At 69.6% G+C, this 892,904-nt stretch carries 841 protein-coding genes, 16 tRNA genes, 1 other RNA gene and 5 pseudogenes (2 of these 863 only partly in view); 367 read left to right on the top strand and 496 right to left on the bottom strand.

The genetic code is table 11. The features are described from left to right. From I8E28_RS13435 to phoR, 9 genes are all read left to right on the top strand, one after another. Positions 1-1,293 carry the 3' portion of a catalase gene (locus I8E28_RS13435; RefSeq protein ID WP_200788558.1) on the top strand. 1,140 nt of this gene lie to the left of the window's left edge, so only the last 1,293 of its 2,433 coding nucleotides appear in the window; the start codon falls outside the window, past its left edge; it ends in the stop codon at positions 1,291-1,293. Between the two features lie 14 nt (positions 1,294-1,307). After that, entirely contained in the window at positions 1,308-1,790 is a 483-nt protein-coding gene (locus I8E28_RS13430; protein ID WP_200788557.1) for a hemerythrin domain-containing protein, read from the top strand. A 504-nt stretch (positions 1,791-2,294) separates the two neighbouring features. Beyond that, positions 2,295-3,332 (top strand): phosphate ABC transporter substrate-binding protein PstS, encoded by a 1,038-nt coding sequence (gene pstS, locus I8E28_RS13425; RefSeq protein WP_200788556.1) that lies wholly within the window; start codon positions 2,295-2,297, stop codon positions 3,330-3,332. Between the two features lie 117 nt (positions 3,333-3,449). Then, positions 3,450-4,412 (top strand): phosphate ABC transporter permease PstC, encoded by a 963-nt coding sequence (pstC, locus tag I8E28_RS13420; RefSeq protein WP_200788555.1) that lies wholly within the window; start codon positions 3,450-3,452, stop codon positions 4,410-4,412. Beyond that, the gene (gene pstA, locus I8E28_RS13415) at positions 4,409-5,308 is read left to right on the top strand and encodes a phosphate ABC transporter permease PstA (protein WP_200788554.1); all 900 of its coding nucleotides are present in this window, start codon (positions 4,409-4,411) and stop codon (positions 5,306-5,308) included. The genes pstC and pstA overlap by 4 nt, the downstream gene beginning before the upstream one ends. Before the next feature lie 4 nt (positions 5,309-5,312). Next, positions 5,313-6,086 carry a phosphate ABC transporter ATP-binding protein PstB gene (gene pstB / locus I8E28_RS13410; RefSeq protein WP_200788553.1) on the top strand — a complete coding sequence of 258 codons (774 nt, stop codon included), beginning with the start codon at positions 5,313-5,315 and terminating at the stop codon, positions 6,084-6,086. 11 nt (positions 6,087-6,097) lie between these two features. After that, positions 6,098-6,805: a phosphate signaling complex protein PhoU gene (phoU, locus tag I8E28_RS13405; protein ID WP_200788552.1), complete on the top strand. Its 708-nt coding sequence runs from the start codon at positions 6,098-6,100 to the stop codon at positions 6,803-6,805. Next, positions 6,802-7,506: a phosphate regulon transcriptional regulator PhoB gene (gene phoB / locus I8E28_RS13400; protein WP_200788551.1), complete on the top strand. Its 705-nt coding sequence runs from the start codon at positions 6,802-6,804 to the stop codon at positions 7,504-7,506. The genes phoU and phoB overlap by 4 nt, the downstream gene beginning before the upstream one ends. Positions 7,507-7,533: 27 nt before the next feature. Further along, positions 7,534-8,889 (top strand): phosphate regulon sensor histidine kinase PhoR, encoded by a 1,356-nt coding sequence (gene phoR, locus I8E28_RS13395; protein WP_200788550.1) that lies wholly within the window; start codon positions 7,534-7,536, stop codon positions 8,887-8,889. On the opposite strand, the gene I8E28_RS13390 is transcribed toward phoR, so the two are convergent. The 5 genes from I8E28_RS13390 to trxA form a co-directional block, all read right to left on the bottom strand. Further along, on the bottom strand, positions 8,837-10,189 hold the full coding sequence (locus tag I8E28_RS13390; RefSeq protein WP_200788549.1) for an MATE family efflux transporter: 1,353 nt from the start codon (positions 10,187-10,189) through the stop codon (positions 8,837-8,839). The genes phoR and I8E28_RS13390 overlap by 53 nt on opposite strands. Then, entirely contained in the window at positions 10,189-11,868 is a 1,680-nt protein-coding gene (locus I8E28_RS13385) for a hypothetical protein (RefSeq protein WP_200788548.1), read from the bottom strand. The genes I8E28_RS13390 and I8E28_RS13385 overlap by 1 nt, the downstream gene beginning before the upstream one ends. 96 nt (positions 11,869-11,964) lie before the next feature. Next, positions 11,965-12,216 (bottom strand): type B 50S ribosomal protein L31, encoded by a 252-nt coding sequence (locus I8E28_RS13380; protein ID WP_200788547.1) that lies wholly within the window; start codon positions 12,214-12,216, stop codon positions 11,965-11,967. A gap of 84 nt (positions 12,217-12,300) precedes the next feature. Beyond that, positions 12,301-13,566, bottom strand: a complete 1,266-nt coding sequence (gene rho / locus I8E28_RS13375) for a transcription termination factor Rho (protein ID WP_200788546.1) — start codon at positions 13,564-13,566, stop codon at positions 12,301-12,303. Between the two features lie 199 nt (positions 13,567-13,765). Beyond that, complete coding sequence (gene trxA, locus I8E28_RS13370) at positions 13,766-14,098, bottom strand: thioredoxin TrxA (RefSeq protein WP_200788545.1); 333 nt, start codon at positions 14,096-14,098, stop codon at positions 13,766-13,768. Between the two features lie 101 nt (positions 14,099-14,199). Here trxA and I8E28_RS13365 point away from each other — a divergent pair, with 101 nt between their 5' ends. Continuing rightward, a complete protein-coding gene (locus tag I8E28_RS13365; RefSeq protein ID WP_200788544.1) occupies positions 14,200-16,707 on the top strand; it encodes a PD-(D/E)XK nuclease family protein in 2,508 nt (835 codons plus the stop codon). Further along, positions 16,700-19,903, top strand: a complete 3,204-nt coding sequence (locus I8E28_RS13360) for a UvrD-helicase domain-containing protein (RefSeq protein WP_200788543.1) — start codon at positions 16,700-16,702, stop codon at positions 19,901-19,903. Before I8E28_RS13365 ends, I8E28_RS13360 begins: the two co-directional genes overlap by 8 nt. On the opposite strand, the gene I8E28_RS13355 is transcribed toward I8E28_RS13360, so the two are convergent. Next, positions 19,900-20,328: a hypothetical protein gene (locus tag I8E28_RS13355; RefSeq protein ID WP_200788542.1), complete on the bottom strand. Its 429-nt coding sequence runs from the start codon at positions 20,326-20,328 to the stop codon at positions 19,900-19,902. The two genes, I8E28_RS13360 and I8E28_RS13355, sit on opposite strands and share 4 nt — an antisense overlap. A gap of 210 nt (positions 20,329-20,538) precedes the next feature. On the opposite strand from I8E28_RS13355, the gene I8E28_RS20960 reads away from it, so the two are divergent. Further along, positions 20,539-22,818, top strand: a complete 2,280-nt coding sequence (locus I8E28_RS20960) for an ATP-binding protein (RefSeq protein ID WP_200788541.1) — start codon at positions 20,539-20,541, stop codon at positions 22,816-22,818. Between the two features lie 15 nt (positions 22,819-22,833). Here I8E28_RS20960 and I8E28_RS13345 read toward each other — a convergent pair whose 3' ends face one another. Together I8E28_RS13345 and ffs are read right to left on the bottom strand one after the other, a co-directional pair. Continuing rightward, complete coding sequence (locus I8E28_RS13345; RefSeq protein ID WP_200788540.1) at positions 22,834-23,892, bottom strand: WD40 repeat domain-containing protein; 1,059 nt, start codon at positions 23,890-23,892, stop codon at positions 22,834-22,836. 125 nt (positions 23,893-24,017) lie between these two features. Then, positions 24,018-24,114, bottom strand: an RNA gene (gene ffs / locus I8E28_RS13340) — signal recognition particle sRNA small type. 63 nt (positions 24,115-24,177) lie between these two features. On the opposite strand from ffs, the gene dnaX reads away from it, so the two are divergent. The 8 genes and pseudogenes from dnaX (at position 24,178) to I8E28_RS13295 (ending at position 31,832) form a co-directional block, all read left to right on the top strand. After that, a complete protein-coding gene (dnaX, locus tag I8E28_RS13335) occupies positions 24,178-25,977 on the top strand; it encodes a DNA polymerase III subunit gamma/tau (protein ID WP_200788539.1) in 1,800 nt (599 codons plus the stop codon). Between the two features lie 33 nt (positions 25,978-26,010). Next, a complete protein-coding gene (locus tag I8E28_RS13330; RefSeq protein WP_200788538.1) occupies positions 26,011-26,343 on the top strand; it encodes a YbaB/EbfC family nucleoid-associated protein in 333 nt (110 codons plus the stop codon). Positions 26,344-26,353: 10 nt separating this feature from the next. Next, positions 26,354-26,941: a recombination mediator RecR gene (gene recR, locus I8E28_RS13325; protein WP_200788537.1), complete on the top strand. Its 588-nt coding sequence runs from the start codon at positions 26,354-26,356 to the stop codon at positions 26,939-26,941. A 21-nt stretch (positions 26,942-26,962) separates the two neighbouring features. Beyond that, the gene (locus I8E28_RS13320; protein WP_200788536.1) at positions 26,963-27,370 is read left to right on the top strand and encodes an MAPEG family protein; all 408 of its coding nucleotides are present in this window, start codon (positions 26,963-26,965) and stop codon (positions 27,368-27,370) included. Positions 27,371-27,492: 122 nt separating this feature from the next. After that, positions 27,493-28,539, top strand: a complete 1,047-nt coding sequence (locus tag I8E28_RS13315; RefSeq protein WP_200788535.1) for an ABC transporter substrate-binding protein — start codon at positions 27,493-27,495, stop codon at positions 28,537-28,539. A 66-nt stretch (positions 28,540-28,605) separates the two neighbouring features. Further along, complete coding sequence (locus tag I8E28_RS13310) at positions 28,606-29,502, top strand: ABC transporter ATP-binding protein (protein ID WP_200788534.1); 897 nt, start codon at positions 28,606-28,608, stop codon at positions 29,500-29,502. Between the two features lie 2 nt (positions 29,503-29,504). After that, positions 29,505-30,344 carry an ABC transporter permease gene (locus tag I8E28_RS13305; RefSeq protein WP_200788533.1) on the top strand — a complete coding sequence of 280 codons (840 nt, stop codon included), beginning with the start codon at positions 29,505-29,507 and terminating at the stop codon, positions 30,342-30,344. 103 nt (positions 30,345-30,447) lie between these two features. Next, a pseudogene (locus I8E28_RS13295) lies at positions 30,448-31,832 on the top strand (MFS transporter). Between the two features lie 10 nt (positions 31,833-31,842). On the opposite strand, the gene I8E28_RS13290 reads toward I8E28_RS13295, so the two are convergent. Next, entirely contained in the window at positions 31,843-33,366 is a 1,524-nt protein-coding gene (locus I8E28_RS13290) for a transglycosylase SLT domain-containing protein (RefSeq protein WP_200788530.1), read from the bottom strand. Next, positions 33,363-34,136 carry a hydroxyacylglutathione hydrolase gene (gloB, locus tag I8E28_RS13285; RefSeq protein ID WP_200788529.1) on the bottom strand — a complete coding sequence of 258 codons (774 nt, stop codon included), beginning with the start codon at positions 34,134-34,136 and terminating at the stop codon, positions 33,363-33,365. The genes I8E28_RS13290 and gloB overlap by 4 nt, the downstream gene beginning before the upstream one ends. 19 nt (positions 34,137-34,155) lie before the next feature. On the opposite strand from gloB, the gene I8E28_RS13280 reads away from it, so the two are divergent. The 5 genes from I8E28_RS13280 to I8E28_RS13260 all read left to right on the top strand — a co-directional run bounded on the left by I8E28_RS13280 (position 34,156) and on the right by I8E28_RS13260 (position 40,239). Beyond that, positions 34,156-34,920: a class I SAM-dependent methyltransferase gene (locus I8E28_RS13280; protein ID WP_200788528.1), complete on the top strand. Its 765-nt coding sequence runs from the start codon at positions 34,156-34,158 to the stop codon at positions 34,918-34,920. After that, entirely contained in the window at positions 34,917-35,381 is a 465-nt protein-coding gene (rnhA, locus tag I8E28_RS13275) for a ribonuclease HI (RefSeq protein ID WP_200788527.1), read from the top strand. The genes I8E28_RS13280 and rnhA overlap by 4 nt, the downstream gene beginning before the upstream one ends. A gap of 131 nt (positions 35,382-35,512) precedes the next feature. Then, positions 35,513-36,793: an efflux RND transporter periplasmic adaptor subunit gene (locus I8E28_RS13270; protein ID WP_200788526.1), complete on the top strand. Its 1,281-nt coding sequence runs from the start codon at positions 35,513-35,515 to the stop codon at positions 36,791-36,793. Between the two features lie 15 nt (positions 36,794-36,808). Next, positions 36,809-39,943 (top strand): efflux RND transporter permease subunit, encoded by a 3,135-nt coding sequence (locus I8E28_RS13265; RefSeq protein WP_200788525.1) that lies wholly within the window; start codon positions 36,809-36,811, stop codon positions 39,941-39,943. Between the two features lie 143 nt (positions 39,944-40,086). Beyond that, the gene (locus I8E28_RS13260; RefSeq protein WP_200788524.1) at positions 40,087-40,239 is read left to right on the top strand and encodes a hypothetical protein; all 153 of its coding nucleotides are present in this window, start codon (positions 40,087-40,089) and stop codon (positions 40,237-40,239) included. A gap of 47 nt (positions 40,240-40,286) precedes the next feature. Here I8E28_RS13260 and moeA read toward each other — a convergent pair whose 3' ends face one another. From moeA to I8E28_RS13225, 7 genes are all read right to left on the bottom strand, one after another. Then, complete coding sequence (gene moeA, locus I8E28_RS13255; RefSeq protein WP_200788523.1) at positions 40,287-41,555, bottom strand: molybdopterin molybdotransferase MoeA; 1,269 nt, start codon at positions 41,553-41,555, stop codon at positions 40,287-40,289. Beyond that, the gene (gene mobA / locus I8E28_RS13250; RefSeq protein ID WP_200788522.1) at positions 41,552-42,163 is read right to left on the bottom strand and encodes a molybdenum cofactor guanylyltransferase MobA; all 612 of its coding nucleotides are present in this window, start codon (positions 42,161-42,163) and stop codon (positions 41,552-41,554) included. The genes moeA and mobA overlap by 4 nt, the downstream gene beginning before the upstream one ends. Next, positions 42,160-43,275 (bottom strand): GTP 3',8-cyclase MoaA, encoded by a 1,116-nt coding sequence (gene moaA, locus I8E28_RS13245; RefSeq protein WP_200788521.1) that lies wholly within the window; start codon positions 43,273-43,275, stop codon positions 42,160-42,162. The genes mobA and moaA overlap by 4 nt, the downstream gene beginning before the upstream one ends. A gap of 38 nt (positions 43,276-43,313) precedes the next feature. Continuing rightward, the gene (locus I8E28_RS13240; protein WP_200788520.1) at positions 43,314-43,856 is read right to left on the bottom strand and encodes a hemerythrin domain-containing protein; all 543 of its coding nucleotides are present in this window, start codon (positions 43,854-43,856) and stop codon (positions 43,314-43,316) included. Between the two features lie 4 nt (positions 43,857-43,860). Then, positions 43,861-44,622, bottom strand: a complete 762-nt coding sequence (locus I8E28_RS13235; RefSeq protein WP_200788519.1) for an SDR family oxidoreductase — start codon at positions 44,620-44,622, stop codon at positions 43,861-43,863. Between the two features lie 15 nt (positions 44,623-44,637). Then, positions 44,638-46,071 (bottom strand): aldehyde dehydrogenase family protein, encoded by a 1,434-nt coding sequence (locus I8E28_RS13230; protein ID WP_200788518.1) that lies wholly within the window; start codon positions 46,069-46,071, stop codon positions 44,638-44,640. 164 nt (positions 46,072-46,235) lie between these two features. Further along, positions 46,236-47,060 (bottom strand): metal-dependent hydrolase, encoded by an 825-nt coding sequence (locus I8E28_RS13225; protein ID WP_200788517.1) that lies wholly within the window; start codon positions 47,058-47,060, stop codon positions 46,236-46,238. Between the two features lie 106 nt (positions 47,061-47,166). Between I8E28_RS13225 and I8E28_RS13220 the strand changes: the two genes are divergently transcribed. Beyond that, positions 47,167-47,751 carry a TetR/AcrR family transcriptional regulator gene (locus tag I8E28_RS13220; protein ID WP_200788516.1) on the top strand — a complete coding sequence of 195 codons (585 nt, stop codon included), beginning with the start codon at positions 47,167-47,169 and terminating at the stop codon, positions 47,749-47,751. 45 nt (positions 47,752-47,796) lie between these two features. Here I8E28_RS13220 and I8E28_RS13215 read toward each other — a convergent pair whose 3' ends face one another. Then, positions 47,797-49,956, bottom strand: a complete 2,160-nt coding sequence (locus I8E28_RS13215; RefSeq protein WP_200788515.1) for a sodium-translocating pyrophosphatase — start codon at positions 49,954-49,956, stop codon at positions 47,797-47,799. A 228-nt stretch (positions 49,957-50,184) separates the two neighbouring features. Between I8E28_RS13215 and ppa the strand changes: the two genes are divergently transcribed. Then, entirely contained in the window at positions 50,185-50,727 is a 543-nt protein-coding gene (ppa, locus tag I8E28_RS13210) for an inorganic diphosphatase (protein ID WP_200788514.1), read from the top strand. Positions 50,728-50,771: 44 nt separating this feature from the next. On the opposite strand, the gene I8E28_RS13205 is transcribed toward ppa, so the two are convergent. After that, a complete protein-coding gene (locus I8E28_RS13205; protein WP_200788513.1) occupies positions 50,772-51,944 on the bottom strand; it encodes a GNAT family N-acetyltransferase in 1,173 nt (390 codons plus the stop codon). A 19-nt stretch (positions 51,945-51,963) separates the two neighbouring features. On the opposite strand from I8E28_RS13205, the gene I8E28_RS13200 reads away from it, so the two are divergent. After that, positions 51,964-53,628, top strand: a complete 1,665-nt coding sequence (locus I8E28_RS13200; protein ID WP_200788512.1) for an NAD+ synthase — start codon at positions 51,964-51,966, stop codon at positions 53,626-53,628. 14 nt (positions 53,629-53,642) lie between these two features. After that, a complete protein-coding gene (locus I8E28_RS13195) occupies positions 53,643-53,981 on the top strand; it encodes a P-II family nitrogen regulator (protein WP_200788511.1) in 339 nt (112 codons plus the stop codon). A gap of 29 nt (positions 53,982-54,010) precedes the next feature. Here I8E28_RS13195 and I8E28_RS13190 read toward each other — a convergent pair whose 3' ends face one another. From I8E28_RS13190 to I8E28_RS13165, 6 genes are all read right to left on the bottom strand, one after another. Next, on the bottom strand, positions 54,011-54,595 hold the full coding sequence (locus tag I8E28_RS13190) for an LOG family protein (protein WP_200788510.1): 585 nt from the start codon (positions 54,593-54,595) through the stop codon (positions 54,011-54,013). Further along, on the bottom strand, positions 54,592-54,996 hold the full coding sequence (locus I8E28_RS13185) for a diacylglycerol kinase (RefSeq protein WP_420850217.1): 405 nt from the start codon (positions 54,994-54,996) through the stop codon (positions 54,592-54,594). Before I8E28_RS13185 ends, I8E28_RS13190 begins: the two co-directional genes overlap by 4 nt. 31 nt (positions 54,997-55,027) lie before the next feature. Next, positions 55,028-55,486, bottom strand: coding sequence for an RDD family protein (locus I8E28_RS13180; protein WP_200790395.1), 459 nt, complete (start codon positions 55,484-55,486; stop codon positions 55,028-55,030). 74 nt (positions 55,487-55,560) lie between these two features. After that, on the bottom strand, positions 55,561-56,217 hold the full coding sequence (locus I8E28_RS13175) for a DUF3106 domain-containing protein (RefSeq protein ID WP_338050781.1): 657 nt from the start codon (positions 56,215-56,217) through the stop codon (positions 55,561-55,563). 14 nt (positions 56,218-56,231) lie between these two features. Continuing rightward, a complete protein-coding gene (locus I8E28_RS13170) occupies positions 56,232-56,654 on the bottom strand; it encodes a DUF3619 family protein (RefSeq protein WP_200788508.1) in 423 nt (140 codons plus the stop codon). Next, entirely contained in the window at positions 56,651-57,217 is a 567-nt protein-coding gene (locus tag I8E28_RS13165; RefSeq protein WP_200788507.1) for an RNA polymerase sigma factor, read from the bottom strand. Before I8E28_RS13165 ends, I8E28_RS13170 begins: the two co-directional genes overlap by 4 nt. Before the next feature lie 266 nt (positions 57,218-57,483). Between I8E28_RS13165 and I8E28_RS13160 the strand changes: the two genes are divergently transcribed. The 7 genes from I8E28_RS13160 (at position 57,484) to I8E28_RS13130 (ending at position 66,389) form a co-directional block, all read left to right on the top strand. After that, a complete protein-coding gene (locus tag I8E28_RS13160) occupies positions 57,484-59,274 on the top strand; it encodes an acetolactate synthase 3 catalytic subunit (RefSeq protein WP_200788506.1) in 1,791 nt (596 codons plus the stop codon). Between the two features lie 95 nt (positions 59,275-59,369). Then, positions 59,370-59,861 (top strand): acetolactate synthase small subunit, encoded by a 492-nt coding sequence (ilvN, locus tag I8E28_RS13155; RefSeq protein ID WP_200788505.1) that lies wholly within the window; start codon positions 59,370-59,372, stop codon positions 59,859-59,861. 39 nt (positions 59,862-59,900) lie between these two features. Next, entirely contained in the window at positions 59,901-60,917 is a 1,017-nt protein-coding gene (ilvC, locus tag I8E28_RS13150; protein WP_200788504.1) for a ketol-acid reductoisomerase, read from the top strand. 57 nt (positions 60,918-60,974) lie between these two features. Beyond that, a complete protein-coding gene (gene pssA, locus I8E28_RS13145; RefSeq protein WP_200788503.1) occupies positions 60,975-61,796 on the top strand; it encodes a CDP-diacylglycerol--serine O-phosphatidyltransferase in 822 nt (273 codons plus the stop codon). Positions 61,797-61,995: 199 nt separating this feature from the next. Continuing rightward, a complete protein-coding gene (leuA, locus tag I8E28_RS13140) occupies positions 61,996-63,678 on the top strand; it encodes a 2-isopropylmalate synthase (protein ID WP_200788502.1) in 1,683 nt (560 codons plus the stop codon). A 12-nt stretch (positions 63,679-63,690) separates the two neighbouring features. Next, positions 63,691-65,229, top strand: a complete 1,539-nt coding sequence (locus I8E28_RS13135; RefSeq protein WP_200788501.1) for a 2-isopropylmalate synthase — start codon at positions 63,691-63,693, stop codon at positions 65,227-65,229. A gap of 164 nt (positions 65,230-65,393) precedes the next feature. Next, on the top strand, positions 65,394-66,389 hold the full coding sequence (locus I8E28_RS13130; RefSeq protein ID WP_239027232.1) for a serine hydrolase: 996 nt from the start codon (positions 65,394-65,396) through the stop codon (positions 66,387-66,389). 48 nt (positions 66,390-66,437) lie between these two features. On the opposite strand, the gene I8E28_RS13125 is transcribed toward I8E28_RS13130, so the two are convergent. From I8E28_RS13125 to aat, 3 genes are all read right to left on the bottom strand, one after another. Next, positions 66,438-67,181 carry an IclR family transcriptional regulator gene (locus tag I8E28_RS13125; protein ID WP_200790393.1) on the bottom strand — a complete coding sequence of 248 codons (744 nt, stop codon included), beginning with the start codon at positions 67,179-67,181 and terminating at the stop codon, positions 66,438-66,440. Positions 67,182-67,287: 106 nt separating this feature from the next. Then, on the bottom strand, positions 67,288-68,025 hold the full coding sequence (locus tag I8E28_RS13120; RefSeq protein WP_200788499.1) for an arginyltransferase: 738 nt from the start codon (positions 68,023-68,025) through the stop codon (positions 67,288-67,290). After that, positions 68,022-68,771, bottom strand: a complete 750-nt coding sequence (gene aat / locus I8E28_RS13115; protein WP_200788498.1) for a leucyl/phenylalanyl-tRNA--protein transferase — start codon at positions 68,769-68,771, stop codon at positions 68,022-68,024. The genes I8E28_RS13120 and aat overlap by 4 nt, the downstream gene beginning before the upstream one ends. Positions 68,772-68,924: 153 nt before the next feature. Between aat and I8E28_RS13110 the strand changes: the two genes are divergently transcribed. The 5 genes from I8E28_RS13110 to I8E28_RS13090 all read left to right on the top strand — a co-directional run bounded on the left by I8E28_RS13110 (position 68,925) and on the right by I8E28_RS13090 (position 71,223). Next, on the top strand, positions 68,925-69,158 hold the full coding sequence (locus tag I8E28_RS13110) for a hypothetical protein (RefSeq protein ID WP_200788497.1): 234 nt from the start codon (positions 68,925-68,927) through the stop codon (positions 69,156-69,158). A gap of 18 nt (positions 69,159-69,176) precedes the next feature. After that, positions 69,177-69,485, top strand: coding sequence for a hypothetical protein (locus I8E28_RS13105; protein WP_200788496.1), 309 nt, complete (start codon positions 69,177-69,179; stop codon positions 69,483-69,485). A 72-nt stretch (positions 69,486-69,557) separates the two neighbouring features. After that, complete coding sequence (locus I8E28_RS13100; RefSeq protein WP_200788495.1) at positions 69,558-69,749, top strand: hypothetical protein; 192 nt, start codon at positions 69,558-69,560, stop codon at positions 69,747-69,749. A 94-nt stretch (positions 69,750-69,843) separates the two neighbouring features. Then, on the top strand, positions 69,844-70,824 hold the full coding sequence (locus I8E28_RS13095) for an MBL fold metallo-hydrolase (protein ID WP_200788494.1): 981 nt from the start codon (positions 69,844-69,846) through the stop codon (positions 70,822-70,824). Between the two features lie 81 nt (positions 70,825-70,905). Then, complete coding sequence (locus I8E28_RS13090; RefSeq protein ID WP_200788493.1) at positions 70,906-71,223, top strand: BON domain-containing protein; 318 nt, start codon at positions 70,906-70,908, stop codon at positions 71,221-71,223. A 65-nt stretch (positions 71,224-71,288) separates the two neighbouring features. Here I8E28_RS13090 and I8E28_RS13085 read toward each other — a convergent pair whose 3' ends face one another. From I8E28_RS13085 to I8E28_RS13045, 9 genes are all read right to left on the bottom strand, one after another. Further along, the gene (locus I8E28_RS13085; RefSeq protein WP_200788492.1) at positions 71,289-73,076 is read right to left on the bottom strand and encodes a sensor histidine kinase; all 1,788 of its coding nucleotides are present in this window, start codon (positions 73,074-73,076) and stop codon (positions 71,289-71,291) included. A 193-nt stretch (positions 73,077-73,269) separates the two neighbouring features. Continuing rightward, positions 73,270-73,345: transfer RNA gene (locus tag I8E28_RS13080), tRNA-Asn, on the bottom strand. Between the two features lie 55 nt (positions 73,346-73,400). After that, positions 73,401-74,504, bottom strand: coding sequence for an NAD(P)/FAD-dependent oxidoreductase (locus tag I8E28_RS13075; protein WP_200788491.1), 1,104 nt, complete (start codon positions 74,502-74,504; stop codon positions 73,401-73,403). 7 nt (positions 74,505-74,511) lie between these two features. Further along, entirely contained in the window at positions 74,512-74,841 is a 330-nt protein-coding gene (fdxA, locus tag I8E28_RS13070) for a ferredoxin FdxA (protein WP_200788490.1), read from the bottom strand. Between the two features lie 111 nt (positions 74,842-74,952). Further along, entirely contained in the window at positions 74,953-76,275 is a 1,323-nt protein-coding gene (locus tag I8E28_RS13065) for a sulfate adenylyltransferase subunit 1 (protein WP_420850242.1), read from the bottom strand. Beyond that, complete coding sequence (gene cysD / locus I8E28_RS13060) at positions 76,272-77,204, bottom strand: sulfate adenylyltransferase subunit CysD (RefSeq protein ID WP_200788488.1); 933 nt, start codon at positions 77,202-77,204, stop codon at positions 76,272-76,274. The genes I8E28_RS13065 and cysD overlap by 4 nt, the downstream gene beginning before the upstream one ends. After that, a complete protein-coding gene (locus tag I8E28_RS13055; RefSeq protein WP_200788487.1) occupies positions 77,201-77,929 on the bottom strand; it encodes a phosphoadenylyl-sulfate reductase in 729 nt (242 codons plus the stop codon). Before I8E28_RS13055 ends, cysD begins: the two co-directional genes overlap by 4 nt. A gap of 1 nt (position 77,930) precedes the next feature. Further along, complete coding sequence (locus tag I8E28_RS13050) at positions 77,931-78,311, bottom strand: DUF934 domain-containing protein (RefSeq protein WP_200788486.1); 381 nt, start codon at positions 78,309-78,311, stop codon at positions 77,931-77,933. Next, on the bottom strand, positions 78,311-80,140 hold the full coding sequence (locus tag I8E28_RS13045) for a nitrite/sulfite reductase (protein WP_200788485.1): 1,830 nt from the start codon (positions 80,138-80,140) through the stop codon (positions 78,311-78,313). Before I8E28_RS13045 ends, I8E28_RS13050 begins: the two co-directional genes overlap by 1 nt. Positions 80,141-80,300: 160 nt before the next feature. On the opposite strand from I8E28_RS13045, the gene I8E28_RS13040 reads away from it, so the two are divergent. After that, a complete protein-coding gene (locus I8E28_RS13040) occupies positions 80,301-81,020 on the top strand; it encodes a response regulator transcription factor (protein WP_200788484.1) in 720 nt (239 codons plus the stop codon). Here I8E28_RS13040 and mnmC1 read toward each other — a convergent pair. Both mnmC1 and I8E28_RS13030 read right to left on the bottom strand, forming a co-directional pair. Continuing rightward, a complete protein-coding gene (gene mnmC1, locus I8E28_RS13035) occupies positions 81,017-82,675 on the bottom strand; it encodes an FAD-dependent 5-carboxymethylaminomethyl-2-thiouridine(34) oxidoreductase MnmC1 (protein ID WP_200788483.1) in 1,659 nt (552 codons plus the stop codon). The genes I8E28_RS13040 and mnmC1 overlap by 4 nt on opposite strands. Positions 82,676-82,682: 7 nt before the next feature. Further along, a complete protein-coding gene (locus I8E28_RS13030) occupies positions 82,683-82,955 on the bottom strand; it encodes an oxidative damage protection protein (RefSeq protein ID WP_200788482.1) in 273 nt (90 codons plus the stop codon). Between the two features lie 118 nt (positions 82,956-83,073). On the opposite strand from I8E28_RS13030, the gene I8E28_RS13025 reads away from it, so the two are divergent. Then, positions 83,074-84,090 (top strand): sulfate ABC transporter substrate-binding protein, encoded by a 1,017-nt coding sequence (locus I8E28_RS13025; protein WP_200788481.1) that lies wholly within the window; start codon positions 83,074-83,076, stop codon positions 84,088-84,090. Between the two features lie 70 nt (positions 84,091-84,160). On the opposite strand, the gene I8E28_RS13020 is transcribed toward I8E28_RS13025, so the two are convergent. Continuing rightward, positions 84,161-84,883, bottom strand: coding sequence for a sulfite exporter TauE/SafE family protein (locus tag I8E28_RS13020; protein ID WP_200788480.1), 723 nt, complete (start codon positions 84,881-84,883; stop codon positions 84,161-84,163). A gap of 129 nt (positions 84,884-85,012) precedes the next feature. Here I8E28_RS13020 and I8E28_RS13015 point away from each other — a divergent pair, with 129 nt between their 5' ends. Then, positions 85,013-85,570: an NADPH-dependent FMN reductase gene (locus tag I8E28_RS13015; RefSeq protein ID WP_200788479.1), complete on the top strand. Its 558-nt coding sequence runs from the start codon at positions 85,013-85,015 to the stop codon at positions 85,568-85,570. A gap of 22 nt (positions 85,571-85,592) precedes the next feature. On the opposite strand, the gene I8E28_RS13010 is transcribed toward I8E28_RS13015, so the two are convergent. Continuing rightward, positions 85,593-86,219 carry an FMN-dependent NADH-azoreductase gene (locus I8E28_RS13010; protein WP_200788478.1) on the bottom strand — a complete coding sequence of 209 codons (627 nt, stop codon included), beginning with the start codon at positions 86,217-86,219 and terminating at the stop codon, positions 85,593-85,595. A 113-nt stretch (positions 86,220-86,332) separates the two neighbouring features. On the opposite strand from I8E28_RS13010, the gene I8E28_RS13005 reads away from it, so the two are divergent. Then, positions 86,333-87,250: a LysR family transcriptional regulator gene (locus tag I8E28_RS13005; protein WP_200788477.1), complete on the top strand. Its 918-nt coding sequence runs from the start codon at positions 86,333-86,335 to the stop codon at positions 87,248-87,250. Here the strand turns inward: I8E28_RS13005 and glgA are convergent. The 14 genes from glgA to I8E28_RS12935 all read right to left on the bottom strand — a co-directional run bounded on the left by glgA (position 87,247) and on the right by I8E28_RS12935 (position 108,724). Continuing rightward, on the bottom strand, positions 87,247-88,704 hold the full coding sequence (gene glgA / locus I8E28_RS13000) for a glycogen synthase GlgA (protein WP_200788476.1): 1,458 nt from the start codon (positions 88,702-88,704) through the stop codon (positions 87,247-87,249). The two genes, I8E28_RS13005 and glgA, sit on opposite strands and share 4 nt — an antisense overlap. Further along, positions 88,701-93,752: a malto-oligosyltrehalose synthase gene (locus I8E28_RS12995; protein WP_200788475.1), complete on the bottom strand. Its 5,052-nt coding sequence runs from the start codon at positions 93,750-93,752 to the stop codon at positions 88,701-88,703. The genes glgA and I8E28_RS12995 overlap by 4 nt, the downstream gene beginning before the upstream one ends. A gap of 58 nt (positions 93,753-93,810) precedes the next feature. After that, a complete protein-coding gene (gene treZ / locus I8E28_RS12990) occupies positions 93,811-95,670 on the bottom strand; it encodes a malto-oligosyltrehalose trehalohydrolase (protein ID WP_200788474.1) in 1,860 nt (619 codons plus the stop codon). After that, positions 95,667-97,778: a glycogen debranching protein GlgX gene (gene glgX, locus I8E28_RS12985; protein ID WP_239027231.1), complete on the bottom strand. Its 2,112-nt coding sequence runs from the start codon at positions 97,776-97,778 to the stop codon at positions 95,667-95,669. Before glgX ends, treZ begins: the two co-directional genes overlap by 4 nt. 50 nt (positions 97,779-97,828) lie before the next feature. Next, entirely contained in the window at positions 97,829-99,118 is a 1,290-nt protein-coding gene (locus I8E28_RS12980; protein WP_200788472.1) for a glucose-1-phosphate adenylyltransferase, read from the bottom strand. Further along, entirely contained in the window at positions 99,105-101,036 is a 1,932-nt protein-coding gene (glgB, locus tag I8E28_RS12975; RefSeq protein WP_239027230.1) for a 1,4-alpha-glucan branching protein GlgB, read from the bottom strand. Before glgB ends, I8E28_RS12980 begins: the two co-directional genes overlap by 14 nt. Before the next feature lie 289 nt (positions 101,037-101,325). Further along, positions 101,326-102,030 carry an ABC transporter ATP-binding protein gene (locus tag I8E28_RS12970; protein WP_239027414.1) on the bottom strand — a complete coding sequence of 235 codons (705 nt, stop codon included), beginning with the start codon at positions 102,028-102,030 and terminating at the stop codon, positions 101,326-101,328. Positions 102,031-102,047: 17 nt separating this feature from the next. Beyond that, positions 102,048-102,800 carry an ATP-binding cassette domain-containing protein gene (locus tag I8E28_RS12965; protein WP_200788469.1) on the bottom strand — a complete coding sequence of 251 codons (753 nt, stop codon included), beginning with the start codon at positions 102,798-102,800 and terminating at the stop codon, positions 102,048-102,050. Then, positions 102,793-103,818, bottom strand: coding sequence for a branched-chain amino acid ABC transporter permease (locus I8E28_RS12960; RefSeq protein WP_200788468.1), 1,026 nt, complete (start codon positions 103,816-103,818; stop codon positions 102,793-102,795). The genes I8E28_RS12965 and I8E28_RS12960 overlap by 8 nt, the downstream gene beginning before the upstream one ends. After that, the gene (locus tag I8E28_RS12955; RefSeq protein ID WP_200788467.1) at positions 103,815-104,678 is read right to left on the bottom strand and encodes a branched-chain amino acid ABC transporter permease; all 864 of its coding nucleotides are present in this window, start codon (positions 104,676-104,678) and stop codon (positions 103,815-103,817) included. The genes I8E28_RS12960 and I8E28_RS12955 overlap by 4 nt, the downstream gene beginning before the upstream one ends. Beyond that, positions 104,678-105,298, bottom strand: a complete 621-nt coding sequence (locus tag I8E28_RS12950) for a LysE family translocator (protein WP_200788466.1) — start codon at positions 105,296-105,298, stop codon at positions 104,678-104,680. Before I8E28_RS12950 ends, I8E28_RS12955 begins: the two co-directional genes overlap by 1 nt. A gap of 61 nt (positions 105,299-105,359) precedes the next feature. Further along, complete coding sequence (locus I8E28_RS12945) at positions 105,360-106,547, bottom strand: ABC transporter substrate-binding protein (RefSeq protein ID WP_200788465.1); 1,188 nt, start codon at positions 106,545-106,547, stop codon at positions 105,360-105,362. Between the two features lie 89 nt (positions 106,548-106,636). Beyond that, entirely contained in the window at positions 106,637-108,211 is a 1,575-nt protein-coding gene (locus I8E28_RS12940) for a benzoate-CoA ligase family protein (RefSeq protein ID WP_200788464.1), read from the bottom strand. 42 nt (positions 108,212-108,253) lie between these two features. Further along, positions 108,254-108,724, bottom strand: coding sequence for a flavodoxin domain-containing protein (locus I8E28_RS12935; protein ID WP_200788463.1), 471 nt, complete (start codon positions 108,722-108,724; stop codon positions 108,254-108,256). A gap of 113 nt (positions 108,725-108,837) precedes the next feature. Here I8E28_RS12935 and I8E28_RS12930 point away from each other — a divergent pair, with 113 nt between their 5' ends. The 5 genes from I8E28_RS12930 to I8E28_RS12910 all read left to right on the top strand — a co-directional run bounded on the left by I8E28_RS12930 (position 108,838) and on the right by I8E28_RS12910 (position 114,273). Continuing rightward, entirely contained in the window at positions 108,838-109,731 is an 894-nt protein-coding gene (locus I8E28_RS12930) for a helix-turn-helix transcriptional regulator (RefSeq protein ID WP_200788462.1), read from the top strand. Next, entirely contained in the window at positions 109,728-111,419 is a 1,692-nt protein-coding gene (gene boxC, locus I8E28_RS12925; RefSeq protein ID WP_200788461.1) for a 2,3-epoxybenzoyl-CoA dihydrolase, read from the top strand. The genes I8E28_RS12930 and boxC overlap by 4 nt, the downstream gene beginning before the upstream one ends. A gap of 10 nt (positions 111,420-111,429) precedes the next feature. After that, a complete protein-coding gene (boxB, locus tag I8E28_RS12920) occupies positions 111,430-112,854 on the top strand; it encodes a benzoyl-CoA 2,3-epoxidase subunit BoxB (protein ID WP_200788460.1) in 1,425 nt (474 codons plus the stop codon). A 202-nt stretch (positions 112,855-113,056) separates the two neighbouring features. After that, on the top strand, positions 113,057-113,674 hold the full coding sequence (locus I8E28_RS12915; protein WP_200788459.1) for a hypothetical protein: 618 nt from the start codon (positions 113,057-113,059) through the stop codon (positions 113,672-113,674). Positions 113,675-113,793: 119 nt separating this feature from the next. Beyond that, a complete protein-coding gene (locus I8E28_RS12910; protein ID WP_200788458.1) occupies positions 113,794-114,273 on the top strand; it encodes a hypothetical protein in 480 nt (159 codons plus the stop codon). A gap of 1 nt (position 114,274) precedes the next feature. On the opposite strand, the gene I8E28_RS12905 is transcribed toward I8E28_RS12910, so the two are convergent. After that, complete coding sequence (locus tag I8E28_RS12905) at positions 114,275-114,661, bottom strand: DUF488 domain-containing protein (protein WP_200788457.1); 387 nt, start codon at positions 114,659-114,661, stop codon at positions 114,275-114,277. Between the two features lie 37 nt (positions 114,662-114,698). On the opposite strand from I8E28_RS12905, the gene I8E28_RS12900 reads away from it, so the two are divergent. The 6 genes from I8E28_RS12900 (at position 114,699) to I8E28_RS12875 (ending at position 118,206) form a co-directional block, all read left to right on the top strand. Further along, positions 114,699-114,775: transfer RNA gene (locus tag I8E28_RS12900), tRNA-Pro, on the top strand. A 138-nt stretch (positions 114,776-114,913) separates the two neighbouring features. Further along, entirely contained in the window at positions 114,914-115,297 is a 384-nt protein-coding gene (locus I8E28_RS12895; RefSeq protein ID WP_200788456.1) for a hypothetical protein, read from the top strand. Beyond that, positions 115,297-115,557, top strand: a complete 261-nt coding sequence (locus I8E28_RS12890) for a DUF5985 family protein (protein WP_200788455.1) — start codon at positions 115,297-115,299, stop codon at positions 115,555-115,557. The genes I8E28_RS12895 and I8E28_RS12890 overlap by 1 nt, the downstream gene beginning before the upstream one ends. Then, on the top strand, positions 115,557-115,814 hold the full coding sequence (locus I8E28_RS12885) for a DUF5985 family protein (protein ID WP_200788454.1): 258 nt from the start codon (positions 115,557-115,559) through the stop codon (positions 115,812-115,814). The genes I8E28_RS12890 and I8E28_RS12885 overlap by 1 nt, the downstream gene beginning before the upstream one ends. Further along, positions 115,811-118,075: an alpha,alpha-trehalose-phosphate synthase (UDP-forming) gene (locus I8E28_RS12880; protein WP_200788453.1), complete on the top strand. Its 2,265-nt coding sequence runs from the start codon at positions 115,811-115,813 to the stop codon at positions 118,073-118,075. The genes I8E28_RS12885 and I8E28_RS12880 overlap by 4 nt, the downstream gene beginning before the upstream one ends. A 54-nt stretch (positions 118,076-118,129) precedes the next feature. Continuing rightward, positions 118,130-118,206: transfer RNA gene (locus tag I8E28_RS12875), tRNA-Arg, on the top strand. Positions 118,207-118,210: 4 nt separating this feature from the next. Here I8E28_RS12875 and I8E28_RS12870 read toward each other — a convergent pair. Continuing rightward, positions 118,211-118,813 (bottom strand): hypothetical protein, encoded by a 603-nt coding sequence (locus tag I8E28_RS12870; protein WP_200788452.1) that lies wholly within the window; start codon positions 118,811-118,813, stop codon positions 118,211-118,213. Positions 118,814-118,864: 51 nt separating this feature from the next. Further along, complete coding sequence (locus I8E28_RS12865; protein WP_200788451.1) at positions 118,865-119,224, bottom strand: hypothetical protein; 360 nt, start codon at positions 119,222-119,224, stop codon at positions 118,865-118,867. Positions 119,225-119,382: 158 nt separating this feature from the next. Here I8E28_RS12865 and I8E28_RS12860 point away from each other — a divergent pair, with 158 nt between their 5' ends. Beyond that, positions 119,383-119,676, top strand: coding sequence for a sulfurtransferase TusA family protein (locus I8E28_RS12860; RefSeq protein WP_200788450.1), 294 nt, complete (start codon positions 119,383-119,385; stop codon positions 119,674-119,676). A gap of 15 nt (positions 119,677-119,691) precedes the next feature. Here the strand turns inward: I8E28_RS12860 and I8E28_RS12855 are convergent, their stop codons facing one another. Beyond that, on the bottom strand, positions 119,692-120,384 hold the full coding sequence (locus I8E28_RS12855) for a glutathione binding-like protein (RefSeq protein WP_200788449.1): 693 nt from the start codon (positions 120,382-120,384) through the stop codon (positions 119,692-119,694). A 62-nt stretch (positions 120,385-120,446) separates the two neighbouring features. On the opposite strand from I8E28_RS12855, the gene I8E28_RS12850 reads away from it, so the two are divergent. Continuing rightward, complete coding sequence (locus I8E28_RS12850; RefSeq protein ID WP_200788448.1) at positions 120,447-121,127, top strand: hypothetical protein; 681 nt, start codon at positions 120,447-120,449, stop codon at positions 121,125-121,127. 9 nt (positions 121,128-121,136) lie between these two features. On the opposite strand, the gene I8E28_RS12845 is transcribed toward I8E28_RS12850, so the two are convergent. From I8E28_RS12845 to I8E28_RS12830, 4 genes are all read right to left on the bottom strand, one after another. Further along, positions 121,137-122,411: an acyl-CoA dehydrogenase family protein gene (locus I8E28_RS12845; protein WP_200788447.1), complete on the bottom strand. Its 1,275-nt coding sequence runs from the start codon at positions 122,409-122,411 to the stop codon at positions 121,137-121,139. A gap of 26 nt (positions 122,412-122,437) precedes the next feature. Further along, positions 122,438-123,541: a phosphotransferase gene (locus I8E28_RS12840; protein ID WP_200788446.1), complete on the bottom strand. Its 1,104-nt coding sequence runs from the start codon at positions 123,539-123,541 to the stop codon at positions 122,438-122,440. A gap of 6 nt (positions 123,542-123,547) precedes the next feature. Further along, positions 123,548-124,270 carry a Crp/Fnr family transcriptional regulator gene (locus I8E28_RS12835; RefSeq protein ID WP_200788445.1) on the bottom strand — a complete coding sequence of 241 codons (723 nt, stop codon included), beginning with the start codon at positions 124,268-124,270 and terminating at the stop codon, positions 123,548-123,550. Between the two features lie 79 nt (positions 124,271-124,349). Next, positions 124,350-125,126 carry an oxepin-CoA hydrolase, alternative type gene (locus I8E28_RS12830; protein WP_200788444.1) on the bottom strand — a complete coding sequence of 259 codons (777 nt, stop codon included), beginning with the start codon at positions 125,124-125,126 and terminating at the stop codon, positions 124,350-124,352. A 51-nt stretch (positions 125,127-125,177) separates the two neighbouring features. Between I8E28_RS12830 and I8E28_RS12825 the strand changes: the two genes are divergently transcribed. Further along, a complete protein-coding gene (locus I8E28_RS12825) occupies positions 125,178-125,594 on the top strand; it encodes a hypothetical protein (protein ID WP_200788443.1) in 417 nt (138 codons plus the stop codon). Between the two features lie 6 nt (positions 125,595-125,600). On the opposite strand, the gene I8E28_RS12820 is transcribed toward I8E28_RS12825, so the two are convergent. After that, entirely contained in the window at positions 125,601-127,121 is a 1,521-nt protein-coding gene (locus I8E28_RS12820) for a 3-hydroxyacyl-CoA dehydrogenase (protein WP_200788442.1), read from the bottom strand. A gap of 65 nt (positions 127,122-127,186) precedes the next feature. On the opposite strand from I8E28_RS12820, the gene I8E28_RS12815 reads away from it, so the two are divergent. Next, positions 127,187-129,133 (top strand): type IV pilus assembly protein FimV, encoded by a 1,947-nt coding sequence (locus I8E28_RS12815; RefSeq protein ID WP_200788441.1) that lies wholly within the window; start codon positions 127,187-127,189, stop codon positions 129,131-129,133. Between the two features lie 9 nt (positions 129,134-129,142). Here the strand turns inward: I8E28_RS12815 and I8E28_RS12810 are convergent, their stop codons facing one another. Next, positions 129,143-130,150, bottom strand: coding sequence for a D-2-hydroxyacid dehydrogenase family protein (locus I8E28_RS12810; RefSeq protein WP_200788440.1), 1,008 nt, complete (start codon positions 130,148-130,150; stop codon positions 129,143-129,145). Positions 130,151-130,238: 88 nt separating this feature from the next. On the opposite strand from I8E28_RS12810, the gene I8E28_RS12805 reads away from it, so the two are divergent. Then, positions 130,239-130,754, top strand: coding sequence for a DUF1993 domain-containing protein (locus I8E28_RS12805; RefSeq protein ID WP_200788439.1), 516 nt, complete (start codon positions 130,239-130,241; stop codon positions 130,752-130,754). Between the two features lie 16 nt (positions 130,755-130,770). Here I8E28_RS12805 and I8E28_RS12800 read toward each other — a convergent pair whose 3' ends face one another. Further along, complete coding sequence (locus I8E28_RS12800) at positions 130,771-131,082, bottom strand: hypothetical protein (protein ID WP_200790471.1); 312 nt, start codon at positions 131,080-131,082, stop codon at positions 130,771-130,773. Positions 131,083-131,203: 121 nt separating this feature from the next. Next, on the bottom strand, positions 131,204-131,878 hold the full coding sequence (gene lexA / locus I8E28_RS12795; protein ID WP_200788438.1) for a transcriptional repressor LexA: 675 nt from the start codon (positions 131,876-131,878) through the stop codon (positions 131,204-131,206). A 78-nt stretch (positions 131,879-131,956) separates the two neighbouring features. On the opposite strand from lexA, the gene I8E28_RS12790 reads away from it, so the two are divergent. Beyond that, positions 131,957-132,874, top strand: a complete 918-nt coding sequence (locus I8E28_RS12790) for an asparaginase (RefSeq protein ID WP_200788437.1) — start codon at positions 131,957-131,959, stop codon at positions 132,872-132,874. A gap of 6 nt (positions 132,875-132,880) precedes the next feature. Here I8E28_RS12790 and adk read toward each other — a convergent pair whose 3' ends face one another. The 6 genes from adk to I8E28_RS12760 form a co-directional block, all read right to left on the bottom strand. Beyond that, positions 132,881-133,537 carry an adenylate kinase gene (adk, locus tag I8E28_RS12785; protein WP_200788436.1) on the bottom strand — a complete coding sequence of 219 codons (657 nt, stop codon included), beginning with the start codon at positions 133,535-133,537 and terminating at the stop codon, positions 132,881-132,883. Between the two features lie 108 nt (positions 133,538-133,645). After that, positions 133,646-134,413: a 3-deoxy-manno-octulosonate cytidylyltransferase gene (gene kdsB / locus I8E28_RS12780; RefSeq protein WP_200788435.1), complete on the bottom strand. Its 768-nt coding sequence runs from the start codon at positions 134,411-134,413 to the stop codon at positions 133,646-133,648. Beyond that, complete coding sequence (locus I8E28_RS12775) at positions 134,414-134,620, bottom strand: Trm112 family protein (RefSeq protein WP_200788434.1); 207 nt, start codon at positions 134,618-134,620, stop codon at positions 134,414-134,416. Further along, positions 134,601-135,602 carry a tetraacyldisaccharide 4'-kinase gene (lpxK, locus tag I8E28_RS12770; protein WP_200788433.1) on the bottom strand — a complete coding sequence of 334 codons (1,002 nt, stop codon included), beginning with the start codon at positions 135,600-135,602 and terminating at the stop codon, positions 134,601-134,603. Before lpxK ends, I8E28_RS12775 begins: the two co-directional genes overlap by 20 nt. Before the next feature lie 3 nt (positions 135,603-135,605). Further along, complete coding sequence (locus tag I8E28_RS12765; RefSeq protein ID WP_200788432.1) at positions 135,606-136,028, bottom strand: ExbD/TolR family protein; 423 nt, start codon at positions 136,026-136,028, stop codon at positions 135,606-135,608. Then, positions 136,025-136,654 (bottom strand): MotA/TolQ/ExbB proton channel family protein, encoded by a 630-nt coding sequence (locus I8E28_RS12760; protein WP_200788431.1) that lies wholly within the window; start codon positions 136,652-136,654, stop codon positions 136,025-136,027. Before I8E28_RS12760 ends, I8E28_RS12765 begins: the two co-directional genes overlap by 4 nt. Positions 136,655-136,872: 218 nt before the next feature. Between I8E28_RS12760 and I8E28_RS12755 the strand changes: the two genes are divergently transcribed. The 3 genes from I8E28_RS12755 to I8E28_RS20735 are packed head-to-tail and all read left to right on the top strand — an operon-like array spanning position 136,873 to position 138,917. After that, positions 136,873-137,010 (top strand): hypothetical protein, encoded by a 138-nt coding sequence (locus I8E28_RS12755; protein WP_200788430.1) that lies wholly within the window; start codon positions 136,873-136,875, stop codon positions 137,008-137,010. After that, positions 136,986-138,275, top strand: coding sequence for an exodeoxyribonuclease VII large subunit (xseA, locus tag I8E28_RS12750; RefSeq protein ID WP_239027229.1), 1,290 nt, complete (start codon positions 136,986-136,988; stop codon positions 138,273-138,275). Before I8E28_RS12755 ends, xseA begins: the two co-directional genes overlap by 25 nt. A 60-nt stretch (positions 138,276-138,335) precedes the next feature. Continuing rightward, complete coding sequence (locus I8E28_RS20735) at positions 138,336-138,917, top strand: superoxide dismutase (RefSeq protein WP_239027413.1); 582 nt, start codon at positions 138,336-138,338, stop codon at positions 138,915-138,917. A gap of 63 nt (positions 138,918-138,980) precedes the next feature. Here the strand turns inward: I8E28_RS20735 and I8E28_RS12745 are convergent, their stop codons facing one another. From I8E28_RS12745 to I8E28_RS12735, 3 genes are all read right to left on the bottom strand, one after another. Then, on the bottom strand, positions 138,981-139,421 hold the full coding sequence (locus I8E28_RS12745; protein ID WP_239027228.1) for a DUF192 domain-containing protein: 441 nt from the start codon (positions 139,419-139,421) through the stop codon (positions 138,981-138,983). Between the two features lie 67 nt (positions 139,422-139,488). Continuing rightward, entirely contained in the window at positions 139,489-139,689 is a 201-nt protein-coding gene (locus I8E28_RS12740; protein ID WP_200788428.1) for a signal peptidase, read from the bottom strand. 169 nt (positions 139,690-139,858) lie between these two features. Beyond that, on the bottom strand, positions 139,859-140,143 hold the full coding sequence (locus I8E28_RS12735) for a hypothetical protein (protein WP_200788427.1): 285 nt from the start codon (positions 140,141-140,143) through the stop codon (positions 139,859-139,861). A gap of 207 nt (positions 140,144-140,350) precedes the next feature. Between I8E28_RS12735 and icd the strand changes: the two genes are divergently transcribed. Continuing rightward, complete coding sequence (gene icd / locus I8E28_RS12730) at positions 140,351-141,604, top strand: NADP-dependent isocitrate dehydrogenase (protein ID WP_200788426.1); 1,254 nt, start codon at positions 140,351-140,353, stop codon at positions 141,602-141,604. A gap of 202 nt (positions 141,605-141,806) precedes the next feature. On the opposite strand, the pseudogene I8E28_RS21010 reads toward icd, so the two are convergent. Next, positions 141,807-142,001: pseudogene (locus I8E28_RS21010) on the bottom strand (cold-shock protein); the annotation flags it as partial. 303 nt (positions 142,002-142,304) lie between these two features. Between I8E28_RS21010 and clpS the strand changes: the two are divergent. Both clpS and clpA read left to right on the top strand, forming a co-directional pair. Next, positions 142,305-142,673 carry an ATP-dependent Clp protease adapter ClpS gene (clpS, locus tag I8E28_RS12720; RefSeq protein ID WP_200788424.1) on the top strand — a complete coding sequence of 123 codons (369 nt, stop codon included), beginning with the start codon at positions 142,305-142,307 and terminating at the stop codon, positions 142,671-142,673. 57 nt (positions 142,674-142,730) lie between these two features. Then, positions 142,731-145,052 (top strand): ATP-dependent Clp protease ATP-binding subunit ClpA, encoded by a 2,322-nt coding sequence (gene clpA / locus I8E28_RS12715; RefSeq protein ID WP_200788423.1) that lies wholly within the window; start codon positions 142,731-142,733, stop codon positions 145,050-145,052. Between the two features lie 63 nt (positions 145,053-145,115). Here clpA and I8E28_RS12710 read toward each other — a convergent pair whose 3' ends face one another. From I8E28_RS12710 to I8E28_RS12695, 4 genes are read right to left on the bottom strand one after another with little or no spacing between them, the layout of a single operon-like run. Beyond that, the gene (locus I8E28_RS12710) at positions 145,116-145,580 is read right to left on the bottom strand and encodes an EVE domain-containing protein (RefSeq protein ID WP_200788422.1); all 465 of its coding nucleotides are present in this window, start codon (positions 145,578-145,580) and stop codon (positions 145,116-145,118) included. Between the two features lie 38 nt (positions 145,581-145,618). Beyond that, complete coding sequence (gene eno / locus I8E28_RS12705; protein ID WP_200788421.1) at positions 145,619-146,893, bottom strand: phosphopyruvate hydratase; 1,275 nt, start codon at positions 146,891-146,893, stop codon at positions 145,619-145,621. Beyond that, positions 146,890-147,903 carry a phosphotransferase family protein gene (locus I8E28_RS12700; protein WP_200788420.1) on the bottom strand — a complete coding sequence of 338 codons (1,014 nt, stop codon included), beginning with the start codon at positions 147,901-147,903 and terminating at the stop codon, positions 146,890-146,892. The genes eno and I8E28_RS12700 overlap by 4 nt, the downstream gene beginning before the upstream one ends. 22 nt (positions 147,904-147,925) lie before the next feature. Next, positions 147,926-148,720: an SGNH/GDSL hydrolase family protein gene (locus I8E28_RS12695; RefSeq protein WP_200788419.1), complete on the bottom strand. Its 795-nt coding sequence runs from the start codon at positions 148,718-148,720 to the stop codon at positions 147,926-147,928. A 114-nt stretch (positions 148,721-148,834) separates the two neighbouring features. Here I8E28_RS12695 and I8E28_RS12690 point away from each other — a divergent pair, with 114 nt between their 5' ends. Then, positions 148,835-149,755 carry a ketopantoate reductase family protein gene (locus I8E28_RS12690; RefSeq protein ID WP_200788418.1) on the top strand — a complete coding sequence of 307 codons (921 nt, stop codon included), beginning with the start codon at positions 148,835-148,837 and terminating at the stop codon, positions 149,753-149,755. 7 nt (positions 149,756-149,762) lie between these two features. Here the strand turns inward: I8E28_RS12690 and I8E28_RS12685 are convergent, their stop codons facing one another. Genes I8E28_RS12685 through lptF form a run of 5 tightly spaced genes read right to left on the bottom strand, consistent with a single transcriptional unit; the run spans position 149,763 to position 154,471 of the window. Continuing rightward, positions 149,763-150,932: a pyridoxal phosphate-dependent aminotransferase gene (locus I8E28_RS12685; RefSeq protein WP_200788417.1), complete on the bottom strand. Its 1,170-nt coding sequence runs from the start codon at positions 150,930-150,932 to the stop codon at positions 149,763-149,765. After that, positions 150,922-151,866 carry a CysB family HTH-type transcriptional regulator gene (locus I8E28_RS12680; protein WP_200788416.1) on the bottom strand — a complete coding sequence of 315 codons (945 nt, stop codon included), beginning with the start codon at positions 151,864-151,866 and terminating at the stop codon, positions 150,922-150,924. The genes I8E28_RS12685 and I8E28_RS12680 overlap by 11 nt, the downstream gene beginning before the upstream one ends. Before the next feature lie 45 nt (positions 151,867-151,911). Beyond that, a complete protein-coding gene (locus I8E28_RS12675; protein ID WP_200788415.1) occupies positions 151,912-152,277 on the bottom strand; it encodes a sirohydrochlorin chelatase in 366 nt (121 codons plus the stop codon). Next, positions 152,274-153,377, bottom strand: a complete 1,104-nt coding sequence (lptG, locus tag I8E28_RS12670) for an LPS export ABC transporter permease LptG (protein WP_200788414.1) — start codon at positions 153,375-153,377, stop codon at positions 152,274-152,276. Before lptG ends, I8E28_RS12675 begins: the two co-directional genes overlap by 4 nt. Next, positions 153,374-154,471 carry an LPS export ABC transporter permease LptF gene (gene lptF / locus I8E28_RS12665; RefSeq protein WP_200788413.1) on the bottom strand — a complete coding sequence of 366 codons (1,098 nt, stop codon included), beginning with the start codon at positions 154,469-154,471 and terminating at the stop codon, positions 153,374-153,376. Before lptF ends, lptG begins: the two co-directional genes overlap by 4 nt. Positions 154,472-154,507: 36 nt before the next feature. Between lptF and I8E28_RS12660 the strand changes: the two genes are divergently transcribed. The 9 genes from I8E28_RS12660 to I8E28_RS12620 all read left to right on the top strand — a co-directional run bounded on the left by I8E28_RS12660 (position 154,508) and on the right by I8E28_RS12620 (position 169,418). Beyond that, positions 154,508-155,998, top strand: a complete 1,491-nt coding sequence (locus tag I8E28_RS12660) for a leucyl aminopeptidase (protein ID WP_200788412.1) — start codon at positions 154,508-154,510, stop codon at positions 155,996-155,998. A 4-nt stretch (positions 155,999-156,002) separates the two neighbouring features. Next, positions 156,003-156,431 carry a DNA polymerase III subunit chi gene (locus tag I8E28_RS12655; RefSeq protein WP_200788411.1) on the top strand — a complete coding sequence of 143 codons (429 nt, stop codon included), beginning with the start codon at positions 156,003-156,005 and terminating at the stop codon, positions 156,429-156,431. After that, the gene (locus tag I8E28_RS12650) at positions 156,428-156,730 is read left to right on the top strand and encodes a hypothetical protein (RefSeq protein WP_200788410.1); all 303 of its coding nucleotides are present in this window, start codon (positions 156,428-156,430) and stop codon (positions 156,728-156,730) included. The genes I8E28_RS12655 and I8E28_RS12650 overlap by 4 nt, the downstream gene beginning before the upstream one ends. 117 nt (positions 156,731-156,847) lie before the next feature. After that, positions 156,848-157,990 (top strand): branched-chain amino acid ABC transporter substrate-binding protein, encoded by a 1,143-nt coding sequence (locus I8E28_RS12645; RefSeq protein ID WP_200788409.1) that lies wholly within the window; start codon positions 156,848-156,850, stop codon positions 157,988-157,990. 566 nt (positions 157,991-158,556) lie between these two features. Continuing rightward, a complete protein-coding gene (locus tag I8E28_RS12640) occupies positions 158,557-165,123 on the top strand; it encodes a HAMP domain-containing protein (RefSeq protein WP_420850241.1) in 6,567 nt (2,188 codons plus the stop codon). Beyond that, entirely contained in the window at positions 165,108-167,204 is a 2,097-nt protein-coding gene (locus I8E28_RS12635; protein WP_239027226.1) for a hybrid sensor histidine kinase/response regulator, read from the top strand. Before I8E28_RS12640 ends, I8E28_RS12635 begins: the two co-directional genes overlap by 16 nt. Before the next feature lie 28 nt (positions 167,205-167,232). Further along, positions 167,233-167,323: transfer RNA gene (locus tag I8E28_RS12630), tRNA-Ser, on the top strand. Between the two features lie 257 nt (positions 167,324-167,580). Next, a complete protein-coding gene (locus I8E28_RS12625) occupies positions 167,581-168,027 on the top strand; it encodes a hypothetical protein (protein ID WP_200788406.1) in 447 nt (148 codons plus the stop codon). Positions 168,028-168,731: 704 nt separating this feature from the next. After that, positions 168,732-169,418 (top strand): hypothetical protein, encoded by a 687-nt coding sequence (locus I8E28_RS12620; protein WP_200788405.1) that lies wholly within the window; start codon positions 168,732-168,734, stop codon positions 169,416-169,418. A 34-nt stretch (positions 169,419-169,452) separates the two neighbouring features. On the opposite strand, the pseudogene I8E28_RS21005 reads toward I8E28_RS12620, so the two are convergent. Next, positions 169,453-169,590: pseudogene (locus I8E28_RS21005) on the bottom strand (hypothetical protein); the annotation flags it as partial. A gap of 231 nt (positions 169,591-169,821) precedes the next feature. After that, the gene (locus tag I8E28_RS12615) at positions 169,822-170,271 is read right to left on the bottom strand and encodes a carboxymuconolactone decarboxylase family protein (RefSeq protein WP_200788404.1); all 450 of its coding nucleotides are present in this window, start codon (positions 170,269-170,271) and stop codon (positions 169,822-169,824) included. Positions 170,272-170,478: 207 nt separating this feature from the next. Here I8E28_RS12615 and I8E28_RS12610 point away from each other — a divergent pair, with 207 nt between their 5' ends. Beyond that, positions 170,479-170,739, top strand: coding sequence for a hypothetical protein (locus I8E28_RS12610; RefSeq protein WP_200788403.1), 261 nt, complete (start codon positions 170,479-170,481; stop codon positions 170,737-170,739). A gap of 18 nt (positions 170,740-170,757) precedes the next feature. On the opposite strand, the gene I8E28_RS12605 is transcribed toward I8E28_RS12610, so the two are convergent. From I8E28_RS12605 to I8E28_RS12590, 4 genes are all read right to left on the bottom strand, one after another. Continuing rightward, the gene (locus tag I8E28_RS12605) at positions 170,758-171,111 is read right to left on the bottom strand and encodes a hypothetical protein (RefSeq protein ID WP_200788402.1); all 354 of its coding nucleotides are present in this window, start codon (positions 171,109-171,111) and stop codon (positions 170,758-170,760) included. 19 nt (positions 171,112-171,130) lie between these two features. Next, positions 171,131-172,606, bottom strand: coding sequence for a MerR family transcriptional regulator (locus I8E28_RS12600; protein ID WP_200788401.1), 1,476 nt, complete (start codon positions 172,604-172,606; stop codon positions 171,131-171,133). Positions 172,607-172,760: 154 nt separating this feature from the next. Further along, positions 172,761-173,699, bottom strand: a complete 939-nt coding sequence (locus I8E28_RS12595; protein ID WP_200788400.1) for an SPFH domain-containing protein — start codon at positions 173,697-173,699, stop codon at positions 172,761-172,763. A 19-nt stretch (positions 173,700-173,718) separates the two neighbouring features. Continuing rightward, on the bottom strand, positions 173,719-174,144 hold the full coding sequence (locus I8E28_RS12590; protein WP_200790392.1) for an NfeD family protein: 426 nt from the start codon (positions 174,142-174,144) through the stop codon (positions 173,719-173,721). Between the two features lie 120 nt (positions 174,145-174,264). On the opposite strand from I8E28_RS12590, the gene I8E28_RS12585 reads away from it, so the two are divergent. The 4 genes from I8E28_RS12585 to I8E28_RS12570 all read left to right on the top strand — a co-directional run bounded on the left by I8E28_RS12585 (position 174,265) and on the right by I8E28_RS12570 (position 179,036). Next, complete coding sequence (locus tag I8E28_RS12585) at positions 174,265-176,529, top strand: arginine/lysine/ornithine decarboxylase (RefSeq protein WP_200788399.1); 2,265 nt, start codon at positions 174,265-174,267, stop codon at positions 176,527-176,529. A gap of 144 nt (positions 176,530-176,673) precedes the next feature. Beyond that, positions 176,674-176,928, top strand: coding sequence for a hypothetical protein (locus I8E28_RS12580; RefSeq protein WP_200788398.1), 255 nt, complete (start codon positions 176,674-176,676; stop codon positions 176,926-176,928). A 9-nt stretch (positions 176,929-176,937) separates the two neighbouring features. Next, positions 176,938-178,218 carry a sensor histidine kinase gene (locus tag I8E28_RS12575; protein WP_200788397.1) on the top strand — a complete coding sequence of 427 codons (1,281 nt, stop codon included), beginning with the start codon at positions 176,938-176,940 and terminating at the stop codon, positions 178,216-178,218. Beyond that, on the top strand, positions 178,215-179,036 hold the full coding sequence (locus I8E28_RS12570) for a LytR/AlgR family response regulator transcription factor (RefSeq protein ID WP_200788396.1): 822 nt from the start codon (positions 178,215-178,217) through the stop codon (positions 179,034-179,036). Before I8E28_RS12575 ends, I8E28_RS12570 begins: the two co-directional genes overlap by 4 nt. A gap of 29 nt (positions 179,037-179,065) precedes the next feature. On the opposite strand, the gene fabI is transcribed toward I8E28_RS12570, so the two are convergent. Beyond that, positions 179,066-179,860: an enoyl-ACP reductase FabI gene (gene fabI / locus I8E28_RS12565; protein WP_200788395.1), complete on the bottom strand. Its 795-nt coding sequence runs from the start codon at positions 179,858-179,860 to the stop codon at positions 179,066-179,068. Between the two features lie 36 nt (positions 179,861-179,896). Here fabI and I8E28_RS12560 point away from each other — a divergent pair, with 36 nt between their 5' ends. From I8E28_RS12560 to I8E28_RS12500, 13 genes are all read left to right on the top strand, one after another. After that, positions 179,897-181,729 carry an extracellular solute-binding protein gene (locus tag I8E28_RS12560; protein ID WP_200788394.1) on the top strand — a complete coding sequence of 611 codons (1,833 nt, stop codon included), beginning with the start codon at positions 179,897-179,899 and terminating at the stop codon, positions 181,727-181,729. 7 nt (positions 181,730-181,736) lie between these two features. Beyond that, complete coding sequence (locus tag I8E28_RS12555; protein WP_200788393.1) at positions 181,737-182,756, top strand: microcin C ABC transporter permease YejB; 1,020 nt, start codon at positions 181,737-181,739, stop codon at positions 182,754-182,756. After that, the gene (locus I8E28_RS12550) at positions 182,722-183,822 is read left to right on the top strand and encodes an ABC transporter permease (RefSeq protein ID WP_200788392.1); all 1,101 of its coding nucleotides are present in this window, start codon (positions 182,722-182,724) and stop codon (positions 183,820-183,822) included. The genes I8E28_RS12555 and I8E28_RS12550 overlap by 35 nt, the downstream gene beginning before the upstream one ends. Then, a complete protein-coding gene (locus tag I8E28_RS12545) occupies positions 183,819-185,423 on the top strand; it encodes an ABC transporter ATP-binding protein (protein WP_200788391.1) in 1,605 nt (534 codons plus the stop codon). Before I8E28_RS12550 ends, I8E28_RS12545 begins: the two co-directional genes overlap by 4 nt. 7 nt (positions 185,424-185,430) lie before the next feature. Continuing rightward, positions 185,431-185,850 (top strand): alternative ribosome rescue aminoacyl-tRNA hydrolase ArfB, encoded by a 420-nt coding sequence (arfB, locus tag I8E28_RS12540; RefSeq protein ID WP_200788390.1) that lies wholly within the window; start codon positions 185,431-185,433, stop codon positions 185,848-185,850. Between the two features lie 175 nt (positions 185,851-186,025). After that, a complete protein-coding gene (gene rimP / locus I8E28_RS12535; protein ID WP_200788389.1) occupies positions 186,026-186,589 on the top strand; it encodes a ribosome maturation factor RimP in 564 nt (187 codons plus the stop codon). Position 186,590: 1 nt separating this feature from the next. Further along, positions 186,591-188,087, top strand: coding sequence for a transcription termination factor NusA (nusA, locus tag I8E28_RS12530; protein ID WP_200788388.1), 1,497 nt, complete (start codon positions 186,591-186,593; stop codon positions 188,085-188,087). An 18-nt stretch (positions 188,088-188,105) separates the two neighbouring features. Then, on the top strand, positions 188,106-190,952 hold the full coding sequence (gene infB / locus I8E28_RS12525) for a translation initiation factor IF-2 (protein WP_200788387.1): 2,847 nt from the start codon (positions 188,106-188,108) through the stop codon (positions 190,950-190,952). Positions 190,953-191,022: 70 nt separating this feature from the next. Beyond that, positions 191,023-191,388 carry a 30S ribosome-binding factor RbfA gene (gene rbfA / locus I8E28_RS12520; protein ID WP_200788386.1) on the top strand — a complete coding sequence of 122 codons (366 nt, stop codon included), beginning with the start codon at positions 191,023-191,025 and terminating at the stop codon, positions 191,386-191,388. A 2-nt stretch (positions 191,389-191,390) separates the two neighbouring features. Continuing rightward, positions 191,391-192,356, top strand: a complete 966-nt coding sequence (truB, locus tag I8E28_RS12515; protein ID WP_200788385.1) for a tRNA pseudouridine(55) synthase TruB — start codon at positions 191,391-191,393, stop codon at positions 192,354-192,356. Beyond that, entirely contained in the window at positions 192,353-194,188 is a 1,836-nt protein-coding gene (gene typA, locus I8E28_RS12510) for a translational GTPase TypA (protein ID WP_200788384.1), read from the top strand. The genes truB and typA overlap by 4 nt, the downstream gene beginning before the upstream one ends. Before the next feature lie 7 nt (positions 194,189-194,195). Beyond that, positions 194,196-195,068, top strand: a complete 873-nt coding sequence (locus tag I8E28_RS12505) for a DMT family transporter (RefSeq protein ID WP_200788383.1) — start codon at positions 194,196-194,198, stop codon at positions 195,066-195,068. A 59-nt stretch (positions 195,069-195,127) separates the two neighbouring features. Then, complete coding sequence (locus I8E28_RS12500) at positions 195,128-196,222, top strand: enoyl-CoA hydratase/isomerase family protein (RefSeq protein ID WP_200788382.1); 1,095 nt, start codon at positions 195,128-195,130, stop codon at positions 196,220-196,222. Here the strand turns inward: I8E28_RS12500 and I8E28_RS12495 are convergent. The 4 genes from I8E28_RS12495 to smpB all read right to left on the bottom strand — a co-directional run bounded on the left by I8E28_RS12495 (position 196,219) and on the right by smpB (position 198,570). Then, positions 196,219-197,028: an anti-sigma factor family protein gene (locus I8E28_RS12495; protein ID WP_200788381.1), complete on the bottom strand. Its 810-nt coding sequence runs from the start codon at positions 197,026-197,028 to the stop codon at positions 196,219-196,221. The genes I8E28_RS12500 and I8E28_RS12495 overlap by 4 nt on opposite strands. Positions 197,029-197,033: 5 nt before the next feature. After that, on the bottom strand, positions 197,034-197,558 hold the full coding sequence (locus tag I8E28_RS12490; RefSeq protein ID WP_200788380.1) for a sigma-70 family RNA polymerase sigma factor: 525 nt from the start codon (positions 197,556-197,558) through the stop codon (positions 197,034-197,036). A gap of 47 nt (positions 197,559-197,605) precedes the next feature. Then, positions 197,606-197,998 carry a COG4315 family predicted lipoprotein gene (locus I8E28_RS12485; RefSeq protein WP_200788379.1) on the bottom strand — a complete coding sequence of 131 codons (393 nt, stop codon included), beginning with the start codon at positions 197,996-197,998 and terminating at the stop codon, positions 197,606-197,608. Positions 197,999-198,096: 98 nt separating this feature from the next. Then, positions 198,097-198,570 (bottom strand): SsrA-binding protein SmpB, encoded by a 474-nt coding sequence (gene smpB / locus I8E28_RS12480; RefSeq protein WP_200788378.1) that lies wholly within the window; start codon positions 198,568-198,570, stop codon positions 198,097-198,099. A gap of 62 nt (positions 198,571-198,632) precedes the next feature. On the opposite strand from smpB, the gene I8E28_RS12475 reads away from it, so the two are divergent. Next, positions 198,633-199,070 (top strand): type II toxin-antitoxin system RatA family toxin, encoded by a 438-nt coding sequence (locus I8E28_RS12475; RefSeq protein WP_200788377.1) that lies wholly within the window; start codon positions 198,633-198,635, stop codon positions 199,068-199,070. After that, a complete protein-coding gene (locus tag I8E28_RS12470; RefSeq protein ID WP_200790391.1) occupies positions 199,070-199,384 on the top strand; it encodes an RnfH family protein in 315 nt (104 codons plus the stop codon). The genes I8E28_RS12475 and I8E28_RS12470 overlap by 1 nt, the downstream gene beginning before the upstream one ends. Here I8E28_RS12470 and I8E28_RS12465 read toward each other — a convergent pair. Then, positions 199,381-199,887, bottom strand: coding sequence for a DUF4124 domain-containing protein (locus tag I8E28_RS12465; protein ID WP_200788376.1), 507 nt, complete (start codon positions 199,885-199,887; stop codon positions 199,381-199,383). The two genes, I8E28_RS12470 and I8E28_RS12465, sit on opposite strands and share 4 nt — an antisense overlap. Positions 199,888-200,020: 133 nt before the next feature. Between I8E28_RS12465 and guaB the strand changes: the two genes are divergently transcribed. The 8 genes from guaB (at position 200,021) to I8E28_RS12425 (ending at position 207,102) form a co-directional block, all read left to right on the top strand. Further along, complete coding sequence (gene guaB / locus I8E28_RS12460; protein WP_200788375.1) at positions 200,021-201,490, top strand: IMP dehydrogenase; 1,470 nt, start codon at positions 200,021-200,023, stop codon at positions 201,488-201,490. Positions 201,491-201,588: 98 nt separating this feature from the next. Then, positions 201,589-201,897 carry a type II toxin-antitoxin system Phd/YefM family antitoxin gene (locus tag I8E28_RS12455; RefSeq protein ID WP_200788374.1) on the top strand — a complete coding sequence of 103 codons (309 nt, stop codon included), beginning with the start codon at positions 201,589-201,591 and terminating at the stop codon, positions 201,895-201,897. Continuing rightward, positions 201,884-202,300, top strand: a complete 417-nt coding sequence (locus I8E28_RS12450; RefSeq protein ID WP_200788373.1) for a type II toxin-antitoxin system VapC family toxin — start codon at positions 201,884-201,886, stop codon at positions 202,298-202,300. The genes I8E28_RS12455 and I8E28_RS12450 overlap by 14 nt, the downstream gene beginning before the upstream one ends. Positions 202,301-202,302: 2 nt before the next feature. Beyond that, a complete protein-coding gene (gene guaA / locus I8E28_RS12445; RefSeq protein WP_200788372.1) occupies positions 202,303-203,916 on the top strand; it encodes a glutamine-hydrolyzing GMP synthase in 1,614 nt (537 codons plus the stop codon). A gap of 47 nt (positions 203,917-203,963) precedes the next feature. Further along, positions 203,964-204,593, top strand: a complete 630-nt coding sequence (locus I8E28_RS12440) for an FMN-binding negative transcriptional regulator (RefSeq protein ID WP_200788371.1) — start codon at positions 203,964-203,966, stop codon at positions 204,591-204,593. Beyond that, entirely contained in the window at positions 204,590-204,805 is a 216-nt protein-coding gene (locus I8E28_RS12435; RefSeq protein ID WP_200788370.1) for a hypothetical protein, read from the top strand. The genes I8E28_RS12440 and I8E28_RS12435 overlap by 4 nt, the downstream gene beginning before the upstream one ends. A 6-nt stretch (positions 204,806-204,811) precedes the next feature. After that, positions 204,812-206,188, top strand: a complete 1,377-nt coding sequence (gene tadA, locus I8E28_RS12430; RefSeq protein ID WP_200788369.1) for a tRNA adenosine(34) deaminase TadA — start codon at positions 204,812-204,814, stop codon at positions 206,186-206,188. Beyond that, complete coding sequence (locus I8E28_RS12425; protein WP_338050778.1) at positions 206,185-207,102, top strand: LD-carboxypeptidase; 918 nt, start codon at positions 206,185-206,187, stop codon at positions 207,100-207,102. The genes tadA and I8E28_RS12425 overlap by 4 nt, the downstream gene beginning before the upstream one ends. A 7-nt stretch (positions 207,103-207,109) precedes the next feature. Here the strand turns inward: I8E28_RS12425 and I8E28_RS12420 are convergent, their stop codons facing one another. The 7 genes from I8E28_RS12420 to mltG form a co-directional block, all read right to left on the bottom strand. Beyond that, entirely contained in the window at positions 207,110-207,451 is a 342-nt protein-coding gene (locus tag I8E28_RS12420; protein WP_200788368.1) for a hypothetical protein, read from the bottom strand. A 272-nt stretch (positions 207,452-207,723) separates the two neighbouring features. Beyond that, the gene (locus tag I8E28_RS12415) at positions 207,724-208,422 is read right to left on the bottom strand and encodes an ankyrin repeat domain-containing protein (RefSeq protein WP_338050777.1); all 699 of its coding nucleotides are present in this window, start codon (positions 208,420-208,422) and stop codon (positions 207,724-207,726) included. Positions 208,423-208,511: 89 nt separating this feature from the next. Continuing rightward, a complete protein-coding gene (locus tag I8E28_RS12410) occupies positions 208,512-209,318 on the bottom strand; it encodes a TatD family hydrolase (RefSeq protein WP_200788366.1) in 807 nt (268 codons plus the stop codon). 42 nt (positions 209,319-209,360) lie between these two features. Next, positions 209,361-209,717 (bottom strand): PilZ domain-containing protein, encoded by a 357-nt coding sequence (locus I8E28_RS12405; protein WP_200788365.1) that lies wholly within the window; start codon positions 209,715-209,717, stop codon positions 209,361-209,363. Next, complete coding sequence (locus tag I8E28_RS12400) at positions 209,714-210,706, bottom strand: DNA polymerase III subunit delta' (protein WP_338050776.1); 993 nt, start codon at positions 210,704-210,706, stop codon at positions 209,714-209,716. The genes I8E28_RS12405 and I8E28_RS12400 overlap by 4 nt, the downstream gene beginning before the upstream one ends. Next, entirely contained in the window at positions 210,703-211,341 is a 639-nt protein-coding gene (tmk, locus tag I8E28_RS12395) for a dTMP kinase (protein WP_200788364.1), read from the bottom strand. The genes I8E28_RS12400 and tmk overlap by 4 nt, the downstream gene beginning before the upstream one ends. Then, positions 211,338-212,321: an endolytic transglycosylase MltG gene (gene mltG / locus I8E28_RS12390; protein ID WP_200788363.1), complete on the bottom strand. Its 984-nt coding sequence runs from the start codon at positions 212,319-212,321 to the stop codon at positions 211,338-211,340. The genes tmk and mltG overlap by 4 nt, the downstream gene beginning before the upstream one ends. A gap of 44 nt (positions 212,322-212,365) precedes the next feature. Between mltG and ygfZ the strand changes: the two genes are divergently transcribed. Then, entirely contained in the window at positions 212,366-213,274 is a 909-nt protein-coding gene (gene ygfZ / locus I8E28_RS12385; protein WP_200788362.1) for a CAF17-like 4Fe-4S cluster assembly/insertion protein YgfZ, read from the top strand. 1 nt (position 213,275) lies between these two features. Here ygfZ and I8E28_RS12380 read toward each other — a convergent pair whose 3' ends face one another. The 3 genes from I8E28_RS12380 to I8E28_RS12370 are packed head-to-tail and all read right to left on the bottom strand — an operon-like array spanning position 213,276 to position 217,257. Then, complete coding sequence (locus I8E28_RS12380; protein ID WP_200788361.1) at positions 213,276-215,471, bottom strand: O-antigen ligase family protein; 2,196 nt, start codon at positions 215,469-215,471, stop codon at positions 213,276-213,278. A 2-nt stretch (positions 215,472-215,473) separates the two neighbouring features. Beyond that, positions 215,474-216,346 (bottom strand): YbgC/FadM family acyl-CoA thioesterase, encoded by an 873-nt coding sequence (locus I8E28_RS12375; protein ID WP_200788360.1) that lies wholly within the window; start codon positions 216,344-216,346, stop codon positions 215,474-215,476. After that, positions 216,343-217,257 (bottom strand): alpha/beta hydrolase, encoded by a 915-nt coding sequence (locus I8E28_RS12370; RefSeq protein ID WP_200790388.1) that lies wholly within the window; start codon positions 217,255-217,257, stop codon positions 216,343-216,345. The genes I8E28_RS12375 and I8E28_RS12370 overlap by 4 nt, the downstream gene beginning before the upstream one ends. Positions 217,258-217,361: 104 nt before the next feature. On the opposite strand from I8E28_RS12370, the gene I8E28_RS12365 reads away from it, so the two are divergent. Beyond that, the gene (locus I8E28_RS12365) at positions 217,362-218,498 is read left to right on the top strand and encodes an iron-containing alcohol dehydrogenase (RefSeq protein WP_200788359.1); all 1,137 of its coding nucleotides are present in this window, start codon (positions 217,362-217,364) and stop codon (positions 218,496-218,498) included. On the opposite strand, the gene I8E28_RS12360 is transcribed toward I8E28_RS12365, so the two are convergent. From I8E28_RS12360 to I8E28_RS12350, 3 genes are read right to left on the bottom strand one after another with little or no spacing between them, the layout of a single operon-like run. Next, the gene (locus I8E28_RS12360) at positions 218,468-219,559 is read right to left on the bottom strand and encodes an acyltransferase family protein (RefSeq protein ID WP_200788358.1); all 1,092 of its coding nucleotides are present in this window, start codon (positions 219,557-219,559) and stop codon (positions 218,468-218,470) included. The genes I8E28_RS12365 and I8E28_RS12360 overlap by 31 nt on opposite strands. Then, positions 219,556-220,653, bottom strand: coding sequence for a patatin-like phospholipase family protein (locus I8E28_RS12355; protein WP_200788357.1), 1,098 nt, complete (start codon positions 220,651-220,653; stop codon positions 219,556-219,558). The genes I8E28_RS12360 and I8E28_RS12355 overlap by 4 nt, the downstream gene beginning before the upstream one ends. A gap of 4 nt (positions 220,654-220,657) precedes the next feature. Further along, a complete protein-coding gene (locus I8E28_RS12350; RefSeq protein WP_200788356.1) occupies positions 220,658-222,976 on the bottom strand; it encodes a Tex family protein in 2,319 nt (772 codons plus the stop codon). 145 nt (positions 222,977-223,121) lie between these two features. On the opposite strand from I8E28_RS12350, the gene I8E28_RS12345 reads away from it, so the two are divergent. Continuing rightward, complete coding sequence (locus I8E28_RS12345; RefSeq protein WP_200788355.1) at positions 223,122-223,766, top strand: hypothetical protein; 645 nt, start codon at positions 223,122-223,124, stop codon at positions 223,764-223,766. A 281-nt stretch (positions 223,767-224,047) separates the two neighbouring features. Here I8E28_RS12345 and I8E28_RS12340 read toward each other — a convergent pair whose 3' ends face one another. The 3 genes from I8E28_RS12340 to I8E28_RS12330 are packed head-to-tail and all read right to left on the bottom strand — an operon-like array spanning position 224,048 to position 226,447. Then, entirely contained in the window at positions 224,048-224,593 is a 546-nt protein-coding gene (locus I8E28_RS12340; protein WP_200788354.1) for a methylated-DNA--[protein]-cysteine S-methyltransferase, read from the bottom strand. Position 224,594: 1 nt separating this feature from the next. Beyond that, complete coding sequence (locus tag I8E28_RS12335) at positions 224,595-225,500, bottom strand: SDR family oxidoreductase (protein WP_200788353.1); 906 nt, start codon at positions 225,498-225,500, stop codon at positions 224,595-224,597. Next, entirely contained in the window at positions 225,497-226,447 is a 951-nt protein-coding gene (locus I8E28_RS12330; protein WP_200788352.1) for a glutathione S-transferase family protein, read from the bottom strand. The genes I8E28_RS12335 and I8E28_RS12330 overlap by 4 nt, the downstream gene beginning before the upstream one ends. A gap of 221 nt (positions 226,448-226,668) precedes the next feature. Between I8E28_RS12330 and I8E28_RS12325 the strand changes: the two genes are divergently transcribed. Next, positions 226,669-227,805, top strand: coding sequence for a hypothetical protein (locus I8E28_RS12325; RefSeq protein ID WP_338050775.1), 1,137 nt, complete (start codon positions 226,669-226,671; stop codon positions 227,803-227,805). Here I8E28_RS12325 and I8E28_RS12320 read toward each other — a convergent pair. The 22 genes and pseudogenes from I8E28_RS12320 to I8E28_RS12220 form a co-directional block, all read right to left on the bottom strand. Further along, positions 227,802-229,448: an isovaleryl-CoA dehydrogenase gene (locus tag I8E28_RS12320; RefSeq protein ID WP_200788351.1), complete on the bottom strand. Its 1,647-nt coding sequence runs from the start codon at positions 229,446-229,448 to the stop codon at positions 227,802-227,804. The genes I8E28_RS12325 and I8E28_RS12320 overlap by 4 nt on opposite strands. Continuing rightward, positions 229,441-230,484 (bottom strand): fatty acid desaturase family protein, encoded by a 1,044-nt coding sequence (locus tag I8E28_RS12315; RefSeq protein WP_200788350.1) that lies wholly within the window; start codon positions 230,482-230,484, stop codon positions 229,441-229,443. Before I8E28_RS12315 ends, I8E28_RS12320 begins: the two co-directional genes overlap by 8 nt. Positions 230,485-230,491: 7 nt before the next feature. Then, positions 230,492-231,508, bottom strand: a complete 1,017-nt coding sequence (locus I8E28_RS12310) for an NADP-dependent oxidoreductase (RefSeq protein WP_200788349.1) — start codon at positions 231,506-231,508, stop codon at positions 230,492-230,494. A gap of 10 nt (positions 231,509-231,518) precedes the next feature. Further along, the gene (locus I8E28_RS12305; RefSeq protein ID WP_200788348.1) at positions 231,519-231,956 is read right to left on the bottom strand and encodes a PaaI family thioesterase; all 438 of its coding nucleotides are present in this window, start codon (positions 231,954-231,956) and stop codon (positions 231,519-231,521) included. A gap of 6 nt (positions 231,957-231,962) precedes the next feature. Beyond that, the gene (locus tag I8E28_RS12300) at positions 231,963-232,754 is read right to left on the bottom strand and encodes an SDR family oxidoreductase (protein ID WP_200788347.1); all 792 of its coding nucleotides are present in this window, start codon (positions 232,752-232,754) and stop codon (positions 231,963-231,965) included. Then, positions 232,751-232,999, bottom strand: coding sequence for a hypothetical protein (locus tag I8E28_RS12295; RefSeq protein ID WP_200788346.1), 249 nt, complete (start codon positions 232,997-232,999; stop codon positions 232,751-232,753). The genes I8E28_RS12300 and I8E28_RS12295 overlap by 4 nt, the downstream gene beginning before the upstream one ends. Before the next feature lies 1 nt (position 233,000). Continuing rightward, complete coding sequence (locus I8E28_RS12290) at positions 233,001-234,842, bottom strand: acyl-CoA dehydrogenase (protein ID WP_200788345.1); 1,842 nt, start codon at positions 234,840-234,842, stop codon at positions 233,001-233,003. A 128-nt stretch (positions 234,843-234,970) separates the two neighbouring features. Next, the gene (locus I8E28_RS12285; protein ID WP_200788344.1) at positions 234,971-236,146 is read right to left on the bottom strand and encodes an acetyl-CoA C-acyltransferase; all 1,176 of its coding nucleotides are present in this window, start codon (positions 236,144-236,146) and stop codon (positions 234,971-234,973) included. 10 nt (positions 236,147-236,156) lie between these two features. Next, positions 236,157-237,632, bottom strand: a complete 1,476-nt coding sequence (locus tag I8E28_RS12280; protein WP_200788343.1) for a M20 family peptidase — start codon at positions 237,630-237,632, stop codon at positions 236,157-236,159. 53 nt (positions 237,633-237,685) lie between these two features. Beyond that, positions 237,686-239,788 carry a 3-hydroxyacyl-CoA dehydrogenase NAD-binding domain-containing protein gene (locus I8E28_RS12275; RefSeq protein ID WP_200788342.1) on the bottom strand — a complete coding sequence of 701 codons (2,103 nt, stop codon included), beginning with the start codon at positions 239,786-239,788 and terminating at the stop codon, positions 237,686-237,688. 202 nt (positions 239,789-239,990) lie between these two features. Further along, positions 239,991-240,686 (bottom strand): ABC transporter ATP-binding protein, encoded by a 696-nt coding sequence (locus tag I8E28_RS12270; RefSeq protein ID WP_200788341.1) that lies wholly within the window; start codon positions 240,684-240,686, stop codon positions 239,991-239,993. Position 240,687: 1 nt separating this feature from the next. Beyond that, positions 240,688-240,843 (bottom strand): ABC transporter ATP-binding protein C-terminal domain-containing protein, encoded by a 156-nt coding sequence (locus I8E28_RS21035; RefSeq protein ID WP_476748493.1) that lies wholly within the window; start codon positions 240,841-240,843, stop codon positions 240,688-240,690. Positions 240,844-240,990: 147 nt separating this feature from the next. Then, positions 240,991-241,389, bottom strand: a pseudogene (locus I8E28_RS21030) (ATP-binding cassette domain-containing protein); the annotation flags it as partial. Positions 241,390-241,532: 143 nt separating this feature from the next. After that, positions 241,533-242,870 (bottom strand): branched-chain amino acid ABC transporter permease, encoded by a 1,338-nt coding sequence (locus I8E28_RS12260; RefSeq protein ID WP_200790386.1) that lies wholly within the window; start codon positions 242,868-242,870, stop codon positions 241,533-241,535. 70 nt (positions 242,871-242,940) lie between these two features. Next, positions 242,941-243,831: a branched-chain amino acid ABC transporter permease gene (locus tag I8E28_RS12255; RefSeq protein ID WP_239027408.1), complete on the bottom strand. Its 891-nt coding sequence runs from the start codon at positions 243,829-243,831 to the stop codon at positions 242,941-242,943. A gap of 197 nt (positions 243,832-244,028) precedes the next feature. Further along, on the bottom strand, positions 244,029-245,378 hold the full coding sequence (locus I8E28_RS12250) for a branched-chain amino acid ABC transporter substrate-binding protein (protein WP_200788338.1): 1,350 nt from the start codon (positions 245,376-245,378) through the stop codon (positions 244,029-244,031). Between the two features lie 125 nt (positions 245,379-245,503). Then, entirely contained in the window at positions 245,504-247,132 is a 1,629-nt protein-coding gene (locus I8E28_RS12245) for a 3-(methylthio)propionyl-CoA ligase (RefSeq protein WP_200788337.1), read from the bottom strand. A 100-nt stretch (positions 247,133-247,232) separates the two neighbouring features. Next, positions 247,233-248,393, bottom strand: coding sequence for a hybrid sensor histidine kinase/response regulator (locus I8E28_RS12240; protein ID WP_200788336.1), 1,161 nt, complete (start codon positions 248,391-248,393; stop codon positions 247,233-247,235). A gap of 5 nt (positions 248,394-248,398) precedes the next feature. Then, complete coding sequence (locus I8E28_RS12235; RefSeq protein ID WP_200788335.1) at positions 248,399-250,903, bottom strand: response regulator; 2,505 nt, start codon at positions 250,901-250,903, stop codon at positions 248,399-248,401. Between the two features lie 14 nt (positions 250,904-250,917). Further along, entirely contained in the window at positions 250,918-251,340 is a 423-nt protein-coding gene (locus I8E28_RS12230) for an N-acyl amino acid synthase FeeM domain-containing protein (RefSeq protein WP_200788334.1), read from the bottom strand. After that, positions 251,265-251,558, bottom strand: coding sequence for a hypothetical protein (locus I8E28_RS12225; protein WP_200788333.1), 294 nt, complete (start codon positions 251,556-251,558; stop codon positions 251,265-251,267). Before I8E28_RS12225 ends, I8E28_RS12230 begins: the two co-directional genes overlap by 76 nt. A gap of 4 nt (positions 251,559-251,562) precedes the next feature. Continuing rightward, positions 251,563-252,219 (bottom strand): iron-containing redox enzyme family protein, encoded by a 657-nt coding sequence (locus I8E28_RS12220; RefSeq protein ID WP_338050774.1) that lies wholly within the window; start codon positions 252,217-252,219, stop codon positions 251,563-251,565. Positions 252,220-252,355: 136 nt separating this feature from the next. Between I8E28_RS12220 and I8E28_RS12215 the strand changes: the two genes are divergently transcribed. The 5 genes from I8E28_RS12215 to I8E28_RS12195 are packed head-to-tail and all read left to right on the top strand — an operon-like array spanning position 252,356 to position 255,901. Beyond that, positions 252,356-253,852 (top strand): protein adenylyltransferase SelO, encoded by a 1,497-nt coding sequence (locus I8E28_RS12215; RefSeq protein ID WP_200788332.1) that lies wholly within the window; start codon positions 252,356-252,358, stop codon positions 253,850-253,852. After that, positions 253,849-254,262 carry a peptide-methionine (R)-S-oxide reductase MsrB gene (msrB, locus tag I8E28_RS12210; RefSeq protein ID WP_200788331.1) on the top strand — a complete coding sequence of 138 codons (414 nt, stop codon included), beginning with the start codon at positions 253,849-253,851 and terminating at the stop codon, positions 254,260-254,262. Before I8E28_RS12215 ends, msrB begins: the two co-directional genes overlap by 4 nt. A gap of 4 nt (positions 254,263-254,266) precedes the next feature. Then, positions 254,267-254,818 (top strand): septation protein A, encoded by a 552-nt coding sequence (locus I8E28_RS12205; protein WP_200788330.1) that lies wholly within the window; start codon positions 254,267-254,269, stop codon positions 254,816-254,818. Beyond that, positions 254,815-255,081 carry a BolA family protein gene (locus tag I8E28_RS12200; RefSeq protein WP_200788329.1) on the top strand — a complete coding sequence of 89 codons (267 nt, stop codon included), beginning with the start codon at positions 254,815-254,817 and terminating at the stop codon, positions 255,079-255,081. Before I8E28_RS12205 ends, I8E28_RS12200 begins: the two co-directional genes overlap by 4 nt. Positions 255,082-255,121: 40 nt before the next feature. After that, positions 255,122-255,901: a peptidylprolyl isomerase gene (locus I8E28_RS12195; protein WP_200788328.1), complete on the top strand. Its 780-nt coding sequence runs from the start codon at positions 255,122-255,124 to the stop codon at positions 255,899-255,901. A 97-nt stretch (positions 255,902-255,998) separates the two neighbouring features. Here the strand turns inward: I8E28_RS12195 and I8E28_RS12190 are convergent, their stop codons facing one another. Further along, on the bottom strand, positions 255,999-256,736 hold the full coding sequence (locus I8E28_RS12190; protein ID WP_200788327.1) for an acetyltransferase domain-containing protein: 738 nt from the start codon (positions 256,734-256,736) through the stop codon (positions 255,999-256,001). Between the two features lie 73 nt (positions 256,737-256,809). Between I8E28_RS12190 and I8E28_RS12185 the strand changes: the two genes are divergently transcribed. From I8E28_RS12185 to I8E28_RS12160, 6 genes are all read left to right on the top strand, one after another. Beyond that, on the top strand, positions 256,810-257,619 hold the full coding sequence (locus I8E28_RS12185) for an ABC transporter substrate-binding protein (RefSeq protein ID WP_200788326.1): 810 nt from the start codon (positions 256,810-256,812) through the stop codon (positions 257,617-257,619). A gap of 61 nt (positions 257,620-257,680) precedes the next feature. After that, positions 257,681-259,084 carry an ethanolamine ammonia-lyase subunit EutB gene (locus I8E28_RS12180; protein WP_200788325.1) on the top strand — a complete coding sequence of 468 codons (1,404 nt, stop codon included), beginning with the start codon at positions 257,681-257,683 and terminating at the stop codon, positions 259,082-259,084. Next, complete coding sequence (gene eutC, locus I8E28_RS12175) at positions 259,081-259,857, top strand: ethanolamine ammonia-lyase subunit EutC (protein WP_200788324.1); 777 nt, start codon at positions 259,081-259,083, stop codon at positions 259,855-259,857. Before I8E28_RS12180 ends, eutC begins: the two co-directional genes overlap by 4 nt. A 78-nt stretch (positions 259,858-259,935) precedes the next feature. Then, positions 259,936-261,237, top strand: a complete 1,302-nt coding sequence (locus I8E28_RS12170; RefSeq protein WP_200788323.1) for a family 1 glycosylhydrolase — start codon at positions 259,936-259,938, stop codon at positions 261,235-261,237. A 4-nt stretch (positions 261,238-261,241) separates the two neighbouring features. Continuing rightward, complete coding sequence (locus tag I8E28_RS12165; RefSeq protein ID WP_200788322.1) at positions 261,242-261,979, top strand: SDR family NAD(P)-dependent oxidoreductase; 738 nt, start codon at positions 261,242-261,244, stop codon at positions 261,977-261,979. 103 nt (positions 261,980-262,082) lie between these two features. After that, on the top strand, positions 262,083-263,723 hold the full coding sequence (locus I8E28_RS12160; RefSeq protein WP_200788321.1) for an esterase/lipase family protein: 1,641 nt from the start codon (positions 262,083-262,085) through the stop codon (positions 263,721-263,723). A 3-nt stretch (positions 263,724-263,726) separates the two neighbouring features. Here the strand turns inward: I8E28_RS12160 and purL are convergent, their stop codons facing one another. Next, a complete protein-coding gene (gene purL / locus I8E28_RS12155; protein ID WP_200788320.1) occupies positions 263,727-267,698 on the bottom strand; it encodes a phosphoribosylformylglycinamidine synthase in 3,972 nt (1,323 codons plus the stop codon). 125 nt (positions 267,699-267,823) lie between these two features. Here purL and map point away from each other — a divergent pair, with 125 nt between their 5' ends. Further along, complete coding sequence (map, locus tag I8E28_RS12150; RefSeq protein ID WP_200788319.1) at positions 267,824-268,630, top strand: type I methionyl aminopeptidase; 807 nt, start codon at positions 267,824-267,826, stop codon at positions 268,628-268,630. Between the two features lie 7 nt (positions 268,631-268,637). Further along, positions 268,638-271,274 (top strand): [protein-PII] uridylyltransferase, encoded by a 2,637-nt coding sequence (locus tag I8E28_RS12145; RefSeq protein WP_338050773.1) that lies wholly within the window; start codon positions 268,638-268,640, stop codon positions 271,272-271,274. A gap of 111 nt (positions 271,275-271,385) precedes the next feature. On the opposite strand, the gene I8E28_RS12140 is transcribed toward I8E28_RS12145, so the two are convergent. After that, positions 271,386-272,315: a glycosyltransferase family protein gene (locus I8E28_RS12140; protein WP_200788318.1), complete on the bottom strand. Its 930-nt coding sequence runs from the start codon at positions 272,313-272,315 to the stop codon at positions 271,386-271,388. Between the two features lie 8 nt (positions 272,316-272,323). Then, positions 272,324-272,863, bottom strand: coding sequence for a peptide deformylase (gene def / locus I8E28_RS12135; RefSeq protein ID WP_200788317.1), 540 nt, complete (start codon positions 272,861-272,863; stop codon positions 272,324-272,326). A gap of 32 nt (positions 272,864-272,895) precedes the next feature. Between def and I8E28_RS12130 the strand changes: the two genes are divergently transcribed. After that, on the top strand, positions 272,896-273,315 hold the full coding sequence (locus tag I8E28_RS12130; protein ID WP_200788316.1) for a YbaN family protein: 420 nt from the start codon (positions 272,896-272,898) through the stop codon (positions 273,313-273,315). On the opposite strand, the gene ligA is transcribed toward I8E28_RS12130, so the two are convergent. The 3 genes from ligA to smc form a co-directional block, all read right to left on the bottom strand. Next, entirely contained in the window at positions 273,312-275,363 is a 2,052-nt protein-coding gene (gene ligA, locus I8E28_RS12125; RefSeq protein ID WP_200788315.1) for an NAD-dependent DNA ligase LigA, read from the bottom strand. The two genes, I8E28_RS12130 and ligA, sit on opposite strands and share 4 nt — an antisense overlap. Before the next feature lie 3 nt (positions 275,364-275,366). Beyond that, complete coding sequence (locus I8E28_RS12120) at positions 275,367-276,404, bottom strand: cell division protein ZipA C-terminal FtsZ-binding domain-containing protein (RefSeq protein ID WP_200788314.1); 1,038 nt, start codon at positions 276,402-276,404, stop codon at positions 275,367-275,369. 66 nt (positions 276,405-276,470) lie between these two features. Continuing rightward, complete coding sequence (gene smc / locus I8E28_RS12115; protein ID WP_200788313.1) at positions 276,471-279,983, bottom strand: chromosome segregation protein SMC; 3,513 nt, start codon at positions 279,981-279,983, stop codon at positions 276,471-276,473. 171 nt (positions 279,984-280,154) lie between these two features. Between smc and I8E28_RS12110 the strand changes: the two genes are divergently transcribed. Beyond that, positions 280,155-281,045, top strand: coding sequence for a DUF72 domain-containing protein (locus I8E28_RS12110; RefSeq protein WP_200788312.1), 891 nt, complete (start codon positions 280,155-280,157; stop codon positions 281,043-281,045). Positions 281,046-281,051: 6 nt separating this feature from the next. On the opposite strand, the gene I8E28_RS12105 is transcribed toward I8E28_RS12110, so the two are convergent. Next, entirely contained in the window at positions 281,052-281,441 is a 390-nt protein-coding gene (locus tag I8E28_RS12105; RefSeq protein ID WP_200788311.1) for a VOC family protein, read from the bottom strand. Between the two features lie 70 nt (positions 281,442-281,511). Beyond that, positions 281,512-282,276 (bottom strand): meso-2,3-butanediol dehydrogenase, encoded by a 765-nt coding sequence (budC, locus tag I8E28_RS12100; protein ID WP_200788310.1) that lies wholly within the window; start codon positions 282,274-282,276, stop codon positions 281,512-281,514. 110 nt (positions 282,277-282,386) lie between these two features. On the opposite strand from budC, the gene dapC reads away from it, so the two are divergent. The 6 genes from dapC to I8E28_RS12070 are packed head-to-tail and all read left to right on the top strand — an operon-like array spanning position 282,387 to position 289,546. After that, positions 282,387-283,604, top strand: a complete 1,218-nt coding sequence (dapC, locus tag I8E28_RS12095; RefSeq protein WP_200788309.1) for a succinyldiaminopimelate transaminase — start codon at positions 282,387-282,389, stop codon at positions 283,602-283,604. Next, positions 283,601-284,425: a 2,3,4,5-tetrahydropyridine-2,6-dicarboxylate N-succinyltransferase gene (gene dapD / locus I8E28_RS12090; protein ID WP_200788308.1), complete on the top strand. Its 825-nt coding sequence runs from the start codon at positions 283,601-283,603 to the stop codon at positions 284,423-284,425. The genes dapC and dapD overlap by 4 nt, the downstream gene beginning before the upstream one ends. A gap of 28 nt (positions 284,426-284,453) precedes the next feature. Then, a complete protein-coding gene (locus I8E28_RS12085) occupies positions 284,454-285,614 on the top strand; it encodes a PilT/PilU family type 4a pilus ATPase (protein WP_239027224.1) in 1,161 nt (386 codons plus the stop codon). 1 nt (position 285,615) lies between these two features. Beyond that, entirely contained in the window at positions 285,616-286,767 is a 1,152-nt protein-coding gene (gene dapE, locus I8E28_RS12080; RefSeq protein WP_200788307.1) for a succinyl-diaminopimelate desuccinylase, read from the top strand. Further along, positions 286,764-287,627: a 50S ribosomal protein L3 N(5)-glutamine methyltransferase gene (gene prmB / locus I8E28_RS12075; RefSeq protein ID WP_200788306.1), complete on the top strand. Its 864-nt coding sequence runs from the start codon at positions 286,764-286,766 to the stop codon at positions 287,625-287,627. Before dapE ends, prmB begins: the two co-directional genes overlap by 4 nt. After that, positions 287,624-289,546 carry an ABC-F family ATP-binding cassette domain-containing protein gene (locus I8E28_RS12070; protein ID WP_200788305.1) on the top strand — a complete coding sequence of 641 codons (1,923 nt, stop codon included), beginning with the start codon at positions 287,624-287,626 and terminating at the stop codon, positions 289,544-289,546. The genes prmB and I8E28_RS12070 overlap by 4 nt, the downstream gene beginning before the upstream one ends. A gap of 21 nt (positions 289,547-289,567) precedes the next feature. Here the strand turns inward: I8E28_RS12070 and I8E28_RS12065 are convergent, their stop codons facing one another. From I8E28_RS12065 to I8E28_RS12035, 7 genes are all read right to left on the bottom strand, one after another. Next, entirely contained in the window at positions 289,568-290,008 is a 441-nt protein-coding gene (locus I8E28_RS12065) for a hypothetical protein (protein ID WP_200788304.1), read from the bottom strand. A gap of 395 nt (positions 290,009-290,403) precedes the next feature. Continuing rightward, a tRNA-Lys gene (locus I8E28_RS12060) sits at positions 290,404-290,479 on the bottom strand. A 56-nt stretch (positions 290,480-290,535) separates the two neighbouring features. Then, on the bottom strand, positions 290,536-291,327 hold the full coding sequence (locus I8E28_RS12055; RefSeq protein WP_200788303.1) for a tRNA threonylcarbamoyladenosine dehydratase: 792 nt from the start codon (positions 291,325-291,327) through the stop codon (positions 290,536-290,538). Between the two features lie 2 nt (positions 291,328-291,329). After that, positions 291,330-292,100 carry a tol-pal system protein YbgF gene (gene ybgF / locus I8E28_RS12050; protein ID WP_200788302.1) on the bottom strand — a complete coding sequence of 257 codons (771 nt, stop codon included), beginning with the start codon at positions 292,098-292,100 and terminating at the stop codon, positions 291,330-291,332. Then, complete coding sequence (gene pal, locus I8E28_RS12045; RefSeq protein WP_200788301.1) at positions 292,100-292,630, bottom strand: peptidoglycan-associated lipoprotein Pal; 531 nt, start codon at positions 292,628-292,630, stop codon at positions 292,100-292,102. The genes ybgF and pal overlap by 1 nt, the downstream gene beginning before the upstream one ends. 16 nt (positions 292,631-292,646) lie before the next feature. Continuing rightward, positions 292,647-293,894, bottom strand: coding sequence for a Tol-Pal system beta propeller repeat protein TolB (gene tolB, locus I8E28_RS12040; protein ID WP_338050824.1), 1,248 nt, complete (start codon positions 293,892-293,894; stop codon positions 292,647-292,649). A gap of 148 nt (positions 293,895-294,042) precedes the next feature. Continuing rightward, a complete protein-coding gene (locus I8E28_RS12035; protein ID WP_200788300.1) occupies positions 294,043-294,831 on the bottom strand; it encodes a glycosyltransferase family 2 protein in 789 nt (262 codons plus the stop codon). An 83-nt stretch (positions 294,832-294,914) separates the two neighbouring features. Here I8E28_RS12035 and galE point away from each other — a divergent pair, with 83 nt between their 5' ends. From galE to I8E28_RS12020, 3 genes are read left to right on the top strand one after another with little or no spacing between them, the layout of a single operon-like run. After that, positions 294,915-295,916 carry a UDP-glucose 4-epimerase GalE gene (gene galE, locus I8E28_RS12030; RefSeq protein WP_200788299.1) on the top strand — a complete coding sequence of 334 codons (1,002 nt, stop codon included), beginning with the start codon at positions 294,915-294,917 and terminating at the stop codon, positions 295,914-295,916. Next, positions 295,913-297,643 (top strand): lipid A export permease/ATP-binding protein MsbA, encoded by a 1,731-nt coding sequence (gene msbA, locus I8E28_RS12025; protein WP_338050772.1) that lies wholly within the window; start codon positions 295,913-295,915, stop codon positions 297,641-297,643. Before galE ends, msbA begins: the two co-directional genes overlap by 4 nt. Next, entirely contained in the window at positions 297,643-298,749 is a 1,107-nt protein-coding gene (locus I8E28_RS12020; protein ID WP_200788298.1) for a glycosyltransferase family 9 protein, read from the top strand. Before msbA ends, I8E28_RS12020 begins: the two co-directional genes overlap by 1 nt. A gap of 3 nt (positions 298,750-298,752) precedes the next feature. Here I8E28_RS12020 and I8E28_RS12015 read toward each other — a convergent pair whose 3' ends face one another. The 3 genes from I8E28_RS12015 to rng all read right to left on the bottom strand — a co-directional run bounded on the left by I8E28_RS12015 (position 298,753) and on the right by rng (position 302,634). Beyond that, entirely contained in the window at positions 298,753-299,955 is a 1,203-nt protein-coding gene (locus I8E28_RS12015) for an O-antigen ligase family protein (RefSeq protein ID WP_200788297.1), read from the bottom strand. Then, positions 299,948-301,042, bottom strand: coding sequence for a glycosyltransferase family 4 protein (locus I8E28_RS12010; protein WP_200788296.1), 1,095 nt, complete (start codon positions 301,040-301,042; stop codon positions 299,948-299,950). The genes I8E28_RS12015 and I8E28_RS12010 overlap by 8 nt, the downstream gene beginning before the upstream one ends. Positions 301,043-301,164: 122 nt before the next feature. Next, positions 301,165-302,634, bottom strand: coding sequence for a ribonuclease G (rng, locus tag I8E28_RS12005; RefSeq protein ID WP_200788295.1), 1,470 nt, complete (start codon positions 302,632-302,634; stop codon positions 301,165-301,167). A 93-nt stretch (positions 302,635-302,727) separates the two neighbouring features. Here rng and I8E28_RS12000 point away from each other — a divergent pair, with 93 nt between their 5' ends. Continuing rightward, positions 302,728-303,828 (top strand): PAS domain-containing protein, encoded by a 1,101-nt coding sequence (locus I8E28_RS12000; protein ID WP_200788294.1) that lies wholly within the window; start codon positions 302,728-302,730, stop codon positions 303,826-303,828. Here I8E28_RS12000 and I8E28_RS11995 read toward each other — a convergent pair. From I8E28_RS11995 to I8E28_RS11960, 8 genes are read right to left on the bottom strand one after another with little or no spacing between them, the layout of a single operon-like run. After that, positions 303,825-304,430 carry a Maf family nucleotide pyrophosphatase gene (locus tag I8E28_RS11995; protein WP_200788293.1) on the bottom strand — a complete coding sequence of 202 codons (606 nt, stop codon included), beginning with the start codon at positions 304,428-304,430 and terminating at the stop codon, positions 303,825-303,827. The two genes, I8E28_RS12000 and I8E28_RS11995, sit on opposite strands and share 4 nt — an antisense overlap. Continuing rightward, a complete protein-coding gene (rlmH, locus tag I8E28_RS11990) occupies positions 304,423-304,890 on the bottom strand; it encodes a 23S rRNA (pseudouridine(1915)-N(3))-methyltransferase RlmH (RefSeq protein ID WP_200788292.1) in 468 nt (155 codons plus the stop codon). Before rlmH ends, I8E28_RS11995 begins: the two co-directional genes overlap by 8 nt. Next, positions 304,887-305,489, bottom strand: a complete 603-nt coding sequence (gene rsfS, locus I8E28_RS11985) for a ribosome silencing factor (RefSeq protein ID WP_200788291.1) — start codon at positions 305,487-305,489, stop codon at positions 304,887-304,889. The genes rlmH and rsfS overlap by 4 nt, the downstream gene beginning before the upstream one ends. Then, on the bottom strand, positions 305,489-306,094 hold the full coding sequence (nadD, locus tag I8E28_RS11980) for a nicotinate (nicotinamide) nucleotide adenylyltransferase (RefSeq protein WP_200788290.1): 606 nt from the start codon (positions 306,092-306,094) through the stop codon (positions 305,489-305,491). Before nadD ends, rsfS begins: the two co-directional genes overlap by 1 nt. Beyond that, a complete protein-coding gene (hemF, locus tag I8E28_RS11975; protein WP_200788289.1) occupies positions 306,091-307,008 on the bottom strand; it encodes an oxygen-dependent coproporphyrinogen oxidase in 918 nt (305 codons plus the stop codon). Before hemF ends, nadD begins: the two co-directional genes overlap by 4 nt. After that, positions 307,005-307,670 carry a 1-acyl-sn-glycerol-3-phosphate acyltransferase gene (locus I8E28_RS11970; RefSeq protein WP_200788288.1) on the bottom strand — a complete coding sequence of 222 codons (666 nt, stop codon included), beginning with the start codon at positions 307,668-307,670 and terminating at the stop codon, positions 307,005-307,007. Before I8E28_RS11970 ends, hemF begins: the two co-directional genes overlap by 4 nt. 4 nt (positions 307,671-307,674) lie before the next feature. Then, a complete protein-coding gene (purD, locus tag I8E28_RS11965; protein WP_200788287.1) occupies positions 307,675-308,952 on the bottom strand; it encodes a phosphoribosylamine--glycine ligase in 1,278 nt (425 codons plus the stop codon). Next, complete coding sequence (locus I8E28_RS11960; RefSeq protein WP_200788286.1) at positions 308,949-309,674, bottom strand: YebC/PmpR family DNA-binding transcriptional regulator; 726 nt, start codon at positions 309,672-309,674, stop codon at positions 308,949-308,951. Before I8E28_RS11960 ends, purD begins: the two co-directional genes overlap by 4 nt. Positions 309,675-309,758: 84 nt before the next feature. On the opposite strand from I8E28_RS11960, the gene I8E28_RS11955 reads away from it, so the two are divergent. Next, positions 309,759-311,351, top strand: coding sequence for a helicase HerA-like domain-containing protein (locus I8E28_RS11955; RefSeq protein WP_200788285.1), 1,593 nt, complete (start codon positions 309,759-309,761; stop codon positions 311,349-311,351). A 6-nt stretch (positions 311,352-311,357) separates the two neighbouring features. Here I8E28_RS11955 and I8E28_RS11950 read toward each other — a convergent pair whose 3' ends face one another. The 3 genes from I8E28_RS11950 to I8E28_RS11940 form a co-directional block, all read right to left on the bottom strand. Beyond that, complete coding sequence (locus I8E28_RS11950; RefSeq protein WP_200788284.1) at positions 311,358-314,279, bottom strand: protein kinase domain-containing protein; 2,922 nt, start codon at positions 314,277-314,279, stop codon at positions 311,358-311,360. A 146-nt stretch (positions 314,280-314,425) separates the two neighbouring features. Continuing rightward, positions 314,426-323,359, bottom strand: a complete 8,934-nt coding sequence (locus I8E28_RS11945) for a filamentous hemagglutinin N-terminal domain-containing protein (RefSeq protein WP_200788283.1) — start codon at positions 323,357-323,359, stop codon at positions 314,426-314,428. 63 nt (positions 323,360-323,422) lie between these two features. Continuing rightward, positions 323,423-324,988: a ShlB/FhaC/HecB family hemolysin secretion/activation protein gene (locus I8E28_RS11940; protein ID WP_200788282.1), complete on the bottom strand. Its 1,566-nt coding sequence runs from the start codon at positions 324,986-324,988 to the stop codon at positions 323,423-323,425. A 326-nt stretch (positions 324,989-325,314) separates the two neighbouring features. Between I8E28_RS11940 and I8E28_RS11935 the strand changes: the two genes are divergently transcribed. The 9 genes from I8E28_RS11935 to I8E28_RS11895 all read left to right on the top strand — a co-directional run bounded on the left by I8E28_RS11935 (position 325,315) and on the right by I8E28_RS11895 (position 332,998). Beyond that, complete coding sequence (locus I8E28_RS11935) at positions 325,315-325,671, top strand: SEL1-like repeat protein (protein WP_200788281.1); 357 nt, start codon at positions 325,315-325,317, stop codon at positions 325,669-325,671. 69 nt (positions 325,672-325,740) lie between these two features. Beyond that, complete coding sequence (locus I8E28_RS11930; protein WP_200788280.1) at positions 325,741-327,012, top strand: type VI secretion system-associated FHA domain protein; 1,272 nt, start codon at positions 325,741-325,743, stop codon at positions 327,010-327,012. 127 nt (positions 327,013-327,139) lie between these two features. Next, positions 327,140-328,402, top strand: coding sequence for a DUF1688 family protein (locus I8E28_RS11925; RefSeq protein ID WP_200788279.1), 1,263 nt, complete (start codon positions 327,140-327,142; stop codon positions 328,400-328,402). A 36-nt stretch (positions 328,403-328,438) separates the two neighbouring features. Continuing rightward, the gene (gene upp / locus I8E28_RS11920) at positions 328,439-329,068 is read left to right on the top strand and encodes a uracil phosphoribosyltransferase (protein WP_200788278.1); all 630 of its coding nucleotides are present in this window, start codon (positions 328,439-328,441) and stop codon (positions 329,066-329,068) included. Between the two features lie 51 nt (positions 329,069-329,119). Beyond that, the gene (locus I8E28_RS11915) at positions 329,120-329,344 is read left to right on the top strand and encodes a PepSY domain-containing protein (protein ID WP_200788277.1); all 225 of its coding nucleotides are present in this window, start codon (positions 329,120-329,122) and stop codon (positions 329,342-329,344) included. Position 329,345: 1 nt separating this feature from the next. Then, positions 329,346-330,017, top strand: a complete 672-nt coding sequence (locus I8E28_RS11910) for a response regulator transcription factor (RefSeq protein WP_200788276.1) — start codon at positions 329,346-329,348, stop codon at positions 330,015-330,017. Continuing rightward, positions 330,014-331,348, top strand: coding sequence for an ATP-binding protein (locus tag I8E28_RS11905; RefSeq protein ID WP_200788275.1), 1,335 nt, complete (start codon positions 330,014-330,016; stop codon positions 331,346-331,348). The genes I8E28_RS11910 and I8E28_RS11905 overlap by 4 nt, the downstream gene beginning before the upstream one ends. Positions 331,349-331,420: 72 nt before the next feature. Further along, positions 331,421-331,765, top strand: coding sequence for a hypothetical protein (locus I8E28_RS11900; protein WP_420850240.1), 345 nt, complete (start codon positions 331,421-331,423; stop codon positions 331,763-331,765). Positions 331,766-331,867: 102 nt separating this feature from the next. After that, on the top strand, positions 331,868-332,998 hold the full coding sequence (locus I8E28_RS11895) for an ABC transporter substrate-binding protein (protein ID WP_200788273.1): 1,131 nt from the start codon (positions 331,868-331,870) through the stop codon (positions 332,996-332,998). Positions 332,999-333,010: 12 nt separating this feature from the next. Here I8E28_RS11895 and hrpA read toward each other — a convergent pair whose 3' ends face one another. Beyond that, positions 333,011-336,877: an ATP-dependent RNA helicase HrpA gene (hrpA, locus tag I8E28_RS11890; protein WP_239027397.1), complete on the bottom strand. Its 3,867-nt coding sequence runs from the start codon at positions 336,875-336,877 to the stop codon at positions 333,011-333,013. Positions 336,878-336,921: 44 nt separating this feature from the next. After that, positions 336,922-338,130: a GGDEF domain-containing protein gene (locus I8E28_RS11885; protein ID WP_239027223.1), complete on the bottom strand. Its 1,209-nt coding sequence runs from the start codon at positions 338,128-338,130 to the stop codon at positions 336,922-336,924. 108 nt (positions 338,131-338,238) lie between these two features. Between I8E28_RS11885 and argA the strand changes: the two genes are divergently transcribed. Both argA and I8E28_RS11875 read left to right on the top strand, forming a co-directional pair. Then, complete coding sequence (gene argA / locus I8E28_RS11880; RefSeq protein WP_200788271.1) at positions 338,239-339,585, top strand: amino-acid N-acetyltransferase; 1,347 nt, start codon at positions 338,239-338,241, stop codon at positions 339,583-339,585. Between the two features lie 8 nt (positions 339,586-339,593). Beyond that, on the top strand, positions 339,594-340,001 hold the full coding sequence (locus tag I8E28_RS11875) for a VOC family protein (RefSeq protein WP_200788270.1): 408 nt from the start codon (positions 339,594-339,596) through the stop codon (positions 339,999-340,001). 17 nt (positions 340,002-340,018) lie between these two features. On the opposite strand, the gene I8E28_RS11870 is transcribed toward I8E28_RS11875, so the two are convergent. Then, the gene (locus I8E28_RS11870; RefSeq protein WP_200788269.1) at positions 340,019-340,981 is read right to left on the bottom strand and encodes a LysR substrate-binding domain-containing protein; all 963 of its coding nucleotides are present in this window, start codon (positions 340,979-340,981) and stop codon (positions 340,019-340,021) included. Between the two features lie 105 nt (positions 340,982-341,086). Here I8E28_RS11870 and I8E28_RS11865 point away from each other — a divergent pair, with 105 nt between their 5' ends. The 5 genes from I8E28_RS11865 (at position 341,087) to I8E28_RS11845 (ending at position 345,472) form a co-directional block, all read left to right on the top strand. Next, entirely contained in the window at positions 341,087-341,761 is a 675-nt protein-coding gene (locus tag I8E28_RS11865) for an RraA family protein (protein WP_200788268.1), read from the top strand. Between the two features lie 6 nt (positions 341,762-341,767). Continuing rightward, entirely contained in the window at positions 341,768-342,622 is an 855-nt protein-coding gene (locus I8E28_RS11860; RefSeq protein ID WP_200788267.1) for an HpcH/HpaI aldolase/citrate lyase family protein, read from the top strand. Between the two features lie 4 nt (positions 342,623-342,626). Continuing rightward, a complete protein-coding gene (locus tag I8E28_RS11855; protein WP_200788266.1) occupies positions 342,627-343,757 on the top strand; it encodes an iron-containing alcohol dehydrogenase in 1,131 nt (376 codons plus the stop codon). Positions 343,758-343,780: 23 nt separating this feature from the next. Continuing rightward, positions 343,781-344,752: a Bug family tripartite tricarboxylate transporter substrate binding protein gene (locus tag I8E28_RS11850; RefSeq protein WP_200788265.1), complete on the top strand. Its 972-nt coding sequence runs from the start codon at positions 343,781-343,783 to the stop codon at positions 344,750-344,752. 63 nt (positions 344,753-344,815) lie between these two features. Then, positions 344,816-345,472 (top strand): phosphoribosyltransferase family protein, encoded by a 657-nt coding sequence (locus tag I8E28_RS11845; RefSeq protein ID WP_200788264.1) that lies wholly within the window; start codon positions 344,816-344,818, stop codon positions 345,470-345,472. Here the strand turns inward: I8E28_RS11845 and I8E28_RS11840 are convergent. The 6 genes from I8E28_RS11840 to I8E28_RS11815 form a co-directional block, all read right to left on the bottom strand. Next, a complete protein-coding gene (locus I8E28_RS11840) occupies positions 345,469-345,993 on the bottom strand; it encodes a disulfide bond formation protein B (RefSeq protein WP_200788263.1) in 525 nt (174 codons plus the stop codon). The genes I8E28_RS11845 and I8E28_RS11840 overlap by 4 nt on opposite strands. Before the next feature lie 29 nt (positions 345,994-346,022). Then, positions 346,023-347,114: a sulfate/molybdate ABC transporter ATP-binding protein gene (locus I8E28_RS11835; RefSeq protein ID WP_200788262.1), complete on the bottom strand. Its 1,092-nt coding sequence runs from the start codon at positions 347,112-347,114 to the stop codon at positions 346,023-346,025. Between the two features lie 13 nt (positions 347,115-347,127). Beyond that, positions 347,128-348,009, bottom strand: coding sequence for a sulfate ABC transporter permease subunit CysW (gene cysW / locus I8E28_RS11830; protein WP_200788261.1), 882 nt, complete (start codon positions 348,007-348,009; stop codon positions 347,128-347,130). Then, positions 348,006-348,902, bottom strand: a complete 897-nt coding sequence (gene cysT / locus I8E28_RS11825; RefSeq protein WP_200788260.1) for a sulfate ABC transporter permease subunit CysT — start codon at positions 348,900-348,902, stop codon at positions 348,006-348,008. Before cysT ends, cysW begins: the two co-directional genes overlap by 4 nt. Then, entirely contained in the window at positions 348,902-349,900 is a 999-nt protein-coding gene (locus I8E28_RS11820) for a sulfate ABC transporter substrate-binding protein (protein WP_200788259.1), read from the bottom strand. Before I8E28_RS11820 ends, cysT begins: the two co-directional genes overlap by 1 nt. 129 nt (positions 349,901-350,029) lie before the next feature. Continuing rightward, the gene (locus tag I8E28_RS11815; RefSeq protein WP_200788258.1) at positions 350,030-350,785 is read right to left on the bottom strand and encodes an IclR family transcriptional regulator domain-containing protein; all 756 of its coding nucleotides are present in this window, start codon (positions 350,783-350,785) and stop codon (positions 350,030-350,032) included. 123 nt (positions 350,786-350,908) lie between these two features. On the opposite strand from I8E28_RS11815, the gene pobA reads away from it, so the two are divergent. Then, on the top strand, positions 350,909-352,081 hold the full coding sequence (pobA, locus tag I8E28_RS11810) for a 4-hydroxybenzoate 3-monooxygenase (protein WP_200788257.1): 1,173 nt from the start codon (positions 350,909-350,911) through the stop codon (positions 352,079-352,081). Between the two features lie 139 nt (positions 352,082-352,220). Next, positions 352,221-353,069, top strand: coding sequence for a CoA transferase (locus tag I8E28_RS11805; RefSeq protein WP_200788256.1), 849 nt, complete (start codon positions 352,221-352,223; stop codon positions 353,067-353,069). Positions 353,070-353,098: 29 nt separating this feature from the next. Here I8E28_RS11805 and I8E28_RS11800 read toward each other — a convergent pair whose 3' ends face one another. The 3 genes from I8E28_RS11800 to I8E28_RS11790 all read right to left on the bottom strand — a co-directional run bounded on the left by I8E28_RS11800 (position 353,099) and on the right by I8E28_RS11790 (position 357,002). Next, positions 353,099-354,274 carry a hypothetical protein gene (locus tag I8E28_RS11800; protein ID WP_200788255.1) on the bottom strand — a complete coding sequence of 392 codons (1,176 nt, stop codon included), beginning with the start codon at positions 354,272-354,274 and terminating at the stop codon, positions 353,099-353,101. A 110-nt stretch (positions 354,275-354,384) separates the two neighbouring features. After that, positions 354,385-356,652, bottom strand: a complete 2,268-nt coding sequence (locus tag I8E28_RS11795) for a YgiQ family radical SAM protein (RefSeq protein ID WP_200788254.1) — start codon at positions 356,650-356,652, stop codon at positions 354,385-354,387. Positions 356,653-356,714: 62 nt separating this feature from the next. Then, the gene (locus tag I8E28_RS11790; RefSeq protein WP_200788253.1) at positions 356,715-357,002 is read right to left on the bottom strand and encodes a hypothetical protein; all 288 of its coding nucleotides are present in this window, start codon (positions 357,000-357,002) and stop codon (positions 356,715-356,717) included. A gap of 75 nt (positions 357,003-357,077) precedes the next feature. Here I8E28_RS11790 and I8E28_RS11785 point away from each other — a divergent pair, with 75 nt between their 5' ends. Next, on the top strand, positions 357,078-357,623 hold the full coding sequence (locus tag I8E28_RS11785) for a DUF924 family protein (protein WP_200788252.1): 546 nt from the start codon (positions 357,078-357,080) through the stop codon (positions 357,621-357,623). Positions 357,624-357,633: 10 nt separating this feature from the next. Here the strand turns inward: I8E28_RS11785 and I8E28_RS11780 are convergent, their stop codons facing one another. Beyond that, a complete protein-coding gene (locus I8E28_RS11780; protein WP_200788251.1) occupies positions 357,634-358,371 on the bottom strand; it encodes a glutathione S-transferase in 738 nt (245 codons plus the stop codon). Positions 358,372-358,497: 126 nt separating this feature from the next. Here I8E28_RS11780 and I8E28_RS11775 point away from each other — a divergent pair, with 126 nt between their 5' ends. Further along, entirely contained in the window at positions 358,498-359,388 is an 891-nt protein-coding gene (locus I8E28_RS11775) for an MBL fold metallo-hydrolase (protein WP_200788250.1), read from the top strand. Positions 359,389-359,669: 281 nt separating this feature from the next. Here the strand turns inward: I8E28_RS11775 and I8E28_RS11770 are convergent, their stop codons facing one another. Both I8E28_RS11770 and I8E28_RS11765 read right to left on the bottom strand, forming a co-directional pair. After that, positions 359,670-360,044, bottom strand: a complete 375-nt coding sequence (locus tag I8E28_RS11770; RefSeq protein WP_200788249.1) for a hypothetical protein — start codon at positions 360,042-360,044, stop codon at positions 359,670-359,672. Continuing rightward, complete coding sequence (locus tag I8E28_RS11765) at positions 360,041-360,862, bottom strand: exodeoxyribonuclease III (protein ID WP_200788248.1); 822 nt, start codon at positions 360,860-360,862, stop codon at positions 360,041-360,043. Before I8E28_RS11765 ends, I8E28_RS11770 begins: the two co-directional genes overlap by 4 nt. Before the next feature lie 132 nt (positions 360,863-360,994). Between I8E28_RS11765 and I8E28_RS11760 the strand changes: the two genes are divergently transcribed. Further along, positions 360,995-361,228: a hypothetical protein gene (locus I8E28_RS11760; protein WP_200788247.1), complete on the top strand. Its 234-nt coding sequence runs from the start codon at positions 360,995-360,997 to the stop codon at positions 361,226-361,228. Here the strand turns inward: I8E28_RS11760 and I8E28_RS11755 are convergent. Continuing rightward, on the bottom strand, positions 361,216-361,440 hold the full coding sequence (locus I8E28_RS11755; protein ID WP_200788246.1) for a hypothetical protein: 225 nt from the start codon (positions 361,438-361,440) through the stop codon (positions 361,216-361,218). The two genes, I8E28_RS11760 and I8E28_RS11755, sit on opposite strands and share 13 nt — an antisense overlap. A gap of 105 nt (positions 361,441-361,545) precedes the next feature. Here I8E28_RS11755 and I8E28_RS11750 point away from each other — a divergent pair, with 105 nt between their 5' ends. From I8E28_RS11750 to I8E28_RS11730, 5 genes are all read left to right on the top strand, one after another. Beyond that, complete coding sequence (locus tag I8E28_RS11750) at positions 361,546-361,983, top strand: hypothetical protein (protein ID WP_200788245.1); 438 nt, start codon at positions 361,546-361,548, stop codon at positions 361,981-361,983. A gap of 105 nt (positions 361,984-362,088) precedes the next feature. Further along, positions 362,089-362,259 carry a hypothetical protein gene (locus tag I8E28_RS11745; protein WP_200788244.1) on the top strand — a complete coding sequence of 57 codons (171 nt, stop codon included), beginning with the start codon at positions 362,089-362,091 and terminating at the stop codon, positions 362,257-362,259. Between the two features lie 14 nt (positions 362,260-362,273). Further along, on the top strand, positions 362,274-362,516 hold the full coding sequence (locus tag I8E28_RS11740) for a DUF6139 family protein (protein ID WP_200788243.1): 243 nt from the start codon (positions 362,274-362,276) through the stop codon (positions 362,514-362,516). A 42-nt stretch (positions 362,517-362,558) separates the two neighbouring features. After that, positions 362,559-364,826 (top strand): ATP-dependent DNA helicase, encoded by a 2,268-nt coding sequence (locus tag I8E28_RS11735; protein ID WP_200788242.1) that lies wholly within the window; start codon positions 362,559-362,561, stop codon positions 364,824-364,826. 121 nt (positions 364,827-364,947) lie between these two features. Further along, positions 364,948-365,133, top strand: a complete 186-nt coding sequence (locus I8E28_RS11730) for a CsbD family protein (RefSeq protein WP_200788241.1) — start codon at positions 364,948-364,950, stop codon at positions 365,131-365,133. 6 nt (positions 365,134-365,139) lie between these two features. Here the strand turns inward: I8E28_RS11730 and I8E28_RS11725 are convergent, their stop codons facing one another. The 3 genes from I8E28_RS11725 to I8E28_RS11715 form a co-directional block, all read right to left on the bottom strand. Further along, positions 365,140-367,389, bottom strand: a complete 2,250-nt coding sequence (locus tag I8E28_RS11725; RefSeq protein ID WP_200788240.1) for a DUF3482 domain-containing protein — start codon at positions 367,387-367,389, stop codon at positions 365,140-365,142. 67 nt (positions 367,390-367,456) lie between these two features. After that, positions 367,457-367,735: a hypothetical protein gene (locus I8E28_RS11720; RefSeq protein ID WP_200788239.1), complete on the bottom strand. Its 279-nt coding sequence runs from the start codon at positions 367,733-367,735 to the stop codon at positions 367,457-367,459. A 109-nt stretch (positions 367,736-367,844) separates the two neighbouring features. Further along, positions 367,845-368,024 carry a DUF3606 domain-containing protein gene (locus tag I8E28_RS11715; RefSeq protein WP_200788238.1) on the bottom strand — a complete coding sequence of 60 codons (180 nt, stop codon included), beginning with the start codon at positions 368,022-368,024 and terminating at the stop codon, positions 367,845-367,847. A gap of 231 nt (positions 368,025-368,255) precedes the next feature. On the opposite strand from I8E28_RS11715, the gene I8E28_RS11710 reads away from it, so the two are divergent. Further along, positions 368,256-368,486 carry a hypothetical protein gene (locus I8E28_RS11710; protein WP_200788237.1) on the top strand — a complete coding sequence of 77 codons (231 nt, stop codon included), beginning with the start codon at positions 368,256-368,258 and terminating at the stop codon, positions 368,484-368,486. Between the two features lie 20 nt (positions 368,487-368,506). Here the strand turns inward: I8E28_RS11710 and I8E28_RS11705 are convergent, their stop codons facing one another. The 3 genes from I8E28_RS11705 to I8E28_RS11695 form a co-directional block, all read right to left on the bottom strand. Next, positions 368,507-370,552, bottom strand: a complete 2,046-nt coding sequence (locus I8E28_RS11705) for a hybrid sensor histidine kinase/response regulator (protein WP_200788236.1) — start codon at positions 370,550-370,552, stop codon at positions 368,507-368,509. A 155-nt stretch (positions 370,553-370,707) separates the two neighbouring features. Beyond that, positions 370,708-372,828: an AAA family ATPase gene (locus I8E28_RS11700; protein WP_200788235.1), complete on the bottom strand. Its 2,121-nt coding sequence runs from the start codon at positions 372,826-372,828 to the stop codon at positions 370,708-370,710. A 134-nt stretch (positions 372,829-372,962) separates the two neighbouring features. Next, on the bottom strand, positions 372,963-373,223 hold the full coding sequence (locus tag I8E28_RS11695) for a hypothetical protein (RefSeq protein WP_200788234.1): 261 nt from the start codon (positions 373,221-373,223) through the stop codon (positions 372,963-372,965). Positions 373,224-373,566: 343 nt separating this feature from the next. Here I8E28_RS11695 and I8E28_RS11690 point away from each other — a divergent pair, with 343 nt between their 5' ends. The 4 genes from I8E28_RS11690 to I8E28_RS11675 all read left to right on the top strand — a co-directional run bounded on the left by I8E28_RS11690 (position 373,567) and on the right by I8E28_RS11675 (position 376,748). Next, positions 373,567-374,340, top strand: a complete 774-nt coding sequence (locus I8E28_RS11690) for a lipase family protein (RefSeq protein WP_200788233.1) — start codon at positions 373,567-373,569, stop codon at positions 374,338-374,340. 233 nt (positions 374,341-374,573) lie between these two features. After that, positions 374,574-375,503 (top strand): bifunctional helix-turn-helix transcriptional regulator/GNAT family N-acetyltransferase, encoded by a 930-nt coding sequence (locus I8E28_RS11685; RefSeq protein WP_200788232.1) that lies wholly within the window; start codon positions 374,574-374,576, stop codon positions 375,501-375,503. A gap of 79 nt (positions 375,504-375,582) precedes the next feature. Beyond that, positions 375,583-376,173, top strand: a complete 591-nt coding sequence (locus I8E28_RS11680; protein ID WP_200788231.1) for a chromate transporter — start codon at positions 375,583-375,585, stop codon at positions 376,171-376,173. Between the two features lie 14 nt (positions 376,174-376,187). Then, a complete protein-coding gene (locus tag I8E28_RS11675; protein ID WP_200790379.1) occupies positions 376,188-376,748 on the top strand; it encodes a chromate transporter in 561 nt (186 codons plus the stop codon). Here the strand turns inward: I8E28_RS11675 and I8E28_RS11670 are convergent. Genes I8E28_RS11670 through I8E28_RS11660 form a run of 3 tightly spaced genes read right to left on the bottom strand, consistent with a single transcriptional unit; the run spans position 376,745 to position 378,915 of the window. Continuing rightward, complete coding sequence (locus I8E28_RS11670; RefSeq protein WP_200788230.1) at positions 376,745-377,467, bottom strand: NAD-dependent protein deacylase; 723 nt, start codon at positions 377,465-377,467, stop codon at positions 376,745-376,747. The genes I8E28_RS11675 and I8E28_RS11670 overlap by 4 nt on opposite strands. After that, positions 377,464-378,195: a 23S rRNA (guanosine(2251)-2'-O)-methyltransferase RlmB gene (gene rlmB, locus I8E28_RS11665; protein WP_200788229.1), complete on the bottom strand. Its 732-nt coding sequence runs from the start codon at positions 378,193-378,195 to the stop codon at positions 377,464-377,466. Before rlmB ends, I8E28_RS11670 begins: the two co-directional genes overlap by 4 nt. A 48-nt stretch (positions 378,196-378,243) precedes the next feature. Beyond that, positions 378,244-378,915 carry an ABC transporter ATP-binding protein gene (locus I8E28_RS11660; RefSeq protein WP_200788228.1) on the bottom strand — a complete coding sequence of 224 codons (672 nt, stop codon included), beginning with the start codon at positions 378,913-378,915 and terminating at the stop codon, positions 378,244-378,246. A 52-nt stretch (positions 378,916-378,967) separates the two neighbouring features. On the opposite strand from I8E28_RS11660, the gene I8E28_RS11655 reads away from it, so the two are divergent. Both I8E28_RS11655 and mnmH read left to right on the top strand, forming a co-directional pair. Next, complete coding sequence (locus I8E28_RS11655; protein ID WP_200790378.1) at positions 378,968-379,573, top strand: arylesterase; 606 nt, start codon at positions 378,968-378,970, stop codon at positions 379,571-379,573. After that, positions 379,570-380,652 carry a tRNA 2-selenouridine(34) synthase MnmH gene (gene mnmH / locus I8E28_RS11650; protein WP_200788227.1) on the top strand — a complete coding sequence of 361 codons (1,083 nt, stop codon included), beginning with the start codon at positions 379,570-379,572 and terminating at the stop codon, positions 380,650-380,652. Before I8E28_RS11655 ends, mnmH begins: the two co-directional genes overlap by 4 nt. On the opposite strand, the gene I8E28_RS11645 is transcribed toward mnmH, so the two are convergent. The 21 genes from I8E28_RS11645 to I8E28_RS11545 all read right to left on the bottom strand — a co-directional run bounded on the left by I8E28_RS11645 (position 380,636) and on the right by I8E28_RS11545 (position 401,596). Continuing rightward, a complete protein-coding gene (locus I8E28_RS11645; RefSeq protein ID WP_200788226.1) occupies positions 380,636-381,811 on the bottom strand; it encodes a cystathionine beta-lyase in 1,176 nt (391 codons plus the stop codon). The two genes, mnmH and I8E28_RS11645, sit on opposite strands and share 17 nt — an antisense overlap. Before the next feature lie 28 nt (positions 381,812-381,839). Next, positions 381,840-382,364, bottom strand: coding sequence for a phosphoribosyltransferase (locus I8E28_RS11640; protein ID WP_200788225.1), 525 nt, complete (start codon positions 382,362-382,364; stop codon positions 381,840-381,842). Positions 382,365-382,378: 14 nt separating this feature from the next. After that, a complete protein-coding gene (locus tag I8E28_RS11635) occupies positions 382,379-383,710 on the bottom strand; it encodes an adenylosuccinate synthase (RefSeq protein WP_200788224.1) in 1,332 nt (443 codons plus the stop codon). 27 nt (positions 383,711-383,737) lie between these two features. Then, complete coding sequence (locus I8E28_RS11630) at positions 383,738-384,886, bottom strand: ATP phosphoribosyltransferase regulatory subunit (RefSeq protein WP_200788223.1); 1,149 nt, start codon at positions 384,884-384,886, stop codon at positions 383,738-383,740. A gap of 68 nt (positions 384,887-384,954) precedes the next feature. Further along, complete coding sequence (locus I8E28_RS11625) at positions 384,955-385,143, bottom strand: DUF2065 domain-containing protein (RefSeq protein ID WP_200788222.1); 189 nt, start codon at positions 385,141-385,143, stop codon at positions 384,955-384,957. Between the two features lie 6 nt (positions 385,144-385,149). Continuing rightward, positions 385,150-386,052, bottom strand: a complete 903-nt coding sequence (hflC, locus tag I8E28_RS11620; RefSeq protein WP_200788221.1) for a protease modulator HflC — start codon at positions 386,050-386,052, stop codon at positions 385,150-385,152. Positions 386,053-386,062: 10 nt separating this feature from the next. After that, positions 386,063-387,376 carry an FtsH protease activity modulator HflK gene (gene hflK, locus I8E28_RS11615; protein WP_200788220.1) on the bottom strand — a complete coding sequence of 438 codons (1,314 nt, stop codon included), beginning with the start codon at positions 387,374-387,376 and terminating at the stop codon, positions 386,063-386,065. Positions 387,377-387,428: 52 nt separating this feature from the next. Next, positions 387,429-388,607: a GTPase HflX gene (gene hflX / locus I8E28_RS11610; protein WP_200788219.1), complete on the bottom strand. Its 1,179-nt coding sequence runs from the start codon at positions 388,605-388,607 to the stop codon at positions 387,429-387,431. Between the two features lie 65 nt (positions 388,608-388,672). Then, positions 388,673-388,921 carry an RNA chaperone Hfq gene (hfq, locus tag I8E28_RS11605; RefSeq protein WP_200788218.1) on the bottom strand — a complete coding sequence of 83 codons (249 nt, stop codon included), beginning with the start codon at positions 388,919-388,921 and terminating at the stop codon, positions 388,673-388,675. Positions 388,922-389,070: 149 nt separating this feature from the next. Then, the gene (der, locus tag I8E28_RS11600) at positions 389,071-390,411 is read right to left on the bottom strand and encodes a ribosome biogenesis GTPase Der (protein ID WP_200788217.1); all 1,341 of its coding nucleotides are present in this window, start codon (positions 390,409-390,411) and stop codon (positions 389,071-389,073) included. A 22-nt stretch (positions 390,412-390,433) separates the two neighbouring features. Then, the gene (gene bamB / locus I8E28_RS11595; protein ID WP_200788216.1) at positions 390,434-391,606 is read right to left on the bottom strand and encodes an outer membrane protein assembly factor BamB; all 1,173 of its coding nucleotides are present in this window, start codon (positions 391,604-391,606) and stop codon (positions 390,434-390,436) included. Then, complete coding sequence (locus I8E28_RS11590; RefSeq protein ID WP_200788215.1) at positions 391,603-392,289, bottom strand: YfgM family protein; 687 nt, start codon at positions 392,287-392,289, stop codon at positions 391,603-391,605. The genes bamB and I8E28_RS11590 overlap by 4 nt, the downstream gene beginning before the upstream one ends. A 72-nt stretch (positions 392,290-392,361) precedes the next feature. After that, entirely contained in the window at positions 392,362-393,645 is a 1,284-nt protein-coding gene (gene hisS / locus I8E28_RS11585; protein ID WP_200788214.1) for a histidine--tRNA ligase, read from the bottom strand. 15 nt (positions 393,646-393,660) lie between these two features. Beyond that, on the bottom strand, positions 393,661-394,929 hold the full coding sequence (gene ispG / locus I8E28_RS11580) for a flavodoxin-dependent (E)-4-hydroxy-3-methylbut-2-enyl-diphosphate synthase (protein ID WP_200788213.1): 1,269 nt from the start codon (positions 394,927-394,929) through the stop codon (positions 393,661-393,663). A 5-nt stretch (positions 394,930-394,934) separates the two neighbouring features. Beyond that, positions 394,935-395,822 carry a helix-turn-helix domain-containing protein gene (locus tag I8E28_RS11575; protein WP_200788212.1) on the bottom strand — a complete coding sequence of 296 codons (888 nt, stop codon included), beginning with the start codon at positions 395,820-395,822 and terminating at the stop codon, positions 394,935-394,937. Next, positions 395,815-396,645: a type IV pilus biogenesis/stability protein PilW gene (gene pilW, locus I8E28_RS11570; protein ID WP_200788211.1), complete on the bottom strand. Its 831-nt coding sequence runs from the start codon at positions 396,643-396,645 to the stop codon at positions 395,815-395,817. Before pilW ends, I8E28_RS11575 begins: the two co-directional genes overlap by 8 nt. Further along, positions 396,646-397,785, bottom strand: a complete 1,140-nt coding sequence (rlmN, locus tag I8E28_RS11565; RefSeq protein ID WP_200788210.1) for a dual-specificity RNA methyltransferase RlmN — start codon at positions 397,783-397,785, stop codon at positions 396,646-396,648. 21 nt (positions 397,786-397,806) lie between these two features. Beyond that, on the bottom strand, positions 397,807-398,232 hold the full coding sequence (ndk, locus tag I8E28_RS11560) for a nucleoside-diphosphate kinase (RefSeq protein ID WP_200788209.1): 426 nt from the start codon (positions 398,230-398,232) through the stop codon (positions 397,807-397,809). Between the two features lie 135 nt (positions 398,233-398,367). Beyond that, a complete protein-coding gene (locus tag I8E28_RS11555) occupies positions 398,368-399,807 on the bottom strand; it encodes a pseudouridine synthase (protein WP_200788208.1) in 1,440 nt (479 codons plus the stop codon). A gap of 5 nt (positions 399,808-399,812) precedes the next feature. Then, positions 399,813-400,517: an SMC-Scp complex subunit ScpB gene (gene scpB / locus I8E28_RS11550; protein ID WP_200788207.1), complete on the bottom strand. Its 705-nt coding sequence runs from the start codon at positions 400,515-400,517 to the stop codon at positions 399,813-399,815. Then, the gene (locus I8E28_RS11545; RefSeq protein ID WP_338050771.1) at positions 400,514-401,596 is read right to left on the bottom strand and encodes an RluA family pseudouridine synthase; all 1,083 of its coding nucleotides are present in this window, start codon (positions 401,594-401,596) and stop codon (positions 400,514-400,516) included. Before I8E28_RS11545 ends, scpB begins: the two co-directional genes overlap by 4 nt. A 63-nt stretch (positions 401,597-401,659) precedes the next feature. On the opposite strand from I8E28_RS11545, the gene I8E28_RS11540 reads away from it, so the two are divergent. Further along, positions 401,660-402,457 (top strand): outer membrane protein assembly factor BamD, encoded by a 798-nt coding sequence (locus I8E28_RS11540; RefSeq protein ID WP_200788206.1) that lies wholly within the window; start codon positions 401,660-401,662, stop codon positions 402,455-402,457. Between the two features lie 25 nt (positions 402,458-402,482). Here the strand turns inward: I8E28_RS11540 and I8E28_RS11535 are convergent, their stop codons facing one another. Together I8E28_RS11535 and I8E28_RS20720 are read right to left on the bottom strand one after the other, a co-directional pair. After that, on the bottom strand, positions 402,483-404,474 hold the full coding sequence (locus I8E28_RS11535) for a DNA repair helicase YoaA (RefSeq protein ID WP_476748492.1): 1,992 nt from the start codon (positions 404,472-404,474) through the stop codon (positions 402,483-402,485). Further along, the gene (locus tag I8E28_RS20720; RefSeq protein WP_200790375.1) at positions 404,471-404,674 is read right to left on the bottom strand and encodes a DUF465 domain-containing protein; all 204 of its coding nucleotides are present in this window, start codon (positions 404,672-404,674) and stop codon (positions 404,471-404,473) included. Before I8E28_RS20720 ends, I8E28_RS11535 begins: the two co-directional genes overlap by 4 nt. Positions 404,675-404,777: 103 nt before the next feature. Between I8E28_RS20720 and I8E28_RS11525 the strand changes: the two genes are divergently transcribed. Then, entirely contained in the window at positions 404,778-405,539 is a 762-nt protein-coding gene (locus I8E28_RS11525; protein ID WP_200788205.1) for a PP2C family protein-serine/threonine phosphatase, read from the top strand. Between the two features lie 16 nt (positions 405,540-405,555). On the opposite strand, the gene I8E28_RS11520 is transcribed toward I8E28_RS11525, so the two are convergent. The 8 genes from I8E28_RS11520 to I8E28_RS11485 all read right to left on the bottom strand — a co-directional run bounded on the left by I8E28_RS11520 (position 405,556) and on the right by I8E28_RS11485 (position 416,403). Then, on the bottom strand, positions 405,556-406,197 hold the full coding sequence (locus I8E28_RS11520) for a hypothetical protein (RefSeq protein ID WP_200788204.1): 642 nt from the start codon (positions 406,195-406,197) through the stop codon (positions 405,556-405,558). After that, positions 406,194-407,294, bottom strand: a complete 1,101-nt coding sequence (gene zapE / locus I8E28_RS11515; protein ID WP_200788203.1) for a cell division protein ZapE — start codon at positions 407,292-407,294, stop codon at positions 406,194-406,196. The genes I8E28_RS11520 and zapE overlap by 4 nt, the downstream gene beginning before the upstream one ends. Positions 407,295-407,307: 13 nt before the next feature. Continuing rightward, complete coding sequence (gene lpdA / locus I8E28_RS11510) at positions 407,308-408,735, bottom strand: dihydrolipoyl dehydrogenase (protein ID WP_200788202.1); 1,428 nt, start codon at positions 408,733-408,735, stop codon at positions 407,308-407,310. A gap of 10 nt (positions 408,736-408,745) precedes the next feature. After that, entirely contained in the window at positions 408,746-409,993 is a 1,248-nt protein-coding gene (gene odhB, locus I8E28_RS11505; RefSeq protein ID WP_200788201.1) for a 2-oxoglutarate dehydrogenase complex dihydrolipoyllysine-residue succinyltransferase, read from the bottom strand. A 74-nt stretch (positions 409,994-410,067) separates the two neighbouring features. Next, positions 410,068-412,938 (bottom strand): 2-oxoglutarate dehydrogenase E1 component, encoded by a 2,871-nt coding sequence (locus tag I8E28_RS11500; protein ID WP_200788200.1) that lies wholly within the window; start codon positions 412,936-412,938, stop codon positions 410,068-410,070. A gap of 260 nt (positions 412,939-413,198) precedes the next feature. Beyond that, the gene (locus I8E28_RS11495) at positions 413,199-415,091 is read right to left on the bottom strand and encodes a propionate--CoA ligase (protein WP_200788199.1); all 1,893 of its coding nucleotides are present in this window, start codon (positions 415,089-415,091) and stop codon (positions 413,199-413,201) included. An 11-nt stretch (positions 415,092-415,102) separates the two neighbouring features. Further along, the gene (locus tag I8E28_RS11490; protein WP_200788198.1) at positions 415,103-415,705 is read right to left on the bottom strand and encodes an isochorismatase family protein; all 603 of its coding nucleotides are present in this window, start codon (positions 415,703-415,705) and stop codon (positions 415,103-415,105) included. Between the two features lie 47 nt (positions 415,706-415,752). Next, a complete protein-coding gene (locus I8E28_RS11485) occupies positions 415,753-416,403 on the bottom strand; it encodes a GGDEF domain-containing protein (protein ID WP_200788197.1) in 651 nt (216 codons plus the stop codon). Between the two features lie 154 nt (positions 416,404-416,557). Between I8E28_RS11485 and I8E28_RS11480 the strand changes: the two genes are divergently transcribed. Continuing rightward, entirely contained in the window at positions 416,558-417,199 is a 642-nt protein-coding gene (locus tag I8E28_RS11480) for a response regulator transcription factor (protein ID WP_200788196.1), read from the top strand. A 6-nt stretch (positions 417,200-417,205) separates the two neighbouring features. Here I8E28_RS11480 and I8E28_RS11475 read toward each other — a convergent pair whose 3' ends face one another. Next, positions 417,206-418,345 (bottom strand): PQQ-dependent sugar dehydrogenase, encoded by a 1,140-nt coding sequence (locus tag I8E28_RS11475; protein WP_200788195.1) that lies wholly within the window; start codon positions 418,343-418,345, stop codon positions 417,206-417,208. Positions 418,346-418,388: 43 nt separating this feature from the next. Between I8E28_RS11475 and I8E28_RS11470 the strand changes: the two genes are divergently transcribed. Further along, complete coding sequence (locus I8E28_RS11470) at positions 418,389-419,000, top strand: C40 family peptidase (protein ID WP_200788194.1); 612 nt, start codon at positions 418,389-418,391, stop codon at positions 418,998-419,000. 4 nt (positions 419,001-419,004) lie between these two features. Here the strand turns inward: I8E28_RS11470 and lpdA (I8E28_RS11465) are convergent, their stop codons facing one another. From lpdA (I8E28_RS11465) to aceE, 4 genes are all read right to left on the bottom strand, one after another. Continuing rightward, a complete protein-coding gene (gene lpdA / locus I8E28_RS11465) occupies positions 419,005-420,789 on the bottom strand; it encodes a dihydrolipoyl dehydrogenase (RefSeq protein WP_200788193.1) in 1,785 nt (594 codons plus the stop codon). A 24-nt stretch (positions 420,790-420,813) separates the two neighbouring features. After that, entirely contained in the window at positions 420,814-421,404 is a 591-nt protein-coding gene (locus tag I8E28_RS11460; protein WP_200788192.1) for an Ntn hydrolase family protein, read from the bottom strand. 19 nt (positions 421,405-421,423) lie between these two features. Beyond that, positions 421,424-423,109, bottom strand: a complete 1,686-nt coding sequence (aceF, locus tag I8E28_RS11455; protein ID WP_200788191.1) for a dihydrolipoyllysine-residue acetyltransferase — start codon at positions 423,107-423,109, stop codon at positions 421,424-421,426. 63 nt (positions 423,110-423,172) lie between these two features. Beyond that, complete coding sequence (gene aceE, locus I8E28_RS11450) at positions 423,173-425,881, bottom strand: pyruvate dehydrogenase (acetyl-transferring), homodimeric type (protein ID WP_200788190.1); 2,709 nt, start codon at positions 425,879-425,881, stop codon at positions 423,173-423,175. 153 nt (positions 425,882-426,034) lie between these two features. On the opposite strand from aceE, the gene I8E28_RS11445 reads away from it, so the two are divergent. The 9 genes from I8E28_RS11445 (at position 426,035) to I8E28_RS11405 (ending at position 437,873) form a co-directional block, all read left to right on the top strand. Further along, a complete protein-coding gene (locus I8E28_RS11445; RefSeq protein WP_200788189.1) occupies positions 426,035-428,584 on the top strand; it encodes a PAS domain-containing sensor histidine kinase in 2,550 nt (849 codons plus the stop codon). A 20-nt stretch (positions 428,585-428,604) separates the two neighbouring features. Then, entirely contained in the window at positions 428,605-429,234 is a 630-nt protein-coding gene (locus I8E28_RS11440) for a response regulator transcription factor (protein WP_200788188.1), read from the top strand. A 27-nt stretch (positions 429,235-429,261) separates the two neighbouring features. Continuing rightward, positions 429,262-430,122, top strand: a complete 861-nt coding sequence (gene folD / locus I8E28_RS11435; RefSeq protein ID WP_200788187.1) for a bifunctional methylenetetrahydrofolate dehydrogenase/methenyltetrahydrofolate cyclohydrolase FolD — start codon at positions 429,262-429,264, stop codon at positions 430,120-430,122. Positions 430,123-430,284: 162 nt separating this feature from the next. Further along, on the top strand, positions 430,285-431,625 hold the full coding sequence (locus I8E28_RS11430) for a substrate-binding protein (protein ID WP_200788186.1): 1,341 nt from the start codon (positions 430,285-430,287) through the stop codon (positions 431,623-431,625). 73 nt (positions 431,626-431,698) lie between these two features. Beyond that, positions 431,699-432,574 (top strand): branched-chain amino acid ABC transporter permease, encoded by an 876-nt coding sequence (locus I8E28_RS11425; RefSeq protein WP_200788185.1) that lies wholly within the window; start codon positions 431,699-431,701, stop codon positions 432,572-432,574. After that, complete coding sequence (locus I8E28_RS11420) at positions 432,571-434,397, top strand: ABC transporter permease subunit (RefSeq protein ID WP_200788184.1); 1,827 nt, start codon at positions 432,571-432,573, stop codon at positions 434,395-434,397. The genes I8E28_RS11425 and I8E28_RS11420 overlap by 4 nt, the downstream gene beginning before the upstream one ends. Continuing rightward, on the top strand, positions 434,394-435,092 hold the full coding sequence (locus I8E28_RS11415; protein WP_200788183.1) for an ABC transporter ATP-binding protein: 699 nt from the start codon (positions 434,394-434,396) through the stop codon (positions 435,090-435,092). Before I8E28_RS11420 ends, I8E28_RS11415 begins: the two co-directional genes overlap by 4 nt. A 67-nt stretch (positions 435,093-435,159) precedes the next feature. Continuing rightward, positions 435,160-437,187: a M3 family metallopeptidase gene (locus tag I8E28_RS11410; protein ID WP_200788182.1), complete on the top strand. Its 2,028-nt coding sequence runs from the start codon at positions 435,160-435,162 to the stop codon at positions 437,185-437,187. A 29-nt stretch (positions 437,188-437,216) separates the two neighbouring features. Then, on the top strand, positions 437,217-437,873 hold the full coding sequence (locus I8E28_RS11405; RefSeq protein WP_200788181.1) for a DUF4124 domain-containing protein: 657 nt from the start codon (positions 437,217-437,219) through the stop codon (positions 437,871-437,873). Between the two features lie 22 nt (positions 437,874-437,895). On the opposite strand, the gene rpiA is transcribed toward I8E28_RS11405, so the two are convergent. Next, positions 437,896-438,567, bottom strand: coding sequence for a ribose-5-phosphate isomerase RpiA (gene rpiA, locus I8E28_RS11400; RefSeq protein WP_200788180.1), 672 nt, complete (start codon positions 438,565-438,567; stop codon positions 437,896-437,898). A 42-nt stretch (positions 438,568-438,609) separates the two neighbouring features. Here rpiA and I8E28_RS11395 point away from each other — a divergent pair, with 42 nt between their 5' ends. After that, positions 438,610-439,647, top strand: coding sequence for a quinone-dependent dihydroorotate dehydrogenase (locus I8E28_RS11395; protein WP_200788179.1), 1,038 nt, complete (start codon positions 438,610-438,612; stop codon positions 439,645-439,647). A gap of 266 nt (positions 439,648-439,913) precedes the next feature. Here I8E28_RS11395 and I8E28_RS11390 read toward each other — a convergent pair whose 3' ends face one another. Continuing rightward, a complete protein-coding gene (locus I8E28_RS11390; protein ID WP_200788178.1) occupies positions 439,914-441,026 on the bottom strand; it encodes an NAD(P)/FAD-dependent oxidoreductase in 1,113 nt (370 codons plus the stop codon). A 109-nt stretch (positions 441,027-441,135) separates the two neighbouring features. On the opposite strand from I8E28_RS11390, the gene I8E28_RS11385 reads away from it, so the two are divergent. After that, positions 441,136-442,224, top strand: a complete 1,089-nt coding sequence (locus I8E28_RS11385; protein WP_200788177.1) for a histidine kinase — start codon at positions 441,136-441,138, stop codon at positions 442,222-442,224. A 3-nt stretch (positions 442,225-442,227) separates the two neighbouring features. Here the strand turns inward: I8E28_RS11385 and I8E28_RS20955 are convergent, their stop codons facing one another. The 17 genes from I8E28_RS20955 to I8E28_RS11300 all read right to left on the bottom strand — a co-directional run bounded on the left by I8E28_RS20955 (position 442,228) and on the right by I8E28_RS11300 (position 460,057). Beyond that, on the bottom strand, positions 442,228-444,654 hold the full coding sequence (locus I8E28_RS20955; RefSeq protein ID WP_200788176.1) for an ATP-binding protein: 2,427 nt from the start codon (positions 444,652-444,654) through the stop codon (positions 442,228-442,230). Positions 444,655-444,660: 6 nt separating this feature from the next. Further along, the gene (locus I8E28_RS11375; protein ID WP_200788175.1) at positions 444,661-445,260 is read right to left on the bottom strand and encodes a DUF4142 domain-containing protein; all 600 of its coding nucleotides are present in this window, start codon (positions 445,258-445,260) and stop codon (positions 444,661-444,663) included. A gap of 76 nt (positions 445,261-445,336) precedes the next feature. Next, entirely contained in the window at positions 445,337-445,540 is a 204-nt protein-coding gene (locus I8E28_RS11370) for a hypothetical protein (RefSeq protein WP_200788174.1), read from the bottom strand. A 71-nt stretch (positions 445,541-445,611) separates the two neighbouring features. Continuing rightward, positions 445,612-446,670: a protein-glutamate methylesterase/protein-glutamine glutaminase gene (locus tag I8E28_RS11365; protein WP_200788173.1), complete on the bottom strand. Its 1,059-nt coding sequence runs from the start codon at positions 446,668-446,670 to the stop codon at positions 445,612-445,614. Beyond that, the gene (cheD, locus tag I8E28_RS11360) at positions 446,667-447,269 is read right to left on the bottom strand and encodes a chemoreceptor glutamine deamidase CheD (RefSeq protein ID WP_200788172.1); all 603 of its coding nucleotides are present in this window, start codon (positions 447,267-447,269) and stop codon (positions 446,667-446,669) included. The genes I8E28_RS11365 and cheD overlap by 4 nt, the downstream gene beginning before the upstream one ends. Further along, positions 447,269-448,090: a CheR family methyltransferase gene (locus I8E28_RS11355; RefSeq protein WP_200788171.1), complete on the bottom strand. Its 822-nt coding sequence runs from the start codon at positions 448,088-448,090 to the stop codon at positions 447,269-447,271. The genes cheD and I8E28_RS11355 overlap by 1 nt, the downstream gene beginning before the upstream one ends. Positions 448,091-448,101: 11 nt before the next feature. Then, positions 448,102-449,361 (bottom strand): methyl-accepting chemotaxis protein, encoded by a 1,260-nt coding sequence (locus I8E28_RS11350; RefSeq protein WP_200788170.1) that lies wholly within the window; start codon positions 449,359-449,361, stop codon positions 448,102-448,104. A 1-nt stretch (position 449,362) separates the two neighbouring features. After that, positions 449,363-450,919, bottom strand: coding sequence for a methyl-accepting chemotaxis protein (locus tag I8E28_RS11345; RefSeq protein ID WP_200788169.1), 1,557 nt, complete (start codon positions 450,917-450,919; stop codon positions 449,363-449,365). Between the two features lie 10 nt (positions 450,920-450,929). Continuing rightward, complete coding sequence (locus I8E28_RS11340; RefSeq protein ID WP_239027221.1) at positions 450,930-451,433, bottom strand: chemotaxis protein CheW; 504 nt, start codon at positions 451,431-451,433, stop codon at positions 450,930-450,932. Positions 451,434-451,450: 17 nt separating this feature from the next. Further along, positions 451,451-453,514 carry a chemotaxis protein CheA gene (locus I8E28_RS11335; protein ID WP_200788167.1) on the bottom strand — a complete coding sequence of 688 codons (2,064 nt, stop codon included), beginning with the start codon at positions 453,512-453,514 and terminating at the stop codon, positions 451,451-451,453. Between the two features lie 13 nt (positions 453,515-453,527). Next, positions 453,528-453,893 (bottom strand): response regulator, encoded by a 366-nt coding sequence (locus I8E28_RS11330; RefSeq protein ID WP_200788166.1) that lies wholly within the window; start codon positions 453,891-453,893, stop codon positions 453,528-453,530. Next, the gene (locus I8E28_RS20950; protein ID WP_200788165.1) at positions 453,890-454,744 is read right to left on the bottom strand and encodes a response regulator; all 855 of its coding nucleotides are present in this window, start codon (positions 454,742-454,744) and stop codon (positions 453,890-453,892) included. The genes I8E28_RS11330 and I8E28_RS20950 overlap by 4 nt, the downstream gene beginning before the upstream one ends. After that, positions 454,741-455,472 carry a serine/threonine-protein kinase gene (locus tag I8E28_RS11320; protein ID WP_200788164.1) on the bottom strand — a complete coding sequence of 244 codons (732 nt, stop codon included), beginning with the start codon at positions 455,470-455,472 and terminating at the stop codon, positions 454,741-454,743. The genes I8E28_RS20950 and I8E28_RS11320 overlap by 4 nt, the downstream gene beginning before the upstream one ends. Further along, a complete protein-coding gene (locus I8E28_RS20945; protein WP_200788163.1) occupies positions 455,469-457,157 on the bottom strand; it encodes a protein kinase domain-containing protein in 1,689 nt (562 codons plus the stop codon). The genes I8E28_RS11320 and I8E28_RS20945 overlap by 4 nt, the downstream gene beginning before the upstream one ends. A gap of 16 nt (positions 457,158-457,173) precedes the next feature. Then, positions 457,174-458,874: a methyl-accepting chemotaxis protein gene (locus I8E28_RS20870; protein ID WP_275403460.1), complete on the bottom strand. Its 1,701-nt coding sequence runs from the start codon at positions 458,872-458,874 to the stop codon at positions 457,174-457,176. Positions 458,875-458,958: 84 nt separating this feature from the next. Further along, on the bottom strand, positions 458,959-459,432 hold the full coding sequence (locus I8E28_RS11305; protein ID WP_200788162.1) for a cache domain-containing protein: 474 nt from the start codon (positions 459,430-459,432) through the stop codon (positions 458,959-458,961). A gap of 148 nt (positions 459,433-459,580) precedes the next feature. Further along, entirely contained in the window at positions 459,581-460,057 is a 477-nt protein-coding gene (locus tag I8E28_RS11300; RefSeq protein ID WP_200788161.1) for a hypothetical protein, read from the bottom strand. 273 nt (positions 460,058-460,330) lie between these two features. Here I8E28_RS11300 and I8E28_RS11295 point away from each other — a divergent pair, with 273 nt between their 5' ends. From I8E28_RS11295 to I8E28_RS11285, 3 genes are all read left to right on the top strand, one after another. Beyond that, positions 460,331-460,927: an RNA polymerase sigma factor gene (locus I8E28_RS11295; protein ID WP_200788160.1), complete on the top strand. Its 597-nt coding sequence runs from the start codon at positions 460,331-460,333 to the stop codon at positions 460,925-460,927. A gap of 151 nt (positions 460,928-461,078) precedes the next feature. Then, on the top strand, positions 461,079-461,696 hold the full coding sequence (locus I8E28_RS11290; RefSeq protein WP_200788159.1) for an anti-sigma factor family protein: 618 nt from the start codon (positions 461,079-461,081) through the stop codon (positions 461,694-461,696). A gap of 4 nt (positions 461,697-461,700) precedes the next feature. Beyond that, entirely contained in the window at positions 461,701-462,537 is an 837-nt protein-coding gene (locus I8E28_RS11285; RefSeq protein WP_200788158.1) for a caspase family protein, read from the top strand. Between the two features lie 15 nt (positions 462,538-462,552). Here I8E28_RS11285 and I8E28_RS11280 read toward each other — a convergent pair whose 3' ends face one another. Then, positions 462,553-463,509, bottom strand: coding sequence for an alpha/beta fold hydrolase (locus I8E28_RS11280; RefSeq protein ID WP_200788157.1), 957 nt, complete (start codon positions 463,507-463,509; stop codon positions 462,553-462,555). Between the two features lie 173 nt (positions 463,510-463,682). Between I8E28_RS11280 and I8E28_RS11275 the strand changes: the two genes are divergently transcribed. From I8E28_RS11275 to tagF, 10 genes are all read left to right on the top strand, one after another. Next, entirely contained in the window at positions 463,683-464,255 is a 573-nt protein-coding gene (locus tag I8E28_RS11275; protein ID WP_200788156.1) for a hypothetical protein, read from the top strand. Positions 464,256-464,441: 186 nt separating this feature from the next. Next, positions 464,442-464,588: a hypothetical protein gene (locus tag I8E28_RS11270; protein ID WP_200788155.1), complete on the top strand. Its 147-nt coding sequence runs from the start codon at positions 464,442-464,444 to the stop codon at positions 464,586-464,588. 42 nt (positions 464,589-464,630) lie between these two features. Continuing rightward, the gene (locus I8E28_RS11265) at positions 464,631-464,972 is read left to right on the top strand and encodes a hypothetical protein (RefSeq protein WP_200788154.1); all 342 of its coding nucleotides are present in this window, start codon (positions 464,631-464,633) and stop codon (positions 464,970-464,972) included. A gap of 31 nt (positions 464,973-465,003) precedes the next feature. After that, positions 465,004-466,572, top strand: a complete 1,569-nt coding sequence (locus I8E28_RS11260; RefSeq protein WP_200788153.1) for a DUF4384 domain-containing protein — start codon at positions 465,004-465,006, stop codon at positions 466,570-466,572. Further along, positions 466,556-466,957: a hypothetical protein gene (locus I8E28_RS11255; protein ID WP_200788152.1), complete on the top strand. Its 402-nt coding sequence runs from the start codon at positions 466,556-466,558 to the stop codon at positions 466,955-466,957. The genes I8E28_RS11260 and I8E28_RS11255 overlap by 17 nt, the downstream gene beginning before the upstream one ends. 99 nt (positions 466,958-467,056) lie before the next feature. Next, complete coding sequence (locus I8E28_RS11250) at positions 467,057-467,686, top strand: OmpA family protein (RefSeq protein ID WP_200788151.1); 630 nt, start codon at positions 467,057-467,059, stop codon at positions 467,684-467,686. A gap of 118 nt (positions 467,687-467,804) precedes the next feature. Beyond that, a complete protein-coding gene (tssJ, locus tag I8E28_RS11245) occupies positions 467,805-468,998 on the top strand; it encodes a type VI secretion system lipoprotein TssJ (RefSeq protein WP_200788150.1) in 1,194 nt (397 codons plus the stop codon). Next, a complete protein-coding gene (locus I8E28_RS11240; RefSeq protein ID WP_200788149.1) occupies positions 468,986-470,119 on the top strand; it encodes a DotU/TssL family secretion system protein in 1,134 nt (377 codons plus the stop codon). The genes tssJ and I8E28_RS11240 overlap by 13 nt, the downstream gene beginning before the upstream one ends. Next, entirely contained in the window at positions 470,116-473,433 is a 3,318-nt protein-coding gene (gene tssM / locus I8E28_RS11235; RefSeq protein ID WP_200788148.1) for a type VI secretion system membrane subunit TssM, read from the top strand. Before I8E28_RS11240 ends, tssM begins: the two co-directional genes overlap by 4 nt. Then, positions 473,412-473,990 carry a type VI secretion system-associated protein TagF gene (gene tagF / locus I8E28_RS11230; RefSeq protein WP_200788147.1) on the top strand — a complete coding sequence of 193 codons (579 nt, stop codon included), beginning with the start codon at positions 473,412-473,414 and terminating at the stop codon, positions 473,988-473,990. The genes tssM and tagF overlap by 22 nt, the downstream gene beginning before the upstream one ends. On the opposite strand, the gene I8E28_RS11225 is transcribed toward tagF, so the two are convergent. From I8E28_RS11225 to I8E28_RS20695, 5 genes are read right to left on the bottom strand one after another with little or no spacing between them, the layout of a single operon-like run. Beyond that, complete coding sequence (locus I8E28_RS11225; protein WP_200788146.1) at positions 473,987-474,727, bottom strand: protein phosphatase 2C domain-containing protein; 741 nt, start codon at positions 474,725-474,727, stop codon at positions 473,987-473,989. The genes tagF and I8E28_RS11225 overlap by 4 nt on opposite strands. Next, the gene (tagH, locus tag I8E28_RS11220) at positions 474,709-475,968 is read right to left on the bottom strand and encodes a type VI secretion system-associated FHA domain protein TagH (protein WP_200788145.1); all 1,260 of its coding nucleotides are present in this window, start codon (positions 475,966-475,968) and stop codon (positions 474,709-474,711) included. Before tagH ends, I8E28_RS11225 begins: the two co-directional genes overlap by 19 nt. Positions 475,969-475,980: 12 nt before the next feature. Beyond that, positions 475,981-477,462, bottom strand: coding sequence for a serine/threonine-protein kinase (locus tag I8E28_RS11215; RefSeq protein ID WP_200788144.1), 1,482 nt, complete (start codon positions 477,460-477,462; stop codon positions 475,981-475,983). 5 nt (positions 477,463-477,467) lie between these two features. Beyond that, positions 477,468-478,349, bottom strand: a complete 882-nt coding sequence (locus I8E28_RS11210) for a c-type heme family protein (protein ID WP_200788143.1) — start codon at positions 478,347-478,349, stop codon at positions 477,468-477,470. 58 nt (positions 478,350-478,407) lie between these two features. Beyond that, a complete protein-coding gene (locus I8E28_RS20695) occupies positions 478,408-479,358 on the bottom strand; it encodes a FecR domain-containing protein (RefSeq protein WP_200788142.1) in 951 nt (316 codons plus the stop codon). A 285-nt stretch (positions 479,359-479,643) separates the two neighbouring features. On the opposite strand from I8E28_RS20695, the gene I8E28_RS11200 reads away from it, so the two are divergent. Next, entirely contained in the window at positions 479,644-479,814 is a 171-nt protein-coding gene (locus I8E28_RS11200) for a hypothetical protein (RefSeq protein ID WP_200788141.1), read from the top strand. 204 nt (positions 479,815-480,018) lie between these two features. Further along, positions 480,019-481,167: a PAS domain-containing sensor histidine kinase gene (locus tag I8E28_RS11195; protein WP_200788140.1), complete on the top strand. Its 1,149-nt coding sequence runs from the start codon at positions 480,019-480,021 to the stop codon at positions 481,165-481,167. Between the two features lie 129 nt (positions 481,168-481,296). Here I8E28_RS11195 and I8E28_RS11190 read toward each other — a convergent pair. Both I8E28_RS11190 and dnaQ read right to left on the bottom strand, forming a co-directional pair. Further along, positions 481,297-481,371, bottom strand: a tRNA-Val gene (locus tag I8E28_RS11190). A gap of 41 nt (positions 481,372-481,412) precedes the next feature. Next, positions 481,413-482,141, bottom strand: a complete 729-nt coding sequence (dnaQ, locus tag I8E28_RS11185; RefSeq protein WP_200788139.1) for a DNA polymerase III subunit epsilon — start codon at positions 482,139-482,141, stop codon at positions 481,413-481,415. Positions 482,142-482,185: 44 nt separating this feature from the next. Between dnaQ and I8E28_RS11180 the strand changes: the two genes are divergently transcribed. After that, a complete protein-coding gene (locus tag I8E28_RS11180; protein WP_200788138.1) occupies positions 482,186-482,941 on the top strand; it encodes an SDR family NAD(P)-dependent oxidoreductase in 756 nt (251 codons plus the stop codon). Between the two features lie 69 nt (positions 482,942-483,010). Here the strand turns inward: I8E28_RS11180 and fdx are convergent, their stop codons facing one another. The 8 genes from fdx to uvrB form a co-directional block, all read right to left on the bottom strand. Next, the gene (fdx, locus tag I8E28_RS11175; RefSeq protein WP_200788137.1) at positions 483,011-483,349 is read right to left on the bottom strand and encodes an ISC system 2Fe-2S type ferredoxin; all 339 of its coding nucleotides are present in this window, start codon (positions 483,347-483,349) and stop codon (positions 483,011-483,013) included. Beyond that, positions 483,346-485,202 (bottom strand): Fe-S protein assembly chaperone HscA, encoded by a 1,857-nt coding sequence (gene hscA, locus I8E28_RS11170; protein WP_200788136.1) that lies wholly within the window; start codon positions 485,200-485,202, stop codon positions 483,346-483,348. The genes fdx and hscA overlap by 4 nt, the downstream gene beginning before the upstream one ends. A gap of 4 nt (positions 485,203-485,206) precedes the next feature. After that, a complete protein-coding gene (gene hscB / locus I8E28_RS11165) occupies positions 485,207-485,725 on the bottom strand; it encodes a Fe-S protein assembly co-chaperone HscB (protein ID WP_200788135.1) in 519 nt (172 codons plus the stop codon). 31 nt (positions 485,726-485,756) lie between these two features. Then, positions 485,757-486,080 carry an iron-sulfur cluster assembly protein IscA gene (gene iscA, locus I8E28_RS11160; protein ID WP_200790373.1) on the bottom strand — a complete coding sequence of 108 codons (324 nt, stop codon included), beginning with the start codon at positions 486,078-486,080 and terminating at the stop codon, positions 485,757-485,759. A 5-nt stretch (positions 486,081-486,085) separates the two neighbouring features. After that, on the bottom strand, positions 486,086-486,472 hold the full coding sequence (iscU, locus tag I8E28_RS11155) for a Fe-S cluster assembly scaffold IscU (protein ID WP_200788134.1): 387 nt from the start codon (positions 486,470-486,472) through the stop codon (positions 486,086-486,088). A gap of 23 nt (positions 486,473-486,495) precedes the next feature. Continuing rightward, positions 486,496-487,722: an IscS subfamily cysteine desulfurase gene (locus tag I8E28_RS11150; RefSeq protein ID WP_200788133.1), complete on the bottom strand. Its 1,227-nt coding sequence runs from the start codon at positions 487,720-487,722 to the stop codon at positions 486,496-486,498. 22 nt (positions 487,723-487,744) lie between these two features. Next, a complete protein-coding gene (gene iscR / locus I8E28_RS11145) occupies positions 487,745-488,281 on the bottom strand; it encodes a Fe-S cluster assembly transcriptional regulator IscR (RefSeq protein WP_200788132.1) in 537 nt (178 codons plus the stop codon). 247 nt (positions 488,282-488,528) lie between these two features. Then, complete coding sequence (uvrB, locus tag I8E28_RS11140) at positions 488,529-490,628, bottom strand: excinuclease ABC subunit UvrB (protein WP_239027220.1); 2,100 nt, start codon at positions 490,626-490,628, stop codon at positions 488,529-488,531. A gap of 115 nt (positions 490,629-490,743) precedes the next feature. Between uvrB and I8E28_RS11135 the strand changes: the two genes are divergently transcribed. The 3 genes from I8E28_RS11135 (at position 490,744) to rsxB (ending at position 494,134) form a co-directional block, all read left to right on the top strand. After that, positions 490,744-491,943, top strand: coding sequence for an amino acid aminotransferase (locus I8E28_RS11135; protein ID WP_200788131.1), 1,200 nt, complete (start codon positions 490,744-490,746; stop codon positions 491,941-491,943). Positions 491,944-492,149: 206 nt separating this feature from the next. Continuing rightward, a complete protein-coding gene (locus I8E28_RS11130; RefSeq protein ID WP_200788130.1) occupies positions 492,150-493,478 on the top strand; it encodes a polyhydroxyalkanoate depolymerase in 1,329 nt (442 codons plus the stop codon). After that, complete coding sequence (gene rsxB / locus I8E28_RS11125) at positions 493,475-494,134, top strand: electron transport complex subunit RsxB (protein ID WP_200788129.1); 660 nt, start codon at positions 493,475-493,477, stop codon at positions 494,132-494,134. The genes I8E28_RS11130 and rsxB overlap by 4 nt, the downstream gene beginning before the upstream one ends. A gap of 1 nt (position 494,135) precedes the next feature. Here rsxB and cuyA read toward each other — a convergent pair whose 3' ends face one another. Then, on the bottom strand, positions 494,136-495,170 hold the full coding sequence (cuyA, locus tag I8E28_RS11120; RefSeq protein ID WP_200788128.1) for a D-cysteate sulfo-lyase: 1,035 nt from the start codon (positions 495,168-495,170) through the stop codon (positions 494,136-494,138). Between the two features lie 68 nt (positions 495,171-495,238). Between cuyA and I8E28_RS11115 the strand changes: the two genes are divergently transcribed. Continuing rightward, positions 495,239-496,198: a Bug family tripartite tricarboxylate transporter substrate binding protein gene (locus I8E28_RS11115; protein ID WP_200788127.1), complete on the top strand. Its 960-nt coding sequence runs from the start codon at positions 495,239-495,241 to the stop codon at positions 496,196-496,198. Here I8E28_RS11115 and I8E28_RS11110 read toward each other — a convergent pair. From I8E28_RS11110 to scpA, 7 genes are all read right to left on the bottom strand, one after another. After that, positions 496,180-496,665 (bottom strand): VOC family protein, encoded by a 486-nt coding sequence (locus tag I8E28_RS11110; RefSeq protein WP_200788126.1) that lies wholly within the window; start codon positions 496,663-496,665, stop codon positions 496,180-496,182. The genes I8E28_RS11115 and I8E28_RS11110 overlap by 19 nt on opposite strands. Continuing rightward, positions 496,662-497,714 carry an alkaline phosphatase D family protein gene (locus I8E28_RS11105; protein WP_200788125.1) on the bottom strand — a complete coding sequence of 351 codons (1,053 nt, stop codon included), beginning with the start codon at positions 497,712-497,714 and terminating at the stop codon, positions 496,662-496,664. Before I8E28_RS11105 ends, I8E28_RS11110 begins: the two co-directional genes overlap by 4 nt. After that, the gene (gene accC / locus I8E28_RS11100; protein ID WP_200788124.1) at positions 497,711-499,759 is read right to left on the bottom strand and encodes an acetyl-CoA carboxylase biotin carboxylase subunit; all 2,049 of its coding nucleotides are present in this window, start codon (positions 499,757-499,759) and stop codon (positions 497,711-497,713) included. Before accC ends, I8E28_RS11105 begins: the two co-directional genes overlap by 4 nt. A 33-nt stretch (positions 499,760-499,792) precedes the next feature. Continuing rightward, the gene (locus I8E28_RS11095; RefSeq protein WP_200788123.1) at positions 499,793-500,413 is read right to left on the bottom strand and encodes a glutathione S-transferase family protein; all 621 of its coding nucleotides are present in this window, start codon (positions 500,411-500,413) and stop codon (positions 499,793-499,795) included. Between the two features lie 13 nt (positions 500,414-500,426). After that, positions 500,427-501,959: an acyl-CoA carboxylase subunit beta gene (locus tag I8E28_RS11090; RefSeq protein WP_200788122.1), complete on the bottom strand. Its 1,533-nt coding sequence runs from the start codon at positions 501,957-501,959 to the stop codon at positions 500,427-500,429. A 23-nt stretch (positions 501,960-501,982) separates the two neighbouring features. Next, positions 501,983-502,972: a methylmalonyl Co-A mutase-associated GTPase MeaB gene (gene meaB / locus I8E28_RS11085; RefSeq protein ID WP_200788121.1), complete on the bottom strand. Its 990-nt coding sequence runs from the start codon at positions 502,970-502,972 to the stop codon at positions 501,983-501,985. Between the two features lie 67 nt (positions 502,973-503,039). Beyond that, a complete protein-coding gene (scpA, locus tag I8E28_RS11080; protein WP_200788120.1) occupies positions 503,040-505,196 on the bottom strand; it encodes a methylmalonyl-CoA mutase in 2,157 nt (718 codons plus the stop codon). A 91-nt stretch (positions 505,197-505,287) separates the two neighbouring features. Here scpA and I8E28_RS11075 point away from each other — a divergent pair, with 91 nt between their 5' ends. After that, positions 505,288-505,923, top strand: a complete 636-nt coding sequence (locus tag I8E28_RS11075) for a GntR family transcriptional regulator (protein ID WP_200788119.1) — start codon at positions 505,288-505,290, stop codon at positions 505,921-505,923. A gap of 377 nt (positions 505,924-506,300) precedes the next feature. Continuing rightward, positions 506,301-506,672: a hypothetical protein gene (locus I8E28_RS11070; RefSeq protein ID WP_200788118.1), complete on the top strand. Its 372-nt coding sequence runs from the start codon at positions 506,301-506,303 to the stop codon at positions 506,670-506,672. An 18-nt stretch (positions 506,673-506,690) separates the two neighbouring features. On the opposite strand, the gene I8E28_RS11065 is transcribed toward I8E28_RS11070, so the two are convergent. Beyond that, complete coding sequence (locus tag I8E28_RS11065; protein ID WP_200788117.1) at positions 506,691-507,653, bottom strand: Bug family tripartite tricarboxylate transporter substrate binding protein; 963 nt, start codon at positions 507,651-507,653, stop codon at positions 506,691-506,693. A 131-nt stretch (positions 507,654-507,784) separates the two neighbouring features. Between I8E28_RS11065 and I8E28_RS11060 the strand changes: the two genes are divergently transcribed. Next, a complete protein-coding gene (locus I8E28_RS11060; protein ID WP_200788116.1) occupies positions 507,785-508,795 on the top strand; it encodes an amidohydrolase family protein in 1,011 nt (336 codons plus the stop codon). 4 nt (positions 508,796-508,799) lie between these two features. Here the strand turns inward: I8E28_RS11060 and I8E28_RS11055 are convergent, their stop codons facing one another. The 6 genes from I8E28_RS11055 to dusA all read right to left on the bottom strand — a co-directional run bounded on the left by I8E28_RS11055 (position 508,800) and on the right by dusA (position 515,876). Then, positions 508,800-509,978, bottom strand: a complete 1,179-nt coding sequence (locus I8E28_RS11055; RefSeq protein ID WP_200788115.1) for an acyl-CoA dehydrogenase — start codon at positions 509,976-509,978, stop codon at positions 508,800-508,802. 21 nt (positions 509,979-509,999) lie between these two features. After that, on the bottom strand, positions 510,000-510,410 hold the full coding sequence (locus tag I8E28_RS11050) for a RidA family protein (protein WP_200788114.1): 411 nt from the start codon (positions 510,408-510,410) through the stop codon (positions 510,000-510,002). After that, positions 510,395-511,564, bottom strand: a complete 1,170-nt coding sequence (locus tag I8E28_RS11045) for an acyl-CoA dehydrogenase family protein (protein ID WP_200788113.1) — start codon at positions 511,562-511,564, stop codon at positions 510,395-510,397. The genes I8E28_RS11050 and I8E28_RS11045 overlap by 16 nt, the downstream gene beginning before the upstream one ends. 1 nt (position 511,565) lies before the next feature. Continuing rightward, positions 511,566-512,426: an enoyl-CoA hydratase family protein gene (locus tag I8E28_RS11040; protein ID WP_200788112.1), complete on the bottom strand. Its 861-nt coding sequence runs from the start codon at positions 512,424-512,426 to the stop codon at positions 511,566-511,568. 20 nt (positions 512,427-512,446) lie between these two features. Next, positions 512,447-514,804, bottom strand: coding sequence for a bifunctional salicylyl-CoA 5-hydroxylase/oxidoreductase (locus I8E28_RS11035; protein ID WP_200788111.1), 2,358 nt, complete (start codon positions 514,802-514,804; stop codon positions 512,447-512,449). A 70-nt stretch (positions 514,805-514,874) separates the two neighbouring features. Continuing rightward, a complete protein-coding gene (gene dusA, locus I8E28_RS11030) occupies positions 514,875-515,876 on the bottom strand; it encodes a tRNA dihydrouridine(20/20a) synthase DusA (protein ID WP_200788110.1) in 1,002 nt (333 codons plus the stop codon). A 114-nt stretch (positions 515,877-515,990) separates the two neighbouring features. On the opposite strand from dusA, the gene I8E28_RS11025 reads away from it, so the two are divergent. Next, the gene (locus I8E28_RS11025; RefSeq protein WP_200788109.1) at positions 515,991-516,395 is read left to right on the top strand and encodes an RNA-binding protein; all 405 of its coding nucleotides are present in this window, start codon (positions 515,991-515,993) and stop codon (positions 516,393-516,395) included. Positions 516,396-516,398: 3 nt separating this feature from the next. Here I8E28_RS11025 and I8E28_RS11020 read toward each other — a convergent pair whose 3' ends face one another. The 5 genes from I8E28_RS11020 to I8E28_RS11000 form a co-directional block, all read right to left on the bottom strand. Continuing rightward, positions 516,399-517,670: a cytochrome-c peroxidase gene (locus I8E28_RS11020; protein WP_200788108.1), complete on the bottom strand. Its 1,272-nt coding sequence runs from the start codon at positions 517,668-517,670 to the stop codon at positions 516,399-516,401. A gap of 102 nt (positions 517,671-517,772) precedes the next feature. Next, positions 517,773-518,522, bottom strand: a complete 750-nt coding sequence (locus I8E28_RS11015) for a response regulator (RefSeq protein WP_200788107.1) — start codon at positions 518,520-518,522, stop codon at positions 517,773-517,775. A 116-nt stretch (positions 518,523-518,638) separates the two neighbouring features. Further along, entirely contained in the window at positions 518,639-519,379 is a 741-nt protein-coding gene (gene phbB / locus I8E28_RS11010; RefSeq protein WP_200788106.1) for an acetoacetyl-CoA reductase, read from the bottom strand. A gap of 71 nt (positions 519,380-519,450) precedes the next feature. Beyond that, a complete protein-coding gene (locus I8E28_RS11005) occupies positions 519,451-520,632 on the bottom strand; it encodes an acetyl-CoA C-acetyltransferase (protein ID WP_200788105.1) in 1,182 nt (393 codons plus the stop codon). A gap of 64 nt (positions 520,633-520,696) precedes the next feature. Continuing rightward, positions 520,697-522,394 (bottom strand): PHA/PHB synthase family protein, encoded by a 1,698-nt coding sequence (locus I8E28_RS11000; RefSeq protein WP_200788104.1) that lies wholly within the window; start codon positions 522,392-522,394, stop codon positions 520,697-520,699. Positions 522,395-522,471: 77 nt separating this feature from the next. Here I8E28_RS11000 and I8E28_RS10995 point away from each other — a divergent pair, with 77 nt between their 5' ends. Next, a complete protein-coding gene (locus I8E28_RS10995) occupies positions 522,472-522,762 on the top strand; it encodes a hypothetical protein (RefSeq protein ID WP_200788103.1) in 291 nt (96 codons plus the stop codon). Here I8E28_RS10995 and pgeF read toward each other — a convergent pair. Both pgeF and maiA read right to left on the bottom strand, forming a co-directional pair. Continuing rightward, a complete protein-coding gene (gene pgeF / locus I8E28_RS10990; RefSeq protein ID WP_338050770.1) occupies positions 522,694-523,452 on the bottom strand; it encodes a peptidoglycan editing factor PgeF in 759 nt (252 codons plus the stop codon). The two genes, I8E28_RS10995 and pgeF, sit on opposite strands and share 69 nt — an antisense overlap. Beyond that, positions 523,449-524,090 carry a maleylacetoacetate isomerase gene (maiA, locus tag I8E28_RS10985; protein WP_200788102.1) on the bottom strand — a complete coding sequence of 214 codons (642 nt, stop codon included), beginning with the start codon at positions 524,088-524,090 and terminating at the stop codon, positions 523,449-523,451. The genes pgeF and maiA overlap by 4 nt, the downstream gene beginning before the upstream one ends. Positions 524,091-524,164: 74 nt before the next feature. Between maiA and I8E28_RS10980 the strand changes: the two genes are divergently transcribed. Next, complete coding sequence (locus I8E28_RS10980) at positions 524,165-525,553, top strand: Rieske 2Fe-2S domain-containing protein (RefSeq protein ID WP_200788101.1); 1,389 nt, start codon at positions 524,165-524,167, stop codon at positions 525,551-525,553. After that, a complete protein-coding gene (locus I8E28_RS10975; RefSeq protein WP_200788100.1) occupies positions 525,550-527,028 on the top strand; it encodes a glutamine synthetase family protein in 1,479 nt (492 codons plus the stop codon). The genes I8E28_RS10980 and I8E28_RS10975 overlap by 4 nt, the downstream gene beginning before the upstream one ends. Before the next feature lie 13 nt (positions 527,029-527,041). Here the strand turns inward: I8E28_RS10975 and I8E28_RS10970 are convergent, their stop codons facing one another. Next, positions 527,042-527,761, bottom strand: a complete 720-nt coding sequence (locus I8E28_RS10970; RefSeq protein WP_200788099.1) for a YiaD family glycine zipper/OmpA-like lipoprotein — start codon at positions 527,759-527,761, stop codon at positions 527,042-527,044. Positions 527,762-527,862: 101 nt separating this feature from the next. Continuing rightward, positions 527,863-528,303: a MarR family winged helix-turn-helix transcriptional regulator gene (locus I8E28_RS10965; RefSeq protein WP_200788098.1), complete on the bottom strand. Its 441-nt coding sequence runs from the start codon at positions 528,301-528,303 to the stop codon at positions 527,863-527,865. A gap of 65 nt (positions 528,304-528,368) precedes the next feature. On the opposite strand from I8E28_RS10965, the gene I8E28_RS10960 reads away from it, so the two are divergent. The 7 genes from I8E28_RS10960 (at position 528,369) to I8E28_RS10930 (ending at position 535,094) form a co-directional block, all read left to right on the top strand. Then, positions 528,369-529,562 (top strand): 3-hydroxybenzoate 6-monooxygenase, encoded by a 1,194-nt coding sequence (locus I8E28_RS10960; RefSeq protein WP_200788097.1) that lies wholly within the window; start codon positions 528,369-528,371, stop codon positions 529,560-529,562. A gap of 28 nt (positions 529,563-529,590) precedes the next feature. Continuing rightward, a complete protein-coding gene (gene gtdA, locus I8E28_RS10955) occupies positions 529,591-530,646 on the top strand; it encodes a gentisate 1,2-dioxygenase (protein ID WP_200788096.1) in 1,056 nt (351 codons plus the stop codon). Beyond that, on the top strand, positions 530,643-531,338 hold the full coding sequence (locus I8E28_RS10950) for a fumarylacetoacetate hydrolase family protein (RefSeq protein ID WP_200788095.1): 696 nt from the start codon (positions 530,643-530,645) through the stop codon (positions 531,336-531,338). The genes gtdA and I8E28_RS10950 overlap by 4 nt, the downstream gene beginning before the upstream one ends. Before the next feature lie 75 nt (positions 531,339-531,413). After that, on the top strand, positions 531,414-531,896 hold the full coding sequence (locus I8E28_RS10945; protein WP_200788094.1) for a TRAP transporter small permease: 483 nt from the start codon (positions 531,414-531,416) through the stop codon (positions 531,894-531,896). A 52-nt stretch (positions 531,897-531,948) separates the two neighbouring features. Beyond that, positions 531,949-533,265 (top strand): TRAP transporter large permease, encoded by a 1,317-nt coding sequence (locus tag I8E28_RS10940; RefSeq protein WP_200788093.1) that lies wholly within the window; start codon positions 531,949-531,951, stop codon positions 533,263-533,265. Between the two features lie 157 nt (positions 533,266-533,422). Beyond that, on the top strand, positions 533,423-534,472 hold the full coding sequence (locus I8E28_RS10935; RefSeq protein ID WP_200788092.1) for a TRAP transporter substrate-binding protein: 1,050 nt from the start codon (positions 533,423-533,425) through the stop codon (positions 534,470-534,472). Positions 534,473-534,545: 73 nt separating this feature from the next. Then, complete coding sequence (locus I8E28_RS10930) at positions 534,546-535,094, top strand: NUDIX hydrolase (RefSeq protein ID WP_200788091.1); 549 nt, start codon at positions 534,546-534,548, stop codon at positions 535,092-535,094. A gap of 9 nt (positions 535,095-535,103) precedes the next feature. Here I8E28_RS10930 and I8E28_RS10925 read toward each other — a convergent pair whose 3' ends face one another. The 13 genes from I8E28_RS10925 to aceA all read right to left on the bottom strand — a co-directional run bounded on the left by I8E28_RS10925 (position 535,104) and on the right by aceA (position 547,695). Then, positions 535,104-536,933, bottom strand: coding sequence for a protein kinase domain-containing protein (locus I8E28_RS10925; RefSeq protein ID WP_200788090.1), 1,830 nt, complete (start codon positions 536,931-536,933; stop codon positions 535,104-535,106). A 16-nt stretch (positions 536,934-536,949) separates the two neighbouring features. Further along, a complete protein-coding gene (locus I8E28_RS10920) occupies positions 536,950-537,840 on the bottom strand; it encodes an adenylate/guanylate cyclase domain-containing protein (RefSeq protein ID WP_200788089.1) in 891 nt (296 codons plus the stop codon). A 77-nt stretch (positions 537,841-537,917) separates the two neighbouring features. Further along, positions 537,918-537,994: transfer RNA gene (locus I8E28_RS10915), tRNA-Pro, on the bottom strand. A gap of 26 nt (positions 537,995-538,020) precedes the next feature. Then, a complete protein-coding gene (locus I8E28_RS10910; RefSeq protein ID WP_200788088.1) occupies positions 538,021-538,464 on the bottom strand; it encodes a MerR family transcriptional regulator in 444 nt (147 codons plus the stop codon). A gap of 91 nt (positions 538,465-538,555) precedes the next feature. After that, positions 538,556-538,891, bottom strand: coding sequence for an integration host factor subunit alpha (locus tag I8E28_RS10905; protein ID WP_200790370.1), 336 nt, complete (start codon positions 538,889-538,891; stop codon positions 538,556-538,558). 51 nt (positions 538,892-538,942) lie between these two features. Further along, positions 538,943-541,363: a phenylalanine--tRNA ligase subunit beta gene (gene pheT, locus I8E28_RS10900; RefSeq protein WP_200788087.1), complete on the bottom strand. Its 2,421-nt coding sequence runs from the start codon at positions 541,361-541,363 to the stop codon at positions 538,943-538,945. Between the two features lie 22 nt (positions 541,364-541,385). Beyond that, positions 541,386-542,447, bottom strand: a complete 1,062-nt coding sequence (gene pheS, locus I8E28_RS10895; protein ID WP_200788086.1) for a phenylalanine--tRNA ligase subunit alpha — start codon at positions 542,445-542,447, stop codon at positions 541,386-541,388. A gap of 92 nt (positions 542,448-542,539) precedes the next feature. Continuing rightward, positions 542,540-542,899 (bottom strand): 50S ribosomal protein L20, encoded by a 360-nt coding sequence (rplT, locus tag I8E28_RS10890; protein WP_200788085.1) that lies wholly within the window; start codon positions 542,897-542,899, stop codon positions 542,540-542,542. Positions 542,900-542,918: 19 nt separating this feature from the next. Further along, on the bottom strand, positions 542,919-543,122 hold the full coding sequence (rpmI, locus tag I8E28_RS10885; protein WP_145891430.1) for a 50S ribosomal protein L35: 204 nt from the start codon (positions 543,120-543,122) through the stop codon (positions 542,919-542,921). A gap of 169 nt (positions 543,123-543,291) precedes the next feature. Then, positions 543,292-543,897, bottom strand: coding sequence for a translation initiation factor IF-3 (gene infC / locus I8E28_RS10880; RefSeq protein WP_200790369.1), 606 nt, complete (start codon positions 543,895-543,897; stop codon positions 543,292-543,294). 87 nt (positions 543,898-543,984) lie between these two features. Further along, positions 543,985-545,892, bottom strand: coding sequence for a threonine--tRNA ligase (gene thrS, locus I8E28_RS10875; protein ID WP_200788084.1), 1,908 nt, complete (start codon positions 545,890-545,892; stop codon positions 543,985-543,987). Positions 545,893-546,083: 191 nt separating this feature from the next. After that, positions 546,084-546,278, bottom strand: a complete 195-nt coding sequence (locus tag I8E28_RS10870; protein WP_200788083.1) for a hypothetical protein — start codon at positions 546,276-546,278, stop codon at positions 546,084-546,086. Between the two features lie 91 nt (positions 546,279-546,369). Continuing rightward, positions 546,370-547,695 carry an isocitrate lyase gene (gene aceA, locus I8E28_RS10865; RefSeq protein ID WP_200788082.1) on the bottom strand — a complete coding sequence of 442 codons (1,326 nt, stop codon included), beginning with the start codon at positions 547,693-547,695 and terminating at the stop codon, positions 546,370-546,372. A 340-nt stretch (positions 547,696-548,035) separates the two neighbouring features. Here aceA and I8E28_RS10860 point away from each other — a divergent pair, with 340 nt between their 5' ends. Then, positions 548,036-548,884 carry a DMT family transporter gene (locus I8E28_RS10860; protein ID WP_239027218.1) on the top strand — a complete coding sequence of 283 codons (849 nt, stop codon included), beginning with the start codon at positions 548,036-548,038 and terminating at the stop codon, positions 548,882-548,884. A 246-nt stretch (positions 548,885-549,130) separates the two neighbouring features. Further along, entirely contained in the window at positions 549,131-549,592 is a 462-nt protein-coding gene (locus tag I8E28_RS10855; RefSeq protein WP_200788080.1) for an SWIB/MDM2 domain-containing protein, read from the top strand. A 68-nt stretch (positions 549,593-549,660) separates the two neighbouring features. Here I8E28_RS10855 and I8E28_RS10850 read toward each other — a convergent pair whose 3' ends face one another. Beyond that, the gene (locus tag I8E28_RS10850) at positions 549,661-551,373 is read right to left on the bottom strand and encodes a thiamine pyrophosphate-binding protein (RefSeq protein WP_200788079.1); all 1,713 of its coding nucleotides are present in this window, start codon (positions 551,371-551,373) and stop codon (positions 549,661-549,663) included. Between the two features lie 54 nt (positions 551,374-551,427). Beyond that, positions 551,428-551,952 (bottom strand): bactofilin family protein, encoded by a 525-nt coding sequence (locus I8E28_RS10845; protein WP_200788076.1) that lies wholly within the window; start codon positions 551,950-551,952, stop codon positions 551,428-551,430. Between the two features lie 195 nt (positions 551,953-552,147). On the opposite strand from I8E28_RS10845, the gene I8E28_RS10840 reads away from it, so the two are divergent. Continuing rightward, positions 552,148-552,831: a DUF1444 domain-containing protein gene (locus I8E28_RS10840; protein ID WP_200788074.1), complete on the top strand. Its 684-nt coding sequence runs from the start codon at positions 552,148-552,150 to the stop codon at positions 552,829-552,831. On the opposite strand, the gene I8E28_RS10835 is transcribed toward I8E28_RS10840, so the two are convergent. The 3 genes from I8E28_RS10835 to I8E28_RS10825 form a co-directional block, all read right to left on the bottom strand. Continuing rightward, entirely contained in the window at positions 552,825-553,529 is a 705-nt protein-coding gene (locus tag I8E28_RS10835; RefSeq protein ID WP_200788072.1) for a general secretion pathway protein GspB, read from the bottom strand. The two genes, I8E28_RS10840 and I8E28_RS10835, sit on opposite strands and share 7 nt — an antisense overlap. Next, positions 553,529-555,136, bottom strand: a complete 1,608-nt coding sequence (locus I8E28_RS10830) for an ExeA family protein (RefSeq protein WP_200788070.1) — start codon at positions 555,134-555,136, stop codon at positions 553,529-553,531. The genes I8E28_RS10835 and I8E28_RS10830 overlap by 1 nt, the downstream gene beginning before the upstream one ends. 309 nt (positions 555,137-555,445) lie before the next feature. After that, positions 555,446-556,672, bottom strand: coding sequence for an MFS transporter (locus I8E28_RS10825; RefSeq protein WP_200788068.1), 1,227 nt, complete (start codon positions 556,670-556,672; stop codon positions 555,446-555,448). A gap of 81 nt (positions 556,673-556,753) precedes the next feature. On the opposite strand from I8E28_RS10825, the gene I8E28_RS10820 reads away from it, so the two are divergent. Then, positions 556,754-557,578, top strand: a complete 825-nt coding sequence (locus I8E28_RS10820; RefSeq protein ID WP_200788065.1) for an AraC family transcriptional regulator — start codon at positions 556,754-556,756, stop codon at positions 557,576-557,578. Beyond that, positions 557,578-558,045, top strand: a complete 468-nt coding sequence (locus I8E28_RS10815; protein WP_200788062.1) for an NUDIX hydrolase — start codon at positions 557,578-557,580, stop codon at positions 558,043-558,045. Before I8E28_RS10820 ends, I8E28_RS10815 begins: the two co-directional genes overlap by 1 nt. Position 558,046: 1 nt before the next feature. Here I8E28_RS10815 and I8E28_RS10810 read toward each other — a convergent pair whose 3' ends face one another. Genes I8E28_RS10810 through I8E28_RS10800 form a run of 3 tightly spaced genes read right to left on the bottom strand, consistent with a single transcriptional unit; the run spans position 558,047 to position 562,761 of the window. Further along, positions 558,047-560,281 (bottom strand): sensor histidine kinase, YfiR-like protein-associated, encoded by a 2,235-nt coding sequence (locus I8E28_RS10810; protein WP_200788061.1) that lies wholly within the window; start codon positions 560,279-560,281, stop codon positions 558,047-558,049. After that, positions 560,278-560,835 (bottom strand): TOL_0243 family YfiR-like periplasmic protein, encoded by a 558-nt coding sequence (locus tag I8E28_RS10805; RefSeq protein WP_200788058.1) that lies wholly within the window; start codon positions 560,833-560,835, stop codon positions 560,278-560,280. The genes I8E28_RS10810 and I8E28_RS10805 overlap by 4 nt, the downstream gene beginning before the upstream one ends. 33 nt (positions 560,836-560,868) lie before the next feature. Beyond that, positions 560,869-562,761, bottom strand: coding sequence for a TOL_0244 family TonB-dependent receptor (locus tag I8E28_RS10800; protein WP_200788052.1), 1,893 nt, complete (start codon positions 562,759-562,761; stop codon positions 560,869-560,871). A gap of 220 nt (positions 562,762-562,981) precedes the next feature. Between I8E28_RS10800 and I8E28_RS10795 the strand changes: the two genes are divergently transcribed. Then, entirely contained in the window at positions 562,982-563,386 is a 405-nt protein-coding gene (locus I8E28_RS10795) for a J domain-containing protein (protein WP_200788050.1), read from the top strand. A 2-nt stretch (positions 563,387-563,388) separates the two neighbouring features. Here the strand turns inward: I8E28_RS10795 and acuI are convergent, their stop codons facing one another. From acuI to clpB, 3 genes are read right to left on the bottom strand one after another with little or no spacing between them, the layout of a single operon-like run. Next, a complete protein-coding gene (gene acuI / locus I8E28_RS10790) occupies positions 563,389-564,366 on the bottom strand; it encodes an acrylyl-CoA reductase (NADPH) (protein ID WP_200788048.1) in 978 nt (325 codons plus the stop codon). Positions 564,367-564,418: 52 nt separating this feature from the next. Then, positions 564,419-565,297 (bottom strand): non-homologous end-joining DNA ligase, encoded by an 879-nt coding sequence (ligD, locus tag I8E28_RS10785; RefSeq protein ID WP_200788046.1) that lies wholly within the window; start codon positions 565,295-565,297, stop codon positions 564,419-564,421. A 50-nt stretch (positions 565,298-565,347) separates the two neighbouring features. Next, positions 565,348-567,972 carry an ATP-dependent chaperone ClpB gene (gene clpB / locus I8E28_RS10780; protein WP_200788044.1) on the bottom strand — a complete coding sequence of 875 codons (2,625 nt, stop codon included), beginning with the start codon at positions 567,970-567,972 and terminating at the stop codon, positions 565,348-565,350. 105 nt (positions 567,973-568,077) lie between these two features. Here clpB and I8E28_RS10775 point away from each other — a divergent pair, with 105 nt between their 5' ends. After that, on the top strand, positions 568,078-568,635 hold the full coding sequence (locus I8E28_RS10775) for a hypothetical protein (RefSeq protein ID WP_200788042.1): 558 nt from the start codon (positions 568,078-568,080) through the stop codon (positions 568,633-568,635). On the opposite strand, the gene I8E28_RS10770 is transcribed toward I8E28_RS10775, so the two are convergent. Both I8E28_RS10770 and I8E28_RS10765 read right to left on the bottom strand, forming a co-directional pair. Further along, positions 568,628-569,869 carry a flavin-dependent oxidoreductase gene (locus I8E28_RS10770; protein ID WP_200788040.1) on the bottom strand — a complete coding sequence of 414 codons (1,242 nt, stop codon included), beginning with the start codon at positions 569,867-569,869 and terminating at the stop codon, positions 568,628-568,630. The two genes, I8E28_RS10775 and I8E28_RS10770, sit on opposite strands and share 8 nt — an antisense overlap. Positions 569,870-569,876: 7 nt before the next feature. After that, positions 569,877-570,863 carry a tripartite tricarboxylate transporter substrate binding protein gene (locus I8E28_RS10765; protein ID WP_200788038.1) on the bottom strand — a complete coding sequence of 329 codons (987 nt, stop codon included), beginning with the start codon at positions 570,861-570,863 and terminating at the stop codon, positions 569,877-569,879. Positions 570,864-570,931: 68 nt separating this feature from the next. Between I8E28_RS10765 and I8E28_RS10760 the strand changes: the two genes are divergently transcribed. Beyond that, a complete protein-coding gene (locus I8E28_RS10760) occupies positions 570,932-571,414 on the top strand; it encodes a MarR family transcriptional regulator (protein ID WP_200788037.1) in 483 nt (160 codons plus the stop codon). A gap of 1 nt (position 571,415) precedes the next feature. Here I8E28_RS10760 and I8E28_RS10755 read toward each other — a convergent pair whose 3' ends face one another. The 7 genes from I8E28_RS10755 to I8E28_RS10725 form a co-directional block, all read right to left on the bottom strand. Continuing rightward, positions 571,416-571,874 carry a molybdenum cofactor biosynthesis protein MoaE gene (locus I8E28_RS10755; protein WP_200788035.1) on the bottom strand — a complete coding sequence of 153 codons (459 nt, stop codon included), beginning with the start codon at positions 571,872-571,874 and terminating at the stop codon, positions 571,416-571,418. Position 571,875: 1 nt separating this feature from the next. Beyond that, a complete protein-coding gene (locus I8E28_RS10750; protein ID WP_200788033.1) occupies positions 571,876-572,127 on the bottom strand; it encodes a MoaD/ThiS family protein in 252 nt (83 codons plus the stop codon). Beyond that, the gene (locus I8E28_RS10745) at positions 572,124-573,350 is read right to left on the bottom strand and encodes a molybdopterin-binding protein (protein ID WP_200788031.1); all 1,227 of its coding nucleotides are present in this window, start codon (positions 573,348-573,350) and stop codon (positions 572,124-572,126) included. Before I8E28_RS10745 ends, I8E28_RS10750 begins: the two co-directional genes overlap by 4 nt. Next, entirely contained in the window at positions 573,347-573,877 is a 531-nt protein-coding gene (gene mobB, locus I8E28_RS10740) for a molybdopterin-guanine dinucleotide biosynthesis protein B (protein ID WP_200788029.1), read from the bottom strand. Before mobB ends, I8E28_RS10745 begins: the two co-directional genes overlap by 4 nt. Continuing rightward, positions 573,874-575,289, bottom strand: a complete 1,416-nt coding sequence (thrC, locus tag I8E28_RS10735) for a threonine synthase (protein ID WP_200790368.1) — start codon at positions 575,287-575,289, stop codon at positions 573,874-573,876. The genes mobB and thrC overlap by 4 nt, the downstream gene beginning before the upstream one ends. An 84-nt stretch (positions 575,290-575,373) precedes the next feature. Further along, positions 575,374-576,684 (bottom strand): homoserine dehydrogenase, encoded by a 1,311-nt coding sequence (locus I8E28_RS10730; RefSeq protein ID WP_200788027.1) that lies wholly within the window; start codon positions 576,682-576,684, stop codon positions 575,374-575,376. Continuing rightward, entirely contained in the window at positions 576,681-577,907 is a 1,227-nt protein-coding gene (locus I8E28_RS10725) for a pyridoxal phosphate-dependent aminotransferase (protein WP_200788025.1), read from the bottom strand. The genes I8E28_RS10730 and I8E28_RS10725 overlap by 4 nt, the downstream gene beginning before the upstream one ends. A 106-nt stretch (positions 577,908-578,013) precedes the next feature. Between I8E28_RS10725 and I8E28_RS10720 the strand changes: the two genes are divergently transcribed. The 5 genes from I8E28_RS10720 to I8E28_RS10700 all read left to right on the top strand — a co-directional run bounded on the left by I8E28_RS10720 (position 578,014) and on the right by I8E28_RS10700 (position 582,572). Continuing rightward, the gene (locus I8E28_RS10720; RefSeq protein ID WP_200788023.1) at positions 578,014-578,391 is read left to right on the top strand and encodes an Mth938-like domain-containing protein; all 378 of its coding nucleotides are present in this window, start codon (positions 578,014-578,016) and stop codon (positions 578,389-578,391) included. A gap of 97 nt (positions 578,392-578,488) precedes the next feature. Then, positions 578,489-578,965 carry a peroxiredoxin gene (locus tag I8E28_RS10715; protein WP_200788021.1) on the top strand — a complete coding sequence of 159 codons (477 nt, stop codon included), beginning with the start codon at positions 578,489-578,491 and terminating at the stop codon, positions 578,963-578,965. 186 nt (positions 578,966-579,151) lie between these two features. Beyond that, positions 579,152-580,831, top strand: coding sequence for a PhoH family protein (locus I8E28_RS10710; protein ID WP_200788019.1), 1,680 nt, complete (start codon positions 579,152-579,154; stop codon positions 580,829-580,831). A 74-nt stretch (positions 580,832-580,905) separates the two neighbouring features. Then, positions 580,906-581,334 carry a DUF2844 domain-containing protein gene (locus tag I8E28_RS10705; RefSeq protein WP_239027217.1) on the top strand — a complete coding sequence of 143 codons (429 nt, stop codon included), beginning with the start codon at positions 580,906-580,908 and terminating at the stop codon, positions 581,332-581,334. Next, positions 581,331-582,572, top strand: coding sequence for a DUF3443 family protein (locus tag I8E28_RS10700; RefSeq protein ID WP_200788016.1), 1,242 nt, complete (start codon positions 581,331-581,333; stop codon positions 582,570-582,572). Before I8E28_RS10705 ends, I8E28_RS10700 begins: the two co-directional genes overlap by 4 nt. A 6-nt stretch (positions 582,573-582,578) precedes the next feature. On the opposite strand, the gene dnaB is transcribed toward I8E28_RS10700, so the two are convergent. From dnaB to ppsA, 8 genes are all read right to left on the bottom strand, one after another. After that, positions 582,579-583,988 (bottom strand): replicative DNA helicase, encoded by a 1,410-nt coding sequence (gene dnaB, locus I8E28_RS10695; RefSeq protein WP_200788014.1) that lies wholly within the window; start codon positions 583,986-583,988, stop codon positions 582,579-582,581. 186 nt (positions 583,989-584,174) lie between these two features. After that, positions 584,175-584,627: a 50S ribosomal protein L9 gene (rplI, locus tag I8E28_RS10690; RefSeq protein WP_200788012.1), complete on the bottom strand. Its 453-nt coding sequence runs from the start codon at positions 584,625-584,627 to the stop codon at positions 584,175-584,177. Positions 584,628-584,638: 11 nt separating this feature from the next. After that, positions 584,639-584,920, bottom strand: a complete 282-nt coding sequence (gene rpsR, locus I8E28_RS10685; protein WP_200788011.1) for a 30S ribosomal protein S18 — start codon at positions 584,918-584,920, stop codon at positions 584,639-584,641. A gap of 9 nt (positions 584,921-584,929) precedes the next feature. Beyond that, positions 584,930-585,226, bottom strand: a complete 297-nt coding sequence (gene priB / locus I8E28_RS10680; RefSeq protein WP_200788009.1) for a primosomal replication protein N — start codon at positions 585,224-585,226, stop codon at positions 584,930-584,932. A 28-nt stretch (positions 585,227-585,254) separates the two neighbouring features. Further along, a complete protein-coding gene (rpsF, locus tag I8E28_RS10675; protein ID WP_200788008.1) occupies positions 585,255-585,620 on the bottom strand; it encodes a 30S ribosomal protein S6 in 366 nt (121 codons plus the stop codon). 118 nt (positions 585,621-585,738) lie between these two features. Further along, a complete protein-coding gene (locus I8E28_RS10670) occupies positions 585,739-586,047 on the bottom strand; it encodes a DUF4212 domain-containing protein (protein WP_200788006.1) in 309 nt (102 codons plus the stop codon). Between the two features lie 2 nt (positions 586,048-586,049). Continuing rightward, positions 586,050-588,131, bottom strand: coding sequence for a VC_2705 family sodium/solute symporter (locus I8E28_RS10665; protein WP_200788004.1), 2,082 nt, complete (start codon positions 588,129-588,131; stop codon positions 586,050-586,052). 70 nt (positions 588,132-588,201) lie between these two features. After that, entirely contained in the window at positions 588,202-590,595 is a 2,394-nt protein-coding gene (gene ppsA, locus I8E28_RS10660; protein WP_200788002.1) for a phosphoenolpyruvate synthase, read from the bottom strand. A gap of 188 nt (positions 590,596-590,783) precedes the next feature. Between ppsA and ppsR the strand changes: the two genes are divergently transcribed. The 4 genes from ppsR (at position 590,784) to bfr (ending at position 594,561) form a co-directional block, all read left to right on the top strand. Beyond that, positions 590,784-591,605: a posphoenolpyruvate synthetase regulatory kinase/phosphorylase PpsR gene (ppsR, locus tag I8E28_RS10655; RefSeq protein ID WP_200790367.1), complete on the top strand. Its 822-nt coding sequence runs from the start codon at positions 590,784-590,786 to the stop codon at positions 591,603-591,605. A gap of 149 nt (positions 591,606-591,754) precedes the next feature. Further along, positions 591,755-592,318, top strand: a complete 564-nt coding sequence (gene ahpC, locus I8E28_RS10650) for an alkyl hydroperoxide reductase subunit C (RefSeq protein WP_200788000.1) — start codon at positions 591,755-591,757, stop codon at positions 592,316-592,318. 85 nt (positions 592,319-592,403) lie between these two features. Continuing rightward, positions 592,404-593,978: an alkyl hydroperoxide reductase subunit F gene (ahpF, locus tag I8E28_RS10645; RefSeq protein ID WP_200787998.1), complete on the top strand. Its 1,575-nt coding sequence runs from the start codon at positions 592,404-592,406 to the stop codon at positions 593,976-593,978. A 103-nt stretch (positions 593,979-594,081) separates the two neighbouring features. Continuing rightward, entirely contained in the window at positions 594,082-594,561 is a 480-nt protein-coding gene (gene bfr / locus I8E28_RS10640) for a bacterioferritin (protein WP_200787996.1), read from the top strand. A gap of 15 nt (positions 594,562-594,576) precedes the next feature. Here bfr and feoB read toward each other — a convergent pair whose 3' ends face one another. After that, entirely contained in the window at positions 594,577-596,451 is a 1,875-nt protein-coding gene (gene feoB / locus I8E28_RS10635) for a ferrous iron transporter B (protein ID WP_200787994.1), read from the bottom strand. After that, a complete protein-coding gene (locus tag I8E28_RS10630; RefSeq protein ID WP_200787993.1) occupies positions 596,448-596,771 on the bottom strand; it encodes a FeoA family protein in 324 nt (107 codons plus the stop codon). The genes feoB and I8E28_RS10630 overlap by 4 nt, the downstream gene beginning before the upstream one ends. A gap of 113 nt (positions 596,772-596,884) precedes the next feature. On the opposite strand from I8E28_RS10630, the gene I8E28_RS10625 reads away from it, so the two are divergent. After that, positions 596,885-597,127: a (2Fe-2S)-binding protein gene (locus I8E28_RS10625; RefSeq protein ID WP_200787992.1), complete on the top strand. Its 243-nt coding sequence runs from the start codon at positions 596,885-596,887 to the stop codon at positions 597,125-597,127. Between the two features lie 50 nt (positions 597,128-597,177). Here I8E28_RS10625 and I8E28_RS10620 read toward each other — a convergent pair whose 3' ends face one another. Then, on the bottom strand, positions 597,178-597,585 hold the full coding sequence (locus I8E28_RS10620; RefSeq protein WP_200787991.1) for a GlcG/HbpS family heme-binding protein: 408 nt from the start codon (positions 597,583-597,585) through the stop codon (positions 597,178-597,180). A 105-nt stretch (positions 597,586-597,690) separates the two neighbouring features. Here I8E28_RS10620 and I8E28_RS10615 point away from each other — a divergent pair, with 105 nt between their 5' ends. Next, entirely contained in the window at positions 597,691-598,380 is a 690-nt protein-coding gene (locus tag I8E28_RS10615) for a Bax inhibitor-1 family protein (RefSeq protein ID WP_200787989.1), read from the top strand. A gap of 50 nt (positions 598,381-598,430) precedes the next feature. On the opposite strand, the gene rlmD is transcribed toward I8E28_RS10615, so the two are convergent. The 6 genes from rlmD to surE are packed head-to-tail and all read right to left on the bottom strand — an operon-like array spanning position 598,431 to position 604,083. Continuing rightward, positions 598,431-599,816 (bottom strand): 23S rRNA (uracil(1939)-C(5))-methyltransferase RlmD, encoded by a 1,386-nt coding sequence (gene rlmD / locus I8E28_RS10610; protein WP_200787987.1) that lies wholly within the window; start codon positions 599,814-599,816, stop codon positions 598,431-598,433. A 31-nt stretch (positions 599,817-599,847) separates the two neighbouring features. Next, complete coding sequence (locus I8E28_RS10605; protein WP_200787986.1) at positions 599,848-600,633, bottom strand: 3'-5' exonuclease; 786 nt, start codon at positions 600,631-600,633, stop codon at positions 599,848-599,850. A 17-nt stretch (positions 600,634-600,650) separates the two neighbouring features. Then, on the bottom strand, positions 600,651-601,646 hold the full coding sequence (rpoS, locus tag I8E28_RS10600) for an RNA polymerase sigma factor RpoS (RefSeq protein ID WP_200787985.1): 996 nt from the start codon (positions 601,644-601,646) through the stop codon (positions 600,651-600,653). Positions 601,647-601,650: 4 nt separating this feature from the next. Beyond that, entirely contained in the window at positions 601,651-602,532 is an 882-nt protein-coding gene (locus I8E28_RS10595; protein ID WP_200790366.1) for a peptidoglycan DD-metalloendopeptidase family protein, read from the bottom strand. Between the two features lie 22 nt (positions 602,533-602,554). Further along, positions 602,555-603,322: a protein-L-isoaspartate(D-aspartate) O-methyltransferase gene (locus I8E28_RS10590; RefSeq protein WP_338050768.1), complete on the bottom strand. Its 768-nt coding sequence runs from the start codon at positions 603,320-603,322 to the stop codon at positions 602,555-602,557. Continuing rightward, positions 603,319-604,083: a 5'/3'-nucleotidase SurE gene (surE, locus tag I8E28_RS10585; RefSeq protein ID WP_200787983.1), complete on the bottom strand. Its 765-nt coding sequence runs from the start codon at positions 604,081-604,083 to the stop codon at positions 603,319-603,321. The genes I8E28_RS10590 and surE overlap by 4 nt, the downstream gene beginning before the upstream one ends. Before the next feature lie 105 nt (positions 604,084-604,188). On the opposite strand from surE, the gene I8E28_RS10580 reads away from it, so the two are divergent. Continuing rightward, on the top strand, positions 604,189-605,169 hold the full coding sequence (locus I8E28_RS10580; protein WP_200787982.1) for an NADPH:quinone oxidoreductase family protein: 981 nt from the start codon (positions 604,189-604,191) through the stop codon (positions 605,167-605,169). Positions 605,170-605,227: 58 nt separating this feature from the next. Here I8E28_RS10580 and I8E28_RS10575 read toward each other — a convergent pair. The 6 genes from I8E28_RS10575 to I8E28_RS10550 form a co-directional block, all read right to left on the bottom strand. Continuing rightward, a tRNA-His gene (locus I8E28_RS10575) sits at positions 605,228-605,303 on the bottom strand. A 45-nt stretch (positions 605,304-605,348) separates the two neighbouring features. Further along, on the bottom strand, positions 605,349-607,250 hold the full coding sequence (locus I8E28_RS10570; RefSeq protein WP_200787981.1) for a SurA N-terminal domain-containing protein: 1,902 nt from the start codon (positions 607,248-607,250) through the stop codon (positions 605,349-605,351). A 71-nt stretch (positions 607,251-607,321) separates the two neighbouring features. Then, positions 607,322-607,397: transfer RNA gene (locus I8E28_RS10565), tRNA-Val, on the bottom strand. Between the two features lie 13 nt (positions 607,398-607,410). Beyond that, complete coding sequence (locus I8E28_RS10560; RefSeq protein ID WP_200787980.1) at positions 607,411-607,683, bottom strand: HU family DNA-binding protein; 273 nt, start codon at positions 607,681-607,683, stop codon at positions 607,411-607,413. A gap of 222 nt (positions 607,684-607,905) precedes the next feature. Beyond that, positions 607,906-608,991 carry a tartrate dehydrogenase gene (locus I8E28_RS10555; protein WP_200787979.1) on the bottom strand — a complete coding sequence of 362 codons (1,086 nt, stop codon included), beginning with the start codon at positions 608,989-608,991 and terminating at the stop codon, positions 607,906-607,908. Next, positions 608,988-609,872, bottom strand: coding sequence for an alpha/beta fold hydrolase (locus I8E28_RS10550; RefSeq protein WP_200787978.1), 885 nt, complete (start codon positions 609,870-609,872; stop codon positions 608,988-608,990). The genes I8E28_RS10555 and I8E28_RS10550 overlap by 4 nt, the downstream gene beginning before the upstream one ends. Before the next feature lie 75 nt (positions 609,873-609,947). On the opposite strand from I8E28_RS10550, the gene I8E28_RS10545 reads away from it, so the two are divergent. After that, positions 609,948-610,916, top strand: a complete 969-nt coding sequence (locus I8E28_RS10545; RefSeq protein ID WP_200787977.1) for a LysR substrate-binding domain-containing protein — start codon at positions 609,948-609,950, stop codon at positions 610,914-610,916. On the opposite strand, the gene I8E28_RS10540 is transcribed toward I8E28_RS10545, so the two are convergent. Genes I8E28_RS10540 through uvrC form a run of 4 tightly spaced genes read right to left on the bottom strand, consistent with a single transcriptional unit; the run spans position 610,867 to position 614,948 of the window. Continuing rightward, positions 610,867-611,763 carry a DMT family transporter gene (locus tag I8E28_RS10540; protein ID WP_200790365.1) on the bottom strand — a complete coding sequence of 299 codons (897 nt, stop codon included), beginning with the start codon at positions 611,761-611,763 and terminating at the stop codon, positions 610,867-610,869. The genes I8E28_RS10545 and I8E28_RS10540 overlap by 50 nt on opposite strands. Before the next feature lie 11 nt (positions 611,764-611,774). After that, entirely contained in the window at positions 611,775-612,341 is a 567-nt protein-coding gene (pgsA, locus tag I8E28_RS10535; RefSeq protein WP_200787976.1) for a CDP-diacylglycerol--glycerol-3-phosphate 3-phosphatidyltransferase, read from the bottom strand. A gap of 35 nt (positions 612,342-612,376) precedes the next feature. Then, positions 612,377-612,832 carry a hypothetical protein gene (locus I8E28_RS10530; protein WP_338050767.1) on the bottom strand — a complete coding sequence of 152 codons (456 nt, stop codon included), beginning with the start codon at positions 612,830-612,832 and terminating at the stop codon, positions 612,377-612,379. Then, a complete protein-coding gene (gene uvrC, locus I8E28_RS10525; protein WP_200787975.1) occupies positions 612,819-614,948 on the bottom strand; it encodes an excinuclease ABC subunit UvrC in 2,130 nt (709 codons plus the stop codon). Before uvrC ends, I8E28_RS10530 begins: the two co-directional genes overlap by 14 nt. On the opposite strand from uvrC, the gene earP reads away from it, so the two are divergent. After that, positions 614,947-616,008: an elongation factor P maturation arginine rhamnosyltransferase EarP gene (earP, locus tag I8E28_RS10520; protein ID WP_239027216.1), complete on the top strand. Its 1,062-nt coding sequence runs from the start codon at positions 614,947-614,949 to the stop codon at positions 616,006-616,008. The genes uvrC and earP overlap by 2 nt on opposite strands. On the opposite strand, the gene I8E28_RS10515 is transcribed toward earP, so the two are convergent. After that, the gene (locus I8E28_RS10515; protein WP_200787974.1) at positions 616,005-617,624 is read right to left on the bottom strand and encodes a phosphoethanolamine transferase; all 1,620 of its coding nucleotides are present in this window, start codon (positions 617,622-617,624) and stop codon (positions 616,005-616,007) included. The genes earP and I8E28_RS10515 overlap by 4 nt on opposite strands. Positions 617,625-617,785: 161 nt before the next feature. On the opposite strand from I8E28_RS10515, the gene efp reads away from it, so the two are divergent. Genes efp through I8E28_RS10500 form a run of 3 tightly spaced genes read left to right on the top strand, consistent with a single transcriptional unit; the run spans position 617,786 to position 620,084 of the window. Further along, positions 617,786-618,340: an elongation factor P gene (gene efp / locus I8E28_RS10510; RefSeq protein WP_200787973.1), complete on the top strand. Its 555-nt coding sequence runs from the start codon at positions 617,786-617,788 to the stop codon at positions 618,338-618,340. A 59-nt stretch (positions 618,341-618,399) separates the two neighbouring features. Then, a complete protein-coding gene (locus I8E28_RS10505) occupies positions 618,400-619,197 on the top strand; it encodes a heme-dependent oxidative N-demethylase subunit alpha family protein (protein WP_200787972.1) in 798 nt (265 codons plus the stop codon). Beyond that, entirely contained in the window at positions 619,197-620,084 is an 888-nt protein-coding gene (locus I8E28_RS10500) for an AEC family transporter (RefSeq protein WP_200787971.1), read from the top strand. The genes I8E28_RS10505 and I8E28_RS10500 overlap by 1 nt, the downstream gene beginning before the upstream one ends. Here I8E28_RS10500 and I8E28_RS10495 read toward each other — a convergent pair. Continuing rightward, entirely contained in the window at positions 620,078-620,752 is a 675-nt protein-coding gene (locus tag I8E28_RS10495) for a hypothetical protein (RefSeq protein WP_200787970.1), read from the bottom strand. The genes I8E28_RS10500 and I8E28_RS10495 overlap by 7 nt on opposite strands. A 76-nt stretch (positions 620,753-620,828) precedes the next feature. Here I8E28_RS10495 and I8E28_RS10490 point away from each other — a divergent pair, with 76 nt between their 5' ends. Further along, a complete protein-coding gene (locus I8E28_RS10490; RefSeq protein WP_200787969.1) occupies positions 620,829-621,692 on the top strand; it encodes an LOG family protein in 864 nt (287 codons plus the stop codon). Here I8E28_RS10490 and I8E28_RS10485 read toward each other — a convergent pair. The 7 genes from I8E28_RS10485 to I8E28_RS10455 are packed head-to-tail and all read right to left on the bottom strand — an operon-like array spanning position 621,680 to position 628,974. Then, positions 621,680-622,846, bottom strand: a complete 1,167-nt coding sequence (locus I8E28_RS10485; RefSeq protein ID WP_200787968.1) for an MFS transporter — start codon at positions 622,844-622,846, stop codon at positions 621,680-621,682. The two genes, I8E28_RS10490 and I8E28_RS10485, sit on opposite strands and share 13 nt — an antisense overlap. After that, on the bottom strand, positions 622,836-624,458 hold the full coding sequence (locus I8E28_RS10480; protein WP_200787967.1) for a DNA recombination protein RmuC: 1,623 nt from the start codon (positions 624,456-624,458) through the stop codon (positions 622,836-622,838). The genes I8E28_RS10485 and I8E28_RS10480 overlap by 11 nt, the downstream gene beginning before the upstream one ends. 19 nt (positions 624,459-624,477) lie before the next feature. After that, complete coding sequence (locus I8E28_RS10475) at positions 624,478-625,461, bottom strand: 2-hydroxyacid dehydrogenase (protein WP_200787966.1); 984 nt, start codon at positions 625,459-625,461, stop codon at positions 624,478-624,480. A 6-nt stretch (positions 625,462-625,467) separates the two neighbouring features. Further along, on the bottom strand, positions 625,468-626,889 hold the full coding sequence (locus I8E28_RS10470) for a sodium:proton antiporter (RefSeq protein WP_420850214.1): 1,422 nt from the start codon (positions 626,887-626,889) through the stop codon (positions 625,468-625,470). Next, positions 626,886-627,608 (bottom strand): nitroreductase, encoded by a 723-nt coding sequence (locus I8E28_RS10465; protein WP_200787964.1) that lies wholly within the window; start codon positions 627,606-627,608, stop codon positions 626,886-626,888. The genes I8E28_RS10470 and I8E28_RS10465 overlap by 4 nt, the downstream gene beginning before the upstream one ends. Next, positions 627,605-628,051: an acyl-CoA thioesterase gene (locus I8E28_RS10460; protein WP_200787963.1), complete on the bottom strand. Its 447-nt coding sequence runs from the start codon at positions 628,049-628,051 to the stop codon at positions 627,605-627,607. Before I8E28_RS10460 ends, I8E28_RS10465 begins: the two co-directional genes overlap by 4 nt. Then, positions 628,048-628,974 (bottom strand): histone deacetylase family protein, encoded by a 927-nt coding sequence (locus tag I8E28_RS10455; RefSeq protein WP_200787962.1) that lies wholly within the window; start codon positions 628,972-628,974, stop codon positions 628,048-628,050. The genes I8E28_RS10460 and I8E28_RS10455 overlap by 4 nt, the downstream gene beginning before the upstream one ends. Positions 628,975-629,150: 176 nt before the next feature. On the opposite strand from I8E28_RS10455, the gene I8E28_RS10450 reads away from it, so the two are divergent. Continuing rightward, positions 629,151-629,696: a phasin family protein gene (locus I8E28_RS10450; RefSeq protein WP_200787961.1), complete on the top strand. Its 546-nt coding sequence runs from the start codon at positions 629,151-629,153 to the stop codon at positions 629,694-629,696. Positions 629,697-629,864: 168 nt separating this feature from the next. Here I8E28_RS10450 and I8E28_RS10445 read toward each other — a convergent pair whose 3' ends face one another. Continuing rightward, positions 629,865-630,788 (bottom strand): patatin-like phospholipase family protein, encoded by a 924-nt coding sequence (locus I8E28_RS10445; protein ID WP_200787960.1) that lies wholly within the window; start codon positions 630,786-630,788, stop codon positions 629,865-629,867. A 63-nt stretch (positions 630,789-630,851) separates the two neighbouring features. Here I8E28_RS10445 and I8E28_RS10440 point away from each other — a divergent pair, with 63 nt between their 5' ends. The 5 genes from I8E28_RS10440 (at position 630,852) to I8E28_RS10420 (ending at position 635,480) form a co-directional block, all read left to right on the top strand. Further along, positions 630,852-631,610 (top strand): 3-hydroxyacyl-CoA dehydrogenase, encoded by a 759-nt coding sequence (locus tag I8E28_RS10440; protein ID WP_200787959.1) that lies wholly within the window; start codon positions 630,852-630,854, stop codon positions 631,608-631,610. A gap of 58 nt (positions 631,611-631,668) precedes the next feature. Continuing rightward, positions 631,669-632,697 carry an amino acid ABC transporter substrate-binding protein gene (locus tag I8E28_RS10435; RefSeq protein ID WP_200787958.1) on the top strand — a complete coding sequence of 343 codons (1,029 nt, stop codon included), beginning with the start codon at positions 631,669-631,671 and terminating at the stop codon, positions 632,695-632,697. Between the two features lie 65 nt (positions 632,698-632,762). After that, entirely contained in the window at positions 632,763-633,638 is an 876-nt protein-coding gene (locus I8E28_RS10430) for an ABC transporter permease subunit (protein ID WP_338050766.1), read from the top strand. Position 633,639: 1 nt separating this feature from the next. After that, a complete protein-coding gene (locus I8E28_RS10425) occupies positions 633,640-634,728 on the top strand; it encodes an amino acid ABC transporter permease (RefSeq protein WP_200787957.1) in 1,089 nt (362 codons plus the stop codon). Beyond that, positions 634,725-635,480, top strand: coding sequence for an amino acid ABC transporter ATP-binding protein (locus I8E28_RS10420; RefSeq protein WP_200787956.1), 756 nt, complete (start codon positions 634,725-634,727; stop codon positions 635,478-635,480). The genes I8E28_RS10425 and I8E28_RS10420 overlap by 4 nt, the downstream gene beginning before the upstream one ends. On the opposite strand, the gene I8E28_RS10415 is transcribed toward I8E28_RS10420, so the two are convergent. Then, entirely contained in the window at positions 635,462-636,337 is an 876-nt protein-coding gene (locus I8E28_RS10415; protein WP_200787955.1) for a YihY/virulence factor BrkB family protein, read from the bottom strand. The genes I8E28_RS10420 and I8E28_RS10415 overlap by 19 nt on opposite strands. 36 nt (positions 636,338-636,373) lie before the next feature. Then, positions 636,374-638,020: an acyl-CoA synthetase gene (locus tag I8E28_RS10410; protein WP_200787954.1), complete on the bottom strand. Its 1,647-nt coding sequence runs from the start codon at positions 638,018-638,020 to the stop codon at positions 636,374-636,376. 39 nt (positions 638,021-638,059) lie between these two features. On the opposite strand from I8E28_RS10410, the gene dnaG reads away from it, so the two are divergent. The 3 genes from dnaG (at position 638,060) to I8E28_RS10395 (ending at position 642,999) form a co-directional block, all read left to right on the top strand. Beyond that, positions 638,060-639,895 carry a DNA primase gene (gene dnaG / locus I8E28_RS10405; protein WP_200787953.1) on the top strand — a complete coding sequence of 612 codons (1,836 nt, stop codon included), beginning with the start codon at positions 638,060-638,062 and terminating at the stop codon, positions 639,893-639,895. A 250-nt stretch (positions 639,896-640,145) separates the two neighbouring features. Continuing rightward, positions 640,146-642,533, top strand: a complete 2,388-nt coding sequence (gene rpoD, locus I8E28_RS10400) for an RNA polymerase sigma factor RpoD (RefSeq protein WP_200787952.1) — start codon at positions 640,146-640,148, stop codon at positions 642,531-642,533. A gap of 82 nt (positions 642,534-642,615) precedes the next feature. Next, entirely contained in the window at positions 642,616-642,999 is a 384-nt protein-coding gene (locus I8E28_RS10395; protein ID WP_200787951.1) for a hypothetical protein, read from the top strand. On the opposite strand, the gene fumC is transcribed toward I8E28_RS10395, so the two are convergent. Beyond that, positions 642,941-644,329, bottom strand: a complete 1,389-nt coding sequence (gene fumC / locus I8E28_RS10390; protein WP_200787950.1) for a class II fumarate hydratase — start codon at positions 644,327-644,329, stop codon at positions 642,941-642,943. The genes I8E28_RS10395 and fumC overlap by 59 nt on opposite strands. A 113-nt stretch (positions 644,330-644,442) precedes the next feature. Between fumC and I8E28_RS10385 the strand changes: the two genes are divergently transcribed. Further along, positions 644,443-644,715: a DUF4242 domain-containing protein gene (locus I8E28_RS10385; RefSeq protein ID WP_200787949.1), complete on the top strand. Its 273-nt coding sequence runs from the start codon at positions 644,443-644,445 to the stop codon at positions 644,713-644,715. A 13-nt stretch (positions 644,716-644,728) separates the two neighbouring features. Here I8E28_RS10385 and I8E28_RS10380 read toward each other — a convergent pair whose 3' ends face one another. Then, the gene (locus I8E28_RS10380; RefSeq protein ID WP_200787948.1) at positions 644,729-645,889 is read right to left on the bottom strand and encodes a sensor histidine kinase; all 1,161 of its coding nucleotides are present in this window, start codon (positions 645,887-645,889) and stop codon (positions 644,729-644,731) included. Positions 645,890-646,056: 167 nt separating this feature from the next. Between I8E28_RS10380 and I8E28_RS10375 the strand changes: the two genes are divergently transcribed. Continuing rightward, positions 646,057-647,610 (top strand): fumarate hydratase, encoded by a 1,554-nt coding sequence (locus I8E28_RS10375; protein ID WP_200787947.1) that lies wholly within the window; start codon positions 646,057-646,059, stop codon positions 647,608-647,610. Here I8E28_RS10375 and I8E28_RS10370 read toward each other — a convergent pair. From I8E28_RS10370 to I8E28_RS10310, 13 genes are all read right to left on the bottom strand, one after another. Continuing rightward, entirely contained in the window at positions 647,607-648,782 is a 1,176-nt protein-coding gene (locus I8E28_RS10370; protein WP_200787946.1) for a lanthionine synthetase C family protein, read from the bottom strand. The genes I8E28_RS10375 and I8E28_RS10370 overlap by 4 nt on opposite strands. After that, positions 648,779-650,092 (bottom strand): MFS transporter, encoded by a 1,314-nt coding sequence (locus tag I8E28_RS10365; RefSeq protein WP_200787945.1) that lies wholly within the window; start codon positions 650,090-650,092, stop codon positions 648,779-648,781. Before I8E28_RS10365 ends, I8E28_RS10370 begins: the two co-directional genes overlap by 4 nt. A gap of 49 nt (positions 650,093-650,141) precedes the next feature. Further along, positions 650,142-650,765, bottom strand: a complete 624-nt coding sequence (locus I8E28_RS10360; protein ID WP_200787944.1) for a DUF6806 family protein — start codon at positions 650,763-650,765, stop codon at positions 650,142-650,144. A gap of 24 nt (positions 650,766-650,789) precedes the next feature. Next, positions 650,790-650,881: transfer RNA gene (locus I8E28_RS10355), tRNA-Leu, on the bottom strand. Between the two features lie 63 nt (positions 650,882-650,944). Next, positions 650,945-651,018 (bottom strand) — tRNA-Cys (locus I8E28_RS10350). A gap of 52 nt (positions 651,019-651,070) precedes the next feature. Beyond that, positions 651,071-651,146: transfer RNA gene (locus tag I8E28_RS10345), tRNA-Gly, on the bottom strand. 57 nt (positions 651,147-651,203) lie between these two features. Then, positions 651,204-653,645: an endopeptidase La gene (lon, locus tag I8E28_RS10340; RefSeq protein ID WP_200787943.1), complete on the bottom strand. Its 2,442-nt coding sequence runs from the start codon at positions 653,643-653,645 to the stop codon at positions 651,204-651,206. A gap of 129 nt (positions 653,646-653,774) precedes the next feature. Next, positions 653,775-655,040: an ATP-dependent Clp protease ATP-binding subunit ClpX gene (clpX, locus tag I8E28_RS10335; RefSeq protein WP_200787942.1), complete on the bottom strand. Its 1,266-nt coding sequence runs from the start codon at positions 655,038-655,040 to the stop codon at positions 653,775-653,777. A 122-nt stretch (positions 655,041-655,162) separates the two neighbouring features. Beyond that, positions 655,163-655,771, bottom strand: coding sequence for an ATP-dependent Clp endopeptidase proteolytic subunit ClpP (gene clpP / locus I8E28_RS10330; protein ID WP_200787941.1), 609 nt, complete (start codon positions 655,769-655,771; stop codon positions 655,163-655,165). A 114-nt stretch (positions 655,772-655,885) separates the two neighbouring features. Continuing rightward, positions 655,886-657,196, bottom strand: a complete 1,311-nt coding sequence (gene tig / locus I8E28_RS10325; RefSeq protein WP_200787940.1) for a trigger factor — start codon at positions 657,194-657,196, stop codon at positions 655,886-655,888. Positions 657,197-657,221: 25 nt separating this feature from the next. Beyond that, positions 657,222-657,308, bottom strand: a tRNA-Leu gene (locus tag I8E28_RS10320). 68 nt (positions 657,309-657,376) lie between these two features. Continuing rightward, entirely contained in the window at positions 657,377-660,550 is a 3,174-nt protein-coding gene (locus I8E28_RS10315) for an efflux RND transporter permease subunit (RefSeq protein ID WP_200787939.1), read from the bottom strand. 7 nt (positions 660,551-660,557) lie between these two features. Further along, positions 660,558-661,712 (bottom strand): efflux RND transporter periplasmic adaptor subunit, encoded by a 1,155-nt coding sequence (locus I8E28_RS10310; RefSeq protein ID WP_200787937.1) that lies wholly within the window; start codon positions 661,710-661,712, stop codon positions 660,558-660,560. 73 nt (positions 661,713-661,785) lie between these two features. Here I8E28_RS10310 and hpnC point away from each other — a divergent pair, with 73 nt between their 5' ends. The 3 genes from hpnC to hpnE are packed head-to-tail and all read left to right on the top strand — an operon-like array spanning position 661,786 to position 664,755. Beyond that, positions 661,786-662,631, top strand: coding sequence for a squalene synthase HpnC (gene hpnC, locus I8E28_RS10305; RefSeq protein ID WP_200787935.1), 846 nt, complete (start codon positions 661,786-661,788; stop codon positions 662,629-662,631). Between the two features lie 10 nt (positions 662,632-662,641). After that, a complete protein-coding gene (hpnD, locus tag I8E28_RS10300) occupies positions 662,642-663,481 on the top strand; it encodes a presqualene diphosphate synthase HpnD (protein WP_200787933.1) in 840 nt (279 codons plus the stop codon). Next, a complete protein-coding gene (gene hpnE / locus I8E28_RS10295) occupies positions 663,481-664,755 on the top strand; it encodes a hydroxysqualene dehydroxylase HpnE (RefSeq protein WP_200787931.1) in 1,275 nt (424 codons plus the stop codon). Before hpnD ends, hpnE begins: the two co-directional genes overlap by 1 nt. On the opposite strand, the gene I8E28_RS10290 is transcribed toward hpnE, so the two are convergent. Next, positions 664,727-665,419, bottom strand: a complete 693-nt coding sequence (locus tag I8E28_RS10290; RefSeq protein WP_200787929.1) for an HAD family hydrolase — start codon at positions 665,417-665,419, stop codon at positions 664,727-664,729. The genes hpnE and I8E28_RS10290 overlap by 29 nt on opposite strands. A gap of 17 nt (positions 665,420-665,436) precedes the next feature. On the opposite strand from I8E28_RS10290, the gene hemH reads away from it, so the two are divergent. After that, a complete protein-coding gene (gene hemH / locus I8E28_RS10285; protein WP_200787927.1) occupies positions 665,437-666,543 on the top strand; it encodes a ferrochelatase in 1,107 nt (368 codons plus the stop codon). Here the strand turns inward: hemH and I8E28_RS10280 are convergent. The 12 genes from I8E28_RS10280 to I8E28_RS10225 form a co-directional block, all read right to left on the bottom strand. Next, the gene (locus I8E28_RS10280; protein ID WP_200787925.1) at positions 666,540-667,424 is read right to left on the bottom strand and encodes an alpha/beta fold hydrolase; all 885 of its coding nucleotides are present in this window, start codon (positions 667,422-667,424) and stop codon (positions 666,540-666,542) included. The genes hemH and I8E28_RS10280 overlap by 4 nt on opposite strands. A 24-nt stretch (positions 667,425-667,448) precedes the next feature. Then, positions 667,449-668,573, bottom strand: coding sequence for an ABC transporter substrate-binding protein (locus tag I8E28_RS10275; protein WP_200787923.1), 1,125 nt, complete (start codon positions 668,571-668,573; stop codon positions 667,449-667,451). Positions 668,574-668,626: 53 nt separating this feature from the next. Further along, positions 668,627-670,369: a carboxylesterase/lipase family protein gene (locus I8E28_RS10270; protein ID WP_200787921.1), complete on the bottom strand. Its 1,743-nt coding sequence runs from the start codon at positions 670,367-670,369 to the stop codon at positions 668,627-668,629. Between the two features lie 20 nt (positions 670,370-670,389). After that, positions 670,390-671,466 carry a branched-chain amino acid ABC transporter permease gene (locus I8E28_RS10265; protein ID WP_200787919.1) on the bottom strand — a complete coding sequence of 359 codons (1,077 nt, stop codon included), beginning with the start codon at positions 671,464-671,466 and terminating at the stop codon, positions 670,390-670,392. Position 671,467: 1 nt separating this feature from the next. Next, complete coding sequence (locus tag I8E28_RS10260; RefSeq protein WP_200787917.1) at positions 671,468-672,445, bottom strand: branched-chain amino acid ABC transporter permease; 978 nt, start codon at positions 672,443-672,445, stop codon at positions 671,468-671,470. Further along, positions 672,442-673,167, bottom strand: a complete 726-nt coding sequence (locus I8E28_RS10255; protein WP_200787915.1) for an ABC transporter ATP-binding protein — start codon at positions 673,165-673,167, stop codon at positions 672,442-672,444. Before I8E28_RS10255 ends, I8E28_RS10260 begins: the two co-directional genes overlap by 4 nt. After that, on the bottom strand, positions 673,164-673,934 hold the full coding sequence (locus I8E28_RS10250) for an ABC transporter ATP-binding protein (RefSeq protein ID WP_200787913.1): 771 nt from the start codon (positions 673,932-673,934) through the stop codon (positions 673,164-673,166). The genes I8E28_RS10255 and I8E28_RS10250 overlap by 4 nt, the downstream gene beginning before the upstream one ends. A 158-nt stretch (positions 673,935-674,092) precedes the next feature. Further along, positions 674,093-675,283 carry a substrate-binding domain-containing protein gene (locus tag I8E28_RS10245; RefSeq protein WP_200787911.1) on the bottom strand — a complete coding sequence of 397 codons (1,191 nt, stop codon included), beginning with the start codon at positions 675,281-675,283 and terminating at the stop codon, positions 674,093-674,095. A 163-nt stretch (positions 675,284-675,446) separates the two neighbouring features. After that, positions 675,447-676,901 (bottom strand): sigma-54 interaction domain-containing protein, encoded by a 1,455-nt coding sequence (locus I8E28_RS10240; RefSeq protein WP_200787909.1) that lies wholly within the window; start codon positions 676,899-676,901, stop codon positions 675,447-675,449. Between the two features lie 33 nt (positions 676,902-676,934). Next, a complete protein-coding gene (locus tag I8E28_RS10235) occupies positions 676,935-678,443 on the bottom strand; it encodes a tripartite tricarboxylate transporter permease (RefSeq protein ID WP_200790361.1) in 1,509 nt (502 codons plus the stop codon). 13 nt (positions 678,444-678,456) lie between these two features. Next, positions 678,457-678,975 (bottom strand): tripartite tricarboxylate transporter TctB family protein, encoded by a 519-nt coding sequence (locus I8E28_RS10230; RefSeq protein WP_200787907.1) that lies wholly within the window; start codon positions 678,973-678,975, stop codon positions 678,457-678,459. Positions 678,976-679,039: 64 nt separating this feature from the next. Continuing rightward, positions 679,040-679,993 (bottom strand): Bug family tripartite tricarboxylate transporter substrate binding protein, encoded by a 954-nt coding sequence (locus I8E28_RS10225; protein ID WP_200787905.1) that lies wholly within the window; start codon positions 679,991-679,993, stop codon positions 679,040-679,042. 116 nt (positions 679,994-680,109) lie between these two features. On the opposite strand from I8E28_RS10225, the gene I8E28_RS10220 reads away from it, so the two are divergent. From I8E28_RS10220 to I8E28_RS10205, 4 genes are all read left to right on the top strand, one after another. Next, positions 680,110-680,784, top strand: coding sequence for a response regulator transcription factor (locus I8E28_RS10220; RefSeq protein WP_200787903.1), 675 nt, complete (start codon positions 680,110-680,112; stop codon positions 680,782-680,784). Next, complete coding sequence (locus tag I8E28_RS10215; protein ID WP_200787901.1) at positions 680,781-682,178, top strand: sensor histidine kinase; 1,398 nt, start codon at positions 680,781-680,783, stop codon at positions 682,176-682,178. The genes I8E28_RS10220 and I8E28_RS10215 overlap by 4 nt, the downstream gene beginning before the upstream one ends. Positions 682,179-682,184: 6 nt before the next feature. Then, positions 682,185-682,607 (top strand): RNA-binding S4 domain-containing protein, encoded by a 423-nt coding sequence (locus I8E28_RS10210; RefSeq protein ID WP_200787899.1) that lies wholly within the window; start codon positions 682,185-682,187, stop codon positions 682,605-682,607. Positions 682,608-682,738: 131 nt separating this feature from the next. Further along, a complete protein-coding gene (locus tag I8E28_RS10205; RefSeq protein WP_200787898.1) occupies positions 682,739-682,918 on the top strand; it encodes a hypothetical protein in 180 nt (59 codons plus the stop codon). Positions 682,919-683,171: 253 nt separating this feature from the next. Here I8E28_RS10205 and I8E28_RS10200 read toward each other — a convergent pair. From I8E28_RS10200 to tilS, 3 genes are all read right to left on the bottom strand, one after another. Then, a tRNA-Ser gene (locus I8E28_RS10200) sits at positions 683,172-683,264 on the bottom strand. 75 nt (positions 683,265-683,339) lie between these two features. Continuing rightward, positions 683,340-684,614 carry an aspartate kinase gene (locus tag I8E28_RS10195; RefSeq protein WP_200787897.1) on the bottom strand — a complete coding sequence of 425 codons (1,275 nt, stop codon included), beginning with the start codon at positions 684,612-684,614 and terminating at the stop codon, positions 683,340-683,342. An 82-nt stretch (positions 684,615-684,696) separates the two neighbouring features. Next, on the bottom strand, positions 684,697-685,635 hold the full coding sequence (gene tilS / locus I8E28_RS10190; RefSeq protein WP_200787895.1) for a tRNA lysidine(34) synthetase TilS: 939 nt from the start codon (positions 685,633-685,635) through the stop codon (positions 684,697-684,699). Positions 685,636-685,740: 105 nt separating this feature from the next. Here tilS and I8E28_RS20865 point away from each other — a divergent pair, with 105 nt between their 5' ends. Further along, entirely contained in the window at positions 685,741-686,421 is a 681-nt protein-coding gene (locus I8E28_RS20865; protein WP_200787893.1) for a TonB family protein, read from the top strand. Between the two features lie 18 nt (positions 686,422-686,439). Here the strand turns inward: I8E28_RS20865 and I8E28_RS10180 are convergent, their stop codons facing one another. Genes I8E28_RS10180 through cysS form a run of 3 tightly spaced genes read right to left on the bottom strand, consistent with a single transcriptional unit; the run spans position 686,440 to position 689,470 of the window. Further along, positions 686,440-687,417 (bottom strand): acetyl-CoA carboxylase carboxyltransferase subunit alpha, encoded by a 978-nt coding sequence (locus I8E28_RS10180; RefSeq protein WP_200787892.1) that lies wholly within the window; start codon positions 687,415-687,417, stop codon positions 686,440-686,442. Between the two features lie 32 nt (positions 687,418-687,449). Beyond that, a complete protein-coding gene (locus I8E28_RS10175) occupies positions 687,450-688,100 on the bottom strand; it encodes a DNA-3-methyladenine glycosylase family protein (protein ID WP_338050764.1) in 651 nt (216 codons plus the stop codon). Then, the gene (gene cysS / locus I8E28_RS10170) at positions 688,097-689,470 is read right to left on the bottom strand and encodes a cysteine--tRNA ligase (protein ID WP_200787890.1); all 1,374 of its coding nucleotides are present in this window, start codon (positions 689,468-689,470) and stop codon (positions 688,097-688,099) included. Before cysS ends, I8E28_RS10175 begins: the two co-directional genes overlap by 4 nt. Before the next feature lie 141 nt (positions 689,471-689,611). Between cysS and I8E28_RS10165 the strand changes: the two genes are divergently transcribed. Genes I8E28_RS10165 through I8E28_RS10140 form a run of 6 tightly spaced genes read left to right on the top strand, consistent with a single transcriptional unit; the run spans position 689,612 to position 694,599 of the window. Continuing rightward, positions 689,612-690,682, top strand: a complete 1,071-nt coding sequence (locus I8E28_RS10165; RefSeq protein ID WP_200787889.1) for a YybH family protein — start codon at positions 689,612-689,614, stop codon at positions 690,680-690,682. A 41-nt stretch (positions 690,683-690,723) separates the two neighbouring features. Further along, positions 690,724-691,986: a L,D-transpeptidase family protein gene (locus tag I8E28_RS10160; RefSeq protein ID WP_338050763.1), complete on the top strand. Its 1,263-nt coding sequence runs from the start codon at positions 690,724-690,726 to the stop codon at positions 691,984-691,986. Next, entirely contained in the window at positions 691,986-692,555 is a 570-nt protein-coding gene (locus tag I8E28_RS10155; RefSeq protein ID WP_200787888.1) for a peptidylprolyl isomerase, read from the top strand. The genes I8E28_RS10160 and I8E28_RS10155 overlap by 1 nt, the downstream gene beginning before the upstream one ends. Positions 692,556-692,563: 8 nt before the next feature. Continuing rightward, entirely contained in the window at positions 692,564-693,070 is a 507-nt protein-coding gene (locus I8E28_RS10150; protein WP_200787886.1) for a peptidylprolyl isomerase, read from the top strand. 8 nt (positions 693,071-693,078) lie between these two features. After that, on the top strand, positions 693,079-693,846 hold the full coding sequence (locus tag I8E28_RS10145; RefSeq protein ID WP_338050762.1) for a UDP-2,3-diacylglucosamine diphosphatase: 768 nt from the start codon (positions 693,079-693,081) through the stop codon (positions 693,844-693,846). A 3-nt stretch (positions 693,847-693,849) separates the two neighbouring features. Further along, the gene (locus I8E28_RS10140) at positions 693,850-694,599 is read left to right on the top strand and encodes a M90 family metallopeptidase (protein WP_200787885.1); all 750 of its coding nucleotides are present in this window, start codon (positions 693,850-693,852) and stop codon (positions 694,597-694,599) included. On the opposite strand, the gene I8E28_RS10135 is transcribed toward I8E28_RS10140, so the two are convergent. Further along, a complete protein-coding gene (locus tag I8E28_RS10135; RefSeq protein WP_200787884.1) occupies positions 694,580-697,324 on the bottom strand; it encodes a DUF349 domain-containing protein in 2,745 nt (914 codons plus the stop codon). The two genes, I8E28_RS10140 and I8E28_RS10135, sit on opposite strands and share 20 nt — an antisense overlap. A 665-nt stretch (positions 697,325-697,989) precedes the next feature. On the opposite strand from I8E28_RS10135, the gene I8E28_RS10130 reads away from it, so the two are divergent. From I8E28_RS10130 to nrdR, 3 genes are all read left to right on the top strand, one after another. Next, positions 697,990-698,820, top strand: a complete 831-nt coding sequence (locus tag I8E28_RS10130) for a lytic transglycosylase domain-containing protein (RefSeq protein ID WP_200787882.1) — start codon at positions 697,990-697,992, stop codon at positions 698,818-698,820. Positions 698,821-698,992: 172 nt separating this feature from the next. After that, the gene (glyA, locus tag I8E28_RS10125) at positions 698,993-700,237 is read left to right on the top strand and encodes a serine hydroxymethyltransferase (RefSeq protein WP_200787881.1); all 1,245 of its coding nucleotides are present in this window, start codon (positions 698,993-698,995) and stop codon (positions 700,235-700,237) included. 10 nt (positions 700,238-700,247) lie between these two features. Then, positions 700,248-700,697 carry a transcriptional regulator NrdR gene (gene nrdR / locus I8E28_RS10120; RefSeq protein ID WP_200787880.1) on the top strand — a complete coding sequence of 150 codons (450 nt, stop codon included), beginning with the start codon at positions 700,248-700,250 and terminating at the stop codon, positions 700,695-700,697. A 3-nt stretch (positions 700,698-700,700) separates the two neighbouring features. Here the strand turns inward: nrdR and I8E28_RS10115 are convergent, their stop codons facing one another. The 7 genes from I8E28_RS10115 to I8E28_RS10085 all read right to left on the bottom strand — a co-directional run bounded on the left by I8E28_RS10115 (position 700,701) and on the right by I8E28_RS10085 (position 709,226). Beyond that, positions 700,701-701,261: a GspH/FimT family protein gene (locus I8E28_RS10115; RefSeq protein ID WP_200787879.1), complete on the bottom strand. Its 561-nt coding sequence runs from the start codon at positions 701,259-701,261 to the stop codon at positions 700,701-700,703. Positions 701,262-701,394: 133 nt separating this feature from the next. Next, positions 701,395-706,023: a PilC/PilY family type IV pilus protein gene (locus I8E28_RS10110; RefSeq protein WP_200787878.1), complete on the bottom strand. Its 4,629-nt coding sequence runs from the start codon at positions 706,021-706,023 to the stop codon at positions 701,395-701,397. Positions 706,024-706,058: 35 nt separating this feature from the next. Next, a complete protein-coding gene (locus tag I8E28_RS10105; protein ID WP_200787877.1) occupies positions 706,059-706,592 on the bottom strand; it encodes a PilX N-terminal domain-containing pilus assembly protein in 534 nt (177 codons plus the stop codon). After that, entirely contained in the window at positions 706,589-707,725 is a 1,137-nt protein-coding gene (locus I8E28_RS10100; RefSeq protein WP_200787876.1) for a PilW family protein, read from the bottom strand. Before I8E28_RS10100 ends, I8E28_RS10105 begins: the two co-directional genes overlap by 4 nt. 2 nt (positions 707,726-707,727) lie before the next feature. Further along, a complete protein-coding gene (gene pilV / locus I8E28_RS10095) occupies positions 707,728-708,318 on the bottom strand; it encodes a type IV pilus modification protein PilV (RefSeq protein ID WP_200787875.1) in 591 nt (196 codons plus the stop codon). After that, on the bottom strand, positions 708,315-708,788 hold the full coding sequence (locus tag I8E28_RS10090; protein ID WP_200787873.1) for a GspH/FimT family pseudopilin: 474 nt from the start codon (positions 708,786-708,788) through the stop codon (positions 708,315-708,317). The genes pilV and I8E28_RS10090 overlap by 4 nt, the downstream gene beginning before the upstream one ends. Before the next feature lie 6 nt (positions 708,789-708,794). After that, on the bottom strand, positions 708,795-709,226 hold the full coding sequence (locus I8E28_RS10085; protein ID WP_200787872.1) for a type IV pilin protein: 432 nt from the start codon (positions 709,224-709,226) through the stop codon (positions 708,795-708,797). 139 nt (positions 709,227-709,365) lie between these two features. On the opposite strand from I8E28_RS10085, the gene ribD reads away from it, so the two are divergent. Genes ribD through tolA form a run of 10 tightly spaced genes read left to right on the top strand, consistent with a single transcriptional unit; the run spans position 709,366 to position 716,905 of the window. Further along, positions 709,366-710,472, top strand: coding sequence for a bifunctional diaminohydroxyphosphoribosylaminopyrimidine deaminase/5-amino-6-(5-phosphoribosylamino)uracil reductase RibD (gene ribD / locus I8E28_RS10080; RefSeq protein WP_200787870.1), 1,107 nt, complete (start codon positions 709,366-709,368; stop codon positions 710,470-710,472). A 45-nt stretch (positions 710,473-710,517) separates the two neighbouring features. After that, positions 710,518-711,150, top strand: coding sequence for a riboflavin synthase (locus I8E28_RS10075; RefSeq protein WP_200787868.1), 633 nt, complete (start codon positions 710,518-710,520; stop codon positions 711,148-711,150). After that, entirely contained in the window at positions 711,147-712,277 is a 1,131-nt protein-coding gene (ribBA, locus tag I8E28_RS10070; protein ID WP_200787866.1) for a bifunctional 3,4-dihydroxy-2-butanone-4-phosphate synthase/GTP cyclohydrolase II, read from the top strand. The genes I8E28_RS10075 and ribBA overlap by 4 nt, the downstream gene beginning before the upstream one ends. 13 nt (positions 712,278-712,290) lie before the next feature. Then, entirely contained in the window at positions 712,291-712,755 is a 465-nt protein-coding gene (gene ribH, locus I8E28_RS10065; protein ID WP_200787864.1) for a 6,7-dimethyl-8-ribityllumazine synthase, read from the top strand. After that, the gene (nusB, locus tag I8E28_RS10060) at positions 712,752-713,270 is read left to right on the top strand and encodes a transcription antitermination factor NusB (protein ID WP_200787862.1); all 519 of its coding nucleotides are present in this window, start codon (positions 712,752-712,754) and stop codon (positions 713,268-713,270) included. The genes ribH and nusB overlap by 4 nt, the downstream gene beginning before the upstream one ends. Beyond that, positions 713,270-714,454, top strand: a complete 1,185-nt coding sequence (locus I8E28_RS10055; RefSeq protein WP_200787860.1) for a pyridoxal phosphate-dependent aminotransferase — start codon at positions 713,270-713,272, stop codon at positions 714,452-714,454. Before nusB ends, I8E28_RS10055 begins: the two co-directional genes overlap by 1 nt. After that, positions 714,454-714,855: a tol-pal system-associated acyl-CoA thioesterase gene (gene ybgC, locus I8E28_RS10050; RefSeq protein ID WP_200787858.1), complete on the top strand. Its 402-nt coding sequence runs from the start codon at positions 714,454-714,456 to the stop codon at positions 714,853-714,855. Before I8E28_RS10055 ends, ybgC begins: the two co-directional genes overlap by 1 nt. Further along, a complete protein-coding gene (tolQ, locus tag I8E28_RS10045) occupies positions 714,852-715,598 on the top strand; it encodes a protein TolQ (protein WP_200787857.1) in 747 nt (248 codons plus the stop codon). The genes ybgC and tolQ overlap by 4 nt, the downstream gene beginning before the upstream one ends. Before the next feature lies 1 nt (position 715,599). Then, a complete protein-coding gene (locus I8E28_RS10040) occupies positions 715,600-716,025 on the top strand; it encodes an ExbD/TolR family protein (protein ID WP_200787856.1) in 426 nt (141 codons plus the stop codon). Positions 716,026-716,038: 13 nt separating this feature from the next. Continuing rightward, positions 716,039-716,905, top strand: coding sequence for a cell envelope integrity protein TolA (tolA, locus tag I8E28_RS10035; RefSeq protein WP_200787854.1), 867 nt, complete (start codon positions 716,039-716,041; stop codon positions 716,903-716,905). Positions 716,906-717,065: 160 nt separating this feature from the next. Here tolA and dnaE read toward each other — a convergent pair whose 3' ends face one another. Then, entirely contained in the window at positions 717,066-720,524 is a 3,459-nt protein-coding gene (gene dnaE, locus I8E28_RS10030) for a DNA polymerase III subunit alpha (RefSeq protein ID WP_200787853.1), read from the bottom strand. A 50-nt stretch (positions 720,525-720,574) separates the two neighbouring features. Between dnaE and I8E28_RS10025 the strand changes: the two genes are divergently transcribed. Further along, positions 720,575-721,309: a sulfurtransferase gene (locus tag I8E28_RS10025; RefSeq protein ID WP_200787852.1), complete on the top strand. Its 735-nt coding sequence runs from the start codon at positions 720,575-720,577 to the stop codon at positions 721,307-721,309. A 124-nt stretch (positions 721,310-721,433) separates the two neighbouring features. Here I8E28_RS10025 and I8E28_RS10020 read toward each other — a convergent pair whose 3' ends face one another. Genes I8E28_RS10020 through I8E28_RS10005 form a run of 4 tightly spaced genes read right to left on the bottom strand, consistent with a single transcriptional unit; the run spans position 721,434 to position 724,120 of the window. Next, a complete protein-coding gene (locus I8E28_RS10020; RefSeq protein WP_200787850.1) occupies positions 721,434-722,327 on the bottom strand; it encodes a pirin family protein in 894 nt (297 codons plus the stop codon). Positions 722,328-722,331: 4 nt separating this feature from the next. Continuing rightward, positions 722,332-722,889: a flavodoxin family protein gene (locus I8E28_RS10015; protein WP_200787849.1), complete on the bottom strand. Its 558-nt coding sequence runs from the start codon at positions 722,887-722,889 to the stop codon at positions 722,332-722,334. 39 nt (positions 722,890-722,928) lie between these two features. Then, complete coding sequence (locus I8E28_RS10010) at positions 722,929-723,393, bottom strand: DoxX family protein (RefSeq protein WP_200787847.1); 465 nt, start codon at positions 723,391-723,393, stop codon at positions 722,929-722,931. 25 nt (positions 723,394-723,418) lie between these two features. After that, entirely contained in the window at positions 723,419-724,120 is a 702-nt protein-coding gene (locus I8E28_RS10005) for a pirin family protein (RefSeq protein ID WP_200787845.1), read from the bottom strand. A 114-nt stretch (positions 724,121-724,234) separates the two neighbouring features. On the opposite strand from I8E28_RS10005, the gene I8E28_RS10000 reads away from it, so the two are divergent. From I8E28_RS10000 to trmB, 4 genes are read left to right on the top strand one after another with little or no spacing between them, the layout of a single operon-like run. Next, complete coding sequence (locus tag I8E28_RS10000; protein WP_239027215.1) at positions 724,235-725,188, top strand: LysR family transcriptional regulator; 954 nt, start codon at positions 724,235-724,237, stop codon at positions 725,186-725,188. Positions 725,189-725,192: 4 nt separating this feature from the next. Next, positions 725,193-726,242 (top strand): NAD(P)/FAD-dependent oxidoreductase, encoded by a 1,050-nt coding sequence (locus tag I8E28_RS09995; protein WP_420850213.1) that lies wholly within the window; start codon positions 725,193-725,195, stop codon positions 726,240-726,242. Beyond that, positions 726,239-727,114: a tRNA glutamyl-Q(34) synthetase GluQRS gene (gene gluQRS / locus I8E28_RS09990; RefSeq protein ID WP_200787839.1), complete on the top strand. Its 876-nt coding sequence runs from the start codon at positions 726,239-726,241 to the stop codon at positions 727,112-727,114. The genes I8E28_RS09995 and gluQRS overlap by 4 nt, the downstream gene beginning before the upstream one ends. Beyond that, the gene (gene trmB, locus I8E28_RS09985; protein ID WP_420850239.1) at positions 727,102-727,821 is read left to right on the top strand and encodes a tRNA (guanosine(46)-N7)-methyltransferase TrmB; all 720 of its coding nucleotides are present in this window, start codon (positions 727,102-727,104) and stop codon (positions 727,819-727,821) included. Before gluQRS ends, trmB begins: the two co-directional genes overlap by 13 nt. 156 nt (positions 727,822-727,977) lie before the next feature. Here the strand turns inward: trmB and alaS are convergent, their stop codons facing one another. Both alaS and I8E28_RS09975 read right to left on the bottom strand, forming a co-directional pair. Beyond that, positions 727,978-730,608 carry an alanine--tRNA ligase gene (gene alaS / locus I8E28_RS09980; protein ID WP_200787837.1) on the bottom strand — a complete coding sequence of 877 codons (2,631 nt, stop codon included), beginning with the start codon at positions 730,606-730,608 and terminating at the stop codon, positions 727,978-727,980. A gap of 238 nt (positions 730,609-730,846) precedes the next feature. Continuing rightward, positions 730,847-732,073 (bottom strand): MFS transporter, encoded by a 1,227-nt coding sequence (locus tag I8E28_RS09975; protein WP_200787835.1) that lies wholly within the window; start codon positions 732,071-732,073, stop codon positions 730,847-730,849. Between the two features lie 287 nt (positions 732,074-732,360). Between I8E28_RS09975 and I8E28_RS20860 the strand changes: the two genes are divergently transcribed. Both I8E28_RS20860 and I8E28_RS09965 read left to right on the top strand, forming a co-directional pair. Next, entirely contained in the window at positions 732,361-733,473 is a 1,113-nt protein-coding gene (locus I8E28_RS20860) for a mechanosensitive ion channel family protein (RefSeq protein ID WP_200787833.1), read from the top strand. A 77-nt stretch (positions 733,474-733,550) separates the two neighbouring features. Further along, positions 733,551-733,624, top strand: a tRNA-Gly gene (locus tag I8E28_RS09965). Between the two features lie 19 nt (positions 733,625-733,643). On the opposite strand, the gene I8E28_RS09960 is transcribed toward I8E28_RS09965, so the two are convergent. After that, positions 733,644-733,877, bottom strand: coding sequence for a hypothetical protein (locus I8E28_RS09960; protein WP_200787831.1), 234 nt, complete (start codon positions 733,875-733,877; stop codon positions 733,644-733,646). A gap of 326 nt (positions 733,878-734,203) precedes the next feature. Between I8E28_RS09960 and I8E28_RS09955 the strand changes: the two genes are divergently transcribed. After that, complete coding sequence (locus I8E28_RS09955) at positions 734,204-734,629, top strand: response regulator (protein WP_200787829.1); 426 nt, start codon at positions 734,204-734,206, stop codon at positions 734,627-734,629. Positions 734,630-734,634: 5 nt separating this feature from the next. Here the strand turns inward: I8E28_RS09955 and I8E28_RS09950 are convergent, their stop codons facing one another. Further along, positions 734,635-734,982: a response regulator transcription factor gene (locus I8E28_RS09950; protein ID WP_200787827.1), complete on the bottom strand. Its 348-nt coding sequence runs from the start codon at positions 734,980-734,982 to the stop codon at positions 734,635-734,637. 88 nt (positions 734,983-735,070) lie between these two features. Between I8E28_RS09950 and I8E28_RS09945 the strand changes: the two genes are divergently transcribed. After that, complete coding sequence (locus I8E28_RS09945; RefSeq protein WP_200787825.1) at positions 735,071-735,463, top strand: response regulator; 393 nt, start codon at positions 735,071-735,073, stop codon at positions 735,461-735,463. A 20-nt stretch (positions 735,464-735,483) separates the two neighbouring features. On the opposite strand, the gene I8E28_RS09940 is transcribed toward I8E28_RS09945, so the two are convergent. Together I8E28_RS09940 and I8E28_RS09935 are read right to left on the bottom strand one after the other, a co-directional pair. Then, positions 735,484-736,050, bottom strand: a complete 567-nt coding sequence (locus I8E28_RS09940; protein ID WP_200787824.1) for a c-type cytochrome — start codon at positions 736,048-736,050, stop codon at positions 735,484-735,486. Beyond that, a complete protein-coding gene (locus tag I8E28_RS09935; protein ID WP_200787822.1) occupies positions 736,040-737,329 on the bottom strand; it encodes a PQQ-dependent sugar dehydrogenase in 1,290 nt (429 codons plus the stop codon). The genes I8E28_RS09940 and I8E28_RS09935 overlap by 11 nt, the downstream gene beginning before the upstream one ends. Positions 737,330-737,503: 174 nt before the next feature. On the opposite strand from I8E28_RS09935, the gene cls reads away from it, so the two are divergent. Next, positions 737,504-738,763, top strand: a complete 1,260-nt coding sequence (gene cls, locus I8E28_RS09930; protein WP_200787820.1) for a cardiolipin synthase — start codon at positions 737,504-737,506, stop codon at positions 738,761-738,763. 9 nt (positions 738,764-738,772) lie between these two features. Here the strand turns inward: cls and I8E28_RS09925 are convergent, their stop codons facing one another. Continuing rightward, on the bottom strand, positions 738,773-740,389 hold the full coding sequence (locus I8E28_RS09925; RefSeq protein ID WP_200787819.1) for a Na+/H+ antiporter: 1,617 nt from the start codon (positions 740,387-740,389) through the stop codon (positions 738,773-738,775). Positions 740,390-740,474: 85 nt separating this feature from the next. Between I8E28_RS09925 and I8E28_RS09920 the strand changes: the two genes are divergently transcribed. Genes I8E28_RS09920 through I8E28_RS09910 form a run of 3 tightly spaced genes read left to right on the top strand, consistent with a single transcriptional unit; the run spans position 740,475 to position 741,984 of the window. Then, entirely contained in the window at positions 740,475-740,996 is a 522-nt protein-coding gene (locus I8E28_RS09920; protein WP_200787818.1) for a DUF4142 domain-containing protein, read from the top strand. Then, positions 740,996-741,298 (top strand): cupredoxin domain-containing protein, encoded by a 303-nt coding sequence (locus tag I8E28_RS09915; RefSeq protein ID WP_200787817.1) that lies wholly within the window; start codon positions 740,996-740,998, stop codon positions 741,296-741,298. Before I8E28_RS09920 ends, I8E28_RS09915 begins: the two co-directional genes overlap by 1 nt. Then, positions 741,295-741,984: an RNA polymerase sigma factor gene (locus I8E28_RS09910; protein WP_200787816.1), complete on the top strand. Its 690-nt coding sequence runs from the start codon at positions 741,295-741,297 to the stop codon at positions 741,982-741,984. Before I8E28_RS09915 ends, I8E28_RS09910 begins: the two co-directional genes overlap by 4 nt. On the opposite strand, the gene I8E28_RS09905 is transcribed toward I8E28_RS09910, so the two are convergent. The 5 genes from I8E28_RS09905 to imuA all read right to left on the bottom strand — a co-directional run bounded on the left by I8E28_RS09905 (position 741,978) and on the right by imuA (position 748,316). After that, positions 741,978-742,115 carry a hypothetical protein gene (locus I8E28_RS09905; RefSeq protein ID WP_200787815.1) on the bottom strand — a complete coding sequence of 46 codons (138 nt, stop codon included), beginning with the start codon at positions 742,113-742,115 and terminating at the stop codon, positions 741,978-741,980. The two genes, I8E28_RS09910 and I8E28_RS09905, sit on opposite strands and share 7 nt — an antisense overlap. Positions 742,116-742,302: 187 nt before the next feature. Next, positions 742,303-742,947, bottom strand: coding sequence for a YbhB/YbcL family Raf kinase inhibitor-like protein (locus I8E28_RS09900; RefSeq protein WP_200787814.1), 645 nt, complete (start codon positions 742,945-742,947; stop codon positions 742,303-742,305). A gap of 117 nt (positions 742,948-743,064) precedes the next feature. Further along, the gene (locus tag I8E28_RS09895) at positions 743,065-746,358 is read right to left on the bottom strand and encodes an error-prone DNA polymerase (protein WP_200787813.1); all 3,294 of its coding nucleotides are present in this window, start codon (positions 746,356-746,358) and stop codon (positions 743,065-743,067) included. Further along, positions 746,351-747,634 (bottom strand): Y-family DNA polymerase, encoded by a 1,284-nt coding sequence (locus I8E28_RS09890; RefSeq protein WP_200787812.1) that lies wholly within the window; start codon positions 747,632-747,634, stop codon positions 746,351-746,353. Before I8E28_RS09890 ends, I8E28_RS09895 begins: the two co-directional genes overlap by 8 nt. Beyond that, a complete protein-coding gene (gene imuA, locus I8E28_RS09885) occupies positions 747,603-748,316 on the bottom strand; it encodes a translesion DNA synthesis-associated protein ImuA (protein WP_200787811.1) in 714 nt (237 codons plus the stop codon). Before imuA ends, I8E28_RS09890 begins: the two co-directional genes overlap by 32 nt. Positions 748,317-748,504: 188 nt before the next feature. Here imuA and I8E28_RS09880 point away from each other — a divergent pair, with 188 nt between their 5' ends. Then, positions 748,505-750,358 carry an ABC transporter ATP-binding protein gene (locus I8E28_RS09880; RefSeq protein WP_200787810.1) on the top strand — a complete coding sequence of 618 codons (1,854 nt, stop codon included), beginning with the start codon at positions 748,505-748,507 and terminating at the stop codon, positions 750,356-750,358. Then, complete coding sequence (locus tag I8E28_RS09875) at positions 750,351-750,914, top strand: DNA-3-methyladenine glycosylase (RefSeq protein ID WP_200787809.1); 564 nt, start codon at positions 750,351-750,353, stop codon at positions 750,912-750,914. The genes I8E28_RS09880 and I8E28_RS09875 overlap by 8 nt, the downstream gene beginning before the upstream one ends. A 311-nt stretch (positions 750,915-751,225) precedes the next feature. Here the strand turns inward: I8E28_RS09875 and I8E28_RS09870 are convergent, their stop codons facing one another. The 5 genes from I8E28_RS09870 to I8E28_RS09850 form a co-directional block, all read right to left on the bottom strand. Beyond that, positions 751,226-751,723, bottom strand: coding sequence for a hypothetical protein (locus tag I8E28_RS09870; RefSeq protein WP_200787808.1), 498 nt, complete (start codon positions 751,721-751,723; stop codon positions 751,226-751,228). Positions 751,724-751,867: 144 nt separating this feature from the next. Next, a complete protein-coding gene (locus tag I8E28_RS09865) occupies positions 751,868-752,602 on the bottom strand; it encodes a head GIN domain-containing protein (RefSeq protein ID WP_200787807.1) in 735 nt (244 codons plus the stop codon). A 115-nt stretch (positions 752,603-752,717) separates the two neighbouring features. Further along, entirely contained in the window at positions 752,718-754,091 is a 1,374-nt protein-coding gene (locus I8E28_RS09860) for a CoA transferase (RefSeq protein ID WP_200787806.1), read from the bottom strand. Continuing rightward, on the bottom strand, positions 754,088-754,726 hold the full coding sequence (locus tag I8E28_RS09855; RefSeq protein WP_200787805.1) for a 3-oxoacid CoA-transferase subunit B: 639 nt from the start codon (positions 754,724-754,726) through the stop codon (positions 754,088-754,090). The genes I8E28_RS09860 and I8E28_RS09855 overlap by 4 nt, the downstream gene beginning before the upstream one ends. 51 nt (positions 754,727-754,777) lie before the next feature. Further along, the gene (locus I8E28_RS09850) at positions 754,778-755,476 is read right to left on the bottom strand and encodes a 3-oxoacid CoA-transferase subunit A (RefSeq protein ID WP_200787804.1); all 699 of its coding nucleotides are present in this window, start codon (positions 755,474-755,476) and stop codon (positions 754,778-754,780) included. A 98-nt stretch (positions 755,477-755,574) separates the two neighbouring features. Between I8E28_RS09850 and I8E28_RS09845 the strand changes: the two genes are divergently transcribed. Further along, positions 755,575-756,120: a PAS and helix-turn-helix domain-containing protein gene (locus tag I8E28_RS09845; protein WP_200787803.1), complete on the top strand. Its 546-nt coding sequence runs from the start codon at positions 755,575-755,577 to the stop codon at positions 756,118-756,120. Between the two features lie 147 nt (positions 756,121-756,267). Here I8E28_RS09845 and I8E28_RS09840 read toward each other — a convergent pair whose 3' ends face one another. Beyond that, positions 756,268-756,915, bottom strand: a complete 648-nt coding sequence (locus tag I8E28_RS09840) for a VTT domain-containing protein (RefSeq protein WP_200787802.1) — start codon at positions 756,913-756,915, stop codon at positions 756,268-756,270. 27 nt (positions 756,916-756,942) lie between these two features. Here I8E28_RS09840 and mutL point away from each other — a divergent pair, with 27 nt between their 5' ends. The 4 genes from mutL to I8E28_RS09820 are packed head-to-tail and all read left to right on the top strand — an operon-like array spanning position 756,943 to position 761,211. Then, positions 756,943-758,757, top strand: a complete 1,815-nt coding sequence (gene mutL, locus I8E28_RS09835; RefSeq protein ID WP_200787801.1) for a DNA mismatch repair endonuclease MutL — start codon at positions 756,943-756,945, stop codon at positions 758,755-758,757. Between the two features lie 5 nt (positions 758,758-758,762). Further along, positions 758,763-759,605 (top strand): alpha/beta hydrolase, encoded by an 843-nt coding sequence (locus I8E28_RS09830; RefSeq protein ID WP_200787800.1) that lies wholly within the window; start codon positions 758,763-758,765, stop codon positions 759,603-759,605. Positions 759,606-759,625: 20 nt separating this feature from the next. After that, positions 759,626-760,558, top strand: a complete 933-nt coding sequence (gene miaA / locus I8E28_RS09825; RefSeq protein ID WP_200787799.1) for a tRNA (adenosine(37)-N6)-dimethylallyltransferase MiaA — start codon at positions 759,626-759,628, stop codon at positions 760,556-760,558. Further along, positions 760,555-761,211, top strand: coding sequence for an ABC transporter ATP-binding protein (locus tag I8E28_RS09820; RefSeq protein ID WP_200787798.1), 657 nt, complete (start codon positions 760,555-760,557; stop codon positions 761,209-761,211). Before miaA ends, I8E28_RS09820 begins: the two co-directional genes overlap by 4 nt. Positions 761,212-761,217: 6 nt before the next feature. Here I8E28_RS09820 and I8E28_RS09815 read toward each other — a convergent pair whose 3' ends face one another. Continuing rightward, positions 761,218-761,409: a CopG family transcriptional regulator gene (locus tag I8E28_RS09815; protein WP_200787797.1), complete on the bottom strand. Its 192-nt coding sequence runs from the start codon at positions 761,407-761,409 to the stop codon at positions 761,218-761,220. Positions 761,410-761,530: 121 nt separating this feature from the next. Beyond that, complete coding sequence (locus tag I8E28_RS09810; protein ID WP_200787796.1) at positions 761,531-761,725, bottom strand: ribbon-helix-helix protein, CopG family; 195 nt, start codon at positions 761,723-761,725, stop codon at positions 761,531-761,533. A gap of 266 nt (positions 761,726-761,991) precedes the next feature. Here I8E28_RS09810 and I8E28_RS09805 point away from each other — a divergent pair, with 266 nt between their 5' ends. After that, entirely contained in the window at positions 761,992-762,480 is a 489-nt protein-coding gene (locus I8E28_RS09805) for a hemerythrin domain-containing protein (RefSeq protein WP_200787795.1), read from the top strand. Between the two features lie 18 nt (positions 762,481-762,498). Here I8E28_RS09805 and I8E28_RS09800 read toward each other — a convergent pair whose 3' ends face one another. Next, the gene (locus tag I8E28_RS09800) at positions 762,499-763,239 is read right to left on the bottom strand and encodes a GNAT family N-acetyltransferase (protein ID WP_200787794.1); all 741 of its coding nucleotides are present in this window, start codon (positions 763,237-763,239) and stop codon (positions 762,499-762,501) included. 17 nt (positions 763,240-763,256) lie between these two features. Between I8E28_RS09800 and I8E28_RS09795 the strand changes: the two genes are divergently transcribed. Both I8E28_RS09795 and I8E28_RS09790 read left to right on the top strand, forming a co-directional pair. Continuing rightward, on the top strand, positions 763,257-765,785 hold the full coding sequence (locus I8E28_RS09795) for an FtsX-like permease family protein (RefSeq protein ID WP_200787793.1): 2,529 nt from the start codon (positions 763,257-763,259) through the stop codon (positions 765,783-765,785). Then, entirely contained in the window at positions 765,782-766,834 is a 1,053-nt protein-coding gene (locus I8E28_RS09790) for a lipocalin-like domain-containing protein (protein WP_200787792.1), read from the top strand. Before I8E28_RS09795 ends, I8E28_RS09790 begins: the two co-directional genes overlap by 4 nt. Before the next feature lie 9 nt (positions 766,835-766,843). On the opposite strand, the gene I8E28_RS09785 is transcribed toward I8E28_RS09790, so the two are convergent. From I8E28_RS09785 to I8E28_RS09765, 5 genes are all read right to left on the bottom strand, one after another. Continuing rightward, entirely contained in the window at positions 766,844-767,401 is a 558-nt protein-coding gene (locus tag I8E28_RS09785; protein ID WP_200787791.1) for a hypothetical protein, read from the bottom strand. Between the two features lie 88 nt (positions 767,402-767,489). Further along, positions 767,490-769,046 (bottom strand): DHA2 family efflux MFS transporter permease subunit, encoded by a 1,557-nt coding sequence (locus I8E28_RS09780; RefSeq protein ID WP_200787790.1) that lies wholly within the window; start codon positions 769,044-769,046, stop codon positions 767,490-767,492. Further along, positions 769,046-770,356 carry an HlyD/EmrA/EmrK family protein gene (locus tag I8E28_RS09775; protein WP_200787789.1) on the bottom strand — a complete coding sequence of 437 codons (1,311 nt, stop codon included), beginning with the start codon at positions 770,354-770,356 and terminating at the stop codon, positions 769,046-769,048. Before I8E28_RS09775 ends, I8E28_RS09780 begins: the two co-directional genes overlap by 1 nt. 23 nt (positions 770,357-770,379) lie before the next feature. Further along, the gene (locus I8E28_RS09770) at positions 770,380-771,828 is read right to left on the bottom strand and encodes an efflux transporter outer membrane subunit (RefSeq protein WP_200787788.1); all 1,449 of its coding nucleotides are present in this window, start codon (positions 771,826-771,828) and stop codon (positions 770,380-770,382) included. After that, positions 771,825-772,337 (bottom strand): MarR family winged helix-turn-helix transcriptional regulator, encoded by a 513-nt coding sequence (locus tag I8E28_RS09765; RefSeq protein ID WP_200787787.1) that lies wholly within the window; start codon positions 772,335-772,337, stop codon positions 771,825-771,827. Before I8E28_RS09765 ends, I8E28_RS09770 begins: the two co-directional genes overlap by 4 nt. Before the next feature lie 76 nt (positions 772,338-772,413). On the opposite strand from I8E28_RS09765, the gene I8E28_RS09760 reads away from it, so the two are divergent. Further along, a complete protein-coding gene (locus I8E28_RS09760; protein WP_200787786.1) occupies positions 772,414-774,183 on the top strand; it encodes an ABC transporter transmembrane domain-containing protein in 1,770 nt (589 codons plus the stop codon). A 69-nt stretch (positions 774,184-774,252) separates the two neighbouring features. On the opposite strand, the gene I8E28_RS09755 is transcribed toward I8E28_RS09760, so the two are convergent. The 25 genes from I8E28_RS09755 to I8E28_RS09635 form a co-directional block, all read right to left on the bottom strand. Next, positions 774,253-774,696 carry a DUF1178 family protein gene (locus I8E28_RS09755; RefSeq protein WP_200787785.1) on the bottom strand — a complete coding sequence of 148 codons (444 nt, stop codon included), beginning with the start codon at positions 774,694-774,696 and terminating at the stop codon, positions 774,253-774,255. 10 nt (positions 774,697-774,706) lie between these two features. Continuing rightward, on the bottom strand, positions 774,707-775,285 hold the full coding sequence (locus I8E28_RS09750) for an NUDIX domain-containing protein (RefSeq protein ID WP_200787784.1): 579 nt from the start codon (positions 775,283-775,285) through the stop codon (positions 774,707-774,709). Continuing rightward, positions 775,282-775,587 carry a DUF2818 family protein gene (locus tag I8E28_RS09745; RefSeq protein ID WP_200787783.1) on the bottom strand — a complete coding sequence of 102 codons (306 nt, stop codon included), beginning with the start codon at positions 775,585-775,587 and terminating at the stop codon, positions 775,282-775,284. Before I8E28_RS09745 ends, I8E28_RS09750 begins: the two co-directional genes overlap by 4 nt. A 10-nt stretch (positions 775,588-775,597) precedes the next feature. Then, positions 775,598-777,085, bottom strand: a complete 1,488-nt coding sequence (gene nuoN / locus I8E28_RS09740) for an NADH-quinone oxidoreductase subunit NuoN (protein ID WP_200787782.1) — start codon at positions 777,083-777,085, stop codon at positions 775,598-775,600. 10 nt (positions 777,086-777,095) lie between these two features. Further along, positions 777,096-778,571 (bottom strand): NADH-quinone oxidoreductase subunit M, encoded by a 1,476-nt coding sequence (locus tag I8E28_RS09735; RefSeq protein ID WP_200787781.1) that lies wholly within the window; start codon positions 778,569-778,571, stop codon positions 777,096-777,098. A 12-nt stretch (positions 778,572-778,583) separates the two neighbouring features. After that, positions 778,584-780,635 carry an NADH-quinone oxidoreductase subunit L gene (gene nuoL, locus I8E28_RS09730; protein WP_200787780.1) on the bottom strand — a complete coding sequence of 684 codons (2,052 nt, stop codon included), beginning with the start codon at positions 780,633-780,635 and terminating at the stop codon, positions 778,584-778,586. A gap of 27 nt (positions 780,636-780,662) precedes the next feature. After that, positions 780,663-780,971 carry an NADH-quinone oxidoreductase subunit NuoK gene (gene nuoK, locus I8E28_RS09725; protein WP_200787779.1) on the bottom strand — a complete coding sequence of 103 codons (309 nt, stop codon included), beginning with the start codon at positions 780,969-780,971 and terminating at the stop codon, positions 780,663-780,665. Further along, the gene (locus tag I8E28_RS09720) at positions 780,968-781,648 is read right to left on the bottom strand and encodes an NADH-quinone oxidoreductase subunit J (protein ID WP_200787778.1); all 681 of its coding nucleotides are present in this window, start codon (positions 781,646-781,648) and stop codon (positions 780,968-780,970) included. Before I8E28_RS09720 ends, nuoK begins: the two co-directional genes overlap by 4 nt. 23 nt (positions 781,649-781,671) lie before the next feature. Then, positions 781,672-782,193: an NADH-quinone oxidoreductase subunit NuoI gene (gene nuoI, locus I8E28_RS09715; protein ID WP_200787777.1), complete on the bottom strand. Its 522-nt coding sequence runs from the start codon at positions 782,191-782,193 to the stop codon at positions 781,672-781,674. 4 nt (positions 782,194-782,197) lie between these two features. Beyond that, entirely contained in the window at positions 782,198-783,280 is a 1,083-nt protein-coding gene (gene nuoH / locus I8E28_RS09710; protein ID WP_200787776.1) for an NADH-quinone oxidoreductase subunit NuoH, read from the bottom strand. Then, the gene (gene nuoG / locus I8E28_RS09705; RefSeq protein WP_200787775.1) at positions 783,277-785,436 is read right to left on the bottom strand and encodes an NADH-quinone oxidoreductase subunit NuoG; all 2,160 of its coding nucleotides are present in this window, start codon (positions 785,434-785,436) and stop codon (positions 783,277-783,279) included. Before nuoG ends, nuoH begins: the two co-directional genes overlap by 4 nt. Before the next feature lie 13 nt (positions 785,437-785,449). Continuing rightward, on the bottom strand, positions 785,450-786,829 hold the full coding sequence (nuoF, locus tag I8E28_RS09700; RefSeq protein ID WP_200787774.1) for an NADH-quinone oxidoreductase subunit NuoF: 1,380 nt from the start codon (positions 786,827-786,829) through the stop codon (positions 785,450-785,452). Next, positions 786,826-787,311 (bottom strand): NADH-quinone oxidoreductase subunit NuoE, encoded by a 486-nt coding sequence (gene nuoE / locus I8E28_RS09695; protein ID WP_200787773.1) that lies wholly within the window; start codon positions 787,309-787,311, stop codon positions 786,826-786,828. The genes nuoF and nuoE overlap by 4 nt, the downstream gene beginning before the upstream one ends. Further along, the gene (locus I8E28_RS09690; RefSeq protein ID WP_200787772.1) at positions 787,308-788,561 is read right to left on the bottom strand and encodes an NADH-quinone oxidoreductase subunit D; all 1,254 of its coding nucleotides are present in this window, start codon (positions 788,559-788,561) and stop codon (positions 787,308-787,310) included. Before I8E28_RS09690 ends, nuoE begins: the two co-directional genes overlap by 4 nt. Continuing rightward, complete coding sequence (locus I8E28_RS09685) at positions 788,554-789,204, bottom strand: NADH-quinone oxidoreductase subunit C (RefSeq protein ID WP_200787771.1); 651 nt, start codon at positions 789,202-789,204, stop codon at positions 788,554-788,556. The genes I8E28_RS09690 and I8E28_RS09685 overlap by 8 nt, the downstream gene beginning before the upstream one ends. Before the next feature lie 4 nt (positions 789,205-789,208). Then, positions 789,209-789,688 carry a NuoB/complex I 20 kDa subunit family protein gene (locus tag I8E28_RS09680; RefSeq protein WP_200787770.1) on the bottom strand — a complete coding sequence of 160 codons (480 nt, stop codon included), beginning with the start codon at positions 789,686-789,688 and terminating at the stop codon, positions 789,209-789,211. Positions 789,689-789,718: 30 nt separating this feature from the next. Then, positions 789,719-790,090, bottom strand: coding sequence for an NADH-quinone oxidoreductase subunit A (locus tag I8E28_RS09675; RefSeq protein ID WP_200787769.1), 372 nt, complete (start codon positions 790,088-790,090; stop codon positions 789,719-789,721). A gap of 55 nt (positions 790,091-790,145) precedes the next feature. Then, a tRNA-Leu gene (locus I8E28_RS09670) sits at positions 790,146-790,230 on the bottom strand. Between the two features lie 118 nt (positions 790,231-790,348). After that, positions 790,349-790,780: a preprotein translocase subunit SecG gene (gene secG, locus I8E28_RS09665; protein WP_200787768.1), complete on the bottom strand. Its 432-nt coding sequence runs from the start codon at positions 790,778-790,780 to the stop codon at positions 790,349-790,351. 25 nt (positions 790,781-790,805) lie between these two features. Then, positions 790,806-791,555: a triose-phosphate isomerase gene (tpiA, locus tag I8E28_RS09660; RefSeq protein WP_200787767.1), complete on the bottom strand. Its 750-nt coding sequence runs from the start codon at positions 791,553-791,555 to the stop codon at positions 790,806-790,808. A 19-nt stretch (positions 791,556-791,574) separates the two neighbouring features. Beyond that, a complete protein-coding gene (locus I8E28_RS09655; RefSeq protein WP_200787766.1) occupies positions 791,575-792,564 on the bottom strand; it encodes an NAD(P)H-quinone oxidoreductase in 990 nt (329 codons plus the stop codon). A gap of 64 nt (positions 792,565-792,628) precedes the next feature. After that, complete coding sequence (gene pnp, locus I8E28_RS09650) at positions 792,629-794,971, bottom strand: polyribonucleotide nucleotidyltransferase (protein WP_200787765.1); 2,343 nt, start codon at positions 794,969-794,971, stop codon at positions 792,629-792,631. A gap of 218 nt (positions 794,972-795,189) precedes the next feature. Next, the gene (gene rpsO, locus I8E28_RS09645) at positions 795,190-795,453 is read right to left on the bottom strand and encodes a 30S ribosomal protein S15 (protein WP_200787764.1); all 264 of its coding nucleotides are present in this window, start codon (positions 795,451-795,453) and stop codon (positions 795,190-795,192) included. A 112-nt stretch (positions 795,454-795,565) separates the two neighbouring features. Next, positions 795,566-796,723 carry a pyridoxal phosphate-dependent aminotransferase gene (locus I8E28_RS09640; protein WP_200787763.1) on the bottom strand — a complete coding sequence of 386 codons (1,158 nt, stop codon included), beginning with the start codon at positions 796,721-796,723 and terminating at the stop codon, positions 795,566-795,568. Positions 796,724-796,746: 23 nt separating this feature from the next. Further along, positions 796,747-798,024: a branched-chain amino acid ABC transporter substrate-binding protein gene (locus I8E28_RS09635; RefSeq protein ID WP_200787762.1), complete on the bottom strand. Its 1,278-nt coding sequence runs from the start codon at positions 798,022-798,024 to the stop codon at positions 796,747-796,749. A 111-nt stretch (positions 798,025-798,135) separates the two neighbouring features. Between I8E28_RS09635 and I8E28_RS09630 the strand changes: the two genes are divergently transcribed. Further along, positions 798,136-798,516 carry an Hsp20/alpha crystallin family protein gene (locus tag I8E28_RS09630; protein ID WP_200787761.1) on the top strand — a complete coding sequence of 127 codons (381 nt, stop codon included), beginning with the start codon at positions 798,136-798,138 and terminating at the stop codon, positions 798,514-798,516. A gap of 194 nt (positions 798,517-798,710) precedes the next feature. Here I8E28_RS09630 and tsaD read toward each other — a convergent pair whose 3' ends face one another. Further along, complete coding sequence (gene tsaD, locus I8E28_RS09625; RefSeq protein WP_200787760.1) at positions 798,711-799,748, bottom strand: tRNA (adenosine(37)-N6)-threonylcarbamoyltransferase complex transferase subunit TsaD; 1,038 nt, start codon at positions 799,746-799,748, stop codon at positions 798,711-798,713. Between the two features lie 234 nt (positions 799,749-799,982). On the opposite strand from tsaD, the gene I8E28_RS09620 reads away from it, so the two are divergent. The 5 genes from I8E28_RS09620 (at position 799,983) to cobA (ending at position 806,000) form a co-directional block, all read left to right on the top strand. Beyond that, the gene (locus I8E28_RS09620; protein ID WP_200787759.1) at positions 799,983-801,200 is read left to right on the top strand and encodes a nitrate- and nitrite sensing domain-containing protein; all 1,218 of its coding nucleotides are present in this window, start codon (positions 799,983-799,985) and stop codon (positions 801,198-801,200) included. Positions 801,201-801,402: 202 nt separating this feature from the next. Continuing rightward, the gene (gene nirB / locus I8E28_RS09615; protein WP_200787758.1) at positions 801,403-803,859 is read left to right on the top strand and encodes a nitrite reductase large subunit NirB; all 2,457 of its coding nucleotides are present in this window, start codon (positions 801,403-801,405) and stop codon (positions 803,857-803,859) included. A gap of 2 nt (positions 803,860-803,861) precedes the next feature. Further along, entirely contained in the window at positions 803,862-804,257 is a 396-nt protein-coding gene (gene nirD, locus I8E28_RS09610; protein ID WP_200790356.1) for a nitrite reductase small subunit NirD, read from the top strand. Positions 804,258-804,300: 43 nt separating this feature from the next. Next, positions 804,301-805,206, top strand: coding sequence for a DNA-binding protein YbiB (gene ybiB, locus I8E28_RS09605; RefSeq protein WP_200787757.1), 906 nt, complete (start codon positions 804,301-804,303; stop codon positions 805,204-805,206). A 23-nt stretch (positions 805,207-805,229) separates the two neighbouring features. Then, positions 805,230-806,000, top strand: coding sequence for a uroporphyrinogen-III C-methyltransferase (gene cobA, locus I8E28_RS09600; RefSeq protein WP_200787756.1), 771 nt, complete (start codon positions 805,230-805,232; stop codon positions 805,998-806,000). Between the two features lie 521 nt (positions 806,001-806,521). Here cobA and I8E28_RS09595 read toward each other — a convergent pair. Together I8E28_RS09595 and I8E28_RS09590 are read right to left on the bottom strand one after the other, a co-directional pair. Next, on the bottom strand, positions 806,522-809,764 hold the full coding sequence (locus I8E28_RS09595) for an efflux RND transporter permease subunit (protein WP_200787755.1): 3,243 nt from the start codon (positions 809,762-809,764) through the stop codon (positions 806,522-806,524). Positions 809,765-809,767: 3 nt separating this feature from the next. After that, positions 809,768-810,895 carry an efflux RND transporter periplasmic adaptor subunit gene (locus I8E28_RS09590; protein WP_200787754.1) on the bottom strand — a complete coding sequence of 376 codons (1,128 nt, stop codon included), beginning with the start codon at positions 810,893-810,895 and terminating at the stop codon, positions 809,768-809,770. Positions 810,896-811,130: 235 nt separating this feature from the next. Here I8E28_RS09590 and I8E28_RS09585 point away from each other — a divergent pair, with 235 nt between their 5' ends. Then, on the top strand, positions 811,131-812,363 hold the full coding sequence (locus I8E28_RS09585) for a BaiN/RdsA family NAD(P)/FAD-dependent oxidoreductase (protein ID WP_200787753.1): 1,233 nt from the start codon (positions 811,131-811,133) through the stop codon (positions 812,361-812,363). 255 nt (positions 812,364-812,618) lie between these two features. On the opposite strand, the gene I8E28_RS09580 is transcribed toward I8E28_RS09585, so the two are convergent. Beyond that, positions 812,619-813,044 carry a response regulator gene (locus tag I8E28_RS09580; protein ID WP_200787752.1) on the bottom strand — a complete coding sequence of 142 codons (426 nt, stop codon included), beginning with the start codon at positions 813,042-813,044 and terminating at the stop codon, positions 812,619-812,621. A 235-nt stretch (positions 813,045-813,279) separates the two neighbouring features. Between I8E28_RS09580 and rpsU the strand changes: the two genes are divergently transcribed. Together rpsU and I8E28_RS09570 are read left to right on the top strand one after the other, a co-directional pair. After that, positions 813,280-813,492 carry a 30S ribosomal protein S21 gene (gene rpsU, locus I8E28_RS09575; RefSeq protein ID WP_012346814.1) on the top strand — a complete coding sequence of 71 codons (213 nt, stop codon included), beginning with the start codon at positions 813,280-813,282 and terminating at the stop codon, positions 813,490-813,492. Between the two features lie 84 nt (positions 813,493-813,576). After that, the gene (locus I8E28_RS09570; protein WP_200787751.1) at positions 813,577-814,023 is read left to right on the top strand and encodes a GatB/YqeY domain-containing protein; all 447 of its coding nucleotides are present in this window, start codon (positions 813,577-813,579) and stop codon (positions 814,021-814,023) included. A 136-nt stretch (positions 814,024-814,159) separates the two neighbouring features. On the opposite strand, the gene pmbA is transcribed toward I8E28_RS09570, so the two are convergent. Further along, positions 814,160-815,533 carry a metalloprotease PmbA gene (pmbA, locus tag I8E28_RS09565; protein ID WP_200787750.1) on the bottom strand — a complete coding sequence of 458 codons (1,374 nt, stop codon included), beginning with the start codon at positions 815,531-815,533 and terminating at the stop codon, positions 814,160-814,162. A gap of 59 nt (positions 815,534-815,592) precedes the next feature. Between pmbA and yjgA the strand changes: the two genes are divergently transcribed. The 3 genes from yjgA to I8E28_RS09550 are packed head-to-tail and all read left to right on the top strand — an operon-like array spanning position 815,593 to position 818,013. Beyond that, positions 815,593-816,207, top strand: a complete 615-nt coding sequence (gene yjgA / locus I8E28_RS09560) for a ribosome biogenesis factor YjgA (RefSeq protein ID WP_200787749.1) — start codon at positions 815,593-815,595, stop codon at positions 816,205-816,207. Then, complete coding sequence (gene mog, locus I8E28_RS09555) at positions 816,200-816,808, top strand: molybdopterin adenylyltransferase (protein ID WP_200787748.1); 609 nt, start codon at positions 816,200-816,202, stop codon at positions 816,806-816,808. The genes yjgA and mog overlap by 8 nt, the downstream gene beginning before the upstream one ends. After that, the gene (locus I8E28_RS09550; protein WP_200787747.1) at positions 816,805-818,013 is read left to right on the top strand and encodes an amidase; all 1,209 of its coding nucleotides are present in this window, start codon (positions 816,805-816,807) and stop codon (positions 818,011-818,013) included. Before mog ends, I8E28_RS09550 begins: the two co-directional genes overlap by 4 nt. A 94-nt stretch (positions 818,014-818,107) precedes the next feature. Here I8E28_RS09550 and cysE read toward each other — a convergent pair whose 3' ends face one another. Both cysE and I8E28_RS09540 read right to left on the bottom strand, forming a co-directional pair. Further along, positions 818,108-818,803: a serine O-acetyltransferase gene (gene cysE / locus I8E28_RS09545; protein ID WP_200787746.1), complete on the bottom strand. Its 696-nt coding sequence runs from the start codon at positions 818,801-818,803 to the stop codon at positions 818,108-818,110. 32 nt (positions 818,804-818,835) lie between these two features. Further along, positions 818,836-819,555, bottom strand: a complete 720-nt coding sequence (locus tag I8E28_RS09540; RefSeq protein WP_200787745.1) for an RNA methyltransferase — start codon at positions 819,553-819,555, stop codon at positions 818,836-818,838. 109 nt (positions 819,556-819,664) lie between these two features. On the opposite strand from I8E28_RS09540, the gene I8E28_RS09535 reads away from it, so the two are divergent. Next, positions 819,665-820,606 (top strand): inositol monophosphatase family protein, encoded by a 942-nt coding sequence (locus I8E28_RS09535; RefSeq protein WP_200787744.1) that lies wholly within the window; start codon positions 819,665-819,667, stop codon positions 820,604-820,606. Between the two features lie 13 nt (positions 820,607-820,619). Beyond that, a complete protein-coding gene (locus tag I8E28_RS09530) occupies positions 820,620-821,699 on the top strand; it encodes a mechanosensitive ion channel family protein (RefSeq protein WP_239027213.1) in 1,080 nt (359 codons plus the stop codon). 153 nt (positions 821,700-821,852) lie between these two features. On the opposite strand, the gene I8E28_RS09525 is transcribed toward I8E28_RS09530, so the two are convergent. Continuing rightward, positions 821,853-822,155 carry a hypothetical protein gene (locus I8E28_RS09525; protein WP_200787742.1) on the bottom strand — a complete coding sequence of 101 codons (303 nt, stop codon included), beginning with the start codon at positions 822,153-822,155 and terminating at the stop codon, positions 821,853-821,855. 257 nt (positions 822,156-822,412) lie between these two features. Here I8E28_RS09525 and mutS point away from each other — a divergent pair, with 257 nt between their 5' ends. From mutS to I8E28_RS09505, 4 genes are all read left to right on the top strand, one after another. After that, the gene (mutS, locus tag I8E28_RS09520; protein ID WP_200787741.1) at positions 822,413-825,034 is read left to right on the top strand and encodes a DNA mismatch repair protein MutS; all 2,622 of its coding nucleotides are present in this window, start codon (positions 822,413-822,415) and stop codon (positions 825,032-825,034) included. 103 nt (positions 825,035-825,137) lie between these two features. Continuing rightward, positions 825,138-825,965, top strand: coding sequence for a proteasome-type protease (locus tag I8E28_RS09515; protein ID WP_200787740.1), 828 nt, complete (start codon positions 825,138-825,140; stop codon positions 825,963-825,965). A 97-nt stretch (positions 825,966-826,062) separates the two neighbouring features. Beyond that, positions 826,063-826,875 carry an alpha/beta hydrolase gene (locus tag I8E28_RS09510; RefSeq protein ID WP_200787739.1) on the top strand — a complete coding sequence of 271 codons (813 nt, stop codon included), beginning with the start codon at positions 826,063-826,065 and terminating at the stop codon, positions 826,873-826,875. Between the two features lie 85 nt (positions 826,876-826,960). Then, positions 826,961-827,701, top strand: a complete 741-nt coding sequence (locus I8E28_RS09505) for an alpha/beta fold hydrolase (RefSeq protein ID WP_200787738.1) — start codon at positions 826,961-826,963, stop codon at positions 827,699-827,701. A 190-nt stretch (positions 827,702-827,891) separates the two neighbouring features. Here I8E28_RS09505 and I8E28_RS09500 read toward each other — a convergent pair whose 3' ends face one another. The 5 genes from I8E28_RS09500 to I8E28_RS09480 all read right to left on the bottom strand — a co-directional run bounded on the left by I8E28_RS09500 (position 827,892) and on the right by I8E28_RS09480 (position 833,380). Beyond that, positions 827,892-828,095: a hypothetical protein gene (locus I8E28_RS09500; RefSeq protein ID WP_200787737.1), complete on the bottom strand. Its 204-nt coding sequence runs from the start codon at positions 828,093-828,095 to the stop codon at positions 827,892-827,894. Between the two features lie 123 nt (positions 828,096-828,218). Further along, entirely contained in the window at positions 828,219-829,043 is an 825-nt protein-coding gene (locus tag I8E28_RS09495; RefSeq protein WP_200787736.1) for an undecaprenyl-diphosphate phosphatase, read from the bottom strand. A gap of 62 nt (positions 829,044-829,105) precedes the next feature. Beyond that, positions 829,106-830,047 carry an alpha/beta hydrolase gene (locus I8E28_RS09490; protein ID WP_200787735.1) on the bottom strand — a complete coding sequence of 314 codons (942 nt, stop codon included), beginning with the start codon at positions 830,045-830,047 and terminating at the stop codon, positions 829,106-829,108. Positions 830,048-830,198: 151 nt separating this feature from the next. After that, a complete protein-coding gene (locus tag I8E28_RS09485; RefSeq protein ID WP_200787734.1) occupies positions 830,199-830,945 on the bottom strand; it encodes a response regulator in 747 nt (248 codons plus the stop codon). A 41-nt stretch (positions 830,946-830,986) separates the two neighbouring features. After that, on the bottom strand, positions 830,987-833,380 hold the full coding sequence (locus I8E28_RS09480; RefSeq protein ID WP_200787733.1) for a hybrid sensor histidine kinase/response regulator: 2,394 nt from the start codon (positions 833,378-833,380) through the stop codon (positions 830,987-830,989). A 222-nt stretch (positions 833,381-833,602) separates the two neighbouring features. On the opposite strand from I8E28_RS09480, the gene I8E28_RS20675 reads away from it, so the two are divergent. The 8 genes and pseudogenes from I8E28_RS20675 (at position 833,603) to I8E28_RS09440 (ending at position 838,178) form a co-directional block, all read left to right on the top strand. Further along, positions 833,603-834,058, top strand: coding sequence for a DUF4242 domain-containing protein (locus I8E28_RS20675; protein WP_239027212.1), 456 nt, complete (start codon positions 833,603-833,605; stop codon positions 834,056-834,058). A 50-nt stretch (positions 834,059-834,108) separates the two neighbouring features. Continuing rightward, the gene (locus I8E28_RS09470) at positions 834,109-834,492 is read left to right on the top strand and encodes a hypothetical protein (protein ID WP_200787732.1); all 384 of its coding nucleotides are present in this window, start codon (positions 834,109-834,111) and stop codon (positions 834,490-834,492) included. A 268-nt stretch (positions 834,493-834,760) separates the two neighbouring features. After that, a pseudogene (locus I8E28_RS09465) lies at positions 834,761-835,156 on the top strand (DUF2306 domain-containing protein); the annotation flags it as partial. Positions 835,157-835,162: 6 nt separating this feature from the next. After that, positions 835,163-835,738, top strand: coding sequence for a DUF6622 family protein (locus tag I8E28_RS20940; RefSeq protein WP_200790354.1), 576 nt, complete (start codon positions 835,163-835,165; stop codon positions 835,736-835,738). A 24-nt stretch (positions 835,739-835,762) separates the two neighbouring features. After that, on the top strand, positions 835,763-836,053 hold the full coding sequence (locus tag I8E28_RS09455; protein ID WP_200787731.1) for a 2TM domain-containing protein: 291 nt from the start codon (positions 835,763-835,765) through the stop codon (positions 836,051-836,053). 21 nt (positions 836,054-836,074) lie between these two features. Next, positions 836,075-836,365, top strand: a complete 291-nt coding sequence (locus tag I8E28_RS09450) for a 2TM domain-containing protein (protein WP_338050754.1) — start codon at positions 836,075-836,077, stop codon at positions 836,363-836,365. Further along, the gene (locus I8E28_RS09445; RefSeq protein WP_200787730.1) at positions 836,362-837,402 is read left to right on the top strand and encodes a sensor histidine kinase; all 1,041 of its coding nucleotides are present in this window, start codon (positions 836,362-836,364) and stop codon (positions 837,400-837,402) included. The genes I8E28_RS09450 and I8E28_RS09445 overlap by 4 nt, the downstream gene beginning before the upstream one ends. After that, the gene (locus I8E28_RS09440; protein WP_200787729.1) at positions 837,399-838,178 is read left to right on the top strand and encodes a LytR/AlgR family response regulator transcription factor; all 780 of its coding nucleotides are present in this window, start codon (positions 837,399-837,401) and stop codon (positions 838,176-838,178) included. The genes I8E28_RS09445 and I8E28_RS09440 overlap by 4 nt, the downstream gene beginning before the upstream one ends. Positions 838,179-838,319: 141 nt before the next feature. On the opposite strand, the gene I8E28_RS09435 is transcribed toward I8E28_RS09440, so the two are convergent. Next, positions 838,320-840,104, bottom strand: coding sequence for a thiamine pyrophosphate-requiring protein (locus tag I8E28_RS09435; RefSeq protein WP_200787728.1), 1,785 nt, complete (start codon positions 840,102-840,104; stop codon positions 838,320-838,322). A gap of 167 nt (positions 840,105-840,271) precedes the next feature. Between I8E28_RS09435 and I8E28_RS09430 the strand changes: the two genes are divergently transcribed. Both I8E28_RS09430 and I8E28_RS09425 read left to right on the top strand, forming a co-directional pair. Beyond that, positions 840,272-841,435 (top strand): GNAT family N-acetyltransferase, encoded by a 1,164-nt coding sequence (locus I8E28_RS09430; RefSeq protein WP_200787727.1) that lies wholly within the window; start codon positions 840,272-840,274, stop codon positions 841,433-841,435. A gap of 318 nt (positions 841,436-841,753) precedes the next feature. Further along, the gene (locus I8E28_RS09425; protein ID WP_200787726.1) at positions 841,754-842,005 is read left to right on the top strand and encodes a hypothetical protein; all 252 of its coding nucleotides are present in this window, start codon (positions 841,754-841,756) and stop codon (positions 842,003-842,005) included. A 101-nt stretch (positions 842,006-842,106) separates the two neighbouring features. Here the strand turns inward: I8E28_RS09425 and I8E28_RS09420 are convergent, their stop codons facing one another. Together I8E28_RS09420 and I8E28_RS09415 are read right to left on the bottom strand one after the other, a co-directional pair. Then, positions 842,107-842,637 carry a DUF4334 domain-containing protein gene (locus tag I8E28_RS09420; protein ID WP_200787725.1) on the bottom strand — a complete coding sequence of 177 codons (531 nt, stop codon included), beginning with the start codon at positions 842,635-842,637 and terminating at the stop codon, positions 842,107-842,109. Further along, a complete protein-coding gene (locus I8E28_RS09415; protein WP_200787724.1) occupies positions 842,618-843,511 on the bottom strand; it encodes a LysR family transcriptional regulator in 894 nt (297 codons plus the stop codon). The genes I8E28_RS09420 and I8E28_RS09415 overlap by 20 nt, the downstream gene beginning before the upstream one ends. 60 nt (positions 843,512-843,571) lie before the next feature. Here I8E28_RS09415 and I8E28_RS09410 point away from each other — a divergent pair, with 60 nt between their 5' ends. From I8E28_RS09410 to I8E28_RS09395, 4 genes are all read left to right on the top strand, one after another. After that, complete coding sequence (locus I8E28_RS09410; protein ID WP_200787723.1) at positions 843,572-844,936, top strand: acyclic terpene utilization AtuA family protein; 1,365 nt, start codon at positions 843,572-843,574, stop codon at positions 844,934-844,936. After that, positions 844,933-845,259, top strand: a complete 327-nt coding sequence (locus I8E28_RS09405) for an AtuA-related protein (RefSeq protein ID WP_200787722.1) — start codon at positions 844,933-844,935, stop codon at positions 845,257-845,259. The genes I8E28_RS09410 and I8E28_RS09405 overlap by 4 nt, the downstream gene beginning before the upstream one ends. After that, the gene (locus I8E28_RS09400; protein ID WP_200787721.1) at positions 845,256-846,212 is read left to right on the top strand and encodes a Bug family tripartite tricarboxylate transporter substrate binding protein; all 957 of its coding nucleotides are present in this window, start codon (positions 845,256-845,258) and stop codon (positions 846,210-846,212) included. Before I8E28_RS09405 ends, I8E28_RS09400 begins: the two co-directional genes overlap by 4 nt. 157 nt (positions 846,213-846,369) lie before the next feature. Beyond that, positions 846,370-846,801: a response regulator gene (locus I8E28_RS09395; protein WP_200787720.1), complete on the top strand. Its 432-nt coding sequence runs from the start codon at positions 846,370-846,372 to the stop codon at positions 846,799-846,801. A gap of 3 nt (positions 846,802-846,804) precedes the next feature. Here I8E28_RS09395 and I8E28_RS09390 read toward each other — a convergent pair whose 3' ends face one another. Beyond that, complete coding sequence (locus I8E28_RS09390) at positions 846,805-847,005, bottom strand: hypothetical protein (RefSeq protein WP_200787719.1); 201 nt, start codon at positions 847,003-847,005, stop codon at positions 846,805-846,807. Positions 847,006-847,140: 135 nt separating this feature from the next. On the opposite strand from I8E28_RS09390, the gene I8E28_RS09385 reads away from it, so the two are divergent. Both I8E28_RS09385 and I8E28_RS09380 read left to right on the top strand, forming a co-directional pair. Next, positions 847,141-847,989 carry a DODA-type extradiol aromatic ring-opening family dioxygenase gene (locus tag I8E28_RS09385; RefSeq protein WP_200787718.1) on the top strand — a complete coding sequence of 283 codons (849 nt, stop codon included), beginning with the start codon at positions 847,141-847,143 and terminating at the stop codon, positions 847,987-847,989. Positions 847,990-848,180: 191 nt separating this feature from the next. Next, complete coding sequence (locus I8E28_RS09380; RefSeq protein ID WP_200787717.1) at positions 848,181-848,468, top strand: hypothetical protein; 288 nt, start codon at positions 848,181-848,183, stop codon at positions 848,466-848,468. A 4-nt stretch (positions 848,469-848,472) separates the two neighbouring features. Here the strand turns inward: I8E28_RS09380 and I8E28_RS09375 are convergent, their stop codons facing one another. Further along, a complete protein-coding gene (locus I8E28_RS09375) occupies positions 848,473-849,288 on the bottom strand; it encodes an IclR family transcriptional regulator (protein ID WP_200787716.1) in 816 nt (271 codons plus the stop codon). Between the two features lie 105 nt (positions 849,289-849,393). Between I8E28_RS09375 and I8E28_RS09370 the strand changes: the two genes are divergently transcribed. The 6 genes from I8E28_RS09370 (at position 849,394) to I8E28_RS20855 (ending at position 855,095) form a co-directional block, all read left to right on the top strand. Beyond that, on the top strand, positions 849,394-850,380 hold the full coding sequence (locus I8E28_RS09370; protein ID WP_338050821.1) for a TRAP transporter substrate-binding protein: 987 nt from the start codon (positions 849,394-849,396) through the stop codon (positions 850,378-850,380). Next, entirely contained in the window at positions 850,377-850,835 is a 459-nt protein-coding gene (locus I8E28_RS09365; RefSeq protein WP_338050752.1) for a type II 3-dehydroquinate dehydratase, read from the top strand. Before I8E28_RS09370 ends, I8E28_RS09365 begins: the two co-directional genes overlap by 4 nt. Further along, positions 850,835-851,347, top strand: coding sequence for a TRAP transporter small permease (locus I8E28_RS09360; protein ID WP_200787715.1), 513 nt, complete (start codon positions 850,835-850,837; stop codon positions 851,345-851,347). The genes I8E28_RS09365 and I8E28_RS09360 overlap by 1 nt, the downstream gene beginning before the upstream one ends. Continuing rightward, positions 851,344-852,621: a TRAP transporter large permease subunit gene (locus I8E28_RS09355; protein ID WP_200787714.1), complete on the top strand. Its 1,278-nt coding sequence runs from the start codon at positions 851,344-851,346 to the stop codon at positions 852,619-852,621. The genes I8E28_RS09360 and I8E28_RS09355 overlap by 4 nt, the downstream gene beginning before the upstream one ends. A 3-nt stretch (positions 852,622-852,624) precedes the next feature. After that, the gene (locus tag I8E28_RS09350) at positions 852,625-853,278 is read left to right on the top strand and encodes a DUF4286 family protein (protein WP_200787713.1); all 654 of its coding nucleotides are present in this window, start codon (positions 852,625-852,627) and stop codon (positions 853,276-853,278) included. A gap of 314 nt (positions 853,279-853,592) precedes the next feature. After that, complete coding sequence (locus tag I8E28_RS20855) at positions 853,593-855,095, top strand: hypothetical protein (RefSeq protein WP_200787712.1); 1,503 nt, start codon at positions 853,593-853,595, stop codon at positions 855,093-855,095. Between the two features lie 148 nt (positions 855,096-855,243). Here I8E28_RS20855 and I8E28_RS09340 read toward each other — a convergent pair whose 3' ends face one another. Next, a complete protein-coding gene (locus I8E28_RS09340; protein ID WP_200787711.1) occupies positions 855,244-855,579 on the bottom strand; it encodes a virulence factor in 336 nt (111 codons plus the stop codon). Positions 855,580-855,745: 166 nt separating this feature from the next. Here I8E28_RS09340 and I8E28_RS09335 point away from each other — a divergent pair, with 166 nt between their 5' ends. The 4 genes from I8E28_RS09335 (at position 855,746) to I8E28_RS09320 (ending at position 861,494) form a co-directional block, all read left to right on the top strand. Further along, a complete protein-coding gene (locus I8E28_RS09335; protein ID WP_200787710.1) occupies positions 855,746-857,548 on the top strand; it encodes a glutamine--tRNA ligase/YqeY domain fusion protein in 1,803 nt (600 codons plus the stop codon). Positions 857,549-857,569: 21 nt separating this feature from the next. Further along, positions 857,570-859,858, top strand: a complete 2,289-nt coding sequence (locus I8E28_RS09330; RefSeq protein ID WP_200787709.1) for a hypothetical protein — start codon at positions 857,570-857,572, stop codon at positions 859,856-859,858. A gap of 48 nt (positions 859,859-859,906) precedes the next feature. Continuing rightward, positions 859,907-860,440, top strand: coding sequence for a hypothetical protein (locus I8E28_RS09325; protein WP_200787708.1), 534 nt, complete (start codon positions 859,907-859,909; stop codon positions 860,438-860,440). Positions 860,441-860,573: 133 nt separating this feature from the next. Further along, the gene (locus tag I8E28_RS09320; protein WP_200787707.1) at positions 860,574-861,494 is read left to right on the top strand and encodes a recombination-associated protein RdgC; all 921 of its coding nucleotides are present in this window, start codon (positions 860,574-860,576) and stop codon (positions 861,492-861,494) included. Between the two features lie 12 nt (positions 861,495-861,506). Here the strand turns inward: I8E28_RS09320 and I8E28_RS09315 are convergent, their stop codons facing one another. Continuing rightward, positions 861,507-862,412 (bottom strand): LysR family transcriptional regulator, encoded by a 906-nt coding sequence (locus I8E28_RS09315; RefSeq protein WP_200787706.1) that lies wholly within the window; start codon positions 862,410-862,412, stop codon positions 861,507-861,509. 88 nt (positions 862,413-862,500) lie between these two features. On the opposite strand from I8E28_RS09315, the gene I8E28_RS09310 reads away from it, so the two are divergent. Beyond that, positions 862,501-863,244, top strand: coding sequence for a sulfite exporter TauE/SafE family protein (locus I8E28_RS09310; RefSeq protein WP_200787705.1), 744 nt, complete (start codon positions 862,501-862,503; stop codon positions 863,242-863,244). Between the two features lie 18 nt (positions 863,245-863,262). Here the strand turns inward: I8E28_RS09310 and I8E28_RS09305 are convergent, their stop codons facing one another. Beyond that, positions 863,263-863,994: an oxygen-binding di-iron domain-containing protein gene (locus I8E28_RS09305; protein ID WP_200787704.1), complete on the bottom strand. Its 732-nt coding sequence runs from the start codon at positions 863,992-863,994 to the stop codon at positions 863,263-863,265. A 101-nt stretch (positions 863,995-864,095) separates the two neighbouring features. On the opposite strand from I8E28_RS09305, the gene I8E28_RS09300 reads away from it, so the two are divergent. Beyond that, complete coding sequence (locus tag I8E28_RS09300) at positions 864,096-864,677, top strand: sigma-70 family RNA polymerase sigma factor (RefSeq protein WP_200787703.1); 582 nt, start codon at positions 864,096-864,098, stop codon at positions 864,675-864,677. Continuing rightward, positions 864,674-865,261, top strand: coding sequence for a zf-HC2 domain-containing protein (locus I8E28_RS09295; protein WP_200787702.1), 588 nt, complete (start codon positions 864,674-864,676; stop codon positions 865,259-865,261). The genes I8E28_RS09300 and I8E28_RS09295 overlap by 4 nt, the downstream gene beginning before the upstream one ends. A gap of 11 nt (positions 865,262-865,272) precedes the next feature. Here I8E28_RS09295 and I8E28_RS09290 read toward each other — a convergent pair whose 3' ends face one another. Next, positions 865,273-865,749, bottom strand: coding sequence for a thioesterase family protein (locus I8E28_RS09290; RefSeq protein ID WP_200787701.1), 477 nt, complete (start codon positions 865,747-865,749; stop codon positions 865,273-865,275). A 105-nt stretch (positions 865,750-865,854) separates the two neighbouring features. Here I8E28_RS09290 and I8E28_RS09285 point away from each other — a divergent pair, with 105 nt between their 5' ends. Continuing rightward, positions 865,855-866,136, top strand: a complete 282-nt coding sequence (locus tag I8E28_RS09285; protein WP_200787700.1) for a TFIIB-type zinc ribbon-containing protein — start codon at positions 865,855-865,857, stop codon at positions 866,134-866,136. 6 nt (positions 866,137-866,142) lie between these two features. Here I8E28_RS09285 and I8E28_RS09280 read toward each other — a convergent pair whose 3' ends face one another. From I8E28_RS09280 to I8E28_RS09265, 4 genes are read right to left on the bottom strand one after another with little or no spacing between them, the layout of a single operon-like run. After that, positions 866,143-867,306: an acyl-CoA dehydrogenase family protein gene (locus tag I8E28_RS09280; protein ID WP_200787699.1), complete on the bottom strand. Its 1,164-nt coding sequence runs from the start codon at positions 867,304-867,306 to the stop codon at positions 866,143-866,145. Further along, positions 867,306-867,698, bottom strand: a complete 393-nt coding sequence (locus I8E28_RS09275) for a cupin domain-containing protein (protein WP_200787698.1) — start codon at positions 867,696-867,698, stop codon at positions 867,306-867,308. The genes I8E28_RS09280 and I8E28_RS09275 overlap by 1 nt, the downstream gene beginning before the upstream one ends. Then, positions 867,695-868,939: a CaiB/BaiF CoA transferase family protein gene (locus tag I8E28_RS09270; RefSeq protein ID WP_200787697.1), complete on the bottom strand. Its 1,245-nt coding sequence runs from the start codon at positions 868,937-868,939 to the stop codon at positions 867,695-867,697. The genes I8E28_RS09275 and I8E28_RS09270 overlap by 4 nt, the downstream gene beginning before the upstream one ends. 5 nt (positions 868,940-868,944) lie before the next feature. Further along, positions 868,945-869,907, bottom strand: a complete 963-nt coding sequence (locus I8E28_RS09265) for a Bug family tripartite tricarboxylate transporter substrate binding protein (RefSeq protein WP_200787696.1) — start codon at positions 869,905-869,907, stop codon at positions 868,945-868,947. 113 nt (positions 869,908-870,020) lie between these two features. Between I8E28_RS09265 and I8E28_RS09260 the strand changes: the two genes are divergently transcribed. Continuing rightward, positions 870,021-870,908 (top strand): LysR family transcriptional regulator, encoded by an 888-nt coding sequence (locus I8E28_RS09260; protein ID WP_200787695.1) that lies wholly within the window; start codon positions 870,021-870,023, stop codon positions 870,906-870,908. Positions 870,909-870,914: 6 nt separating this feature from the next. On the opposite strand, the gene I8E28_RS09255 is transcribed toward I8E28_RS09260, so the two are convergent. Then, on the bottom strand, positions 870,915-871,355 hold the full coding sequence (locus tag I8E28_RS09255; RefSeq protein ID WP_200787694.1) for a hemerythrin domain-containing protein: 441 nt from the start codon (positions 871,353-871,355) through the stop codon (positions 870,915-870,917). A 142-nt stretch (positions 871,356-871,497) separates the two neighbouring features. On the opposite strand from I8E28_RS09255, the gene I8E28_RS09250 reads away from it, so the two are divergent. The 3 genes from I8E28_RS09250 (at position 871,498) to I8E28_RS09240 (ending at position 873,960) form a co-directional block, all read left to right on the top strand. Next, positions 871,498-871,647, top strand: a complete 150-nt coding sequence (locus tag I8E28_RS09250; protein ID WP_200787693.1) for a hypothetical protein — start codon at positions 871,498-871,500, stop codon at positions 871,645-871,647. Between the two features lie 131 nt (positions 871,648-871,778). Beyond that, positions 871,779-873,179: an ATP-dependent RNA helicase DbpA gene (gene dbpA / locus I8E28_RS09245; protein WP_200787692.1), complete on the top strand. Its 1,401-nt coding sequence runs from the start codon at positions 871,779-871,781 to the stop codon at positions 873,177-873,179. Between the two features lie 310 nt (positions 873,180-873,489). After that, complete coding sequence (locus tag I8E28_RS09240) at positions 873,490-873,960, top strand: hypothetical protein (protein WP_200787691.1); 471 nt, start codon at positions 873,490-873,492, stop codon at positions 873,958-873,960. A gap of 20 nt (positions 873,961-873,980) precedes the next feature. On the opposite strand, the gene I8E28_RS09235 is transcribed toward I8E28_RS09240, so the two are convergent. Together I8E28_RS09235 and I8E28_RS09230 are read right to left on the bottom strand one after the other, a co-directional pair. Then, positions 873,981-875,153 (bottom strand): SGNH/GDSL hydrolase family protein, encoded by a 1,173-nt coding sequence (locus I8E28_RS09235; RefSeq protein WP_200787690.1) that lies wholly within the window; start codon positions 875,151-875,153, stop codon positions 873,981-873,983. Between the two features lie 155 nt (positions 875,154-875,308). Continuing rightward, on the bottom strand, positions 875,309-877,117 hold the full coding sequence (locus I8E28_RS09230; protein ID WP_200787689.1) for a glycoside hydrolase family 15 protein: 1,809 nt from the start codon (positions 877,115-877,117) through the stop codon (positions 875,309-875,311). Between the two features lie 148 nt (positions 877,118-877,265). Between I8E28_RS09230 and I8E28_RS09225 the strand changes: the two genes are divergently transcribed. Together I8E28_RS09225 and I8E28_RS09220 are read left to right on the top strand one after the other, a co-directional pair. After that, positions 877,266-878,171 (top strand): restriction endonuclease, encoded by a 906-nt coding sequence (locus I8E28_RS09225; protein WP_200787688.1) that lies wholly within the window; start codon positions 877,266-877,268, stop codon positions 878,169-878,171. Beyond that, positions 878,135-878,809: a cold shock and DUF1294 domain-containing protein gene (locus I8E28_RS09220; RefSeq protein ID WP_207794007.1), complete on the top strand. Its 675-nt coding sequence runs from the start codon at positions 878,135-878,137 to the stop codon at positions 878,807-878,809. The genes I8E28_RS09225 and I8E28_RS09220 overlap by 37 nt, the downstream gene beginning before the upstream one ends. A 94-nt stretch (positions 878,810-878,903) precedes the next feature. On the opposite strand, the gene I8E28_RS09215 is transcribed toward I8E28_RS09220, so the two are convergent. From I8E28_RS09215 to I8E28_RS09200, 4 genes are all read right to left on the bottom strand, one after another. Beyond that, entirely contained in the window at positions 878,904-880,595 is a 1,692-nt protein-coding gene (locus I8E28_RS09215; RefSeq protein WP_200787687.1) for an ELWxxDGT repeat protein, read from the bottom strand. Between the two features lie 123 nt (positions 880,596-880,718). Then, entirely contained in the window at positions 880,719-881,144 is a 426-nt protein-coding gene (locus tag I8E28_RS09210) for a YciI family protein (protein ID WP_200787686.1), read from the bottom strand. A 171-nt stretch (positions 881,145-881,315) separates the two neighbouring features. Continuing rightward, entirely contained in the window at positions 881,316-882,098 is a 783-nt protein-coding gene (locus I8E28_RS09205; protein WP_338050751.1) for an alpha/beta fold hydrolase, read from the bottom strand. 282 nt (positions 882,099-882,380) lie between these two features. Beyond that, positions 882,381-883,442, bottom strand: coding sequence for an alpha/beta fold hydrolase (locus I8E28_RS09200; protein ID WP_200787684.1), 1,062 nt, complete (start codon positions 883,440-883,442; stop codon positions 882,381-882,383). 266 nt (positions 883,443-883,708) lie between these two features. Here I8E28_RS09200 and I8E28_RS09195 point away from each other — a divergent pair, with 266 nt between their 5' ends. Continuing rightward, positions 883,709-884,062: a hypothetical protein gene (locus I8E28_RS09195; RefSeq protein WP_200787683.1), complete on the top strand. Its 354-nt coding sequence runs from the start codon at positions 883,709-883,711 to the stop codon at positions 884,060-884,062. Here I8E28_RS09195 and I8E28_RS09190 read toward each other — a convergent pair. Beyond that, positions 884,059-884,400, bottom strand: coding sequence for an NIPSNAP family protein (locus tag I8E28_RS09190; RefSeq protein WP_200787682.1), 342 nt, complete (start codon positions 884,398-884,400; stop codon positions 884,059-884,061). The two genes, I8E28_RS09195 and I8E28_RS09190, sit on opposite strands and share 4 nt — an antisense overlap. A gap of 172 nt (positions 884,401-884,572) precedes the next feature. Between I8E28_RS09190 and I8E28_RS09185 the strand changes: the two genes are divergently transcribed. Continuing rightward, positions 884,573-885,292, top strand: a complete 720-nt coding sequence (locus tag I8E28_RS09185; protein WP_200787681.1) for an ArsR/SmtB family transcription factor — start codon at positions 884,573-884,575, stop codon at positions 885,290-885,292. A 7-nt stretch (positions 885,293-885,299) separates the two neighbouring features. Here the strand turns inward: I8E28_RS09185 and I8E28_RS09180 are convergent, their stop codons facing one another. From I8E28_RS09180 to I8E28_RS09170, 3 genes are all read right to left on the bottom strand, one after another. Beyond that, positions 885,300-885,707 carry a hypothetical protein gene (locus I8E28_RS09180; RefSeq protein WP_200787680.1) on the bottom strand — a complete coding sequence of 136 codons (408 nt, stop codon included), beginning with the start codon at positions 885,705-885,707 and terminating at the stop codon, positions 885,300-885,302. A gap of 143 nt (positions 885,708-885,850) precedes the next feature. Further along, the gene (pncB, locus tag I8E28_RS09175) at positions 885,851-887,050 is read right to left on the bottom strand and encodes a nicotinate phosphoribosyltransferase (protein WP_200787679.1); all 1,200 of its coding nucleotides are present in this window, start codon (positions 887,048-887,050) and stop codon (positions 885,851-885,853) included. Positions 887,051-887,095: 45 nt separating this feature from the next. Next, complete coding sequence (locus I8E28_RS09170) at positions 887,096-888,190, bottom strand: bactofilin family protein (protein ID WP_200787678.1); 1,095 nt, start codon at positions 888,188-888,190, stop codon at positions 887,096-887,098. A 201-nt stretch (positions 888,191-888,391) separates the two neighbouring features. Here I8E28_RS09170 and I8E28_RS09165 point away from each other — a divergent pair, with 201 nt between their 5' ends. Continuing rightward, a complete protein-coding gene (locus I8E28_RS09165) occupies positions 888,392-889,024 on the top strand; it encodes a hypothetical protein (RefSeq protein ID WP_200787677.1) in 633 nt (210 codons plus the stop codon). Positions 889,025-889,124: 100 nt separating this feature from the next. On the opposite strand, the gene I8E28_RS09160 is transcribed toward I8E28_RS09165, so the two are convergent. Beyond that, positions 889,125-889,835: an SOS response-associated peptidase gene (locus I8E28_RS09160; RefSeq protein WP_200787676.1), complete on the bottom strand. Its 711-nt coding sequence runs from the start codon at positions 889,833-889,835 to the stop codon at positions 889,125-889,127. A gap of 120 nt (positions 889,836-889,955) precedes the next feature. Here I8E28_RS09160 and I8E28_RS09155 point away from each other — a divergent pair, with 120 nt between their 5' ends. From I8E28_RS09155 to I8E28_RS09145, 3 genes are read left to right on the top strand one after another with little or no spacing between them, the layout of a single operon-like run. Continuing rightward, the gene (locus tag I8E28_RS09155) at positions 889,956-890,282 is read left to right on the top strand and encodes a winged helix-turn-helix transcriptional regulator (protein ID WP_200787675.1); all 327 of its coding nucleotides are present in this window, start codon (positions 889,956-889,958) and stop codon (positions 890,280-890,282) included. Continuing rightward, on the top strand, positions 890,279-891,460 hold the full coding sequence (locus tag I8E28_RS09150; RefSeq protein ID WP_200787674.1) for a fumarylacetoacetate hydrolase family protein: 1,182 nt from the start codon (positions 890,279-890,281) through the stop codon (positions 891,458-891,460). The genes I8E28_RS09155 and I8E28_RS09150 overlap by 4 nt, the downstream gene beginning before the upstream one ends. Before the next feature lie 20 nt (positions 891,461-891,480). Continuing rightward, entirely contained in the window at positions 891,481-891,831 is a 351-nt protein-coding gene (locus I8E28_RS09145; RefSeq protein ID WP_200787673.1) for an FKBP-type peptidyl-prolyl cis-trans isomerase, read from the top strand. 101 nt (positions 891,832-891,932) lie between these two features. On the opposite strand, the gene I8E28_RS09140 is transcribed toward I8E28_RS09145, so the two are convergent. Together I8E28_RS09140 and I8E28_RS09135 are read right to left on the bottom strand one after the other, a co-directional pair. Next, positions 891,933-892,700, bottom strand: a complete 768-nt coding sequence (locus tag I8E28_RS09140) for a LytR/AlgR family response regulator transcription factor (RefSeq protein ID WP_200787672.1) — start codon at positions 892,698-892,700, stop codon at positions 891,933-891,935. Continuing rightward, positions 892,697-892,904 carry the final stretch of a sensor histidine kinase gene (locus tag I8E28_RS09135; protein WP_200787671.1) on the bottom strand. Its footprint extends 875 nt past the window's final position, so only the last 208 of its 1,083 coding nucleotides appear in the window; the start codon falls outside the window, past its right edge; the stop codon is at positions 892,697-892,699. Before I8E28_RS09135 ends, I8E28_RS09140 begins: the two co-directional genes overlap by 4 nt.

Below are 892,904 nucleotides of genomic sequence, written 5' to 3'. Positions count from 1 at the left end.
CTCGCGCTGCAGGTGTTCACCGAGGAGCAGGCCGAGCAGTTCAGCTTCGACATCCTCGACGCCACGAAGATCATCCCCGAGGAGCTGGTGCCATTGCGGCCGGTCGGGCGCATGGTCCTGAACCGCAATCCCGACAACTTCTTCGCCGAGACCGAGCAGGTCGCGTTCTGCACCGCGCACGTCGTGCCGGGCATCGACTTCAGCAACGACCCGCTGCTGGCGGGCCGCATCCACTCCTACGTCGACACGCAGATCTCGCGCCTGGGCGGCCCCAACTTCCACGAGATCCCGATCAACGCGCCGGTCGCGCCGGTGCACAACAACCAGCGCGACGGCTTCCACCGCCAGGCGATCCCGCGCGGGCGTGTCGCCTACGAGCCCAACTCGCTGGCCGGCGGCTGCCCGTTCCAGGCCGGCGCGATGCAGCAGGGGTTCGTCTCGGTGCCCGCGCGCATCCGCGCCGACGACGACCAGGGCAAGGTGCGCGCCAAGCCGGAGAAGTTCGCCGACCACTACACGCAGGCGAAGCTGTTCTTCGAGAGCCAGACGCCGGTGGAGCAGGACCACATCGCCAATGCATTCCGGTTCGAGCTGTCCAAGGTCACCGTGCCGGCGGTGCGCGAGCGCATGGTGGCTGGGCTCCTGAACGTGTCCGGGTGGCTGGCGAAGAAGGTGGCGACCGGGCTGGGCATCGACCCGCTCCCCGAGCCGTTGCCGCTGGCCATGCCCGACCCCGCCGAGCCGGAGGTGGAGCGCTCGCCTGCGCTGTCGCTGCTGGCCCGGCCGGGGGACGGATCGCTCAAAGGGCGCAAGGTGGCGCTGCTCGTCGCGCCAGGGGTGCATGGCGCGTCACTCACGGCCGTCCAACAGGCGCTCGTGGCCGAAGGGGCGGTTGCGCGCCTGGTGGGCACCCGCATCGGCCGCATGCCGACGGTGGACGGCGAGTCGCTCGACGCCGATGCGTCGCTGGAAAACGAACCAGGCTTCCTGTTCGACGCGCTCGTCCTGCCGGACGGCGAGGAGGGCGTCGCGGCGCTCGCGCAGGACGGCCACACGATGGAGTTCATCAAGGACCAGTTCCGGCATTGCAAGACCATCCTGTCGATCGGCTCCTCCCACCTGCTGATGGCCCGCGCCGGCCTGCCGATGGTGCTGGACAAGAGCTACGAACAGGGTGGCACCGGCCTCGTCTTCACCGACGTCGCCAATGCACGTACCGGCGCGGCCACGTTCATCGAAGCCATGCGCAAGCACCGGCACTTCGGCCGCGAGATGGACCCGCCGCTGATGTGAGAGCAGGACGAACAATGCCCCAAACCACCGACAAGGACGCGTGCGAACTGCTCGACGCGGACCACCTCGCCGTCAAGCACCTCTTCGTGGAATACGCGCGGCTCGCCATGGCGACGCCGTCCGGGTCCGCCGCCGAGCGCAAGGCGCTCGCCACGAAGATCTGCAACGAACTGACCGTGCATGCGCAGATCGAGGAGGAGATCTTCTATCCGGCGCTGCGGGGAGCGGTGCCTGATGCCGCCGACGTTGTCGATGAAGGCCTGCAGGAGCACCAGGACGCCAAGGACCTGATTGCCCGGATCCGCGGGATGGGCCAGGCGGACGACGCGATGGACAAGCTCGTCTCCGAGCTGGCGCGCAGCATCGAGCACCACGTGAAGGAAGAGCGCGACGAGCTCTTCCCGAAGGCGAAGGCGGCTCCTCGGATGGACTTGGCAGGGCTCGGCGCCCAGCTGCGGGACCGTCAGCAGGAATTGCAGGCCGGACTGCGCGCGTGAACGGCCGGCGAGGCTGGCTCGCGCGGTTGCTGGACGACCGGGCCGGGCGGCGGTGCCGCGCGGGTGCCGGTCGCGCCAGCGCGGGGGGTGTCTCCCGAACCACCTGGGCAGCTGCGTCAGCCTGTAGCGCGCCGCGATGAGGCCGGCGAGCGAGAGCGGCGCTGGCGGCTCGTCGGACAGGCGCGCGGGTGCATCGCGGTACGACCGGGATGGGCCTGCCGTTGGGCTTGCCGGATTGGGAGAAGGCGGGCGCCGCCAGCGCGGCGGCGGTGGACGCAGCTCACGGCGGCTCAGCGCGGGGAAGTGGCGCGCGAGGCGCAGGGCCATGGGCTCTCTCCTTCTGTCGGGGTCGGCGGCCGGGCCTAGGCGGCCGGCGTGACCGAGCAGTGCCGGGTCGATGGCAGGACCGTGACGTTGAGGTGGCAAGGACTCCCCTCGCTGTCACGGGGCTGTCACGGATCCTTCCTAAAGTCCACCGCATCCCATCCAAAGAGGATCAAGCCCATGAACCTGACCTTCCGCACGGCCGCCTTCGGCCTCGCCACGCTGTCGATTGCCGGCCTCGCCGCTGCCCAGGACGTCACCGGCGCGGGCGCGAGCTTTCCCGCCCCGCTGTACGCCAAGTGGGCAGCCGACTACAACAGGGCCACGGGCTCCAGGATCAATTACCAGTCCGTGGGCTCCGGCGCGGGCATCCGCCAGATCGAGGCCAGGACCATCGACTTCGGCGCGTCCGACGCCCCGCTCAAGGACGAGGACCTCGCCGCCAAGGGACTGGTGCAGTTCCCGATGGTGATCGGCGGCGTCGTGCCCGTGGTCAACATCAAGGGCGTGCCCCCCGGCCAGCTGCGGCTGAACGGCCAGGTGCTCGGCGACATCTACCTGGGCAAGGTCGCCAAGTGGTCCGACCCGGCGATCAAGGCGTTGAACCCGTCGCTCAACCTGCCCGACGCGCCGATCGCGCCGGTGCGCCGCGCCGATGGTTCGGGCACCAGCTTCATCTTCACCAACTACCTGTCGAAGGTGAACGCCGAGTGGAAGTCCAGGGTCGGCGAGGGCACGGCGGTGAACTGGCCGACCGGTGCCGGCGGCAAGGGCAACGAAGGCGTCGCCGCGTTCGTCGGCCGCCTGCCGAATTCGATCGGCTACGTCGAGTACGCGTACGTGAAGCAGAACAAGATGGCCTACGCGCTGATGCAGAACGCGGGCGGCCAGTTCGTCGCGCCCGAGGACAAGGCCTTCAAGGCGGCAGCCGCCGGTGCCGACTGGTCGAAGAGCACGTACCAGATCCTCACCAACCAGCCGGGCGCCGAAAGCTGGCCGATCACCGGGGCCACCTTCATCCTCATGCACAAGCAGCAGGACAAGCCGCAGCAAGCCACGGCGGCCGTGAAGTTCTTCGAGTGGGCCTACAGGAACGGCGACAAGACCGCCGACGACCTCGACTACGTGCCGATGCCGGCCGCCGTGAAGGCCCAGGTCGAGAAGATGTGGACGACCGAGCTCAAGGACGGTTCGGGCAAGTCGATTGCCTGGAAGTGACGCTGCGCGCGGTTCGCCACTCGACAGCCAGGGAGTGACGTGGTGTCCTCTACACTGCCGGCCGGTGAGGCCAGCTTCCCCGTCGCGGGCCGTGCGGCCCGCGACGAGGAACGCCGCATGACCATTCCCCCCAAGCGTCCCGCCCGCACCGCCGCGTGGGTCGACCGCCTGTTCGGCTGGGCGGCACGCGGCGCCGCCATCCTCACCCTCGCGCTGCTCGCCGGCATCCTGTTCTCGCTGGTGGTCGGCGCCTGGCCCGCGATCGAGAAGTACGGCCTCGATTTCCTCGCCAGCAGCGTGTGGGACCCGGTCGCGAACGAGTTCGGCGGCCTCGTCATGGTGTACGGCACGATCGCCACGTCGCTCATCGCGCTGGTCATCGCGGTGCCCGTCAGCTTCGGCATCGCGCTGTTCCTGACCGAACTGTCGCCGGCCTGGCTCAAGCGCCCGCTGGGCACCGCCATCGAGCTGCTCGCCGCCGTGCCGTCGATCGTCTACGGCATGTGGGGCCTGCTGGTGTTCGGGCCGATCCTGTCCACCTTCGTGCAGCAGCCCCTGCAGGCGCTGCTGGCCAACGTGCCCTACCTGGGAACGCTGGTGTCCGGCCCGCCGGTGGGCATCGGCATCCTGTCGGCCGGGATCATCCTGGCCATCATGATCATCCCCTTCATCGCCGCCGTGATGCGTGACGTGTTCGACGTCACGCCGCCGATGCTCAAGGAGTCCGCGTACGCGCTGGGCTCGACGACCTGGGAAGTGGTGTGGAAGGTGGTGCTGCCGTACACCAAGGCCGGCGTCGTCGGCGGCATCATGCTCGGCCTCGGCCGCGCGCTGGGCGAGACGATGGCCGTGACCTTCGTCATCGGCAACTTCAACCAGCTCGATTCGCTGTCGCTGTTCCAGCCGGCCAACAGCATCACCTCCGCGCTGGCCAACGAATTCGCCGAAGCCGCCAGCGGCCTGCACCAGGCGGCGTTGATCTACCTGGGCCTGGTGCTGTTCTTCATCACGTTCGTGGTGCTGGCGCTGTCCAAGCTGCTGCTGTCACGCCTGCGCCGCGGCGAGGGGACGCGCGCATGACGGTCGAGACCACGCACACGGGCGAGGATCTGCTGCTGCGCGCCGACGCCGCGCACTCCCGCGGCCGGCGCTACGCGTCCCGCAAGCGCGTGAACGCCATCGCGCTCTCCCTGTCGTTGGCCGCCATGGCCTTCGGCATCTTCTGGCTGGTGTGGATCCTGTGGGAGACCGTGCGGCTCGGCATCGGCGGGCTGGCGTGGGCGACCGTCACGCAGATGACGCCGGCACCGAACGAAGCCGGCGGAATCGCCAACGCGATCTGGGGCTCGGCGCTGATGGTGCTGCTGGCCACCTGCATCGCGACGCCCATCGGCATCCTGGCGGGCATCTACCTGGCCGAATACGACCGCAGCGGGTGGCTCGGGTCCGTCACGCGCTTCGTCAACGACATCCTGCTGTCGGCGCCGTCGATCGTGATCGGCCTGTTCGTCTACGCGGTGGTGGTCGCGCGCTTCAGGCAGTTCTCGGGCTGGGCCGGCGTCTGCGCGCTGGGGCTGATCGTCATCCCGGTGGTGATCCGCACCACCGAGAACATGCTGGTGCTGGTGCCCGCGGGCCTGCGCGAGGCGGCGTACGCCCTTGGCGCGCCCAAGTGGCGCGTCATCCTGAGCATCACCTTGCGCGCCGCGCGCGCGGGCGTCGTGACCGGCGTGCTGCTGGCGGTGGCGCGCATTTCGGGCGAGACGGCGCCGCTGCTGTTCACCGCGCTGAACAACCAGTTCTGGACGTCCGACCTGTCGCAGCCGATCGCGAGCCTGCCGGTCACCATCTTCAAGTTCGCCATGAGCCCCTACGAGAACTGGCAGCAGCTCGCGTGGGCCGGCGTGTTCCTCATCACCCTGGCCGTGCTCGGCCTGAATATCCTCGCGCGCGTGCTGACGCGCACCAGGACCTGACACCATGAGCGCCACCTCGCCGACGCGTCCCAAGATTTCGGTCCGTGACCTGAACTTCTGGTACGGCAAGTTCCACGCCCTCCGCGGCATCAACCTCGACATTCCCGAGAAGAAGGTCACCGCCTTCATCGGCCCGTCGGGCTGCGGCAAGTCGACGCTGCTGCGCACCTTCAACCGCATGTTCGAGCTCTACCCGGAGCAGCGCGCCGAAGGGCGGATCGTGCTCGACGGCCAGGACCTGCTGACCTCGAAGGAAGACGTCGCGCTGGTGCGCGCCAAGGTGGGCATGGTGTTCCAGAAGCCGACGCCGTTCCCGATGTCGATCTACGACAACATCGCGTTCGGCGTGCGGCTGTTCGAGAATCTCTCCAGCACCGACATGGACGAACGCGTCGAGTGGGCGCTGCGCAAGGCGGCGCTGTGGACCGAGGTCAAGGACAAGCTGGGCCAGGGCGGCGCCGGCCTGTCCGGCGGCCAGCAGCAGCGCCTGTGCATCGCCCGCGGCATCGCCATCAAGCCCGAGGTGCTGCTGCTGGACGAGCCGTGCTCGGCGCTGGACCCGATCTCCACCGCGAAGATCGAGGAACTGATCGCCGAACTGAAGTCGGACTACACGGTGGTGATCGTCACGCACAACATGCAGCAGGCCGCGCGCGTGAGCGACTACACGGCCTACATGTACCTGGGCGACCTGGTGGAAGTGGGGGAGACCGAGCAGATCTTCTTCAAGCCCCAGCGCCAGGAGACCGAGGACTACATCACCGGCCGCTTCGGCTGAGGGAGCACGCCATGCCCGACAAGCACCTCTCCACGCAGTTCGACAGCGACATGAACGCCGTCTCCTCGCGCCTGATGGAGCTCGGCGGCCTCGTCGAGTCGCAGATCCGGCAGGCGGTCCACGCGCTCTCGCACTTCAACGGCGAGGCCGCGGCCCAGGTCCTGGAGACCGAGCACCGGGTGAACGCGATGGAAGTGGACATCGACCGCGAGCTGTCGTCGATCATCGCCCGCCGCCAGCCGACCGCGCGGGACCTGCGCCTGCTGATGGCGATCTCCAAGACGACCGCCAACCTCGAGCGCGTCGGTGACGAAGCCGCCAAGATCGCGCGCATGGTGCGCTCGATCATCGACAGCGGCTCGACGCGCACGCTGCCCGCTTCGGAGCTGCGGGTGGCGGCCGACCTCGCGTCGGGCCTGCTGCGCAAGGCGCTCGACGCGTTCGCGCGCCTGGACACGGCCGCGGCGCTGGCGATCCTCAAGGAGGACGACCTGATCGACAAGGAATTCGACGGCTTCGTGCGCAAGCTGATCACGTACATGATGGAAGACCCGCGCACCATCTCGCCGAGCCTGGACCTGCTGTTCGTCGCCAAGGCGCTGGAGCGCATCGGGGACCACGCGAAGAACATCGCCGAGTTCATCATTTACGTCGTCAAGGGCGCCGACGTGCGCCACGCGTCGCTCGAGGAGATCGAGTCGGCGCTGTCCCGGGCATGAAGACCGTTCCCCGCATCCTGGTCGTCGAGGACGAGCCCGCAATCGCCGAGCTGGTGGCGGTCAACCTGCGGCACAACGGCTTCCAGCCCGTGTGGGCCGAGGACGGCGAGGCCGCGCAACGCGAGCTCGATGCGGTGCTGCCCGACGCGATCCTGCTGGACTGGATGCTGCCGGGCCAGGGCGGCCTGGTGCTGGCGCGCAAGTGGCGCAGCGCGCCGCGCACGAAGGGAATCCCGATCCTGATGCTCACCGCGCGCGGCGATGAGCCGGACAAGGTGGCAGGCCTGGACGCCGGCGCCGACGACTACATCACCAAGCCGTTCTCGACGCAGGAACTGCTCGCGCGCATCCGCGCGGTGCTGCGCCGGCGCGCGCCCGAGCAGGACCTGGAGGCGGTCACCATCGGCGGCCTCTCGCTCGACGCCGCCACGCACCGCGTGACGTGGCAGGGGCGGCAGCTGAAGGTCGGCCCGACCGAGTTCAAGCTGCTCAACTACCTGATGAAGCACCCGGAGCGCGTCCATTCCCGCGGACAACTGCTGGACAAGGTCTGGGGTGACCACGTGTTCATCGAGGAGCGCACGGTGGATGTCCACGTCAAGCGCCTGCGCGAGGCGCTGGGAGACGGTGGCACGATGGTCGAGACGGTGCGCGGGGCGGGGTATCGCCTCACCGCGCAGCCGCAGTCGGGCACGGCCTGACCCGGCCACGTCGCCTACGATCCGTCCATGCTCTGGCGCGCCTGCACCTTCCTGCTCGCCCTGCTCGTGGCTGCGCTCGCGGGCTGGTGGCTGGGGCGGGAGCTCGGCGTCGGCCTCGGCGTGGTCGGGGGATCGCTCGCGTGGTTCCTCCTCGATGCGAGCCGCGGCGCCCGCGTCCTGCGCTGGCTGCGTGCCGGGGCCGTGGCGCAGCCGCCGCTGGCGAGCGGCCTGTGGGGCGAACTCGGCGAACGGATCCGCCGCGCGCTGCGCACCCGCGAGCAGCGCGCCGACGACGCCGAGCGGCGCCTCACCGATTTCCTCGCCGCGATCCAGGCGTCGCCCAATGGCGTCGTGCTCCTTGACGAGGAGGGCCGCATCGAATGGTCGAACGGGACCGCGGCGGACCATTTCGGGCTGGATGCGGAGCGCGACCTGCAGCAACTGGTGGGCAACCTGGTGCGCGACCCGGCGTTCGCCGGCTACATGGCGCAGGGCGACTTCTCGCGCGACGTCGTCATCCCGGGCCGCGACCCGGCGGCGGCGGTGCCGCGGCGCCTGTCGGTGCAACTGCATCCTTACGGGAGCGGCCGCAAGCTGCTGCTGTCGCGCGACGTCACTGCGATCGACCAGGCGGACACCATGCGCCGCGATTTCGTCGCCAACGTCTCGCACGAGATCCGCACGCCGCTCACGGTGCTGGCAGGCTTCATCGAGACCATGCAGCAACTGCCGCTCGAGGAGTCGGACCGCGCCCGCTACCTGGCGATGATGGCGCAGCAGTCGCAGCGCATGCAGACGCTGGTGAGCGACTTGCTGACGCTGTCGCGGCTCGAGGGCAGCCCGCTGCCCGGCACCGGGGAGTGGACCCCGGTCGGCGCATTGCTGGCCCAGTGCGAGCAGGAGGCACGCGCGCTGGCCGTCGGTCTGGGCAAGCAGCAGGACCTGGTCGTCGACGCGGTGGAAGGACGCGAGCTCGCGGGCGCGGCGCCTGAACTGCTCAGCGCGATGTCGAACCTGGTGACGAATGCGGTGCGCTACACGCCGGCGAATGGCCACATCCGCGTGCGCTGGCGGGACCTGGCCGACGGGCGTGGCGAGTTCGCGGTGGACGACACGGGGCCCGGCATCGCGCGCGAGCACCTGCCGCGCCTGACGGAGCGCTTCTACCGCGTGGACCGCAGCCGCTCGCGGGAAACCGGCGGCACGGGCCTGGGGCTGGCGATCGTCAAGCACGTGGCGCAGCGCCACGGCGCCGAACTGCGCATCCACAGCACGCCGGGCACGGGCTCGACGTTCTCGATCGTGTTCGCGGCGGCCCGGCTGCGCACCGTCAGCGCCCAGGCGGGCGACGTTCCCGCACCACCTGCCACAGCAACGCCGTGAACGCGGCGGCGGTGAAGAACAGCGCGACCGCGCCGGCGGACCAGAAGGCCGCCGGAGTCTTCAGCGGCGCAATGGGGCCCGCGCCCGCATACGCCAGCAGGTAGCCACCACCCAGGCCCACGCCCCACAGCATCACGCAGTAGACGACCAGCGGCCGCGTGGCCACCCCATAGCTGCGCAGCAGGAACACGCCCACCGCCTGCATCGCGTCGGCGACGTGGTAGACAGCGACCCACAGGAGCAGCCCGCCCGCGACCGCCAGCACCGCAGGACGGTCGCCGGCGTACAGGTGCGCGATGCGATCGTGCAGCAGCGCGATGACGCACGACGTGCCGACGGCGAGGCCCAGCGCCAGCTTGTAGCCCACGCGCAGTGCGTGCCGTGCCTGGCGCTCGTCGCCGGCCCCGAGCCAGTAGCTCACGCGCGCACTCGTGGCCAGGGCCAGCGACAGCGGCGTCATGTACATCAACGCGGCGACGTTGCCCGCGATCTGGTGGCCGGCCGACGCCTCGATGCCCATGCGCGCGATCAGCAGCGCCATCAGCGTGAACGACGTGACTTCGACCAGCACGGCCAACGCCGTTGGCACGCCCCGCTTCGCGAAGGCACGCAGCGTCGGCCCGTGCGGCGGCTCCATCCGGCGCCACAGTTCGTAGGGCGCATAGAAGGCGTGCGTGCGCAGCGTCCACACGGCCACGAGCACCATCAGCCACTGCACGCACAGCGTTGCGTACGCGCAGCCGGCCAGCCCCAACGCCGGCACGCCGAGGCCGCCGAAGGTGAACCAGATGGACAGCGGCACCTTGACCGCCAGCGACGCGAGCTGCAGCCAGGTGACGAGCAGCGGCCGCCCGAGCGACTGGTTCAGCGTCGAGTAGCCGCGAAACAGCATGGACGCCGGCAGCGCCATGGCCAGGATCGCCAGGTAGTGCTCGACGTCGTCCTGCAACGCGATCGGCACGTCGGCCCACCGCAGCAGCGGGCCGGGGAAGAGCAGGGCGACGCCGCCGACGGCCACGGCGGCGAAGGCGACGTAGAGCGCCTGCCGGACCGAGCGGCCGACCTCCGCCTGCTTGCCGGCGCCGCGCAATTCCGCCCACACGGGCAGCAGCGCCTGCAAGGTGCCCACCAGCGCGACGAAGACACTGGCGAACACCGCCGCACCCACGGACAGGGCCGCGAGCGCCTCGGGCCGGTAGCGGCCGGCGATCACCGTGTCCGCGACCGCGAAGGCCATGGTGGCGAGTTGCCCGACCAGCACCGTGCCCGCGTGCCGGGTGATCGTGCGCAGCTCGGACATCAGCGCCTCTTGCGCCGGTACAGGTGGAACTGGTCGCGCGGGTCGTTGGCCCGGCCGACGGTGGTGACAAGGTCCCAGCGCGCCTTGTCCGGCAGTTCCTGGGCGTCCGAACCGACGATCAGCCAGATGCAGGCCGGCGAGGAGCCGATGGTCCGCAGGTCCAGGTTGCCGTGGTAGCGCAGGGCAGCTGCATGCGCGCGGCTGATGCCCATCGCCTCGACGCATGCGCCCGGGGCGATCGACTGCGAGATGCCGCGCACCACGGCGGCGTAGCTGCGCGCGTAGTCCAGCACCGGCAGCCACAGCGTCATCGCCAGCAGCCAGCACAGCGCGGAGCCGCCGGCGGGCAGCACCAGGCTTTTCCAGAGCGCCGACTGGTGGCGGCCGGCGCGCCACTTCACCAGCCACAGCCAGGCGAGCGTGCCGGCGAGCGCCAGGACGAACGCGAGCAGCGAGAAGCTGGGCACGTAGCCCGGCGCGAGGCGTGCCACGTTCGCCGCGGGCTTGGCCGGCACGCCGGTCTGCAGCGAGGTCCACACGCCCCAGATCACGACCGCGCACAGCGTGAAGAACAGCAGGGTGAACCAGTCGATCAGCGACGAGACGCTGCGGCGCAGCGTGGGCAATGCAAACACGGCCAGCGCGGCGAGCGCCGGCAGGCCGAGCAGCAGCGAGCGGTCCGACGAGGGCGTCATCAGCGTCGACACGATCGCGACCGTCGCGAACCACAGCGGCAGCGCCACGTGCCGGCTGGCGAGCTGGCGGCGCCAGCGCCACACCGTCCACAACGCCAGCGGGCCCGCGGGCCAGGTGAACCACAGCAGCAGCTTGACGCTGGCGTCCCAGTGCCGCTCGCTCGCGGGTTCCACGCGCCACCGCCACAGGTCGAGGCTGCCGGCCAGCAGCGCCACGGCGGCGCCCAGCAGCAGCAGGCCGGCGGCCCACCACCAGCGGGCGGACGACGAGTCGCGGCGATCTTCTTCCGCCGGCCAATCGACGACCGACAACACCGCACCGCCTGCCGCGAGCAGGAGTGCGGTACTCGGCGCGCCCGACAGCGCGAGCGCCGGCAGCGCGATGGCGACGGCGATCGCGGCCACCCAGGTGCGGAACGGCAGCGCCGCGAGGCCGTAGAAGGCGAGCGTGGAGAAGGCGAGTTGCGCGAGCGCGGGCGTCGTCTCGTGGCTCAGCTGCATCAGGCCGAGCGTGGCGATCAGCGCCAGCACGCCGCCGTCGGCGATCGCGCGGGCGTAGTCCTTCGGCGCTGCCTCGCCGCCGAAGGCGAAGGGAACGGGTTGCGCCGCCGGCGAGCGCGCCAGGTTGTAGACGCCGTACCAGGTGGCCGCCAGCGTGAGCGCCAGCAGGACGATGAAGGGCACGCGGGCGGCGAAGTCCGCCGGCACCCAGGCCGGCGCGGCCCGGATCGCCCACGCGCCGAGCCAATAGGGCATCAGCGCGTCGTATTCGGGGGCCTGGCCCAGCATGCGCGGCGCCAGCCAGTCGGTGGCACCGCGGGCCAGTTCCAGCATGTAGCCGAAGGCGGTGGCGTCCTGCGCGCGCCACGGGTCGCGGCCGATGAATCCCGGCAGCACGTACGCGGCGCAGAACAGCAGCAGGGCCCAACGCGGCAGCCGCCGCACGGCGCTCTGGGCGACGATGGCGGGGGTGGGCTGGTTCACGCGGGCGAGTGTGGCACAGGCAAGCGAAAGGGCAGCGCGGTCGCCCGGGCTGCCCTTGCGGAGGCGCGGCGGCAGCGCACGGCTGCCGGCAGCGGCTTACTTCTTGATGCCGAAGCGGTTGCGGAACTTCTCGACGCGGCCGCCCATGTCGCTGACGGACTTCTGGGTGCCGGTGTAGAAGGGGTGCGACTCGCTGGACGTGTCCAGCTTGTACAGCGGCAGCTCGCGGCCGTCGTCGGTCTTGCCCATTTCCTTGGTGCTCACGCACGAACGGGTGACGAACTTGAAGCCGTTGGACAGGTCCACGAAGAGCACTTCGCGGTAATTCGGGTGGATGCCTTCTTTCATGGTCTTTCCTGTTGCTGCGGGAGCCGGCGCCGGACCGTCCGGGCTACTTTCCGCCAAAGCCCGCCATTATAGCCGTCCGGTGGCTCAGCCGCCCCGGCGCATCATGTCGAAGAACTCGACGTTCGACTTGGTGGCCTTCATCGACTTGAGGACCATCTCCATCGCCTCGATCTCGTCCATGTTGTACATGAACTGGCGCAGGATCCGGGTCTTCTGCAGCACCTCGGGCGCCAGCAGCAGTTCCTCGCGGCGGGTGCCCGAGCGATTGAGCTGGATCGAGGGGAAGACGCGCTTCTCGTACAGGCGGCGGTCCAGGTGGATTTCGCAATTGCCCGTGCCCTTGAACTCCTCGAAGATCACTTCGTCCATCCGCGAGCCGGTGTCGATCAGCGCGGTGGCGATGATGGTCAGCGAGCCGCCTTCCTCGACGTTGCGCGCCGCGCCCAGGAAGCGCTTGGGACGCTGCAGCGCGTTGGCGTCGACACCGCCGGTGAGCACCTTGCCCGAGGACGGCACGACGTTGTTGTAGGCGCGGGCCAGGCGGGTGATCGAGTCCAGCAGGATCACCACGTCCTTCTTCAGTTCGACCAGGCGCTTGGCGCGCTCGATCACCATCTCGGCCACGTGCACGTGGCGGGCGGCCGGCTCGTCGAAGGTGGAGGCGATGACCTCGGCCTTCACCGAGCGCTGCATGTCGGTCACTTCCTCGGGGCGCTCGTCCACCAGCAGCACCATCATGTAGCTGTCCGGGTAGTTGGCCGCGATGGCGTGCGCGATGTGCTGCATCATCACCGTCTTGCCGCTCTTGGGCGGCGCCACCAGCAGCGCGCGCTGGCCCTTGCCGATGGGCGCGATGATGTCGACGATGCGCGAGGTGACGTTCTCCTCGCCCTTGAAGTTGTCACGCTCGAGGCGCATCTGCTCCCGCGGAAACAGCGGGGTCAGGTTCTCGAACATCACCTTGTGCTTGTTCTGCTCCGGCGGCCCGCCGTTGACCTTGTCCAGCTTGGTCAGCGCGAAGTAGCGCTCGCCGTCCTTGGGCGTCCTGACTTCACCTTCGATCATGTCGCCGGTGTGCAGGTTGAAGCGGCGCACCTGCGAGGGCGAGATGTAGATGTCGTCCGTGCTCGCCGTGTAGCTGGTGTCCGGGCTGCGCAGGAAGCCGAACCCGTCGGGCAGGATCTCCAGCACGCCGTCGGCGAACACCTGCTCGCCGGCGCGGGCGCGCTTCTTGATGATCGCGAACATCAGCTCCTGCTTGCGCATGCGGCCGGTGTTCTCGATCTCGAGTTCATCGGCTTGCTTGAGCACTTCGGAGACGTGGAGCGCCTTGAGTTCGTTCAGATGCATGGCTGCGACTGCGGTGTGCACCCCGGCTTGGGGCTGTTGTGGTGTCGGGGGAGGGGCCTCGTGCGGGACAGGCGCCCCGCGGACCGGATTCGAACTGACCTGCTTCACGCAGGCAGGTCAGCGATTGACGGTCATTATGCAATAAAAAAACAGATGGGGCGCCGAGGCGCCCCATGCGTGGCCGGCGGCAGGCGCCGGGTCAGGCCAGTTGCTGGTCCAGGAACTGGGTCAGTTGCGCCTTGCTCAGGGCGCCGACCTTGGTGGCCTTGAGCTCGCCGCCCTGGAACAGCATCAGCGTCGGGATGCCGCGGATGCCGAACTTCGCGGGGATCTCGCGGTTCTCGTCGACGTTCATCTTGGCGACCTGCAGCTTGTCCTGGTACGAGGCGGACACCTCGTCGAGGATCGGCGCGATCATCTTGCACGGGCCGCACCACTCCGCCCAATAGTCGACGAGCACGGCCTTGTCGGCCTTCAGGACGTCGCTTTCGAACGTCGCGTCGGTGATGTGCTTGATGAGATCGCTGGCCATGGTGGTTCCTTTCTGCGTGCGGTGGTGGTGTCCCGCTACAGTCGGGTCATTGTGGCAGAAGACAAGAAAGCGCACAGGGCGTGCAGGGGGAAGCACACGCTATGGGCGTGATAGGCACAGCCGCGCAGACGCCCTGGGCCGAGTGGCTGGGCCGCGTGCGGCAGCAGCTGGATGCGCGCGCGGTGCATCCCTCGCGGGCCGTCGTCCTGCTGCCGTATGCGCAGCTCATGCCGATCGCCCGCCGGCACTGGGCGCAGGTGTCTCCCGAAGGGTTCGCGCCGCGCTTCGAAACGACCATGGACCGCGCGGGGCGGCATGCGGCCGAGCCCGGTCCCGAGGACATCAGCTTCGATCGCGGCCGCGACCTCGTGACGGCCCGTGGCTGGCTCGAGCGCGCCGGTCTCGGCGCGAAGGCCTCGGTGCTGGCCGGCCGGCTGGTCGACGCCGCCTGGCAAGTCGCCGGTTGCGTCGCTGCCGTGCCGCCGCAGGCCCGTGACGCGTGGGCGCTGCAGGCGCGTCCGGCCCTCAGCGCGGGCCTCGACGCGCCCGTGCTCGCGCTCGAAGCCGCCGTCGCCCGCATCGCCCTCGAATGGGCGCTGGCCACCCGGCATCCCCGCGACGTGCTCTTCGAGGACGCGGCCTGGAACGGCGTCGACCTGCTGGTCGCCTGCGAGGGCCTGCAGCCCGATCCGTTGGCCCAGGCCATCGCCGCCAGGCTCGGCGACCGGGCGGTGCGCCTGCCCCTGCCCGAGGCCGCCGCGGCAGGCGAGGTGCGCCTGCACGCCTGCACCGATCCGGCGGACGAAGCGCAGCGCGCCGCAGCCTGCGTGCTGCGCCATCTCGAGGCGGGACGTGCCCCGGTGGCGCTGGCGGCGATCGACCGCGGACTGACGCGGCGCATCCGCGCGATGCTCGGCGTGCGGGGCGTGTCCGTCCGCGACGAGACGGGCTGGAAGCTCTCGACCACGCGAGCCGCGGCGCAGGTGATGGGCCTGCTGCAGGCCTCGCGCCGCACGGCGGCCAGCGACGACGTGCTCGAGTGGCTCAAGGACGTGCCGGCACTCGCGTCCTTCAGCGTCGACGCGCTGGAGCGCACCGTCCGCCGCAACGGCTGGCGCGACTGGCACGAGGTCTCCCGCCTCGCGCAGGACGCGCCGCCGTGGGCGGGCGCCGTGCCGCAGGTCGACGGCTGGCGTGAATCGCTGCAGGCGCCTCGCGCGCTGTCGCAATGGCAGGTGGTGTTGCGCGAGGTGCTGCAATCCACCGGTGCCTGGACCTCGTTGCAGCGGGACGAGGCCGGGCAGCAGGTGCTGCAGGTCCTCGGCCTCGACGACGTCTCCCTGGGCCTGTGGCGCGAGTGGCCGCAAGGCGCGCGCCGCCTCGGTGCCGGCGAGTTCATCGCCTGGGCGGCCGACACGCTCGAATCCGCCAGCTTCATCCCGCCCGCGCCGCGCGAGGCGCAGGTCGTCATCCTGCCGTTCGCGCAGATCGTCGCCCGCGACTTCGCCGCCGTGGTGCTCGCAGGTTGCGACGAAGCCCGCCTGCCCGCCGCGCCCGAGCCGCCCGGCGCCTGGACCCGCGCGCAGCGCGCCGCCCTGGGCCTGCCCGCCCGCGAGACGCTGGCGCGCGAACAGGCGCTGGCGTGGCGCCATGCGCTCGCGATGCCGCTGGTCGACGTGCTCTGGCGCACCGCCGACGGCGCCGGCGAGCCGGTGCTGCCGAGCCCGCTGGTGCAGGGCTGGACGCTGGGCCGCGGCGTGGCCGAAGCGGCCGATCCGCGCGAGCTGGCGACGCTCGACGTGCAGGTGATCACGCAGCCGCAGGCCATCGGGTCGTCGCTGCCGGTCGAGCGCCTGTCCGCGAGCGCCTACGAAGACCTGCGCCGCTGCCCGTACCGCTTCTTCGCGCTGCGGCAGCTGGGGCTGCAGGAGGCGAACGAGATCGACGTCGAGCTGGACAAGCGCGACTTCGGCACCTGGCTGCACCTGGTGCTGCGCGAATTCCACGAAGAGGACGCGCGGGCGCCGGACGGGGACCGCGCCGCGCTGCTCGATCGCTGCGCCGATTCCGCCGCGCGACGGCTCGGCCTGGCGAATGGCGAATTCCTGCCGTACCGCGCCGCGTGGCCGCAGGTGCGCGACGGCTACCTCGCCTGGCTGCAGCAGCACGAGGCGCAGGGCTGGCGCTTCGCCAGCGCGGAGACGGACCATGCGATGCCGCTGGAACGCTGGCAGCTGATCGGCCGCATCGACCGCATCGACACCGGTCCCGATGGCCGGCGCATGGTCATCGACTACAAGACCGAAGGCCTCAACGCCACGCGCGAGCGGGTGAAGGTGTCGCAGGAGGACACGCAGCTGGCGTTCTATGCCGCGCTGCTGGAGGACGACGAACTCGCCGCCGCGTACGTCAACGTCGGCGAACGCGGCGACACGGTGCGCGTGCAGCAGGACGACGTCGTCGCCGCACGGGACGCGTTGCTGGACGGCATCCGCCACGACCTGGGCCGCATCGCCGACGGCGTGCCGTTGCAGGCGCTGGGCGAGGGCCGCGCCTGCGAGTTCTGCGCCGCGCGCGGCCTGTGCCGCAAGGACGGCTGGCATGACTGAGGCGCTCGCCTACGAGGTCGACGGCCGCCGCGTCGATGCGGCGGCGTTCTACGCGATCGCGTGCGATCCGCGCCGCAGCGTCGCGGTCGAGGCCTGCGCCGGCGCGGGCAAGACCTGGATGCTGGTGTCGCGCATCGTGCGGGCGCTGCTCGAGGGCGTGCAGCCGCACGAGGTGCTCGCGATCACCTTCACCAAGAAGGCGGCCGGCGAGATGCGCCAGCGCCTGCAGGAGTGGCTGGCCGAGTTCGCGTTGGCCGGCGACGAGCACCTCGACACGGCGCTGCTCGCGCGCGGTGTCGCACCTGCGGACGTCGCACGCCTGCGTGAGCCGCTGCGCACCCTGCATGCACGCGTGCTCGAAGGCGGGCGTGGCGTGCAGATCCGCACCTTCCACAGCTGGTTCGCCGCGCTGCTGCGCCATGCCCCCCTCGCGACGCTGGAAGCGATGGGCCTGCCGGCCAGCTACACGCTGCTCGAGGACGACTCGCAAGCCGTCGACGCGGTCTGGCGCCGCTTCCATCTCGCCGTCGCCGCCGATGCGCAGGCGCGGGCCGACTACGAGGCCGGCGTCGCTGCGTGCGGCCGCTTCATGCTGTCCAAGGCGTTGCACGCCGCGCTGTCCAAGCGGGTCGAGTTCGCGCTGGCCGACCGCGACGGTGTCGTCGAGGCCTCGGTGGAGCACTGGCACCAGCGCTTTCCGGAGTTCGCGGCCGTCGACGAGCCGCGGCAGCTGCTTGCGTTGGCGACCGTACGCCAGGCCTGGTTGCCCGCGGCCGCGGCGCTGGGCCGCGCTTCGGCACCCACGTTCTCCGCCTGCGGCTCGCAGCTGGAGCAAGCCATCGGCGAGGGCAACCTCGACGTCGCGCTGCAGGCGCTGCTGACGCAGAAGCTGGAGCCGCGCAAGTTCAACGACAAGCTCGCGGGCATCGAGCACGTGCGCGGCGCGCAGTCACTCGCGCTGCGCATCTGCGAAGCCGTGGCCCAGCACGAAGCCTGGCTGCACCACACGCGGCTGGCCCGCCTGACGCGCCTGCTGCTGGCCGAGTACGCCGCCCTCAAGCGCGAGGAGGGCTGGGTCGACATGGCCGACGTCGAGCAGGCGGCGCACCGCCTGCTGTCCGATCCGGTCCTCGCGGGCTGGGTGCAGGAAGGCCTCGACGCCCGCGTGCGGCACCTGCTGGTCGACGAGTTCCAGGACACCAACCCGCTGCAGTGGCAGGCGATGCATGCCTGGCTCGGCTCGTACGCCGGCGCCGGCCATGCGCCCGGCGTGTTCCTCGTGGGCGATCCCAAGCAGAGCATCTACCGCTTCCGGCGCGCGGAGCCGCAGGTGTTCGCGGCGGCCCAGCGCTTCGTCGTCGAAGGCCTGGGCGGGCAGCGCCTCAGCTGCGACCACACGCGGCGCAACGCGCCCGTCGTGCTCGCGGCGGTGAATTCGGTGCTTGGCACGGCGCGCGATGCGGGCGAGTACGCCGGCTTCCGCGACCACAGCACGGCGTCGAACGAGCAGGGCGTCGTGAGGTCGCTGCCGGTGATCCCGCGGCCGGAAGCCACGGTGCAAGCCGAGGCGGACGACACCTGGCGCGACAGCCTCGCCATCCCGCGGGAAACGCCCGAAGAACGCCTCGTCACGCTCGAATGCCGCCAAGCGGCCCGCTGGATCGCCCAGCGGCTCGCCGGCGGACTGGAGCCTTCGCAACTGCTGGTGCTGGCGCGCAGGCGCGACCGCCTCTCGGCCCTCGAAGCCGAGCTTCGCGAACTGCGCATTCCCGCCCAGCAGCCCGAGAAGACGCGGCTGGGAGAGGCGCCCGAGGTGCAGGACCTCGTGGCGCTGGTTGACGTGCTGGTCTCGCCCACGCACGACCTGTCGCTGGCACGGGCGCTGAAGTCGCCGCTGTTCGGCGTCGACGATGCGGCGCTCGCGCAGATCGCGGTCCGTGCACGCGCCAACGCCGCGGGTGGTCGGCGCCCGTGGCTGGAGTTGCTGCAGGCCGAAACGGATTGGCCGGCCGGGCTTGCGGCCGCCGCGGCTTCGCTCGCGCGCTGGCACCCCTGGGTGCGCAGCCTGCCGCCGCATGACGCGCTGCATGCGATCTACCACGATGGCGACGTGCCGGCGCGCTTTGCACGCGCGGCGCCGCCCGCCTTGCGCGACGCCGTGCTCGCCAACGTGCAGGCGCTGCCCGCGGCGGCGCTGGAACTCGAAGGCGGCCGCTTCGCGACCCCGTATGCGTTCGTGCGCGCCTTGCGCGCGGGGCAGGTGCAGGGGCCCGGCATCGCGGCGACGGACGCGGTACGCCTCCTGACCGTCCATGGAGCCAAGGGCCTCGAGGCGCCGGTCGTCCTGCTGCTGGACACCGATGGCGCACCGCCACCCGCCGAGACGATGACGGTGCTGGTCGACTGGCCGGGCGAAGCCGAAGGCCCGCGCCGCTTCACCTTCCTCGCCTCCGAATCGCGCTCGCCGGCCTGCAACGTGCAGGCGCTCGCCGTCGAACTCGACGCCCGGCGCCGGGAGGAGCTCAACGCCCTGTACGTCGCGATGACCCGCGCCCAGCGCGAACTGGTGCTGTCGTCGATCGAGCCCTATCGCGCGGCGGCGGGCAGCTGGTGGCAGCGCGTGTCGCCGCTGGCGCAAGCCGTGGACGTGGGACCCGAATTGCCGCAGGGGGCGAGCACCGACCAGCACTTCACCATGCCCGTGCTTCCGCGGGTTGACCTGCCCATCCCGCCGGTGCGCGACACCGGCAGCGACGCCTCGCGCCTTGGGGAACTGCTGCACCGGCTGTTGGAGTGGCATGGCGCCGGCGTGGCGCTGCCCTCGGGCGCGGCGCTGGCGCGTGCGGCGCGGCCCTTCCGCCTCGACGCTCCGCAGGCGGCGCGAGCACGCGCGATGGCGCAGGCGATCCTCGCGGGGGAAGGCGCGTGGGCGTGGGACCCGGCGCACGTCGCGTGGGCAGGCGACGAAGTGGAACTGGTGCACGCGGGCGAGGTGCTGCGCCTCGATCGCCTGGTGCGGCACCACGACGGGCGCTGGTGGGTGCTGGACCACAAGTCGGCCGCGCATCCCGAGCGCGACGCCGCGCTGCAGGCGCAGTTGCGCCGCTACGTCGCCGCCATCCAGGCGCTGCACCCCGGGGACGAGGTGCTCGGCGCTTTCCTCACCGGCGACGGCCGCCTGGTGACACTGGTCTAAAACTGGTTGCGGTAGTAGATCGTCGGGTTGCCGTTGCTCTTCTTCAGCCCGATGCGCGCGCCGCTATCGAGCTGCAGGCCGATGAACTTGTCGGCGAACAGCCTCTTGCTCGCGGGGGCCAGCTTCATCTCGACGCGCGCGCCGTAGACCGTCGATTCCTGCTGTTCGATCAGCGACAGCGCATCCCGCGGCGGCGGCGTCACGCGGCGCCAGGCGCTGAAGTCCACCAGCTGGCCGCCGATCGGGTGGCTCCATTGCACGCCGACGTCCACGCTGCCGCGGGGGGCCAGGCCGGGGAGGGATTCGCGGGCGGTGAGCGACAGGCTGGGCGCGCGGGGCCCCGAGCGGATGGCACCCGGCTCGGCATCCGCCAGCGCGTTGACGGTGGCGGCCGAGGACTGCGCGAAGGCGGGAGCGGCGAGCATGCAGGCCGCCCACAAGGCCACGAACCCGATGCCTGGCACCGGACCCCGGGGACTGCTGGACGCCGCTCGGCGCATGGTGGACCTCCCTGTGCTTCTTGCGACGGAGTGTTGGCGCGGCCGTGCGCCGCCCCTGTGGGACGCCTCCGTCGCGAGTTGTCATCCGCCGCAGCCGCGCGATGTGCGGCGCGGCGCATCACGCACAATCGGCGCGTGACGACAGCCCAGCAGACACTCGCCGGCAGCCTCGACCTCCCCGGGCCGGGGCGCCGCCGCTGGGGGCTGGGCCGCTGGCTCGCCATCGCGTTCTCGCTGCTGTCGATCCTGGTGACGGCGGGGCTGGTGCTGGTGGCTGAGCGAACCGCGAGCGCCGAGGTGCGTTCCACCATCGGCATCAACCTGGCCGAACTCGCGAACCAGACGACCAGCCGGCTCGATCGGGCCATGTTCGAGCGCTACCGGGAAAGCGAACTGATGGCGCTGCGCATCGCGCAGCTGCGCGACCCGGCGCGCCTGCAGGCCGAGCTGGACGCGATGCAGCGCAGCTACCCGCTGTACGCGTGGATCGGCCTCGCGGATGCCCATGGCAAGGTGCTGGCCGCCACCGGTGGCGTGCTCGTGGGCGCCGACGTCTCGGCGCGCCCCTGGTGGCGCGAGGGCCGGTCGCGGCCGTTCCTCGGCGACGTCCACGAGGCCGTGATGCTCGCCAAGCTGCTGCCCGGGCGCGGCGGGCAGCCCCTGCGGCTGGTGGACATCGCGATCCCGGTGCCCGACACGGGCCAGGTGCTGGGCGTTCATCTCTCCTGGGCGTGGGCGCAGGACGTGCACAAGGCCATCTTCCTGCCCGTGGGCCGCGACCAGGCGGCCGAGCCGCTGATCGTGGCGCAGGACGGCACGGTGCTCCTGGGGCCGAAGGACGTCGAGGGCACGAAGGTGGCGCTGCCGAGCCTGGACGCGGCGCGCCACGCGCGCGGCTATGCCGTCGAACGCTGGCCCGATGGCCGCGACTATCTCGTGGGCTATGCGCGCGACGCGGGCTACGGCGGCTACCAGGGCCTCGGCTGGCGCGTGCTGGTGCGCGAAGACCTGGCGGTGGCGGACGAGCCGGTGCGGCGCCTGCGGCAGCACCTGGTGCTCTGGGGCCTGCTCGTCGCGGCGGCCTTCAGCGCGCTCGGGTGGTGGACCGCGCGGCTCGTGACGCGCCCGTTGCACGACCTGGCGGCCGACGCGCGATTGCTGGAGCAGGGCGGCGGCATGCCCGTGCGCGGCGACGCCGCGTACGCGGAGGTCTCGGAGCTCGGCGGCGCGTTGCGGTCGATGGTGGCGAACCTGCGGGCGAACGACGCCGTCCTGCGCGAGCTCAACGCGTCGCTCGAGCGGCGGGTCGAGGAGCGCACCGCGGCCCTGCGCGAGACCTTCGAGCACGTGCGCGAGAACGAGGGCCGCATCCAGACGATCCTCGAATCCGCACCCGACCCCTTCATCGCCGTCGATCTCGACGGCCGCATCACCGACTGGAATTCGCGCGCCGAGGCGCTGTTCGGCTGGCCGCGCGAGGACGCGCTGGGCCGCCCGGTGATCCAGCTGCTCGTGCCCGAGCGCTACCGTGCCTCGGCCGAGCGCGCGCTCGAGCTGGTCCGGATGACGGACCGCATGCCGCTGGGCGGCGCCCCCCTGGAGCGCATCGTGGTGGACCGCGAAGGCCGCGAAATCGAGGTCGAACTGCGCGCCGGCGTGGTGCGCACGGGCAACCTGCACCTCGTGTGCGCCTTCATGACCGACATCCGTGGGCGCAAGGAAGTCGACCGCCTCAAGAGCGAGTTCGTGTCGACGGTGTCCCACGAGCTGCGCACGCCGCTGACGTCGGTCTATGGCTCGCTGCGGCTGCTCGCAGGCGGCGTCGGGGGCACCTTGTCGGAGCAGGGCCGGCAGCTGCTGGAGATGTCCACGCGCAGCTGCGAACGGCTGATCCGCCTGATCAACGACGTGCTGGACGTGGAGCGCATCGCGTCGGGCCGGCTCGAGCTGCAGCTGGAGACGCTGGACCTGCGCACCGTGGTCGAACGGGCGCTGCACGACACCTCGGCCTACACCGCCGAACTCGGCGTGCGGGTGCGCTTCGATGCGCCGGACGACGCGGTGCCGGTGCACGTCGACGCCGACCGCATCACGCAGGTGGTGGTGAACCTGGTGTCCAACGCCGCCAAGTTCTCGCCGGGTGGCGACGAAGTGGTGGTGGCGCTGCGCGTGCACGAAGGCCACGCGCGCGTGGGCGTCACCGACCACGGCCCCGGCATCCCGCCGGCGTTCCGCTCGCGCGTGTTCGGCCGCTTCGCACAGGCCGACGCGAGCGACCGCCGCGAAAAGGGCGGCACCGGCCTGGGCCTGAACATCTGCCGCAGCATCGTGCAGGCGCACGGCGGCAGCATCGGCTTCGACAGCGAGCCGCGCGTCAGGACGGAGTTCTGGTTCGAGGTGCCGGTGGCGGGCTGAGCGGCCCGGCGACGATCACCCAGCGTCGAGCCGCCAGAGCGCCACGGCCTTGTCGGCGCCCGCGCTGGCGAGCCAGCCACCATCCGGACTGAAGGCGAGCGACCAGACGTCGTCGTCGTGGCCTGCCAGCGCCAGCTGCAGGCGGCCGTCCTGCACCCGCCACAGGCGGATCGTCGGATCCAGCGAGAGCAGCGCGTGTCCAGCGACCTGCTTCCACAGCGTGCCGACCGTGCCCTTTTCACGCCCGGCGGCGGCGAGCCAGCGGCCGTCCGGGCTGAACTTCACGGCGTAGGTGTGGTCGGCGCCGCCCGTCAGGACGTGCACCGGCGTGGCATCGGCGGCGCGCCAGACACGCGCGGTGCAATCGTCGCCGCTGCTCGCGAAGACGTCGCCCGCCGGGCTGTAGTCGACCGACACCACCGCCTGCGTGTGGCCGCTGACGATGCGCTCCAGCCGGCCGTCCTGCGCGGACCACAGGCGCACGTCGTAGTCGAAGCTGCCGCTGACGAGGCGCTCGCCTCGCGGGCTGTAGGCCACCGACCAGACGTTCCGGCGATGTCCCGCCAGGGTGTGCGCGAGCGAGCCATCCGCCACGCGCCATTGGCGCACCTGGCTGTCCTCGCCACCCGAAGCCAGCATCGCGCCACCCGGTCGGAACGCGAGCGCCCAGACCGTGCCCGCGTGGCCGGGAAGCGATCGCACCGGCTGCCCCGTTGCAGCGCTCCAGAGCCGGATGCTGCCGCCGTAGCCGGCGGTGGCGATCAGCGAACCGTCCGGGCTGAAGGCCACCGTCGTCGCGCCGCCGGCGTGCGTGAACGTGCGATCCAACTGGAGGTCGGGCATGCGCCACAGCTTGATGGCGCCGTCGACCTCGGTCGTCGCGAGCAGGTGCCCGCTCGGGCTGAAGGCGAGTTGCCGGAGGATCTGGGTGAAGCGCAACTTGCGTGCGGGCGTCGCACGAAGGGTCGGCGCACCGGAAGCAAAGGCGGGCGCGGTGGCCAGGGCTGCGGCGGAGGCCAGGAGCGCGCGGCGGGTGAGGGCAGGGATGTGCGGGTCGCGCGCGGCGGAGGTCATCGGCCGACTCTAGGAACGGCCCGGCGCGAAGGCGAGCCCGAGCCGACAGGACGACGAGGTGTGCGACGGAATGCAGCGGAGCTGGACGGCGCGCGTGCGCGGCTCGTGGTGCTGCAATCGAAAGAGGTGACGAGCCTTACCCCCGGCACTGGCTCCACAGTTAGGGCTGCTTGGTTCCCCACCTGACCCGGTTGGCCGCTTCACCATGCGGGGAGGCCCGTCACCGCCGATTGTAGGCGACACGCATGGTCGGGTTCGTCGGACCGCGCCCTTAGAATCGTCGCGATGTCGACCATCGTGCTCGCCCGCAAGTACCGGCCGAAGAACTTCGGCCAGATGGTCGGCCAGGAGCACGTGGTGCAGGCGCTGTCCAACGCGCTGACGCACCAGCGGCTGCACCACGCCTACCTCTTCACCGGCACGCGCGGCGTGGGCAAGACCACGGTGTCGCGCATCCTGGCCAAGTCGCTCAACTGCCAGGGCCCGGACGGGCAGGGCGGCATCACGGCCACGCCGTGCGGCGTGTGCCAGGCCTGCGTCGACATCGACGCCGACCGCTACATCGACTACACCGAGATGGATGCCGCGTCCAACCGCGGCATCGACGACGTGCGCGACCTGCTGGACCGCGCCAACTACAAGCCGGTGCAGGGCCGCTTCAAGGTCTACATGATCGACGAGGTGCACCAGCTCACGAAGGAGAGCTTCGCCGCGCTCCTGAAGACGCTGGAGGAGCCGCCCGAGTACCTCAAGTTCGTGCTGGCCACCACCGACCCGCAGAAGGTGCCGGTCACCGTGCTTTCGCGCTGCCTGCAGTTCAACCTGCGGCCGATGGCGCCCGAGACGGTGCACGAGCACCTGGTGCACGTGCTGCAGGGCGAAGGCATCGAGGCCGACACGCAGGCGCTGCGCCTGCTGTCGCGCGCGGCGCGTGGCTCGATGCGCGACGCACTGTCGCTCACCGACCAGGCCATCGCGTTCGGCGCCGGCCAGCTGCGCGAGGACACGGTGCGCCAGATGCTGGGCAGCGTCGACCGCAGCCACGTGTTCCGCCTCGTCGACGCGCTCGCGCGGTCCGACGGCAAGACGGTGGTCGAGATCTGCGACGCGCTGCGCGTGCAGGGCCTCGCCGCCGGCGGGGCGCTGGAGGAAATGGCGGCCGTGCTGCAACGCATGGCCGTGGTGCAGGCCGTGCCCGATGCGGGCAGCGACGACCCCGACGCGCCGGAGATCGCGCGCCTGGCCGCCGCCTTGCCGGCCGACCAGACGCAGCTGCTCTACACCATGGTCCTGCACGGCCGCGCCGAGCTGGGCCTGGCGCCGGACGAGTACGCCGCGCTCACGATGGTGCTGCTGCGGCTGCTCGCGTTCCAGCCGGGCGCTTCCGCCGCGGCGGAAAAAAAAACTCCGCCGGTAGCCGCCCGGACGCCTGAGCCGGCCGCGCCGGCTCCCGCGCCCGCGCGGTCGCAGCCGCTGGCCGCGCCTCCGGCGCCATCCGCCTCCGTCCCGCCGCGTGTCGCGCCGGCCGCGGCCGGCTTGCCCGCTGGACGTGTGCTCCCCGTCGTCGAAGCCCGTCCGCAGCCGCCGGCGCCGACGGCCGCGCAGCGCGAGCGCACGCGCGACGACGTGCTCGGCGTGCCGGTGCGCGTGCAGCCCGAGCCACGTCGCGAAGCGGCGGCACCGGTGACCACGTTCACGCCGACCGAGGAAGGCGACTTCTGGCACGCGACAGTGCAGCAACTGGTCGCCAGCGAAGCCGTCACGGCGCTGGTGCGCGAGCTGGCCCTGCAGTCGCAGCTGGTGGCACGCGACACCGGACATTGGTTGCTGCGCGTCGAGCGCGAGTCGCTCAACCAGGGCACGTCGCGCGAGCGGCTGCAGACGGCCCTGCAGGGCGCCGGCCATGCGGTCCAGCTGGCCATCGAGATCGGTCCCGTCGCCGACAGTCCCGCGCGCCGCAACGCGGCCGCGGCGGCGGAACGCCAGCTGGCCGCCGAGGACGCGATCCGCAACGACCCCTTCGTCCAGCAGATGGTGCGCGACTTTGGCGCCAAAATCGTGCCTGGCAGCATCAAACCCGTGTGACGGCAACGCCGCGCACCACGCAAGGAACCCACCATGTTCAACAAGGGACAGCTCGCCGGCCTGATGAAGCAGGCCCAGGCGATGCAGGACAACCTGAAGAAGGCGCAGGACGAACTCGCCAACATCGAGGTCACCGGCGAGTCCGGTGCCGGCCTCGTGAAGGTCACCATGACCTGCAAGCACGACGTCAAGCGCGTCGAGATCGACCCCAGCCTGCTGGCGGACGACAAGGACATGCTGGAAGACCTGGTCGCCGCGGCCTTCAATGCGGCCGTGCGCAAGGCCGAGGAGACCTCGCAGGAGAAGATGGGCAAGATCACCGCCGGCATGCCTGGTCTGCCCGGCGGCATGAAGTTCCCGTTCTGAGCGAACGCGCTTGGCGGACGCCGCACTCAACGCGCTGATCGAAGCCCTGCGGCGCCTGCCGGGGGTAGGCGTCAAGTCCGCCTCGCGCATGGCCTTCCACCTGCTGCAGCACGACCGCGAAGGCGCGCAGCAGCTGGCGCAGTCGCTCATGCAGGCGACGGCCCGCATCCGGCACTGCCGGCTGTGCCACACCTTCACCGAGGACGAGGTCTGCTCCACCTGCAGCGACCCGCAGCGGGATGCCAGCAAGCTCGCCGTCGTCGAGACGCCCGCGGACCAGGCAGCCCTGGAGCGCACGAATGCGTACCGCGGCCGCTACTTCGTCCTCATGGGCAAGCTCAGCCCGCTCGACGGCATCGGCCCGCGCGACATCGGGCTGGCCAAGCTGTTCGAGCGCGCCACCGACGGCGTGGTGCAGGAAGTGATCCTCGCGACCAACTTCACCGCCGAGGGCGAAGCCACCGCGCACGTCATCGGCGAAGCACTCAAGCAGCGCGGCCTGCAGGTCACGCGCCTGGCGCGCGGCGTGCCCGCGGGCAGCGAGCTGGAATACGTCGACCTGGGCACCATCGCGCACGCGCTGGTCGACCGGCGCTGAGACACGGGGGAGGAGAGGGCGATGGGGGCGAAATTCACGGTCGCGTACTGGTGCGTGCTGCTGGCGGCGCTGCTGCCGTATGCCTGCGCGTACCTGGCCAAGTCCGGCGGCATCGGCAAGCCGCGCGGCCAGGGCGGCTACGACAACCAGGACCCGCGCGCCTGGCTGGCGCGCCAGACCGACTGGCGCGCGCGCGCCAACGCGGCCCAGGCCAACACCTTCGAGGCGCTGCCGTTCTTCTTCGCGGCCGTGCTCATCGCGCACCAGCTGAAGGCGCCGCAGACGCAGCTGGACATCCTGGCCGTGCTCTTCGTCACGCTGCGCATCATCTACGTCGCCATGTACGTGGCGGGGCTCGCCACGATGCGCTCCGCCATCTGGTTCGCCGCCCTGCTGGTGAACATCGTCATCTTGCTGTCGGCTCTCTGACGGCACCGCCGCGCGGGCGGCGGAAAGCGTTACGTGGAAACCCGCAGGGGTCAGTCCGGATGCGGTGCACAAGGGTGGCGAAGACACTCGATGCACACGAGAAAAGCAGCGAGGACACCACCATGACTCCCCCCCGTTTCACCCGCCGCCACTTCACGCTGGCCGCGGGCGCGGCGGCCGCCACCCTGGCCGTGCCGGCGCTGGGCGCCGAAGGCCGCATCGAGAAGCCCAAGCTCTCCCTGGCGGTCGGCGGCAAGGCCGCCTTCTACTACCTGCCCCTGACCATCTCCGAGCAGCTCGGCTACTTCAAGGCCGAAGGCCTGGACGTGGAGATTTCCGATTTCGCCGGCGGCGCCAAGTCGCTGCAGGCGCTGGTGGGTGGCTCGGCCGACGTCGTCAGCGGCGCGTACGAGCACACCATCAACATGCAGAGCAAGAACCAGTTCATCCAGTCCTTCGTGCTGATGGGCCGTGCTCCGCAGATCGCCATGGGCGTGTCCACCAAGGCGCTCCCGCACTACAAGTCGCTGGCCGACCTGCGCGGCAAGAAGATCGGCGTGTCGGCACCTGGGTCGTCGACCAACATGGTCGCCAACCTGGTGCTCACGCGCGCGGGCATCAAGTCCGGCGACGTCAGCTACGTCGGCGTGGGCACCGCGGCGGGTGCGCTCACCGCGCTGCGTTCGGGCCAGATCGACGCGATGAGCAACACGGACCCCGTGATGACGATGCTCGAGCAGCGCGGCGACGTGAAGATCATCAGCGACACGCGCACGCTCAAGGGCACGCAGGAAGTGTTCGGCGGTCCCATGCCCGCGGCCTGCCTGTACACGAACGCGGACTTCGTGAAGCAGAACCCCAACACCTGCCAGGCGCTGGCCAATGCCATCGTGCGTGGCCTCAAGTGGCTGCAGACGGCCGGCCCCAGCGACATCATCAAGACGGTGCCCGAGGCCTACCTGCTCGGCGACCGTGCGCTGTACCTGGCGTCCTTCAACAAGGTGCGCGAGGCGATCGCGCTCGACGGCATGCTGCCCGACGAAGGCGCGCGCACCGCGCTGCGGGCGCTCTCCAGCTTCGAGCCGAGCGTCAAGCCGGAGAAGATCGACCTGGCCCGCACCTACACCAACGAGTTCGCGCGCCGCGCCAAGGACAAGTTCAAGGCGTGACCCGCTGCGGCTTCCGCACCACGACCGGCCCCGAGGGGCCGGTTCGCGTTTGGTAGGCTCGGGGCCATGGCGCACGCGCTCGAACTGGCGGACATCACCGTCACCTTCCGGTCCAAGGACGATCCCGGGCAGCGGTACACCGCCGTCGCCGACACCACCCTGCACGTCGGCGCCGGCGAGTTCGTCTCGGTCGTGGGCCCGACGGGCTGCGGCAAGTCCACGCTGCTGAACATCGGCGCCGGGCTGCTGCAGGCGTCGTCCGGCCAGGTGCGGGTGTTCGGCGAGCCGCTGCAGGGGATCAACCGCCGCGCCGGCTACATGTTCCAGGCCGAGGCCCTGATGCCCTGGCGCAGCACCATCGACAACGTGATGGTCGGCCTGCAGTACCGCGGCCTGCCCGAGGCGCAGGCGCGCGAGCAGGCGCAGGCGTGGCTCGCGCGCGTGGGCCTGGCGGGGTTCGAGGACCGCTACCCGCACCAGCTCTCGGGCGGCATGCGCAAGCGCACGTCGCTCGCGCAGGTGCTCGCGCTCGACCCGGACATCATCCTGATGGACGAACCCTTCTCGGCGCTCGACGTCCAGACGCGCCAGTTGATGGAGAACGAGGTGCTGGCACTGTGGGCCGGCGAGACCGAGCAGCGACGGGCCGCCCCTAGCGCGGAGTGGGCCCCCCTGGTGGGGGGCGGGCGCGAAGCGACCGGGGGGAGCAACAGACGCAAGGCGGTCCTGTTCATCACGCACGACCTCGACGAGGCGATCGCGATGAGCGACCGCGTCGTGGTGCTGTCGGCGGGCCCGGCCACGCATCCGATCGGCGAGTTCGCCATCGACCTGCCGCGGCCGCGCGACGTCGCCGAGGTGCGCAACGACCCGCGCTTCGTCGCGCTGCACGCGCAGATCTGGGGCGTGCTGCGCGACGAAGTCCTCAAGGGCTACGCGCAGCAACTGAAGAAGGCGGCCTGAGCATGTGGTCCCGCATCCGGCCGAGCGAGACGACGCTGCGCGCCTGGCAGCTGGTGGTCCTGGTCCTGCTGCTCGGCGTGTGGCAGCTCATGTCGCTCAACGACAAGATGGCGTTCTTCTTCGGCGAGCCGCTGAAGGTCGCCGGCCGCATCTGGTCGTGGTTCCTGCCGGTGGGCATCGCGCCCAACGCGCTGTTCCCCGACGGCCTGGAAGGCCGCGCCGACATCTACGTGCACCTGGGCGTGACGCTGCTGGAGACGGTGCTGGCGTTCTTCGCCGGCACGTTGCTGGGACTGGTGGTCGGCTTGTGGCTGGCGCTGGCGCCGACCGCCAGCGCGATCTTCGATCCCTACATCAAGGCGGCCAACTCGATGCCGCGCGTGATCCTGGCGCCGATCTTCGCGCTGTGGTTCGGGCTGGGCATCTGGAGCAAGGTGGCGCTCGCGGTCACGCTGGTTTTCTTCATCGTGTTCTTCAACGTCTACCAGGGCGTCAAGGAAGTCAGCCCGGTGGTGCTGGCCAACGCCCGCATGCTGGGCGCCAACCAGAAGCAGCTGCTGCGCACCGTGTACCTGCCCAGCGCGACCAGCTGGGTGTTCTCCAGCCTCCACACGTCGGTGGGCCTTGCGTTCGTCGGCGCGGTCGTGGGCGAGTACCTCGGCTCCGCGCGCGGCGTCGGCTACCTGATCCTGCAGGCCGAGGGCACCTTCGACGTCAACACCGTGTTCGCCGGCATCGTCGTGCTGACGGTGTTCGCGCTCGTGCTGGACGGGCTCGTCGGCCGCATCGAGCGCCGGCTCATGAAGTGGCAGCCGCGCGCCGGCGAAACCGAGAAACTCTGACAGCACCGCGGCGGACGGCCCCGTAGCATCGGCCTCCGTGTCCGCCATCGCCCGCGACGCCGGTGCGCCGGCCACCACCTTCGGCGCGCTGTTCAGCGCCGTCATGCTGCCGATGTTCCTGGCGGCGGTCGACCAGACCCTGCTGGCGGCCGCCACGCCGCGCATCGCGCGCGACCTCGGCGGGCTGGCGGACACGTCGTGGATCGCGGTGGGCTACCTGCTCGCGGCCACCATCGTCGCGCCGGTGTACGGCCGCCTGGGCGACCGCTACGGCCGGCGCAACGTGCTGTTCGGCGCGCTGGCGATGTTCGTGCTCGGCTCGCTCGCCTGCGGCCTGGCGCCGACGATGCACACCCTGATCGCTGCACGCGTGCTGCAGGGCCTGGGCGGCGGCGGGCTGATGGTGCTGTGCCAGGCGTTGATCGGCGAGCTCGTGTCGCCCGCCGAGCGGCCGAAGTACCAGGGCTACTTCGCGGCGGTCTTCACGGTCTCCAGCGTGGGAGGCCCGGTCATCGGCGGTGTCGTGGCCAACCACGGCGACTGGCGCTGGCGTTCCTCGTGAACCTGCCCCTGGGCCTGCTCGCCGCCTGGCGCGTGGCGCGCCTGCCGCGTCCGGCGCGGTCCGCGTTGCGCGACGCCCCCACGGATCCGGCCGGCGTGCTGCTGTTCGCGGCCTGCGCGACGAGCGCGCTGCTGTGGGTGAGCCTGACCGGCCATCGCTTCCCCGTGGTGTCGACGACGTCGGCGGCACTGGCCGCAGGCGCCCTCGTGTGCGGCGTGGCACTCGCGCGGCAGCAGCGCCGCCATCCGTTCCCGTTCCTGCCGCTCGACGTGTTGCGCCTGCCGGGCGTGGGCTGGATCTGCGTGTCGGTGATCGGCTTCTCCGGCACGATGTTCGCCCTGGTCTTCCTCCTCCCGATCTACCTGCAGGTGGGCCAGCAGAGCAGCGCGTCGGCCGCCGGCCTGCAATTGCTGCCGCTCACGCTGGGGATGGTGACGGGCTCGACGCTCAATGCCCGCTTCAGCGCGCGCACGCAGCGCAGCGGCGTGCTGCCGCCGTTCGGGCTCGGCGCCGCGTCGCTGGCCCTGCTCGCGCTGGCCGTCATGCCGGATTCGCACACCAGCATCGCCATCGCCTCTGCGGTCTGCGGCATGGGCTTCGGCACCGTGATGCCGAGCGCGCAGATCGGCACGCAGATGCTCGCGGGACGGGAGCGGCTCGGCGCCGCGGCCGCGCTGCTGTCGCTCACGCGATCGACCGGCGCGTCGCTGGGCACCGCGATGTTCGGCGGCCTGGCCTTCACGCTGCTGAACGTGCAGGCCGCGGGCGGCGAGGGCGCGCAGGTGTCGCTGGACCACCTGGACCCGGCGCGCGTGTCGCACGCCTTCCACCTGACTTTCGGCGCCGTGGCCGTGTTCGCGGCGCTGGGTGCGCTGGCCGCGACGCGCGCGCCGAGGATGGACCTGGCGCAGCGCGTGGGGCGCTAGGAGACGGCGCTCAGCGGCGCTTCTGCTTGCGCACCGCCGGTTTCCTCGGCGTAGCGTTGCGCGGGCCGTGCGCCTGGTGCGTCGACACGCCGCGCACGCGCGCGCGCGCCTTGGCGCGCACCGGCACGTAGACGACCACCTGCTGGCCGGCCCGGAAGGCCGCGCCGGCGCCGACCTTGTTCCACTCGGCGACCTGCTCGGCGCTGACGTGGAAGCGGCGTGCGATCGTCGCCACCGAGTCGTGGCGGCCGGCCTTGACCGTGGTGCGCCGCAGCTGCACGTCGGGCGCGAGGCTCAGCTGGCCGTTGTCGGCCACGTGGCTGGCGACGTCGTCTTCCTTGTTGGGCGGGCGCGGCACCACGAGCACCGAGCCGCCCTTGATCAGCATGCGAGGCGGGATCGAGTTGACGCTGCGCAGCTCGGGCTCGGTCATGCCGACGCGCTTGGCGGCTTCCGTCGCGCTCATCGTCTTGGGCACGCTCCACGCGGTCCAGGTGGCGAAGCGGCCTTCGCTGTATTCGGCGAGGTTGCGCTGGAACACCTGGGCGTTGTCCCAGGGCAGCAGGATCTGCGGCGTACCGGCGGCCAGGATCACCGGCCGGTTCAGCTGCGGGTTGAGCGCCTTGAAGTCCTCCACCTCGATGTCGGCCAGCTTCGCGGCCAGCTTGACGTCGATGTCGCGCTGCACCGTGACCATGTCGAAGTACGGGTGGTTCTCGATGACCGGCAGTTCGGCGTTGAACTGCTCCGGGTTGCCCACGATGTTCTTGATCGCCTGCAGCTTGGGGACGTAGTTGCGCGTCTCGTCCGGCATCTTCAGGTCGGCGTAGCCGGTGCCCAGGCCGGCGCGCTGGTTGCGCGCGATCGCGCGGCCGACGTTGCCTTCGCCCCAGTTGTAGGCCGCCAGCGCGAGGTGCCAGTCGCCGAACATGCCGTACAGGCGCTGCAGGTAGTCCAGTGCCGCGCGCGTGGACGCCAGCACGTTGCGGCGGTCGTCGCGGAAGAAGTTCTGCTTCAGGTCGTAGTCGCGCCCGGTGCCGGGCATGAACTGCCACATGCCCGCGGCGCGCGCGCTGGACACCGCGGCGGGATTGAATGCGCTCTCCACGAACGGCAGCAGCGCGAGCTCGCTGGGCATCCCGCGCCGTTCCAGTTCCTCGACGATGTGGAACAGGTACTTGCGCGAGCGGTCCGTCATCCGCTGGATGTAGTCCGGCCGGCTGGCGTACCACTGCTCCTGCTGGTGCACCAGAGCGTTGTCCAGCGGCGGCATCGCATAGCCGGCGCGGATGCGCTCCCAGAGGTCCGCGGGCGGCTGCGTGGCCGCGACGCTGCGTGACGGCATGTTGGCGGCCTGCAGCGGTTCCGACGGCCTCTGGCCGGCGTTCGACCGCACCGGCGGCAGCCCGGTCTCGGCGGCGGCGGGCGCAGTGGCGATGGAGGAAGGGGAGGCGGCGTCCGGGATGGTCGCCGAGGGAGGGCTGGCGCAGGCGGCCAGCCAGAGGGCCGCCACGAGGACGGCGAGGGATTTCATCGGAATTCGTTCTTCCATTGGCGGATGGCGGCGAACACCGCGACGTCGTCCCCGGGCGGGGCACCGTTGAAGGCGCTGGCCGCGCGCGCCACTTCGGGCACGCGCACGCGCAGGAACGGGTTGACCTGCCGCTCGGTGCCGAGCGACGCGGGCAGCGTGGGTTCGCCGCGCGAGCGCAATTGCTCGCAGCGGGCCTGGTAGTCGCGCAGTGCGTCGTTCGAGGGTTCGACGGCGCGCGCGAAGCGCAGGTTGGACAGCGTGTACTCGTGGGCGCAGCACACGCGCGTATCGCCCGGCAGGGCGGCGAGGGCGTCGAGCGACGCGAGCATCTGCGCCGGCGTTCCCTCGAACAGGCGGCCGCAGCCGCCGGAAAAGAGCGTGTCGCCGCAGAACAGCAGCGGGGCGCCGTCGACGTCGGCCGCGTAGTAGGCGACGTGGCCGGCCGTGTGGCCCGGCACGTCGATCACCTGGAATTCGATGCCGAGCGCCGCAGCCGTCTTGCCGCCGGACACGCGCTCGAAGGGCTCCGGGATGGCTTCACGCGCCGGGCCCCAGACCTTCGCGCCGGTGGCGTCGCGCAGTGCGTTGACGCCGCCGACGTGGTCCGGATGGTGGTGCGTGACTAGAATCGCTTCCAGTTGCAAGCCGGCTTGCGCGAGGTAATCGAGCACCGGCCGTGCGTCGCCAGGGTCCACCACCAGCGCCCGCTGCCCATCGTGCAACACCCAGAGGTAGTTGTCCTGGAACGCGGGCAGGGGAATCAACGTCATGAGCGATGCGATTATAGGAATGCGCGCCTGGTTCGAGACCCCGCCCGGGCGCTACCTGCTCGCCTGGGAGCGGGACCAGTTCGATCGCGCCGTGGCCGACATCTTCGGCTACCACGCCCTGCAGCTGGGCGTGCCCGAACTCGATACGCTCGCCGCCAACCGCATGCCGCACCGCTGGCTCGGTGTCAGCGAGCCGCTGCCGCTGCCCTGCGCGCGCCAGCCCGCGCTGCTGGCCGACTACGCGGCGCTGCCCTTCGAATCCGCCAGCCTGGACCTCGTGGTCCTGCCGCACGCGCTGGAACTGCATGCCGACCCGCACGCCACGCTGCGCGAGGTCGAGCGCGTGCTGGTGCCGGAAGGCAAAGTCGTGATTTCCTGCTTCAATCCGGCCAGCCTGTGGGGCCTGCGCCAGCGGCGCGCGCATTTGTACCGGCGCCTCGGGTTCGGCAGCCTGTACCTTCCCGATGCCGGCGAGTTCATCGGCTACCGGCGCCTGCGCGACTGGCTGCGGCTGCTGAACTTCGAGGTCGAGCACAGCCACTTCGGCTGCTGGCGCCCGGCCTTCACGACGGACCACTGGCTGCAGCGCACGGAATGGATGGACGACGCGGGCGCACGCTGGTGGCCGATCCTGGGCGCGGTGTACCTGGTGGTCGCGACCAAGCGGGTGCGCGGCATGCGCCTGGTCGGCAAGCTGTGGAAGCCGGCCAAGCTGCCGGCGACCGCGCCGGTGCCGCTGGCCAACCGCCAGCCGCAACATGAATTGAGCGAGGAGACGATTTGAACGAGGTGGTGGCGTACACGGACGGGGCCTGCAAGGGCAACCCGGGGCCGGGCGGCTGGGGCGTGCTGCTGCGCTCGGGCACGAACGTGAAGGAGCTGTACGGCGGCGAGCCGGGCACGACCAACAACCGGATGGAGCTGACGGCCGTCATCCAGGCGCTGTCGGCGCTCAAGCGCCCGTGCGCGATCACTCTGTACGTCGACAGCCAGTACGTGCTGAAGGGCATCACCGAGTGGCTGCCGGGCTGGAAGGCCAAGGGCTGGCGCACCGCGGGCAAGACCCCGGTGAAGAACGTCGAGCTGTGGCAACAGCTGGATGAACTGGTGCGTGGCGGCGGCCACCGCATCGACTGGCAATGGGTGCGCGGGCACAACGGCGACCCCGGCAACGAGCGCGCCGACGTGCTGGCCAACATGGGCGTGGAGGTGGCGCTGGGCCGCCGCGCTCCCCTCGACAAGTAAACGCGAGGTAAAGGGCGCCCTCCAGGGGGCGGCACTTGGTAACCACCCCCATCGCGCCGCACCGGTCGCGCTGCGACAATGCCGTGTTTGCACGCCACCACGGGCTCCAGCCGCCCCCTCGCAAGAAGTCCATGGCCTCCAAGCCCCTGTACATCGTGATCGCCGCCGCCGGCATCGCGGCCGCCTCGGCCGCGGCCTGGTGGTACCAGCGCCAGCCCGCCTCGCCGGCCCCGGACAGCGCACCGGTTGCGAGCGCGCCCGCTGCCGGCGGCAGCCGTGGTGCGCCCGTCGTCGTCGAAGCGGCCCGTGCGGATTCCATGCGCCTGACCGACGACGCCCAGGCGGTCGGCAGCCTGCGTTCGCGCCAGAGCGTGATGTTGCGCCCCGAGGTCAGCGGCCGCGTGACGCGCATCAACTTCCGTGACGGCGAGCGCGTGCGCCGCGGCCAGCTGCTGGTGCAGCTGGACGACCAGCTGCCGATGGCGCAGGTGCAGCAGGCACGAGCCGAGCTGTCCATCGCCCGTGCCAACCACAAGCGCAACCAGGACCTGGTGGGGCAGGGCTTCATCAGCCAGCGCCAGGTCGACGAGAGCGCGGCCAACCTGCAGGTCGCCGAAGCCAAGCTGGCCCTCGCCGAAGCGACGGCGGCGCGGCTGAAGATCGTCGCCCCGTTCGACGCCATCGCCGGCATCCGCGGCATCAACGTCGGCGACTACCTCAAGGACGGCGCCGACATCGTCAACCTCGAAGACCTCGACGCGGTCTACGTCGACTTCCGCCTGCCCGAGCGCTTCCAGACCAAGCTGCGGCAGGGGCAAACCGCCGTCGTGCAGACCGACGCGCTGCCCGGCCGCCACTGGAACGCGGTGGTGCAGGCCATCGATCCCGCCGTCGACGCCAACGGGCGTTCGCTCGGCGTGCGCGGCTGCATCGACAACCGCCAGCTCGCGCTGCGCCCCGGCATGTTCGCCCGCGTGAGCGTGATCTTCGGCCAGCGGGACGACGCGCTCGTCGTGCCCGAGGAGGCCGTCGTCCCGCAGGGCAACCGCATCTCGGTGTACCGCCTGGTGGACGGCGCCGACGGCAAGGTTGCCCAGCGCGTCGACGTCAAGGTCGGCCTGCGCAGCCCGGGCCGCGTCGAAATCACCGAAGGCCTGCGGCCGGGCGACCTGGTCGTCACCGCCGGCCAGCAGCGCATCAACCGCGACGGCATGCTCGTGAAGCTGGCCGACGCGGCCAAGCCCACCGCGCCGGTGGACGCGACGGCCGCACCCGCGGCTGCAGCCTCGGCCGCCAAGCCGGCCGCGCCCGTCGCCACCGCGAATGCGGCCCCCGAAGGTGCCGCACGCGGGGCGAGCCCGTGCCACGTGGCCGTGGCCGAGATGCCGCGCGCCGGCGGCAAGCGCCGCTGACGGCAGGAGCCCGGCATGCAGTTGCCCGAGATCGCCATCCGCCGCCCGGTGTTCGCCACCGTGCTGTCGCTGCTGGTGCTGCTGATCGGCGCCGTGAGCTTCACGCGCCTGGCGGTGCGCGAGTACCCGAAGATCGACGAGCCGATCGTCACCGTCAGCGTTCGCTATCCGGGGGCGTCGGCCGAGGTGATGGAGTCGCAGGTCACCAAGCCGCTGGAGGATTCCATCGCCGGCATCGACGCGGTGGACGTCATCACCTCGATCAGCCGGCCGGAACAGAGCCAGATCCAGGTGCGCTTCCGGCTCGAGAAGGACGCCGACGCCGCCGCGGCCGAGGTGCGCGACCGCACCTCGCGCGTGCGCAACAAGCTGCCGCAGGCCATCGACGAACCGGTGATCGCCAAGGTGGAAGCCGATGCCTTCCCCGTGATCTGGCTGGCGTTCACCAGCGACACGCTGAATCCGCTGCAGATCAACGACTACGTCAACCGCATCGTCAAGCCGCGCCTGCAGACGGTGACCGGCGTCGCCGACGTGCGCATCTACGGCGAGCGCAAGTACGCGATGCGCGTGTGGCTCGACCCGGACCGCCTGGCGGGCTACCGGCTCACGACGCAGGACATCGAGGACGCCGTTCGCCGCAGCAACCTGGAGGTGCCCGCCGGGCGCATCGAGTCGCAGCAGCGCGAGTTCAGCGTCACCTCGCAGACCGACCTGATCCGGCCGGCCCAGTTCGCCGACATCGTCGTCAAGACCGTGAACGGCTTCCCGGTGCGCATCCGCGACGTCGCCCGCGTCGAGGAAGCGGCCGCCGACGAGCGCAGCGCGGTGCGCCTGAACGGCCGCACGGCCATCTCGGCCGGCGTCATCCGCCAGGCCACCGCCAACCCGCTGACCATGGCGCAGGGCGTGCGCGACATGATCCCGCGCCTGAAGCAGGACCTGCCGCCCGGCATCAACATCGACATCGCGAACGACAACTCGGCGTTCATCGACCGGTCGGTGCAGAACGTCTACCGCACCATCGCCGAAGCCATCGTGCTGGTCGCGCTGGTGATCTTCGTGTTCCTGCGCACCGTGCGCGCGTCCATCATCCCGATCGTCACCATCCCGGTGAGCCTGATCGGCACCTTCGCGATGATGGGGCTGGCCGGGTTCTCCATCAACACGCTGACGCTGCTGGCGCTGGTGCTGGCCATCGGCCTGGTGGTGGACGACGCCATCGTGATGCTGGAGAACATCTTCCGGCACATCGAGGAAGGGCTCGACCCGTTCTCCGCGGCCGTGAAGGGCGCGCGCGAAATCGGCTTCGCGGTCATCACCATGACGCTCACGCTGGTGGCCGTGTACGCCCCGCTGGCGTTCACGCCCGGCCGCACCGGCCGCCTGTTCGTCGAATTCGCGCTCGCCCTGGCTGGCTCGGTGCTGGTGTCGGGCTTCGTCGCGCTGACGCTCACGCCGATGATGTGCTCGCAGCTGCTGCGGCACAACCCGAAGCCGAACTGGTTCGACCGCGGCATGGACCGCCTGCTCACGCGCCTGTCCGAACGCTACGGCCGCGTGCTGCGCTGGGTGCTCACGGCCCGCGCCGGGGGCGCTGCGGGCAAGGTGCTGCAGGCGCGCTGGCTGGTCATCGGGGTCATGCTGCTCAGCGCGCTGGCCATCGCGCTGATCTTCCCGACCATGAAGTCGGAGCTGTCCCCGCTGGAGGACCGTGGCACCATCATCGCGACGATCAACGCGCCCGACGGCTCGACCATCGACTACACCGACCGCTACGCCCGCGAGCTGGAGAAGATCGGCCAGGACTACCCGGAGTTCGACCGCATCTTCGGGAGCATCGGCAATCCGACCGTGTCGCAGGGCAGCGTCGTCTACCGCACGGTCGACTGGGAAGCGCGCCACCGCACGACGCTGGAGATCGCGCGCGAGATGGGCCCGCGCTTCAACTCGCTGGCCGGCGTCAACGCCTTCCCGATCGTGCCGCCGTCGCTCGGCCAGGGCTTCCGCGAACGTCCGCTCAGCTTCGTGATCCAGACCTCCGACAGCTACGAGAACCTGAGCCGCGTGGTGCGCCAGCTGCAGGACGAGATGGCGAAGAACCCCGGCATCCTGCAGGTGGACGCCGACCTGCGCCTGAACAAGCCGGAGCTGCGCATCGACGTCGACCGCGAGAAAGCGGCCGACCTGGGCGTGCCGGTCGAAGTGGTGGCACGCGCGCTCGAGACGACGCTGGGCGGCCGGCAGGTCACGCGCTACAAGAAGGACGCCGAGCAGTACGACGTCATCATCCAGAACCGGCCGAGCGGGCGCACGACGCCCGAGGACATCGACAGCATCCAGGTGCGCGGCCGCAACGACACCATGATCCCGCTGTCGGCGCTGGTGAAGGTGCGCGAGACCGTCAGCCCGCGCGAGCTGAACCACTTCGGCCAGCGCCGGGCCGCGACGATCACGGCCAACCTCGCGCCCGACTACTCGCTCGGCCAGGCGCTGCAGTTCATGCAGGAGGCGTCGGTGAAGGTGCTCAAGCCGGGCTACACCACCGACCTGAACGGCACGTCGCGCGAGTTCCGCAACTCGCAGGGCGCGCTGGCCATCGTGTTCGCCCTCGCGCTGCTGTTCATCTTCCTGGTGCTGGCCGCGCAGTTCGAGAGCTTCGTCGACCCGCTGGTCATCATGCTGTCGGTGCCGCTGTCGATGATCGGCGCGCTGCTGGCCCTGAAGTGGTCGGGCGGATCGCTCAACGTGTACTCGCAGATCGGCCTGATCACGCTGGTGGGCCTGATCACCAAGCACGGCATCCTGATCGTGGAGTTCTCCAACCAGTTGCGCGAGCAGGGCCGCTCCACGGTCGACGCGGTCGTCGAAGCCGCGTCGCTGCGCCTGCGCCCGATCCTGATGACGACCGGCGCCATGGTGCTGGGCGCCATCCCGCTGGCGCTGGCCCACGGCGCCGGTGCCGAGAGCCGCATCCAGATCGGCTGGGTGATCGTCGGCGGCATGTCGCTGGGCACGGCGCTGACCGTGTTCGTGGTGCCGACCATGTACCTGCTGTTCGCGCGCCACGCGGTCCCGGGCGCCAACAAGGCGGAAGCGCACGAGGAACCGGTAGCCCATCCGGGCCATCCGGACCTCATCGCGAAGTAGGCTGAACGGCGGCGCGCCCGCAGCGCTGGGGCCGCCGTACCGAAGGGTCGCCGCCGTCCGACACATGTCGGCGGCGCCACCGACAAATGGTTCAGGCAGGCACCGACCGGATGGCTCTGCCATTGGGCTGCACCATGGAGCCCATGAAAATCCTGCGCTTCATCCACGTCACGTTCGCACAGGCGTTCTACGGCTGGGCCTTGCGCGAGATCGATCCCATGCACCCGGACCTGCCCAAGCTGGTGATGAAACGCCAGCAGCTCGCGGACGAGGCCCGGCGCATGTTCGCCGCCTGACGCCCACGGCCGGCGGGCCGGATCGACCACGCGGGCCGCCGCCGGCGCTAGAGCACGCCTTCGAACAGCATCACGTCCACCTCGTCGCCGGGGGCCACGCTGCCCTGGCCATGGTGGAGGACGACCAGGCCGTTGGCCTGGACCATCGAGCTGAGCACGCCCGAGCCCTGGTTGCCCGTCGTGCGCACCTGCAGTGCGCCGTCGGGCGCGCGGCTGACGATGCCGCGCTGGTATTCCGTCCGGCCCGGCTTCTTGCGCATCGCCTCCTGGCTGCGCGCGCGCAGCATCGGTGGGGGCGCCGTGTCGCGGCAGCCCATCAGGCGCAGCAACGCGGGACGCACGAACGCCAGGAAGGTCACCATCACGGCCACGGGATTGCCGGGCAGGCCGAACAGCACCGCGTTGCCAATGCGGCCGACGGCCATCGGCCGGCCGGGACGCATGGCGATGCGCCAGAACGCCACGTCGCCCAGCTGCTTCATCATGGCCTTGGTGAAGTCGGCCTCGCCGACGCTCACGCCGCCGCTGGTGATGATGGCGTCGGCCTGCGATGCGGCCGTGCGGAAGGCTTGCTCCAGCAGCGCCGGCTGGTCGCGCACGACACCGAGGTCGATCACGTCGCAGCCCAGCTGCGTGAGCATGCCGCGCACCGTGTAGCGGTTGCTGTCGTAGACGGCGCCTTCGCGCGGCAGCTCGCCCAGGCTCAGGATCTCGTCGCCGGTGGAGAAGTAGGCGACGCGCACGCGCCGCGCGACGGGGGCGGAGGGCAGCCCCAGGCTCGCGACGAGGCCGCAGGCGGCAGGACCGAGCCGCTCGCCGCGCAACAGCGCGGGCTTGCCGGCCATCAGGTCTTCGCCCGCGAGGCGGCGGTTGTCGCCCGGGCGGACGACGCCAGCGGGCACTTCGATGCGGCCGTCGTCCAGCGAGCGCGTGAACTCCTGCGGCACGACCGTGTCGAGGCCGGCGGGCATCACCGCGCCGGTCATGATCTTCACGCACTGGCCGGCGCCGACCTGGCCCTGCCACGCCTTGCCGGCGAGCGCCGTGCCGACCGGCTGCAGGTGCAGCGCGGCGCTCCCGATCTGCGAGCCCTCGAACGCGTAGCCGTCCATGGCGGAGTTGTCGTGCGGCGGCACGTTGAGCGGCGACACCACGTCCTGCGCCAGCACGCGGCCGAGCAGGTCGGCCGTCGCGACGTTCTCGATGCCGGTGACCGGCTGCACGAGCCGGTCGAGGAAGTCGTTGACGAGATTCGCCGGCAGCGCCTGGGGGTCGTAGCCCTGCAGTTCCGCCGCGATCTGCTCCAGCGGCTTCACCGCGGCTCCAGCGCCCGCAGCTCGGCGAGCGTGTTGGCGTTGCGGAACGCGCGGGGGTCGTCGCCCGGCGCATCGAACTTCACTTCGATCGTGCGGTGCTGCGCGGTCCACGCATCGATCTTGCGTCCACCGCCCTGGGTGAAGCGCAGCAGGCTTTCCAGCAGTTCGCGGCGCATCAGGCAGAACACGGGCTGCGTGCGCCACTGGCCGTCCTCCTCGCGGGCGCTCGCCATCGCGATCTCGGCGTCCTGCCCGATCGCGGCCGTCCCGAGGCGTTCGACGAGGTCGAGCGGGAACAGGGGGGAGTCGCACGGCACGGTGACCATCCAGGGCGTCTGCGCCTGCTCGAGGCCGGTGACGAAGCCGGCGAGCGGGCCGGCGAAGTCGGGCAGGGCGTCCGGCCACACCGGCACGCCGAACGATTCGTAGGCCGCCAGGTTGCGGTTGGCGTTGATCAGGATGTCGCCGACCTGGGGCTGCAGCCGCATCAGCGCATGCAGCGCGAGCGGGCCGCCCGCGAAGTTCTGCAGGCCCTTGTCGACGCCGCCCATGCGCGAGCCGCGGCCGCCGGCCAGGATCACGCCCGTGACTTCCGTGGGGTCGATCATCCGCCGATGTAGCTCATTTCCACGCGGCGGCCCGGGGCGCCCGCGTCGGCAGGCAACTGCCCGCGCAATTCCGAATAGCGGTCGCCACGCGACTGCCAGATGTGCCCGATGGCCGATGCAAGGTCGGCGTCGCTGGCCCCGCCGCGCAGCAGCGTGCGCAGGTCGTGGCCGTTACTGGCGAACAGGCACAGGTACAGGCGGCCCTCGGTCGACAGGCGCGCTCGGTTGCAGGTCCCGCAGAACGCCTGCGTGACGCTGCTGATGACGCCGATCTCGCCGGCGCCGTCGTCGTAGGCCCAACGCTCGGCGGTTTCGCCGGGGGCGGTGGCGTCGAGCGCATGGAGCGGGAAGTCGGCCGCGATGCGGTGCACGACGTCGGCGGACGGCAGCACTTCGTCCATCCGCCAGCCGTTGGTGGCGCCCACGTCCATGTATTCGATGAAGCGCAGCACGGTGCCGGTGCCGCGGAAGTGGCGCGCCATCGGCAGGATTTCGTGGTCGTTGGTGCCGCGCTGCACGACCATGTTGACCTTGATCGGGCCCAGGCCCGCATCGCGCGCGGCGTCGATGCCCGCCAGCACGTCGGCGACCGGGAAGTCGACGTCGTTCATGCGGCGGAACACGGCATCGTCCAGCGCGTCGAGGCTGACCGTCACGCGGTGCAGGCCGGCGGCCTTGAGCGCCTGGGCCTTGCGCGCCAGCAGCGACCCGTTGGTGGTCAGCGCCAGTTCGACGGGCTGGCCGTCGGTGGTGCGCAACTGCGCGAGCTGCTCGACCAGGATCTCGAGGTTCTTGCGCAGCAGCGGCTCGCCGCCGGTGAGCCGGATCTTGCGCACGCCGTGCGCGACGAACACGCGGGCCAGCCGCGTGATCTCCTCGAAGGTCAGCAGCTGCGCATGCGGCAGGTACGGATAGTCCTTGGTGAAGACTTCCTTGGGCATGCAGTACGCGCAGCGGAAGTTGCAGCGGTCGGTGACGCTGATGCGCAGGTCGCGCAGGGGACGCGCGCGGACATCGTGGAGCTGCCCGGAGGGCACGATGGGCTGCACCGGCACCGCGGCCGCAAGCGGCGCGAGGCGCTGGTCGACGACGGGGATGACGCGTTCAGCCACGGCCCGATTGTGCCTGCAGGCGCATGGCCCTGCCGCGATCAGGACGCGCCGCGGCGGGCGCGCATGTCGGCCGACATCGCCCGCACCGCGTCGGCGTCGAGCCGCGCCTCGGCGGTGGGAAAGGCCGTGCCTTCCTCGGCGGCGATGTGCCCGGCATACAGCTGCGTGAAGGACTGCAGCGACTGCTCCTGTTCCGGGTCCAGCCGGGCGAGAGTCCCGTCGGCAATCTGCTGCAGGACGGCGCGCGCCGCGGCCCATGCGCTTTCCATCGCGCGGTGGTCGTTTTCGAGGCGGGCCGCGAGGACGGCGAGCGCCGGGTCGCCGCCGGCCCGCAGCGCCGGCAGCACGTGCCGCTCCTCGTCCAGGTGGTGCTGCGGCGCGGCGTTGTCGAAGTACCGGGCCACGTCGCGCGCCGCCTGCCGCGCCTGCTCGTCAGCGCCGTGTTCCGCGACGTGGGCTTCCAGCCGGCCCAGCAGCGCCAGCGTCCGCTGCATGCGCTCGTGGCAGGCGTGCAGCATCGCGAACGGCTCGTCCAGGCCCGCGGCGGGCGAGGACACCAGTTGGTCGAGGCGGCTGGCCATGGCTTCAGACGCAGCGCGCCCCGTCGACCTCGATGCAAACGCCGGAGATGAAGGCCGCTTCGTCGCTGGCGAGGTACAGCGCCGCGTTGGCGACGTCGAGCGCGGTGGAAAAGCGGCCCAGCGGGATGGTGGCAAGGAACTTCGAGCGGCGGGCCTCGTCGACGGGGCCGCCCGCGAACTCCGCCGACAGGCCCGTGTCGGGATTGAAAACCGGGTTGATGCAGTTGACGCGGATGTTCTCGGGCCCGAACTCCGCGGCGAGCGATTTGCTGGTGGTGATGACCGCGCCCTTCGAGCCGTTGTACCAGCTGAGGCCGGGCCGCGGCCGCACGCCCGCCGTCGACGCGATGTTGATGAACGCGCCGCCCTTGGTGGCACGAAACGCGGGCACGGCGTGGATCGTGGCGAGGTAGATGCTCTTGACGTTGATCGCATAGACGCGGTCGAAGTCGTCTTCGCTCACCTCGAGCGCGGGCTTGTTGCGATGCGTCCAGCCGGCGTTGTTCACCATCACGTCGAGCCGCCCGTGCCGCTGCACCGCGGCGTCGACCAGCGCCTTCACGTCCGCGGAGCGTGTGACGTCGGCGCGGAAGAACGAAGCGCGTCCGCCCGTGGCCCGGATGGCGGCCGCCACCTGCTCGCCGCGCTCGGCATCGACGTCGTTGACCAGCACCTGCGCGCCTTCCTGCGCGAGGCGCTTCGCGATGCCTTCCCCGATGCCGCCGCCGGCGCCGGTGACGATGATGGATTTGTCCTGGACCCGCATGCGTCGTCTCCCCCGTCAGCCGTGGCGGATCGCCACCGTCTTGAGCGTCGTGAACCCGTACAGCGCCTCGAAGCCCTTCTCGCGGCCGTGGCCGGAGGACTTCACGCCGCCGAAGGGCAGCTCGATGCCGCCGCCGGCGCCGTAGTTGTTGATGAACACCTGGCCGCTGCGCACGCGGCGCGCCATGCGCAACTGCCGCGCGCCGTCGCGCGTCCACACGCCCGCCACCAGCCCGAACGCGGTGCCGTTCGCGAGCCGCACCGCTTCGTCCTCGTTCTTGAACGGCATGGCGGCGAGCACCGGCCCGAACACTTCCTCCTGCGCCAGGCGGTGCGCGATGGGCACGTCGCGCAGCAGGGTGGGCACCTGGTAGAAGCCCGCCTCCGGGGCTTCCTCGACGATCTGCCCCTGCGCGACCATCGGGATGCCGGCGTGCTGCGCGTCGGACAGGAAGTCCCACACGCGCTGCTGCTGGCTGGCACGGATCAGCGGGCCGACATCGAGATCCATCGCCGCGGGGCCGACGCGCAGGTTGGAGAACACGCCGCCCAGGCGGTCCAGCACCGCTTCGTAGATCGGTTGGTGCACCAGCAGGCGCGAGCCCGCCGAGCAGGTCTGGCCCGCGTTCTGGATGATCGCCTGCACGACGACCGGCAGCGCTTCGTCCAGGTCCGCATCCTCGAACAGGATCTGCGGGCTCTTGCCCCCGAGTTCCAGCGTCACCGGGCAGTGGCGTTCGGCGGCCGCTTGCTGGATCAGCGTGCCCACGCGCGGGCTGCCGGTGAAGCTGATGTGGTCGATGCCGGGATGGCGCGCGAGCGCATCGCCGACTTCATGCCCGTAGCCCGTGACGATGTTGATGGCACCGGCCGGGAAGCCGCATTCGGCCGCGAGCTGCGCGACGCGCAGCAGGGACAGGCACGCATCCTCGGACGGCTTGACCACGCACACGTTGCCGGCCGCGAGCGCGGCGCCCACGCTGCGCCCGAAGATCTGCATCGGGTAGTTCCACGGGATCACGTGGCCGGTGACGCCGTGCGGCTCGCGCCAGGTCAGCACCGTGGTGCCGTCCTGGTAGGGCAGGGTCTCGCCGTGCAGCTTGTCGCACGCGCCGGCATAGAACTCGAAGTAGCGCACGAGCGCCTGCGCGTCGGCACGGGCCTGCCGCGTCGGCTTGCCGCAATCGCGCTGCTCGATGGCGGCGAGTTCGTCGGCATGCTGCGCGACCTTCGCCGACAGGCGCATCAGCAACCGGCCGCGCTCCGCAGCGCTCAGGCGGCTCCAGACCGCGTCGAGGCATTGCCGCGCACTGCGCACGGCGGCGTCGACGTCCTCGGGCGTGCCGCGTTGCAGTTCGTCGTAAGGCTGGCCATCGGACGGATCGATGACGGGCAGGGTGCGGCCGGACGTGCCGGGCCGTGCTTCGTTGCCGATGAAGTGGAGCTGCATTCCGGCCATTCTGCCTGCGGGGCGCTGCAGCGCCCCCGTGTGAACTCCCGAACGCGGAAGTCGCAGAACGGAGGCGGAAAACGCACAAGGAAGAAAGGTTGGGGCGGTGGCGACCTCTGCGTCAGGGAGTTCACGAAGCGGCGCGAGCGCCGCGCACCGCGCACTCAGGAAGCAGGGCCCACCGGCCGGTACTGGTCCGCGTGGTCGCGCAGCCAGCGTTCGGACGCGGAGCTGTCCTGCTGCGAAGGATGGAAGTCGCGCCGCAGGTACTGCTTCCACGGTCCGTACGTGAGGCGCACCAGGCCACGCTGGCCGAACAGGTACGACGCGGCGCTCTTCCAGGTCGACCACTTCCACAGCGTGCCGTCGCGGTGCAGGTTGTTCACGGTCTGGCGCAGCGTGTCGAGCAGGAAGATCGTGGTCACGCGGCGGAACCAGGTGATGCGCCAGTCATGGCTGCCCCCCAGGGCCTGGTACAGGTCGAACGCGGTGCACTTGTGCTCGGATTCCTCGGCGCTGTGCCACAGCCACAGGGTGCGCAGGCGTGCGTCCTGCTCGCCGAGCAGGTCGGGGTTGTGCAGCATGAAGTCGGCCAGGATGGCCGTGAAGTGCTCGTTGGCCGCGGTGATGGCCAGCCAGTGGCGGACGTCGACGCCTTCCAGCAGCTTCAGCCGGTCGCGCGCCCGCGGCTCCCAGTCGTTGCGCAGGCCCAGCTTCTCCAGGTGCGCGTTGTAGAGGGCGTGCAGGCGGCGGTGCGTGGCCTCCTGGCCGACGAAGCCATGCACCTCGGCGCGGAACTTCTCCTGCTGCTCCGGCGCCAGTACCTTGAAGCCGTCGCGCACCGAGTCGATGAAGAACTGCTCGCCGACCGGGAAGCTCATGGACAGCGCGTTGAACAGTGCCGTCCGGAACGCGTCCCCGGCACACCAATGGCGGGCGATCGGGGCCTCCATGTCGACGAGGAGGCGGCGGACGACGAGGTCGGTCATGGGCGTGGAATCCTGTTGGTACGCATTCGTACCGTTGCGCGATGATGGAGGCGAGGCTTGGTACTGTCAAGTACCAACCCGCGGGGAATCGCGCGACAATGCATGGATGAGCGCGATCGAACCGGCCGCCACGGAGCACCGCCACCGCCTGCTGCAGGGCATGGCGCAGGCCGTCGCGAAACGGGGCTACGCGGCCACCACGATCGCGGACATCGTGCGCGAGGCCGCCGTGTCGCGGCGCACGTTCTACGAGCACTTCGGCGGCAAGGCCGAGTGCCTGGTGGCGCTGTACGAGGCCGCGAGCCACAACGCACTGCAGGTGTTGCGCGCCGCGCTGGGCCCGGCCCAGCCGTGGGATGCGCAGGTCGAGCAGGCGCTGGCGGCCTACTTCGACTGCCTGGCGTCCAACCCGCTGCTGCTGCGCACGCTGTACGTCGAAATCCTCGGGCTCGGGCCGGAGGGCCTCGCGTCGCGGCGCCGGGTCAACGACGAGATCGCCAGCTTCATGCTCGACGTCGTGAACGGCCGCGGCAAGCGCAAGCCGCTCACGCCGCAGATGGCGCTGGCGGTGGTCGGTGGCATCAACGAACTGGTGCTGGACAGCCTGGAGCGCGACCGCCTGGGCCAGCTGGCCGAGCTCGTCGCCCCGGCTGCGCAGCTGGTGCGCGCGGTCACCGGCCATCCAAAATGAACAAGGCCCGCCGGGGCGGGCCTTGCGACGCGGAGGCGGGTCCGCTTACTTGCTCGCCGACGCGGCCGTCACCGGACCGGAGGCCGCGGCAGGCGCCGTGACCGCGGGCGCGTTGTCGTGGCGCACCGGCGCGGCGTCGGCGCCGTGGAACTTCACCACCAGCGGCACGATGAGCAGCGCCACGATGTTGATGATCTTGATCAGCGGGTTGACGGCGGGGCCGGCGGTGTCCTTGTAGGGGTCGCCCACCGTGTCGCCGGTGACCGCGGCCTTGTGGGCTTCGGAGCCCTTGCCGCCGTGGTTGCCGTCCTCGATGTACTTCTTGGCGTTGTCCCACGCGCCGCCGCCCGTGCACATGGAGATGGCGACGAACAGGCCCGTCACGATGGTGCCCATGAGCAGGCCGCCCAGCGCCTTGGGGCCGAGCACCAGGCCGACCACCACCGGCACCACGACCGGCAGCAGCGACGGGATCATCATTTCCTTGATCGCGGCCTTGGTGAGCATGTCGACGGCGACGCCGTATTCGGGCTTGGCCGTGCCTTCCATGATTCCCTTGATGGTCTGGAACTGGCGGCGCACCTCCACCACCACCGCGCCGGCGGCGCGGCCCACGGCTTCCATCGCCATGGCGCCGAACAGGTAGGGGATCAGGCCGCCGATGAACAGGCCCACGATCACCATCGGGTCGGACAGGTCGAAGCTGATGGCGCGGCCGTAGCCCTCCAGCTTGTGCGTGTAGTCGGCGAACAGCACGAGCGCGGCGAGGCCCGCCGAGCCGATGGCGTAGCCCTTGGTCACGGCCTTGGTGGTGTTGCCCACCGCGTCCAGCGGGTCGGTGATGTCGCGCACCGAAGCCGGCAGGTCGCTCATCTCGGCGATGCCGCCGGCGTTGTCGGTGATCGGACCGTATGCGTCCAGCGCCACCACGATGCCGGCCATGCTCAGCATGGAGGTCGCCGCGATCGCGACGCCGTAGAGGCCCGCGAGGTAGAACGAGGCGACGATCGCCGCGCAGACGAACAGCACGGGCCAGGCGGTGGAGCGCATCGACACGCCCAGGCCCGCGATGATGTTGGTGCCGTGGCCGGTGGTGGAGGCCTGCGCGATGTGGCGCACGGGCGAGTACTGGGTGCCGGTGTAGAACTCGGTGATCCACACCAGCGCGCCGGTCAGCGCCAGGCCGACGAAGCAGGCGCCGAACAGGCGCATCTGGGTGCCGGCGGCGTAGATCGCGTCGTCGGGCATCAGCCACTTCGTGACGAAGAAGAAGGCGACGAGCGACAGCACGCCGGCGGTGGCCAGGCCCATGTACAGCGCCGGCATCACGTTCTTCATGCCCGGCTTGGCCTTGACCATGAAGCAGCCGATGATCGACGCGATGATGGACACGCCACCGAGCGCCAGCGGGTACAGGACCGCGGCCTGGCCGGCGTTGCGCACCAGCAGGGCGCCCAGCACCATCGTCGCGATCAGCGTCACGGCGTAGGTCTCGAACAGGTCGGCGGCCATGCCGGCGCAGTCGCCGACGTTGTCGCCCACGTTGTCGGCGATCACCGCGGGGTTGCGCGGGTCGTCCTCGGGGATGCCCGCTTCGACCTTCCCCACCAGGTCGGCGCCGACGTCGGCGCCCTTGGTGAAGATGCCGCCGCCCAGGCGCGCGAAGATGGAGATGAGCGAGGAACCGAACGCGAACCCGATCAGCGGGTTGAGCATCGCGGCCAGGTTGCTCGACGGGTTCAGTTGCCCGTTGCCGGCCAGGAACCAGTAGAACGCGGTCACGCCCAGCAGGCCCAGGCCGACCACCAGCATGCCGGTGATGGCGCCGCCGCGGAACGCGACGTCCAGCGCGGGGCCGATGCCGCGCGTGGCCGCCTGCGCCGTGCGCACGTTGGCGCGCACCGAGACGTTCATGCCGATGAAGCCGCACGCGCCCGAGAGGAGGGCGCCCACCACGAAGCCGACCGCGGTCTGGCCGTCGAGGAAGATGCCGATCAGGATCGCCAGCACCACGCCGACGAGGGCGATGGTCTTGTATTGCCGGGCCAGGTAGGCGGCCGCGCCGGTCTGGATGGCCGCCGCGATCTCCTGCATGCGGGCGTTGCCCGCGTCCTGCGAGAGGATCCAACTGCGCGCCCAGAACCCGTAGGCCACGGCCGCGAGGCCGCAGACGAGCGCCAGGATCAGCGCCGAGTTGCCAGTCATTTCTTCATCTCCTTGTCTTGCTCTGCTTGGAGGGGGCGCCACGCGAGCGGTGCCCCCGCTGCGTTGCTTCCTCGTGGCGTCCCAAGAACGGGGAGACCCGATTGGCCAACGCGCGGACTATAGGCGAACTGCCGTGCTCGCTGAAGGCGGTTCAAGGCGTGCGCAGGGCGGTGGCCCGTAGAATCAGGGTTAATCCCGAGCTTTCGCATTCAACTTCGAAGTCCCCCGATGTCCCTCGACAACGTCACCCCCGGCAAGCACATCCCCGATGCCTTCAACGTGATCATCGAGATCCCGATGAACGCCGATCCCGTCAAGTACGAGGTCGACAAGGAGACCGGCGCCATCTTCGTGGACCGCTTCATGTCCACGTCGATGCACTACCCGACCAACTACGGCTACGTGCCCAAGACCATCAGCGGCGACGGCGACCCGGTCGACGTGCTGGTGATCACGCCGGTGCCGCTGATCCCCGGCGTGGTGGTCAGCTGCCGCCCGATCGGCATCCTGAAGATGCAGGACGAGGCCGGCGACGACGCCAAGGTGCTCGCCGTGCCGGTCGACAAGGTGCTGGCCATCTACACCCAGTGGCAGAAGCCCGAGGACCTGAACCCGCTGCGGCTGAAGACCATCGCCCACTTCTTCGAGCACTACAAGGACCTGGAGCCGAACAAGTGGGTCAAGGTGCTGGGCTGGGAAGGCCCGGAGTCGGCCAAGCAGGAAGTGCTGGACGGCATCGCCAACTACGAGAAGTCGCAACGCAAGGCCTGATCGCCGCGCGCTTCACGGCCAGCCGGGCCGCGCGCCCGGCTTTTTCATGCCTGGCGGAACGGCGAACGGCCCTCGAGGTGCTCGAGGTAGTGGGCGATGCCTTCGCCCTCGCGTTCGAGGAAGCGTTCGACGGCGTCGGCGAACGCGGGGTGCGCGAGCCAGTGCGCGCTGTGCGTCTTGACCGGCATCAGCGCGCGCGCCATCTTGTGCTCGCCCTGGGCGCCGCCTTCGAAGCGGTCGACGCCGTGCTCGATGCACCACTGCAACGGCCGGTAGTAGCAGGCCTCGAAGTGCAGGCAGTCGACGCGCTCCAGCGCTCCCCAGTAGCGCCCGTAGGCCACCTCCGGTGATCCGTCGGGGCGGCGCGAGACCGCGACGAGGCTCGACGCGATCGGCTGGCCGTCGCGCTCGGCGACGAACAGCACCCAGTGCTGCGGTAGGTCGCGCGCCATGCGATGGAAGAAGTCGCGCTTGAGGTACGGCGGGTTGCCGTGCTCGCGGTAGGTGCGCTCGTAGCAGCGGTAGAAGAAGGCCCAGTCGGCGGCGCTGATGGCCGTCCCCTCCACGGTGCGGAACCTGACGCCGGCCTCGGCGACCTTGCGCCGTTCCTGCCGGATCTTCTTGCGCTTGTCCTGCGCCAGGCTGGCGAGGAAGGCGTCGAAGTCGGGCCAGTCCCGGCGCAGCCAGTGGAACTGCACCGTGTGGCGTGCCATCAGGCCGGCATCGGCGCAGGCCCGGACGTCGACGTCGGACAGGAACAGCAGGTGCAGCGACGACAACTCATTCGCTTTGCAGGTGGCGAGCACTGCATCCAGCAGCGCGCGCCGCGCGGGCGCGTCACGCGCCAGCAAGCGGCTGCCCGGCACCGGCGTGAACGGGACCGCGACCAGGCCTTTGGGGTAGTAGGCGAGCCCGTGCTGCTCGTACGCGTTGGCCCAGGCCCAGTCGAACACGTACTCGCCGTAGGAGTGGCCCTTGAGGTACAGCGGGCAGGCCGCGTGCAGTTCGCTGCCGCGCCACAGCGTGACGAATGCAGGCTGCCAGCCGGTGCGGGCCACGGCGCTGCCGCTGTCATGCAGCGCGGCGAGGTACTCGTGGCGCAGGAACGGCGACGGCGAATCCTGCGAACCCAGCAACGCGTTCCACGCGGACGCGTCCACCTCCGACGGCGACGCGCAGAGGCGGGTGACATAATCGTTCGGGTCGTTCTTCTTCACTGCGCAAGCACTGCCGTCGATGGCCCTTCACATCTGCGTCGCCCAGCTCAACCTCGTCGTCGGCGACATGCAAGGCAACGCGCAGAAGATCATCGCCGCCTCGCGTGAAGCCTACGCCCAGGGCGCGCGGCTGGTCCTCACGCCCGAGCTGTCCATCTGTTCCTATCCGGCCGAGGACCTGCTCCTGCGGCCCGCGTTCATCGACGCCTGCGATGATGCCGTGAGACTGGTGGCCCGCGAGCTCGCGGGGTTGAAGGGGCTGCACGTCGTGGTCGGCCATCCCGTCGGCGGCGACCTGCGCAGCAAGTCGGTGCAGGTGCAGCGCCGCCTCAACGCGGCCAGCGTCCTGAGCGAAGGACGCGTGCTGGAAACCTACGCCAAGCGCGAACTGCCGAACTACCAGGTCTTCGACGAGCGCCGCTACTTCACGCCCGGCAAGGGCACCTGCGTGTTCCAGTGCGAAGGCGTCAGCGTCGGCCTGCTGATCTGCGAAGACGCCTGGTTCGACGAGCCCGCGATGCTGGCGCAGGAGTCGGGCGCGCAGTTGCTCGCCGTCATCAACGCGTCGCCGTTCCACGTCGGCAAGGGCGGCGAGCGCGTCGCGCGCATGGCCGACCGCGCCAGGGCCGTGGGCCTGCCCATCGTGTACTCGCATCTCGTCGGCGGGCAGGACGAAGTGGTGTTCGACGGCGGCTCGTTCGCGGTCAACGCCGACGGTTCGCTGGCCGGCATGGCGCCCGGGTTCCGCGAGGACCTGTTCCTCGTGTCGGCAGACGTCGGCGACACCGGCTTGCGCCTGGCTGCGCCAGTGGCGCCCGAGCGAGAGCCCGAGGCCGAGCTGTGGGACGCGCTCGTGATGGGCGTGCGCGACTACGTCGGCAAGAACGGCTTCCCCGGCGTGCTGCTGGGCCTGTCGGGCGGCATCGATTCGGCGCTGGTGCTTGCGATCGCGGTGGACGCGCTGGGCAAGGACAAGGTGCGCGCGGTGATGATGCCGTCGCCGTACACGCAGGACATCTCCTGGATCGACGCGCGCGAGATGGCCGCGCGGCTGGGCGTGCGCTACGACGAGATCTCGATCGCGCCGCAGTTCGAGGCGTTCAAGGCGGCGCTGGCCAGCGAATTCCAGGGCCTGCCCGAAGACGCGACCGAGGAGAACATCCAGGCGCGCATCCGCGGCGTGCTGCTGATGGCGCTGTCGAACAAGTTCGGCAGCATCGTGCTGACCACCGGCAACAAGAGCGAGATGGCCACCGGCTACTGCACGCTGTACGGCGACATGGCCGGCGGCTTCGCGGTGATCAAGGACGTGCTCAAGACCAAGGTGTTCGCGCTGGCGCGCTGGCGCAACCTCTTCGACCCGTACGGCACCGGCGCCAACCCGATCCCCGAACGCATCATCACGCGGCCGCCCAGCGCCGAATTGCGGCCGGACCAGGTGGACCAGGACAGCCTGCCGCCGTACGAAGTGCTGGACGCAATCCTCGCGCGGTACATGGAGGACGACGAGGGCGTCGACCAGATCGTGGCGGAGGGCTTCGACCGCGCGATCGTGGAGAAGGTCGCGCGCCTGGTGCGCATCAACGAATACAAGCGCCGGCAGGCCCCGGTCGGGATCCGCGTCACGCACCGCGGCTTCGGCAGGGATTGGCGCTATCCTATTACCGCCAAGTTCCGCGCCTAGAGGGGTCCCAGGTCATGAAGCAGATCACCGCCATCGTCAAGCCGTTCAAGCTCGAGGAAGTCCGCGAGGCCCTCGCGGAGTGCGGCGTCACCGGCCTCACCGTCACCGAGGTCAAGGGCTTCGGCCGCCAGAAGGGCCACACCGAGCTGTACCGGGGCGCGGAATACGTCGTCGACTTCCTGCCGAAGGTGAAGGTGGAGGTCGTGGTGCGCGACGACGACGTCGAGCGCTGCGTCGACGCCATCGTGAAGGCCGCGCGAACCGGCAAGATCGGCGACGGCAAGATCTTCGTCACCAGCGTCGAACGCATCGTGCGCATCCGCACGGGCGAGACCGACGAATCGGCGGTCTGACGCATCGGCCCGCGCCTTGCGGGCCCGATTCAAATCTGCGACAGGTCCTGCGCCGCGGGCGGCTTCGCCTCGGCGACCAGGTGCGCGAGCAGGGCGCCGGGGTCGGTGTCCACGCGCACCAGGTCCATTTGCCAATCGTTCATGAAGCCCGCGCGCACGCCCGATTGCAGGAAAGCGAGCAGCGGCTGGTAGTAGCCGGCGGTGTCGAGGATGCCGACCGGCTTGTCGTGGTAGCCCAGCTGGCGCCAGGTCCAGACCTCGAACAGTTCCTCGAAGGTGCCGATGCCGCCCGCCAGCGCGAGGAAGGCGCCGGCCCGGTCGGCCATGATCCGCTTGCGCTCGTGCATCGTCTCGACGATGTGCAGCTCGGTGCAGTCGCGCTTGGCGAATTCCTTGTCGACCAGCGTGCGCGGAATCACGCCGATGACGGTGCCGCCGGACTGCAGCGTGGCGTCAGCGACGATGCCCATCAGGCCCGCGTTGCCACCGCCGTAGACGAGCTGGCCGCCCCGCTCGCCGATCCAGCGGCCCACCGCTTGCGCGGCTTCGACGAACCGGTCTTCGACGCCGCGGCGCGAGCCGCAGTAGACGCAGATGGAGAAGGGCACGCTCATGCGGCAAACCGCTGGACGATGGCCGCGGTCCAGATGCCGACGGCAAGCAGCAGGGCCAGCAGCACGGCGGCGCTGCCCATGTCCTTGGCGCGCCCGGACAGCTCGTGCCGCTCGGGGCCGATGCGGTCGATGGCGGCCTCGATCGCCGTGTTCAGCAGCTCGACGATCATGACCAGCACGACCGAGCCGGCCAGCAATGCGATCTGCACCCAGTCGCGCCCGACATACACGGCGAGCGGCACCAGCACGATGGCGGCGAGCGCTTCCTGGCGGAACGCGGTCTCGCCCCAGCCGGCGCGCAGGCCCTGCAGCGAATACCCCGTGGCGTGCCAGATGCGGCTGAGGCCACGCCGCAGTTTCTGCGGGTTGGCGAAAGCGTCCGGTGGCGGTGACGTCATCATCCCCCGCATTGTCCACGAGCGGCGCGCGCGCTCAGGGCGTCGGGTCGTCGACCAGGCGCGTGCCGGCGAGCACGTCGTGCCAGAACTGGCGCTCGGGATGCAGGCGGCTGAGGAGGGCCCAGAAGGTGACCCAGCCGGCGACGATGACCAGCAGCGGCCCCATCGCCACCTGCCGCGTGCCGAACGCCGCGAGCGGTGGCAGCAGCCAGATGTAGCTGAACACGTAGCGCAACACGGCGCGGCCGGGGCGCAGGCGGCGGCCGTAGCGGTCGACGACGCGGATGTGCCAGGTCTTCATCGCGAGCGTCTGGCCGCGGACCCAGAAGGCGACGCAGTAGACGCCGATCGCGATGGCGAGGGCGACGATGAGGCCCTGGCGGTGGTCGAGCGCATGGCGCATCTGCGTGGCGATGCTGAACGCGAGGCCCGCGAGCACCACGACGCCGAACAGCAGCACGCCTTCGTACAGCCAGGCGGCCATGCGGCGCATCAGCGGCGGGGCTTGCAGGGCAGGGGAACTGGGCGCCTGAGCGGCGCCTGGATCAGGCTTGGCCATCGCGCAGGCTAGTTGGCCTGCGGAGCCGGTGCAGGCGCGACAGGTTGCGACGCCGGATGCGACGCTGCAGGGTGGTGATCGGGCACGGGACCGGCCACGATGCGTGGCGACAACTTCGCGTCAGGCCCGCGGGGCACCTTGGCCATCTTCTGGGGCGGGACCGGCCGGACCGCGGCTGCGGTGGGCGGTGTCTTCGCCGGGGCGCCGGCGGCGAGCTTGCGTTTCTCCTCCGGCGACAGGGCCTGGTACGCCTCCCACTTGGCCTTGCGCTCGTCGGCCGGCACGCGCTTGGCCTCGCCGAAATTCAGCCGGGCCTGAGCGCGCTGCTGCGGGCTGAGTGCCGCCCATTCGTTCATGCGGCTGGTGAGCTTGGCGCGCTCGTCCGGCGTCATCTTGCGGTAGTTGGCCCCCAGCGCGATCCACTTGCGCTTGTGCGACTCGGACAACGTGTGCCAGGTCGGTGCGAGCGGCTGCAGGGCTTGCTGCTGCTCGGCCGACAGCTCGGCCCAGGCCGGGCGCGTCTCGGGCTTGCTGGCCTTGGACCTGGCCGCGGGCGCTGTGGCGGGCGCCTGCGCCTGCACGGCAGCGACAGCGGCGACGGACGCGCAGAACAGCAGCGCGGCCAGGAGGCGCGCCTGGAGTCGGCGGGGGCGAGAGCCTGGCACGAGCCGCTCCCGTTTCACTGCGCGGACTTGAGGAACTGCACGAAGCCCGGGTCGGCGTAGGCCGCGGGGGGCAGGTCGTCGGTGAGCAGGGCGGCGTCGACTTCCGCCAGTTCGCTGGCACGCCGCTCGGTGTGCACCACGTGGATGGCCACGAGGCCGGCGACCAGTGCCAGCAGCGGCAGCGCCGCGGCAACGCGGCGCCAGGGGCTGACCCGGTCGTCACCGCCCAGCGTGGCCTGGCCACCGGAGACCTGCACGTCGCTGCGCCGCTGCAACACCACCGGCTTGCGCTGGCCCAGCGCCTGCATGCGTGCGGCACGCAGCCGCTCGGCGATGTCGTGGGGAACGTCGCGCGCGGCGCCGTCCAGCCGCGCCGCGATGCGGCGGCCGAACTGGTCCTGGGCGGCTTGGGCCTGGTCGCGGGTGACGGAGTTCACAGTTGTAATCCCTTTGCCTTCAGTGCCTTGCTGAGGGCCTGGACTGCCCGGGAGCAATGCGTCTTGACGCTGCCTTCCGAACAACCCATGGCCGCGGCGGTTTCCGCCACGTCCATCTCCTCCCAGTAACGCATCAGGAACGCTTCGCGTTGACGCCCGGGCAGGGCCTGGATCTCGATCTCGATCTCCCGCAGCACCTGCGCCCGCCGGGTCACGTCCTCGGCGCTCTCCGCCTGCTGGGAGCCTTCCAGCGCGGCATAAGTTTCCAGCAGGTCGAAATCCCCGTCCTCCGACGCCGATTCGAAGTCGCTCAGGTTGGAGAACAGCGCGTTGCGGGTCTTCTGGCGGCGGAACCAGTCCAGCGTGCAGTTGGACAGGATGCGCTGGAACAGCATCGGCAACTCGGCCGGCGGCTTGTCGCCGTAGTGTTCCGCCAGCTTCATCATCGACTCCTGGACGATGTCCAGGGCCGCCTCGTCGTCGCGCACGTGGTAGACGGAACGCTTGAAGGCCCGTTTCTCGACGCTCTTGAGGAAGTCGGACAGTTCGCGTTCGGTGGCCAAGGCGGGGCGGTGGAAGGCGCGCGGTGCGCCGGATGCCGGATCAGGTTCCTTCGACGGGGCGCGATTATGCATCGCGTCAGCCTGCGGTTGGGCTCATGCCGCACTGCAATGCGATAATGCGTCGGTCAGATAAAGGCAAACGAGCCCGGTTCCGGCGCAGCGACCTGCGCGCCCATGGCCCGGTGTTCTAAGTCCCGGAGGCTCCCACAAGGACGCTCGAAGGGGCACCAAACGGTGTTTCGTTCCCGAAACTCGAAAGGTTGAAGATGGAAATCAGCAAGGCGGAGCTCACCTCCGCGGCGGCCGCCACGGCCGCATCGCCCTCGCGCACCGGCAGCGTGGACCTTCGCGGCGCCGAAGTCCTCGTCAAGTGCCTGCAGGCCGAAGGCGTCAAGTACGTCTGGGGCTATCCCGGCGGCGCCGTCCTCCACATCTACGACGCGTTCTACAAGCAGGACACGATCCAGCACGTGCTCGTGCGCCACGAGCAGGCGGCCGTCCACGCGGCCGACGGTTTCGCGCGAGCCACCGGCGAGGTCGGCGTCGCGCTCGTGACTTCCGGTCCCGGCGTGACCAACGCAGTCACCGGCATCGCGACGGCCTACATGGACAGCATCCCGATGGTGATCATCACCGGCCAGGTGCCGGTGGCCGCCATCGGCCTCGACGCGTTCCAGGAGTGCGACACGGTCGGCATCACGCGCCCGATCGTCAAGCACAACTTCCTGGTCAAGGACGTGCGGCTGCTGGCCGACGTCCTGAAGAAGGCGTTCCACATCGCCCGCAGCGGCCGCCCCGGCCCGGTGGTCGTGGACATCCCGAAGGACGTGTCGTTCAACAAGACGCCCTGGACCGGCTACCCGGACAAGGTGGAGATGCGCTCGTACAACCCGGTGCGCAAGGGCCACGGCGGGCAGATCCGCAAGGCGCTGCAGCTCCTGCTGGCGGCCAAGCGGCCGTACATCTACACCGGCGGCGGCGTGATCCTGGGCAACGCGACGCAGGAGCTGCGCACGCTCGTGGATCTGCTCGGCGCGCCGTGCACCAACACGCTCATGGGCCTGGGCGCCTACCCCGGCAGCGACCGCAAGTTCCTCGGCATGCTGGGCATGCACGGCACGCTGGAAGCGAACAACGCGATGCAGAACTGCGACGTGCTGCTCGCCGTCGGCGCGCGCTTCGACGACCGCGTGATCGGCAACCCGAAGCACTTCGCCCAGAACGAACGCAAGATCATCCACATCGACATCGACCCGTCGTCGATCTCCAAGCGGGTGAAGGTCGACATCCCGATCGTCGGCGACGTCAAGGAAGTGCTCGCCGAGCTGATCGCGATGATCCGCGAGTCCGGCGCGCGCCCCGATGCGTCGGCGATGGCTTCGTGGTGGACGTCGATCGAGGACTGGCGCAGCCGCGACTGCCTGCGCTACGACCGCGACAACCGCGAGGTGATCAAGCCGCAACACGTGATCGAGACGCTGGCCAGGCTCACGCGCGGCGTCGACACGTACATCACGTCGGACGTCGGCCAGCACCAGATGTGGGCCGCGCAGTACTTCAGGTTCGACGAGCCGCGCCGCTGGATCAACTCCGGCGGGCTGGGCACGATGGGTGTCGGCATCCCGTACGCGATGGGCGTCAAGCTCGCGCGGCCGGACAGCGAGGTGTACTGCGTCACCGGCGAAGGCTCGGTGCAGATGTGCATCCAGGAGCTGTCGACCTGCCTGCAGTACAAGACGCCGATCAAGGTGATCTCGCTGAACAACCGCTACCTGGGCATGGTGCGCCAGTGGCAGCAACTCGATTACGAGGGCCGCTACAGCCACAGCTACATGGACGCGCTGCCCGACTTCGTGAAGCTCGCCGAGGCCTATGGCCACGTGGGCATGCTGATCGAGCGGCCGCAGGACGTGGAGCCCGCGCTGCGCGAGGCGCGCAAGCTCAAGGACCGCACGGTGTTCATGGACTTCCGCACCGACCCGACGGAGAACGTGTTCCCGATGGTCAAGGCCGGCAAGGGCATCACCGAGATGCTGCTCGGCAGCGAAGACCTTTAAGCCGGACTCCGGTCCGGACCCGAAGACGAATCTATTGCTTGCCAAGCCCGCGGCTTACCGGTCGCGGGGGAGGGCGGCGAAAAGAGGAATCGAGCATGAAACACATCATCGCCGTGCTGCTGGAAAACGAACCCGGCGCACTGTCCCGCGTGGTCGCCCTGTTCTCGGCGCGCGGCTACAACATCGAATCGCTCACCGTGGCGCCGACCGAGGACGCGTCGCTTTCGCGCATGACGATCCAGACCACCGGGTCGGACGACGTCATCGAGCAGATCACCAAGCACCTGAACCGCCTGATCGAGGTGGTCAAGGTCGTCGACCTCACCGAGGGCGCCTACACCGAGCGCGAGCTCATGATGGTGAAGGTGCGCGCCGTCGGCAAGGAACGCGAGGAGATGAAGCGCATGGCGGACATCTTCCGTGGCCGCATCATCGACGTCACCGAGAAGAGCTACACGATCGAGCTGACGGGCGACCAGTCCAAGAACGACGCGTTCCTGGAGGCCATCGACCGCACCGCCATCCTCGAGACCGTGCGCACCGGCGCCAGCGGCATCGGCCGCGGCGAGCGCGTGCTGCGCGTCTGACCCATTCACCCCCACCCCCCGGATTCACTGGAGAGAGCAATGAAGGTTTTCTACGACAAGGACTGCGACCTGAGCCTGATCAAGGGCAAGACCGTCGCCATCATCGGCTACGGCTCGCAGGGCCATGCGCACGCGCAGAACCTGAACGACAGCGGCGTGAAGGTCGTGGTCGGCCTGCGCCCGGGCGGCGCGTCCTGGCCGAAGGTCGAGAAGGCCGGTCTGAAGGTCGCGGCCGTGGGCGAGGCGGTGAAGATGGCCGACGTCGTCATGATCCTGCTGCCGGACGAGCAGATCGCCGAGGTGTACCGCAAGGACGTCGAGCCGAACATCAGGCAGGGCGCTTCGCTGGCGTTCGCGCACGGCTTCAACGTGCACTACGGCCAGGTCGTGCCGCGCGCCGACCTCGACGTGTGGATGGTCGCGCCCAAGGCGCCCGGCCACACCGTGCGCAGCACCTACGCGCAAGGCGGCGGCGTGCCGCACCTGGTGGCGGTGCACCAGGACCAGAGCGGCAAGGCCCGTGACCTGGCGCTGTCGTACGCGATGGCCAACGGCGGCGGCAAGGCCGGCATCATCGAGACCAACTTCCGCGAGGAGACCGAGACCGACCTGTTCGGCGAGCAGGCCGTGCTGTGCGGCGGCACCGTCGAATTGATCAAGGCCGGCTTCGAGGTGCTGGTGGAGGCGGGCTACGCGCCGGAGATGGCGTACTTCGAGTGCCTGCACGAGCTCAAGCTGATCGTGGACCTGATCTACGAAGGCGGCATCGCGAACATGAACTACTCGATCTCCAACAACGCGGAGTACGGCGAGTACGTCACCGGCCCGCGCATCGTCACGGAAGAGACCAAGGCGGAGATGAAGCGCGTGCTGCGCGACATCCAGACCGGCGAGTACGCCAAGAGCTTCATCCTGGAGAACCGCGCCGGCGCGCCGACGCTGCAGTCGCGCCGCCGCCTGATGGCCGAGCACCAGATCGAGGTCGTCGGCGAGAAGCTGCGCGCCATGATGCCCTGGATCAAGGCGAACAAGCTGGTGGACAAGGCGCGGAATTGACCGCGCCGCACCGCCAGTGACAAGGGGGCCCTCGCGGCCCCCTTTACACTTGAGCCCATGCACGACGGCAACAACGACCACCAGGACCTCACGCCCACCGAGGGCGTGGTCGTGCGCAAGCGCCGCAAGGGCATCTATATCCTGCCCAACCTCTTCACGCTGGCGGCGCTGTTCGGCGGTTTCTTCGCCGTCGTGATGGCGATGAACCAGCGCTTCGACCTTGCCGCCGCCGGCGTCTTCGTGGCCATGGTGCTGGACAGCCTGGACGGCCGCGTCGCGCGCATGACCAACACGCAGAGCGCGTTCGGCGAGCAGATGGACTCGCTGTCGGACATGGTGTCGTTCGGCGCCGCGCCGGCGCTGATCGCGTACGAGTGGGCGCTCAAGGGCCTCGGCCGCTGGGGCTGGATCGCCGCCTTCGTCTACTGCGCCTGCGCGGCGCTGCGCCTGGCGCGCTTCAACGTCAACACGGGCGTGGTCGACAAGCGCTACTTCCAGGGCCTGCCTTCGCCGGCCGCGGCCGCGCTGGTCACCGGCTTCATCTGGCTGATGACCGACTCGGGCGTGAAGGGCTACGAGGTCAGCTGGGTCATGTTCGGCTTCGCGCTGTACGCGGGGCTGACCATGGTGACCAACGTGCCGTTCTACAGCTTCAAGGACATCTCGATGAAGAAGAGCGTGCCCTTCGCCGTGATCGTCCTGATCGCGCTGGGCATCGCCATCATCAACATCGACCCGCCGACGGTGCTGTTCGGCGTCTTCTGCGTCTACGGACTGTCGGGCTATGCGGTGTACGCATGGCGCAAGGCCAAGGGCCTGCAGACCAGCGTGATCAGCACGTCCACGGAAGAACCCGAGGAGAGCGGCCTGCACCGTTGACGGGTTGCGGGACCCGTCTGCTATCATGCGCTCGACCATGCACCAGATCTCGCTGGCCCTACTGCTAATCCTCCCCTCCGGGCGGAGCCGGTAGCGCGCGCGTTTTCTACCTCACTCGACGGCCCGTTTGCACCAGCAGCGGGCCGTTTTGTTTTTGGGGCTGCTGGGGGATCCACCGGAACGAAAGACGACCATGCCCATGTTGCAGAACCCAGCCAGCAAGTACCGATCCTTCCCCCGGGTCGGCCTGAAGGATCGCAGCTGGCCCGACGCGGTGATCAGCCGCCCGCCGGTGTGGTGCAGCGTCGACCTGCGTGACGGCAACCAGGCGCTGATCGAGCCGATGGACATCCCGCGCAAGCTGCGCATGTTCCAGGCGCTGGTGAAGATCGGCTTCAAGGAGATCGAGGTCGGCTTCCCGTCCGCGTCGCAGGTCGAGTGGGACTTCGTGCGCAAGCTGGTCGAAGAGAACCTGATTCCCGACGACGTCACGATCCAGGTGCTCACGCAGGCGCGTGAGCCGCTGATCCGCCGCACGTTCGAATCCCTGCGTGGCGCCCGCCGTGCGATCGTTCACCTGTACAACGCCACTGCGCCGGTGATGCGCAAGGTGGTGCTCGGCCTGGACGAGGACGGCATCGTCGACCTCGCCGCCAGCCGGGCCCGGCTGTTCCAGGAACTCGCCGCGCAGCAGCCGGACACCGAGTGGGTGTTCCAGTACTCGCCCGAGATGTTCTCCGGCACCGAGCTGCCGTTCGCCAAGCGGGTGGTGGATGCAGTCACGGCCGTGTGGCAACCGACGCCGCAGCGCAAGTGCATCGTCAACCTGCCGTCGACGGTGGAGCACTCCACGCCGAACATCTTCGCGGACATGATCGAGTGGATGCACCGCCACCTCGAGCGGCGCGAAGGCATCGTGCTGTCCGTGCATCCGCACAACGACCGCGGCACCGGCACCGCCGCCGGTGAGTTCGCGATCATGGCCGGCGCCGACCGCCTCGAAGGCTGCCTGTTCGGCAACGGCGAGCGCACCGGCAACCTCGACCTGGTGAACGTCGCGCTCAACATGTACACGCAGGGCGTGCACCCGGGCCTGGACTTCTCCGACATCGACGAGACGCGCCGCATCGTGGAGCAGTGCAACCAGCTGCCGGTGCACCCGCGCCATCCGTACGTGGGCGACCTGGTCTACACCTCGTTCTCCGGCTCGCACCAGGACGCGATCAAGAAGGCGTTCTCGGCGCGCAAGGACGGCGACACCTGGGACATGCCGTACCTGCCGATCGACCCCAAGGACCTGGGCCGCAGCTACGAGGCGGTGATCCGCGTCAACAGCCAGTCGGGCAAGGGCGGCATCTCGTACCTGCTGGAAAGCGAGTTCGGCCTGGAGCTGCCGCGCCGGCTGCAGATCGAGTTCAGCCAGGTCGTGCAGGGCGTGATGGACGCCAGCGGCAAGGAGCTCACCGCGCGCGAGCTGTTCGACCTGTTCGAGCGCGAGTACGGGCTGGCGTCGATCGAGACGCCCAGGCACCAGGTCGCGCAAGGCGGGGAGGGTGTCCAGCTGGAAGCCGAGGTGCGCATCGGCGAGCGCACGGTGCGCCTGGGCGGCACGGGCAACGGGCCGATCGACGCGTTCGTGGATGCCCTGGCGATTGCAGTGGGAGACACCGTGCGCGTGCTGGACTACCACGAGCACGCCATCGGATCCGGCGCCAACGCGCAAGCCGTCGCATACATCGAACTGCGCGTCGGCCAGCGCACGCTGTTCGGCGTCGGGCGCGACGCGAACATCGTCGCCGCCTCGCTCAAGGCCATCCTGTCGGGCCTGCAGCGCGCGAATGCGGTGCCGCGCGACGCGTCCGCCTACGCACCGGCGAAGTAAGGGGAATCGACCATGGCCGACCAGCTGATCATCTTCGACACGACGCTGCGCGATGGCGAGCAATCGCCCGGCGCGTCGATGACCCGCGACGAGAAGCTGCGCATCGCGCGGCAGCTGGAACGGCTGAAGGTCGACGTCATCGAGGCGGGCTTTCCGGCCAGCTCCAATGGCGACTTCGAAGCGGTGCAGACCATCGCCCGTGCCATCAAGGACTCCACCGTCTGCGGCCTCTCGCGCGCCAACGACCGCGACATCTCACGCGCAGCCGAGGCGCTCAAGGATGCGGCGCGCGCGCGCATCCACACCTTCATCGCCACGTCGCCCTTGCACATGGAGAAAAAGCTGCGGATGTCGCCGGAGCAGGTGCTGGAACAGGCGAAGCTGTCGGTGCGCTTCGCGCGCAACCTGTGCGGCGACGTCGAGTTCTCGCCCGAGGACGGCTACCGCAGTGACGCGGACTTCCTGTGCCGCGTGCTGGAGACCGTGATCGCCGAGGGCGCGACGACGATCAACGTGCCCGACACGGTCGGCTACGCGATCCCCGAGCTGTACGGCGAGTTCATCCGCACGCTGCGCGACCGCATTCCGAACTCGGACAAGGCCGTGTGGTCGGTGCACTGCCACAACGACCTGGGCATGGCGGTGGCCAACTCGCTGGCGGGCGTCAAGATCGGCGGCGCGCGCCAGGTCGAATGCACGATCAACGGGTTGGGCGAGCGGGCGGGCAACTGCTCGCTCGAGGAAATCGTCATGGCGGTGCGTACGCGCAAGGATTACTTCGGGCTCGACGTGAACGTCGACACGAAGCACATCGTGGCCGCCAGCCGCATGGTGAGCCAGACCACCGGCTTCGTCGTGCAGCCCAACAAGGCGGTGGTCGGCGCCAACGCGTTCGCCCATGCCAGCGGCATCCACCAGGACGGCGTGCTGAAGGCGCGCGACACCTACGAGATCATGCGGGCCGAGGACGTGGGCTGGACCGCCAACAAGATCGTGCTGGGCAAGCTGTCGGGCCGCAACGCGTTCAAGCAGCGGCTGCAGGAACTGGGCGTCGAACTGGACAGTGAAGCCGAGGTCAACGCCGCGTTCGCGAAGTTCAAGGAGCTGGCCGACCGCAAGAGCGAGATCTTCGACGAGGACATCCTCGCGCTCGTCAGCGACGAGTCGGTGACGCAGGAGCGGGAAACCTATCGGCTGGTGTCGCTCGCGCAACGCAGCGAGACGGGCGAGCGGCCGCATGCGGCCGTGGTGTTCAACGCAGCCGGGCGCGAGGTCCGCTGCGAGTCGGACGGCAACGGTCCGGTCGACGCGACCTTCAAGGCCATCGAGAGCCACGTGCGGTCCGGCGCGGACATGGTGTTGTTCTCGATCAACGCCATCAGCGGCTCGACCGAGAGCCAGGGCGAGGTCACGGTCCGGTTGCAGAACGCTGGCCGGGTGGTCAACGGGGTGGGCGCCGACCCCGACATCGTGGTCGCGTCGGCGAAGGCTTATCTGAGTGCTCTCAACAAGTTACAAAGTAAAGCTGAGCGGCTGGCTGCACAAGGTTAGGGTTGTGTCCATATAATTCGGCGACGGCTGAGGAATCCGCCCTAAGTCGTTGATGTTGCGTTGCTTTTACTGCCGGGCTAGACTGCTCGACAGTCCAGGCCCGTAGGAGTCGTTGCCGAATGCGTCCAGCGCTGCCCACTGCCGTGAATCCGACTCTGCGCCGCATGCTGCATGCCGCAGTCGCTTTCGCCATCGTCGCCGCGCTCGTGCCCACTGCGGCCGAAGCCGGCCAGCGCAAGGTGGCCAAGAAGGCCCGCGTCTCCAAGACCTACATCGCCAAGCATCGCCGGGCGCCGATCATCGCGGCGAAGCCGTCGTACGGCCAGAAGGCCGGCCTGCACTCGGCGCAGGACGAACTCGCGCTGCGTTCCAGCGTGGCGCTGGTGATGGACCAGGACACGCACGAGATCCTGTTCTCCAAGAACGAACAAGCCGTCCTCCCCATCGCGTCGCTCACCAAGCTGATGACCGGCCTGGTGGTCAGCGAAGCCAACCTGCCGCTGGATGAGGTGATCACCATCACCCAGGACGACGTCGACACCGAGAAGGGCAGCAGCTCGCGCCTGCGCGTGGGCACCACTCTCACCCGCGACGAAGCGATGCACCTGGCGCTGATGTCCAGCGAGAACCGCGCGGCGCACGCACTGGGCCGCACCTTCCCCGGTGGCCTGCAGGTGTTCGTGGCGAAGATGAACGCCAAGGCGCGCGAGCTCGGGATGAAGGACACGCAGTACGTCGAGCCCACCGGCCTGTCGTTCCGCAACCAGTCCAGCGCGAAGGACCTGGCCACGCTGGTCAACGTCGCGTCGCAGGTGCCGCAGCTGCGCGAGTACTCCACGTCCCCCGGCGCCGTCGTCGCCGTCGGCAAGCGGATGCTCCAGTACAACAACACCAACCGGCTGGTGAAGAACCCCGACTGGGACATCGGCCTGCAGAAGACCGGCTACATCTCCGAGGCCGGCCAGTGCCTGGTGATGCAGGCCAAGGTCGCCGGCCGCAAGCTGATCATGGTGTTCCTGGATTCCGCCGGGAAGCTCAGCCGCATCGCCGACGCCGAGCGCGTGCGCCGCTGGGTCGAGAACAACGCGCCCGCCAGCGCCGGCGCCACGCTGCCGGCGGCCACGGTGCCGTCGACGGTGGTGCGGCAGGTCAGCGGCTGATCGCCGGCGACGACGACGAAAAAGGCGCCCTCGGGCGCCTTTCGTCTTTCAGGCCGCGGCTCGATGCGGCGGCGGCGGCTTGTGTCCCAGCGAGGCGGAGATCTCGTTGGCCGTGGTCTCCAGCTTGTTCAGCCACCCCTCGTCGAGGCGGTCCGCCGGGGCGGAGATCGACAGGCCCGCGACCAGCTTGCCCTGGTCGTCGTAGATGCCGGCGGCCATGCAGCGCACGCCGAGTTCCAGTTCCTCGTTGTCGCGGGCGACGCCGTACTGGCGCGCCTTGGCGAGTTCGCGCTCGAGCGCCTGCAATTGCGTGATGCTGTTGCGCGTGTGACCGGGAAGGCCGGTGCGCGTGGCGTACGCGCGCACGCGCTGCGCGTCGTCCGCGGCGAGGAACAGCTTGCCGGTGGACGTCAGGTGCAGCGGCGCCCGGCCGCCGATGGCGCGTACGACCTGCATGCCCGAGCGTTCGCTGTACGCGCGCTCGATGTAGATGATCTCGTCGCCCTGGCGCACGGAGAGGTTGACGGGCTGCTGGATCTGCCGGTGCAGCTCGCGCATAGGTGCCAGCGCGGCGTCGCGCACGTTCAGGCGTGCCTTCACCAGGTTGCCCAGTTCCAGCAGGCGCATGCCGAGCCGGTAGCTGCCGGCCTCGGGCCGGTCGACGAAGCGGCCGACGGCGAGGTCGTTCAGGATGCGGTGCGTGGTGGAAGGGTGCAGCCCGGTGCGGGCGCTGATCTCCTTCAGCGACACCGCCTCCTCGCGCGAGGCGAGCACGTCGATGAGCGCGAACATGCGTTCGATGACCTGGATGGTGGGCGTCGCGGGCTGGCCGCTGTCGGCCTTGCGATTGGAGCGTGCGGGCACGCCCTGATTTTATGTGGTGAAAAGGCGCAGGGGGTCAATCGCCTTCGACCCAGGTGCCGTCGCGCAACAGCTGGTGCGGCCGGAAGCGGGCCTTGTAGCTCATCTTCGGGCTCTCGCCGATCCAGTAGCCCAGGTAGACGTGGGGCAGCTTGAGCTTGCGGGCCTGGTCGATCTGCCACAGGACGCTGTAGGTGCCGTAGCTGGCGCGCTCGTCCGGCTCGTAGAAGGTGTAGACCGCGGACAGGCCGTCGCCGAGCACGTCGAGGATGGACACCATGCGCAGCGCGCCGGCCGAGCCGTCGGGCAGCGTCTCGCGGAATTCGACGAGGCGCGAGTTCACCCGGCTTTGCAGCAGGAACTGCGTGTACTGGTCGATGCTGTCGTGGTCCATGCCGCCGCCCGCGTGGCGGCCGCTCTGGTAGCGCAGGTACAGCTGGTAGTGCTCGGGCACGAAGCACAGCTTGAGCACGCGCGCCTGCAGGTCCTTGTGCCGCTCCCAGGCGCGGCGCTGGCTGCGGTCGGGCCGGAACTGGGGCGCGAGCACGCGCAGGGGCACGCAGGCGCGGCATCCGTCGCAGTACGGCCGGTACGTGAACATGCCGCTGCGGCGGAAGCCGCTGGTGACCAGGTCCGAGTAGGCGTCGTTGTGGATCAGGTGGCTGGGCGTCGCCACCTGCGACCGCGCCTGGCGCCCCGGCAGGTAGCTGCACGGGTAGGGCGCCGTCGCATAGAACTGCAGCGTCTGGAGCGGAAGGTCCTTGAGGTGCGTCACGCGGGCTTCTGCGACGGCGGGAGGAGTGCGTCCCAGTATACGGGGTCGAATTTCCACTGCGGCGCGGGCAGCCGCACCCGCCGCGCCACGTCCGCGACGAATTGCGCGCGCGGCACTTCCCGCGCGCCGAGCGAGGCGAGATGGCGCGTGTTCTGCTGGCAGTCGATCACGTCGATGCCGTGCACGCGGCAGAAGGCAACCAGCGCCCCGAGCGCGATCTTGGAAGCGTCCGTGCGGCGGGTGAACATCGATTCGCCGAAGACCGCTCGACCCAGGTTCACGCAGTACAGGCCGCCGGCGAGTTCGCCGTCGATCCAGGTCTCGATGCTGTGCGCGTGGCCGGCGGCGTGGAACGCCTCGTACGCGTGCACCATGTCCGGCACGATCCACGTGCCCGACTGGCCGTCGCGCGGGCTGGATGCGCAGGAGCGGATCACGCGCGCGAACGCCGTGTCGACGCGGATCTCGCAGGTTGGCGAGGTGGCAAAGTGCTGCATCGTCTTGCGCAGCGAGCGGTGCAAACGGAACTCGGCGGTGAACAGCACCATCCGGGGGTCGGTGCTCCACCAGAGGATCGGCTGGCCTTCGCTGAACCACGGGAAGATGCCCGCACCGTATGCGCGCTCCAGCGTCGGCACGTCGAGCGCGCCGCCCGCGGCGAGCAACCCGGGCGCGGGCTGGTCTTCGTCCCACGCCTGCGCGACGGGGGGGAAGTTGTCACCGGGATCGAGCCAGGGGAGCTTCATGCGCCGCGCTCCTTCGATGCTGCGACGACCATCGAGAACTGAACCTCCGTGTGGATGATGCGCGTCCTTCCGAGGCGTTTCCCAATCAAGCTGCTGCCTGCGTGGGCAGTGCGGAAACCGGCCGCTTGACCGGTCGACCAACCGAGGATACACATGCACGACCTTGCTCACGCCGAAGTGGAGCGCGTCTCCGGCGGAATTCCGATTTTCGTGCCCGTCACCTTCGCCCTGTTGACGGACACCGGCAGTTGGGGCGCATTGGGGCTCGCCTATGGATTCGGCTACTCCATCGGAACTGGAATTTCGCAGACGATCAATGCACCAGTGGAATCGATGCCAACCAGTCCTTACTTCGACACGTTGCTGGGCGGAAACCTGGGCGCTTGAGTCCCAAGGAGGAGCGTCATGATCGAGATGAACGGCCGCTCCATCACGGAACTCCTGTTCCGCGTCATCGTGCTCTTCATGGGACTGATCGCGTTCCTGATGGCATTCCACAACTGGGACGCTGGAAAGCTCAGGAGCGTGCTTTGGGACTGCGGAGCGGGATTCACCGCGCTGTACCTGGCCAACATCCTCGAGCTGTCGGGGAAGGTCCGTTGGCGCGAGGCGCTGTTCAACAAGCAGCGTTGGAAGATCACCCCGATCGGGGCGGTGTGCCAATTCTTCGCGATCATTTCGTTCCTCCTCTGGGCGCTGGCCGGCTGGATGTGAGCTCGACGACGTCGAGCCTGGATGGCCTCCCGGCTGACGCCGCGCCGGCGGACCTCGAAGTACGCTGAAGCCATGTTCCAGATGGGCGGGCCCAAGCCCGCAGCCCCAAAGCCGTCCGCGCCGCGCGCGAAGCCGCAGCGCGCACCCAAGCGCTCCGCCGTCACCGTCCATCTCGACGCCGCCGAGAAGGCGCGCTTCGAGGAGCTCGGCGGTGAGGCCTGGCTGCGCGAGCAGCTGCGCGCCCCGCAAGCGGGCGAGGACTGAGCACGGCCGGGTTTCCCTGAATGCCTCGGCCATGCCACGCTGGCATGGTCCGCACCACCGCCTGCGCGGTTGGCATACCAACGAAGGAGACCCGATGAAGCTTTCCATTCGCCTCGCCACCCTGGCCTGCATGGCCGCCGCGCTGGCCGCTCCCGCCGCCGCGCAAGTCGTCAAGGTCACGCCGCTCGGCGGCTTCGACGGCGAGTTCTGCGCGCAGGACCGCGCCCTCGTCTTCGAAGATCCCAACGGCACCCGCGTGCTGTACGACCCGGGCCGCACCGTCATGGGCGCCGAGGATCCGCGCCTGGGCAAGATCGATATCGTGCTCGTCACCCACACGCACGGCGACCACCTGGGCAACGCGCACACCAAGGCCATCGGCGCCGGGCAGTGCAACGCGCCGGATGCGTCGGTGTCCGACCTGCCCGACGGCAACGCGACCAGGATCGCGCTCGCCAAGAAGGCCAAGATCGTCACCGGCAGCGACATGCCGTCGTTCTTCGCCGCCAAGCTGCGTGCCCTCGGCGGCAATCCGGCCGATTCGGTGCTGGCCCGCTTCGGCGGCAGCGTCACCATCGGCGGGGTGCGCATCGCCACGGTCACGGCGATGCACAGCAACGGCCTCGATCCGGACTACATCCCCGGCGACCTGGGCAAGGCGATGAAGTCCGCCGGCATCTGGGGTGACGTCGGCCTGGCCACGGGTTACGTGCTCAAGTTCAGCAACGGCCTGGCCGTGTACCTGTCGGGCGACACCGGCATCACGGCGGACCAGGACGCCGTCGTGCGCCGCCTCTACAACGCCAAGCTCGCCGTGATGAACATCGGCGATGGCTTCACGACCGGCCCGGCCGAGGCGGCCTACGTCATCAACGAACTGGTCCAGCCGGCATCCGTCATCGCGTCGCACGCCAACGAAGCCAGCACCAGCGGCGGCAAGGTGCGCCCGGGCAGCAAGGCCGAAGCGTTCATCAAGGCAGTGAAGGTGCCCGTGTACCTTCCGCTGTCGGGCAGGATGATGGCCTTCGACGCCGGCGGCAAGTGCGTCGACGGTTGCGCTGCAAACGCCCCCTAGCGGCATCACGGCGCGCTGCAGTCCTACAGCCCGGCTGTGGCGCGCAGCCAATAGTTCTCCGGTTTACAACAGGAGAACGCCATGTCCAAACTGCTTCTCGCCCTCGTGGCGGCCGTCTCGCTCGCTGCCTGCAGCAACATGCCCGGCGCCCCGGGCGGCCCGACCCGCACCGCCGGGCAGGCCGTCGACGACGCCACCATCGGCACCAAGGTGAAGGCCGCGATCGTCAAGGACCCGGAACTGAGCGCGCTCAAGGTCAACGTCGACACCACCCAGGGCAACGTGCGCCTGAAGGGCGAAGTGAAGAGCGTCACCCTGCGCCAGCGTGCCGAAGCGCTCGCGCGCAGCGTCGAGGGCGTCAAGTCCGTCGACAACCAGCTGATCGTCACCGGCGGCTGACCCCCGGCTGGATGAAGAAAGGCCCCGGTGCGCATGCACCGGGGCCTTCGTCATGGGGCGTCGGATCAAGCTGCGGCCGGCGCGGCGCCTGCCGGCGAACGCGGGATGCGAACCGTGAACGACACGGCGCCTTCTTCCGCTGCGGCGGCCGCCGTCCCGCGGTGCGCCCTGGCGATCTCGGACACGATGTAGAGGCCCAAGCCCAGCCCGCCGGAGGCATCGCGGTCCGCGGGCCGGAAGTAGGGCTGGAAGAGGCGGCCGACGTCGGCCGGCGACATGCGCGGCGCGGCATTCGACGAACGGAAATGGAACTCGTCGCCTTCGGTCGTCGCCGTCACCGTGATCGGCTGGCCGGGCGTGCCATGCGCGACGGCGTTGGCCAGCAGGTTGGATGCTACCTGTTCGATGCGGGCGGGGTCGCACCACACCGGACCGTCCAGCCGGCAGTCGAACTCGATGCGGCTGTCCGGCCGCGCGGTGCGCTGCTCCTCCACCACGTGCGCCAGCCGCTCGGGCAGGTCGGCGCACAGGATGGGCTCCACGCGCATGCCCGTGCCGAGCTGGCCCCGCGCCAGGTCCATCAGGTCCTGCACCAGCGCGCTGATGCGCGTGGCGCTGCGCCGCATCACGGGCGCCACTTGCGGCACCCGGTCGGGCACGCGCTCGAGCACCGCAAGCCCGCCCATGACGGCCTGCAGCGGCGTGCGGATGTCGTGGCCCAGTGCCGCGACGAACTGCTCACGGCGGCGCGAAGTGTCGGCCTCCAGTCGCTGCGCCGCCTCGCTGGCGCGCAGGCGGTCCGTGGCCTCCAGGTGGAATCCGAGCAGGTCGGCGAACAGGCGGAACATGCCCAGCGTCTGCGGGTTGTCCAGCTGCGCGGGCTGCGGGTCGATGGCGCACAGCGTTCCCCAGAACGAGCCGTCCTTGCGCAGGATCGGGAACGAGATGTAGCTGCGGAAGCCGTACTGCGCCGGCGTGTGGTGCGTTCGGTAGGCACCACTGGCCGCCACGTCGTCGATGACCACCGGCTCGTGGTGCTGCCGGATCTCATTGCAGATCGTGGTCTCCAGCACCAGCTCGCCACCGGGGCCGAGGCCGAAGCCGATCTGGTCGCGCGACGCGCAGCAGATCCAGCGCGACTCGGTCACGCGGGCGATCGCGGCGAAGCCCATGCCGGTGGAGCGGCACACCACGTCCAGCATCCGGGGCACGGCCTCGATGGCCGAGATGGCAGCGATATCGGCTTCATGGCCAACGGCCGTCCTTGCAGGCGGGGACGCTTCGCGTGGAACGCATGCCGTGCGCCGCCGGTCCTCGCCCGCGGCGAGCAACCGTGCGACGGCGTGCAGCAGCGCCAGGTCGCCTTCCTGGATCGCGGGGCGGCGCTCGAAGCTGAAGCAGCACAGCGTGCCGAAGCACTGTCCGTCACCGAGGACGATGGGCACGCTCAGGTGCGTGCCGATCGGGAATGCTGGTGGCTCAACGTCGCCGCGCTCGTAGTGCACCGCGGTGTCCGGGATGAAGCGCGGCAGGCGCCCGTCGACCACACGCTGGCACCACGACGTCTCCAGCGGGTCGGAGCCGCTGGCGGCGATGACCGGCTTGTCGCCCGTCACCACGTGCTTGAACACGCGCCGGCCCCCGACGAACTCGGAGACGAAGACCACGTCCATGGCGAGCGTCGCGCGCACCGTGGCGAGCAGGGAGGGGATGACAGGTTCCAGCAGGACTTCGGCACCTTCGGCCGTGGCGACCAGCAGTTCGGAAGGGGTTGCGGGTTCCGCGTGGGTCTGGAGATGCCGGACGATGCTGTCCAGGCCCTCGCCCGATGTCGGGCTCGTCGTCGATTGCATGACTGATCCCGAGATGGAGATGTCGAAAGGAGTGGCGCGGGAGGGCGCGGCCCAAGGCCCACTATACGTGGGCGAGCAAGGATGAGGCCGCGATGCGGCATCGAGCGTGATGCGCGTCTGTGATCGCGCCCACGAAAGAAAAACCCCGCTACCTTTTGGATAGCGGGGTTTCGTTGGCCTGTGCGGCCTGATTTGGCTCCCCGACCTGGGCTCGAACCAGGGACCTACGGATTAACAGTCCGGCGCTCTACCGACTGAGCTATCGGGGAAAGAGCCTCAGATTATAGCCTGTTCTGCGGCGCTTTCTCGACGTTCGTGCACGCGTCAATCGAACACGGGCGTCTCGACACCGAGCACCTTGTGCAGCTTCGGCGACGTCGTCGTGTATTGCAGATGGATCTTGCCCTTCTCGGGGAAGATGATCGGCGCCGCGCCGAAGGCCGCGAGCGCGCATTCGTGGAAGCCGGAGAGGATCAGTTTCTTCTTGCCCGGGTAGGTGTTGATGTCGCCCACCGCGAAGATGCCCGGCACGCTGGTCGAGAACTTCTCGGTGTCCACCACCAGTTGCTTGCGCTCGATGTCCAGGCCCCAGTCGGCGATCGGGCCGAGCTTGGGCGACAGGCCGAAGAACACCAGCAGTGCGTCCATCGGCACGACGCGCGTCACGCCGTCGCCGCCCGTGACCTTCACCGCCGTCATGCGGCCGTCCTTCTCGTCGAAGGCCGTGACCTGGCCGACCATGAACTGCATTTCGTACTGCTCGCACAGTTCCTTCATCTTCGCGACGGAGGAGGGCGCGGCCTTGAAGCCGTCGCGGCGGTGCACGAGGATCACGCTTTCGGCCTTGTTGGGGCCTTCGGCGGCGAAGTTGAGCGTCCAGTCCAGCGCGGAATCGCCGCCGCCGACGACCACCAGGTTCTTGCCGGCGAAGTCCGCCGGGTTGCGCACGCGGTAGAACAACTGCGAGCCGTCGAACTTCTCGATGCCGTCGACCTTGAGCGTGCGCGGCTCGAAAGCACCGACGCCGGCGGCGATGAAGATCGTCTTGGCGAGGAACTGCGTTCCCTTGCTGGTGGCGACGAAGAAGCGGCCGTCGTCCTGCTTCTGCACCTCGGTGACCGTCTGGCCCAGGTGGAAGGTGGCGCCGAACGGCTCGATCTGCTTGAGCAGCGCGTCGGTCAGTTCCTTGCCCGTGCAGACGGGGATGGCAGGGATGTCATAGATCGGCTTGTCCGGGTACAGCTCGATCGGCTGCCCGCCGGGATAGGCCAGCGAGTCGATGACGTGCGCCTTGATCTCCAGCAGGCCGAGCTCGAACACCTGGAACAGGCCGACGGGGCCCGCGCCGACGATGACGGCATCGGTTTCGATGGGGCCGTCGTGCGCGGCGGCGGTCTTGATCACTTCTTGGTCGAGTCTCGGTTCCATGAATCCTTCAGCGGGCCAGCTCCTGCAGCTTGCCCGGCTTGTCCTTCCATTCATCCGCGTCCGGCAGGGCCGGCTTGCGCTTGGTGATGCTCTTCCAGCCCGGTGCGCGGGCCAGTTCCGCATTCAGCTTGGTGAACTGCACCTGGTCGGCAGGCACGTCCTCCTCGGCGTAGATCGCATTGACCGGGCATTCGGGGATGCACACGGCGCAATCGATGCACTCGTCCGGGTCGATCACCAGCATGTTCGGCCCTTCGCGGAAGCAGTCCACGGGGCACACGTCCACGCAGTCGGTGTACTTGCAGCGGATGCATTGTTCGGTGACGACGTGGGTCATGGTGGCAGGGTGCGAGTGATGCTTGGGGGAAACCCCGATTTTAGCCAGCGGCCATGGCCCTTCCGGCGCGGATGGGATGGCGCTCGCAGGGTCACTGCGGCAGGGCCGGGCTCAACGCACCAGCAGGGCCCCCGACGTCCTGTGGGTGGCCGTGTCGACCAGCACCAGCGAACCGGGCACGCGGGCCTTCGCGAACGGCCGCGTCGCCAGCGGCTCCTGCAGCACCAGCTTCACCACGCCGATGCCGTTCGGAGGCAGGGCTTCCGCCTCCTGTTCGGCCAGCGTCTGCACGTCGAGCTGGTGCACCACGCGCTGCACGCGCGCCTTGACCCAGCGGTGGCCGTGCAGGGCCCAGTACGTGCGTCCGGCCACCAGCGGCTCGTCGTCGAGCCAGGCGACGGTGCCCGTGACCTCGCGCACGGCTGCTGGCGCGTCGTGCGCGAGCAGCCAGTCGCCACGCGAGATGTCCACCTCGCGGTCCAGCACGATGCCGGCGCTGTGGCCGGCGATGCCGCGGGTGGGACGCCGCACGGCGTCCAGCACCTGCGCCACGACGGCGGCTTGCCCGGACGGCATCACGCGCACGGCGTCGCCCGGCTGCACGGTCCCGGTGGCCACGCGGCCCCAGAACACGCGACGGCCTTGCGCGGTCTCGGCGGACTCCGAAAACTTCTCGACCCACTGCACGGGGAACGCGAAGCCCTGGTCGGCTTCCGCGGTCGTCGCGGGCAGGGTCTCGAGCAACTGCAGCAGGGAGGGACCGACATAGCCGGCCCACCCGGCGGCGGGCTGCACGACGTTGAAACCCTGCAGCGCCGACAGCGGCACGACCGCCCGCGGCTGGATGCCCGCGGCATGCGAGAACGCTGCGAGCGCACCGGCAATGTGGCGGTAAGCGAGCGCGGGATCCTCGACCGCGTCGAGCTTGTTGATCGCAAACACGATCGACGGCACGCGCAGCAGGTCCACCAGCAGCGCATGGCGCCGCGTTTGGGGGAGCAGCGCCGGTTGCGCGTCGCGCCATTGCAGCTTGGTCGCGTCCACCAGCACCACAGCCGCATCCGCACCCGAGGCCGCCGTGACCATGTTGCGGGTGTACTGCACGTGGCCCGGCGTGTCGCCGATGACGAACTTGCGCCGCGGCGACGCGAAGTAGCGGTAGGCGACGTCGATGGTGATGCCCTGTTCGCGCTCGGCGCTGAGGCCGTCGGTGAGCAGCGCGAGGTCGACGGCGCCGGCGCGATGCACGCCGGCCAGCTGGTCCTGCAGCACGGCCTTGCTGTCCACCAGCAGCCGGCCGATCAGCGTGCTCTTGCCGTCGTCGACGGACCCGCACGTGATGAAGCGCAGCGCGGCGTCGCCGCGCGAGGCTTCGTCATCCCGGCGAAGGCCGGGATCCACCCCGACTTCGGAAGAAACCACCGCATCCATCAGAAATACCCGTCCTTCTTGCGCTTCTCCATCGACGCGTCCGACGTCTTGTCGTCCATGCGCGTCGCGCCCCGTTCGCTCACGTCGGCGGCGATCGTCTCGGCGACCACGTCGGCCGCGCTCGCGGCCGTGCTCGCGACCGGGCAGGTGCAGGTGATGTCGCCGACGGTGCGGAACCGCACCGTGCGCGTCACCACCTCCTCGCCGTCGCGCGGCGGCGTCAGTTCGGTCACCGGCACCAGCAGGCCGCGGCGTTCCACGACCTCGCGCCGGTGCGCGTAGTAGAGCGATGGCAGCTCGACGGCTTCGCGCTCGATGTACTGCCACACGTCGAGCTCGGTCCAGTTGGAGATCGGGAACACGCGGAAGTGCTCGCCGGGCTGCAGGCGGGTGTTGAACAGCGTCCACAACTCGGGGCGCTGCGACTTGGGCTGCCACTGGCCGAAGGAATCCCGATGCGAGAACACGCGTTCCTTGGCACGTGCCTTCTCCTCGTCCCGGCGGGCGCCGCCGATGAGGGCGTCGAAGCGGAATTCCTCGATCGCCTCCAGCAGCGTCACCGACTGGTGCGCGTTGCGCGATTCGCCCGGGTAGGCCAGGCGCACGGTGCCGCGCCGCATGGAGTCCTCCACGCTGCGCACGACCAGCTCGGCGCCGAGTTCCTTCGCGCGCCGGTCGCGGAACGCCGTGACTTCCGGGAAGTTGTGCCCGGTGTCGATCATCAGCAGCGGGTAGGGAAGGCGGCCGGAACCGAATGCCTTCTCGGCGCACTTGAGCAGCACCAGCGAATCCTTGCCGCCCGAGAACAGCAGCGCGGGACGCTCGAACGCGGCCGCGACCTCGCGCAGCACGAAGATGGCTTCCTCCTCGAGCGCGTCCAGGTGGCGGTTGGACACCCTCGACAGCAACTGTGGGTCGACGCGGGCGTTCATGCCGGCACTCCTTGCGATTCGTCCTTCACGTGGAGACCGCATTCCTTGGCGTTCTCCTCCTCCCACCACCAGCGCCCGGCGCGGAAGTCCTCGCCCAGGCTGATCGCGCGCGTGCACGGCGCGCAGCCGATGCTCGGGAAGAACTGGTCGTGCAGCGGGTGGTAGTCGACGCCGTTCGCGCCGATGTAGTGCCACACGTCACCCCAGGTCCACGCGGCCAGCGGGTTGAACTTGGTGCGGGGCTCGCTGCGGTCCACCAGCGGCACCTCGGCGCGCGCGGCGGATTGCTCGCGGCGCAGGCCCGTGATCCAGGCGCGCTGGCCTTCCAGGGCGCGCGCCAGGGGTTCCACTTTTCGCAGGTGGCAGCACGACTTGCGCAGCTCGACGCTGCGGTACATCGCGTCCTTGCCTTCGCGGGCGACGAAGTGGACCACCGATTCCTGCACCGGCTGGTAGACGCGCACCGGCGCGCGCGATGTCGCCGTCAGGCGCTCGAGCAGGTCCAGCGTCTCCGGATGCAGCAGTCCGGTGTCGAGCACGACGACCGGGATGTCGAGCTCCAGCTGGGCGGCCAGGTGCGTGAGCACCGTGTCTTCCGCGCCCAGGCTGCTGGCCTGCACCAACGGCGAGAACTCGGCGGCGGCGCGCACCAGCAATTCCTCGGTCTCGCGCAGCTTGCGTTCGAAATCCGGCGACGGTCGCGCGTGGAGGTCGATGGCTCCCATGTCAGCGTGCGAAGTGCGGTTGCGGCACCACCAGGTCAGCCTGGTAGAAGCCGGGGAAGCGCTCGAACTGGCGCGGCACCTCGGCCACTTCCTTGCCGTCCTTGAGCACGGCGCTGGAGAAGCCCGTGCGCTGCATCTGCACCAGCTGGTCGACCAGCACGTCGCCGGTGGCGCGGATGTCGCCCGCGAACTTGCGGCGCCGGCGCAGCAGGTACGCCTGGCTGTACGCCCGGCCGTCGGTGAACTTCGGGAACTGCAGCTCGATGCGCTCGACGCCGTCGAGCACGAGGTGCGCCACGTCGGTGTCGTTCGTGACGACCAGCACCTTGGCGCCATCGTCCTCGACCGCGCCGGCTTGCAGGAGATTCAACCCACGCTGCATCACGCCACCTCCCGCTCGACGAAGCGCGCCGCATTGGCGGCCGCCTTGAACGGCTCGTGGCCGACGCGGCGCAGGGTCGCGATGAACGTTTCGGCCTTGCCGTTGCCGGCCGACTGGCGCAGCTGCCGGTAGGTGTCGATCAGCGCCTCGATGACGCCGGGCACTTCTTCCTTGGCGAACGACGGGCCGACGATCTTGCCGGGACCGGCGGGGCCGGACAGGTCGGAGCCGTTGGAGCCGCCCAGCGTGACCTGGTACCACTCCTGGCCATCCTTGTCGACGCCGAGGATGCCGATGTGGCCCGCGTGGTGGTGCCCACACGAGTTGATGCACCCCGAGAAATTCAGGTCGATCTCGCCGATGTCGTGTTCCTCGTCGAGGTCCTGGAAGCGCTCGGTGATCGCCTCGGCGATCGGCAGCGAACGTGCGTTGGCCAGCGAGCAGAAGTCGCCGCCCGGGCACGCGATCATGTCGGTGATGAGGCCGATGTTGGGCCGGGCGAGCCCCAGCTTGCGCGCGGCAGCCCACAGCTCGGGCAGGTCGTCCTGGTGCACCCAGGGCAGCAGCAGGTTCTGCTCGTGCGTCACGCGGGCCTCGCCGGCGGAAAAGCGCTCGGCCAGGTCCGCGATCGCGTCGAACTGGTCGGCCGTGCAGTCGCCGGGGTTCTGGCCCAGGCGCTTGAACGACAGCACCACGGCGCGCCGCTGCGGGTCGCGGTGCGGCAGCACGTTGCGCTGCAGCCAGCGGTCGTACAGCGGGTCGGCCTCGGCGTCGGCGCGGATGATCTCGTGCACCCGCTGCGAAGCTGCGTCGCGCTGCGGACGCTCCAGCGCCGGCGCGACGAACTGCGCGGCGACGCGATCGAGTTCAGCCTGCGTGATCGTGTGCGGCGCGCCGTCGATCTCGAGGATCTGCCGGAATTCCTCCTCGACCTTGTCGATGTACGCCTGGCCCTCGGACTTGACGAGGATCTTGATGCGGGCCTTCCAGACGTTGTCGCGGCGACCGTACTGGTTGTAGACGCGGATGCAGGCCTCGAGGTAGCTCAGCACGTGCTGCCACGGCACGAACGCGCGCACCACCGTGCCGATCACCGGCGTGCGGCCCATGCCGCCGCCCACCTGCACCTGGAAGCCCAGCTCGCCGGCTTCGTTGCGCACGGCCTGCAGGCTGATGTCGTACCAGCCCAGCGCCGCGCGGTCTTCCTTCGCGCCGTTCAGGGCGATCTTGAACTTGCGCGGCAGGAAGGCGAACTCCGGATGCAGCGCCGCCCATTGGCGGATGATTTCGGCGAACGGCCGCGGGTCGGCGATCTCGTCCTCGGCGATGCCGGCGAGCGCCTCGGTCGTGATGTTGCGGATCGCGTTGCCGCTGGTCTGGATGCCGTGCATGCCGACCTCGGCCAGCAGTTCCATCACGTCCGCTGCCCGGGTGATCGGGATCCAGTTGAACTGCACATTGGTCCGTGTCGTGAAATGGCCATAGCCCGATTTCAGGATGGACTGCACCTGCCGGTCCGTGCCCGGCACCGGCACGGGACCGAGGGCGAGCTGGCGCTCCTGCGCGTCGCGCAGCAGGTCCGGATCGGGCCGGTCGTACTCCCGCGCGACGCGCCCGAGCGCCCGCAGTTGCGTGCTGGACAGCTCGCCGTACGGCACCGAGATGCGCGCCATCGGCGCGAACCGCTGGATGTACCAGCCGTTCTGCAGGCGCAGGGGCCGCAATTCGTCGTCGCCCAGGCTGCCGGCCTGCCAGCGTTCGAGCTGGTCGCGGAATTGCGCCGCGCGTGCACGCACGAACGCCTTGTCGAACTCGGTGTACTGGTACATGGGACGGCGACTCTAGGAGCGGCCGTCATGAATACCAACGATATTTTTCTTCGCGCGTTATGCGGATAAGCTTATGCACCAGGATGGACGCGGGTTGCGGGCCGATCAGGCAACGCCCCGTGCAAGGGGCGCCCACGCGAGCGCCGGAGGGGAACACACGATGGCCAGGACGGTTTCGGTGCGGGTGGTGGGCTTCACGGACGTGGAGCGGCATTCCCTCAGGACGCTGCTGCGCCTGTCGGAAGGCCGCGAGATCGCCTACCTGCCCTGGGAAGGCGGCGGCACGCCGGACCTCACCCTGATCGACAGCCAGTCGTACGAAGCGGTGCTGGAGCTCGAATCGCCCAGCAACGCGGGGATGCGCATGGTCTGGATCGGCGACGGGCAACCCCCGCAGGCGGTGCTGTGCTTCCCGCGCCCGGTGGACTGGGCCGCGGTCGTCGCTGCGATGGACGACCTGGTGCAGCCGGCGACGCTGGTGGACCTGGACTTCTCGCGGCCGGCCCCGCTCGACGCTGCGGAGGCGCGCCGCGTGCTGATCGCCAGCGCCGATCGCGACCACCGTCTTTATCTCCGTGCGCGCCTCGCGCTGTCCGGGCTCACGCAGGCCGACGAAGCCGAGACGGTGCCCGACGCACTAGAACTTGCGAGGCAGCAGCGTTACGACGTCGCCCTCGTGGACCTTCAACTGCCGGCCGACGGTGGCTGGTCGCTCGCGCGGCAGCTGAAAGGCGCGAAGCCGCGCATCCCGCACCTGATCGTCACGCAAGGAAGCAGCGGGACGTCCGAGCGGCTGAAGGCGTGGATGGCCGGCGTCGAGACCGCCCCCGGGTCGCCGCCGAATCCCGCGCGCCTGAAGGCGCTGCTGGATCGCGTCTAGCGGTTGGCGTCCAGGGCCTGCACCAGGCGTACGGGCAAAGGCAGCGGCTCCGCGTGCAGCCGTGCCCCCAGCAGTTCCGCGGCGAGGTGCGCGAACGTGAGGCCGCGCGATCCCATCGCGGTGCTCACCCACAGGCCCGGCGCGAGCTCGCCGACCACCGGCCGCCGGTCCGACGAGGCGCAGCGCACGCCGCACCACGCCTTGGCTTCCCCCCGCTTGATGCGATCCGCCAGCTGCGCCGCGACGTCGGGCAGCAACGAGCGCATCCGCTCGAGATTCGCGAGCTGGTCCTCGTGCCGCGGCTGGGTGTCGAGGTCGCCGCGTCCGTAGGTCGATCCACTGAGCCAGGCGCGCCCGCCCGCGAGCGGCACGTCGGGAAGGAAGTGGCCGTTGCCGTTGACGGGCGCCGGCGTGAGCGCAGGTCCGTCGTGGAGGTCCCAGCTCACCTGGCCCCGCACGGCGTGCAACTGCAAGGCGGGCAACAGGGCGGCGCTGCCAAGTGCCGCGGCCACGACGACCAGCGTCGCGTCGTGCTGCGTGCCATCGGCCAGGTGCACGCGCCAGCCCGGTTCGCGAGCCTCGATCGACGTCACTCGCGCAGCACCGGTCCAACGCACGCCCGGCGTCGCCAGCCAGGCGCGCACGAGCGTCGCCGGCTTGATCCACGCGGCGGCGGCGTGCCACAGGCCGTCGGCACGGGCGGCTTGCCACGGCTGGCCGTCCGTGCCCAGGTCGGCGGCCGCCCGGTCGGCGCGCCGCTCCAGGGCGCCGCTGCGCGACCAGTCTTCGCCCGCCCGCAGGCGCATCTCGCTTTCGCGCAGCGTCATGCGCACGCCGGCGCGTGACAGGCGCGACAGCAGGTTGTCGTCGGGTGAGGCGTGCGGAGCCAGCAGGCCGGCGGGCAGGGCGGACGCGCCCTGCGCCGGCTCGGTCGCTGCGTCGAGCACGTGCACGTCCCAATCGCGACGCGCGAGCGAGGCCGCGGCCGCTGCGCCCGCGAGGCCGGCGCCGATGACGATGGCGGTGGACGGTGCAAGCTGCGTCGCGCCTTCGCGCACCTGCCATGACGGATCGAAGCGGCCTGCGAGGCCCACGCGCTCGCGGCTCTCCATGACGAAGCCGCACTGGTGCAGGTCGCGGCGCACCTGGTCGGGAACATCCGGCGTCGCAAGCCGCATTCCACGCCGGCACAAGCGCGTGACGGCTTTCAGCGTGGGAAGGTCCGCCGTGTCACGCAGGAACACGCTGTCGGCCGCGAACGCCTGCTGCTGCACCTGCTCGCGCGCATCGCCGATGCACAGCGTCAGCAGCACCCGGCCATCCTCGAACGCAAGCCGATGCACGCCGGGTAGCAGTCCCCACCATTGCGCAGCGAGCTCGCGTGCGAGCGGCAGGAGCGCGTCGTCCTCCTGCGCGCCGAGGACGATGGCGTCCGCAGGCGAGGGGGACGCTTCGATCGAACAGAAGTGCAGCAGGCCGGGCCGCGACGGATCGTCCTTCCACGCGCGCCACGCGGCGAGGAAGTTCAGCCCGGCGCCGAAGCCGGCCTGGAGGATGCGCCACTGGCGCTGGCCGGCCCAGGCCTGCGGCAGCCCGCAGCCCTCGAGGAAGACGTGGCGGGCTTGGGCGAAGCTGCCGACCACGCGCTCGGCCATGCGGCGCTCAGGTGCTGGGAGGCACGTAGCCCTGGGCCACGTCGGCGCCGCTGCCGAAGAAGTGCTGCTCCATCTGGCGCTTGAGGTACTCGCGAGCGCGCTGGTCCGCGAGGTTCAGCCGGTTCTCGTTCACCAGCATGGTCTGGTGCTTGAGCCAGGCGGCCCAGGCTTCCTTGCTGACGCTCTCGTACAGGCGCTTGCCGAGCTCGCCGGGATACGGCGGGAAGTCGAGTCCCTCGGCTTCGCGGCCGAGCTTGATGCATTGGACGGTGCGGGCCACGGCGCGGGCTCCTCGTTCGATTAGCTTATGCGGATAAACAAGTGAGAACTCAATCGTTCCCTTGCGTGCGATCGGCTCGAAGAATGCGCCCCATCCATTCACGAACGGGAGTTTCCCAATGAGCCTTCGCCGCGACTTTATCAAGTTTCCCCTCTCACTCGCCGTCGGCGGCGCATTGCCTGCCGCCTTCGCGCAGGCACCGCCCTTGACGCTGCTGAACGTGTCGTACGACCCCACGCGCGAGCTGTACGCGGAGTACAACCAGGCGTTCGCGAGGTACTGGAAGGCGAAGACCGGCCAGGACGTGGTCGTCAGGCAGTCGCATGGCGGCTCGGGCAAGCAGGCGCGCTCGATCATCGACGGGCTGGAAGCAGACGTCGCGACCCTCGCCCTGGGCGGCGACACCGACGCGCTCGTCAGGCATGGCGGCTGGGTGAAGGAAGGCTGGCAGAAGCGCCTGTCGAACAACGCGTCGCCGTACACGTCCACCATCGTGCTGGTCGTGCGCCGCGGCAACCCGAAGGGCATCCAGGACTGGGACGACCTGGCCCGGCCCGGCATCAGCGTGATCACGCCGAACCCGAAGACGTCCGGCGGCGCGCGCTGGAACTACCTGGCCGCGTGGGAGTACGCCCGGCGCAAGGGCGGTGACGACGCGAAGGCGAAGGACTTCGTCGCGCGCCTGTTCTCCAACGTGCCCGTGCTCGACACCGGCGCACGCGGTTCGACCATCACGTTCGCGCAGCGTGGCCAGGGCGACGTGCTCATCGCCTGGGAGAACGAGGCGTTCCTGCTGGAGAAGGAGTTCGGCGCCAGGTTCGACGTCGTCGCGCCGTCGGTATCGATCCTCGCCGAGCCCGCGGTCACCGTGGTCGACAAGGTGGTCGACAAGCGCGGCACGCGACAGCTGGCCGAGGAGTACCTCAAGTACCTGTATTCCGAGGAAGGCCAGGACATCATCGGCAAGAACTTCTACCGGCCCGCCATTTCGAAGCAGGCGCAGGCCAGGTACGCGAAGCAGTTTCCGAAGATCCCGCTGTTCACCATCGACCAGGCCTTCGGCGGCTGGGCGAAGGCGGACAAGGAGCACTTCGCCGACGGCGGCAGCTTCGACCAGGTCTACGCGCGCAAATGAACACCATGGCCCTGCCCGCATCCGCATCGGCGTTCCTGCGGACCACCGCGAGTGCCTGGGGGCTGCGCCCTCAGCGAGCCGCGGCCCACAGCAGCGTCAGTCCCGACAGCACCATCAGCGCGTCGATCAGCAGGCGGAACGCCGACGGCGCGATGCGCAGCACCACGTGCCGCCCGATGAACGACCCGGCCATCATCGCGGAGCCCGCAAGCAGGCCGCTCAAGCCCACGGACCAGGGCAGGGCGCCGAAACCCTGGAACGCCACGATCTTGGCGGCGTAGACCGCCACCGAACCGAGCGACTCGGTGCCCAGCAGCGCGCCACGCTCAAGCCCGGCGGCGGTGAAAATCGGAATCGTCAGCGGCCCGGTCGAGACGACGAAGCCGGTGAGGAATCCCATCGGCGCGCCCAGCAGCAGCAGGTGCACGTCGCGCAGCTTCCATTCGTGCCGTGCCAGCCAGCGGCGCACGAACACCATCGACAGGAAGAACACGCCGAGCACCGATTCGATCAGCCCGGCGGGCACCGACAGCAGCGTGTGCACGCCCAGCGCGGCGCAAGGAACGGCAGTGATGCAGTACGCCCCGGCGGACCGCCACGCCAGTTCGCGCCGCCAGGCGATCACGCGCCCGATGTTTCCCAGCAGGGCGGCGATCGCCATGATGGGCACGGCCGCCAGCGGCCCGTACGCCAGCACGAGCACGGGCATGAGGATGATCGACGAGCCGGTCCCCACCACGCCACCGACGGTGCCGGCCATGAGCGCGACGGCGAACACGAGCAGGAATTGCATGGCTGCGCGACTGTAGCAAGCGCAGCCGTGGCGACTTGCTGTAGGCCGGTGTTGATGCCTGCGCGGCCGCGCCACACGCGCGCGGTGCAGCACGCCATCATGGGACCTCGACTCCGGAAGACTTTCCCCATGGACACCTATCGCATCGCCGTGGTGGTTGGCAGCCTGCGCAAGGACTCGCTGAACCGCCGCCTCGCCCTCGCGCTCGCCGGCATGGCGCCGCAGGGCTTCACGTTCGAGCAGCTGCGGATCGACGACCTGCCGCCCTACAACCAGGACAACGACGGCAACCCGCCGGAACCCGTGCGGCGCCTCAAGAACGAGATCGCCAACGCGCAGGGCGTACTGTTCGTCACCCCGGAATACAACCGCTCGATCCCGGGCGTGCTGAAGAACGCGATCGACCACGCGTCGCGCCCGTATGGGCAGAGCGCCTGGGCCGGCAAGCCGGCCGGGGTGGTGGGCATCTCGATCGGGCAGATCGGCACGGCCATCGCGCAGCAGCACCTGCGCAACATGCTGGCCTACCTCGACATGCCGACGCTGGGCCAGCCGGAGGTGTTCCTGCAGAACCACGAAGGCCTGCTGGACGACAAGGGGCAGATCGGCAAGGACAGCACGAAGCAGTTCCTGCAATCCTGGATGGACCGCTACGTGGAGTGGGTGCGCCGGCACGCCGCGATGTGAGCGGCGCGCCGGCCGGCGCCGGTCAGTCGACCAGCGCTTCGTCGTCGGCCGTGTGCTGCGCGATCGCGCCTTCGGCCGCCTCCAGGGCGCGGCTGCGCGCTTCGGGGCCCATCGCCAGGCCCTCGGCGCGCACGATGCGCACGTCCGTGACTCCGAGGAAGCCGAACATCGCGCGCAGGTAGCTCTCCTGGTGCTCCATCGGCGAGCCCTCGGCATGCACGCCGCCGCGGGTGGACGCGACGATCACGGTCTTGCCGCCGGCCAGGCCTTCCGGGCCCTTCTCGGTGTAGCGGAAGGTGCGGCCGGCCTGCGCGATGCGGTCGATCCATGCCTTCAGCTGGCTCGGGATGCTGAAGTTGTACATGGGCGCACCGAGCACGACGACGTCGGCCGCGAGGAACTGCGACACCAGCCGCTCGGACACCGCGTTCTCGCGGCGCTGCGCGTCCGTCAGGCCTTCCGCGTCCGCCGGCAGGCGAAAGCCCAGCGAATCCGCGTCGAGGTGCGACGGTGCGTCGGCGGCGAGATCCAGCCGCTCCACGGTCGTGCCGGGGTGCTTGGCCAGCCATTGCCCGACGATGCGGGCGGTGAGGACGCGCGAGGCCGACTGGGCGGCCAGCGGGCTCGAATCAAGGTGCAGCAGCTTCATGGTCGATCTCCTGGAATTCACGGCATCAGTGCCTTGGATTGAATTCTGGATCGACACCAATCGTTTGATAAGTCGGCAGAAACGGGATAGATTGTTCCATCCGAGGGACAATCATGCTCGACCTGAACGACATGCTCTTCTTTGCCGAGGTCGTCGACCGCGGCGGATTCGCGGCCGCGGGGCGCACGCTCGGCCTGCCCAAGTCGCGCCTATCGCGCCGCATCGCCGAGCTGGAAGCGCAGCTCGGCGTGCGCCTGCTGCAGCGGACCACGCGCAAGCTGTCGCTGACCGAAGCCGGCCAGCAATTCCATCGCCATTGCGTCGCGATGCGCGAGGAGGCCGAAGCCGCCGAGGAGGCGATCGCGCTGGTGCATGGCGAACCGCGCGGCACGGTGCGCGTCACGTGCCCGGTCACGCTGGCGCAGAGCACGATCGGCCCGCTGGTCCCGCGCTTCCTGCACCTGCACCCGCACGTGCGCATCGACATGGAGATCAGCAACCGCGTGGTCGACGTCGTGCAGGAGGGCGTCGACGTCGCGCTGCGCGTGCGGCCCACGCTGGACGACAGCGGCAGCCTGGTGGTGAAGAACCTCGGCCCCACGCGCGCGCTGCTCGTCGCCAGCCCCGGCTTGCTCGAGCGGGTGAGCCGCCCCGCAACGACCGCCGACCTGCACAAGGTGCCCACCGTCGCCATGTCGGCGGCCGATGGACGCGCGGCGTGGCAGCTGCGTGGGCCGAAGGACGCTGCGTTCGAGCTGCAGCACCGCCCGGTGTACACGGCCAACGACATGCTCACGCTGCGATTCGCGGCCATCGAGGGCCTCGGAATGGCCATGCTGCCCGACTATGTCGCGGCGCGCGACCTCGAGGGTGGCCGGCTCGTGGAAGTGCTGCCCGGGTGGGCGCCGCCTGTGGGAATCATCCACGCCGTCTTCGCCTCGCGGCGCGGCATGGTGCCGGCGGTGCGGCGCTTCCTCGATTTCCTGGGCGAGGCGGTGATCCCGGGCGAGATCCCGCCGGGCTGTCCCTAGCAGCCGGCGCGCGCGATTGCCGCGCCGTACACCTCGAGGTACTTGCGGGCGCTGTCTTCCCAGCCGAAGCGGCGGCGCATGCCGTTGTCGGCGATGCGGCGCCAGCGCGCGGGTTCGCGAAATGCCGCACGCGCGCGTTGCAGTGCGTCGGCGAATCCGGAGGGGTCCTGCGTGCGCATGACGAAGCCGGTTCCCTGCTGCTCGTCCTGCGTGGCATCGAGCACGGAGTCGGCCAGGCCGCCGGTGTTCGCCACCAGCGGCGGCGTGCCGTAGGCCTGGCTGTACATCTGGTTCAGGCCGCAGGGCTCGAAGCGCGAGGGCATCAGGAAGCAGTCGACGCCGGCCTCGATGCGATGCGCCAACTGCTCGTTGAAGCCCAGCGTCACGTGCATCTGCCCTCGGCGTTTCGCCGCCGCTTCGGACAGCGCGTGCTGCAGACCCGCCTCGCCGCTGCCCAGCACGGCCAGCTGCGCGCCTTCGGCGAGGATGGTGTCCAGGTGCTGCAGCACCAGGTCCACGCCTTTCTGCGGCGTGAGCCGGCTCACGATGCCGAACAGCATCGCGCGCGGGTCCACCTTCAATCCCAGCTGCTTCTGCAGCGCGGCCTTGTTCTTCGCCTTGCCTGCGAAGTCGCCCGGCGTGTACGCGTGCAGCAGCAAGGGGTCGTGCGCCGGGTTCCACGCGTGCGTGTCGATGCCGTTGAGGATGCCGGTGAGCCGGTCCGCGCGCGCCCGCAGCACGCCGTCCAGGCCGCAGCCGAATTCGGGCGTCTGGATTTCGCGCGCATACGTCGGGCTCACCGTGGTGATCGCGTCGGCGTACTGCAGGCCCGCCTTGAGCATCGACAGCTGGCCCCAGAACTCCACGCCCTCGATGCCGCGCCAGAGGGCGGGGATGCCCAGCAGGTCCGCGTTGTCCATGGGCACGACGCCCTGGAATGCCATGTTGTGGATCGTCGTCACGCTGGCCGCGGTGCGCGAGCCCGTGACGCGTGCCTGCGCCAGGTAGAGCGGGGCGAGGCCGCACGGCCAGTCGTTGCCGTGCACGACGTCGGCTCGCCAGTCCGCGAGCGGCGAAGCCGGCCCACCGAGCATCGCCGCGACCCGGCTGAGCACCCCGAAGCGCAGCACGTTGTCGTGGTAGTCGGCACCGTTCGCATCGACGTAGGGGCCGCCTTCGCGCTGGTACAGCCCCGGGCAGGCGAGCAGCAGCATCGTCACTCCGGATTCCAACTGCACGGGCAGCAGTTGCGCGGCGGGCCACGAGCCGGAGGCGGCAATGTCGACCGTGTCGCCGACGGCCCCGCTCACGCGCATGCCGCGGTACGCCGGCAGCAGCACGCGCACGTCATGGCCCAGCGCCGCGAGCGCGGCGGGCAGCGCGCCGCTGACGTCGCCCAGCCCGCCGGTCTTCACGTAGGGCGCGCACTCGGGCGTCGCGAAGAGGATCTTCATGCGGTGCCCTCCGCGCCTTCGCCGACCAGGACCACGAAGGGCAGGCCGGCCGAGGTGGCGAACAAGGGCTGCAAGGGCAGCGAGCCGCCATCTGCCAGGCCGGGCGCCGGTTCACCGGTGAGCGCGTTGCGCCAGCGCGGCCAACGGCGCAGCACGGCCGCTTCGGCGGCGCGCAGCTCGGTGCCGGCCCACAACGCCGGCGACCAGCGCGATTCCTCGCCGCCGCACAGTGTCCAGGCCAGGCGCGTCGCGATCACCAGCACGGCGCGGTCGTCGAGCGCCCGTGCGAACGCCACGGCGTGGTCGCTGGCCGGGCCTTCGACCGGGAGCGGGTAGTAGGTGCCTTCCTCGAACACCTCGGGCAGCTCCTGCCGCAGGCGCAGCAGCCGCCACGTCACCAGCTGCTTGATGCGGCCGTCGGCGGCATGCGCCTGCAGTTGCGTCCACAGCGCAAGCGGCGCGATGCCGTCGCGGCAATGCGCCTGCAGCTCCGCCAGGCCGCGCGCCAGCTTGCCGAAGTCCACCGGCCGGCGGTTGTCGGGGTCCACGAGGCTGAAGTTCCACTGCTCGCACCCCTGGTAGAGGTCGGGGACGCCGGGCACGGTGAACTTGAGCGCCACCTGCGAGAGCGAGTTGCGGAAGCCCCAGGGCGCGAGGCGCGCGGTGAAGCGCTGCAATTCGTCGACGAAGGGGTTGGGCTGGCCCGGCCGCAGGATCGCGTCCACGTAGCGCTCCAGTGCTTCCTCGTAGGACGCGTTCGGGCAGACCCAGCTGGTGTGCCGCTTGGCTTCACGCACGGCCTTGCGCATGTAGTCCTGCACGCGCTGGCGCAGGTCCTCGCGCTCCTGCGCGTGCGGCAGCTGCGCGGGCCAGATGCCCACCAGGGTCTGGAACAGCAGCCAGATGTCGTTGCGCGACGGCGCCGGCCCCGCGTCGGTGTCGCCGAGGTACAGCTCGGCCCAGCCCGCCCAGCGCTGCAGCGCGTCGTTCCACAGCTGCGGTGCCTCGGACAGCACGTCGATGCGCGCACGGGTGTCCTCGCCGCGCTTGCTGTCGTGCGTGGACGTGGCGAGCAGGCAGTGCGGGCGATGGCGCGCGCGGGCCTGGTTGGCGCCATGGAAGGCGGCGACCGAGATGCCGTAGCTGGCCGGGTCGCCGCCGACTTCGTTGAGCGAGGTCAGGCGCAGGTAGCGGTAGAACGCCGTGTCCTCGATGGCCTTGGCCATCACCGGTGCGGTGAACTGCTGCCAGCGCGCGAGGAAGCGCGTGCGCTGCTCGGGCGGCACGTCGGCCGCTTCGCCTTCGCCCAGCAGCACTTCGCGCACGTGGTCGAGCACGCCGGCTTCCGAGCCGCCGAGGCGGCGCTTGGCCGAGGCGACGGCCCAGTCGATGTGGCGCCGGTCTGCGGCGCTGGCCGGCTCGCCCACGCGCAGGTAGGTGCGGTAGACGGGGAAGCCGGCGGCGATTTCCGCCAGCGCGAGCCGCAGGCGGTTGCGCGTGAAGTCGCAGCGGCGGCGGTTGGCGCGCGTGATGCGGTAGATCGCCTCGACCAGCCAGTTCAGCTCGGAGAACAGCAGGCTGCCGATGATCAGCCGCTTGCACTGGTAGGCGATCTCGCCGAAGTCCTCGTGCTCGCCGGTGAACTGGTGGTACGCGCGGTCGAGCGCCGCGACCTGGCGCGTGTCGACGAACAGGCCGTTGACCAGCGTGCCGAAGCGGTAGCCGGTGTCGCCGTGCACCGGCCACAGGTGCGACAGCGGCTCGTGCTCGGCGAGGATCTTCTCGACGACGAGATACAGGGCACGCGGCTCGCGGCCGGAGATCTCCGCCTGGTGCGCATAGCGCGACTGCAGGCGGTGGAAGTACTGCTGCGGATCCGACAGGCCGTCCGGGTGGTCGATGCGCAGCGCGTCCAGGTGGCCGTCCTGCAACCACTGCAGCACGCGAGCATGCGTGGCCTCGAACACCTCCTGCCGCTCCATGCGCAGGCCGGCGAGCGTGTTGACGTCGAAGAAGCGCCGGTAGTTGACGTCGTCGCTGGCCACGTGCCAGTCGGCCAGGCGGTAGGCCTGCCGCGCGATCAGCTTGTCCAGCAGGTCGTAGCTGGCTGGATCACCCGGCGTGCCGTTGATGCGCTGCACGCAGCTGTCGATCCAGTGCGCGAGCCAGGTGTTGCGCGAGACGAGGCGCGCGAGGTTGCGCTTGTAGATCGCGGCGTCGCGCACGCGGGCACGCCGCTGGTCCTCGTCCTGGCTGTCGCGCGGGGGCAGGCGCTCGAACGAGTTGAGCACCGACGCGACCACCGCGTGGCTGTCGCTCTCGGCTTCGTCGTGCGCCGGAGGGATGGGCAGCACCGCGAGGATGTCCGGGTAGGTCGCCGGATCGATGGGGAAGCGGTGGTCCCAGTAGCGCAGGCCGAACTCGCCCGTCTCCGGCGCGAAGTGCAACTGCAGCTCTCCCGACTCGAGCACGCGCCCGTAGTGGTCGCCCAGCACCGGCAGCAGCACGCGGCCGCGCATCTCGGGCGCCGCCGGCGCCCACTCGATGTCGAAGGTCTGCGCATGCGCGGACGCCTCGCCGTGCTCCAGCACCTCGAGCCACCACGCGTTGTCGGCCTCCAGCACGCCCATGTGGTTGGGCACCAGGTCCAGCATCTGGCCCATGCCGTGGCGGCGCAGCGCCCGGCACATCCTCTCGAAGTCGCGCTCGTCGCCGACCTCGGGGTTCAGTCCCGTGTGGTCGATGATGTCGTAGCCGTGCGTGCTGCCGGGGCGGGCCCGCAGGTATGGGCTGCTGTACAGGTGGCTGATGCCCAGCATGTGCAGGTAGGGCACGGCTTCGGTGACGTCCGCGAAGCGGTTGCCTTCGTGGAATTGCACGCGGTAGGTCGCGACGGGAATGCGCGCGGTTTCCAGCGGCGGCAGTTCGGGTGGGGCGGACTCGAGCGCGGGGCCGCTGCGGTCTGCGCGCAGCACGGCGGCGACGGCAGCGAAGCGCTCGTCGCTGCCGAGGTCCTCGACCGCGACGGAGATCTTGCGGCGCCAATTCGGGAAGCGGTCCTCGGTCGTGCCGGGGACGTTCACCTGCAGCAGCTGCCCGGTGACGTCCTCCAGCTGCACGCCCACCAGCCAGCACGGCGTGCGCGCGAGGAACGCGTACACCGAGGCGACGAAAGCCTGCGTGGCGTCGGGCAGCGAAGTCGGATGCGCCGACGTGTCCGGCGGCAGCAGGCCCTGGTGCTGCAAGGCGATCAGCAGCCGCGCGCGGTCCTGCGAGCGCGAGATGACGGCTTGCTCGCGCGCAGGGTCGTCCGGGAACAGGCCGAGCCGCGCGAGCTGCTCCAGGTCCTCGCCGAGCCAGAAGCCGCGCAAGGTGGGCAGGTCGTGCGTGCTGACGACTGCGAGCGCCTGCGGGTGCCAGTCGCCTGGCGGGCGGAAGCTGCCGTCCTCGGTGCGCTCGAACAGCAGTGGCCGGTATGACAGCAGGCAGCGCTCGCGCATCGCCTCGCGCATCACGGGCGCGACGTTGCCCAGGTCCTCGCCGATCACCAGGCATTGGTGCCGGTGGCTCTCCAGCGCGAGGATGCCCAGCAGGTCGTCCAACGGGTAGCTGACGTAGGTGCCGCCCTGCGGGCCGATCCAGAACAGGCGCATCAGCGCCATCACGTGATCGAGCCGCAGCGCGCCGCTGTGGCGCATGTTGGCGCGCAGCGTCTCGATGAAGGGCTTGTAGCGCGCGTTGCGCAGCTGCACCGGGTTCAGCGGCGGCAGGCCCCAGTCCTGGCCCAGGGCATTGAGCGGATCGGGCGGCGCGCCGACGTGCATGCCCAGCGCGAACAGCGACGGCTGCACCCAGGTCTCGGCGCCGCCTTCGTTCACGCCGACCGCGAGGTCACAGTACAGGCCCAGGCCCATGCCGCGGCTCTTCGCGTAGCGCTGCACGGATTCGAGCTGCACTTCCGACAGCCACTGCAGCCAGAACCGGTACTGCACCTGCGACGCCTGCGTCTCGCGGAACTCGCGCACGGCCTCGCCGTCCGGGTCCTTGTACGCCTCGGGCCAGGCCGGCCAGCCCCACACGCTGGGGTCCTGCGCGAACAGGTGCGCCTGCAACGCCTCGAACAGCGCGTGGCGGCCGAGCGTCTCCTCGCGGTCGCGCATGAAGCGGGCGAAGTGCGCACCCTGCGACCGGTTGGGATGCAGCTCGTGCTGTTCGAAGTGGCGCCAGAGGATGCCCAGCATCTCCTCCTTGGCGGCGGCGACGGCGGGGTAGTCGACCAGTTCGGCCTCGCGCAGTCGGCGCAGGCGGTCCTGGAAGTCCTCGCCGTGGAGCTTGCGCCGTGCTTCCTCGCACCCCGCGAGCTCGGCCAGCGCCTGCACGTCCAGGTAGATCGGGTTGAGCGCGGTGCGGGCCGACGGGCTGTACGGGCTCGCGACCTCGGGCCGGTGCGGGAAGAGGGCGTGCAGCGGCGACAGCCCGATGAAGGAAGCGCCTTGGCGCGCGGCCGTGTCCACCAGCCGGCGCAGGTCGCCGAAGTCGCCGATGCCCCAGTTGCGCGACGAGCGCAGCGCATAGAGCTGGATCGTGCAGCCCCACCAGCGCTGGCCGTCCTGCAGCGCGGCCGGCGCCCAGCAGCGCTTGGGCGCGTAGACGACCAGGCAGGTGCGCTTCGGGTCCCCGTCGAGCGTGAGCGTCCAGTAGCCCAGGCCGAGGTCCGACGGCAGCTGCAGCACCCATTCGTCGCCCTGGCGGTCGACGTGGCCACGGTAGGCCGGGATCGACAGCTGCTCGGATTGCAGTTCCCAGCGCGAGGCGCCGGCTTCGCCACGCCAGGCGATGCGCACGTGCTCGCCCTGCGTGACCACCTGCACCGGCGGCAGCCCGGTCGTGTCCGGCGAGGCGTGCCGCAGGCCCATGCTCGAGAGGGCCTGCTCGATCACCGGCGGCGGGACTTCCTTGTCCTCGCCCCAGAACGAGTGGTAGCGCAGCGCCACGCCATGGCGTTCGGCCTGCCGCGCGAGGTCGTGCCAGTCGCGTTCGTCGCTCAATTGAAAACCTCCGCGCTACGCGCTGCGGTGTCATGAGCCTTCGGAGCGGCCGTGCGGCTCATTGCGTGATCTCTTGTCCCAGGCGCCAGCGCGCGGCATATGCGGGCCAGGTGCCCGCCGGCGTCTCCGCCGGCCAACGGTGGCGGAACACGTCCTGTGCCTCCACCGGTCCGATGCGTTGCGGCGCCGCCTGCACGGGCGCGGCGCCGAAGTTGATTTCCAGCGATAGCTCCTGGCCGTCGTCGTAGCGCCATTGCACCGCCAGGCCCCGCTCGCCGACGCGCTGCATGGTGTGCCGGCCGGTGAGCAGGTGCGCATGACGCGGCGTGATCCACTGGCGACGCGCCGCGAGCGCCTCGCGCACCATGGCCAGCCAGCGCTGGCCATGTTCGCTGCGGCGCTCGCCGTCGCCGGGACGGCTCGCATCGAAGGTGTCGGCGCTGCACGGGTCGGGCAGCGGCTGTTCACGCCCGTCGACGACCTTGGTGACGTGGCCGAACTCGCGCTTGCGGCCTTCCTGCACCGCCTTCTTCAGGTCGCCGTCCCAGTCGGCGAAGTACAGCCAGGGCTGCGTGCTGCCGAATTCCTCGCCGAGAAACAGCATCGGGATGGCCGGCGTCAGCAGGGCGAGCAGCGTCGCGAGCGGCGCCACGTCGGGGCCGACCAGGGCCGCGAGGCGCTCGCCGAAGGCGCGATTGCCGACCTGGTCGTGGTTGTGCGCGAAGTTCACCAGCGCGCCGAGCGGGATCGCCGGCGCGGGGCGCGGCTCCTGCCGGGCGCCGCCCGGCTTGCGGGCGCTGTCCTCGAACAGCATGCCGTGCGTGAGGCAGCGGCCGAGCAGCTCCAGCGGCGGCTCGCCCGGCGCGTGGCCGTAGTCGTGGTAGTAACCGTGCGACTCGCCGGTGAGCGCCACGTGCAGCGCATGGTGGAAGTCGTCGTTCCACTGGCCGTCGTAGCGGCCGGGTTCCGCCTCGAGCGCCAGGCGCTCGTGGTTGTTGTTCTCGTTCTCCAGCACCAGGTGCACGTGGCGGCCATGCGCGGCGGCGCGCACGCGCTCCGACAGTTCCTCCAGCACATGGCGCCGGCTCCCGTCCTGGATCGCGTGCACGGCGTCCAGTCGCAGGCCGTCGAAGCGGTACTCGGTGATCCAGTACAGCGCGTTGTGGATGAAGAACTCGCGCACCCAGTGGCTGCCGTCGCCGTCGAAATTGATCGCCGCGCCCCACGGGCTGCTCCGCGTCGGATGGAAGAACGGCGGGGCGTAGCGGTGCAGGTAGTTGCCTTCCGGCCCGAAGTGGTTGTAGACCACGTCGAGGAACACCATCAGGCCCAGTCGGTGCGCCTCCTGCACGAAGCGCTTCAGGTCCTCGGGCGTGCCGTAGGCGGCATGCGGCGCGAACGGCAGCACCCCGTCATAGCCCCAGCCGAAGCGGCCGGGGAAGTCCGCCAGCGGCATCAGCTCGATCGCCGTGATGCCCAGGTCGCGCAGCTCCGGCAGCTTCCGTGCCGCGGCCGCGAAGGTGCCTTCCGGCGTGAACGCGCCCAGGTGCAGTTCGTACAGCACGACCTCCGACCACGGGCGGCCGGTCCAGCCGTCGTCCTGCCATTCGAAGGCGAAGGGGTCGACGACGCGGCTGGGCTGGTGCACGCCGTGCGGGTTGTGGCGCGACGCGGGATCGGGCACGTCCAGCTCGCCGTCCACGCGCCAGTGGTACAGCTGGCCGTCGCGGGCGGTGTCCACGGTGCAGGACCACCAACCGTCGTTCTCACGCTGTGCCGGCAGGCGGTGCGGCGTGGCGCCCAGCTTGTCGTAGAGCGCGAGCTCCATCGACCGCGCCGCGGGCGCCCACAGGCGGAACTCGGTGGCGCCGCCGGGCCGCACCGTCGCGCCGAAGCGCATCACGTGCCCGCACTTCATCCGTCGCGGCCCTCCACCAGCACCGCCATCGCGTGCGCTTCGAGCTCGAGGTGCGCCTGCGGCTGCACGCGCTCGGCCTCCTCGTGCGTGAACAGGCCCTCGCCGGTGTCGACGCGCACCCGCCATTCCTGCACGCCCGCCGCATCCGGCAGCGTGAACATCACGGCTTCGTCGGACGCGTTGAACAGCAGCAGCACGCTCAGGCTGGGCTGGCCGTTCACCGGCGTGAACCTGCCATCGAACAGCGCGGCGATGCAGCGCACCGAAGGATTGGTCCATTCCTCCTCGGTCATGGGCAGGCCCCACACGCTGTACCAGGACAGGTCGATGCGGTCGTCCTCGTCCGCCTGCCCGGTGGGCCAGCGGTTGTCGCGCAGCACCGGCAGTTCCTGCCGCAAGGCGATCATCTGCGACGTGAAGTCGAGCAGCGGGTCCTCGCGCCGCTCGCGGCCCCAGTCGAACCAGCTGACCGGGTTGTCCTGGCAGTACGCGTTGTTGTTGCCGCCCTGGGTGCGGCTCATCTCGTCGCCGCCCAGCAGCAGCGGCACGCCGCGCGAGCAGAAGAGGGTGGCGAGGAAGTTGCGCTTCTGCCGCTCGCGCAGCGCCAGCACCTCATCGTCGTCGGTCTCGCCCTCGGCGCCGCAGTTCCAGCTGCGGTTGTGGCTCTCGCCGTCGCGGTTGTCCTCGGCGTTCGCCTCGTTGTGCTTCTCGTTGTAGCTGACGAGGTCGTTGAGCGTGAAGCCGTCGTGCACCGTCACCAGGTTCACGCTGGCCACCGGGCTACGGCGCGAGGGCCCGAAGATGTCGGCCGAGCCCGCGAGGCGCGCCGCGAACTCCTGCACCGCGCCGTCGGTGCCGCGCCAGAAGTCGCGCACCGAGTCGCGGTAGCGGCCGTTCCACTCGGACCAGCCGGCCGGGAAGCCGCCGACCTGGTAGCCGTTGTCGCCGATGTCCCAGGGCTCGGCGACGAGCTTCACCTGCCGCAACACCGGGTCCTGCGCGACGGCGGCGAGGAAAGGCGAGCGGTGGTCGAACTCGTAGCGGCCGTCGCGCGCGATGGCGGGCGCGAGGTCGAAGCGGAAGCCGTCGACGTGCATCTCCTCGACCCAATACCGCAGGCTGTCCATCATCAGCCGCAGGGTGGCCGGGTGGCTGATGTCCAGCGTGTTGCCGGTGCCGGTGACGTCCGAGTAATAGCGGCGGTCCTCCGGCACCAGGCGGTAGTACGCCGGGTTGTCGATGCCCTTGAGGAACAGCGTCGGGCCGAGGTGGTTGCCTTCGCAGCTGTGGTTGTAGACGACGTCCAGGATCACCTCGAGGCCGGCGGCGTGCAGCGCCTTGACCATGCGCTTGAAGTCGTTCGGGTCGCCGCCGGCGCAGTAGCGTGGTTCCGGCGCGAAGAAGGCGACGGTGTTGTAGCCCCAGTAGTTGGCCAGGCCCAGGTCGATCAGGCGGCGCTCGTCGTTGAACGCGTGCACCGGCAGCAACTCGACCGAGGTGACGCCCAGCTTCTTCAGGTGGGCGATCGCGGGTTCGGACGCCAGGCCCGCGAAGGTGCCGCGCTGCGCGTGCGGCACGTCTTCCATCAGCTTGGTGAAGCCACGCACGTGCACTTCATAGAACACGGTGTCCGCCATGGGCACCTGCGGCCGGCGGTCTTCGCCCCAGTCGAAGGCGGGGTCCAGCACGACGCACTTCGCGGCGCCGGCGGCGTTGTCCGACGCATCCATCGCCAGGTCGCGGGCCGGCCCGCCGAGCGTGTACGCGTACTGCCAGCTGCCGCCGCGCAACGGGCGATCCAGCTGGCGTGCGTAGGGATCCAGCAGCAGCTTGTTCGGGTTGCAGCGCAATCCTTGCTGCGGCTGGTACGGCCCGTGCACGCGCACGCCGTAGCGCGTGCCGGCCGGCAGGCCCGGCACGAAGCCATGCCACACGTCGTCCGTGCGGCTGGGCAGGACGAGGCGCCGAACCTCCCGGGTGCCCGTGCGATCGAAGAGGCAGAGCTCGACGCGGGTGGCGATGCTCGAATAGACGGCGAAGTTGACGCCGCTGTCGGTGAGCGTGGCGCCGAGCGGCCAGGGCCGGCCCGGTTCGCACCGGTCCGGCAACTGCGATTCTTGGGGAGTGGAGGAGGCGAGGACTGCGACGGCTGACGCCGTCATGCGACCACCTCCAGCCGGCCCTTGCCGGTGCGCAGCGCGGGACGCGCGGCGGGCACCGTCGCGTGGCGCACGCCCGCGCGGAAGTAGCCTGCCGGCACCACCACGATGCCGCTGGGAGTCACGTGGAAGCGCCGGCGGTCGTGCTCGAGGTCGAGGCCGATGCGCTCGCCGGCGGGCACGTCGTTGTCCTGGTCGATGATGGCGCGGTGCACCTGGGCGCCGCGGCCGATGCGGGTGCGCTCCATCACGATGCAGTGCTCCAGGCGCGCGCCGCGGTCCACGTGCACCGAGCGGCGCAGCATGGCGTGGTCGAGGGCGGCACCGTCGACGATGCTGCCCGAGCCGACGACGGAGCGGTTGATCACGCCGTTCTCGATCTGGGCCGACTCGGCCTGGTCCGGGCTGGCGTAGATCGGCCACTTGGCGTTGGTCATGCGGAACTTGGGCGCCGCGCCCAGCGTGTCGAAGTGCGCCTCGAAGTACGCGTCGATGGTGCCGACGTCGCGCCAGTAGGCGTGCTCCTCGTACGGTTCGGTGCCGGGGATGTGGTTGGTGTCGAAGTCGTACGCCACCAGCTTGTGGCTCTTCACCATCGACGGCAGGATGTGCTTGCCGAAGTCGCTGGTGCCGTCTTCCTTCATCTTGCGCAGCTGGTCGAGCAGCACGTCGGCGTTGAAGATGTAGTTGCCCATCGAGCCCAGCGCGTGGGTCGTGCTGCCCGGCATCGGCTTGCACGTCTTGGGCTTCTCCATGAAGTCCGTGATCCGGTTGTTGTCGTCGATCTCGACGATGCCGAACTGGTCGCTCTGCGCCAGGCGCACCGGCAGCGTGGCGACGCTGGCGTGGGCATTGCTCTGGATGTGGAAGTCGATCATCTGCCGGATGTCCATCCGGTAGATGTGGTCCGCGCCGAACACCGCCACGATGTCCGGCTTCATGCTCTCGATCAGGTGGATGTTCTGGTACACGGCGTCGGCCGTGCCCTGGAACCACTCGGGGCCGTTGCGCATCTGCGGCGGCACGCAGGTGATGAAGTGCTGCGGCATGAAGCGCGCCATGGTCCACGTCTGGCGCACGTGCTCGATCAGCGACTGGCTCTTGTACTGCACCAGCAGGTAGGTCGAGTAGATCTCGGAGTTGACCAGGTTGGACAGCACGAAGTCGACGATGCGGTGCTTGCCGTTGAAGGGAACCGCGGGCTTGCAGCGGTTGGCCGTGAGCGGGTGAAGGCGCGAGCCTTCGCCGCCGGCCATCACGAAGGCCAGGACGTTCTTAGGTGCGGGCATGGGGTTCTCCTCCAGGAATCGTTGCATCGACGGGCCGGTCCACCAGGACCAGGGCCGCCAGGGGTGGCAGGGTGAGCGTGGCGCTGGCGGGCATGCCGCCCAGCGGTGCATCGTCCGCGTGAACGCGTCCGAGGTTGCCCATGCCGCTGCCACCGTAAAAGGGCGCGTCGCTGTTCAGCAGCTCGTGCCAGGTGCCGGCATGGGGCAGTCCGAGCCGCAGCGCGTGCCGCGGCTCCGGGGTCATGTTCACGAGGGCGACGGCCAGGGCATCGCCCGGCGCGCCACGGCGCACGAAGGCCAGCACGGTTTGCGGCTCGTGGGCGTCGACGGGCAGCCACTGGAAGCCCTCGTGCTCGAAATCGTTCACGTGCAGCGCCGGGACGCGCCGGTACGCCGCATTGAGGTCGGCCACCCAGCGCGCGACGCCGGCATGCAGCGGCCGCGCCCACAGGTGCCAGTCGAGCGTGCGCTCGTGGTGCCATTCCTGGTACTGGCCGAACTCGCCGCCCATGAACAGCAGCTTCTTGCCCGGGTGCGCCCACATGTAGCCGTACAGGGCGCGCAGGCCGGCGAAGCGCTGCCACTCGTCGCCCGCCTGCTTGCACAGCAGGCTGCCCTTGCCGTAGACGACCTCGTCGTGCGACAGCGGCAGCACGAAGTTTTCGTTGAAGGCGTAGACGGAGGAGAAGCGGATGTCGTCGCCGTGCCAGCGGCGGTAGAAGTGCGGCCGCTCGACGTAGCGCAGCGTGTCGTTCATCCAGCCCATGTTCCACTTCATGCCGAAGCCCAGGCCGCCGTGGTGCACGGGGCGCGAGACGCCGGCCCATGCGGTGGACTCCTCCGCGATCATGTGGACGTCGGGGAACTGCGCATACACGGCGCTGTTGAGGTCCTGCAGGAAGCGCACCGCTTCCAGGTTCTGGTTGCCACCGTACTGGTTGGGCAGCCACTGGCCCGGCTCGCGTGCGAAGTCCAGGTACAGCATCGACGCGACCGCGTCCACGCGCAGGCCGTCGAAGTGGTACTTCTCCAGCCAGAACAGCGCGTTGCTGATCAGGAAGTCGCGGACCTCGTAGCGGCCGTAGTTGAAGATCAGGCTGTTCCACTGCGGGTGGAAGCCCAGCCGCGGGTCGGCGTGCTCGTACAGCGCGGTGCCGTCGAACTGCGCCAAGGCGTGCGGGTCGGACGGGAAGTGCGAGCCGACCCAGTCCAGGATCACGCCGATGCCGTGCTGGTGCAGCGTGTCCACCAGCACCATCAGGTCCTGCGGGGTGCCGTAGCGCGAGGTCGGCGCGAAGTAGCCGGTGGTCTGGTAGCCCCAGGAACCGTAGAACGGGTGCTCGGCGACCGGCATCAGCTCCACGTGGGTGAAGCCCATCGTGCGGCAATGCGAAGCCAGGCGCACCGCGATGTCGCGATAGTTGAGCATGCGCCCGTCTTCCTCGCGCTGCCAGGAGCCCAGGTGCACCTCGTAGGTGGACATCGGCTGCGTGTGCGCCTGGCGCTCGCCGCGCCGTGCCATCCACTCGCGGTCGCCCCACGCGTGGTCCAGCTCCCAGATCTGCGACGCGGTGCCCGGCGGGTGTTCGCAGCGGAACGCGTAAGGGTCCGCCTTGTCCATCCAGTGGCCGTGCGCGCCCTGGATGCGGTACTTGTAGAAGTCGCCCGCGCGCGCGCCCTCGACGCGCCCGTGCCACAGGCCGCTGCCGTCCTCGATGCGCTGCAGCGGTTCGCCGTGCCAGTCGTTGAACGAGCCGGCCACGCAGACGCTGCGCGCGTTGGGCGCCCAGACCGTGAAGCGGGTGGCTTCGCCGTCGACGTGCGCGCCCATCACGTCGAACTGGCGGAAATGGTGGCTCGGCCGCGGCACCTGCCGGGTTGCTGGGGCGACGTGCTTGGCGTCGGCCGTCGGTTGCATGGGCGCAGGCGTCATGTCGTAACTTGCGTGAACAAAGATTCTTCCGTCGGGGGCGCGCTCAGGATGAGGGAAACACCGGCGAAATGCCGTAGGCGAGGACCTACAGGTGGGAGTCGAATGCGCTGACGCTGGCTCGGGCGCAGACGTAGCTCGGCCGCGGGCCGATGTGGAAGCCAACCATTGGAGAACGGCTGACCAGCCAGCTCAGCCGTGCGCGAGCTGCGTCACTGCTGGGCCACGTGCTTCCGGATCAGGTTGCTGCGGTGCCGCCGCAGGGCGGCACTGGCGACTAGACGCCGAGGTGCTGCGAGAGCAACCCGGGTTTCGACTGCAGGTCGGTTGACGTGCCCTCGTACACGATCTCGCCCTTGACGAGGATCACGTTGCGGTCCGTCAGCTGCGTGACGTGCTTCCAGTTCTTGTCGACGATGACGCTGGAGATGCCGGTTTCGCGGATCAGCGCGCAGATGCGCCAGATGTCGCGGGCGATCAGCGGCGCCAGGCCTTCAGTGGCCTCGTCCAGGATCAGCACGTCGGGATTGGTCATCAGCGCGCGGCCGATCGTGAGCATCTGCTGCTCGCCGCCGGACAGCTGCTGGCCACCGTGCGACAGGCGCTCGGCCAGGCGCGGGAACGTCTCCAGCACGCGCTCGTAGGTCCAGTCGCGCTGCCCGCGCGTGCCGGGACGCGCCGCCATGCGCAGGTTCTCCACGACGCTCAGGTTCGGGAAGATGCCGCGGCCTTCGGGGACGTAGGCGATGCCCAGTTGCGCGATCTCGTACGGCGCGCACCCGGTCATGTCGCGGCCGGTGACGTGCACCTTGCCGCCTCGCGGCTTCACCAGCCCCATGAGCGTCTTGAGCAGCGTGCTCTTGCCCATGCCATTGCGGCCCATGAGCCCGATCGTCTCGCCACGCCCGACGCGGAAGTCGATGCCGCGCAGGACATGGCTCTGGCCGTAGTACGTGTGCAGGCCGCGGGCGTCGATCAACAGGTTCTGTGTTGGGGAGTTCAATGCTCTTCCCCCAGGTAGGCGGCCTGCACCCCCGCATCGGCGCGGATCGCGTCGGGCGTGCCGGTGGCGATCACCTGGCCGTTGACCATGACCGTGAGGCGGTCCGCCAGGGCGAAGACGGCGTCCATGTCATGTTCCACCAGCAGGATCGCGTGCTCGGCTTTCAGCCGCTGCAGCAGCCCGACCATGCGCTCGGCTTCGGCGGTGCCCATGCCCGCGAGCGGTTCGTCCAGCAACAGCACGTGCGGGGCGGTGGCCAGCGTCATCGCGATTTCCAGCTGGCGCTGCTCGCCGTGGCTGATGGTGCCGGCGATCGCGTCGCGGCGCGCGGCGAGTCCCGCCAGATCCAGTGCACGGGCGGCGCGCTCGTTCGTCTCCGTGAACGCCGTCGCCCGGCGCAGCACGCTTGCGGGATGCTGCGCGCGTGATTGCGCGGCCAGTCGCACGTTCTCCCACACGGTGAACGGCAGGAAGATGTTGGTCTTCTGGTAGCTGCGCCCCAGGCCCGCGCGGGAGATGCGTTCCGGGTTGCGGCCGGTCACGTCGACGCCCGCGAGCTCGATGCTGCCGGTGGTGGGGGGCAGGTCGCCCGAGAGCAGGTTGGTCAGCGTCGACTTGCCGGCGCCATTGGGGCCGATGACCGCGTGGATGCGACCGCGCCACAGGTCCACCGAGACGTCGTTCACCGCCGCCAGGCCGCCGAAGCGCTTGGTGACGTTGCGCGCTGCGAGCAGCACCTCGTCAGCCACCGGCGTCCTCCTTGCTGCGGCCGATGCGCGCGACGACGCCCAGCAGCCCGCGCGGCGCGAACGCGACAATGAGCACGATGAAGATGCCGATCCACAGCTGCCAGTGCTTGCCGGCGTCGAAGCCGCCGACCTGCGGCAGGTCCTTGAACACGTGCAGCAGCCACTCGAAAGCGAACGCGCCTGCGATGGCGCCGGCGAAGTTGCCCATGCCGCCGAGGATGACCATCATGATCGCGTGCGCGCTCATGTGGAATCCCATCAGCTCGGGGTTCACGAAGCCGGTCTGCGCGCCCCACAAGTAGCCCGCCAGGCCGGCCAGCGCGCCGGCCAGCGTGAATGCGGCCAGCTTGTAGCCGAAGGTGCCGTAGCCCAGCGCGCGCATGCGGTGCTCGTTGACGCGGATGCCCGCGAGCGTGCGGCCGAACGGGCTCCACAGCAGCCGGCGCAGGAACGCGTACACCGCCAGCAGGCAGGCGAGGGTGAAGTAATAGAAGACCGTCTTGTTCTCCAGGTCGAAGAACGAGGCGTCGGGCTTGAAGTTGATGTAGATGCCGTCGGAGCCGCCCAGGCGCAGCTTGAGGCCCGCCAGCGCAAGCTCCTTGTTGTCGAACACCAGGTAGAACAGCATCTGAGCGAACGCCATCGTGACCATGATGAAGTAGATGCCGTGGGTGCGGACCACGAAGAAGCCGATCACGAACGCGAACAGCGCCGATACCGCCACCGCCGCTGGCAGCGTCCACCAGAGGCTGACGGCGCCGGCGTCCGAGGACACCAGCGACAGCACGTAGCCGCCGATGCCGAAGAACGCCGCGTGGCCCAGGGACACCAGGCCGGTGACGCCCTGCAGCAGGTCCAGGCTCATGGCGAAGATGGCCAGGATCATCATCCGCGCGACCATCTGCGCGTAGAAGTCGCTGGCCACGAACGGCACCGCGGCGAGCGCGACCAGCGCGACCAGCAACACGGCCTGCACCGACCGGGGCAGCACCTCGAGGTGGGACTTGGCGGCGCTCATTGCTTGAACAGGCCCTCGGGGCGCCACAGCAGCACCGCCGCCATCAGCATGTAGACCAGCATGCCGGACACCTGTGGCAGCAGGACCTTGCCGAAGGTGTCGACGGCGCCGACCAGCAGGGCGGCGACCAGCGCGCCGCGCACGGAGCCGATGCCGCCAATCACCACGACGACGAAGCACATGATCAGCACCTGCGAGCCCATGTTCGGGTACACGCTGGCGATCGGCGCCGCGATCATCCCGGCGACCGCGGCCAGCGCGACGCCGATGGCGAAGACGACCGCGTGGATGCGCTTGACGTTGATGCCCAGCGCCTCCGTCATCGCGTGGTTGGACGCGCCCGCGCGGATGCGCATGCCCAGGCGGGTGCGCGAGATCAGCACGTACAGCCCGATCGCCAGCACGATGCACACACCCGACATGAACAGGCGGTACACGGGATACGACAGCGTGTCGGTGAGCGGGATGGACGCCGAGAGCGCGTCGGGGATCGTGACCCCATGGACGTCGTCGCCCCACAGGATGGAGCGCAGTTCCTCGAACACGTAGATCAGGCCGAAGGTGAGCAGCACCTGGTCGAGGTGGTCGCGGTGGTAGAAGTGGCGGAACAGCAGCCGTTCGAGCACCAGCCCGAACACCGCGGCGAGCACGGCGCCCAGCACGATGGCCAGCACCAGGCTGCCGGTGCTGCTGGAGAGCCACCACGCGAGGTAGGCACCCAGCATGTAGAAGCTGCCGTGCGCGAGGTTGACCACGCCCATGATCCCGAAGATGAGCGTCAGCCCCGCGGCGAGCATGAACAGCAGCAGCCCGTACTGGACGCTGTTGAGCAGCTGGATCAGGAAGTTGGCGAAGTCCATCAGGCGGGACGGCGCGACAACAGGAGCAACGCGCCGAGCAGCGCGAACAGCCCGCCGCAGGTGCGCTGGATCCAGCGCACCACGTGCGCCTGCTGCAGCCAGGGCCGGACGCGGCCGACGCCGAACGCCGCGGCGCCGAGCACCAGGAAGTCACCGACCACGAACGTCAGCGACAGCAGCAGGAACTGCGGCGCGAACGGCGCCGACGGCTCGATGAACTGCGGGAAGAAGGCGGTGAAGAACAGCAGCGACTTCGGGTTGCTCGCGCCGACGAGCACGCCTTGCATGAAGAGCGACCCGCGTCCCGGTGCCGCGGTGCCGGAGAAGTCGAGCGAGCCGGTGCCGCGGAAGGTGCGGATGCCCAGCCAGATGAGGTACGCGGCTCCGGCGACCTTCAACACCGTGAACGCGGTGGCGGAAGCGGCGAGCAGCGCGCCGAGGCCGAGCGCGGACAGCACCATGATCCCGAAGTTGGCCGCCAGGGCGCCGCCGAGCGACGCGAGCGCGCGCGCAGGCCCGAGGGCCAGCGAGTTCGACAGCGTCATCAGCATCGTCGGTCCCGGCGTGACGATCAGCACGGTGACCGCGAGCAGGTACAGCAGGTAGGTGGTGAGGGTCATCCGCGGGCAAGAAAAAGGGGGAGGCTCGCGCCTCCCCCGCAGGGAAGCAGGTGGTGCGCGCTCAGCCCATCTTGCAGCCGGCGCCCGAATCGGACAGGGCCTTGGCGGCGACGCCGATCACCTTGTTCTCCTTGTTCTCGACGCGGCGCAGGTAGATGTCCTGCACCGGGTTGTGGGCCTTGCTCATCGTCCACTTGCCGCGCGGGCTGTCGATGGTGGCCGACTCCATGGCCTTGTACAGCGCCTGCTTGTTGCCCAGGTCGCCCTTGACGGCGTTGGCCCCGGCCATGAGGAGCTGGCCGCTGTCGTAGCCCTGCACGGCGTACACGTCGGGCTGCATCTTGAAGCGGGTGGCGTACGCGGTGCGGAACTGGTGGTTGCGCGGCGTGTCGAGCGAGTCGCTGTAGTGCATCGTTGTCATGATGCCGTCGGCGGCGGGGCCGGCCTGGTCCAGCACGCCTTCGGTCAGGAAGCCCGAGCCCCAGAGCTGGATCTTGTCCTTCAGGCCCGCGGCGGCGAAGTCCTTGATGAACTTCACGGCCGCGCCGCCGGCGAAGAAGCACGCGACGGCGTCGGGCTTGATCGAGGCGATCTCGGTCAGCAGGGCCTGGAACTCGACCTGCGGGAACGGCAGGCCCAGTTCCTTGACGATGGTGCCGCCGGCCTTGGTGAAGCTGTCGCGGAAGCCTTCGAACGCCTCGTCGCCCGCCGCGTACTTGTGCGTGATCCACACGGCCTTGCGGACGCCCTTGTCGTACATGGGCTTGCCAAGGGCCAGCGTGGGCTGGCTGTTGGTGAACGAGGTGCGGAACACGTTGGGCGCGCACAGGGCACGCGTCGCGGCATGCACGCCGGCGTTGGGGATGATGCACAGCGTGCCGCTGTCGCGCACGACGCGCTGGATGCCCATCTGCACGCCCGAGTGCACGGTGCCGATCAGCACGTCGACCTTGTCGCGCTGCACGAGGCGGTTGGCGTTCTCCACGCCCTTGGACGGCTCGGACTCGTCGTCCACCTTGAACCACTCGATCTCGCGGCCGCCCAGCTTGCCGCCTTTTTCTTCCAGCGCCATGCGCACGCCGTTCTCGATGGCGACGCCAAGCTGCGCGTAGGTGCCGGTGTAGGGCAGCATGAAGCCCACGCGCACCTTGTTCGATTGCGCGCGCACGATCTGCGGCAGCAGCAGGCCGGCGGAAGCGGCGCCGACGACGGCGGCACTGCGGGTGAGGACGAGGCGGCGGGTGGTCATGTTGTGTCTCCGGTCCGTGGTTTGGCTTGGTGTGCTTTTGTAGCAAACGCGCCGCTGCGGCGCACCATGGCTTTCCCCGAGGGAAGCCTTCAGGCGCCTGACGCCGCCCGCAGCTTGAAGCGCTGGATCTTCCCCGTCGCGGTTTTCGGCAGCTCGGGCACGAACGCGATCCAGCGCGGGTACTTGTAGGGCGCCAGCTGCGACTTCACGTGCTGCTGCAGGTCGGCTTCGCTGGCGGACTGGCCGGGCTTGAGCACCACGTAGGCCTTGGGCTTGACCAGCTGGTCCGCGTCCGCGACGCCGATCACCGCCGCCTCGAGCACCGCGGAGTGCGTCATGAGCGTGGCCTCGACCTCGAACGGCGAGACGTAGATGCCGCCGACCTTGAGCATGTCGTCGCTGCGGCCGCCATAGGTGTAGTAGCCGTCGGCGTCGCGCGTGTACTTGTCGCCGCTGCGTGTCCACTCCCCGCAGAACGTCGCCTTCGTCTTGGCGCGGTTGTTCCAGTACATCAGCGCGGCGCTCGGTCCCTTGATCTGCAGCTCGCCGATCTCGCCGGTGCCGCACTCGCGGCCGTCGTCGCCGACGATGCGCAGGTCGTAGCCCGGGACCGCCTTGCCGGTGGTGCCGTAGCGCACCTCGCCGCGCCGGTTGGACAGGAAGATGTGCAGCATCTCGGTCGAGCCGATGCCGTCCAGGATCTCGCAGCCGTACTCGGCGGTCCAGCGCTTGCCGATGTCGGCCGGCAGCGCCTCGCCGGCGCTCGTGCACACGCGCATCGTGACGTCGGCACGCTTGGGACGCGTCGCATCGGCGAGGAGGGCGGCGTACAGCGTGGGCACGCCGTAGAAGATGGTCGGCTTGTGCTGCGTGAGGACGCGGAACACGTCGGCCGGCGTCGGCCGCGACGGCAGCAGCACCGTCGTGGCGCCGACGCTCATGGGGAAGGTGAGGGCGTTGCCGAGGCCGTAGGCGAAAAACAGCTTGGCCGCGGAGAACACGACGTCGTCCTCGCGGATGCCAAGAACGCCGCGGCCGTACAGCTCGGCGGTCTGCACCAGGTGCGAATGCAGGTGCACGGTGCCCTTGGGCGTGCCGGTCGAGCCGCTCGAATACAGCCAGAAGCACGCGTCGTCACTGGTGGTGCTGGCGACCGAGTGCCGGTCGCTGCCGGCCGCGACCATCGTCGCGACGGTGTGCTCACCGTCGCCGCCGGCCACCACGACATGCCGCAGCGTGTCGACCTTGCCCACCAGCGATTCGAACGCCGGCAGCAGCGCCCTGGAGACGAACAGCGCCTGCGCGCGCGAGTCGCGCAGCATGAATTCGAAGTCCTGCGTGGTGAGCAACGTGTTGGCCGCGACCGGCACCACGCCGGCGAGGATGGAGCCGAGGAACACGACCGGCCACTCCACCGTGTCGTGCATCGCGACCAGCACGCGCGATTCCGGCGCGATGCCCATGTCGCGCAGCGCATTGGCGAACCGGTGCGCCTGCTCGCGCAACTGCCCATACGTGAGCCGTGCGCCCGACACCGCGTCGATGAACGCCAGCTTGCCGGTGCGCGCGGCATTGCGTTCGAGCAGGTCGTGGGCGGCGTTGTAGTCGCGCGGAATCTCCACGCGCGGCGGGCTGGCGGAATGGTCGGCGTGGCTCAGGCGCATGTGTCTCCTCTGTGTTGTTCCCGACGCTCGCCGGGAAGACGGCTACGCCGTGACCTTCTCGTCGGCCAACGCCTGCGTGAGCCACTGGCGGCACCAAGCCGTGCCTTCTTCCTCGGGCATCGTGCCCGCGCTGGCGTCGTGGCACCAGACGTCGCCGATGCGGTGCGCGCCCAGGCCCTGCAGGCGCTCGTCGAACTTCTTGCCGCCGAACGCGAAGGTCTGCACGTAGGTGCGGTCGCCCAGCGCGATCACGCCGTAGCGGACGTGGCCGAGGAACTTGGGTTGCGTGTCCAGCGCGTCGTACAGGCCGCGGGCGTTGTCCGGGACGTCGCCGGAGCCGTAGGTCGACGTGCAGATGAGATAAAGTGCATTTTCGTCGAAGGCGCTGCTGTCGAGGCCGTCCATCATCACGATCTCGATCTCGCCCACCAGGTCGGCGCAATCCATCTGGATCGCCTGCGCCACGTACTCGGCGGTGTTGGTCATCGTGCCGACCAGGATCTTGAGTTTCATCGGGCCTCCAAAAGCATGCAGTAAACTGCTTGACATGCGGGATGGCGGCAGTATACTGCAAGTGTTGACGCAGATCAAACCCCGTGCAATCCCCAAGCCCTAGCCTGCAGACCATGGCGGACCCCGACAGCAGCACGACGCTGGCCGAGCTCGGCGCACGGGTGCGGGCCTGGCGCGCCCGGCGCGGCATGACGCGCAAGCAGCTGGCCCACGACTCGGGCCTGTCCGAGCGCTTCCTGGCGGACGTGGAGGGCGGCAAGGGCAACACATCGATCAATTCGCTGGAAGCGATCGCCGGCGCGCTGAACATCACCATCCTCGAGCTGCTGCAGGACGCACCTCGTCCCGCGCTGGCGCGCTTGCACCAGCTGCTGTCGCGCCTGGACGAGGCGCAGCTGGAGCAGGCGCACGCCATGCTGGCGGGTACCTTCGGCTTCGGTGACGCGCACGGGCGGGAGCGCCGCATCGCGCTGATCGGCCTGCGCGGCGCCGGCAAGTCGACGTTGGGCGCGCAACTCGCCGCCGAGCGCGCCGTGCCCTTCGTCGAGCTGGACCGGGAGATCGAGCGCGAGGCCGGCACCAGCATGAACGAGATCCTGCTGCTGCACGGCCAGGCCGGCTACCGCCGCTACGAGCGCCGCGCGCTGCTGCGCATCGCCGAGGACCATGCCGAAGGCGTCGTGATGACCACCGGCGGCAGCATCGTCAGCGAGCGCGAGACCTTCGACCTGCTGCAAAGCCACTTCTATTGCGTCTGGCTGAAGGCCAGTCCCGAGGAGCACATGAGCCGCGTCGTCGCGCAGGGCGACACGCGGCCGTTCGAGACCACGCGCGGCGCGACGCAGGAGGCGATGGAGGACATCCGCCGCATCCTTGCCAGCCGCGAGCCGCTGTATGCGCGCGCCGATGCCGTCATCGACACCGCGCACCGCAGCGTCAAGCAATCCCTCAAGGACCTCGGGCGCGCCGTGCCCCAGGTGCCGACGCCCGAAAAGGAAGCCGCATGAATGCGATGACTGAGCCGCTGCTGTTCCAGCAGGGGGACCGTGAACTGGTGCGCTTCGACACCCATCCCTCGAAGTACCGCCACTGGGAGCTGACGGTCGACGGCGACGTCGCGCGCCTGAAGCTGGACATCGACGAGGACGGCGGCATCAAGCCGGGCTACAAGCTCAAGCTGAACTCGTACGACCTGGGTGTCGACATCGAACTGCACGATGCGCTGAACCGCATCCGCTTCGAACACCCCGGCGTGAAGGTCGTCGTGTTCGAGTCGGGCAAGGACCGCATCTGGTGCTCGGGCGCCAACATCTACATGCTGGGCCTGTCCACGCACGCCTGGAAGGTGAACTTCTGCAAGTTCACCAACGAGACGCGCAATGGCCTGGAGGACTCGTCGCGCCACGAGGGCCTGAAGTCCGTCGCGGCCGTGACGGGCGCCTGCGCCGGCGGCGGCTACGAACTCGCGCTGGCCTGCGACCGCATCGTGATGGTCGACGACCGCTCTTCCACGGTGAGCCTGCCCGAGGTGCCGCTGCTGGGCGTGCTGCCGGGCACCGGCGGCCTCACGCGCGTGACCGACAAGCGCAAGGTGCGCCGCGACCTCGCCGACATCTTCTGCACCACCAGCGAAGGCGTGCGTGCCGACCGCGCCCAGGCATGGAAGCTGATCGACGCGTTCGCGAAGCCGCAGCAGTTCCCGCAACTGGTCGACGCCGAAGTCGCCGCGCTGCGCCAGCAGTCGACTCGCCAGGGCCCCGCCAAGGGCATCGAGCTGCCGCCCGTGGCCGGCACGATCGACGAGCAGGGCTACCACTACTCGCTGGTCGACGTGCAGGTCGATCGCGACACGCGCGTGGCCACGATCACCGTGCAGGCCCCCGCCGCCGCGATCGAGTCGACGCCCGATGCGATCGTCACTGCGGGCGCCGCATGGTGGCCGCTGAAGCTCGCGCGCGAGCTGGACGACGCCATCCTGAACCTGCGCACCAACGAGCTGGAGATCGGCACCTGGGTGCTGAAGACGCGCGGCGACGCGCAGCGCGTGCTGGAAGCCGATGCCGTGCTCGACGCGCACAAGGGCCACTGGCTGGTGCGCGAAACGCTCGGCCTGCTGCGCCGCACGCTGGCGCGCCTGGACGTCACGAGCCGATCCCTGATCGCGCTGGTGGACCAGGGTTCGTGCTTCGCGGGGACGTTCTACGAACTCGCGCTGGCCTGCGATCGCATCTACATGCTGGAACTGCGCGATGCCCCCGACGAAGCGCCGGTGCTGCGCCTGTCGCCCGCGAACTTCGGGCGCTACCCGGAGGTCAATGGCCTCACGCGGCTGCAGACGCGCTTCTGCGAGGACGCCGCCGTGATCGACGCCTTGCGCACCATCGGCGATGCACCTCTGGCGGCCGAGCGTGCGCTGGAACTGGGCCTCGTGACGCTGGCACCCGACGACATCGACTGGGACGACGAGATCCGCCTGATGCTCGAAGAGCGTGCGTCGCTGTCGCCCGACGCCCTGACCGGCATGGAAGCGTCGCTGCGCTTCCCCGGCAAGGAAACCATGGAGACGCGTGTCTTCGGCCGCCTCTCCGCCTGGCAGAACTGGATCTTCATCCGCCCCAACGCCGTCGGCGAGGAGGGCGCGCTGAAGCTGTTCGGCACCGGCAAGAAGGCCCGCTTCGACTGGAAGCGCATCTGAAGGAACTGACATGAGCACGATCGACCTGCAAGCCAAGATCCCGAACAACGTCAACCTCGCGGACAACCGCCAGCTGCAGCGCGCGCTGGAGCATTGGCAGCCCGCCTTCCTGCGCTGGTGGGACGAGATGGGGCCGAGCGATTTCCGCGCCAACGACGTCTACCTGCGCACCGCCGTCGGCGTCGACGCGAAGGGCTGGGCGCAGTACGGCTACACGCCGATGCCCGACTACCGCTGGGGCATCTTCCTGGCCGACCAGCAGGAGGGCCGCAAGATCGGCTTCGGCGACTTCATGGGCCAGGACGCCTGGCAGGAAGTGCCGGGCGAGTTCCGCTCCACGTTCCGCCGCCTGATCGTGACGCAGGGCGACACCGAGCCCGCGTCGGTGGAGCAGCAGCGCCTGCTGGGCCACACCGCGCCGTCGCTCTACGACCTGCGCAACCTGTTCCAGGTGAACGTGGAAGAGGGCCGGCACCTGTGGGCGATGGTGTACCTGCTGCACGCGTACTTCGGCCGCGACGGCCGCGAGGAAGCGGAGGAACTGCTGGAGCGCCACTCGGGCGACCCCGACAAGCCGCGCATCCTGGGCACGTTCAACGAGCCGATGGACAACTGGCTGTCGTTCTTCATGTTCACGTACTTCACCGACCGCGACGGCAAGTTCCAGCTGAAGTCGCTGGCCGAGAGCGCGTTCGATCCGCTGTCGCGTACCTGCCAGTTCATGCTGACCGAGGAAGCGCACCACATGTTCGTCGGCGAGACGGGCGTGGGCCGCGTCATCAAGCGGTCGCTGGAGGTGATGAAGGAACTCGACACCGACGACTGGAAGAAGGTGCGCGAGGCCGGCGCCGTCGACCTGCCGACGATCCAGAAGTTCATGAATTTCTGGTTCACCAGCTCGCTGGACCTCTTCGGCTCCGAGGCGTCCTCCAACGCGGCCAATTACTTCAGCAACGGCATCAAGGGCCGCCCCGACGAAGCGCGCTTCGCCGACCACCTCGAGAACGGCACCAGCATGACCATCCAGGTGCCGGACGGGCAGGGCGGCGTGCGCGACGAGGCCATCTCGGTGCGCAACGGCATCAACGAGATCACGCGCCTGGAATACGCCAAGGATTGCGCGATCGGCGTCACGCGCTGGAACATGACGGTCAAGCGCGCGGGGGTGCCGTTCGAATTCAAGTTGCCCTCCACGCGGTTTCGCCGCAGCGTCGGTGCATGGGCGGGCCTGCACACCGATCCGCAAGGCAACCCGATCAGCGCCGCCGAGTTCGAGGCGCGCAAGGACGAGTGGCTGCCGACGGCCGAGGACATCGCGTTCGTCAAGAGCCTGCAGCAACGCGTGGTCGAGCCCGGCAAGATGGCCGGCTGGATCGCACCGCCCGACCGCGGCATCAATGCACAGCCGGTCGAGTACGAGTACGTGAAGCTCTGAGCAGGACCCGACCGAGCGAAGCCGGCGCAAGCCGGCTTTTTTTCGTCGTGGCTCAGCGCAAGGCATGTCCGACGCCGGGTGGGAGATGCCCGACTGGGATGCTTTCCCACGTCCGACCGGTCGCTCTCATGGCGCAGCCCATGCTGGCGGCATGCCGTGGCGCATCCATCGCGCCGCGGCTCCACCTGAAGGAGATTCCTGCATGAGCAAACTACTCGGCCTGCTGGTCGCATCCCTGGTCGCCGGCGGCGCGTACGCGCAGACGGCCAACAGCACCGCGACCACCAGCAACAACGCGGCCGCCACGGCCGGCCAGGGCGCCACCACCAACGGCACCCTCGGCGCCAGCGGCGGGGCCATCGTGCAATCCACGCCGTCCAGGTCGACGACGCCCACGATGAGCACCCCGGGCAGCGGATCGAGCTCGGGCACGGGCGCGATGGGCGCTTCGGGCGGCACCGGTACGACGGGCAGCACCGGTTCGTCCGGCACCACGGGCTCGACCGGCTCCACGAGCACCACCGGCAACACCGACAGCACGACGTCGGGGTCGACGACCGGCAGCGCGGGCAGCACCGCCGGATCCACGAGCGGCAGCACGTCCGGCTCGACCGCGTCGAACACCAACAACATCTACCTGGGCACGCCGGGCTCCACGACGAGCGGCAGCACGTCCAGCAGCGGTACCGGCGCGATGGGCAGTTCGGCCGACACCCACTCGGGCAGCACCGCGCGCGACTGCCCACCCGGGTTGGCCAAGAAGGACAACGGCTGCATGCCTCCCGGACAGGCCAAGAAGCAGCACGAACGCAGCCAGTAAGAAGGCCGCATAGGCGACGCGGCGCAGGCAGGCTCCTACGCCCGCGCTGCGTCGCGTCCCACGCGAGCGAGCCCATCCAGCATCGATGCTGCTGGGCCAGCATGAAGGAGCATCCGATGATGGCCACCGGCCGATTCGCACTCGCTGCCTGCCTCGCAGCGGCCAGCGCCGCCTCGCTGGCACAGACGGCGACCAGCAGCGCCACCATGAACACCCAGGCAGGCTCGGCCACGTCGAGCCTGGAGGCCCTGCCGCCCACCGCGTCGCGGCCCAGCGCGCCGACCCAGGTCTCGCGACCGACCGAAGCTTCGGCGCCAAACAGCGGCGTCGCTTCGGAGGGCGACGCCCGCGTGGGCCGCAACACCAGTCCCAATGCACGGATCGACGTCGAGCGCCAGGTTGGCGGCAGCGGCAGTGCGGGACTCGCGGCCATGGGCGGGGGCGTCGATCCCGCCGCGATGCCGACCAGCCAGATGGGTGCGGGCAGCAATCTGATGCCCGACTGCCCGATGGGCATGGTCCGCTACATGGGCTTGTGCATGCCGTACGCGCAGGCGCAGGCTGCGCAGAAGCCGAACAAGGCGCAGAAGCCGCGCTGAGTCAGTCCAGTTTCGCGCCGCGCTGTTCGAGCAAGCCTCGCAACAGCGAGCGGTGGCAGCGCGACTCGTCTTCGCAGTAGCAGCCCACCGCGAACTGCGCCGTGTGCGAGAGCGCGGCGAGCAGGTCGAGGGTGCGCGACGCATCGGGCTGCGCCATCTCCGCCTTGTACTTGCGCGTGAACGCGGCCCATTGCCGGTCATCCTCCGCGGCCAGCCCGAGCTGCATCGTTTCGGCGCTCGGCGCGAGGTTCGGGTACCAGACGTCGTACCAGTCGTCGCGCGCGAAGCGTTCCTTCGGCACGCCGCGCGGCGGCCGCCGCACGGTGCCGATGCGCAGCCCTTCGCCGGGTGCGCGCGGCGTGCCCAGCCTCACGATGCGGATCGCCATGGTGTCCTCCTCGGGACGGCCGTTAGAATGGCCGCGTCGGAGCGTAGCGCAGTCTGGTAGCGCATCTGGTTTGGGACCAGAGGGTCGAAGGTTCGAATCCTTTCGCTCCGACCAACCGGCCCAAGGCATCGAGGGCAATCCCGATGCATTTGGAGCCATGGATGAGCCCCTCCGGGAACCTTCTTCCGTTAGAGTGGCTCTGCAGTTGTGCAACGGTCCGTATCGCGCGCGGTCGGCCGCCAAGAACAATCCATGACGACGACACCGATCCCCGACGATGTGCGGCGGTACATCCTCGCCGCGGTCCCGTCGGTCCCGTACCTCGAGGCGCTGCTCCTGCTGCGTTCCGACGCGTCCCGCGCGTGGGAGCCGGCCGCGGTCGCGCACCGCCTGTACGTCACCGAAGCCGACGCCGCCGCCGTGCTGCGCGCCCTGGGCGACGCCGGCGTGGCGACGCTGCGCGGCAACGCGTGGATCTACGCGCCCGCCGACGAGGACCTGCGCGCGCTGCTCGAGCAAGTCGCCCAGACCTATTCGACCCACCTGGTCGCCGTGACCGAAATCATCCATTCGCGACTGGAGCGCCGCGCGCGCCAGTTCGCCGACGCTTTCCGCTGGAAGAAGGAGGAGCGCTGATGGCCCCCCTGATCTATGCCCTGTGCGCCATCACGAGCGCGCTGTGCACCGTGCTGCTCTGGCGCGGATACGTGAGCAACAAGGTGCGCCTGCTGTTCTGGGCCGCGTCCTCGTTCGCCTTGCTGACCGTCAACAACATCCTGCTGCTGGCCGACAAGGTCGTGTGGGCAGTCGAAGTGGACCTGCGCATGTGGCGCCTCGGGGTGGGACTCGCCGCCGTCCTGCTCCTGCTGTTCGGGCTGATCTGGGAGGAGGACTGATGGAGGACGTGCTTGCGGGCGCGATTGCCGCCGGCTGGCTGGTGGCCGGCTTGTATTTCTTCCGCTTCTGGCGGCGCACGCGCGACCGCTTCTTCCTGCTGTTCGCCATCTCGTTCTGGATCGAGTCCGCGGACCGCGTCGCCCTCGCGCTGGTGCCGTTCGCGAGCGAGAATGAGCCGCTGTTCTACGTTCCGCGCCTGATGGCCTACGGCCTGATCCTGCTGGCGATCTGGCGCAAGAACCGGGAACGACGATGAAGAACCTGCAACTGCAGCTGCGCTTCCTGGTCCCGCTCATCCTCGTGCTGGCGATCACCGCGTGGCTGTCGTTGCCGGTCGTGGACCGCCTGACCCTGCGCTGGTTCGCGCGCGACCTCGACCTGCGCGGCGAACTCGTCGCCAACACACTGTCCGAATCCGTGGCCGACGCCTTGCGCGAACCGAACGGGCGCAAGCTGCGCGCGTTGTTCGGCCGCGCCGTGCAGGACGAGCGCCTGGTCGCCATCGGCTGGTGTTCGCCCATGGGCGAGATGCTGGTGCGCACGCCGTCCTTCCCGCCCGACGTCACCTGCGCCCAGGCCGTCCGGCTCAATGGCGAAGCGGATCCGGCATTGCGCCTGGACGGCGGGCCGGTCCACCTGAGCCTGCACGAGGTCCGCGCCGAGTCGGGCCCGGTGGGGCAGCTGGTGCTGCTGCACGACCTCAGCTTCATCGAGCGCCGCAGCCAGGACACGCGCCGCTACCTGGTGCTGCTGATCACGGGCCTCGGCGTGCTGATCGCGCTGGTGACGATGGCGGTCGCGCAACTGAGCTGGCGCGGCTGGATCAAGGGCACGCGCGCGCTGCTGCGCGGCGAGGGCCTGCTGCGGCCGCTGGACGGCGGCGGCGAACTGGCGCCGCTCGCCGCCGAGGTGCGCACCAGGCTGCGCGACCTCGAGGACGAATACCGGCGCGCGGCGACGCACGAGACCGGCTGGGACGCGGCGCGGCTGCAGTCGCTGCTGCGCACGCAGCTGCGCGGCGACGAGATCCTCGTCGTGTCCAACCGCGAGCCCTATATCCACGAGCAGGACCCCGCGGGCAGCATCGTCGTGCGCCGTCCGGCCAGTGGCCTCGTGACCGCCGTCGAGCCCGTGATGCGCGCCTGTTCCGGCACGTGGATCGCGCACGGCAGTGGCAGCGCGGACCGCGACGTGGTGGACCGCCACGACCGCGTGTCGCTGCCGCCTGGCCAGGACGACTACCGCCTGCGCCGGGTCTGGCTCACCGAGGAGCAGGAACAGGGCTACTACTACGGCTTCGCCAACGAAGGCCTCTGGCCCTTGTGCCACGTGGCCCACGTGCGGCCGGTGTTCCGCGAGTCCGACTGGCGGCACTACCGCGAGGTCAACCAGCGGTTCGCCGACGCCGTCGTGGCGGAGGCGCGCAGCGACGACCCGGTGGTGCTGGTGCAGGACTACCACTTCGCGCTGCTGCCGGCGATGGTGCGCAGCCGCCTGCCGCGCGCGACGATCCTGACGTTCTGGCACATCCCTTGGCCGAACCCGGAATCGTTCGGCATTTGCCCGTGGCGCGACGAGCTGCTGGAAGGCATGCTGGGCAGCACGATCATGGGCTTCCACACGCCCACGCACGGCAAGAACTTCCTCGAGTCGGTCGACCGCTACCTCGAAGCGCGCATCGAGCACGAGCACTCCACCGTGTCGTTCCGCGGGGAGCAGACCTTCGTGGCCGCGTACCCGATCTCGATCGAATGGCCGACGGCCTCGACGCTGGCTTCCTGGGCGACGCCGGAAGCGTGCCGCGCGCAGGTGCGTGCGACGCTCGGGATCCCGGAGGACCACCGCATCGCGGTCGGCGTCGACCGCTTCGACTACACCAAGGGCATCCTGGAACGCCTGCACGCCGTGGAGCGGCTGCTGGAGAAGTACCCGCAGTGGCGCGACACCTTCACTTTCGTGCAGGTCGCCGCGCCGACCCGCGCGTCGCTGGAGGAATACCAGGCGTTCCAGCAGCGCATCCACGCGCTGGCCGAGCGCATCAACCGCCGCTTTTCCGCCGGCGGGCGCGGCGTCGTGCGGCTGCTCGCGCAGCACCACGAGCCGGAGGCGGTCACGCGCCTGTACCGCGCCGCCGATGCGTGCCTGGTCACCAGCCTGCACGACGGCATGAACCTGGTGTGCAAGGAGTTCGTCGCCGCGCGTGACGACGAGCAGGGCGTGCTGGTCCTGAGCCGGTTCGCCGGCGCGGCGCGCGACCTGCCCGAGGCGCTGGTCGTGAACCCGTACCACGTTGAGGAAGTCGCCGATGCGCTGCACCGCGCCCTGACCATGCCGCCCGCGGAACAGCGCGAACGCATGGCCAGCCTGCGATCGACCGTGCGCGAGTTCAACGTGTACCGCTGGGCGGGCCACATGCTGGCCGACGCGGCCCGCTGGCGCCTGCGCGAGCGCGTGTCACGCCGCGTGCTGCGGCACGGGTCGGCGGAGAACGACGACCCGCTGGCCCGGCGCGCCTGAACCCGGGCGCGCGGCCCTCGCGTGCTCGAGGGTGGTCTGAGACAATCGGAAGACCTGCCCGTAGCTCAACTGGATAGAGCAGCTGCCTTCTAAGCAGCAGGTCGGGAGTTCGAGTCTCTCCGGGCAGGCCAGCGATCAGGTGTCGGTTGGGCGGCGCGCCCCCGCCACGGTGCGGCGCAAGGCATGCGACCGCTTCGAGAACACGTCGAGACTGAGTTGCGTCTCCACGTCCTCGAAGTCCTGGCCCCGGTGGCGATCTATGCCGCCGCCGCCCGTGGACTCGGTCGCGCGGGCCAGGGCGGCTTCCGACGGGCTTTGCGCCTTCGGCTTGCGCATGCAGCGCCGGCAGGCAGCCTTGGTGATGGGGTCCGCGACCGCGTCGATTTCATCCGCCAGCAGGGACAGCAGGCGCGAAGCCACGCGGGGGGCCTCGCCGGCCTGCAGGCACTTGCGCAACTGGCGGTAGACGGCGCGGGTGGTGCGCAGGCTCGATTCGATGTCCTGTGCCGTCGCGCGCGAGAGGATCAGGGCCAGGCCCCCGGCCAGCGCGCACCAGTGGCGCAATTCGGGCCTGACGGCGGGCTCCTGGACCACCGGCAATTCATACTGCAAGGAGCGGATCCACGCACCACTGGATCCCAACCACTTCAGGAACGCCGCCACGTCTTCTCCTCGGGTTCTTCTCTGGCCGCCATGCAGCCTGAAACGATCGTAGATGACGAAAAGCGTCGGCTCCAAGAACAAAACTGTCAGCGACGAGTTACAAGTTGCCCATTTGCGTCAGGCGAGTCAGGACCGCGCCGGGCCGCGGCCGGCGCGTGCAAGCCACCGCATCAGGCGGTTGGCTTTCGACACGCGCTGGCGCAGGTCGAGGTCGCACTTCTGCACCACGGCCTCGATGGCGAGGTCGCCGGTGGCGAACGGGCCGGCCGCGTACTTGGCGACGGGGGAGGGCGTGTTCCATACGCACGAAAGCGGCTCGGTGTAGACCTTGGCGTAGGCGAAGAAGCCTTCGTCCGCCGGCACCGAATAGCACGCCACGTGGTACCCGTGCAGCGGACCGACCACGCGCTCGGCCTCGACGTCCAGGTCGAGGTCGCTCGGCATCGTGTCGGGGAATGAAGCGCCATGGGCACGCGGGGAATGCATGGCCGCGAAGGTAGCAAGCGGCGTGCGGCGCGGCGAGGACCGATTTCACGGGACGCGTCCACTGCGTCGCCGCCGGTCCTCGGGCACTCCGCGTTCGTCGGGCGGAGCGAATCGCTGCGACGTGTTGCACGGCGTGCGCCCGCACCCATAATGCGTCCATGGCCCGTTTCAGCAACCAGGAGCAGGAGTTCGTCTCCGACGCGATGGACCTCGACGGACCGGGCGTGCAGCCCGGCGAGGTGGTGGACATGCGGGCCCTGCCCAGCCCGGTGCCACTCGTGCGGCTGTACCGCACGCTGAACAAGCTGCCCGCGGGGTCGGAGATCACGGTGCTGACCTCCGACAAGGGCACGCTCGCCGAATTCCAGGCCTTCGCCCGCATGACCGGCCACGCGCTGCTGGAGCAGCGCGACGACGGCGGCCGCTACGTGCACGTGTTCCGCCGCCGCTGACGGCGGCAGGCGCCCTCAGCGCCGCGCGTACTGGGTGCTGCCGAACAGCACTTCGCGGCTCTTGTCGTCGGTGATCGGCTTGCGCAGGTCGGCCAGCACCTTCACGCCACGCTGCACCGCCGGACGCGCCTCGATCGCCTGGAACCAGGCCTGCAGGTGCGGGTACTCCGCCAGTTCCATGCCCTGGTTCTTCCAGTTGCGCAGCCACGGCCAGGTGGCGATGTCGGCGATCGAGTAGTCGTCGCCCCCGAGCCACTTGCTGGTTGCCAGGCGCTTGTCGATGACGCCGTACAGCCGCCGCGCCTCGTTGGTGTAGCGGTCGATCGCGTAGGGCAGCTTTTCGGGCGCGTACTGCCGGAAGTGGTGGTTCTGTCCGAGCATCGGGCCCACGCCACCCATCTGGAACATCAGCCACTGCAGCACCTCGTACTTGCCGCGCACGTCGGCCGGCAGGAAGCGGCCTGTCTTGCCGGCCAGGTACACCAGGATCGCGCCGGACTCGAACAGCGAGATCGGCTCCCCGTCGGGTCCATCGGGATCCACCAGTGCCGGGATCTTGTTGTTCGGGCTGATCGCGAGGAAGTCGGGCTTGAACTGCTCGCCGGTGCCGATGTTCACGGGAATCGCGCGCCAGGGCAGGCCGCACTCCTCCAGCATGATGTGGACCTTGTGGCCGTTCGGTGTCGGCCAGCTGTAGACGTCGATCATGGCAAGCACTCCATCCTGATTTGCTTCGATAATCGCGCCACTTTAGTTCGACCGGGCGCGACATGTTCGACAAGCTCCGCAAGGCCTTCAGCCGCGACGCCAGGCCCCAGGCGACGGCGGCCGCCACCGAGGCCGCCGCCCTGGGCCCGATGTCGGAATGGGCCGCCACGCAGGGGTTCGCGTTCACGGCCAGCGGTGCCGCATTCCAGCTGCAAGGCGACGTCGGCGGCAAGCCGTGGAAGATGGAAGTCGGCCGCCCGAGCCGCAAGTACATCCAGGGCGAGGAATTGCGGGCGCGCGCGGAGCTGGGGGTGGACCCGGACGTCGCGGTCGTGCTCATGAACCGGCCGCTGAAGAACACGCTGGAGAAGCAGGCGTACTCGCACTACACCGATTCGCTGCGCACCAGCGTCGACAGCAGCCTGCCGGAGGAAATGCGCTGGCTGGCGATGTACCAGGAGGTGGGCTGGGAAAGCGCCCCGCGCGTGTTCTGGGACCGCTATTCGATCCTGGCCGACACGCGTGAGCACGCGCTGGCCTGGTTCGATTCGGCCCTGGTGCGCCAGCTGCTCGAATGGCCGGCGCCCGCGCCCGAGCCCACGGTGCCATTCATGATGATGTTGCTGCGCGGCAAGGCCTACCTGCGCATGCAGCAGGGCGCCGCGCAGGTGCCCGTGCTGCAGCACGCGTCGCAGGTCTTCCACAGCGCGTGCGAAAGCGCGCTGGGCGCTTTCAAGGCCTGAAGGCCGCTTTCAGCTGCCGCGGGTGACCGCGGCCTGGGCGTCACGGCCGTAGCTGCCGTACTTGCCCAGCTCCCACTTGGCGATCGCGTTGCGGTGCACCTCGTCCGGACCGTCGGCGAAGCGCAGCGTGCGCGCGTGCGCGTAGGCCGACGCCAAAGGGAAGTCGTCGCACATGCCACCGCCGCCGTGGGCCTGCATGGCCCAGTCGATCACCTGGCAGGCCATCGACGGCGCGACCACCTTGATCATCGCGATCTCGGTGCGGGCCACCTTGTTGCCGGCCATGTCCATGATCCAGGCCGCCTTGAGCGTGAGCAGGCGCGCCATGTCGATCTTGCAGCGCGCTTCGGCGATGCGTTCCTGCGTCACCGTCTGCTGCGCGACGCTCTTGCCGAAGGCAACGCGCGACAGCGCGCGGCGGCACATGAGCTCGAGTGCGCGTTCGGCCAGGCCGATCAGGCGCATGCAGTGGTGGATGCGGCCCGGGCCGAGGCGGCCCTGGGCGATCTCGAAGCCGCGGCCTTCGCCCAGCAGGATGTTGCCGGCCGGCACCTTCACGTTCTCGAAATACATCTCCATGTGGCCGTGCGGCGCGTCGTCGTAGCCCATGACGTTGAGCGGCCGCACGATGCGGATGCCGGGGGTGTCCGCGGGCACGACGATCATGCTTTGCTGCGAATGGCGCGGGGCGTCGGGGTCGGTCTTGCCCATCGTGATGAAGACGGCGCAGCGCGGGTCGCCGGCGCCGGAGATCCACCACTTGTGGCCGTTGACCACGTAGTGGTCGCCCTGGCGCTCGATGCGGGTCGCGATGTTGGTCGCGTCGGACGAGGCCACCTCCGGTTCGGTCATCGCGAAGGCGGAGCGGATCTCGCCTTCCAGCAGCGGCTTGAGCCACTTGGCCTTGATCTCGTCGGACGCATAGCGCGCCAGCGTCTCCATGTTGCCGGTGTCGGGCGCCGAGCAGTTGAACACCTCCGGCGACCACGGCACGCGGCCCATGATCTCGGCCAGCGGTGCGTATTCCTGGTTGGTGAGGCCGGCGCCTTCGTAGCCCGAGGCGTGCGCGCTGTCGACGGGCAGGAACAGGTTCCACAGCCCCGCCTTGCGGGCCTCGGGCTTGAGCTCCTCGATGATAGGCAGCGGCTTCCAGCGGTTGCCCGCCTTGGTGTTCGCGTCCTGCTGCTCGTCGTAGGTCTTCTCGTTCGGGTAGATGTGGTCGTCCATGAACTTCAGCAGCTTGGCCTGCAGTTCACGGGTCTTGGGGGAGTACTCGAAGTCCATGGAATCCCTTTCGTGAGGAGTTCGGATCAGGCGCGCTGCGCGAATTGCCAGGCGAGTTCGGCCATCGGCCGGGCCCCGGCGCCGGAGGCGGCCGCTTGGGCGCTGGAGGCCGTGCCGGCCTCCACGCGCTTGGCGATCCCCTGCAGGATCGCCGCGATGCGGAACATGTTGTAGGCCATGTAGAAGTTCCAGTCCGCCTTCAGGTCCTGCACCGTGGCCAGCCCGGTGCGGTCGCAGTAGCGGCGGATGTACTCGTCCTCCGTCGGGATGCCCAGGGCCTGGTGGTCCAGGCCGCCGATGCCGCGCGACATCGAATGCGGCACGTGCCAGGCCATGCAGTGGTAGCTGAAGTCGGCCAGCGGATGGCCCAGGGTCGACAGCTCCCAGTCCAGCACGGCGATCACGCGCGGCTCGGTCGCATCGAACATCAGGTTGTCCAGGCGGAAGTCGCCGTGGACGATCGACACCTTGGATTCGTCGCGGCCCGCGGCGGGAATGTGCGCGGGCAGCCATTCGACCAGCCGCTCCATCGCCTCGATCGGCTGGCTCATGGGCCCGGCTCCATCGGTCGAGGCCTTGTACTGCTTGCTCCAGCGGCCGATCTGGCGCTCGAAGTAGTTGCCCGGCTTGCCGTAGTCCTGCAGGCCGCGCGCGCGGAAGTCCACCGTGTGCAGCGCCGCGATGACGCGGTTCATCTCGTCGTAGATGGCCGCGCGGCCCGCGTTGTCCATCTGCGGCAGCGCCTGGTCCCACAGCACGCGGCCTTGCATGAACTCCATGACATAGAACGCGCGGCCGATCACCGATTCGTCCTCGCACAGGCAGTGCATCCTGGGCACCGGCACATCGGTTCCGGCAAGGCCGCTCATGACGGTGAACTCGCGTTCGACCGCATGGGCCGACGGCAGCAGCTTGGCGACGGGACCCGGCTTGGATCGCATGACGTAGCTGCCGCCGGGCGTGTCGAGCTTGTACGTCGGGTTGGACTGGCCGCCCTTGAACATCGAGACGGTGAGCGGGCCGCGGAAGCCGGGCATGTTCGCTTCGAGCCAGGCGGTGAGCGCGGCGGTGTCGAAGGCGTGCTTGTCGGAGACGGGGCGCGTGCCCACGAAATGGTCGTAATCAGCCATGGTGTTCTAGGTGTTGTCGGCTTCCACGATGCGCATCAGGGCGTCGCGGTTGCGCACGACCAGGCCGCCCGGCTCGATGCGGATGACTTCCTCGCGTTCCATCGCCTTCAATTCCTGGTTGACGCGCTGGCGCGAGGCGCCGAGCAACTGCGCGAGTTCTTCCTGCGCCAGCTGCAGGCCGATGCGCAGTTCGCTGCCGTCGGCCAGCTGTGGCACGCCATAGCTGCGCACCAGGTGCAGCAGCTGCTTGGCGAGCCGCGCGCGCAGGGGCAGCGTGTTGAGGTCTTCCACCAGGCCGAACAGCTGCCGGATGCGGCGCGCGTGCAGCCGCAGCATCGCCTCGTACAGCTCCACGTGCGAGGCGAGGATCTTGCGGAAGTCGGCCTTGGCGACGCACAGGATCGTGGTGTCGCCGTGCGCATAGGCATCGTGCGTGCGCCGGTCGCCGTCGAAGATCGCCACGTCGCCGAACCAGATGCCCGGCTCGACGTAGGTCAGCGTGATCTGCTTGCCCGAGATCGACGTCGAGCTCACCCGCACCGCGCCCTTGGCGCACGCGATCCAGTCCTCGGGCGGATCGCCGCGCGCGGCGATCAGGTCGCCGTCCTTGAAGCGTTTGACGTAGGCGCATCGGAGGATGTCGTGGCGCAGTGAAGGGGAGAGGGAGGAGAACCAGCGCCCCGCGTTGATCGCCTCGCGCTCCTCGATCGTAAGAATGGGTTCGTCCATGGGCTGTCTTGTCAGTGACTGCGCGCCCGCCGATTGTCCCGTGCGGGACCGCGTCGCCGGTCAGGGTTTCCCGCGCGGCTCAGCCGCGCGGCTTGCGCTTGTCGAGGAAGGCGCTGATGGCCTCGCCCGCGTTCGGGTGGTGCAGGTTGCGCACGAAGTGGTCGCGTTCGGAAGCCAGGTGGTCGTGCAGCGACGCGGCCCCGGCCTCGTTGAGCAGCTCCTTCACGCTTGCGAGCGCGTTCGGCGCGCGCTGCCCCAGGCGCTCGGCCAGCGCGAGCGCCTCGGTGAGCGCGGTACCGGGCGGGACGACGCGATTGACCAGGCCGAGGGCCTGCAGCCGCTCGCTGCCGATGCGCTCGCCGGTGAAGAGCAGTTCGCTCGCCAGCTGCCGCGGCAGAGCGCGCGCCAGCGACCACGTGGCGCCGCCGTCGGGCGACAGGCCCACGGTGGTGTACGCCATGACGAACACGGCATCGGAAGCCGCGACGACCAGGTCGCAGGCGAGCGCGAGCGAGAAGCCGGCGCCGGCGGCCGGGCCTTCGACGGCCGCGATGATCGGCTTGGGGAAGTTGCGGATCGTCTCGATCCAGTCGTGCAGGCCTTCGATGCTGCGGGCCTGCACTTCGGGCGGCTGCTGCCGGTTGGCCAGCAGCCGCTGCAGGTTGCCGCCGGCGCAGAACGAGCTGCCTTCGCCGGTGATGACGACGCAGCGCACCTCGGGGTGGCTCTCGGCGGCATTGAACGCCTCGACGCCGGCGGCGTACATCTCGGGGCCGAGCGCGTTGCGCATCTCGGGATTGCTGATGGTCAGCACCATGGTGCCGCCCTGGCTCGTGCTTTTCAGTTCGGCGGGCATCGGCGGAGGATAGCAAGGCCGGATGCGGGCGCGACCGGCACAATCCCGCCCATGAGCCGCCACGCCTTCGCCTGCATCGTGACCTGGCTTGCCGCCCTGGCGGCCGTGCCGCCATCGAGCGCGGCGGAAGCGATCGACGTGGGCTCGCCGCAATTGCGCCTGAGCACGACGCTCGCCTGGCCCCCCACGCCCGAGGCGACGTTCAGCGCCCGCATCCGGCAACCGGCGTCCGCGCTGCAGGCCCAGGTGGCGGCGCGCCAGGACGACCTGCTGCAGGCGATGGACCAGGCGCAGCGTCAGCAGAAGCAGATGAACGACCTGCAGGCCCGGCTCGCGCAGGCGCAGGACGAAAGCCGCCTCAACCCGGTGGTGGTTGCGCTGGCAGGCCTGCTGCTGGCGCTGACCGCCGGCGCGGCCGCGTTCTGGTGGCGGCTGCGCGGCCTGCGCGCGCCCGACGCTTCGGCCTGAGGGCCGTCAGGCCTCTTCCTGCAGCAGCGACAGGCCGATGGCGCCGCGGCGCCGCAGCCAGGGGCTGGGGCGGTAGCGCTGGTCGCCATAGACCGTCTGCATGTTGAACAGCACTTCGAGCACGTTGGCGGGACCCCAGCGGTTGCCCATCGCGAGCGGCCCCATCGGGTAGCCGAGGCCGAGCGTGACGGCGGTCTCCAGGTCCTTCGGCGTGCAGATGCGTTGCTGGCAGATGTCCGAGGCGATGTTCACGATGGCCGCGACCACGCGCTGCGTCACGAAGCCGGCCGAGTCGCGGATCACGCTGACGGCCTTGCCGTCGCGGGCGAACAGCGCATGCGCGGCGTCGCGCATGTCGGTGCGCGTCGCCGGGTTGGTGGCGAGGACGCGCCGCTTGGTGGCCGCGTCCTCGACCAGCATGTCGATGCCGATCGTGCGCGCGGGATCCAGCCGCTCGACGACCGCGACCGTCGTGATGTCGAAACCCAGAGGTGCCACCAGCGTCAGCGCGGACGGGGAGGGCGATTGGCCGGTCTCGATCTTCGCGCCGAGGTCCTTGAGCAGCTGGTACAGCTCCGCACGCCGCGCGGCGCGCGTCGACACCCACACGGGCGGGATCTCGTCGACCTGCGGCGCCGCGGGTTCGGTCGGCACCTGGGCCTTGCCATCGACGTAGCGATAGAAGCCCTCGCCGGTCTTGCGGCCGAGCAGGCCGCCGGCCAGGCGCTGGGCGGTGATGACGCTCGGGCGGTAGCGCGCCTCGTCGTAGTACTGCCGGTAGATCGATTCCATCACCGGGTGCGACACGTCCAGCGCGGTGAGGTCCAGCAGCTCGAACGGCCCGAGCTTGAAGCCGACCTGGTCGCGCAGGATGCGGTCGATGGTGGCGAAGTCCGCCACGCCTTCGCCCACGATGCGCAGGGCCTCGGTGCCATAGCCGCGCCCCGCGTGGTTGACGATGAAGCCGGGGGTGTCCTGCGCCTGCACGGGCGTGTGGCCCATGTGGCGCGCATATGCCGCCAGCGCGTCGCACACCGCCGCATCGGTGCGCACGCCGGAGACGACCTCGACCACCTTCATCAGCGGCACGGGGTTGAAGAAGTGGTAGCCGGCGCATCGCTGCGGGCGCTGCAGGCTGGCGGCGATCGCGGTGACCGAGAGCGACGATGTGTTGGTCGCCAGCACGGCGTCGGGGCCGACGATGGCCTCGAGGTCGCGGAACAGCGACTGCTTGGCATCGAGCCGCTCGACGATGGCTTCGACGACCAGGCCGCAGTCGCGCAGGTCCTGCAGGGTGGTGGCGGGCAGCAGGCGTTCGCGGGCGGCTTGCGCCTGGGCGGCGTCGAGGCGGCCCTTGTCCACGAGGCGATCCCACTGCGCGCCGATGTCCTTCACGGCGCGGTCGAGCGCGGCGGCTTGCGTGTCGAACAGGCGAACCCGCGAGCCGGACTGGGCGGCGATCTGGGCGATGCCGCGGCCCATCGCCCCGGTGCCGACGACGCCGACGATGTCGTACGGAGTGTGCATCGAGGGATTATCCGGCACCGTTTTTCACTCGCGTTTCAGCCCTGCTGTGCAAGAATGAGGCGTCCATGAAGCTCATCCGGCCGTACCGATGCGCAGCGTTGGCTCTTGTGGCCTGCCTGGCCGCTGCCGTGGACGCGGCCACCGTCGGCCGCCCGCAGGGTCCGGCGTTGATCGGCCGGCCGCTGGACCTCATGGTTCCCCTGGTGCTCGAAGGCGCCGGCGATGCCGCCCCCGAGTGCGCCGAGGCGGACGTCTTCTACGGCGACCTGCGCGTCGCGCCCTCCAGCGTCAGCACCGAGCTCCAGAGCACCCCTCGCGGCCCGGCCGTGCGCGTGCGGGCGATGTCCGCGATCAACGAGCCGGTGGTCACCGTCTACCTGCAACTGGGATGCGGCAGCCGCTTCACGCGCCGGCTCGTCCTGCTCACCGAGCCCGATCCGGCCGCGGAGCAGTCGCGTCCCTTGCCGGCGACGGCGCGCACCGAAGCGGCCGAAGCCGCCGCGAACGCCGCGCCGCTGAACCTGTCCATGAGCCGGGGCCTGCCCAGCGTGCAGCCCGGGACGGTCGATGCGGCGAAGCCGGCCGCGCCCAAGCCGGGAGCGCCCAAGCGCAAGGCCGCGCCGAAGCCCAAGGCAGCCGCTGCAGCCGCCCAGCCGGCCGCACCGTCGCAGCCGGCCACCGTGAATCCGCAAGCTGCGGCCACGCCGGCGCCTTCGGCAGGGCCCCGCGATCGCCTCAAGCTGGATGTCCCCGTCGGCCTGGGCGAGCCGGCGCCGCCCAGCGAAGAATCGCTGCGGCAGGCGGCGCGCCTGCAGGCCATCGAGCGCGACCTGCGCGACATGCGCCAGTTCCTGCAGCGCAACGACTCGACGATGTTGCAGCTGCACGCGCAACTGGTGCGCGCCGAGAACGAGCGCTACTCGAATCCGCTGGTCTACGTGCTGCTCGCGCTGGTCGCCGTCATGGCGGGCTTCATGGCCTTCCTGTGGCGGCAGACCAGCCGCATGCAGGAGGCCGCGGCCGCCAACTGGTGGCGCGACCCGGCCAGCGACCGGGATGCGCGCCGTCCGCGCGCGGGCGCCGAGGCCGCGCCGGTGGTCGCCCGCGCGGAGCCGTCCAAGCCGGGCGAGGACGAGGACGACGCGCCCGGCAAGCCGCGCTCGCGCCTCGTGTCGCAAGCACCCGAGCCGATGGTTCACCCCGACCCGGTGCAACCGCCCACCATGCAGGCGCCCCTGCACGTCAGCGCGCGCACCGACGGCGACTTCCAGCCCAGCCAGACCGGCACCCGCGCGCTGAAGGCCGAGGAACTGCACGACGTGCAGCAGGAAGCCGACTTCTTCTCGTCGCTCGGTGAATACGACCGCGCCATCGACGTCCTGCGCAGCCACATCCAGGCCAATCCCGAGACCAGCGCCGTCGCGTGGCTGGACCTGGTCGAGATCTACCACCGGCTGGGCCGGCGCGAGGACTTCGAGTGGGTGCGGCGCGAATTCCAGCGCCGCTTCAACGCGAAGGTGCCCGAGTTCGACAACTACAGCCTGGAAAACGCCGGCATCGAGGCCTACGACAACGCGATGCAGCGCATCGTCGCGCTGTGGCCCGCGCGCCGCGTGCTGGACGTCATCGAGGAGTCGATCTTCCGCGGCCCGAGCAAGGACGGCGCCCAGGCCTTCAGCCTGCAGGCCTACCGCGAGCTCCTCCTGCTGCACCACATCGGCCAGCAGGTGCTGACGGACACTGGCTCCCACAGCGGCTTCCACGAGGATGCGAGCGAGCTGGTCGGCGGCAACTCGGACTTCGGGGCCGAAGGGTTCTCGCACACGTCGATCCACCCGCTGTCGACGGGCCAGTCCGGCAACGACGAAGCCGACGGGCAGGGCGTGGTGCTGGACCTCGACCTGAACCTGGACGAGGCCCCGGCGGCACCGGCGAACGGTGCCATGCTGGATTTCGACCTGCCGGAGATCGACCCGGCACTGGCGGCCCCTTCGCGCGGTTCGCGCGAGTGACGCGGCGCCTCAGCGGCGCACTTGCAACGACGCCGGATTGACGACGTTCGTCGGGTTGCCCTCGATGAAGTTCACGACGTTGTCGAACGCCTGCCCGAAGTACATCTCGTAGCTCTCCTGCTCGACGTAGCCGATGTGCGGCGTGCAGATGCAGTTCTCCAGCCGCAGCAGGGCGTGCCCCTGCAGGATCGGTTCGCTCTCGAACACGTCCACCGCCGCCATGCCCGGGCGCCCGCGGTTGAGGGCCGCGATCAGGGCGTCGTGCTCCACCAGCTCGGCGCGCGACGTGTTGACGAACAGCGCGGTGGGTTTCATGCGGCTGAAGTCCTCGAGCTTGACCATGCCGGCCGTCTCCGGGTTGAGCCGGATGTGCAGCGACAGCACGTCGCTCTCCGCAAACAGCTGCTCGCGGGTCTCGGCGACTTCCAGGCCGTCAGCCATGGCCCGCGAGCGCGAGCCGTCGCGGCCCCACACGAGCACCCGCATGCCGAAGGCGCGGCCATAGCTGGCGACCAGCTGGCCGATCTTCCCGTAGCCCCAGATGCCCAGCGTCTTGCCACGCAGGACCACGCCGAGGCCGAAGTTCGGCGGCATGGACGCGGACTTCATGCCCGACTGCTGCCAGGCGCCGTGCTTGAGCGTCTGGATGTACTGGGGCAGGCGGCGCATCGACGCCATGATGAGCGCCCAGGTGAGTTCCGCCGGCGCATAGGGCGAGCCCTGGCCCTCGGTGACGGGGATGCCTCGTTCCGTGCACGCGTCGATGTCGATGTGCGGGCCGGCGCGGCCGGTCTGCGAGATCAGCTTGAGCCGCGGCAGCTTCTCGAGCAGCTGGCGCGTGATGTGCGTGCGCTCGCGGATCAGGACGATGACGTCGGCATCGCGCAGGCGCACCGACAGCTGGCCGATGCCCTTGACGGTGTTCGTGTAGACCTTCGCCGGGTAGGCTTCGAGCTTGGCAGCGCAATGCAGCTTGCGCACCGCATCCTGGTAGTCATCGAGGATCACGATGTTCATGCCGGCATTGTGCCTGTGCGGCCGCGGACGGACGGGCAGCGGCTAGCATCGCGCTACCACTGTCCGGCTCGACCCCAAGGAGAACTGCATGCCGATCACGATGTCCAGCGCCAGCGTCCCGACGTTTCGCAACACGCTGCGCAACCTCGACCACATCCTCGACAAGGCGGCCGCCCACGCGCAGGCGCGCAAGTTCGACCCGGTGAACCTCACCAGCTTCCGGCTCGCGCCGGACATGCTGCCGTTCACGAGCCAGGTGCAGATCGCCTGCGATGCGGCCAAGAACTGCGTCGCTCGCCTGTCCGGCGTGGAGGCGCCGCGTTTCGAGGACAACGAGAAGACGTTCGAGGAATTGCGGGCGCGCATCGCGAAGACGCTCGCCTGGCTGGAGAGCGTGCCCGCCGACCGGCTGGACGGGACCGAGGACAAGGACATCACCTTCCCGGTGGGCCGCGAGACGACCCGCACGATGAAGGGCGAGGCCTACCTGAAGCACTGGGCCATCCCGAACTTCTTCTTCCACGTGGGGATGGCGTACGCCATCCTGCGGCACAACGGCGTCGAGCTGGGCAAGTCCGACTACCTGGCCGGCGCTGCGCGCTGAGGCTGGCGCGGCGGCGTCAGGCGGCGGCGGCTTCCAGCGCCGCGAGGCGGTCGAGTTCGGCGCAGACGTCCGCCATGCGGCCGGAGATCACCATGCGGCCCGCGGTCGTGCGCGGATGCGCGGCGTCGACGACGCGCAGCACGCGCACCGGCCGCAGCGTGGGCGCATTGGCGGCGGGCCACGCCACGTGCGCGTGGCCTGCTTGCATGTGCAGGCCACCGGTACCCACCACGTGCAAGCGGCGCGTGCGAGGCTCGCCGCGCAGTGCGCCCCAGGCCCGGCGCAGCGGTGCCCACAGCTGCGCAAAAGTGCAGATCGTCCATCCCATGTCGTCTCTCCTGCTGGTTCGAGGTTCGGAACACAGGCGAGATTGGTTGGAACACCGGGCGGTGCAGGGTGATGGCGCCCTTCGCGCCATACGCCCGCCACCTGCGGCCGCCCGGACGGATTCACATCAGCATGGTGTTGCGGATCAGGCCGACCGCGAGGCCTTCGATCTCGAACGGTTCGCCCGGCTCGACCACGATGGTCGGGTAGTCCGGGTTCTCGGCATGCAGCTCGATCAGGTGCTTGTTGCGCTTGAAGCGCTTGACGGTGACCTCGTCGCCCAGTCGCGCGACGACGATCTGGCCGTTCTTGGCTTCGCGCGTGGACTGCACGGCGAGCAGGTCGCCATCCATGATGCCGGCGTCGCGCATCGACATGCCGCGCACCTTGAGCAGGTAGTCGGGGCGGCGCTGGAACAGGCTGCTCTCGACGTAGTAGGTCTGGTCGACGTGCTCCTGCGCGAGGATGGGCGAGCCTGCGGCCACGCGGCCGACGAGGGGCAGCGCGAGCTGCGCGAGGCTTTGCAGCGGCAGCGGGAACTGCTTGAAGCGCGATTCGTGGATGGAGCGCAGCGTGTCGCTCTTGAGGCGGATGCCGCGCGAGGTGCCGCTCACCAGTTCGATGACGCCCTTGCGCGCCAGCGCCTGCAAATGTTCCTCGGCGGCGTTGGCGGACTTGAACCCCAGTTCCGCGGCGATTTCCGCGCGGGTGGGCGGCGCGCCAGTGCGCGCGATGGCGGACTGGATCAAGTCCAGAATCTGCTGTTGCCGGGCGGTGAGCTTGGGCGTCTCGATCATCGGGGCCTCCTGCGGGCTGTCACTGGGTGTCCATCCAGTGCCTGTATTTTTAACCAGTTTCGTGAAAGAGCGCAAGTGATGGCGGATCGGATCGTTGTTCTGGGGACCGGGGGCACGATTGCCGGGCGCGGGCGAGGCCCGCAGGACCACGTCGGCTACCGCTCGGGCGAAGTCCCGGTGGGCGACTTGTTGGCCGGCATTCCCGTGCCGGGAGGCGTTCGCGTGGACGTCGAGCAGATCGCGCAGGTGGACAGCAAGGACATGGACCCGCAGGTCTGGGCCACGCTGGTGGCTCGCTGCAGCGAAGCGCTTGCGCAGGAGGACGTGCGCGGCATGGTCGTCACCCATGGCACCGACACGCTGGAAGAGACGGCGTACGTGTTGCACCGCTGCGTGCCGGCGAGCAAGCCGGTGGTGCTCACGTGCGCGATGCGTCCTGCCACCGCCTTGTCGCCCGATGGACCGCAGAACCTCGCCGACGCGTTGCTCATCGCCGCACAAGACGGTGCCCATGGCGTGCTGCTCGCGTGCGCTGGCCGCGTCCACGGCGCGGTGGGCTTGCGCAAGGTGCATCCCTACCGCCTCGATCCGTTCGAGTCCGGCGAGGGCGTGGTCGGCTACGTCGAGGATTCGCGCTGGCGCCCGTCCCGCGACTGGCCTGTCGCGCCCGCGGCTTCGATGTCACTGCCGAACGCCGAGTGGCCCTGGGTCGCGATCGTCATGAGCCACGCCGGCGCCGATGCGCGCCAGGTGGATGCGCTGGTGCGCGACGGCGTCCGTGGCCTCGTCGTGGCGGGGACGGGCAACGGCACCGTGCACCACGCGCTGGCCGCCGCGCTGCGACAGGCGAGTGCGCGTGGGGTGCGCGTCGTGCGCACCACGCGGTGCGCGGAAGGACTGGTGGTGGATGGCGGCCGCGATGCGGAGTTCGAGACCCTGCCGCTCACGCCCGTGCAGGCACGGGTGGAACTCCAGTTGCGGCTGGCGGCCGCCTGAGCGAGATCAGCCGGCGAGTGCCTGCAGGGCGCGCGCCGTGATCTCTTCGACGGTGCCGATGCCGCTGATGGCGCGGTAGCGGGGCGCGTTGACCGGATCGGCCTTGGCCCAGTTCGAGTAGTAGTCCACCAGCGGGCGCGTCTGCGAGGCATAGACCTCCAGGCGCTTCTTCACCGTGTCCTCGCGATCGTCGTCGCGCTGGATCAGCGGCTCGCCGGTGACGTCGTCACGGCCTTCCACCTTGGGCGGGTTGAACTTCACGTGGTACGTGCGGCCCGAGCCCGGGTGCGAGCGGCGGCCGCTCATGCGCTCGATGATCGCTTCGAAGGGAACGTCGATCTCGAGGACGTAATCGAGCTTGACGCCTGCGTCCTTCATCGCGTCGGCCTGCGGGATCGTGCGCGGGAAACCGTCGAACAGGAAGCCCTTCGCGCAATCCGGCTGCGCCAGGCGTTCCTTCACCAGGCCGATGATCAGGTCGTCGCTGACCAGGCCACCGGAGTCCATCACCTTCTTGGCGGCCAGCCCGAGGGGCGTGCCGGCCTTGACCGCTGCGCGCAGCATGTCACCCGTCGAGATCTGCGGGATGCCGTACTTCTCGCAGATGTACGCGGCCTGGGTGCCTTTGCCGGCGCCTGGCGCGCCCAGCAAGATCAATCTCATGGATGTCCTCGGATGGTCTCTGGGGGGCGGGCGCTGCAGGCCCGCTTTCATTGGCGCGGGCCTTCGCGCCTCTCTCGGTCGAGGATAGCACGCACCCCTTCGGGGACCTTACGCGCGCGCCGAGCCGAACAGCGCGCGCACGCGCTCGAGATCCTCGGGCGTGTCCACGCCGGGCGCGGGCGCCGCGGCACTCACGTGCACCGCGATGCGATGGCCGTGCCACAGCGCACGCAACTGCTCCAGCGCCTCGGTGCGCTCGATCGGCGCCTGGGCCAGGGCCGGGAACGCGCGCAGGAAGTCGCAGCGGTAGCTGTAGATGCCGACGTGGCGCAGCGGCGCGGGATCGTCCGGCAGGCGATCGACGCCGGCGGCGAACCCGTCGCGCCACCAGGGCAGCGGCGCGCGGCTGAAGGTGAGGGCGAGGCCGCTGGCGTCGGTGACGACCTTGACGACGTTCGGGTTCACGAAGTCGGCCACCGACTGGATCGGGTGCGCCGCGGTGCCCATCGCGGCGCCGGGATGGGCGTCGAGCACGCGTGCCACGGCGTCGATGAGCGACGGCTCGATCAGCGGCTCGTCGCCTTGCACGTTGACGACGAGGTCGTCGCCGGCCAGGCCAAGCGCCACGGCTGCTTCGGCGAGGCGGTCGGTGCCAGAGGGATGGCTGGCTGCGGTGAGCACGGCTTCGACGCCATGCGCGCGGCACGCGTCGGCGATGCGCTCGCTGTCGGTGGCGACGGCCACGCGCTGGGCAGCCGAGACGCGCGCCTGTTCCGCGACGCGCACGACCATCGGCTTGCCGCCGATGTCGGCGAGCGGCTTGTCAGGCAGCCGCGTGGAGGCCAGCCGGGCGGGAATGAGGACGGTGAATCGCACTCAGGCCAACGGCGTGCGCGCGGGGTGCCGCTCGAGGTCTTCGTCGCTCAGGGGCCGCGCCTGGTCCTCGAGCAGCACCGGGATGCCGTCGCGGACCGGGTAGGCCAGGCGTGCGCTGCGCGAGACGAGTTCCTGCCGGGTGCGGTCGTAGTCGAGGTGCCCCTTGGTGACGGGGCAGACCAGCAACTCAAGCAGCTTGGGATCCATGCGTCGATGATAGCCGTGCATCCAGCCACGCATCGAGTGCACGCCAGAACGCCGGGTCGATGTCCACCTCGAGCGGCACCGCCAGCGCATCGGGCCGAAGCTTCCAAAGCTTGGCCGCGTCCTTCTCCGTGCACAGCACGATCGCGTCGCGATCGTCCAGGCCGGCCGGCAGGCTGTCGAAGCGGTCGTGGTCGGGCAGGGCGACGGTCGCTGCGAGCCCGACGCCGCGGGCGCGCAGCATGTCGAAGAACACCTGCGGCTGCGCGATGCCGGCGACCGCGATGCAGCGCCGGGTGCGCAGCGACTGCAGGTCGATCGTGCGTCCATCGGAACCGAGCGCGGTCCCCGCCAGTTGGCGCCGCACGGTGAATCCCTCGATGCCGCGCGCGCCTTCCGTGCGGAGCACCAGGTCGGCAGGGCGCGGCCACGGTTCGCGCAGCGGCCCGGCGGGCAGGGGCCACCCGTTGCCGATGCCGCGATCGTCGAACACGACGATTTCCAGGTCGCGTGCGAGCGCGTGGTGCTGCAAGCCGTCGTCGCCCAGCACCACGCGAACGTCCGGGTGGCGGCGCAGCAGCAGTTGCACGGCCTCCTGGCGCCGTGCGGCGACGGTCACGGGCACCGCCGCGGAGCGCGCGATGAGCAAGGGTTCGTCCCCGGAGCGCCTGGGATCGGTGTCCGGCGTGACCTCGAGGACCGCGTCGCCGTCACGCCCATGGCCGCGGGAGACGACACCAGATGAGATGCCGCGCTTCCGCAGGTGGCGTGCAATGGCGATCACGACGGGCGTTTTGCCCGCGCCGCCAGCCACCACGTTGCCGACGATGACGACCGGCACGGGCGCGCGCCAGGCGGTTCGCACGCCCCATTGGAAGAGCGAGCGATGGAACGATGCCAGCAAGCGATAGAGGAGGGCGAGCGGGAGCAGCAGCACCGCCACCGCGCCGCGATGCAGCCAGGCTCGCTGCAGCGCGGCCGCCACCGGTCAGCGCGCCTGCGCGGGAGACTGCGCCGCGAAAGTGACCTGATGCAGGCCGGCGCGGCGCGCGGCTTCGAGCACGGTGATCACGGCCTGGTGCGGCGACGTCGCGTCGGCGCTGACGATGATCACGCTTTCCTTGCCGGCCTTGGCTGCGTCGCCCAGGGCCATCGCCAGCACGTCGGCGCCGCGGCCGACCACGGCCTGCTTGTTCACCGTGTAGCGGCCGTCGCTGGACACGCCGACGACGACTTCCTTCGGGTAGTCGCGCTGCGCGTCGGCATCCGCCACCGGGAGCCGCAGTTGCAGTTCGGTGAACTTGCTGTACGTGGTCGAGAGCATCAGGAAGATGAGCACGACCAGCAGGACGTCGATGAACGGGATCAGGTTGATCTCCGGTTCCTCGCGCGAACGGGTGCGGAAGTTCATGCCTTGCGCAGCGAATTGAGGTGGCGCGCGAAGCGCTCGGACGCGAGCTCCAGCGTCAGCAGGTAGCCGTCGACGCGGGCGCGGAAGTAGCGCCAGAAGATGAGCGCCGGGATCGCGATCACCAGGCCGAAGGCGGTGTTGTAGAGCGCCACGGAGATGCCGTGCGCGAGCTGCGCCGGGTTGGTGCCGGAGCCGCCCGTCGGGGCCTGCGAACCGAAGATCTCGATCATGCCGATCACCGTGCCCAGAAGGCCCAGGAGCGGCGCGGCCGAGGCGATGGTGGCCAGCGCGCTGAGATAACGCTCGAGCCGGTGGGCGACGGCGCGGCCCGCGCCTTCCATCGTCGCGCGCAGGTCGGACTCGCTGCAGCGCGGATTGCTGTTGAGCGCGCGGAACCCGCTGGCCAGCACTTCACCGAGCGCGGAGTTCTGCTCGAGCTGGGTCACGACGTCCGGCCCGGGGACCGAATTGCGGGACACGGCCAGCGCTTCGTCGAGCAGTTTGGGAGGCGCGACGCGCGCCGTCTTGAGGCTCAGGAAGCGTTCAATGACGAGGGCGAGCGCGAGGATCGAGCAGGCAACCAAGGGCCAGATCGGCCAGCCTGCGGCTTGTATGATGGACAGCAAGGGGACTCCGCCGCGTTTGACTACGAATTGCTGGGCGCGATTATGAGCGACCGGGCGAGCTGTAGGACGACTTCGATGCGGCGTAGGACGCCACCCACAATTCTTGTGGATAAGTTTGTGCAGAAAGTCTCTCCGTTGCGTCTACACCCCGCGCCGGAGCGGGTTCGCGACAGATCGATGACATTTTCAGCACGGATTTCCCCTTCAAGATCAACGACTTGCACGACAAGCTCGTGCTTTTCGCGATATTTCGCGTTGGCGCGCCGCGCTTGCGCGCGCTGTGGATGATTCGTCCCCAGATTTCGGCCGCCGAGGCCTGCCGCGCCTGGCGATGCAGGATCCGGATCCAGCAGTGACGCCACGAATCTGGGCAGTCGGCGCGCTGACCCGCGCCATTGCTGACACCCTGGAGGCCCGGTTCAACCCCGTTGCGGTCCGCGGCGAGGTTTCGGGCCTGTCGCGGGCGTCCAGCGGGCACCTGTACTTCAACCTCAAGGATCCGCAAGGCCAGCTGCGCTGCGCGATGTTCCGCCGCGCGGCGTCGATGCTCGACCGTATGCCGGCCGAGGGCGATCTTGTCGAGGTCCAAGGCCGGTTGGCCGTCTACGAACCGCGCGGCGACCTGCAGCTCATCGTGGAGAGCCTGGCGCATGCGGGGCAGGGTGCCTGGTACGAGCGTTTCCTGCGGCTCAAGGCCAAGCTGGAAGCCGAGGGCCTGTTCGATGCCGGCCGCAAGCGCGACCTGCCGTTCCTGCCGCGCACGATTGGGCTGGTCACGTCGACCGGCGCGGCAGCGCTGCACGATGTCGCGACGGCGCTGCGGCGGCGCGTGCCGCATGTGCCGGTGGTGTTCGCGCCTTCCGCGGTCCAGGGGCCGCAAGCCGCGCAGGACCTGGTGGCCGCGCTCGAGCGCCTGTATGCACTGGCGGCGCAAGGGCAGGTGGACGTCATCCTGCTCGTGCGCGGAGGCGGCTCGATCGAGGACCTGTGGTCCTTCAACGAGGAGGCGGTCGCGCGCGCCATCGTGCGCAGCCCCGTGCCCCTGGTGTGCGGCGTCGGCCACGAGACCGACTTCACGATCGCCGACTTCTGTGCCGACGTGCGCGCGCCGACGCCGACGGCCGCCGCCGAACTGGTGGCGGCGCCGCGCGCCGAGATGCTGCATCGGCTGGACATCCTGGAAGGACGGCTGCAGGACGCCATCACGCGCCGCATCGACGTCGCCTCACAGCGGCTGGACCAAGCTGCTGCACGCATGGGCCGGCCGTCGGCCCGCATGGCGACCCAGCACAGGCTGCTGGCGCAAAGCGGGCAGCGTCTGCGGCATGCGCTCGTGCTGCGCATCGAGCGGGCGGCCGCGAAGCTGCAGGCGCTGGAGACCGACCGCCGCAATTGCACCGCCAAGCAACTGCAGCGCTCGGGGGACCGGCTGCACCGGCTGGAACTGCGGCTGCAATTGCTGGACCCGCGCCTCGTCCTGCAGCGTGGCTATGCGCTGCTCACGGACGAGCAGGGCCACGTGGTGAGCCGCGCCGGCCAGGCGCAGCCCGGGCAACCGCTGCGGGCCCAGCTGGCCGAAGGCGAACTGGACCTGCAGGTGACGCGACCACGCCTGCTGTAGGCGTGTGCGTTCCTGCCTAGAATCGGCGCCTTCTTGCAACAACGACTGCCCGAGGAATCCATGGAACACACCCTGCCCCCGCTGCCGTACCCGATCGACTCGCTGGCGCCGCACTACTCCAAGGAGACGCTGGAGTACCACCATGGCAAGCACCACAACGCGTACGTGGTGAACCTGAACAACCTGCAGAAGGGCACCGAGTACGAGGCGATGTCCCTGGAGGAAATCATCAAGAAGTCCTCGGGCGGGATCTACAACAACTCGGCCCAGATCTGGAACCACACGTTCTTCTGGAACTGCATGAAGCCCGCCGGCGGTGGCGAGCCCGCAGGCGCGCTCGCCGAAGCGATCACGAAGAAGTGGGGCAGCTACGCGGCGTTCCGCGAAGCCTTCGTGAAGTCCGCCGTGGGCAACTTCGGCTCGGGCTGGACCTGGCTGGTGAAGAAGCCCGACGGCAGCGTCGACATCGTCAACACGGGCGCCGCCGGCACGCCGCTGACGACCCCCGACAAGGCGCTGCTGACCGTCGACGTGTGGGAGCACGCGTACTACATCGACTACCGCAACCTGCGTCAGAAGTTCGTCGAGACTTTCCTCGACAAGCTGGTGAACTGGGACTTCGCGCAGAAGAACTTCGGGTGATCGCCGCAAGGCACGAGCAGGAAGGGCCGCATGAGCGGCCCTTTCTTTTGCGCGGCGGTGTGATCAGCGCCGGAACGGTTCGCCCGCCAGCCGGAACCCGGCCTTGATGTTGCGCTTGGCGAACCAGCCCTGGTTCATCTCGAGCACGTAGCGCACCGGTCGCTTCGAGCAATGGCCGTCGGTCGTCTGCGGCTTCATGTCGGCGAGATTGACGATCTCGCCATCGTCCGCGACGAAGGCGGCCGTCAGCGGCAGCAGCGTGTTCTTCATCCAGAAGCACTGGACGCCCGGCTCCTCGAACGCGAACAGCATGCCTTCGTTCTGCGGCATCTGCTTGCGGTACATGAGCCCGGTGGCGCGCTGGTCGGGCGTGTGCGCGACCTGGGCGTCGATCTGGTGCATGCCCGCGGACAGGCGCACGCGCGGCAGGTCGGTCTGGGGTTCCTGGGCCGCGACGCCGGCACCTGCGAGGAGGGCGGCGGCCAGGACGAGGGCATTCTTCATCGGCGCGATTGTGGGCCGGAAAAGCAAAATGCCCGCTTGCGCGGGCATGGGCATCGGGTGCCGGAGATCAGGCGGCCTTCTCGGCCTTCTTCGCCTTCTTGCTCTTCTTGGCCTTCTTGGTGGCCTTCATCTCCTTCTTGTCCGCCTTGGCGCTCGAAGCGGCCGGCGCGGCAGCCGCGGCGGGCGCAGCGGGGGTCGCGGGCGTGGCTTGCGCAAACACGGCGGCGGAGAACACGGTGGCCATCAGGGCGGCGAGCAGCTTGTTCATGAATCAGTCCTTCAGGAGAGAGGTGGTGACGGGAGATTCGCTTCCGGTGTCCCGCAGCGGGATCCGGAAGGCTCCTCCACAACGGCAGCCGCGACGGTCCGGTTGACACCTCCCGCCCGGAAAGCAAAACGCCCGCGCGAGGCGGGCGTTTTGCTCGAAGCGCCAGGAATTACTTCTTGGCTTCTTCCTTCTTCATCTCGGCCTTGGCTTCGGCCTTGTCGGCCTTCTTCTCGGCCTTGGCGACCTTCTTCTCGGCTTTCTTCTCGGCCTTGGCAGCCTTCTTCTCGGCCTTCGCTTCGGCCTTGGCTTCCTTCTTCTCGGCCTTGGCTTCGGCCTTGGCCGGGGCGGAGGCGGCGGCCTTCGGAGCCGACGAGGCGGCGGCCGGGGCGGCGGTCTGCGCGAAGGCGGCGGCGGCGAAGAAGGTGGCCACGAGGGCGGCAAGCAGCTTGTTCATTTGGGAGATTCCTTGATGAATGGCGGTTTTCGAAACTCACCTCCCGTCGCCGGGAAGCCTCCCGCCAACGGCTGAGCTCCGCGTTCCGTTGACAGGGGCCACCGCGACGCGCCCGCGATGCGGATGGCGCCGACGGCGTGCGGGCTAGAATCGACCGGTTCGGCCGCAGGCCGGACGCCTCACCCATCTCCGGAGCCAGTCGTTTCCATGTACCAGCACATCAAGGTGCCCAGCCAGGGCCAGAAGATCACCGTCAATGCCGACATGTCCCTGAACGTGCCGGACCAGCCGATCATCCCGTTCATCGAGGGCGACGGTACCGGGATGGACATCACGCCCGTGATGCTGAAGGTGGTGGATGCGGCGGTGGCCAAGGCCTACGGCGGCAAGAAGAAGATCCACTGGATGGAGATCTACGCCGGCGAGAAGTCGACCAAGGTCTACGGCCCCGACGTGTGGCTGCCCGAAGAGACGCTGAAGGTCGCGCGCGAATACGTCGTGTCGATCAAGGGCCCGCTGACCACGCCGGTCGGCGGCGGCATCCGGTCGCTGAACGTCGCGCTGCGCCAGGAGCTGGACCTGTACGTCTGCCTGCGCCCGATCCAGTACTTCAAGGGCGTGCCGTCGCCGCTGAAGGCGCCGGAGAAGACCAACATGGTCATCTTCCGCGAGAACTCCGAGGACATCTACGCCGGCATCGAGTACGAAGCCAACACCGACAAGGCCAAGAAGGTCATCAAGTTCCTGACCGACGAGATGGGCGTCAAGAAGATCCGCTTCCCGCAGACGTCCGCCATCGGCATCAAGCCGGTGTCCGTCGAAGGCACCGAGCGCCTGGTGCGCAAGGCGCTGCAGTACGCGATCGACAACGACAAGCCCAGCGTCACGCTCGTGCACAAGGGCAACATCATGAAGTTCACGGAAGGTGGCTTCCGTGACTGGGGCTACGCGCTCGCCAAGAAGGAGTTCGGCGCGGTCGAGATCGACGGCGGCCCGTGGTGCAAGTTCAAGAACCCGAAGACCGGCAAGGACATCGTGGTGAAGGACTCCATCGCCGACGCGTTCCTGCAGCAGATCCTGCTGCGCCCGGCCGAGTACAGCGTGATCGCCACGCTCAACCTGAACGGCGATTACGTGTCCGACGCGCTGGCCGCACAGGTCGGCGGCATCGGCATCGCCCCGGGCGCCAACATGAGCGACTCGGTCGCCATGTTCGAGGCCACCCACGGCACGGCGCCCAAGTACGCGGGCAAGGACTACGTGAACCCCGGTTCCGAGATCCTGTCGGCCGAGATGATGCTGCGCCACATGGGCTGGACCGAAGCCGCGGACCTGATCATCAGCTCCATGGAGAAGTCGATCCAGTCGAAGAAGGTGACCTACGACTTCGCGCGCCTGATGGAAGGCGCCACCCAGGTCAGCTGCTCCGGCTTCGGCCAGGTGATGATCGACCACATGTGATCGGCCGGGCAGCGCTGCACGCGCTGCTGCCGCGCACGAAAAAAAGCCGCCCCCGGGGCGGCTTTTTCATTGGCGCGGACAATGCCTACTTCGGCACGCCGTCCGACCGGCTGGCCGGCGCATGGAACTGCGGAGCACGCACCTTCGACTGGCGTGCCGGGCGGTCCGGCGCAGGCTGGGTCTGGATCGGCTGGATGTCGGCCTGGATGTTCTGCGCGAGCTGGCCCTTGGGGCCCTGCGTGATGTCGAACGTGACGCGCGAGCCCTGCTTGAGCGTCTTGAAGCCTTCCATCGCGATGGCGGAGAAATGCGCGAACACGTCCGCGCCGCCGCCATCGGGCTCGATGAACCCGAAGCCCTTGGCATCGTTGAACCACTTGACAGTACCGGTCGCCATCCAGGGCCCCCTTTGTTATCCCGAACTGAGCAGTGAGTGTCCGGGATTCGTTCCGGCTCTGTCAATATTTTCACAAACTTAAGTTTTGATGACTCCGACGGGCGGGTCCCAAGGCGGCCATCAGACCACGGCTGGAAGAATGGAGCGCCGCGTTTTTCTTCCCGCGTGCCTCCACGGCACCCAGCGCGGCCGGAATGGCTCTTTTGGCCGCAATCCGACACGCGCGTGCACCGCGGTGCTTGAATGTCGCGCGAGGGTCACCATTTGCGACTGGCGGTGCAGTGCGCAGGCCCCCTAGATAGAATGAATTTCATGGCAACCGACCCCCCCGTGCCCGCACCGGCCGCCCCCGTGGCGCGACCGACGGACGACGACGGTGGCTCCGTGGTGCTCGAGCGGCGGACCCAGAAGGTCAAGCCGCCCCAGATGTACCAGGTCGTCATGCTCAATGACGACTACACCCCGATGGAATTCGTCGTCGTGGTGATCCAGGAGTTCTTCAACAAGGACCGCGAGACGGCCACGCAGATCATGCTCAAGATCCACCTCGACGGGAAAGGGATCTGCGGCGTGTATTCGCGGGACGTGGCGGCGACGAAGGTCGAACAGGTGCAGGAGGCGGCACGGCAGGCCGGGCACCCGTTGCAGTGCGTCAGTGAACCCATCGAGTGAAACCGGGTCGAACACCGCGATCGACGACATCGGAAAAGCAAGGCAGAAGGAAATCTCATGATTGCCCAGGAATTGGAAGTCAGCCTCCACATGGCATTCGTGGAGGCGCGGCAGCAGCGCCACGAGTTCATCACCGTGGAACACCTGCTGCTGGCCCTGCTGGACAACCCCAGCGCGGCCGAAGTGCTCCGGGCATGCTCGGCGAACATCGACGACCTTCGCAAGTCGCTGTCCAACTTCATCAAGGACAACACGCCGCAGGTCGCAGGGACGGACGACGTCGACACCCAGCCGACGCTGGGATTCCAGCGCGTGATCCAGCGCGCGATCATGCACGTGCAGTCCACCGGCAATGGCAAGAAGGAAGTGACCGGCGCCAACGTGCTGGTGGCCATCTTCGGCGAGAAGGACTCGCACGCCGTGTACTACCTGCACCAGCAGGGCGTCACGCGCCTGGACGTGGTGAACTACATCGCCCACGGCATCAAGAAGAGCGACCCGCCCGAGCCCGCCAAGAGCGGTGAATCCTCGTCCTCCGACGGCGAGGAGGGCGGCGAGAAGAACGAGAAGGCGTCGCCGCTGGAGCAGTTCACCGTCAACCTGAACCAGCAGGCCAAGGACGGCAAGATCGACCCGCTGATCGGCCGCGAGTACGAGGTCGAACGCGTCATCCAGATCCTGTGCCGCCGCCGCAAGAACAACCCGCTGCTGGTGGGTGAGGCCGGCGTGGGCAAGACGGCCATCGCGGAAGGCCTGGCCTGGCGCATCGTGCAGAAGGACGTGCCGGAGATCCTGGCCGAGTCCAACGTGTACTCGCTCGACATGGGCGCGCTGCTGGCGGGCACCAAGTACCGCGGTGACTTCGAGCAGCGCCTCAAGGGCGTGCTCAAGTCGCTGAAGGACAAGCCGAACGCGATCCTGTTCATCGACGAGATCCACACCCTGATCGGCGCCGGCGCGGCGTCGGGCGGCACGCTGGACGCGTCCAACCTGCTGAAGCCGGCGCTCTCGAGCGGCCAGCTGAAGTGCATCGGCGCGACCACGTTCACCGAGTACCGCGGCATCTTCGAGAAGGACGCGGCCCTGTCGCGGCGCTTCCAGAAGGTCGACGTGGTGGAGCCGACCGTCGAGCAGACGATCGAGATCCTCAAGGGCCTGAAGTCGCGCTTCGAGGAGCACCACAGCGTCAAGTACGCGGCGACCGCGCTGCAGGCGGCGGCCGAGCTGTCGGCCAAGTACATCAACGACCGCCACCTGCCGGACAAGGCCATCGACGTCATCGACGAAGCCGGTGCCGCTCAGCGTATCCTGCCCGCGGGCAAGCGCAAGAAGACCATCTCCAAGACCGAGGTCGAGGAGATCGTGGCCAAGATCGCGCGCATCCCGCCCGCGAACGTGTCCAACGACGACCGCGGCAAGCTGCAGAACATCGAGCGCGACCTCAAGTCCGTCGTGTTCGGCCAGGACAAGGCGCTGGAGGTCCTCGCGGGTGCCGTGAAGATGGCGCGGTCCGGCCTGGGCCGCGCGGACAAGCCGATCGGCTCGTTCCTGTTCTCCGGCCCCACGGGCGTGGGCAAGACCGAAGCGGCGAAGCAGCTGGCCTACATCATGGGTATCGAGCTGATCCGCTTCGACATGTCCGAGTACATGGAGCGCCATGCGGTGTCGCGCCTGATCGGCGCGCCTCCCGGCTACGTCGGCTTCGACCAGGGCGGCCTGCTGACCGAGGCCGTCACCAAGAAGCCGCACGCGGTGCTGCTGCTCGACGAGATCGAGAAGGCGCACCCCGACATCTTCAACGTGCTGCTGCAGGTGATGGACCACGGCACGCTGACGGACAACAACGGGCGCAAGGCCGACTTCCGCAACGTCATCATCATCATGACGACCAACGCGGGTGCCGAGACCATGAACAAGGCGACCATCGGCTTCACCAACCCGCGCGAAGCGGGCGACGAGATGGCCGACATCAAGCGCCTGTTCACGCCCGAGTTCCGCAACCGCCTGGACGCGCTGGTGAGCTTCAAGGCGCTGGACGAGCAGGTCATCCTGCGCGTGGTCGACAAGTTCCTGCTCGTGCTGGAGCAGCAGCTGGCCGAGAAGAAGGTGGAAGTCACCTTCACCGACAAGCTGCGCAAGCACCTGGCGAAGAAGGGCTTCGATCCGCTGATGGGCGCGCGCCCGATGCAGCGCCTGATCCAGGACACCATCCGCCGTGCGCTGGCCGACGAACTGCTGTTCGGCCGCCTCACCGACGGTGGCCGCCTGACGGTGGACCTCGACGACAAGGACGAAGTCCTGCTGGACATCCAGCCGTTGCCCAAGAAGGAGGGCAAGTCCAGGCCGGAGCCGGAGGAGATCTCTTCCAGCGACCAGTGAGCGCGCGAGCGCCGCACGAAAAAGCCGCCCTCGGGCGGCTTTTTCTTTGTGCGCACGGCACGCTCAGGTCTCGCCCAGCAGCTTCAGGATCTGGCGCCAGTGCTTCGCCTCGACCGGCGTGATGGACAGCCGGTTGCCCCGGCGCAGGATCACCAGGTCCTCCAGCCCCTTCGCCGCACGCAGCTCGGGCAGCCCCAGGAGGCGTGTCTTCTTGCGCACGTGCACGTCGACGAGCGTCCAGCGCGGCTCTTCCTTTTTGGACGCCGCGTCGTAGTACTTGGACTTGCGGTCGAACTGCGTCGGGTCGGGATAGGGCGTCGATGCGACTTCCCCGAGTCCCACGACGCCGGGTTCCGCGCAGCTGGAGTGGTAGAAGAGCACGCCGTCGCCCACGCGCATCTGGTCGCGCATGAAGTTGCGTGCCTGGTAGTTGCGCACCCCCGTCCAGGGCACCGTCGACTTGGGCGCCGCGATCGCGTCGTCCACCGACACTTCCTCCGGCTCCGATTTCATCAGCCAATACTGCATCCGCAGGTCCTCCTCAGCGCGCGATTGTGGTGGATGCGTCAGCGGCGGGCGAGTGCACTGCCGCCGGCAAAGCCCGCCGGTGCCCCGGGCCGCGTCTCGATGCGCACGCCTTCGTTCCACTTCGCCATGCGTTCGGAGCGCGCGAAGGATCCCACCTTCAGCTGGCCCGCATCCCAGCCCGTGGCGAGATGCACGATGGCGACGTCTTCGGTCTCGCCGGAACGCGCCGAGACGATGGTCGCGAAGCCGGCCTCCCGCGCCGCTTGCAGGGCTTGCAGCGCCTCGGTCACCGTGCCGGCCTGGTTCGGCTTGACCAGCACGCAGTTGCAAGCGCCGGCCGCCGCCGCCTGACTCACGCGGTCCGCATTCGTCACGAGGTAGTCGTCGCCCACGACCTGCACGCGTCCCTGGCAGGCCCGCGTGAAGGCGGCCAGTCCGCGCTCGTCGTCCTCGGCGAGCGGGTCCTCGATCGACACGATCGGGTAGCGCTCGATCCATCGCAGCAGGCGTTCCGACAGGGCGTCGGAATCGAGCTCCTCGCCCTCGAGCGCCAGCCGGTAGCGGCCATCGCGGCCGAACTCGGACGCCGCGATGTCGAGCGCGATCGCGACGTCCTGTCCTGGCACGTAGCCTGCGCGTTCGATGGCCGCGACCAGCGCATCGAGCGCTTCCTCGTTGCGCGCGAAGTCGGGCCACCAGCCGCCTTCGTCCGCCACGCCGGCGAGGCGTCCGCGCTCGCGCATCCACTCGCCTGCGCAGCGGTACACCTCCGCGGTCATTTCCAGCGCCTGGGAGAACGACTGCGCGCCGACGGCAACGACCATGAAATCCTGCACGTCGACGCGCCGCCCGGCATGCGCGCCGCCGCCGAAGACCTGGATCTGGGGCAGGGGAAGCCGCACGGGCCGGTCGCCGGCGAGATGCCGCCAGAGCGGAAGGCCGCGGGCGGCGGCCGCTGCGTGCAGGACCGCGAGCGACGTCGCGACGAGCGCGTTGCCGCCCAGCCGCTCCTTCGTGGCCGTGCCGTCCAGTGCGATGAGCGCGGCATCGATGCCGCCCTGGTCCGCCTCGTCGCGGCCGACGAGGAGCGGCGCAATCTCGCGGTCGATGCCCTCGATCGCGCGCTGCACGTCCAGGCCCCCGAAACGCGGTCCGCCGTCGCGGCGCTCGATCGCCTCGCGCGTGCCCCTGGACGCACCTGCAGGCGCCATGCCGAGGCCGACCGCGCCGCTGGCGGTCCGCACCTCCACTTCGACGGTCGGGCGTCCGCGCGAATCCCAGATGCGGCGGGCGAGGACTTGCGAGATGGTCATGGCAGGAAGGCGCTCTCCCAGCGCCGCAGGAGCGATTGCAGGTCCGCCGCGGATGACCGCAGCAGCTCGAGCGCTTCGCGACGCACGGCTTCGCGCGTCGGTGCATCGAGGTATTCCACGGGCGATTTCCCGTCGACGCGCGCGAGCGACAGGCCCGGCAGCAGCGCGGCCGTGCGCGCGTCGAGGTCCTCGCGACGCTCCCAGTGCACGTGCGGCCAGTACCCGCCGATGAAGGCAGCGGCCCCATCCAGCAATGAACGCGCATGCGCCGGCAAGTGCGCAGCCTTCAGCAGGAAGTGGTTGAGGCAGAAAGCGAGATCGAAGGCGGGATCCCCATACCAGGCGCATTCCGCGTCGAGCAGCACCGGGCCCGCGGGTCCCAGCAGGATGTTCTTCGGGCTCACGTCGCCATGCACGAGGACGCGCCTGGTCGACGCGGTGACGTGCACGAGCGAGAGCAGCCGGTCGGCGAGGGCCGGATGGACGCGGGCGCTCTCCACCAGGTAGGGCTCGAGCCGGATGGCGTGGAAGTTCGCGTCCGTGGCGAACGCCTCGGCCAGCCTGGGCTGCCCGGCCGTCGCCGCATGGATGCGGCCCAGCACGTCCCCGACGGTGCCGGCCATCGCGACGTCGACGCGGCCCGCAAGCAGCTCGGCCTTCCAGTTCAGGTGGCGGGCGCCGAGGAACTCCATCGCCATGCTGCACGTCTCGCGGTCGTCCGCCAGCACGCGAGGGACGTGCACGGGCACGATCGCGGCCGCTTCGCGCAGGTAGGCCGCCTCGTGGAACACGCGCTCGACCGGCGCGAACCAGTCCTTGGCGACCTTGAGCTTGGGCAGGGCTTGCTTGACGCACACGTCGCCGCCGCGAAGGCGCACGCGGTAGATGCCCGAGGACACGCCGCCCGCCAGCGGAATGGCATCGACGGGATCGCCCTCCGCCGCGAGTCCGAGCCGAACCATCAGCTGCCGCAGCGCGGCGGCATCCTGGCCAAGGTCGGGGATGGGCATGCCCGGATTATCCGGGCCGCGCTCACCAGCCGCGCGCGTCGAGGATCGGCTTCAGGAACTGGTGTGCGAGGACGTCCGCGCCGAACCCGGTCAGGTGGATGTCGTCGAAGCGCAGGGTCGCGGACGGGACGTCGGCCTGCAGGTTCGCCGCACCTTGCGGGTCGTTGGGGTTCGACTGCGCCACCATGAACGCGCGGATGTCGACGAAGTGGTAGCCGTAGCGCGCGGCCAGCTCGCGGTTGATCTGCTCCACGACGTTGTACTGCGCCGTGCCGCGCGCGCCCTCGGTCGCGTTGTTCACCAGCGAGAGCACGAGGTAGCGGTCGTTGCCGGGCGCCAGCAGCGCCACGTTGGCGGCGATGTTGGCGAGGACCTGCGACGCGGCCGTCGCCGAGTCGATCCGCACGTCGTTGTGGCCGGTCCAGAACAGCGTGGTCGCGTTGCGGTACTGCGTGTCGTCCGCCTGGTGCTGCAGAACCATGGCCGACGTTTCGCCGGGAAAACCACCGTCGTGGACGTCCCGGCCGGAATACAGCGGCGCCAGCGCGCGGACGACGGGCGGCATCATCGAGTCACCCCACAGCGCGATCGGCCCGCTGAACGGCGGGTCGAGGCGCGGCGGCGGCGAGCTGCTTGCGGCGGCTGCCGGCGCGGCCGCGGGTGCTGGCGCAGGCGCGGGTGCGGGTGCCGGCGGGCCTGCCGCGGCCGCGCCGGAGTCGGCCACCACGGGACCGCCACCTCCGCCTCCGCCGCCACCACCACCGCAGCCGGCCAGCCACAGGCCGGCCAGGCACGCCAATGCGTCACGCCTGTCCATGTCGACTCCCTGATTCAACTGCGGCCATTGTTCGGGCCGCCCATGACAGCGTGTGTAAGGCCAGTCCCGGTTTTGTCACGGTGCGTGGCGGATGAGCGGTGCCTAGAATGGGCCATGACCCAGCCACTCCATCCCGTCGTCGTCGTCGGCGCAGGCGCCGTCGGCTGCTTCTTCGGCGGCATGCTCGCCCGCGCCGGCCACCCGGTGGTGCTGGTCGGCCGGCCGCAGCACGTGGACGCGATCGAGCGCCACGGGCTGCGGATGGAAGCCCGCGACTTCGACGAGCACGTCCGGCTTCGCGCGACGACCGACATCGCCGCCGTCGCGCAGGCCCAGGTCGTGCTGTTCTGCGTGAAGTCCGGCGACACGGAAAGCGCGGGAGCCCAGCTGAAGCCGCACCTGCGGCCGGAGGCCCTCGTGCTGTGCCTGCAGAACGGCGTCGACAACGCCGATCGCCTGCGCACGGTGCTGCCACCCCGGCAGGTCGCTGCGGCGGTCGTCTACGTCGCCACCGAGATGGCCGGCCCTGGCCACCTGAAGCACCACGGCCGTGGCGATCTCGTCATCGAGCCCGTGACGCGCAGCGAGGAGGTGGCCCAACTGTTCGCCCAGGCCCGCGTGCCGGTCGAGATCTCGTCCAACGTGCGCGGCGCCCTCTGGGCCAAGCTGGTCGTCAACTGCGCGTACAACGCGGTATCCGCCATCGCGCAGCGTCCCTACGGCGAGAACGTGCGCAGCCCGGGCATCCAGCAGGTCATGAGCGACGTGGTCGCCGAATGCCTGCTGGTCGCGCAGGCGGAGGGCGTGGAGATTCCCGGCGACATCGACCTGGCGGTGCGCCGGATCTTCGAGACGATGCCGACCCAGCTTTCATCGACGGCCCAGGACCTAGCGCGCGGCAAGCCGACCGAGATCGACCACCTGAATGGCCTGGTCGTGCGCCGTGGCCAGGCCCTGGGCATCCCGACGCCGGTCAACCGCACGCTCTGGGCGCTGGTCAAGCTGCTCGAAGGCAAGCAGCAGCGCGCCGGCTGAGCGCGCGTCAGAGCCGCGCGAGGCGGTCCAGGGCGGCGCGCAGCGTGTCGTCCTTCTTGGCGAAGCAGAAGCGCACGACGCGCTGGTCGAAGCCGTCGCCATAGAACGCCGACAGCGGGATCGCGGCGACGCCGAATTCGCGCGTGAGCCACTGGCAGAACTCCGCCTCCGGCAGGTCGCTGACCGCGGAGATGTCCACGCACTGGAAGTAGCTGCCCTGGCTGGGCAGCAGTCGCAGCCGGGTGCGCGCCAGGCCCTCGCGGAACAGGTCGCGCTTGCGCTGGTAGAACGCCGGCAACTGCAGGTACGGCTGCGGGTCCGCCATGTACTGCGCCAGGCCGTGCTGCACGGGCGTGTTGACCGTGAACACGTTGAACTGGTGCACCTTGCGGAATTCCGCGGTCAAGGGCGCCGGCGCGGCGACGTAGCCGACCTTCCAGCCGGTGACGTGGTAGGTCTTGCCGAAGCTCGAGACGATGAAGCTGCGCGCCGCCAGCCCCGGGAAGCGCGCTGCGCTCTGGTGCGGCTGGCCGTCGAACACCATGTGCTCGTAGACCTCGTCGCTGATCAGGAAGACGTCGGTCGGGGCGAGCAGTTCCTGCAGCCGCAGCATTTCCTCTCGCGACCACGCCGTGGCGCTCGGGTTGTGCGGGCTGTTGACCAGGATCGCGCGCGTGCGCGGCGTCATCGCCGCGGCGATGCGATCGAAGTCGGGACGGAACGTGCCGGGCACGAGCGGGACCCGCACCACCGTGCCGCCGGCCAGCTCGATGTTGGGCACGTAGCTGTCGTAGCAGGGTTCCAGCACGATCACCTCGTCGCCGGGCCGCACGATCGCGAGGATCGCCGTGATGATGGCCTGCGTCGCACCGGCGGTGACGGTGACTTCGGTGTTGGCGTCGTAGCTGTGGCCGTATACGGACTGCAGCTTGCCGGCGATCGCCTCTCGCAGCGCCGCCACCCCCGCCATCGGCGGGTACTGGTTCAGGCCGCGCTCCATCGCGCCGGTGACGGCCTGCACCAGCTTCGGGTCGCATTCGAAATCCGGGAAACCCTGGCCCAGGTTGACGGCGCCCGTTTCCGTGGCGAGCGCGGACATGACGGTGAAGATGGTCGTGCCGACGGCGGGCAGCTTGGTCTCGACCGGGGGGGTGCGCACGGGAAAGTCAGAGGTCATAGTCGTTGGCCTGGCCGCTCATGGCCTTGGCGATGAGGTTGCGATCGAGGCGGTCCGAGAGCAGCTCGGCGAACCGGAACACGAAGTTGCGCAGGTAGGCGCCGCGCTTGAAGGCGACGCGCGCGATGTTCTGCCCCAGCAGCGTGCCCAGCGGGCGCACGGCCAGGTCCGCGTTCTGCGGCTGGTCGCGCACCGCCATCTCGGCGACGATGCCGACACCCAGGCCGAGCCGCACGTAGGTCTTGATCACGTCGGCGTCGATCGCCTCGAGCGCGATGCGCGGCTGCAGCTTGCGTTGCGCGAACGCGTTGTCGATCCGGGTGCGGCCGGTGAACGACGGGTGGTACGTGATGATCGGCTCCTCGGCCAGGTCCTCGAGGGTGATGCGCTCGTGCGCGGCCAGCGGATGGTCCTGCGGCATCACCAGCACGTGCTGCCATTCGTAGCAGGGCAGGGTGACGAGTTCCTGGTAGTCGGACAGCGACTCGGTGGCGATGGCGATCTCGGCGACCTCGTCGATCAGCATGCGCGCGACCTGGTCCGGCGAGCCCTGGTGCAGGCTGATGTTCACCTTGGGATACGCCTCGCGCAGGCGCGCGATGGGCAGCGGGAGAACGTAGCGCGCCTGGCTGTGCGTGGTGGCGATGGACAGTGTCCCGCTGTCCTGCGCGCTGAACTGCTCGCCGATGCGCTTGAGGTTGCCCACCTCCCGCATGATCAATTCGATGCTGCGCAGCACGTGCTGGCCGGGCTCCGTGATGCGCTTCAGGCGCTTGCCATGGCGCGCGAAGATCTCCACCCCGAGCTCTTCCTCCAGCTCGATGATCGCCTTGGACACGCCAGGCTGAGACGTGTGCAGAGCCTTGGCGGCCTCGGTCAGGTTGAGGTTGCGCCGTGCCGCTTCCTGGACGAAGCGGAACTGGTGCAGGTTCATACGGTTTCCCGTCTAAGACGATGAACCTATTATTGCAAAAGCGAATTAGGAGCGCTTGAGGATGGCTTCCGCGAGGCCATCGAGCAGCTCGTCCCACTCGCCCACGGCCGGGGTGACCTGCACGTGCAAGCCTGGATGGCGCTGGCGGACCTCGTCGATGAGTCTCGGCAGGTCCTCGCGGGCATGGCGCCCGACGCCGAAGAACACCGGGACGATGGTCACGGCGCCGATGCCGTCGGCGACGAGCGCGTCACAGCAACCGGGCAAGTCCGGCGCCTGCAGTTCGAGGAACGCGCAAAAGACCTCGACGGCAGGAGCGCGCTGTCGCAAGCGGGCGGCGAGGGCGTCCATCGGCTCGCGCCACTGCGGGTCGCGCGACCCGTGGCCGAACAGGACGACCGCGCGCTTCATCGGCGTAGCACGAGCCAGCTGAACGCCGCCAGCGACAGCAGCGAATAGAGCAGGCCCGGCGCGGCGGCGGTGAGCCATGGCCACCAGTCGCGCAGGTTGCCGACGTAGCCGAACACGTTGTTCAGCAGGAAGAAGCTGATGCCGATCAGGACGCCGCCGAAGACGTAGCTGGTGATGCCGCCGGAGCGGAAGTGCAGGTAGGCGAAGGGCAGGGCCAGCACCACCATCACGAGGCAGCTGAGGGGATAGAACACCTTGCGCCAGAACTCGATCTCGTAGCGCTGCGACGTCTGGCCGTTGGCTTCCAGGTGGCGGATGTACTGGAACAGGTCCAGCGTCGCCATGCGGTCGGGCTTGAGGAGGGCCACCGACACCATCTCGGGGCTGATCTCGGTGCGCCACAGCCACTGGGGCAACTTCGACTGCGCCACCTGCGCAGCGCCGTCGCGGTTGGTGGTGAACAGCGTGCGTTCGACCTCGTGCAGTTGCCAGCCGCCCTCGGCGAAATTGGCGCGCGGCGCACGGACGATGCTGACGACGAAGCCGCGCTCGTCGGCCTCGAAGATGCGCACGGACTGCATCGAACCGTCGGGGGACAGCGCGCCGACGTTCACGTTGTAGGTGGCGTTCGCCTGCCGCTCCTTCAGCCAGGCGCCGGTCTGTCCGATGCTGATGCGACCCTGGAACCGCGCACGCAGCAGCTGCGCCGCGCGGTCGGCCGCGGGTGCGACGTAGTCGCCGACCGCGAACGTGAGCACCGTGAACACCATCCCGAGGGCCAGCAGCATGCGCAGCGCGCGTCCGGGGCCCAGGCCGCTGGTGCGCAGGATCGTGTACTCCGAGCTCTGCGCGAGCCGGGCCATGACGAAGATGGTGCCGATCAGGACCGCGATGGGCAGCAGCTCGTACAGGTGGCTCGGCACCATCAGCGCCACGTACAACAGGGCTTGCGTCAGGCGGTAAGGCGTGGTGACGCCCTTGCCGACGTTGGGCAGCTCGTCGACGAAGTCGAAGAAGAAGAACAGCGCGAGGAATCCCGCCGCCACGAAGGCGACCGACGCCAGCACTTCACGCCAGACGAGGCGCCGGATCGTCTTCATGCCGCGGCCGTCCTCGGGCCGCGGGAGCGCCGCCAGGACCAGTTGTTGTGCTGCTTGGCCAGCCACAGCGCCACGATGGCGAAGGTGCCGCCGTGCAAGGCGAGCATGAACGGCGCGAAGCCCGCGCGGCCCGTGCTGATCCAGCCCTGGCCGAGGTTGATGAGGTTGTAGTAGACGATGAAGGCGAACAGCGCGAAGACCAGGTTGCCGCTGCGTCCCGCGCGCGGGTTCACGCTGGACACCGTCACTGCGATCAAGATGAAGTTCACGGCCGCCAGCGAGATGCCGACGCGCCACGCGAGCTCGCCGAGGTTGGCGCGCGTCGGCTCCATCACCAGGCGCGCGGTGGACAGCGTCTTGGCCGGCGCGGCGTCCTGCGGCCCGAGGTCGGCGGCGCCGACGCGGTTGCCCAGTTCGTTGAATTCACTCACCCGCAGCTCGCGCCCATCGAGGGTGCTCTCCACCCGCTGTCCGTTGGACAGCAAGAGGAACTGGCTGTCGCCCTGCTGGACGACCCGGCCCGCGCGCGCCGAGGTGATCGTCTGGTGCCCGCGGTCGACGCTGGAGATGAAGATGTTCTTGCCGGACTTGTTGTCCGGCGTCTCCTTGTCCAGGAAGAACACGCGCGCGCCGTTGGCGGATTCCTGGAACTGGCCCGGCGCGACGCGCTCGAGGTCGCCGCGGCTGCCATAGCGGTCCTTCAGTTCCTGCGTCTGCTGGTTCGCCCACGGCCAGATGATCAGCGCCAGCACCGCGGCGCCGGCGAGGATGGGCCACGCGAACCCGAACAGCGGCCGCAGCAGCGCCGACAGCCCGCGCCCGGCGGAAAACCAGATCACCATCTCGCTGTCCGTGTACATCCGCGACAGCGTGCCCACGATGGCGATGAACAGCGACATCGTGATGATCGGCGGCAGGTACCCCAGGACGGAGTACCCCATGACCATCATGATTTCCTGCGGGTTGACGCTGCCGCGATTGGCCTGCCCGAGCGTGCGGATCAGGGTCATCGTCACCACGATGGTGACCAGCACGACCAGCGTCGCGCCGAAGCTGCGCGCCAGTTCTTTGCGCAAGGACGAATGGAATAACATCGGCGCGGCCGCGACTACGCGAATAAACAGGAGATTATGGACTTCGAACTCAAGACCTTCGGGCTGGCCGATGCCTGCCGCCAGAAATGCGACGCGCTCGTCGCCGTCGTCACCGAGAACGGCCGCGCGGGCACGGACCCGGTGTCGAAGATCGTGCAGGCGGCGCGCAAGTCCGGGGACTTCGAGCCGAAGGCGGGCAAGCTGCTGCAGGCCTGGGGTGTCGAAGGCGTTGCCGCGAAGCGTGTCGTGATCGCCGGCGCGGCCGATGGTTCCCCGCGCCGCGTCCAGTCCGCCGTGCAGGCGGCCATCGGCGCGCTGCGCAGCAAGGGCGTCAAGCGCATCGTGGTGTGCCTGCCGGAAGATGCGGACGAAGCCGCCGTGCGCGTCGCGACGACGGCCGTCGCGGAAGCGAGCTACGTCTACGTGGCCACCAAGTCCAAGGCCGAAGGCCGTGAGCTGGAGCGCGTGACCATCGCGGCCGCCAAGGGTTCGAAGGCTGCCTTCGAACAGGGCCGCGGCATGGCCCTGGGCGTCGAGTTCGCGCGCGAGATGGGCAACCTGCCGCCCAACGTCGCCACGCCGACCCGCCTGGGCGAGGAGGCGAAGAAGCTGGCCCGCCAGCACGGGTTCAAGTGTGAAGTGCTGGGTCCCAAGGAAGTCGAGCGCCTGGGCATGGGTTCCTTCATGGCCGTCGCCCGCGGTTCCGAGGAGCCGCTGCGCTTCATCGTGCTGCAGTACCGCGGGGCTTCCGACTCGCAGGCGCCGGTGGTGCTGGTGGGCAAGGGCATCACGTTCGACAGCGGCGGCATCTCGATCAAGCCCGGTCCCGAGATGGACGAGATGAAGTTCGACATGTGCGGCGCCGCCAGCGTGCTGGGCACGTTCCGCGCGCTGGGCGAACTCAAGCCCAAGCTCAACGTCGCCGGCATCATTCCCGCGTGCGAGAACCTGCCCGATGGGCGCGCGCTCAAGCCCGGTGACGTGATCACCAGCATGAGCGGCCAGACCATCGAGGTCCTGAACACGGACGCCGAAGGCCGCCTGATCCTGTGCGACGCGCTCACGTATGCCGAGCGCTTCAAGCCCGCCGCCGTGGTTGACATCGCGACGCTGACCGGCGCCTGCGTCATCGCGCTGGGTGGCGTGCGCAGCGGCATGTACGCGACGGACGACGCTCTTGCGCAGTCGCTGCTCGCCGCCGGCGACGCCGCGCTGGACCTGTGCTGGCGCATGCCGCTGGACGACGAGTACGCCGAAGGCCTGAAGACGAACTTCGCCGACGTCGCCAACATCGCCGGCCGTCCCGCCGGCTCCGTGACCGCCGCCAAGTTCCTGCAGCGCTTCGCGGGCAAGGCCCCGTGGGCCCACCTGGACATCGCCGGCACGGCGTGGAAGGGCGGCGCGTCCAAGGGCGCGACCGGCCGTCCCGTCGGCCTGCTCGTGCAGTACCTGCTGTCGCGGCAGGGCACCGCGGCCACGACCGGCAAGACCGCTGCACGCAAGGGCACCCGCAAGGCTGCCGCCTGAGGTCATGACCGAGATCACGTTCCACGTCCATGCGCCGGACAAGGTGGGCTACGCCTGCCGCCTCCTGCGCAAGGCCTGGAACCAGGGCACGCAGGTCATCGTCACCGGTGACCCGGCCCTGCTGCGCGACCTGGACGTGTCGCTGTGGACCTTCAGTGCGCTCGACTTCGTGCCGCACTGCCATGGCGCCACCAGCCCCATGGCCGCGCGCACGCCGGTGGTGCTGGCGGACGGGCTCGAGCAGGTGCCGCACCACGACGTGCTGGTGAATCTCGGCGCTGCCATCCCCGAGGGCTTCGAGCGTTTCGAACGCCTGATCGAAGTGGTGGGCAATGATGGCGAGGACCTGCAGCTTGGCCGTGCCCGCTGGAAGCACTACGCCAGCCGCGGCTACGCGCTCAAGCGCCATGACCTCGCGGAGGCAGCGTCGTGACACAGCGCCAACCGCCCCGCTACGTGCCCACGCTCACCGAAGTCGTGCGCACCGGTGCGGCTTCGGGCACCGTCGACCGCCTCGCCGAAGAGCAGCTGGTCCACCGCATCATGCAGCGCATCGACCTCACGCTGGACCGTCGCCTGCGCGAGGCGATCGCCAGCGTGGTGCTCGAGCACAGCCGCCAGCTCGCGCCGGCATTGCGGGAGGAGATCGAGGCCGTCGTCGCGACGGCGGTGTCCGAGGCTTTGGCCGAGGAACTCGATCCATCGCGCACGGGCGGCGCGCCGCCCCGCTGAGCCATCCGGCCGGTCGCGCGTCGCAGGCGCGCTAGTCCCTATGGTTCGGGTCCGGAAATTGCGATATGGTCCCCGCCGTCGAGCCAAGGGCTCGCAACATTCCATATCGGAGGTGCTATGCGTTTGAACCACAAGGTCGCCATCCTCGCCGCGACCGCGGCCGCCTGGGGCACGGTGTCCGCCCAGGAACTCGTCGTCAAGATCGGCCACGTGGCCCCTACGTCCGGGGCCATCGCGCACCTGGGCCGCGACAACGAGAACGGTGCCCGCATGGCGATCGAGGAACTCAACGCGAAGGGCGTGACCATCGGTGGCAAGAAGGCCAAGTTCGAGCTGCTCGCCGAGGACGACGCGGCCGACCCGAAGCAGGGCGTCGCCGCCGCGCAGAAGCTCGCGGACCAGAAGGTCAACGGCGTCATCGGCCACCTGAACTCGGGCACGACGATCCCCGCCTCTCGCATCTACAACGAAGCCGGCATCCCGCAGATCTCGCCGTCGGCCACCAACCCGAAGTACACGCGCCAGGGCTTCAAGACGGCCTTCCGCGTCGTTGCCGATGACGTGCACCTGGGCGGCACGCTGGGCCGCTACGCGGTGAAGGACCTCAAGGGCAAGTCGATCGCGGTGATCGACGACCGCACGCCGTACGGGCAGGGCGTCGCCGAGGAATTCGAGAAGGCCGCCAAGGCCGCCGGCGCGAAGATCGTCGGCCACGAGTTCACTACCGACAAGTCCACCGATTTCACATCCATCCTGACCCTCACCAAGAGCCGCAAGCCGGACCTGCTGTTCTTCGGCGGCATGGACGCGGTGGCTGGCCCGATGATGCGCCAGATGAAGTCGCTCGGCGTGAACGCCAAGTTCATGGGCGGCGACGGCATCTGCACGACCGAGCTGCCCAAGCTGGCTGCCGGCAGCATGCCCGACGGCAACGTGGTGTGCGCCGAAGCAGGCGGCGTCGGCCCCGGCGAGAAGAAGGGCATGGACGAGTTCCGCGCCAAGTTCAAGAAGCGCTTCAATGCCGACGTGCAGGTGTACGCGCCGTACGTCTACGACGCGGTCAACGTGATGGTTGCCGCGATGGTCAAGGCGGGCTCGGCCGAGCCGGCCAAGTACCTGCCGGCGCTGGCCAAGACGGCCAACTACAAGGGCGTCACCGGCAACATCAGCTTCGACGACAAGGGCGACATCAAGAATGGCGCGCTGACGCTCTACACCTACAAGGGTGGCCAGCGCAGCGAGATCGCCGTGGTGCACTGACGAGGTCCCCGGCCCGTCGGAAAGGCCGCCGCGGGGCGGCCTTTTTTCATGGGCGCACGCGGTGTTTTCGCCACTCCGCTCCCTGTAGGCTCCTCGGCTTTTTTCCTGTAGGCGCGCACCTACAAGCCGCGCCAGCACTGGGTTTGCAGGCCATCCGCAGGAGCGGCGGATTGCCTCATCCGTCCCCAGCGAATACGCTCGGCCCCCGCCCGGTCGTACGCCGGGCGACGACTTTGGGGGACGTACAAATGGAAGTGGTGGCGAAGCTCCCGATCGCAGAGCAGCGCGACGGTGAATTGCGGCAGGTGTTGAAGGCCCTCGCGGCCTACCGCCGCGGCGAGGGCGGCGTCACGTTGCCGACCGACTGGGAAGGCATCCACGGCAAGATCGCGGCCGAATTCAACGAGTTGAGCGCCCAGACCGCGCGCACCGCGCACAAGCTGAAGTCGGTGGAGACCATCTCGCGCCTGGGCGGCAAGGCGAGCCGGCGCGTGGTCGACGACAAGCTCACCGGCTTCTGGCAGGACAACGTCGCCTGCGTGAACCTGCTGGTCGACGAGCTCGAGATGAGCTCGGAGAACAACCGCGCCCTGTTCAAGGCCCTGGCGGACCTCAAGCGCGGGAGCGCCAAGGCGCAACTGCCGGCCGACTGGCCCGGCATCTTCGGCAAGGTGGCCGACGTCTTCAACGACGTCGTCGCCGAGAACGTCCGCATCTCGCAGGAACTGGCGCGCCTCTCGCGCGTGGTCGGCAAGGAGGGCAAGCTGAAGGAGCGGGCGCAGGTTCCGAACGCCGCCGGCTTCTGGCGCGAGTCCGCCGACGCCATCAACTCGCTGATCGGCGACCTGGTGCACCCGACGTCCGAAGTGGCGCGCGTGATCGGCGCGGTGGCGCAGGGCGACCTCTCCAAGTCGATGGCGCTGGAAGCGGATGGCCGCCCGCTCGAGGGCGAGTTCCTGCGCACCGCCATGATCATCAACAAGATGGTGCAGCAGCTGGGGACCTTCGCCGCCGAGGTGACGCGCGTGGCGCGCGAGGTGGGCACGGAAGGCAAGCTGGGCGGCCAGGCCGACGTGCAGGGCGTGGCCGGCACGTGGAAGGACCTGACCGATTCCGTGAACTTCATGGCGTCGAACCTGACGTCGCAGGTGCGGAACATCGCCGAGGTGACGACCGCCGTGGCGGCCGGTGACCTGTCCAAGAAGATCACGGTGGACGTGAAGGGCGAGATCCTGGAACTGAAGAACACCATCAACACGATGGTGGACCAGCTGTCCTCGTTCGCTTCGGAAGTGACGCGCGTGGCGCGCGAGGTGGGCACCGAAGGCAAGCTGGGTGGCCAGGCCGACGTGCAGGGCGTGGCCGGCACGTGGAAGGACCTGACCGAGTCGGTGAACTCGATGGCCGGCAACCTCACGGCCCAGGTGCGGAACATCGCCGACGTGACGAAGGCCGTGGCGGCTGGTGACCTGTCCAAGAAGATCACGGTGGACGTGAAGGGCGAGATCCTGGAGCTGAAGAACACCATCAACACCATGGTGGACCAGCTCCGTTCGTTCGCTTCGGAAGTGACGCGCGTGGCGCGCGAGGTGGGCACGGAAGGCAAGCTGGGCGGCCAGGCCGACGTGAAGGGCGTCGCCGGCACGTGGAAGGACCTGACCGACTCCGTGAACTCCATGGCCGGCAACCTGACGGCCCAGGTGCGGAACATCGCCGAGGTGACGACCGCCGTGGCCGCGGGCGACCTGTCCAAGAAGATCACGGTGGACGTGAAGGGCGAAATCCTGGAGCTGAAGAACACCATCAACACCATGGTGGACCAGCTGCGATCGTTCGCCTCCGAAGTGACGCGCGTGGCGCGCGAAGTGGGCACCGAAGGCAAGCTGGGCGGCCAGGCCGACGTGCAGGGCGTGGCCGGCACGTGGAAGGACCTGACCGATAACGTGAACTTCATGGCCGGCAACCTGACGGCCCAGGTGCGGAACATCGCCGACGTGACGAAGGCCGTGGCGGCCGGTGACCTGTCCAAGAAGATCACGGTGGACGTGAAGGGCGAGATCCTGGAACTGAAGAACACCATCAACACGATGGTGGACCAGCTGTCCTCGTTCGCTTCGGAAGTGACGCGGGTGGCGCGGGAGGTCGGGACCGAAGGCAAGCTGGGTGGCCAGGCCGACGTGCAGGGCGTGGCCGGCACGTGGAAGGACCTGACCGACTCCGTGAACTTCATGGCGTCGAACCTCACGGCGCAGGTGCGCAACATCGCGGAGGTGACGACGGCCGTGGCCGCCGGTGACCTGTCCAAGAAGATCACGGTGGACGTGAAGGGCGAGATCCTGGAGCTGAAGAACACCATCAACACGATGGTGGACCAGCTGCGATCGTTCGCCTCCGAAGTGACTCGGGTGGCGCGGGAGGTCGGGACCGAAGGCAAGCTCGGTGGTCAAGCGGACGTGCAGGGCGTAGCCGGCACGTGGAAGGACCTGACCGACTCCGTGAACTCCATGGCCGGCAACTTGACGGCCCAGGTGCGGAACATCGCCGACGTGACCAAGGCGGTGGCGACCGGTGACCTGTCCAAGAAGATCACCGTGGACGTGAAGGGCGAGATTCTCGAACTGAAGAACACCATCAACACGATGGTGGACCAGCTGTCCTCGTTCGCTTCGGAAGTGACGCGCGTGGCGCGCGAAGTGGGTACCGAAGGCAAGCTGGGCGGCCAGGCCGACGTGAAGGGCGTGGCCGGCACGTGGAAGGACCTCACGGACAACGTGAACTTCATGGCCGGCAACCTGACGGCCCAGGTGCGGAACATCGCCGACGTCACGAAAGCCGTGGCGGCGGGCGACCTGTCCAAGAAGATCACGGTGGACGTGAAGGGCGAGATCCTGGAACTGAAGAACACCATCAACACGATGGTGGACCAGCTGCGATCGTTCGCCGCCGAAGTGACGCGGGTGGCGCGGGAAGTGGGCACCGAAGGCAAGCTGGGCGGCCAGGCCGACGTGCAGGGCGTGGCCGGCACGTGGAAGGACCTGACCGAGTCGGTGAACTCGATGGCGTCCAACCTCACGGTGCAGCTGCGCGACGTGTCGAAGGTGGCAACCGCCATCGCCATGGGCGACCTGACGCAGAAGATCACGGTGGACGTGCGGGGCGAGATCCTGCAGATCAAGAACGTGATCAACACCATGGTGGACCAGCTGTCGTCGTTCGCCGTGGAAGTGACGCGCGTGGCCCGCGAGGTGGGCACCGAAGGCAAGCTGGGCGGCCAGGCCGACGTGCAGGGCGTGGCCGGCACGTGGAAGGACCTGACCGAGTCGGTGAACTCGATGGCGTCCAACCTGACGGTGCAGTTGCGCGACGTGTCCAAGGTGGCCACGGCCATCGCCATGGGCGACCTGACGCAGAAGATCACCGTGGACGTGCGCGGCGAGATCCTGCAGATCAAGGACGTGATCAACACAATGGTGGACCAGCTGCGGTCCTTCGCCGCCGAAGTGACGCGCGTGGCGCGCGAGGTGGGCACCGAAGGCAAGCTGGGCGGCCAGGCCGACGTGCAGGGCGTGTCCGGCACGTGGAAGGACCTCACGGACAACGTGAACTTCATGGCGTCCAACCTCACGGGCCAGGTCCGCAACATCGCGGACGTGACCAAGGCCGTGGCCGCCGGTGACCTCTCCAAAAAGATCACGGTGGACGTGAAGGGCGAGATCCTGGAGCTGAAGAACACGATCAACACGATGGTGGACCAGCTCTCCTCGTTCGCGTCGGAAGTGACGCGCGTGGCGCGCGAGGTGGGTACCGAGGGCCGCCTCGGCGGCCAGGCGCAGGTGAAGGGCGTCGCCGGCACGTGGAAGGACCTCACGGACAACGTGAACTTCATGGCCGGCAACCTGACGTCGCAGGTGCGAGGCATCGCCAAGGTGGTGACCGCGGTGGCCAACGGCGACCTGCGCCAGAAGCTGACCGTGGAGGCCAAGGGCGAGATCGCCGCGCTGGCCGAGACGATCAACTCCATGACCGACACGCTGGCCACGTTCGCCGACCAGGTGACGACCGTGGCGCGCGAGGTGGGCGTGGAAGGCAAGCTGGGCGGCCAGGCCAAGGTGCCGGGCGCGTCGGGCACCTGGAAGGGCCTGACGGAGAACGTGAACCAGCTGGCCGCCAACTTGACGACCCAGGTGCGTGCCATCGCCGAGGTGGCGACCGCGGTGACGCAGGGTGACCTGACGCGGTCCATCACGGTGGAGGCGCAAGGCGAGGTCGCCGCCCTGAAGGACACGATCAACGAGATGATCCGGAACCTGAAGGACACCACGCAGCTGAACACCGAGCAGGACTGGCTGAAGACCAACCTGGCGAAGTTCTCGCGGATGCTGCAGGGCCAGCGCGACCTCGTCGCGGTGGGCCACCTGATCCTGTCCGAGCTCGCGCCCGTGGTGGGCGCGCAGCAGGCCGAGTTCTACGTGCTGCGCTACACCCAGGACCAGCCCAAGCTGCGCCTGATGGCCAGCTACGCGTCGGACGGCCACGGCTCGTACGGCAAGGAGGTCGACCTCGGCGAAGGCCTGGTGGGCCAGTGCGCGTTCGACCGCAAGAAGGTCCTGGTGACATCCAGCATCCCGGAGAGCGTGCGCATCGCGTCCGGGCTGACCAGCATGTCGCCGATGAACGTGCTGGTGCTGCCCATCATCTTCGAAGGGCAGGTCCGCGGCGTCGTCGAACTGGCGTCGCTGGAGCGCTTCAACCCGACCCACCAGCAGTTCCTGGACCAGCTCACGGAATCGATCGGCATCGTGATCAACACGATCGAGGCCAACATGCGGACCGAGGACCTGCTGACGCAGTCGCAGTCGCTCGCGCAGGAGTTGCAGAGCCGGCAGCAGGAACTGCAGCAGACCAACGAGGAACTGCAGGAGAAGGCCCGCCTGCTGGCCCACCAGAACCAGGAGGTGGAGCGCAAGAACGAGGAAGTGGAACAGGCCCGCCAGGCGCTGGAGGAAAAGGCCAAGCAGCTGGCGCTGACGTCCAAGTACAAGTCCGAGTTCCTGGCCAACATGTCGCACGAACTGCGCACGCCGCTGAACTCGCTGCTGATCCTGTCCGACCAGCTGTCCAAGAACCCCGAGGGCAACCTCACGACCAAGCAGGTCGAGTTCGCCAAGACGATCCACTCGTCCGGCAACGACCTGTTGATGCTGATCAACGACATCCTGGACCTGTCCAAGATCGAGTCCGGCACGGTGGCCGTCGACGTCAGCGAGCTGCGCCTGTCGGACCTGCAGCTGTACGTGGAACGCACGTTCCGCCACGTGGCCGAGGCCAAGACGGTGGACTTCGTCATCCACAACGGCCTGCAGCTGCCCGCCTCGATGGTGACGGACGCCAAGCGCCTGCAGCAGATCCTGAAGAACCTGCTCTCGAACGCGTTCAAGTTCACGCACCAGGGCAGCGTGACGCTGTCGATCGAGGACGTCCTCACCGGCTGGAGCTCCGACCACGAGGAGCTGAACCGGGCGCACCAGGTGATCGCCTTCGCCGTGTCGGATACCGGCATCGGCATTTCCAGCGACAAGCAGCAGATCATCTTCGAGGCGTTCCAGCAGGCCGACGGCTCCACCAGCCGCAAGTACGGCGGCACGGGCCTGGGCCTGGCCATCAGCCGCGAACTTTCGAAATTGCTGGGCGGCGAGATCCGGCTGGTCAGCGCACCGGGGCAGGGCTCCACGTTCACGCTGTACCTGCCGGTGCACTACCCGTCGACGCGCAGCACGCGCCGCACGAGTTCGCTCGCCGATGCCCGCAACGCCGAGCCGACCCTGCCGCCGCTGGCACGCCGCCTGCCGCCGCCCGCCAAGCCCGCGCCCGAAGTGCACGAGCAGGAGGTCGAAGACGCCACCGACACCTCGCTGCTGGCGCGCAACGAGGCCGACGACGACCGCCACAGCATCCAGGAGGGCGACCTCGTCCTGCTGATCGTCGAGAACGACCTGGCCTTCGCGCGCTTCCTGCTCGATGCCGCGCGGCAGATGGGCTTCAAGGGCCTGGTGACCTCGCTGGGCGCCGGCGCCCTGACGTTCGTCAACCAGTACCGCATCGCCGCGATCACGCTGGACATGTACCTGCCGGACATGGACGGCTGGCGCGTGCTCGATCGCCTGAAGCAGGACTTCGTGGCCCGCCACATCCCGGTCTGCGTGATCTCGACCGACGATTCCAAGGACCGCGCGTTCCGCGGCGGCGCGATCGCCTTCCTCGAGAAGCCGATCCAGTCCAAGGACCACCTGGACGCGATGCTCGAGAAGATCCGGGCCTACGCCTCGCGCCGCCAGCGCAACGTGCTGGTGGCCCTGAAGGAGCCCGAAACGCGCGGCCGCCTGATCGGCCTGCTGCAGGACGAGGACGTCACGGTGGTGGAGGCGGGCAACGCGGACGAGTTCGCCCGCGCGCTGGATGCCACGCGCTTCGACTGCGTCGTGCTCGACGACGCCATCGGCAAGCTGGACACCGCCCAGGTGCGCCAGGCGCTGGGCGCACAGGCGAGCTTCGGCCCGCTGCCGTTGCTCGTGTACCGCACGGCCGTCGGCGAGGGCAACCACTTCGCTTGGCACTCGGACGACCTGGTCACCGTGCGCGAGGTTCACAGCGTGCCGCACCTGTACGATGCGGCGCTGCTGGCCCTGCACCGCAACGTGTCGGCGCTGCCGGATGCGCGCCGCGACGTGGTCGAGGAGACGGTCTCGTCGGCCAAGCCGCTGGCGGGCCGGCGCGTGCTGATCGTCGACGACGACATGCGCAACATCTTCGCGCTGGCCACCGTGCTCGAGGAGCACCAGATGGACATCGTCTGGGCGGACAATGGGCGGGAGGCGATCAGCCGCGTCGCCAACGACCCCCAGATCGAGATCGTGTTGATGGACATCATGATGCCGGAGATGGACGGCATGGCCACGATGAAGGAAATCCGCAAGCTGCCGCAGGGCAAGAACCTGCCGATGATCGCGGTGACCGCCAAGGCCATGAAGGGCGACCGCGAGAAATGCATCGAGGCCGGCGCGTGGGACTACCTGTCCAAGCCCGTGAACACGCAGGACCTGCTGACCGTGCTGAGGGCTTGGCTGCACCAGTGACCGTACCCGCACCCGCCACCCAGGCCGCCGCGCCCGACCGCGAAAAGGCCAACATCCTGGTCGTCGACGACCTCCAGGAGAAGCACGTCGTCTTCCGCACGATCCTGGACGAGCTCGGCGAGAACATCGTCAGCGCCAGGTCGGGCAAGGAAGCCCTGCGCTACATCCTCGAGATGGAGTTCGCGGTGATCCTGCTGGACGTCAACATGCCCGACATCGACGGGCTCGAGACGGCCAGCCTGATCCGCCACTACAAGAAGTCCGCGCAGACGCCCATCGTCTTCATCACGGCCTACGTCGACGAACTGCAGGCCAAGCGCGGCTACGCCCTGGGCGCGGTCGACTACATCCCGTCGCCCGTGGTGCCGGAGGTGCTGCGCTCCAAGGTGCGCGTGTTCGTCGAGCTGTACCGGATGAACCGGCAGCTGCAGCTGCGCGCCGCGGAGCGCGAGGCGCTGGCCCGGTCGGAGGCGGCGCGCACCGCCGCCGAACAGGCGATCCACCGCGCCGACTTCCTGGCCGAGGCCAGCCGCGTGCTGTCGAAGTCGCTGCACCTCGACGAGACCATCGCCACCGTCCTGGAGCTGTGCGTCCCGATGCTGGGCGACCGAGCCATCCTCGGCCTCGCCGATCGCGAGGGCGGAGTGCGCCGGCTCGAGATGCATCCGCCGACGCGGTCCGACGATCCGGAAGCGTTCGGCCCCGAGTTGCGCACGGCCGCGGACGACGCCATCCGCCACCGCCAGTTCCGCCTCTGGCGGGAAGGGGACCGCGCGGCGGCGATCTGCCCGCTGATGGTGGGCGACGAGGCCCGCGGCGCGCTGGCCGTCCTGGGCGATGCGGGCCGCTTCGATGCGGGGCAGGCGGCGCTGGTGCGCGAGTTCGCCAGCCGCGCGTCCATCGCGATGGAAAACGCCCGCCTGTACACCGCCGTGCAGGAGGCGGACCGCCGCAAGAACGAGTTCCTCGCCATGCTGGCGCACGAACTGCGCAACCCGCTGGCACCGATCCGCAACGCCGTGCACATCATGCAAGGCACCAACGTGCCCACGGACACGATGACCTGGGCCCGCGACGTCATCAGCCGGCAGGCCGACCACATGGCGCGCCTCATCGACGACCTGCTGGACGTCTCGCGCATCGTGCAGGGCAAGGTGGTGGTCAAGCCGGAGCGGCTGTCGGTCGCCTCCATCGTGGAGCGGTCGGCCGAGGCGGTGCAGCCCAAGCTGGAGGCGCGCAACCAGCGCATGCGCATCGAGCTGCCGCCGGAGCCTGTGGTGGTGGAGGGCGATCCGGTGCGGCTGGCGCAGGTGCTCTCCAACCTGCTGAACAACGCGTCCAAGTTCTCGCCGCCCGGTGCGCAGATCGAGCTGCGTGCCACCTTCGACGGCCACCGCGCGGTGATCAGCGTGCGCGACCAGGGCGCCGGCATCGACCCGGCGTTCCTGCCGCACATCTTCGACCTGTTCGCGCAGGCGGACCAGTCGCTGGACCGCTCGCAGGGCGGCCTGGGCATCGGCCTGACGCTGGTGAAGCACCTCGTCGAGTTGCACGGCGGCCACGTCGAGGCGCACAGCGACGGGTTGGGCCAAGGCACCGCCCTCAGCATCACCTTGCCGGCGCAACGCGATGTCGAGCCCGCCCAATCGGCTCCGCCACCCGTGATCGCCACGCGCAGCGCTGCCGCCGGCAAGCGGCCGTCGCGCATCCTGGTCGTCGACGACCTGATGGCCTCGGCGGAGACGCTGATGACCTTGCTCGAGATGGAAGGGTTCGAGGTGCAGGTCGCCAACGAGGGCATCGCCGCGCTGAAGATCGCCGAGGACTTCCGGCCCGACGTGGTGCTGCTGGACATCGGCCTGCCCGGCATGAACGGCTTCGAGGTCGCGCACCAGCTGCGCAGCCAGGCGTCGTCGCGCGACGCGTTGCTGATCGCCCTGACCGGCTACGGCGAAGCCGAGAGCCGTTCACGGTCCGCGCAGGCCGGGTTCGACTTCCACATGGTCAAGCCCGCCGACGTCAGCCTGCTGCTGCAGATGATCACGAACCCGCAGGAGTCTCGCCGCGCCCGTGTCGCGTAACGCGCGCGGGTACAATGCGCAGCTTCGCGGAAGGGTGGATGAGCGGTTTAAGTCGCACGCCTGGAAAGCGTGTGTGGGCTAATACCCCACCGCGGGTTCGAATCCCGCCCCTTCCGCCAGTAGTTTTCTGAGCCCAGATTCCCTTTGGAATCAGCCACTTACGCAACGTAGGTGACGGGGGTTTCCCCCACGCAGTTCCCCCACGCTCAGACAGTTCGAGACACTGTCGCGTAGCAGCGCGCGTGGTTCGAAACACGTTAGCCCCTGACAACTCGAACAGGTCCCGGGACATCTTGCCCATGGACCCGTCTGTCATCGCGGCAGTAAGAAGGCGTTCCCCAGGCACCGGGTTGGTGTCGATCTGAAGGAGCGCACCTTGAACCAGCCGAACGCAAAGCCGCCGACCACGCCCCCGGGCAACGGCAACCCGAAAGACGGCGCCCCGCTCGCTGTCCTCGACATGGTCGCAGTGAGAGAGAAGGCGCTGACAGTGGCGATGGACCAGCTCGTGCGGACCCTGATCAACGGTCCGTACGCTGTCGAGGACCTGCATCCGAAACGGACGGCCGGACAGCGACTTGGGTACCGCTACCGCCCCAGCACGAAGCCAGAGGACTACTACGACTTCGACCTGGTGCAGGGCGTGCCGGACAGCGTCAAGTACTTCTGGGCATTCAACAAGGGCCAAGAGGGGCAGATGCCGCTCGGGAGCAATCCAGCGCTCTGGAAGGCCGCTGACGACTTCGCCGAGAGGTGCGTAAAGGCACCGATGGCAACTGCACCTGAATGCGTCAGGTACTTGGGAACGGTTTCAGCGCCGTGAATCGAGGCGGGGGAGGGTGCCGAGCCTTACCCTTCTCGGCCAAATCGACACCACGCCCCCGCCCGCGCCCGTGTACGCCCTCGAACGGCTTCGTGACGCGTTAGGAGAGTTGTTGGTTGCCCAAGGTACGAGCGGCGCGGCACGCGCGTGGGAGAACTACCTGGTCGCCCACAACCGCGTATGGAATAAGTGCGAAGGCCACTTCCGGACCTCCAAGGCATGGGCGCCACTGTTGTCGAAGTACTCCACCAAGCGGAAGACGGACACGACCCTCATCTACCTGCACCACACGCGTCACGCGGACGAGCACGGCTTGGAACCCCCGAGGTCACCTCCGTCGATGAAGCCGTGCGACTGGCAGGCGCGGGGTACCGTCTCCCATGTGCCCAAAGGGTCCAGCTGCGCGCCGCACTGGCCCTGCTTCTGTCGCGCCCCGCATCGCTGCTCCAACAAGATGCCGGTACGCCATCACCCTCGCACCGCGTTATCAGCGCTGCGTCGAAGGCCTTGGCGAGCAAGGCTGGTCGACTGGCCGCCGAGGTCCGAAAGAAATGAGCTCCAGCCGCTCGCTCTTGTCGACCACGAAGCGTTCAGCAGAAAGCAACAGGACCTGCAAAGCAACACAAAAAAGGGGGGGGTGGCGGACCCCACTGAAGGTCCTTATTCTTGAAGCTTCACCCTCGTATCCATCGCTCGGAGTCGTCTTGCAGTTCAACGTTCATATCGGCGCGGGTGCCGTTCTCGCGTCAGCGTTGGCGGCGGTAGGCGTATGGCATGCCTACAGTTCCGGCTGGCTGACACCTGCTAAGCCGCGCGCTGGCTTGGCAATCAACGAGCGGCCTCCAGAGTTCATCCCTACCAATGGAGGTGTTCTCACCATCGCGTGGGTAAAGGCGTACGAGACCTTCGAGAAGCGAAGTCCGTCTGAGCTCGAACTGAAGGTTCCACTCGGGACGGTGAAGGTGCCACTCCCCTTTGGTGAGACGGTCTCAGAGGTCAGGACTGCAGCTAAGTACCAGTACCAGGTGCGGCTGCAAAAGCGTTGGCCGATCCAGTGCGGGGACACGCAATGCGTGGTGCGGACAGGGCCCGTCGAATTGGCGGAACCTGTGGCCATCTACCATGGCGAGACCGAGCGAAAGACAAGGAGCGGTTGGGCCAGATTCGACAAGGCAGCGAACCTCGAACAACTCAATCGTTCGCTCGGACTTGCCCTCGTGGTGCGCGGGAACGAGCCACGAAACCGCGACGTCGGCATGCGAGAAGGCCGCGTGGAAATCGAGAAATTTGTCCGTGAGTGGATGGCCAAGGAGGCCCACGGCGCACGTCGGATCGTGGTCCTCTATCCCGGTGAGCAGATGGTGGACGGAAGGCCTGTTCCGGCGCATTGAACCCGGGGCCGACTGGCGGCTGGGCGCACGCCGCGGCGACGTTGTCTTCTGAATCTTGTCCGCCTTCACTGCGGGGTTGCAGGTGTTCCGCAGTGCATTGAAGGCGAGCTCCCGCTGGCTGGCTGTCCGACCCTGCCGCTCTACGGCGGCAGGGTCCCGCATATGGATTCACAGTCGGCTTGCGGCGGACAGCGTGGCGGACGTGCAGCGCAGGCCGCAGCGAGATTGCAGGGTAGGGCGCATTAGCAGAGACTATGTCCGCCAAACTGACCCACTGATTTCGAGTGGGCAGGCCGAGACGCCAGCTTCCGGCCAGAAGCAGTTAAGGCGATGGGCCTGCCCCGCGCTTGACCGAGTGTCAGCGGCCGCGGCTGGACACGCGCGCGGGAGGCCGGCCCGGCAGTCATGCCTTGGCTCGCGGCTTCATGCGAAAGCTGACGCCCATGCGGTTGATGGCATTCATCGCGGCGATGGTGAGGGTCAGATCGACCAGGTCCTTCTCGCCGAACACCGCCAACGCGGCCGCATAAGCCTCATCGGAGGCGTGGGTCTCGCTCACCCGTGTCACCTCCTCTGCCCACGCCAGCGCGGCGCGCTCCTGATCCGAAAACAGGTATTCCGCCTCGTGCCAGACGGGAACGAGCACGACCTTTTCGATGGACATGCCTTCGTCAAGCAGATCACGGGTGTGGATGTCGATGCAGTGCGCGCAGCCGTTGATCTGCGACACCCGCAGGAAGACCAAGTGGGTCAGCAAGCCCGGAAGGCTGGTGCCCTTGGTGACGAAATGGTGCAGCACCCCGACAGCCTTGGCGCCCTCAGGGGATGACTGGAACCAAACAGCGCGCTTCATGGAACGGTTTCCTTCGATGTGAATGATGGGTGGAGGCCGAATCCGACCTCCCACGCCCAAGACGTTCCATTCGATGGCGCTGTGACACGGTGCGGAGACTACTTTCGTTCGCAGTTCTCCCGCGAAGGTGCTGCACATCCGATCGGGGAACTCGGAGAGGGCCAAAGTGCAGCCACAGGGCGGCCGCCGCGGCGCAGGGATCGCCGGATGGCCGCCTTCGGGTTGCAGAGGTTCATCGCGGCGGCGCAGAGCGGCCAGCGGGCCGCCATTCGCGAACTGCTGGCCGAGGACGTCACGACGCTGGGCGACGGCGGCGGGAAGGCCACGTCGGTGCTGGGCGGCTTGGCTGGCCGGGATCGCGTCACCAACCTGTTCTGGGCGCGCGTTGCGATTCGGCCCGCGCATGACGTACCGCCTGGCCGAGCGCAATCCCGCCCCTTCCGCCGCCGCCCGCAGGGCGGCCTGTGAGCCACTTCGGCCTGCACCTCAATTCCTCCCCAGCGGACTAGGCCGCGACCGCAACCCCGGCGGCAGCAGGTCCTCGAACATCTCGCTGACGTCCTCGATCCGCGACAGCGCCGCCATCTCGCCGTGCGCGCGCGCCAGCAGCCCCATCAGCTCGCCGCGGATGAACCAGAGCGTCTCGACGTCGTCGGCATAACGGATGCGGCGGCGCACGGCGACCGACGGCTCGTCGCCCACCGACATGGCGACGTCCAGCATCTTGCGGCGGATGTCCTCCAGCGTGTAGACGCCTTCGTAGTCCAGCGGCTGCGTCGGCGGGCCGCCGCCGAACAGCGCGTGCAGGCTGTTGCGCAGATTGGGTTTGAACCAACGCATGTCGTGATCTCCGTGTGTCTCAGCGGGCCGCGGGGCCGGTCGATGGGGTGGGGCCCGCGGGGGCCAGTTCGAGCAATTCGGTGACGGGCAGGTCGGCCATCGCCGGCGGGATGGCGCCGGTACCGGCGGCCAGGTCCTGCAGGCGGGCGAAGCTGGCCAGGACGCGCGCGGGCGCGCCGTCCGCCGAGCGGCGGGGCACGCCGTAGCGCAGGCGTTCGCGGTCGGCCGCCGGCACGCGATCGACGAATCCGCGCGTGATCCAGACGCTGCCGTCGCGGCCGGCGCGCGACAGTTCGCCCGCGTGGTCCGCGGTCGCGCCGAGCACCGATAGTTCCACCGGTTCGACGAGCCGCAGCGGGCCGGTCCATTCCTGGCCCGCATCGAGGCCGGTGTTCATGCGCAGTTCCAGGTCCCAGCCCTTGCGGGCCTGCCACCGGCTGCTGACGCCGCGCAGGGCCGCGCGGATGCGGTCGGCCGCCTGCAGCGCCTGGACCAGGTAATCGGCGCCCGGCCGCTGGAGGAAGTAGCAGACCATCCCTTCGCCCGGGTGCCGGGCGTGGCGGCCGCCGAGCTCGCGGAAGATCGCATCGAGCTCCGACCAGACCTCGCTCACGAGCTCGAAATACTCGCGGGCCGGCAGCCGCAGCCACAGGGCATGCGCGTCCTGCAGCGTGGTCGCGAGGACCGCCAGCGGCAGCAGGGCGGGCGCGGGGAACTCGCGGCGGGCCGGGGGGCGCGCCACGGCGCTGGCCACCGGGCCCGGGCCGGCGACGAACAGCACGCCTTCGCGAAAGTGGATCGCCTGCAGCACCTGCGCGCTCTCGGGCGGCCCGGCCAGCAGCACCTGGGCCACGGGCTCGGCGCCGGCCGAGGGGCTTGCACCGTAAGCGGACTCCAGCGCGGACCGCACGCCGGCCGGGACCAGGGGCGCCAGCTGCGACAGCGGCGTGCCGCGCTGGCGCGCCAGGCCGGCCACGAAATGCACGACCGAGGGATCGTCCTGCCACGCCAGCAGGCGGGCCAGGAGGTCGGCGCCGGAAGGACGCGGGCCGATGCCATGCAACGGCGAGCTGCCATCGAAGCGCGCGGCGTCGTTCATCCACACCGGGCCGAAGGCGTCGTCCAGCAGGAAGGCGGGGCTGCGGATGTCCGCGAGCGATACCAAGGGCGCCCGGTCGGCGGGAGCGGGTGAGGGTGCAGGCGTCGACAGCGGGCTGCGTGGCGGCGGGGGGAGGGGGGATGCAGGCGCCGGGGCGGCGCCACCTGCGAAGTGCGACGCGATCCGGGCGATGCTCCAGCCCTCGCGCTTGAGGCGCTGGATCTCCAGCACGCGCTCGACGGTGCCGTCCGGGAAGTAGCCGATCCGGGGGGCCGCGCCGTCCTGCGGATTCGGCGGCAGCACCTCCGGGCGCGGCAGCAGCCCGGTGGCGATGTAGTTGTTCAGGGTGGCGCGGGAGATTCCCGTGCGTTCCAGAACGTCCTTGCTCGTGAGCACCTGTTCCTCTGTCTAGACTGTTCAGACAGTGTTGAACAGACTAGACAGACTGTCAAGACAGGTGTGGTTCAGGGGCTACACAGACAAATCGGCAGTGTCTGTCTAGACAGATGGGTGGAGATTAGACAGTTTAGGCAGACAGACGCTTGGACAGTTATTTGACCAAGCTGGCAGCCGCAGCCGGCGGCTTGCCAGCCTCCACGAGCCGCATCGCCGACGCGATCAGTCCGGACACCTCGCCCAGGTGGCTCGGCACGATCAACGTGGTCTGGGATTCGTTGGCGAGCGTGCGGAAGGCATCGACCGCGCGCTCGGCCACCTTCAGCTGCACGGCCTGGTCGCCCCCGGGTTGCCGGATCGCGTCGGCCACCTGCCGGATCGCACCTGCCGTCGCCTCGGCCACCGCCAGGATGGCCGCCGCCTCGCCCTGCGCCTTGTTGATTTCCGCCTGCTTCTCGCCTTCGGACCGGGCGATGAACGCCTCGCGCTCGCCGGTGGCGATGTTGATCTGCTCCTGCCGGCGGCCCTCGGATGCCGCGATCAGGGCGCGCTTCTCGCGCTCGGCGGTGATCTGCGACTGCATCGCCCGCAGGATGGCTTCCGGCGGCGTGAGGTCCTTGATCTCGTAGCGCAGCACCTTGACGCCCCAGTTGAGGGCCGCCTCGTCGATGGCCTGCACGACCTGGGCGTTGATGATGTCCCGCTCCTCGAAGGTCTTGTCCAGCTCCAGCTTGCCGATCACGCTGCGCAGCGAGGTCTGGGCCAGTTGGGTGACGGCGACGATGTAGTTGGACGAGCCGTAGCTGGCGCGCATCGGGTCGGTCACCTGGAAATACAGGATGCCGTCGACCTGCAGTTGCGTGTTGTCCCTCGTGATGCAGACCTGGCTGGGCACGTCCAGCGGGATCTCCTTCAGGCTGTGGCGGTAGGCCACCCGGTCGACGAAGGGCACCAGGAAGTTCAGGCCCGGCGACAGGGTGGCGTGGTACTTGCCCAGCCGCTCGACCACCCAGGCGTGCTGTTGCGGGACCACCTTGATCGACCGCACCACGAAGATGACGGCGACGACGAACAGGACCAGTGCGATTTCCATTTTCGGTTTCCCTCCAGGTTCAGGTTTTCTCGACGACCAGGTGGCTGCCCACGACCTCGCGGATGCGATGGACGCCGGGCGCCGGCAGCGCCCCCGGCACGAGGGCCACGGTCCAGGTGGCGCCGCGGTAGCGGACCAGGGCGGTGCCGTCCGGCCGCCAGGCATCCACCGTCACCGTCTCGCCGACGTCGAGGTTGATGTCGCGATTGGCTCCCGGCGCGGGTTCCGCCGGCCGGCGCCCCCGCACGACGTGCCAGGCGGCCACCGCGCCGCCACCGACGGCGCCCGCCGCGATCAACTGCACCGCCAGGCCGGCGCCCAGGTGCGCGGCGATCGCTCCTGCCGCCAGCCCGATCGCCAGCATCAGCAGGTAAAAGGTGCCCGTCATCAGTTCGACCGCGACCGCACCACCGGCCAGCAGCCACCACACTGTCGAATCCGCCATCTCCATTTGCTTGCCCTCCTGTCCCGCTGATTGTGGGGGCGGCCGGCGGGCGGGCAGGCGCGATGCCGATTTGCATACACTTCGCGCCTTCAAGCCGCAGCCCGGACCTTTCCCCAGACCATGAAATTCCGCTTCCCCATCGTCATCATCGACGAAGACTACCGGTCCGAGAACACCTCCGGCCTGGGCATCCGCGCCCTGGCGCAGGCCATCGAGGCCGAGGGCATGGAGGTCCTGGGCGTCACCAGCTACGGCGACCTCTCGCAGTTCGCGCAGCAGCAAAGCCGCGCCAGCGCGTTCATCCTGTCGATCGACGACGAGGAGTTCACCTCCGGCCCGGACGTGGACCCGGCGGTGCTGAACCTGCGCAACTTCATCGAGCTGGTGCGCCGCAAGAACGCGGAGGTGCCGATCTACCTGTACGGCGAGACGAAGACGTCGCAGCACCTGCCGAACGACATCCTGCGCGAGCTGCACGGGTTCATCCACATGTACGAGGACACCCCGGAGTTCATGGCGCGGCACATCATCCGCGAGGCCAAGAGCTACCTGGAAGGCATCCAGCCCCCGTTCTTCCGCGCGCTGCTGGACTACGCCGAGGACGGCTCGTACTCGTGGCACTGCCCGGGGCACTCGGGCGGCGTCGCCTTCCTCAAGAGCCCGATCGGCCAGATGTTCCACCAGTTCTTCGGCGAGAACATGCTGCGGGCCGACGTCTGCAACGCGGTGGACGAACTGGGCCAGCTGCTGGACCACACCGGCCCGGTGGCCGCCAGCGAGCGCAACGCGGCGCGTATCTTCAACGCCGACCACTGCTTCTTCGTCACCAACGGCACGTCGACGTCCAACAAGATGGTGTGGCACCACACCGTGGCGCCCGGTGACGTGGTGGTGGTGGACCGCAACTGCCACAAGTCCATCCTGCACTCGATCATCATGACCGGGGCCATCCCGGTGTTCATGAAGCCGACGCGCAACCACTTCGGGATCATCGGCCCGATCCCGCAGTCGGAATTCAGCCCGGACGCGATCAAGGCCAAGATCCGCGCCAACCCGCTGCTGGCCGGCGTCGACGCCGACAAGGTCAAGCCGCGCATCGTGACGCTGACGCAGTCGACCTACGACGGCGTCCTGTACAACACCGAGACCATCAAGAACATGCTGGATGGCTACGTCGAGGCGCTGCACTTCGACGAGGCCTGGCTGCCGCACGCGGCCTTCCACCCGTTCTACGGCAACTTCCACGCGATGGGGAAGAAGCGGGCGCGGCCCGAGACCTCGCTGGTCTACGCCACCCAGTCCATCCACAAGCTGCTGGCCGGCATCAGCCAGGCCAGCCACGTGCTGGTGCAGGACGCCAAGAACAACAAGCTGGACCGCCACCTGTTCAACGAGGCGTTCCTGATGCACACCTCGACCAGCCCGCAGTATTCGATCATCGCCAGCTGCGACGTGGCCGCCGCGATGATGGAGCCGCCCGGCGGCACCGCACTGGTGGAGGAGAGCATCCAGGAAGCCCTGGACTTCCGCCGCGCGATGCGCAAGGTGGACCAGGAGTACGGCAAGGACTGGTGGTTCAAGGTGTGGGGCCCGGACCGGCTGGTCGAGGAGGGCATCGGCAAGCCGGACGACTGGATCATCAAGGGCGAGGCGCGCACGGCGAAGTGGCACGGCTTCGGCAACCTGGCCGAGGGCTTCAACATGCTCGACCCGATCAAGTCCACCGTGGTCACGCCCGGCCTGGACCTGAACGGAAAGTTCGCCAAGACCGGCATCCCGGCCTCGATCGTCACGCGCTTCCTGGCGGAGCACGGGATCATCGTGGAGAAGACCGGCCTGTACAGCTTCTTCATCATGTTCACCATCGGCATCACCAAGGGCCGCTGGAACACGCTGCTGACGGCGCTGCAGCAGTTCAAGGACGACTACGCGCGCAACCAGCCGATGTGGCGCATCCTGCCGGAGTTCTGCGCCCAGTACCCGCAGTACGAGCGCATGGGGCTGGCCGACCTGTGCCAGTTCGTCCACGAGCTCTATGCCAAGTACGACATCGCCCGCCTGACCACCGACATGTACCTGTCGGACCTGACTCCCGCGATGAAACCCAGCGATGCCTTCGCGCACATCGCGCACCGCAAGACCGAGCGGGTGGGGATCGACGACCTGGAAGGGCGCATCACCACCTCGCTGGTGACGCCGTACCCGCCGGGCATCCCGCTGCTGATCCCGGGCGAGGTGTTCAACAAGAAGATCGTCGACTACCTGAAGTTCTCGCGCGAGTTCAACGCCCAGTGCCCGGGCTTCGAGACCGACATGCACGGTCTCGTCGAGGAGCCGGGGCCGGACGGCAAGATGCGCTACTTCGCCGACTGCGTGCGGGCGTGAGGGGCGCCGGCGCGCCCGGCCCGTCCGGCACGGCTGCAGCCCGTCGCGCCAGCCTGCAATCCATCGCGGGCGTGCTGCGGCGGAGGCGGCGGCTTCCTACAGTGCACTCCATCGCGGGCCTGGAGCCCACCAAGGAGAGCCCGAATGCAAGCCACCGCCACCCGACCCCAACCCCTGCTGGCCCCCGCCGTCCGCGCCGCCGTGGCGCTGCCGGTGGCCCTCGTCCTTGCCGCCGTCGTCTCGGTCGCGACCGCCGCGAGCCACCAGGCCGTCGACCACATGATCGGCCAGCTGCAGGACGCGTCGCGCGCACAGCCCGATTCCGTCCTCGTGATGGCGCGGCCCGACGCCCGCGCTGCGTCCGCCGGCTGCACGGCTGCTCGTCCTGAAGCGGGTTAACCTCGAATGATGCCGACCGAGGAGCAGAAACCCCACGCGCGCGCACCGTTGGTGCAGTGGCTGTCGCGCGCCAACGCCGAGCTGAGCAGCTGGGCCGCCGGCACGTCCTGGTGGCGGATGATCGTGCTGTTCGTGGTCGTGCTGATCGCGGCACAGCTCATCGCCGAACAGCTGCACCTGAAGCACGTGAGCGAGCGGGTCGTCAGCACGTCCTCCAAGGACGGCGGCATCCGCATCACGCAGGTTGGCCCCGACGGGGTGCGGATCACGCGGCGCCGCTCCGAAGGCAACCCCGCCGACGCATCGCCGCCGGACGCGAGCCCGCCGTCGGCCAAGCCACCGTCGGCCAGCGCCGACCGGTCCGAGGACGCCGCCGAACCGATGGTGCCGCCGATCCCGCGTGTGCGCCCGCCTGGCAGTGACGAGGACGAGGATGACGACCAGGAGCCCGGCCCGAACATCGTCACCCGGACGCGATGGACGCCTGGCGGCGCGATCGCCGACCTCGGCGCCACGCTGATCATCATCCTGTTCGCCTACCTGGCGGCGGCCAAGATCGTGGTGCGCAAGGTGCGGCAGGCCGACGAGAAGGTGCGCTCCGCCGAGGACGCGGCGGGCCGCGAGGCGATGGAGCGCCAGCTGGTGCAGGCACGGTTGCAGGTGCTGCAGGCGCAGGTCGAGCCGCACTTCCTGTTCAACACCCTGGCCGCGGTGGACTACCTGATCGAGACCGACCCGGCCCGCGCCAGCCAGATGCAGAAGGCGCTGATCACCTACCTGCGCGGTGCGCTGCCGCAGATGCGCGAGGAGTCCTCGACGCTCGGCCGCGAGATGCGCCTGATCCGCTCGTACCTGGAGTTGATCAAGATGCGCATCGAGGACCGGCTCGAGGTGCAGTACGACGTGCCGCCCGATCTCGACGGCGCCGAATTCCCGCCCATGATGCTGCAGTCCCTGGTGGAGAACGCGATCAAGCACGGCATCGAGCCCAAGCCCGAAGGCGGCACGGTGGTCGTGGCCTCGCGCGTGTCCAAGGGACAGCTGATCGTGGAAGTGCGCGACACCGGCATCGGCATCATGGACCTGGACCGCCTGGAGGCGCCCACGTCGGGCACCGGCATCGGGCTGCAGAACATCCGCGAGCGGCTCTCCGTGCTCTACTCGGGGCGCGGCCACCTCAGCCTGATGTCCGACTCCCACTCCGGTACCACCGTGCGCATCTCCGTTCCCTACCATCCCGCGCAGGCGGGCGCTCCCGGCGCCGCGCCGGTGGCGCAGCCCGCCGCATGACGTCCGCCGCGCCCCGCGCCGTCGTCGCCGACGACGAGCGCCTGCTGCGCGAGCAGCTCAAGACCCGGCTGGCCGCCGCCTGGCCGGACCTGCAGATCGTCGCCGAGGCGCGCGACGGCAACGAGGCGCTGTCGCTCGCCGACCAGCTGCGACCCGACGTCATGTTCCTCGACATCCGCATGCCGGGCATGACGGGCATCGAAGCGGCACGCGAGATCCTGGCGCTGCCCGACTGGCAGGGCGAGATCGTGTTCGTGACCGCGTACGACGAGTACGCGATCTCCGCCTTCGAGCAGGGGGCGCTGGATTACCTGCTCAAGCCAGTCGAACCGGCGCGACTCGCGCAGACCGCGCAGCGGCTGAAGGACCGGCTGGCGGCCAAGCGGGCGTCCGGCGCTCCGGGCGCGGACGATGCGCAGCTGGATGCGCTGCTTTCACGCCTGGTGAAGCTGCAGCAGGGCATGGCGCAGCCTGCCGGCGGCGCGCCGGCCAACCACCTGCAATGGATCCAGGCCGCGGCAGGCGCGACCACGCGCCTGATCGCGGTGCAGGACGTGCTGTTCTTCCGTTCGGACGAGAAGTACACCCGGGTGCAGACCGCCGACCACGAAGCCTTCATCCGCACGCCGATCCGCGACCTGCTGCCGCAGCTGGACCCGCAGCAGTTCTGGCAGATCCACCGCTCGACGATCGTGAACCTCGGCGCGGTGCAGGCGGTGACGCGCGACGACACCGGCCGCCAGCGCGTGCAGATCAAGGGGCACCCGGAGGTGCTCGAGGTCAGCCGCAGCTTCGCGCACCTGTTCCGCGGGGCGTGAAACGAAGCAGGGCCCGCTGGGCCCCAGGCTCATTCGCCGGCGGGCTCGGCGATGCCGCCGACCACCTGGCTGAAGCCGCCGTCCACGTAGGTGATCTCGGCGCTGACGCCGGCGGCGAGGTCGGACAGCAGGAATGCCGCCACGTTGCCGACGTCGTCGATGGTCACGTTGCGGCGGATCGGCGAGGTCTCGGCGACCACCGACAGGATCTTGCCGAAGCCCTTGATGCCGCTGGCCGCCAGCGTCTTGATCGGCCCGGCACTGATGCCGTTGACGCGGACACCCTTCGGGCCGAGCGATTCGGCCAGGTAGCGCACGGACGCCTCGAGCGACGCCTTGGCCAGGCCCATGGTGTTGTAGTTGGGCACCGTGCGGATCGCGCCCAGGTAGCTGAGCGTGAGCAGGGCGCTCTTGTCATTGAGCATGGGCAGCGCCGCCTTCGCCATCGCGGGGAAGCTGTAGGCGCTGATGTCGTGGGCGATGCGGAACGCCTCGCGCGACAGGCCGTCGAGGAAATCGCCGGCGATCGCCTCGCGCGGCGCGAAGCCGATGGCATGCACGAAGCCGTCGAACTTCGGCCAGTGCGCCGACAGGTCCTGGAACAGGTTCGCAATCTGCGCGTCGTCGCCGACGTCGCAGTCGAACACCAGGCTGGAGCCGAAGTCGGCGGCGTATTCGGTGATGCGGTCCTTGAACCGCTCGCCCACGTAACTGAAGGCCAGTTCGGCGCCTTGCGCGTGGCAGGCGCGTGCGATGCCATAGGCGATCGAGCGGTTGGACAACACGCCCGTGACGAGGATTTTCTTGCCGGCCAGGAAGCCCATGGATGTGTGCTTGGTCAAAAGAGGGAGAATTCTCGCATGCGACTTGCGTTGTTTTTCCTGGCCGCGGTGCTGGCCGCCCCGGCCTGGGCGGCCCCCGGCTATTCGGTCTGGGGCGATTTCAAATACCAGCCGGGCTTCACCCACCTCGAGTACGTGAACCCCGATGCGCCCAAGGGCGGCGAGCTGCGGCTCGTCGCGGGTTCGCGCATCTCCACGTTCGACAAGTACAACCCGTACACGCTGCGCGGCAACGCGCCGTCGTTCCTGGGCGACCTGTTGTTCGAGGGGCTGCTGTACGCACCTTACGACGAGAACGGCGTCGGCTACGGGCTGCTGGCGGAAGACGTCGCGGTGGCGCCCGACCTGATGTCGGTGACCTTCCGGCTGCGGCCGGAGGCGCGGTTCCACAACGGCGACCCGGTGCGCGCCAGCGACGTGAAGTCCAGCTACGAGACGCTGGTGTCCAAGTACGCGCATCCCTCTTACGCGACGCTGTACGCCGACGTGGAGTCCTGCGAGGTCCTCGACGAGCGCACGGTGCGTTTCCGCTTCAAGAAGAAGGACCGCCAGCTGCCGCTGACCGTCGGCGGCATGCCCATCTTCTCGCCCAAGTGGGGCATGGAGAACGGCAAGGCCAAGCCGTTCGACCAGGTGGTCATGGACACGCCGATCGGCACGGGTGCGTACAAGGTCGGCCCGGTGCGCTTCGGCAAGGACGTCACCTACGTGCGCGACCCCGACTACTGGGGCCGCAACCTGCCGGTGCGGCGCGGCATGAACAACTTCGACCAGATCACGGTCAAGATCTACCGCGACAACACCGCCCAGCTCGAAGCGCTCAAGGCCGGCGAGTTCGACCTGATGCAGTTCTTCTCGGTGCGCGACTGGACCCGTGGGCTGAACGGCAAGCGCATCGACAGCGGCGAGCTGGAAAAGACCGACTTCAGGCACAAGCTGCCCGACGGCTTCTACAGCTACGTGCTGAACCTGCGGCTGCCCAAGTTCGCCGACCGCCGCGTGCGCATGGCGCTCGAGCTCGCGATGGACTACGAGTGGATGAACGTCCACCTGTTCCGCGGCCAGTACAAGCGCGTCAAGGGCGTGTTCGGCAACACCGACTGCGAGGCCAATGGCCTGCCGTCCGCCCGTGAAGTCGCGCTGCTGGAACCGTTCCGCGCCAACCTGCCCGCGGACGTCTTCGGCCCGATGGCCGTGCCGCCGCGCACCGACAACCCGGGCGGCCTGCGAGGCAACATGCGCAAGGCGCAGCAGCTGCTGGCCGACGCGGGCTGGACCTTCCGCGACGGCGCGCTGCGCAACGCCAAGGGCGAGCCGTTCACGATCGAGTTCATCGACAGCACCGAAGCGCGAGGCGCGACCACCACCGCCGCCTGGCGCCGGGCGCTGGGCCTGCTGGGCATCGACTTCCAGCTGCGCGAGATCGACTTCGCGCTCTGGCAGCAGCGCCTGGAATCGAACAACTTCGAGATGCTGTCCATCTCGTTCCCGGGCACGCACTTCCCCGGCTCCGACTACGCCGACCTGTTCGGCAGCAAGGCGGCCGACGTCCCTGGCTCGGGCAATTACTCCGGCATCAAGAATCCCGCGATCGACGCCCTGGTCGCCGGGCTCGCCAACGCGGACAACCGCGAGGACTTCACCGCGACCTGCCGCGCGCTGGACCGCGTGATCGCGCACGAGCACTACCTGATCCCGGCGTGGACCGCGAGCACGCGGCGCATCGCCTGGAGCAAGTGGAAGCTGGAGCACCCGAAGGTCATCCCCGCGTACCCGCCCGAAGGCGTGCCGTACATGGACTGGTTCCTGACCACGTGGTGGGCCCGCCTGCCGCCCAAGACTTCTCCCTGAGGCCCCCATGTTCGCGTACATCGTCAAGCGCATCCTGTTGATGCTGCCCACGCTCCTGGGCGTGCTGTTCCTCACCTTCGTGGTGATCCAGTTCGTCCCCGGCGGGCCGGTGGAGCAATACATCGCCGAGGCACGCCGCGCCGGCGGCGGCGGCGACACCTCCGCGTACCGGGGCGGGCAGGGCGTCGACCCGCGCCGCATCGAGCAGATCAAGAAGCTGTACGGCTTCGACAAGCCGCCGTCGGAGCGTTTCGTGAAGATGCTGGGGGACTACGCCCGCTTCGACCTGGGCCGCAGCTTCATGCAGAACAAGCCGGTCGCCCAGCTGATCGTCGAGAAGCTGCCGGTGTCCATCAGCCTCGGCCTGTGGACATTCCTCATCAGCTACCTGGTGGCCGTCCCGCTGGGGGTGGCCAAGGCGGTGCGGGCGGGCACGCGGTTCGACTTCGTCAGCACCATCATCGTCCTCATCGGCTATGCGATTCCCGGCTTCGTGCTCGGCGTCGCGCTGCTGGTGGTGTTCGGCGGCCAGCTGCAGTGGTTCCCCTTGCGCGGGCTGACGTCGGCCAACTGGGACGAGCTGTCGTGGGGCGCGCGCATCGTCGACTACCTGTGGCACATCACGCTGCCGGTGACGGCGATGGTGCTCGGCAGCTTCGCCGTCACGACGATGCTGACCAAGAACTCCTTCCTCGAGGAGATCCGCAAGCAGTACGTCCTGACCGCGCGCGCCAAGGGCCTGTCCGAGCGGCGCGTGCTGTGGAAGCACGTGTTCCGCAACGCGCTGATTCCCATCGTCACCGGCTTCCCGGCCGCCTTCATCGGCGCCTTCTTCACCGGGGCGCTGCTGATCGAAACCCTGTTCTCGCTCGATGGCCTGGGCCTGCTCAGCTACGAGAGCATCATCCGCCGCGATTACCCGGTCGTCCTGGGCTCGCTTTACGTCTTCACCCTCATCAGCCTGGTCACCAAGCTGATCTCGGATCTGAGCTATGTCTGGGTCGATCCCCGTGTCAAGTTCGATTGAGCCCGTCGCGGCCCCCGTGCCGCCGGCGGCCGCCGTGCAGGCCTCGCAGAGCCCGGCGGCGCGCGCCTGGCGCCGCTTCCGCCGCAACCGCCTGGGCTTCGTCAGCCTCGTCGTGTTCGCCACGCTGGTGGCGGTGAGCCTGTTCGCGGAACTGTTCTCCAACGACCGGCCGATCGTCGTGCGCTACGAGGGCGGCTACTACTTCCCGCTGGTGCGCGACTACCCGGAGACGACCTTCGGGGGCGAGTTCCCGGGCGGCGTCGACTACCAGGACCCCGCGATCCGCGCGCGCCTGACCAGCGGCGGCAACTGGGCGATCTACACGCTCAACCCGTACGGCTCGAAGACGATGGCGTACTGGACGCCGACGCCGTTCCCCAGCCCGCCTTCGTCGCGCAACTGGCTGGGCACCGACGAGCGCGGCCGCGACATGGTGGCGCAATTGCTGTACGGGTTCCGGCTCAGCGTGCTCTTCGGGCTGGCGCTCACGGCCATCGGCGTCCTGATCGGCGTCGTCACCGGCGCCATCCAGGGCTACTTCGCGGGCAAGACCGACCTGGCGTTCCAGCGCTTCATCGAGATCTGGTCCTCGATGCCGGAGCTGTACCTGCTGATCATCTTCAGCGCGGTGTTCGCGCCGAGCGTCGCGCTGCTGGTCGTGCTGCTGAGCCTGTTCGGCTGGAACGTGCTGTCCGACTACGTGCGCGCCGAATTCCTGCGCAACCGGCAGATGGACTACGTCAAGGCGGCCCGCGCGCTGGGCGTGGGCAACGGCCGGATCATGTGGCGGCACATCATGCCGAACTCGATGACGCCGGTCGTCACGTTCCTGCCGTTCCGCATGAGTGCGGCCATCCTCGCGCTCACGTCGCTCGACTTCCTCGGCCTGGGCGTGCCGCCCGGGACGCCGTCGCTGGGCGAACTCCTCAGCCAGGGGAAGATCAACATCGACGCCTGGTGGATCTCGCTCTCCACCTTCGGCGTCCTGGTGCTGACGCTGCTGCTGCTCACGTTCATGGGCGACGCGCTGCGCGACGCGCTCGATCCCCGAAAGGCCGACCGATGACCCCGCTGGTGCAAGTGCGCGACATGCGCGTCGCGTTCGAGGGGCGCGAGGTCGTCCATGGCGTGAATTTCCACATCGACCCGGGCGAGAAATTGGCGCTGGTGGGCGAGTCCGGCTCGGGCAAGACCGTGACGGCCCTGTCGCTGCTCGGGCTGGCGCTGAACGCCGAAGTCGGCGGATCCGCGCTGCTCGCCGGCGAGAAGCCGGACGCCGCGCCGACCGACCTGCTGAAGCTGTCCGAGCGGCAGCTGCTTCGCGTCCGCGGCGACGACATCGCCATGATCTTCCAGGAGCCGATGACGGCCCTGAACCCGCTGTACACGGTGGGCAACCAGGTCGCAGAAGTCCTGGAGGTGAAGCAGGGCCTGTCCAAGCGCCAGGCCTGGGACGGTGCCATCGAGGCGCTCGCGGCCACCGGCATCCCGGAACCCGCGCGCCGCGCAACGGCGTTCCCGCACCAGCTGTCCGGCGGCCAGCGCCAGCGCGCCATGATCGCCATGGCGCTGGCCGCGCGGCCGCGCCTGCTGCTGGCCGACGAGCCCACAACGGCTCTCGACGTGACGTTGCGTGGCCAGATCCTCGGCCTGCTCGCCGACCTGCAGCGCCAGACCGGCATGGCCATCCTGCTGATCACGCACGACCTGAACATGGTGCGGCGCTTCGCCGACCGGGTCGCGGTGATGGAGCACGGGCACCTCGTCGAGGAAGGCACGGTGCAGCAGGTCTTCGAGCAGCCGCAACACCCGTACACGCGCAAGCTGATGGACAGCCGTCCGACGCGCGGAGTCACCGAGCCGGACACCGCGGCGGCGCCCGTCATGGCGGCCAAGGGACTGCAGGTCAGCTATCCCGTCGCGCTGCCCGGCATGCGCGGCTGGTTCCGCCGCGGCGCGTTCACCGCCGTGCGCAGTGCCGATTTCGCGATCCGTCCGCGGCAGACGCTGGGCGTCGTGGGCGAATCCGGCTCGGGCAAGTCCACGCTGGCCATGGCCGCGCTGGGCCTGCTCAAGCACGGCGGAGACCTCGACGTGGTCGGCCAGAAATGGGGCCCGAAGGCCGCCGCCAACCAGGGCATCCGCCGCCAGGTGCAGGTCGTGTTCCAGGACCCGTTCTCGTCGCTCTCCCCGCGGATGACCGTGGAGGAGATCGTGGGCGAAGGCCTGCTGGTGCACGAGCCGCACCTGTCCGCCGACGAGCGCCGCACGCGCGTGCTCGCCGCGCTGGACGACGTCGGCATGCCCGAGTCGCAGTTCCCCGGCCTGCTGGGACGCTACCCGCACCAGTTCTCGGGCGGCCAGCGCCAGCGCCTCGCGATCGCGCGCGCGCTGATCGTGCAGCCGCGCCTGCTCGTGCTCGACGAACCCACCAGCGCGCTCGACGTCACGATCCAGAAGCAGGTGCTCAAGCTGCTGCAGCGCCTGCAGCGCGACAAGGACCTCGCGTACCTGCTGATCACGCACGACGTGGAAGTGGTGCGCGCGATGGCGCACGACGTGCTGGTGATGAAGAACGGCGAGGTGCTCGAGTCCGGCCCCGTCGAGCAGGTGCTGGGCCAGCCGTCGCACGACTACACGCGCGCGCTGGTGGCCGCGGCCGGCTGAGCCAGCCATGGCGTTGCGCGGCCGCACGACGGCGATCCCGCCGGAGGAGGTCGAGGTCACGGCCATGCGCGCGCAGGGCGCGGGCGGGCAGAACGTCAACAAGGTCTCCAGCGCCGTCCACCTGCGCTACGACGTGCGCGCCTCGTCGCTGTCCCACGACCACAAGGCGCGGCTGCTCGCCCTGCGCGACCATCGCATCACGCGGTCGGGCGTGGTGGTGATCAAGGCCCAGTCGCACCGCTCGCAGGACATGAACCGCACGGAGGCCTGGGACCGCCTGCAGGAACTGGTGGACAGCGTGGCCGAGCCACCGCACCTGCGCAAGGCGACGCGGCCGCCCGCATCGGCACGCCGGCAGAGGCTGGACGACAAGCGCCGCCGCTCGGCGACCAAGCTCATGCGCTCGGGCGGCGATCCCATGGCTTGAAGAGGCCCTGAAGCCTTGCACGGAAAGGCCGCGCACGGTACAATCTTTGCTTCTCGACCAAGACCGGGCGGACCTACCGCCCGTTTTTTTTGCCCGGCCGCCGAAGCGTGCCTGGCGCGAGCGGGGGCTCCCAGGAGCACGCCCTCCGGTCCGGTCGGATGCTGGATTGGAGACCGTGGCGCTGCAGGACCTTGCCGAACAGACCGTGACCGGATTGGGCTATGAGCTGGTGGAGATCGAACGCTCCGCCGGCGGCTTGCTGCGCGTGACGATCGACCTGCCCTGGACGCCGGGGCAGGAGCAGTACGTGAACGTCGAGGACTGCGAGAAGGTGAGCCGGCAGCTGCAGTTCGCGCTGGAAGTCGAAGGCATCGACTACAAGCGGCTGGAGGTGTCGTCGCCGGGCCTGGACCGGCCGCTGCGCACGGAGAAGGACTTCGAGCGGTTCGCCGGCGAAGTGGTGGACGTCACGCTGAAGGCCCCGGTGGGCGCGGCGGGCGCGGGCCAGGTGGCGGCCAACCGCAAGCGGTTCCGCGGCCAGCTGGTACGCGGCGAGGCCGGCTGGCAGGTGCAGTGGTCGAACGAGCCCGAGCCGAAGCCCGGGCAGCGCGTGAGCCGCAAGCGGCAGCCCGCGCCGATGCAGGTGCTGGGCTTCACGCTGGACGAAGTGAGGGAGGCGCGGTTGGCGCCGGTGGTGGATTTCAAGGGCCGCAGGCCCAGGCAGACAGGAGAGTCGTGACATGAATCGCGAATTGTTGATGCTGGTCGAGGCGATTTCGCGCGAGAAGAACGTCGAGCGGGACGTCGTGTTCGGCGCGGTGGAGTCCGCCCTGGCCCAGGCCACCAAGAAGCTGTACGAAGGCGAAGTCGACATCCGCGTGGCGATCGACCGCGACTCCGGCGACTACGAGACGTTCCGCCGCTGGCTGGTCGTGCCCGATGCGCAGGGCCTGCAGAACCCGGATGCCGAGGAACTGCTGATGGACGCCCGCGACCGCGTGAGCGACGTCGACGAAGGCGACTACATCGAGGAGCCGGTCGAGTCGCTGCCGATCGGCCGCATCGGCGCGATGGCCGCCAAGCAGGTGATCCTGCAGAAGATCCGCGACGCCGAGCGCGAGATGCTGCTGAACGACTTCATGTCGCGCGGCGACAAGATCTTCGTGGGCACCGTCAAGCGCATGGACAAGGGCGACATCATCGTCGAGAGCGGCCGCGTCGAAGGGCGCCTGCGCCGCGGCGAGATGATCCCCAAGGAGAACCTGCGCAACGGCGACCGAGTGCGGGCCATGATCATGGAGGTGGACCTGACGCTGCGCGGCGCGCCCATCATCCTGTCGCGCTCGGCGCCCGAATTCATGATCGAGCTGTTCCGCCAGGAAGTGCCCGAGATCGAGCAGGGCCTGCTGGAGATCAAGAGCTGCGCCCGCGACCCCGGCAGCCGCGCCAAGATCGCCGTGCTGTCGCACGACAAGCGCGTCGACCCGATCGGCACCTGCGTCGGCGTGCGCGGTTCGCGCGTCAACGCCGTGACCAACGAGCTGGCCGGCGAGCGCGTCGACATCGTCCTGTGGTCCGAGGACCCGGCCCAATTCGTGATCGGCGCCCTGGCGCCCGCCAACGTGTCCTCCATCGTCGTCGACGAGGAGAAGCATGCGATGGACGTGGTGGTCGACGAGGAGAACCTCGCCATCGCCATCGGCCGTGGCGGCCAGAACGTGCGCCTGGCTTCCGAGCTGACCGGCTGGAAGATCAACATCATGGACGCCAACGAGTCTGCGCAGAAGCAGGCCGAGGAGCAGGGCACGATCCGCTCGCTGTTCATGGAGAAGCTGGACGTCGACGAGGAGATCGCCGACATCCTGATCTCCGAGGGCTTCACCAGCCTCGAGGAAGTGGCCTACGTGCCGATCCAGGAGATGCTGGAGATCGAATCCTTCGACGAGGACACCGTCAACGAGCTGCGCGCCCGCGCCAAGGACGCCCTGCTGACGATGGAGATCGCGCGCGAGGAGAGCGTCGAGGAGGTGTCGCAGAACCTGCGCGACCTCGACGGCGTGTCGCCCGAGATGATTGCCAAGCTCGCCGAGAACGGCGTGAACACCCGCGACGACCTGGCTGACCTGGCCGTCGATGAATTGACCGAGATCACGGGCCAGTCCGAAGACGAAGCCCGAGCCCTGATCCTGAAGGCGCGCGAGCACTGGTTTGCCGGTGCGGCTGCCAGCGTGTCGTGATGGAGGGACCCAATACCTATGTCGAGTACCACCGTTGCCGAGTTCGCGAACGAACTCAAGAAATCCCCCGACACGCTGCTTGAGCAGCTGCGCAGCGCCGGCGTGGCCAAGTCCGCGCCGACCGATGCGCTGTCCGAGGGGGACAAGCAGAAGCTGCTGGGCTACCTGAAGGCCTCGCACGGCACCGCCTCGCCCGAGCGCAAGAAGATCACCCTGGTCAAGAAGTCGACCAGCGAGATCAAGCAGGCCGATGCGAGCGGCAAGGCCCGCACCATCCAGGTCGAGGTCCGCAAGAAGCGCACCTTCGTCAAGCGTGACGAAGGCGGCGACACGGCGGTCGTCGAGGCGCCCGAGCCCGAGGCCCGCGATGCCGCGCCGCACGTGGACGATGCCGAACTCGCCCGCCGCGAGGAAGAGGCGCGCCGCCAGGCCGAGCTGATCCGCCGCCAGGAGGAAGACCTGGCCGCCAAGCGCGCCGAGCGCGAGGAGCAGGAACGCCGCGAGCGCGAGGCCGAGGAGCGCGCCGCTGCCTACGCCGCCAACGAGCAAGCCAAGAAGCAGGCCGTGACGCAGGCGCAGGTCGACGCGAGTGCGGATGCAGCGGCTGCTGCCGCCGCGCGCGCCGCCGCCGCCGCCGAAGCCCGCGCTGCCGCGGACGCGGCGTCGAAGGCCCGCGCCGACGAGGAAGCCGCGCGCGCCAAGGACCTCGAGGACCGCCGCCGCAAGGCGCTGGCCGAGGCCGAGGCCATCCGCGCCATGATGGCCGCGCCCAAGAAGGTGCTGGTCGCCAAGAAGCCCGAGGAACCCAAGCCCGTCGCCAAGCCCGGCGAAGCGCGCGTGGCCGCCAAGGGCACGCTGCACAAGCCCGCCATGCCGGCCCGCACGGGTCCGGGCGCGCCTGCCGCGCCTGGCGGCAACAAGGAAGTCAAGTCCGCCAAGCTGTCCTCCAGCTGGGCCGCGGACCCGTCCAAGAAGAAGCCGCTGCCGACGCGCGGCGACGCTTCCGGCGGCGTGGGCCGCAACAACTGGCGCGGGGGCCCGCGCGGCCGCCGCGGCAACGACCGCGACCATCGGGACGATTCGCGCAACCAGGAACCGCAGGAGCAGCGCGTCCTCGAGGTGCACGTGCCCGAGACCATCACGGTCGCCGAGCTCGCCCACAAGATGGCGATCAAGGCGTCCGAGGTGATCAAGACGCTGATGAAGATGGGCCAGATGGTCACCATCAACCAGCCGCTGGACCAGGACACCGCGATGATCATCGTGGAGGAGATGGGCCACAAGGCGGTCACCGCCGCGCTGGACGACCCGGAAGCCTTCACCGAGGAAGAGCAGTCGCAGGCCAATGCCGAATCGATCGGGCGCGCCCCGGTCGTCACGGTCATGGGCCACGTCGACCACGGCAAGACCTCGCTGCTGGACTACATCCGCCGCGCCAAGGTCGCCGCGGGCGAAGCCGGCGGCATCACGCAGCACATCGGCGCCTACCACGTCGACACGCCGCGCGGCACGATCACGTTCCTGGACACCCCGGGTCACGAGGCGTTCACCGCCATGCGTGCCCGCGGAGCGCAGGCGACGGACATCGTGATCCTGGTCGTCGCCGCCGACGACGGTGTCATGCCGCAGACGCGCGAGGCGATCAAGCACGCCAAGGCCGCCAAGGTGCCGGTCGTGGTGGCCGTGAACAAGATCGACAAGCCGGGTGCGAACCCGGACCGCGTCAAGCAGGAACTCGTGACCGAGGAAGTCGTTCCCGAGGAATACGGCGGCGATTCGCCGTTCGTCAACGTCTCCGCCCTGACCGGCGAAGGCATCGACAACCTGCTCGAGCAGGTGCTGCTGCAGGCCGAAGTGCTGGAACTGAAGGCGCCGGTGGATGCCGCCGCCAAGGGCCTGGTCGTCGAGGCGCAGCTGGACAAGGGCCGCGGCCCGGTGGCCACGGTGCTGGTCCAGTCGGGCACGCTGAAGGTGGGCGACGTCGTGCTGGCCGGCCAGACCTTCGGCCGCGTCCGCGCGATGCTGGACGAGGACGGCCGCACCATCAAGTCGGCCGGCCCGTCGATCCCGGTGGAGATCCAGGGCCTGACCGAAGTGCCGCAGGCCGGCGACGAGTTCATGGTGCTGAGCGACGAGCGCCGGGCGCGCGAGATCGCGACCTACCGCGCGGGCAAGTTCCGCAACACCAAGCTCGCCAAGCAGCAGGCCGCGAAGCTGGAGAACATGTTCACCGAGATGACCGCCGGCGAGGTGAAGAGCCTGCCGATCATCATCAAGGCGGACGTGCAGGGCTCGCAGGAAGCGCTGGCGCAGTCGCTGGCCAAGCTGTCGACCGAGGAGATCAAGGTCCAGCTGGTGTTCGCCGGTGTCGGCGGCATCAGCGAGTCCGACGTCAACCTGGCGATCGCGTCCAAGGCCGTGATCATCGGCTTCAACACGCGGGCCGATTCCGGCGCGCGCAAGACGGCCGAAGGCAACGGCATCGACATCCGCTACTACAACATCATCTACGACGCCGTGGACGACGTGAAGGCGGCGATGTCGGGGATGCTGGCGCCGGAGAAGCGCGAAGAGGTCATCGGCGGCGCCGAGATCCGCACCGTGTTCGTGGCGTCGAAGATCGGCACCGTGGCCGGCTGCTACGTCACCTCGGGCATCGTCACGCGGGCGGCGCACTTCCGCCTGCTGCGCGACAACGTGGTGATCTACACCGGCGAGCTGGAGTCGTTGAAGCGGATGAAGGACGACGTGCGCGAAGTCAAGGAAGGCTTCGAGTGCGGCATCAAGCTGAAGAACTACAACGACATCAAGGAAGGCGACATGCTCGAGTTCTTCGAGATCAAGGAAGTCGCCCGGACGCTGTAAGCCGGACGGCCGGACGCAAGGGGCGCCAAGGTTGCGCGCCCCTTGCGTTCCCGGCCCCGTCCCGATTGCCATGCCCAAGAAGCAGACCAAACCCAACCGCGGCCACCAGATCGCCGACCAGATCCAGCGCGACCTGGCGGAGCTGGTGCGCGAGGTGAAGGACCCGCGCCTGGGCATGGTCACGCTCAGCGCGGTGGACGTCACGCCGGACTACGCCCACGCGAAGGTCTGGTTCAGCGTGCTCGTGGGCGACCCGCAGGAATGCGAGGATGCCCTCAACCACGCGGCCGGCTTCCTGCGCAGCGGCCTGTTCAAGCGACTGCACATCCACACGGTGCCGACGCTGCACTTCCACTTCGACCGTACGACCGAGCGCGCCGCCGACATGAACGCGCTCATCGCCCGCGCCGTCTCCTCCCGCGCCAAGGACGACTGAGCATGCACGCGCCACGCACGAGGGTGCAGCGGCGCCCCGTGCATGGGGTGCTGTTGCTGGACAAGCCGCGCGGCCTGTCGAGCAATGACGCCTTGCAGAAGGCCAAGTGGCTGCTGCGCGCCGAGAAGGCCGGCCACACCGGCACGCTCGACCCGCTGGCCACCGGCGTGCTGCCGCTGTGCTTCGGCGCCGCGACCAAGTTCAGCCAGCTGCACCTGGATGCCGACAAGACCTACGAAGCCGTCGCGGTGCTCGGCATCGAGACCAGCACCGGTGACGCCGAAGGCGCGGTGACGGCCGAGCGCCCGGCGCCGTCGCTGGGCGCGGAGGACATCGCCAAGCTGCAGCACCTGTTCACCGGCCGGCTGCGCCAGCTGCCGCCGATGCACAGCGCGCTGAAGAAGGACGGCAAGCCGCTGTACGAATACGCCCGGGCCGGCGAAGTGGTGGAGCGCGAGGAGCGCGACATCACCGTGCATGCCCTGGAACTCGCCAGCGTCGAGCATGAAGGCCGCCCCGCGCTGCGCATCCGCGCGCGCGTGAGCAAGGGCACCTACATCCGCACGCTGGGCGAGGACATCGGCCGCGCGATCGGCTGCGGCGCGCATCTCGCGTCGCTGCGCCGCGTGGCGACCGGTCCGTTCCACGTCGCCGAGTGCGTGGACCTCGAGAGCCTCCAGGCGATGACCGAACCGCAGCGCGAAGCCGCGCTGCTGATGCCCGAGGCGCTGCTCGGCGGGCACACCGCCATCACGCTGGCGGCCGACGAAGCCGGCCGCTTCCTGTCCGGCCTGCGCCGCCGTGGCCCCTGGCCCGACGCGCAGTCCGTCGCCGTCTTCGGCGCCGAACCGCCGGCCCTGCTGGGCACCGCCCACGTCAAGGCCGGCGAACTGATCCCGGGGCGTCTGCTGAGCCCCATCGAAATCCAGCAGATCCTGCAGTCGCGAACCGCGACCCACACAGAATGACCAAGCAAATCCGCAACATCGCCATCATCGCCCACGTCGACCACGGCAAGACCACCATGGTCGACCAGCTGCTGCGCCAGTCGGGCACCTTCGCCGAGCACGAGAAGGTCGTCGACACCGTGATGGACAACAACGCCATCGAGCGCGAGCGCGGCATCACCATCCTGGCCAAGAACTGCGCGGTGAGCTGGAAGGGCACCCACATCAACATCGTCGACACCCCCGGCCACGCCGATTTCGGCGGTGAAGTCGAGCGCGCACTGTCGATGGTCGACGGCGTGGTGCTGCTGATCGACGCCCAGGAAGGCCCGATGCCGCAGACGCGGTTCGTGACCAAGAAGGCGCTGGCGCTGGGCCTGCGCCCCATCCTGGTGGTCAACAAGGTCGACAAGCCGGGCGCCCGCCCGCAGCACGTCGTCAACGCCGCCTTCGACCTGTTCGACAAGCTCGGCGCCACGGACGAACAGCTGGACTTCCCGGTCGTGTACGCCTCCGGCATCAACGGCTGGAGCTCGCTGGAAGAGGGTGAAGCCGGCCAGCAGTGGGGCACCGACATGTCCGCGCTGTTCGACACGGTGCTGCAGCACGTGCCGGCGCACGAGGGCGACCCCGAAGCGCCGCTGCAGCTGCAGATCTCCGCGCTGGACTTCTCCACCTTCGTCGGCCGCATCGGCGTGGGCCGCGTCAACGCCGGCACGATCAAGCCGATGATGGACGTGGTGGTCATGGAAGGCCCGGACGGCAAGTCGATCAAGGGCCGCATCAACCAGGTGCTGACCTTCCAGGGCCTGGACCGCGTCCAGGTCACCGAAGCCGGCCCGGGCGACATCGTGCTGATCAACGGCATCGCCGACATCGGCATCGGCGTGACCATCACCGACCCGCTCGCCCCGGCGCCGCTGCCGATGCTCAAGGTCGACGAGCCGACGCTGACCATGAATTTCTGCGTCAACACCAGCCCGCTCGCCGGCCGCGAAGGCAAGTACGTCACCAGCCGCCAGATCTGGGACCGCCTGCAGAAGGAACTGCAGTCGAACGTGGCCCTGCGCGTCAAGGAGACCGACGAGGAGGGTGTGTTCGAGGTGATGGGCCGGGGTGAACTGCACCTGACCATCCTGCTGGAGAACATGCGCCGCGAGGGCTACGAGCTGGCCGTGTCCAAGCCGCGCGTGGTGCTCAAGACCGTCAATGGCGAGAAGCACGAGCCGATCGAGCTGGTGACGGTGGACATCGAGGAGCAGCACCAGGGCGGCGTGATGCAGGCGCTGGGCGAGCGCAAGGGCGAGCTGGTGAACATGGAGCCGGACGGCCGCGGCCGCGTGCGCCTGGAATACCGCATCCCCGCGCGCGGGCTGATCGGGTTCTCCAACGAGTTCCTGAACCTGACGCGCGGCTCGGGCCTGATCTCCAACATCTTCGACCGCTACGAGGCGTACAAGGGCGAGATCGGCGGCCGCAAGAACGGCGTGCTGATCTCGATGGACGACGGCGAGATCTTCACCTACGCGCTGGGCAAGCTGGACGACCGCGGCCGCATGTTCGTGCGCGCCAACGACCCGGTGTACGAGGGCATGATCGTCGGCATTCACAGCCGCGACAACGACCTGATCGTCAACGCCACCCGCACCAAGCAGCTGACCAACTTCCGCGTCAGCGGCAAGGAGGACGCGATCAAGATCACGCCGCCGATCGAGCTGACGCTGGAATACGGCGTCGAGTTCATCGAGGACGACGAGCTGGTGGAAATCACGCCCAAGTCGATCCGCCTGCGCAAGCGCTTCCTGAAGGAGCACGACCGCAAGCGCGCGTCGCGCGAGATGTCCGCGGCCTGATCGCGCGATGCGGCTGACGCACCCGCAGGCCGTCGTGCTGATGGTGGCGGTGACCCTGATGTGGTCCATCGCCGGCGTCGTCACGCGCCACCTGGAGCAGGCGCGCAGCTTCGAGGTCACCTTCTGGCGCAGCTTCTTCACGGTGCTGTCGCTGCTGGTGATCCTGCCGTTCTTCCAGGGCCGCGTGGTGTTCGGCAAGCTGCGCCGCGCCCACGGCGCGCTGTGGCTCTCCGGCCTGTGCTGGAGCGTGATGTTCACCGCCTTCATGGTGGCGCTGACGCTCACGTCGGTGGCCAACGTGCTGGTGACGATGGCGGTCGGACCCTTCCTCACCGCGCTCGTCGCATGGGCCGTGATCGGCCACCGCATCCCGGCACGCACCTGGGCCGCCATCGTGGTGGCCGGGGCGGGCATCGCGTGGATGTACGGCTCCCAGGTGTCCGCCGGCCAGCTCGCGGGCACCCTGGTGGCCCTGTGCGTGCCGCTGGCCGGCGCGGTGAACTGGACGCTGACGCAGCGCGGTCATACGCGCGGCGAGGACGTGGACCTGGTGCCCGCCGTGCTGGTGGGTGCGGCCATCTCGTCGGCGGTCACGCTGCCGCTGGCGACGCCGTTCGCGGCGTCGTGGCACGACATCGGGCTGCTCGCGCTGCTGGGCCTGGTGCAACTGGCGATTCCCTGCGCCCTGTCGGTGCTCTGCGCGCGCGTGCTGAAGGCGCCGGAAATCGCGCTGCTGGCGCTCCTGGAAGTGGTCTTCGGCATCCTGCTGGCCTGGGTCGGCGCCAACGAGGCGCCCACGCCGGCGGTGCTGGCGGGTGGGGCACTGGTGATCGGTGCCCTGGTGATGAACGAACTGGTGGGATGGAGAGCAAGGGCATGAGCCGCCCGGCCGCTCCGAAGGCTCATTCCACCGCAGCGCGTAGCGCGGAGGTTGACTGAATGAGGGAAGTGCTGGCCGAAGTCGTCGGTAAGGCGGGCTGCATCACGTTGAACCGGCCGCGGGCGCTGAACGCGCTGTCGCTGGGGATGATCCGGGAGCTGGCGTCCGCGCTGCTGGCGTGGCGCGACGACCCGGCAATCGAACTGGTGCTGCTGCGCGGCACGGGCAAGGAAGGCCCGTTCGGCGCGCTGTGCGCGGGCGGCGACATCCGCTTCTTCCACCAGGCCGTGCTCGCGGGCGACGCGCGGCTGGAGGACTTCTTCACCGAGGAATACACCCTCAACCACCTGATCCACTTCTACCCGAAGCCCTACGTCGCGTTCATGGACGGCGTCGTCATGGGTGGCGGCATGGGGATCTCGCAAGGCGCGCGCTGCCGCATCGTCACCGAGCGCACGAAGATGGCGATGCCCGAGACGGCGATCGGCCTGTTCCCCGACGTCGGCGGCGGCTGGTTCCTGGGCCGCTGCCCGGGCCGCATCGGCGAATACCTCGCACTGACCGGCGAGGCGATCGGCGCCGCCGAGGCCCTGCAGGCGCGCCTGGCCGACGCGCTGGTGCCGGCCAAGGACCTGCCCGCGCTGTGGGACCGCCTGGCCAGGGAAGGCGCTTCCGCGCTGCCCGCGCACACCTTGGCGCCGGCGGACAACAAGCTGGCGCCGCGCCTGCACGACATCGAGCGCTTCTTCGGCGAGCCGGACGTGCCCGCGATGGTGCACGCGCTGGAAGCGGATGGCGGGGAGTGGGCAGCGCATGCCGCAGGCATGCTGCGCAAGCGGTCGCCGCTGATGCTGCACGTCACGCTCGAGCAGTTGCGCCGTGCACGCGGCCTGGACCTGGCCGGTGACCTGCGCATGGAGCGCGACATCGTGCGGCATTGCTTCCAGCTGCGCCCGGGCACTGCCAGCGAAACAATGGAGGGCATCCGCGCCCTGGCCATCGACAAGGACCACGCGCCGCGCTGGAACCCGGCGCGCATCGAAGACGTCACGCCCGGCGACGTCGCGAAGTTCTTCGACAGCCCGTGGCCGATGCACGCGCATCCGCTGCGCGACCTGAGCGACGGCGACGTCGCCGCCTTCGAGGCGGCCTAGAGCTGCTTGTAGACGGCTTCCGCGAGCCCGAGCAAGTCGGGCCGCGGCAGCTTGCCGGCCAGCGCGTAGCCGAAGCCCTGGTCGGTCCAGTAGAAGCTGGACGCGCCGTCCTCGGACGTGAAGCGGAACGCGGTCTCGCCGCTGGTCTTCGCCGCATCGAGCGCGCCGACGTACAGCGTGACGCGCTCGCCGCGGGCGTTCTGGTACATGAACTGCGCGCGCGCGCCCTGGTCGCCGGGCAGCAGGCGGCCGCCCACGAGTTCGTAGCCCTGCGCGGCCAGGTCCGGCAGCTTCAGTGGCCGGCCCAGGCGCTTGGACAGCCATTGCACCAGGTGCTGCTGCTGCGCGGCCTCGACTTCGACCGGGTGGCGCACTTCCGGCGCGTAGACGACGTGCGCGATCACCGCCTGCCGGCCGAATTCCGCGCCCGCACGGGCCTTCGCGACGTTCGCCCCTGCGGGCAGGGCTTGCCACTGCGCATGCGCCAGCCAGCCGACCGCGAAGGCGATGCCGACGGAGGCGGCCAGGCCGCCCCAGCGCTGCCAGCGGTCGATGCGCGCGCGCGCGCCACCGACCTGCCGGGTCGCCTGCAACAAGGCTGGCGGCACCGGTTCGCGAAGCACGTCCTCGTGCAGCCGCTGCAGGACTGCGCGCTGCTCCTCCCAGGCCTGTAGCGTCGCCGCGGTGGCGGGTTCGGCGGCCAGGCGCGCCCGCACCGCCTCGCGCTCGGCAGCGGGCAGGCGTCCGTCGACGAGCGCGTGCAGCTCGTCTTCGGCGGTGGAGCGGGTCGGGTCCGTGGGTCTCATGGTTCTCACTTGAGGCGCTTGAGCGGCACCACCGACGAGGCCGGTGGCGGTGCGCCTTCCATCAGGTCGCGCAGGCGCGCGCGCGCACGGGACAGGCGCGACATCACGGTGCCCACCGGCGTGCCCGTGATGCGGGCCACCTGCTCGTAGCTGAGGTCCTGCACGCCCACGAGCAGCAGCACTTCCCGCTGTTCCTCCGGCAGCCGCAGCAGGCAGCGCTGCAGGTCCAGCACCCGGTCGGTCGCGCTCGGGGGCGCGACCAGTTCCTGCGCGACGTCGTCGATGTCCACGCGGTGCGAAGCCTGCTGGCGCACGGCGCGCCGGGCGCCGTCGATGAACAGGTTGTGCATCAGCGTGAACAGCCACGCGCGCAGGTCGGTGCCGGCCTTCCAGAGCGCCCAGCGGTCGCAAGCGCGTTCCAGCGTGTCCTGCACCAGGTCGTCGGCCGCCCACGCGTCACCCGTCAGCGCGCGTGCATAGCGGCGCAATTGCGGGATCTGCATCTCGAGCTCGGCGGCCTGGAAGCTCATGGTGCGAGGCTAGCGCAAGGGCGCCGTGGCAGCCAGCGGGGCACGCCTCACGGGCGTGCGACGTGCCACACGTTGTTGACGCCTTCGCCAGTGCGGTCGCCGGGCTTGGTGTCCTTGGCCCAGTAGTAGAGCGGCTTGCCCTTGTGGGCCCACTGGCGGCTGCCGTCGTCGCGCGTGACCACCGACCAGTCGCCCGTCGCGGACGCGCCGGCCTTGGCCATCAACGGCGGCCAGTTGGTGGCGCAGGGCCCGTTGCAGGCCGACTTGCCGCTGCCGGCCGTGTCGCGGTCGAAGGTGTAGAGCGCCATGCCGTTCGGCCCGACCAGCACGCCGTCCGCCGCTTTCACGGGAACGTCGGGCGCGGACATCGAAGCGCAGGCGCTCAGGCCCAGCGCCAGGGCAGCGGCGGCCAGCAAGCGGGTCGGGTGGGGCAGGGGCATCGCGGGTCTCCTGGGTTGCTGCCCGATGAACGCCGATCCGCGCGCCTTTATTCCTCGCCCGCCGGGCCGCGCCGGGCTGGCGCGCCCGATCCCCACGGTCAGCGGTGGCGGGCCTTCATCGCGCGTTCGACCTCACGCTTGCCTTCGCGGTCCTTGATGGTGTCGCGCTTGTCGTGTTCGGCCTTGCCCTTGGCCAGCGCCATCTCGCACTTCACCTTCCCCGCCTTCCAGTGCAGGTTGATCGGCACGAGCGTGTAGCCCTTCTGCTCCACCTTGCCGATCAGGCGGCGGATCTCATCCTTGTGCAGCAGCAGCTTGCGGGTGCGTTCGGCCTGCGGGTTGACGTGGGTGGACGCGGTGCGCAAGGGGTCGATGCGGCAGCCGATCAGGTACAGCTCGCCGTCGCGGATGACGACGTAGCCGTCGGTGAGCTGGACCTTACCCTCGCGCAGGGCCTTCACTTCCCAGCCTTCCAGCACCATGCCGGCCTCGTACTTCTCCTCGAAGAAGTAGTTGAAGGCCGCCTTCTTGTTCTCGGCGAGGCGGGGGGCGCTGGCGGGTGCTTTGGCCATGGGCTGACAGGGCGGCCTTGCAGGCCCTGCCTACAATCTGCCGCGAAACCCGGCATTGTCGTATGAAAACCGTCCACCGCTCCGTGCTGATCTGGTACAGCGCGCAGGAGATGTTCCAGCTGGTCACGGACGTCGCGCAGTACCCGAGGTTCCTGCCCTGGTGCGACCACGCCAAGGTGCTGGAAACGGATGCGCTCGGCATGAAGGCCGAAGTGGGCATCGCGTTCGGCGGCATCCGCCAGAGCTTCGTCACCCGCAACCAGCACGTGCCCGGGCAGCGCGTCGACATGAAGCTGGTCGAGGGCCCGTTCTCCAACCTCGATGGCCACTGGCGCTTCTCGCCGGTGGCGGGCGACCAGCGCGCCTGCAAGGTCGACCTGGACCTGAACTACGGCTTCAAGAGCACGGCCCTTGCCGCCGTGGTCGGCCCCGTGTTCGACCGCATCGCGGGCAGCCTGGTGGACGCCTTCGTCAAGCGCGCCGAGCAGGTGTACGGCTGATCGTGCGCATCACCGTCCTGCATTCCCCTGGCCCGCGCGAGGTGCGCGAGCAGGAATTCGATCTCGCCGCGGGTGCCACCGTCGGCGACGCGCTGGCCGCGTGCGCCCTGGAAGTCCCCGAAGGCGGCGAAGTGGGGATCTGGGGGCGCCGCACGCCGATGTCCCACGTGCTGCGCGAAGGTGACCGCGTGGAGGTGTGCCGGCCGCTGGTGGTCGATCCGAAAGTGGCGCGGCGCGAGCGGTTCCAGCGCCAGGGTGCGCGCGCGACGGGCCTGTTCGCCAACCGGCGGCCCGGCGCGAAACAGGGTTACTAGGCCACGCAGTTGGTGGCGATCGCCTCGTCGAGGCGGCGGCCTTCGACGGCACGTTGCGCGTCGTCGAGCACTTCGCGTTCGCCCTTGTCATTGACCCGCGACAGGCGGATGCCCGAATCGAGCGTGGCCTTGGCTTCCTTCGCGCGCTTGCAGTTCTCCGCCTTCTTCTCGGCGAACTCGCGCTCGGCGGCCTTCTTCTTCTCGGCCTCGGCGGCCTCGGCCTGCTTCTTCTTCTCCTCCAGCGCCTTGTCCTTGCCGGACACCTTCAGCGCGCCGGATGCGGGCTGCGCAGCGGCGGTCGCTGCAGCCGCCGGCGCTTCGGGTTCGACCGGCAGCGCGCGGCCGTTGGGAGCCTTGAGGATGTTCCTGGCCGGGATCTCGGGAGGGGGCGACTTGTCGCTGAACACGCGGCGCCCGTCCTTGTCGATCCATTGCCACTGGGCCACGGCGGCGAGGGGCAGGGCACAGCAGGCGACGACGGCAAGGGCGCGAAGGGCGTTCATGGCCCGCAGTGTAGAGCGCAGCGCGACCGTGGCGAAGTGTTGCGGCGCGGGCGCCCGGCAGGGCGTCGCGCCCAAGCCACTCGCGGTCGAGGGCCAGGAGGCATCGATACAATCCTTTTTTTGGAGCCTCGACATGCGCCTTCTTGGCAAAGCGCTGACCTTCGACGACGTGTTGCTGGTCCCCGCGTTCTCCCAGGTCCTGCCCAAGGACACGTCCCTCGCGACGCGCCTCTCCCGCAACATCCCCCTGAACCTGCCGCTGGTGTCCGCCGCCATGGACACGGTGACGGAAGCGCGGCTGGCCATCGCGATGGCGCAGGAAGGCGGCATCGGCATCGTCCACAAGAACCTGACGCCCAAGCAGCAGGCCGCCGAGGTCTCGCGCGTCAAACGCTATGAATCCGGCGTGCTGCGCGATCCCGTCGTGATCACGCCGCAGCACACCGTGCGCCAGGTGCTGGAGATGCAGGAGCAGATGGGCATCTCGGGCTTCCCGGTCATCGACGCCGGCAGGGTGGCGGGCATCGTCACCGGCCGCGACCTGCGCTTTGAGACGCGCCTGGACGTGCCGGTCAGCCAGATCATGACGCCGCGCGAGAAGCTGGTGACGGTGCGCGAGGGCACCAGCGCCGCCGATGCCAAGGCCCTGCTGAACAAGCACAAGCTCGAGCGGCTGCTGGTCCTGGGCGACAACTTCGAGCTCAAGGGCCTGATCACCGTCAAGGACATCACCAAGCAGACCAGCTTCCCGAACGCCGCGCGCGACGCGTCGGGCCGCCTGCGCGTCGGTGCCGCGGTCGGCGTCGGCGAGGGCACCGAGGAGCGCGTCGAGGCGCTGGTCAAGGCCGGCGTGGACGTCCTCGTCGTGGACACCGCGCACGGTCACAGCAAGGGCGTCATCGAGCGCGTGCGCTGGGTGAAGCAGAACTACCCGCAGGTGGACGTGATCGGCGGCAATATCGCCACCGGCGATGCGGCCCGCGCGCTGGCCGATGCGGGTGCGGACGCGGTGAAGGTCGGCATCGGCCCAGGTTCGATCTGCACCACGCGCATCGTGGCCGGCGTCGGCGTGCCGCAAATCACGGCGATCGACAACGTCGCTACCGCACTCGCCGGCACCGGCATCCCGCTGATCGCCGACGGCGGCATCCGCTACTCGGGCGACATCGCCAAGGCCATCGCCGCCGGTGCGAGCACCGTGATGATGGGCGGCATGTTCGCGGGCACCGAGGAGGCGCCCGGCGAGATCGTCCTGTACCAGGGCCGCAGCTACAAGTCGTACCGCGGCATGGGCTCGATCGGCGCGATGCAGCAGGGCAGTGCCGACCGCTACTTCCAGGAGTCCAGCGGCGCCAATCCGAACGCCGACAAGCTGGTGCCCGAAGGCATCGAAGGCCGCGTGCCGTACAAGGGCTCACTCGTGTCCATCGTGTACCAGCTCGCCGGCGGCGTCCGCGCCTCCATGGGCTACTGCGGCTGCGGCAGCATCGAGGAGATGCGCTCGCAGGCCGCGTTCGTGCAGATCACGGCCGCCGGCATGCGCGAGAGCCACGTGCACGACGTGCAGATCACCAAGGAAGCGCCGAACTACCGCGCCGACTGAACGCCTCCATGCGCAGCAAAAAGGGCCAGAATTTTCTGGCCCTTTTTCTTGGCAAGCCTTAGAATCTGGCCAGATCGAACGGAAATCGAGCCAGACTCATGCACACCGTCCCCATCCACCAGGCCAAGAGCCAGCTGTCGGAACTGATCCGGGCGGTGGAGCAGGGCGAGGAGGTGGTGCTGACCCGCCACGGCAAGCGCGTGATCCGCCTGATCAAGGAACCCGAGACCGAGCAGCCCAGCATCGAGGCGCGCCGGCAGGCCATCGCGCAGGAGCTGCAGGCGCTGCGCGACAAAGTCGGCCGCGGCCCGTCGTTCCAGCAGTTCTGGGACGAGCACAAGGGCGAGCGCGACGCCCGCGGGGAAGCGTGGACGCAGGACCCGAAAGGCACCCATGCTGGTGATTGATGCCTCGGCCTTCGCCAGCTGGGTGTTCCCCGATGAAGGCGGCGACAAGGTGTCGCAGGCGCTGATTCGCATCATGTCCGGCGAGGAGAGCGCCACCAGCGCGTCCATCTTCCCGCTGGAAGCCCTGCACGCCGCCGGCCGTGCGCTGGCGCGGGGCCGCTTCACCGACAGCGCCCACCAGCACGTGCTGCGGCTCCTGAGCCGCCTGCCGGTGGCGCTCGCGCCCACGCGCGTGTCGCCCCTCGAGTCCTGGAACTGGTCGCAGTCCCTGCAACTCACCCCCTACGACGCCGCGTACCTGAAGGTCGCGGTGGACCTGAAGGCGCCCCTGGTCACCATGGACCGCGCGCTGCAGCGCGCCTGCCTGCAGGTCGACCATCCCCTGATCACCGACCTTTCCTGACCATGCAGCACGACAAGATCCTCATCCTCGACTTCGGCTCGCAAGTCACGCAGCTGATCGCGCGCCGCGTGCGCGAGGCGCACGTCTATTCCGAAGTCCATCCTTGCGACGTCAGCGACGCCTGGGTGCGCGAGTACGCCGCCGACGGCCGCCTCAAGGGCGTGATCCTCTCCGGCAGCCACGCCAGCGTCTACGAGGACACCACCGACAAGGCGCCGCAGGCGGTGTTCGAGCTGGGCGTGCCGGTGCTGGGCATCTGCTACGGCATGCAGACCATGGCGCACCAGCTGGGCGGCAAGGTCGAGGGCGGCCACAAGCGCGAGTTCGGCTTCGCCGCCGTGCGCGCGCGCGGCCACACGGAACTGCTGCGCGACATCGCCGACTTCACCACGCCCGAAGGCCACGGGATGCTGAACGTGTGGATGTCGCACGGCGACAAGGTCACCGAGATGCCGCCGGGATTCAAGCTGATGGCATCGACCGACAGCTGCCCGATCGCCGGCATGGCCGACGAGGCGCGCAAGTTCTACGCGATCCAGTTCCACGCGGAGGTCACGCACACGGTGCAGGGCCGCGCGATCCTGGAGCGCTTCGTGCGCGGCATCTGCGGCGCGCGGGCGGACTGGGTGATGAAGGACCACATCGCCGAAGCGGTGGAAGCGATCCGCCGGCAGGTCGGCGACGAGGAAGTGATCCTCGGCCTGTCGGGCGGCGTCGATTCGTCCGTCGCCGCCGCGCTGATCCACCGCGCCATCGGCGACCAGCTCACCTGCGTGTTCGTCGACCACGGCCTGCTGCGGCTGCACGAGGGCGACGCGGTGATGGACATGTTCGCGGGCAAGCTGCACGCGAAGGTCGTCCGCGTGGACGCGAGCGACCTGTTCCTGGGCAAGCTCGCGGGCGTGAGCGACCCGGAGGCCAAGCGCAAGATCATCGGCGGCCTGTTCGTCGACGTCTTCAAGGCCGAAGCGGCGAAGATCAAGCAGACGCACGCGCGCACCGTCGCGTGGCTCGCGCAGGGCACGATCTATCCGGACGTCATCGAGTCCGGCGGCGCCAAGAGCAAGAAGGCCGTCACGATCAAGAGCCACCACAACGTCGGCGGCCTGCCCGAGCAGCTGGGCCTGAAGCTGCTGGAGCCGCTGCGCGACCTGTTCAAGGACGAAGTGCGCGAACTCGGCGTGGCGCTGGGGCTGCCGCCGGAGATGGTCTACCGTCATCCGTTCCCGGGTCCCGGCCTGGGCGTGCGCATCCTGGGCGAGGTGAAGAAGGAATACGCGGAGCTGCTGCGCCGCGCCGACCACATCTTCATCGAGGAACTGCGCAACTTCATCGACCCGCACACCGGCAAGAGCTGGTACGACCTGACCAGCCAGGCCTTCACCGTGTTCCTGCCGGTGAAGTCGGTCGGCGTGATGGGCGACGGCCGCACCTACGACTACGTCGTCGCGCTGCGTGCCGTGCAGACCAGCGACTTCATGACGGCGGACTGGGCCGAGCTGCCCTATGCGCTGCTGAAGAAGGTGTCGGGCCGCATCATCAACGAGGTGCGCGGAATCAATCGCGTCACCTACGACGTCTCGAGCAAGCCGCCGGCGACGATCGAGTGGGAGTAGGGCGGGACGCCCTCGGCACACCGCGCGGCAAGCGCTACAGTGCATCCATGTACCTGCCGCCGCACTTCGAGGCCGACGACCCGGCACTGGCCGCCGCGGTCATGCGGGCCCACCCGCTGGCCAGCCTGGTGTCGGTCGACGACACGGGGCTGCCGTTCGTCACGCACCTGCCGCTGCACACCGAGCAGCACGAAGGGGGCTTCACGCTGTGGGGCCACGTCGCCAAGCCCAATCCGCACTGGCGGCTGCTGCAGGCGCGACCCCGCGCGCTGGTCGCGTTCATCGGCCCGCACGCGTACCAATCGCCGGCGATCTATCCCGACAAGGAACGCGTGCCCAGCTGGAACTACCTGGCGGTGCACTGCGAAGTCGAAGCCAGGCTGGTCGAGGACCCGCTCGCCAAGGATCGCCTGCTGAAGAAGCTGATCGGCGACCATGAGCCGGCGTATGCCGAGCAGTGGCGCGGGCTCGGCGAGGAGTACGCGCACAAGATGCTGGCCGGCATCGTCGGCCTGGAACTGCAGGTGACGTCCTGGCAGTGCAAGCTGAAGCTGAACCAGCACCGCCGCGAGTCCCACGTGCGCATGCACGCGGGCTATGCCGCGGGCAATGAACACGAGCGCGAACTGGCCCGCTGGATGGAACGGCTCGGCCTCGTGCAGGAGGAGCAGGAATGAAAGCGATCTTCAGCATCGTCGGCCTGGTGATGGCCGTCGCCATCGTCGGTTTGCTGGCGAAGAAGCAACTCACCGGGACGCCGCCCGCCGCCGCCCCCACGGTGTCCGGCGCGCCGGCCCTCGGCGGCAGCCCGCAGCAGCAAGTGCAGCAGTTCAAGGCGGCGGCCGAAGCCGCCGTGCAGGCGCCGCGCGCGATGCCCGACGACAAGTAACCGCGCATGCAGGACGACGACCGCTTCATGCAGGAAGCGCTGGCGCTCGCGCGCCAGGCCCAGGCCGCGGGCGAAGTCCCGGTCGGCGCGGTCGTCGTGCACGAGGGCAGGGTGGTGGGACGGGGCCACAACCACCCTGTCGGCGCCCACGATCCCACGGCGCATGCGGAGATCGCCGCCCTGCGCGAGGCGGCACGAACGCTGGGCAACTACCGGCTCGATGGCTGCGATCTCTACGTCACGCTCGAACCCTGCGCCATGTGCAGCGGCGCGATGCTGCATGCGCGGCTGCGCCGCGTCGTGTTCGGTGCGCGCGATCCGAAGACGGGCGCCGCCGGTTCGGTGGTGGACCTGTTCGCGCAACCGCTCCTGAACCACCGCACGGCCATCGCCGATGGCGTGCTCGAGGCCGAGTGCGGAGCGCTCCTGTCCACGTTCTTCGCCACGCGGCGCCAGGAAGCGCGTGCCGCGGCGGCGCCGCTGCGCGACGACGCCTTGCGGACGCCGGACAGCCGCTTCGACGCGCTGCCCGGCTATCCCTGGTCGCCGCACTACGTCAGCGACCTGCCGTCGCTGGCCGGGCTGCGCCTGCATTACCTCGACGAAGGTCCGCGTGACGCGGTACGCACGTGGCTGTGCCTGCACGGGAATCCGGCGTGGAGCTACCTGTACCGGCACATGCTGCCGGTGTTCGTGGCTGCGGGCGATCGCGTGGTTGCACCCGACATGCCGGGGTTCGGCAAGAGTGACAAGCCCAAGCGCGATTCGGCTCACACGTTCACCTGGCATCGGCAGGTGCTGCTCGAGCTCGTCGAGCGGCTCGACCTGGAGCACGTGGTGCTCGTCGTGCAGGACTGGGGCGGGCTGCTGGGCCTGACGTTGCCGATGGCGGCGCCGGAGCGTTACGACGGCTTGCTGGTGATGAACACCCTGCTCGGCACGGGCGATGTGCCGCTCAGCGAAGGTTTCCTGGCCTGGCGCGAGATGTGCGCGCGCAATCCCGAGTTCAGCGTGAGCCGGCTGTTCGCGCGCGGCAACCCGCAGATGTCGCCGCAAGAGTGCGCCGCCTACGACGCGCCGTTTCCCGACCGCGGCCACCGTGCCGCGTTGCGCGCTTTCCCGGCGATGGTTCCCGACCAGTCCGATGCCGACGGCGCGGACGTGTCGCGGCAGGCGCGCACGTTCTGGCGCGAACGTTGGGACGGCCGTTCGCTGATGGCGATCGGCGCACAGGATCCCGTGCTGGGCCAGCCAGTGATGCAGCAACTGCGCCAGGACATCCGCGGTTGCCCCGAGCCGATGGTGCTGCCGCACGCCGGCCACTTCGTGCAGGAACACGGCGAGCCGATCGCGCGCGCCGCGGTGGGATACTTCGCCGCGTGAGCGCCAAGCACATCTACATCTGTTCCCCCTCGAGCGCGGTGCGCGACAAGGCCGCGGTCCGCCGCGGCATCAAGCGCCTGCAAGCCTTGGGCCACGACGTCGAAGTCGATCCCGACGCCTTCACGTCGCACATGCGGTTCGCGGGCGACGACGCCACGCGCCTGGCGGCGATCCATCGCGCTGCCAGCAGCGGTGCCGACATCGTGGTGACCACCCGCGGCGGCTACGGCCTCACGCGGTTGCTGCCGGCGATCCGCTATCCCTTGCTGAAGAAGGCGGTCGACAAGGGCACGCAGTTCGTCGGCCTGAGCGATTTCACCGCATTGAACTGCGCCTTGTTCGCGCAGGCGAAGGCCACGAGCTGGCAGGGTCCCGCCGTTGGCGAGGACCTCGGTGCCGAGGAACCCGACGAGATCATGCTGGACTGCTTCGAGGACCTGGTGGAAGGCCGGGGCGAGGGCAGCGGCTGGCGCTTGCCGGCGGCGGAAGCGCAGTCACGCTTTCGCGAGGCGCGGGGCGTGCTGTGGGGCGGCAACCTGGCGATCATCGCGTCGCTCGTGGGCACGCCCTGGCTGCCCAAGGTGCGCGGCGGCATCCTGTTCCTCGAGGACGTCGGCGAGCACCCGTACCGCATCGAACGCATGCTCACGCAGCTGCTGCACGCCGGCGTGCTGGCGCAGCAGAAGGCGATCCTGCTGGGCCAGTTCACCAACTGGCGTCCGGTGCCTCACCACGACAAGGGCTTCAAGATGGCCACGGTCGTCGCCTGGCTGCGGTCGCAGGTGAAGATTCCCGTGCTGACCGACCTGCCGTTCGGCCACGTGCCCACCAAGGTGCTGCTGCCGTTCGGCGTGCCGGTGCACCTGGCCGTGGACGGCCGCGACGCGTACGTGGTCTGGGGCCACCGGCACTAGGCCGGAGTCAGCTCATGAGCGGGCTGGGCCGGGATGCCAGGCCGCCCGGCAGCAATCCCTGGAACAGCTCGGTGAGCGCCTCGATGCGCTCGCGTGCCACGGACTCGCCGTGCATCGCGGCCAGGGTCGCCATCAGGTCGCCGCGCAGGTACCACAGGCCCTGCAGGTCGCCCGCGTAGCGGATGCGGCGCGTGACCTGCGGAAAGCGCTCGCGGCCGTTGGTGCCGATCAGGTCCAGCATCGCTTCCCGGATGTCTTCCAGCCCCGCGTCCAGCGCGGAGGCGGAAGGATCGTTGTGGCCCAGCAGCCCGTAGAGGCCGCCGCGCAGGGATTGATTGAACCAGCCCATGGCGAGGTGTGTCGGCGCCGGATGGCCTTTCTGTGGGGGGACGAACAAGGTACGCCAGTCACTCCCGGCTGGCAAAGGCCCGACCGTGACGGAATGCACAGGAATGGCTGAGGCAGCGCGGGTTTTTGGTTACGACGCGTCAATGCCGGGCGGGGCGGAGCAGGAACGTGGCCTGGACGGCCTGGTGCCGGCTTCCTGCCGCCAAATCCACTCGCCCTTGATATTCGACATAATAAGCATCGTATCAAGTCAAGACGGCACGGAAGGCAGGTTCACCAACGGCCTGGTTCCCGCCGCGGTTGCGGTACGGCCTCGACCGCCTCCGGCGTTGCCGGCTGCGATGGTCCTGGGCGTTGCACAGGCGGCGCATCCTGTCGCGGTGCCGCCTTGGGCACGATCGGCGCAAAGAACGGCGGCGGCACGGGCCGGCCCTCCATGGTGGCGGACAGGATCCGGACGGCGTCCGGCCGCTCGCCACGCACCGCGAAGTCCAGCGCCGTCATGCCTTGCTGGTTCTTCAGCTTCCAGTCGGCGCCTTCCTCCAGCAACACCTCGACCGATTCCGTGGAGCCGTACATCGCCGCCATCATCAGTGGCGTCGTTCCGTTGGGCGACTCAGCGTCGATGTACGCGTGGTGCTCCAGCAGCAGCTTGACGATCGCGACGTTGCCGTTCGACGCGGCGTAATGCAGCGGCGCCCAGCCGGTCTTGTTGACGTCGGCGCCGCGTGCCAGCAGGACCTTGACCGCGTCTTCCTGGCCCTTGAGCGCGGCCATCATCAGCGGGCTTTCGTCCTGCGGCGTGCGCAGCTCGACCTGGGTGGCCGGCAGGCGCGCCAGCAATCCGGCGACCTTGGGCGACGGTTCGCGCAACGCCATCACCAGGCCCGTCTGGCCGTCCGGCGTGGGCGTGTTGGGGTCGAATCCGCGCGCCACGAGCTGCTGGACCGTGGCCACGTCGTCCATCTTCACGGCATGGAAGAAGTCGTCGTACGACCCGGCACTTGCGACAGAAAACCAAGCTCCGACAACAATGTAACCGACGATCTTCGAGTAATGCTTCAACTCTGAACCCCGGGGAACAGGCGCTCGAAATTGGCCGTCGTCTGTCCGGCGACGGCTTCCACCGGCACGCCGCGCACCTCCGCCAGGCAGGCGGCCACGTGCGGCACGTACGACGGGTTGTTGGTCTTGCCGCGGTACGGGACCGGCGCCAGGTAAGGGCTGTCGGTCTCGATCAGGTAGCGGTCGTCCGGCACGAAGGCGGCCACCTCGCGCAGGTCGGCCGCGGTCTTGAAGGTCACGATGCCCGAGAACGAGATGTAGAAGCCCAGGTCCAGCGCCGCCCGGGCGACTTGGGCCGTCTCGGTGAAGCAGTGGAAGACACCCCCTGCGCTGCCGGCGGAGCCGTCCTCGCCCTCCTCCTTCAGGATCGCCAGCGTGTCGGCCGACGCCGAGCGGGTGTGGATGATCAGCGGCTTGCCGCACTGGCGGGCGGCGCGGATGTGGGTGCGGAAGCGGTCGCGTTGCCACTCCAGGTCCGCCACGCTGCGGCCGCCCTTGCGCTCGTCCATCTGGTAGTAGTCCAGGCCGGTCTCGCCGATCGCCACCACGCGCGGCAGGGCGGCGCGCTGCAGCAGGTCGTCCAGGGAAGGTTCCTGGATGCCTTCGTTGTCCGGATGGACGCCCACCGAGGCCCAGAAGTTGTCGTACTGGCGCGCGAGGGCGTGGACGGCCTCGAACTCCTCCAGCATCGTGCAGATGCACAGGGCGCGATCGACCTTCGCGGCGTCCATGGCGGCGCGGATGGCGTCCAGCTGGCTGGACAGTTCAGGGAAGCTGAGGTGGCAGTGCGAATCGACGAACATCCCGTCGATGATGCACCAGCGGCGGCGCGGGCCGCGGCCGCGTCAGATGGTCTGGGTGGGGCGCTCGGACGCCAGGTGGCCGCCGAGGATTTCCTCGATGCGCAGCTTCAGCAGCTTGGACTTCTCGTCCGCCGGGAAACGCACGCCGACGCCCTGGGTGCGGTTCGCGGCAGCCCGCGGCGGCGTGACCCAGGCCACCTTGCCGGCGACCGGGTAGCGCTGCGGGTCTTCCGGCAGCGTCAGCAGCACGTAGACGTCGTCGCCCAGCTTGTAGTCGCGGCTCGTCGGGATGAACACGCCCCCGTCCGAGAACAGCGGGATGTACGCCGCGTACAGCGCCGCCTTCTCCTTGATGGCGAGCTGGATGACGCTGGGACGCGGGGTGGACGGGGTGCTCATGGCTGGGCCGAGTGTAGGGCGCTGCGCGCGCGCGCCACAAGCGCTTCCAGCATCAGGGCCACCTGGAACGGGTGTTCCGCGCCACGTTGCTCGGTCGCGAGGTCACGCCACCACGCCGACAGGGCCTGCGTCGTCCCGCCGGCGGGCAGGTCGGCTGGCTCGAAGAACCGGGGCGTGCCGCCGGTGCGCACCGCCAGCAGGTCGTGGCAGACCTTCTGCAGCAGGTCGACCGCCTGCGGCGGCGTGCACTCGGCCAGCACGGAGACGTCGCCGCGCGCGACCGCCTTCGGCACCTGCGACCAGGCCCTGGCCGTGCGTCCGGCGCGCGCGAGGCCCAGCGCGGCCTCCGGTCGACCGCCGGCGGCTCGCAGCAGCACGCGCGCATCGGCCGCCGGAACGCCCTCGCCTTGCAGCCACGTGAGGGCTTCGTCGTCGGCTGGCCAGCGCATCGCGTGCGACAGGCAACGGCTGCGGATCGTCGGCAGCAGCTGGTGCGCGGCCTCGGTGGCGAGCACGAACCGCACTTGCCCGGGCGGTTCCTCCAGCGTCTTCAGCAGCGCGTTGGCCGTGACCATGTTCATGCGCTCGGCCGGGTAGACCAGCACCACCTTCCCGCGCCCGCGCCCGCTGGTGCGCTGCGCGAATTCGATCGCGTCGCGCATGGCGTCGATGCGGATCTCGCGGCTGGGCTTGCGCTTCTTGTCGTCGATCTCCTTCTGTGCCTTTTCCGACAGCGGCCATTCCAGTTCGAGCATCACCGTCTCGGGCAGCAGCGCGAACAGGTCGGCATGCGTGCGCACGTCGATGGCATGGCACGAGGCGCAGCGGCGGCAGCCGCCATCGGGGGTGACCTCCTCGCACAACCAGGTGCGCGCGAGGTCCAGCGCCAGGCTGTACTGGCCGAGGCCCGACGGCCCCTGCAGCAGCAGCGCATGGCCCTGCTGCACGGCGAGCTGGCGCGCCTGCTGCGCGATCCACGGCGCGCTCACAGCATCCCTTTCGATCGGACCGCGGCCAGCACCTGGGCACGCACGGCGTCACGGTCCTGCGCGCCGTCGATGCGCGCGAACCGCTGCGGCTGCGCCGCAGCGCGGGCGGCGTAGCCATCCGCGACGCGCTGGAAGAAGGCCTGCGGCTGCGACTCGAAGCGGTCCGGCACGCGGGCGCCCGCCAGCCGTTGGGCCGCGATGGCCACCGGCACGTCGAACCAGATCGTCAGGTCGGGCTGGCGCAGGGCGCCCGGCAGCGCATCGACCGTTTGCACCCAGCGCTCCAGCGCCTCGAGCACGGCGAGGTCGAAGCCGCGCCCGTAGCCCTGGTAGGCGAAGGTGGCGTCGGTGAAGCGGTCGCACAGGACGACGTCACCGCGCGCGAGCGCCGGTTCGATGACGGACTGCAGGTGGTCGCGCCGCGCCGCGAACATCAGCAACGCTTCGGTCAGCGGGTCCATCGGCGCGTTGAGGGCCAGGGCGCGCAGCTGCTCGGCCAGGGGCGTGCCGCCCGGCTCGCGCGTGAGCACGACCGCGCGGCCCGCGTCGCGGAAGGCCTGCGCGAGCGCCTCGACGTGGCTGGACTTGCCGGCGCCGTCGATGCCTTCGAAGCTGAGGAACACGCCCTGGCTCACCGGCCCCTCTGGTACTTGTTCACGGCGCGATTGTGTTCGTCCAGCGTCTCGCTGAAGTGGCTGCTGCCGTCACCGCGCGCGACGAAGTACAGCGCCTTGCTGTCGGCCGGCTGCACGGCGGCCAGCAGCGACGCCTTGCCAGGCATCGCGATCGGCGTCGGCGGCAGGCCGGAGCGTGTGTAGGTGTTCCAGGGCGTGTCGGTCTGCAGGTCGACCTTGCGCAGGTTGCCGTTGAAGGTGGCGCCCATGCCGTAGATGACGGTTGGGTCGGTCTGCAGCGGGATGTTCTGGCGCAGGCGGTTGTTGAACACCGCCGACACCAGCGGCCGGTCGGCGCCCTTCCCGGTTTCCTTCTCGACGATGCTGGCCAGGATCAGCGCGTCCTCCGGCGTGCGCACCGCCGCCTCGGGCGTGCGCTGCTCCCAGGCCGCCTGCAGGCGCCTGTCCATGGCGCGCATCGCGCGTCGCAGCAGCGCGATGTCGCTGCTGTTCTTGGAGTACGTGTAGGTGTCCGGAAAGAAGCGCCCCTCCGGATGCACGCCGGGGCGGCCCAGCTGCGCCATCAGCGCGGCATCGTCCATCGCGGCCGTGTCATGCCGAAGGGCGTCTTCCTTGGCCAGTGCGGCGCGCACCTGGCGGATGTTCCAGCCTTCGACCAGCGTCAGGGCGCGCAGGGATTCCTCGCCGCGGGCCAGCTTCGCCAGCAGGCGCCGCGGCGTCACGCCGGTTTCGATCTCGTAGCTGCCGGCCTTGATCTGGCGGGCCTGGCCGGACAGCCGGAAGTACCAGTACAGCAGGTCGGGATTCGCGCGCACGCCGGCGTTCACCACCGCCTGCGCGACGCCGCGTGGCAGCGTCCCGGGCTCGATGTCGACTTCGACCGTCTGCGCCGCAAGCGGCAACGGCTGGTGCATCCACCACGCCACCGCGCCGGCGGCGAGCACCGCCAGCAGAACCACCGTCAGGAATAAGCGCCGCAACCCTGCTGACCTCTCTGGACTAGGGCGGCCATGATAATCGCCGCATGCCCCCCGCTCTCGACGGCACCAGTGCCCTGCCCCACCTGGGCGTGATCCGCGCCCAGGGCGACGAGGCCCGCAAGTTCCTGCAGGGCCAGCTCACCAACGATTTCGGCCTCCTCGGCCCGTCCGACGCCCGCCTGGCCGCGTTCTGCTCGGCCAAGGGCCGCATGCTCGCGACCTTCGTCGGCTTCGAGCGCGAGCCCGGCGACGTGCTGCTGGTCACGCCGCGCGACACGCTGGCGGCGACGCTCAAGCGCCTGTCGATGTTCGTGCTGCGCGCCAAGGTGAAGCTCACCGACGCCTCGGACCAGTTCGCACTGCACGGCCTGGCCGGATCGGCGGCCGACGCCGCGACCTCCGGGTTGCCGGCCTGGGGCAAGCGCCGCGAAGGCGACGCCGACCTCGTTCGCCTGTATCCGGCCGAGGGGCAGGCGCGCGCCCTGCGCGTGGCGCCCGTGGGTGACGCCCTCACGGAAACGCTCGCCCTGTCCACCTGGCTCTGGGGCGAGGTGCGCAGCGGCATCGCGCAGGTCACGACGCCGATCGTCGACGCCTTCGTGCCGCAGATGCTGAACTACGAGTCGGTCGGCGGCGTGAACTTCAAGAAGGGCTGCTATCCCGGCCAGGAGGTCGTCGCGCGCAGCCAGTTCCGCGGCACGCTCAAGCGCCGCGCCTTCATCGTCCACGCGGACGCGGAGCTGCAGGCCGGCCAGGAAGTGTTCGACGCCGTGGATCCGTCGCAGCCTTGCGGCCTCGTCGCGGAAGCAGCGCCCGCGCCTGGCGGTGGCTTCGATGCCATCGTGTCGCTGCAACTCGCAGCGGCCGATCACGGCACGCTGCGCGCGGGTGCGGCCGACGGCGCGTCGCTGCAGCTGCTGCCCCTGCCCTACCCGCTGCTGGCCGACGTCTGACTCAGAGCCGGTCGCGGTAGCCGGCCGGCACGCGGGCCAGCACGGCGTCGCGCTGCTGCGGACCGGCCAGGCGCAGCGCTTCGCTCCACGCCAGCAACGCACGGCGATCGTCGTGCATCGCGCCGGCGTAGAAGCCGCCCAGGTCCACCAGGGCCTGCACGCGCATCGCGGGGAATTCCTCGACCCGCTTGAGGATCGCGGCTTCGGCGAACGGCAGGTCGCCGGCACGCCAGCCGAGCAGGAACGCGGCGTTGAGCAGGTCGACGTCGTAGCGTCCCTTGGCGAGCGCGCGGCGCGCCACGTCCAGCGCTTCGGCTTCGTGGCCGGTGCGGGACAGCACGATCACTTCGAGCGACAACACCGACGGTGCCTCGGGCGCGAGCCGCTTGGCGCGGTCGAGCAGTTGCTGCGCCTGGTCCCATTCGCCCTGCACGGCGTGACCGCGCGCGGCATTCGCCAGGATGGCCGGGATCTCGGGCCGCGACGACAGCACCGATTCCCAGATCCAGGTCGCGTCCTTCCAGTCGCCCCAGCGCGCCAGTTCGTCGGCGACCATGGGCGTGATCTTGCGGTAATGCGGGTTGATCGCCACCGCCTCGCGCGTGAGCTGCAGCATCTGCTGCTTGGCCGGCGCCCAGCGCGGGTCGTTCGGCCGGCCCGAGTGCGTGATCTGCAGCGCGATCTGCGCCGCGCGCACGATGCGGCCTTCGCACGCCACCGCCTGCGCGGAGATGTAGGTCGCCAGCGCCAGGCAGGCCGCGGTGCCTGCGAGCACCGCGCCGCTCCGTTCGCGACGCCAGGGCAGCGTGGCCGCCGCCGCGCGGCCGCGCAGGCCCAGGCGATCGTCCGACGCGGCGAGCGCGCCGACCAGCAACGCGAACAGCGCGCCCGTCGACGCGAGGCGCCAGGGAAAGCCGGCGTTGCACACGAGCAGCAGCGCGAGCAGCGAGGCGAGCAGCACGGCACGCCAGCTGGCTTCCTCGACGTCCTCGCCCTTCGATGCCTGCCAGGTCCGCCACGCAGCCCGCAGCAGCCACGCGATGAGGCCGGCGAGGAACAGCGCGCCAACCAGTCCGTCTTCGGACAGGAGCTGCAGCACCTCGTTGTGCACGTAGTAGTCGGTCTCGATCTGCTCGCCCTCGGGCAGGTAGGGCGGCACGTGCACTTCCCACGCGCCGGCGCCGACGCCGGTGAGCGGGTGGTCCTGGATCATCCGGCCGGTCGCGGCCCACATCACCCGCCGCAGTCCGAGCGAGCGATCGTCCGGCGAGATCGACGCGGTGCGCGTCAAGGCGCGCTCGATCGCCGTGCGGCCGCGCTCCTCGCCGAGGATCTTCGCGTTGCCCGAGGGGATCGAGCCCAGGCCGAGGACAGTGCCAACGGCGATCACGGCAGCGATCCAGCGGACCGGCATCGGCCACTGCGCGGCGGGCAACGCAGCGCGCGAGCGCCACGCCGCCAGCGGCAGCACGACGAGCAGCAGGAGCCACAGCGCGACGAGCGCCGAGCGCGTGCCCGTCATCATCAGCGCCACGACGACGAAGGCGTTGCTGAACGCCAGCAGCGCCACCGTGGCGCTCTGCCGGGCGCGCGCCAGCAGCAGCATCGACAGCGGCACCGTCATCACCGCGAACTCGGCGAAGAAGTTGCGGTTGATGAAGGTCGAAGCCGGGTTCGGCCCCTGCGGGAACGGGCTCGCGTCGAGCCAGAACTGCGAGGCGGCCCACACGGACGCGAGCAGCGCCCCTGCATGGGCGCCCCAAGCGAGCCACGGCAGCCGCTCGCGCGTGAACAGCTGCAGCGCAAGCCAAGCCATCAGCGTGAACAGGAACCAGCGGATCGCCTCGACGCCGGCCAGGTACGGGTGCGACCACGCCATGCTGCCCAGCGCGTGCGCCATCAGCAGCAACGGCAGCCATAGCGCCGCATGCCAGCGCAGCTCGCGCGTGTCGCGGCGCGCCCAGAAGAACACGAGCGCCGCGCCGAGCGCGCCGAACGCCACCAGCATGGACTTGAAGGTGTCCTGCAGCAGGTACTCGTTGGGCACGCCCAGGCCCGGAGCGAGGACCAGGACGAGGGCCAGCAGGGCGGCGGCCCCACCCGCGACGTCGCCGGAGCGCGCCGCTGGATGGCCTGCAGGCGAAGGAGCGGGGGTCGCGCCCCGCGCTTGCGAGGTGCCGCGCTGCCGGCGCGCCACGGTCAGCGGCCGGCCAGCGGCAGCGCGGCCGCCATGTCGACGTGCGGGATGCCGGCTTCCTCGTACACGTCGCCGTGGCTGCGGAAGCCCAGCCGCCTGTAGAAGCCTTCGGCGCTGGTCTGCGCGTGCAGCACGACTTCGCGATCACCGCGGGCGTGCGCGGCCGCGGCCAACGCGCGCAGCACCTGCTCGCCCAGGCCCGCGCCGCGCAGCACCTGCTGCACCGCCATGCGGCCGATCTGCGCGACGCCCGGCTTGGGTTGCAGCAGGCGGCCGGTGGCCAGCGGCTGGCCCAGGCGGTTGAAGACGACCGCGTGCACGCAGGTCTTGTCGTCCTCGTCCCACTCGAGGTCGGCCGGAATGCGCTGTTCCTCGACGAAGACACGCGTGCGGATGCCAGACGCATGCTGGCCCAGCTCGTCCCAGCTGCCGGTGCGCACGGTGGTGATCGCCTCCCCTGCTTCGTAGCCGGTGAGGATCTCGCGCAGCGCGGCGGGGACGGGGCGCGACGTCTGCGTCGCCGGATCGGCAAACACGTAAACCAGCTCGCACGTGATCAGCAGCTGGTCGCCGCGGAAGATCGCCCCGACGAACTGCATCGACGAATTGCCGATGCGCGCGCACTTCAGGCCGATGTCCAGCTGGTCGTCCATCCGCGCCGAGGCGTTGAACTCGATCGTCGCCTTCTTCACGTAGAGGTCGCCGCCCAGCTGGTGCATCGCCTCCTCGTACGGCAAGGCCAGCGCGCGCCAGTAATCCGCCACCGCCGTGTCGAAGTACATCAGGTAGTGCGCGTTGAAGACGATCTTCTGCATGTCCACCTCGGCCCAGCGCACGCGCAGGCGATGGAAGAAGCGGAATTCGTTGCGGGTCATGGTGTCTGGAAGGCGGTGGACAGGGCCTGCGCGGCGGCGGCATGGGCCTGGCGCGCTTCGGGAAGGGCCCGGCCCATCTTGATGAATTCGTGGGTGACGCCGCGCCAGACCTCCAGGTCGACGGCGACGCCGGCGGCCCGCAGTTTATCCGCGTAGGCGATGCCGTCGTCGAACAGCGGATCGCACTCGGCCAGCCCGAACCACGCCGGCGCCACGCCGTCGACGTTGGGCGCCTCCAGCGGTGCGAAGCGCCAGTCGTCGCGGTCCGCCAGGTCGATGTAGTGGCCGAAAAAGTACTCGATGTGCGCCTGCTCGATCACCAGCCCGTGGTGGTAGCGGCGGTGCGACGCGCTGTCCTGCCGCGCGGCGGTGCCGGGATAGAACAGCAACTGCAGCGCGAGCGGCAGCCCGGCGTCGCGCGCCTGCAGCGCCGCCACCGCGGCGAGCGTGCCGCCGGCACTGTCGCCGCCGACGGCCAGCGGCTGGCCGGCCAAGCCCAGGCGCTCGCGCTCGCGCGCCAGCCACTGCAAGGCGTCCCAGGTGTCGTCCACGGCGGTCGGGAACCGGTGCTCGGGCGCGAGGCGGTAGCCCAGTGACACGACGCTGCAGCGTCCGAGCGCCGCGAGCTCGCGGCACAGCAGGTCATGGGTGGCGACGCTTCCGATCGTGAAGCCGCCGCCGTGCAGGTACAGCAGCACGCCGCGCGCGTCGCCGGCATCCTGGTACAGGCGCGCCGGCAGCACCTCACCGCCGCGCGTAGGGACCTGCAGGTCCTCCGCGCGCCGAAGGGGCCGCTTCGGCACTTCCAGCACGTCCGCCGCGCCCTCGTACGCCGCGCGCGCCTGCTGCGGCGGCTGCAGGTACATCGGTTCATGGCGCAGCCGCGCCATGCGCTCCAGCACGGAGCGCATCGGCTTCGTCAGTTCGGGGTACTCGGGAAGGAAGGTCGCCGTCACGCGTGAACCGCCGTGGTTGGCAGTAAAGTGCTGTCGGCATCTTAAGTCGCGAGCCCACCATGTCCCTCATCTATTACGTCACCCAGGTCCAGTTCGATTTCGGCGCGATCGCGCTGCTGAAGGCCGAGTGCGAGCGGGTCGGCATCACCCGGCCCCTCGTCGTCACCGACCCCGGCGTCAAGGCCGCCGGCGTGCTGCAGAAGGCGCTCGATGCGCTGGGCGGCCTGCCCTACGCCCTGTTCGACCAGACGCCGTCCAACCCGACCGAGGCCGCCGTCCGCGCCGCGTCGCAGATCTACAAGGACCAGAAGTGCGACGGCCTCATCGCCGTCGGCGGCGGCTCGGCCATCGATTGCGCCAAGGGCGTCGCCATCGCGGCCACGCACGAAGGCCCGCTGAAGCACTACGCCACCATCGAGGGCGGTTCGCCGCGCATCACTGACAAGGTGGCGCCGTTGATCGCAGTGCCCACCACCAGCGGCACGGGCAGCGAGGTCGCGCGCGGCGCGATCATCATCGTCGACGACCACCGCAAGCTCGGCTTCCATTCCTGGTCCATCGTGCCCAAGACCGCGATCTGCGATCCCGAGCTCACGCTGGGCCTGCCGCCCAAGCTGACGGCCGCGACCGGCATGGACGCCATCGCGCACTGCATGGAGACGTTCATGGCGGCGCCGTTCAACCCGCCGGCCGACGGCATCGCGCTCGACGGCCTGCAGCGTGGCTGGTCGCACATCGAGCGTGCCACCCGCGACGGCAGCGACCGCGAGGCGCGCAAGCAGCTGATGAGCGCTTCGATGCAGGGCGCGATGGCGTTCCAGAAGGGCCTGGGCTGCGTCCACTCGCTCAGCCACAGCCTCGGCGGCGTGAACCCGCAACTGCACCATGGCACCCTCAACGCGATGTTCCTGCCTGCCGTGGTGCGCTTCAACGCCGCCGCCGAGTCGGTGCAGAAGGAGCACCGCCTCGAGCGCATGGCGCAGGCGATGGGCCTGCAGTCGGCCAGTGACATCCCGGACGCGATCCGCGACATGAGCGCCCGCCTCGGCCTGCCGACCGGACTGGCCGCGATGGGCGTGCAGCGGGACCAGTTCGCGAAGATCATCGACGGCGCGATGGCCGATCACTGCCACAAGACCAATCCCCGCCTCGCCAGTCGCGAGGACTACGAGGACATGCTCGCGGCCTCGCTCTGACGCGGCAAGGGGCGCGCCGCCAGCCGCGCGCGTCCCCAGCGCCGCACCGGGCGTTCGAACCAGCGCTCGCTGGCCCAGGCCAGCGCCACCGATGCTGCGCCGACAGCGGCCAGCACGCACCAGCGCTGGAGCGTGGAAAGCCCTTCGACCGGCACGACGAACCAGAACAGCCCGAACAACAGGATGGGGTGCAGCAGGTAGGTGCCGTACGTGATGTCGCCCGCGACGGCGGCCAGCTTGCGCAGGCGCAGCGGCACCACGATCCGGCCACTCACCCAGACCGTGGCCATGCAGGCGGCGGCCAAGACGAAGCCACGCACACCCAGCAACTCGTCGCCGGGGTTCACGGGGATCAGCGCCAGCAGCAACGCGACCAGCGCGGCCCATGTTGCGGCGCCGACCCACCAAGGCCAGTCCGCGCCACGTGCGCGCCGCTGCGCGCCCGCCATGCAGCCGGCGAAGAAGTAGGCCGCGAACGCCGGCACCTGGTGGTACGCGACGTTGCCGGCGTCCCAGCCGTGGGCGCCGAGCGTCCGCTGGATCCACCACGCCTGCAGCGCCACCAGCACGGCGAACGCGATCCGGCGCCAGCGCGGTGCCGCCGCCAGCCACGCAAGCACCGGGAATGCGAGGTACAGCACCGCCTCGATGCCGAGCGACCAGCCGCCGACCAGCAGCGCCCAGATGGCCGGATCGTTCGCGCCGAACGCGAAGGTCACGTTGAGCAGCAGGCGCTGCGGCAGGCGGTCGACGAGCGTGCCCTGCACGGCCCACAGCATGCCGATGAACACGGCGCACAGCAGCACGTACAGCGGCGCCAGACGTAGCCAACGCGTGGCGAGAAAGCGCGCCATTGCGCCCGCTCGCAGCAGCTTCGCGGGGTCGTAGCTGTACGCCAGGCTGGCGCCGGAGAGCACGAAGAACAGGTACACGCCGTAGGTGCCGAACGTGGGCAGCTGCGCCAGGCCCAGCCAGTACAGCAGGTGGTAGCCGGCGACCATCAGCGCGCACAGGCCGCGCAGCAGGTCCCAGCCCTCGACGCGGCCGACAGGCGTGCTCACAGGGCTTCCACGCGCGCCGGGTCGGGACGTTCCAGCCACTGCGCGAATTCGTCCGCGAGCTGGCGGCTCGCATCGGCCGCCGCGTGCCAGGCCTGCATGCGCGAGAGCAGGTCGGTGCCGTAGCGGGTGAAGTCGGTGCGGTCGGGCAGCTTGCCGTTGGGCAGCTTGCGGATCCATTCGGGGTCGGGCGCCAGCACGATCGTGGTGTCGAGGAACGGCGTCGCGCCGTGACGCCAGCGCCAGGCCTTGTCCAACCAGCCGGGCACGACCGCCTTCTGGAAGTGCGGATACAGCACCAACCCGTCGGGATGGCGCGCAGCGTAGTCGAGGTGCAGGTGGTAGTCGGTGATGCCGCCGTCCCAGTACGCGCCGCGCGGTGCGCCGGGGATGTCGTGGATGGCCTGCAGCACGAACGGGATCGAGCAGCTCGCTTGCAGCGCGGGCTGGAAGTTCGTTTCGGTGAGCCGCACCTGCCGCGTGGTGAAGTCCGCGCTGTCGAAGGGCAGCGCGAAGGCTTCCTCGGCCGGTCCGGTGGAGAACACGACGCGCTCCAGCCAGAGCCCGAGCGCTCGCCGGTGCACGGTGTTGGACAGGTACGCGCCGAGATAGCCGAGCGGCGTGCCGACGCGGTGTTCGCGACCCAGCAAGTGACGGCCCCGCGACGTGACCACGTGCAGCCGGTAGCGCGGATGCGCGAGCACCTGCGCGATGCGATCGCCGTAGAAGTCCGCGAGATTGGCCGCGAACCGCTCGCTCACGTGCTTCGCCGTCGGCGTCTTGCGTCCGGCCTCGAGCTCGTAGTCCTGCGCGATGTAGTCGCGCTCGAGACGCTCGAAGGCGGGCACGGCGTCGTCGAGGCAGGCGGTGGCCATGCGCCACGCGCCGATCGACGCGCCGACCAGGTGCACGGGCTGCGACGAGCGTGGCAGCCACTCGCCGAACAGGAAGCGGTCCAGCGGCCCCAGCACAAGGCCCTTCGGACCACCGGCCGCACCGGGAACGACGGCAATGTCCTGCGGCCGCAGGCCTTCGCGCTGCAAGTGCGCACGGGCGCGCGGGCCGGCGTAGATCCGAAGTGCCGTGCCCGAGGCCATGGGCCTACTTGCGCAGTTGCGACAGTTTGGCGAACGCGCCCGCCATCGCGCTGTTCAGCTGCGGGTTCGCCGGTGCGCGCTGGCCGCGCCCTGCCCCCTCGTAGCGGTTGTCGCGTGGACCGTCGCGGCGGGCCGGAGCCGCATCGAGCTTCATCGTCAGGCTGATGCGCTTGCGCGGAATGTCGACCTCCAGGACCTTGACCTTCACGATGTCGCCGGTCTTGACGACCTCGCGCGCGTCGCTGACGAAGCGGTTGGCCAGCTGGCTGACGTGCACCAAGCCGTCCTGGTGCACCCCCAGGTCGACGAAGGCGCCGAACTGCGCGACGTTGCTCACCGTGCCCTCGAGCACCATGCCTTCCTTCAGGTCGGCGATGTCCTCGACACCGTCGTTGAAGCGCGCCACCTTGAACTCGGGACGCGGGTCGCGACCGGGTTTTTCCAGTTCCTTCAGGATGTCCTTGACCGTGATGACGCCGAACTTGTCGTTGGCGAACAGCTCCGGCCGCAGCGTCCTGAGCATCTCGGCACGGCCCATCAGCTCCTGCACCGGCTTCCCGCTGGTGGCGATCATCTTCTCGACGACCGGGTAGGTCTCGGGGTGCACGCCCGTCATGTCCAGCGGGTTCTCGCCGTCGCGGATGCGCAGGAAGCCGGCCGCCTGCTCGAAGGTCTTGGCGCCCAGCCCGCCGACTTCCATCAGCTGCTGGCGCGAGCGGAACGCGCCGTGCGCGTCGCGCCAGCGCACGACCGCCTTGGCGACCGAGGCCGACAGGCCCGACACGCGCGTGAGCAGCGGCACGCTGGCGGTGTTGAGGTCCACGCCGACGGAGTTCACGCAGTCCTCGACCACCGCATCCAGCGTGCGCGCGAGTTCCGCCTGGTTGACGTCGTGCTGGTACTGGCCGACGCCGATCGATTTCGGGTCGATCTTCACCAGCTCCGCGAGCGGGTCCTGCAGGCGGCGCGCGATGCTGGCCGCCCCGCGCAGGCTGACGTCCACATCCGGCAGTTCCTGCGAAGCGAACTCGCTGGCCGAATAGACCGAGGCGCCCGCCTCGCTGATGACGACGCGCGTCAGGCCCTCGACGCGCTTGCCCAGGTCAGCGGCCAGCTTGTCGGTCTCGCGGCTCGCGGTGCCGTTGCCGATGGCGACCAGCTGCACGCCGTGCTGGCGGCACAGGCGCTCCAGCGTGTGCAGCGAGCCTTCCCAGTCGCGGCGCGGTTCGTGCGGGTAGATGGTGGACGTCGCCACCAGCTTGCCGGTGGCGTCGACGACGGCGACCTTCACGCCGGTGCGGATGCCGGGGTCCAGGCCCATGACGACCTTGGGACCCGCCGGCGCGGCCAGCAGGAGGTCGCGCAGGTTGTCGCCGAACACCTTGATCGCGACCTTCTCCGCGTCCTCGCGCAGGCGCGCGAACAGGTCACGCTCGATCGACAGCGACAGCTTGACCTTCCACGTCCAGGCCACGCACTTGCGCAGCAGGTCGTCGGCCTTGCGGCCGGCGTGCGACCAGCCCAGCTTGAGCGCGATGCGGCCTTCGGCCACTGAAGGCTTGCCCGGCTCGGGCTCCACCGGCAGCGACAGCTTGGCGTCGAGGATCTCGAGCTGCCGGCCGCGGAACACGGCCAGCGCGCGGTGCGAGGGCACGCGGCCGACGGGCTCGTCGTAGTCGAAGTAGTCGCGGAACTTGGCGACGTCCGGGTGGTTCTCGTCCTTGCCGGCCGCGAGCTTGCTGCGCAGCAGGCCTTCGGTCCACAGCCACTCGCGCAGGTCCTGCACGACGGCGGGGTCCTCGGCCCAGCGCTCGGACAGGATGTCGCGCACGCCGTCCAGCACCGCGGGGACGGTGGTGAAGTCCTCGCCGCCCTCGCCCTTCTCCGCCTTGACGAAGGCCTGCGCTTCGAGCGCCGGGTCGAGCGAGGGATCGGCGAACAGCTTGTCGGCGAGCGGCTCGATGCCCATCTCGCGCGCGATCTGGCCCTTGGTGCGGCGCCGCGGCTTGTACGGCAGGTACAGGTCTTCCAGTTCCTGCTTGGTCGGCGCGCCTTCGAACGCGGCGCGCAACTCGGGCGTGAGCTTTCCCTGCTCCTCGACGCTGCGGATCACCGCGGCGCGGCGCTCCTCCAGCTCGCGGATGTAGCCCAGCCGCTCCTGCAACGTGCGCAGCTGCGTGTCGTCGAGGCCGCCGGTGGCCTCCTTGCGGTAACGGGCGATGAAGGGGACGGTGGCACCGCCGTCGAGCAGGTCGACCGCGGCCTGCACCTGGGCGTCGGCGACGCGGAGTTCGGCGGCGATCTGGCGGGTGATCTTGTCCATGGAAACTGCTTGCGAACTGCTGAGGCTGTCGAGGGAAGCGGGCGATCTTGCCATAGGGGGCGCACAGCGAAACGGGACCGTGGCTGACACCGACGGAGACGCCAACTTTTCAGCATGGATCGCAGATTTCCACCGGAGAACCCCCATGCGCGCCCGTGCCATCCTGCTGGTGCTCGCGGTCGTCCTGCTGGCCGGCTTCGCGGCCCAGAACTGGACCGAGATCACGCGACCCGTGCCCCTCAACGTCGCCGTCACCACCGTGCAGGCGCCGCTCGGCCTGATCCTGCTCGTGCTGCTGGCCGCGGCCGCCATCGTCTTCATCGGCTACGCTGGCTCGCTGCGCACGCGCCATTTGCTGGAGTCGCGCGACCATGCGCGCGCGATGAACGCGCAGCGGGACCTGGCCGACAAGGCCGAGGCCTCGCGCTTCACCGACCTGCGGCAGATGCTGGACACGCACATGCGCGAGTCGCGCCAGCGAGAAGCCACGATGAACGCCGAGTTGGACAAGCGCCTGGGCCAGCACCACCGCGAGTTGCGCGACGAGTTGCAGCGCCTGACGCAGCTGATGTCCGGCCGCCTGGCCCAGATGGAGCGCCACCTGGAGCCGCCCGGCCCGGGCCTCGACCCGATGCGGCCGCGGCCCGCGATGCCGGTGGAGGACCGCACGGTGATCGAGCGCCGGCCAGCCGACGAACCCGTGATGGAAGCGCCGCGCGAGCGCGAACGCATCATCGAGCCCGATCCGGGACCTGGGTCGAATCCGATCAGGCGGTGGTTCGGGCGTTGAAACCTTGTGCGCGGCGCCGTCGCGCCGCTTCGTGAACTCCCTAACGCAGAGGTCGCAGAGCAAGCGCAGAGAAGGCGGAAGAAGACTGATGGTGGTGGGCCTGAACCAGCCTCACGCCCGAAACGGTCGAACGCTTGATCGGAACTGCTGGCGGCGGCGCTCGCGACTTGAGACACAGGGCTCGCGCAATCCCATCAATCCATTTCCCTTCTGTGTCCTCTGTGCTTGCTCTGTGTCCTCTGCGTTAGGGAGTTCACACAGGGGCGCATGGCGCCCCGCACTCAGTCGAACAGGCCGGGCTCCCCGCCCAGCACCGCGCCTTCGATCTCCAGCAACCGCAGCTTGGTGAGCACGCCGCCCTCGGCGGAGAACCCGCCGCTGCCGCCTTGCGCGGCCAGGATGCGATGGCACGGGATGAGCGGTGCGTACGGGTTGTGGCCGAGCGCCTGGCCCACCGCGCGCGCGGCGCCGGGCTCGCCCAGCTCACGCGCGAGTTCCCCGTACGTGCGCACCTCGCCGTAGGGAATCCGTCTGGCCGCTTCGTACACACGCCGCTGGAAGTCCTGCACGCCGTCGTAATCGATCTCGACGTCGACCATGGCATCGCGCTCGCCGGCCAGCGAAGCCCGCAGGCGGGCGATCACGCCTTGCACGGCGGCGGGTGGGGACGCTTCGGGCGCATCGCCGCAGCGCTTGCGCATGCGCCGCAACGTGCCGGCGTCGTCCGCTTCCGGGAGCTGCACGGCCTGGATGCGACCGTCGGCGGTCCATGCGATGCCGCAGCGGCCGATGCCCGTGTCGACCAGGCAGCAGCCGACGGCGTCCATCTCAGGCCTCGCGGAGCGCCGCGCGCAGTTGCTGGCCGATCTCGGGCCGCTCGAGGAACGGATCGGGCGGGTTGCGCACCTCGACGATCGCTTCCATGCGGCTGCGCACGTTGCCCAGTGCCTTCGGGTGGCTGAAGACGTAGAACTGGTCGGCGGCGATGGCATCGAAGACCTTCTGCGCCACTTCGGCCGCGGTGATCTTGCCGGAGCTCACCGCCTTGTCGCTCATCGCCTGCCCGATCAACTGGCTCCTGGTGGGCTTGGCTGCGGGCAGGTCGCCGGGCCGGTTGCGGTGGCTCTGGTGGATGCCGGTGGGCACGAAGTACGGGCACAGCACGCTGGCCGACACCTGGTCGGTGACGAGCCGCAGGTCCTGGTACAGCGTTTCCGTGAGGCTCACGACCGCGTGCTTGCTGACGTTGTAGATGCCCATGTTGGGCGGAGTGAGCAGGCCCGCCATGCTGGCCGTGTTGACGATGTGGCCCTGGTACGCCGGATCCTTGCGCGCCGCCTCCAGCATCATCGGCGTGAACAGCCGCACGCCGTGCACGACGCCCCATACGTTGACGCCCAGCACCCATTCCCAGTCGGCGACGCTGTTCTCCCACACCAGCCCGCCGGCGCCGACCCCCGCGTTGTTGAACACGAAGTGCGGCGCGCCGAAGCGTTCGGCCACCGCCTTTGCGAGCGCCTCCATCTGGTCGGCCTTGGCCACGTCGACGCGCCGCGCCAGCACCTGCGCGCCGGCCTGCTGCATCTCCGCGGCGGCCTTGTCCAGCGCGTCCTGCTGCACGTCGACCAGCACCAGGTTCATGCCCAGCTTCGCGCCGATGCGCGCGCACTCGAGGCCGAAGCCGGAGCCGCCGCCAGTGAGGACGGCGGTCTTGCCCTTGAAGTCGGAAATCATGCTGCTTCAACCTTTCTCAGGACGTAGCCGATGCGGGGGAAGTGGACGTGGACGGTGCCTGCACGCGGATCGGTGCGGCGCAGGCTGTAGTGGGTGCGGGTCGCGGCGATCAGCTCGCCTTGCGTCGATTCGGTGCCGAACGATTCGGGGGTGATCGATATCTGGCTGCCCAGCGCGATGCCATGGTCGTCCTGGAACGCGCTGTCGACCAGCAGGTTCCCGCCGGGCGGCATCGGTTCGGCGCGCGCTGCCACCTCGATGGCATCGGCCGACGTCAGCGGCGCGGCAGTGCCGTGGCCGATGGCGGCCATGCGCTCCATCCACTCGACCAGCGACGGCGTCGCCTGCAGGATGCCGGCGGCCGCGGGCGTGCGGATTTGGGTGAACCACAGCGGGTGGTAGACGGCGAAGTCCGCGATGCAGGGCTCGGCGCCGAACAGGAAGTCGTGCTCGTCGGCCATGTGCGCCACGCGGCGCAGGTACGACCGGTACGCCGACGTCGCGTCCTGCGGCCGCAGCTGCGTCATGTTGGCGCGCATCGCCTTGCGGTCGGCGAGGAACGCCTGCGCCGTCGCCTCGTCCGGGAACAGCGTGGGTGCCGTCTTCGGGTTGATGCTGTACGTCATCGACGCCCAGAACAGCGTCGAGTCGGCCCATTGCGCCACCACGCGCGACACGCCCTTCAGGTGCGCCGGGTACAGCGTCGGCTCGGGCTGCACGTGCTCCAGCACGTCGGCGATCAAAGCGGTGTCGCAGTAGATGTCCGCGCCGACCTGCAGGAATGGTGTGCGGCGGTAACCGCCCGTCAGCGCGACCACGTCCGGCTTGGGCATCACCGCAGGAACGTGCACGGATGACCAGGCGAGCTGCTTGTAGCCGAGGATCAGGCGGGCCTTCTCGGAGAAGGGAGAGGTCGGGTAGTGGTGCAGGAGCAGCGCTGGATCCATGGCCCGTACTGTAAGCGGCGCACACACTTTTCCGGCTGCTGAGTCGGCGGCCGCGCGTAGCCTGCGCGACTCGTTTTCGACAGCGGGTGCCCTGCACCTGCGCGACAGTCTGAGGAGGACTTCTTTTGCCGCTGCAATGCCGCACGCCCTGGCGTGCCTTCGTTCCCGTCGCCGCTCTCGTCGCACTGTCCGCCTGTGGCGGCAGTGGTGGAGGCGTCGGCGTGGATGCCAGTTCCAGTGCCGCGCCCGCACCCGTCCCGGTGGCCAGCCCGGCACCCGCGGTGACGCCCGCTCCGGCAACGTCGCCCCAGGCCGCGACCGTTGCTGCGAGCACGTCGCGCGCCGCGGCGCTGGCCCGGCAGATCGGCCGGCCGGCCCGGCTGCTCGTCGGCTTGGGCAGCGGCAATCCCGAAGCGTCAGTGCAGGCACAGGGGCTGCGTCCCGACGTCGTCGACGCCTACCTGGTGGGCGTCGGTCCGGACGCGTGGCCGACCTGGAGCAGCCCGGCCGGCTCGTACGTGAACCTGGTCGCGGAGCGCGCGGACCGGCAGGGCGCCGTTCCGATGCTGACGCTGTACCAGATGGCCAGCAACGGCGACGGCAACCTGGCCGGCATCGCCGACGCCACCTTCATGGCAGGGTACTGGGCCAACGTGCGGCTGATGTTCCAGCGGCTCGCGATGTTCGACAAGCCGGTGCTGGTCAACGTCGAGCCGGACTTCTGGGGCTACGTCGAGCGGCAGGCGCCGGACGGCGACCCGGCGCGGATGCCCGCGCGGGTGTCGATCGACGCCGATTGCGCCGGTCAGCCCGACAACGTCACGGGCATCGCGGGCTGCGTCCTGCAGATGGCGCGCAAGTACGCGCCCAAGGCCGCCATCGGCTTCCCGCCGTCCGACTGGGGCGCCGGCACGCCGGCGGAGGTCGCTGCCTTCGCGCTCAAGGCGGGCCTGCAGCATGGCGACTTCCTGGTCATGCAGACGCTGGACCGCGATGCCGGCTGCTTCGAGGTGCGGGCGGCGGAGTGTTCGCGGGCCGGCACCGGCTGGTACTGGGACGATGCGGCCTACGCCGCGCACCTGGCGCTGGCACGCAACTGGCATGACGCGACGGGACTGCCCCTGGTGTGGTGGCAGACGCCGCTGGGCGTGCCGGCGTCCACGCCCGGAGGGACCGACCACTGGCGCGACAACCGCATGCAGTACTTCCTCACGCGGCCGCAGGACCTGGTGGCGGTGGGCGGCCTGGGCGTGGTGTTCGGCGCCGGCGCCGCGGGGCAGACGACGATCGACACCGACGGCGGCCAGTACAAGCGCCTGTCGGAGGCGTACCTGGCCGCGCCGGCGCCGCTTCCCTAGCGCGGCATCGCGCGGGCGAGGATGGTGTCGAAGTCGGTGCCGGCGGCGAGCGTGCCGAAGGACTGGCCCCAGCGGCCCGCCAGCCGGGAGTCGCAGAACGCGGCGAAGACGGCCGGCGGCGCCGATTGCGCGAGCAGCGCGGCCTGCACGGCCAGCGCGACGTCCTGCGCGAGCAGGCGCGCCTCGGCTTCGGTCGCCATCGCTTCCACGCGCGCCGGCAGGGCATCGGCGAGGCGATCGAGCGCGGCATGCTGGCCGCGCGCCGGCGCCAGTTCCTGCAAGAGTGCGGCGGCGGCATCGGCCTTTCGCAGCGCGCGCAGCAGGTCCAGCGCCATGATGTTGCCGGCGCCTTCCCAGATCGAGTTGAGCGGCATCTCGCGGTAGATGCGGGCCATCACGCCCTCGCCGCCCTCCTCCACGTAGCCGTTGCCGCCCAGGCATTCCATCGCTTCCTGGGCGAAGGCGCTGCCGCGCTTGCAGATCCAGAACTTGGCCACGGGCGTGAGCAGGCGGGCCATTGCCGCTTCGTGCGCGTCGCCGCGGCGATCGAAAGCGCGGGCCAGGCGGATGGCCAACGCGGTCGCGGCTTCGCTCTCCAGCGCCAGGTCCGCCAGCACGTTGCGCATCAGCGGTTGCTCGACGACGCGTTTGCCAAAGGCCATGCGCTGCGACGTGTGGTTCAGCGCGAGCGCGAGCGCCTGGCGCATCAGGCCGCTGGTGCCCAACGCGCAATCGAGCCGCGTCATCGTGCCCATCTCGAGGATCTGCGGCACGCCGCGGCCCTCGTCGCCCACCAGCCACGCGGTCGCGCCGTGGAACTCGACTTCCGAACTGGCGTTGGCCTTGTTGCCCAGCTTGTCCTTCAGGCGCTGGATACGGATGGCGTTGCGGGTGCCATCGGGCAGCACGCGTGGCAGGAACAGGCAAGACAGGCCCGAGGCTGTCTGCGCGAGCACCAGGAACGCGTCGCTCATCGGCGCGGAGAAGAACCACTTGTGGCCCGTGACGACGTAACGGCGGCCCCAGCCGTCCTCGCCATCGGGCTCGGCCCGCGTCGTGTTGGCGCGCACGTCGGAGCCGCCCTGTTTCTCCGTCATGCCCATGCCCATGGTCACGCCCGCCTTCTCGCTCGCGCGGACCAGGCGCGGGTCGTACGACCGGCTGGTGAGCAGCGGCGCCCAGTCGCGGAACACGCCGGCATTGGCGCGCAGCGCGGGCGTGACCGCGTAGGTCATGGAGATCGGGCACAGCACCGAGGGCTCGAGCTCGGTGAAGAGCATGAAGCCGGCGGCGCGCTCGACGTGGGGAGAGCCGCCCTCGCCAGCCCAAGGCGCGCCATGCAACCCTGCTTCCACCGCCGCCGCCATCAGCACGTGGTAGCTCGGGTGGAACTCCACCTCGTCGACGCGGCGGCCGAAGCGGTCGTGGGTGCGCAATTGCGGGGCGTGCACGTTGGCCAGCCGCGCATGCGCCTGCATCTCCGGCGTGCCGAGGCGCTGGCCCAGTGCCTGCAAGGCGGTGGTGTCCAGCTGCGGCGCATTCAGCTTCAGCCCGTCGCGCAACGGCGCGTTGCCGGCGAACAGGTCGTAGCCCGCCAGCGGCTCGGGCTGGTTGAGCACCTCGTGCGTGACGACGTCAGGCATGGGCGGCGACCCTCCGGGGCGCGAACACCAGGCGCCACGTGTCGGCGGCGTCGCGCACTTCCGCGTCGCCGAGCGCGCCCTTGGCGAGCAGCACCCGGTGCAGCGCCGGCAGGTGGTAGTGCGGCACGGCGGGATAGAGATGATGTTCGAGGTGGTAGTTCACGTGGTGCGGAAACAGCACCAGCCTCGCCGCCCAGTTGCCAGGCGATCCCCAGGTGCGGTTGGTGCGCGCCGCGGTCAGTGGCGAGCCGAGGTCGTGCACCGCACCATGCTCGAACACCGCGCGCAGCCGCAGGATCGGCTGCAGCACCGTCACCAGCGGCAGCAGCCACAGGCCCGCATACCAGGCCAGCCCGCGCGGCCCGCCGACGGCCAGGGCAACGAGCGGTGCGGCCACATGGAAGGCAACCACCCAGAGCCGATCTCGCCGCGCGGCAGCGCGCAGTTCCGGCGAGGTGTCGTCCAGCGGTCGGATCGCGTGATCCGTCTCGGCGTTGATGGCCGGTGCGCCGAAGAAGTACGCGAAGGTCTTCCACGCGTTCAGGCCCGCGATGTCGCGCGCCAGCTTCTTCCACAGGTACGCCTCGCCGCGCGGGTAGCCGCCGTGGATGGCCGTGTCCGGGTCCTCGCTGCCGTACAGGTTGTTGTGGTGCAGCCGGTGCGTGACGCGGTAGGTGCACATCGAGATGCCGCCGGCCATGCCCAAGGCGCTGCCGACGAGATCGTTCGCGGCGCGGTTGGCGAACAGCCGGTAGTGCGCCGCCTCGTGCGCGAGGATGAAGAAGGCGTGCTGCGAGATGCCGATGGCCAGCAGGCTCAGGACGACCCACGGGCTTGGCCACGTGAGCACGGCCAGCGCGATCGCTGCCGCGATGACCGCCAGCGTCTGCCCGATGGCCAGCAGCGACCGCGGCGTGGACAGGCGCGTGAGCGGCGCCAGGTCCTCGGCCGAGAGCAGCCGGCGCGCCTGCGCGTTGCGCGCTCCAGGCGCTCGCAGGTCTTCGCGGAACTCCTCGCCCTTGCGCTCGGCCGCCATGCGCGCCTCAGGCCAGCTTGACCAGCTGCTTGCCGAAGTTGCGGCCCTTGAGCAGGCCCAGGAACGCCTCGGGCGCGGCGTCGAGGCCTTGCGCGACGGTTTCGCGCGGGCGCAGCTTGCCGGTGGCCACCAGCGTGCCGAGTTCCTTCAGCGCCTCCGGCCACACCTCCATGTGCTCGCTGACGATGAAGCCCTCGACGCGCATCCGGTTGGTCAGGATCAGCTGCGGATACGCCATCGGGATCGGCTCGCCGTTGTAGCCGGCGATCATCCCGCACATGGCGATGCGCGAGAACGCGTTGGCCTGCAGCATCACGGCGTCGAGCACCAGGCCGCCGACGTTCTCGAAGTAGCCGTCGATGCCGTTCGGGCACGCTTCCTTCAGCGCCTGCGCGAGCGAGCGCGCGTCCTTGTGCTGGCGGTAGTCGATGCAGGCATCGAAGCCGAGTTCGTCGGTCACGTACTTGCACTTGTCCGGCCCGCCCGCGACGCCGATGGCCCGCGCGCCGCGTTGCTTGGCCAGCACGCCCACGGCGCTGCCGACCGCGCCGCTGGCGGCGCTGACCACGATGGTCTGGCCTTCCTTCGGCTCGATGATCTTCACCAGCCCGTACCAGGCCGTGACACCGGGCATGCCGACCGCGCCGAGGTACTGCGAGATGGGCACGTGGGTGGTGTCCAGCTTGCGCAGCATGCCGGCCTGGTTGCCGTCGACGACGCTGTACTCCTGCCAGCCGCCCATGCCCTGCACCTTGTCGCCCACCGCGAACTTCGGGTTGCGGCTCTCGACGACCTCGCCGACCGTGCCGCCCTGCATCACCTGCCCGAGCGGCTGCGGCTGCGCGTAGCTCTTGCCCTCGTTCATGCGGCCGCGCATGTACGGGTCCAGGCTCAGGTAGTGGTGGCGCACCAGCACCTGGCCGTCCTGCAGCGCCGGCGTTTCCGACGTCACGAGCTTGAAGTTGCTGGCCGTCGCTTCGCCCTTGGGGCGGTTGTCCAGCAGGACCTGGCGGTTCGTCGGCATGGTCGTCTCCTCAGTCGGTCGAGATCACGTTCAGCGGCTGCGTGCCCTTGGCGCCGATCGGCAGCCGCGGCACGTACTTGAAGGTGCCGGTGGCATGCGCGCAGGCACGGCCGGCACTGTCGTAGATGGTGGCTTCGGTGAAGGCCATCGTGGCCGTGCGGTGCATCAGCCGGCCCTTCCCGGTCAGCAGGCCGCGGCACGGCTGCATGAACTGCGTCTTCATCTCGATGGTGACGACGCCCATCTCGCGCTCGAGGCTGCGCGCGGCCACCGCCATGGTGACGTCCATCAGCGTCATGACGGCGCCGCCGTGCGTGACGGAAAACGAGTTCAGGTGCTCGGGCCTGGCCTCGTAGGCGAGCTGCGACTCGCCGCCTTCCATCTTCTCCAGGCGAAAGCCCAGGTGCTCGACGAAGGGGATGCGGACCCCGAAGGTGTTCTGGTCCATGCGAGATCAGCCGCCGGTGATGATCGAGACGCCGCCGTCGACGGCGAGCCATTGGCCGGTGATGTGCTTGCCGGCGTCGCTGGCGTACAGCAGGCACAGGCCTTTCAGGTCCTCGTCGTCGCCCAGCCGGCGCAACGGCGCGTGTGCTGCCAGCTTGTCCTCGCCGAGTCGCTCCAGCGTGCCCTTGGTCATCCTGCTCGGGAAGAAGCCGGGGCAGATCGCGTTGACCGTGATGTTGTACTTCCCCCATTCGGCGCCCAGCGCGCGGGTGAAGTTGACGACCGCGCCCTTGGACGTGTTGTAGGCGATGGTCTGCATGTCCGGCGGGTTGCCGCCCAGGCCGGCGATCGAGGCGACGTTGATGATGCGGCCCGACTGGCGCGGGATCATCGAGGCCTTGGCGACGTGCTGGCTCAGGATGAAGTAGCCGCGGATGTTGAGGTTCATCACCTTGTCCCAGGCCTCCACCGGGTGGTCTTCGGCCGGTGCACCCCACGCCGCGCCGGCGTTGTTCACCAGGATATCGATGTGGCCCATGCGCTGCAGCGTTTCGTCGGCCAGCCGGCGGATGTCCTCTTCCTTCGACGCATCGGCGGCGATCCAGCGCGCGTCGATGCCCGCCGCCTGCAGGTCGGCCGCGGCTTCCTCGAGGTCGCCGGCCTTGCGCGAGCTGAGCATGATCTTCGCGCCGGCTTCGCCGAGCGCCTGCGCCAGCTGCAACCCGAGCCCGCGCGAGCCACCCGTGACGAGCGCCGTCTTGCCCTCGAGGTTGAACAGTTGCTGGACGGTGCGTGTCATCGCGTGCTTCCTTCTTCTGGTGGTTTCGATTGTGCGCCGGGTGCCGTGTCCTCGCGGAGGCGCGAACGCACGACGATCAGCACGATGCCCGCGACGGCGGCGATGCCGCCGAGCGTGCCGAGCGACCAGCCCGCGACGAGATGCTCGTCGTGCGTGGCGATGCCCAGCACGACGGCGAACAGGCCGCCATAGATGAGCGCCCACGCGGTGGCGTCGAGGCGGGCCAGCGTCCGTGCCGACGCCATGTCAGAAGGCCTCTTCGGGCGTGTCCGCGCACGTCGGGTCGCGGGTTTCCACGACCTTCAGCCAGGCCGGCACCTTGGGCAGTTCGTAATGGAAGAAGTAGCGCGCCGCCTGCACGCGCCCGACCTGCGCCGGCGTGCGGCCCCGGTCCGGCACCGTCAGAAGCACGTCCAGCCAGATCCAGGCGATCACCACATGGCCGAACGCCTGCATGTACGGCACCGCATTGGCCAGCGCCGCCTGCGGGTCGCCGGTCGCCCAGGCCGCCTTCGTCGCGGCGCCGACGTGCTGCAGCGCCTTGGCCAGATCGTTCGCGTGCTGCGCGAGGTCGGGCCGCTGCAGCGCGGATTCCAACGTGCGGTTGATGCGCCCCGCCACCAGCTGCAGGCCCTTGCCGCCTTCCATCACCACCTTGCGCCCGAGCAGGTCGGCGGCCTGGATGCCGTGCGTGCCCTCGTGGATCATGTTCAGGCGGTTGTCGCGCCAGTACTGCTCCACCGGGAAGTCGCGCGTGTAGCCGTAGCCGCCGTGCACCTGGATGGCGAGCGAATTGGCTTCCAGGCAGAACTCGCTGGGCCAGCTCTTGGCGATGGGCGTCAGCACTTCGAGGAGGAGGCGCGCTTCCTCCGCGTCCTCCGGCGTGCCGGTCTTCTGCTCGTCGACCAGCAGCGCGCAATACAGCATCAGCGCCAGCGCGCCTTCGCCGTACGCCTTCTGTGCCAGCAGCATGCGCTTGACGTCGGGGTGTTCGATGATGCGCACCTGCGGCTTCGCTGCATCCTTGCCCGCCGGGCCGATGGGGCGGCCCTGAGGTCGGTTCTTGGCGTAGTCGAGCGACGCGTAGTAGCCCGCGAGACCGAGCGCAGTGGCGGCCATCCCGATGCCGATGCGCGCCTCGTTCATCATGTGGAACATGCAGCGCAGGCCTTCGTGCGGCTTGCCCACCAGGTAGCCGATGGCGCCCGCACTCCCGCGCACCGGGGACTTGCCCTCGCCGAAATTCAGCAGCGTGTTGGTCGTGCCGCGCCAGCCCAGCTTGTGGTTCAGGCCCGCGAGCGCAACGTCGTTGCGTTCACCCGTGAGCTGGCCGTCGGTGCCCACCAGGCGCTTGGGCACGATGAACAAGGAGATGCCGCGCGTGCCGGGAATCAGCTTGCCGTCCGGCCCGGGAATCTTCGCCAGCACGAGGTGGATGATGTTCTCGGCCAGCTCGTTCTCGCCGGCCGAGATCCACATCTTGTTGCCCTTGAGCCGGTAACGCGCGCCGAGCGGATCGCGCTCGAAGTCGTCGCCATCCGGCGTCGCACGCGTCGTGATGTCCGAGAGCGAGGAACCGGCCTGCGGCTCCGACAGGCACATCGTGCCGGTGAAGCGGCCGGCGAACTCGTTGCGTGCGAACACCTCCTTCTGCATTTCGGTGCCGTGCACCATCAGCAGGTTGGCGTTGCCCTTGGTGAGCAGGCTGGAGCCGATGCTGACCGACGCCGTGGCGAAGAAGCCGTTGGCCGCCGCCTCGATGGTGTACGGCAGCTGCATGCCGCCTTCGTCGTAGTCCTGCGCGGCGCTGACCATGCCCGAGGCGACGTACGCCTCGTGCGCGTCGTGCGTCGCCTGCGGCAGCACGACCTTCAGCCCGCCCTGCCCGTCGTCGACCGCCTGCGGTTCCTGCGTGTCCACCAGCCGGTTGAACGGCGCGTACTTCTCCCGCGCAATCCGCTCGCAGGTGTCCAGCACCGCGTCGAAGGTCTCGCGGCTGTGGTCGGCGAAGCGCGCGTGCGACGTGAGCCGCTCGGCCTTCAGCCAGTCGTAGAGGAGGAAGTCGAGCGTTGCGCGCAATGAAGACATGAAATCCAACTCCCTAACGCAGAGTTCGCGGAGCAAGCGCAGAGGACGCAGAAAGGAAAGGAGCTTCCAAGTGTTCCTTCTGCGAACTCTGCGCTCGCTCCGCGTCCTTTGCGTTCGGGTGTCCGCCTTCAGAGGACTTCGAACACGCCCGCCGCCCCCATCCCGCCACCGATGCACATGGTGACGACGACGCGCCTGGCGCCGCGGCGCTTGCCTTCGATCAGGGCGTGGCCCGTCAGGCGCTGGCCGGAGACACCATAGGGGTGGCCCACCGCGATCGCGCCGCCGTTGACGTTCAGGCGGTCGGCCGGGATGCCCAGCTTGTCGCGGCAGTACAGCACCTGCACCGCGAACGCTTCGTTCAGCTCCCACAGGTCGATGTCCTCGACCTTCAGGCCCAGCTTCTTCAGCACCTTGGGCACGGCAAACACCGGGCCGATGCCCATCTCGTCGGGCTCGCAACCTGCCACCGCGAATCCGAGGAAGCGGCCGATCGGCTTGAGGCCCTTCTTGCTCGCGTACTCCTCGCTGGTCACGACGCACGCACCGGCGCCGTCGGAGAACTGGCTGGCGTTGCCCGCCGTGATCACGCCACCGGGCAGCGCGGGCCGGATGCCGCTGATGCCTTCCTTCGTCGTGCCGGGGCGCAGGCCTTCGTCGGCGCTGACGGTGACTTCCTTGGTGCGCAGGCCCAGCACGGCGTCGGCGACGCCGGCCTTGACCGTGATGGGTGCGATCTCGTCGTTGAACTTGCCGGCCTCCTGCGCCGCGCAGGCCTTCTGCTGGCTCGCCGCGCCGTACTCGTCCATCGTGTCGCGCGAGATGTTGTAGCGCTTGGCCACCTGTTCGGCGGTCTGCAGCATCGACCAGTAGATCTCGGGCTTCTTCTGGTTCAGGTCCAGGTCGCGCAGCATGTGCATGTTCATTTCCTGCTGCACGCAGGAGATGCTCTCGACGCCGCCGGCGACGTAGACGTCGCCCTCGCCGGCGATCACGCGCTGCGACGCCATGGCGATGGTCTGCAGGCCGGACGAGCAGAAGCGGTTGACGGTGGCGCCCGACACGGTGATCGGCAGGTCGGCCATCAGCGCGATCTGGCGCGCGATGTTGGAACCGGTGGCGCCTTCGGGGTTGGCGCAGCCCATCAGGACGTCCTCGATGGCGCCCGGCTCGACGCCGGCGCGCTGCACGGCGTGCTTGACGGCATGGCCGCCGAGCGTCGCGCCGTGCGTCATGTTGAACGCGCCCTTCCAGCTCTTGGTCAGCGGCGTGCGGGCGGTGGAGACGATGACGGCATTGGTCATGGTGGGCCTTTCAGGGGGCGGGTGAATTCAGGTTGGACAGGAGCAGGTGGTAGAAGCGCACGTGCTCGGCGAGGTTCTTCGTGCCGATGCGTTCGTCGATGCCGTGCAGCCGAGGCAGGTCCTCGGGCGTGACGCGCACGGGCGCGAAACGGTAGACCTGGTCGGCGACGGACACGTAGTGGTGCGAATCGGTGCCTTGCAGCACCAGCGACGGCGAGACGAGGACGCCCGGGAACTGCGCGCGCAGCGTGCGGGCGATCAGCTGGTAGCCGGGTGCGTCGGCGCGCGACAGCGGGGACGGCTCGGACGCGCCGGGCAGCACGCTTACCTGCACGCCTTCGCCCGCCTTCGCCTTCACGTGCTGCACGGCGGTGTCGATGCTCTCACCGGGCAGCAGGCGGAAGTTGACGGTGGCCGAGGCCTGGCCCGGCAGCACGTTGTCCTTGTTGCCGCCATCGACGATGGTCATCGCCGTCGTCGTGCGGATCAGCGCATTGGTCGACTTGCCCTTCTCGAGCGAACGGCGCACCAGCGGCTCGGTGAGCCACAGGTTGGACAGCACGATGCGCTGCACGCCGCCGAACTCCGGCGCGAGCGTCTCGAACATTTCGCGCGCCACGCCGCTGATCGATGCCGGCCGCTGTTCATGCTCCAGCCGATGCAGCGCAGTCGCGATCTGGCCGATCGCGGTGGTGCCTACGGCGGGCGGCATGGACGAATGACCGGGCGTGCCGCTGGCCTGCAGCACGACGCTGGCATAGCCCTTCTCGGCCAGGCCGATCAGTGCGACCGGCTTGTCGATGCCGGGCAGCACGCCTTGCGTGATCGCCGAGCCCTCGTCCAGCACGAACTCGAACCGCAGCTTGCGGTCCTGGAAGGTCTTGAGCAGGTTCACGGCGCCGCGCAGGCCAGTGACTTCCTCGTCGTGGCCGAACGCGAACATGACGGTCTGGCGCGGCTGGAAGCCGGTGGCCAGCAGCATCTCGACGGCTTCGAGCTGCGCGATGACGCGGGCCTTGTCGTCCCACGCACCGCGGCCCCACACGAAGCCGTCGCGGATCTCGCCCGCGAACGGCTGCGCGGTCCACTTCGATTCCGTGCCCGGCGAGATGGGCACCACGTCCTGGTGCGCCATCAGCAGCACCGGCTGAGCGCGCGAGTCCGTGCCTTGCCAGGTGTAGAGCAGGCTGTAGCCGCCGATCGTCTCGACCTTCAGCTTCTCGTGCACGCGCGGAAAGCGCTCGCGCAGGTACGCATGCAGCTTGCGAAACTCCTCGGCGTTGGCCTCGGCGTCCTCGCGGCTGGCGATGGTCTTGAAGCGTACCGCGCCCGCGAGCTTGTCCGCGACCGCCTTCTCGTCGATGGCGAGCGGCGCGGCGGCCCCGACGTCCAGCTGGCGCGAGCCGTGGCGCAGCGTGTTCACCGCCAGGACGGCGATGAGAAGGAGCAGCAGGGCTGCGACGGCGAGGAAGAAGCGACGGAGCATGGGTGCAGCGGATCTGGATCCCGGCTTTCGCCGAGATGACAACTCAGGGCCGTTCAGCCATTGAACCCCTTGCCCTCGGCAACCAGCTTCTTGATCAGCGGCGCCGGCTCCCAGAACTTGGCGTCGTCGCGCGGGTTCTGCTGGAAGCGCTTCATCGCCTGCATCACGTTGAACAGGCCGACGGTGTCGGCGTACAGCATCGGGCCGCCGCGGTGGAGGGGGAAGCCGTAGCCGGTCAGGTACACCATGTCGATGTCGCTGGCGCGCGAGGCGATGCCCTCCTCCACGATGTGCGCGCCCTCGTTGACGAGCGCGAACACCAGGCGCTGCACGATCTCCTCGTCGGTGATCTTGCGTGGCTCGATGCCCAGCGTCCTGCGGTGCTCGGCGATCATGTCCTCCACCAGCTTGGACGGGATCGCGTCGCGCTTGCCGGCCTGGTAGTCGTACCAGCCCGCGCCGGTCTTCTGGCCGAAGCGGCCCAGCTCGCACAGCTTGTCGGCCGTCTTGCTGTACTTCATCTCGGTGCGCTCGGTGGCGCGCCGCTTGCGGATCGCCCAGCCGATGTCGTTGCCCGCCAGGTCGCCCATGCGGAACGGCCCCATCGCGAAGCCGAACTTCTCGATGGCCTTGTCCACCTGTTGCGGGGTGGCGCCTTCATCGAGCAGGAAGCCGGCCTGGCGGCTGTACTGCTCGATCATTCGGTTGCCGATGAAGCCGTCGCAGACGCCCGACACGACGGCCGTCTTCCTGATGGTCTTGGCCAGCGCCATCACGGTGGCGAGCACGTCCTTGGCGGTCTTGTCGCCGCGCACCACTTCCAGCAGCTTCATCACGTTGGCCGGGCTGAAGAAGTGCAGGCCGACCACGTCCTGCGGACGCTTGGTGAACGCGGCGATCCTGTTGACGTCCAGCGTCGAGGTGTTGGACGCGAGGATCGCGCCCGGCTTCATCACCTGGTCGAGCGTCTCGAACACCTTCTGCTTGACGCCCATCTCCTCGAACACGGCCTCGATCACCAGGTCGGCCTGCGCCAGGTCCTTGTAGTCGAGCGTGGTCTTGAGCAGCGACATGCGCTGCTCGTACTTGTCCTGCTTGAGCTTGCCCTTCTTGACCTGGCCCTCGTAGTTCTTGCGCATCGTCGCGATGCCGCGGTCGATGGCTTCCTGCTTCATCTCGAGGATGGTCACCGGGATGCCGGCGTTCAGGAAGTTCATCGAGATGCCGCCACCCATGGTGCCGGCGCCGATGACGGCCACCGACTTGATCTCGCGCTTGGGCGTGTCCTCGGGAACGTCCGGCACCTTCGACGCGGCGCGCTCGGCCATGAAGATGTGGCGCAGCGCGCGGCTCTCCGGCGTGAGCATCAGCGCCATGAAGATCTCGCGCTCGAACACCAGGCCCTCGTCGAACTTCTTCTTCGTCGAGGCCTCGACCGCGTCCACGCACTTGACCGGCGCGGGGAAGTTCTTCGCCATCCCCTTGACCATGTTGCGCGCGAACTGGAAGTACGCGTCGCCCTGCGGGTGCTTGCTGGGCAGGTCGCGCACGCGCGGCAGCGGGCGCTTGCCGGCGACCTCACGCGCGAAGGCGATCGCCTCGTCGACGACGCCCGCGGCGTCCTTGGCCATCTTGTCGAACAGCTTCTGGCCGGGCTGCTGCGCGAGCAGTTCGCTCTTCACCGGCTCGCCCGAGACGATCATGTTCAGTGCCGTTTCCACGCCCAGCACGCGCGGCAGGCGCATCGTGCCGCCGGCGCCGGGGATCAGGCCCAGCTTCACTTCGGGCAGCGCCACGTTGGTGCCGGGCGCGGCGATGCGGTAGTGGCAGCCGAGGGCGAGCTCCAGGCCGCCGCCCATGCACACCGAGTGCACGGCCGCGACGACGGGCTTGACCGAATTCTCGACCGCCAGGATCACCGACAGCAGGTTGGGCTCGGCGATCGCCTTGGGCGAGCCGAACTCCTTGATGTCCGCGCCGCCCGAGAAGGCCTTGCCCGCGCCGGTGATGACGATCGCCTTGACCGCCGGATCGGCGTTGGCCTGCTCGAGCCCGGACGCGATGCCCTGGCGGGTCGCGAGGCCGAGGCCGTTGACCGGCGGGTTGTCCATCGTGATCACGGCCACGTCGCCGTGCACCTTGTATTGAGCCGTCATGGTCGGTGCTCCTGGATGTGAAAAAGAACGGTCGTTCGCTTGCTTGCGGGCGATTCTAGGAAAGGCTTGCTGCGCTGCAAAAGGAAGCTGTCCCAAGTGGGACAGCGACGGGATCCGTTGCGCGAGCCGAGCGCGCAGGGTACCGCCTAAACCGCCGGGAGCGAGCTCTGCCGCAGAGCAGGTTCGGCATGGCGGCCGTGGCTCACACTTCGAGCCACTCCTTGCGGGTGTAGGCGTCGGCGCGCAGCGAGTCCGGCGTGCCCTGGAACACGATGCTGCCGTGTCCCATCACGAGCGCGCGGTCGGAGATGGCCATCGCGATCGTGAGCTTCTGCTCGATCAGCAGCACCGACACGCCCTTGTCCTTCAGGCGCTGCAGGTACTCGGCCACCAGTTCGACGATCTTGGGAGCGAGGCCCTCGGTGGGTTCGTCGATGATGATCAGGTCCGGGTCGCCCATCAGGGTGCGGCACAGCGTGAGCATCTGCTGCTCGCCGCCGGACAGCACGCCGGCTTCGGTGTGCTGCCGCTCCTTCAGGCGCGGGAACATCGTGTACATGTCCTCGAACGACCAGCGGCCCTTCTGGCCCGAGCGCTTCTCGCCCAGCTGCAGGTTCTGGTGCACCGTGAGCTTGGGGAAGATGTCGCGGTTCTCCGGCACGTAGCCGATGCCCAGGTGGGCGATCTCGTACGGCTTCTTGCCCAGCGACTGCTGTCCCTTCCACTGCACGCTGCCCGTGCAGTCGACCATGCCCATGATGGCCTTGGCCGTGGTCGACCGCCCCGAGCCGTTGCGGCCCAGCAGCGCGACGATCTCGCCCGGGTTCACGTCGAAGTGCACCCCGTGCAGGACGTGGCTCTTGCCGTAGAAGGCGTGGAGGTTCTCGACTTTCAGCATGTCAATGCGTCCCCACCTGGGCGTCGGCGACATGGGAGCCCAGATAGGCTTCCTGCACCTTCGCATTGGCGCGCACCTTCTCGGGCGTGTCGAAGGCGATCACCTCCCCGTAGACGACCACCGCGATCTTGTCGGCCAGGCCGAAGACCACGCCCATGTCGTGCTCCACGGTCAGCAGGGTCTTGCCGACGGTCACTTCCTTGATCAGGTCGATGAAGCGCTTGGTCTCGCTCTTGCTCATGCCCGCGGTCGGTTCGTCCAGCAGAATCACGCCCGCGCCGCCGGCGATGGTGATGCCGATCTCCAGCGCGCGCTGCTCGGCGTACGTGAGGTTCATCGCCAGCACGTCGCGCTTCCGGTCCAGGCGGATCATGTGCAGCAGTTCCTCGGCGCGATCGTTGGCGTCGTCCAGGTCCGCGAGGAACTTGAGGAACGTGTACCGGTAGCCCAGGCTCCACAGCACGCCGCAGCGCAGGTTCTCGAACACCGACAGCTTGGGGAAGATGTTGGTGATCTGGAAGCTGCGCGACAGGCCCAGCCGGTTGATCTCGAACGGCTTCTTGCCGTTGATGCGCTGGCCGTGCAACAGCACCTCGCCGCTGGTGGGCTCGAAGCGTCCGGACACCAGGTTGAAAAGCGTCGACTTGCCGGCGCCGTTGGGGCCGATCACCGCCACGCGCTCGCCGGGGCGCACCGCCAGGTTGGCGCCGCGGATGATCTCGGTCTTGCCGAAGCTCTTGCGCAGGTCGCGCAGCTCCAGAGCGAAACCGTTGGCGCCCACGCTGCCCCCCGAGGGGGCCCTCGCGCCTTCGGGCGGCCGTGCGGCGCTCACGCTCGTCGGGGCGGTCATGCCAGGGCCTCCCGGCGCTTGATCTCTTTCTCGATGTCGGACTGGATCTCGCCCCACTGGCGCTTGAACGCGCGGCGCGAAAGCTCGAACAGGCCGATGCCGGTGAGCAGCACGAAGGCGCAGCCGAACCAGCTGTCCACCGAGTGCGCATTCAGCGTCGTGCCCAGGAACTTCAGTTCCGGACCCAGCGCCGGGTTCAGCTTGATGTGGTAGACCATCTCGATCATGCCGGCCGCGCCCAGCAGCGCGAGGAACGCGGTGGCCGCGAGCGCCAGGTAGCTGACCCACAGCTCGCGCAGGCGGCCGAAGGACGCCACGCGGAGGTTCATCATGATCAGGCTGGCGATGCCGCCGGGCGCGTACATCACCATGAACAGGAACACCAGGCCCAGGTACAGCAACCAGGCTTTGGTGACCTCCGACAGCAGCACGAAGGCCAGCACCATCAGCACGCCGCCGATGATCGGGCCGAAGAAGAAGGTGGCGCCGCCGAGGAACGTGAACAGCAGGTAGGCGCCCGAGCGGTAGCCGCTGACGACTTCCGAGGTGACGATCTCGAAGTTGAGCGCCGCCAGGCCGCCGGAGATGCCGGCGAAGAAGGCCGCGATGATGAAGGCGATGTAGCGCACCTTCTGCGTGTCGTAGCCGACGAACTCCACCCGCTCGGGGTTGTCGCGCACCGCGTTGAGCATGCGGCCCAGCGGCGTGCGCGTGAAGGCGAACATCAGTCCCGTGCACACGAAGGTGTAGATGGCGATCAGGTAGTACAGCTGGATCTGCGGGCCGAAGGTGATGCCGAACGGCTTCGGGCCGGCGACGCGGTTGCCGCTGACGCCGCCTTCGCCGCCGAAGAACTCGGGGAACATCAGCGACATCGCGAACACCAGTTCGCCGACGCCCAGCGTGATCATCGCGAACGGCGTCGCGGCCTTCTTCGTCGTCACCCAGCCGAGGAGGACGGCGAAGAACATGCCGGCGAGCCCGCCGATGATGGGCAGCAGGCTGACGGGGATCGGCCACTGGCCCTTGGACACCAGGTTCAGCGCGTGGATCGCGAAGAACGAGCCCAGGCCCGAATACACGGCATGGCCGAAGCTGAGCATGCCGCCCTGCCCCAGCAGCATGTTGTACGAGAGGCAGACGATGATCGCGATGCCCATCTGGCTGAGCATCGTGTGGGCCAGCGAGCTGGTCCACACCATCGGCGCGACGCCCAGGATGATGGCGAACAGGCTCCAGAGGATCCAGCGGCCGATGTTGAGCGGGCGGAACTCGTAGTAGCCGTGGCCGCGGTGCGCGGGGATCGGCGCCGCGGTGGCGCCGGGCACGGGCATCGGCACGCCGGTGCGCGAGTTCTCGCGCGCGGTGTCCGGGGTCTGCGTGTCGGTCAGGGAACTCATCGCATCAACCTTCGCGGGTACCCAGCAGGCCCTTGGGACGGAACACCAGGATCAGCACGAGGAACAGGTACGGCAGGATCGGCGCGATCTGGCTGATCTTCAGCTTCCACAGCGCGTAGCCGAAGGTGTCCGGGCCGACCTCCATGCCGATCGTGGACAGCGTCGAGACCAGCGAGGTGTCGATGCCGACGGCGAAGGTCTGGATGACGCCGATCAGCAGCGACGCGACGAACGCCCCGGCCAGCGACCCCATGCCGCCGACCACGACGACGACGAAGATGACGGAGCCGACCGCGCCCGCCATGCCCGGCTCGGTGACGAACGCGTTGCCGCCGATCACCCCGGCCAGCGCCGCGAGCGCGCAGCCGCCGCCGAAGACCAGCATGAACACGCGCGGCACGTTGTGGCCCAGCGCCTCCACCGTCTCCGGGTGCGTGAGCGCGGCCTGGATGACGAGCCCTATGCGGGTGCGCGTCAACAGCAGCCAGATGACCACCAGCATCAGCAGCGCCACCAGCATCATGAAGCCGCGGTACATCGGGAACTGGGTGCCGTACAGCGTGAACAGCGGGCCGGACAGCAGCGCCGGCACGCGGTAGTCCACCGAGCTGGTGCCCCACACCAGCTGCACCATCTCCAGGATGATGAAGGACAGGCCGAACGTGATCAGCAGTTCGGCCACGTGGCCGTACTTGTGCACGCGCCGCAGGCACAGCCGCTCGAACAGCGCGCCGAGCACGCCCACGAGCAGCGGCGCCAGGATGAGCGCGGGGAAGTAGCCCGCGAACTGCGCAACGGTGAACGCGAAGTACGCGCCCAGCATGTAGAAGCTCGCGTGCGCGAAGTTGAGCACGCCCATCATGCTGAAGATCAGCGTGAGGCCGGAACTCAGCATGAACAGCAGCAGCCCGTAGCTGATGCCGTTCAGCAGCTGGATGGTGAAGAATTCCACGTCAGGGGCTAGGGACTAGGTGCTAGGGGCTGGGAATGCGGGGGCAGACAAGGCTAGGGGCTAGCAAGACCTCTTCCCCTGGTCCCTAGCCCCTAGTCCCTAGCCCCTGCGGACCGGCGCGGCGCGCCGCGCAGTGGCGCTCAGGCGCCGCTCGGCCGCTTCATCTGGCAGCTGGTCGGCGTGCTGGACACGTACGGGTCGAACTGCTTGATCGGCACGAACGTGTAGCCGGTGTTCTCGACGCTGTACTCACCCTTCTTGGCCTTCTGCCACTTGGTGATGAACATCGACTGCTGCAGCTGGTGGTCGGACGCGCGCATCGTCACGTCGCCGGCGAAGCTCTTGACCTGCATGCCTTCCAGCGCCTTGGCCACCTTCGACGGTTCGGTGGAACCCGCCTTGGCCATCGCGGCGTTCAGCAGGCCGATGCCGTTGTAGGTGGCGTAGGTGTAGTAGTCGTCGTTGAACTTCTTGTGGAAGTCCGCGCCCATCTTGCCGAGCTCGCCCGTGTGGTTGGCATGGCCGTAGGCCACCACGTACACCTCGCTGTCGCCGCCCGCGGCCAGCGCGGTGGGCGTGCCGGTGACGCCGGCGTAGTAGGTGTACATCGGGATCTTCAGGCCGGCGTCGTTCATCGCCTTGACCAGCAGCGTGAGGTCCTGGCCCCAGTTGCCGGTGACGATGGCGTCGGCGCCCGACTGCTTGATCTTCGCCACGTAGGGCGAGAAGTCCTTGACCTGGCCGATCGGGTGCAGGTCCTCGCCGGCGATCTGCACGTCCGGGCGCTTGCGCTTCATCCCGTCCTTGAAGTACTTGGCGACCTGGTGGCCGTGCGAGTAGTTCTGGTTGAGCAGGTAGACCTTCTTGACCTGGGGCTGGTCCTTCATGAAGGTGGTCAGCGCCTCCATCTTCATGGAGGTGTCGGCGTCCAGGCGGAAGTGCCAGTAGTCGCACTTCTCGTTGGTCATCGCGGGATCGACGGCCGCGTAGTTCAGGTAGATCAGTTCCTTGCCGGGATTGCGCTCGTTGTACTTGGACACGGCGTCCAGGATCGCGAGGCCGGCGCCCGAGCCGTTGCCCTGCACCACGTAGCGGAAGCCCTGGTCGGTGGCGGCCTTGAGCGTGTTCAGGCTCTCCTGCGGCGAGCCCTTGTTGTCGAAGCCGACGACCTCGAACTTCACGCCGGACGGCGCGCGGTTGCCCAGCTGCTCGGCGGCGAACTGCCAGCTCTTGAGCTGGTTCTGGCCCACGTTGGCGAAGGGACCCGACAGCGGGTCCATGAAGGCGATGCGCACGGTCTGGCCGGAGAGCGGGCCGCCCTTGGCGGGTGTCGAGGCGGCGGCAGGAGCGGCGGCGGTGGCGGCCTTCGCCGCGGGCGCCGCCGGCTTGGCGGCGGGGGCCGGCTTGGCGGGTGCGGCCTGGGCGAACGCGTAACCAGCGCCGGCGACGGCCAGCACGGCGGCCACGGTGACATGCCTCAACGCAAACATGATCGTCTCCTTGTAGGTCTAAAGTGGGGTGCGATGCGCGCAGGGTAGCGGCTTTTGTGCAGTGCACCGTCAGGGAATGCCCGTAAGCAAACGGGCCCCCTATCGCACGCGTGACACCACCGACTTCAGGCGCCCGGAAGCTTGTAGTCGCGCAGCTGTTCGCGCAGCTTCGTCTTGAGCATCTTGCCGGTCGCGCCCAGCGGAATGGACTCGACGAACACGACGTCGTCCGGCACCTGCCACTTGGCCACCTTGCCCTCGAAGAACTGGAGCAGTTCCTCGCGCGTGACCTCGGCGCCCTGCTTCCTGACGACGCAGACGATCGGACGCTCGTCCCACTTCGGGTGCTTCATGCCGACGCACGCGGCCATCTGCACCGCGGGGTGCGCCATCGCGATGTTCTCGATGTCGATGGAGCTGATCCACTCGCCGCCGGACTTGATGACGTCCTTGCTGCGGTCGGTGATCTGCATGAAGCCGTCGGCGTCGATGGTCGCGACGTCCCCGGTGGGGAACCAGCCGTCCACCAGCGGGTCGCCGCCCTCGCCCTTGAAGTACTCGCGGATGATCCACGGCCCGCGCACCAGCAGGTCACCGTAGGTCTTGCCGTCCCACGGGAGGTCCTGGCCGTCGTCGCCGACGATCTTCATGTCGGCGCCGAAGATCGCACGGCCCTGCTTCAGGCGCAGCTTCATCTGCTCTTCGGGCGGGAGCTCGAGGTGCTTGTTCTTCAGCGTGCAGAGCGTGCCCAGCGGGCTCATCTCCGTCATGCCCCACGCGTGCAGCACGTCGACGCCGTAGTCCTCGCGGAACGCGTGGATCATCGCGGGCGGGCACGCCGACCCGCCGATGACCGTGCGGCGCAGCGTGGAGAAGCGCAGGTTGTTCGGCTTGAGGTGGCCGAGCAGCATCTGCCACACCGTGGGCACGCCGGCGGCGAAGGTCACCTTCTCCGCTTCCATCAGCTCGTAGACCGACTTGCCGTCCATGGCCGGGCCCGGGAACACCAGCTTGCAGCCGGTGAGCGCGGCCGAGTACGGGATGCCCCACGCGTTGACGTGGAACATCGGCACGACCGGCAGCACCGAGTCGCGCGCGGACAGGTTCATCACGTCGGGCAGCGCCGCGGCGTACGCGTGCAGCAGCGTGGAGCGGTGGCTGTAGAGGGCCGCCTTCGGGTTGCCCGTGGTGCCGCTCGTGTAGCACATGCTCGACGCCGAGTTCTCGTCGAACGTCGGCCACTCGTAGTCGGTCTTCTGGCCACCGATCCAGTCCTCGTACGCGACCAGGTTCGGGATGCCGGTGCCCGCGGGCAGCTTGCCGCTGTCGCACAGCAGCACGTACTGCCGGATGCCCGGGCACTTGGCGTGGATGGCCTGCACGATCGGCAGGAAGGTGGCGTCGAAGCAGAGGACCTGGTCTTCCGCGTGGTTCGCGATCCAGGCGATCTGCTCGGGATGCAGGCGCGGGTTGATGGTGTGCAGCACGCGGCCCGAGCCGGACACGCCGAAGTACAGCTCGAGGTGGCGGTAGCCGTTCCAGGCCAGCGTGGCGACGCGGTCGGAGAACAGCAGGCCGGCGGCGTCCAGGGCGCCGGCGACCTGGCGCGAGCGCCGCGCGACGTCGGTCCAGGTGCAGCGGTGGATGTCGCCTTCGACCCGCCGCGACACGATCTCGCCGTCGCCGCCGTGGCGCTCGGCATGCACGATCAGCGACGAGATCAGCAGGGGTTGGGTTTGCATCAGGCCCAGCATGGCGTCTCCTTCTTCCTTCTGCGCAATGGCGAATCGAAGGGCCGATGCTAAGCCGGAATGCTCGCGCCGCCGCCGGCGGCCGAGCAAGGCAGGCGGGCTTTCAGGCGCCGGCGGGTGCCATGGCGCAGTCGACCGAGCGGTCGAACGACAGCGTGACGGTGGTGCCCTGCCCCGGCGCCGACGCGATGCGCACCGAGCCGCCCGCGGCTTGCAGCACGCGCTGGCAGAAGAGCAGTCCCATGCCGGTGCCGCCGCTGCGCGTGGAGACGGGTTCGTGCGTCAGGCGCGCGAGCACGTCCTCGGGGATCCCCGGGCCGTTGTCCTCGAAGCGGATCCAGCCGCGCGCGGCCGCGCCCGATCCTTCGCAGCCCGCTTCGATGAGCAGGCGCGGCGACGGCCGGCCGCGCAGGTGCTGCAGCGCGTTCTTGGCCAGCGTGCACAGCACGAGGTACAGCAGGTCGCGGCGGCCCGGCAGGCTGAAATCGCGCCGCACGCGCGTGCCGACCCACGCGCGCTCGCCGTCCTCGAAGGCGTACTCGGCCATCAGCGCGTCGACCAGCTGCGAGGCCGTCACGGACTGCGGGCCCGCGCCTGGATACGCATCGCGCGCGGACTGCAGGAAGGTCGCGACGATCGACTGGCAATAGAGGGCGCGTCGCTCGGCGCGTTCGAGCGCCGCGAGCAGTTCGCCCGGCTGCTGTTCCTCGAAGCGGGCGACGCCGGCGGCGTCCCCCGCGTGGTGCGGCAGGTGGCGAGCGGCGACGCTGGCCACGCAGCCGCGCACGGTGGACAGCGGCGTGTTGAGCTCGTGGGCGAGGAAGCCGAGCGTCTCGCGCAAGGCTGCCACGCGGTTCTCGTTGAGCATGCGCTCGATGGCCTGCGATCGATAGAGCGCGACCGCTTCGCGCAATGCTTCGCGGGTGGGCCCGTCCTCGAGCGGCTTCTCGAGGATGCGGAACACGCGCGCCTGGTTGACGGCGGCGATCGCCACGTTTTTCTCGGCGTAGGCGGTGGCGAGCAGGCGGACGAGGTGCCGGTGCTCGCGCTGCACGTCGGCCAGCAGGTCCATGCCGTCGCGGCCGGGCATGCGGTAGTCGGTGACCAGCACGGCGACGCCGTCCTTGCGCTCGGCGAGCAGCGCGAGGGCCTCGTCGGCCCCGGCCGCGGTGAGGACCTCGAACTCGTCGCCGAAGCTGCGGGCGAACCACTTGCGCGGTGTCGCCTCGTCGTCGACGTAGAGGATCGTGCGGGAGACTTCCATCGCGTCTAGCCCCTGTGCGCAATGCCGGCCGGGTCCGACTGGGCGGCATAGGCACGCAGGGCATCGCCGGTGCGTCCCGCCAGCGCGCGCAACTCCGCCAGCCACGCAGCGTCGTCGGGCCAGCGGCGCTGTTCCAGCACCGGGACGTAGACGGCGCGCACGCGGGTGTAGAGCGCCAGCGCGCCGGCCTCCCCGCTCATGCCGAGCAGCGAGTGCAGCGCCTCGCTGGCGCGGTCCAGTTCGCTCGCCTCCACCGCGGCATCCAGCACGCCGAGCAGGCGCCCGATCTCCGGCAGGTAGTCGGCCAGCAACTCGTCGAGCAGCCCGAGCCGGCGGTAGCTGTCCAGACGCGACTCGTTGAGCAGCGGTCCTTCCCCCTCGGGAGGCGACGCCGGCGGCAAGGCGGGCGTGACTTCGCCGGCAGCGCGCGGGAGCGACAACAGGCCGAGCAGCGTGTCGTACAGCACCGGCGCGTCGACCGGCTTGACCAGGAAGCCGTCCATGCCGGCCGCGCGCGCGGCGTCGATGGCGGGCGCGTCCGAATGCGCGGTGAGCGCGACGATCGGCAGGCGCGACCAGCCGGCACTGCTGCCGCGGATGGCGCGCGTGGTCTCCAGGCCGTCCAGGCCGGGCATGTTCAGGTCCATCAGGACCGCGTCGAACGTTTCGCCCTCGAGACGCTCCAGGACGGCGACACCGTGGTCCACCTCGGTGACTTCGGCCCCCGCGTCGCGCAGGTAGGCGGCGACGGCGCGCCGGTTGTACGCGCTGTCGTCGGCCAGCAGCAGGTGCCGCCCCTCCAGCGGCCGGCTGGCGGCGCGCGGCACGGGGCGCTGCAGCGCGCGCTGCAAGGCCATGGCCAGCTGCAATTGCGCGCAGGGCTTGCTCACGAAGGCGTCCATGCCCGCCCGCTGCGTCTTCACGCGGGCGACGTGCGGCGGCTCGCTGGTGTGCGCGAGGATGCGCACGTAGCGGTTGGCCGGCACCTGCCCCTGGCGCACGCGCTGCACGACCTGGTAGCCGTCGAGCACCGGCATGTGCAGGTCCAGCAGCACCAGGTCATAGGCATGACGCGCCAGCATCTCGAGCGCGCGCTGGCCGTCGGCGGCGTCGTCGATGACGAGGCCCAGCGGCCGCAGCTTGTGGCGCGTGGTGACGCGCTGCGCGGCGTCGTCCTCCACCAGCAGCAGCCGCTTGCCCGCCAGGACCGCATACGCGCCCTCCAGGATCTGGCGGCGGTGCACCTCGCGTTCCGCTTCGCTGATCGGCGGGAAGTGCATGGTGAACTCGGTGAAGCTGCCCAGCTGCGACTCGCAGTGGATGCTGCCGCCGAACGCCTTCATCACGCGCTTGCAGTACGCCAGTCCGAGGCCGGTGCCGCCCGCCTTGCCGAACGAGCTGAACGGCTCGAACAGGCCTTGCAGCACGTCGGGCGCGATGCCGGGGCCGGTGTCGCGCACCTTCACCTCGTGCTCGCCCACCGTGATGTCGACCCGCGTGTCCGGGAAGCGCGTCGCGTAGTACAGCGCGTTCTTCATCAGGTTGAACAGCACGTACAGGAACGCTGTCTCGTCGCCCCGGAAATGGAAGTCGTCGTGCACGTGCACCCGCACGCGCTCGTGGGCCTCGTCGCTGCCGAGGCTGAATTCGTCGACCGCCTTGTGCACCACCTCGGCGGCCGACAGGAACTGGAACGACGCGCTGTCGGGTGGCTTGGCGTGCACCTCGTCCAGCGTCATCGAGATCGCCTGCAGGCCGCGGCGGATCGCCAGTTCGCCGTGCGCGACGTGGCGGTACAGCACGTCCAGTTCGGCATGGCCGATCGAGGACATCGAATGGTGGAACGCGCCGGGCGGCGGCAGCACCTGCTGCACGCCTTCGAGGCTGTGCTTCAGCTGGGTGAGCGGATTGCGCATTTCGTGCGCGATGGACGCCGCCAGCGACGCGTAGGCGCTGCGCACCTTCTCCGCCGTCGCGCGCTCGAGCGCGAACTTGAACAGGCTGCCACCGACGACGGTGCCCAGCAGGATCGGCCAGCGCACCGCGTAGTCGACCGGCATCGATGGCGAGGGATCGAACGCGATGTACGTGAGCACCGCGGCGCCGAAGCCGGTGGCCAGCATCACGATCATGTTCCGCCAGTCCGCCAGCAGCAGCACGATGAACGTCGCCATCAGCGTGTTGCCGACCGCCACCGTGCCGCCGCCGTTCTTCAGCGACTGGAACACGAAGGTGTACGGCAACGTGATGATCACCACGAGGTACGAGTAGGCGTAGTAGTAGCGGCGCAGGCGCTCCGGCCAGCGGTCGCGCAGGAACAGGCCGGCGCAGATGGCGGTGTCGACGATGCGCAGCAGCCAGTCGTCGAAGCCCGGGTCCGCCTTGGTGAAGCGCAGCAGGTAGTACGCGGGGAAGAAGAACAGGCCCGCGAGGCTCAGGTAGCGCAGCATGAGCGGGCCATGCCGGTGGTAATCCACGTAGCCCGCGAACAGCCGTCGGATCGCTTGCATCGACCGCTCCGTCCCTATTGTGCGGTCACGGCCGCGCGCTGGCCGGACAACGTGGCCATCAGCGGCCCGGCCTGGGCGCGGATCAGCGTGTAGCTCTTGTCGGTGCCGGCCAGGGGCACTTCGTTGGCGAACGCTTCCCAGCCGAGGCGCCGGTACAGGCGGCTCAGCGCGTGCGTGCAGGTGGCGTACAGCGAGGAGATGTGGGCGTGGGCGACGCCGTAGCGCAGCGCCATCAGCAGGCAGTGGCGCAGCGCGCCGACGTCACTGCGGTACTCGGGGGCGAGCACGAGGCGGCCCACCTCCCAGTCGCAGGTGCGGGCCGCCGGGGCAGCCTCGCCGAGTTGGGCGAACAGCGTCTCGCTCAGCGTGAGCCCGTAGCCCATCGGCACGACGCGGACCGTCCCGACCGTCTCGCCGTCCAGTTCGAAGCCGAACACGAGACCGCACTCGTCTCTTTTTTTTCGAGTGTCTCGAATTGCTGCCTGCCGGCAGCCGTGTGCACCGACAGGTCGATCTCGTCGCGCAGGTGCAGCACGCTCGCGATCTCCGCGGGCGACCGCAGGTGGCGCAGCACGACGCGCTCGGCGAGCGAAGGACGCGGGCCGAACGCGGCCGCCGGAACGGTGGAAGGGGTGTGCAGGTGCAGTGCGGTCATGGCGTCAGGCGTGGCGGCGGGCGATCTGGTCGAGGAGCTGGTGGCTGAGGGACAGCGTCGCCAGCGCGACGCGTTCGACCAGCACCTGGTCCTCGCGGCGGGTGGCGTACTTCTCGATCGCCTCTTCCACCTGCTTGATGTGTTCCTGGTCGGCTTCGGCATGGGCGCCGAAGAACGTGACGTTCTTGCTCGTGAGGCCCAGGTCCTTGCAGATCTTGGCCAGCGGCTCGCCGATGTGGTCGTGCGCGCTCTCGGCCCAGAAGCTGTAGCCCAGCCGCGGCAGCGCGCCGTAGCGCAGCGCCACGGCATACAGGTAGCCGCTCAGCGCCTCGGCGGCGGGCAGCGGCTCGCTGTCCGCGTCCTCGTCCTTCCACATGCCGATGCTCTTGAGGTCGTGCACGACCATCTTCTCGTGGCCGAGCTCCTCGGCCGCATGGCGGTACGCGAACTTGATCAGGCCTTCCGGCGCCGGCACGAACGCGCAGGCGGCCTGGTTGACCGAGTTGTGCTTGGAATAGTGGTAGACCTGCAGCAGCATGTCGCGCCAGAGGTCCTTGCTCACCGGGCGGCTCATCACGAGCTGCCAGAACTCTCCGCGCCTGGCCTGGTCCCATTGGGCATCGACCTTCTGCCGCAGCGAGTGGACAAAACTTCCCGTCACTTCGTACTCCGTGGAACGCAAAAGATCTTGCGTCGAACGGCCCGGGGCCCCCTGCCCGTCGAGCTCAGCTGCATTATCCGTGCGCACTTGACCGCGAGCCCCTGTCAATCTTGACAGGGCAAGCACAATCGAACCGATGACCACCCTCACCGACACCCACGCCGACGAGCAGCAACTGGACCTCGGCGCGCGGTGGAGCGAAGGCTTCGCCCGCCTCGGGCCGGCCTTCTTCACGGCCCTGCCGCCGCAGCCGCTTCCCGCCCCCTACCTGGTCGGCCTCAACGAGGGCCTGGCGCGAGCGTTGGGACTCGATCCCGCGCTGCTCGCATCCGCCGACGGCGTGCGCGCGCTCGCCGCCTCGCAGCCGGTCGCGGGCACTCGCACGATGGCCACGGTGTACAGCGGCCACCAGTTCGGTGTCTGGGCCGGCCAGCTCGGCGACGGCCGCGCCTTGCTCCTCGGCGAGCTCGACACGCCTGCGGGGCCGCAGGAACTGCAGTTCAAGGGCAGCGGCCGCACGCCCTACTCGCGCATGGGCGATGGGCGTGCGGTGCTGCGTTCGAGCATCCGCGAGTACCTCGGGTCCGAGGCGATGCAGGGACTGGGCATCCCGACCACCCGCGGCCTGAGCGTGGTGGGTTCCGATGCGCCCGTGCGGCGCGAGGAAGTCGAGACGGCCGCGGTGGTCGTGCGGACGGCCCCGAGCTTCATCCGCTTCGGCCACTTCGAGCACTTCGCCTCGCGCGACCAGCTGGGCGAACTGCGCCAGCTGGCCGACTACGTCATCGAACGCTTCTATCCGCAGTGCCTGTCCACGGACCGCTTCGGCGGCAATCCGTACGCGGCGCTGCTGGAACAGGTGAGCGAGCGCACGGCTGCCCTGGTCGCGCAGTGGCAGGCCGTCGGCTTCTGCCATGGCGTGATGAACACCGACAACATGAGCATCCTCGGGCTCACCATCGACTACGGTCCGTTCCAGTTCCTCGACGCCTTCGATCCCGGCCACATCTGCAACCACAGCGACGAGGCTGGCCGCTATGCGTACAACCGGCAGCCGAACGTCGCGTACTGGAACGTGTTCTGCCTCGGGCAAGCGCTCTACCCGCTGATCGACAGCGAGGAAACCACGCTCGCTGCGCTGGAGTCGTACAAGCAGGTGTTCCCGCGCGAGCTCGAAGCGCGCATGCGCGCCAAGCTCGGCCTGGCGGATGCGCACGAAGCCGATCGCGGCCTCATCGAAGGCGTGCTGCAGCTGCTGGCCAAGGACCGCGTCGACTACACGATCTTCTGGCGCCGCCTGTCGCAGCACGTCGCCGGCGGGCCGGTCGACCCCGTGCGCGACCTGTTCCTCGACCGTCAAGGATTCGACGCCTGGCTTTCGGACTACCATCGCCGCCTGCCCGCGGAGCGGGAACCGGCCGGCCTTGCGATGCTGGGCGCCAACCCCAAGTACGTGCTGCGCAACCACCTGGGCGAACTGGCGATCCGCCGCGCGAGGGAGAAGGATTTCGGCGGCGTGCGCGACCTCCTGCAAGTCCTCCACGCGCCGTTCGACGACCACCCTGCCCACGAGGCGATGGCCGGCTTCCCGCCCGACTGGGCGTCCAACATCGAGATCAGCTGCTCCTCATGACCTACCCGATCCAGAAGACCGATGCCGAGTGGAAGGCGCTGCTTGCCGAGAAGGGTGCCGAACGCGGCGCCTTCGAGGTCACGCGCCACGCGGCGACCGAGCGCCCCTTCAGCGGCAAGTACGAACGCGTGTGGGCCGACGGCAGCTACCACTGCATCTGCTGCGGCAACAAGCTGTTCGACGCCGGCACCAAGTTCGACGCCGGCTGCGGCTGGCCCAGCTTCTCGCAGGCAGTGCCTGGTGCCATCCAGGAAATCCGCGACACCAGCCATGGCATGGTGCGCACGGAAACGGTGTGCGCCCAGTGCGGCGCCCACCTCGGCCACGTGTTCGAGGACGGCCCGACGCCGACCGGCCTGCGCTACTGCATGAACTCGGCCTCGCTCGACTTCCAAGAGAACAAGGGCTGACCGCGTGAAGTTCCTGCTGGATTTCCTCCCGATCGCGATCTTCTTCGTCGCCTACGAGCTCTCCGACATCTACACCGCCACGGCGGTCGCCATCGCCGCCACCATCGTGCAGATCGCCCTGCTGCGCTGGAAGACCGGCAAGGTGGAGCCGATGCAATGGTTCAGCCTCGCGGTGATCGTGGTGTTCGGCGGCGCGACCATCGTGCTGCACAACCCGACCTTCATCAAATGGAAGCCGTCGATCCTCTACTGGAGCTTCGCGGCCGTGCTGGCGTTCGGGCAACTGGTGCTGCGCAAGAACCTGCTGCGCCTGGCGCTCGGGTCGCAGGTGCAACTGCCCGACACCGCCTGGCGCGCCATGACCTGGAGCTGGTTCGGCTTCTTCCTGGTCGCCGGCGCGCTGAACCTGTGGGTCGCCTTCAACTACAGCGAGGCGGTCTGGGTGAAGTTCAAGGTGTTCGGCCTGCTGTCGCTGATGGTGGTGTTCGTGATCGCGCAGGCGCTCTGGATGGCGCGGCTGGTCAAGGACGACGAGCCCGGCACGGACCGGCCATGAGCGCCACCCCCACCGCTGAGGCGCTGCGCGCCCAGCTCGAGCAGGTCCTCCAGCCCAGCAGCCTCGAAGTGCTCGATGAGAGCCAGGCCCACGCCGGACATTCCGGTTCCAACGGGCTCGGCTACGGCACCCACTTCCGGGTGCGGATCGACTCGCCGCTGTTCGCCGGCCGCTCGCGGGTGGCCCGGCATCGCCTTGTGTATGATGCGTTGCGCGATTTCCTGGATGCCGGCGTGCACGCGCTGGCCATCGAAACGCCCTAGCTTGCCCGCTTCCCGTACGACCCTCCGAAGGGACTCCCCCATGAAGAAACCCCTGCTGGCCCTCGTGGCCGCTGCCTCCCTGTGCGCGACCGTGCCCGCGTTCGCGCAGAACGTCGCCGTCGTGAACGGCAAGCCCGTGCCGAAGGCACGCGTCGACGCGTTCGCCGCCCAGATCGCCAAGGGCGGCCGCCAGGTCACCCCCGAGATGGAAGGCCAGATCAAGGAAGAAGTGATCTCGCGCGAAGTGTTCATGCAGGAAGCGCAGAAGCGCGGCCTGGACGGCAACGACGACTACAAGCAGCAGATGGAACTGGCGCGCCAGGCCATCCTGATCCGCAGCCTGTTCATGGACCAGGAGAAGAAGAACCCGGTCACCGACGCCGAGATCAAGGCCGAGTACGACCGCTTCGCCGCCCAGAACGGCGGCAAGGAATACAAGGCGCGGCACATCCTGGTGCCGGACGAGGCCCAGGCCAAGAAGCTCATCGCCGACATCAAGAAGGGCGCGAAGTTCGAGGCCGTCGCCAAGAAGGAATCCAAGGACCCGGGGTCCGGCGCCAACGGCGGCGACCTGGACTGGGGCAACCCGAACAGCTACGTGCCCGAGTTCTCGCAGGCCATGGTCAAGCTGGGCAAGGGCCAGATGACGCAGGAGCCGGTCAAGACCAACTTCGGCTACCACATTATCCGCGTCGACGACATCCGCGAAGCGCAGCTGCCCAAGCTGGACGACGTCAAGGCGCAGATCGTGCAGCAGCTGCAGCAGCAGAAGATGGCCAAGTTCCAGCAGGAACTGCGTCAGTCCGCCAAAGTGGAATGACGCCAGCGGCGAAGGCCGCGAGTCATTCCATCCCGGCGAAAGCCGGGATCCACGATCGACACGATCAGCAAGCGGCCCTTCGGGGCCGCTTCGCATTTCAGCGCGCCATCTGCAGCAGCGCCAGCACCCCGAACAGCACCGGCTGGTGGACCATGTACCAGCTCAGGCTCCAGCGTCCCATCCACGCCAGTGGCGACGCGCCACGCGCCACGGGCCCGGTCATCCAGTGCGCGCGTTCGCGCAGCACCCAGAGGCCCGCGGCCATGCCCCACCACATCACCCCGAGCCAGGGGAACACCGGCACGTAGTCCTCGGTGACCGGCTTGCGGCTCACCAGCCCGAGCCAGTGCAGCGGCGCGCCGTTGAAGACGTCCAGCCCGGGGTGCGATGCCAGCAGCGCGCGAAATGCGATCGGCAGCAGGATCGCCACCAGGCCTGCGGGCCAGAGCCAGCGTCCCCAGCCCGCCGTGAGGCGCACGATCACCAGCATCACGGCGATGCCATGCAGCACGCCGAAGAAGATGTAGCTGCGCGGGAACACGAACCACGAGCCCGCCGTCACCAGCAGCGCGCAGCCGGCGATCTGCGCCCAGCGCTTCCAGAACCGCGGCCAGGCCTGCCCCTGCACGTGCGCCACGGCCTGCGACAGGCCGGCGCAGAACAGGAACAGGCTGACGATCGCGGTGCGCTGGCCGGTCCACGTCGGGTCGCGGTAGAAGTCCTGCCGGATCCAGCCGAAATGGTTGAGGTCGAAGCAGAAGTGGAAGGCCGTCATCCAGACGATGGCCAGCCCGCGCAGGGCATCGAGACGGTCGAAACGGGCGGTCGTCGGCATCGCGGGCGAGTGTAGGCGGCTGCGGGTTTGCCCGTGCGCGCGGACGCGAGCTGAACGGGTTCAATCGCGACCCATGACCCGTCTCACCCGCCGCCCCCTCCTCCTCGCCGGCGCTGCCCTGCTCGCAGGCTGCGCCACGGGCCGGCCCGACGACAAGCAGGCCGTGAGGGACTCGCTGGCACCCGGAGGACGGCTGCGCGCCGCCATCAACTACGGCAACCCGATCCTCGCCGCGCGAGGCACGGATGGCCAGCCGCGCGGCGTGTCGGTGGACCTGGTGCGCGAAGTCGCGAAGCGCCTCGACCTGCCTCTCGACCTGGTCACCTTCCCGTCCGCCGGCCAGACCGTGGAAGCGGTGAAGGCCGGGCGCGTCGACCTGGCTTTCGTCGCCATCGATCCGGTGCGCGCCGCCGACCTGGACTCCACCGCGCCCTACGTCATCATCGAAGGCGCCTACGCAGTGCGGCAGGCCTCGCCCCTGCAACGCAACGAGGACGTCGACAAGACCGGCACCCGCATCGCGGTCGGCAAGGGCAGCGCCTACGACCTGCACCTCACGCGCGAGATCAAGGCGGCCACGCTCGTGCGCGTGCCGACCTCGCCGCAGGTGGTCGACGATTTCCTGCAGCAGGACCTGGAGGTCGCCGCGGGCGTCAAGCAGCAGCTCGAGATGGACGCGAAGCGCGTCGGCGGCGTCCGCCTGCTGCCCGGCCGCTTCATGGTGATCGAGCAGGCGATGGGCGTGCCCAAGGGCCGCAGCGCAGCGCAGGCCTGGCTCAGCGGCTTCATCGAGGAGATGAAGTCCAGCGGCTTCGTCGCCGACGCGCTGAAGCGGCACGGCATCCAGGGCGCCGCGGTGGCCCCGGCCGGGCCGCGCCGCTGAGTCCGGTTGCCGGTCGCACGGGCTCCGCGCATCCTGCGCACAATGGGCGGCACCCCGGCCCATGCCCGCCTACCGCACCACCCTCGGCACCCAGGTCCACCGCTTCCGTGACCTGAAGGCGGTGCTCGCGGCCGCCAGCCCGGCACGCTCCGGCGACGAGCTGGCCGGCGTCGCGGCCCGGACCGCCGAGGAACGCTGGGCCGCGCGCCACGTCCTCGCCGACCTGCCGCTGAAGACCTTCCTCACCGAAGCCGTCGTGCCCTACGAGGACGACGACGTCACCCGGCTCATCGTCGACGGCCACGACGCCGCGGCCTTCGCGACGGTCGCGCATCTCACGGTGGGCGCGTTCCGCGACTGGCTGCTCTCCGACGCGGCCACGCCTGAGGGGCTCACGTTGCTGGCACCCGGGCTCACGCCGGAGATGGCCGCGGCGGTGACCAAGCTGATGCGCAACCAGGACCTGGTCGCGGTCGCGCGCAAGTGCCGCGTCGTCACCCGCTTCCGCAACACGATCGGCCTGACCGGGCATCTCGCGGTGCGGCTGCAGCCCAACCACCCAACCGATGACCTGCGCGGCATCGCGGCGTCGACGCTCGACGGCCTCCTGTTCGGTGCCGGCGATGCGGTGATCGGCGTCAACCCGGTGTCCGACAGCCCGCAGGTGCTCGAAGGCGTCTGGCGCCTGCTGGACAGCCTGATCACGCACTTCGACATCCCGACCCAGGCCTGCGTGCTCACGCACGTGACAAACACGGTGCGGCAGATCGAAGCCGGGGTGCCGGTGGACCTGGTGTTCCAGTCGGTCGGCGGCACGCAGAAGACCAACGAAAGCTTCGGCGTGTCGCTCGCCCTGCTCGACGAGGCGTGCGAAGCCGCGCGCGGGCTGAAGCGCGGCACGCTGGGCGACAACGTCATGTACTTCGAGACCGGCCAGGGCTCGGCGTTGTCGGCGCGTGCGCACCATGGCGTCGACCAGCAGACCTGCGAAGCGCGCGCGTATGCGGTCGCGCGACGCTACCGGCCGCTGCTGGTGAACACCGTCGTCGGCTTCATCGGCCCCGAGTACCTGTACGACGGCAAGCAGATCATCCGCGCCGGCCTCGAGGACCACTTCTGCGGCAAGCTGCTCGGCCTGCCCCTGGGCTGCGACATCTGCTACACGAACCACGCCGAGGCCGACCAGGACGACATGGACACGCTGCTGGTGCTGCTCGGCACCGCGGGCCTCACGTACCTGATGGGCGTGCCGGGCGCGGACGACGTGATGCTCAATTACCAGAGCACCTCGTTCCACGACGCCGCCTTCCTGCGCCGCACGCTGGGCCTGGCGCCGGCGCCGGAGTTCGCGCTGTGGCTGCAGCGCATGCAGATCACCGACGGCGACGACCACCTGATCGCCGGCCAGGGCAGCGCGCTGCGGCTGGCGCAGGACCTGGGGCGCCTCACGAAGCGACGGGCATGACGCGCAGCAAGCCACCCGCCGATGCCGCGTCGTTCTGGGACGAGTTGCGCCGCTACACGCCGGCGCGCATCGGCCTGGGCCGCAGCGGCGAGGCGCTGCCCACACGCGAGGTGCTCGCGTTCGGCTGGGCGCATGCACGCGCGCGCGACGCGGTGCACACGCCGCTCGATGCCGCGACGCTCGAGAACGACCTGCGCACGGCGGGCTTCGACGTGGTGCAAGCGGCAAGCCGCGCCGGCGACCGCGCCACCTACCTGCGGCGGCCGGACCTGGGCCGTGCAGTCGATCGTGCGACGGCGATCCGCCTGCGGCGCGGCGGCTTCGACGTGGCGCTGGTCGTCGGCGACGGCCTCTCGTCCCTCGCCGTGCAGCGGCATGCGGCACCGCTGCTCGCTGCGTTGCGTGCCCTGTTGGAGCCGCTCACGCTGTCGCCCGTCGTGCTCGTGCAGCAGGCACGGGTGGCGATCGGGGACGAGATCGGCGAGCGGCTCGGTGCGCGCCTCGTCGTGGTGCTGATCGGCGAGCGGCCCGGCCTCAGTTCGCCAGACAGCCTGGGCGCGTATCTCACTTTCGATCCGAAGCCCGGGCGGCACGACGCGCAGCGCAATTGCGTGTCCAACATCCGTCCCGAGGGCCTCGCCATCGACGCCGCCGCCCGCAAGATCGCTTGGCTGGTGCATGCGGCCCTGGATCGCGGGCTGACCGGTGTCGGGCTGAAGGATGAGAGCGAAGCGCCGATCCTCGATGGCGGCGGCGCTTCCCTTCCCCGCTGAGCCGCCAGGTCGTTTCGCGATTGCAAAGCAGCCCGGCGCCTACAGCGCCAGCGCGGCAACGGCCCACAGTCGTCCAGGATGGACGACGCCCGCTTCATGTTCGCCACCGGGGTGGAGAACAGCAATCCCACCGTGGGCGGCCGGCGCGTCGACGAGCTCGACAAGTGCGGCCACTACCGCCACTGGCGCGCGGACTTCGCGCTGGTCACTGAGCTGGGCATCCGCTTCCTGCGCTACGGGCCGCCGCTGCACCGCACCTGGCTCGGCGACGGGCGCTGCGACTGGGAGTTCGCGGACGCCACCTTCGGCGAACTGCAGCGCCGGGACCTGGTGCCCATCGTCGACCTGTGCCACTTCGGCGTGCCCGACTGGATCGGCAACTTCCAGAACCCGGACTTCCCGCGCCTGTTCGCCGGCTACGCGAAGGCGTTCGCGCAGCGCTTCCCGTGGGTGCAGCTCTACACGCCGGTCAACGAGATGTACATCTGCGCGCGCTTCTCCGCGCTGTACGGCTGGTGGAACGAGCAGCTCACGAGCGACCGCGCATTCGTCACGGCGCTCAAGCACATCGTGCAGGCCAACGTGCTCGCGATGGAGGCCATCCTGCAGGTGCGGCCGGACGCGATCTTCATCCAGAGCGAATCGTCCGAGTACTTCCACGCCGAGGACCCGGCGGCGATCGGGCCGGCGGAACTGATGAACGCCAAGCGTTTCCTCTCGCTCGACCTGAACTACGGCCGCCGCGTGGACTCGGAGATGTACGAGTACCTGATGGACAACGGCCTGGCGCGCGAGGAGTACCACTTCTTCATGGGCCACAGCCTCAAGCACCACTGCATCATGGGCAGCGACTACTACGTCACCAACGAGCACCGGGTGCGCGCCGACGGGCTGACGACCCCATCGGGCGAGGTGTTCGGCTATGCGGTGATCTCGCGCCAGTACCACGAGCGCTACCGCCTGCCCGTCATGCACACGGAGACCAACCTCGTCGACGATGCGCAAGGCCGCGCGTCGGTCAACTGGCTCTGGAAGGAGTGGGCCAACGTCCTGCGCGTGCGCAACGACGGCGTCCCCGTGCTGGGCTTCACCTGGTATTCGCTGGTGGACCAGGTCGACTGGGACAGCGCGCTGCGCGAGGACAACGGCCAGGCCAATGCGCTCGGCCTCTTCGACCTGGACCGCCGCATCCGCCCCGTGGGCCGCGCCTACAAGCAGCTGATCGCCGACTGGCGCGAGGTGCTGCCGACACAGAGCGTGTGCCTGCAGGTGCCGGTGGTGCTGCCCAGCGAACACGGCGAAGGCTGGGCGCAGCGTCGCCGCCAGCGCGCGCGGTCGCAACCGGTGCGCGACACGGACGCACCGCACAACGCGGAGTGAGGCCATGGCGGGACGGTTCGACGGCAAGGTGGCGCTCGTCACGGGCGCGGCGGGGGGCATCGGGCTGGCCGTCGCGCAACGGTTCGCGGGCGAAGGCGCGCGCCTCGTGCTGGTGGACCTGGACGCCGATGCGCTGGGACGTGCGCATGCAGCGTTGCCGAAGGAGGCGCAGGTCCTGGAGGTGGTCTGCGACGTGTCGAACGAAGCCGGCGTGCAGCGCTGCGTGCGGCAGGTGCTGGACCGCTTCGGCGCGCTCGACGTCGTGGTGAACAACGCCGGCCTGATGTCCTTCAAGCCGCTCGAGCAGTTCACCGGCGACGACTGGCTGCGCATCCTCGGCGTGGACCTGCTCGGCGCGTTCTTCTTCACCAAGCAGGCGTTCCTGCACATGCCGCGGGGCGGCGCCGTCGTGAACGTCGCCAGCGTGCATGCGGTGCGCACCACGCCGCACGTGGCGCCCTACGCGGCCGCCAAGGCCGCCCTGCTCTCGCTGACCCGGTCGTCCGCCCTCGAAGGCCGCGCGCGCGACATCCGCTGCAATGCCGTGCTGCCCGGGGCCGTCGAGACGCCGATGCTGCGCAGCAACCCCGAGGTGCAGTCCGGCGTGGAGCACATCGACCCGCAGGAGCTGCTGCAGCCGGACGACATCGCTGCAGCCGTCGCTTTCCTGGCGTCGGACGATGCGCGCCACGTCCAGGGCGCAACACTGGTCGTCGACGGCGGCCGGCTCAGCGAACTCTGACGAAGCGGCGTCAAGATTGACAGGGCCACGGCACGCGCTGCGTGCCAACCCTAGTGCCCCGCCCGTGGCCCAGCCTTAGCCTGCGGCCGAGGAGGGCCCGGCGATGGCACGCTTCCAGGCACCGTACTACCCGGTCATCTACGTGCGCGGCTACGCGATGACGCAGGGCGAGATCGACGAGACCACCGCGGACCCGTTCTGCGGCTTCAACATCGGCTCCACGGTGCTGCGCGCCACCGCCGACAGGAAGCTGCCGCCGCGCAAGTCCGTGTTCGAGTCGCCCGTCGTGCGCCTGATGTCCGACTACGGCTACACCGAGGCGTACGAGGACGGCCACGACATCCTGGACCCCGAATGGGAGCGCGACGCCAGCGGCCGCAAGAGCGACAACCGGCTCGACGCGCGCTGCATCCTCATCCACCGCTACTACGACGAAGCGTCGCTGCTGCTGGGCAGCGGCGCCCAGCCGGACATCCGCCAGTTCGCGCGCGACCTGAGCAAGCTGGTCGACCGCGTGCGCGATCTGGTCTGCGCGAACCCCGCCAACGGCGTGGAGCGCGAGGACTTCAAGTGCTACCTGGTCGCGCACTCCATGGGCGGGCTGGTCTGCCGCGCGATGCTGCAGAACCCCGCGCTGGACCCGCACGGCGCGACCGCCTGCGTCGACAAGTTTTTCACCTACGCCACGCCGCACAACGGCATCGACGTGGCCGGCATCAACGTGCCGCGCTGGCTGTCGCTGTTCGCGATCAACACCTTCAACCGCGGCGCGGGGATGGCGGGCTACCTCGGCCTGGACGCCGCCTACGCCAAGCACGGCCGCGTGGACCTGATGCCGGTGGATCGCATGTCGCCGCGCCGCATCTTCACCATGGTCGGCACCAACCGCATGGACTACGAAGTGGCCGCCGGCCTGTCACGCACTTTCGTCGGCCATGGGAGCGACGGGCTGGTGCGCATCGAGAACGCGACGCTGAACGCGCTGAACGCCGACGGCAGCGTCGGCGAGCAGTGCGGGAAGGCGTTCGCATTCCGCTCCCACTCGGGCTACTTCGGCATCGTGAACAGCGAGGAGGCGTTCCAGAACCTCACGCGCTTCCTGTTCGGCGACGTTCGGGTGGACATCTGGCTGGACATCGATGCGGTGCGCCTGCCCCCCATGGTGGTCAAGGCCGCCAAGGGCCGTCCCGTCGCGGCGCTGTACCAGGTGGAGTTGCAGGCATCGGCGCGCGGCAAGCTGTGGCAGCTGACACGCCGCCGATCGGAGGAGGACTCGCCCGCCTGCGTCACGCAGGCGCAGCTGGAGACGCCGCAATCGCTGTACCTGTCGACGGTGTTCCTCGCCAACCGCGCGCGCGTGAACCCGAACAAGCCCGGGCTGTCGTACAGCCTGGAACTCGGCGTACGCACGCCGGACTACGAGATCGACCGCCGCCTGTGGCTCAACGAGCATTACGAAGGCAACTACCTGTTCCGCGATGTCGCGGTGCTGGAGCTCTTCCCGCCCGCCAGCGCCGACGCCCATTGGAAGGTGACCTACAGCTGGCAGGGCAACGGCGTGTCGGCGCCGAAAGCCACGATCGACGTCACGCCGATCGACAAGGGCTCCGTGCAACTGTCACTGCCCATCGAGAGCCTCGCGCCGGACGGGAAGGGCCACCTGTTGCCCGCGTCGCCCGGCCTGAAGGGCAGCGTGCGCCTGGTCGTCTCCAGCTGGAACGACGGCGCCGTGCTCGAGGACTGAGCGTCAGCCCACCCAGCGGCGCGCGTTGCGCCAGATGCGCAGCCACGGGCTGGCCTGCGCCACGTCGCCGCCGGTCCACGACATCTGCACGTTGCGGAACACGCGCTCGGCGTGCGGCATCATGGCCGTGAAGCGGCCGTCGGCCGTCGTCACTGCCGTCAGCCCGGCCGGGCTGCCATTCGGGTTGAACGGGTAGGCCTCGGCCGGCCGGCCGTGGTGGTCGGTGAAGCGCATCGCCGGGATCACCTTCGCCGAGTCGCCGCGGTGGTCGAAGTTCGCATAGCCCTCGCCGTGCGCGACCACGATCGGCAGGCGGCTGCCCGCCATCCCGGCGAAGAAGATGCTGGGCGACTCGAGCACCTCCACCTGCGACAGGCGCGCCTCGTAGCGCTCGCTCTTGTTGGTGGTGAACCGCGGCCAGGCCTGCGCGCCCGGGATGATGTCGGCGAGCTCTGCCAGCATCTGGCAGCCGTTGCACACGCCCAGCGCAAATGTCTCGTTGCGGCCGAAGAACGCGCGGAACTGGTCGGCCAGTTGCGGGTTGAACGTGATGCTGCGCGCCCAGCCGATGCCCGCGCCCAGCGTGTCGCCGTAGCTGAAGCCGCCGCAGGCGACGAAGCCGCGGAAGTCGTCCAGCTTCGCGCGCCCGGACTGCAGGTCGGTCATGTGCACGTCGATCGCCTCGAAGCCCGCGGTGTCGAAGCAGTAGGCCATCTCCACATGCGAGTTGACGCCCTGCTCGCGCAGGATCGCCACGCGCGGACGAGCGAGATTCAGGAACGGCGCGGCGACGTCCTCCGCCGGATCGAACGACGGCGCGAACTGCAGGCCCGGGTCGGCGGGGTCGCCGGCGGCCGCATGCTCCTGGTCCGCGCACTCGGGGTTGTCGCGCTGCTGGCAGATCTTCCAGCTGACGCTGTCCCACACCTGGTGCAGGTCGGCCAGCTTCGCGCTGAACACCGCCTTGGTGTCGCGCCAGACCTGCACTTCGCCCTTGCCCATTTCGATCGCCGACGACGCGGGACGGGTCACGCCGACGAAGTGGCTGTGCTTCGAGAGGCCGTGCTCGCGCAGCACTTGCATCACCTCGTTGCGTTCGGCGGTGCGCACCTGCAGCACGACGCCGAGTTCCTCGTTGAACAGCGCCTTGAGCGTGAGCTCCTGGCGGCGCGGCGCGATTTGCGAGGCCCAGTTCTTCGCATCGCCGAAGTCGGCGCGGCTGTCGCTGATGCCGTCGCCTTCCGTGACCAGCAGGTCCACGTTCAGGCTCACGCCGACATGGCCCGCGAACGCCATCTCGCACGCGGCCGCCATCAGGCCACCGTCGCTGCGGTCGTGGTATGCCAGCAGCTTGCCCTGCGAGCGCAGCGCGTTGATGGCGTTCACCAGCTGGATGAGGTCCTGCGCGTCGTCGAGATCCGGCACGTCGCCGCCGGGCTGGCCCAGCACCTGCGCCAGGATGCTGCCGCCCATGCGGTGGCGGCCCTTGCCCAGGTCGACCAGCACCAGCGTCGTGTCCTGCTGCGCGTCCAGTTGCGGCGTCAGCGTGCCGCGCACGTCGGCCAGCGTGGCGAACGCGGTGATCACGAGGCTGACCGGCGCCGTGACCTGCTTGCGCGCGCCGTCCTCCGACCACTGCGTGCGCATCGACAGGCTGTCCTTGCCGACCGGGATCGAGATGCCCAGCTGCGGGCACAGTTCCATGCCCACCGCCTGCACCGTCTCGTACAGCGCTGCGTCCTCGCCGGGCTCGCCGCACGCGGCCATCCAGTTGGCCGACAGCTTCACCCGCGGCAGCTCGATCGGCGCGGCGAGCAGGTTCGTGATGGCTTCAGCCACCGCCATGCGGCCCGAAGCCGCGGCGTTGGTGGCGGCCAGCGGCGTGCGCTCGCCCATGCTCATCGCCTCGCCCGCGAAGCCCTTGTAGTCGGCCAGCGTCACGGCGCAGTCGGCCACCGGCACTTGCCACGGACCGACCATCTGGTCGCGATGGGACAGGCCGCCCACGGTGCGATCGCCGATCGTCACCAGGAAGCGCTTGGACGCGACGGTCGGGTGCGCGAGCACCTTGATGACGGCGTCCTGCAGTTCGACGCCCGTGAGATCGATCGCCGGCACGTCCCGCCGCACGGTCTTCACGTCGCGGTGCATCTTGGGCGGCTTGCCGAGGAGGACGTCCATGGGCATGTCCACCGGCGTCGCTGCGCCCTCGTCCGCCACCACGAGCTGCCGCTCCTCCGTCGCCACCCCCACCACCGCGAACGGGCACCGCTCGCGCTCGCACAGCGCGCGGAACTGCTCCAGCGACTCGGGCGCGATGGCCAGCACGTAGCGTTCCTGGCTCTCGTTGCTCCAGATCTCCTTGGGCGCGAGGCCGGATTCCTCCAGCGGCACCTGGCGCAGGTCGAACCGCGCGCCGCGCCCGGCGTCGTTGGTCAATTCGGGGAACGCGTTCGACAGCCCGCCCGCACCGACGTCGTGGATCGCCAGGACCGGGTTCTGCTCGCCCAGCGTCCAGCAGTGGTTGATGACCTCCTGCGCGCGGCGCTCGATCTCCGGGTTGCCGCGCTGCACGGAATCGAAGTCGAGGTCGGCGGCGTTGGTGCCGGTGGCCATCGAGCTCGCCGCGCCGCCGCCCATGCCGATGCGCATGCCCGGACCGCCCAGCTGCACCAGCAGCGTGCCGGCGGGGAACTGGATCTTGTGCGTCACGCGCTCGTCGATCGAGCCCAGGCCGCCCGCGATCATGATCGGCTTGTGGTAGCCGCGGACCACGCCGGCGACGTCCTGCTCGTACTCGCGGAAGTAGCCCAGCAGGTTGGGACGGCCGAACTCGTTGTTGAACGCGGCGCCGCCCAGCGGGCCCTCGGTCATGATCTGCAGCGCGCTGGCGATGTGCGCGGGCCGGCCGTTCGGCGAGTCCCACAGCTTCGAGACCGAGAAGCCGGTCAGGCCTGCCTTGGGCTTCGCGCCGCGGCCGGTGGCGCCTTCGTCGCGGATCTCGCCGCCGGCACCCGTCGACGCGCCTGGGAACGGCGAAATCGCGGTCGGGTGGTTGTGCGTCTCCACCTTCATCAGCACGTGGTGCGTGGCGTCGCGCCGCTGGTAAGCGCTCGGTACGTCGCCGCGCGCGGGAACGAACGCCTCGACCTTCGAGCCTTCCATCACCGCCGCGTTGTCCGCGTAGGCGACGATGGTGTGCGCCGGCTGCAGCTGGTGCGTGTTGCGGATCATCCCGAACAGCGACTTGTCCTGCGGCACGCCATCGATGGTGAACTGCGCGTTGAAGATCTTGTGCCGGCAGTGCTCGCTGTTGGCCTGCGCGAACATCATCAGCTCGACGTCGGTCGGGTTGCGTTCCAGCTTGCGGAAGGCTTCGACCAGGTAATCGATCTCGTCGTCGGCCAGCGCCAGGCCGAACTGCACGTTGGCGCGCTCCAGCGCGCCGCGGCCGCCACCGAGCACGTCCACCTGCTCCATCGGCGCGGCTTCCACTTCGTCGAACAGGTGCTGCGCACCGCTGCGGTCCGGCAGCACGCTCTCGGTCATGCGGTCGTGCAGCAGCGCGGCGATGGCCTCGCGTTGCGCGGCGGACAGCGTGTCATTGCCCAGCAGCTTGCCCTTGAGCTGCACGCGGTACTCGACGGCGCGTTCGACCCGGTGCACGCCGAGGCCGCAGTTGTGCGCGATGTCGGTCGCCTTCGAAGCCCACGGCGACACGGTCCCGAGGCGCGGCGTGACGACGAAGAGTTCGCCGTCCGCGTTGCCCGCGAAGGGCTCGCCGTAGGTCAGCAGCGCAGCGAGCCGGTCACGGTCGCCCGCGGATGGTGCATGGTCCCACGCGGCCAGGTGCAGGAAGCGTGCATGCACCCCCTCGATCCTCTCGTGCACCTCGCGCAGGCGCGGCAGCAATTGGCGGATGCGGAAGTCGCTGAGCGCGCGACCCCCTTCGAACTCGGTGATGTGCAGGGTCACTGGACGGCCTGTGTGGGGAAGGCACCGCGGACCGCTGACTGGGGCCCGCGACGAGACCCCGTCATTCTACCGGGCACGGTCGTGCTCTCCAGCGGCGCGCGGGGGCGTCTGGGATAATCGCGGCCATGAGCATCACGTACAAGGACGTCGACGGCATCCAGGGCATGCGAACCGCCTGCCGGCTGGCGGCCGAGGTGCTGGACTTCCTCACGCCCCACATCAAGCCCGGCATCACCACGCGCGAGATCGACCAGCTGTCCGCCGAGTGCATGAAGAAGCAGGGCAGCGTCTCCGCCACGCTGGGCTACCAGCCTCCGGGCTACCCGCCCTACCCCGCCTCGCTGTGCACGTCGGTCAACCACGTGGTGTGCCACGGCATCCCGAACGACAAGCCGCTGAAGAAGGGCGACATCGTCAACGTCGACGTCACCGTCATCAAGGACGGCTGGTACGGCGACACCAGCCGCATGTTCATCGTCGGCGAGGCCTCCATCGCCGCCAAGCGCCTGGTCGCGATCACCTACGACGCGATGTGGCACGGCATCACCAAGGTCAGGCCGGGCGCGCGCCTGGGCGACATCGGCTGGGCGATCCAGCAGTTCGCCGAGAAGAACGGCTTCTCCGTCGTGCGCGAGTTCTGCGGCCACGGCATCGGCCGCAACTTTCACGAGGAGCCGCAGGTGCTGCACTACGGCAAGCCCGGCACGCTGGAGGAACTGGTGCCCGGCATGACCTTCACCATCGAGCCCATGATCAACGCCGGCCGCAAGGAGGTGAAGGAACTGGGCAACGACGGCTGGACCATCGTGACCAAGGACCATTCGTTGTCCGCCCAGTGGGAGCACACGGTGCTGGTCACCGAGACCGGCTACGAGGTGCTGACGCTGTCGGCCGGCAGCCCGCCGCCGCCGCCCTTCGTCAACGCCGCCTGAGGCGCCCGTGACCGCCGCCGCGCGCACCCTGCCGGCCGGGACGGCGGCTCTCCCCAATCCCTGCGCCGCGCTGCGCGATCGACTGAAGGCGCAGAAGGACGCGGTCAACGCCGCGCTGCTCGCGCCGGGCCTCGCGGCACGCGCCGTGCGCCCGCTGCTGCGCCGGCTGGCGCGCCACGTCGACGCTGCGCTGCGCGAGCTGTGGGACCTGGCTGAATTCCCGACCGGCTCCGCGCTGGTCGCGGTCGGCGGCTACGGCCGCGGCGAGCTGTTCCCGCATTCGGATGTCGACGTGCTATTGCTGCTGCCCGACGGCGTGCAGGCCGATGGCGACGCGTCGCTCAAGCAGCGGCTCGAGGGGTTCATCGGCAACTGCTGGGACACGGGCCTGGAGATCGGCTCCAGCGTGCGCACGGTCGCCGAGTGCGTGCAGCAGGCGCAGGCCGACGTCACCATCCAGACCTCGCTGCTCGAATCGCGCCTGCTGGCGGGCGACGCTGCCTTGTTCGCCGACCTGCAGGCGCGCTCACGCGAGGTGCTGGACCCGCAGGCCTTCTTCATCGCCAAGACGCTGGAGATGCGCCAGCGGCACACCAAGTACGAGAACACGCCGTACTCGCTGGAGCCCAACTGCAAGGAATCGCCGGGCGGCCTGCGCGACCTGCAGGTCATCCTGTGGATCGCGCGTGCGGCGCGCTTCGGCACCAGCTGGGACGAACTCGCCCGCCGCGGGCTGGCCACCGACCTGGAGGCGAGGCAGCTTCAGCGCAACGAGGCGCTGCTGGACCTGATCCGCGCGCGGTTGCATGCCATCGCGCGCCGCCGCGAGGACCGGCTGGTGTTCGACCTGCAGACCGCCGTCGCGGAAACCTTCGGCTACCGCAACGTCACGACGCCCGAAGGCCGGCTGGTGCAGCGCGCCAGCGAGCAGCTGATGAAGCGCTTCTACTGGGCGGCCAAGGCGGTGACGCAGCTGAACCAGATCCTGCTGCTGAACATCGAGGAGCGCCTGATCCCCGGCGGCGGCGACCCGGAACCCTTGAACGCGCGCTTCCTGAACAAGGGCGGGATGCTGGAGGTGGTCGACGACGGGCTGTACCAGCGCGAGCCGCAAGCGATCCTCGAGACCTTCCTGCTGTACCAGACCACGATGGGCATCAAGGGCCTGTCCGCGCGCACGCTGCGGGCGCTGTACAACGCGCGCGGCGTGATGGACGCGAAGTTCCGCAACGATCCCATCAACCACGCGACTTTCCGCGCGATGCTGATGCAGCCGGCCGGCCTGACGCACTCGTTCCGGCTGATGAACCAGACGTCGGTGCTGGGCCGCTACCTCTGGCCGTTCCGGCGCATCGTCGGCCAGATGCAGCACGACCTGTTCCACGTCTACACCGTGGACCAGCACATCCTGATGGTGCTGCGCAACGTGCGCCGCTTCTTCATCGCCGAGCACGCGCACGAGTACCCGTTCTGCTCGCAGCTGGCCGCCGGCTACGACCGCCCGTGGGTGCTGTACATCGCTGCGCTGTTCCACGACATCGCCAAGGGCCGCGGCGGCGACCACTCCGAGCTGGGCGGGCAGGAGGTGCGGCGCTTCTGCCGCCAGCACGGCTTCAAGACCACGGACGCGCGGCTGGTGGAGTTCCTGGTGCGCGAGCACCTGACCATGAGCCGCATCGCGCAGAAGGAAGACCTGTCCGACCCAGAAGTGATCTCCGCGTTCGCGGCACGCGTGAAGGACGAGCGCACGCTCACCGCGCTGTACCTGCTCACCGTCGCTGACATCCGCGGCACCAGCCCGAAGGTGTGGAACGCCTGGAAGGGCAAGCTGCTGGAAGACCTGTACCGCGCGACGCTGCGTGCACTGGGTGGGCACCAGCCGGACACCTCGGCCGAGATCGAGCAGCGCAAGCGCGAGGCGCTGGTGCAGATGCAGCTGCACTCGATGCCCTTCGAAGCGCACAAGAAGCTGTGGGACACGCTGGACGTCGGCTACTTCATGCGCCACGACGCCGGCGAGATCGCCTGGCACACGCGCCACATCTCGCGCCACGTGGGCGCCACCAAGGCGCTGGTGCGCGCGCGGCGATCGCCCGCGGGCGAAGGCCTGCAAGTCGTGGTCTACACGCCGGACCAGCCCGACCTGTTCGCCCGCATCTGCGGCTACTTCGACCAGGCCGGCTTCTCGATCCTGGACGCGCGCATCCACACCGCGCGCAACGGCTACGCGCTGGACACCTTCCAGGTCGTCACGGCGATGCTGCCCGAGCACTACCGCGAGCTGGTGAGCATGGTGGAGAACGGGCTGGAGCAGACGCTGGAGCGCGCGGGCCCGCTCCCCGCTCCCAGCCGCGGGCGCGTGTCGCGCCGGGTCAAGAGCTTCCCGGTCGCGCCGCGCGTCCAACTGGCGCCCGATGAACGCGCGCAACGCTGGCTGCTGTCGATCTCCGCGAGCGATCGGCTCGGCTTGCTGTATTCCATCGCGCTCGTGCTTGCGAAGCACAAGATCAACCTGCAGCTCGCGAAGGTGACGACGCTGGGCGAGCGCGTCGAGGACACGTTCCTCGTCGACGGGCCGGAACTGCAGCAGAACCGCCGCCAGATCGAGATCGAGACGGAGTTGCTGGAAGCGCTGGCGGCTTGAGGGATCGAGGAGCCGGAAGCGGTGGATTCCCGCCTTCGCGGGAATGACGGGAAAGGCGCGGGAATGACGAGGCTCCGTCGTCCCCGCGGAGGCGGGGACCCATCGCTTCCATCAACCCGGCAGGATCTCCGCCCAAGCGTCCATCAGGGCACGTGCCGAAGCCTTGCGGCTCCACCTGGCCGCCGTCACCCGCGCCGCCTCCACCATCGCATCGCGCTTCGGCCCGCCTTCGGCTGCCAACCGCAGCGCCTCCACGACACGCACCGCGCACCCCTGCACGTCGTCCTCCGCCGCCCACAGCCCGTTGGCCGCACTCGAACTGTCGCTGCCTCCCGGCACGCCGACGAACCCGGCAACGATGCACCCGGAAGCCATCGCCTCCAGGATCGCCAGCGAATGCGCCTCCAGCCTTGCGAGCGAGAGGTACACGGCCGATTCACCGAGCACGCGGGCGACCTGCTCCTCCGTCGCGCCCTGCAGCGCGTTCCAGCGCACCTCGCGCAACGACGGATCGGCGGCGCGCACGAGATCGTGGATCGCGCCGAACTCCAGCGTGCGCTTGCGCGGGATGCATGCCACCTGCATCGCCTTCGCAGCGGGGCGGAAGCGCTCCGTGTCGACGAAGAACGGCGTGTGGAACGCGCGCAGCCCAGGAAAGCGGCGCTGCGCGAAGTCCACCACGTTGCGGCTCGGACACAGCAGCGCGGAGACGCCCCAGTCCGCGTACGAGCCGCGGCCGGCGAGGCCCTGGAACACGTAGTGCGGGTTCTGGCAGAACACCAGCTTGCGCTGCGCCGAAGTCGCGAAGCGCGCGAACAGCGACGGGTTGTTTTCGGGGAACACCAGCACGTCGTCGCGACGCACCGCCTCGAGCCGCTCGACCGGCACGTCGGTCGCGAACCACCGCGGCGGCATGCCGTCCGGCGTCGCGACCACGGCATCGTGCCCCGCGGCGCGCAGCAGTTCGACGTGCTGGAACGCCGCCTTGATGCCGCCGGCGATCTCGCCGGCCGGCCAGGAGAGGTACACGATGCGCGCCATCGCGCGATTCAGTCGTCCTCGCCCGCGTCGAGGCCCGGGAACAGCACCTCGGTGAAGCCGAACTTCGAGAAGTCGCGCACCCGCATCGGGTACAGCTTGCCCAGCAGGTGGTCGACCTCGTGCTGCACGACGCGGGCGTGGAAGCCGTCGACGGTGCGGTCGATCGGGTCGCCGTACTGGTCGAAGCCCGTGTAGCGGATGCGCTTCCAACGCGGGACGACGCCACGCAGGCCGGGCACCGACAGGCAACCTTCCCAGCCCTCTTCCTCCTCGTCGCCCACCGGCGTGATCACCGGGTTCACGAGGACGGTCCTCGGCACGACGGGCGCATCGGGATAGCGCGGGTTCGGCGCATCGGTGCCGAAGATCACGACCTGCTGGTCGACGCCGATCTGCGGCGCCGCAAGTCCGGCGCCGCTGGCCGCCTTCATCGTGTCGACCATGTCGGTGACGAGCAGGTGCAGGGTGTCGGTGTCGAACTCGCGCACGGGTTGGGCGACGCGCAGCAAGCGCGGGTCGCCCATCTTCAGGATGTCTCGGACTGCCATGGCGCCAAGCATACCGGCGCGACAATCGGGCCATGCCGATCCCACCGCCGGACAACGACCTCACGCCGCTCCGTTCGCCCCGGGTCGTGCGGTGGGCGTTCGGCGTCCTCGCCGTCGTCTGCCTCGTGCTGGCGGTCGTGGGGGCCATCCTGCCGGTGATGCCCGCCGTGCCCTTCCTGCTGCTGGCCGCCTGGGCCGCCTCGCACAGTTCGCCGCGGCTGGAGCGCTGGCTGGTCACCCACCCCTACCTGGGCCGGTACATCGTGGCGTGGCGCCGCGGCGGCGTGGTGCCGCGGCGGGCCAAGTGGGTGGCGACCGTCATGATGTCGGGCAGCGCCATCGGCATGCTGCTGTTCATCGGCCCGCGTTGGTTCGTGCTGGCGGCCATCGCCACCATGGCCGCCGTCGGCGCCTGGCTCTGGCGGCGCCCGGAGCGGATGCCGGGCGCCTAACCCGCCAGCAGCTTGCGCAGTCCGTCTTCGTCCAGCACCGGCACGCCCAGTTCCTGCGCCTTGTCCAGCTTGCTGCCGGCCTCCGCGCCGGCGACGACGTAGCTGGTCTTCTTGCTCACCGAGCCGGCCACCTTGGCGCCGGCGGCTTCGAGCAGGTCCTTGGCTTCGTCGCGGCCGAGGGTCGGCAGCGTGCCGGTGAGCACCACGGTCTTGCCGGCGAGCGGCTTGGGCGCTTGCGCCGCCGGTTCGCCCTCTTCCCAGTGCAAGCCGCACGCGCGCAGTTGCTCGACCACTTCGCGGTTGTGCGGCTGGGCGAAGAAGGTGTGGATGCTTTCGGCGACGATGGGACCGACGTCGGGCACTTCGAGCAGCCGTTCGGCACTCGCATCCATGATCGCGTCCAGTCCGCCGAAGTGGCGCGCCAGGTCGCGCGCCGTCGCTTCGCCGACGTGGCGGATGCCCAGGCCATAGAGGAAGCGCGGCAAGGTGGTCGTCTTCGACTGCTCCAGGCCCGCCAGCAGGTTCTGCGCCGACTTCTCGCCCATGCGGTCCAGCGCGACGAGGTTCGCCAGGCCGAGCCGGTACAGGTCCGGCAACGTCTTCACCACGCCCGCCTCGACCAGCTGGTCGACCAGCTTCTCGCCCAGGCCTTCGACGTCCATCGCGCGGCGCTGCGCGAAATGCAGGATGGCCTGCTTGCGCTGGGCACCGCAGAACAGCCCGCCGGTGCAGCGGTAGTCGGCTTCGCCCTCCTCGCGCACCGCCTCGCTGCCGCACACGGGGCAGCGGTGCGGCATGGTGAACGGCTCCGCGCCCTTCACGCGCTTGTCGGGCACGACGGCGACCACTTCGGGGATCACGTCGCCCGCACGGCGCACGATCACCGTGTCGCCGATGCGAACGTCCTTGCGGCGCGCTTCGTCCTCGTTGTGCAGGGTGGCGTTGGTGACGGTCACGCCGCCGACGAACACGGGCTCGAGCTTGGCGACCGGCGTCAGCTTGCCGGTGCGCCCGACCTGGATGCCGATGTCGACGACGGTCGTCAGCTGCTCCTGCGCCGGGAACTTGTGCGCGACCGCCCAGCGCGGCTCGCGCGTGACGAAGCCCAGGCGCTTCTGCAGCGCCAGGCTGTTGACCTTGTAGACCACGCCGTCGATGTCGTACGGCAGCTGGTCGCGGCGCGCGCCGATCTCCTGGTGGAATGCGACGAGTTCGTCGGCGCCCTTGCACACGCGCGTATCGGCGCTGACGGGCATTCCCCAGCGGCGCAGCGCCTGCAGCAGCTCGAAGTGCGTCCCGAACGCCGGGCCGCCGTCGATCTCGCCCCAGCCGTAGGCGAAAAAGCTGAGGGGCCGCTGGCGCGCGATCGCCGGATCGAGCTGGCGCACGGCACCCGCAGCTGCATTGCGCGGGTTGACGAAGGTCTTCTCGTTCTTCGCGCCCTGCGCGATCTTCTGCCGCTGCTGCTCGTTCATGCGCTCGAAGTCGTCGCGGCGCATGTAGACCTCGCCGCGCACTTCGAGCACCGGCGGCACGTCCTTGCCGTGGAGTCGCAGCGGGATCTGGCCGACCGTGCGGATGTTCTGCGTGACGTCCTCGCCGACCTCGCCGTCGCCGCGCGTGGCGGCCTGGACCAGCGTGCCGCGCTCGTAGCGCAGGCTGATGGCCAGGCCGTCGAACTTGAGTTCGGCCACGTACTCGATCGGCTCGGCGCCCTCCACCAGGCCCAGCTCGCGGCGCACGCGGCCATCGAAGTTGCGCGCGCCCGTGGCCTCGATGTCCGTCTCGGTGCGGATCGACAGCATCGGCACCTTGTGCCGCACCTTGGCGAAGCCTTCGAGCACCGCGCCGCCGACGCGCTGCGTGGGCGAATCGGGCACCAGCAGCTCGGGGTGCCGGGCCTCCAGCTCCTGCAGTTCGCGGAACAGCTTGTCGTACTCCGCGTCCGGCAGCTCCGGCGCGTCGAGCACGTAGTACTGGTGGGCGTGGTGGTGCAGCAGCTCGCGCAGCGCGTCGATGCGCTCCTGCACCTTCGGGGAGGCGGTCATGGCTTAACTGAAGAGACGGCGCGCCTGCGGCGAACCCGCAGCGAGGTCGCGCGCTTCCAGCGTGTCGTACAGCTGCTCGAGGTCGGCGCCGATCACGTCCAGGCCTTCGTCGCGGATCAACTGCCCGGCGTCGTCCGTGAGCACGCCATCCATCGACGTCGCCAGCGCGACCGCGGCCTCGCGCATGCGCAGGAAGGGCTGTTCGCCGCGATGCACCTGCGGCACGTCCAGGCTGAGCGTGATGTCGCGGATGGCGGCCTGCGTCGGGTCTTCGGCCAGCGCGGCCTGCGTGTCGAACGACAGCACCAGCAACGGCGGCTGCCCCTGCTGCGACGCGGGCAGCACCATGCGGCCCGGGATTGCGCCGGCGATGAAGCCGAGCTTGGCAGCGTTTTGCTGCACGTAGCCCGGGCTCCAGGCCGCCGAGCGCGCGCGCAGCGTGAAGCCCAGCTGCGCGTCGTGGCCGCCCGCGAACTGGTCCAGCTCGCGCGCACGCGCCACCTCTTCCAGCATCTCGGGGAACTCGGGCGACCCGCCGATCGCATCGGCGAAGGCCTGCGCCTTGACCACGAACTCCGAGTATTCGATCTCGTTGAGCGCGCCCATGCGATTGGCCAGCTGCACGCCGGCCTGGAACGCGTTGTAGCGGCGGCCGGCCTGCGGCGTTTCCCAGTGCTGGGTGCGCTCGTCGTGGCCTTCGATGGCGAAAGGCTTGCTGCCCGCGCGGCGGGTGGCGGGCAACGCGGCCAGCGCCGCTTCCCCCGACACGAGCGTGTCGACGGCGATCGGCGCGATGGCGTCGATGAGCGCGTCGAGGCCGGGCTTGCGTTCAGGTTGCGGCAGCGGCGGGACGGAGTCGTCGCCCAGCGGGCCGTCGAACGACGGCTCGACGGGTCCGGTGTCCGCGTGGGCGTCGTCACGGGGCGTCGGGGCTTCGGCCTGGCGCGGCGTGAGCTTGCGCGTGGTCCAGGCGTTCCAGCCCACGACGCCGGCCAGCACGACGCCGCCGAGGATGCCGAGGCCCAGGGTGAAGGTGCTCATGCGCCGCCCTCACCCCGGCCCGCTCCCGGGGGGAGAGGGCGGGAAATGCGCTTCGCGATCATCACGCTAGGCCTCGACCATGGAAGCAGCCGACTCCATGTCCACGGCCACGATGCGCGAGACGCCCTGCTCCTGCATGGTCACGCCGATCAGCTGCTCGGCCATCTCCATCGCGATCTTGTTGTGGCTGATGAACAGGAACTGGGTCTCCTTCGCCATCGCCGACACCAGCTTGGCGTAGCGCTCGGTGTTGGCGTCGTCCAGCGGCGCGTCGACCTCGTCCAGCAGGCAGAACGGCGCCGGGTTCAGCTGGAAGATGGCGAACACGAGCGCGATGGCGGTGAGTGCCTTCTCGCCACCGGACAGCAGGTGGATGGTCTGGTTCTTCTTGCCGGGCGGCTGCGCCATCACCTGCACGCCGGAGTCGAGGATCTCCTCGCCCGTCATCACCAGCCGGGCGTTGCCGCCGCCGAACAGTTCCGGGAACATGCGGCCGAAGTGCTCGTTGACGGTGTTGAAGGTACCCGCCAGCAGCTCGCGCGTCTCGCCGTCGATCTTGCGGATGGCGTCTTCCAGCGTGGTGATCGCTTCCGTCAGGTCGGCGTTCTGCGCGTCGAGGAACTGCTTGCGCTCGCGGGCGGTGGTCAGTTCCTCCAGCGCCGCGAGGTTCACGGCGCCCAGCGCGGCGATCTCGCGCTGCAGGCGGTCGATGTCGCCCTGCATGCCGGCCAGGCGCACGTTGTTCTCGCTGACCGACTTCGCGACCGCCTCGAGGTCCGCGTTCGCGTCCGTGAGCAGCTGCGTGTACTGCTCCAGGCCCAGGCGCGCGGCCTGTTCCTTCAGCTGCATGTCGGTGATGCGCTGGCGCAGCGGGTCGAGCTCGCGTTCCAGCTGCAGGCGGCGTTCGTCGCTGGCGCGCAGCTTGGCGGTGAGGTCGTCGTACTCGCTGCGCTTGGCGCCCAGCGCCTGCTCGCGCTCCGACTTCAGCTGCAGCGCGTTCTGCAGGCCGGCCTGCGCGGCCGCGTCCGTGAGACGCGTGAGTTCGGCGTGCGCGCGCTCTTCCTCCGTCGCCAGCGAACCCGCCTGTTGCTGCGCGGTCTCGATGGCGCGCTGCAGTTCACCGCGGCGCGCCTCCAGCGTGCGCTGCGAGAACTGCGCTTCCTGCGCCTGGCGCTCCAGCGTGCGCTGCTGCTCGCGGGCCTGCGCCAGCTTGCGCTCGGACTCGAGGACGCGCTCGTCCAGCTGGGCATGCCGTTCCTGGCTGTCGGCCAGCTGCATGTCCAGTTCCTCGAAGCGCGCTTCGGCAGCCACGCGGCGTTCCTGCAGTTCCTCGAGCAGCGCGTCGACTTCGGCCATGTCGCCGGCGATCTGCTCGCTGCGCGCGCGGGTCTGCTCGGCCAGCTGCGTCAGGCGCAGCGTCTCGACCTGGATCTCGTGGAAGCGGTCCTGCGCCTCGGCGGCTTCGCGGCGCGCGGTGACGAGGCGTTGCGACGCATCGGAGTAGGCCGCTTCGGCCCGCACCAGCGCGGACCGCGCTTCCTCGGTGATCAGCGCCTGCGCACGCAGCTGCTTCTCGAGGTTCTCGATCTCCTGCTGGCGTGCCAGCAGGCCGGCGCGCTCGGAATCCTGCGCGTAGAAGCTCACGCTGTGCCGGGTGACGCAGTGGCCGCCCTTCACGTACACGGCTTCGCCGGGCTGCAGGCGATCTCGCGCGGCCAGCGCTTCCTCGAACGAGGGCGCGGTGTAGCAGCCGTGCAGCCAGTCGGTGAGCAGCGCCTTCTGGCCGGCGTCGTTCAGGCGCAGCAGGTCGGACAGGCGCGGCAGCGCACCGGCCGCTTCGGGCGCGCCGGCTTGCGGCGGCGAGAAGAACGCCAGCTTCGCCGGCGGCGCGTCGGACGCGAACGCGCGAACCATGTCCAGGCGCGACACCTCGAGCGACGACAGCCGCTCGCGCAGCGCCGCTTCCAGTGCGTTCTCCCAGCCCTGCTCCACGTGGATGCGGCTCCACAGCGCCTGCAGGCCATCGAGGCCGTGTCTGGCCAGCCAAGGCTTGAGCTTGTCGTCCGTCTGCACCTTTTCCTGCAGGGCCTTCAGCGCCTCCATGCGCGCCGACAGGTCGGCCTGCTTGTGCGTCTCGGTGTTGACGGCCTGCTGCTTCGCACGCCGGTCCTCGTCGAGCTGCGGCACCTGGTCCTGCAGCTCGTGCAGGCGCGCGTCGCTGGTTTCCGCCGTCTCCTGCGCGGTGGCCAGCTGCTGCTGCAGGTTGGCCAGCCGTGCCTCGTCCGGGGCGGCAAGCGCGTTGCGATCGGCGACGAGACGCTCGCGACGCTGCGTCAGCTGGCGGGTCTGCTCGTCGATGTTGCGCTGGTCGGCCGCCAGCACCTGGATCTGCTGCTGCACCTGGCCGACGCCGATGCGCTGCTCGGCCGACTTGGCCTGCGCCTGGCGCAGCGCCTCTTCCAGGTCGGGCAGCACCTGCGCCTGCTCTTCCACCTGCGCGGCGAGCAGCGCGGCCTTCTCCTCGGCGTCGACACCTTGCGCGGCCAGGGTCTCGATCTCGGCAGCCGCGTCGTCCTTGCGCGCGGCCCACTGCGCGGCCTGCTCCTTCAGCTGTTGCAGGCGCTGCTCGACGCGCTGGCGGCCTTCGACGACGAAGCGGATCTCCGCCTCCAGCCGGCCGACTTCGGCGCTGGCTTCGTACAGCTGGCCCTGGGCCTGGTTGACGTGGTCACCCGCGGCGTAGTGCGCCTGGCGGATCGTCTCCAGCTCGTTCTCGACGTGGCGCAGGTCGGCGATGCGCGACTCGAGCTCGTTGACCGCCTTGTCGGCGTCCTGCTTGAGGCGGCCCTGGTCGACCTCGGCCTCGGCGCGCTTGAGGAACCACTGCTGGTGCTGCTTGAGCGTGACGTCGGCCTGCAGCTGGTTGTAGCGCGCGGCGACCTCGGCCTGCTTCTCCAGCTTGTCCAGGTTCGCGTTGAGCTCGCGCAGGATGTCCTCGACCCGGGTCAGGTTCTCGCGCGTGTCCGACAGCCGGTTTTCGGTCTCGCGGCGGCGTTCCTTGTACTTGGACACGCCCGCGGCTTCCTCGAGGAACAGGCGCAGTTCCTCGGGCTTGGATTCGATGATCCGGCTGATCGTGCCCTGGCCGATGATGGCGTAGGCGCGCGGGCCCAGGCCCGTGCCCAGGAACACGTCCTGCACGTCACGCCGGCGCACCGGCTGGTTGTTGATGTAGTAGCTGGACGTGCCGTCGCGCGTCAGCACGCGCTTGACCGCGATCTCGGCGAACTGGCTCCACTGGCCGCCCGCGCGGTGGTCCGCGTTGTCGAAGATCAGCTCGACCGAGGAGCGCGACGCCGGCTTGCGGCTGGTCGTGCCGTTGAAGATGACGTCCTGCATGGACTCGCCACGCAGTTCGCTCGCCTTGGACTCGCCGAGCACCCAGCGCACGGCGTCCATGATGTTGGACTTGCCGCAGCCGTTGGGGCCGACCACCCCGACCAGCTGGCCGGGGAGCATGAAGTTCGTGGGTTCGGCGAAGGACTTGAATCCGGAAAGCTTGATGGAGGTGAGTCGCACGTGAACAAGCCCTGGTCGGAAGGGGCGCCGCCCTCTGGCGGAGCCGCGAAACGCGTCCGCATGATAGCGTGCTGATCAGGCACCTCCCGCCGCCTGGAGCGCTTGCCTCCGGCCCCGGATTTCGCTAGGAACCGACCCCGCCGCCGCCCTGCATCTGGTAACACCTCCCGCATGGCGGGCAAGGTCTGGATCGGGGTCTCGGGATGGCGCTACGAACCGTGGCGCGGCAACTTCTACCCCACCGGGCTGGCGCAGTCCAGGGAGCTGCACCACGCGTCCCGGCAGTTCAACAGCATCGAGCTCAATGGCTCCTTCTACTCGCTGCAGCGGCCGGGTTTCTATGCCCAGTGGGCCGCGCAGACGCCGCCGGGCTTCCTGTTCGCCGTCAAGGGCGGGCGCTACATCACCCACATGCTCAAGCTGCGCAACGCCGACACGGCGCTGGGCAATTTCTTCGCGTCGGGCGTGTTCGCGCTGGGCGACAAGCTGGGGCCGATCCTGTGGCAGTTCCCGCCGCAGGTGCGGCTGAACCTGGACCTGTTCGAGCAATTCTTTTCCGCCCTGCCCAAGGACACCACGCAGGCGGCCCAGGTCGCGCGCTGGCGCGACCAGCGGCTGGAAGGCCGCGAGCTGCTCGACCCGCCGGTGAAGATGAAGCTACGGCACTGCGTCGAAGTGCGCCACGACAGCTTCGTCGACGCCGCCTTCATCGCCCTCCTGCGCAAGTACAACGTCGCCTGGGTGGTGGCGGACACGCCTCGCCCCTGGCCGCTGTACGAGGACGTCACGGCCGACTTCGTCTACATGCGCCTGCACGGCTCGACCGAGCTGTACAACAGCCGCTACACCCCGGAAGAGATCGAGCGCTGGGCCGCCTGCATCGACGCCTGGCGACAGGGGCGCGAGCCGGCCGACGCGCGCCTGATCACACGCAGGTCGCCCGGCCAGGGCAAGCCGCTGGACGTGTACTGCTACTTCGACAACACCGACAAGCTCCACGCGCCCGACAACGCCCGCGAGCTGATGGCGCTGCTGGGGGTGCGGGCGCCCAAGGACGGCTGAGCCCGCTCAGTGCTTCGTCGTCATGTCCTCGTGCAGGCACAGGCAGTTGCCTTCGGGGTCGTAGAACCAGGCGGCCTTCTCGGTGCCCATGGCGCAGACATGGCCCTCGGTCTTCAAGCCCGGCATGTCGTAATCCTCGAAGCGCACGCCCGCGCCTTCCAGTTCAAGCACCGCCGCGGCGATATCGGGGACCTCGAAGCTGAGCGCGGTGTGCTCGGCCTTGGTGCCGGCATCGCGCGGCATCAGTGCGATGTCGCCGGAGCCGCAGTGGTAGAGGATCTTGCCGTCGGGCTTCGACAGCGGCTGCAGGCCGAGCTTGCCTTCGTAGAACGCCCGCGCTCGCCCGAGATCGACGACGGGCAGGATGGTGGTGACGGTGGTCTGGCTCAGCTGCATGGCTCGCTCCTGGAGGTCGGGCCGCGAACCATAGTCCGCTGCGCGGCCGTTTCAAGGGAGGAACGTCACGTCAGGACATGTCCGGCTGGCCGCTCGCCGCGGTGACACCGCCGTCCACGGGCAGGCACACGCCGGTGACCATCGCCGCGTCCGGACTCGCGAGGAACGCGACGACGGCGGCGACTTCGGCCGGCGTCGCAGGCCGCCCGAGCGGCATGCGTTCCTTGAACTTGGCGAGCAGCGCACGCTTGCCCTGCATGTCCTCGGTCATCGGCGTGAGCGTGAAGCTGGGCGCGACGCAGTTCACGCGCACGCCGTCGGGGCCGTGGTCGAGGGCCAGCGCGCGGGTGAAGTTGATGATCGCGCCCTTGGACGCGTTGTAGAACGACAGGCCCCAGTCGCCGCCCAGGCCGGAGACCGAGGCCATGTTGACGATGCAGCCCTGCGTGGCCTTCAGGTGCGCGATCGCCGCGCGGCAGCCGTGGAACACGCCGCCCGCGTTGGTCGCCATCGTGTCCTCCCACTCGTCCAGCGTCGCTTCGTCGACCTGGCCTTCGGGCGCGACGCCGGCGTTGTTCACCATGACGTCGAGCCGGCCGAAGCGCTTGACCGCGGCATCGACGAGCGCCTCGACCTGCCGGAACTTGCGCACGTCGGTCACCTTCACCAGCGTGCGGTCGGCGGGCAAGGTCGCGGCGACCCGCTCCAGCTTCTCGCGCGTGCGGCCGGCCAGCACCACGCACGCGCCTTCCGCGCTGAAGCGCCGCGCGATGCCTTCGCCGATGCCCGAGCCGCCGCCCGTGACGATCACCACCTTGCCCGTGAACCGTTCCATGCCTTGCTCCTTGCGGGAAGGCGCCAGCATGGGAGCGGCCTGGCGTCGGCGAGGTCGGACAAGGGCGACACCCGCCACGGCCGCGCAACGCGACCACGGATAATCCGCCGATGAATCCGCTTCTCGACCGGCTGCAGCCCTACCCCTTCGAGCGGCTGCGGCGGTTGTTCGACGGCGTGGTGCCGAATCCGGACTTCACGCCCATCAGCCTGGGGATCGGCGAGCCCAAGCACCCGACCCCGCCCTTCATCAAGCAGGCGCTCTCGCAGGCGCTGGAGCGCCCCGGCACCGACCTGGCCGCCTACCCGCCCACCATCGGCACGCCGGCGTTGCGCGAGGCTTTCACCAACTGGTTGCATCGGCGGTATGCGCTGAAGCTCGATCCCGCCACGCAGGTGCTGCCCGTGAACGGCTCACGCGAAGCGCTGTTCGCGTTCGCGCAGACGGTCGTCGATCCGGGGGCAGGGGCCATCGTGGTCTGCCCGAATCCGTTCTACCAGATCTACGAGGGCGCGGCCGTGCTGGCGGGCGCGGAGCCGTACTACGCGCCGTCCGATCCGGCGCGCAACTTCGCGATCGACTGGGACAGCGTCCCGGAATCGGTGTGGGAGCGCACGCGGCTGGTCTACGTCTGCTCACCCGGCAACCCCACCGGCGCCGTGATGCCGCTGGACGAGTGGCGCAAGCTGTTCGCGTTGTCGGACCGCCACGGCTTCGTGATCGCTTCCGACGAGTGCTACTCGGAAATCTACTTCCGTGACGAGCCGCCGCTGGGCGGGCTCGAAGCCGCGGCCATGCTCGGGCGCGATGCCTTCCCGCGCCTCGTCGCCTTCACCAGCCTGTCCAAGCGCAGCAACGTGCCGGGCATACGCAGCGGCTTCGTCGCCGGCGACGCGCAGCTGCTCAAGGCCTTCGCCCTGTACCGCACCTACCACGGCAGCGCGATGGCGCCGCCGGTGCAGGCGGCCAGCATCGCGGCCTGGGGCGACGAGGAGCACGTCGTTGCCAACCGCGCGCAGTACCGCCGCAAGTTCGCCGACGTGACGCCGGTGCTGTCGCAGGTGCTCGACGTGCGGTTGCCCGACGCCGGCTTCTACCTCTGGGCCGGCGTGCCCGGGGGCGACGACCAGGCGTTCGCCCGCGGCCTGCTGGCTCAATACAATGTGACGGTGCTGCCGGGCAGCTTCCTCGCTCGCGAGAGCGCGGGCCGCAACCCCGGCGCCGGACGGGTGCGCATGGCGCTGGTGGCCGAGACCGCCGAATGCCTCGAAGCAGCGCGGCGCATCGTCCGTTACGTGCAGGACCCTTCCACCTCCAGGCTTTCATGACCGCATCGCTGCAGCAGACCATCGACACCGCGTGGGAGAACCGCGCCCAGCTCTCCCCGGGACAGGCACCCAAGGACGTCCTCGACGCCGTCGAGCACGTCATCGCGGAGTTGAACCACGGCCGCCTGCGCGTCGCCACGCGTGAAGGCGTGGGCCGGTGGACCGTGCACCAGTGGATCAAGAAGGCGGTGCTGCTGTCGTTCCGCCTGAAGGACAACGCGGTGATGAAGGCCGGCGACCTGGCCTTCTTCGACAAGGTGCAGACCAAGTTCGCGCACCTGTCGCCCGAGGAGATGGCCGCCACCGGCGTGCGCGTCGTGCCGCCGGCCGTGGCGCGCCGCGGCAGCTTCATCGCCAAGGGCGCGATCCTGATGCCCAGCTACGTGAACATCGGCGCCTACGTCGACGAGGGCACCATGGTCGACACCTGGGCCACGGTGGGCTCATGCGCGCAGGTCGGCAAGAATGTGCACCTGTCCGGCGGCGTGGGCCTGGGCGGCGTGCTGGAACCGCTGCAGGCCAACCCGACCATCATCGAGGACAACTGCTTCATCGGCGCCCGCTCGGAGATCGTCGAAGGCGTGATCGTCGAGGAGAACTCGGTGGTGTCGATGGGCGTGTACATCGGCCAGAGCACCCCGATCTACGACCGCACCACCGGCGAAACGAGCTACGGCCGCATCCCGGCCGGCTCCGTCGTCATCTCGGGCAGCCTGCCCAAGGACGGCGGCAAGTACAGCCTGTACGCCGCGATCATCGTCAAGCGCGTCGACGCCCAGACGCGCGCCAAGACCAGCCTGAACGACCTGCTGCGGCCCTGAAGCACAGCGAGCGACGGAGGAGAACAGCATGAGCGGCACGATGGAGCGGATCCTTCGCCTGATGGGCGAGAAGAAGGCGTCGGACGTGTACCTGTCGGCGCATGCGCCGGCGATGATCAAGATCAACGGCCAGTGCCTGCCGATCAACAACCAGCTGCTGCCGCCGGACGCGCCCAAGGCGCTGCTCGCGGAGGTGCTGCCCGCGCGGCGCATCACGGAGCTGGAGGAATCGGGCGAGCTGAACATGGCGCACGCGGTCGAGAACGTCGGCAACTTCCGCTTCTCCGCCATGCGCCAGCGCGGCAGCTACGCCGCGGTGATCCGCTACATCACGCAGGACATCCCGCCGCTGGAATCGCTGAACGTCCCGATGATCCTGGGCGAGCTGATCATGGAAAAGCGCGGCCTGCTGCTGATGGTGGGCTCCACCGGCGCCGGCAAGAGCACCACGCTCGCGTCCATGATGGACTACCGCAACGAAAAGGCGTCCGGCCACATCCTGACCATCGAGGACCCGGTCGAATTCCTGTTCAAGAACAAGAAGTCCATCGTCAACCAGCGCGAGGTCGGCAGCGACACGCAGTCGATGCAGACGGCGCTGAAGAACGCGCTGCGCCAGGCGCCCGACGTCATCCTGATCGGCGAAATCCGTGATCGCGAGACCATGTCCGCCGCCATCGCGTACGCGCAGTCGGGCCACCTGTGCCTGGCCACCATGCACGCGAACAACAGCTACCAGGCGCTCAACCGCATCCTGTCGTTCTATCCGGTCGAGGTGCGCCCCACCATGCTGGGCGACCTGGCCGCGGCGATGAAGGCCATCGTGTCGCAACGCCTGCTGCGCACCGTGCATGGCGGCCGCGCGCCGGCGGTGGAGGTGATGCTCAACACCAAGCTGGTGTCCGAGCTGATCGAGAAAGGCGACTTCTCCGGCGTCAAGGAAGCGATGGAGAAGTCGATGGCCGAAGGCTCGCAGACCTTCGAGCAGGCCATCGCCAAGCTGATCGTCGACGGCGTCGTCGACAAGAAGGAAGGCATCGCCAACGCCGATTCGCCGACCAACCTGCAGTGGCGCCTGCAGAACGACTTCAGCAACAATCCCAACGCGCGGCCCGAGGAAGGCGCCAGCGAAGAGGACCTGGCCGACGAGCCGTCCTTCACGGAGATCACGCTCGACGTGAAGCATTGACTTGAGGGCGCTGCAACTCACCGAGCAACTGATCGCACGCCGCTCCGTCACGCCCGAGGACGGTGGCTGCCAGGACCTCCTGCGCGCCAGGCTGCAACCGCTGGGCTTCGCCTGCGAGACCATCGCCAGCGGGCCCGAGTCGTTCCGCGTCACCAACCTCTGGGCCAAGCGCGCCGGGTCGTCGCCCCGCACGGTGGTCTTCGCAGGCCACACCGACGTCGTGCCCACAGGGCCCGTCGAGCAGTGGACCAGCGACCCGTTCGTGCCCGTGCACCGCGACGGCAAGCTGTATGGCCGCGGCGCCGCCGACATGAAGACGTCGATCGCCGCCTTCACGGTGGCCGTCGAGGAATTCCTCGCTGCGACGCCGAACCCGAAGCTGTCCATTGCGTTGCTGATCACGAGTGACGAGGAAGGGCCGTCCGTGGACGGCACCGTGGTCGTCTGCAAGCAGCTCGAGCAACGCGGCGAGCGCCTCGACTGGTGCATCGTCGGCGAGCCGAGCTCGGTCGACCGCCTGGGTGACATGATCAAGAACGGCCGCCGCGGCAGCCTGTCGGGCAAGCTCACCGTGCGTGGCGTGCAGGGCCACATCGCCTACCCGCAACTGGCGAAGAACCCGATCCACCTGGCCATGCCGGCCCTGGCGGACCTCGCGGCCATCGAGTGGGACCGCGGCAACGACTTCTTCCAGCCCACCAGCTTCCAGTGCAGCAACGTGCACGCGGGCACCGGCGCCACCAATGTCATCCCGGGCACGCTGGTCATGGACTTCAACTTCCGCTTCTCGACCGAGTCGACGCCCGAGCAGTTGAAGGCGCGCGTGCAGCAGGTGCTGGACCGGCACGGCCTCGACTACGGCATCGACTGGGCACTCAGCGGCCAGCCCTTCCTCACCCGGCCGGGCGAGCTGGTCGACGCGATGCGCACCGCCATCCACGACGAGACCGGCGTCGCCACCGAGCTGTCCACCACGGGCGGTACCAGCGACGGGCGCTTCATCTCGCGCATCTGCCCGCAGGTGGTCGAGTTCGGCCCGGTGAACGCGACGATCCACAAGATCGACGAACATGTGCGCGTGGCCGACATCGAGCCGCTGAAGAACATCTACCGGCGCACGCTGGAACGCCTGGACGCCCAGGCCACCCCATGACCGTCCAGGACCTCGTGGAAGCCGGCGCGCAGGCGCTGGAGGGCGCCGGCGTTGCCTTCGGCCACGGCACCAGCAACGCGTTCGACGAAGCCGCGTGGCTCGTGCTGTGGGCGATCGGCCTGCCGCTGGACGCGTTCGACGAGCACGCCGGCGACGAAGTCGATGGCGAGCGCGTCGCCCGCGCCAAGGCGCTCATCGAGCAACGCATCGCCACCCGCAAGCCCGCCGCCTACCTCACGGGCGAGGCATGGTTGCAGGGAGTTCCCTTCTTCGTCGACGAGCGCACGATCGTGCCGCGCAGCTTCATCGCGGAACTGCTGGCCGACGGCAGCATCGATCCGTGGCTGTCGGACCGCACGACGCGCGTGCTCGACCTGTGCACGGGCAACGGCAGCCTAGCCGTGCTCGCGGCGATGGCCTATCCCGACGTCACCGTGGACGGTTCCGACATCTCCGCCGATGCGCTCGCCGTGGCGCAGCAGAACGTCGCGCGGCACGGCCTGCAGCAACGCGTGCGGCTCGTGCAATCCGACGGCCTCGCCGCCCTCCCCGGCCCCTACGACCTGGTGCTCTGCAACCCGCCCTACGTGAACAGCAACAGCATGGCGGCGTTGCCCGCCGAATACCGCGCCGAACCGCAGCTCGCGCTGGCCGGCGGCGACGACGGCATGGACTTCGTGCGCGCGCTCCTGCGCGACCTGCCCTCGCGCCTGTCGCCCGATGGCGTGCTGGTGCTGGAGATCGGCAACGAGCGCGAGCACTTCGAGCGCGCCTTCCCCCAGCTCGAAGCGGTGTGGCTGGACACCAGCGCCGGCGCCGACCAGGTGCTGCTGCTCACGCGCGAGGCGCTCACCGCATGATCACGCTGCGCAACGTCACCTTGCGCCGCGGCGCCAAGGTGGTGCTCGATGCCGTCTCGGCCACCATCAATCCCGGCGAGAAGGTCGGCCTGGTCGGCCGCAACGGCGCGGGCAAGTCCAGCCTGTTCGGCCTGCTCGACGGCTCCCTGCACGAGGACGCCGGCGAATTCAACGTCCCCGCGCAGTGGCGCCTCGGCCAGGTGGCGCAGCACATGCCGGAGACCGACGAAGGCGCGACCGCCTTCGTGCTGGCCGGCGACACGCGCCTGATGGAAGTGCGCGCCGCGCTCACCGCCGCCGAAGAGGCCAACGACGGCATGGCGATCGCGCACGCGCATGCCGACCTGGCCGATGCCGGCGAGCACGACGCGGTCCCGCGCGCGCAGACGCTGATCCTGGGCCTGGGCTTCCAGGTGCACGAGCTCGACCAGCCGGTGAACAGCTTCTCGGGCGGCTGGCGCATGCGCCTGCAGCTGGCCCGCGCGCTGATGGCGCCGTCGGACCTGCTGCTGCTGGACGAGCCGACCAACCACCTGGACCTCGACGCCCTCGTCTGGCTCGAAGGCTGGCTGCAACGCTACGCCGGTACGCTGCTGGTGATCAGCCACGACCGCGAGTTCCTCGATGCGGTGACCAACGTCACGCTGCACATCGAGCGCCAGAAGCTCACGCGCTACGGCGGCAACTACAGCGCTTTCGAGACGCTGCGCGCGCAGCAGCTGGAACTGCAGCAGGCCAGCTTCTCGAAGCAGCAGGAGAAGATCGCCCACCTGCAGAAGTTCATCGACCGCTTCAAGGCCAAGGCCAGCAAGGCCAAGCAGGCGCAGAGCCGCGTCAAGGCGCTGGAGCGCATCGAGCGCATCGCGCCGGTGCTGGCCGATGCGGAGTTCAGCTTCGAGTTCAAGGAACCCGCCAACCTGCCCAACCCGATGCTCGCGATCAGCGATGCGGTGCTGGGTTACGGCGAGAAGGTGATCCTCCGGAGCGTGAACCGCTCCGTGCTCGCGGGCCAGCGCATCGGCATCCTGGGCGCCAACGGCCAGGGCAAGTCGACGCTCGTGAAGACGATCGCGCGCGAGATCCCCGCGCTGGCGGGCACGCTCACCGAAGGCAAGGGCCTGCACATCGGTTACTTCGCGCAGCAGGAACTGGACGTGCTGTCACAGGAATCGAACCCGCTGGAACACATGATCCGGCTGGCGCGCGACGTCGGACCGGAAGCGCGCGAGCAGGAGCTGCGCAACTTCCTGGGCAGCTTCAACTTCACGGGCGACATGGTGCAGCAGGCCGTGGGCACCATGAGCGGCGGCGAGAAGGCGCGGCTGGTGCTGGCGATGATCGTCTGGCAGCGCCCCAACCTGCTGTTGCTGGACGAGCCGACCAACCACCTGGACCTCGCCACGCGGGAGGCGCTGTCGATCGCGCTGAACGAGTTCGAGGGCACGGTGCTGCTGGTCAGCCACGACCGATCGCTGCTGCGCTCGGTGTGCGACGAGTTCTGGCTGGTGGGCCGAGGCGAGGTCAAGCCGTTCGACGGCGACCTGGACGACTACCAGAAGTACCTGCTGGAGGAGTCGCGCCGCTTGCGCGAAGCCGCACGGGTCGCCGCAGCCACGCCTGCACCGACGGCCGCACCCGCCGTGAACCCACAGGCCTTGCGCAAGGCCGATGCGGCTACGCGCCAGCAGCTGGCCGCGCGCACCAAGCCGCTGAAGAAGGAACTGGCGCAGGTCGAGGCGCGGATGGCGCAGCTGAACGCGGAGAAGGCGGCGCTGGAGCAGGACCTCAGCGGCACGCTGCCGCCGGACGCCATCGCCGATGCTGGTCGCCGCCTGAAAGCAGCGCTGCAGGCGCTGGAGCAGGCGGAAGAGCGCTGGCTGGAACTGTCCGGCGAGATCGAGCGGATCGAAGCCGCCTAGGAGCCTGCGCGGCGCAGGCTCCTAGAGCGCCTGGCGCGACAGCTGGCGCAGCACCTTCTCGTTCTCCAGCAAGCGCGCAGCGAGTTGCGCCCCATGCCGCAGGGCCCGCAGGCGACGCTCCGCCGACGCGGCCTCCTGGTGTGGCGCATGGCCGCACAGGTGGCCGTGCACGGTGCCGTCACGCAGCACGACGGGCGCTTCCAGCAGCATGCCGAGATCCGCAGCCGGCGCCGACGCGGTGGCGAGCGCCGCGGCCGGACCGTGGCCCAGCGCGTCGACGATGCGAAAGCGCCTGCTGCCCTCGCGCACGTCGCGCACGAACACGACGTCCATCCCGGTCTGCTCGCGCAGCATCGCGAGCACCACCTGGATGGCCTGCTCCGCCGCGCCCTCGGGGGCCGGCGTGGCACGGGGTGCCGCCGGACGGCGGGGAAAGGGGGAGGACAGCGAGGCGGTGGTCATGCGAGGAGCGGGATCGTAGCCAGCGTGCGTGGCTCGGCTGTTCCGCGCGGTAACAACGGCTCAGGCAGCGATACATGGCCGAGGTGCGCGTCGCGGCGCGGCAAGGGCGTCCCCGATGGAAAGCGCGCTGCGACGCGATCTGCAACCGCCGAGCTTGGTTACGCCTGCCACACCGCAGGTACAAACCTCCGCGACCTGACCGCCAGCTGCCGTTGCTTAAAAATGAGGCAGTCCAAGGAGCGTGAATGTCCACGCCACTTTGCCTCGCAAGGACAGGGCTTTCGCACAGAGTTGTCCACAGTAGCTGTGGGTGACCTCCTACAGGTCCGGTGCGCGCCGTCCGGCGCCGCCCCAAAACAAAAGGCCCGCTGCGGTTGCGCAGCGGGCCTGGGGAGTGGTAGGACGTACAAGATTCGAACTTGTGACCAACGGATTAAAAGTCCGCTGCTCTACCAACTGAGCTAACGTCCCACGAAAAACTGTTCTTGCTTGTCCTGGTTGCCGTCCGGTTGCAGCAAAGCCTGCGATTATAGCCCGGCAGAAGCCGTGTTCGAACGCTTCACCAGCTGTTCGAGCACCCAACCCGCCGCGCATTGCCCGAAAGTCGCCGTGACGGTGACGACGGACCCGTAGCCGTGGCAGTTGAGCGAGCCGTCGCCTTCCAGCGCGCACGACGGGTCCGGTGGCGCCACCGCTTCGCGACTGAACACGCACGGCACGCCGATGCGCTTGCCCTCGCGCGGCGCGCCATGGAACTTGCGCAGCCGGTAGCGCAGCTGCGCCAGCAACGGGTCGTGCGTGACCAGGGCCAGGTCGTCGATGTCGACCTTGTGCGCCAGGCGCTTGCCGCCGGCCGCGCCGGTCGTGACGAACGCCGTGCGCGTGCGCAGCGCCCACGTGGCCATCGCCACCTTGGCCTTGACCTCGTCGCAGGCGTCGATGACGGCGTCGACGCGCACCGGCAGCACGCCGGGCCAGTTGCCAGGTTCGGCGAACTCCTCGACCGCGTGCACTTCACAGGCCGGGTGGATCTGCGCGATGCGATCGCGCATGGCGAGCACCTTGGACTGGCCGATGGTGGCGTCCAGCGCGTGGACCTGGCGGTTGACGTTGGATTCGGCGACGTGGTCCAGGTCGACGAGGACCAGTGCGCCGACGCCGCTGCGGGCGAGCGCCTCGGCTGCCCAGGAGCCGACGCCGCCAATGCCGACGACGGCGACGCTGGCGGAACGGATGGCTTGCGCACCGGCGACGCCATAGAGGCGTTCCAGCCCGCCGAAGCGGCGCGCGAGGTCGGCCGCCGCCTCGTCGAGATGCATCGTCAGCGCACGCGCGCGATCCGCTCGCGGGCCGCCACCGCGGCCTCGGACTGCGGGTACGCCTTCACGAGGTCCTCGAGCGTGCGGCGCGCGCCCGCGTTGTCCTTCAGCTCGATCTGGCAGTTGGCGATCGACAGCACCGCCTCCGGCGCGCGCGCATGGTCCGGCGCCTGCGCGACGAGCGCGCGGAAGTTCGCGAGCGCGCCGCGGTAATCGCGGTTGGCGTACTGCGCGTTGCCGACCCAGAACAGCGCGGAGGGCTTGTAGCCGGACTGCGGGTACTTGCGCGTGAAGTCGGCGAATGCCGCCTGCGCGGCGGGGAAGTCGCCCTTGCGGAAGATGGCCAGCGCGGCTTCGTAGTCGCGCTGCTCCGCGGGGTCGGCGGTGAACTCGCGGCCATCCACGGTGACCTTCACGGGCTCGAACTTGCGCAGCCGGTCCTCGACGCCCTGCGAGATGTCCTTCTGGCGCCGCTGCAGGTCGGCGATGTCGCGCGCCAGCTGCTCGTCGGTGCCGCGGCCGCGCGCGAGTTCGCCACGCAACGCCTCGATCTGGTTCTGCAGGTCCAACAGGCTGCGGCGCAGCTGCTCGTTCTCGGCGCGCAGGGTGGCGTTCTGCTGCTCGGTCGCGACGCGCTGCGCCTCGACCTTCTGGCGCAGCTCGAGGATGGCCCGGCGGGCCTCGTCGTCCTCGAACAGCGCCGCCTGGCCGGCGACCGGCAGCAACAGCGCGGCGGCGGCCGCGATCGCGTGGAGGGAATGGCGCGCGCGCATCAGCGGTACGCGATTTCGACGCGGCGGTTCTGCGCCCACGACGCTTCGTCGCTGCCCGCGGCCGCGGGCTTCTCCTTGCCGAAGCTCACCGCTTCAAGCTGCGAGTCCTGCACACCCAGCAGCGCCATCGCGCGGCGCACGGACTCGGCGCGCTTCTGGCCCAGCGCGAGGTTGTATTCGCGGCCGCCGCGCTCGTCGGTGTGGCCTTCCAGCGAGACCCGGCGCTGCGGGTTGGCCTTCAGGTAGCGCGCGTGCGCGTCGATGATGGCCTGCGCCTCCGGCTTGATCACGAAGCTGTCGTAGTCGAAGTACACGATGCGCGCCACGTTGGCCGGGCCGCCGCGCGGGTCGGTCGCGAGGTCGGCCTGCACCGGCTGCACGCGGCTCTGCGTGTCCGGCGTGGTCGGCTGCTGAGGCGCGACGGCCACGCCGCTCTTGTCCTCGACGGGCACATCGCTCAGCTTGACGCCGGAACTGCAGCCGGCCAGCACGGCCACGAGCAGGAGGGGAAGGAAGCGTCGGGTCATCATTGTTTTCTCCTTGGATTCAACGCGTGAACGGGCCCCAGTCGGGTTCGCGGATGTCGCCACCCTGGCCCGCGAGGCGAGCCTTGATCTTGCCATCGAGCGTGCTCGTCATCAGTGCCTCGCGGCCGTTCTGCCGCGTGGCGTAGACGACGAGCCTGCCGTTGGGCGCGAAGCTGGGGCTCTCGTCGTTGGTGGTATCGGTGATCGCAGTGGCCTGCCCCGAGGGCAGTTCCATCACGTGCAACTTGAACGCGCCGCCGACGCGCGAGATGAACGCGAGCCAGCGGCCGTCGGGGCTGATGGCGGGCGAGATGTTGTAGTTGCCGTTGAAGGTGACGCGCTCGGGCGAGCCGCCCGTCGAGGCCACGCGATAGACCTGCGGCGAGCCGCCGCGGTCGCTCACGAAATAGATCGAGCGGCCGTCGGGCGCGTACACCGGCTCGGTGTCGATGGCGCTGGACTGCAGCAGGCGCCGCGGTTCGCCGCCGTTGGCGTCGATGGTGTACAGCTGCGAGCCGCCTTCGCGGCTGAGCGTCACGGCGAGCGAGCGGCCGTCGGGGGCCCACCCCGGCGCGCTGTTGGAGCCGCGGAAGTTGGCCAGCAGGCGGCGGCGGCCGGTGGCCACGTCGTGCACGTACACCACGGGCTTGCGCGACTCGAAGGACACGTACGCGAGCTGCGAGCCGGTGGGGGACCACGCGGGCGAGATGATCGGCTCGGGGCTGGCGAGCGCGGACTGCGAGTTCTCGCCGTCGGCGTCGGCCACCCAGAGGTTGTAGCGCGCGCCGGCCTTGGTGACGTAGGCGATGCGGGTGGAGAACACGCCGCGGTCGCCGGTGAGCTTCTGGTAGATGAAGTCGGCGATCTGGTGCGCGGCCAGGCGCAGGTCGCCGGCGGTGACCGAATAGCTCTGGCCGCCCTGGTCCTGCCCACGCACCACGTCCCACAGGCGGAAGCGCACGTCGTAGCGGCCATCCGCCAGGCGCGACACGCTGCCCACGACGAGCGAGTCGGCCCCGGCTTGCCGCCACGGCGACGTGTCGAGGCGGCTGGTTTCGTCCAGCACGCCGGCGGCGGGCGGCGCGATCGGGCGGAACAGGCCGCTGCGCTCGAGGTCGGCGCGCACGATGGCACCGATCTTCTGCGGCGCTTCGGCCTCGCCACGGAAGGGCACGATCGCGATCGGCAGCTGCGTGGTGCCCACGCCGGTCACTTCGACGCGGAACTGCGCCCACGCGGGCAGCGCCGCGGCACCGATCAGGCCCACGCACGCACGGCGCGTGAGGCTGGAGTAAGGGGTCGGATTGATCTGCTTCTCCTCGTTCACCAGGGCAGCGGCGAGTTTGACATACGCCTGCGCCGCCCTGCCTGAGGTACGAGTGCGGCGACGGCCGCGCAGTTCCCGAGCGTTCGAATCAGGCGCTGCGTTCCTGCTGCTCCGGCGCGCGGCCGGGCCATGGACTTGCCAGCAGCCACGCCTTCAGGTGCTTGTAGTAAGCGGCCTCGGCGATGCTCACGGCCAGCGCGAAACCCATCCAGCCGTCCAGGAACCCGCGCCGGAGGAAGTAGCTGCGGATGAACGCCCACGCGCCATGCAGCACGGCGCGCCCGGGCGATGCGGGCCGGCGGCGCTGGGCCATCGTCTCGGCCCCGGCGCTGGAGTACCGGTTCATCTTCTCCAGCATGTCGTCCAGGGTCGGGTACGTATGGTGCAGGAGGTGCCCTCGCAGCTGGCCCACGCGGCCGGTCGTGACCAGCCGCTCGTGCACGATGTCGTCGGAGAAGCGGGCCGACCCGCGGCGGAACAGGCGCACGACCCGGTCCGGGTACCAGCCACCATGGCGCATGAACCGGCCGCAGAAACTCGACAGCCTCGGCATGGACCATGCATCCGCGGCGTCCGGCGCCGCGATCGCGCGCAGGATCTCGTCGCGCAAGCCGGGGCCGACGCGTTCGTCCGCATCGATGGACAGCACCCAGTCCCGCGTGGCGAGGTCGAGGGCGCGGTTCTTCTGGGGGCCGAAGCCGGGCCAATCGGCGGCCTGCACGACACGCGCGCCGCTGGCCGCCGCGATCTGCATGGTGGCGTCCGTGCTGCCGGAATCGAGGACGATGACTTCGTCGGCGAACGCGACGCTCTCGAGGCACGCCGCGATGTTCGCCGCCTCGTTGCGCGTGATGACGATGATGGAAATGCCGCTCATGCGCTCGCCGTGCAAGCGGCACTCGCCGGGTGGCACCCGTCATAATCGCGCTGGCTCACTCGGACATTATTGCATTCTCATCCATGAATCAGTCTCCCAACGTCGTGGTCGCGGGTGGCGCAGGTTACATCGGGTCGCACATGGTGCGGCTGCTGCGCGACAGCGGCTACACGCCGGTGGTGGTCGACAACCTCGCCACCGGCCATCGCGACGCGGTGCAGGGCGAGATCCTGCAGGTCGGCGACATTGGCGACCGCTCCTTCATGGCCGGCGTGCTGCGCGAGTACCAGCCCCAGTGCGTGATGCACTTCGCCGCGTCCAGCCTGGTCGGCGAGTCGATGACGAACCCGTCCAAGTACTGGCGCAACAACCTCGTGCAGACGCTGAACCTGCTGGACTGCATGCTGGAGCACGACGTCAGGCAGTTCATCTTCTCGTCCACGGCGGCGACTTTCGGCAACCCGGTCAAGGTGCCGATTCCCGAGGACCACCCGACGCAGCCGATCAACCCCTACGGGCACAGCAAGCTCGCGGTCGAATACGCGCTGAAGGACTACGACACGGCGCACGGCCTGCGCTCCATCGCCCTGCGCTACTTCAACGCGGCCGGCGCGCACCCCGACGGCTCGATCGGCGAGCGCCATGAGCCGGAGACGCACCTGATCCCGCTCGTGCTGCAGGTCGCATCGGGCCGCCGCGAGTTCATCTCGCGCTACGGCAGCAACCATGGCACGCCCGACGGCTCCTGCATCCGCGACTACATCCACGTGCAGGACCTGTGCGCGGCGCACCTGCTGGCGTTGAAAGCCCTGCAGGCTGGCGCGAAGACGACGGTCTACAACCTCGGCAACGGGCTGGGCCATTCGGTCAACGAGGTGATCGAGGCGGCGCGGCGCGTCACCGGCCATCCGATCCCGCTGCGCGACGACCCGCCGCGGGCCGGCGACCCGCCGGTGCTGGTGGCCGATGCGGCCCGCGCGCGCGCCGATCTCGGCTGGAAGCCGCAGTACGAGGACCTCCAGGCCATCATCGCCCACGCCTGGCAGTGGGAACGCAAGCTGCACCCGGCCGTCGGGGCGTCGTGACGCCGGCCATCGATTTCAGCATCGTCCGCTGGCTGCTGCCGTTCTTCCGCGGCGCGCGCCGGTATTGGGTCGCGGCTGCCGTGTGCACGTTCATCACGTCGGCGCTCGAGCCCACGGTGCCGGCCATGCTCAAGCCGCTGCTCGATCGCGGGTTCACCGGCCAGGGCCACCTTCCGCTGTGGATGGTGCCGGCGGTGCTGCTGGTGGTCGTCGCCCTGCGCGGCATCGCCGGCTTCCTGGCCGACCTGGCGATGGCGCGCATCACGCAGGACGGCCTGCTGACCCTGCGCCGCGCGATGTTCGGGCGCCTGCTCACCGCCGAGCTCGGCCTCTTCCGCCGGCAGAACGCGACCGCCCTGTCGAACACCGTCGTCTACGAAGTGCAGAACGGGGTCACGCAACTGGTCAACTCCGCGCTCGGCCTGCTGAAGGACGCGCTCGCGCTGGTGGCCCTGCTCGCCTACCTGCTGTACCTGAACTGGCAGCTCACGCTCGTCGTGTTCCTCGTGGTGCCGGCCGTGGGCGGCGTGATGCGCACGCTGTCCCGCCGCCTGTACCGCATCGCGCGCAGCACCCAGACCGCGACGAACGACCTCGCCTACGTCGTCGAGGAGAACGTGCTCGCCACCCGCGTCGTGCGCATCCACGAGGCGCAGCCCGCACAGGCGAAGCGCTTCTCCGATCTCAGTGCGGCCCTGCGGCGCCTGGCGTTGAAGGCGGCCGCGGCGTCGGCGGCGATCACGCCGCTCACGCACATGCTGGCGGCGGTCGCACTGTCGGTGGTGATCTGCGTGGCGCTCTGGCAGAGCAAGGACGGCATCACCGTCGGCACCTTTGCGTCCTTCATCACGGCCATGCTGATGCTGATCGCCCCGATCAAGCACTTGTCGGAGGCCGCCAACCCCATCGCGCGCGGCCTGGCCGCGGTGCAGCGTGCCCGTGACCTGCTGGAGTCCGAGCCCGCGGAAAGCAGCGGCACCCATGCCGTGGCGCGCGCGTCGGGCCACGTCGAGTTGCGCGGCGTGACGGTGCGCTACCCCGACGCGGGGCGGCCCGCGCTGGACGCGCTCTCGCTGGAGATCCGCAGCGGCGAAGTGGTGGCGCTGGTCGGCCCGTCCGGGTCCGGCAAGACCACGCTGGCCAACCTGCTGCCGCGGTTCGTCGAGCCGACCGGGGGCGATGTGCTGCTGGATGGCCACCGCCTGCAGGACTGGAACCTGCAGGCCCTGCGCCGGCAGTTCGCCATCGTCAGCCAGGACGTGGTGATGTTCAACGACACGCTGGCGGCGAACGTGGCGCTGGGCGCCACCCTGGACCCTGGGCGGGTGCTCCGTACGCTGCAAGCCGCGCGGCTGGGCGACCTGGTGGGCCAGCTGCCGGAGGGCATCGACACGGTCATCGGCCACAACGCCGCCAACCTGTCCGGCGGCCAGCGACAGCGGCTCGCCATCGCGCGCGCCCTGTACAAGGACGCTCCCATCCTGATCCTGGACGAAGCGACGTCGGCGCTCGACACCGAGTCCGAACGCCTCGTGCAGGACGCCTTGCAGGACCTCATGGCGGGGCGGACCACGCTGATCATCGCCCACCGGCTGTCCACCATCGAGCATGCGGACCGCGTCGCGGTGCTCGAGGAGGGGCGGCTGATCGAGAGCGGCACGCACCAGCAGCTGCTGGCGCGCGGCGGGCTCTACACACGCCTGCACGGACTGCAGTTCGGCACCTGATGGACACGGCGGCGACGTTCGACCGAATCCTGGTGGTGGCCACGCGGCAGATCGGCGACGTGCTGCTCACCACCCCGCTGGTGCGGGCCGCGCGGCGTCGCTGGCCGCGCGCACGGATCGAGGTGCTGGGCTTCCAGGGCACGCTGGGCATGCTGGCCGGCAATCCCGACGTCGATGCCACCATCGAGCTGCCGGCCCGGCTGGGCTGGCGCGGGGGCATCGCCGCGTTCCGCCGCCTGTGGCGACGCTATGACCTGGCGCTCATCACGGACGTGGGCGACCGCGCGCACGCGCTCGGGTGGGTCGCCGCCCGGCAGCGCAGCGGCATCGTTGCTCCCGACGAAAGCGGCACCCCCTGGAAACGCCGCCTGCTCGACCACGCGGTCATCGCCGCAGGCGACCGCGGGATCGTGCACACGGTGGTCGAGAAGCATGCCCTGCTCGCGCCCTGGCTGGACGCGTCGAACCCCGTTCCGCCGGTCACGGCCCCGGCGGCCGTGCCGCTGCCTCCCGAGCTCGCCTCCGTCCTTCGCCCGGGCGCGGTGGTCGTGCACGCGCCTTCCATGTGGAGCTACAAGCAGTGGCCGATCGAGCACTACGCGGACCTGGTGCGTGGCCTCATCGCCCAGGGCCGCCAGGTGGTCCTCACGGGCAGCAGCAGCGCGCGGGACCAGGAGTGCATCGCCCCCCTGCGCGCGATGGGGACCGCGCCTGACCTGGTGGACACCTCGGGGCAACTCGGCTTCGGGCAGATCGTCACGCTTCTCCGGCAGGCAGCGCTCTACGTGGGCCCCGACACGTCGGTCTCGCACCTCGCCGCTGCGACCGGCGTGCCGGTGGTCGCCCTGTTCGGCCCCAGCAACCCGATGCGCTGGGCGCCCTGGCCCGCCGTCACCGAGCAACCGATCAACTGGGTGCAATCCGGGGGCACGCAGGGCAACGGCAACGTCACCGTCCTGCAGGCGCGCCTGCCCTGCGTGCCCTGCGGACGCGCCGGCTGCGAGGACCACCGCGCCAGCCGCGCCGACTGCCTGCCGCTGATCACGCCCGATCGCGTGCTCGCCGAAGTGGATCGGTTGGCGCCGCGTCCCTCGGCGCCGGCCTGAACCTCAGCCTGCGGGCACTTCCGCGGTCGCGGCGTCGCGCCGGAACCCGTCCGCCAGCATCCACGCGAGCACCGTGACGTAGAAGTGCGCCTCGAGGAAATCCAGCAGCAGCGAGTTGAAGAGGCAGCCGATCGCGAACGCGAGCGCCCCTGCGCGCAGCCGCGGGTCGTTCCAGGCCCAGCGGCCTGCCCGGCGGCCCACTGCCGGGGCGGCCAGCCAGGCCAGGAAGAGGACCAGCGCCGGGATGCCGCCGGCACCCAGCTGCAGCAGGTATTCGTTGTGCGGGTTGCCCAGCGAGAACACGTCGACCTGGTCTCCCCCGGCGCGGATCGCCTCGCCGAACGCCTCGGCATAGCGGGTCCATCCGGTGCCGATGGCGAAGTGGTCCGAAGCCACCGTGAGCGAGTGCCGGATGATCGCGAGCCGGATCTCGGAGGAACTGGAGCTGGATGTGACCGGCCTCCGGGTCTCCGTCGACGCGCCCACCGTCTCCGCCAGGCGCGTGCGCACCGGGTTGGACAGCGCGGCAAGCAGCACGAAAGCGCCGAGCGCACACAGCAGCGCGATGAACCGCTGCCGCCGCGGCGCCGCCTGGTAGGCGGTCAGCAGCAGCAAGGCGAGCAGCACGAGGTGGCCTGTCCTGGACCCGATGGCGAACAGGACGGTGGCCGCGGCGAAGGCGCTGAGCGCATACGCGCGGCGGCCGTCGGCCTGGCGGCGGGCGAGGTCGAACGCGACATAGGCGAACAGCGCCATGTTGAAGCCTGCCGAGATCCGCTTGCCGCTCAGGTAGACGCCCAGCGCGTCGTTGAACAGCCCGCCCCAGTGCACGAGGCCGTAGCCGATGCAGCCGGCGCACAGGCCCGCCCACAGGGCGCGGCAGGACGCGACGGATGCGAGCGCGACGAGCAGCAGCGGCACCATGGCGAGCTCGAAGTAGCCGCGCGCGCCGTACAGCACGCCGGCTGCCCCCTGCGGCACGGAACGCACGACGATGTACGCCAACAGGGCCAGGCCGGCCACCGCGACCGGATGCGAGAACGCCCGACGCCAATCCGGCGCCCGGCCTGTGACGGCCGCCACGGCCACGACCGCGACGAACGCGATATTGCTGAGCGCCGGGGACCACCAGACCGCGGCGCCGAGCACGAACAGCACCGCCTCGAGGGCGTGATGGGCCAGCGGACGATCGAGACGATCAGTCATTCGCGATGCCCAAGGCGCGCAGCAGCCCGTCCAGGTGGCGGTCGCCCGAAAACTGGTGGCGCGCGGCCGCGCGGCCGGCATTCGCTCGCTGCGCCACCGAGCCCGACCCACTCAGGGTGTCCAGGAGCGCATCGACCCAGCCGGTGACATCACCAGGCGCCACGAGCAATCCGGTCCGCCCCTGCTCGATGGTCTCGGGGATGCCGCCCACGGCGCTGGCGACGACAGGCCGCCCCAGGCCCATCGCCTCGACCTGGGCGAGGCCGAGCGGCTCGACCAGCGACGGCAGAACGACGACGTCGGCGCGGGCCAGCAGGGCCGCGACGGGCGTCACCAGGCCGGCGAAATGCACGTGCCCGCCGAGGCCCAGGCGCTCGGCTTCGGCCACCAATCCGGCGCGCAGGTCACCCTGCCCGGCTGCAACGTAGCGGAACGAAGGCAACCGGTCGCGCAGGGCGGCCAGCACCTGCAGGAATTCGTGGTGCCCCTTCTCCGGCCGCAGCATCGCGGCGTGCACGATCAAGGGTGAGCTGGCCGATTGCAGCCATCGCGCCAGGTCCTCCGGCAACGGCTTCGACGCGTCGGCGGCCACGCGATCGAAGTCGACGTAGGGATACAGCACCTGCACGCGTTCGGCGTCGACGGCGGGCGCCGCACGCAGGATGTCCCGCTTGAGGAAATCGCTGGGCACCAGCGTGCTGGCCACGGCGCCGGCGAAAGACCCGGCGCGCGGCCGGCCCGCGAGGTAGGTTCGCACGCGCACGAGGCGGCGGCGACCCGGAACGAGGCGGTGCGCCAGGGCAGCGCAGTTGGCGTCATGGCCACTGTGGCACATGACGGCTGCGGGCCGAAGGCTGCGCAGGAGCCGCGCGAGCCGGACCAGGCTGACGGGGTCCGCCGCATTGCGAAGCGGCACCGGGACGGTCTCCAGGCCCGCTTCATGCGCGCGGGCAGCGATGGCGCCATCGGGGCGGCAGGCCAGGACGGCGTCGATCCCGCGCTGCCGGAGCAGCTGCATCTGGGACAGGATCTGGAGCTCCTGCCCACCGAGGTTGCGGGAGGATTCCGTGAAGAGGACGGCGGTCATGCGAGGGAGTGGACGCCGGCCGCCACCAGCGCGCACGAGCGGCAGACAGCACACCGCCCGAGCCGGCCGATCACGCGGGATGCGGTGGCTGGGTGCGTCGCGGCGGCAATTCTATCTGCCCGCTAGAGCAGCACGATGTCGTACTGCTCCTGCCCCATCGCGCTCTCGCTCTGCAGCGAGATCGGCTTGCCGATGAAGTCGGACAGGCCGGCGAGGAACTGGCTTTCCTCGTCGAGGAACAGCTCCACCACCTTGGGCGACGCGATGATGCGGTACTCGCGCGGATTGAACTGCCGCGCCTCGCGCAGGATCTCGCGCAGCACGTCGTAGCAGACCGTGCGCGAGGTGCGCACCTGGCCCGCGCCCTGGCAGTGCGGGCAAGGCTCGCACAGCATGTGCGCCAGCGATTCGCGCGTGCGCTTGCGCGTCATCTCCACCAGGCCCAGTTGGGAGAAGCCGCCGGACATCGTCTTGACGCGGTCGCGCGCGAGCTGCTTGCGGAACTCGGCCAGCACCTGCTCGCGGTGGTCCTCGCGCTGCATGTCGATGAAGTCGACGATGATGATGCCGCCCAGGTTGCGCAGCCGCAGCTGGCGAGCGATGGCGTGCGCGGCCTCGAGGTTGGTCTTGAAGATCGTGTCGTCGAAGTTGCGCGCGCCGACGTAGCCGCCCGTGTTGACGTCCACCGTGGTCAGCGCCTCGGTCTGGTCGACGATCAGGTAGCCGCCGGACTTCAGGTCGACGCGCCGGCCCAGGGCCCGCGTGATCTCCTCGTCGACGTTGAACAGGTCGAAGATCGGCCGCTCGCCCTTGTACAGCTGCAGGCGCTCGGCGGCCTGCGGCATGAACTCGCGCCCGAACGCCTGCAGCCGCGCGAACTGCTCGCGCGAGTCGATGCGGATGGTCTGCGTCTCCTCGGTCACCAGGTCGCGCAGCACGCGCTGCAGCAGGTCCAGGTCCTGGTGCAGCAGCGACCCCGGCGGCTTGCTGGCCGCGGCCTCGCGGATGCGCGCCCAGGTCTTGCGCAGGTAGGCGATGTCCTCGGCCAGCTCGGCGTCGCTGGCCTCCTCGCCGTTGGTGCGCAGGATGAAGCCGCCTCCGCCGCCGGTCTCGGGCGTGCCCACGAGCGCGGTGAGGCGCGCCCGCAGCGCATCGCGCTGGTCGCCGGGGATCTTCTGCGAGACGCCGACGTGGTCGTCCTGCGGCAGGAACACCAGCAGGCGGCCGGCGATGCTGATCTGCGTCGACAGGCGCGCGCCCTTGCTGCCGATCGGGTCCTTGATCACCTGCACCAGCAGCGGCTGGCCCTCGAAGACCTGCTTCTCGATCGGCTTGGGCTGCTGCTGGTGCCGACCGCCTTCGCCGGCGCCGTGCAGGTCCGCGACGTGCAGGAACGCGGCGCGTTCGAGGCCGATGTCGATGAACGCGGACTGCATGCCCGGCAGCACGCGCGCGACCTTGCCGAGGTAGACGTTGCCGACGATGCCCCGCTCGAGGTGGCGTTCGACGTGCAGTTCCTGCACCGCGCCGCTCTCGACGATGGCGACGCGCGTTTCCTGCGGGGACCAGTTGATCAGGATGTCCTGCTGCATGCGTAACGTAGTCGCGGGCGGGGCACAGGATACCCGAGAGCCGGTACAGTCAGGGCTGCTTTTCCACTGGCCGCACACGCCCGCAGTCCCGCAATGGCGAACGATTCCCTCGAGTTCCTGCAAGGCGGCGGCGAGATGGGCGCCCGCCTGCGCGCGTTCGACTGGGACCGCCACACGCTGGGGCCGCCGCAGCACTGGCCGGGAGCATTGCGCATGGCCATGAGCCTGTGCCTGAATTCGAGCTTCCCGACCGCGATCTACTGGGGGCCGGACTTCCACGTCCTCTACAACGACGCCTGGTCCGTCATCCCTGCCGAACGCCATCCGGCCATGCTCGGGATGCCCGCGCGCGAAGCGTGGAGCGACATCTGGCACGTGGTCGGCCCGCAGTTCGAGCGCGTCTTCCGCACCGGCGAGGGCGAGGCGCTGTACGACCAGATGCTGCCGATGGTGCGCGGCGGCCGCCCGACCGAGACCTGGTGGAACTACAGCCTCACCGCCATCCGCAACGCAGACCACAGCATCGGCGGCATCTTCAACCAGGGCAACGAGATCACCGAGATCGTCCACGGCCGCCGCCGGCGCGAGGCCGAGATCGGCCGCTGGCGCGAGATCTTCCGCCAGGCGCCGGCGGGCGCCGCGCTGCTGCGCGGCCCGGAGCACGTGTTCGAATTCGCCAACGACGCCTACCTGCGCCTGGTGGGGCAGCGCGATGTCGTGGGGCGGACGGTGGTGGAAGCGCTGCCGGAGGTCGCCAGCCAGGGTTTCGTGAACATCCTCGACAGCGTCTTCTCGACCGGTGAACCGTACGTGGGCACGGGCACCGCGGTTCGCTTGCAGCGCGCGCCGGACGGGCCGATCGAGGATTGCTTCGTGGACTTCGTCTACCAGCCTGTGCGGGACGTCGAAGGCGCGGTCGAGGGCATCTTCGTGCTGGTCACCGACATGACCGAGCGCACCCGGGCCGAGTCCGCGCTGCGGCTGTCGAACTGGCAGCTGGGCGAAGAGAGGGCGCGGCTCGCCGCGCTCATCGAGGCCGAGCAGCGCGCGCAGCTGGCCTTGCGGCGGCTCAACGAAGGCCTCGAGGCGCACGTGCGGCGTCGCACGGCGGAACTGGAGGCGGCGCTCGCCGCCGAACGCGAGACGGTGCGCCAGTTGCGAGCCACCGTGCGGGACGGGTCGGCGTCCCGTTAGGTCGGCGCCACGGCGAACGCACGCAGCAGTTGCGCGGTCTCGTGCAGCGGCAGGCCCATGACGCCGGGATAGGAGCCGTTGATGCGCGTGATCCAGGCGGCGGCCCGGCCCTGCACGGCATAGGCGCCGGCCTTGCCGCGCGGCTCGCCGGTGGCGACGTACGCCGCGATGTCGCGCGCCGACATCGGCGCGAACGTCACGGTGGTGGCGCTGAGCGCCGCGCGCCGCGTGCGGCCCTTCTGGACCGCGACGGCGGTCAGCACGCGGTGCGTCGCGCCGGCCAGGTCCCGCAACATGCGGGCGGCGTCGCGATCGTCCTCGGGCTTGCCGTAGATCGTCCGGCCGCGCGCGACGGTCGTGTCGGAACACAGCACGGGCGCGGGCGGCAGGCCGCGCCGCGCCAGGCGCGCGATGGCGGCGTCGAGCTTCAACCCGGTGACGCGCTGGACGTACGTCGCCGGCGCTTCCCCGGGCCGCACCACTTCCAGTGCCTCGCTGTCCTCGCCGTCGTCCGGCAGCAGCAGCTCGTAGCGGATGCCCAGTTGCTCCAGCAGCTGCCTGCGGCGCGGGCTCTGCGACGCGAGGTAGATGAACTCACTCACGGTGGTACGGGTGGTTGGCGTTGATCGACCAGGCGCGGTACAGCTGCTCGGCCAGCAGCACGCGCACCATCGCGTGCGGCAGCGTGAGGTCGGACAGGCGCACGCGTTCGTGCGCGGCGGCACGCAACGCGGGATCGAGGCCGTCGGGGCCGCCGATCAGCAAGGCGACGTCGCCGCCCTCGCCTTGCCAGGTGCGCAGCTTGGCCGCGAGCTGCTGGGTGCTGACGGTCGTGCCGCGCTCGTCGAGCGCCACGACGCGGGCGTGACGCGGGATGGCCGCTTCGATGCGCTCGCGCTCGGCGGCCATGCACTGGTCCACGGTCCGCGACGCGCGCGGCTCGGTCTTGACCACCTTCAGCTCGAGGCGCAGTTCCGGGGGGAAACGCTTGGCGTAGTCGTCCCAGGCGGTCGCGGCCCAGTCGGGCACGCGCTGGCCCACGGCCACGACGACCAGCTTCATGCCTTGCGGCTGGGCGACTTCTTCGCGGGAGCCTTCTTGGCGACGGCCTTCTTAGCCGGCGCCGACTTGGCGGGTGTCGATTTGGCGGGCGCCGTGCCCGCGGCAGCTTTCTTCGCAGGTGCCTTGGCCGGCGCCTTCGCCGCCGCCTTCTTCGCCGGGGCCTTCTTGGCCGCCGTCTTCTTCGCCGCGGCGCCATCGGGCTTGGGCGCAGCCTTCTTCGCGGGCGTGGGCGCGCCGAACTTCAGGCGGATCGGCTTCTCGCCCCAGATCTCTTCGAGGTGGTAGTAGTTGCGGATGGCGGGCTGCATGATGTGCGCGACCGCCGCGCCGCAGTCCACGATGATCCACTCGCCGTTGTCCTCGCCCTCGATGCGCGGCTTCGGGAAGCCGGCTTCGCGCACCTTGTCTCGCACGCTGGAGGCCAGCGCCTTGGTCTGGCGGTTCGACGTGCCCGAGGCGACCACCACCCGCTCGAACAGCGGCGAGAGGTGCTCGGTGTCGAAGACCTGGATGTCCTGCGCTTTGACGTCCTCCAGGGCATCGACGATGGCTCGCTGGAGTCGCTGGGTATCTTTCTTGGCGCTGGAAGGCTGGGTCATCAGGTCGGTCGGTAAAGGTGGTGCCGGGCAATATAACTTGCGACGCCGGGCGGGACCAGCGAGGCAACGTCCTGTCCTGCCGCCGCGAGCGCGCGCACGAGCGTCGCGCTGACCGGCATGGAGGGCAGCTCGACGGGCAGCCAGCGGCCGGCCGGCAGCTGGCTGGCGTCGAAGGGAGGTGCGCCCGCATCGGGGCGCGCGCGCGCCGCGACGGCGAGCGTCGCGAGCCCGACGATGCCGGCGCTGTCGCGCCAGCCGTGCAGCGCTTCGGCCTGGTCGGCGCCGATCACCAGCAGCAGTTGCGCACCGGGCGATTCCGCACGCAGCTCGCGCAAGGTGTCGATGGTGTAGGTCGGACCGGCGCGCCGCAACTCGCGGTCGTCGACGACGGCGTGCGGGATGCCTGCGAAGGCCAGCTGCGCCATTTCAAGGCGGTGGGCGGCCGCCGTCAGCTCGCGCGACTTGTGCCAGGCCTGCCCGGTGGGGAGGATGCGCAACTCGTCGAGACCCAGCTGGTCCACGGCAGCGCGGGCGAGCGCCACGTGCGCCAGGTGCGGCGGATCGAAGGACCCGCCGAAGATGCCGATGCGTCGCACCCCGCTCATGCCCAATCCCTGGGCTGCAGGTAGCGCTCGTACAGGGCGGCCTCGGGCGAGCCCGCCTCGGGCGCGCTGCGGTACGACCAGCTGCACAGCGGCGGCATCGACAGCAGGATCGATTCGGTGCGGCCGCCCGACTGCAGGCCGAAGTGCGTGCCGCGGTCCCACACCAGGTTGAACTCCACGTAGCGGCCGCGGCGGTACAGCTGGAACGAGCGCTCCCGCTCGCCGTAGGGCATGTCCTTGCGCCGCTGCAGGATCGGCAGGTACGCATCGAGGAAGGCGTCGCCCACCGATTGCAGCATCGCGAAGCCGCCGTCGAAGCCCAGCTCCGAGAAGTCGTCGAAGAAGATGCCGCCGATGCCGCGCTGCTCGCCGCGGTGCTTCAGGTGGAAGTACTCGTCGCACCAGCTCTTGAACCGCGGGTACTTGTCGGCACCGAACGGCTCGAGCGCTCCCTTGCAGGTCGCGTGGAAGTGGATCGCGTCCTCGTCGAAGCCGTAGCTGGGCGTGAGGTCCATGCCGCCGCCGAACCAGAAGGCCGGCGCGCCGCTGGCGGGCGTGGCCGCGATCATGCGCACGTTCATGTGCACCGTCGGCGCGTACGGATTGCGTGGGTGGAACACCAGCGACACGCCCATCGCCTCGAACGGCGCGCCCGACAGCTCCGGCCGGTGCTGCGTGGCCGAGGGTGGCAGGCGTGGCCCGCGCACGTGCGAGAAGCCGACGCCGGCGCGTTCCAGCACCGGGCCGCCTTCCAGGATCATCGTGATGCCGTCGCCCTGCAGCGGTTCGCCCGGCGGCTTGCTCCACGCGTCGGTGAGGAACGGCGTGCCGTCGATGGCGGTGCACGCGCCGGTGATGCGGCCTTGCAGGGCCAGCAGCCAGTCGCGCACGAGGGGGTTCTGGACGGACGTCATGCGGTGTCTTCGCGCAACGGGGCGCTCGCGTCCATCGTAGCGGACGGTGCGCGCGGCTCGAGCAGGCGAATCGGCGACGCCAGTTCCGGCTTGCAGCCGCGCACGTCGGCGAAGTGCGCGGCGATGGCGGCCATGTCGCGCGCCTCGTCGCCGCTGAGCTCGAGGAACTCGGTGAACCGCACTTCGCGGCGGCCGAAATCGAGGCTGGCCATCGCCAGCGGCACGCCGGCCTGCACCGCCACGCGGTAGAAGCCGCTCTTCCAGCCCGGGCGCAGGCTGCGCGTGCCCTCGGGCGTCACGGCCAGCCAGAACAGGCGGTTGCCCGCGGCGTGCTCCTGCAACTGCCGCACCGTGTCGTCCACCAGGCCCTGCGGCGACGAGCGCACGACGGGCACGCCGCCGACACCACGCAGCCAGGCGCCGAACAGCGCTGGACGGAACAGCGTGTCCTTGGCCCAGAAGCGCACCGGGATGCCCATCGCCCACTTGGCGAGGATGCCGACCACGAAGTCCCAGTTGCTGGTGTGCGGGTAGACGATGACGACGCCCTGCGCCGCGGGAACGCCGTCGAAGCGCACGCGCCAGCCGCCCAGGCGCAGCAAGGCGACCGCGATGCGGCTGCCCTGGAACTGGATCGGATGTCGGGCGGTCGCCGGCGCCATCGCGTCAGCGCGCGGCCCGGTGGCCGATGTCCCTGCGGTACTGCGCGCCGTCGAAGCGGATCTGCTGGACCGCGGCGTACGCCTGCTGCTGCGCGACCTTGACCGTGTCGGCGAGCGCGGTGATGCACAGCACGCGGCCGCCGGTCACCAGCAGCTGGCCGTCCTTCAGCGTCGTGCCCGCGTGGAAGGTGACGACGTCGTCGGTGGCCTTCGGGATGCCGGTGATCACGTCGCCCTTGCGCGGGTCCAGCGGGTAGCCGTGCGCGGCCATCACGACGCCCAACGCGGTGCGGCGGTCCCACTGCAGCTCGACCTGGTCCAGCGTGCCCGCGGTGGCGTGCAGCATCACGTCGTACAGGTCGGACTTCAGGCGCAGCAGGATCGGCTGCGTCTCCGGGTCGCCCATGCGGCAGTTGAATTCCAGCGTCTTGACCTGGCCCTTCCGGTCGATCATCAGGCCGGCGTACAGGAAGCCCGTGTACGGGATGCCGTCCTTTTCCATGCCGCGCACCGTGGGCAGGATGATCTCGCGCATCGCGCGCGCATGCACTGCGGGCGTGACGACGGGTGCGGGCGAGTACGCGCCCATGCCGCCGGTGTTCGGGCCCTGGTCGCCATCGCCCAGGCGCTTGTGGTCCTGGCTGGTGGCCAGCGCGACGACGTTCCTGCCGTCGCACAGCACGATGAAGCTGGCTTCCTCGCCGTCGAGGAATTCCTCGATCACGACCCGCGCGCCGCCTTCGTTGTGGGTGACGCCGAGCTTGTTGTCCACCAGCATGAAGTCGATGGCCTCGTGCGCCTCGGCCACGGTGGTCGCGACGACCACGCCCTTGCCCGCTGCAAGGCCGTCGGCCTTCACCACGATCGGCGCGCCGTGCTGGTCGACGTACGCATGCGCCTTGGCGGCATCGGAGAAGGTCTCGTAACGCGCGGTGGGAATGCCGTGGCGCGCCATGAAGTCCTTGGAGAACGCCTTGGAGCTTTCCAGCTGCGCGGCGGCGCGCGTGGGGCCGAAGATGCGCAGCCCGTGCGCGCGGAACTCGTCGACGACACCCGCAGCCAGCGGCGCTTCGGGTCCGACCACGGTCAGGGCGATCTTCTCGGCCTGCGCCCACTGCCGCAGGGCGACGGTGGCCGTCAGCGGCAGGTTCTCGAGCCGCGGATCCTGCGCCGTGCCGCCATTGCCGGGGGCGACGTACACGGCCTGCACCTTGGGCGACTGCGCGAGCTTCCAGGCCAGCGCATGTTCGCGGCCGCCGCCGCCGATCACGAGGACTTTCACGAGGGCAGGCTTGCGTTGTGGAACACGTCCTGCACGTCGTCCAGGTCCTCGAGCATGTCGAGCAGCTTCTGCATGCGCACCGCGTCGTCGCCGTCGAGGTCGATCGTGTTCTCGGGCCGCATGGTGACGTCGGCGATTTCGGCCTTCAGGCCGGCCTTCTCGAGCGCTTCCTTGACCTTCTCGAAGTCGCCGGGCGCCGTGATCACCTCGATGGCGCCGTCCTCGTCCGTGACGACGTCCTCGGCGCCCGCCTCGAGCGCGACTTCCATCACCTTGTCCTCGCTGGTGCCTGGCGCCAGGATCAGCTGGCCGCAGTGCTTGAACTGGAACGCCACCGAGCCTTCGGTGCCCAGGTTGCCGCCGGCCTTGCTGAACGCGTGCCGCACTTCGGCGACCGTGCGCACCTTGTTGTCGGTCATGGTGTCGACGATCACGGCCGCGCCGCCGATGCCGTAGCCCTCGTAGCGGATCTCCTCGTAGCTCACGCCTTCGAGGTTGCCGGTGGCCTTGTCGATGTTGCGCTTGATGGTGTCGGCGGGCATGTTCGCCGCCTTGGCCTTGTCGACCGCCAGCCGCAGCCGCGGGTTGGCGTTGAGGTCGCCGCCGCCCTGGCGGGCCGCGACCATGATTTCCCGGATCACGCGCGTCCAGATCTTCCCGCGCTTCTCATCCTGGCGCCCCTTGCGGTGCTGGATGTTCGCCCATTTGCTGTGTCCGGCCACTTTTGACCCGTCCTTCTGGTGCGGCCCCGTTGCACGGGGCGCGTTGCTATATTGCCTGTGACCCGCATTCTACTTTTCACCACCATGGCCGACCCCCTGCTGCTTGCCAAGAACGGCACCACCGAGTGCTTCCTCCTGCCGGGGCTGGCCAACCGCCACGGCCTCGTCACGGGCGCCACCGGCACCGGCAAGACGGTGACGCTGCAGAGCCTGGCCGAAGGCTTCTCGAAGCTGGGCGTGCCGGTGTTCATGGCGGACATCAAGGGCGACCTCACCGGCATCAGCCAGGCCGGCGCCCTGGCACCCAAGATGGCGCAGATCCTCGCCGAGCGCGGCCTGCCCACGCCGGAGCCGATGGCCTGCCCGACGACGCTGTGGGACGTGTTCGGCGAGCAGGGCCATCCGGTGCGCGCCACCGTCTCCGACATGGGGCCGCTGCTGCTGTCGCGCATGCTGGGCCTGAACGAGACGCAGGCGGGCGTGCTGCAGCTGGTGTTCAAGATCGCCGATGACGCCGGCCTGCTGCTGCTGGACCTGAAGGACCTGCGGGCGATGCTGCAGCACGTGGGCGACAACGCGAGCCAGTTCACGACCGAGTACGGCAACATCTCCGCGGCCAGCGTCGGGATCATCCAGCGCGGGCTGTTGCAGATCGAGGCGCAGGGCGGCGACCGCTTCTTCGGCGAGCCGATGCTCAACATCCAGGACTTCCTGCAGGCCAACGAGGCGGGCCTGGGCCTGGTCAACATCCTGGCCGCCGACAAGCTGCTGCAGTCGCCGCGCCTGTACGCCACCTTCCTGCTCTGGATGCTGTCCGAGATGTACGAGCAGCTGCCCGAGATCGGCGACCCGGACAAGCCCAAGCTGGTGTTCTTCTTCGACGAGGCGCACCTGCTGTTCAAGGACGCGCCGGCGGCGCTGGTCGAGCGCATCGAGCTGGTCGTGCGCCTCGTGCGCTCCAAGGGCGTCGGCGTGTACTTCGTGACGCAGAACCCGCTGGACATCCCCGACACGGTGCTCGCGCAGCTGGGCAACCGCGTGCAGCACGCGCTGCGCGCCTTCACGCCGCGCGACCAGAAGGCGGTGAAGGCCACCGCGCAGACGATGCGGCAGAAGCCGGGGCTCGACATCGAGACCGCGATCACCGAGCTCGCGGTCGGCGAGGCGCTCGTGAGCCTGCTCGACGCCAAGGGCCGGCCCAGCGTGACCGAGCGCGCGTTCGTCATCCCGCCGGGCAGCCGCATCGGGCCGATCAACGCCGAGGAGCGCAAGGCGCTACTCGCCAACTCGATCGTCGCCGGCGTCTACGAGCGGGCGGTCGATCGCGAGTCCGCCTACGAGAAGCTCAAGGGCCGCGCCGCGGCGGCGCCCTCCTCCGCCGGCGGCAAGCCGGCCGCTTCGGCGACGGCGGGTGCTGCGGCTTCGGCCAGCGGCTCCGGCATTCCCGGGCCCGCGTCGGGCTCGGCCGACCAGCCCGCGTCGGGCGGCATCCTCGATGGCGTCAGCGGCCAGCTGAAGGACGTGCTGTTCGGCTCGACGGGTCCGCGCGGCGGCAAGCACGAGGGCCTGGCCGAATCGATGGCTCGATCCGCGATGCGCAGCATCGGCAGCAACGTGGGCCGCGAGATCGCGCGCGGGATCCTGGGGAGCCTGCTGGGCGGCGGCAAGCGCCGATAGGAGCCATCAGCAGCTGGTGCCGGCCTTGAGGGCGCAGGGGCCCTCGCGCATCGCCTCGCCGAGGTCGCGCGCCTTGTTGTTCCAGAAGTTGGCCTGCTGCGCGTCGCGGTCGACGCCGTTGCCACCCTTGGTGTACAGCTCGCCAAGACGGCGCGCCGCAGCGCCGCTGCCTGCGTTGGCGGCACGCCGGTAGGCGCTGATCGCCGCCGACATGTTGCCGCCGCGCTCGGCGTCCTGGGCCTGCGCGAGCAGGGTCGCAGCGTTCTGCACCGGCTGCGCCGCGGGCGCCGGCGTCGGCGCGGGAGTTGGAGCGGGGCTCGGAGCCGGTGCAGGCGTCGCCGTCACGGGCCGTGCCGGTGCGGGCGTGGGCGCCGGGGTCGGCGCGGGTGTCGGAGCCGGGGTCGGTGCGGGGGCCTGCTTGGCAGGTGCCGCGGTGGGTGCAGGCGTCGGCGCAGGCGTCTTCACCGGTGCCGGCGTGGGCGCCGGAGTTGGCGCCGGCGCCGCCTTGCCGGCCGGAGCCGGCGCGGGGGTCGGGGCGACTTTCGCTTCCTCGGCAGGCGGCTTCGGCGGTTCGGCGGGCGGGCGCGTGGTGAGCTTGGCCTGCTGCTCCGGCTGCGCCTCCGGCGCGGGCGCCGTGGTCACCGCCGCGGGCTCGGCGGACTGGCCGCCCACCATCGTCTTCACAGCGAAACCGATCACGCCCAAGGCCACGACGCCGGCCACCGCCATCGGGACCATCCTGGACTTGGGCTTGTCGGCTTCGGCCGGCGCACGCGCGACCGCGGGCTGCACCGCGGGACCGCGCCTGGCCTCTTCGGCCGCCTTGCGGGTCGCTTCGTCGGCCTTGCGGCGCGCTTCCTGCTCCGCCTTGGCGCGCGCATCGGCTTCCGCGCGCTGGCGTGCCAGGTCGGCCTTCAGGCGCGCGTCCTCGTCCTTCTTGCGCTTGGCTTCCTCGGCTTCCGCCTTGGCACGCGCTTCGGTCTCCGCCTTCTTGCGCGCGATGTCGGCCTTGAACTGCGCATCCTCCTCGGCCTTGCGCTTGGCCTCGGCTTCGGCGCGCGCCTTGGCTTCGGCATCCGCCCTGGCCTTCGCCTCGGCTTCGGCCTTCTGGCGCGCCAGCTCGGCCTGCCGCTTGGCTTCCGCTTCGGCCTTCGCCTTGGCTTCGGCCTTGGCCTTCGCTTCGGCTTCCGCCTTCTGCCGCGCCAGCTCGGCCTGGCGCTTCGCCTCGGCTTCGGCCTTGGCCTTGGCTTCCGCCTCCGCCTTGGCCTTGGCTTCCGCCTCCGCCTTCGCCTTCGCTTCTGCTTCGGCCTTGGCCTTGGCCTCCGCTTCGGCCTTCGCGCGTGCTTCCGATTCCGCCTTGGCCTTCGCCTCGGCTTCCGCCTTCGCGCGCGCCTGCGCTTCGGCCTGCTTGCGAGCCTCCTCGGCCTGGCGCTCGGCTTCGAGGCGCTCGACTTCCTTCGCCGCGGTCGCGGCGCGCGCTTCGGCGGCGCGGGCCTCTTCGGCGGCGCGAGCGGCCTCGGCCTCGCGCGCCGCCTTGGCCCGCGGATCTTCGGGCTGCAACCCGGCACGCGCGATGACCGTGTCGCCCATCGCCGCCGGCTGCGAACCGGTGGCGGACCGCGCGGCGGTGCTGATGACGCGCAGCGTCTGCGGGCTGATGACGGTGGCGTCCTGGGCCGGCGCGACGATGGACTTGTCGGTCAGCTTGAGGCTGCCCGACATGCCGGCCGTGCCGCCGGTGCCCGAGGTGGAGATGCCGGGCAACCGCGTGGCTTCGTCGTCGTCCTGCGGCGCAGGTGGCGTGCGGCGGCTCGCGGTGTCGCTCGGTGCGGGCGTCTCGTCGACGTCCCTGCCCAGCTTCTTCAGGCGGCGCTGCGCCAGTGCCGCGAACTTGCCGTTCGGGAACTGCTCGAGGAACGCGACGAAGTCGTCGGCGTCCTCGGAATCCTTGACTTCCTTCCAGTACTCCAGCTCCAGTTCCAGCGTGATGCTGGAGCCGGTCGGCGGTGGCGCCGTGTCGGAGCCCTGGCCCCCCGGGCCCGGCGTGGTGTCGGCACCCAGCGACGGCGCGCTGCGGCTGGCCATCGTGCCGCTGCTGACCCGCTGGCCGGCGGCCTTGAGGGACATCGCGAATTCACGGGCGGTGGAAAAGCGTTCGTCGCGGTTCTTGGCGAGGGCCTTGGCGACCACCGCGTCGATGGACTTCGGCAGCTTCGCGTTGTAGTACGTCGGCGGCGGCGGGACCGCGCTGATGATCTGGTGGATGATCGCGAACGGGTTGTCGCCATCGAACGGGCGCTGCCCCGTGAGCAGTTCGTACAGGACGATGCCGGTCGAGAACAGGTCCGACCGAGAATCGACCCGCTGCCCCTGCGCCTGCTCGGGCGACATGTAGCGCGGGGTGCCGATGCCGCCCGCGCCCACCTGGGTCTTGTTGGCGGCGTCCGGGTCCTGGATGCGGGCCACGCCGAAGTCGGTGAGCTTGACCCGGCCCTTCTCGATCAGCATGTTGGCCGGCTTGATGTCCCGGTGCACGATGTTGTTCTCGTGCGCATGGTCCAGCGCGGACAGCAGGTCCAGGATCATCGCCACCGAGATCTGCGGGGGGAACTTCTCGCCGCGGTCCAGGTGGTCCTTGAGGTCGTCGCCCTCGATGTACTGCATCACCAGGTACGCGACGCCCTCGTGCCGGCCGAAGTCGTACACCGTGACGATGTTCGGGTGCTGCAGCCGCGCGGCGGCCAGCGCCTCCGTCCGGAAACGGGACTCGTACTCGTCGGCGGCCTTCGAGTCGAGGTTCTCGACGATGATGGTCTTGATGGCCACCCGCCGCTGCAGGACGCTGTCCATGCCCTCATAGACCAGGCCCATCGCGCCCTTGCCGAGGGTGCGGATGATGTCGTAGCGGCCGAGTTTCTTGACGGTCACGGGTGGGACAGGCGCGCGCCCACGCTGGGCGGAACCTGCCTCAACAGTTTAAGGGCAGCCGATGCGTCGCAGCACGGCAACAAAGGACACGGGGCAGGAGGATGTCACGCATCCTTCCCGCCCCGTGGCTGGGGAGCGTCAATCGGTCAGTTGCAGGGCTGCCCGTTCGCCTGTTCGCTCACGCACTTGGGTGCCTGGATCGTCAGGCTGCGGAAGCTGAGCGGCGCGACGATGCCGTCCATGTCCGTCGTGCCGAACGCCACCAGGTCCTCCACGACGCCGATGCCGACGTTGCGCTTGAGCTCGTGCAGCACCCAGCGCGCGATCTCCGCCTGCGTGGCGCCGGTGTTCGCGAACACCGAGCTGAAGACGTCGTTCAGCGGCTGGTACGCGGCGACGTTGCCGGTGACGTAGGCCTCGAACAGCACCTCCTTGTGCACGACGACGCTCGGCGTGCTGGTGCTGATGTTCATCGGGTCGGCGACGGTGTTGAGGTCGCCGCCCTTCACCGTGAGCTCGACGCCGCCTGTTGCCACCACCGGGTGCGACGCCGAGTTGGTGAACATCATCGGGCCGTCGGAGGTGCCGGTCAGCGTCGCCATCGGGCTCATCTGGCCGGCGTCGACCGTGAGGCCGGCCTTGGACGCCAGGGTCACGTTGGCCGACGACGCCGTCTGCAGCTGGCCGACCGTGAGCATGGCGCCCGCCGTCGTGTTGCTCAGGTTCACCGTTTCGGCCTGGCCCGTGACGTTGACGCCGCCCTGGAAGGCGCCGGCCACGTCCAGCGAACCACCGCCGTTCATGTTGAACGTCGTGCCGCTGCCGACCTGCACGTCGCCCGCCGCCGCGACGTTGCTCGCGGTGATGGTGCTGGTGCCTGCCGTGCGGAAGGTGCCGGTGCTCGAGAGCGTGCCGACGTTCAGGTTGCCGTTGACGGCCAGCGTGCCGCTGTTGGCGATGCTGCCCGCCTGCTGCGCGGCAGCCCCCGTGTCCAGCGTGGCGCCGCCCGCGACGGTGACGTTGCTGGCCGCGGCCAGGCGATTGGCCGCGCCGAGCGTCAGCGAGCCGGAGTTGACGTGGACCGTCCCGGCATTCGACGCGCCCGCCAGCACCGTGGTGCCGGTGGTGTTGAGCGTGCCCGTGCCCGTGCTGGCCGCCAGCGTGCCGCCATTGACGTTGTACGTCGCGGCGTCGATCAGGCCGCCCGCGACGGTGCCAGCGTTCTGCGTGAACGAGCCGGCCACCGTCGCGCCGCCGGTGAACGTGCTGGACGTCCCCGTGACGGTCAGGTTGGCGACGTTGGTCACCGCACCCGCCACGTTCGCGCTGCCGGCCAGGCCGAGATTGTGCGCGCCACCGTTGATGCTGGCAGCCGTGATCGACGCGCCCGTGAGCGTGGCGTCGCCCGTCAGGGTCGTGGCGCCAAAGCTCTGGGTGGAGGCGGTCGTCACGCTACCCCCCAGCGAGGCGGCGCCGGTGGCGGCGACGCTGCCGGCCGTGATGGTCTTGCCGGCTGCCGTCGTGAGCGTGGTGCCAGTGGTGAGCGCGCCGCCAACGTTCACGTCGTTGCCGAAGCTGGCGCTGGTGCCCGCAGCGATGCTACCGGCCGACGTGGGGCCGCTCACCGCGAGCGAGGAGACGGTGTTGAGCGTGCCGGTCACGCTGGTCGACCCGGTGACCGAGGCGCTGTTCGCCGACATGTTGGCGGCGCCCAGGTTGCCGCCCACCACCAGTGCCTGGTTGACGTTGCCGTTGCCCGTGATCGCGAGGTTGCCGGAGGTGGTGAGGCCGCCGTTGGTCTGCGTGAGGTTCGCCACGTTGCCGATGCCGGAAGCAGTGGCGCCGCCGGTCGTGGTGAGCGTCAGCGAGTTGCCGTTGCCGTTGACCGCGCCGAGGCTGATCGCGGTGTTGCCCGTGTCCTTCAGGACCGTGGTGCCGCCGAGCGTCAGCGTCGTGCTGCCGTAGGCCTGGCCGGCGCTCGTGGTGACGTCGCCGCCGATGCTCGCGGACGTGGCGGCCACGCTGGATGCGGACAGCGTGCTGCCGGTGGCCGTGACCAGGCTGTTGACGTTGGACACCGAGCCGCTGGCGGTCGTGTTGCCGACCAGGTTCAGGTTGTTCGCTCCGCCGTCGATGCTCGTGGCGCTGATGGAGGCGCCCGAGAGGATCGCATTGCCCGTCAGCGTCGTCGCGCCGTTGTAGGCCTGGGCCCCGGTCGTCGTGACGTTGCCGCCGAGGCTGGAGGTGCCGGCGACGGTCAGGTCGGTGGCGGCCAGGTTCGACCCGGTTGCGGTGACCAGGCTGCCGATGCCGATGCTCGTGCCCGACAGGTTGCCGAAGGCGGTGAGGCGGCCCGTCCCGGTGATGGACCCGGTGGTGGAGGTGCCGTTCAGCGTCAGGTCATTGCTGCCCGTGCTGACGTTGCCCAGTGCGATCGTGCCCAAGGCCGAGTTGGCCGTCAGCACGGTCGTGCCGCCGAGCGCCACCGCGCCGGTGTACGACTGGTCGCCGCCGCTGGTCAGGTTGCCCGACAGCGTGGTCCCCGACCCGCCACCGGTGATCGTGCCGCTGACGGATCCGCCGGAGCCCGTGAAGCTGTTCGCCGCGGCGACGCCCTGGAGGTTCGCCACGCCGGAGTACGCGATCGTGTCGGCCGTTCCGGAGTTGACGCCAGTCAGGCTGAAGGTCGCGCCGGTCAGCGTCGCCGTCCCGTTGCCGGTGACGGACTCGATCCCGCCGAAGGTGCCGCCGATGCCGGTCGCCGTGCCCGCGACGGTGTTGATCGTCACCGCAGCCTTGCCGCTCAGGTCCAGCGTGTCGGCCCCGGTCTGGGTGCCACCCGCAACGTTGCCGCTCAGGGTGCCGGCATTGGCGAACACGAACGCGTCGTTGCCGGAGCCGCCGGTGAGATTGGCGATGCCGGAGAACGTGGTCGTGGTGTTCAGCGTGCCTGCGTCGCCACCCGTCACGGACCAGGTGTTGTTGCCGTCGGTCGTGACGAGGCTGTCGCCACCGCCGCCGCCGTTGACCTGGCCGTTGAAGGTGGTCACGCCGCCCGCGATGGTGAACGTGTCGGCGGCCGTGCCGCCCGTCAGCGTGCCGATGCCTGTGGCGGTCATGCCGGCGACCGACACGGCGTTCGAGCCGGTGATCGACCACGCGGTCACGTTATTGGAGCCGGTGATGGATTCCGTGCCGGTCCCTGCGATGGTTTCGATGCCCGTGGCCGCGATGTTGTTCGCGGTGACGGCGTTGTTGGCGCCGGTCAGGGCGTAGTTGCTGGCGCCGGTGAAGACGTCCGTGCCGCCGGCAGCGGCAGCCAGCGTGTTCACGCCGGTGAAGGCGATGCCGTTGGCGGACACGGCGTTCAGCCCGGTCGTGGAGTAAGTCGTGCTCGCCACCGTGCCCGTCACCGCACCGGCGTTCGTCACGCTTTCGATGTCCGTCGCAGCGATACCGTTGGCGGTGACTGCCTTGGTGCCGTCGATCTGGTAAGCCGTCGCGCCGGTGAAGACGTCGGTGCCCCCGGCAACAGCTGCCAGGGTGTTCACGCCCGTGAAGTTGATGCCGTTGGCCGACAGCGCGTTCGCGCCGCCGGTCGTGTAGGTCGTGCTGGCGACGGTACCGGTCACCGCACCGGCGTTCGTCACGCTCTCGATGTCGGTGGCCGCGATGCCGTTGGCCGTCACGGCCTTGGCGCCGTCGATCGTGTAAGCCGTCGCGCCAGTGAGGACGTCGGTGCCACCCGCAGCAGCTGCCAGGGTGTTGACGCCCGTGAAGGCGATGCCGTTGGCCGACACCGCGTTCGCGCCGCCGGTCGTGTACGTGGTGTTCGCCACGGTGCCGGTCACGGCGCCTGCGTTCGTCACGCTCTCGATGCCGGTCGCGGCGATGCCGTTGCCGGTCACCGCGTTGGAACCGTTGATCGTGTAGCTGCTCGCGCCGGTGAACACGTCGGTGCCACCAGCCGCCGCCGCCAGCGTGTTCACGCCGGTGAAGCTGATGCCGTTGGCCGACACCGAGTTCGCGCCGCCCGTGGTGTACGTGGTGCTCGCCACGGTGCCGGCCACGGCGCCTGCGTTCGTCACGCTCTCGATGTCCGTCGCGGCGATGCCGTTGGCCGTCACGGCCTTGGCGCCGTCGATCGTGTAAGCCGTCGCGCCAGTGAGCACGTCGGTCCCACCCGCAGCCGCGGCCAGGCTGTTCACGCCCGTGAAGGCGATGCCGTTGGCGGACAGCGCATTGGCGGCGCCCGTGGTGTACGTGGTGCTCGCCACCGTGCCGGTCACGGCGCCGGCGTTCGTCACGCTCTCGATGTCCGTCGCGGCGATGCCGTTGGCGGAGACCGCCTTGGTGCCGTCGATCTGGTAGGCCGTCGCGCCGGTGAAGACGTCGGTGCCCCCAGCAACAGCTGCCAAGGTGTTCACGCCCGTGAAGTTGATGCCGTTGGCCGACAGCGCGTTCGCGCCGCCGGTCGTGTAGGTCGTGCTGGCGACGGTACCGGTCACCGCACCGGCGTTCGTCACGCTCTCGATGTCGGTGGCCGCGATGCCGTTGGCCGTCACGGCCTTCGTGCCGTCGATTGTGTAGGCGGGCGCACCCGTGAAGATGTCGGTCCCGCCGGCAGCAGCTGCCAGGGTGTTGACGCCCGTGAAGGCGATGCCGTTGGCCGACACCGCGTTCGCGCCGCCGGTCGTGTACGTGGTGTTCGCCACGGTGCCGGTCAGGGCGCCTGCGTTCGTCACGCTCTCGATGCCGGTCGCGGCGATGCCGTTGCCGGTCACCGCGTTGGAACCGTTGATCGTGTAGCTGCCCGCGCCGGTGAACACGTCGGTGCCACCTGCGGCGGCAGCCAGGCTGTTCACGCCGGTGAAGGCGATGCCGTTGGCGGACAGCGCGTTGGCGGCGCCCGTGGTGTACGTGGTGCTCGCCACGGTGCCGGTCACGGCACCGGCGTTCGTCACGCTCTCGATGTTCGTGGCGGCGATGCCATTGGCCGTCACGGCCTTGCTACCGTTGATGGTGTAGCTGCCTGCGCCGGTGAACGTGTCCGTGCCGGATCCGGCGTTGACCGTGCCGATGCCCGTGAAGTCCATGCCGGCGGCGGACACCGCGTTCACCCCGCTGGTGGTGAAGGTCGTGCCGGTCGACGAGCCTTGCAGCACGTTCGTGGTGGTCGTCCCGGTGACCGTCTCGATGTTGCTGGCGGACAGGTTGCCTGCCTGCACCTGGTTGCCAACACCCGTCAGCACATAGGTCGCAGCTGCAGGAGCCTTGAAGACATCGGTGCCGGACCCGCCCACGACGGTCACCGTGTTGCCCGGGTCAGCGCTGAAGTCGAACACGTTGCCCGAATTGCCACCCGAAACCGTCACTGCCCCGCCCGCACCCGTCGTGAGCATCTGGGTGTTGCTGAAGGCACCGGCCGCGGACTGGCCCACGTTGATCGAGATGTTTTGTGCCACGGCGGCCGCATTGAGTGCCGCCGTGATGGACACGTTCTTGCCGGCCGAAATCGTGATGCCACCGGTGTTCGCCGTGATCGCGTTGGCCACGGTGACGTTCGAAGCGGCGCCGCTGGCTGTGATGGAAACGGCGCTGCCGGACACCGCCGCCGAGGTGCCAACCGAGTTGTTGTTGCTCACCGTCACGGCGCCCGCTGCGGTAATCGAGGGCAGCGTGAGAGCGCCACCGCCGGTGCTGATGCCCACGTTCTGCAGGTTGCTGACCGCGCCGCCGAAGGTCATGCCGCCGGCGGTGTTGGTGGCCGTCAGCGATTCGGTCCCAGTCTGGCCTTGCACCGTCGACGCGAACGTCATGGCGCTCGTGCCGCTGTTCAGCACCGCGCTCGTGGTGAGCGTGACCGCGTCCTGGTATCTCTGGACACCCGTCGTCGTGACGTTGCCACCGATCTTCAGCGGAGTGCCTGCGTTGGTCGTCAGGCTTCCCAGGTTCACCGAGCCCACCTCGCCACCGCCCGCGGTGACCAGCGTCAGGTCGCCGGTACCGGTGACGTTGCCGGTCTTGATGGCCGACGCGCCGAAGTCCTGCAGTTGGACGGCTCCCGTCACGGTCGAACCGCCATACGTCTGGCCAGCCGTGGTCGTCACGTTACCGCCGAGAACAGCTGCACCGCTGCCGGTGATCATGGCTGCAGTGACGGCCCCGGCGTTCTGGAACGTGCCCCCGTTGTTGACGAATGCGGTGCCGCCACCCAGCGCCTGCGACGCTGTGCCGGTATTGAGCGTCGCGCCACCGGCGATGTTGACGGCCGCGCCGGCGCCGGTCAGGCGGTTCGCGGCGTTCGCCAGCGCCAGGGTGCCGCCGTTGACGTTGACCGTGGTCGCCGCGGCCGTGCCGTTCAGCGTCGCGCTGCCCGTGGTGTTCAGCGTCCCAGCACCCAGGTTGGCATCGACGATGCCGCCGTTGATGTTGTACGTCGACGCGCTGATGGAGCCGGTCGTCGTCCCGTTGGTGGCGGCCGTGAATGTGTTCAGGCCGGTGGCGTTCGTCAGGGTGGTGGTCCCGGACGACGCGATGGTCAGGTTGTTCCCGGCGCCCGTCAGGCTGGTTGCCACGGTGATGGCGCCGCCGGTGGTGGTCATGGTGACGTCGTTGCCCAGCGTGACGGCCCCGGTGTAGGCCTGCCCGTTCGTGGTCGTCACGTTGCCGCCCAGCGAGATGCCCCCGGTGGCGATGACGTTGACGAGATCCACGTCGACGTTGCCGGCGAAGGTCGCCTGGCCGCCCGCGCCGGTTTGCACGAACAACTGGTTGGGTCCGGTCACTGTGTTCCCGAACGACACCGTCGAACCGCTCAGGGTCGACGTGGCGTCCAGCGCCACTGCGCCGTCGTACGACTGCGTGCCGGTCGTCTTGACTGCCGAGCCGTTGATGTTCGTGGCGCCGGTCACATGCACGGTCGTCAGGGCCTGGCCGTTGCCGACTTGGCCGTTGAACGACGCGTCGCCAGCAACCGTGAGGTTGTGTGCGCCGTCGAGCGCACCGTTGAACGATGCCCCCGTTGCCGCGGTGACGTTGAGGTCCCCGATGAGCTGGACCCCAGCGGCACTGGTCAACGTGACCCCCCCGGTGCCGGACGACAGGTTGCCGGCGACCATCAGGCTGCCGCCGTTGGTGGTCGTGATGTTCAGGTTGCCGCCAGCCGACCGGTTGGTGATCGACAAGCCACCCGCCGTGTCGGTGATGCTCCAGTTGCTGGTCCCGCCCAGCGTCGCGCCGAAGGCCCCGCCCGTGAAGTCTCCGGCACTGATGGAGTAGTCGCCGGAAGCCGTGACGGGACCTGTGTTCAGCAAGCCGGTCCCCGCGTTCAAGGACACGTTCCTGCCCGTCACCGCGCCAATCGTGAGGTCACCGCCGGACCTGACGTCCACGTCCCCCGTGCCGGCGTTCAGGCTGCCCGTGCCGGTAACCAACCCGGGTCCCGCGTCGCGGTTGGCCAGGTCGGCAGCAGGCGAATTCGCCTCGAGCGTGATGGCCCCGTTGTTGGTGGTGATGTTCGCGTTGACGGCGATGCTGCGGCCCGCTTGGGCAGTGATGCCGGCAGTGGGCGTCGTCAGGGTGATCGCATCGACGATCGTGATGTCGTTATTGGCTTGCAGCGTGACGGTGGCGCCCGCGGCATCGAGCGTGGCCGGATCGATGGTCACGTCGGTTGCCGGCGTGTCGAAGAATTGGTCGACATCCCCCACCGCGCTCGCGCCTCCGGTGGCCACGATGATGTTCTTGGGGTCCAGCAGCCAGCTGCCGGTGGTGCCGTGCGGCGCCGAAGTGTCCACCGTCGTCGATTTGGCGACCGACAGGCCGCCCTTGCCCGAGGTTTCCACCTTGCCGCCGTTGCCGGAGCTCGCGCCGCCACGGGCGCTGATCGCGCCGCCCACCGCGGTGTTGCCATCCGCCCAGACCACGACGGTGCCGCCGTTGCCGCTGGTGACCGCATCGGCAGTGATCTTCGCGCCGGTGGCGACCGCGGTCGCCGAGGCGTTCTGCTCGACGCCCTTGCCCTGCCAATTGCCGCCGAGGAGGACCGTGCCGCCGCCGGCGTCACCGCTGGCGTCCACGACCGCCGTGCCCCCGATGCCGACCTTGTCGCCCAGCACCTTCACGGTACCGCCGGTCGCATTCGCCCCCTTGGCTTCGAGCGTGCCCGTCACCTTCACGATGCCGCTGCTGCCGCCGCTCAGCACGATCGTGCCGTTCTGGTTGGCGATGCTGTTGGCGCGGATGACGCCGCTCTGGTTGATGACGGTGTTCAGCGTCTCGCCGATCGCTTGCACGGACACCTGCACCTGGCCCCCGTCAGCCGTGATGGTGCCGCTGTTCGCGATGGCGGCGCCCACGGCGCCGGCATCCACCGAGTACTTCACGAGGCCCGAGCCGTTGGCGTCGACGCTCACGCGCGAGCCGGCCAGCAGGCCGACCGAGCCGCCCGTGGCATCGATGGTGCCGCTGTTGGTGACCTGCGCGCCCGCCAGCGCGACGTAGCCCGCCTTGATCGAGCCCTGGTTCACGACGCTGCCGCCCGAGCCCGTGAACGTGTAGTTGCCGTTGAGGAAGTCGGTGTTCGACAGGCTCAGGGTGGACGCCACCAGGCCACCGACGTCGACGCGCGCACCCGGCGCGAACATGACCCCCGCGGGGTTCACCAGGAACACCTGCCCGTTGGCCGTCAGGCTGCCGTAGATGGACGACAGGTCGCCGCCCACGACGCGGTTCAGGGCCACCGAGCTGGCGCCCGGCTGCACGAACTGCACCGACTCGTTGCGCGCGATGCTGAACGTGTTCCAGTCGATCACCGCCTTGTTGCTGCCCTGGTTGACCACCATCGACGTCGCCGTCGGGTTGGTGATGGTCACCACGCCCGACTGCACCTTGCCGCCCGTCGGGTTCGCGTACACGGTCGCGAGGAACGACGAGGCCAGAGCCGCGAGCAGGCCGGCCAGCAGGCGGGACAACAGGCGCGACATGCCGGTGCGCATGCGATAGACGTGGCGCAGCTTGCGCGTGACCTGGACGACGATCGTGCGGATGCCGGAACGGCGGGTGGAGTGGGTGGTCATGGGGCCTCCTCGGGCGGAACTGCTACTACTGCGGGAAATCGGTGGGATCGGTCGGCGAGGTGGTCACAGCCACTTCTGCAGCGACAGCCAGACGCGCGGATGGCGGTCCGGGTCGGACGACGGGGCGCGGTTCAGGCGCCAGGCGAGCTGGGTCGAAACGAGCCAGTCGCCGAAGTTGCCCAGCTGCACGCCGAAACCGGCGGAACTGAGGGTGTCGTTCTCGGGGGTGGTGGCGGCCAGGGCCGCCGGAACGCCCGACTCGTTGTATTTGATGTGGCCCCAGTCGTAGAACACGCTGGCCGACAGCGGCAGCTTGCCGACCAGGTCGGTGAGCTGGTGGCGGTATTCCAGGTTGACGATGGCGCCGGTGTCACCCACGCCTTCGCCGACCGGGTAGCCGCGGACGCCGTTCGGGCCGCCCAGGCCCAGCTTCTCGGCGGACGTCAGGTTCTTGCTGGCGAACTGCGCCTGCACCAGGGCGCTCAGGCGGCCGCGCGCCGACAGGAACGTCGTGCGCAGGTAGTCGACGTTCACCTTCGAGAACGAGCCGGCCGTCTGCAGGCCGGTGGTGGCGCTCTGGTCGAACGCCAGGTTCGTGGCGTCGATGTCGAGCTTGCCGCTGGTGAAGTTGATCGAGTAGCTGTTGAACGAGGAGCCGAGCGCCTCGTCGACGAAGTTCCCCAGCACGCTGGCGCGCACGGAGTTGATGCGCTTGGACGAACTGGTGAACGGCGTCGTGGTGCTGTCGTTCAGGTCCTTGCGCTCGAACGTCAGCGCGCCCAGCACGCTGCGGGTGCGCGAGCGGATGAAGGGCTGCGTGAAGTTCAGGCTGTAGATCGTGGCGTCGCCGGTGGCGCCGAGCGCCTCGAACTGCTTGCCGAGCGAATACTCGGTGCGCATCGCGCTGACGCCGACCTTGGTGGCGGCGCTGGTCAGCGTGGTGCTGTAGGCCAGCCGGTACAGCTCGGAATCCTTGCGGTCGGCCGCCTGCACGCGCACGCTGAGGACGTCGCCGCGGCCGGTGGGGTTGTTCCAGTTGGCCGTGGCGTACGCGCGGTTCTGGCCAGCGCTGCGTGCGCCGAAGTTGTCCACGCCGACGAGGCCGTCGACCTTCGGGCCCGAGGACTTCACGATCACCGTGATGTCGCCCTCGCCCGCCTTGGCACCCGGCTGGACGGCGGCGGTGGCGTCGAAGCCCACCAGGTCGCGCAGCAGCAGCACCGGCTTCTCGAGCGAGTACTCGGAGATCGGGTCACCCGGCTTCAGGTAGCGGTTGACGATGGACGAGGCCAGCGATTCGGACACGCCGGCGTCGTCCGCCCGCACGGTCACCTTGCCGACGCGCGCTTCCAGGATCTGGATGACGACGGTGCCGCCAGTCGCCGCAAACTGCTGCTCCGGCAGGTAGGCCTCGGTCAGCAGGTAGCCGCGTTCGCGGTAGTAGCGGCGCACGGCCTGGGCGGCCTTCAGCAGGCCTTCCATGTCGGTGGGCTTGCCGACGAAGTCCTGCGTCAGCGGCAGCAGGACGCTTTCGGGGTAGAGGGTGTTGCCCTGGAGGCGGAACGCCGCCGGAGTGACCTTGACGGATTCGTTGTACGAGGCGGCCTGGCGGGGCTGGGGCAGCTGCACGGCCGGCTCGTTGCTGGGGGCCGGCGCCTGCGGGAGCTGGCGGTCCTGCTGGAGCTGGGTTCCGGAATCCGGGCGAGCTTGCTGCGCGAAGGCACCGCAGGAACATGCGGTGGCCGCGGCCAGAGCCACCAAAGTTCTCTTCTTCAAGGGAAACTCCTCAAACAACTGTCGTGATCTGATCCGTGGGACTCTTACATCCGTTTACGGAAGTGTCAATCTGACTTACGTCGGGTTGGAGCAACGCGCGCCAAGGAAGGCCGCAGGCAGACGTCGACGCGCAACAGCCCGCCGCATAGACTTCGCAGCACCCAGAAGAAGGAGGCTGCATGGGGACCTTCGCCGTCATCACGCTGGCTGCCGCCCTGGCGGTGACCACGCAGCACGCCCCCCCGAACGAGGGGGTGGGTTCCGTCACCGTCGGCTCCCTCGACGCCGCCTCCGCCGGCCTCAGCGAAGCCTTCGGCGCCGCACGCGCCGCCGAATCCGAAGGCCGCTATGGCGATGCGGTCCGCATGTACAAGACGCAGGCCACCGCCGGCAGCGGCCTGGCCGCCAGGCGCCTGGGCGATCTCTACACCCGCGGCGCTCCCGGCCTGGAGCGCGACCAGGCCCAAGGCCTGCGCTGGTATCGCGAGGCGGAACTGCGCGGCGAGGTGCTCGCGCAGGCGCTGCGGCTGCGCTGACGTCGCCGAATCGCCGCCGCGCTCCGGCACAATCGGGCGCCTTCCTGGCTCATCTGCATCGCTGACGGCGTGTCGTACCTGCTTCACTTCACCGGTCCCTCGTTCGAGCAGACCATCACGCTCAAGCCGAAGACGCCGGCCGTCGTCGTCGGCCGCGACCCGGAAGCCGCCGTCTACCTGCCGGACACCGAGCGCCTGATCTCGCGCCGGCACCTCTCGATCGACTGGTGCGAAGAAGGCGCGCGCATCCAGGTGCTGTCCGCCAACGGCATCAACACCGACCGCGGCGACTACTTTTCCGGCGACGAAGTGGTGCTCGGCGACGGCGAATCGGGCCGGCTCGGCCCGTTCAGCCTCGTGGTCGAAGCGCTCTCGGACGCCGGCGACGCCACCAGCTTCGCCGGCATGGGCTCGCGTCCCGTTCCCGTCGGCCCGGTCACGCGCTCCGCGGCGCCGGAGCCCGCGCCGGCCAAGGACCCGTGGGCCGACCTGCTGCAGGAGTGGTCCGGCGACGCGCCGGCTCCCACTCCGACCGCCGCACCGCGCGTCGTGCAGCCGGTGGACGACCCGTTCTCATCGTCGACGTCGTGGCGCATCGACGACCCGGGCGCATTCGGCAGCACGAGCGCGTTCACCGCGTCGGGCGCCTTCGCGCAGGTCCATCCGGACGCTCCCGTTGCCGCTTCGGTGCAGCAGCCGGCTGCTTCACCCGCGCCGTCCACGCCTGAGCGCCTCGCATTGCAATCGCTGTGCCGCGGCCTGGGCGTCGAGCTGCCCGCCGGCCAGGTGAACTTCGACTGGGAGCGCTTCGGCATCCAGGTGCGGGAGGTCGTCGAGTGCCTGGGCGAGCACCTCGCCACGCGCGTCGCGGCGCGCCGCGACCTGAAGGCCGAGGACCGCACCATGATCGGCTCCAAGGTGGCCAATCCGCTGAAGACCGGCATGCAGACGAAGGAGCTTCTGCAGTACCTGCTGCTGATGCCCGATGGCACGGGCGGCTTCGTCCCGTCGCGCCAGGCGCTGGCCGAAGCATCGGCGGAGGCGAAGGCGCACGAGGCCGCGGTGCGCGTGGCCGCCAGGTCGCTGGCCGAAGGCGCGATCAAGGACTTCGATCCCGCGCGGCTGCGCACCAGCCTGCTCAAGGGCAAGCTGAGCATCGCCTCGGTGGTGGACACCGCGCGGCTGTGGGACCTCTACACGGGCTTCTACGAGAAGAACGGCGAGCGCATGCCGCAGTGGGTCGACCACCTGTTCAACCGCCACTACATGGCGGGCTACCTGCGCGAGATGGAACGGCTGCGCCGCGCCGCCCAGCCGGTGCCGCCGCAGCGCGACCATTGAAACGCACCCGCGTGCGGCGCCCGCACGCTAAAGTGGCCCGTTCCCCGGAGCTCGCGTCCCACGCCTGAGGCTGGCGCGCAGCGCGGCCTGCGCCACCGCAGGTCCGGCCCGGGGCCGGAGTTGCCCAATGACAGATCCCACCGGATTCGTGCGCGAGCGCTCCCGCGGCGAGACCGCCGCCGCCCTGCTGCGCACGACCACCGCCGTCCGGGACCGCTGCGGCCAGCTGCTGGACCGCGCCCGCGTCGGCCAGTCCCAGTGGTTCACGGTCGACGACGGCCGCTTGCGCGAAGCCGCGACCGCGATCATCCGCTCGATCCGCCGCCGCGCCGGCTCCCACGCCACTCCCTACAGCCGTTGGCGGCATCTCGAAGCCGGCCGCGTCGACGGCCGCGCCGAACTGCACCGGCTGCTCGGCGACGTCGCGCCGCAGGTGCGCGCCCACGCGCTGGTCGACCTGGCTGTCGTGACCGTGCTCCTGGACGTGCCGGCGGACGGCTCGTGGAAGTACGTCGAACCGGCCACCGGCACTACCTTGCACGGCCCCGAAGCGACGGCCGTCGCGGCCTTCCACGCCTTCACCGCCGGCCTGTTCTCCAGCGACAAGCTGCGGCCGCTCCAGGTCGACGCGCAGGCACTGCGCGCGCTGCCCACCGATGGCCTGCTGCAGGCGCTGCAGGTGCGCGAAGGGAACGCGCTGCCTGGCCTGAACACGCGCGCCGTGCTGCTTCGGCGGCTCGGTGAGGTGATGGCCGAACAGCCCGAGGTGTTCACCGACGACGCACGTCCCTCCGGCCTCTTCGACCTGCTGGTCGGCGACGAGGGCGGCATCGCGCACTCGGCGGACGTCGACGCGCACGACATCCTCTCGCAGCTGCTCGTGTCGCTGTCGCCGATCTGGCCGGTCGGCCACAGCATCGGCGGCGTGCCGCTCGGGGACTGTTGGCGGCATTCCGCAGTGCGCGGGGACGGCGCGTCCGACGGCTGGGTGCCGTTCCACGCCCTGTCGCAGTGGCTCACGTATTCGCTGCTGGAGCCGTTCGAGTGGTCGGGCGTGCAGGTACGCGGCATCGACCGCCTCACCGCCCTGCCCGGCCAGCATGAAGGCGGACTGCTGCTCGACGCGGGCGTGCTGCGCCTGCGTGAGCCCGACGCCGCGCGGCAGGCCTGGCATCCGGGCGACGAGATCGTGGTCGAGTGGCGCGCCCTGACCGTCGCGCTGCTGGAGGAGCTGGCCGGGACGGTGCGCGGCGACCTCGGCGCTTCCGGCGGCGGACTGCCGCTGTCGGTTGTCGTCGGCGGCGCCGCCGATGCGGGGCTGGACTGCGCGCGGCGCGAGCGCGAAGGCCGCACCGCGTTGCTGGTGCAGGCCGAGGCACCGCTGGCCTGAGCCCGGCCGGCGACGCCTTCCTTTCGAACGCTTCCCATGTCCCAGGTCCACGTCATCGAGCACCCGCTGGTGCAGCACAAGCTCTCCCTCATGCGCAAGAAGGAGGCCAGCACGAACAGCTTCCGGCGGCTGCTGGGCGAGCTGTCGTCGCTGATGGCCTACGAGGTCACGCGCGACATGCCGATGCAGGACGTCGAGATCGACACGCCGCTGGAACGCATGAAGGCGCGCGTCATCGACGGCAAGAAACTGGTCTTCGTCTCTATCCTGCGCGCCGGCAGCGGCATCCTCGACGGCATGCTGACCGTGGTGCCCGGCGCGCGCGTCGGCCACATCGGCCTGTACCGCGATCCCAAGACGCTGGTCGCGGTGGAGTACTACTTCAAGATGCCGGACCACATGGACGAACGCGACGTCGTCGTGGTCGACCCCATGCTGGCCACCGGCAATTCGGCCATCGCGGCGGTCGAACGGCTCAAGGAACTGAAGCCCAAGTCGATCAAGTTCGTCTGCCTGCTCACCTGCCCCGAGGGCGTGCAGGCGATGCAGAAGGCGCACCCGGACGTGCCGATCTACACCGCCGCCATCGACCGGCAGCTGAACGAGCACGGCTACATCCTCCCCGGGCTGGGCGACGCGGGCGACCGCATCTTCGGCACCAAGTGAAGCCGGCGCGGTTCAGCCCGCGTTCATCGCCCCTGTAGGATGCTTGCACCCATGCGTTCCCTCGCTGCCCGCCTGTCCTGCGCGCTGATGCTGGCGCTCTCCATGCCCGCCTGGGCCGACATCGGCCCCGACCGCGCCGCGGCCGTCGCGCGCCAGCAGGTCGATGGCCGCGTGCTCTCCGTCGAGCGCGTGCAGTCCGGCAGCCGCGTGATGTACCGCGTGAAGATCCTCACCGCCCGCGGCGAGGTGCGCGTTGTGATGGTCGACGGCGGCTGACATGCGGCTGCTGCTGGTCGAGGACGACGCCGCGCTGCGCACCGGGCTGGCCCGCCAGCTCGAGGCCGACGGCTACCGCGTCGACGTCGCCGCCGACGGCGAGGACGGCCTGTTCCAGGCGCGCGAGTACCCGGTCGACCTGCTGGTCGTCGACCTCGGCCTGCCGAAGATGAACGGGCTGGCGGTCGTGCAGAAGCTGCGCGCCGAAGGCCGCACGCTGCCGATCCTGGTGCTGACAGCGCGCACGTCGTGGCAGGACAAGGTGACGGGCCTGGAAGCCGGCGCCGACGACTACCTGGCCAAGCCGTTCGAATATCCCGAGCTCGCCGCCCGCATCAAGGCGCTGCTGCGCCGCTCGCTCAAGGCGACCTCGGACGTGCTGGTGTTCGGCCCGCTGTCGATCGACTTCGCCGCGCAGGCCGCCACGTTGAACGGCAAGCCGCTGGAACTCACCACCTTCGAGTACCGCGTGCTCGAGTCGCTGGTGCGCGAGCGGCCCAAGGTCGTGAGCAAGCAGGCGCTGGCGGACTACCTGTACCCGCACGACGAGGACCGCGACAGCAACGTGCTCGAGGTGCTGATCGCGCGCCTGCGGCGCAAGCTCGACCCCGACGGCACGCTCGTGCCGATCGAGACGCTGCGCGGGCGCGGCTACCGCTTCACCCTGGGATGAAGCCCGGACGATCGATCCGGTTCCGTCTCCTTCTCGGCGCGGCCCTCGTGCTGGTCGCCTTCCTCGCCGGCGTCGGCGTCGCGCTGCAGCGCGCGCACGCGGACAGCAGCCGCACCGACCGCCTCGCGCGGCTGCAAGGCACCGTCTACCTGTTGCTCGCGGCCGCGGAAGTCGACGGCCAAGGTCGCCTGGTGATGCCGCCTTCCCTGCCGGAGCCGCGCCTCGCGCTGCCCGGCTCGGGGTTGTATGCGTCCGTCGCCGTCCGCGGCCAGGCGCAGGGGTGGCACTCCGAGTCCACCGTCGGCCAGCAGCTTCCCTTCCCGCCGACCGCCGAGGTCGGGCGCTGGGACTACGCCGACGCCTCCGGCAACGGCCGCCGCTACCTGTCGGTCGCGTACAGCGTGCTGTACGAAGCGCGCTCGCAACCCGTGCCGCTGGTCCTGAGCGTCCTCGAGGACGCGGCGGCACTGGAGCGCGAAGTGGCCGTCTTCGAGCGCACGCTGTGGGCCTGGCTGGCCGGCGCCGGCCTGTTCCTGCTGCTGTCGCAGACGCTGCTGCTCGAATGGGCGCTCGACCCGCTGCGGCGCGTGACGCGCGAGATCCGACGCATCGAGGACGGCGAGCAGGAAGAGATCACCGGCCGCTACCCGGCGGAGATCGCGGCGCTGACGGACAACCTGAACACGCTGGTGCGGCAGGAACGCGAGCGGCAGTCACGCTACCGGGAGGCGCTGAGCTACCTGGCGCACAGCCTGAAGACGCCGCTGGCGGTCCTGCGCACCGCGCTCGGGCAGCCGGCCACGCTGGGGACCGCCGTCGAGGAGCAGGTGCAGCGGATGGACGCGATCGTGCAGCACCAGCTCGGGCGTGGCGCGGCCAGCGGTGCCACGCGCTTCGCCCCCGCGATCGCGCTCGCGCCGATCGCCCAGCGCGTGCGCGAGTCGCTGGAGAAGGTGCATGCGGCCCGCAACCTCCGGTTCGCCATCGACTGCCCGCCGAACCTGCGCTGGCGCATCGACGAGGGCGATGCCTTCGAGGTGTTCGGCAACCTGCTGGACAACGCCGCCAAGTGGGCGCGCTCGCGCATCACGGCGCGCGTGCGGCGCGACGGTTCGCGGCTGCTCGTGCGCGTCGAGGACGACGGCCCCGGCTTCGGCGACGACCCGCAGGCGATGCTGCAGATGCACGTGCGCGGCGACGAGACCGTGCCCGGCCACGGCGTCGGGCTGGCCATCGTGCGCGACATCGTCGCCAGCCACCATGGCCAGATCGCGCTGTCGCGCTCGGCCCTGGGCGGCGCGCAGGTCGACATCGCACTTCCGCAACCCTGAACGATTCCAGCCCGGCGGTTCAGGCTTGGTTCATGGCCGTGCGCGCACCATGCGTGCATGTCCACCGAAGGAGTGACCATGCAAGCCTCGCTCTCCACCCGATTCCTCGCCCTGGCCGCCCTGGCCGTCGGCGCTTTCGCCGCCAGCGGCGCCGCGCAGGCCCGCACCGACGTGCACCTGTCCATCGGCATTCCCGGCCCCGTCTACGCGCAACCCGCACCGGTCTACGTCCAGCCCCAGCCGGTGTACGTGCAGCCGGCGCCGGTCTACGCCCCGGCGCCCGTCGTGTACGGCGCGCCCGTCTACATCGCGCCGCGTGCCTACTACGGCCACGGATTCCGGGATCGCCACGAGTGGCGCGGCCACCATGGCCATGGCCACGGCCACGGCCATGGCCGCGGGCACGGCCACCGCTGAGCGCGCACCGCTCAGGCGCCGCCCACTGCCGGTCGTCGCCTCGCACGCCTTCCTGACAAGCTTTCGTCAGGGGCGTTTCGAGGCGACCGGGACAATCCCCGGATGAGCCTGAATCGACGCACTTTCACCCGCGCCGCCGCCGGCGCCGCGGCCCTGGCCGCCCTTCCTTCGGTCCGCGCCCAGGGCGACCGCATCCTGCTGGCCCAGTCGGCGCCCTTCACCGGGCCTTCCGCCCAGCTGGGCATCCAGTTCCACGCCGGCGCCCGCCTGTTCTTCGAGCAACTCAATGCGCAAGGCGGCATCCACAAGCGCGCCGTCGAGATCGTGAAGCTGGACGACGGCTATGAGCCGGACCGCTGCGTGGAGAACACCCGCAAGCTGCTGGCCCAGGACCCGGTCGCCCTCTTCGCCTACGTCGGCACGCCGACCAGTCTCGCGGCCCTGCCGCTGGCCACCGCCGCCAAGACACCCTTCGTCGCGCCATTCACCGGCGCCATGGGCCTGCGCCAGCCGTTCAACCGCTACGCCTTCCACATCCGCGCCTCGTACAACGACGAGACGGCGCTGATCGTGAAGAACCTCGCCAACCTGGGCCTGAAGAAGGTCGCGGTCTTCTACCAGAACGACGCCTACGGCAAGGCCGGCCTCGACGGCATGCAGCTGGCGCTGGCGGCGCACGACAACAAGCCGGTGGCGCTGGCCACGGTGGAACGCAACTCGGTCGAAGTCGCCGCGGCAGTGAAGACGCTGACCGCGGCCGCCCCCGAAGCGATCGTGCAGATCGGCGCGTACAAGGCGTGCGCGGCGTTCATCAAGGCCGCCAAGGCCGCGGGCTACGGCGGCACGTTCTACAACGTGTCCTTCGTCGGCACGCAGGCGCTGGCCGACGAACTCGGCAAGGACGGCGCCGGCGTCGTGGTCTCGCAGGTGATGCCCTCGCCCTACAACCCGGCGCGTGCCATCGCGCGCGAGTTCGTCGACGCCGTGAAGAAGGCCGGCGGCGAGTACCAGGCCAACTTCTCCAGCATGGAAGGCTTCCTGGCCGCCAAGGTCGTCGCCGAAGGGCTGCGCCGCGGCGGCAAGGCCACGCGCGAAGCCCTCGTGGCCGGCCTCGAATCGCTGGGCCAGCAGTCCATCGGCGGCTTCAACGTGTCGCTCTCGCCGACCGACCACGCCGCTTCGCACTTCGTGGAGCTGTCGATGCTCACCGGCGACGGCCGCGTGCGCACCTGAGATCCCCGGCTGCTACGACTGCAGCTGCTGCCAGACCCGCTCCAACCGCTTGATGCTGACCGGCTGGGGCGTGCGCAGTTCCTGCGCGAACAGGCTCACGCGCAACTCCTCCAGCAGCCACCGCAGCTCCAGCATGCGCTCGTCGACCTGGCCCTTGCGGTCGGCGACGAGGCGCCAGTAGCGCTGCTCCTGCGGCCGCACGTCCGCCATGCGTGAGGCATCGCGCGCCGGGTCGGCGCGCAGCTTGTCGAGGCGCAGCGTGATCGCCTTCAGGTAGCGCGCGAAGTGCTGCAGCGCCGGCCACGGCGTGTCGGCGAGGAAGCGCTTGGGCACCAGCCGCTGCAGTTGCTGCGTGGCGTCGGCCGTGGCGTCAGGGACGCCCTTGGTGTCCTTGATCTTGCGCAGCGCGGTCGCGTACTCCTGCAGGATCGTGCCGGCCAGCCGTGCGACCTCGTTGGCGATCAGCGTGAGGCGCCCGCGACCTTCATCGACACGGCGCTTGAACGTCGCTTCATCGGTCGGCAGCGGATCGAGCAGGAACGCCCGATCGATGGCGACGTCGAGGATCTGCTGCCGCAAGTCCTCCTGCGTGCCCAGCGCCATGTACGCCACCGCCATGCGCTGCAGGTCCGGGATGTTCTTCTCCAGGTACTTGAGCGCGTCGCGCACCTGCAGCGCGAACAGCCGGCGCAGGCCGGCGCGGTGCTTGGACGCAGCGACTTCCGGTTCATCGAACACTTCGAGCGTCACGGCGTCGCCCTGGTCGATCAGCGCCGGGAAGCCCACGAGCGAGATGCCGCCCTTGCGGATTTCCATCAGCTCGGGGAGCTCACCGAAGGTCCAGGCGGTGTAGCGCTGGGCACCGTCCTTGGCTTTCGCGGTCGGTCCCTCCGCCGCTCGCGGGAGAGGGTTGGGGTGAAGGCCCGTCACGGGAGCAACCTCACCCCTCCCTGTCCCGCTAGCGGGAGAGGGCGACCCACCCGTGGCCACCTTCATCCCCGCCAGCGCCTGGAACGCCCCGCGCGCTTTCGCGCCCCATTCGGCCTTCAACGCGCCGAGGTTGCGGCCCATGCCCAGCTGGCGGCCGTGCTCGTCGACGACACGGAAGTTCATGAACAGGTGCGCGGGCACCATGTCCAGCTTGAAGTCCGTGCGCTTGACGTCCAGCGACGTCTCGTCGCGCACGACCTTCAACAGCACGTCGACCAGCGAGCCGTGGGCGAAGCGCTCCGGCGCCGACAGGTCGCCGGCCATGCGCGTCGCCGATTCGGGCAGCGGCACGAAGCGCGAGCGCGGCTTCTGCGGCAGGCTCTTGAGCAGCGCCTGCACCTTGTCCTTGAGCATGCCCGGGACCAGCCACTCGGCGCGTTCGTCCGCCACCTGGTTCAGCACGAACAGCGGCACGGTGACCGTGAGGCCGTCGCGCGCGTCGCCGGGCTCGTGCAGGTACGTCGCCGCGCAGTCGACGCCACCGAGCTTCAGCGTGCGCGGGAAGGCGTCGGTGGTGATGCCCGCGGCCTCGTGCCGCATCAACTCGTCGCGCGACAGCTTCAGCAGGTCGGGCTTGCCCTTGCTGGCCTGCCGGTACCAGGCCTCGAAAGTGTGGCCGCTGTAGACGTCCTGCGGCACCTGCTGGTCGTAGAACGCGTGGATCAGCGCATCGTCCACCAGCACGTCCTGCCGGCGCGACTTGTGCTCCAGCTCCTCGACCTGGCGCACCAGCTTCAGGTTGTGCGCCAGGAACGGCAGCTTCGTTTCCCACTGGCCGGCCACCAGGCCTTCGCGCAGGAAGATGTCGCGCGCGCCCTGCTGGTCCACCTTCGCGAACGGCACGCGGCGGCCGCTGTAGATGACCAGGCCGTAGAGGGTCGCGCGCTCCAGGGCCATCACGTCGGCCGACTTCTTCTCCCAGTGCGGGTCGAGCAACTGCTTCTTCAGCAGGTGGCCCGCGACTTCTTCGACCCACTGCGGCTCGATGTTGGCGATGCCGCGGCCGAACAGGCGCGTGGTCTCCACCAGTTCGGCGCAGACGATCCAGCGGCCCGGCCGCTTCTTCAGGTGCGCGCCCGGATGCTTGTAGAACTTGATGCCGCGTGCGCCCAGGTAGGCCTCGTCGTCCTCCAGCTTCCAGCCGAGGTTGCCCAGCAGGCCGGCGAGCATGGACTTGTGCACCTGCTCGTAGTCGGCCGGCTGCTCGTTGAGCCGCCACTTGTGCTCGGCGACCACCGTGTGCAGCTGCGAATGGATGTCGCGCCATTCGCGCACGCGGCGCACGTTGATGTAGTTCTGGCGCAGCAGCTGCTCGTACTGGCGGTTCGACAGCTTGTGATCGGCGCCATGTCCGCCCCGCGCCTTGTCCAGCCAGTCCCACAGCGTCAGGTAGCCCGAGAACTCGCTCTTCTCGTCGTCGAACTTCGCGTGCTGCTGGTCGGCCTGCGCCTGCAGCTCCAGCGGCCGGTCGCGCACGTCCTGCACAGACAGCGCGGACGCGATCACCAGCACCTCGGCCAGCGCGCCGCGCTCGCGCGCCTCCAGGATCATGCGGGCCACGCGCGGGTCGAGTGGCAGGCGCACCAGCTCGCTGCCGACCGCGGTCAGTTCGTTGCGCTCGTCCAGCGCGCCCAGCTCCTGCAGCAGCTGGTAGCCGTCGGCGATCGCGCGCCGCTGCGGCGGTTCGATGAACGGGAAGTCCTCCACCGACCCCAGGTGCAGCGCCTTCATGCGCAGGATCACGCCCGCCAGCGACGTGCGAAGGATCTCCGGGTCGGTGAAGCGTGGCCGCTCGAGGAAGTCCTTCTCCTCGTACAGCCGGATGCAGATGCCGTTGGCGACGCGGCCGCAGCGGCCCGCGCGCTGGTTGGCGGCGGCCTGGCTCACCGGTTCGACCAGCAGCTGTTCGACCTTGCTGCGGTAGCTGTACCGCTTGACGCGCGCCGTGCCGGTATCGATCACGTAGCGGATGCCCGGCACGGTGAGCGACGTTTCCGCCACGTTGGTGGCCAGCACGATGCGCCGGTGCCCGTGCGTCTCGAAGATGCGGTCCTGTTCCTGCTGCGACAGGCGCGAGAACAGCGGCAGCACTTCGGCGCTGCGCGTCACCGCGTGGTGCGCCAGGTGCTTGCGCAGGTGGTCGGCCGCTTCGCGGATCTCGCGCTCGCCGGGCAGGAACACGAGGATGTCGCCCGCCGCGTTGCCCTGCCACAGCTCGTCGACGGCATCGGCGATCGCCTCGTTGAGGCCACGCTCGCGCGACTCCTCGAACGGCCGGTAGCGTTGCTCCACCGGGTACATCCGGCCGGAGACGTACAGCACCGGCGCCTTGCCCTTGGCGGAGGCGAAGTGCTCGGCGAAGCGTTCGGCGTCGATCGTGGCCGACGTGACGACGATCTTCAGGTCGGGCCGCCGCGGCAGCAGCTGCTTCAGGTAGCCGAGCAGGAAGTCGATGTTGAGGCTGCGCTCGTGGGCCTCGTCGATGATCAGCGTGTCGTACGCCTGCAGCAGCGGGTCGGTCTGCGTCTCCGCCAGCAGGATGCCGTCGGTCATCAGCTTGACCGACGCGTCGCGCGACAGCCGGTCCTGGAAGCGCACCTTGAAGCCGACCACGTCGCCCAGCGGCGTTTCCAGTTCCTCCGCTATGCGCTTGGCGACGCTGGACGCCGCGATGCGGCGCGGCTGCGTGTGGCCGATCAGGCGGCCCCGCTCGCCCGGCTTCGCGTTGAGCTTGCCGCGCCCGAGCGTCAGCGCGATCTTGGGCAGCTGCGTCGTCTTGCCCGAGCCCGTCTCGCCGCAGACGATGACGACCTGGTGCTCCGCCATGGCTCGCGCGATCTCCTCGCGGCGCGCGGAGACGGGAAGCTGCTCGGGAAAGGTGATGCGCAGGGCGGACAAGTCGGGGCGGCGCCGCGGGGGCGCAAAGCCCTCGATTATCCGGCGGCGCCGGCGGGCAGCGGCAGCTCGGTGATCTGGCGCGAGCCGGCGTCGTACCAGGCGACGCGGCTGGCGTAGCTCCAGGCCGTCCGGGACATCGCCCGCGCCCCCGCGATGGCGACGCCCGGACGCATGCCGGGCGGCGCGACCAGCACGCCGACGCCCACTTCGGCCATCCACTCGGTGCGGCTGGCCTCCAGGGCCGCCAAGTCCTGGCTGGTCCCCAGCAGCACGGGCTTGGACAGGCGCCGCGCGATCTCGTGCGCGACGTCGTTCAGGTGATCGACGCGGGCCGGCCGCCGCGACATCAACAGGAACGCGTCGTCGCCGAGCCGCCCGGCCTCGATGCCCGGCGGCACGCTCCGGCGCAGCCGGCTGGCACACAGGAACAGGCCGTGGTTGCAGGCGGCGCGGCCGTGCAGTTGCTCCAGCGCCTGCAAATTGGCGATGGACACGACGACCACCGCGACGCCGTCGCTGCCCAGGCGCGCGAACGCGTCACCGACCATCGCGCCGGTTTCGGCATGCGTGCGCATCCGGGTGATCGGGTCGTAGGCCGGCCCATACACCATCGCCTCGCGCACGTCGCGCAGGTAGGCATAGCGCTCCCACATGGCCGAGGCCATGGTGACCAGGTAGGCGGTCGCGGCGGTGGCGCTGACGGCATGCACCCAGCTGGGCGTCTGGTCCCGGTTCAGCGCGAACCAGGTCAGGCCCACCACGGGGATCGACATGCTGGCGACGCCGCTCACGGCGAACCAGCCCAGGCGCCCACCGAGGCGCGCGCTGCGCACCGACACCGCGAAGGCCGCCGGGATCACGAGCCACGCCATGCCCGCGGCGAGCAGCAGCCCGCCCTCCTGCGACGTGAAGCTGCCGGAGAGGAGGACGGCCACGGCGAGCAGCACCATGCCCCCGGTGACGCGGCGCGCGACGGCGCGATCGCGCAGGAGGCCGAGCAGACGGAACAGCAGCAACCCGAGGACCGAGGCGCACACCACGGCCAGCACCGCCTGCAGGCGCATGAGCAGATCGCCCTGCACGGGCACCCAACCCAGGTAGACGAGCACGTAGAGCGCCGACAGCGCGGCCGCGAGCGAACCGGTGAGCGCGACGCGGCGGGCGGAGCGCGTGAAGGCGATCAACGCCGCGACGAGCGACAGGCTCACCGCGCCGAAATACGCCCCCCAGAATGCCGTCGCCAACGTGCCCATGCGAGCAGCCGCCCCCTCTTTGCGCGCCCGAGCGGCGCAGCACCGTACCTTACACTGCTTCGACACCGGCCCCCCTGTCAGAACGCCCGCACCGCCCGCATGTCCACCGTCTTCAATTTCACCTTCGTGCCCTGGTTCCGCTCGGTGGCGCCCTACATCCACATGCACCGGGGCAAGACCTTCGTGGTCGGCCTCGCGGGCGAGGCGATCGCCGCCGGCAAGCTGCCGAACATCGTGCAGGACCTGGCCCTGATCCAGAGCATGGGCGTGAAGGTCGTGCTGGTGCACGGCTTCCGGCCGCAGGTCAACGAGCAGCTCAAGGCCAAGGGCCACGCCGCGAAGTACTCGCACGGGATGCGCATCACCGACGAAGTGGCGCTCGATTGCGCGCAGGAAGCCGCGGGGCAGCTGCGCTACGAGATCGAGGCCGCCTTCAGCATGGGCCTGCCGAACACGCCGATGGCCGGCTCCAAGACCCGCGTGATCTCGGGCAACTTCATCACCGCGCGGCCGGTGGGTATCGTCGACGGCGTGGATTTCCGCCATTCGGGCCTGGTACGCAAGGTCGACGTCGCCGGCATCACCAAGTCGCTGGACTTCGGCGCGATGGTGCTGATCTCGCCTTTCGGCTTCTCGCCGACCGGCGAGGCCTTCAACCTCACGATGGAGGAAGTCGCCACCAGCGTCGCCACGGCGCTGCAGGCCGACAAGCTGGTGTTCCTGACCGAGATCCCGGGCATCCGCCTGCGGCCCCTTGAGCCCGAGACCGAGGAGAACGGCATCGACACCGAACTGCCGCTCGCGGCCGCCGAGCAATTGCTCGCGCAACTGCCCTCGCCCCAGCAGCCGACCGACACCGCGTTCTACCTGCAGCACTGCGTCAAGGCGTGCAAGGGTGGCGTCGAGCGCAGCCACATCGTGCCCTTCGCCACCGACGGCGCGCTGCTGCTGGAGATCTACGTGCACGACGGCATCGGCACGATGGTCGTCGACGAGAAGCTGGAGGAACTGCGCGAGGCGACGCCCGACGACGTCGGCGGCGTGCTGCAGCTGATCGAGCCGTTCGAGAAGGACGGCACGCTGGTCAAGCGCGATCGCACCGAGATCGAACGCGACATCGCCAACTACAGCATCATCGAGCACGACGGCGTGATCTTCGCCTGCGCCGCGCTCTACCCGTACCCCGAGGCCCGCACCGGCGAGATGGCGGCGCTGACGGTGTCGCCGCACAGCCAGGGCCAGGGCGACGGCGAGAAGATCCTCAAGCGCATCGAGCAGCGCGCCCGCGCGATGGGGCTGGAGAGCATCTTCGTGCTCACCACCCGCACCATGCACTGGTTCCTCAAGCGCGGCTTCGTGCAGGCCGACCCCGAGTGGCTGCCCGAGGCGCGCAAGCGCAAGTACAACTGGGACCGCCGCAGCATGGTGTTCGTCAAGAAGCTCTGAGGCGCGGGATGTTCCGGCTGCTGCGCCTGGACCACATCGTGCTGCGCGTGCGCGACCGCGAGGCGATGCAGCGCTTCTACTGCGACGTGCTCGGCTGCACGCTCGAGCGCGTGCAGGAGGATCTCGGGCTGTGGCAGCTGCGCGCGGGCGACTCGATCATCGACCTCGTGCCCGTCGACATGAAGCTCGGCGCGGCTGGCGGCGCGGCCCCCGGCCGCGAGGGCCGCAACGTCGACCACTTCTGCCTGCGTATCGAGCCGTGGGACGCTGATGCGATCCGCGTGCACCTGCTGGCGCACGGCGTGCAGCCGGGCGAGCCCGCCCTGCGCTTCGGCGCCGACGGTCGCGGGCCGTCGATCTACCTGGAGGACCCGGAAGGCAATACGGTGGAACTCAAGGGACCGCCGCAGGCCTGAACGGCCAGCGCGATGCCCTAGGCCGTCTTCACCGCCGGCAACGAGCGGTTCAGCACCCGGAACGGCGCGCCGCCCTTGCGTGAGATCGCAGCGCGCGGCGTGCGCGCTTCGAGCTCCAGGATGCGATGGCTCAGGCGTTTGCGCAGCAGGTCGGCCAGCGTCAGCACCGCAGGCGTGTGCGCATGCCGGCCGATGTGCAGCGACACGTCCACCCGGCCCAGGTTGGGCAGGCCGAGTTTCCGGTCCGCCACTTCCAGTTCCGGGAGCAGCCCTTCGGGCGTGCGCACCGTGATTCCCAGGCCCGCGTTGACGGCCGCCCAGACGCCTTGCAGGCCGGGACTCGTCAGCGCGACATGCCACGGAATGCCGGCGGCATCGAGCGCCGCCACGCCCTTGTTGCGGAAGCGGCAGGGCGACGTGAACAGCGCGAGCGGCAGTGGCTCGTCGCGGTCCCATTCGAAGTCGCGGTGCGCGATCCACACCAGGGGGAGATGGCCGATGGTGATCGCGTTCTCGCGGTCGCCCAGGCCCAGGGCCAGCGCCATGTCCACCTCGCCCGCTTCGACCGCCGCCACCAGCCGCGTGCCGCCATCGACGCGGATCTCCATCGCCACCGACGGATGCGCCTTGCGGAACTGTGCGAGCACCGGCGGCAGCCAGGCCTCGCCGAAATCCTGCGACGCGCCGAACACGAGCTTGCCTGCCACCTCGGATTGCCGCAGCACGTCCTGCACCTCGTCGTTGAGGGCGAGGATGCGGCGCGCATACCCCAGGACTTGCTGGCCGGCCTCGTTGAGCACCAGCTTGCGTGAGTCCGGCCGGAAGAGCGGCTGCCCGATCTGCGTTTCCAGCTTGCGCATCTGCAGGCTCAGTGCGGCCTGCGTGCGCGCCACGCGATCGGCGGCGGACGCGAGCGTGCCGTTCTCCGCCAGCGCGACGAACGAGCGCAGCACGTCCATGTCGAGGTTGCGTACGGTCATAAGCAAAGCTTGAGTGCCACTCAACAAAGATTAACTAGCCTTGATTATGGCCGCACCCTAGGATCGTGTCTCGCCTTTGTCGTCATCCATCCCTCTGGAGCCTCCATGCCCGCAGATGCCCGCCTTGCCAGCCAGTTCCTCGCCGTTTCCGTGTCCAACATTTCCGATGCGCTCGACCGCCTGGGCCTCGAAGGCGCGCCGCAAGGCATCCTGCCGATCTCCGTCCCCGTGCGCATCGCCGGCCCCGCGGCAACGCTGAAGCTCGTCCCGGCCGGCAAGGCCGAGGAATCCACCGTGCTCGGCACGCTGCGCGCCATCATGAAAGGCGCAGGCATGGGCTCGATCCTCGTCGTCGACGGTTCGGAGAACCCGACCGTCAACGCCGTCGGCGGCGTCGCCGGCGCCACCGCCAAGCACCACGGGTTCGTCGGCGCGGTCACTGACGCCGTCGTTCGCGACGTCGACGAGTACAAGCAGTACGGCCTGCCCGTGTATGCGCGCGGCATCGCGCAGCAGTCGGTGCGCGGCCGCTCCTCCTGCGCCGGCCACGGCATCGAAGTCCGCCTGGGCGGCGTCCGCGTGCGTCCCGGCGACTGGATCGTCGCCGACGACAACGGCACCGTCGTCGTCCCCCAGGAGAAGCTCACCGAGGTGCTGGCGTTCGCGCAGAAGGTGAAGGCCACCGAAGACCGCGTGATCGCCGAGATCCGGGCCGGTGCCGACCCCGTCGAGATGCACGAGCGCGTCAACTACGACAACATGCTCAAGAAGGACCAGTAAGCGGCCATGGCCCTCCACCAGCCACGGCGCGCGACGCTCTTCGTCGGCGGACTCGCGCTGCAGGACCTGCCCGCCGCCCTGGCCAGCGGGGCGGACATCGTCTGCATCGATCTCGAGGATGCGGTGCCGCCGGAACGCAAGGCCGAGGCGCGGGACGCCGCCATCGCTGCCACCCGCGATGTGCGGCTTCCCGATGGCGTGCAGCTCATCGCGCGCGTCAACGGCATGCTCGAGGACGACGGCCCCGCGGACCTGCGGGCCCTGCTGGCGCACGCGCCGCGCATCACCGGGCTCATGCTGCCCAAGGTCGTGGCACCGCAGGACGTGCAGGTCCCCGCCTCGATGTGTGTGCAGGACGGGCGGGTGCTCGACCTCTACGCCATCATCGAGACGTGCGAGGGACTGGAGCACAGCGCAGCCATCGCGCGTGCGCACCCCGCGCTGAAGGCGCTGTACTTCGGTGGCTTCGACCTGTCGACGGCGCTGGGCTGCGAGATGGCGTGGGAGCCGCTGCTGTATGCGCGCTCGCGCGTCGTGCACGCTGGCGCGATGGCCGGCATCCAGGTGATCGATTCGCCGTATGCGGACGTCGCCGACCTGGCCGGCCTGCGCGAATCCTGCGCGCGTGTGAAGGCGCTGGGCATGACCGGCCGCTGCGCCAAGCACGCCAGCCAGGTCCCGGTGATCCGCGAGGCCTTCACGCCGACGGCCCGGGAGATCCGCAGGGCGCGGGCCATCGTGGCGCAATTCCGCGTGGACCCGACACGTCCCCTGGTCTACGAAGGCAAGCTCATCGAGCTGCCTGCGATCAGGCGGCTCGAACGCGTCGCGGCACAACCTGTCGAACCCGAATCCCCATGACCCCATGGCCACGATCAACTACCTGACGACCATCGAATTCGACTTCGGCGCGGTGGCCAAAGCCGCCGAACTGGCGCGCGCGGGCGGCATGCAGCGCCCACTGGTGGTCACCGACCCCGGTCTCGCGCGAGGCCCCGTGTTCGCGCGCGTGCTCGACGTGCTGGGGCCGCTGGAGCCGGTGGTGTACGACCGCACGCCGCAGAACCCCGACGAGGACGCCGTGATGGCGGCCGCCGCGATCTTCCGCCAGTCACGCTGTGATGGCGTGATCGCGGTCGGCGGCGGCTCACCGATCGACCTGGGCAAGGGCGCGGCCCTCATGGGCACGCACGATGGCCCGCTGGAGCAGTACGCCGCCATCCTCGGTGGCATCCCGCGCATCACGGCGAAGATGGCGCCGGTGATCGCCATCCCGACCACCGCCGGCACGGGCAGCGAGGTGGGCAGAGGCGCGCTGCTCACGCTGCGTGACGGCCGCAAGCTGGGCTTCATCAGCCCGCACGTCATCCCGCGCATCGCGCTGTGCGACCCCGACCTCACGCTGGGCCTGCCGCGCGGCCTCACCGCGGCGACCGGGATGGACGCTCTGACGCATTGCATCGAGACCTTCCTGTCCCCACGCGTCAACCCGCCGGCCGACGCGATCGCGCTCGACGGCGCCACGCGTGCGGCGCGATGGCTGCCGCGCGCCTTCGCCGACGGCAGCGACCGGGATGCGCGCTGGAACATGATGATGGCGTCCCTGCAAGGCGGCCTCACGTTCCAGAAGGGCCTGGGCGCCGTGCACTCGATGTCGCACCCGCTGGGCGGCATCAAGGAGCCGGTGCTGCACCACGGCACGCTCAATGCGGTGATCCTCCCGGCGGTACTGCGCTTCAACCGCTCGCACGCGGCCGGCAAGATGGAGGCACTCGAACGCGCCATCGGTGTCCCCGCTGGCGGCGATCTCGCGCAGTTCATCGAGTCGCTCAACGCGACGCTGGGCCTGCCCCGCTCGCTGCGCGAGCTCGGGGTGACCGAAGCCATGATCCCGCGGATGGTCGAGGGCGCCCTCAAGGACCATTCCACGGCCACGAACCCGCGTCCGCTCTCGCGGGCGGATTTCGAGGCGTTGTTCCGCGACGCCATGCAGTAGGTCAACCAGACAGGAGACGAGACATGCGCAGGAAGACTTTCATCGCCCTGGCGTGCGCGGGCGCCGCGGCCGCCGTTCTGCCCGCCCACGCCCAGCAGGCGTATCCGAACAAGCCGATCCGCATCGTGGTGCCCTTCGCCGTGGCCGGCATTGCCGACTCGTTCGCGCGTGCCATCGCGCTGAAGCTGGGCGACGCCTGGGGGCAACCCGTGGTCGTGGAGAACAAGACCGGTGCCGGCGGCAACATCGGCGCCGACCTGGTTGCGAAGTCGCCGCCCGACGGCTACACGCTGGTGATGGGCAACATCGGCACGCACGCGGTGAACCCCTTCCTGGTCAAGAACATGCCGTTCGACCCGATCAAGGATTTCACGCCGATCGCGCACGTGCTCGACGCCGAAGGGCTGCTCGTGGTGAACCCGTCCGTGCCCGCGAAGAACGTGGCGGAGCTGGTCGCGTACTCGAAAGCGCAGTCGGGCAAGCTCTCGTACGCCTCGGGCGGCCTGGGGACGACGAGCCATCTCGCGGGGGAGCTGTTCAAGTCGCTCGCGAAGGTCAGCGTCATCCACGTGCCCTACAAGGGCAACTCGCCGGCCATCCTCGACGTGATCGGCGGGCAGGCGACGATGGCTTTCGCCACCATGCCGACCGTGCTGCCCCACGTGAAGGCGGGCAAGCTGCGCGCGCTGGCCGTGCTGGGCTCGGCCCGGACTCGGGCGCTGCCCGACCTGCCCCCCGTGGCGGACACGCTTGCCGGCTTCGACGTGAGCAACTGGATCGGCCTGTTTGCGCCCGCCGGCACCCCGGCCGAGGTCGTCAACAAGATCAATGCCGAAGTGCAGAAGATCATGCAGACGCCCGAGATGCAAAAGCGCATGGAGGCCGAAGGCGCGAAGTTCATCCCCACCACCCCGCAGACGTTCGCCGCGTTCCAGAAGGCCGAGGCGGACAAGTGGGGCAAGACGATCCGCGACGCCGGGATCTCGCCGGAATAGGCGCGCAGCGGTGCGGCCAACGGCCGCGCTTGCCATCCGTTGCCGGCGGCGTAGTCTGGCCGCGTGGACCCCGCCGCGCCCGACCTGCCGTACCGTGACCGTCGCCACGCGGGCGAGGTCCTGGCCGGACACCTCGCGCACTGGCGGGACCGCCCTGGCCTGCTCGTGCTGGCGCTGCCGCGCGGCGGCGTCGCTGTCGCCGCACCCGTCGCCGCGGCGCTCGATGCGGTGCTCGACGTGCTGGTGGTGCGCAAGCTCGGCCTGCCCTGGCAACCCGAATACGCGGTCGGCGCGCTGGCCAGCGGCGGCATCGAGGTGCTGCAGCCCGAAGCGGCGTCGCTGCCGGCGGCGACCCTGCGCGAGATCGTCGATCGGGAAAGCGCGGAACTTGCGCGGCGCGAACGCCTGTACCGCGGCGACCGGCCGCGCGCGGCCATCGCGGGGCGTCCCGTGCTGATCGTGGACGATGGCCTCGCGACCGGGGCGACGATGCTGGCCGCGGCACGAGCGGTGCGACGGCAGGCGCCTTCGATGCTGGGGGTGGCGGTGCCCGTGGGGGCGCGATCGTCGTGCCGCCAACTCACCGGCGTTGCGGACGAAGTGGTGTGCGTCGCGATGCCCGAACCATTCCGGGCCGTGAGCCTCTGGTACCGCGATTTCCCGCAGGCCGAGGACGAGGAAGTGCGCGAGCTGCTCGCGCAGGCGAAGGTGCCGGCCTAGGCGGCCGCGCGCGCCGCGCCGCGCCGGCCGGCCATGCGCACCAGCAGCAGCAGGAACACCAACGCGAAGCCGACGAACGCGACGAACGACCAGTTGGCGATAGAGCCGCCGAGGAAGGTCCAGTCGACCTTGGAGCAGTCACCGCTGCCGCGGAAGATCATCGGCACGGCGCGCTTGAGCGGGAACGTCTCGATCATCCCGTAGAAGTCGCGACCGCAGGACACGGTCTCGGGCGGGTACCACTGCAGGAAGCTCTGGCGGGCGGCGACGAACGCGCCGAAGCCCGCGAGGAACAGGCCGAGCACGCTGCCCACCATCCACGCGATGAGCGAGCGGAAGATCGCCGCCAGCCCGGCGACGACGCCGATGAGGATGACGGCGTAGCGTTGCACGATGCACATCGGGCACGGCTCCAGGCCGACGACGTGCTGCAGGTACAGGGCGAACGCCATCATCGCCACGCACACGGCGAACACCAGGGCCAGGGTGCGGCGCGGGGCCGCGAACAGCCAGTCGAACAAGGGCTTTCTCCGGAACCGGCGGCCCGGTGTCAGGCCGCCTCTTTGACGAACACCCGGGCGCGGCGCGGCGTGACGACGAGCGTCTCGCCCTCGCGGAACCCGGACTCCCTGAATTGTTGCGCAGGAATCTGGGCCTCGATGATCGCGTCCTGACCGCCGGGCATCGCGGGCGAGCCTTCGGTCGGCAGCAGTTCGAGGCGCGCGATGGGCCCCACCACGATCGCGCGGCTCAGCTGCGCGACGATGCCCTGCGCGCCGGGCGCGTAGCGCTGCACGTCCAGGTCGTGCGGCCGCACGTACGCGAAGGCCGGCGCGTCCTGCACGTGCGCATGCTCGGGCGCGTCGATCTGCACGCCTTCGAAGTGCAACTCGCCGCGGTGCGCGCGGCCCTGGAAGGTGTTGACGTCGCCGAGGAAGCCGTAGACGAAGGGGCTGGCCGGATGGTCCCAGACCTCCTGCGGCGAGCCCACCTGCTCCACGCTGCCCGCGTTCATCAGCACGACGCGGTCCGCGACCTCGAGCGCCTCTTCCTGGTCGTGCGTGACGAAGATGCTGGTGACGTGCAGCTCGTCGTGCAGGCGGCGCAGCCAGCGGCGCAGTTCCTTGCGCACCTTGGCGTCGAGCGCGCCGAACGGCTCGTCCAGCAGCAGCACCTTGGGCTCGACCGCGAGCGCGCGGGCCAACGCGATGCGCTGGCGCTGGCCGCCCGACAGCTGCGACGGGAAGCGATCGGCCAGCCAGTCCAGTTGCACCAGCTTGAGCAGGTCGGTGACCTTGGCCTTGATCTGGGCTTCCGACGGCCGCTGGCCGCGCGGCTTGACGCGCAGGCCGAACGCGACGTTCTCGAACACGGTCATGTGGCGGAACAGCGCGTAGTGCTGGAACACGAACCCGACGTTGCGGTCGCGCACGTGCACGTCGGTCGTGTCCTCGCCCGAGAACAGGATGCTGCCGCCGTCGGCGGTTTCCAGCCCGGCGATGATGCGCAGCAGGGTCGTCTTGCCGCAGCCCGACGGCCCCAGCAGTGCCAGCAGTTCGCCCGACGCGATGTCCAGCGAGACGTCGCGCAGGGCGTGGAAGTCGCCGAAGCGCTTGGAAACGTTCTTGATTTCGATGCTCATTGGGAACCTCCAGTCAGGCCGCGGCCGGCCGCTCGGGCGGCATCTCGGCGGCGGCCTTCATTTCACGTTCGTGCTTCCACTCGGCCAGGCTCTTGATCACCAGCGTCACCAGGGCCAGCACTGCCAGCAGCGACGCGACGGCGAAGGCGGCGACGGACTGGTATTCGTTGTAGAGGATCTCGACGTGCAGCGGCATGGTGTTGGTCTGGCCGCGGATGTGGCCGGACACGACCGACACCGCACCGAACTCGCCCATCGCGCGCGCATTGCACAGGATCACGCCGTAGATCAGGCCCCACTTGATGTTGGGCAGCGTCACGTGCCAGAAGGTCTGCCAGCCGGTCGCGCCCAGCACGATGGCGGCCTGCTCCTCCTCGTTGCCCTGCGCCTGCATCAGCGGGATCAGCTCGCGCGCGATGAAGGGGAAGGTGACGAACACGGTCGCCAGCACGATGCCGGGCACGGCGAAGATGATCTTGATGTCGTGCTCGGCGAGCCAAGGGCCCAGCCAACCCTGGGCGCCGAACACCAGCACGTAGATCAGGCCCGACACGACCGGCGACACCGAGAACGGCAGGTCCACCAGCGTCGTGAGGAAAGCCTTGCCGCGGAACTCGTACTTGGCGATGCACCACGCCGCCGCGACACCGAACACCAGGTTCAGCGGCACGGCGATCGCGGCGGTGATGAGCGTCAGGCGAATCGCCGACCAGGCCTCTGGCTCCTTCAGCGCGTCGAGGTAGGCATCGAGGCCCTTGCGCAGTGCCTCGGTGAACACCGCGGCGAGCGGCAGCACGAGGAACAGCAACAGGAAAGCGAGCGCCAGGCCGGTGAGGGTCCAGCGCACCCACCGCGTTTCGGTGGTGCTGATGCGTTGGCGGGCGAGCGAGCTCATGCCCCGGACCTCCGCCGCTGCCAGGCCTGCAGCGCGTTGATCACCAGCAGCAGCACGAACGAGATGACCAGCATCACGGTGGCGACCGCCGTGGCGCCGGCGTAGTCGTACTGCTCCAGCTTGCCGATGATGATCAGCGGCGTGATCTCCGAGACCATGGGCATGTTGCCGGCAATGAAGATCACCGAGCCGTATTCACCCACGGCGCGCGCGAACGCCATCGCGAAGCCGGTGAGCAGCGCCGGCAGGATGGCCGGCAGGATGACGCGGCTGAAGGTCTGCCAGCGCGTCGCGCCCAGCGACATCGCGGCTTCCTCCAGTTCGCGCTCGGTGTCCTCCAGGACGGGCTGCACCGTGCGCACCACGAACGGCAGCCCGATGAAGATCAGCGCGATGACCACGCCGTTGGGGTTGAAGGCCAGCTTGATGCCCAGCGGCTCGAGGTACTGGCCGACCCAGCCGTTGCCGGCCAGCAGCGCCGTGAGCGAGATGCCGGCCACCGCCGTCGGCAACGCGAACGGCAGGTCCACCAGCGCGTCGACCAGCTTCTTGAACGGGAAGTCGTAGCGCACCAGCACCCAGGCGACCAGCAGGCCGGTGAACACGTTGACCACCGCGGCAAGGAAGGACGCGCCGAACGTGAGGCGGTAGGACGCCATCACGCGCGGCGAGGTCACGGCGGTGACGAACTGGTCCCAGTCGAGCGTGAAGGTCTTGAGCACCAGCGCCGACAGCGGGATCAGCACGATCAGCGCCAGGTACAGCACGGTGTAGCCGAGGGTCAGCGAGAACCCGGGCAGGACCTTGCGGTTGGCGGCGGAAGCGGAACGGCCGCCCGCGGCGGCCGTCGTTCCCGGGATGGGAGCCGCGAGCGTCGCGGCGGACGAAGCCATCAGCGGACCGTGTAGATCTTGTCGAACTGGCCGCCGTCGTTGAAGTGCACCTTCTGCGCTTCCGTCAGCGAGCCGAACAGTTCCTGCACGGTGAACAGCTTGATCGGCTTGAAGGTGTCCTTGTACTTGGCCAGGACCTTGGCGTTGCGCGGGCGGATCGAGTGCTTGGCGGCGATCTCCTGCGCTTCCTCCGTGTACAGGAAGTCCAGGTACGCCTTGGCCACGTCGGCCGTGCCCTTCTTGGCGACGGTGCGCTCGACGATCGCGACCGGGTTCTCGGCCACGATGCTCACCGACGGGTAGACCACGTCGACCTTGCCCTTGCCGAACTCGCGGTTGACCGATTCCACCTCGGACTCGAACGTGATCAGCACGTCACCGGTGTTGCGCTGGAGGAAGGCGGAGGTCGCATCGCGGCCGCCACGGGCCAGCACCGGCACGTTCTTGTACAGCTTGGACAGGAAGGCGCGCGCGTCGTCGTCGCTGCCGCCCTTCTTCTTCACGTAGCCCCAGGCGGCCAGGTAGGCGTAGCGGCCGTTGCCGCCGGTCTTGGGGTTGACCACGATGACCTGCACGCCGGGCTTGACGAGGTCGTCCCAGTCCTTGATGCCCTTCGGGTTGCCCTCGCGCACCAGGAACAGCATGGTCGACGTGGTCGGCGCCGCGTTGTCGGGGAAGCGCTTGGCCCAGTCCTTGGCCACGATGCCCTTGTCGGCCAGGAACTCGACGTCGGTCGTCGTGTTCATGGTCACGACGTCCGCGGCCAGGCCATCGGCCACGGCGCGCGCCTGGGCGCTGGAGCCGGCGTGCGACTGCTCGATCTTCACGTCCTGGCCCGCCTGCTTCTTGTAGTACGGAACGAAGGCGGCGTTGATGTCCTTGTAGAACTCGCGCGCGACGTCGTACGAGACGTTCAGCAGGGACTGCGTTTGCGCCGAGGCGAAGGTGCTGGCGGCCAGCAGTGCGCCGGCGAGGACGGTCTTGATCTTGGTGTTCATGGATGTGCTTCTCGCTGCGCAACCCTCGCAGCTGGAATAAGGAGAGCAGGAATTGTGGGGGTTGGGTTATGAAAACCCAACGATTCATCCGTTGTTTGCTTATTCCGCCCCGGGCGGCACGCGGCGTGCCTAGAGGAGCGGCCGGACCTGCCGGGCCGCGTCCTGCAGCAGCGGGAGCAGGTCGCGCTCGACGGCCGGCGGCCGCAGCCGCTCCGGCCGCGTCACCACGTTCAAGGCGGCCACCACGGCGCCTTCCATGGTCCGCAGCGGCACGGCCAGGGCATGGACGCCCACCTCATGCTCCTCGCTGGCCACGCACCAGTCCTGCTGGCGCACCTGCTCGACGATGGCGCGCAGGCCCCTGGCGTCGGTCGTGGTGCACGCCGTCAACCGTTGCAGTTCGCGCCCCTTGAGCCAGGCGGTGAACGCGGTCTTCGGCTTCGCCGCCAGCAGCACGCGGCCCGTCGAGGTGGCATGGGCCGGCAAGCGTGCGCCGAGATGAAGCCCATAGGCCAGCAGCCGCGTCGGCCCGCTGCGCGCCACGATCACGACCTGGTCACCGTCGAGGACCACGACCGAGAACGCCTCGCCGGTGTGCGCGGCCAGGCGGTCGAGCGTGGGCTGCACGGCGCGCGGCAGCCGCGACGACGCGAGGTAGCTGCCGGAGAAGCGCAGCACCTTGGGCGCCAGCCAGAACCAGCTGCCATCCGTCTCCAGGTAGCCCAGGTGCGCGAGCGTCAGCAGGTGCCGGCGCGCTGCCGCGCGGGTCAGGCCGGCGCGCTGCGCGGCCAGCGTCGCGTTCAGGCGCTGGCGCTCGGTGTCGAAGGACTCGAGCACGGCCAGGCCCTTGGCCATGCCCTCGATGAAGTCGGCGCGGGCGATCATGGTGGGGCTGCGCGATCATCGCGCAAGCGGCGCAATGATCGCACAGCTGCCGGGACCGCCCGGGTTTCTCGGCCGCCGTGCGCTCCTATGCTCCAACGACACGCCCTACGCGAGGAGACAAGCATGCGCACCCAGGTCGCCATCATCGGCGCCGGCCCGGCCGGATTGCTGCTCGGCCAGCTGCTGCACAAGGCCGGCATCGACAACGTCATCCTCGAGCGGCAGTCGGGCGAGTACGTGCTGGGCCGCATCCGCGCCGGCATCCTGGAGCAGGTCACGGTGGACCTGATGGTCGAGGCCGGCATCGGCCAGCGGCTGCACCGTGAGGGCATCGTCCACCATGCGATCGAGCTGGTGTTCAAGGGCGAGCGGCACCCGATCGACGTCACCGGCCTCACGGGCGGCAAGGTGGTGACGGCGTACGGCCAGACCGAGCTCACGCGCGACCTGATGGACGCGCGGCGGGACGAAGGACTCACGACGGTGTACGAGGCCCACGACGTGAGCCTGCACGGCTTCGACGGCGACCAGCCGGTGGTGCGCTACCGGCACGAAGGGCGCGAGCATGAACTGCAGTGCGACTTCATCGCCGGCTGCGACGGCTTCCACGGCGTGTCACGCGCCACGGTGAAGGAGCACGTCACCGAGTACGAGAAGGTCTATCCGTTCGGCTGGCTGGGCGTGCTGGCCGACGTCCCGCCGGTGTCGCCGCACGCGATCGTCTACGGCAACAGCGAGCGCGGCTTCTCGCTGTGCTCCATGCGCAGTCTCACGCGCAGCCGCTACTACGTGCAGTGCCCGCTGGACGACAAGGTCGAAGACTGGAGCGACGATCGTTTCTGGGACGAGCTGCGGCGCCGCGTCGACCCCCACCTGGCCGACCGCATCGTCACCGGCCCGTCGATCGAGAAGAGCATCGCGCCGCTGCGCAGCTTCGTCGCCGAGCCGATGCGCTTCGGCCGGCTCTTCCTCGCCGGCGACGCCGCCCACATCGTGCCGCCGACGGGCGCGAAAGGACTGAACCTCGCGGCCAGCGACGTGAAGTACCTCTCGGCCGCCTTCATCGAGCACTACCGCGAGCGCAGCGCCGCCGGGCTGCACCACTACTCCGAACACGCGTTGAAGCGCGTCTGGAAGGCCGAGCGGTTCTCGTGGTGGATGACGACGCTGATGCACCGCTTCCCCGACATGGGCGCGTTCAACCAGAAACTGCAGGAGTCGGAGCTGGAGTATCTGGTGCACTCGCGGGCCGCGTCGACGGCGTTGGCGGAGAACTACGTGGGGCTGCCTTTGTAGGAAGACGGAAGCCTTGGGTCCCCGCCTCCGCGGGGACGACAGGGAGTTGTCATTCCCGCGGAGGCGGGAATCCATCGCTTCCTCGGCCGCGTCGCGCACTGCGCCGCGCCATGCGCAGGTCCTCTGCTAGCCTCGCTGCATGGCCACCCTGCCCCTCGCCTCGGTCCGCATCCTCAGCCTCGCGCTCAACCTGCCCGGCCCCGCCGCGCTGATGCGCTGCCGCGCGCTCGGCGCGCAGTGCCGCAAGGCGGAGCCGCCGTCCGGGGACCCGATGCGGCACTACAACCCCGCTGCGTATGCCGAGTTGCACCAAGGCGTCGACGTGTTCGTTGCGGACCTGAAATCTCCCGAGGGCCGGCAGGCGATCGACGACGAACTCGCGCGCACCGACGTGCTGCTCACGTCGTTCCGTCCTTCGGCGCTCTCGAAGCTCGGGTTGTCCTGGGAAGCGCTGCATGCACGGCATCCGCGGCTGTCGCAGGTCGCCATCGTCGGCGGCCCCGGCGATCAGGCCGAGGTGCCCGGGCACGACCTCACCTACCTGGCCGAACACGATCTCGTGACCGGCACCGGCCTGCCGGCCACGCTGTTCGCCGACATGGGCGGCGCGCTGATGGCGACACAGGCGGTGCTGCAGGCCGCGCTGCTGCGTGGGAGCGACGGCCAGCACTTCGAGGTCGCGCTGTCCGATGCCGCTGCATGGCTCGCGCTGCCGCGGCGCTGGGGCCTCACGCAGCCGACCGGCGCGGTCGGTGGCGCGCATGCGGGCTACCGCGTGTACCCGTGCCAGGACGGACGCGTCGCGGTCGCGGCACTGGAGCCGCACTTCGCGCAGCGCCTGTGCGAAGCGGCCGGCGTGCCGGGCAGCGATGCGTTCGATCGCGCGACGCACGACGCGATCGCGACGTTTTTCCAGGCCGCCACGTGCGACGAGCTCGATCGGCTCGCGCGCGAACGCGACATTCCGCTGCACGCCTTGCGCGACTGAGCGCGCGGCCGTTCTCCTCCAGCTCGTGATCAACCCGCCGGAGGCGGTGCAGGCACGGGCGCGGGCGGTGGTGGCGGCGAGGCCGTCGGCGCCGGCGTCGGCGCTGCAGTCGGTGCGGGCGTCGGCGCAGCTGTTGGAGCCGCCGTCGGTGCCGCCGTCGGTGCCGCCGTCGGCGCGGACGTGGGCGCCGCTGTCGGCGCCGGCGTCGGTGCTGCAGTCGGCCCTCCCGTCGGCCGTGGCGTGGGGCCTCCCGTCGGTCGCGGTGTGGGCGCGGCTGTCGGTGGCGGTGTGGGCGCCGGCGGCGGCGCCACGGTCGGCGCGGGGGTGGGTGCCGGCGATGGCGCGATCGTCGGCACCGGCGTGGGTGCGGGAGTCGGCGCGGGGCCCGAGCCGGATCCCGACCCTGTCCCCGGCGGAGGTGCAGGCGCCACGGTGGGCGCCGGCGCGGCGGCCCCTTTCGAGCCGAAGGCGAAGAAGCCGCGCTCGTTGCCGGGGACCACGGCCATCGCCGCCAGCGTCGGCGGAGTCACCGTGGTGTCGAGCAGCACGATGCCGGAGCCCACGGCGCCATTTCCCAGGTTGCAATCTCCCGAGAACAGCACGTTCAGGTTGAACACGTTCTTGCCCGAGGGCCGCGGCACCGCGCTGCCGGCCACGGTGCAACCGCTGTCGACCACCGTGAAGCCACCAGCCGCGTCGAAGGTGATGGTTCCCTTCAGGACTGCGTCACCGGCCCGGTCATCGAGTTGGTAGGTGCCCGCGAGTTGCGCGGACGATGCCGGTTGGTCATAGCGGCCGCTGTACGACAGCACGATGCGCGCGCCGTTCGCCGACGTGGAGTCGAACGTCGTGCGCGGGACCGCCGTGCCGTCCAGGTGCACGCCCAGGCGCAGGTCCGCCAGCAGGTCGTAGTCGGTGAGCTCGGTGCTGAAGGCCGTGCCCGTCCCCGTTGTCGTCCCGTGCATCGCGCCGTACGCGGAGGGGCCGGCGTAGTAGCCCCAGGTCTCGCCGTTCTCGAGCACGGCCAGGACGGCCGTCGGTGCCAGGGGCAGCGATCCGGTCCACAAGCCTTCGGCCGCGTTGCCGGCCACCGCCGACGCAGCGCCCGCGGCCGGCGCTTCCGCGCCGCCACCTCCACCACCGCAGGCGCCCAGCAGCAGCGAGGCCAGCGGAACGGTCCAGGTGAACGCGACTCTCGATGGCATGCAACCTCCCGACGGTTGCGCCACAAGGTACGCGGCCGGACACCCCAACGGACGCCGCCCTCACAAAGGATTGCAACCCTCACCGCGTGCAAGCGGCCGGGCTAGGAGCCTCAGCGCGGCTTGCGCGGCGCCGGCTTGCTGCCCGTCACGCGCGGTGGCAGCCCGGTGTGCTGCGTCAGCAGGCGCCCGCGCGCCGGCTTCGCGGTCGAAGGCGTCGAGTTCTTGCGCCGCGCGCTCGTGTAGCTGCCGTCGGTGACCGGCTGGAACGTGGGCACCAGGTGGTGCTTGCCGTTGCCGATCAGGTCGGCGCGGCCCATGGCCTTCAGCGCGTCGCGCAGCACCGGCCAGTTGTTCGGGTCGTGGTAGCGCAGGAAGGCCTTGTGCAGGCGGCGACGCTTCTCGCCACGCACGATGTCGACGCTGTCATCGTCCGTGGGTTCACGCCGCACCTTGCGCAGCGTGTTGCGTCCCGAGTGGTACATCGCCGTGGCGGTCGCCATCGGGCTCGGGTAGAAGGTCTGCACCTGGTCGGCGCGGAAGCCGTTGCGCTTGAGCCAGAGCGCGAGGTTCATCATGTCCTCATCGCTGGTGCCCGGGTGCGCCGCGATGAAGTACGGGACCAGGTACTGCTTCTTGCCCGCCTCGGCCGAGAACTTCTCGAACATGGCCTTGAAGCGGTCGTACGTGCCGATGCCCGGCTTCATCATCTTCGACAGCGGGCCCTGCTCCGTGTGCTCGGGCGCGATCTTCAGGTAGCCGCCGACGTGGTGCTGCACCAGTTCCTTGACGTACTCGGGCGACTGCACCGCGAGGTCGTAGCGCAGGCCGCTGCCGATCAGGATCTTCTTCACGCCCTTGAGGGCGCGGGCGCGCCGGTACATCGCCACCAGGTGGCGGTGGTCGGTGTTGAGGTTCTGGCAGATGCCCGGGTACACGCAACTGGGCTTGCGGCAGGCGGCCTCGATCTCGGGCGTCTTGCACCCGATGCGGTACATGTTGGCCGTCGGGCCACCCAGGTCGGAGATGACGCCGGTGAAGCCTTCGACCTTGTCGCGGATGTCCTCGATCTCGCGGATGACCGAGTCCTCGCTGCGGCTCTGGATGATGCGGCCCTCGTGCTCGGTGATCGAGCAGAAGGTGCAGCCGCCGAAGCAGCCGCGCATGATGTTCACGCTGAAGCGGATCATCTCCCACGCGGGGATCTTGGTCGCGCCGTCGTGGCGGCCGTGCTCGTCGGCGTAGGCGGGATGCGGGCTGCGCGCGTACGGCAGGTCGAACACCGCATCCATCTCCGCCGTCGTCAACGGGATCGGGGGCGGGTTGATCCAGACGTCGCGATCACCGTGCGCCTGCACGAGAGCGCGGGCGTTGCCCGGGTTGGTCTCCAGGTGCAGCACGCGGTTGGCATGCGCGTAAAGCACGGGGTCCGACTTGACCTGCTCGTACGAGGGCAGGCGGATGACGGTGCGGTCGCGATTCAGTTTCAGGCGAGGGTTGGGGACGAAGGCGAGCGTCTGGACGGCGCCTTGCACTGGCTCCCCACTTCCTTCTTCCTTCGCGCACGTCTCCCCCTGCGCCTTCGCCCGCTCCGACGTCGTCATGTACGGGTTGGCGTGGTCCTCCACGCGGCCCGGCTGGTCGACCTCGGTGGAGTCGACCTGCATCCAGCCTTCGGGCGTCTCGCGGCGGATGAACGCGGTGCCGCGCACGTCGGTGATCTGCTGCACCGGTTCCTTGCTCGCGAGGCGGTGCGCGATCTCGATGATGGCGCGCTCGGCATTGCCGTACAGCAGCAGGTCGGCCTTGCTGTCCACCAGGACCGAGCGGCGCACCTTGTCCGACCAGTAGTCGTAGTGCGCGATGCGGCGCAGGCTGCCTTCGATGCCGCCGAGCACGATCGGCACGTCGTTGAATGCTTCGCGGCAACGCTGCGAGTAGACGATGGCAGCGCGGTCGGGACGCTTGCCGCCGACGTCGCCGGGCGTGTACGCGTCGTCGCTGCGGATCTTCCGGTCGGCGGTGTACCGGTTGATCATCGAATCCATGTTGCCCGCGGTCACGCCCCAGAACAGGTTGGGCTTGCCGAGCGCCTTGAACGGCTCGGCCGACTGCCAATCGGGCTGCGCGATGATGCCCACCCGAAAGCCCTGCGCCTCCAGCACCCGGCCGATGACCGCCATGCCGAAGCTCGGGTGGTCGACGTACGCGTCGCCGGTGACCAGGACGATGTCGCAGCTGTCCCAGCCGAGCTTGTCCATCTCCTCGCGCGACATGGGCAGGAAGGGGGCCGTACCGAAGCGCGCAGCCCAGTACCGCCGGTAGCTCGTGATCGGCTTGGCAGCGCGGGCGAAGAGGGAGACGTCGAGGGGCGCGTTCATGGGGACCGGGGATTGTCCCCGATCACCGATGACCGCTCCAGGCCAAGGTCACCCGAAACGTTTCATTTCTCTTTGGGCAGGTGGCCGCGCGCCGCTTCGAGTTCGTGCGGACTCGTCTCGACGTTCGGGCCGTCGGGAAAGCTCTGCGGCCCCTTGGCGATGCCCGGCTTGCTGCGCCCGCCCTTCACGCCCGCGGGCATGTCGGGCGCCGCCGCGTCCACCAGGTCCTCGGCACCCGCAGGCGCCTCGTCGTTCGGTTCGCTTTCGCCCATGGTCTTGTGCGTCGGGTCGCCGTCGTGGTTCTCGTTGCCGCCGTGGGCTGGCCCCCGGCCGATGCTGGTGCCGCTCATGCTGCGTGCCTCCTGTGCTGCAATGCAGCCACTCTAGGCCGCGCCGCGCCGCTTGCGGTGTAGGCCGGCACCACGATGACGCCCCTGCCCTCCCCCGACGACCTGCTGCGCTTCTGGACCGACGCCGGCCCGAAGAAGTGGTTCCGCAAGGACGACGCCTTCGACGCCGACTGCCGCGATCGCTTCCTGGCGCTGCACGAACGCGCCGCACGCGGCGAACTCGGCGCGTGGGCTCGATCGGCCGAGGGGGCGCTGGGGCTGGTCCTGCTGCTCGACCAGGTGCCCCGGAACGCGTTCCGCGGCAGCGCGCGCTCGTATGCGACCGACCCGCTCGCGCGGGTCGTGGCCCAGCAGGCGATCCGGCGCGGGTTCAAGCAGCAGGTGGCCGGGCCGCTGCGCAACTTCTTCTGCCTGCCATTCATGCATTCGGAATGGCTGCCGGACCAGGAGCTGGCGCTGCAGCTCACGCGCGGCCTCGGCGAGGAAGCACCGAAGTTCGCGCGCATCCACCACGAGATCATCCAGCGCTTCGGCCGCTTCCCGCATCGCAACGCGGTGCTGGGGCGGCGCACCACGCCGGCGGAGCAAGCCTTCCTGGACGAAGGCGGTTTCGCGGGCTGAGCGCCAGCGCTCAGCCATCCAGCTCCGGGTAGTGCCGGAAGATGCCTTCCTCGTTGAACGGCAGCCGCCGCTCGCTCGCCAGGTACGCCGCCACGCGCCTGTGCGTCGGGATGCGCTCGTGCAGTGCGGCCAGGAACGGCGTCTTCTTCAGCGCACGGCGGGTCGCCTTCGGCAGCGCATACAGCAAGCCGTCGACCACCTGGTACAGCGACAGGTCCGCGTAGCTCAGGCGCGCGCCGACCAGGTGCGGCACCACCGCGCCGTTGTTCGGCGGGTTGCGTTCCAGCAGCGTCTCGAACCAGCCGAAGAACTTCGGGATCCGGTTCTTGCGGAAGTCCTCGGCGCGGCGCAGCGCTTCGTCCTTCTGCTCCTCGTAGTACAGGCTGCTGCCGACGGGATGGTGCACGTCGTGCGCCTCGGCCACCAGGTCCGCGATCGTCAGCTGCACCTGGTGCACCCACAGCCGGTCGGTCTCGCCGGCGGGGACGAGGCCGATGCGCGGGCCGAGGTAGTGCAGGATCGCCGCGGTCTGGCCGATCACGCGGCGGCCGTCGACGAGGAACGGACACGCGAACGGCGGCCGCGCGATGTCGGGGCTGTCGAACACGGCCATCATGGCCGGCAGGCCCTGGCCCTCTTCCTGCGGCCCACGCGCGACGTCGAGGTACGGCGTGCCCGACGCTTCGAGCGCCAGCCGGACGAATTCGCCGCGGCCCTGGATCCCGGGCCAGTAGTGCAACTGGTACATCGTGCGTCTTGGTGTTCGGTTCGAAAGGGTCCGCATTGTGCGCCGTGCTCGGCGCCGGACGGCGGCGATGCGGACACGCGCGACGCGACGACACGCTGCCGTCGCCGGGTACCGGACAGTGCACGCATGCGCGTCCACCACCTCAACTGCATCTCGACCTGTCCCGCCGGCGGCCATCTCATGGATTCGCGCACGCCAGGCGTGCTGACCCGCGCGCACCTGTGCTGCCACTGCCTGCTGCTGGAGACGAACGACGGCCTGGTGCTGGTGGACACCGGCCTGGGCCTGCGCGATTGCGCGTCGCCGCGCACGCGTCTCTCCGCGTTCTTCCTCGCACTGCTCAAGCCCGAGTTCCGCGACGAGATGACGGCGGCGCGGCAAGTGGAGCAACTGGGCTTCAAGCGCAGCGACGTGCGGCACATCGTGCTGACGCACCTGGACTTCGACCATGCCGGCGGGCTGGACGACTTTCCGCACGCGTCCGTGCACATGACGCGCGTCGAGCGTGACTACGCGCTGCTGCAGAAGACCTGGCTCGATCGCCAGCGCTTCCGCCCGCAGCAGTGGCGCGAAACACGCCCGCAGTGGCAGGTGTACGGCGAGGCCGGCGGTGACAGCTGGTTCGGCTTCAACGCCGTGCGCAACCTGCGCGGCCTCCCCGACGACATCCTGCTGGTGCCGCTACCCGGCCACACGCACGGGCACGCCGGCGTGGCCGTGCGCAAGGACGACGGCAAATGGCTATTGCAGGCCGGCGACGCCTACTTCTTCCACCGCGAGATGGACATCGAGCAGCCGTGGTGCACGCCGGGTCTTCGCATGTACCAGGCCATGATGGAGAAGGACCGCAAGCAGCGCCTCGCCAACCAGCGCCGCCTGCGCGAACTGCGCCACCACCACGGTGCGCAGGTCCAGCTGTGCTGCGGGCACGACCCGATCGAGTTCGAGAGGCTCACGGGGCATGCGATGGGGACGCCGATCGCGCAGGTGCGGGGGATGCGGCCGGCGTTTTCCTAGCTCGCACCGTTGTCATTCCGGCGAACGCCCGTCACTTTCATTCCGAGTCCATCACTGTCATTCCGGCGAACGCCCACTGTCATTCCGGCGAAAGCCCGAATCCATGCTCGTGCTCGCACCGTGGCTGGGAGCGCGCCGCGAAGCGGCTCACGCGGAGGACATTCGCACAACGGAGTGCACCTCCGCGCGAGCCCGGAGCCAGTGGCCCTTGTGCAGCGATGGATTCCGGCTTTCGCCGGAATGACGAAGTGCGCGCGGCTTTCGCCGGAATGACAAAAGCATCAGTTCGGCATGTCCGCAGCTGCACGCGTGACCACGTCGTACGCGCCGAGTTTCTTCACCAGCCCGACCACGCGATCGGTTTGGGTGGCGTCGGCGAGCCGCACGACGAGCACGCTGGCGCCGCGCTCGAGGGCTTCGGTGACGAGGTCGACGTGGTGGTAATCGACGTTGGTCTGCACCAGGTCCGCGAACATGCGGCCGGCGGAGCCGAGCACCGAGTCGTTGCCCAGCTTGCGGCTCGTGCTCACCCGCTTGAGGCGCTCCAGGTCGTGTTCGACGTGCAGGTCGGCACGGGGCACGCCGGTCCCGGCGATGTGCTCGAGCGCCTGGTCGGCGGCGAAGCGTTTGTCGAAGGCGGCAAGCACGGTGCTCATGGCTTCTTTCTCCTTGTCGTCTTGCGCGCGGCAGCCTTCGCCGCCGGCGCGTCCGCGAGCTCGATCCACGTGGGCGCGTGGTCGCTCGCATGCGGCTGCCCCCGCACCCAGGTGTCCACGCCGGCGGCCTTCAGGCGCGGCGCGAGCGACGGATGCAGCAACAGGTGATCGATTCGCAGGCCGGCATTGCGTTCCCAATGCTGGCGGAAATAGTCCCAGAACGTGAAGACGGGCTCGTCGGGAAACAGGTGGCGGAGCGAGTCGGTCCAGCCCTGCGCGAGCAGCCGTTCGTAGCACTCGCGGCTCTCCGGCTGCAGCAACGCGTCCTTCTTCCACGAGCGCGGGTTGTAGATGTCGAAGTCGGTCGGCACGACGTTGAAGTCGCCCGCCAGCACGACCGGATGCTCGCCGTTGACGAGGCTTTCGGCGTGCTGGATGAGCCGTTCGAACCACGCGAGCTTGTAGTCGAACTTGGGGCCGGGCTGCGGGTTGCCGTTGGGCAAGTACAGGCAGGCGATGAGCACGCCGTCGACCGCGGCTTCGAGGTAGCGGCTGTGGTCGTCGCCCGGGTCGCCAGGCAACTCGCGCCGGACCTCGATCGCCGGCGAGCGCGACAGGATCGCGACGCCATTCCACGACCGCTGGCCCTTCCACAGCGCGTGGTAGCCGGCCTCGAGCAGCTCGGCCTTCGGGAAAGCGGTATCCAGCGCCTTCAGCTCCTGCAGGCAGGCGACGTCGGGCTGCTCGCGCTCGAGCCACTCGAGCAGGTTGGGCAGGCGCGTCTTGATGCCGTTGACGTTGAAGGTGGCGATCCGCATCCGGCACCGATGATCCCGCCGCGCACGATGCGCATCCGTAGGACCGCGCCGACCGCCGCGCATCGCGGGCGCGGTCCTACCCTGCCGGCGCGGTGGCGCGCCTAGAGTGGGCTGGAACCTCCAGGAGATGCCATGGCGACGAACGACAAGGACGACCGCGGCGCGCCGGCCGCACAGGACGACGTGCTCGGCGAGGCCGCGCGCAACAAGGGCGTGGTCGACACCACGGATGGGCGCATGGAGCCCGAGGCCAACGAGCCGGTGCCCGGCCGTGGGCGCGCCGACGACCAGGGCGAAGCGCGGCCCGGCCAGGACGAGAACCAGGCCGGGTTCGTGAAGGACCAGGACAAGCGCTATTCGCCCTGAGCGGGGTGACGCGTCCCGCGGCGGAACGCCTCGGCGCCGCCGCTGCCGCCGCCATCGGGAAAGTCGTGCGGATCGAGCGGGTCGCGCCGCTTCAGCGGGGCTTCGATGATCGTGCTCGCACTGCTCTCGCCATGGTCGGGCTTCGCGGGGACGGAGCGGGTCGTGTCCGCATCGCGGCGCAGGCGCTCGAAGGTCTCGTCGGGTTCGGCCATGGCTGCAGTCTCGGCGGCCCGCTCCGCCGGCGCAGTCAGGCGCTCTTGCAGCCCACGGTAGGACATCGCGGCAGAACTTCGCCGCGCGGCCGAGCTCTCACCGGCATGCGTCGCATCCTCCTGCTGCTGGGCCTGCTCTCCATGGGCAGCCTCCACGCGCAGGGCGATCCGCTGAAATCGGACGCCTGCGGTGCCGGCCTGCAGGCGTTGCAGTCCGCGCGCAGCGAGGGCCGTGCCGACGTCGAAGCGTTGCGCCGGGCCGCGACCCAGGCGTGCCTCGGCGGCAGTGGGGACGCACGCCGACCCTCGCCCACCGCGCAGGCACCCATCGTGGTGCCGCCGCCCGTGATCGAGAGCGGGCCACGCCCCAAGCTGGCGGAGACGCCGCCACCCGTGTACACGCCGCCTGCGGTCATCACGCACTGCGACATCGGCGGCTGCTGGGACAGCAGTGGCCGGCACCTGCCGCGCGTCGGCCCGAACGTCGTCTCGCCGGCCGGCACCGCCTGCGTCCCCAGCGGCCTGGCCGTCGTGTGCCCGTAGCCGCACTGGCAAGCGCCGCTGACAGCCATTGCGCGAGAGCGCCTACGCCGGGCACGCGCGACGCGCGGTGCAATGGGGCAACACAACGACAAGGAGCGCACCCCCATGGGCAAGCAGATCGTCACCGAGGCCGACCGCCAGCGCACCCCCACGCCGAAGGCGAGCCCGACCTACACTCCCCCGCGCAAGTCCAACGGCCAGAAGGTCAGCCTGGAGCGCGGCACCGCCACTCGCAACAAGAAGAACCCGGGCAAGCGGCCCCACCAGGGCGGTTGAACATGGAGCAAGCGATGAAATTCGACGTGTACAAGCGCCCGGAACCCGAGCACAAGCTCTCGTACATGCTGGTGCCCGCGGGCCAGCCGATCCCGCAGGAAGCCGACAACGTCGACTGGCGCCTGGTCAAGCAGGGTGACGACGTCGATACCGCCGACCGCGCGCTGCAGGGGATGGGCATCGACCACGCCATGGAGCAGATCCGCGAGAAGGGGTACGCGATCACCAGCGTGTACCACCAGGTCGAGGGCGGCTGACCCGCCGGGAGCCTGCATGGCCGCGCGGCTACCATCGCGGCCATGCAGTTCACCGTGGCCGTCCGCGCCCTGTGCGAGTTCACCGCCAAGGCCGGTGACCTGGACCTGCGGTTCACCCCCTCGCCCACCGCCCAGGAAGGCATCGCCGGCCACGCGCTGGTGACGTCGTCGCGCGCGCCGGGCTACGAGCGCGAGATCGCCCTCACCGGCGAGTTCGAAGGCCTGCGCGTGCGCGGCCGCGCCGATGGCTACGACCCCGGCCGCAATCGGCTGGAGGAGATCAAGACCTTCCGCGGCGACCTGGCGCGCCAGCCCGCCAACCACCGCCACCTGCATTGGGCCCAGGCCAAGGTCTATGGCGCCCTGCTGTGCGAAGCGCGCGGGCTGCAGCAAGTGGTCGTGGCGCTGGTTTACTTCGACGTCGCACGGCAGAAGGAGACGGTGCTCGAGGTCGTGCACACGCGCGACGACCTGCGCGCGTTCTTCGAGGACCAGTGCCGCCGCTTCCTCGCCTGGGCGATGCAGGAAGAGGCGCATCGGACAGGCCGCGATGCGGCGCTGGGCGCGATGGCGTTCCCGCATGCGGAATTCCGCGAGGGCCAGCGTGACCTGGCGGAAGCCGCGTACAAGGCCGCCGTGCAGCGGCGCTGCCTGATGGCGCAGGCGCCGACCGGCATCGGCAAGACCGTCGGCACGCTCTTCCCCGTCCTGAAGGCCTGCCCGGGCCAGCAGATCGACAAGGTGTTCTTCCTCGCGGCGAAGACGCCGGGCCGGCAGCTCGCCCTCGACGCCCTGCACACCATCGGCGCCGCGCCATCCGCGCCGCAGCTGCGCGTGGTGGAACTCACGGCGCGCGACAAGGCCTGCGAGCACCCGGACAAGGCGTGCCACGGCGAGTCGTGCCCGCTCGCCAAGGGCTTCTACGACCGCCTGCCGCAGGCGCGCGCCGCGGCGATCGCGCATGCCCGCCTCGACCGCGAATCGCTGCGCGAGGTGGCGCTGCAGGCTTCGGTGTGCCCCTACTACCTGTCGCAGGAACTCGCGCGCTGGGCCGACGTGGTGGTCGGCGACTACAACTACGTGTTCGACGCCAACGCGATGCTGCATGCGATGGCGCGCGAGGAAGGCTGGCGCGTCGCGCTGCTGGTCGACGAGGCGCACAACCTGCTGGAGCGCGGACGCCAGATGTATTCGGCCGAGCTCGGGCTGGGTGCGCTACGGGCCGCCCGGTCGACGGCTTCGCCGCCCGTGCGCCGTGCGCTCGATCGCTTGCGGCGCGCCTGGTCCGACCTGCTGCCGGCGACCGGCGAGCGCTATGTGGTGCTGGACGAGACGCCCGGCGAATGGATGCATGCGCTGCAGAAGGCGTCGGCCGCGATCTCGGACCACTTCGACGAAGCGCCGCACGAACCGCCCGGTGCGCTGCAGCAGTTCCACTTCGAGGTGCTGGCGATCCTGCGGCTCGCCGAAGCCTTCGGCCCGCATTCGATCTTCGACGTCACGGTGGAGGAAGGCCCGCGCGGACCGCAGGCGCGGCCCTGCATCCGCAACCTGATTCCCGCGCCTTTCCTGGGTCCGCGCTTCGAGGCCGCGCATGCAACGGTGCTGTTCTCGGCGACGCTGGCGCCGTCCGGGTTCTACCGCGACACGCTCGGCCTGCCGGACGACACGGTGTGGATCGACGTCGCGTCCCCGTTCCGCGCGGAGCAGCTGCAGGTGCAGGTGGTGCGCAGCATCTCGACACGCTGGGCGGATCGCGAGCGATCGCTGGTGCCGATCGCCGACCTGGTGGCGCAGCACTACGCCGCGCAGCCGGGCAACTGGCTCGCGTTCTTCAGCAGTTTCGACTACCTGCAGCGCGTCGCCGCCCTCGTGCGCGAGCGGCATCCGCAGTTGCCGGTGCTCGAGCAGTCACCCTCCATGCCCGAGGCGCAGCGGCGTGCCTTCCTCGACAGCTTCGTGCCGGGCGGCCGCACGCTGGGATTCGCGGTGCTGGGCGGCAGCTTCGGCGAAGGCATCGACCTGCCGGGCGACCGGCTCGTCGGCGCTTTCATCGCGACGCTGGGCCTGCCGCAGGTGAACGCGGTGAACGAGGAGATGCGCCGGCGCATGCAGGACGCGTTCGGTGCCGGCTGGGACTACACGTACCTGTACCCGGGCCTGCGCAAGGTCGTGCAGGCCGCGGGCCGCGTGATCCGCACTCGCGAGGACCGGGGCACCGTGGTGCTGATCGACGACCGCTTCGGCCGCCCCGAGGTCCGCGCCTTGCTGCCGGCTTGGTGGCAGGTCCAGCACGGCGCACGCGGGTAGCGCGCGCCGCGAAACCGCTGTGTCTCCCCTGCCCCACGTCCAGCGTCGGCCTGCACCTGCCGCGCTACGGTGGCGGCCGCCCTACGCTGCCGCCATCGACATCCACACAGGAGTGATTTCCATGGACAAGGACCAGGTCAAGGGCAAGCTGAAGCAAGCGACCGGCGAGGTGAAGCAGCACGTGGGCCGCGCCACTGGTGACAAGGACCAGGAACTGCGCGGCCATGCCGAGGAGCAGGAAGGCAAGCTGCAGAAGAAGGTCGGCGACGTCAAGGACGCTGCGGACAAGATCGTCCGCAAGCCCTGAGCGGGCTCAAGCATGCAGGCGGTCCAGCGCGTCGAGCGCGGCCGCCTGCAGTTCATGGGCGAGCCGCGCGGCGGTGTCGCCCACATCCCCCTGCACGCTTCGCGCGGCACTGAACGCGTCGCGCAGCGCTGCTGCGCGCGCGTCCACGGCGAGCTTGACGGCCACCAGCACGTCGTCCGCGGAGCGTGACGGCGCGCGCCCCGCGTGCGCCACGTGCACGTAGCCGGCCAGAGCGGCCTGCGTCAACGCCAGCAACTGCCCGTCGTCCAGCAGCACGAGCGAGACGGCCTCGCCCGCGCGGTTCTTCCACGCCGCTGCGACCAGGGCGGCGCCACCACCAACCAGTGCGCCGAGCGCGCTCGCGGCGCCCAGCGTCAGGCCCCCCGTCATCAGGTCGACCGTCGCGCCCATGGCGGCGCCGCTCGCAACGCCGGCGAGCCCGGCCTGCGGCGCGTCCACCGCCTGCCGCACCTGGAAGCCGTCGGTGCGCGCCACGTCGGGCGCGGCCGCCACTGGCGCCTTCACGCCGTGGAGCATCGCGATGCGCGCCATCCACGCATCGCTGCGCGACTGGACGCGCAACGCCAGTTCGCGCATCGCGGTCCGCCGCAATTCCTGCGCCGCCTCGCGCTCGCTGGCCACGACCAGCTGCCGCACGCCCAGCGGCTGCACGTCCAGCGGCTGCGCATCGCGCGCGTGCGCAAGCAGGTCGTCGGCCAGCAACCCGCAGCAGCGCGACAACCGTTGCAACGCATGCTCGCGCCACCGGTCCCACAGGCGGGCCAGGCCTGCCTGCTGGTGCGCGGGCAACAACCGCTGCAACACTTCGCGCAGGCGCTCGTCCGAGCGCCATGTGGGCAGCGCCTCCAGCGGCAGCAGCGCGCGCCGGGGTCCTCCCGGCAGCGCGCCCGCTGCATGGCCCGGCCGCGTCGCGAGCACCAGCAGCGGTGCATCGATCGCCGGTGCCGCGCTCGCATCGGGGGCGACAGCGATCACGACGTCGGGCGCGTGGGGATCGGGTCCTGCCACGTCACCCCCGCCCATGAACCGCTGCCACCAGCGGCCGGTCTCGGGCGTGCCTGCGACCGACGGCGTGCGCACGACGACCATGGCATCGCCGCGTGGCGTCGACAGCACCGTCCAGGGCACTTCGACCGACATCGGCGCGGTGGTGTCGCCGGCCTGCCGCAGGACGGTCCAGGCGGGCTGCGAGTCGACGCCATCGGCGATCGTGAGCAGCACCCGCAACCGCACCGGATGCACGCGAGAGAGCACCGCCGCCAGGCCTGGATCGCGCAGGTCCAGCACGAGCGCACGCGACAGGCGATGCTGGCGCCACGCGGCCCACGCGGCCAGCAAGGCGCGCGGCAGGACAACGACGATGGCGATCAGCGCGAGATAGAGGCCGACCCAGCGGCGCGCTTCCAGCCGGCCGACGTCGGCACCGCTGCCGAAGTGCAGGCGGGCGAGCTCGGCCTGCGAGAAGGGCTCGATCGGCAGCAGCGCCACCACCGGCGCGAACAGCGCGGAGAGCAGCGCGTGCACCTGCGGCAGGTCGAGCAGCGTGCTCTCCCAGCCGACGCGGTACTCGCGCACGAGGCCGCCCAGCACCAGCGAGATCGCGACGCCGAGGCCCCACGCGGCCGCGCCGGTGTGCAGGATGCGCCGCCAGCGCTGGCCTTCCAGCGCGCCGGCGACGCGCCACCAGCGGACCCCGAATGCCTTCGCGACGTCGCCGCGCACGCCGCCCCAGGGGCGATCGAACCAGCCCGACCAGGCGCGCGGTGCGGCGTTCCTCTTGCGCGGCCACACCGCGAACACGACGATGGCGACGTACACCGCCACGTTCCACAACAGGAAGGCGAGCAGCGGCGGCGACAGCAGGTTGACCTGCTTGGGGTTGTCGATCCGGTCGATCACCCCGCCCGCGACCAGCGCCAGCAGCGGCAGCAGCCAGCCGGCCCACGCGTGCCAGGCGGGTGGATCGGCGAGCGCGGCCAGGCGTGGTTGCCGATGCCGCAGCAGCTCGACGATCGAGGCCGACCGCGCGAGCAGCCAGGCGCGCACGTCGACGCGCTGCCCCCGCGCCGGATCGCCGCTGGCCGCCAGCGCCTCGCGCTCGATGCGCTCGCGCTCCTCGCCGCCCAGCAGGCGGCCTTGCGTATCGACGCCTTCCAGCGCCTGGACGAAGAGCACCCGCCGCGCTTCGGCTTCGGGCAGGAGGAGTCGGTCGGGGAAAGGTTCAGGTGCGGGCAAGCGGCCATTCTAGGAATGGCGCGGCCGGGCTGGTTGCGGTGGGTGCGCGCCTCGCGGCCGCCAAGCGCTAGCGGTTCTTCTCTTCCGCGAGCCGCCGAGCTTCGCGCAACACCACGACGCTGGGCTGCTTCTCGAAAGGTGTCGGCGGCAGGCCGATGAGGGCCTGCAGGTAGGCGTGCGCGCGGTTCATGTCGGCGCCGATCATCGCCAGCGCGACCTCGTGGTCGGGCTCGTTCTGGGCGATCTCCAGGTAGGCGGCCCGGAAGCGGGCGTAATCCGCCTCGGCGCGGGCCACGCGACGCTGGACCGCCTGCATGTTCGCGTACTCTTCACGGGTGTAGCGCATGGAGGCCATGCTAGGCAGCGGCCGCGCAGCCATGTGCAACAAGCGTGCAAATTTCGCGAAGGCTCGCAACGGTGTGACACCGTTCACGCCGTATCGCGCAACGTAGAGCTCAGCGGGCCTGGCGAAGGAAGCGGCGAACGTTGTCGGGATCCGGTCCGATCGACTCGACCGCGTGCTGCAACTCCTGCTCCGTGCAGCCGAGCCACTGCATCCAGTTGCGCTTCTCCCACTCGTGGTCCAGGCTGACCTGGATCTCTTCGCCGGCGGACCGGCCCTTGTCTTCGGACATCGTCGGGCACTCCTTGACGGGGGTGCTGCCACGGTAGGCGGCGAGCCATGCCGGGGCCATCGGTGCAGGCAGCACATCCGGGTGCGACGCGGGCACGGTGCGCTGTAGGAAGCGCGGGCGTGGCGCGTGGGCGGCGGCGCGCCTGCGCAGGTCGCCGCTGGGGGCGGCCTCGCAAAGGCGTCCTACAGCCGCCCCAGCGGCACTCCGTATGCTGGCCGCAAGGCGACGACCATGGCAGCGCAGAAGGCACGCAGCAAGAAGCCGGTGAAGCGCAGCGCGCGCAGTGCCCGCCCGCGCGCCGACGGCTCCAAGCCCGTGCCGGCGCCGCCGCGCCGCAGCGGCCAGGGGGCCGGCAGCGCCTACGTCGAGATGGTGCGGCGGCAAGCCCAGGTGCCGCGCGTGGCGCCCGCGGCCGACCGCGAGCGCGAGACGCGCCCGCCGGCCCCGCGCCGCGAACGGTAGGGCTGCGCCCGAGGCGAACGCTAGGGCTGCGCGCGCGCGGCGGAGCGCGCGAGCACCTCTTCCAGCGAAGCCAGTTCGACCGGCTTGGTCAAGTGCGCATCGAATCCGGCCTCGGCCGTGCGCCGGCGGTCCGACTCGGCGCCCCACCCCGTCAGCGCGGCGATGTAGACGTCCGACAGCGCATCGTCCTGGCGCAGCGCCCGCGCCACCTGGAGGCCATCCATGACAGGAAGCCCCAGGTCCAGCAGGACGACGTGCGGCTGGAATTCACGCGCGCGCTCGATCGCCTCGCGGCCATCCGCCGCCCCCGCGACTTCGTAGCCCAGCATGTCGAGCAGCGCCAGCAGTGTTTCCAGGCCGTCGCGGTTGTCCTCCACCACCAGCACGCGCCGCCCGGACGGCACGCTCTCGCCGTCGAGGACGACGTCGGCGCGCTCGGAAGGCGCCGCCTGCTCCGGCAGCGGCAGTTCGACGGCCACCGTGGTGCCTTCGTCCTGGCCGTCGCTGCGAACGTGCACGCGCCCGCCGTGCATCTGCACGATGCGCTGCACCAGCGCGAGGCCGACCCCCAACCCGCCCTTGCCGCGCGCGGCACCGTGGTCGAGCTGGCTGAACATCTGGAACAGCTTGGCCTGCTGGTCGAGGGGGATGCCGATGCCGTTGTCGCGCACGACGATGCGGGCGACACCGTCGCGCTCCTCGGCGCAGACCTCGATGCGGCCGCCGTCGGGCGTGTACTTGGCCGCGTTGTTCAGCAGGTTGCCGATCACCTGGATGATGCGCGCCGGGTCCGCGTTGAGCAGCAGCTTGTCGTCGGGGCAGCGCACGCTCAATTCGTGCCGCGCGCTCTGGATGGCCGGGCGCACGGTCTCCACCGCGCGCTCGACCAGCGTGCGCAGGCGCACCGGCTCGCGCTGCAGGTTGATCAGGCCCAGGTTGATGCGCGACAGGTCCAGCAGGTCGTCGATCAGGCGCGACATCTGGCTCACCTGGCGGTCGATGACGGCCTGGGCGCGCTGGTTCGACGCCGGCTCGGGCGCGAGCCGCATCATCGACACCGCGTACTTGATCGGCGCCAGCGGGTTGCGCAGTTCGTGCGCGAGCGTGGCGAGGAACTCGTCCTTGCGGCGGTCCTGCTCGCGCAGCATGGCGTTGTCGCGCACGCGCTCGATGTGAGCCCAGCAGCGGTCGACGACGTCCTGCACCAGCGCGGCCTCGCGAGCGGTCCACGCGCGCGGCGTCGCCTGGTGCACGGCCATCATGGCCGCGAGCCGCCCGTCCTTCACGAGGCCGGTGCACATCACGGCGCGGATGCCGATCGACTTGAACATGCGCGCGCCGCCGTCTTCGCCGAGGTCGTCGACGTCGCACACCACGACCTGCTCGCCGCGGCGCAGCCCGGCGGCCGCGTGCGGGCCGAACAGGTCGAGGCTGTACACGCCCACGCTGCTGGGCACGCCGGGGGCGGACCAGTCGCTGCGGATGGTGAAGGTGTTGCCGTCGGCTTCGACGTCGGCGTAGGCGCAGCGCGTCGCGCCGAGGTACTCCCCGAGCAGGCGCGCGGTGGCCTGCATCACTTCGGTGGCGTCGGTGAGCGTGCGCGTGGCCTGCCCGAGGCGGTCCAGGAAGCGGAAACGCTCCTCGCTCTGGCGCAGCGCGACGGCGCCCTGCAGGCTGGCCGTGATGTCGACGCAGACGCCGAACCACTCGCAGACCTGGCCGTCCGCGATCATCGCGGCGCCGTGGGCACGGATCTGGCGGTACTGGCCGTCGTGGCGGCGCAGCCGGTAGGCGAGCTCGATGGAGTGCCCCGCGCGCACGCAGGCCTGCCAGTCGCGCGCCACGCGCGCGCGGTCGTCGGGATGCACCGCGTCGAGCCAGCCGTTGCCGGCGTACTCGTCGTACGCCTGGCCGGTGAACTCGCCCCAGGACGGGACGGGACGGTGCACCTGGCCGTGCCCATCGGTGGCCCAGACAAAGGAGGTGGAGTGGGAGGTGGAGACATCCCCATACGCTGCGGGGACCGCTCGCAGCCCGGTGTCGGGCTGGATGTCGGGTTCGGACATGGGCCGCGATCATGCCACCGCAAGAAGCTCATCAGGCTTGGCTCAGCAGCAACTTTGCAGAGGAAAAATGCAACTCGTCTGTAGCAACTCACGCCGCCCGGCGTTGAAAAAAGGCCGGGACATGCCCGGCCTTTTCAGGGGTGCGCTGCGACGCGTCAGGCCGCGAGGCCCACCTTGCTGTTGAAGGTGTAGCAGGCCGCCTCGAAGCTGCGGATCTCGCCCAGCGCCTCGCGCAGGCTCATCTCGCCCTTGTCCATCAGCTTGCCGGCCAGGTGCTCGGTCAGCGGCTTCAGGCGCGACAGCGTGGCCTTGGTCTCGCCGTAGAGGCGCTCGCTCTGCGCTTCCATGATGGAGCGCGTTTCCTCGTCGAGCGACTTGCCGCCCTGGGCCTCGTTGGCCAGCGCGCCGAAGTTCAGGCGCGTCTTCCGGTACATGCCCATCTCGCCGACGGCGTGGTGCAGCAGCTTGGTGACGCGCGTGATGTCGTTGTGCGCGCCGTTGGTGGTGCCTTCCTCGCCGAAGAACAGCTCCTCGTTGGCCATGCCGCCCAGCAGCACGCGCACGTCGTGCTCGATGTCCGACTTGGTCTTGAGCAGGTTGGAGCCCTGCTTGTGGAACACGAAGCCGAGCGCGTTGTTGCGCGGGTTGGCCTTGAGCGAGATCTTGATGGTCTTCATCTCGGCCAGGATGCCTTCCCAGTTGCCGTTGGCCTTGCGGCGCTCGTTCTCGAAGTCCACCAGGAAGTGGCCCCACTCGTGGATCGCGATGATGCGGCGGTCGCGCTCGCGCTCCTTGGTGGTGTTGGTGTTGACGTTGCCCACCATCACGCGCTCGGCGGCCTGCATCAGCGTGTCGGCGCCGATCATCAGGCCCGCCTGCACGGCGGTGATGCCGGCCTGGTTGACGATGGTCTCCAGGTCCGCCGGGCTGCGGCCTTCGGTGATCTCCACCAGGTGGCGCAGGTCCAGGTCGGGCAGCACCTTCTCCGCGCGCTGCGACAGGTAGTGGCGGATGATGGAGTCGCGCTCCTCGCGGTTGGGCAGGCGGAAGTCCACCTTCATCTGGAAGCGGCGCAGCATGGCTTCGTCCATCTGCATCTGCTCGCTGTTGAAGTTGGACGCGACGATCCAGATGATCTCGGCGTCGGTCTTGGTGCGCACGCCGTCGAGCACCGCCAGCAGCATGTTCTGCGTGTCGTCGTCGAACTTGCGGTGGCCGCCGCGCTTCATGAACAGGTCCTGCGCCTCGTCCAGGAACACGATGCAGCGCTTGCGGCGCTTGGCCATCGCGACGATGCGCGACAGCGTGCCGGCGCCGCCACCGACGTAGCCCGTCTCCAGGTTCACGGCGGAGTGGAACAGGATCGGCAGGTTCAGCTCCTTGGCCAGGTAGCTGGCGAGCTTGGTCTTGCCGGTGCCCGCGGGGCCGCTGAACATGACGTTGAACGGCTTGTTGATGCCGTACTCCGCGTACTCGGCGCGCCGCATGTACTGGTCCTTGATCTGCGCGACCTCGGACTTGATGTCGTCCATGCCGACCAGGTCCTCGAGCGAGCCGTTGACGGTCGCCGGCTCGATGAACTTGAGCGACTTGAACTGGCCCTTCAGCTGGAAGGCCAGGAAGCCCAGCAGGCCCAGCGTCAGCGCGGCCGACAGCACGCCGGACACGCCGGCCTTCCACGCGTCCTTCTCGGACTGCGGGCGGGCGCCGGAGAAGCCCTGGTCGAGCTTCTCGAGCAGCTGCAGGTTGGCCGGCGTGAGGTCCTGGCGCGGGACGAACGAGAGCTTGCCGCTCCACGGGGCCTGCACGGCCTTGTCCGCGAAGATCTTGGTCTCGATGTCCGAGGGGTAGTACGCATACTGCTTGCCGACCGACTCGACCAGCACGACGCGTTCGCTGACGTTCCACATCAGCGGCTTGTAGATCACGGTGATGCGCTCGACCGGCTTGTTCTGCAGGAAAGCCAGCAGCGAACCGGTGCCGAACTCGACCGGGAGTTTGTCGTTGAAGGCGGCGATGCCTTCGGCGCCGGCCATGCTGCGCACCTGTTCGGCGACGGCCGCCTGGCGCTTCGCCAGCACCATGGAATAGATGCCGGTGGCGGGGATGAGCAGGGCGATGGCGATCACGAGCAGCTTGACGGCGATGCTCTGGATCACGAACCAGTCCTGCAGGCGGGCGGCGCCCTTCTTGATCGACAGCCAGAGGCTGCCGTCGCTGGGCTGCTCTTCCTTGTCGAACTCGAGCTTCGGGGAACCGACGGAGATATCAGACATGTACGTCCTTCCTTGTCAGCGTCATCCTACAGACGCGACCCTTCATGTCCAGCGAATGGAAGCTATCGGGCCGATGCGGCGGCGCCCACGTGATTTATTCACGCGGGTGTGTCCGGCGAAGCTCGGCTGTTGTGCTAGGCGAGTGCCGGCTCGGAGCTCGTCGCCAGGCTATGCAGTTGCTCGCGAGCGCGCTGCTCGACCTCGGCCAATGCATCGGCTGGATCCGCGTGGACACGGTCGCCGCAGATCTTCACCAGGCAGTTCGCGTCCCAGTAGCTGTCGGGACGGCGGCGGCAGATCTTGGCGTAGCCGAGGAAGCGCTCGCCCGACGCGCCGGTCTCGCTCGCGTGCGACGCGATGTAGAAGCCCAGGTGCGGGCCCGTGATGCGTTCCATGGCTGTGCTCCGATCCTGCGCGCCATCGTGGCAGCGGGTTGCCTCCCGCGGTGTAGGACTGCACCCCGCCGTCCAGCAGAGGCTGCGCGGCAACAACGTGGCTCGGCCACAGGAACCTCGCTGGAGGTGCTGCATCGAACGTTCCGGGCCGGGGTTTTTTTCAAGTTTCTTCCCCCCGGTCGCTTGTCCCCCGGATCCGCAAGGGCCGGGGGCTTTTTTTCGTACGCGGTGGTCAGGTGGGTGCCGGCTTTGTCCTACCTCGTCACACGCCGGCCGCCCAGCAGTCGCGCTGTCCTTGCTGTCTAGCATCGCACCTCGCCATGCCAGCAGTCGGGAGGAACGCATGACACAGTCGGGAGTCGCCGCCACCGCTGCGGTCGGACCGGGCGCCGAGGCCGCCCGGCCGTTGCGGGACCTGCTGCGCCGTGCCCTGCCCCACCGTCGCTCGCCGCAAGGCCCCGTCTACGAGGGCCGCGGCCAGCCCGTCATCGTGTTTCCCCGCGAGCACAGCGGTCCCGAAGCGACCGAACCGCTCCGCCTGGCGCTGCGCGAAGCCGGCTTCCGCTCCTTCGACTGGGGCCTGGGCGCCGACACCGGCCCGCGGGGCATGGCGATGCACCGCTGGCTGCGCAAGCTGGAGGAATGCGTGATCGATGTCTTCGAAGTCACGCAAGCACCGGTCACGCTGCTGGGCTGGGGACTGTCGGGCCTCTATGCGCGCGAACTCTCGCGCCGCTGCACACCGCTGGTGCGGCAGGTCATCACGCTCGGCACGCCCTTCAACACCGCCGCCGACCCCGATCGGAAATGCCCAGTCCTGCAGTTGCTCGACGCCGGCCCCGAGCGCATCCCGCTGTCGATGCGCAACGGGCTGCGCCGCGCGCCGCCGGTGCCCTGCACGTCGATCTACAGCCGCGACGATGGCGTGGTCCGGTGGGAACAGTGCGCCGACCAGGACACGGCCACCTGCGAGCACATCGAGGTCCCGGGCGTGCGCCACGACCAGTTCGCGACGCATCCCCGCGTGCTCGAAATCGTCAGCCAGCGCCTCGCCCAACCGGAAGACGCGTGGGCGCCGTTCGCGGCATCGGAGACGCGGTTGCTCGCGACGGCCTGAGGGCCTCAGGCACCGGCCCCCTTTTGTCATTCCGGCGAAAGCCGGAATCCATCGCTGTCCCCTGCCGTCATTCCGGCGAAAGCCGGAATCCATGCTGCACAAGCGCCGCTTGTTCCGGGCTCGCGCCCTCTGCCCGTCGCGGAGCGCTTTCGCCGGAATGACAAAGTCCCCGCCTTCGCTGGGACGAAGGCGCCTTGGTTGACTTCGGCAATCAATTGGTTGACGATGGCCAGATGACCACGGACGTCACCGCACGCCACGTCGAAGCGCTGCGCGCCTTCAACCGCTTCTGGACGCGCCGCATCGGCGTGCTCGATCCCTACCTCGACGGCGAGTTGTCGCTGACGGAGGTGCGGCTGCTGTACGAGCTGGCGCATCGCGACCAGCCGACGGCAACGGAGCTTGGGCGCGACCTGGGCCTGGACGCCGGGCACCTGAGCCGGCTGCTGCGCCGGTTCATCGAGCGCGGCTGGCTCGAACGCGTGCCGTCACCGGCTGACGCGCGGCAGAACCTGCTGCGGCTCACGAAGCAGGGACACGCCGCCTTCGCGCCGATGGAGCAGCGCTCGCGCGACGACGCGGCCGCCGTGCTGGCGCCGCTCGATGCGCCGGCGCGCGATCGCCTGCTCGGCGCGCTGGCCCACGTGCAGCGCGCGCTCGGCGGCGAATCGGCGGCGCCGGCGCGGACCGTCGTCCTGCGCGATCCGCGGCCGGGCGACCTGGGCTGGGTCGTGCAGCAGCACGGCGAGCTGTACGCGGCCGAGTACGGCTACACGTCGGAGTTCGAAGCGCTCGTCGCGGACGTGGCCGCGAAGTACCTGCGCGATTTCGACCCGCAGTGGGAGAAAGGCTGGATCGCGGAACTGGACGGCGAGCGCGTCGGGGCGGTGTTCGTCGTGCGCAAGTCGGCGACGGTGGCCCAGTTGCGGCTGCTCATCCTCGGACCAGCCGCGCGGGGGCTTGGGCTGGGCAAGCGCCTGGTCGACGAGTGCATCGCGTTCGCGCGGGCCAAGGGCTACCGCAAGATGGTGCTGTGGACCAACGGCCAGTTGGAGGCGGCGCGGGCCATCTACACGTCGCGCGGCTTCGTGCGCACCTCCACGGAAGCGATGCACGCGTATGGCCACGACCTGACCGCGGAGACCTGGGAGCTGCGGTTCTGAACAGCGCCAGCGCGTTCCGCGATGGCAGGCATCGCGCATGCACAGGACTGGCCGCGCCCGGCGCGGATAATCGCGGCGCATGACGCCCCCGCCCGAAGCGGCCCCAGACCGCTCGCAACCCCGCTCCCTCGCCGACCTCTACATCTCCTTCACGCTGCTGGCCTTGCAGGGGTTCGGTGGCGTGCTGGCCGTCGTGCAGCGCGAACTGGTCGAGCGCAAGCGCTGGATGACGCGCGAGGAGTTCGTCGAGGAATGGGCGGTCGCGCAGATCATGCCGGGCCCGAACGTCGTCAACCTCTCGATGATGATCGGCAGCCGCTACTTCGGCCTGCCCGGCGCGATGGCGGCGCTGGCCGGCATGCTGTCCGCGCCGCTGGTCGTCGTGCTCCTGCTCGGCTTCACCTACACGTCCTTCGCCGGCGTGCCGCAACTGGCCGGCGCGCTGCGCGGCATGGGCGCGGTCGCGGCCGGCCTGATCACGGCCACCGGCCTCAAGCTGCTGCCCGCGATGCGCTCGCACCCGCTCGGTCCTGTCGCCTGCCTGTTGCTGGCGGCGGCCACCTTCGCCGGCGTCGCGCTGCTGCGCCTGCCGCTCGCGTGGGTACTGCTGGTACTCGGCACCATCGCCTGCTGGCTCACGTGGCACCGGCTCGGGGGCGCACGCCCGTGAGCCACGCCATCGTGATGTCCGCCGCCGACTGGCTGTCGCTGTTCGCGCACTACCTGCTGCTGTCGCTGCTGTCCATCGGCGGCGCGATCACCACCGCGCCCGACATGCACCGCTACCTGGTCGACGAGCAGCACTGGCTGACCGACCCGCAGTTCAGCGCGTCCGTCGCCATCGCGCAGGCGGCGCCGGGCCCCAACGTGCTGTTCGTCGCGCTGATGGGATGGAACGTGGGCCTCAACGCGGGCGGCTACCTGACCGCGGCGCTCGGCGTGCTGCTGGCGCTGTCCGGCATCCTGCTGCCCAGCACCACCCTCACCTACTTCGCCGCGCAATGGGGCCACCGCAACCGCGACCTGCGCGGCGTGCGCGCGTTCAAGCAAGGCATGGCGCCGATCGTCATCGCGCTGCTGGTCGCCACCGGCTGGGTGCTGGCGACAGGCGCCACCTACAACCTGCACGACTGGCCCTTGTGGGCCCTCACCGCCGCCAGCGCGGTGATCGTCTGGCGCACGCGCATCCACCTGCTGTGGCTGTTGGGCGCAGGCGCCCTGCTCGGCTGGTTCGGCCTCGTCTAGTCCAGCAGCGCAGGCAGCACCGTCGCGGCCGTGCCGCGCAGCACTTCGCGCGCGGCGTCGTCGAGGTCGCTGGCATGGGGGTTGATCACCACGACTCGCGCCTGCGCAGGCGCCATGCGCGCCAGCCCTGCCGCGGGATACACGACGCCGCTGGTGCCCACGACGAGGACCACGTCGGCTTCGCGCGCCGCGTGTTCCGCGGCCGCGAGGACCGCGACCGGCAGCATCTCGCCGAACCACACGACCGCCGGGCGGCGCAGGTTGCCGCAGGTGGCACAGCGCGGCGGGTGCCCGGGCAGCGGCGGATCGCTGCGGCAGCACGAACGCGGCGTCTCGAGCCAGCGGTCTTCAGCGATGTTGCCGTGCAAGGCCAGCACGCCCGGGCTGCCCGCGCGCTGGTGCAGGCCGTCCACGTTCTGCGTGGCCACCGTGAGCCGGCCGGGATGCGCCTGCTGGAACCGGGCGATCGCCAGGTGGCCCGCGTTGGGTTGCACCTGCGCGATCGCTTCGCGACGCATCGCGTACCAGTCCCACACCTGCTGCGGATTGCGCCGGAAGGCGTCCTCGGTGGCGAGGTCCTCGGGACGGAAGTTGGCCCACAGGCCGGTCTGCGCGTCGCGGAAGGTCGGCACGCCGGACTCGGCGCTCATGCCGGCGCCGGATAGCACCAGGATGCGGCGAGCGGCCTGCACCCAGCCGCGGACCGCGCCGACGCTCACGACCGCTGCCGCAGCGCCTCGTACAGGCAGATGCCGCTGGCCACCGACACGTTGAGGCTCTCGACCGCGCCGCGCATGGGGATGGAGACGAGTTCGTCGCAGGTCTTTCGCGTGAGCTGGCGCATGCCCGCCCCCTCGGCGCCGAGCACCAGCGCGACGGGCGCCTTCAGGTCGGCCTGGAACAGCGTGCGCGGCGCGTCGTCGCTGGTGCCGATGCACCAGATGTTGCGTTCCTTCAGTTCGCCCAGCGTCCGCGCGAGGTTGGTGACCATGAAGTACGGCACGGTCTCGGCCGCGCCGCTGGCGACCTTGGCCACGGTGGCGTTGAGGCCGACGGCGTGGTCCTTGGGCGCGATGACCGCATGCGCGCCGGCACCGTCAGCCACGCGCAGGCAGGCGCCGAGGTTGTGCGGATCGGTCACGCCGTCGAGCACCAGCAGCAGCGGCGGGCCTTCAACCGCATCGAGCAGGTCGTCGAGCGAGCGCGCCTGCTGCACCGGCTCCACCCGCGCCGCCACGCCCTGGTGGCCGTGCGTGCCCGCGAGCTTGGCGATGCGCAGCGCGTCGGCCTCGATCAGGCGCACGTTGGCTTCCTTCGCGCGCTCGAGGAACTGCCGCATGCGCGCGTCGCGCCGGGTGGCTTCGTAATAGACCTCGATGACGGACTGCGGCGCCGTCTTCAGGCGCACGCCGACGGCGTGGAAGCCGAAGAGGACTTTGGAGGACATCGGGCGATTATCGAATGCGTGAGGAGCGAACGGTCCGGCTGTCCGGCGTCAAGGAACGATCCGCCCCGCCTCGATCGTGATGCGGCGTTCGCAGCGGGCGGCGATGGCGCGGTCGTGGGTGACCAGGACCAGGGTGGTGCCGCGTTCGCGATTGAGCTCGAACATCAGGTCCATCACGGTCTCGCCGGTCGCGAAGTCGAGGCTGCCGGTCGGCTCGTCGGCCAGCAGCACCGCCGGCTCGACCACGAACGCGCGGGCGAGCGCCACGCGCTGCTGCTCGCCGCCGGACAGCACCTTAGGATAATGGCCCAGCCGCTGGCCCAGGCCGACACGGGCCAGCATCTCGCCGGCGGCCTTGCGGGCGTCGCGCCTGCCCGCCAGCTCGAGCGGCAGCATCACGTTCTCCAGTGCCGTCAGGTTGCCCATCAGCTGGAAGCTCTGGAACACGAAGCCGACCTTGCGGGCCCGCAGCGCGGCGCGGTCGTCCTCGTCCAGCGCGAACAGGTCCTGCCCGTCGAGCCGCACGGTGCCGCTGGTGGGCGTGTCCAGCCCGGCGATGATCGACAGCAGCGTGCTCTTGCCCGACCCGGACGCGCCCACGATCGCGGCCGTCTCACGGGCGGCGAGGGCGAAAACCAGATCGCGGAGAATGTCGAGGGTGCCGGTGGAGTCGGTCACGGACTTGGACACGTGGTCGACGGCGATGATGGGATCGGGCATCCGGCGATGAAAGGTTGAGGTGAAGCGCAGGGACTTTATCGCGGTGGCCGCCATGGCCGGCTGCGCGGGGGCTTGGGCCGCGGCGCCGGCCACCGTGCTGGTGGTCGGCGACTCGCTGAGCGCCGAGTATGGCCTGCGCCGCGGCACCGGCTGGGTGCCCCTGCTGCAGCAGCGCCTGCAGCAGCTCAAGGCCGACGTGACGGTGGTCAACGCCAGCATCAGCGGCGACACCACCTCCGGCGGCCGCTCGCGCCTGCCGGCCCTGCTGGCGCAGCACAAGCCGACCCATGTGGTGCTCGAGCTGGGCGCCAACGACGCGCTGCGCGGCCTGCCGCTGGACATGACCCGCGCCAACCTCGTCGCGATGACCCTGGTGGCGCAGAAGGCCGGCGCCCGGGTACTGCTGCTGGGCATCCAGCTGCCGCCCAACTACGGTCCGGCCTACGGCGAGCGTTTCTCCGCCATGTACGAGCAGATCGCCAAGGCGCACAGGGCCGAGGCGGTGCCGTTCTTCCTGCGTGGCGTGGGCGACGCGCCCGACGCCGAGCGCTGGTTCCAGCCGGACCGCATCCATCCCAACGAGCAGGCGCAGCCCCGGCTGCTGGACAACGTCTGGCCGCCGCTCGCGCGCCTGCTGGGCGTGAAGGGCAAGCCTTGAGCGTGCGGCGCATCCCGGCGGCCGAGGCGGTCGAGCGGCTGCGCGACTTCAGCGCGGTCATCGACGCGCGCAGCGAGTCCGAGTACGCCGAGGACCACCTGCCCGGCGCGGTGAACTGGCCCTCGCTCGACGACGAGGAGCGCGCGCGCATCGGCACGATCTACAAGCAGGTGTCGCCGTTCGAGGCGCGCAAGCTCGGCGCCGGCCTGGTGACCGCGAACATCGCGCGCCACATCGCCCGCGAGGTCGTCGACAAGCCGCGCGAGTGGCAGCCGCTCGTGTACTGCTGGCGCGGCGGCAAGCGCTCGGGCGTGCTCGCCGACCTGCTGGACCAGATCGGCTTCCGCGTCTCGGTGGTCGACGGTGGCTACAAGGCCTTCCGCACAGCCTTGCTGGCGAGCCTGCCGGACCTCACGCGCTCGCTGCGCTATCGCGTGGTGTGCGGCCTCACGGGCTCAGGCAAGACGCGCCTGCTGCAGGCGCTGGCCGCCGCGGGCGCGCAGGTGCTGGACCTGGAGGCCCTGGCCGCGCACCGCGGTTCCGTGCTGGGCCTGCGGCCGGGCGACAAGCAGCCGACGCAGAAGCACTTCGACACGCTGGTGTGGGAGAAGCTGCGCACGTTCGATCCTTCGCGGCCGGTCTACGTCGAGAGCGAGAGCAAGAAGGTCGGCAACGTCGCCGTGCCCGAGGCGCTGATCCTGGCCATGCGCGCCAGCCCGTGCATCCGCCTGGACCTGCCGATCGAGCAACGCGTCGCGCTGCTGATCGAGGACTACGACTGGTTCGTGCAGGACCCCGAGCACTTCTGCAGCCGCCTCGAGGCGCTGCGCGAACTGCGCGGGCATGCGGTGGTCGAGCAGTGGCAGGCGCAGGCCCGTGCGGGCCAGTTCGCCCAAGTGTTCCGGGAGCTCCTGGAGCGTCACTACGACCCCGGCTACAGCACGTCGATCCGGCGCAATTTCCGGGAGTACGGCGGTGCCCAGGTCCTGGTGCCGCGCGACCATTCGGCCGGGGCGATGGCCGAGGCGGCGGCCCAGCTGCTGGCGCGGGAGCCGGCCGCGCCTACTGCAGCTGCCTGAGCGCCTGGTCCAGATCGGCGTGCAGGTCGGCAGGGTCTTCCAGGCCGACCGAGAAGCGCACCAGCACGCCCCGGTGCGGCCAACTGCCCGGGCGCCGCATCGACGCGATGTCGTACGGCACGACGAGGCTCACCGGGCCGCCCCACGAGTAACCCAGCTTGAACAGGCGCAGCGCCTCGCAGAAGCGGTCGACCTGCCCCGGGGCGAAGCGCTCGTGCAGCACGATCGAGAACAGGCCGGCAGCCTGGCCACGGTCGCCGCACAGCGCTTTCCAGTGCTCGTGGCCCGGTGACCCTTCGAGCGCGGGATGCAGCACTTGCGCCACCTCGGGCCGCCCGTGCAGCCAGTGCGCGAGGATGCGCGCCGCGTGGTCCTGCGCCTTGTAGCGCAGCTGCAGGCTGGGCAGCGAGCGCAGCACGGCCTCGGCGTCGTTGCCGCCCACGCCCCAGCCCAGGCGCATGTGGGCGAGCTTCAGGCGCTCGTGCAGCGCGTCGTCGCGCGTGACGATGCTTCCCATCAGCACGTCGCCGCCGCCGCTGGGGTACTTGGTCAGCGCCTGCACGACGACGTCGGCGCCGGCCTCGAAGCCGTTGAACGCCAGGCCGGCGCCCCAGGTGTTGTCCAGCGCGACCAGCACGCCGCGGTCGCGGCACAGGCGCGCCAGTTGCTGCGCGGGCGGGAACTCCATCGTCACGGAGCCGGGCGGCTCGATCCACATCAGCCTGGTCCTGGGCGACAGGCGCTCCGCCAGATCCCGCGGGTCCATCGGGTCGTAGCGCTGGTGCGTGATGCCGAAGCGCGCCAGGTCGCCCTCGGCGAACGCCTTGGTCGGCCCGTACACGTTGTCGGGGACCAGCACTTCGTCACCGGTCCCCAGCAACGCAAGGCACACGTGCGTGATGGACGCCAGGCCGCTCGGGACCAGCAGGCAATGCTTGCCGCCTTCCAGCGCCGCGAGGCGCTCCTCCAGCTGGAAGGTGGTGGGCGTGCCGTGCAGCCCGTAGGTGTAGCCGGTCTTCTGCCGCCAGTCGCGCGCGCGCAGCGCCGCGACGCTGGGGAAGATCACCGTCGACGCCTTGTGCACCGCGACCTGCGGTGCGGCGAAGCCGGCGGGCGGCTCGTAGGGGTGGTGAATGAGGTCGGTGGAACGCCCGGTCATCGGGGCATCGTAGCGCGCCGTCGCGCGCTCAGACTTTCCACTTCTCGAGGAGCTTCTCGGGACCCATCGCGTCGTAGCTCTCGAAAGGCTGGTGGATCCAGGGATTCGTCGGCAGGAATTCCACCGAGTAGTCGGCCTGGAACGTCGACAGGCCCTTGGTCCAGATCACCGCGGTGCGCAGCTCGGTGATCGGCGCGTAGTTGTTGCGCAGCATGTCGACCACCTTGTGCAGCGTGACGCCGGAGTCGGCGAGGTCGTCGACCAGCAGCACCTTGCCCGCGATCTCGCCCTTGGGCGTGGTGATGTAGCGGGCGATGTCCAGGTGGCCCTGCACCTTGCCGGCCTCGGCGCGGTACGAACTGGTGGACATGATGGCCAGCGGCTTGTCGAAGATGCGCGAGAGCATGTCCCCGGGGCGCATGCCGCCGCGCGCGAGGCACAGGATGGTGTCGAACTTCCAGCCCGACTGGTGCACCTTGATCGCGAGCTTCTCGATCAGGTTGTGGTACTCGTCGTAGCTCACGTACAGGTGCTTGCCGTCTTCCGTCAGCATGGAACTTCTTCTCCTCAGTCGGCCAGGTAGGGGTGCCGCATCATGATCGTGTGGTCGCGGTCAGGGCTGGTCGAGATGATATCGACGGGCACGCCGGTCACCTGCTCGATGCGTTGCAGGTACAGCCGCGCGTTGACCGGCAGCTTGTCGTACTCGGTGACGCCGACGGTGCTCTGGGTCCAGCCTTCCATCGTCTCGTAGATCGGCTTGCAGCGCGCGATCTCGTCGGCGCCCAGCGGCAGGATGTCCGTGTACTCGCCATCGAGCTCGTACCCGGTGCACAGCTGCAGCTGCTCGATGCCGTCCAGCACGTCCAGCTTGGTGATGCACAGGCCCGACAGGCCGTTGACCTGCGCGCTGCGCTTGAGCAGCGCGGCGTCGAACCAGCCGCAGCGGCGCGAGCGGCCGGTGGTGACGCCCTTCTCCGCGCCCACGGTGGAGAGGTGGTAGCCCACGGTGCCCGGCGTCGCCCAATCGAGCTCGGTGGGGAACGGCCCGCCGCCCACGCGCGTGCAGTACGCCTTCGTGATGCCCAGGATGTAGTGCAGCATGCCCGGGCCCACGCCCGCACCGGCGGCGGCGTTGCCGGCCACGCAGTTGCTGGAAGTCACGTACGGGTAGGTGCCGTGGTCCACGTCCAGCAGCGTGCCCTGCGCACCTTCGAACAGCAGGTTGTCGCCGTGCTTGTGGGCCTCGTTCAGCTCGCGCGAGACGTCGGCCATCATCGGCCGCAGCTGCTCGCCCAGCTTCAGTGCTTCGTCCAGCACCTGCTGGAAGTCCACCGCCGGCGCATGCAGGTACTGCGTGAGCACGAAGTTGTGCAGCTCCAGCAGCTCCTTGAGCTTCTCGCCGAAGCGCTGCGGGTGCTTCAGGTCCTGCACGCGCAACGCGCGGCGGGCGATCTTGTCCTCGTACGCCGGTCCGATGCCGCGGCCGGTGGTGCCGATCTTCTCGGTGCCGCCCTTCTCGCGGAACGTCTCGCGCGCGATGTCCAGCGCGGCGTGGAACGGCAGGATCAGCGGGCAGGCTTCGCTGATGCGCAGGCGCGAACGGACTTCGACGCCGGCCTTCTCGAGGCCTTCGATCTCCTCGAACAGCTTCTGCGCGGACAGCACGACGCCGTTGCCGATGTAGCACTTCACGCCGGGCCGCATGATCCCGCTGGGGATCAGGTGCAGCGCGGTCTTGACGCCGTTGATGACGAGCGTGTGGCCCGCGTTGTGGCCGCCCTGGAAGCGCACCACGCCCTGGGCCATCTCGGTCAGCCAGTCGACCAGCTTGCCCTTGCCTTCGTCGCCCCATTGGGTGCCGACCACGACGACGTTGCGACCGGTTGTCTTGTTCATGATGGAAGGAGGAAAGGAATTGTGGAATCAGAGCGGGCGCACGACCCAGCGGGCGCCGTCGGCAACCAGCTGGCGGTCGCACTGGAACTCGTCCAGGTCGCCCTCGTGCCCGGGAAGCATGCAGACCACGGTCTCGCCCTCGCCGCGCAGGCGGGCGATGGCTTCGCGTAGCGCGGGCTCCTGGCCCCACGGGGCGCGGATCGCCGCACGCAGCGGCCGCTTGGGCAGCACGCCCACCAGCGCCTTGACGTCGAGCGAAAAACCGGCCGCGGGCCGGTTGCGGCCGAACACCGCGCCGACCTCGTCGTAGCGGCCGCCGCGCACCAGCGCGTCGCTGGCGCCCGGCGTGTAGACGGCGAAGCGGATGCCGCTGTAGTACGCGTAGCCGCGCAGGTCGGCCAGGTCGTAGCTCACCGTCGCGCCGGGCACCTGCGCGCCGATGGACGCGAGCTGGTCCAGCGCCTGCGCGATGGCGGGCATGGGAGGCAGGACGCGCCGCGCTTCGTCCAGCATCTTGGCGTCGCCGTACAGGTTCACCAGGGCCGCCAGCCCTTCGCGGGAAGCAGCAGGGAAGGACCTGGTGAGCTGCACGAGTGCGGGAGCGTCTTTCGCGGCGAGCGCGGCGTGCACGTCGCGCAGCACCTGCGCGTCGACAGGCGCGCCGGCGAACAGCGAGCGGACGATGCGGGCGTCGGCCAGGTCGACCGTGACGTCGCCCACGCCAGCGGCCTTCAGGCAATCGAGGCCCAGCAGCAGCACTTCGAGGTCGGCCTCGAGGCCGGCGTGGCCGTAGATCTCGGCGCCGAACTGCAGCGGCTCGCGCGTCGCATGCGGCCGGTCCGGGCGCGTGTGCAGCACGGGACCGCAGTAGCACAGGCGGGTGACGCCGGCGCGATTGAGCAGGTGCGCATCGATGCGGGCGACCTGCGGCGTCGTGTCCGCGCGCAGGCCCAGCGTGCGGCCGGACAACTGGTCCACGAGCTTGAAGGTCTGGAGGTCGAGCGCCTCGCCGGTGCCGGTGAGCAGCGACTCGAGGTGCTCCAGCAGCGGCGGCATCACCAGCTCGCAGCCGTAGCCGCGGGCCGTGTCGAGCAGCTGGCGCCGCAGCTCCTCGATGTGCCGGGCTTCCGAGGGCAGGACGTCGGCGATGTGATCCGGCAGGAGCCAGGCGGACATGCAGAAACGCGCGTCGTTAAAAACGGCATTGTACCGGCCGCGCTCCGCGGCCCAGCCGGAGCCCCGGCCTACAGCGCGAACCAGAGCAGCGCGAGGCCGAGGAGGACGCTGCACAGCCCGAAGAAGCGCAGCTGGCCGTCGCGCAGTTGCAGCAGCTTCTCGAACGTGCCGCGCCACGTGCGCGGGGAGATGAGGGGCATCAGCCCCTCCAGCACCAGCGCCAGCGCCAGCGCCGCCCAGAACACGTCGCTGCCCAAGGCGGCTTACTTCTTGCCGGCGGGCGCCGCGGCGCCGGAGCCGCGGAAGGCCTTGAAGAACTCGGTGCCCTGCGGGTCGAGCACCATCACGTCGCCCTTCTTGTTGAAGGTGGCGCGGTAGGCCTCGAGGCTGCGGTAGAACTGGGCGAACTGCGGATCACGGCCGAACGACTCGCCGTAGATCGCCGCAGCCTGCGCGTCGCCGTCGCCCTTGATCTTCTGCGCGTCGCGATACGCGTTGGCGATCGTGATCTCGCGCTGGCGGTCGGCGTCCGCACGGATCTTCTCGCCCTCGGCGGCGCCGGTGGAGCGCAGTTCGTTGGCCACGCGCTTGCGCTCAGCTTCCATGCGGCGGTAGACCGATTCGGTGATGGCCTCGACGTAGTCGGCGCGCGTGATGCGCACGTCGATGACGTCGACGCCCCAGGGCTTGGCGCCCTTGACCACTTCCAGCACCTCGCGCTTGACGTCGGTCATGAGCTTCTCGCGCTTGCTGGACAACAGCTCCCGGACGGTGACCTTGTTGATCTCCTCCTGGAACGCGTTGCGCACCACGCGCGACAGCTGGTTGGCACCGGCCTGCTCGTCCAGGCCCACGTTGCGCACGTACGCAGCCGGGTCGGTGATGCGCCAGCGCACGTACCAGTCCACCACCACGCGCTGCTTCTCCAGCGTGAGCATCGGCTCCGGGTCGGTGATGTCCAGCGTGAGCAGGCGCTTGTCGATGTAGCTGACGTTCTGGAACGGCGGCGGGAGCTTGAAGTTCAGGCCGGGCTCGGTGATCACTTCCTTGATCTGGCCGAGCGCGTACACGACGCCGAACTGGCGCTGGTCGACCACGAACAACATGGAGCTGAGGAGGGCCAGCGCGATCAGGGCGCTGGCGGCGAAGAATCCGATTCGGTTCATCTGGTGGCCCTCAGCGCGTTTCACGTTCGCGGCTGCGGCCGCTGTCGCGGCCGCGCGCCTCGTTGGTGTTGGCGGACGCGGACGGCGCGCCGGACTGCGGCGACGAGCCCGGGTCGGGCGGCGCCACGGCGGCGGTGCCGCCCGGCGACACCTGCTGCAGCAGGCGGTCGAGCGGCAGGTACAGCAGGCTGGAGCCCTGGCGCGACTCGACCAGGACCTTGGTGACGTTGGCGTAGACCTGCTGCATGGTCTCCAGGTACATGCGGTCGCGCGTGACCTGCGGCGCCTTCTGGTACTGCGCCAGGACGGAGTTGAAGCGCTGCGCATCGCCCTGCGCCTGCGACACGATGCGCGACTTGTAGCCTTCGGCCTCCTGCGCGAGGCGCGAGGCGGAACCGACCGCGCGGGGGATCACGTCGTTGGCATAGGCCTGGGCCTCGTTCTTGGCGCGTTCGCGTTCCTGGCCGGCCTTGAGCACGTCGTCGAACGCGGCCTGCACCTGCTCGGGCGGGCGCACGCCGCCCTGCTGCAGGTTGATGCCGACGATCTCGATGCCGACCTTGTAGCGGTCCAGGATCTGCTGCATCAGCGTGCGAACGCGGATGGCGATCTGGTCGCGCTCTTCCGCCAGCGCGGAGTCCATGCGCATGTTGCCCACCACCTCGCGCACCGCGGTCTCGGCGGCCTGCACGACGGCGGTGTTGGGGTCCTTGCTCTCGAACAGGTAGGCGCGCGCGTCGTTCAGGCGGTACTGCACGGCGAACTTGATCTCGACGATGTTCTCGTCCTGCGTGAGCATGGCCGAGTCGCGCAGGCCGGTGGCCTTGACGATCACGTCGCGGCCGACTTCCACCGAGCGGATCTGCGTGACGGGGATGACGTCGTGGCGCTGGACCGGGTACGGCAGGCGCCAGTTGAAGCCCGCGCCCACGGTGGTCTTGTAGCGGCCGAACTGCGTGATGACCGCCTGCTGGCCTTCCTGCACGATGAAGAAGCCGGTGCCCAGCCAGATCAGCACGAGGACGGTGGCGATCAGGCCGATGCCGATGCCGGCGCCCTTCATGTCTGGCTGGAAGCCGCCTTCTGGACGGCGGCCGCGGCCACCGCCGAACAGGCCGCCCAGGCGCCGGTTGAAGTCGCGCCACAGTTCGTCCAGGTCCGGCGGGCCCTGGTTCGGCCCCCGGCCGCCGTCGGGACGCTGGCCATTGCCGTTGCCATTGCCGTCGTCGCCGGAGCCGCGCCCCCAGCGGGGGTCATTGAGGTTGAACAGGCCTCGCACGCGGCCGGGAAGGCCGCCGATGGCGCCGGGGAGTTGCAGCTTCATTCGCTCGGTTCTTGTCGTGGCTGGGTGTCTTGGCTGTGCCGATTGTGCCCAATCAGGCGGGCGCTTCGTGGAGGTCCGGCGCCGGGTGAGGGTTTGCCGCAGGCGCCGCCGCCCGCACGGCGAGCTCTTGGCGCAGCGCGGGCAGGCCCTCGCCGGTGCGGCTGCTGGCGAACACGCGGGTGACCGGCGTGCCTTCGAGCCCGAACACATCCTGCGCCGCGCGGGGGCGCTGCGACGGCTCGAGCGCGTCGATCTTGTTGAACACCAGGACCTGCGGCACCTGGCCGGCGCCGATCTCGTGCAGCACGCGCTGCACCTCGTCGATCTGCTCCGGGTGGTGCGGGTTGGACGCGTCCACGACGTGCAGCAGCAGGTCGGCGTCGGCGGCTTCCTGCAGCGTTGCCTGGAACGCATCGATCAGCCCGTGCGGCAGGTCGCGGATGAACCCCACCGTGTCCGACAGCGACACCGAGCGGCCGGCCTGCACGCCCTCGACGTCGTCGAGGTACAGGCGCCGCGTGGTCGTGTCCAGCGTGGCGAACAGCTGGTTGGCCGCATAGGCCTGCGCCTTGACCAGCGCGTTGAACAGCGTGCTCTTGCCGGCGTTGGTGTAGCCGACCAGGGAGATCGTGTACGCGCCCTGGCGGTCGCGCTGGCGGCGCTGCGTGGAGCGCTGCTTCTTGACCTTCTCCAGCTTGTCCTTGGTGCGCTTGATGGCGTCGCCGATCATCCGGCGGTCGAGTTCGATCTGCTTCTCGCCCGGGCCGCCGCGCACGCCGGCGCCGCCGGTCTGGCGCTCCAGGTGCGACCAGCGCCGCACGAGCCGCGTGCTGACGTACTGCAGGCGGGCCAGCTCGACCTGCAGCTTGCCCTCGTGGCTGCGCGCGCGCTGGGCGAAGATCTCCAGGATCAGCAGCGTGCGGTCGTTGACGGGCAGGCCCAGGTGGCGCTCGAGGTTGCGCTGCTGGCCGGGGCTGAGCGACTGGTCGAACAGCACCTCGGTGGCGCCGAGCTCCTCGGCGAGTTCCTTGATCTGGTCGGCCTTGCCCTTGCCGACGAACAGCGCGGCGTCGGGCGCCTTGCGCTTGGCGGTGATGCGGCCGACCGGCTCGAGGCCGGCGGTGCGCGCGAGTTCGCCCAGCTCCTCGAGCTCGGCGTCGAAATGGGGCAGGCCGAAATCCACCCCTACCAGCAAGGCGGGGGCGGTCGGAGAGGCTTGGGTGTCAGGCAATCAGGGAATCCGGGTGTGCGGTGTGTTGACGCCCGGCGGGGAAGGCGCGTCGTGCGCGCCGGCGGTCAGCTGGCAGCGGACTCGGGGGTGTCGGCTGCCTGGAAGTTGACGGCCCGGCCGGGAACGATGGTGGAGATCGCGTGCTTGTAGACCATCTGGGTCACGGTGTTGCGCAGCAGGACGACGTACTGGTCGAAGGATTCGATCTGGCCCTGCAGCTTGATGCCGTTGACGAGGTAGATCGAGACCGGGACGTGCTCGCGGCGCAGCGCGTTGAGGAACGGGTCTTGTAGCAGCTGCCCTTTGTTGCTCACGATATTCTCCGTGTTCGGACGGTTTTGGAACTTGCACCTTACCACAGCAACCCAGCTGTGCAAGTAATCCGCCGTCCAGACCCGAGCACACGTGGGTCCATCGCGCGCGGCTTCAAGGGCCGCCCTCCAACAAGGTGCGCGAACGCGCCCTACTCCTTGTCGGCGTAGGGATTCTTGGTGGTCTTCATCTCGATGCGCAGCGGGGTCCCGATGAGGTTGAATTCCTTGCGGAACCGGCCTTCGAGGAAGCGCTTGTACGCGTCGGTGACGTGCTCGAGCGAGTTGCCGTGGATGACGATCACGGGCGGGTTCATGCCGCCCTGGTGGGCGTAGCGCAGCTTGGGGCGGAACATGCCCGCGCGCTTGGGCGACTGGAACTGCACCGCTTCCAACAGCAGCCGCGTGAGCACCGGCGTCGACATCTTGGTCATCGCGGCCTTGTGGGCCTGCGCGATCGACTGCCACACCGGCCCGAGGCCCTGCCGCTTCTTCGCCGAGATCAGGTGCAGCGAGGCGAACTTCAGGAACGCGAGGCGCGTTTCGATCTGCCGCTGCACCTGTTCGCGCTGGTACGCGTCGACCGCGTCCCACTTGTTCACGGCGAGGACCACCGCGCGGCCGCTCTCGAGGATGTAGCCGGCGATGTGCGCGTCCTGGTCGGTGACGCCCTGGGTCGCGTCCAGCAGCAGCAGGACGACGTTGGCCGACTCGATCGCCTGCAGCGTCTTGACCACCGAGAACTTCTCGATCGCCTCGAACACGCGGCCCTTGCGGCGCAGGCCGGCGGTGTCGATCAGTTCGTACTTCTGGCCACCGCGTTCGAACGGCACCGAGATCGCGTCGCGCGTCGTCCCCGGCAGGTCGAATGCGACGAGGCGCTCCTCGCCCAGCCAGGTGTTGATGAGGGTCGACTTGCCGACGTTGGGGCGGCCCGCGACCGCGAGCTTGATGACGCCCTCGTCCTGCGGCGCCTCCTCGACGTCGTCGTCCTCGTGCAGGCCGAGCGGCTCGAACGCGACCTCCACCAGGCTGCGAATGCCCTGCCCGTGCGCGGCCGACACCGGGTGCACGTCGCCGAGCCCGAGCTCGTAGAACTCGGTGAGCTGCACGCCCTCGGTCATGCCCTCGGCCTTGTTGGCCGCGAGCACCGTGGGCTTGCCCAGCTTGCGCAGGTACTCGCCGATGTCGTGGTCCTGCGCCGAGAGGCCGGCGCGCGCGTCGACCACGAACACGACGACGTCGGCCTCGGCCACGGCCTGGCGCGTCTGCTTGGCCATCTCCGAGTAGATGCCGCTCTCGGCCGTCGGCTCGAAGCCGCCGGTGTCGATGACGATGAACTCGTGCTTGCCGTGCTTCGCGTTGCCGTAGTGCCGGTCGCGCGTGAGCCCGGCGAAGTCGGCGACGATGGCGTCGCGCGACTTGGTCAGCCGGTTGAAGAGCGTCGACTTGCCGACGTTGGGGCGGCCCACGAGGGCCATCACGGGTTTCATGCTGCCGCCCTGGGAGTCTGATTTACTGGGGGACGAAGCCGAAGACGCTGCCGTTGCGCGTCACCACGACCATCGTCTGGCCGACCATCACCGGCGCGGCGACGATCTGCGAACCATCCGTCGCGATGCGGTTGGCCACCTTGCCGTCCTCGCGCGACAGCACGTGCAACCAGCCTTCGAAGTCGCCGAACGCGACCGACTTGCCCACCACCAGCGGCGCGCTCGGGCGGCGGTGCAGGAACAGCTCGTTGTTCCACTGGCGCTCGCCGTTCTCGCGCTTCCAGGCGATCACGCGGCCGTCGGACTCGGTGCCCACCAGGATGGACTCGTCGCCGCTGACCCCGGTGCCGCCGTTGGCGGGCTTGCTCCACACGAAGGTGCCGCGGGCCGCGTCGGCGCAGCCGACCGCGGCCTGGAAGGCGCGGGCGCAGATCGAACTGCCGACGCGCGACACGGGGCCCACCAGGTCCACGAGGCGCTCGACGTCGTTGGTGCCGCGCGGCGTCGCGATCGGCACTTCCCAACGCGCGGCGCCACCGCCCGGGTTCATGGCGACCAGGCGGCCGCCCAGGCCGGCGAGCAGCGTGTCGCCGAAGGGAAGCAGCACGCCGCCCTGGCGCAGCACCAGCGGCTCGCCCTGGCGGGATTGGGTCCACAGGCGGCGGCCCGACTGGCCGTCATAGGCGGAGACGGAGCGGTCCGCGGCCAGCACGAACACGCGGGCGCCTGCGACCAGCGGCGCGGTGTAGGCCTGCGCGGGCAACCGCTCGCGCCACAGCACCTTGCCATTCGAGAGCGTGGTGAGCTGGTTGTCGTCGGTGACGACGGAGACCAGCGTGCCGTCGGTGCCGACGCCCGCGCTGAGGCCTTGCCCGACGGCCGCGCGCCAGGCCTCGCGGCCCGTGGCACCGTCCAGCATCGCGACGGTGCCGTCGCTCGAGGCGACCACCACGTTGGTGCCGGAGGTGGCGACAGACAGCGGGAAGTCGACGGTGCCCACGCGCGCCATCCAGGCCTGCCGCACGCCGAACGTGGCCGGGTTCGGCGGCAGTTCGGCCGGCTTGGCCTTGTCGCCGCTGCCACCCAGCCACGAGGGCCAGGACAGCTGCGGCATGTACGAGCAGCCACCGAGGGCGGCGGCGCAGAGCACGAGCGCGGACAGGCGCGCGGCGCGATGGAGCTTGGGTTGCATCATGACTTCGCGGTGCCGGTGGCGGCCTTCGGTTGGGGGGCCAGCGACTTCGGGTCGACGCCCAGGGCGGTGAGCTTCACCTCGACGAGGCGGCGGTACTCCGAGCCGTCGAGCGCACGCCAGGCCTTCTCGTATTCGGCCTTGGCCTGGTCCTTCTTGCCCTGCAGGTTGTAGATGTCGCCGCGGCGGTCGGCCACCAGGCCGTTGAATTCCGCGGGGAAGCTGCCCTCGAGGCGCTTGAGCGCGCCGTCGTAATCCTTGGCATCCATCTGCAGCGCCGCCAGGCGCAGGCTCGCGATCGCCTTGTAGCCGTCGTCGGCCGGGTGCTCGGCGACCCAGGTCAGCGCGGCGCGCGCGGTGTCCGCCTTGCCCTGGTCGGCGGCCGCCTTGGCGACGAGCAGGCCGGCCTGCTGCGCATAGAGCGTGCGGCCGTACTTGTCGCGTGCATCGCCGAACGCCTGCTCGGCGCGGGCGAGGTCGTTGGCGAGCACGGCGCGCTCGACCTCCTCGTACACGGCCGATGCCTTGAGCGACTCGTTGCGCTGCCACCAGTTCCAGCCGTTGTAGGCCGCGATGGAGCCGCAGACGACGATCAGCACCCACGAGATCAGGTTGCCGTACTGGTTCCAGAAGTGCTTGAGCTGGTCAAGCTGCTCCTGTTCTTCGAGATCGAGATGGGATGCCATTGGAACTTGGGGTCGGCCGCGGGATGGGCCGCGGGGGATTGTAGTGAGCCGGGCAGCACTGCCCGGCGGCGATCAGGCGCGGAGGGTCGCGGCCCAGTCCTGCGGCGTCGCGAGCGGGCGGCGCTGCTGTGCGCCCTGCCCGTCCCGGAGCGCCTTGACCGTGACCTCGCCGGCCGCCAGTTCGTCGGCGCCGAAGACGAGCGCGTGGTGCGCGCCGCTGCCGTCAGCCTTCTTGAACTGCGACTTCATGCTGCCGAAGCCTTCGGCCCCGCCCGCGTGCATCTGCACCGACACCCCCGCGGCGCGCAGCGCCTGCAAGGTGCGCATCGCAACGGGCAAGGCCTGCGCGTCGGGGACGATTGCATAGGCGTCGGGCGCCGGCGCGCCCGTGGCGGTGCCCTGCTCCTTGAGCAGTTCCAGCACGCGTTCCAGGCCCATGCCCCAGCCGACGGCCGGGGTCGGCTTGCCGCCGAGGATCTCGAACAGGCCGTCGTAGCGGCCGCCGCCGCACAGGGTGCCTTGCGCGCCGAGCTGGTCGGTGATGAATTCGAAGACGGTGTGGCTGTAGTAGTCGAGGCCGCGCACCAGGCGCGGGTTGATCGACCAGCGCACGCCGCACGCGTCCAGCAGCGCCTTGACGGTGTCCAGGTGCTTGAGCGAGGCCTCGCCCAGGTACGCCAGCAGCTGCGGCGCGCCGGCGGCCATCTGCTGCATCGCCGGGTTCTTGGTGTCCAGGATGCGCAGCGGGTTGGTGTGCAGGCGGCGCTTCGCATCGGCATCGAGCACGTCCTGGTGCTGCTCGAAGTACGCGACCAGCGCGGCGCGGTGCGCCTGCCGCTCGGCGGGCACGCCCAGGCTGTTCATCTCGACGCGGATGTCCTGCAGGCCCAGCTCGGTGAACAGCTGGTGCGCCAGCAACATCAGCTCGGCGTCGACCTCGGGACCGGGATGGCCCAGCACCTCGGCGCCCAGCTGGTAGAACTGGCGGTAGCGGCCACGCTGCGGGCGCTCGTGGCGGAACATCGGGCCCATGTAGTACAGGCGCTTGCCGCCGTCGTACGTCAGGTTGTGCTCGATGGCCGCGCGCACCACGCCGGGCGTGTTCTCGGGGCGCAGCGTCAGCTGCTCGCCGTTGAGGCGGTCCTCGAAGGAGTACATCTCCTTCTCGACGATGTCCGTGGTCTGGCCGGTGCCGCGCACGAACAGCTGCGTGGGCTCGACGACCGGCGTGCGGATCATCCGGTACGCGTAGCGCGCCATCAGGTCGCGCACCTTGTCCTCGAGCCATTCCCAGCGCGCCGAGTCCGGCGGCAGGATGTCGTTCATGCCCTTGACGGCATTGAGCTTGTCGGCCATTTCAGTGATGACGGGTCAGGCCGCGACGGGCTGCCCGTATTTCTTTTCGATGTAGGTCTCGACGATCTGGTGGAACTCCTGCGCGATGTTGTCGCCGCGCAGGGTGAGGGCCTTCTGGCCATCGATGAACACCGGCGCCGCCGGCGCCTCGCCCGTGCCGGGCAGGCTGATGCCGATGTCGGCGTGCTTGCTCTCGCCCGGGCCGTTGACGATGCAGCCCATCACGGCCACCCTCAGCTTCTCGACGCCGGGGTACTTGGCGCGCCACACGGGCATGTTGGACCGCAGGTGGTCGTCGATCTGCTTGGCCAGTTCCTGGAACGTCGTGCTCGTCGTGCGGCCGCAGCCCGGGCAGGCGGTGACGCTGGGCACGAACACGCGCAGGCCCAGGGCCTGCAGGATCTCGGAGGCGATGACCACTTCCTGCGTGCGCGACTCGCCCGGCTGCGGCGTGAGCGACACGCGGATCGTGTCGCCGATGCCTTCCTGCAGCAGGATGCCCAGCGCGACGCTGGAAGCGACCGTGCCCTTGGTGGCCATGCCCGCTTCGGTGAGGCCCAGGTGCAGCGCGTAGTCGCAGCGGCGCGCCAGTTCGCGGTAGACCGAGATGAGGTCCTGCACGCCGCTGACCTTGCACGACAGGATGATCTGCTCGCCTTTCAGGCCCATCTCCTCGGCGAGCTTCGCGGAGGAGATGGCGGACGTGATCAGCGCCTCGTACATCACGCTGCGCGCGTCCCAGGGCTGGGCGCGGCGCGCGTTCTCGTCCATCAGCGACGCGAGCAGTTCCTGGTCGAGGCTGCCCCAGTTGACGCCGATGCGCACCGCCTTGTCCCAGCGGATGGCGGCTTCGATCATCTGGCCGAACTGGCGGTCCTTCTTGTCGCCCTTGCCGACGTTGCCGGGGTTGATGCGGTACTTGGACAGCGCCTGCGCGCAGTCCGGGAACTCGGTCAGCAGCCGGTGGCCGTTGTAGTGGAAGTCGCCCACCAGCGGCACGTCGACGCCCATGCGATCGAGCTGCTCGCGGATGTACGGCACCTGCCTGGCGGCTTCGGGCGTGTTGACGGTGATGCGCACGACTTCCGAGCCGGCCGTGGCCAGTTCCTTGATCTGGATCGCGGTGGCGATCGGATCCTCGGTGTCGGTGTTCGTCATGGACTGCACGCGCACCGGGGCGTCGCCGCCGACAGTGACCACGCGCGAGCCCCAGGCGATGCGCGCCTGGCGGGACCGGCGCTGCGCGGGCGCGGCCGGTTCGATCGGCAGGCAGGGAGGCGTCATGGGAACTACTTGATGTCGAAACGCGCCACGTTGTCCTTGACGAGGGCGGGCGCGAGGGCGAAGGGCTTGCCGCGCACTTCCACCGTGGTGGCGTTGGCGCTGCCGACCGTCACGGCCAGTGGCAGCGGGCCGCTGGCGCCGGCCGTCTCGCCGGCGGCCATGAGGCGGCGCAGGGCGACGTTGCCCTTGGCGTCCATGACCTCGACCCACGACGGTGCGCTGGTGCGGAAGACGATGGTGCCGCCGGTCGCAGGCGCGCTGGCGGGGGTGGTGGCCGGTGCCGCCACGGCGGCCTGCGTGGCAGGCATCGACGCGGCTGCAGCCGGCGCGCTGGCGGCGCGTGCCGCCACGGGCGTGGCGGGCTCGCTGGCCACCGGCAAGGGGGCGGCCACGGGCTCGGTGGTCGAGGCCACCGGCGGCAGGGCCGGCGCGGTCATGCCGGCCACCGGCGTGGCCGAGTCCGTCTTCACGGCGGCCACGTCGTCCCGGCGCGGCATGAGGACGACGACCAGCGCCGCGATGAGCAACGCGAACATCGCGATGACGGGCGGCCGCGACCACTGGTCGAACCAGCGGGGCGCCACCGGATCGCCGGGCGCGCGGAACGGCGCGTTGATGCCCTCGCGGTCCTGCACCAGGCGCGGCGCGTTGGTCTGCGGCAGGCGATCGAGGATCGGGCGCGCGTCGACCTTGAGCGTGCGGCACACGCTGGAGGCCAGCGCCCGCGCGAACACGGCGTCGGTCAGTTCGTCGTAGCGATCGTTCTCCAGCGCCTCGAGCTTGCGCACCGGCACCTTCAGCGACACCGCCAGCGCGGCGACGTGCAGGCCGGACGCCTCGCGGGCCTGGCGCAGCAGCGCGCCCGCGCTCTCGACCGCGACGGCCTCACTCATTGAACGCCCCACGGTCGTAGGCACCGGCCTCGCGCGATTGCGGGAAGCGCTTACGCAACTGCTCGCCGAGCTGGCGCGCGGCGACGCGGTCGCCCAGCTTGTTCTCGATCTTCACGCCCAGCCACAGCGTCTCGGCATTCGCCAGTTCGCTGTTGTTCAGGCGCCGGATGTAGTTCTGTGCGGTCGCGGCGTCGCCGCGCGCGAACAGCATCGACGCGAGGTTGTAGCCGACGATCGGGTTGCCTTCCTCCAGCTCCCAGGCGCGCGCGAGGTTGCGCTCGCCTTCGGCATTGCGGCCGGCGCGGGCCTGGCAGATGCCCAGCGTCATCAGCGTCTTGGCGCGGTCGCGGTAGATCGGGCTGGCCAGCGCCTGCTCGAAGCTGCGCTGCGACTCGTCCCAGCGCTTCTCCTGGCACTGCAGCCAGCCCAGGTTGTGCAGCGTGTTCGCGTCGCGCGGGTTCAGCGCCACCGCGCGGCGGAAGCTGTCCTCGGCCTGGCGGTTGTCGGCCATGCGCAGGTAGATCAGGCCGCGCAGGTTGTACGCGTCGGGATAGGTCGGGTCGGCGGCGATGGCCTGCTTCAGTTCGTCCAGGGCGACGGAGGTCTGGCCCTGCTCGAAGTAGCCGGTGGCGAGCTCGGTGCGGATGCGCGCGCGCTTGCGGCCTTCGGGCTCGTCGGATTCGGTGAAGGGGGCGGGAGTGTCCGCCGCTTGCGGGGACGGACCGCCCGCGCACCCGGAGATCGCGACCACCGACGACAACAGCGCCGCCCACGGGAGCAACGCCACCAGCGCGCCGGTGCGCGCCCCATTCCGAACGTCCATTCAACCCTCCTTCGCAGCCGCCGCTGCCGGCACCTGTCTGAGCATCACGGTGCGCTGCTGGGCGATGCGCTCGCCGACTCGCGTGCGGTCCTTGACGTCTCCCGCCAGCTGCCCGCACGCGGCGTCGATGTCGTCGCCCCGCGTCTTGCGCACGGTGGTGACGATACCAGCATCGTTGAGGATCCTCGCGAACGCGACCACGCGTGTGTTGGGCGAGCGCGTCAGGCCCGATTGCGGGAACGGGTTGAATGGAATGAGGTTGAACTTGCAGCTGGTGCCGTGCCCGCGCACCAGCGCGACCAGCTCGCGCGCGTGCTCCGGCGTGTCGTTGACGCCATCGAGCATGCAGTACTCGAACGTGATGAAGTCGCGCGGCGCATGCTGCAGGTAGCGGTTGCATGCCGCCAGCAGGTCGGCCAGCGGGTACTTGCGATTGAGCGGCACGAGGTTGTCGCGCAGCGGATCGTTCGGCGCGTGCAGCGACACGGCCAGCGCCACCGGGCAGTCCTGCGACAGCCGGTCGATCATCGGCACGACGCCGGACGTGGAGACCGTCACGCGGCGCCGCGACAGGCCGTAACCATGGTCGTCGAGCATCGCGCGCAGCGCGGGCACGAGCGCCGAGTAGTTCTGCAGCGGCTCGCCCATCCCCATCATCACGACGTTCGAGATGACGCGCTCGTCCGTCTTCAGGTGCTTGCGCAGGAAGTGCTCGGCGAACCACAGCTGGGCGAGGATCTCGCCGGTGGTGAGGTTGCGCGAGAAGCCCTGGTGGCCGGTGGAGCAGAAGCGGCAGCCGACGGCGCAGCCGGCCTGCGAGGACACGCACAGCGTGCCGCGGTCGTCCTCGGGAATGAAGACCGCCTCGACGGCATTGCCGTCGCGCACGTCGAACAGCCACTTGATGGTGCCGTCGGCGGATTCGTGCTGGGTGATGACGGGCAGCGCGGTGACGTGCGCCTGCGCCTTCAGCTTTTCGCGAAGCGACTTCGCGAGGTCCGTCATCCGGTCGAAATCGGATTCACCGCGCTGGTGGATCCACCGGAACAGCTGGACGGCGCGGAACCGCTTCTCGCCCAGCGTTGCGCAGAACGCGGCCAGCCCGTCGAGGTCGAATTCGAGGAGGTTGGCCGTCGTCATCGCATGAGGAAGGTCTCTCGCTCAGCGCGAGTAGACGTTCATCCCGGGGAAGAAGAACGAAACCTCGACGGCGGCCGTCTCGGGAGCGTCGGAGCCGTGCACGGCGTTGGCGTCGATGCTGTCGGCGAAGTCGGCGCGGATGGTGCCCTTCTCGGCCTTCTTCGGGTCGGTGGCGCCCATCAGCTCGCGGTTCTTGGCGATCGCGCCTTCACCCTCGAGCACCTGGATCATCACCGGGCCGGAGATCATGAAATCCACCAGGTCCTTGAAGAACGGGCGGGCCTTGTGCACGGCGTAGAACTGCTCGGCCTCCTGGCGCGACAGGTGGGCCATCTTGGCGGCGATGACCTTGAGGCCCGCGCCCTCGAAGCGCGCGTAGATCTGGCCGATCACGTTCTTGGCCACCGCGTCGGGCTTGATGATGGAGAGGGTGCGTTCGATCGCCATGCTGGGAGTTCCTGGTTGTGAAAGGGAGAAGCCCGGGCGCGCCGGTTAGGCTGCGCGCGGGCGTGAAAGTTCTGGCAAAGCCCTAGATTTTAAACCGCGGCGTCGATGCGCGCCGCGCGGCGTCGAATGGCTGGCTCAGCGGCCGCCGCGACCACCGCCACCGCCACCGCCACCGCCACCGCCACCGCCACCGCCACCGCGGCGCGGGCCGCCACGACGCTGCCCGCCGCCGCCGCCGGCGTTGCCGCCACCGCCCTGGCGCTGGCGCATGAAGCTGTCGGCGCCGATGTAGCCGAACGACGTCTTCATCGGATCGGGCTGGCCGCCGCCGTCGCGGCTTCCACCGCCACCGCCACCGCCGCCAGTCCCCTTGGAGCGGCGCTGCTGGCCGCCCTGCCCCTTGTTCCCCTGCTGGGGACCGCGGGAACCGTCGGGACGCGGCCCGCCGCCACCGCCACCGCGACGGCGGTTGCGCGACTTGCCGCCGCCGTCACCGCCGTGTTCGCGCTCGCCCGCATGCAGCCCGGCCGCCTGCGTGAGGTCACGGATGTCGCGCTCGTCCAGCTCGACGAACGCGCCGCGCTTGAGGCCGCGCGGCAGCACCACCGCGCCGTAGCGGATGCGGATCAGGCGGCTGACCGCATGGCCCAGCGATTCCATCAGGCGGCGCACCTCGCGGTTGCGGCCCTCGGAGATGGTGACGCGGTACCACGCGTTGGCACCCTCGCCGCCGCCATCCTCGATGGTGCCGAACTGCGCCTTGCCGTCTTCCAGCTGGACACCGTCCAGCAGCCGCTGCTTCTCCTCGTTGGACAGCGCGCCCAGCACGCGCACGGCGTACTCGCGCTCCAGGCCGAAGCGCGGATGCATGAGGCGGTTGGCGAGCTCGCCGCTGTTGGTGAACAGCAGCAGGCCTTCGGTGTTGAGGTCCAGGCGCCCCACGGACTGCCACTTGCCCTGCGGCAGGCGCGGCAGCTTGCGAAACACGGTCGGCCGGTTCTGCGGGTCCTCGTGCGTGACGACCTCCCCCGTGGGCTTGTGGTACGCGATGACGCGCGCCGGCGGCGGCGCGATGCGCACCCTGATCGGCTTGCCGTTGACCTTGATCTGGTCGCCCCACTGGATGCGCTGGCCGACGTGGGCGGGCTCGTTGTTGACCGAGATCCGCCCTTCCATGATCAGCTGCTCCATCTCCAGGCGCGAGCCGAGGCCGGCCTGGGCGAGCACCTTGTGCAGCTTGGGAGTATCGGCCTGCGGCGCCAGCACGCGCTTGGCCAGCGTGACCTCGGGGCTCTGCTCCTCGGCGTCGAAGCGGCCGGACACGACGTCCTCGAAGCGGATCGGTTCCGCCGGCGGCGCAGCGGGACCCTGCGCGCGGCGCGGACGATCGTCGTCGTCGTCGTCCTCGTCATCGCCGTCGAAATCCTCGTCGTCCTCGCGCTCGTCGCCGTCGTCCTGCGGCTGCCCCGCGCGCTCGGGCGCAGGCGCAGGCTGGGGAGCGGCGACGGCGGGCTTGTCCTTGGGATCGTCGCCGGCGGGCTCGGGATGCGGCGGGTGGAGCTCGTTGGCGTTCATGGGGGTCAGGTGAGGGCCGGCGCGGGACCGCCGCCGTCGTCTTGTTGCGGGCCGTCGGCGGCTTCGTCGGTGGCGCCGGCGTCGGAAGCTTCGACCGCCTGCGGCGGCTCGGGGTCGGTCGCGCCTTCGATCCCCAGCGGCGGCTGCACGGCGTCGCCGTCGCCTTCGGCCAGGCCGGCGAAGATGGCCGCCTGCTGCGAAGGCGATTCCAGCGCGGGCAGCTGGTCGAGCGACGCGAGGCCCAGGTCGTCGAGGAACTGCTTGGTGGTGGCGTACAGGCCGGGGCGGCCGGGCGCTTCGCGATGGCCGATCACTTCGACCCAGCCCCGGTCCTCGAGCTGCTTGAGGATCTGCGTATTGATGGTCACGCCGCGGATGTCTTCCATGTCGCCGCGCGTCACGGGCTGCCGGTACGCGATGATGGCCAGCGTCTCGAGCGCGGCGCGCGTGTACTTCGGCGGCTTCTCGGGGTGCAGGCGATCGAGGTACTCGCGCATCTCGGGGCGGCTCTGGAAACGCCAGCCGGTCGCGACGCACACCAGCTCCACGCCGCGCTGCGCCCAGTCGTCCTGCAGGTCGTCCAGCAGCGACTTGATCGTGTCGGCGCCGAGTTCGTCGTTGAACAGCACCCGCAGTTCACGCACCTGCAAAGGCTGCGGCGAGCAGATCAACGCGGTTTCGAGGACGCGCTTGGCATCCGCGGTCATCATCGTCTTGCGGTCTTCCTGGAACGGGCGCCGGGCGGCGCTCCAACCGTGGGGTGGCCCGGGGCGGGCGCCGGTGTCGCGGAGAGCGCGCCGGCAGGTGCCGGCGCTGGGTCCTGATTGTAACGCAGCCCCCAGGCGGCCAAGGCCGAGGACAGGTCCGGCGGCAGGGCCGACCGCAGGTCGAGCAGCGCGCCGGTCACGGGGTGCCGGAAGGCCAGCCGGAACGCGTGCAGGGCCTGCCGCTGCAGGCCGGCCTCGCACCGGCCGCCATAGAGCACGTCGCCCAGCAGCGGATGCCCGACATGGGCCATGTGCACGCGGATCTGGTGCGTGCGCCCGGTGTGCAGGCTCGCGCGCACCAGGCAGCCCTGCTCGTTGGTGTCCAGCAGGTCGAAGGTCGTGGCCGCCGGCTTGCCGGGCGACAGCGCGGGATCGACGACCGCCATGCGCAGGCGGTTGCGCGGGTCGCGGCCGATCGGCGCCTCCACATGGCGCTGCGCCGGCCCGGACCACGCGCGGTGGGCGAGCGCCAGGTATTGGCGCGTGACCTCGCGCGCGGCGATCGCCCGCACCAGGGCGTCCATGGTGGCCCGCGTGCGCGCGACGACCATCAGCCCGCTCGTGTCCTTGTCCAGGCGGTGCACGATGCCCGCGCGTGGCAACTGCGCCGCCGTCGCATCGCGCCCGAGCAGCGCATTGAGCAGCGTGCCGCTCCAGTTGCCCGGCGCGGGATGCACGACCAGGCCGGCCGGCTTGTCGACGACCAGCAGGTGCTCGTCCTCGTGCACCACCTGCAGCGGGATGTCCTCGGGACGGAACGACTGGCTCTGGGGCGTCGGCCGCAATTCGACCGTGAGCACGCTGCCCGCGCGCACGCGGTGCGCGGAACGGCTCGCGGCACGGCCGTCGATGGCCACGGCGCCGTCGTCCACCAGCTGCTGCAGGTAGCTGCGCGAAAACTCGGGCACCAGCTGCGCGAGCACGCGGTCCAGCCGCTCGCCGTGCTGCGCCGCCTGGACGACCAGCTCGCGCGACTCGCCCGCCGCGGCGGTGTCCGCCTCGTCGTCCGCGGGTTCCTCCACGGGGAGGCCCTCGGGGGGCGCTCCTATAATCGTGCGGCCCAGTTTCAAGAAGGTCTGCGCTTCATGCTTCGTGCCAAATTATCCGTCGTCGCCCTCGCGGCGCTGCTGCTCGCGGCCTGCTCCTCCGAGCCGCGCGACGAGAAGGGTGCGGCGCTGAGCCCGAACAAGCTGTACGCCGACGCACGCGACGAACTGGCGGCGAACTCCTGGGACAAGGCCATCCCGCTGCTGGAGCGCCTCGAAGGCCGCGCCGCCGGCACCCCGCTCGCGCAGCAGGCGCAGCTGGAAAAGGCCTACGCGCAGTACCGCTCGCAGGAGCCGGCCCAGGCCATCGCGACGCTGGACCGCTTCATGAAGCTGCACCCCGCGAGCCCGGCGCTGGACTACGCGCTGTACCTCAAGGGGATCGTGAACTTCAATGACAACCTGGGCCTCCTCGCGTGGATCGCCAGCCAGGACCTGTCGGAGCGCGACCAGAAGGCCGCCAAGGAATCGTTCGAGGCCTTCAAGGAACTGTCGACGCGCTTCCCCGAGTCCAAGTACACGCCGGACGCCCGCGCGCGCATGACGTACATCGTCAACTCGCTGGCGCAGTACGAGGTGCACGTGGCCCGCTACTACTACCGCCGCGGCGCCTACGTGGCGGCGGTCAACCGCGCGCAGGCCGCGCTGAACGACTACCAGGAAGTGCCGGCGAGCGAGGAAGCCCTCGCGATCCTGATGCGGTCGTACGAAGCGCTGGGCATGACCCAGCTGCGCGACGATTCGCGCCGCGTGCTCGAGAAGACCTATCCGCAGAGCGTCTACCTCACCGGCGGTGAGAAGCCGACGGAGAAGTCGGCCTGGTGGAAGTTCTGGTGATCGGCCAGGAGCCCGCGCAAGGCTCCTAGTCCACCGCGGCGGCGTCGCGCAAAGCGTCCAGCGCCGCCGCGAAATCATCCGCGCCTTCCAGCCGCCGCATCGGCGGCAGCGCCGCCAGCAGCCGGCGGCCGTATCCCATCGTCGCCATGCGCGGGTCGCACACCACGAGCGCGCCCCGGTCGCTCTCGCGGCGGATCAGGCGACCCGCCCCCTGCTTCAGGGCCACCGCCGCCTCCGGCACGAAATAGTCGTTGAACGGGCTGCGGCCCTGCGCCTCGAGCCGCTGTGAGCGCGCTTCCACCACGGGGTCGTTCGGCGGCGGGAAAGGCAGCTTGTCGATGACGACCAGCTGCAGCGCGTCGCCGGGCACGTCGACGCCTTCCCAGAACGACGCCGACGCGACCAGCACGCACCCCGCGCCGCCTTGCGAATCGCCTTCTCGGAACCGCTCGATCAGCCGCCGCTTGGGCCATTGGCCCTGCACGAGGATCTCGAGACCGGCGCCGGCCGGGAACCGGAGCTGCAGGTCGTCGCCGATCGCGCGCAGCGACCGCAGCGTCGTCGTCAGCACCATCGTCCGGCCACCCAGGCGCTTCGCCGCGATGGCGGCCAGCCGTGCGACCGCCTGTGGGTGCGTGGGCTCGTTCGGCTTGGGCAGGTCGCGTGGCACGTACAGCGCCGCCTGCCGCGGGTAGTCGAACGGGCTGCCCACGCGCAGCACCTGCGCTTCCTGCAGGCCGCAGGGCTCGGTGAACCAGGACAGGCGCGCGTCGTCGCCCAGCGTCGCCGAGGTGAAGACCCAGGCGCGGCCGCCCTCGCCTTCCTTGAGCAGCCGGGTGCGCATGGTGTGCGCGATGTCCAGCGGCGATTCCATCAGCCGCACCTGCGTGCCGACGTCGAGCCAGCGCACGCAGTCGGCCTCGCACTTCGTCGCGAAGCGCTCGGCGCGATCGGCCAGCAGGCGCGCGCGCTCCTGCAGGCGCGGGAAGTCCGGCGCGATCTCGCTGACCATGGCGAGCGCTTCGGCCGCCTGCGCGCACGCGTCGTGCACGGCGTCCAGCGCCTGCTGCCACCCCGAGGGCTCGATGCCATCCGGTGCCCCGCCGGCCCAGCGCAGGCGGCCCGGCCCGGAGCGACCGACGACGAGCCGCAACTCGCGCGCCGCGCGTTCGCAGGCCGCCGCGGTGCCCTGCCAGTCGACCAGCCCGCGCGCAAGCTGCAGGCCGGCCGCGAGCATGTCGCGCGTGAAGTCGAGCAACTGCGACGTGCCCAGCTGCGCGCCGAGGAACTGCACGCCCGTCTCATTGAGCTGGTGCGCTTCGTCGAAGATGGCCACGCGCACGGTGGGCAGCAGTTCGGCCATGCCGGACTCGCGCACCGCGAGGTCGGCGAAGAACAGGTGGTGGTTGATGACGACGACGTCGGCGGCCAGTGCGTCGCGCCGCGCCAGGTTGACGTGGCACTGGCGGAACTTCGGGCACTGCGAGCCGAGGCAGTTGTCGCGCGTCGACGTGACGAGCGGGATCACCGGCGAGCGTTCGTCCAGGCCGGGCAATTCCGCGAGGTCGCCGGACTTGGTGCCATGCGACCACTGCTCGACGCGCGCCAGCGTCGCGGCGACGGCACGGTCACCGGCCATCACGTCGTGCCGCGCCTGGTCGAGGCGGTGCAGGCACAGGTAGCTGGCGCGGCCCTTGAGCAGCGCGGTGCGCACCGGCAGGCCGAGCGCTTCCACCAGCCGCGGGAGGTCGCGGCCGAACAGCTGGTCCTGCAGCGTCTTGGTGGCGGTGGACAGCAGCACGCGCTCGCCCGAGAGCAGCGCGGGCACGAGGTACGCGAAGGTCTTGCCGACGCCGGTGCCGGCCTCGACGACCAGCGCGCCGCCCTCCTCCACGGTGGCGGCGACGGCCAGCGCCATGTCGGTCTGCCCGCTGCGCGGGAGGAAGGCTTCGGCAGCGCCGGCGAGTGCACCGCCGGGCGCGAACGCGCGGTGCACGGCTTCTTGCAGGGGAGTCACGCGGGTTCTTTGGGGTCGAGCACCTGCTCCAGCCGCGCGATCTGGTCGCGCAGCTGCAGCCGCCGCTTCTTGAGGCGCCGCAGCATCAATTCGTCGGCGGGGGACTCGCTGCCGACGCGGTCGATGAGCGCGTCGAGGTCGGCGTGCTCCATCCGCAGCTCGATGAGCTGCCGCTCGGGCGAATGCAGGTTGGAATCCACGGCACTAGTTGGCACGGCCTCCGCAGGGAACTCTGCGGTCGAAGGGATAATACGTGCTCCGGCGCGCGCCGCACGCGGCGCACCCGCCTGTTTCAGGATCCACATGTCCACCAAAGGCTACCGGCTCACCGCCGCCACCGGCATCCACAAGGGTGACCGCGAATACCAGCAGGACCAGGTGGCGCTGCTGAGCCACCCGCGCATCACCGGCTGCGTGCTCGGCGTCGTCGCCGACGGCATGGGCGGCCGCAGCGGCGGCCGCAAGGCGTCCGACCAGGTGATGATGACGGCCAAGCAGCTGTTCGAGCGCTACTCGCCCGACCACGACGACGCGTCACACCTGCTCAAGCAGATCGTCGACGAGGCGCACCTCGTCATCAAGCTGACGGCCATCTCGTCGGAGCAGGAGCCGCACAGCACCGTCGCCGCGTTCCTCATCAACCCCAGCGGCGACTGCCACTGGGTGCACGCCGGCGATTCGCGCATCTACTACTTCCACGGCGGCAGCCTGGTCAAGCGCACGCTGGACCATTCCTACGTGCAGACGCTGGTCGACGCCGGCCAGATCACGGAGGAAGAAGCCAACGTGCACCCGCAGTCCAACATCCTCATGGGCTGCCTGGGCGCCGAGGACGAGCCGCCGGCGACGTTGCACTACGTGCAGCAGTTGCGCCCGGGCGACGTGCTGATGGCGTGCAGCGACGGGGTGTGGCACTACTTCAGCCACAACGAGCTCGGCTCGGTGCTTTCGTCGTTGTCGCCGCGCGAAGCGAGCGAGTTCCTGATCGAGAAGGCGCGCTCCCGCGGCCGTGGGGGCGGCGACAACCTGTCGCTGGTGATCGTGAAGTTGGAGCCGCTGGCGTAAGGGGCGGGCCCGTCCTTCAGGGAGGGACGGGGAGCGGCTTGACGTCCTTCTTGGCCGAAGCGGCGCGGCGGTGCACCTCGGCCTTGTGCTGCTCGGCGTCGGCGATCCGGCGGTCGTAGCGCTCGCGGCTGGCTTCCACGTCGGGCGCCTGCGTCGGCTTGGGCTGGCGCGGCGTCTTGGCGCGGCGGCTGGCCGCCTCGGCATCCTGCGAGGGCTTGGCCTCCTTGTCGGCCGCCCGCCGCTCCTGCTGGGCTTCCTTCTCCTGGCCCTTCTGCCGGGCCTCCTGCGCCTTGCGCTCCTGCTCGGCCTGGCGCGCTTCCAGCTCGCGCATCTGCTCGGCGGCGCGCGCGCGGCGCTGGGCGTCGTTCAGCGCGACCTCCTGCCGGCGCAGGTCGGCGAGCACCTCGCGCCGCTTCGCGCGCGCGTCCTCGATGCAGCCGGTGACGGCGAACTTCTGGTAGCAGGCCTTCTGCGCGGCTTCGAACTCGCGTTCCGCCCGCGCGCGTTCGGCGCCGATGCGGGCGCGCTCGGCGGCGACCTGCTGCTCGGCGGACGGCTCCGCGGGCGACGATGCGGCGCCTGCTGCCGGCGCGGGTTGCTGCGCAGCGACGGAGCCGGCGAAGGCGAGCCACAGGAGGGGCAGGAGGATGGGCTTCATGTCAGGCGGGTGTCGACGTCGCGGCGGCCGTGCGCCAGGTACTGCGCCGACTGCATCTCGCGCAGGCGCGAGACCGTGCGCGGAAACTCGTGCGCCAGCGGCCCGTCCGTGTACAGGGCCTCGGGTTCGACCGCCGCGGAGAGGATCAGTTTCACGCGCCGATCGTAAAGAACGTCGACCAGCCAGGTGAACCGCCGCGCTTCCGACGCCATGTTGACCGGCATGTAGGGCACGCCGGAGAGCAGCACGGTGTGGAACTGGGTGGCGATCTCCAGGTAATCGTTCTGCGAGCGCGGGCCGCCGCACAGCGTTCGGAAGTCGAACCAGACGACGCCGCCGGCCTTGCGGCGGGCACGGATCTCGCGGTGTTCGATGGTGAGCACGGGACTCTCGTCGTGCGACTCCGCCAGGTCGGTGAACGCCTTGTCCATTGCGGCGTCGGCTTCGGGGCCCAGCGGGCAGTGGTACATCCGCACGCCGGCCAGCGTGCGCTGGCGGTAGTCGGTGCCGTTGTCGACGTTGACGACTTCCAGCTTCTCCTTGAGCAGCTCGATCGCGGGCAGGATGCGATCGCGATGCAGCCCGTTCGGGTACAGCTCGTCGGGATGGAAGTTGGACGTGGTGACGAAGCCCACGCCGTTGTCGAACAGCGACTGCAGCAGCCGGTGCAGGATCATCGCGTCCGTGATGTCGGCGACGTGGAACTCGTCGAAGCAGACCAGCTTGAAGCGCTGCGCCATGCGCTCGCCCAGCTTGTCCAGCGGGTTCACCGTGCCCTGCAGGTCCTGCAGTTCCCGGTGCACCTCGCGCATGAACTCGTGGAAGTGCAGCCGCGTCTTGCGCTTCAGGGGCACCGCCTGGAAGAAGCAATCCATCAGGAAGCTCTTGCCGCGCCCCACCCCGCCGTACATGTAGACGCCGCGCGGGATGTCGGGATGGTTGATCAGCTTCTTGAAGCTGTTGGAGCGCTTGTCCTTGTACTGCGCCCAGTCCTGCGCGCAGCGCTCCAGCGCTTCCACCGCGCGCAGCTGCGCGGGGTCGCTGGCGTACCCGCGGGACTGGAGCTCCGCGTCGTACGCCTCACGGACCGAGGGCACCTGGCTGCCGCCCTCAGAAGTTCAGCGTGCGCTTGTCGACGGCCAGCGCGGCTTCCTTGGTCGCTTCGGACAGCGACGGGTGCGCGTGGCAGATGCGGGCGATGTCCTCGGCCGAGGCCTTGAACTCCATCGCCACCACGGCTTCGGAGATCAGCTCGCTGGCCATCGGGCCGACGATGTGAACGCCCAGGATCTCGTCGGTCTTCGCGTCGGCCAGGAACTTGACCATGCCCGTCGTGTCGCCCAGCGCGCGCGCGCGGCCGTTGGCCATGAACGGGAAGGTGCCCGCCTTGTACGCGACGCCGTCGGCCTTGAGCTGCTGTTCGGTGCGGCCCACCCAGGCGATCTCGGGGCTGGTGTAGATCACCCAGGGGATGGTGTTGAAGTTGACGTGGCCATGCTGGCCCGCGATGCGCTCGGCCACCGCGACCCCCTCTTCCTCCGCCTTGTGCGCGAGCATCGGGCCGCGCACGACGTCGCCGATCGCCCAGACGTTCGGCAGGTTGGTCTTGCAGTCGCCGTCGACCACGATGGCGCCACGCTCGTCCAGCTTCAGGCCTACCGCCTCGGGGTTCAGGCCGATGGTGTTCGGCACGCGGCCGATCGAGACGATGACGTTGTCCGCATCGAGGGTCTGCGCTTCGCCCTTGGCGGTGGTGTAGGCCACCGACACGCCCTTGCCGGCCGTCTTGATCTCGCCGACCTTGACGCCCAGTTCGATCTTCAGGCCTTGCTTGATGAAGGCCTTGTGCGCTTCCTTGGCGATCTGCTCGTCGACCGCGCCCAGGAAAGTCGGAAGTGCTTCCAGCACCGTGACTTCGGCGCCGACACGGCGCCACACGGAGCCCATCTCCAGGCCGATCACGCCGGAACCGATCAGCACCAGCTTCTTGGGCACCGCGGGGATGCGCAGCGCGCCGTCGTTGGACAGGATCTTCTGCTCGTCGAACGGAACGCCGGGCAGCGCGCGCGGGTTGGAGCCGGTGGCGACGATCACGTGCTTCGCGGTGATCGTCTCGTCGGCCGCGCCCTTGACGCTGATCTCGTAGCCGCCGTCACCGGCCTTGGCGAACGAGCCGCGGCCATGGAAGAACGTGACCTTGTTCTTCTTGAACAGGAACAGGATGCCGTCGTTGTTCTGCTTCACGACCTGGTCCTTGCGGGCCAGCATCTTGGCGACGTCGATCTCGAGGCCGGCGATCTTGATGCCGTGGTCGGCGAAATGCTTGCCGGCTTCCTCGTAGTTCTCCGACGACTGCAGCAACGCCTTGGACGGGATGCAGCCGACGTTGGTGCAGGTGCCGCCCGGCGCGGGCTTGCCGTCCTTGTTCTTCCACTCGTCGATGCAGGCCGTGTTGAAGCCCAGCTGCGCCGCGCGGATGGCGGCGATGTAGCCGCCGGGGCCGCCACCGATGACGACCACGTCGAAGTTCTTCGCCATGCTGCTCCCCTTACAGATCGAACAGCAGGCGCGCCGGGTCTTCCAGCGCTTCCTTCATCGCGACCAGGCCCAGCACGGCTTCGCGGCCGTCGATGATGCGGTGGTCGTAGGACATGGCCAGGTAGTTCATCGGCCGCACCACGACCTGCCCGTTCTCGACGACGGCGCGGTCCTTGGTCGCGTGCACGCCGAGGATGGCCGACTGGGGCGGGTTGATGATGGGCGTCGACAGCATCGAGCCGAACACGCCGCCGTTGGAGATGGAGAACGTGCCGCCGGTCATGTCCTCGATGCCCAGCTTGCCGTCGCGCGCCTTGGCGCCGAACTCGGCGATCTTCTTCTCGATGTCGGCGAACGACATCTGGTCGGCGTTGCGCAGGATCGGCACCACCAGGCCGCGCGGGGAGCCCACCGCGATGCCGATGTCGAAGTAGCCGTGGTAGACGATGTCGGTGCCGTCGACGCTGGCGTTGATCACCGGGTACTTCTTCAGCGCGTGCACGGCGGCCTTCACGAAGAAGGACATGAAGCCCAGCTTCACGCCGTGCTCCTTCTCGAACTTCTCCTGGAAGCGCTTGCGCATCTCCATCACCGGGGCCATGTTGACCTCGTTGAAGGTGGTGAGGATGGCGTTGGTCGACTGCGACTGCAGCAGGCGCTCGGCGACGCGCGCGCGCAGGCGCGACATCGGCACGCGCTGCTCGGGGCGGTCGCCCAGGTTCATCGCGGCCGGCGCGGCGACCTGTTGCAGCGCCGGTGCCGGCGCGGCGGCCTTCGGTGCCGCGGCTGCACCGCTGGCGGCCTGCAGCACGTCGCCCTTGGTGATGCGGCCGTCGCGGCCGGTGCCCTGCACCGAGCCGGGCGCCATGTTGTTGTCCGCCATGATCTTGGCGGCGGCCGGCATCGCAATGTCGGACTTGCTGCCGGACGACTGTGCGGCCGCGGCGGGCTTCGAGGCCGCGGCAGCGGGTGCAGGCGCAGCGGCGGCAGGTGCCGGAGCGCCGGCGCTCGCCTTGCCTTCGGTGTCGATCTTCGCGATGACCTGCTCGGCGACCACCGTGCCACCGTCGGCGACCACGATCTCGGCCAGCACGCCGGCGCTGGGCGCGGGCACCTCGAGCACGACTTTGTCGGTCTCGATCTCGATCAGGATCTCGTCCTGCGCGACGGCCTCGCCGGCCTTCTTCTTCCACTGCAGGAGGGTCGCCTCGGCCACCGATTCGGAGAGCTGGGGCACCTTGACGTCAACGATCGCCATGTCTGGTTCCTATGAATTCTTCTATGGAAGGACACAGGCGGCGTCCGTAACGGCCGCGCGCCGGTGTCGTCCTCTTACTTGGTCAGGACGAAGCCCTTGAGCTTGCCGAACGCGCCTTCGACCAGGGCCTTCTGCTGCTCCTGGTGCAGGTGCGAGTAGCCCACGGCCGGCGACGCCGACGCGGCGCGGCCCGAGTACCCGAGCTTCTGGCCGTCGGCCATGTTCTCGTGGATCTGGTGCTGCACGAAGAACCAGGCGCCCTGGTTCTGCGGCTCATCCTGGCACCAGACGATCTCGGTGGCGGCGGGGTACTTCTTCAGCTCGGCGGCGAACGCCTTGTGCGGGAACGGGTACAGCTGTTCCACGCGCAGGATCGCGGCGTCGTCGATGCCCTTCTCCTCGCGCTTCTTGGCCAGGTCGTAATAGACCTTGCCCGAGCAGACGACCACGCGCTTGACCTTGTCGGCCTTCAGCTCCGCCTTCATCTCGGGGATGACGGTCTGGAAGCCGCCGCGGGTGAACTCGGACAGCGGCGAGGTGGCGTCCTTGTTCCGCAGCAGCGACTTGGGGGTCATGATCACCAGCGGCTTGCGCAGCGGGCGCACGACCTGTCGGCGCAGCAGGTGGAAGATCTGGCTGGCCGTGGTCGGCTGCGTGACCTGGATATTGGTGTCCGCGGACAGCTGCATGAAGCGCTCCAGGCGCGCGGAGCTGTGTTCCGGGCCCTGGCCTTCGTAGCCGTGCGGCAGCATCAGGGTGATGCCGTTGACGCGGCCCCACTTGACTTCGCCCGACGCGATGAACTGGTCGATGACGACCTGCGCGCCGTTGGCGAAGTCGCCGAACTGCGCTTCCCAGATCACCAGCGTGTTGGGGTCGTTGGACGCGTAGCCGTACTCGAAGCCGAGCACCGCCTCTTCCGACAGGATGGAGTCGATGCAGACGAAGGGCGCCTGGTTCTCGGCCACGTTCTGCAGCGGGATGTAGGTGCCCGTATCCCAGCGCTCGCGGTTCTGGTCGTGCAGCACGGCGTGGCGGTGCGTGAACGTGCCGCGGCCGACGTCTTCGCCCGACAGGCGCACCGGATAGCCGCTGGCCACCAGCGAGGCGAACGCCATGTGCTCGCCCATGCCCCAGTCGACGTTGACGTCGCCACGGCCCATCGCGGCGCGGTCCTCGAGCACCTTCTTGACCAGCGGGTGCACGGTGAAGCCGTCCGGCACGGTCGTGATGCGCTCGGCGAGGCGCTTCCACTCGGCCATCGGGATGGCGGTGTCGGCGGCGTCGGTCCACTTCTTGCCCAGGTACGGGCTCCAGTCGACGGCGTACTTGCTCTTGAAGTTGGTCAGCACCGGGTCGACCGTGTGCTTGCCGGCGTCCATGGCGGCGCGATACGCCTTGGCCATGTCGTCGCCCAGCGTGTCGCCCAGGCCCTGCGCAGCCAGCTTGTCGGCGTACAGCTTGCGGGTGCCCGCGTGCTGCGCGATCTTCTTGTACATCAGCGGCTGGGTGAGCGAGGGCGTGTCCTGCTCGTTGTGGCCCAGCTTGCGGAAGCAGACGATGTCGACCACGACGTCCTTGGCGAACTCCATCCGGTACTCGAGCGCCAGCTGCGTCGCCAGCACCACCGCTTCCGGGTCGTCGCCGTTCACGTGCAGCACCGGCGCCTCGATCATCTTCACGATGTCGGTGCAGTACAGCGTCGAGCGCGTGTCGCGCGGGTCGCTGGTGGTGAAGCCGATCTGGTTGTTGATGACGATGTGGACCGTGCCGCCGGTGAAGTAGCCGCGCGTTTCGGCCAGCGCCAGCGTCTCCTGCACCACGCCCTGGCCTGCGATGGCGGCGTCGCCGTGCACCAGCACCGGCAGCACCTGCTTGCCCTTGGGATCGGCGCGGCGGTCCATGCGCGCGCGCACCGAGCCTTCGACGACCGGGTTGACGATCTCGAGGTGCGACGGGTTGAAGGCCAGCGACAGGTGCACCGGGCCGCCGGGCGTGCTGACATCGGACGAGAAGCCCTGGTGGTACTTCACGTCGCCGGCGGGCAGGTCTTCCTTGGCCGTGTGGTCGAACTCGGCGAACAGGTCGGCGGGCATCTTGCCCAGCGTGTTCACCAGCACGTTCAGGCGGCCGCGGTGGGCCATGCCGATCACGATCTCCTGCACGCCCTTGCTGCCGGCCTGCTGGATCAGCTCGTCCATCGAGGCGATGAAGCTCTCGCCGCCTTCCAGCGAGAAGCGCTTCTGGCCGACGTACTTGGTGTGCAGGAAGCGCTCGAGGCCCTCGGCGGCCGTCAGGCGGTCGAGGATGTGCTTCTTCTTGTCCGTGCTGAAGTTCGGCTTGGCGCGGACCGACTCCAGCTTCTGCTGCCACCAGCGCTTGCGGCCCTGGTCGCTGATGTACATGAACTCGGCGCCGATGGTGCCGCAGTAGGTTTCGCGCAGCGCGTTCTGCAGCTCGCGCAGCGACATCGACTCCTTGCCGAAGAACGTGTTGCTGGTGTTGAACACCGCTTCCTGGTCGGCGGCCGTGAAGCCGTAGAACGAGGCGTCGAGCTCGGGGATGTTCTCGCGCTCGGTGCGCTTGAGCGGGTCGAGGTCGGCCCAGCGGCAGCCGACGTTGCGGTAGGCGGCGATCAGCTGCTGGACGGCGGTGCGCTTGCGGGCCAGCTCGAGGTCGGCGCCCGCCGCCTGCACGACGCGCGTGCCGCCCTGCTTGGCGCGCTCGGCGAACGCGTTGATGACGGGCATGTGCGGCACGTCCTTGGCATTGCTGCCGTCGGAGGCCGGGACGTGCTGGAGGGCGTCGAAGTAATCGCGCCAGGTGTCGGGAACGCTCCCGGGGTTGGCCAGGTAGTTCTCGTACATCTCCTCGACGTAGGGCGCGTTGCCGCCGAACAGGTACGAGTTGCCGAGATAGGCCTTGTAGACGGAGCTGTCGCTCATCTCTCGCTACTTTCTGCTCCCCTGCAGGGAGCTTCAGCTGGTTGAGGAAACCTTCCGCGACACGGCTGGACCGGTTAGCGGATGCGAACTGTGGGGTGGAAGGACCGGAGTTGCGCCGCGATTGTGCCACTTCGTGGCACCTGCGTCGCCGCCCCCCGGTCACCACCCCACAAGCGCATCCGCTTGGCGGATGGGATCGTCACGAACCCCCTCACCCCATCCCTCTCCCCCGAGGGGGAGAGGGGGCGGAGCGTGGCTTGCTAGGCGTTCAGTTGGTCCTTGATCTGCTGGAGGGCGGTGGGGTCTTCGATGGTGGTCAGGTCGCCGGGGTCGCGGCCTTCGCAGACGGCCTGGATCGCGCGGCGCAGGAGCTTGCCGCTGCGGGTCTTGGGCAGCAGGGAGACGAACCGCACGCGGGATGGCCGGGCGACGGCGCCGAGCTGCTGGTCGACGACCTTCATGATGTCGCCCTCGAGCTTCAGCGCACCCTGCGGGTCGGCAACGGCGCCCTGGTCGCGCGGCACGACGAAGGCCATCGCCACCTGGCCTTTCACCTGGTCGGCGACGCCGACCACCGCGACCTCCGCCACGGCCGGATGGCTGGAGATGCTCTCCTCGATCTCGCGCGTGCCAAGCCGGTGCCCGGCCACGTTGATCACGTCGTCGGTGCGGCCGAGGATGTAGTAGTAGCCGTCCTGGTCGCGGATGCCCCAGTCGAAGGTGCTGTAGACGTGCTGGCCGGGGATGCTCTCCCAGTAGGTGCGCACGTAGCGCTCGTCGTCGCCCCACACGGTCTGCATGAAGCCGGGCGGCGTCGGCCCTTCGATCACGACCACGCCCTTCTCGTCGGCGCCCGTGAGTTCCTGGCCAGTCGACTCGTGCAGCAGCTTGATGCGGTAGCCGTACATCGGCACGCCCGGGCTGCCGAACTTCGACGGCTTCTTCTCCACCCCGTTCGCGATCGTCAGGATCGGCCAGCCGCTTTCGGTCTGCCAGTAGTTGTCGATGATGGGCACGCCCAGCGCGTCCGAGATCCAGCGCGCCGTCGGTTCGTCGAGCGGCTCGCCAGCCAGGAACAGCCCGCGCAGGGTGGACACGTCGTGCTTCTTCAGGTGCGACGGGTCGTGCTTCTTCAGCACGCGCACCGCGGTCGGCGACGTGAACATCAGGCTGACGCGGTGCTTCTCGACGATGCTCCACCAGATCGCGGCGTCGGGCCGGATCGGCAGGCCCTCGTACAGCACGGTCGCCATGCCGGCGATCAGCGGGCCGTAGACGATGTAGCTGTGGCCCACCACCCAGCCGATGTCGCTGGCGCAGAAGAAGGTCTGGCCCGCTTCGCCCTGGAAGATGTGCTTCATGCTCGCGGCCAGCGCCACCGCATAGCCGCCGACGTCGCGCTGCACGCCCTTGGGCTGGCCGGTCGTGCCGCTCGTGTAGAGCGTGTAGCTGACCTCGCTGGCGTCCAGCCATTCACAGGGCACCTCGGTGTGCAGGTGCTTCTCGCGCAGCGGCGCCCAGTCGAGGTCACGGCCGGGCACGCGCTCCATCGGCGCGAGGCCGCGATCCGCGAGCAGCACCGCCGACGGCTTGTGCGACGCGAGCCGGATCGCCTCGTCCAGCAGCGGCTTGTACGGCACGACGCGGCCGCCGCGCGAACCGGCGTCGGCGCTGACGATCACCTTCGGCCGCGCATCGTCGATGCGCGAGGCCAGCGACACCGACGCGAAGCCGCCGAACACCACCGAGTGGATCGCGCCGATGCGAGCGCAGGCCAGCATCGCGAACACGGCGTCGGCCACCATTGGCATGTAGACCAGCACGCGGTCGCCGCGGCCCACGCCCAGCTCGCGCAGGACGGCCGCCGTGCGCTGCACCTCGGCGTGCAGTTCGCGGTACGTGTAGGTTCGCTCGGTATCGGTCTCGGTCGAGATCGTGATCAGCGCGGGCTGGTCGCCGCGCGCCTGGAGGTGCCGGTCGACCGCGTTGTGGCACAGGTTGGTCGTGCCGCCGCCGAACCAGCGCGTGAACGGTGGCCGCGAGTCGTCGCAGATGCGCTGCGGCGGCTGCTTCCAGTCGACCAGCCGGGCCTGCTCGGCCCAGAACGCATCGGGCTCCTCGACGGAGCGGCGGTAGAACTCGGCGTAACCCATGCGGTCTCCTCTCACTTCACCAGGGCCAGGACGTCCTCGAACGCGGGGTGGTCCGCGCTGCGCAACCATTCGAACAGCACCATCTCGGTCGTGACCAGCTCGCAGCCCGCGCCGGCGAGCCGGTCGAACGCGGCGTCGCGGTTGCGCTCGGTGCGCGAACCGCAGGCGTCGGTGACGACACAGACGTCGAATTCCTCGTCGAGCAGTTCGAGCGCGGTCTGCAGCAGGCACACGTGCGTCTCGCAGCCGGCGAGCACGATGCTGCCGGGCGCCTCGGGCGCGGCCTCGGCCGGCTTGCGCAGGTGCTTGGGCAGGCTGCGGGCGTTGCCCTGCGCCTGTCGCACGGCGGGGCGCAGGCGGGGCAGCAGCGCCTCGACGGCGCTGAACGACATCTTGGGGACGACCGCCCCGGCGAATGGGCGCAAGGTGGCGTCCATCGGCCCGAGGCCACGTGGGTTGTGTTCGGTGGCCGTGCAGGGCACGTCGAGCAGTTGCGCGCCGCGGGCGAGCCGCTGCAGGTTGGCCAGCACGGTGGCGGCGTCGGCGATCGCCGGCAGCAGCCGCTGCTGGACGTCCACGAGGACGAGGTGGCAATCATCGGCGTCGAGCAGCATCGTGGGTCCCTTGTGGACCCGCGATTATCGGCCGCGCCGCGAGCCGTTCAGGACGCCGGAAGCGAGTCGACCTGCGAGCAGCCGAAGGGACGCGAGTGCCGCTCGCGCTCGCGGCGGATGAAGTCGTGGTGCCGCGCGCGCCGGTTCCGGTGGCGCGCCAGCGATGCGCACAGTTGCTCGAGGAGCGGCGCGATGCCGCCTTCCTCGCCTTCCCACACTTCGGCGGCGACGTCCGGGACGCAGACCAGTTCCTCGCCGTGCCAGTCGAGTTCGACCCGGCAGGGCTGTCCCAGCACCGCCGTCACGGCGTCGATCGCGGACTGCCGGCACCGGCCGGGCAACAGGACGGCGAACTGCACCGGCCCCGTGCGGGCGGCCAGCCCACGACGGCCGGCCGCGCGGCGCAGCGCGTGCGCGATGCGCAGCATCAGCGCGTTCGCGGCCGCGTCGCCCCACAGCACGGCCGATTCGGGCAGGTCGTCGAAGGAGAGCACGACGAGCGATGCGCGCGCCCAGCTGCGCGAGCGCAGCACGGCATCGGCGCGGGCCACGAGGCCTTCGCGGTTCAGCAGGCCGGTGCGGCGGTCCTGCAGCGGGTCGCTGCGGCGCTGGAACCAGCGCAGGAAGCGGGTGGGTGACGGGGTCGGCCCGTCGCCGAAGACGGGGAACCGGGTGGTGGGGGCGAAGTCGGCGGACATGGGAACTGCTGGTGTCCGTGGACGGGGAAGCAACCCGGCAATGACATCACGGATGGGTTGCGCGGGCTTGCGGATGTGGTTGGTGCCCGCTTAGGGGAATTCCTTACGACAGGCAACGAGCCGTCGCCACGGTCGGCCTACACTGCCCGGCCCGATGAAACCCGACAACGAACCCGTCCGCGTGGTGCTCGCGGACGACCACGACATGGTGCGCTCCGGCATCAAGGCGCTGCTTGGCATGGTGGGCGGCGTCGACGTCGTCGCCGAGGCCCGCAATGGCGAGGAACTGGTCGCCCTCGTCGACGCCGCTCCGCCCGACGTCGTCATGACGGACATCTCGATGCCCGTCATGGACGGCATCGCCGCGATCTCGGTGATCCACGAGCGCCACCCCGAAGTCCGGCTGCTCGTGCTGTCCATGTACGACACCGTGGACTTCGTCAAGCGCGCCGTCGCCAGCGGGGCCTGCGGCTACCTGATGAAGGACGCGCCGCCGTTCGAGCTCGAGCAGTCGATCCGCAGCGTGATGGCCACCGGCAGCTACTTCAGCCCGGCCATCGCGCACCGGCTGCTGCAGCCGGCCGAACCGACCGCGAACGACGAACTGACGGAACGCCAGGTCGAGATCCTCAAGCTGATCGCGCAGGGCAAGGCCAGCAAGGAGATCGCTTTCGATCTCGGCCTGTCGCCCAAGACCGTGGACGTGCACCGCGCGCGGATCATGGAACGCCTGCGGCTGAACGACATCGCCAGCCTCACGCGCTACGCCGTGCGCAAGGGCCTGGTCAAACCCTGACGACGCTCACTGCGGCAGCACGCGCACCAGCTTGCCGTCGTCCTCGTCGGTGAGCAGGTACAGCAGGCCGTCGGGGCCCTGGCGCACGTCGCGCACGCGGCCGACGCCTTGCAGCAGCCTGGTCTCGCGCACGACCTTGCCGCCCTCCAGCTCGATGCGATCGAGGTAGCCGAACTTCAGCGAGCCGACGAACAGGTTGCCCTTCCACTGCGGGCCGTAGCGGTCGCTGGTGAGGAACGCCATGCCCGACGGCGCGATCGATGGCACCCAGTAGTGCAGCGGCTGCTCCATGCCGGCCTTGGCCGCGAGGCCCTCGCCGATCTTGCCGCCGCCGTAGTTCTCGCCGTACGTGATCACCGGCCAGCCATGGTTGCGGCCGGCTTCCGGCACGTTGATCTCGTCGCCGCCCTGCGGGCCATGCTCGTGCATCCAGAAGCGGCCATCCGGCGCGAGCGTCGCGCCTTGCGAGTTGCGGTGGCCGTAGCTCCAGATCTCCGGCAACGCCCCTTGCCGGCCGAGGAAGGGATTGCCCGGCGCGGGCGCGCCGTCCTTGGTGAGCCGGACGACCTTGCCGAGGTGGTTGTCCAGCTTCTGCGCGTCCTCCTTGCGGGAGTAGCGCTCGCCGAGCGTGAGGTACAGCAGGCCGTCGCGCGTCTCGACGATGCGGCAGCCGAAGTGCATCGCGCTCGCCACCTTGGGCTTCTGGCTGAAGATGACTTTCACCTGCTCCAGCCGGCTGCGGTCGTCGCTGAGGCGGGCGCGCGCCAGCGCCGTCGAATTGCCGCCGAAGCCCGGCTCGGAGAAGCAGAAGTAGATCGTGCGGTTGCCGGCGAAGCCGCTGTCCGTCACGACGTCCAGCAGGCCGCCCTGCCCGCCCGCGGCGACGCCCGGCACGCCCTGCAGCGGCGGGCCGAGCCGGCCGTCCGCTTCGACGACACGCAGGCGCCCGGGCCGCTCCGTCACGAGGAAGCGTCCGTCGACGAAGGCCACTGCCCAGGGATGGTCGAGGCCGCGTGCGACGGGTTCCGCCTTTTGCGCCAAGGCCACCGACGGGAGCAGCGTGACCGCCGCGAGGCCGGCCGCGGCCCGGCCGAGCCAGGCCCGAAAGGGCCAAAACGCAAGCCGAATCAATTGTTTACACGACATACTTCGCTTGACTCCCGAACAACATCCGCTGACACTGCCGCCCATGCCACTGCTGAGGTTGGTCCCTGCTGTCGTGTTGCTCGCCGCCTGCGGCGTGGCGATGGCCGCGCCCGCCCAGCAGCAGGACGACGATTTGCAGCGGTTCCTGGCCGAGAAGGGCCTCGCGGCGCGCGAGAGCCTGGGACTGGTGCGTGACCGCATCACGGAGACCACGTCCGAACTCGTGGTCACCGCCATGGGCTTCCTGGGCGTGCCCTACCGGCGCGGCGGCAACAGCGTGGAGACCGGCGGCTTCGACTGCAGCGGTTTCGTGAAGGCGATCTACGAACAGACGGTGGGCTTGGTGCTGCCGCGGCGTGCCGAGCAGCAGGCCGCCGCCACCCAGGCCGTGCCCAAGCAGGACCTGCAGCCCGGCGACCTGGTGTTCTTCAACACCATGCGCCGCGCCTTCAGCCACGTCGGCATCTATGTCGGCGACGGCAAGTTCATCCACTCGCCCAAGCCCGGCGCCGAAGTCCGCGTGGAGAACATGAATGCCGGCTACTGGCAGCGCCGCTTCGACGGCGCGCGCCGCGTGCTGCCCGGGCAGGCGGCGGCGCCCGTGGCCGCACCCGTGGCCGCCAGCATGGAGCCGGGCGGCCCCCAGCCGCGCTGACGCGTCAGCGGCGCGGGGGCGGCACGTCGGTGCACGTGCCATGCGCGATCTCCGCGGCCATGCCGATGCTCTCGCCCAGGGTCGGGTGCGGATGGATCGTCTTGCCGATGTCCACCTCGTCCGCGCCCATCTCGATGGCCAGCGCCACCTCGCCGATCATGTCGCCGGCATGGGTGCCGACGATGCCGCCGCCGACGATGCGGTGCGTCTCGGCGTCGAACAGCAGCTTGGTGTAGCCCTCGTCGCGCGTGTTCGCGATGGCGCGGCCCGACGCGGTCCAGGGGAACAGGCCCTTCTTGACAGCGATACCCTGCGCCTTGGCCTGGTCCTCGGTGATGCCCACCCACGCGACCTCGGGGTCGGTGTAAGCGACGCTGGGGATCACGCGGGCGTTGAACGCCGACTTCTCGCCCGCGGCCACCTCGGCCGCCACGTGCGCCTCGTGCACCGCCTTGTGGGCCAGCATGGGCTGGCCGATGATGTCGCCGATGGCGAAGATGTGCGGCACGTTGGTGCGCATCTGGATGTCGACCGGGATGAAGCCGCGGTCGGTGACCGTGACGCCTGCCTTGTCGGCACCGATCTTGTTGCCGTTGGGCGAGCGGCCCACGGCCTGCAGCACCAGGTCGTACAGCTGCGGCTCCTTGGGCGCCTGTTCGCCCTCGAAGCGAACCAGGATGCCGTCCTTGGTCGCCTCGGCGCCGACGGTCCTGGTCTTCAGCATGATGTTGTCGAAGCGCGGCGCATTCATCTTCTGCCACACGCGCACCAGGTCGCGGTCCGCGCCCTGCATCAGGCCATCGAGCATCTCGACCACGTCGAGCCGCGCGCCCAGAGTCGAGTACACCGTGCCCATCTCCAGGCCGATGATGCCGCCGCCCAGGATCAGCATGCGCTTGGGCACGGAGGCGAGCTCGAGTGCGCCGGTGGAGTCCACCACGCGCGGGTCCTGCGGCATGAACGGCAGCCGCACGGCCTGCGAACCGGCCGCGATGATCGCGTTCCTGAAGCGGATGGTCTGCGTCTTGCCGGTCTTCTGCTGGCCGTCCCCCGACGTCTCCTCGACCGCCACGTGGTGCGGGTCGACGAAGCTGCCAGAGCCGCGCACCACGGTCACCTTGCGCATCTTCGCCATCGCCGACAGGCCGCCGGTGAGCTTGCCCACCACCTTGGATTTGTGCGCACGCAGCTTGTCGAGGTCGATGGTCGGCTTGCCGAACGCCACGCCCAGCGATTCGAAGTGGCTCACTTCGTCCATCACGGCGGCGACGTGCAGCAGCGCCTTGGACGGGATGCAGCCGACGTTGAGGCACACGCCGCCCAGGGTCGCGTAACGCTCGACGAGGACGACCTTCATGCCGAGGTCGGCGGCGCGGAACGCGGCGGAGTAGCCGCCGGGACCGGCGCCGAGCACCAGCATGTCGCACTCGAGATCCGCACCGCCCGCGTAGGTGGATGCAACAGGTGCGGGCACTGGTGCGGATGCCGCCGGCTTGGCCGCCTCACCGCCCTGCGGTGAGGGGCTGGCGGGCGCCGCCGGCGCCGCAGCCTCCTGCGCTTCGAGCATCAGCAGCACCGATCCTTGCGACACCTTGTCGCCGAGCTTGACCTTCAGCTCCTTCACGACACCCGCATGCGACGACGGGATCTCCATCGACGCCTTGTCGCTTTCGACGGTGACGAGCGACTGCTCCGCCTGGACGGTGTCGCCCGGTTTCACCAGCAATTCGATGACGGCGACCTCGTTGAAGTCGCCGATGTCCGGCACGCGGACTTCGACCAGGCTCATGGCCCCTCCTCGCCCCACGGGCGCTTACTTGGCTTCGCGGGCGCGCAGCGTGAAGACGTCGAACGGCAGCGACGAGTTGCGGTCGAACTCGCAGCCGGCCGTGATGCCCGCTTCGGCCACTTCCTTGGCCGTCTTGGCCTTGGCGTAGCTGGCGTGCATGGCCCCGAGCGCGAAGCTGCGTCCGGAGCCGATGCCCCAGAACTCCTTGAACTCGAACACCTCGCGGTAGCTGTACAGCCCGTAGATGCCGCTGGCGTTGGCGATGACGACGCTGAACTGGCTGGACTCGTAGGGATCGCTGTCCTCTTCCTTGGTCTGCAGGAAGAAGTTGTCCTTCAGGTACGGGTGCAGCTTGGTGAAGGTGTCGAACACCTCGTCCTTGCTGTTCAGCTGGAGGATCTCGCGCGGCATCGAGCCCATCGCCTTGCGCAGCACCGGGAAGTGCGCCACGGTGCCGGCCATGCCGACGTAGCTGGGGCCCGCGTCGGTCTCGACGCGGAAGATCTTGGCGTTGTCCTCGTACCGCTTGGACAGCATCGTGTCACCGAAGGTCACCAGGGTGTCCGCGGCGATCGCGATCTGCCCGGCCTTCTTCACGACGACGACTGTGGTCATTCTTGCTTGTTCTTCTTTCTCAGAGCAGCACGCGGCGGAAGTCCGCCAGGATGCTGCCCAGGTAAGCGTTGAATCGCGCCGCCGAGGCACCGTCGATGACACGGTGGTCCCAGGACAGCGACAGTGGCAGGACCAGCCGGGGCTGGAACTGCTTGCCATCCCACACGGGTTCGGTCTGGCTCCTGCAGACACCGAGGATAGCGACTTCCGGCGCGTTGATGATGGGAGTGAAGTAACGGCCGCCGATGCCGCCGAGCGATGAGATGGTGAACGTCGCGCCGGTCATGTCGGCAGGGCCGAGCTTGCCGTCGCGCGCCTTCTTCGCCAGCTCGGCCATCTCCTGGCTGATCTGCAGCACGCCCTTCTTGTCGGCATCCTTGATCACCGGGACGACGAGGCCGTTGGGCGTGTCGGCGGCGAAGCCGATGTGCCAGTACTCCTTGACGACGAGTTGCTCGCCGTCGAGCGAACTGTTGAAGTCGGGGAATTTCTTCAGCGCGGCGACGCAGGCCTTGATGAGGAAAGCAAGCATCGTCACCTTGATGCCGCTCTTCTCGTTTTCCCTGTTCAGCTGCACGCGGAACGCTTCCAGTTCGGTGATGTCGGCGTCGTCATGGTTGGTGACGTGCGGGATCATCACCCAGTTGCGGTGCAGGTTCGCGGCGCTGATCTTCTTGATGCGCGACAGGTCCTTGCGCTGGACCGGGCCGAACTTGGCGAAGTCGACCTTGGGCCACGGCAGCAGGCCCAGCGCCTCGCCGCCACCGCCGGCACCCTTGCCAGCAGCGGCCTTGGTGCTCGCCTCGCCACGCATCACGGCCTTGGTGAAGGCCTGCACGTCCTCGTGCAGGATGCGGCCCTTCGGCCCGCTCCCCTTCACTTCCTCGAGGGGAACGCCGAGTTCGCGCGCGAACTTGCGGACGGAGGGGGAAGCGTGGGGCAACTGGCCGTTGGTGGAGGTCGGTTCGTGCGGCGGTAGCGCCGCGGTCGGCGCCGTGCGATCGGCAACGGGAGCCGTGGTCGCAGCGGCAGGTGAAGAGGGCGCGACGCCCTCGCCCCTCGGGGGGGAGGGTTGGGACGGGGGGGACGTCAGTTCGCCCGAAGGGGCGCTCGTCGCGGTGCTTTCAAGAATCGCGACGAGGTCCCCGATGTTGACCTTGTCGCCGATCTTGACCTTGAGTTCCTTCAGCGTGCCTGCCGCCGAGGACGGGATTTCCATCGACGCCTTGTCGCTCTCGACCGTGATGAGCGACTGCTCTTTCGCGATCGTGTCGCCGGGCTTGACGAGCAGTTCGATGACGGCGACGTCCTTGAAGTCGCCGATGTCGGGCACGCGGACCTCGATGCTTTCGCTCGCTCGCCCTCCGGGGGAGGGTTGGGGTGGGGGCGGCACAGCCGCTGCCGGCGCCGGGGGCGCTCCCACCCTCCCCTCCCCCGGAGGGGGAGGGGAAACAGCCGCAGCAGCGCCCTGCGCTTCGACGACCAGCAACACGCTTCCCTCATTCACCTTGTCACCGACCTTGACGCGCAGTTCCTTCACCACGCCACCGGTCGACGCCGGGATCTCCATCGAGGCCTTGTCGCTCTCGACGGTGACGAGCGACTGCTCGGGCTTGATCGTGTCGCCCGGCTTGACGAGCACTTCGATGACGGCGACGTCCTTGAAGTCCCCGATGTCGGGGACCTTCACTTCGACCGATGCCATGGGCTTGTTCTCCTGGTTGTTCTTCTCGGGCCGCCTCCCGGCGGCGCGCTCAGGCGGCCTGGATCAGGCGTACAGCGGGTTGATCTTGTCGGCGGCGATTCCGTACTTGCGGATCGCCTCGGCCACCTTCGACGCCGGGATGCTGCCATCGTCGGCCAGCGCCTTCAGGGCCGCGACCACGACGTAGTGGCGGTTGATCTCGAAGTGCTCGCGCAGCTTGCTGCGGAAGTCGCTGCGGCCGAAGCCGTCGGTGCCCAGCACGCGGTAGCTGCGGCCCTTGGGCACGAAGGCCCGGATCTGCTCGGCGTACAACTTCATGTAGTCTGTCGACGCCACGACCGGCCCCGGATGCGTGTCCAGTTGCTGCGCGACGTAGGGCACGCGCTGCTTCTCGGCCGGGTGCAGCAGGTTCCAGCGGTCGCAGTCCTGGCCGTCGCGCGCCAGTTCGTTGAAGCTGGGGCAGCTCCACACGTTGGTCGACACGCCCCAGTCCTTCTCGAGCAGCGCCTGCGCCGCGATCGACTCGCGCAGGATGGTGCCGGAGCCGAGCAGGTTGACCGACGCCTTCGCGCCCTTGGAGCCCTGCTTGAACAGGTACATGCCCTTGATGATCTGGTCCTCGGTGCCGGGCACCAGGCCGGGCATCGGGTAGTTCTCGTTCAGCAGGGTGATGTAGTAGAAGACGTTGTCCTGCTTCTCGACCATGCGCTGCAGGCCGTGGTGCATGATCACCGCGACCTCGTGCGCGAACGTCGGGTCGTAGCTCACGCAGTTCGGGATCGTCTGCGCCAGGATGTGGCTGTGGCCGTCCTCGTGCTGCAGGCCCTCGCCGTTGAGCGTCGTGCGCCCCGACGTGCCGCCCAGCAGGAAGCCACGGGCCTGCATGTCGCCCGCTGCCCAGCACAGGTCGCCCACCCGCTGCAGGCCGAACATCGAGTAGTAGATGTAGAACGGCACCATGATGCGGTTGTTCGTCGAGTACGACGTCGCCGCGGCGATCCAGCTGGCCATGCCGCCGGCTTCGTTGATGCCCTCCTGCAGGATCTGCCCGGACTGGTCTTCCTTGTAGTACGAGACCTGGTCGCGGTCCTGAGGCGTGTACTTCTGCCCTTCCGGGTTGTAGATGCCGATGGTGCGGAACAGGCCTTCCATGCCGAAGGTGCGCGCTTCGTCCACCAGGATCGGCACGGCGCGCGGGCCCAGTTCCTTGTCACGCAGCAGCGTGGTCAGGAAGCGCACGTACGCCTGCGTCGTGCTGATTTCGCGGCCCTCGGCGGTCGGCTCGAGCACGGACTTGAATGCTTCCAGCGCGGGCACCTTCAGCTGCTCGTCGGCCTTCGCGCGCCGCTGCGGCAGGTAGCCGCCGAGCGCCTTGCGCCGCTCGTGCAGGTACTGCATCTCCGGCGTGTGCTCCTCCGGCTTGTAGAAGGGCAGCTCAGGCAGCTTCTCGTCGGGGATCGGGATGTTGAAGCGGTCGCGGAAGACGCGGATGTCGTCGTCGGTGAGCTTCTTGGCCTGGTGGGCGATGTTGCGGCCCTCGCCGGCCTTGCCCATGCCGAAGCCCTTGACGGTCTTGACCAGCAGCACGGTCGGCTGGCCCTTGTGGTTGGCCGCGCGATGGAACGCCGCGTACACCTTCTGCGGGTCGTGGCCGCCGCGATTGAGGCGCCAGATGTCCTCGTCGCTCATCTTCGAGACCATCTCCAGCGCCTTCGGATCGCGGCCGAAGAAGTTCTTGCGCACGAAGGCACCGTCGTTGGCCTTCATCGCCTGGTAGTCGCCGTCGACCACGTCCATCATGATCTTGCGCAGGATGCCTTCCTTGTCGCGCGCCAGCAGCGGGTCCCAGTAGCTGCCCCAGATCAGCTTGATCACGTTCCAGCCCGCGCCGCGGAATTCGCCTTCGAGCTCCTGGATGATCTTGCCGTTGCCGCGCACCGGGCCGTCCAGGCGCTGCAGGTTGCAGTTGACGACGAAGATCAGGTTGTCCAGTTTCTCGCGCGTCGCGACGCCGATCGCGCCCAGCGACTCGACTTCATCCATCTCGCCGTCACCGAGGAACGCCCAGACCTTGCGGCCTTCCGTGTTGGCGATCCCACGTGCATGCAGGTACTTCAGGAAGCGCGCCTGGTAGATCGCCATCAGCGGCCCCAGCCCCATGGACACCGTCGGGAACTGCCAGAAGTCCGGCATCAGCTTCGGGTGCGGATAGCTGGAGAGGCCCTTGCCATCCACTTCCTGCCGGAAGTTGACCAGCTGCTCCTCGGTGATGCGGCCCTCGAGGAAGGCACGTGCATAGACGCCGGGCGAGCTGTGGCCCTGGATGTAGAGGCAGTCGGGGCCGCGCTCGGGCGTCTCGGCCTTCCAGAAATGGTTGAAGCCGGCGCCGAGCATGGTCGCCAGCGACGCGAAGGAGCTGATGTGGCCGCCGAGGTCGCCGCCGTCCTCCGGATGGATGCGGTTGGCCCGCACCACCATCGCCATCGCGTTCCAGCGCATGTAGGCGCGCAGGCGCTCCTCCATCTCGAGGTTGCCGGGGCAGCGCTCCTCGTCCTCGGGCTCGATGGTGTTGACGTAGGCGGTGGTGGCGGAGAACGGCAGGTCGATGCCGTGCTGGCGGGCTTCCTCGAGCAGCTGCTCGAGCAGGAAGTGCGCGCGCTCGCGGCCTTCCGCCGAAATCACCGCGCCGAGCGCGTCGAGCCATTCGCGGGTTTCCTGCGAATCGGCGTCATTCGCGGCCGAGCCGAACAGGCGGTCAGGTTGGGCTGACATGGGGCTGTCTCCTCGAGGGGTCCGTGATTTTGTCCGCGCCGGGCGCGGCCGTCGCAGTGTCGCATACAACGGTCACAGTTTCAAATGGTGCTCAGCCGTTTCACAATGTGATTTCAAGGGCACCGAAACCGCTCCCCTACACTCCCACGAGCCATGCAAGACAGCGTTTCCCACGACCCGCACGACGTGCATCCGCCCGTCGTCCCGCCGGTGCCGTGGTTGCGGCGCTGGTGGAGGCGCCAGTCGCCCGGCCGGCAGGACCGCTTCGCGATGCTCGCCCCGCTGGCCGCCGTGCTGCTGTTCCTGGCGGCCATCGTGTCGGCGTTCTGGTACCTCCGGCTGGAGGAGATGGACCGCGAGCAGGAAGCGGTGCGCCGCGACGTCGAGTACGCGCAGCAGCGCCTGCGCCTGCGCCTGCTGGAGCGGCAGGAACAGCTGATGCGCATCGCGCGCGACGTCTCCAACAAGGACGTCGATCCCGAGGAATTCGTCGGCCGCGCCGAGGCCTTGGTCACGCAGTACCCCGAGCTGCAGGTGCTGGCCTGGATCGACGAGCGCCGCCGCATTCGCGCCAGCTATGCGGGCCCCAGCGTGCCGGCGCAGCAGTTGCGCCTGGCGGGCGACACGTTGAGGACGGGCGAAACCGAATCGACGTTCTCGCTGGTGCGCGACGTCCAGCAGCCCGTCTACCTGCAACCCGCGGGCGGCGGCGACACGGTGCCGCTGCTCCAACTGCACATCCCGCTGGCCGAGCAGGCGCGCTTCGCCGGTGTCGTGCTGGGCGAGTACTCGGTCGACAGCCTGCTGCGCTACGGCGTGCCGGCCGAGGTGTCGGCGCGCTACGCGGTGTCGCTGCTCGACGCCAAGGGCCGCGTGCTCGCCGGCCAGGTGCTGCCCCCGCGCGGCGCCGTATCGCCATGGCTGGTCTGGGCCTCGCCGCAGCCGAACGAATACGAAGTGCCGGTCACCCCCGTGGGCAACGGGCTGGTGCTGCGCGCGCAGGCGTACCGCACGTCCCTGGGCGTGGTCGGCAGCGGCCTGTTCTGGCTGGTGGGCACGCTGAGCGCGATGACCGCCTGGATGCTGATCGGCAACTGGCGCCACACGCGCCGCCGCATCCGCGCGCAGCAGGCGCTCGTGGCCGAGACCAACTTCCGCCGTGCCATGGAGAACTCCATGCTGACCGGCATGCGGGCGCTCGACATGCACGGCCGCATCACCTACGTGAACCCGGCGTTCTGCCAGATGACGGGCTGGAACGAGACCGAACTCGTGGGCCGCACCGCGCCCTTCCCCTACTGGCCCCAGGAAGACCTCGACCAGCTGATGGCGCGGCTCGACGAGGAACTGCACGGCCGCACGGGGCCCGCCGGCTACCAGGTCCGCGTCAAGCGTCGCGACGGCACGTTGTTCGACGCGCGCCTGTACGTCTCGCCTCTGGTCGATGCCAAGGGCCAGCAGAGCGGCTGGATGGCGTCGATGACCGACATCACGGAGCCGAACCGCATCCGCGAGCAGTTGTCGGCCTCGTACGAACGCTTCACGACCGTGCTGGAGGCGCTGGACGCGTCGGTGTCCGTCGCCCCACTCGGCAGCGAGGAACTGCTGTTCGCCAACAAGCTGTACCGCCAGTGGTTCGGGCAGAACACCGGCGGCCACCTGTCGATGGTCGCGCAGGCCGGCGTGCTCGACACGCCGCGCACGACCGACGAATCGCTGGACAACGTCGACTCGTTCGTCGGGCTGCCCACCGGCCAGCTCACGTCGGCGCAGGCGGAGAACGCCGAGATCTTCGTCAACGACCTGGGCAAGTGGCTCGAAGTGCGCTCGCGTTACCTGAACTGGGTGGACGGCCGCCTGGCGCAGATGGTGATCGCCACCGACATCACGCCGCGCCGCCACGCCGAGGAGCAGTCTGCCGCGCAGGCCGAGCGTGCGCAGTCCGCCAGCCGCCTGATCACCATGGGCGAGATGGCCTCCAGCGTCGCGCACGAATTGAACCAGCCGCTCACGGCGATCGCGAACTACTGCAACGGCATGGTGTCGCGCATCAAGGCCAACCAGATGCAGCAGGACGACCTGCTGCTGGCGCTGGACAAGACCGCGCGCCAGGCGCAGCGCGCCGGCCAGATCATCCAGCGCATCCGCAGCTTCGTTCGCCGCAGCGAACCGAATCGCACGCCTTCGGACGTCGCGACGATGGTCGCGGAGGCGGTGGAACTGGCCGAGATCGAACTGCGCCGCCGCAACGTGCGCCTGTCGCACTACGTCGCCGCGCGCCTGCCGCGGCTGATGGTCGACCCGATCCTGATCGAGCAGGTGCTGGTCAACCTGCTGAAGAACGCCGCCGAATCCGTCGACCAGGCGCGACGGCCGCTCGCGCAGCGCAGCGTCGAACTGCGCGCGGTGCCGCGCCAGCTCGAAGGCCAGGCGGTCGTCGAATTCACCGTCACCGACACCGGCAAGGGCCTCTCGCCCGAGGTGATGGAGCGCCTGTACGAAGCCTTCTTCTCCACCAAGGCCGAGGGCATGGGCATCGGCCTGAACCTGTGCCGCACGATCGTGGAGTCGCACCAGGGAAGGATGGAGGCGGAGAACATCTACAATGGCAGCGACGTCGCCGGGTGCCGGTTCTCCTTCTGGATTCCTGTCTCCGGCGCTATGAATCCTGCAGCAAGCAAGGACGCCGGAGTCCCCGCATGAGCGGCCGCGGAGGTTGTTGAATGAGCTTGATCCCCAAGAAGGGCACCGTGTACGTCGTCGATGACGACGAGGCTGTCCGCGACTCGCTGCAATGGCTGCTCGAGGGCAAGGACTACCGCGTCCGCTGCTTCGAATCCGCCGAGACCTTCCTGGCCCGCTACGACCCGCGCGAGGTCGCCTGCCTGATCGTCGACATCCGCATGCCCGGCATGACCGGCATCGAGCTGCAGGACCGGCTGCTGGAACGCAAGTCGCCGCTGCCCGTCGTCTTCATCACCGGCCACGGCGACGTGCCGATGGCGGTGAACACGATGAAGAAGGGCGCGATGGATTTCATCCAGAAGCCGTTCAAGGAAGAAGAGCTGGTCGACCTGGTCGAGCGCATGCTGGAACACGCGAAGGGCGCGTTCGCCGAGTACCAGTCGCAAGCCAGCCGCGACGCGCTGCTGTCCAAGCTCACGAGCCGCGAGGCGCAGGTGCTCGAGCGCATCGTCGCCGGCCGCCTGAACAAGCAGATCGCCGACGACCTGGGCATCTCCATCAAGACCGTGGAAGCGCACCGCGCCAACATCATGGAGAAGCTCAACGCCAACACGGTGGCCGACCTGCTCAAGATCGCGCTGGGCCAGCCGCACGCGGCCAAGGCCTGACTGCCGGGGCCGCGCGCCCCCTCCCCCATGACTGCACAACTGATTGACGGCAATGCGCTCGCGCGCAAGGTCCGCGACGAGGTCGCCGGCCGCACCCAGGCGCTGAAGGCGCGCGGCATCCAGCCCTCGCTGGCCATCCTGCTCGTGGGCGACGACCCGGCGAGCAAGGTCTACACCTCGCACAAGGCCAAGGACAGCACCGAGACCGGCCTGAAGGCCACGCTCGAGTCGTACCCCGCCGACCTGCCGGAAGACCGCCTGCTGGCGCGCATCCGCGAACTGAATGCCGATGCCTCGGTGCACGGCATCCTGGTGCAACTGCCGCTGCCGAAGCACATGGACGCGAGCAAGGTGATCGAGACCATCTCGCCCGCCAAGGACGTCGACGGCTTCCACGTCGCCAGCGCCGGCGCGCTCGTCACCGGCCAGCCCGGCTTCTGGCCGTGCACGCCGTACGGCTGCATGAAGATGCTCGAGAGCATCGGCTACGACCTGCGCGGCAAGCACGCGGTGGTCATCGGCCGCAGCAACATCGTCGGCAAGCCGATGGCGCTGATGCTGCTGCAGAAGAACGCCACAGTCACCATCTGCCACAGCGCCACGCGCGACCTGAAGGCGATGACGCTGCAGGCCGACGTCGTCGTCGCCGCAGTCGGCAAGCGCAACGTGCTGACGGCCGACATGGTCAAGCCGGGCGCGGTCGTCATCGACGTCGGCATGAACCGCAACGACGCCGGCAAGCTGTGCGGCGACGTCGACTTCGACGGCGTGCGCGAGGTCGCTGGCTGGATCACCCCGGTGCCCGGCGGTGTCGGCCCCATGACGCGCGCGATGCTGCTCGTCAACACGCTCGAAGCCGCCGAGCGCGCGGCGGCCTCCTCCCGCTGACTCGCTGACGCGCCGCTTGCGCGGCAGCCCTGTCCCCACGCCGCCCGCGCACGGTCGCGTTGCGGCGTTCGGGTATTTGCCAAGCCGCGCGCCCATCCGGGATCGATACATTTGGCCGCATGCATCGGCGGTCCTCGCCGTGCGAACCGGCAAGGAGACTCCATGCAAGCCAACGACAAGACCAACCGCCGACGCATCATCCAGCTGGGCGCTGGCGTGGCAGGCAGCCTCGCGCTGCCCGGCCTGGTGCGCGAAGCCTTCGCCGCGGACCAGCAGCAGCCGATCGGCACCTGGCCGGCGGGCACGCAAGGCGACTCCGTGTTCATCGGCATCAGCGTGCCTCGCACCGGCACCTACGCCGTGCAGGGCGAGGACGAGCTCAAGGGTTACCAGCTCGCGGTCGAGCACATCAACTCCGGCCATCCGCTGATCAAGGCGATCTCGCCCAAGACCACCAAGGGCGTGCTGGGCAAGCAGGTCAAGTACGGCGTCGCCGACTCGGCGGCCAAGCCCAACGACGCGGTGCAGGCGCAGCAGCGCTTCATCACCGAGAACAAGGCGATCGCCATCACCGGCGGCACTTCCAGCGCCGTCGCCGTGGCCCTGAACAAGCTGGCCCAGCGCGAGAAGGTGCTGTTCCTCTGCGGCATCTCCGGCTCCAACGACACGACGGGCAAGGACTGCGTGCGCTACGGCGTGCGCCAGAACTTCTACGGCGAGACGGCCGCCAACGCGATCGGCCCCGCGCTGCTGAAGGCGTACGGCAAGAACAAGAAGGCGGCGTTCATGACGCCCGACTACACCTACGGCCACACGGTGACGAAGTCGGTGAACGACTTCCTCACCAAGAACGGCGGCTGGCAGATGGTGACCAACCAGGTCTCGCCGCTGGGCGCGCCGGACTACAGCTCCTACCTCACGAACATCGCCAACTCGGGCGCCGAGTTCCTGATCAACGTGAACTGGGGCCACGACGCCGTGCTGTCGACGCAGCAGGCCAAGCAGTTCGGCCTGCTGCCGAAGATGAAGCTGGTGATCCCGTACCAGATCCCCTTCCTCGCGCGCGAGGTGGGCGCCGACGTCATGGAAGGCGTGTATGCCGCCACCGACTTCTGGTGGACGCTGGAGGACAAGTACCCGCTGGCCAAGATGTTCGTGCAGGAGTTCGAGAAGAAGTACGGCTACAAGCCCGAGTGGGGCGCCGAGAATGCGTACATGGAGTTCGCGCTCTGGGCCGAGGCCGTCGAGAACGCCGGCACGTTCTACCCGCCTGACGTCATCAAGTCGTACGAGTCGCCGCGCAAGCTGCAGTCCATGGTCGGCGAGGTGACCTGGCGCGCGCAGGACCACCAGCTGGTGCGTCCCGTGGTCATCGTCAAGGGCAAGAAGCCCAGCGCGATGCGCAACAAGGAAGACTACTGGGAAGTGGTCGAAGTCATCCCTGGCGCCGGTTTGATGCAGAAGCCGGACGCCTTCGGCTGCAACCTGGGCTCCTACACCTGACCTGCTCCGCCTCGCCCGCGCCCGGCCCGCTCGCACGCGGCCCGGGCGCGTGCCCCTGCCCGGACCCATCGCGATGCTGACCTGGAGCAACTTCCTCTCGCAGCTGTTCAACGGCCTGGCGCTCGGCGCCCTGCTCGCCCTCATCAGCTCGGGCCTGACCATCATCTACGGCACGCTCGGCGTGCTGAACCTGGCGCACGGCGCCATGTTCATGCTCGGTGGCTACGCGGGCTACGCCGCGTGGCAGGCCACCGGCTCCTTCCTCGTCGCGCTCGCGGCGGGCACGCTCTCGGTCGGCCTGCTCGGCCTGGTGATGGAACGGGTGATCATCCGCCACTTCTACCGGCGTCCCGACGAGGACCAGCTGCTGGTCACCTTCGGCCTGGGCATCTGCTTCGTCGAATCGGTGCGGCTGATCTTCAGCAGCCAGTCCCTGAGCGTGCAGGCACCCGCGCTGCTCACGGGCATCACCTCGCTGGGCGTGATGATGTACCCGACCTACCGGCTCGCGGTGGTCGGCATCTGCGCCGTCGCGCTGCTCGCGCTGTACGTCGTGCTGTACCGCACGCGCCTCGGCATGATCGTGCGCGCCGGCATCGACGACCCGATCATGGTCGACTCGCTGGGCATCGACGTGTACCGCGTGTTCATGGTGGTGTTCGGCATCGGCGCCATGGCGGCCGGCTTCGCCGGCATCGTCAACGCGCCGGTCGTCTCGCTCACGCCCGAGGTCGGCGAGGCCATTCTCGTGCAGGCCTTCGTCGTGGTCGTGATCGGCGGCGTCGGCTCCTTCCCCGGCGCGGTGCTCGGCGGCCTGATCGCCGGCGAGATCATCAGCCTGACCTCGATGGTCAACCCCGGTTATGCGTACGTGATGCTGTTCGCGGCCATGGCGATCGTGCTGCTGGTGCGGCCGACCGGCCTCATGGGCGCGAAGGGCCGGCAGTGAACGACACCCCGATGCTCAAGCGCCCTTCCGTCTTCCTCGTCGTCGCAGCCCTGCTGCTGACCGCCGCCCCGTTCGTGCTGCCGGCGCTCAATGCCGCGCCGAACACCGTCAACCGGGTGCTGGTCTGGGGCCTGTTCGGCCTCGGCTTCGACATCCTGTTCGGCTTCACCGGCCTCCTGTCGTTCGGCCAGTCCGCCTTCTACGGCACCGGTGGCTTCATCGCCGCCTACCTGCTCACGCGAGCCGGCTTCCCGCACGTGACCCTCGCGCTGGTCATCGGCATGGTTGCCGCCGCCATCACGGGCTACCTGATCGGCCAGCTGGCGCTGCGCCGCACCGGCATCTACTTCGCGATGATCACGGTGGCCATCGCGGAGATCTTCTTCTTCGTCGAATTCAACCCGCTGTCCGAATGGACCGGCGGCGAGAACGGCCTGCCGGGCGTGCCGACGCCCAGCTTCGACCTGGGTTTCATGCAGCTGTCGTTCACGTCCGGCTGGTCGCTGTACCCGTTCCTCGCGTTCTGCTACTTCGTGGGCCTGCTGATCGCGCTGCGCATCGTGCGCTCGCCGGTCGGTGCGGTGCTCACCGCCATCCGCGAGAACCCGCTGCGCGCCGCCGCGGTGGGCCACGACGTGCATGCGTACAAGCTCACCGCGTTCGTCATCGCGGCGGCGTATGCGGGCCTCGCCGGCGGATTGCTTGGCGTGCTGCAAGGCTTCATGCCGCCCGACGCCTTCATGTTCGAGACCTCGGGCCAGCTGATCATCCAGACGGCCATCGGCGGCCGCGGCACCCTGATCGGCCCGCTGGTCGGCGCCGCCGTGTGGCTGTTCCTGCAGGACTTCCTGCAGGCCACGCTGAAGCTGGGCGCCGCGTGGAAGCTCGTGCTAGGCGTCGTCTTCGTGCTGCTGGTGTGCTTCCTGCGGCAAGGTATCGTCGGTGCGCTGCGACAGCTGTTCTCGCCGCGACGCCGCAGTGACGAGGACGTGCAGGCCGCGGCACCGGCACCGGAGCCCGACCAGCCGATCGCCACCAAGGCGCCGCTGTCGCGCGACCACGTGGTGCTCGAAGCCACCGGCCTGACCAAGCGCTACGGCGGCGTGGTGGCCAACCAGGACATCCACTTCAGCATCCGGGCGGGCGAGCTGCGCGGGATCATCGGCCCCAACGGCGCCGGCAAGTCGACGTTCTTCAAGATGCTCACCTGCGAGGTGCCGCCGACCGCCGGCCGCATCACGTTCGAAGGCAAGGACATCACGGGCCGCGGCGTCACCGACGTCTGCCAGCTGGGCCTGACCAAGAGCTACCAGGTCAACCAGCTGTTCAACCAGCTGACGGTGCGCGAGAACGTCACCATCGCCGCCCTGGCCCGCCTGCGCGGCAAGTTCAGGCTGGACCTGCTGCGAAGTGTCGACAAGGTGGCTGGCCTGGGCGAGCTCGTGCAGCAGACGCTGGCGCTGGTGCACCTCACGGCACGCGCCGACGCACCGGTCGCGCAACTCGCGTACGGCGAGAAGCGCCGGCTGGAGATCGGCCTGGCGCTCGCGTCGTCGCCGTCGCTGCTGCTGCTGGACGAACCGCTGGCCGGCATGAGCCCCAGCGAGCGCGCCGAGACGGTGTCGCTGCTCAAGTCCATCGCGAGCGGCCGCACGATGGTGATCATCGACCACGACATGGACGCCCTGTTCGAACTCGCCGAGCGCATCACGGTGCTGCAGGAAGGCAAGCTGCTGGTGGAAGGCACGCCCGAGGAAATCCGCAACGACAAGCAGGTCCAGCAGGCCTACCTGGGCGGCATGCACGAGGTGGTGACGCCATGAGCCTGCTCGAAGTCGAAGGCCTGAACAGCTACTACGGCGACTCGCACATCCTGTTCGACGTCGGCATGCGCGTCGAGGAGAACGAGGTCGTCGCCCTGCTGGGCCGCAACGGCGCCGGGAAGAGCACCACGCTCAAGAGCCTGATGGGCGTCGTCAGGCCCAGGTCCGGCTCGGTGCGCCTGGGCGGCGTCGAGATGGTCGGCCGCAAGAGCCACGCCGTCGCCCGAGCGGGCATGCAGCTGGTGCACGAGGAGCGCCGCATCTTCGGCAGCCTGAACGTCGAGGAGAACCTGGTGCTCGCCGGGCTGACCGCGCCGGATCGCTGGCCGCTGGAGCGCGTCTACGAGATGTTCCCGCGACTGAAGGAACGCCGCACGAGCCGCGGCACCGACCTGTCTGGCGGCGAGCAGCAGATGCTGGCGATCGGCCGCGCCCTGATCCGCGCGCCGCGCATCGTGCTGCTCGACGAGCCGTTCGAGGGCCTCGCACCGGTCATCGTGCACGACCTGGTCCAGGCCTGCCGCACGCTGGCCGACGCCGGCCAGACCATCGTGCTGGTGGAGCAGAACCTCGCCGCCACGCTGGCCCTGGCGGACCGCGTCTACATCATCAACAACGGCCACATCGCGCACGAAAGCACCGCGGCCGAGCTGCGCGCGCAGCCCGAAATCCTGCACCGCTACCTCGGCGTCTGATCGCGGCGATTGCCATCGGCAATCCCGCCCGGGGTTGGGAACCCGGGCCGTGCCCCAAAATCGGGGCATGCCCACGAATCCCCTGCTTTCCACCGGCGGCCTGCCCCTGTTCGACCAGATCCGGCCCGAGCACGTCGTTCCCGCGATCGACCAGCTGCTGGCCGACAGCGAAGCCGCCCTCGAAGCGGTGGTCGCCCCCGGCTTTCCGGCCGAATGGAAGGCGCTCTCGACGCGCCTGGACTGCACCACCGAGCGGCTCAGCCGCGCGTGGAGCGCCGTCAGCCACCTCAATGGCGTGGCCGACACGCCGGAGCTGCGCGCCGCGTACAACGACGTGCTGCCCAGGGTCACCGAGTTCTGGACCCGCCTGGGCGCGGACGAGCGCCTGTACGCCAAGTACAAGGCGATCGACCTGAACACGCTCACGCCGGACCAGCGCCAGGCGCTGAAGAACGCGATCCGCAATTTCGTGCTCGGCGGCGCCGAACTGCAGGGCGCGGCCAAGGAGCGCTTCGCCGCCATCCAGGAACGGCAGGCCGAGCTGGGCCAGAAGTTCAGCGAGAACGCGCTCGATGCGACGGACGCTTTCGCCTATTACGCGTCGCTCGAAGAACTCGCCGGCGTGCCGGACGACATCGTGGCCGCGGCGCGTGCGGCCGCCGAATCCGAGGGCAAGGACGGCCACAAGCTCACGCTGAAGATGCCCAGCTACCTGCCGGTGATGCAGTTCGCGACCAGCCGCCCGCTGCGCGAGCGCATGTACCGCGCCTACGTCACTCGGGCCAGCGACCAGGCCGGGGGCGAGCTGGTGAAGTTCGACAATGCGGCGAACATCCGCGAGATCCTCGCGCTGCGGCAGGAAGAGGCGCAGTTGCTTGGCTACAAGAACTTCGCCGAAGTGTCCCTGGTGCCGAAGATGGCCGACTCGCCGGCGCAGGTGGTCAAGTTCCTGCGCGAGCTGGCGGCCAAGGCACGCCCGCACGCGGAGAAGGACGTCGCCGACATGCGCGCGTTCGCCAGCGAGCAGCTGGGCATCGCCGACCCGCAGGCCTGGGACTGGACCTTCATCGCCGAGAAGCTGAAGGAGCACCGCTACGCGTTCAGCGAGCAGGAGGTCAAGGAGTACTTCACCGCGCCCAAGGTGCTGGCCGGCCTGTTCAAGATCATCGAGACCCTGTTCGAGGTCGAGATCCGCCGCGACGAGGCGCCGGTCTGGACGGACGGCGTGGAGTTCTTCCGCCTCGAGCGCGCGGGCGAGCTGGTGGGCCAGTTCTACCTGGACCCGGCCGCGCGCACGGGCAAGCGCGGTGGCGCGTGGATGGACGAAGTGCGCTCGCGCTGGGTGCGCCCGGACACCGGGAGCCTGCAGACGCCGGTGGCACACCTGGTGTGCAACTTCGCCGAAGGCGTCGAGGGCAAGCCGCCGTTGCTCACGCACGACGACGTGATCACGCTGTTCCACGAGTCGGGCCACGGCCTGCACCACATGCTCACGCGCGTCGACGAACGCGACGTGGCGGGCATCAGCGGCGTCGAGTGGGACGCGGTGGAACTGCCCAGCCAGTTCATGGAGAACTTCTGCTGGGAGTGGAACGTGCTCCGCCACATGACGTCGCACGTCGACACCGGCCAGCCGCTGCCGCGCCCGCTGTTCGACAAGATGCTGGCCGCGAAGAACTTCCAGAGCGGCCTCGCGACGCTGCGCCAGGTGGAATACGCGCTGTACGACATGGTGCTGCACATGCAGCCGGACGGCGACTTCATGGACCTGCTGCGCCGCGTGCGCGAGGAGGTCGCCGTGCTGCCGGCGCCGGCCTTCAGCCGCACCGCCAACACCTTCAGCCACATCTTCGCGGGCGGCTACGCCGCGGGTTACTACAGCTACAAGTGGGCCGAGGTGCTGTCCGCCGACGCGTGGTCCGCGTTCGAGGAAACCATGGGCAGCGACGGTTCCCCGAGCGTGGAAACCGGGCGACAATACCGCCGGGCCATCCTCGAAGCCGGCGGCAGCCGGCCCGCGATGGAGTCCTTCAAGGCGTTCCGCGGCCGCGAGCCGAGCATCGACGCCTTGCTGCGGCACCAGGGCATGGCCTGAGGAGTAGCAGTCAACCGGAGGGGGATCGCATGTTGAAGGACCGTTCCCGAGCCGCGCGCCGCCTGGCGGCCGCCGCTCTCGCCCTCGTGGCCGGCGTTGCCGGCGCGCAGGTCTACCGCATCATCGGCCCCGACGGCCGCGTCACCTATTCGGACCAGCCGCCACCGGCGGACGCCAAGGGCCAGGCGCGGCCCGGCCCGGCGGTGGCCGGTGGGCAAGGCGGGTCCGGCACGGCGTCGCTCCCCTACGAGCTGCGGCAGGTCACCGCGCGCTACCCCGTCACCTTCTACAGCGGCCCCGAGTGCGCCCCCTGCGGCTCGGCGCGCGTGTTCCTCAACGCGCGCGGCATCCCGTTCACCGAGAAGACCGTCAGCACGCAGGACGACGTGTCCGCGCTGCAACGCCTGTCGGGCAACGTGAACCTGCCGTTCCTCACCATCGGTGGCCAGCAGCTCTCGGGCTATTCGGAAGCCGAGTGGACGCAGTTCCTCGATGCCGCGGGCTATCCGCGCTCGTCGCAACTGCCGCCGGGCTACCGCCAGGCCGCGGCGACGCCGCTGGTGGTGGTCGCCAAGCCGGTTGCGGCGGCGCCCGATGCGGCTGCGCAGTCCGCCCCGCAAGCCCGCACGACGCCGACCGCGCCGTCGGAGCCGCCGCCGAACAACCCGGCCGGCATCCAGTTCTGATCGCGGGCGGCCTCGCGCCGCCTCAGTACTCGATCGTCCGCACGCCTTTGGCCGTGCCCAGCAGGCACACGGCGGCCTTCTGGTGCGCGAACACGCCCACCGTCACCACCCCGGGCCACTGGTTGACGTCGCTCTCGAAGCGCAGCGGGTCGGTGACGCGCAGGCCGGACACGTCGAGGATGTGCTGGCCGTTGTCGGTCACCAGCGGCGCGCCGTCCTTGGCGCGCAGGCGGGCCTGCCCGCCCATGGCGGCGAACTGGCGCGTGATGCGCGCCGTGGCCATCGGGATCACTTCCACCGGGATCGGGAACGCGCCCAGCGCCTCCACCAGCTTGCTCTCGTCCGCGATGCAGACGAAGCGCCGCGATTGCGCCGCGACGATCTTCTCGCGCGTGAGCGCCGCGCCGCCGCCCTTGACCATGTGGCCGCGGCCGTCGATCTCGTCGGCGCCATCGATGTAGACCGACAGCTCGCCGACCTCGTTGGCATCGAACACGCGCACGCCGATCGCGCGCAGGCGCTCGGTCGACGCCACCGAGCTGGACACCGCGCCGGGAATGCGGTCCTTCATGGAGGCGAGGGCCTCGATGAACCTGTTCACCGTCGACCCGGTGCCGACGCCCACGATCTCGCCGGGCACCACGTACTGCAAGGCGGCCTGGCCGACCAGGCCCTTCAATTCATCCTGGGTCACGCGACAATCCCGGGGTTGCGTTGCTGATGCGAAGAATTATCCATGCCCCTGCCCTACTCCCTCGCGCGTCCCTTCCTGTTCGGCCTCGACCCGGAAGCGGCGCATGACCTGACGCTCGGCACGCTGCAGAAACTGCAGGGCACGCCGCTGGCGCTGGCCTGGTGCGCGCCCTTCGTCGAGGACCCGATCGAGCTGGCCGGGCTGCGCTTCCCGAACCGCGTCGGCCTCGCCGCCGGGCTGGACAAGAACGCGCGCTGCATCGACGCGCTGGGCGGCATGGGTTTCGGCTTCGTCGAGGTGGGCACCGTGACGCCGCTGCCGCAGCCCGGCAACCCGAAGCCGCGCATGTTCCGCCTGCCGCAGGCCAACGCCCTGATCAACCGGCTCGGCTTCAACAACGACGGGCTGGACGCCTTCGTCGCCAACGTGAAGCGCTCCTCGTTCCGCAGCCGCGGGCGCCTGCTGGGCCTGAACATCGGCAAGAACGCCGCGACGCCGATCGAGCGCGCCACCGACGACTACCTGCTCGGGCTGTCCGGCGTGTACCCGCACGCCGACTACGTGACGGTCAACATCTCGAGCCCGAACACGAAGAACCTGCGCGCGCTGCAGTCGGACGAAGCGCTGGATGCACTGCTTTCCGCCCTGGCCGAGCGCCGCGAGGCGCTCGCGCGCGAGCACGGCCGCCGCGTGCCGCTGTTCGTGAAGATCGCGCCCGACCTGGACGAGGCGCAGGTCGACGTGATCGCGGCGACCTTGCGCCGGCACGGCATGGACGGCGTCATCGCCACCAACACCACGCTGTCGCGCGACGCGGTCAAGGGCATGGAGCATGGCGGGGAAGCCGGCGGCCTCAGCGGAGCGCCGGTGCTGGGCGCCAGCAACCGCGTGATTGCGCAACTGCGCGCGGCGCTGGGATCTTCGTTCCCCATCATCGGCGTCGGCGGCATCCTCTCCGGCGAGGACGCGGCGACCAAGATCCGCGCCGGCGCGGATGTCGTGCAGGTCTACACGGGCCTGATCTACCGCGGGCCCGCGATCGTCCCCGAGGTCGCGAAGGCGCTGCGCGCCCTCAGGTAGGAGCCTGGGCGGCAGAGAGACGGGTCCGCGTTGGGCCGAGAAGGGGCCAGAGTCTAGGCGCGGGCGCGGGTCCAGCCTGGCCGGCTGGACCCGTGGCGCCAACGACGCATATGGCCTCTTATCGGCCCAACCCTCCGGGCCGTGACCAGAAACGCGCCATGCGTCGTTACGGCCTCCTTCTGTACATCGAGTACAGCGCGTCGGACCGCGCCTAGCCTGACGCGTTTCTGGTCGCGGCGCGGGCCGTCTCTCTGCCGCCCAGGCTCCTAGAGCAGCGCGGCGACATCCTCGGCGATCGCCAGCGCGCTCGTGAGGCCCGGGGACTCGATGCCGAACAGGTTCACCAGCCCCGGCACGCCGTGCAGCGCCGGCCCGTCGATGCGGAAATCGGCCGCCTTCTCGTGCGGCCCGTGGATCTTGGGCCGCACGCCGCTGTAGCTGGGATGCAGGACGCCGTCCGGCAGCCCGGGCCAGTACTTGCGCACCTCGGCATAGAAGCCATCCGCGCGCGCCGGATCGACCGCGTAGTCGATCTCCTCCGGCGACTGCACGTCGAGCCACTCGAGGTCGGGGCCGAACTTGGCCTGGCCGCCCAGGTCCAGCGTCAGGTGCGTGCCCAGGTGCGCATCGCCTGGCGCCGGATAGATGAGATGCGAGAACGGCGCGCGGCCTTGCAGCGCGTAGTAGTTGCCCTTGGCGAACCACTCGCGCGGCACGAAGCGTGCGTCCAGCCCGTCGAACTGCCGCGCGAGCGCGCAGGCATGCAGCGAGGCCGCGTTCACCAGCCGCGTGGCGGCCAGTTCGCTGCCATCGGCAAGCCGCACCACGTGCGGCTCGCCGTCACGTTCCGCGAGTTGCGCGCCTTGCACCGCGGACGCGAGGGCCACCATCCCGCCATCGCGCTCCAGGTCGCCCTGCAGGGCCAGCATGAACTGGTGGCTGTCGACGATGCCCGTGGTCGGCGAGTGCAGCGCGGCGAGGCACTGCAAGGCAGGCTCCAGCGCGATCGCCTCGCGCGCTTCGAGCCATTGCACCGGCACCCCGTTGGCGACCGCGCGCGCCTGCAGCCCGCGCAAGGCGGCCAGGTCCTCCTCGCTGGTCGCGACGGTCAGCTTGCCGCAGCGGCGGTGGTCGACGCCGTGGCTGGCGCAGAGTGCGTAGAGCAATTCCTTGCCCCGCACGCAGACGCGGGCCTTGAGCGAGCCGGGCGCGTAGTACAGCCCGGCGTGGATCACCTCGCTGTTGCGCGAGCTCACGCCCTGGCCGATGCCCGGCTGCGCTTCCAGGACCACGGTTTCATGGCCCGCGCGTGCCAGCGCGCGCCCGACCGCCAGGCCGACCGCGCCCGCTCCCACCACCACCGCATCGACCTGGTCCATCCACGCTCCCACTGCTGCTTTTCGCGCCGCCGAGACCCGGCGGCCCACGAGGCGCGGCATTCTCGCACCCGCGGCCCCGGCCGGCCCGCTACACTGCCCCGCCCCGATCGTGCCGAGTTCCGCCCTGCCCTCCCCCGTCCGCCTGCTGTGCGTCGAAGACAACCCCGACGACGCCGAACTGGTCGCGCTGGCCCTCGAGCGCGCCGCCCCGCATCGCCGCTACACGATCGACCGCGTCGACGACGCCGAGTCGTTCTCGGCGGCGATCGGCGAGCCGTACGACATGATCCTGTGCGACTACAACCTGCCGCGCTTCTCGCCGTACGCCGCGCTGCAGATCCTCGCGGCGTGCCGCAGCAGCACGCCGCTGGTGGTCGTCACGCGTGCGATCGGCGAGGACGCGGCGGTGCACGTGCTGCGCTGCGGGGCCAAGGACTACGTCACCAAGGACCGGCTGGGGACGTTGCCGCAGGTGATCGACCGCGTGCTCGAGGAACGGACCCGCGTCGTGGAGCAGGACCGGCTCTCCGGCGAACTCGCGGCCGCCTACGAGCGCCTCAAGGGGCTGTCGGCCCGCGCCGTCGCGGCGCAGGAGCGCGAGCGGTTGTTGATCTCGCGCGAGTTGCACGACCAGCTCGGCCAGACGCTGACCGGCGTTCTGATCCACCTGCACGCGGCCCAGCGCGCCGCCGAGCCCGAGGCCGCCCAGCGCCATGCAGCGACCGCGGTCGACCTGGTGCAGGGCGCGATCGGCCAGGTGCGCACGTTGTCGTTCTCGCTGCGGCCCGCGCAACTGGACCTGCTCGGCGTGGCCACCGCGGTGCAGACGGCCGTGCAGCGCCTCGCCGAGCCGGCGGGCCTGCAGGTGCGCGTGCTGACGCGCGGCATCGAGCCCGTGCGGCCGGGCGAGAACGCCTCGGCCGCCGTGCGGCTGGTGCAGGAGGCCACCGCCAACGTCGTGCGCCACGCCAAGGCCTCGCGCGTGGACGTGCGCCTGCGGTTCCTGCCGGATGACCGCATCGCCGTGCTGGTCGTCGACGACGGCATCGGGTTCGACAAGGCAACGGTGCTGTCGGGACAGCCCGGCGAGCACAACGTCGGCCTGTACGGGATGATCGAACGCATCGAGCTGGTCGGCGGCCGCCTGCACATTCGCACGTCGCCGGGACGCGGCGTGGCGGTCCGCGCGATCCTCTGAGCGTCAGCGCGGCCCGAGCACGCGTGCCGCGGGCAGCGAGAACCAGAAGCGTGAACCGCCTTCCGCACGGGCCTCGGCCCAGGCGCGGCCTCCGTGCCGCTCCACCACGCGCCGCACGATCGCCAGGCCCACGCCGGTGCCCTCGAATTCCTGCGGCTTGTGCAGGCGCGAGAACGGCTGGAACAGCTTGTGCGCGTAGTCCGGGTCGAACCCGGCGCCGTTGTCCTCGACGCTGAACTGCGCCTCGTCGTCCTGCAGGCGCCAGTCGACGCGGACCACGGGGCGCGGCTGGTTGGCGCTGTACTTCAGGGCGTTGGACAGCAGGTTCATCCAGACCTGCCGCAGGCTCGCGGCGTCGCCCAGCACGCGCGGCAGGGGCGCGACGTCGACGGTGGCGTGCGGTGGCGGCGCCAGGTCCGCCAGCACGCCCTGCACCACGCGCGCCAGGTCGAACGGCGCTTCGTCCAGCTCGTTCCGGGCCGCACCCGCCAGCGCGAGGAAGCCGTCGATCAACAGGTTCATGCGCACCGCATTGGCCAGCACGCGCCGCGTGAAGCCCTGCGCGCGCGGCACGTCGCCCGCGGCCAGCGCGTGGTCGACGCCCTCCGTGAAGCCCTCGATCGAATGCAGCGGCGCGCGCAGGTCGTGCGCGACCGAGTACGCGAACGCCTCCAGCGCCGAGTTCGCGGCCGCGAGGTCGGCGGTGCGCTCGGCGATGCGCTGCTCCAGCGTCTCGTTGGCTTCGCGCAGCGCCACCTCCTTGTCGCGCAGTTCGGTGACGTCCGTCACCGAGCCGTACCACACCGTCTCGCCCTCCGACGGCTCGGCCTCCGCGAGCGCGAGCACGTGGCGCACGCGGCCGTCGGGATGGAGGACCCGGTAAGCGAGCTCGAACGGCACCAGCTCGCGCACGGACCGGCGCAGCGTGTCCGCGACACGGTCCCGGTCGTCCGGATGCACGCGGTCGAGCATCGGCTGCGCGTCGTGCTCCACGTCGGCGGGCGTGAGTCCGAAGATGCGGTGGATGGCGTGGCTGGCGTAACTGAAGCGGGCCCGCCCCCCGGCGGGAAGGCGGTACACGAAGATCATGCTGGGCACGTGCCGCGAGAGCCGCTCGACCAGCTGCTCGGTCCGCTGCGCGGACTCGCGCACCTCGCGCTGCAGTTCAGGCAGGCGTTCCAGCATCCGGTTGAAACCCGCGGCGACGGCGGCCAGCTCCGCGGGCCCGGCTTCCGGCGCGCGCTGGTCGAAGTCGCCCAGCGCCGCCGCGGCGGCGGTGTGGTGCAGGGCCCGCAGGGGCCGCGTGATGGAGCCCGCCAGCCGCATGACCAGCCAGCTGCACAGCGCCACGACGGCGAGGCCGATCGCGAGCGATCGCAGCACCGCGTCGCGCACGGGCGCGTGCACGTCCTGCAGCGCGGCGCCCGTGACGACGGTCCATCCCGTGTCCCCCACGGGGCGGGAGCCGTACAGGCGCTGCACGCCATCGATGCCTTCCGCCGCGAAGTTCGCGTGCTCGCGCAAGCGCTCTGCGTTCGGCAGCTCGCGCACCGACCGGCCGACGAATTCCGACTCGCCCGGCCAGCGCACCACCAGTCGCTCCGCGCCGTCGAGCACGGCCACCAGCCCGCTGCGCGGCAGCGTGACGTCGATGGCGCCCTCCATGGCCGACGCCGGCACGCGCAGGACCACCGCCCCAGGCAGGCCCGATCCTCCGAGGACCGGATGCACGACGGCGAAGTGCCACCCGTCCGGCCCCTGCTCGAGCGGCGCGAGGAACGTGCGCGGCGCTTCGCGGAAGCTGCGCCACCACGGGGGCGCGCCGTCCCAGCCCGCGCCGTCCCCGCAGACGACGCCCCCTGCGCGGTCCAGGAGCGCCAGCGAGATCGGCGCCTCGTCGGTATCGGGCAGCATCCCGTTGACCGCGTCGCAGGCGTGCGGCCGGAGCGCACGCACGTCCGGATTCCGCGCGATGGCGACGGCGAGGCGAAAGTCGGTGGCGAGCATCCCGGACACCTTCGCTGCCGTGTTCTCCGCCGTCGCCGCGATCCATTCCTCCGACGCCGCCATGCGGGCCTGCGCGTCCTTCAGGATGCTCCAGCCGAGCAGCGCGACCATCGGCAGCGCGGTGGCGAGCACGAGCAGCGACAGCAACCAGAGCACCGGCGCGCCACGGGCTTCGGGCGCCGGGCGCCGGATGCGAAAGGCCTGGCCGCCCAGCGCGAACAGCACGACCAGGGTGGAGAACAGGACGAAGCCCACGCCCTTCCAGGTCTGGAACCGCGTGAGCGCGTCGGGATTGCGGAAGAACAGGTCTCCCAGCTGGTCCGAGAACAGGATCCAGGCCAGGCCGAATGCCAGGTAGCCCGCGGCGACCGGCCACACCGCGCGTTCGCGCGGCCGGGTCGGCGGCGACGGCTCCGGGTTCACGCGCGGCTAGCGGTCGTCGGGAACGCCGCCGGCGCCCATCGAGGTGCCGGGGCCTGCCTGGGGGGACATCCGCGCCTGCAATTGCTGCGCGACCTGGAGGTCCTGCCGCAACTGGGGCAACTGCTCCTGCGCGAAGCGTCGCAAATCCGGGTCCTGGCCGCGTTCCGCGTGCTGCTGGAACAGGGCCACGGTGCCCTGGTGCGCGCGCACGCCCAACCCGTCGACGTAGGACTGCTCCAATTCGGGACCGGTGCTGGCCTGCAGCAGCCGGATGCGGCCCTGCTCCACCAGCCCCGGGGCCGCGGGCAGCTCGCCGCCCTTGCGGGCCGCGATCGCGGCCAGGCGGGCGTTGGACGCCGTGTGCTCCTGCACCATCTGCTGCGCGAACCGCTGCACCTCGGGCGAGGTCGCGGCCTGCAGCACCAGCTGCGCGGCCTGCAGTTCCGCCAGTCCCGATTCGGCGGCGTTGCGCAGGAACTCCCGGTCCTCGCGGGACAGGCTGCTGCTCGCGGCACTCGCTGCATCACCCGGGAGGGGAGAAGGTTGCTGGGCCATTGCCGGCGCCAGGGTGGCGAGCAGGCAGGCGCCGAGCGCGATTGTTCGCAAGGGGTCCGTCATCGTGGACCCAACAGTGCACGAGGCGCGCCACGGCTGGGGCTACAGAGTGCAACCGAATGCAGCTTCAGCCGGGGGGCGGCCGCGTGTCGTCGGCGGGGCCGACGTCGTCGCGGTCCCAGGCGGCCCGCCGCTCGCCCAGCTGGCGACGCAGGTGCTCGATCACGCTGGCCATGCCTTCGCCGCTGCGATGCGGCCGCAGCGGCGCGCCGCCACGGCGGCTGCCGTGACCACGGTCAAGCTCCTGTCCCTGGTCGGTCGTGTCGTCCATCTTGTTTGCAAGCTCAGCGATTGGAGAGCCGATGCGTTCCGGGCCCCGTGGGACCCCGCCGGTGCAGGGCGTCAGCCTTTTCCGACACTTGCAGGCGCCACGGCGGCGCGCAGCCTCGGCGCGACCTCGTCCAAGCCGACCACCTCCTGGGCAGCCCCGGCCACGATGGCCTGGCGCGGCATGCCGAACACGACCGAACTGGCCTCATCCTGCGCCAGCGTCAGCGCCCCTCGCAAACGCATCGCGAGCAGTCCTTCGGCGCCGTCGGAGCCCATGCCCGTGAGCAGCACGCCGATGGCCACTGGTCCCGCGCAGTCCGCGAGCGAGCGGAACAGCACGTCGACCGAAGGCCGGTGCCGATTCACCGGCGCGTCCTCGCTCAGGCGCAGCCGGTAGCCGCCCCCGCGCCGTTCGACCACCAGGTGGCGGCCACCCGGCGCGATGTAGACGCCGTTGGGCTGCGCCACGTCGCCGTCCTGCGCCTCGCGCACGTCGAGCGGGCTGATGGCGTCCAGCCGGCGCGCGAACGCCTGGCTGAAGCCGGGCAGCATGTGCTGCGCAACCACCATCGGCGGCATCGGTCCCGGCAGTTCCGCGAGGATGCGGCGCAAGGCTTCCACGCCGCCCGTGGAGGCTCCGATGCCGACGATGGCGCCGGGACGCAGGCTGCCCGGCGCGGCGGCCGCGGGTTCCAGCGGCGCGTAGGCACTGTCCATCGGCGCCCATCCGCGGCGGCCGACGCGGGCCTGGGCCGCGGCGCGGATCTTCTCGGCCACCTCGGTGCCCGCCGCCTCGAGCCCTTCGAAGGACGCCGGCTTGGGGAAGAAATCGACCGCGCCGAGTTCCAGCGCGCGCATGGTCGTCTCGGCGCCGTGCTGCGTCAGCGACGACACCATGACGACCGGCAACGGCCGCATCGCCATCAGCCTTCGCAGGAAGTCGAGCCCGTTCATGCGCGGCATCTCGACGTCCAGCGTGACGACGTCCGGCGCCTCGCGGCGGATGCGGTCGATGGCCAGCACCGGGTCCGACGCGACACCCGCGAGCACCATGTCCGGCTGCGCGGCGACGACGCGGCCGAGGAAGCCGCGCATCACCGCGGAATCGTCGATGACGAGGACGCGGATCATCGCGGCGGCGCAAACAGTTCGACGTCGCCGCCCTTCTGCTCGCGCGCGAGGCGCGCGAGGTAGGCGCGCTCCATGCGCTCCACCGGGTCGTTTCCCTGCAGTTGCAGGCGGCGCAGCTGCACCTTGCCGGTGTCGGGGAAGAAGTGCAGCTTGCGCGGCGCGCTGCCCAGCAGGTCCTGCGCCAGGACCTGGATGCGCTCCTCCTTCAGGAAATCGAGCACGAAGCGGCTGTTCAGCGCGCCGATGTCCAGCGTGTCGAAGCCGCTGAGCACGTGCGCGCCGCCGAACACCTTGGCCACGAGCCGGCGCCGGTCGGCGCCGAGGTGCACCATGTCGTTGATCAGCACTTCCATCGCATACACGCCGAAGCGGCCCGAGACGGCCCAGGGCGACGCCGACGCGGGCTTGCCGGGCAGCAGGAAGTGGTTCATGCCGCCGATGCGCTCGACCGGGTCCCACAGGCAGGTGGACACACAGGACCCCAGCACCGTGCTGATCGAGCCGGCGCCGCGCGCGGCGTGGAACTGGCCCGGTGCCAGCTTGACGGACTCGACCTGCAGCTCGCGGTCGAAATAGCGCAGCGGCCCTTCGGCGTCCATCACGCCCCCGCGTACTCGTACGCCGTGCGCCCGCAGGCACGGAACCGCGGGTGCCCGGCGGGGAAGCTCTCGGCGTGGCCCACGGCCAGCAGGCCGCCCGCGCGCAGCAGGCCGGCGAAGCGGCCCAGCAGGCGCTGCTGCGCCTCGCGGTCGAAGTAGATGACGACGTTGCGGCAGAAGATCACGTCGAAGGGTTCCATCGACGGCCAGGTCGGCGCCAGCAGGTTCAGCGGCGCGAAGGTGACGCCCTGGTGCACCTCGCGCCGCACGCTGACCCAGCCCTCATTGACGCCCACGCCACGCAGGAAGTGCGCGCGCAGCCGCTCCTGCGCCAGGCTGTCGGTGCGCTCGCGCGAGTACAAGCCCGCGGACGCGGTGGCGAGGGCGTCGGTGTCGATGTCGGTGGCCAGCAACTCGAAGCGGCAACCGGCCTCGCGCAGCGTGATCGCGATGGACCAGGCTTCCTCGCCGGTGGAACAGGCGGAGCACCACACGCGCAGGGGGCGCGAATCGCGCGCGGCATGCGCGCGGGCCCGCGCCGCCAGCAATTCGAAGTGGTGCGGCTCGCGGAAGAACGCCGTGAGGTTGGTGGTCAGCGCGTTGACGAAGGCTTCGCGCTCGGCGCCGCCCCGCTGCACGAGCTCGAGGTAGCCGGCGAAGCTCTCCATGCCCAGCGCGCGCAACCGCCGCGACAGCCGGTTGTGCACCATGAAGCGCTTGTGCTCGCTGAGCTTGATGCCCGCGTAGTCGGCGATGAGCCGGCGCGCGAGTTCGTACTCGGCGGACCCGAGCAGGTCCGCGGTGTCGCCGGGCTCGGCCACGGGCGTGCTCCTCAGAACTCTTCCCAGTCGCCCTGCCCCGCGCGCGGCTTGTGCAACGCGGCGGAGATCGCCGCGGTGTACGCGGGCGGCAGCGCGGCGCTGGCCGGCTTGACCTTGATCGGCGACGGCGCAGCGGGCTTCGCGGCCGCGCGCGGCGCGGCAGCGGGCGCGGCGGGCTGGTCGCCCACCTTGAAGTGCGCCACCAGTTGCAGCATCGACTGCGCCTGCTCGCGCAGCGACTCGGTGGCGGCGCTGGCTTCTTCCACCAGCGATGCGTTCTGCTGCACGACGCGCTCCATCTGCGACACGGCGGTGTTCACCTGGCCGATGCCGGCGCTCTGCTCCTGGCTGGCGGCGGCGATCTCGGCGATCAGGTCGCTGACCTTCTGCACCGACATCACCACGCCGACCATCGTGTGGCCGGCAGCGTCGACCTTGGTCGAGCCGGCCTGCACCCGCTGCTCGGAGTCGGCAATGAGGCCCTTGATCTCCTTGGCGGCGGCGGTCGTGCGGTGCGCGAGGTTGCGCACCTCGGCGGCGACCACCGCGAAGCCGCGGCCCTGCTCGCCCGCGCGGGCCGCCTCGACGGCGGCATTGAGCGCCAGGATGTTGGTCTGGAAGGCGATGCCGTCGATGACACCGATGATGTCGGCGATCTTGCGCGAGGCGTCGAGGATGCCGTCCATCGTGCGCACCACCTCGTCGACCACTTCGCCGCCGCGCTGCGCCGTCGCGGATGCCTCGGCGGCGAGCTTGCTGGCCTGGCGCGCGGTGTCGGCGTTGTGCGCCACGGTGGACGTGAGCTCCTCCATCGAGCTGGCGGTCTCCTCCAGCGTGCTGGCCTGTTCCTCGGTGCGCTGCGACAGGTCCAGGTTGCCCTGCGCGATCTGCGAACTGGTGTCCGCGACGCTGCGCGCGCGGTGGGCCACTTCGCTCACGAGCCCGCGCAGGCGGTCCGTCATGCCCTCGACCGCGTCCAGCATGCCCTGGGTCTCGCCCTCGGTGCGCAGCCTGACGCGGTCCGTGAGGTCGCCGTCGGCGACGCTCAGGATGACGCGCGTGGCGGCACGCAGCGGCGCCTGCACCCCGCGGCGCATGCCGCGCATCAGCAGCGCGGACCCGGCGCCCGTGACGATGGCCAGCGCGCCGATCGCGAAGACGGCGTTCGTGTCAGCCCCACCCCACCACGCGATCCCTGCGGCGGCCGCCGCCGGCAGCGCCGGCAACACCGTGAACAGCCGCAACTTGGCCGCCATGCTCAAACCGGGCATCTCAAAGCTCCTGCCAATGGCTGTCGGTGGGCGGCTCCTGCCGGCCACGCGCGAAAGGGACGTAGCGCGGCTTGCCGGCCGCGCGCACGCGGATCGGCGCCGGCGGAGGCGCAGCCGCTTCGATCGGCTGCAGCGGTTCGGGCTCGGCCTCGGCACCGGCGGCGTCGAGCTTGAAGCGCGAGATCGCCTGCAGCAGCGTCGCCGCCTGCTCCTTGAGCGATTCGGTTGCCGCCGCCGCTTCCTCGACCAGCGAGGCGTTCTGCTGCACCACCTGCTCCATCTGGGCAACGGCGGAATTGACCTGCCCGATGCCGGAGCTCTGCTCCTGGCTGGCGGCGGCGATCTCGGCGATCAGCCCGCTGACCCGGCGCACCGAATCGACGATCTCCTGCATCGTGCGGCCCGCGTCGTCGACCTGCCGGGTGCCGGCCTCGACCTGCTGCACCGAGTCGCCGATCAGCGTCTTGATCTCCTTGGCGGCGGCGGCGCTGCGCTGCGCGAGGCCACGCACTTCGGCCGCCACGACGGCAAAGCCGCGGCCCTGCTCGCCGGCGCGCGCCGCCTCGACGGCGGCGTTGAGCGCGAGGATGTTGGTCTGGAACGCGATGCCGTCGATGACGCCGATGATGTCGCCGATGCGGCGCGACGAGGCGGCGATGCCGTCCATCGTGGTCACCACCTGCGCGACGGCCCGGCCGCCCTTGCGCGCGATGTCGGCGGCGCCCGACGCGAGCTGGCTGGCCTGGCGCGCGTTGTCGGCGTTGAGGGCGACGGTGGACGTCAGTTCCTCCATCGAGCTGGCCGTCTGCTCCAGCGTGCTGGCCTGCTCCTCGGTGCGCTGCGACAGGTCCAGGTTGCCCTGCGCGATCTGCGCGCTCGTGTCGGCGACCGACCGCGCGCTGTGCTGCACTTCCGAGGTCAGCGCGCGCAGGTTCCCGGTCATCTGGTCCAGGGCTTGCGCGAGCTTGCGCGTGTGCAGCTGGTCCATGCCTGCCGTGGTGCCGGTGAGGTCGCCGTCGGCGACGCGGCGCACCAGCTGCACGGCCGTCTTCAGCGGCCCGACGTTGGCGGCGCGGATCCAGTCGCGGAACTTCCAGGCCAGCACCAGCGCGAGGGCGACCAGCACGCCCATGACGGCACCGGCCTGCACGGTGACTTCGCGGGCGGCTTCGGCCACCCGCGCGGCTTCGGCCTTGGCAGCCGCGTCGGCCTGCAACGCGCGCCGGCGCAGGTCCTCGTCCTGCTTCTTCAGCTCGGCGATCTGGCCCTCCAGCGCCGAGATGCGCGCCAGCACCACGGACTCGTTCGCGTCGGAGCCTTCGGCGAGCTGCCGATCGACCTCGAGGCGGCCCAGCTCCTTGCGCACGACGGCTTCCTCGCCCTGCAGGCGGCCGACGGACACGCCGAGCTCGCGGACCTCCTCGATCGCGGTGGCCGCGGCGCCGCCCACCTGGTGGGTCGCGTACCAGCCGTAGCCCGCCGCGATCGCGGTGATCAGCAGCAGCGTGCCGATCAGCGCGTGCAGCACGGCCTCGGCGGTGAACGTCTTCATCTTCATGCGGACGCCCTCAATGCGACGCGCCGTCCACGAGCGCCATGTCGGCGCCGGTCAGCAGCTTCTCGATGTCGAGCAGGATCATCAGCTCGTCGCCGACCGTCGCCAGGCCCGGGATGTAGCGCGTGTCGAAGGTGGCGGAGGAGAACTCCGGCGTCGGGCGGATCGCGTCCTCAGGCAGCGACAGCACGTCGGACACCGAGTCGACCACCACGCCCGCGACGCGCGAGGCGATGTTCAGGATGATCACGACGGTGAACTCGTCGTAGCTGGCCTGCGGCAGCTGGAACTTCACGCGCAGGTCGAGGATGGGGACGATCACGCCGCGCAGGTTGATCACGCCCTTGATGAAGGCCGGCGAGTTGGCGATCGCGGTGGGCTGCTCCCAGCCGCGGATCTCCTGGACCTTCAGGATGTCGATGGCGTAGTTCTCGGCGCCGAGGCGGAAGGTGAGGAACTCGCGCTGGCGCACGGGCGCCTGCGCGGGTTCCGCCGTGCGGGCGAATGCGGGCTGCATGGGGACTCCTTGCATGGTCAGGGGCTGGCCGGTTCCCGTGCCGCGCAGAGGCGCACGAGGTGGCTGACGTCGAGGATCAGGGCGACCGAACCGTCGCCCATCACGGTGGCGCCGGACAGGCCGGGCACCCGGCGGTAATTGGCTTCGAGGCTCTTGACGACGACCTGCTGCTGGCCGACGAGCTCGTCGACGACCAGCGCGACGCGGCGGCCTTCGGCTTCGACGATCACGGCGATGCCGCCCGCTTCGGCCGCGGCCTGCGCCGGCGGGAACAGCCTGGCCAGGTGCAGCACCGGCAGCCAGTCGTCGCGCACGCGCAGCGTGTCGCCCTCGTGCGGCAGGCGGTGGATCTGCTGCGCCTCGATGCGCAGCGATTCGGCGACGGAGGCGAGCGGCAGCACGTAGGTCGCACCGCCCACCGACACCGTCATGGCTTCGACGATCGCGAGCGTCAGCGGCACGCTGACGGTGACCGTGGTGCCCCATCCGGCGGCCGAGGAAATGTCGACCGAGCCACCGAGCGCCTGGATGTTGCGGCGGACCACGTCCATGCCGACGCCGCGGCCGGAGAGGTCCGTCACCTGCTCCGCCGTCGAGAAGCCGGGCAGGAACACGAGCTGCCACACCTGCGCGTCGGTCGCGTCGGCGGCGACCGGGATGCCCATGCGCGCCGCCTTGGCGAGGATGCGCTCGCGATCGAGGCCGCGGCCGTCGTCGCTGACCTCGATCACCACCGAGCCGCCGCGCTGCGTCGCATGCAGGCGCACGGTGCCCACCGGCGGCTTGCCGCAGGCGATGCGCGTCTCGGCCGTCTCGAGCCCATGGTCCACCGCATTGCGCACCAGGTGCGTCAGCGGGTCCGAGATCTTCTCGATCAGGCCGCGATCGAGTTCGGTGGACTCGCCGCCGAACTTGAGCTCCACCCGCTTGCCCAGCCGCGCCGACAGCTCGTGCACCAGGCGGGGGAAGCGCGAGAACACGTTGGAGATCGGCAGCATGCGGATGGCGAGCACCGCTTCCTGCAGGTTGCGCGTGTGGCGCGACAGGTCGGCGAGCCCGGCGTCGCTGAACGTCGGCGCGGTGCCGTCCTCCTGCGAGGCGGCGCTGCGCGCCAGCATGGCCTCGGTGATCACGAGTTCGCCCACCAGGTTGACCAGCAGGTCGATCTTCTCGATCGAGACGCGGATGTAGCCCGTCTCGGCGGCCGCGACGCTGACCGGCTCGTGCAGGTCGGCCAGCAGCGCGGGCGCAGATGCAGGCCCGGGAGCAGGAGCGATCGCGGGGGCCGGTTCGCTGGCGGCGCGGCGCTGCTTGAACACGGCCGGGTCGACGAACAGCTCGTCGCCCAGGTCGTCGCTGGGCACCGGCTGCGGCGCGGCCTTCACCGGCGCGGAGGCGCCGGCGGGTTCGATCGTCGTGATGTCCGTGGGCACGACCAGCGCCAGCACGCTTTCCAGGTCGGCGGCCGTGCCTTCGAGTTCCACCGAGAACGCGACGCTGCCGCCCGGCTGGTTGTCGATGCGGGTGTCCGCCACCGAGCCCATCTCCCCGAGGCCGGCGAGCATCATCTCGAGGTCCCCCGCGTCGATCGCCGCCACGAGCGGGCCGAGCGTGACGCTGAACGCGCGGCGCACCGGGCCGGACTGCGCGCCCTGCGCACCGATGCGCGGCCGCGCGAGCTGGTCGCGCAGCAGGGCTTCGACGGCGCTGGTGTCCGGCGCCCGGTCGGTCATGCCGCGATGGCGCAAGGCTTGCGCCTGCAAGGCGTCGCCGGCACGCAGCAGCGCCTCGACGTCGCCGGCTTCCAGCGGGCGCTCGTCCTTGCGCAGCAGGTCCAGCAGGTTCTCCTGCAGGTGCGCGAGGCCCGCCATGTCGTCGCAGCCCAGCATCGCCGCGCTGCCCTTGATCGAGTGCACCGCGCGGAAGATCGCGTTGAAGTCACCCTGCAGGCCCGGCGACGCCTCGTCCGGGCGCAGCCGCAGCAGGATGGCCTCGACGTTGGCCAGGTGCTCCTGGGTCTCGTCGAAGAAGATCGCACGGTAGGCGTTCGGGTCCCCGAACCCCGTGGGGGTCTGCGTCATCGCCGTGCGCCTTTCAGATGAACTTGCCGACGATGTCCAGCATGCGCTGCGGGTCGAACGGCTTGGCCATCCAGCCGGTGGCGCCCGCTTCGCGCCCGCGCTGCTTGAGCGCCGGATCGACCTCGGTGGACAGGACGATCAGCGCCACGTTGTCGTAGGACGGCAGCCGGCGCAGTTCGCGCACCAGCGTCACGCCGTCCATGACGGGCATGTTGTGGTCGGTGACCACGAGGTCGTACTGGCGCAGCTTGGCCTGCTCCAGCGCCTCGGCGCCGTCGCCGGCCTCGGCCACTTCGTAGCCCGCGCCCGCGAGGACCGCGGCCACCATCTTGCGCATCGAGCGCGTGTCGTCGACGACGAGGATGGACTTGCCGCTCATTTGCGCGATGCCCTTTCGGCCTGCTTGCGCCCGCTGGGCAGGAACTTGGCGATGACCTCCAGCAGGCGGTCCTCGTCGAGCGGCTTGGTGAGGTACTCGTCGCAGCCGGCGAGCGAGCCGCGCAGCTTGTCGAACGGCGAGCTGCGGCTGGTGAGCATGACCACCGCGGTCTTCTTGATCGCCTGCTTGTTCGACTTGATCAGCTTGCAGACCTGGTAGCCGTCGATGCCCGGCAGCACGACGTCGAGGAACACGCAGGTGTATTCGTTCTGGCCGGACAGGCCGATCGCTTCCTCGCCGGTCTCGGCGAAGTCGACGTCGAAGCCGAAGGGCGCGAGCTTGGCCTGCATGAAGGCGCGCACGGTGGCGTTGTCGTCGACGACGAGCACCGTGTCGCCCATCATCCGCTGGCCCGCCGCCGCGACCGCGCCTTGCGGTGCGTTGGAACGGGCGAGCCCCGGCAGGCTGCGGCGCGGGTCGACCGCGGGCGCGGGCGGCGGCGCGATCGCGACGTCGTCGTTCGACGACACGAGGTCGTCCAGCGCCTGCAGAAGGCGCGCCCACTGCAGCGGACGCGGCAGCACGGGGCAGCCGGTGCCGTGCGAGCTGGTGCCGATCAGCACGGCGGGCAGGTTGGCGCGCTTGCGCAGCGCCTTGAACTCGCCCAGTGCTTCCGGGTTCTCGGCGTCGACGAGGTACAGGTCGGGCGTGCGGCCGCCGCTGCTGCCGGGGTCGAACTGCGCGAAGCCGGGATCGCGGCGTGCCGCCAGCGCGAAGATGCTGGCGAGCATGGACCGCTCGACGTCGGCGAAGCCGATCACGTCGACGAGGTAGTGGTCGGATGGAGTCACGGGAGCTTCCAGGAGAGGACGGCGGCGCCGTCGGCCAGGCGCGCCGCCGGCCGCTTGGCCAGCATCGCGTCGAGCAGCGGCTGCCACTGCGCGACGGGCGCGAGCAGCCGGGGAATGGGGGCCACGAGATGCTGCGCGGCCAGTTCGGCCGCGGTTTCGCCGGGGAACGCGGGTTCGCCGGTGAGCCACTCGTGCAGGACGGTGCCGAGCGCGTAGACGTCCGCACCCGGGCTGGCCGGCGACCCGGCCGATTGTTCGGGCGCGGCGTGGCGTGGCGAGCCGGCCGCCGTGGCGTCGGACGCGCCCTCGCCGATCCGCACGGCGGACCCGAAATCCGCCAGCGCCAGCGAGCCGTCGGTGCGCACGAGCAGGTTGGCAGGCTTGACGTCACGGTGCACGAAGCCGCGCGCGTGCACGTGCGCGAGCGCGCCGGCGGCTTGCCGCAGCCACGCGCGGGCGACCGTCTCGGGCACCTGGCCATGCGTGGCGCATTCGCACCGTTCGAGCGCCAGCCAGGCACCCCGGTCGTCCTGGCCTTCGGCGTGCAGGCGGACGACGTGCGGATGCGCGAGCGCGCGAAGCAGCGTCGCCTCGTGCGCGAGCGACGACGCGTGCGAGATCTTGAGCGCGCGATCGAGGCCGTCGAAACGGTCGGCGACGACGATCGAATGCCGGCCGCGTCCGAGCACGGCCGCGGCCGCGCGCAACTGCATCACGGATTCACTCATGCGGCCAACCGGTCCAGGTCTTCCAGCAGCGCGGCCGCGGACGGATAGCGCTGCGCGGGGTCCTTGGCCATCAGGCGGTCCAGCACCGGCTGGAACGGCTCGTGCTGCCGCGGCAGCGTGGGCACGGGCGCCTCGATGTGCAGGCGCAGGAGTTCTTCGGCCGACGAGGCGTGGTACGGCTTGCCGCCGGTGAGCATCTCGTAGGCCATCACGCCCAGGCTGTACAGGTCGGACCGCGCGTCGACGCGGCGGCCCAGTGCCTGCTCGGGACTCAGGTAGTACGGCGTGCCGACGACGTCGCCGGCGCCCGTGTCGGTGATCAGCATCGCGACCTGCTTGGCGACGCCGAAGTCGGCGATGGCGACGATGCCGTCCTGCCGCAGCATGACGTTGTCCGGCTTCACGTCGCGGTGGACGATGCCCGCTTCGTGGATCGCTTCGAGACCCGCTGCCACCTGCCGCAGGTAGTACATCGCGACGCCGGGGTCGAGCGGGCGGCGCATGCGGCTGCGCAGGTCGCCGAGCGGGAAGTACTCCATCGCGATGTAGGCGTTGCCGACCCAGAAGCCCTGGCGGAAGAAGCGCGCCACGTTGGGATGGTCGATCTTGGCGATCAGCGCGTATTCCTGCATGAAGCGGTGCAGCCCCATGTCGCCCTCGGGCCCGTCCAGGCGCAGGACCTTCAGCACCTGCGTCGGCCCGCCGCCGGCGGGCGCGGCCAGGAACACGGTGGCATTGCCGCCCTCGCCGATCTTGCGCAGCACGCGGAAGTCTTCCACCAGCAGGTGGCCGGCGCGGCTGGCGACGCCGGGGCGCGACTGCAATGCGTGCTGGTTGCGCTGGATGGACGCGCGCAGCGCTTCGTAGTGGCTGGCGGGGGTCGTCGACCCCTGGCGCGGGACCAGGCCGCTGATCTCGGTCAGTTCGAGGAAGCTGTCGTCGGGCAGTGCGACGCTGCCGCTGCGGCCGCTGTCGACGCGGGTGCCCGCGGCCTGCCGCGTGCCCGCGGACGCGGCGATGCCCCAGCGCAGGTCGTCGGCCACGCTCTCGAGCATGCGTGCGATCTCGACCGCTTCGCCGGTGGCGTGGACCATGCGCTCGGTGGTGGTCGCACGCGGCACGACTTCGCCGGCGCCGAGGTGCACGCCGACGGCGACCGCCAGCGGCGGCAAGCCGGCAGCCTGCAGTTGCGGCGCGACGCGCTCGGCGACCTGCGTCAGCTCGTGGACGATGAGGATGGACGCGTGCAGCGCGCGCTTGGCGTGCGTGGGCAGCTTGTCGTCCTCGTCGTGCGTGAAGGCGCAGAGGATGGAATCGGGCCGCCGTGCGGCGATCTCGCCGCCCAGCTTGCCGGCCGAGGACGACAGCGCGCGGCGCACGTCGTTGACGAATGTGGTGAGCTCGGGGCCGGCCAGGGTCTGGCACGCGGCGTTGAAGCCGTGCACGCGGGCGTACAGGAAGGTGGCGATCGTGCCCGGCGCCGGCTCGGGCAGCACGGAGCTGGCGAACGAGCGCGACGGCTCCGCCTCGGCGGACGGCAGCCCGAACAATGCCTCCATCGGCACCGCTTCGGTCGGAGCGAACTCCGGCGCGGCTTCGTCGCGCGCGAACTCGCGGTCGCGCATGGCGAAGACCTCGTCGAGCGAGGCCGCTTCGGTGGGCGGGAAGTCCGGTTGGCCGCGCACGGTCACGCTTCGCGGTTCAAAATTCCTGCCACTGGGAGTTCGCGGTGCGCCGCGGCGGAACGGCCGCCGCCGTCGAGAGCACCGGCACCGCCCTGGCGCGCGGACGCGTCTGGATCGGGACGATCTTCGGCGCGGGCTGCTCCTGGACGGATGCCGAAGCGCCCTGCGCGAGCGCTTCCTCGTTGCCGAGCCTGAAGCGCGACACGAGCTGCAGCAGCGAACCGGACTGCTCCTTCATCGATTCGGTGGCGGCCGCGGCTTCTTCCACGAGGGAAGCGTTCTGCTGCACCACGATGTCCATCTGGCTGACCGCGGTGTTGACCTGCTGGATCCCCGCGTCCTGCTCGGCGCAGGCGGCGGCGATCTCGGCGATCAGGTCGCTCACCTTCTTGGCGGCCACGACGATGCCTTCCATCGTCTTGCCGGCGTCCTGCACCAGGCGGGCGCCGCTGTCGACCTGGTCGACCGACTCGCCGATGAGGGCCTTGATTTCCTTGGCGGACGCGGCGCTGCGCTGCGCGAGGTTGCGCACCTCGGCGGCGACCACCGCGAAGCCGCGGCCCTGCTCCCCCGCACGCGCCGCTTCGACGGCGGCGTTGAGGGCCAGGATGTTGGTCTGGAAGGCGATGCCGTCGATCACGCCGATGATGTCGGAGATGCGGCGCGACGAGGCCGAGATGCCGCTCATGGTGCTGACGACCTGCCCCACGGCTTCGCCGCCCTGGCGCGCGATGTCCGACGCGCCGATCGCGAGCTGGCTGGCCTGCTTGGCGTTCTGCGCGTTCAGCGAGACGGTGGACGTGAGTTCCTCCATCGAGCTGGCGGTTTCCTCCAGCGTGCTGGCCTGTTCCTCGGTGCGCTGCGACAGGTCCAGGTTGCCCTGCGCGATCTGCCCGCTGGTCTCGGCCACCACGCGGGCGCCATCGGCGACCTCGCCCACCAGCTGGCGCAGGTTGTGCGCCATCGTGGCCAGCGCGCGCAGCAGGTCGGCCGTCTCGTCGGTACCGCGCACCTCGACGTCGGTGCCCAGGTCGCCGTCGGCGATGCGCGCCGCCGCCTCGATGGCGACGTTGAGCGGGCGCACGATGGCACGGCTCATGGACAGCGACACGGTGAACGCGATCGCCGTCGCGAGAACCAGCGTGGCGATCAACAGGATCACGCCGCGGCGGGCCGCGGCGGTCGAGCTTTCGTAGTCGTCGGCCGCGGCCTTGCGCTGCAGCGTGACCAGCTGCTCGACCTGCTTGTCGATGTCCAGGTAATGCTTGTCGGCCGACTGCATCAGCATGGCACCCGTGGCGACGTCGATCGTGCCCAGGTCGATGGCGTCCGCGGTCAGCTTGCGGTACTTGGCCACCAGCGGCAGGACGCCGTCGATGATCCGGCCCTGCTCCTCGCCCAGGTCGTTCTGCTGCCGCAGCTTGCGCAGTTCGTCGGCGATGCCGTCGACGCGCGCGTTCTGCTTGCCCACCGCCTCGCGGACCTTGCCCTCGTCCATGTTGGCCAGCCAGGTGAACAGCCGGTAGACGCCGGAGTGCACCTCCGCGAGGTGCTGCGAAGCGTCCAGCGCGATGGAGACGCCCTCCATGCGCTTCTGGACCATGTCCTCCATCGCGGCGTTCTGCTGGCGCACCACGCCGTACGCGATGGCGCCGAACCCCAGGAGGAACGCGATCGCGAGGGCGGGCGCGATCATGATCTTGTGCCAGATTTTCATTGCTTCAGCCGTGGGGCCAGGCGCGGGCCGCGAGCACCCGGGATCAGGAGGGCCGGGCGGCAGCGCCGCCCGGGGGACATGCCGTCAGGCGGGCTTGTAGATGCCGCCGCAGACGACCAGTTCGTCGGGCGTCTTCTCGCAGTACATCTGCTTCGGCTCGATCTTCTTGGTCACCGGGTTCAGGAAGGTGAAGTCCTGCCAGAACGTGGACTTGGTCTTGGCCATCTCCATCCGCTCGCGGATGTGCTCCTTGCCGTTGCCGTCGCGCAGCTCGATCAGGTTCTTGCCCACGAACTTCGCGTTCGCCCCGTGCGCCAGCGCGTTGCCCTTCATGTCGTACACGGTCAGGTACAACTCGCGGTCCACGAAGGCGCCCTTCGGGTCGGTGATGTCGGCCATCGCCTTGTCACGCGGGGTGGCCTTGATGTAGGCCACGCCCTTGCGCACCATCGTCTCCGCTTCCTTGGCCGTCACGCGGGCCGGTTCCGCGGCCAGGGCCGTCGTGCCCCACAGGGCGCCCACCGCGATTGCCGCGGCGGCTACTGCTTTGCTTTTCATCGCTCCTCCATCACTGCCGGCGGGTCCGGCTCCCATGCGCCTTGGCGGCGAGCATCCCTAGGATGCCACGACAGCCCATCCGGTATCACTCGTGAGTGGCTGTAACGCGGCGGTGTGTCGCGTTGACGCGTCGGCTGCGTGCACCGCCTCACTGGCGGGCGACGACCTTCTGCAGCGCCGGCGTCGCGGTGTTCCTGGCGACGGCCACGCGCGTCCCCGGCTTGCGCGATCCCACGACCAGCGGCTGGAACTCGGCGACCGGTCGCGCGGCAGTGCCGCTGTTGCGCACCAGCTGCTGCCAGTAGTCCACGTCCCGCGGCAGCACGTCCCAATACTTGCCGTACAGCGTGGCTCCGTACTGGTTCATGAACAGCGCGATGCGGGCCGCGTCGGCGTCGCCGCGATTGGCCAGGTCCATGAAGCGACCGAAGGCCTCGGAGGTGCGGCCGGCCTTGAAGGTCGCAACGGCGTCATCGTATTCACGCTGGGCGAGCGCCCCGGGTTGGACCGCTTGCGCGGATGCCACTCCCGCCTGGAGCGCCGTGATGGCCAGGGCCATCGACGCAAGGCACGTCCGAAGCCGCATCCCGTTGGATCCGGCAACCTGGTGGTTCGAGACCTTCATGCGCACTCCTCGTGACAGTTGTTGCAGGAAGTATCTGGCGGCCCATCCACCGGGGCCAGCCCGTTGGAACGGCGCGAACGGCACGCTCGTCGCCCGCGATGCCGCTCGACGGCCGGGAGCGACCGCTCGGAACTTCGCGGCGGTTCCTTCGGGGAATTCGTTGGGGGAGGACCCGAAACGGCGTCGGTGGCGCCGCGATCAGCGCCCGCATCGCGCGCCCTTCTCGCGCGGCCGGCTCGCCGCTATATTGGGCCAGCCCCCCGGCACTTCCCCATGGACAACGACGAGGTCCTCCAGTTGCTCGTTCGCATCGGCCGCGAAGACCAGGGCGCGTTCCGCAAGCTGTACAAGGCCTTCAGCCGCCGGGTGTATGCGTACGCCGCCAACATGCTGAACGACCACGCGCGGTGCGAGGAAGTGGTGGCGGACACGATGTACGAGATCTGGCGCCACCCGGACCGCTTCCGCGGCGACTCGCAGTTCTCCACCTGGCTCATCGGCATCGCGCGGCGCAAGGCGCTGATGGTCTACCGGTCCCGGCGGCCGGACGAAGTGCACGCCGATCTCGACGACATCGCCGACACCACGGCCTCGGACACGCCCGACGCCTTCGCCGAGCTGGCCGCGAAGCAGCGCCGCGACGGCGTCCAGCATTGCATGGGCAAGCTCTCCGACGAGCACCGCGAATGCCTGCACCTCGTGTTCTACGAGGGCCTGGGCGTGGCCGAGGTGGCGGATATCCAGGGCTGCCCCGAGGGGACGGTGAAGACGCGCCTCTTCCATGCGCGCCAGAAGATCAAGAACTGCCTGCAGGGGCTGCTGCGCCGGGAGGGCGGTGCTCCCGACGCCCGCGGCGCGCTCGCCTCCTGACCGGATCGGGGGCACCGTGACCGCCGCGCCCAGAAAGATTGAACCGCCGGGCGATGCCGTGCAACCCAGCGCCGGGACCGGTCCGTCACGGGCCGGCCGCGCCGCCACCGCGCGGCCCTGACCAGGCACACACCACGGGAGCATCGCCGCCATGAATGAACGTTTCGAAGAACTGCTTCCCTGGTACGTCAACGGATCCATCGGGGCGGAGGATCGCGCCTTCGTCGAGGCGTACCTGGAGCAGCACCCCGAGATGCGGGGCGAGCTGGACTGGTACCGCTCCCTCCAGCAACGGGTGCAGGAGAACGCGCCAGCCGTCCCGGCCACCGTGGGCCTGGCCCGCACCATGCGCCTCATCCAGGGCGACCGCCCGACCTTCGCCGAGCGCGTCGGCGCCTTCTTCGGCAACCTGGGCATGCGCCCGGCGTATGCGCTGGCCGGGCTCGCGATCATGGCCGTGCAGGGCGGGGTGATCCTGGAGCTGATGGGCGACATGCGCGAGAACGAGGCCGAGATCCGCGCGCTGCACGCGGTGCGCGTGGAAGAAGGCCCGATGCTGAAGATCAGCTTCGCGCCCGACGCGAAGGAAACCGACATCCGCCTGCTGGTGATGCAGGTGCGCGGCGAGCTGGCCGGCGGCCCCGGCCAGCTGGGCGACTACTACCTGCGCGTGCCGAGCGGCAGCGAGGCCGAAGCGCTGAAGCGGGTGCAGGCGGCCCCCATCGTCCAGGCTGCCGCGCTGGCGCCCGGCGTTCCGCCGCGGGAGTGAAGCCATGCAGCCGCTGCTGACCCGCCGCACCGTGCTGGGCTGTGCAGTGGGTGCCATGGCACTGCGCACAGTTCCCGCGGTCGCGGCCCCCGGCCCCGGCGACGGCGGTGCGCAGCGCGTCGCCCTGGTGATCGGCAACGGCGCGTACCGCTCCGCGCCGCTGAGGAATCCGCCCGGGGACGCCGCCGCGATCGCCACGACGCTGCGCGGCCTGGGCTACGACGTGACGCTGCGCCAGAACACGCGCCTGCCGGACCTGATCGAAGCCCTGCGCGCGTTCTCGGTGCGCGCGCCGAAGGCGTCGGTCCGCATGCTCTTCTATGCAGGCCACGGCGTGCAGGTCAAGGGCCGCAACTACCTCGTGCCGATCGACGCCGATCCGAAGTCGGAAGACGACATCCCGAAGCAGAGCGCGGACGTGGGCGAGTTCATCGACCGGCTCAGTGCGATCCCCACTGGCGCCAACATCGTGGTGCTCGATGCGTGCCGCGTGAACCCGTTCGCCGGCGGCGTCATCGTCGGCCCGGACGGCCGGCGCCTGAAGTTCCGCGGCGCCACGCCCGGCGGCCTGGCCACCCTCGACGCGCCGGTGGGAACGCTGGTTGCCTTCTCGACCGCGCCGAACGGCGTGGCGCTCGACGGCACGGACGGCCAGCACAGCGTCTACGCGCGCCACCTGCTGGCCAACCTGCCGACGCCCGGCCTGCCGATCGAGCAGCTGTTCAAGCGCGTGCGCATCGCCGTGGCCGAGGACACCAGGCGCGTGCAGGTGCCCTGGGAATCGTCGAGCCTCACCTCCGACTTCTGCTTCAAGTCGAACGCCGACGGCCGCTGCGGCTGACGCCGTCGCGCGACCTCACGCGTGGTCGGCGATGAAGCGTTCGAGCTCGCTCACGAACCGCAGCGGCTCGCTCACGTGCGGCGAATGGCCGGCCCACGGATAGACCGACACCTGCGCGTGCCTGACGGTCTCGCGGTACCAGGCGTCGAGCGGCAAGCCCGCGTAATGCGGGCTGCGGCCACCCAGCACCACCAGCAACGGCGCGTCCAGGCGCGCGAGCGAAGCGCGGAAATCGGCCTGCGCCATCGACTCGGCCAGGTCCAGCAGCGGGCGCACGTCGATGCGCGCGAGCCGCCGGCGCAGCATGCGACCGAGCGCGGCTTCGGCGCCCAACTGGCGCGAGAGCCAGGCACCTCCGAACGCGCCCACTTCCTTGAGCAGCACGTCGGGCAGGTCCTTGCGCGCGCCGGCGATCAGGCCGGCCAGCATCGCCGCGCTGCAACCGCCGAACAGGCCGAGCTGCCAGCCCTCGTCGGTGACGATGCGCGGCGACTGGTCGACGAAGGCCACCGCCGCGACCCGCTGCGTGCCATACACCTGCAGGTACTGCATCAGCGTGAGCGCCCCCATGGAATGCCCGACCAGCACGGAGCGGTCCAGCCCGAAGTGCTCGATCATGTCGGCGAGGTCCGCGGCCAGGCGCGCCAGCGTGATGCTGCCCAGCGCGGGCCGGCACGCTCCATGGCCGCGGGCGTCCCACGCCAGCACGCAGCGGCGCCGCGCCAGGCGCCGCGCCACCGGCAGCCAGTCGCGGTGCGAGCAGCCGACGCCATGCACCAGCACCAGCGGCGCCCCGCTTCCCAGCACGCACACCGGGACGACCTGCCCGTCGCTCGCCGTGAAGCTGCCGGTCTCGCGGCCCGGCCCCCGCAGGCCCACGAACCCGAAGTTGCGCAGCGCACGCCAGGTGCCCCGCCATCCGGTCAGCGCCGGCGGGTGGGCGGAAGTCTCGGGCGGGGCACTGTCGAGCATGCGGGACCTGCTGGTGCGCAGCGACTATGCGCCGCCCGCCGAGCGCCGCGCAAGCCACGCGCGATGGCGATGAAAACTCCTTGAACCGATCGCGAAGGCGCCGCAACCCATGGCGCGGAAGGCAAGCAAATCCGCAGCCTCCACCCCCAACCGCCCACCTTCAGGAGTCCACCATGCAAGTCGTCCGCAATGCTTCCCTCGCCCTCGCCCTCGGCCTCTCCTTCGCTGGCGCGATGGCGGGCGAGATCGCGAATTCCGCCATCGGCGCCACCGGCGCGGTCAACAGCTCGGTGGGGTTCATGACCAACGCGAACCAGAACATCGGCGTGGCCGAACAGAACGCCAAGATCGACGGGACCGCCGTGTCCGTGAACGGCGCCGTCAACTCGGCCGTCGGCTTCAATTCGACCGCATCCCAGAGCGTCGGCCGCGCCACGCAGAACGGCAAGATGAGCAACAGCGTGGTCATGGCCAACGGCCTGAACAACTCGGCGGTCGGCTTCATGAGCACCGCCACGCAGGAAGTTGGCTTCGCGAAAGACAACGGCACCGTCGAGAACTCGCAGGTCATCGCCACGGGCGCGAGCAACATCGCCGCCGGGTTCAACTCCTCGGCGCGCCAGCAGATCGGCGGCGCGCAGGGCAACGGCAAGCTCAGGAACACCCTCGTGCTCGCCAGCGGCGCGGTCAACACGTCCGGCGGCGGCATGTCCCACGCCAACCAGGCCATCGGCGTCGCGAAGTAACGCCCGTCCTGCTTCCCCGGCCCGCCCGCGCACTGCGCCGGCGGGCCTTTTTCTTCGTGCCCGCTGCCCGCCAGCGTGATCGCGAATCCGAATCTCCTTGAACCGGTTCCCCGCGCGTTGCAACCCATGGTGCACGGGACGCGACGGCAATTCCGCCGGGCGACCCGCCACCCACCGGAGCCCGCCATGTCCATGCTCTCGCTCAACCGGATCTCGCTCGCGATCAACCAGGCGATGGCCGAGTGCGTTTGCATCGAGCACCGCCCGCTGAGCCTGCTCACGACGACGGGCGAACGTGCAGGAATCCAGCCCTTCGTCTACAACGAGATCTAGGACGGCGCCACTCTCGCTGCCCTTGCCCACCAGGAGTTCCCCATGCCCCACCTGCCCTTTCGCACCTGCCGCGCGCTGCTTGCCGCCATCGCGCTGGGGAGCGGCACCATCGCCTTCGCCGGCCAGGAATTGAGCATGCTGGAAGCGCCCCAGCGCGCCAAGGTGGCCAAGGAGAAGATCCGCGCCGCTGCGTTGCAGCGCAAGTTCGACGAACAGCAGAAGAAGTCGGCGTCGGTCGGCGGGCAGGGCGCCGCGGACGACAGCTGCGGCAGCCAGAGCATCGGCAACATCGACACCGAAGGCCGTGGCGGGCCCGCGCCGCGCGAGGTGTTCGTGTTCGCCCCCAACGCGATCAACATCGTCGGCCGCGGCGCTTGCCGCTAGCCGCGCGACTGCCACCGAACCGGAGGTCCCCATGAACCCGATCCGTGTCGCGCGTCCGATCGCGCTTGCCGCCGTCGCGGCGCTCACCGGCTGCCAGACGCTGGAGGTCAAGCAGCCGACCGTCGAACAGACGGCCGAGATCCGCAAGGGCCCGGAGGACCGCCCGCAGCGCTCCATCACCGGCTTCTCGCAGGCGCTGCGCTGCATGGACACGCTGATGCTCGATTACGGCGTGCACGACGTGACGATGCTCACCGAGGAGATCTCGGACGAGACCAAGAAGCTGAACGCGGGCACCCGCGACATGCTGATCTCGTCGGTGTCGGACATGTCCCGGCGCAGCCGCGCCGTGCGCCTGGTCGCCTTCGGCAAGGACACGATGAACGTGATCAGCTTCCTGGCGACGGCCCAGAGCCAGGCCGCGTACAAGGCGGTCCCGCTGTACGACATCAAGGGGTCGGTGTCGCAGTTCGACGAGAACCTGATCAAGAACCAGAAGGACGTGGGCATCGGCTTCTCGCCCTTCGTGAACCTGGGCATCGCGCGCGACGCCGCGTCGAGCATGCTGGCGCTGGACCTGAGCGTGCTGAGCACCGCCGACATGTCGGTGCTGCCCGGGGTCACCTCGCGCAACTCGGTCGTGATCCTCAAGCAGGGCCGCGGCTTCGACGGCGACGCCGCCTTCCACAAGTTCGGCATCAACTACAGCATGAACCTGGCGCGTGCCGAGGGGCAGACGCAGGCGCTGCGCGGCCTGGTCGAACTCGCGGTCGTGGAGCTGGTGGGCAAGCTGACGCGCACCCCGTACTGGACCTGCCTGGGCGTCACCGACCCGAAGGCCAACGAGGAGACGCGCTTGGAGATGTTCGACTGGTACCACTCGATGGCCGCGACGCGCGTCGAGCTGATCGCGTACTTCCAGAACCAGCTGCGCCGGCGCGGCTTCTACGACGGCCCGATCGATGGCGCCTTCAATCCGGCCATCGACGAGGCGATCGCCGCCTACCGCGCCGAGCTCGGGCTCAGCCGCGAAGCCGTGCTGAGCGAGGACTTCTTCTACGCCTTCCTCGCCGCCGACCACGCCAAGGTCAAGCGGCCCGCGCAACCGGTGCGCTACACCGCCCCGCCCGCGACGGCGGCCGCGCCGTCGCCGCAGGTGCCCGCCCCCGCGCAGCCGCCGCTGAAGCTGTCGGTGACGGCACCGAACCAGCAGACCCGGTTCACGCGCGGCGAGGCGATCAACCTGGCGGTGGCGCCGTCGCAGGACGCGCACGTGTACTGCTACCTGCAGGACGAGGCCAACCGGATCGTGCGCTTCTTCCCGAACCGGTTCGCGCGCGACTCGCGCATCGCTGCGGCCGAGCCGCTGAAGGTGCCCGGCGCGATGCGCTTCCAGCTGACGATGAATCCCAAGGGCGTGACCGAGACCGTCTCGTGCTTCGCCACGCCGCGCGACGTGATGCCCGCGCTGCCGCAGGCCCTGGTCGGCACCGACTTCGAACCGCTTCCCGGCGCCACGCTGGACCAGATCCGCGCGGCATTCGACAAAGCCAGCGGCGGCCTGCTCGCCCAGGAGAACTTCCATGTCCAAGCCCGATGACGCCCTTCCCCGCCGCGCCCGCCGGCCCGCCCTGCGGCTCGCCGCGCTCGCCGCTCTTTCCGGGCTGACCCTGGCTGCCGGGGCCGCGACGCTGCTGTCGGCCGTGGCGGCGAGGACCGGCGCCGACGATCGTGCGCCGGACAAGGGGCGGCCGGGCTCACCCGCCGCCGCAGCGCCGGCCACGTACCAGTTGCGCTGCTGGCAGTACGGCCGCCTGCTGTTCGACGAAGGGCCCGTGACGCTGCCAGCGGAAGCGCGGCAGGCCGCCACGCTGGTGGCCATCGACCGCCATGGTGCGCCGCTGATCGTCACCGACAGGGGCGGGGCGACCTGCCTGGCCCGGCCTTCCGCGGCCCAGGCGCCCAACCTCGCGCTGCCGCGCTGAGGGACCGTCCAGCGCATGGGGACGGCGCGGAAAAACCTTGAACCGGCCTGGCGGCGGACGCAACCCAGAGACGCCGCCATCAACCGCCAGGAGCCGTCCATGATCCGCTACTTCAGCACTCTCGCGCTGGCCGCCGCCGCCGCCTTCGTCACCTGCGAGTCGAAGGCCGAGAAGGTCGTCATCTACCAGGAAGGCCAGCAGGTCAATCCGCAGGACGTGGCCGCCGTGCTCGGCAGGTCGCGCTCGATCCAGCTGCTCGACGATGCGCCTGCAGCCGCCCCGGCGCCCGCCGCGCCGACGGCCATCAAGACCGTCGCGCACGTGTCGCGTCCCGCTTCGCCCAAGCCTGCGGCCACCGCTCCCGCGGCCGGCCGCGACGACGCGAAGGCGCAGCCCGCGGCGCTCTCGCTGCCGGTCCTGTTCGCCTTCGACTCGTCCGACATCCTGCCCGCGGCTCGCCCCCAGCTCGATGCGCTCGCGCGCGGCATCCAGCTGCTGGCGCCGGACCGCACCGTGACCGTCGAGGGCCACACCGACGCCGCCGGCGAGGACGCCTACAACGCCGGCCTGTCGCGGGCCCGCGCGAGCGCCGTGCGTGACTACCTGGTCCAGCACCACGGCATCGCTGCCGCCCGCCTGAAGACGGTCGGCTACGGCGAGTCCCGTCCCGTCGAAGGCGCCGATCCGTACGCAGCCGTGAACCGCCGCGTGCAGTTCCGCGGCTCGTGACCGGGCGCGGGGCCGGGCGCGCACGCGCCTGGCTCTGCCGCAAAGGGGCCGCCGCGCCCCTTGTTCCTGCGCGGTGGCATGCCGACAATGAAACGGCCCATCGCAACCTCCCCTCCCCATGAGCCGCCGCCGACTGCTCGCCTGCCTGGCCCTGGGCCCGGTGGCGTGGGGCGTCGGTCGCGCGCGTGCCCAGGCCAGGGCGGAGCCGGGTGCGCAGCGCCGCGTCGCGCTCGTCGTCGGCAACGCGCGCTACCCGGAGTTCCCGCTGAACAACCCCGAGCACGACGCGCGCCTGATCGCGCAGACGCTGCGCACGCTGGACTTCGAGGTCGGCGAGCACCTGAACCTGAAGGCGCGCGAGTTCAAGCGCGTGCTGCGTGCGTTCGCGCAGCGCATGGACGACGACCAGGTCGCCTCGGTCTTCTACTACGCCGGCCACGGCGTTCAGATCCGCGGCCGCAATTACCTGCTGCCCGTGGACATCGCGCTGCGCGATGAGGCGGAGGTGCGCGACGAGGCCATCGACCTGCAGGAGGCGCTGCTCGCGCGCGTCGACCGGGTCCGGCCGCGAGCGCGCATCTTCATCATCGACGCCTGCCGCAACGATCCGTTCGCGGCCCGCGGCGGCGTGCCGCGCAAGGCCGACGGCCTGGCGGAGATGGCGGCCCCGGGCGCGCTGATCGCGTTCTCCGCCTCCCCGGGGCACGTGGCCGAGGACGGCCCGATCGGCGGCAACAGCGTCTACACGCGCCACCTCGCCAACGAATTGCGCAGCGCGGGCATCGAAGCCGAGGAGATGCTCAAGGCGGTGCGCATCAAAGTGCTGCGCGACACGGCGCAGCGCCAGATCCCCTGGGTGAACACCTCGATGGTCGTGAACTTCATGTTCAATCCCGGGCCTGCAGGGGGAACTGCGGGGGCCAGGCGCAACCTGCAGCTGCTGGTGCAGGCGCAGCGCAGCCTGAACACGGACGCGCGCAACGCACCCGCTTCGCTGGCACTGCGCATCTACGTCCTGCGCGATCCGAGCGGCTTCGAGAAGGCCAGCTTCGACAGCCTCTACGACGACGACGCCGCGACGCTCGGCTCCAGCATGCTCGCGCGCGAGAGCCTGCACCTGCGCCCCGGCGAAGCGCGCGAGATGGCGCTCGAGGTCAGCGGCGACGCGCGCGCGCTCGCGGTGTTCGGGGCGTTCCGCGAAATCGAGCATGCGCGGTGGCGCGCCGTCCTGCCGCTGCCGGGCGGCGCGCTGGCGCAGCGCGCGCGCGTGGAGGCGCAGGCGCGCCAGCTGCAGGTGGGGTGGGCCAAGTGACGGGGCCGGTCGCCGCGCCGGATGCGTCGCCGGACGGCCCGGACCGCGTCGACGAAGCGGGCCCCGGGCGCGCGCTGCGGACGCTCGCACTGCCGCTGGTCGCGGCGATCGCCCGCCTGCGCGAGGCGACTCCGGCCGACCCCGCGGCACTGCGCCGCTCGCTGGCCGCCGCCGTCGCGCGCTTCGAGGCCGACGCCCGCGTGGCCGGCGTCGACGAGCCGACCATCGCGGCGGCGAGCTACGTGCTGTGCGCCTGGGGCGACGAGCAGTTCGCTGCCGCCCCGTGGGGCGCGCAAGGCGCGGGACTGCTGCAGCGGTTCCACGGCGAAGCCGGCGGCGACAAGCTGCTGCGCCTGCTCGGCAAGCTGGCCGAGCGGCCGCGCGAGCACCGCGCCCTGCTCGAGCTGGCCCACGCCTGCCTCAGCCTCGGGCTGCGCGCCGGCACCGGCGTGGACCCGCGCGCCCACGACGCGCTGCGTTCGCGCGTCTACCTCGCGCTGCAGCCGGTGGCGCCCGTCCCACCACTGGCGGCGCCGTGGCAGTGCGCGCCGGCGGCCGCCAGCCCGCCGCGCGCGCCAGGCACCGCATTGCCAGCCCTCCTGCTGCTCGGCGTGCTCGCCCTCGGCGTCTACACCGCTAGCCAGGTGCTGCTGGCGACCCGCGTCGACGACGTGTCGGCCTCGTTGCAGCGCCTCGTTCCGGCAGCTCCCGCCCACGCCGCGGCCACGGGTGCGCCATCGGCACCAGCCGCAGCACGGCTGGCTCCGCAGCTGCGCGACGACGTCGCGGCGGGCCGGCTGTCCGTGCGCGACGAGGCGCTGCGCAGCGTGGTGGTCGTGCCTGCCGACGCGTTGCGCGATGCGGCCGAGCCGCTGCATCGGGTCGCGGCGGCGCTGGCACGCGTGCGGGGCAAGGTCCTGGTGGTCGGCTACACCGACGGCGGTGACGCGCCCACCGCGCGCACGCCGTCCGGCTGGCACCAGGCCATGGACTGGGCGCGCCAGGCGGCAGACACGCTGCGGCCGCAACTCGGCGACGCGCGGCTGGCGGTCGAGGCCCGCGTCGATCCAACGGGCGCGCCGCCGCCGCGGCGCATCGAGATCATCCTGTTCCCGGAATGACGGCCCCGCCCCGCCTCCTCGTGCAACGCGCGGTGAACATCGGCGCGGCGGCGGCCTTGCTGTGGTTCGCGACACCGCTGCTCGCCTGGCGTGCCTGGCATCCGTTCGACGATACGCGCGCGCGCGTGGCCTTGCTGCTGGCCGCCATCGTCCTGGTGTTCGCGGTGCGCGCGCTGCGGGCGCTGGTGGCCCGCCGCCGCAATGCGCGCCTGCTCGACAGCCTGGAGGCGGGCGATGGCGGCGCCGACCTGGGCGAGCGGTTCCGCCAGGCGATCGCGATGCTGCGGCAGGGCGTCCAGGTGCAGGGCCCGCGCGGCTGGTGGCAGGCGCGCCGGCAAGTGCAGCAACTGCCCTGGTACCTGATCCTCGGCGCGCCCGGCGCAGGCAAGACGACGGCGCTGCTGCACTCGGGCCTGCGCTTCCCGCTCGCCGGGCGGCTCGGTCGAGACCCGCTGGCGGGCATCGGCGGCACGCGCCATTGCGACTGGTGGTTCAGCGAGGACGCCGTGTTCATCGACACTGCCGGGCGCTACACGACCCAGGACAGCGACGCCACCGCCGATGCCGGGGAGTGGCGACGCTTCATGGCCCTTCTGCGCCGGCACCGCCCGGTGCAGCCCGTCAACGGCGTGATCGTGACGGTCAGCGTGCCCGACCTGCTGCAGGGCGGCCCGGAGCTCGCGCGCCAGGCCGACGCGGTGGCCGCGCGGCTGGAGGAGTTGCGCCGCGAGCTGGACCTGGCGTTCCCGATCTACCTGCTGGTGACCAAGGCCGACCTGCTCGCCGGCTTCGTGGAAACCTTCGGCGACCTGGACGCCGCGCAGCGCGAACAGCTGTGGGGCGTGGTGTTCGACGCCGACGCCGCCGGCGTGCCCGCGGACCTCGCGCCACGGCTGGCCGACCTGTCGCTGCGCCTGGCACGGCGGCGTCCCGAGGCGCTGCAGCAGGAGCGCACGGCGCAGCGCCGGCTGCCGGTCTATGCGTTCGCGGCGCAGTTCGACGCGATGCTGGCACCACTGGAATCGTTCGTGCGACAGGCGTTCGCCGGCATCGCCACCGCGCCGGCACAGCGCCTGCGAGCGATCGCGATGACGAGCGGAACGCAGGAAGGCAACCCGATCGATCGCGTCATCGGCGAGCTCGCGCGCAGCCACGGCCTGGCGCTGCAGCCCCTGCCCCGCCCCGATGCCAGCGGCAAGTCCTTCTTCCTCGCCGACGTGCTGCGCCGGCTGGTCATCGCCGAGGCGCCGCTGGCGGGGCAACGGTTGCAGCGGCTGCGCTGGCGTCGCCGCATGGCCTTGGGCGCCGCGAGTGTCGCGGGCGTTGCGCTCATCGCGGCCTGCGCGATCTCGTGGCAGAGCTACCGGCGCAACATGGACTATGTCGATGCGGTGCAGGCGCGCGTGCAGCAGATGGCCCGGCGCGCCGGCTCGCTGCAGTCGGCGAGCCTGGAGCAGGTGCTGCCGCTCTATGCGCTGCTGCAGCGCCTGGCCGCCAACGACGGCATCGATCCCGACCAGCCCGCGGCCGGCTTCGGCTTCGGGCTGTTCCAGGGGCCGCGGCTGGCGCGCTCCTCGGAGCAGGCCTACCGCGAGATGCTCGATCGCAGCCTGGCGCCGCTGCTGGTGGAGCGGTTGCGGCGCGACCTGCGTGAGGCGCAGGACAGCGCCGCGCGCTACGAGGCCCTGCGCGTCGCGCTGATGCTCACCAGCCCGCAGCGGCTGGTGCGCGCCGACCTGCGCCGGTGGGCCGCGCAGGCCCTGGCCCGGTCCGGCGGCGCGGGCGAGCAGGCCGAATGGGCGCGCCACGTCGACGCGCTGCTCGAGCGCAACGGGCTGCCCGAGGCGATGCAGCCCGACGACGAAGGCGTGCGCGCCGCGCGGACCGCGCTGGCCGCGCTGCCGCTGGCGCAGCGCGTGCACGAGCGCCTGCTGCAGCGGGTGGTGGACACGGAGCCGCCGCAGGACCTGCCCGCACGGCTCGGGCCTGCCGGTCCGCTGCTGTTCGCGCCGTCGGGCGCGGGGCCGATGCCCGCGCACGCGACGGCGATCGACTGGCGTCGCAACCTGCTGCCGGCGCTCGGGCCGACGCTCGACGAGCTCGCGAACGAGGCCGACTGGGCGCTGGCCGACGCCGGCGCCGAGACGAAGCGGCTGCGGACCGACCGCGCCTGGCGCGACGACATCGCCGCCCAGGTCGGCAAGCGGCATGCGCAGCGCGTGATCGCGGCCTGGTCACGCCAGCTCGAAGGCCTCGGGCTGGCCTCGAATGGCGACGCGGACGGGACCGCGCGCGAGGCCGTCGACCCCACGGCGCCCGACTCTCCGCTACGCCGGCTGTTCACGCGCCTCGCCGACGAATTCAGCGCGAGCGCGCCGGCGGGCGACGCGGCGGGCGGCGAATTCGATCGCGCGCTGCGACTGCGTTTCGGCGCACTGGGCGACTACGCGGCAGGGCCCGGACCGCGCGCGATGGACCGCCTGCATGCGCTGGCGAGCAGGCAGCGCGGCAGCGGGGACGCCGAGCTCGATGCAGCGCTGCGCAGCGAGGCGGCCGCGGCGCCGCCCGCGTTGCGCCGCGTGCATGCCGACCTCGGCACGTGGCTGCGCGCGCGCGGCGGGCCCAAGGCGGGCTTCGATGCGGCGCTGGCGGATCTCGCGCAGGCCTGCATGGCGCTGACGCGCGAGCGCTTCCCGTTCGCACCGCCGCCGGCGCGCGACATGCCGCCGCCGGATTTCGCGCGCCTGTTCGGTCCCGGCGGCCTGTTCGACGAGTTCCGGCGTCACCACCTGGCCACGCGCGCGGACACCTCGGCCCGTCCATGGAAGGCGCGCGGCGCCGACGCCGCACTGCCCGCCGCGTTCGAGCAAGCGGCGGCGATCGGCGCGCTGTTCTTCCCGGGCGGCGCGCCGCTGCCGGCGTTGAAGCTGCGCCTGACGCCGCTGCGCATGGACGACGAGCTGCTGCAGTTCAGCATCGACGTCGACGGCCAGTTGCTGCGCTACGAGAACGGCCCGGTGCGCGCGCGGGACCTGGCGTGGCCGGGGCCGGCGTCGACGCAGAAGGTGCTGATGCGCATCCTGCCGCCCGGGCCCGCCGGCGTCGGCGCCGAACTCCATGAAGGCCCGTTCGCCTGGGTGCGGCTGCTGCTACGCGGCGACTGGGAGGGGCAGCGTGGCGCGCCGCCCCGGCTGGCCTTCACCGTCGACACGCGCACGTTGCGCGTCGAAGCCACGGCGGCCGGCGCGCCCGATGCCGACATCTGGACCCTGCGGGACCTGGCGCGCTTCCGGTGCCCGCAGCCGCGATGGTGAAGGCAGCGCGCCGCGTGGGCTGGTACGGGAAGCTGCCCACGCGCGGCGACTTCCTGGGCCGCGGCTTGCCGCCACGCTGGCGCGGCGAGTGGGACGGCTGGCTGCAGCGCGGCCTGGCGCTCGCGGCGTCGCTGCCGGACGGCGGCGACTGGCGCGAACGCCTGGCCGGCTTCGCGCCGTGGCGCTACCTCGCGCTGCCTTCGCCCGACGAGGCCTGGTGCGGCATCGTCCTGGCGTCGCGTGATCGCGTCGGGCGCGCCTTTCCGCTGACGCTGGCCGAACGCTTGCCGGTGCCGGCGTCGCCGGCCCACGGCGCTGCACGCCTGGCATCGCTGCGCAACGCGGTGGAGCAAGGGCCGGAGGCGCTCGAGGCCGCAATCGCCGCCCTGCCGCCCTTCCCTGCGACGGACTTCGCACCGGACGCCTGGCCCGCACCGCCGTGCAGCCTCTGGTGGCCGCTGTCGGCGCCGCCGGATGCGGCACCGGTTGCGTCGGCGTGGCCACCGGAGGCGGCGCTGCTGCTGCAGCTGCTTGCCCTGCAGGAATCCCCGCCCTAGGCGGCCGCGCACCAGACCGCCAGCGCGGAGTAGTTGTCCTGGTCGCTGCGCGCGGCCCGTTGCACGCCGGCCTGCAGGCGGCCGAGCCACGTGTCGGCATCGGTGCAGCCGACGAGGCTGCGGGCCAACGTCGTCTCGTCCAGGGCGGACCACAAGCCATCGCTGCACAGCAGCAGCGCATCGCCCGGTGCAAGCACCTGCGGCGCCTCAACGACGTCCAGCTCGAAGCCCTCGCGCGATCCGAGCGCCGACGTCAGCTGCCACCGGGCCGCGCCGGCGGGATCGAGGCCGGCGTCGAGCAGGCGCCGCTCGAGGCTCTGGTCGCGCGTGTGCCCGAGCAGCCGCGCCTCGCGCCAGCGGTACAGGCGCGAGTCGCCGGCATGGGCCCAGAGCGCGACCCCCAGGCGCAGGTCCAGCAGCAGCACCACGATGGTGGTCCGCATGTCGGTGGTCGGCGTGCCGGCCACCTGCCGGGCCACGACGGTGTCGTTGGCGCCGTCGACCAGGCGCCGCAACGCACGCGCGCTGACCTCCGGGCGCGGCACGAAGGCTTCGAGCACATGCGTCACGGCGGCGCGCGCTGCGGTCTGGCCGCCGCCGTGCCCGCCCGCCCCGTCGCACAGGACCGCCACCAGCGTGCCGGCGCCCTGCCAGTAGCCGAACGCATCCTCGTTGCACGGGCGCTGCCCGGTCTCGGACAGCGCGGCCAGCGAGACGGTCAGCGGAGACCCTGCCACGGGGCCTCCGGGGGTGCGACCGGGGTCTCACCCCCGGCCGATGATTGGGCCTGGTACGCGCGCAGGAATTCGCGCCCGAAGATGGCCTCGAAGTCGTCGTCCAGGTGCTCCAGCAACTCGGCGTGCTGCAGGCAGTGGCGCCGCCAGAGCGCGGCTTCGCGCAGCAGCCGCACGCGGTCGGCTCCGCGCGCGGGCCCCTCGGCGCTCTCGGCGGCGTCCGGGCCCAGCCGCGAGAACAGCTCGAACACCGCCGCGCGCATGCCGGCCACCATCGCCACCTGGTGGACCAGCAGGTCGCGGTGCGCGTCCTGGAGCGCCGCCACCGGCTCGAGGAAGCCCGGGGTGGCGTCGCGCTGCAACATGCGGGTGAGCGCCTCGGTGGCGTCGGGCGAGAACTTCAGCGGGTTGTTCTGGCGCGGCTCGATGTGCGTCCCCTCGGCCCGCATGTGGCGCTTGGTGACGGCCCGGCTTTGCAGCAGCGCGAGCGTTCCCTCCGCTGTCGCGCGCAACAGCGCGCCGATGTGCTCCATCCATTCCGGCGTGAGAGCCGCGGCGTCGGGGCGCAGCCCGGCGCCGCGGGCGAAGGCGGTGGCGAGGTCCTGCACGTCGACGGGCAGTTCGGTGGGGCGGCGGGCGGGTTTGCGAGGTGTCGGCGCTGCAGCGCGCGCGACGCGCGGAGTAGGTGATGCGGCAGGCGGTGCGGCTTCGGCAGCGACAGGTGCCACGTCCATCGTCGCAGCGGGCGCGGCGGCGACGGTGCTGCCGACGGCGTGCCCGGCGGACTGCCACGACACGACGGCGCTGGTGGGCGCCTCCGGTGCCGCGACGACGGCGGTGTCCAGCGCTTCGCCGCCGAGCAGGTCGGGGGCATCGTCCAGGTCGAACCAACGGTCCAGGCGCGAGCGCCCCGCCGCTGCCGCTGGCGTCGCCACGGGCTCCACCAGGAGTTCGAAGCGGCCGATGCGCAGCTGGTCGCCCACCTGCAAGGCCCGTTCGTTGCCCGGCTCGAGCTCGGCGTCGTTCACCCACAGCGGCGTGTTGCCGCTCAGGCAGCGGACGCGCGCGCCGACGCCGTCCGGGTCCACTTTCGCGTGCTGGCGCGACACCAGCCGCAGCGGGTCGGCCAGCACCAGGCCGCACTCGTCGGAACGCCCGATGGTGAGGCCCTCGGGCGGCAGCGCGAGCGCGGCCGCATCGGGGTCGCTGGCGCCGGGGCGGCGGGTGACGCGCAGTGCGATCACGGGCACCTCGCACTAGCCGAGGACGCGCCAGAGGTCGTCCTGCACGCGGCGGGCGTCGACCGTGGGCGCGAGTTGTTCCACCACGCGGGCGACGAACTGCTCGCGCGTCTGCGCCTGGGCGGCGCACCGCCTGGCGACCACGCGGGCGATCGGTCCCAGCGATGGCAGCAGCGTCGCGGCGGCCTTGTCGACGTCGCCATCGCGCATCGGGCGCCCGCTGGGCACGTCGAGCCCCGGTGCCGTCGGCTGGAAGCGGCTGCCTGCGGCCGGGACCGTCCCGGTGCGCGCGGGGCCGGCCTTGGCCAGGAACCGCTCGCGGGCGGCGGATTCGGGAATGGCGCTGGCGACGGCATGACGCACCGCGGCGACCGAAGTTGCCCCACGCGCGGCGCGGCGCACCAGCACGCGGGCCACCGGACCGACGTGCTGCGCCAGTTCGCGTTCGACCTCGGCGAGGACCTCGCTGTCCCATCCCGTCGGCACCGGGATCGACTGGCCGGTGCCCGGCTGCGAGCGCGGCACGGGCGGCTGCGTGGACGCGGGCTGCGACAGCGAACCTGCGCTGCCAACCGCGTCACGGGACGGCGCCGGAGAAGGAGGCGCCTGCAGCCCCTCGACCTTCGGCGCGAGCACGACGTCCGCGGGCAGCACGTCCGGCACGTCGGCGCCCGCGAGCTCGAGCAGTGCCGACCGCATGGCCCACGCCGTGGGAAAGCGCTGCGCCGGGTCCTTGGCCAGTGCGCGGTCGAGCACGGCATCGAACGGCAGCAGGCTGGCGTCGTCGACCGCTTCGCCCAGCGGCTTGTGCGGCTCGTAGACGATCTTGTACATGATGGCTTCGTCGGTGCCCGCGAAGGGCGTCGTGCCGCTCAGCATCTGGTACAGCAGCACGCCCGAGGAGAAGACGTCCGCGCGCCGGTCGACGCTGCGGTCGGTGTACTGCTCGGGGGCGATGTACCCCGGCGAGCCGACCACGAAGTTGCCGCGGGTGAGCGTCGACGATTCGGTGCGCGCGATGCCGAAGTCGGTGATCTTCAGGCGCCCGTCCGTGGCCACGAGCAGGTTCGCGGGCTTGATGTCGCGGTGCACGACACCGTGCTCGTGCGCGTAGTGCAGGCCGTCCAGCAGCTGCAGCATCAGGCACAGCACGTGCGGCAACTGGAGCTTCCGGGGCGCCTGGATGTAGTCGCGCAGGTTCCGGCCGGCGACGTACTCCATGACGATGTAGGCGCAGTCGTCGTCCTCGCCGAACTGGTAGACGGGCACGATGTTGCGGTGCGTGAGCCGCCCCGCGGCCTGCGCCTCGATCCGGAAACGGGCCGTCACGCCCGCTTCGTCGTCGCCGCCCTCCAGCAGGCGGCGGTGGATGGTCTTGACCACGACGGGCCGGTCGATGGCCGGGTCGTGCGCCAGGTAGACGATGCCCATCGCGCCCGAGCCGACCACGCCCCGGACCAGGTACGAGCCGATGCGCGATGGGATGGGTGCGGGCATGCGCGTCATGCAGCCTCGGGCTCCAGCATCTTCATGGCCTGGTCGAGGCTGTTGCGCATGCGCGTGAGCGAACGCGAGAGCGTGCCGATCTCGTCGCGGCTGGAGGCGGGGAACGGCGGCGCATCGAGCTCGCCCAGGCTGACGCGGTTGGCCAGCGTGGACAGCTTGGTCACCGGGCGGACCACCAGCAGGTACAGCATCACGTTCAGCGCCGCGGCGACGGCCACGAAGATCCCGACCAGCGACGCCATGAACACCTTGAAGGCCTCGTCGGCGCGCGCCAGCGGCACCGACATCGGCACCGAGACGACCTGCGCGCCGATCACCTCGTTCATCTGCCAGCCGAAGCCGCCGGCCGACCCGTACTTGTCGATCAGCGTGCGCGGCGCCGCTTCCACGGTGCTGTGGCACGTGAGGCAGGCGCCATTGGTGATGCGCAGGGGGCGCGCGATGTACAGCGCGCGGCCGGTGCCGGACTCGCGCTCGCCGACGAACTCCTTCTGGTCGGCCTGGGTGCGGAACCGGTTGACGATGTCGGCCTCCCAGTCCACCGCGCGGTCGCGCGGGTTGGTCGGGTTCAGGGTCGCTTCCTTGTAGGTGTAGTCGGGAAAGGTCTTCGACAGCGTGGCCAGCACCTCGGTGGCCGAGTAGGCGGGCACCGTCTGCGGCAGGAACGTGTACTTCATCTGCGTCTCCAGCAACGGCCGGATCTGGTCGTTGGTGTAGCTGCGGATCGCCGACGCCTTCTCCATCGTCAGGCGGGCGTGGTCCAGCACTTCCTGCTTGGCGTTCCTCTGCAGCAGGTCATGCGACACCTTGGCGGCGCCCAGCAGGCCCGCGACGAAGACGACCAGGAAGATCAGGTTGAACTTGAGCAAGAGGCGCACGACGGTTCTCCCAGCTTGGCTGTCCGAGTCACTGCGTTGCGGCAGGCGGCCGCATGGTTCATGGTTGCTTGCCCGCCGCGTTGGCGGCGGCTGCGCTGGCGGCCGCGGCGGCCCGGGCGGCCTGCCGCGCCGCCTCGCGCGCCCGACGGCGCTCGGCCTCTTCCGCCAGCCGGCGCGCATAGCCTTCCGGGTCCGCGTACGGTTCCCATTCCGGGTGCTGCGCGAGGTCGGCCTTGGCGCCGGCGCGGAAGGCCAGGTCGGCGGCCCGCGCGCGCCACAGCGGCAGCAGTTGCAGGCGCATCGCCGGTTCGGTGCGCAACCACGGCGCGACGTCGTTGTAGGCGATCTCGCCGAGCGGCTTGGCCACGACGTTCCGCCGCGCCAGCTGCTCGCCGCGAGCGGGCAGGCGATCGCGGAACTGGCGCGGCACGCGGGCCAGGAACTCGGGCGTGGCACGCCGCGCCACCGCCGGCGTGGCGCCCTCGCGGCGCTGCACGAAGTCGCCGCCGGCCAGTTGCAGCACCGCCGGCGGACCGTCGCGCGCTGTCAGCTTCCCGCCGCCGCTCTCGAGGAACACCTCGTACTGCGCGCCTGCGAGGCGCACGACGCTGGTGCCCGCCTGCGTCGCGATCTCGAAGGCGGGACTGGCGTAGCCGAACCCGCCAGTGCTGCTGGCCTTCACCCAACCCTGGAGCAGGTAGAGCGGGGTCGCGCCCTTTCCCTTCGCGAGCCGCGGCCGCAGCATCAGCCGCGTCGATTCGCCGAGGCCCACAAGGACGCCGCCGGGCAGTTCCAGCTGCGCGAACGCGCCGGGCGCCGTCTCGACGATGTCCTGCTCGTGCAGTGCCATGCCCTCGGCGAGCGCGTAGCGCGTGGTCTGGCGAATCAGCGTGGCGCTGCCTTCGAGGATGCCGACCACGGTGGCTGGTTGCGCGCATGCCAGCGACGACGCGAGCAGGCCCGCGACCCACAGCAGGACGGACCCCAGCGAACTCGTGGCGTGCGGCACGACGGACCTCCGCTCGCGGCGGGCGAACCGGCCTGGACATCAACGCCAGGCATCGGCGTACCCCATGCGTTCACCTATTTGTCTGCCGGGGCGCAAGCCTGTCAAGGTCAGCAGATGCAGGCATCAACGCGGTCGTGCGCGCGCAAGCGTTCGCGCAACGCGAGCGCACGGTGTCGAGCGCGGGCCGGCTGAGCCAGCATTTCCTTGAACGGTTCGCGCGTGGGCTGCAACCCAGGGTCCGACCAGCCGCATGTCGCAGGCTCGTCGACCACCCGAGGAGCTGCCATGACCACGCCCCTGACCGAACGCCTCGCCGCCGCCTGCGCCTCCGCCATCCTGACGCTGGCGATCCTGCAATCCGTCGCGCTGATCGGGCATCCGCGCGAAGAAGCGAGCAGCAAGGTCGCGCACGCACGTGCCGCCGCCTCCGCGCCTGCCGCCACGACCGCGCGTTGAATGCTTTCTCACAGGCACCGGACCCCGCGGCGAACTCGCGGCCGGCCACCGGCGCAGATGCTTTGCTTGAGAAGTCGCGGTGGAGAAGCCAAGCTCGACCGTGCCGACCTGGGAGCAGCGCGACTCCCGCGTGTCAACGTCGTCCTACCTGCGCTGGCCGTGCCCCGGACATGACCGGCCTGCCAGCCCGCCCAGAATCGTCCCATGAGACCCGAGTCGCGTGAACTGCTCGAGCTGGCATTGCCCCGACTGCGGGACTACGCGGTCGTGCTGTTGGACCCCGCCGGCGTGATCGTGGACTGGCTCTGCGGAGCCGAGGACATCTTCGGCTACGCGCCCGGCATGGCCGTCGGGAAGCACATCTCGATGCTGTTCGTGCCCGAGGACGTTGCCAAGGGGCTGGACGTCCATGAACTCGCCGTCGCCCGCGCCAACAGCTACGCACATGACGACCGGTGGCACCTGCGGCAGGATGGCACAAGAATCTGGGTGTCGGGCACCGTGACGGCACTCTGGGAAGGGACGGCCCTTCGCGGCTACATCAAGATCATGAGGGACCGGACCGATCAACGGATGAACGCGGAGAACCGCGCCAACCAGCTGGATTCCGTCGAGCAGGCGATGGCGAGGACGCACCGCTTCCTGGACACACTGGGCCACGAACTGCGGAACCCGCTCGCCCCGATCAAGAATGCCGCGTACATCGTCAGCAAGACGAGCAGCGACGCGAGGGCAGACAAGGCGGCGCAGACCATCAACAACCAGGTCGCCGTGCTGGAGCGGCTGATCGGCGACTTGATGGACGTTTCGCGGTTGCAGCACCGCAAACTGGAACTTCGGCTGACGCAATTCGATGTCCGGGTTCTCATCGACAACGAAGTCGGCGGCCAGATGGCAGCGGCCCGATCCAAGGGCGTTCGACTCGAGGCAGTGCTGCCCGACCAGCCGCTTCCCGTGCTGGCCGACGCCGACCGTTTGCGGCAGGCCGTGGCCAACCTGCTGACGAACGCCGTCAAGTACACCCCACCCGACGGGCGGGTCTGGGTCAAGGCGACCCACGAGGCGGATGACCTCGTGATCCGCGTGCAGGACACCGGCATCGGCATCGCAACAGACGTACTGCCCCGCATCTTCGACCTGTTCACGCAGGAGCCGCGTGCCGCCGACCTTGTCCCTGGCGGACTGGGCGTCGGCTTGGCCATCGTGAACCAGATCGCTGAACTCCATGGCGGCGTGGTCCAGGTGCGCAGCGGCGGACATGGAAGAGGGTCCGAGTTCGCGTTGCGGCTCCCTCGCACGGGTCCGGCGACGGGAACGGGAACGGGAACGGGAAACGAAAGCAGTTCCGTTTGAGCAGCGACCGCAGCACAGGGATCAGCATCCACCCACTCGACCTCGTCGACCAAGGACGTGGACCGGGTCCGATTTCCATACCGCCAACGAAAACGGCACCCGAAGGTGCCGCAAGTCGTTGTTTTTGATTGGTGGGTGATGCAGGGTTTGAACCTGCGACCCCTGCCGTGTGAAGGCAGTGCTCTACCGCTGAGCTAATCACCCCTTCCGCTGCACCGCCAAGCGCGGTGCGGGAAAGCACGAGATTATGCCACAGGGGCCGAGCCGCTTTCGCGCGTCTGGATGCGCCAGAGCGTCCTGCCCTTGCTCTCCTTGTCCAACTGCGCGAGCACTTCCTCGTGCGCCGCGGACTCCTGGTCGCTGGCGAGCAGCACGGGCAGCGTGAACTGGCGCAGGTCGACGCGGGTGTGGATGGCGCCGACGGCGTCCTGCGGCGCGGCGTCGATCAGCAGCGCCTCCTGGCCGCGCGTCATGTTGATGTAGACGTCGGCCAGCAGTTCCGCGTCGAGCAGCGCGCCGTGCAGCGTGCGGCCGGAGTTGTCGACGCCCAGGCGGTCGCACAGCGCGTCGAGGCTGTTGCGCTTGCCCGGGTACAGCTCCTTGGCCATGGCCAGCGTGTCGGTCACGCTGCCGACGACCGTGGAGAGCTTGGGGCGCCCGAGCAGTTCGAGTTCCTTGTCCAGGAAGCCGACGTCGAACGCCGCGTTGTGGATGATCACCTCGGCGCCGCGCAGGTACTCCAGCAGTTCGTCGACGACCGCCGCGAACTTGGGCTTGTCGCGCAGGAACTCGTTGCTGATGCCGTGGACCTTCAGCGCGTCCTCGTGGCTGTCCCGCTCCGGATTGAGGTACCAGTGCTTGTTGTGGCCCGTGAGCTTGCGCGCGAGCAGTTCGACGCAGCCGATCTCGATGATGCGGTCCCCGGCTTCGGCCGACAGGCCCGTGGTTTCGGTGTCGAGGACGATCTGGCGCATGCGCGGGATTATGCTCGGCAGCAACTCGTTCCACGGAGGCACGCATGTTCGATCTGGCGGGAAAGGTGGCATTGGTCACGGGCGGCAACGGCGGCATCGGCCTGGGCATGGCGCGCGGGCTCGCGCAGGCCGGCGCGCACGTGGTGGTCTCGGGACGCAATCGTGAAAAATCGGCGGCGGCCCTGCGCGCGCTGCAAGGCGAAGGCCTGGCCGCGAGCGAGATCGCCGCGGACGTGGCTGACGAAGCGCAGGTGCAGGCGCTGTTCGCGCAGCTCCGCGACCAGCATGGCCGGCTCGACATCCTGGTGAACAACGCCGGCACCAGCATCCGCCGCCAGCCGCAGGACATGACCCTGGCCGAGTGGACGACGGTGATGGACACCAACCTCACCAGCGCCTTCCTGTGCTGCCGCGCGGCCTACCCGCTGCTGAAGGCGGCCGGCGGCGGCAAGATCATCAACATCGGCTCGATCCTGTCGATCTTCGGCGCGCCCTATGCGGGGCCGTACTGCGCCAGCAAGGGCGGCATCGTGCAGTACACCAGGTCGATCGCGCTGGCGTGGGCCAAGGAGAACATCCAGGCCAACGCGGTGCTGCCGGGATGGATCGACACCGAGATGACCGTCGGTGCGCGCGAGCAGGTGCCGGGCCTCAACGAGCGCGTTTTGGCGCGGGTGCCGGTGGCTCGGTGGGGGAAGCCGGAGGATCTGGCGGGCATCGCGGTGTTCCTCGCGAGCAAGGCCAGCGACTTCGTGACGGGGACGGCGATCCCGGTGGATGGGGGTTACGCGATCGCTTGAGAGCCGTCATTCCCGCGGAGGCGGGAATCCATCGCTTTCTCGAGCGGGCGCGTTGCCGCACCAGCGACGTCAGTGGTTCTCTTTCGCGTGGTTGATCGAGTACTTCGGAATCTCGACCACCACGTCCTTCTGCGCCAGGATCGCCTGGCAGGACAGGCGCGACTGCGGCTCCAGGCCCCAGGCGCGGTCCAGCAGGTCTTCCTCGTTCTCGTCCGCTTCGTTGAGCGACTCGTAGCCCTCGCGCACGATCACGTGGCAGGTGGTGCATGCGCAGCTCATGTCGCAGGCGTGCTCGATCTTGATGCCGTTGTCGAGCAGCGCCTCGCAGATCGACGTGCCGGGGGGCGCCTGCACCTCCGCGCCGTTGGGCGCGTACTCGGGGTGCGGCAGGATGCGAATGACGGTCACAGGGTCTCCACGCTGCGGCCGGCCAGCGCCTGCCGGATGCTCTGGTTCATGCGGCGGGCGGCAAAGGCCTCGGTGCCCTTGGCCAGCGCTTCGGTCGCCGTCTCGATCACCGCAGCGTCGTCGCTTTGCGCGCTCTCGCGCAAAGCGGACATGAGCGAATCGATCGTCGCGCGCTCAGCTGCTTCCAGCAGCGCGCCATCGGCATCCAGCGCGGACTGCGTCGCCAGCAGCATGCGATCCGCGTCCAGCCGCGCCTCGGCAAGCGCACGCGCCTGCATGTCCTGCTGCGCGGTGGAAAAGCTCTCCTGCAGCATGCGCGCGATCTCGTCGTCGGCCAGGCCATACGAGGGCTTGACGTCGATGCGGGCCTCGACGCCGCTGCCCTGCTCCTTCGCGCTGACGTTCAGCAGCCCGTCGGCGTCGACGGTGAAGGTGACGCGGATGCGCGCGGCGCCGGCGGCCATCGGCGGGATGCCCCGGAGTTCGAAGCGCGCGAGGCTGCGGCAGTCCTGCACCAGGTCGCGCTCGCCCTGCACGACGTGGATCGCCATCGCGGTCTGGCCGTCCTTGTAGGTCGTGAAGTCCTGCGCCTTGGCGGTCGGGATCGTCTCGTTGCGATGCACGATGCGCTCGACCAGGCCGCCCATGGTCTCGATGCCCAGCGACAGCGGGATCACGTCCAGCAGCAGCAGGTCGCCCGCGGTGTCGTTGCCGGCCAACGCGTTGGCCTGGATGGCCGCACCCAGTGCGACAACTTCGTCGGGATTCAGGTTGGTCAGCGGCTCGCGGCCGAAGAACTCGGCGACTGCGGCGCGCACCTGCGGCATGCGCGTGGAGCCGCCCACCAGCACCACGCCCTGCACGTCCTCGCGGGCGAGCTTCGCGTCGCGCAGCGCCTTGCGCACGGCGGCCATCGTCTTCTGCGTCAAGGCCGCGGTCGCCTGCTCGAAGTCGGCGCGCGTCACGTCGACGTGCACGGCCTGGCTGCCCAGCGTGAAGTCGATGCGAGCGCTGTCCTCGTCGGAAAGCCGTTCCTTCAGCGCGCGCGCCGCGACCTTCACGGCCGCCTTGTCGGACGGCGACACGGCATCGATGCCCGCGCGTTGCAGCAGCAGGTCGGCGAGCGCACGGTCGTAATCGTCGCCACCCAGCGCGGAGTCGCCACCGGTGGAGATCACCTCGAAGACGCCGCGCGACAATCGCAGGATCGAGATGTCGAAGGTGCCGCCGCCCAGGTCGTACACGGCGTAGATGCCTTCGCTGGCGTTGTCCAGGCCGTAGGCGATGGCCGCGGCGGTCGGCTCGTTGATCAGGCGCAGCACCTTCAGGCCCGCTAGCTGCGCAGCGTCCTTGGTGGCCTGCCGCTGCGCGTCGTCGAAGTACGCGGGTACGGTGATGACGGCGCCGTACAGGTCGTCGTTGAACGTGTCTTCGGCGCGGTAGCGCAGCGTCGCGAGGATCTCGGCGCTGACTTCCACCGGCGATTTCTCGCCGGCGCGCGTGTGCAGGGCGACCATGCCCGGCTTGTCGGCGAAGCTGTAAGGCAGCTTCGCGCGGTTGCCGATGTCCGCCAGGCCGCGGCCCATGAAGCGCTTCACCGAAGCAATCGTGTTCTCGGGATCGTCGGACTGCGCGCCTTGCGCGTCGTAGCCGATCTGGCGGCCGTTGCCTTCGGTGTAGCGCACGACCGAAGGCAGCAGCACGCGGCCCTCGGTGTCGGGCAAGCACTCGGCCACGCCGTTGCGCACCGCCGCGACGAGCGAATGCGTGGTGCCCAGGTCGATGCCGACCGCGATGCGCCGCTGGTGCGGATCGGGGGCCTGGCCCGGTTCGGAAATCTGCAGCAGCGCCATGCCGTCATTGTCCCAGTTGCTCGAAACGCGCTTCGACGTCGTGGGCAAAGCGGTCGAGGAACATCAGGGCGCGAACCTGTTCGGCCGCCGCCCTTGCATCGCCTTCGGTGTCGAGCAGGTGCTCGATGTCCGCCAGCGTGCGTGCGCGCGCCGCGCGCAGCTGCGCGTCCACGGCGTTGACATCGGCTTCGGACGACGCTTCTTCCAGCGCCTCGCGCCATTCCATCTGCTCGATGAGGAACTGCGGCGGCATCGCGGTGTTGCGCTCGGCGTCGATCGGCGTCCCGCGAAGCTCGCACAGGTACGCCGCGCGCTTCAGCGGGTTCTTCAGGCGCTTGTAGGCCTCGTTGATACGGACGGACCACTGCATCGCCACGCGCTGGGCGGCGGCGCCCTGTGCCGCGAACCGGTCGGGATGGGCTTCACGCTGCAGTTCCTTCCAGCGGGCGTCGAGCACCGCGCCGTCCTGCGCGAACCGTTCCGGCACGCCGAACAGCACGAAGTCGTTGTCCTGCAGGTTCATGGAACGCAACGGCCGCGCGGGCCGGCCGGGGTCAGATGCGGAACGATTCGCCGCAGCCGCAGCGGTCGCGTTCGTTCGGATTGTTGAAGCGGAAGCCCTCGTTCAGGCCCTCGCGCACGAAGTCCAGCTGCGTGCCGTCGATGTAGGCCAGGCTCTTGGGATCGACAAGCACCTTCACCCCATGGTCCTCGAACACGAGGTCCTCGGGCGCGGCCTCGTCCACGTACTCGAGCTTGTACGCCAAGCCCGAGCAGCCGGTCGTCTTCACGCCCAGCCGCACGCCGATGCCCTTGCCGCGCTTGCCCAGGTAGCGCTGGACGTGGCGGGCCGCCGCTTCCGTCAACGTGACTGCCATCGAGGTCAATGCGTGCGCTTCTTCTTGTAATCCTCGATCGCGGCCTTGATCGCGTCCTCGGCCAGGATCGAGCAGTGGATCTTCACCGGCGGCAGCGCCAGTTCCTCGGCGATCTGGCTGTTCTTCAGCGCCGCCGCCTCGTCCAGCGTCTTGCCCTTGACCCACTCGGTCACGAGCGAGCTCGACGCGATGGCGGAGCCGCAGCCGTAGGTCTTGAACCGCGCGTCCTCGATGACGCCGGTCTGCGGGTTCACCTTGATCTGCAGCTTCATCACGTCGCCGCAGGCGGGCGCGCCCACCATGCCGGTGCCGACGGACGAGTCGCCCTTGTCGAAAGAGCCCACGTTGCGCGGGTTCTCGTAGTGGTCGACGACCTTTTCGGAATAAGCCATGTCAGTACCTCAAAGTGCTCGGGTCAATGCGCGGTCCACTGGATCGCGCTGATGTCGATGCCGTCCTGGTACATCTCCCAGAGCGGGCTGAGCTCGCGCAGCTTGGCGACGTTCTTGCGGATGGTGTCGACCGCGTAGTCGATCTCCTCGGCCGTCGTGAAGCGGCCGATCGTCATGCGCAGGCTGCTGTGCGCCAGCTCGTCGCTGCGGCCCAGCGCGCGCAGCACGTAGCTGGGCTCCAGCGACGCCGACGTGCAGGCCGAACCGGACGACACCGCAAGGCCCTTGATGCCCATGATCAGCGACTCGCCCTCGACGTAGTTGAAGCTGATGTTCAGGTTCTGCGCCACGCGGCGGCCGGGCGCCATCGTGCCGTTGATGAACACCTGCTCCACGTCGGCCAGGCCGTCCAGCAGCCGCTTCTGCAGCGCGCGCGCCTTCTCGTTGTCCTGCGCCATCTCCTCGCGGGCGATGCGGAAGGCCTCGCCCATGCCGACGATCTGGTGCGTGGGCAGCGTGCCCGAGCGCATGCCGCGCTCGTGCCCGCCGCCGTGCATCTGCGCTTCCAGGCGCACCCGCGGCTTGCGGCGCACGTAGAGTGCGCCGATGCCCTTGGGGCCGTACGTCTTGTGCGACGCCAGGCTCATGAGGTCGACCGGCAGCTTGGCCAGGTCGATCTCGATCTTGCCCGTCGCCTGCGCGGCGTCGACGTGGAAGATGATCCCGCGCTCGCGGCACATCGCGCCGATGGCCGGGATGTCCTGGATCACGCCGATCTCGTTGTTCACGAACATGACGCTGACCAGGATCGTGTCCGGGCGCAGCGCGGCCTTGAACTTCTCCAGGTCCAGCAGCCCGTCTTCCTGCACGTCGAGGTAGGTGACCTCGAAGCCCTGCCGCTCCAGCTCACGCATGGTGTCGAGCACGGCCTTGTGCTCGGTCTTCACCGTGATGAGGTGCTTGCCCTTGCCCTTGTAGAAGTGCGCGGCGCCCTTGAGCGCGAGGTTGTTGGACTCGGTCGCCCCGGAGGTCCACACGATCTCGCGCGCGTCGGCGCCGATCAGCGCGGCGACCTGCTCGCGCGCCTTCTCGACGGCGGCTTCCGCTTCCCAGCCCCACGCATGGCTGCGCGATGCCGGGTTGCCGAAGTGCTCGCGCAGCCAGGGGATCATGGCGTCGACCACGCGCGGGTCGACCGGCGTCGTCGCGCCGTAATCCATGTAGATCGGGAAGTGCGGAGTCGTGGTCATCTCGGCGTCGCCGTTCGTGGCTTCAGGATTTCGCGGGGGACATGCTGCCCAGCGCGAAGACGGAGTTGGGCGCGTTGACGCGGATCGGCTTGACCACCGGCGAGCTGGAGATCGCCCGCTTGACGGCCGGCTTGTCCTCGACCTGCACGCCCTTGGCCAGCTGCTCGTCGACCAGCTTCTGCAGCGACACCGAGTCCAGGAACTCGACCATGCGCTGGTTCAGCTGCGACCACAGCTCGTGCGTCATGCAGCGGCCGCCGTCGTTGCAGTTCTCCTTGCCGGCACACTGGGTGGCATCGATCGGCTCGTCCACCGAGACGATGATGTCGGCGACGGTGATCTCCGACGCCTTGCGGCCGAGCGTGTAGCCGCCGCCGGGGCCGCGGGTCGACTCGACCAGCTCGTGCCGGCGCAGCTTGCCGAACAGCTGCTCGAGGTAGGAGAGGGAAATCTGCTGCCGCTGGCTGATCGCGGCCAGGGTCACCGGGCCATTGTTCTGGCGCAGTGCCAGGTCGATCATCGCGGTGACCGCAAAGCGGCCTTTGGTCGTGAGACGCATCGCAAGCTCCTTGTGCTCTAGTCCGTCACCCATTGCGCCGCGCCGGCCCCAGCCGCCGCGATCGTCTCCCACCCATGGTTTTCGGCGCTCCCCGCCGGTGTGTGCCGGCCACTGGACCGGTCGTTTTGTTTTCCTGAGCGTTCCTGTCAAGTATACCCGAAGACCCGCCATTCCGCTCGGGTAAGTAGACCGGACGGTCGCGGTGGGAGTTCCCCGGCCGGGCAGCCGGACAGGTGGGCGCGCCGCCCTACTTGCGGCCGGCCTGGATGGGCACGACGTTGTCGTGCGCGGCCGCGCCGAATGCCTGCTGCTTGAGCAGCGCCAGCTGGTCCCGGACCCGGGCGGCCTTCTCGAACTCGAGGTTGCGCGCATGCTCGAGCATGAGCTTCTCCAGCCGCTTGATCTCCTTGGCCACGTCCTTCTCGGACATGTCCTCGACCATGGCGCGCTGCAGTTCCTGCTTCTCCTGCTCCTTGCTCGCCTTCTCGCTGTAGACCCCGTCGATCAGGTCGCGCACTTCCTTCTTGATGCTGCGCGGCGTGATGCCGTTGGCCAGGTTGAAGGCGATCTGCTTCTCGCGGCGGCGCTCCGTCTCGTCGATGGCCTTGCGCATCGAATCGGTGATGCGGTCGGCGTACAGGATGGCGCGGCCGTGCAGGTTGCGCGCGGCGCGGCCGATGGTCTGGATGAGCGAGCGCTCGGCGCGCAGGAAGCCTTCCTTGTCCGCGTCCAGGATCGCGACCAGGGACACCTCGGGGATGTCCAGGCCTTCGCGAAGCAGGTTGATGCCCACCAGCACGTCGAAGGCGCCCAGCCGCAGGTCGCGCAGGATCTCGACCCGCTCGACGGTGTCGATGTCGCTGTGCATGTAGCGCACCTTGACGCCGTTGTCGGCCAGGTAGTCGGTCAGCTGCTCGGCCATGCGCTTGGTCAGCGTCGTGATCAGCACCCGCTCGTTCTTCTCGGTGCGGATGCGGATCTCCTGCAGCACGTCGTCGACCTGGTGCGTCGCCGGCCGCACCTCGACTTCCGGGTCGACCAGGCCCGTGGGCCGCACCAGTTGCTCGACCACGTTGCCCGTGTGTTCCTGCTCGTACGCAGCCGGCGTCGCCGACACGAACACGACCTGGCGCATGCGCGTCTCGAACTCCTCGAACTTCAGCGGCCGGTTGTCCAGCGCCGACGGCAGCCGGAAGCCGTACTCCACCAGCGTCGTCTTGCGCTGGCGGTCGCCGGCGTACATCGCGTTCAGCTGGCCGATCATCTGGTGGCTCTCGTCCAGGAACATCAACGCGTCCTTCGGCAGGTAGTCCGTCAGCGTCGAAGGCGGCGCGCCCGGGGGCGACCCGGACAGGTGCCGCGTGTAGTTCTCGATGCCCTTGCAGTGGCCCACTTCGCTGAGCATCTCCAGGTCGAAGCGCGTGCGCTGCTCCAGCCGCTGCGCCTCCACCAGCTTGCCCGCGCCAACCAGTTCCTTCAGCCGCTGGGACAGTTCCAGCTTGATCGAGTCGACCGCCGACAGCACCTTGTCGCGCGGCGTGACGTAGTGGCTCGAGGGATAGATCGTGAAGCGCGGCACCTTCTGCCGGATGCGCCCGGTGAGCGGGTCGAACAGCTGGATCGTCTCGATCTCCTCGTCGAACAGCTCCAGCCGCACCGCCAGCTCGCTGTGTTCCGCCGGGAACACGTCGATGGTGTCGCCGCGCACGCGGAACGTGCCACGCGCGAAGTCGTGCTCGTTGCGCGTGTACTGCATGCGGATCAACTGCGCGATCGCATCGCGCTGGCCGATCTTGTCGCCGACGCGGCAGATGAACCGCATCTTGGTGTAGTCCTCGGGGGCGCCGATGCCGTAGATGGCGCTCACCGTGGCGACGATCACCGTGTCACGGCGCTCCAGCACGCTCTTGGTCGCCGACAGCCGCATCTGCTCGATGTGCTCGTTGATCGAGCTGTCCTTCTCGATGAACAGGTCGCGCTGCGGGACGTAGGCCTCGGGCTGGTAGTAGTCGTAGTAGCTGACGAAGTACTCCACCGCGTTCTTCGGGAAGAACTCGCGGAATTCGGAGTACAGCTGCGCGGCCAGCGTCTTGTTCGGCGCGAACACGATCGCGGGCCGCCCCAGGCGCGCGATGACGTTGGCCATCGTGAAGGTCTTGCCGGATCCCGTCACGCCCAGCAGCGTCTGGAACACCTCGCCGTCACGCACGCCTTCCACCAGCTTGTCGATCGCCTGCGGCTGGTCGCCGGCGGGCGGGTACGGCTGGAACAGCTCGAAGGGGGAATCAGGAAAGCTGATGAACTCGCCGTTTTTCTGCTCGGCTTGGACTTCGGTGGCGGCGGGCATGTTTCTCGGGGGTTGGCAGGAGGCGGCGAACTAAAATCGCAGGCAGCCGGACAGCGTACCGCATCACCGGCACGGCGCGTGGGCCGCGCCCGCCCACTTCCAGAGGATTCCCCGCATGTCTTTGTTCCAAGCCGTCGAGATGGCTCCCCGCGACCCGATCCTGGGCCTGGCCGAGGCGTTCAACGCCGACACCAACCCGGACAAGGTCAATCTCGGCGTCGGCGTGTACTACGACGATGCGGGCAAGCTCCCCTTGCTGGAGTGCGTGCAGCGCGCCGAGCGCCAGATGATGGAAGCACCCAAGGCGCGCGGCTACCTTCCCATCGACGGCATCGCCGCGTACGACGCTGCGGTCAAGGGCCTCGTATTTGGGGCCGACAGCGCCGTCGTCAAGGCCGGTCGCGTCGCGACCGTGCAGGCCCTCGGCGGCACCGGCGGCCTCAAGCTCGGCGCGGACTTCCTGCGCCGCCTGAACCCGGGCGCCAAGGTGCTCATCAGCGACCCGAGCTGGGAGAACCACCGCGCGCTGTTCACCAACGCCGGCTTCACCGTCGAGTCCTATCCGTACTACGTCGCGTCGCGTCGCGGGATCGACTTCGACGGCATGCTGACCGCGCTGAACGTGGCCGCGCCCGGCACGATCGTCGTGCTGCATGCCTGCTGCCACAACCCGACCGGCTACGACCTCACCGCCGACCAGTGGGACCAGGTCATCGCGGCCACCAAGGCGCGCGGCCTCGTGCCCTTCGTCGACATGGCCTACCAGGGCTTCGGCCAGGGCATCGCCGAAGACGGCGCCGTCATCGGCAAGTTCGTCGCCTCCGGCCAGGACTTCTTCGTCTCCACCTCGTTCTCCAAGAGCTTCAGCCTGTACGGCGAGCGCGTCGGCGCACTGTCCGTGGTCTGCGTCTCCAAGGAGGAAGCCGACCGCGTGCTGAGCCAGCTGAAGATCGTCATCCGCACCAACTACAGCAACCCGCCGATTCACGGCGCGATGGTGGTGGCCACCGTGCTGTCCACGCCCGAGCTGCGCCAGCTGTGGGAGAAGGAACTGGCCGGCATGCGCGTGCGCATCAAGGAGATGCGGGTCGCACTGGTCGAGAAGCTGAAGTCGGCCGGCGTGAAGGAAGACATGTCCTTCATCGCCCAGCAGGTCGGCATGTTCAGCTACTCGGGCCTCAGCAAGGACCAGATGGTCCGCCTGCGCACCGAGTTCGGCGTGTACGGCACCGACAGCGGCCGCATGTGCGTGGCGGCACTCAACAGCCGCAACATCGACCACGTCTGCCGCTCCATCGCCACCGTGCTGGGCTGAGCTTCTCCCAGCCGTCCAAAAAGGCCGCCCACGGGCGGCCTTTTTGCATGGGCGTCCCACAGCAGGACGCTGGAACCTCCTGCAGTTGCGGCGGCGCGGCAACGCGATCATCGAAGCCTGCGCACCGGCGGCTGGCGCCCGGCGCGTGGATGAGCAGCCCCTCCGGGCGGACTGTTATATTGCGCTGCACAACCGAGGGTCCAGCCATGCTTTACCAGATCTACGAAGCGCAGCGCTCGCTGATGGAACCTTTCGCCGACTTCGCCCAGGCCGCGGCGAAGCTGTACAGCAACCCGCTCGCCCCCTTCGCCCAGAACCCGCTCTCGCAGCGCGTGTCCGCCGGTTACGAGCTGATGTACCGGCTGTGGAAGGACTACGAGAAGCCGCAGTTCGGCATCACGTCCGTGGAAGTGGACGGCGTCGACGTGGCGATCCAGGAACGCGTCGTCGTCGACACGCCGTTCTGCGAACTGCGCCGCTTCAAGCGCTACTCCGACGAGCCGCACACGCTCGCCAAGCTGAAGACCCAGCCCGCCGTGCTCGTGGTCGCGCCCCTGTCGGGCCACTACGCCACGCTGCTTCGCGACACGGTGCGCACGCTGCTGCAGGACCACAAGGTCTACATCACGGACTGGAAGGACGCGCGCATGGTGCCGCTCGAGCGTGGCACCTTCCACCTGCACGACTATGTCCACTACATCCAGGACTTCATCCGCCTGCTGCAGTCCGAATACGGCAACTGCCACGTGATCAGCGTGTGCCAGCCGACGGTGCCGGTGCTGGCGGCCGTCTCGCTGATGGCGTCGCGCGGCGAACAGACGCCGCTGACGATGACCATGATGGGCGGCCCGATCGACGCCCGGAAGTCGCCGACCGCGGTGAACAACCTCGCGACGAACAAGAGCTACGAGTGGTTCGAGTCGAACGTGATCTACCGCGTGCCGTCCAGCTTCCCCGGCGCGGGCCGTCGCGTGTACCCCGGCTTCCTGCAGCACACCGGCTTCGTCGCGATGAACCCGGACCGCCACCTGTCCAGCCACTACGACTACTTCAAGCACCTGATCGCCGGTGACGACGCCAGCGCCGAGGCGCACCGCAAGTTCTACGACGAGTACAACGCGGTGCTCGACATGGACGCGGACTACTACCTGGAGACCATCAAGACGGTCTTCCAGGACTTCGCGCTCGTGAACGGCACGTGGGACGTGCCCACCGTCGACGGCGACGACGTCGAGCGCGTGCGGCCGCAGGACATCACGACCACGGCGCTGCTGACGATCGAGGGTGAGCTGGACGACATCTCCGGCGCCGGCCAGACCGAGGCCGCGCACGGCCTGTGCACCGGCGTTCCCAAGGCGCGCCAGCAGCACTACGAGGTCAAGGGCGCGGGCCACTACGGCATCTTCAGCGGCCGCCGCTGGCGCGAGCTGGCCTACCCGCAGGTGCGCGACTTCATCGCCCGCTTCGGCGAGGCGCCGGCCACGGCCAAGCGCGCGGCTCCGGCGCGGCGGCGCAAGGCGGCCGCCGCGGCGTGACCCCGCTCGCAGCGCGGCTGCACGCCGCGCTGCCGCAGACGCAGTGCACGCGCTGCGGCTACCCCGATTGCCGGTCCTACGCCGAGGCGATGGCCTCCGGCGAGGCCGCGCACAACCAGTGCCCGCCCGGTGGCGCGGAAGGCGTGCATCGCCTGGCCGCGATCCTCGGCCGCGAGGACATCCCCCTCAATCCGGGGAACGGCCACGAAGGCCCGCGCACGCTGGCCGTCATCGACGAGGCCTGGTGCATCGGCTGCACCTTGTGCCTGAAGGCCTGCCCCACCGATGCCATCACCGGCATCAACAAGCACATGCACACCGTGATCGAGCCGTATTGCACCGGCTGCGAGCTGTGCGTGCCGGTGTGCCCGGTCGACTGCATCGCGCTGGAGAACACCACCGGCGCCCGCACGGGCTGGGCCGCGTGGAGCGAAGCGGATGCGGCGCAGGCCCTCGCGCGCTACGAGGCGCGGCAACAGCGGCTGAAGCGCGAGGAGCTCGAACAGGCCGAGCGGCTGGAGCGCAAGGCCGAGGCCAAGCTGGCCGACCTGCAGGCGCACACGCACGGCGCCGAGGGCGACGAAGCCGATCGCAAGAAGCGCGTGATCGAGGCCGCGCTGGCGCGCGCCCGGGCGCGCCGCCAGCAACAGTCCTGACTCAGGCCGCCGGCGCTTCGCCCAGCACCACCGGCTCGTACGCGTGCAGCGACGGCAGGCCGCCCGTGTGCAGGAACAGCACGTTCTCGCCGGCCTTCAGTTCACCCTGGCGCGCGAGGCCGATCAGGCCCGCCATGATCTTCCCGGTGTAGACCGGGTCCAGCGGGATGCCCTCGGTGCGCGCGAGCATCTGCACCGCTTCGACCATCGCCTCGTTGGGGATCGAGTACTTGGGCTGCCAGTAGCCGCCGACGCTGCGCACCATCTCGCGCGGCACCGTCAGGCCAGTCTCCAGCAGATCGAGCACCGCCTGCGCTTCCTTGTGCACCAGCGGTTCCTGGTCGGCGGGGTCGCGGCTGACGCCGATGCCGATGATCGGGATGCGGATCGTGTTGCCGATGAAGCCGGCGAGCAACCCCCCGTGCGTGCCCGAGCTGCCCGAGCCGACGACGACCTTGTCGATGCGCGTGCCGGTGTCGTACAGCTGCTGCTGCAGTTCCTGCGCGCAGGCGACGTAGCCCAGGCCGCCGACGGCGTTGGAGCCGCCGCCCGGGATGATGTACGCCTTGCGGCCTTCCTTCTCGACGGCGTCCGCCACCTTCTGCATCTCGGCGGCCATGTTGCTGCCGCCGGGCACCACGGTGATGGCCTCGACGCCGAGCAGCTTGAACATGAAGTTGTTGCCGCTGGCCTTGGGGTCGTAGCTGCCGGGGACGCGCTCCTCGATGACGAAGCGGCACTTGAGGCTTTCCTTCACCGCGGCCGCCAGCGTGATGCGGCAATGGTTGGACTGCGGCGCGCCGCAGGTCACCAGCGTGTCCGCGCCCTTGGCCAGCGCGTCGGCCACGAGGAACTCCAGCTTGCGCGTCTTGTTGCCGCCCGGGAACAGCCCGAGCATGTCATCGCGCTTGATCCACACGCGCGGCCCCTGCCCGTCCGGGCAACTGGCGGCGAGCGCGTCGGAAAAGCGCGGAAGGAATTCGAGCGGCGTCGCGAACGGCGTGTAGCAACGGCGGGGGATGCGTGAGAGGTCCATCGCACGATCTTAGCGAGGGCGCGAACCTAGAATCGTCCCTTCCCCAACAAGCACTGACACCCACCCAGATGAAAGTCCGCTGGATCGCCGCGTTCGCGCTCGCCGTCACCTCCGCCGCTGCCTCGGCGCAAGGCTTCCCCGCCAAGCCGATCAAGTTCGTCGTGCCCTACCTGCCGGGCGGCACCACCGACCTGGTGGCGCGCACCGTCGGCGAGCACGTCTCGCACAAGCTGGGCCAGCCCGTTGTCATCGAGAACCGCCCCGGCGCCGGCGGCAACATCGGCATGGACGCCGTCGCCAAGGCCGCGCCCGACGGCTACACGATCGGCTTCGGCGCCATTTCGACCAATGCCCTGAACCCGCACCTGTACAAGAAGATGCCGTTCGACCCGCGCAAGGACTTCACGGCGATCAGCATGCTGGGCTACTCGACCATCGTGCTGGAAGTCGGCCCGCAGGTCCCGGTGAACAACGTCAAGGAATTCATCGCCTACGCGAAAAAGACGCCCGGCCTGCAGTTCGGCACCGCCGGCGCGGGCACGTCGATGCACCTGGCCGGCGTGATGTTCTCGCAGATGGCCGGCGTGGACCTCACGCACGTGCCGTACAAGGGCAGCGTCCCCGGCATCACCGACACGATCGGCGGCCACCTGCCGGCGATGTTCGACAACCTGCCGGCGTCGCTGCCGCACATCCAGGCCGGCAAGCTCAAGGCCCTCGCGGTCGCGGGCAAGCGCCGCTCGCCGTCGCTGCCCGACGTGCCCACGATCGCCGAAGCGGGCCTGGCCGGCTACGAGGTCGATCCGTGGTTCGGCCTGTACGGCCCCGCCGGCATGGACCCGAAGGTCGTCAAGGTGCTGAGCGACGCTTTCGCCGAAGCGCTGGCGACGCCCGCTGTGAAGGAGAAGCTGGTGAAGGCCGGCTTCACGCCGCAGGGCTCGACCGCGCAGGAGCTGGAGAAGCTCACCCAGGCCGAGTACGTGCGCCTGGGCGAGGTCGCCCGCAAGGCTCAGATGTCGGTCGACTGAGCCAGCGCGGTGAAGGCGCGCACCACCTCCGGCGGCGCCTGCACCAGCTCGATCAGCACGCCTTCGCCGCCGAGGGGGAACTCCTCGTTCCCCCTCGGGTGCACGAAGGTGATGTCGAAGCCCGCCGCGCCGCGGCGGATGCCGCCCGGCGCGAAGCGCAGGCCCTGCGCCTGCAGCCATTCGACGGCCTTGGGCAGGTCGTCGATCCACAGGCCCACGTGGTTCAGCGGCGTGGCATGCACGGCCGGCTTCTTCTCCGGGTCCAGCGGCTGCATCAGGTCGACTTCGACCTTGAACGCGCCCGCGCCCGTCGCGCAGATGTCCTCGTCGACGTTCTCGCGCTCGCTCACGTAGGTGCCCGTCACTTCCAGGCCGAACAGGTCGACCCAGAGCTGGCGCAGGCGCTGCTTGTCCGGGCCGCCGATGGCGATCTGCTGGATGCCCAGCACCTTGAAGGGACGTGTCATGCGGTGACTTTCAGTTCGTCGAAGGAGAGCGCGACGCTGCGGCGCGTGCGCCCCTGCAGGTCCACGAGGGCCAGCTGGATCGCACGCGCGGCCCAGTCGATGTCGACGGTGCCGAAGTGGAGTTCGGTGAACAGCTCGCCGATGCGGTTGGGACCGGCTTCGCGCGCCGCCTCCCAGGTGTGCGTGAAGCCGCTGGCCGTGACTTCGGTCAGCGGATAGGCAGTGCCGGGATCGCGGTAGAACGTACCGATGTGCCGGTCGCCGGACAGCAGCACGACGCCACCGGCGCGCGTGTCCGCGAGCAGTCGCAGCAGCTTCTGCTTCTCGTGCGGCAAGAGGCCCCAGCGTTCCCAGCCGTGGCCTTCCGCCAGCACCTGGTAGCCGGACAGGATGAGGCGCACCTGCGCGGGCTCGCGCAACTGCTGCTCCAGCCAGGCCCACTGCGCGGCGCCCAGGATCGTCTTTGAAGGGTCGGCATCGGCCACGTAGCGTTCCTTGCCGGGCGCGTCACGCTGGTCGGTGCGCTTCCACGGCGAGCGGAACCAGCGCGTGTCGAGCACGATGACCTGCACGCGCTGCCCCGGCGGGCCGAACGCCTGCGAGGTGTAGAGCCCTTCGCGCTGGCGCCGGGCATCGTTGGCGGGCACGTTCCAGTAGGCGAGGAATTCCTCCTTCGCCACCTGCTTGCCCGCGAAGTCGGCGCCGCCGTCGTTCTGGCCGTAGTCGTGGTCGTCCCAGATCGCCAGGTGCGGGATGGTTTCACGCACGCGACGCAGGCCAGCCGATGTCGATGCCTGCGCATACGCCTCACGCAGGCGCTCGCGCGTGAACGGCATCTCGCAATAGACGTTGTCGCCGCCGAAGAGGAACAGATCCGGCTTCGCGGCGAGGATCGCGTCCCACACCGGCTGCTTCGCCTGCGACTGGTCGAAGCAGGAGCCGAACGCCACGCGCCGCAGCGGCTGTTGCGCCGGCGTGGTCGTGGCACAGCCCGCCAGCGCGACCGCGGCGGTGCCGACCAGCAGCTCGCGACGCTGGATGCCGCTCATTCGAATTCCACGATCGGCTGGTCGACCGCGAGCGATTCGCCCTTGCCCGCGAGCACCTTGGCGACGACGCCGTCCGCAGTGGCGAACAGCACGTTCTCCATCTTCATCGCCTCGATCACCGCGACGCGCTCGCCGGCCTGCACCTTCTGGCCCGGCTGCACGGCGACGTCGACCAGCAGGCCCGGCATCGGCGACAGCACGAAGCGGCTCAAGTCCGGCGGTGCCTTGTAGGGCATCAGCTCGTGCAGTGCCGCCGTCCGCGGCGTGAACACCATCGCCACCAGGCGCGTGCCGTCGTGGTTGATCGAGATGGCGAGCGGGTTCTTGCCGATGCCGCGCTCCACCTGCGCCGTGAACGGCTGGCCGTTCACCGTGCCGCGGATGCGCGCGCCGCCCAGGTGCCACTTGGTGCAGATCTCGTAGCGCTTGTCGGCCACCATGACGACGCTGGAGCCGGACACGGCCTGGAAGTCGGACACCTTCACCGGGACGCGGCGGTTGTCCGCGCCCTGCCCCGCCACCACGACGACGAAGTCCTCGCCCACGCGGAACTCGTGGCCACGCAGTTGCCCGCTGATGCCGGCCGAGCGCTGGAGCGCGCGCCGGTTCACGAACGCGGCCAGCGCCACGAGGAAGTCCGGATCGTCGTGCTGCACGTCCTCGGCGCGGAAGCCCTGGCCGTAGTGCTCGGCGATGAAGCCGGTGTTGAACTGGCCGGCGACGAACTGCGGGTGCGCCAGCAGCGCGGCCTGGAACGGCACGTTGCTGGAGATGCCGCGGATCACGAAGCCGTTGAGCGCCTCGCGCATCTTCGCGATCGCTTCGTTGCGGTCCTTCCCGTGCACGATGAGCTTGGCGATCATCGAGTCGTAGTACATCGGGATCTCGCCGCCCTCCTGTACACCGGTGTCGACGCGCACGCCTTGCAGGTGCTCGGTGTCCGAAGCCCACATGGTCTCCTTCGGCGGCTGGAACCGCACCAGCCGGCCGGTGGACGGCAGGAAGTTGCGGAACGGGTCCTCGGCGTTGATGCGGCACTCGATCGCCCAGCCGTCGCGCTTCACGTCCTTCTGCGCGATCGGCAGCTTCTCGCCGGCCGCGACGCGGATCATCAGCTCCACGAGGTCCAGGCCGGTGATGCACTCGGTGACCGGGTGCTCCACCTGCAGGCGCGTGTTCATCTCCAGGAAGTAGAACGACTGGTCCTTGCCGACCACGAATTCCACCGTGCCCGCTGACTGGTACTTCACCGCCTTGGCCAGCGCGACGGCCTGATCGCCCATCGCCTTGCGCGTCTTGTCGCTGATGAAGGGCGACGGCGCCTCCTCGATGACCTTCTGGTGGCGGCGCTGGATCGAGCACTCGCGCTCGTTCAGGTAGATCACGTTGCCGTGCGAGTCGCCCAGCACCTGGATCTCGATGTGGCGCGGCTCCTCGACGAACTTCTCGATGAACACGCGGTCGTCCCCGAAGCTGTTGCGGGCTTCGTTGCGGCACGACGTGAAGCCTTCGAAGGCTTCCTTGTCGTTCCAGGCGACGCGCAGGCCCTTGCCGCCGCCGCCGGCCGACGCCTTGATCATCACCGGGTAGCCGATGTCCTTGGCGATGGCCACGGCCTGCTCGGCCGACTCGATCGCGTCGTTGTAGCCCGGGATCGTGTTGACCTTGGCCTCGTTGGCCAGCTTCTTGGACGCGATCTTGTCGCCCATCGCCGCGATCGAGTAGTGCTTGGGGCCGATGAAGGTGATGCCCTCCTCCTCGACCTTCCTCGCGAAGTCCTCGTTCTCCGACAGGAAGCCATAGCCGGGGTGCACGGCCTGCGCGCCGGTCTGCTTGCACGCCGCGATGATGCGGTCGGCCTGCAGGTAGCTCTCGCGCGAGGGCGCGGCGCCGATGTGCACGGCCTCGTCGGCCAGCTGCACGTGGCGGGCATCGCGATCCGCATCGGAATACACCGCGACGGTCGCGATACCCATCTTCTTGGCCGTCTTGATGACGCGGCACGCGATCTCGCCGCGATTCGCAATCAGGATCTTCTTAAACATGGTGCCCCTTCGCGATCAGGATTTTCTTGGACATCACTTGAGGCCCAGTTGCTGGCGCATGGCGAGGTTGCGCGCCTCGGCGCGCTGGAAGGCAGGACGCTGGTCGAGGCGCGCGACGTACCCGGTGAAGGCGGCCCGCGGCTCGATGGTCTTGAACTGCAGCATGAAGCGCAGCAGCCCGCCGAGCACCACGTCGGCCATCGAGAACTGCTCGCCGAGGACGAACGGGCCGTGGGCCAGCGCACTCTCGGCAGCGGCGATCATCGAGTCGTAGTTGCCCCAGCCCGCCGCGACCTCCTTGTAGGTCCAGCCGGACACCTTGGCCATCACGGCCGGCTCGATGACGCTGGGCGCGAAGAAGGACCAGCGCAGGTAGGTGCCGCGGCGCGGATCGTCCAGCGCCGGCGCGAGCTTGCCGGGCGCATAGCGGTCCGCCAGGTACAGGCAGATCGCCGCCGCCTCGGTCACGACCACGTCGCCGTCCTCGAGCGTCGGCAGCTTGCCCATCGGGTTCTTCGCGACGAGCCCGGGCCCCTTCTGCTCGCCTTTCATGATGTCGACGACCTTCAGCTCGTAGGGCTGGCCGGCTTCCTCGAGTGCCCAGAGCGTGCCGGCGGCACGCGAATACGGGTGGTAGTGCAGGACGAGGGACATGCTCAGGCCTCCTTCACAGCGGGATGTTGCCGTGCTTGCGCCACGGGTTCTCGAGCTTCTTGTCGCGCAGCATCACCAGCGAGCGGCAGATGCGCTTGCGGGTCTCGTGCGGCAGGATCACGTCGTCGATGAAGCCGCGCGCGCCGGCGATGAACGGGTTGGCGAAGCGCGCCTTGTACTCGGCCTCGCGGGCGGCCAGCTTGGCCGGGTCGTTCTTGTCCTCGCGGAAGATGATCTCCACCGCGCCCTTGGCGCCCATCACCGCGATCTCGGCGTTGGGCCACGCGAAGTTGACGTCGCCGCGCAGGTGCTTGGAGCTCATCACGTCGTACGCACCGCCGTAGGCCTTGCGCGTGATCACGGTGACCTTGGGCACCGTGCACTCGGCGTACGCGAACAGCAGCTTGGCGCCGTGCTTGATGATGCCGCCGTACTCCTGGCTGGTGCCGGGCATGAAGCCGGGCACGTCGACGAAGGTGACGACCGGGATGTTGAAGGCGTCGCAGAAGCGCACGAAGCGCGCCGCCTTGATCGAGCTCTTGATGTCCAGGCAGCCGGCCAGCACCAGCGGCTGATTGGCCACGATGCCGACCGTCTGCCCCTCGAAGCGGCCGAAGCCGATGATGATGTTCTTCGCGTACTCGGGCTGCAGCTCGAAGAAGTCGCCGTCGTCGACCGTCTTCAGGATCAGCTCCTTCATGTCGTACGGTTTGTTCGGGTTGTCCGGCACGAGCGTGTCGAGCGAGTGGTCCATGCGGTCCACCGGGTCGTTGCTGGGGCGGATCGGCGGCTTCTCGCGGTTGTTCAGCGGCAGGTAGTTGTAGAGGCGGCGCAGCATGATCAGCGCCTCGACGTCGTTCTCGAACGCGAGGTCGGCGACGCCGCTGCGCGTCGTGTGCGTGGACGCGCCGCCCAGTTCCTCCGCCGTCACCTCCTCGTGCGTCACCGTCTTCACCACGTCGGGGCCGGTGACGAACATGTAGCTGGAGTCCTTCACCATGAAGATGAAGTCGGTCATCGCGGGCGAATACACCGCGCCGCCGGCGCAAGGGCCCATCACCATGCTGATCTGCGGCACGACGCCCGACGCCAGCACGTTGCGCTGGAACACGTCGGCGTAGCCGCCCAGCGAGGCGACGCCTTCCTGGATGCGCGCACCGCCGGAGTCGTTCAGGCCGATGACGGGCGCGCCGACCTTCATCGCCTGGTCCATCACCTTGCAGATCTTCTCGGCATGCGCTTCCGACAGCGCACCGCCGAACACGGTGAAGTCCTGGCTGAAGACGAACACCAGGCGGCCGTTGATCATCCCGTAGCCGGTCACGACACCGTCGCCGGGGATCTTGTTCTGGTCCATGCCGAAGTCGTGGCAGCGGTGCTCCACGAACATGTCCCACTCCTCGAACGTGCCTTCGTCGAGCAGCAGTTCGAGGCGCTCGCGCGCCGTCAGCTTGCCCTTCTTGTGCTGCGCGTCGATGCGCTTGGGACCGCCGCCCAGCCGCGCCGCGGCGCGCTTGCGTTCGAGCTGGTCGAGGATGTCTTGCATGGTGCTCTCCGGACTCTCGTTCTTCAGGGTGTGTTCGGGTGCCACGCGGCCAGCAACTGGCGCGCGGCGGTCGACGCGGGCAGGCGGCCCTGCTCCACGTCGGCGGTGAGTTGGGGCAGCAGCGCACGCACTTGCGGATGCGAGCGGAAGGCCTGCTTCAGGCCGGCTTCGATGCGCTCGTGCATCCACGCGAGTGCCTGGTGCTGGCGGCGCTGTTGCAGCCGGCCTTCGCTGGTGCGGACTTCGCGGAATTTCGAGACGGCCTGCCAGAAGGCGTCGACGCCGACCTGCTTGAGCGCACTCAGCTGAACGACCTGCGGCGTCCAGCCGCCGCGCTCGCGCCCTTGCTGCGTGAACAGGCGCAGCGCGCTGGTGATCTGGGCCTGCGCCCGCGTGGCGGCGTCGGCGTCGATGTCGGCCTTGTTGATCACGACCAGGTCGGCCAGCTCCATCACGCCCTTCTTGATCGCCTGCAGGTCGTCGCCCGCATTGGGCAGCTGCATCAGCACGAACATGTCGGTCATGCCAGCGACGGCGGTCTCGCTCTGGCCGACACCGACCGTCTCGATGATCACGACGTCGTAGCCGGCGGCTTCGCACACCAGCATCGCCTCGCGCGTCTTCTCCGCCACGCCGCCCAGCGTGCCGCCCGAGGGACTCGGGCGGATGTAGGCCTGCGGGTGCACGGACAGCTGCTCCATGCGCGTCTTGTCGCCCAGGATGGAGCCGCCCGAGACGGTGCTCGACGGATCGATGGTCAGCACCGCGACGCGATGCCCCTGCGCGATGAGGCACAGGCCGAGCGCCTCGATGAAGGTGCTCTTGCCGACGCCCGGCACGCCGGAGATGCCGAGGCGAAACGACTTGCCCGTGTGCGGCAGCAGTTCGGTGAGCAACTGGTCCGCCTGCGCGCGGTGGTCGGCGCGGGTGGATTCGAGAAGGGTGATGGCCTTGGCGATGGCGCGGCGCTGCGCGGCGCCGGCAGGGCCGATCACCAGCGGCGCGAGGCTCATGGCCGGATCTCCTCCCCACTGCAGGGGGAGGTCGGGAGGGGGGCGCCCCCGCCCCAGCCCTCCGCGGTCATTCGGCCACGGCCCGTTTGATGTGCTCCAGCACGTCCTTCGCGCTGGCGGGGATCGGCGTGCCGGGGCCGTAGATGCCCTTCACGCCGGCGTCGTAGAGGGACTGGTAATCCTGCTGCGGGATCACGCCGCCGACGAACACGATGATGTCGCCGCCGCCCTGCTTCTTCAGTTCCTCGAGGATCGCGGGCACCAGCGTCTTGTGGCCGGCCGCGAGCGTCGACACGCCGACCGCGTGCACGTCGTTCTCGATCGCCTGGCGCGCGCATTCCTCGGGCGTCTGGAACAGCGGGCCCATGTCGACGTCGAAGCCGAGGTCGGCGTAGGCGGTGGCGACGACCTTGGCGCCGCGGTCGTGGCCGTCCTGGCCCAGCTTGGCGACCATCACGCGCGGCCGCCGGCCATGGTCTTCAGCGAACTGCGCGATCTCCTGCTGGAGCTTTTCCCACCCTTCGGCGGAGTCGTAGGCGGCTGCGTACACACCGGTCACCTTCTGCGTGTCGGCGCGGTGGCGCCCGAAGACTTTCTCCAGCGCGTCGGACACCTCGCCCACGGTCGCGCGCAGGCGGATGGCGTCGATGGCCAGGGCCAGCAGGTTGCCCTGCCCCGATTGCGCGGCGGCGGTGAGCGCGTCCAGCGCCTGCTGCACCTTGGCGCCATCGCGCATGGCGCGGATCTGCTGCAGGCGCGCGACCTGCTGCTCGCGCACCATGTGGTTGTCAACCTCGAGGATCTCGACCGGGTCTTCCTTCGCGAGGCGGTACTTGTTGACGCCGACGATCACGTCCTTGCCCGAGTCGATGCGCGCCTGCTTCTCGGCGGCCGCGGCCTCGATCTTCAGCTTGGCCCAGCCCGAGTCGACGGCGCGCGTCATCCCGCCCATGGCGTCGACTTCCTCGATGATCTTCCAGGCGGCATCCGCCATCTCCTGGGTCAGCTTCTCCATCATGTAGCTGCCGGCCCAGGGGTCGATCACGTTCGTGATGTGCGTTTCCTCCTGGATGATCAGCTGCGTGTTGCGCGCGATGCGCGAGCTGAACTCCGAAGGCAGCGCGATCGCCTCGTCGAAGCTGTTGGTGTGCAGCGACTGCGTGCCGCCGAACACCGCGGCCATCGCCTCGATGGTGGTCCGCACGACGTTGTTGTACGGGTCCTGCTCGGTGAGCGACCAGCCCGAGGTCTGCGAGTGCGTGCGCAGCATCAGGCTCTTGGGGTTCTTCGCGCCGAAGCCCTGCATGATCCGGCACCACAAGAGGCGCGCCGCGCGCATCTTGGCGATCTCGAGATAGAAGTTCATCCCGACCGCCCAGAAGAAGGACAGGCGGCCCGCGAACGCATCGACGTCCAGCCCCTTGGCCAGCGCCGTCTTCACGTACTCCTTGCCGTCGGCCAGCGTGAACGCGAGTTCCAGCGCCTGGTTGGCCCCCGCCTCCTGCATGTGGTAGCCGGAGATCGAGATCGAGTTGAACTTCGGCATGTGCGACGCCGTGTACTCGATGATGTCGCCCACGATGCGCATCGAGGGCTCGGGCGGGTAGATGTACGTGTTGCGGACCATGAACTCCTTGAGGATGTCGTTCTGGATGGTCCCGGACAGTTGGTCCTGCTTCACGCCCTGCTCTTCGGCGGCGACGACGTAGCCCGCCAGCACTGGCAAAACGGCGCCGTTCATCGTCATGGACACCGACACCTTGTCCAGCGGGATGCCGTCGAACAGGATCTTCATGTCCTCGACCGAGTCGATCGCCACGCCGGCCTTGCCGACGTCGCCGAACACGCGAGGGTGGTCGCTGTCGTAGCCACGGTGGGTCGCCAGGTCGAACGCGACCGAGACGCCCTGCCCGCCGGCGGCCAGCGCGCGGCGGTAGAAGGCGTTGGACTCCTCGGCGGTGGAGAAGCCCGCGTACTGGCGGATCGTCCACGGGCGCACCGCGTACATCGTGGCCTGCGGGCCGCGCAGGTAGGGCGCGAAGCCCGGCAGGGTGTCGGCGTGCTGCAGTCCTTCGAGGTCGGCGGCGGTATAGAGCGGCTTGACGCGGATGCCGTCGGGCGTCACCCAGGCCAGCGCGTCGAGGTCGCCGCCGGGCGCGGACTTGGTGGCGGCTTGCGTCCACGCGGCCAGGCCGGCGCGGGGAAATTCGGGAGTCTTGGACATGGAGGGGATGCGCGAGAGTGCGGCATCTTACCGCAACGGGCAGCCCCATAATTATTGATTCAGAACGCCTCGCCACCCTAGAATCGCAGCCATGTCGGCCCTTTCGCTCGCCCCGCGCGCCCTCTACGAAGAGGTGGCCGAGCAGTTGCGCCAGCGCATCTTCCGACGCGAACTGGAGCCGGGCAGCTGGATCGACGAGGTGAAGATCGCGCAGGAGTTCGGCATCAGCCGCACGCCGCTGCGCGAAGCGCTGAAGGTGCTGGCCGCCGAGGGCCTGGTGACGATGAAGGTGCGCCGCGGGGCGTACGTCACCGAGGTGTCCGAGCGCGACCTGGCCGAGGTCTACCACCTGCTCGCACTGTTGGAGAGCGACGCCGCGGCCGTCGTCGCGTCCACCGCCACCGACGCGCAGCTGGCCGAGTTGCAGGCGCTGCACGACGAACTCGAAGGCGCGACACGGGACCGCGACCGTTTCTTCGCGCTCAACGAGCGCTTCCACATGAAGCTGCTGGACCTGGCCGGCAACCGCTGGCGCAACCAGCTCGTCGCCGACCTGCGCAAGGTGATGAAGCTGAACCGGCACAACTCGCTGCTGAAAGCCGGCCGCATCGACGAGAGCCTGGCCGAGCACGGCCGGCTGGTGAAGGCGCTGCAGGCGCGCGACGCCGCCGCGGCGCACCAGCGCATGCAGGAACACTTCCGCAACGGGCTGCAGGCCGCGGCCTAGGAGCCTGGGCGGCAGAGAGACGGGTTCGCGTTGGGTCGAGAAGGGGCCAGAGGCTAGGCGCGGGCGCGGGTCCAGCCCGGCCGGCTGGACCCGTGGCCGCAACGACGCATCTGGCCCCTTATCGGCCCAACCCTTCGGGCCGTGACCAGAAACGCGCCATGCGTCGTTACGGCCTCCTTCTGTACATCGAGTACAGCGCGTCGGACCTCGCCTAGCCTGGCGCGTTTCTGGTCGCGGCGCGGACCCGTCTCTCTGCCGCCCAGGCTCCTGCTGGTGCGGCACAGCCGCACACCACTCCAACAGTCGCACACACACGGCCAGCGCCGAGCTTCCTAGAGTGGCCCCGTGGCACAGGCGTGCCGTCCAGGGAGCCCGACATGAAGTCCAGCATCACGCGCGCCCGTGGCGCGATCGCCGGTGGCGCCGCCGCCCTCGCCCTCGCGCTGCTCGGCGGCTGCGCGTCCGCACCGCACGGCGTCGACTGGAACCGCGTCTCCGCGCGCGACCAGCACCTGTACTTCCCCGGCACGGTGGCGGACGTGCGCCCGCTGGCGATCGTCACCGCCGGCGCGAATGGGATGGTGCTGGGTGGTGGACCCGCCCCCGCCGCCGAGATGGTGGCGCAGGACGGCCAAGTGATGCTGGTGACGTCCGAGCGCGCCACCGCGCTGCGCGCCAACCAGACGCAGTCGCTGGGCGCCGGGCCGGTGATGCCGACGCCCGCGGGACCCGACGCGCAGCCCAAGTGAGGCCGCGCCGGGCGGCCGTCAGTCGGCCTTCGCGCCGGACTCCTTGACGACCTTCGCCCACTTCACCAGCTCGGCCTGCTGGAAGGTGGCGAGCTGCTCCGGCGTGCCGGGATTCGGCTCGAGGCCCAGCGTGGCGAGCTTCTCCTTGACGTCGGGCATCGCGAGCACGCGCGCCGTCTCGGCATTGATCTTCATCTGCACGTCACGCGGCAGGCCCGCGGGCGCGAACAGCGCGAACCACGAGGTCGCCTCGAACCCGGGCAGGCCGGTCTCCGCCAGCGTCGGGATGTCCGGCGCCGCCGGCGAGCGCTTGGCGCTGGTGACCGCGATGGCCCGCAGCTCGCCGGTCTTCACCAGCGGCAGCGCCGAGGGCATGTTGTCGAAGATCATCTGGATGCGCCCGCCCAGCAGGTCCGGGATGGCGGCGGCGCGGCCCTTGTAGGGGATGTGCTGCATCTTCACCCCGGCCATGGTGTTGAACAGCTCGCCGGACAGGTGGATCGACGTGCCGCTGCCACTGGAGCCGAACGACAGCGGCTGCTTCTTCGCGAGGGCGATGAGCTCCTGCGTCGTCTTCGCCGGCACGTCCTTGTTGACGACCAGCAGGTTCGGCGTGGACGCGAGGAAGACGATCGGCGTGAAGTCCTTCTGCGCGTTGTAGGGCATCGTGGCGTACAGCGCCGGATTGATCGAGTGCGTGCCGACCGTGCCGACGACGAGGGTGTGCCCGTCCGCCGCGCTCTTGGCGACGAAGTCGGCGCCGATGTTGCCGCCGGCGCCGGGCTTGTTGTCGACGGTGACCGTCTGGCCCAGCGAACTCCACTTGTCCGCCAGGATGCGCGCCAATGTGTCCGGCGCGCCGCCGGGCGTGAACGTCACGACGATGCGGATCGGCTTGGTCGGCCAGTGGACCTGCTGGGCGAATGCGGGAGCGGCGGCCAAGGCGAGCGTGGCCAGCGCGATCGAGCGGCGATTGAACATCCGGTGTCTCCTGGTGGGCTTGTGGGGCCATTCTGCCCAGTGCCCCGGGCGTGCTGCACCGGGTAAGCGAGGGGCCCGCCACGGAATGCCGCTGGGCATGATCGCGCGTCGAAACGATCCTTGAGCACCGCATGCCTCGTGCCCACCGCGCCCTTCTTGCCCTTGCCGCTGCCCTCGCCTTCGCGCCGGTGTGCGCCCAGGAGGCGCGGCCGGCGCCGCCGCTGCCGATCGCCGACGTGCATTTCCACCTGATGCTGTTCATGACCCCGGCGGACCTGAAGGAGCATATGGACCGGCACAACATCCGCTGGACGCTGAGCGCCGGCGCCGTGGGCAACCCCGGCGTCGCCTCGCCCGCGACGCGCGATGCCGCGGTGCGGCAGTTGCTGGGCGAGCGCTTCATCCCCGCCACGGGCGCGTCCGAGACCTACCTGGCCGAGCGCCGCATTGGCCCGCGGTTCTACTCCGACGAGCCGGGACCCGAGCGGGAAGAGGCCCTGGGCCGCATCGACACGCAAATGGCGGCGCCGCCGCGCATGCTGGCCGAGACCTTTCCCAATGCCGAGACGTCGAGCGCCGACCCGCTGCGCCGCCGCCGCGTCGCCACGGACGGACCGTTCTTCCGCCGGCTGATGGCCATCGCGGTGCGCGAGAAGCGGCCGGTGCCGATGCACATGCAATGGCATCCCGACTCGGTGGCGCAGCTGTCGCAATTGCTGCAGGACCATCCGGGCGGCCAGGTGCTGCTGTCGCATTGCGGCAAGGACACCACGGCGGCAGACATTCGCACGATGCTCGACAAGCATCCCAACCTGTTCTGCGACCTGAGCTTCCGCGGCGCGCCGCTCGCCTTGCAGGAGAGCCAGAAGGATCCCAACCGGCTGGTCTTCTGGGGGCCGGGCCTGTTGCAGGCCGCCGGCATCCGGCCGGAATGGCGCCAGCTGATCGAAGACCATTCCGACCGGTTCATGGTGGGGATCGACGACGTGCACAGCTGGGGCGTGTACGACGACACCGTGGCGGCCATCCGCGAGGGCGTGCTGGCGAAGCTGACGCCCGCCACCGCCGAGAAGGTGGCATGGCGCAACGCCGAGCGGCTGTTTCGCCTGCCGCCGGTCGAGGCACCGGCGGCGGCGAACTAGGCGGTCAGAACGCCGCGATCCCGGTCTGTGCGCGCCCGAGGATGAGGGCGTGGATGTCGTGGGTGCCTTCGTAGGTGTTCACGACTTCCAGGTTCACGAGGTGGCGGGCGACGCCGAATTCGTCGCTGATCCCGTTGCCGCCCATCATGTCGCGCGCGGTCCGCGCGATGTCCAGCGCCTTGCCGCAGGAGTTGCGCTTCAGGATCGACGTGATCTCCACGGACGCCGTCCCATCGTCCTTCATGCGACCGAGGCGCAGGCAGCCCTGCAGGCCCAGCGTGATCTCGGTCTGCATGTCGGCCAGCTTCTTCTGGATCAGCTGGTTGGCCGCGAGCGGCTTGCCGAACTGCTTGCGGTCCAGCACGTACTGGCGGGCGCGGAACCAGCAGTCTTCCGCCGCACCGAGCGCGCCCCAGGCGATGCCGTAGCGGGCGGAGTTCAGGCACGTGAACGGGCCCTTCAGGCCGCGCACCTCGGGGAACGCGTTCTCCTCGGGGCAGAACACCTCGTCCATCACGATCTCGCCGGTGACGGAAGCCCGCAGGCCCACCTTGCCCTGGATCTTCGGTGCGGACAGGCCCTTCCAGCCCTTCTCCAGCACGAAGCCGCGGATCGCGCCTTCGTCGTCCTTGGCCCAGACGACGAACACGTCGGCGAAGGGCGAGTTGGAGATCCACATCTTGCTGCCCGTCAGCTTGTAGCCGCCGTCCACCTTGCGGGCCCGCGTGACCATGCTGGCGGGATCGGAGCCGTGGTTCGGCTCGGTCAGGCCGAAGCAGCCGATGAACTCGCCGGTGGCCAGCTTGGGCAGGTACTTCTGCTTCGTGGCCTCGTTGCCGAATTCGAAGATCGGCACCATCACCAGCGAGGACTGCACCGACATCATCGAGCGGTAGCCCGAGTCGACGCGCTCGACCTCACGGGCGATCAGGCCGTAGCTGACGTAGTTGAGGCCGGCGCCGCCGTACTGCTCCGGGATGGTCGGACCGAGCAGGCCCAGCTCGCCCATCTCGCGAAAGATCTTCGGATCGGTGGTCTCGGTGCGGAACGCTTCGAGCACGCGCGGTGCCAGCCTCTCCTGGCAGTACGCGGCGGCCGCGTCGCGCACGGCGCGCTCGTCGCCGGTGAGCTGCTGGTCGAGCAGCAGCGGGTCGGCCCAGTGGAACGTGGCCTTGGTTGCCATGGAAAGCTCCAAATAGAAAATTCAGTCGGGAAGGACGGCAGTGACCTCGATCTCGATCTTGGCACGGTCCTCGATCAGCGCTTTCACTTCCACGGCGGTCATGGCGATGTCGTAGTGGCCGATCAGCTCGCGGAACGCGGCGCCCACTTGGCGGCCGGCCGCGAGGTATTCGCGCTTGTCGGTGACGTACCAGGTCATCCGGACGATATCTTCCGGCTTTCCGCCGGCGGCCCGCAGCACGTCGGCGACATTGCGCAACGCCTGCGTCGCCTGCTCGCCGAAATCGTCGCTGTGGAATTGCTGCTCGGCGTCCCAGCCGATCATCCCCGCGATGGACAGGATGCGGCCGCGCGCCAGCACGGCATTGGCATAGCCCTTGGGGCGCGGCCAGCCCTCGGGCAGGATGGCCTGGTGGCTCACTTCGTCTCGCATGGCGTGTCCTTCAGCAGTTCGCGGGCGATGATCAGTTGCTGCACTTCGCTGGCGCCTTCGTAGATGCGCAGCGCGCGGATGTCGCGGTAGAGGGTTTCGACGGGCTGGCCGCTGACCACGCCGAGGCCGCCGAACACCTGCACGGCGGCGTCGATCACCTGTTGCGCGCCTTCGGTGGCGGCCAGCTTGGCCATGGCGGCTTCGCGCGTGACGGTGCGGCCCTGGTCGCGCTGCCAGGCGGCGCGGTAGACCAGCAACGCGGCGCTGTCGATCGTCAGCGCCATCTGCGCCAGCTTGGCCTGCGTGAGCTGGAAGTCGGCGAGCACGCCGTTGAACATCTTGCGCGTCGTTGCACGGCGCAGCGCCTCGTCCAGCGCGCGTCGCGCGAAGCCCAGCGCCGCGGCAGCCACGGACGTGCGGAAGACGTCGAGCGTGCGCATCGCGACCTTGAAGCCTTCGCCCGGCTCGCCGATGCGCTGCGACAGCGGCACCCTGCAGTTGGTGAAGCGCAGGCGCGCCAGCGGATGCGGGGCGATCACTTCGATGCGCTCGGCGATCTCGAACCCGGGCGTGCCCGCGTCGACGATGAAGGCACTGATGCCGCGCGAGCCGGGCGCCTCGCCGGTGCGGGCGAACACCACGTAGAAATCGGCGATGCCGCCGTTGGAGATCCACGTCTTCTCGCCGTCGAGCACGGCGTGGTCGCCGTCGATGCGCGCAGCGCACTGCATCGCGGCAACGTCGGAGCCCGCGTCGGGTTCGGACAAGGCGAACGCGGCGATCGCCTCGCCCGAAGCGACGCGCGGCAGGTAACGTTGCTTCTGCGCCGGCGTGCCCTGCAGGCTGATCGCGCCCGAGCCCAGGCCCTGCATCGCGAAGGCGAAGTCGGCCAAGCCGCTGTGGCGCGCGAGGGTTTCCCGGATCAGGCAGATGGCCCGCGTATCGATCGCGGGAGACGCACCCCACTCCCCGCCGACGGCGTGGCGCAGCCAGCCGGCCGCGCCGAGCGATTTCACCAGAGCGCGGCACTCGGCGTCGACGTCGGGGCCGTGCGCGTGGGGCACGTGCTGCGTGGCCCAGGCGTCGAGGGACGTGGCGAGCTCCTTGTGCCACGGCTCGAGGAAAGGCCAGTCGAGATAAGCGGTGTCCGCCATCTCAGTTCCCCTCGAACACCGGCTTCTGCCTGGCCACGAACGCCTTGTACGCGCGGGTGAAGTCCTCGGTCATCATGCAGATGGCCTGCGCCTGTGCCTCGGCTTCGATGGCCTGGTCGATGGTCATCGCCCACTCCTGGTGGAGCATGGTCTTGGTGATGCCGTTGGCGAAGGTCGGGCCGGACGCGATGTCGGTGGCGAGCTTCTGCGCTTCGGCGAGCACGGCGTCCGGCTCGCACAGGCGGTTGAAGAAGCCCCAGCGCTCGCCCTCCTCGCCCGTCATCGAGCGGCCCGTGTACAGCAGTTCGCTCGCACGCCCCTGGCCGATGATGCGCGGCAGCAGCGCGCAGGCGCCCATGTCGCAACCGGCCAGGCCGACGCGGTTGAACAGGAACGCGGTCTTGCTGCGCGTCGTTCCCAGGCGCAGGTCGGAAGCCATCGCGACGATCGCGCCAGCCCCGGCGCACACGCCGTCGATCGCCGCGACGATCGGCTGCGGACACGCGCGCATCGTCTTCACCAGGTCGCCCGTCATGCGCGTGAACATCAGCAGTTCCGGCGCTTCGAGTTGCACCAGCGGGCCGATGATCTCGTGCACGTCGCCGCCGGAGCAGAAGTTGCCGCCCGCGCCCGTCACCACGACGGCATGCACGTCGGTGGCATGGCGCAGCTGGCCGAACAGGTCGCGCAGTTCCGCGTACGAATCGAACGTGAGCGGGTTCTTGCGCTCGGGCCGGTTCAGCGTGATGGTCGCGACCTTGCCCTGCACCGACCAGCCGAAGTGGCGTGCGGCATAGCCTGCCAGTTTCTTGCGGTTGCCCGCCACCAGCGCCGGGTCGACCCGGTTGTCCGTGTCCTGCATGTCGTCTCCTTGTCGTGGGCTCAGGCGCCCTGCGCCCGGTTGGCCTGCTCGAGGGCACTCAGGCCGGCGTTCTGCGCGGCCACCTGCCGGTCGCGTTCGAGGTTGCGCTCCAGCTGCGACTTGCCCGACAGGTACTGCACGGGCCAGCGCACGCCGGTGTACCCGAGCTTGGCGGCTTCGTGCAGCGTCCAGGCCGGATCGGCCAGGTGTGGCCGTGCGATCGCGCACAGGTCCGCACGCCCGGCCGCGATGATGCTGTTGACCTGGTCCGCATCGGTGATGGCGCCGACGGCCATCGTCGCGATGCCCGCTTCGTTGCGCACGCGGTCGGCGAACGGCGTCTGGTACATGCGGCCGTACACCGGCTTCTGCTTCTTGCTCACCTGGCCCGACGAGCAGTCGACCAGGTCGCAGCCCGCGGCCTTGAACATGCGCGCGATCTCCACCGCGTCGTCCGGCGTGATGCCACCGTCGACCCAGTCGTGCGCGGAGATGCGCACCGACATCGGCAGGTGCTGCGGCCAGGCGGCGCGCATCGCGCGGAAGATCTCCAGCGGATAGCGCAACCGGTTCTCCAGCGAGCCGCCGTACTCGTCGGTGCGCTGGTTGGTCAACGGCGAAATGAAGCTGGAGAGCAGGTAGCCGTGCGCGCAGTGCAGCTCCAGCCAGTCGAAGCCAGCCTGCGCCGCGAAGCGCGTACTGCGCACGAAATCGTCACCCACGCGGTCCATGTCGGCGCGAGTCATCGCACGCGACCAGTCGCTCACGCCGTCGATGTACTGCTGCGGCGAAGCGGACAGCAGTGGCCAGTTGCCTTCGGCCAGCGGCTGGTCCTCGCCTTCCCAGGGCACGCGCGTCGATCCCTTGGGACCCGCGTGGCCCAGCTGCATGGCGATCTTCGCGTCCGTGTTGGCATGGACGAAATCGACGATGCGCTTCCAGCCCGTGCACTGCTGCTCGCTCCACAGGCCGGGGCAGCCCGGCGTGATGCGCGCGTCGGCCGACGTGCAGGTCATCTCCGCCACCACCATGCCCGCGCCGCCCATGGCGCGCGCGCCGAGGTGGACGAGGTGGTAGTCGGCCGGCACGCCGTCGACGCAGGAGTACTGCGCCATCGGCGAGACGACGACGCGGTTCTTCAGCGTGACGTCGCGCAGCTTGAAGGGCGTCAGCATCGGCGGCACCGACTGCTGCGCGGGCTCGCGCCGCACGCCGGCCACCTGCGCAATCCAGTCTTCGTGCTGCTCGACGTAGCCGCGGTCGCGCAGGCGCAGGTTCTCGTGGCTGATGCGCTGGCTGCGCGTCAGCAGCGAGTAGGCGAACTGGCGCGGCGGCAGGTTGACGTAGCGATCGACGTTCTCGAACCACTCGGTCGAGTTGCGCGCCGCGTTCTGGATCTTCAACACCTCGACGCTGCGCACGGCCTCGTAGGTGGCCAGCGCCTGCGGCAGGTCACCGTCCGCGGCGCCGATGCGGCGCGCGAGCTCGATCGCGTCCTCCAGCGCGAGCTTGGTGCCCGAGCCGATCGAGAAGTGCGCCGTGTGCGCGGCGTCACCCATCAGCACCACCGGCTGCCGGCCGTTGTGGTGCACCCAGGTGCGGCACACCACGCGCGGGAACCGGATCCATTGCGACGAGCCGCGCAGGTGCGACGCGTTCGACATCAGAGGCTGGCCATCGAGGTATTTCGCGAACAGCCGCTCGCAGAAGGCGATCGCCTCCTCCTTCGGCATGTCCTCGAGGCCTGCCTTGCGCCAGACGTCCTCGGGCGTCTCGATGATGAAGGTCGAGGTGTCGCCATCGAACTGGTACGCGTGCGCCTGGAACCAGCCGTGCGGCGTCTCCTCGAACGCGAAGGTGAACGCCTCGAACTTCTTGTGCGTGCCCAGCCAGACGAAGCGGCAGTCGCGCAGGTCGATGTCGGGCTGGTAGGTCGCCGCGTAGCGCGTGCGGACACGGCTGTTCAGGCCGTCGCTGGCGATCACCAGGTCGGCATCGGCGTAGGCGGACTCGTCCTGCACGTCGGTCTCGAACTGCAGCTTGACGCCCAGGTCCTCGCAGCGCTTCTGCAGGATGTTCAGCAGGCGCTTGCGGCCGATGCCGCAGAAGCCGTGGCCGCCCGAGCGAAAGGTCTCGCCGCGGATGTGGACCTCGATGTCGTCCCAGTGGTTGAACGCGCCGAGGATCTCGTCCGCCGTCGGTGCGTCCGCGGCCTGCAGGTTGCCCAGCGTCTGGTCGGAGAACACGACGCCCCAGCCGAAGGTGTCGTAGGGGCGGTTGCGCTCGACGACGGTGATGTCGTGGCGCGGGTCCTGCTTCTTCATCAGCAGGGCGAAGTACAGGCCGGCCGGGCCGCCGCCGATGCAGACGATCTTCATGGATGCTCCAAGCCTGGATAATTGAAGTTTAAAGCATCTGGGTGGCCGCGCCACCCTCGCACGGTCGCGTTCAGGCGATCGCGGGCGCCCCCTGGTGCGCCAGCCGCATCACCACGCGCGGGTCTTCGGCCTTCAGGCGGTGATCGCTCCAGACCTGGCGCCAGCGCCGCGCGCCAGGCAGGCCGTGGCGCAGCCCGAGCATGTGGCGCGCGATCGACGCCCACGGGGTGCCGTGCGCGGACGCTTCGCGCACCATGTACTCGACCATCGCCTCCTCGACCGCTTCGCGCGTGAGGTCGCGCGGCGCGTCGCCGTAGAAGTCCTGGTCCCACGACGCCAGCCACCAGGGGTTGTGGTACGCCTCGCGGCCGATCATGGCGCCGTCGACGTGCTGCAGTTCCTCGCGCACCTGCGCCGTGGTGGTCAATCCGCCGTTGATGGCGATCACGAGGTGCGGGAACTCGCGCTTGAGACGGTGCACCAGCTCGTAGCGCAGCGGCGGCACCTCGCGGTTCTCCTTCGGCGACAGACCCTTCAGCCAGGCATTGCGCGCGTGCACGATGAACACGCGGCAGCCTGCTTCCGACACCACGCCGATGAAGTCGCGCACGAAGTCATAGCTCTCGGTCTTGTCGATGCCGATGCGGTGCTTGACGGTCACGGGCACCGCCACGGCGTCGACCATCGCCTTCACGCAGTCGGCCACCAGCTGCGGCTCGGCCATCAGGCAGGCGCCGAACGCGCCGCGCTGCACCCGCTCGCTCGGGCAGCCGCAGTTCAGGTTGATCTCGTCGTAGCCCCACTGCTCGCCCAGCTTGGCGCAATGCGCCAGGTCGTGCGGCTCGCTGCCGCCCAGCTGCAGGGCGACCGGATGCTCGTCGTCGCCGAAGTCGAGGTGGCGCGGCACGTCGCCGTGCAGCAGCGCGCCCGTGGTCACCATCTCGGTGTACAGGAGGGCGCGGTCGCTGAGCAGGCGGTGGAAGTGGCGGCAGTGGCGGTCGGTCCAGTCCATCATGGGAGCCACCGACAGGCGCCACTGCTCCGCGGAAGGGAAAGCAGTCACGGCCGCCATCGTACCGGGCACCGCGCGGGCGACTTCCTACAGGGGCAAGCCTCGCCGGACGACAGTGCGACCGCGGCACCGGGGCTGCAATGCAGGGAACGAAGCAGAAAGAGCCGTTTCCCGATGAAGCACTTCGAGCTCACGAAGGACATGACCAACATCCGCGGGCAGTTCTACCCGACGGGCCACATCCTGCTGATGCTGCCCGACGCCGGTGCCGCCGAGGCAGCGGGCCGCGCCCTGGTGGACGCGGGCCTGGCCGATGCCGACATCCAGCTGATCACGCCCGAGGTGATGCTGGGCCAGGTCGTCCGCACCATTGGCGATTCGGGTGCGACGCTCCCCTCGCCCGGTACCGAGGCCGACACCGTGCGGCGGTTCGCGCAGTACGCCTCGCAGGGCCACCACGCGTTGCTCGTGCGTGCGCCGGACAGCGACGACAGCGAGCGGGTGATGCACGCGCTGCGCGGCCATCCCGTCGCGCACGCGCAGAAGTACCGGATGCTGGTGATCGAGGACCTGGCCTGACCGTCACGGGGACGCCGATGCATCGGCCGACACCGAAGCGGAGGCCGATGCGTCCGTCGTCCGGAACGGGTCGCTGAAGCGCGGGTCCACCGCCAGCACGGGGTCGCTGAGCGTGCGCAGGAACGCCACCAGCGCCGCCTTGTCCTCCGTCGACAGGTTGGGCCGGGCCGGCGTGCCATCCGGGTTCTTCAGGCGCCCGTCGAGGCCAGGGCCGTCCTGCACGCCCGAACTGTAGTGCTCCACGACCTGCTCCAGGCTGGAGAACCGGCCGTCGTGCATGAAGGCGCCCGAGTGGCCGACGTTCTTCAACGACGGTGACTTGAAGCGGATCGCCTCGCCCGCGTCGAGGCCGTTGTTGCCGGAGTTGGTCAGCGCGAAGGTCGGCGGCGCGTGGCAGGCGGCGCAGTTCTGGCCGCCTTCGTTGCGCGGCGCCATGAACAGGAAGCGCCCGCGGTTCTCTTCCTCGGTGAAGTTCGGGAAGGGCTTGTTGAAGCCCTTGTCGGGCAATGCCGCGTCGAACACCTTCGCCGCGCCTTCGTCCCATCGGCTGTTCGTCGACACGATGCCGCGCACGAACTGCGCCAGCGCCTGCTGCACGCGTTGCTCGTTGATCGCGGGATCGCCGAAGGCCGCCGTGAACAGGTCGCTGTAGTACGGCAGCTGCTGCAGGCGCTGCGTCGCCGCCGCGAGGCCGCCATGCGCGGCGTCGAAGCCCTGCTCCACCGGGTTCTGCACCGGCTGCGTGACCTGCTCCTGCAAGGTGGCGGCTCGCTTGTCCCAGAACATCGTGCCGGGCTGGTAGTACCGCACGTTGGCCAGCCGCATGGCGTGTCGGTTGCCGGTGAGGCCGTCGACGCCCAGCGAAAAGCGAGTCGCATCGCCGAAGTCGGTCGCCTGGTTGTGGCAGGTGGCGCACGACACCGCGCCACTGACGCTCAACTGGCGCTCGTAGAACAGCACACGCCCGAGCGTTGCGACCACCGGCGATTCCACCGTGCCGACCGGCGTGTTCTCCAGCGCCCCGACGCCCGCGAAGTGCGCGGGCAGCGTCGGCGCGTAGCTGGGGAGCTGCGGGTCGAGGCGCAGCACGGCGGCGACCTGCGGGGATTGCGACACCGACGCGGGCACCGCCGCGGCGGATGGCGTGGCAGTGGCTGCTGCGGACGGCGGCTGGGCCGGCCCGCCGCCTCCACCGCCGCCACAACCGGTGATCAGCGCCGTGATCGCGGCGGTGGCGGGGGCATGGCGCCAGGTCCCGTGCAAGCTCAGGGGCATCGTCTGCTTCCTCGTTGGTCGATCAAAGTCGGCCATTCTTGGAAGCAACCGTGGAGGCATTGCGGAGGAAGGCCGCAGGCGCGGCTCATCCTGCGGTCGCGCTCAGGCTGTGGCGAGCGACGTGGCTTCGAGTCGGTAGCCGGCCCCGTAGACGGAAACGATGGCCACCGCGTCCCCGCACGCGGGCGCGAGCTTGCGCCGCAGGTTCTTCACGTGGCTGTCCACGGCGCGGTCGCTCGGCGCGCGCGAGCCATCGTCGGCGGGATCGAGCAGGTCCTCGCGCGTGAACAGGTGGCCGGGGCGCGACAGCAGCTTGCGTAGCAGGCGATATTCCTGCGGCGTGAGCGGCAGCCAGGCCTCGCCGAACGCGATGCGCCGGCCCGCGTCGTCGACGCGGAACCCATGCTGCGACACGCTGGCGCCGAGGCGGCCCTCGGCGCGGCGCAATTGCGCCTTGATGCGGGCGAGGATCTCGCGCGTGCCGAATGGCTTGCACACGTAGTCGTCGGCGCCCAGCTCGAGGCCGAGCGCGCGGTCGATCTCCTCGTCGCGCGCGCTCAGCATGATGATCGGCACGGCGGAAAAGCGGCGCAGCTGGTGGCACACCTCGAGGCCGTCCAGGCCCGGCAGGGTGACGTCCAGCAGCACCAGCGCCGGTTCGGCCCGGCGCACCTCGGGCTCCACGTGCAGGCCGTTCATCAGCACGGTCGTGGCGAAGCCCTGCGACTGCAGGTACTCGGACAACGCCGCGCCGATCGACGCATCGTCTTCGACGATCAGGATTCTTTTTCTTTGGGTCACTCGCGGGTCGGGACCCTCGCCCGTTGTCAGCCGGCGCTCGGGGGTCCTCATCAGGAACAAGCCCTCCACAATGCATGAAGCCCGCGTTCCCGCGGGCTTCATGTCGTGACGACTGTGACATCCGGAACCGGAATTAAACCGGCCCGGAAACCGTTGACGGCTCAGCACTAGTGCATGTGCATGCCGCCGTTGATCGAGAAATCGGCGCCGGTGGTGTACCCGCTCTCCTCGCCCGCCAGCCACGCGATGATCGACGCGATCTCGGACGGCTCGCCGAGCCGCTTGACCGGGATGGTGGCGATGATCTTGTCCAGGACGTCCTGGCGCACGGCGCGGACCATGTCGGTGCCGATGTAGCCCGGGCTGACGGTGTTGACGGTCACGCCCTTGCCCGCCAGTTCCTGCGCCAGCGCCATCGAGAAGCCGTGCATGCCGGCCTTGGCCGCCGAGTAGTTGGTCTGCCCCGACTGGCCCTTCTCGCCGTTGACCGACGAGATGTTGACGATGCGGCCCCAGCCCCGCTCGACCATGTCGCTGACCACCTGCTTGGTCACGTTGAACATGGAGTTGAGGTTGGTCTCGATCACCGCGTCCCAGTCCTCGCGCGTCATCTTGAGGAACATGCGGTCGCGGGTGATGCCGGCGTTGTTCACCAGCACGTCGATCGGGCCGTGCTCGGCCTTGGCCTTGCTGAACGCGCTGACCGTCGAATCCCACTCGGCGACGTTGCCGACCGACGCGTGGAAGGTGAAGCCCTGCGCCTTCTGCTCGTCGAGCCACTTGGTGTAGTCGCGCGATGGACCGCAACCCGCGATGACCTTGAAGCCTTCCTTGTGCAGGCGTTGGCAGATGGCGGTGCCGATGCCCCCCATGCCCCCGGTGACGTAAGCGATCTTCTGCTGAGCCATGTGTTCTCCTTGCAAATTGCGACAAAGCCGGGGTGCGTGCCGAAGCCGCGGACGCGACCCACTCTAGCCAATCAACCCCGGTCCACGGCGAGGGAAACTCCCATGCCGCCGCCGATGCAAAGCGCGGCGAGCCCCTTCTTCGCGTCCCGGCGCTGCATCTCGTGCAGCAGCGTGACGAGGATGCGCGCACCGGACGCACCGATGGGGTGGCCCAGCGCGATGGCGCCGCCGTTGACGTTGACCTTGGCCGGGTCGATGTCCAGCGCCTTGTTGACCGCACAGGCCTGCGCCGCGAAGGCTTCGTTGAGCTCGAACAGGTCGACGTCCTGCACCTTCCAGCCGGCGCGCTGCAGCGCCTTGCGCGAGGCGGGCACCGGGCCCATGCCCATCGTGGCCGGATCGAGGCCGGAGGTGCCGAACGAGGCGATGCGCGCCAGCGGCTTCAGGCCCAGCGCCTGCGCCTTCTTCGCCGACATCACGACCAGCGCCGCGGCGCCGTCGTTGATGCCCGATGCATTGCCGGCCGTCACCGTGCCGGCCTTGTCGAACGCCGGGCGGAGACCCGCGAGCGCCTCGGCACTGGTCTTCTTGTTGATGAACTCGTCCTGCGCGAAGACGACCGGGTCGCCCTTCTTCTGCGGGATGGAGACGGGGACGATCTCGTCCTTGAACCGGCCGGCTTCCTGCGCGCCCGCGGCCTTCCGCTGGCTGGCCAGCGCGAGCTCGTCCTGCGCGGCGCGCGCGATGTTGTGCTCCCTGGCGACGTTCTCGGCCGTGACGCCCATGTGGTACTGGTTGTAGACGTCCCAGAGGCCGTCGACGATCATCGAATCGATCATCTTCCAGTCGCCCATGCGCTGGCCGTCGCGCGAGTTCAGCAGCACGTGCGGCGCGGCGCTCATGTTCTCCTGCCCGCCCGCGACCACGATCTCGGCATCGCCCCAGGCGATGGCCTGCGCGGCCAGCATCACGGCCTTCAGGCCCGAGCCGCAGACGGCGTTGATGGTCAGGCCCGGCACTTCCTTGGGCAGCCCCGCCTTGATCAGCGCCTGGCGCGCGGGGTTCTGCCCCGAGCCCGCCGCGAGCACCTGGCCCATGATGACTTCGCTGACCTGCGCCGGGTCGACGTTGGCGCGCGCGAGCGCCTCGCGGATCACGATGGCGCCGAGCTCCGGCGCGGGCACCTTGGCGAGCGAGCCGCCGAACTTGCCGATCGCGGTGCGAACGGCGGAAACGATGACGATGTCTTCCATGGGGGCGTTCCTTTGGGATGGGGGTGGATCGCGGCTTTCGCCGGGATGAAGTCCTTCGCTGCGCTCAGGACTTCACCTTCACGTAGCGGCCGGGGGCGGGCTCGATCGCTTTGTACTGCGTTCCCTTGCCGTAGCGCTTGGGCGCGGCCACCTGCTTGCCGCCGTGCGGCTTGAGCCAGGCGGTCCAGTCGGTCCACCAGCTGCCCGGATGCTCGGTGGCGCCGGCGAGCCACTCCTCGTGCGTCGCGGGCAGCTTGTCGTTGGTCCAGTACGAGCGCTTCTTCTTCGCCGGCGGGTTGATCACGCCGGCGATGTGGCCGGACGCGCCCATCACGAAGCGCTTCTTGCCCGGCAGGTGCTTGACGCTCGCATACGCGGCGTCGATCGGCACGATGTGGTCCTCGCGCGAGCCGTAGATGTAGACCGGCAGGTCGACCTTCCGGAAATCGATCTTCTCGTCGCAGACCACGAGCTTGCCCGGCTTGACCAGGTTGTTCTCGAGGTAGGTGTTGCGCAGGTACCAGGCGTACATCGGGCCCGGCAGGTTGGTCGAGTCGCTGTTCCAGTAAAGCAGGTCGAACGCGGGCGGCGTCTCGCCCTTGAGGTAGTTGCCGACGACGTAGTTCCACACCAGGTCGTTCGGGCGCAGGAAGCTGAAGGTCGACGCGAGCTCCTGGCCCTTGAGCATGCCGCCGCTGGCCAGTTGCATCTCGCGGAACTTCACGAATGCCTCGTCGATGAACACGTCCAGCACGCCGGTGGTCGTGAAGTCCAGCAGCGTGGTCAGGAACGTCGCCGAGTGCACCGGCTTCTCGCCGCGCGCCGCCAGCACCGCCAGCGCGGTGCCGAGCAGCGTGCCGCCGACGCAGAAGCCCAGCGCGTTGATCTGCTTGCTGCCACCGATCTCCTGCACGACGCGGACCGCCTCGATCGGGCCGTCGGCGACGTAGTCGTCCCACGTCAGCTGCTGCATCGACTCGTCGGGATTGCGCCAGCTCACGACGAAGGTGCGGTGGCCCTGGTCGACGAGGTGCTTGACCAGCGAGTTCTCCGGCTGCAGGTCGAGGATGTAGAACTTGTTGATGCAAGGCGGCACGACCAGGTACGGCCGCTCGTACACCTTGGCCGTCGTCGGCTTGTATTCGACCAGCTGGAACAGTTCGTTCTCGTAGACGACCGCGCCTTCGGTGGTGGCGACGTTGCGCCCGACCTCGAACTGGCTCTCGTCGGTCATCGACACGTGGCCCTGCTGCATGTCGTGCAGCAGGTTCTGCAGGCCCTTGGCGATGCTTTCGCCGCGCGTCTCGATCGCCTTCTTCTGCGCCTCGGCATTGAGCGCCATGAAGTTGCTCGGCGCGGTTGCGGCCATCCACTGCTCCACCGCGAAGCGCAGGCGCGCCTTGGTCTTGGCGTCGGTCTCGGTCGCGTCGACCAGGCCCATCAGCGTGCGGCCATTGAGCAGGTACACGGCCGCCGTGAACGCGGCGACCGGGTTGCCGCCCCATGCCTCGGAGGCAAAGCGCTTGTCGCTCGCCGCGGCGCCCGCCAGTCCCTTGTTCCACAGCTCCGCCGCTTCCTGCAGGTACGCCTGCTGCAGGGCCGCGAGCTTGTCGGGGGAAAACTGGATCTGCGGGAGAGCGGCGGGACCCGCCGCAGTCGGAGGCTGGAAGCTGCCGAAAGCCTGCATCGCCTTCGTCCACTGCTCGCCGAGCGTGTGCTGGAAGTGCTGCGCGGCGGCCGCCCACGTTGGGTCAGAATGCATCCTTGTCTCCTGTTCTTCGGGGTTTTCCCGCAGTATCGCAGCTTCAATGTTGCACCGCAACATCCAGCCAGCTCTCCATGTACATCGTCGCAGTCGCGTGGCTGTATGTCGCGCTCATGATGGCCGTGGCCGAAGCCACGAACAGCAACGGCACCGTGCTCGGTGCCATCGTCACGTTCGTGTTCTACGGTCTCGCGCCGGTGGCGCTCTTGATGTACATCATGGGCACCCCGGCCCGCAAGAAGGCCATGCGCGCCCGGGAGCAAGCTGAGCGGGAAGCGGCGCAGGCCGCGGCCGCGTCAGGCCAGCCAGATGCTGGCGGCGAAGCGGCCGCTGACGCGGTCACGCCGGTGCGAAAAGAACCGTGACCCCTGCGTCACGGTGCACCACGCGTCGCTGCCGTCGTTGCCTTCCACCTGCGTGATGCCCAGTCCGGCCAGCTGCCGGCGCGCGAGTGCCGGAAGATCCGCCAGGAACTTGCCTTGCGCGTGCGGCCTGAAGAAGCGCACCGCGTCCGCATCGTCTTTCGTGAAGGCAGCGAGCACGTCTTCACCCACCTCGAACCGCTGCGGGCCGATGCAGGGGCCGAGCCACGCACGCAGCCGCACGCCATCGCCCACGCCCATCGCTTGCAGCACGTTCGGCAGGACGCCGCCAGCGAGTCCGCGCCAGCCGCAGTGCGCGGCGCCCACGATGCCGTCCCGCGCATCCGCGAGCAGCACCGGCATGCAGTCGGCGACGAGGATCGTGCAGGCGATGCCGCGCTCGCGCGTCCAGCACGCATCGGCCTCGGTGCCATCGGGTGTCGCCGCGCTGAGCGGCACGATGCCCGTCCCGTGCACCTGGCGCAGGAACACGGGTCGCGCACCAAGCGCTTCCGCATAGCGGCGACGGTTCGCGGCGACCGCGGCCGGGTCGTCGTTCACGTGGTCACCCAGATTGAGGCTGTCGTACGGCGCGTTCGACACGCCGCCCGTGCGGGTCGAGCAGGTGGCGAGCACGCCGTCGCCGGCGGGCCAGTCGCCGGCCAGCCAACCGGACCGCAACGCGACGCTCACGCTTCGTTGTCCGGTTGATGGGATGGTTGCGCGCGCTGGAACGCGGGCAACTCCATGCAGGCATCGAACGCGGCCATCGTGCGATCGAGGCCGGAGTAGTCGGTGTTGAAGCGCTTGCCGTTGAAGATCTGCGGCACCAGGCAGCAGTCGACCAGCGTCGGCGTGTCGCCGTACGCGTACTTGCCGCGCGGCAGCTGCGCGAGTTCACGCTCGAAGGCCAGCAGGCCCTCGCGCACCCAGTGGCGGTACCACGTGGCCTTGGTCTCCTCGTCCACCTTCAGTTCCTGCGTGAGGTACTTCAGCACGCGCAGGTTGTTCAGCGGATGGATCTCGCACGCGATCAGCTGCGACAACGCGCGGACGCGCGCACGCCCCAGGGGATCGCGCGGCATGAGCGGCTGTTGCGGATGCGTTTCGTCGAGCCACTCGATGATCGCCATCGACTGCCCGAGGTGCTCGCCGGCATCGGTGACCAGCGTGGGCACCAGCATCGAGGGCGACAGCGCCGCGTAGCCTTCCTGCTTGTGCTCGCCCTTGACCAGGTGCACGGGCACGTACTCGTACGGCAGGCCCTTGAGTTCGAGCGCGATGCGCACGCGGAACGACGCCGAGGAGCGGAAGTAGTTGTGCAGCTTCATGCGGCAAGGATAAACCCGCGGAAAGCCGCCGCTACACTGGCGCGACGGGTTGCGGCACGCCCGAAGGAGCAGCGATGAAAGCCGAGCAGAACGAGCGCGTCACGCGCATCGGCCCCGGCACCGCCTGCGGCGCGTTGATGCGCCGCTACTGGCAGCCGGTGGCGCTGGTGGACGAATTCGATCCGGTCCTCGACCCCCGCATGGCGAACCGGCCGCTCAAGGCCGTGCGCGTACTGGGGCAGGACCTCATCGTCTTCCGCGACGCGTCCGGACGCTGGGGCCTGCTCGATCGCGACTGCCCGCACCGCAACGCCGACCTTGCGTTCGGCCGCCACGAAGGTGATGGCGTGCGCTGCCCCTTCCACGGCTGGAAGTTCGACGCGGCCGGCGCCTGCCTGGAGACGCCCGGCGAGCCCGCCGGCAGCCGCCTTTGCGAACGCGTCAAGCAGCGCAGCTACCCGGTGCTCGAACGCAGCGGCATCCTGTTCGGCTGGTTCGGCGACGAAGGCAGCGAGCCGCCGCCCTTCCCTGCCTTCGACTGCTTCGCCGCGCCGGGCACGCACACCTTCGCGTTCAAGGGCCTGTGGCACTGCAACTGGCTGCAGGCGTTCGAAGTCGGCATCGACCCGGCGCATCCTTCGTTCCTGCACCGCTTCCTCAGCGACGAGGCGCTCGACGCGATCGGCGACAACCCGGCGGGCAAGCAGTTCCGCAGCGCCAGCGCAGGCGAAGCGCCCGGTGGCGAGAAGTGGCCGATGACGCGGATCATGCGGGAGTTCCACCAGCCGGAGATCAGTTTCGAACCGCGTCCCTGGGGCCTGCAGCTCACCGCGCTGCGCCCGATGACGCAGGACCTGACGCACGTGCGCGTGACGCATGCGATCTTTCCGCACACCTTCGTCATCCCGCTGTCGGAGACGCTCACGATCACGCAGATGCACGTGCCGGTCGACGACACGCACACCTACTGGTATTCGGTGTTCACCAGCTTCGCGGGCCCGGTCGACAAGGCCGCGATGCGCAACCAGCGGCTGCAGTTCATCTCGCTGCCGGACTACGTCCCGAAGTCCGGTCGCCACAACGGCTGGGGGTTCAACCCCGACGAGCAGCGCACGCGCACCTTCCTCGGCATGGGCGAGGAGGACATCAACGTGCATGACCAGTGGGCGGTCGAGAGCATGGGGCCGATCCAGGACCGCACGCGTGAGCACCTGGGCACCACCGACAAGGTCATCATGGCCAACCGGCGGATGCTGCTGCAGGCGATCGACTCGGTCGAACAAGGTGGATCCGCGCCCGGCGTCGCCGACGCGTCGCTGGCCAGCGGGATGCACGGCCCCGACACCGTCGACGGCATCGCCCCCGCGGGCGCCTGGCCCACCTGGTGGCGCGAGCGTGCCGACGCCAAGCGCGCCGGCGCGCCCTGGACCGGGAAGGCGCCCGCCGCCGCGACGGTGGCATGAGCAGCTTCGCCCAGCGCTGCGGCCTCGACGACGCGCAGCGGCAGCATTCCGCCGCGCAGCTCTCGGGGCTGATCGAGGCCAGCGGCGTCGACCTGGTGCGCATCGCGTGGTGCGACCTGCACGGCGTCACGCGCGGCAAGGCGCTGACGGTCCGCGCCGCGCAGCGCGCGCTGCACGAGGGCATCAGCATGGTCAGCACGCTGATGCTCAAGGACACCTCGGATCGCACGGCGTTCAAGGTATTCGAGCCGGGCGGCACCGCGTCGCTGCCCGGCTTCGCATTCGCCAACAACCTCCTGCTGCTGCCCGACCCGGACAGCTACCGGCAGCTGCCATGGGCGCCGGCCACCGGCTGGTTGCGCGCGCAGCCCTGGTTCCAGGACGGCACGCCGGTGTCGCTGGACAGCCGGCGCGTGCTGCAGGACGCGCTCGCGCGGCTGGCACCGCGGGGCCTGGCGATGCGCTGCGGGCTCGAGGTCGAGTTCCACATCTACCGCATCACCGACGACGCACCCGAACTCGACCCGGAGACTGCCGCGTGGCCCGGCCAGCCACCGGGCGTGCGCCTGATCCACCCCGGCTACAACCTGCTCGCCGAGAACTGGGGCGACCTCGCCGACGACGCGCTGCGCGTCGTGCGGCGCACGGCGGAAGGCCTGGGCCTGCCGCTGTCGTCGCTGGAGATCGAACTCGGCCCGAGCCAGGTGGAGGCCGTGTTCGACGCGACCGATGCGCTCACCGCCGCCGACAACATGGTGCTGTTCCGCAATGGCGTGCGGCAGGCGCTGCGCCGCGCTGGCTACCACGCGACCTTCATGTGCCGCCCGCCCTTCCCCGAGATCATGTCCAGCGGCTGGCACCTGCACCAGTCGCTGGTCGACGCGGAGACGGGCCGCAACGTGTTCATGCGCGAATCACCGGCGGCCGGCTCAACGCCCGCCGATGCGACGCATGCCTTGAGCGACCTCGGCGCGCAGTACCTCGCCGGCTTGCTAGACCACGGCCGCGCGATGGCCGTGTTCTGCACGCCGACCGCCAACGGCTTCGGCCGCTTCCGCCCGAACGCGCTCGCGCCGCAGTCGGTGCTGTGGGGGAGCGACAACCGCGGCGCGATGCTGCGCGTCGTCGGCGGTGCCGGCGATGCGGCAACGCGCATCGAGAACCGCATCGGCGAACCGGCAGCGAACCCGTACCTGTACTTCGCGTCGCAGGTGCATGCGGGCCTGGACGGCATCGAGCGCGGCCTGCAACCGCCACCCGCTACGGAGGCGCCCTACGGCCCGGCCGACGTCCGCCTGCCGACCTCGTTGGGTGAGGCGATCGAAGCGCTGCGCGCCGACGAGCCGCTGGTGCGCGCGTTCGGCAGCGGCTTCGTCGACTACTTCTGCCAGGTCAAGGCGTTCGAGCACCAGCGCCACGAGGCGGCGCAGGACAAGCTGGACTTCCAGCGGCGCGAGTACTTCTCGCGCTTTTGAGCCCTGCTCTAGCTCAGCGCACCGGGCGAGCCTGGATGCCCGGCTGCTGTGGCATCGGCTGCGGCTGCTGCTGCGGGGCCGCCGCGACGTTCTGGCGTTCGCCGAGGAAGATCTCCACGCGGCGGTTGCGCGACCGGCCCGTGTCCGAGTTGTTGTCCGCGACGGGCTCGTGCGACCCACGCCCCGCCACCAGGACCTGCGCCGGGTTCACGCCGCGCGCCGCGAGATACTCGCGCGCCGCCTCGGCACGGCGCAGCGAGAGTGGATCGTTGATCGCGTCGCTGCCGGTGCTGTCGGTGTGGCCGACGATGCGCACTTCGGTGTTCGGCTGCTGCGACAGGCCCTGCGCGAACTGGTCCAGCACCGGCCGCAGGTTCGGCTTGATGTCGGCGCGGTTGGTGTCGAAGGAGATGTCGCTGGGGATGTTCAGCTTCAGCTGGTTGTCCGCGGTCTGGGTGACGGCGACGCCGGTGCCCACCGTCGCCTGCTCCATCGCCTGCTTCTTCTGCTCCATCTGGCGCGACCAGACATAGCCGCCGAGGGCGCCCAGGCCGGCGCCGATGGCCGCACCCTTGGTATCGCGGCCGATCGCCGCGCCGGCGACGCCGCCGATGCCGGCACCGATGGCGGTGTTGCGCGCCGTCGGGCTCATCTGCTGCATCTCGGCGCAGCCGGTGGCCAGCACTGCGGCGAGGCTGGTGCACAGCAGGGTCATGTGGAATCTGCGTCGCATGGTCGTCGTCCTTTCTTCTGCTTGACCTTGCGATTGAAGGCCGCGGCGCGCCAGCCCTGCACCGGACACTGCCGACAGGTCGTGCAGGACCCGTCTGCGGTTCACGTCCCTTCTTCGTGCCCACGGACGAGCTTGGCGAGCAGCCCGACGAGCTGCTCCTGCTCCGCGGCGTCCAGCGGCCCGAGGATGCGGCGCTGCGCCTTGGCCACGGACCTCTTCATTGCCTGCGCGGCCTGCTCACCCTCGGCCGTGACCCAGAGCAGCTTGCGCCGCCGGTCCGCGCCGTCCAGCTGGCGCCGCACCCAGCCCTTGGCTTCGAGCCGGCCGATGACGGAGCCGAACGTCGCCGCATCGAACGCCACGCGGCCGGCCAGCGTCACCTGGTCCTCGCCAGGGTCGTCCATCAGCGCGTTCAGGATCGCGAACTGCACCGGCGTGACTTCGTGCGCCGCGGTCTCCTCCATGAACACCGCGACCGCGACCTGGTGCGCGCGCCGGATCAGGTGCCCGGGCGCCTGGCGGAAGTCGTAGCTCTTGGGCATGCGCGCGAGTGTAGCCAGCACCCCGCATTGCCGTGTCCGCAATTCGTATGTATTCTTAGCATTTCATGCCCTCCCCTCGTCCCGTCCTCGTCGCCGGCGGCGGCATCGGCGGCCTCGCGGCTGCATACGTGCTGGCTTGCGACGGCGTCCCCGTCACGGTGCTGGAACAGTCCGCCGCCTTCGGCGAGATCGGCGCCGGCATCCAGCTGGGGCCGAACATCTTCCGCATGTTCGAGCGGCTCGGGCTCACCGACGCCATCCGCCGCGTGGCGTACTTCCCGCCCGGCCTGGGAATGAACGACGTGCGCACCGGCGAGAAGGTGGTGCGCGTGCCGCTCGGCGACGCTGCCGTCGCCACCTATGGCTTTCCCTACGGCGTGATCTACCGCGCCGACCTGCACGACGTGTTCCTCGCCGCGTGCAAGTCGCTGCCGGGCGTGACGCTGCGTACCTCGGCCAAAGTCGAGGGTTTCGCGCAGGACGCGAGCGGCGTCCGCGTGAAGCTGGCTGGTGGCGAAGTGCTGGAGGGCGCGGCCCTGGTCGGCGCCGACGGCCTGTGGAGCCGCATCCGCGAAGCGGTGGTGGGCGACGGCAAGCCGCGCGTGTCGGGACACATCGCGTACCGCGCGGTCCTCAAGCGCGAAGACGTGCCGGCGCACCTGTGGAGCGACGACGTGCTGCTGTGGGGCGGCGAGAAGACGCACCTGGTGCACTACCCGCTGCGCCGCGGCGAGCTGTTCAACCTGGTCGCGGTGTTCCACAGCAGCAAGTACGACGAAGGCTGGAACACCTTCGGCGACACCGCGGAACTGAACGAACGCTTCGCCCACGCCGTGCCGCCGGTGCGCGAGCTGCTGGGCAAGATCGAGACCTGGAAGATGTGGGTGCTGTGCGACCGCGAGCCGGTGGACAACTGGACCCAGGGCCGCGTCACGCTGCTGGGCGACGCGGCGCACCCGATGCTGCAGTACCTGGCGCAAGGCGCCGGGCAGGCCATCGAGGACGCCGTCGTGCTCGGCGCCGCGCTGCGCCATGCGAAGGGCGACTGGCCGCAGGCGTTCCAGCTGTACCAGCGCGCCCGCTACCTGCGCACGGGCCGGGTGCAGCTGACCGCGCGGTTCTACGGCGACATCTACCATGCGAGCGGCGTCGCCCGTGAGTTGCGCAACCGCATGTTCCAGTCGGGCCAGGAATCCGCCGGATTCGCCGGCCTGAAGTGGATGTACGAAGGCATCGACCCGGAGCGGCTGTTCACATGACGTGCCGCCCGATCCGAAGGAGAACGGAATGAACGCCCCCGACACTGCACTGCACGTGCGCGAACAGCTGTACCGCGACATGCACCCGCACCACCTCACGCCGCTGTGGGAAGTGCTGCATGCGCTCGTGCCGCAGAGACCGGCGACGCCCTGCGTGCCGGCGCTGTGGAAGTACGACGAGGTCCGTCCCTTCCTGATGCGCGCCGGCGAGGCGATCACTGCGGAAGAAGCCGTGCGCCGCGTGCTGATCCTGGAGAACCCGGCGTTGCGCGGCCAGTCGTGCATCACGCAGTCGCTGTACGCGGGCCTGCAGCTGATCCTGCCGGGCGAAGTGGCGCCCAGCCACCGCCACACGCAGAGCGCACTGCGATTCATCGTCGAGGGCAGCGGCGCCTACACCGCCGTCGACGGCGAACGCACGACCATGAAGCCGGGCGACTTCATCATCACGCCGTCGTGGACCTGGCACGACCATGGCAGCGAAGCCGACGGCCCGGTCGTGTGGCTCGATGGCCTGGACATCCCGATGCTCCGGTTCTTCGACGCGGGCTTTGCCGAGAACGACACCGCGCGGTCGCAGCAGGTCACGCGCTCCGAAGGCAGCAGCTTCGCGCGCTACGGGCACAACATGGCGCCGGTGCGCCACGACGCGCCGTTCGGCGCGACGTCACCGATCTTCAGCTACCCGTACGAGCGCAGCCGCGAAGCACTGGACACGCTCGAGCGCGGCGCGCCCCTCGACCCGTGGGAGGGCGTGAAGCTGCGCTACGTGAACCCGCAGACCGGCGGCTCGCCGATGCCGACCATCGCGACCTTCCTGCAGAAGCTGCCCGCCGGTTTCCGTGGCCAGGGCTGGCGGCAGACCGATGGCGCCGTGTACAGCGTCGTCGAGGGCACGGGCAGCGTCGACATCGAGTGCGGCGAGCAGCGCTGGTCGTTCGCGTTCGGCCCACGCGATCACTTCGTGGTGCCCTCGTGGCACACTGCCCGGCTTCGTTCCGACGCGGGCTGCGTCCTGTTCAGTTTCTCGGACCGGCCGGTGCACGCCGCGCTGTCCATCCACAAGGAAGAAAGGCTGTCATGAGCTTCGTCATCACCCCTCCCCCGCAGGTCTCGCTGCCCGTCATCGGCCGCGGCGAGCGATTCCCGGTGCGCCGCGTCATCTGCGTCGGCCGCAACTATGTCGAGCACGCCAAGGAGATGGGGTTCACCGGGCGCGAGCCGCCGTTCTTCTTCTTCAAGCCGGCCGACGCGATCGTGCCGGTGCCCGCGGGCGAAACCGCCACCATCGCATATCCGAGCCTGACCAAGGACCTGCACCACGAGATCGAACTGGTGGCGGCGATCGGCACGGGCGGCAAGAACATCAAGGCCGCCGATGCGCGCAAGCACATCTGGGGCTACGCCGTCGGCCTGGACATGACGCGCCGCGACCTGCAGGGCGAGATGAAGAAGCAGGGCCGCCCCTGGGAGATCGGCAAGTCCTTCGAGCAGTCCGCTCCCTGCGGTCCCGTGACGCCCGCCGCGCAGGCCGGCGACATCGAGAAGGCCGAGATCTTCCTGCAGGTCAATGGCAAGGACCGCCAGCGCAGCGACGTGTCCAAGCTCATTTGGAACCTGGGCGAGATCATCGAGCACCTGTCGACGGCGTGGGAGCTCGCGCCCGGCGACCTGATCTTCACGGGCACGCCTGAAGGCGTCGCGGCCGTCGTGCAGGGCGACACGCTGGTGGGCAGCGTCGGTGGCCTGACCGAACTGCGCGTGCGCATCGCCTGACGCCATCGGCGTTCACCCCGAGAGGCGGCCTGCGGGCCGCTTTTTACAATCGGCGACGAACTTCGAAGGACCGGCTTGAAGCTGCTCGATCTCCTGGCGCGCGCCTGCGCCGTCCTTGCCGGCGTGCTGCTCACGCTGATCACCCTCATGACCTGCGCGAGCCTCCTGGGCCGCAATACCGTCGGCACCACGCTGGTCGGCGACTTCGAACTCACCGGGGTCGCGACCGGCGCGGCCATCGCGCTGTTCATGCCCTGGTGCCAGCTGCGGCGCGGGAACATCATCGTCGACTTCTTCACCGCGCGCGCCAGCGCGCGCACCAACGCCACGCTCGACCGCATCGGCGCGGTGCTGCTGGCCGCGACCTTCGCGCTGCTCGCGTGGCGCACCACCCTCGGCGCGCTGAGCGCCTGGAACGGGCACACGGAAAGCCAGATCCTCGGCTTCCCCGAATGGGTGGTGCACACGGCCATGGTGCCGCCCTTCGTGCTCACCGCCTTGATCGCCCTCCGGCAAGCCGCCTTCGGCTTCGGCGACGCGCCGGAGGCGCACGCATGACCCGCACGGCCGCCCGAAGAGGAATACCGCAGCCGCAGGCGGAGGCTTCCTGATGTCCGCGCTGCCCCTCACCATCCTCATCTTCGCCACCATGCTGGTGCTGATGGCGATCCGCACGCCGATCTCCATCGCGATGTTCGCGGCCGGCACGGCCGGCTACCTGCTGCAGACCGGCTGGGCGCCGTTCGCGAACTTCCTCAACACGCAGGCCTTCGCGCGCTTCGCCAGCTACGACCTGAGCGTGATCCCGCTGTTCATCCTGATGGGGCACTTCGCCACGCAGGGTGGCATCAGCAAGGCGCTGTTCTCGTTCGCCGCCGCGGTGATGGGGCGCTTCAAGGGCGGCCTCGCGATGGCGTCCGTGCTCGCGTGCGCGGCGTTCGGTGCGATCTGCGGGTCGTCGGTGGCGACGGCCGCCACCATCACGTCGGTGGCGCTGCCGGAGATGAAGCGGCACGGCTACAGCGGCCGCCTCGCTACCGGCACCCTGGCCGCCGCCGGCACGCTGGGCATCCTGATCCCGCCGTCCGTGCCGCTGGTGATCTACGCGATCCTGACCGAGCAGAACATCGCCAAGCTGTTCGCGGCCGCCATGGTGCCGGGGATCATCGCCATGTTCGGCTACATGGTGGCCATCGCGATCTACGTCCGGCTCGTGCCGGGCCAGGCACCCGAGACCGACGATGCGCCCGCGCTCACGCGCGACGCGATCATCGGCGTGCTGCCGATCGTGCTGATCTTCCTGCTGGTGTTCGGCGGCATCTACGGCGGCTGGTTCACGCCCACCGAGGGCGCCGCGGTCGGTGCGGCTTCGACTTTCGTCGCGGCGCTGATCAAGCGCGAGATCACCTGGGACAAGTTCAAGCAGTGCTTCTACGCGACGGCCGAGAGCTCGGCGATGATCTTCCTGATCTTCCTCGGCGCCGACCTGATGAACGCCGCGCTCGCGCTGACCCAGGTGCCGAACCAGCTGGCCGCCACCGTGGCGTCCTGGGGCCTGTCGCCGCTGGCGGTGGTCGCCGCCATCCTGCTGTTCTACGTCGTGCTGGGCGCGGTGATGGACGAGCTCAGCATGATCCTGCTGACGATCCCGATCTTCTTCCCGATGGTGATGGGCCTGGACTTCGGCATGCCCAAGGAATCCGTCGCGATCTGGTTCGGCATCATGGTGTTGATGGTGGTGGAGTTCGGGCTGCTGGCGCCACCGGTCGGGTTGAACGTGTACATCGTCAATGGCATGGCGAAGGACGTTCCGATCGCCGATAGCTACCGCGGCGTCATGCCCTTCCTGGTGAGCGACACGCTGCGCACCCTGCTGCTGCTGTTCTTCCCCCCGATCTCGCTCTGGCTCGTGCGCTACGTCGGCTAGGAGCCTGGGGGGCAGCCTAGCCTGGCCCCTTCTCGACCCAACGCGAACCCGTCTCTCTGCCGCCCAGGCTCCTGGGGGAATCCCGCTCGGGGAAGCCCCGAGCCGCCCCACGCAGGCCCTGCGGTATGGTCCCCGCGTCCCACCGCGGAGAACATCCATGCAGCGTCGCACCCTCCTGAAGACCACCGCCGCGGCCGCCCTCGGCGGCTCCTCGCTCGCGGGCTTCGCCCAGCAGTCGGTCACCCTCAAGTTCCACACCTTCATGGCGCCGACGTCCAACGTCTGGCTCAACATGCACAAGGCGTGGATGGACAAGGTGGAGAAGGACTCCAACGGCCGCATCAAGTTCGAGGCCTACCCCGCGATGCAGCTGGGCGGCACGCCGGTGCAGTTGTACGACCAGGCGCGCGACGGCGTCGTCGACGTCATCTGGACGCTGCCGGGCAACACGGCGGGACGCTTCCCGCGCATCGAGGTGTTCGAGCTGCCGTTCATCATGACCAACGCGGAAGCCACGTCCAAGGCGTACTGGGAGTACGTGCAGACCATGGCGCCCGACGAGTTCAAGGACACGCAGGTCATCGCGCTGCAGGTGCACGGCCCCGGCGTGATCCACACGGCGGAGAAGGCGGTGAAGACGGTCGGCGACATGCGCGGCCTGAAGATGCGCGCGCCGACCCGGCAGATCACCAAGCTGATGGGCGCGCTCGGCGCCACGCCGGTGGGCATGCCGCTGCCGCAGATCCCCGACGCGCTGTCCAAGGGCACCATCCAGGGCTGCGTGATCCCCTGGGAAGTCGTGCCGTCCGTGAAGGTGCACGAGCTCACCAAGTACCACGCCGAGTTCGACCCGGCGGGCGGCTCGCTCTACACGACGACGTTCGTGATGGCGATGAACAAGGCCAAGTACAACTCGCTGCCGCCGGACCTGAAGAAGGTCATCGACGCCAACTCCGGGATGCAGACCTCGGGCTGGCTGGGCAAGGTGCAGCAAGGCGGGGACGTCGCAGGCCGCAGGGCGGCGGTCGACCGCGGCAACACCATCTTCACGGTCAGTGCCTCGGAAGCGCAGGAATTCCGCCGCCGCTCGCGCCAGATCGAGGTCGAGTGGGTCGAGGACATGAACAAGCGCGGCTTCGACGGCCGCAAGCTGCTCGACACGGCCCGCAGCCTGATCGACAAGCACACGAAGTCGACCAAGTCCTGAGCGGCCCGGCTCCACGCGAAGGGCTCCCCGCGGGGAGCCCTTTTGCATGGACGGCCTTGGCTACACTCGGCCGATGCCCTTCCGCACGCCGATCAAGCATTGCCGCGAGTGCGGCCATGCCGTCGTGTACCGCGTGCCGGACGACGGCGACACGCGCGAGCGTGCCGTGTGCCCGCAGTGCGGCACGATCCACTACGAGAACCCGCTGAACGTCGTCGGCACCGTGCCCTACTGGGGCGACCGCGTGCTCCTGTGCAAGCGCAACATCGAGCCGCGCTGGGGCAAGTGGACCCTGCCGGCGGGATTCATGGAACTCGGCGAGACCGCCGAGGAAGGCGCGGCGCGCGAGACCGACGAGGAAGCCGGCGCGCAGGTGGCGCTCGAAGGCCTGATCAGCGTGATCAGCGTGCCGCGCGTCGGCCAGGTGCACCTGTTCTACGTCGCGCGGCTGCTCAGCGACCGCTTCGAGCCCGGCCACGAGACGATCGAGGCGCGGCTGTTCGGCGAGGACGAGATCCCCTGGGAGGAGATCGCGTTCAAGACGGTGCGCGAGACGCTGCTGGCATTCTTCGCCGACCGCAAGCGCGGCACGTTCGGCGTGCACACGCTGCACGTCAGCTGAGCGCGGCGCTCAGATCCCGGGCTTGCCTTCGCGCAGCTTGGCGTCCTCGCGCAGTTGCACGCACGCCTGGAAGTGGCCGTAGCCCGGCTTCTGGCATTCGTTGTAGACGCAGATCTGCCGGGAGATGAACACCTTGTCGCGGCAGGTGACGTCGGGCGACACCGGCCGTTCACCACTGCTGCGTGACGACGTCTCCGCGACGTCGCGACGCGCGGCGCGGGCGCCTTCCTGGCGCTTCGCGGTGGCGGTGCCTTGGGGCGCCGGCGTGTGGGCTTTCGCGACCGGCTTCCCAGGTGCGCTGGCGGCGGGTGCCGCGGCGGCCAGTGACGCGGACGCAGCAGCAGCCGCCGGCGTCGCAGCGATGGCCGGAGCCGACGCAGGCTGCGCGACGACCGGCGCGGGCGCCCCGGCCGGAGCGTCCACCGTGGTGGGCGCAGGCGCCGGCGCGCGGCCCGGGCCCAGCCAGAGTGCTATGGCCGCGAACACTGCGACAGCCGCGCCACCGATCCAGAGGAACGGCGGCTTGGCACTTGCCGCGACCGCCAGCGGAATGACGGTCGTCGTGGTGTCCTCCGAGGACGCGGACCGCTTGGCAGAGGTCGCGCCCGCCGATGGCGGTGCGGGTGCCGCCGCAGGCTGCTGCGCGAACTGGATCACGACCGGCTCGGTCGCCGTCGCACCGCCAGCCGGCACTGAACGCTCGAATGGCATGGTGGACGTCGATTCCACCGGCGCCGCCGTGCCCGGCGGCTTGGTCATGCCTTGCAGCACGGTGCGCTCGGGGTCGCCGCTGCCCGTGAGCCGCTCGAGCCGGCGCCGGGCCAGGTCGGCATAGATGCCCTGCGGAAAGCGCGCCAGGAAGCCTTCCATGTCGCCCGCGTCGACGCTATCGCGGATGGCGCGCCAGTATTCGAGTTCGAGCTGGTGGTCCGCCGGTGCGCCGGGCAAGGTGTCGCTGCGCCGCGCGATGCCGGGCACCGTGCCCGGCACGGTGGGCGCGTCGGGGCCTTCCTGAACCACGTCGTGCAGCGCGCGGCGCAAGGCCATCGAGAAGTCGGCGCCGGTCTGGAAGCGGTCGTCGCGGCTCTTGGCGAGCGCACGCTCGAACACCGCGTCGACCGCCGCGGGCAGGTCCGGCTTGATGCTGCTGGGTGCGGCCGGCGTGTGGCCGATGATCTGGTGGATGATCGTGAAGTCGTTGTCGCCGTCGAAGGGCCGCACGCCCGTCAGCAGGTGGTACGCGACGACGGCCGCCGAATAGAGGTCCGCGCGGCCGTCGGTCTTCTGGCCCTGCACCTGCTCGGGCGCCATGTACTTCAGCGTCCCGATCATGCTGCCCTGCGTGCGCGTGGCCTCGCCGGCGATGCGCGCGACGCCGAAATCGGTGAGCTTGAGGCGGCCGCCGGTTTCGATCAGCAGGTTGGCCGGCTTCACGTCGCGGTGCACCACGCCCTGGCGGTGCGCGAAGTCCAGCGCGGCGAGCAGGTCGACGATGAGACGCAGCGCGCCCGCCGTGTCGTAGCTGACGCCGCGGTCCAGGTGCTGCTTGAGGTCGTCGCCCTCGATGAACTCCATCACCAGGAAGGCGGTGTCGCCATCGCGGTCGGAGTCGTAGACGGTGACGATGTTCGGGTGCTGCAGCCGCGCCGCCGAGCGTGCCTCGACGCGGAAGCGGGCCTCGTACTCGGCGGCCGCGTCCCTGGACAGGTCGTCGACCATGATGGTCTTGATGGCGACCCGCCGGTCCAGGTTGGGATCGAGGCCCTCGTAGACGACGCCCATGGCGCCCTTGCCGAGGACCCGCACCAGCTCGTAGCGGCCCAGCTTGCGTTGGTGCACGTGGTTGTCCGCGGCCTCAGCCGGTGACGCTGTATTCGACGCGCGGGGCAGCTTCGGCCTCGCGGTCGCAGCCGAGGGTGATCACGCCGCTGCCCACCAGGTAGCACTCGGTGCGCCGCAGGACGATGGGCGCGGCCTGCCCGCCCACGTACACCCAGGTGCCGAAGCTGGACTGGTCGTTCAGGATGAAGTGGCCGCCGCGCCATTCGACGGTGGCATGCACCCGCGACACGCGCGAATCGTTGACCGACAGCGACGCGGTGGCGGCCCGGCCCAGCGAGAGCGGCTGGCCGTGCGGGTCCAGGCGCAGCGTCTGGCCATTGGCGGACAGGTCCAGGTGCGCTTCGGCCACCGGCTTGAACATGGACGCGCCCATCATCGTGGCGTCGACATCGCGTTCGGGCTGCCACTGGACGCGGAACACCTCGGTGGCCTCGGACTTGCCGCGCAGGTACATGGGACCGATGCTGCGCAGCGGGCCGCGCTGCTGCGGGCCGAGGGCGTCGCGCACGCGCGACGTCGTGAGGATCTGGTCGGCGCCGGCCAGGTCGGCCAGGCGTGCCGCGCTGTTGACGGCATCGCCGTAGCAGTCGCCTTCGATCTCGACCACTTCGCCGGATTCGACGCCCATCTGCATCTGCACGGGCTTGCCGGTGCCCCCGGGATAGACCGGGGTGTCCTTCAGGCGCTTCTGGATGGCGACACAGGCGTCGATGGCGTCGCCCTCCTGCGGGAACGTGACGAAGAGGCCGTCCCCCAGCAGCTTGACGACGCGGCCGTTGTGCTGCTCGAAGCTGCGGGACAGGGCGGTCGTGAGCTGGGTCACGAAACGGCCGGCGGTTTCATCGCCGAGGCGCTCGAAGATGCCCGTGCTCCCGACGAGGTCTGCGAAGACGACAGTGGCCATGCGGCGGGATTGTATGCCCCAGCTCAGCGGGCACAAAGAAGCCGGCGCTTCCTTGCGAAAGCGCCGGCCCGTGTTGGTGGTCGGCGTGGCGGGATTCGAACTCGCGACCCCTTGCACCCCATGCAAGTGCGCTACCAGGCTGCGCTACACGCCGAAGCCCGCGATTCTACACCGGCGCGGTCAGTGGTTCGACGACAGCAGGTCGCGGATTTCGGAGAGTTCGCGCCGCACGAACAGCAGCTTGTCGGAGATCGCGGGCTCGGGGGGCGTGCTGTCCTCGAAATCCTCGAGCACGGAATCCTCGACCTCGATCACCTCGACGCCCTCGAGCATCACCTCGCCGGAGCGGCGTTTGTCCCGCTCCACCTGCACCAGCTCCTGCAGCTTGTTGCGCGCGCCGCTGATGGTGAAGCCCTGGTCGTACAGCAGGTCCCGGATGCGGCGGATCATCAGCACCTCGTGGTGCTGGTAGTAGCGGCGGTTGCCGCGCCGCTTCATGGGGCGCAGCTGCGTGAATTCCTGCTCCCAATAGCGCAGCACGTGCGGCTTGACGCCGCACAGGTCGCTGACCTCACCGATGGTGAAGTAGCGTTTGGCCGGAATGGAAGGGAGCGCTTTCTCCACTGAAATCAATGCGCTAGGAGAGAAAGCTCGAAGGTTACTCTAAGAGAGTGGGCGCGCCAAGCCGCGCCTGCACCCGGGGTGCGCGAAAACGTCAGCTGTCGTCCGCGCCGGCGCCATTGCCCTGGATCTGTTCCTTCAGCTTGTGGCTGGCGTGGAACGTGACGACGCGGCGTGCATCGATGGGAATGGCCTCGCCGGTGCGCGGGTTGCGGCCAGGGCGCGGCGCCTTGGTGCGGATCTGGAAGTTGCCGAAGCCGGAGATCTTCACGTCCTGCCCGTCCACCAGGCTGGTGGCGATCAGGTCGAAGAAGGCGTCGATCATGTCCTTGGACTCGCGCTTGTTCAGCCCGATCTGCTCGAACAGGAGTTCCGCCAGCTGCGCCTTCGTCAGCGCCGGCGTCTCCAGGCTTTCCACGGTGAACTCCATCGCGCCCTCGTCCTTCGTTGTTGTTGTCAGCATCGACCGGTCGCTCGTTCGTCAGCCACGCAGCCGTGCACCGAGCGCGGACTGCAATCGCGCCACCACGGCGGCCACGGCGGCATCGATCTGGGCTTCGGTCAGTGTCGCGTCCGGGTCGCCGAGCGTCAAGCGAACCGCCATGCTCTTCTCCCCCGCCGCAATGCCGGTCAGGGGTTGCTTGGGCCGGTAGACGTCGAACAGCGACGCGTCGCGCAGAAGGCCGCCGGTATCCGCGGTGCGAATGGCCCCGAGCAGCGCGTCGTGCGTGACGGCGTCGCCCACGATGACGGCGATGTCGCGTTCGACAGGTTGGTGGCGCGGCACCGCTTGCGCGGCCGGCAGCGGGTGCGCGAGCACCGGCTCGAGATCGAGTTCGAACAGCACCGGCGCCAGCGGCAGGTCCCAGGCCTGGCGCCAGCGCGGGTGCAGTTCACCCACGTGGCCGATCGGCGTGCCGTCGAGGACGATGCGCGCGCACCGGCCGGGATGCAGAGCGGGATGCTGCGCGGGCTCGAACACCGCACGGCGCGGCAGCAGCAGCGCCTCGAGGTCACCCTTGGCGTCGAAGAAGTCTGCCGGCGCCGCAGGACGGCCCCATTGCAGGCCGTCGACGCTGCCATAGGCCAGCGCGGCCACGCGCATCGGTTGCCGCACGCCACGCACGCTGGTGTCGGTGGTCTGGATGGCGGCGTCCCGCAGGAACACGCGACCCACTTCGAACACTCGCACGCGTTCCGCCTTGCGATCGAGGTTGAAGCGCAGCACCTGCAGGAGCGAGCCCACGAGCGACGAACGCATCACGCCCATCTGGCTGGCGATCGGGTTCAGCAGCCGGATCGGGTCGTCGTTGCCCGCGAGCTCCTTCTCCCAGCGTTCCTCGACAAAGCTGAAGTTGATCGTCTCCTGGTAGCCCAGCGCGGCCAGCTGGCGGCGCAGCGCGAACCGCGAGCGCCGCGACTCGGACCCCGTGCGGGCGGCGATCGGCGCCAGCGGCGGCGTGGTCGGCAGGCGCTCGTAGCCGATGACGCGCGCGACTTCCTCGACCAGGTCTTCCTCGAGCGAGATGTCGAAACGGTACGGCGGCGGCTGCACGGCAATGGTGCCGGGCGACTGCTCGCGCGCGGGCAGGCCCAGTCGCGTGAACGCGTCGAGGCATTGCGCGGGGGTCACCGGCATGCCGATCACTTTCGAGGCGCGCGCAACGCGCAGCGACACCGTGCGCTGCTCGGGCAGGCGCACGACGTGGTCGTCCATCGGACCGGCTTCCCCGCCGCAGATGTCGACGATCAGGCGCGTGATGTGCTCGATGTGCTCCACCGTCAGCGCCGGGTCGACGCCCCGCTCGAAACGGTGGCCGGCATCGGTGGAGAAGTTGAAGCGGCGCGAGCGGCCCTGGATGGCCTCGGGCCACCAGAACGCGGCTTCGACGTAGACGTTGCGCGTCGCATCGGATACCGCGGTGGCGTCGCCGCCCATGATGCCGGCCAGCGACTCGACCTCGCGGTCATCCGCGATGACGCCGACCTTCTCGTCGACGGTGATCGTGCTGCCATTGAGCAGCTTCAGCTGCTCGCCCGGCTTGCCCCAGCGCACATCGAGCGCGCCGTGGATCTTGTCCAGGTCGAAGATGTGCGACGGCCGGCCGTACTCGAACATCACGTAGTTCGAGATGTCCACCAGCGCCGTGACGCTGCGCTGCCCGCAGCGCGCGAGCCGGTCCACCATCCACTGCGGCGTCTTCGCCGTCGTGTCGACGTTGCGCACGATGCGGCCCGAGAAGCGGCCGCACAGGTCGGGCGCGCTGACCTTCACCGGCAGCCTGGCGTCATGCCGCGGCTCGACGGGGTGGAACTTCGGCGCCTTCAGCGGCGCACCGGTCAGTGCCGACAGTTCGCGCGCGACGCCGTAGACGCTCAGCGCGTGCGCCAGGTTCGGCGTGAGCTTGAGCGTGAAGACATGGTCGTCCAGCTGCAGCACCTCGCGCACGTCGCCGCCCACCGGCGCATCGGCCGCCAGTTCCAGCAACCCGCCGTGGTCTTCGGACAGCTGCAGTTCGCGCGCCGAGCACAGCATGCCCTGGCTCTCGACGCCGCGCAGCTTGCCCAGCTTGATCTGGAACGGCTTGCCGTCCTCGCCGGGCGGCAGCTCGGCGCCGACCAGCGCCGTCGGCACGCGGATGCCCACGCGCGCGTTGGGCGCGCCGCAGACGATGTTCAGCAGCGCGCCCTGCCCCACGTCCACCTGGCACACGCGCAGGCGGTCGGCATTGGGATGCTGGACGGCTTCCCTGATCTCGCCGACGACCACTTTCGTGAACGGCGGCGCGACGGGATGGAGGTCTTCGACCTCGAGGCCGCCCATCGTGAGGATGTCGGCGATCTCGCGGGTGGACAGCGGCGGGTTGCAGAACTCGCGCAGCCAGGACTCGGGGAATTGCATGTCGTGCTCGGGCGTGGGCGGGTCAGCGGAACTGGCGCAGGAAGCGGATGTCGCCTTCGAAGAACTGGCGCAGGTCGTTGACGCCGTAGCGCAGCATCGCCAGGCGATCGGCGCCGGTGCCGAAGGCGAAGCCGGTCACCTGCTCCGGGTCCAGGCCCATGTTGCGCACGACGTTCGGATGCACCTGGCCGGAGCCGGCCACTTCCAGCCAGCGTCCGGACAGCGGGCCGGACTGGAACTGGATGTCGATCTCGGCGCTGGGCTCGGTGAACGGGAAGAAGCTGGGGCGGAAGCGCAGCTTCAGGTCGTCGCTCTCGAAGAACGTGCGGCAGAAGTCGGTGAAGACGACCTTCAGGTCCTTGAAGCTGATGCTCTCGCCCAGCCACAGGCCTTCGACCTGGTGGAACATCGGCGAATGCGTCGCGTCGCTGTCGACGCGGTAGGTGCGGCCCGGCGCGATGACGCGGATCTCGGGCATCGGCTCGCCGGCCTTCACGCGGTCGGCGAAGCGCTTGACGTGCTGGTGCGCGTACCGCACCTGCATCGGGCTGGTGTGCGGGCGCAGGTTGTAGGGGATGCCGTCGTCGCCCTGGATGTCGACGTAGAACGTGTCCTGCATCGACCGCGCCGGGTGGTTGGGCGGGTTGTTCAGCGACGTGAAGCTGTGCCAGTCCGATTCGATCTCCGGGCCGTCGGCGACGTCGAAGCCCATGCTGGCGAAGATCTGCTCGATGCGTTCCATCGCCAGCATCACCGGGTGCAAGCCGCCCTGCTCGCGCACGCGGCCCGGGAGCGAAACGTCCAGCGACTCGGCCTGCAACTGCAGCGCGAGTTCGGCGTCCGCCAGTTCACGGCGCCGCGCGGTCAGCGCAGCCTCGATCGCCTGCTTGGCCGTGTTGATCGCCGCGCCGCGGGTCTTCTTCTCCTCGACCGGCAGCGCCGCCAGCCCCTTCATGAGGTCGGTGATGCGGCCGGACTTGCCGGTGAATTGCGCCTTGGCGTTCTCCAGGTCCGCGGGGGTGCCCGCGGAGGCGAAGGCGGCGCGCGCGGCGTCGACGAGGGATGCGAGGTCGTTGTCGGTCATCGGAAAGACAAACAGGGGCTAGTGCAAGCGCCCTAGCCCCTGTCCTTGAGGTTTCAGCCTACCGGGCGCGCATGGCGCGCCCACCGTGAACTTCAAGCAGCCAGCTTGGCCTTGACTTGCTCCACGATGCCCGCAAAGGCGGCCTTGTCGTGCACGGCGATGTCGGCAAGGACCTTGCGGTCGATGTCGATGCCGGCCTTGCGGATGCCGTTGGCGAACTGGCTGTACGTCAGGCCGCACTCGCGGGCCGCCGCATTGATACGGGCGATCCACAGCTGGCGGAAGACGCGCTTCTTGGCGCGGCGGTCGCGGTAGGCGTACTGGCCCGCCTTCATCACCGCTTCCTTGGCGATGCGGAAGACGTTGCCGCGGCGGCCGCGGAAGCCCTTGGCGAGGGCGAGGACCTTCTTGTGGCGGGCGCGAGCCGTTACACCACGTTTGACGCGAGGCATGTGTGTTCTCCTTGTCCGTTTACAGGCCGGCGAACGGCAGCATCTGCGCCATGTGGCCCATGTTGGTCTCGTGGACCGACACCGGGCCGCGCAGGTGGCGCTTGTTCTTGGTCGACTTCTTCGTCAGGATGTGGCGCTTGAAAGCCTGGCCACGCTTGACGGTGCCGCCGGGACGGACGCGGAAGCGCTTCTTGGCCCCGCTCTTGGTCTTCATCTTGGGCATTGCTGCTCCTTCTTTCCTTGTGCTCGTGAGGCGCCGCGAATCCTTCGCGTCTTGATGGCCCCGAGCCACTTGTGTGGCGAGTCGGAAAACTCGCCACTTTTTCGGGAAGCCAAAGGCTTCCCGTCACCGGATCGCGCCGGCGACAACCGATGCGATCCGTGAACCCCTCTTACGCGGCCGTGGTGCCCGCTTCGGCCTTGGCCGGCGCGGCAGTCGCGACCTTCTTGCGGCTCGGCGCGATCATCATGATCATCTGCCGGCCTTCGAGCTTCGGGAACTGCTCCACCAGGATGGTGTCGCCGAGCTCGTCGCGGATGCGCTGCAGCAGCGCCATCCCGATCTCCTGGTGCGTGATCTCGCGCCCGCGGAAGCGGAGCGTGATCTTGCACTTGTCGCCCTCGGCCAGGAAGCGCCGGATGTTGCGCATCTTGATGTTGTAGTCACCGTCGTCGGTGCCGGGGCGGAACTTGACTTCCTTGATCTCGATGACCGTCTGCTTCGCTTTCGCTTCCGCGGCCTTCTTCTGTTCCTGGTACTTGAACTTGCCGTAGTCCATCAGCCGGCACACCGGCGGGACCGCAGTGGCGGCAATTTCGACCAGGTCCACGTCCAGCTCGCCCGCCATGCGCAGGGCTTCCTGCAGGCTCACGATGCCGATCGGCTCGTTGTTCGGTCCGGAGAGCCGGACTTCCGGGGCCATGATTTCCCGGTTCAGGCGGTGCTTGCGTTCCTCGCGGTGGCGGCGGTCGCGAAATTCAGTAGCGATGGTCCAAATCCTTCATCAATCACGGCGGCCCTTGCGGGCCACCCACACGCCGCTGCAAGGCGCACGCGGCAAGGGCGAACTTCCTCGGGAGGGAGATCAGCGCTTGCCGGCGATGTCGTCGGCGAGCCTCGCGGCGAACGCCTCCAGGGACATCGCGCCGAGGTCCTGGTTGCCCCGGGCGCGCACTGCGACGGCACCTGCTGCCTTCTCCTTGTCACCCACGACGAGGATGTAGGGCAGCTTCTGCATCGAATGCTCGCGTATTTTATACGTGATTTTCTCGTTGCGCAGATCCAGCTCGACCCTAACCCCTTGATTTTGCAGAGTTTTGGCAACTTCCCGGGCGTAACTGGCCTGTCCGTCGGTGATCGTCAGCACGGCGACCTGCACCGGCGCCAGCCAGGCGGGCAGCGCGCCGGCGTGGTGTTCCACCAGCATGCCGATGAAGCGCTCGAGGCTGCCGACGATGGCCCGGTGCAGCATGACCGGGTGCGCGCGGCCGCTGGTTTCCGTGACGTAATCCGCGCCCAGGCGCTCGGCCGTGTTGAAGTCGATCTGCATCGTGCCGCACTGCCAGTGGCGGCCCAGCGCGTCCTTGAGCGTGTACTCGATCTTCGGGCCGTAGAAGGCGCCGTCGCCGGGTGACACGACGAAATCGACGCCGGAGCGGCGCAGCGCTTCCATGCAGGCGTGCTCGGCCTTGTCCCACAGCTCGTCCGAGCCGACCCGGTTCTCCGGGCGCGTCGCGACCTTGTAGAGGATGTCCGTGAAGCCGAAGTCCTGGTAGACCTGCTGCAGCTTGGCCGTGTAGTCGACGCACTCCTGCAGGATCTGGTCTTCCGTGACGAAGGCGTGGCCGTCGTCCTGCGTGAAGCCGCGCACCCGCATGATCCCGTGCAGCGCGCCCGAAGGTTCGTTGCGGTGGCACTGGCCGAACTCGCCGTAGCGCAGGGGCAGGTCGCGATAGCTGCGCAGCTGCGACTTGAAAATCAGCACGTGCCCCGGGCAGTTCATCGGCTTGAGCGCGTAGTCCCGCTTCTCGCTCTCCGTCGTGAACATGTTCTCGCGGTAGTTCTGCCAGTGGCCGGTCTTCTCCCACAGGCTGCGGTCCAGGATCTGCGGCCCCTTGACCTCCTGGTAGCCCGTGTCCTTGTAGACCTGGCGCATGTACTGCTCGACCACCTGCCAGACGGCCCAGCCCTTGGGGTGCCAGAACACCACGCCCGGCGCGACGTCGTCGATGTGGAACAGGTCCAGCTCGCGGCCCAGCTTGCGGTGGTCGCGCTTCTCGGCCTCCTCCAGCATGTGCAGGTACTGCTGCAGCTCGTCCTTGCTCGCCCAGGCCGTGCCGTAGACGCGCTGGAGCATCTCGTTGCGGTGGTCGCCGCGCCAGTAGGCGCCGGCCACCTTCATCAGCTTGAAGTGCTTGAGCTTGCCCGTGCTGGGCACGTGCGGGCCGCGGCACAGGTCCTCGAAGCCGCCTTCGCGGTACAGCGACACGTCTTCGCCCTGCGGGATGCTGGCGATGATCTCGGCCTTGTAGTTCTCGCCGATCGACTTGAAGTGCTCCACGGCGGCATCGCGCGGCAGCACGCGGCGCGTCACCGGCTCGTCCTTCGCGGCGAGTTCGGCCATGCGCTTCTCGATCGCCTGCAGGTCCTCGGGCGTGAAGGGCCGCTTGTACGAGAAGTCGTAGTAGAAGCCGTTCTCGATCACCGGCCCGATCGTCACCTGCGCCTCGGGGAACAGCTCCTTCACGGCGTACGCGAGCAGGTGGGCCGTCGAGTGGCGGATCACGTCCAGCCCCTCGGGATCCTTGGGCGTGATGATCGACACGGGGGCGTCGCGGTCGACCGTGTAGGCGAGGTCGACCACCTTGCCATCGACCTTGCCCGCGAGGGCGACCTTGGCCAGGCCGGCGCCGATCGAGGCGGCGATGTCGGCCACCTTCACGGGGCCGGGGAATTCGCGACGGGAACCGTCGGGAAGCGTGACTTGGATCATTCGGGAAAGCTCCAGCGAGCAGGACAAACGAAAAGCGCGGCCCGTAGCCGCGCTCTTTGCTCCAACTGGATCTCCGGTGGGTGCGCGCGACTACCCGGCCGTTAGCGGGCCGTGGTTCCTTCCGGGGTAGTTCGCGGTGTCATAACCGAAGCTGCCTTTCTCGCCCTTGTGGATCGAATCGAGCCCCAATTCTACCCCGCGGCCACGTAGCCGGACCCGCCGCAGCGCGTGCAGGGCGTGATCACCAGCTGCTTCTCGACCTCGAAGTCCTCGGTGATGTTCTCGCTCTCGATGCGCAGCTCCCCGCTGCCGCTGCAATCGGGGCACCGGGCCTGCCTGAGCTGGTTGACGTCGAACTTGCCGGTCTTGTCGTGGTCCACGGCCATGGTGCCCTCCTGGATGGTGGCGCCACTCTAGCCGCGCACCCCGCAAACGACAACGCCCGGCGGCGCCGGGCGTTGCGAGTGGCACGAGGCGTCAGGCGGCCTTGCGCTCGTCGAAGAACTGCTCGTCTTCGGTCGACCCCTTCAGGGCGGCGGTGGACGCTTCCTTCTCGATCGTCGTGGTCACGGCGTCGAAGTAGCCGGTGCCCACCTCGCGCTGGTGCTTCACGGCGGTGAAGCCCTTCTCGGCGGCGGCGAACTCCTTCTGCTGCAGCTCGACGAACGCGCTCATGTTGTTGCGCGCGTAGCCGTGGGCCAGCTCGAACATCGAGTAGTTCAGGCTGTGGAAACCGGCCAGCGTGATGAACTGGAACTTGTAGCCCATGGCGCCGAGCTCCTTCTGGAACTTGGCGATGGTCGCGTCGTCGAGGTTCTTCTTCCAGTTGAACGACGGGGAGCAGTTGTACGCCAGCAGCTTGCCGGGGAACCTGGCGTGGATCGCGTCCGCGAAGTCCTTCGCGAACTTCAGGTCGGGCGTTCCGGTCTCGCACCAGATCAGGTCCGCGTACTCCGCATAAGCCAGGCCGCGGCTGACCGCCTGGTCGAAGCCCTTGCGGGTGCGGTAGAAGCCCTCGACCGTGCGCTCGCCGGTGCAGAACTCCTGGTCGATCGGGTCGACGTCGCTGGTGACCAGGTCGGCCGCTTCGGCGTCGGTACGCGCCAGCAGGATCGTCGGCACGCCCATCACGTCCGCGGCGAGCCGCGCCGCCACCAGCTTCGCGACGGCTTCGCGCGTCGGCACGAGCACCTTGCCGCCCATGTGGCCGCACTTCTTCACCGACGCCAACTGGTCCTCGAAGTGCACGCCGGCGGCGCCCGCCTCGATCATGGCCTTCATCAGCTCGAAGGCGTTCAGCACGCCGCCGAAGCCGGCTTCGGCGTCCGCGACGATGGGCGCGAAGTAGTCCACCCAGCCGTCGTCGCCCTGCTTCTTGCCCTCGCTCCACTGGATCTGGTCGGCGCGCTGGAAGGTGCTGTTGATCTTCTTGACGACCTTCGGCACCGAGTCGACCGAATACAGCGACTGGTCCGGGTACATCTCGCCGTTGCTGTTGGCGTCGCCCGCCACCTGCCAGCCGGAGAGGTAGATGCCTTTCAGGCCGGCCTTGACCTGCTGCATGGCCTGGTTGCCGGTGAGCGCGCCGAGCGTGTTCACGAACGGCTCGGTGTTGAGCAGGCGCCAGAGCTTCTCGGCGCCGCGGCGCGCCAGCGTGTGCTCGATGTGCAGCGAGCCGCGCAGCTTCACCACGTCGGCGGCGCTGTAGCCGCGCTTGATGCCCTTCCAGCGTGGGTTCTCCGCCCAGTCCTTCTCCAGTTGCGCGATCTGCTCGTCGCGGCTGAGGTTCGTCCAGTCGTTCATGTGCAAGCTCCTTGGTCGATGTCGAAAGTGGCCGGGGGCCGTGGCTCCCTGTTGGCATCAACTCTAAGTCTTCTAGAAGACCTGCGGAGGCTCTTGTGTCTTATAGAAGATATAAATATTTCTTGGGCAGGACAAAGACTTGCGCGCCAGATTCCACGATGCAGGAAACAATTTCTCATATCGAGAAAATTTGCGGCAATGCACCATCGCCCCATTTCGGATCGCGAAACGCCGATGCACGAACGTGGAAGGCGGACGCTTGCTGGGGCAAGATGCGCCCGCCGATCCCGCCCGTGGTTTGAATCCCCGCTTCCTCGCCTGCTGCAGCCTCGCCCTGAGCATGTCGCTCGTGGGCACCTACGTCGCGCTGTCCAAGCCGCTGGTGGCGGTGCTGCCCGTGTTCCTGCTGGCGTGGCTGCGCTTCGGCATCGGCGGCGTCGCGACGCTGCATTGGCTGCGGCCCCCGCCAGGCGAGGCACCGTTGTCCGCGTCGACCCGCCGGTTGCTGTTCCTCGAGTCGCTCCTGGGCAACTTCCTGTTCTCGATCTGCATGCTGTTCGGCGTCAGCATGACCAGCGCCGTCTCGGCGGGCGTGATCATGGCTTCGATCCCCGCGGTGGTCGCCGTGCTCAGCTGGGCATTCCTGCGCGAGCGCATCGCACCGCGGGTCTGGGTCGCCGTCGCGTGCGCTGCCGCCGGCATGGCGCTGCTCGCCGCCACGCGCCCGGGCGACATGCCGGCACGCCAGGCCCTGCTGGGCAACCTGCTCGTGTTCGGCGCGGTGCTGTGCGAAGCGGCGTATGCCGTCATCGGCAAGAAGCTCACCGGCGCACTCGGTGCGCGTCGCATCACCGCCTTGGTCAACCTGTGGGGACTCGCGCTGATGACGCCCCTGGGCCTGTGGCAGGCCTGGGGCTTCGACTTCGCCGCCGTGCCCGGCCCGACCTGGCTGCTGCTGCTGTTCTACGGGCTGGCTGCCAGCGTCTGGACCGTGTGGCTGTGGATGACGGGGTTGCGCCACGTTCCCGCCGCTCTCGGAGGCGTCTTCACGGCGATGCTGCCGGTGGCGGCGACCGCCGTCGGCGTGCTGGTGCTGGGCGAGCCGTTCGGGCCTGCGCAAGCGGCCGCTTTCGCCCTTGCGCTGGCGGGCGTCCTGCTGGCGACGCTGCCGTCGAGACGCTCTCCCTGAGCGCCAGCGGAGCGCTCGGCGCCGCCGCGACGAGCCGCTCCCCGGGGATCGAGGGCAGCGCGAAGGGTCACCCCAGGCGAGCGAACAGGCGTTTTCCCTCTGGGAACGCCTTGAAAAAAAGCAACACGCCCCAGTGAAAAAACCCGATTTCCCCTTGGAAGCGCGGTTTTTCTCCCTTAGCATCCGCGGTGCCAGTGGCGCAGTTCTCCATTGGTGATCGCTCAACTTCTAGAAGGAAATCAAGTCATGGCAACTGCGAAAAAAGCGGCAGCGAAGAAAACGGCTGCCAAGAAGGCTCCGGCGAAGAAGGCTCCGGCCAAGAAGGCGGCAGCGAAGAAGGCTCCTGCGAAGAAGGCCGCTCCGGCGAAGAAGGCTGTTGCGAAGAAGGCCGCTCCGGCGAAGAAGGCCGCTGCGAAGAAGGCCGCCCCGGCGAAGAAGGCCAAGGCCCCGGCGAAGAAGCGCACCCCGAACGCGGCGTTCATGAAGGCGCTGACCCCCAGCCCGCAACTGGCGGCCGTGGTGGGCGACAAGCCGCTGCCCCGCACCGAAGTGGTCAGCAAGCTGTGGGCCTACATCAAGAAGAACAAGCTGCAGGACAACGTCAACAAGCGCATGGTCAACGCCGACGCCAAGCTGAAGGACATCTTCGGCAAGGCGCAAGTCTCGATGTTCGAGATGGCCGGCCTGATCGGCAAGCACGTCAAGTAAGACGCGCTTCGCGCAATGCAAAAGGGCCGCTGACGCGGCCCTTTTTTCATTGGCGCTTCGCGCGCCCCTCAGCGCGCCTTCAGCGCGTTCTCCCGGATCGCCGTCAGCGTCCCACGGGTGGTGATCACCTCCGGGTCCAGCATCACCTCGATCAGCGTGCCCTGGCGCCGCTCCAGCGCGGCGACGAACTCGCCCTCGAACTGCTCCGTGCGCGTGATGCGCACGCCGGCGTAGCCATAGGCCTTGGCGAGGCCGACGAAGTCGGGGTTCGCCAGCTGCGTGCCGTGCACGTGCTCGGGATAGTCGCGCTCCTGGTGCATGCGGATGGTCCCGTACATGCCGTTGTTCAGCACGACGACGATGCTCTTGCCGCCGAACTGCGCCGCGGTCGCGAGCTCCTGCCCCGTCATGAGGAAGTCACCGTCGCCGGCGATGGTGAACGCCGTGCGCCCGCTCACCAGGTTCGCCGCGATGCCCGCCGGCACGCCGTAGCCCATCGCGCCGTTGGTGGGCGCGAGCTGCGTCTTGTGGCCCTTGGCGAGCCCGTGGTGGCGGAAGAACCGGTGCACCCAGCTGGCGAAGTTGCCGGCGCCGTTGGTGAGCACCGCATCCTTGGGCAGCCGCTTCTGCAGCACGGCGACGATCGCCGGCATGTCGATGTCGCCCGGCAACTTCTGCGGCTCCAGGTTGGCCTCGTAGTCCGCATGCACCGCCTCCGCCCATGCCTGCCACGGCACGCCGGCCGGCGCCGCAAGGGTCTCCAGCGAACGCGCGGCAGCGTTCATCGTCGCGCAGATGGCCAGGTCCGCCTGGTACACGCGGTTCAATTCGCCGGCGTCGGCATGCACGTGCACCAGCTTCTGCTGCGCCTTGGGCGGCTTGGGCAAGGTGTAACCACTGGTCGTCATCTCGCCCAGCCGCGGGCCCAGCGCAAGGATCAGGTCCGACTCGCGGATGCGGGCCGCCAGCTTCGGGTTGATGCCGATGCCGACGTCACCGGCGTACAGCGGGTGGTGGTTGTCGAAGGTGTCCTGGAAACGGAAGGCGTTGCCCACCGGCAGCTTCCACTGCTCCGCGAAGCGCTGCAGCGCCTGCGCCGCTTCGGGCGTCCAGCCACCGCCGCCCGCGATCACGATCGGCTTCCTGGCGGCCAGCAGCATCTCGCGCAGAGTGCGCAGCGATCCGGGATCGCTCCACGCCTCGATCGCTTCCACCCGCGGCAGTGGGCGCGCCGCCGTGGTCTTCACCAGCATGTCCTCCGGCAGCACCAGCACCACCGGCCCCGGCCGGCCGTTCATCGCGGTGGCGAAGGCGCGGGCCACGTACTCGGGGATGCGGTCCGGGTCGTCGATGCGCTCGACGCGCTTGGCCATGCCCTTGGTGCTCGGGCCGAAGAAGCTGCCGTAGTCGACCTCCTGGAAGGCCTCGCGGTCGCGCTGGTCCGACGCCACGTCGCCTACCAAGAGCACCATCGGCGTGGAGTCCTGGAAGGCGGTGTGCACGCCGATCGACGCGTTGGTGGCACCGGGGCCGCGCGTGACGAAGCACACGCCCGGGCGCCCGGTGAGCTTGCCGGCGGCCTCGGCCATGAACGCGGCGCCGCCCTCCTGGCGATTGACGATGAAGCGGATGCTGTCGCGGTACTTGTGCAGGCCGTCGAGCACGGCCAGGTAGCTTTCGCCCGGGACGCCGAAGGCATGCGTGACGCCCTGCGCGACCAGGCACTCGACAAGCAAATGGCCCGCGAGTTGCGGGCCATCCGGGGAGGTGGTTTGGGTCATGGGGCGACTTTACGGGATCGCCGCCCCTGCGCCCCCACCGGGCGCAGCGCGCGCTCAGGCGACGAGCTTGGCCGGCGCGGGACGCGACGAGCCTTGCGAGGACGACGAGGTCGACGCGGTCGCGCCGAACTCGATCTCGCCGGACAGCTGGCCGCCCTCCTCGATCACCACCTTGCCGTAGCGGATGCGGCCCGTGACCTTGCCGGTCGCGTAGATCACCAGCTTCTGGCGCACCGTCAGGTTGCCCTCGAACGAGCCGCGGATCTCGGCGACGTCGATCTCGGCCGAGCCCTTGAACGAGCCGCGCTCGGAGATCTGGATCATGCGCGAGTCCATCGTGGCTTCCACCGAGCCTTCGACCACCAGCGTGTCGCAGTCGGTGATCTCGACGCCCTTGAGCTTGATGTTCGGGCCGACGGTCAGCTTGGCTTCACCGTCCTGAACCTGCGTCGCGGTCGGGCTGTTGGCGGCGGGCGCGGTCGGCGCGGTGGCGGCGGCAGCCAGCGCGGCGCCGTTGGGGGTGTTCGGGCGGACGTCGTCGCGCTTGGTGTTGTTGAAGAAGGGGGACTGCAGTGCCATCGCGATACCTCAGCGGTGTTGGTGGTGGAGCCACGGATGCTATGGACGAGCTCGCTTACACGCATCGCTGAGCCAGCAAGTTCCGTAACCGTTTACATGTCGCAGTGATGCGGCCGCCGCGCGACGCGAACGCATCCGCGCATTGCCGCGCCGGTCCGCGGCGTGCAGGATGCGTCGAGGAGAAGGAGGTTCCCCATGCGATTGCGTACCGCCCTCGTGGCGATCGGTGCCTGCGTCGCGCTGCAGGCGCTGGCGGCGGACACGGTGTTCGACACGACCGCCGGCAACCTGCTCGCCGTCCTGCGCGGCAGCGACGCCGGCAGCGAGCCGCAGGAGACGCTGCGCCCGTACGGCACCCTGGTCGCCGAGTTGCCCGACGGACGCGAGGTCGAGGTGGAGATGAGCTGGTTCCGCTATCTCGGGGACATGCACATCCGGCTGGTGTTCGACAGCCGGACCGAGCTGCAGAGCGCGGTGCCCGAGGACCTGCAACGGCTGCATCTCGAGCCGCAGCAGGCGGTGCAGGTCGCCGTCGAGAACCTCCGCCGGGTGTACGGCGAGCCGAAGGTCACCGCGTGGCCCGGCGGCCTGATGCAGGTGATCGGCCGCGCGGACGACCTGAACAGCAGCTACTTCCTCGACCGCACGTTCTGGCGCGGGCTGGAACGCGAGCATCCGGGCGGCGTCGTCGTCGCGGTGCCGCAGCGTGGCGGCCTGCTGTACGCGCCGGCAGCCGATGCCGAAGCCGTCGCCGCGCTGCGCTTCAACGCCACGGCGATCTATGCGGCATCGCGCCGCAGCCGCGTGTCGTCGGCGCTGTACCTGTTCAGGGACGACCGCTGGTCGATCTTCCAGGCGCCGGTGTTGCCGCTTCAGTAGGCGACGGTGTAGCGCTGTCCGCGGAAGCTCAGCACGGCCTGGTGCGGCCGCACCTGCTCGAGCACCACCCCCGGCGCCACCTGGCTGCCTTCGTTGAAGACCTGGCCACCGACGATCAGCATGCGCTGCGCCGGGTCCGCCGAGTACACGCCGCCCGTGACCGACAGCTTTGGCGCGTCGGCGGGCGGCGGCCCTTCCGCGGTCGACGCTGCAGACGCGGGCATCGCCGCAACCGGCGCGGATGCGAGCTTCGCAGCCAGGGGCGCTGACGCGGGTGCCTGCGCCACCGCCTTCGGCGGCGCAGGCTCGGCGGCCTGACGACGTGCAGGCGCGGGCGCGGGTGCAGGAGCAGGCGGTTGCACGGCTCGCGCCGGTGGCGGTGGCGGTTCGATCGCGGTGGCGGCCGCAGGCGGCGCCGCAGGGGTGATGGCGGCGGCGGGCGGCGGTGTCACCGGCGCTGGCGCGACATCGGGTGCCGTGGGCGCGACAGCCACTTGCGTCGGGCTTTGCGCCGGCCACCAGGCCAGCGCCGCGAGCCCGGCGACCACCACGCCCGCAACACCCCAGACCAGCGGGGACTTCGACCAGTGGCCGGCGTCGGACGACGGGTCCGCCGCCACCGGATGCGCATGCAGGCCGGGCCGCTCGCGCTGGCGTTGCGCGTCGGCCTTGCGGAGGGCGTCGAGGATGTAGGACATCAGGGCAGCGGGCGCAAGCGCGGCTCGTCCACGTGCGCGGTTCGATTGAGTTGCATGACGGTCATCGGGCCCAGCACGCCATCGGCGGGCAGGCCTTGCGCGAGCTGGAAGTTGCGCAGGCGCGTGCGCAGCGTCGCGCCGCCGCCCTGCCCCATCCCGGCCGCGTCCAGTTGCTCGTCGGCCCAGCGCACGACCTCGGCGCCGTCGCGGCCGCGGGTTGCGTAGCCGGGGGGCACGCGCCACAGCGTGCCCCAGTCGCCGCTCCAGCGCTCGGCCAGCGCGGCGAGCGTCACGGTCTGCGTGGTGCCCGCGGCCACGATCGTCGCCGTCTTGTCGCCCACCGCGGTGAGCAACGCGTACGACGGCGTGCCGCGGTCGCGATCGAGCGTGATGACGCCGGGCCGGTCCAGTTGCCGCACCAGGGCGAGCGGCGTCGGCCGGGTGAAGCACTGCACCGATTGCCTGGCCAGCACGGCGCAGGGATCCCCCGTCTCGCCGGCGTCGACGTTCCAGCCGCGCGCGAGTTCGCGCCAGGCTTCGCGCTCGTCGCGCAGCAGGGTCGCCGGCGCGCTGACGGCCGATGCAGGTGCGGACGCGGGCGCTGCCGCAACGATCGCGGGAGCCGAGGCCGCGTGCGCCGCAGGCGGCGCCGCAACGACGGGTTGCGCAGCGGACGGCGCGGCATCCTGGGTCGCACCTTGCTGCTGCAGCATCCACGCCACGCCCGCACCGGCCACCAGCCCCAGCGCCAGCAGCAAGGCAGGCCGCACGGCTGCCCGCGGCGCCGCCACGGGCGGAAAGACTTCGCGCGCCGCCTGGTCGACGATGCCGGCGGTCACGGCAGGTTCGCTGCGCGCAAACGCGCCGAGCAGCGCGCGATCGCACAGCAGGTTGATGCGGCGCGGGATGCCGCCGCTGCGGCGGTGGATGCGGTCCAGCGCCCGCGCCTGGAACGGCAGCGCGCGCGACAGGCCCGCGACCTCCAGGCGGTGCCGCACGTACTGCACCGTCTCCTTCGCATCGAGCGCGTCGAGGTGGTAGCGGGCGATGACGCGCTGCGCCAGCTGCTCCAGGCCCGGGCGCGCGAGCATCGTGCGCAACTCCGGCTGCCCGATCAGGATGATCTGCAGCAGCTTGCGCTCGTTGGTCTCCAGGTTCGTCAGCAGCCGCAGCTGCTCGAGCACGTCCTCCGAGAGGTTCTGCGCCTCGTCGATGATCAGCACGCTGTTGCGCCCGGCCGCGTGCGCCTGCAGCAGAAAGGCGTTCAGCGCGTCGACGTACTCCTTGACGCTGCGCGTGCCCTCGTGCGCGGGCAGCGCGATGCGGAACTCCTCGCACACCGTCTGCAGCAACTCGGGCACCGACAGCTTGGGATTGAAGATGTAGGCGACATTGCAGTTGGGCGGCACCTGCTCGAGGAAGCAGCGGCACACGGTGGTCTTGCCGGTGCCGATCTCGCCCGTGAGCAGCACGAAGCCGCCACCCCCGCCCAGCCCGTACAGCAGGTGCGCGAGCGCCTCGCGGTGGCGCTCGCTCATGAACAGGTAGCGCGGGTCCGGAGCGATCGAGAACGGCTCCTGCGACAGCCCGAAATACGGCGCGTACATGGGGGCGAGGATACCCGCCGCCGCGCCAGGACGGGCCGCTGGGAGCCTGCGCGGCAGAGAGACGGGCCCGCGCCGCGACCAGAAACGCGTCAGGCTAGGCGCGGTCCGACGCGCTGTACTCGATGTACAGAAGGAGGCCGTAACGACGCATGGCGCGTTTCTGGTCACGGCCCGAAGGGTTGGGCCGATAAGGGGCCATATGCGTCGTTGCGGCCACGGGTCCAGCCGGCCAGGCTGGACCCGCGCCCGCGCCTAGCCTCTGGCCCCTTCTCGGCCCAACGCGGGCCCGTCTCTCTGCCGCGCAGGCTCCTAGGCCGGCGCGAGGCGCGTGCGGCGCACGCGCCTCACGTTGAAGGCGCTGGCGACCAGCAGCAGTTGCGCGGCGACCAGCCCCATCCACACGCCCGTGTACTGGCCATGGTCCATCAGCCGGCCGAACACCAGCGGCGCGATCGCCTGCCCGATGTCCAGGCCGGCGTAGACGATGCCGTACACGCGGCCGCTTGCGTTGTCGGGCGTCGAGCGCTTCACCAGCATGTCGCGCGACGGCCCCGCGATGCCGCTGGCCAGGCCCATGGCGCCGAACAGCACGGGGATCGCGAGCGCGGGGACCGGCAGCAGGCCGATCGACAACGCCACCAGCGCGGCAGCCCCGAAGCCGGCCGCCACGACCCGCTCGCAGCGGGAAGGATCGGACGCGAGGAAGCCGCCCACCAGCACGCCGCCCGCGTTGCACACCATGTAGATCGTCAGGCACATGGCCACCCACGCCACCGGCACGTCATGCAGCCGGCGCGCCGCTTCCGGTGCGAAGGCCTGCACGACGCTCAGCACGACCGCGAACAGGAAGAAGAACCAGAAGCACATCCACACCGCCGGGATGCGCAGGAAGTCGAACGTGGCTCCTTCCTCCCCGGCCGCCTTCGGCGCGGCCTTCGGCAGGTCCAGCGTCTTGCGGTTCCACCACAGGAGGGCGAGCACCGCCCACGCCAGGGCGCCACCGCACACGAGCGCGACGCGCCACGACGACGCGATCGCGATCGGCACCAGCAACGCCGGCGTCAGGGCCCAGCCCAGGCTGCCGGTGATGCCGTGCACGCTGTACGCGTGCCCGAGCCGCGGCGCGCTCACCTTGCGATTGAGCAGCGTGTAGTCCACCGGATGGAACACGCCGTTGCCGATGCCGGCCACCAGCGCGCACGCGGCGAGCATCCAGTAGCTGGTGCTGGCGGCGAACCCGAACGCGGCGAGGCCGATCAGCGCGAGGCCGCCGAACAGCACCGGCCGCGGCCCGTGCCGGTCGACCAGGAAGCCCGAGGCCGCCTGCACCGAGCACGAGACGACGAAGAAGATCGTCATCAGGAACCCCAGCTGCGTGTAGCTGGCGTCGAAAGCCTCGCGCAGCCATGGGAACAGCGGCGGCAGCAGGAGCTGGCAGAAGTGGCTGATCAGGTGGGCCAGGCCGACGAGGCCGATGACGCCGGCGTCGTCGCGCAGCGGGCGCGCGGGGGCGGACCCCTGCAGGACAGTACTCATGCAGCGATCGTAGTGCGGGCGGCGTGTTTCCGAAATGCGACGGAATGCCAGCCGCATGCGGATTCCGGCCAGAATGCGCGGATGCGATCCCGTCCCGTCCGCCACGCGACGCCACTCGGTGACACCGACCCCTGGCAGCCCGACTGCGCGCGCCCGGTGCGGCTGCGCTCGCGCGACATGCCGGCCGACGCGCACTTCGAGCCGCACCGCCACGCGTGGGCGCAGCTGGCGTGGTGCGCCAGCGGCGTGCTCGAAGTCAGCGCCGACGGCAGCGGCCTGGGCGACGAGACGACGTACATCGTGCCGCCGTCGCGCGCGGTGTGGGTCCCACCCGGCGCGCGCCACGCGGTGCACGTGCTCGAGCGCGCGCAGTTCCGCACGCTGTACCTGCACGAGAGCGTGACGCCCGAGGGGTGGACGGGCTGCCGCGTGATCGTCGTGTCCGACCTGCTGCGCGAACTGGTCGAGGCGCTGGACGCGCTGCCGCTCCCCAAGGCGCGCGAGCAGCTCCTCACCGCCCTAGTCCTCGACGAACTCCTGCGTGCGGACACGCAGCAGCTGGGCGTCCCCTTGCCGCGCTCCGGCGGCGACAAGCGCCTGCGCGCGCTGTGCGAAGCGGTGCTGCGCGCTCCGGGCCAGCGGGCCAGCCTCGCCGCCTGGGCGGCCGACGTCGGCGCGAGCGAACGGACCCTGGCGCGCCTGTTCCAGGCCGAACTGGGCACCGGCTACCAGCAGTGGCGGCAACAGGCCGTGCTCGCGCATGCGCTGCCGATGCTGGCCCAGGGCGTGCCCGTCGGCCAGGTCGCAGCGGCCACCGGCTACGCGAGCGAGAGCGCGTTCAGCGCGATGTTCAAGGCCGCGATGGGGCAGCCGCCGCGCCGCTTCCAGCCGGCCAGGGCCGCCTGATGCCCACCATCACCAGCGCCGGCCTGCTGCTGTTCCGCCAGCGGCCCGGCGGGCTGGAAGTCCTGCTCGCGCACCCGGGCGGCCCATGGTGGTCGCGCAAGGACGTCGGTGCGTGGATGCTGCCCAAGGGCGAACTGCACGTGGGCGAAGACCCGCTGGCCGCCGCGCGCCGCGAGTTCGAGGAGGAGACCGGGTACGCGCCGCCGGGGCCGTTCGCGCCGCTCGGGGAAGTGCGGCAGAACGGCGGCAAGCGGGTCCTCGCGTGGGCGACGCCGGGCGACATGGACCCCGCGCACCTGCGCTCGAACACGTTCGAGCTCGAATGGCCGCCGCGGTCGGGCCGCCTGCGCAGCTTCCCGGAGCTCGATCGCGTGGCCTGGTACGACGTGCCGACGGCGCTGGAGAAGGTGCTGGGGAGCCAGCGGCCCTTCATCGAGCGGCTCGCGGCCGCCCTCGCGGCGGCGTGAGTCAGGCGCCTGGCGGCACGCCGCGCCCGCGCCGCAGCAAGGGACGCAGCACCTCGAGGTCGACGGGCTTGGTCTGGTGGTGGTCGAAGCCGGCCTCGCCCGCGCGCCGGCGGTCCTGCTCGGAGCCCCAGCCGGTGATCGCGACCAGCACGGTGTCCGCAAAGCGCGCGTCCGCGCGCAGCCGCGCCGCGACCTCGTAGCCGTTGATCCCGGGCAGCCCGATGTCGAGGAGGACGACGTCGGGCGCGAACTCCTGCGCCGCCGGGATCGCGCCGAGGCCGTCGTGGACGAGGCGCGTGCGGCACCCTTCCATCTCGAGCACCAGGGCCAGTGTCTCCGCGGCGTCGACGTTGTCGTCGACGACCAGCACCTTCAGTCCCTCGTCGGGCCACTCCGCTTTCGCCGGCGCGTCATGCTTCGGCGCGGCCGGCTGCGCGGGCAGGCACGGCAGACGCACCGTGAAGGCGCTGCCCTGGCCTGGTCCGGCGCTCTCCGCGACGACGCTGCCGCCGTGCATGGTCACCAGGCTGCGCACCAGGTACAGGCCGATGCCCAGGCCGCCCTGCGCACGATCGAGCGTGCTGCGCACCTGCGCGAACAGCGAGAAGACGCGGTCCAGCATCCCGGGCGGGATGCCCTCGCCGTTGTCCTCGACGCGCAGCACGGCCTGGTCGCCCTCGCGGCGCACGCGCAGCGCCACGCGGCCGCCGGGCGGCGTGTACTTGGCCGCGTTGTTCAGCAGGTTGCCCAGCGCCTGCGACAGCCGCGTCGGGTCGCCCATCAGCTCGATGTCGTCGTCCGGCAGGTCGGCCTCGAACGCATGGCCCGCCGCCGACAGCGCGGGCCGGCTGATCTCGAGCGCGCTGTCGACGACCGAGCGCAGGTGGATGCGCGAGACGTCGAGCCGGATCTTGCCGCTGCTGATGCGCGAGATGTCCAGCAGGTCGTCGACCAGCCGGATCATGTGCTGCAGCTGCCGCTCCATGGTCGCGCGCGCCCGCTGCGACACGGGACCGTTGCCGGTGTCGCGCTTGAGGATGTCGAGGCCGGTGCGGATGGGCGCCAGCGGGTTGCGCAGCTCGTGCGCCAGCGTCGCGATGAATTCGTCCTTCGCCCGGCTGGACTCCTGCAGCTCGTGCTCGGCCTGCTTGCGCTCGGTGACTTCGATGACCGAGCCGGCCATGCGGTAGGGCCGCCCCTGCGCGTCCCACAGCGCAGCGCCGGCGACGAAGAACCAGCGCCAGCGGCCGTTCGCATCGCGCAGCCGGCACTCGACCTGGTACGGCTGGCGTTCGCGCAGGTGCGCCCGCAGCGCGGTGCGCACCGCCGCGCGATCGTCCGGGTGCAGCACGCGATCGATCGACTCGGGCTTGTCCGGGAAGTCGACGTCGCCGTAGCCGAGCAGCGCCTTGAAGCGTGGCGAATAGAACATCGTGCCGGCCGGCAGGTCCCAGTCCCAGAGGCCCGCGCTCGACCCGCGCACGGCAAGCTGGTAGCGCGCCTCGCTCAGGCGCAGCGCGGCGTTCGCGGCCTCGAGGGTGCGGGCGCGGCGATCGAGTTCGTCCAGCATCGCGTTGAACGCGTCCACCAGGTCGCCCACCTCGTCCTGCGTGGTCTTCGGTGCACGCAGGCCGCCGGCTTCGCCGATCAGGATCTTCCTTGCGACTTCAGCCACCGCCAGGATCGGCCGCGTGACGGAGCGCTGCAGGCGGTTGGACAGGAGCAGCGCGCCCAGCAGGCTGCCGCCCATGATCGCCACGAGCCCGGCGACCGACGCCAGGGCCTGCGCCAGGCGTTCGTGGCGCAGTTGCACGTACACCGTCCCGACGCGCTCCTGGTTCGAGAGGACCGGGCGCCACGCCACCGCCCAGTCGCCCCGCACCCTGACGCCGGGTGCGGCAGCGCGCGCGGGCACCTCGCCGACAGCGTCGTCGGGCTGGAACGTCGCGAACAGCTTGCCGTTCTCGTCGTACAGCGCCGCCGCCGTCACGCCGCTCTTGGCGCGCAGGGTGGCGAGGTTCTCCTGCGCCACCTTCCGGTCCCCGAACGCCAGCGCCGCCGCGCTCGCGAGGGCGATGACGTCCGCCTGCGTGACCAGGTCCTCCTGCGTGTCGGCCAGCTCGCGCCGCAGGTCCAGCAGGAACAGCGCGACGGCCGCCAGCAGCAGTGCGGTGACGGTGGTCACCACCAGGATCGCGTTGAGCTTGCTGCGGATCGACCGCCCCGGGTTCCTCATCGCCCGCGGCCCTCCACCGTGGCGGCGACGCCGAGCAGGCGTGCGCTCAGGCGCAGGGACCGCGCCTCGGCCGCCGGCACCGACGCACCGAAGCGCACACGGCCTCCGTCCGACAGGAAGTTGAGGACGCCGCCCAGGCGCAGGCCGTTCTCCTGCTCCGTGACGACGAGCACCGGCCCGCGCACGGCGGCGATGAACTCGCGCACGCGGGCGTCGTGGCCGGGTCCGACCAGGAGCATGTGGATCCCCGCCCCATCGTCCGGGTCGCGCACGCGTCGCACCCGCACCGCGCGTCCATCGTACGACCGGCCGGCCACCAGTTGCTCGAGGTCCTGCGCCACCGCCTCGTCGCCCGCGACGCCGATGACGAGCGCATCGTCGGCGCGCGGGAAGGCCGACGGCGGCCACTCGACGAAGCTGGCGAACTTGAACAGGAAGGCAGCCTTCACGGCGCTCTCGGTCGCGCCCGGCTGGGCCGTCGCTTCCGGTGCCCAGGCGGCGGCAATGCCGGCGAGCAGGCCCGCACCGAGCAGGCGCCGTCGCGACAGCCGCACGCCTGGATCCTGCTCGGCGCGACCCATCTCGTCTTACAGCTGCAGCGTGGCCTGGAGCAGCCAGCGGCGCTCCAGCAGGCTCGCCTGCGCGGGAGCGTTGAATTCGATGTGGCGCGGGTCGCCGAGGTTGCGCGCGATGACGGCCAGTGACAGGGCCGGCGTGACCTGCAGGCCTACGCGCGCGTCGACCGCGGTGTACCTGGGCACGGCCGGGTTGGGCAGCGCGCCCACGTGGCGCACGAAGACGTCGACCTCGGTACGCGAGCCGAGATTCAGGCTGGAGCGCAGCGTCCACTGGTGGCTCGGGTCGTTGCCCAGGCCCGGGAAATCGGTGGTTCCCGGACTGATGCCGTTGGCGTACCGCAACCGCTTCGCGATGGCGTCGTAGCCGGCCATCAGCCGCCACGCGTCGGTCACCTGCCACTGCGCCCACGCCTCCACGCCCCGCACCGGGCCGTCGACCAGGTTCATGACCGTGCTCGGCACCTGCCCCGGGATGCCCGCACGCAAGCCGCGGAACCGCTGCTGGTACACCGTGGCGGAGTACGAGACCCGGCTGCCCAGCTGGCCGCGCTGGCCCAGTTCGACCACGTCGGCGACTTCGGACTCGAACGCCGGGCCGCCGGCGATGAGGAACGGCGGATTGCCGGGGAAGAAGAAGTCACGGTCGATGCGCGAAGGCGCGCGCACCACGCGCGAGAGTGCTGCCCAGGTCGTGGACTCGGGCGAGTGCATCCACGCGGCGCGCAGGCTTGGGAGCACCTCCAGCCCGGTGTAGCTGTTGCGCTCGAGCTTGGTGCCTGCGGTCACCTGCAGCCGGTCGAGCATCGCCCACTGGTACTGCGCGAACACGTTGGACCAGGCCAGCGTCCGCTCCTGCGGGATGAAGCGCACGGACGCCGTCGGCCGGCTGTCGTCGCGCGCGCCGCGGTAGCCGGCGCCCCACAGCAGCTGGCCCCGCCCGACCTCCTTCTCGTGGGTGAACTGCAGGTCGGTCGTGCGTGACTCGTCGCGGAACAGGTTGACGTCGTCGCGCTTCGCGAAGTCGTGGATCGCCTGCAGCTTCCAGCCCGAACCGTCCGAGAAGCGTCCGCTCCAGCGCGCCAGCAGGTTGCCGCCACGCACCTTCGGCGCCAGGTTGTTGGCCGGCCCGTCGCCACCGCCCTCGTACACGTCGCCTTGCAGGGTCAGGGCACCACTGCCGAGGGCCGGCCAGTCGGCCCGGAAGCCGAGCTGGTGGCGCGCACTGGCATCCGGGCGCGTCGCGCCATTGCCGGCCAGCCGGGTGCTGTCCCGGTCGACCTCGAGGGCGTGCACGCGCACGTCGGCGCTGCCCAGGCGGCCGCCCCAGCGCGCCACCGCGCGGGTGCCATGCGAGCCTCCGGCGGCGGACAGCAAGGTGCCCCGCGTGTCCGACGCGCTGCGCGTCACCACATTGATCACGCCGTTGACCGCGTTCGCGCCCCACAACGTGGCGCCGGGCCCGCTGATCACCTCGATGCGGTCGACATCCTCGAGCACGACGTCGTTGGTGTCCCAGAACACGCCCGCGAACAGCCCCGAGTAGATCGTGCGGCCGTCAAGCAGCACGAGCAGCTTGTTGGAGATCGAGTCCTGGAAGCCGCGCGCGGAGATCGCCCACTGCGACGCGCTCGTCTGCGCCACCTGCAGGTTGGGCGCGAGGCGCAGCGCTTCCGGCAGGCTGGTCGCCCCGGATCGGCGGATCTCCTGCGCGGTGATCACGTAGATCGAGGCCGGCGCCTGCTGCAGCCTCTGCGCGCGACCGGACACGGAGGTGACATCGATGGCGGCGAGCTGCTCGAGCGAGAGATCGGCGAGGTCGCGGGCGGACGCCACGACCTGCGCGTCGACCGTGCCCGCGATTCCCGCGGCGAGCAACGGGAGGACGGTGCGGTAAATCTTCATCGGCTGTCCGGGAGGAGCCGCGATGGTAAGAGGCGCGTTACACCGACCGGGCGGCGCTGCCGGAATTGTCGGTCCCGTCCTACAGCCTGCTCGCGCGGTCGCGCGTCGCCTTGCGTCCCGGTGTTGCACGCGCGCATCTGCCCATGGTGCGCATCGGCCGCTTTGCTTGGCTGCACCGGGGTCCGAAGCTACACTTTCCGTAGCACTTTCGCATGCACGCATGAGCGACGCCCAGCCCACCCACTACGACTTGCTGTCGGTCCCCCCGGACGCGACGGCCGACATGGTGCGGGCGGCGTACCGTCGCGCGGCCCAGCGGCACCACCCCGATCGCTGCAGCGGCGACGCCGCCGCGCAGCAGCGGATGGCGCACATCAATGCCGCCTACGCCGTGCTGTCCCACCCCGAACGCCGCGCGAGCTACGACGTCTGGATGCGCGCGCGGCAGGCACGCCGGCTGGCCGACGCTGCGGCGCAGGCCGCGCGTCCGTCGCGGTTCGCCGAGACCTGGCCGTGGGGACTCGTCGCAGCCACGGCCGCACTCGCGCTCGCGACCGTGGGCACCGTGCTGTACAAGACCTCGCTGCCCGCGCTGGTCATCGCCACCCACGCGCTCACGAGGTAGGCCTAGCGCGTGCGCACGACGATGCGCCCGCGCACCTGCCCCGCCATCAGGCGCTGCGCCGCGTCGATGACTTCGTCCAGGCCGATCTCCGTCGTCATCGTGTCCAGCAGCGCCGGATCGAGGTCGCGCGCGAGGCGCTCCCAGGCCTGCTCGCGCAGTGCGAGCGGTGCCATCACGCTGTCGACGCCCAGCAGGCTCACGCCGCGCAGGATGAAGGGTGCCACCGTCGCCGGGAAGTCCATGCCCTGCGCCAGGCCGCAGGCGGCGACCGCGCCGCCATAGCGCACCTGCGCGCACGCGTTCGCGAGGGTGTGGCTGCCCACCGCGTCCACCACCGCAGCCCAGCGTTCCTTCTGCAGTGGCTTGCCCGGCGCGGCGAGTTCGGCGCGATCGATGACGGCGCCCGCGCCCAGGCTGCGCAGGTAAGCCTCTTCGGACGCCTTGCCGGTCGCCGCGACGACCTGGTGCCCGAGCTTCGAGAGCAGCGCGATGGCCACCGACCCCACGCCGCCCGTCGCGCCCGTCACCAGCACCTCGCCCTGCCCTGCGCGCAAGCCGTGGCGCTCGAGCGCGAGCACGCACAGCATCGCGGTGTAGCCGGCGGTGCCGATCGCCATCGCCTGCCGCGCCGTGAACGCCGTGGGCCGGCGCACCAGCCATTCGCCCTTCAGGCGCGCGCGGCCGGCCAGGCAGCCCTTGTGCGTCTCGCCGACACCGAAGCCGTTGAGCACGACCTCGTCGCCGCCCTTCCAGCGCGGCGACGTGCTCTGCACGACCGTGCCGCTGCCGTCGATGCCCGCCACCATCGGCCAGCTACGCACGACCGGCGACCTGTTCGTGATCGCCAGCGCGTCCTTGTAGTTGATCGTCGAATACGCGATGTCGATCGTGACGTCGCCTTCGGGGAGGAAGTCGTCGCCGACCTCGCGCACGCCCGCGGCGAATTCGGGCGACTTCTCCAGGACCAGGGCTCGGGTCATGCGGCACTCCGGTGAAAAGCGCCGATTCTGCCGCCGCGACGCGGCCCGTGCGTCACGCGGCAGCGGACTCCCAGCCGAGACGCTGCATGGCGACATCGAGGCGCTGGCGCGTGGTCCAGTACGCCGCCCACGGGTCGCGCCGGCGGCGGCGCAAGGACGCGACGGTGTTGGCCACCGTCCAGTGCGCCGGTCCCTCGACGTCGTCCAGCTGCTCCCACGCGACCGGCATCGACACGCCCAGCCCGGGACGCGCCCGGACGGACAACGCCTCCGCCGTCGACTGCACCCAGCCGTTGCGCAGGTAGTCGATGAAGATGCGGCCAGTGCGGTTGCGCGCGCCGGACTTGGCGACGAACAGCTGCGGCAACACCTGTGCGAGGTGCCGCACGACGGCTTCGGTGAAGGGCTTGACCACGTCGTAGTCGAGCTCGGGACGGACCGGCACGACCACATGCAGGCCCTTGCCGCCGGTGGTCTTCAGCCAGGAACGCAGTTCCAGTTCCTGCAGCAGCGCACGCACCAGCCGGGCACCGTCGCACAACTGCTTCCATGCGACGCCCTCGCCCGGATCGAGGTCGAACACCAGCCGGTCCGGACAGTGCGGCGCCGCCTCGGTGCTGTTCCAGGTGTGGACCTCGACCATGTCCAGCTGCGCCCCGGCCGCGAGGTCTTCGGCGCTCGTGAACAGGATGGCGGGATCGTGGCCGGGCCAGGTCGCGGGGTCCGTGCCCTTCAGGCCCTTCATGTCGAGCGTGTGCTGCTGGAACGTCATCGGCTGCTGGATGCCGCGCGGCACGCGCCGGATGTACGCGGGCCGGCCCTGCAGGTGCGGCAGCATCCACGGCGCCACCTCCACGTAGTAGCGCACCAGGTCCATCTTCGTCAGCCCGCTCGCGGGATCGACGACACGGGCGGCATTGGTGACGCGCACGGCCCGATGCTGGGGCAGCACCGGGCCGTGGGCTGTAGGAACGCTGCGCGTCAGGCCGTGGCCGGCTCCCGGCTGGCGGGCTGCACGCCGCCGAAGTGGAAGACGCCGGGCTCGCGCACCGGGTCGACCTCCACCGGGATCACGCTCTTGGGCGGGAAGCGGCCCTCGAGGATCAGCCTGGACAGCGGGTTCTCGATGCGCTGCTGGATCGCCCGCTTGAGCGGCCGCGCGCCGAACACCGGGTCGAAGCCGACCTTGGCCAGTTCCTCCAGCGCCGCCGGCGACACCTGCAGCGCGAGGTCCATCTTCGCGAGCCGCTGCTCCAGCACGCCCAGCTGGATCTTCGCGATCTGTGCGATGTGCCTGGCGTCGAGCCCGTGGAACACCACCGTCTCGTCGATGCGGTTCAGGAACTCGGGCCGGAAATGGTTCTTCAGCTCGTCCCAGACCGCGTCCTTCACGTCCTCGTACGGCTTGCCGACCATGGCCTGGATCATGTGCGAGCCGATGTTGCTCGTCATCACGATCACCGTGTTCTTGAAGTCCACGGTGCGGCCCTGGCCGTCGGTGAGGCGCCCATCGTCCAGCACCTGCAGCAGCACGTTGAAGACGTCGTGGTGCGCCTTCTCGACCTCGTCGAGCAGGATCACGCTGTACGGCTTGCGGCGCACCGCTTCGGTCAGGTAGCCGCCCTCTTCGTAGCCGACGTAGCCCGGGGGCGCGCCGATCAGGCGGGCCACCGAGTGCTTCTCCATGAACTCGCTCATGTCGATGCGCACCAGGTGCTCCTCGGTGTCGAACAGGAAGGTCGCCAGCGCCTTGCACAGCTCGGTCTTGCCGACGCCGGTCGGGCCGAGGAACAGGAACGAGCCGGTGGGCCTGTTCGGGTCCGCGAGGCCCGAGCGCGAGCGGCGGATGGCGTTGGCCACGGCGCTGATCGCCTCGTCCTGCCCGATCACGCGCTGGTGCAGGCGCTCCTCCATGTGCAGCAGCTTCTCGCGTTCGCCCTGCATCAGCTTGGACACCGGGATGCCGGTGGCGCGCGCGACGACCTCGGCGATCTCCTCCGCGCCGACCTGCGTGCGCAGCAGCTGCGGCTTGCCGGCCTTGGCCTTCCCGGTCTCGGCGTCCTGCGCTTCCTTGAGCTTGCGCTCCAGCTCGGGCAGCTTGCCGTACTGCAGCTCGGCCACCTTGTTGAAGTCGGCCTTGCGCTTGAACTCCTCGATCTGGAAGCGGACCTTGTCGATCTCCTCCTTGACCTGCGCGCTGCCCTGCGCCTGGGCCTTCTCGGCCTTCCAGATCTCCTCCAGGTCGGCGATCTGCTTGCCCAGGCTGGCGATCTCGTCCTCGATCAGCCCGAGGCGCTTCTGCGACGCCTCGTCCTTCTCCTTCCTCACCGCCTCGCGCTCGATCTGCAGCTGGATCATGCGGCGGTCCAGGCGGTCGATGGCTTCCGGCTTGGAATCGATCTCGATCTTGATCTTGGAGGCGGCCTCGTCGATCAGGTCGATGGCCTTGTCCGGCAGGAAGCGGTCGGTGATGTAGCGGTGCGAGAGCTCGGCCGCCGCGACGATGGCGGGGTCGGTGATCTCGACGCCGTGGTGCACCTCGTACTTCTCCTGCAGGCCGCGCAGGATGGCGATCGTGGCCTCGACGCTCGGCTCGCCCACGAGGATCTTCTGGAAGCGGCGCTCCAGCGCGGCGTCCTTCTCGATGTACTTGCGGTATTCGTCCAGCGTGGTCGCGCCGACGCAGTGCAGCTCGCCGCGGGCGAGCGCCGGCTTGAGCATGTTGCCGGCGTCGAGCGCGCCTTCGGCCTTGCCGGCGCCGACCATGGTGTGCAGTTCGTCGATGAAGACGATCGTCTGGCCCTCGTCCTTGGCCAGTTCGTTCAGGACGTTCTTCAGGCGCTCCTCGAACTCGCCGCGGAACTTGGCGCCGGCCAGCAGCGCGGCCATGTCGAGCGACAGCACGCGCTTGTTCTTCAGCGTCTCGGGCACCTCGCCCGCGACGATGCGCTGGGCCAGGCCTTCGACGATCGCCGTCTTGCCGACGCCGGGCTCGCCGATCAGGACCGGGTTGTTCTTGGTGCGGCGCTGCAGGACCTGGATGGCGCGGCGGATTTCCTCATCGCGGCCGATCACTGGATCGAGCTTGCCCTGGCGGGCACGCTCGGTCAGGTCGATCGTGTACTTCTTCAGCGCCTCGCGCTTGCCTTCGGCTTCGGCGCTGTCGACCTTCTCGCCGCCGCGGACCGCATCCACCGCCGATTCGAGCGACTTGCGCGACAGGCCGTTCTCGCGCGCGATGCGCCCGAGGTCCTGCTTGCTGTCGGCCAGCGCCAGCAGGAACAGCTCGCTGGCGATGTATTCGTCGCCGCGCTTGAGGCCTTCCTTCTCGGCCGCCTGCAGCAGCGTGACCAGGTCGCGGCCGACCTGGACCTGCTCCTGGCCCTGCACCTGCGGGCGCTTGTGCATCGCAGCCTCGGCGCCGGCCAGCAGGCCGGGCACGTTGACGCCGGCGCGCTGGAGCAGCGCGCGCGGCCCGTCCTCCTGCCGCAGCATGGCGACGAGCACGTGCTCGGGTTCGATGTAGGCGTGGTCGTTGGCCAGTGCCAGGCTCTGGGCCTCGCCGAGGGCTTCCTGGAACTTGGTGGTGAGCTTGTCGAGTCGCATGGGTGGCGCTTCCTCCGTTGCCGGGAGAGCTTGGGCGTTTCCGCCGCCTTTTCAAGGGTGGATTGGCGCAGAAGCCGGCCGGAAGCCACTGACTAGAATCAAGGAATGCAGATCCACCAGCTCTCCGTGAGCTACCAGGCCGAGCAGGACCGGCTGCTCCTGCGGGTCAGCAGCACCAGCGGCGAGGAGATGCGGCTGTGGCTCACCCGGCGCCTGATGCTGGGCTTCTGGCCGCTGATCAGCCGCTTGCAGACGGACCAGTTGCTCAAGCTGGAAGCCGCCGGCAACCAGCTCGACGGTGCCGACGAGGAACTGCGCCGCATGCTGGCCGACTTCCGCAAGGAGGAGTTCCTGCAGCGCGCCGATTTCGACACGCCCTACCAGGACCAGGACAGCCTGCCCCTGGGGGCCGAGCCCTTGCTCGTCACCGACGTCGACGCGACGCCGCTGCCGGGTGGCCGCACGCGGCTGTCGCTCAACGAGCGCGCGTCGGTCGGTGGCGGCGACAAGCCGCGCGGCTTCCAGCTGGAACTCGACCCGCGCCTGATGCAGGGCCTGCTGCACCTGCTGGAGCAGGCGCTGGCGCACGCGCAGTGGCGCGAACCGTTCACCGCGCCGGCGGTGGCCGAAGGCGACGGCGACCGCCCGCGCTACCTCAACTGAGCGGCTTGCCCGCGACGTCCTCGGGCGCGAAGCCCGCCACCCGCTTGTAGTCGTCGGAGATCCGGCGCAGTTCGTCCTGGGTCACCAGGTCGTCGATGCTGCCGGCGAACGGCCGCCCGCCGCTGAGCGCGTCGGCCTTCATGATGATGAAGTCGGGCGGCACGGTGCGGTTGGTCTCCACGATGCGCGCGGTGGGCGCGAGCCGCCGCGCCTCGTAGCGCGCGAGCGCCTCCGGGACCCCGCCGCCGGCCGCCAGTTCGTCGGCCAGCACCCGCGCATCGATCAAGGCCTGCGCCGACCCATTGGAGCCCCGTGGGTACATCGGGTGCGCCGCATCGCCCAGCAGCGTGACGCGGCCGAAGGTCCAGCGCCGCACCGGGTCGCGATCGACCATCGGGTACTCGAACACCTGCGACGCGGTGGCGATCAGGCGCGGCACGTCCAGCCAGTCGAAGCGCCAGTCGGCGAACAGCTGCGCGACTTCGGCCGGATCGCCCGGCCTGTTCCAGTCGTTCATCGCGGCGCCCGGCCGCTGGATCTCCGCGACCCAGTTCACCAGTTGCGAGCCCTGCCCGTCCACGTCGTCGACGATCGGGTAGACCACCATCTTGCCGGTCTCGATGGAGCCGATGCGCAGGTAGCTCTTGCCGGTGAGGATGGGCCGGTGCACGGTGACGCCGCGCCACGTGTTGATGCCGGCGAACGCCAGTGGCTCCCCGGGATAGAACTGGCGCCGCAGTGCCGAGTTGATGCCGTCGCACGCGACAACGGCATCGGCGCGGACCGTGCGCTCGGCACCGCGTGCGTCCTGCACGCGCAGCGCGCAGCCCTGCCCGTCCTGCTCGACGCCGATGCAGCGCGCATCGAGATGGACGGCGTCGGGGCCCAGCCGCTCGAGCACCGCGTCGTGCAGCACGCGATGCAGCTTGCCGCGGTGGATGCCGATCTCCGGCAACGGGTAGCCCGCGTGGCGCCCGCGCGGCTCGCGGTAGACGAACTGCCCCCAGCGGTTGAAGAACACGCTTTCCAGGTTCTCGATGCCCAGCGGCTCGATGCGGGCCTGCACGCCGAGCGCGGCGAGCTCGCGCATCGCGTGCGGCAGCAGCGTGATGCCGACGCCGATCTCGCGCACCTGCGCGACGGCCTCGTACACCTCGCAGGCGATGCCGCGATGGTGGAGCGACAGCGCCAGGGCGAGCCCCCCGATGCCGCCGCCGGCAATGGCGATGCGCATGCGGCGGCTACTCGGCGGTGATGCCTTGCGCCTTGATCAGCGCGGCCCAGCGGTCGGCGTCCTGTTCGACGAGGCGCCGGAACTCGTCCGGCGTGCTCGTGGCCGGATCCATCCCCTGCGTCTCGAACGCGGTGCGCACCTCCGGCAGCCCGAGGATGCCCTGCAACTCGCGGTTGATGCGCTGCACGTCGTCGGCCGGCGTGCCCTTGGGCGCGAAGATGCCGTACCACATGGCCACGTGCACGTCCCCCGCCTTCGCTTCCGCCAGTGTGGGCACCTGCGGGAGCAAGGGATGGCGCTTCTCGCTGCCGATGCCGAGAGCGAGCAGCTTGCCCGAGCGCACGTGCGGCAGCGCGACATGGATCGGCAGGAACATCAGCGGCACCTGGCCGCCGAGCAGGTCGGTCAGGGCCGGCGCGGTGCCGCGGTATGGGATGTGGGTGAGGAAGACCTTGTTGATGGACTTGAACAGTTCCATCGACAGGTGGTGCGGCGTGCCGACGCCCGGGCTCGCGTAGTTGATGCGCCCCGGCTGCGCTTTGGCGTCGCGGAGCAGGTCGCCGGCCGTGCGCCAGCCCGCGGACGGGTTGGCCACCAGCAGCAGCTGGCCCCAGCTGGTGAGCGCGACCGGCTGCAGGTCCTTGACCGGGTCGAACGGCAGCTGCGGGTACAGGCTGCGGTTCATGACCAGCGTGTTGACGCTCACCAGCAGCGTGCCGCCGTTGGCGGGCGCGCGGACCACCGCTTCCGTGCCGATGTTGCCCGACGCGCCGGCGCGGTTGTCCACCACGACCGGCCGGCCCAGGCGTTCGCCCAGCTTGGGCCCCACGGTGCGCGCGATGAGGTCGATGCCGGTGCCGGGCGTGAACGGCACGATCAGGCGCAGTGGCGTGCCGGGCGAAGCGGCCGTCTGCGCCCATGACGCGAGAGGCGCCAGGGCGGCGGCGAACACGAAGGCCCGGCGCGCGGCCGCGGGATCATCGATGGGTTGCATGCTAACCAGTCTGCGAGCCGCCCCGCCCATGCACAATCCGCGCATTCCCTAGCCGAGCCAAGGACCCGGTGCCAGCGCCCTCACGCCCTTCCAGCCTCATCCGTCTCTACGCCCGCCCGGGCTTCCTGCTGCGCCGTGCGCACCAGATCTCCGCCGCGGTGTTCGAGGACGAGTGCCGCGAGCTGCAGCTCACCGCGGCCCAGTTCGGCGTGCTGACGGTGCTCGACGCGCGGCCAGGCATGGGCCAGTCGGCCCTGGCCCGCGCGCTCGGCTTCGACAAGGTGACGGTGCTGCGGGTGCTGCGCGGGCTCGAAGCCCGCGGTTTCGTCGAGCGCGAGGCGGACAGCGGGCGCCGCACGGTGGCCGTCACGCTGACCGCCGCCGGGCGGGCCTTGCTCCGGCAGGCGCAGCCACCGGCGGAGAAGGCCTACCGCCGCCTGATGGGGCCGCTGGACAAGCAGCAGCAGGCGCAGTTGATCGAGTTGCTGCAGCTGCTGACCGACAGCCTGGAAGGCCACGCGCGGGCGGCGTTCGTGCCGCCCGAGGACTGAATCAGCCGGCGTTGCCGGCGTCGATGCCCCAGCGCGCCAGCGCCGCGTCGTCGCTGACGCGCGCGTCGACCCAGCGCTCGCCGTCGGCGGTGCGCTCCTTCTTCCAGAACGGCGCCTGCGTCTTCAGGTAGTCCATCAGGAACTCGCAGGCCTGGAAGCTCTGGCCCCGGTGCGCGGACGTGACGGCGACCAGCACGATCTGGTCGCCCGGGCGCAGCAGGCCGATGCGATGCACGACACGCGCCGCGAAGATGTCGAAGCGGCGGTGCGCCTCGTCGACCATGGCCTCGATCGCACGCTCGGTCATGCCGGGGTAGTGCTCCAGCTCCATGTCGAGTACGCCGCCCCCGCGCACGGTGCCGACGAAGCTGCACACGGCGCCGACGCGCGCATCGCCCTCGCGCAGGCGCGCGAGTTCCAGCCCGACGTCGAAATCCTCGTGCTGGATCGCGACCCGCATCTCAGCCCCCCGTCACGGGCGGGAAGAACGCGACTTCGCAGCCGTCGCGCAGCGGCGCGTCGTCGGTGGCCATGACCTGGTCGAGCGCCATGCGCACCGCGCGGCCGTCCCCGAGCGCCTGTGCGTACGGCTCGCCTTGCGCCACCAGTTCGTCGCGCAGCGCGAACAGCGTGGCCGCGCCGGTGGCGCGCGCCTCGCTGCCGCGCCCGATCGCCTCGCGCACGCTGGCGAAGTAACGCAGCTGGACCTTCATGCGAGCCACTCCGTGAACGGCAGGTAGCGCACGGTGTCGCCGCGCGCGATCGTGTGGCCGGGAGCGACGTCGACGACGCCGTGGGCCCACGCACACGACGTGAGCACACCGGAACTCTGGTTGGGAAACAGATCGAGCCCGCCTTCGCCGTCGCGGCGCACGCGCAGGAACTCCCGGCGCTTGTCCGGCCGCGGCCAGTCGAAGTGCGCGGGCAGCGCCAGCGCGTGCGGCGCAATCTGCGAAGCACCCTGCATGCGCAGCAACGCCGGGCGCACCAGCAGCAGGAACGTGACGAAGCTGGACACCGGATTGCCCGGCAGGCCCATGAAGTGGGCGTCGCCTATGCGGCCGTGCGCGAACGGCTTGCCCGGCTTCATCGCGACCTGCCACAGGTCGAGCGAGCCGAGTTCCTGCACGGCCGGCTTGATGTGATCTTCCTCACCGACCGACACGCCGCCGCTGGTGAGGATCAGGTCGTGCGCGGCAGCCGCACCGCGCAGCGCGGCGATGGTCGCGTCGCGGCGGTCCGGCACGATGCCCAGGTCGCTCACCTCGCAGCCGCAGCGCGCCAGCAGCTGGCGCAGGAAGAAGCGGTTGGAGTTGTAGATGGCGCCGGGCGCCATCTGCGCCGGCGGCACGGTACCGGGCATCACCAGCTCGTCGCCGGTCGAGAACAGCGCCACCCGCGGCCGGCGCGCGACGCGCAGGCGGTCGCGGCCGATACCCGCCGCCAGGCCGCAAGCCGCGGGGCCGAGCCGTTCGCCGCGGCGCAGGATGGTGCTCCCGCGCGTGACGTCCTCGCCGCTGCGACGAATCCACTGGCCGGCGCCAGGCACGCGCAGGATGCGCACGTGGCCATCGGCGAGCACCTCGGTGTCTTCCTGCATCACGATGGCATCGGCGCCCCCGGGCACGGGCGCGCCGGTGAAGATGCGGGCGATGGTGCCCGGCTGCAGCGGCTGCGCCGCCTGCCCGGCCGGGATGCGCTGGCTGACCGGGAAGGCGACGCCTTCGTCGGCGATCTCGGCCAGGCGCACCGCATAGCCATCCATCGCGCTGTTGTCCTGCGGTGGCACCTGCAGTTCCGCAACCAGGTCTTCGGCGAGCACGCGCCCGTCGGCGTCGAACGTCGCAACGTCCTCCGCATCCGCCAGCGGCTGCACGCGCGCCAGCAACTCGGCCAGCGCGTCGTCCAGCGGGCGCAGCGGGGGACGGGAGCTCACGTGTAGTTCTCCAGGCGGTACTCGAACCGGTCGCCATGCTCCACCAGCCAGGCGGCCACGGCGTCCGGGTCGTTCAGATCCAGCACCGGGCGCAGGGTTTCGGTCGGCAGGGACGGCTGGTCGGTGGCGATGGCGACGATGAAGTGGTCGTGCGGGTAGCGCACCTCGGCACCGGGCTGGCCGCGCCACACCTCGACCTTCAGCAGGTCGCTGGTCTTGAAGCCTTCGACGAGGACCCAGTCCACGCCGTCGTAGAGCTCCGCCAGCAGGTGGTGCACGGTGAGCTTGGCCGGCTGCTCGAATTCGCGCATCAGCGCCAGGCGCCGATCGGAGGCGACCACCACCTCGAATGCGCCCGCGGCGCGGTGCCGGTACGTGTCCTTGCCCGGATGGTCGACGTCGAAGTTGTGGTGCGCGTGCTTGGCGATCGACACGCGCAGGCCACGCGCCTTCAGCGCGGGAATGACGCGTTCGATCAGCGTCGTCTTGCCCGAGCCGGAGTAGCCGGCGAACCCGACGACCTTCATGCGCAATGCCCCGCGATGTAGGCCTTGACGTGGGCGGCGTCGGCCGGCAGCACCGTGACGCGGCGCGGCAGCTGCTCGATGCCGACGAACTTCGCCGGCCGGTCCGGCTCGCGCCCGAGCGCCTCGACGATCGTGCTGGCGAACTTCACCGGCAAGGCGGTCTCCAGCACCAGCATCGGGATGCCGGGCTGGCGGTACGCGCGAGCGACCTTCAGGCCGTCGGCGGTGTGCGTGTCGACCATCGCGCCGAAGCGGTCCCAGGTGTCGCGGATGGTGGCGACGCGGTCGGCGTGCGTGCTGCGGCCGCTGAAGAAACCGAAGCGCGCCTGCAAGTCCCGGAAGGCCGGATCCTGCGACAGGTCGAAGCGGCCGGTGCGCGCCAGCTCGCCTTCGAACAGGCTGCGCGTGCGAGCACCGTCGCGCCCGAGCAGGTCGAACACGAAGCGCTCGAAGTTGCTGGCCTTGCTGATGTCCATCGAGGGGCTGGACGTCTCGTGCGTCTCGGCGGCGGGCCGCACGCGGTACACGCCGGTGCGAAAGAACTCGTCGAGCACGTCGTTCTCGTTGGTGGCGAGCACGAGGCGCTCGATCGGCAGGCCCATCATGCGCGCGACGTGGCCGGCGCAGATGTTGCCGAAGTTGCCCGAGGGCACGGCGAAGCTGACGCGCTGGGTGTCACCCGACGTCGCCTGGAAGTAGCCGGCGAAGTAGTAGACGACCTGCGCCACCAGCCGCGCCCAGTTGATCGAGTTGACCGTGCCGATGCGGTGCTGGCGCTTGAACACCAGGTCGTTCGAGACCGCCTTGACGATGTCCTGGCAGTCGTCGAACACGCCCTCGACGGCGAGGTTGTGGATGTTCGCGTCCTGCAGGCTGAACATCTGCGCCTGCTGGAAGGGGCTCATGCGGCCGTGCGGCGACGTCATGAAGACGCGGATGCCCTTCTTGCCGCGCATCGCGTATTCGGCGGCACTGCCCGTGTCACCGGAGGTCGCACCCAGGATGTTCAGCTGCTCGCCGCGGCGGCCCAGTTCGTACTCGAACAGGTTGCCCAGCAACTGCATCGCCATGTCCTTGAAGGCGAGCGTGGGGCCGTTGGACAGCGCCTCGAGGAACAGGCCCTCCTCAAGCTGCTTCAGGGGGACGATCTGCGGCGTGCCGAACACCTCCGCGGTGTACGTCTTCGCGCACAGCGCCCGCAGGTCGGCCGCCGGGATGTCGTCGATGTAGAGCGACAGGATTTCGAACGCGAGCTCGTGGTACGGCAGGCCACGCCACCTGGCGAGCGTCGCGGCATCCACCTGCGGATAGCGCTCGGGCAGGTACAGGCCGCCGTCGGGCGCGAGGCCCTCGAGCAGGATGTCGCAGAAGCGCTTGCGGTCCGGATGGCCGCGGGTCGACAGGTACTGCATGTTCAGCGGCCGCACGGCCGCCCGAAGGCCGCTGACGGCCCCCTCGGGGGGCAGAGAACGAAGTGAACGTGGGGGCTCATGTTCCTAGGCCAGTTCTTCCTTGCGGATGCGCACGATGGGGGCGAGCACGGTGGGCAGCTGCTGCATGCGCGCGAGCACGCCGTCCATGGTCCCTTCGCGCACCGAGTGCGTGAGGATGATCAGGTCGGTCTGCTTCTCGCCCTCGCCCGCTTCGCGCTGCAGCATCGCGTCGACCGACACGCCGCCTTCGGCCAGCAGGCCGGTCAGCTGGGCCAGCACGCCGGCCTGGTCGGCCACGCGCAGCCGCAGGTAGTAGCTGGTGACGACCTCGCTCATGGGCAGCACGGCCAGGTCGCTCATCTGGTCCGGCTGGAACGCGAGGTGCGGCACGCGGTGCGCGGCGTCGGACGTGTGCAGGCGCGTGATGTCCACCAGGTCGGCGATGACCGCGCTGGCGGTCGGTTCGCTGCCCGCGCCCTTGCCGTAGTGCAGCGTGGTGCCGACGGCGTCGCCCTGCACCACGACCGCGTTCATCGCGCCCTCGACGTTGGCGATCAGCCGCTTGGCCGGCACCAGGCTGGGGTGCACACGCAGCTCGATGCCCTTGGCCACGCGCTTGGTGATGCCCAGCAGCTTGATGCGGTAGCCGAGTTGCTCCGCGTAGCGGATGTCCTGCGCGCCCAGGCGCGTGATGCCCTCGACGTAGGCCTTGTCGAACTGCACCGGGATGCCGAAGGCGATGGCGCTCATGATCGTCGCCTTGTGAGCGGCGTCGACGCCTTCGATGTCGAAGGTCGGGTCGGCTTCGGCGTAGCCCAGGCGCTGCGCGTCCTTCAGCGCGGCGTCGAAGTCCAGGCCCTTGGCCCGCATCTCCGACAGGATGAAGTTGGTGGTGCCGTTGATGATCCCGGCGATCCACTCGATGCGGTTGGCCGTCAGGCCTTCGCGCAACGCCTTGATGATCGGGATGCCGCCGGCGACGGCGGCCTCGAAGGCGACCATCACGCCGCGTTGGTGCGCGGCCGCGAAGATCTCGGTGCCGTGCACGGCCAGCAGCGCCTTGTTGGCGGTGACCACGTGCTTGCCGGCCGCGATGGCTTCCATCACCAGCTGGCGCGCGATGCCGTAGCCGCCGATCAGCTCGACGACGATGTCGATCTCGGGGTTGGCGATGACTTCGCGCGCGTCCTTGACGACACGGGCGCTGTCGCCGACGACGGCGCGCGCGCGCTCGGTGTCGAGGTCAGCGACCATCGCGATGGCGATGCCGCGGCCGGCGCGCCGCTGGATTTCCTGCTGGTTGCGCTGCAGGACGTTCCAGACGCCGCTGCCGACCGTGCCGATGCCGAGCAGGCCGACCTGGATGGGTTTCATTCGGAATGACGCTTTCGGTAGGTCTCGAGGAACTTGGCGATGCGGCTGATCGCCTCGCGCAGGTCGTCCTCGTGCGGGAGGAAGACGATGCGGAAGTGCTGGTTGTCCGGGTAGTTGAAGCCGGAGCCCTGCACCAGCATCACGCGCGTGGCCTGCAGGAGCTCGAGGAAGAACTGGCGGTCGTCCGCGATCGGGTACAGCTTCGGGTCGAGCCGCGGGAACATGTACAGCGCCGCCTGCGGCCGGGCGCAGGTCACGCCGGGGATCTGCGTGATCAGTTCGTACGCGAGGTCGCGCTGGCGGCGCAGGCGCCCGCCCGGCGCGACCAGGTCGTTGATGCTCTGGTAGCCGCCCAGCGCGGTCTGGATCGCGTACTGCCCCGGCACGTTCGCGCACAGGCGCATGTTCGAGAGCATGGTGAGGCCCTCGATGTAGTCGGCCGCGGCGCGCTTGTCGCCCGACACCACGAGCCAGCCGGCGCGGTAGCCGCACGAGCGGTAGCTCTTGGACAGCGAGTTGAAGGTGAGCGTCAACACGTCGTCCGACAGGCTGCCCATCGCGACGTGCCTGACGTCGTCGTACAGGACCTTGTCGTACACCTCGTCGGCGAGGATCACCAGCCCGTGCTCGCGCGCGATGGCGACGAGCTGCTTCAGCGTCTCGACCGGGTACAGCGCGCCGGTCGGGTTGTTCGGGTTGATGACGACGATGCCCTTGGTGCGCGGCGTGATCTTCGCGCGGATGTCGGCGAGGTCGGGCTGCCAGCCGCTGGCCTCGTCGCAGCGGTAGTGCACCGGCGTGCCGCCCGACAGGCTCGTGGCCGCCGTCCAGAGCGGGTAGTCGGGCGAGGGCAGCAGCAGTTCGTCGCCGTCGTCGAGCAGCGCGTTGGTCGCCATCGCGATCAGCTCGCTGGCACCGTTGCCCAGGTAGATGTCGTCGAGCGTGACGCCGCCGATGCCCTGCTGCTGCGTGTAGTGCATCACGGCCTTGCGCGCCGCGAAGATGCCCTTGCTGTCCGTGTAGCCCGCCGAGTTCGGCAGGTTGCGGATCATGTCCTGCTGGATTTCCTCGGGAGCGTCGAAGCCGAACGCGGCGAGGTTGCCGATGTTCAGCTTGATGATCTTGTGGCCCTCTTCCTCCATCTGCCGGGCCGCGTCCATGATCGGCCCGCGGATGTCGTACAGCACGTTGGCCAGCTTGGCGGACTTGTGGACGGTCTTCAAAGGCCCTCCTGCAGGGGCGTTGTCAAGGGTGAAAGCTAGAATTTGACCATAGTTCCGCTGGGCCTCCGCCGTGGCGGGACACACCACGCCGCGAGCCCACCTCCCCATGAAACTGCAGCCTGACAAGTTCGACGTGCAGGCCATCACCGGCTATGGGCCGGGGTGGGTCGGCGTGGGTACCGAGCGCTTCACGCACAGCATGGTGGTGGGATCGCGCGGCGACCTGGCGCCGTGGGGCGCCGCCCGCTTCGAGGACCTCGGCCCCGAGCACTTCGCCCGCCTGCTCGACCTGCAGCCCGAGATCGTGATCTTCGGCAGCGGCGACCGCATCCGCTTTCCGCGCCCCGCGTGGCTGCGCCCGCTGGTCGAGCGTGGCATCGGTCTGGAGACCATGGACACCCAGGCCGCCTGCCGGACCTACAACGTGCTCGCACAGGAGGGACGGCACGTCGCCGCCGCCCTGCTGATCGAGGCTTCTGGCTGAGCCGCGCCCGCTGGGCGAATGGGGTAAAATCGGCTCTTGGGCCGCAGTGAGTCCGCGCCCGCGGCGGCATCCCTGTCACACGAGCTAGAAGAACCCCATGGCGATCGTTGTCAACAAGCCCCTTCCCGAATTCGAAGCGAACGCCACGGGCGGCATCAAGGTCAGCAACACCTCGCACGTCGGCCAGATCGTGGTGCTGTACTTCTACCCCAAGGACAACACCCCGGGCTGCACGACCGAGGCCATGCAGTTCCGTGACAAGTACAAGGACTTCGTGAAGGCCGGCGCCACCGTGTTCGGCGTGTCGCGCGACAACATGAAGTCGCACGACGAGTTCAAGTCCAAGCTCGAGCTCCCCTTCGAGCTCATCGCCGACACCGAGGAAAAGATGTGCCACATGTTCGGCGTGGTCAAGAACAAGATCATGTACGGCAAGAAGGTCAAGGGCATCGAGCGCAGCACCTTCCTCGTCGGCGCCGACGGCATCCTCAAGCAGGAGTGGCGCGGCCTGAAGGTCCCGGGCCACGTCGACGAGGTGCTCAAGGCGGTCAAGCTGCTCAAGAAGGCCGCCTGATCGCCCGTGACGTTTGGTAGCAACAGCGGCCACCGCGCCGCGGTCCCGGCGGGACCGTCGTGTATAGTGAATTCATGCTGTTGATCCCGACGCCCGGCGTCGTCACTGCACTCCCCGAACAAGCCGCCTGGCTCGCCTGGCGGCTTTTTTGTTTCCTGACCCTTCCATCCGGGACGTCGTCGACCTATGCCCCTGCCCCCCGCCCCCACCAAGCGCGCCGCCCTGCTCCCGGCCCAGGCGTACGACGCCCCGGCCCGGTCCTCGCACAAGGCCGCGCGCAAATCGGAGGCACCTGGCGCGGACGCGCCGCTGGCTGAGCGGCCGAAGGTCGAGGACTTCGATCCCCGCGCCGGCGGCGAAGCACAGCACGCCGTCGCATTCCTCGACGACGGCACCACGGCCGAGAAGGCCGGCCGCCGCAAGCCGGTGCAGGTCGAGGGCGAGCAGCCCGCGCCGCGCAAGAAGGCCAGGTCGACCGGCCCGCGCAAGCTGTTCGTGCTCGACACCAACGTGCTGATGCACGACCCGATGTGCCTGTTCCGCTTCGAGGAGCACGACATCTTCCTGCCGATGATCGTGCTGGAGGAGCTGGACGGCCACAAGAAGGGCACGACCGAGGTCGCCCGCAACGCGCGCCAGGCCAGCCGCTCGCTGGACCAGCTCGCCGGTGCGCAGGGCGCGGACATCGCCGCCGGCCTGAAGCTCGACTCGACCGGGCACGGCGAAGCCGGCGGCAACCTGTTCTTCCAGACCCAGTCGCTGGCCAACCACCTGCCGCCGAGCCTGCCGCAGGGCAAGGCCGACAACCAGATCCTCGGCGTCGTGCAGGCGCTGCGCGAGCAGCATGCGCCGCGCGACGTGGTGCTGGTGTCCAAGGACATCAACATGCGCGTCAAGGCGCGCGCGCTGGGCCTGGCGACCGAGGACTACCGCAACGACAAGACGCTGGACGACCTGGACCTGATGTACTCCGGCGCGCTCGCGCTGCCGGCGGACTTCTGGGCGAAGCACGGCAAGACCGTGGAGAGCTGGCAGAGCGGCCAGCACACCTACTACCGGATCAGCGGGCCGATCGTTCCCAGCCTGTTCATCAACCAGTTCGTCTACTTCGAGGCCCCGGGCGAGCCCAGCCTGTACGCGCGCGTCACCGAGATCCGCGGCAAGACCGCCGTGCTGCGCACGCTGAAGGACTACGGCCACCTGAAGAACGCCGTCTGGGGCATCACGACGCGCAACCGCGAACAGAACTTCGCGATGAACCTGCTGATGGACCCGGAGGTGGACTTCGTCTCGCTCACGGGCACGGCGGGCACCGGCAAGACGCTGATGGCGCTGGCGGCAGGCCTGATCCAGGTGCTGGACGAGCGCCGCTACAGCGAGATCATCATGACCCGCGCGACGGTCAGCGTCGGCGAGGACATCGGCTTCCTGCCCGGCACCGAGGAGGAGAAGATGGGCCCCTGGATGGGCGCCCTCGACGACAACCTCGAGGTGCTCGGCAAGACCGACACCGGCGCCGGCGAATGGGGGCGCGCCGCGACCAACGAGCTGATCCGCTCGCGCATCAAGATCAAGAGCATGAACTTCATGCGGGGCCGCACGTTCCTGAACAAGTACGTGATCATCGACGAGGCGCAGAACCTCACGCCCAAGCAGATGAAGACGCTGATCACGCGTGCGGGCCCCGGCACCAAGATCATCTGCATGGGCAACCTCGCGCAGATCGACACGCCGTACCTCACGGAGGGCTCGTCCGGCCTCACCTTCGCGGTCGACAAGTTCAAGGGCTGGCCGCACAGCGGGCACATCACCCTGGCGCGTGGCGAGCGCTCCCGGCTGGCCGATTTCGCCAGCGAAGTCCTCTGATTGCCAGGCACCGGTCGCGCCGCGATGATCTCGCGGCGCGCTCCGTTCGCCTGCGCCGCCACACCATGACCGCATTGCCCCGATTCCTCCTCGCGCTCGCCGCGGCCTGCGCCCTGCCCGCCACGGCAGGTCTCGGCCAGCCGGCCGGTCCCGCAACCGCCGGCGCCATCGTCCAACCTGCCGCCACGCCCCAGGGCGCCGCATACACGCGCGTGCAGCGCACGCTCGACACCGGCACCGTGGTCACCGAGTTCGTCGATGCAGGCGGCACCGTGTTCGCCGTCGCGTGGTCCGGACCGTTCCTGCCGGACCTGCGCGCCCTGCTCGGCCCGTCGTTCGATCGCCTGGCCACTGCCGGCACCGGCCGCGGCCGCACCTCCGCCCTCAGCATCAACCGCCCCGACCTGATGCTGGTCTCCGCGGGCCACATGGGCGCCTTCGACGGGCGCGCGTGGCTGCCACCGAAACTGCCGGCCGGGTTCGACACCCGGCAGATCCCATGAAGCGCTCGCCCTCTTCCTCCCACCGCTGGCTGGCCTGGCTGCTCGTCGTGCTGCTCGCCGGTTGCGGCGGCGGTGGGGGCGGCGACGCGACCACCCCGACGGCCGACACGTCGACGCCCCCGCCCGCGACTGGCATCGACGGACCGGTCATCGCGGGCGCCAACGTGCTGCGGGTGGTGATCGATTCCGGCGTGAACAAGGGCGCGATCAACGTGCCCTACGTCACCGTCACCGTGTGCGTGCCGGGCAGCACCACCTGCCTCGACATCGACCACGTGCTCGTCGACACCGGCTCCACGGGGCTGCGCCTGTCCGCCGCCGCGGTGGCGTCCCTCGCACTGCCCGGCGTGACGACCAACGCCGGCAATCCCGCCGCCGAGTGCGCGCAGTTCGCCAGCGGCTTCGCCTGGGGCAGCGTCAAGCGCGCGGACATCCGCCTGGGCAGCCAGACCGCGCCCGGCGTGTCGGTGCAGGTCATCAACGATCCGGCATTCCCGACCGTTCCCCCGTCCTGCACCAACACGGGCGGCGACATCCACGGCAACGGCGACGCCAAGGGCATCCTGGGCGTCGGCCAGTTCGTGCAGGACTGCGGGTCCGCGTGCGACATCGGGCCGGGCGTCCCGGCGGTCTATTTCGGCTGCCCGGCCAGCGGCTGCGGCGTGGGCACCGTTGCCGTCGCCTCGCAGGTGACCAACCCGGTGGCCAGGCTGCCCGCCGACAACAACGGCGTGGTGCTGGTGCTGCCTGCGGTGCCGCCCGGCGGAGCGCCGCGCGTCACGGGCTCCCTGCTGCTGGGCATCGGCACCCAGGCCAACAACCAGCTCGGGACGGCGACCGTGATGACGACCGATGCGCGCGGCTACTTCAGCACCACGTACAACGGCGTCGCCTACCCGCGCAGCTTCATCGACAGCGGCTCGAACGGCTTCTTCTTCACCGACGCCGGCCTGCCGGAGTGCAGCGTCTCGACCGACTTCTATTGCCCGCCGACCGCCACGACACTCACCGCGACACAGGTCGGCCAGAACGGCGCGAGCCGGCAGGTGGAGTTCTTCGTCGAGGGCGTGGACCCGCTGCCGGCCACCACCACGGCGGCCCACATCGGGGGCGACCCCGGGCCGTCGCTGACCCAGAGCTTCGACTGGGGCCTGCCGTTCTTCTTCGGGCGGTCGGTGTTCACCGCGATCTCGGGGCAGCAGACGCCCGGCGGCGCCGGGCCCTACTTTGCCTGGTAGGCGCGCTCAGAAGTCGTCGCTGCCGCCGCTGGCGAGCGACTCGAACTTGGTGAGCGGCTTCAGGAAGGCCAGCTTGCAGGTCCCCGTGGGGCCGTTCCGCTGCTTGCTGATGATGATTTCCGCGACGCCGGGCTCCTTGGAGTCCTTGTTGTAGTAGTCGTCGCGGTAGATGAACATGATGACGTCGGCGTCCTGCTCGATGGCGCCCGACTCGCGCAGGTCGCTCATCATCGGGCGCTTGTCGGTGCGGGCCTCGACGCCGCGCGACAGCTGCGACAGCGCGATGACCGGGCAGCCCAGTTCCTTCGCCAGCATCTTCAGGCCACGCGAGATCTCGCCGACGGCCGTGGCGCGGTTCTCGTCGGCCATGCCGCCCGACACGCTCATGAGCTGCAGGTAGTCGACGACGATCATTCCCAGCTTGCCGCCGCACTGGCGCGCCAGCCGCCGCGCGTTGGCGCGCAGTTCGCTCACCGTGAGGCCGGGCGTCTCGTCGATGTGCAGCGATACGTTGCGAAGCCGCTCGATGGCCTCGGTGAGCCGCGGCCATTCGTCGTCCGTGAGCTTGCCGGTGCGCAGGTGGCCCTGGTCGATGCGGCCGATGGAGCCGACGATACGGACGGCCAGCTGCGAGGCGCCCATTTCCATCGAGAACACGGCGACCGGCAGGCCCTCGTTCAGCGCGACGTGCTCGGCGATGTTGATCGCGAACGCGGTCTTGCCCATCGACGGACGCGCCGCGAGGATGACCAGGTCACCCGCCTGCAAGCCGGACGTCATGCGGTCGAGATCGTGGAAGCCGGTGGGGACGCCCGTGATGTCGTTCGGGTTGTCCGCCATCTCCTGCACGCGATCCAGCAGCTGCACCACCAGGCTGTCCATGCCCTGGAAGCCCTGCTTCATCCGCGAGCCTTCCTCGCCGATGTTGAAGATCTTCTGCTCGGCCTCGTCCAGGATCTGGTCGACCGCGCGGCCCTGCGTGTTGAAGGCGGCGGTGGCGATCTCGTCCGACGCAGACACCAGCTTGCGCAGGATGGAGCGCTCGCGGACGATCTCGGCGTAGCGGCGGATGTTGCTGGCACTGGGCACGTACTGCGCCAGGCCGTTCAGGTACGCGAGGCCGCCGACTTCCTCGGCCTTGCCGAGCGACTGCAGGTTCTCGTAGACCGTGATCACGTCGGCCGGCCGGCTGCCGTTGACCAGCGTGCCGATGGCCGCGTAGATCAGGCGGTGCTCGTAGCGGTAGAAGTCGCCGTCGGTGAGCAGGTCGCCCACTCGGTCCCACGCGCCGTTGTCGATCAGAAGGCCGCCCAGCACGCTGGATTCCGCCTCCACCGAATGGGGCGGCACGCGCAGTTGCGCGACCTGGCGGTCGCGCGGGAATTCGTCGTTGACGGGCGTCAGGACAGCGGACATTCGGGCGGGGTTCTCCTCGGCAGTGACTGTGCTCCCGCACTGTCGTTTTGTCCACGCACAACGCCGGGGAGATCGTGTGGACAACCACCCGCGAACCTGTGGAACGCCCAATGAAAAAGCCGCCCGGAGGCGGCTTTCCACAAGGACCGGGCTGCGCGAAGGCAGCCTCGTCCCGCGATCGTCGGCTTACGCCGTTTCGCCGTAGACGGTGACGTTGATGTCGACGACGACGTCCGTGTGCAGCGCGACGCTGACGGTGGAATCGCCCACCGTCTTGATCGGGCCGTTGGGCATGCGCACTTGCGCCTTCGCGACCTTGTAGCCCAGGCGATTGAGTTCCTCGGCGATGTCGAAGTTGGTGACGGAGCCGAACAGGCGGCCGTCGACGCCAGCCTTCTGCGTGACCTTGACGGTCGTGCCCGAGAGCTTTTCGCCCTGGGCTTGCGACTCGGCCAGCTTGGCGGCTGCGGCCTTCTCGAGTTCGACGCGCTTGGCTTCGAATTCGGCCTTGTTCGCTTCCGTCGCACGGCGGGCCTGGCCCGTCGGGATCAGGAAGTTGCGGGCGTACCCGTCCTTGACCTTGACGATCTCGCCCAGGTTGCCGAGGTTGACGACCTTTTCCAGCAGGATGACTTGCATGTGCGTTCCCCTCAGATGCGGTGCTGGTCGGTGTACGGCACCAGGGCCAGGAAGCGCGCGCGCTTGATGGCGGTGTTCAGCTGGCGCTGGTAGATCGCGCGGGTGCCGGTCAGGCGCGCCGGGATGATCTTGCCGTTCTCGGAGATGAAGTCGCGCAGGGTGTCGATGTCCTTGTAGTCGATTTCCTCGACGCCGGCGACGGTGAAGCGGCAGAAGCGCTTGCGCTTGAACAGCAGCGACTGGGTGTTGCGCTTCGGACGCTTGTCCTTGTTGAATTTCTTGAACGTGGCCATGTGGACCTCTTACGTTGGTTCAGCGGGTTCGAATGACTGGATGTGCAGTACGGGGTGCTTGCCGTTGCGCGGGGTGGCCAGGAAGCCCTGGAACGTCCAGGGACTGCCGACCGGTTGCCGGGCGATGGCTTCCGCCACGCTCCCGATCGCCTTGGCCCTGACCGCCGCCTTCACCTCGCGTCGCTGCCCCGCCTCGGTGGCCATCGACTCGTGCTCGAGTCGCAGGTCCAGGGCCGGCAGGCCCGCGGGGGTGTAGCGCAGCGCGCTGGCTTCGGCGATCCGGGCGGTGAGCGCGACCTGGTTCAAGGCCGGGCAGTCCCGCGCGTGGCGCGCCTTACGACTGGTACTCCGACTGGGCGGCCTTGCGGGCCTCTTCGCGCTCGACCGTCTTCATCATGGAAGACGGGCCGGTGTCGGCCTTCTTCTTCTGCACCGTCAGGTGGCGCAGCACGGCGTCGTTGAAGCGGAAGGCGTGCTCGAGCTCGCCCATCACGTCCTGGCCGGCCTCGATGTTGAGGCAAAGGTAGTGGGCCTTGGCGAGCTTGTTGATCTGGTAGGCCAGCTGGCGGCGGCCCCAGTCCTCGACCCGGTGCACCTTCCCGCCCCCGGCGGTGATCATGCCCTTGTAACGCTCCAGCATGGCCGGAACCTGCTCGCTCTGGTCCGGGTGGATCAGCAGCACGATTTCATAGTGACGCATGGACTCTCCTTGGGGAAGTGCCGGGCCGCGAAGGCCCCGGCGGAACTGCCGCCCCCGGCGTCAAGACGGAGTGCGGCAAGGCAAAGCCCACGATTGTACCGCAGGCGGGGCGAACGCCCTACCCGGCCGGCTGCCGTGGCTCGGCCGCGCGGCGATCCAGCCGGTCCATGCCGCGTGCGTACGCCCAGGTGATGGCCAGGTAGGCCAGCAACCCGCCCTGCGCGCCGAGCCAGAAGCTGAAGGGCCAACCGAACAGCGTGAAGTGCAGGTCCCGGGCGAAGTACGCCAGCACGAAGGTCACCACGGCCCAGACCAGCAGCAGCGCGGCGGTCAGGCGACGCGTCGCGGGTGACCGGGCTTGGCGCAGCGGATCGGCCGCCCCGTCGAGGGGCGCCGGCGCGCTGTGGGCCTGGAGGTCCGGCGCCATCGTCACCCCCTCGCCGGCGCCGGTGCCGGAAGGCCCCGCGGGCGGGCCAGGCTCACCACGACGATCGTTGCCAGCCCCGCGGCGACGCCGAACACGCCGGAGCAGACGGGCACGATGCCAAACCACTGCGGGCCGCCGCCCTGCAGGCCCAACGCCCCGCGCAGCCACGCGGCGTTGGCGACGATGTACCAGGACGTGAGGACCAAGCCCACGGCCATCCCGGCCACCGCAGCGGCGCGGGTCGTGCGCCCCCAGAAAATGCCGAGCACCAGGGCGGGGACGAAGGTCGCGGCCGCGAGCGAGAACGACGCGGACACCAGCGGCAGGATGTCCGCCGGCTTGAGCGACGCCACGAGGGCCGCCAGCAAGGCGACCGCGAGCAGCGCGAACTTGGACAGGATCACGCGCTGCTCCGCGGCCATCTGCGGCCGCACGTCGCGGCTGTACAGGTCGCGCACCATGGCATTGCTGATCGTCAGCAGCAGGCCGTCGGCGGTCGACAGCGCGGCGGCCAGGCCGCCAGCCGCGACGAGCGCCGACACCACGTAAGGCAGCCCGCCGATCTCGGGCGTGGCCAGCATGATCACGTCGGCGCCGAGCCGAAGTTCGCCGAACTGCAGGCGGCCGTCGCCGTTGATGTCGCTCACCGACACCAGGGCGGGGTCCACGCGCGCCCACTGCACGATCCAGGACGGCAGCGCGTCGAACGAACTGCCCACCAGGTGCTGCATCACCTCGTACTTCACCAGCACGGCCAGCGCCGGCACGCTGAAGTACAGCAGGCAGATGAAGAACAGCGCCCAAGCCACCGACTGGCGGGCCTGCGGCACGTCGGGCGTCGTGTAGAAGCGCGTGAGCAGGTGCGGCAGGCCGGCGGTGCCCACCATCAGGCAGAACATGAGCGCGAGGAAGTTGCGCCGCGACGTGTCGAACGCCTCGCGCTCGGCGGGCGTCCCGTCGGGGTCGCCCGCGAAGGGCTGCGAATGCGGCGGCAGGCCACTGAGGGGACGCGATCGATCCAGGCTCTCCTGCAGCGCGCGCGTCCACTGCTCGCGGGCCGCCGCCCCAGTGCGCGGCAGCGCGTTGAGCGCGCGTTGTGCGGCGAACAACTGCGAGGAGTCGGCGCCGCGGGCGCGCAACTCGCGCACGCGTTCCTGCGCAGCCAGGCGCTGCGAGCGCAGCGACCCGTCCACGTCCTGCAGCCAGGCTTCGTACTGGCGCGCCCGCCGCAGCGATTCGGCCTGCACCGCCTTCTCGCCGGGCGACTCGACCAGCTCGCGTTCGAGCCGCTCGATCTTCTCCAGCTGGTGGCCCACCACCAGCGGCGCGAAAGGACTGCCCACCTGCTTGTACGCGAGCCACGACACGGGGATGAGGAACGCCAGAAGCAGCACCACGTACTGCGCGACCTGCGTCCACGTGACCGCGCGCATGCCTCCGAGGAAGGAGCACAGGAGCACGCCGCCCAGCCCGAGCAGGATGCCGATCTCGAACTGCACGCCGGTGAGCCGCGACGCGATGAGGCCGATGCCGTAGATCTGCGCGACGACATAGGTGAATGAGCAGAGGATGGCGCCGAGGGCGGCGAGCCGCCGCGGCCACGCGCCGCCGAATCGGACCTGGAAGTAATCCGGCAGCGTGTAGAGCCCCAGGCTGCGCAGGTACGGCGCGACCAGCAGCGCAACGAGGCAGAAACCGCCGGTCCATCCCAGGACGTAGGCCAGGCCGCCCGGTTGCCCCGGCGTGCCGGAAAAGCCTTGCAGGTAGAGGCCACCGGCGAGGCTGATGAACGAGGCGGCGCTCATCCAGTCGGCCGCCGTCGCCATGCCGTTGTAGAAGGCCGGGATGCGCCGGCCGGCGACGTAGTACTCCTCCGGGTCGGTGGTGCGGCCCCAGATGCCGATGCCGGCATAGACCATCACCGTGCCGAACAGGAACATGGGCCCGAGCCAATGGCGCGCGAGGCCCTGTTGCTCGGCCCACGCGAGCAGCGCCAGCGTGCCGCACAGTCCGGCGGTGTACAGCCCCAGGATGCGGGCCAGCCGGCGCGCGTAGCGCACCGGCTGGTGGTCGGTGTCAGCCATCGGGTGAACAGGCCCTCCGGCGCGGATCATCGCACCGCGCGGAGGCGGCCCTGCTCAGGGAATGCTCGCGTCAGCGCGCGGCGAGCTGGTGCCAGGTGTCGATCACGCTGTCAGGATTGAGCGAGATCGAGGTGATGCCCTCGTCCGCGAGCCACTGGGCGAAGTCCGGGTGGTCGCTGGGGCCCTGCCCGCAGATGCCCACGTACTTGCCCTGCTTGCGGCAGGCGGCGATGGCGCGCGAGAGCATCGCGCGCACGGCGGGGTCGCGCTCGTCGAAATCGGCGGCAAGCAGTTCGAGCCCCGAGTCGCGGTCCAGCCCCAGCGTGAGTTGGGTGAGGTCGTTGGAGCCGATCGAGAAGCCGTCGAAGTACTCGAGGAATTCGTCGGCCAGGATGGCGTTGCTCGGCACTTCGCACATCATGATCACCTTCAGGCCGTCCTGGCCGCGGCGCAGGCCCTGCTCCGCCAGCAGCTTGGTGACGCGGTCGGCCTGGCCCAGCGTGCGCACGAACGGCACCATGATCTCGACGTTCGTCAGGCCCATGTCGCGGCGCACGCGCAGCAGCGCCTCGCACTCCATGGCGAACGCCTCGCGGAACTCGTTGCTGATGTAGCGCGCGGCACCGCGGAAGCCCAGCATCGGGTTCTCTTCCTCCGGCTCGTAGCGGCTGCCGCCAATGAGCTTGCGGTACTCGTTGCTCTTGAAGTCGGACAGCCGCACGATCACCGGCTTGGGCCAGAAGGCCGCCGCGATGGTGGCCACGCCTTCGGCGACCTTGTCGACATAGAACGCGCGCGGCGACGCATGGCCGCGGGCCACCGACTCCACCGCCTTCTTCAGGTCGGCGTCGACGTTCGGGTAGTCGAGGATCGCCTTCGGGTGGACGCCGATGTTGTTGTTGATGATGAATTCGAGCCGTGCCAGGCCGACGCCATGGTTCGGCAGTTGCGCGAAGTCGAACGCGAGCTGCGGGTTGCCGACGTTCATCGTCATCTTCACGGCGATGTCGGGCATGTCGCCGCGCTTGACCTCGGTGACTTCCGTCTCCAGCAAGCCGTCGTAGATGAAGCCGGTGTCGCCCTCGGCGCAGCTCACGGTGACCAGCGTGCCGTCCTTGAGCAGGCTGGTGGCGTCGCCGCAGCCGACGACGGCGGGGATGCCCAACTCGCGCGCGATGATGGCCGCGTGGCAGGTTCGGCCGCCGCGGTTGGTGACGATGGCGCTGGCGCGCTTCATCACGGGCTCCCAGTTCGGGTCGGTCATGTCCGTGACGAGGACGTCACCCGCCTGCACCTTGTCCATCTCGGAGATGCTGTGCACCAGGCGCACGGGCCCGGTACCGATCTTCTGGCCGATGGCGCGGCCTTCGGCGAGCACGGCGCCCTTGCCCTTGAGCTTGTAGCGCATCTCCGCCTTGCCGTGCTGCTGGCTCTTCACGGTCTCGGGGCGCGCCTGCAGGATGTAAAGCTTGCCGTCGCCGCCGTCCTTGCCCCACTCGATGTCCATCGGGCGGCCGTAGTGCTGCTCGATCACCAGCGCGTAGCGCGCCAGTTCCTCGACGTCCGCATCGGTCAGCGAATAGCGGTTGCGTTGCTCGAGCGGAACATCGGTCGTCTTGACCAGCTTGCCGCTGGCGGCGCGCTCTTCAGGCGTGCTGAACACCATCTGGATCAGCTTGGAGCCGAGGTTGCGCCGGATCACGGCCTTCCTGCCGGCCTGGAGCATCGGCTTGTGGACGTAGAACTCGTCCGGGTTCACGGCGCCCTGCACCACCGTCTCCCCCAGGCCGTAGCTGGAGGTGATGAACACCACGTCCGGGAAGCCCGACTCGGTGTCGATCGTGAACATCACGCCCGCCGCGCCGAGGTCGCTGCGCACCATGCGCTGGATGCCGGCGGACAGCGCCACGTCGGCGTGCGCGAAGCCCTTGTGCACGCGGTAGCTGATGGCCCGGTCGTTGTAGAGCGAGGCGAACACTTCCTTGACCTTGTGCAGCACCTGCTCGATGCCCACGACGTTGAGGAAGGTCTCCTGCTGGCCGGCGAACGACGCATCGGGCAGGTCTTCGGCGGTGGCCGACGAGCGCACGGCGAAGCTCGCGTCGGCGTTGCCGCCCTGCAGCTTCTCGAACGAGGCGCGGATCTCGCGCTCGAGCTCCGGCGGGAACGGCTGTGCCTCGACCCAGCCGCGGATTTCGGCGCCGGCCGCCGCGAGCGCACGCACGTCCTCCGTGTCCAGGGTCTTGAGACGCTGCGCGATGCGGTCGGCCAGGCCGCCGACGCCCAGGAACTCGCGGAACGCGTGGGCGGTGGTCGCGAACCCGGTGGGGACGCGCACGCCCTGCGGCAGCTGCGAGATCATCTCGCCGAGGCTGGCGTTCTTGCCGCCGACCGCCTCGACGTCGGACATCCTCAGGTTCTCAAACGGTACGACCAGGGCGGTCGCCTCGAAACGTGCAGACATGGGAAAGCTCCGGAAGTTGAAAGCATGTCCGCGCGCCGGCGCAGCCGGGGCGCGCCGAGGTCGCGGCGATGTGCTTGTTCGAGTGGGCCGGGGACCATGGGGCGCAAGGCGGAGGTGTTGCAGGGATTGTAGGCACGGGACCGCCGCGCCGGGGGTGGCCCATGGGCGCTACGATGCCGGCCGTGGCCATGCATTCCCGCACCGTCTTCTTCATCTCCGACGGCACCGGCATCACCGCCGAGACCTTCGGCAACGCGATCCTGGCGCAGTTCGAGTTCAAGCCGCGCCACGTGCGCCTGCCCTTCATCGACACGGTCGACAAGGCGCACCAGGTGGTGCGGCAGGTCAACCACACGGCTGAGGTCGAAGGCCGCCGGCCGATCGTCTTCACGACGCTGGTGAACGTGGAGATCCTCCAGGTCATCGAGGACGGCTGCAAGGCGATGCTGCTGGACATGTTCGGCACCTTCGTGCGCCCGCTGGAGATCGAACTGGGGATGAAGTCCAACCACCGGGTGGGCCGCTTCTCCGACGTCAGCAAGAGCCAGGCGTACCACGACCGCATCGAAGCCATCAATTTCAGCCTGGCGCACGACGACGGCCAGAGCAACCGCGACCTCGAGCAGGCCGACGTGATCCTCGTGGGCGTCAGCCGCAGCGGCAAGACGCCGACCTCGCTGTACCTCGCGATGCAGCACGGGTTGAAGGCGGCCAACTACCCGCTGATCCCGGAGGACTTCGATCGGCAGAAGCTGCCCGCCGCGTTGGCGCCGCACCGCAAGAAGATCTTCGGCCTGACGATCCAGCCGGAGCGACTGGCCGAAGTGCGCCACGAGCGCCGGCCGAACTCTCGCTACGCGGCGCTGGACAACTGCCGCACGGAAGTCGCGGAGGCGGAGGCCATGATGCGCCGCGAGGGCATCCGGTGGCTGTCGACGACGACCAAGTCGATCGAGGAAATCGCCACCACCATCCTGCAGGAAATCCGGCCCGAGCGGCTGGAGTACTGAGCGACTCGTCTGCACGTCGCCGCCTGACGGCGCGGTACGTCAATAGCCTTCGTTGATCAGGTGCATTGATTCAATCGAATTGATCAATCGCGCGCGGGAGGCCACACTCGATGCCATCCCACAACCACACCCCACGAGAGGAACCCACCATGTCCGTGCTCAACACCAAGATCAAGCCCTTCAAGGCCACCGCCTTCAAGGCCGGCAAGTTCATCGAAATCACCGAACAGGACGTGCTCGGCAAGTGGGCCGTGTTCTTCTTCTACCCGGCCGACTTCACCTTCGTGTGCCCGACCGAACTGGGTGACGTCGCCGACCACTACGCCGAGTTCCAGAAGCTGGGCGTGGAGATCTACTCGGTGTCGACCGACACCCACTTCACGCACAAGGCGTGGCACGACACGTCGGACACGATCAAGAAGATCCAGTACACGATGATCGGCGACCCGACCGGCACCGTGACGCGCAACTTCGAGAACATGCGCGAAGCGGAAGGCCTGGCTGACCGCGGCACGTTCATCGTCGACCCGCAAGGCGTGATCCAGGCGCTGGAAGTCACCGCCGAAGGCATCGGCCGTGACGCCTCCGACCTGCTGCGCAAGGTCAAGGCCGCGCAGTACGTCGCCGCGCACCCGGGTGAAGTCTGCCCCGCCAAGTGGGAAGAAGGCGCCGAGACGCTGAAGCCTTCGCTCGACCTCGTCGGCAAGATCTGACGCCGGCGTCCCCCGACGCGCCCCTCACAGGCCCGGGAGCGCCCACGCGCCCCGGGCCTTCGCTTTTCCGAAGGACACCACACCCATGCTCGACGCCAGCCTCAAAGCCCAACTCGCCGCCTACATGGAGCGCATCACCGGCCCGGTGGAGATCACCGCGGTGCTGGACGACTCCAAGGCCTCGCAGGACATGCGTGCCCTGCTGCAGGACATCGCGGACACCTCCAAGCTCGTGCGCGTCGCCGAAACGCGCGGCGAGCCCGGCGGTCCCATCCGCGTCCCCTCGTTCGCGCTGAACGCCCCCGGCCGCACCAATGGCCCGCGCTTCGCCGGCCTGCCCATGGGCCACGAGTTCACCTCGCTCGTGCTGGCGCTGCTGCAGGTCGGCGGCTACCCGCCCAAGGTCGAGCAGTCGGTGCTCGACCAGGTTCGCGCGCTCGACGTCGACCTGGACTTCGAGGTGTACGTCTCGCTCACCTGCCACAACTGCCCCGACGTCGTGCAGGCGCTGAACCTGATGGCGGTGCAGAACCCGCGCATCAAGGCGACCATGATCGAAGGCAGCCTGTTCCAGGGCGAGGTCGAGGAACGCCAGATCATGGGCGTGCCGACGGTGTTCCTGAACGGCACCATGTTCGGCAACGGCCGCATGTCGCTGGAAGAAATCCTGGCCAAGGTCGACAAGGGCGGCAGCGAGCGCGAGGCGCAGAAGATCGCGGCCAAGGACCCGTTCGACGTGCTGATCGTCGGCGGCGGCCCCGCGGGTGCCGCAGCGGCCGTGTACGCGGCGCGCAAGGGCATCCGCACCGGCATCGCGTCCGAGCGCTTCGGCGGCCAGGTGCTGGACACGCTGGGCATCGAGAACTTCGTCTCCGTCAAGGAAACCGAAGGGCCGAAGTTCGCGCTGGCGCTGGAAGAGCACGTGCGGCACTACGACGTGGACATCATGAACCTGCAGCGAGCGAAGGCGCTCAAGGCGGGCTCGGACCTGATCGAGATCGAGCTGGAGAACGGCGCCGCCCTCAAGGCGCGCAGCGTGATCCTGTCGACCGGCGCGCGCTGGCGCCAGGTGGGCGTGCCCGGCGAGGCGGAGTACCGCAACAAGGGCGTCGCGTACTGCCCGCACTGCGATGGCCCGCTGTTCAAGGGCAAGCGCGTCGCGGTCATCGGCGGCGGCAACTCGGGTGTCGAGGCCGCGATCGACCTGGCCGGCATCGTCGCGCACGTGACGCTGATCGAGTTCGCGGACCAGCTGCGCGCGGACGCGGTGCTGCAGCGCAAGCTCGCCAGCCTGCCCAACGTGACGACGATCCTGAACGCGCAGACGACCGAGGTCACGGGCGATGGCCAGAAGGTCAATGGCCTCCGCTACAAGGACCGCGTGTCCGGCGAGCAGCAGCACGTCGAGCTCGAGGGCGTGTTCGTGCAGATCGGCCTGGTGCCCAACACCGAGTGGCTCAAGGGCACGCTCGAACTGTCGCGCCATGGCGAGATCGTGGTCGACGCGAAGGGCCAGACGTCGGTCCCCGGCGTGTTCGCCGCGGGTGACGCGACCACGACGCCGTACAAGCAGATCATCATCGCCGCAGGCGACGGCGCGAAGGCGGCGCTCGGTGCGTTCGACCACTTGATCCGCAGCTCTGCACCGGCCGCGGCCTGAACACGAACGCTTCTCACACGCACGCCGTCCGCGTGCGTGTGGGCTTGCGTGCAGGCCGCGCCTCCGCGGCGAGAATGTGGGCCTCGCAATCAGGAGAACAACAATGCAAGGCAACCCGGGCGTCATCCAGCACCTGCAGGCGCAGCTGAAGAACGAGCTGACGGCGACCAACCAGTACTTCCTGCACTACCGCATCCTCAAGCACTGGGGCCTGGAGCGGCTCGCGAAAAAGGAATACGAGGAGTCCATCGGCGAGATGAAGCACGCCGACAAGCTGATGGAACGCATCCTGATGCTGGACGGCCTGCCGAACCTGCAGGACCTGGGCAAGCTGCTCGTGGGCGAGGACGTGCCGGAGATCCTCGACGGCGACCTCCAGAGCGAGCGCGGCGCGCAGGCCACCGTCAAGGCGGGCATCGTCGCGTGCGAACAGGCGCAGGACTTCGTCTCGCGCGAGATCCTGGTCGCCATCCTCGAGGACACCGAGGAACACATCGACTGGCTCGAGACCCAGATCGACCTGCTCGGCAAGATCGGGCTGCAGAACTACCTGCAGTCGGCGATGGGCGAGATCGAGGGCTGAGGCCCTCTTCCACGTCTAGCCCCAGCCGAGCGCCAGCGCGATGCGGTACGTGGCGAACGACGCCACGTACGCCAGCGCGAACAGGTAGCCGGCCATCACCAGCGCCCACTTCCAGCCACCGGTCTCGCGCTTGACGGTGGCCAGCGTCGACAGGCACTGCGGCGCGAACACGTACCAGGCCAGCAGCGACAGCGCTGTCGCCAGGCTCCAGCTCTGCGCGATGATCGGCCCGAGCGCCTGCGCCGCGTTGTCCTTCACCCCCGACAGCGCGTAGACCGTCCCGAGGGAACTGACCGCCACCTCGCGCGCCGCCAGGCCCGGCACGAGCGCGATGCTGATCTGCCAGTTGAAGCCGATCGGCGCCAGCAGCACCGCGAGGCCCTTGCCCAGCATCCCGGCGAAGCTGTATTCGATCGCAGGGCGCGTTGCGTCCGCAGGCGCACCCGGGAACGTCGCCAGCACCCACAGCGCGATCGTCAGCACCAGGATGATCCCGCCGACGCGGCGCAGGAAGATCACCGCGCGTTGCCACAGCCCGAGCGCCACGTTGCGCCAGTGCGGCCAGTGGTACGTGGGCAGCTCCATCATCAGCGGGCGCGGCAGGCCCTTGGCCGTGGTGCGCTTGAGGATCCACGCGACGGCCAGCGAACCGACGATGCCGGCGACGTAGAGCACGAACAGCACCAGCCCCTGCAGTTCGATGCCGGCACCGATATCGCGATGCGGGATGAACGCGCCGATCAGCAGCGCGTACACCGGCAGCCGCGCCGAGCAGGTCATCATCGGCGCGATCATGATCGTCACGAGGCGGTCGCGCGGGTTCGAGATCGTGCGCGTCGCCATGATCCCCGGGATGGCGCACGCGAAGCTCGAAAGCAGCGGGATGAACGAGCGGCCGGACAGCCCCACCCCGCCCATCAACCGATCCAGCAGGAACGCGGCGCGCGGCAAGTAGCCCGATTCCTCGAGCACGAGGATGAAGAAGAACAGGATCAGGATCTGCGGCAGGAACACCAGCACGCCGCCGACGCCGGCGACAAGACCGTCCACCAGGAAGCTGCGGAGCAATCCGTCCGGCAGTGCCGCGGTGATGCCGTCGCTGATCCATCCGGCCGCGCCCTCGATGACGCCTTTCGGCACCTCGGCCCACGCGAACACCGCCTGGAACACGAGGAACAGCAGCACGGCCAGCAGCACGGGCCCGAGCACCGGATGCAACACGACGCGATCGATTCGGTCGCTGGCCAGATGGGGCGCGGCGGTGTCGAGCCCGAGCCGCTCGAGGATGCCGCGCACCACTTCGTGATCGGGCACGTCGTCGTTGCGTGCGACGGGGGCCGCCGCTTGTGTCCACACCTCGGGGCGCTCGAGCAAGTCGCGCAGCGCTGCGTCGCCGTTGCCCTCCACGGCCACCGTCGTGACGACGGGAACGCCCAGCTCACGCGACAGCGCCTGCGCATCGATGCGCAGCCCGCGCTGCGCCGCCAGGTCCGCCATGTTCAGCGCGACCACGCAGGGCAGCCCCATGCGCTGCACGCCCAGCACCAGCCGCAGGCTGCGGCGCAGGTTGGTGGCGTCGAGCACGCAGACGACGAGGTCCGGGCGCTTCTCGCCTTGCGCCGTGCCCAGGAGCACGTCGCACGTGATGCGCTCGTCGGGCGAGCGCGGATGCAGGCTGTAGGTGCCGGGCAGGTCCAGCACGCGCACGGTCTTGCCCGACGCGAGGGCCAGGCGGCCCTCCTTGCGCTCGATGGTGACGCCGGCGTAGTTCGCGACCTTCTGGCTGCTGCCGGTGAGGCGGTTGAACAGCGCCGTCTTGCCGGCGTTGGGGTTGCCCACCAGCGCCGCCAGGCGCCCCGGCGGGTGCAGGTGGATGACGGCTTCCTTCATCCCGCTGCCGCGCGGGGCACCGGCTCGATGCGCACGCAGGCGGCCTCGGCCCGGCGCAGGGCGAAGGTGGACAGGCCGATGCGTACGGCCAGCGGGTCGCCGCCCGGCAAGCCGCGCGCCATCACGGTCACGTGCTCACCGGGAAAGAAACCGATCTCCTCCAGCTGGCGGGCGCGCTCGGGCACGGCCGGGTCGTGATCGACGTGCCGCACCCGGAACGGCACGCCCGGGGGCGCGCCGTCCAGCCGCTGGGCGAGCTCAGCGGCTACAGGCGCGGCATCGGCCTGCAGCGCCGGGGAAAGGACGGTGTCGACGGTCATTGGTCAGGTGGCCCGGAGGGATTTGACGCAATTATAGATTGCCAATGCGAGCGATTCGCATTTATACTGAGTGCCGCCTCGCCCAACGCCACCATCCACCTGAGCCGTTCCCGATGATCGTCTGTGTCTGCCGCCGCATCTCCGACCGCGAGATCACCCGCCATGCGAAGGCCGGCATGACCTTCGACGACATCCAGTTCGAGCTCGGCGTGGCGACGCAGTGCGGCCAGTGCGAAGGCTGCGCGCGCGACATCGTCAACCAGTGCAGTGCCACCTTCCCGGTGGCCGCCCTGCGCGGCCAGCAGGACCGCTCGGACCTGCCCGGATGGAATTCCTCGTCCTCCTGCTCGGCCTGAGCGCGGGCGTCGTCCTGGTCGCCGCGCGCTGGGTGCTGCGCGGCTGAGCCTCAGAGCCCGATCGCGGCGATGCCCGCCCGCGCGATCTGCGCGTCTTCCGTCGACTTCACGCCGCTGACCCCCACCGCGCCCAGGCACTGCCCATCCTTGAGGACCGGCACGCCGCCTTCCAGCAGGCCTTCGAGGCCCGGGGCGCTCAGGAACGAGACGCGGCCGCCGTTGACCATCTCCTCGTAGAGCCGGCTCTCGCGGCGGCCAACCGCCGCGGTGCGCGCCTTCGCCGGCGCGATCTGCGCGGAGATCGGGGCTGCGCCGTCCAGGCGCTGCAACCACAGCAAGTGGCCGCCGTCGTCGACGATGGCGATGGACACCGCCCACTGGTGCTTCAGGGCTTCCGCTTCCGCGGCGGCAGCGATGGCCTTGACATCGGCCAGTTCGAGCGCAGGTTTGCTTTTCATGCCGCGAGCATAAACGCCGCGCAACGCAAGGACATGCGCTTCCGCGCACTGGGAACCAACCTAGAATCGTTCCGTCTAACTCGGCACCTTGGAAGGAGCTTTCGTATGAACGAGCAAGTGGTGATCGACAGCCGTGGGTATGCGATCGGTTCGTCGCAGGAACGCCATCGCGTCCTGCGCAACACCTACTGGCTGCTCGCCCTGAGCCTGGTGCCCACCGTGCTCGGCGCCTGGCTGGGCCTGGCGACCGGCCTGACCCGCGGCCTGACCGGCGGGCTCGGTCTGATCGTGTTCCTGGGCGGCGCGTTCGGCTTCATGTTCGCGATCGAGAAGACCAAGAACTCCGCGGCAGGCATCGGCGTGCTGCTGGGCTTCACCTTCTTCATGGGCCTGATGCTCTCGCGCCTGCTTGCGGTCATCCTGGGCCTGAAGGACGGCGGCACGATCGTGATGACTGCCTTCGGCGGCACCGCGGCCATCTTCTTCGCGATGGCGACGATGGCGACGTTCATCAAGCGCGACCTGTCGGGCTTCGGCAAGTTCCTGTTCGTCGGCGCGCTGGCGCTGGTGGTCGGCTCGATCATCAACGTGTTCGTCGGCTCGACGACCGGCATGCTGGTGATCAGCGTGATGGCCATCGGCATCTTCAGCGGCTTCATGGTCTACGACGTCAAGCGCATCCTCGACGGCGGCGAGACGAACTACATCACCGCCACGCTGGCGCTGTACCTGGACGCGTTCAACGTGTTCCAGAGCCTGCTGGCCATCCTCGGCCTGGGCAGCAGCAACGATTGACCCGTCAATCCCGGATCGCAAACAGGGCCCCTCGGGGCCCTGTTTTCATTTCAGCGGTCGAACACCGCGATGCTCTCGACGTGCGCGGTGTGCGGGAACATGTTCACCACGCCCGCGGCCGAGCACCGGTAGCCACCCTGGTGCACCAGCAGGCCCGCATCGCGCGCGAGCGTCGCGGGATTGCAGCTCACGTAGACGATGCGCCGCGGTGGCGTCCATCCCGGCGCCAGCTGCGGGTCCTGGTGCAGGTCGGCGATGGCCTTGGCCAGCGCGAACGCGCCCTCGCGCGGCGGGTCGACCAGCCAGCGGTCGGCGATGCCGTCGGCGACCAGCTGCTGGGGCGTGATCTCGAACAGGTTGCGCGCCACGAACGTGGTCGGTGCGAGCGCACGCCGCTGGGCATTGCCCGCCCAGTTCTCGCGCGAGCGCGCGACGAGCGCTTCGCTGCCCTCGATGCCCAGCACTTCGCGCGCCTGCGTCGCCAGCGGCAGCGTGAAGTTGCCGAGGCCGCAGAACCAGTCGATCACGCGATCTTCCGGCTGCACATCCAGCAGCCGCAGCGCGCGGCCGACCAGCGTGCGGTTGATGTGCGGATTGACCTGCGTGAAGTCCGTCGGCCTGAACGGCATCACGAGCCCGAACTCCTGCAGCGCATAGGCCAGCTGGCGCGGGTCCGCTTCGTCGAGCAGGTGCACCGTGTCGGGCCCCTTCGGCTGCAGCCACCACTGCACAGCCGGATGTTCGCGCTGGAAGACCCGCAGCTTGTCGACATCGGGCGCGCTGAGCGGCTCCAGGTGGCGCAGCACCAGCGCGATCACGTCGTCGCCGCAAGCCAGCTCGATCTGCGGGCAGGTCTCGATCGCCTCCATCGACCCGATCAGGTCCCGCAGCGGCAGCAGCAGGTCGCTCACCTCCTGGGGCACCACGTGGCATTCGCGGATGTCGGCGACATAGCGGCTCTTGCGTTCGTGGAAGCCGACCAGCACCACGCCCTTCTTGCGCACGTGCCGCACGGAAAAGCGCGCACGCCAGCGGTAGTTCCAGTCGGGGCCCTGGATCGGCCGCAGCACGAGGTCGGGCTTGACCTTGCCCAGGTGCCACAGGTTGTCCTCCAGCACCCGTTGCTTGATCGCGACCTGCGCCGCCGGGTGCAGGTGCTGCATCTTGCAGCCGCCGCACGCGCCCTCGTGCAGGCCGAAATGCGGGCAGCGGGGCTTGACCCGCTGCGACGATTCGCGGTGGACGGCGACGAGCGCCCCCTGCTCCCAGTTGTTCTTGCGCCGCGTGACCTGCACGCTGACGGTTTCGCCTGGCAGCGCGCCGTCGATGAACACCACCTTGCCGTCCGGCCGGCGCGCCACGCCCTGGGCCTCGATGTCCAGCGCGTCCACGGCGAGCGGCCCCTCGACGGGGGCCGATGCAGTCTTGTCTCTCATTGCCCCGATTGTCTCAGGGCGCGCGAAGGTCTCAGGCCCAGGCGTCGAGGTACTCGCGCCAGTGCGGCTCGTCGGCCGCGAGCCCGCCCAGCGTCTGCCGCACGAAGGCGATCTCCTGCTCGTACTCGGCCTCGGTCAGCCCGGCACGCATCTTCTGGAAGCGGCAGTACAGCAGGTACGTGTTCATCACGTCGGTCTCGCAGTACCGGCGGATGTCCTCCAGCTCGCCGCGCTGGAACGCCGGCCAGACCTGGCTGCCGTCCATGCCCAGCTTGCCGGGGAAGCCACACAGCTTGGCCATCGCATCGAGCGGCGCGTTGGCGCGCGGCTGGTACATCGCCAGCAGGTCCATCAGGTCCAGGTGCCGCATGTGGTACCGGCCGATGTAGTTGTTCCACTTGAACTCGCGGTCGTCGTCGCCGAGGTCCCAGTACTTGTCGGCGACCACGCCGTGCCGCAGGCCGCGGTAGTGCAGCACCGGCAGGTCGAAGCCGCCGCCGTTCCAGCTGACCAGCTGCGGCACGTGCTTCTCGATGCTGTTGAAGAAGGATTGCACGATGCGCCCTTCGCTCGCGTTGTCGCGATCGACGAACGAGTGCACGCGCAGGCCTTCGCTGCTGCGGAACACGCAGCTGATCACCAGGATGCGCTGCAGGTACAGCGGCAGGAACTCCGACTGCCCCGCGGCCTTGCGCTCGTCCGCCCAGGCGGCGTAGACCTGGTCGTCGGGGAGGTCCGCGGGCATGCCGCGCGTGGCGCGCAGCCCCGCGACGTCAGGGATGCTTTCGATGTCGAAGACGAGCACGGGCCAGGCCATGCGGCGACTCTAGCCGATCAGAACAGCGCGCCGCGATCGATGCCGCGCCGGGTCATCTGCCGGCGCAGCTTGAGCAAGGCCTCGTTCTGGATCTGTCGCACCCGTTCGCGCGTCAGGCCCAGGCGCTCGCTCAGCACCTCCAGCGTCTCCGGCTCGCGGTCGTGCAGGCCGAAGCGGCCTTCGAGGATCTCGCGCTCGCGGTCCGACAGCGCGTCGACCCAGGTGGCCAGCAGCCGTTCGACCTCGTGGTGGTGCGTGATGCCGGTCGGATCCGCCGCCTGGTCGTCCGGCAGCGAGTCGGCCAGCGTGCGCTCGTCGTCGCCGCGATCCATCGAGGCGTCCAGCGACCGCGGCGCCTCGGCCAGCGCCAGCAGGTCGCTGACCTCCTGCACGTCGCGGCCGAGCAGCGCGGCGACGTCTTCCACCCGCACCGACTCGCCACGGGTGCCGCCGCGGGCCGCCTGGAACGCCGGGTCGTTCTCGAGCAACCGGCGCGCCCGCAGCACCTGCTGCAGTTCGCGCACGACGTGCACCGGCAACCGGATGACGCGGCCCTGGTTCATGACCGCGCGCTCGACGGACTGGCGGATCCACCAGGTCGCATACGTCGAGAACCGGAAGCCGCGCTCCGGTTCGAACTTGCCGATCGCGTGCATCAGGCCGAGGTTGCCCTCCTCGATCAGGTCCGACAGCGGCACGCCGCGCCCCATGTAGGCCTTGGCAATGCTCACGACCAGCCGCAGGTTGTGCTCGATCATCGACTGGCGCGCGGCGAAATCGCCCGCGCGGGCGCGGGTGGCGGTCTCGAATTCCTCCTGCGCCGTGAAGAGTTCTGTGCGGCGGATCTCGCGCAGGTACAGGGTGAGCGCGTCGGTGGTGTCGCCGTCGCCGGCCCAGGTGGCGGGCCCGTTCGGCTCGGTACTGCCGTTGCCGTTGGGCACGGGCGGCGGGTCGCCCTGCTCCAGCGCTGCCGGCGGCGGCGTCGGACTGCGTCCTTCGCGCCGGCGTGCCACAGCCCTACCTCGCCGCCAGGTACTTCGCCGGGTCGACCGGCTTGCCAAGACGGCGGATCTCGAAGTGCAGCTTCACGCGGTCGGCGTCGCTCGATCCCATCTCCGCGATCTTCTGCCCTTTGCGCACGGATTGGTCTTCCTTGACCAGCAACGTCTGGTTGTGCGCGTAAGCAGTGAGGTAGGTGTTGTTGTGCTTCAGGATGATGAGGTTGCCGTAGCCGCGCAGCCCGGCGCCCGCGTACACGACGCGCCCATCGGCAGCAGCCAGCACCGGGTCGCCTGCCTTGCCGGCGATGTCCAGGCCCTTGTTCTTCACCTCGTCGAAGCCACCGACGACCGAGTTGTTGCCCGGCGCGGGCCAGCCCCACGGAATGTCGTCGTCGGGCGTGAGGGCGGGCTGGGCGGCGACGGGCGCCGGTGCCGCAGCCACGGTGCTGGCGGTGGAGCGCGGCGCACTGGCGGCGGAGGCCGGCGGCAAGGCGGAGCTTGCGGCGCTCGCAGGCGGCACCGCGGTGGCGGCGACGACCGGTTGCGTCACCGGCCGTGTCGCGACGGTTTCGGACGCGGGCGGCTGCACGCGCAGGACCTGCCCCACCTCGATGACGTTCGGGTTGTCGAGCGAATTCCAGCGCACGACGTCGCGCCAGTTCTGGCCATGCTCGAGCGAGATGCGGATCAGCGTGTCGCCGCGCTGCACGGTGTAGTAGCCCGGCTTGCCCGCGTTCTCGGCGCCCGGCAACGGGCGCACGGGGTCGGCAACGACGGCGGCGGGCGCGCGCGCATTGTTGCTGCGGTCCTCCACCGGCGCCGGGGTGCGCGTCTTCGACGCACAGCCGGCGAGCAGCAGCATCGCCAGTCCCAGTGCGGCTCCCCGGCCCCCAAGCATGCGCATCATCGTTGTCGTTCCTTTAGGCGATGCCCGATTTTAGGGGGACGAACTGGACGGTCTCGAGCACGGTCTGCCGCAGCTCGCGCGGCGTCTTCTCCAGCACCACCAGCACCTGCCGGCCACCGGCCATGGACGTCGGCGCCACGATGCGCCCGCCGATGGCGAGCTGCTCGATCCAGGCCGCGGGCACGGCATCGCCACCGGCGGCCGCGATGATGCCGGCGTACGGGGCGCCCTTCGCGAACCCCTGCATGCCATCGCCGAACAGCAGGTGCACGTTGGCCAGGCGCAGAGGCCGCAGGTTGGCGCGCGCTTTCTCGTGCAGGCCACGCAGGCGTTCGATGCTGTACACCTCCGAAGCCACCTGCGCGAGCACGGCGGCCTGGTAGCCGCACCCGGTACCCACTTCGAGCACGCGCCCGAGGCGCCCCTGCGGCGTGCCGGCGAGCAGCAGTTCCACCATGCGCGCGACGACGCTCGGCTTGGAAATGGTCTGACCCAGCCCGATCGGCAGGCTGGTGTCTTCGTAGGCCTGGTTGACCAGCGCGCTGTCGACGAAACCGTGCCGATCGACGCTGCCCATCGCGCCAAGCACGCGCGCGTCTGCGATGCCTTCGGCCGCGAGCCGTTCGACCATGCGTGCACGCACAGCGTGCGACTCCATGCCGACGCCACGCACGGGCGCCATCGGCGCGGGCCTGGCTGCCTTCGCTGCGGGAGCCGCGGGCTTGCTGCCCGCCGCCGGCGGCAACGCGCCTCGCGCGGGAAATCCGGGCCGGCCGCTCACGAGCGCGCCCCGAAGCGGCCGACGCGCCCGGCCCAGTCCTGCAGCGCGTCGTGGTCCGTCAGGTCCACCTTCAGCGGCGTCACCGAGATGCGGCCCTGCGTGGTCGCATGGAAGTCGGTGCCCTGCGCATCGTCCTTGGCCGGACCGGCGCCGCCGATCCAGTACATCTTCATGCCGTGCGGGCTCTCCTGCGCGATGACCTGCTCGGCCGCGTGCCGGCGTCCGAGCCGGCAGACCTCGAAAGGACCGAGTTCTTCCAGCGGCCGGTTGGGGATGTTCACGTTCAGCAGGAACGGATGCTCGGGATCGAGCCCCTGCGCGATCACCTGCTGCACCAACTCGCGCGCGCGCTGCGCGGCGGCGTCGAGGTGCGCCCATCCCTTCTGCACTTGCGAGAACGCGATCGCAGGGATGCCGAACAGGTAGCCCTCCATCGCCGCGCCGACGGTGCCGGAATAGATGGTGTCGTCGCCCATGTTGGCGCCGTTGTTGATGCCGCTGACGACGAGGTCCGGCCGGTAGCCGAGCACGCCGGTCAGCGCGACGTGCACGCAGTCCGCGGGCGTGCCGTTGACGTAGCGCACGCCATCCGGGCCGTCGTACAGGTACAGCGGCTGGTGCAGCGTCAGCGCGTTGGATTTCGCGCTGTTGTTGTGTTCGGGGGCGACCACGACGACCTCGCCGAGGTCGCGCAGCGCGTGGTGCAGGGCCAGCAGGCCGGGCGCCTGGTAGCCGTCGTCGTTGGAAAGCAGGATCTTCATGCGGCGCGGGGCTGCGGCATTGTAGGCGGCCGGTCGCCGCAGGGACATCGGCGCCCTCGGCACGCGTCCTATGATCGCCGCAGCTTCCAAGAAGGAGACGACAGCATGCATGCCTGGCTCTGCGAGAACCCCGTCGGCGTCGACGCGTTGCAGTGGAAGGACCTTCCCACGCCCGAGCCCAAGGCCGGCGAAGTGCGCATCGGCATCCAGGCGGCCAGCCTCAACTTCCCCGACCTGCTGATCGTCCAGAACAAGTACCAGCACAAGCCGCCCCTGCCCTTCGTGCCCGGATCCGAATACGCTGGCGTCGTCGAAGCGGTGGGCGAAGGCGTCACGCACCTGAAAGTCGGGCAGAACGTCGCCTGCCTCTCGGGCACCGGCGGCTTCGGCACGCACACGGTTGCGCCGGCGCACCTGTGCATGCCCCTGCCTTTCGGCTTCCCGTTCACGGACGCTGCGGCGTTCATCATGACCTACGCCACCTCGCACCATGCGCTGGTCGACCGCGCGCAGCTGAAGGCCGGCGAGACGGTGCTGGTGCTGGGCGCGGCTGGTGGCGTCGGCACCGCCGCGATCCAGATTGCGAAGGCCGCGGGCGCACGCGTCATCGCGGCGGCGTCGAGCGAGGACAAGCTCGCGCTGTGCCGCTCCATCGGCGCCGATGCCACCATCAACTACACCGAAGGCAACCTGCGCGACGCCATCAAGGCTGCGACCGACGGCAAGGGACCGGACGTGGTCTACGACCCCGTGGGCGGCGAGTACGCGGAGCCGGTGTTCCGCTCCATCGCCTGGCGCGGCCGCTACCTCGTCGTCGGCTTCGCGGCCGGCGGCGCGATTCCCGCGTTGCCCATGAACCTGCCGCTGCTCAAGGGCGCGTCGCTGGTCGGCGTGTTCTGGGGCGATTTCTCGCGCCGCGAACCCAAAGCGAACGCGGCGATGATGGCCGAGCTGGCCGGCTGGTACGCACAAGGCAAGGTGAAGCCGGTGATCGACCGCGTGCTGCCGATGGCCCAGCTGAAGGATGCCTATGCGCTCATGGGCTCGCGCGGCGTGAAGGGCAAGCTGGTGCTGGTGAACGGCTGAGGCGCTGTTCAGGCAAAGAAAAAGGCCGGTGCATGCACCGGCCTTTTCGTTCAGATCCTGGGGTGGCTGATGGGACTCGAACCCACGACGACCAGAATCACAATCTGGGACTCTACCAACTGAGCTACAGCCACCGTCGAAGCGCGTGATTATAGCCGGGGCAAGCGCCCCGGCCGGGCTCAGCGGCTCGCCTGCTGCGATTCGCCGTCGGCAGGCTTCGGCACCAGGATCTGCGTCTTGAAGCGATCCTTGAGCACGTTGTAGTAGGCCAGCGCCTCCGCGCCACTCCACGCACCCGCGTACTGCGCCACTTCCTGCTGCGCCAGGGCGGGTTCGGGCTTGGCGCGCGGCAGCACCTGCGTGACCTTCACCACCGCGTAGCCCGCGGTGCCGAGATCAACGCCGGCGAAGGCGTTCGTCTCGGTGCGCAGTGCGGCTTCGATGATGTCGCGCGGCTGCTTGCCCGGCTCGGCGCGCGAGACGACGACCTTGTCGGACAGGCCCGTCGCCGCGGACGGATTGGCCTTCCACGCGGCCAGCTTGTCCATGCCGTCCTTCTTCGCCATGTCGGCGGCGCGCGCAGCGACCAGGCGCTGCCGCACGTTGTCCTGCACCTCCGCCAGCGGCAGCGTGCGCGCGGCGCTGTACTCGACGATGCGCGCCGACACGAGCTGGCCGGTCGCCGTCTCCACCGCGTCGGTGTTGCGCTTCTTCTCGATGCTGTCCGGCGTGAAGACCGCGGCGAGCAGCTTCGGGTTGGCGACCGGGCCGGTCGAGCCGGGCGCCGGATTGCGTTGCACCGTGGCCGTCCTGACGTCGACCTTGAAGCGCTCTGCCACGGACTTGTAGCCGTCGGTGGCTTCGTACACGGCGTTCTGGAAATCGGACGCGGTCTCGGAGAACTTGCGCTGCGCCTGCTCCTTGCGCAGGCGCGCCTCGAGCTCCGGGCGCACCTGCTCGTAGGTCGGCGCGCGCACGTCGGTGAGCTTGATGATGTGGAAGCCGAACTCGGACTCCACCGGGCCGCGGATCTCGCCCTTCTGCATCGCGAAGGCGGCGTCCGAGAACGACTTGACCATCGCCTTGCGGTTGAACCAGTCGAGCGAACCGCCGTTGGGGGCGGAGCCCGGGTCCTGCGAATTCTTCTTCGCGACGTCGGCGAAGGTGTCCGGCGCCTTCTTCACCTGCTCGAACAGTTCCTGCGCGCGCGCACGGGCCTTGTCCTTCTCGGCGGCCGGCGCGCCCTGCGGCACGGCGACGAGGATGTGGCTGGCCTGCCGCTCCTCCATCTCGGGCTTGTTCTGCTCGTAGTACGCCTTGAGGTCCTGCTCGTTGACCGCGAGCGAGCGGCGCAGCGCGTCCTGGTCCAGCACGACGTATTCGATCTTCGCCTGCTCGGGCGCCTGGAACAGGCCCTGGTTGTCCTTGTAGAACGCCTCGATGTCCGCCGGCGTCGGGGTCACCTTGGCGGCGTAGTCGGCGGCGTTGAACTGCGCGACCTGGATCTCGCGCTTGCCATAGAAGGCGGACAGCGCCACGTCGGCGGGCGCGGATGCGGCGGGCGCGCTGGCCTGCACCGGCAGCAGCACCTGGCGCTTGGCGAGGTCGACGCGCATCTGCTCCTCGAACATCTGCGGCGACATGCCTTGCGCCGCGAGCAGCTGCTTGTAGCGGTCCATGTCCAGCTTGCCGTCCGGGCCGCGCAGCGTGGCGATGACCTCGTTGGACGCGAGCTCGCGCGCCAGGCGCTGGTCGCTCGTGGACAGGTGGTCCTTCGCCGCGGCGGCGGCCAGCACGCGATCGCGCACCATGCGCTCCAGCGTGGCGTACTTCGCCTGCGGCGTGTCGAACAGGCGGACGTCGACGGTGGGCATCTGCTGGCGGATGCGATCGACCTCGCGGCGGTGCTCGTTGTCCCAGTCGGCCTGGGTGATCTCGCTGCCGTCGACCTTCGCGACGGCCGGGCCGCCGCGGCTCGCGCTGTTGTACCGCTCCACGCCGAACAGCACGAACGACGGGACGATCAGCAGGAACAGCAGCACCTGCATGATCTTGTTGTGCTTGCGGACGAATTCAAACATGCGCGACTCTCGGTACGTGGGACTCTGGGGGCCCGGAAAACGAAAAAGGCGAACTGCCGTTCGCCTTCGCTTGGTGGGTGCTGACGGGATCGAACCGCCGACCTACGCCTTGTAAGGGCGCCGCTCTACCAGCTGAGCTAAGCACCCCTCATGACCGCCTTCAGTTCAGCGCGTCCTTGAGCGCCTTGCCAGGACGGAACTTGGGCACCTTGGCAGCCTTGATTTTAATCTGCTGGCCGGTGCGGGGATTGCGGCCGCTGCGGGCGGCGCGCTTGCCGACGGCGAAGGTGCCGAATCCGACGAGCGAGACGGAGCCGCCCTTCTTCAGCGTCGTCTTGACGGCGCCGATCATGGATTCGAGCGCGCGCGTCGCCGCCGCCTTGGAGATGTCGGCGTGCTTCGCGATGTGCTCAATCAGTTCGGTTTTGTTCACAGGAGCCCCTCTTGGACGAAAAGTCAGGAAACAGGTCGTCTTCCCAGAAAATTTTGTCTCCCACCCCGGCGAGCCGCAGGCCTGCCGGGAGGGGAGACGTTCTTGCGCGGCACTGAGGCCACTGTCGCCGATTAGAGCCAGCGCCCCCGGGCGTGTCAATAAGGCTCGCAGGTTTACAACAGGGCCGCGGCCACTTATGTCACGCGCATTGCGAGCGCGTGCTCACAGTGCTTCGGCGATCGCCTTGCCGAGGTCCGCGGTCGAATCCTTGCCGCCGATGTCCGGCGTGCGCGGCGCACCGGACTTGGGATCGAGCACCGTCTCGATTGCGCGCAGCACCGCGTCGTGCGCGTCCTTGTGCCCCAGGAACTCCAGCATCATCGCGCCGCACCAGATCTGGCCGATCGGGTTGGCGATCTTCTTGCCGTAGATGTCCGGCGCGGAGCCGTGCACCGGCTCGAACAGCGACGGGAACTTGCGATCCGGATTGAGGTTGGCGCTCGGCGCGATGCCGATCGTGCCCGTGCACGCAGGACCGAGGTCGCTCAGGATGTCGCCGAACAGGTTGCTCGCGACGACGACGTCGAAGAAATCCGGCCGCTGCACGAAGTGCGCGGTGAGGATGTCGATGTGGAACTTGTCCTGCTTCACGTCCGGGTAGGCCTTGGCCATCTCCGCGACGCGCTCGTCCCAGTACGGCATGGTGATCGCGATGCCGTTGGACTTGGTCGCGCTGGTCAGGTGCTTCTTCGGCCGCGTCTTCGCCAGCTCGAACGCGAACTTCAGCACGCGGTCGACGCCGTGGCGGGTCATGATGGTTTCCTGCATCACCATCTCGCGCGGCGTGCCCGGGAACATGCGGCCGCCGACCATCGAGTACTCGCCCTCGGTGTTCTCGCGCACGATGTACATGTCGATCTCGCCGGGCTGGCGCGGGCTGCCGTCGCGGCGCACCACGGGGCACGTGATGCCGGGCATCAGCCTCGCAGGCCGCAGGTTGACGTACTGGTCGAACTCGCGGCGGAACAGCACCAGCGATCCCCACAGCGACACGTGGTCGGCCACCTTCTCGGGCCAGCCCACGGCGCCGAAGAAGATGGCGTCGTGGCCGCCGATGCGGTCTTTCCAGTCGTCCGGCATGTACTTGCCGTGCTTCTCGCAGTAGTCCCACGACGCGAAGTCGAAATGGTCGAACTGCAGGTCGATGCCGAACTTGCGCGCGGCGGCGTCCACCACGCGCACGCCCTCGGGCATGACTTCCTTGCCGATGCCGTCGCCGGCGATGACTGCGATGCGTTTCTTGCTCATGGGGTGCTCCTGAAGAACCGGAAGGCTTCGTCGAGGAGCAGTTCGGGCGCTTCCTCGGCGATGTAGTGGCCGCAGGGCAGGCTGCGGCCGGTGAAATCGGTGGCGGCCTCGCGCCAGAGTGCGGGCACGTCGAAACAACGTCCCACCGCGCCGTGCTCGCCCCAGAGCACGCGCAGCGGCTGCACGACGCGGCGGCCCGCGTCCACGTCCGCCTGGTCGTGCACGAGATCGATGCCGGCGCTGGCGCGGTAGTCGGCGCAGATGGAGTCCGCGGTGCTTGGGATGTCCGCGCAGCGCTCGTACTCCGCGAGCGCGCGCGGGTCGAACGCTGCGAGGCCCGCGTGCCGCGCGCCCATGACCGAGCGCACGTAGCGCGCGCCGTCGGCCGCGATCAGCGCCTCCGGCAGCGGCGGGGGCTGGATGAGGAAGAACCAGTGCCAGTACGCGCGGGCGAACGCTTCGCCGGTGCCGCGGTACATGGCCAGCGTGGGCGCGATGTCCAGCAGCAGCAGGCGCTCGACGGCGGCGGCATGGTCCAGCGCAAGGCGGTGCGCGACGCGCGCGCCGCGGTCATGCGCGAGCACCTGGAAGCGGTCGTGCCCGAGCGTGCGCATGACGTGCAGCGCATCGAGCGCCATCTCGCGCTTCGCATAGGCGGCGCTGCCCTCGCCCGCCGGGGGGCGGCCCGAATCGCCATAGCCGCGCAGGTCCATGGCGACCACCGTGAAGCGCTCCGCCAGTTGCGGTGCCACGCAGTGCCACATGGCATGTGTCTGCGGATGGCCGTGCAGCAACAGGAGCGCCGTGCCTTCCCCCGCGACACGCACGCGCAGCGGCACCGTGTCGCGTTCGATCTGCAGGGTCCGGAAGCCATCGAGCATGCGGACGATTGTGGCAGCCGCGCAGGGCAGCACCAAGCAATAATCCGGCAAGCGATTCTTTCCTGATTGGCAGCAATGCAAGCCCGGCTCGACCGTCCCGATCTCGAACTGCTGCTGGCGATCCGCCAGCATGGCAGCCTCGCGGGCGCGGCAGCCGCGGCCGGCGTGGTGCCGTCGGTGATCACCAGGCGCCTCGCGGCGCTGGAAGCACGGCTGGGCCTGAAGCTGTTCCAGCGCACCACGCGGCGCGTCGTGCCCACGGCCGACGGCGAAGCGCTGTGCGACCGCGCGGCCGGCCTGCTGGGCGGCTTCGAAGCGGTGGAAGCCGAACTGCAGGAACGCCACCGCGAGCCGGTCGGCGGCATCCGCCTGGCGGCCACGTTCGGTTTCGGGCGCATGTGGCTCGGGCCCGCCCTCGCGGACTTCCAGCAGAAACATCCACACCTCGAGCTGCAACTGCAGCTCACCGAGCAGTTGCCCGACCTCGCCGTGGAGGGGTACGACGGCGCGGTGTGGCTGTGGTCGGTCCGGGGGCAGCGGGCGACCGAGTGGACGTCGCGCCGCCTCGCGCGCAACCAGCGGGTGCTCGCCGCCGCGCCCGAGTACCTGCGCGCCCGCGGCGTCCCGTCGTCCCCGCAGGACCTGGCGGCGCACGAGTGCCTGGTCGCGCGCGAGAACGAGCAGTTCGACGTCTGGCGGCTGCAGCGCGAACGCGATCGCAGCGAAGTGCGCGTGCGGGTCGGCGGGCGGCTCTCCAGCAACTCGGGCGAGCTGGTGCGCGATTGGTGCCTGGGCGGCCGCGGTGTCATGCTGCGCAGCCTGTGGGACATCGCCGGCGACCTCGCGCGCGGCGACCTGGTGCGGGTGCTGCCCGGCTACGCGATGGTGGATGCGGACGTGCACTGGCTGGCGCCGCACAGCCCGACGACGCCGCGGCGCATCCGCCTGCTGGTGGATTTCCTCGCCGAACGCTTCCGCGCCGAGCCCTGGCGGCTCAGGGCCGGGGCGACGCCCGCACCACCAGGCCCACGCCCACGGCGGTGAGCGCGACGCCGGCCACGATCAGCGGCGTGATCGCCTCGCCGAACAGCGCCCAGGCCATCACCGCGGTGGTCGGCGGCACGAGGTACATCAGGCTGGTGACGGTGGTCGCCGCCCCGCGCTGGATCAGCATGTACAGCAGCGAACTGCCGCCCAGCGTCAGTCCGAGCACCGACCAGCCCATCGCCCCCAGCAACTCGTGGTTCCAGCCCTGCGGGCCGGTCCACTGCATGCCTTCGGTCTCCAGCAGCGCGAGCGGCGCCGTCACGGCGAACGCCGCTGCAAGTTGCACGAGGTTGGCCGTGCGCACGTCGCACGGCTGGACGAAGCGCTTCTGGTACAGCGTGCCGGCCGTGATGGCCAGCAGCGCGACGAGAGCAAGCGACAGGTTCTGCGGATGCACCTCGCCGAACCCGAGCTTCTGCCAGACCACCAGCAGCAGCCCCGCCAAGCCGAGAGCGAGGCCACCCCACTGGCGCGAGGACACTGCGTGGCCTCGCAATGAAATCCAGATGGCGGTCAGCACCGGCTGCAGGCTCACGAGCAGCGCCGCGAGCCCCGCACCCATGCCGTCCTTCACCGCGGCCCAGACACCGCCCAGGTAACCCGCATGCATCAACACGCCCGTGACGGCGAGATGGCCGACCTGGGCGCGGCTGCGTGGCCAGGCTGCTCGCGCCAGCGCCGCCCACGCGAGGAAGCAGAGCACGGACAGGAGGTAGCGCACCGCGAGGAACTTCATCGGCGGCGAATGCGGCATGCCGTAGCGCGCCACGATGAAGCCGGTGCTCCAGATCAGCACGAACACGGCGGGCATGGCGCGCACCAGCGCGTCCTCGCGGTCCTGCATGGGGGCTGCGCTCACCGCACGCGCTTCCGGATTTCCGGCAGCGCCTTGCGCAGGTAATAGACCATCGACCAGACGGTGAGGATGGCCGCGGCCCAGATCAGCCACTGCCCCCACAGGCGCGTGTCGATGGCGCCGAACAGCACGCCATCGAACAGCAGGAAGGGAATGGCGACCATCTGCACGGTCGTCTTCACCTTGCCCAGCATGTGCACGGCGACGCTGCGCGAGGCGCCGATCTGCGCCATCCACTCGCGCAGGGCGGAGATCGCGATTTCGCGGCCGATGATGATCAGCGCCACGAACACGTGGGCCCTGCCCAGGTGCACCAGCACCAGCAGCGAGGCGCAGACGAGGAACTTGTCCGCGACCGGGTCGAGGAAGGCGCCGAAGGACGAGGTCTGGTTGAGCTTGCGTGCCAGGAAGCCGTCCAGCCAGTCGGTCAACGCGAACGCGACGAACATCACGGTGGCCACCAGGTTCTGCACCGGCAGCGGCAGCCCCAGGTAGAACACGCCGACGATCAGCGGGATCGCGACGATGCGGGTCCAGGTGAGGATCGTCGGGATCGTGAAGAACATGCGGCCATTCTCACATGGCCGAGTTGCCGCAGGGCTTACGGCGCCTCGGCCAGCGTGCGCAGCTGGAACTTCAGCTGCTCGTTGTAGAGGAAGGTCTCGTTGAACTGCCACGGCTGCGGCAGGTGCGCGACCGGCTCGAACGGTGCGGCGCGGCGGATCGCGCGCCGCGCCAGCTCCAGCGTCTCGGGCGACTGCCGCGGCACCCGCAGCGTAACGATGTCCTTGATGCTGCCGTCGCGGTTCAACTTGACCTGCAGCACCGGGATCGACTGCAGCGGATCCGGCAGCGGCCCGCTGAACGTCTCGGCCGCGTTGGCCGCGTGGATGCGGCGCGCGGCGCGCAGCTTGTACTCGTCCCAGGTCCGCGCCACGCCGGTCGGGCGCGCCGTGGTGCCGGCGACGTTCGCCGGCTGCACGGGGGCCGACGGCGGCGTGCCGCAGGCGGCAAGCAGGGTGGCCCAGGCGGAAGCCAGCAGCCTAGTGAAGCGCACGGTAGATCTCCTCCGCGAGGTCGCGGCCGATGCCTTCGACCGCCGCGATGTCGTCGACGCCGGCCGACGCGACGCCGCGCAGGCCGCCGAAGCGTTGCAACAGGCGCGCGCGCTTCTTCGCGCCCACGCCGGGAATGTCCTCCAGCTTGCTGCCGCCCACGCGCACCTTCGCGCGCCGCGCCCGCATGCCGGTGATGGCGAAGCGGTGCGCCTCGTCGCGGATCTGGGCGACCAGCATCAGCGCCGCCGAGTCCTTGCCCAGGTAGACCTTGGCGCGGCCGTCGGCAAACACCAGTTCCTCCAGGCCGACGCGGCGTCCCTCGCCCTTCTCGACGCCGACGATCACCGACAGGTCCAGGCCCAGTTCGGCGAACACCTCGCGCGCCATGCTCACCTGGCCACGCCCGCCATCGACCAGCACCAGGTCGGGCAGGCGCGTGGCGCCGCCCCGCGACGACTTCTTCTTCGGCGCCCCGGATTCCTGCGCTGCTGCCACGGCTGCAGCGGTCGCCGTCGTGTCCTGCGCCGCGGCTTCGACGGCCACTTCCTGTTCGGCGGCCTGTTCCTGCTCGGTCGCGACGTCCTGTCCGGCGGGTTCCTGCGCCGCCGGCGGCGACGCATCCGGCGAATCGCGGCCCGCTTCCGCCAGCCGCGCATAGCGGCGCATCAACACCTGCCGCATCGCCGCGTAGTCGTCGCCGGGCGTGATGCCCTCGATGTTGTAGCGGCGGTACTCGCCGTTCTGCATCCGGTGGTGGTGGTACACGACGCACGAGGCCTGCGTCGCCTCGCCGGCGGTGTGCGAGATGTCGAAGCACTCGACGCGGAACTGGTCCAGGTCGTCCGGCGCGAGGTCGAGCGCATCGACCAGCGCGCGCGTGCGGGCCTGCTGCGAACCCTCCTCGGCCAGCAGGCGCGCGAGCTGGATGGACGCGTTCTTCTGCGCCATCTCCAGCCACAGCCGGCGCTGCTCGCGCGGCGCGTGCACGGCGGTGACCTTGACGCCGGTCTGCTCGGACAGCGCCTCGACGAGCTCGCGCGACACCGGCACGCTGGTGATCAGGGACGGCGGCACCGGCACGCCGATGTAGTGCTGGGCGATGAACGCCTCCAGCACCTGCACCTCGACGGGCTGCGCGGGCACCGCGTCCTCGGCGTCGTCGAACTGCTGCAGCGCGGCGGCGTCCTCGACATGCGACGGAAAGTACGGCCGGTCACCCAGGTGGCGCCCGCCGCGCACCATCGCCAGGTTGACGCACGCCTTGCCGCCCTGCACCTGCACGGCGAGGACGTCGGCGTCGCGGTCCGAGCCGGTGTCCACCGACTGCTGGTGCAGCACCTTGGACAGCGCGCCCATCTGGTTGCGCAGCTCGGCGGCCTGCTCGAATTCGAGCCTCTCGGCGTGCGCGAGCATCCGCTGCTCCAGCTGCGACAGCACGGCCTGCGTCTCGCCGCGCAGGAACGCCTCGGCGTTGCGCACGTCCTGCTGGTAATCCTCGGGCGTGACGAGGTTCACGCACGGACCCGAGCACCGCTTGATCTGGTACAGCAGGCAGGGCCGCGTGCGGTTGGCGAACACCGTGTCCTCGCAGGTGCGCAGGCGGAACACCTTCTGCAGCAGCTGGATCGATTCCTTCACCGCCCACGCGCTCGGGTACGGCCCGAAGTAGCGGTGCTTGCGGTCGACCGAGCCGCGGTAGTACGCCACCCGCGGGAACACGGCCGCGCTGTGCGCCCCGTGGCCGCCGTCGTCGAAGCCGACCTTGTCCGGCGCGCCGTGGATCTTCAGGTAGGGGTAGCTCTTGTCGTCGCGGAACAGGATGTTGAACCGCGGGTCGAGCGCCTTGATCAGGTTGTTCTCGAGCAGCAGCGCCTCGGCTTCCGAGCGCACCACGGTCGTTTCCATTCGCGCGATGCGGCTGATCATGTGGCCGATGCGCGTGCCGCCGTGGTTCTTCTGGAAGTAGCTCGAGACGCGCTTCTTGAGGTTGCGCGCCTTGCCGACGTACAGCACCGTGCCTTCGGCGTCGTAGTAGCGGTACACGCCCGGCAGCTGCGGCAGCGCGGCCACTTCGGCCAGCAGCTGCTCGGAATGCACGGGACGGTCGGACGGCATGGTTGCGTATTATCCCGGCGCGATGCGCTGGGACATCTTCTGCAAGGTCATCGACAACCACGGCGACATCGGCGTGTGCTGGCGGCTGGCCGCGGGCCTCGCGGCCCGCGGCGAGCACGTGCGCCTGTGGGTGGACGACGCGAGCGCGCTGGCCTGGATGGCGCCGCAAGGCGCCCCTGGCGTCGACGTCGGCCACTGGGACGCGGCGCGGGGCGTGGAGCCAGGCGACGTCGTGGTCGAGGCCTTCGGGTGCGATCTCGACGACGCGGTCCAGTCGGCCATTGCCACAGCGGCACGCGAGCGTGGCCGGCAGCCGGACTGGATCAACCTCGAGTACCTCTCGGCGGAGGCCTGGGTCGAGCGCTGCCATGCCCTGCCCTCCCCCGTCCTCGCCGGTCCTGCGCACGGCCTGCAGAAGCGCTTCTTCTATCCTGGCTTCACGACCCGCACGGGCGGCTTGCTGCGCGAGCCGGGCCTGCTCGCACGGCGCGAGCAGTTCGATCGCAGCGCGTGGCTGCGCGCGCGTGGCATCCGCTGGAACGGCGAGAGCCTCGCCAGCCTGTTCTGCTACGAACCGCCCGGGCTGCTGCCCTGGCTGGAGGCTCGGCTCGCGTCGGGCGAGCCCCTGCGGCTGCTCGTCACTTCTGGCCGGGCCGAGCGCGCGATTCGCGCACTGCCGGCCGCCGTCACGTCACGGCTCGACATCGAGTGGCTGCCGCTGCTGCCGCAAGTCGAGTACGACCACCTGCTGTGGGCGTGCGACTTCAACTTCGTGCGCGGCGAGGATTCGGTCGTGCGCGCGTTGTGGGCCGGCCAGCCATTCGCCTGGCACATCTACCCCCAGGACGACGACGCGCACCGGGCCAAGCTGGACGCTTTCCTGGACCGCATCGAAGCGCCGGCCTCGTTGCGCGCGCTGCATGCAGCGTGGAATTTCGGCGCCGCAGGCGCCGATGCGTGGGACCTGCCGGCGTGGCGGCACTCGGTTGGCGCCGCACGTGACGCCATGGCGCAGCAGGACGACCTCGCGACGCAACTGCTCGCGTTCGTGCGCCGCTAGGGCGCCGCGCGGCAGGGCCGGAACAGGTCCATGCCCGCTTCGTAGACCGATGTCTGCACGTCCATCAGCCCCAGCACCGAATGGAACAGGTTGTCGTGGCTGGCCGGCAGCGCCGCGCGTGCGCGGAGGCACTGCACGTCCAGCTTCGTCGAGGTCGCGAGCGCCGGCGACAACCACGCCACCATGGGCACCTTCTTCTGCACGTCCGGCGCGATCGCGTACGGCACGCCGTGCAGGTAGAGACCGGACTCGCCCAGCGATTCGCCATGGTCCGACACGTACAGCAGCCCGGTGTCGAACCGCTGCTGCGCCGCGAGGAAGTCGATGACGCGACCTAGCACGTGGTCGGTGTAGAGGATCGTGTTGTCGTAGGCGTTGACGATCTCGGCCTGCGAGCAGCGGCGCAGCTCGTCCTGCTCGCACGCGGGCTGGAAGCGCTTGGACGCCGGCGGGTAGCGGCGGAAGTACGACGGCCCGTGGCTGCCCAGCTGGTGCAACACGAGCACCAGGCTGCCCTGCGCCGAGTCCAGGCGCTGCTGCAGGCCATGCAGCAGCGATTCGTCCAGGCAGCCACCCGCAGGGCAGGCCACGCCCGGCAACTGGTCGACCTGCTCGACCGGCAGCCCCTGGCAGACGCCCTTGCAACCGGACTGGTTGTCGCGCCACAGCACCGGCACGCCCGCGTGCTTCAACACGTGCAGCAGCGATTCGTGCGTCGCGATCTTGTCCTCGTCGTAGTGCCGGCGGCCGTAGGCCGAGAACATGCACGGCAAGGACACCTCGGTGGACGTCCCGCAGGCCGTGACGTCGGTGAAGGGGATGACGCCGCGGCGCGCCAACTCCGGCGTCGTGTCGCGTGCGTAGCCGTTGAGGCCGAAGTTCTGCGCGCGCGCGGTTTCGCCGACCACGACCACGAACAGCGTGGGACGGCGCTGTTGCCAGGTCGGCGCCAGGCGCGCGTCGGTGCCGACCGGCACGCTGGCCGGCGGCGCCCGGCCGGAGCCGCTCCACGCCTCCTGCAGCAGCGCGACCACCGCATTGCCCGGCGTGAGCAGGAAACGCATCTGGCGGTCGTTGCGCATCATCGAGGCGAAATCCTGGAACACGGGCAGCATCGCCGCCACCGCGACCACGATGCCGCCGACGATCCACGCAGCCCGGATCGCCACCGCGCGCAGCAGGGGCCGCCGTTGCAACCGTGGCCACCACAGCAGCGCGGCGGGAACGATCCCGAACACCAGCACGTGCAGGATGAAGCCTGGCCCGAGCAGTTCGCGCGCTTCCGACCATTGCGTGGCCAGCACGTTGCGCAGCATGCCGCGGTCGAAGAAGACGCCGTAGCGGTCGATGTAGTACGACAGCGCGGCGCCCGTCACCAGCAGCACCGCGAGCAACGGCCGCACGGTCCAGCGCGCCGCCACCAGTCCGCAGAAGGCCACGTAGGCGGCCGTGAAGGACACCGCCATCGCGGCGGCGAGCGCCCAGGTGCCGGGCAAGGCCCAGTCGCGGCTGCCCAGCGCGGCGTTCCAGAAGGGGCCATTGCAGGCCGCCAGCAGGTACACGGCGGCCAGGAGCACGAGGGTTTCGGTGTGCAGCGTCGGGCGGGCAAGGCGCATTGCGCGGGAGTATCGCCGCAGCTCGTCCGGGCGCCGGCGGCCGAGCCGAAGAAAAAAGGTAAAATGGGCGGCTTTGCGCAGCAGGCCCCGCGCCTTGCGTGCCCCGCCGCCGCGCCACCTCCCCGGGGGCGCCTTGCGGCCTACCACCGCCAATTGACCCCATGAAAATCGCCCAAGAAATCCGCGCCGGCAACGTGATCATGCAGAACGGCGCCCCCTGGGTCGTGCTCAAGACCGAGTACGCCCGCGGCGGCCGCAACGCGGCCACGGTGCGAATGAAGCTCAAGAGCCTGCTGTCGAACCAGGGCACGGAAATCGTGTTCAAGGCCGACGACAAGATGGACCAGATCGTCCTGGACAAGAAGGACTGCACCTATTCGTACTTCGCCGACCCGATGTACGTCTGGATGGACGGCGAGTACAACCAGTACGAAGTCGAGAAGGACAACATGGGCGACGCCCTGAACTACCTCGAGGAAGGCATGCCCGCCGAGGTGGTGTTCTACGAAGGCAAGGCCATCTCGGTCGAACTGCCCACCAGCGTCGAGCGCGAGATCACCTGGACCGAACCCGCCGTCAAGGGCGACACGTCCGGCAAGGTGCTCAAGCCCGCCAAGATCGCCACCGGCTTCGAGATCGGCGTGCCGATCTTCGTGGCGCAGGGCGACAAGGTCGAGATCGACACCCGCACGGGCGAGTACCGCCGCCGCGTCTGAGCGGCGCGAGTTCGCACGACCCACGAGGCTCCGCAAGGAGCCTTTTTCTTGCCCGATCCGTGGACTTCGATTTCGACCTCGTCGCGGCGCCGTTCCGCATGCAGCCCGGCCTGCGCAAGCTGGCCCCGGGCGCGCGCCACTTCACGCCGCTGCATCCCGGCGGCGTGATCGAGCAGGAGAAGCGCTTGGCGATGGCAGCCGGGGGCACGCGCCTCACGGTGCCTGGCTTCGACCTGACACCCGCGTTGGCCGCGATCGCCGGGCAGGCGCGCGCCGAGGGCCTGGCGTTCGACGAACGTGCCCCGCTCGAACTCGCGTTCGAGGAAGACATCGCGATCCTCGAAGGCGACCGCGGAACCCTGCCCTTCCTGGGCGTGAGCCTGCCCTCGCGCTGGGCGCCCGAGGACAAGCTGGGGCTGGACTTCGCCGCGGTGCATGCGCCGGTCGCGGACGCGGCCATGCTGCTGGCCGGGCGCGAGCACCTCGTGCGCCTGGCCACCGGCGGAGAGCACTGGGAACGGCACGTGTGGACGATCAGCCCGTCACCGCGCCATGACCAGCATCCGCGTCGGCATGCGCGCACGCTCTGGCCGGACACGGTGGATCCCGCGGACTTTGCGCGGCAGTGCTGGTTCCGAGCCGAGCGGCAGACCTTCTTCCCGGTCGGCCGTGGCACGCGCCAGGCGGTGTTCACCATCCGCGTGATGCTCGCCCCGCTGCAGGCGGTGGTCGACACGCCGGCGAAGGCGGAGCGACTGCACGCGTCGCTCACGTCGATGACCGATGCGGTGCTGCAGTACAAGGGCCTGCAGCCCGCGCGCGACCGCGTGCTCGCCTGGCTCGACGGGCGCCCGTGATGGAGCTGCTGCTGCGCATCGCGCAGGTGATCGTCCCCGTCTTCTTCGTCGTGGGTGTCGGCTATGCCTATGGCCGGCGCGCGCAGCCGGACCTGGGCACGTTCAACCGCATCGTGCTGGACGTGATGACGCCGCTGCTGGTGTACACGGGGCTGGCGAACCGCGATTTCCACCTGCGCGAGCACCTGCCGCTGATCGGTGCCGCGGCCCTGCTGGTGCTGGGAACCGGCGTGCTCGCGTGGCTGCTCGCGCGCGGCATGCGGACGTCCGCACGCACGCTGGTGCCGGTGGTGATGTTCAACAACTCGGGCAACATGGGGCTGCCGCTCGCGCTGCTGGCGTTCGGCGCCTCGCAGTTCGGCGCGGCGGTGGCGCTGTTCTCGGTCAGCTGCCTGCTGCACTTCTCGCTCGGCGCGCGCATCACGAGCGCACGCGCCTCCACGCGCGAACTGCTCCTGAGCCCCTTGATGGTTGCATCGGCACTCGGCTTCGCGAGCGCCGCCACCGGCGTGCGGCCGCCCGAGATCCTGATGACGGGCATGCGCCTGCTCGGCGAGCCGATGCTGCCGCTGATGCTGCTGTCGCTGGGCGTGCGGCTGACGCAGCTGCGGCGCGCCGACGTCGCGCCCGGGCTGCTCGGTGCCTTCGCTCGGCCGCTGCTCGGCCTCCTGCTCGCACTGCCGCTGGCCTGGCTCTTCGACCTGGATGCCGCGGCGCGTGGGCAGCTGGTGTTGTTCGCCGCCCTGCCACCGGCAGTGATGCAGTTCTTGCTTGCCGAGCGTTACGGCCAGGAGCCGAGCCGGGTCGCGGCGATGATCCTGCTAGGCAACGCGCTGGCGATCGTGTTCGTGCCGCTCGCGCTGGCACTGGCGTTGCCGGGTCAGTAGAGCCGCTGCGCCAGTACCACGGCGAGCACGACCCCGACGGCGAGCGTGGCGCCTGCCACCGACATCCACAGCAGGTGCTGCCCCGGCTTGCCGCGCGAGCCGCGCACGGGCAGCTCGCCCTCGGGCCAGGCAGCGGCGTTGGGCAGCCACTGCAGGAATTCCTCCGCCACCGCGGGCGAGAACAGTTCCAGCGTGACGCGTTGCAGGCGCTGCTCGCCCGCGCGCAGCGCCAGGTCCACCTCGGTGCCTCGTGCGCGGACGTGCACGATGTCCTTCAGGGGCAGCTTCACGCGATCGTCGTGCCACGAGAAACCCTTGCGATGCCGGCCGGCCAGGCGCAGCACGTCGGGCTGGACGCGCACCTCGATCTCGCCCTGGAACGCAGGCACGTCGATGCCGTGGCCCACGCAGGAGCGCAGGCTGCCCGGGTAGCACGCGCGAACGGTGGAATAGCCGCCGGTGCGCTGGGGCGTGAAGTCGGCTTTCGGGGGGCGCGGGCGTCCGATGAGATCGCCGACGGTGAGCTGGGTGCCGCCAGCGTCGATGAGGACGTGGTCGCTCGACAGCGTGGCGCGGATGCGCATGCCCACGATCGTGCGGCGGTCGTACGGCCCGACCTTGCGGCCGTCGAGCACGACGTGGAACAGCGGGTCCTTCGTCTCCGTCAAGGGGCGCCCTCCTCTTCTTCCTGGCGGCGGAGGATACCTCCCCAGCGCCGCCGCCAATCCCGCGACAATGGCCCCCATGTCTTCCGACAGCAACATCCACGCGCAGCGGCTGGCCGATGCATGGGCCACGCTGCAGGCGCATTCCGACCGCGGCCTGCCCCTCGACCCCGATGCCAGCCGGCTGGCCTTCGCCGATCCCGAATTCCTGCTGCGGCGCGAGACGCGCGGCATCCGGTTCCAGCTCGAGCTGCTCAAGCCCGACCTCGAGCAGCAGGCGCACGGCATCGAGAACACCATCGTCGTGTTCGGCAGTGCGCGTTTCCGAAGCGAGGAGGAGGCGCAGGCGCTGGTGCAGGCCGCCGAGGCTGGCGGCGACGAGGCGGTGATCCGCCGCGCGCGCACGCTGGCCCGCAATGCCCAGTGGTACGAGAAGGCGCGCGCCTTCGGCAAGCTCGTCGCCGGGTACAGCGCGGCGAAGGAAGCGCGCGACAAGCTGTTCATCTGCACGGGCGGCGGGCCGGGGATCATGCAGGCCGCCAATCGCGGCGCGCACGAGGCGGGCGGCATCAGCGTCGGCCTGTCGATCGCGCTGCCGATGGAGGAAGCGCCCAACCCCTACGTGCCGCACGACCTGTCGTTCAAGTTCCACTACTTCGCGCTGCGCAAGATGCACTTCATGATGCGCGCGAAGGCGCTCGTGGCCTTCCCGGGCGGCTTCGGCACGCTGGACGAGCTGTTCGAGGTGATCACGCTGGTGCAGACGCGCAAGGCGCGCCAGGTGCCCATCGTGCTGTTCGGCTCGGACTACTGGAAGCGGCTGGTGCAGTTCGACGTGCTGGTCGACGAAGGCGTGATCTCGCCGCAGGACCTGGACCTGTTCCGCTATGCGGACCAGCCCGAGGATGCCTGGGCCATCATCCGCGAGTTCTACGGGCTCTGACGGGACGCGCTGCGCAGGTTCCACGCCGCCGGCAGGCCGGCGCCGGCCCCGAGCGCGACGACCCAGAACAGTCCCGCCACGCCGATCAGCGTGCCGGCCCCGCCGAACAGGATCGGCATCGACACGCTGGACGCGTTGATCGCCATCAGCCGGAGCCCGACCGCCTGCCCGTGCCGGTGGTCGGGCGTGATCTGGTGCAGCATGCTCATGACCATGGGCTGGACCATGCCCAGCGCCAGGCCCACCAGCACGGAGCACACGCCCATGCCCCACGCGGTGTGCTGGTACGGATAGGCGATGAAGATCAGCGCCGTGCAGGCCATCGACAGCACGATCACCTTGTGTTCCTGCAGCCGCGCCGCGATGGCCGGCAGCCCGACGCGCACGAGCGCGGCGGCGATCGCGAAGGCGCCGAGGATGGTGCCGATCACCGACGCCGACAGCCCGCGCTCGTGCCCCAGCACCGGCACGACCAGCGCGTGCACGTCCCAGCACGAGGACATGATCCAGTTGACCAGCAGCAGGCGCCGGAACATCGGGTCGCGCAGCAGGTCCCACGCAGGCCGCGGCTTGCCCTTCGACGGGGATGCCTCGGGCACCTCGCGCATGTCCCGCACACAGAACCACGCCACGATCGGCAGCAGGCCGAGCAGCAGGAACGCGAGCTGGAACCCGCCCGCGTCGATGGCGAGGCCGGCACCGAACGGGCCGAGGAAGTTGGAGAACGCCGGCCCGATGGCGAGCCAGGAGAACACCTGGCGCAACTGGCTCGGTGTCCCGGCCGCGCGCCCCACGTGCCGCTGCAGGGCGATGACGGCCGTGCCGGTGGCACCGCCGGTGAGCAGAGCGGCGACGCACAGCACGGGATAGACCGGGAACGCCGTCGCGAGCAGGCAGCCTGCGACTGACGCGATCACCGCGAAGCCGAACGGGCGGCGCAAGCCGTGCTTGTCCGCGTAGTTGCCGGCCGGCAGCGCCAGGAATACCTGCGTGAGCGCGAACAGCGCGAGCAGCACGCCCACGGCCGCCTCGCTGTAGCCCGCGCGCAGCGCGAGCAGCGGCGCGGCCATGCGCATGCCGGCCATGCTGGCGTGCAGGAAGATCTGGCCGGTGATCAGGCGCGCGAGGCCGACACCGCCGCCGTCACGCGCCATCGGCGTCGCTGTCCTCCGGCACGCCCGCATCGGCGACCAGCGCCGCCGGCAGTGCCTTGGTGGGCTTGATCCCCAGCTGCTTGAGCAGCTCCGCCTGGCGGATCACGTTGCCCTTGTTGGTCGTGAGCTTCTTGAACGCGTCGCCATAGGCGTCGGTTGCCTGCTGCAGCGAGCGGCCGATCTTCTCCAGGTCGGCCACGAACGCCGTCAGGCGGTCGTACAGCTCGGCGCCGCGCTTGGCGATGTCCTGCGCGTTGCGGCTCTGCTGCTCCTGGCGCCACAGGTGGGCCACGGTGCGCAGCACGAACATCAGCGTCGACGGGCTGACGAGCAGCACATTGCGGTTCCACGCGTCCATGAACAGCTGGCCGTCGTCCGTCGTCGCGAGCATGAACGCCGGTTCGATCGGCACGAACATCAGCACGAAATCCAGCGACTTCAGCCCGTAGAGCAGCTGGTAGTTGCGCTCCGACAGGCCCTTGACGTGCGCGCGGATCGAATCGAGGTGGCGCTTGCGGGCGGCGACGCGCACGGATTCGTCCTCCGTCGTCGCGTATTCCTCGTACGCCAGCAGCGACACCTTGGCGTCGATCACCAGGTGGCGCTCTTCCGGCAGGCGGATCACCACGTCGGCCTGTGCCCGCCCCCCGTCCTCGCGGTTCACGCTGGCCTGGGTCTGGTACTCGGTGCCGTTGCGCAGGCCGCAGCCTTCCAGCACGCGTTCGAGGACCAGCTCGCCCCAGTTGCCCTGCATCTTGGTCGAGCCCTTGAGCGCGAAGGTGAGGCTCTTGGCCTCGTCCGCCAGCGTGCGATTGAGCTCCAGCAACTGCAGCACCTGCTGCGCGAGCGCGGATCGCTCCTTGCCCTCGGTGTCGTACAGCTGCTCGACGCGCCCCTGGAACTCCTGCAGGCGCAGCCGCAGCGGGTCGAGCAGCTGGCCCAGGTTGGCCTGGTTCTGCTCGGCGAACTTGCGGCTCTTCTCGTCCAGGATGTCGTTGGCCAGGCTCTTGAACTGGTTCGACAGTTCGTCCTTGGCCGATGCCAGCAGCTGCAGCTTCTCCTGGGTCTGCGTGCGCTCGGCCTGCAACTGCGTCCCGAGCTCGGCCACCTGCTGGTTCAGTTCATTCGCTTCACGCTGGTAGGTATCGCGCGCCTGCACGGCCAGTGCGAGTTCGCGGCGCAGCCCTTCGACCGTGGCCGATTCCGCCTTCAGCGAAGCTTCGAGGCCCGCGGCGCGGCGCTCCACGCCCGACAGGTCCTGCGCCAGGCGCTCGGCTCGCGCGCCGGCGTTGGCCAGTTCGGTTTCGACCACGGTGACCCGCGCCGCGCGCTCGCCCAGCTGCGCCTTTTCGTCGCGCGCGAGGTCCAGCGCGTCACGCAGCCCGTTGGCCTGCGCGCGCAGGTCCGCAAGTTCGGCGGCCAGTTGCTGCCGTTCCGCCTCGAGGCCGCGGACCCGTTCGCTCCAGGTCGCCACCTGCACGGCGGCCTCGGAGCGCGCCCCCGCTACCGCGGACTCCGCCAGTTGCGCCGCGCTGCGTCGCGCGAGCCACCAGCCGGCCGCAAGTCCCACCAGCAGCAGGACGGGCGTGCCGAACAGCCAGAGCGCGCCCATGCCTTCCGCAACCTGCAAATCAGCCTCCCAGCACTTCCGGATTCAGCGGCGTCAGCGGCTTGCCGTGCACGAGGAAGCCGACCAGGTTGTCGGCGGCGAGGTTCGCCATCGCCTTGCGAGTGGGCACGGTGGCGCTGGCGATGTGCGGCGTGAGCACGACGTTGGGCACGGTGAGCAGGTCCGGATGCACCTTCGGCTCGCCTTCGTAGACGTCCAGGCCGGCGGCGGCGATGCGCTTGTCGCGCAGCGCCTTCGCGAGCGCCGCGTCGTCGACGATGCCGCCGCGCGCGATGTTCACCAGCGTGGCCGTCGGCTTCATCTGCGCGATTTCCGCCGCACCGATGGCGTGGTGCGACTCGGGCGAGTACGGCAGCACCAGGATCAGGTGGTCCGACTCGCGCAGCAGTTGCTCCTTGGACACGTACGTCGCCTTGCAGGCGGCCTCGGTCGCCGGGTCCAGCCGCGAGCGGTTGTGGTAGATCGCCTTCATGCCGAAGCCATGCGCACCGCGGCGCGCGATGCCCTGGCCGATGCGGCCCATGCCCAGGATGCCCAGCGTGCTGCCGTGGATGTCGGAGCCCGCGAACATGTCATAACTCCATCGGGTCCACTTGCCGGCGCGCAGGTAACGCTCGCTCTCGGCCATGCGGCGCGCGGTTGCCATGACCAGCGCGAAACCGAAATCGGCGGTGGTGTCGGTCAGCACGTCGGGCGTGTTCGTGGCCAGCACCTTCGCGGCGGTCATCGCCTTGACGTCGAAGTTGTTGTACCCGACGGCCATGTTGGCGACGATGCGCAGGTCGGGGCAGGCCTTCAGCAGGTCGGCGTCGATGCGTTCGGCGCCGGTGGTGAACGCACCGGCCTTGCCTTGCAGCCTGGCGAGCAGCTGCTCGCGCGACCAGGCTTCATCGCCCTGGTTGTGGTCGACGATGAAGTGCTGTTCGAGCTTCGCAATCACCTCGGGGAAGACGGCGCGGGCGACGAGGACGGCGGGCTTGGTCATGGTGCTTCAGCGGAAAAAGAGGAAGGTCATGGCGATGAAGAGCGGCACGAGGATCGCGCCCGACCACGCCATGTAGCCGAAGAAGGAAGGCATTGTGACACCGCGATCCTCGACGACGGCCTTCACCATCATGTTCGGCGCGTTCCCGATGTAGGAATTGGCACCCATGAACACCGAGCCGGCGGAAATGGCGGCCAGCGTGGTGGCGAGCGTCGTCATCAGCACCTTCGCATCGCCGCCCGCGGTGTTGAAGAACACCAGGTAGGTCGGCGCGTTGTCCAGGAACGAGCTGAGAACGCCGGAGGCCCAGAAGTACATGGCCGGATCGGGCGAGCCGTCGGCGCGCGTCACCGCATGGATGATCGGTGCAAACGGGCCGTCGACGCCGGCGCGCAGCATGGCGATCACCGGGATGATGGTCAGGAAGATGCCGGCGAACAGCTTGGCGACCTCCTGCATCGGCCCCCAGGAAAACTGGTTCTCCGCGTGCACCGCCTGAGGCGTGATGCGCAGCGAGACGAGTGCCACGATGATGAGACCCACGTCGCGCACCAGGCCCGGCAGGCCGACTTCGACGTCGCCGAGGTGGAAAGCGATGCCGCCCTTCCAGGTGCCGGACAGCAGCACGAGGCCGATGATCGCGCCAAGCAGCCAGAAGTTGCGCGCGCCGTCGAAGCCGATCCCGCGCGTGTCGGGCGTCGGGTCGCGCGGCAGCAGTTCCTCGCGGCGGTGGTAGAACCAGCTGTCCATGGCGAAGAAGATGGCCAGCAGCCAGCCGACCAGGAACAGTGTCTCCGGCCCGATCTGCCGAACGGTCCAGAAGAAGTCCACGCCCTTCAGGAACCCCAGGAACAGCGGCGGGTCGCCCAGCGGCGTCAGCGAGCCGCCCGCGTTGGACACGATGAAGATGAAGAACACGAAGACGTGCGTCTTGTGCCTGCGGTTGTCGTTGGCGCGGATCAGCGGCCGGATCATCAGCATCGACGCGCCCGTCGTGCCCATGAGGCTCGCCAGCACCGCGCCGATCGCGAGGATCGCCGTGTTCAGCCCGGGACTGCCATGCAGGTTGCCGCGGATGTAGATGCCGCCGGAGACCGCGAACAGCGCGCTGAGCAGGATCACGAACGGGATGTATTCGCCGACCAGCGCGTGCAGGAACGCGCTGCCCGCCGCGGCCGGGCCGAACATCGCCGCGAACGGCAGCAGGAAGGCCAGCGCCCACGCGGCGGCCACCTTGCCGAAGTGGTGGTGCCAGAACGAGGGCACCAGCAGCGGCATCACCGCGATCGAGAGCAGGATGCCGGCGAACGGGATGCCCCAGATCGGCGACAGCTGGCGGCCGTCGACGTCGGCGGCCAGCGCCCAGTGCGGCGCGCTGGCGGCAACAGCGACGAATGCGAGTCGTGCGAGTCGGTGCATGCGGTTCATTCCAGCCAGGTGGTGAACGCCTGCACCGGTTCGCGCGGCGTGTGGAAGCCGTTGACCGGCGCGTCGACGTCGGCGTAGCCGAGCGACATGCCGCAGACGAGCATCTCGTCCGGGCCGGCGCCGACGTGCGGCAGGATGATCTTCGCGAAGCCGTTCCACGCCGCCTGCGGGCAGGTGTGCAGGCCTTCGGCGCGAGCGGCGAGCATGAACGTCTGCAGGAACATGCCGTAGTCGACCAGCGAGCCGCGGCCCATCACGCGGTCGAGCGTGAACATCAGGCCGACGGGCGCATCGAAGAAGCGGAAGTTGCGCTGGTGCTGCGCGTGCATCTTGTCCTTCTCGCCCTTGGCGATCCCCAGCAGGCCGTACAGGCTCCAGCCGTTCTCGCGCCGGCGGTCGATGTACGGCGACACCCACTTCTCCGGGTAGTAGTCGTACTCCTCGCGGTACTCGGCGGCCACGGAGGGATCGCGGTAGATGGCGTCGTGCGCGGCGCACACCTTCCCGACCAGCGTGTCGCGGCTGGCGCCCTGCAGCACGTAGACCTTCCAGGGCTGCGTGTTGGTGCCCGACGCCGCGCGGCTGGCGAGCGCGAGCATCTTCTCGATGGTGGCGCGGGGCACCGGCGTGGGCAGGAACGCGCGGGCGGAAAAGCGGCTTTCGATGGCCGCGGCCACGCTGGCGGGATCGGCGACGACGGTGCGCACCTGGGAAGTCATTGGAGGTCCTCGAGGACGCGGCGCAGCGCGTCGGGCAATGGGGCCGGGCGGCGCGTGGCCCGGTCGACGTAGACGTGGATGAAGTGGCCCTTGGCCGCGGTGAGGGGCTCGCCGGCGCCGAACAGGCCGACTTCGTAGCGGACGCTGGAGCCGCCGATGCGCGCGACGCGGATGCCGGCGTCGACGGCCTGCGGGAACGCGAGCGGCGCGAAGTAGTTGCACTGGGTCTCGACGACCAGGCCGATGGTCGTGCCGTCGTGGATGTCGAGCGCACCGCGCTCGATCAGGTGCGCGTTGACCGCGGTGTCGAACCAGCTGTAATAGACGACGTTGTTGACGTGGCCGTAGACGTCGTTGTCCATCCAGCGGGTGGTGATCGGCCGGAAGGCGCGGTACGCGCTGCGGGATTCGGGCTCCTGCCGGGCCGTGGGGCGGTCGCTCATCGCCGGCGATTCTGCCAGCGCCGCCAGGCCTGCACGCCGGCGGCGAAGGTGTTCACCTGCACCTGCACCGTGTCCTCCATGCGCGTGCCGTAGCCGCCGGCCATCGCGAAGGCAAGCGGCACGCCGCGTTGCCAGGCCCAGTCGAACACGCGCCGGTCGCGCGCCTCGAGGCCGTCCCACGTGAGCTTCAGCCGCCCGAGGCGGTCGCCCTCGTGCGGGTCCGCGCCCGCGAGGTAGATCACCAGGCCGGGGGCGAAACGGCGTTCGAGTTCGCCCAGCGCCAGCTCCAGCGCCTCGATGTAGGCGGCGTCGCCGGTGCCGTCCGGCAGGTCGACGTCCAGGTCGCTCGCCTCCTTGCGGAACGGGAAGTTCTTCTGCCCGTGCATCGACAGGGTGAACACGGTGGGGTCGTCGCGGAAGATGCGGGCGGTGCCGTTGCCCTGGTGCACGTCGAGATCGATGACGGCCACGTGCAGCGTGCGGCCCCGTCGCCCGTGCTCCGCCTGCATCAGCCGGGTCGCGACCGCGGCGTCGTTGAACACGCAGAAGCCGCCGCCGCGGTCCGCATACGCGTGATGGGTGCCGCCGGCCACATTGGCGGCGACGCCGTCGTCGAACGCCGCGCGGCAGGCAGCGATCGTGGCGCCGACCGAGCGCCGCGCCCGTACGGCCATCGCCTCGCTCCAGGGGAAGCCGATCTCGCGCAGGATGGCCTTGTCGACGGTGCCGTCGCTGATCGCCTGGACGTAGGCCGGCGTGTGGACCAGCGCCAGCTGCCCATCGGTGGCCGACTCGGCCTGGCGCAGGGCGATCTCGGGCAGCTCGGCCGTGAGCCGGTCGCGCAGCAGCTTGTACTTGCCCATCGGGAACCGGTGGCCCGGCGGCAGCGGCAGCACGAACTGCGTCGCGTAGAAAACCTGCATTCCCGGCATTGTCCGGGTGGGCCGGCACCCTGTCGGCTAGGGGCTGGCCACTAGATTGCTGCGTCGCACAAAAAACGCTTGCAATCGACCCGAGCCGCCCTTAGACTTCCATCTATGCTGCGCCGCAACATACAGGTTGACCGGAGCGGCCCCACCCACCACCCGGAGATCTGACCATGCTGACCCCTGAACAACTGCTGGCCTCGCAGAAGGCTTCCTTCGAAACCCTGTTCGGCCTGACCGCCAAGGCGTTCGAAGGCGTCGAGAAGCTCGTCGAGCTGAACATGACCGCCTCGAAGGCCGCCCTGGCCGAGTCGGCCACCGCCGCCCAGACGCTGCTAAGCGTCAAGGACGCGCAGGAACTGCTGGCGCTGCAAGCCGGCCTGTTCCAGCCCCTGGCCGAGAAGACCGCCGCCTACAGCCGCCACCTGTACGACATCGCGTCGGGCACCGGCGCCGAGTTCGGCAAGACCTTCGAATCGCAAGCCAGCGACGCCCAGAAGAAGTTCCTGGCCGTGGTCGACAACGCCGCCAAGAACGCGCCCGCCGGTTCCGAAACCGCCGTCGCCGTGTTCAAGAGCGCCGTCGCCGCCGGCAACAACGCGCTGGAATCGGTGCAGAAGGCCATCAAGCAGGCCGGTGACGTCGCCGAAGCGAACTTCAACGCCGTCGCCAACACGGCCGTCAACGCCACCAAGACGACCGCCAAGGCCAAGCGCTGAGCACTTGAAATGCGCGCGGACGGCCCCAGCTTCGTCTGGACCGGGAACTCCGCGCGCCGCGGAGCATCTACCCCAGGACTTCCGTGATGGACGGGAGTTCTTCAGGTTGTCTCCTCGGGTCCCGCCAGGGATCCTTCCAAGCCCCGCCACCAGGCGGGGTTTTTTTTGCTACTGCGCTGCTTGGGTCCTGGCGGCCATCGCAGCCTTGAGTTTGGGCAAGGCCTGCCGCATTGCTGCCCGCCCAGCTTCAATGGCCCGGCGGCGCGACGTGAAGTCGGCGCTGCCCATGCCGACGAGCGCCGGGCGCACAACCACGTCGGCCTGCGGCAGCTCGCCGCGGTTGATGCTCTTGCCCATGATCGCGAACGTCTGCAGCAGGATCTGCAGCGGATCGGCCGAGCCATTGCCTTCCGGCGCGGCCGAGATGTCGACGCCCAGCACGACCTCGGCACCCATTTGCCGCGCCTGCCGCACCGGCACCGGCGCGACCAAACCCCCATCGACGTATTCCGCGCCTGCGATGCGCACCGGCAGGAACACCGCCGGCACCGCGCTCGAGGCACGCACGGCCGTGCCCGTGTCGCCGCGCTGGAACAGCACGCCGTCCCCGGTGTCGAGCCGCGTCGCGAGAATGCCCAGCGGGACGGGCATCTGGTCGATCAGCTTGTTGCCCACCTGCGCGTTGACGTAGCGCGCCAGCGCCTCGCCGCGCAGCATGCCGCGGTTGAACAGCGGCAGCGTCCAGTCGGTGAACGCGGCCTCGTCCATCTGCTCGGCCACCTGCTGCAGTTGCGCGCCAGTGCGGCCGCTCGCGTACAGCGCGGCGACGAGGCTGCCGGCCGAAGTGCCGACGACCAGGTCCGGCTTCAACCCGGCCTCCTCGAGCACCTGGATCACGCCGACGTGCGCGAAGCCGCGCGCGGCGCCACCGCCGAGTGCAAGGCCCAACCGCGGAGGCTTCGGCGGAACGACGACCGGCGGAGGCGTGGTGACCTGCACCGGCGCCACGGGCGGTGGCGTGGTGCAGGCGGCGAGCGATGCAAGGAGGACGGCAGCCGCAGTGCGGCGGGTGAAGCGAAGCGATGCAGGCACGGCGCGGATTCTCGCCGCGCGGCTCCCGGATAATCGCGCCAACCCATACTCAAGGAGCAAGCAATGGACATCCAGGGCAAGGTCTTCATCGTCACCGGCGGCGCATCGGGCCTCGGCGAAGGCACCGCACGCATGCTGGCCCAGGCCGGCGGCAAGGTCGTGATCGCCGACATGCAGGCCGACAAGGGCGAAGCGATCGCGCGCGAGATCGGCGGTTCGTTCGTCAAGTGCGACGTGAGCCAGGAAGCCGACGGCCAGGCGGTCGTCGCGAAGGCCGTGTCGCAGGGCAAGCTGATGGGCCTGGTGAACTGCGCCGGCATCGCGCCGGCGGAGAAGACCGTCGGCAAGAACGGCGCGCACAACCTGGCGCTGTACACGAAGACGATCATGGTCAACCTGGTCGGCTCGTTCAACATGATCCGGCTCTCGGCCGAGGCGATGGCCAAGAACGACCCGGAACCGACCGGCGAGCGCGGCTGCATGATCTCGACCGCGTCCGTCGCGGCGTACGATGGCCAGATCGGCCAGGCCGCGTACAGCGCGTCCAAGGGCGGCGTGGTCGGCATGACGCTGCCCATCGCGCGCGACCTCGCGCGCAACGGCATCCGCAACATGACCATCGCCCCCGGCATCTTCGGCACGCCCATGCTGTTCGGCATGCCCAAGGAAGTGCAGGATGCGCTGGCCGCCAGCGTGCCGTTCCCCTCGCGCCTGGGCACGCCGCAGGACTACGCGAAGCTGGCCAAGCACATCTTCGAGAACGACATGCTCAACGGCGAGGTGATCCGCCTCGACGGCGCGATCCGCCTGGCGCCGCGCTGACGGGCCTTGCGCGCACGGCACCACGGGCCGCGCGCGAAGCCGGTACAGTCCTCGGCCCATGACCTTCCGATCCCTTTCACGCTGGCTTCTCGCCGCTTCGTTCGCCTTCGGCGCGCACGCGGCCTGGGCCGGCAAGACCCTCGACGGCATCAAGTCCAAGGGCCAGCTCGCGTGCGGCGTCAGCAGCGGCGTCGCCGGCTTCTCGCAGGCCGATGGCAGCGGACGCTGGTCGGGCCTGGACGTCGACTACTGCCGCGCGCTGGCCGCCGCGATCCTGGGCGATGCGAACAAGGTGCGCTTCGTGCCGCTGGTGTCGCAGCAGCGTTTCGCCGCGATCCAGTCTGGTGAAGTCGACATCCTCGCGCGCAACACCACCTGGACGCTCACGCGCGACGCGTCGCTGGGCCTGCACTTCGTCGGCATCCTCTACATCGACGGCCAGGGCTTCATGGTGCCGGCCAAGTCGAAGGTGAAGAGTGCCAGGCAGCTGAAGAACACCACCGTCTGCGTGCAATCGGGCACGACGACGGAGAAGAACCTGAGCGAGTTCTCGCGCGCCAACAACCTGAACCTGCGCCCCGTGGTGTTCGAGAAGTTCGAGGCCGCCAACGCGGCCTACTTCTCGGGCCGATGCGCCGCCTACACGACCGATGCGTCGGGCCTCGCGTCCGTTCGCAACAAGGAAGCGAAGACGCCGGCCGACCATGTGATCCTGCCGGAGTTGATCTCCAAGGAACCGCTCGGCCCTGCGGTCCGCCGGGGCGACGACGAGTTCTTCACCATCGCGCGCTGGGTGCTGTTCGGCCTGCAGGAAGCCGAGGAACTCGGCGTCACGCAGGCCAACGTCGAAGCGATGCAGAAGAAGGCAAGGGACCCGCAGGTCGGCCGCCTGCTCGGCACGACCGAGGACATGGGCAAGCTGCTCGGCCTGGACAAGGACTGGCTCGCGCGCGCCGTGAAGGCCACCGGCAACTACGGCGAAATCTTCGAGCGCAACGTCGGGCCGAAGAGCCCGCTGGGGCTGCCGCGGGGCAGCAACAACCTGTGGACCAAGGGCGGCCTGGTGTACGCCCCGCCCGTGCGTTGATCCCGCCGCGGCGGCCGCCCTCCTCCGCTGCTCCATCGGGGCGCGGTGGCGACCTGCTGCTGCAAGTGGTGCTGGTGCTCGCGCTGGTCGCGGCGCTGTGGCTGCTCGCCAGCGTGACCGCGGACCACATGCGCGCCCGCGGCATCCGCAGCGGCTTCGACTTCCTGCTCGACCCGGCCGGCTTCGACATCGGCGAAGGCTGGCTCGCGTTCGAACCCTCGCAGCCGTACTGGCGTGCGTTCCTCGCGGGCCTGGTGAACACGATCCGCGCCGCCGTGCCGGCGCTCGTCGGCTGCTCGCTCCTCGGGCTGCTGGTCGGCGTGGGCCGGCTCTCGTCCAACCCGCTGGTGCGCGGCGCGTGCCGCGCGTGGATCGAGGTGGTGCGCAACGTGCCGCTGCTGCTGCAACTGCTGGCGTGGTACCTGGTGCTGACGGAGTTCCTGCCGGGCGCGGACGAGCCCGGCGGCTGGGCCGGCATCGCCCAGTGGAGCAAGGCGGGCCTGGCGCTCGGTGGCGAAGGCGGGCCGCTGCTCTCGCCGGAATACCTTGCCCTCGTGATCGGCCTGGCCGTGTACACGTCCGCCTACGTCGCGGAAGTCGTGCGCGCGGGCGTGCAGGCGGTGCCCGCCGGGCAATGGGAAGCGGCGGCCGCGCTCGGGCTGCCCGCCCGCGTCGAATGGCGCGAGGTGGTGCTGCCGCAGGCGATGCGCCTGGCCATTCCCCCGCTCGCGAACCAGTACATCAACCTGGTGAAGAACTCCTCGCTCGCGGTCGCGATCGGCTATCCGGACCTGGTGTCGATCGCCAATACGGCGATCAACCAGTCGGGCCGCGCCGTCGAGTGCATCGCGGTGCTCGCCGCCGTCTACTTGCTGCTGTCGCTGTCCACGGCTTTCGGGATGGACCGCTTCAACCGCCGCGCGCTGCGGCATGGGGGCTGACATGGCCGCCGTGCGCCCCATCGTGTCCGCCCGGGCGAAGCCCGCAGGGCCATCGGCGTGGAGTTCCTGGCGCCGGCATGTCGCGGGCTCGCCGACGCAGGTGGTGCTGACGCTGCTGGTCGTCGCGGTCGCCGGCTGGGCGCTTGCCCACTTCCTGCAGTGGGCCGTGCTGGACGCCGTCTGGCAACCCGATGCGGATCGATGCCAGGCCGCGCGCGGCACCGGCGCCTGCTGGGGCGTGGTGGCCGAGAAGTGGCGGCTGGTGCTCCTGGGCCGCTATCCGGTCGACGGCACGTGGCGCATCGTCACGGGAAGCATTGCGCTGCTCGCCGGTGTCGCGGCGTCCTTGTGGCTTGCGCCGCGCTCGCCGCGCTGGCTGCTGGCGTGGCCATCGGGGCTGCTGGTGTTCGCCTGGCTCGCCGGTGGCGGCCCGGGCCTCGAAGCCGTGCCGACGGACCTGTGGGGTGGCTTGCCACTGACGCTGTTCCTCACCGCGTCGACCATGCTGCTCGCGTTCCCGGTCGCCATCCTGCTGGCCTTGGGCCGTCGCAGCGCCCTGCCCGCGCTGCGCGCGGCGTGCACCGTCTGGATCGAGCTCGTGCGCGGCGTGCCGCTGGTGCCGGTCCTGTTCATCGCCTCGTTCGTGTTCCCGCTGCTGCTGTCGCCCGGCCGCTCGCCGGACCTGCTGGCGCGCGTCGTCGTCGCGCTCGCCCTGTTCGCCGCGGCCTACATGGCAGAGGTGGTGCGCGGCGGGCTGCAGTCCGTGCCCAAGGGCCAGCTCGAAGCGGCCGCCAGCATCGGATTGGGCTGGTGGGGTGCGCAGCGTGCCGTGGTCTTGCCGCAGGCCCTGAGGGCCGCCGTGCCCGCGCTGACCAACAATGCCTTGTCTCTGCTGAAGGAAACCTCGCTGGTGACCATCGTCTCGCTCTACGAACTCACCGGCGCCGTGTCGCTGGCGCTGGGGTCCGACCCGGAATGGCGCCCGTTCAAGGTGGAACTGTTCCTGGTTGCTGGCGCCATCTACTTCGTCCTGTGCTTCGCGCTCGCCCGGGCCAGCGCGCGCCTGGAACTGCCACAGGAGATGGCATGAGCGACGCCGTCGTGCGCTTCGAGCGCGTGAACAAGTGGTTCGCCAACGGCCTGCACGTGCTGCGCGACATCGACCTCGCCGTCGCGGCCGGCGAACGCATCGTCATTTGCGGTCCCTCGGGCTCGGGCAAGTCGACGCTGATCCGCTGCATCAACGGGCTGGAAGCCTTCCAGGAAGGCGAGCTCACCGTCGCCGGCCATCGCCTGGGCGCAGGGCCTGCAGCGATCGCCGCCGTGCGGCGCGATGTCGGCATGGTGTTCCAGCAGTTCAACCTGTTCCCGCACCTGACCGTGCTGCAGAACCTCACGATCGCGCCGATGCGCGTGGGCGGCCTGTCGGCGAAGGACGCCAGCGAGCGCGCGATGCAGCAACTCGAGCGGGTGCGCATCGCGGAGCAGGCGTCCAAGTACCCGCCGCAGCTGTCCGGCGGCCAGCAGCAGCGCGTGGCCATCGCGCGGGCGTTGTGCCTGCAGCCCCGCGTCCTGTTGTTCGACGAGCCGACGTCGGCCCTCGACCCCGAGATGGTCAAGGAGGTGCTCGACGTCATCATGGAACTCGCGTCGCAGGGCCTCACGCTGCTGTGCGTGACGCACGAGATGGGCTTCGCGCGCGCCCTGGCGGACCGCGTGCTGTTCATGGACGAAGGTTGCATCGTCGAGGAAGCGCCGCCCGAACAATTCTTCCGCCAGCCGCGCTCGCCGCGCGCCGCGGAGTTCCTGTCCAAGGTGCTCGGCTACGACGCGGCCGGCTGAACCGCCAGCCGCTCGTACTCCGAGATCACCTGCGCGCCGAACAACACCAGCGTCGCGCCGATCTCCAGGCTCAGCAGGACGACGACGGCGGTTGTGAGCGAGCCGTACACGACGTTCACTTGCGACAGCGTGCCGAAATACCAGACCAGCACGTGCCGGGTGACCTCCCACAGGATCGCTGCCGTGATGCCGCCCGGAAGCGCGTGGCGCCAGGTGAGGCGGCCGACGGGCATCACGATGTAGAGCGACGTCAGCAGCACGACTTCGCCAACGAACCCCAGCAGGTAGAGCAGCGCGCCCGAGAGCCCTTCGAGTGACCACGAGTGGCCCAGCAGGTCCAGCTGCGTGGAACCCAGCGCCTCCAGTCGGCCTGCGACGAAGGTCACGAGCAGCAGCCCCATCGCCAGGCACAGCACGTAGCAGTACGGCATCAACACCGAGACCAGGAAATGCCGGTGCCGCACGTGGAAGCGGTGGGTGAAGATCACCGCCATCGCCTTCTCGAGCACGCTGAAGGCCAGCGAGCTGAAGAACAGCATCGTCAGGAGCAGCACCCAGCCGACGACGTCGCGGTGCTCGACGAAGGAGCGCAGCTCGACCAGCACCGGTTGCGACTGGCCCGGCAGCAGCCAGCCCAGGTAGCGGCCCAGCGTCTCGAACAGTTCGGCGGGATCGACGAAGTGCGAGAGCGCGACCACCGCCAGCACCAGCAGCGGCACCACCGACAGCAGCGCGTAGTACGCGACGGCGCCCGCCAGCAGCAATCCCTGGTTGCGCAGGAAGCCGCGCAGCACCTGGAGCAGGAAGGCGCCGGGGTGCGCGAGCACGTGCATGGCGGCTGGGCTGAGGACCCGCATGCGGCGCAGCCTAGCGCCGCGCCCGCCGCCGCGGTGTCAGACGTCGATGGCGGATGCCGAGCCGGCGCGCTTGCGCAGCTCGAACTTCTGGATCTTGCCGGTCGAGGTCTTGGGCAGCTCCCCGAACACGACCGCCTTGGGCACCTTGTAGCCGGCCAGGTGCTTGCGGCAATGCGTGACGATGTCCTGCGCCTTCGTCGCCGCGCCGGGCTTGAGCTCGACGAACGCGCACGGCGTCTCGCCCCACCGCGGATCGGGCTTGGCCACCACGGCGGCCGCGAGCACGTCGGGATGCCGGTACAGCACGTCCTCGACCTCGATCGACGAGATGTTCTCGCCGCCCGAGATGATGATGTCCTTGCTGCGGTCCTTGATCTTGATGTAGCCGTCGGGGTACTGCACCGCGAGGTCGCCGGTGTGGAACCAGCCGCCGGCGAATGCTTCCTCCGTGGCCTTCGGGTTCTTCAGGTAGCCCTTCATCGTGATGTTCCCGCGGAACATGATCTCGCCCATGGTCTCGCCGTCCCACGGCACCGGCTGCATCGACTGCGGGTCGATCACGCGCGCGCCCTCCTGCAGGTGGTAGCGCACGCCCTGGCGGGCGTTCAGGCGGGCGCGCTCGCCGATGTCCAGCGCGTCCCATTCCTCATGCCTGGGGCACACCGTCGCCGGGCCGTAGACCTCCGTCAGACCATAGACGTGCGTCAGGTCGAAGCCCAGGCGCTCCATGCCTTCGATCATCGAAGCCGGCGGCGCGGCGCCCGCGACCATGGCCTTCACACCGCGCGGCAGGCCCGCCTTCAGGTCCTCGGGCGCGTTCACCAGCATGCCGTGCACGATCGGCGCGCCGCAGTAGTGCGTCACGCCGTGCCGCTTCATCGCATCGGCCATCGCGCCCGCCTCCACGCGGCGCAGGCAGACGTTCACGCCGGCACGCGCCGCAATCGTCCACGGGAAGCACCAGCCGTTGCAGTGGAACATCGGCAGCGTCCACAGGTAGACCGCGTGCTTGGGCATGTCCCACTCGAGGATGTTGGAGATCGCGTTGGTCGTCGCGCCTCGGTGGTGGTAAACGACGCCCTTCGGGTTGCCCGTGGTGCCGCTGGTGTAGTTGAGGGCGATCGCGTCCCACTCGTCGTGCGGCATCAGCCAGTCGAAGGCCGGGTCGCCGGCTGCGAGCAGTTGCTCGTACGTCGTGCTGCCCAGGCGCTCCACCGGTCCCTGGTACACCGGGTCCTCGACGTCGACCACCAGCAGCGGCGCCTGCCGCTTGCGCAGCGCCAGCGCCTGCTTCATCACGGGCGTGAACTCCGGATCGACGATGACCACCTTGGCCTCGCCGTGGTCCAGCATGAAGGCGACGCTTTCCGGGTCCAGGCGCGTGTTCAGCGCGTTGAGCACCGCGCCCGCCATCGGGATGCCGAAGTGCGCTTCCACCATCGGCGGCGTGTTGGGCAGCATCACGGCCACGGTGTCGCCGCGCCGGACACCATGCGCCGCCAGCGCGGACGCCAGGCGGCGGCAGCGCCCATACACCTCCATCCACGTCCGTCGCAACTCCCCGTGCACCACCGCGAGCCGGCCGGGGTACACCTCCGCCGCGCGCTGCAGGAAAGTGAGCGGGGTCATCGGCGCGAAGTTGGCCGGGTTCCGCGGCAGGTCGCGGTCGAAGATGCTGTCCATGGCGGTGCGACTCCTCTGGTGCGCCAGAATACGGCGCAGATGGCCATTCCCCAGTCGTTCATCCAGGACCTGCTGGCGCGCGCCGACGTGGTGGAAATCGTCGGGCGCTTCGTGCAGCTGAAGAAGACCGGGGCGAACTTCTCGGGCTTGTGCCCCTTCCACGCGGAAAAGTCACCGTCCTTCACGGTCAGCCCGAGCAAGCAGTTCTACCACTGCTTCGGCTGCGGCAAGAGCGGCAACGCCATCGGCTTCCTGATGGAACACGCCGGCATGGGCTTCGTGGAAGCGGTGGGCGACCTCGCGGGCCAGTACGGCATGGAGGTGCCGCAGGACGACACCACGCCCGAGCAGCGCGAGCGCGCCGCCCAGCAGCGGCAGAAGCAGGCCACGCTGGGCGACGTGCTGGAGAAGGCCGGGCAGGCCTACCGCAAGCACCTGCGCCAGTCGCCACGCGCCATCGAGTACTTCAAGGGCCGTGGCGTGTCCGGGGAGATCGCCAAGGCCTTCGGCCTCGGCTACGCGCCGGAGGGCTGGCGCGCGCTGGCCAGCGTGTTCCCGGACTACTCGGACCCGATGCTGGTCGAGTGCGGCCTGGTGATCGAAGGCGAGGAGGACAAGCGCTACGACCGCTTCCGCGACCGCGTGATGTTCCCGATCCGCAACGTCAAGGGCGAGTGCATCGGCTTCGGCGGCCGGGTGCTGGGCGACGAGAAGCCCAAGTACCTCAACTCGCCCGAGACGCCGGTCTTCAGCAAGGGACGCGAGCTGTACGGGCTGTACGAGGCGCGCAACCACCTGCGCGAGTTCGGCTACGTGCTGGTGACCGAGGGCTACATGGACGTGGTCGCTCTCGCGCAGCTTGGCTTCCCGAACGCGGTCGCGACCTTGGGCACCGCGTGCACGCCGGAACACGTGCACAAGCTGTTCCGGTTCACCGAGAGCGTGGTGTTCAGCTTCGATGGCGACGCGGCCGGTCGACGGGCTGCACGCAAGGCGCTGGAAGGCGCCCTGCCCTATGCCACCGACGTGCGGTCAGTGAAGTTCCTGTTCCTGCCGGCCGAACACGACCCGGACAGCTTCATCCGCGAGCACGGCCGCGAGGAGTTCGAACGCTACGTGCGCCAGGCGGTGCCGCTGTCCGTGTTCCTGGTCGAGGCCGCTTCGGCCGACTGCGACCTGGCCACGGCAGAGGGCCGCTCGCGCATGCTGGCGGCCGCGCACCCGCTGTGGACACTGCTGCCCGACGGCGCGCTCAAGCGCCAGCTGTTCGCCGAGATCGCCGAGCGGTCGCAGGTCGGCAGCCACGAGCTCGCGGACCTGTGGCGGGTCCCGCGTGCGGGCGGCGGTGGCGGTGGCCGCTCAAGGCAGCGCCCCGAACAACGCGCCTATGGCACCGGCGTGCGGCAGGCGGTCAAGCCCAAGGCCATCAACTACGCCGAGCACATCGCGCGGCTGGTGCTGCGCCACTCCAGTGCGTGGGAGCTGCTGAGCCATGCGGACCACGAGGTGCTCTGCGGGCTGCAGCCGCCGCTGGGGGACCTGTTTTCCTGGCTCGACGCGTCCAGCCACGAGCATGGCGGGCAGCCGTGGGCCGCGCTGCAAGCGGGGTTGGCGGGCCAGCCCTTCGAGGCATTGGCCCAGCGCCTGATGGACTACGACGCCAGCCAGCCGCTGTCCGGCGTGGTCGAGGACGTGGACACGGCCGAGCGTGACCTGCGCCTGTCGATGGTCGAGATCCACCTCGACCTGCTGGCCACGGCGATCGAGGAGACCGGGAAGATGCCGCAGTCGGACCCGTCGCGCCACGATCGCCTGCTCGATCTCAGCCGCCGCCAGCAGCGGCTTTTGCGCGACAGGCAGCAGTTGCGCTCTTGAAAAACCGCTTCGGCGGTATAATGTCCGGTTCATCAGCGGCAAGAGCGACAGCAGCACCTCCGGGCCGGCCGACCGTGCACCCACAGCGGGCACAACGCGCCATACCACCGCAAGGACTGCACCCCAAATGTTCGCCCACCCATCTTGCCCATGAAGGCGTGCGACCCCCACCGGGCCGCCTGCCTCTGTCGCCCGCGCCGGGTAGTTTGTGGCGCCCAAGTTTCTGCCGTCCTGTTGTCCGAGGTTGTCCATGCCCGCTCAAAAGTCCGCGAAGCTCGCCGCCAAGCCGCAAGCGAAACCTGCCGCGAAAAAACCGGTCAAACCCGCTTCGCCCGCCAAGGGAGCGCTGAAGGTCGTCAAGGCCGCCGCGCCCAAGCCCAAGGCCGCCGCCAAGCAGACATCGAAAGCCAAGCCAGTGCCCAGCAGTACCAAGGCCTCCCCCGCCACCAAGTCCGAGAAGGCTTCCGCCAAGGAAGAGCCGAAGAAGACCACCAAGCTCGCCGCCGTCGCCGACGAGCCCGCCACCGCCAAGAAGAAGCCCGGCCGCCCGCCCAAGGCCGCCGCTGCCGGCGCTGACGCTCCCGCGAAGAAGAAGCCCGGCCGCAAGCCCAAGGCCGGCGAGAAGGCCCCGGGCGTCGACGACGCCGACCTGGTCGACGTCGAGGCGGAATTCGCCGAGGAAGAGCCGGCGGCGGTCGTGGAGACGACCGAGAAGGTCAAGCCGCTGCGCATGAAGATCAGCAAGGCCAAGGAACGGGCCTTGATGAAGGAATTCGGCCTCGACGAGACGATCCTGTCCGAAGAGGAGATGACCAAGCGCCGCCAGCGCCTGAAGACGCTCATCACGCTGGGCAAGACCCGCGGCTACCTGACCCACGGCGAGATCACCGACCACCTGCCCGAGAAGCTGGTGGACGCCGAGACGCTGGAAGTCGTGGTCACGATGCTGAACGACCTCGGCGTGGCGGTGTACGAACAGACGCCCGACGCCGAGATGCTCCTGCTGAACAACACCACGCCGACGGCGGCGACGGTGGAGGAAGCGGAAGAGGAAGCCGAAGCCGCGCTGTCCACCGTCGACAGCGAATTCGGCCGCACGACCGACCCGGTGCGCATGTACATGCGCGAGATGGGCACCGTCGAACTGCTGACGCGTGAAGGCGAGATCGAGATCGCCAAGCGCATCGAGGGCGGCCTGATGGCGATGATGGAGGCGATCTCCGCCTCGCCCGCCACCATCGCCGAGATCCTGCGCATGGCCGCCGACATCCGCGAAGGCAAGATCGTCATCTCGCAGATCGTCGACGGCTTCTCGAACCCCAACGAGGCCGACGACTACGTGGCCGAGGAGGACTTCGACGAGTTCGACGCGGACGATGACGACGACGGCAACGGCGGTTCCAAGGCGCTGACCAAGAAGCTCGAGGAACTGAAGTCGCAGGCGCTGGAGCGCTTCGACCGCATCGCCGGGCTGTTCGAGAAGGTGCACAAGGTCTACGACAAGGAAGGCTGGGGCACCCCCGCGTACCACAAGGCGCAGAAGGCCCTGTCCGACGAGCTGATGACCATCCGCTTCACGGCCAAGACCATCGAGAAGCTGTGCGACCTGGTGCGCGCGCAGGTCGACGACGTGCGCCGCAAGGAACGCGAACTGCGCCGCATCATCGTGGACAAGTGCGGCATGCCGCAGGAAACCTTCATCAAGGACTTCCCGCCCAACCTGCTGAACCTGCGCTGGGTGGAAAAGCAGGCCGCGGCCGGCAAGCCGTGGAGCGTCGTGATCCAGCGCAACGTGCCCGCCATCCAGGAGCTGCAGCAGAAGCTGATGGACCTGCAGGCGCAGGTCGTCGTGCCGCTGCACGAGCTCAAGGAGATCAACAAGCGCATGAACGAGGGCGAAGCGTCCTCGCGCGAGGCCAAGAAAGAGATGATCGAGGCCAACCTGCGCCTGGTGATCTCGATCGCGAAGAAGTACACCAACCGCGGCCTGCAGTTCCTGGACCTGATCCAGGAAGGCAACATCGGCCTGATGAAGGCGGTCGACAAGTTCGAATACCGCCGCGGCTACAAGTTCTCGACCTATGCCACGTGGTGGATCCGCCAGGCCATCACGCGCTCGATCGCCGACCAAGCGCGCACCATCCGCATCCCGGTGCACATGATCGAGACCATCAACAAGATGAACCGCATCTCGCGCCAGCACCTGCAGGAATTCGGCTACGAGCCGGACGCCGGCATCCTGGCCGCGAAGATGGAGATCCCCGAGGACAAGATCCGCAAGATCATGAAGATCGCCAAGGAGCCGATCTCCATGGAAACGCCGATCGGGGACGACGACGACAGCCACCTGGGCGACTTCATCGAGGACACCAACAACACGGCGCCGATCGAGGCCGCGATGCAGGCCGGCCTGCGCGACGTCGTGAAGGACATCCTCGACTCGCTGACGCCGCGCGAAGCCAAGGTGCTGCGCATGCGCTTCGGCATCGAGATGAGCACGGACCACACGCTGGAGGAAGTCGGCAAGCAGTTCGACGTCACCCGCGAGCGCATCCGCCAGATCGAGGCCAAGGCGCTGCGCAAGCTGAAGCACCCCAGCCGCAGCGACAAGCTGCGCAGCTTCATCGACACGCTGTAAGCGTCCGCACCCGCAATGATGGAAAGGGCGCCCACCGAGGCGCCCTTTTCCGTTGTAGGCTGGCCGGAAGACGTTCACGGCCATGTCCCCGCTCCTGAAGGCGTCCGGCCTGTTGGTGCCGCTGGCACTGGTGGTCGCGCTGCTCGACATCCCCGCGGCGGCCTGGCGTTGGCCGTTGCCGCACCTGGCCGGCAAGACGCCGGCCCGGCCAGTGGTTCCGCTGGAGACTCGCGAGTTCTGCGGCCGTGCGGCCTACCTGCTCTACGACATCACCTGGGCCACGGCATGCGATGCCCGCGGCGACGAGGTCGACTGCACGTTGCCTGACGACGTCGCTGCCGGCATCAACGCACTGCTGCTCAACGAGGAGCAGCGCTGCGTCGCCGCAGAGACGCAGACCACGGCGCTCAGCGCGGCCCCACCATTTCGGCCGGCCGCACCCACGCGTCGAATTGTTCCGCCGTGACGTAGCCGGTGGCGACGGCCGCCTCGCGCAGGCTGGTGCCTTCCTTGTGCGCCTTCTTCGCGATCTGGGCGGCCTTGTCGTAGCCGATGTGCGGGTTCAGCGCCGTCACCAGCATCAGCGAGCGCTCGACCAGGTCGCCGATGCGCTCGCGGTTGGGCTCGATGCCCACAACGCAGTTGTCGTTGAAGCTGCGCATGCCGTCGGCCAGCAGCCGCACGCTCTGCAGGAAGGCGTGGGCGATCATCGGCCGGAACACGTTGAGCTCGAAGTTGCCGGAAGCACCGCCGATGTTCACGGCGACGTCGTTGCCGAACACCTGCGCGCAGGCCATCGTCAGTGCTTCGCACTGCGTCGGGTTCACCTTGCCCGGCATGATCGACGAGCCGGGTTCGTTCTCCGGGATCGAGAGTTCGCCGATGCCGCTGCGCGGTCCGCTGGCCAGCCAGCGGATGTCGTTGGCGATCTTGAACAGGCTGGCGGCGAGCGTCTTGAGAGCGCCGTGCGCGTGAACGAGTGCGTCGGCCGCTGCCATCACCTCGAACTTGTTCGGCGCAGTCACGAACGGCAGGCTGGTGAGGCGGGCCAGTTCCTTCGCGACGGCTTCGGCATAGCCCCTGGGCGCGTTCAGCCCGGTGCCGACGGCGGTGCCGCCAAGCGCCAGCTCACAGAGGTGCGGCAGGCTCGCATGCAGGTGGCGGTCGGCCTGGTCCAGCTGCGCGACGTAGCCGGAGAACTCCTGCCCCAGCGTGAGCGGCGTCGCATCCTGCAGGTGCGTGCGCCCGATCTTCACGATGTCCTTGAACGCCGCGCTCTTGGCGGAGAACGTGTCGCGCAGCGCGGCCAGCGACGGCAGCAGGCGGTTGCGGATGGCGTCCACGGCGGCCACGTGCATGGCCGTGGGAAAGACGTCGTTGGACGACTGGCTGCGGTTGACGTCGTCGTTGGGGTGCACCAGCCGGCCTTCGCCGCGTTCGCCCCCGAGCAGCTCGCTCGCGCGATTGGCGAGCACCTCGTTGACGTTCATGTTGGTCTGCGTGCCCGAGCCCGTCTGCCACACCACCAGCGGGAACTCGTCGTCGTGCTCGCCACGCAGAACTTCGTCGGCGGCCGCGATGATCGCGGACGCCTTGCGGTCGTCGAGCAGGCCCAGCAGGTGGTTGGCGACGGCCGACGAGCGCTTGATCTGCACCAGCGCGCGGATGATCTCGCGCGGCTGGCGCTCGCCGGAGATGTCGAAGTTCTGCAGCGAACGCTGCGTCTGCGCGCCCCAGAGCCGGTGCGCGGGGACTTCGATCGGGCCGAACGTGTCTTTCTCGGTGCGGGTGCTCATCGATGCGCCTCGTGAGGTGAGCAGCCACCGTATCACACGGTGACCCGGTCGCCTTGCAAATGCGGCCTGCGCGGCCATACTCCCTGCCCCTATTTCAACGGCAGGAGACAGCCATGCCCAAGTACCTCATCGAGCGCGAGATCCCGGGCGCCGGCAAGATGACGTCGCAGGACCTCCAGGCGGTGGCGCAGAAGTCGTGCGGCGTGCTGCGGGAGATGGGTCCGCGGGTGAACTGGCAGCAGAGCTACGTCACCGGGGACAAGGTCTACTGCGTGTACATCGCGGACAGCGAGAAGGACGTGCGCGAGCACGCGGAGCGCGGCGGATTCCCGGCGAACCGCATCTCCGAAGTCTCCGCGGTCATCGACCCCGCCACTGCCGGTTGACCGGGCAGCGACGTCACGTGCGGTCCTGGGCGCCGATTGGCGCAGCGCCGGACGGTGCCAGTTCCACACTGATCGTGAACACGCATCCGAGGCCAGGGAGATCCTGGACGCTCAGGGTGCCCCCATCCGCCTCCACGCTCTTGCGTGCAATGGACAACCCGAGTCCCAGTCCGGTCCTGTCGTCACTCCGTTGCGAGAACGGGATGAAGATCCGGCTCGCGCTTCCCGCGGGAAGTCCGCCGCAGCCGTCTTGAACCTGGATCAAGACGCGGCTGCCATCCTGGACAGCGCGGAGTTGCACGATCCCGTTGGGCCGGGTGAACTTGAACGCGTTCTGCAGGAGGTTGCCGAGCGCGGCAGACAGGATGCCCCGATTGGCCTCCACGCTGAGCGCGGGGTCGGCAGGAACGACTTCGAACCTGCACAGGTGGGCTTTTGGATCGAGCCTGGCCGTCGCGGCCGCATCGGCAAGGAAGTCCGTGACCAGGAAAACCTCGCGGACGATCGTCGGCCGGGGCGACGACCGAACCTCGTCGATCGTCTTGTCGATCAGCTTCTGCAGCGCACCCAGGCTGCGTTTGAGGACGGCACCGGTGGCTCCCGTGATCGGCATGTTGGACAACTCCAGCGCGCCCACTGCCAGCTTCGCGGTCCCGAGCGCGTTGCGCAGTTCATGCACCAGGAATCCGATCCGCTGGTTGGCTTCGGCCGCTTGTTCCTCGAACCGGGAGAGGTCCCTCTGGTAACTGAACTCGGTGACCGCGTCGGCTATGGCATTGTCGAGGCAACGATTCAGCGTCCGGAACTCGTTCACGCTGAACGGTGCGTCGCGCTCCACCGCCAGATCCGTGATGGCCTGGCAAAGGTCGCCGTAGTCGTGGACGACCTGGTCCACGGTGAAGCCCAGTTCCAGAAGCTCGCGCCCGTGCGCGGCCGCGCTCAGCCCGATCTCCGACAGCGCGGTGCCGTCGCCACCCGAGGCGCCAGAAATGCGCGTCCCTTCGGCGGACTCGCCCAGTTCCTCCGCCTCCAAGGTGCGGATCAGTTGTTCGAGGAAGATGGGGACGCCATGGACAAGCTGCTGGTCGGTCGCGGCACGGCGCGGGCGCTGCGCAACCTTCTCCTTGCAGCGTTCTATGAGCTCCTCCCGGTTGTTCACGAGGAACTGGTGCATGAATTTTCTCCAGCGCGACATCTGCAGCACCCGCGACATGGACGGGAAAGTCCGGCGGCCTGCGTCTGATCGTCACCTCAGTATGCGCCTCTCCTCGCGGCGTGCGACTGCCGGCTCAACAGCGTTTGGGATAATGGATGTAAGCCCCCCATTACCGTGCGAACACCATGCCGACGACCATCAAGGCAGCCGACCTGATCGAATCGATCGCCGCCGCGCTGCAATACATCAGCTACTACCACCCGGCGGATTACATCGCGCACCTCGCGCGAGCGTATGAGCGCGAGCAGTCGCCCGCGGCCAAGGACGCCATCGCGCAGATCCTGACCAACAGCAAGATGAGCGCCACGGGCCACCGCCCGATCTGCCAGGACACCGGCATCGTCAACGTGTTCCTGAAGATCGGCATGGACGTGAAGCTCGCAGGGTTCACGGGCAGCCTCGAGGACGCCGTCAACGAAGGCGTGCGCCGTGGCTACCTGCACCCGGACAACACGCTGCGCGCGTCGGTCGTCGCCGACCCGCAGTTCGAGCGCAAGAACACCAAGGACAACACGCCGGCGGTTGTCAACGTCGAACTCGTGCCCGGCGACAAGGTGGACGTGACCGTCGCGGCCAAGGGCGGCGGCAGCGAGAACAAGAGCAAGATGGTGATGCTCAACCCGAGCGACTCCATCGTCGACTGGGTGCTCAAGACGGTCCCCGACATGGGCGCTGGCTGGTGCCCGCCCGGCATGCTGGGCATCGGCATCGGCGGCACCGCGGAGAAGGCGGTGCTGCTGGCCAAGGAAGCGCTGATGGAAGACCTCGACATGTACGAGCTGCAGGCGAAGTCCTCGCGCGGCGAGAAGCTGTCGAAGCTCGAGGAGATGCGGCTCGAACTGTTCGAGAAGGTCAACGCGCTTGGGATCGGCGCGCAAGGCCTGGGCGGCCTCACCACCGTGCTGGACATCAAGATCAGGATGTTCCCCTGCCATGCCGCGGGCAAGCCGGTGGCGATGATCCCCAACTGCGCCGCGACGCGCCACGCGCACTTCGTGCTGGATGGCTCGGGCCCCGCCTACATCGATCCGCCGAGCCTGGACCTGTGGCCGAAGATCGACTGGGCGCCCGACACGCAGAAGAGCAAGCGCGTCGACCTGAACACGCTGACGAAGGAAGAGATCGCCACCTGGAAGGCGGGCCAGACGCTGCTGCTGAACGGCAAGATGCTCACCGGCCGTGACGCCGCGCACAAGCGCATCCAGGACATGCTGGCCAAGGGCGAGCCGCTGCCCGTGGACTTTCGCAACCGCGTCATCTACTACGTCGGCCCGGTGGACCCGGTTCGCGATGAAGTCGTCGGCCCGGCCGGCCCGACGACGTCGACGCGCATGGACAAGTTCACCGAGATGATGCTGGCGCAGACCGGCCTGATCGGCATGGTCGGCAAGTCCGAGCGCGGGCCGGTCGCCATCGAATCGATCAGGAAGCACAAGGCCGCGTACCTGATGGCCGTCGGTGGCGCCGCCTACCTGGTGTCCAAGGCGATCAAGCAGTCGAAGGTGCTCGGCTTCGCCGACCTGGGCATGGAAGCGATCTACGAGTTCGACGTGGTCGACATGCCGGTCACCGTCGCCGTCGATTCGACCGGCACCAGCGTGCACACGACCGGTCCCGCCGAGTGGAGCAAGCGCATCGCGACGGGCGAGTTCAAGAACATCCCCGTCGCAGCGGCCTAGGCATCGAACACGTCGAGGGTCGGGAACCGCGCCTGGCCCTCGATGCAATCCAGCAGGTAGATCGCGAGGCCGATGTCGCCGGTCCACAGGCCGTGCCGCCATTGGACGAAGCGCGCATGGTCGGCATCGGCCTGCGCCATGCCGTGCATGGCGAAGGCCCGGGCCCGCCGCAGCCACTGCTCGTCGCCGGTGCGCTGGAACAGCTTGAGGAACGCATAGCCGTTGCCGCCCGTGCCGTGGCACAGGTTGCTGCCCTTGCGCAGCGGGCCGGCGCGCCAGGTCGTCTCGCCGGCTTCGAGCAGCAGGTCGGCGAGCGAGTCGTCGGGACTGTCGGCCAGGCAGATCACGAAGCCGGGCGCGCCATGGCAGAACTGCACCAGCTTGGGCCGCCCCGGCGGCTCCGTGAGCCAGGCACGCCAATTGGCGAGCCCCTCTTCGCGATCAGCCGTGGCGCGTACCGTGCGCCCGATGCGGTGCACCCAGTCGTCCCAGTCCGCCGGCGGCAGCAGGTCTCGGCCCTGGGCCAGCACGCAGGCGGTCGCGACGAAGCCGTGGACGGCGTCGAGGTACGTGGACTTCTGGCCGTACATGTCCTGCGTCCAGTAGTCGCACTGGAACTCGTCGGACCACAGCAGCTGCCCGCGCAGCACGTCCGCGGTCTCGCGGAACAGGTCGGTGAAGCGCGGCTCGCCGGTGCGCCGGTGCATGAACAGCGCCGCCAGCATGGTGCCCGGCGAGCCCCACATCAGCTCGCGCTCTGGCGCCTGCAAGTTGCCGCGGATCAAGGCCTCGAGACGGTCGGCGCGCACCGGGTCGCGATCCATCGCATGCAACAGCAGCTGGACCGGCACTTCGCCGAACAGGTAGGAGCCCTCGTGGCCCGGTTGGCCGCGCTGCGCGCGCAGGTGGTCGCCGAAGTCGGGCGGCGCGTCGCACACGCCGCGCTGGTGCAGGTAGCGCAGGGCCCACGCGATGCCACAAGTGCCGAAGTACAGGCCATCGACCGGGTCCGGGTACGGATCGTCGTTCGGGTGCGTCGCCCAGCCGCGGCCCGGCTGGTAGTCCGCCAGCGTCGCCTCGACGATGCGATGGATGGCGTCGCGAGCGACGTCGGGCTGCCACGTGCGAGCTTGCAATGCCTCGTGGCGCGCCGGGTCGAACATGGCGCTCATGCGGGCACCTCCTGCGGCGCGGACGCAGCGTCACGCCCGCGCGCGACGTCGACCTTCATCAGCAGCACGAGGCCGACGACGAACAACACGCTTGTCGCCAGGATGGCCGCGCGCTGGTTGCCCCCGCTGGCCCAGGTGATCACGCCATACATCAGCGGGCCGATGATGCTGGCCAGGCGGATGGCGAACGTCCACAGCCCAAAGAACTCGGCCGACTGGCGCTGGGGCGCGAACAGGCCTGCCAGCGCGCGGCCCGCGGACTGGCTCGATCCCATGCACAGCCCGGCGATGGCGGCCGCCCACCAGAACTGGCCCTTGGTCGTCGAAGCAGCCGCGATGAGGCAGGTGGCGATCCAGCCGACCAGCGTGCTGCCCAGGGCGAGCTTGTGGCCGATGCGATCCTGCAGGTAGCCCCAGGCGAACGCGCCGCCGGCGGCGGCGACGTTCAGCACGAAGATCAGCACCATCGTCTCCTGCTGCTGGAAGCCGATCACGTGCTCGGCATAGATGGCGGCCAACGACACCGCAACGGCCACTCCGCCCTGGTAGAAGACCGCGCACGCCATCAGCCAGACGAAGTCGCGATAGCGGCGTGCCTGCTTCCAGGTGGCGTGCAGTTGCCGCAGTGAAGCCGCCACGCCGCCTTGCCGCGTGGCCTCCGGGTTCGGCTGCGCGCGCTCGCGCAGCAGGCGGAACGTCACGATGGATGCCAGGCCATAGATGGCTGCGGTGATCAGCACCGTCACCGGGACGAAGCGATGCGCCGGGATGCCTTGCGCCTGCGCCCACAGCACGTACGCGAGGCAGATGCCCAGCGCCAGCATGCCGCCGAAGTAGCCGAAACCCCAGCCCCAGCCGCTCACCTTGCCCATCGCGTGCGGCCGCGCGAGCTCGGGCAGGAAGGCCGCCGTGAGCGACTCGCCGTAGCTGTAGAAGGTGTTGGACAGGATGATGAGGAGCACCGCCAGCGCCACCGAGCCCGGCCCGGCAAGGGCCAGCGCAGCCGTGCTGGCCACGCAGGCGAGGGTCGTCAGTGCCAGCAGGCGCTTCTTCGCCGCGCGCAGGTCGGCATAGGCGCCGATGCTGGGCATCGTGACCATCACGATCGCGTACGACGCGCTCAACGCGGCCGTCCAGGCGAAGGTGGCCCACGCGGCCTTGCCCGCGATGCCGCCGACGAAGTACGCGGCGAACACCGCGGTGATGACGACGGTCGTATAGCCGGAGTTGGCGAAGTCGTACATCGCCCAGCCGAACACCTCGCGGCGCCGCACGCCGGGGTTCAGCGCGTCCTGCGGGAACAGTGCCAAGTCTCGCCTCCTCCAATGAAAAAGCGGCCCATGGCCGCTTTCGCTGTCCTCAGTGCAGGTGCCGCGGGCGGCGCCCGCCGCCGTGCCCGCCGCCACCGCTGCCGCGCGGCGGCTTGCCGATCTCCAGCGAACTGACCAGCGCGTCGAAACGCTGCGAGAACAGCTTGTCGATCTCGGCGACCACGCCATTGAGCTCGGCGCCGTCGAAATGGCGTTCCATCAGGTTCACCACGTCCTCGACCAGCAGGTCGCGCTGCACCTGCATGATGGCCGCCGGCGTCGGGCCGACGAACAGCATGATGAAGTCGTCGCGCGACTCGGCCTCGGGCGGCTCTTCTTCCTCGTCGAACTCGGCGTCGTAGAAGGTGACCTCGATCGCGGCACCCTGCTCGGCCAGTTCGTTCAGGCCCATGCACATCTCGTCGAGCGACTGGCGGAAGTCCTCGCGGCCGTTGATGGTCCAGCACATGGTCAGCAGGTGCTCGTGCGCATCGAACTTGATGCCGGGCTCCTCCTCGTAGGCGCTTTCGGCGCCGTCGGCCAGCGACTTGGCGCCCGCGTATTTCCACAGGGGCTTGAGCGCCTCCTGCAGCTGCGCATAGGTGACGTCGGCGCGCACCGGCACGTCCCCGTGCACATGGATCTCGAAGGGAGCGTTGTCGTAGTTGGGCATTGGGAGGGGCCGGCGGCCCGGTGGTGGTGCCTCGGACGGGGGTCGAACCCGTACGCCGCCTTTCAGCAAGCGGCGGATTTTAAGTCCGCTGTGTCTGCCAGTTCCACCACCGAGGCACTGCCGGCCACTTTACGCCAAAAGGAAAGCAGCCCCGCATCGGGCGGGGCTGAAGGAGATGCTGGAGGCGCGTGCCGGAGTCGAACCGACCTAAACGGATTTGCAATCCGCTGCATAACCGCTTTGCTAACGCGCCGCGTGCGTCACCGACAAAAAAGGGAAGCGGATGCTTCCCTTTTCGTGGAAATTGGAGCGGGAGAAGAGTCTCGAACTCTCGACCTCAACCTTGGCAAGGTTGCGCTCTACCAACTGAGCTACTCCCGCGTGAGAAAGAGATTATGGCACAAATCCGGCGGGTTCCGCCACCGGATGAGTGCATCTTCAATGCGTGACCGAGGTCCCCGTCGCCGCGGGGTCGGCACCGCCCTTTCCTGCCGCGGGAACCACGGGCGCAGCGGCCTGCGGTTCGTCTTCGGGCAGCGGCTCGGCCTGGCGTTCGAGGGCGACCTCGAGCACCTTGTCGATCCACTTCACCGGCACGATCTCGAGGCCGTTCTTCACGTTCTCGGGAATCTCCTGCAGGTCCTTGGTGTTCTCCTCGGGGATCAGCACCGTCTTGATGCCGCCGCGCAGTGCCGCAAGCAGCTTCTCCTTCAGGCCGCCGATCGCCGTGACCTCGCCTCGCAGCGTGATCTCGCCGGTCATCGCGACGTCGCCACGCACCGGGATGCCCGTGAGCGCCGACACGAGTGCCGTCGTCATCGCGGCGCCCGCGCTGGGGCCGTCCTTCGGCGTCGCGCCGTCCGGCACGTGGATGTGCAGGTCGCGCTTCTCGAACATCTCGTCCTTGATGCCCAGGCGGCGCGAGCGGCTGCGCACCACGGTGCGCGCGGCCTCGACCGATTCCTTCATCACGTCGCCGAGCGAGCCGGTGCGCTGGATGTTGCCCTTGCCGGGCATCAGCGCCGCCTCGATCGTCAGCAGGTCGCCGCCGACTTCGGTCCACGCGAGGCCGACCACCTGGCCGACCTGGTTCTGGTTCTCCGCACGCCCATAGGAGAACTTGCGCACGCCGAGGAAGTCGTTGAGGTTCTCCTCGTTGACGACGACCTTGGGCTGCAGTTTCTTCAGCTGCAGGCCCTTGACCACCTTGCGGCAGATCTTCGACAGCTCGCGCTCGAGCGAACGCACGCCCGCTTCGCGCGTGTAGTAGCGCACGACGTCGCGGATGGCGTCGTCGGTCACCTCGAGCTCGGACTCCTTCACGCCATTGTTCTTCATCTGCTTGGGCAGCAGGTACTTGATGGCGATGTTGGTCTTCTCGTCCTCGGTGTAGCCCGAGAGGCGGATCACCTCCATCCGGTCCAGCAGCGCCGGCGGGATGTTCATCGAGTTGGACGTCGCCACGAACATCACGTCCGACAGGTCGAAGTCGACCTCGACGTAATGGTCGCTGAAGGTGTGGTTCTGCTCCGGGTCCAGCACCTCGAGCAGCGCCGACGACGGGTCGCCGCGGAAGTCGGTGCCCAGCTTGTCGATCTCGTCCAGCAGGAACAGCGGGTTGCGCGTGCCGACCTTCGACAGCGACTGCAGCACCTTGCCCGGCAGCGCGCCGATGTAGGTGCGGCGGTGGCCGCGGATCTCGGCTTCGTCGCGCATGCCGCCGAGCGCCATGCGCACGTACTTGCGGCCGGTGGCCTTCGCGACCGACTGGCCGAGCGAGGTCTTGCCGACGCCGGGCGGGCCGACCAGGCACAGGATCGGCGCCTTGACCTTGTCGACGCGCTGCTGCACCGCGAGGTATTCGAGGATGCGGTCCTTGACCTTCTCGAGGCCGTAGTGGTCCTCGTTCAGCACGTCCTCGGCATGCGCGAGGTCGTGCTTGATCTTGGTGCGCTTGCTCCAGGGCAGGCCGGTGAGCACGTCGATGTAGTTGCGCACGACGGTCGCCTCGGCGGACATCGGCGACATCAGCTTGAGCTTCTTCAGCTCGCCCTCGGCCTTCTTCAGCGCGTCCTTGGGCATCTTGGCCGACTTGATCTTCTTCTCGATCTCCTCGATGTCGGCGCCCTCTTCGCCCTCGCCCAGTTCCTTCTGGATCGCCTTCACCTGTTCGTTCAGGTAGAAGTCGCGCTGGTTCTTCTCCATCTGGCGCTTGACGCGCGAGCGGATGCGCTTGTCGACGTTGAGGATGTCGACCTCGCGCTCGATCTGCTCGAACAGGTTCTCGAGGCGGCCCTTGATGTCGGCCAGGTCGAGGACGATCTGCTTGCTGTCCAGCTTGAGCGGCAGGTGCGCGGCGATGGTGTCCGCCAGGCGGCCCGGGTCGTCGATGCTGGAGATGGACGTGAGGATCTCCGGCGGGATCTTCTTGTTCAGCTTCACGTACTGGTCGAACTGCTGCATCACCGCGCGGCGCAGCGCCTCGACCTCGCTGGTCTTGCTTTCCTGCTCGGCCGGGTCCACCGGCGAGACGGTCGCGACGAAGTGCGACTCGCCGTCGACGATCTTGGCGACGCGGGCGCGCTGCTGGCCCTCGACCAGCACTTTCACGGTGCCGTCGGGCAGCTTGAGCATCTGCAGGATCGTGGAGACGCAGCCGACCTCGAACATGTCGGTGACGGCGGGTTCGTCCTTGGCGGCGGCCTTCTGGGCCACGAGCATGATGCGGCGCTCCGCCTCCATCGCGGCCTCGAGCGCCTTGATGCTCTTGGGCCGGCCGACGAACAGCGGGATGACCATGTGGGGAAACACCACCACGTCGCGCAGCGGCAGCAGCGGCAGCTCGAGCGGGGTGGATGGAAGCGGCACGTGTCCGGACATGGGACTCCTTGGTTGCCTGCCCTAGGTGGGCGGCGTACGGGGATTTTCAACCCGGCGGGGTGCCGGTGGGGGCAGAAGGGTCGGCTCGCGGCGGATTCGGGACGCTGCGGGCTCTGCCATTCGCGCCGGTCAGGCCTTCTTGGCCGCTTCGCGGTACACGAGCAGCGGCGGCTTGGCTTCCTCGATGGTGGATTCGTCCACCACCACCTTGTCGACGTTGCTGATGTTGGGCAACTCGAACATGGTGTCGATCAGCGACTGCTCCAGGATGGACCGCAGGCCGCGGGCGCCCGTCTTGCGGGCCAGCGCCTTGCGGGCGATGGCGCGCAGCGCGTTGGGCCGCACCTCGAGGTCCACGCCTTCCATCGCGAGCAGCTTGCCGTATTGCTTGACCAGCGCGTTCTTCGGCTCGGTGAGGATCTGCACCAGCGCCTCCTCGGACAGCTCGGCCAGCGTCGCCACCACGGGCATGCGACCGACCAGCTCGGGGATGAGGCCGAACTTGATCAGGTCCTCGGGCTCGACGTCGCGGAAGACGTCGGTGAGGGTGCGTTCCTTCTTGCTCTTGACCGAGGCGCCGAAGCCCATGCCCGAACCCTCGGTGCGCTGCTCGATGACCTTCTCGAGGCCGGCGAACGCGCCGCCGCAGATGAACAGGATGTTGGTCGTGTCGATCTGCAGGAAGTCCTGATTCGGGTGCTTGCGCCCGCCCTGCGGGGGCACGCTGGCCATGGTGCCTTCGATCAGCTTGAGCAGCGCCTGCTGCACGCCTTCGCCGGAGACGTCGCGCGTGATGCTGGGGTTGTCGCTCTTGCGCGAGATCTTGTCGATCTCGTCGATGTACACGATGCCGCGCTGGGCGCGCTCGACCTCGTAGTTGCAGCTTTGCAGCAGCTTCTGGATGATGTTCTCGACGTCCTCGCCGACGTAGCCGGCCTCGGTGAGCGTCGTGGCGTCGGCCATGACGAAGGGGACGTCCAGCATGCGCGCCAGCGTCTGCGCCAGCAGCGTCTTGCCCGAGCCGGTGGGGCCGATCAGGAGGATGTTGCTCTTGGTGAGCTCCACCTCGTCCTTCTTGGCCTTGTCCTTGTGGCGCAGGCGCTTGTAGTGGTTGTAGACGGCGACGGACAGCGAGCGCTTCGCGGGGTCCTGGCCGATCACGTAGTTGTCGAGGTTGGCCTTGATCTCGGCCGGCGTCGGCAGGTCGCCGCGCGCCTCGCGCTGCTCGTCACCCGCCGGCAGTTCGTCGCGGATGATCTCGTTGCACAGGTCGATGCATTCATCGCAGATGAACACCGACGGGCCCGCGATCAGCTTCTTGACCTCGTGCTGGCTCTTCCCGCAGAACGAGCAGTAAAGCGTTTTCTCGCTGGATGAGCCCTTTTTCTCGGCCATTGGCGGTTGCCTCTCCGACTAGTGAATTCAATGATACCCAATGCGGGCACGGCGCCCCCTGTCGGAGAAGGCGCCGTTGTGCTGCCGCAACCGGGAGCGGGCTCGGGTCGGTGGTCTTGGCCTCAGGGCCGCTTGGCGATGACCTGGTCGACCAGGCCGTAGTCGCGCGCTTCGTCCGCGGACAGGAAGTAGTCGCGCTCGGTGTCGCGCTCGATGCGATCGAGCGGCTGGCCGGTCTTGTCGGCCAGGATCTTGTTCAACAGCGCACGGGTCTTGAGGATCTCGTTCGCGTGGATCTCGATGTCCGTCGCCTGGCCCTGCATGCCGCCCAGCGGCTGGTGGATCATGATCTTCGAGTGCGGCAGCGAGAAGCGCTTGCCCTTCGCGCCCGCGGCCAGCAGGAAGGCGCCCATGCTCGCCGCCATGCCGGTGCACAGCGTCGAAACGTCGGGCTTGATGAAGTTCATCGTGTCGTAGATCGCCAGGCCCGCGCTCACGCTGCCGCCGGGCGAGTTGATGTACAGCGAGATGTCCTTGTCGGGGTTCTCGCTCTCGAGGAACAGCAGTTGCGCGACCACCAGGTTGGCGGTCTGGTCGTTCACCGGTCCGACGAGGAAAATGACGCGCTCGCGCAGCATGCGCGAATAGATGTCGTACGACCGCTCGCCGCGGCCGGACTGCTCGATGACCATGGGGATCAGGCCCAGGCCCTGGGTGTCAAGTGCGCTCATGGGGGTTCTCGGTATTCCTTGTGGATCGTAGCCGCAAAAGAGATGGGGCCCGGGCGGCGGGATGCAACCCCCGCTCGACCGAGCCCCCTTCGGGACCGCCCTGACGGGCGGCGATCAGCCCTGGCCCATCAGTTCGTCGAACGACACCTGCTTGTCCACGACCTTGGCCTTGGACAGCACGAAATCGGTGACGTTGTTCTCGATCACGACGGCCTCGACTTCGGCCAGGCGGCGGTTGTCGCCGTAGTACCAGCGAACGACGTCCTGCGGCTTCTCGTAGCTGGCGGCCAGCTCTTCGACGTGGGTACGGATCTGCTCGGGCTTGGCCTGCAGGTCGTTGGCGCGAACCAGTTCGGCGACGACCAGGCCCAGGCGCACGCGGCGCTCGGCTTGCGGACGCACGATCTCGTCGGGGATCGGCAGCTTCTCGACGTCCTTCAGGCCGCGCTGCTTCAGCTCGGCGCGCTGCTGCTCGATCATGCGGTCGATCTCGGCCTGCACGATGCTGTTGGGCAGGTCCAGCTCGGCCTGGGCCACCAGCGTGTCCATCGCGGCCTGCTTGTTCTTGGACAGCAGGCGGAACTTGACCTCGCGCTCCAGGTTCTTCTTCACGTCGGCGCGCAACGCGGCGACCGTGCCGTCGGGGATGCCCAGCGCCTTGGCGAACTGGTCGTCCACCTCGGGCAGGTTCGCGGCCTCGATCTTCTTGACCGTCACGAGGAAGTCGGCGGTCTTCCCGGCCACGTCCTTGCCGTGGTAGTCGGCGGGGAACGCCAGCGGGAAGGTCTTGCTCTCGCCGGACTTCATGCCACGCACGGCGTCCTCGAACTCCTTGAGCATCTGGCCTTCGCCCACCAGGAACTGGAAGGCTTCGGCCTTGCCGCCCTGGAAGGGTTCGCCGTCGATCTTGCCCTCGAAGTCGACCGTCACGCGATCGCCGTCTTGCGCGCCGGCGTCCTGCGCGCGCTGCGCGAAGGTGCGGCGCTGCTTGCGCAGGATGTCCAGCGTCTTGTCGATGGCCGCGTCGCTCACTTCGGCGGACACGCGCTCGACCTCGGCGCCGGCCAGGTCGTTGATCTTCACCTCGGGGTAGACCTCGAAGATCGCGTCGAAGGCCAGCTGGCCCTCGGGCGCGCCGTCCTTCTCGGTGATCCGCGGCTGGCCAGCGACGCGCAGCTTGGCTTCGTTCGCCGCCTGGGCGAAGGCCTCGCCGACCTTGTCGTTCATGACCTCGTAGTGCACCGAGTAGCCATAGCGCTGCGCCACGACGTTCATCGGCACCTTGCCGGGGCGGAAGCCGTCCATCTTGACGGTGCGCGCCAGGCGCTTCAGGCGGGAATCGACCTCGGACTTGATCACGTCGACCGGCAGGGTCAGCGTCATCTTGCGTTCGAGCTTCTCGAGGGTTTCAACGGTCACGGACATGGTGTCTCTCGCTTCAAAGATTTCGTGGTGCGCGGGGTCGGACTCGAACCGACACGCCCGTGAAGGCGTCAGGACCTAAACCTGGTGCGTCTACCAATTTCGCCACCCGCGCGGTCCAAAAGCAGGGCGGGCGGCCCGGATGCCCCGGCCGCCCGCCCGAAAGTCGGTCAGCCCCCGATTTTAAGCTGACGCCGGGACCGCGCCAGAACCGCCTGGCTCGGCCGCGGGCTGCCCCGGCCGCCGCACCCGGAACCAGGCGGCGTACATGGCGGGCAGCGCCAGCAGCGTGAGCACCGTCGCGACGATCAGGCCGCCCATGATCGCCACCGCCATCGGCCCCCAGAACACCGAGCGCGACAGCGGGATCATGGCCAGCACGGCCGCGGCCGCCGTGAGCACGATCGGCCGCAGGCGCCGCACGGCCGACTCGACGATCGCCTCCCAGGCCGGCACGCCCCGTGCGCGGTCCTGCTCGATCTGGTCGATCAGGATCACCGAGTTGCGCTGGATCATGCCCATGAGCGCGATCACGCCGAGCAGCGCGACGAAGCCGAACGGCCGGTCCAGCACCAGCAGCGCGCCGGCCACACCCGCAATGCCCAGTGGCCCGGTGATGAAGACCAGCAGCGCGCGGCTGAAGCTTTGCAGCTGCAGCATCAGCAGCGTGAAGATGATGAACAGCATCACCGGCATGCCGGCAGCAATGGACGACGAGCCCTTGGAGCTCTCCTCGACCGCACCGGCGACGTCGATGCGGTAGCCCTGCGGCCAGTTGGCTTCCAGCTTGCGCAGCGTCGGCAGCAGTTGCTCCGTGACGGTCGCGCCCTGCAGGCCCTCGGCAATGTCCGACTGCACCGTGATCGCGTAGTCGCGGTTCTCGCGCCACATCACGCCGGGTTCCCACGTGAACACGGGCTTGGCGATCTGCGTCAGCGGGATCGACTTGCCGCTCGCGGTCGGCAGGTAGGCATTGCCCAGGTCGGTGATCGCGTTGCGCTCCTCGAGCGGCTGGCGCAGCACGATGTCGATCAGCTTGTCACCCTCGCGGTACTGCCCCACCGGCGTGCCGGCCAGGATGGTGCGCGAGGCCTGCGCGATCGACTGGCTGGTGACGCCCAGCGCGCGCGCCTTGGCCTGGTCGACCTCGAAGCGCAGCACCTTCACCGACTCGTTCCAGCTGTCGTTCACGCCGCGGGTGTTCGGGTTCTGCCGCATCGCGGCCTTCACCTCCTCGGCGCGCGCGCGCAACTCCTGCGGCTCGCTGCCGACGACGCGGAACTGCACCGGGTACGGCACCGGCGGGCCGTTGGGCAGCAGCTTGACGCGGCCGCGCACCTCGGGGAATTCGGTGGCGAGCAAGGCGGGCAACTGCACACGCAGTTGCTCGCGCACCTTCAGGTCACGCGGCTGCACGATGAACTGCGACACGTTGGTCTGCGGGAACACCTGGTCCAGCGGCAGGTAGAAGCGCGGCACGCCGGAGCCGATCCAGGTCGTGACCGACGCGACGCCCTGCTCGCGCAGCAGGCGCTGCTCCAGCCGCTTGGCGACCTGCTCGTTGGCGGCGAACGACGCGCCTTCGGGGAACCAGATGTCGACCAGGATCTCGGGCCGGCTGGAGTCGGGGAAGAACTGCTGCTGCACCTTGCCCATGCCGGCGACGCCGAGCGCGAAGACCAGCACCGTGGCGCCGATGGTCGCCCAGCGGTGTTCGACGCACCAGTTCACCGCGCGACGGAAGCTGCGATAGAACGCGGTGTCGAAGTGCTCGTGGTGCTCGCTGCTGACCGGCTTGGCCTTGAGCAGCAGGGTGCCGAGGTAAGGCACGAAGTAGACCGAGCAGAGCCAGCTGATCACGAGCGCGATCACCGTGACGGCGAAGATCGCGTACGTGTACTCGCCGACGGTGGACTTCGCCAGGCCGATCGGCAGGAAGCCGGCGGCCGTGATCAGCGTGCCGGTGAGCATCGGCATGGCCGTGACCTCGTACGCAAAGGTGGCGGCGCGGACCTTGTCGTAGCCCTCCTCCATCTTCCGCACCATCATCTCGACCGCGATGATCGCGTCGTCGACCAGCAGGCCCAACGCGATGATCAGCGAGCCGAGCGAGATCTTGTGCAGGCCGATGCCCCAGTAGTCCATCGCCAGGAACGTGACGGCGAGCACCAGCGGGATCGTGATGCCGACCACGAGGCCGGGGCGCACGTCGACGTAGTAGCGCCTCCACAGCGGCAGCCCCTCGCCGGGTCGTTTGTGGAAGCCCAGCGCGAGGAAGCTCACCGCCAGCACGATCGCCACCGCCTCGATGAGCGTGCGCACGAATTCGTTGACCGAGGTCGACACCGCCTTCGGCTGGTCCTGCACCTGCACGAGCTTGATGCCAGCGGGCAGGCCGTCGTCGACGCGGTGCGTCGCCGCGCGCAGCGACTTGCCCAGCTGGATGATGTCGCCCCCCCTGGCCATCGACACGCCGAGCGCGATCACTTCCTTGCCGCCGTGGTGGACCTTCGTGACCGGCGGATCGACATAGCCGCGCCTGACCTCGGCGATGTCGCCCAGCCGCAGCTGGTTGCCCGAGCTCCCGCGGACCGGCATGGCCGCCAGCTGCTCGACGGCCTCGAACTGGCCGCCCACGCGCACCTGCACCACGTCCAGCGGCGTCTGCACCGCGCCCGCGGATTCGACGGCGTTCTGCTGCCCGAGCTGCTGCAGCACCTGGTTCAGGTCCAGGCCCAGCTGCGACAGCCGCTTCTGCGAGATCTCGACGTACAGCTTCTCGTCCTGCACGCCGAACAGTTCCACCTTCGCGACGTCGGGCACGCGCAGCAGCTGCTGGCGCACGTCGTCGGCGAACTTCTTCACCTCGGCATAGCTGAATCCGTCGGCCTCCAGCGCGTAGATCACGCCGTAGACGTCGCCGAATTCGTCGTTGAAGAACGGTCCCTGCACGCCGGCGGGCAGCTGCAAGCGCATGTCGCCGACCTTCTTGCGCACCGAGTACCAGACGCCGGCGACGTCGCCGGGTTTCGACGAGTCCTTGATCTGGAAAATGATCTGCGACTCGCCCGGCTTGGAGTAGCTGCGGATCTTGTCGGCATACGGCACTTCCTGCAGCGTGCGCTCGATCTTGTCGGTGACCTGCTCGGCCACCTGCTGCGCGGTCGCGCCGGGCCAGTACGTGCGCACGACCATCGCGCGGAACGTGAACGGCGGGTCCTCGTCCTGCCCCAGCTGGAAGTAGGCGGCGAGGCCGAACACCATCAGCACCACCATCAGGTAGCGCGTGAGCGCGGGGTGCTCCAGCGCCCAGCGCGAGAGGTTGAACCCGGGCTTCGGGTCGTCTTGCTCGGTCATGGCGTGCTCAGCGCGAGACGACCGGCTGGACGGCGCCCTGCGGCACGTTCGCCGCGCCGGCAGCCGGCGCACCGGCGCGCTCGTCCCAGATGCGGACCTTCTGCCCGGGCTGCAGCACGTGCACGCCTGCCGCGACGATGGTCATGCCGGGCTGGACGCCGGCGGCGATCACCGCTTCGTTGCCGTCGGCCGTGGCGACCTGGACGGGCTGCGAGCGCACGGTCATCGTCGGGCGATCGAGCACCCACACCGCACTGCCCTTGCCTTCCTGGCGCAAGGCGCTGGTGGGCAGCTTGACGACCTGCGTTCCGGCCATGGTGGGCGACTGGAGCGCCACGCTCGCGGTCGTGCCCAGCGGCGGCTGCGTGCTGCCGTCGATGCCGACCTTCACCGTGAACGTGCGCGTCACCGGGTCGGCACTGGCGGCGACTTCGCGCACCTGGCCGTCGAACGCACCGCCGGACCACACCTTCACCGCGACCGGCGAGCCGGCGCGGACGGCGGCGATCTTGTCCTCGGGCACCGAGAAGAGGACGTCGCGCGGGCCGTCCACGGCGATGCGCACCACCGGCATGCCGGCGGTGACCACCTGCCCCGGCTCCGCGTCGACGGCCGTGATCACGCCGGCGACGTCCGCCACGAGGTCCGCGTAACGGGCCTGGTTGGACTGCGACGCGAGCTGCGCCGACGCCTGGTCCAGCTGCGCCTGCGCGGCGCGGAAGGCGGTGTCCCGTCGCTCGAGTTCCGCGCCGCTGATGAAGTTCTGGTCGCGCAGCACCTGGTAGCGCTTCAGGTCCGCCGCGGCGAGATCCCGGTTGGTCTTCGCCGCGTTCACCTGCGCCCTGGCCGCGTCCGCGGCCAGCCGGTAGTCCTGCGCATCGAGCTGCGCGAGCACCTCGCCCGGTTTCACTCGCTGACCGAGCTGGGCTTGGCGTTTGACGATCTTGCCGGCGACGCGGAACCCTAGCCGCGATTCGATCCGTGGACGGACCTCTCCGGAGTACTCGAGGCCGGACTGGTAGGCGGAGGTGCCGACGGTCACCACCTTCACGGAGCGAACGGGGTCGGGCGCCGGGGCCGGCTTGGTGCAGGCCGCCAGCAAGGCGGCGCTCGCGAGGACGGGAAGGAGCCAGCGGCGGCTCCGGGCAGGCTGCGAGGACATGAAGCGCTCTCTAATGACTGACTGGTTAGTAATCTAGCGGGCGACCCGGCCCGCGTCAAGCGACAATCCGGAGGTGACGGATGAGCAGCAGGCCCGCCGGGTCGACCATTACGAGAACTTTCCGGTCGCTTCGTGGCTGTGCCCGCCAGCCCTGCGGCCGCCGATCGCCGCCATCTATTGGTTCGCGCGCACCGCCGACGACCTGGCCGACGAAGGCGATGCGCCACCCGAAGCCCGCTTGGCCGACCTGGATGCGTTCGGTGCCGAGCTCGATCGCTGCGCGTCGGGCCAGTCTGCGACGCGCTGGCCGGAGGTGTTCGGCCCGCTGCAAACGTCCATCCGGCGATTCAGGCTTCCCGTCCCCCTCCTCCACGACCTGCTGAGCGCGTTCCGGCAGGACGTCTTGAAGACGAGCGACGGCGCCGGCTATGCGGACCGCGCCGAGCTGCTCGACTACTGCCGCCGCAGCGCCAACCCGATCGGCCGCCTGCTGCTGCACCTGCACGACATCGAGGACGGCCGGTCCCTGCGCCGCAGCGATGCGATCTGCTCGTCGCTGCAACTGGTGAACTTCTGGCAGGACCTCTCCCGCGACCTGCCCCGCGGCCGCCGCTACCTGCCAGACGCCGACTGCGCGCAGCACGGCATCGAGCCGCTGCACCCCGAACTCGCCGATGCATCTGCGCGCGCGGCCTTGCTCCGCGCCGAATGCGCATGGGCGCGCAAGCTGATGCTCGAAGGCGCGCCGCTGGTCCACGCGCTGCCCGGGCGCGCGGGATGGGAACTGCGGCTCGTGGTGCAAGGCGGCCTGCGCATCCTGGACAAGATCGAGGCGCAGGGCTTCGACACCATCACCCGCCGCCCTGCGATCGCTGCCCTCGACGCCCCCGCGCTGCTGTGGCGCGCGGTGCGGATGTGACAATCGCGCCATGACCCCGGAGCAATACGTCCAGGAGAAGGCGGCGGCATCCGGCAGCAGCTTCTATTACGCGTTCCTCTTCCTGCCCAAGCCGCGGCGCGAGGCCATCACCGCGTTCTACGCCTTCTGCCGCGAGGTCGACGACGTCGTCGACGAGGTGACCGATCCCGGCATCGCGCAGACCAAGCTCGCCTGGTGGCAGACCGAAGTGGCGCGCTCGTTCGAAGGCCAGCCCCAGCATCCCGCCATGCGCGCGCTGATGCCCGCCGTCGAGCGCTACGGCCTCGAGCAGCGCCAGCTGCAGGCGGTGATCGAAGGCTGCCGCATGGACCTGGAGCAGACGCGCTACCTCGACTTCCCCGCGCTGGAGCGCTACTGCCACCTCGTGGCGGGCGTCGTCGGCGAGGTGTCGGCGCGCATCTTCGGCCAGGTCCGGGAGGAGACCACCGCCTACGCGCACAAGCTCGGCCTGGCCTTCCAGCTGACGAACATCATCCGCGACGTCGGCGAGGACGCGCTGCGCGGCCGCATCTACCTGCCGGTCAGTGAGCTGCAGCAATTCGACGTCAAGGCGCACGAGATCAGCAAGCGGCAGTACTCGGACCGGTTCACCGCGCTCATGCGGTTCCAGGCCGAGCGCGCGCACCGCCTGTACGACGAGGCGCTTGCCCTGCTGCCGGCGGAAGACTTCCGCAGCCAGAAACCGGGCCTGATGATGGCCAGCATCTACCGCACGCTGCTGCGCGAGATCGAGCACGAGGACTTCCGCGTGCTGCACCAGCGCGTGAGCCTCACGCCGCTGCGCAAGCTCTGGCTCGCCTGGAAGGTCCAGGCCCTGGGCCGCGTCTGATGCGCGTCGCGGTCGTCGGCGCGGGCTGGGCGGGCCTGGCCGCCGCGGTGGCCGCCACGTCGGCGGGCCATGCCGTCACGGTCTTCGAGGCCGCGCGCCAGTTCGGCGGCCGTGCGCGCCGGCTGCACGTCGAGCATGAAGGACGATCGCTCGATCTCGACAACGGCCAGCACATCCTGATCGGCGCCTACTCGCAGACGCTGGCCTGCATGCGAACCGTCGGCATCGATCCCGCGCAGGTGCTGCGCCGCGTGCCGCTGGTGCTGCAGTTTCCGGACGGCAGCGGCGTGTCCTTGCCCGACGTCCACGCCCCATGGAACGTCGCCATCGGCATCCTGTCCGCGCGTGGATGGCGCTGGGGCGAGAAGCTCGCCTTCCTGCGCGAAGCCGCCCGCTGGCGCCTGCGCGGCTTCACTTGCGATCCGCGATGGACCGTCGCGCAGCTGTGCGCCCGAGTGCCCGAGCGCGCGATGCAGGACCTCGTCGAGCCGCTGTGCGTCGCGGCGCTCAACGTGCCGGCCTCGCGCGCGAGCGCCAGCGTGTTCCTGCGCGTTCTGCGCGATGCCCTCTTCATGCCCGGCGGCAATGGCTGGGCGGCCTCCGACCTGCTGCTGCCGGCTGCCGATCTCGGCCGGCTCTTTCCCGATGCAGCGGCGTCCTGGCTGCGCGCGCACGGCGCGAAGGTGCTCGAAGGCATGCGCGTCCAGGCGCTGCAGCGGACCGGCGAAGCATGGCTCGTCGACGGCGAGCCGTTCGACGCCGTGCTGCTCGCCGCGTCGCCAACGGAAGCCGCCCGCCTGGTCGAAGCCAGCGGGCTGGCGCCGCAGTGGGCGAAGCAGGCGGCCGGCCTGATGCACGAGCCGATCGCCACCGTGTACACGCACGGCGGTCCTTCCCTGCCGCAGCCGATGCTCGCGTTGCGAACCGGCCCCGCGCAGTTCGTGTTCGATCGCTCGCAACTCGGCGGACCTGCCGGCGTGCTCGCGTGGGTCACGAGTGCGAGCGAAGGCAGCGCGGCCGAACTCGAGGCGCAAGTGCTCGCACAAGCTGCTGCGCTGGGATGGGAGGTGCAAGCCTTGCGCACGGTGGTCGAGAAGCGCGCGACCTTCGCGTGCACGCCCGGTGTCGTGCGGCCGCCCGCCGCGATCGCGCCGGGCCTGGTGGCATGCGGGGACTACGTGGACGGCCCTTACCCGTCGACGCTGGAAGGTGCCGTGCGCTCGGCGCTCGCGGCGGTCGGCGCGCTCACGCCAGCAACGCGCACAGCTGCCTGAGATCGCTCACCGTCGCGTGCGGCGGCTCGTCGTACGTCCACTGGTGGCCGTCGCGGTTGACCCACACCGCCTGCATGCCCGCGTTGACGGCGCCGATGACGTCCAGCGTCGCGTCGTCGCCGACGTGCAGCACCTCGTGCGGCTCCACGTCCACCGCGCCGGCGGCTGCGTGGAAGATGCGCGGGTCGGGCTTGCCGACGCCGAATTCGCGCGCCGAGACGGCGGCGCGGAAGAAGCGGTCGATGCCCACCCGCTTCAGGTCCGCGTTGCCGTTGGACAGGCTCACGAGCGGGTAGCGCGCCGACAGCACGGCGAGCGCGTCATGCGCATCCTCGTACAGCTCCACCTGCTGGCGCGCGCTGAAGAACGCATCGAAGGCGCGCTCGGCGAGCAGCGGGTCCTCGCCCGCGCGGTACAGCGCCAGCCGGATCGATTCGCGCCTCACGGCGCTCAGGTCGTGCTTGATGTCGGGACGCTGGTCGGCGACGTGGTTGCGGATCTCGCGCAGCGCCGCCGGGTTGGAGAACAGCGCCGCCGCCATCGGCGCGTGGGCCGCGAGCCAGTCGTGCAGCACCTTCTCGGCGCGCTCGATCGTGGGCCAGATCGGCCACAAGGTGTCGTCCAGGTCCAGGCTGATCGTCTTCACCCGCGAGATGTCCAGCATGCAGGCGAGAATAAGCCATGCCCGCCGCCCTGCCCTATCAGACGGAGCCTCCTTTCACCCATGGCCAGGCTCCGTCCACGGGCGTGCTGCTCTGCAACCTCGGCACGCCCGACGCGCCGACGACGCCGGCCGTGCGGCGCTACCTGCGTGAATTCCTCTCCGATCCGCGTGTGGTCGAAATCCCGCGCGCGGCGTGGCTGCCGCTGCTGCACGGCGTGATCCTGCCGCTGCGGTCGTCGAAGTCGGCGGCCAAGTACGCCTCGATCTGGATGACCGAGGGCTCGCCATTGAAGGTGTGGACCGAGCGCCAGGCCAAGCTGCTGCAGGGCGCGCTCGGCGAGGCCGGCCACCAGCGCGTCAAGGTGCGCTATGCGATGCGCTATGGCTCGCCCTCGATCGCGTCGCAGCTCGATGCGCTGAAGGCCGAAGGCGCGACGCGCATCCTGGTGCTCAGCGCCTATCCCCAGTATTCCGGCACGACGACGGCCAGCCTGGTCGACGCCGTCGGCGAGTGGTCGCGGCGCGTGCGGCACCTGCCGGAGCTGCGCTTCGTGCACCGCTACCACGACGACCCGGGCTACATCGACGCCCTCGTCGCCGGCGTGCAGGCGCACTGGCGCTCGCATGGCAAGCCCGACCACCTCGTGCTGAGCTTCCACGGCGTGCCCGAACGCACGCTGCAGCTGGGCGACCCGTACCACTGCGAATGCCAGAAGACGGCGCGCCTGCTGGCCGGCCGGTTGGGGCTGGACGCATCGCAATGGACGCTGACGTTCCAGTCGCGGTTCGGGCGCGCGAAGTGGCTGGAGCCCGCCACCGAGGCGACGCTCCGGGCGCTGGCCGCCAAGGGCGTGCGCCGCGTGGACGTCACCTGCCCCGGGTTCACCAGCGACTGCCTGGAGACGCTGGAGGAGATCGCGCAGGAAGGCCGCGTCGCTTTCCTGCAGGCCGGTGGCAAGGACTTCCACCACATCCCCTGCCTGAATGCGGACCCCGCGTGGATCCGCGCGCTGGCGGGCATCGCCGCACGCCACCTCGACGGCTGGCCGACTCGCGAGCCGGTGTCGCCGCAGGATCTGGCGCAGTCGCGCGAGCGCGCGACTGCGATGGGCGCCGAACGCTAGGCGGCCGCGCGAGCCGCGTGCTCGCAGCCGTCGATGAAGCCGCCAACCAGGTCCAGCTGCTCGGGGACGTTCAGCGCCGGTGCGTGCCCGCACCCGGGCACTTCGACGACACGCGCCAAGCCGCGCGAACCGGGACCACGGCGCAGCATCTCCTCGGTCGTCTCGCGTTCGACAAGGTCCGATTCCGCACCCCGCAGGCACAGCACCGGAATGTCGATGCGGTCGTAGTGCTCCCACAAGGCGTAGTCGTCGGGGTGGTCGGTGAACTGCCGCACCATCGACGGGTCGTAGTGCGGCGTCACGCGGCCATCGGGCAGGCGGCGCGTCGACGTCTCCGCCAGGCGGCGCCACTGCGCGTCGCTCAGCCAGCCGTACGGCTTGTAGACGGTGCGGAAGAAGGCCTCCAGCTCGGTGACGCTGGCGAACGACGGCGGGTTGCCGGCGTAGGCCTTGATGCGCTCCAGCGCGGGCTGCGCCAGCTTCGGCGCGTTGTCGTTCAGCACCAGGCTGCGGATGCGGCCCTTCATGCGCGGCTGCGCGATCCCGGCGGCGCACACGGTGCCGATGGCGCCACCCATGGACGTGCCGACCCAGTGCGCGGACTCGATGCCCAACGCGTCGAACAGGTCGGCCGCGATGCGCGCATAGAACGCCAGCGTGTACTCGTTGTGCGGGTCCGGGCTCCACTGGGACAGGCCGCGGCCGACGGTGTCCGGGCAGATCACGCGGTAGCGGCCGGCGAGGTGTTCCGCCAGTTCGTCCATGTCGCGCCCGGTGCGGGCGAGCCCGTGCCAGGCGACGACGGTGGCCGGCCCCCCGCCCCACTCCACGTAGTGGATCTCGCGGCCGGCGCAGGTGACGTAGTGCGAGCTGGGCGACATGGCGGTCCTTTCGCGACGGCGGGGCTACTTCAGCAGCTTGCCGGAGCCACCGATGACGGTGATCTCGACGAAGCGGGAACCGACGCGGTTATCGGGCGCGTAGTGCACCTTGATGCCGCCGAGGTCGTGGTCGCGCAGGCCTTCGAGCGCCTTGAGCACCTTCTCGCGCGTCGGGTTCGGCCCCGCACGACGGATGCCCTCGACCAGCACCTTGGCGCCGAGGAACTCCTCGAAGCTGGTGTAGTTCGGCACCGCGTCGGGCGCGTAGCGCCTGAGCGCATCCTGGTACTCGCGGATCACAGGCAGGTTGGGCGTGTACGGGTACGGCACCACCTGCGTGATGCCCAGCCCATGTGCGTTCTTCAGGCCGGCGAGCTTGACCAGTTCGGCCGGGTCGACGACGGAGATGTTGAACAGCTGCGCGCCACCACCGGCTTCGCGGTACTGCTTGATGAAGGCAGCAGCAGGCTTGTTGATGGCGATCATGATCACCGCCTGCGGCTCGGCGGCTTTGATCGCCTTCACGGCCTCGGCGACGTTGTCCGTGTTGCGCTCGTACGGCGCGGCGGCGGCGACCTTGAGGTTGCGGCGCGCCAGCGCGGCCTCCACGCCCGTCAGGCCCGCCTTGCCGAAGCCGTCGTTCTGGTAGACCACCGCGATGCGTCGCGTGCCCAGCGTGAACAGCTGCGCGACCATGTGCTCGGCCTCGTCGGCGTAGCCGGCGCGCAGGTGGAAGATCCACGGGTTGAACGGCGTGCGCAGCGACTCGCCGCCGGTGTACGGCGCCACCAGCGCGATGCCCGCGGACTCGAGCACCTTGTCGGCCAGCAGCTGGCCGATGTTGGCCGTGCCGGCGAAGCCGAACAGCGCGACGACTTCAGGCTGCGAAGCGAGCTGCTTCGTCAGCTTGACCGTCTCGTCGACCTTGTAGCCGTCGTCCGCCGTGACGACGCGAAGCTTCTGGCCGTGGATGCCGCCCTTGGCATTCACGCTGTCGAAGTAGACCTTGCCGCCCAGCACCATCTGCTGGCCCGTGCTCGCGAGCACGCCCGACAGCGGCGCGACCTGGCCGATCACGACGTCGGCGTGCGCGAGGCACGAGGTGGCGAGTGCGAGGGCGCCGAGCAGGCGCTGCGTGAGGCGGGACATCCGGGTCTTTCTTGCGGTGGCGGGCCGCACCTGCCGGTGCGGCCCTTGGGAGGTCACTCGGTCCGAATGGCCTTGGTGGTGGGCGACGCGTCGAACACGAGCTTGCCGGGCCATGCCGGCCAGGCCACGCCCAGGCTGGCGTTGTTGGGATCGCCGTTGCGCGCGAACGTGCCGACCGTCTGCATCATTGCGGCCGACAGTTCCAGGCGTCCGGGCTTGTTCGCCTCGTTGAACCAGACGTTGCCGAACAGCGACGGCCCGAAGTTGCCGAACAGGAACGGCAGGTCGGCCACGTGGACGGCGCCGTAGATGTCGTTCCACGGCGCGGGCTGCTCGTCCCAGTCGAAGCGGTAGTACCAGACGTTGGCCTGGCGCGCCTTCAACGTGTTCAGCACGTTGTCGCGGCTGCGCAGGAAGAACACCTGGTTGAGCGTCTCGGCGCGGGCCGTGAAGCCGGTGACGGGGGCGTTCACCGGCAAGTACGACGCGGTGATCCACTGTTCCACCGTGGTCTGCGGCGCCGCATTCGGGTTGTAGTTCAGGTGGTTCGCGAACAGCTGCGCGTCGGTGACGATGCGCGCGTTGCCGGTGCCGCCGACCAGGGGCAGGAAGGACGGGAACAGCTTGCCTTCGTCACGCGTGTTGCCCGCCAGGACGGGAACCTGCACGTAGTTGCCGCCGGCGATCGCAGCGATCGGGTCGGCCGCCACCACGGTGCCGTCGGGGATCGGGCCCGAACCGGACAGGCCGAGCAGCGCCAGCTTGGTCAGCAGCACGCCATACAGGGCGGAGGGGGATTTGCCCCGCAAGTAGGTCGCGATCTCCGCGTCGGTCTTCGACGCGATGTACGCCTGGGCGGTCGTCGCGTCCGTCGCCAGGCCGTCGGCGATCAGCAGGTTCTGCAGCAACGACGCGCCCTGGGCGACGTAGGTCGCTGCGGGGCTGAGCGTCGGGATGCTGCCCGCCGCCAGGTTGGTCGGCAGGGAGATGCCCCCGGACAGCGGCATCACGCGGTGGAACAGTCGCGGGTTGGCCGCCACCATCAGCGGCGAGGTCTGCAGCGCCCAGACGTTGATGGCGCCCGCCGACTGGCCCATCACGGTCACGTTGGCCGGATCGCCACCGAAGGACTGCACGTTGCGCTGCACCCAGCGCAGCGCGTGGATGCTGTCCAGCAACGTGAAGTTGCCGGAGTCCACCTGCGCGTCGCCGGTGCGCAGCTGCGGCACGGACAGGAACCCGAGGATGCCGACGCGGAAGTTCGGCGTCACGACGATCGCGTTCGCCGCCTGGGCGAGCGCCGCGCCGTCGTACATCGGGTCGGCGGTGTAGCCGGACACGTTGCTGCCGCCGTGGAAGAAGACGATCACGGGCAGGTTGGCCTGGTTGCCCGACGGCCGCCAGACGTTCAGGTACAGGCAGTCCTCGCTGCCGACGGCCTGGTTCAGCGTCGTGCCGATCGTGGCGTCGTAGGTGTTGTTCGAGCCCGGGCCATAGATGCGGCCGTACTGCGAGCACGCGTTGCCGAACTTGGTGGCGTCCCGCGCGGTCGTCCACGGGGCGGGATCCTGCGGGGGCTGCCATCGCAGCGACCCGACCGGGGCCGCGGCAAACGGGATGCCTTTCCAGGCGATCGCGCCCGACGCCACCTGCGTGCCCTGCACCGGGCCGAGGTGGGTCGACTTCACCAGCGCGAGCGGGCCGGTCCCGCCATCGTTGCCGCCGCCGCAGGCAGCCAGCGCGAACACGGCGCCCGCCATCGCGAGGCGCCCCAGGAACTTCCGGGCTCTGACCATCGTCGTCTCCTTGTGGTGGTTCACTGTCGAACGGTGACCTGGTGGCCGGCAGCCCGCGAGCGCAGGCGGCCGACGATGCCGGTGGGGAAGTAGTAGACGGACAGCACGAACAGCAGGCCCATCCAGAGCAGCCAGCGGTCCGGCGAGAGCAGCGCGGCCAGCCAGGGCAGGCCGGACACAGCCTCGCTGGCGATGCGCAGCAGGTCCTGCAGGTAGCTTTGCGCCACGATGAACAGGCCGGCACCGACGGCGGCGCCGTAGATCGTGCCCATGCCGCCGATCACCACGATCAGCAGCACGTCGAGCATCACCTCGAAGGAGAGCGAAGTGTCCGGGCCGTTGTAGCGCAGCCAGAGCGCCAGCATGGCGCCGGCAAGCGTCGCGAACAGCGCCGACAGGATGGCGGACGTGGTGCGGAAGACCACCACCTTGTAGCCGATGGCCTCGGCGCGGAACTCGTTCTCGCGGATCGCCTGCAGCACGCGGCCGAAGGGCGAGTTGACGATGCGCAGCAGCGCCAGCACCAGCACCACGGCCACCACGAGCAGCAGGTAGTAGCAGACGAGGCGGCCGTCCATGTCGCGGCCGAACAGCGTGAAGTCGAACGACGGCGACAGCACCTCGGGCACCTTGTAGGTCAGGCCGTCCTCGCCGCCGGTGAACTCGGACAGCTGCGAGGCCAGCGTCTGGAACGCCGCCGCGAAAGCCAGCGTGATCATGGAGAAGAAGATGGCGCGCACGCGCAGCGAGAACAGGCCGATGGCAAGCGCGAGCACGAAGGACAGCGCCAGCGCCGCGGCGATGCCCAGCGCCAGGGCGCTCCAGTCCGGGCCCATGCGCGTCAGGGCGATGGAGACGCCATAGGCGCCGATGCCGAAGAACATCGTGTGGGCGAAGCTCACGATGCCGGTGTAGCCGAGCAGCAGGTCGAAGCTGGCGACCAGCACCATGAAGACCAGCACCTTGGCGGCGACGTTCAGCGCCTTGACGCCGGGGATCGCGAACGGCGTGACGGCCAGCGCGATGAGCATCGCCACCAGCAGCACGGCCAGCACGCGGCTGCGCGGGAAGTCACGGGAAAGCAGGCGGGCCAGCATGTCAGCGGCTCAACGCGTAGACACCCTGCGGCCGCCACAGCAGGATGGCCATCATCAGCAGGATGTTGGAGAACAGCGCCATCTTGGGCACAAGGAAGCCGGTGTAGTTGGCCATCAGGCCGACCAGCAACGCGCCCACGAGCGCGCCCGTCGTCGAGCCCAGCCCGCCGATGATCAGCACGATGAAGATCAGCACGTTCACGTGCGCGCCCATCTGCGGCACCACGTTCTGCTGGTACAGCCCCCACATCACGCCGCCCAGGCCGGCGAGCGCGCTGCCGGCGACGAACACGCCGATGAACAGCAGGTGGATGCGGTAGCCCAGCGCCTCGACCATCTCGCGGTCCTGCACGCCGGCGCGGATCAGCAGGCCGAGCTTGGTGCGCGTGAGCGTCCACAGCAGCAACGCGAACACCGCGATGCCGACCACCACGGCGATCAGCCGGTACTTCTCGACGGCTGCATCGCCGAGCAGCAGCGTGCCCTGCATCCCCACCGGCAGCGGCAACGGGATCTGCTGCGGGCCCCAGATGACCTTGATCAACTCCTCGCCGATGATCATCCCGCCCATCGTGATCAGGATCTGCTTGAGGTGGTTGCCGTACACCGGCCGCACGATGAAGCGCTCGAACGCAAGGCCGATCGCGCCGGCCACCAGCATCGCGGCAAGCATGGCGGGCAGCACCGCGAGCAGGTTGCGCACCAGGCTGTCGGACCCGGTCCAGTCGCCCATCGCGCCCAGCACGCTGGTGGCGACGAAGGCCCCCAGAGCGATGAACACGCCGTGGCCGAAATTCAGCACGTCCATCAGGCCGAAGACCAGCGTGAGGCCCGAGGCGATGATGAAGATGATCATGCCCATCGCCAGGCCGGCGACGGTGAGCGTCACCCAGGTCGAGGGCGAGCCCACGAACGGCAGCACGAGCAGCGCCAGCACAGGCACGAGCGCGACGGGCATCCAGTCGACGTCGGATTTCATAGCGCCAGTCCCAACAGCGAGTGCTGCAACTGCTCGTCGTCCGCGAGCTCCTGCATCGAGCCCGCGTGCACGATGGTGCCGTTGTCCATCACGGCCACCGTGTCGCCCAGGCGCTTGGCGAAGTTGAAGTTCTGCTCGACCAGCAGGATGGTCACGCCGCTTTCCTTCAGCTGCGCGAACGCCTCGATCATGTTGTTGATGATGGCGGGCGCGAGGCCCTTGCTCGGCTCGTCGATCACCAGCAGCTCGCGCGGCTCGACGATCGCCCGCGACACCGCCAGCATCTGCTTCTGCCCGCCCGACAGCTTGCCGGCCGGGTGGTTCCAGAACTTCTCGACCGCGGGGAACAGCGTGAAGATCCACTGCAGCCGCGCCTCGTCGATCTGCGTCGCATGGCGCGCGCCGCGCGCGGCCAGCAGCATGTTCTCGCGCACCGTGAGGTCGGCGAAGATGCCCATGTTCTCCGGCACGTAAGCCACGCCGCGTTGCGCGATGCGCGGCGTCGGCCACCTGGTGATGTCCTCGCCGGCGAACGTCACGCGCCCGGCCGACGCCTGCCACAAGCCCATGATCGTGCGCAGCGTCGTCGTCTTGCCGGCGCCATTGCGCCCGAGCAGCATCGTCAGCTGCCCCTTGGGCACGCGCAGGTCGACGCCGTGCAGGATGTGGTACGCCCCGATGTGCGTGTGCACGCCTTCGAGCACCAGCAGGTCGCCGCTCATGCAGCCTCCTTGCTGACGCCGAGATACGCCTCTTGCACGACCGGCGAGGCGATCACTTCGGCCGGTTCGCCATCCGCCACCAGCGTGCCGTTGTGCAGCACGATGATGCGGTCAGCCAGTTCGCGCACCACGTCCATCTTGTGTTCGACCAGCAGGATGGTCTTGCTCTTGTCGGCCTTCAGGCGGCGGATCAGGTCCAGGATCACGGGCGCTTCAGCCGCGTTCATGCCGGCCGTGGGTTCGTCGAACATGAACACCTGCGGATCGAGCGCCATCAGCAGTGCGACTTCCAGCTTGCGCTGGTCGCCGTGCGGCAGGTTGGCGACGAGTTCGTGCTCCTTGTCCTTGAGCGCGATCGACGCCAGGATGGCGTCGGCGCGCTCGAGCAGGTCCGCGTGGTCGCTCCACACGCTCCACAGGTTCAGGCCCCGCCGATGGGAGCCTTCGTTCGCGGCCTGAACGGCCAGCCGCACGTTCTCCAGCACGGTGAGGCGCGGGAACAGGTTCGTGAGCTGGAACGCACGGCCCAGGCCCGCGCGCGTGCGAGCCGACGCGGACAGGCCAGTGAGGTCGCGCCCGCCCAGGCTCACGCGCCCGGCCGACGCCTTCAGTTGCCCCGAGATGAGGTTGAAGTACGTCGTCTTGCCGGCGCCATTCGGGCCGACGATGGCCGTGAGCGTGCCGGGCTCGAAGCTGCAGCCCACCGCGTTGACGGCCACGTGGCCGCCGAAGCGGATGGTCAGCTCCTCGGTGACGAGACGAGACATGGGCGTGGAGGGATGGGCCAGGCGAGGTTTTTCCGGACGTCGCGGAATGACATGCAGCGACGTCCTGCTTGCATCGAGGATCCGGCTCCGCCGGGCCTCGATGCACTGATCGAGAACACCACTTCCGAATCGCGAAGCGATTTGGAAGTGAATGACCTTTAGCGCTTGTTCTTGATGGGGACGTTCATCTCTTCGGGCTTGATCTCGTGGACCAGCTCGGGGACGCCCCACGGGAAGGCCGGGTCGTTCTTGATCCGGAAGTGGTACATGCTCTGCATGGCCTGGTGGTCTTCCTTGCGGAAGGTCATCTTGCCCTTGGGCGTGTCGAAGCTCATGCCTTCCATCGCCGTGATCAGCTTGCCGGCGTTGGTGTCGCCACTGGTCTTCTTCAGGGCCGTGACGATGGCCATCGCCGCCGAGAAGCCGCCCGCGGTGAAGAAGTCCGGCGGCGACTTGAACTGCTTGTAGTGCATCGACACCATGGCCTCGTTGGCCGGGTTCTTCGGGATGCCGAAGTAGTAGTACGTCGCGCCTTCCATGCCGGTGAAGCGCTTGTACGCGGCCATCGCGGGCAGGATGTTGCCGCCGGTGCTGACCTCGATGCCGAAGCGGTTCTTCAGGTCGGCGTCGGCCAGCGCGTTGAAGGGGGGCGTGCCGCCCGCCCACACGACCTCGATCACCTTGCGGCCCGGCTTGTCCTTCAGCGCCGCGATCAGGCGCTGGATGCCGGCGGTGAAGTCGGTGGTGGTCGCCGGGAGGTATTCCTCGTGGACGATCTTGGCCTTCTTCAGCGCTTCCTTGAACGCCTTCACGCCGTCACGGCCGAACGCGTAGTCCTGCGCCAGCGTGGCGACGGACACGTTGTCCTTGTCCATCGCGACGGCGTTGGAGATCGCATCCTGCGAGCTGTTGCGGCCGGTGCGGAAGACGTACTTGTTCCACTTCTCGCCGGTGATGGCGTCGGCCACGGCAGGCTCGACCAGCAGGATCTTCTTGTATTCCTCGGCGACCGGCAGCATCGCGAGCGCGACGCCGGAGGACGTCGGGCCGACGGCCAGGTCGACCTTGTCGTCGGAGTATGCGCTGGCCAGCAGCGACTTGCCCACGTCCGGCTTGCCCTGGTCGTCCTTCTCGATCACGACGATCTTGCGGCCATTGACCATCATCGTGCCGCCGGTGGCGTAGTCGAAGCCCATCATCAGGCCCGTCTGGGTCTGCTTGCCGTAGGCCTCGAGCGGGCCGGTGCGGCTGTAGACGTGGGCGATCTTGAGGTCCTTGCCCTGCGCGAAGGCGAGCGGGCTGGCCAGGGTCGCGGCGAGGGCGGCCAGCGCCCAGGTGCGTCGTTGCATGTCTTGTCTCCTGTGGGATGCGGGATACCGGGGTGGTGGGATGCAGGCAGCATGCCAGCAAGCCAAGTGCTTGTTTTTGAAGGCTTTCCCGGATGCGGTCCGCGCGATATGCCTGAACTTCAGGCAAGGATTGTGTCTGATCTCCAGACGTTCTGTCCAGATTTCAGGCAGCTTGCACGTCGCCCAGGCGTTCGTACAGCTTCGCGCGCGAGATGCCCAGGAGCTTCGCCGCCGCGAGCTTGTTGCCCCCCGTCGCGGTCATCGCGGCCTCGATCGCGGCGCGCTCGACCTCGGCGACCTGCTCCGCCAGCGGACGCAATCGCTCCCCGCGGGGGAACGCCGCACGCTGGGTCGCATCCGGCGCGATGCGTTGCACGCCGGCGTCGCGCAGCACGTCCTCCAGGTGCGACGCGGCGATGCGATGGCTGTCGCTGCGCATCGCGGCCTGTTCGAGCACGTTGCGCAGTTCGCGGATGTTGCCGCGCCAGGCCTGTGCCGACAGAAGCGCCATTGCCTCGGGCGTGAGTTCGGGCGGCGGCACGCCGTTGCGCAGCGCCATGTCCTCGCCCAGCACCTCGACCAGCGCGGGGATGTCCTCGCGCCGCTCGCGCAGCGCCGGCACGCGGATCGGCAGCACGTTCAGGCGGTAGTACAGGTCTTCGCGGAACTTGCCCTCGCGCACCAGCTGGCCGAGGTCGCGCGAGGTGGCCACGATCACGCGTGCATCAAACGGCACCACGCGGTTGGAGCCGAGCGGCTCGATTTCGCCTTCCTGCAGCGCGCGCAGCAGCTTGGGTTGCAGGGACGGCGGCATGTCGCCGATCTCGTCCAGGAACAGCGTGCCGCCGTCGGCGAGCTTGAACTTGCCGTCGCGGCCCTTGCGGTCCGCGCCCGTGAACGCGCCCGGCGCGACGCCGAAGAACTCGGCCTCGAGCAGCGTGTCGGGCACGGCGGCGATGTTGATGCTGACCAGCGGGCCGGCCGCGCGCGGCGAAGCGGCGTGGATCGCATGCGCGAGCAGTTCCTTGCCGGTGCCCGTTTCGCCCAGCAGCAGCACCGGGCTGGACGACAGCGCGGCTCGCCGCGCCTGGCGCTTGACTTCCACCGCCGCCGGACTGGAGCCGATGAAGCTGGCGAGCGTGTACTTGGTGCGGCGCTGGCTGGCGAGTTCGCGGCGCGCATCGTCGAGGTCGCGCTGCAGGTGCGCGAACTTCTGGATCAGCGGCTGCAGCGTGGTCTCGGGATGGTCGAACAGCACGATGCCCAGCGCGCCCAGCACCTGCCCGGCCTCGTCGCGCAGCGGGATGCGGCTGACCACGAAGGTGCCCGCCTTGTTGGACAGCAGGTCGATCAGGATCGGCTTGCCGGTGCGGATCACGCGGTCCATCTGCGTGTTGTGCACGACCTCGGCCACCGGATGGCCGACGAAGTCTTCGACGCGCGGGTAGCCCAGCGCGGGCAGGAAGCGCTTGTACTGCTCGTTGATCCAGACCACGGTGCCTTCGCGGTCCACCAGCAGCATGCCCTCGCTGGCGTTGGCGAACAGGTCGAACATCGAACGGGCGGCCAGCTCCAGGATGCGCTGGCCGTCGCGGGGCAGGCTGTCGTCGCGCGGCATGGCGCGATGGTAGCCCCCGCGTGGGGGGCGGGCTCAGGCGGCGGCGTGCGCGCGGCTGGCGCTGAAGTGCCGGGCGACGCGTGGCAGCACGAGCACGGCCACGATGACGGCCAGCAGCGAAATCGACATCGGCCGCTGCAGGAACACCATGCCGCTGCCCTCCCCGATCGACACCGCATTGCGCAGTTGCGCTTCGGCGAGCGGGCCGAGGATCATGCCGACCACCACCGGCGCGGTCGGGAAGTCGAAGCGGCGCATCACCACGCCCACCAGGCCGATGCCCCACAGCAGCACGAGGTCGAACGCGCTCTGGCGCATGCCGTACGCACCGACGGTGGCGAAGATCAGGATGCCGGCGTACAGCTGCGGCTTGGGGATCTTCAGCAGCTGCACCCACACCTTCACCAGCGGCAGGTTGAGGACCAGCAGCATCACGTTGCCGATGTACAGCGAAGCGATCAGTGCCCACACGAGCGCGGCGGACGTGGTGAACAGCTGCGGTCCGGGCTGGATGCCGTAGTTCTGGAACGCGCCCAGCAGGATGGCCGTGGTGTTGGACGTCGGCAGCCCCAGCGTGAGCAGCGGGATCATGGCGGCGGTGACCGTCGCGTTGTTCGCGGCCTCGGGACCCGCGACGCCTTCGATCGCGCCCTTGCCGCCGAACTCGGCCTGGTCCTCGCCCTTGGCCAGCTTCTTCTCGACCGCGTAGCTGAGGAACGTCGGGATCTCGGTGCCACCGGCGGGGATGCAACCGAAGGGCGTGCCGATGGCCGTGCCGCGCAGCCAGGCGGGGATGGAGCGCTTCCAGTCGCGCGCCGTCATCGTCACGCGGCTCATCGCGTTCTGCGTCTCGACGCTGCGGCCTTCGTAAAGCGCGGCGTACAGCACCTCGGCGACCGCGAACAGGCCCACGGCCACCAGCACGATCTCGATGCCGTCGAGCAGCTCGGGCACGCCCAGCGTGTAGCGCGCCTGGCCGGAGATCTGGTCGAGGCCCACGAGGCCCACGGCGAGGCCGATGAACAGCGACGTCATGCCGCGCAGCGTGCTCTGGCCCAGCACCGCGCTCACGGTGGTGAACGCCAGCACCATCAGCAGGAAATATTCGGGCGGCCCGAGCTTCACCGCGAAGTCGGCGACGAAGGGCGCGAACAGGGTGACGATGATCGTGGCGATCGTGCCGGCGACGAAGGACCCGATCGCCGCCGTCGCCAGTGCAGCGCCGGCGCGCCCGCTCTTGGCCATGCGGTTGCCTTCCATCGCGGTGACCATCGACGCGGTCTCGCCCGGCGTGTTCAGCAGGATCGAGGTGGTCGAGCCGCCATACATCGCGCCGTAGTAGATGCCGGCGAAGAAGATCATCGAGGAGGTGATGTCGACCTTGGCGGTGATCGGCAGCAGCATCGCGACCGCCACGGCGGGGCCGATGCCGGGCAGCACGCCGACGGCGGTGCCCAGGATGCAGCCGATCAGCGCCCACAGCAGGTTGGCGGGCGTGATGGCGACGGCGAAGCCGTGCAACAGTGCATTGAAGATGTCCAGCATCGCGCGCTCCTCAGATCCAGCCGGTGCCGGTGAGCCCCGGCAGGTTGATGGCCAGCAGTTGCGTGAACATCCAGTACACGGGGGCTGCGATCGCGATGCCGCTTCCCACGTCGATGGCGAGGATGCGCGGCGACCCGGCGGCCTGCCCGCCCGCACGGCGCAGCCCCTGCACCGCCAGCAGGTAGCACAGCGCGCAGCTGAGGATGAAGCCGATGGTGGTGATCAGCGCCGCGTTGGCGAGCATGCCCGCCGTGACCCACACGAGGCCGGGCCACCACGCCGCGTGGGCGCCGGACGGCGGCTCCATGTTGCGGAAGCCGCCCGTGAGTGCCTCGCGCACGATCAGCACGCCGCACAACGCGAGCACGCCGGCCACCAGCCAGGGCAGGAAGTTGGGCCCCACGCCGCCGTAGCCCGCGGCCGAGGGGATCGACAGCGCGCCGACGCCGAGGGCGAGGCCGACGAGCACGATGCCGGTGCCGACGATGGTTTGCGGCGTGCGGGGCGAAACGGGGGCGGACTCGGCCATCGCGGCTCTCCTCGGGCAAGAAAACGCCCGGCGACGCCGGGCGGGACTGCGGACGCGCGGCGCGTCAGACCATGCCGGCCTTGGTCATGACCTCGCGCAGGCTGGCGAACTCGGCGTCCACGAACTTGGCGAAGTCGGGACCGGACATCTCGGCCGCGGTCCAGTCGTTCTTCTCGAGCGACTCGTGCCAGGACTTGGTCTTGAGCGCGGCCAGCACCATGTCCGTCAGCGCCTTCTTCTGCGCGTCGGTGATGCCGGGCCCGCCGTAGACGCCGCGCCAGTTGCCGATCTCGACGTCGATGCCCTGCTCCTTCAGCGTGGGCACGTCATTGAGGCGCTTGGCCGAGGTCACGGCGATCGGCTTCATCTTGCCGGCCTTGATGTACTCGGCGAACTCCGAGAAGCCGCTGCCGCCGACCGTGACGTTGCCGCCCAGGATGGCCGCTGTGGCCTCGCCGCCGCCGCGGAAGGCGACGTAGTTGATCTTCGCCGGGTCGACGCCGACCTTCTGCGCGATCATGGCCGCGGCGATGTGCTCGGTGGAGCCGCGCGAGCCGCCGCCCCACTTCACGCTGCCGGGATCCTTCTTCAGCTGCGCGACGACGTCCGCCATCGTCTTGAACGGCGAGTTGGCCGGCAGCACGAACACGTTGTATTCACTGGTCAGCCGCGCGATCGGCGTGGCCTGCGACAGGTTCACCGGCGGCTTGCCGGTGATGATGCCGCCCAGCATCACCGCGCCCATCACCATCAGCGCGTTCGGGTCGCCCTTGGCACTGTTCACGAACTGCGCCAGGCCCAGCGCGCCGGCGGCGCCGCCCTTGTTCTCGTAGGTCACGCTGTCGGCGACCTTGGCTTCCTGCAGCGCCTTGCCGAGCGCGCGGCCGGTGGTGTCCCAGCCACCGCCGGGGTTCGCGGGAATCATCATCTTGACCGCCGCCGCGGCGCGCGCGTGCAGCGGCAGTGCCCCGATGGCCGCGAGGGCCCCCAGGCTCTTGAGGAAGGTGTCTCGGCGCATGAACGTCTCCTTGGTCTGCAAGTGCGGCGGATGATGCGCCGCGCGCCTGTCAAACCGCTGTCCGGCGCACTGGGGAAAGTACGGAGCGTGCCCATCCGCTACGCTGGCGGCCTCCCATGCGCCTGCTGCTCGTCGAGGACGATCCTTCCCTGCGCGCGACGCTCGAGCGCACGCTCGGCCGGCGCGGGCTGGTGGTGGACGCCTGCGCCGACGGCGAGCAGGCCCTCGCGCGATGGAAGGCCGCGCCGCCGGATGTGCTCGTGCTGGATCTCAGCCTGCCGCGCCTCGATGGGCTCGACGTGCTGCAGGCCGGCCGCGCCGCGGGGCTCGCCACCCCCGTCCTCCTGCTCACCGCGCGCGGAACCGTCGGCGACCGCGTGCTGGGCCTCAATGCAGGCGCGGACGACTACCTGCCCAAGCCCTTCGACCTCGACGAGCTCGAGGCGCGGGTGCGTGCGCTGGGGCGCCGCCGCGCCACGCCGGCCGGCGAGTCGGCTGCCGACCCCGTGCTTGGCACCCTGCGCGTCGATCGCGCGAGCGGCGCGGCGTACGACGGCACCCGCGTGCTCGAGCTGACGCCGCGCGAACTCGCGCTGCTGCAGGCGCTCATGGCGCGCCCGGGACAGGCGGTGACCAAGGAGCGCCTGTTCGAGCTGGTGTTCCCGGGCGAGCGCGACGTGCAGTACGAGGCGATCGAGGTGGTCGTCTACCGGCTGCGCAAGAAGCTCGCCGGCACCGGCACGACGCTGATGACGCTGCGTGGCCTGGGCTACCTGATCAAGGCCGCATGAAGGCCGTGTCGCTGCGGCGCTACCTGCTGCTGGGCATCCTCGGCCCGGTGGTCGCGCTCATCGCCGTCAACGGCATCGGCCTCTACGGCACCGCGCTGCGGGCGCTGAACACGGCGTACGACCGCACGCTGCTCGCGTCCGCCAAGGAGATCGGCGAGCAGCTCGACGTCGAGGGCTACGACCGCGACGCGCGCCTGCGTGCCACCGTGCCGTACGCGGCGCTGGACACGTACGAGTCCGACAACGCCACGAAGATGTTCTACCGCGTCTCCTCGTTGCACGGCGAGCTGGTGTCGGGCTTCGGCGACCTGCCCTTCTGGCGCGGCGAGATCCCGGCGCGGCCGCCCTATGCGGCGCTGGTCGACTTCTACGACGACCGCTTCCGCGGTGCCGACGTGCGCGTCGCGGTGCTGTTGCAGCCCGTGGCCAGCCAGCGCGGTCTCGGCATGGCCGTCGTGCAGGTCGCCGAGACGCTCGAACTGCGCCGGGCGGCCGCACGCCGCATCCTGTTCGACACCTTGTGGCGGCAGGCGCTGCTGGTCGCCGTCATCGCGCTGGTCGTGGTGTTCGTGGTCCAGCGCGCGACGCGGCCGGTGCGTGGCCTGTCGGCGCAGCTGCGCGACCGCCCCGAGGGCGATCTCACGCCGATCGAAGCGGCCGGGGCGCCGCGCGAGCTGGCGCCGCTGGTGGACGCCACCAATGCGGTCATGGCCCGCCTCGACCAGTTGCTCGAGCACCAGAAGCGCTTCGTGCGCGACGCGGCGCACCAGCTGCGCACGCCGCTGGCCGTGCTCAAGGCGCAGGTGCAGTCGGCGCAGCGCGGCGACGTACCGCCCGCCGAGGCCATGGCCGAGATCCACGCGACCGTGGACCGCGCCACGCTGCTGGCCAACCAGATGCTGTCGCTGGCCAAGGTCGAGCAGCTGCGGCAGCAGTCGTCGGCCGAGGTGCATGACTTCGCCGACGTCGTGCGCAGCGTGGCGGTGGACGTCTCCCCGCTGGTGGCCGAGCGCGACCTCGACTTCGAGCTGGACGCCCAGCCGGCGCCGGTGCGTGCGCACGAGTGGATGCTGGCCGAGCTCGCGCGCAACCTGCTGCACAACGCGGTGCGCCATGGGCCGCGCGGCGGCCGGCTCGCCGTGCGGCTCGTCGCCGACGGCCGCTGGTGCGCGCTGACCGTGTCCGACGAGGGACCCGGCATCAGCGCGGCTTTGCGCGAGCGGCTGTTCCAGCCGTTCGCGACGGCAGACGTGCGGTCGGGCTCAGGGCTGGGGCTGGCGATCTGCCGCGAGATCGTGGCCGCGCTCGGCGGCAGCATCGAGCTCACCAACCGCGAATCGGGTGGCCATGTCGCCGGACTCGATGCCACGGCGCGCCTGCCGCTCGCACAATAGGGGCCGATGGACCGATTGCGAATCGACAAGTGGCTCTGGAGCGCGCGCTTCTACAAGACGCGCTCGCTGGCGGCGGAGGAGATCGACAAGGGCCGCGTGCAGGTCAATGGCCAGGAGGCCAAGCCCGCGCGCGAAGTGAAGGTCGGCGACACGGTGTCGATGCGGCGCGACTCGGTCTCGCGCACGGTGGTCGTCCGCGGCATCTCCAACGTGCGCGGCCCGGCGCCCGTGGCCCAGCAGCTGTACGAGGAGACGGCCGAGAGCCTGGCCGGGCGCGAGAAGGCCGCCGAGCAGCGGCGGCTGGCGCGCGAACCAGCGCTGTCGATCGAGCATGGCCGACCGACCAAGCGCGGGCGACGCGATCTCGAGGCCGCCCAGCGCGGCTGGGGCGATCGCTGGAGCGCATCGCTCGACGACGACAAGGGCTGAGCCGTCGGACGGGTCCGACGCTGCCGTCGGGCTCGATCCATTTGTCGTGTCCAACCCAGCCATGGAACACGGACGAGCCTCGGATGCTGGCGATACTGGCGGGCTTCCAGCAGTTCAGGAGGACTCGAAGAATGAACGAATCCAAGACCAGCTCCATGCTCCAGCGCGTGCCGGTGATCCTCGCGGTGACCGCCGCTTCGTACGGCCTGCAGCTGCCGCCGAGCGTGCAGCGGACGGCGAGCGCGAGCCCGAAGGTGATGCAGATGGTGGTGCAGGCGCAGGCGCGGATTGCCGCGAAAGCTGCCGCGTAGGCACTCGCCCGGGCGAAGAGGGCCGCCTTCGGGCGGCCTTTTGCTTTTCGGGCGCCGAGATGCCGTCCTGCGGCCGGCGGCGGAGACGGAGGGATTGCGCTCGCAAGTGCTCGCGTCCCTTCGGGACCGTGCTTCGCACGTCCGCCTGCGCGCCGTCGCGCTGGGGCGAGCAAACCCTCTGCCTCGGGTTCTCATCCCTCCGCTCTGGCCAGCAAAAGCGAAGGCCCGCCGATGGCGGGCCTTCTTGGTTTGCTGGCGGAGACGGAGGGATTCGAACCCTCGATGCGGCTCTACACCGCATACTCCCTTAGCAGGGGAGCACCTTCGGCCTCTCGGTCACGTCTCCAGCGAGGGGATTATGCCCCAAGCATTCACTCGGCAGTGCCGCGGCGGGTAGCCCTTTTGCGGCAAGCGCTGCCGTTCACTTCGCGGCGCCGCCCTGGTCCAGGTCGAAGGCGCGGTGCAGCGCGCGGACGGCGAGCTCCATGTACTTCTCGTCGATGACGACCGAGGTCTTGATCTCGCTGGTGGAGATCATCTGGATGTTGATGCCCTCCTCGCTCAGCGCGCGGAACATCTTGGCGGCGATGCCGACGTGGCTGCGCATGCCGATGCCGACGATGGACACCTTGCAGATGCGCGTGTCGCCCTCGATGCGGTCGGTGCCCAGCGCGGGAGCGACCTTCGACTTGAGCAGGTCCACGGTGCGCGCGTAGTCGTTGCGGTGCACGGTGAAGCTGAAGTCGGTCTTCCCGTCCTTCGAGATGTTCTGGATGATGACGTCGACCTCGATGTTGGCCTCCGCCACCGCGCCCAGGATGTTGTACGCGATGCCGGGCTTGTCGGGCACGCCCAGGATCGACACCTTCGCCTCGTCACGGTTGAAGGCGATGCCGGAAACGACGGCTTGTTCCATCTGTTCGTCTTCCTCGAATGTGATCAACGTGCCGGACCTGGCTTCCTCGTCGATCGGGATGTCCCAGGGGGTGAAGCTGGACAGCACCCGCAGCGGCACGCGGTACTTGCCGGCGAACTCCACGCTGCGGATCTGCAGCACCTTGGAGCCCATGGACGCCATCTCCAGCATCTCCTCGAAGCTCACCGTGTGCAGGCGCCGCGCCTCGGGCACGACGCGCGGGTCGGTCGTGTAGACGCCGTCGACGTCCGTGTAGATCAGGCACTCGGCGGCCTTCAGCGCCGCGGCCACGGCGACGGCCGACGTGTCGCTGCCGCCGCGGCCCAAGGTCGTGATGTGGCCGTCGTCATCGATGCCCTGGAAGCCGGTGATGACCACCACCTTGCCGGCGGCCAGGTCCTTGCGCACGCGCGCGTCGTCGATCGATTCGATGCGGGCCTTGGTGTACGCGCTGTTGGTCAGGATCGGCACCTGCCAGCCCGCATAGCTCACCGCCTCCAGGCCCTCGGCCTGCAGCGCGATCGACAGCAGGCCGACGGACACCTGCTCGCCGGTGGACGCGAGCATGTCCAGCTCGCGCAGGTACGCATCGGACTGCTTCGGTGGCGCGAGTTCCTTGGCCAGGCCGAGGAGGCGGTTCGTCTCGCCGCTCATCGCGCTGGGCACCACCACCATCTGGTGGCCGGCGCGCGCCCACTTGGCGACACGCTTCGCGACGTTGCGGATGCGCTCGGTCGAGCCCATCGACGTGCCGCCGTACTTGTGAACGATCAATGCCATGGGATCGAGGATTGGGGATGTGCGCGGTGCGGGGGAACAGGCTCGGCCCGCCGGCGGCGGGGCACTGCACGCAGCCTAGGGATTATACCGAGGGGGTCCACGCGAGCCGCGCGCCCGCGCGCTGCACGAAGCCGTTGGCCACGCGCAGGTGCAGGCGATGGCCGCGCGTCGTGCACGCGTGTACCTGGTCGAGCAGTTCCTCGAGTTGCGCGGCGCTCGGCGTCGCCCCATGCACGCTGCGCAGCCAGTGGCGCAGCACGTTGGCCTGGCGCGCGCGTGGCCAGCCGCGCAGCGTGTCGATGACGGGCGCGCCTTCCATCGTGGCGAGATCGGCGCTGGCCATCTCGTCGAGCAGTGCCTGCGCCTGCGCGGCGTGACGGGCCGAGCGCGCGAACGTCACGCGCCACTGCGGGAACGCACGCTCCAGCGCGGGCAGCACCTCGTGGCGGATGCGGTTGCGCGTGAAGCGCGTGTCGGCGTTCGTCGGGTCCTCGACGTGCGCGACTCCCTCGTCGCGCAGCCACGCGCGGATCTCGGCGCCGGACAGGTCCAGCCAGGGACGCAGGAACACGGCGCCGTGGCGCTCGAAACGCGCGGGCATCGCCGCGAGGCCCGGCAACCCCGCACCGCGCGACAGCGCGAGCAGCAAGGTCTCGACCTGGTCGTCGGCATGCTGCGCGAGCAGCACGCAGCGCAGGCCCGCATTGCGTGCGAGCTGCGCCAGCGCCGCGTACCGCGCGCGACGTGCCGCGTCTTCGGGACTGTCCCCCGCTTCGCCCGTCGCATCCGGCCGCGCGACGTGCAGCGGGATGCCCAGTGAAGCGCAGGTCTCCGTGCAATGCCGCTCGAACGTGGATGCCGCCGCCTGCAGGCCGTGGTTCACGTGCAGCGCGTGCACTTCGCCGGGCCACAGGCGCGCGGCCGTGACGAGCATCGCGACCGAGTCGGCACCCCCACTCAGCGCGACGCCGAGAGGCCGCGCCGGAGCACAGGCCGACAGGAGGCGCGGCGGAGTCGACATGTGGTCGATTATCACGACGGCGGTGCGAGATTCTCCTAAGCAGCAAGGCGGGCCGCGGCGTCTAGACTCATCGGCCATCCGAACAACTCGAACGACGGAGTCCGTATGAGCCAAGACGTGGGCGGCTTGTCCGCCTGGAAGGTCTGCTTCGGCGCCGGCGTGCTGGCGCTCCATGCGATGTCGGCGCACGCGCAACCGGCGGGCGCCGCCGACGGCGCACCCAGCGAGGCGGCGCGCCGGCAGGCCCTGAGTCCCTTCCGGATGATCCTGCAGAGCGCCGACGCACCGCGGCGCGCCGTGCCCGCGCCCAAGCGCGCCGCACCGGAACCGTCACCGGCGCCGGCGGTGGTCGGGGCTCCTGCACCCTCTTTGGCCCCGGTGGCCGTCACGGCGCCGCCGCCGGCGCCCGCGCCCGTGCAAGCCGCGGTCGCACCCTCACCCGCGCCGTCGGAGCCACCGAAGGCGGAACAGGTCAGCGTGGCCAAGCCCAGCGCACCGCCCGCGCCGAAGGCACCCGAGCCGCCGCCGCCGATCGAGCTGGTGCCGATCCAGCAGGACGCGCCGATCCTGAGCGCGGCGCTGCGCCGCGAGCAGCCGCAGGGCAAGGTGATGGTGGCGTTCTCGGTGAAGCCCGACGGCACGACGGGCGACGTGCAGGTCGTGCAGACGAGCGACCGGCGCCTCAACTCCGCGTCGGTGCACGCGGTGTCGAACTGGCGCTTCAAGCCAATCCGCGAGGCGCAGCCGGTAGAAGTGGAACTGGTCTACGGCGACGACGACCAGTGAGCGGCGCGACGCGCGCGCTCAGCGCGCGTCGGCCTTGGTGTCGGAGAAGCGGCCGTAGCTCTGGAGCCGCTCGTAGCGGCGGTCCAGCAGTTCGCGCGTCTTCAGGTCGGCGACCTGGCGCCAGGCATCGCCCAGCGCGCGCTTGAGGAAAGCGGCCATCTGCCTGGTGTCGCGGTGCGCGCCACCCACCGGCTCATTGACGATCTTGTCGACCAGGCCCAGCGCCTTCAGGCGGTGCGCCGTGATGCCCATCGCGTCGGCGGCGTCCTGCGCCTTCTCCGACGTCTTCCAGAGGATGGACGCGCAGCCTTCCGGGCTGATCACCGAATAGACCGAGTACTGCAGCATCAGCACCTGGTCGGCCACCGCGATCGCCAGCGCGCCGCCGGAGCCGCCCTCGCCGATGATCGTGGTGATGATGGGCACTTCCAGCTGCGCCATCTCGAAGATGTTGCGGCCGATGGCTTCGGACTGGCCGCGCTCCTCGGCGTCGATGCCGGGATAGGCGCCGGGCGTGTCAACGAAGGTGAACACCGGCAGCTTGAACTTCTCGGCCGTCTTCATCAGCCGCAGGGCCTTGCGGTAGCCCTCGGGACGGCTCATGCCGAAGTTGCGCGCGGCGCGCTCCTTGGTGTCACGGCCCTTCTGGTGCCCCAGCACCATGCAGGCGCTGCCGTTGAAGCGCGCCAGGCCGCCGACGATGGACTGGTCGTCCGCGAAATGCCGGTCGCCGTGCAGTTCCACGAAGTCCGTGAAGATTTCGTTGACGTAGTCCAGCGTGTACGGACGTTCGGGGTGGCGCGCGATCTTGGTGATCTGCCACGGGGTGAGCTGCGCGTAGATGTCCTTGGTCAGCTGCTGGCTCTTCTTGGAGAGCTGGTCGATCTCCTCGGAGATGTCGACGGCGGACTCGGTCTGGACGTAGCGCAGTTCGTCGATCTTGGTTTCGAGCTCGGCGATGGGCTGCTCGAAATCCAGGAAAGTTTTCTTCGCCAAGGTGGGGACTCCTCGTTCCTCTTGTGGGCCCGTCAGTAGGCGACGGGCAGCGGGTCGAGCGACCGCCAAATATACCAAGTGGCCACGCTGCAATACGGTTGCCACGCCTGGGCCACCTCGCGCGCCTCGCTGCGGCTGACGGGGTCGCCGGAGAAGTAGTTCCTGCTGATGCCGGTGATGAGACCCACGTCGTCCAGCGGCAGCACGTTGGGCCGCATCAGGTAGAAGATGAGGAACATCTCGGCGGTCCAGCGGCCGATGCCGCGGATGCCCACCAGCTCGGCGATGATCTCCTCGTCGCCCATCCCCTTCCAGGCGTCCACGTGGATCGCACCGGAATCGAAATGCAGCGCCAGGTCGACCAGGTACTCGATCTTGCGCGCGGACAGGCCCGCGCCGCGCATGTCGTCGACCTTGAGCTTGAGCACGTTGCCCGGCGTCATCTTGCGCGGCAGCCGGGCGAACTTGTCCCAGACGCTCTGCGCCGCCTTCACCGAGATCTGCTGGCCGACGATGCTGCGCGCCAGCGTCGTGAACGCGTCGCCACGCGACTGCAGGCAGGCGTCGCCGAACTGCGGGATCAGGCGCTTCATCACGCGGTCCTTGCGGGCCAGGTGCTTGCAGGCTTCGGGCCAGTACTCCGGGCGCGCGAATTCGACCGGGGATCCCGTGGTATCGCTCACGCGCTCTCCCACGTGGTGCCCGTCGGCGAGTCCTTCAGCACGATGCCCTTGTCGAGCAGGTCCTTGCGGATGCGATCCGCTTCGGCGAAGTCACGCGCAGCCTTGGCCGCGGCGCGTGCGTCGATCTGGCGCTGGATCTCCGCTTCGTCCAGCGTCGAGCCGCCGCGCAGCCAAGCCTTCGGGTCGCCCTGCAGCAGGCCGAGCGTGCCGCCCAGCGCCTTGAGCAGGCCAGCCTGCTGCGCCGAGCGCGAGCGATTGGCTTCGGCGGCGAGCTCGAACAGCACGGCCACCGCGTCGGGGGTGCCGAAGTCGTTGTCCATCGCCGCCTTGAAGCGCGCCGCATGCGGGTTGGACCAGTCGATCGCGACGTCGGCCGGCGGCACCGCGTCCAGCGCGGTGTACAGGCGGCGGAGCGCGCCGCGCGCGTCGTCCAGGTGCTTGTCGCTCCAGCCCAGTTCGCTGCGGTAGTGGCCGCGCACGAGGAAGAAGCGCACCGTCTGCGCGTCGTAGCGCGCCAGCACCTCGGGCAGCGAGAAGAAGTTGCCCAGCGACTTGGACATCTTCTCGCCGTCGATGTTGAGGAAGCCGTTGTGCAGCCAGTAGCGCGCCAGCGGCGTGCCGTAGGCGCCTTCGCTCTGCGCGATCTCGTTCTCGTGGTGCGGGAAGACGAGGTCGGTGCCGCCGCCGTGGATGTCGATCGGCTGGCCCAGCAGGCTGCGCGCCATCGCGGAGCATTCGATGTGCCACCCCGGGCGGCCGCTGCCGTACGGGCTGTCCCACTTGGCGTCGGCCGGCTCGCTGGGCTTGGCGGACTTCCACAGCACGAAGTCCAGCGGGTCCTGCTTGTCCTCGGCGACCGCCACGCGCTCGCCGGCGCGCAGCTGGTCGAGCGACTTCCCGGAGAGCTTGCCGTAGCCCGGCAGCCGGCGCACGGAGAAGTTCACGTCGCCGTTGGCCGCGCGGTACGCCAGTCCCTTGTCCTCCAGCAACCGCACGATGTCGACCATCGCACCGATGTAGTCGGTGGCGCGGGGGTCGTGCGTCGGACGCTGGATGTCGAGCGCGTCGTAGTCGGCGTACATCAGCGCCGTCATGCGCTCGGCCAGCGCGCGCACGGTCTCGCCGTTGTCGACGGCGCGGCGGATCATCTTGTCGTCGATGTCGGTGATGTTGCGGACGAACTCGACCTGCAGGCCGCTGGCGGCGAGCCAGCGCCGCACGACGTCGAACGCCACGGCGGACCGCATGTTGCCGATGTGCGGGCGGTCGTAGACGGTGACCCCGCAGACGTACATCCGCACGCGTCCGGGCTCGAGGGGGACGAAGTCCTCCAGGGCACGCGTCAGCGTGTTGTAGATGCGCAGGCTCATGGGGTCCGTGTGGGGCGCGCCGCTCTCGTGAAACGGGCTGTTCTTGTCCAGTGGGCGGCCGCTTGTTGTCGAGGTGCCCGGCTACAATGCGCGGCAGTCTAACACCCGTGTCGCGCACGCCGCGCACACCCGAGGCCGCCCATGCCGACGACCCGCCGCTCCCTCCCCCGCGCCCTGCGCATGCTCGCCGTCGCCGCCGCGTTGGCCTCGCCCGCGTTTGCTTTCGCGGACGACTACGGCGACGTCACGCAACTGCTGCGCCAGGGCAAGCAGGCCGAGGCGATGGCCAAGGTGGACCAGTTCCTGGCGGCCAAGCCGCGCGACCCGCAGATGCGCTTCATCAAGGGCGTGCTGCTGACCGAGCAGGGCAAGACGCAGGACGCGATCAACACCTTCGTGAAGCTCACCGAGGACTACCCCGAGCTGCCGGAGCCGTACAACAACCTGGCCGTGCTGTACGCCGGCCAGAGCCAGTTCGACAAGGCGCGCGCGGCGCTCGAAATGGCGATCCGCACCAACCCCAGCTACTCCACCGCGCACGAGAACCTGGGCGACGTGTACGCCAAGCTCGCGAGCCAGGCTTACAGCAAGGCTCTGCAGCTCGATGGCGCCAACACCGCGGTGCCGCCGAAGCTGGCGCTGATCCGCGAACTGTTCTCGCCCGGCCAGCGCGGTGCGCGCCCGCAGGCCGCGGCGCCCGCCCCGGCCCCGGCTGCGGCGCCGACCACGGTTGCCAAGGCGCCCGCGCCTCCCGCCGCACCCGCGCCCGCTCCGACCGCCGCGCCTGCGCCGGCGCCTACCGCGAAGGCCCCTGCCCCCGCCGCCGCCGCCGCACCGGCCGCCCCCGCGCCGCAAGCCGCTGCCGCCGGCAACCCGGGCCGCGAGGTCGAGGCCGCCGTGCAGGCCTGGGCCACCGCGTGGTCGTCGAAGGACATGGCGGCCTACCTGGGCGCGTACGGCAAGGACTTCGATCCGCCCGGCAAGCAATCGCGCAAGGCCTGGGAGGAAGAGCGCAAGAGCCGCATCGTCGGCAAGTCGCGCATCACCGTGAAGCTGTCCGACATCGCCGTGAACGTCCACGGCGACAAGGCGACGGCGAAGTTCAAGCAGGCCTACAGTGCCGACGCGCTGAACGTCTCCAGCCGCAAGACCCTCGAGCTGCACAAGGTCGACGGCCGCTGGATGATCGTGCGCGAGTCCACCGGAGCCTGAGCCCCGCCGCCGCCGCCGGCGGTCCGGGCGCAGGCCTAGCAGTGTCCCAGCCTCGTTCCCTTCTCCAGCGCCTCCGGGGCCGCGCCTTCGCGCTGGCGGCGCTCGCGTGCGTGGCGATGGCCGTGCTGCCTTCGCAAGCCGGGCCGCGGCACAAGGCGCGCGCAGCGAGCACGCCGGCCAAGCAGGTCGCGCGCGATGGCGAGACGGAAGCGCGCCTCATCGAGGTCTACCGCCTGATCGGCGCCGGCAACGGCCGGCAAGCGCTCGCGCGCGCCGAAGCGCTCGTGAAGGACCACCCGACGTTCGGGCTGGCGCAGCTCGTGTACGGCGACCTGCTGATGGCGCAGGTGCGGCCGCTGCGCCAACCCGGCGACATGCCGGACGGCATCGCCGCCAACGGCGCGCAGGCCCTGGCCGAATTGCGCGAGGAATCGCAGTTGCGCATCCGTGCGTTGCGCGAGCGTCCGCCCGCCGGCGCCGTGCCCTCGCAGTTCCTGCAACTGTCGCCCAGCAGCAAGCACGCGATCGCCGTCGACACGTCGCGTGCGCGCCTGTACCTGTTCGAGAACTCGGAAGCGGGCCTCAAGCTGGTCGCCGACTACTACATCTCGGTGGGCCGGCTGGGCATCGACAAGAACGCCGAAGGCGACCTGCGCACGCCGCTGGGCGTGTACTACGTCACCAGCAACCTCGACCCGCGCTCGCTGAAGGACTTCTACGGCTCGGGCGCGCTGCCGATCAACTACCCCAATCCGTACGACCTGCGGCGCGGCAAGACCGGCGGCGGCATCTGGCTGCACGGCACGCCGCCCAACCTGTACTCGCGCGCCCCGAAGGCGACCGATGGCTGCGTCGTGCTCGCCAACCCGGACCTGGAACGCGTGATCCGGACGGTCGAGGTCCGCAGCACGCCGGTCGTCATCGCGCCGTCGCTGCGCTGGGTGGCGCCTTCCGCGCTGCAGGGCGATGCGCGCTCGTTCGCCGACACGCTGGCCGCATGGCGCGCAGCGCGCAAGAGCGGCGACGTGGACAAGACACTGGCCTTCTACACGCCGGACTTCTCCGCCAACGGAAAGACGCTCGCGCAGTCGGTGCCGCAACTGCGCACCGAGCTCGAGCGCCTGCGCGGCCGCAGCGTCGAGCTGAAGGACCTGTCGTACCTGCGCTGGACCGATTCGGCCGACACCATGGTGGTAACCTTCGGCGAGGTGCCCGCGGGTGCGCGCACCGGCCCCGTGCGCCGGCAGTACTGGGTGCGGCAGGGCTCGCACTGGAAGATCTTCTTCGAAGGAGTGATCGGTTGATGGCCCTCGTCTCCCGCCGCGCCGCCGCGGCCCTGCTGCTGTGCGGTGCCGCCGCGTTCGCCCATGCCGCGGACGCGCCGCGCGTCAAGCTCGCCACCAGCATGGGCGACATCGTCGTCGAGGTGTATCCCGACAAGGCGCCCAAGACGGCCGAGAACTTCCTGACCTACGTGCGCGAGAAGCGCTACGACGGCACGATCTTCCACCGCGTCATCAACGGCTTCATGGTCCAGGGCGGCGGCTACAGCAAGGACCTGTGGGAGAAGCCCACGCGGCCGCCGATCCCGCTGGAGATCCGCAAGGACCTGCCCAACGCGCGCGGCACCATCGCGATGGCCCGCACGCCCGATCCCAACTCGGCCACCGGGCAGTTCTTCATCAACGTCGTCGACAACTCCGCGCGGCTCGGCCCGCGCGAAGGCAGCGCCGGCTACGCCGTGTTCGGCAAGGTCGTCTCGGGCATGGAGGTGGTCGACAAGATCAAGGCCGTGCGCACCGGCCCCAAGGGCGAACACGCCAACGTCCCCCTCCAGCCGATCGTCATCGAATCGGCCACCCTCGTGAAGTGAGCTTCCCAATGAGCAATCCCAAAGTCGAACTGCACATCGCCGGCCAGGGCGTCATCACCCTCGAACTCGACGAAGCCAAGGCGCCCAAGTCGGTCGCCAACTTCCTCGACTACGTCCGCAAGGGCCACTACGACGGCACGATCTTCCACCGCGTCATTCCCGGCTTCATGGTCCAGGGCGGCGGCATGCAGCCCGGCATGCAGCAGAAGGCGACCGGCGCGCCGATCGAGAACGAGGCCCGCAACGGCCTGAAGAACGACAAGTACACGGTCGCGATGGCCCGCACGGGTGATCCGCATTCGGCCACCGCGCAGTTCTTCATCAACGTCGCCAACAACGGCTTCCTCAACCACACCGCGCCGAACGGCCAGGGCTGGGGCTACGCCGTGTTCGGCAAGGTGGTCGGCGGCACCGAGATCGTCGACCGCATCGAAGGTGTCAAGACCGGGCGCAAGGGCTTCCATGACGACGTGCCGCAGCAGGACGTCGTGATCGAGAAGGCCGTCGCGCTCTGAAGCCCGCGGTGGCGCCGCCGCCCATCGCCACCCTCGACGCGCCTGCTGCATGGCGGCGCGTCGCCCTGATCTCCGACCTGCACCTCCAGGCCTCCGAGCCCGCGACGCTGGCGGCCTGGCGCCGCTTCATGGCGCAGCCCGAAGCGGACGCGGTGTTCATCCTCGGCGACCTGTTCGAGGCCTGGCCCGGTGACGACTGGACGGCGCAGCCCGGATTCGCCGCGGACTGCGCGCAGGTGCTGCGCGAAGCGGCAGCCTCGCGGCCGGTGTTCCTCCTGCACGGCAACCGCGACTTCCTCGTGGGCGACGCGTTCGCGCGGGAAACCGGCGTGCAGCTGCTGCAGGACCCGACCATGTTCGCCTTTGCGGGCCGTCGGTGGCTCCTGACGCACGGCGACGCGCTGTGCCTCGACGACGTCGAGTACCTGCGCTTCCGCGAGCAGGTGCGTGACTCGCAGTGGCAGGCGCAGTTCCTGGCCCAGCCGCTCGCGCGGCGGCTCGCCATCGCGCAGTCGCTGCGCACGCAGAGCGAGGCACGGAAGCGCTCGGGCGTCCCGTACGCGGACGTCGACACGCCCGAAGCGCTGGCCTGGCTGCGCGCCGCACAGGCGGACACGCTGGTGCACGGCCACACGCACAAACCGGGCGACCATGCGCTCGATGCCGAACACGCGCGCATCGTCCTGAGCGACTGGGATCTCGACGCCTCGCCGCCTCGCGGCGAAGTGCTGTTGCTGTCGGCACAGGGCGCGCAGCGCGTGCCGGTCCGCGCCTGAGCCATGTTCGGCTGGTGGCGCCGCCGGCGCGAACCGCCCGGCATCCCCGACGCGCTGTGGGCGCAGGTGCTGCGCGACTTCCCGTTCCTGCAGTCAGCCGACGCTGCGGCGCTGCGCCCGCTGGCCGCGCGCTTCCTCGCGCAGAAGGAATTCCACGGCGCGCAGGGCCTCGCCATCACCGATGCGATGGCACTGTCGATCGCCGCGCAGGCGGTGCTGCCCGTGCTGCACCTCGGCCTGCGCTGGTACGAGGACTTCATCGGCATCGTCGTGCACCCGGACGAAGTCGTCGCGCGCCGGCAGACCATGGACGAAGCCGGCGTCGTGCACGAATGGGACGAAGTGCTCGCTGGCGAAGCGATGGACGAAGGTCCCGTGATGCTCAGCTGGGCCGACGTGCAGGGCGCGAGCGCCGACAGCGGCTACAACGTGGTCATCCACGAGTTCATCCACAAGATCGACATGCGCGACGGCGCGCCCGACGGCTGCCCGCCCCTGCCCCGCGCGGAACGGCAGGCGTGGCTGGAGGTGCTGCATGCGGAGCACGAGCGGTTCCGCGAGCAGGTGGTGATCGCCGACCGCTTCGGCGGCGAGCCGACCTGGCTCGACCCCTATGGGGCGGAGAACCCGGGCGAGTTCTTCGCGGTGGCCGGCGAGGCGTACTTCGTGAACCGCGAGCGGTTCACGCAGGAGTTCCCGCGGCTCGTGCCGCTGTTCGACGGCTTCTTCCGCCCTAGCGCATCAGCGTCTTGAGCACCGCCTGCAGGCGCCGGGCCTTGCCGGCGTCGTGCGCGGTCGCGAGCACGCGCGCCGTGTCGTCGCCCCAGGTCTGCACCGGCGACGGATCATTGCGGCGCGTGAGCAGCTGCAGTTGCAGCGCGCGGCGTGCCGTCATCTGGTCCGCCGGCGTCGGCGCTTCGGCCGCGATCTCCAGGCGCAGCAGCGCTTCGGACGCATCGCCCGACGGCGTCGCCTGCAAGGCCTTGACCCAGTTGCCACGCACCGAGGGCGTCACGGAACGTCCGAGTTCGCTCTGGCTGGGCACCTGGTCCGCCGAGCGCTGCTCCCACGCGGCCAGCAGCTGCGTGAGCGCTTCGCCGTGGGCCTGCGCGGCCAGCTTGCGCAGCGTGGCCTGTGCGTGTTCCAGCGCCTCCCGTTGCGCGCGGAAGGCGACGTCGCCCAGGCGCGGACCGCGGTCCTCCTCGCCGAAGCGGCCACCGCCACGCGCGTCGCGGCCACCACGATCGCGGTCGCCGAACCGGCCCGGGGCACCCGCACCGGGTGCACCGCGGCGGTCGCCGAACTTGCCGCCGCGCATCGGCGCAGCGGGCTCGGTCTTCTTCATGCCGGGTCGATCGTCGCCACGCATGGCGATGACGGGCTTCGGCGTCGGCTTGGGCGTCGCGGGCGGCGCGGCGGGCTCGCCTTCGGCCGGCGCTGCATCGCTGCTCGCTCCTTCCGCCGGCGCCGTTGCGTCCGCCGGTGCAGCCGCTTCGGCAGGCGCCGCGGACGGTGCCTGCTCCTGCGCATCGGCTCGGTCCTTGTCGGCACGCGCCTGCGCCTGGCCCTTCAGCGCTGCGTCGAGCGCCGTCATCGCGTTGCGGATGCGGTTCGCGTCGCCGCTGGCGTTGGCGGCTTCCAGCGCCTTCGACGCCTCGAGCACCGCGCGATCACGCTCGCTCAGGGCGGACGCCGCACGTTCACGGTCCTGCGTCTTGCGCTGGAAGGCCTCGTCGATCGGCTTGCGGAACGCGTCCCACAGCTTCTGTTCCTGGCGGCGGTCGAGCGGCACCGATTGCGCTTCGGCCTGCCAGCGCTGCTGCAGCGACTTGACGGCATCGATGCGCAGCTGCGGCGCGCCGCCCAGCAGCTTGGCTTCCTCGATCATCGCGTGGCGGCGCTCGAGGCTGCCCTTCTGCGCGGTCGAGAGCGGGGCCTCGGCGGCCTGGATCGCCTGCTTCCAGCGCGGCTGCAGCTCGGCGAACGCCTTCTCGCTCAGGTGCCCGGCCTCGCGCCAGCGCGCCTCGAACTGATGCACCTGGCGCGCGAACGCCTTCCAGTCCTGCACCGGCACATTGGCATTGGCGGTCGCCCAGGCGGTCACTTCCTCGATCAGCGATTCGCGCGTGGCGCGGTGTTCGGCGGCTTCGGCCTTGACCTTGTCCAGCCACCCCTCGACGACCTTGTGCGCCTCGTTGCACGCGTGGTCGAAGCGCTTCCAGAGCGCGTGGTTCGGCGGGCCACCCTGGTCGACCTGCTTCCACTGCTCGCGCAGGGCGCGCAGCTGCTCCTGCATCTTGCGGCCGCCGTAACGCGGCTTGCGCACGGGCGCCTCGCCTTCGGGCGCGCCTTCGGCCGGCGGCACGGTCTCGAACAGGTCCTCGGCCTTGGTGACCAGTTCCTGGCGCAGCTGGTCGGCGCGCCAGCGCTGCCAGCCTTCCAGCTCACCGGCCGACGCGAGCAACGTGTGCGCCTGGTTGGACAACTTCTCGTCGACCTGCTTGCCGTGGTCCTTGAGCGCGGCGCGCACCGCGGCGGCGGCGCCGGAGCTTGCCTTGCCGTGGCCTTGCGCCAGTTCCTGTTCCAGCTTGGCGATCGCGGCGGCGAGCGCCTCGTTGGCCTTGGCGGCCTGCTCGGGATCGGCCTTCGGCTTCGCCGGTTTCGGCGGGGCTTCCGGCGGCAGGCCGCGGCCGGCGCGCAACTCGTCGGCCCACACGGGCACGGGCGGCAGGGGCGCGGCGGCATCTGCATCGGCCGCAGCGGCCTGGGCGAGCGCGCTCTGGAACGCGTCCCACACCACCTGCAGCTGGGTGCGCGAGGCATCCAGCAGCGGCGGGAACCGCGCGTCGACGCTGGCCCAGTTCGGGTCCTGCACCAGCGCGTCGGCCTGCGTCTGCCACTCGGGCACGTCGGTGCGCAGGGCATCGGCGGCGGCCTGCGCGTCGCGCCACGACTTGGTCGACAGGATCTCGATGCGCTGGGCGAGCAGCACCGCCGCCTCGCGCTGCACCTGGACCCGGTGCTGCAGGTCCTCGATGCCCTTGATGCGGTCGGCGATCTGCGTTCGCAGCGTCGCCAGCGGCTCGCGGCTCAGGGGCGCGCCGGCCTTGGCGGCGTCGCGCTGCCAGGCCATCGCATCGGCGATGTTCACGCGCGGCTGGTCCAGCATCGCCTGCGCCTTCTGCGCCCACTCGGCGGCGATCACCTCCTGGCCCTTGCTGCGCTTGATCTCGTCGAGGCGCTCCCGCACCACCCGGGCGGCACCCTTGTCCCGGCCACTGAGTTCGCGGAACACCTCCTGCATCTGCTCGGGGCTGGGTTGGGACTGGAGCCACTCGCGAAGGCGGGCGGTGCGCTCGCCGGAGGTCGGTGCCGTGAAGGCGCCGCCGGTCAGGGTGTCGAGGGCCTGGGTGTCCGGGGAACGGGTCGGGGCTTGGGTCACTGCGGGTCTGGTCTGCAAAAAAACACGCCCTCGCATGCGCGGGGGCCGGGCGCGTATTCTCGCCGCGATTCGCCGCGCCTTGCCCGGACCCGTCGCCGGCAAAGAAAAGCCCGGCAGCGGCCTGCAGCCAATCTGCCGGGCGGACGGTGGCGCGAAGCCTGCCGTCTGGGGTGTGCCGCAGGAGCTTGATCGTCCTGGCGGCACCGGGAGCAACGATTGCTCCCAGGATGGACCGGGGCGGCGCGAACACCGCGTCCGGTTCGGGGCCCGATCGCTCGGGTGCCGCCATCTTGGGGCGGGCGCTTCGGGCAAGCAAATGCAAGTTTTCAATGGGCTGCGGCGTTGCCATGGCGGGTGGCCCAGCCGTGGGCCGACACTGCTTTGCGGCGGATTCCGACACGCCAGGCCGACCTGGACATGGGAAAAACGCCCATCGACTGGTAACCGCGCGTATAAAGAAGTTAATTGATATTCTTGACTCGTTATTTGGACGGCTCCTAGAATCCGCCCAATCCTGAGCCAGAGGGCTCGGGTGATCCTAGAAACCGCTGCCGATCCCGGCACAACCTCGAAAGCTTCCGCCGGCCCCGCGCCGCGGTGTTTCGAAGGCGACCAATCCCACGTGGGCCGTCGACCGCAAGGCGCTCCTCTCCGGAGCCTCCCAGGCGGACCGGCCCGCGCGCAGAGAAAGGAGCAGTGCGATGACAGCAGGACAGCAAGCAGCCCGGGCGCTGCGGACCTTCGGGTCCGACGTGGCCTCCGGCTTCTTCGAGATCTGCCATAGCGGCCTGGCCCTCGTCGGGGTGGCCGTCATCCTGGCGCTGGCCACGCTGGCCACCCGGCCGGACCTCCGCCAGGCTGGCGAGACCGAATTGATGACCTGGCTGCGTGCCCGCCAGGTGGCCGCGCTCGGCATGGTGCCGGCGCCCGAGGCGGTCGACCGTGCCACGGCCGCGAACCTGAAGGACCTGCCCAAGCAGCAGGCCGCGCTTGCCTATTGGCTGAGCCGGAAGTACCGCGTGGCCCCGGAGCCGGTCGGCGCGCTCGTGGCCGAGGCTTATGACATCAGCCGGCGCACCAAGCTGGACCCGACCCTGATCCTGGCCGTGGTGGCCATCGAGTCCGGGTTCAACCCGTTCGCTCAGAGCCCGGTCGGCGCCCAGGGCCTGATGCAGGTCATGACCGGCGTGCACAGCGACAAGTACGAGAACTTCGGGGGCAAGCTGGCGGCCTTCGACCCGGTCACCAACCTGCGCGTGGGCGTCAAGGTGCTGCAGGAATGCATCCAGCGCGCCGGCTCGCTGCAGGGGGGCCTCAAATACTATGTGGGCGCCGCCCAGCTGCCGGACGACGGCGGCTACGCGGACAAGGTGCTGGCCGAGCACGCCCGGCTGCAACAGGTGGCTGCCGGCCGCTCGGTGCCGACCGCGCCGCCGGCGGTGATCCGTACCGTCGCGCCGGTCCCCGCCCCGTCGGAATCGGCCGAGCGCCGCGACGACCCGGACCGCGTCGCGGCTTGGACCTCGTCCTGAAGCGCTAAACTCCCTCCCGTACGCGACTGGCGATACGCGCGGCGCCCCTCGGGCGGGCCGCGCGGACGTGGAGACCCACGGGGGAGCGTGCCGCCGGCCCGGCCGGCGTCCCGCCGTTCGCCTGGGCAGCCCTCGTTCGACACGGGGGGCAACACCTCCAGGACTGCCGCGCATGTTCCACCGCAACATCCTCATCGAACAGACCGATCCCGAGCTCTGGGCCGCCATCACGGCGGAAAACCGCCGCCAGGAAGAGCACATCGAGCTGATCGCCAGCGAGAACTACGCCTCGCCCGCCGTCATGGCGGCGCAGGGCACCCAGCTGACCAACAAGTACGCCGAGGGCTATCCCGGCAAGCGCTACTACGGCGGCTGCGAGAACGTCGACGTCGCCGAGCAACTGGCGATCGACCGCGTCAAGCAGCTGTTCGGCGCCGACGCCGCCAACGTGCAGCCGCACTCCGGCGCGCAGGCCAACGAGGCCGTGTTCCTGGCCTTCCTCAAGCCGGGCGACACCATCATGGGCATGAGCCTGGCCGAAGGCGGCCACCTCACCCACGGCATGGCGCTGAACATGTCGGGCAAGTGGTTCAACGTCGTCTCGTACGGCCTCGACAAGGACGAAGCCATCGACTACGACGCGATGGAGCGCAAGGCGCGCGAGCACAAGCCCAAGCTGATCATCGCGGGCGCGTCGGCGTACTCGCTGCGCATCGATTTCGAGCGCTTCGCGCGCGTGGCCAGGGAGATCGGCGCGATCTTCATGGTGGACATGGCGCACTACGCCGGCCTGGTGGCCGCGGGCGCCTACCCCAACCCGGTGCCGCATGCCGACGTCGTGACGTCCACCACCCACAAGAGCCTGCGCGGCCCGCGCGGCGGCATCATCCTGATGAAGGCCGAGCACGAGAAGGCGATCAACAGCGCCATCTTCCCCGGCCTGCAAGGGGGGCCGCTGATGCACGTCATCGCGGCCAAGGCCGTCGCCTTCCAGGAAGCGCTGACGCCCGAGTTCAAGGCGTACCAGGAGCAGGTGGTGCGCAACGCGGACGTCGTGGCGCGCACGCTGGTCGAGCGCGGCCTGCGCATCGTCAGCGGCCGCACCGAGAGCCACGTCATGCTGGTCGACCTGCGCGCCAAGGGCATCACCGGCAAGGAAGCCGAGGCGGTGCTGGGCCAGGCGCACATGACCATCAACAAGAACGCGATCCCCAACGATCCCGAGAAGCCGATGGTCACCAGCGGCGTGCGCATCGGCACGCCTGCGATGACCACGCGCGGCTTCAAGGAAGACGAGGCGCGGCAGACGGCGCACCTGATCGCCGACGTTCTGGACAACCCGCGCGACCCGGCCAACATCGCCGCCGTGCGGGAGAAGGTCAACGCCCTCACCCGCCGGTTCCCGGTCTACAAGTGAAGGTCGCGCGATGAAGTGCCCCTTCTGCGGCAACGCCGACACCCAGGTGGTGGAGACGCGCGTGTCCGAGGACGGGGACTTCATCCGCCGCCGGCGCCAGTGCATCGACTGCGAAAAACGCTTCACGACCTACGAGCGGCCGGACGTCACGTTCCCGGCGGTGGTGAAGAAGGACGGCCGCCGCATCGAGTACGAGCGCGCCAAGCTGCTGGCGTCGATGAACCTGGCTCTGCGCAAGCGGCCCGTGAGCACCGAGCAGATCGACGCGGCCGTCGAGCGCATCGAGGAAAAGCTGCTCAACCTGGGCGTGCGCGAGATCCCCAGCGCGCGCATCGGCGAGCTGGTGATGCGCGAACTGAAGAAGCTGGACAAGGTGGCGTACGTGCGCTTCGCCAGCGTCTACCGCAGCTTCGAGGACATCGACGAGTTCAAGACGCTCGTCGACGAAGTGCGCCGCTGACCCTCACGGGCAGCCGTCCAGCACCGACTTCTGCACGCGCGGGCGGCCGTTCGCGTTGATCACGATCAGCCGGCCCGTCACCGGCTCCGCGGACGGGCGGCACACCGTGAGCGTGCCCGCCTGGAAGGCACCGCCGACCTGCCGTGTCGACCCGTCGGGCGCGTACGCGACGTAGCGCGCGAGTGTCCCGTTGCCCAAGGCGTGCAGGTCGCCACCGAGCGCCTGCTGCCGCTGCAGCAGCAGTTCGCCGGCCGCGCGGGTGCCGTTGCCGTTGCTGTCGACGAAGACGATCCAGCCCTGGTCCCAGCGGCCGGCCGTCGTGCACGTCGCGCCGTCGGCCGACTTGCACAGCGTGACGCGCGCCTTGCGCTTGAGCGCCTCGCTGCGCGCGAACAGCAGGTCGGCGAGCAGGTCGTTGCTGGCCGCGCTGGCCGCCATCGAGCCGACGAGCGATCGCAGCGACGGCAGGCCCACGCCCAGCAGCACGGCGGCGACGGCGAGCACCGCGAGCAGTTCGACGAGGGAGAAGCCGCGCTGCGCGGCCGGTACGGGATGGAAGTGCATCCGCGCAGGGTAGGCAGCGCTCCCCGCCGCTCCCACCACCAGCTGCAGGAGGCGCGCCGCACCGGCGCCATCCGGCCGGTGGAGAAAGACGAAGGGCGCCCTCAGGCGCCCTTCGCATCGATGCCGTGCGCGACTACTTCTTGTACCAGTAGGTGCGGCGCAGGTTCTTCGGGATGACCTTGCCCACGTTGCAGTTCTCGAGCGCCGAGTTGCAGGGGTTGTTGTTGGTGCCGCCCAGCTGGCTGCCCGAGATGCCGCAGCCGATGCAGAACTTCTCGTTGTACGTGGTCGTACCGCCGTTGCCGTTGTCCTTGGTCATCTGGACGATGCCCGCCACCGCGCTCGGGGGCATGCCGCCGCCTTGCAGGACGTTGCTCACGAACGTGCCGTCGAAGGGATTGACGCCGTAGGCGCGCGCCTCGCCCAGGTTGGCCGCGCAGGTGGCAGTGGTGTCCACGGGCTTGTTGGTCGCAAAGAACACCGTGCCGTTGACGGCCAGCGGTGCGTTGACCGCCTTCTCGCCGGTCGCCAGCGTGATGTACACGCCGCTGCGGGTGCCGTCCCAGGTGGTGCTGGTGGCGTTGAACAGGTCCGAGAGCTTCAGGGGCGACGCCATCGGAGAACCGAGGGCCGTCCCCGTGTCCCTCACGAGGAAGAAGCGGTCGACCGTGTTGTAGGACGAGCCGGCGGCCGTGTTCTTCAGCGGGTGCTCCCGGTCGCCGGAGGCGAGCGACAGCGCGTCGTAGGACCCCGTGGCGCCCGCTGCCTTGATGGACAGCACCGACGGCGGGAAGAAGAACTTGCGCACCGGCTTGCCGTCGCTGCAGAGGGAGGCCGCGGCGACGCCGTCGTCGCAGCCCAGGGAGGCGACCTTGCTCACGGCCCACGTGGCCGTATCCGCCGTGTTGACGTCGACGCGCCAGACGTTGCCGCCCAGGTCGCCGACGTACAGCTTGTCGACCTTGCCGTTGTTGTCGCGGTCCACGAAGGCGATGTCCGATGGGATCGGCTGGGTCATGCCCGGCACTGCCCGGCAGGTGCCGCTTGCGCCGCAGCTCGGCTGGGCGCGCCACACGAGCGCTCCGGACACCGCGTCCACGATGTAGATGGCGCGGCCCATGGCGGCGGTGCCCGCGGGCTCGGTGTCGTGCGCGGGGTCATAACCGCCGCCGAACACGAGCACCGGGTTGGCGTAGTTCTGCAGGAGCGTCAGGCGCGGGCGCGACCAGGTCTGGCCCAGTTCCTCGAAGCCCGTGCTGTTGGTGTCGATGCGCCACAGGACCTGGGGCGACTGCGGCTGCGTGATGTCGAGCGCGTACAGGAAGCGACCGCCCCGGCGCATGGTGAGGTAGATGTAGGCGGTTTCGATCGAACCGGTCGCGGTCAGCTTCTGGTAAACGCCGGTCGGGCCGTCCACGAAGTAGTTCTTGGGCAGCGCCGTCTTGAGGACCGTGGACGGGAACTGCAGTTCCGGCGAGTTCGTGCGCAGGCGGTTCAGGTACGGGTAGTGCTCCGGCAGCACCAGGCCCCACAGCTCGCCGCCGGGGTCCACCGAACCGATCCTGCCGGCCTGGTTCCCGTTGATGGCGCGGAACACGCCGTCGTTGGCGCCGTAGAACGCCACGATGCCGCGGCTGTCGCCGTAGTTGATCACGAGCGGGCGCGAATGCAGCACGTCGCCGTGGATGGATTCGCGCACCTTGATGCCGTTGCCCGGGCCCTTCTCGTCGCCCTGGTTGTCCAGGCCGCGCACCCACTTGATCACGGTGTCGCGGTCGGGCGAGGACGTGGCGCTGTACGCCTGCATGTTGGCGCCGGTGGCCGGGGTGGTCGGGTTCAGCGGGATCGGCCCGTAGGTCAGCGTGGTGCAGCCCGGGTTCACAGTGCAGGTGACCGCGTAGGACCCGGCGTATTCCGATTCGTCGGTGTAGCCGGTGCCGTTCAGCGGCGCGATGGTGACCGTGTCCCCCGTCACCAGGGAATTGGAGGGCACGACCACCGTCACCGTCCCCGTGGCGCTACGGGACACGGAGGACGCCGTGATCGACGCTCCGCCGACGCTGACCGTGGTGCCGTCCGGGATGATGGCCGCCGCGGGCGGCAGGGACACGGTGTAGGTCGCCGTCGTGCAGCTGCCGTTGCACGAGATCGTGGCGCTGCCGCTGGTGGGCACGAATCCCGCCGACGCCGACGTGACGTTCAGCACGTCGCCGCTGGTGAAGTAGTTCGCTGGCAGGTTCGACGCCTGGATCGTCGCCGATGCCGCATTGTTCATCCGCTGCAGGTTCACCGTCTGCGGGGTCGTCGCCACGGATGCGTAGGTGGTGCCGCCGTTGGTGGCGGGCTTCAGGTCGTTGCTGTTGTTGAAGCTGGCGGTGAAGCTGAACTGGGTCGAGTTGATCCGGGTGATCCGGTACGTGCCGTCCACGCCCTTGCTGCCGGTGATCGTCACCGACTGCTGGTCATGGAAGGTGTGCCCTGCCGTGGTCGCGGTGACCGTGGTGCCGGACCCGGACATGTTGCCCGAGATGGCGGTGGCCGTGCTGCTCGGGTAGGCGAGCGTGCCGGTAGCGCCGGCGCCCGCCGGCGGAGACAGCGTCAGCGAGATCGTGAACGAACCGGTGTTGGTTCCGTTGGCCACGTTGCCGATCACCACGGGCGACGAATAGCCTGCGATCGTGCTGCTGAACTGCACGGAGTCGCCGTTGGCGAAGCTGTGCGGTATCGAGGTCACCACCGTTGCCAGCTCCGTCGACGTCGCGCATCCGGACGTGCTGCAGGCCGGCCGCGTGATCGAGGCGAGGCCGAAGCTCGCCACGCCGGGCTTGCTCAGCACGTAGGTGCCGACCGCCGGCGTTTTGGGCGTGTCCGGGAGCCCCGTGATGGTGAAGCTGTTCGAGCTGTTGATGTTCGCCGCCGTGAGCGTCCGCGTGACGTTGTACGCCGCCTGGTTGACGTTGCGGATCGTCACCACGGAGCCCGCCGTGAAGCCGTGGTTGCCCTGCGTCGTCACCAGCGCGGTCGTGCCGGTGCGCACGATCGAATTGATCCGCACCGAGTTGTCCGCGCCGAAGGCATTGGCGGCGATGGCACTGTTGGCGGTGGAGAACTCGTTGCCGCCGTTCGTGAGGTTGGGGTCGCACGTGCCGCCGGCCGGGCAGTAGGTGTACAGGCGCCGCGGGTTCGTGGTGGCGGCCATCGCGCCGGCGAACGTGGCCCTCAGGTTCTCCTTGCGCAACTGCTGCGCGACGCCGCCCTTCTCCACGACCTCGCCGTCGGGCAGGTCGAACGCGGTGGGCGTCGCCCCCTTGAGGTCATTGACGAAGAAGCCGCCGGTGGCCGTGTCGTCCGGCGCCGTGGTGGTGTCCTTGTAAGTCCAGTAGCTCTCCGCGCTGGGCGACAGGAAGCCGGTGCCCGCGGAACTGATCGCCGCCTGCCCCCTCGCGTCGCCCATCACCAGCGCGCCGTTGGTGCCGGTGACCAGCTTGTACTGCTTCAGGTTGCCCATCCACCGCGGGTTGCCCTCGGCATCCGGGCGGAACATCCCCAGGAAGATCTGGTTCAGGTAGGTGCCCTGCGCGTTCACCGACACCGGCAGCGACGCCGACGAGAACACGCTGTTGACCGCCTGCACCTCGTTGAGGATCTTCAGCAGCGCCTCGGTCAGCCCGGACGCGTCGCTGGTCGGGAAGAACTTGCCGCCACCATACGTGGCCATGCTGGACAGCAGGGCCGGGTAATCGGCCTTGTAGTTGGCGCCGCAGGTGCCCTGCATGCCGATCGTATACGTGATGATGTTCTGGAGACCGTTGCTCTGCCCTGTGGGAGAGTTTGTGCCGGCGTCCTGCTGGAACATGAGGCGCGCCCACTCGTCGGCCCAGTTCGTCGACCAATCACCGCTCGAGCTGGTGGCCACCACGCTGGTGATGCCGCACATAGCCGGATTGAACGCCGCGGCCGTGGTGATCTTGCCCTTCTGCGAGTCGCTGGCGTTCACGCGGGTGTCCGCCATCGACCAGTTGTTCGACGCGCCGTCCGGGCCCGGCGAGGGATTGCCGTTGCTGGGGCTCTTGTCGGTGTTGGCGATGTAGATGATGAAGTTGCGCTGGCAGCCGGTCAGCTGGGACGGCGAGTAGGTCGTGCCCGACAGGCCGGTCTTGCCGTTGAAATAGGCCCAGGCCTCCTGCATCACCGCGTCGGCGGACTGCGACGCGGTGTTCACCTTGACGCTGAAGTCGTTCGGGCCGTTGTTGTTGCCCGTGGCATTCCACGACTTGATGAAGTCGATCATGCTCTGCTTGTTCGACTTGCCGTACGTCGGGTTCGTCGCGGTGGTCATCGGCGTCAGCTTGCGCAGCAGGCAACCGCCACCGCCGCTTGCGGCGCACAGCTCGTGGTACGCGTTGGTGGTCGCGGCCGGGGACGAGGTCGCGTAGCCGTTCCCGTTGCTCACCATCAGGCCGATGTTCACGGAGCCGTCGGGCAGCGAATTGATCGCATCCACCAGCGCGCATTGCAGCATGCCGGCGGACTTCTGCGAGCCCAGCGACGGCGGGGTGCTGGTGCCCGAATAGGCCGAGCAGCCGGGGCCGCTCGCCGTGGCGTCGAAGTTGGCGCCGTTGTCGAGGATGAACAGCACGTTCGGGGTGCCCGAGGTGCCGCTGTTGTCGACGTAGATGTCGGTGTCCTCGGCGCGCAGCGACGCCGAATAGCCGGCCAGCAGCAGCGCCATCAGCGCCAGCACCCATTGCATTCTTTTCATGATCAGTCCCCTCTGCGGCAGGTGCATGGTCGTCCTCACGGGCAGTTCACCTGCGCGCCCACGCGCACGGCGGCGCCCTGCAGGATCGCCACGCTGGCGCCGGAATTCGGATCGTTCACCCCAGCCGTCACTTCCCATTGCTGGTCCTTGCACGCGCTCGGCGTCACCGTGAGGGTGCCGCCCGACGTCACCAGCTTGTCCTGGTCCTGGCCCTCGAAGCACACCTGGTCGGCGGCCTTGCCCGGGTCCAGCGTGTCGGTGCTGACGGGCTTGCTGTAGACGCACGAGGGTGCGGAGACCGAGGCGGTGTACGTGACCGCGCCCGTGCTCACCGCGAGTTGGGGGTTGGCGCCGATCGTGGCGATGTTGGGCGACGCGGCGATGGCCGCGACAGTCGTCTCGACGGCAACCTGCGCGGCGGCAAAGGCCTCGGCCTCGGTCTGCGCGTTGCCCGCGATCTTGAGGCTGATGTTGCCGAAGCGGATGGCCGACACCACGAGCAGGGTCAGCACGATCAGCATGATGAGGGCGATGACCAGGGTCATGCCGGACTGGATGCGGCGGCTCACGACGTCCTCCTCCCGCTCGGGTTGACGAAGCGCACCGACTGCACGAACACGTGGCGCCTGTAGCGGTCGCTGGCGGCCACGACCGTGCCGTCCGTGCCGGCGGAGTCGACGGTCCCCATCGCATAGGTCTTGGCGTCGCTGTAGCCCGGGCTGGCCTCGTTGCTGCGGACCAGCAGGGTGAGCTTGGCGCTCATGACGTCAGGCCAGCTGGCCAGGGCGACGGAACCGGGGGCGACGTCCAGGCCGTTGGGGGCGCCGTCGTTGTCGCTGTCCACGCCGAAAGTGACCTGCAGGTTCTCGATGCCTTCGGCCAGCGACACCTTGGTCCACGCCGGCGCGCCGCCGGCAGTCGAGAGTTCCGCCATCTTCAGCGTCGGGATCGGGTTGCCGTTGTCGGCGCCCACGCAGCTGCCGGCGACTTCCACGCTGCAGCTGCTGACGTAATAGATGCGCACGACCGTCTTGCGCAGGGTGGCGCGGGTCGTGAGATCCTTCTTCACCAGCGTGAAGTTGGTGGTGTTGGTGTTCGCCGTGGAGCTGGCGGCCACCATCATGTAGTCGAAGCCCTGGGTGGCGGCGATCATGCCGGTCTGCAGCATCACGGAGCCGGCCGCGGCGGCCACCTTGTTCATGTCGGTGATGCCGCCGGTTTGCAGCGCGCTGGCGTCGGGGTCGGCATGCCGAACCACGATGACGTCGGTGCCCGGCTTGACGTTGCCGATGCAGGACAGCGTCGGCGCCGTGCCAGTGGCGTTGTAGCCCGCCGCGGCGCTCGCTGCCGGCCAGTCGTACGCCTGCACGTGGATGCCCATCGCGTCCTTGATGTTCGACGCGGCCAGCTCGCAGGGATCGGGCAGTGCGGCGCCGGCATACGCGGGCGTGTTGGACAACTCGCCCCAGTAGCCGGCCATCTGCAGGTCGTCGACCATCATGCGCACGGAGTAGCGGCCGTTCTCGATCAGCCGCCCGTTGCGTTCGACCTCCGCGCGGTTGTTGCTCTGGTCCGCGATCAGCGTCGCCAGCGCCGCGACCATGATCATGCCGAGCACGATCGAGATCATGAATTCGACCAGCGTCAGGCCGCGCTGGCGGGCCGGCGAGCGGAGGGCTTGTGATGGCTGCAGCTTGGTCATGGTCAGCTTGCGGTGGGAGGCAGGACGGTGACGCTCACCGCGCGCCGCTGGGCATCGTCGGCGCCGAACTGGCCCGTGCCACAGGTGATGCCCGCCGGCGGCGCACCGACGGCGTTGATGCCTTGCCAGGCGACGCTCACCTGGAAGATGCCGGTCGTGGCGTCCTTGCTGATGCAGCCACGCGCACCGAGGATGGAGCCCGCGTTGTTGCCGCCCGATTGCTCGGCGGCGCCCGCCAGCAGGTTCTGCCAGTCCGTCAGGTCCTGGGTCGCGCGTGTCTTGGCGGCAGCGGCCGTGGCACAAGTGCCCGGGGGTGCCGGCACCGAGCTGCCGGCGGCGATCTCCGTCGTGCCGAGCGCGTAGCAGTCCGAGGCCATGCGGTTGGACGCGATGCGCGCCACCATGTCCTGCGCCAGCAGGAGCGCCTGCACGCGCTGGTACGACTCCAGTTGCGCGCGCTGGCTCTGGACCATGACGCCGATCAGGCCCAGCAGGCCGACCATCAGGATCATCAGGGACACGAGGATCTCGACCAGCGTCGCGCCGGCCTGGCGGCGGCGCGGGCGCGACATGCGCATGCGGCGGCGGGTCATGAGCAGGCTCCGCTGGAAGTGCTGGGGATGCCGGTGAGGTCGACCTTCACGCAGCGCTGCGTGGTCGCGACGGCGGTGCTGGTCACCGTGAACTGGGACGAGGCGCCGATGCGGCCGTTGCCCTGGTAGGCGACGGAGGCGGGGCCGGCGATCGTCACGCCGTTGAACGCGTTCTGCGTGGCGAGGGTGGTGGGCGTGGCGGCGGTGTCCACCGCCGTCCAGCCGCTGGCCCAGTTGCCGCCGCTCGGGGTGATGTTGACGGTGACGTTGCGCTTGACCGCCTCGCTGCGCGACAGCAGGAGCGTCGTGGCGATCTCGGACGCGGCGCTCTTGACCCGCTGGCTGGCCATGAAGTTCTTGAACGACGGCACGGCCAGGCCGAGCATGATCGCGGAAATGGTGACCACGACCAGCAGCTCGATCAGGGTGAAGCCACCCTGCGGACGCGGCGGACGGCGAGTCGGCGGCATCGTGGGTCAGCCCCAGCAGGTCGACGCGGAACCGGAACTGGTCTTGGCCCCCGCGTTGTTCAGGGTCAGCGTGCCGCAAGCCGTGTCGTTGGCGAGTTGCGTGCCGATCGGCGTGGCGGTGATGGTGAAGGTGGTGGTCGTGGTCGTGACCGTCACCGTGTAGAAGGTGGACACATCAGCGGGCACCGTGATGCCGGCGGCAGTCCATTCGGACGCAGCGCCGGTGGCAGCCGCGAAGTACGTGCGCGAGTTGAGCATGTACTGCTCCTGCTTGTTCGCGACGTTGAACATGAAGGACTGCGCGGCCGCGCGGCGACCCTTGGCCACCTGCTTCGTGTACTGCGGGTACGCGACGGAAGCGAGGATCGCGATGATCGCCACGGTGATCATCAGCTCGATCAGGGTGAAGCCCCGCATCGCCGTCCTGGTCCTGGTCATGCCCTCTCCTCCTCCACGCGGTTTTCGCGCAGGCTGAACCATAAGCGTGCATTTCCGGGCCACGGACCCCAGCCCGACGACCGGCGCGCCCGATGCGCCAAGTGGCTGCGCGGGTCCACCGGTCGCGGACAATCGGCCCATGGACCTCCCAACGCCCATGCGCCAGGCGCTCGATCTCGCGCAGCGCGCCATCGGCCTGTCCGAGCCGAATCCGCGCGTCGGCTGCGTGATCGTCGGCGCGGATGGCGCGGTGCTGGGCCAGGGCCACACGCAGCACGCAGGCGGCCCGCACGCCGAGATCGCGGCGCTGCAGGACGCCGCAGCCGCCGGCCACGACGTGCGCGGCGCCACCGCGTTCGTGACGCTGGAGCCCTGCTCGCACCACGGCCGCACGGGCCCCTGCTGCGACGCGCTCGCGGCTGCCGGCATCGGCCGTGTCGTCGCCAGCTGCACCGATCCGAATCCGCTCGTGGCCGGCAAGGGCTTCGCGCGGCTTTGCGCGGCGGGTGTCGCGATCGACGTCGGCCCGGGCGAAGCGGAGACGCAAGTCCTGAACCCGGGCTTCTTCAGCCGCATGCAGCGTGGGCGCCCCTGGGTGCGCGCCAAGATCGCCGCCAGCCTGGACGGCAAGACCGCGCTGGACGACGGCCGCAGCCAGTGGATCACGTCGGAACCGGCGCGGCGGGACGGGCACGCATGGCGCGCCCGCGCGACCGCGGTGCTGACGGGCATCGGCACCGTGCTGCAGGACGACCCGCGCCTGGACGTGCGCCTGGTCCCGGCGGCGCGCCAGCCCGATCTCGTGCTGGTCGACAGCCGCCTGGAGGTGCCCTCCACCGCCCGCCTCTTCTCCGCCGCGCAGCGCCGCGTCCGCATCTACTGCGCGGTGCCGGACTCGCCACGCCGAGCCGAACTCGAAGCCCTGGGCGCCGAGGTGATCGCCCTCCCGAACGCGGGTGGCAAGGTGGACCTGGCTGCGATGCTGGCCGACCTCGGAAGGCGCGAAGTCAATGAGCTGCACGTCGAGGCCGGCTTCAAGCTGAATGGCTCGCTGGTCCGCGAGGGCCTGGTCGACGAATGGCTGGTCTACCTCGCCCCGAAGCTCCTCGGACAGGGCCAGGGCATCGCCGCCTTCGGCCCGCTGCCGGGCCTGGAGGCCGCGCCAGCGCTGGATTTCGGGGCGATCGAGCGCATCGGTCCCGACCTGCGCATCGTCGCGAGGGCGACCCCTGCGGACCGCGGCTAAGGGTTCCCCCGGATGGGGCTGCCCGTTCCCTGCGAAAATGCGGGGATGTTCACCGGAATCATCACCGGGGTGGGGCGCATCGCCGCCGTCCACGACCTCGGCGCCAGCAGCCAGCATGGCAAGCGCATCACCGTCGAGGCACCGGCCGGCTACCTGGACGACGTCGGCCTGGGCGACAGCATCGCCCTCAACGGCGCCTGCATGACCGTCACCACCCTCGACGCCAGCCGCAAGGCCTTCACCGTGGACGTCTCCGCGGAATCGCTGGACAAGACCAGCGGCCTGGCCGACCCCGGCCCCGTCAACCTCGAGAAGGCGCTGCGTGCGCACGACCGGCTGGGCGGGCACATCGTCTCCGGCCACGTCGACGGCCTCGGCACGGTGACGAAGTTCGCGCCGGTGGGCGAAAGCCACGAACTCCGCATCCTCGCCCCCGCGTCGCTGGCCAAGTACCTGGCCTACAAGGGCTCGGTCACCGTCAACGGCGTGAGCCTCACGGTCAACAGCGTGCGCGACGCCGGTGACGGCTGCGAGCTGTCGATCAACCTGATCCCGCACACGATCGAGAACACCGCGCTGCGCGTGCTGCGCGAGGGCTCGCGCGTGAACCTCGAAATCGACCTGATCGCCCGCTACGTCGAACGCATGCTGGGTGCCGGCGCCAAGGAAATCGCATGAACGCCCCCATCCGCCCCCTGGCCGCGATCTCGCCGGTCGAGGACATCGTCGCCGAGCTGAAGGCCGGCCGCATGGTGATCCTGGTCGACGAGGAAGACCGCGAGAACGAGGGCGACCTCGTCCTGGCCGCCGACCACGTCACGCCCGAAGCCATCAACTTCATGGCCCGCTTCGGCCGCGGCCTGGTCTGCCTGACGCTGACGCGCGAGCGCTGCGAACGCCTGCGCCTGCCGCCGATGGTGGCGCGCAACGGCACGAAGATGGGCACGGCCTTCACCGTCTCCATCGAAGCGGCGCAAGGCGTCACCACCGGCATCTCCGCCGCCGACCGTGCCCGCACAGTGCAGGCCGCGGTGGCGAAGGACGCGAAGGCCGACGACCTGGTGCAGCCCGGCCACATCTTCCCGCTGCAGGCGGTGGACGGCGGCGTGCTCATGCGCGCCGGCCACACCGAAGCGGGCTGCGACCTCGCCGGCATGGCGGGCCTGACGCCCGCCGCCGTGATCTGCGAGGTGATGAAGGACGACGGCACGATGGCGCGGCTGCCCGACCTGCAGCTGTTCGCCGCCGAGCACGGCGTGAAGATCGGCACCATCGCCGACCTGATCGAATACCGCAGCCGCAACGAGTCGCTGGTGCGCCAGGTCGGCACGCGCGAGCTGCGCACCGCCTACGGCCCGTTCACGGCACATGCGTGGCGCGACGGCCCCAGCCAGGGGCTCCACCTCGCGCTGGTGCTCGGCAGCTGGGGGGCGGACGACGCCGTGCCGGTGCGCGTGCACGAACCGCTATCGGTGCTCGACGCGCTGGAGACCAACCGCTCGATGCACTCGTGGAGCCTGGACGCCAGCCTGCGGCACGTCGCGGCCGAGGGGCGCGGCGTCGTCGTGCTGCTCAATTGCGGCGAGTCGGCGGACCAGCTGCAGGCGCAGTTCGAAGGCACCGCGCGCGCCGCGCAGGCACCCGAGCGCGGCCGCATGGACCTGCGCACCTACGGCATCGGCGCGCAGATCCTGCGCGCCTGCGGCGTGCACCGCATGACGCTGATGGGGACGCCGCGCCGGCTGCCCAGCATGGCGGGCTACGGCCTCGAGATCACGGGGCACCTCGCGCCTCCCACCCACTAGAACAAGGAACCGCATGTTTGGGGCAGACAAAGGCAAGGCCGACCGCCTGCACGGCAAGGGGCTGTGCATCGGCATCGTCCAGGCCCGCTGGAACGAACCCGTGACCAACGCGCTCGCGCAGGCCTGCAAGGAGGAACTGGCGCGCCTGGGTGTCGAGTCCGACGACGTTACGCATGTGCTGGTGCCCGGCGCGCTGGAAGTGCCGGTTGCGCTGCAGGCGCTGGCCGAGAAGAACCGCTACGACGGCCTGGTCGCCCTGGGCTGCGTGATCCGCGGCGAGACCTACCACTTCGAGCTGGTGGCCAACGAGTCGGCCGCCGGCGTCACGCGCGTGTCGCTGGACCACCAGCTGCCCATCGCCAACGTGATCCTCACGACCGAGAACCTGGAGCAGGCCGTGGCCCGCCAGGTCGAAAAGGGTGTGGACGCCGCGCGCGTCATCGTCGAGATGGCCAACCTGCTGGACGAGATCGCATGAGCGACGCTCCCGACGATCTCCCCCGCCAGCCGGGTCGCACTGCCAGCGGTGCGCGCAAGGCCTCCGCGAAGTCGGCCCGTAGCCGCGCGCGAGAATTCGCGCTGCAGGCGCTGTACCAGTTCCTCGTCGGCGGCAACGACGCCGGCTCGGTGGACCAGTTCACCCGCGGCCTGGCCGGCTTCCACAAGGCCGACTCGGCGCACTACGACGCACTGCTGCACGGCTGCATCGAGGACGCCGCCGCCCTCGACGCGCTCGTCGCCCCGCTGCTCGATCGCAAGCTGCAGGAGATCTCTCCGGTCGAGCATGCGGTGATGTGGATCGGCGCCTGGGAGTTCCAGCACGCGGCCGACGTCCCGTGGCGCGTCGTGATCAACGAGTGCATCGAACTCGCCAAGGAGTTCGGCGGCACCGACGGCCACAAGTACGTCAACGCGGTGCTCAATGGCCTGGCGCCGAAGCTGCGCGCGACGGAAGTCGAAGCCGACCGCGCGGCCGGGAAGGCCCGCAGCTGATGCGCATCGCCCGCCGCGCCGAGCGGATCGAGCCGTTCTACGTGATGGAGGTCGCCAAGGCGGCCTCGCAGCTGGCGCGCGAAGTCGCGGCCACCGACCGGCCGATGCTGTTCCTCAACATCGGCGAGCCGGACTTCACCGCCCCGCCGCTGGTGCAGGAAGCCGCCGAACGCGCGATGCGCGCCGGCCGCACGCAGTACACGGACGCGACCGGGCTGCACGCGCTGCGCGAGCGCATCAGCGGCTGGTACCGCCAGCGCTTCGGCCTGGACGTGCCCGCGCGGCGCATCGTCGTCACTGCCGGTGCCTCGGCCGCGCTGCAGCTGGCGTGCCTCGCGCTGGTGGAAGCGGGCGACGAGATCCTGATGCCGGACCCCAGCTACCCGTGCAACCGGCATTTCGTCAGCGCCGCCGAAGGCAATGCGGTGCTCGTGCCCACGACCGCCGCCGAGCGTTTCCAGCTCTCCGCGGACAAGGTGCAGGCGAACTGGGGACCGAAGACGCGCGGCGTGCTGCTCGCGTCGCCGTCCAACCCCACCGGGACGTCCATCGAGCCGGACGAACTGCGGCGCATCGTCGACGTCGTGCGCTCGCGCGGCGGCCTGGCGATCGTCGACGAGATCTACCTGGGCCTGTCGTACGAGGAGCGCTTCGGCCACTCGGCGCTGGCGCTCGGCGACGACGTCATCAGCATCAACAGCTTCTCCAAGTACTTCAACATGACCGGCTGGCGCCTGGGCTGGATGGTCGTGCCCGAAGTGCTGGTGCCGGTCGTCGAACGCCTGGCGCAGAACCTGTTCATCTGCGCCAGCACGGTGTCGCAGCATGCCGCCCTCGCCTGCTTCGAGCCGGACAGCATCGCGGAGTACGAGCGCCGCCGCGCCGAGTTCAAGGCGCGCCGCGACTTCTTCATCCCGGCGCTCGACGCGATCGACCTCACGGTGCCGGTGCGCCCCGACGGCGCGTTCTACGCCTGGGCCGATTGCTCCGCCTGGTGCGACAAGCTGGGCATCGCCGGCAGCTGGGACTTCGCGTTCGAGGTGATGAAGCGCGCGCACGTCGCCGTCACGCCGGGGCGCGACTTCGGCCACGCCGGCACCTCGCGCTTCATCCGCTTCTCCACCGCGAGCAGCATGGACCACCTGCGCGAGGCGGTCGACCGCCTGCGGGAGATGGCGCCCTGATGCCCTTCGCGTTCCCCGTCCGGGTGTACTGGGAAGACACCGATGCCGGCGGCATCGTGTTCTACGCGAACTACCTGAAGTTCTTCGAACGCGCCCGGACGGAGTGGCTGCGATCGCTGGGCGTGCACCAGTCCGAGCTGCGCGAGCGCACCGGCGGCATGTTCGTGGTGGCCGAGACCTCGGTGCGCTACCTGCAGCCCGCGCGTCTCGACGACGAACTTTCCGTGACCGCGCAACTCGAAGAGACGGGCCGCGCCACGTTCACCATCTCGCAGCAGGCGCTGCTGCAGCCCGCCGGCACCCTGCTGGCCGAAGGCACGATCCGCATCGGCTGGGTGGACGCCGCCACGCTGCGACCTGCCAGAATTCCCGCCATGATCCTGGAGCAACTCAAGCGATGAACACCGACCTGTCGATCCTGCAACTCGTGCTGGGCGCCAGCTGGGTGGTGCAAGCCGTGATGCTGCTGCTGGTGGCCGTGTCCATCGCCAGCTGGGCCGCCATCTTCGGCAAGCTGTTCGCGCTGCGGCGCGTGAAGAACAAGAACGAATCGTTCGAGCGCGACTTCTGGTCCGGCACCAGCCTGAACGAGCTATTCGCAGCCGCCGCGGCCAACGCCAAGGTGTCGGGGCCGATGGAACGCATCTTCGCCAGCGGCATGCGCGAATACCAGAAGCTGCGCGAACGCCGCATCACCGACGCGGGCACCCTCATGGACGGCGCCCGCCGCGCCATGCGCGCCAGCTACCAGCGCGAGGTGGACGCCGTCGAATCGCACCTGTCGTTCCTCGCCTCCGTCGGTTCCGTCTCGCCCTACGTGGGCCTGTTCGGCACCGTGTGGGGGATCATGCATGCCTTCACCGGGCTGGGCAGCCTGCAGCAGGTGACGCTGTCCACCGTGGCCCCCGGCATCGCCGAGGCGCTGGTGGCCACCGCCATCGGCCTGTTCGCGGCCATCCCCGCGGTGGTCGCCTACAACCGGTTCGCGCGCGACATCGACCGCGTCGCCATCCGCCTGGAGACCTTCATCGAGGAGTTCTCCAACATCCTCCAGCGCAACATCAGCAGCAGCGGTTCCGGCAGCGGCGGCGCCCCCGCCGCGAACACCGGCGCCACCCCGGCCGCCGGGGTCTCGAGGTTCTGACATGCCGTCCGTCGCCTCCCGCGGCCGCGGCCGCCGCACGATCAACGAGATCAACATGGTCCCGTTCATCGACGTGATGCTGGTGCTGCTGATCATCTTCATGGTCACGGCGCCGCTGATCACGCCCAGCGTGATCAACCTGCCCAGCGTGGGCAAGGGCAACCGGCAGCCGGACGAGCGCGTCGAGGTCGTGATCAACAAGGACGAATCGATGCAGCTCAAGTCCGGCGACCGCACCAGCCCGATCGGCTCCGCCCAGCTCGCGCAGGCGGTGCTCGCCACGCAGCAAGGCAAGGCGCCCGGCTCCGTCGCCGTCGTGATCAGCGCCGACCGCAGCGTGAAGTACGAAGCCGTGGTGAAGGTGATGGACACGCTGCAGCGCGCGGGCGTGCAGCGCGTGGGCCTCTCGGTGCAGGTCGCCCGCTAGGACGAAGGAGCGCATGCCCGCCCTCGCCGAACGTCCGGAGTTCCTGCCCCCGCCCGAAGGCGGCGTGCTGCGCGCGCTGGCCATCGCGCTGGTCGCGCACGTGCTGCTGGTGCTGGCGCTGAGCGTCGGCCTGCACTGGAAGCGCGACGACGACAGCATCGGGGTGGAAGCCGAGTTGTGGTCCCCCACCGTGCAGCAGGCCGCGCCGAAGGCCGTCGAGGTCCCGGTCGCGCCCCCCGCCCCGCCGCCCCCGGTGGTGCAGCAGCCCCCGGCCCCGCCGCAGAAGTCGGAAGCCGACATCGTGGCGGAGCGCGAACGCCAGCAGCGCCTGCAGGCGCAGCGCGAGGAAGAAGAGCGCGAACGGGAGCGCCAGCGCCAGGCCGCCGAGCGCAAGCGGCAGGACGAGCTGAAGAAGCAGGAACTCGCGAAGAAGGAAGCCGAGCAGGCCAAGGCCCGCAAGGAAGCCGAGCAGGCGAAGGCGCGCAAGGAGAAGCAGGAAGAGCAGCGCCTCGCCAAGCTGCGCGAGGAGAACCTCAAGCGCATCCAGGGCCTCGCCAACGGCACCGGCTCGCCCTCCTCCACCGGCACCGCCGCGCAGTCGTCCGGCCCTTCCAGCAGCTACGCCGGCCGCGTGCGCGCGCGCGTGAAGCCGAACATCGTCTTCACCGACGACGTGCCGGGCAATCCGAGCGCCGAAGTCGAAGTGCGGCTGTCCCCCGACGGCACCATCGTCGGCCGCCGACTCGCCAAGCCCAGCGGCGTGAAGAGCTGGGACGACGCCGTCCTGCGCGCGATCGACCGCACGGAGCAGTTCCCCCGCGACGTCGACGGCCGCGTGCCGACGTCCATGATCCTGGTGTTCCGGCCGAAGGACCTCTGAGTCCTGGTGCGGCCGCTGGCGCAGCCTGGCGTTTTTCAACGCAGAGGGAACATCCCGAATCTTGTCATTCCGGCGAACGCCGGAATCCATGCCTGATCGAGCATGGATTGCGGGTCAAGCCCGCAATGACAACTGCAGGGCGCCAGCCCTGCGCCGAGCCTCATTCGTAGACGATCGACGCCTGCCCACCATCGGCCTGCGCCATCCATGACGCCAACGCCGCATCGGTCGGGAAGAAGCGGGCGTCATCTCCCAGCTGCAACTCCGCCGTCGCGGTGTCGCGCTTGAGTGCCAGCCGGATCGGCAGGCCGCGGACGACGTCGCCGTGTTCGGTCTGTTCGCGGCGGGCGGGGAATTCGCGCACCAGGCGCTGCACGTCGGGCGCACGGCCGTTCACGGCGACGCGCAGGAACTTGCCGAAGCGGCAGCGCGCCGTCGCCAGGTCCCACACCTGCTGCACGGAGATGCGGAAGCCGCCGGTGAAGCGGTCCGGCTGCAGCTTGGCCTGCACGATCACCAGTTCGTCGTCCTTGAGCAGGTTGCGGTTGGCGTTCAGCACCGCCTCGTCCGCCGTGCCCTCGATCACCGCCGACTTGTCGTCCAGCTTGAACAGCGCCAGCTTGCCGCGCTGCCCGTTGATCACGCGCAGGTCGCTGACGATGCCGGCCAGTAGCTGCGGCTCGCGGCTGTCGATCAGGTCCTCGATCTTGGTGCGAACGAAGCGGCGCACCTCCAGCGCGACCTCGTCGAACAGGTGGCCCGACAGGTAGAAGCCGACCGCCGTCTTCTCGTACGTGAGGCGTTCCTTCACGCCCCAGGGCATGGCCTCGACCAGCGGCGGCTCCTGCGTGCTGGCCGCGTGCGAATCGCCCATGTCGAACAGTCCGCCCTGGTGCGCGTTGGCTTCCTGCGCATTGGCGAAATCGAAGGCGCGGTCGATGGACGCGACGAGCGACGCGCGATTGAGCTGCAGCGAATCGAAGGCGCCGGCCTTGATCAGCGCTTCGACCGTGCGCTTGTTGATGCGCGTGCGATCCACGCGCACGCAGAAGTCGTACAGGCTGCAGAACGCGCCGCCCTCCTCCCGCGCACGCACGATGGCCTCGATGGCGGCCTGGCCGGTGCCCTTGACGGCGCCCAGCCCGTAGCGGATCACCTTGTCCGTGACCGGCTCGAAGCGGTAGTTGCCGCGGTTGACGTCGGGCGGCTCGAAGGTGAGCCCGAAGTTCTTGATCGCGTCCTCGAACAACACCTTCAGCTTGTCGGTGTTGTCCATTTCCACGGTCATGTTCGCGCAGAAGAACTCGGCCGTGTAGTGCACCTTCAGCCAGCCCGTGTGGTAGGCCAGCAGGGAGTACGCGGCGGCGTGCGACTTGTTGAAGCCGTAGCCCGCGAACTTCTCCATCAGGTCGAAGATCTCGTCCGCCTTCCCCGTGGAGATGCCGTTCTTCGCAGCACCTTCGCGGAAGATCTCGCGGTGCTTGGCCATCTCCTCGGCCTTCTTCTTGCCCATCGCGCGGCGCAGCAGGTCGGCGCCGCCGAGCGTGTAGCCGCCCAGGATCTGCGCGGTCTGCATCACCTGCTCCTGGTAGACCATGATCCCGTAGGTCTCCGAGAGCATGTCCGCCACCAGCGGGTGCGGGTACTCCACCTCTTCGCGGCCGTGCTTGCGCGCCACGAAGCTGGGGATCAGGTCCATCGGGCCGGGACGGTACAGCGCGTTCAGCGCGATCAGGTCCTCCAGGCGCGTCGGGCGCGCGTCGCGAAGCATGCCCTGCATGCCGCGTGATTCGAACTGGAACACCGCCTCGGTCTTGCCGTCCGCGAACAGCTTGTAGGTCGCGGCATCGGTCAGCGGGATGGCCTCGAACGCGAAGTTCTCCTGGCCCTTGTGGCGGGCCTGGATGAATTCCTTGGCGATCTCCAGGATGGTGAGCGTCGCCAGGCCCAGGAAGTCGAACTTCACCAGGCCGGCGGCTTCCACGTCGTCCTTGTCGTACTGGCTCACCGCCGAATCGCTGCCTGGCTGCTGGTACAGCGGCGTGAAGTCGGTGAGCTTGCCTGGCGCGATCAGCACGCCGCCGGCGTGCATGCCGACGTTGCGCGTCATGCCTTCGAGCTTCTGCGCGAAGTGCAGCAGCGTCTTGACCTCGTCCTCGCGATCCAGCCGCTCGGCCAGGATCGGCTCCTGCCCGATCGCATCGGCGATGGTGACGTGGGTGCCGGGCTTGTTCGGGATCAGCTTGCTGATGCCGTCGCAGAACGTGTAGCTCATGTCCAGCACGCGGCCGACGTCGCGGATGGCCGCGCGCGCGGCCATGGTGCCGAAGGTGGCGATCTGCGACACCGCGTCGCGGCCGTACTTGTCCTTGACGTACTCGATGACGCGGTCGCGGTTGGCCTGGCAGAAGTCGATGTCGAAGTCGGGCATCGACACCCGCTCGGGGTTCAGGAAGCGCTCGAACAGCAGGTTGTATTGCAGCGGGTCGAGGTCCGTGATCTTCAGCGCGTACGCCACCAGCGAGCCGGCGCCGGACCCCCGGCCCGGCCCCACCGGGCAGCCGTGGTTCTTGGCCCAGTTGATGAAGTCGCCCACGATCAGGAAGTAGCCCGGGAACCCCATCTTCAGGATCGTCCCGATCTCGAATTCCAGCCGCTGCACGTAGCGCGGCGTCTCCTTCTCGCGCGCGGCGGGGTCCGGGTACAGCTGCAGCAGCCGCTCCTGCAGGCCTTCGTGCGAGGCATGCCGGAAGTACTCCTCGATCGGCATGCCGTTGGGCGTCGGGAAGTCGGGCAGGCGCGGCTTGCCCAGTTCCAGCACCAGGTTGCAGCGCTTGGCCACTTCCAGCGTGTTCGCGACGGCCGACGGCACGTCGGCAAACAGCGCGGCCATGTCGGCGGCCGGCTTGAACCACTGCTCGCGCGTGAACTTGCGCACGCGCCGCGGGTTGCCCAGGATCTCGCCTTCCGAAATGCACACGCGCGCCTCGTGCGCCTCGTAGTCATCCGGGCCGGTGAATTGGACCGGGTGCGTCGCGACGACCGGCAGCTTCAGGTTGGCCGCCAGCTGCACGGCGGCGGCGACGTGCTGCTCGTCGTCGGCGCGGCCGGCGCGCTGCAGTTCCAGGTAGAAGCGGTGCGGGAACACCGACGCGAGTTCCAGCGCCACCTGGCTGGCACGCGCGGTGTCGCCTTGCAGCAGCGCCTGCCCGACCGGGCCGGCTTGCGCGCCCGACAGCAGGATCAGGCCCTCGCCCAACTCGCGCAGCCATTCGAGCTTGCAGACGGCCTGCGCGCGCACGACGTTCTGCGTCCACGCCCGCGCGAGCAATTCACACAGGTTCAGGTAGCCGGCGCGGTTCTGCACCAGCACCAGCACGCGCGAGAGCGCGGCGACATCGGTGCCCAGCCCCTGCAGCAGCAGCTCGGCGCCCACCAGCGGCTTGACGCCCGCGCCGCGCGCGGCCTTGTAGAACTTGATGGCCCCGAACAGGTTGTTCAGGTCGGTGATGGCCAGCGCGGGCTGGCCGTCCTTCGCCGCCGCCTCCACGACGTCGTCGATGCGGTTGGTGCCGTCGACGATGGAGAACTCGGTGTGCAGGCGCAGGTGGACGAACATGCGGTCATTCTACGGAGCGGGGCACGCGCGCCCCTGCGTAAAATCCACGGGTGCAAGCGGTCCTGAACGTCTCCGGCTACCTGTTCACGGACGTGCGCGATCCGCACACCTTGCGCGACCTGCTGCTGCCCACGGCGCGAGATCTCGGCCTCAAGGGCACCATCCTCCTCGCCCCCGAAGGCATCAACCTCGTGCTGGCCGGCGCTGCCGCGCAGGTCGACGCGCTGCTCGACACGATCCGTGCGCAGCCGGGCCTGGCAGCCCTCGACGTCAAGCGCAGCTGGTCGCAGGCGCAGCCGTTCCGCAAGCTGCTGGTGAAGGTCAAGCGCGAGATCATCCGCATGGACCATCCGCTGATCCGCCCGGCGGACCACCGCGCACCCGCCATCGATGCGTCGACACTGCGCCGCTGGCTGGACCAGGGCCACGACGATGAAGGCCGGCCTGTCGTCACGCTGGACACGCGCAACGCGTTCGAGGTGGACCATGGCAGCTTCGACGGCGCCATCGACTGGCGGTTGCGCAAGTTCGGCGACTTCCCGCAGGCGCTGCGCGAGCACCAGCAGGAGCTGGCAGGCAAGACGGTGGTGAGCTATTGCACCGGCGGCATCCGCTGCGAGAAGGCCGCGCTGGTCATGCAGCAGGCCGGCCTGGACCACGTGTACCAGCTCGAAGGGGGCATCCTGCGCTACTTCGAGGAAGCGGGCAGTGCCCACTACCACGGGGCGTGCTTCGTGTTCGACGAGCGCGAGGCGCTGGACCCCGACCTGGCGCCGCTGCGTTGACCCGTCATTCCCGCGAAGGCGGGAATCCATCGCTCTCTCTTCAGCACCACAGGAAAGCGATGGGTCCCCGCCCCCGCCTACGCGGGGGGCAGTGCCTACGTTCCGCGGGGGCGACGAAGGGTGGTCAGGACATCGGCTCGGGCGGCGTGAATCGCGTCGGCGGCAGCGGGATGAATTCCTGGTCATCGTGCGGCACCGTGCCGAAGCGGCCCTGCTCCCAGTCGGCGCTGGCCGCGAGGATGCGGTCCTTTCGGCTGGAGACGAAGTTCCACCACATGTAGCGCGGGCCGACCGGCTCGCCACCGACCACGACGAAGCGTGCCGGGCCATCGGCTTCGATGCGCGCCGTGGCGCGCGGACCAAGCACCGCCATGCGCTGCGCCGGCAGCGGCTCGCCGTCCAGGCGCGGCGACCCGGCGACGACGTAGATCGCCATCTCCTCCGCCACTGGCGGCAGCGTGAACGCCCCGCCTTGCAGTTGCACATCGAGGTACAGCGTCGGCGAGGCCGCTTCGACCGGCGACCGGGCGCCGAACGCGTCACCCACCAGCACGCGGACCTGCGCGCCGTCCACCTGCAATTCAGGAATCGCGACGCCCGGCGTGTGGACGAAGGTCGCGGCGGCCTCCTCCTTGTCCGCCGGCAGCGCGACCCACAACTGCAGGCCGTGGTTGGCGTACTCGCGACCGCGCAGGTCGTCGGGCTTGCGCTCGGAATGCACGATGCCCGAGCCGGCGGTCATCCAGTTGATGGCACCGGGCTCGATGCGCTGCGCGCTGCCCAGGCTGTCGCGATGCTGCATCGCGCCCTCGAACAGGTAGGTCACCGTCGCCAACCCGATGTGCGGATGCGGCCGCACGTCGTGGTTGTCCTGCGGCCGCTCGGTCACGGGACCGAAGTGGTCGAAGAACACGAAGGGGCCGACGCTGCGCCGCTGCACCGCGGGCAGCAGCCGCCGCACCTTGAAGCCGCCGCCCAGGTCCTTCTCGTGGCCCGCGAGTTGCAGCACGCCGGCCATGGTTTCAGGCCTTCCGGAACCGCGCCGTGACCTCGGCCACGCGCCGGCCGAACAGGCGCGCGGTCTCGAGGTCGCCGGCGGACATCGCATCCGCGCCCGCGTCGGCTGGCGAAGTCGCGATGGCACCGCCGTACGACACGAGGTAGTTCACGTCGTCGCGTTTCGACGCCTTCATCTGGCTGGGCATCAATCCCTGGCTGACCCAGACCATCGAATGCTGCATCGCCAGCGTGAACAGGGTCACCAGCGTGTTGAACTTGTCGCCGTTCATGCCCGCGCTGTTGGTGAAGCCGGCGGCGATCTTGTCCTTCCACTGTTGGCCGAACCACGCTTTCGACGAGGCGTCGGCGAACTTCTTGAACTGCCAGCTCACGCTGCCCATGTACGTGGGCGAGCCGAAGATGATCGCGTCGGCGGCCTGCAGCTCGTCCCAGCCGCCGGCCGGCAGGTTGCCGTCGGCGTCGATGGCGAGCAGGCGGCCGCCCGCGCCGTCGGCCACGGCCTGCGCCAGGCGCTGCGTGTGGCCGTAGCCGGAGTGGTAGACGATCACGATGTCGGTCATGCGCGGGCGCTCCCTGGGCTCTTGTCGTCGATCGCGAACTCAGGCGTACGCGGCGCGGCCCGCGTTGCCCCGGCGGCCGTCGATGCTCCAGCCGCCCGGGCCGAACGCCCACAGGACCAGCAGGCCACCGACCACCGCGATGTTCTTCCAGAAGGCCTGCGTCTGCATCATCCGTGCCGCTTCGGGGGCGGCCCAGAAGTTGTGGAAGATCGGCGTGATCACGGCCACGAAGATGGCCAGGCCCAGCGCGGCCCAGCGCGCCTGGTAGCCGACGAGCAGCAGCAGCCCGAGGCCGAGTTCGGCGCCGATGGCGAGGGCCGCGCACACCTCCGGCATCGGCACGCCCTTGGACGCGATGTAGCCCACGACCCCGGAGAAGCCGGCGATCTTGCCCCAGCCGGCGGGGATGAACAGCCAGGCGATCAGCACGCGCCCGAGGAGGGTCGCGAGGTCCTGGGCGGGGGTCGTCACGAAGGACGCGGTCGGGGTGGTCGTCGTTGCCATGGTCGTCTCCTTTGGTTTGGCGGGGTCAGGGTTGCAGGTCGAACACCAGCACTTCGGCGTCGCGGCCGTTGCGCAGGATCAGGGTGGTCTCGTCGTCGAGCAGGAGGGCGTCGCCGCCTTGCAGCTGCTGGCCGTTGGCTTCCAGTTCGCCACGCACCAGGTGCACGTAGCCCTTGCGGCCGGTGGCGATCTGCAGCTGCGCACTCTCGTCGCCATCGAACAGGCCGGCGTACAGGCGCGCATCGGCGTGGATCGTCACCGAGCCCTCGGCCGCATCCGGCGACGCCACGAGGCGCAGCTTGCCGCGCTTTTCGGCGTCGGCAAAGGTCTTCTGCTCGTAGCCGGGCGCGATGCCGCGCTGGTCGGGCTCGATCCAGATCTGCAGGAAGTGCGTGACCTGGTTGGGCGCGTGGTTGAACTCGCTGTGCTGCACGCCCGTGCCGGCGCTCATGCGCTGCACGTCGCCGGGCGGGATGCCCTTGACGTTCCCCATGCTGTCCTTGTGCGCCAGGTTGCCTTGCAGCACGTAGCTGATGATCTCCATGTCGCGGTGGCCGTGCGTGCCGAAGCCGGTGCCCGGCGCGATGCGATCTTCGTTGATCACGCGCAGGTTGCCCCAGCCCATGTGCTCGGGATCGTAGTAGTTCGCGAACGAGAAGCTGTGGTGCGAGTCCAGCCAGCCGTGGTTGGCATGGCCGCGTTCGGAGGAGCGTCGCAGGGCGAGCATGGGGATCTCCTTTCGTGTGCCGTGTGCGTTGGCTGCCAATGTAGGCGCCGCCTCCATGAACGAGGACCGCCCGCCGTTGATGGCATCATTCAAAAAGATTGAATGCCGCCAGCCATGCCCGCCGCCGCCCGTGACGTGCTCACCCCGGACGCCCTGTCGCTGCTGCAGACCGTGGCGCGCGCGGGCAGCTTTGCCGGCGCGGCCCGCGAGCTCGGCCTGGTCCCCAGCGCGGTCACCTACCGCGTGCGCCAGATCGAGGACGCGCTGGATGCCCTGCTGTTCGACCGCGCCTCGCGCCAGGCCCGGCTCACCGAAGCGGGCCGGGAACTGCTGCGCGAAGGCGAACGCCTGCTCGGCGAGGTCGACGCCGTGGTCAGCCGCGTGCGGCGCGTGGCCACCGGCTGGGAATCGCAACTGACCATCGCGGTCGACGTCGTCGTGTCCTGCGGGACGATGCTGGAACTGGCGCAGGCCTTCTTCGAGGTCGCGCCGCAGACGCGGCTGCGCCTGCGCGACGAGTCGCTGTCGGGCACGCTGCACGCGATGGCGGAAGGGCACGCCGACCTGGCGCTCGGCGTCGCCCTGGAGCCCGGCAACACGCTCGGCCTGCAGAGCCGGTTGCTCGGCGACCTGCCCTTCGTGTTCGCGGTGGCGCCGCACCATCCGCTCGCGGCGGCCACCGAGCCGATCGGCGACGAGGAACTCCAGAAACACCGCGCCGTGGCCGTGGCCGATTCGACCGAACGCGGCAGCCCGATCACGCTCGGGCTGCTGGCCGGCCAGGACGTGTTCACCGTCCCGACCATGATGGCCAAGCTGGACGTGCAGCTGCGCGGCATCGCCGCGGGGTTCCTGCCCGAGCCGATGGCGCGGCCCTTCCTGGCCAGCGGCCGCCTGGTGGCCAAGCGCGTGCGCCGCCCGCCGCGCGTCGCCCGCATGAGCTATGCGTGGCGCGAGACGGGTCCATTGGGCCCCGGGCGCGGCCTGCAGTGGTGGCTCGACCAGCTCGAGAGCCCCGCCACCCGCCGGGCGCTGCTGGAGCGCCACAGCGGCGTGCTCCTCGGCTGAGACAATGCCCCCGATGCCCAACCCGTCCTCCCCCCAAGTCGCCGTCATCGGCGCCGGCCTCGCCGGCATCGCCTGCGCCCGCACACTCACCCGCGCCGGCGCGTCGGTCCGCGTGTTCGAGAAGGCACTCAAGGTCGGGGGCCGGATGGGCAGCCGGCAGACGCCTTTCGGCAGCTTCGACCACGGCGCGCAGGCGTTCACCGTGCGCGACCCCCGCTTCGAGACCGCGCTGCGCACCGTACCCGAATCGATCGCGCGCTGGTCGACGCCGGCGGTGCACGTGGTCGATCCGTTGGGCCGCATCACCGAGGCGGCGGATCGCAGCGAGGTGCGCTGGGTCGGCACGCCGGCGATGGAAGCCCTCCCGCGCGCCTGGGCGGCGCCGCTGGCCGACGCCGGCGCGTTGGTCCTCGGCACGCGCGTGCAGGTCGTGGAACGCGACGCGGTGGATTCCTCGCGCTGGCAGTTGCAGACGCTGGGCGACGACGGCAGCGTGCGCGTGTTCGCCGGCTTCGACGCCGTGCTGTTCGCCACGCCGGCCTCGCAGGCTGCCGACGTGCTCGAGCGCTCGCGCCTCGCGCCGACGTTCGTCGAGCGGCTGCGCGGCATCGAGGTCGCGCCGTGCTGGACGCTGATGCTGGCGTTCCCGCAGGCCGCCACGGCGCTCGGCCCCGCCTGGAATGCGGCCTTCAGCGCGCACCACCGCGTGGCCTGGGTGGCCCGCGAGTCGTCCAAGCCCGGCCGCGGGCCGGTCGAGCGCTGGACCGTGCACGCCAGCCCCGCCTGGTCGCAGGAACACGCGGGCGACGACCCGCAGCGCGTGGAAGCCAAGCTGCGCAAGGCCTTCGCCGAAGTCACCGGCATCCGAGCCGAACCCAGCCACACAGCCGTCAAGCTGTGGCGCCACGCGAAGACGCTCACGCCGCTGGGTCGCCCGCACCTGTGGGATGCGCGCCTCGGCCTGGGCGCCTGCGGCGACTGGTGCCTGGGCCACCGCGCCGAGCACGCGTTCGTGTCGGGGCTGGAACTGGCGCTGGCCGCGCTGGCACGATGAGCCTCTACCGGGGGCGCTTCGCGCCCTCGCCCACCGGGCCGCTGCATGCGGGCTCGATGGTGGCGGCACTGGCCAGCTGGATCGATGCCCGAGCACACGGCGGGACCTGGCTGGTGCGCATCGAGGACGTCGACACGCCACGCTGCGTGGCGGGCGCCGATCACGTCATCCTCCAGCAGCTCGCTGCCTGCGGGCTGCTTCCCGACGAACCGCCGCAGTGGCAATCGCAGCGGGAAGCGCTCTACCGCGACGCGCTCGATCGCCTCGTGGCCGCGCAGCGTGCTTACCCCTGTGCCTGTTCGCGCAAGGACATCGAGGAGGCGCTCGCCGCGCAAGGGCGACCGCGCGTGCGCGGCCGGGAAGCGCCCTACCCGGGCACCTGCCGCGACGGCCTGCACGGGCGCGAGCCGCGCGCCTGGCGGCTGCGCGTACCGCCAGGCACCGTGGCGTGGACCGACCGCCGGCTCGGGACACAGGCGCAGGACGTCGAACGCGAGGTCGGTGACTTCGTGCTGCGCCGCGCGGACGGGCTGTGGGCCTACCAGCTCGCCGTGGTCGTCGACGATGCCGACCAGCGCATCACGCACGTCGTCCGTGGCGAAGACCTCGCCGACAACACGCCGCGGCAGGTGCTGCTGCAACGAGCGCTCGGCGTTCCCACACCCAGCTACCTGCACACGCCGCTGGTGCTGGCCGCGGACGGCGAGAAGCTGTCGAAGCAGAACGGCGCCGTGGCGATCGACACGGCCGAGCCCCTGCAAGTGCTGAACGCCGCCGCGGCCGTGCTGGGCTTGCCGGTGCAACGCGGCACGGTCACGGACGCGCTCGCCGCCTGGGTGCGCGCGTGGCCCTTCCTACAATCCGCGCCGTGACCGATCCCGCCGCTCCCGCACCGACGCCCGAAGGCGTCGCCCACCCCCGCACCATCCGCAGTTTCGTCCGCCGCGCCGGCCGCACCACCACCGGCCAGGCCCGCGCCCTGGAGGACTTGGGCCCGCGCTTCGTGGCGCCCTACCGCGCCGAGCCCCTGGACTTCGCGGCCGCCTTCGGCCGTGAAGCGCCGACCATCCTCGAGATCGGCTTCGGCATGGGCGACGCGACGGCGCACATCGCGGCCCTGATGCCGGACACCAACTTCCTGTGCTGCGAGGTGCACGAGCCCGGCGTGGGCGCGCTGCTCAAGCGCGTCGGCGAGCAGCAGCTGCAGAACATCCGCATCGTGGCGCACGACGCGGTGGAGGTCCTGCGCCACATGGTTCCCGAGGCGTCGCTCGCGGGCGTGCACATCTTCTTCCCCGACCCCTGGCACAAGCTGCGCCACAACAAGCGCCGCCTCGTGCAGCCCCCGCTGGTGGCGCTGCTGGCGTCACGGCTGCGACCCGGCGGCTACGTGCACTGCGCGACCGACTGGGAACCGTACGCGCAGCAGATGCTGGAGGTGCTGGGCGCCGAGCCGGCGCTGCGCAACACCGCCGACGGCTTCGCGCCCCGGCCGCACTACAGGCCCGAAACCAAGTTCGAACGCCGCGGCCTGCGCCTGGGCCACGGGGTGTGGGACGTGGTGTTCACGCGCCGCTAGTCGTGCGGCTGCTGGCGCAGCCTGTTTGAACTCCCAACGCAGAGGACACGAGCAAGCGCAGAAGGCGCAGAAGACACCAAGACAATTGATCTTTGATTTTTCTGCGACTTCTGCGCTCTTCTGCGCCCTCTGCGTTCGGGAGTCCCGCAGCGCCGCTCAGGCGCGCTCCGCCACCCAGGCCTGGACGGACTGCAAAGCGGCCGGCAGCTTGCTGGCGTCGGTGCCGCCGGCCATGGCCATGTCGGGCTTGCCGCCGCCCTTGCCGCCCACCTGCTGGGCGACGAAGTTCACCAGCTCGCCGGCCTTGACCCGGGCCATGCGGTCGGCGGTGACGCCGGCGGCGATCTGCACCTTGGCGCCGTCGACGGCGGCCAGCACGATGGCGGCGGACTTGAGCTTGTCCTTCAGCTTGTCCATCGTGTCGCGCAGCGTCTTGGCGTCGGCGCCCTGCAGCGTCGCCGCAAGCACCTTGATGCCCTTGACGTCGACGGCCTGGGTCGCGAGTTCGTCGCCCTGCGACGACGCCAGCTTGCCCTTGAGCTGGGCGACTTCCTTCTCCAGCGCGCGCACTTGTTCGAGCACCTGGCCGATGCGCGACTGCAGTTCCGGCACTGGCGCCTTCAGCGCGGCCGCCGCGCTCTGCACCGTGGACTCGACCTGCTGCACGTAGGCGAGCGCGTTGGCGCCCGTGATCGCCTCGATGCGGCGCACGCCGGCGGCCACGCCGCCTTCGCTGGTGATCTTGAACAGCCCGATGTCGCCCGTGCGCTGCACGTGCGTTCCGCCGCACAGTTCGCGGCTGCTGCCGATGTCCAGCACGCGCACGGTCTCGCCGTACTTCTCGCCGAACAGCATCACGGCGCCGGTGGACTTGGCGGCGTCGATGTCCATCACGCGCGCCTGGGTCGGCGCATTGGCCAGGATTTCGGTGTTGACGCGCCGCTCGATCTCGCGCAGCTGGTCGTCGGTGACGGCGTGGTTGTGCGTGAAGTCGAAGCGCGTCTTGTCGGCGTCGACGAGCGAGCCCTTCTGCTGCACGTGCGTGCCGAGCACTTCGCGCAGCGCCTTGTGCATCAGGTGCGTGACGCTGTGGTTGCGCATCGTCGCCTGGCGGCGCGCGACGTCGACCTTGGCCATCACCTTGTCGCCCAGCTTGAGCGAGCCCTGCGCCACGGCGCCGTGGTGGCCGAACACGTCGGCCTTGATCTTCTGCGTGTCCTCGACGCCGAACACGATGCCCTCGGCCGTGATCGCGCCGCAGTCGCCGACCTGGCCGCCCGACTCGGCGTAGAACGGCGTGGTGTCCAGCACCACCACGCCGGTCTTGCCGGCGTCGAGCTGCGTGACCGGAATGCCGTCGTGGTACATCGCGACGACGGTCGCCGGCTCCTCGAGCCGCTCGTAGCCGGTGAACGTGTTGCCGCTGCCGCTGTACTCCAGCGCACGGTCCATCTTGAACTTGCCGGCGGCGCGGCCCGCAGCCTTCTGCTTGTCCATCGCGGCGTCGAACGCGGCCACGTCGACGGTGACGCCACGCTCGCGGCAGACGTCCTGCGTCAGGTCGAGCGGGAACCCGTACGTGTCATGCAGCTTGAACGCCACGTCGCCCGGCAGCACCTTGGCGCCGTCCTTCAGCGCGGCGTCCAGGATGTCCATGCCGTTCTCGAGCGTCTCGAAGAAGCGCTCCTCCTCGGCCTTGAGCGTCTCCATCACGCGCTTTTCTTCCGCCTTCAGGCGCGGATAGGCCTCGCCCATCAGCGCGACGAGGTCGGGCACCAGCTTGTGGAAGAAGGGTTGCTTGCAGCCCAGCTTGTAGCCGTGGCGGATGGCGCGGCGGATGATGCGCCGCTGCACGTAGCCGCGGCCTTCGTTGCTGGGGATGACGCCGTCGCTGACCAGGAAGGCGGTGGCGCGCACGTGGTCGGCGATCACGCGCAGCGACGGGTTCCCGAGATCCTTCGTGCCCGTCTCGCGCGCGGCAGCGGCGATCAGCTTGTCGAAGATGTCGATCTCGTAGTTGCTGTGCACGTGCTGCAGGATCGCCGCCAGGCGCTCCAGGCCCATGCCGGTGTCGACGCAGGGGGCAGGCAGGTTGACCACGCTGCCATCGGGCTGCATGTCGAACTGCATGAACACGTGGTTCCAGATCTCGATGAAACGGTCGCCGTCCTCGTCCGGGCTGCCTGGCGGGCCGCCGGGGATGTGGGCGCCGTGGTCGTAGAAGATCTCCGAGCACGGGCCGCACGGGCCGGTGTCGGCCATCATCCAGAAGTTGTCGGACTTGTACTTGCCGCCCTTGTTGTCGCCGATGCGGATGACGCGGTCGGCGGGCAGGCCGATCTCTTTCGTCCAGATGTCATAGGCCTCGTCGTCCTCGTGGTAGACGGTGGCCAGCAGCTTGTCCTTCGGCAGCTTGTAGACCTCGGTGAGCAGCTCCCAGCCCCACTTGAGCGACTCGCGCTTGAAGTAGTCGCCGAAGGACCAGTTGCCCAGCATCTCGAAGAACGTGTGGTGGCGCGCGGTGTAGCCCACGTTCTCCAGGTCGTTGTGCTTGCCACCCGCGCGGAGGCAGGCCTGCACGGACGCGGCACGCACGTAGGGGCGCTTGTCGGTGCCGAGGAACACGTCCTTGAACTGCACCATGCCCGAGTTGGTGAACATCAGCGTCGGGTCGTTGCCCGGCACGAGCGGGCTGGATTCGACGACCGTGTGGCCCTTGCTGGAGAAGAAGTCCAGGAAGGTCTTGCGAATCTCGGCGACAGTGACGGGAGGCTTGGAGGAAGTCATGGGTGTCCGGCTGGACCCGCGCTACGCGCGCGCGGGCGAAGCGGCGGATTTTACCGGTGCCCGCTTGGGCGCCTCCGGCTTCCGCCTCCGGCTGATCTTCAACGCAGAGGTCGCAGAGGGGGGCAGAGGACGCAGAGAACAGCCAGGAAAGATGACTTCCTTGGGTCTTTCTGCGTCCTCTGCGTCCTCTGTCTTCCCTCTGCGTTGAGAAAGTGCCAGGCCGCGCGAGCGGCCGCATTCAGGCCGCAGCAGCGGCCGCCGGCGGTCGGGCAGCGGGCGTCAGGGCGAACACCATCTGCACGATCCCCGCCGCGAGGCCCAGCGCCACGCCGGCTTGCCAGGCGGTGGTGTAGTTGCCCATGGCGTCGAACAGCAGCCCGCCACCGAAAGCTCCGGTGAAGCTGCCGAACTGGTGGCTCACGAACGCCACGCCGCCCAGCATCGCCTGCCACTTCAGGCCGAAGCGGTCCACCACCCAGCCCTGCACCAGCGGGCTGACGCCCAGCCACAGGAAGCCCATGACCGATGCGAACACCAGCGTCGCGGCGGGCGTGGCGGGTGAGATGAAGTACCACGCCAGCGCCAGCGACCGCAGGAAGTAGATGCCGCCGAGCAGCAGCAGCTTGTTCCAGCGGCCGCCGGCCCAGCCGAAGAACAGGCTGCCCAGCACGTTGAAGGCACCGATGCAGCCCAGTGCCTGCGCGCTGAGCATCGGGTCCATGCCGCAGATCTCCAGGTACGCGGGCAGGTGCGTGGTGAGGAACACCAGCTGCATGCCGCAGACGAAGTACGCCATCGTCATCACGAGGAACGGCGCGCTGCCGAACGCGTCGCGCAGCGCGGCGCCGGCGGAGACATCCGTGCTGCCGGCCGGCGGAGGCGGCGCCGCATCGCCACGGCTGGCGAACCAGGCGGCCGGCAGCATCACGAGCGCCATCACCGCGAAGCCCACCAGCCCGATGCGCCAGCCCTGCGCCTGCATCAGCAGCTGGCCGATCGGCGCGGCGACCATGGCGCCGAGCGAACCGGCTGCCGAGACGATGCCGAGCACCGTGCTGCGGACCGCGGGCGGCACCGCGCGCGCGGCGACGGCCATCGCCAGCGCGGGGCCGGTGCATGCCATCGCAAGCCCGATCGCGATGCCGGCACCGATGACGACGGGCACGATGCCGTGCGCGGACGCGAGCAGCAGCAGCCCCGCGAGGTAGATGACGGAGCCGCCGATCATCAGCGGCCGGTAGCCCCAGCGCACCGCCAGCGCGCCGGCGAAGGGCTGTAGCACGCCCCACGCGAGGTTCTGCACCGCCACCGCGAGCGTGAATTGCGCGACCGGGATGTGGATGTCGCGCGTGAGGTTGGGCATGAAGATGCCCAGGCTCTGGCGCAGGCCCATGGCGAGGCTGAGCAGCAGCGACGCGCCGATCAGCAGCGGCAGGACGGGACGCAGGGCGGACCAGCGGGACATGGACTCTCCTCGAGGGTGGGCCAGTCTAGGTGGCCAGCCGGGCCGTGGCGCGTCGCGAGGCGGACATCCGCCCATGAAATGTTTGCAGGCCAGTGATGCGCGTGGCGCACGGATGCGACCCTTCGTCGAGCCGCCTCAGCCATTCCAGCACCTGAGCCAGCGCGGCCCAGCCACGGTCGCGCTGGACGTTTCTTCCTACACCGCGCGCTGACCTGCTCCGACCTCGGCGCCAGCGACCGAGGGCGAGATTGCGTGGATTCCTCCACTTCACCTCCGGGGTGCCCACCATGCAAGCAATCAACGACTGGGGCAGCGCGATGATGACGTCGCTGGCTGCCGCGTTGGCCATGTTCCTGTCCGCGATCCCGAAGATCATCGGGTTCGTCGTCATCCTCGTCGTCGCCTGGCTGTTGTCGTCGCTGGTTGAAAAGGGGCTGGCGACGCTGCTGCGCAAGGTGCGCTTCGACGAACTCGCGGACCGCTCCGGCTTCGGTGATTTCGTGGCCAAGATGAACGTGGGCACGGATTCCGCCGGCATGCTGGGCCTGGTGGCGAAGTGGTTCATCCGCCTGATCGGCCTCGTGGTGGCGTTCGACGCGCTGGGCCTGCCGGCAGTGTCGGACGTCCTGCGCGACTTCCTGCTGTGGATGCCCAACCTGGTGGTGGCCCTCGTGGTGCTGGTGATCGGCGGCCTGGCGGCACGGGCGCTGTCGAACCTCGTGCGCGGCGCGACGGCCGAAGCCGGCATCACCAATTCCGCCTTCCTGGCCAAGCTCGCCTCGGTGATGGTGTGGGCATTCGCGATCGTCGTGGCGGTGAACCAGATCGGCATCGCGACCACGCTCGTGAACACGCTGTTCATGGCCTTCGTCGGCGCCATCGCGCTCGGCCTGGGCCTGGCCTTCGGCCTCGGCGGCCGCGAGACGGCCAGCAAGATCGTGAGCCAGATGTACGACGCGGCGCAGGACAAGGGCCCGCAGCTGGCGCATGCCAGCGAGGCCGCCGGCCGCATGGCGCGCGAGCGCACCGAGGACATGCGCGAGCGTGCGCAGGACACGATGCAGACGGCGCGCACCTCCGGCGGCTCCGGCGGCAGCTATGGCAGCGGCCAGGGTGGCACGGGCGCGGCGCCCGGCATGGCCGGCGGCGGCTACGGGGGCAGCAACATCGGCGGCGGCATGGGTGGCGGCTCGGCCGGCGGCGGGTCCACCGGAGGTGGCTACACGGGTGGCGGTTCCACCGGCGGCGGCTACACCGGCGGTGGCGGCGGCATCGCGTCGGGCGGCCCGCAGTACCCCACCGATGGCGGGCCGCGCACGGGCCCCGGCACGGGCGCGAGCCAGGACCTGGACGACCTGTACGCGACACCGTCGGCACCGCGGGGCCGCAACGAGGGTTGATCGCACGCGCGATCGTGACAAGCCGGGCCACGCGCCCGGCTTGTCGCATGCGCTGCGTTAAACTGCGCGCCTTCCCTGCGGGCGTCGTTCAATGGCAGGACCTGAGCTTCCCAAGCTCAAGACGTGGGTTCGATTCCCATCGCCCGCTCCAGCCGCCTGCGGCGGCTGTGTCAGCGCCGGTCCAGGGCCTTCACGTCGGATTGCGCGCACTCGATCGCCTCCTGCAGCTTCTGCTCTGCGATCCGGCGCAAGCGGGTGACTTCCGCGATGAGTTCCGCACTGGGTGCGCGCCCGTCCTTGGAGAAGTAGGAGTGCCAGGCCTCCTTCAGCAGGGCTTCGGCCTCCTTCTGCGCTTCCTCGGCCTGTTTCCAGTCGTCCGCAAGGCGGCGAGATTCTTCGATCATTCCAACCAACCATCCGGTCCCAAGCGTCGAAGGGATGGGGCTTCGACGGGGACGAGTTCAGGCTTAGCACTGCAAGTGCGGAGCCAGCGTCGAAGAGCGGAGCCCCGCGGGCTCTCGCTCCAGTGACGCCGGCCAGGTCACGCCGCTGCAGCACTGCGTCGAACACCGGCGATCGCGCCGTCCGATGCTCATTCCTGATTTTGCCCGTCCGCGCGTGGTGCGCAAGTCAGGATCGCGACCGATGACAGGGTGATGATGAGATGGGACCGGCCTGAGGATTAGTGCACTGGCGCGACCGGGCAATCACTGGGGATAATGACCAACGCATGCATGAAGACGGACCCGCAGCACGCCACGTCCCCGTCCTGCGCGTGCTCGTGGCCGAGGACGTCGGGGAAGCAGCCGACATGCTCGGCACGATCCTGCGCGAGGACGGGCACAGCGTGCGCGTCGAGTACGACGGCCTCGGTGCCGCCGCGGCCGCGATCCTCGAGCGGTTCGACGTCGCCATCCTCGACATCCACATGCCGCTGCTCAACGGCTGGGATGTCGCGCGCGAACTGAAGGCGCGCTCGCCCTCGACGCTGCTGATCGCGGTGTCCGCGCTGAGCACCCCCGACGATCTCGTCCGCTCGAAGGCGGCGGGGTTCGACGAACACCACCAGAAACCCGTGAGCTATTTCGACCTGCGCGATTCGCTTCGCGCCTGGGCGCTGAATCGCGCCAAGGCCGCGACGCCGCCGCCGGTGTAGGCCTTTCAGCCTCGCACGGCCTGCAGCACTGTTTCCATCGCTGCAGGCTTGATCACGAAGTGGTCGAAGCCGCAGGCCATCGCCTTGTCGAAGTGGCCGGGGTCGCTCCAGTCGGACAGCGCGATCAGCCGCGCGCCCGGCGCGACCATGCGCAGTTCCTCGCACAACTGGTCGAGGGCGGCCTGCACCGTGAGGTCGATCAGGACCGCGGTGGGATGGGCGATGGCGGCCGCCGCGGTCGCTTCCCGCGCCGTCGCGGCGAAGGTCGCGGGAACGCCGCGCTCACACAATGCCGTCGCCAGCGACACCGCGGCGTCGACGGCACTATCGAGGATGACCACGGAGGGCTGCACGTCGGGAACGTACCACCGCCGAGCCAAGCCGTGGTGCGCATCGCGCCGCGGCGTTGCGTGCATTGAACTCAGGCGTATGATCGACCCCGTGCCCAATCGCGTCCTCGTCATCGAAGACAACCCCGCCGCGCGCTACGCCCTCTGCCGGGCGCTTTCCGAAGCCGGCATGAAAGTGACCTCCGCCGCCCACGCCGAAGCCGCCATGCCCTTGTGGACGGAGGCGTCGGCCATGCTGGTGGACGTGCACCTGCCGGGCATGTCCGGCCTGGAGTTCTGCCGCCGCGTGCGCCGGTCCGACAAGGGCGCCGGCAAGCGGGTGGTGCTCTTCTCCTCGCTGTTCGACAAGGAAGCCGACGTCCAGGCCGGCCTGGCGGCGGGCGCCGACCTGTACGTGCCCCGTCCCGCCGAGACCAGCGAGCTGGCGCGGCTGGTCATCGAGCTGATGTCCCCCAAGAAGGCGCCGGGCGGCGAGGCCGCCTAGCCCCGCGCCCCCCTGCCCGCCTAGGGCAGCGAAGCCAGGTACTCCGCCAGCACGTCGATGTCCGCCATGGACAGCGGCTGCGCGGCCGCGGTCATGTTGCCGTCCATGTCGAAGCGCGTGCCGGCCTTGAAGCCGCGCAACTGCGCGCGCAGGTACTCGGCCTGCTGGCCGGCCAGCCGCGGGATGTGCTGCTGGCCCTTCAGCGCCGGCCCATGGCACGCCACGCAATTGAATTTCTCCGTGGCGCGGCGGCCTGCGTCGGCCATGTCCTGCGACGGGTTCGCCTTGGGTGCCGCGTGTTCCTGCGCCGCGAAGAACTTGCCCAGCGCGCTGATGTCCGCGTTCGACAGCGGCGCCGCGATGGGAGACATCTGCGGGTCGTGGCGCTGCTTCTCGCGGAACATCACCAGCTGCGTGCCGATGAACTGGGCCGGCTGCGCCGCGAGCGACGGCACCGCCGGATTGGTCGAGTTGCCGTTCGGCCCGTGGCAGGCGAAGCACAGTTGCGGATCCGCGGCGGCATGGGCCGCGCCCACGCCCCCCGCCACCAGCAGCACCGCGCACCAGGCGCGCGCCCTACTTCGCATAGCTCACGCGGTAGATCACCCCGTTGTAGTCGTCGCTGACCAGCACCGAGCCGTCGCGCAGTTGCAGCACGTCGACCGGACGGCCCCACATGGGCGGGTCGGCCTTGGCGTCCTGCAGGAAGCCTTCGAGGAAGGGCTGCAGCTTCATGCCGCCCTTGGCGTCCGACACGACGCGCACGACGCTGTAGCCCTGCTTGGTCGTGCGGTTCCACGAGCCGTGCAGCGCGACCAGCATGGAGTCGCGGTACTCGGCCGGGAACATCGACCCCGTGTAGAAGCGCATGCCCAGCGGCGCGACGTGCGCACCGAGGTTGAGCGCCGGCTTGTCGAACTCGGCGCAGGAGCGGGCCTTGCCGAACTCGGGATCCGGCAGGTCGCCCTGGTGGCAGAACGGGTAGCCGAAGTTCATGCCGGCGCGCGTCACGCGGTGCAGCGTGTCGTGGGGCAGGTCGTCGCCCACCCAGTCGCGCGCATGGTTGGTGAACCACAGCTGCTTGGTGCGCGGATGCCAGTCGAAGCCGACCGAGTTGCGCACGCCCTCGGCGACGCGTTCCATCTTGCCGGTGGCCGGGTCGACGCGGTTGATCGTGGCCTGCATGTAGCTGGGCATCACGATGTTGCCGGGCGCGCCGATGTTGAAGTACAGCTTGCCGTCCGGCCCCATCGCGAGGAACTTCCAGAAGTGGCCGGCCTGGTTGGTGGGATCGAGGTTGTCGATCACCACCTTGGCTTCCGGCGGGCTGTCCAGGCGATCCTCGATGCCGTCGTAGCGGGTGATGCGGTGGCGCTCCGCCACGTACAGCGTGCCCTTGCTGAACGCGATGCCGTTGGGCGACTTCAGTCCCGACAGGATCTTCTTCACCTCGCGCGTGCCGCCGCGGTCGGTGACCGCGTAGACGTTCGTGAGGTTGCGGTTGCTGACGAACACCGTCCCCTTGTCACCCAGCGCCAGCGAGCGCGCTTCGGGGATGCCTTCGGCCCACACTTCGACCTTGAATCCCGCCGGCACCTTCAGCTTGTCCAGCGGCAGTTCGCTCGCCGGCCGTCCGGTGAGGATCGGCGCGATCGGGTGCAGCGACGACTTGTCGTCGGTGGCGGATCGGCCTTGTTGCCACGACGGCGCGGCCGCAGGTGCGGGGGCCGGTGCGGTCGCGGGGGCTGGTGCCGGCGCGACGGCGGGTGCGGGCGTCTGTGCCGCGGTCTGCGCTTGCACCGAAGCGGCAAGCAACGCGGCCAGCACCGGGCTGGCGAGTCTCCAGGTTCTTCTGGGGGCGGGCATGTTCACCTTTCTACGAGCGCGACGGCAGTGCGAAATGACCGGTCGCGTGCGCGTTGTGCCAGCCGCCGTGGGAGCGCGTCAAGAGCAGTTCCCCCGCACGCGTCGGCGCCGGCGCCCGCCGTTTCGCGCACCGTTCTGACGCTCATCCGTGCGGCGCTCTGCCAAGCTGCGAGGGTGCTGATTGCGGTGTGCATCATCCTCGCGGCCCTGGCCGCCCTGCTGGTCGTGAATCTTTCCGCCGGCGAGCGGCGCGTCGCCCACGAGGTGCAGCACCTGTACCCGCTGCACGACGCGCAGTTCATGCGCGCGATGGGCATGTTGATGGGTCCCGCGATCGTCCCGGGCAACAAGGTCACGCCCCTCATCAATGGGGACGAGATCTTCCCGGCGATGCTGGAGGCCATCCGCGGCGCCCGCAAGACGGTGCTCTTCGAGACGTTCATCTACTGGTCCGGCGACATCGGCAAGGCGTTCGCGGAGGCGCTGTCCGAACGCGCCCGCGCCGGCGTCCGCGTGCACGTGCTGCTGGACTGGGTCGGAAGCATCAAGGTGGACGTCGACCTGGTGCATCGCATGCGCGAGGCCGGCGTCGAGGTGCGGATGTTCCATCCCCTGCGCTGGTACCACCTGGGCCGCATGAACAACCGGACGCACCGCAAGCTGCTGATCGTCGACGGCTGCATCGGGTTCACCGGCGGCGTCGGCATCGCGCCGCAGTGGTGCGGCCATGCCCAGGACCCCGAGCACTGGCGCGATTCGCACTTCCGCGTCGAAGGCCCCGTGGTGGCGCAGATGCAGAGCGTGATGCTCTCCAACTGGAGCAAGACCACCGGCCGCGTGCTGCACGGCCAGGACTACTTCCCCGCGCTCGAGCCCGCCGGCGACCAGCCGGCACAGATGTTCGCGAGCTCGCCCAGCGGCGGCAGCGAGAGCATGCTCATGATGACGATGCTGGCGATCGCCGCGTCCGTGCGCAGCATCGACATCGCCAGCGCGTACTTCGTGCCCGATCGTGTCGCGCTGGCCGCGCTGGTGTCGGCGGCGCAGCGCGGCGTGCGCGTGCGCGTGATCACACCCGGGCGGCACACGGACCAGGACACCGTGCGCCACGCGTCGCGTGGACTGTGGGGGCCGTTGCTCGAGGCCGGCGTGGAGCTTTACGAGTACCAGCCCACCATGTTCCATTGCAAGATGCTGCTGGTCGACGGGCTTCTCGCGTCGGTGGGGTCGACCAACTTCGACCCGCGCTCGTTCCACCTGAACGACGAAGCCAACCTGAACGTCTACGACGCCGCGTTCGCGCAGCGGATGACGGAAGTGTTCGAGGCGGACCTGCGCAAGTGCGAGCGCATCACCCTGGAGGGATGGCGGCGACGGCCGGCGCGCGAGAGGTTGCGCGAGGGGTTCAGCGCGATCCTCGCGCCCGTGCTCTGACCCCGGCCGTCAGTCGGCCGTTGCCACGCGCTCCCCGGCCTCGTCGGCGGCAGCGGGACGTGCGCGCGGCAATCGCGCCTGGTCGTAGTCGAGCATCTCCATCAGGTGGTGCATCAGCTCGTCCCCGATCTCGTTGGCGCGCCACAGGCGAATGAGCTCGCCGCGCTCGGCCGCGATGGCGGCCTGTCGCAGGCGGTTCACGGTGTCGAGGCGCGGCGTGAGCTCCTCGTCCTCCGATGCCACCACTGCGATGCGGTCGGCGATCTCCTTCTTCAGCCCGTCGGCCCAGTGCGGCGGGATGCCGTGCTCGCCCACCTCGCGGTCGATCGCCGCCAGGGCGGCGCCGCTCATGCACGCACGGATGCGCACCTGCTCGTCGTGCAGGCTCCAACTGGAACCGACGCTCAGCCGGCGAATCAGCGGCGCGAGCGTCAGGCCCTGCCCCACCAGCGTGACGACGATCACGACGAAGGTCAGGAAGATCAGCAGGTCGCGGTGCGGGAACGCGCGGCCATCCGGCAGCGCGAGCGGCAACGCCAGCACCGCCGCGAGCGACACGATGCCCCGCATGCCGCACCACCCGATGATCGCGAGCTGCGCGTTGTCCGGGCGCGGCTGCGGCTTGCGCAGCAGCCGGCCGATCCAGTGCGGCAGCCACGCGGTGGGCAGCACCCAGGCGAAGCGCACGCCGATGGCCACCGTGGTGACGACGGCCGTGATCGCCGCCAGGTCCCCCGGCGGATAGTTGCGCAGCGCGTTCACCACCTGCGGCAGCTGCAGCCCGATCAGGATGAACACCAGGCTGTTCAGCAGGAACACGAGCAGGTTCCACACCGAGCGCGCCATGATGCGCATCTCGGCCGAGACGATCTCCGGCGAGTAGCGCCCCCGCACCAGCCCCGCGGCCACGACCGCCAGCACGCCCGACGTGTGCACGGCTTCCGCCGCGAGGTAGGCCGCATACGGGATCGTCAGCACCGTGAGCACCTCGATGAACGGGTCGCCCAGGCGCCGGTGCACCGCGATGTACGCGAACGCCAGCACGACGCCCACCACGACACCGCCGCCGGCCACCAGCGCGAACTGGCCGGCGGCCTGGACCAGCGAGAAGGTGCCGGTCAGCACCGCGGCGACGCCGAACTTGTAGAGGACCAGGCCCGACGCGTCGTTGACCAGGCTCTCGCCCTCGAGGATGGTGACGATGCGCCGCGGCATGTTCAGGCGCGACAGGATCGCGGTGGCCGCGACGGCATCGGGCGGCGACACGATGGCGCCGAGCACGAAGGCGACGGACCACGGCACGTCCGGCACCATCACCTTCAGCGCGACACCGACGGCCAGCGTCGTCGCCGCCACCAGGCCGATCGCCAGCAGCCCGATCGCGCGCAGGTTGGCCTTGAAGTCGGTCCACGACGTGAGCAGCGCAGCCTGGTACAGGATGGGCGGCAGCACCGCGACCAGGATCAGCTGCGGATCGAAGGTGGACGGCGGCAGGTTGGGTACCAGGCCCAGCGCGGCGCCGCCGGCGACCAGTGCGATCGGGTACGGGAACTTGAAGTGGCGGGCCACCCAGCCCAGCGCCACGCAGCTGAGCAGCAACACCAGCAGGAGTTCGATGAGCGCCATGCCGGGCCGATTATGGATGGGCTGGGAACGCGGACGCACCTGGCGGCGTCTGTGCCCGTGCCATCCAACCAAAGGAGATCCCCAGATGCGCACTTCCCACTTCATCGCCGCCTGCCTCGCGGCCGTGTCCCTCGGCGCCTTCGCCCAGCAGGGCCCGAACGACGCCCAGATCGCCCACATCGTGGTCACGGCCAACCAGGTCGACATCGACGCCGGCAAGCTGGCCGAGAAGCAGGGCTCCACCAAGGCCGTCAAGGACTTCGGCAAGCAGATGGTCACGGACCACACCGCCGTCAACAAGCAGGCCACCGACCTGGCCAGGAAGCTGAACGTCAAGCCGGAAGCGAACGACACCAGCGCCAGCCTCAAGAAGGGCGGCGACGACAACGTCGCCAAGCTGAAGAAGCTCAAGGGAAAGGCCTTCGACAAGGCCTACGTGGACAACGAAGTCACGTACCACCAGGCGGTGATCGACGCGGTCGACAAGACGCTGCTGCCGTCGGCCAAGAACGCCGAGCTGAAGGCGCTGATCGAGAAGGTGCGCCCGGCGCTCGTGCAGCACCTGGAGCACGCCAAGCACCTGCAGCAAGAAGTGGGCAAGTCGTGATGCTGCTGCGCGCCGCGTGCGTGCTGGCCGTCGCCGCGCCCCTGGCCGCGGCGGCCGCCGAGCACACCCTCACCATGGAGGGCATGAAGATCCAGCCCGCCAGCCTTGTCGTGCAGCGCGGCGACAAGGTGACGTGGGTGAACAAGGACGTGGTGCCCCACACCGCCACGGCGAAGGGCGTGTTCGACTCCGGCCAGATCGCCAATGGCGCGAAGTGGACGTGGACGGCCACCAAGGCGGGCGACTTCCCATACGTCTGCACCTACCATCCGGGCATGAAGGCCCAGCTGACCGTGAAATGAGCGCCCTGCCCTCCCCCGTCGCTCTGCCGGAAGGCCTGCGCGCGCGCGACCCGCGCGCGTTCGAGGCCCTCATGCGGCTGCACAACCGGCGCCTTTACCGCGTCGCGCGGTCCCTGCTGCGCGACGCGGCCGACGCCGAGGACGCGCTGCAGGAGGCCTACCTGGCGGCTTTCCGCTCGCTGGAGCAGTTCCGCGGCGACGCGGCGCTGGCCACCTGGCTGTCGCGCATCGTCGTCAACGAGTGCATGTCACGCCTGCGGCGGCAGGCCCGCCGCGACAACATCGTGCCGATCGTGGCGGCCGACGCCCTGGGCGACGAGGAGATTCCCGCCATGCAGGACGAGCACTCGCGCCTCGACGAGGACACGCCCGACCGCGCCTTGCAGCGCGCCGAGATGCGCAAGCTGCTCGAAGGCAAGATCGACCAGCTGCCGCAGGACTTCCGCACGGTGTTCGTGCTGCGCGCGGTCGAGGAACTCTCCGTCGAAGAAACTGCGGCCAGCCTCGGCATCCCGGAAGCGACCGTTCGCACGCGGCACTTCCGCGCCCGGGCCCTGCTGCGCGAGGCGCTCGCGAAGGAAGTGGACCTGGCGGAACGTGACGTGTTCGGCTTCGACGGCGAACGCTGCGATCGCATCGTCGCCGCGGTGCTGCGCCGCGCGCCCGGGCGCGACGGCGCTCAGTAGGCGATCAGGTAGCCGATCACCGCCCAGAAGGCGACGCAGGCCAGCAGGGCCAGCATCCACACGGCGTTGCGGCCGCGGGAGTGGCTCTCCTTGGCATCCGGCACACGGGCCGGCGTTGCTGGGTGGAACATGCGTTGCATCGTTGCTGCACGACCGGACACGTTGGGTGACCGAGTGTCAGCAAATGCACCGCCTACACCACACCATGCCGAGGCGAAACGCGGCCGGGCAGTGACACACCTCGTCACTGCAGGGGGCTCCTCAGCAGCAGTCGATTGCACACGAGCAGGCCGGAATGCACCGGCGACTGCCCATCCGTCAGTCCGGCGACGGCTCGGCGTTGTCGACGGCCAGGCTGCGCTGGGCCGACGACGACTTGATGCTGCCGTCCGGACGCTCGTAGGTGCCCACCAGCAGGCCGCCGGCGATGCCGTGCTCCTGGATGGCGGCCAGCACGTGATCGCGGCGGGGCGTGCCCTTGAACTTCGCGCCAGCACGCAGCGCGAAGACCTGGAACGCGTAGCGATGCAGTCCGTGGCCGCGCGGAGGATCGGGCGGGATCCAGCCCGCACGCAGGTAGCTGTTGCGGCCCGCATGCACGCGCTCGCCGTCGTGGCCGGGGCTGGAGAGCGCGCCTTCGTGCAGCGAGCCTTCATGCGGCGGGATGTCGACCACGATCGCATGCACGAGCGGGTCCGACGTCGGCGCGTCGGCGTCCTCGACGACGAGCGCCAGGCTGGCGGCCCCTTCCGGGATGCCGTGCCACTCGAGCGGCGGGGAGACGCCTTCGCCATCCGCCGTGTACCGCTCCGGGATCGGCGCATGGTCGGCGAACGCGAGGCTGGTGACGGTGACCGTGCCCAGCCCGGCGCGCAACCCGCATTTGTTGAAGACCAGCTTGTCGAGGCCGGCGCGGCGGTCGCGCAGCGCATGGCCCAGGGCTTCGGGAAGGTGTTCCAACATGGGGAGTCCTCGACGGTTGCAAGGGATGCTCGCGAAGGAGGCGCGACAGCGGGGTAGGACGGCGGCGACAGGTGGCCCAGCTGGCCTGGATTCCGGGTTTCGCCGGAATGACAATGATCAGTGGAAATCGCGGCTGCGGTTGTCGCGGCCCAGGCGGCCGAGCATGGGCGTGAGGTCCTCCAGCCGCTCGGCGACCAGGTGGCACACGCGGCCGTCCTCGCTGTCCTTGTCGCGTTGCCAGGTGCCGTGCACGGCCAGCAGGCGCGCGCGCATCAGCGGTTCGCGCTGGTCCTCGCGCACGCTGCGCCAGACGATGACGTTGACCGGCCCGGTTTCGTCCTCGAGGGTCACGAAGATCGTGCCGTTGGCCGTGGCGGGTTGCTGGCGCACGGTGACCATGCCGCACGCGGACACGCGGCGGCCGCCCGGCAACTTCGCGAGCTGCTCGGAATTCAGGAAGCGCTTCTTCGCCAGGCGCGATCGCAGCAATGCGAGCGGATGGCGGCGCAAGGTGAGCCCCATCGATTCGTAGTCGAACACGATCTCCTCGCCTTCCGGCGCTTCGGGCAGCGCGATGCCGGGTTCGAGGATCGGCGCGGCCTGCAGCAGTTCGGGCGCGCGGCGCTGCGCCGCCGCTTCCCACACCTGCTGGCGGCGATGCCCCGCGAGCGACTGCAAGGCATCGGCTGCAGCCAGTGCGCCAAGATCCGCGACGTCCAGCCTGGCGCGCAATGCGAGGTCCTCCGTGTCGCGGAACGGCCCTCCGCTTCGGCGGCTTTCGGCAATGCGCTTGCCGGCTTCCTCCTTCAGGCCGCCGACCAGTCGCAGGCCCAGGCGCACCGACGGCGCCGCCATGTCGCCTTCCAGAGAGCTGTCCCAATCGCTCGACGACACGTCGGGCGGCAGGGCCTGCACACCATGCCGCTGTGCGTCCTGGATCAATTGCGAGGGGCCGTAGAAGCCCATGGGCTGCGAGTTGAGCATCGCGGCCAGGAAGCACGCGGGCTCGTGGCACTTCAGCCAGCTGCTCGAATACGCTAGCAGCGCGAAGCTGTACGCATGGCTCTCCGGGAAACCGTAGTCGCCGAAGCCCTTCACCTGCTCGAAGATGCGGTGCGCGAACTCCTCGCTGTAGCCGTTGGCGAGCATGCCGCCCTTGAGGCGGGCCTCGAACTTGTCGACGCCGCCCTTCTTCTTCCAGGCCGCCATCGCGCGACGCAGCGAGTCCGCGTCGGTGGCGGAGAAGCCGGCGGCGAGCATCGAGATCTCCATCACCTGCTCCTGGAAGATGGGGATCCCCAGCGTGCGCTCCAGCGCCTTCTTCAGGCGCGGCTCCTCGCCGTCGTACTTCGAGCGCTCGTAGACGATCTCCTCGCCCTTGTCGCGCCGCGCCCGCGCCTTCAGGTAGGGATGCACCATGCCGCCGGTGATGGGGCCCGGGCGCACGATGGCGACTTCGACGACCAGGTCGTAGAACTCCCTGGGCTTCAGCCGCGGCAGCATCGACATCTGCGCGCGGCTCTCGATCTGGAACACGCCCACCGTGTCGGCCTTGCGCACCATCTCGTAGGTGGCGGGGTCCTCGTTGGGGATGTCGTAGATGGTGAATGGCTGGCCGCGCCGCAGCGAGATCAGGTCCAGGCAGCGGTGGATGGCGGTGAGAATGCCCAGCGCCAGCACGTCCACCTTCATCAGGCCCATGTCCTCCAGGTCGTCCTTGTCCCACTGGATGACCGAGCGGTCCTTCATGCTGGCGTTTTCCACCGGCACGAGACGCGTGAGCTTGGTCTGCGTGAGCACGAAGCCGCCGACGTGCTGGGACAGATGGCGAGGAAATCCCATCAGCTGCACCGTGAGCTCCAGCCACAGGCGCGCCTGGTGGTCGGGCAAGGACACGCCGCATTGCGCGGCCATGGCCTGCAGCTTCTCGGCGGCGATGGTGTCGTCGAACCAGTAGTGGTCCTTGGCGAAAGCGTCGACCAGCTTCTCGTCCACGCCCAGCGCCTTGCCGACGTCCCGGATCGCGCTGCGCGTGCGGTAGCTGATGACCACGGCAGCGATGGCCGAGCGCTCACGCCCGTACTTGTTGTAGATGTACTGGATCACCTCCTCGCGCCGCTCGTGCTCGAAGTCGACGTCGATGTCGGGCGGTTCGTTGCGGCGGTCGACGCTGATGAAGCGCTCGAGCAGCGGGCGCGACAGCATCGGGTCCATCGCCGTGATGCCCAGGCAGAAGCAGACGGCCGAATTGGCGGCCGACCCGCGCCCCTGGCACAGGATGCCCACCGAGCGCGCGTACTCCACGATGTCGTGCACGGTGAGGAAGAACATCTCGTAGCGGCACTGCTCGATCAGCACCAGCTCCTTGTCCACCAGCTCGCGCACGCGGTCGGGAATGCCTTGCGGATAGCGACGCTCGGCGCCGAGGTAGGTGAGATGCCGCAGCCCCTCGATGGGCGACATGCCCGGCGGCACCGTCTCCAGCGGGTAGTCGTAGCGGATCTCCTCCAGCTCGAAGCGGCAGCGTCGCATCACCTCCAGGGTGTTGGCGAGCAGCGGTGCCGGATAGGTGTCGGCCAGCCGCTTGCGCTGGCGCAGGTGCTTCTCGGCATTGCCCTGCAAGGCGAGCCCGCAGGCGTGCACCGGCTGGCCCAGGCGCACGGCCGTGACCACGTCCTGCAGCGGCTTGCGCGAGCGCGCATGCATGTGCACGTCGCCCGTCGCGACCAGGGGCACCCCCGTCGCAGCGCCGGCGTCCTGCAGCCGCGCGAGCCACAGGTCGTCGTCGACCAGGTGCGGCAGGTTCACGCCCAGCCACAGGTGCTCTCGATAGAGACCCCTCAGTTGCACCAGCCGTTCGCACAGCGCATGCAGCGGAAGGTCCTCTCCAGGCGCGCGCTTCGGCACCACGAGCACTTCGCAGCCTTGCAGTTGCGACCAGTTGCTGCCCGACCAGGACACGCGGTACTCGCCCTTGGGCGCCGTCATGCGGGCGGTGGTGATGAACTCGCACAGGCCGCCCCACCCCGCCAGGTCGCGTGCGATGGCAACCAGCCGGATGTCGCCGACTTCGAACTCCGCGCCATACAGCAGCCGGAAGTCGCGATGCCGCCGGATGCCGGGCTCATGGGACTCGAGCCGATCGATGAACGCCTTGTAGTCGCGCAGCCCCGACCAGGCGCGCACCACGCCCGCCACCGAGCATTCGTCGGTGATGGCCAGCGCCTCGTAGCCGAGGTCGTACGCACGCCGCACCAGTTCCTGCGGATGCGAGGCGCCACGCTGGAAGCTGAAGTTGGACAGGCAATGCAGTTCCGCATACCCGGGCAAGCGGTCGGGGCCGTCGCCCAGCACCGGCGGCAGCCGCTGCTCGTCCAGCAGCGGCTTGGGCTTGAACGGTTGTTCAGGCATACAGGCCCTGCAGGTACCAGGCGAATTCGCCATGCTCCGCGAGCTCGCGCGCCAGGTGCGCCGGCCGCTCACGGTAGATCCACACCAGCCCCGCTTGCGGGCTGCGCGCGATGAAGTAATCGCGCAGGGTGGGTCCTTCGGTGTCCCACCACGAAGTTTCGAGCCGGTACAGCCGTGCCAGGCGGCGCAGGGGACCGCCGAAGCACGGCGTCTCGCCTTGCGTCTTCAGGCGCAACGGCTGCGGCAGCATCCAGCTGGGATACAGCGCATCGGGCTCCTGCGTCAACGGCTTCCCACCCACTGGCGTGTTGCGCGCAGGGGCCCAGGCCTGCTTGCACTCGGGACGGTGGTCCTGCTGCGGCACCGGCACGACGACGTTGTCCTCCCCGAGCCGCACGGACAGGCGCTCGACCAATTGATGCAGCCGCTCGCCTTCGAGGCGGTCCTGCGGCAACAGGCTGGTGGTCATTCCGCCCCAGGGCACCGTGTCGACCGATCGCAGGCGCAGGTGGTTCGCTGGCGCCGACAGCTTCGCGCGATCCAGGTGCTCGCTGACCAGGCGGCGCAGATGCGCCATGTCCTGCGTGGGTTGCGCGGTGCGCACTAGCAACTGTTCCTTCGGTGGCAAGCGCACGCCGTTCAGGCGGCGCAGGTCGAGCGTCCACTCCAGTTCCAGCGCGAGCAGGCCCCGGTTTCGGGCCTGCAGCCAGAGGTGCAGGCGCTCCAGCAAGCGATCGGCAGCGAACATCAGCGCCGGGGCGCTTTCGGCGACCTGCACGAGTTCGGCCGTGAGGTCGAAGTCCTCCGGCAGCACGCACCAGGGGTACTGCTCGGGTCGTTCACCCCAGGCTGCATCGAGGGCAGCGACGAGGTCCGCACCGAAGCGGCGCGACACGCCACCGCGCGGCAGCGCCCGCAACTCGCCCCATGTGGTGGTGCCGGTGCGTTCGAGCACGCCGACGTGCGGACCGGCTGCGGTGAGCAGGTGCAGCGGCAGGTCGTCCGGACGGCGTGCCGGCGGATCGATGCCGCGGAGCTTGCAGCGCAGGAGAGCGAGGGCGACGAGGGACGTGCTCGCGGCGGCCCACACGGACTCGCCGCGGGACAGCAGCGCCTTCAGCAGCGCCCGCTTCCCCCCGAACAACCGCAAGCTGCCCGAGATCTCCAGCAGGATCGCCTCCTCCACCAGCGCCACGCGCGGGGTGAAGCGAAGCGACCACCAGGTCCAGGCTTGCCGGTCCGCATCAGGGGGTGGTGACAAGGCGATCCAGAACATGCGATCTCCTTTCTTCGGCCGGGACGGGTTGGATGCTGCGACGGCGAGACGCGAGCAAGGCGCGAAGGCGCGCGGGATGCGCGTGCAGGTGCAACGATTCCTGCATGGGTGGCCCCTTGCGCTTGAGGACCCGCACCTGCAGGTCGTCGACGCCGTCGACCAGCAACCGCAGCGGCGAGGGGCTGGCTTGCACCTGGGTGGACGCAGGACGAAAGGCGAACAGCAACTTGCCGTGCTGCCGTCCCGCGAGTTGCAGCCGCCGCAGGTCGGCCGCGCGGCACTGCGGCAGCCAGGCGAGCACGCCGGCCACTTCGGCGCAGCGCAAGGCCTGCTCGGCCGACCACAGCCTGGCCGCTGGTGCATCGGCCCGGATCCACAACAGCTGCTCGGCGGGCAACCCCTGGGCCGCCAGCGATGGCGTGAACGGCTCGCACGGTGCGCCGACCAGCACCATCGGTCCCGCGTGGTCGCTCACCCGCGCTGCCAGTGCCGGCAGGACGAGCTGCCAGGCATGCAGTTCAGGCCGCGCTTGCAGCACCTCGATGAGGCTGCCCAGCGGCCACCCACCACCCGGCAACTGGGCGTCGAGCGACGCATGCCCGCTGGGCAGCACCGCTTCCTCGCGGGCGAGGTCGGTGACCCGCCAGACGTGGGGGATGCGAAGGTCTGCAGCGGACTGCATGGAGGTGGAGGGATGGGTGGGGACAGCGCGGCGGTACTGGTGATTTATACAGTAAACTGCGTTCCTGCACTGTACGAATTCGTCGTCCTCTCGGAGGCGGGGACCCACCGCTTCCATGTCTGCCCTGCTTGAAGCGATGGGTTCCCGCCTGCGCGGGAACGACGGAGTTGTTCCCTAGAATCCCGCGCTTGTTCCGCCGTTTCGAATCCCTCCTCCACCCCTATCCCGAGCACGAGCCGGAGCTCCCGCCCAAGGGGTTCTTCCGCTTCGTGTGGACGTGCACCGACGGACTTCGTGGTTACCTGGCCGCATTGACGCTGCTGTCGGCCGCGGTCTCCGTCTTCGAAGCCCTGCTGTTCTGGATGCTCGGCCAGGTGGTCGACTGGCTCGGCAAGTCACGCCCCGAGTCGCTGTGGGCTGACCATGGGACGACGCTCACGATCCTCGGCGTGGTGCTGGTGTCCAGCATCGTGGTGGTGGCGCTGCAGTCCGCGCTGAAGCACCAGGGCCTGGCGATCAACTTCCCGCTGCGCCTGCGCTGGAACTTCCACCGCCTGATGCTGGGCCAGAGCATGGCCTTCTACGCCGACGAGTTCGCCGGCCGCATCACGACCAAGGTGATGCAGACCGCGCTGGCCGTGCGCGAGATGCTGTTCACCGGCAGCGAAGTGATCATCGGCATGGGCGCGTACTTCGTCACGATGGTGCTGCTGGCCGGCGGCTTCGATTCGCGGCTGATGCTGCCCTTCATCACCTGGCTCGGGTTCTATGGCGTCTCGGTCTGGTGGTTCGTGCCGCGCCTGGGCAAGGTGTCCAAGGCGCAGGCCGACGCGCGCGCGATGCTCACCGGCCGCATCACCGACGCGTACACCAACATCTCCACCGTCAAGCTGTTCTCGCACACGAACCGCGAGGCCCGCTTCGCCCGGCAGGCGATGCAGGAGTTCAAGTCCATCGGCGACCAGCAGATGCGCCTGGTCACCAGCTTCGAGATCGTCAACCACGCCCTCGTCATCGGCCTGGTGCTCGGGGCGACGGGCTACTCGCTGTGGCTGTGGACGCGCGGCGAGGTCGGCCCCGGCGCCGTGGCCGCCGTGACCGCCATGGCGATGCGCGTCAACGGCCTGTCGCACTGGATCATGTGGGAGATGGCCGCGCTGTTCGAGCACGTTGGCACCGTGCAGGACGGCATCGCCACCCTGAGCCGAGCCCGCGCGGTGGTCGACAGCCCCGACGCGAATACATTGGACGTGCCGCGCGGCGAGGTGGCCTTCGAGCACGTCACGTTCTCGTACGGCGGCGCCAAGCCCGTGATCGACGACTTCAAGCTGCGCGTGAAGCCAGGCGAGAAGATCGGCCTGGTGGGCCGCTCGGGCGCGGGCAAGTCGACGCTGGTCAACCTGCTGCTGCGCTTCCACGACATCGAGTCCGGCCGCATCGTCATCGACGGGCAGGACATCGCGCACGTCACGCAGGACAGCCTGCGCAGCCACATCGGCATGGTCACGCAGGACACGTCGCTGCTGCACCGGTCCCTGCGCGACAACATCACCTACGGCCGCCCCGGTGCGAACGAAGCGGACATCGCCGCCGCCGCGCGCCGCGCGCAGGCGCACGAATTCATCGCCAACCTGTCCGACCCGAAGGGCCGCACGGGCTACGACGCGCACGTCGGCGAACGCGGCGTGAAGCTGTCGGGCGGCCAGCGCCAGCGCATCGCCATCGCGCGCGTGATGCTCAAGGACGCGCCGATCCTGCTGCTGGACGAAGCCACCAGCGCGCTGGACAGCGAGGTCGAAGCCGCCATCCAGGCCAGCCTCGACGAACTGATGCAGGGCAAGACAGTGATCGCCATCGCGCACCGCCTGTCCACCATCGCCGCGATGGACCGCCTGGTGGTGATGGACGAAGGCCGCATCGTCGAACAGGGCGACCACCGCTCGCTGCTCGCGCAGGGCGGCCTGTACGCCAAGCTGTGGGCGCACCAGAGCGGCGGCTTCCTCGGCGAGACGGTCGAGGACGACGAGACCGTCGATGCCTAGGGCGTTGCGGCCCACCGACTTCGCCGGCCGCTCCGAAGAGGTCGCGCCCGCACTGATCGGCTGCACGCTGCTGGTCGACGGCGTCGGCGGCGTGATCGTCGAGACGGAGGCGTACGACCGCGAGGACCCCGCGTCGCACACTTTCTCCGGTCCCACGCCGCGCAACCAGGCCATGTTCGGGCCGCCCGGCCGCGCGTACGTCTACCGCTCGTACGGCATCCACTGGTGCCTGAACTTCGTTTGCCGCGAGGAAGGCCACGGCGCCGGCGTGCTGATCCGCGCGCTGGAACCCACGCATGGCCTCGACGTGATGCAACAGCGTCGCGGCCTGCACGACCTGCGCCTCCTGTGCAGCGGCCCGGGCAAACTGGGCCAGGCGCTCGCCATCACGCACGCCATGAACGGCCACCGCCTCGACCGCGCCCCGTTCCAGGTGTTCGCGCGCACGACCGACGTCGAGGTCGTCAGCGGCCCGCGCATCGGCATCAGCAAGGCCGTCGACGTGCCGTGGCGGTTCGGGATGGCGGGGTCGAAGTTCTTGAGCCGGCGGTTCTAGCGCTTCGCACTTTGTCATTCCGGCGAAGGCCGGAATCCATGCTCGTGTTGGCATCGGAGTGCTCGCGCGAGCCGGCGAGCGCATCAGGCGGTGCCTGCCGGGTCCTCATTCTCCGTCTCTCCGTTGCGCGGCCAGCGCTTGCCGCGCTGGCCTCAGCGAACAATCGTGCTGTGCTTGGCGGGCGCCGGGCCGCGCGGTCCGAACTCGCTGTGCGCTACGCGCACTGCCGCTTGTGCAGCATGGATTCCGGCTTGCGCCGGAACGACAGGAAGAAGGAAGCGATGGATCCCCGCCTCCGCGGGGACGACGGGTCAGCGACGCTGCTGCGGCGGCTGCGCCCGTTGCGGCACCACCTTCGCGGGCACTGAGCCTTCCACTTTCCGCGCCGGCCCCGCGCCCATCGAGCGCGTGTCGCTCTCGGCCGGCAGGCCGGACTCGGCCAGGACGAAGCCGGGGCGCATGTCGTCGGGACGCTCGGAGACGACGGCGAGGCCGTTGCCCAGCGGCTTGTGCGGGAGCTTCAGCTCCTCGGCGGTCTTCTGGTCGGTGATCAGCGGGGACTTGCCGTTGCGCGCGCGGACCTGCAGGCGCGCTTCGCTCGGGCAGTCGCGGCTGTCGTTGAAGACCATGGCCGAGCCGGCCGGGAAGCGCTTGGCCAGCGCCTCGTGCAGCGGCATGCTCATGTCCACCGGCGGCTGCACGTCGTTGTAGATGATGCGGTTGTCGCGGTCGTAGACCGTGTAGCAGGCCATCGCCTGCCCGCAAGCCAAGGCCGCAAAAGCGGCCAGCACGACGTGGATCCCTCTCATGGCGTCACCTCTCGGGTGCCACACGGCACAGCCGCATGGTGAACCGCCGAGCCTGGATCGGCAAGACAGATGAGGCGACGTGCTGCTGTCAGCGCGCACCGGCGCCCGGTTGCAAAAGGTGTCGCCGGTGAGCGAACGAAGGCGTCACAGGCGCTGCACCGTGCCGCTGCCGGCGATGGACTGCTCCACCTTCGGGTCGCCCTGGTAGCGCACGTTCCCGCTGCCGGCGATGCTCACCTTCAGCCGCGACTTGGGAGCCACCGTGGCGACGCCGGAGCCGGCGATGCTGATCCTGGCCTCGTCGGCCTGCAGCGCGCCGGCCGAGACGTTGCCCGAGCCGGCCAGAGACAGCTTCAGCTCGCGCGCCGTGCCGCCCAGCTTGATGGCGCCGCTGCCGCCCATCGAGATGGCGAGCGAATCGACCTCCGTGCGCGCCAGGTCGATGCTGCCGGAGCCACCCACGTCGACCTTCAGCTGCTGGCCCTTCAGGCCGTCGGCGGTGAGGCTGCCCGATCCGGCCAGCGCGAGCATGTCGATCGACCGCGCCGTGACCACGACCTTGAGGTACTGCGGGTCGATGGAGATGTCGCGCTGCGGCCGGAGCTCCAGCGTCCCGCGCACGACCTTGCTCTCGATCAGCGGCAGCAGGTTGTCGTCGGTCTCGATCACGACGCTCTCGGCATTGCCCAGGCGCACTTCCAGCTGCCCCGGCAGCGCGGACGCGACGCCGGTGAAGCCGCTGACGGTGCGGGTCTCGCTGCGGCGATTGCCGTTGCCCTTCACGGTCGAGGTGGCAGCGACGGCGGTGACGCCGGCCAGCGCGAGCGCGGTGGCGAACAGGACGACGATGCGGCGGCGGGGCTTGGCGGGACCGGACATGGAGGGCTCCAAGGGGATCTTGTGGATGTGCTGCGATCCTAGGCGGCGGACCCGCGCGGGCCGAGCGGCGTGCGACAGGCTGCAGGTGGGCGCGACAGGCTGCTCGACCGGCGGCTCACCAGCGCGGCGGCGAGTCGCCCGGCGGCACCGACGGCCGCGTCCAGCGCGCGGGCGTGGCGGACAGGATAGCGCTGTGCGTGATGCCGGAGAGGCGCCCGAACCCCGAGTCGACGGTCTCGACCCAGCGCTCGCGCGATGGCGGCTGCGCGGACAGGCCACGCTCGACGCGCCCCAGCGAGCGCAGCCAGTGGCCGGTCTGCGCCAGCGACAGGCGGGCCAGCCAGCTGCCGCCTTCGCGCTGCTGGCGATGCACCAGCGACGCGGCCATCGCCGCCATCAGCAGGCCCGTGGCTTCGTCCAGGATCTGCATCGGCAGCGGCTTCGGCCCGCCGCCGGCCGCCTCGCCTTCCGCGTGGTTGAAGCCCATGGCGGTCTGCACGAGCGAGTCGAAGCCACGACGTTCCGCCCACGGACCGCGACGCCCGTATGCCGACAGCCAGATGGCAACCAGTCCCGGCCGCTTGCGCGCGAGCGCTTCCGGCCCGTAGCCGAGCGCGTCCAGTCCGCCGGGGCGGTAGCCCTGGATGAGCACGTGCGCCTCGGAGAGCAACCGGTCGAACGTCGCGCGGCCCTCGGCCGTCGTCAGGTCGACGTGGCAGGACCGCTTGCCGCGGCTGGTGTCGGCGATCGCGTCGATGTTGGGCAGGTGCGGCGAGTTCACCAGCATCACGTCGGCGCCATACGCGGCGAGCGCGCGCCCGGCGACCGGGCCCGCCAGGATGCGAGTCAGGTCGAGGACCTTCACGCCCTCGAGCGGTCGTTGCGTCGTTGGCAACTCCGGCAGCGCCAGCACGGGCGCATCGCCCATCCGCTCGACCTCGACCAGCGGTTGCGACGCAACGGCCTGCCCTTGCGGCGTCGCGTCCCACTGCGCGAACGTGCGCAGCGCGGTCGCGACCAGTCGTGCGCGCGCCGACGCCTCCTCATAGTCGAGCGCCTTCCAGCGCGCCATCGCCTGCTCCGCCTGCTCACGCGTGGCGGTGGCGGGATCGAGCGCCAGCAGGCGCAGCGCGCCGTCGCGGTGGTGGCGGAAGTTCGCGTGCACGCGCACCCAGCCGTCGGCGCAGCGGTACAGGCCGGAGAACGGGTCCCACAGGTCCGGCGCCTGGCCGTCGATGGCGAACCACGCGGTGCACTCGGTGGCGGCCTGCGCCATGTCGACGGCGACGCGCTGGCGCGGCTGGCCGCGCAGGTGCCCGAGTTCGGCCGCCGCCAATGCCGCGGCAGCGACCGACGCTTGCGCGGCCGTGCCGATGGCGAAGGAGGAGGGATAGACCGGGTCGGACCCGGCGAGATCCGCGAAGCGCAGCGCCTCGTCCGGCAGCCCGGTGTGCTGCCAGAGAGAGGCGAGCGCGTCGCGCGGGGTCACTGCACCAGCTTGACGCCGGTCTTCGACTGGATCTGCTCGAAGGTGACGCCCGGGGCCAGCTCGACGAGCTTGAGGCCCTGCGGGGTGACGTCCATCACGCCGAGGTCGGTGATGATGCGGTCGATCACGCCGACGCCGGTCAGCGGCAGCGTGCACTGCGGAAGGATCTTGAAGTCCTCGGTGCCGTCCTTCTTCCTGGCCACGTGCTCCATCAGCACGATGCAGCGCTTGACGCCGGCGACCAGGTCCATCGCGCCGCCCATGCCCTTGACCATCTTGCCGGGGATCATCCAGTTGGCCAGGTCGCCCTTCTCGCTCACCTGCATGGCGCCGAGGATGGACAGGTTGATCTTGCCGCCGCGGATCATCGCGAAGCTGTCATGGCTGCCGAAGATCGACGAGCCCTTGATGGTGGTGACGGTCTGCTTGCCGGCGTTGATCAGGTCGGCGTCGACTTCGTCGTCCTTCGGGAACGGGCCGATGCCCAGCATGCCGTTCTCCGACTGCAGCCAGACTTCCTTGTCGCCCGTGAAGTTGGCCACCAGCGTCGGGATGCCGATGCCGAGGTTCACGTAGAAGCCGTCCTCGAGTTCCTGCGCCGCGCGCGCGGCCATCTGGTCTTGGGTCCAGGGCATTGTCTCTCCTAATCAGTTGGCGACAGAGCTAAAGGTCTGTCCCCAAAGTCGTTAGATGCTGCGGATGGTGCGCTTCTCGATGCGCTTCTCGGGGGACGGGTTGTGCACGATGCGGTGCACGTAGATGCCCGGCAGGTGGATGTCGTCGGGCGCCAGCTCGCCGACCTCGACGAGCTTCTCCACCTCGACGATGCAGACCTTGCCGGCCATCGCGGCGGCGGGATTGAAGTTGCGCGCCGTCAGGCGGAAGCGCAGGTTGCCGCTCTTGTCGGCGACGTCGGCCTTGACCAGTGCGATGTCGGGAACGAGGGCGCGCTCCATCACGTAGGTCTCGCCGTCGAACTCGCGGGTCTCCTTGCCTTCGGCCACCATCGTGCCGACGCCGGTCTTGGTGAAGAACGCCGGGATGCCGGCGCCGCCGGCGCGCAGCTTCTCGGCCAGCGTGCCCTGGGGCGTGAATTCCAGCTCGAGTTCGCCGGCCAGGTACTGGCGCTCGAACTCCTTGTTCTCGCCGACGTACGACGAGATCATCTTCCTGATCTGGCGCGTCTGCAGCAGCTTGCCGAGGCCGAAGTCGTCGACGCCGGCGTTGTTCGAGATCGCGGTGAGGTTCCTGACCCCGCTGTCGCGCAGCGCGTCGATCAGTGCCTCGGGAATGCCGCACAGGCCGAAGCCGCCGACCGCCAGCAACTGGCCGTCGCGCACGACGCCGTCGAGCGCGGCCTTGGCCGAGGGATAGAGCTTGTTCACGTGGAAGTCTCCTGTGGAAGGACACGCGCGGGCTACGCCGCGGTTGCGGCTACGATACTACCTAATGTGCTACGTAGTTCCCCGTAAAGACTGACCCGATGGACGTTGATTACCGCCTGGCTTTCGAGCTGGCTCCCGTCGGGCTGTGCGTCTCGCGCAACCGCTTCATCGTCGACTGCAACCAGCAGCTGTGCGAGATGTTCGGCTATTCGCGCGAAGTGCTGGTCGGCCAGTCGTTCATGACGCTGTACCCCAGCCCCGACGAGTTCGAGCGCCTCGGCGCGCGCATGGTGCCGATCCTCAATGCCAAGGGCCACTACGGCGACGACCGCATCATGAAGCGCGCCAGCGGCGAGGTGTTCTGGTGCCACGTCACCGGCCGCGCGCTGAACCGCGAAGCGCCGCACGAGGCGGGCATCTGGTCGTTCGAGGACCTGAGCGCGCAGCGCCCCGTGAAGGCCGAACTCACGGCGCGCGAACGCGAGGTCGCCGCGCGGTTGCTCGATGGCATGACGTCCAAGGAAATCGGCCGCGAACTGACCATCAGCCACCGCACCGTGGAGATCTACCGCGCCCGGCTGATGCGCAAGTACAAGGCGAACACCACGGCCGACCTGGTCCACAAATTGACCGCGGGGCACTGAGGAAGCACGTTAGAAGGCGGACTCCCTAACGCAGAGGTCGCAGAAAAAACCAGGAGGTCGCAGAAGAATCCATTCAATTGAATTCTTCTGCGACCTCTGCGCGCTTCTGCGACCTCTGCGTTAGGGAGTCCGCTTCGACAGCCGCGTCTAAGCGGCGCGCGCCTTCAGGCGGCCCTTCACCGCACCGTAGATCACCACCAGGCCGGGGATCAGGATCATGGCCCAGATGATCTTGTCCAGGTGCTGCTGCACCCAGGGGATGTTGCCGAAGAAGTAGCCGGCCGTGACGATGCCCACCACCCACAGGCCGCCGCCGGCGACGTCGAAGAAGGTGAACTTGCTGCGCGTCATGTGCGCCACGCCCGCCACGAACGGCGCGAACGTGCGCAGGAACGGCATGAAGCGCGCGGCGACGATGGTGAAGCCGCCGTACTTCTCGTAGAACGCATGGGCCTGGTCGAAGGCCTTGCGGTTGAAGTAGCGGCTGTTCTCCCACTGGAACACGCGCGGGCCGAAGTAGCGCCCGATCGCGTAGTTGCTCTGGTTGCCCGCCGTCGCGGCCAGCCACAGCAGCGCGACCGAGGTGCCGTAGTCCATCAGCCCGACGCCGCACATGGCACCGACCACGAACAGCAGCGAATCGCCCGGCAGGAACGGCATCACGACGACGCCGGTCTCGACGAAGATGATCAGGAACAGCAGGGCATATACCCAGGTGCCGTAGCTGGCGACGAACGTCTGCAGGTGCTTGTCGACGTGCAGGATGAAATCGATGAGGACGGCGATGAGTTCCACGCCGGCATTATCAGGGCGCCACCTAGAATGGATGGGGTGAATGCCGTGCTCCATCCGGGCCACCGACGCCCCATCCGCGACCTGCCGGACGAACTCGTCAGCCAGATCGCCGCGGGCGAAGTGGTGGAGCGGCCCGCGTCCGTGGTCCGCGAACTGGTCGACAACGCGCTCGACGCAGGCGCGTCGCAGGTCACGGTGCGCCTGCTCGCCGGCGGCGTGCGCCTGGTGTCCGTCGAGGACGACGGCGGCGGCATCCCGCGCGACGAACTGCCGATCGCCCTGCGCCGCCACGCCACCAGCAAGATCGCCAGCCTCGAGGACCTCGAAGCCGTCGGCACCATGGGGTTCCGCGGCGAGGCGCTCGCGGCCATCGCGTCGGTCTCCGAACTGGCCCTCCTCTCGCGCTGCGCGGGCCAGCCCAACGCCTTCCGCCTCGATGCGCGCACGGGCGAACTGCAGCCGGCCGCCCGCGCCGGCGGCACGACCGTCGAGGTCAAGGAACTGTTCTTCAGCACGCCGGCGCGCCGCAAGTTCCTGAAGACCGACGCCACCGAACTGGCCCATTGCATCGAAGCCGTGCGGCGCCACGCGCTCGCGCGACCCGAGGTCGGCTTCGCGATCTGGCACGAAGGCAAGCTGGTCGAGCAGTGGCGGCCCGCCTCGCGCGACCAGCGCCTGGCCGACGTGCTGGGCGACGACTTCGTCGAGGGCAGCGTGGCCGTGGAGTACGCGGCCGGGCCGATCCGCATCACCGGTCGCGCCGGCGTGCCCGATGCGGCGCGCTCGCGGCCCGACCACCAGTTCGCCTATGTCAACGGCCGCTACGTGCGCGACAAGGTGCTCACGCACGCCGCGCGCAGCGCGTACGAGGACGTGCTACACGGCCAGCGGCAGCCGGTGTACGCGCTGTACGTCGAGATCGACCCGGCGCGGGTCGACGTCAACGTGCACCCGACCAAGATCGAGGTGCGCTTCCGCGACAGCCGCGAGGTGCACCAGGCCGTGCGCCGCGCGGTGGAAGCGGCCCTGGCCGCGCCACGCTCGGCGCAGCAGGCCGACATGCCCGCGCAGCCGCCGCTGCTCGTGCCCTCCCCGTCCATGCCGACAGCCATGCCCGCGTGGTCGCAGCCGAGGATGGACTTCGACGCCCCGGCGTTCGGGCTGCGCGTCAGCGATGTCGGTGCGCTGTGGCAACCGTCGGCGTCGCCGGTGGCTGCACCCGCGCCTGCCGCTGCACTGCCCGAGGGTGACTGGCCGCTGGGCCGCGCCATCGCGCAACTGCAGGGCGTCTACGTGCTGGCCGAGAACCTCCAGGGCCTCGTCGTCGTCGACATGCATGCCGCGCACGAGCGCATCGTGTACGAGCGCCTGAAGACGCAGCTGGCCGGCGCGCCCGACCAGCGGCTGGCCAGCCAGCCGCTGCTGATCCCGGCCACCTTCGCCGCCACGCCGCAGGAAGTCGCCACCGCCGAAGCCAGCGCAGACACGCTGCAGATGCTGGGGCTGGAGATCACGCCCTTCTCCGCCAAGACGCTGGCCGTGCGGGCCGTGCCGACGACCCTCGCGCAGGGCGACGCGGTGGAGCTCGCGCGCAGCGTGCTGGCCGAACTCGCCCAGCACGACGCCAGCACCGTCGTGCAGCGCGCGCGCGACGAGATCCTGGCCACCATGGCCTGCCACGGCGCCGTGCGCGCCAACCGCCAGCTCACGCTCGACGAGATGAACGCCCTGCTGCGGCAGATGGAAGTCACCGAGCGCTCCGACCAGTGCAACCATGGCCGCCCCACGTGGCGGCAGGTGACGCTCAAGGAACTCGACGCGCTGTTCCTGCGCGGACGCTGAAGGCCATGCGCCGCCTGCTCGCAGCCGCCATCGCCAGCTCGGTCCTGCTCCTGAGCTGGGGCTGCGCCACCCTCGACGAGAAGCAGCGCGCCTGGATCTTCCAGCCCAGCGACCGCAGCTGGGGCGGCAGCGCCGACCTGGCCGAGGGCATGGACGAGGCCTGGATCTCCTTCACCTCCGAGGCGACGGGCGACCCTGCGAAGCTGCATGCGCTGTGGCTCGAAGCCGACCATCCGCGCAAGGACACGCCGGTGCTGCTGTACCTGCATGGCGCGCGCTGGAACGTGATGGGCTCGGCCGGCCGCATGCGGCGGCTGCAGGACATGGGCTTCGCCGTGCTGGCGATCGACTACCGCGGCTTCGGCAAGAGCAGCCCCGGGCTGCCGTCGGAGGTGACGGCCTACGAGGACGCGCGCGCCGCGTGGGACTGGCTGGCCACGCAGCGCCCGAACCGGCCGCGCTACATCTTCGGCCACTCGCTGGGCGGCGCCATCGCCATCGACCTCGCGTCGCGGGTCGACGACGAGCAAGGAACGATCGTCGAGGGCACCTTCACCTCGATCCCGGACGTGGCCAGCAGCTTCAAGTGGGGCTGGCTGCCGGTCGGCCCGCTGATCACGCAGCGCTTCGACTCCGCCGGCAAGGTCGCGAAGATCGGCTCGCCCCTGCTGGTGGTGCACGGCGCGGACGATTCGCTGATCCCGAGCTCGCTCGCGCAGAAGCTGTACGACAAGGCCACCGGCCGCAAGCAGTTCCTGCTGGTCGACGGCGGCTCGCACCACAGCACGATGTACGTCGGGCGCGCGAAGTACCGCGACGCGGTGCGGCAGTTGTTCAGCCTGCAATAGCAGGCGTAGCCTGGGTCGCCGTGCCGACTTCCCCTCCCCGCTTCCTCGCGCTCGCCGGTCCCACCGCCTCCGGCAAGTCGGATGCCGCGCTGGCGCTCGCACGCGAGCTCGGGGGCGAGATCGTCAGCGTCGATTCGGCGCTGGTCTACCGCGGCATGGACATCGGCACCGCCAAGCCGACGGCGGCCGAACGCGCCGCGGTGCCGCACCACCTGGTCGACATCCGCGAGCCCACGCAGCCGTACAGCGCGGCGGAGTTCAGCGCCGACGCGCGGCGCGTCATCGGCGAGATCGCGCAGCGCGGGCGCCTGCCGTTGCTGGTGGGCGGGACGATGCTGTATTTCAAGGCGCTGTTCGAAGGCCTCGACGCGCTGCCGCCGGCCGATCCGGAACTCCGTTCGCAGATCGAAGCCGAAGCGGTGCAGCATGGCTGGCCCGCGCTGCACGCCGAGCTGGCGCGCGTGGACCCCGCGGCGGCACAGCGGCTGGCGCCGAACGACGCGCAGCGCATCCAACGCGCGCTGGAGGTGTTCCGCGCGACCGGGCAACCGCTCAGCGCCTTCCACGGGGCGCAGCGCAGCGAAGGCTGGCGTCCGGCCGCCTTGCTGTCGCTCGAGCCCACGGACCGCGCCTGGCTGCACGAGCGCATCGAGCGCCGCTTCGACGCCATGCTGGCCGCCGGCTTCCTCGACGAAGTGCGGGCGCTCCGGGCGCGGGGCGACCTGCATCCCGGGCTGCCCAGCATGCGCAGCGTCGGCTACCGGCAGGCATGGGAAGCGCTCGACGGCCAACTGCCGATGGACCAGCTGCGCGACCGCGGCGTCTTCGCCACCCGCCAGCTCGCCAAGCGCCAGCTCACGTGGCTGCGCAGCATGGAACGCGAGGTGATCCCCTGCGACGCACCGGGCGTGGTCCCTGCCCTGCTGGCCGCCGCGCGCAAGGCCCTCGCATGAGCGACACGCCGATCGCCACCGTCGAAGGCCTGGCCAAGCACTACGGCGAGACGCCCATCTTCCGCGGCATCGACTTGCGGGTCGCGCGCGGCGAGTTCGTGGCCATCGTGGGCGAGTCGGGCGTGGGCAAGTCCACGCTGCTGCACTGCCTGGCCGGGCTGGACACCTGGGATGCGGGGCGGATCACGGTCGCGGGCCGCGACCTCGCGACGCTCGATGACGCAGCGCGCGCCCTGCTGCGGCGCGAGGCCATCGGCTTCGTGTTCCAGGCGTTCCACGTCCTGCCGCACCTGGACGTGCGGCAGAACGTGGCGCTGCCGCTGATGCTGCTGCAGCGGCATGATGCGGCGCGCGTGGAGCAGGCGCTGGAGTCGGTGGGCTTGGGTGGCCTGGGCGAGCGGCTGCCGCAGCAGTTGAGTGGCGGGCAATTGCAGCGGGTGGCGATCGCGCGCGCCCTGGTGCACGACCCGGCGCTGCTGCTGGCCGACGAGCCGACCGGCAACCTCGACCCGAGGACGGCGGACCAGGTGCTGGACGTCCTGCCGCGGCGCACGCGCGAGCAAGGCGCGTCGCTGGTGCTCGTCACGCATTCGGCGGCCGCCGCGGCGCGCGCCGACCGCGTGCTGCACATGACCGCCGAGGGCCTGGGCTAGCAGGACCTAGCGCTTGCGGCTGGTGGCCGACTTGCGCGGCGCGGCCGTCGGGGCCGGGGCGTTCTGTTCCATGAAGTCGCGGATCAGCCGGCGCATGACCTGCGAAGGGGTCATGTCCTGGCTGTGGCAGAGGGCCTCGAAGGCTTCCTTGCGGCGCGGGTCGATGAGGACGGTGAGCCTGGCGGTCTTGGGTTCCATTCGGAATCCGGCAGGGGCTGCGATGTGAATGGCATTCTAATGGCCTGCCCGACCGTTGCGAACGCATCCGCAACTCTCAAATTGCATCACCTGCGACGGCGGCCACAGCGCCGCGCCACGCTCACTGCGTCTTGCGGCGAGTGCTGGGGCGCCTGGCCTTGTCGCCGGGGTCGACGCCATGTTTGGACAAATACTCCCGCATCAGGCGGCGGATCATCTGGGAGGCCGTCACATCCTGGGCCGCGCAGAGCGCCTCGAACTCGCGCTTGCGGTCGGCGTCGATGAGGATGGTGAAGCGGGCCGTCTTGTCTTCCATTCCTGTGGGTGCTCCTTTCGTTGCGATGCAATCACTGTGCGCTCCCTCGTGGCGCGCCGGCGCAGGGAGCCGCGGACGATGCAGGCCATCCATTGCCGACGGCTGGGGCCGCCCGATGCCCCACGCCATGTCCGACATGCCTGCGCCCTTGAGAGTGCAGGCGAACCGCTTGGCGTCAACCGGGCGCCGCTGCTGACGCGACCTTCTCCTACAGGGCCGCAGGCTCGTCGCTTTCACCATGGCTCCACCACACAAGGAGCCACCAGATGCCCAGCACCCGCGCCGCCAAGGACGCTTGCGACCTGCTCGACGCCGACCATCGCAACGTCAAGAAGATGTTCAAGGAGTTCGAGGAACTCACCCAGTCGCGCGCCAGGAGCGCGGCGCAGAAGAAGCTCGACCTGGCCGAGCGCATCTGCGTCGAGGTCACCGTGCATGCCCAGATCGAGGAGGAGATCTTCTATCCGGCGCTGCGCGAGGCGATCAAGGACACCGACCTTCTCGACGAGGCGGAGGTGGAGCACCAGAGCGCCAAGGACCTGATCGCGCAGATCCAGGGCGCGACGGAGCCGGACGACAAGTGGGAAGCCAAGGTCAAGGTGCTGGGCGAGTACATCGACCACCACGTCAAGGAAGAGAAGAACGAAATCTTCCCCAAGGCCCGCTCGGCCCGCAAGCTCGATCTCGTCGCGATGCGCGAGGAGCTCGAGGCGCGCAAGGAAGAACTGATGGCCGACATGGGCATGGCGGCCTGAGGCCGCGGCGGCCCGCCCCTACGCGGGCCGCCAGTACGCGTACCGCCACGCGGTGCGCAGGCCCGCGCGTCCATACAGCGAGCGCGCGGGCGCATTCCTTTCCTCCACCTGCAGCATCACGCGCTCGAGGCTGCGTCGCGCAGCTTCACGCCCGAAGGCCGCGAGGATCGATCCGGCCAGCCCGCGACCGCGACAGCCCGGCGCGGTGCGCATGCCGTGCACGCCGGCCCAGCCGTCGCTGAAGCAGGCACTGCCGACCGCGGCCACCACGCCGTCGAAGCGCACGGACGCGAAGAGCGTCGTGTCGCTGCGCTGCAGGATCCCGATGCGGCTCGCGCCGTCGACCGGATCGAAGCCGTCGCCGAGGAACAGCGCGGACCAAGCGGCGTCCGGCCGCGCGGCGAACTCGACCGCCGCACCGCCATCGACTTCGGACAACGATGCCGCCGGGCCGGTCTGCACCAGCGTCGGCTGCGTCGCCGCGAAGCCGCGCCCCGCGAGGTCGTCGCACAGCAGCTGGCAGCCCGCGACGTCCGGGACCCGGAACGCCGGTCGCAAGCCGCGCTGCGCATACGCGTCGAGGATTTCCGGCACCAGGTCGACACGCAGACGCTCGTGCCGCGTGGGCACGGCGCTGTGCGCGCGGCCGACGGTGCCCGGGTCCAAGCCGACGAGCCAGCCCTCCAGCGCCAGCAGTTCGCGCGGAGGCACTGCGGCGAGCGTGGCGCGCTCGAGGCGTTCGATGTCGTCGTCGGTCATGGCTGCACAATGATCCCATGCGGGACCTGCTGCGCACCTTCTCCTGGCAGGACCTGCGCCGGCACCCCTGGCGCAGCATCGCCGCCATCGCGGCCGTCATGCTGGGCGTGGCCCTCGCGCTGGCGGTGCACCTGATCAACGCGTCGGCGCTCAGCGAGTTCTCCGCCGCCGTGCGTGCCGTGAACGGACAACCGGATCTCGAACTGCGCGCGACGCAGGGCAGCTTCGACGAAGCGCTGTTCGCCCGCGTCGCGGCCGACGAAGCAGTGACCCTCGCCGGCCCGGTGCTGGAACTCGCCACCAACGCCGTCGGCCGCAACGGCAAGCGAGTCTCCTTGCGCGTCCTGGGCCTCGACGCGCTCACGACCGGAGCGGTGGCGCCGAACCTGGTGCCGCGCCCGTTCCAGGAAACGGACCGCATGGCGCTGTTCGCGCCGGGCGCGGTGTTCCTCAACGGCGCCGCGAGCGAGCGGCTGCCGGTCGATCGCGTGCAACTGCAAGCCGGCCTGCAGATGCTGGAGGTGCGCGTGGCGGGGACCGTGGGTGCGGCGGGGGCGCCCCTCGCGGTGATGGACATCGGCGCCGCGCAGGACCTGTTCGGGCGCGCCGGCGTGCTCTCGCGCATCGACGTGCAATTGCGCGCCGGGACCGACACCGCCGCCTGGGCGCGGCGGATGGCGTTGCCGCCCGGCGTGATCGCCGCGCAACCCGGCGACGCCCTGCAGCGCGTGGACAACCTCTCGCGCGCTTACCGCGTGAATCTCACCGTGCTGGCGCTGGTCGCGCTGTTCACCGGCGCGTTCCTCGTGTTCTCCGTGCTGTCGCTGAGCGTCGCCCGGCGTTCGCAGCAGTTCGCGCTGCTCGGCGTGCTGGGTCTCGATGCGCGCGCGCGCCGGCGGCTGGTCCTGTTCGAGTCGGCCGGCCTCGGCGCCGTCGGCAGCCTGCTGGGCGTTGCGCTCGGCACCGCGCTGGCGCTGCTGGCCCTGCGGCTGCTGGGCGGCGACCTGGGCGGCGGCTACTTCGAAGGCGTCACCCCCTCGCTGCACTGGAGCAGCACCGCTGCCGCCGGCTATGCACTGCTCGGCGTCGCTGCTGCGCTGGCCGGCGGCTGGTTCCCGGCGCGCCAGGCCGAACGGCTGCCGCTGGCGCAGGCGCTCAAGGGCCTGCGCGCGTCGGAAGGACCGGCGTCACGGGTCACGCCCGGCTTGCTGCTGCTGGCCGCCTCGCTGCCGCTGGCGCTGCTGCCGCCGGTCGCGGACCTGCCGATCGCAGCCTACCTCGCGGTCGCCGCCCTGCTGGTGGGCGGCATCGCGTCGCTGCCGCCCGCCGTCGGCTGGCTGTACGACCGCATCGCGCCGCACGTGGCGAACCGGCTGCTGCCGCTGCTGGCCGTCGAGCGCGCGCGGCGCGTGCGCGAAACCGCCGCGGTCGCGGTCAGCGGCGTGGTCGCCGCGCTCAGCCTCGCGGTGGCGCTCACCGTGATGGTCGCCAGCTTCCGCGATTCGGTGAGCCGCTGGCTCGACGTGCTGCTGCCGGCGGACCTCTACGTGCGCACCGCCGGCACCACGGCCGGCGCCGACACGGCGTTCCTCGACGCTTCGCTGGTCGACAGGGTTGCGCGATTGCCTGGCGTGGCGCGCGTGGCCACGCAGCGCGTGCGTTCGCTGCAGCCCGATCCGGCGCGTCCTTCCGTCGCGCTGCTCGCGCGGCAGATCGAAGCACCCGCGCGCGACCTGCCGCTGGCGGGCGAGCTTTCGCCCGTCCCCGCCGGCCGCATCCCCGTGTACGCGAGCGAAGCGCTGCGCGACCTGCACGGCGCCCGCGTGGGCGAGCCGCTGCCGTGGCTCGACGCGACACTCGGCCTCGCACCGCCCGACGGTGCGCCCAGCCGCTTCGTCGTGGCCGGCATCTGGCGCGACTACGTGCGCCAGACCGGCGCCGTGCTGCTGGACCGCCGCGACTACGAGCGCGTCACGGGGGACCGGCGCGTCACGGACCTGTCGGTGTGGCTCGCACCCGGCGCGCCGGCGGCCGACGTGCAAGCGGGCATCCGCAGCGCCGCGGGCTCCGCCTCGTCGCTGGTCGAGATCGCATCGGCCTCCGAGATCCGCACCGCGTCGCTGCGCCTGTTCGACCGCAGCTTCGCGGTCACGTACTGGCTGCAGGCGGTGGCGATCGGCATCGGCCTGTTCGGCGTCGCGGCGAGCTTCAGCGCGCAGGTGCTGGCGCGGCGCAAGGAGTTCGGCCTGCTGGCGCACCTGGGCCTCACGCGCTCGCAGATCCTGGGCGTGGTCGCCGGCGAAGGCGCGGCGTGGACGGTGGTCGGTGCGCTGGCCGGCATCGCGCTCGGGCTGGGCGTGTCGCTGGTGCTGGTGCACGTGGTCAACCCGCAGAGCTTCCACTGGACCATGGACCTGCACGTGCCCTGGGTGCGGCTCGCGGTCCTCGGCATCTGCGTCGTCATCGCAGGCACGCTGACCGCGTGGCTCGCGGGCCGCGCCGCGGCGGGTCGCGATGCGGTGCTGGCCGTGAAGGAGGACTGGTGATACACCGCCGCCCCTTGCTCGCCCTGCCCTTCGTCGCCGCGCTGCCTCGCGCGTTGGCCCTGCCGGTGCGCGAGATCCGCTTCCCGCGCGACCATGGCTCGCATCCGGACCTGCGCACGGAGTGGTGGTACGCCACCGGCGCGGTCCACGCGGGCGATCGCGAGTTCGGCTTCCAGCTGACGTTCTTCCGCACGCGGGTCGATGCCGCGCAGCCGCTGCAATCGCAATTCGCCGGCAAGCAGCTCGTGTTCGCGCACGCGGCGCTGACCGATCTGCAGGGCCGCCGCCTGCTGCACGACCAGCGCATCGCGCGCGCGGGCTTCGGCGTCGCGGAGGCGGCCGAGGACGACACGCGCGTGCACATCCGCGACTGGCACCTGCAACGCGGCGCGGATGGCAGCTACAGCGCGCGGCTGCCGGCGCGCCAGTTCACGCTCGACCTGCGCCTGGTGCCCACGCAGCCGCCGCTGCTGCAGGGCGATCGCGGGCTCTCGCGCAAGGGGCCCGGCATGGACCAGGCGAGCTACTACTACAGCGTGCCGCAACTCGCCGTCAGCGGCAGCGTGACGCTGCAAGGCAAGCCGCAACGCATCGAAGGAAAGGCCTGGCTGGACCACGAATGGAGCGAGGCGCTCCTGCATCCGGACGCGGTGGGCTGGGACTGGATCGGCATGAACCTGGACGACGGCAGCGCGCTCACCGCGTTCCAGCTGCGCACGCGCGACGGCGTGCCGCTGTGGGACGGCGGGTCGTTCCGCGGTCCTTCGGGCGACACCTACATCGCGAGCCAGGGCGAGACGCAATTTCGCGCGCTGCGGCGCTGGACCAGCCCGCGATCGGGTGCGAGCTACCCGGTGGAGTGGATGGTGCGCACGCCGGCCGACTTCTACACGGTGCGCGCGCTGCTCGACGACCAGGAACTGGACAGCCGCGCGTCGACGGGAGCGATCTACTGGGAGGGGCTGTCCGAGCTGGTGGACAGCAACGGGCGCCGCGTGGGCCGTGGCTACCTGGAGATGACGGGCTACTCGCAGCGCCTGCGCCTGTAGCGGGTGCGCTCAGAAATTCTGCGCGACCACCGTCTCACGCAAGGCCTGCGCCTTGGCCGCGTCGAACGGGCCCTGGGCCTTGGCCAGCACGTTGCCTTCGCGATCGAGCACCAGCACCGACGCATGGTCGGCCGTCTGCAGGCCGGCCGCGCGCACGACCGCGTCCTTGTCGGCGGTGAAGACGGCGACCAGGCGCGCGCGATCGACACTGGATGGAAACCGGGCGAGGAGCTGCGCCTCCTTGGTGCGGCGCACCGCCTCGCCGCCGTCCTTGAACACCGGCAGGCGCACCCACGAGATCCTGGCGTCCTGCTCCAGGCCCAGGCCATCGACCCAACGCTGCGCCTCTTCCTGCTGCGACGTCTTGAACAGCACGATCGCCACGGTGCGATCGGACGTCAGCGCCTGCGGCAGCTTGACGATCGCCGAATCGTGCAGGCGCTTGCCGTGCAGCGACGGCAGCTTGCCGAGCAGGTTGCTCTCCGACGGCGCGGCGAACGCCAGCGCCAGGGCCGCGCCGATGGCACCGACCCATCCCAACACCGGGGTCCAGACCTTCCGAATCATGGCGCTCTCCAGAGTCCGTCACGGGGACCGTGATGCAGGAAGTGTTCCACGCCGCAGGAATCCCTTCACGTCGATTGTGTAAAGGTTCTCAGTGCGCGCCCGCGGCCGCATCGGCACCGGCGGCACCGTGCGTGGGACGGCTCATCCACACCAGCGGGATCAGCACGAGGAACAGCGCGGCCGACAGCCAGAAGAGGTCGGTCGCCGCCATGGTGAACGCCTGCTGGTCGGCGAGCCGGTTGACTTGCGCGATGGCCTGCTCGGGCGAGAAGCCGGACGCCGCCAGCCCGTTGAACGTCGCCTGCGCGGCCGGGTTGGCGGGGTTCACCGCTTCCGCCAGTTGCGCATGGTGCAGCGCGGCCCGGTTCTCCCACATCGTCGTCGACACCGAGGTGCCGATGGCGCCCGCCGTGATGCGCACGAAGTTGGTGAGGCCCGATGCAGCCGGGATGCGGTCCGGCGACAGGCCCGACAACGTGATCGTGGTCAGCGGGATGAAGAAGAACGCCATCGCCACGCCCTGGATGATGGTCGGGACCATGATGGTCGAGAAATCCGCCGAAGTGTTGAAGCGCGACCGCATCCACAGCACGAGCGCGAACACGATGAACGCGAACGTCACGTAGCGGCGCGGATCGACCTTCGCGACTGTCTTGCCCACCACCGGCGACAGCACCATCGCCATCAGGCCCACGGGTGCCATGATCATCCCGGCGTCGGTGGCCGTGTAGCCCATGAACTGCTGCAGCCACAGCGGCAGCAGCACCACGTTGCCGAAGAACAGCCCGTAGGCGATCGACGTCGACAGCGTGCCGGTCCAGAAGTTGCGGCGCGTGAACAGGCGCAGGTCCACCACGGGGTGCTCGTCGGTGAGCTCCCAGACGAGGAAGAAGGCGAAGCCCACCACCGCCACCACGGCCAGCGTGACGATCAGCGGCGAGTGGAACCAGTCGTTCTCCTTGCCGAGGTCCAGCATCATCTGCATCGCGGCGATCCACACCACCAGCAGGCCCAGGCCCACGCGGTCGATCGGCAGCTTGCGCGGCACGCTGTCCCGCTTGTGGTACAGCGCCCAGGACGCGGATGCGGCCAGGATGCCCACCGGGATGTTGATGTAGAAGATCCACGGCCAGCTGATGTTGTCGGTGATCCAGCCGCCCAGCAGCGGCCCCATCACGGGCGCCACCAGCGTCGTCATCGCCCACATCGCCATCGCCAGCCCCGCGAGCGCGCGTGGGTAGCTGGCCAGCAGCAGCGTCTGCGACAGCGGGATCATCGGCCCGGCGACGAAGCCCTGCAGCGCGCGGAACGCGATCAGCGTCGTCATGTTCGGCGCCAGGCCGCACAGCCACGAGGCGATGACGAACAGGATCACGCTGCCGACGAACAGCTTGACCTGCCCGAAGCGTTGCGAGAGCCAGCCCGTGAGCGGCACCGAGATGGCGTTGGCCACCGCGAAGCTGGTGATGACCCAGGTGCCCTGGTTGGGGCTGACGCCCAGGTCGCCGGCGATGGCAGGCAGCGACACGTTCGCGATCGACGTGTCGAGCACGTTCATGAACGTCGCCGCCGACAGCGCGATGGTGCCCCACACGCGTGCCGATCCCTCCAGCGGCGCATGCGCCGCGCCGGGTGCCGTCGCCATCAGTTGCCCCCGGCTGCCGGCGTGGTGGTCGTCGAAGCGGTGTGCGTCGCGGCGGGCGCGGGACGGCGAGGAGGGGCGCCGGCGACGGCCGTGTTGCTGCCGCGGCCGAGGTTCGCCGTGATGATCCGGCGCACTTCGGCGTCCGCCTGCGCGTCCTTGGTCGTGAACACCGGCGTCTCGGCCGCCGGCGCGCTGCGCGGCGCATCGGCCAACGTCTTGCCGTCCTGCTGGGTCACGTCCACTTCGGCGTCCATCGACAGGCCCACCCGCAGCGGGTTCTTCGCGACCTGCTGCTGGTCGAGCGCGATGCGCACCGGCACGCGCTGCACCACCTTGATCCAGTTGCCGGTCGCGTTCTGCGCCGGCAGCAGCGCGAACGCCGACCCGGTGCCCGCGCCCAGGCCCTGCACCGTGCCGGTGTACTCGACCTTCTTGCCGTACAGGTCGGCGGTGAGCTTGACCGGCTGGCCGATGCGGATCTTGCGCAGCTGCACTTCCTTGAAGTTCGCGTCGACCCACACCTGCTGCAGCGGGATGATCGACATCAGCGGCGCGCCGGCGGCCACGCGCTGGCCCAGTTGCACGGTGCGCTTGGCGACATAGCCGTCGACCGGCGCCGGCAGTGCCGCACGCTGCGTGGCCAGCCAGGCCTCACGCACCTTGGCTGCGGCGGCCAGCACGGCGGGGTGCTGCTCGACGGTCGTGCCTTCGGTCTGCGCCTGGTTGCTGGCGAGCTGCTCGCGCGCGGCGGCGACGCCGGCCTGCGCGGCGGCCAGCGCACTGCGCGCATTCGCGACCTGCGTCTGCGCGTGATTGAGTTCTTCCTTCGACACCGCGCCATTGCCCGACAGCGACTGGCGCCGCTGCAGGTCGTCCTCGGCACGGCGGACTTCGGCCTGCGCCTTGGCGATGTCGGCCTGGCGCAGGTCGACCTGCGCGGCGAGCGAGCCGTTGTTCGCGTACAGCGTGCGCACCTGGCGCACCGTCTGCGCGAGGTTCGCCTCGGCCTGCTGCAGGGCGACGGTGACATCGGCCGGGTCCAGCTTGACCAGTGGCTGTCCCGCCTTCACGAAGTCGGTGTCGTCGGCGTAGATCGCCAGCACGGTGCCGCCGATCTGCGGCGTGATCTGCACCACGTTGCCCTGCACGTACGCGTTGTCGGTGGTCTCGTAGTGGCTGGCCACCAGCCACTCGTAGCTGCCCCACGCCACGCCGGCGACGGCGACGGTCGCCGCGAGGATGGTCAGCCCCTTCTTGCGCCTGGACTTGCGTGCGTCCGCTGCCTGGGTGTCCTGCACTTCGTTGCTCATGGTCTCTTCCTTCTCGATTCGGTTCAGCGGGCGCCTTGCGCCGCCAGGCGTTGCGTGTCGGGGTCGGCGCGGTAGCCGCCGCCCAGCGCGCGCGCCAGTTGCACCTGGGTGTCCAGCGCGCGGCCGGCCAGGTCGACGGCCAGGCGGCGCTGGTTCAGCACCGCGCTCTCGGCGGTCAGCACGTTGAGGTAGGTGCCGAGGCCGGCCTTGTAGCGCTGCACGGCGATGTCGTACGCGGCTTCGGCGGACGCCTGCGCCTGCTTCTGCTCGGCCTGCTGGCGCGCGATGGAGCGCGCCGACGTCAGCTGGTCGGCGACGTCGCGCACCGCCTCCAGCAGCGCGCCGTTGTAGCTCTCGACCGCGAGGTCGAGGTCGGCCGTCTTGCCGCGCAGGTTCGCGCGCAGCCGGCCGGCGTCGAAGATCGGCAGGTGCACCGCAGGGCCGATGCCCCACTGCTTGCTGCCCGCATCGAGCAGGTTGCCCAGGCCGAGGCTCGACAGGCCGACGAACGCGGTGAGGTTCACGTTCGGATAGAACGACGCCTTCGCGTTCGCGACGTCATGCGTCGCGGCTTCGACGCGCCAGCGCGCGGCCGCGATGTCGGCACGGCGGCCGAGCAGGTCGGCGGGAATCGTGTCGGGCAGCGCGAGCGGCCTGGCGGCGGCGAGCGAGCGCGGCGCGAGCTGCAGGTCGGGCTGCGCGACCAGCGCGGCCAGCGCATTGCGCGCCAGGCCGGCCTGCTCGTGGAGCGCCTCGATCTGCTGGCGCACCTCGGGCAGCCCGCCTTCGCTCTGGCGCTCCTCGAGCGTGGTGTCCAGGCCCGCGCGCACGCGGTCGCGCACCAGGTCCAGCTGCTGCTGGCGCTGCTCCAGCGTGCGCTGCGCGACCTGCAGCTGGTCCTGCAGCCGCACGGCCTGGAAATAGGTGCGCGCGACGTTGGCGGCGAGCACCGTGCGGGCGGCGTCGACGTCGGCCTGCGCGGCACGCGAGGCACCGAGCGCCGCTTCGAGCGCCTGCCGGTGCTTGCCGAAGAAATCGAGCTCCCAGCTGCCGGCCAGCTGCACCGTCCCGAGCTCGCGGGTCGAGCCGCCCAGCGGCGGCGGGTAGATGTTGTTGGCCGAGAAGTGCTGGCGCGTCGCGTCGGCGCTGCCCTGCACTTGCGGCAGCGTGGCGGCGTTCGCCACTTCGAGCACGGACCGCGCGCGGTCGAGCCGCGCCTGCGCGACGCGCAGCGACGGATTGCCCTGCAGCGCGCGGCCGACGACCTGGTCCAGCTGCGGATCGCCGAACGCGGTCCACCAGTCGTCCTGCAGCGACGGCGCCATGGCCGCGGTGCCGGCGGGCACGCCCGCATCGGTGGCACCTTGCAGCCTGGCTTGCGGCTCGATGCCGGAGAAGCTGGCGCAGCCCGCGAGCAGCAGCGCGGCGGCCAGCGCGCCCAGGCGGGCGCGGGGTCGGGAGTCGTTCTTCACTGGGGATTCCTGTTCTTCTGCAGGGCCTCGCCGTTGGCGAGCATGCGCTGGAGCATCGACTTGAGCTGCACCACTTCCTCGGCGGTGAACCCCTGCAGGTGCGTGTTGAGCACACCGCACAGCACCTTCGGGATCTCGCTCGCGGCTTGCCGGCCTTCGTCGGACAGCTCGAGGTTGACCACGCGCCGGTCCTCCGAGGACCGCACGCGCCGCACCAGGCCCTTGGCCTCCAGGCGGTCCAGCATGCGCGTCATCGCGCCGGCGTCCAGGTGGCATTCGCGCGCCAGCTCGGCGGCGGTCGTGCCGTGCCCGAGGTGCAGCTTGTACAGCGGCACCCACTGCGCATTCGTCAGCCCGCGCGGATCGAGCTGGTGCTCCACCTCCGACGAGAAGCTGAGGATCAGTCGCTTCATCAGGTACGCGACGCTGCCGTCGGGGTGGTAGGTCTCGGGCCGGTAGAAGGCCGCCGGGGCACCCTTCGCGGACTTCGATGCAGTCGATGTGGCCATGGCCGGGATATTAGTTGCCTAGACAACCATTGTCAAGGCGACCATTGGCGGGGCAAGCGATGGCTACACTGCCCGCATGCCCGATCCCGCCCGCGGCGCGCCGCGCTCCCTCACGGGGCTGCTGCCCTTCCTGCTCCCCTACCGCGGCCGCCTCGTCCTGGCGACCGTGTTCCTCGTGCTGGCCGCGGCCGCGACGCTGGTGTTCCCGGTCGCGCTGCGGGCGCTCGTCGACGAAGGCCTGGTCGCGGCCGCGCCCGGTGAGCGGCTGGTCGCGCTGCGCGAGCATTTCCTGGCGCTGTTCGCCGTCGCCGTGGCGCTGGGCCTGTTCTCGGCCGCGCGCTTCTACATGGTCAGCTGGATCGGCGAGCGCGTCACGGCCGACCTGCGCAATGCGGTGTACGCGCACGTCGTGCGGCAGAGCCCGGAGTTCTTCGAGACGACGCGCACGGGCGAGGTGCTGTCGCGCCTGACGACGGACACCACGCTCGTGCAGACGGTGGTCGGCTCGTCGTTCTCGATGGGCCTGCGCAACGCCGTGATGGGCCTGGGCGCGCTGGGCATGCTGGTGTGGACGCACCCGTACGTGATGTCGCTCGTGCTCGCGGCGGTGCTGCTGGTCGTGCTGCCCGCGATGGTGTTCGGCCGCCGCGTGCGCAAGCTGTCGCGCGCCAGCCAGGACCGCATCGCCGATTCGAGCGCCATCGCGGCCGAGGTGCTCAACGCGATCCCCGTGGTCCAGAGCTACGGCGGCGAGGACCACGAGGCGCGCCGTTTCGGCGAGGCGACCGACCAGGCGTTCCGCACCGGCGTGAGCCGCACGAAGGCGCGCGCGGTGCTGGTGGCCTTCATCATCATCGCCAACGCGGCGCTGATGCTGTGGGGGCTGTACCGCGGCGCGCAGGCGGTGACGGCGGGCGACCTCACCGCGGGCCAGCTCGGGCAGGCCGCGCTGTACGTGATCATCTTCGCGGGCGCGGTCGCCGTGCTCGGCGAGGTGTACGGCGACCTGCTGCGCGCGGCGGGCGCCACCGAGCGCCTGATGGAACTGCTCGCGAGCCGCTCGCCCGTCGCCTCGCCGCCGGATCCGGTGGCCGCGCCGGCGCCGGCCGGCGGCAGCACGGTGCGCTTCGAGGCGGTGGAGTTTCGCTATCCCTCCCGGCCGAACTCACCTTCGCTGCAGGCGATCACGCTGGACGTCGCCGCGGGCGAGACGGTCGCCCTCGTCGGGCCGAGCGGCGCCGGCAAGTCGACGCTGGTGTCGCTGCTGCTGCGGTTCTACGACCCGCAAGCCGGTCGCATCCTGGTGGACGGCGTGCCGCTGCCCCGGCGGGCCTTGCAGGAGCTGCGCGCGGGCATGGCGCTGGTGGCGCAGGACCCGGTGGTGTTCTCGGCCAGCGCGCTGGAGAACATCCGCTACGGGCGGCCGGCGGCGAGCGACGAGGAGGTCCACGCGGCTGCGCGCGCCGCGTTCGCGCACGACTTCATCACCGCGCTGCCCGAGGGCTATGGGACGTACCTGGGCGAGCGCGGGGTGCGCCTGTCCGGCGGCCAGCGCCAACGCATCGCGATCGCGCGCGCGATCCTGAAGGACCCGCCCCTGCTGTTGCTGGACGAGGCTACGAGCGCGCTGGACGCCGAAAGCGAACGCATGGTGCAGGCGGCGCTGTCAGCGGCGATGCGCCACCGCACCACGATCGTGATCGCCCACCGCCTCGCGACCGTCCAGCAAGCCGACCGCATCGTGGTCCTGGACCATGGCCGGATCGTCGAAACGGGGCGGCACGAGGAGCTCGTGGCTGCGGGCGGCCTGTATGCGCGCCTCGCTGCGCTGCAGCTGCTGGATTGAAGGCGGACTTCCGAACGCAGAGATCGCAGAGCGAGCGCAGTCCTCTGCGTCAGGGAGTCCCCTCCCGTTCTACTGCACCGGCCCCTTGAGCGCCTTGGGCACGGGCAGCGGCAGCACCTGGATGCCTTCGTCCAGGAGCGCTTCGGTTTCCTCGGGGGACGCCTGGCCGCGGATGCCGCGTTCTTCGCTTTCGCCGTAGTGGATGCGGCGCGCTTCCTCGGCGAAGCGCTCGCCGACGTCCTCGGTGTTCGCCATCACCTGCCGCACCATCTGCAGCCACGCCTTCTGCAGCGCGGCTTGCGGCATCGCGGCGACGTCTGTCTTCGCCGGCGCGGCGGGCTCGGTGGCGCCGAGGTTCAGGCGCGGGGCGGAAGGCAGCTTGGCGACTTCACGGTCGCCGCAGATCGGGCACTCGAGCAGCCCGCCGTCGCGCTGCGACGCGAACTCGTCCTCGGAGCCGAACCAGCCCTCGAAGACGTGCTGGTGGGCGCATTGCAGGTTCAGGACCTTCATGACGTCCCGATTATCGGCGCCACTCCAGAGTCCACGCGCCCGCGAGGACTTGCTGCAGCCACAGCGTGCCGATGATGGTCTTGCCGTCGGTGACGGTGCCGGTGCGCACCCATTCGAGCAGCTCCGCGGGCGTGGCGGTGATGACGTCGAGGAACTCGCCGTGGTCCAGCTGCCGTTCGCCCAGCGTGAGGCCGCGCGCGAACCAGACTTCGATGAACTCGTTGCTGTACGCGATCAGCGGATGCAGCACGCCCGCGCGCGCCCATTCGCGCGCGGTGTAGCCGGTCTCTTCCAGCAGCTCGCGCTTGGCGCACACGAGGCGGTCCTCGCCCGGGTCGATCTTGCCGGCCGGGAACTCGATGAACACCTGCCCGAGCGGATGGCGCCACTGGCGCTCGAGCACCACGCGGCCATCGTCCAGCATCGGGATGATCGCCACCGCGCCGGGGTGCAGCACGAATTCGCGCGTCGCCGGCGAACCGTCGGGCAGCGCGACGTGCTCGCGCACCACGTGCAGGAAGTTGCCGCGCAGGAGCTCCTCGCGCGAGCGCACGGTTTCCTTCAGGTGCGAGTCGTCGGGGGCGGTCATGGGCGATGCTTCACGAGGTAGCGCCACACGAAGCCCGGAAAGGCGAGCGTGAGGAACAGCGCGCCGGTGATGGCGTAGAACTCCCAGCCCTGGGACGCGATCTGGCCGGCGTGCTGCTCGAGCGCCAGGCCCAGGCCGCCGGCCAGGCAGTAGAAGACGACGAGTTCCAGCAGGCGCAGCGGCAGGCTCTTGGAGGCCGCCAGCGGCCACACCGCGAACAGCCGGCGATCGGCCACGAACGGCAGGTTGGCGCCGAGGAGCGCCACGACGATCACCAGCCAGATCGATGCAGTCTGGGACAAGGCAGGAGGACTAGGTCGCCAGCGTCTTGACGATGGCGTCGGCGCACAGCGTCATCAGGCCGCCGGGCACGATGCCCAGCACCAGCACCAGCAGGCCGTTGATCGACAGCACGGCGCGCACGTCGGCGGGGGCCGAGACGGTGGTGGCGGTGATCGGCGAGTCGAAGTACATGACCTTGACCACGCGCAGGTAGTAGAACGCGCCCACCAGCGACATCACGACGGCGAAGATGGCCAGGCCGATGGAGGTGGCCTCGTTGGTCGCGACCAGCGCCTGCAGCACCGTCAGCTTGCCGTAGAAGCCCACCAGCGGCGGCACGCCGGCCAGCGAGAACATGCACACGGCCATGATGGCGGCGTACAGCGGGCTGCGCTGGTTGAGGCCGGCCAGGTCGGTGATCTCGTCGCTCTCGAAACCTTCGCGCGCCAGCAGCAGGATGATGCCGAATGCGGCCAGCGTCGTGAGCACGTAGGTGATGATGTAGAACATCGACGCGCTGTACGCGTACTGCGCGTTGTTGGTGTTGCCGCCGACCACGCCGGCCGCCAGGCCCAGCACCACGAAGCCCATCTGCGCGATGGTCGAATAGGCCAGCATGCGCTTGAGGTTGGTCTGCGCGATGGCGGCCAGGTTGCCCACCAGCAGCGACGCGACCGCCAGCACCACCAGCATCTGCTGCCAGTCCGGCGCCAGCGGGATCATGCCTTCGACCAGCAGGCGGATGGCGATGCCGAACGCCGCCAGTTCCGGGGCCGAGCCGATCATCAGCGTGACGGCCGTCGGGGCGCCCTGGTACACGTCGGGGATCCACATGTGGAACGGCGCGGCGCCCAGCTTGAACGCCAGGCCGGCGACGATGAACACCAGGCCGAACACCAGCACCTGGTGCTTGACGCGGCCGCTCGCGATGACACGGAACACCTCGTTGATGTCCAGCGAGCCGGTGGCGCCGTACAGCATGGAAATGCCGTACAGCAGGAAGCCGGAAGCCATCGCGCCCAGCACGAAGTACTTCATCGCCGCCTCGGTGGCGACCTCGTTGTCGCGGCGCAGCGCCACCAGCGCGTAGCTGCACAGCGTCATCAGTTCCAGGCCGACGTAGATCAGCAGGAAGTTGCTGGCCGAGATCATGACGAACATGCCCAGCAGCGAGAACAGCGACAGCGTGAAGAACTCGCCGCCGCGCAGCATGTCGCGGTCGGCGGCGTACGGGCGGCCGTAGACCAGCGTGACCATCAGCGCGATGGTGGCGAAGCACTTGAGCCAGTTGCCCATCGGGTCGCTGACCACCATCTTGTTGAAGGCGTACAGGGTGTTGCCGGTGGCGGCGAAGTCGGCGCAGAAGAATGCGACGGCCGCCAACGTGCCCATGGTGAGCCAGTAAGTCAGGCCGCGAAGGCGGCTGGTGACGCCCAGGTCCACCAGGGCGATGACGCACGCCATCACCAGCAGGAGGATCTCGGGCGAGACGACGATCAGGCTGAAAGCGTCGAGCATGTCGGTCGCCTTATTTGATTTTGGAAGCACTCACGTGCTGCAGGAAGTTGTCGACCGAGGCGTTCATGACGTCGGTGAAGGGCTTGGGGTGGACGCCCATGTAGAGCACCGCGATGGCCAGCAGGCCGAGCATGAGGAACTCGCGCGAGTTGATGTCCGTGAGCTGCTTGACGTCGTCGTTGGCGACCGGGCCGAGGTACACGCGCTTGTACATCCACAGCGTGTACGCGGCGCCCCAGACCAGCGCGGTGGCGGCCAGCAGGCCGATCCAGAAGTTGGCCTTGACCGCGCCCAGGATCACCATCCACTCGCCCACGAAACCGGCGGTGGCCGGCAGGCCGCAGTTGGCCATCGCGAACAGCAGCGCGAACGCGGCGAAGTTGGGCATGGTGTTGACCACGCCGCCGTAGCTGGAGATCTCGCGCGAGTGCACGCGGTCGTAGAGCACGCCGATGCACAGGAACATGGCGCCCGACACGAAGCCGTGGGCGATCATCTGCACCAGGCCGCCGGCCACGCCCAGCGGGTTGAAGATGAAGAAGCCCAGGGTGACGAAGCCCATGTGCGCCACGGACGAATACGCCACCAGCTTCTTCATGTCCTGCTGCACCATCGCGACCAGGCCCACGTAGATCACCGCGATGATCGACAGGCCGATCATCAGCCAGGCCCACTCGTGCGCGGCATCCGGGGCGATCGGCATCGAGAAGCGCAGGAAGCCGTAGGCGCCCAGCTTCAGCATGATGGCCGCCAGCACCGCGGAGCCGCCGGTGGGCGCTTCCACGTGCACGTCCGGCAGCCAGGTGTGCACCGGCCACATCGGCACCTTCACCGCGAACGCGGCGAAGAACCCGAAGAACAGCAGCGTCTGCACGGTGCCGGCCAGCGGCAGCTGGTGCCAGGTGGCGATGTCGAAGCTGCCACCCGACTTGTTGTACAGGTAGACCAGCGCGATCAGCATCAGCAGCGAGCCGAGCAGCGTGTACAGGAAGAACTTGAACGCGGCGTAGATCTTCCTAGGGCCGCCCCAGATGCCGATGATCAGGTACATCGGGATCAGCGTCGCCTCGAAGAACACGTAGAACAGCATCGCGTCCAGCGCGGCGAACACGCCGATCATCAGGCCCGACAGGATCAGGAACGCGCCCATGTACTGGTTCACGCGCTCGGTGATCACCTCCCACGCCGAGATCACGACGATGACGGTGATGAACGCGGTCAGCACGATGAACCACAGCGAGATGCCGTCCACGCCCAGGTGGTAGCTGACGTTGAAGCGCTCGATCCACGGCGCCTTCTCGGTGAACTGCATGGCCGCGGTGCCCAGCTCGAAGCGCGAGTACAGCGGGATCGTGACCAGGAAGCTCACGATGGCGCCGACCAGCGCGATCCAGCGCACGGCGCGCGCGTGCTCGTCCCGTCCCAGCGCGAGCAGCACGGCGCCGAACACGATCGGCGTCCAGATGGAAAGGCTCAACAGGCCCATTTCTTCTTTTCCTTATCGACCAAGCAGCGCGGACCAGGGCGCGACGAACCACGTGAGCAGGATGAACACCCCCACGATCATCGCCAGCGCGTAGTGGTACAGGTACCCCGTCTGCAGGCGGCGCGTGATGGCGGCGAACACGCCCACCAGCCGCGCGCTGCCGTTGACGGCCGCGCCATCGATGACCGCCTGGTCGCCGCCCTTCCACAGCGCCAGGCCCAGCCCGCGCGCGGCGCGCGCGAGCACGTTCTCGTTGAACCAGTCCATCCAGTACTTGTTGTCCAGGATGACGTACAGCGGACGCAGCGCGCGGGCGATCTTCGCCGGCAGCGCCGTGTTGACCATGTACAGGTAGTAAGCGAGCGCCACGCCGGCGACCGCCAGCCAGAACACCGGCGAGGTCAGGCCGTGCAGCGCCATCGCGGCGGCGCCGTGGAATTCCTTCGCCATCTCCTCGAGGGCCGGGTGCGCTTCGTGGTTGACGAAGATCGCATCCTTGAAGAAGTCGCCGTACAGCATCGGGCCGATGGCCAGGAAGCCGATGACCACCGACGGGAACGCCAGCAGCACCAGCGGCGCCGTCACCACCCAGGGCGACTCGTGCGGGCCGTGGTGTTCGTCCTGGTGGTGGTGCGGATCGGGTTCCTCCGCCGGGTCGTGGTCATGGTGCGCCGGCGCCTGGTCGTAGCGCTCCTTGCCGTGGAAGACCAGGAAGTACATGCGGAACGAATAGAAGGCCGTGACGAACACGCCCGCCATCACCGCGAAGTACGCGAAGCCCGCGCCCGGCAGCCTGGACAGGTGCACCGCCTCGATGATCGAGTCCTTGGAATAGAAGCCGGCGAACAGCGGCGTGCCGATCAGGGCCAGCGAGCCGAGCAGCGACGTGATCCAGGTCACCGGCATGTACTTGCGCACGCCACCCATCCAGCGGATGTCCTGGTTGTGGTGCATGCCGATGATCACGGAGCCGGCCGCCAGGAACAGCAGCGCCTTGAAGAACGCGTGCGTCATCAGGTGGAACACGGCCACCGAGTAGGCGGAAGCGCCCAGGGCCACCGTCATGTACCCTAGCTGCGACAGCGTGGAATACGCGACCACGCGCTTGATGTCGTTCTGGATGATGCCCAGGAAGCCCATGAACAGGGCCGTGATCGCGCCGATGACGAGGATGAACGACAGCGCCACGTCGGACAGCTCGAACAGCGGCGACATGCGCGCCACCATGAAGATGCCGGCCGTGACCATCGTCGCCGCGTGGATCAGCGCGGAGATCGGGGTCGGGCCTTCCATCGAGTCGGGCAGCCACACGTGCAGCGGGAACTGCGCGCTCTTGCCCATCGCGCCGATGAACAGGCAGATGCAGATGACGGTGACCAGCATCCACTCGGTGCCGGGGAAGGTCATCTTGCCGATCTCCGCCGCCTTGGCGAAGGTCTCGGCGTAGCTGAGGGTGCCCGCGAACGCGGCGATCAGGCCGATGCCCAGGATGAAGCCGAAGTCGCCGACCCGGTTGACCAGGAAGGCCTTCATGTTGGCGAAGATGGCGCTGGGCTTGTTGAACCAGAAGCCGATCAGCAGGTACGACACCAGGCCCACCGCTTCCCAGCCGAAGAACAGCTGCAGGAAGTTGTTGCTCATGACCAGCATGAGCATCGAGAAGGTGAACAGCGAGATGTAGGCGAAGAAGCGGTTGTAGCCGTCGTCGTCCTCCATGTACCCGATGGTGTAGATGTGCACCATCAGCGACACGAAGGTCACCACGCACATCATCATCGCCGTGAGGCCGTCGACCAGGAACCCGATTTCCATCTTCAGGCCGCCGACGACCATCCACTCGTAGATGGTCTCGTTGAAGCGGGCGCCGTCGACGGCGACCGACTTGAGCGTCAGCGCCGAGATGACGAACGCGACGAAGACGCCCAGGATGGTGAAGGTGTGCGACAGGCGGCGGCCGATGACGTTGCCGCCGAAGGTGGTGCCGAGCACGCCCGCCAGCACGGCGCCCACGAGGGGGGCCATCGGCACGGCGAGCAGCGTCGACGCGTTGAGGGTGGTGCTCATGGTTTCTTTGGGGCCTTGTTCTTGTGCTCAGCCCTTGAGCTCGTTCAATTCCTCGACGCTGATGCTCGACTTGTTGCGGAACAGCAGGACCAGGATGGCCAGGCCGATGGCGGACTCGGCCGCGGCCACGGTGAGGATGAAGAACACGAACACCTGGCCGTGCATGTCGCCCAGGTAGTAGGAGAACGCCACGAAGTTCATGTTGACCGCCAGCAGCATCAGCTCGATGGCCATCAGCAGGACGATCAGGTTGCGGCGGTTCAGGAAGATGCCGACGACGGACAGCGCGAACAGGATCGCGCCGAGCGTCAGGAAGTGGCCGAGCGTCACGGTCATGCCTTCGCTCCTTCGGCGGCGGGCGCTTCCGGCGCGGCGGGGACGGCGGCCAGCACCGGCGGCATCTTGACGATCTGCAACCGGTCGCGCGCCTTCACGCGCACCTGCAGCGACGGGTCGATGGCCTTGCTGTCCTTGCGGTGGCGCAGCGTCAGCGCGATGGCGGCGACGATGGCCACCAGCAGCAGCACGGCCGCGACCTCCAGCGGGAACAGGTACTGCGTGTACAGCAGCTTGCCCAGTTCCTTGGTGTTCGACACCTGCAGCACCGCGGATGCGCCGGCTTGCGCGGCCTGGGCCGCGGCCGGGCCGGCGGTGGGTTCGGCCGGCGGGGTGAAGCCGCCGATGAGGACGGCCGCCATCTCGAGGGCGATGACCACGCCGACCAGCGCGGCGATCGGGAAGTGCTTCCAGAACCCGGCGCGCAGGGCGTCGACGTCGACGTCCAGCATCATCACCACGAACAGGAACAGCACCATCACCGCCCCGACGTACACCAGCACGAGCGAGATGGCGAGGAATTCGGCCTTGAGCAGCAGCCACACGGCCGCGGCCTGGAAGAAGGCCAGCACGAGGTACAGCGCGGCGTACACCGGGTTGCGCGCCGTGATGACCCGGAACGATGCGAACAGCAGCACCGCCGAGAACAGGTAGAAGAAGCCGGCCTTGATGTCCATGGTTCTTGTCGTTGTGGCTGCGGTCAGCGGTACTTGGCGTCGGCCGCCTTGCGCTCGGCGATCTCGGCCTCGTAGCGGTCGCCCACGGCCAGCAGCATGTCCTTGGTGTAGTACAGGTCGCCGCGCTTCTCGCCGTGGTATTCGAGGATGTGGGTCTCGACGATCGAGTCGACCGGGCAGCTCTCCTCGCAGAAGCCGCAGAAGATGCACTTGGTCAGGTCGATGTCGTAGCGCGTGGTGCGGCGGGTGCCGTCGGTGCGCTGGTCGCTCTCGATGGTGATCGCCAGCGCGGGGCACACGGCCTCGCACAGCTTGCAGGCGATGCAGCGCTCCTCGCCGTTCGGGTAGCGGCGCAGCGCGTGCAGGCCGCGGAAGCGCGGCGACAGCGGCGTCTTCTCCTCCGGGAACTGGATCGTGATCTTGCGGGCGAAGAAGTACTTGCCCGTGATCCGCAGGCCCTTGAACAGCTCCACCAGCAGGAAGCTGGAGAGAAAGTCCTTCAGCGAGAAGCCGGAGGGCTGGCGTTGGAGAGTGGTGGTGGACATCCGCTTACTTCCAGATGTTGTAGGGGGTTTGCATCCACAGCCCCACCACGATCAGCCAGACCAGCGTGACCGGGATGAAGATCTTCCAGCCCAGGCGCATGATCTGGTCGTAGCGGTAGCGCGGGAACGTGGAGCGCACCCAAAGGAACATGGTCACGACGACGAACGTCTTCGCGCCCAGCCAGATCCAGCCGGGGACCCAGTTGAAGATGGCCGAGTCGATGGGGGGCAGCCAGCCACCCAGGAACATGGTGACGGCCAGGATCGAGACCAGCCACATGTTGGCGTACTCGGCCAGGAAGAACATGGCGAAGCTCATGCCCGAGTACTCGATCATGTGGCCCGCGACGATCTCCGATTCGCCTTCCACCACGTCGAACGGGTGGCGGTTGGTCTCGGCGAGGCCGGAGATGAAGTAAACGACGAAGATCGGCAGCAGGGGCAGCCAGTTCCAGGACAGGAAGTTCAGGCCGACCGCCGCGCCATGGCCGCGCGCCTGCGACATCACGACGTCGGTCATGTTCAGGCTGCCGGTGACCATCAGGACCACCACGAGCGCGAAACCCATCGCGATCTCGTAGCTGACCATCTGCGCGGATGCGCGCAGCGCGCCCAGGAAGGCGTACTTCGAGTTCGAGGCCCAGCCGGCGATGATGACGCCGTACACCTCCATCGAGGTGATCGCCATCAGGAACAGCAGGCCGGCGTTGATGTTGGACAGCGCGACGTCGGGACCGAAGGGCACGACCACCCACGCGGCGAGCGCCGGCATGATGGTCATGATCGGGCCGAGGATGAACAGGCCCTTGTTGGCGGCCGACGGGAGGATGATCTCCTTGGTCAGCAGCTTGAGCGCGTCGGCGATCGGCGTCAGCAGGCCGAACGGGCCGATGCGGTTGGGACCCGGGCGCAGCTGCGTGAAGCCGATGGCCTTGCGTTCCCACAGCGTCAGGTAAGCCACCGCGCCCATGAGGGGCGCGACGACCAGGACGATCTTGATCAGGGTCCACACCACCGGCCAGCCGGCGGCCGACCACCACGGTGCGGCGATCAGGCCGTTGCCGAAGCCGTAGATCGAATCGATCATGCGAGGACCTCCTCGCGGCCGTCGTGCGTGGCGCGCGCGGCGGGCGGCAACGCGGCCTGGCCGTCGGCAGTGAGCTGCAGCGACGGCGCGCGGCGCACGATCGGGTCGAGCTGGTAGATCGCGGCAGTGGCCGGCGTGCCGGACTGCGCGGAGACGTCGGCCCTGGCGCCGGTGCGGTTGGACAGCTTGTCGCCCTGCACCATCTGCTGCTGGGCGTCCTGCGCACCGCGCGCGGCGGTGAGCACGTCCATCGCGGACTCGTAGTCGAACCCTTCGAGGCCCATCATGTTGCCCAGCACGCGCAGCACCTTCCACGCGGGGCGCGCTTCGCCCAGCGGCTTGACCACGGCATGGAACGACTGCACGCGGCCTTCGGCGTTGACGAAGGTGCCCGGCGTCTCGGTCCAGGGCGCGATCGGCAGCAGCACGTCGCTGAAGGCCATGTTGGCCTTGAACGGGCTGAGCGTGACGACCATGTCGGCCTTGCCCAGCGCGGCCACGGCACTCGCGCCGGCGGCGGTGTCGAACTCGGGCTCGACGTTCAGCAGGATCGCGGCCTTCAGGCGGCCATCGAGCATCTGTGCGGCGTTGAAGCCGCCCTGCCCCGGCATGGCGTTCACCAGCTGCGCGCCGACGGTGTTGGCGGCTTCGGTGAGGTAGCCGACGGTGGCGCCGGTGGCTTCACCGATCCACTGCGCCAGTGCCAGCAGCGTCGACGCGTTGGCGTGGTGCGCGGCGGCATTGCCCAGCAGGATCGCCCGGCGCTCGCCCGACAGCAGCGCCGCGGCCAGCGACCTGGCGGTGTCCGTGGCCTTGCCCTGCGCGGGCGCGGTGCCGCTCTTCTCGCCCGCGATGACGGTCGCGATGTCGGCCAGCACCTGCGCCCACTGCGACGCGGGCACGGTGTGCGAGGCGGCCAGCGGCATCGCCCAATCGTGGTCCACGTCGTGGATGCGTGCAACGCGCGCGCCCTTGCGGGTGGCGGCGCGGATGCGCAGCGAGAACAGCGGATGGTCCTTGCGCAGGTTGGAGCCGACGACCAGTGCGCCCTGCAGGTCCGACAGCGATGCAATGCTGGTGCCCAGCCAACGCACGCCTTCGGCCGTGAATTGCGCGTGGCGCAGGCGGTGGTCGATGTTCCCCGAACCCAGGCCGCGCACCAGCGCGCCGGCAAGGAACAGTTCCTCGACCGTCGCGTGCGGGCTGGCCAGCAGGCCGATGCCCTGCGAGCCGTGTTCGTCCTTCACGTGCTTCAGGCCGTTGGCGACGTATTCGAGCGCGGTCTGCCAGTCGACGGTCTGCCACTGGCCGCCTTGCTTGACCATGGGCGCGGCCAGGCGCTCGTCGCCGTTGAGCGCTTCGTAGGAGAAGCGGTCGCGGTCGGCCAGCCAGCATTCGTTGACCGCTTCGTTCTCGAGCGGCAGCACGCGCATCACGCGGTTGGACTTGACCTGGACGATCAGGTTGGCGCCACTGGAATCGTGCGGCGCCACCGACTTGCGGCGCGACAGCTCCCAGTTGCGGGCGCTGTAGCGGAACGGCTTGCTCGTGAGCGCGCCGACCGGGCACAGGTCGATCATGTTGCCGGAGACTTCGCTGTCGACCGTGTCGCCCAGGACCGTGGTGATCTCGGAGTGCTCGCCGCGATTGACCATGCCCAGCTCCATCACGCCGGCCACTTCCTGGCCGAAGCGCACGCAGCGGGTGCAGTGGATGCAGCGGCTCATCTCCTCCATGGAGATCAGCGGGCCGACGTCCTTGTGCAGGACGACGCGCTTTTCTTCCTCGTAGCGCGAGGCCGAGCCGCCATAGCCGACGGCGAGGTCCTGCAGCTGGCACTCGCCGCCCTGGTCGCAGATCGGGCAGTCCAGCGGGTGGTTGATCAGCAGGAACTCCATCACCGACTGCTGCGCCTTGATCGCCTTGTCGCTGCGCGTGCGCACGATCATCCCGTTGGTGACGGGCGTGGCGCAGGCGGGCATGGGCTTGGGCGCCTTCTCGACGTCCACCAGGCACATGCGGCAGTTGGCCGCGATGGAGAGCTTCTTGTGGTAGCAGAAGTGCGGGATGTAGACGCCGGCCTTGTCGGCCGCATGCATCACCATGCTGCCGTCGGCGATCTCGACCTTCTGGCCGTCTAACGTAATCTCTGCCATAAGTGGTCTTCTTTCAGGCCCGCGCGCCGGCAGGCACGATGTCCCGCGGTTGGTCCAGCTGTGCCGACGACCGCGCGATCTTGGCCTCGAACTCGTGCTTGAAGTGCTTGAGCATGGCGCGCACCGGCATCGCGGCGGCGTCGCCGAGCGCGCAGATGGTGCGGCCCTGGATGTTGTCGGCCACCGAGTTGAGCAACTCGATGTCGCTGGGCTTGCCGCGGCCGTTCTGGATGCGGTCGACCACGCGCCACAGCCAGCCGGTGCCTTCGCGGCACGGCGTGCACTGGCCGCACGATTCGTGCATGTAGAAGTACGACAGGCGCAACAGGCTCTCGACCATGTCGCGCGTCTCGTCCATCACGATGACGGCGCCCGAGCCGAGCATCGAGCCCGCCTTGGCGATGGAGTCGTAGTCCATCGTGCAGTCCATCATGATGTCGGCGGGCAGCACCGGCGCCGAGGAGCCGCCGGGGATGACGGCCTTGAGCTTGCGGCCGCCCTTCACGCCGCCGCACAACTCCAGCAGCTTGCTGAAAGGCGTGCCGAGCGGGATCTCGTAGTTGCCCGGCAGTTCGACGTCACCCGACACCGAGAAGATCTTGGTGCCGCCGTTGTTCGGCTTGCCCTTCTCCAGGTAGGCCTGGCCGCCGTTGCGGATGATCCAGGGCACCGCGGCGAAGGTCTCGGTGTTGTTGATCGTGGTGGGCTTGCCGTACAGGCCGAAGCTGGCCGGGAACGGCGGCTTGAAGCGCGGCTGGCCCTTCTTGCCTTCCAGCGATTCCAGCAGCGCCGTCTCCTCGCCGCAGATGTAGGCGCCGAAGCCGTGGAACGCGTGCAGCTGGAAGGAGAACTTCGAGCTGAGGATGTTGTCGCCCAGGTAGCCGGCCGCGCGGGCCTCCTCGAGGGCTTCCTCGAAGCGCTCGTAGGTCTGGAAGATCTCGCCGTGGATGTAGTTGTAGCCCACGGAGATGCCCATCGCGTAGGCCGCGATGATCATGCCCTCGATGACGATGTGCGGGTTGTAGTGCAGGATGTCGCGGTCCTTGCACGTGCCCGGTTCGCCCTCGTCGGAGTTGCACACCAGGTACTTCTGCCCCGGGAACTGGCGCGGCATGAAGGACCACTTCAGCCCGGTCGGGAAGCCCGCGCCGCCGCGGCCGCGCAGCGCCGATTCCTTGACGGTGGCGATCACCTGGTCCTGCGTGAGGCCGCCGGTCAGCGGGTCGAGGATCTTGCGCAGGGCCTCGTAGCCGCCGCGCGCCTCGTAGTCCTTCAGGCGCCAGTTGGTGCCGTCCAGGCCCGCGTAGATCTGCGGGTCGATGTGGCGGCCGTGGAAGCAGGTCTGCACCCCGGTGGCCTGGAATTGCTGGAGAACCTGTTGCGCGTTCATCATTCCGCCTTGCGCAAACCCTCGACCAGCTGGTCGAGCTTGTCGTTCGTCATGAAGCTGCACATGGTGCGGTCGTTGACCAGCATCACCGGTGCGTCGGCGCAGGCGCCCAGGCACTCGGACTGCTGCAGCGTGAAGCAGCCGTCGGCGGTGGTGCCGCCCATCTCCACGCCCAGGCGCTGCTCCAGGTGGTGCAGCGCCACGCCGCCGCCGCGCAGCTGGCACGGCAGGTTGGTGCAGACGTTCAGCTTGTACCTGCCGACCGGCTGCTGGTTGTACATGTTGTAGAAGGTCGAGACCTCGTGCACCGCGATCGGCGGCATGCCCAGGTGGTCGGCCACTTCCTTCTCGGCCTCGAGCGTCAGGTGGCCGTGCTCCTGCTGCACGATGGCCAGGCAGGCCATCACGGCGGACTGCTTCTGGTCCGCGGGGTACTTGGCCACTTCGCGGTCGAACCGGGCCTTCATGGCTTCCGTGACGTTCATCGATCGATCTCCCCGAACACGATGTCCATCGTGCCGATGATGGCCACGGCGTCGGCGATCATGTGGCCGCGGCCCATTTCGTCCAGCGACGCCAGGTGCGGGAAGCCGGGCGCGCGGATCTTCAGGCGGTACGGCTTGTTGGCGCCGTCGCTCACGATGTAGATGCCGAACTCGCCCTTCGGGTGTTCCACCGCGGCATACGCCTCGCCCTCGGGGACGCGGAAGCCTTCGGAGAACAGCTTGAAGTGGTGGATCAGCTCCTCCATGTTGGACTTCATGGATTCGCGATCGGGCGGCGCGACCTTGTGGTTGTCGGTGATCACCGGGCCCGGGTTGGCGCGCAGCCAGGCGACGCACTGCTGGATGATGCGGTTGGACTCGCGCATCTCCTGCACGCGCACCAGGTAGCGGTCGTAGCAGTCGCCGGTCCGGCCCACCGGGATGTCGAAGTCCATCTTCGCGTAGACCTCGTAGGGCTGCGTCTTGCGCAGGTCCCAGGCGATGCCGCTGCCGCGCAGCATCGGGCCGGTGAAGCCCATGTTCAGCGCGCGCTCGGGCGTGACCACGCCGATGCCCACGGTGCGCTGCTTCCAGATGCGGTTGTCCGTCAGCAGCGTCTCGTATTCGTCGACGTAGCCGGGGAAGCGCCGTGTGAACGAGTCGATGAAGTCCAGCAGCGTGCCGCTGCGGTCGTCGTTCATGCGCTTGATCTCGCGCTCGTTGCGGACCTTGCTCGCCTTGTACTGCGGCATCGAGTCCGGCAGGTCGCGGTAGACGCCGCCCGGGCGGAAGTAGGCCGCGTGCATGCGCGCGCCCGACACCGCCTCGTACATGTCGAAGATGTCCTCCCGCTCGCGGAAGGTGTAGATCAGCATGTTCATCGCGCCGCAGTCCAGCCCGTGCGCGCCCAGCCACAGCAGGTGGTTGAGCAGGCGGGTGAGCTCGGAATACATCACGCGGATGTACTGCGCGCGGATCGGCACCTCGATGCCCAGCAGCTTCTCGATGGCCAGGCAGTACGCGTGCTCGTTGCACATCATGGACACGTAGTCCAGGCGGTCCATGTACGGCAGCGACTGGATGTACGTGCGCGTCTCGGCCAGCTTCTCGGTCGCGCGGTGCAGCAGGCCGATGTGCGGGTCGGCGCGCTGGATCACCTCGCCATCGAGCTCCAGCACCAGGCGCAGCACGCCGTGCGCCGCCGGGTGCTGCGGGCCGAAGTTGAGCGTGTAGTTCTTGATTTCAGCCATGGTTGTTGTCGCCCAGGCCGCGGCCGGCCTGGATGCCGCCGTAGTTCTCTTCGCGGATGATGCGCGGCGTGATCTCGCGCGGCTCGATCGAGACCGGCTGGTAGATCACGCGCTGGCGCTCGGGGTCGTAGCGCATCTCGACGTGGCCGGACACCGGGAAGTCCTTGCGGAACGGGTGGCCGATGAAGCCGTAGTCCGTGAGGATGCGGCGCAGGTCGGGGTGGTTCAGGAACACGATGCCGTACAGGTCGAACGCCTCGCGCTCGAACCAGTTCACCGAGTTCCACACGCCGTGCACCGACTCCACCTCGGGCAGGTCGTCGTCGGCGCAGAACACGCGCAGGCGCACGCGCTGGTTCAGGCTGACCGACAGCAGGTGCGACACGACCGCGTAGCGCGGGCCGTCGTAGGCGCCGTTGCGGTAGTCGGAATAGTCGACACCGCACAGGTCCAGCAGCTGCTCGAAGCGGCACGCCGGGTGCGTCTTCAGCAGCTGCGCCGCCTGCAGGTAGTTGTCCGGGGTGACGGTGACGGTGACTTCGCCCAGCGCCAGGTCCACGCGCTTGGCCAGCGGGCCCAGCGCTTCGGTGATGGCCTGCTGCAGGGCCGCGGGGTCGACCGCGAACGGGGTGTTGACGGTCATTCGTTCAGGCTCGCGCGATCGTTTGCGTGCGGCGGATCTTCTGCTGCAGCTGGATGATCCCGTACAGCAGCGCCTCGGCGGTCGGCGGGCAGCCGGGCACGTAGACGTCGACGGGCACGATGCGGTCGCAGCCGCGCACGACCGAATAGCTGTAGTGGTAGTAGCCGCCGCCGTTGGCGCAGGTGCCCATGGAGAGCACCCAGCGCGGCTCGGGCATCTGGTCGTACACCTTGCGCAGCGCCGGCGCCATCTTGTTGCACAGCGTGCCGGCCACGATCATCAGGTCGGACTGGCGCGGGCTCGGGCGGAACAGCATGCCGAAGCGGTCGATGTCGTAGCGGGCCGCGCCCGCATGCATCATCTCCACCGCGCAGCATGCGAGGCCGAACGTCATCGGCCACAGCGAGCCGGTCTTGGCCCAATTGATGACGGTGTCCACGCCCGTCGTGACGAAGCCCTTGTCGAGCATTCCTTCGTTTGCCATTGCTTGTTGCGTCCCTTCGCGGGAGCGCGCTCATTCCCAGTCGAGCGCGCCCTTCTTCCACTCGTACACGAAGCCCACCACGAGGATCCCGAGGAAGACCATCATCGACCAGAAGCCCACCGGCCCGATCTCCTTCAGGGCCACGGCCCACGGGAAGAGGAAGGCGATCTCGAGGTCGAACAGGATGAACAGGATGGCCACGAGGTAGTAGCGCACGTCGAATTTCATGCGCGCGTCCTCGAAGGCCTCGAAGCCGCACTCGTAGGGGGAGTTCTTGGCCGCGTCCGGCTTGACGAAGCCGGCGCCCTTGGCGATCGCGTAGCCCATCACCTGCGGCAGGACGCCCACCGCGATGCCGACCAGGATGAAGAGGAGGACGGGGAGGTACTGGTCGAGGCTCATGGCGGCTGGGTCGGCTACGCAAGCCGCCGCGCTGGGCGGCGGCTCGTCCTTGTACTGGTGCCGACGGCGAGACTCGAACTCGCACAGCTTTCGCCACTACCCCCTCAAGATAGCGTGTCTACCAATTTCACCACGTCGGCGGTGTCTTGCTCGCCCGGGCAGGCGTGAGGATCTTGCTCTTGTGATGTGCTTCCCGGGCAGCCTCGGAGTTTACTCCGAAACGAGATGCTTCCTTGGAGGCAGCACCTCGCGCGGAGTTCACTTCCCAGGGACTTGCGCGGCGCCGGACGCCGCGGGCGCGGCCGGGGCGGCCGGTGCCGTCGCAGCGGGTGCCGATGCCGGTGCGGCAGCGGGCGCGCCGGGCACCTGGCCGGCCGGCGCGCTGGCCGCCGGTTGCGCAGCCGGCGACACGACGGTAGCGCGCTCGAGCACGCTGCCCGAGTCGGCGCCGCGGTAATTGCCGGCCCACGCCAGGCCCAGCGTGCAGATGAAGAACACGGTGGCCAGCACGGCCGTGGTGCGCGACAGGAAGTTCGCGCTGCCGGTCGCGCCGAAGAGGCTGCCCGACGCGCCGCTGCCGAACGCGGCGCCCATGTCGGCGCCCTTGCCGTGCTGCAGGAGGATGAGGCCGATCATGGTCAGCGCGGACAGGATCTGGACGGCCAGGAGAAGGGTGTGGAGCACTTGCATGGTGTTCTCGTTGTCTTGCCGCGCCTCAGCGGGCGGCGGCGATGATCTGCAGGAAGTCGGGGGCCTTCAGCGACGCGCCGCCGATCAGGCCGCCGTCGACGTCGGGCTGCGCCAGCAGCGTCGCGGCATTGCCCGCGTTCATGCTGCCGCCGTAGAGGATGGCGATGCGGTCGGCCTTCCCGGTCGCCGCCTTCAGCTGCGCGCGCAGCACGGCGTGTACCTGCTGCGCCTGCTCGGGCGAAGCGGTCTTGCCGGTGCCTATGGCCCAGACGGGTTCGTAGGCAACCACGATCTCGCTGATGCAGTGGCCGTTGGTGTGGATGACGGCGGCCAGCTGGCGCTTGACCACTTCCTCGGTCCGGCCCGCCTCGCGCTCGGCCAGCGTCTCGCCGACGCACACGATCGGCGTGATGCCGTGCGCGAGCGCCGCCTTGGCCTTGTCGGCCACCTGCTGGTCGCCTTCGCCATGGTACTGGCGCCGCTCGGAATGGCCGACGATCGCGTAGCGGACGCCGAACTCCTTGAGCATCGCGGCCGACACCTCGCCGGTGTAGGCGCCCTGCTCGTGCGGCGACACGTCCTGCGAGCCGAGCTCGAGCTGCGAGCCGTGCCGCAGCAGCTGCAGCTGCGCCAGGTACGGCGCGGGCACGCACACGGCCACCGTGCAGGCGGCATCCTTCATGCCGGCGACGACCGCGCGCACCAGCGCGTCGTTCGACGCGATGGAGCCGTTCATCTTCCAGTTGCCGGCGATCAGCTTCTTGCGATCCGTCATCTCGTTCTTGTTTCCCAGCTCACCAGGTCAGGACGATCTTGCCCACGTGCTGGTTGGTCTCCATCAGCGCGTGCGCCTTGGCCGCGTCGGCGGCCGCGAACGTGCTGTGCAGCACCGGCTTGATGCGGCCGGTCTCGATCAGCGGCCACACGTGCGCCTTCAGCGAATCCGCGATCGCGGCCTTGAAGGCCACGGGACGCGGGCGCAGCGTGGAGCCCGTGATGTGCAGCCGGCGCCGAAGCACCAGGCCCGCGTTGATCTCGCTCTTGGTGCCGCCCTGCACCGCGATGATCACCAGGCGGCCGTCCTCGGCGAGGCACTTGACCTCGCGGTCGACGTAGCTGCCGGCGACCATGTCCAGGATCACGTCGACGCCCTTGCCGCCCGTGAGCTGCTTGGCCTCTTCGCCGAAATCCTGGGTCTTGTAGTTGATCGCGTGGTCCGCGCCCAGCTTCAGGCAGGCTTCGCACTTTTCGTCCGAACCCGCCGTGGCGATCACCTTGCCGGCGCCCAGCGCCTTGGCCATCTGGATGGCCGTCACGCCGATGCCGCTGGTGCCGCCCTGCACGAGGAAGGACTCGCCCTTCTGCAGGCGGCCGCGGTCGAACACGTTGCTCCACACGGTGAAGAACGTCTCCGGCAGCGAAGCGGCCTCGACGTCCGACAGGCCCTTGGGCACCGGCAGGCACTGGCCCACCGGCGCGACGCACAGCTGCGCGTAGCCGCCGCCGGCGACCAGCGCGCAGACGCGGTCGCCGATCTTGAAGCCGGCATCGGCCATCGCCTTCGCGTCGCCCGCCACGACCTCGCCGGCCACTTCGAGGCCGGGAAGGTCGGACGCGCCCGGCGGCACCGGGTAGTTGCCGGTGCGCTGGAGGACGTCGGGGCGGTTGACGCCGCTGGCCGCGACGCGAATGAGCAGCTCGCCGGGACCCGCGACGGGGTCCGGGCGCTCGCCGAGGCGCAGCACTTCCGGCGCGCCGTAGCTGGTGATCTCGACCGCTTTCATGGGGATCGCTCCTGCACGTTGGAGGCCATGGCGGACACGGCCGCCATGGCCGGGACTCGCGGGATTACTCCTGCGGGTCGCCCGTCACGGGCGTGGGCTGCGCGTCGCCGTTGGTGGCCGGGCGGTCGCCTTCGTGGCGCGGGGGACGGTCGCCGCGATCGCCACCTTCGCCACGGTCGCCGCGCGGGGGACGATCACCACGGTCGCCGCGGTCACCACGGTCGCCGCGCTCGCGGTCGCCACGGTATTCGCCGCGCGGCGGACGGTCGCTGCGCTCGCGGCGCTCGCGCGGCTGCTCCTCGGGCATGCCCTCGGGGCGGTCCAGCAGGGCCTTCATGGACAGCTTGACGCGGCCCTTGTCGTCGGTCTCGAGGACCTTGACCTTCACGACCTGGCCTTCGCTCAGGTAGTCGGTGACCTTCTCGACGCGCTCGTGCGCGATCTGGCTGATGTGCAGCAGGCCGTCCTTGCCCGGGAGCAGGTTGACCAGCGCGCCGAAGTCCAGGATCTTGGTGATCGCGCCTTCGTAGACCTTGCCGATCTCGACGTCGGCCGTGATCTGCGCGATGCGCTTCATCGCCTCGTCGGCCTTGGCCGCGTCGGTGGAAGCGACGGTGATGGTGCCGTCTTCGCCGATGTCGATCTGGGTGCCGGTTTCCTCGGTCAGCGCACGGATGACGGAGCCGCCCTTGCCGATGACGTCGCGGATCTTCTCCGGGTTGATCTTCATCGTGTACAGGCGCGGCGCCCAGCTGGACACCTCGGTCTTGGCCTCGCCCATCGACTCCTGCATCTTGCCCAGGATGTGCATGCGCGCTTCCTTCGCCTGCGCGAGCGCCACCTGCATGATTTCCTTGGTGATGCCCTGGATCTTGATGTCCATCTGCAAGGCGGTGATGCCGTTGGTGGTGCCGGCGACCTTGAAGTCCATGTCGCCCAGGTGGTCCTCGTCACCCAGGATGTCGGTCAGCACCGCGAAGCGGTTGCCTTCCTTGATCAGGCCCATGGCGATGCCGGCGACGTGCGCCTTCATCGGCACGCCCGCGTCCATCAGCGCCAGGCAGCCGCCGCAGACCGAAGCCATCGACGACGAGCCGTTGGATTCGAAGATCTCCGACACGACGCGGATCGTGTAGGGGAACTCGTCCTTGGGCGGCAGGCACGGGATCAGCGCGCGCTTGGCCAGGCGGCCGTGGCCGACTTCGCGGCGCTTGGTGGAGCCCATGCGGCCCACTTCGCCGGTGGCGAAGGGGGGCATGTTGTAGTGGAACAGGAAGCGGTCGTGGAACTCGCCGGCCAGCGCGTCGATGCGCTGCGCGTCCTGCTCGGTGCCCAGCGTGGTGACGACCATCGCCTGCGTCTCGCCGCGCGTGAACAGCGCCGAGCCGTGGGTGCGCGGCAGCACGCCGGTGCGGATCTCGATGGGGCGCACGGTGCGCGTGTCGCGGCCGTCGATGCGCGGCTCGCCGGCCAGGATCTGGCTGCGGACGATGCCCGCTTCGATGGTGAACAGCAGTTCGTCGACCTTGACCGAATCGAACTCGGTGCCCTGCTCCTTCAGGCCGGCGTGCACGGCGGCCGTGGCTTCGCGCAGCGCCTGGGTGCGGGCCTGCTTGCTGCGGATCTGGTAGGCGGCGCGCAGCTTCGGCTCGGCCAGCTCGGTGACCTTGGCGATGAAGCCTTCGTCCCGGGCCGGGGGCTGCCAGTCCCACACCGGCTTGCCCGCTTCGCGGACCAGCTCGTGGATGGCGTTGATGGCGATCTTGCCCTGCTCGTGGCCGAACACCACGGCGCCCAGCATCACTTCCTCGGTCAGCTGCTGCGCTTCGGATTCCACCATCAGCACGGCGGCTTCGGTGCCGGCGACGACCAGGTCCAGTTGCGAGTCCTTGCGCTGGGTGGGGCCCGGGTTGAGGACGTATTCGCCGTTGATGTAGCCCACGCGGGCGGCGGCGATCGGGCCGGCGAACGGGATGCCCGAGATGGACAGCGCGGCGCTGGACGCGATGAGGGCGGCGATGTCGGCGTCGACTTCGGGGTTCAGCGACAGCGTGTGGATGACCACGTGCACTTCGTTGAAGAAGCCTTCGGGGAACAGCGGGCGGATCGGGCGGTCGATCAGGCGGCTGGTGAGCGTCTCGAGTTCGGACGGCTTGGCTTCGCGCTTGAAGAACGAGCCGGGGATCTTGCCGGCGGCGTAGGTCTTCTCGATGTAGTCGACGGTCAGCGGGAAGAAATCCTGGCCCGGCTTGGCGGTCTTGGAGCCGACGACGGTGGCAAGGACGACGGTGTCCTCGATGTTCACGATGACGGCGCCGCTGGCCTGGCGGGCGACTTCGCCCGTCTCCATCGTGACGGTGTGCTGGCCCCACTGGAAGGTCTTGGTGACCTTGTTGAAGATGCTCATGGTTCGCTTTCTTGCGGTGGTGGAGCCGAACGCGATGCCATTCCTCAGGGGCTAGGAGTCGGGGCCAAGAGCGGGATCACCGGCACTTAGCCCCTGAGGAATGACACAGCCTTGCGTCTGCTCCGGGGTTGAAAAACTGAAAAGGGCCAGGTGCCGGAACGCAGGGCGGGATGAATCTCCCAGCCCCCAGTCCCTGGCGCCTAGCCCCTCCGGCCGGCTTACTTGCGCAGGCCCAGCTTGCCGATCAGCGCCGTGTAGCGCTCGGCATCCTTGTCCTTCAGGTACGCCAGCAGGTTCTTGCGGCGGTTGACCATGCGCAGCAGGCCACGGCGGCCGTGGTGATCCTTCGCATGGGTCTTGAAGTGCGGGGTCAGTTCGTTGATGCGCGCGGTGAGCAGCGCGACCTGGACTTCGGGGCTGCCGGTGTCGTTGGTGCCGCGCGAATGCGCGGAAACGATCTCGGCCTTGTTGAGGGCGGACATCTTGGACTTCCTGTGTTGGAGGTTTGACTTGCGTTGGGGATGGAAGGTCCCCAACGTGCGCTCTGCGGGATGCAGAACCGGTGGATTGTACCACCCGGCCCCCTCCCCGGCCTCAGCGACGCGCCAGCCAGCCCTGCAGCCGCCGCACGCCTTCGTCGAGCCGGCCGAGGTCCTTGGACGCGAAGCACCAGCGCAGCCAGCCCTGGGCCTCGGCCGCGAAGGCGTTGCCGGGGGCGATGCCCAGCCCGGCCTCGGTGACCAGCCGCTTGGCCAGGTCCAGCGAGTCGCCGAAGCCCTCGAGCTGGAAGAACGCGTACATGCCGCCCTTCGGCACGGCCAGCTGGACGCCTGGGATCGCCTGCAGTTGCGGCACCAGCCGGTCACGGCACGCCTTGAGGTGCGCGACGACGCGCGGCGTGACGTCGGCCGTGCGCTCCACCGCGACCACCGCCGCCCGCTGGGTGAACACGCTGGCGCAGGAGGTGTTGAACTCGATCAGCTTGCCCATCGGGTGCGTCATCGCCGCCGGCATCGCCAGCCAGCCCAGCCGCCAGCCCGTCATCAGGAAGCTCTTGGAGAAGCTGTGTGCCACGACGAGGCGGTCATCTGGCCCTGCAACGTCCAGGAAGCTCGGCGCGCAAGCGTTCGCCGTGTCCTCGAAGTACAGCCGCTCGTACACCTCGTCCGCCAGGATCCAGGTGCCGGTCCTGCGGCAGTGGTCGAGGATGGCCTGCTGCTCGGCGCGGGTGAGCGTCCAGCCGGTCGGGTTGTTGGGCGCGTTGACCACCAGCACGCGCGTGGCGGGCGTGATGGTGTCGAGCAATTCCTGCACGTCCAGCGACCAGGCGCCCGCCTGCGGCCGCAGCGACACGCGCTTGAGGTTGGCGCCCATGATGCGCGGCTGCGCGACCAGGTTGGGCCACACCGGCGTGACGGCGACGACCTCGTCGCCCGCGTCCACGAGCATCTCGATCGCGAGCATCAGCGCGTTGACGCCGCCGGAGGTGATCGCGATGCGATCTCGGGTGACCGGCTTGTGCAGGCGTGACGTGTACGCCGCCACGGCATCGCGCAACTCCGGCAGGCCGAGGTTGTGCGCGTAGAACGTCTCGCCCTTCTGCAGCGAGTCGATCGCGGCCTGCCGGATGAAGTCCGGCGTGACCTCGTCGCTCTCGCCGAACCAGAACGCCAGCACGTCGTCGCGCCCGATGCCGGCGTTGGCCACTTCGCGGATCTTGGATTCTTCGAGGTCGAGGATGGCTTGGCGCATGGGATTCCCGGTGGCGTGTTGTTTCAGGTCGCCGGCCGCGCCATGCGGCAGGTGGTGGGCTGCTCGGCCTGCGCAGCGGGGAGGACGCGGGCGACGCGGAAGCCGTAGCCGGATCCTTCGACGTCGAACTTCACGCCGGGCGCGCCCTGCTTGTCCATCACGCCGACCACCAGGTTCTGCTGGAACTGGTGGTCCGACGCGCGCATCGCGCCGGCCACGCCCGCGAGGCTGACCGACGCCTTCTCCAGCGCCAGCGCGACCGGCACGCGCTCGTTGGTCTGCGCACGTTCGATCGCCTGCGCGAGCGCCTCGACCATCAGCTGCATGCGCATGTGCACGTAGTCGTCCTGCGGCCGCGGGAACCGCTGGCGGAAGGACTGGTAGAACGACTCGCTCTGGGCGGTGGGCAGGTTGGGCAGCCAGTCCGCCACCGCGATGACACGGCCGACACCCGCGTCACCGATCGCCGCCGGCGCGCCCAGGGCGTTGCCGTAGAACGTGTAGAACTTGCCCTCGAAGCCGACATCGCGCGCCGCCTTCACCAGCAGCGTCAGGTCGTTGCCCCAGTTGCCGGTGATGACCGCGCCGGCACCGCTGGCCTTGATCTTGGTCGCGTACGGCAGGAAATCCTTCACCCGGCCCAGGGGATGCAGCTCCTCGCCCGCGATGGTGACGTCCGGCCGTTGCAACGCCAGCTGCCGGCGCGCCTCGCGCAGCACGGCCTGGCCGAAGCTGTAGTCCTGGCCGATCAGCCAGCAGCTGCGCAGCGCGCGGTCTTCGCGCAGCACCGCCATCAGCGCCGCCATGCGCATGTCGGCATGCGCGTCGAAGCGGAAGTGCCAGAAGCTGCAGCGCTCGTTGGTCAGCGCCGGCTCGACCGCCGAATAGTTGAGGTAGAGCACCTTGCGCCCCGCATCGCGCTCGTTGTGCTTGGTGACCGCCTCCGACAACGCTGCCGCCACCGCGGACGAGTTGCCCTGCAGGACGTAGTGCGCGCCGTCGTCGATGGCCGAGCGCATCGCGGCCAACGCCTCCTCGGCCTGGCCCTTGTTGTCGTAACGGTCGAGCTGCAGCAGCCGGTTGCCGCCCGGCAGGCGGACGCCGCCGCGCTGGTTGACCCGCTCCACCGCCCACAACAGGTTGCGGAACACCGCCTCGCCCGTGTTCGCGAACGCGCCCGAGAGCGCCTCCACCATCGCCAGCCGGATCGGCCGGCCGGTCCCGCCCTGCGCACGCGCGAGGGCCGGAGCAAATAGCGTTGCCGCCGCTGATTTCAAGACCAGCCGTCGCTGCTTTTTCATGCCTTCGTGTCTCTTGAAAAACTGCCATGCCGCGCACACGTTGGATGCATGCCTGCGGCTCCGAAACGAAGCCGCGCAGTGTAAGAGACCATCCTGAAAGGAGTTGCCACCATGTTGTTCGCCCCTGTTGTCCGCACCCGTTCCGCCGCTCCCCTGCGTTCGTTCGACCGCAGCTTCGAGCGCTTCGTCAACGACGCCTTCCTCGGCGCCACGTCCGCCTCCGGCTTCCAGCTGGAACAGGACGACAAGGCCTGGACCATCACCCTGGACCTGCCCGGCGTCGCCCGTGAAGACCTGTCGATCCTGGTCGAAGGCCCGTACGTGCGCGTCGAGACCCGCCCGGAAGCCAAGCGCCAGTACAAGGCCGCGTGGGAACTGCCGGAGGAGATCGATGCCGATGCGACCAGCGCCAAGCTGGAACACGGCGTGCTGACGCTCTCGCTGGCCAAGAAGGCGCCCGTGAGCCACGCCCGCCAGATCACCATCGCCTGACCGCGCGACTGCCCAGACCCGACGCCCCACGCAGTGCCGACTGCGTGGGGCGTTGCTACGTTTGGAGTTCGGATGAACTCCCTGACGCAGAGGACGCAGAGCGTAGAGGACACAGAAGAATTGATTGGAAGTCTTCTGCCACTTCTGCGCTTGCTCTGCGTCCTCTGCGTTCGGGAGTCCGCCTTCTTTGCGGCTCAAACCGCCGACAGCTCGTCGAGGGGCCAGCGCGGCTTGACGTCGAAGGCGTAAGTGCGGACCGCCACGTCGACGCCGGCGTCGAGGCGCATCGCGGCGGCCATGGCGATCATGGCGCCGTTGTCGGTGCACAGCGCCAGTTCCGGGTAGTGCACGCGCACGCCGCGCCTGGCGCAACCGGCATCCAACTGCTCGCGCAGGTGCCGGTTCGCGCCGACGCCGCCGGCGACGACCAGGCGCTTGAGGCCGGTGGCCTTCAGCGCCGCCAGCGATTTCTTCAGCAGAACTTCGACGATCGCGGCTTCCGTGGACGCGGCGACGTCGGCTTTGCGGGCATCGACCTGGTCGCCCAGCTTGCGCACCTGCGTGAGCACCGCCGTCTTCAGGCCGGCGAAGGAGAAATCCAGGTCGCCGCTGTGCAGCAGCGGCCGCGGGAGCGCGAACGCCTTCGCATCGCCCTGCTCCGCCAGCTTCGACAGCGCCGGCCCGCCCGGGTAGCCCAGGCCGAGCAGCTTCGCGCTCTTGTCGAACGCCTCGCCGGCCGCGTCGTCGATCGTTTCGCCGAGCAATTCGTACTGCCCGACGCCTTCGACGCGCATCAATTGCGTGTGGCCGCCCGAGACGAGCAGCGCGACGAACGGGAATTCAGGCGGATCGGCGCTCAGGAACGGCGACAGCAGGTGTCCCTCGAGGTGGTGGACGCCCAGCACCGGCTTGCCCAGCGACGCACCGAGCGCGCACGCGACGCCCGCCCCCACCAGCAACGCACCGGCCAAGCCGGGACCGCGCGTGAAGGCGACCACGTCGACGTCGGGGAGGGAGCGGTGCGATTCGGCCAGCACCTGCCGCGTGAGCGGCAGCACGCGCCGGATGTGGTCGCGGCTGGCCAGTTCGGGCACCACGCCGCCGTAGGCCTCGTGCATGCGCACCTGGCTGTGCAGCGCGTGCCCCAGCAGCCGCGGAATCGCGCCGCCGCCGGCCTGCACGAGCGCGACACCGGTTTCGTCGCAAGAGGACTCGATGCCCAGGACCAGCATGCGCCCGAGTTTAAGGGCGGAGGCGCCGCGCGCGGCTCAACGCAGAGGCCACAGGCGAAGACAGGGAACACAGAGAGATCAATTTGAGGAAGCGATGGGTCCCTGCCTCCGCGGGGACGACGAACCTGGCCCACCTTGAATCCTCTGCGTCCTCTGCCTCCTCTGCGTTGAAGATCGCCAGCGGCGCCGAGCGCCGCGCACGCACCCCGGCACGGGAGTTGCTCAAGGCACCGGGTGACCTCCGGCCTCCACTTCCTCCTCGCCGCGCGGCAATGCGAGATCGCGGAGCTCGAGCAGCTCGCGACCACGGGCGACCTCGTGTCCGCCCTCGCCCGCTTCATCCACGAGCTCCAGCGCGAGCGCGGCATCAGCAACATCTACCTCAGCTCGCACGGCGCGCAGTTCGACCGCCAGCGCCTGGACCAGGCCGGCGAGTGCGACCGGGCGCAGCAGGCCGTGGTCGAGCAGTTCCAGCGCCTGCACACCGAGCCAGGACAGGCGCGCAACGGCGCGCGCCTGTTCAGCCGGGTCGCGATCGTGCTGCACACGCTGGAGGGCCTGCCCACGCTGCGGGCGCGAATCGCGCGGCAATCGCTGACGGCCGGCGAAGCGACGGCCGCGTTCGTGAAGCTGATCACGGGCCTGTTCACCGTCGTCTTCGAAGCGGCCGACACGGCGACCGACCCGCAGGTGTCGCGCGCGCTGGTGGCGATGTTCCATTTCATGCAGGGCAAGGAATTCGCCGGGCAGGAGCGCGCGCTCGGCGCCCGCGTGTTCGCGGCTGGTTACGTCGACGCCGCCGGCCAGCAGCACTGGCGGCACCTCATCGAGTCGCAGCACGGCTGCTTCCAGGTGTTCGCGGACCATGCCGATCCGCAGGTGGTGCAGGCCGACCGCGCCACGCGCGACCCGGTGGTGATGACCGAGATCGAGCGCCTGCGCAGCCTGGGCTGCACGGTGCGCGGCGAGCTCGACACGCGCCTGTCGCAGGACTGGTACCACTGGTGCACGCGCCGCATCGACGAGATGAAGGCCACCGAAGACCTGCTGGCGCGCCAGCTGCGCGAGGTGGCGGCGACACGGATCGCTCAGGCGCGCGGCGAACTGCGGGACCAGCGCGCGGCGCTCGACGCGCTGTCCGCGCGCGTGGCCGACAGCTCGGCGACGCCGCTGGCGTTCGGCCCGCACCTGGAGCGTTCCCTCTTCACCATGGTGCAGGAGCAGGCGCGACGCCTGCAGGCCGTGAGCGACGAGCTCGACGCGGTGCGCGCCACGCTCACCGAGCGCAAAGTCGTGGAGCGCGCCAAGGGCCTGCTGATGGCCCACCGGCAGATGTCCGAGGACGAGGCCTACAAGGCGCTGCGCCAGATGGCGATGAACCAGAAGCGGCGGCTGCTGGACGTCGCGCAGAACGTGCTCGCCATGGCCGAGGTGCTGCCGCAAGGGCGCTGACGCGCCGCGGCGGTGCACGCGCGTGCGTGCCGCACCCGAAGGGGGCACGGCCACTGTCCACGGCCCCCGACCTCGCTGGCACGGCTCCTGCAAGACATCCCGCGTGAGGCGCCAAGGGCGGCGCCTGCAAGGACAACGGCGTCCATTCCGTCCCGGCAATCCCCGGGCCGGGATGGGCGCCGTTTCGCATCTGGAGGACCGAATGGACATGCGCGTGAAACCGCGGCAGAAGCTGGTGATGGTGGGCAACGGCATGGCCGGCGTGCGCACGCTGGAGGAGCTGCTGAAGATCGCCCCCGGCTTGTACGACGTCACCGTGTTCGGCGCCGAGCCGCACCCCAACTACAACCGCATCCTGCTGTCGCCGGTGCTGGCGGGCGAACAGACGCTGGACCAGATCGTCCTGAACCCGTGGCAGTGGTACGAGGAGAACGGCATCACGCTGCACGCGGGCAGGAAGGTCGCCGCGATCGACCGCGTGCGGCGCGTCGTGCGCGCCGAAGACGGCACCGAAGCCGCCTACGACCGGCTGCTGCTGGCGACCGGCTCCAACGCATTCATGCTGCCGGTGCCGGGCCACGACCTGCCGGGCGTGATCGCCTACCGCGACATCGCGGACACGCAGGCCATGATCGCTGCGGCCGCGAAATACAGGCAGGCGGTCGTCGTCGGCGGCGGCCTGCTCGGCCTGGAAGCGGCCAACGGCCTGCAGCGGCGCGGCATGGACGTCACGGTGGTGCACGTGCTGCCCACGCTGATGGAGCGCCAGCTCGACGCCGCGGCCGGCCGCCTCTTGCAGCAGTCGCTGGAAGCGCGAGGGCTGAAGTTCCTGATGGGCGCGCAGACGCAGGAACTGGTCGCCGGCGACGATGGCCGGGTCGCCGCCGTGAAATTCCGCGATGGCTCGCAGCTCGACGCGCAACTCGTCGTGATGGCCGTCGGCATCCGCCCCAACACGCAACTGGCCGAATCCGCCGGCGTGCACTGCCAGCGCGGCATCGTCGTCCACGACACGCTGCAGACCGTCACCGACGCGCGCATCTACGCCGTCGGCGAATGCGCGTCGCACCGCGGCGTCGCGTACGGGCTGGTCGCGCCCCTGTTCGAACAGGCCAAGGTCGCGGCCAACCACCTGGCGCAGTTCGGCATCGGTCGCTACGCCGGCTCGCTCACCTCGACCAAGCTGAAGGTCACCGGCATCGACCTGTTCTCGGCCGGCAATTTCAGTGGCGGCGGGAACACGGAGGAGATCGTGCTGTCCGACCCCACCGCCGGCGTCTACAAGAAGCTGGTGCTCCAGGGCGACAAGCTGGTGGGCGCGTGCCTGTACGGCGACACCGTGGACGGCAGCTGGTACTTCAAGCTGCTGCGCGAAGGCCGCAGCGTGAAGGACCTGCGCGACCGCCTGATGTACGGCGAGTCCAATCTCGGCGACACCGGGCACCAGGGGCAGAACAAGGCGGCGTCGATGGCGGACGCGGACGAGGTCTGCGGCTGCAACGGCGTCAGCAAGGGCGCGATCTGCAAGGCGATCCAGGACAAGGGCTTGTTCACGCTGGACGAGGTGCGCAAGCACACCAAGGCCAGCGCGTCGTGCGGCTCGTGCACCGGTCTCGTCGAGCAGATCCTGATGTTCAAGGCCGGCGGCGACTACTCCGCCACGCCGAAGAAGAAGGCCTTGTGCGGTTGCACCGACCATGGGCACCAGGACGTGCGCGACGCGATCCGGCAGCACAGGCTGCTCACCATCGCGGCTGCGATGCAGTTCCTGGAATGGCGCACGCCCAATGGCTGCCCGACCTGCCGGCCCGCGATCAACTACTACCTGATCTCCACCTGGCCGAAGGAAGCGAAGGACGATCCGCAATCGCGCGCCATCAACGAGCGCAGCCACGCGAACATCCAGAAGGACGGCACGTATTCGGTCATCCCGCGCATGTGGGGCGGCGAGACGACGGCCGACGAACTGCGGCGCATCGCCGACGTGGTCGACAAGTACCAGATCCCCACGGTGAAGGTCACCGGCGGCCAGCGCATCGACCTGCTGGGCGTGAAGAAGGAAGACCTGCCCGCCGTCTGGAAGGACATCGGCATGCCGTCCGGCCATGCGTACGCGAAGGCGCTGCGCACGGTCAAGACCTGCGTGGGCAGCGAGTGGTGCCGCTTCGGCACCCAGGATTCGACGCAGATGGGCAAGGACCTGGAACGTGCGCTGTGGCGCATGTACGCGCCGCACAAGGTGAAGATCGCCGTCAGCGGCTGCCCGCGGAACTGCGCGGAGTCGGGCATCAAGGACGTCGGCGTGATCGGCGTCGATTCGGGCTGGGAGCTTTACGTCGGCGGCAACGGCGGCATCAAGACCGAGGTGGCGCAGTTCTTCTGCAAGGTGAAGACGGCGCAGGAGGTGCTGGAGCACGCTGGCGCCTTCCTGCAGCTGTACCGCGAGGAAGGCTGGTACCTGGAACGCACGGTGCACTACATCCACCGCGTGGGCCTCGACCACGTGAAGAAGAAGGTGCTGGACGACCCGGCCAACCGCAAGGCGCTGTGGGACCGCCTGCAGGCCGCGCTCGACGGCGAGCCGGACCCGTGGTTCGACTTCGACAGGGCCGGCGTGGACGCGCGCCAGTTCGGCAAGCTGGAGATGGTGAAGGCATGAAGATGACGAGTTGGACGCGCATCTGCCGCGTGGATGACATCCCGGTGCTCGGCTCGCGCCGCGTGGCGCGCGCGGCCGGCGTCGACGTCGCGGTGTTCCGCAACGACCAGGACCAGGTGTTCGCGCTGCTGGACCGCTGCCCGCACAAGGGGGGCCCGCTGTCGCAGGGCATCGTGTTCGGCACCAGCGTCGCCTGCCCGCTGCACAACTGGACCATCGGGCTCGACGACGGTTGCGCGAAGGCGCCGGACGAGGGCTGCACGCCACGCTTCGCGGTGCACGTCGAAGCCGGCGAGGTGTACCTCGACGCGGTGGAGCTTGCGAGCCTTTCGATCGATGTGCAGGCGCCCGTCGCAGGGCCGGCGCGGCGCGTCTTGCCGATCGCGCCGGCGGCATAACGGTCCAACTTCCAGTCATAAGCCCTCTGGGAGAATGACTCCGGTGGGCATCAGCCAGTACCTCAAGGAAATCGGCCGCGGCAAGCAGCGCGCGCGCTCGCTCGACCGCGAGCAGGCGGCCGACCTGTACGGGCAGTTGCTCGATGGCGGCGTGAGCGACCTCGAGCTCGGCGCCTTCTGCATCGCGATGCGCGTCAAGGGCGAGACGCCGCAGGAGATGGCCGGCTTCCTCGACGCGGCGCATGCGCGGCTGCACCAACTGCCCGCGAACGGCGCGACAACCGTCGTGCTGCCCAGCTACAACGGTGCGCGCCGCTTGCCGGTGCTCACGCCGCTGCTCGCGCTGCTGCTCGCCGCGCGCGGACTGCCGGTGCTGGTGCACGGCAGCGCCAGCGAGGGCAGCCGCGTGTTCGTCACGGAACTGCTCGCGCCGCTGGGGATCGACGTGCTGGATCGCATCCGCGCCATCGAGCCCGGCCGCGTCGCGTTCGCACCCACCGAGCTGCTGCATCCCGGCCTCAAACGCCTGCTCGACGTGCGCCGCGTGATCGGCCTGCGCAACAGCACGCACAGCCTGGTGAAGCTCATGAATCCGTGCGAGGGGCCGGCCGTCATCGTCGGCAGCTACACGCATCCCGAGTATGCGGTGTCGATGGCGGCGGTGTACGAACTCACCGGTGCGACGGCCCTGCTGCTGCGCGGCACCGAGGGTGAAGCGGTGGCCGACGCGCGCAGGCTGCCGCAGATGGATGGCTTCGTGCGCGGGCAGCGCGTCGTGCTCGAGGAAGGCCAGCGCGGCACGCTCGCCGACCTGCCCGGCTGGCCCGAGGGGAACGATCCGGCCGCCACGGCTGCGTACATCCGCGACGTGCTGGCCGAGCGGCAACCGGTGCCGGCATCGATCCGCGCGCAGGTGGAACATATCTTGCGACTGGCGGGGCAGGCATGACGACGCAGGACAAGGAGACACGCATGCAGCCGCAAGGACGGGTGACGCTGGTGGGCGCCGGCCCCGGGGATCCGGAGTTGCTGACGCTCAAGGCCGTGAAGGCGATCCAGGCCGCGACGGTGCTGCTCGTGGATGACCTCGTCAGCCCCGACGTCGTCGCGCTCGCCTCGCCGGCCGCTCGCATCGTGCATGTCGGCAAGCGCGGCGGCTGCAAGAGCACGCCGCAGGCCTTCATCGAGCGGCTGATGGTGCTGGCCGCGCGCGAAGGCGAGCGGGTCGTGCGGCTCAAGGGCGGCGACCCCTTCATCTTCGGCCGCGGCGGCGAAGAGGTCGACCACCTGCGCGCCGCCGGGGTCCGTGTCGAGGTCGTCAACGGCATCACCGCCGGCCTCGCAGCGGTCACGAGTCTCGGCGCCCCCCTCACCCACCGGGACCACGCGCGCGGTGTCGTGTTCGTCACCGGGCACGCGCAACAAGGCGGCGACGCCCCGGACTGGCGCGCGCTCGCGCAAGCGGTGCACCAGGCCCGGCTCACGCTGGTCGTCTACATGGGCGTGAGCGGTGCCGCCGACATCGAACGCCAGTTGCTCGAGGTGCTCCCCGCCGACACCCCCGCTGCGATCGTCCAGCACGCCAGCCTGCCGCAACAGCGCCACGCGGTCACCACGCTGGCGCAACTCACGGCCACCATCGCGCGCGAACACCTCGCGAGCCCGTCGGTCATCGTGATCGGCGACGTGTTGCGCGGCATCGCTGCAGCGGCGATTGAGACGTCACAGGCGCGGACGGCTTGATCCCGTCGTCCCCGCGGAGGCGGGGCCCCATCGCTTCCATCTCCCGCTGTCATTCCGGCGAACGCCGAAATCCATCGCTGCACAAGCGCCACTGGCCCCGGGCGCGGCTCCAGCCAGAGCATCCCTCGCGGAGCGGGGTGGAAGAAGGCGCGGCCGAAGCGCGATCCGGTGGGCGCGTCAGGCGGTGCCTGCCGGGTCCGATTTCCGGAGTCGGAGTGACGCGCGCGGGCGCGGGGTTGGCTGCCTACTGACTCGCGGGCCCTGTTTGAGCAGTGCGCGCAGCGCACAGCGAGTTCGGACCGCGTGGCCCCGCGCCCGCCAAGCACAGCACGACTGTTCGCAGAGGCCGCCGCGAAAGCGGCGGACCGCGCAACGGAGAGACGGAGAATGAGGACCCGGCAGGCACCGCCTGATGCGCTCGCCGGCTCGCGCGAGCAGCACCCGGGTGATACGAGCATGGATTCCGGCTTCCGCCGGAATGACAAAGAGAAAGGGGGGCGCTGCGCCCCCTTTTCCAATCCTCAGACCGACGCCGCCATCACACCGGCCCCGAGCGCCGGCTCAGCGACGGCCCGCTTGAACGGATTCGGCCGCCGGCCGACCGCCCAGAGGACGACGCGGTAGAGGAACCGCAGCATCAGCACCGTGAACACCGCCTCGACACCGGTCTGCACGCCAGCCAGCGTGGAGCCGTGGGCGGCTTCGCGGGCGCGGAACTTGGCCACCAGGCGGTCGCGGGCGATCTCGATCGAGTCGTAGAACGCGGGCACCACCAGCAGCGTCAGCAGCGTCGACGTCGTCGTGCCGCCGATGATGGCGATGGCCAGCGGGCGGTAGAACTCGCCGCCGTCGCCCGCGCCGATGGCCACCGGCAGCATGCCGGCGATCAGCGCGAACGTGGTCATCAGGATCGGGCGCAGGCGCGCACGACCGGCGGCCATCAGCGCAGCCTCCCGATCCTCGCCGGCCTTCTCGCGGGCGCGGGTGGCGTCGAGCAGCAGGATGGCGTTCTTGGCGACCAGGCCCATGAGCATGATCACGCCGATGAAGCTCATGAGGTTCAGCGTCGAGCCGGTGACCAGCAGCCCCAGCACCACGCCGACCAGCGACAGCGGCAGCGACAGCATCACGCCCAGCGGGGCCGTGAATGAGCCGAACTGCATCACGAGGATCAGGTACATCAGGCCGACGCCCATCAGCAGCGCGCTCAGCATCGCGCCGAACACTTCCTTCTGGTCCTTGCCCGAGCCGCCCAGCACCACGCCGTAGCCCTGCGGGAAGTTCATCTGCTTGGCCAGGTTCAGTGCGTCCTGGATCACCTCGCCCTGCGCACGGCCTTCGACGTTGGAGGACACCGCCATCATGCGGCGGCCGTCCAGGTGCTGGATCTGCGCCGGCGCCGTGCCCATGGTCACGCGGGCGACCTGGTTCAGCGGCACCACCATGCCGGTGGTCCCCACCGCGATCGGCAGGCGCTCGAGGTTCTCGGGATCGACGCGGTCGTCCTTGTGCAGGCGCACCGCGACGTCGCGCGCTTCACCGCCCGGGTCCACCCAGTCGCCCACCTCGATGCCGGCGAACGCGACGCGCAGCGCCTGCGCCGCGTCGTTGACCGAGATGCCCAGCTGGTTGGCCAGGCCGCGATCGAGCTCGACGCGCAGTTCGTCCTTGGGCGGCAACTCGGACAGGCCGACGTCCACCGCGCCGCGCACCTTGCGCAGCTGCTCCATGTACCCCTCGGTGATGCCCAGCAGCGTGCGGGCGTCCTGGCCGTAGAACTGGATCTGCACCGGCTTGCGCGGGCCGTTGTTCACGTCGTCGAGCACCACGTACTCGGCGCCCGCGAGGCGGCCGACCAGTTGCCGCAATTCCACCGCGACCTGCTGCGCCGTGCGCTTGCGCGTCTTGCGCTTGCCCAGGTCGACCCACACGCGGCCGCCGCCCGGGTTCACATAGCTGTTGGTGGCCTTGGTCTCGGCCAGCGAGCGCGCGAGTTCCGCGGCCTTCTCGACCTTCATGCGCGCGTAGTCCAGGCTGGCGCTCGCGGGCGTGCGCACCTCGATCACGATGGTGCCGGCGTCCTGCAGCGGCAGGAAGCTGGAGCCGCCGAACTTCGCGTGCAGCCCCAGGGCGAGCGCCAGGCTGCCGACGGCGGCGAATGCCATCCAGCGGCGGTGGTGCAGCGCCCAGGCGATCACGTTGCCGTAGCGGTCGGCCTGGTGGTCGAACCAGGCGTTGAAGCGCTCCAGCGCGCGGCCGATCGCCTTGCGCGGCGCGCGTTCGTGCGGCAGCGGGTCGCCCCAGTACGCCGAGATCATCGGGTCGAGGGTGAACGAGATGAACAGGCTGACCAGCACCGAGCAGGCCACGGTCAGCGCGAACGGCCGGAACCACTCGCCCGCCACGCCGGGCATGAAGGCGACGGGGATGAAGATGGCGACGATCGAGAACGTGGTGGCCGCGACGGCCAGGCCGATCTCCGCCGTGCCGACGCTGGCGGCCGTCTTGCGGTCCAGGCCATGTTCCATGTGGCGCACGATGTTCTCGCGCACCACGATGGCGTCGTCGATCAGCACGCCGATGGCCAGCGACAGCCCCAGCAGCGTCATCATGTTCAGCGTGAAGCCGCACAGCCACACCGCGATGAACGCGGTGATCACCGACGTCGGGAGCGACAGCGCGGTGATCAGCGTCGAGCGCCACGAGTTCAGGAACACGTACACCACGACCACGGTCAGCAGCGCGCCGAGCACCAGCGCCTCGATCACGTTGTTCAGGTTGGCCTGCGCGTCCTCGCCGCCGTCGCGGATCACTTCCAGCTTGGTGCCCTGCGGCAGCGTCGGCTGGATCTCCTGCACCAGCTTGCGCACGCGGGCGGCGACGGACACGGTGCTCGACTCGCGCGAGCGGGTGACCTGCAGGCCGACGTTGGGCTGGCCGCTGCGCAGGCTGTGGCTGGTCACGTCGGCGAAGCCGTCCTTGGTCTCGGCCAGCTGCGCGAGGCGCACGACCTCGTTGCCGCGGCGGCGCACGATGATCTGGCCGAACTCGGCCGGGTTCTCGATGCGGCCCACCAGGCGGATGCTCTGCTCGCGCAAGGGGCCGACGACGCGCCCGACCGGCGCGTTGGCGTTCTGGCTGCGCACGGCTTCGACCACTTCGGCGACCGAGATGCCGTACTCGCGCAGGCGGTCGGCGCGCAGCAGCACCGACAGTTCGCGGCGCAGCGAGCCGTTGACGTCCACCGTCGCGACGCCGTCGATGGCGCGCAGGCGGTCGGCCAGGTCGTCCTCGGCCATGCGCGAAATGACCGCATGGCTTTGCGTCGTGGACGACAGCGCCAGCTCGATCACCGGCTGGGCGGCCGGGTCCTGCCGCCAGAGCACCGGCTCGCGCATCTCGATGGGCAGCTTGTAGCGCACGGTGGAGATCGCGTTGCGCACGTCCTCCGACGCCTGGATCATGTTCTTGCTGAAGTTGAAGATCAGCACGATCTGCGCCAGGCCGTCGCGGGCGGTGGAGCGCACCTCGTAGATGCCGCTGATGCCCTGCATCGCCTTCTCGAGGCGGTTGATGATCTCGCGCTCGACCGTCTCGGGCGAAGCGCCCGGGTAGGCGATCTGAACCACGAGCACGGGCTGCTCGACGTCGGGGATCTCGTTGACGCGCAGCTTCTGCAGGGCCAGCAGGCCCAGCGCCATGAGCATCAGGACGATGACGACCGCCGACAGCGGCCGGCGGATGCTGAAGTCGGAGAGGAACATGGCTTACCGCACCGCGCTCGAAGCGGACGCGGCGGCCGCCGCGACGCCGGCGGGCGGCTCCTGCACGGCCTGGCCTTCCTTGAGCGTCGCGATCGGCGTGCGCAGCAGGCGGTCGCCGGCGGCGACGCCGCTGCGGACCACGTACTCGCCGCTGCGCGCGTCGCGCTCGCCCAGCGCCACCGCCACCTTCTGCAGCTTGCCGTCGTTGATGCGCCAGACCCAGGCGCTCTCGCCCACGCGCACCAGCGATGCGGCACCCAGGGTGAGCGCGGCGCCGGACTGGGTGGCGATGCGGCCCTGTGCGTACAGGCCCGACATGCGCGGCAGCGCCTCGTCGACGTCGACCAGCACCTCCACCTGGCGGGTCATCGGGTTGGCGGCCGGGCTGACCAAGCGCACCTTGCCGGTGAAGTCCTTGTCGCCGAAGCCGTTGACGCGGAAGTTGACGACCTGGCCGCGCTGCACGGACTGGATTGCGTCGGCGGACACCAGGCCCTCCAGGCGCAGCGTGCGCGGATCCATCACCTTCAGCAGTTCCTTGCCGACCGCCGCCGTGTCGCCGACCGACAGCTTGCGCTCGGCGACGATGCCGTCGAACGGCGCGCGCACTTCGGTGCGCTGCAGCTGCTGGCGCGCCTGCACGGTGCGGGCCTTGGCCGCGACGTGGTCGCTCTGGGTCGTGTTGCGGCGGATCTCGGCGTCCTCGAGCTGCTGCGCGGACGCCATGCCGGATGCGCGCAGGGTGGTCAGGCGCTGCAGCTGGCGCTCGGCCTGCTCGTAGGCCTGGCGGGCCGAGCGCTCGGACTCCTGCGCCGACACCATCAGGTCGCGGATGGCGGTGTCGTCCAGGCGGACCAGCAGGTCGCCCTTCTTCACCGGGTCGCCGTTCTCCTTGAGGACTTCCTTGACGACCGCGGAGATCTCCGCGCGCAGGTCGGCGCGGCGCTCGGGTTGCACCGTGCCGGTGATCAGCGGCCCGGACACCAGCGTGCCGGCACGCAGGACGAGCACGTCCTCGGGGCCGACCAGCAGCGCCGACGGCTCCTTGGGCCCCGCCTTCGCGTCGGCCTGCCGGTTGCAGCCCGCCAGCGCGAGGCAGCCACACAGCACTCCCAGCATCAGCAATCGCATGTCGTTCTTCTCCTCCAAATGGCAAAGGCCGATGGCAACTGCTCATCGGCCCGGTGGGGCCGCGATGATACGCGCCCGCGCGGGGCGATCTCCCTGCGCGAGCGGGTCGCCAGACCCGTCCCAGGAACTCTACGGCCGGGCTCGGGCCGGAACCAGCGGGATGCGACGAACTGCCGGAAAGCCGTGACAGGCTGCCGAATTCCGGGGTGGGAGCCGCGGCTACACTGCGCGGCCCATGACGACCAGCCCCCAACGCTTCGACGCCATCGTGGTCGGCGCGGGCGCCGCCGGCCTGTTCTGCGCCGGGGTCGCCGGCCAGCTCGGGCTCAAGGTCCTGCTGGTGGACCACGCGGCCAAGGTCGCCGAGAAGATCCGCATCTCCGGCGGCGGCCGCTGCAACTTCACCAACCGCGAACTCGACCCGCGCGCGCCGCACAAGCACTTCCTGGGCGGCAACCCGCACTTCTGCCGCTCGGCGCTGTCGCGCTACACGGCCGAGGACTTCATCGGCCTGGTGCGGCGGCACGGCATCGCCTTCCACGAGAAGCACAAGGGCCAGCTGTTCGGCGACCGCAGCTCGGACGACTTCATCCAGATGCTGCTGGCCGAATGCGGCGCCGGCGGCGTCGAGCGCTGGCAGCCTTGCGCCGTGCGCGCGGTCCGGACGGCCGGCGACGGGTACGAGATCGACACCGACCGTGGGGTGGCCAGCGCGCCCCGCGTGGTCATCGCCACCGGCGGGTTGTCGATCCCGCAGATCGGCGCGAGCGACTTCGGCCACCGCATCGCGGCGCAGTTCGGCCTGAAGCTGGTGCCGCCGCGGCCCGCGCTGGTGCCGCTCACGTTCGAGGGCGCGTCGTGGGCGCCCTACGCAGGCCTGGCCGGCCTGGCGCTGCCGGTGCGCATCGCCACCGGAAGCAAGAAGGCGGCGATGGCCTTCGACGAGGACCTGCTGTTCACGCACCGCGGGCTGTCAGGCCCCGCGGTGCTGCAGATCTCCAGCTACTGGGCGCCGGGGACGCCGATCCGCATCGACCTGGCGCCGGCCACCGACGTCGCCGCGGCGCTGGCGGACGCCAAGCTGCGCTCGCGCAAGCTGGTCGCCAACGAACTGGCCACGCTCGTGCCCGAACGGCTCGCCGATGCGTGGATGCAAGGGCGCCCCACCCTGCAGCGGCCCGTGGTGGAGGCCGCCGACAAGGCGCTGGCGGCGCTCGCCCACGACATCGCGAACTGGGAACTGGTGCCCGCGGGCACCGAGGGCTACCGCAAGGCGGAGGTCACGGCCGGAGGCGTCGACACGCGCGAGCTGTCGTCGCAGACCATGGAGTCGCGCCAGCCGGGGCTGTACTTCATCGGCGAGGTGGTCGACGTGACCGGCTGGCTGGGGGGCTACAACTTCCAGTGGGCCTGGGCCAGCGCGTGGGCCTGTGCCCACGGAATGGCTGCGGAGCCTGCACGGCACTGAAACGGGCCTGCGCCGGGACTTGGAGCCGCGTCAGGCTAGACGCGGGCGAGGCGGTGTACTCGATGTACACAAGGAGCCCGTAACGACGCATGGCGCGGTTGCAAGCCCCGGCCCTTCGGGTTGGGCCGATAAGGGGGTCCATGCGTCGTTACGGCCACGGGTCCAGCCGGCCAGGCTGGACCCGCGACCGCGCCTAGCCTGCACCCCCTTCTCGGCCCAACGCAGGCCCGTTTCAGTGCCGTGCAGGCTCCACGGTCAACCCAGCAGGCGGCTGATGACCGAGGTCAGGTCGTCGATGGCGACCGGCTTGACCAGGTGCTCGTCGAACTTGGCTTCCATCGCGCGGGCGCGGTCGCTCTCCTGCCCGTAGCCGGTGAGCGCCACCAGGCGGAAGGTGGCGCCGTCGGGGCGCGCGCGCACCTGGCGCGCCAGCTCGTAGCCGTCGGTGCCGGGCAGGCCGATGTCGAACAGGGCCAGGTTCGGCTTGAACTCGTCGATCTTGCGCAGCGCCTGCTCGGCGTCGCCGGCGGTTGTGGTGACGTAGCCGAGCAGTTGCAGCAGCTCGGCGAGCGTGTCGGCGGCGTCGGCGTTGTCGTCGACCACCAGCACGCGGCCGGAGCCGGGTGCGGCGGACGGCTGCGCGGGGGCGGCCGGGGCGGGAGTGGCAGAGATAGGCGGCATGGTTGGAAGGCGAACTGTAAACGCTGCGCCATGCCCTTCCCGTCGCCGTCTGCAAGCGAAGGTGCCCGGTGCATCTGGGCGCGCCGCAGGTGACCATTTGCCGGGTCTGCGCGTCCGGCTATAATCGCGGGCTTCATTGCCGGCAAACCCCGACGGCCTGATCGACTTTCAGTCGGGGACCCCCAGCCGCGGGCTCTCGATCCTCCCGCGGCGACAGAAACGAACACTGGATTCAATGACGACGATTCGAGTCAAGGAAAACGAGCCCTTCGACGTGGCCCTGCGCCGCTTCAAGCGCACCATCGAAAAGCTGGGCCTGCTGACGGAACTGCGCGCGCGCGAGTTCTACGAGAAGCCCACCGCCGAGCGCAAGCGCAAGAAGGCGGCCGCGGTCAAGCGCCACTACAAGCGCGTGCGCAGCATGCAGCTGCCCAAGAAGCTCTACTAAAGCTTCGGGCTCGCACCCGCTACACAGCCTGCCCGGGGACGCCCAGGCAGGCTGTTTCGTTTCCACCATCGCCAGGAGCACCCCATGCCGCTGAAGGATCGCATCACCGAGGACATGAAGGCCGCCATGCGCGCCAAGGACACCGACCGCCTGGGCACCATCCGCCTGCTGACCGCCGCGATGAAGCAGAAGGAAGTGGACGAGCGCGTGGAGCTGGACGACGCCGCCGTCGTCGGCATCGTCGACAAGCTGATCAAGCAGCGCAAGGACAGCATCGATGCCTTCACCAAGGCCGGCCGCCAGGACCTGGCCGACAAGGAAGCCGCCGAAGTGACGGTGCTGCAGGCCTACCTGCCCGCCCGCCTGTCCGCCGACGAAGTCGCCGCCGAAGTGAAGGCGATCGTGGCCGAAGTCGGCGCCAAGGGCCCGGGCGACATGGGCAAGGTCATGGGCGCCGCCAAGCAGCGCCTGGCGGGCAAGGCCGACATGGGCCAGGTGTCCGCAGCCGTCAAGGCGGCGCTGGCGGGCTGAACGCCCAAAACTCCCAAACGCAGAAGTCGCCGAAGAAGCGCAGAAGTCGCAGAAAGAAGAAAACCTTGGATGGTTTCCTTCTGCGATCTCTGCGCTGTTCTGCGTCCTCTGCGTTCGGGAGTCCGTCTTCAGCGGGCTACGAGCCCGCGATCTTCATCCGGTTGACCAGGACCGAGCCGACACTCTTGGCACCGTAGTTGTAGACGTCGGCGCCGACGGCTTCGATGCCGCGGAACATGTCCTTCAGGTTGCCGGCGATGGTGATCTCCTGCACGGGGAACGCGATCTGGCCGTTCTCCACCCAGAAGCCGCTCGCGCCGCGTGAATAGTCGCCGGTCACGTAGTTCACGCCCTGGCCCATCAGTTCGATCACGAACAGGCCGGTGCCCAGCTTGCGCAGCATCTCCGGCAGGTCATCGCCCTGCTTGGTACGGCGCGACGTCAGCGACAGGTTGTGCGAGCCGCCCGCGTTGCCGGTGGTCTTCATGCCCAGCTTGCGCGCCGAGTAGCTCGACAGGAAGTAGCCCTGCACGCGGCCGGCGTCGACCACCTTGCGCGCGTTGGTGCGCACGCCCTCCTCGTCGAACGGCGCGCTGCCCTTGCCCCGGCGCACGTGCGGGTCCTCGACGATGTCCAGGTGCTTGGCGAACACGTCCTTGCCCAGCGAATCCACCAGGAAGCTGCTGCGACGGTACAGCGCGCCACCGCTGGTGCCCTGCACGTACGCGCCCAGCAGGCCGGCGGCCAGGGGCGATTCGAACAGCACGGGGCACTCGCGCGTGGAAATCTTGCGCGACTTCAGGCGCGACAGCGCACGTTCGGCGGCGTAGCGGCCCACGGCTTCCGGCGCGGACAGTTCCTGCGGCGAGCGCATCGACGTGTACCAGGCGTCGCGCTGCATGGCGTCGCCCTTGCCCGCGATCGGCGCCACCGAGATCGAGTGGCGCGAACTGGCATAGCCGCCGCGGAAGCCGCGCGTGTGGGCGCTGAAGAAATGGCTTTGCTGCGCCGACACGCCGGCGCCTTCGCTGTTGGTGATGCGCTTGTCGGTGGCGAATGCAGCTGCTTCGCATGCGAGCGCGATGCGTGCGGCTTCCTCGCTGTCGACGCTCCACGGATGGAACAGGTCCAGGTCCGGCTGCTCCCTGGCTTGCGCGATGTCGTCCGCGTCGGGCAGGCCGGCCACCGGGTCTTCCGCGGTGAAGCGCGCGATGTCGTACGCGGCCTTCACCGTCTGCTCGATCGCCGCGTCGGAGAAGTCGGAGGTGCTGGCGTTGCCGCGACGCTGGCCGATGTAGACCGTGACGCCCAGCGACTTGTCGCGGTTGCGCTCGACGTTTTCGAGTTCGCCCTTGCGCACCGACACCGACAGGCCGCAGCCCTCGGACGCTTCGGCGCCCGCGTCGGTGGCCCCGAGCTTCCTGGCGACCTCCAGCGCCCGGTCGACGAGCTGTTCGAAGGTGTCACGCGTGTACGAGAAGCCGGTGCCGGCGCGCTGGGCTGCATTCATGGGGGGGCTATGATACTTGCGGCCACCCGTCGCGCCGGGCCGCGCCCTCCTCCCTCACCATGTCACGCAAACCGAAGAAAGGCTACTTCGTGCGCGGCCAGTTCGTCGCCGAAGGCAGCGAACTGGACCTGCAGTTGAAGGCCGAACAAAAGCATTTCCAGGACAACAGCCGCACGGAGCTCAAGCGCGAAAGCGAGGAGCTGCAGAAGCTGGGCGAGCAGCTCATGTCGCTGCGCGCCGAACTCTTCGAGCGCCTGCAATTGCCCGAGAAGCTGGTCGAGGCGATGGCGCAAGCGCGCCGCATCACCAACTTCGAAGGCAAGCGGCGCCAGATGCAGTACGTCGGCAAGCTCATGCGCCAGCTCGACGAGGACGAGCTCGCCGCCGCGCGCGCCGCCCTCGACGAGCAACGCCATGGGTCCGCGCGCGAAAGCCAGGCCTTGCACGAGGCCGAGCAGTGGCGCGACGACCTCGTCGAGCGCGACGAGGCGCTGCAGGCGTGGCTGGACGCGCATCCGGACACCGACACGCAGCAACTGCGCGCCCTGATCCGCCAGGCGCGCAAGGAGCGCCAACCCAGCCAGGACGAGATCTCGCGCGGCCTGGTGCCGCGGCACGGGCGCGCGTACCGCGAGATCTTCCAGCTCGTGAAGGAGCAGCTGCAGCATGAGTGACATCGCCTTCGACCCGGTGCGCATCGGCATCGTGTCCATCAGCGACCGCGCCTCGTCCGGCGTCTACGAGGACAAGGGCCTGCCGGCGCTGAAGGACTGGCTCACGCGTGCGCTGAAGAACCCGATCACGTTCGAGCCGCGCCTGATCCCCGACGACCAGGACCGCATCAGCGCCGCGCTTGTCGAACTGGTCGACGACGCCCACTGCGCGCTGGTGCTCACCACCGGCGGCACCGGCCCGGCGCGACGCGACGTCACGCCCGAGGCGACGCTCGCGATCGCGCACAAGGAGATGCCCGGCTTCGGCGAGCAGATGCGGCAGATCAGCCTGCGCTTCGTGCCGACCGCCATCCTGTCGCGCCAGGTCGCGGTCGTTCGCGGCGAATCGCTGGTGATCAACCTGCCCGGCCAGCCGAAGTCGATCCAGGAGACGCTCGAAGGCCTGAAGGATGCCGACGGCAAGTCGGTCGTCCCGGGCATCTTCGCGGCCGTGCCGTATTGCATCGACCTGATCGGCGGCCCCTACCTCGAGACACACGACGACGTCTGCAAGGCGTTCCGGCCCAAGAGCGCGACCCGCGCGCCGAAGGCGGCCGCATGAGCGCGCGCGACGACCTGCAGCGCACGCTGGCGGACATCGCCGCGCGGGATGGCGGGCTGAAGTCGTTCGTCGCCGTGCACGACACGGCCGGCGCGCAACGCGAGCTCGATCGCGCGCTGGCGCATCGCGGCGCGCTGCAAGGCCTGGCCGTCGGCGTGAAGGACATCTTCGACACCGCGGCGCTGCCGTCGCAGTACGGCTCGGCGCTGTTCGCCGGCCACCAGCCTCGGCTGGACGCGGCCATCGTGCAGGCGGTCCGGCGCGCCGGCGGCGTGGTGGTCGGCAAGACCGCCACGACCGAGTTCGCATTCCTGAATCCGGCGCCCACGCTGAACCCGAATGCCGCCGGCCGCACGCCGGGCGGCTCCTCCGCGGGCTCCGCGGCCAGCGTGGCTGCTGGCCTGGTGCCATTGGGCATCGGCACGCAGACGGGTGGCTCGGTGATCCGGCCGGCCTCGTACTGCGGCGTGGTCGGCTTCAAGCCCACGTTCGGCGCCTTGCCGACGCCGGGCCTCAAGCCCTTTTCGTGGTCGCTGGACACCGTCGGGCTCTTCACGCAACGCGTCACGGACATGGCGCGCTGGGCGTCGGCCCTCAGCGGCCGCACCTGGACGTCGCAGGGCGCGAAGCCGGTGGTCGGCATCGCCTGGTCCTACCCCTTCGGCGAGCTCACGCCCAGTGCGCGGCTTGCGCTGGAGACGGCGCGCGACAAGCTGCGCGCGGCCGGCGTGACCGTCAAGGACGTGGATCTGCCGGCGTGGGTCGCCGACGTGCACAAGGCGCACGACGCCGTCCAGGGCTGGGAAGCCGTGCGCGCGCTGCGCGACGAATTCGAGTTCCATGCCGACCAGCTGTCGGCCGTGCTGCGCGACTACCTGCGCGATGCGCAGGAGGTCGACGACCGCGCGTACGAGCAGGGGCAGGCGACGGCCGCGGCGGGACGCGGGAAGCTGCAGCAGCTGTTCGACGGCATCGACGTGCTGCTCGCGCCCAGCGCGCCCGACGAACCGCCCGCGGGGTACGGTTCCACCGGAGCGTCCACGTTCAACCGTGCCTGGACGCTGCTGCACGTGCCGTGCGTGAGCGTGCCGGGGGCCAAGGGCGTGAACGGGTTCCCGATGGGCGTGCAAGTGGTCGCGCCCGTGGGCGAGGACGCGCTGTGCTTGCGGGCGGCGGCGCTGCTCCAGGCCTCGTTCGGCCACTGACTCGTCGTCCCCGCGGAGGCGGGGACCCATCGCTTCCATCCCAATCGGGACGAAGGCGGAAGCGCTGGATTCCCGCCTTCGCGGGAATGACGGATCAATGGACCCGCGCCCTTTCGCCCTGCTTCATCTGCAGCCGCTCGATCGCCTGCCACAGCTGAGCGATCTGGTGCTCGTGCGACGCGGCGTTGTCGATCAAGCCGCGCATGGCCTCGCTGACCGGGTCCCCGGCCTGCGTGGCGCCATAAGGCGCGAACGCCTTCCGCTCCCCCTTGTCCTCGGCCCGGATGATCCGCGCCGGAATGCCCACCGCCGTCGCACCCGCGGGCACGGGCCGGATCACGACGGCGTTCGCGCCGACCACCGCGCCATCACCGACGGTGAAGCTCCCGAGCACCTTCGCGCCCGCGCTCACGACCACGTTGCGGCCCAGCGTGGGATGGCGCTTGGCGCCGCGCTCCAGCGAGGTGCCGCCCAGCGTCACGCCCTGGTAGATCGTGCAGCCGTCGCCGATCTCGGCCGTCTCGCCGATCACGACGCCCATGCCGTGGTCGATGAACACGCCGCGGCCGATGCGCGCGCCGGGATGGATCTCGATGCCGGTCAACCAGCGCGCGACCGTCGACACGAAGCGGCCCGGCCAGCGCAGGCCACGCGTCCAGCACGCATGCGCCAGCCGGTGCAGCACCAGCGCGTGGAAGCCGGGATAGCAGGTGAGCACCTCCCACGGCCCGCGGGCGGCGGGGTCGCGGTCGAGGATGCACTGGATGTCGCTGCGGAGGCCGTCGAACATGACTGGAAGTGATGTGCTTCTGTCCGGCCAGTCTAGGGCGTCCCCTTCTTCGCCGCTTCGAGCATGGCCTTGGCGACACCACGCAGGATGTGGATTTCCTCCGGGGTCGGTTGCGCGCGATTGAACATCTGGTGCAGGCGCGGCATCAGCTTCTTGGGCGCCGCCGGATCGAGGAAGCGGATGGCCACCAGCGCCTCTTCCCAGTGCGCCAGCATCCCGCTCACCGCCTTCGCATCGGCCGCCACGACCGGTGGTGCCGAGGGCTTCACGTCGAACCCGCCGAGCGCCAGCCGCCATTCGTACGCGACCAGTTGCACCGCCGCCGCGAGATTGAGCGAGCCGTAGTCGGCCGCGGTCGGGATCGTCAGCGCCACGTGGCAGCGGTACACGTCCTCGTTGCGCATGCCGTAGCGCTCGGACCCGAACAGGAAGGCCACACGCCGGCCGACCAGCGTCGGCAGGTGCTCGCGCGGCGTCGAGGTCGGCGGGCCGAAGTCGCGCGGCGTCATCGCGGTGGCGCACAGCACGTCCACGCCTTCGACGGCCTCGTCCAGTGTCGCCACGATGCGCGCCTTGGCCAGCACCTCGGTGGCGCCGCTGGCCCGATCGATGGCTTCCTGCCGCGCCAGCACGTCGTCCCAGCGCGGCGCGACCAGCACCAGGTCGTCGAAGCCCATCACCTTCATCGCGCGGGCGGTGGCACCGACGTTGCCGGCGTGGCTGGTGCCGATCAGGACGAAACGCGTGGTCATGGGTGGGGCGGGTAAAATCGCTGGCATTGTCGCCGCCCGCATCGCCGGGCCGTCGCACGCTCTTCGAACCCACGGGCCCGCGCCGCGCGCCCGCAAGTCCACACAATCCATGCCGTCCCCCAACCTGCACCCCATGCTCAACGTGGCCGTCAAGGCCGCACGCGCCGCCGGCGCCATCATCAACCGCGCCGCGCTGGACATCGAATCGGTCCGCGTCTCGCAGAAGCAGGTCAACGACTTCGTCACCGAAGTCGACCACGCGAGCGAGCAGGTCGTCATCGAGACGCTGCTGCAGGCCTACCCCGACCACGCCATCTGGGCCGAGGAATCGGGGCAGCAGCATGGCCGCCAGGGCAGCGACCATGTGTGGATCATCGATCCGCTGGACGGCACCACCAACTTCATCCACGGCTTCCCCGTCTACTGCGTCAGCATCGCGCTGGCGGTGAAGGGGCGCGTCGAGCAGGCCGTCATCTTCGATCCCACGCGCAACGACCTCTTCACGGCCACGCGTGGCCGCGGCGCGTACCTCAACGAGCGCCGCATCCGCGTGTCCAAGCGCACCGAACTCGCGCGCTGCCTCATCTCCACCGGCTTCCCGTTCCGGCCCGGCGACAACTTCCAGCTGTACCTGCGCGCGATGGCCGAGGTGATGCAGCGCACCGCCGGCCTGCGCCGCCCGGGCGCTGCCGCGCTCGACCTGGCCTACGTCGCCGCCGGCTACACGGACGGCTTCTTCGAGACCGGCCTCTCGCCCTGGGACGTCGCCGCTGGCTCGCTGCTGGTCACGGAGGCCGGCGGCCTGGTGGGCAACTTCACCGGCGAGCCGGACTTCCTCGAGCAGAAGGAATGCGTCGCGGGCAACCCGCGCGTGTACGGCCAGCTCGTGTCGATGCTCTCCAAGTACAGCAAGTTTGCCGCCGCCGGCGACAAGGCCGCGGTGCGCCAGGGCCTGCCGCCCGCACCGGGCCTGGGCGAGCCGCGCGAAGCCGATGCCGCCGCTGCGCAGGACGCGCCGGCCGCCGGCACCGACCAGCCCGCCGACGAGTGAGGAGGCCCGCCGCTTGAACGCTGCCACCCTCGTCACCGACCTCCTGCAGCGCGATCCCTGGCTCGCCACCGTCTCGCTGGCCTTCGCCGCGGTCGTGGTCGCGCTGGTCGTCCACCACGTGGGCGGCCACCTCGCCCGCCGCGCGACGCGGCAGGCGCCCGTGCTGCATGCCGTGCTCACCGCGATGGAGCAGCCCGCCGGCGCCGCCATGCCGCTGTTCGCGCTGCAGCTCGTGTGGCAGGTCGCACCCGACACGCTGCGCGAGATCGGCCACGTGCGGCACATCAACGGCCTGCTGCTGATCGCCGCCCTGACGTGGTTGGCGATGGCCGCGATCCGCGGCGTGGCAACGGGCGTGATCGCGCGGCACCCGGTCGACGTGGAAGACAACATGCAGGCGCGCCGCATCCACACGCAGGCGCGCGTGCTGGCCCGCAGCGCGATGACCGTCGTGCTGATCGCGGGCGCGGCGATGATCCTCATGACCTTCCCGGGCGCGCGCCAGGTGGGGGCCAGCCTGCTCGCCTCGGCCGGCGTGCTGGGCATCATCGGCGGCCTGGCCGCGCGGCCGGTGTTCAGCAACCTGATCGCCGGCCTGCAGCTCGCGCTGGCGCAGCCGCTGCGCCTGGACGACGTGCTGATCGTCAACGGCGAATGGGGCCGCGTCGAGGAGATCACCGGCACCTACGTCGTGCTGCGCATCTGGGACCAGCGCCGCCTGATCATCCCGCTGCAGTGGTTCATCGAGAACCCGTTCCAGAACTGGACCCGCAGCAGCTCGGAGATCCTGGGGACGGTGTTCCTGAGCGTCGACTACGCGATGCCCGTCGAGGCCCTTCGGGCCGAGGGCAAGCGCCTGGTCGAGGAAGCCCCCGAATGGGACCGCCGCGTCTTCGTCGTGCAGGTCACCGACACGACCGAAACCACGATGCAGATCCGCGTGCTGGTCTCCGCCGCCGACTCCGGCAAGGCGTTCGACCTGCGCTGCCGCGTGCGCGAAGGCCTGCTGGCCTTCATGGCCCGCGAGTACCCGCAGCACCTGCCGCTGCGGCGCCATTCCGTGCTGGAGCGGGCGGCCGAACCGGGCACCTGAGGCGAGCTGCTCAACGCAGAGGACACAGAGGGAAGACAGAGAGCACGGAGAAAACCAGAAAGTATTCTGGGACTTCTTCTGCGTCCTCTGTCTTCCCTCTGCGTCCTCTGCGTTCGGACAGCTCACGAAGCGGCGCGACGGCGCCGCGCAACCTCAGCGCCCGTTCCAGGACAGCGTCGGGCCTTGGGGCGAGTGCTTGCGGAAGGCGGCGACGTACAGCTGGCCGAAGAACAGCACGATGTTCATCTTCTGGATCGCCTCGCGGTGCAGCCGCCAGGCGTGCTGCAGCTGCGACGGCTTCAGGCCGCCGGTGACGGCATCGGCCAACTCGAGCCGCGCGGCGGCGGCGCTTTCCTGGGCCCGCGCCGCGGCACGGCTTGCGGCGGAGCAGATCGTCTTGAGGTAGCCAAGCTGGTGCTGCGGCACCACCACGAACTCCCCGGGCTTGCTGGACATGTAATTCGACTCCCTGAACGGCGACAGCAATTTGTTGGGACCCACTGTCGCCACGGACCCGCCCCGGCGCTGTAGGACGGGTCCGCCGCATGGCATCCGTGCTGCGCGGAGCCCGAACGGGCCATTCGTGTCGGCGGGCGCGATCCATGCCACACCGCTGCGAGGATTTCCCGCCGCCGGACCGGCTTGCGGCTGAGGTGGCGGCGGCCTCCCGTACCATCGGAGCCTCCCCGTCCGACCACCCCTCCCCGAGCGACATGCTGCGCACCGAGCCGCCCAGCGGCGGCACCCCCGACCTGTCGGGCCACACGCCCATGATGGCCCAGTACCTGGCCATCAAGCACGAGTACCCCGGCACGCTCGTGTTTTACCGGATGGGCGACTTCTACGAGCTGTTCTTCGGCGATGCGGAGAAGGCCGCGCGCCTGCTCGACATCACGCTCACCCGGCGCGGCAACTCCAATGGCGAGCCGGTCGTGATGGCGGGCGTGCCCTTCCACTCGGTCGAGGGCTACCTCGCACGGCTGATCAAGCAGGGCGAATCGGTCGCCATCTGCGAGCAGGTCGGCGACGTCGGCGCGTCGAAGGGACCGGTCGAGCGCAAGGTCGTGCGCGTGGTCACGCCGGGGACGCTGACGGACACCGAACTGCTGGCCGACAAGTCCGAAGCCGTGCTGCTGGCCGTCCACCAGGGCTCGCGCCACCGCTGCGGCCTGGCGTGGCTGAGCGTCACGCAGGGGGCACTGCAACTGGCCGAGTGCGCCGGCGACGAGCTCGAGGGCTGGATCGCCCGCATCGGGCCCAGCGAGCTGCTGCACGGCAGCGACGTCACCGACACCTTCCGCCAACGCCTGCGCGCATTGCGCTTCGCCGGCGACGTGTCGATGACGGAACGGCCCGCGTTCCAGTTCGACGAAGGCCTGGGCTTGCGCAAGCTGCTCGAGCAGCTGAACGCGTCGACGCTGCAAGCCTGGGGCGCCGATACGCTCGTGCATGCGCACGCCGCCGCAGCCGCGCTGCTCACGTACGCCGAGCACACGCAGGGCCGCGCGCTGTCGCATGTGCAGAGCCTGCAGGTGCAGCGCGACGACGAGCTGATCGACCTGCCGATCACCACCCGGCGCAACCTCGAGCTCGTGCAGACCCTGCGCGGCGAGGACAGCCCCACCCTCTTCTCCCTGCTGGACAGCTGCATGACCGGCATGGGCAGCCGCCAGCTCAAGTGCTGGCTGCTCGAGCCGCGCCGCGATCGCACGCAGGCCACGCAGCGGCACGATGCCATCGAGCTGCTGCGCGCCGGAGGCTTCAAGCGGCTGCGCGAGGAGCTCAAGGGCACCAGCGACGTCGAGCGCATCACCGCCCGCACGGCGCTGCGCCAGGTGCGTCCGCGCGAGCTGGTCGGCCTGCGGCAATCGCTGGAGAAGGCCGCCCACTTCGCCGCGTCCGTCGAACCGGCGACCGCGCTGCTGGAGCAATTGCGCAAGGACCTGCATCCGCCGGCCGGCTGCGCCGGGTTGCTGGCGCGCTGCCTGATGGAAGAACCCGCGGCGCTGGTGCGCGACGGCGGCGTCATCGCCACCGGCTTCGACGCCGAGCTGGACGAGCTGCGCGCGATCCAGGACAACGCCGACGGCTTCCTGCTGCAACTGGAAGCACGCGAGCGCGAGCGCACCGGCATCGCCAACCTCAAGGTGCAGTTCAACCGCGTGCACGGCTTCTACATCGAGGTCACGCAGGGGCAGCTCGACAAGGTGCCGGCCGACTACCGCCGCCGCCAGACGCTCAAGAACGCCGAGCGCTTCATCACCCCGGAACTCAAGGCGTTCGAGGACAAGGCGCTGTCCGCACAGGAACGCGCACTGGCGCGCGAGAAGTTCCTCTACGAGCAGCTGCTCGACGCATTGCAACCGCACGTGCCCGCCCTCACCCGCCTGGCGCGCGCGATCGCCTCGCTCGATGCGCTGTGCGCGTTGGCCGAACGCTCGCTGACCCTGAACTGGTGCCGGCCGCAGTTCACCCGGGAGCCCGGCATCGAGATCGTGCAGGGCCGGCATCCGGTGGTCGAAGCGCGCCTGGCCGAGACCACCGGCGGCTCGTTCATCGCCAATGACACGCGCCTGGGTCCCAAGCAGCGCATGCAGGTCATCACCGGCCCCAACATGGGCGGCAAGAGCACCTACATGCGCCAGGTGGCGCTGGTGTGCCTGCTGGCCGCCATGGGCTCGTACGTGCCCGCCCAGGCCTGCCGCCTCGGGCCGATGGACGCGATCCACACCCGCATCGGCGCGGCCGACGACCTGGCCAACGCGCAGTCGACCTTCATGCTGGAGATGACCGAGGCCGCGCAGATCCTGCACGCCGCGACGCCGCAGTCGCTGGTGCTGATGGACGAGATCGGCCGCGGCACGTCGACCTTCGACGGCCTTGCGCTCGCGGCCGGCATCGCGTCGCACCTGCACGATCGCACGCAGGCGTTCACGCTGTTCGCCACCCACTACTTCGAGCTCACCGAGTTCCCGGCGCAGCACCACGCGGCCGTCAACGTGCACGTGAGCGCCACCGAGTCCGGCACCGACATCGTGTTCCTGCACGAGATCCAGCCCGGCCCGGCCAGCCGCAGCTACGGCATCCAGGTCGCGCGGCTTGCCGGCATGCCCGCCGCGGTGGTCAAGCACTCGCAGGCGGCGCTGCAGCGGCTGGAAGAACAGCAGCACCTGGCGCGCGAGCAGGTCGACCTGTTCGCCACGCCGCCCGAGGTGGCCGCGGCCGCGCCGAGCGCGGTGGAGGCAGCGCTGGGCCAGCTCGACCCGGATACCATGAGCCCGCGGGAAGCGCTCGACGCGCTGTATGCGCTGAAGAAGAAACTGGACACCCCTTAACCTTGTCATCCCCTGGGCCTGTCATCCCGGCGAAAGCCGGGATCCATGTCCAGGAGTGGATTGCGGATCCAGTCCGCAATGACGACTCCAGGAAAAGACGACCATGACCTACTGCGTCGGCATCAAGCTCAATGCAGGCCTGGTGTTCCTCTCCGACTCGCGCACCAACGCGGGCGTGGACCACATCAGCACCTTCCGCAAGATGATCGTGTACGAGCGCGCCAACGACCGCTTCATGGTGCTGCTCACGGCCGGCAACCTGTCGATCTCGCAGTCGGTGCGCGAGATCCTGCAGGTCGAGCAGCTGAAGGACGCGGACGGCAAGGAGCCGATCACGATCTGGAACGCGCGCAGCATGTTCGACGCCGCCCGCGTGCTCGGGCAGGCGGTGCGCCACGTGTACGACCGCGATGCCGCAGCGCTCAAGGCATCGGGCGTCGAGTTCAACATCTCGCTGATCTTCGGCGGCCAGATCCGCGGCGAAGGCATGCGCCTGTTCTCGGTCTACTCCGCCGGCAACTTCATCGAGGCCACGTCCGAGACGCCCTACTTCCAGATCGGCGAGTCCAAGTACGGCAAGCCGGTGCTGGACCGCGTGATCACGCCGCAGACGCCGCTGGCCGAAGCCGCCAAGTGCGCGCTGGTGTCGATGGATTCGACGATGAAGTCCAACCTGTCCGTCGGCCCGCCGCTGGACCTGTGCGTGTACGAGGTCGACCGGTTCCAGACCGACAAGATGGCCTGCCTGGACCACAACAACCCGTACTACCGGATGCTGCACACCAGCTGGGGCCAGAAGCTGCGCGAGGTGTTCGACAGCCTCGAGGACCCGGTCTGGGACGACGCCCACACCGAGACGCCGCTGCTGGCGCAGCACCCGGTGCACAAGCCGCTGAAGAAGATCACGCGGCCGGACGAGCGGTTGATCTAGCCCACTCCGTCGTCCCCGCGGAGGCGGGGACCCGCCGCTTCCGACCCCATCGCATGGAAGCGATGGATCCCCGCCTCCGCGGGGATGACGAAGACCCATGTCCCTGATCCTCTTCTCCCACGCCAACAGCTTCCCCGCCGCCACCTACACGCAGCTGTTCAAGCTGCTGCGCGCGCGCGGCTTCACCGTCAAGGCGGTCGACAGGTTCGGCCATGACGCGCGCTGGCCGGTCACCAACAACTGGCCGCACCTCGTCGAGCAGCTGCACGACCTCGCGCAGCGCGAGGTGGACAAGGCCGGCGCGCCGGCGTTCTTCGTCGGCCATTCGCTGGGCGGCTTCCTGAGCACGATGGCCGCATCGATGCATCCGCAGCTGGCCGCAGGCGTGCTGATGCTCGACTCGCCGCTGCTGGGGGGCTGGAAGGCGCGCGCGCTCAACGCCGCCAAGCGCACGCAGCTGGTGGGCTCGATCTCGCCGGGGCGCATCAGCCGCCAGCGCAAGAACCGCTGGCCGAACAGCGACGCGGCGTTCGAGCACTTCCGCCACAAGCGCGCGTTCGCCCGCTGGGACGAACAGGTGCTGCGCGACTACGTCACCCTGTGCATGCAGGACGACGGCGGCGACCGCGTGCTCGCCTTCGACCGTGACATCGAGACGGCGATCTACAACACGCTGCCGGACCACCTGGACCGCCTGCTCGCGCGCCATCCGCTGCGCTGCCCGGCCGCCTTCATCGGCGGCTGCCAGTCGGAGGAACTGCGCCAGGTGGGCCTGGCGATGACGCAGCGCGTAGTGCACGGCCGCATGACCATGCTCGATGGCAGCCACCTGTTCCCGATGGAAAAGCCGCTCGCCACCGCGGCCGCCATCGAGGCGTCGCTGCGTTCGATGGAAGCCGACTTGCGCTGACCCGGGCCATTCGCGCGCCGCTCCTACACGGGCTCGCAGCGCGCCCCCACGCTTGCGGATGGGTTGCGGGCCGCACAGTGGAGGCATGCCAACCACGGCCACCGCCTTCCGAGCGCCGCCCCTGATGCTGCTGGCCGCCGAGCCGCTGCGCGCCGTCTTCGATTTCTGCGCCTCGCGCTTCTGCGCCACGGCCACGCCGGTGGGTGACGGGCACCCGGTGGTCGTCTTCCCAGGCCTCGGCGGCGCGCCTTTCACCACCTCGCACCTGCGCAAGTACCTCGCCGACTCCGGCTTCGCCGCGCACTGCTGGGGGCGTGGCGTGAACACCGGCCCGGACGGCGAGCTCGAAACGTGGCTCGATGGCCTCGAGAGCGACCTGCGTCGGCACCACGACCACGCCGGCCGGAAGGTGAGCCTCGTGGGATGGAGCCTGGGTGGCATCTACGCCCGCGAACTCGCCAAGCGCGCGCCCGATGCCGTGCGGCAGGTGATCACGCTCGGCACGCCGTTCGCCGCGATGCGCGGCAGCACGCACGCCGAAGGTGTGTTCCGCCTGCTCAATGGCGGCAAGACGCAGCTGACGCCGCGCCTCGAAGCGCGGCTGCGCCAATGCCCCCCGGTGCCCACGACCGCTGTCTACAGCCGCAGCGACGGCGTGGTGTGCTGGCGCAGTTGCATCGAGAAGCGCACGCGCCAGTCGGAAAGCATCGAGGTCGGTGCGAGCCACCTGGGGCTGGTCACGCACCCGGAGGTGCTGCGCGTGCTGGTGGATCGGCTCGCGCAGCCGGAAGGCCAGTGGAAGCCGATGCGGCGCGGGCGCGCCTGACCCGGTTTGTCATTGCGGGCTTGAATGACAGCTGCACCTTTGTCATTGCGGGCTTGACCCGCAATCCACACGTAGGCGCGCCAGCGCCGCACCCGGAATGGATTCCGGCTTGCGCCGGAACGACAACGTAGAGGGCGGCCTGCCCCGGGCGCCATGCAAAAGGGCTGCGACTGCAGCCCTTGTTGGTCGTTCACTCCGACGCCGGTCGCCGGTCCGTCACGTTGCGGCGGCCGCGGTAATTGCGTTCGCGCAGCCGGTCCATCGCCGACGACGAGCCGATGCCCCACGTGTCGTCGCCGCTCGATCGCGAGCGCGGCGACTGGGGCTGCTGCTGTTGCTGCGAGGTGGCATCGGACGATCGTTCGTCGCTGCCGCCGCTTTGTTGCTGGTCCATGGCCGTCAGGATTGGCGAGTTTCGCCTTGACAAGGATGATGGCCGCGCACCTCCAGGGTGCCTGTCGGGTCCGCGCGCTGTGGCGAGTAGGACGAAACGCTCACGCCTGATCCAGAGTGGGCCTCATCCGTGCCAATCGACCCAGCCCATCCACGAGGTCAGCAGCACGACGATGCCGAACGCGATGCGGTACCAGGCGAACGGCGTGAAGCTGTGGCTGGAGATGTAGCGCAGCAGCCAGCGCACGCAGGCCCAGGCGCTCAGGAACGAGAACACCAGCCCGACGCCGAACAGAGGCAGGTCGGCGGCGCTGAGGAGCGCGCGCTCCTTGTAGAGGCTGTACGCGCCCGCACCGATGAGCGTCGGGATAGCAAGGTAGAAGGAGAAGTCGGTGGCGGCGCGGCGCGACAGCCCGAGCAGCATGCCGCCGATGATGGTGGCGCCGCTGCGGCTGGTGCCCGGCACCATGGCCAGGCACTGCACCAGCCCGACCTTCAGCGCATCCAGCGGCGTCATCTCGTCGACGTCCTGCACCCGCACCGTGGACTGTTGCCGGCGCTCGGCCCACAGGATCACGAAGCCGCCCAGGATGAAGGTGGTGGCCACCACGCCCGGCGTGAACAGGTGCTCCTTGATCGCCTTGCCCAGCAGCAGGCCGAGGACGACGGCGGGCAGGAAGCCGATGAAGACGTTGAGCGCGAAGCGCTGGGCCTGCGTCTGCGTCGGCAGCGCGACCAGCGTGGAGCGGATCTTCTGCCAGTAGACGATGATCACCGCGACGATGGCGCCGGTCTGGATCGCGATGTCGAAGACCTTGGCCTTGTCGTCGTCGAAGCCCAGCAGGGAGCCCGCCAGGATCAGGTGGCCGGTGCTGGAGATCGGGAGGAACTCGGTGAGCCCCTCCACGACCCCCATGATGGCGGCCTTCAACAACAGGACGAGATCCACGCGCTTTCCTTCCGAACAGGCAAAGCGCGATTATCCCGGCTGGCTCAGCCGCGCGGGATGGCTCAGGCGAGTGCGGACCGCAATTCCGCGGCACAAAGCCGCACGGCCGTGTTGGCTTCCTCGATCACCTTGCCCATGGTGATGAAGCCGTGGATCTGCCGCTCGAAGCTGACCAGCGACGCGCGCGTGCCGGCCGCATTGAGCTTGTCCGCATACGCGACGCCTTCGTCGCGCAGCGGGTCGTAGCCCGCCACCAGCACGAACGCCGGCGGCAGGCCGGCATGGCTCTCGTGCAGCATCGGCGAGGCGCGCCAGTCGAAGTCCTGCTTCGGGTCGGGGATGTAGTGGTCGTGGAACCAGTCCATCGTGTCCTTTTCCAGCAGGTAGCCCTTGCCGTTGGACGCCCGCGACGGGTAGACGTCGTGGCGCTGGTCCGTGGCCGGGTAGATGAGCAGCTGGAAGCGGATCGGCAGCCCTCCGTCGTCGCGCGCCAGCAGTGCCACCACGGCGGCCAGGTTGCCGCCGGCGCTGTCGCCGCCCACCGCGAGGCGCGTGCCGTCCAGGCCCAGGTCCTTGGCATTCGCATGCACCCAGCGCGTCGCCGCCATCGCGTCATCGACCGCGCCGGGGAAGCGATGCTCCGGTCCCAGGCGGTAATCGACGGCGACCACCGCGCAGCCGGACGCGTTGGCCAGTTGCCGGCACAGCGTGTCGTGCGTCTCCAGGTCGCCGATCACCCAGCCGCCGCCGTGGTAGTACACGAGCACGGGCACCGTGGTCGACGCCGCGCTGCCCTGCGGCCGGTACATCCGCAGCGGGATGTCCCCGGCCGGCCCCGGCGCCTTCAGCTCGCGCACCTCGCCGACCTGCGGCGGCTCCGGTTGCGTGACGGCGCGCCGCGCGCGGTAGTACTCGCGTGCCTGCGTGTGCGGCAGCGTGTGCGTCGGCGGGATGTTCTTCTCCTGGATCAGGCGCAGCAGCGCCTGGGCCTGCAGATCGAGCATGGGCGGGGTCTCCTTTGGGAGCGCCATGGTGCCATGGTCAAGCCCGTCGTCCCCGCGGAGGCAGGAACCCACCGCGTCCTCCCACGACCCAGAGAAGGCGGAAGCGATGGATTACCGCCTTCGCGAGAATGACGGAACCGCTTGCGTGAACTCAGTTCCCACCCGGCACGAACATGTACCCCGCATTCCGCACGGTGCGGATGCAGCGCGGCTGGCCCTCGGGGTCGGGTTCGATCTTGCGGCGCAGGCGCCCGATGCGGATGTCGATCGAACGGTCGTAGGGTTCCCATTCGCGCTGGCGCGTCTGCAGCAGCAGCTGATCGCGCGTGAGCACGCGGTTCGGGTTGGCCACGAACGTCGCGAGCAGGTCGTACTCCATCGCGGTCAGCGGCAGTTCGCTGCCGCCCACCTCGAACAGGCGGCGCGACTGCAGGTCGAACTCGCAGCGGCCCACGCGCAAGCGGCCGGGCGGCTGCGTCTGCGCAGGCGCAGGCGCGGATGTCTCGATGGGCGGCGGCGCGGTCCGCGCCTGCAGGCGCCGCAGCACGCTGCGCACGCGCGCCAGCAGTTCGCGCAGGTCGAAGGGCTTGGCGATGTAGTCGTCGGCGCCCAGCTCCAGGCCCACGACCCGGTCCACGACGTCGGCCGAGGCCGTGACCATGATGACGCCCACGGGATGGTGCTCGCGCAGTTCGCGCGCCAGCGCCAGGCCGTCCTCCCCAGGCAGCCGCAAGTCCAGCAGCACGGCGTCGGGCACCGCGGCGCGCAGCTGTTCACGCATCTGGACGCCGTCGCGCGCCTCGGCGACGTCGAAGCCGTGGCCGCCGAGGTACTCGCGCAGCAGCGCGCGCACCGACGAATCGTCGTCGACCACCAGCAGGCGAGCGCGGGCATCCATGCCGCAGGATTCTGCGCCGCGCCTCCTGCGCCAGCACTCGGTTACTGTGGCCCGGTGCACACCGGCGGGGCCGCGCCGAGCAAGCCGGCGACGGTGCCCCGCAGCGCCGCGACGTCGAGTGGCTTGGCCAGCACGGCCGAGATGCCGCCGCCGGCCAGTTCCGCCGGGTCCAGCTCCGCGGCATTCCCCGTGTACAGCAGCACCGGCAATGCGGGCCGGTGCTGGTGCGCGTGGCGCGCGAGCGCGAGGCCGGTCATGCCGGGCATGGTGTGGTCGGTCAGCAGCAGGGCCAGCGGCTCGTCCCTGCGCTCGAGGCGCCGCGCGGCCAGCGCGGGGTCGTGCTCGGCGACGACGTCCAGACCCCAGCCACCCAGCAGGTCCTGCATGAACGCGCTCACCGTCGCCTCGTCCTCGACCAGGAGCACGCGGCCGTGCAGCGGCCCGGGTGGCGCGGCGGTGGGCGCCCGCACCGGCAGCGGACTGTCGAGGCAGGCGATGCGCGGTGCGCGTGGCAGCAGGACGCGGAACGTCGAGCCGTGCCCGGGCGCGGACTGCACCTGCAGGTGCCCGCCATGGTCGTGCACGATGCCGTGCACCATCGCCAGGCCCATGCCGGTGCCGCGGCCCACCGGCTTGGTGGTGAAGAACGGATCGAACATGCGGTCCAGCACGTCGCCGGCGATGCCGTGCCCATCGTCCCGGATCTCGAAGCCGACCCAATCGACCGGCCCCAGGCTGCAGCCACAGGAAGCGCACGGGCCGCTCGCCGGTGCGCAGCCGACGTCCATCTGGATCGTGCCGTGCCCGTCGATCGCGTCGCGCGCGTTGAGGAGCAGGTTCAGCAGCACCTGCTCGAACTGCACCGGGTCGACCAGCACGTGCGGCAAGTCCAGCTGCACGTCGGCGCACGAACCGCAGTCCAGCACGATGGTGGACGGCAGGTTCGGCCGCAGCAGTTGCACCACCTCGAGCGCGACCTGCCCCGGCACGAGCCGGCGCCGCTCGCCGCGGTGCGGCCGCGAGAACGCGAGCAGCTGGGCCACGTGGTCGCGCGCGCGCTCGGCCGCCAGCCGCGCCTGCGCGAGTTGCGACGCCAGCGTCGCGTCGGCCGACGCCGCCGGCCCTTCCTGCGCCAGCATCACGTAGCCGAGCACGCTGGTGAGGATGTTGTTGAAGTCGTGCGCGAGGCCGCCGGTGAGCTGGCCGATCGCCTGCATCTTCTGCGCCTGCCGCAGCTCGCGTTCCAGGTCGCCGCGCCGCTGTTCGGCGGCGATGCGGTCGCTGATGTCGCGCGACGCGTACAGCACGTGCGGCTGCCCGCGGTACGTCATCGGCGTCGCGCGCACCTCGACCTCCAGCGGCGTGCCGTCCATTCGCCGCGCCGTGGTCTGGAACGACAGCGGCTGGCCGCCCAGCGCCAGCTGGTGCTCGGCGAGGTGGCGTGCCCCGAGCGCGGTGCCCGACGGCGACGGCGTTTCGGGCACGCGCAGCACCTCCTCGCACGTGGACCCGCTCAGGACCGCGTAGGCCGGATTGACTTCGACCGCGCGGTAGTCGGCATCGCGCAGCACCAGCGCATCGGCGGACGCGTTGAAGATCGCGCGGTACTGCTCCTCGCTGCCGCGCAGCGCCTTCTCGGCCTGCCGCGCCTGCGTGACGTCGCGCCCCATGTACAGCACGTGCGGCTTGCCCCGGTGCTGGATCGGCACGGCGCGCAGCTCCAGCTCGTAGTGGCCGCCGTCGCGGCGCAGCAGGTGCGTCTGCAGCCGCGGGGTCGAGCCGGCCAGCGCCTGCTCGTGCATCGCGCGGATGCGCGAGACGATTGCCGGCGGATTCGCCATCACCTGGTCGGCGCCCAGCACCTCGGCCCGTGAGAAGCCGGTCAGCGCTTCGTAGGTGGCGTTGACGTCGACGATGCGGAACTGCGCGTCGCGCAGCACCAGGGCGTCGATCGACGCGTTGAAGATCGCGCGGTACTGCGCCTCGCTGTCGCGCAGCGCCTGCTCGCGCTGGCGCCGCTCGGTGATGTCGCGCAGCACCGCGAGCGCATGCGGGCGCGCCTGGTGCACGAAGGGCAGCACGCGCAGGTCGGCCTCGAAGGTGCTGCCGTCGGGACGCAGCACCGTGGTCTCGACGTGCGTCGGGATGCCCTGCAACGCGCGCCGCACCATCTGCAGCCGCGAACGCACGTACTGCGACGGCATGCCGGGCGGGTACGTGCGGCCCACCATCTCGTCGCGACGGTAGCCATACAGCGCGAGGCCGGCGGGATTGACGTCGACCAGGCGCGGCGTCTCGTCCCAGAGGAACAGGCCATCGAGGCTGGATTCGAAGATCGCGCGATACGGCGGTTCGCGCACGTCCGTGGCACGGCGCCGCCGGCGCGAGCCACCCTCGCCGGCGGCGATCGGCAGCGGGGCGGGCAGCCGGTCCATCGCGCCAGTCTAGGCGCCGTGCACGCGACCGTCGCGGCGATTTCCAGGGCGATACACGCGCGATACGCAGCGATGCGAACCAGGCTCGGCCGTGCGGCGCGGACACACGTGGATCACGCACGCATACGCACTCGCCGGCGCGTGACATGCGCCTGATACCGCGGTCGCCCAGACTGCAGCCATCGATCTTCCGCACACCGTCCCCTCCCGGAGCCAGACGCCATGCACCGCACCACCTCGTCCGTCCTCGCCTTCGCCGCCACCGTCGCCGCGGCCGTGCAGGCCACCGCGCTGATCGCGCAGCAGGCGCCCGCGGACGAGCTGGCTTTGATTTCCCTGCCGCTGACCGGCGATTTCCCTGCCCCCACCCACCCTTCCAACCAGGAGAGCTTCATGCCCCGATTCGTCATCGAACGCGACATCCCCCACCTCGGCCAATGGACGCCGACGGACCTGCAGGCGGCATCCCGCACCTCGTGCGGCGTGCTGCAGGCGATGGGTCCGCAGGTGCAGTGGGTGCACAGCTACGTCACCGGCGACAAGATGTACTGCGTGTACCAGGCCGCCGACGAGGAGCTCGTGCGCGAGCACGCGCGCCGCGGCGGCTTCCCGGCCAATGCCGTGAACCGAATCCTGTCGGTCATCGACCCGACCACCGCCGAGACGCAGCCGGCCTGAACCGGCGTCGTCCCACCCTTCCACCACCCCCATCACCCAGCGAGGTCACCATGCAAGTCCGCTTCTTTTCCATTGCCGCCGCCCTGCTCGCCAGCTCGGCTTCGTTCACCGGCTCCATCCGCGCCGCCGACCGCGCCACCGTCCACCAGGAGGCGGTGATCGCCGCCCACAGCATGGTGGGCTACGGCGAGTTCGGCCCCGCGCTCGCGCAGCCGCAGCGGGTGTCGGCGTCCGAGCGCGCCGAAGCCCGCGCCGCCCGCCGCGAGGCCGGTTCGCAGGCCGCCCGCTTCGTGCGCTACGGCGACGTCGAAATCGCCGCGCCCGCCCGGCCGGCAACGCCGTCCATGGTCACCGTGTCCGAGCGCCGCACCGAAACCCGCCGCGCCAACCTGGCCGGCGAGCTGGGCGGCACGGGGGAGATGGGCAGGTTCTGAGGGCGGGATCGCTCCGCTCCCCTTTCACTCGACACAGAGGACGCAGAGGAGGAGAGAGGACACGGAGGAAACCGGGAAAGGGTTCCTCTGGGTCCTCTCTCTTTTCTCTGCGTCCTCTGCGTTGAGTCCCCGCGGGCGAGCGAAGCGGAGACCGCATTTCGCGCCCCGCCGCCTGCATTTCGCTCCCCCACCCCTCCGTTTCGTCTCCGCCGCATGGCGGCCGGCCACCCCCGCCGGCACAGTCCGCTCCATCGCCAGGAGCCACGCCATGCAACTCACCCCCACCATCGCCGTCCACATGACCGCCGCGCTCGGCGCGCTGGCCCTCGGGCCGGTCGCGCTCTGGGCGCGGCTGGGCCGCCAGCAGCGACCGCGCCTGCACCGCGCCGTCGGGTTCACCTGGGTCGCGCTGATGCTCGTCACCGCCATCTCGGCCCTGTTCATCCGCGACTTCCGCCTGCCCAACATCGCGGGCTACACGCCGATCCACCTGCTGGTGCCGTTCACGCTGTTCTCGCTGGTGGGCGCGTTCCATGCGCTGGCCAAGGGCAACATCCGGGCGCACCGCGGCCGCATGCAGAAGCTGTACATCGGTGCGTGCCTGGTCGCCGGTGCCTTCACGCTGCTGCCGGGCCGCTACCTCGGCGACCTGCTGTGGAGCCACGTCGCGATGCCGGACCTGCTGGCGTCGTCCGCGCTGGTCCAGCTGCTGTCCAAGCACCCGCAAGCGTTCGGCCAGATCCTGCGCGGCACGCCGACCTGGGTCGGGGGCCTGCTCGCCGGCCTGGTCGTGCTCGGCGCGACCCAGCTGCGTGCCCGCAACGTCGGCGCGCTGCGCACCGCCCTGGTCCCGGTCGGGATGCTGGCCTTCTCCGCCTCGGGCATGGTCGGCGCCTTCGCGTCCTCGCACCTGTTCACCGAAGTGCTCTCGGCCTGGATCGGCGTCGCCGGCCTCGTCGCGCTGGCCTTCCTGCCCGGCATGCCCAACGCGAGCTACGACGCCGCGCGCCGCCAGTTCCACGTGCCCGGCAGCGTGCTGCCGCTCCTGATGATCGTCGGCATCTTCCTGGTGAAGTGGGCCGTCGGCGTCGAGCTGGCCCTGGCGCCGCAACGCGTGCAGGACGGCAGCTTCGTGCTCGCGATTGCCTGCACCTACGGCGTGTTCAACGGGCTGTTCGCCGGCCGCGCGCTGCGCCTGGCCAAGCTGGTGCGCACGCCCGCCGCTCCCGTTGCCGCCGCCGCCTGAACCCACCCACGCAAGGAGACCGCCATGACCACCGCTGCCTGGACCACCGACCCCGAGATCGAACGCATCGCCCGCCGCCGCGCCGCCGCGCGCCTCGGCTGGATCGTGCACGCGACCATCTTCCTGCTGGTCAACGGATTCAGCCTCGCCATCGCGAGCTACACCGGCCGGCATGGCATCGGCTTCGGTGCGCTGGGCTGGGCCTTCGGCCTCGCCATGCATGGCCTGGGCGTCTACTTGTACGGCGGCGGCCTGCTCGATCGCATGGCGCGCGCCGAGCGTGCCCGCCTGCTGTCGCAGCGCGACCCCTGGTAAGCGCCCCCTAGAATCGACCGCGTGCCGACACCGATGAGCCCCGACGAGATCGACCGCCTCGCGCGCAAGCGCGCCGGCGCCAAGCTGGGGTTCTACGGGCACCTGGCGGTCTACACCGCGGTGAACCTGTTCCTGTACGCGTCGTCGGTCCTGGGCCACCGGTCCTGGAGCCCGTTCCCCTTGCTCGGTTGGGGGCTGGGCCTGGTGCTGCACGGCATCAGCGTGTTCCTCATCGGCAGTGGCAGCAGCCTGCGCGAGCGCATGGTCGAACGCGAGCGCGAACGGCTCAAGCGCGAGCGCGGCGGGCCATGAGGGTCGACTGGCTCACCAAGCTGCAGCACTTCCTGCAGACGGTCGCCTTCTGCCTCGCGGTCGCGGCGATCCAGGTCGGCTTCAGGCCGGCCACGGCCTGGGCCCCCACGGTCGCCTTCTCGCTGTGCATCGGGCTGACCACCTGGGGCATCGTCGACATCGGCCGCCACGTGCTGCCCTCGGCGCGGGAGACGGGCTGGCCACCGGGCCTGAAAGGCTTCGCGCTGGTGGTCGTGGGCATCACCGCGGGCTTCGTGCTGGGCGTGCCGATGGGTGACGCCTTCTCGCGCGGCCTGGGCCTGTACCCCGCCGGCGTGCGCGTGACGGTCGACTACCGCAGCGCTTTCCTCATCACGCTGCTGGCCGGCATGGCCGGCACCTACTACTTCTACAGCCGCAGCCGCAGCAGCTACCTGGAGCGCAAGGTCGGCGAAGCGCAGCAGCACGCCGACGAGGCGCGGCTGAAGCTGCTGGAGACGCAGCTCGAGCCGCACATGCTGTTCAACACGCTGGCCAACCTGCGCGTGCTGATCGGCGTCGACCCCACGCGTGCGCAGCTGATGCTCGACCACATGATCGCGTACCTGCGCGCCACGCTCGACGCGTCGCGCACGCCGGTGCATTCGCTGCAGCAGGAGTTCGACCGCCTGCGCGACTACCTCGCGCTGATGGCCATCCGCATGGGGCCGCGCCTCGCCTACGAGCTGCAGCTGCCCGACACGCTGGCGCAGGTCCGCGTGCCGACGCTGCTGCTGCAGCCGCTGGTGGAGAACGCGATCAAGCATGGCCTCGAGCCGCAGGTCGCGGGCGGCCGCCTCACGGTGAGCGCGCGCGAGGACCACGGCACGCTGCGCCTCGAGGTGCGCGACACCGGCGCCGGTCCCGGCGACACCGCGACGGCCGGCTCGGGCTTCGGCCTCGAACAGGTCCGCGAGCGCATCCGCACCGTCTACGGCCCGCGCGCCTCGCTGCAGTTGCAGGCGGCGTCGCCGACGGGCACCGACGTGATCCTCACCTTGCCCTGGGAGCACGCATGACCACCGCGCTGATCGCCGAGGACGAACCGCTGCTCGCGCTGGCGCTGCGGCAGGAACTGGCCCAGGCCTGGCCCGAGCTGCAGGTCGTCGCCAGCGTGGGCGACGGCGAATCCGCCGTGCGCGAGGCGCTCGCGCAGCGGCCCGACGTGCTGTTCTTCGACATCCGCATGCCCGGCCAGGGCGGGCTGGATGCGGCGGCGGACCTCGCCGATGCCTGGCCCCACGACACGCCCTTCCCCGCGCTCGTGTTCGTCACCGCCTACGACCAGTACGCGGTGCAAGCGTTCGAGACCCAGGCGGTCGACTACGTGCTGAAGCCCGTGCAGCCGCAGCGCCTGGCCCGCACCGTGGCGAAGGTGAAGGACGTGCTGGCCAGGCGCACCGGTCCGCAAGGACTCGACACCGCCGTGGAGCAGTTGCGCCACCTGCTGGCCGCGCCGCGCGCCGCCGCGCCGCTGCAGGTGATCCAGGCCAGCGTCGGCAGCAGCATCCGCATGGTGCCGATCGGCGAGGTGCTGGTGTTCGAGGCGGCCGACAAGTACGTGCGCGTGCTCGTCGACGGCCACGAGTACCTCATTCGGACGCCCCTGAAGGACCTGCTGCCGCAGCTGGACGCGCAGCAGTTCTGGCAGGTGCACCGCGGCACCGTCGTGCGCGCCACGGCGATCGAGTCGGTCACGCGCGACGAGGCCGGCAAGCTGCACCTCACGGTGCGCGGCCGGCCCGAGCGGCTGCCGGTGAGCCGGCTCTACGCGCATTTGTTCAAGGCGATGTGATCGCGGGCGCCGGGGCCGGGCGTTCTCCGTCATTCCCGCGAAGGCGGGAATCCATCGCTCCCGCCTCCAGCCGTCCGATGAAAGCGATGGGTCCCCGCCTCCGCGGGGACGACGAAGCAGTTGCACCGCGCGGGATGCCGATCAGCCCCGCAGCCCCGCCCACCACTCGCGCGCCGTCTTCTTCAGCACCTGCAGCGCCTCGGGGTCGCCGTTGCGCAGCGCGCTGAAGAACGACGTCGCCTGCTTCACCGTCACGTGCGGTGGCACGAAGGGCACGTTGGGGTCGGCGATGACGTCGATGACGCAAGGCCGGTCCGACGAGAAGGCCTCCTCGAGCGCCAGCGACACCTGCTCGGGGCGGTCGATGCGGATGCCGGCCAGGCCCAGCATCCGGGCGTAATCGGCGTACGGGAAGTTCGGCAGCAGCTGCGAATCGTCGAAGCGCGGGGAGCCATCCATCGCGCGCTGCTCCCAGGTGACCATGTTCAGGTCGCCGTTGTTCAACACCAGGACCACTATCCGCGGGTCGTCCCACTGCTGCCAGCGCTCGGCCATGGTGATCAGCGCGTTGAGGCCGATCATCTGCATCGCCCCATCGCCCAGCAGCGCGACGACCGGCCGCTTCGGATGCGCGAGCTTGGCGGCCATCGCGTACGGCATCGCGCAGCCCATGGACGCAAGGCCGCCGGACACGGAGCCCATCATCCCGCTGCGGAACTTCAGGTCGCGCGCGTACCAGGCCGCGCTGGTACCCGAGTCGCAGCAGACGATGGCATCGTCGGGCAGCCGCGGCGACAGCTCCCAGTACACGCGCTGCGGGTTGATCGGGCGCGCGTCGGTCATCGCGCGCTCCTCCATCACCTTCCACCACTTGGCGACGCCCGCCTCGACCTGCTGGCGCCACGCGCCGTTGTCCTTGGGCTGCAACAGCGGCAGCAGGGCCTGCAGCGTGAGCTTGCTGTCGCCCACGAGGTTCACTTCCATCGGGTAGCGCAGGCCCAGCCGCCGGTTGTCCAGGTCGATCTGCACGCCGCGCGCCTGGCCTTCCTTGGGCAGGAACTCCGAGTAGGGGAAGCTCGAGCCGACCATCAGCAGCGTGTCGCACTCGTCCATCAGCTCCCAGCTGGGCTGCGTTCCGAGCAGGCCGACGGAGCCTGTGACGAAAGGCAGGTCGTCTGGCACCGCGGCCTTGCCCAGCAGCGCCTTCGCGATGCCGGCGCCCAGGCAGTTGGCGACTTCCACCAGCTCGGCGCCCGCATGCAGCGCCCCGGCGCCGGCGAGGATCGCGATCTTCTGCCCCGCGTTGAGGATGTCCGCCGCCGCTTGCAGCGATGCCGTGTCGGGCACGCTGCGCTCGGCGGTCAGGCCGATGCCGCTGTGCACCGTGCCGTGCTCGCGCGGCGGTGCCTCCACCGCCTCTTCCTCCTGCAGGTCGTGCGGCACGATCACGCAGGTGACGGTGCGCTGGTCGCGCGCGATGCGCATCGCCCGATCCACGAGGTGGCGCACCTGGCCCGGCACGGTGGCCAGATGCACGTACTCGTGCGCGACGTCCTTGAACAGCGAGGTGAGGTCCACCTCCTGCTGGTAGTCGCCGCCGAGCGCGGTGCGGGCCTGCTGGCCCACGATCGCGACCACGGGCTGGTGGTCGGCCTTCGCGTCGTACAGGCCATTGAGCAGGTGGATCGCCCCGGGCCCCGACGTCGCCATGCACACGCCCACCTCGCCGGTGAACTTGGCATGCGCGCAGGCCATGAAGGCCGCGAGTTCCTCGTGCCGCGTCTGCACGAACTGCATGCGGTCGCCCTGGCGCGCGAACGCGCCCATGAGCCCGTTGATGCCGTCGCCGGGATAGCCGAACACGCGCCGCACGCCCCAGGCATGCAGGCGCTCGAGAATCTGGTCGCCCACAGTCTTGCTTGGCATCGATGCAGCTTAGGAACGCGACCACACGCGACGCGTCGGCCACACGGGAAGCGCGCTGTCGGACGGAAACGCCCCCGGCAATGCACTGTCACGAATCTGGTCTTTTGAACCACCTCTGTGTCACGGCCGAGCAGACACTGGCGTGCCACACACAGGTGCCCACCACGATGCAGTTCCGCTGGGAGGTGTCACTCAGGACACTGGTTTTCGTTTCCTTCATCCTCGTGCTCGGCTGCGATTTGCTCGCCGAGCAACTCGCCTCGCATGGCGTGCCGGTGGAAGCCGCGCTGCTCGGATCGGCGAGGTGGGTCGGGCGCAACGTCGCGCCCTCGTTCGCGCCGTTCGAGCCGATGGCCCTGCGCGCCGATGGACCGGCGCCGGTGGCCGCGAACGACGCCAATGCCGGTCCCACCGTGTTCCACGAGCCTTGGTGGCTGGATGCGGCCGCTCCCGGCGGCTGGGATGGGGTCTCGCTCGAGGAAGGTGGGCGCACCGTCGCCTGGTGGCCGTACGCGATCGCGCGCCACCGCGGCTTCCTCGTCAGCCGCATGCCGCCGTTGGCGCACCTGCTGGGCCCGACGTTCGACGACGCGTCGACGTCGCCCAAGCACCGCTGGCTGCGCCGCATGGACGCGGTGGCCGACCTGGCCGGGCGGTTGCCGCGCGTCTGGGCTTTCTCGCAGACTTGCCAGCCCGGGATCACCGACGCCATCGGCTTCCAGGCGGCCGGCTTTTCCTGCGCGACCCAGTTCAGTGCCGAGATCGGTCCGGGCGACGTGGATGGCGCGTGGAAGCGCCTGCGTGACAAGACGCGCAACGTGATCCGGCGTGCGCAGGAGGCACTGGTCGTCGAGGACCTCGTCGACGTCGACGAATTCATCGGGTTCTACCGGCACAACCTGTCCGCCGCGGGCCGCACCAGCTACTACGACGCCGCGCGCATCCGGGCCTGCTACGACGCCGCGGCGCGCCGGGGGCAAGCGGTGATCCGGGCGGCGCGATGCGAATCGGGCGCGCTCGCGGCCGCCGTGTTCTTCCTGCGCGACCAGGCGCGGCTGTGGTACTTCCTGTCGACACGGGCGCCCGACAAATCGGGCAATGGCGGCGTGAGCCTGCTGGTCTGGGACGGCATCCAGGCCGCCGCGACGTCGGGCCTGACCTTCGATCTCGATGGCATCGCCAGTTCGGGCGCGGCGCGCTTCTACGCCGGCTTCGGCGCGGACATTCGGCCGCGCTACGCGATCCATCGCCAGCATCCGGCCTACGCGCTGTGGACCACGGCCATCGACGCGGTGCTCGGCACGGCGCGCAATCCCTTCACCGCCCCCTGAGAGGCATCGGCCGACAAGGAATGCGGCTCCGTCCTACAGGCAATACGCTGCCCCTGCGGTTTACTGGCAGCCAATCACCCCGACTCCTCTGAGTCCCCTCCTCCTCCGGGGTGAGCTGGTCCGGCCCTCCGTCCCGCGACTGGCATGTTGCCCCCAGGCTCATCCCTGGGGGCTCTTTTTTGTGCGCCTGCTTTTCGTCGCCATGTAGGAGCAACGCGACAAGACATCTTTCTCCTACCCGCGCGACGGAAGGTCTTTGACTCGCAGGGTCGGAGGGGGCGGGCATCGAAGGGTTGGTGCGAGCGGTACGTTAGGTCCATGACAAGGCCGGATTTCGACCGGCTGCGCAACATGGCCCGCGACGATTCCCGCCCACCCCGAGACCCCGAGCGCAAGCGCCCCGCCGCTTCGCCGGGGCCCAGCCGCAGTTCGCAACGCGGCGGGGCACCGATCCGTGGCCGCAGCGGCTACGGTGTCGAAAGCATCCGGCCGCACCTGCGCGCGCAGATCGAGTACCAGAAGCTCTGGCGGCCGACGTTCCCGCCGGAGGCGGATGAGCCGGAGGAGTGATCGTTGTCGTTGTGCGGCGCTGGCGCACCTTCGTGTGGATTGCGGGTCGAGCCCGCAATGAACAAGGGAAGTTCGCCCGCAAAGACAACCACCAGTGCGGGTCACACCGGCGATGACGACCGCTTGAGCACGAAGAACAGCGGCGGCTCGACACCCCGGCAATCCATCATCCCCAGCAACGTATCGCGGTCCAGCCGGCGCAACGCGTCCTGGATCGGTACGCGGTCGTAGACGATCGTCGCGGTCACCACGCCGCGGTGCTCCATCTGCCTCAGCCGCGCTTGCGGTTGCCTCGTCGCGACCAACGGGAAGAGCACTCGCGCGATCCGGCCCAGGACCTTCAGCTGCGGCCAGCGCATGACGAGCCGGCTGCCCAGCAGCGCACCGGACGGCCGGATCGCACGCACGCCCAGCCAGGTCGACATCACGAGCGGCTGCACGCGCTCGGCGCCATCGAACCGCTTGCCGAGCCAGCCGCACGCCTCCAGCAACCCGTCGAGCGGATGCCCGGTGGGGAATCCCTCGCCGCGCCAGAAACCTTCGAGCTCACGACCGTCAACACGCGGGAGCGAGTCGAACAGAGCCAGCGCCTCCGCGGCGCTGCGCCCTCGCCTATCGGTGCCGTCGTGCATGCTCGACCACCGCCTCGACCATCGCGCGCGCGGCCGCCGACAGCGCCTTGCCCTTGCGCCGCGCCAGCAGGATGGGCCGGCGCAGCACCGCATCGCGGATGGGCACATGCGCGAGGCCCGCCCGTTCGAAGTGGAACAGCGTCAACTCGGGCACGACGCTCACGCCCAACCCCTGCGCGACAAGCGCCGCGACGGTGGCAAGGTGCTCGACCTCCAGCGCACCCGGTGCCGCCGCGACGCCGGCCGCTTCGATGTGCTGCCGCACGCTGCTGCCACGCGCCAGGTGAACCAGCGGCTCACCCCGCAGCTGGGCCAGGCCGAGACTGCGCCGCTTCGCCAGCGCATGATCGCGCGGGCAGACAAGGTGGAAGCGTTCGCTTCGCAACTCGACGACGTCGAACTCCCGCAGGTCGCCACCGGCGGTGATCGCGATGTCGACGCGCCCTTCGCGCAGCAGCGCGAGCCCGCCACCGGCGAGCGCGTCGAAGAGTTCGACGCGGATGTTGGGGTGGGCCGCGCGGTACTTCGCGATCACCTGGGGCATCCAGACCGCGGCCACTGAAGGCAGCGCCGCGACCGCGACCTTGCCGACGTGCCGCGTCGCGAGTTCGTGCAGGTGCGCCAGCGCGTGCTGCAGGTCGGCCTGGATGCGCCGCACCTCGTCTGCGAACACCTCGCCTTCGGGCGTCGGCGCGACGTGGCGCGTGGACCGCTCGAACAACGCCACGCCGGCGGTCTTCTCGATGCGAGCGATCTTCTGGCTGAAGGCGCTCTGCGACAGGTGGCAGCGCTCGGCGGCGCGCGTGAAGTGCTGCGTCTCCACGAGGGCGAGGAACGCCTCGATGTCGCGGGCCGAGAGATTGATCGATGCCATCGATGAAACGATTCGATCTTTCCATTGTACGGATGCGGGGTGCGCGACTATGGTGCGCCCATGACGCAGAAAAGCGCACTCCACATCGGGTGCGGCGCCGGGTTCTCCGGCGATCGCTGGGACGCGGCCGTCCCGGTCGTGCGCACGCTGCGTGCGACAGGCGGCCCCGCGGTGCTGATGTTCGAGACGCTGGCCGAGCGCACGCTCGCGCTCGCGCAGTTGCAGCGCCGTGCGAATCCGGACAGCGGCTGGGAGCCGTCGCTCGATCGATTCGTGGCGCCGGTGCTGCGCGATTGCGTCGAGGCCGGCATCCCCATCGTCGGCAACTTCGGTGCCGCGAATCCGCAAGGGGCCGCCAGGCACCTGCAGCAAGTCGCGCAGCGGCTCGGCCTGCAACCGCTGCGCATCGCGGTCATCGGCGGCGACGACCTGCTGGCCGCCTTGCCGGCCGGGCAGCTCGATGCACTGCTGCCCGCCTCGCTGCGCGGCCGGTCGCTCGTCAGCGCCAACGCCTACCTCGGCGCCGCCGAGATCGCGCAGGCCTTGCGTGCGGGCGCGCAAGTCGTCGTCACGGGTCGCGTCGCCGACCCGGCGCTGGCGCTCGGCCCGATCCTGGCCCACTTCGACTGGTCGCTGGACGACTGGGACCGCCTCGCCTGCGGCACCATGGCCGGCCACCTGCTCGAATGCGGCGCGCAGGTCACGGGCGGCTACTTCGCCGACCCGGGCGTGAAGGACGTGCCGGACGTCGCCAACGCGGGCTTCCCGATCGTGGAGATGCACGGCGACGGCAGCTTCGTCGTCACCAAGGCGGATGGCACGGGCGGCTGCGTCGACCGGCGCACCGTCACCGAACAACTGCTGTACGAAATCCACGACCCTGCCGCCTACCTGACGCCCGACGTCGTCGCCGACATCTCGCAGGCCGAGTTGTCCGAGGACGGCCCCGATCGCATCCGCGTGACGGGCGTGCGCGGCGCGCCCCGGCCGCCGACGCTCAAGGCCACCGTGTGCCACGAAGGCGGCTGGCTGGCCGAAGGCGAGATTTCGTACGCGGGACCGAATGCCGCCGCGCGCGCCAGGCTCGCCGCCGACATCGTCCGCGAGCGCCTGCGCGCGCAAGGCCACGGCCAGTTGCCGCTGCGCGCGGATCTCATCGGCGTGACGAGCGTGTTCGCCGACGATGCCGGCCGCTGGTGGGACTCGCACACGGCGCCCGCGAGCGACGACGTGCGCCTGCGCATCGCTGCGGCGAGCGACGAGCGCTCGATCGCCGACCTGGTCGCGCGCGAAGTGCTCGCCCTCTACACCTGCGGCCCCGCCGGCGGCGGTGGCGTGCGCACCCACATCACGCCGCGGTTGTCCAGCGAATCGTGCTTCGTCCCGCGCGAGTGGCTGCAGCCGCAGTGGAGCTTCGCGGCATGAGCACCGTCCTGCTGCACACCCTGGCCCACGCACGCACCGGCGACAAGGGCAACCGGTCGTCGATCAGCCTCGTCGCGTTCGACGCGAAGCACTGGCCCCTGCTGGTCGAGCACGTGACCGAGGATCGCGTCGCGCAGCTGTTCGCGTACCGCAAGCCCACTGCCGTGCGGCGCTACCTGCTGCCCAAGCTGCATGCGATGAACTTCGTGCTGGACGACGTGCTCGATGGCGGCGTCAACGGCTCGCTCAATCTCGACAGCCACGGCAAGAGCCTCTCGGGGCTGCTGCTATCCCTCACCATTCCAACGGAGACAACGCCATGAACCGACGCCACCTGCTTGCCGCCTCGATCGCGCTCGCCCTGCCCCTTGCGGCCTGGGCCGACTACCCGGAGAAGCCGATCACCTTCATCGTGCCCTTCGCGGCCGGCAGCGCGACCGACCAGCTGGCGCGCGCGTTGGGCCAGGCCTTGACCAACGAGGTGAAGCAGCCGGTGGTGATCGACAACAAGCCGGGCGCCAATGCGTTCATCGGCGCACAGGCCGCGGCCAAGGCGCCCAACGACGGCTACACGGTGTTCATCACGACGAACACCACGCACGCCGCGAACGAGCACCTGTTCAAGAAGCTGCCCTACGACCCGGTGAAGGATTTCGAGCCGGTCGCGCTGCTGTCCAAGGGCGGGCAGATCCTGGTGGTGAACAACGGCGTGCCCGCGTCCAACGTCGGCGAACTCGTGAAGCTGGCCAAGTCGCAGCCGGGCAAGCTGTCGTTTGGCTACGGCTCGTCGTCCAGCCGCATCGCTGGAGAGATGTTCAAGCAGATGACGTCCACCGACATCCTGAGCGTCCCGTACAAGAGCAACCCGCCCGCGGTGACCGACCTGATCGGCGGCCAGATCACCATGATGATCACCGACATGGCCACCGGCCTGCCGCAGGTGAAGGCGGGCAAGGTGAAGGCGCTGGGCGTGTCGACGTCCAAGCGCATCTCGCTGGCGCCGGACGTGCCGACGATCAGCGAGGCCGGCGTGAAGGGCTACGAGATGACGTTCTGGTTCGCGGCGTACGTGCCTGCCGGTACGCCCGCGCCCATCGTCGCGCACCTGAACGAGATGCTGAGCCGCGCGAACAAGAGCCAGACCGTGGCGAACTTCTACGCGCAGAGCGGCTTCGAGACCCTGGGCGGCTCACCCGACGACCTGCGCAAGTTCCAGGCCGCCGAGTCGGACAAATGGCGCAAGATCATCTCGAGCGCGAACATCGAGAAGGAATGATGCAGCTTCGTCGTCCCCGCGAAGGCGGGGACCCATCGCTTCCGCGAGGCGATGTCGAAGACGGAAGCGTTGGATTCCCGCCTTCGCGGGAATGACGGCCCGCCTCCGCGGGAACGACGGAGAGTGAGTTGTTGGGTTGCTCCCCCGCCTCACCCCCGTGCAACTCCCCCACCGCCGCGTTGGAGGTCTTCCCCCTCGCGCCTACATCCTGGTCGCGGACGATCACGCGGACATCGCGGACAACATGGCGTTGCTGCTGGAGCTGGACGGGCACAGCGTCAGCATCGCGCACGACGGCCGCGCTGCCTACGAACTGGCCAGGAGCGCCCACTTCGACGCGGCCCTGCTCGACATCGGGATGCCGCACCTCAGCGGCGTGCAGGTCGCCGAGGCCCTGCGCAACGCGGGCTCGGGCATGTTGCTCATCGCCTGCACCGGCTACGGCCGCATCGCGGACGTGCAGGCCGGGCTGCGCGCCGGCTTCGACCATTACCTGGTCAAGCCGGTCGAGTACGGGGATGTGGCTGCGCTGCTGGCGGGGCGCCACGGCGCGATGGAACACGCACCGGGAGCGCCCGCGGGCGTGTAAACGTCAGGCGGCTTCGGAGCCGGCCTGGCCCAGCGCGAAGACGGAGTTGGGGATGCGCGCAGCAAGCTGGCGCGGCGAATCGTTGAGCCAGCGGCGGCGGCTCTTTTCCTCGGGGGTCAGGACGTCCACGTCGCGCGTGGCGGCTTCTTCTTCGCCCTCGACGGCCGTGACATGCAGGATGCTGCTGGTGAATGCGTTCGACATGTAGGAATCATCCGACATTCGAAGCTCTGCCGGAGTAAAGACCCGTAGCGCGCGGGCGCGGGGCTGGATACGCGGGCGCGAACCTGCTAAGGGCCGCCTCACCCAAGCCCTTCAGCGAAAGAGGATCATCACGGCATGACCTCCGCCCGCATGCCCACCTTTTTCCTGTCGCACGGCGGCGGCCCGTGGCCGTTCATGGACGGCCCGTGGCGCGATCGCTGTGCCTGGCTCGAACGCTCGCTGGTCGACATTCCGCAGCATCTGCCGCAGCGGCCGAGCGCGGTGCTCGTCGTGTCGGGACACTGGGAGGAGCCGGAGTTCACCGTGTCGTCGGGCGAGCACCCGGGCATGGAGTACGACTACTACGGCTTCCCGCAGGAGATGTATTCGATCCGCTATCCGGCGCCCGGCTCACCCGGACTGGCGCAGCGCACGCAGCAACTCCTGGCGCAAGCTGGCTGGGACGCGAAGAGCGATGCGCAACGCGGCTTCGACCACGGCACCTTCAGCCTGATGAAGGTGATGTACCCCGATGCGGACGTGCCGGTAGTGCAGCTGTCGCTGAAGGCGACGCTCGACCCCGACGAACACTTCCGCGCGGGGGAGGCGATCGCGCCGCTGCGCGACGAAGGCGTCCTGGTCATCGGCAGTGGCCTGAGCTACCACAACCTGCGCGCGTTCGGCCCCGCGGGCGAGCAGCCGTCGGCGTCGTTCGATGCGTGGCTGCGCACCGTGATGGGCGAACCGGATCCGCGGAAGCGGCGGCAGCAGCTCGCGCACTGGCAGCAAGCGCCGGGGGCAAGGGCGTCGCATCCGCGGGAGGATCACTTGCTGCCGCTGCATGTGGTCGCTGGTGCGGCGGGCGATGAGCCCGCGACGTGCGTGTACGGCGAGCTGTTCGCGGGTGCGCTGGCGGTGAGCAGCTGGCGGTTCAGCACGGACACGGAACCGAGTTCGTTCGATCGGCGCGCGTTTGCGTCTTGACAAGACGGACGTTGTCATTGCGGGCTTGACCCGCAATCCATTGCCGATCAGGCATGGGTTCCGGCTTTCGCCGGAATGACAGCGCTCTCCGTCGTCCCCGCGAAGGCGGGACCCATCGCTTCCACGAGGCGACGTCGAAGACGGAAGCGCTGGATTCCCGCCTCCGCGGGAATGACGGAGAGGGAGTAGCCATGGACCAGATGCAGCAACACCAGCCCGTCGCCCGCACGGACCTCCTCACGCGCACGCTTCCCGTGCTATCCATCGTCACGATGGCCATGACCGTGCCGCAGGTCTGGGCCGTGTGGGTGCAAGGGCAGACGGCGGGCGTGTCGATCCTGTCCTGGGGCGCCTACTTCGTGTCTGCCTGCCTATGGTTGGCCGACGGCCTGCGCAAGGGGCAGAAGACGATCTGGGTCGCGTGCATCGGCTGGGTGCTGCTCGATGGCGCCGTGGTGCTCGGGGTGCTGCTGCACTGAGCGCTCACCGCATCCGGGCGCGCTTCTGGAACAGCGGCGTGTTCGCCGCCGCCACCGCCAGTTCGGCCGTCGCGGCGAGCAGCGGGCGCGACAACTCCTGCATGCGCTGCGCCGACAGCCGCATCAATGGCCCCGCGATCGTCAGCACGCCGAGCGTCTCGCCACTGCGGTTGGTCAGCGGCGCCGCCATGGCGGTCATGCCCGGCGCGTACTGCTCCACGATCATCGACCAGCCGCGCTTGCGATCCTCCTCCAGGATCTTGAACAGCGCCTTGTAGGTGGTCGGCGCCTTCGGCCCGTACTCCGCCGGACGGCCGAAGCCCTGGCGCGCGACCAGTTCCGTCGCGCGTTCCTCGCCCAGCGACATCAGCCACGCATGCCCGCCCGCGCTGCACGACAGGCGCACGTCGATGCCCATGTCGGGGTCGTAGCGCAGGCCCGCGCGCGCGCCCTGCGCCTTGGCGACGAAGGTGAGCCGATCGCCATCGACCAGGGCGAGCCGCACCAATTCGCCCGACGTCGATGCCAGGCGCTCGATCACCGGCGTCGCGATGTCGACGATGCCGGCGCCGCCGAAGAAGCTCAGGCCCAACGCGGGCAGCTTGGTGGTCAATGCATACTCGCCGCGCTCGCTCACCTGCCGCACGTAGCCGCACCGCTGCAGGTCGGCCAGCAGGCGATGGCAACCGCTGCGCGGCACGTCGAGGTCGTCGGCGAGGTCCGCCAGCGCCATGCCCTCCGGCTGCTGCGCGAGCGTCTCGAAGATGCGCACCACCCGTTCCACCGTGCTCGCCGGAGCGCCTGCTTCTCGATTCGTCATATGAAATTGAATTCCGGGCCGGAATGCCGTTCTGCCCCTGAACCCATGATGCCCGAACTTGCCACGACAACGGAGACAACCGTGAAGACCTTCGTCACCCGCGCGATCGCGATCGCCGCCGCCGGCCTGCTGGCCACCACCGCCACCTTCGCGCAGGACGTGCAGGAGCGCACGATCAAGTTCGGCCACTTGAACAACACCGACCACCCGGTGAGCCTGGGCGTCAAGAAGTTCGCCGAAGTGCTCGCGGCCAAGAGCGGCGGCAAGCTGAAGGTGCAGGAGTTCCCGTCCAACCAGCTGGGCAACGAACTGCAGCAGCAGTCGGCGCTGCAAGGCGGCGTGCAGGAGATGAGCGCACCGGCCACCACGTCGCTGGCCGGCATCGTCAAGGAGTTCGGCCTCGTCGACTTCCCGTTCGCCGTCTCCAGCTATGCGCAGGCCGATGCCCTGCTCGACGGCCCGTTCGGCCAGGCCCTGCTGGCCAAGCTGCCGGAGAAGGGCCTGGTCTCGCTCGGCTACTGGGACCTGGGCTTCCGCAACGTCACCAACAGCAAGCGCCCGATCACCAAGCCCGAAGACCTCGACGGGCTGAAGATCCGCGTGATCCCCAACCCCGTGTTCCTCGACACCTTCAAGGCGTTCCACGCCAACCCGGTGCCGATGCCCTTCGCCGAGCTGTATGGCGCGCTGGAATCGAAGGCGGTCGACGGCCAGGAAAACCCGTTCGCGGTGATCCTGTCGAACAAGTTCTACGAAGTGAACAAGTACGTCAGCGCCACCAACCACGTGTACGCCGCGAACATCATCCTGGTGTCGAAGAAGTTCTGGGACAGGCTGTCGCCCACCGAGCAGAAGATGATGCACGACGCCGCCAACGAAGCGCGCGGCTACCAGCGCCAGGTCAGCCGCGCGGCCGCGCAGAAGGCCGTGGGCGAGCTGCAGGCCAAGGGCATGCAGTACAACGAGGTGAGCCCCGCCGAGCAGGCCCGCATGCGCGCCATCGCCAAGCCGGTCACCGACAAGTTCGCCGCCAGCTACGACCCCGCGATCGTCAAGCTGTACCAGTCCGAGCTGGCCAAGGGCGCGAAGTGAGCGGACGTCCCCTGATCCTGGTGCTGCACGGGCCGAACCTGAACCTGTTCGGCCGCCGCGAGCCGCATATCTACGGCACCACCACGCTGGCGCAGATCAACGACAAGCTGGTGGCGCTGGGCGCGGAGCTGGGCGTGGAGCTGCAGATCTTCCAGAGCAACCACGAAGGCGTGCTGGTCGACAAGTTCCACGAGTACATGGACAGCGCCGCCGGCGCGCTGCTCAACCCCGCGGGCCTGACGCAGCACGGCGTGTCGCTGCACGACGCGATCAAGGCGATGCCATTCCCGGTGCTCGAGATCCACATGAGCAACATCGCGGCGCGGGAGGAGTGGCGCACCCACTCCATCATCTCGCCTGCCGTGAAGGCGACGATCCAGGGACTGGGCTGGCGCTCGTACACCATGGGCCTGCGCGCGCTGGCCGAGATGGTGGGCGAGCCCAAGGCCGCCTGATGGACAAGCTGCTGCGCGGCTACTGCCGGCTGCTGGAGGTGCTGATCGCCGCCTGCCTGGCGACGATGGTGCTGCTGGTGTTCGGCAACGTGGTGCTGCGCTACGCCTTCAACTCGGGCATCACGGTGTCCGAGGAGATCTCGCGCTGGCTGTTCGTGTGGCTCACGTTCCTGGGCGGCGTCGTGGCGCTGCACGAACACGCGCACCTGGGCACCGAGATCCTCGTGTCCAAGCTGGGCGTGGCCGGCAAGAAGGCCTGCCTGGTGGGCGCCTACGCGCTGATGCTCCTCATGTGCTGGATGCTGTTCAGCGGCGCGCTCGCGCAAACGAAGATCAACTGGGACGTGTCCGCGCCTTCGAGCGGGGCGTCGATGGCGTGGTTCTATGCCGTGGGCCTGGTGTTCGGCGTGTCCGCCGGCGCGGTGCTGCTCAACGACCTGTTCAAGGTGCTCACCGGCCGCGTGAGCGAAGACCAGCTGATCATGGTCAAGGAATCCGAGGACCAGAAGTGACGATCCTCATCTTCGTCGGATCGCTGCTGGCCGCGATGGCCATCGGCATCCCGATCTCGTTCGCCCTGCTGGTCTGCGGCGCCTCGCTGATGTGGAGCATGGACATGCTCGACACGCAGATCCTCGCGCAGAACCTGATCAACGGCGCCGACAGCTACCCACTGCTGGCCGTGCCCTTCTTCCTGCTCGCCGGCGAGGTCATGAACCAGGGCGGCCTGTCGCGGCGCATCGTCAACGTGGCGCTGTACCTGGTCGGCCACATCAAGGGCGGCCTGGGCTACGTGACCATCGTCGCCGCCTGCCTGCTGGCGGCGCTGTCCGGGTCCGCCATCGCGGACGCCGCGGCGCTGTCGACGCTGCTGCTGCCGATGATGGTGGCGGCCGGCCACGACAAGGCGCGGTCCGCCGGCCTGATCGCGTCGGCCGGCATCGTGGCGCCGGTGTTCCCGCCGTCGATCGGCTTCGTCGTCTTCGGCGTCGCCGCCAACGTGTCGATCTCCAAGCTGTTCTTCGCGGGCATCTTCCCCGGGATCATGCTGGCCGCGTCGATCTGGGTCGTGTGGTGGTGGATGGCGCGCACCGAGACCATCGAATCGCCGCCGCGCAAGTCGCTGCGCGAAGTGCTCGGCGCGGTGCGCGACGCCGCGTGGGCGCTGGTGCTGCCGTTCATCATCATCGTCGGCCTGAAGATGGGCGTGTTCACGCCTACGGAGGCTGGTGTCGTGGCCGCCGTCTATGCGCTGTTCGTCTCGACGGTGATCTACAAGGAGCTGAAATTCTCGGAGCTGTACCGCGTCTTCGTGGCGGCCGCCCGGACCAGCTCGGTGGTGATGTTCCTGGTGGCGGCCGCGGCGGTCAGCGCCTGGCTGATCACGGTGGCGAACATCCCGGCGCAAGTGGTCGCGATGCTGCAGCCGCTGCTGGACAGCCCCAAGCTGCTGATGATGGCCATCATGGTGCTGGTGATGATCGTCGGCACCGCGATGGACATGACGCCGACGATCCTGATCCTGACGCCGGTGCTGATGCCGCTGGTGAAGGCGGCGGGCATCGACCCGATCTACTTCGGCGTGCTGTTCATGATCAACAACGCCATCGGCCTGATCACGCCGCCGGTGGGCGTGGTGCTGAACACGGTGGCCGGCGCGGGCAAGGTGAGCATGGACGCGGTGACACGCGGCGTGGTTCCGTTCATGATCGCGCAGTTCATCCTGATGTTCCTGATGGTCCTGTTCCCCAAGCTGGTCCTGGTGCCGGCGCACTGGTTCTACTGACGCATGGCCCTCGCCGGCAGCGCCGCGCTCGCGATGTGGTGGGACATGGCGCCCGCGATGCGCGCCGAGTTCGAGCACTGGCACACGCACGAGCACTTCCCCGAGCGGCTGGCCCTGCCCGGCTTCCTGCGCGGCTCGCGCTGGGGCAGCGCTGACGGCGGCGACGGCTTCTTCATCCTGTACGAGACGGACACGCTCGACGCGTTGACGTCGCCGGAGTACTTGGCGCGCCTGAACGCGCCGACGCCGTGGTCGACCCAGCTGATGCCGCACCACCGCAACATGGTGCGCACGCTGTGCAACGTGGTGGCGAGCCATGGGGCGGGGGTGGCGGGGCATGCGTGCACGGTGCGGTTCACGGTCGCAGCGGATCGCGAAGCGCAAGTGCAGGCGCCGCTGGCGGCGAAGCTGGCGTTGCTCGCGATGCAGGCAGGTGTCGCCGGTGCGCACTTGCTGCGTTCCGGGGTCGCAGCCCCGAAAACGGCTGAGCAAGCGATCCGCGGCAACGCGGATCAGGCTGCAGACTGGATCGTGCTGGTGACCGGCTACGACCTCGAAGCCGTGCGCCAGGCCGCTGCAGCGCTCGTCCGCGAGCCGGGCGCCGTCGTGCAACTGCACTCGCTCGCGCTGAGCATGGCGGCGGGGGACACCCGCTAGCGGGAAGCGGTGGATTCCCGCCTTCGCAGGAATGACGGCAGGCTCCGTCGTCCCAGCGGAGGCGGGGACCCACCGCATCCACTTCGAGACCGCAGGAACGACGCAGTCGGTTCGCGGGAATGACGGCGCGCCCGCGCAACGCAAACCTGCACCCAGGCGTGTGTTGTGCAACAGGCTGCTGAGCGCTGCGCTGACGCACTCCTCTCTCTGTACGACCGTGCGCCGGCGCACATCGCGCGCAGGTGAACGGTTACGCCACGCTCGCGTTCGCGCCTCCTACGCTCTCTCTGCAGTAGCAAAACAGGGAGCGTCAAATGAAGTCCATCCGCTTGGGCGTCGCCTGCACGTGGGCCGTGTTCCTGGCCGCTTGCGGCGGCGGCGGTGGTGGTGGCAGCAGCGAGACGGTGAGCGCCGCGCCGCCGCCATCGAACACGACAGCAGCGCCCAGTGCAGCCGGGACGCCCGCCGCAGCGGCACCCGCGCCGACCAGCGCGCCGACACCCGCTGGCAGCGGCGCGCCTGCGCCGGCTCCCTCCACCGCACCCGCGCCAGCCCCGACCGACGCACCCGCTCCCGCCCCCGCACCGACATCGGCGCCGGCACCGACCCCTGCACCGACCCCCGCGCCGACGCCCGCCCCCGCACCTGTCGTCTCGCTCGCTGCCGAGTTCGCACCGATCGTGGTCGCGCAGGTGCCGGCGGCGTCCAGCGCCTTCACGCGCAACGCCACCTCGATCGCGCGGCTGGCCAATGGCGGCGCCGTCGTCGGCTGGGGCGCCAACGGCGCCCTGGCGGTGCGGATCGTGGCGGCCGACGGCACGCCGCAGCGGCAGATCGACATCCCGGCCACGCGGCCGATCCAGATGTCGCTGGTGGCCCTGGCGGGGGGCGGTTGGGCCGCGGTGTGGCTGGAGGAGACCCAGAAGCCCGTCAGCCAGATGAGCACGCCCTACTCGCTGCGCTTGCGCGTGTACGAGGCCAATGGCGACCTGCGCCGCGACACGGTCGAAGTCACCGGCGCCGGCGTCCTGTACTGGTCCCTCAGTGCACCCTCCGTCGTCGCGACCCCGGATGGCGGATTCGCCGTCGGCTGGTCGGGGCGTCCGTTGATCGTGACACCCTATTGGGCTTACATGCGGCGGTACGACGCCAGCGGCAATGCCATCGGCGCGCAGTTCCAGTCGTCGCCTGCCGAATACAGCGCGAAGCTCGCGGCACTGCCTGACGGGAGCCTCGTCCTCGCATCCACCACGTCCGAAAGCGGCAACGTGATCCTGCGCCGCTTCGATGCCGCCACCGGCCTGGCCACGCCGCCGGTGCCGGTGACAGGCACCGAGACATCCGCCCCGTCGTTCATGCGGTACGAGATCACGGGCCTGCCCGACGGCAACATCGCCCTCGCGTGGGCGAAGGCCGGCTACAACGAGTCGTTCAGCAGCGCGACGGCCCAGGCCCTCAGCTCGCTGGGCGTGCCGCTGTCGCCACTCGTCCCGATCACGACGACGGAGCCGCAGATCGACTCGTTCAGCATCGTTGCGCAAGGGAACGGCTACGCGGTCCTGCCGCAGGCCTTCATCGGGTTCAACCGCGGCTCGTTCGCTCGCCTGGGCGAGGTGCAGGTCGCGCCGGGCGGCACGGCAAGTGCGTACCGGCTGCTGATGACGGCGTCGACCTCCAGCGTGAGCCCCACCACTGGCGCGACGACCGGTCCTGCGGTGCCGGGCTTTGCGGTCACAGCCAACGGGCCGGACCACGTGATGGCCGCCTACGAGAGCGGCACCAGCAGCGGCGCGGAAGTGGTGCTGGAGGGGCGTTGAGGGCCACAGGCCTTGTCATTCCGGCGAACGCCGGAATCCATTCCCATGCGGCGGCTGGCGCTCCAAAAAAAATCCCCCGGTGGCGCCTTCGCCGGCCGGGGGGAGCTTGGAGAGACTCGTACTGCAGTCTCGGTCAACGGAGATCGGTTCAGCGACGGTGGCCGCCGTGGTGGTGATGGCGGTGGCCCCCCCCTCCGTAGTAGCCGGCGCCAATGACCACGGCCGGCTGGCTGTAGTACGTGACGGCGGGCGGGTACACCATCTGCGGCTGCGTGTAGACGACCTGCGGCTGCGCGTACACGTTGGGCACGTACACGGTCTGGGGCTGCACGTACACAGGCGCGGGCTGCACGTACACCGGTGCGGCATACATCGGCACGTTGACGCCCACGGAGAAATTGACGTGGCCGCCAGCGTGCGCGGCGCCTGAAGCCAGCGTGGCGGCACCCACGATGGCGGCTGCAACGAACGGACGGAACGGCATGGCTGAAATCTCCTGAAGCGAATCCGCGAGACTGGAAACGCGCGGACTGTGCGTATTTAACGCGCAGACCCCGTTCAGGAGCAATGCAGTCGCGTCAGATGCGTTGCCCGATGTAACTCAGCCATTCGGGGCTTTCCCTAGGGGCGCCCCCTAGAATCAGAGCCATATGACCTCCCCCAGCGCCGACAAGGACGTGGCCAAACCCTCTGCTTCCAACTTCCTGCGCCAGATCGTCGAACGCGACCTGGCCCAGGGCACGTATGCCGGCCGCCACTGGGCGGGCCACCCCGCCGACGCGCAGACGCACCTGGCGGGGCCGCTGGACCCGGCGAAGGTCCGCACCCGCTTCCCGCCCGAGCCCAATGGCTACCTGCACGTGGGCCACGCCAAGAGCATCTGCCTGAACTTCGGCTTCGCGAACGAGTACGGCGGCGTGTGCCACCTGCGCTTCGACGACACCAACCCGGAGAAGGAAGAGACCGAGTACGTCGAGGGCATCAAGGACGCGGTGCAGTGGCTGGGGTTCAGCTGGGACGCCAACGGCACCAGCCACCTGTACCAGGCCAGCGACTACTTCGACTTCATGTACCGCGCGGCCGAGTACCTAATCGAAGCGGGCCTGGCCTACGTCGACGAGCAGTCGCCCGAGGAGATGCGCGCCAACCGCGGCGACTTCTCGCGGCCGGGCGTGGATAGCCCGTTCCGCAGCCGCAGCGTGGACGAGAACCTGCGCCGCTTCCGCGAGATGCGCGACGGCAAGCTGCCCGATGGCGCTGCGGTGCTGCGTGCCAGGATCGACATGGCCAGCCCGAACATCAACCTGCGCGACCCGGCGCTGTACCGCATCAAGCATGCGGAGCACCACAACACGGGCAGCAAGTGGTGCATCTACCCGATGTACACGTACGCGCACCCGATCGAGGACGCGCTGGAGAACATCACCCACAGCCTGTGCACGCTGGAGTTTGAAGACCAGCGGCCGTTTTACGACTGGCTGCTGGACCGCCTGTCCGAAGGCGGCCTGATCAACAAGCCGCACCCGCGCCAGTACGAGTTCGCGCGGCTGGAGTTGACCTACGTTGTCACCAGCAAGCGCAAGCTGCGGCAGCTGGTCGAGGAAGGGCACGTGACGGGTTGGGACGACCCGCGCATGCCGACGATCCTCGGCCTGCGCCGGCGCGGCTACACGCCCGAGTCCATCCAGCTGTTCGCCGAGCGCATCGGCGTGAGCAAGGCCGGCAGCTGGATCGACTACAGCACGCTGGACCAGGCCCTGCGCGACGACCTGGACTCCAAGGCCGCCCGCGCGATGGCGGTGCTGGACCCGGTGAAGCTGGTGATCGAGAACTGGGGCGAGGTGATGGGCGGCGACGACGTGCTGGACGCCTGCAGCGCGCCCGTGCACCCGCACGACGTGTCGCGCGGCTACCGCCACTTCCAGTTCGGCCGCGAGCTGTGGATCGAGCGCACCGACTACGAGGACACGCCGCCCAAGGGCTTCTTCCGCCTGTTCCCGGGGAACAAGGTGCGGATGAAGTACGGGCACGTGGTGGAGTGCATTGGGGCGGAGCGCGACGCATCCGGCAACCTCGTTCGCGTGCGCGCGAAGCTGGTGCCGGACACCAAGAGCGGGACGCCGGGGGCCGACAAGGTGAAGGTGAAGGGGAACATCACCTGGGTCGGCGTGGCGGACGGACTTGCCGCGGAGGTGCGGCTTTATGACCGGTTGTTCTCGGTGCCGCAGCCTGGGACGGGGGACAAGGATTTCCTCGAGGAGATCAATCCGGAGTCGCTGAAGGTCGTCACCGCCTATGTGGAGCCGTCGCTTTCAACGGCGAAAGCGGACGAGAAGTTCCAGTTCGAGAGGCACGGGTACTTCGTAGCGGATCGTGTCGATCACGCAGAAGGCGGAAAGGGGAAACCCGTGTTTAACAGGGTGACGGGGTTAAAGGATAGTTGGGGAAAGTAATTCACAGAGGAGATGGCAGGGATGTCGGGACACACGAACAGGCCAGCAAGAGCGCTTCTTGCTTATTGCGCTCTCGCCGAGCGCCTGAGTGCACCGAAAGCATCCCCAATCTCTGCGCTGATTCCGTTCCTTGCGCCAGTCTGCGCGGCACGCCAGGGAAAGCTCTTTGACGCCAACGAATTCGCCACGGATGTGGCGGCTCGATATGGACTGCATCTGCCTCGCTTAGCCGCACTCGCACTCACTGAGAGCTTGTCAGCCGAAGGATTGCTGGAACCTCTTACGCCAGGCGCGAGAAACACTCCATACGTCTACAGAGCACCCAAGCAAGCGCACATTGACACCGCGGATGCTGTCACTGAGGAACAAATCAACGCCTTATTGGCAAGATTTGTGGCCGGCTGCCGAAGTGATCCGCTTATCGGTGCGCGCGACGCTTCAGAGCTAGAAGAGGGGTTCTTATCGCGCCTGATAAATGCGGACTCGATGCGCATCTTGAGTCGGCGCGAAGGCTATTCAGAGTTAAAGCGTAGCGACAAGACGCTCGCGCTGGCACAAGATGTGATCACAGATGGCGACACGCGATCCGAATTGCATCTGGATTATGCGGTGTCCGAGTTTTTGCTCGAACTCTCGAACACCGATACTGCGGCGTTTGAAATCGCCTCGAACGTGGCTTTCTCCAGCATGGCCGCTGAGGCAATCGCCTGTTTCCAAGAGCCGAACAGTGCCGGCGACCTCTCCGCACTGTCCATCGTTCTCGACTCTCCCTTGCTCCTAGACATGCTCGGCGTCAATTCTGAGTACGAGGAATACGGAAAGGAACTTCTAGAAGTGCTGAAGTCCTGTGGCGCCGCAATCGTCACGTTTGACCATAGCATCAACGAAGCCGAGACAGCCATCCACGCCCAACTTGAGTACCTACGTTCTGGCGTCAATCGCGCCGGCAATGCCATCTCGACCACAGCAAAGCCAGACTTGCTTTCGGCGCTCGTTGGGAATGTGGCTCGCCGTTGTGAGGAGCGACTAGGGATAGAAGTAGTTCGCGATCCGGAATCAAACTTGCACAAGAGGCAAGTTGCTGCTGTTGGAAACGTTCAGGCGCTGATGGACGACCGCATGTCTGCTTGGGGGCACGATGAAGCCAAAGCATATGACCAGAAGACCATCTGGCATTTCCTTCACCTGCGCGATACAACGCAGTTGATTGATCGAATCTGCGAGTCGAAGTGGATTTTCTTGAGCCGTAACACCGCTCTCGTGAACATCGCGAACGATGCCTGGAGGGGTTGGCTACGCGACCAGAATCGCCACAGCCACGCGAAGATCGCACAGGCAGCCCCCCTAGCACTGACGGACAAGCAGTTCGCAGGCTATGTGTGGTTGCGGGCCGGCGGGAAAGATGGCGAGATTCCTAAGAAGCGCCTTCTCGCTTATTGTTCGGCAGCAGTTCGACCGCGCGCTGATATCAAGGCGCGTGCGTACAACTTGTTCTTTAGCGTTCACGGGAAGGAGCAAGCGAGTGATCTGATCGTTCTGATGGAAGATCGAGAAGGTGCGAAGGCGCTCATGCGGGCCACTCATGGCGACCCATTGGATGTTACGCCCGATCGTCTTGCCATGATTTTCGAGCAAGTCAAGCTCGCGGCAGGCGAGTTCGCGGCGAGGCGTGCGAGAGAGGAAGCCAACCAGAAGCTTCAAGTTCTCGAGACCGCGCATGCTTCAGAATTGGAGCGGCTCAGCGGACTGATGGACGATACACGTCAGAATGAAGCGAAGGTGAGAGCGGATAGCGCTCTAGCGCTGGCGCAAGCTGAGGAAGAGAAAGCAGCAATAAAGAACCAGGTCGCGCAGCTTAGCCGTTCTCTCGCTGAGATCCAAGTGCAAAGCAAGAATAGGGAGCTAACGGCACTGCGCGAAGCACTGCAGGCGGGTTCCACCGGTTATCGGACAACACGCTGGTTGATAACGATCCTGCTAACCGTCTTTGCGGGCTGGGGCGCGCTGATCTCTTCCGACAGTCCCGGGCTAAGCGCACTTATCGCGGTCGTTGCTTATGCGGCTGCATTCTGGTTTGTGCCAACGCTTTTCGAGCCATTCGCTCGAGCGGTGGGCTTTCAACGTCTCACCGCAGTTCTCTCCGCTCGTGGTATCCCGCCTGCAACGCGCGACGACGTTCAACCAGAGTTTCAATCACGCCAGTGGAATCGCATAGACATGCTGAAGCAGGAGATAGACGAACTTCTATCGACATCTGAGAGGCAGCCGACTGCGATTTCAGCACCGCTCGAAACGACAAGGATCTCGTGATGCCTCTGGGGCAGCAGTGATTGAATTCCACTGATTTTCAGCTCCAGCATGGCCTTCACCGTCAGCCCCCGCGGCCGCCAACTCGCGATGGCCGTCATGCTCGGCCTCGCAGTTGCGGGCGCCGTGCTCCGCTGGCGGGCACCCAATCCCTCGGTCTGGCGCGATGTCGGCACGCTGCTGCTCGTGATGTGGTTGCCCGCCGTGGGCAACCTGATCGGCTTCATCGTGCGCCACATCCCGCGCGCCGCCCCGCCGCCAACCGAGTTCGCCCCCGGCTCTCCGTTCAAGGCGCAGGCTCACCTGCAACTGCAAGCCGCATCCTTGCCGGCCGGCTTCGTTGACTCGCTCGATGCGCACGACCCGCGCGCCGTGGTGCTCACCGGCCGCCACGGCTTCACGGTGCGCATGGACCGGCCGGTCGCCCAGTGGCTCGCCGCCCAGGGTGACGGCCCCGTGGCGGTGGAGTACCTGCTGCCTGGCGTCGCGCTGAAGGCGGTCAAGCCCCCGATGCCGATCCGCTTGCTCGTGGGCCGCACCGTGGTGGCGACGGGCACCGTCCTGCCAAGTCAATCCGCCGCGTAGGGCGCCGCCCAAGTTCTGGGCACCCTCGTCCCCGGCGCGCAACGCCAGATGCAACGGCGTGCTGCGCGGCCGAAAACGGCCGGGCCAGCGGCGAGAATGCGTGCCTTTCCGCCGTCACGACAACAACACGCGCATGCCCCTGTTCAAGAACATCGTCGTCTACCGCATCGCCCCCGACTGGACCCCGCCCTCCTTCGACAGCCTCGAAGCCGAACTCCAGCGCCTCGCCTTCCAACCCTGCGGTCCCACGCAGGAACTCTCCATCGGCTGGGTGCCGCCGCGCGGCAAGGAGCACGGCGCGATGGTGGAGAGCGTCGACGGCCAGTGGATCCTGAAGCTGGCCATCGAGAAGAAGGCGGTGCCGGGCGGCGCGGTGCGCGCGGAGCTGGAAGCGCGCATCAAGACCATCGAGGCCGAACGCGGGCGCAAGCCGGGCCGCAAAGAGAAGGCCGAGATCAAGGAGGACATCGTGCACGGCTTCCTGCCGCGCGCGTTCAGCAAGCGCAGCACGCACGTGGTGTGGATCGACGTCGAGCAGCGCGCGCTGGTGGTGGCCGCGGGCAGCATGCGGGCGGCCGAGCCGGTGATCCAGCAGCTGGTCGACGTGATGGGCGTGCTCAAGCACGTGCTGCCGCTGGCGCCGATCTCCACCGAGATGGCGCCGGCCACTGCGATGGCCGAGTGGCTCAAGACCAAGGAAGCGCCGGAGAATTTCTCGATCGACCGGGACCTGGAGCTGAAGCACTCGGGCGAGGACCGCTCGGTGGTGCGCTACGCCCGCCACAACCTGGACCTGGACGAGATCGGCCAGCACATCGAGGAAGGCAAGCTGCCCACGCAGCTGGCGCTGACCTGGAACGACCGCGTGTCCTTCGTGCTCACCGAGCACATGGCCATCCGCAAGATCGACATCAAGGACGTCGAGGACACGCCCAAGGGCGAGGACGGCTTCGACGCCGACGTGGCCATCGCGACGGCGGAACTGGCGGGGCTGCTGCCGGAGCTGCTGGCATCGCTGGGCGGCGAACTGCAGCAGCCGCAGGCGGCGGCCTGATTCCACGCCGGCTTAGGCCGGCGACTTCTCCCCGTGCCACAGGCGATGCAGCGCGTCGGCCATCGCGCGTGCGAGCGGGCTCGGCTCCTCGTCCCTGAGGCACAGCACCAGCTTGCGACGTGCCCAGGCTTCATCGAGTGACAGGACGCGCACGGCCGCTCGATCCGCAGCCCTCGGCAGCAAGGCTTCAGGCACGACGCTGATCCCGAGCCCGCGGGCGACCAGCTCCAGCACGGCAATTCCCGACGGCGCAACGACCTTCGGCACCAGCACGCCGCCGGCCCGCGACGCCTGCACCACCAGGTGCATTTGCAGCGCGCTGCCCTCGCCCCAGCCGATCCAGTCGTGCACCAGCGCGTCGTGCAGCCGCACGCTCTCGCGGCGGGCCAAGGGGTGGGACGATGGCACGACCATGACCAGCGGGTCGGGACCCAGCGGCTCCGCGCGGGTGCCGGCCGTCGCCACGCTGTCGCTCACCACGCCCAGGTCGGCAGCGCCGGAGTGCACGGCGTGCACCGTCGCCTCGCTGCCGCTTTCGCGCAGCAGGATGCGCGCATGCGGATGCCGCGTCGCGACGTCCGCGACTGCACGGTGCAACGGGCGCAGCAACGCCGAGCTGTTGGCGAGGAGCACGAGTGGTGGGTCCTGCGCGACGCGTGCCGGCTCGAGGTCGCGACGCAGCGCCTCGGCCTGGTGCAGGACCACGCGCGCGTGGCGCGCGAGCGCTTCACCCGCAGGCGTGGGCGTCACACCGCGCGCATGCCGCTGCAGCAAGGCCGCGCCCGCCTCGTCTTCCAGGGCGCGGATGCGCGCGCTGACCGCCGCCAGCGTGAGCGCGCAGCGCGAGGCCGCTTCCGTCATGCTGCCGCTGTCGCAGGCCTGCAGGAAGACGCGCAGGTCCGTCAGGTCGAAGCGCATGCGCGCGATTATCGGGAGCGGTGCGAGCCCCCGAGCCTCAAGCAAAGATTGATGGTGCGTGGCGCCATGCATCGCCACACTCCCGGCCATGTTCCACGACAGCCTGCCGGACTTCACGGCCATCGCGCTGATCTTCCTCGTCGCCGGTGCCGTCAAGGGCATCCTGGGCCTGGGCTTGCCGACGGTGGCGCTCGGGCTGCTCGGGTTGGTGATGCCCGTGCCGGCGGCCGCGGCCCTGATGACCGTGCCGTCGCTCGTGACCAACGTGTGGCAGGCCGCGGTCGGCCCCGGGCTGCGTGCCCTGCTGGCGCGCACGGCGACCCTGCAGGTGGGGATCGTGGCGGGCGTCCTCGCTGCCGGCGTCCTGCTGCCCGAAGCGCGTGACGAGTTCGGCCGGCGGCTGCTGGGCGGCTGCCTTGTCGCGTATGGGCTGCTCGGCGCGATGGGGCGCCGCTTGCCTCCACCGCCGCCACGTTGGGAGCCGCTGCTGGGGGGCCTCGTCGGTGCGACGACGGGGGTGGTGACGGCGTTCACCGGCGTGTTCGTGCTGCCCGCGGTGCCCTACCTGCAGTCGCTGGGACTGGACAAGGACGCACTCACCCAGGCCTTGGGCATCGGTTTCACCACGTCCACGCTGGCGCTGGCGGGCCTGCTCGCCACGCGCGGCCACTTCGGTGTGGCTGCGTCGGCGAGTTCCGCGCTGATGGTGCTGCCGGCCCTGGCCGGCATGTGGTTCGGCCAGCAGGTGCGCGGCTGGATGAGCGAGGCCGCATTCCGGCGCAGCTTCTTCTTCGGCCTGCTGGCGCTGGGTGACTGGTTGCTGCTGCGCTGAGGACCAGGCCCACCTACTTCACTGCCTGGCCGTCACCGATTCGGCCAGGTGCCGCAACAGCCTGCCGCCGTCGCCCTGCCACGCGCTGCCGTGCATGCACGCCAGCGTGGTGGGCTTCATCCGCGCCAGCCGCGTGATCGTCTCCGCCGTATTCGGGCCGTGGGCGAAGTAGTCCATCGGCTGCCGGAAGGCCTCGCTCGGTCCGAGGATGTCGCCCTCGGTCAGCGCCTGCTCGCCGTGGCCGGGCTGGGTGAACAGGTCGCCACAGAAGAAGGTGTTGGTGGACGTGTCGGTCATCAGGCCGCAGTCCCAGCCGTGCGGCACGTGCGGCGTGTCGTGCCATTGCATCGTGTGCCGGCCCAGGGACAGCTGTTCGCCGTCCGCCAGGGCCCGCGGGGCCCGGTCCACGACGTCGCCGATGGAGACCATCGCCGCGATCTGGCTGCAGACCGGCTGCGCCTCGGCCGCCGCGGCCAGCCACAGGTCCAGCGAGCCGCACTCGTCGGCCTCGAAATGCGACAGGCCCACGTAGCGCAGGCGCTCCACCGGCATGACCGTGGCCATCGCCTCGCGCACCAGCGGGAACATGCGCCGCGGCCCGGTGTGCCAGAGCAGCGGCTGGTCGTCCACGACCAGGTACTGGTTGAAGCTGAAGCCCAGCCCGTTGGGCAGATCCACCGGCGTGTTGATGCGGTAGATGCCTTCAGCGATCTCGTGGATGTTGGTCCGGGATTGCGCGTTCGTGATCATCGGTCTGCCTTTCTGGCGTGGAGTTGAGACGGCAGGTTGTGGCGCGGGCCGGCGGGGCGTTACAGCTTTATTTGCGGCGGCGGCTGGCCTATGCTGCGCCGGTGGAGTCCCTGGACGCAACCGAGCTCGACAGCCCGGAGGGGCGGCTGGCCTGCGCCATCGCGCAGGCGCCCGCCGGGACGGCGTGCGAAGCGGAGGCCCAGCTGTACCGGTTGCTCGCCCCGCGCGTGCGCCGCTACGGGCTGCGCCACCTGCGCGATTCCCAGGCAGCGGCCGACCTGATGCAGCACGTGCTGGCCTTCACGATCGAGCAGTTGCGCGCCCGCGCGGTGCGTGAACCGGCGCGCGTGCTGTCGTTCGTGCTGGGCACCTGCCGCATGACGGTGACGGACCTGCGCCGGACCGAGGGCCGCCGCAACGAGCTGCTGGAACGCTATGCCGCTTCATTGCCACAGGCGGACATCCACATCGCGCCGCGGCTGGACCACCAGCGCGTGGCCGACTGCCTGCAGCGGCTCGCGGAGCGGGAGCGCTCGGTGCTGGTGCTCACGTTCTACGACGACCAGCCCTCCGAGGTCGTGGGCACCCAGCTCGGCCTGTCGTCTGCGAACGTGCGCGTGATCCGCCACCGCGGCCTCGACAAGATGCGGCGCTGCGTCGACGCCGGAAGGGTCCGCGCGTGAGCGCAGCCGCCGCCCACATCCCGCTGGACGTGCTGCTGCAGGACTGGCTGGGCGAGACCGACCCCGCCACCCGCGACGCGGTGGACGCGCACCTGATGGCATGCGACGACTGCGGGGTCCTGCTCGATGACCTGGTGGCCCACGCTGCGGGCGTGCGCGATGCGGTGCGGTCCGGAGCGGTGGGCGTGGCGGTCGGCGGCGGGTTCGTCGAACGCCTTCCCGGCTTGGGCATTCGCGTGCGCGAGTACCGGGTGGCGCCCAACGGCAGCGTGAACTGCACCGTGGCGCCGGACGACGACGTGCTGGTCAGCCGATTGGAAGTGCCGCTGGCGGGCGTGCAGCGGCTGGACATGGCGATGGAACTCTCGCTCGACCCGGGCGTGGTGTACCACTCGGACGACGTCCCGTTCGACCCCGCTGCCGGCGAGGTGCTGTTCCTGGCACCGATGGCGCAGGTGCGCGCGCGCCCCACCCACACCGTGCACATGACGCTGGTCGCGCACGATGGCACCGGCTCGCGCGAACTGGGCCGCTACGAGTTTCGGCACAGTCCGTGGGACGCGCGGCCGCCAGCGGCGCCCTGAGCGGCGGCGGCTCAGCCCAGACGATCCAGCGGCTGCACCAGCTCGGGCTTCTCCGACGGGCACTCTCCCAGCAACTCACGCGGCGCGATCGTCCGCCGGCCCTGCTTGAACTTGGTCTTCAACAGCACCGTGGCGTGCACCCCCGCCTCCGTGGCGAACCGGAACGAGGCATACGCGTGCTTGTCGTCGGCGCACTCCACCCGCGTGGTCACGGTATAGGCGTCGAGCAGCCGCAGCGGCCGCGCGAAGTGCGCGGCCTGCACCACGTTCACCCAGCCGATCCCTTCTTTCAGGAAACGGCGTAGCAACCCGGCGCGGATGACGAAGTCGACCTGCGCCGACTCGACGACGGCGAGGTAGCGGTCCGTCTTGAACGTGCGCACGCCGACGTCCCAGGGCAGGACGCGGAAGCGGCACGTGAACTCGCCGCTGGCGGGCCGCCGTGGCTGCAGGAAGGCGAGGCCGGCAGTGAGGGCGTTGCGAAGCATGGCCGCTCATTCTGCCGCTGAGTCACGCTGCTCCTTGCAAGCGCACAGGCTGCTCGGGTCACTGAGAAGTGCGAAGATGCCCCGTTCCCTCTGGAGGAACCCGACATGCAGTGTCCCGTTTGCAAGACCGTGAACCTCACGATGGCCGAGCGCAGCGGCATCGAGATCGACTACTGCCCGCAATGCCGCGGCGTGTGGCTGGACCGCGGGGAACTGGACAAGATCATCGATCGCGCGGCGCCACAGGGCCTGTCAGCCACACAGGCGCCTGCAGCGGCGGTCCCGCCTCCCTTCCAGCCGCAGCAGCCCTATCCGCAGGGCAGCGCGCCCTATTACAAAAAGCGCAAGCGCGAAGGCTTCCTGGGCGAGCTGTTCGACTTCGACTGACCCGCGTCAGTACGACTTCGGCAGCCCCAGCACCTTCTCCGCGATGAAATTCAGGATCATCTGCGGGCTCACCGGCGCCAGCCGCGGGATCCAGGCTTCACGCAGGTAGCGCTCGACGTGGAACTCCTTGGAGTAGCCCATGCCGCCGTGGGTGAGGATCGAGTTCTCGCAGGCGCGGAAGCACGCCTCGCCGCCCAGGTACTTGGCGGCGTTGGCTTCGGCGCCGCACGGCTGGCCGGCGTCGTACAGCCACGCGGCCTTCTGCGCCATCAGGTGCGCGGCCTCGAGCTCCATCCAGTTGCGCGCCAGCGGGTGCTGGATGCCCTGGTTCTTGCCGATCGGGCGATCGAACACCACGCGCTCGTTGGCGTAGCCTGTCGCCTTGCGCAGCGCCGCGCGGCCCAGGCCGATGGCCTCGTGGGCGATCAGGATGCGCTCGGGGTTCAGGCCGTGCAGGATGTATTCGAAGCCGCGGCCTTCCTCGCCGATGCGGTCCTCCACCGGCACGCGCAGGCCCTCGATGAACAGCTCGTTCGAATCGACGCACGCGCGGCCCATCTTGTCGATGGCGTGCACGGCGATTTTCGAGCGATCGAGGTCCGTGTAGAACAGGCTCAGGCCGTGCGTGCCCTTGCTCTCCTCCACCGGCGTGGTGCGCGCCAGCAGCAGCACCTTGTTGGCGACCTGCGCGGTGGAGATCCACACCTTCTGCCCGCTCACCAGGTAGTGGTCCCCCTGGCGCACGGCGCGGGTGCGCAGCTTCAGCGTGTTCAGGCCGGTGTTGGGCTCGGTCACCGCGAAGCACGCACGGTCCTGGCCCGCGATCAGCGGCGGCAGCCAGCGCGCCTTCTGCTCGGCGGTGCCGTGCACCACCACCGGGTGCAGGCCGAAGATGTTCATGTGCACCGCCGACGCGCCGGACAAGCCGGCGCCGGTGGCGGCGATGGTGTGCATCATCAGCGCCGCTTCGCGGATGCCGAGGCCGGCGCCGCCGTATTCCTCGGGCATCGCGATCCCCAGCCAGCCGGCCGACGCCAGCGCCTGGTGCAGCTCGTTCGGGAACCGGCCGTCCTCGTCGCGGGCGCGCCAGTACGCGTCGTCGAACGGCGCGCAGGCCTTGGCGACCGCGTCCTCGATCTGCCGGTGCTGCTCGGTGGCTTCGAAGTCCATCATGGCTGCGCCGCCGGCCGGATGACGCGGCTCGGGTCCTCGCCGTAGGGCGGGCTGTAGACCACCAGCAGCTTCGCGGGCTGCTCGCTGGTGACGGTGAAGATGTGGAACACGTCGGCCGGGAAGAAGCAGGCGTCGCCCGGCTGCATGTCGAAGGCCTCGCCCGCCACTTCGGCGCGCGCCGTGCCTTCCAGCAGGTAGCAGACCTGCTCCACGCCCGGATGCGCGTGCGGCAGCGCGCCGCCGCCGCGCGCGATCGTGCCCAGCACCACCTCGACGTTCTTCGCGCCGACGTTGTCGCGGCCGATGAGGCGCTGGTTGCTGGTGCCTTCGTGGTTGGCGGGGTGGTAGGCCGGCACGCTGCCGGCGCGGATGTGGAACTTGCTCGTCATGGGGTGGTGGCCTCGCGCGGGGCCGCGGCCCGGCAGGCGCCGGACTGCAGCAGGGAATCGATGGCGTCGTCGGCATAGCCCAGCTCGCGCAGCACGTCGTGCGTGTGCTCGCCGAGCGTCGGCGCAGGGGCCAGCTCGGTCACGGTGGGCGTGGCCGACCAGCGCGTGGGGCTGCGCGGCACGCGCAGCGCGCCTTCGGTGGGGTGCTGCACGTCGCGGATGAAGCCGGTGGCGGCGTGGTGCGGATCGTCCAGCAGGCTGCCGGGCGAATGCATTGGCATGTTGGGCACGTCGGCCTGGTCGAGCAGCGCGCGCCATTCGGCAGTGGTGCGCTCGAGCATTACGCGGGCGACTTCCTCGTACACGGCGTCGATGTTCTCCGCGCGGGCGCGGTGGCTGGCGAAGCGCGCATCACGCTCGGGCCAGCCCGGGTCGCCGATGGCGGCGAAGAAGCTTCGCCACTGCTTGTCGTTGTAGATCAGCACGCACAGGTGGCCGTCCCTGGTGCGGTACGGCTTGCGGTGCGGCGTGAGCAGGCGCGTGTAGCCCGGTTCGCCGGCGGGCGGATCGAACGTCAGGCCTGCCGCGTGGTCGCCGAGCACGAACTGCGTCATGGCCTCGAACATCGGCACCACCACCGCCTGCCCCACCCCGCTGACCTGGCGCGCGTAGAGCGCCGCCGTCACCGCGTACACGGCGTGCAGGCCGGTCACGCGATCGGCCAGCGTGACCGGCGTGTAGCAAGGCTCCGGCGCGCCGTACTGCTGCATCAGCCACGGGATGCCCGTCGCGCCCTGGATCAGGTCGTCGTACGCGGGCCGCGCCGCGTACGGGCCGTCCTGGTCGAAGCCGCAGCAACTGACGTGGATGATGCGCGGGTTGCGCGCACGCACCGACGCCTCGTCCAGGCCGAGGCGCTGCAAGGCTTGCGGCCGCACGTTGCTGATCAGGACGTCGCTGCGCTCGGCGAGGCGGTGCACCACCTCCAGCGCGTCGGGCTTCTTCAGGTCCAGCACGATCGAGCGCTTGCCCTGGTTGGCATGCAGGAAGATGTGGCCCATGCCCGCGTTGCGCATGGGGCCCACGTGCCGCATGTTGTCGCCCTCGGGCGGCTCGACCTTGGTGACCTCGGCGCCCATGCCCGCCAGCAACTGCGTGCAGAACGGACCCATGATCACCGTGGTGAGGTCGAGGATGCGCACGCCGGCCAGCGGACCGGCCGGCGCCTTCTGGTCCTGCATGAAGGTCACTCCGCCCGGACGCCCGCTTGCTTGATCAGCGTGGTCCAGTGCTTCAGCTGGTCGTCCACGTACTTCGCGAATTCGTCGGGCGTCTTCGACGGCCACACCTGGAAGCCCAGCGCGGCCAGCTTCTGCTGCACGTCCTGGTCGGCCAGCACGACCTGCAGTTCGCGGTTGATGCGATCGGCGACCGCGGGCGGCAAGCCGGCCGGGCCGAAGATGCCGTTCCACGAGGTCAGGTCGAAGCCGGGCACCGACTCGCCGATGGGCGGCACGTTGGGCAGCAGCGGCGATGCCTTGGCGGTGGTCACGCCCAGCGTGCGCACCTTGTCCGACTTCATCATCGTCAGGCCGGAGCCGAAGTCGGCCACGTACATCTGCACCTGGCCGGACACCAGGTCGGTCATCGCCTGCGGGCTGGACTTGTACGGCACGCCGACGACGTCGACGCCGGCAATGCGCTTGATCGTTTCCGACGCCACCAGCGACGTGCTGTTCGGCGTGGCGTACGACAGTTTGCCGGGGTTGGCCTTGGCGTACGCGAGCAGCTCGCGCATGTTCTTGGCCGGCAGCGACGGATTGACCACCAGCGCGAACGGCAGCTCGCCCACGCGCGCGATCGGCGTGAAGTCCTTGATCGGGTCGTACGGCAGCTTCTGGAACAGGCTGGGGTTGGCCGAGTGCGACGTGTTCGTCGTCATGAACAGCGTGTAGCCGTCCGGCTTGGCCTTGGCCGCGGCCGCCGCGCCGATCTGCGCGCTGGCGCCGGCCTTGTTGTCGATGACGATCGGCTGCTTGAGCCGCTCGCCCAGCTTCTGGCCGACGATGCGGGCCACCGCGTCGGTGCCGCTGCCGGCGGCGAACGGCACGATCATCGTGATCGGCTGGTTCGGGTAATCCTGGGCCGGGGCCGCCGCCGCCGCGAACAGCAGGCCGGTGGCGAGCAGGCGGGCGAAGTGCAATCGCATGGCTTGTCTCCTTTGTGGGTGGGAACGCGGGCCTATGATCCGCACGCCAACCATTCGCGTCCAATCGTTTTTCCGGCTCGAAGGATTCGTTTTGCGAATGGCTGGCGCCCGCCATGAAACTCCATTTCCTGCGCTACTTCGCCGTGCTCGGCGAGGAACTGCACTTCGGCCGCGCGGCCGATCGCCTGGCCATCACGCAGCCGCCACTGTCCAGTGCGATCAAGGCGCTGGAGCAGGAACTGGGCGTGCAACTGCTCGAGCGCGACAGCCGTCGCGTGCGCCTGACCCCTGCGGGCGCCGCGTTCCTGGTCGAGGCGCAGCAGATCCTGGAGCGCGTGGAGAAGGCCACCAGCATCGCGAAGACGGTGGCCGGCGGCATGCGCGGCCGGCTGGAAGTCGGCGTCACCGGCTCGCTGCTGTACCGCAAGGCGCCGGCGATCGTGCAGGCGTACCGGCGCGAAATGCCGGGTGTGGACGTGGTGCTGCGGGAGATGTCGACGGCCGACCAGACGTCGGCGCTCTTGCATGGCCAGTTGCAGGCGGGGTTCGTCAATGCCGCGGCGGTGCCGCCGCCGCTGGCGAGCATGCCGCTGCCGCAGGACGAATTCGTCGTGTGCCTGCCTTCGAATCACCCAAAGGCGAATGCCACCCGCGTGCGACTGACCGACTTGGCGAGCGAGCAGTTCGTCATGTTCTCGCGCGACGTGGCGCCCGCCAACCACGACAACGTCATCGCGATCTTCAGCCAGGCCGGTATCCACCCGACCACGGTGCACGCGGCGCGCCAGTGGCTGACGATCATCGCGATGGTGGCGCACGGGCTGGGCGTGGCGCTGGTGCCGCGATCGCTGTCGCGGTCCAAGGTCGATGGCGTGACCTTCGTGCGACTGCGCGACGTCAGCGCGGCGTCGCCCGCGCTGCTGGCGTGGAACCCCGACTTCGAGACGCCGGCGGTGACCAGCTTCCTGGCCTGCGCGCAGCAGGTGATGGAGGGGAGCTGAGCGCGGTCAGGCGCCCTGCACGGCCGCCATCACTTCGTCGCGGCGCGTCTGGATGCGGCCGCCGACGGTCGCCAGCTCCATGCCGCTGGCGCGCGCCTTCGCGAACATCTCGCGCCGTTCCTCGTCCACGTGGTGCATCGTGCGCCGCATGATCACTTCCATCGCGCCGTCCAGGTTCTCCGCCTGCGGCACCTTGGCGATCAGCTCCTTGAGCTCGCCGTGCTCCTTGTTCGCGTGCTCCACGGCCTGCTCGTCGCCCGTGGCGTGCGCGTACGCCGGATAGAAGATCTCCTCTTCCACCATCGCGTGCAGCACCAGCTCGGCGCAGATGGTCTGCGCCAGGGCGAGCTGCGCGTCGCGGTTGCCGCCGGCGGCCTTGAAGTCCTTGTAGAGGGCTTCGACGCGCTGATGGTCGGCGTCGAGCAACTGGATGGCGTCCTGGGCCATGGGCATCTCCTGGCAAGTTGGGCTACTTGCCTCAACCTAGCGGGGCTGCGCCGTTCGTGTGTAGGCGTGAACCGATGGTCATCCGCCGCTGGCGCTGGCATCAGGTCGCAGTACAGTCGGAGCACGACAAGAGGAGCACTCCATGGCCAAAGGTGACCAGCGCAGCAACAAGATGACGAAGAAGCCCAAGAAGGACCACTCGGCGCCAAAGGAAGGCGGGTCCCTCTCCGACCGCCCGATGCCGCCGACGACGACGGTGTTGCCGAAGGGGAAGCTGAAGAACAAGCAGTAACGAGAAGACGGAAGCGGTGGATTCCCGCCTTCTCGGGAATGACGACACGCTCCGTCGTCCCCGCGGAGGCGGGGACCCACCGCTTTGATCGTCCTGACCCCGGCTCCCTGGGTTGGCAGGGACAATGCGGCATGCCCGCCGAGTCGACCGCCTTCTCCTCCCTCCCCCTTTCCCCCGCCACCGTCGCCAACCTGCAGCGGCTCGGCTACACCGAGATGACCGCCATCCAGGCGGCTGCGCTGCCGCCAGCGCTGCTGGGCAAGGACCTCATCGCGCAGGCCAAGACGGGCAGCGGCAAGACGGCTGCCTTCGCGCTCACGCTGCTGGCGAACCTCAACGCACGCCGGTTCGCCGTGCAGTCGCTGGTGCTGTGCCCCACGCGCGAACTCGCGGACCAGGTGACGGCCGAAGTGCGGCGGCTGGCGCGCGCCGAGGACAACATCAAGGTCGTCACCGTCACGGGCGGCGTGCCTTCACGCGGCCAGATCGCGACGCTGGAGCATGGCGCGCACATCGTCGTCGGCACGCCCGGCCGCGTGCTCGACCTGCTGGACCGCGGCAACCTGCAGCTGGACGCGCTCAACACCCTGGTGCTGGACGAGGCGGATCGCATGCTGGACATGGGGTTCGCCGACGACGTCGTGAAGGTCGGGATGCAATGCCCCAGCACGCGCCAGACGCTGCTGTTCTCCGCCACCTTCCCGGACGGCATCATGAAGCTCGCGGCGCGCTTCATGCGCGACCCGGTCACGGTGAAGGTGGAGTCGCAGCACGCCAGCGCCGTGATCGAGCAGCGCTGGTACGAGATCGAGGACAACGACCGCGTCGACGCCGTGGGCCGCCTGCTGGACCACTTCCGCCCGGCGAGCACCCTCGCCTTCTGCAACACCAAGCTGCGCGTGCGCGAAGTGGCCGCGTGGCTGCAGCGGCAAGGCATCGTGGCGCTCGCCCTGCACGGTGACCTGGAGCAGCGCGATCGCGACCAGGTGCTGGTGCGGTTCGCCAACCGTAGTTGTTCGGTGCTCGTCGCCACCGACGTCGCGGCGCGAGGCCTGGACATCGAAGGCCTCGACTGCGTGCTCAACGTCGACGTCACGCCCGACCCCGAAGTGCACATCCACCGCATCGGCCGGACCGGCCGTGCGGGCGAGAGCGGCCTCGCGCTGAACCTGGCGAGCATGGACGAGATGGGCGCGGTCGGCCGCATCGAGCAGTTGCAGGGCAAGGAAAGTGAGTGGCATCCGCTGAAGGAACTCACGCCGGCGAATCGCGACCACCTGCTCCCGCCGATGGCCACGCTGCACCTGCAAGGCGGCCGCAAGGAAAAGATCCGCCCCGGCGACGTGCTGGGCGCGCTGACCAAGGACCTCGGCTACACGCGCGAGCAGGTCGGCAAGATCGACGTCAACGAATTCTCGACCTACGTCGCCGTCGAGCGCGGCATCGCGCAGCAGGTGGCTGCGCGACTGAACGCAGGGAAGGTGAAGGGGCGCAACGTGAAGGTGCGGGTGCTGGACGACTCGGGGGATTGAGGGTCAGCCGACAGGAAGCGGTGGGTCCCCGCCTCCGCGGGGACGACGAAACCGCCTCCGCGGGGACGACGGCATTTCCCGCCAACCCCGTCATTCCCGCGAAGGCGGGAATCCACCGCTTCCGGCTTTCTTCGCGAGTCCCGATGGAAGCGACAGGTCCGCGCCTTCGCGGGGACGACGGGCCGAGGCTGTTCCGTGCCTGCCCGACAGAAGCCATCCCGCGAAAGCATCCGGCCCCTCGCCCTACAGACAACCCCCGGCGCCCCCCGTCTACTGGTCGGTCCGTTCCAAGCACACCAGGAGACCCTCCATGCGAACCACAGTCCTCACCCTCGCCGCCAGCATCGCCCTCGCCTTCGGCGGTACGGCCCTTGCGCAATCCTCCGGCAGCAGCGGCTCGTCGGGCAGCAGCAGCCCCAGCGCGCAATCGTCGTCGACCGGCAGCGGCAGCTCCAGCGCGATGGGCAGCTCGGGCGGGCAGACCGCGACCTCCAGTTCGCCGAGCTCCGGCTCGTCGAAGTCCAGCTCGGGCGAAGCCAAGTCCAAGCAGATGCAGAAGCAGGCCGATGCCGACCTGAAGTCGGCCAAGGCGCAGTGCGGCACGCAGAAGGGATCGGAGAAGACGATCTGCGAGAAGGAAGCGCAGGTGAAGCACGCGCAGGCCGAAGTCGACGTCGAGAAGGCCAAGGCCGAAGAGAAGCAGTCCACCAGCATGGGCGCTGGCGGCTCGTCGGACAAGTCGTCCGGCGGTTCCTCGGCCAGCAGCAGCTCGTCGAAATAAGCAGCCCGGCGGGCGGCGCCTCAGCGCCAGCCCGCGGCCTGGATCGCCCGCAGCACGGCCGCCCCCAGCAGCTCGTGCCCGCGCGGCGACGGGTGGAAGCGGTCGGAGAACAGCCAGGTCTTCCACCAGCCCGCCACTGCGCCCGCGGGCGGCGCGGCATCGAGTGCGGCGTCCGTGCATTGCGGGAAGTCCACGGTGGCCGGGCAGGCCGCCTGCGTCGTGTTGGTCAGGCCGGCCGCCGGCGCTCCCGCCACTTCGGCGGTGAACTCACCGAAGTAGTCGACGATCACGACCCGCGAGTCGCCCGCAGCCTGCGCGGCGAGTTCGCTGTTGAAGGTCGTGATCCAACCGCGCACCGCGGCCTGGAAGTCGGCGGCGCCGCCCGCGCCCAGGTCGGTCGCTGCGCCCGCCACGACGTCGCGCAAGCGCGGCGTGAGCGTGATGTCCGGGATGTTGACCAGCACCACGCGCGTGGCGCCCTGGTCCAGCGCGTTCGCCTTCACCATCGCCCACCACGTGCGCGCCAACTGTTGCATGTACAGGGTGGCCGCGACGCTGCCGCCATTGGGTTGCGACAGCGCGTTGTCGATGGTGGAGCCACTCAGCTGCTGCCCGAGCAGTGCGGCGAACACGAGCTTGTCGGTCGCACCTCCGCGTTGCGCGCCCAGGTAGGTGTCGGCCAGGCCGGCCGCGTCGTTGGCGCCTGCGTCCATGACGAGCAGGTCGCCGGGCTTCCACGCGCCGCCGTTCGCGGACAGCGCGGACTCGAGCTGCTTCTTCAGCGAGAACGGCGAATCGTCCCCGTCGCGCACGACGGGGTTCACGATGTCGGCGCCCGCGACGGCGAAGTTCGTGCATGCCGGTCGCGTGGCGAACGAGCCGCCCTCGTCGCTGCTCGTGAAGTAGCTGCACAGCGCCCCGGTCCCGAGCTGCTGCGAGACGACTTCCGGATAGATCGGGTAGCCGGCCGGATTCGACGCGCTCTGCACGGTCGCCTTCAAGCCGAAGGTGCCGACGTCGGCCAGGCTGTCGCCGGCGACGACCAGGCGCGTGATGGGGGCGGCTGAGGCAGACGGCGGCGTCGGCGCGGGTGCGCTGCCGACCGGCGTTTCGTCGCCACCGCCGCCGCCACAGGCGGCAAGGAGAGACACGGTGGCGGCGGCGATGGCGGTGCGGACACGGCTGAGCGACATGGCGGACTTCCTTGTTGGGCAGGATCGTGCGCATGCGGCGGCGGACGCCGTGTAGGAGCAGGAAGATGGAAGCGGTGGACACCCGCCTTCGCGGGAATGACGAGCTCCCGTCGTCCCCCCGCAGGCGGGGACTCACCGCTTCCGCCTTTGCTTCATCAGCGGTCCGGATCCGCGCGCTGCCTGGCCGGGCCACTCGCGCGCTGCAAGTTCAGCGCAGAGTTCACGATCCCCACGTGGCTGAACGCTTGCGGGAAGTTGCCCAGCATGCAGCGGCCGATGGGCTCGTATTCCTCGGACAGCAGCCCGACGTCGTTGCACAGCGCGATGAGCCGCTCGTACAGCGCGCGTGCCTCGTCCACGCGCCCCTGCAGCACCAGGTTGTCGACCAGCCAGAAGCTGCACGCGACGAAGGCACCCTCCCCCGGCGGCAAGCCGTCGAGCGCGGGGTCGGTGACGTAGCGGCAGACCAGTCCGTCCTGCACCAGGTGGTGCTCGATCGCGTCGACGGTTGCTCGCATGCGCGGGTCCTGCGCGGGCAGGAAACCCACCAGCGGCAGCATCAGCAAGGCCGCGTCCAGGACCTGGCCGTGCGCGCCCGCGTGCTGCACGAAGTGGTGGCCTTCCGCGTCCATGCAATGCGTGCAGATCCAGTCATGGATCTCGGTGCGCAGCGCGCGCCAGGGCTCCAGGTCGACGTCCGCGCGCAGGTCCTCGACGAGCCGCACGAAGCGGTCCACCGCCACCCAGGCCATCACCTTCGAGTGCGTGAAGTGGCGCGGCTCGCCGCGCACCTCCCACATGCCGTAGTCGGGATCGCGCCAGATGGTCGCCACATGGCGCATCAACGCCAGGCCGCGGTGCAGGCCTTCCGGGTCCGGCTGGTGGCCGGCCACCACCGACTGGAACATCACGTCCGCGACCTCGCCGAAGATGTCCAGCTGCCGCTGTCCCGACGCTGCGTTGCCGATGCGCACCGGCTGCGCGCCGCCATGGCCGGGCAGCCAGTCCACCTCCCACTCGGGCAGCAGGCGCTCGCCGCCGACCCCGTACATGATCTGCATGTCGGCCGGCGAGCCGGCGCAGGCACGCAGCAGCCAGTCGCGCCATGCGCGTGCCTCGTCGACGAAGCCGGTCTGCAGCAGCGCCATCAGCGTGAGCGTCGAGTCGCGCACCCAGCAGTAGCGGTAGTCCCAGTTGCGCGTGCCGCCCGGGTGCTCGGGCAGCGACGTGGTCGCCGCCGCGACGATGCCGCCGGTGCGCGAATTGGTCAGCGCCTTCAACGTGAGCAGCGACCGCCGGACGATGTCGGTGTACGACCCGTTGAGCCTCGCCTTCGCGATCCAGTCGCGCCAGTGTTGCGTGGTGCTTTCCAGCGCGGCGTGGACATCCAGGCCCGCGGTGATGCCCTCGTACGAGAGGCCGTAGCTCAGGTCGAAGGCGACCTCCTCGCCGGCGCCCACCTCGAAGTCGCCGAAGCTGCGGAAGTCGCGGCCCGAATGCTTGACGGGGCCGCGCAGGACGAGGCGGTTCTCGCCACCGACGGCGCACAACATGCCCTCGCCGTGCGTGACCCAGGGCTTGGTGAGCCCGTAAGCGAGGCGCATGACGAGTTCGCTGCGTACCGACACACGGCCGCGCAGGCCTCGCACGAGCCGCACCAGGTGGCGGTCGCCGTCGCTCACCGGCAGCGCATCGACCACTTCGATGCTGCCTTGCGGCGTGTCGAAGCGCGTCTCCAGCACGAGGGTGCCTTCCCGGTACCGGCGCGAGACCTTCGCGTCGACATCGAGCGGGGCGATGCGCCAGAAGCCGTTGTCCTCGGTGCCCAGCAGCGCGCAGAACACCGCTTCGCTGTCCACGCGCGGCCAGCACAGCCAGTCCACGGCGCCGCTGCGATCGACCAGCGCGGTGGTCTCGCCGTCGCCGAGCAAGGCGTGGTCCTCGATGCGGGGAAAGGCAGGCATCAACGCGACCATCCGGCGCAGGGAGCCGCTGGGCTGTCGGTGGGCTGGGGCGGCGGGTGTCGGACGGGGCCAACGGGTGGCCTGTCCCGGTTTGGCTGCTGCTGGGGTGGCCCTCTAGACTCCAGGGAAAGTCGAGGGAGGCAGGACCATGGCGCGCAGAACGCCGAAGCAGAAGCATTTCTCCGGATTCATCAAGGACAAGGCCGTCAACTTGATGGTCATGTCAGGCGCGTTGTTCGGCGCGTCTCTGCTGCTGGGTGGATCCACGAACCCGATGCTGCGAGGTGTGGCCCTCGGGTTTCGGACACCAGTCCTCTACGCCCTCGCGCTCGCGGGTCTGTTGTGGGTGATCGGCCATCTCGCCCGGCCGAAAGACCAGCTGACTTCGGTCCCCAATCGAGCAGCGAAGGATCCGGAGTCCTTTCCCAACGTCGCGGCGGCACCAGGAAAACGGCTGGTCAATCGAGCTGACGATGCCGCCCAAGTCCCCGTGCCCGCACGAGCCTGGTCCGCCCAAGTGCTAGATGACATCGAGTGGAAGCGGTTCGAGACGCTCTGCGCCCAACTGTTCGCGCAGGCCGGTTTCGAGGCGAAGACCCAATCCCACGGAGCGGATGGCGGTGTCGACATCTGGCTGCATTCCCGCAATGCCGTCGGGCCAGTCACGATCGTCCAGTGCAAGCACTGGTCCAACAAGCCGGTGGGCGTGAAGGAGGTCCGCGAGTTGCTCGGCGTGATGACCTCGCACAAGCTGGCGCGAGGGACGTTCGCCACCTCGGGGATCTTCACGAAGGATGCAATGGAGTTCGCGAAGGCGAACAACATCCACACCCTCGACGGCGACGACCTGCTGGCACTGATCGCGAAGCGCACGCCGGAGCAGCAGGAAGCGTTGCTCCAGCACGCCTACGAAGGCGAGTACTGGCGGCCGACGTGCGCCAGTTGCGGAACGAAGTTGGTCGAACGAACGAAGCGCAACGGAGGCGCGAAATTCTGGGGGTGCGCCTCTTATCCACGTTGCAAGACGACGATGGCAATGAAGGCGACAGCGTGAAAGCCCAAGGATCCATCGTCCGGTGGGATGCCGCACGGGGCTTCGGTTTCATCCGCAGCGCGAGCAGCAGCGCCGACGTCTTCTTTCACATCCGCGACATGCGCCGAGGCGCATCCTTCACGCCGCAAGAAGGTGTGAAGGTGATGTTCGACGTGATCCACGTCGGCGGGAAAGGCCCGCGGGCGGTCGCCGTGCATCTTCCTGGCGATGCATCGCCAGCCCGCAGCAGGTCACCGCGATCCCGGCCGACGCGGTCGGCGCCCATCGAGATCAGCGGACTCCTGCTGCTCCTGGCCGTCGCCTACGCAGCAGCGATCGGTTGGGCAGTCTGGAGCCGGTTGATCCCGTGGTGGACCCTGGCTGTCGCGGTGCTCGTCAATCTCGCGACCTTCTTCGCCTACTGGCAGGACAAGCACGCGGCCGAGATCGGCCGTTGGCGGACGCCCGAGGCGACGCTGCACCTGTGGAGCCTCGCCGGCGGGTGGCCGTTGGCTCATGTCGCGCAGCAGGTGCTGCGCCACAAGTCGAGCAAGCAGGAGTTTCTGGCCGTCTACTGGACTTGCGTGGTGCTGCACCTCGCTGCGGTCGGCGCAGCACTGTGGCTTGCCGCGCATGGATTCCGGCTTTCGCCGGAATGACAAGGCGAGGCGGTGCTCGGCCGCCGCGTAGGACAAGCGCGACGAAGCCCCTGCGGGTGCCTCCACCCGCAGGGGCTTCAGGGACGCGCCGCCGTCAGAGCTTCCAGAGGCGTCCTTCGGTGGTCGTGAACTGCGCGCGGTACACGAGCGTCCCGTTCACGAGCACCGGCACCGGGTTGGGGACCTTGATGCCGAAGCCGTCCTGGCCCACCGGGTTGACGGTCGTCGTCGCGTTCGCGGGCTTCACTTCCACGGTGCCGGCCGTCGTCCCGTCGGTCTCCCACAGGTGGAAGTCGTTGAGCGCTGGCGCGGCGACGAAGTACGCCTTGCCGTTGTGGGCGACGACGTAGCCCGCACCGACGGTGGCGGTGTAGCTGCCCGAGGTCGGGTTGATGTTCTTCAACATCAGCGTCCCCGCGCCCGTGCCGTCGGTCACCCAAGGCTCGAAGCCATTGGTGCCATCCGTCCCCATGAACACGAGCTTGTTGCCGGCGACGACGACTGCCTTGCGTTCGAAGTCGTTGGCGTCGGGGCGAACCACGGCACTGACCTCCTTGGTCCCCGCGGTCGTGCCATCGGTGACCCACAGCGTGAAGGGATTGGGGCCTCCCAGCGCGCGGCCGGGGAAGTACCAGAGGCCGTTCATGGGCACCATCGCATTCGCGTTCGGGCCGAGGTCGACACTCTTGACCACCTGCGTGCCGGCCGCCGTGCCGTCGGTGGACCACATCGACTGCTGGGAACCGACACCCGGCTCATAGGCGAAGAGCACCAGCTTGTCGTTGATGACGTGGAAGTGCGACGGGTAGCTGTTCCCGTTGCCAGGCACGAAATCGAAGAACGGCTGCGTGCCGGCGATCGTGCCGTCGGTGCGCCAGAGTTCGATCCCGTTCGCCGCCGACTGCCACGTGAAGTACAGCTGGCCCTTGTAGACCTCCATGTCGAAGTCCAGCAGCACGCTGTCGCTGACGGTGTTGGTCGTCAGCTGGGCCAGGTCTCCCTGCGCGCCGGTGGTCGCATAGAGCTGCGCGTAGGCAGTGAAGGTGTTCGGCTGGTAGTACCAGGCGTAGAAGTAGAACTTGCCGTTGAAGAACGCACCCGCCTTGACGGTCGTGTCGGCGTTCGGGTTGGTGCCGGCCGGGTTCGGGTTGATGTTGGCCACCATGTACGTGCCCCCGGCCGTGCCGTCGCTCGTCCACAGCTCGCGCCCGTTCCCGTCATTGGCCGTGAAGTACAGGCGGTTGCCGTACACCCCGACCATGGAGATGTTCTCCGACGTGGCGGTGGTGATGTCCTTCAGCAGCTTCGTGCCGGCGTTGGTGCCGTCGGAGAACCACAGCGCGCCGGAAGCCGTCGCGTCGGAGCCGACGAAGAAGACGCCACCGCTGAACGCCGTGACCGACTGGATCGATCCGCCGCTGATCTCGCGCACGAGCTTCGTGCCGTCGATGGTTCCGTCGGTGACCCACAGCTGGTTGTGGTTGATGCTGCCGTCGCGGCCGATGAAGAAGGCCCTGGTGCCCGACACCGTGATCTGGTTCGGCTCGATGGCCTGCGTGCCCAGCTGCGCGACGCCGGCCGGCGTCGGCGTGGTGGTCGTGCCGCCGCCCGTGTTGGTGGTGGTGCCGGGCGTGCCGGTGGTGTCGGTCGATGGCGTGCCCGTGGCCGGGGCGCCGGCATCGGCGATGGCGTCGTCCCCGCCCCCGCCGCCGCAAGCCGCCAGGGCGGCGCTGGCTGCGAGGACGAGGATGCGGACCAACGCGCTCCACTGCGTTCGTGACTGCATGACTGCTCCTGTGATTCGTGCCACAACGTCGTGGCGCGCGGAGGATGCATGCAAACACGCGGTCGTCCCACCACCCAAACGGTGGGTCCCCCGCGAATGAGGGGTGGGCCACCCCGGGGTGCGTCAGTGCCGCGATTCCATCTCCTGCCGCAGCCGCTCTTCCTGCTCGCGCAACTCTGGCGTGAACGCGTCGCCGAAGTCCTCGGCCGCGTAGATCTGCCGGATCTCGATCTCGGAATCGCCGGGCATCGGGTTCGGGCACTTCTTCACCCACGCAATCGCTTCGTCCAGCGACTCGCACTTCCAGATCCAGAAGCCGGCGACCAGCTCCTTGGTTTCCGCGAACGGGCCATCGATGACGCGCCGGTCCTTGCCGGAGAACGCGACGCGCGCGCCGCGCGAACTCGGATGCAAGCCTTCGCCCGCTTCCATCACGCCGGCTTTCACCAGCTGCTCGTTGAACGCACCCATCGCCGCGAAATCCTCGGGCCGGGGCAGCACGCCCGCTTCGCTGTCCTTCGTCGCCTTCACCATCACCATGAATCGCATGTCGGTCTCCTTGAGGTTGGATGGGGCGGTGTTTCGTCCGCCCACATCTGCACGACGAACGAGAGCGGCGGGAATCGACAGCCGCTCGTCGCCTTTGTCATTGCGGGCTCGACCCGCAATCCGTGCTCGATCAGGCATGGATTCCGGCTTTCGCCGGAATGACAAGGCCCGTCAGAGCGACCGCAGGAACGCGGCGATCTGCTCGTTGACGGGCGCCGGGTGCGTGACCGGCGCCATGTGGCCGAGCTTGGACAGGTCGACGCGCCGCACGTTCGGCAGGGCGGGCACGAGCCGGTCGGCGACACAGCGCGACGATTCGGGCGAGCGGGCGCCCACCATGTAGAGCACCGGGATGCGCAGCGGGCGCAGGTCGTCCAGGGTCGCGGGTTCGGTCATCAGCGCGTGCGCCCAGCGGCGCACGTTGCGGCAGGACTCGACGATGGCTGGCCGTCGCTCGGCCGGCATGGCGTCGAAGCTGCCCGGGCCCATCCAGAAGTCGATGAAGGCGCGGGCCGCGCCTTCGGCATCGCCACGGTCCAGGCAGTCCGCAGCGCTGCGCACCGCGCTCTTGATGCCCTCCGTGCCGTTCGGCGGCGACGTGTCGCGGTCGACGAGCGAGAACAGCGTCGGCTCGTACACCGCCAGGCTGCGCACCAGCGCGGGATGCATCAGCGCGGCCTTGAACGCGATCGCCGCGCCGTACGAGTGTCCGACCAGGTGCACGCCGCCCTCGAGCAGCGGTTCGATCAGCTGCACCTCGTCCTCGAGCGTGATCTGCGTGGCCGACGACCAATCCGGCGTCTTGCCGGAGCCATACGAATCGACGGCCATGACGCGGAACGCATCCGCCAGCATGTCCATCAATCCGCGCCATTGGCCCGCGTGGCTGGCGTTGGAGTGCAGGCACACCACGGTGGGGCCGGTGCCGGCTTCGCGGACGTGGGGGCGGATCACGACGCGATCGTGTGCGGCTTCGGCCAGGATGGCAAGCCAGGTCCGGGTTCGGCGAGCCGGACACATCGTGTCACCCGATGGGTTCCCGTGGCCCGGCCCGAGGCGCTGCGCACCGCGGGCGCCGATGCGGACCGCGTCACGGTCGCTGCACCGTCGGCCGCGCGGGCCGACGGGCGCAGGGTGCCGTTGAAGCTGGAACTGGGGGCGCGCTAGCGGCGGCGCCCAGTGCAATCCATGCTCGATCCGGCATGGATTCCGGCCTTCGTCGGAATGACAAGGCGCTCAGTCCGCCCGCCGAGGCAACCCGCGCAGGAATTCACCCAACTGCTTGCTGTACCACTTGGCGCTGCCGGTGGTGCCGTGGCCGGCGGTCTGGTCGCTCGCGGGGATGAGGTAGTAGCGGCCGTTCTTCACGCGCTTCATCTCGCGGTCCATGATGCCGGTGGAGATCGGGTTGCGCTCATCGTCGGCGGCGTTGATGGCGAGCAGCTGGGCCTGGATCTTCTCCAGCCCGGGCGAGGCGTTGTAGTCGCCGGACGAAGCCCATTGGTACAGCACGTCGTTGGCGTCCGCCGGGAACGGCGCCTTCAGGCGTGCGTCGAGCAGCGCATCCGCCTTCTCGCGCGTCGGCGCCTGGCGGTATAGCGACTGGTCGCCGCCGCTGGTGGCGAACGCGAAGAACGTCGAAGCGAACTGCGCGCTCTTCGGCTGCCTGGTGTAGTTGCCGCCGTTCCACTCCGGATCGTTGGTGATGGAGTCGGTGATCAGACGGCGCAGGATCCAGTTGCGGCTGCTCATCTCGCTGGGCTGGCAGGCCATCGGCACCAGCGCGTCCATCTCGCCCGCGTACTTGCTGCCCCAGATCCAGGTGTGCATGCCGCCCATGCTGTTGCCCATCACGAGGCGCAGGTGCTTGATGCCCAGGCCTTCCTTCACCAGGCGGTACTGCGCGTCGACCATGTCCTCGTAGTTGTACCTGGGGAAGCTCGCGCGCATGCCGTCGGACGGCTTGGTCGACTGCCCGTGCCCGAGGTTGTCCGGGATGATCAGGAAGTACTTGCCGGCATCGAGCGGCTGCCCGGCGCCGTATAACTCGCCGGCGAAGGCCGGCGTGAGCATCGATCGCGCGCTGCCGGCAGTGCCGTGCAGCAGCAGGACCGGCTCGTTCTTCGGATCACCGATGGTCAGGTAGTGCATCCGCACCTCGGGCAGCACCTGCCCGGTGTGGAAGCGGAAGTCCTTGAGGACGAAGGTCCCGTCCTTCGGCGCGGGGTAGTCGGCCGCCCTGGCGGCGAGGGCGCAGGCCAGCAGCGCCAGCGCGACCAGGAATCGCATCACACGCATCGCTTGTCTCCTTGTTTTGTCGCCGCGCCGTTGCGTGCACGGCGCGGCCACTATGCGGATGCGGGCGCTGTCGAGTCAAACGCGGGGGGAGCTCTACCGGGAGCGTTTGTCATTCCGGCGAAAGCCGGAATCCATGCCTGGTCGACCATGGATTGCGGGTCAAGCGCGCAATGACAAGCACGGGAGGTTGTCATTCCGGCGAAAGCCGGAATCCATGCCTGTTCGACCGTCGATCGCGGTCAAGCCCGCAATGACAAGGAACGGCCATGGGCCTAGACTCGCGCGGCAGCCCCGACCACCCCATGCCCCGCTCCTATTCCGGCCATTTCCGCATCGCATGCATCGCGCTGGCTGGGCTCGCGCTGCTGCTCTTCCTGCTGTCGCTGTTGTTGCGCGGCTCGCCCGACGAGGACGTGCAGGCGTTCGCGCACGGCTGCCGCGCGGTGCTGCCGTGGGTGGCCGGCCTGGCGCTGATCAGCGGCCTGCTCGCCTATGCGCTGCGCCCGGGCGAAGACGTCGCGTCGCCGACGGGGGAGCCGACCGAGTTCTCGCCGGACGTCACCGAGTTCGGGCGCACCACGGTCATCGCTCCCGATCCGCAGGACGCTGCCGATCGCTAGCGCGTGGCCTGTGCCGGCGCGATGCAGGACGTGCCGGCCACGAGCGTGCACCACGTGCGCTCCTCGCGCAGGATGAAGCGCCGCTGCTGCGCCATCTCGAAGTTCGCACGGCCTTCCGGGTCGTCCTTCAGCCGCGCGCGGTACGCCTCGTAGGCCGCGAGGCTGTCGAGGCCGATCAAGCCCCAGGCGACGTCGTTCGTGCCCTCGTGCGGCAGGAAGTAGCCGAGCAGTTGCCCGCCGCAGCGGGGAATGATGCGGCCCCACGCCTGCGCGTACTCGCGGAACGCGTCGCGCTGGAACGGGTCGATCTGGTAGCGGATGAAGCAGGTGACTTGCATGGCGCCTTTCGAAGAACGCGGAAGCGGTGGATCCCCGCCTTCGCGGCGATGACGAAATCCGTCGTTCCCGCGGAGGCGGGAACCCATCGCTTCCATCTTCCGGCTGGGTCCTCCCTCATCGCTTCGCTCCCGAACGAAGCGTCCCCTCCCGCGCCTGCGGCACACTGCCTGCATGACCCCGAACCAGCTCGCCCGTGTCGCCGGCCTCGTCGGCGAGCCGGCGCGCGCGGGCATGCTGCTGGCGCTGATGGATGGCCGCGCGCTGACGGCGCACGAGCTCGCGACGGTGGCGAACGTCACACCCGCGACGGCCAGCCGGCACCTGTCCTTGCTCGTCGAAGGCGGCCTGCTGCGCATGGAGCAGCAGGGGCGCCACCGCTACCACCGGCTGGCGTCGGCCGACGTCGCGCGCGTGGTCGAGAGCCTGATGCAGCTGTCCGCGCGCACGCAGCCCGTGCCGCGCATCGCTACCGGGCCGCGCGATCCGGACATGCGCCTGGCCCGCACTTGCTACGACCACCTCGCGGGCGTCATCGCGGTGGCGATCGCGGATCGCCTGGTCGACGACCGCGCCGTGGTCGTGGAGGACGACACGGCCGTGGTCACCGATCGCGCGCCGCGGTCGCTTGCGAAGCTGGGACTGGATCTGGGGGCGATCGAAGCGCCGGACGGCGGCAAGCGCCCGGCGTGCCGTCCTTGCCTGGACTGGGGCGAACGCCGCATGCACCTGGCCGGCCGCCTCGGCGCCCTGCTCTGCTCGCATTGCCTGCAGCGCGGCTGGCTCCTGCAGAAGCCGGGCTCGCGCACCTTGAAGCTCACGCTGGCCGGGAGCGTGGCGTTCCGGGACTGGTTGGGGAACGAGCGCTGGGGGCGGGTGACCCGGTCAAGCTAAGACGTCTTCAGCAGCGCAGCTCGCGGTACTGCACGCGCAGGATCGCCATGTCGCCCTCTTCCTTCTCCGTCGGCGGCGCGCCCTTGGCGCGAAGGCTCGCCTCGCCGGCGCGGATGTGCGATTCCAGGTCCGCGCACTTCTCGCGAGTTTCGGGCGGCAGCACGGCGCGCGCGACCTGCCGGGCGCGGTCCTGCGGCGGCGGCGTGTGCTTGTCGAACGTGCGCGTCACGCGCGCGCCGCCCATCTGCACGCCGCCCGCGCACGCTGCGTGCGAGTACGAGCCGTTGCCGCACTTGTAGATCGGCTGCGTGACCGGCCCGGCGCTGGTGGGGTAGTCGTCCGCGATGGCGGTGCCGCACAGCACGAAGATCGTGCCGACGGTGGCGGTGGCGGAGAGGCGGCTGAAGGAGGTCATGGGGCCTCGCGAGAGAAGCGAATGGATGAGTCACATGCTGCCGCCTGCCGCAGCGGCGGCGCGGCGAAAGTGCAACCAAGCTCAGCTGTTCGCGTGCAGGCGTGACGGGTGTGACCGGGCGTTTCCGGTTCGTGGCGTCGGGGTCACACCTTGGAAACCCCGAACACCTGCCGCAGGTACGCGAGGAAGGTCTCGTCGCGGCTTTGCGTCTTGCCGGGCGTGTCCGCCAGCTTGGCCACCGACTGCCCGTTGGCGCGCACCAGCTTCATCACGATCTGGATCGGCTCGTGGCCGACGTCGTTGGTGAAATTGGTGCCGATGCCGAAGCCGGTCATGGCGCGGTCGGCCAGCGCGTCGTACAGCGCGAGCACCTTGGGGATGTCGAGCGAATCGGAGAACACCAGCCGCTTGGTGTGTGGGTCGATCCGCAGCTTCTGGTAGTGCGCGATCGCCTTCTCGGCCCACTGCATCGGGTCGCCGGAGTCGTGACGCAGGCCGTCGAACAGCTTGGCGAAGTAGAGGTCGAAGTCGGCGAGGAAAGCGTCCATGCCGACGACGTCGGTCAGCGCGATGCCCAGGTCGCCGCGGTATTCCTGCACCCAGCTCTCCAGCGCGGCGCGCTGGAAGTCGCGCAGCCGCACGCCCAGGGCCTGGAACGTCTGCAGGTATTCGTGCGCCATGGTGCCGATCGGCACGATGCCCAGGTCGCGGGCCAGCAGGACGTTGCTCGTGCCCTTGAAGAATTCCGGCAGCTCGTCGCGCAACGTGGTGACCACCTCGCGCTGCCAGGCGCCCGAGTAGCGGCGCCGCACGCCGAAGTCGAAGATCTCGAGCGGATGCGCGCGCTCGGGCGCGACGTCGACGGAGCGCAGCAGGTCGATCTTGGCGGTGAGACGCTCGCGGCCGGTGCGCAGTGCGGCCTCGGCGTCGAACCGGCGGAAGTACAGCTCGTTGACGATCGCCAGCACATGGATCTCGAAGTCCATCACGTGCACCTGCGGCCCGCTGGCGGTGATGCGCAGGTGCGGCCCGTCGGCGCTGGCCTGGATGAAGCGGCGCTGGAACTGGAACAGCCGCAGGAAGTCGACGAAGTCGCCCTTGATGAAGCGCAGCGACGACAGGTAGCCGAGCTCGTCGTCGGTGAAGCGCAGCGTGCACAGGTGGTCCAGCTGTTCGTCGACCTCGCCCAGCAGGTCGGACAGCGGGTACTGCGGCTCGTTGCGGCAGGTGAATTCGTACTCGGCGGTCGCCTGCGGGAAGCGATGCAGCATCGCCTGCCACATCGTGAACTTGTACAGGTCGTTGTCGAGCAGGCTCGTCAGGACGGGACAGAAAGCGGCCATGGCCGCAGCATCGCAGCAAAGCGCGCCCGCGTGGGGCGCGCGAGATCAGGCTGCGATGGGCCGGCCCGCGGGCGCGCCGCCCGACGACGGGCCGCCGGTGCGACGCCGGCGGATCTCGAGCGTGAAGGCGCCGAGGCCCGCGAGGAGGAACAGCGCCATCACGAGCCACCCGAGCACCGGCACGGTGCCGACGACCAGCACCGCGGCCAGCGCGATCGCAAACCACGCCAGCTGGCCGCTGACATGGAGCGGCTCGGCTTGCCGGAACATCGCGGGCAGCCGGTGCGCCAGCCCCAGCACGGCCAGCGCGAAGGACAGCAGCAGGATCACCGGCACGGCCGCGCCGAGTGCCAACGCGAACGGGATGCCGATGATGAGGATGCACAGCAGGATGAAGACGACCGGCAGCATCACCAGCACGACGAAGCCGAGGCCGACCATCGACGCAGGCGAGTCCGCGGTGCGGTCCGCCGCGCGGGCACTGAAGTTGGGCGCGAACCGCAGCAGCAGCGCGCCGACGACGAGTTCGAGGACGAAGAAGAAGACGCCCGAAGCGCGCCCGGGGCCCTGGATCGTGTACTTGCGCGACTCGCGCGCTTCGGCATCGTGGATGACGGCGCCGCCGACGACCGCGCCTTCGTCGCGGCGCAGTTCGGCGCCCGTGTAGCGCAGCAACCCGCCGATGCGCGCGTCCCGGCCGAGTTCGACCGAGCCCGCCCTCACCACCACGTCACCGCGGACCTGGCCGTTGATGGAGACCTTGCCGGCCGACACGTGCAGGTTGCCTTCGATGCGTCCGTCGACCTGCGCGTCGCCGGCGTAGACGCGGGCATCGCCGCCGATCACGGCTTCGGGCCCGATGGTCACGTTGCCACCCGCGGCCAGCACCTTGCCGCCGATCGTGCTGTCGACCATGACGTCGCCGCCGGCGACGCGCACGCGATCGCTGACCGGCGCGCGCACCTCCACCGTGCCGCCTGCCAGCATCGCGTCGCCGGTCACCGGCCGGTCGACGCTGACGTTGGCGCCGGCTGCGAACAGGTCGTTCACCTCGCCCTTGGCCGCGGCGAGCATCGGCACCGCCGCGAGCAGCAGCGCGCAGGCGAAGGCGCGAAGGGCATGGAGCGAGTGGGTCGGCATGGCGGAACTCCTGGAAAGGCCCCGACGATTCTAGGCGCCGGGCAGACCCCCCTCATCCGTGGCAATTGCCTCCCCTATCAGGCGTGCCCTTGTGTCATCGGCGCGACAAGGCCGACCCAAAGCAGCTGCCGGGCTTCATACTCCGAAAGGGACTCCAAGCAAGAAGAACGCCCCTGCGGCCCGGAGGATGCAATGAGCTTCATGGATCGCCTGTTGGGCCGGCCCGAGCCCAAACCGGCCAAGGCGGCGCAGCAGGCGCCGCGCCAAGGGCACCCGCAGCATTCGCAGCCTTCGACGCAGAACGCGGCCAACTCGCCGCAGTCGGTGCGCAAGGAGCTCGTGCGCGTCGCCGGCCGCGACACGCTGCAGCACAACGGCATCCCGGGCGAATGGGTCCGCGTCGAGCCGCTCACGATGGCCGCCCCGGGCCGCGATCCGGGCCTGCACGTGCGCATCGTGGTACTGCACTGGGACCCGCGGCTCATGCTGCACGCCGTTGCGCTGCAACAGAACCTGGTCAAGCGCATCGCGCTGCTCGACCCCGACTGCAACAAGTGGCTGATGGGTGCGTCCTGGCAGTTCGACCTGAAGGACGACAGCGACTGCCCGCCCCTGCCCCACCCCGGCAGCTGGACGGCCCCGCCGCCCGACCTGAGCCACGTCACCTCGCCGATGCCGGTGGGCGGCGTCGCCGACGTGATCGAGGGGCCGACGCGCATCCCCAAGGAAACCAATGCGCGCGAGGACCTCGAGCGCATGCTGGCCGAGCGGGACAAGGACTTCCAGAAGAGCGACCACGGCGGGTTCGAAAAGACCCAGCCGATGAAGTTCTAGCTCTCCGTCTTTCCCGCGGAGGCGGGAATCCACCGCTTCCATCTTCCTTCGGCTTCACCAGGGAAGCGATGGGTCCCCCGCCTCCGCGGGGACGACGAAGTCAATCGAACAAGCTCCCCGTCTCCGGCTTCGGCGGCCGCAGCGTCCGCACGCTGCCCGCCTTCGGCGCGCGCGGCGGCAGCGGCGAGGCTTCGGCCACCAGCGGTTTCTCCCACGCGCGGAAGTACGCCGGCGCGTCCTGCACGCGGCAGGTGAGCCAGTTGCCGTAGTCCTCGGGGTCGAGGATCACCACCATGCGCTTCTCGTCCTCGGGACGGTGGAAGCGCTTCATCAGCGGATGCTCGTCGGCATTGACGGTGAGCATCGCGAAGCTGAACACGTCGCGGCCTTCGGGATGGCGCCACTTCGCGTACAGCCCCGCGACGCCGAACGGCACGAAGCCTTCCTGGTAGATGGCCCAGCGCACGCACTCGCCGGTTTCCCAGTTGGGTTCGTAGATCGCCTCGCACGGGATGATGCAGCGCTGGCCCGCCGACCACGCATCGCGGAAGCTGGGCAGCCGCGCGACGGTTTCGCTGCGCGCGTTGTACGTGCGCCGGCCGAACGCGATCTCGGTGGCGAAGTGCGGCAGCAAGCCGAACAGGCCGTCATCGACCACGCGCTCGAAGCCGGACCCGTCTTCCGCGAGCCTGATGAACGGCGCCAGGCCCAGCGGCCAGGTGTCGGCCTGCGGGTCGTCGCGGTCGCGTTCGACGCCGAAGAAGGACAGCAGCCGGTCGCGCCGGCTGACCGGCACGTAGTTCGAGCACATGCAGGCATCCTACCCAAACGGGGGATGCACGCGGGTTTGCCCGCTATTGTTTGTGTAGCGGCGGTGTGCATACACTGCGCGTCCCGCCGTGCGGGATGTGGGCGGAGGAGCGCAGGCAAGATGAGTTCGAAGGACAGCCACGCGGCAATGCAGCAGTTGCTCGCGCTGCTGGAAGCGCGCTACGCGATCCGCGTCCTGTGGGCCCTTCGCGATGGCCATCCGCAGACGTTCCGCCTGCTGCAGGACAGCGTGGGCGGCATCACGCCCAACACGCTCAACACCCGCATCAAGGAATTGCGCGAAGCCGGCCTGCTGGGGCACGGCAGCGACGGCTACTGCGTCACCCCGGCCGGCGTCGACCTGCTCAAGCGCCTCTCCGACCTCCCCGCGTTCGCGACCAAGTGGGTCGCTGCCGCCAGCAAGAAGAAAGCCACTCCATCGCCATGAAGGACCTGCACGCCGCCCTCCACCCCGCCACCACGCTTCCCGAAGACGCCAACCGGGCCGTGCTCGTCGGCCGCGCCTGGATCGAAGGCCAGGGGGCCGTCCTCGTGCGCGTCACCCATGACACGGTCACCGACCTGTCGCACGTCGCGCCGACGATGAGCGCGCTGCTGGACCTGCCCTATCCCGCGGCGGCCGTGCGCGAAGCGAACGGTGCGCGCGTGGGCGACACGGCAACCATCCTCGCCAACAGCGCATTCGACGTGCGTGCGCCGCAGACGCCGTGGTTGCTCGCGCCCTGCGACCTGCAGGCGATCAAGGCTGCGGGCGTCACCTTCGTCAAGTCGATGCTCGAACGGGTGATCGAGGAGCAGGCGCGCGGCGATGCGTCGAAGGCCGAGGACGTGCGCAAGGCGGTGGTGTCGGTGATCGGCGAGAACCTGTCGGCAGTCGTGCCCGGTTCGCCGCAGGCGATGCAGCTGAAGGACGTGCTGATCGCCAAGGGCCTGTGGTCGCAGTACCTCGAAGTCGGCATCGGTCCCGACGCCGAGGTCTTCACCAAGTCGCAGCCCATGAGCGCCGTCGGCACCGGCGCCGAGATCGGCCTGCACCCCGCGAGCAGCTGGAACAACCCCGAGCCGGAGATCGTGCTGTGCGTCAACAGCCGCGGCGAAGTGCAGGGCGCGACGCTGGGCAACGACGTGAACCTGCGCGACTTCGAAGGCCGCAGCGCGTTGCTGCTGGGCAAGGCCAAGGACAACAACGGCAGTTGCGCGATCGGGCCGCTGGTGCGCCTGTTCGACGGCCAGTTCGGCATCGACGACGTGCGCCGCTGCGACCTTGCGATGCAGGTGCATGGGCCCGACGGTTTCGTGATGCAAGGGTCGAGCTCGCTGTCGATGATCAGCCGCGACCCGCTCGACCTGGTGGCCCAGGCGTGCGGGCCGGTGCACCAATACCCCGACGGGTTCGTGCTGTTCCTCGGCACGATGTTCGCGCCCACGCAGGACCGCCACGGACCGGGGCTGGGCTTCACGCATGAGGTCGGGGATGTCGTTACGGTGAGCACGCCCCTGCTCGGTACACTGGCCAACCGCGTGAGCACCAGCGACCGCATCCCGCCGTGGACGTACGGCGCGGGCGCGCTGATGCGCGACCTGGCACGCCGCGGCGTGCTCTGACCAACAAGGAAGTTCCCCGCATGATCACCACCCCCTCCGGCCTGCAATACGAAGACACCACGCCGGGCACCGGCGCCGAAGCCAAGCCGGGCCAGCATGTGCACGTGCACTACACCGGCTGGCTGTACAACGACGGCCAGCAAGGCGCGAAGTTCGATTCGAGCCGCGACCGGAACGACCCGTTCGCCTTCTCGCTGGGCGCCGGCATGGTCATCAAGGGCTGGGACGAAGGCGTCGCCGGCATGAAGATCGGCGGCAAGCGAACGCTGATCATCCCGCCGCAACTGGGCTACGGCGCCCGCGGCGCCGGCGGCGTGATCCCGCCGAATGCGACGCTGAAGTTCGACGTCGAACTGCTCGACGCTCACTGAGCCCTGTCATTGCGGGCCTGACCCGCAATCCATGCTCGATCAAGCATGGATCCCGGCTTTCGCCGGGATGACAAGCTCTCGCGGCCGGCGCTCGACGCCTGTCACATCCGCTGGAACAAGTGCAGGTAGCTGCGGCTCACGGGGAGCCGTTCGCCGCGGCCTTTCAGCGCGACTTCGCCGGCATCGTCGACGGCGGTGAACTGCGCTACGTGGCGCAGGTTCACGATCGCGGACCGGTGGATCTGCGCGAAGCGGGCGGGATCGAGCTCGCTGGCCAGGTCGCGGATCGTCTTGCGGATCACGGCCTCGCCCTCTTCCCACACCACCACCGTGTACTTGTGGTCGGCCTTCAGGTACACGACCTGGTCGACCGGGATCAGCCGCACCGTCGTGCCGACCGACGCCTTGATCCATTGCAGCCACGCGGGCTCCGTGCGGGTCCGCAGCATCGCGGCGAGCGACTGCAACACCTCGTCGGGCACCTGGGCGCGCTGCGACGATGCGATGCGCTGCTGCAGGCGGTGCACCGTCTCCGCGAGACGGTCCGGATCGACCGGCTTGACCAGGTAATCGACCGCGCCGCGCGCGAACGCCGCCACCGCGTACTGGTCGTAGGCGGTGACGAACACCAGCGCCGTGGCGCCTTCCATCTGGCGCGCGGCATCGATGCCCGTCAGGCCCGGCATGTGCACGTCGAGGAAGCAGACGTCGGGGCGGTGCTGCCGGAACAGGTCCAGCGCCTCCTCACCGTTGCGAGCGTGGGCGACGATGTCCAGCTGCGGCCAGAGGTCCTCGAGCAGGCCCGCGAGGCGCGTGCGCAGCAGCGGCTCGTCGTCGGCGATGAGGGCGGTGGGTCGGCGCGCGCTCATGCCTGCGCCGCCGGTGCGATGCGGATGCGCGCGCGCACGCCTTGCGGTTCGTGCTCGGCCAGCTCGAGCCGCGCGCGCGGCCCATAGAACACCGCCAGCCGCTGCCGCAGGTTGGCCAGGCCCGTGCCCTCGCCTGCCTTCTCGGACAGGCCGGCGCCGTCGTCGATCACTTCGAGTTGCACGGTGCCGTCACGCTCGGTGGTG

It is taken from the genome of Ramlibacter algicola, from assembly GCF_016641735.1.
Lineage (GTDB): Bacteria > Pseudomonadota > Gammaproteobacteria > Burkholderiales > Burkholderiaceae_C > Ramlibacter > Ramlibacter algicola.
The sequence above is the reverse complement of the archived record's forward strand: the minus strand, read 5'-3'. Positions and strand labels throughout refer to the sequence as shown.

Excerpts from the sequence above, each read along its gene's own strand:
- mutS (WP_200787741.1), top strand. The coding sequence starts at position 822,413 with ATGCTGCGCACCGAGCCGCCCAGCGGCGGCACCCCCGACCTGTCGGGC.
- I8E28_RS11495 (WP_200788199.1), bottom strand. The coding sequence starts at position 415,091 with ATGGGTTACGCCGAGTTCTACCGCCGCTCCGTCGAGGAGCCCGATGCG.
- I8E28_RS10480 (WP_200787967.1), bottom strand. The coding sequence starts at position 624,458 with ATGGGCGCGCTCTGGCTGTTCGGCACGCCCGTCCTGCTGCTGGTGGGA.
- ribH (WP_200787864.1), top strand. The coding sequence starts at position 712,291 with ATGTTTGGGGCAGACAAAGGCAAGGCCGACCGCCTGCACGGCAAGGGG.
- I8E28_RS11090 (WP_200788122.1), bottom strand. The coding sequence starts at position 501,959 with ATGCAAGACATCCTCGACCAGCTCGAACGCAAGCGCGCCGCGGCGCGG.
- I8E28_RS12820 (WP_200788442.1), bottom strand. The coding sequence starts at position 127,121 with ATGCACACTCCGTACGACATCGTCGGCGTCGTCGGCACCGGGGCGATG.
- def (WP_200788317.1), bottom strand. The coding sequence starts at position 272,863 with ATGGCAGTCCGAGACATCCTGAAGATGGGCGACCCGCGCTTGCTGCGC.
- I8E28_RS12690 (WP_200788418.1), top strand. The coding sequence starts at position 148,835 with ATGACCCAGCCACTCCATCCCGTCGTCGTCGTCGGCGCAGGCGCCGTC.
- I8E28_RS11645 (WP_200788226.1), bottom strand. The coding sequence starts at position 381,811 with ATGACCGGGCGTTCCACCGACCTCATTCACCACCCCTACGAGCCGCCC.
- I8E28_RS11775 (WP_200788250.1), top strand. The coding sequence starts at position 358,498 with ATGCGCGTCCACCACCTCAACTGCATCTCGACCTGTCCCGCCGGCGGC.
- I8E28_RS13315 (WP_200788535.1), top strand. The coding sequence starts at position 27,493 with ATGACTCCCCCCCGTTTCACCCGCCGCCACTTCACGCTGGCCGCGGGC.
- scpA (WP_200788120.1), bottom strand. The coding sequence starts at position 505,196 with ATGTCCAAGACTCCCGAATTTCCCCGCGCCGGCCTGGCCGCGTGGACG.
- I8E28_RS11015 (WP_200788107.1), bottom strand. The coding sequence starts at position 518,522 with ATGAGGACCCCCGAGCGCCGGCTGACAACGGGCGAGGGTCCCGACCCG.
- I8E28_RS12070 (WP_200788305.1), top strand. The coding sequence starts at position 287,624 with ATGATCACGCTGCGCAACGTCACCTTGCGCCGCGGCGCCAAGGTGGTG.
- I8E28_RS10410 (WP_200787954.1), bottom strand. The coding sequence starts at position 638,020 with ATGGACAGCATCTTCGACCGCGACCTGCCGCGGAACCCGGCCAACTTC.
- I8E28_RS13290 (WP_200788530.1), bottom strand. The coding sequence starts at position 33,366 with ATGAAATCCCTCGCCGTCCTCGTGGCGGCCCTCTGGCTGGCCGCCTGC.
- I8E28_RS09235 (WP_200787690.1), bottom strand. The coding sequence starts at position 875,153 with ATGTCGCTCAGCCGTGTCCGCACCGCCATCGCCGCCGCCACCGTGTCT.
- I8E28_RS13365 (WP_200788544.1), top strand. The coding sequence starts at position 14,200 with ATGGGCGTGATAGGCACAGCCGCGCAGACGCCCTGGGCCGAGTGGCTG.
- I8E28_RS12840 (WP_200788446.1), bottom strand. The coding sequence starts at position 123,541 with ATGGCTGATTACGACCATTTCGTGGGCACGCGCCCCGTCTCCGACAAG.
- I8E28_RS11340 (WP_239027221.1), bottom strand. The coding sequence starts at position 451,433 with ATGCAGCCCGCATTCGCCCGCACGGCGGAACCCGCGCAGGCGCCCGTG.
- I8E28_RS13130 (WP_239027232.1), top strand. The coding sequence starts at position 65,394 with ATGCTGCATGCCGCAGTCGCTTTCGCCATCGTCGCCGCGCTCGTGCCC.
- I8E28_RS09995 (WP_420850213.1), top strand. The coding sequence starts at position 725,193 with ATGCCCCCGATGCCCAACCCGTCCTCCCCCCAAGTCGCCGTCATCGGC.
- I8E28_RS12560 (WP_200788394.1), top strand. The coding sequence starts at position 179,897 with ATGCGACTTGCGTTGTTTTTCCTGGCCGCGGTGCTGGCCGCCCCGGCC.
- I8E28_RS11095 (WP_200788123.1), bottom strand. The coding sequence starts at position 500,413 with ATGTCCCTCGTCCTGCACTACCACCCGTATTCGCGTGCCGCCGGCACG.
- argA (WP_200788271.1), top strand. The coding sequence starts at position 338,239 with ATGTCCACCGTCTTCAATTTCACCTTCGTGCCCTGGTTCCGCTCGGTG.
- I8E28_RS12490 (WP_200788380.1), bottom strand. The coding sequence starts at position 197,558 with ATGAGCTTCCAGGCCGCCGAGCTCGAGATGCAGATCCCGCAATTGCGC.
- I8E28_RS10205 (WP_200787898.1), top strand. The coding sequence starts at position 682,739 with ATGAACGAATCCAAGACCAGCTCCATGCTCCAGCGCGTGCCGGTGATC.
- I8E28_RS09590 (WP_200787754.1), bottom strand. The coding sequence starts at position 810,895 with ATGCGATTGCTGATGCTGGGAGTGCTGTGTGGCTGCCTCGCGCTGGCG.
- truB (WP_200788385.1), top strand. The coding sequence starts at position 191,391 with ATGCACGCGCCACGCACGAGGGTGCAGCGGCGCCCCGTGCATGGGGTG.
- boxC (WP_200788461.1), top strand. The coding sequence starts at position 109,728 with ATGAATGCGATGACTGAGCCGCTGCTGTTCCAGCAGGGGGACCGTGAA.
- ribBA (WP_200787866.1), top strand. The coding sequence starts at position 711,147 with ATGAACGCCCCCATCCGCCCCCTGGCCGCGATCTCGCCGGTCGAGGAC.
- I8E28_RS12500 (WP_200788382.1), top strand. The coding sequence starts at position 195,128 with ATGAGGGAAGTGCTGGCCGAAGTCGTCGGTAAGGCGGGCTGCATCACG.
- I8E28_RS11770 (WP_200788249.1), bottom strand. The coding sequence starts at position 360,044 with ATGAGCACCGTGCTTGCCGCCTTCGACAAACGCTTCGCCGCCGACCAG.
- I8E28_RS11970 (WP_200788288.1), bottom strand. The coding sequence starts at position 307,670 with ATGGCGCCGGCGACCGCCCGACATCCGATCCAGTTCCAGGGCAGCCGC.
- I8E28_RS11855 (WP_200788266.1), top strand. The coding sequence starts at position 342,627 with ATGGCCACGATCAACTACCTGACGACCATCGAATTCGACTTCGGCGCG.
- I8E28_RS10130 (WP_200787882.1), top strand. The coding sequence starts at position 697,990 with ATGACAGCAGGACAGCAAGCAGCCCGGGCGCTGCGGACCTTCGGGTCC.
- mog (WP_200787748.1), top strand. The coding sequence starts at position 816,200 with ATGAGTGACATCGCCTTCGACCCGGTGCGCATCGGCATCGTGTCCATC.
- I8E28_RS10870 (WP_200788083.1), bottom strand. The coding sequence starts at position 546,278 with ATGGCCGTGGACCACGACAAGACCGGCAAGTTCGACGTCAACCAGCTC.
- I8E28_RS10940 (WP_200788093.1), top strand. The coding sequence starts at position 531,949 with ATGTCCGCGCTGCCCCTCACCATCCTCATCTTCGCCACCATGCTGGTG.
- der (WP_200788217.1), bottom strand. The coding sequence starts at position 390,411 with ATGAAACCCGTGATGGCCCTCGTGGGCCGCCCCAACGTCGGCAAGTCG.
- I8E28_RS10225 (WP_200787905.1), bottom strand. The coding sequence starts at position 679,993 with ATGCGCCGAGACACCTTCCTCAAGAGCCTGGGGGCCCTCGCGGCCATC.
- I8E28_RS11295 (WP_200788160.1), top strand. The coding sequence starts at position 460,331 with ATGGACAACGACGAGGTCCTCCAGTTGCTCGTTCGCATCGGCCGCGAA.
- glgA (WP_200788476.1), bottom strand. The coding sequence starts at position 88,704 with ATGAAGATCCTCTTCGCGACGCCCGAGTGCGCGCCCTACGTGAAGACC.
- I8E28_RS10195 (WP_200787897.1), bottom strand. The coding sequence starts at position 684,614 with ATGGCATTGATCGTTCACAAGTACGGCGGCACGTCGATGGGCTCGACC.
- I8E28_RS13220 (WP_200788516.1), top strand. The coding sequence starts at position 47,167 with ATGAGCGCGATCGAACCGGCCGCCACGGAGCACCGCCACCGCCTGCTG.
- tadA (WP_200788369.1), top strand. The coding sequence starts at position 204,812 with ATGCAGGACGACGACCGCTTCATGCAGGAAGCGCTGGCGCTCGCGCGC.
- I8E28_RS11755 (WP_200788246.1), bottom strand. The coding sequence starts at position 361,440 with ATGGCCGAACCCGACGAGACCTTCGAGCGCCTGCGCCGCGATGCGGAC.
- rho (WP_200788546.1), bottom strand. The coding sequence starts at position 13,566 with ATGCATCTGAACGAACTCAAGGCGCTCCACGTCTCCGAAGTGCTCAAG.
- I8E28_RS10275 (WP_200787923.1), bottom strand. The coding sequence starts at position 668,573 with ATGTCCCGCCTCACGCAGCGCCTGCTCGGCGCCCTCGCACTCGCCACC.
- I8E28_RS09910 (WP_200787816.1), top strand. The coding sequence starts at position 741,295 with ATGAGCGCCCTGCCCTCCCCCGTCGCTCTGCCGGAAGGCCTGCGCGCG.
- leuA (WP_200788502.1), top strand. The coding sequence starts at position 61,996 with ATGTTGCAGAACCCAGCCAGCAAGTACCGATCCTTCCCCCGGGTCGGC.
- I8E28_RS12550 (WP_200788392.1), top strand. The coding sequence starts at position 182,722 with ATGTCTGGGTCGATCCCCGTGTCAAGTTCGATTGAGCCCGTCGCGGCC.
- I8E28_RS09485 (WP_200787734.1), bottom strand. The coding sequence starts at position 830,945 with ATGGATGCCCGCGCTCGCCTGCTGGTGGTCGACGACGATTCGTCGGTG.
- I8E28_RS11800 (WP_200788255.1), bottom strand. The coding sequence starts at position 354,274 with ATGCCATCGAGAGTCGCGTTCACCTGGACCGTTCCGCTGGCCTCGCTG.
- iscA (WP_200790373.1), bottom strand. The coding sequence starts at position 486,080 with ATGGCAGTCACGTTGACGGAAGCGGCGGCCCGCCACGTCCAGCGCTAC.
- ligA (WP_200788315.1), bottom strand. The coding sequence starts at position 275,363 with ATGACCGCCTCCCCGAAGGTGCAGGAGCGCATCGACGCGCTGCGCGAG.
- I8E28_RS11070 (WP_200788118.1), top strand. The coding sequence starts at position 506,301 with ATGAAGTCCAGCATCACGCGCGCCCGTGGCGCGATCGCCGGTGGCGCC.
- I8E28_RS11000 (WP_200788104.1), bottom strand. The coding sequence starts at position 522,394 with ATGCATTCTGACCCAACGTGGGCGGCCGCCGCGCAGCACTTCCAGCAC.
- I8E28_RS11425 (WP_200788185.1), top strand. The coding sequence starts at position 431,699 with ATGCTGACCTGGAGCAACTTCCTCTCGCAGCTGTTCAACGGCCTGGCG.
- I8E28_RS09380 (WP_200787717.1), top strand. The coding sequence starts at position 848,181 with ATGGACCAGATGCAGCAACACCAGCCCGTCGCCCGCACGGACCTCCTC.
- I8E28_RS11680 (WP_200788231.1), top strand. The coding sequence starts at position 375,583 with ATGACGCCCCCGCCCGAAGCGGCCCCAGACCGCTCGCAACCCCGCTCC.
- I8E28_RS09150 (WP_200787674.1), top strand. The coding sequence starts at position 890,279 with ATGAAGGACCTGCACGCCGCCCTCCACCCCGCCACCACGCTTCCCGAA.
- I8E28_RS12680 (WP_200788416.1), bottom strand. The coding sequence starts at position 151,866 with ATGAACCTGCACCAGTTCCGCTTCGTCCAGGAAGCGGCACGGCGCAAC.
- I8E28_RS09900 (WP_200787814.1), bottom strand. The coding sequence starts at position 742,947 with ATGTTGGAACACCTTCCCGAAGCCCTGGGCCATGCGCTGCGCGACCGC.
- I8E28_RS12815 (WP_200788441.1), top strand. The coding sequence starts at position 127,187 with ATGAAGCTCATCCGGCCGTACCGATGCGCAGCGTTGGCTCTTGTGGCC.
- I8E28_RS09810 (WP_200787796.1), bottom strand. The coding sequence starts at position 761,725 with ATGGAAGACAAGACGGCCCGCTTCACCATCCTCATCGACGCCGACCGC.
- I8E28_RS11055 (WP_200788115.1), bottom strand. The coding sequence starts at position 509,978 with ATGGCAACCAAGGCCACGTTCCACTGGGCCGACCCGCTGCTGCTCGAC.
- I8E28_RS10970 (WP_200788099.1), bottom strand. The coding sequence starts at position 527,761 with ATGCGACGCAGATTCCACATGACCCTGCTGTGCACCAGCCTCGCCGCA.
- I8E28_RS10545 (WP_200787977.1), top strand. The coding sequence starts at position 609,948 with ATGCAAGCCCGGCTCGACCGTCCCGATCTCGAACTGCTGCTGGCGATC.
- I8E28_RS13005 (WP_200788477.1), top strand. The coding sequence starts at position 86,333 with ATGCTCGACCTGAACGACATGCTCTTCTTTGCCGAGGTCGTCGACCGC.
- I8E28_RS09755 (WP_200787785.1), bottom strand. The coding sequence starts at position 774,696 with ATGAAGGTCCTGAACCTGCAATGCGCCCACCAGCACGTCTTCGAGGGC.
- I8E28_RS10730 (WP_200788027.1), bottom strand. The coding sequence starts at position 576,684 with ATGAAACCCATCCAGGTCGGCCTGCTCGGCATCGGCACGGTCGGCAGC.
- I8E28_RS10795 (WP_200788050.1), top strand. The coding sequence starts at position 562,982 with ATGAGCGACGCCCAGCCCACCCACTACGACTTGCTGTCGGTCCCCCCG.
- nuoE (WP_200787773.1), bottom strand. The coding sequence starts at position 787,311 with ATGAACGTCACGGAAGCCATGAAGGCCCGGTTCGACCGCGAAGTGGCC.
- hflK (WP_200788220.1), bottom strand. The coding sequence starts at position 387,376 with ATGAAGCTGCAACTCCCCGGCGCCATCGGCGGCCTTCCCGGCCGCGTG.
- aceA (WP_200788082.1), bottom strand. The coding sequence starts at position 547,695 with ATGAACGACTGGACGAACCTCAGCCGCGACGAGCAGATCGCGCAACTG.
- I8E28_RS10380 (WP_200787948.1), bottom strand. The coding sequence starts at position 645,889 with ATGCACCAGTTCCTCGTGAACAACCGGGAGGAGCTCATAGAACGCTGC.
- I8E28_RS12010 (WP_200788296.1), bottom strand. The coding sequence starts at position 301,042 with ATGACCGCCGTCCTCTTCACGGAATCCTCCCGCAACCTCGGTGGGCAG.
- I8E28_RS11390 (WP_200788178.1), bottom strand. The coding sequence starts at position 441,026 with ATGGACCAGGTCGATGCGGTGGTGGTGGGAGCGGGCGCGGTCGGCCTG.
- I8E28_RS10215 (WP_200787901.1), top strand. The coding sequence starts at position 680,781 with ATGAAGGCCGTGTCGCTGCGGCGCTACCTGCTGCTGGGCATCCTCGGC.
- I8E28_RS11365 (WP_200788173.1), bottom strand. The coding sequence starts at position 446,670 with ATGATCCGCGTCCTCGTCATCGACGATTCCGCGGTGATGCGCGGCTTC.
- treZ (WP_200788474.1), bottom strand. The coding sequence starts at position 95,670 with ATGAAGTGCGGGCACGTGATGCGCTTCGGCGCGACGGTGCGGCCCGGC.
- I8E28_RS09935 (WP_200787822.1), bottom strand. The coding sequence starts at position 737,329 with ATGCCCGCCCCCAGAAGAACCTGGAGACTCGCCAGCCCGGTGCTGGCC.
- I8E28_RS11685 (WP_200788232.1), top strand. The coding sequence starts at position 374,574 with ATGACCACGGACGTCACCGCACGCCACGTCGAAGCGCTGCGCGCCTTC.
- I8E28_RS11250 (WP_200788151.1), top strand. The coding sequence starts at position 467,057 with ATGATCCGCTACTTCAGCACTCTCGCGCTGGCCGCCGCCGCCGCCTTC.
- iscR (WP_200788132.1), bottom strand. The coding sequence starts at position 488,281 with ATGCGTCTCACGACCAAAGGCCGCTTTGCGGTCACCGCGATGATCGAC.
- I8E28_RS10765 (WP_200788038.1), bottom strand. The coding sequence starts at position 570,863 with ATGCAACCCATCGATGATCCCGCGGCCGCGCGCCGGGCCTTCGTGTTC.
- I8E28_RS09800 (WP_200787794.1), bottom strand. The coding sequence starts at position 763,239 with ATGACCGACGACGACATCGAACGCCTCGAGCGCGCCACGCTCGCCGCA.
- I8E28_RS12255 (WP_239027408.1), bottom strand. The coding sequence starts at position 243,831 with ATGCTGAGTTCCGGCCTCACGCTGATCTTCAGCATGATGGGCGTGCTC.
- alaS (WP_200787837.1), bottom strand. The coding sequence starts at position 730,608 with ATGACTTCCTCCAAGCCTCCCGTCACTGTCGCCGAGATTCGCAAGACC.
- aat (WP_200788498.1), bottom strand. The coding sequence starts at position 68,771 with ATGAAGCTCCCCTGGCTCGATCCCGGTGACAACTTCCCCCCCGTCGCG.
- I8E28_RS11925 (WP_200788279.1), top strand. The coding sequence starts at position 327,140 with ATGACAGATCCCACCGGATTCGTGCGCGAGCGCTCCCGCGGCGAGACC.
- dnaG (WP_200787953.1), top strand. The coding sequence starts at position 638,060 with ATGGCCATTCCCCAGTCGTTCATCCAGGACCTGCTGGCGCGCGCCGAC.
- fabI (WP_200788395.1), bottom strand. The coding sequence starts at position 179,860 with ATGGGCTTCCTGGCCGGCAAGAAAATCCTCGTCACGGGCGTGTTGTCC.
- I8E28_RS10670 (WP_200788006.1), bottom strand. The coding sequence starts at position 586,047 with ATGGCGCCGGACCTCCAGGCCCACAGCGCGCCGGCGCCCCTCGACGGG.
- ahpC (WP_200788000.1), top strand. The coding sequence starts at position 591,755 with ATGTCCGTGCTCAACACCAAGATCAAGCCCTTCAAGGCCACCGCCTTC.
- I8E28_RS09890 (WP_200787812.1), bottom strand. The coding sequence starts at position 747,634 with ATGTTCTGGATCGCCTTGTCACCACCCCCTGATGCGGACCGGCAAGCC.
- I8E28_RS09230 (WP_200787689.1), bottom strand. The coding sequence starts at position 877,117 with ATGCCTGCCTTTCCCCGCATCGAGGACCACGCCTTGCTCGGCGACGGC.
- I8E28_RS12810 (WP_200788440.1), bottom strand. The coding sequence starts at position 130,150 with ATGAACATCGTGATCCTCGATGACTACCAGGATGCGGTGCGCAAGCTG.
- rpsR (WP_200788011.1), bottom strand. The coding sequence starts at position 584,920 with ATGGCCACGTTCAAGAAATTCAACAAGGACAAGCGTCCGAAGCGCAAC.
- I8E28_RS12285 (WP_200788344.1), bottom strand. The coding sequence starts at position 236,146 with ATGACCAATGCCGTCATCGTCTCCACCGCCCGCACGCCGCTGACCAAG.
- I8E28_RS12890 (WP_200788455.1), top strand. The coding sequence starts at position 115,297 with ATGGCCCCCCTGATCTATGCCCTGTGCGCCATCACGAGCGCGCTGTGC.
- ppsA (WP_200788002.1), bottom strand. The coding sequence starts at position 590,595 with ATGTCTGCACGTTTCGAGGCGACCGCCCTGGTCGTACCGTTTGAGAAC.
- I8E28_RS10435 (WP_200787958.1), top strand. The coding sequence starts at position 631,669 with ATGACCTTCCGATCCCTTTCACGCTGGCTTCTCGCCGCTTCGTTCGCC.
- cobA (WP_200787756.1), top strand. The coding sequence starts at position 805,230 with ATGCAGCCGCAAGGACGGGTGACGCTGGTGGGCGCCGGCCCCGGGGAT.
- pmbA (WP_200787750.1), bottom strand. The coding sequence starts at position 815,533 with ATGAATGCAGCCCAGCGCGCCGGCACCGGCTTCTCGTACACGCGTGAC.
- I8E28_RS11410 (WP_200788182.1), top strand. The coding sequence starts at position 435,160 with ATGCCCACGAATCCCCTGCTTTCCACCGGCGGCCTGCCCCTGTTCGAC.
- I8E28_RS12330 (WP_200788352.1), bottom strand. The coding sequence starts at position 226,447 with ATGGATCCAGCGCTGCTCCTGCACCACTACCCGACCTCTCCCTTCTCC.
- cysW (WP_200788261.1), bottom strand. The coding sequence starts at position 348,009 with ATGAGCTCGCTCGCCCGCCAACGCATCAGCACCACCGAAACGCGGTGG.
- I8E28_RS11715 (WP_200788238.1), bottom strand. The coding sequence starts at position 368,024 with ATGTCCGAAGACAAGGGCCGGTCCGCCGGCGAAGAGATCCAGGTCAGC.
- I8E28_RS10375 (WP_200787947.1), top strand. The coding sequence starts at position 646,057 with ATGCCGACGACCATCAAGGCAGCCGACCTGATCGAATCGATCGCCGCC.
- pobA (WP_200788257.1), top strand. The coding sequence starts at position 350,909 with ATGCGCACCCAGGTCGCCATCATCGGCGCCGGCCCGGCCGGATTGCTG.
- I8E28_RS12310 (WP_200788349.1), bottom strand. The coding sequence starts at position 231,508 with ATGCCGACGAACCGCCAGGTCCTGCTGGACAACCGCCCCAAGGGCGAA.
- nirB (WP_200787758.1), top strand. The coding sequence starts at position 801,403 with ATGGACATGCGCGTGAAACCGCGGCAGAAGCTGGTGATGGTGGGCAAC.
- I8E28_RS09350 (WP_200787713.1), top strand. The coding sequence starts at position 852,625 with ATGGCCCTCGCCGGCAGCGCCGCGCTCGCGATGTGGTGGGACATGGCG.
- I8E28_RS09250 (WP_200787693.1), top strand. The coding sequence starts at position 871,498 with ATGGCCAAAGGTGACCAGCGCAGCAACAAGATGACGAAGAAGCCCAAG.
- smpB (WP_200788378.1), bottom strand. The coding sequence starts at position 198,570 with ATGGCCAAAGCACCCGCCAGCGCCCCCCGCCTCGCCGAGAACAAGAAG.
- I8E28_RS11835 (WP_200788262.1), bottom strand. The coding sequence starts at position 347,114 with ATGAGCATCGAAATCAAGAACGTTTCCAAGCGCTTCGGCGACTTCCAC.
- I8E28_RS09155 (WP_200787675.1), top strand. The coding sequence starts at position 889,956 with ATGAGTTCGAAGGACAGCCACGCGGCAATGCAGCAGTTGCTCGCGCTG.
- pncB (WP_200787679.1), bottom strand. The coding sequence starts at position 887,050 with ATGGCCGCTTTCTGTCCCGTCCTGACGAGCCTGCTCGACAACGACCTG.
- rplT (WP_200788085.1), bottom strand. The coding sequence starts at position 542,899 with ATGCCTCGCGTCAAACGTGGTGTAACGGCTCGCGCCCGCCACAAGAAG.
- I8E28_RS11460 (WP_200788192.1), bottom strand. The coding sequence starts at position 421,404 with ATGACCACAGTCGTCGTCGTGAAGAAGGCCGGGCAGATCGCGATCGCC.
- I8E28_RS09260 (WP_200787695.1), top strand. The coding sequence starts at position 870,021 with ATGAAACTCCATTTCCTGCGCTACTTCGCCGTGCTCGGCGAGGAACTG.
- I8E28_RS09955 (WP_200787829.1), top strand. The coding sequence starts at position 734,204 with ATGCATGAAGACGGACCCGCAGCACGCCACGTCCCCGTCCTGCGCGTG.
- ilvC (WP_200788504.1), top strand. The coding sequence starts at position 59,901 with ATGAAGGTTTTCTACGACAAGGACTGCGACCTGAGCCTGATCAAGGGC.
- I8E28_RS09280 (WP_200787699.1), bottom strand. The coding sequence starts at position 867,306 with ATGGACTTCGAAGCCACCGAGCAGCACCGGCAGATCGAGGACGCGGTC.
- I8E28_RS12185 (WP_200788326.1), top strand. The coding sequence starts at position 256,810 with ATGACCCGTCTCACCCGCCGCCCCCTCCTCCTCGCCGGCGCTGCCCTG.
- I8E28_RS12065 (WP_200788304.1), bottom strand. The coding sequence starts at position 290,008 with ATGACCACCGCCTCGCTGTCCTCCCCCTTTCCCCGCCGTCCGGCGGCA.
- I8E28_RS13265 (WP_200788525.1), top strand. The coding sequence starts at position 36,809 with ATGCAGTTGCCCGAGATCGCCATCCGCCGCCCGGTGTTCGCCACCGTG.
- I8E28_RS12000 (WP_200788294.1), top strand. The coding sequence starts at position 302,728 with ATGGCGAACGATTCCCTCGAGTTCCTGCAAGGCGGCGGCGAGATGGGC.
- ndk (WP_200788209.1), bottom strand. The coding sequence starts at position 398,232 with ATGGCGATCGAACGCACCCTCTCCATCATCAAGCCCGACGCGGTGGCC.
- I8E28_RS09400 (WP_200787721.1), top strand. The coding sequence starts at position 845,256 with ATGAACCGACGCCACCTGCTTGCCGCCTCGATCGCGCTCGCCCTGCCC.
- I8E28_RS12190 (WP_200788327.1), bottom strand. The coding sequence starts at position 256,736 with ATGCCGACGACCGCCCGTTTCGACCGTCTCGATGCCCTGCGCGGGCTG.
- I8E28_RS10280 (WP_200787925.1), bottom strand. The coding sequence starts at position 667,424 with ATGTCGCCCAGCTCGCACTACGTCACCTGCGCCGGCCGCGAGATCCAC.
- I8E28_RS09290 (WP_200787701.1), bottom strand. The coding sequence starts at position 865,749 with ATGCTTCGCAACGCCCTCACTGCCGGCCTCGCCTTCCTGCAGCCACGG.
- I8E28_RS10995 (WP_200788103.1), top strand. The coding sequence starts at position 522,472 with ATGTACATCGTCGCAGTCGCGTGGCTGTATGTCGCGCTCATGATGGCC.
- I8E28_RS11470 (WP_200788194.1), top strand. The coding sequence starts at position 418,389 with ATGCCACTGCTGAGGTTGGTCCCTGCTGTCGTGTTGCTCGCCGCCTGC.
- I8E28_RS10005 (WP_200787845.1), bottom strand. The coding sequence starts at position 724,120 with ATGCTCGCCCTGCGACGCTCCTCCGAACGCGGCCATGCCAACCACGGC.
- secG (WP_200787768.1), bottom strand. The coding sequence starts at position 790,780 with ATGCAAGTGCTCCACACCCTTCTCCTGGCCGTCCAGATCCTGTCCGCG.
- I8E28_RS12860 (WP_200788450.1), top strand. The coding sequence starts at position 119,383 with ATGGCCCGTTTCAGCAACCAGGAGCAGGAGTTCGTCTCCGACGCGATG.
- I8E28_RS13305 (WP_200788533.1), top strand. The coding sequence starts at position 29,505 with ATGTGGTCCCGCATCCGGCCGAGCGAGACGACGCTGCGCGCCTGGCAG.
- imuA (WP_200787811.1), bottom strand. The coding sequence starts at position 748,316 with ATGCAGTCCGCTGCAGACCTTCGCATCCCCCACGTCTGGCGGGTCACC.
- I8E28_RS12340 (WP_200788354.1), bottom strand. The coding sequence starts at position 224,593 with ATGGACGCCGTCGGCTGCTGCCTGGTCGACACGGGCATCGGCCGCTGC.
- I8E28_RS11150 (WP_200788133.1), bottom strand. The coding sequence starts at position 487,722 with ATGACCACGACTCCGCACTTCCCGATCTACATGGATTACGGCGCGACG.
- I8E28_RS10960 (WP_200788097.1), top strand. The coding sequence starts at position 528,369 with ATGCCCTCCCCTCGTCCCGTCCTCGTCGCCGGCGGCGGCATCGGCGGC.
- bfr (WP_200787996.1), top strand. The coding sequence starts at position 594,082 with ATGCAAGGCAACCCGGGCGTCATCCAGCACCTGCAGGCGCAGCTGAAG.
- glgB (WP_239027230.1), bottom strand. The coding sequence starts at position 101,036 with ATGCAACCGACGGCCGACGCCAAGCACGTCGCCCCAGCAACCCGGCAG.
- I8E28_RS09960 (WP_200787831.1), bottom strand. The coding sequence starts at position 733,877 with ATGATCGAAGAATCTCGCCGCCTTGCGGACGACTGGAAACAGGCCGAG.
- I8E28_RS09435 (WP_200787728.1), bottom strand. The coding sequence starts at position 840,104 with ATGCCAAGCAAGACTGTGGGCGACCAGATTCTCGAGCGCCTGCATGCC.
- I8E28_RS11655 (WP_200790378.1), top strand. The coding sequence starts at position 378,968 with ATGGCCGGCTGCGCGGGGGCTTGGGCCGCGGCGCCGGCCACCGTGCTG.
- I8E28_RS12275 (WP_200788342.1), bottom strand. The coding sequence starts at position 239,788 with ATGACGGCTCAATACAAGGTGCACGGCGACGTGGCCGTGATCACGATG.
- eutC (WP_200788324.1), top strand. The coding sequence starts at position 259,081 with ATGACGCGCAGCAAGCCACCCGCCGATGCCGCGTCGTTCTGGGACGAG.
- I8E28_RS13075 (WP_200788491.1), bottom strand. The coding sequence starts at position 74,504 with ATGGAACCGAGACTCGACCAAGAAGTGATCAAGACCGCCGCCGCGCAC.
- I8E28_RS12250 (WP_200788338.1), bottom strand. The coding sequence starts at position 245,378 with ATGTTTGCGTTGAGGCATGTCACCGTGGCCGCCGTGCTGGCCGTCGCC.
- I8E28_RS12740 (WP_200788428.1), bottom strand. The coding sequence starts at position 139,689 with ATGAACAAGCTGCTCGCCGCCCTGATGGCCACCGTGTTCTCCGCCGCC.
- I8E28_RS10165 (WP_200787889.1), top strand. The coding sequence starts at position 689,612 with ATGCCGACGACCCGCCGCTCCCTCCCCCGCGCCCTGCGCATGCTCGCC.
- I8E28_RS10250 (WP_200787913.1), bottom strand. The coding sequence starts at position 673,934 with ATGTCTCGTCTCGTCACCGAGGAGCTGACCATCCGCTTCGGCGGCCAC.
- I8E28_RS09140 (WP_200787672.1), bottom strand. The coding sequence starts at position 892,700 with ATGAGCGCGCGCCGACCCACCGCCCTCATCGCCGACGACGAGCCGCTG.
- I8E28_RS11440 (WP_200788188.1), top strand. The coding sequence starts at position 428,605 with ATGAGCTTGATCCCCAAGAAGGGCACCGTGTACGTCGTCGATGACGAC.
- pilV (WP_200787875.1), bottom strand. The coding sequence starts at position 708,318 with ATGACCCGCCGCCGCATGCGCATGTCGCGCCCGCGCCGCCGCCAGGCC.
- I8E28_RS09165 (WP_200787677.1), top strand. The coding sequence starts at position 888,392 with ATGGATCGCCTGTTGGGCCGGCCCGAGCCCAAACCGGCCAAGGCGGCG.
- feoB (WP_200787994.1), bottom strand. The coding sequence starts at position 596,451 with ATGAAGGAAGCCGTCATCCACCTGCACCCGCCGGGGCGCCTGGCGGCG.
- I8E28_RS10465 (WP_200787964.1), bottom strand. The coding sequence starts at position 627,608 with ATGACTTCCCAGGTGCGCACCGTCGTCGCCGATCCCGCCAGCGTGGCC.
- I8E28_RS12935 (WP_200788463.1), bottom strand. The coding sequence starts at position 108,724 with ATGAAACTCAAGATCCTGGTCGGCACGATGACCAACACCGCCGAGTAC.
- I8E28_RS09780 (WP_200787790.1), bottom strand. The coding sequence starts at position 769,046 with ATGGCGACGGCACCCGGCGCGGCGCATGCGCCGCTGGAGGGATCGGCA.
- I8E28_RS13105 (WP_200788496.1), top strand. The coding sequence starts at position 69,177 with ATGATCGAGATGAACGGCCGCTCCATCACGGAACTCCTGTTCCGCGTC.
- I8E28_RS09330 (WP_200787709.1), top strand. The coding sequence starts at position 857,570 with ATGTCGGGACACACGAACAGGCCAGCAAGAGCGCTTCTTGCTTATTGC.
- I8E28_RS13025 (WP_200788481.1), top strand. The coding sequence starts at position 83,074 with ATGAGCCTTCGCCGCGACTTTATCAAGTTTCCCCTCTCACTCGCCGTC.
- I8E28_RS12585 (WP_200788399.1), top strand. The coding sequence starts at position 174,265 with ATGAAATTCCGCTTCCCCATCGTCATCATCGACGAAGACTACCGGTCC.
- I8E28_RS10040 (WP_200787856.1), top strand. The coding sequence starts at position 715,600 with ATGCCGTCCGTCGCCTCCCGCGGCCGCGGCCGCCGCACGATCAACGAG.
- rng (WP_200788295.1), bottom strand. The coding sequence starts at position 302,634 with ATGCAGCAGGACATCCTGATCAACTGGTCCCCGCAGGAAACGCGCGTC.
- pstS (WP_200788556.1), top strand. The coding sequence starts at position 2,295 with ATGAACCTGACCTTCCGCACGGCCGCCTTCGGCCTCGCCACGCTGTCG.
- dnaX (WP_200788539.1), top strand. The coding sequence starts at position 24,178 with ATGTCGACCATCGTGCTCGCCCGCAAGTACCGGCCGAAGAACTTCGGC.
- I8E28_RS11320 (WP_200788164.1), bottom strand. The coding sequence starts at position 455,472 with ATGAGTGAATCCGTGATGCAGTTGCGCGCGGCCGCGGCCGTGCTCGGA.
- I8E28_RS10455 (WP_200787962.1), bottom strand. The coding sequence starts at position 628,974 with ATGCAGGTTTTCTACGCGACGCAGTTCGTGCTGCCGCTGCCGCCGGGC.
- I8E28_RS13235 (WP_200788519.1), bottom strand. The coding sequence starts at position 44,622 with ATGCGGGTCCAGGACAAATCCATCATCGTCACCGGCGCCGGCGGCGGC.
- cysE (WP_200787746.1), bottom strand. The coding sequence starts at position 818,803 with ATGTTCGACGGCCTCCGCAGCGACATCCAGTGCATCCTCGACCGCGAC.
- uvrC (WP_200787975.1), bottom strand. The coding sequence starts at position 614,948 with ATGCCGTCCGACCGTCCCGTGCATTCCGAGCAGCTGCTGGCCGAAGTG.
- I8E28_RS09200 (WP_200787684.1), bottom strand. The coding sequence starts at position 883,442 with ATGCGTGTGATGCGATTCCTGGTCGCGCTGGCGCTGCTGGCCTGCGCC.
- I8E28_RS12200 (WP_200788329.1), top strand. The coding sequence starts at position 254,815 with ATGAGCGCCACCCCCACCGCTGAGGCGCTGCGCGCCCAGCTCGAGCAG.
- phoB (WP_200788551.1), top strand. The coding sequence starts at position 6,802 with ATGAAGACCGTTCCCCGCATCCTGGTCGTCGAGGACGAGCCCGCAATC.
- glyA (WP_200787881.1), top strand. The coding sequence starts at position 698,993 with ATGTTCCACCGCAACATCCTCATCGAACAGACCGATCCCGAGCTCTGG.
- I8E28_RS09525 (WP_200787742.1), bottom strand. The coding sequence starts at position 822,155 with ATGTCCAGCAAGCCCGGGGAGTTCGTGGTGGTGCCGCAGCACCAGCTT.
- I8E28_RS11350 (WP_200788170.1), bottom strand. The coding sequence starts at position 449,361 with ATGCCCGGTTTGAGCATGGCGGCCAAGTTGCGGCTGTTCACGGTGTTG.
- I8E28_RS12160 (WP_200788321.1), top strand. The coding sequence starts at position 262,083 with ATGGCACGCTTCCAGGCACCGTACTACCCGGTCATCTACGTGCGCGGC.
- I8E28_RS13390 (WP_200788549.1), bottom strand. The coding sequence starts at position 10,189 with ATGTCCGAGCTGCGCACGATCACCCGGCACGCGGGCACGGTGCTGGTC.
- aceE (WP_200788190.1), bottom strand. The coding sequence starts at position 425,881 with ATGTCAGCCCAACCTGACCGCCTGTTCGGCTCGGCCGCGAATGACGCC.
- rlmD (WP_200787987.1), bottom strand. The coding sequence starts at position 599,816 with ATGAGAGACAAGACTGCATCGGCCCCCGTCGAGGGGCCGCTCGCCGTG.
- I8E28_RS12735 (WP_200788427.1), bottom strand. The coding sequence starts at position 140,143 with ATGAACAAGCTGCTTGCCGCCCTCGTGGCCACCTTCTTCGCCGCCGCC.
- I8E28_RS10850 (WP_200788079.1), bottom strand. The coding sequence starts at position 551,373 with ATGACCCAAACCACCTCCCCGGATGGCCCGCAACTCGCGGGCCATTTG.
- I8E28_RS11075 (WP_200788119.1), top strand. The coding sequence starts at position 505,288 with ATGTCGGCCCTTTCGCTCGCCCCGCGCGCCCTCTACGAAGAGGTGGCC.
- I8E28_RS10425 (WP_200787957.1), top strand. The coding sequence starts at position 633,640 with ATGGCCGCCGTGCGCCCCATCGTGTCCGCCCGGGCGAAGCCCGCAGGG.
- I8E28_RS11370 (WP_200788174.1), bottom strand. The coding sequence starts at position 445,540 with ATGGACGACACGACCGACCAGGGACAGGAGCTTGACCGTGGTCACGGC.
- I8E28_RS11005 (WP_200788105.1), bottom strand. The coding sequence starts at position 520,632 with ATGGAAGACATCGTCATCGTTTCCGCCGTTCGCACCGCGATCGGCAAG.
- I8E28_RS11490 (WP_200788198.1), bottom strand. The coding sequence starts at position 415,705 with ATGCTGCTCGACGCCGATGATTGCCACCTCGTCCTCGTGGACGTCCAG.
- rlmN (WP_200788210.1), bottom strand. The coding sequence starts at position 397,785 with ATGACGACGGCCAACCTCCTCGAATTCGACCTCGACGGGCTGGCCGCG.
- I8E28_RS09920 (WP_200787818.1), top strand. The coding sequence starts at position 740,475 with ATGCGCACTTCCCACTTCATCGCCGCCTGCCTCGCGGCCGTGTCCCTC.
- clpB (WP_200788044.1), bottom strand. The coding sequence starts at position 567,972 with ATGCGACTCGACAAGCTCACCACCAAGTTCCAGGAAGCCCTCGGCGAG.
- I8E28_RS12355 (WP_200788357.1), bottom strand. The coding sequence starts at position 220,653 with ATGGCCTCGGGCACGGCACTTCGGATCTACGCCGGCCCGCGCGCCCGT.
- I8E28_RS11500 (WP_200788200.1), bottom strand. The coding sequence starts at position 412,938 with ATGAGCGACAGCTCCGTCTACAAGGCCTATCTCGGCAACTCGTACCTG.
- guaA (WP_200788372.1), top strand. The coding sequence starts at position 202,303 with ATGCAGCACGACAAGATCCTCATCCTCGACTTCGGCTCGCAAGTCACG.
- I8E28_RS11540 (WP_200788206.1), top strand. The coding sequence starts at position 401,660 with ATGCTTCGTGCCAAATTATCCGTCGTCGCCCTCGCGGCGCTGCTGCTC.
- I8E28_RS12945 (WP_200788465.1), bottom strand. The coding sequence starts at position 106,547 with ATGACCACCCGCCGCCTCGTCCTCACCCGCAGTGCCGCCGTCGTCGGC.
- I8E28_RS09830 (WP_200787800.1), top strand. The coding sequence starts at position 758,763 with ATGCGCCGCCTGCTCGCAGCCGCCATCGCCAGCTCGGTCCTGCTCCTG.
- clpS (WP_200788424.1), top strand. The coding sequence starts at position 142,305 with ATGAATTTCATGGCAACCGACCCCCCCGTGCCCGCACCGGCCGCCCCC.
- I8E28_RS13225 (WP_200788517.1), bottom strand. The coding sequence starts at position 47,060 with ATGACCGACCTCGTCGTCCGCCGCCTCCTCGTCGACATGGAGGCCCCG.
- I8E28_RS09325 (WP_200787708.1), top strand. The coding sequence starts at position 859,907 with ATGGCCTTCACCGTCAGCCCCCGCGGCCGCCAACTCGCGATGGCCGTC.
- I8E28_RS20865 (WP_200787893.1), top strand. The coding sequence starts at position 685,741 with ATGAGCCAAGACGTGGGCGGCTTGTCCGCCTGGAAGGTCTGCTTCGGC.
- I8E28_RS09580 (WP_200787752.1), bottom strand. The coding sequence starts at position 813,044 with ATGCCGCCTATCTCTGCCACTCCCGCCCCGGCCGCCCCCGCGCAGCCG.
- I8E28_RS12300 (WP_200788347.1), bottom strand. The coding sequence starts at position 232,754 with ATGACACGCACCGTCCAGCAACTGTTCAACCTCGAGGGCAAGACGGCG.
- pstA (WP_200788554.1), top strand. The coding sequence starts at position 4,409 with ATGACGGTCGAGACCACGCACACGGGCGAGGATCTGCTGCTGCGCGCC.
- I8E28_RS12345 (WP_200788355.1), top strand. The coding sequence starts at position 223,122 with ATGCGCGCCCGTGCCATCCTGCTGGTGCTCGCGGTCGTCCTGCTGGCC.
- I8E28_RS11710 (WP_200788237.1), top strand. The coding sequence starts at position 368,256 with ATGGCAGCGCAGAAGGCACGCAGCAAGAAGCCGGTGAAGCGCAGCGCG.
- ahpF (WP_200787998.1), top strand. The coding sequence starts at position 592,404 with ATGCTCGACGCCAGCCTCAAAGCCCAACTCGCCGCCTACATGGAGCGC.
- odhB (WP_200788201.1), bottom strand. The coding sequence starts at position 409,993 with ATGGCGATCGTTGACGTCAAGGTGCCCCAGCTCTCCGAATCGGTGGCC.
- I8E28_RS10825 (WP_200788068.1), bottom strand. The coding sequence starts at position 556,672 with ATGAGTACTGTCCTGCAGGGGTCCGCCCCCGCGCGCCCGCTGCGCGAC.
- I8E28_RS10420 (WP_200787956.1), top strand. The coding sequence starts at position 634,725 with ATGAGCGACGCCGTCGTGCGCTTCGAGCGCGTGAACAAGTGGTTCGCC.
- I8E28_RS12495 (WP_200788381.1), bottom strand. The coding sequence starts at position 197,028 with ATGAGACCCACGGACCCGACCCGCTCCACCGCCGAAGACGAGCTGCAC.
- I8E28_RS11200 (WP_200788141.1), top strand. The coding sequence starts at position 479,644 with ATGACCACGCCCCTGACCGAACGCCTCGCCGCCGCCTGCGCCTCCGCC.
- I8E28_RS10450 (WP_200787961.1), top strand. The coding sequence starts at position 629,151 with ATGCTGACCCCTGAACAACTGCTGGCCTCGCAGAAGGCTTCCTTCGAA.
- I8E28_RS10930 (WP_200788091.1), top strand. The coding sequence starts at position 534,546 with ATGCCCTTCCGCACGCCGATCAAGCATTGCCGCGAGTGCGGCCATGCC.
- meaB (WP_200788121.1), bottom strand. The coding sequence starts at position 502,972 with ATGAGCCTCGCGCCGCTGGTGATCGGCCCTGCCGGCGCCGCGCAGCGC.
- I8E28_RS11815 (WP_200788258.1), bottom strand. The coding sequence starts at position 350,785 with ATGATCGCCCGCGCCGACTTCATCGAGGGCATGGCCAAGGGCCTGGCC.
- upp (WP_200788278.1), top strand. The coding sequence starts at position 328,439 with ATGTCCCAGGTCCACGTCATCGAGCACCCGCTGGTGCAGCACAAGCTC.
- hpnD (WP_200787933.1), top strand. The coding sequence starts at position 662,642 with ATGACCCCGGAGCAATACGTCCAGGAGAAGGCGGCGGCATCCGGCAGC.
- I8E28_RS10710 (WP_200788019.1), top strand. The coding sequence starts at position 579,152 with ATGCCCCTGCCCCCCGCCCCCACCAAGCGCGCCGCCCTGCTCCCGGCC.
- I8E28_RS11045 (WP_200788113.1), bottom strand. The coding sequence starts at position 511,564 with ATGGCGGACACCGCTTATCTCGACTGGCCTTTCCTCGAGCCGTGGCAC.
- I8E28_RS09405 (WP_200787722.1), top strand. The coding sequence starts at position 844,933 with ATGAGCACCGTCCTGCTGCACACCCTGGCCCACGCACGCACCGGCGAC.
- I8E28_RS11520 (WP_200788204.1), bottom strand. The coding sequence starts at position 406,197 with ATGAAGCCCATCCTCCTGCCCCTCCTGTGGCTCGCCTTCGCCGGCTCC.
- tssJ (WP_200788150.1), top strand. The coding sequence starts at position 467,805 with ATGAGCCGCCGCCGACTGCTCGCCTGCCTGGCCCTGGGCCCGGTGGCG.
- I8E28_RS09895 (WP_200787813.1), bottom strand. The coding sequence starts at position 746,358 with ATGCCTGAACAACCGTTCAAGCCCAAGCCGCTGCTGGACGAGCAGCGG.
- I8E28_RS09815 (WP_200787797.1), bottom strand. The coding sequence starts at position 761,409 with ATGGAACCCAAGACCGCCAGGCTCACCGTCCTCATCGACCCGCGCCGC.
- cysS (WP_200787890.1), bottom strand. The coding sequence starts at position 689,470 with ATGAGCCTGCGCATCTACAACACGCTGACGCGTGCCCTGGAGGACTTC.
- pstB (WP_200788553.1), top strand. The coding sequence starts at position 5,313 with ATGAGCGCCACCTCGCCGACGCGTCCCAAGATTTCGGTCCGTGACCTG.
- gluQRS (WP_200787839.1), top strand. The coding sequence starts at position 726,239 with ATGAGCCTCTACCGGGGGCGCTTCGCGCCCTCGCCCACCGGGCCGCTG.
- I8E28_RS11555 (WP_200788208.1), bottom strand. The coding sequence starts at position 399,807 with ATGAACGCCAACGAGCTCCACCCGCCGCATCCCGAGCCCGCCGGCGAC.
- I8E28_RS12885 (WP_200788454.1), top strand. The coding sequence starts at position 115,557 with ATGGAGGACGTGCTTGCGGGCGCGATTGCCGCCGGCTGGCTGGTGGCC.
- I8E28_RS12280 (WP_200788343.1), bottom strand. The coding sequence starts at position 237,632 with ATGCTCCGTCGCTTCTTCCTCGCCGTCGCAGCCCTGCTGCTCCTTCTC.
- I8E28_RS13050 (WP_200788486.1), bottom strand. The coding sequence starts at position 78,311 with ATGCAGCGTGGGTTGAATCTCCTGCAAGCCGGCGCGGTCGAGGACGAT.
- I8E28_RS12015 (WP_200788297.1), bottom strand. The coding sequence starts at position 299,955 with ATGACTGATCGTCTCGATCGTCCGCTGGCCCATCACGCCCTCGAGGCG.
- aceF (WP_200788191.1), bottom strand. The coding sequence starts at position 423,109 with ATGGCATCGGTCGAAGTGAAGGTCCCCGACATCGGGGACTTCAAGGAC.
- I8E28_RS12215 (WP_200788332.1), top strand. The coding sequence starts at position 252,356 with ATGACCACCCTCACCGACACCCACGCCGACGAGCAGCAACTGGACCTC.
- nuoG (WP_200787775.1), bottom strand. The coding sequence starts at position 785,436 with ATGGCAGAGATTACGTTAGACGGCCAGAAGGTCGAGATCGCCGACGGC.
- budC (WP_200788310.1), bottom strand. The coding sequence starts at position 282,276 with ATGGAACGGTTCACGGGCAAGGTGGTGATCGTCACGGGCGGCGGCTCG.
- nuoL (WP_200787780.1), bottom strand. The coding sequence starts at position 780,635 with ATGAGCACCACCCTCAACGCGTCGACGCTGCTCGCCGTGCCGATGGCC.
- I8E28_RS13135 (WP_200788501.1), top strand. The coding sequence starts at position 63,691 with ATGGCCGACCAGCTGATCATCTTCGACACGACGCTGCGCGATGGCGAG.
- I8E28_RS13430 (WP_200788557.1), top strand. The coding sequence starts at position 1,308 with ATGCCCCAAACCACCGACAAGGACGCGTGCGAACTGCTCGACGCGGAC.
- I8E28_RS11955 (WP_200788285.1), top strand. The coding sequence starts at position 309,759 with ATGGCCGACCCCCTGCTGCTTGCCAAGAACGGCACCACCGAGTGCTTC.
- I8E28_RS10265 (WP_200787919.1), bottom strand. The coding sequence starts at position 671,466 with ATGCTGGCCCGCCTGCTTTCCCGTGACTTCCCGCGCAGCCGCGTGCTG.
- I8E28_RS10085 (WP_200787872.1), bottom strand. The coding sequence starts at position 709,226 with ATGACCAGGACCAGGACGGCGATGCGGGGCTTCACCCTGATCGAGCTG.
- thrC (WP_200790368.1), bottom strand. The coding sequence starts at position 575,289 with ATGCAGTACCTGTCGACCCGCGGCCATCCGGACCGCAAGCGCTTCTGC.
- I8E28_RS10415 (WP_200787955.1), bottom strand. The coding sequence starts at position 636,337 with ATGCGGGTCCTCAGCCCAGCCGCCATGCACGTGCTCGCGCACCCCGGC.
- I8E28_RS12615 (WP_200788404.1), bottom strand. The coding sequence starts at position 170,271 with ATGAAGCGCGCTGTTTGGTTCCAGTCATCCCCTGAGGGCGCCAAGGCT.
- hpnE (WP_200787931.1), top strand. The coding sequence starts at position 663,481 with ATGCGCGTCGCGGTCGTCGGCGCGGGCTGGGCGGGCCTGGCCGCCGCG.
- pheT (WP_200788087.1), bottom strand. The coding sequence starts at position 541,363 with ATGCAATTCCCCGAGTCCTGGCTGCGCGAGTTCTGCAACCCGCCGCTG.
- I8E28_RS09785 (WP_200787791.1), bottom strand. The coding sequence starts at position 767,401 with ATGATTCGGAAGGTCTGGACCCCGGTGTTGGGATGGGTCGGTGCCATC.
- I8E28_RS12710 (WP_200788422.1), bottom strand. The coding sequence starts at position 145,580 with ATGCAGTATTGGCTGATGAAATCGGAGCCGGAGGAAGTGTCGGTGGAC.
- I8E28_RS10965 (WP_200788098.1), bottom strand. The coding sequence starts at position 528,303 with ATGCCCAAGAGCTACGACTTCCGCCAGGCGCCCGGGCACCTGATCCGG.
- I8E28_RS10075 (WP_200787868.1), top strand. The coding sequence starts at position 710,518 with ATGTTCACCGGAATCATCACCGGGGTGGGGCGCATCGCCGCCGTCCAC.
- I8E28_RS09500 (WP_200787737.1), bottom strand. The coding sequence starts at position 828,095 with ATGGACCAGCAACAAAGCGGCGGCAGCGACGAACGATCGTCCGATGCC.
- I8E28_RS10100 (WP_200787876.1), bottom strand. The coding sequence starts at position 707,725 with ATGACCAAGCTGCAGCCATCACAAGCCCTCCGCTCGCCGGCCCGCCAG.
- I8E28_RS13020 (WP_200788480.1), bottom strand. The coding sequence starts at position 84,883 with ATGCAATTCCTGCTCGTGTTCGCCGTCGCGCTCATGGCCGGCACCGTC.
- xseA (WP_239027229.1), top strand. The coding sequence starts at position 136,986 with ATGCAGGATCCGGATCCAGCAGTGACGCCACGAATCTGGGCAGTCGGC.
- clpX (WP_200787942.1), bottom strand. The coding sequence starts at position 655,040 with ATGGCCGAGAAAAAGGGCTCATCCAGCGAGAAAACGCTTTACTGCTCG.
- I8E28_RS09275 (WP_200787698.1), bottom strand. The coding sequence starts at position 867,698 with ATGACGAGCAAGTTCCACATCCGCGCCGGCAGCGTGCCGGCCTACCAC.
- I8E28_RS12055 (WP_200788303.1), bottom strand. The coding sequence starts at position 291,327 with ATGCATCTCGACGAGGCGGCGGCCGACCTCGCGCGCCGCTTCGGCGGG.
- I8E28_RS12745 (WP_239027228.1), bottom strand. The coding sequence starts at position 139,421 with ATGAAGAATGCCCTCGTCCTGGCCGCCGCCCTCCTCGCAGGTGCCGGC.
- accC (WP_200788124.1), bottom strand. The coding sequence starts at position 499,759 with ATGTTTAAGAAGATCCTGATTGCGAATCGCGGCGAGATCGCGTGCCGC.
- I8E28_RS11860 (WP_200788267.1), top strand. The coding sequence starts at position 341,768 with ATGGCCCTCCACCAGCCACGGCGCGCGACGCTCTTCGTCGGCGGACTC.
- I8E28_RS12165 (WP_200788322.1), top strand. The coding sequence starts at position 261,242 with ATGGCGGGACGGTTCGACGGCAAGGTGGCGCTCGTCACGGGCGCGGCG.
- I8E28_RS11115 (WP_200788127.1), top strand. The coding sequence starts at position 495,239 with ATGAAAGTCCGCTGGATCGCCGCGTTCGCGCTCGCCGTCACCTCCGCC.
- I8E28_RS12830 (WP_200788444.1), bottom strand. The coding sequence starts at position 125,126 with ATGCCCGCCGAACTGAAAAGCACGAGCCAGGGCGGCACCATGGTGCTG.
- I8E28_RS12105 (WP_200788311.1), bottom strand. The coding sequence starts at position 281,441 with ATGCAGCTGAGCCAGACCACCGTCACCACCATCCTGCCCGTCGTCGAT.
- I8E28_RS10140 (WP_200787885.1), top strand. The coding sequence starts at position 693,850 with ATGTTCGGCTGGTGGCGCCGCCGGCGCGAACCGCCCGGCATCCCCGAC.
- I8E28_RS12655 (WP_200788411.1), top strand. The coding sequence starts at position 156,003 with ATGACCGAGATCACGTTCCACGTCCATGCGCCGGACAAGGTGGGCTAC.
- I8E28_RS10500 (WP_200787971.1), top strand. The coding sequence starts at position 619,197 with ATGGAGCTGCTGCTGCGCATCGCGCAGGTGATCGTCCCCGTCTTCTTC.
- I8E28_RS11640 (WP_200788225.1), bottom strand. The coding sequence starts at position 382,364 with ATGCTGACGGAAGACGGCAAGCACCTGTACGTGAGCTACGACGAGTAC.
- uvrB (WP_239027220.1), bottom strand. The coding sequence starts at position 490,628 with ATGCCCGCCGCCACCGAAGTCCAAGCCGAGCAGAAAAACGGCGAGTTC.
- I8E28_RS11110 (WP_200788126.1), bottom strand. The coding sequence starts at position 496,665 with ATGACACGTCCCTTCAAGGTGCTGGGCATCCAGCAGATCGCCATCGGC.
- I8E28_RS12245 (WP_200788337.1), bottom strand. The coding sequence starts at position 247,132 with ATGCTGGGCCTGATGCAAACCCAACCCCTGCTGATCTCGTCGCTGATC.
- I8E28_RS09690 (WP_200787772.1), bottom strand. The coding sequence starts at position 788,561 with ATGGCTGAAATCAAGAACTACACGCTCAACTTCGGCCCGCAGCACCCG.
- I8E28_RS13100 (WP_200788495.1), top strand. The coding sequence starts at position 69,558 with ATGTTCCAGATGGGCGGGCCCAAGCCCGCAGCCCCAAAGCCGTCCGCG.
- I8E28_RS11130 (WP_200788130.1), top strand. The coding sequence starts at position 492,150 with ATGCTTTACCAGATCTACGAAGCGCAGCGCTCGCTGATGGAACCTTTC.
- I8E28_RS09255 (WP_200787694.1), bottom strand. The coding sequence starts at position 871,355 with ATGGCCCAGGACGCCATCCAGTTGCTCGACGCCGACCATCAGCGCGTC.
- I8E28_RS10835 (WP_200788072.1), bottom strand. The coding sequence starts at position 553,529 with ATGTCCTACATCCTCGACGCCCTCCGCAAGGCCGACGCGCAACGCCAG.
- I8E28_RS10110 (WP_200787878.1), bottom strand. The coding sequence starts at position 706,023 with ATGAAAAGAATGCAATGGGTGCTGGCGCTGATGGCGCTGCTGCTGGCC.
- hscB (WP_200788135.1), bottom strand. The coding sequence starts at position 485,725 with ATGAACCTGCAGGACAACGACTTCGTGCTGTTCGGCGTGCCGGAACGG.
- I8E28_RS13180 (WP_200790395.1), bottom strand. The coding sequence starts at position 55,486 with ATGCGCCGCATGGCCGCCTGGCTGTACGAAGGCGTGCTGCTGTTCGGC.
- I8E28_RS12170 (WP_200788323.1), top strand. The coding sequence starts at position 259,936 with ATGGACGACGCCCGCTTCATGTTCGCCACCGGGGTGGAGAACAGCAAT.
- arfB (WP_200788390.1), top strand. The coding sequence starts at position 185,431 with ATGGCGTTGCGCGGCCGCACGACGGCGATCCCGCCGGAGGAGGTCGAG.
- I8E28_RS09455 (WP_200787731.1), top strand. The coding sequence starts at position 835,763 with ATGACCACCGCTGCCTGGACCACCGACCCCGAGATCGAACGCATCGCC.
- ybgC (WP_200787858.1), top strand. The coding sequence starts at position 714,454 with ATGCCCTTCGCGTTCCCCGTCCGGGTGTACTGGGAAGACACCGATGCC.
- I8E28_RS12130 (WP_200788316.1), top strand. The coding sequence starts at position 272,896 with ATGCCGATCCCACCGCCGGACAACGACCTCACGCCGCTCCGTTCGCCC.
- acuI (WP_200788048.1), bottom strand. The coding sequence starts at position 564,366 with ATGACCCGAGCCCTGGTCCTGGAGAAGTCGCCCGAATTCGCCGCGGGC.
- I8E28_RS09420 (WP_200787725.1), bottom strand. The coding sequence starts at position 842,637 with ATGCACGACGGCACCGATAGGCGAGGGCGCAGCGCCGCGGAGGCGCTG.
- I8E28_RS13185 (WP_420850217.1), bottom strand. The coding sequence starts at position 54,996 with ATGATGACGTCACCGCCACCGGACGCTTTCGCCAACCCGCAGAAACTG.
- I8E28_RS13160 (WP_200788506.1), top strand. The coding sequence starts at position 57,484 with ATGGAAATCAGCAAGGCGGAGCTCACCTCCGCGGCGGCCGCCACGGCC.
- I8E28_RS11345 (WP_200788169.1), bottom strand. The coding sequence starts at position 450,919 with ATGAAGATGAAGACGTTCACCGCCGAGGCCGTGCTGCACGCGCTGATC.
- I8E28_RS11935 (WP_200788281.1), top strand. The coding sequence starts at position 325,315 with ATGGGGACCTTCGCCGTCATCACGCTGGCTGCCGCCCTGGCGGTGACC.
- I8E28_RS12595 (WP_200788400.1), bottom strand. The coding sequence starts at position 173,699 with ATGGAAATCGCACTGGTCCTGTTCGTCGTCGCCGTCATCTTCGTGGTG.
- dapC (WP_200788309.1), top strand. The coding sequence starts at position 282,387 with ATGAATCCGCTTCTCGACCGGCTGCAGCCCTACCCCTTCGAGCGGCTG.
- I8E28_RS10975 (WP_200788100.1), top strand. The coding sequence starts at position 525,550 with ATGAGCAGCTTCGCCCAGCGCTGCGGCCTCGACGACGCGCAGCGGCAG.
- I8E28_RS09185 (WP_200787681.1), top strand. The coding sequence starts at position 884,573 with ATGACCCCGAACCAGCTCGCCCGTGTCGCCGGCCTCGTCGGCGAGCCG.
- I8E28_RS10980 (WP_200788101.1), top strand. The coding sequence starts at position 524,165 with ATGAAAGCCGAGCAGAACGAGCGCGTCACGCGCATCGGCCCCGGCACC.
- infB (WP_200788387.1), top strand. The coding sequence starts at position 188,106 with ATGTCGAGTACCACCGTTGCCGAGTTCGCGAACGAACTCAAGAAATCC.
- I8E28_RS11780 (WP_200788251.1), bottom strand. The coding sequence starts at position 358,371 with ATGTACCAGTTGCACTACTGGCCCGGGATCCAGGGCCGCGGCGAATTC.
- I8E28_RS10255 (WP_200787915.1), bottom strand. The coding sequence starts at position 673,167 with ATGAGCGGCGACCTGCTGGTGCTCGAAGGCGTGCACACGCACATCGGG.
- I8E28_RS09160 (WP_200787676.1), bottom strand. The coding sequence starts at position 889,835 with ATGTGCTCGAACTACGTGCCGGTCAGCCGGCGCGACCGGCTGCTGTCC.
- nuoK (WP_200787779.1), bottom strand. The coding sequence starts at position 780,971 with ATGACCGTGACGCTCGGCCACTTCCTGACGCTCGGCGCGATCCTGTTC.
- nuoN (WP_200787782.1), bottom strand. The coding sequence starts at position 777,085 with ATGCTCGACGCTTTCAGCCTGATCGTCGTCTCGCCCGAGATCCTCCTG.
- I8E28_RS12555 (WP_200788393.1), top strand. The coding sequence starts at position 181,737 with ATGTTCGCGTACATCGTCAAGCGCATCCTGTTGATGCTGCCCACGCTC.
- I8E28_RS12420 (WP_200788368.1), bottom strand. The coding sequence starts at position 207,451 with ATGGGCTGGTTCAATCAATCCCTGCGCGGCGGCCTCTACGGGCTGCTG.
- I8E28_RS11060 (WP_200788116.1), top strand. The coding sequence starts at position 507,785 with ATGCCTCGTGCCCACCGCGCCCTTCTTGCCCTTGCCGCTGCCCTCGCC.
- I8E28_RS13380 (WP_200788547.1), bottom strand. The coding sequence starts at position 12,216 with ATGAAAGAAGGCATCCACCCGAATTACCGCGAAGTGCTCTTCGTGGAC.
- I8E28_RS12035 (WP_200788300.1), bottom strand. The coding sequence starts at position 294,831 with ATGAGCGGCATTTCCATCATCGTCATCACGCGCAACGAGGCGGCGAAC.
- I8E28_RS09225 (WP_200787688.1), top strand. The coding sequence starts at position 877,266 with ATGGCGCGCAGAACGCCGAAGCAGAAGCATTTCTCCGGATTCATCAAG.
- I8E28_RS10700 (WP_200788016.1), top strand. The coding sequence starts at position 581,331 with ATGAAGCGCTCGCCCTCTTCCTCCCACCGCTGGCTGGCCTGGCTGCTC.
- I8E28_RS11300 (WP_200788161.1), bottom strand. The coding sequence starts at position 460,057 with ATGAAGGTCTCGAACCACCAGGTTGCCGGATCCAACGGGATGCGGCTT.
- I8E28_RS09440 (WP_200787729.1), top strand. The coding sequence starts at position 837,399 with ATGACCACCGCGCTGATCGCCGAGGACGAACCGCTGCTCGCGCTGGCG.
- I8E28_RS12855 (WP_200788449.1), bottom strand. The coding sequence starts at position 120,384 with ATGATCGACGTCTACAGCTGGCCGACACCGAACGGCCACAAGGTCCAC.
- I8E28_RS11575 (WP_200788212.1), bottom strand. The coding sequence starts at position 395,822 with ATGAGTGAGGCCGTCGCGGTCGAGAGCGCGGGCGCGCTGCTGCGCCAG.
- I8E28_RS11270 (WP_200788155.1), top strand. The coding sequence starts at position 464,442 with ATGTCCATGCTCTCGCTCAACCGGATCTCGCTCGCGATCAACCAGGCG.
- prmB (WP_200788306.1), top strand. The coding sequence starts at position 286,764 with ATGACCGTCCAGGACCTCGTGGAAGCCGGCGCGCAGGCGCTGGAGGGC.
- I8E28_RS12775 (WP_200788434.1), bottom strand. The coding sequence starts at position 134,620 with ATGGATCCCAAGCTGCTTGAGTTGCTGGTCTGCCCCGTCACCAAGGGG.
- I8E28_RS13320 (WP_200788536.1), top strand. The coding sequence starts at position 26,963 with ATGGGGGCGAAATTCACGGTCGCGTACTGGTGCGTGCTGCTGGCGGCG.
- tpiA (WP_200787767.1), bottom strand. The coding sequence starts at position 791,555 with ATGACGGATCGCAAGAAGCTGATCGCCGGCAACTGGAAGATGAACGGC.
- I8E28_RS12305 (WP_200788348.1), bottom strand. The coding sequence starts at position 231,956 with ATGGACCAGAACACCTTCGGGGTCCGCATCCCCTTCGTCGAGCACCTG.
- I8E28_RS10595 (WP_200790366.1), bottom strand. The coding sequence starts at position 602,532 with ATGCTTGGGGGCCGGGGAGCCGCACTGGGACTGGCGATGCTGCTGCTC.
- I8E28_RS10550 (WP_200787978.1), bottom strand. The coding sequence starts at position 609,872 with ATGCTCGATGGCTTCCGGACCCTGCAGATCGAACGCGACACGGTGCCG.
- I8E28_RS11695 (WP_200788234.1), bottom strand. The coding sequence starts at position 373,223 with ATGGAACGCATCACGGGCCCGCACCTGGGCTTCTACATCGCGTCGCAC.
- I8E28_RS10920 (WP_200788089.1), bottom strand. The coding sequence starts at position 537,840 with ATGGCCACTGTCGTCTTCGCAGACCTCGTCGGGAGCACGGGCATCTTC.
- I8E28_RS11730 (WP_200788241.1), top strand. The coding sequence starts at position 364,948 with ATGGACAAGGACCAGGTCAAGGGCAAGCTGAAGCAAGCGACCGGCGAG.
- I8E28_RS12685 (WP_200788417.1), bottom strand. The coding sequence starts at position 150,932 with ATGACCTCTGACTTTCCCGTGCGCACCCCCCCGGTCGAGACCAAGCTG.
- I8E28_RS11720 (WP_200788239.1), bottom strand. The coding sequence starts at position 367,735 with ATGCGCTACACCCGTGAAGAGTACGCGAACATGCAGGCGGTCCAGCGT.
- I8E28_RS09635 (WP_200787762.1), bottom strand. The coding sequence starts at position 798,024 with ATGAAAAAGCAGCGACGGCTGGTCTTGAAATCAGCGGCGGCAACGCTA.
- trxA (WP_200788545.1), bottom strand. The coding sequence starts at position 14,098 with ATGGCCAGCGATCTCATCAAGCACATCACCGACGCGACGTTCGAAAGC.
- I8E28_RS13045 (WP_200788485.1), bottom strand. The coding sequence starts at position 80,140 with ATGTACCAGTACACCGAGTTCGACAAGGCGTTCGTGCGTGCACGCGCG.
- I8E28_RS10150 (WP_200787886.1), top strand. The coding sequence starts at position 692,564 with ATGAGCAATCCCAAAGTCGAACTGCACATCGCCGGCCAGGGCGTCATC.
- I8E28_RS11910 (WP_200788276.1), top strand. The coding sequence starts at position 329,346 with ATGCGGCTGCTGCTGGTCGAGGACGACGCCGCGCTGCGCACCGGGCTG.
- I8E28_RS11915 (WP_200788277.1), top strand. The coding sequence starts at position 329,120 with ATGCGTTCCCTCGCTGCCCGCCTGTCCTGCGCGCTGATGCTGGCGCTC.
- nadD (WP_200788290.1), bottom strand. The coding sequence starts at position 306,094 with ATGAGCGGGGTGCGACGCATCGGCATCTTCGGCGGGTCCTTCGATCCG.
- dnaQ (WP_200788139.1), bottom strand. The coding sequence starts at position 482,141 with ATGCGCCAGATCGTCCTCGACACCGAAACCACGGGCCTGTCGGCCGAA.
- cysT (WP_200788260.1), bottom strand. The coding sequence starts at position 348,902 with ATGGCTTCGTCCGCCGCGACGCTCGCGGCTCCCATCCCGGGAACGACG.
- cheD (WP_200788172.1), bottom strand. The coding sequence starts at position 447,269 with ATGGACGCCGAAGGGCCGCTGCGCTATTTCGACCGCGAGCTGCAGGTC.
- tolA (WP_200787854.1), top strand. The coding sequence starts at position 716,039 with ATGCCCGCCCTCGCCGAACGTCCGGAGTTCCTGCCCCCGCCCGAAGGC.
- cysD (WP_200788488.1), bottom strand. The coding sequence starts at position 77,204 with ATGAACGCCCGCGTCGACCCACAGTTGCTGTCGAGGGTGTCCAACCGC.
- I8E28_RS09505 (WP_200787738.1), top strand. The coding sequence starts at position 826,961 with ATGCCAACCACGGCCACCGCCTTCCGAGCGCCGCCCCTGATGCTGCTG.
- I8E28_RS09360 (WP_200787715.1), top strand. The coding sequence starts at position 850,835 with ATGGACAAGCTGCTGCGCGGCTACTGCCGGCTGCTGGAGGTGCTGATC.
- I8E28_RS11105 (WP_200788125.1), bottom strand. The coding sequence starts at position 497,714 with ATGAGCGGCATCCAGCGTCGCGAGCTGCTGGTCGGCACCGCCGCGGTC.
- I8E28_RS10810 (WP_200788061.1), bottom strand. The coding sequence starts at position 560,281 with ATGAGGAACCCGGGGCGGTCGATCCGCAGCAAGCTCAACGCGATCCTG.
- lpdA (WP_200788202.1), bottom strand. The coding sequence starts at position 408,735 with ATGGCGAAGAACTTCGACGTGGTCGTCATCGGTGGCGGCCCCGGCGGC.
- I8E28_RS12505 (WP_200788383.1), top strand. The coding sequence starts at position 194,196 with ATGCGGCTGACGCACCCGCAGGCCGTCGTGCTGATGGTGGCGGTGACC.
- pgsA (WP_200787976.1), bottom strand. The coding sequence starts at position 612,341 with ATGTTCTTCACGATCCCGACGATCCTCACCTGGACCCGCATCGTCGCG.
- I8E28_RS11445 (WP_200788189.1), top strand. The coding sequence starts at position 426,035 with ATGCAAGACAGCGTTTCCCACGACCCGCACGACGTGCATCCGCCCGTC.
- I8E28_RS09655 (WP_200787766.1), bottom strand. The coding sequence starts at position 792,564 with ATGAAAGCGGTCGAGATCACCAGCTACGGCGCGCCGGAAGTGCTGCGC.
- I8E28_RS11180 (WP_200788138.1), top strand. The coding sequence starts at position 482,186 with ATGTTCGATCTGGCGGGAAAGGTGGCATTGGTCACGGGCGGCAACGGC.
- I8E28_RS09925 (WP_200787819.1), bottom strand. The coding sequence starts at position 740,389 with ATGGCGCTCATCGAACTCCTGCTGGTGTTGCTGCTCAGCTGCGTGGCG.
- I8E28_RS20940 (WP_200790354.1), top strand. The coding sequence starts at position 835,163 with ATGCCGGACCTGCTGGCGTCGTCCGCGCTGGTCCAGCTGCTGTCCAAG.
- I8E28_RS10845 (WP_200788076.1), bottom strand. The coding sequence starts at position 551,952 with ATGGCACTGCAGTCCCCCTTCTTCAACAACACCAAGCGCGACGACGTC.
- I8E28_RS11590 (WP_200788215.1), bottom strand. The coding sequence starts at position 392,289 with ATGGCATCCCATCTCGATCTCGAAGAACAGGAGCAGCTTGACCAGCTC.
- I8E28_RS12580 (WP_200788398.1), top strand. The coding sequence starts at position 176,674 with ATGCAAGCCACCGCCACCCGACCCCAACCCCTGCTGGCCCCCGCCGTC.
- I8E28_RS20735 (WP_239027413.1), top strand. The coding sequence starts at position 138,336 with ATGGAACACACCCTGCCCCCGCTGCCGTACCCGATCGACTCGCTGGCG.
- efp (WP_200787973.1), top strand. The coding sequence starts at position 617,786 with ATGAAAATCGCCCAAGAAATCCGCGCCGGCAACGTGATCATGCAGAAC.
- I8E28_RS11675 (WP_200790379.1), top strand. The coding sequence starts at position 376,188 with ATGTCCGCCGCCGACTGGCTGTCGCTGTTCGCGCACTACCTGCTGCTG.
- I8E28_RS10135 (WP_200787884.1), bottom strand. The coding sequence starts at position 697,324 with ATGCGAGGGCGTGTTTTTTTGCAGACCAGACCCGCAGTGACCCAAGCC.
- I8E28_RS12110 (WP_200788312.1), top strand. The coding sequence starts at position 280,155 with ATGGCGGGCAAGGTCTGGATCGGGGTCTCGGGATGGCGCTACGAACCG.
- I8E28_RS11740 (WP_200788243.1), top strand. The coding sequence starts at position 362,274 with ATGAAATTCGACGTGTACAAGCGCCCGGAACCCGAGCACAAGCTCTCG.
- I8E28_RS09240 (WP_200787691.1), top strand. The coding sequence starts at position 873,490 with ATGCGAACCACAGTCCTCACCCTCGCCGCCAGCATCGCCCTCGCCTTC.
- I8E28_RS13010 (WP_200788478.1), bottom strand. The coding sequence starts at position 86,219 with ATGAAGCTGCTGCACCTTGATTCGAGCCCGCTGGCCGCCCAGTCGGCC.
- tssM (WP_200788148.1), top strand. The coding sequence starts at position 470,116 with ATGACGGCCCCGCCCCGCCTCCTCGTGCAACGCGCGGTGAACATCGGC.
- I8E28_RS10155 (WP_200787888.1), top strand. The coding sequence starts at position 691,986 with ATGGCCCTCGTCTCCCGCCGCGCCGCCGCGGCCCTGCTGCTGTGCGGT.
- I8E28_RS10360 (WP_200787944.1), bottom strand. The coding sequence starts at position 650,765 with ATGCCCAACTACGACAACGCTCCCTTCGAGATCCATGTGCACGGGGAC.
- I8E28_RS12895 (WP_200788456.1), top strand. The coding sequence starts at position 114,914 with ATGACGACGACACCGATCCCCGACGATGTGCGGCGGTACATCCTCGCC.
- I8E28_RS09820 (WP_200787798.1), top strand. The coding sequence starts at position 760,555 with ATGAGCGACACGCCGATCGCCACCGTCGAAGGCCTGGCCAAGCACTAC.
- I8E28_RS10475 (WP_200787966.1), bottom strand. The coding sequence starts at position 625,461 with ATGACCAAGCCCGCCGTCCTCGTCGCCCGCGCCGTCTTCCCCGAGGTG.
- I8E28_RS10555 (WP_200787979.1), bottom strand. The coding sequence starts at position 608,991 with ATGAGCAAGAAACGCATCGCAGTCATCGCCGGCGACGGCATCGGCAAG.
- I8E28_RS11265 (WP_200788154.1), top strand. The coding sequence starts at position 464,631 with ATGCCCCACCTGCCCTTTCGCACCTGCCGCGCGCTGCTTGCCGCCATC.
- I8E28_RS12930 (WP_200788462.1), top strand. The coding sequence starts at position 108,838 with ATGGCGGACCCCGACAGCAGCACGACGCTGGCCGAGCTCGGCGCACGG.
- I8E28_RS13280 (WP_200788528.1), top strand. The coding sequence starts at position 34,156 with ATGCGCGCCTGGTTCGAGACCCCGCCCGGGCGCTACCTGCTCGCCTGG.
- I8E28_RS09335 (WP_200787710.1), top strand. The coding sequence starts at position 855,746 with ATGACCTCCCCCAGCGCCGACAAGGACGTGGCCAAACCCTCTGCTTCC.
- I8E28_RS11255 (WP_200788152.1), top strand. The coding sequence starts at position 466,556 with ATGTCCAAGCCCGATGACGCCCTTCCCCGCCGCGCCCGCCGGCCCGCC.
- pal (WP_200788301.1), bottom strand. The coding sequence starts at position 292,630 with ATGATGACCCGACGCTTCCTTCCCCTCCTGCTCGTGGCCGTGCTGGCC.
- I8E28_RS12590 (WP_200790392.1), bottom strand. The coding sequence starts at position 174,144 with ATGGCGGATTCGACAGTGTGGTGGCTGCTGGCCGGTGGTGCGGTCGCG.
- tig (WP_200787940.1), bottom strand. The coding sequence starts at position 657,196 with ATGTCCGTGACCGTTGAAACCCTCGAGAAGCTCGAACGCAAGATGACG.
- I8E28_RS09340 (WP_200787711.1), bottom strand. The coding sequence starts at position 855,579 with ATGCCGTTCCGTCCGTTCGTTGCAGCCGCCATCGTGGGTGCCGCCACG.
- boxB (WP_200788460.1), top strand. The coding sequence starts at position 111,430 with ATGAGCACGATCGACCTGCAAGCCAAGATCCCGAACAACGTCAACCTC.
- rpmI (WP_145891430.1), bottom strand. The coding sequence starts at position 543,122 with ATGCCCAAGATGAAGACCAAGAGCGGGGCCAAGAAGCGCTTCCGCGTC.
- tsaD (WP_200787760.1), bottom strand. The coding sequence starts at position 799,748 with ATGCTGGTCCTGGGCATCGAGTCCTCTTGCGACGAAACCGGTGTCGCG.
- ispG (WP_200788213.1), bottom strand. The coding sequence starts at position 394,929 with ATGACGCCTCCCTGCCTGCCGATCGAACCGGCCGCGCCCGCGCAGCGC.
- rpsU (WP_012346814.1), top strand. The coding sequence starts at position 813,280 with ATGACGACGATTCGAGTCAAGGAAAACGAGCCCTTCGACGTGGCCCTG.
- I8E28_RS11660 (WP_200788228.1), bottom strand. The coding sequence starts at position 378,915 with ATGCCCGATCCCATCATCGCCGTCGACCACGTGTCCAAGTCCGTGACC.
- nuoF (WP_200787774.1), bottom strand. The coding sequence starts at position 786,829 with ATGATGAACGCGCAACAGGTTCTCCAGCAATTCCAGGCCACCGGGGTG.
- I8E28_RS12805 (WP_200788439.1), top strand. The coding sequence starts at position 130,239 with ATGCCGATCACGATGTCCAGCGCCAGCGTCCCGACGTTTCGCAACACG.
- I8E28_RS11705 (WP_200788236.1), bottom strand. The coding sequence starts at position 370,552 with ATGTCCGAACCCGACATCCAGCCCGACACCGGGCTGCGAGCGGTCCCC.
- I8E28_RS10830 (WP_200788070.1), bottom strand. The coding sequence starts at position 555,136 with ATGTACGCGCCGTATTTCGGGCTGTCGCAGGAGCCGTTCTCGATCGCT.
- I8E28_RS13190 (WP_200788510.1), bottom strand. The coding sequence starts at position 54,595 with ATGAGCGTGCCCTTCTCCATCTGCGTCTACTGCGGCTCGCGCCGCGGC.
- I8E28_RS10615 (WP_200787989.1), top strand. The coding sequence starts at position 597,691 with ATGAACGAGCAAGTGGTGATCGACAGCCGTGGGTATGCGATCGGTTCG.
- I8E28_RS11700 (WP_200788235.1), bottom strand. The coding sequence starts at position 372,828 with ATGTCTGATATCTCCGTCGGTTCCCCGAAGCTCGAGTTCGACAAGGAA.
- mobB (WP_200788029.1), bottom strand. The coding sequence starts at position 573,877 with ATGAAGGTCGTCGGGTTCGCCGGCTACTCCGGCTCGGGCAAGACGACG.
- I8E28_RS12435 (WP_200788370.1), top strand. The coding sequence starts at position 204,590 with ATGAAAGCGATCTTCAGCATCGTCGGCCTGGTGATGGCCGTCGCCATC.
- I8E28_RS11805 (WP_200788256.1), top strand. The coding sequence starts at position 352,221 with ATGGCCACCCTGCCCCTCGCCTCGGTCCGCATCCTCAGCCTCGCGCTC.
- nuoI (WP_200787777.1), bottom strand. The coding sequence starts at position 782,193 with ATGTCCACCACCACTCTCCAACGCCAGCCCTCCGGCTTCTCGCTGAAG.
- I8E28_RS12950 (WP_200788466.1), bottom strand. The coding sequence starts at position 105,298 with ATGACCCTCACCACCTACCTGCTGTACCTGCTCGCGGTCACCGTGCTG.
- folD (WP_200788187.1), top strand. The coding sequence starts at position 429,262 with ATGACTGCACAACTGATTGACGGCAATGCGCTCGCGCGCAAGGTCCGC.
- I8E28_RS12475 (WP_200788377.1), top strand. The coding sequence starts at position 198,633 with ATGAAAACCGTCCACCGCTCCGTGCTGATCTGGTACAGCGCGCAGGAG.
- I8E28_RS09430 (WP_200787727.1), top strand. The coding sequence starts at position 840,272 with ATGCAGTTCCGCTGGGAGGTGTCACTCAGGACACTGGTTTTCGTTTCC.
- I8E28_RS12335 (WP_200788353.1), bottom strand. The coding sequence starts at position 225,500 with ATGATTTCCGACTTCAAGGGCAAGACCGCCGTCCTCACTGGCGGCGGC.
- I8E28_RS11275 (WP_200788156.1), top strand. The coding sequence starts at position 463,683 with ATGCAAGTCGTCCGCAATGCTTCCCTCGCCCTCGCCCTCGGCCTCTCC.
- I8E28_RS09515 (WP_200787740.1), top strand. The coding sequence starts at position 825,138 with ATGACCTACTGCGTCGGCATCAAGCTCAATGCAGGCCTGGTGTTCCTC.
- I8E28_RS09735 (WP_200787781.1), bottom strand. The coding sequence starts at position 778,571 with ATGGGCCTGTTGAGCCTTTCCATCTGGACGCCGATCGTGTTCGGCGCC.
- I8E28_RS09795 (WP_200787793.1), top strand. The coding sequence starts at position 763,257 with ATGCGGGACCTGCTGCGCACCTTCTCCTGGCAGGACCTGCGCCGGCAC.
- I8E28_RS12675 (WP_200788415.1), bottom strand. The coding sequence starts at position 152,277 with ATGAAGCGCGCGGTCGTCCTGTTCGGCCACGGGTCGCGCGACCCGCAG.
- I8E28_RS12235 (WP_200788335.1), bottom strand. The coding sequence starts at position 250,903 with ATGCAAGCGATCCGACGGCTGTTCGCGGGCTACGTGGATTACCACCGG.
- I8E28_RS09585 (WP_200787753.1), top strand. The coding sequence starts at position 811,131 with ATGACGACCAGCCCCCAACGCTTCGACGCCATCGTGGTCGGCGCGGGC.
- dapD (WP_200788308.1), top strand. The coding sequence starts at position 283,601 with ATGACCGCATCGCTGCAGCAGACCATCGACACCGCGTGGGAGAACCGC.
- nusA (WP_200788388.1), top strand. The coding sequence starts at position 186,591 with ATGAATCGCGAATTGTTGATGCTGGTCGAGGCGATTTCGCGCGAGAAG.
- I8E28_RS09630 (WP_200787761.1), top strand. The coding sequence starts at position 798,136 with ATGTTGTTCGCCCCTGTTGTCCGCACCCGTTCCGCCGCTCCCCTGCGT.
- I8E28_RS12910 (WP_200788458.1), top strand. The coding sequence starts at position 113,794 with ATGGCCACCGGCCGATTCGCACTCGCTGCCTGCCTCGCAGCGGCCAGC.
- I8E28_RS10245 (WP_200787911.1), bottom strand. The coding sequence starts at position 675,283 with ATGCAACGACGCACCTGGGCGCTGGCCGCCCTCGCCGCGACCCTGGCC.
- I8E28_RS12240 (WP_200788336.1), bottom strand. The coding sequence starts at position 248,393 with ATGGAAGTCTCCCGCACGATCCTCTACGTCGACGACGAGGCGACACCG.
- I8E28_RS12825 (WP_200788443.1), top strand. The coding sequence starts at position 125,178 with ATGAGCCGCCACGCCTTCGCCTGCATCGTGACCTGGCTTGCCGCCCTG.
- ilvN (WP_200788505.1), top strand. The coding sequence starts at position 59,370 with ATGAAACACATCATCGCCGTGCTGCTGGAAAACGAACCCGGCGCACTG.
- I8E28_RS12880 (WP_200788453.1), top strand. The coding sequence starts at position 115,811 with ATGAAGAACCTGCAACTGCAGCTGCGCTTCCTGGTCCCGCTCATCCTC.
- lpdA (WP_200788193.1), bottom strand. The coding sequence starts at position 420,789 with ATGAGCCTGGTCGAAGTCCGCGTGCCGGACATCGGCGACTTCAACGAG.
- I8E28_RS11305 (WP_200788162.1), bottom strand. The coding sequence starts at position 459,432 with ATGAAAAGCAAAGCAGTAGCCGCCGCGGCAATCGCGGTGGGCGCCCTG.
- scpB (WP_200788207.1), bottom strand. The coding sequence starts at position 400,517 with ATGATGACCGCGGATGCCAAGCGCGTCCTCGAAACCGCGTTGATCTGC.
- I8E28_RS11065 (WP_200788117.1), bottom strand. The coding sequence starts at position 507,653 with ATGTTCAATCGCCGCTCGATCGCGCTGGCCACGCTCGCCTTGGCCGCC.
- I8E28_RS10440 (WP_200787959.1), top strand. The coding sequence starts at position 630,852 with ATGGACATCCAGGGCAAGGTCTTCATCGTCACCGGCGGCGCATCGGGC.
- hscA (WP_200788136.1), bottom strand. The coding sequence starts at position 485,202 with ATGGCGCTGCTGCAGATTTCCGAACCGGGCCAGGCCCCCGATCCGCAC.
- I8E28_RS10055 (WP_200787860.1), top strand. The coding sequence starts at position 713,270 with ATGCGCATCGCCCGCCGCGCCGAGCGGATCGAGCCGTTCTACGTGATG.
- fdxA (WP_200788490.1), bottom strand. The coding sequence starts at position 74,841 with ATGACCCACGTCGTCACCGAACAATGCATCCGCTGCAAGTACACCGAC.
- I8E28_RS09550 (WP_200787747.1), top strand. The coding sequence starts at position 816,805 with ATGAGCGCGCGCGACGACCTGCAGCGCACGCTGGCGGACATCGCCGCG.
- map (WP_200788319.1), top strand. The coding sequence starts at position 267,824 with ATGAGCATCACGTACAAGGACGTCGACGGCATCCAGGGCATGCGAACC.
- I8E28_RS10935 (WP_200788092.1), top strand. The coding sequence starts at position 533,423 with ATGCAGCGTCGCACCCTCCTGAAGACCACCGCCGCGGCCGCCCTCGGC.
- I8E28_RS12790 (WP_200788437.1), top strand. The coding sequence starts at position 131,957 with ATGGCGGATCGGATCGTTGTTCTGGGGACCGGGGGCACGATTGCCGGG.
- I8E28_RS10750 (WP_200788033.1), bottom strand. The coding sequence starts at position 572,127 with ATGAAGGTCCAGCTGCGTTACTTCGCCAGCGTGCGCGAGGCGATCGGG.
- I8E28_RS11760 (WP_200788247.1), top strand. The coding sequence starts at position 360,995 with ATGGCGACGAACGACAAGGACGACCGCGGCGCGCCGGCCGCACAGGAC.
- I8E28_RS10015 (WP_200787849.1), bottom strand. The coding sequence starts at position 722,889 with ATGACCGACATCGTGATCGTCTACCACTCCGGCTACGGCCACACGCAG.
- I8E28_RS12465 (WP_200788376.1), bottom strand. The coding sequence starts at position 199,887 with ATGAACGCCCTTCGCGCCCTTGCCGTCGTCGCCTGCTGTGCCCTGCCC.
- I8E28_RS12450 (WP_200788373.1), top strand. The coding sequence starts at position 201,884 with ATGCTGGTGATTGATGCCTCGGCCTTCGCCAGCTGGGTGTTCCCCGAT.
- I8E28_RS13355 (WP_200788542.1), bottom strand. The coding sequence starts at position 20,328 with ATGCTCGCCGCTCCCGCCTTCGCGCAGTCCTCGGCCGCCACCGTCAAC.
- I8E28_RS12020 (WP_200788298.1), top strand. The coding sequence starts at position 297,643 with ATGGACACGGCGGCGACGTTCGACCGAATCCTGGTGGTGGCCACGCGG.
- I8E28_RS10310 (WP_200787937.1), bottom strand. The coding sequence starts at position 661,712 with ATGTCCTCGCAGCCTGCCCGGAGCCGCCGCTGGCTCCTTCCCGTCCTC.
- hemH (WP_200787927.1), top strand. The coding sequence starts at position 665,437 with ATGCCCGCCGCCCTGCCCTATCAGACGGAGCCTCCTTTCACCCATGGC.
- I8E28_RS13090 (WP_200788493.1), top strand. The coding sequence starts at position 70,906 with ATGTCCAAACTGCTTCTCGCCCTCGTGGCGGCCGTCTCGCTCGCTGCC.
- typA (WP_200788384.1), top strand. The coding sequence starts at position 192,353 with ATGACCAAGCAAATCCGCAACATCGCCATCATCGCCCACGTCGACCAC.
- dnaE (WP_200787853.1), bottom strand. The coding sequence starts at position 720,524 with ATGTTCGTCCACCTGCGCCTGCACACCGAGTTCTCCATCGTCGACGGC.
- I8E28_RS13085 (WP_200788492.1), bottom strand. The coding sequence starts at position 73,076 with ATGCAATCGACGACGAGCCCGACATCGGGCGAGGGCCTGGACAGCATC.
- I8E28_RS09270 (WP_200787697.1), bottom strand. The coding sequence starts at position 868,939 with ATGCAGGACCAGAAGGCGCCGGCCGGTCCGCTGGCCGGCGTGCGCATC.
- I8E28_RS09680 (WP_200787770.1), bottom strand. The coding sequence starts at position 789,688 with ATGGCAAACGAAGGAATGCTCGACAAGGGCTTCGTCACGACGGGCGTG.
- I8E28_RS10490 (WP_200787969.1), top strand. The coding sequence starts at position 620,829 with ATGTCTTCCGACAGCAACATCCACGCGCAGCGGCTGGCCGATGCATGG.
- I8E28_RS13215 (WP_200788515.1), bottom strand. The coding sequence starts at position 49,956 with ATGACTGGCAACTCGGCGCTGATCCTGGCGCTCGTCTGCGGCCTCGCG.
- I8E28_RS13360 (WP_200788543.1), top strand. The coding sequence starts at position 16,700 with ATGACTGAGGCGCTCGCCTACGAGGTCGACGGCCGCCGCGTCGATGCG.
- I8E28_RS11415 (WP_200788183.1), top strand. The coding sequence starts at position 434,394 with ATGAGCCTGCTCGAAGTCGAAGGCCTGAACAGCTACTACGGCGACTCG.
- hemF (WP_200788289.1), bottom strand. The coding sequence starts at position 307,008 with ATGACGTCCGTCCAGAACCCCCTCGTGCGCGACTGGCTGCTGGCCCTG.
- nusB (WP_200787862.1), top strand. The coding sequence starts at position 712,752 with ATGAGCGACGCTCCCGACGATCTCCCCCGCCAGCCGGGTCGCACTGCC.
- rlmB (WP_200788229.1), bottom strand. The coding sequence starts at position 378,195 with ATGTCCTCCAAAGTCCTCTTCGGCTTCCACGCCGTCGGCGTGCGCCTG.
- I8E28_RS12120 (WP_200788314.1), bottom strand. The coding sequence starts at position 276,404 with ATGAGCACCTTCACCCTGGGCCTCGGCATCCTCGGCGGCGTCGTGCTG.
- I8E28_RS09480 (WP_200787733.1), bottom strand. The coding sequence starts at position 833,380 with ATGGACCGGCTGCCCGCCCCGCTGCCGATCGCCGCCGGCGAGGGTGGC.
- I8E28_RS11765 (WP_200788248.1), bottom strand. The coding sequence starts at position 360,862 with ATGCGGATCGCCACCTTCAACGTCAACGGCATCAAGACGCGCCTGCCC.
- I8E28_RS11630 (WP_200788223.1), bottom strand. The coding sequence starts at position 384,886 with ATGTCCGCCTGGCTCCTGCCGGATCACATCGCCGACGTCCTGCCCTCG.
- I8E28_RS09915 (WP_200787817.1), top strand. The coding sequence starts at position 740,996 with ATGCTGCTGCGCGCCGCGTGCGTGCTGGCCGTCGCCGCGCCCCTGGCC.
- hisS (WP_200788214.1), bottom strand. The coding sequence starts at position 393,645 with ATGGCCGACAAGCTCAATGCCGTCAAGGGCATGAACGACATCCTGCCG.
- I8E28_RS20675 (WP_239027212.1), top strand. The coding sequence starts at position 833,603 with ATGCACCGCACCACCTCGTCCGTCCTCGCCTTCGCCGCCACCGTCGCC.
- rpsF (WP_200788008.1), bottom strand. The coding sequence starts at position 585,620 with ATGCGTCACTATGAAATCGTGCTGCTGATCCACCCGGACCAGAGCGAG.
- I8E28_RS12845 (WP_200788447.1), bottom strand. The coding sequence starts at position 122,411 with ATGGACTTCGAGTACTCCCCCAAGACCCGTGAACTGCAGGCCAAGCTG.
- I8E28_RS09215 (WP_200787687.1), bottom strand. The coding sequence starts at position 880,595 with ATGCAGTCACGAACGCAGTGGAGCGCGTTGGTCCGCATCCTCGTCCTC.
- I8E28_RS10715 (WP_200788021.1), top strand. The coding sequence starts at position 578,489 with ATGGCGATCGTTGTCAACAAGCCCCTTCCCGAATTCGAAGCGAACGCC.
- I8E28_RS10625 (WP_200787992.1), top strand. The coding sequence starts at position 596,885 with ATGATCGTCTGTGTCTGCCGCCGCATCTCCGACCGCGAGATCACCCGC.
- I8E28_RS09595 (WP_200787755.1), bottom strand. The coding sequence starts at position 809,764 with ATGTTCCTCTCCGACTTCAGCATCCGCCGGCCGCTGTCGGCGGTCGTC.
- I8E28_RS09310 (WP_200787705.1), top strand. The coding sequence starts at position 862,501 with ATGTTCCACGACAGCCTGCCGGACTTCACGGCCATCGCGCTGATCTTC.
- I8E28_RS11280 (WP_200788157.1), bottom strand. The coding sequence starts at position 463,509 with ATGCTCGACAGTGCCCCGCCCGAGACTTCCGCCCACCCGCCGGCGCTG.
- I8E28_RS13125 (WP_200790393.1), bottom strand. The coding sequence starts at position 67,181 with ATGTTCGCGCTCATCGACGTGCTCGCCTCGCGCGAGGAGGCGGTGTCG.
- I8E28_RS09170 (WP_200787678.1), bottom strand. The coding sequence starts at position 888,190 with ATGCCGACCCACTCGCTCCATGCCCTTCGCGCCTTCGCCTGCGCGCTG.
- I8E28_RS09145 (WP_200787673.1), top strand. The coding sequence starts at position 891,481 with ATGATCACCACCCCCTCCGGCCTGCAATACGAAGACACCACGCCGGGC.
- I8E28_RS11135 (WP_200788131.1), top strand. The coding sequence starts at position 490,744 with ATGTCTTTGTTCCAAGCCGTCGAGATGGCTCCCCGCGACCCGATCCTG.
- rpoD (WP_200787952.1), top strand. The coding sequence starts at position 640,146 with ATGCCCGCTCAAAAGTCCGCGAAGCTCGCCGCCAAGCCGCAAGCGAAA.
- I8E28_RS09975 (WP_200787835.1), bottom strand. The coding sequence starts at position 732,073 with ATGTCCCGCTGGTCCGCCCTGCGTCCCGTCCTGCCGCTGCTGATCGGC.
- I8E28_RS13310 (WP_200788534.1), top strand. The coding sequence starts at position 28,606 with ATGGCGCACGCGCTCGAACTGGCGGACATCACCGTCACCTTCCGGTCC.
- I8E28_RS12180 (WP_200788325.1), top strand. The coding sequence starts at position 257,681 with ATGCCCGCCTACCGCACCACCCTCGGCACCCAGGTCCACCGCTTCCGT.
- I8E28_RS09210 (WP_200787686.1), bottom strand. The coding sequence starts at position 881,144 with ATGCGATTCATGGTGATGGTGAAGGCGACGAAGGACAGCGAAGCGGGC.
- I8E28_RS12800 (WP_200790471.1), bottom strand. The coding sequence starts at position 131,082 with ATGGGATGGACGATCTGCACTTTTGCGCAGCTGTGGGCACCGCTGCGC.
- I8E28_RS09685 (WP_200787771.1), bottom strand. The coding sequence starts at position 789,204 with ATGACCGTCAACACCCCGTTCGCGGTCGACCCCGCGGCCCTGCAGCAG.
- dnaB (WP_200788014.1), bottom strand. The coding sequence starts at position 583,988 with ATGTCCGCTGTCCTGACGCCCGTCAACGACGAATTCCCGCGCGACCGC.
- I8E28_RS12545 (WP_200788391.1), top strand. The coding sequence starts at position 183,819 with ATGACCCCGCTGGTGCAAGTGCGCGACATGCGCGTCGCGTTCGAGGGG.
- I8E28_RS10800 (WP_200788052.1), bottom strand. The coding sequence starts at position 562,761 with ATGAAGATTTACCGCACCGTCCTCCCGTTGCTCGCCGCGGGAATCGCG.
- phoR (WP_200788550.1), top strand. The coding sequence starts at position 7,534 with ATGCTCTGGCGCGCCTGCACCTTCCTGCTCGCCCTGCTCGTGGCTGCG.
- I8E28_RS09285 (WP_200787700.1), top strand. The coding sequence starts at position 865,855 with ATGCAGTGTCCCGTTTGCAAGACCGTGAACCTCACGATGGCCGAGCGC.
- I8E28_RS11790 (WP_200788253.1), bottom strand. The coding sequence starts at position 357,002 with ATGAGCGGCACCAGCATCGGCCGGGGGCCAGCCCACGGCGGCAACGAG.
- ppa (WP_200788514.1), top strand. The coding sequence starts at position 50,185 with ATGTCCCTCGACAACGTCACCCCCGGCAAGCACATCCCCGATGCCTTC.
- phbB (WP_200788106.1), bottom strand. The coding sequence starts at position 519,379 with ATGGCTCAGCAGAAGATCGCTTACGTCACCGGGGGCATGGGGGGCATC.
- I8E28_RS12225 (WP_200788333.1), bottom strand. The coding sequence starts at position 251,558 with ATGACCGCACTGCACCTGCACACCCCTTCCACCGTTCCGGCGGCCGCG.
- I8E28_RS13240 (WP_200788520.1), bottom strand. The coding sequence starts at position 43,856 with ATGGCCAGCCGCCTCGACCAACTGGTGTCCTCGCCCGCCGCGGGCCTG.
- I8E28_RS12290 (WP_200788345.1), bottom strand. The coding sequence starts at position 234,842 with ATGTCTTCATTGCGCGCAACGCTCGACTTCCTCCTCTACGACTGGCTG.
- I8E28_RS09640 (WP_200787763.1), bottom strand. The coding sequence starts at position 796,723 with ATGCGCCAAGCCATCCTCGACCTCGAAGAATCCAAGATCCGCGAAGTG.
- pssA (WP_200788503.1), top strand. The coding sequence starts at position 60,975 with ATGCACGACGGCAACAACGACCACCAGGACCTCACGCCCACCGAGGGC.
- rbfA (WP_200788386.1), top strand. The coding sequence starts at position 191,023 with ATGCCCAAGAAGCAGACCAAACCCAACCGCGGCCACCAGATCGCCGAC.
- I8E28_RS11820 (WP_200788259.1), bottom strand. The coding sequence starts at position 349,900 with ATGAACACCAAGATCAAGACCGTCCTCGCCGGCGCACTGCTGGCCGCC.
- I8E28_RS09855 (WP_200787805.1), bottom strand. The coding sequence starts at position 754,726 with ATGCCCTGGACCCAAGACCAGATGGCCGCGCGCGCGGCGCAGGAACTC.
- I8E28_RS12695 (WP_200788419.1), bottom strand. The coding sequence starts at position 148,720 with ATGGACAGGCGTGACGCATTGGCGTGCCTGGCCGGCCTGTGGCTGGCC.
- I8E28_RS10115 (WP_200787879.1), bottom strand. The coding sequence starts at position 701,261 with ATGCACTTCCATCCCGTACCGGCCGCGCAGCGCGGCTTCTCCCTCGTC.
- I8E28_RS11195 (WP_200788140.1), top strand. The coding sequence starts at position 480,019 with ATGAGACCCGAGTCGCGTGAACTGCTCGAGCTGGCATTGCCCCGACTG.
- I8E28_RS09315 (WP_200787706.1), bottom strand. The coding sequence starts at position 862,412 with ATGCGCTTCGACCTGACGGACCTGCGCGTCTTCCTGCAGGCCTGCGAC.
- I8E28_RS09535 (WP_200787744.1), top strand. The coding sequence starts at position 819,665 with ATGCCGTCCCCCAACCTGCACCCCATGCTCAACGTGGCCGTCAAGGCC.
- I8E28_RS11430 (WP_200788186.1), top strand. The coding sequence starts at position 430,285 with ATGCAAGCCAACGACAAGACCAACCGCCGACGCATCATCCAGCTGGGC.
- I8E28_RS10395 (WP_200787951.1), top strand. The coding sequence starts at position 642,616 with ATGTCCCCGCTCCTGAAGGCGTCCGGCCTGTTGGTGCCGCTGGCACTG.
- I8E28_RS20870 (WP_275403460.1), bottom strand. The coding sequence starts at position 458,874 with ATGAAAATCTGGCACAAGATCATGATCGCGCCCGCCCTCGCGATCGCG.
- I8E28_RS11875 (WP_200788270.1), top strand. The coding sequence starts at position 339,594 with ATGTTCCGGCTGCTGCGCCTGGACCACATCGTGCTGCGCGTGCGCGAC.
- I8E28_RS09675 (WP_200787769.1), bottom strand. The coding sequence starts at position 790,090 with ATGAGCCTCGACCAGTACCTCCCCGTCCTCCTCTTCATCCTGGTCGGC.
- ribD (WP_200787870.1), top strand. The coding sequence starts at position 709,366 with ATGGACCTCCCAACGCCCATGCGCCAGGCGCTCGATCTCGCGCAGCGC.
- I8E28_RS13230 (WP_200788518.1), bottom strand. The coding sequence starts at position 46,071 with ATGCAGCTCCACTTCATCGGCAACGAAGCACGGCCCGGCACGTCCGGC.
- pnp (WP_200787765.1), bottom strand. The coding sequence starts at position 794,971 with ATGAGCATCTTCAACAAGGTCACCAAGACCTTCCAGTGGGGCCAGCAC.
- I8E28_RS10950 (WP_200788095.1), top strand. The coding sequence starts at position 530,643 with ATGAGCTTCGTCATCACCCCTCCCCCGCAGGTCTCGCTGCCCGTCATC.
- I8E28_RS10905 (WP_200790370.1), bottom strand. The coding sequence starts at position 538,891 with ATGGAGTTCACCGTGGAAAGCCTGGAGACGCCGGCGCTGACGAAGGCG.
- I8E28_RS12915 (WP_200788459.1), top strand. The coding sequence starts at position 113,057 with ATGAGCAAACTACTCGGCCTGCTGGTCGCATCCCTGGTCGCCGGCGGC.
- I8E28_RS12640 (WP_420850241.1), top strand. The coding sequence starts at position 158,557 with ATGAGCTCGGAGAACAACCGCGCCCTGTTCAAGGCCCTGGCGGACCTC.
- I8E28_RS09510 (WP_200787739.1), top strand. The coding sequence starts at position 826,063 with ATGTCCCTGATCCTCTTCTCCCACGCCAACAGCTTCCCCGCCGCCACC.
- I8E28_RS11050 (WP_200788114.1), bottom strand. The coding sequence starts at position 510,410 with ATGCGAGACGAAGTGAGCCACCAGGCCATCCTGCCCGAGGGCTGGCCG.
- I8E28_RS12645 (WP_200788409.1), top strand. The coding sequence starts at position 156,848 with ATGCGTTTGAACCACAAGGTCGCCATCCTCGCCGCGACCGCGGCCGCC.
- adk (WP_200788436.1), bottom strand. The coding sequence starts at position 133,537 with ATGAGATTGATCTTGCTGGGCGCGCCAGGCGCCGGCAAAGGCACCCAG.
- I8E28_RS13015 (WP_200788479.1), top strand. The coding sequence starts at position 85,013 with ATGGACACCTATCGCATCGCCGTGGTGGTTGGCAGCCTGCGCAAGGAC.
- pstC (WP_200788555.1), top strand. The coding sequence starts at position 3,450 with ATGACCATTCCCCCCAAGCGTCCCGCCCGCACCGCCGCGTGGGTCGAC.
- I8E28_RS09375 (WP_200787716.1), bottom strand. The coding sequence starts at position 849,288 with ATGACGAATCGAGAAGCAGGCGCTCCGGCGAGCACGGTGGAACGGGTG.
- lon (WP_200787943.1), bottom strand. The coding sequence starts at position 653,645 with ATGTCCGGACACGTGCCGCTTCCATCCACCCCGCTCGAGCTGCCGCTG.
- I8E28_RS10260 (WP_200787917.1), bottom strand. The coding sequence starts at position 672,445 with ATGAAATCCGACGTCGACTGGATGCCCGTCGCGCTCGTGCCTGTGCTG.
- I8E28_RS10315 (WP_200787939.1), bottom strand. The coding sequence starts at position 660,550 with ATGACCGAGCAAGACGACCCGAAGCCCGGGTTCAACCTCTCGCGCTGG.
- gtdA (WP_200788096.1), top strand. The coding sequence starts at position 529,591 with ATGAACGCCCCCGACACTGCACTGCACGTGCGCGAACAGCTGTACCGC.
- I8E28_RS12365 (WP_200788359.1), top strand. The coding sequence starts at position 217,362 with ATGTCCCTCATCTATTACGTCACCCAGGTCCAGTTCGATTTCGGCGCG.
- rlmH (WP_200788292.1), bottom strand. The coding sequence starts at position 304,890 with ATGAAGCTGGTCGTCGTGGCCGTGGGCCAGCGCGTGCCCGACTGGGCC.
- I8E28_RS20855 (WP_200787712.1), top strand. The coding sequence starts at position 853,593 with ATGAAGTCCATCCGCTTGGGCGTCGCCTGCACGTGGGCCGTGTTCCTG.
- I8E28_RS09415 (WP_200787724.1), bottom strand. The coding sequence starts at position 843,511 with ATGGCATCGATCAATCTCTCGGCCCGCGACATCGAGGCGTTCCTCGCC.
- I8E28_RS09775 (WP_200787789.1), bottom strand. The coding sequence starts at position 770,356 with ATGAGCAACGAAGTGCAGGACACCCAGGCAGCGGACGCACGCAAGTCC.
- I8E28_RS10290 (WP_200787929.1), bottom strand. The coding sequence starts at position 665,419 with ATGCTGGACATCTCGCGGGTGAAGACGATCAGCCTGGACCTGGACGAC.
- I8E28_RS20860 (WP_200787833.1), top strand. The coding sequence starts at position 732,361 with ATGCAAGCAATCAACGACTGGGGCAGCGCGATGATGACGTCGCTGGCT.
- I8E28_RS11330 (WP_200788166.1), bottom strand. The coding sequence starts at position 453,893 with ATGAGCGGCAAGTCCATCCTCGTCGTCGACGACACGCGCTCGATGCGC.
- I8E28_RS13200 (WP_200788512.1), top strand. The coding sequence starts at position 51,964 with ATGGCCCTTCACATCTGCGTCGCCCAGCTCAACCTCGTCGTCGGCGAC.
- I8E28_RS12455 (WP_200788374.1), top strand. The coding sequence starts at position 201,589 with ATGCACACCGTCCCCATCCACCAGGCCAAGAGCCAGCTGTCGGAACTG.
- tolQ (WP_200787857.1), top strand. The coding sequence starts at position 714,852 with ATGAACACCGACCTGTCGATCCTGCAACTCGTGCTGGGCGCCAGCTGG.
- I8E28_RS12575 (WP_200788397.1), top strand. The coding sequence starts at position 176,938 with ATGCCGACCGAGGAGCAGAAACCCCACGCGCGCGCACCGTTGGTGCAG.
- fumC (WP_200787950.1), bottom strand. The coding sequence starts at position 644,329 with ATGAGCACCCGCACCGAGAAAGACACGTTCGGCCCGATCGAAGTCCCC.
- I8E28_RS09385 (WP_200787718.1), top strand. The coding sequence starts at position 847,141 with ATGACCTCCGCCCGCATGCCCACCTTTTTCCTGTCGCACGGCGGCGGC.
- I8E28_RS10515 (WP_200787974.1), bottom strand. The coding sequence starts at position 617,624 with ATGCGCCTTGCCCGCCCGACGCTGCACACCGAAACCCTCGTGCTCCTG.
- I8E28_RS12660 (WP_200788412.1), top strand. The coding sequence starts at position 154,508 with ATGGACTTCGAACTCAAGACCTTCGGGCTGGCCGATGCCTGCCGCCAG.
- maiA (WP_200788102.1), bottom strand. The coding sequence starts at position 524,090 with ATGAAGCTGCACAACTACTTCCGCTCCTCGGCGTCGTTCCGCGTGCGC.
- I8E28_RS11690 (WP_200788233.1), top strand. The coding sequence starts at position 373,567 with ATGACACAGTCGGGAGTCGCCGCCACCGCTGCGGTCGGACCGGGCGCC.
- pheS (WP_200788086.1), bottom strand. The coding sequence starts at position 542,447 with ATGACCGACAACGACCTCGCATCCCTCGTCGACGCCGCGCGCGCCGCC.
- I8E28_RS10820 (WP_200788065.1), top strand. The coding sequence starts at position 556,754 with ATGCGATCCCGTCCCGTCCGCCACGCGACGCCACTCGGTGACACCGAC.
- I8E28_RS12260 (WP_200790386.1), bottom strand. The coding sequence starts at position 242,870 with ATGCCCGTGCCCGGCGCCACCGCGGCGCCGATCCCCGCGCACCGCGGC.
- I8E28_RS13345 (WP_200788540.1), bottom strand. The coding sequence starts at position 23,892 with ATGACCTCCGCCGCGCGCGACCCGCACATCCCTGCCCTCACCCGCCGC.
- hflC (WP_200788221.1), bottom strand. The coding sequence starts at position 386,052 with ATGAACCGAATCGGATTCTTCGCCGCCAGCGCCCTGATCGCGCTGGCC.
- I8E28_RS10485 (WP_200787968.1), bottom strand. The coding sequence starts at position 622,846 with ATGGCGCGTGACGGCGGCGGTGTCGGCCTCGCGCGCCTGATCACCGGC.
- I8E28_RS12610 (WP_200788403.1), top strand. The coding sequence starts at position 170,479 with ATGGCCGCCTTCGGGTTGCAGAGGTTCATCGCGGCGGCGCAGAGCGGC.
- I8E28_RS10270 (WP_200787921.1), bottom strand. The coding sequence starts at position 670,369 with ATGGTCAGAGCCCGGAAGTTCCTGGGGCGCCTCGCGATGGCGGGCGCC.
- clpA (WP_200788423.1), top strand. The coding sequence starts at position 142,731 with ATGATTGCCCAGGAATTGGAAGTCAGCCTCCACATGGCATTCGTGGAG.
- guaB (WP_200788375.1), top strand. The coding sequence starts at position 200,021 with ATGCGCCTTCTTGGCAAAGCGCTGACCTTCGACGACGTGTTGCTGGTC.
- I8E28_RS12140 (WP_200788318.1), bottom strand. The coding sequence starts at position 272,315 with ATGGCGCGCATCGTGTACCTCTCCTGGCCGGCCGGCGAGATCGCCGGC.
- I8E28_RS10855 (WP_200788080.1), top strand. The coding sequence starts at position 549,131 with ATGGCAACTGCGAAAAAAGCGGCAGCGAAGAAAACGGCTGCCAAGAAG.
- I8E28_RS10240 (WP_200787909.1), bottom strand. The coding sequence starts at position 676,901 with ATGCCGCGCGACGACAGCCTGCCCCGCGACGGCCAGCGCATCCTGGAG.
- I8E28_RS13040 (WP_200788484.1), top strand. The coding sequence starts at position 80,301 with ATGGCCAGGACGGTTTCGGTGCGGGTGGTGGGCTTCACGGACGTGGAG.
- I8E28_RS09445 (WP_200787730.1), top strand. The coding sequence starts at position 836,362 with ATGAGGGTCGACTGGCTCACCAAGCTGCAGCACTTCCTGCAGACGGTC.
- I8E28_RS11870 (WP_200788269.1), bottom strand. The coding sequence starts at position 340,981 with ATGACCGTACGCAACCTCGACATGGACGTGCTGCGCTCGTTCGTCGCG.
- I8E28_RS09760 (WP_200787786.1), top strand. The coding sequence starts at position 772,414 with ATGCCCGATCCCGCCCGCGGCGCGCCGCGCTCCCTCACGGGGCTGCTG.
- nirD (WP_200790356.1), top strand. The coding sequence starts at position 803,862 with ATGACGAGTTGGACGCGCATCTGCCGCGTGGATGACATCCCGGTGCTC.
- I8E28_RS12405 (WP_200788365.1), bottom strand. The coding sequence starts at position 209,717 with ATGAGCACCCCGTCCACCCCGCGTCCCAGCGTCATCCAGCTCGCCATC.
- I8E28_RS09425 (WP_200787726.1), top strand. The coding sequence starts at position 841,754 with ATGACAAGGCCGGATTTCGACCGGCTGCGCAACATGGCCCGCGACGAT.
- I8E28_RS10665 (WP_200788004.1), bottom strand. The coding sequence starts at position 588,131 with ATGGCTGACACCGACCACCAGCCGGTGCGCTACGCGCGCCGGCTGGCC.
- I8E28_RS12270 (WP_200788341.1), bottom strand. The coding sequence starts at position 240,686 with ATGCTGAAAGTCGAGAACCTCCACGCCTTCTACGGCAAGAGCCACGTC.
- I8E28_RS12085 (WP_239027224.1), top strand. The coding sequence starts at position 284,454 with ATGAGCGGCACGATGGAGCGGATCCTTCGCCTGATGGGCGAGAAGAAG.
- I8E28_RS11795 (WP_200788254.1), bottom strand. The coding sequence starts at position 356,652 with ATGAACGCGCCCCTCGACGTCTCCCTCTTCGCCCGCGCTGCCAAGCCG.
- I8E28_RS09865 (WP_200787807.1), bottom strand. The coding sequence starts at position 752,602 with ATGTCCGGTCCCGCCAAGCCCCGCCGCCGCATCGTCGTCCTGTTCGCC.
- I8E28_RS10020 (WP_200787850.1), bottom strand. The coding sequence starts at position 722,327 with ATGGCCGGCGTGCTGCAACTCGCGGGCCACGAGAAGGACCTGGGCGGC.
- ybgF (WP_200788302.1), bottom strand. The coding sequence starts at position 292,100 with ATGCGCGCGCGCCATTCCCTCCACGCGATCGCGGCCGCCGCCGCGCTG.
- mutL (WP_200787801.1), top strand. The coding sequence starts at position 756,943 with ATGGATGGGGTGAATGCCGTGCTCCATCCGGGCCACCGACGCCCCATC.
- I8E28_RS09870 (WP_200787808.1), bottom strand. The coding sequence starts at position 751,723 with ATGAGAGGGATCCACGTCGTGCTGGCCGCTTTTGCGGCCTTGGCTTGC.
- ygfZ (WP_200788362.1), top strand. The coding sequence starts at position 212,366 with ATGCCCCCCGCTCTCGACGGCACCAGTGCCCTGCCCCACCTGGGCGTG.
- I8E28_RS11745 (WP_200788244.1), top strand. The coding sequence starts at position 362,089 with ATGGGCAAGCAGATCGTCACCGAGGCCGACCGCCAGCGCACCCCCACG.
- I8E28_RS11735 (WP_200788242.1), top strand. The coding sequence starts at position 362,559 with ATGCAGTTCACCGTGGCCGTCCGCGCCCTGTGCGAGTTCACCGCCAAG.
- msrB (WP_200788331.1), top strand. The coding sequence starts at position 253,849 with ATGACCTACCCGATCCAGAAGACCGATGCCGAGTGGAAGGCGCTGCTT.
- I8E28_RS09905 (WP_200787815.1), bottom strand. The coding sequence starts at position 742,115 with ATGTTCCACCCAGCAACGCCGGCCCGTGTGCCGGATGCCAAGGAGAGC.
- I8E28_RS12320 (WP_200788351.1), bottom strand. The coding sequence starts at position 229,448 with ATGCCTGACGTCGTCACGCACGAGGTGCTCAACCAGCCCGAGCCGCTG.
- I8E28_RS10860 (WP_239027218.1), top strand. The coding sequence starts at position 548,036 with ATGTCGCTCGTGGGCACCTACGTCGCGCTGTCCAAGCCGCTGGTGGCG.
- I8E28_RS13095 (WP_200788494.1), top strand. The coding sequence starts at position 69,844 with ATGAAGCTTTCCATTCGCCTCGCCACCCTGGCCTGCATGGCCGCCGCG.
- I8E28_RS11285 (WP_200788158.1), top strand. The coding sequence starts at position 461,701 with ATGCAGCCGCTGCTGACCCGCCGCACCGTGCTGGGCTGTGCAGTGGGT.
- I8E28_RS09470 (WP_200787732.1), top strand. The coding sequence starts at position 834,109 with ATGCAAGTCCGCTTCTTTTCCATTGCCGCCGCCCTGCTCGCCAGCTCG.
- dbpA (WP_200787692.1), top strand. The coding sequence starts at position 871,779 with ATGCCCGCCGAGTCGACCGCCTTCTCCTCCCTCCCCCTTTCCCCCGCC.
- I8E28_RS11785 (WP_200788252.1), top strand. The coding sequence starts at position 357,078 with ATGACGCCCCTGCCCTCCCCCGACGACCTGCTGCGCTTCTGGACCGAC.
- clpP (WP_200787941.1), bottom strand. The coding sequence starts at position 655,771 with ATGAGCGCACTTGACACCCAGGGCCTGGGCCTGATCCCCATGGTCATC.
- I8E28_RS09845 (WP_200787803.1), top strand. The coding sequence starts at position 755,575 with ATGGACGTTGATTACCGCCTGGCTTTCGAGCTGGCTCCCGTCGGGCTG.
- phoU (WP_200788552.1), top strand. The coding sequence starts at position 6,098 with ATGCCCGACAAGCACCTCTCCACGCAGTTCGACAGCGACATGAACGCC.
- I8E28_RS11040 (WP_200788112.1), bottom strand. The coding sequence starts at position 512,426 with ATGCAGGACACGGACAACCGGGTCGACCCGGCGCTGGTGGCGGGCAAC.
- I8E28_RS12905 (WP_200788457.1), bottom strand. The coding sequence starts at position 114,661 with ATGGCGATCCGCATCGTGAGGCTGGGCACGCCGCGCGCACCCGGCGAA.
- I8E28_RS10775 (WP_200788042.1), top strand. The coding sequence starts at position 568,078 with ATGCAGATCCACCAGCTCTCCGTGAGCTACCAGGCCGAGCAGGACCGG.
- I8E28_RS09320 (WP_200787707.1), top strand. The coding sequence starts at position 860,574 with ATGCCCCTGTTCAAGAACATCGTCGTCTACCGCATCGCCCCCGACTGG.
- I8E28_RS09265 (WP_200787696.1), bottom strand. The coding sequence starts at position 869,907 with ATGCGATTGCACTTCGCCCGCCTGCTCGCCACCGGCCTGCTGTTCGCG.
- pilW (WP_200788211.1), bottom strand. The coding sequence starts at position 396,645 with ATGGACGTTCGGAATGGGGCGCGCACCGGCGCGCTGGTGGCGTTGCTC.
- I8E28_RS09940 (WP_200787824.1), bottom strand. The coding sequence starts at position 736,050 with ATGCGAAGTAGGGCGCGCGCCTGGTGCGCGGTGCTGCTGGTGGCGGGG.
- I8E28_RS10385 (WP_200787949.1), top strand. The coding sequence starts at position 644,443 with ATGCCCAAGTACCTCATCGAGCGCGAGATCCCGGGCGCCGGCAAGATG.
- rpsO (WP_200787764.1), bottom strand. The coding sequence starts at position 795,453 with ATGTCCGCCCTCAACAAGGCCGAGATCGTTTCCGCGCATTCGCGCGGC.
- I8E28_RS10470 (WP_420850214.1), bottom strand. The coding sequence starts at position 626,889 with ATGAACCGCATGCACCGACTCGCACGACTCGCATTCGTCGCTGTTGCC.
- I8E28_RS10630 (WP_200787993.1), bottom strand. The coding sequence starts at position 596,771 with ATGACCGTCGACACCGTCCTTTCCCCGGCGCTGCAGGCCGATGCCGCG.
- thrS (WP_200788084.1), bottom strand. The coding sequence starts at position 545,892 with ATGATCCAAGTCACGCTTCCCGACGGTTCCCGTCGCGAATTCCCCGGC.
- I8E28_RS10755 (WP_200788035.1), bottom strand. The coding sequence starts at position 571,874 with ATGCGGGTCGCGATCCAGCACGAGGATTTCGACGTCGGGCTGGAACTC.
- I8E28_RS13055 (WP_200788487.1), bottom strand. The coding sequence starts at position 77,929 with ATGGGAGCCATCGACCTCCACGCGCGACCGTCGCCGGATTTCGAACGC.
- I8E28_RS11750 (WP_200788245.1), top strand. The coding sequence starts at position 361,546 with ATGCGTCGCATCCTCCTGCTGCTGGGCCTGCTCTCCATGGGCAGCCTC.
- I8E28_RS13195 (WP_200788511.1), top strand. The coding sequence starts at position 53,643 with ATGAAGCAGATCACCGCCATCGTCAAGCCGTTCAAGCTCGAGGAAGTC.
- rplI (WP_200788012.1), bottom strand. The coding sequence starts at position 584,627 with ATGCAAGTCATCCTGCTGGAAAAGGTCGTCAACCTCGGCAACCTGGGC.
- I8E28_RS09305 (WP_200787704.1), bottom strand. The coding sequence starts at position 863,994 with ATGATCACGAACGCGCAATCCCGGACCAACATCCACGAGATCGCTGAA.
- I8E28_RS11035 (WP_200788111.1), bottom strand. The coding sequence starts at position 514,804 with ATGAAGATCGTCTGCATCGGCGGCGGCCCGGCCGGCCTGTACTTCGCC.
- I8E28_RS10720 (WP_200788023.1), top strand. The coding sequence starts at position 578,014 with ATGAAACTGCAGCCTGACAAGTTCGACGTGCAGGCCATCACCGGCTAT.
- yjgA (WP_200787749.1), top strand. The coding sequence starts at position 815,593 with ATGTCACGCAAACCGAAGAAAGGCTACTTCGTGCGCGGCCAGTTCGTC.
- I8E28_RS09410 (WP_200787723.1), top strand. The coding sequence starts at position 843,572 with ATGACGCAGAAAAGCGCACTCCACATCGGGTGCGGCGCCGGGTTCTCC.
- I8E28_RS12570 (WP_200788396.1), top strand. The coding sequence starts at position 178,215 with ATGACGTCCGCCGCGCCCCGCGCCGTCGTCGCCGACGACGAGCGCCTG.
- lexA (WP_200788438.1), bottom strand. The coding sequence starts at position 131,878 with ATGATCGAGACGCCCAAGCTCACCGCCCGGCAACAGCAGATTCTGGAC.
- rsfS (WP_200788291.1), bottom strand. The coding sequence starts at position 305,489 with ATGACCCAGCCTTCCAGCGCCAAGAAAGATACCCAGCGACTCCAGCGA.
- I8E28_RS11405 (WP_200788181.1), top strand. The coding sequence starts at position 437,217 with ATGTTGAAGGACCGTTCCCGAGCCGCGCGCCGCCTGGCGGCCGCCGCT.
- I8E28_RS10090 (WP_200787873.1), bottom strand. The coding sequence starts at position 708,788 with ATGCCGCCGACTCGCCGTCCGCCGCGTCCGCAGGGTGGCTTCACCCTG.
- I8E28_RS13270 (WP_200788526.1), top strand. The coding sequence starts at position 35,513 with ATGGCCTCCAAGCCCCTGTACATCGTGATCGCCGCCGCCGGCATCGCG.
- I8E28_RS12485 (WP_200788379.1), bottom strand. The coding sequence starts at position 197,998 with ATGCCCCTGCCCCACCCGACCCGCTTGCTGGCCGCCGCTGCCCTGGCG.
- I8E28_RS11475 (WP_200788195.1), bottom strand. The coding sequence starts at position 418,345 with ATGTCGTGTAAACAATTGATTCGGCTTGCGTTTTGGCCCTTTCGGGCC.
- mobA (WP_200788522.1), bottom strand. The coding sequence starts at position 42,163 with ATGATCGACCCCACGGAAGTCACGGGCGTGATCCTGGCCGGCGGCCGC.
- I8E28_RS09805 (WP_200787795.1), top strand. The coding sequence starts at position 761,992 with ATGCCCAGCACCCGCGCCGCCAAGGACGCTTGCGACCTGCTCGACGCC.
- I8E28_RS11215 (WP_200788144.1), bottom strand. The coding sequence starts at position 477,462 with ATGCCCGCACCCATCCCATCGCGCATCGGCTCGTACCTGGTCCGGGGC.
- I8E28_RS12195 (WP_200788328.1), top strand. The coding sequence starts at position 255,122 with ATGAAGAAACCCCTGCTGGCCCTCGTGGCCGCTGCCTCCCTGTGCGCG.
- earP (WP_239027216.1), top strand. The coding sequence starts at position 614,947 with ATGGTTGCGTATTATCCCGGCGCGATGCGCTGGGACATCTTCTGCAAG.
- icd (WP_200788426.1), top strand. The coding sequence starts at position 140,351 with ATGTACCAGCACATCAAGGTGCCCAGCCAGGGCCAGAAGATCACCGTC.
- cuyA (WP_200788128.1), bottom strand. The coding sequence starts at position 495,170 with ATGGACCTCTCACGCATCCCCCGCCGTTGCTACACGCCGTTCGCGACG.
- I8E28_RS12375 (WP_200788360.1), bottom strand. The coding sequence starts at position 216,346 with ATGACCCGCAACGAATTCCGCTTCTTCCATCGCCTGCGCGTGCGCTGG.
- I8E28_RS12955 (WP_200788467.1), bottom strand. The coding sequence starts at position 104,678 with ATGGACTTCGCCAACTTCCTGATCCAGCTGCTCAACAGCGTCCAGTAC.
- I8E28_RS10370 (WP_200787946.1), bottom strand. The coding sequence starts at position 648,782 with ATGAGCGCCATGTTCGACCCGGCGCGCCACGAGGCATTGCAAGCTCGC.
- I8E28_RS09570 (WP_200787751.1), top strand. The coding sequence starts at position 813,577 with ATGCCGCTGAAGGATCGCATCACCGAGGACATGAAGGCCGCCATGCGC.
- iscU (WP_200788134.1), bottom strand. The coding sequence starts at position 486,472 with ATGGCTTATTCCGAAAAGGTCGTCGACCACTACGAGAACCCGCGCAAC.
- I8E28_RS13260 (WP_200788524.1), top strand. The coding sequence starts at position 40,087 with ATGAAAATCCTGCGCTTCATCCACGTCACGTTCGCACAGGCGTTCTAC.
- I8E28_RS11025 (WP_200788109.1), top strand. The coding sequence starts at position 515,991 with ATGAAGCACTTCGAGCTCACGAAGGACATGACCAACATCCGCGGGCAG.
- I8E28_RS11485 (WP_200788197.1), bottom strand. The coding sequence starts at position 416,403 with ATGTCCGCCGACTTCGCCCCCACCACCCGGTTCCCCGTCTTCGGCGAC.
- I8E28_RS09875 (WP_200787809.1), top strand. The coding sequence starts at position 750,351 with ATGCCTAGGGCGTTGCGGCCCACCGACTTCGCCGGCCGCTCCGAAGAG.
- I8E28_RS10620 (WP_200787991.1), bottom strand. The coding sequence starts at position 597,585 with ATGAAAAGCAAACCTGCGCTCGAACTGGCCGATGTCAAGGCCATCGCT.
- I8E28_RS11635 (WP_200788224.1), bottom strand. The coding sequence starts at position 383,710 with ATGAACAAGACAACCGGTCGCAACGTCGTCGTGGTCGGCACCCAATGG.
- I8E28_RS11480 (WP_200788196.1), top strand. The coding sequence starts at position 416,558 with ATGAAACCCGACAACGAACCCGTCCGCGTGGTGCTCGCGGACGACCAC.
- nrdR (WP_200787880.1), top strand. The coding sequence starts at position 700,248 with ATGAAGTGCCCCTTCTGCGGCAACGCCGACACCCAGGTGGTGGAGACG.
- I8E28_RS10460 (WP_200787963.1), bottom strand. The coding sequence starts at position 628,051 with ATGAGCGACCGCCCCACGGCCCGGCAGGAGCCCGAATCCCGCAGCGCG.
- tilS (WP_200787895.1), bottom strand. The coding sequence starts at position 685,635 with ATGTCGACTCCGCCGCGCCTCCTGTCGGCCTGTGCTCCGGCGCGGCCT.
- I8E28_RS11865 (WP_200788268.1), top strand. The coding sequence starts at position 341,087 with ATGCCCGCAGATGCCCGCCTTGCCAGCCAGTTCCTCGCCGTTTCCGTG.
- bamB (WP_200788216.1), bottom strand. The coding sequence starts at position 391,606 with ATGATGCAACCCAAGCTCCATCGCGCCGCGCGCCTGTCCGCGCTCGTG.
- I8E28_RS09180 (WP_200787680.1), bottom strand. The coding sequence starts at position 885,707 with ATGACCTCCTTCAGCCGCCTCTCCGCCACCGCCACCGTCGGCACGATC.
- I8E28_RS09490 (WP_200787735.1), bottom strand. The coding sequence starts at position 830,047 with ATGCTCGATCTGCAGGCCCAGGCGCTGCTGCGCCTGATCCAGGAGAAG.
- I8E28_RS12370 (WP_200790388.1), bottom strand. The coding sequence starts at position 217,257 with ATGCGCTCCGTGCTGGAGCGCATGGCGCGGCTGCGCCATGAACCGATG.
- I8E28_RS09390 (WP_200787719.1), bottom strand. The coding sequence starts at position 847,005 with ATGTCGAACGCATTCACCAGCAGCATCCTGCATGTCACGGCCGTCGAG.
- I8E28_RS12960 (WP_200788468.1), bottom strand. The coding sequence starts at position 103,818 with ATGAGCGCCGCCAAGTCCCACCTCGAGGTGCTGCCCCGGTCGGTGCAG.
- I8E28_RS12410 (WP_200788366.1), bottom strand. The coding sequence starts at position 209,318 with ATGTTCGTCGATTCGCACTGCCACCTCAGCTTCCCTGAACTGTCCAGC.
- I8E28_RS11020 (WP_200788108.1), bottom strand. The coding sequence starts at position 517,670 with ATGCCCCTGAGCTTGCACGGGACCTGGCGCCATGCCCCCGCCACCGCC.
- I8E28_RS11945 (WP_200788283.1), bottom strand. The coding sequence starts at position 323,359 with ATGACCACCCACTCCACCCGCCGTTCCGGCATCCGCACGATCGTCGTC.
- I8E28_RS12295 (WP_200788346.1), bottom strand. The coding sequence starts at position 232,999 with ATGGCGTCGGCACGGACGCTGGCCCGCCTCGACGCCACCGCGTGGGCG.
- ppsR (WP_200790367.1), top strand. The coding sequence starts at position 590,784 with ATGCATTCCCGCACCGTCTTCTTCATCTCCGACGGCACCGGCATCACC.
- I8E28_RS11850 (WP_200788265.1), top strand. The coding sequence starts at position 343,781 with ATGCGCAGGAAGACTTTCATCGCCCTGGCGTGCGCGGGCGCCGCGGCC.
- I8E28_RS12980 (WP_200788472.1), bottom strand. The coding sequence starts at position 99,118 with ATGCCCGCACCTAAGAACGTCCTGGCCTTCGTGATGGCCGGCGGCGAA.
- I8E28_RS10815 (WP_200788062.1), top strand. The coding sequence starts at position 557,578 with ATGCCCACCATCACCAGCGCCGGCCTGCTGCTGTTCCGCCAGCGGCCC.
- I8E28_RS11395 (WP_200788179.1), top strand. The coding sequence starts at position 438,610 with ATGCCCCTGCCCTACTCCCTCGCGCGTCCCTTCCTGTTCGGCCTCGAC.
- I8E28_RS11905 (WP_200788275.1), top strand. The coding sequence starts at position 330,014 with ATGAAGCCCGGACGATCGATCCGGTTCCGTCTCCTTCTCGGCGCGGCC.
- I8E28_RS09540 (WP_200787745.1), bottom strand. The coding sequence starts at position 819,555 with ATGACCACGCGTTTCGTCCTGATCGGCACCAGCCACGCCGGCAACGTC.
- I8E28_RS12865 (WP_200788451.1), bottom strand. The coding sequence starts at position 119,224 with ATGCATTCCCCGCGTGCCCATGGCGCTTCATTCCCCGACACGATGCCG.
- I8E28_RS10000 (WP_239027215.1), top strand. The coding sequence starts at position 724,235 with ATGCCCGCCGCCGCCCGTGACGTGCTCACCCCGGACGCCCTGTCGCTG.
- I8E28_RS09765 (WP_200787787.1), bottom strand. The coding sequence starts at position 772,337 with ATGGCCACATCGACTGCATCGAAGTCCGCGAAGGGTGCCCCGGCGGCC.
- eno (WP_200788421.1), bottom strand. The coding sequence starts at position 146,893 with ATGACCATCTCGCAAGTCCTCGCCCGCCGCATCTGGGATTCGCGCGGA.
- I8E28_RS09750 (WP_200787784.1), bottom strand. The coding sequence starts at position 775,285 with ATGACCGCCCCCGACGACTCGCACCTGAAGGAAACCGTGCGCTCGCGC.
- I8E28_RS10605 (WP_200787986.1), bottom strand. The coding sequence starts at position 600,633 with ATGGCCTGGCCCGTGCTCGTCTTCGACATCGAAAGCATCCCTGACGTC.
- lptG (WP_200788414.1), bottom strand. The coding sequence starts at position 153,377 with ATGAAGACGATCCGGCGCCTCGTCTGGCGTGAAGTGCTGGCGTCGGTC.
- I8E28_RS21035 (WP_476748493.1), bottom strand. The coding sequence starts at position 240,843 with ATGGGCGTGGTCTTCGGCCTGGCCGACAAGATCGCGGTGGTCGTCTAC.
- lptF (WP_200788413.1), bottom strand. The coding sequence starts at position 154,471 with ATGTTATTCCATTCGTCCTTGCGCAAAGAACTGGCGCGCAGCTTCGGC.
- I8E28_RS12835 (WP_200788445.1), bottom strand. The coding sequence starts at position 124,270 with ATGGACGAACCCATTCTTACGATCGAGGAGCGCGAGGCGATCAACGCG.
- surE (WP_200787983.1), bottom strand. The coding sequence starts at position 604,083 with ATGAAGATCCTGCTTTCCAACGACGACGGCTACCAGGCGCCCGGCCTG.
- I8E28_RS10220 (WP_200787903.1), top strand. The coding sequence starts at position 680,110 with ATGCGCCTGCTGCTCGTCGAGGACGATCCTTCCCTGCGCGCGACGCTC.
- I8E28_RS11895 (WP_200788273.1), top strand. The coding sequence starts at position 331,868 with ATGAGCCTGAATCGACGCACTTTCACCCGCGCCGCCGCCGGCGCCGCG.
- I8E28_RS10230 (WP_200787907.1), bottom strand. The coding sequence starts at position 678,975 with ATGGCCGAGTCCGCCCCCGTTTCGCCCCGCACGCCGCAAACCATCGTC.
- I8E28_RS12315 (WP_200788350.1), bottom strand. The coding sequence starts at position 230,484 with ATGGCGGCCGAGCGCAAGGGCGAGGAGTTCCGCGAAGACCTGCGAGCG.
- nuoH (WP_200787776.1), bottom strand. The coding sequence starts at position 783,280 with ATGATCGATTCGATCTACGGCTTCGGCAACGGCCTGATCGCCGCACCG.
- I8E28_RS12850 (WP_200788448.1), top strand. The coding sequence starts at position 120,447 with ATGTTCGACAAGCTCCGCAAGGCCTTCAGCCGCGACGCCAGGCCCCAG.
- I8E28_RS12700 (WP_200788420.1), bottom strand. The coding sequence starts at position 147,903 with ATGCCCATCCCCGACCTTGGCCAGGATGCCGCCGCGCTGCGGCAGCTG.
- I8E28_RS13330 (WP_200788538.1), top strand. The coding sequence starts at position 26,011 with ATGTTCAACAAGGGACAGCTCGCCGGCCTGATGAAGCAGGCCCAGGCG.
- I8E28_RS12440 (WP_200788371.1), top strand. The coding sequence starts at position 203,964 with ATGTACCTGCCGCCGCACTTCGAGGCCGACGACCCGGCACTGGCCGCC.
- I8E28_RS12350 (WP_200788356.1), bottom strand. The coding sequence starts at position 222,976 with ATGGACAAGATCACCCGCCAGATCGCCGCCGAACTCCGCGTCGCCGAC.
- I8E28_RS10580 (WP_200787982.1), top strand. The coding sequence starts at position 604,189 with ATGCATGCCTGGCTCTGCGAGAACCCCGTCGGCGTCGACGCGTTGCAG.
- I8E28_RS11290 (WP_200788159.1), top strand. The coding sequence starts at position 461,079 with ATGAATGAACGTTTCGAAGAACTGCTTCCCTGGTACGTCAACGGATCC.
- dusA (WP_200788110.1), bottom strand. The coding sequence starts at position 515,876 with ATGGCGGCCGTGACTGCTTTCCCTTCCGCGGAGCAGTGGCGCCTGTCG.
- I8E28_RS11335 (WP_200788167.1), bottom strand. The coding sequence starts at position 453,514 with ATGACGCAGACCCCCACGGGGTTCGGGGACCCGAACGCCTACCGTGCG.
- I8E28_RS09190 (WP_200787682.1), bottom strand. The coding sequence starts at position 884,400 with ATGCAAGTCACCTGCTTCATCCGCTACCAGATCGACCCGTTCCAGCGC.
- I8E28_RS12765 (WP_200788432.1), bottom strand. The coding sequence starts at position 136,028 with ATGAACTTCCGCACCCGTTCGCGCGAGGAACCGGAGATCAACCTGATC.
- I8E28_RS10540 (WP_200790365.1), bottom strand. The coding sequence starts at position 611,763 with ATGCAGGACCGCGAGGACGCGCTGGTGCGCGCCATGCCCGCCGTGTTC.
- I8E28_RS10770 (WP_200788040.1), bottom strand. The coding sequence starts at position 569,869 with ATGCGCATCGCCATTGCCGGCGGCGGCATCGGGGGGCTCGCCCTGGCG.
- I8E28_RS10010 (WP_200787847.1), bottom strand. The coding sequence starts at position 723,393 with ATGGCAACGACGACCACCCCGACCGCGTCCTTCGTGACGACCCCCGCC.
- I8E28_RS11260 (WP_200788153.1), top strand. The coding sequence starts at position 465,004 with ATGAACCCGATCCGTGTCGCGCGTCCGATCGCGCTTGCCGCCGTCGCG.
- I8E28_RS13110 (WP_200788497.1), top strand. The coding sequence starts at position 68,925 with ATGCACGACCTTGCTCACGCCGAAGTGGAGCGCGTCTCCGGCGGAATT.
- I8E28_RS10570 (WP_200787981.1), bottom strand. The coding sequence starts at position 607,250 with ATGTTTGAATTCGTCCGCAAGCACAACAAGATCATGCAGGTGCTGCTG.
- mnmC1 (WP_200788483.1), bottom strand. The coding sequence starts at position 82,675 with ATGGCCGAGCGCGTGGTCGGCAGCTTCGCCCAAGCCCGCCACGTCTTC.
- I8E28_RS12605 (WP_200788402.1), bottom strand. The coding sequence starts at position 171,111 with ATGCGTTGGTTCAAACCCAATCTGCGCAACAGCCTGCACGCGCTGTTC.
- I8E28_RS11525 (WP_200788205.1), top strand. The coding sequence starts at position 404,778 with ATGTCCACCAAAGGCTACCGGCTCACCGCCGCCACCGGCATCCACAAG.
- galE (WP_200788299.1), top strand. The coding sequence starts at position 294,915 with ATGAATCAGTCTCCCAACGTCGTGGTCGCGGGTGGCGCAGGTTACATC.
- I8E28_RS09720 (WP_200787778.1), bottom strand. The coding sequence starts at position 781,648 with ATGGACATCAAGGCCGGCTTCTTCTACCTGTTCTCGGCGGTGCTGCTG.
- I8E28_RS10840 (WP_200788074.1), top strand. The coding sequence starts at position 552,148 with ATGCGATTGCGTACCGCCCTCGTGGCGATCGGTGCCTGCGTCGCGCTG.
- I8E28_RS10210 (WP_200787899.1), top strand. The coding sequence starts at position 682,185 with ATGGACCGATTGCGAATCGACAAGTGGCTCTGGAGCGCGCGCTTCTAC.
- gloB (WP_200788529.1), bottom strand. The coding sequence starts at position 34,136 with ATGACGTTGATTCCCCTGCCCGCGTTCCAGGACAACTACCTCTGGGTG.
- I8E28_RS12940 (WP_200788464.1), bottom strand. The coding sequence starts at position 108,211 with ATGCGCCTGAGCCACGCCGACCATTCCGCCAGCCCGCCGCGCGTGGAG.
- I8E28_RS09195 (WP_200787683.1), top strand. The coding sequence starts at position 883,709 with ATGGGCCTAGACTCGCGCGGCAGCCCCGACCACCCCATGCCCCGCTCC.